This window comes from Klebsiella sp. BDA134-6 (genome assembly GCF_015601345.1).
Lineage (GTDB): Bacteria > Pseudomonadota > Gammaproteobacteria > Enterobacterales > Enterobacteriaceae > Klebsiella > Klebsiella grimontii.
Map to the genome: position 1 here is coordinate 1,894,518 of NZ_CP064784.1, position 922,746 is coordinate 2,817,263.

834 protein-coding genes, 3 tRNA genes, 27 pseudogenes and 1 other annotated feature (1 of these 865 cut by a window edge) are annotated in these 922,746 nt (G+C 55.2%); of the genes and pseudogenes, 505 read left to right on the forward strand and 359 right to left on the reverse strand.

What is annotated here, in order from left to right:
* The first annotated feature begins 111 nt into the window (after nt 1-111).
* From mntR to IYV58_RS08720, 5 genes are all read left to right on the forward strand, one after another.
* Nucleotides 112-585, forward strand: coding sequence for a manganese-binding transcriptional regulator MntR (gene mntR, locus IYV58_RS08700; protein WP_004130763.1), 474 nt, complete (start codon nt 112-114; stop codon nt 583-585).
* Nucleotides 582-1,688, forward strand: coding sequence for an anion transporter (locus IYV58_RS08705; protein WP_049114795.1), 1,107 nt, complete (start codon nt 582-584; stop codon nt 1,686-1,688). Before mntR ends, IYV58_RS08705 begins: the two co-directional genes overlap by 4 nt.
* Nucleotides 1,689-1,798: 110 nt before the next feature.
* Nucleotides 1,799-2,839: an aldo/keto reductase gene (locus IYV58_RS08710; RefSeq protein ID WP_112165373.1), complete on the forward strand. Its 1,041-nt coding sequence runs from the start codon at nt 1,799-1,801 to the stop codon at nt 2,837-2,839.
* Nucleotides 2,840-2,990: 151 nt separating this feature from the next.
* Nucleotides 2,991-4,367 carry a glycoside hydrolase family 1 protein gene (locus IYV58_RS08715; RefSeq protein WP_112165371.1) on the forward strand — a complete coding sequence of 459 codons (1,377 nt, stop codon included), beginning with the start codon at nt 2,991-2,993 and terminating at the stop codon, nt 4,365-4,367.
* 70 nt (nt 4,368-4,437) lie between these two features.
* The gene (locus IYV58_RS08720) at nt 4,438-5,154 is read left to right on the forward strand and encodes a GntR family transcriptional regulator (protein WP_004130772.1); all 717 of its coding nucleotides are present in this window, start codon (nt 4,438-4,440) and stop codon (nt 5,152-5,154) included.
* A gap of 43 nt (nt 5,155-5,197) precedes the next feature.
* Here the strand turns inward: IYV58_RS08720 and ldtB are convergent, their stop codons facing one another.
* Nucleotides 5,198-6,112 (reverse strand): L,D-transpeptidase, encoded by a 915-nt coding sequence (gene ldtB, locus IYV58_RS08725; protein ID WP_004130773.1) that lies wholly within the window; start codon nt 6,110-6,112, stop codon nt 5,198-5,200.
* Nucleotides 6,113-6,302: 190 nt separating this feature from the next.
* Nucleotides 6,303-7,085 carry a tyrosine-protein phosphatase gene (locus IYV58_RS08730; protein ID WP_004130775.1) on the reverse strand — a complete coding sequence of 261 codons (783 nt, stop codon included), beginning with the start codon at nt 7,083-7,085 and terminating at the stop codon, nt 6,303-6,305.
* Nucleotides 7,086-7,263: 178 nt separating this feature from the next.
* Between IYV58_RS08730 and IYV58_RS08735 the strand changes: the two genes are divergently transcribed.
* On the forward strand, nt 7,264-8,856 hold the full coding sequence (locus tag IYV58_RS08735) for an ABC-F family ATPase (RefSeq protein WP_004130777.1): 1,593 nt from the start codon (nt 7,264-7,266) through the stop codon (nt 8,854-8,856).
* A gap of 167 nt (nt 8,857-9,023) precedes the next feature.
* Here IYV58_RS08735 and IYV58_RS08740 read toward each other — a convergent pair whose 3' ends face one another.
* Nucleotides 9,024-11,387, reverse strand: coding sequence for a glycoside hydrolase family 31 protein (locus tag IYV58_RS08740; RefSeq protein ID WP_195729527.1), 2,364 nt, complete (start codon nt 11,385-11,387; stop codon nt 9,024-9,026).
* 15 nt (nt 11,388-11,402) lie between these two features.
* The gene (locus tag IYV58_RS08745) at nt 11,403-12,704 is read right to left on the reverse strand and encodes an MFS transporter (RefSeq protein WP_004130781.1); all 1,302 of its coding nucleotides are present in this window, start codon (nt 12,702-12,704) and stop codon (nt 11,403-11,405) included.
* Nucleotides 12,705-12,975: 271 nt separating this feature from the next.
* On the opposite strand from IYV58_RS08745, the gene IYV58_RS08750 reads away from it, so the two are divergent.
* On the forward strand, nt 12,976-14,076 hold the full coding sequence (locus IYV58_RS08750; RefSeq protein ID WP_004130783.1) for a LacI family DNA-binding transcriptional regulator: 1,101 nt from the start codon (nt 12,976-12,978) through the stop codon (nt 14,074-14,076).
* On the opposite strand, the gene IYV58_RS08755 is transcribed toward IYV58_RS08750, so the two are convergent.
* The 6 genes from IYV58_RS08755 to moeA form a co-directional block, all read right to left on the reverse strand.
* Entirely contained in the window at nt 14,073-15,338 is a 1,266-nt protein-coding gene (locus tag IYV58_RS08755) for a DUF1479 domain-containing protein (protein WP_172879782.1), read from the reverse strand. The two genes, IYV58_RS08750 and IYV58_RS08755, sit on opposite strands and share 4 nt — an antisense overlap.
* 136 nt (nt 15,339-15,474) lie before the next feature.
* Nucleotides 15,475-16,290 carry a Cof-type HAD-IIB family hydrolase gene (locus IYV58_RS08760; protein WP_004130787.1) on the reverse strand — a complete coding sequence of 272 codons (816 nt, stop codon included), beginning with the start codon at nt 16,288-16,290 and terminating at the stop codon, nt 15,475-15,477.
* Nucleotides 16,291-16,498: 208 nt separating this feature from the next.
* Nucleotides 16,499-18,931: a formate C-acetyltransferase/glycerol dehydratase family glycyl radical enzyme gene (locus tag IYV58_RS08765; protein ID WP_004130789.1), complete on the reverse strand. Its 2,433-nt coding sequence runs from the start codon at nt 18,929-18,931 to the stop codon at nt 16,499-16,501.
* Between the two features lie 4 nt (nt 18,932-18,935).
* Nucleotides 18,936-19,835 (reverse strand): glycyl-radical enzyme activating protein, encoded by a 900-nt coding sequence (locus IYV58_RS08770; RefSeq protein ID WP_004130791.1) that lies wholly within the window; start codon nt 19,833-19,835, stop codon nt 18,936-18,938.
* 152 nt (nt 19,836-19,987) lie between these two features.
* Nucleotides 19,988-20,743, reverse strand: coding sequence for a molybdopterin-synthase adenylyltransferase MoeB (gene moeB / locus IYV58_RS08775; protein ID WP_004130792.1), 756 nt, complete (start codon nt 20,741-20,743; stop codon nt 19,988-19,990).
* A complete protein-coding gene (gene moeA / locus IYV58_RS08780) occupies nt 20,743-21,978 on the reverse strand; it encodes a molybdopterin molybdotransferase MoeA (RefSeq protein ID WP_004130793.1) in 1,236 nt (411 codons plus the stop codon). Before moeA ends, moeB begins: the two co-directional genes overlap by 1 nt.
* A gap of 177 nt (nt 21,979-22,155) precedes the next feature.
* Here moeA and iaaA point away from each other — a divergent pair, with 177 nt between their 5' ends.
* The 5 genes from iaaA to gsiD are packed head-to-tail and all read left to right on the forward strand — an operon-like array spanning nt 22,156 to nt 28,425.
* A complete protein-coding gene (gene iaaA, locus IYV58_RS08785; protein ID WP_004130794.1) occupies nt 22,156-23,097 on the forward strand; it encodes a beta-aspartyl-peptidase in 942 nt (313 codons plus the stop codon).
* A gap of 12 nt (nt 23,098-23,109) precedes the next feature.
* Entirely contained in the window at nt 23,110-24,963 is a 1,854-nt protein-coding gene (gsiA, locus tag IYV58_RS08790; protein WP_004130795.1) for a glutathione ABC transporter ATP-binding protein GsiA, read from the forward strand.
* A 37-nt stretch (nt 24,964-25,000) separates the two neighbouring features.
* Entirely contained in the window at nt 25,001-26,539 is a 1,539-nt protein-coding gene (gene gsiB, locus IYV58_RS08795) for a glutathione ABC transporter substrate-binding protein GsiB (RefSeq protein WP_004130796.1), read from the forward strand.
* A 52-nt stretch (nt 26,540-26,591) separates the two neighbouring features.
* Nucleotides 26,592-27,512: a glutathione ABC transporter permease GsiC gene (gene gsiC / locus IYV58_RS08800; protein WP_004130799.1), complete on the forward strand. Its 921-nt coding sequence runs from the start codon at nt 26,592-26,594 to the stop codon at nt 27,510-27,512.
* Between the two features lies 1 nt (nt 27,513).
* Nucleotides 27,514-28,425, forward strand: coding sequence for a glutathione ABC transporter permease GsiD (gene gsiD / locus IYV58_RS08805; RefSeq protein ID WP_139529717.1), 912 nt, complete (start codon nt 27,514-27,516; stop codon nt 28,423-28,425).
* A 126-nt stretch (nt 28,426-28,551) separates the two neighbouring features.
* Here gsiD and rimO read toward each other — a convergent pair whose 3' ends face one another.
* Nucleotides 28,552-29,877, reverse strand: coding sequence for a 30S ribosomal protein S12 methylthiotransferase RimO (gene rimO / locus IYV58_RS08810; RefSeq protein ID WP_049111940.1), 1,326 nt, complete (start codon nt 29,875-29,877; stop codon nt 28,552-28,554).
* Nucleotides 29,878-30,175: 298 nt separating this feature from the next.
* Between rimO and IYV58_RS08815 the strand changes: the two genes are divergently transcribed.
* On the forward strand, nt 30,176-30,655 hold the full coding sequence (locus IYV58_RS08815; protein ID WP_162626028.1) for a hypothetical protein: 480 nt from the start codon (nt 30,176-30,178) through the stop codon (nt 30,653-30,655).
* Nucleotides 30,656-30,688: 33 nt separating this feature from the next.
* Here IYV58_RS08815 and IYV58_RS08820 read toward each other — a convergent pair whose 3' ends face one another.
* Entirely contained in the window at nt 30,689-31,930 is a 1,242-nt protein-coding gene (locus IYV58_RS08820) for an oligosaccharide MFS transporter (RefSeq protein ID WP_195729695.1), read from the reverse strand.
* A gap of 379 nt (nt 31,931-32,309) precedes the next feature.
* Here IYV58_RS08820 and bssR point away from each other — a divergent pair, with 379 nt between their 5' ends.
* Nucleotides 32,310-32,693 carry a biofilm formation regulator BssR gene (gene bssR / locus IYV58_RS08825; protein WP_004130808.1) on the forward strand — a complete coding sequence of 128 codons (384 nt, stop codon included), beginning with the start codon at nt 32,310-32,312 and terminating at the stop codon, nt 32,691-32,693.
* Nucleotides 32,694-32,796: 103 nt separating this feature from the next.
* Nucleotides 32,797-33,909: a PQQ-dependent sugar dehydrogenase gene (locus IYV58_RS08830; RefSeq protein WP_195729528.1), complete on the forward strand. Its 1,113-nt coding sequence runs from the start codon at nt 32,797-32,799 to the stop codon at nt 33,907-33,909.
* A gap of 2 nt (nt 33,910-33,911) precedes the next feature.
* Here IYV58_RS08830 and IYV58_RS08835 read toward each other — a convergent pair whose 3' ends face one another.
* Nucleotides 33,912-34,538 carry a glutathione S-transferase family protein gene (locus IYV58_RS08835; RefSeq protein ID WP_123828311.1) on the reverse strand — a complete coding sequence of 209 codons (627 nt, stop codon included), beginning with the start codon at nt 34,536-34,538 and terminating at the stop codon, nt 33,912-33,914.
* A gap of 257 nt (nt 34,539-34,795) precedes the next feature.
* Here IYV58_RS08835 and dacC point away from each other — a divergent pair, with 257 nt between their 5' ends.
* On the forward strand, nt 34,796-35,998 hold the full coding sequence (gene dacC / locus IYV58_RS08840) for a serine-type D-Ala-D-Ala carboxypeptidase (protein WP_029669928.1): 1,203 nt from the start codon (nt 34,796-34,798) through the stop codon (nt 35,996-35,998).
* Nucleotides 35,999-36,026: 28 nt separating this feature from the next.
* On the opposite strand, the gene deoR is transcribed toward dacC, so the two are convergent.
* The gene (deoR, locus tag IYV58_RS08845; RefSeq protein ID WP_087830059.1) at nt 36,027-36,785 is read right to left on the reverse strand and encodes a DNA-binding transcriptional repressor DeoR; all 759 of its coding nucleotides are present in this window, start codon (nt 36,783-36,785) and stop codon (nt 36,027-36,029) included.
* 125 nt (nt 36,786-36,910) lie between these two features.
* The gene (gene ybjG, locus IYV58_RS08850; protein WP_004130818.1) at nt 36,911-37,504 is read right to left on the reverse strand and encodes an undecaprenyl-diphosphate phosphatase; all 594 of its coding nucleotides are present in this window, start codon (nt 37,502-37,504) and stop codon (nt 36,911-36,913) included.
* A 318-nt stretch (nt 37,505-37,822) separates the two neighbouring features.
* Here ybjG and IYV58_RS08855 point away from each other — a divergent pair, with 318 nt between their 5' ends.
* Nucleotides 37,823-39,058, forward strand: coding sequence for an MFS transporter (locus IYV58_RS08855; protein ID WP_004130821.1), 1,236 nt, complete (start codon nt 37,823-37,825; stop codon nt 39,056-39,058).
* Between the two features lie 47 nt (nt 39,059-39,105).
* Here the strand turns inward: IYV58_RS08855 and IYV58_RS08860 are convergent, their stop codons facing one another.
* Both IYV58_RS08860 and IYV58_RS08865 read right to left on the reverse strand, forming a co-directional pair.
* The gene (locus tag IYV58_RS08860; protein WP_004130823.1) at nt 39,106-39,921 is read right to left on the reverse strand and encodes a Cof-type HAD-IIB family hydrolase; all 816 of its coding nucleotides are present in this window, start codon (nt 39,919-39,921) and stop codon (nt 39,106-39,108) included.
* Entirely contained in the window at nt 39,921-41,123 is a 1,203-nt protein-coding gene (locus tag IYV58_RS08865; protein ID WP_032721352.1) for an MFS transporter, read from the reverse strand. The genes IYV58_RS08860 and IYV58_RS08865 overlap by 1 nt, the downstream gene beginning before the upstream one ends.
* Before the next feature lie 148 nt (nt 41,124-41,271).
* Here IYV58_RS08865 and IYV58_RS08870 point away from each other — a divergent pair, with 148 nt between their 5' ends.
* A complete protein-coding gene (locus tag IYV58_RS08870; RefSeq protein ID WP_004130826.1) occupies nt 41,272-41,814 on the forward strand; it encodes a TetR/AcrR family transcriptional regulator in 543 nt (180 codons plus the stop codon).
* Between the two features lie 157 nt (nt 41,815-41,971).
* On the opposite strand, the gene IYV58_RS08875 is transcribed toward IYV58_RS08870, so the two are convergent.
* Nucleotides 41,972-43,657 (reverse strand): aspartate:alanine antiporter, encoded by a 1,686-nt coding sequence (locus IYV58_RS08875; protein WP_004134610.1) that lies wholly within the window; start codon nt 43,655-43,657, stop codon nt 41,972-41,974.
* Nucleotides 43,658-43,924: 267 nt separating this feature from the next.
* On the opposite strand from IYV58_RS08875, the gene ybjM reads away from it, so the two are divergent.
* Nucleotides 43,925-44,308 (forward strand): inner membrane protein YbjM, encoded by a 384-nt coding sequence (gene ybjM / locus IYV58_RS08880; protein WP_004130832.1) that lies wholly within the window; start codon nt 43,925-43,927, stop codon nt 44,306-44,308.
* A gap of 6 nt (nt 44,309-44,314) precedes the next feature.
* Here the strand turns inward: ybjM and IYV58_RS08885 are convergent, their stop codons facing one another.
* Entirely contained in the window at nt 44,315-44,578 is a 264-nt protein-coding gene (locus tag IYV58_RS08885; protein WP_004100567.1) for a GrxA family glutaredoxin, read from the reverse strand.
* Between the two features lie 204 nt (nt 44,579-44,782).
* Here IYV58_RS08885 and IYV58_RS08890 point away from each other — a divergent pair, with 204 nt between their 5' ends.
* From IYV58_RS08890 to IYV58_RS08945, 12 genes are all read left to right on the forward strand, one after another.
* Nucleotides 44,783-45,073: a YbjC family protein gene (locus IYV58_RS08890; protein ID WP_004130834.1), complete on the forward strand. Its 291-nt coding sequence runs from the start codon at nt 44,783-44,785 to the stop codon at nt 45,071-45,073.
* The gene (gene nfsA, locus IYV58_RS08895) at nt 45,057-45,779 is read left to right on the forward strand and encodes a nitroreductase NfsA (protein ID WP_004130836.1); all 723 of its coding nucleotides are present in this window, start codon (nt 45,057-45,059) and stop codon (nt 45,777-45,779) included. Before IYV58_RS08890 ends, nfsA begins: the two co-directional genes overlap by 17 nt.
* 103 nt (nt 45,780-45,882) lie before the next feature.
* Nucleotides 45,883-46,785: a 30S ribosomal protein S6--L-glutamate ligase gene (gene rimK, locus IYV58_RS08900; protein ID WP_004130837.1), complete on the forward strand. Its 903-nt coding sequence runs from the start codon at nt 45,883-45,885 to the stop codon at nt 46,783-46,785.
* A gap of 89 nt (nt 46,786-46,874) precedes the next feature.
* Nucleotides 46,875-47,354 carry a type III secretion system chaperone family protein gene (locus IYV58_RS08905; protein ID WP_004130838.1) on the forward strand — a complete coding sequence of 160 codons (480 nt, stop codon included), beginning with the start codon at nt 46,875-46,877 and terminating at the stop codon, nt 47,352-47,354.
* A gap of 348 nt (nt 47,355-47,702) precedes the next feature.
* The gene (gene potF / locus IYV58_RS08910) at nt 47,703-48,815 is read left to right on the forward strand and encodes a spermidine/putrescine ABC transporter substrate-binding protein PotF (protein WP_004130840.1); all 1,113 of its coding nucleotides are present in this window, start codon (nt 47,703-47,705) and stop codon (nt 48,813-48,815) included.
* Nucleotides 48,816-48,917: 102 nt separating this feature from the next.
* Complete coding sequence (gene potG / locus IYV58_RS08915) at nt 48,918-50,051, forward strand: putrescine ABC transporter ATP-binding subunit PotG (RefSeq protein WP_004134592.1); 1,134 nt, start codon at nt 48,918-48,920, stop codon at nt 50,049-50,051.
* A 10-nt stretch (nt 50,052-50,061) separates the two neighbouring features.
* Nucleotides 50,062-51,015 (forward strand): putrescine ABC transporter permease PotH, encoded by a 954-nt coding sequence (potH, locus tag IYV58_RS08920; protein WP_142446178.1) that lies wholly within the window; start codon nt 50,062-50,064, stop codon nt 51,013-51,015.
* Entirely contained in the window at nt 51,012-51,857 is an 846-nt protein-coding gene (potI, locus tag IYV58_RS08925) for a putrescine ABC transporter permease PotI (protein WP_004130847.1), read from the forward strand. The genes potH and potI overlap by 4 nt, the downstream gene beginning before the upstream one ends.
* Nucleotides 51,858-51,914: 57 nt before the next feature.
* The gene (locus IYV58_RS08930; RefSeq protein ID WP_004100588.1) at nt 51,915-52,403 is read left to right on the forward strand and encodes a YbjO family protein; all 489 of its coding nucleotides are present in this window, start codon (nt 51,915-51,917) and stop codon (nt 52,401-52,403) included.
* Nucleotides 52,404-52,445: 42 nt separating this feature from the next.
* Nucleotides 52,446-53,576 carry a 23S rRNA (uracil(747)-C(5))-methyltransferase RlmC gene (rlmC, locus tag IYV58_RS08935; RefSeq protein ID WP_049113152.1) on the forward strand — a complete coding sequence of 377 codons (1,131 nt, stop codon included), beginning with the start codon at nt 52,446-52,448 and terminating at the stop codon, nt 53,574-53,576.
* Between the two features lie 78 nt (nt 53,577-53,654).
* Nucleotides 53,655-54,371 carry a response regulator transcription factor gene (locus IYV58_RS08940; protein WP_049113154.1) on the forward strand — a complete coding sequence of 239 codons (717 nt, stop codon included), beginning with the start codon at nt 53,655-53,657 and terminating at the stop codon, nt 54,369-54,371.
* Nucleotides 54,368-55,840: a sensor histidine kinase gene (locus tag IYV58_RS08945; protein ID WP_112165353.1), complete on the forward strand. Its 1,473-nt coding sequence runs from the start codon at nt 54,368-54,370 to the stop codon at nt 55,838-55,840. The genes IYV58_RS08940 and IYV58_RS08945 overlap by 4 nt, the downstream gene beginning before the upstream one ends.
* A gap of 216 nt (nt 55,841-56,056) precedes the next feature.
* Here the strand turns inward: IYV58_RS08945 and artJ are convergent, their stop codons facing one another.
* The 6 genes from artJ to IYV58_RS08975 form a co-directional block, all read right to left on the reverse strand.
* Nucleotides 56,057-56,788: an arginine ABC transporter substrate-binding protein ArtJ gene (gene artJ, locus IYV58_RS08950; RefSeq protein ID WP_004130862.1), complete on the reverse strand. Its 732-nt coding sequence runs from the start codon at nt 56,786-56,788 to the stop codon at nt 56,057-56,059.
* 173 nt (nt 56,789-56,961) lie between these two features.
* The gene (gene artM / locus IYV58_RS08955) at nt 56,962-57,630 is read right to left on the reverse strand and encodes an arginine ABC transporter permease ArtM (RefSeq protein WP_004130864.1); all 669 of its coding nucleotides are present in this window, start codon (nt 57,628-57,630) and stop codon (nt 56,962-56,964) included.
* Nucleotides 57,630-58,346: an arginine ABC transporter permease ArtQ gene (artQ, locus tag IYV58_RS08960; protein ID WP_049087317.1), complete on the reverse strand. Its 717-nt coding sequence runs from the start codon at nt 58,344-58,346 to the stop codon at nt 57,630-57,632. Before artQ ends, artM begins: the two co-directional genes overlap by 1 nt.
* Nucleotides 58,347-58,352: 6 nt before the next feature.
* Nucleotides 58,353-59,084: an arginine ABC transporter substrate-binding protein ArtI gene (gene artI / locus IYV58_RS08965; protein ID WP_004130868.1), complete on the reverse strand. Its 732-nt coding sequence runs from the start codon at nt 59,082-59,084 to the stop codon at nt 58,353-58,355.
* A 19-nt stretch (nt 59,085-59,103) separates the two neighbouring features.
* Nucleotides 59,104-59,832, reverse strand: a complete 729-nt coding sequence (artP, locus tag IYV58_RS08970) for an arginine ABC transporter ATP-binding protein ArtP (RefSeq protein ID WP_142446177.1) — start codon at nt 59,830-59,832, stop codon at nt 59,104-59,106.
* Between the two features lie 227 nt (nt 59,833-60,059).
* Nucleotides 60,060-60,575, reverse strand: a complete 516-nt coding sequence (locus IYV58_RS08975) for a lipoprotein (protein WP_004130873.1) — start codon at nt 60,573-60,575, stop codon at nt 60,060-60,062.
* A gap of 117 nt (nt 60,576-60,692) precedes the next feature.
* On the opposite strand from IYV58_RS08975, the gene IYV58_RS08980 reads away from it, so the two are divergent.
* Nucleotides 60,693-61,016 (forward strand): heavy metal-binding domain-containing protein, encoded by a 324-nt coding sequence (locus IYV58_RS08980; protein ID WP_004100606.1) that lies wholly within the window; start codon nt 60,693-60,695, stop codon nt 61,014-61,016.
* Nucleotides 61,013-61,843 (forward strand): N-acetylmuramoyl-L-alanine amidase, encoded by an 831-nt coding sequence (locus IYV58_RS08985; RefSeq protein WP_087830070.1) that lies wholly within the window; start codon nt 61,013-61,015, stop codon nt 61,841-61,843. The genes IYV58_RS08980 and IYV58_RS08985 overlap by 4 nt, the downstream gene beginning before the upstream one ends.
* Here IYV58_RS08985 and IYV58_RS08990 read toward each other — a convergent pair.
* The 4 genes from IYV58_RS08990 to poxB form a co-directional block, all read right to left on the reverse strand.
* Nucleotides 61,840-62,853 carry an NAD-dependent epimerase/dehydratase family protein gene (locus IYV58_RS08990; protein WP_004130877.1) on the reverse strand — a complete coding sequence of 338 codons (1,014 nt, stop codon included), beginning with the start codon at nt 62,851-62,853 and terminating at the stop codon, nt 61,840-61,842. The genes IYV58_RS08985 and IYV58_RS08990 overlap by 4 nt on opposite strands.
* Before the next feature lie 96 nt (nt 62,854-62,949).
* Nucleotides 62,950-64,383: a DUF2867 domain-containing protein gene (locus IYV58_RS08995; protein WP_142446176.1), complete on the reverse strand. Its 1,434-nt coding sequence runs from the start codon at nt 64,381-64,383 to the stop codon at nt 62,950-62,952.
* A 10-nt stretch (nt 64,384-64,393) separates the two neighbouring features.
* A complete protein-coding gene (ltaE, locus tag IYV58_RS09000; protein WP_142446175.1) occupies nt 64,394-65,395 on the reverse strand; it encodes a low-specificity L-threonine aldolase in 1,002 nt (333 codons plus the stop codon).
* 154 nt (nt 65,396-65,549) lie between these two features.
* Nucleotides 65,550-67,268: a ubiquinone-dependent pyruvate dehydrogenase gene (gene poxB / locus IYV58_RS09005; RefSeq protein ID WP_004130882.1), complete on the reverse strand. Its 1,719-nt coding sequence runs from the start codon at nt 67,266-67,268 to the stop codon at nt 65,550-65,552.
* A 152-nt stretch (nt 67,269-67,420) separates the two neighbouring features.
* Here poxB and IYV58_RS09010 point away from each other — a divergent pair, with 152 nt between their 5' ends.
* A complete protein-coding gene (locus IYV58_RS09010) occupies nt 67,421-67,855 on the forward strand; it encodes a DoxX family protein (RefSeq protein WP_004130883.1) in 435 nt (144 codons plus the stop codon).
* A gap of 39 nt (nt 67,856-67,894) precedes the next feature.
* On the opposite strand, the gene hcr is transcribed toward IYV58_RS09010, so the two are convergent.
* From hcr to aqpZ, 4 genes are all read right to left on the reverse strand, one after another.
* Nucleotides 67,895-68,863, reverse strand: coding sequence for an NADH oxidoreductase (gene hcr / locus IYV58_RS09015; protein ID WP_142446174.1), 969 nt, complete (start codon nt 68,861-68,863; stop codon nt 67,895-67,897).
* Nucleotides 68,864-68,874: 11 nt separating this feature from the next.
* Nucleotides 68,875-70,527: a hydroxylamine reductase gene (hcp, locus tag IYV58_RS09020; protein WP_087830133.1), complete on the reverse strand. Its 1,653-nt coding sequence runs from the start codon at nt 70,525-70,527 to the stop codon at nt 68,875-68,877.
* A gap of 145 nt (nt 70,528-70,672) precedes the next feature.
* Complete coding sequence (locus tag IYV58_RS09025; RefSeq protein WP_195729529.1) at nt 70,673-71,572, reverse strand: LysO family transporter; 900 nt, start codon at nt 71,570-71,572, stop codon at nt 70,673-70,675.
* Nucleotides 71,573-71,696: 124 nt separating this feature from the next.
* Nucleotides 71,697-72,392 (reverse strand): aquaporin Z, encoded by a 696-nt coding sequence (gene aqpZ, locus IYV58_RS09030; protein WP_004130892.1) that lies wholly within the window; start codon nt 72,390-72,392, stop codon nt 71,697-71,699.
* Nucleotides 72,393-72,776: 384 nt separating this feature from the next.
* On the opposite strand from aqpZ, the gene IYV58_RS09035 reads away from it, so the two are divergent.
* From IYV58_RS09035 to macB, 3 genes are all read left to right on the forward strand, one after another.
* Nucleotides 72,777-74,435 (forward strand): ATP-dependent endonuclease, encoded by a 1,659-nt coding sequence (locus IYV58_RS09035; protein ID WP_142446173.1) that lies wholly within the window; start codon nt 72,777-72,779, stop codon nt 74,433-74,435.
* Nucleotides 74,436-74,609: 174 nt separating this feature from the next.
* On the forward strand, nt 74,610-75,725 hold the full coding sequence (gene macA, locus IYV58_RS09040) for a macrolide transporter subunit MacA (protein ID WP_142446172.1): 1,116 nt from the start codon (nt 74,610-74,612) through the stop codon (nt 75,723-75,725).
* Complete coding sequence (gene macB / locus IYV58_RS09045) at nt 75,722-77,668, forward strand: macrolide ABC transporter ATP-binding protein/permease MacB (protein WP_004130896.1); 1,947 nt, start codon at nt 75,722-75,724, stop codon at nt 77,666-77,668. The genes macA and macB overlap by 4 nt, the downstream gene beginning before the upstream one ends.
* A 68-nt stretch (nt 77,669-77,736) precedes the next feature.
* On the opposite strand, the gene cspD is transcribed toward macB, so the two are convergent.
* On the reverse strand, nt 77,737-77,967 hold the full coding sequence (gene cspD, locus IYV58_RS09050; protein WP_004100627.1) for a cold shock-like protein CspD: 231 nt from the start codon (nt 77,965-77,967) through the stop codon (nt 77,737-77,739).
* A gap of 324 nt (nt 77,968-78,291) precedes the next feature.
* Here cspD and clpS point away from each other — a divergent pair, with 324 nt between their 5' ends.
* Both clpS and clpA read left to right on the forward strand, forming a co-directional pair.
* The gene (gene clpS, locus IYV58_RS09055) at nt 78,292-78,609 is read left to right on the forward strand and encodes an ATP-dependent Clp protease adapter ClpS (RefSeq protein WP_004130898.1); all 318 of its coding nucleotides are present in this window, start codon (nt 78,292-78,294) and stop codon (nt 78,607-78,609) included.
* A gap of 30 nt (nt 78,610-78,639) precedes the next feature.
* Nucleotides 78,640-80,922 (forward strand): ATP-dependent Clp protease ATP-binding subunit ClpA, encoded by a 2,283-nt coding sequence (clpA, locus tag IYV58_RS09060; RefSeq protein WP_004130900.1) that lies wholly within the window; start codon nt 78,640-78,642, stop codon nt 80,920-80,922.
* Nucleotides 80,923-81,060: 138 nt separating this feature from the next.
* On the opposite strand, the gene infA is transcribed toward clpA, so the two are convergent.
* The 5 genes from infA to trxB form a co-directional block, all read right to left on the reverse strand.
* On the reverse strand, nt 81,061-81,279 hold the full coding sequence (gene infA / locus IYV58_RS09065) for a translation initiation factor IF-1 (RefSeq protein WP_002211347.1): 219 nt from the start codon (nt 81,277-81,279) through the stop codon (nt 81,061-81,063).
* A gap of 279 nt (nt 81,280-81,558) precedes the next feature.
* Nucleotides 81,559-82,263, reverse strand: coding sequence for a leucyl/phenylalanyl-tRNA--protein transferase (gene aat, locus IYV58_RS09070; RefSeq protein WP_195729530.1), 705 nt, complete (start codon nt 82,261-82,263; stop codon nt 81,559-81,561).
* A 38-nt stretch (nt 82,264-82,301) separates the two neighbouring features.
* Nucleotides 82,302-84,023: a heme ABC transporter ATP-binding protein/permease CydC gene (cydC, locus tag IYV58_RS09075; RefSeq protein ID WP_195729531.1), complete on the reverse strand. Its 1,722-nt coding sequence runs from the start codon at nt 84,021-84,023 to the stop codon at nt 82,302-82,304.
* Nucleotides 84,024-85,790, reverse strand: coding sequence for a heme ABC transporter permease/ATP-binding protein CydD (gene cydD, locus IYV58_RS09080; RefSeq protein ID WP_195729532.1), 1,767 nt, complete (start codon nt 85,788-85,790; stop codon nt 84,024-84,026).
* A 114-nt stretch (nt 85,791-85,904) separates the two neighbouring features.
* On the reverse strand, nt 85,905-86,873 hold the full coding sequence (trxB, locus tag IYV58_RS09085; protein ID WP_004130907.1) for a thioredoxin-disulfide reductase: 969 nt from the start codon (nt 86,871-86,873) through the stop codon (nt 85,905-85,907).
* A gap of 531 nt (nt 86,874-87,404) precedes the next feature.
* On the opposite strand from trxB, the gene lrp reads away from it, so the two are divergent.
* The 9 genes from lrp (at nt 87,405) to IYV58_RS09130 (ending at nt 101,166) form a co-directional block, all read left to right on the forward strand.
* Entirely contained in the window at nt 87,405-87,899 is a 495-nt protein-coding gene (gene lrp / locus IYV58_RS09090) for a leucine-responsive transcriptional regulator Lrp (RefSeq protein WP_002439523.1), read from the forward strand.
* Between the two features lie 135 nt (nt 87,900-88,034).
* Complete coding sequence (gene ftsK, locus IYV58_RS09095; RefSeq protein WP_112165344.1) at nt 88,035-92,144, forward strand: DNA translocase FtsK; 4,110 nt, start codon at nt 88,035-88,037, stop codon at nt 92,142-92,144.
* A gap of 121 nt (nt 92,145-92,265) precedes the next feature.
* On the forward strand, nt 92,266-92,877 hold the full coding sequence (gene lolA / locus IYV58_RS09100) for an outer membrane lipoprotein periplasmic chaperone LolA (RefSeq protein ID WP_004130911.1): 612 nt from the start codon (nt 92,266-92,268) through the stop codon (nt 92,875-92,877).
* A gap of 8 nt (nt 92,878-92,885) precedes the next feature.
* Nucleotides 92,886-94,229: a replication-associated recombination protein RarA gene (rarA, locus tag IYV58_RS09105; protein WP_004130913.1), complete on the forward strand. Its 1,344-nt coding sequence runs from the start codon at nt 92,886-92,888 to the stop codon at nt 94,227-94,229.
* A gap of 90 nt (nt 94,230-94,319) precedes the next feature.
* On the forward strand, nt 94,320-95,612 hold the full coding sequence (gene serS, locus IYV58_RS09110) for a serine--tRNA ligase (RefSeq protein WP_004130915.1): 1,293 nt from the start codon (nt 94,320-94,322) through the stop codon (nt 95,610-95,612).
* 200 nt (nt 95,613-95,812) lie between these two features.
* Nucleotides 95,813-98,251, forward strand: coding sequence for a dimethylsulfoxide reductase subunit A (dmsA, locus tag IYV58_RS09115; RefSeq protein WP_139529727.1), 2,439 nt, complete (start codon nt 95,813-95,815; stop codon nt 98,249-98,251).
* Nucleotides 98,252-98,261: 10 nt separating this feature from the next.
* Nucleotides 98,262-98,879 carry a DMSO/selenate family reductase complex B subunit gene (locus IYV58_RS09120; protein WP_004130920.1) on the forward strand — a complete coding sequence of 206 codons (618 nt, stop codon included), beginning with the start codon at nt 98,262-98,264 and terminating at the stop codon, nt 98,877-98,879.
* 1 nt (nt 98,880) lies between these two features.
* Nucleotides 98,881-99,744 carry a dimethyl sulfoxide reductase anchor subunit family protein gene (locus IYV58_RS09125; protein WP_049113363.1) on the forward strand — a complete coding sequence of 288 codons (864 nt, stop codon included), beginning with the start codon at nt 98,881-98,883 and terminating at the stop codon, nt 99,742-99,744.
* A 273-nt stretch (nt 99,745-100,017) separates the two neighbouring features.
* The gene (locus IYV58_RS09130) at nt 100,018-101,166 is read left to right on the forward strand and encodes an MFS transporter (protein ID WP_049113364.1); all 1,149 of its coding nucleotides are present in this window, start codon (nt 100,018-100,020) and stop codon (nt 101,164-101,166) included.
* Between the two features lie 42 nt (nt 101,167-101,208).
* On the opposite strand, the gene IYV58_RS09135 is transcribed toward IYV58_RS09130, so the two are convergent.
* From IYV58_RS09135 to IYV58_RS09155, 5 genes are read right to left on the reverse strand one after another with little or no spacing between them, the layout of a single operon-like run.
* On the reverse strand, nt 101,209-101,646 hold the full coding sequence (locus tag IYV58_RS09135; RefSeq protein WP_004130923.1) for a PTS sugar transporter subunit IIA: 438 nt from the start codon (nt 101,644-101,646) through the stop codon (nt 101,209-101,211).
* 42 nt (nt 101,647-101,688) lie between these two features.
* A complete protein-coding gene (locus IYV58_RS09140) occupies nt 101,689-102,600 on the reverse strand; it encodes a transketolase family protein (RefSeq protein ID WP_195729533.1) in 912 nt (303 codons plus the stop codon).
* Complete coding sequence (locus IYV58_RS09145) at nt 102,600-103,397, reverse strand: transketolase (protein WP_004130925.1); 798 nt, start codon at nt 103,395-103,397, stop codon at nt 102,600-102,602. Before IYV58_RS09145 ends, IYV58_RS09140 begins: the two co-directional genes overlap by 1 nt.
* A 12-nt stretch (nt 103,398-103,409) precedes the next feature.
* Nucleotides 103,410-104,675 (reverse strand): PTS ascorbate transporter subunit IIC, encoded by a 1,266-nt coding sequence (locus IYV58_RS09150; protein WP_004130928.1) that lies wholly within the window; start codon nt 104,673-104,675, stop codon nt 103,410-103,412.
* A gap of 17 nt (nt 104,676-104,692) precedes the next feature.
* Nucleotides 104,693-104,968 (reverse strand): PTS sugar transporter subunit IIB, encoded by a 276-nt coding sequence (locus IYV58_RS09155; RefSeq protein ID WP_004100672.1) that lies wholly within the window; start codon nt 104,966-104,968, stop codon nt 104,693-104,695.
* 122 nt (nt 104,969-105,090) lie between these two features.
* Here IYV58_RS09155 and IYV58_RS09160 point away from each other — a divergent pair, with 122 nt between their 5' ends.
* Nucleotides 105,091-105,948, forward strand: coding sequence for a MurR/RpiR family transcriptional regulator (locus IYV58_RS09160; RefSeq protein WP_142467769.1), 858 nt, complete (start codon nt 105,091-105,093; stop codon nt 105,946-105,948).
* Between the two features lie 54 nt (nt 105,949-106,002).
* Here IYV58_RS09160 and pflA read toward each other — a convergent pair whose 3' ends face one another.
* From pflA to ycaO, 4 genes are all read right to left on the reverse strand, one after another.
* Nucleotides 106,003-106,743 carry a pyruvate formate lyase 1-activating protein gene (gene pflA / locus IYV58_RS09165; RefSeq protein ID WP_004871674.1) on the reverse strand — a complete coding sequence of 247 codons (741 nt, stop codon included), beginning with the start codon at nt 106,741-106,743 and terminating at the stop codon, nt 106,003-106,005.
* 203 nt (nt 106,744-106,946) lie between these two features.
* On the reverse strand, nt 106,947-109,229 hold the full coding sequence (gene pflB / locus IYV58_RS09170) for a formate C-acetyltransferase (protein ID WP_004130933.1): 2,283 nt from the start codon (nt 109,227-109,229) through the stop codon (nt 106,947-106,949).
* 51 nt (nt 109,230-109,280) lie between these two features.
* A complete protein-coding gene (focA, locus tag IYV58_RS09175) occupies nt 109,281-110,138 on the reverse strand; it encodes a formate transporter FocA (RefSeq protein ID WP_004849465.1) in 858 nt (285 codons plus the stop codon).
* Between the two features lie 386 nt (nt 110,139-110,524).
* Nucleotides 110,525-112,285 (reverse strand): 30S ribosomal protein S12 methylthiotransferase accessory factor YcaO, encoded by a 1,761-nt coding sequence (ycaO, locus tag IYV58_RS09180; protein ID WP_087830093.1) that lies wholly within the window; start codon nt 112,283-112,285, stop codon nt 110,525-110,527.
* Nucleotides 112,286-112,399: 114 nt separating this feature from the next.
* Between ycaO and IYV58_RS09185 the strand changes: the two genes are divergently transcribed.
* The 14 genes from IYV58_RS09185 to IYV58_RS09250 all read left to right on the forward strand — a co-directional run bounded on the left by IYV58_RS09185 (nt 112,400) and on the right by IYV58_RS09250 (nt 128,272).
* Nucleotides 112,400-113,092 carry a DUF421 domain-containing protein gene (locus tag IYV58_RS09185; protein WP_142446168.1) on the forward strand — a complete coding sequence of 231 codons (693 nt, stop codon included), beginning with the start codon at nt 112,400-112,402 and terminating at the stop codon, nt 113,090-113,092.
* Between the two features lie 186 nt (nt 113,093-113,278).
* Nucleotides 113,279-114,367, forward strand: a complete 1,089-nt coding sequence (gene serC / locus IYV58_RS09190) for a 3-phosphoserine/phosphohydroxythreonine transaminase (protein ID WP_004130941.1) — start codon at nt 113,279-113,281, stop codon at nt 114,365-114,367.
* A 72-nt stretch (nt 114,368-114,439) separates the two neighbouring features.
* Nucleotides 114,440-115,723, forward strand: coding sequence for a 3-phosphoshikimate 1-carboxyvinyltransferase (gene aroA / locus IYV58_RS09195; RefSeq protein ID WP_004130942.1), 1,284 nt, complete (start codon nt 114,440-114,442; stop codon nt 115,721-115,723).
* A 146-nt stretch (nt 115,724-115,869) separates the two neighbouring features.
* Nucleotides 115,870-116,637 carry a metalloprotease LoiP gene (locus IYV58_RS09200; protein WP_004130944.1) on the forward strand — a complete coding sequence of 256 codons (768 nt, stop codon included), beginning with the start codon at nt 115,870-115,872 and terminating at the stop codon, nt 116,635-116,637.
* A 171-nt stretch (nt 116,638-116,808) separates the two neighbouring features.
* On the forward strand, nt 116,809-117,492 hold the full coding sequence (gene cmk / locus IYV58_RS09205; protein ID WP_004130946.1) for a (d)CMP kinase: 684 nt from the start codon (nt 116,809-116,811) through the stop codon (nt 117,490-117,492).
* A gap of 137 nt (nt 117,493-117,629) precedes the next feature.
* Complete coding sequence (rpsA, locus tag IYV58_RS09210; RefSeq protein ID WP_004100702.1) at nt 117,630-119,303, forward strand: 30S ribosomal protein S1; 1,674 nt, start codon at nt 117,630-117,632, stop codon at nt 119,301-119,303.
* A gap of 150 nt (nt 119,304-119,453) precedes the next feature.
* Complete coding sequence (gene ihfB, locus IYV58_RS09215) at nt 119,454-119,741, forward strand: integration host factor subunit beta (RefSeq protein WP_004100704.1); 288 nt, start codon at nt 119,454-119,456, stop codon at nt 119,739-119,741.
* Nucleotides 119,742-119,956: 215 nt separating this feature from the next.
* Entirely contained in the window at nt 119,957-122,212 is a 2,256-nt protein-coding gene (locus tag IYV58_RS09220; protein ID WP_195729534.1) for a ComEC family protein, read from the forward strand.
* A 45-nt stretch (nt 122,213-122,257) separates the two neighbouring features.
* Entirely contained in the window at nt 122,258-124,006 is a 1,749-nt protein-coding gene (gene msbA, locus IYV58_RS09225; protein ID WP_004130949.1) for a lipid A ABC transporter ATP-binding protein/permease MsbA, read from the forward strand.
* Nucleotides 124,003-124,983: a tetraacyldisaccharide 4'-kinase gene (gene lpxK / locus IYV58_RS09230; protein ID WP_142468754.1), complete on the forward strand. Its 981-nt coding sequence runs from the start codon at nt 124,003-124,005 to the stop codon at nt 124,981-124,983. Before msbA ends, lpxK begins: the two co-directional genes overlap by 4 nt.
* 46 nt (nt 124,984-125,029) lie before the next feature.
* Nucleotides 125,030-126,259, forward strand: coding sequence for a winged helix-turn-helix domain-containing protein (locus IYV58_RS09235; RefSeq protein WP_142468753.1), 1,230 nt, complete (start codon nt 125,030-125,032; stop codon nt 126,257-126,259).
* A gap of 52 nt (nt 126,260-126,311) precedes the next feature.
* Nucleotides 126,312-126,494 (forward strand): protein YcaR, encoded by a 183-nt coding sequence (gene ycaR / locus IYV58_RS09240; RefSeq protein ID WP_004130952.1) that lies wholly within the window; start codon nt 126,312-126,314, stop codon nt 126,492-126,494.
* A complete protein-coding gene (gene kdsB, locus IYV58_RS09245; RefSeq protein ID WP_004130953.1) occupies nt 126,491-127,237 on the forward strand; it encodes a 3-deoxy-manno-octulosonate cytidylyltransferase in 747 nt (248 codons plus the stop codon). Before ycaR ends, kdsB begins: the two co-directional genes overlap by 4 nt.
* Before the next feature lie 141 nt (nt 127,238-127,378).
* On the forward strand, nt 127,379-128,272 hold the full coding sequence (locus IYV58_RS09250) for a YcbJ family phosphotransferase (RefSeq protein ID WP_004130954.1): 894 nt from the start codon (nt 127,379-127,381) through the stop codon (nt 128,270-128,272).
* Here the strand turns inward: IYV58_RS09250 and elyC are convergent.
* Entirely contained in the window at nt 128,249-129,028 is a 780-nt protein-coding gene (gene elyC / locus IYV58_RS09255; protein WP_049113078.1) for an envelope biogenesis factor ElyC, read from the reverse strand. The genes IYV58_RS09250 and elyC overlap by 24 nt on opposite strands.
* A 121-nt stretch (nt 129,029-129,149) precedes the next feature.
* Between elyC and cmoM the strand changes: the two genes are divergently transcribed.
* The 7 genes from cmoM to IYV58_RS09290 all read left to right on the forward strand — a co-directional run bounded on the left by cmoM (nt 129,150) and on the right by IYV58_RS09290 (nt 139,873).
* Nucleotides 129,150-129,929, forward strand: coding sequence for a tRNA uridine 5-oxyacetic acid(34) methyltransferase CmoM (gene cmoM / locus IYV58_RS09260; RefSeq protein WP_004130957.1), 780 nt, complete (start codon nt 129,150-129,152; stop codon nt 129,927-129,929).
* A 3-nt stretch (nt 129,930-129,932) separates the two neighbouring features.
* Nucleotides 129,933-131,255, forward strand: coding sequence for a chromosome partition protein MukF (gene mukF / locus IYV58_RS09265; protein WP_004130959.1), 1,323 nt, complete (start codon nt 129,933-129,935; stop codon nt 131,253-131,255).
* Nucleotides 131,236-131,940, forward strand: a complete 705-nt coding sequence (gene mukE / locus IYV58_RS09270; RefSeq protein ID WP_004100725.1) for a chromosome partition protein MukE — start codon at nt 131,236-131,238, stop codon at nt 131,938-131,940. The genes mukF and mukE overlap by 20 nt, the downstream gene beginning before the upstream one ends.
* On the forward strand, nt 131,940-136,388 hold the full coding sequence (gene mukB, locus IYV58_RS09275; RefSeq protein ID WP_087830109.1) for a chromosome partition protein MukB: 4,449 nt from the start codon (nt 131,940-131,942) through the stop codon (nt 136,386-136,388). The genes mukE and mukB overlap by 1 nt, the downstream gene beginning before the upstream one ends.
* 182 nt (nt 136,389-136,570) lie before the next feature.
* Entirely contained in the window at nt 136,571-138,364 is a 1,794-nt protein-coding gene (gene ldtD, locus IYV58_RS09280) for a L,D-transpeptidase (RefSeq protein ID WP_123828299.1), read from the forward strand.
* A gap of 296 nt (nt 138,365-138,660) precedes the next feature.
* Entirely contained in the window at nt 138,661-139,212 is a 552-nt protein-coding gene (locus IYV58_RS09285; RefSeq protein ID WP_004130967.1) for a YcbK family protein, read from the forward strand.
* Between the two features lie 13 nt (nt 139,213-139,225).
* A complete protein-coding gene (locus IYV58_RS09290) occupies nt 139,226-139,873 on the forward strand; it encodes an MBL fold metallo-hydrolase (protein WP_004130969.1) in 648 nt (215 codons plus the stop codon).
* 59 nt (nt 139,874-139,932) lie between these two features.
* On the opposite strand, the gene IYV58_RS09295 is transcribed toward IYV58_RS09290, so the two are convergent.
* The 4 genes from IYV58_RS09295 to pncB all read right to left on the reverse strand — a co-directional run bounded on the left by IYV58_RS09295 (nt 139,933) and on the right by pncB (nt 145,894).
* On the reverse strand, nt 139,933-141,123 hold the full coding sequence (locus tag IYV58_RS09295) for an amino acid aminotransferase (RefSeq protein ID WP_004130971.1): 1,191 nt from the start codon (nt 141,121-141,123) through the stop codon (nt 139,933-139,935).
* Between the two features lie 187 nt (nt 141,124-141,310).
* A complete protein-coding gene (locus IYV58_RS09300) occupies nt 141,311-142,396 on the reverse strand; it encodes a porin (RefSeq protein ID WP_004130973.1) in 1,086 nt (361 codons plus the stop codon).
* 591 nt (nt 142,397-142,987) lie between these two features.
* Entirely contained in the window at nt 142,988-144,388 is a 1,401-nt protein-coding gene (gene asnS, locus IYV58_RS09305; protein ID WP_004130975.1) for an asparagine--tRNA ligase, read from the reverse strand.
* A gap of 303 nt (nt 144,389-144,691) precedes the next feature.
* A complete protein-coding gene (gene pncB / locus IYV58_RS09310) occupies nt 144,692-145,894 on the reverse strand; it encodes a nicotinate phosphoribosyltransferase (RefSeq protein WP_004130976.1) in 1,203 nt (400 codons plus the stop codon).
* A gap of 328 nt (nt 145,895-146,222) precedes the next feature.
* Between pncB and pepN the strand changes: the two genes are divergently transcribed.
* Nucleotides 146,223-148,838: an aminopeptidase N gene (gene pepN / locus IYV58_RS09315; protein WP_004130986.1), complete on the forward strand. Its 2,616-nt coding sequence runs from the start codon at nt 146,223-146,225 to the stop codon at nt 148,836-148,838.
* Between the two features lie 66 nt (nt 148,839-148,904).
* Here the strand turns inward: pepN and ssuB are convergent, their stop codons facing one another.
* The 3 genes from ssuB to ssuE are packed head-to-tail and all read right to left on the reverse strand — an operon-like array spanning nt 148,905 to nt 151,099.
* On the reverse strand, nt 148,905-149,678 hold the full coding sequence (gene ssuB, locus IYV58_RS09320) for an aliphatic sulfonates ABC transporter ATP-binding protein (protein WP_004130988.1): 774 nt from the start codon (nt 149,676-149,678) through the stop codon (nt 148,905-148,907).
* Nucleotides 149,675-150,466, reverse strand: coding sequence for an aliphatic sulfonate ABC transporter permease SsuC (gene ssuC, locus IYV58_RS09325; protein WP_004130990.1), 792 nt, complete (start codon nt 150,464-150,466; stop codon nt 149,675-149,677). The genes ssuB and ssuC overlap by 4 nt, the downstream gene beginning before the upstream one ends.
* Nucleotides 150,467-150,523: 57 nt before the next feature.
* Nucleotides 150,524-151,099, reverse strand: coding sequence for an NADPH-dependent FMN reductase (gene ssuE, locus IYV58_RS09330; RefSeq protein ID WP_004130992.1), 576 nt, complete (start codon nt 151,097-151,099; stop codon nt 150,524-150,526).
* A 248-nt stretch (nt 151,100-151,347) separates the two neighbouring features.
* Between ssuE and pyrD the strand changes: the two genes are divergently transcribed.
* Together pyrD and zapC are read left to right on the forward strand one after the other, a co-directional pair.
* The gene (pyrD, locus tag IYV58_RS09335; RefSeq protein WP_004130996.1) at nt 151,348-152,358 is read left to right on the forward strand and encodes a quinone-dependent dihydroorotate dehydrogenase; all 1,011 of its coding nucleotides are present in this window, start codon (nt 151,348-151,350) and stop codon (nt 152,356-152,358) included.
* Nucleotides 152,359-152,526: 168 nt separating this feature from the next.
* Nucleotides 152,527-153,069 (forward strand): cell division protein ZapC, encoded by a 543-nt coding sequence (zapC, locus tag IYV58_RS09340; protein ID WP_004130998.1) that lies wholly within the window; start codon nt 152,527-152,529, stop codon nt 153,067-153,069.
* Here the strand turns inward: zapC and IYV58_RS09345 are convergent.
* Nucleotides 153,066-154,175 carry a YcbX family protein gene (locus tag IYV58_RS09345; RefSeq protein WP_004131000.1) on the reverse strand — a complete coding sequence of 370 codons (1,110 nt, stop codon included), beginning with the start codon at nt 154,173-154,175 and terminating at the stop codon, nt 153,066-153,068. The two genes, zapC and IYV58_RS09345, sit on opposite strands and share 4 nt — an antisense overlap.
* Before the next feature lie 98 nt (nt 154,176-154,273).
* Between IYV58_RS09345 and rlmKL the strand changes: the two genes are divergently transcribed.
* The 6 genes from rlmKL to rmf all read left to right on the forward strand — a co-directional run bounded on the left by rlmKL (nt 154,274) and on the right by rmf (nt 162,195).
* Entirely contained in the window at nt 154,274-156,379 is a 2,106-nt protein-coding gene (gene rlmKL / locus IYV58_RS09350; protein WP_004131002.1) for a bifunctional 23S rRNA (guanine(2069)-N(7))-methyltransferase RlmK/23S rRNA (guanine(2445)-N(2))-methyltransferase RlmL, read from the forward strand.
* Between the two features lie 12 nt (nt 156,380-156,391).
* Entirely contained in the window at nt 156,392-158,299 is a 1,908-nt protein-coding gene (locus tag IYV58_RS09355; protein ID WP_049112804.1) for an ABC transporter ATP-binding protein, read from the forward strand.
* A 14-nt stretch (nt 158,300-158,313) separates the two neighbouring features.
* The gene (gene pqiA / locus IYV58_RS09360; protein WP_049112811.1) at nt 158,314-159,582 is read left to right on the forward strand and encodes a membrane integrity-associated transporter subunit PqiA; all 1,269 of its coding nucleotides are present in this window, start codon (nt 158,314-158,316) and stop codon (nt 159,580-159,582) included.
* The gene (pqiB, locus tag IYV58_RS09365) at nt 159,572-161,209 is read left to right on the forward strand and encodes an intermembrane transport protein PqiB (protein ID WP_004131007.1); all 1,638 of its coding nucleotides are present in this window, start codon (nt 159,572-159,574) and stop codon (nt 161,207-161,209) included. The genes pqiA and pqiB overlap by 11 nt, the downstream gene beginning before the upstream one ends.
* Nucleotides 161,209-161,772 (forward strand): membrane integrity-associated transporter subunit PqiC, encoded by a 564-nt coding sequence (pqiC, locus tag IYV58_RS09370; protein ID WP_195729535.1) that lies wholly within the window; start codon nt 161,209-161,211, stop codon nt 161,770-161,772. The genes pqiB and pqiC overlap by 1 nt, the downstream gene beginning before the upstream one ends.
* Before the next feature lie 255 nt (nt 161,773-162,027).
* Nucleotides 162,028-162,195, forward strand: coding sequence for a ribosome modulation factor (gene rmf / locus IYV58_RS09375; RefSeq protein ID WP_004871568.1), 168 nt, complete (start codon nt 162,028-162,030; stop codon nt 162,193-162,195).
* A gap of 66 nt (nt 162,196-162,261) precedes the next feature.
* Here rmf and fabA read toward each other — a convergent pair whose 3' ends face one another.
* Together fabA and IYV58_RS09385 are read right to left on the reverse strand one after the other, a co-directional pair.
* Nucleotides 162,262-162,780, reverse strand: a complete 519-nt coding sequence (fabA, locus tag IYV58_RS09380; protein WP_004131011.1) for a bifunctional 3-hydroxydecanoyl-ACP dehydratase/trans-2-decenoyl-ACP isomerase — start codon at nt 162,778-162,780, stop codon at nt 162,262-162,264.
* Nucleotides 162,781-162,849: 69 nt separating this feature from the next.
* The gene (locus IYV58_RS09385) at nt 162,850-164,607 is read right to left on the reverse strand and encodes an AAA family ATPase (RefSeq protein WP_195729536.1); all 1,758 of its coding nucleotides are present in this window, start codon (nt 164,605-164,607) and stop codon (nt 162,850-162,852) included.
* 185 nt (nt 164,608-164,792) lie between these two features.
* On the opposite strand from IYV58_RS09385, the gene matP reads away from it, so the two are divergent.
* Complete coding sequence (gene matP / locus IYV58_RS09390; RefSeq protein WP_004131014.1) at nt 164,793-165,245, forward strand: macrodomain Ter protein MatP; 453 nt, start codon at nt 164,793-164,795, stop codon at nt 165,243-165,245.
* A 93-nt stretch (nt 165,246-165,338) separates the two neighbouring features.
* Here the strand turns inward: matP and ompA are convergent, their stop codons facing one another.
* Together ompA and sulA are read right to left on the reverse strand one after the other, a co-directional pair.
* Nucleotides 165,339-166,409 (reverse strand): porin OmpA, encoded by a 1,071-nt coding sequence (gene ompA, locus IYV58_RS09395; RefSeq protein WP_004131016.1) that lies wholly within the window; start codon nt 166,407-166,409, stop codon nt 165,339-165,341.
* Between the two features lie 353 nt (nt 166,410-166,762).
* A complete protein-coding gene (sulA, locus tag IYV58_RS09400; RefSeq protein WP_049112816.1) occupies nt 166,763-167,272 on the reverse strand; it encodes an SOS-induced cell division inhibitor SulA in 510 nt (169 codons plus the stop codon).
* Nucleotides 167,273-167,734: 462 nt separating this feature from the next.
* On the opposite strand from sulA, the gene IYV58_RS09405 reads away from it, so the two are divergent.
* On the forward strand, nt 167,735-168,358 hold the full coding sequence (locus tag IYV58_RS09405; RefSeq protein ID WP_049112818.1) for a TfoX/Sxy family DNA transformation protein: 624 nt from the start codon (nt 167,735-167,737) through the stop codon (nt 168,356-168,358).
* On the opposite strand, the gene yccS is transcribed toward IYV58_RS09405, so the two are convergent.
* Both yccS and IYV58_RS09415 read right to left on the reverse strand, forming a co-directional pair.
* The gene (gene yccS / locus IYV58_RS09410) at nt 168,346-170,481 is read right to left on the reverse strand and encodes a YccS family putative transporter (RefSeq protein WP_195729537.1); all 2,136 of its coding nucleotides are present in this window, start codon (nt 170,479-170,481) and stop codon (nt 168,346-168,348) included. The two genes, IYV58_RS09405 and yccS, sit on opposite strands and share 13 nt — an antisense overlap.
* 17 nt (nt 170,482-170,498) lie before the next feature.
* Complete coding sequence (locus IYV58_RS09415; protein ID WP_004871560.1) at nt 170,499-170,945, reverse strand: YccF domain-containing protein; 447 nt, start codon at nt 170,943-170,945, stop codon at nt 170,499-170,501.
* Between the two features lie 122 nt (nt 170,946-171,067).
* On the opposite strand from IYV58_RS09415, the gene helD reads away from it, so the two are divergent.
* Nucleotides 171,068-173,122: a DNA helicase IV gene (gene helD, locus IYV58_RS09420; RefSeq protein ID WP_032742085.1), complete on the forward strand. Its 2,055-nt coding sequence runs from the start codon at nt 171,068-171,070 to the stop codon at nt 173,120-173,122.
* Nucleotides 173,123-173,150: 28 nt separating this feature from the next.
* Here the strand turns inward: helD and mgsA are convergent, their stop codons facing one another.
* Nucleotides 173,151-173,609 (reverse strand): methylglyoxal synthase, encoded by a 459-nt coding sequence (gene mgsA / locus IYV58_RS09425; RefSeq protein ID WP_024360052.1) that lies wholly within the window; start codon nt 173,607-173,609, stop codon nt 173,151-173,153.
* Between the two features lie 154 nt (nt 173,610-173,763).
* Between mgsA and IYV58_RS09430 the strand changes: the two genes are divergently transcribed.
* The 7 genes from IYV58_RS09430 (at nt 173,764) to IYV58_RS09460 (ending at nt 195,699) form a co-directional block, all read left to right on the forward strand.
* Nucleotides 173,764-174,177: a CoA-binding protein gene (locus tag IYV58_RS09430; RefSeq protein WP_004131030.1), complete on the forward strand. Its 414-nt coding sequence runs from the start codon at nt 173,764-173,766 to the stop codon at nt 174,175-174,177.
* A gap of 601 nt (nt 174,178-174,778) precedes the next feature.
* The gene (locus IYV58_RS09435) at nt 174,779-186,430 is read left to right on the forward strand and encodes an Ig-like domain-containing protein (RefSeq protein WP_195729538.1); all 11,652 of its coding nucleotides are present in this window, start codon (nt 174,779-174,781) and stop codon (nt 186,428-186,430) included.
* Nucleotides 186,431-186,600: 170 nt separating this feature from the next.
* The gene (locus IYV58_RS09440) at nt 186,601-188,037 is read left to right on the forward strand and encodes a TolC family outer membrane protein (protein WP_004131040.1); all 1,437 of its coding nucleotides are present in this window, start codon (nt 186,601-186,603) and stop codon (nt 188,035-188,037) included.
* Complete coding sequence (locus IYV58_RS09445) at nt 188,034-190,181, forward strand: type I secretion system permease/ATPase (protein WP_004131041.1); 2,148 nt, start codon at nt 188,034-188,036, stop codon at nt 190,179-190,181. Before IYV58_RS09440 ends, IYV58_RS09445 begins: the two co-directional genes overlap by 4 nt.
* A complete protein-coding gene (locus IYV58_RS09450) occupies nt 190,178-191,383 on the forward strand; it encodes an HlyD family efflux transporter periplasmic adaptor subunit (protein WP_004131043.1) in 1,206 nt (401 codons plus the stop codon). Before IYV58_RS09445 ends, IYV58_RS09450 begins: the two co-directional genes overlap by 4 nt.
* 197 nt (nt 191,384-191,580) lie before the next feature.
* A complete protein-coding gene (locus tag IYV58_RS09455; RefSeq protein WP_195729539.1) occupies nt 191,581-194,724 on the forward strand; it encodes a glycosyltransferase in 3,144 nt (1,047 codons plus the stop codon).
* Between the two features lie 42 nt (nt 194,725-194,766).
* Nucleotides 194,767-195,699 carry a hypothetical protein gene (locus IYV58_RS09460; RefSeq protein ID WP_004131052.1) on the forward strand — a complete coding sequence of 311 codons (933 nt, stop codon included), beginning with the start codon at nt 194,767-194,769 and terminating at the stop codon, nt 195,697-195,699.
* Nucleotides 195,700-195,734: 35 nt separating this feature from the next.
* Here the strand turns inward: IYV58_RS09460 and hspQ are convergent, their stop codons facing one another.
* Nucleotides 195,735-196,052: a heat shock protein HspQ gene (hspQ, locus tag IYV58_RS09465; RefSeq protein WP_004131053.1), complete on the reverse strand. Its 318-nt coding sequence runs from the start codon at nt 196,050-196,052 to the stop codon at nt 195,735-195,737.
* Nucleotides 196,053-196,112: 60 nt separating this feature from the next.
* Entirely contained in the window at nt 196,113-197,315 is a 1,203-nt protein-coding gene (gene rlmI / locus IYV58_RS09470; protein WP_004131054.1) for a 23S rRNA (cytosine(1962)-C(5))-methyltransferase RlmI, read from the reverse strand.
* Between the two features lie 191 nt (nt 197,316-197,506).
* Here rlmI and IYV58_RS09475 point away from each other — a divergent pair, with 191 nt between their 5' ends.
* From IYV58_RS09475 to yccX, 3 genes are read left to right on the forward strand one after another with little or no spacing between them, the layout of a single operon-like run.
* Nucleotides 197,507-198,061, forward strand: a complete 555-nt coding sequence (locus IYV58_RS09475) for a YbhB/YbcL family Raf kinase inhibitor-like protein (RefSeq protein WP_004131055.1) — start codon at nt 197,507-197,509, stop codon at nt 198,059-198,061.
* Nucleotides 198,062-198,076: 15 nt separating this feature from the next.
* Nucleotides 198,077-198,865 carry a helix-turn-helix transcriptional regulator gene (locus tag IYV58_RS09480; protein ID WP_087828863.1) on the forward strand — a complete coding sequence of 263 codons (789 nt, stop codon included), beginning with the start codon at nt 198,077-198,079 and terminating at the stop codon, nt 198,863-198,865.
* A gap of 51 nt (nt 198,866-198,916) precedes the next feature.
* Nucleotides 198,917-199,198 (forward strand): acylphosphatase, encoded by a 282-nt coding sequence (gene yccX, locus IYV58_RS09485; protein ID WP_004131057.1) that lies wholly within the window; start codon nt 198,917-198,919, stop codon nt 199,196-199,198.
* Here the strand turns inward: yccX and tusE are convergent.
* Together tusE and yccA are read right to left on the reverse strand one after the other, a co-directional pair.
* On the reverse strand, nt 199,195-199,524 hold the full coding sequence (gene tusE / locus IYV58_RS09490; protein ID WP_004131058.1) for a sulfurtransferase TusE: 330 nt from the start codon (nt 199,522-199,524) through the stop codon (nt 199,195-199,197). The two genes, yccX and tusE, sit on opposite strands and share 4 nt — an antisense overlap.
* Nucleotides 199,525-199,612: 88 nt before the next feature.
* Nucleotides 199,613-200,272 carry an FtsH protease modulator YccA gene (gene yccA, locus IYV58_RS09495; protein WP_004100829.1) on the reverse strand — a complete coding sequence of 220 codons (660 nt, stop codon included), beginning with the start codon at nt 200,270-200,272 and terminating at the stop codon, nt 199,613-199,615.
* A 267-nt stretch (nt 200,273-200,539) separates the two neighbouring features.
* On the opposite strand from yccA, the gene IYV58_RS09500 reads away from it, so the two are divergent.
* Nucleotides 200,540-202,168, forward strand: a complete 1,629-nt coding sequence (locus IYV58_RS09500) for an ABC transporter substrate-binding protein (protein WP_195729540.1) — start codon at nt 200,540-200,542, stop codon at nt 202,166-202,168.
* Nucleotides 202,169-202,309: 141 nt separating this feature from the next.
* Nucleotides 202,310-202,397, forward strand: a tRNA-Ser gene (locus IYV58_RS09505).
* A gap of 123 nt (nt 202,398-202,520) precedes the next feature.
* On the opposite strand, the gene IYV58_RS09510 is transcribed toward IYV58_RS09505, so the two are convergent.
* A complete protein-coding gene (locus tag IYV58_RS09510; protein WP_195729541.1) occupies nt 202,521-203,729 on the reverse strand; it encodes a pyridoxal phosphate-dependent aminotransferase in 1,209 nt (402 codons plus the stop codon).
* Between the two features lie 68 nt (nt 203,730-203,797).
* Here IYV58_RS09510 and IYV58_RS09515 point away from each other — a divergent pair, with 68 nt between their 5' ends.
* A complete protein-coding gene (locus IYV58_RS09515) occupies nt 203,798-204,895 on the forward strand; it encodes a glutamine amidotransferase-related protein (protein WP_195729542.1) in 1,098 nt (365 codons plus the stop codon).
* Here the strand turns inward: IYV58_RS09515 and IYV58_RS09520 are convergent.
* Genes IYV58_RS09520 through IYV58_RS09550 form a run of 7 tightly spaced genes read right to left on the reverse strand, consistent with a single transcriptional unit; the run spans nt 204,879 to nt 211,558 of the window.
* Entirely contained in the window at nt 204,879-205,802 is a 924-nt protein-coding gene (locus IYV58_RS09520) for a dihydrodipicolinate synthase family protein (protein WP_049123361.1), read from the reverse strand. The two genes, IYV58_RS09515 and IYV58_RS09520, sit on opposite strands and share 17 nt — an antisense overlap.
* Before the next feature lie 10 nt (nt 205,803-205,812).
* Nucleotides 205,813-206,982: a M24 family metallopeptidase gene (locus tag IYV58_RS09525; protein WP_142445491.1), complete on the reverse strand. Its 1,170-nt coding sequence runs from the start codon at nt 206,980-206,982 to the stop codon at nt 205,813-205,815.
* The gene (locus IYV58_RS09530; protein WP_139529378.1) at nt 206,969-208,069 is read right to left on the reverse strand and encodes a mandelate racemase/muconate lactonizing enzyme family protein; all 1,101 of its coding nucleotides are present in this window, start codon (nt 208,067-208,069) and stop codon (nt 206,969-206,971) included. The genes IYV58_RS09525 and IYV58_RS09530 overlap by 14 nt, the downstream gene beginning before the upstream one ends.
* A complete protein-coding gene (locus IYV58_RS09535) occupies nt 208,066-209,241 on the reverse strand; it encodes a M20 family metallopeptidase (protein WP_112165310.1) in 1,176 nt (391 codons plus the stop codon). The genes IYV58_RS09530 and IYV58_RS09535 overlap by 4 nt, the downstream gene beginning before the upstream one ends.
* Nucleotides 209,242-209,254: 13 nt before the next feature.
* On the reverse strand, nt 209,255-209,995 hold the full coding sequence (locus tag IYV58_RS09540; RefSeq protein ID WP_004131073.1) for an amino acid ABC transporter ATP-binding protein: 741 nt from the start codon (nt 209,993-209,995) through the stop codon (nt 209,255-209,257).
* Nucleotides 209,992-210,717: an amino acid ABC transporter permease gene (locus tag IYV58_RS09545; RefSeq protein ID WP_004131075.1), complete on the reverse strand. Its 726-nt coding sequence runs from the start codon at nt 210,715-210,717 to the stop codon at nt 209,992-209,994. The genes IYV58_RS09540 and IYV58_RS09545 overlap by 4 nt, the downstream gene beginning before the upstream one ends.
* 28 nt (nt 210,718-210,745) lie before the next feature.
* The gene (locus IYV58_RS09550; RefSeq protein WP_004131076.1) at nt 210,746-211,558 is read right to left on the reverse strand and encodes an ABC transporter substrate-binding protein; all 813 of its coding nucleotides are present in this window, start codon (nt 211,556-211,558) and stop codon (nt 210,746-210,748) included.
* 191 nt (nt 211,559-211,749) lie between these two features.
* Here IYV58_RS09550 and IYV58_RS09555 point away from each other — a divergent pair, with 191 nt between their 5' ends.
* Nucleotides 211,750-212,646 (forward strand): GntR family transcriptional regulator, encoded by an 897-nt coding sequence (locus IYV58_RS09555; RefSeq protein ID WP_004131078.1) that lies wholly within the window; start codon nt 211,750-211,752, stop codon nt 212,644-212,646.
* A 51-nt stretch (nt 212,647-212,697) separates the two neighbouring features.
* Complete coding sequence (locus IYV58_RS09560; protein ID WP_004131095.1) at nt 212,698-213,483, forward strand: SDR family oxidoreductase; 786 nt, start codon at nt 212,698-212,700, stop codon at nt 213,481-213,483.
* A gap of 164 nt (nt 213,484-213,647) precedes the next feature.
* On the opposite strand, the gene IYV58_RS09565 is transcribed toward IYV58_RS09560, so the two are convergent.
* A complete protein-coding gene (locus IYV58_RS09565) occupies nt 213,648-215,084 on the reverse strand; it encodes a DHA2 family efflux MFS transporter permease subunit (protein WP_087828870.1) in 1,437 nt (478 codons plus the stop codon).
* Between the two features lie 167 nt (nt 215,085-215,251).
* Between IYV58_RS09565 and IYV58_RS09570 the strand changes: the two genes are divergently transcribed.
* Together IYV58_RS09570 and IYV58_RS09575 are read left to right on the forward strand one after the other, a co-directional pair.
* Nucleotides 215,252-215,848: a TetR/AcrR family transcriptional regulator C-terminal domain-containing protein gene (locus IYV58_RS09570; RefSeq protein ID WP_142467755.1), complete on the forward strand. Its 597-nt coding sequence runs from the start codon at nt 215,252-215,254 to the stop codon at nt 215,846-215,848.
* 100 nt (nt 215,849-215,948) lie between these two features.
* Nucleotides 215,949-216,311, forward strand: a complete 363-nt coding sequence (locus IYV58_RS09575) for a RamA family antibiotic efflux transcriptional regulator (protein WP_004131101.1) — start codon at nt 215,949-215,951, stop codon at nt 216,309-216,311.
* A 184-nt stretch (nt 216,312-216,495) separates the two neighbouring features.
* Here the strand turns inward: IYV58_RS09575 and IYV58_RS09580 are convergent, their stop codons facing one another.
* Nucleotides 216,496-217,803 carry an alpha-glucosidase/alpha-galactosidase gene (locus IYV58_RS09580; protein ID WP_004131102.1) on the reverse strand — a complete coding sequence of 436 codons (1,308 nt, stop codon included), beginning with the start codon at nt 217,801-217,803 and terminating at the stop codon, nt 216,496-216,498.
* 199 nt (nt 217,804-218,002) lie between these two features.
* On the opposite strand from IYV58_RS09580, the gene IYV58_RS09585 reads away from it, so the two are divergent.
* Nucleotides 218,003-218,842 carry an AraC family transcriptional regulator gene (locus tag IYV58_RS09585; RefSeq protein ID WP_004131103.1) on the forward strand — a complete coding sequence of 280 codons (840 nt, stop codon included), beginning with the start codon at nt 218,003-218,005 and terminating at the stop codon, nt 218,840-218,842.
* A 186-nt stretch (nt 218,843-219,028) separates the two neighbouring features.
* Nucleotides 219,029-219,643: a TetR/AcrR family transcriptional regulator gene (locus IYV58_RS09590; RefSeq protein WP_004131104.1), complete on the forward strand. Its 615-nt coding sequence runs from the start codon at nt 219,029-219,031 to the stop codon at nt 219,641-219,643.
* Nucleotides 219,644-219,794: 151 nt separating this feature from the next.
* Here the strand turns inward: IYV58_RS09590 and IYV58_RS09595 are convergent, their stop codons facing one another.
* The 4 genes from IYV58_RS09595 to IYV58_RS09610 all read right to left on the reverse strand — a co-directional run bounded on the left by IYV58_RS09595 (nt 219,795) and on the right by IYV58_RS09610 (nt 224,332).
* Entirely contained in the window at nt 219,795-220,955 is a 1,161-nt protein-coding gene (locus IYV58_RS09595; RefSeq protein ID WP_162626024.1) for an aromatic amino acid transport family protein, read from the reverse strand.
* A gap of 89 nt (nt 220,956-221,044) precedes the next feature.
* Nucleotides 221,045-222,274, reverse strand: coding sequence for an aminotransferase class I/II-fold pyridoxal phosphate-dependent enzyme (locus tag IYV58_RS09600; RefSeq protein ID WP_195729543.1), 1,230 nt, complete (start codon nt 222,272-222,274; stop codon nt 221,045-221,047).
* A complete protein-coding gene (locus IYV58_RS09605) occupies nt 222,247-223,386 on the reverse strand; it encodes an MFS transporter (protein WP_004131107.1) in 1,140 nt (379 codons plus the stop codon). The genes IYV58_RS09600 and IYV58_RS09605 overlap by 28 nt, the downstream gene beginning before the upstream one ends.
* Nucleotides 223,387-223,432: 46 nt before the next feature.
* Nucleotides 223,433-224,332, reverse strand: a complete 900-nt coding sequence (locus IYV58_RS09610; protein WP_004131109.1) for a DMT family transporter — start codon at nt 224,330-224,332, stop codon at nt 223,433-223,435.
* Nucleotides 224,333-224,544: 212 nt separating this feature from the next.
* Between IYV58_RS09610 and IYV58_RS09615 the strand changes: the two genes are divergently transcribed.
* On the forward strand, nt 224,545-225,636 hold the full coding sequence (locus IYV58_RS09615) for an iron-containing redox enzyme family protein (protein ID WP_195729544.1): 1,092 nt from the start codon (nt 224,545-224,547) through the stop codon (nt 225,634-225,636).
* On the opposite strand, the gene IYV58_RS09620 is transcribed toward IYV58_RS09615, so the two are convergent.
* The 3 genes and pseudogenes from IYV58_RS09620 to IYV58_RS09630 all read right to left on the reverse strand — a co-directional run bounded on the left by IYV58_RS09620 (nt 225,616) and on the right by IYV58_RS09630 (nt 228,707).
* Nucleotides 225,616-226,194: a TetR/AcrR family transcriptional regulator gene (locus IYV58_RS09620; protein ID WP_004131113.1), complete on the reverse strand. Its 579-nt coding sequence runs from the start codon at nt 226,192-226,194 to the stop codon at nt 225,616-225,618. The genes IYV58_RS09615 and IYV58_RS09620 overlap by 21 nt on opposite strands.
* A 431-nt stretch (nt 226,195-226,625) precedes the next feature.
* Nucleotides 226,626-227,347, reverse strand: a pseudogene (locus tag IYV58_RS09625) (aminotransferase class IV); the annotation flags it as partial.
* A 433-nt stretch (nt 227,348-227,780) separates the two neighbouring features.
* The gene (locus IYV58_RS09630; protein WP_004131117.1) at nt 227,781-228,707 is read right to left on the reverse strand and encodes a LysR family transcriptional regulator; all 927 of its coding nucleotides are present in this window, start codon (nt 228,705-228,707) and stop codon (nt 227,781-227,783) included.
* A 158-nt stretch (nt 228,708-228,865) separates the two neighbouring features.
* Between IYV58_RS09630 and IYV58_RS09635 the strand changes: the two genes are divergently transcribed.
* The 12 genes and pseudogenes from IYV58_RS09635 to IYV58_RS09690 all read left to right on the forward strand — a co-directional run bounded on the left by IYV58_RS09635 (nt 228,866) and on the right by IYV58_RS09690 (nt 242,312).
* Nucleotides 228,866-229,954 carry a 4-oxalomesaconate tautomerase gene (locus IYV58_RS09635; protein WP_004131120.1) on the forward strand — a complete coding sequence of 363 codons (1,089 nt, stop codon included), beginning with the start codon at nt 228,866-228,868 and terminating at the stop codon, nt 229,952-229,954.
* A 94-nt stretch (nt 229,955-230,048) separates the two neighbouring features.
* The gene (locus tag IYV58_RS09640; protein ID WP_004131122.1) at nt 230,049-231,287 is read left to right on the forward strand and encodes an MFS transporter; all 1,239 of its coding nucleotides are present in this window, start codon (nt 230,049-230,051) and stop codon (nt 231,285-231,287) included.
* A gap of 79 nt (nt 231,288-231,366) precedes the next feature.
* Nucleotides 231,367-232,230, forward strand: a complete 864-nt coding sequence (locus IYV58_RS09645) for a fumarylacetoacetate hydrolase family protein (RefSeq protein ID WP_004131124.1) — start codon at nt 231,367-231,369, stop codon at nt 232,228-232,230.
* A 63-nt stretch (nt 232,231-232,293) separates the two neighbouring features.
* Nucleotides 232,294-233,367: a [citrate (pro-3S)-lyase] ligase gene (citC, locus tag IYV58_RS09650; protein ID WP_049112758.1), complete on the forward strand. Its 1,074-nt coding sequence runs from the start codon at nt 232,294-232,296 to the stop codon at nt 233,365-233,367.
* Between the two features lie 24 nt (nt 233,368-233,391).
* Nucleotides 233,392-233,682: a citrate lyase acyl carrier protein gene (gene citD / locus IYV58_RS09655; protein WP_004131130.1), complete on the forward strand. Its 291-nt coding sequence runs from the start codon at nt 233,392-233,394 to the stop codon at nt 233,680-233,682.
* A complete protein-coding gene (gene citE / locus IYV58_RS09660; protein WP_024359623.1) occupies nt 233,682-234,557 on the forward strand; it encodes a citrate (pro-3S)-lyase subunit beta in 876 nt (291 codons plus the stop codon). The genes citD and citE overlap by 1 nt, the downstream gene beginning before the upstream one ends.
* 33 nt (nt 234,558-234,590) lie before the next feature.
* Complete coding sequence (gene citF, locus IYV58_RS09665; protein WP_087828854.1) at nt 234,591-236,111, forward strand: citrate lyase subunit alpha; 1,521 nt, start codon at nt 234,591-234,593, stop codon at nt 236,109-236,111.
* Nucleotides 236,108-236,656: a citrate lyase holo-[acyl-carrier protein] synthase gene (gene citX, locus IYV58_RS09670; RefSeq protein WP_004131133.1), complete on the forward strand. Its 549-nt coding sequence runs from the start codon at nt 236,108-236,110 to the stop codon at nt 236,654-236,656. Before citF ends, citX begins: the two co-directional genes overlap by 4 nt.
* Nucleotides 236,631-237,503 (forward strand): triphosphoribosyl-dephospho-CoA synthase CitG, encoded by an 873-nt coding sequence (gene citG, locus IYV58_RS09675; RefSeq protein WP_004131135.1) that lies wholly within the window; start codon nt 236,631-236,633, stop codon nt 237,501-237,503. The genes citX and citG overlap by 26 nt, the downstream gene beginning before the upstream one ends.
* A gap of 32 nt (nt 237,504-237,535) precedes the next feature.
* Nucleotides 237,536-238,102: an RBBP9/YdeN family alpha/beta hydrolase gene (locus IYV58_RS09680; protein WP_112165297.1), complete on the forward strand. Its 567-nt coding sequence runs from the start codon at nt 237,536-237,538 to the stop codon at nt 238,100-238,102.
* A 68-nt stretch (nt 238,103-238,170) separates the two neighbouring features.
* Entirely contained in the window at nt 238,171-240,771 is a 2,601-nt protein-coding gene (gene acnB, locus IYV58_RS09685; RefSeq protein WP_112165296.1) for a bifunctional aconitate hydratase 2/2-methylisocitrate dehydratase, read from the forward strand.
* A 108-nt stretch (nt 240,772-240,879) separates the two neighbouring features.
* Nucleotides 240,880-242,312: pseudogene (locus tag IYV58_RS09690) on the forward strand (DASS family sodium-coupled anion symporter).
* Between the two features lie 139 nt (nt 242,313-242,451).
* Here the strand turns inward: IYV58_RS09690 and cspA are convergent.
* Entirely contained in the window at nt 242,452-242,664 is a 213-nt protein-coding gene (gene cspA / locus IYV58_RS09695; RefSeq protein ID WP_004131139.1) for a transcription antiterminator/RNA stability regulator CspE, read from the reverse strand.
* A 665-nt stretch (nt 242,665-243,329) separates the two neighbouring features.
* Between cspA and IYV58_RS09700 the strand changes: the two genes are divergently transcribed.
* Nucleotides 243,330-243,551, forward strand: a complete 222-nt coding sequence (locus tag IYV58_RS09700) for a cold shock domain-containing protein (RefSeq protein WP_123828288.1) — start codon at nt 243,330-243,332, stop codon at nt 243,549-243,551.
* A 647-nt stretch (nt 243,552-244,198) separates the two neighbouring features.
* On the opposite strand, the gene IYV58_RS09705 is transcribed toward IYV58_RS09700, so the two are convergent.
* Entirely contained in the window at nt 244,199-247,318 is a 3,120-nt protein-coding gene (locus IYV58_RS09705) for a multidrug efflux RND transporter permease subunit (RefSeq protein ID WP_195729545.1), read from the reverse strand.
* Between the two features lie 318 nt (nt 247,319-247,636).
* A complete protein-coding gene (locus tag IYV58_RS09710; RefSeq protein WP_049112746.1) occupies nt 247,637-248,023 on the reverse strand; it encodes a colistin resistant protein CrrC in 387 nt (128 codons plus the stop codon).
* Nucleotides 248,024-248,381: 358 nt separating this feature from the next.
* Between IYV58_RS09710 and IYV58_RS09715 the strand changes: the two genes are divergently transcribed.
* Complete coding sequence (locus IYV58_RS09715; RefSeq protein WP_004131145.1) at nt 248,382-249,086, forward strand: response regulator; 705 nt, start codon at nt 248,382-248,384, stop codon at nt 249,084-249,086.
* Entirely contained in the window at nt 249,083-250,153 is a 1,071-nt protein-coding gene (locus IYV58_RS09720; protein WP_004131147.1) for an ATP-binding protein, read from the forward strand. The genes IYV58_RS09715 and IYV58_RS09720 overlap by 4 nt, the downstream gene beginning before the upstream one ends.
* 35 nt (nt 250,154-250,188) lie before the next feature.
* Here the strand turns inward: IYV58_RS09720 and IYV58_RS09725 are convergent, their stop codons facing one another.
* Nucleotides 250,189-251,076: an ATP-grasp fold amidoligase family protein gene (locus tag IYV58_RS09725; RefSeq protein ID WP_049112745.1), complete on the reverse strand. Its 888-nt coding sequence runs from the start codon at nt 251,074-251,076 to the stop codon at nt 250,189-250,191.
* A gap of 245 nt (nt 251,077-251,321) precedes the next feature.
* On the opposite strand from IYV58_RS09725, the gene IYV58_RS09730 reads away from it, so the two are divergent.
* A complete protein-coding gene (locus IYV58_RS09730) occupies nt 251,322-251,699 on the forward strand; it encodes a RidA family protein (RefSeq protein ID WP_049112743.1) in 378 nt (125 codons plus the stop codon).
* Nucleotides 251,700-251,891: 192 nt separating this feature from the next.
* Nucleotides 251,892-252,920 carry an LLM class flavin-dependent oxidoreductase gene (locus tag IYV58_RS09735; RefSeq protein WP_004131152.1) on the forward strand — a complete coding sequence of 343 codons (1,029 nt, stop codon included), beginning with the start codon at nt 251,892-251,894 and terminating at the stop codon, nt 252,918-252,920.
* 43 nt (nt 252,921-252,963) lie between these two features.
* Here IYV58_RS09735 and IYV58_RS09740 read toward each other — a convergent pair whose 3' ends face one another.
* From IYV58_RS09740 to IYV58_RS09760, 5 genes are all read right to left on the reverse strand, one after another.
* A complete protein-coding gene (locus tag IYV58_RS09740; protein WP_004131153.1) occupies nt 252,964-253,299 on the reverse strand; it encodes a gamma-glutamylcyclotransferase family protein in 336 nt (111 codons plus the stop codon).
* Nucleotides 253,300-253,406: 107 nt separating this feature from the next.
* The gene (gene dsbG / locus IYV58_RS09745) at nt 253,407-254,165 is read right to left on the reverse strand and encodes a thiol:disulfide interchange protein DsbG (protein ID WP_004131154.1); all 759 of its coding nucleotides are present in this window, start codon (nt 254,163-254,165) and stop codon (nt 253,407-253,409) included.
* Nucleotides 254,166-254,209: 44 nt separating this feature from the next.
* Complete coding sequence (locus IYV58_RS09750; protein ID WP_142445475.1) at nt 254,210-254,932, reverse strand: DsbA family protein; 723 nt, start codon at nt 254,930-254,932, stop codon at nt 254,210-254,212.
* A 7-nt stretch (nt 254,933-254,939) separates the two neighbouring features.
* Entirely contained in the window at nt 254,940-256,964 is a 2,025-nt protein-coding gene (locus IYV58_RS09755; RefSeq protein ID WP_195729546.1) for a protein-disulfide reductase DsbD family protein, read from the reverse strand.
* 47 nt (nt 256,965-257,011) lie between these two features.
* Complete coding sequence (locus IYV58_RS09760; RefSeq protein ID WP_032742300.1) at nt 257,012-257,392, reverse strand: hypothetical protein; 381 nt, start codon at nt 257,390-257,392, stop codon at nt 257,012-257,014.
* A gap of 889 nt (nt 257,393-258,281) precedes the next feature.
* Between IYV58_RS09760 and leuO the strand changes: the two genes are divergently transcribed.
* From leuO to IYV58_RS09785, 5 genes are all read left to right on the forward strand, one after another.
* Nucleotides 258,282-259,229: a transcriptional regulator LeuO gene (gene leuO, locus IYV58_RS09765; protein ID WP_004131162.1), complete on the forward strand. Its 948-nt coding sequence runs from the start codon at nt 258,282-258,284 to the stop codon at nt 259,227-259,229.
* A 515-nt stretch (nt 259,230-259,744) separates the two neighbouring features.
* Complete coding sequence (locus IYV58_RS09770) at nt 259,745-260,221, forward strand: hypothetical protein (RefSeq protein ID WP_162626023.1); 477 nt, start codon at nt 259,745-259,747, stop codon at nt 260,219-260,221.
* 261 nt (nt 260,222-260,482) lie between these two features.
* Complete coding sequence (locus tag IYV58_RS09775) at nt 260,483-261,499, forward strand: iron ABC transporter substrate-binding protein (protein ID WP_004871451.1); 1,017 nt, start codon at nt 260,483-260,485, stop codon at nt 261,497-261,499.
* Nucleotides 261,500-261,522: 23 nt separating this feature from the next.
* Nucleotides 261,523-263,097 (forward strand): ABC transporter permease, encoded by a 1,575-nt coding sequence (locus tag IYV58_RS09780; RefSeq protein WP_195729547.1) that lies wholly within the window; start codon nt 261,523-261,525, stop codon nt 263,095-263,097.
* Complete coding sequence (locus IYV58_RS09785) at nt 263,098-264,126, forward strand: ABC transporter ATP-binding protein (protein WP_004131175.1); 1,029 nt, start codon at nt 263,098-263,100, stop codon at nt 264,124-264,126.
* A 10-nt stretch (nt 264,127-264,136) separates the two neighbouring features.
* On the opposite strand, the gene IYV58_RS09790 is transcribed toward IYV58_RS09785, so the two are convergent.
* Together IYV58_RS09790 and hpxD are read right to left on the reverse strand one after the other, a co-directional pair.
* On the reverse strand, nt 264,137-265,105 hold the full coding sequence (locus tag IYV58_RS09790; RefSeq protein ID WP_112165287.1) for a PDR/VanB family oxidoreductase: 969 nt from the start codon (nt 265,103-265,105) through the stop codon (nt 264,137-264,139).
* A 13-nt stretch (nt 265,106-265,118) separates the two neighbouring features.
* Entirely contained in the window at nt 265,119-266,156 is a 1,038-nt protein-coding gene (hpxD, locus tag IYV58_RS09795) for a molybdenum cofactor-independent xanthine hydroxylase subunit HpxD (RefSeq protein ID WP_004131179.1), read from the reverse strand.
* A gap of 125 nt (nt 266,157-266,281) precedes the next feature.
* On the opposite strand from hpxD, the gene hpxR reads away from it, so the two are divergent.
* A complete protein-coding gene (gene hpxR, locus IYV58_RS09800; RefSeq protein WP_123828283.1) occupies nt 266,282-267,220 on the forward strand; it encodes a LysR family hpxDE operon transcriptional regulator HpxR in 939 nt (312 codons plus the stop codon).
* Nucleotides 267,221-267,273: 53 nt separating this feature from the next.
* On the opposite strand, the gene hpxO is transcribed toward hpxR, so the two are convergent.
* The gene (gene hpxO / locus IYV58_RS09805) at nt 267,274-268,428 is read right to left on the reverse strand and encodes an FAD-dependent urate hydroxylase HpxO (RefSeq protein WP_004131182.1); all 1,155 of its coding nucleotides are present in this window, start codon (nt 268,426-268,428) and stop codon (nt 267,274-267,276) included.
* A 346-nt stretch (nt 268,429-268,774) separates the two neighbouring features.
* On the opposite strand from hpxO, the gene IYV58_RS09810 reads away from it, so the two are divergent.
* The 3 genes from IYV58_RS09810 to uraH are packed head-to-tail and all read left to right on the forward strand — an operon-like array spanning nt 268,775 to nt 270,958.
* On the forward strand, nt 268,775-270,157 hold the full coding sequence (locus IYV58_RS09810) for a nucleobase:cation symporter-2 family protein (RefSeq protein ID WP_004131184.1): 1,383 nt from the start codon (nt 268,775-268,777) through the stop codon (nt 270,155-270,157).
* Entirely contained in the window at nt 270,135-270,635 is a 501-nt protein-coding gene (uraD, locus tag IYV58_RS09815) for a 2-oxo-4-hydroxy-4-carboxy-5-ureidoimidazoline decarboxylase (RefSeq protein ID WP_049112143.1), read from the forward strand. Before IYV58_RS09810 ends, uraD begins: the two co-directional genes overlap by 23 nt.
* Complete coding sequence (gene uraH / locus IYV58_RS09820) at nt 270,632-270,958, forward strand: hydroxyisourate hydrolase (RefSeq protein ID WP_195729548.1); 327 nt, start codon at nt 270,632-270,634, stop codon at nt 270,956-270,958. Before uraD ends, uraH begins: the two co-directional genes overlap by 4 nt.
* An 88-nt stretch (nt 270,959-271,046) precedes the next feature.
* Here the strand turns inward: uraH and guaD are convergent, their stop codons facing one another.
* Nucleotides 271,047-272,366, reverse strand: coding sequence for a guanine deaminase (gene guaD, locus IYV58_RS09825; RefSeq protein ID WP_032742088.1), 1,320 nt, complete (start codon nt 272,364-272,366; stop codon nt 271,047-271,049).
* Between the two features lie 109 nt (nt 272,367-272,475).
* Nucleotides 272,476-273,963, reverse strand: a complete 1,488-nt coding sequence (locus tag IYV58_RS09830; RefSeq protein ID WP_112165285.1) for an NCS1 family nucleobase:cation symporter-1 — start codon at nt 273,961-273,963, stop codon at nt 272,476-272,478.
* 144 nt (nt 273,964-274,107) lie between these two features.
* Here IYV58_RS09830 and IYV58_RS09835 point away from each other — a divergent pair, with 144 nt between their 5' ends.
* From IYV58_RS09835 to puuE, 3 genes and pseudogenes are all read left to right on the forward strand, one after another.
* The gene (locus IYV58_RS09835; protein WP_024359599.1) at nt 274,108-274,824 is read left to right on the forward strand and encodes a GntR family transcriptional regulator; all 717 of its coding nucleotides are present in this window, start codon (nt 274,108-274,110) and stop codon (nt 274,822-274,824) included.
* Nucleotides 274,824-275,543: pseudogene (hpxA, locus tag IYV58_RS09840) on the forward strand (allantoin racemase); the annotation flags it as partial. The gene IYV58_RS09835 and the pseudogene hpxA, both read left to right, overlap by 1 nt.
* Before the next feature lie 40 nt (nt 275,544-275,583).
* The gene (gene puuE, locus IYV58_RS09845) at nt 275,584-276,516 is read left to right on the forward strand and encodes an allantoinase PuuE (RefSeq protein WP_004131198.1); all 933 of its coding nucleotides are present in this window, start codon (nt 275,584-275,586) and stop codon (nt 276,514-276,516) included.
* Nucleotides 276,517-276,636: 120 nt separating this feature from the next.
* On the opposite strand, the gene hpxZ is transcribed toward puuE, so the two are convergent.
* The 4 genes from hpxZ to hpxW are packed head-to-tail and all read right to left on the reverse strand — an operon-like array spanning nt 276,637 to nt 280,195.
* Entirely contained in the window at nt 276,637-277,023 is a 387-nt protein-coding gene (gene hpxZ, locus IYV58_RS09850) for an oxalurate catabolism protein HpxZ (RefSeq protein WP_004131200.1), read from the reverse strand.
* Entirely contained in the window at nt 277,020-278,417 is a 1,398-nt protein-coding gene (locus tag IYV58_RS09855; protein WP_004131202.1) for an AtzE family amidohydrolase, read from the reverse strand. Before IYV58_RS09855 ends, hpxZ begins: the two co-directional genes overlap by 4 nt.
* Nucleotides 278,414-278,602 (reverse strand): oxalurate catabolism protein HpxX, encoded by a 189-nt coding sequence (gene hpxX, locus IYV58_RS09860; protein ID WP_004131209.1) that lies wholly within the window; start codon nt 278,600-278,602, stop codon nt 278,414-278,416. The genes IYV58_RS09855 and hpxX overlap by 4 nt, the downstream gene beginning before the upstream one ends.
* A 9-nt stretch (nt 278,603-278,611) precedes the next feature.
* Nucleotides 278,612-280,195: an oxamate amidohydrolase gene (gene hpxW / locus IYV58_RS09865; protein WP_195729549.1), complete on the reverse strand. Its 1,584-nt coding sequence runs from the start codon at nt 280,193-280,195 to the stop codon at nt 278,612-278,614.
* A gap of 167 nt (nt 280,196-280,362) precedes the next feature.
* Here hpxW and hpxU point away from each other — a divergent pair, with 167 nt between their 5' ends.
* The 7 genes from hpxU (at nt 280,363) to hpxK (ending at nt 286,765) form a co-directional block, all read left to right on the forward strand.
* Nucleotides 280,363-281,202: a MurR/RpiR family transcriptional regulator HpxU gene (hpxU, locus tag IYV58_RS09870; RefSeq protein WP_004131213.1), complete on the forward strand. Its 840-nt coding sequence runs from the start codon at nt 280,363-280,365 to the stop codon at nt 281,200-281,202.
* A 214-nt stretch (nt 281,203-281,416) separates the two neighbouring features.
* Entirely contained in the window at nt 281,417-282,202 is a 786-nt protein-coding gene (locus IYV58_RS09875; RefSeq protein WP_004131214.1) for a transporter substrate-binding domain-containing protein, read from the forward strand.
* A gap of 9 nt (nt 282,203-282,211) precedes the next feature.
* Nucleotides 282,212-282,877 carry an amino acid ABC transporter permease gene (locus IYV58_RS09880; protein ID WP_004131218.1) on the forward strand — a complete coding sequence of 222 codons (666 nt, stop codon included), beginning with the start codon at nt 282,212-282,214 and terminating at the stop codon, nt 282,875-282,877.
* Nucleotides 282,877-283,533, forward strand: coding sequence for an amino acid ABC transporter permease (locus tag IYV58_RS09885; RefSeq protein ID WP_004871411.1), 657 nt, complete (start codon nt 282,877-282,879; stop codon nt 283,531-283,533). The genes IYV58_RS09880 and IYV58_RS09885 overlap by 1 nt, the downstream gene beginning before the upstream one ends.
* Nucleotides 283,514-284,254, forward strand: coding sequence for an amino acid ABC transporter ATP-binding protein (locus IYV58_RS09890; protein ID WP_004131222.1), 741 nt, complete (start codon nt 283,514-283,516; stop codon nt 284,252-284,254). The genes IYV58_RS09885 and IYV58_RS09890 overlap by 20 nt, the downstream gene beginning before the upstream one ends.
* A 10-nt stretch (nt 284,255-284,264) precedes the next feature.
* Nucleotides 284,265-285,506, forward strand: a complete 1,242-nt coding sequence (locus tag IYV58_RS09895) for a pyridoxal-phosphate-dependent aminotransferase family protein (RefSeq protein ID WP_139529392.1) — start codon at nt 284,265-284,267, stop codon at nt 285,504-285,506.
* A complete protein-coding gene (gene hpxK, locus IYV58_RS09900; RefSeq protein WP_195729550.1) occupies nt 285,503-286,765 on the forward strand; it encodes an allantoate amidohydrolase in 1,263 nt (420 codons plus the stop codon). Before IYV58_RS09895 ends, hpxK begins: the two co-directional genes overlap by 4 nt.
* 80 nt (nt 286,766-286,845) lie before the next feature.
* On the opposite strand, the gene IYV58_RS09905 is transcribed toward hpxK, so the two are convergent.
* Both IYV58_RS09905 and IYV58_RS09910 read right to left on the reverse strand, forming a co-directional pair.
* Entirely contained in the window at nt 286,846-288,555 is a 1,710-nt protein-coding gene (locus IYV58_RS09905; RefSeq protein WP_004131232.1) for a pectate lyase, read from the reverse strand.
* A 68-nt stretch (nt 288,556-288,623) separates the two neighbouring features.
* Nucleotides 288,624-289,325, reverse strand: coding sequence for an oligogalacturonate-specific porin KdgM family protein (locus IYV58_RS09910; RefSeq protein ID WP_004131233.1), 702 nt, complete (start codon nt 289,323-289,325; stop codon nt 288,624-288,626).
* Nucleotides 289,326-290,017: 692 nt separating this feature from the next.
* On the opposite strand from IYV58_RS09910, the gene IYV58_RS09915 reads away from it, so the two are divergent.
* Together IYV58_RS09915 and IYV58_RS09920 are read left to right on the forward strand one after the other, a co-directional pair.
* Entirely contained in the window at nt 290,018-290,566 is a 549-nt protein-coding gene (locus tag IYV58_RS09915; RefSeq protein ID WP_004131234.1) for a helix-turn-helix transcriptional regulator, read from the forward strand.
* 182 nt (nt 290,567-290,748) lie between these two features.
* Complete coding sequence (locus tag IYV58_RS09920; protein ID WP_004131235.1) at nt 290,749-291,045, forward strand: chorismate mutase; 297 nt, start codon at nt 290,749-290,751, stop codon at nt 291,043-291,045.
* A gap of 103 nt (nt 291,046-291,148) precedes the next feature.
* On the opposite strand, the gene IYV58_RS09925 is transcribed toward IYV58_RS09920, so the two are convergent.
* Nucleotides 291,149-291,628, reverse strand: a complete 480-nt coding sequence (locus IYV58_RS09925; RefSeq protein WP_195729696.1) for a DUF2938 family protein — start codon at nt 291,626-291,628, stop codon at nt 291,149-291,151.
* Nucleotides 291,629-291,711: 83 nt separating this feature from the next.
* On the opposite strand from IYV58_RS09925, the gene IYV58_RS09930 reads away from it, so the two are divergent.
* The 3 genes from IYV58_RS09930 to IYV58_RS09940 all read left to right on the forward strand — a co-directional run bounded on the left by IYV58_RS09930 (nt 291,712) and on the right by IYV58_RS09940 (nt 293,727).
* Complete coding sequence (locus IYV58_RS09930) at nt 291,712-292,110, forward strand: MerR family transcriptional regulator (protein ID WP_004849730.1); 399 nt, start codon at nt 291,712-291,714, stop codon at nt 292,108-292,110.
* A 33-nt stretch (nt 292,111-292,143) separates the two neighbouring features.
* Nucleotides 292,144-292,458, forward strand: coding sequence for a hypothetical protein (locus IYV58_RS09935; protein ID WP_004131241.1), 315 nt, complete (start codon nt 292,144-292,146; stop codon nt 292,456-292,458).
* Nucleotides 292,459-292,824: 366 nt separating this feature from the next.
* A complete protein-coding gene (locus tag IYV58_RS09940) occupies nt 292,825-293,727 on the forward strand; it encodes a GGDEF domain-containing protein (protein ID WP_004131242.1) in 903 nt (300 codons plus the stop codon).
* 1 nt (nt 293,728) lies between these two features.
* Here the strand turns inward: IYV58_RS09940 and IYV58_RS09945 are convergent, their stop codons facing one another.
* A complete protein-coding gene (locus tag IYV58_RS09945) occupies nt 293,729-294,562 on the reverse strand; it encodes a helix-turn-helix transcriptional regulator (RefSeq protein ID WP_195729551.1) in 834 nt (277 codons plus the stop codon).
* Nucleotides 294,563-294,814: 252 nt separating this feature from the next.
* Between IYV58_RS09945 and IYV58_RS09950 the strand changes: the two genes are divergently transcribed.
* Complete coding sequence (locus tag IYV58_RS09950; RefSeq protein ID WP_004131245.1) at nt 294,815-295,582, forward strand: phytanoyl-CoA dioxygenase family protein; 768 nt, start codon at nt 294,815-294,817, stop codon at nt 295,580-295,582.
* Nucleotides 295,583-295,823: 241 nt separating this feature from the next.
* Here the strand turns inward: IYV58_RS09950 and IYV58_RS09955 are convergent, their stop codons facing one another.
* Genes IYV58_RS09955 through IYV58_RS09975 form a run of 5 tightly spaced genes read right to left on the reverse strand, consistent with a single transcriptional unit; the run spans nt 295,824 to nt 300,788 of the window.
* Nucleotides 295,824-296,165, reverse strand: a complete 342-nt coding sequence (locus tag IYV58_RS09955) for a PTS fructose-like transporter subunit IIB (protein ID WP_004131246.1) — start codon at nt 296,163-296,165, stop codon at nt 295,824-295,826.
* A gap of 15 nt (nt 296,166-296,180) precedes the next feature.
* Nucleotides 296,181-297,056: a [formate-C-acetyltransferase]-activating enzyme gene (locus IYV58_RS09960; RefSeq protein ID WP_004131248.1), complete on the reverse strand. Its 876-nt coding sequence runs from the start codon at nt 297,054-297,056 to the stop codon at nt 296,181-296,183.
* On the reverse strand, nt 297,022-299,319 hold the full coding sequence (locus IYV58_RS09965; RefSeq protein ID WP_195729552.1) for a formate C-acetyltransferase: 2,298 nt from the start codon (nt 299,317-299,319) through the stop codon (nt 297,022-297,024). Before IYV58_RS09965 ends, IYV58_RS09960 begins: the two co-directional genes overlap by 35 nt.
* 51 nt (nt 299,320-299,370) lie before the next feature.
* Nucleotides 299,371-299,691: a PTS fructose-like transporter subunit IIB gene (locus IYV58_RS09970; RefSeq protein WP_123828275.1), complete on the reverse strand. Its 321-nt coding sequence runs from the start codon at nt 299,689-299,691 to the stop codon at nt 299,371-299,373.
* A gap of 20 nt (nt 299,692-299,711) precedes the next feature.
* Nucleotides 299,712-300,788, reverse strand: coding sequence for a PTS fructose transporter subunit EIIC (locus tag IYV58_RS09975; RefSeq protein ID WP_004131253.1), 1,077 nt, complete (start codon nt 300,786-300,788; stop codon nt 299,712-299,714).
* Between the two features lie 308 nt (nt 300,789-301,096).
* Between IYV58_RS09975 and ptsP the strand changes: the two genes are divergently transcribed.
* Nucleotides 301,097-303,598, forward strand: a complete 2,502-nt coding sequence (gene ptsP / locus IYV58_RS09980; RefSeq protein WP_195729553.1) for a phosphoenolpyruvate--protein phosphotransferase — start codon at nt 301,097-301,099, stop codon at nt 303,596-303,598.
* Nucleotides 303,599-304,075: 477 nt separating this feature from the next.
* On the opposite strand, the gene IYV58_RS09985 is transcribed toward ptsP, so the two are convergent.
* Complete coding sequence (locus IYV58_RS09985; RefSeq protein WP_049115835.1) at nt 304,076-305,164, reverse strand: tartrate dehydrogenase; 1,089 nt, start codon at nt 305,162-305,164, stop codon at nt 304,076-304,078.
* Between the two features lie 82 nt (nt 305,165-305,246).
* Here IYV58_RS09985 and IYV58_RS09990 point away from each other — a divergent pair, with 82 nt between their 5' ends.
* Nucleotides 305,247-306,224 (forward strand): LysR substrate-binding domain-containing protein, encoded by a 978-nt coding sequence (locus tag IYV58_RS09990; protein WP_172880679.1) that lies wholly within the window; start codon nt 305,247-305,249, stop codon nt 306,222-306,224.
* On the opposite strand, the gene IYV58_RS09995 is transcribed toward IYV58_RS09990, so the two are convergent.
* From IYV58_RS09995 to puuD, 4 genes are all read right to left on the reverse strand, one after another.
* Nucleotides 306,221-307,501 (reverse strand): NAD(P)/FAD-dependent oxidoreductase, encoded by a 1,281-nt coding sequence (locus IYV58_RS09995; protein WP_004131260.1) that lies wholly within the window; start codon nt 307,499-307,501, stop codon nt 306,221-306,223. The two genes, IYV58_RS09990 and IYV58_RS09995, sit on opposite strands and share 4 nt — an antisense overlap.
* 2 nt (nt 307,502-307,503) lie before the next feature.
* Nucleotides 307,504-308,991, reverse strand: a complete 1,488-nt coding sequence (gene puuC, locus IYV58_RS10000) for an aldehyde dehydrogenase PuuC (RefSeq protein ID WP_004131262.1) — start codon at nt 308,989-308,991, stop codon at nt 307,504-307,506.
* Between the two features lie 242 nt (nt 308,992-309,233).
* The gene (gene puuR / locus IYV58_RS10005) at nt 309,234-309,791 is read right to left on the reverse strand and encodes an HTH-type transcriptional regulator PuuR (protein WP_004131263.1); all 558 of its coding nucleotides are present in this window, start codon (nt 309,789-309,791) and stop codon (nt 309,234-309,236) included.
* 177 nt (nt 309,792-309,968) lie between these two features.
* Nucleotides 309,969-310,763 carry a gamma-glutamyl-gamma-aminobutyrate hydrolase gene (gene puuD, locus IYV58_RS10010; protein ID WP_224326113.1) on the reverse strand — a complete coding sequence of 265 codons (795 nt, stop codon included), beginning with the start codon at nt 310,761-310,763 and terminating at the stop codon, nt 309,969-309,971.
* Nucleotides 310,764-310,986: 223 nt separating this feature from the next.
* Here puuD and puuA point away from each other — a divergent pair, with 223 nt between their 5' ends.
* Both puuA and IYV58_RS10020 read left to right on the forward strand, forming a co-directional pair.
* Nucleotides 310,987-312,405, forward strand: coding sequence for a glutamate-putrescine ligase (gene puuA, locus IYV58_RS10015; protein WP_004131267.1), 1,419 nt, complete (start codon nt 310,987-310,989; stop codon nt 312,403-312,405).
* A 349-nt stretch (nt 312,406-312,754) separates the two neighbouring features.
* Nucleotides 312,755-314,146, forward strand: a complete 1,392-nt coding sequence (locus IYV58_RS10020) for an APC family permease (protein ID WP_004131269.1) — start codon at nt 312,755-312,757, stop codon at nt 314,144-314,146.
* A gap of 121 nt (nt 314,147-314,267) precedes the next feature.
* Here IYV58_RS10020 and IYV58_RS10025 read toward each other — a convergent pair whose 3' ends face one another.
* Nucleotides 314,268-314,390, reverse strand: coding sequence for a small membrane protein (locus IYV58_RS10025; RefSeq protein ID WP_004131271.1), 123 nt, complete (start codon nt 314,388-314,390; stop codon nt 314,268-314,270).
* A gap of 271 nt (nt 314,391-314,661) precedes the next feature.
* On the opposite strand from IYV58_RS10025, the gene IYV58_RS10030 reads away from it, so the two are divergent.
* Complete coding sequence (locus IYV58_RS10030; protein WP_004131273.1) at nt 314,662-314,886, forward strand: hypothetical protein; 225 nt, start codon at nt 314,662-314,664, stop codon at nt 314,884-314,886.
* A gap of 139 nt (nt 314,887-315,025) precedes the next feature.
* Nucleotides 315,026-316,273, forward strand: a complete 1,248-nt coding sequence (gene agp, locus IYV58_RS10035) for a bifunctional glucose-1-phosphatase/inositol phosphatase (protein WP_004131275.1) — start codon at nt 315,026-315,028, stop codon at nt 316,271-316,273.
* Nucleotides 316,274-316,412: 139 nt separating this feature from the next.
* Here agp and IYV58_RS10040 read toward each other — a convergent pair whose 3' ends face one another.
* Together IYV58_RS10040 and wrbA are read right to left on the reverse strand one after the other, a co-directional pair.
* A complete protein-coding gene (locus tag IYV58_RS10040) occupies nt 316,413-316,640 on the reverse strand; it encodes a YccJ family protein (RefSeq protein WP_004131277.1) in 228 nt (75 codons plus the stop codon).
* Nucleotides 316,641-316,659: 19 nt separating this feature from the next.
* Nucleotides 316,660-317,256, reverse strand: a complete 597-nt coding sequence (gene wrbA, locus IYV58_RS10045; protein WP_004131278.1) for an NAD(P)H:quinone oxidoreductase — start codon at nt 317,254-317,256, stop codon at nt 316,660-316,662.
* Nucleotides 317,257-317,630: 374 nt separating this feature from the next.
* On the opposite strand from wrbA, the gene IYV58_RS10050 reads away from it, so the two are divergent.
* Nucleotides 317,631-317,804, forward strand: coding sequence for a con-10 family general stress protein (locus tag IYV58_RS10050; RefSeq protein ID WP_004131287.1), 174 nt, complete (start codon nt 317,631-317,633; stop codon nt 317,802-317,804).
* A gap of 243 nt (nt 317,805-318,047) precedes the next feature.
* Here the strand turns inward: IYV58_RS10050 and rutG are convergent, their stop codons facing one another.
* From rutG to rutA, 7 genes are read right to left on the reverse strand one after another with little or no spacing between them, the layout of a single operon-like run.
* Nucleotides 318,048-319,370: a pyrimidine utilization transport protein G gene (gene rutG / locus IYV58_RS10055; protein WP_004131289.1), complete on the reverse strand. Its 1,323-nt coding sequence runs from the start codon at nt 319,368-319,370 to the stop codon at nt 318,048-318,050.
* A 21-nt stretch (nt 319,371-319,391) separates the two neighbouring features.
* Nucleotides 319,392-319,886: an NADH-dependent FMN reductase RutF gene (gene rutF, locus IYV58_RS10060; protein WP_004131291.1), complete on the reverse strand. Its 495-nt coding sequence runs from the start codon at nt 319,884-319,886 to the stop codon at nt 319,392-319,394.
* A gap of 9 nt (nt 319,887-319,895) precedes the next feature.
* Nucleotides 319,896-320,486 carry a malonic semialdehyde reductase gene (locus IYV58_RS10065; protein WP_195729554.1) on the reverse strand — a complete coding sequence of 197 codons (591 nt, stop codon included), beginning with the start codon at nt 320,484-320,486 and terminating at the stop codon, nt 319,896-319,898.
* Nucleotides 320,483-321,286: a pyrimidine utilization protein D gene (rutD, locus tag IYV58_RS10070; protein ID WP_049113022.1), complete on the reverse strand. Its 804-nt coding sequence runs from the start codon at nt 321,284-321,286 to the stop codon at nt 320,483-320,485. Before rutD ends, IYV58_RS10065 begins: the two co-directional genes overlap by 4 nt.
* The gene (gene rutC / locus IYV58_RS10075) at nt 321,283-321,675 is read right to left on the reverse strand and encodes a pyrimidine utilization protein C (RefSeq protein WP_004131297.1); all 393 of its coding nucleotides are present in this window, start codon (nt 321,673-321,675) and stop codon (nt 321,283-321,285) included. The genes rutD and rutC overlap by 4 nt, the downstream gene beginning before the upstream one ends.
* Nucleotides 321,668-322,378 carry a pyrimidine utilization protein B gene (rutB, locus tag IYV58_RS10080; RefSeq protein WP_004131298.1) on the reverse strand — a complete coding sequence of 237 codons (711 nt, stop codon included), beginning with the start codon at nt 322,376-322,378 and terminating at the stop codon, nt 321,668-321,670. The genes rutC and rutB overlap by 8 nt, the downstream gene beginning before the upstream one ends.
* The gene (rutA, locus tag IYV58_RS10085; protein ID WP_087829303.1) at nt 322,378-323,469 is read right to left on the reverse strand and encodes a pyrimidine utilization protein A; all 1,092 of its coding nucleotides are present in this window, start codon (nt 323,467-323,469) and stop codon (nt 322,378-322,380) included. The genes rutB and rutA overlap by 1 nt, the downstream gene beginning before the upstream one ends.
* 286 nt (nt 323,470-323,755) lie before the next feature.
* Between rutA and rutR the strand changes: the two genes are divergently transcribed.
* Nucleotides 323,756-324,394, forward strand: coding sequence for an HTH-type transcriptional regulator RutR (gene rutR / locus IYV58_RS10090; RefSeq protein WP_004131301.1), 639 nt, complete (start codon nt 323,756-323,758; stop codon nt 324,392-324,394).
* Here rutR and IYV58_RS10095 read toward each other — a convergent pair.
* Nucleotides 324,391-324,786, reverse strand: coding sequence for a lysozyme inhibitor LprI family protein (locus IYV58_RS10095; RefSeq protein WP_004131302.1), 396 nt, complete (start codon nt 324,784-324,786; stop codon nt 324,391-324,393). The genes rutR and IYV58_RS10095 overlap by 4 nt on opposite strands.
* Before the next feature lie 193 nt (nt 324,787-324,979).
* A complete protein-coding gene (gene putA, locus IYV58_RS10100; RefSeq protein ID WP_142446123.1) occupies nt 324,980-328,942 on the reverse strand; it encodes a trifunctional transcriptional regulator/proline dehydrogenase/L-glutamate gamma-semialdehyde dehydrogenase in 3,963 nt (1,320 codons plus the stop codon).
* A 427-nt stretch (nt 328,943-329,369) separates the two neighbouring features.
* On the opposite strand from putA, the gene putP reads away from it, so the two are divergent.
* Nucleotides 329,370-330,878 carry a sodium/proline symporter PutP gene (gene putP, locus IYV58_RS10105; protein ID WP_195729555.1) on the forward strand — a complete coding sequence of 503 codons (1,509 nt, stop codon included), beginning with the start codon at nt 329,370-329,372 and terminating at the stop codon, nt 330,876-330,878.
* 112 nt (nt 330,879-330,990) lie between these two features.
* A complete protein-coding gene (locus tag IYV58_RS10110; RefSeq protein WP_004131305.1) occupies nt 330,991-331,425 on the forward strand; it encodes a DUF3574 domain-containing protein in 435 nt (144 codons plus the stop codon).
* A gap of 72 nt (nt 331,426-331,497) precedes the next feature.
* Here IYV58_RS10110 and IYV58_RS10115 read toward each other — a convergent pair whose 3' ends face one another.
* The gene (locus IYV58_RS10115) at nt 331,498-332,682 is read right to left on the reverse strand and encodes a NupC/NupG family nucleoside CNT transporter (protein ID WP_195729556.1); all 1,185 of its coding nucleotides are present in this window, start codon (nt 332,680-332,682) and stop codon (nt 331,498-331,500) included.
* Nucleotides 332,683-332,955: 273 nt separating this feature from the next.
* Here IYV58_RS10115 and efeU point away from each other — a divergent pair, with 273 nt between their 5' ends.
* From efeU to phoH, 4 genes are all read left to right on the forward strand, one after another.
* Complete coding sequence (gene efeU / locus IYV58_RS10120) at nt 332,956-333,786, forward strand: iron uptake transporter permease EfeU (protein ID WP_004131307.1); 831 nt, start codon at nt 332,956-332,958, stop codon at nt 333,784-333,786.
* 52 nt (nt 333,787-333,838) lie between these two features.
* Complete coding sequence (gene efeO, locus IYV58_RS10125; RefSeq protein WP_004131308.1) at nt 333,839-334,966, forward strand: iron uptake system protein EfeO; 1,128 nt, start codon at nt 333,839-333,841, stop codon at nt 334,964-334,966.
* Nucleotides 334,967-334,970: 4 nt separating this feature from the next.
* Nucleotides 334,971-336,251, forward strand: coding sequence for an iron uptake transporter deferrochelatase/peroxidase subunit (gene efeB, locus IYV58_RS10130; protein WP_195729557.1), 1,281 nt, complete (start codon nt 334,971-334,973; stop codon nt 336,249-336,251).
* Between the two features lie 509 nt (nt 336,252-336,760).
* On the forward strand, nt 336,761-337,549 hold the full coding sequence (gene phoH, locus IYV58_RS10135; RefSeq protein ID WP_032742089.1) for a phosphate starvation-inducible protein PhoH: 789 nt from the start codon (nt 336,761-336,763) through the stop codon (nt 337,547-337,549).
* A gap of 50 nt (nt 337,550-337,599) precedes the next feature.
* Here the strand turns inward: phoH and IYV58_RS10140 are convergent, their stop codons facing one another.
* Together IYV58_RS10140 and IYV58_RS10145 are read right to left on the reverse strand one after the other, a co-directional pair.
* The gene (locus IYV58_RS10140; RefSeq protein ID WP_004131314.1) at nt 337,600-337,893 is read right to left on the reverse strand and encodes a YciI family protein; all 294 of its coding nucleotides are present in this window, start codon (nt 337,891-337,893) and stop codon (nt 337,600-337,602) included.
* A gap of 155 nt (nt 337,894-338,048) precedes the next feature.
* Nucleotides 338,049-338,837, reverse strand: a complete 789-nt coding sequence (locus IYV58_RS10145; protein WP_112166303.1) for a MipA/OmpV family protein — start codon at nt 338,835-338,837, stop codon at nt 338,049-338,051.
* A 122-nt stretch (nt 338,838-338,959) separates the two neighbouring features.
* Here IYV58_RS10145 and IYV58_RS10150 point away from each other — a divergent pair, with 122 nt between their 5' ends.
* The 4 genes from IYV58_RS10150 to IYV58_RS10165 all read left to right on the forward strand — a co-directional run bounded on the left by IYV58_RS10150 (nt 338,960) and on the right by IYV58_RS10165 (nt 345,146).
* Nucleotides 338,960-339,655, forward strand: coding sequence for a response regulator (locus IYV58_RS10150; RefSeq protein WP_004131317.1), 696 nt, complete (start codon nt 338,960-338,962; stop codon nt 339,653-339,655).
* The gene (locus IYV58_RS10155; protein WP_195729558.1) at nt 339,652-340,848 is read left to right on the forward strand and encodes a sensor histidine kinase; all 1,197 of its coding nucleotides are present in this window, start codon (nt 339,652-339,654) and stop codon (nt 340,846-340,848) included. The genes IYV58_RS10150 and IYV58_RS10155 overlap by 4 nt, the downstream gene beginning before the upstream one ends.
* A gap of 78 nt (nt 340,849-340,926) precedes the next feature.
* Nucleotides 340,927-342,075, forward strand: coding sequence for an efflux RND transporter periplasmic adaptor subunit (locus IYV58_RS10160; protein ID WP_004131322.1), 1,149 nt, complete (start codon nt 340,927-340,929; stop codon nt 342,073-342,075).
* Nucleotides 342,072-345,146, forward strand: coding sequence for an efflux RND transporter permease subunit (locus IYV58_RS10165; protein ID WP_004131324.1), 3,075 nt, complete (start codon nt 342,072-342,074; stop codon nt 345,144-345,146). The genes IYV58_RS10160 and IYV58_RS10165 overlap by 4 nt, the downstream gene beginning before the upstream one ends.
* A 590-nt stretch (nt 345,147-345,736) precedes the next feature.
* Here the strand turns inward: IYV58_RS10165 and IYV58_RS10170 are convergent.
* The 3 genes from IYV58_RS10170 to IYV58_RS10180 form a co-directional block, all read right to left on the reverse strand.
* Nucleotides 345,737-345,824: transfer RNA gene (locus IYV58_RS10170), tRNA-Ser, on the reverse strand.
* A 145-nt stretch (nt 345,825-345,969) separates the two neighbouring features.
* Entirely contained in the window at nt 345,970-346,647 is a 678-nt protein-coding gene (locus IYV58_RS10175; RefSeq protein ID WP_004131326.1) for an isochorismatase family protein, read from the reverse strand.
* 20 nt (nt 346,648-346,667) lie between these two features.
* The gene (locus tag IYV58_RS10180; RefSeq protein WP_142467729.1) at nt 346,668-347,528 is read right to left on the reverse strand and encodes a pirin family protein; all 861 of its coding nucleotides are present in this window, start codon (nt 347,526-347,528) and stop codon (nt 346,668-346,670) included.
* 114 nt (nt 347,529-347,642) lie between these two features.
* Between IYV58_RS10180 and IYV58_RS10185 the strand changes: the two genes are divergently transcribed.
* The 23 genes from IYV58_RS10185 to IYV58_RS10295 all read left to right on the forward strand — a co-directional run bounded on the left by IYV58_RS10185 (nt 347,643) and on the right by IYV58_RS10295 (nt 377,877).
* Complete coding sequence (locus IYV58_RS10185) at nt 347,643-348,548, forward strand: LysR family transcriptional regulator (RefSeq protein ID WP_004131328.1); 906 nt, start codon at nt 347,643-347,645, stop codon at nt 348,546-348,548.
* A 908-nt stretch (nt 348,549-349,456) separates the two neighbouring features.
* The gene (gene tssB, locus IYV58_RS10190) at nt 349,457-349,951 is read left to right on the forward strand and encodes a type VI secretion system contractile sheath small subunit (protein WP_195729559.1); all 495 of its coding nucleotides are present in this window, start codon (nt 349,457-349,459) and stop codon (nt 349,949-349,951) included.
* Nucleotides 349,952-349,974: 23 nt separating this feature from the next.
* A complete protein-coding gene (gene tssC, locus IYV58_RS10195) occupies nt 349,975-351,519 on the forward strand; it encodes a type VI secretion system contractile sheath large subunit (RefSeq protein WP_142445427.1) in 1,545 nt (514 codons plus the stop codon).
* Between the two features lie 12 nt (nt 351,520-351,531).
* Entirely contained in the window at nt 351,532-352,869 is a 1,338-nt protein-coding gene (gene tssK, locus IYV58_RS10200; RefSeq protein ID WP_142445426.1) for a type VI secretion system baseplate subunit TssK, read from the forward strand.
* On the forward strand, nt 352,866-353,531 hold the full coding sequence (gene tssL, locus IYV58_RS10205) for a type VI secretion system protein TssL, short form (protein WP_142445425.1): 666 nt from the start codon (nt 352,866-352,868) through the stop codon (nt 353,529-353,531). The genes tssK (IYV58_RS10200) and tssL (IYV58_RS10205) overlap by 4 nt, the downstream gene beginning before the upstream one ends.
* Nucleotides 353,528-355,234: an OmpA family protein gene (locus IYV58_RS10210; RefSeq protein ID WP_195729560.1), complete on the forward strand. Its 1,707-nt coding sequence runs from the start codon at nt 353,528-353,530 to the stop codon at nt 355,232-355,234. The genes tssL (IYV58_RS10205) and IYV58_RS10210 overlap by 4 nt, the downstream gene beginning before the upstream one ends.
* A 14-nt stretch (nt 355,235-355,248) precedes the next feature.
* Complete coding sequence (gene hcp, locus IYV58_RS10215) at nt 355,249-355,740, forward strand: type VI secretion system effector Hcp (RefSeq protein WP_142445423.1); 492 nt, start codon at nt 355,249-355,251, stop codon at nt 355,738-355,740.
* Nucleotides 355,741-356,026: 286 nt separating this feature from the next.
* The gene (gene tssH, locus IYV58_RS10220) at nt 356,027-358,660 is read left to right on the forward strand and encodes a type VI secretion system ATPase TssH (RefSeq protein ID WP_195729561.1); all 2,634 of its coding nucleotides are present in this window, start codon (nt 356,027-356,029) and stop codon (nt 358,658-358,660) included.
* Nucleotides 358,653-361,031, forward strand: coding sequence for a type VI secretion system Vgr family protein (locus IYV58_RS10225; protein ID WP_195729562.1), 2,379 nt, complete (start codon nt 358,653-358,655; stop codon nt 361,029-361,031). Before tssH (IYV58_RS10220) ends, IYV58_RS10225 begins: the two co-directional genes overlap by 8 nt.
* A 2-nt stretch (nt 361,032-361,033) precedes the next feature.
* Entirely contained in the window at nt 361,034-361,840 is an 807-nt protein-coding gene (locus IYV58_RS10230) for a DUF4123 domain-containing protein (RefSeq protein WP_195729563.1), read from the forward strand.
* Entirely contained in the window at nt 361,837-362,367 is a 531-nt protein-coding gene (locus IYV58_RS10235) for a DUF3304 domain-containing protein (RefSeq protein ID WP_195729564.1), read from the forward strand. The genes IYV58_RS10230 and IYV58_RS10235 overlap by 4 nt, the downstream gene beginning before the upstream one ends.
* Nucleotides 362,355-362,942, forward strand: coding sequence for a DUF3304 domain-containing protein (locus IYV58_RS10240; protein ID WP_142445418.1), 588 nt, complete (start codon nt 362,355-362,357; stop codon nt 362,940-362,942). The genes IYV58_RS10235 and IYV58_RS10240 overlap by 13 nt, the downstream gene beginning before the upstream one ends.
* Nucleotides 362,930-365,347 carry a T6SS phospholipase effector Tle1-like catalytic domain-containing protein gene (locus IYV58_RS10245; protein WP_195729565.1) on the forward strand — a complete coding sequence of 806 codons (2,418 nt, stop codon included), beginning with the start codon at nt 362,930-362,932 and terminating at the stop codon, nt 365,345-365,347. The genes IYV58_RS10240 and IYV58_RS10245 overlap by 13 nt, the downstream gene beginning before the upstream one ends.
* A 57-nt stretch (nt 365,348-365,404) precedes the next feature.
* Nucleotides 365,405-365,662, forward strand: a complete 258-nt coding sequence (locus tag IYV58_RS10250; protein WP_142983590.1) for a PAAR domain-containing protein — start codon at nt 365,405-365,407, stop codon at nt 365,660-365,662.
* The gene (locus tag IYV58_RS10255; RefSeq protein WP_224326437.1) at nt 365,659-366,795 is read left to right on the forward strand and encodes a hypothetical protein; all 1,137 of its coding nucleotides are present in this window, start codon (nt 365,659-365,661) and stop codon (nt 366,793-366,795) included. Before IYV58_RS10250 ends, IYV58_RS10255 begins: the two co-directional genes overlap by 4 nt.
* A complete protein-coding gene (locus tag IYV58_RS10260; RefSeq protein WP_195729566.1) occupies nt 366,782-370,216 on the forward strand; it encodes an ImcF-related family protein in 3,435 nt (1,144 codons plus the stop codon). The genes IYV58_RS10255 and IYV58_RS10260 overlap by 14 nt, the downstream gene beginning before the upstream one ends.
* A 364-nt stretch (nt 370,217-370,580) precedes the next feature.
* Nucleotides 370,581-372,179, forward strand: coding sequence for a type VI secretion system protein TssA (gene tssA, locus IYV58_RS10265; protein WP_154902584.1), 1,599 nt, complete (start codon nt 370,581-370,583; stop codon nt 372,177-372,179).
* Nucleotides 372,180-372,214: 35 nt separating this feature from the next.
* Complete coding sequence (gene tssF / locus IYV58_RS10270; protein ID WP_142445414.1) at nt 372,215-373,975, forward strand: type VI secretion system baseplate subunit TssF; 1,761 nt, start codon at nt 372,215-372,217, stop codon at nt 373,973-373,975.
* Nucleotides 373,939-375,024 carry a type VI secretion system baseplate subunit TssG gene (gene tssG, locus IYV58_RS10275; RefSeq protein WP_154902523.1) on the forward strand — a complete coding sequence of 362 codons (1,086 nt, stop codon included), beginning with the start codon at nt 373,939-373,941 and terminating at the stop codon, nt 375,022-375,024. The genes tssF (IYV58_RS10270) and tssG (IYV58_RS10275) overlap by 37 nt, the downstream gene beginning before the upstream one ends.
* Nucleotides 375,002-375,541, forward strand: a complete 540-nt coding sequence (gene tssJ, locus IYV58_RS10280; protein ID WP_224326439.1) for a type VI secretion system lipoprotein TssJ — start codon at nt 375,002-375,004, stop codon at nt 375,539-375,541. The genes tssG (IYV58_RS10275) and tssJ (IYV58_RS10280) overlap by 23 nt, the downstream gene beginning before the upstream one ends.
* A gap of 2 nt (nt 375,542-375,543) precedes the next feature.
* Complete coding sequence (tssE, locus tag IYV58_RS10285) at nt 375,544-375,999, forward strand: type VI secretion system baseplate subunit TssE (RefSeq protein ID WP_142445411.1); 456 nt, start codon at nt 375,544-375,546, stop codon at nt 375,997-375,999.
* Nucleotides 376,000-376,028: 29 nt separating this feature from the next.
* Nucleotides 376,029-377,339, forward strand: coding sequence for a VasL domain-containing protein (locus IYV58_RS10290; RefSeq protein WP_142445410.1), 1,311 nt, complete (start codon nt 376,029-376,031; stop codon nt 377,337-377,339).
* Between the two features lie 88 nt (nt 377,340-377,427).
* Complete coding sequence (locus IYV58_RS10295) at nt 377,428-377,877, forward strand: hypothetical protein (RefSeq protein WP_227676904.1); 450 nt, start codon at nt 377,428-377,430, stop codon at nt 377,875-377,877.
* A 585-nt stretch (nt 377,878-378,462) separates the two neighbouring features.
* Here the strand turns inward: IYV58_RS10295 and IYV58_RS10300 are convergent.
* Nucleotides 378,463-378,550: transfer RNA gene (locus tag IYV58_RS10300), tRNA-Ser, on the reverse strand.
* Nucleotides 378,551-378,818: 268 nt separating this feature from the next.
* On the opposite strand from IYV58_RS10300, the gene ghrA reads away from it, so the two are divergent.
* The 7 genes from ghrA to IYV58_RS10335 all read left to right on the forward strand — a co-directional run bounded on the left by ghrA (nt 378,819) and on the right by IYV58_RS10335 (nt 383,627).
* Nucleotides 378,819-379,757 (forward strand): glyoxylate/hydroxypyruvate reductase GhrA, encoded by a 939-nt coding sequence (gene ghrA / locus IYV58_RS10305; protein ID WP_049113418.1) that lies wholly within the window; start codon nt 378,819-378,821, stop codon nt 379,755-379,757.
* Nucleotides 379,758-379,842: 85 nt separating this feature from the next.
* A complete protein-coding gene (locus IYV58_RS10310) occupies nt 379,843-380,580 on the forward strand; it encodes a phosphatase (protein WP_004131330.1) in 738 nt (245 codons plus the stop codon).
* A 22-nt stretch (nt 380,581-380,602) separates the two neighbouring features.
* Complete coding sequence (locus IYV58_RS10315) at nt 380,603-381,157, forward strand: TorD/DmsD family molecular chaperone (protein ID WP_004131331.1); 555 nt, start codon at nt 380,603-380,605, stop codon at nt 381,155-381,157.
* A gap of 103 nt (nt 381,158-381,260) precedes the next feature.
* Complete coding sequence (locus IYV58_RS10320; protein ID WP_087829316.1) at nt 381,261-381,743, forward strand: DUF1097 domain-containing protein; 483 nt, start codon at nt 381,261-381,263, stop codon at nt 381,741-381,743.
* Nucleotides 381,744-382,040: 297 nt separating this feature from the next.
* Nucleotides 382,041-382,346 carry a type 1 fimbrial protein gene (locus IYV58_RS10325; RefSeq protein WP_004131333.1) on the forward strand — a complete coding sequence of 102 codons (306 nt, stop codon included), beginning with the start codon at nt 382,041-382,043 and terminating at the stop codon, nt 382,344-382,346.
* An 89-nt stretch (nt 382,347-382,435) separates the two neighbouring features.
* Nucleotides 382,436-382,990 carry an O-acetyl-ADP-ribose deacetylase gene (ymdB, locus tag IYV58_RS10330; RefSeq protein WP_049112578.1) on the forward strand — a complete coding sequence of 185 codons (555 nt, stop codon included), beginning with the start codon at nt 382,436-382,438 and terminating at the stop codon, nt 382,988-382,990.
* Nucleotides 382,991-383,036: 46 nt separating this feature from the next.
* On the forward strand, nt 383,037-383,627 hold the full coding sequence (locus IYV58_RS10335) for a TetR/AcrR family transcriptional regulator (protein WP_004131336.1): 591 nt from the start codon (nt 383,037-383,039) through the stop codon (nt 383,625-383,627).
* A 36-nt stretch (nt 383,628-383,663) separates the two neighbouring features.
* Here the strand turns inward: IYV58_RS10335 and mdoC are convergent, their stop codons facing one another.
* Entirely contained in the window at nt 383,664-384,824 is a 1,161-nt protein-coding gene (gene mdoC / locus IYV58_RS10340) for a glucans biosynthesis protein MdoC (protein ID WP_004131338.1), read from the reverse strand.
* A 252-nt stretch (nt 384,825-385,076) separates the two neighbouring features.
* Here mdoC and mdoG point away from each other — a divergent pair, with 252 nt between their 5' ends.
* The 3 genes from mdoG (at nt 385,077) to IYV58_RS10355 (ending at nt 389,445) form a co-directional block, all read left to right on the forward strand.
* Nucleotides 385,077-386,630 carry a glucans biosynthesis protein MdoG gene (gene mdoG / locus IYV58_RS10345; RefSeq protein WP_004131340.1) on the forward strand — a complete coding sequence of 518 codons (1,554 nt, stop codon included), beginning with the start codon at nt 385,077-385,079 and terminating at the stop codon, nt 386,628-386,630.
* Nucleotides 386,623-389,151 (forward strand): glucans biosynthesis glucosyltransferase MdoH, encoded by a 2,529-nt coding sequence (gene mdoH, locus IYV58_RS10350; RefSeq protein ID WP_004131342.1) that lies wholly within the window; start codon nt 386,623-386,625, stop codon nt 389,149-389,151. The genes mdoG and mdoH overlap by 8 nt, the downstream gene beginning before the upstream one ends.
* Before the next feature lie 66 nt (nt 389,152-389,217).
* Entirely contained in the window at nt 389,218-389,445 is a 228-nt protein-coding gene (locus IYV58_RS10355) for a YceK/YidQ family lipoprotein (RefSeq protein WP_004131344.1), read from the forward strand.
* On the opposite strand, the gene IYV58_RS10360 is transcribed toward IYV58_RS10355, so the two are convergent.
* From IYV58_RS10360 to IYV58_RS10370, 3 genes and pseudogenes are all read right to left on the reverse strand, one after another.
* Nucleotides 389,446-389,832, reverse strand: a complete 387-nt coding sequence (locus IYV58_RS10360; protein WP_195729569.1) for a MysB family protein — start codon at nt 389,830-389,832, stop codon at nt 389,446-389,448.
* A 79-nt stretch (nt 389,833-389,911) separates the two neighbouring features.
* Nucleotides 389,912-391,162, reverse strand: a pseudogene (mdtG, locus tag IYV58_RS10365) (multidrug efflux MFS transporter MdtG).
* Nucleotides 391,163-391,337: 175 nt separating this feature from the next.
* On the reverse strand, nt 391,338-392,258 hold the full coding sequence (locus IYV58_RS10370; protein ID WP_112166314.1) for a Kdo(2)-lipid IV(A) acyltransferase: 921 nt from the start codon (nt 392,256-392,258) through the stop codon (nt 391,338-391,340).
* Between the two features lie 209 nt (nt 392,259-392,467).
* Here IYV58_RS10370 and IYV58_RS10375 point away from each other — a divergent pair, with 209 nt between their 5' ends.
* Nucleotides 392,468-393,532 (forward strand): oxygen-dependent tRNA uridine(34) hydroxylase TrhO, encoded by a 1,065-nt coding sequence (locus tag IYV58_RS10375; RefSeq protein ID WP_195729571.1) that lies wholly within the window; start codon nt 392,468-392,470, stop codon nt 393,530-393,532.
* On the opposite strand, the gene IYV58_RS10380 is transcribed toward IYV58_RS10375, so the two are convergent.
* The 8 genes from IYV58_RS10380 to mdtH form a co-directional block, all read right to left on the reverse strand.
* Nucleotides 393,518-393,631, reverse strand: a complete 114-nt coding sequence (locus IYV58_RS10380; RefSeq protein WP_004101037.1) for a YceO family protein — start codon at nt 393,629-393,631, stop codon at nt 393,518-393,520. The two genes, IYV58_RS10375 and IYV58_RS10380, sit on opposite strands and share 15 nt — an antisense overlap.
* A 73-nt stretch (nt 393,632-393,704) precedes the next feature.
* Nucleotides 393,705-394,823, reverse strand: a complete 1,119-nt coding sequence (gene solA / locus IYV58_RS10385; protein WP_004131356.1) for an N-methyl-L-tryptophan oxidase — start codon at nt 394,821-394,823, stop codon at nt 393,705-393,707.
* A 124-nt stretch (nt 394,824-394,947) separates the two neighbouring features.
* A complete protein-coding gene (gene bssS, locus IYV58_RS10390; protein WP_004131358.1) occupies nt 394,948-395,202 on the reverse strand; it encodes a biofilm formation regulator BssS in 255 nt (84 codons plus the stop codon).
* Between the two features lie 284 nt (nt 395,203-395,486).
* Nucleotides 395,487-395,732: a DNA damage-inducible protein I gene (gene dinI, locus IYV58_RS10395; protein ID WP_004101040.1), complete on the reverse strand. Its 246-nt coding sequence runs from the start codon at nt 395,730-395,732 to the stop codon at nt 395,487-395,489.
* Nucleotides 395,733-395,804: 72 nt separating this feature from the next.
* Entirely contained in the window at nt 395,805-396,851 is a 1,047-nt protein-coding gene (gene pyrC, locus IYV58_RS10400) for a dihydroorotase (RefSeq protein WP_170100732.1), read from the reverse strand.
* A gap of 122 nt (nt 396,852-396,973) precedes the next feature.
* Nucleotides 396,974-397,534 carry a lipoprotein gene (locus IYV58_RS10405; RefSeq protein ID WP_004131365.1) on the reverse strand — a complete coding sequence of 187 codons (561 nt, stop codon included), beginning with the start codon at nt 397,532-397,534 and terminating at the stop codon, nt 396,974-396,976.
* Nucleotides 397,535-397,669: 135 nt separating this feature from the next.
* Nucleotides 397,670-398,317 (reverse strand): glutaredoxin 2, encoded by a 648-nt coding sequence (gene grxB / locus IYV58_RS10410; RefSeq protein ID WP_004131367.1) that lies wholly within the window; start codon nt 398,315-398,317, stop codon nt 397,670-397,672.
* Between the two features lie 65 nt (nt 398,318-398,382).
* Entirely contained in the window at nt 398,383-399,591 is a 1,209-nt protein-coding gene (gene mdtH, locus IYV58_RS10415) for a multidrug efflux MFS transporter MdtH (protein WP_049112586.1), read from the reverse strand.
* 229 nt (nt 399,592-399,820) lie between these two features.
* On the opposite strand from mdtH, the gene rimJ reads away from it, so the two are divergent.
* The 4 genes from rimJ (at nt 399,821) to murJ (ending at nt 403,636) form a co-directional block, all read left to right on the forward strand.
* Entirely contained in the window at nt 399,821-400,405 is a 585-nt protein-coding gene (rimJ, locus tag IYV58_RS10420; RefSeq protein ID WP_162121658.1) for a ribosomal protein S5-alanine N-acetyltransferase, read from the forward strand.
* Nucleotides 400,406-400,414: 9 nt separating this feature from the next.
* The gene (locus IYV58_RS10425; RefSeq protein WP_004131380.1) at nt 400,415-401,062 is read left to right on the forward strand and encodes a YceH family protein; all 648 of its coding nucleotides are present in this window, start codon (nt 400,415-400,417) and stop codon (nt 401,060-401,062) included.
* Between the two features lie 2 nt (nt 401,063-401,064).
* Nucleotides 401,065-401,988, forward strand: a complete 924-nt coding sequence (locus IYV58_RS10430) for a Gfo/Idh/MocA family protein (RefSeq protein ID WP_004131382.1) — start codon at nt 401,065-401,067, stop codon at nt 401,986-401,988.
* A gap of 112 nt (nt 401,989-402,100) precedes the next feature.
* Nucleotides 402,101-403,636, forward strand: coding sequence for a murein biosynthesis integral membrane protein MurJ (gene murJ, locus IYV58_RS10435; protein ID WP_004131383.1), 1,536 nt, complete (start codon nt 402,101-402,103; stop codon nt 403,634-403,636).
* A gap of 52 nt (nt 403,637-403,688) precedes the next feature.
* Here the strand turns inward: murJ and IYV58_RS10440 are convergent, their stop codons facing one another.
* Nucleotides 403,689-404,903: an MFS transporter gene (locus IYV58_RS10440; protein WP_049112588.1), complete on the reverse strand. Its 1,215-nt coding sequence runs from the start codon at nt 404,901-404,903 to the stop codon at nt 403,689-403,691.
* A gap of 109 nt (nt 404,904-405,012) precedes the next feature.
* Between IYV58_RS10440 and IYV58_RS10445 the strand changes: the two genes are divergently transcribed.
* Nucleotides 405,013-405,948 carry a LysR family transcriptional regulator gene (locus tag IYV58_RS10445; RefSeq protein WP_112166324.1) on the forward strand — a complete coding sequence of 312 codons (936 nt, stop codon included), beginning with the start codon at nt 405,013-405,015 and terminating at the stop codon, nt 405,946-405,948.
* 34 nt (nt 405,949-405,982) lie between these two features.
* Here the strand turns inward: IYV58_RS10445 and rne are convergent, their stop codons facing one another.
* On the reverse strand, nt 405,983-409,228 hold the full coding sequence (gene rne / locus IYV58_RS10450; RefSeq protein WP_142467725.1) for a ribonuclease E: 3,246 nt from the start codon (nt 409,226-409,228) through the stop codon (nt 405,983-405,985).
* Nucleotides 409,229-409,925: 697 nt separating this feature from the next.
* On the opposite strand from rne, the gene rluC reads away from it, so the two are divergent.
* Nucleotides 409,926-410,879 (forward strand): 23S rRNA pseudouridine(955/2504/2580) synthase RluC, encoded by a 954-nt coding sequence (gene rluC / locus IYV58_RS10455; protein WP_176690193.1) that lies wholly within the window; start codon nt 409,926-409,928, stop codon nt 410,877-410,879.
* A gap of 12 nt (nt 410,880-410,891) precedes the next feature.
* Here the strand turns inward: rluC and IYV58_RS10460 are convergent, their stop codons facing one another.
* Entirely contained in the window at nt 410,892-412,037 is a 1,146-nt protein-coding gene (locus tag IYV58_RS10460; RefSeq protein WP_004131391.1) for a dienelactone hydrolase family protein, read from the reverse strand.
* 190 nt (nt 412,038-412,227) lie between these two features.
* The gene (locus IYV58_RS10465) at nt 412,228-412,812 is read right to left on the reverse strand and encodes a Maf family protein (RefSeq protein ID WP_004131392.1); all 585 of its coding nucleotides are present in this window, start codon (nt 412,810-412,812) and stop codon (nt 412,228-412,230) included.
* A 141-nt stretch (nt 412,813-412,953) separates the two neighbouring features.
* Here IYV58_RS10465 and yceD point away from each other — a divergent pair, with 141 nt between their 5' ends.
* From yceD to ptsG, 14 genes are all read left to right on the forward strand, one after another.
* Entirely contained in the window at nt 412,954-413,475 is a 522-nt protein-coding gene (gene yceD, locus IYV58_RS10470; protein WP_004131393.1) for a 23S rRNA accumulation protein YceD, read from the forward strand.
* A gap of 16 nt (nt 413,476-413,491) precedes the next feature.
* Complete coding sequence (gene rpmF, locus IYV58_RS10475) at nt 413,492-413,665, forward strand: 50S ribosomal protein L32 (RefSeq protein WP_004101077.1); 174 nt, start codon at nt 413,492-413,494, stop codon at nt 413,663-413,665.
* Between the two features lie 202 nt (nt 413,666-413,867).
* Nucleotides 413,868-414,965, forward strand: coding sequence for a phosphate acyltransferase PlsX (gene plsX / locus IYV58_RS10480; protein ID WP_071988293.1), 1,098 nt, complete (start codon nt 413,868-413,870; stop codon nt 414,963-414,965).
* A 53-nt stretch (nt 414,966-415,018) separates the two neighbouring features.
* On the forward strand, nt 415,019-415,972 hold the full coding sequence (locus IYV58_RS10485) for a beta-ketoacyl-ACP synthase III (RefSeq protein WP_004131395.1): 954 nt from the start codon (nt 415,019-415,021) through the stop codon (nt 415,970-415,972).
* 15 nt (nt 415,973-415,987) lie between these two features.
* Nucleotides 415,988-416,917: an ACP S-malonyltransferase gene (fabD, locus tag IYV58_RS10490; protein WP_170100737.1), complete on the forward strand. Its 930-nt coding sequence runs from the start codon at nt 415,988-415,990 to the stop codon at nt 416,915-416,917.
* Nucleotides 416,918-416,929: 12 nt separating this feature from the next.
* Nucleotides 416,930-417,664 carry a 3-oxoacyl-ACP reductase FabG gene (gene fabG / locus IYV58_RS10495; protein ID WP_004131399.1) on the forward strand — a complete coding sequence of 245 codons (735 nt, stop codon included), beginning with the start codon at nt 416,930-416,932 and terminating at the stop codon, nt 417,662-417,664.
* 210 nt (nt 417,665-417,874) lie between these two features.
* Entirely contained in the window at nt 417,875-418,111 is a 237-nt protein-coding gene (acpP, locus tag IYV58_RS10500; RefSeq protein WP_000103754.1) for an acyl carrier protein, read from the forward strand.
* A gap of 89 nt (nt 418,112-418,200) precedes the next feature.
* Nucleotides 418,201-419,442, forward strand: a complete 1,242-nt coding sequence (gene fabF / locus IYV58_RS10505) for a beta-ketoacyl-ACP synthase II (RefSeq protein ID WP_004131402.1) — start codon at nt 418,201-418,203, stop codon at nt 419,440-419,442.
* Nucleotides 419,443-419,585: 143 nt separating this feature from the next.
* Nucleotides 419,586-420,395 (forward strand): aminodeoxychorismate lyase, encoded by an 810-nt coding sequence (pabC, locus tag IYV58_RS10510; protein WP_004131404.1) that lies wholly within the window; start codon nt 419,586-419,588, stop codon nt 420,393-420,395.
* Nucleotides 420,396-420,397: 2 nt separating this feature from the next.
* Entirely contained in the window at nt 420,398-421,420 is a 1,023-nt protein-coding gene (gene yceG / locus IYV58_RS10515; RefSeq protein ID WP_049112602.1) for a cell division protein YceG, read from the forward strand.
* On the forward strand, nt 421,410-422,051 hold the full coding sequence (gene tmk, locus IYV58_RS10520; RefSeq protein WP_004131408.1) for a dTMP kinase: 642 nt from the start codon (nt 421,410-421,412) through the stop codon (nt 422,049-422,051). The genes yceG and tmk overlap by 11 nt, the downstream gene beginning before the upstream one ends.
* A complete protein-coding gene (gene holB, locus IYV58_RS10525; protein WP_195729572.1) occupies nt 422,048-423,052 on the forward strand; it encodes a DNA polymerase III subunit delta' in 1,005 nt (334 codons plus the stop codon). The genes tmk and holB overlap by 4 nt, the downstream gene beginning before the upstream one ends.
* Nucleotides 423,053-423,062: 10 nt before the next feature.
* Nucleotides 423,063-423,857: a metal-dependent hydrolase gene (locus IYV58_RS10530; protein WP_004131411.1), complete on the forward strand. Its 795-nt coding sequence runs from the start codon at nt 423,063-423,065 to the stop codon at nt 423,855-423,857.
* Nucleotides 423,858-424,154: 297 nt separating this feature from the next.
* Nucleotides 424,155-425,588 carry a PTS glucose transporter subunit IIBC gene (ptsG, locus tag IYV58_RS10535; protein ID WP_004131412.1) on the forward strand — a complete coding sequence of 478 codons (1,434 nt, stop codon included), beginning with the start codon at nt 424,155-424,157 and terminating at the stop codon, nt 425,586-425,588.
* A gap of 102 nt (nt 425,589-425,690) precedes the next feature.
* Here ptsG and fhuE read toward each other — a convergent pair.
* Nucleotides 425,691-427,873: pseudogene (gene fhuE / locus IYV58_RS10540) on the reverse strand (ferric-rhodotorulic acid/ferric-coprogen receptor FhuE).
* 353 nt (nt 427,874-428,226) lie between these two features.
* Between fhuE and hinT the strand changes: the two are divergent.
* The 8 genes from hinT (at nt 428,227) to IYV58_RS10580 (ending at nt 434,334) form a co-directional block, all read left to right on the forward strand.
* A complete protein-coding gene (gene hinT, locus IYV58_RS10545) occupies nt 428,227-428,583 on the forward strand; it encodes a purine nucleoside phosphoramidase (RefSeq protein ID WP_004131415.1) in 357 nt (118 codons plus the stop codon).
* A 5-nt stretch (nt 428,584-428,588) separates the two neighbouring features.
* Nucleotides 428,589-428,963: a YcfL family putative periplasmic lipoprotein gene (locus tag IYV58_RS10550; RefSeq protein ID WP_004131416.1), complete on the forward strand. Its 375-nt coding sequence runs from the start codon at nt 428,589-428,591 to the stop codon at nt 428,961-428,963.
* A gap of 12 nt (nt 428,964-428,975) precedes the next feature.
* Nucleotides 428,976-429,611: a penicillin-binding protein activator LpoB gene (lpoB, locus tag IYV58_RS10555; RefSeq protein WP_004131417.1), complete on the forward strand. Its 636-nt coding sequence runs from the start codon at nt 428,976-428,978 to the stop codon at nt 429,609-429,611.
* Nucleotides 429,592-430,410 (forward strand): thiamine kinase, encoded by an 819-nt coding sequence (gene thiK, locus IYV58_RS10560; protein WP_112166337.1) that lies wholly within the window; start codon nt 429,592-429,594, stop codon nt 430,408-430,410. The genes lpoB and thiK overlap by 20 nt, the downstream gene beginning before the upstream one ends.
* Nucleotides 430,411-430,441: 31 nt before the next feature.
* Nucleotides 430,442-431,452: a beta-N-acetylhexosaminidase gene (nagZ, locus tag IYV58_RS10565; protein WP_170100739.1), complete on the forward strand. Its 1,011-nt coding sequence runs from the start codon at nt 430,442-430,444 to the stop codon at nt 431,450-431,452.
* A 36-nt stretch (nt 431,453-431,488) separates the two neighbouring features.
* Nucleotides 431,489-432,031, forward strand: coding sequence for an alpha/beta hydrolase YcfP (gene ycfP, locus IYV58_RS10570; protein WP_004131420.1), 543 nt, complete (start codon nt 431,489-431,491; stop codon nt 432,029-432,031).
* 233 nt (nt 432,032-432,264) lie between these two features.
* Nucleotides 432,265-433,569, forward strand: a complete 1,305-nt coding sequence (locus IYV58_RS10575; RefSeq protein WP_004131421.1) for an NAD(P)/FAD-dependent oxidoreductase — start codon at nt 432,265-432,267, stop codon at nt 433,567-433,569.
* 225 nt (nt 433,570-433,794) lie between these two features.
* Nucleotides 433,795-434,334, forward strand: coding sequence for a glycine zipper 2TM domain-containing protein (locus IYV58_RS10580; RefSeq protein WP_004131424.1), 540 nt, complete (start codon nt 433,795-433,797; stop codon nt 434,332-434,334).
* A gap of 56 nt (nt 434,335-434,390) precedes the next feature.
* On the opposite strand, the gene IYV58_RS10585 is transcribed toward IYV58_RS10580, so the two are convergent.
* Nucleotides 434,391-436,568 carry a TonB-dependent siderophore receptor gene (locus IYV58_RS10585; protein WP_142469647.1) on the reverse strand — a complete coding sequence of 726 codons (2,178 nt, stop codon included), beginning with the start codon at nt 436,566-436,568 and terminating at the stop codon, nt 434,391-434,393.
* 352 nt (nt 436,569-436,920) lie between these two features.
* On the reverse strand, nt 436,921-437,556 hold the full coding sequence (locus IYV58_RS10590) for a TetR/AcrR family transcriptional regulator (RefSeq protein ID WP_004131426.1): 636 nt from the start codon (nt 437,554-437,556) through the stop codon (nt 436,921-436,923).
* Between the two features lie 249 nt (nt 437,557-437,805).
* Here IYV58_RS10590 and bhsA point away from each other — a divergent pair, with 249 nt between their 5' ends.
* Nucleotides 437,806-438,063, forward strand: a complete 258-nt coding sequence (gene bhsA / locus IYV58_RS10595) for a multiple stress resistance protein BhsA (RefSeq protein ID WP_004131427.1) — start codon at nt 437,806-437,808, stop codon at nt 438,061-438,063.
* 220 nt (nt 438,064-438,283) lie between these two features.
* Here bhsA and ldtC read toward each other — a convergent pair whose 3' ends face one another.
* Together ldtC and mfd are read right to left on the reverse strand one after the other, a co-directional pair.
* Entirely contained in the window at nt 438,284-439,243 is a 960-nt protein-coding gene (gene ldtC / locus IYV58_RS10600) for a L,D-transpeptidase LdtC (protein WP_004131428.1), read from the reverse strand.
* 167 nt (nt 439,244-439,410) lie between these two features.
* Nucleotides 439,411-442,857 (reverse strand): transcription-repair coupling factor, encoded by a 3,447-nt coding sequence (gene mfd, locus IYV58_RS10605; RefSeq protein WP_123828250.1) that lies wholly within the window; start codon nt 442,855-442,857, stop codon nt 439,411-439,413.
* A 39-nt stretch (nt 442,858-442,896) separates the two neighbouring features.
* Here mfd and IYV58_RS28280 point away from each other — a divergent pair.
* From IYV58_RS28280 to IYV58_RS10635, 7 genes and pseudogenes are all read left to right on the forward strand, one after another.
* Nucleotides 442,897-442,962, forward strand: a pseudogene (locus tag IYV58_RS28280) (hypothetical protein); the annotation flags it as partial.
* Nucleotides 442,963-443,162: 200 nt separating this feature from the next.
* Complete coding sequence (gene lolC, locus IYV58_RS10610) at nt 443,163-444,362, forward strand: lipoprotein-releasing ABC transporter permease subunit LolC (protein ID WP_004131430.1); 1,200 nt, start codon at nt 443,163-443,165, stop codon at nt 444,360-444,362.
* Nucleotides 444,355-445,056: a lipoprotein-releasing ABC transporter ATP-binding protein LolD gene (gene lolD, locus IYV58_RS10615; RefSeq protein ID WP_004131431.1), complete on the forward strand. Its 702-nt coding sequence runs from the start codon at nt 444,355-444,357 to the stop codon at nt 445,054-445,056. Before lolC ends, lolD begins: the two co-directional genes overlap by 8 nt.
* Nucleotides 445,056-446,300 carry a lipoprotein-releasing ABC transporter permease subunit LolE gene (gene lolE, locus IYV58_RS10620; RefSeq protein WP_004131432.1) on the forward strand — a complete coding sequence of 415 codons (1,245 nt, stop codon included), beginning with the start codon at nt 445,056-445,058 and terminating at the stop codon, nt 446,298-446,300. Before lolD ends, lolE begins: the two co-directional genes overlap by 1 nt.
* A gap of 48 nt (nt 446,301-446,348) precedes the next feature.
* Complete coding sequence (gene nagK / locus IYV58_RS10625) at nt 446,349-447,260, forward strand: N-acetylglucosamine kinase (RefSeq protein ID WP_123828249.1); 912 nt, start codon at nt 446,349-446,351, stop codon at nt 447,258-447,260.
* 14 nt (nt 447,261-447,274) lie between these two features.
* Nucleotides 447,275-448,105 carry a Sir2 family NAD+-dependent deacetylase gene (gene cobB / locus IYV58_RS10630; protein ID WP_004131435.1) on the forward strand — a complete coding sequence of 277 codons (831 nt, stop codon included), beginning with the start codon at nt 447,275-447,277 and terminating at the stop codon, nt 448,103-448,105.
* Nucleotides 448,106-448,148: 43 nt separating this feature from the next.
* Nucleotides 448,149-448,460, forward strand: a complete 312-nt coding sequence (locus IYV58_RS10635; RefSeq protein ID WP_170100743.1) for a hypothetical protein — start codon at nt 448,149-448,151, stop codon at nt 448,458-448,460.
* Between the two features lie 90 nt (nt 448,461-448,550).
* On the opposite strand, the gene IYV58_RS10640 is transcribed toward IYV58_RS10635, so the two are convergent.
* Entirely contained in the window at nt 448,551-449,513 is a 963-nt protein-coding gene (locus IYV58_RS10640) for a sugar-binding transcriptional regulator (RefSeq protein WP_004101147.1), read from the reverse strand.
* Between the two features lie 41 nt (nt 449,514-449,554).
* A complete protein-coding gene (locus IYV58_RS10645) occupies nt 449,555-450,349 on the reverse strand; it encodes a triose-phosphate isomerase (protein WP_004112199.1) in 795 nt (264 codons plus the stop codon).
* Between the two features lie 242 nt (nt 450,350-450,591).
* Here IYV58_RS10645 and pdxA point away from each other — a divergent pair, with 242 nt between their 5' ends.
* From pdxA to IYV58_RS10685, 8 genes are all read left to right on the forward strand, one after another.
* Nucleotides 450,592-451,599, forward strand: coding sequence for a 4-hydroxythreonine-4-phosphate dehydrogenase PdxA (gene pdxA / locus IYV58_RS10650; protein WP_195729573.1), 1,008 nt, complete (start codon nt 450,592-450,594; stop codon nt 451,597-451,599).
* Between the two features lie 35 nt (nt 451,600-451,634).
* On the forward strand, nt 451,635-453,353 hold the full coding sequence (locus IYV58_RS10655) for a four-carbon acid sugar kinase family protein (RefSeq protein WP_195729574.1): 1,719 nt from the start codon (nt 451,635-451,637) through the stop codon (nt 453,351-453,353).
* Nucleotides 453,354-453,445: 92 nt separating this feature from the next.
* Entirely contained in the window at nt 453,446-454,465 is a 1,020-nt protein-coding gene (locus IYV58_RS10660; protein WP_172880148.1) for a 2-keto-3-deoxygluconate permease, read from the forward strand.
* Nucleotide 454,466: 1 nt separating this feature from the next.
* A complete protein-coding gene (locus IYV58_RS10665) occupies nt 454,467-454,841 on the forward strand; it encodes a PTS glucitol/sorbitol transporter subunit IIA (RefSeq protein ID WP_172880146.1) in 375 nt (124 codons plus the stop codon).
* A 28-nt stretch (nt 454,842-454,869) separates the two neighbouring features.
* Entirely contained in the window at nt 454,870-455,328 is a 459-nt protein-coding gene (rpiB, locus tag IYV58_RS10670; protein ID WP_195729575.1) for a ribose 5-phosphate isomerase B, read from the forward strand.
* A 30-nt stretch (nt 455,329-455,358) separates the two neighbouring features.
* Entirely contained in the window at nt 455,359-456,309 is a 951-nt protein-coding gene (gene tal / locus IYV58_RS10675; protein ID WP_142983574.1) for a transaldolase, read from the forward strand.
* Between the two features lie 18 nt (nt 456,310-456,327).
* Nucleotides 456,328-458,331, forward strand: a complete 2,004-nt coding sequence (tkt, locus tag IYV58_RS10680; protein WP_195729576.1) for a transketolase — start codon at nt 456,328-456,330, stop codon at nt 458,329-458,331.
* 327 nt (nt 458,332-458,658) lie between these two features.
* A complete protein-coding gene (locus tag IYV58_RS10685; RefSeq protein WP_004131449.1) occupies nt 458,659-458,940 on the forward strand; it encodes a hypothetical protein in 282 nt (93 codons plus the stop codon).
* 56 nt (nt 458,941-458,996) lie between these two features.
* Here the strand turns inward: IYV58_RS10685 and potD are convergent, their stop codons facing one another.
* The 4 genes from potD to potA are packed head-to-tail and all read right to left on the reverse strand — an operon-like array spanning nt 458,997 to nt 462,799.
* Nucleotides 458,997-460,043 (reverse strand): spermidine/putrescine ABC transporter substrate-binding protein PotD, encoded by a 1,047-nt coding sequence (gene potD / locus IYV58_RS10690; RefSeq protein ID WP_195729577.1) that lies wholly within the window; start codon nt 460,041-460,043, stop codon nt 458,997-458,999.
* Nucleotides 460,040-460,825 carry a spermidine/putrescine ABC transporter permease PotC gene (potC, locus tag IYV58_RS10695; protein WP_004138360.1) on the reverse strand — a complete coding sequence of 262 codons (786 nt, stop codon included), beginning with the start codon at nt 460,823-460,825 and terminating at the stop codon, nt 460,040-460,042. Before potC ends, potD begins: the two co-directional genes overlap by 4 nt.
* On the reverse strand, nt 460,822-461,679 hold the full coding sequence (gene potB, locus IYV58_RS10700) for a spermidine/putrescine ABC transporter permease PotB (RefSeq protein WP_004131456.1): 858 nt from the start codon (nt 461,677-461,679) through the stop codon (nt 460,822-460,824). The genes potC and potB overlap by 4 nt, the downstream gene beginning before the upstream one ends.
* Entirely contained in the window at nt 461,663-462,799 is a 1,137-nt protein-coding gene (gene potA / locus IYV58_RS10705) for a spermidine/putrescine ABC transporter ATP-binding protein PotA (RefSeq protein WP_004131458.1), read from the reverse strand. Before potA ends, potB begins: the two co-directional genes overlap by 17 nt.
* Nucleotides 462,800-463,056: 257 nt before the next feature.
* Here potA and pepT (IYV58_RS10710) point away from each other — a divergent pair, with 257 nt between their 5' ends.
* A complete protein-coding gene (pepT, locus tag IYV58_RS10710) occupies nt 463,057-464,286 on the forward strand; it encodes a peptidase T (RefSeq protein ID WP_004131460.1) in 1,230 nt (409 codons plus the stop codon).
* 117 nt (nt 464,287-464,403) lie between these two features.
* Here pepT (IYV58_RS10710) and IYV58_RS10715 read toward each other — a convergent pair whose 3' ends face one another.
* From IYV58_RS10715 to IYV58_RS10730, 4 genes are all read right to left on the reverse strand, one after another.
* Nucleotides 464,404-465,525 carry a ribosomal protein uL16 3-hydroxylase gene (locus tag IYV58_RS10715; RefSeq protein WP_195729578.1) on the reverse strand — a complete coding sequence of 374 codons (1,122 nt, stop codon included), beginning with the start codon at nt 465,523-465,525 and terminating at the stop codon, nt 464,404-464,406.
* A gap of 86 nt (nt 465,526-465,611) precedes the next feature.
* Nucleotides 465,612-467,078: a two-component system sensor histidine kinase PhoQ gene (phoQ, locus tag IYV58_RS10720; protein ID WP_004131465.1), complete on the reverse strand. Its 1,467-nt coding sequence runs from the start codon at nt 467,076-467,078 to the stop codon at nt 465,612-465,614.
* On the reverse strand, nt 467,075-467,749 hold the full coding sequence (gene phoP / locus IYV58_RS10725; protein ID WP_004101181.1) for a two-component system response regulator PhoP: 675 nt from the start codon (nt 467,747-467,749) through the stop codon (nt 467,075-467,077). Before phoP ends, phoQ begins: the two co-directional genes overlap by 4 nt.
* Before the next feature lie 84 nt (nt 467,750-467,833).
* The gene (locus IYV58_RS10730; RefSeq protein WP_049112936.1) at nt 467,834-468,280 is read right to left on the reverse strand and encodes a winged helix-turn-helix transcriptional regulator; all 447 of its coding nucleotides are present in this window, start codon (nt 468,278-468,280) and stop codon (nt 467,834-467,836) included.
* Nucleotides 468,281-468,380: 100 nt separating this feature from the next.
* Here IYV58_RS10730 and IYV58_RS10735 point away from each other — a divergent pair, with 100 nt between their 5' ends.
* The 3 genes from IYV58_RS10735 (at nt 468,381) to IYV58_RS10745 (ending at nt 470,942) form a co-directional block, all read left to right on the forward strand.
* The gene (locus tag IYV58_RS10735) at nt 468,381-469,610 is read left to right on the forward strand and encodes an MFS transporter (RefSeq protein ID WP_049112938.1); all 1,230 of its coding nucleotides are present in this window, start codon (nt 468,381-468,383) and stop codon (nt 469,608-469,610) included.
* Nucleotides 469,611-469,690: 80 nt separating this feature from the next.
* A complete protein-coding gene (locus IYV58_RS10740; protein ID WP_004131468.1) occupies nt 469,691-470,497 on the forward strand; it encodes an AraC family transcriptional regulator in 807 nt (268 codons plus the stop codon).
* An 82-nt stretch (nt 470,498-470,579) separates the two neighbouring features.
* Nucleotides 470,580-470,942: a cupin domain-containing protein gene (locus IYV58_RS10745; RefSeq protein WP_032742095.1), complete on the forward strand. Its 363-nt coding sequence runs from the start codon at nt 470,580-470,582 to the stop codon at nt 470,940-470,942.
* 54 nt (nt 470,943-470,996) lie between these two features.
* On the opposite strand, the gene purB is transcribed toward IYV58_RS10745, so the two are convergent.
* From purB to rluE, 5 genes are read right to left on the reverse strand one after another with little or no spacing between them, the layout of a single operon-like run.
* Complete coding sequence (gene purB / locus IYV58_RS10750) at nt 470,997-472,367, reverse strand: adenylosuccinate lyase (protein WP_004131470.1); 1,371 nt, start codon at nt 472,365-472,367, stop codon at nt 470,997-470,999.
* A 3-nt stretch (nt 472,368-472,370) separates the two neighbouring features.
* Nucleotides 472,371-473,012, reverse strand: a complete 642-nt coding sequence (gene hflD, locus IYV58_RS10755) for a high frequency lysogenization protein HflD (protein ID WP_004131471.1) — start codon at nt 473,010-473,012, stop codon at nt 472,371-472,373.
* Between the two features lie 59 nt (nt 473,013-473,071).
* Nucleotides 473,072-474,178, reverse strand: coding sequence for a tRNA 2-thiouridine(34) synthase MnmA (gene mnmA / locus IYV58_RS10760; RefSeq protein ID WP_004131473.1), 1,107 nt, complete (start codon nt 474,176-474,178; stop codon nt 473,072-473,074).
* A 38-nt stretch (nt 474,179-474,216) separates the two neighbouring features.
* Complete coding sequence (locus tag IYV58_RS10765; RefSeq protein WP_004131476.1) at nt 474,217-474,693, reverse strand: NUDIX hydrolase; 477 nt, start codon at nt 474,691-474,693, stop codon at nt 474,217-474,219.
* Between the two features lie 9 nt (nt 474,694-474,702).
* Complete coding sequence (gene rluE, locus IYV58_RS10770; protein WP_142446114.1) at nt 474,703-475,365, reverse strand: 23S rRNA pseudouridine(2457) synthase RluE; 663 nt, start codon at nt 475,363-475,365, stop codon at nt 474,703-474,705.
* Nucleotides 475,366-475,601: 236 nt separating this feature from the next.
* Here rluE and icd point away from each other — a divergent pair, with 236 nt between their 5' ends.
* Nucleotides 475,602-476,852 carry an NADP-dependent isocitrate dehydrogenase gene (gene icd, locus IYV58_RS10775; protein WP_004131480.1) on the forward strand — a complete coding sequence of 417 codons (1,251 nt, stop codon included), beginning with the start codon at nt 475,602-475,604 and terminating at the stop codon, nt 476,850-476,852.
* 117 nt (nt 476,853-476,969) lie between these two features.
* On the opposite strand, the pseudogene IYV58_RS10780 reads toward icd, so the two are convergent.
* A pseudogene (locus tag IYV58_RS10780) lies at nt 476,970-477,871 on the reverse strand (tyrosine-type recombinase/integrase); the annotation flags it as partial.
* 214 nt (nt 477,872-478,085) lie between these two features.
* Here IYV58_RS10780 and IYV58_RS10790 point away from each other — a divergent pair.
* The 5 genes and pseudogenes from IYV58_RS10790 to IYV58_RS10810 all read left to right on the forward strand — a co-directional run.
* Nucleotides 478,086-478,499 (forward strand): annotated as a pseudogene (locus IYV58_RS10790) (tail fiber domain-containing protein); the annotation flags it as partial.
* Between the two features lie 421 nt (nt 478,500-478,920).
* Entirely contained in the window at nt 478,921-479,979 is a 1,059-nt protein-coding gene (locus IYV58_RS10795) for a sensor domain-containing diguanylate cyclase (protein ID WP_112166347.1), read from the forward strand.
* Between the two features lie 355 nt (nt 479,980-480,334).
* Nucleotides 480,335-481,027, forward strand: coding sequence for an EAL domain-containing protein (locus IYV58_RS10800; RefSeq protein WP_195729579.1), 693 nt, complete (start codon nt 480,335-480,337; stop codon nt 481,025-481,027).
* Nucleotides 481,028-481,659: 632 nt separating this feature from the next.
* Nucleotides 481,660-481,827: pseudogene (locus IYV58_RS10805) on the forward strand (NADP-dependent isocitrate dehydrogenase); the annotation flags it as partial.
* A 309-nt stretch (nt 481,828-482,136) separates the two neighbouring features.
* Nucleotides 482,137-482,385: a DUF4282 domain-containing protein gene (locus IYV58_RS10810; RefSeq protein ID WP_004131487.1), complete on the forward strand. Its 249-nt coding sequence runs from the start codon at nt 482,137-482,139 to the stop codon at nt 482,383-482,385.
* A 148-nt stretch (nt 482,386-482,533) separates the two neighbouring features.
* Here the strand turns inward: IYV58_RS10810 and IYV58_RS10815 are convergent.
* A pseudogene (locus IYV58_RS10815) lies at nt 482,534-483,114 on the reverse strand (phosphotransferase).
* Between the two features lie 134 nt (nt 483,115-483,248).
* Here IYV58_RS10815 and IYV58_RS10820 point away from each other — a divergent pair.
* A pseudogene (locus tag IYV58_RS10820) lies at nt 483,249-483,389 on the forward strand (DUF1294 domain-containing protein); the annotation flags it as partial.
* 24 nt (nt 483,390-483,413) lie between these two features.
* Here the strand turns inward: IYV58_RS10820 and IYV58_RS10825 are convergent.
* The gene (locus IYV58_RS10825; RefSeq protein WP_004131488.1) at nt 483,414-483,803 is read right to left on the reverse strand and encodes a tautomerase family protein; all 390 of its coding nucleotides are present in this window, start codon (nt 483,801-483,803) and stop codon (nt 483,414-483,416) included.
* A 4-nt stretch (nt 483,804-483,807) separates the two neighbouring features.
* The gene (locus IYV58_RS10830) at nt 483,808-484,110 is read right to left on the reverse strand and encodes a carboxymuconolactone decarboxylase family protein (protein ID WP_049115602.1); all 303 of its coding nucleotides are present in this window, start codon (nt 484,108-484,110) and stop codon (nt 483,808-483,810) included.
* 102 nt (nt 484,111-484,212) lie between these two features.
* Between IYV58_RS10830 and IYV58_RS10835 the strand changes: the two genes are divergently transcribed.
* Nucleotides 484,213-485,097, forward strand: coding sequence for a LysR substrate-binding domain-containing protein (locus tag IYV58_RS10835; protein WP_195729580.1), 885 nt, complete (start codon nt 484,213-484,215; stop codon nt 485,095-485,097).
* Nucleotides 485,098-485,158: 61 nt separating this feature from the next.
* Here IYV58_RS10835 and IYV58_RS10840 read toward each other — a convergent pair whose 3' ends face one another.
* The gene (locus IYV58_RS10840; protein ID WP_139529507.1) at nt 485,159-486,943 is read right to left on the reverse strand and encodes a diguanylate cyclase; all 1,785 of its coding nucleotides are present in this window, start codon (nt 486,941-486,943) and stop codon (nt 485,159-485,161) included.
* A gap of 36 nt (nt 486,944-486,979) precedes the next feature.
* Nucleotides 486,980-488,206 (reverse strand): HD-GYP domain-containing protein, encoded by a 1,227-nt coding sequence (locus tag IYV58_RS10845; protein WP_195729581.1) that lies wholly within the window; start codon nt 488,204-488,206, stop codon nt 486,980-486,982.
* Nucleotides 488,207-488,484: 278 nt separating this feature from the next.
* Between IYV58_RS10845 and fraE the strand changes: the two genes are divergently transcribed.
* A complete protein-coding gene (fraE, locus tag IYV58_RS10850; RefSeq protein WP_032742101.1) occupies nt 488,485-489,528 on the forward strand; it encodes a fructose-asparagine asparaginase in 1,044 nt (347 codons plus the stop codon).
* Between the two features lie 27 nt (nt 489,529-489,555).
* Here fraE and IYV58_RS10855 read toward each other — a convergent pair.
* Nucleotides 489,556-489,759: pseudogene (locus tag IYV58_RS10855) on the reverse strand (ferric citrate ABC transporter ATP-binding protein FecE); the annotation flags it as partial.
* Between the two features lie 788 nt (nt 489,760-490,547).
* On the opposite strand from IYV58_RS10855, the gene lpxP reads away from it, so the two are divergent.
* From lpxP to IYV58_RS10870, 3 genes are all read left to right on the forward strand, one after another.
* A complete protein-coding gene (gene lpxP / locus IYV58_RS10860) occupies nt 490,548-491,462 on the forward strand; it encodes a kdo(2)-lipid IV(A) palmitoleoyltransferase (protein ID WP_004131508.1) in 915 nt (304 codons plus the stop codon).
* Nucleotides 491,463-491,550: 88 nt separating this feature from the next.
* Nucleotides 491,551-492,189: a leucine efflux protein LeuE gene (gene leuE / locus IYV58_RS10865; protein ID WP_004131509.1), complete on the forward strand. Its 639-nt coding sequence runs from the start codon at nt 491,551-491,553 to the stop codon at nt 492,187-492,189.
* A 128-nt stretch (nt 492,190-492,317) separates the two neighbouring features.
* Nucleotides 492,318-492,581 (forward strand): DUF2534 family protein, encoded by a 264-nt coding sequence (locus tag IYV58_RS10870; RefSeq protein WP_004131510.1) that lies wholly within the window; start codon nt 492,318-492,320, stop codon nt 492,579-492,581.
* 48 nt (nt 492,582-492,629) lie between these two features.
* Here IYV58_RS10870 and IYV58_RS10875 read toward each other — a convergent pair whose 3' ends face one another.
* The 4 genes from IYV58_RS10875 to IYV58_RS10890 all read right to left on the reverse strand — a co-directional run bounded on the left by IYV58_RS10875 (nt 492,630) and on the right by IYV58_RS10890 (nt 494,137).
* Nucleotides 492,630-492,752 carry a hypothetical protein gene (locus IYV58_RS10875; RefSeq protein WP_087829280.1) on the reverse strand — a complete coding sequence of 41 codons (123 nt, stop codon included), beginning with the start codon at nt 492,750-492,752 and terminating at the stop codon, nt 492,630-492,632.
* Between the two features lie 138 nt (nt 492,753-492,890).
* Nucleotides 492,891-492,965, reverse strand: coding sequence for a protein YoaJ (gene yoaJ / locus IYV58_RS28585; protein ID WP_049250439.1), 75 nt, complete (start codon nt 492,963-492,965; stop codon nt 492,891-492,893).
* A complete protein-coding gene (locus IYV58_RS10885) occupies nt 492,965-493,066 on the reverse strand; it encodes a YoaK family small membrane protein (RefSeq protein WP_004101234.1) in 102 nt (33 codons plus the stop codon). Before IYV58_RS10885 ends, yoaJ begins: the two co-directional genes overlap by 1 nt.
* Nucleotides 493,067-493,123: 57 nt before the next feature.
* Nucleotides 493,124-494,137, reverse strand: coding sequence for a GGDEF domain-containing protein (locus IYV58_RS10890; RefSeq protein ID WP_004131511.1), 1,014 nt, complete (start codon nt 494,135-494,137; stop codon nt 493,124-493,126).
* Nucleotides 494,138-494,433: 296 nt separating this feature from the next.
* Between IYV58_RS10890 and IYV58_RS10895 the strand changes: the two genes are divergently transcribed.
* On the forward strand, nt 494,434-494,673 hold the full coding sequence (locus tag IYV58_RS10895) for a putative hemolysin (RefSeq protein WP_004131590.1): 240 nt from the start codon (nt 494,434-494,436) through the stop codon (nt 494,671-494,673).
* Here IYV58_RS10895 and IYV58_RS10900 read toward each other — a convergent pair.
* Together IYV58_RS10900 and IYV58_RS10905 are read right to left on the reverse strand one after the other, a co-directional pair.
* The gene (locus tag IYV58_RS10900) at nt 494,668-495,012 is read right to left on the reverse strand and encodes a DUF488 domain-containing protein (protein ID WP_004131592.1); all 345 of its coding nucleotides are present in this window, start codon (nt 495,010-495,012) and stop codon (nt 494,668-494,670) included. The two genes, IYV58_RS10895 and IYV58_RS10900, sit on opposite strands and share 6 nt — an antisense overlap.
* Entirely contained in the window at nt 494,999-495,508 is a 510-nt protein-coding gene (locus IYV58_RS10905) for a 2-thiouracil desulfurase family protein (RefSeq protein WP_004131595.1), read from the reverse strand. The genes IYV58_RS10900 and IYV58_RS10905 overlap by 14 nt, the downstream gene beginning before the upstream one ends.
* Nucleotides 495,509-495,670: 162 nt before the next feature.
* On the opposite strand from IYV58_RS10905, the gene IYV58_RS10910 reads away from it, so the two are divergent.
* Nucleotides 495,671-496,363, forward strand: a complete 693-nt coding sequence (locus IYV58_RS10910) for a CTP synthase C-terminal region-related (seleno)protein (protein ID WP_004131596.1) — start codon at nt 495,671-495,673, stop codon at nt 496,361-496,363.
* 37 nt (nt 496,364-496,400) lie between these two features.
* On the opposite strand, the gene IYV58_RS10915 is transcribed toward IYV58_RS10910, so the two are convergent.
* The gene (locus IYV58_RS10915) at nt 496,401-497,585 is read right to left on the reverse strand and encodes a CynX/NimT family MFS transporter (RefSeq protein WP_087829277.1); all 1,185 of its coding nucleotides are present in this window, start codon (nt 497,583-497,585) and stop codon (nt 496,401-496,403) included.
* 100 nt (nt 497,586-497,685) lie between these two features.
* Here IYV58_RS10915 and IYV58_RS10920 point away from each other — a divergent pair, with 100 nt between their 5' ends.
* Complete coding sequence (locus IYV58_RS10920) at nt 497,686-498,477, forward strand: AraC family transcriptional regulator (RefSeq protein ID WP_004131600.1); 792 nt, start codon at nt 497,686-497,688, stop codon at nt 498,475-498,477.
* Here IYV58_RS10920 and IYV58_RS10925 read toward each other — a convergent pair.
* From IYV58_RS10925 to dgcJ, 3 genes are all read right to left on the reverse strand, one after another.
* Nucleotides 498,461-498,907 (reverse strand): DUF441 domain-containing protein, encoded by a 447-nt coding sequence (locus tag IYV58_RS10925; RefSeq protein ID WP_004131602.1) that lies wholly within the window; start codon nt 498,905-498,907, stop codon nt 498,461-498,463. The genes IYV58_RS10920 and IYV58_RS10925 overlap by 17 nt on opposite strands.
* A gap of 153 nt (nt 498,908-499,060) precedes the next feature.
* Entirely contained in the window at nt 499,061-499,561 is a 501-nt protein-coding gene (locus IYV58_RS10930; protein ID WP_004131605.1) for a YbaK/prolyl-tRNA synthetase associated domain-containing protein, read from the reverse strand.
* Between the two features lie 33 nt (nt 499,562-499,594).
* On the reverse strand, nt 499,595-501,091 hold the full coding sequence (gene dgcJ / locus IYV58_RS10935) for a diguanylate cyclase DgcJ (RefSeq protein WP_004131607.1): 1,497 nt from the start codon (nt 501,089-501,091) through the stop codon (nt 499,595-499,597).
* 361 nt (nt 501,092-501,452) lie between these two features.
* On the opposite strand from dgcJ, the gene IYV58_RS10940 reads away from it, so the two are divergent.
* Nucleotides 501,453-502,610, forward strand: coding sequence for a glycosyltransferase family 9 protein (locus IYV58_RS10940; protein ID WP_049115621.1), 1,158 nt, complete (start codon nt 501,453-501,455; stop codon nt 502,608-502,610).
* A gap of 214 nt (nt 502,611-502,824) precedes the next feature.
* Here the strand turns inward: IYV58_RS10940 and IYV58_RS10945 are convergent, their stop codons facing one another.
* The 6 genes from IYV58_RS10945 to IYV58_RS10970 form a co-directional block, all read right to left on the reverse strand.
* Nucleotides 502,825-503,964 carry a phage integrase Arm DNA-binding domain-containing protein gene (locus tag IYV58_RS10945; protein ID WP_195729582.1) on the reverse strand — a complete coding sequence of 380 codons (1,140 nt, stop codon included), beginning with the start codon at nt 503,962-503,964 and terminating at the stop codon, nt 502,825-502,827.
* Nucleotides 503,939-504,202, reverse strand: coding sequence for an excisionase (locus tag IYV58_RS10950; RefSeq protein ID WP_004131611.1), 264 nt, complete (start codon nt 504,200-504,202; stop codon nt 503,939-503,941). Before IYV58_RS10950 ends, IYV58_RS10945 begins: the two co-directional genes overlap by 26 nt.
* A 261-nt stretch (nt 504,203-504,463) precedes the next feature.
* Nucleotides 504,464-504,640, reverse strand: a complete 177-nt coding sequence (locus IYV58_RS10955) for a hypothetical protein (protein ID WP_195729583.1) — start codon at nt 504,638-504,640, stop codon at nt 504,464-504,466.
* Nucleotides 504,630-505,709 (reverse strand): DGQHR domain-containing protein, encoded by a 1,080-nt coding sequence (locus tag IYV58_RS10960; RefSeq protein ID WP_195729584.1) that lies wholly within the window; start codon nt 505,707-505,709, stop codon nt 504,630-504,632. The genes IYV58_RS10955 and IYV58_RS10960 overlap by 11 nt, the downstream gene beginning before the upstream one ends.
* A complete protein-coding gene (locus IYV58_RS10965) occupies nt 505,706-506,494 on the reverse strand; it encodes a ParB/RepB/Spo0J family partition protein (protein WP_195729585.1) in 789 nt (262 codons plus the stop codon). Before IYV58_RS10965 ends, IYV58_RS10960 begins: the two co-directional genes overlap by 4 nt.
* Entirely contained in the window at nt 506,494-506,793 is a 300-nt protein-coding gene (locus IYV58_RS10970) for a hypothetical protein (RefSeq protein ID WP_195729586.1), read from the reverse strand. The genes IYV58_RS10965 and IYV58_RS10970 overlap by 1 nt, the downstream gene beginning before the upstream one ends.
* A gap of 366 nt (nt 506,794-507,159) precedes the next feature.
* Between IYV58_RS10970 and IYV58_RS10975 the strand changes: the two genes are divergently transcribed.
* Both IYV58_RS10975 and IYV58_RS10980 read left to right on the forward strand, forming a co-directional pair.
* Nucleotides 507,160-507,423, forward strand: coding sequence for a hypothetical protein (locus IYV58_RS10975; protein WP_195729587.1), 264 nt, complete (start codon nt 507,160-507,162; stop codon nt 507,421-507,423).
* Nucleotides 507,424-507,726: 303 nt separating this feature from the next.
* Nucleotides 507,727-507,954: a hypothetical protein gene (locus IYV58_RS10980; RefSeq protein WP_116281073.1), complete on the forward strand. Its 228-nt coding sequence runs from the start codon at nt 507,727-507,729 to the stop codon at nt 507,952-507,954.
* A 236-nt stretch (nt 507,955-508,190) separates the two neighbouring features.
* Here IYV58_RS10980 and IYV58_RS10985 read toward each other — a convergent pair whose 3' ends face one another.
* On the reverse strand, nt 508,191-508,823 hold the full coding sequence (locus IYV58_RS10985; RefSeq protein ID WP_004131629.1) for a LexA family protein: 633 nt from the start codon (nt 508,821-508,823) through the stop codon (nt 508,191-508,193).
* Nucleotides 508,824-508,920: 97 nt separating this feature from the next.
* Between IYV58_RS10985 and IYV58_RS10990 the strand changes: the two genes are divergently transcribed.
* The 8 genes from IYV58_RS10990 (at nt 508,921) to IYV58_RS11025 (ending at nt 513,828) form a co-directional block, all read left to right on the forward strand.
* Nucleotides 508,921-509,151 (forward strand): helix-turn-helix domain-containing protein, encoded by a 231-nt coding sequence (locus IYV58_RS10990; RefSeq protein ID WP_004131631.1) that lies wholly within the window; start codon nt 508,921-508,923, stop codon nt 509,149-509,151.
* Nucleotides 509,152-509,415: 264 nt separating this feature from the next.
* Nucleotides 509,416-509,871 carry a YmfL family putative regulatory protein gene (locus tag IYV58_RS10995; protein ID WP_032742105.1) on the forward strand — a complete coding sequence of 152 codons (456 nt, stop codon included), beginning with the start codon at nt 509,416-509,418 and terminating at the stop codon, nt 509,869-509,871.
* 237 nt (nt 509,872-510,108) lie between these two features.
* The gene (locus tag IYV58_RS11000; RefSeq protein WP_098066828.1) at nt 510,109-510,321 is read left to right on the forward strand and encodes a DUF4222 domain-containing protein; all 213 of its coding nucleotides are present in this window, start codon (nt 510,109-510,111) and stop codon (nt 510,319-510,321) included.
* Nucleotides 510,278-511,267 carry a hypothetical protein gene (locus IYV58_RS11005; protein ID WP_181511344.1) on the forward strand — a complete coding sequence of 330 codons (990 nt, stop codon included), beginning with the start codon at nt 510,278-510,280 and terminating at the stop codon, nt 511,265-511,267. The genes IYV58_RS11000 and IYV58_RS11005 overlap by 44 nt, the downstream gene beginning before the upstream one ends.
* Nucleotides 511,264-512,073 carry a DNA adenine methylase gene (locus IYV58_RS11010; protein ID WP_195729588.1) on the forward strand — a complete coding sequence of 270 codons (810 nt, stop codon included), beginning with the start codon at nt 511,264-511,266 and terminating at the stop codon, nt 512,071-512,073. The genes IYV58_RS11005 and IYV58_RS11010 overlap by 4 nt, the downstream gene beginning before the upstream one ends.
* Nucleotides 512,074-512,082: 9 nt before the next feature.
* Nucleotides 512,083-512,460 carry a RusA family crossover junction endodeoxyribonuclease gene (locus IYV58_RS11015; protein WP_142469626.1) on the forward strand — a complete coding sequence of 126 codons (378 nt, stop codon included), beginning with the start codon at nt 512,083-512,085 and terminating at the stop codon, nt 512,458-512,460.
* A gap of 12 nt (nt 512,461-512,472) precedes the next feature.
* Nucleotides 512,473-513,453: a DUF968 domain-containing protein gene (locus IYV58_RS11020; RefSeq protein WP_195729589.1), complete on the forward strand. Its 981-nt coding sequence runs from the start codon at nt 512,473-512,475 to the stop codon at nt 513,451-513,453.
* A gap of 18 nt (nt 513,454-513,471) precedes the next feature.
* Entirely contained in the window at nt 513,472-513,828 is a 357-nt protein-coding gene (locus IYV58_RS11025) for an antiterminator Q family protein (protein ID WP_195729590.1), read from the forward strand.
* On the opposite strand, the gene IYV58_RS11030 is transcribed toward IYV58_RS11025, so the two are convergent.
* From IYV58_RS11030 to IYV58_RS28590, 3 genes are all read right to left on the reverse strand, one after another.
* Nucleotides 513,799-515,022, reverse strand: a complete 1,224-nt coding sequence (locus IYV58_RS11030; protein WP_195729591.1) for a hypothetical protein — start codon at nt 515,020-515,022, stop codon at nt 513,799-513,801. The genes IYV58_RS11025 and IYV58_RS11030 overlap by 30 nt on opposite strands.
* Nucleotides 515,023-515,024: 2 nt before the next feature.
* The gene (locus IYV58_RS11035) at nt 515,025-516,200 is read right to left on the reverse strand and encodes a nucleoid-associated protein (RefSeq protein ID WP_195729592.1); all 1,176 of its coding nucleotides are present in this window, start codon (nt 516,198-516,200) and stop codon (nt 515,025-515,027) included.
* Nucleotides 516,201-516,844: 644 nt separating this feature from the next.
* The gene (locus IYV58_RS28590; protein ID WP_142468685.1) at nt 516,845-516,964 is read right to left on the reverse strand and encodes a small membrane protein; all 120 of its coding nucleotides are present in this window, start codon (nt 516,962-516,964) and stop codon (nt 516,845-516,847) included.
* A 608-nt stretch (nt 516,965-517,572) separates the two neighbouring features.
* Between IYV58_RS28590 and IYV58_RS11045 the strand changes: the two genes are divergently transcribed.
* From IYV58_RS11045 to IYV58_RS11170, 26 genes are all read left to right on the forward strand, one after another.
* Nucleotides 517,573-517,968, forward strand: a complete 396-nt coding sequence (locus IYV58_RS11045; protein WP_064353266.1) for a phage holin family protein — start codon at nt 517,573-517,575, stop codon at nt 517,966-517,968.
* A complete protein-coding gene (locus IYV58_RS11050; protein WP_017145564.1) occupies nt 517,955-518,236 on the forward strand; it encodes a phage holin family protein in 282 nt (93 codons plus the stop codon). Before IYV58_RS11045 ends, IYV58_RS11050 begins: the two co-directional genes overlap by 14 nt.
* Nucleotides 518,236-518,865 carry a glycoside hydrolase family 19 protein gene (locus IYV58_RS11055; protein WP_195729593.1) on the forward strand — a complete coding sequence of 210 codons (630 nt, stop codon included), beginning with the start codon at nt 518,236-518,238 and terminating at the stop codon, nt 518,863-518,865. Before IYV58_RS11050 ends, IYV58_RS11055 begins: the two co-directional genes overlap by 1 nt.
* Before the next feature lie 7 nt (nt 518,866-518,872).
* Nucleotides 518,873-519,142, forward strand: coding sequence for a hypothetical protein (locus IYV58_RS11060; protein ID WP_195729594.1), 270 nt, complete (start codon nt 518,873-518,875; stop codon nt 519,140-519,142).
* Between the two features lie 167 nt (nt 519,143-519,309).
* Entirely contained in the window at nt 519,310-519,783 is a 474-nt protein-coding gene (locus tag IYV58_RS11065) for a hypothetical protein (RefSeq protein ID WP_195729595.1), read from the forward strand.
* 172 nt (nt 519,784-519,955) lie between these two features.
* Nucleotides 519,956-520,306: an HNH endonuclease gene (locus IYV58_RS11070; RefSeq protein ID WP_087867210.1), complete on the forward strand. Its 351-nt coding sequence runs from the start codon at nt 519,956-519,958 to the stop codon at nt 520,304-520,306.
* A 158-nt stretch (nt 520,307-520,464) separates the two neighbouring features.
* Complete coding sequence (locus IYV58_RS11075; protein ID WP_047720924.1) at nt 520,465-520,962, forward strand: phage terminase small subunit P27 family; 498 nt, start codon at nt 520,465-520,467, stop codon at nt 520,960-520,962.
* A gap of 3 nt (nt 520,963-520,965) precedes the next feature.
* Complete coding sequence (locus IYV58_RS11080; RefSeq protein WP_195729596.1) at nt 520,966-522,717, forward strand: terminase large subunit; 1,752 nt, start codon at nt 520,966-520,968, stop codon at nt 522,715-522,717.
* Entirely contained in the window at nt 522,714-522,875 is a 162-nt protein-coding gene (locus tag IYV58_RS11085) for a hypothetical protein (RefSeq protein WP_195729597.1), read from the forward strand. Before IYV58_RS11080 ends, IYV58_RS11085 begins: the two co-directional genes overlap by 4 nt.
* A complete protein-coding gene (locus IYV58_RS11090; protein ID WP_195729598.1) occupies nt 522,865-524,091 on the forward strand; it encodes a phage portal protein in 1,227 nt (408 codons plus the stop codon). The genes IYV58_RS11085 and IYV58_RS11090 overlap by 11 nt, the downstream gene beginning before the upstream one ends.
* Nucleotides 524,084-524,683 (forward strand): HK97 family phage prohead protease, encoded by a 600-nt coding sequence (locus IYV58_RS11095; RefSeq protein ID WP_032439289.1) that lies wholly within the window; start codon nt 524,084-524,086, stop codon nt 524,681-524,683. The genes IYV58_RS11090 and IYV58_RS11095 overlap by 8 nt, the downstream gene beginning before the upstream one ends.
* Nucleotides 524,684-524,692: 9 nt before the next feature.
* Complete coding sequence (locus IYV58_RS11100) at nt 524,693-525,931, forward strand: phage major capsid protein (protein WP_195729599.1); 1,239 nt, start codon at nt 524,693-524,695, stop codon at nt 525,929-525,931.
* A gap of 77 nt (nt 525,932-526,008) precedes the next feature.
* Nucleotides 526,009-526,326 (forward strand): head-tail connector protein, encoded by a 318-nt coding sequence (locus IYV58_RS11105; protein ID WP_098992353.1) that lies wholly within the window; start codon nt 526,009-526,011, stop codon nt 526,324-526,326.
* Nucleotides 526,327-526,334: 8 nt separating this feature from the next.
* Entirely contained in the window at nt 526,335-526,673 is a 339-nt protein-coding gene (locus tag IYV58_RS11110; protein ID WP_004884319.1) for a phage head closure protein, read from the forward strand.
* Nucleotides 526,670-527,119 (forward strand): HK97-gp10 family putative phage morphogenesis protein, encoded by a 450-nt coding sequence (locus IYV58_RS11115; RefSeq protein ID WP_195729600.1) that lies wholly within the window; start codon nt 526,670-526,672, stop codon nt 527,117-527,119. Before IYV58_RS11110 ends, IYV58_RS11115 begins: the two co-directional genes overlap by 4 nt.
* Nucleotides 527,116-527,463, forward strand: a complete 348-nt coding sequence (locus tag IYV58_RS11120; RefSeq protein WP_049105834.1) for a gp17 family tail completion protein — start codon at nt 527,116-527,118, stop codon at nt 527,461-527,463. The genes IYV58_RS11115 and IYV58_RS11120 overlap by 4 nt, the downstream gene beginning before the upstream one ends.
* A gap of 56 nt (nt 527,464-527,519) precedes the next feature.
* Nucleotides 527,520-528,224 (forward strand): immunoglobulin domain-containing protein, encoded by a 705-nt coding sequence (locus IYV58_RS11125; protein ID WP_195729601.1) that lies wholly within the window; start codon nt 527,520-527,522, stop codon nt 528,222-528,224.
* Between the two features lie 30 nt (nt 528,225-528,254).
* Nucleotides 528,255-528,659, forward strand: a complete 405-nt coding sequence (locus tag IYV58_RS11130) for a phage tail assembly chaperone (protein ID WP_049131797.1) — start codon at nt 528,255-528,257, stop codon at nt 528,657-528,659.
* 2 nt (nt 528,660-528,661) lie between these two features.
* Nucleotides 528,662-528,967, forward strand: coding sequence for a phage tail assembly protein T (locus IYV58_RS11135; RefSeq protein ID WP_047720934.1), 306 nt, complete (start codon nt 528,662-528,664; stop codon nt 528,965-528,967).
* 91 nt (nt 528,968-529,058) lie between these two features.
* Nucleotides 529,059-529,292, forward strand: a complete 234-nt coding sequence (locus tag IYV58_RS11140) for a YebO family protein (protein WP_048261763.1) — start codon at nt 529,059-529,061, stop codon at nt 529,290-529,292.
* A 59-nt stretch (nt 529,293-529,351) separates the two neighbouring features.
* Entirely contained in the window at nt 529,352-532,744 is a 3,393-nt protein-coding gene (locus IYV58_RS11145) for a phage tail tape measure protein (RefSeq protein ID WP_195729602.1), read from the forward strand.
* A gap of 20 nt (nt 532,745-532,764) precedes the next feature.
* Entirely contained in the window at nt 532,765-533,238 is a 474-nt protein-coding gene (locus IYV58_RS11150) for a hypothetical protein (RefSeq protein WP_042934071.1), read from the forward strand.
* A complete protein-coding gene (locus tag IYV58_RS11155; RefSeq protein ID WP_014838151.1) occupies nt 533,225-533,710 on the forward strand; it encodes a DUF1833 family protein in 486 nt (161 codons plus the stop codon). Before IYV58_RS11150 ends, IYV58_RS11155 begins: the two co-directional genes overlap by 14 nt.
* Nucleotides 533,711-533,719: 9 nt before the next feature.
* On the forward strand, nt 533,720-534,100 hold the full coding sequence (locus IYV58_RS11160; RefSeq protein ID WP_042934072.1) for a hypothetical protein: 381 nt from the start codon (nt 533,720-533,722) through the stop codon (nt 534,098-534,100).
* Nucleotides 534,097-537,180 carry a host specificity factor TipJ family phage tail protein gene (locus IYV58_RS11165; protein WP_195729603.1) on the forward strand — a complete coding sequence of 1,028 codons (3,084 nt, stop codon included), beginning with the start codon at nt 534,097-534,099 and terminating at the stop codon, nt 537,178-537,180. The genes IYV58_RS11160 and IYV58_RS11165 overlap by 4 nt, the downstream gene beginning before the upstream one ends.
* 64 nt (nt 537,181-537,244) lie before the next feature.
* Nucleotides 537,245-539,557 carry a tail fiber domain-containing protein gene (locus tag IYV58_RS11170; RefSeq protein ID WP_195729714.1) on the forward strand — a complete coding sequence of 771 codons (2,313 nt, stop codon included), beginning with the start codon at nt 537,245-537,247 and terminating at the stop codon, nt 539,555-539,557.
* Nucleotides 539,558-539,581: 24 nt separating this feature from the next.
* Here the strand turns inward: IYV58_RS11170 and IYV58_RS11175 are convergent, their stop codons facing one another.
* From IYV58_RS11175 to IYV58_RS11185, 3 genes are all read right to left on the reverse strand, one after another.
* Entirely contained in the window at nt 539,582-540,415 is an 834-nt protein-coding gene (locus IYV58_RS11175; protein ID WP_131096123.1) for a radical SAM/SPASM domain-containing protein, read from the reverse strand.
* A gap of 205 nt (nt 540,416-540,620) precedes the next feature.
* Nucleotides 540,621-541,841 (reverse strand): ISL3 family transposase, encoded by a 1,221-nt coding sequence (locus IYV58_RS11180; RefSeq protein WP_195729604.1) that lies wholly within the window; start codon nt 541,839-541,841, stop codon nt 540,621-540,623.
* An 18-nt stretch (nt 541,842-541,859) separates the two neighbouring features.
* Nucleotides 541,860-542,378: a ClbS/DfsB family four-helix bundle protein gene (locus IYV58_RS11185; RefSeq protein WP_195729605.1), complete on the reverse strand. Its 519-nt coding sequence runs from the start codon at nt 542,376-542,378 to the stop codon at nt 541,860-541,862.
* Between the two features lie 130 nt (nt 542,379-542,508).
* On the opposite strand from IYV58_RS11185, the gene IYV58_RS28285 reads away from it, so the two are divergent.
* Both IYV58_RS28285 and IYV58_RS11190 read left to right on the forward strand, forming a co-directional pair.
* Nucleotides 542,509-542,748, forward strand: coding sequence for a hypothetical protein (locus tag IYV58_RS28285; RefSeq protein WP_004121485.1), 240 nt, complete (start codon nt 542,509-542,511; stop codon nt 542,746-542,748).
* A complete protein-coding gene (locus IYV58_RS11190; RefSeq protein ID WP_195729606.1) occupies nt 542,748-543,074 on the forward strand; it encodes a S24/S26 family peptidase in 327 nt (108 codons plus the stop codon). Before IYV58_RS28285 ends, IYV58_RS11190 begins: the two co-directional genes overlap by 1 nt.
* Nucleotides 543,075-543,214: 140 nt before the next feature.
* Here the strand turns inward: IYV58_RS11190 and IYV58_RS11195 are convergent, their stop codons facing one another.
* On the reverse strand, nt 543,215-544,498 hold the full coding sequence (locus IYV58_RS11195) for a YeaH/YhbH family protein (protein ID WP_004121480.1): 1,284 nt from the start codon (nt 544,496-544,498) through the stop codon (nt 543,215-543,217).
* Nucleotides 544,499-544,628: 130 nt separating this feature from the next.
* Nucleotides 544,629-546,563: a protein kinase YeaG gene (gene yeaG, locus IYV58_RS11200; RefSeq protein WP_004121478.1), complete on the reverse strand. Its 1,935-nt coding sequence runs from the start codon at nt 546,561-546,563 to the stop codon at nt 544,629-544,631.
* Between the two features lie 426 nt (nt 546,564-546,989).
* On the opposite strand from yeaG, the gene IYV58_RS11205 reads away from it, so the two are divergent.
* Both IYV58_RS11205 and IYV58_RS11210 read left to right on the forward strand, forming a co-directional pair.
* Entirely contained in the window at nt 546,990-547,736 is a 747-nt protein-coding gene (locus tag IYV58_RS11205; RefSeq protein ID WP_004121476.1) for a MipA/OmpV family protein, read from the forward strand.
* 92 nt (nt 547,737-547,828) lie between these two features.
* A complete protein-coding gene (locus IYV58_RS11210) occupies nt 547,829-548,683 on the forward strand; it encodes an aldo/keto reductase (RefSeq protein WP_195729607.1) in 855 nt (284 codons plus the stop codon).
* 117 nt (nt 548,684-548,800) lie between these two features.
* Here the strand turns inward: IYV58_RS11210 and IYV58_RS11215 are convergent, their stop codons facing one another.
* On the reverse strand, nt 548,801-549,685 hold the full coding sequence (locus tag IYV58_RS11215) for a D-hexose-6-phosphate mutarotase (protein WP_195321790.1): 885 nt from the start codon (nt 549,683-549,685) through the stop codon (nt 548,801-548,803).
* A 74-nt stretch (nt 549,686-549,759) separates the two neighbouring features.
* Entirely contained in the window at nt 549,760-550,755 is a 996-nt protein-coding gene (gapA, locus tag IYV58_RS11220; protein WP_004138295.1) for a glyceraldehyde-3-phosphate dehydrogenase, read from the reverse strand.
* A gap of 338 nt (nt 550,756-551,093) precedes the next feature.
* Between gapA and msrB the strand changes: the two genes are divergently transcribed.
* Both msrB and IYV58_RS11230 read left to right on the forward strand, forming a co-directional pair.
* Nucleotides 551,094-551,507: a peptide-methionine (R)-S-oxide reductase MsrB gene (gene msrB / locus IYV58_RS11225; RefSeq protein ID WP_004121465.1), complete on the forward strand. Its 414-nt coding sequence runs from the start codon at nt 551,094-551,096 to the stop codon at nt 551,505-551,507.
* Between the two features lie 42 nt (nt 551,508-551,549).
* Nucleotides 551,550-551,825, forward strand: a complete 276-nt coding sequence (locus IYV58_RS11230; RefSeq protein ID WP_004138292.1) for a YeaC family protein — start codon at nt 551,550-551,552, stop codon at nt 551,823-551,825.
* A 60-nt stretch (nt 551,826-551,885) separates the two neighbouring features.
* Here the strand turns inward: IYV58_RS11230 and yajD are convergent, their stop codons facing one another.
* Nucleotides 551,886-552,230: an HNH nuclease YajD gene (gene yajD, locus IYV58_RS11235; RefSeq protein ID WP_004138290.1), complete on the reverse strand. Its 345-nt coding sequence runs from the start codon at nt 552,228-552,230 to the stop codon at nt 551,886-551,888.
* Nucleotides 552,231-552,330: 100 nt separating this feature from the next.
* Nucleotides 552,331-553,584, reverse strand: a complete 1,254-nt coding sequence (locus IYV58_RS11240; protein ID WP_004121456.1) for a chitinase ChiD — start codon at nt 553,582-553,584, stop codon at nt 552,331-552,333.
* Between the two features lie 237 nt (nt 553,585-553,821).
* Here IYV58_RS11240 and IYV58_RS28290 point away from each other — a divergent pair.
* Nucleotides 553,822-553,919, forward strand: a pseudogene (locus IYV58_RS28290) (hypothetical protein); the annotation flags it as partial.
* Between the two features lie 37 nt (nt 553,920-553,956).
* Here IYV58_RS28290 and pncA read toward each other — a convergent pair.
* From pncA to sppA, 3 genes are all read right to left on the reverse strand, one after another.
* The gene (gene pncA, locus IYV58_RS11245; RefSeq protein ID WP_087829275.1) at nt 553,957-554,598 is read right to left on the reverse strand and encodes a bifunctional nicotinamidase/pyrazinamidase; all 642 of its coding nucleotides are present in this window, start codon (nt 554,596-554,598) and stop codon (nt 553,957-553,959) included.
* A 10-nt stretch (nt 554,599-554,608) separates the two neighbouring features.
* Nucleotides 554,609-555,625 (reverse strand): asparaginase, encoded by a 1,017-nt coding sequence (gene ansA, locus IYV58_RS11250; protein WP_004121426.1) that lies wholly within the window; start codon nt 555,623-555,625, stop codon nt 554,609-554,611.
* 94 nt (nt 555,626-555,719) lie between these two features.
* Nucleotides 555,720-557,573 (reverse strand): signal peptide peptidase SppA, encoded by a 1,854-nt coding sequence (sppA, locus tag IYV58_RS11255; protein ID WP_004121423.1) that lies wholly within the window; start codon nt 557,571-557,573, stop codon nt 555,720-555,722.
* Nucleotides 557,574-557,739: 166 nt separating this feature from the next.
* Here sppA and IYV58_RS11260 point away from each other — a divergent pair, with 166 nt between their 5' ends.
* Nucleotides 557,740-558,291, forward strand: a complete 552-nt coding sequence (locus IYV58_RS11260; protein ID WP_004121410.1) for an NAD(P)H nitroreductase — start codon at nt 557,740-557,742, stop codon at nt 558,289-558,291.
* Between the two features lie 224 nt (nt 558,292-558,515).
* Here IYV58_RS11260 and phoC read toward each other — a convergent pair whose 3' ends face one another.
* The gene (gene phoC, locus IYV58_RS11265; protein WP_004121407.1) at nt 558,516-559,262 is read right to left on the reverse strand and encodes an acid phosphatase PhoC; all 747 of its coding nucleotides are present in this window, start codon (nt 559,260-559,262) and stop codon (nt 558,516-558,518) included.
* A gap of 227 nt (nt 559,263-559,489) precedes the next feature.
* Between phoC and selD the strand changes: the two genes are divergently transcribed.
* Complete coding sequence (selD, locus tag IYV58_RS11270; protein WP_004121404.1) at nt 559,490-560,533, forward strand: selenide, water dikinase SelD; 1,044 nt, start codon at nt 559,490-559,492, stop codon at nt 560,531-560,533.
* Between the two features lie 4 nt (nt 560,534-560,537).
* Nucleotides 560,538-562,493, forward strand: coding sequence for a DNA topoisomerase III (locus IYV58_RS11275; RefSeq protein ID WP_004121401.1), 1,956 nt, complete (start codon nt 560,538-560,540; stop codon nt 562,491-562,493).
* Nucleotides 562,494-562,564: 71 nt separating this feature from the next.
* Here the strand turns inward: IYV58_RS11275 and gdhA are convergent, their stop codons facing one another.
* Together gdhA and IYV58_RS11285 are read right to left on the reverse strand one after the other, a co-directional pair.
* Complete coding sequence (gdhA, locus tag IYV58_RS11280; RefSeq protein WP_195729608.1) at nt 562,565-563,908, reverse strand: NADP-specific glutamate dehydrogenase; 1,344 nt, start codon at nt 563,906-563,908, stop codon at nt 562,565-562,567.
* A gap of 182 nt (nt 563,909-564,090) precedes the next feature.
* Entirely contained in the window at nt 564,091-564,501 is a 411-nt protein-coding gene (locus tag IYV58_RS11285; RefSeq protein ID WP_032742132.1) for a pyrimidine (deoxy)nucleoside triphosphate diphosphatase, read from the reverse strand.
* Between the two features lie 86 nt (nt 564,502-564,587).
* Here IYV58_RS11285 and IYV58_RS11290 point away from each other — a divergent pair, with 86 nt between their 5' ends.
* A complete protein-coding gene (locus IYV58_RS11290) occupies nt 564,588-565,205 on the forward strand; it encodes a CDP-alcohol phosphatidyltransferase family protein (RefSeq protein WP_004121392.1) in 618 nt (205 codons plus the stop codon).
* 140 nt (nt 565,206-565,345) lie between these two features.
* Here IYV58_RS11290 and IYV58_RS11295 read toward each other — a convergent pair whose 3' ends face one another.
* From IYV58_RS11295 to xthA, 8 genes are all read right to left on the reverse strand, one after another.
* The gene (locus IYV58_RS11295; RefSeq protein ID WP_087829273.1) at nt 565,346-566,653 is read right to left on the reverse strand and encodes a rhodanese-like domain-containing protein; all 1,308 of its coding nucleotides are present in this window, start codon (nt 566,651-566,653) and stop codon (nt 565,346-565,348) included.
* A 78-nt stretch (nt 566,654-566,731) separates the two neighbouring features.
* Entirely contained in the window at nt 566,732-567,364 is a 633-nt protein-coding gene (locus IYV58_RS11300; protein ID WP_049112794.1) for an ATP-binding cassette domain-containing protein, read from the reverse strand.
* The gene (locus IYV58_RS11305) at nt 567,364-568,899 is read right to left on the reverse strand and encodes an ABC transporter permease subunit (protein ID WP_142473422.1); all 1,536 of its coding nucleotides are present in this window, start codon (nt 568,897-568,899) and stop codon (nt 567,364-567,366) included. Before IYV58_RS11305 ends, IYV58_RS11300 begins: the two co-directional genes overlap by 1 nt.
* Nucleotides 568,872-570,032: an ABC transporter substrate-binding protein gene (locus IYV58_RS11310; protein WP_142473421.1), complete on the reverse strand. Its 1,161-nt coding sequence runs from the start codon at nt 570,030-570,032 to the stop codon at nt 568,872-568,874. Before IYV58_RS11310 ends, IYV58_RS11305 begins: the two co-directional genes overlap by 28 nt.
* 9 nt (nt 570,033-570,041) lie before the next feature.
* The gene (locus IYV58_RS11315) at nt 570,042-570,593 is read right to left on the reverse strand and encodes a carboxymuconolactone decarboxylase family protein (protein ID WP_112166374.1); all 552 of its coding nucleotides are present in this window, start codon (nt 570,591-570,593) and stop codon (nt 570,042-570,044) included.
* Nucleotides 570,590-571,288: a TVP38/TMEM64 family protein gene (locus tag IYV58_RS11320; protein WP_142473420.1), complete on the reverse strand. Its 699-nt coding sequence runs from the start codon at nt 571,286-571,288 to the stop codon at nt 570,590-570,592. The genes IYV58_RS11315 and IYV58_RS11320 overlap by 4 nt, the downstream gene beginning before the upstream one ends.
* A complete protein-coding gene (locus IYV58_RS11325) occupies nt 571,278-571,940 on the reverse strand; it encodes a TVP38/TMEM64 family protein (RefSeq protein WP_004121376.1) in 663 nt (220 codons plus the stop codon). Before IYV58_RS11325 ends, IYV58_RS11320 begins: the two co-directional genes overlap by 11 nt.
* Before the next feature lie 182 nt (nt 571,941-572,122).
* A complete protein-coding gene (gene xthA / locus IYV58_RS11330; RefSeq protein ID WP_004121374.1) occupies nt 572,123-572,929 on the reverse strand; it encodes an exodeoxyribonuclease III in 807 nt (268 codons plus the stop codon).
* A 444-nt stretch (nt 572,930-573,373) separates the two neighbouring features.
* On the opposite strand from xthA, the gene IYV58_RS11335 reads away from it, so the two are divergent.
* The 8 genes from IYV58_RS11335 (at nt 573,374) to IYV58_RS11370 (ending at nt 583,029) form a co-directional block, all read left to right on the forward strand.
* Nucleotides 573,374-574,594, forward strand: a complete 1,221-nt coding sequence (locus IYV58_RS11335) for a succinylornithine/acetylornithine transaminase (RefSeq protein ID WP_142446104.1) — start codon at nt 573,374-573,376, stop codon at nt 574,592-574,594.
* The gene (gene astA, locus IYV58_RS11340) at nt 574,591-575,625 is read left to right on the forward strand and encodes an arginine N-succinyltransferase (RefSeq protein ID WP_004121368.1); all 1,035 of its coding nucleotides are present in this window, start codon (nt 574,591-574,593) and stop codon (nt 575,623-575,625) included. Before IYV58_RS11335 ends, astA begins: the two co-directional genes overlap by 4 nt.
* Entirely contained in the window at nt 575,622-577,100 is a 1,479-nt protein-coding gene (gene astD / locus IYV58_RS11345) for a succinylglutamate-semialdehyde dehydrogenase (protein WP_004121366.1), read from the forward strand. The genes astA and astD overlap by 4 nt, the downstream gene beginning before the upstream one ends.
* A complete protein-coding gene (astB, locus tag IYV58_RS11350; RefSeq protein ID WP_195729609.1) occupies nt 577,097-578,422 on the forward strand; it encodes an N-succinylarginine dihydrolase in 1,326 nt (441 codons plus the stop codon). The genes astD and astB overlap by 4 nt, the downstream gene beginning before the upstream one ends.
* Before the next feature lie 12 nt (nt 578,423-578,434).
* A complete protein-coding gene (astE, locus tag IYV58_RS11355; protein ID WP_195729610.1) occupies nt 578,435-579,400 on the forward strand; it encodes a succinylglutamate desuccinylase in 966 nt (321 codons plus the stop codon).
* Between the two features lie 349 nt (nt 579,401-579,749).
* Complete coding sequence (spy, locus tag IYV58_RS11360; RefSeq protein ID WP_004121359.1) at nt 579,750-580,232, forward strand: ATP-independent periplasmic protein-refolding chaperone Spy; 483 nt, start codon at nt 579,750-579,752, stop codon at nt 580,230-580,232.
* 207 nt (nt 580,233-580,439) lie between these two features.
* Nucleotides 580,440-580,982, forward strand: coding sequence for a LemA family protein (locus IYV58_RS11365; protein ID WP_004121356.1), 543 nt, complete (start codon nt 580,440-580,442; stop codon nt 580,980-580,982).
* A gap of 4 nt (nt 580,983-580,986) precedes the next feature.
* Nucleotides 580,987-583,029, forward strand: a complete 2,043-nt coding sequence (locus IYV58_RS11370; RefSeq protein ID WP_195729611.1) for a DUF2207 domain-containing protein — start codon at nt 580,987-580,989, stop codon at nt 583,027-583,029.
* Between the two features lie 34 nt (nt 583,030-583,063).
* Here IYV58_RS11370 and cho read toward each other — a convergent pair whose 3' ends face one another.
* The gene (cho, locus tag IYV58_RS11375; protein ID WP_004121349.1) at nt 583,064-583,924 is read right to left on the reverse strand and encodes an excinuclease Cho; all 861 of its coding nucleotides are present in this window, start codon (nt 583,922-583,924) and stop codon (nt 583,064-583,066) included.
* Between the two features lie 106 nt (nt 583,925-584,030).
* Nucleotides 584,031-584,858, reverse strand: a complete 828-nt coding sequence (gene nadE, locus IYV58_RS11380; protein ID WP_142445374.1) for an ammonia-dependent NAD(+) synthetase — start codon at nt 584,856-584,858, stop codon at nt 584,031-584,033.
* A 230-nt stretch (nt 584,859-585,088) separates the two neighbouring features.
* Here nadE and osmE point away from each other — a divergent pair, with 230 nt between their 5' ends.
* From osmE to chbG, 7 genes are all read left to right on the forward strand, one after another.
* Nucleotides 585,089-585,427, forward strand: a complete 339-nt coding sequence (gene osmE, locus IYV58_RS11385) for an osmotically-inducible lipoprotein OsmE (protein ID WP_004121344.1) — start codon at nt 585,089-585,091, stop codon at nt 585,425-585,427.
* 285 nt (nt 585,428-585,712) lie between these two features.
* Nucleotides 585,713-586,033, forward strand: coding sequence for a PTS N,N'-diacetylchitobiose transporter subunit IIB (gene chbB, locus IYV58_RS11390; protein WP_004101340.1), 321 nt, complete (start codon nt 585,713-585,715; stop codon nt 586,031-586,033).
* 168 nt (nt 586,034-586,201) lie between these two features.
* Nucleotides 586,202-587,560 (forward strand): PTS N,N'-diacetylchitobiose transporter subunit IIC, encoded by a 1,359-nt coding sequence (gene chbC, locus IYV58_RS11395; RefSeq protein WP_195729612.1) that lies wholly within the window; start codon nt 586,202-586,204, stop codon nt 587,558-587,560.
* 53 nt (nt 587,561-587,613) lie between these two features.
* On the forward strand, nt 587,614-587,961 hold the full coding sequence (chbA, locus tag IYV58_RS11400; RefSeq protein WP_004121338.1) for a PTS N,N'-diacetylchitobiose transporter subunit IIA: 348 nt from the start codon (nt 587,614-587,616) through the stop codon (nt 587,959-587,961).
* Between the two features lie 27 nt (nt 587,962-587,988).
* Nucleotides 587,989-588,813, forward strand: a complete 825-nt coding sequence (gene chbR, locus IYV58_RS11405; protein WP_004121335.1) for a transcriptional regulator ChbR — start codon at nt 587,989-587,991, stop codon at nt 588,811-588,813.
* 102 nt (nt 588,814-588,915) lie between these two features.
* On the forward strand, nt 588,916-590,262 hold the full coding sequence (locus IYV58_RS11410) for a 6-phospho-beta-glucosidase (protein WP_004121333.1): 1,347 nt from the start codon (nt 588,916-588,918) through the stop codon (nt 590,260-590,262).
* Nucleotides 590,263-590,274: 12 nt separating this feature from the next.
* Complete coding sequence (chbG, locus tag IYV58_RS11415; protein WP_195729613.1) at nt 590,275-591,033, forward strand: chitin disaccharide deacetylase; 759 nt, start codon at nt 590,275-590,277, stop codon at nt 591,031-591,033.
* Between the two features lie 48 nt (nt 591,034-591,081).
* On the opposite strand, the gene katE is transcribed toward chbG, so the two are convergent.
* A complete protein-coding gene (gene katE / locus IYV58_RS11420; RefSeq protein WP_195729614.1) occupies nt 591,082-593,340 on the reverse strand; it encodes a catalase HPII in 2,259 nt (752 codons plus the stop codon).
* A gap of 196 nt (nt 593,341-593,536) precedes the next feature.
* Between katE and cedA the strand changes: the two genes are divergently transcribed.
* Complete coding sequence (cedA, locus tag IYV58_RS11425) at nt 593,537-593,776, forward strand: cell division activator CedA (RefSeq protein WP_049112262.1); 240 nt, start codon at nt 593,537-593,539, stop codon at nt 593,774-593,776.
* A gap of 75 nt (nt 593,777-593,851) precedes the next feature.
* Here cedA and IYV58_RS11430 read toward each other — a convergent pair whose 3' ends face one another.
* The 4 genes from IYV58_RS11430 to hxpB all read right to left on the reverse strand — a co-directional run bounded on the left by IYV58_RS11430 (nt 593,852) and on the right by hxpB (nt 597,638).
* On the reverse strand, nt 593,852-595,243 hold the full coding sequence (locus IYV58_RS11430; protein ID WP_049112263.1) for an L-cystine transporter: 1,392 nt from the start codon (nt 595,241-595,243) through the stop codon (nt 593,852-593,854).
* Nucleotides 595,244-595,377: 134 nt separating this feature from the next.
* The gene (locus IYV58_RS11435) at nt 595,378-595,968 is read right to left on the reverse strand and encodes a metal-dependent hydrolase (protein ID WP_004121316.1); all 591 of its coding nucleotides are present in this window, start codon (nt 595,966-595,968) and stop codon (nt 595,378-595,380) included.
* A gap of 91 nt (nt 595,969-596,059) precedes the next feature.
* The gene (gene kduD, locus IYV58_RS11440; RefSeq protein ID WP_142446096.1) at nt 596,060-596,821 is read right to left on the reverse strand and encodes a 2-dehydro-3-deoxy-D-gluconate 5-dehydrogenase KduD; all 762 of its coding nucleotides are present in this window, start codon (nt 596,819-596,821) and stop codon (nt 596,060-596,062) included.
* Nucleotides 596,822-596,969: 148 nt separating this feature from the next.
* On the reverse strand, nt 596,970-597,638 hold the full coding sequence (gene hxpB, locus IYV58_RS11445; RefSeq protein ID WP_004121307.1) for a hexitol phosphatase HxpB: 669 nt from the start codon (nt 597,636-597,638) through the stop codon (nt 596,970-596,972).
* Nucleotides 597,639-597,768: 130 nt separating this feature from the next.
* Between hxpB and IYV58_RS11450 the strand changes: the two genes are divergently transcribed.
* Nucleotides 597,769-598,305 (forward strand): YniB family protein, encoded by a 537-nt coding sequence (locus IYV58_RS11450; RefSeq protein WP_004121305.1) that lies wholly within the window; start codon nt 597,769-597,771, stop codon nt 598,303-598,305.
* Between the two features lie 32 nt (nt 598,306-598,337).
* Here the strand turns inward: IYV58_RS11450 and yciA are convergent, their stop codons facing one another.
* The 4 genes from yciA to IYV58_RS11470 all read right to left on the reverse strand — a co-directional run bounded on the left by yciA (nt 598,338) and on the right by IYV58_RS11470 (nt 602,581).
* Entirely contained in the window at nt 598,338-598,736 is a 399-nt protein-coding gene (gene yciA, locus IYV58_RS11455) for an acyl-CoA thioester hydrolase YciA (RefSeq protein WP_004121302.1), read from the reverse strand.
* Between the two features lie 99 nt (nt 598,737-598,835).
* Nucleotides 598,836-601,016: a TonB-dependent siderophore receptor gene (locus tag IYV58_RS11460; protein ID WP_142446095.1), complete on the reverse strand. Its 2,181-nt coding sequence runs from the start codon at nt 601,014-601,016 to the stop codon at nt 598,836-598,838.
* Between the two features lie 229 nt (nt 601,017-601,245).
* Complete coding sequence (locus tag IYV58_RS11465; RefSeq protein WP_004101360.1) at nt 601,246-601,785, reverse strand: septation protein A; 540 nt, start codon at nt 601,783-601,785, stop codon at nt 601,246-601,248.
* A 52-nt stretch (nt 601,786-601,837) separates the two neighbouring features.
* On the reverse strand, nt 601,838-602,581 hold the full coding sequence (locus tag IYV58_RS11470) for a YciC family protein (RefSeq protein WP_004121298.1): 744 nt from the start codon (nt 602,579-602,581) through the stop codon (nt 601,838-601,840).
* Between the two features lie 313 nt (nt 602,582-602,894).
* Between IYV58_RS11470 and ompW the strand changes: the two genes are divergently transcribed.
* Nucleotides 602,895-603,533: an outer membrane protein OmpW gene (gene ompW, locus IYV58_RS11475; protein ID WP_004121296.1), complete on the forward strand. Its 639-nt coding sequence runs from the start codon at nt 602,895-602,897 to the stop codon at nt 603,531-603,533.
* Between the two features lie 97 nt (nt 603,534-603,630).
* On the opposite strand, the gene IYV58_RS11480 is transcribed toward ompW, so the two are convergent.
* Complete coding sequence (locus tag IYV58_RS11480) at nt 603,631-603,876, reverse strand: YmjA family protein (protein WP_004121288.1); 246 nt, start codon at nt 603,874-603,876, stop codon at nt 603,631-603,633.
* Nucleotides 603,877-604,090: 214 nt separating this feature from the next.
* The gene (locus IYV58_RS11485; RefSeq protein WP_195729615.1) at nt 604,091-604,795 is read right to left on the reverse strand and encodes an SDR family NAD(P)-dependent oxidoreductase; all 705 of its coding nucleotides are present in this window, start codon (nt 604,793-604,795) and stop codon (nt 604,091-604,093) included.
* Between the two features lie 120 nt (nt 604,796-604,915).
* Here IYV58_RS11485 and IYV58_RS11490 point away from each other — a divergent pair, with 120 nt between their 5' ends.
* Nucleotides 604,916-605,815 (forward strand): LysR family transcriptional regulator, encoded by a 900-nt coding sequence (locus tag IYV58_RS11490; protein ID WP_154902490.1) that lies wholly within the window; start codon nt 604,916-604,918, stop codon nt 605,813-605,815.
* 152 nt (nt 605,816-605,967) lie between these two features.
* Here the strand turns inward: IYV58_RS11490 and IYV58_RS11495 are convergent.
* Nucleotides 605,968-606,138: pseudogene (locus tag IYV58_RS11495) on the reverse strand (zinc-binding alcohol dehydrogenase family protein); the annotation flags it as partial.
* Nucleotides 606,139-606,162: 24 nt separating this feature from the next.
* Between IYV58_RS11495 and IYV58_RS28295 the strand changes: the two are divergent.
* A pseudogene (locus tag IYV58_RS28295) lies at nt 606,163-606,381 on the forward strand (MarR family winged helix-turn-helix transcriptional regulator); the annotation flags it as partial.
* 33 nt (nt 606,382-606,414) lie between these two features.
* Here the strand turns inward: IYV58_RS28295 and trpA are convergent.
* Genes trpA through IYV58_RS11520 form a run of 5 tightly spaced genes read right to left on the reverse strand, consistent with a single transcriptional unit; the run spans nt 606,415 to nt 612,946 of the window.
* Nucleotides 606,415-607,224: a tryptophan synthase subunit alpha gene (trpA, locus tag IYV58_RS11500; protein ID WP_004121283.1), complete on the reverse strand. Its 810-nt coding sequence runs from the start codon at nt 607,222-607,224 to the stop codon at nt 606,415-606,417.
* The gene (gene trpB, locus IYV58_RS11505; protein ID WP_004121281.1) at nt 607,224-608,417 is read right to left on the reverse strand and encodes a tryptophan synthase subunit beta; all 1,194 of its coding nucleotides are present in this window, start codon (nt 608,415-608,417) and stop codon (nt 607,224-607,226) included. The genes trpA and trpB overlap by 1 nt, the downstream gene beginning before the upstream one ends.
* Before the next feature lie 9 nt (nt 608,418-608,426).
* A complete protein-coding gene (gene trpCF / locus IYV58_RS11510) occupies nt 608,427-609,785 on the reverse strand; it encodes a bifunctional indole-3-glycerol-phosphate synthase TrpC/phosphoribosylanthranilate isomerase TrpF (protein ID WP_004121279.1) in 1,359 nt (452 codons plus the stop codon).
* Between the two features lie 3 nt (nt 609,786-609,788).
* On the reverse strand, nt 609,789-611,384 hold the full coding sequence (gene trpD / locus IYV58_RS11515; protein ID WP_004121277.1) for a bifunctional anthranilate synthase glutamate amidotransferase component TrpG/anthranilate phosphoribosyltransferase TrpD: 1,596 nt from the start codon (nt 611,382-611,384) through the stop codon (nt 609,789-609,791).
* Nucleotides 611,384-612,946, reverse strand: a complete 1,563-nt coding sequence (locus IYV58_RS11520) for an anthranilate synthase component 1 (protein ID WP_004121274.1) — start codon at nt 612,944-612,946, stop codon at nt 611,384-611,386. The genes trpD and IYV58_RS11520 overlap by 1 nt, the downstream gene beginning before the upstream one ends.
* A gap of 35 nt (nt 612,947-612,981) precedes the next feature.
* Nucleotides 612,982-613,077, reverse strand: a sequence feature (Trp leader region).
* A 227-nt stretch (nt 613,078-613,304) separates the two neighbouring features.
* On the opposite strand from IYV58_RS11520, the gene rnm reads away from it, so the two are divergent.
* From rnm to IYV58_RS11550, 6 genes are all read left to right on the forward strand, one after another.
* The gene (rnm, locus tag IYV58_RS11525; RefSeq protein WP_004121271.1) at nt 613,305-614,174 is read left to right on the forward strand and encodes an RNase RNM; all 870 of its coding nucleotides are present in this window, start codon (nt 613,305-613,307) and stop codon (nt 614,172-614,174) included.
* Nucleotides 614,175-614,183: 9 nt separating this feature from the next.
* The gene (locus IYV58_RS11530) at nt 614,184-614,804 is read left to right on the forward strand and encodes an L-threonylcarbamoyladenylate synthase (RefSeq protein WP_004121270.1); all 621 of its coding nucleotides are present in this window, start codon (nt 614,184-614,186) and stop codon (nt 614,802-614,804) included.
* Between the two features lie 410 nt (nt 614,805-615,214).
* Nucleotides 615,215-616,102 carry a 23S rRNA pseudouridine(2605) synthase RluB gene (gene rluB / locus IYV58_RS11535; RefSeq protein ID WP_004121268.1) on the forward strand — a complete coding sequence of 296 codons (888 nt, stop codon included), beginning with the start codon at nt 615,215-615,217 and terminating at the stop codon, nt 616,100-616,102.
* Nucleotides 616,103-616,267: 165 nt separating this feature from the next.
* Nucleotides 616,268-617,632 (forward strand): MFS transporter, encoded by a 1,365-nt coding sequence (locus IYV58_RS11540; protein ID WP_087829256.1) that lies wholly within the window; start codon nt 616,268-616,270, stop codon nt 617,630-617,632.
* A gap of 18 nt (nt 617,633-617,650) precedes the next feature.
* Nucleotides 617,651-620,005, forward strand: coding sequence for a beta-glucosidase family protein (locus IYV58_RS11545; protein WP_195729616.1), 2,355 nt, complete (start codon nt 617,651-617,653; stop codon nt 620,003-620,005).
* A 19-nt stretch (nt 620,006-620,024) separates the two neighbouring features.
* Complete coding sequence (locus tag IYV58_RS11550) at nt 620,025-620,999, forward strand: helix-turn-helix transcriptional regulator (RefSeq protein ID WP_142445369.1); 975 nt, start codon at nt 620,025-620,027, stop codon at nt 620,997-620,999.
* Here the strand turns inward: IYV58_RS11550 and cobO are convergent.
* Both cobO and IYV58_RS11560 read right to left on the reverse strand, forming a co-directional pair.
* Entirely contained in the window at nt 620,971-621,561 is a 591-nt protein-coding gene (gene cobO, locus IYV58_RS11555; RefSeq protein ID WP_004121259.1) for a cob(I)yrinic acid a,c-diamide adenosyltransferase, read from the reverse strand. The genes IYV58_RS11550 and cobO overlap by 29 nt on opposite strands.
* Complete coding sequence (locus tag IYV58_RS11560) at nt 621,558-622,319, reverse strand: YciK family oxidoreductase (protein WP_049112412.1); 762 nt, start codon at nt 622,317-622,319, stop codon at nt 621,558-621,560. The genes cobO and IYV58_RS11560 overlap by 4 nt, the downstream gene beginning before the upstream one ends.
* A 254-nt stretch (nt 622,320-622,573) precedes the next feature.
* On the opposite strand from IYV58_RS11560, the gene sohB reads away from it, so the two are divergent.
* On the forward strand, nt 622,574-623,620 hold the full coding sequence (gene sohB, locus IYV58_RS11565; RefSeq protein ID WP_032741869.1) for a protease SohB: 1,047 nt from the start codon (nt 622,574-622,576) through the stop codon (nt 623,618-623,620).
* 56 nt (nt 623,621-623,676) lie between these two features.
* On the opposite strand, the gene IYV58_RS11570 is transcribed toward sohB, so the two are convergent.
* Nucleotides 623,677-623,928 (reverse strand): YciN family protein, encoded by a 252-nt coding sequence (locus IYV58_RS11570; protein ID WP_004101388.1) that lies wholly within the window; start codon nt 623,926-623,928, stop codon nt 623,677-623,679.
* A gap of 410 nt (nt 623,929-624,338) precedes the next feature.
* Between IYV58_RS11570 and topA the strand changes: the two genes are divergently transcribed.
* The 4 genes from topA (at nt 624,339) to acnA (ending at nt 631,723) form a co-directional block, all read left to right on the forward strand.
* Entirely contained in the window at nt 624,339-626,936 is a 2,598-nt protein-coding gene (gene topA, locus IYV58_RS11575; protein WP_049112416.1) for a type I DNA topoisomerase, read from the forward strand.
* A 331-nt stretch (nt 626,937-627,267) separates the two neighbouring features.
* The gene (gene cysB / locus IYV58_RS11580) at nt 627,268-628,242 is read left to right on the forward strand and encodes an HTH-type transcriptional regulator CysB (RefSeq protein WP_004121248.1); all 975 of its coding nucleotides are present in this window, start codon (nt 627,268-627,270) and stop codon (nt 628,240-628,242) included.
* Between the two features lie 245 nt (nt 628,243-628,487).
* Nucleotides 628,488-628,655, forward strand: a complete 168-nt coding sequence (locus IYV58_RS11585; protein WP_004121247.1) for a YmiA family putative membrane protein — start codon at nt 628,488-628,490, stop codon at nt 628,653-628,655.
* Nucleotides 628,656-629,050: 395 nt separating this feature from the next.
* A complete protein-coding gene (acnA, locus tag IYV58_RS11590) occupies nt 629,051-631,723 on the forward strand; it encodes an aconitate hydratase AcnA (RefSeq protein ID WP_195729617.1) in 2,673 nt (890 codons plus the stop codon).
* Between the two features lie 57 nt (nt 631,724-631,780).
* Here the strand turns inward: acnA and ribA are convergent, their stop codons facing one another.
* A complete protein-coding gene (ribA, locus tag IYV58_RS11595) occupies nt 631,781-632,371 on the reverse strand; it encodes a GTP cyclohydrolase II (RefSeq protein ID WP_004121245.1) in 591 nt (196 codons plus the stop codon).
* A gap of 161 nt (nt 632,372-632,532) precedes the next feature.
* Between ribA and pgpB the strand changes: the two genes are divergently transcribed.
* The 5 genes from pgpB to yciH all read left to right on the forward strand — a co-directional run bounded on the left by pgpB (nt 632,533) and on the right by yciH (nt 636,174).
* Entirely contained in the window at nt 632,533-633,300 is a 768-nt protein-coding gene (pgpB, locus tag IYV58_RS11600) for a phosphatidylglycerophosphatase B (RefSeq protein ID WP_087829252.1), read from the forward strand.
* Nucleotides 633,301-633,435: 135 nt separating this feature from the next.
* On the forward strand, nt 633,436-633,744 hold the full coding sequence (locus IYV58_RS11605; RefSeq protein WP_014229014.1) for a LapA family protein: 309 nt from the start codon (nt 633,436-633,438) through the stop codon (nt 633,742-633,744).
* A 6-nt stretch (nt 633,745-633,750) separates the two neighbouring features.
* Entirely contained in the window at nt 633,751-634,920 is a 1,170-nt protein-coding gene (lapB, locus tag IYV58_RS11610; RefSeq protein ID WP_004121242.1) for a lipopolysaccharide assembly protein LapB, read from the forward strand.
* A 190-nt stretch (nt 634,921-635,110) separates the two neighbouring features.
* Nucleotides 635,111-635,848 (forward strand): orotidine-5'-phosphate decarboxylase, encoded by a 738-nt coding sequence (pyrF, locus tag IYV58_RS11615; RefSeq protein WP_087829251.1) that lies wholly within the window; start codon nt 635,111-635,113, stop codon nt 635,846-635,848.
* Complete coding sequence (gene yciH, locus IYV58_RS11620; RefSeq protein ID WP_004121238.1) at nt 635,848-636,174, forward strand: stress response translation initiation inhibitor YciH; 327 nt, start codon at nt 635,848-635,850, stop codon at nt 636,172-636,174. Before pyrF ends, yciH begins: the two co-directional genes overlap by 1 nt.
* 97 nt (nt 636,175-636,271) lie before the next feature.
* Here the strand turns inward: yciH and osmB are convergent, their stop codons facing one another.
* The 14 genes from osmB to IYV58_RS11690 form a co-directional block, all read right to left on the reverse strand.
* The gene (gene osmB, locus IYV58_RS11625; RefSeq protein WP_004139496.1) at nt 636,272-636,490 is read right to left on the reverse strand and encodes an osmotically-inducible lipoprotein OsmB; all 219 of its coding nucleotides are present in this window, start codon (nt 636,488-636,490) and stop codon (nt 636,272-636,274) included.
* Between the two features lie 264 nt (nt 636,491-636,754).
* Nucleotides 636,755-637,504 (reverse strand): DNA-binding transcriptional regulator YciT, encoded by a 750-nt coding sequence (locus IYV58_RS11630; protein WP_004121233.1) that lies wholly within the window; start codon nt 637,502-637,504, stop codon nt 636,755-636,757.
* 72 nt (nt 637,505-637,576) lie between these two features.
* Nucleotides 637,577-637,759: a YciZ family protein gene (locus tag IYV58_RS11635; protein ID WP_004121231.1), complete on the reverse strand. Its 183-nt coding sequence runs from the start codon at nt 637,757-637,759 to the stop codon at nt 637,577-637,579.
* A gap of 177 nt (nt 637,760-637,936) precedes the next feature.
* Nucleotides 637,937-639,871 carry an exoribonuclease II gene (locus IYV58_RS11640; protein ID WP_049112423.1) on the reverse strand — a complete coding sequence of 645 codons (1,935 nt, stop codon included), beginning with the start codon at nt 639,869-639,871 and terminating at the stop codon, nt 637,937-637,939.
* 81 nt (nt 639,872-639,952) lie between these two features.
* Nucleotides 639,953-641,110 carry a CMD domain-containing protein gene (locus IYV58_RS11645; protein WP_049112425.1) on the reverse strand — a complete coding sequence of 386 codons (1,158 nt, stop codon included), beginning with the start codon at nt 641,108-641,110 and terminating at the stop codon, nt 639,953-639,955.
* A gap of 182 nt (nt 641,111-641,292) precedes the next feature.
* Complete coding sequence (gene fabI / locus IYV58_RS11650; RefSeq protein ID WP_004121225.1) at nt 641,293-642,081, reverse strand: enoyl-ACP reductase FabI; 789 nt, start codon at nt 642,079-642,081, stop codon at nt 641,293-641,295.
* A gap of 210 nt (nt 642,082-642,291) precedes the next feature.
* A complete protein-coding gene (locus IYV58_RS11655) occupies nt 642,292-642,834 on the reverse strand; it encodes a HutD/Ves family protein (protein ID WP_195729618.1) in 543 nt (180 codons plus the stop codon).
* Between the two features lie 18 nt (nt 642,835-642,852).
* Nucleotides 642,853-643,662: a putrescine export ABC transporter ATP-binding protein SapF gene (sapF, locus tag IYV58_RS11660; protein ID WP_004121221.1), complete on the reverse strand. Its 810-nt coding sequence runs from the start codon at nt 643,660-643,662 to the stop codon at nt 642,853-642,855.
* A gap of 1 nt (nt 643,663) precedes the next feature.
* Nucleotides 643,664-644,656, reverse strand: a complete 993-nt coding sequence (sapD, locus tag IYV58_RS11665) for a putrescine export ABC transporter ATP-binding protein SapD (RefSeq protein WP_004121219.1) — start codon at nt 644,654-644,656, stop codon at nt 643,664-643,666.
* Entirely contained in the window at nt 644,656-645,546 is an 891-nt protein-coding gene (gene sapC / locus IYV58_RS11670; protein ID WP_004121217.1) for a putrescine export ABC transporter permease SapC, read from the reverse strand. Before sapC ends, sapD begins: the two co-directional genes overlap by 1 nt.
* Nucleotides 645,533-646,498, reverse strand: coding sequence for a putrescine export ABC transporter permease SapB (gene sapB / locus IYV58_RS11675; protein WP_004121215.1), 966 nt, complete (start codon nt 646,496-646,498; stop codon nt 645,533-645,535). Before sapB ends, sapC begins: the two co-directional genes overlap by 14 nt.
* Nucleotides 646,495-648,138, reverse strand: coding sequence for an ABC transporter substrate-binding protein SapA (gene sapA / locus IYV58_RS11680; RefSeq protein ID WP_004121213.1), 1,644 nt, complete (start codon nt 648,136-648,138; stop codon nt 646,495-646,497). Before sapA ends, sapB begins: the two co-directional genes overlap by 4 nt.
* Nucleotides 648,139-648,502: 364 nt before the next feature.
* Nucleotides 648,503-648,787: a hypothetical protein gene (locus IYV58_RS11685; protein ID WP_049114326.1), complete on the reverse strand. Its 285-nt coding sequence runs from the start codon at nt 648,785-648,787 to the stop codon at nt 648,503-648,505.
* A 169-nt stretch (nt 648,788-648,956) separates the two neighbouring features.
* Nucleotides 648,957-651,263 carry a helix-turn-helix domain-containing protein gene (locus IYV58_RS11690; RefSeq protein ID WP_195729619.1) on the reverse strand — a complete coding sequence of 769 codons (2,307 nt, stop codon included), beginning with the start codon at nt 651,261-651,263 and terminating at the stop codon, nt 648,957-648,959.
* A 169-nt stretch (nt 651,264-651,432) separates the two neighbouring features.
* Between IYV58_RS11690 and IYV58_RS11695 the strand changes: the two genes are divergently transcribed.
* Entirely contained in the window at nt 651,433-652,602 is a 1,170-nt protein-coding gene (locus tag IYV58_RS11695) for a M20 aminoacylase family protein (protein ID WP_004121206.1), read from the forward strand.
* Nucleotides 652,603-652,627: 25 nt separating this feature from the next.
* Complete coding sequence (locus tag IYV58_RS11700) at nt 652,628-654,019, forward strand: MFS transporter (protein WP_195729620.1); 1,392 nt, start codon at nt 652,628-652,630, stop codon at nt 654,017-654,019.
* Here IYV58_RS11700 and pspF read toward each other — a convergent pair.
* Entirely contained in the window at nt 654,010-654,999 is a 990-nt protein-coding gene (pspF, locus tag IYV58_RS11705; protein ID WP_162626072.1) for a phage shock protein operon transcriptional activator, read from the reverse strand. The genes IYV58_RS11700 and pspF overlap by 10 nt on opposite strands.
* Before the next feature lie 152 nt (nt 655,000-655,151).
* Here pspF and pspA point away from each other — a divergent pair, with 152 nt between their 5' ends.
* The 9 genes from pspA (at nt 655,152) to IYV58_RS11750 (ending at nt 662,608) form a co-directional block, all read left to right on the forward strand.
* Nucleotides 655,152-655,820: a phage shock protein PspA gene (pspA, locus tag IYV58_RS11710; RefSeq protein ID WP_004121203.1), complete on the forward strand. Its 669-nt coding sequence runs from the start codon at nt 655,152-655,154 to the stop codon at nt 655,818-655,820.
* A gap of 51 nt (nt 655,821-655,871) precedes the next feature.
* Nucleotides 655,872-656,096, forward strand: a complete 225-nt coding sequence (gene pspB / locus IYV58_RS11715; RefSeq protein ID WP_142467968.1) for an envelope stress response membrane protein PspB — start codon at nt 655,872-655,874, stop codon at nt 656,094-656,096.
* A complete protein-coding gene (gene pspC / locus IYV58_RS11720; protein WP_195729621.1) occupies nt 656,096-656,455 on the forward strand; it encodes an envelope stress response membrane protein PspC in 360 nt (119 codons plus the stop codon). The genes pspB and pspC overlap by 1 nt, the downstream gene beginning before the upstream one ends.
* 19 nt (nt 656,456-656,474) lie before the next feature.
* A complete protein-coding gene (gene pspD, locus IYV58_RS11725; RefSeq protein WP_004101464.1) occupies nt 656,475-656,705 on the forward strand; it encodes a phage shock protein PspD in 231 nt (76 codons plus the stop codon).
* Between the two features lie 33 nt (nt 656,706-656,738).
* Entirely contained in the window at nt 656,739-657,053 is a 315-nt protein-coding gene (gene pspE, locus IYV58_RS11730; protein ID WP_004121202.1) for a thiosulfate sulfurtransferase PspE, read from the forward strand.
* Nucleotides 657,054-657,153: 100 nt separating this feature from the next.
* Nucleotides 657,154-658,551, forward strand: a complete 1,398-nt coding sequence (locus IYV58_RS11735) for a YcjX family GTP-binding protein (protein WP_004121201.1) — start codon at nt 657,154-657,156, stop codon at nt 658,549-658,551.
* Complete coding sequence (locus tag IYV58_RS11740; protein WP_123828145.1) at nt 658,548-659,609, forward strand: YcjF family protein; 1,062 nt, start codon at nt 658,548-658,550, stop codon at nt 659,607-659,609. The genes IYV58_RS11735 and IYV58_RS11740 overlap by 4 nt, the downstream gene beginning before the upstream one ends.
* A 285-nt stretch (nt 659,610-659,894) precedes the next feature.
* On the forward strand, nt 659,895-661,436 hold the full coding sequence (gene tyrR / locus IYV58_RS11745) for a transcriptional regulator TyrR (RefSeq protein ID WP_004121199.1): 1,542 nt from the start codon (nt 659,895-659,897) through the stop codon (nt 661,434-661,436).
* A gap of 116 nt (nt 661,437-661,552) precedes the next feature.
* Nucleotides 661,553-662,608: an AbrB family transcriptional regulator gene (locus tag IYV58_RS11750; protein ID WP_049114321.1), complete on the forward strand. Its 1,056-nt coding sequence runs from the start codon at nt 661,553-661,555 to the stop codon at nt 662,606-662,608.
* Nucleotides 662,609-662,651: 43 nt separating this feature from the next.
* Here the strand turns inward: IYV58_RS11750 and tpx are convergent, their stop codons facing one another.
* Entirely contained in the window at nt 662,652-663,158 is a 507-nt protein-coding gene (tpx, locus tag IYV58_RS11755) for a thiol peroxidase (RefSeq protein ID WP_195729622.1), read from the reverse strand.
* Nucleotides 663,159-663,259: 101 nt separating this feature from the next.
* Here tpx and ycjG point away from each other — a divergent pair, with 101 nt between their 5' ends.
* Complete coding sequence (ycjG, locus tag IYV58_RS11760; protein ID WP_142445361.1) at nt 663,260-664,225, forward strand: L-Ala-D/L-Glu epimerase; 966 nt, start codon at nt 663,260-663,262, stop codon at nt 664,223-664,225.
* Here the strand turns inward: ycjG and mpaA are convergent.
* Entirely contained in the window at nt 664,216-664,929 is a 714-nt protein-coding gene (gene mpaA / locus IYV58_RS11765; protein ID WP_004121196.1) for a murein tripeptide amidase MpaA, read from the reverse strand. The two genes, ycjG and mpaA, sit on opposite strands and share 10 nt — an antisense overlap.
* A 189-nt stretch (nt 664,930-665,118) precedes the next feature.
* Here mpaA and IYV58_RS11770 point away from each other — a divergent pair, with 189 nt between their 5' ends.
* Nucleotides 665,119-666,735, forward strand: coding sequence for a peptide ABC transporter substrate-binding protein (locus tag IYV58_RS11770; protein WP_004121195.1), 1,617 nt, complete (start codon nt 665,119-665,121; stop codon nt 666,733-666,735).
* A gap of 93 nt (nt 666,736-666,828) precedes the next feature.
* On the opposite strand, the gene IYV58_RS11775 is transcribed toward IYV58_RS11770, so the two are convergent.
* Entirely contained in the window at nt 666,829-667,392 is a 564-nt protein-coding gene (locus IYV58_RS11775; protein WP_112166433.1) for a DJ-1/PfpI family protein, read from the reverse strand.
* Between the two features lie 174 nt (nt 667,393-667,566).
* Here IYV58_RS11775 and IYV58_RS11780 point away from each other — a divergent pair, with 174 nt between their 5' ends.
* The 39 genes and pseudogenes from IYV58_RS11780 to IYV58_RS11975 all read left to right on the forward strand — a co-directional run bounded on the left by IYV58_RS11780 (nt 667,567) and on the right by IYV58_RS11975 (nt 711,771).
* On the forward strand, nt 667,567-667,728 hold the full coding sequence (locus IYV58_RS11780) for a hypothetical protein (RefSeq protein ID WP_157261941.1): 162 nt from the start codon (nt 667,567-667,569) through the stop codon (nt 667,726-667,728).
* Between the two features lie 416 nt (nt 667,729-668,144).
* On the forward strand, nt 668,145-668,636 hold the full coding sequence (tssB, locus tag IYV58_RS11785) for a type VI secretion system contractile sheath small subunit (RefSeq protein WP_142445359.1): 492 nt from the start codon (nt 668,145-668,147) through the stop codon (nt 668,634-668,636).
* A gap of 40 nt (nt 668,637-668,676) precedes the next feature.
* Complete coding sequence (gene tssC / locus IYV58_RS11790; RefSeq protein ID WP_142468575.1) at nt 668,677-670,212, forward strand: type VI secretion system contractile sheath large subunit; 1,536 nt, start codon at nt 668,677-668,679, stop codon at nt 670,210-670,212.
* Between the two features lie 18 nt (nt 670,213-670,230).
* Entirely contained in the window at nt 670,231-671,580 is a 1,350-nt protein-coding gene (tssK, locus tag IYV58_RS11795) for a type VI secretion system baseplate subunit TssK (protein ID WP_195729623.1), read from the forward strand.
* Nucleotides 671,577-672,266, forward strand: a complete 690-nt coding sequence (gene tssL, locus IYV58_RS11800) for a type VI secretion system protein TssL, short form (RefSeq protein ID WP_195729624.1) — start codon at nt 671,577-671,579, stop codon at nt 672,264-672,266. Before tssK (IYV58_RS11795) ends, tssL (IYV58_RS11800) begins: the two co-directional genes overlap by 4 nt.
* Nucleotides 672,266-673,945, forward strand: coding sequence for an OmpA family protein (locus IYV58_RS11805; protein WP_195729697.1), 1,680 nt, complete (start codon nt 672,266-672,268; stop codon nt 673,943-673,945). Before tssL (IYV58_RS11800) ends, IYV58_RS11805 begins: the two co-directional genes overlap by 1 nt.
* A gap of 2 nt (nt 673,946-673,947) precedes the next feature.
* Nucleotides 673,948-674,439: an Hcp family type VI secretion system effector gene (locus IYV58_RS11810; protein ID WP_001007312.1), complete on the forward strand. Its 492-nt coding sequence runs from the start codon at nt 673,948-673,950 to the stop codon at nt 674,437-674,439.
* 165 nt (nt 674,440-674,604) lie between these two features.
* Nucleotides 674,605-677,253 (forward strand): annotated as a pseudogene (gene tssH / locus IYV58_RS11815) (type VI secretion system ATPase TssH); the annotation flags it as partial.
* A gap of 19 nt (nt 677,254-677,272) precedes the next feature.
* Complete coding sequence (locus IYV58_RS11820; protein WP_195729625.1) at nt 677,273-679,630, forward strand: type VI secretion system Vgr family protein; 2,358 nt, start codon at nt 677,273-677,275, stop codon at nt 679,628-679,630.
* Between the two features lie 151 nt (nt 679,631-679,781).
* Entirely contained in the window at nt 679,782-682,292 is a 2,511-nt protein-coding gene (locus IYV58_RS11825; RefSeq protein ID WP_227676908.1) for a lysozyme family protein, read from the forward strand.
* Complete coding sequence (locus IYV58_RS11830) at nt 682,282-682,638, forward strand: hypothetical protein (protein ID WP_142983432.1); 357 nt, start codon at nt 682,282-682,284, stop codon at nt 682,636-682,638. The genes IYV58_RS11825 and IYV58_RS11830 overlap by 11 nt, the downstream gene beginning before the upstream one ends.
* A gap of 318 nt (nt 682,639-682,956) precedes the next feature.
* Complete coding sequence (locus IYV58_RS28300; RefSeq protein WP_227676910.1) at nt 682,957-684,429, forward strand: hypothetical protein; 1,473 nt, start codon at nt 682,957-682,959, stop codon at nt 684,427-684,429.
* A gap of 225 nt (nt 684,430-684,654) precedes the next feature.
* Nucleotides 684,655-685,374: a hypothetical protein gene (locus IYV58_RS11840; protein ID WP_195729626.1), complete on the forward strand. Its 720-nt coding sequence runs from the start codon at nt 684,655-684,657 to the stop codon at nt 685,372-685,374.
* A gap of 7 nt (nt 685,375-685,381) precedes the next feature.
* Nucleotides 685,382-687,574: pseudogene (locus IYV58_RS11845) on the forward strand (glycoside hydrolase family protein); the annotation flags it as partial.
* Between the two features lie 26 nt (nt 687,575-687,600).
* Complete coding sequence (locus IYV58_RS11850) at nt 687,601-688,437, forward strand: hypothetical protein (protein WP_195729627.1); 837 nt, start codon at nt 687,601-687,603, stop codon at nt 688,435-688,437.
* A gap of 122 nt (nt 688,438-688,559) precedes the next feature.
* Nucleotides 688,560-688,754 (forward strand): hypothetical protein, encoded by a 195-nt coding sequence (locus IYV58_RS11855; protein ID WP_142446084.1) that lies wholly within the window; start codon nt 688,560-688,562, stop codon nt 688,752-688,754.
* A 107-nt stretch (nt 688,755-688,861) separates the two neighbouring features.
* Nucleotides 688,862-689,125 (forward strand): PAAR domain-containing protein, encoded by a 264-nt coding sequence (locus IYV58_RS11860; RefSeq protein WP_142445347.1) that lies wholly within the window; start codon nt 688,862-688,864, stop codon nt 689,123-689,125.
* 2 nt (nt 689,126-689,127) lie between these two features.
* Nucleotides 689,128-690,336, forward strand: a complete 1,209-nt coding sequence (locus tag IYV58_RS11865; RefSeq protein ID WP_142481050.1) for a hypothetical protein — start codon at nt 689,128-689,130, stop codon at nt 690,334-690,336.
* A complete protein-coding gene (locus IYV58_RS11870) occupies nt 690,329-693,700 on the forward strand; it encodes an ImcF-related family protein (RefSeq protein WP_142468568.1) in 3,372 nt (1,123 codons plus the stop codon). Before IYV58_RS11865 ends, IYV58_RS11870 begins: the two co-directional genes overlap by 8 nt.
* Nucleotides 693,701-693,781: 81 nt before the next feature.
* On the forward strand, nt 693,782-695,389 hold the full coding sequence (tssA, locus tag IYV58_RS11875) for a type VI secretion system protein TssA (RefSeq protein ID WP_142446081.1): 1,608 nt from the start codon (nt 693,782-693,784) through the stop codon (nt 695,387-695,389).
* A gap of 33 nt (nt 695,390-695,422) precedes the next feature.
* Entirely contained in the window at nt 695,423-697,192 is a 1,770-nt protein-coding gene (tssF, locus tag IYV58_RS11880; RefSeq protein ID WP_142445343.1) for a type VI secretion system baseplate subunit TssF, read from the forward strand.
* Nucleotides 697,156-698,238, forward strand: a complete 1,083-nt coding sequence (tssG, locus tag IYV58_RS11885; RefSeq protein ID WP_142445342.1) for a type VI secretion system baseplate subunit TssG — start codon at nt 697,156-697,158, stop codon at nt 698,236-698,238. Before tssF (IYV58_RS11880) ends, tssG (IYV58_RS11885) begins: the two co-directional genes overlap by 37 nt.
* Before the next feature lie 156 nt (nt 698,239-698,394).
* On the forward strand, nt 698,395-698,919 hold the full coding sequence (tssJ, locus tag IYV58_RS11890; RefSeq protein ID WP_142445341.1) for a type VI secretion system lipoprotein TssJ: 525 nt from the start codon (nt 698,395-698,397) through the stop codon (nt 698,917-698,919).
* A 4-nt stretch (nt 698,920-698,923) separates the two neighbouring features.
* Nucleotides 698,924-701,239 carry a type VI secretion system Vgr family protein gene (locus IYV58_RS11895; RefSeq protein ID WP_195729628.1) on the forward strand — a complete coding sequence of 772 codons (2,316 nt, stop codon included), beginning with the start codon at nt 698,924-698,926 and terminating at the stop codon, nt 701,237-701,239.
* 1 nt (nt 701,240) lies between these two features.
* Nucleotides 701,241-701,759 (forward strand): DUF4123 domain-containing protein, encoded by a 519-nt coding sequence (locus IYV58_RS11900; protein ID WP_170100372.1) that lies wholly within the window; start codon nt 701,241-701,243, stop codon nt 701,757-701,759.
* Nucleotides 701,759-703,075: a hypothetical protein gene (locus IYV58_RS28305; RefSeq protein ID WP_227676912.1), complete on the forward strand. Its 1,317-nt coding sequence runs from the start codon at nt 701,759-701,761 to the stop codon at nt 703,073-703,075. Before IYV58_RS11900 ends, IYV58_RS28305 begins: the two co-directional genes overlap by 1 nt.
* A gap of 68 nt (nt 703,076-703,143) precedes the next feature.
* Nucleotides 703,144-703,686: a hypothetical protein gene (locus tag IYV58_RS11915; protein ID WP_087829309.1), complete on the forward strand. Its 543-nt coding sequence runs from the start codon at nt 703,144-703,146 to the stop codon at nt 703,684-703,686.
* A gap of 51 nt (nt 703,687-703,737) precedes the next feature.
* A complete protein-coding gene (locus IYV58_RS11920) occupies nt 703,738-704,490 on the forward strand; it encodes a hypothetical protein (protein WP_195729629.1) in 753 nt (250 codons plus the stop codon).
* Between the two features lie 18 nt (nt 704,491-704,508).
* Nucleotides 704,509-705,028, forward strand: a pseudogene (tssJ, locus tag IYV58_RS11925) (type VI secretion system lipoprotein TssJ).
* Between the two features lie 32 nt (nt 705,029-705,060).
* Nucleotides 705,061-705,420 (forward strand): annotated as a pseudogene (locus tag IYV58_RS11930) (contractile injection system protein, VgrG/Pvc8 family); the annotation flags it as partial.
* Complete coding sequence (locus tag IYV58_RS11935) at nt 705,420-706,529, forward strand: hypothetical protein (RefSeq protein ID WP_227676913.1); 1,110 nt, start codon at nt 705,420-705,422, stop codon at nt 706,527-706,529. The pseudogene IYV58_RS11930 and the gene IYV58_RS11935, both read left to right, overlap by 1 nt.
* Nucleotides 706,526-707,731 carry a T6SS immunity protein Tli4 family protein gene (locus IYV58_RS11940; RefSeq protein ID WP_195729630.1) on the forward strand — a complete coding sequence of 402 codons (1,206 nt, stop codon included), beginning with the start codon at nt 706,526-706,528 and terminating at the stop codon, nt 707,729-707,731. Before IYV58_RS11935 ends, IYV58_RS11940 begins: the two co-directional genes overlap by 4 nt.
* A gap of 59 nt (nt 707,732-707,790) precedes the next feature.
* Nucleotides 707,791-707,910 (forward strand): annotated as a pseudogene (locus IYV58_RS11945) (type VI secretion lipoprotein TssJ); the annotation flags it as partial.
* A gap of 186 nt (nt 707,911-708,096) precedes the next feature.
* Nucleotides 708,097-708,324: a hypothetical protein gene (locus tag IYV58_RS11950; RefSeq protein WP_195729631.1), complete on the forward strand. Its 228-nt coding sequence runs from the start codon at nt 708,097-708,099 to the stop codon at nt 708,322-708,324.
* Nucleotides 708,325-708,339: 15 nt separating this feature from the next.
* Nucleotides 708,340-708,837 carry a DUF6402 family protein gene (locus IYV58_RS11955; RefSeq protein WP_170100377.1) on the forward strand — a complete coding sequence of 166 codons (498 nt, stop codon included), beginning with the start codon at nt 708,340-708,342 and terminating at the stop codon, nt 708,835-708,837.
* Nucleotide 708,838: 1 nt separating this feature from the next.
* The gene (locus IYV58_RS28470; RefSeq protein WP_087829218.1) at nt 708,839-709,021 is read left to right on the forward strand and encodes a DUF6402 family protein; all 183 of its coding nucleotides are present in this window, start codon (nt 708,839-708,841) and stop codon (nt 709,019-709,021) included.
* Nucleotides 709,018-709,386 carry a DUF6201 family protein gene (locus IYV58_RS11965; RefSeq protein WP_170100378.1) on the forward strand — a complete coding sequence of 123 codons (369 nt, stop codon included), beginning with the start codon at nt 709,018-709,020 and terminating at the stop codon, nt 709,384-709,386. Before IYV58_RS28470 ends, IYV58_RS11965 begins: the two co-directional genes overlap by 4 nt.
* Before the next feature lie 568 nt (nt 709,387-709,954).
* Nucleotides 709,955-710,404, forward strand: a complete 450-nt coding sequence (tssE, locus tag IYV58_RS11970; RefSeq protein WP_087829216.1) for a type VI secretion system baseplate subunit TssE — start codon at nt 709,955-709,957, stop codon at nt 710,402-710,404.
* A 23-nt stretch (nt 710,405-710,427) separates the two neighbouring features.
* Complete coding sequence (locus IYV58_RS11975; protein ID WP_195729632.1) at nt 710,428-711,771, forward strand: VasL domain-containing protein; 1,344 nt, start codon at nt 710,428-710,430, stop codon at nt 711,769-711,771.
* A gap of 156 nt (nt 711,772-711,927) precedes the next feature.
* Here IYV58_RS11975 and IYV58_RS11980 read toward each other — a convergent pair whose 3' ends face one another.
* The 3 genes from IYV58_RS11980 to IYV58_RS11990 form a co-directional block, all read right to left on the reverse strand.
* On the reverse strand, nt 711,928-713,607 hold the full coding sequence (locus IYV58_RS11980; protein ID WP_142473387.1) for a glycoside hydrolase family 43 protein: 1,680 nt from the start codon (nt 713,605-713,607) through the stop codon (nt 711,928-711,930).
* A gap of 57 nt (nt 713,608-713,664) precedes the next feature.
* Entirely contained in the window at nt 713,665-715,104 is a 1,440-nt protein-coding gene (locus tag IYV58_RS11985) for an MFS transporter (protein WP_177447572.1), read from the reverse strand.
* Nucleotides 715,105-715,521: 417 nt separating this feature from the next.
* On the reverse strand, nt 715,522-715,806 hold the full coding sequence (locus IYV58_RS11990; RefSeq protein ID WP_195729633.1) for a hypothetical protein: 285 nt from the start codon (nt 715,804-715,806) through the stop codon (nt 715,522-715,524).
* A 186-nt stretch (nt 715,807-715,992) separates the two neighbouring features.
* Here IYV58_RS11990 and IYV58_RS11995 point away from each other — a divergent pair, with 186 nt between their 5' ends.
* Complete coding sequence (locus IYV58_RS11995) at nt 715,993-717,375, forward strand: carbohydrate porin (protein ID WP_195729634.1); 1,383 nt, start codon at nt 715,993-715,995, stop codon at nt 717,373-717,375.
* A gap of 65 nt (nt 717,376-717,440) precedes the next feature.
* Here IYV58_RS11995 and IYV58_RS12000 read toward each other — a convergent pair whose 3' ends face one another.
* The 11 genes from IYV58_RS12000 to IYV58_RS12050 form a co-directional block, all read right to left on the reverse strand.
* Nucleotides 717,441-718,400, reverse strand: coding sequence for a YbgA family protein (locus tag IYV58_RS12000; protein ID WP_004121158.1), 960 nt, complete (start codon nt 718,398-718,400; stop codon nt 717,441-717,443).
* A 14-nt stretch (nt 718,401-718,414) separates the two neighbouring features.
* Nucleotides 718,415-718,948, reverse strand: coding sequence for a DUF3833 domain-containing protein (locus tag IYV58_RS12005; RefSeq protein ID WP_004121156.1), 534 nt, complete (start codon nt 718,946-718,948; stop codon nt 718,415-718,417).
* Entirely contained in the window at nt 718,945-720,168 is a 1,224-nt protein-coding gene (locus IYV58_RS12010; protein WP_049115314.1) for an SAM-dependent methyltransferase, read from the reverse strand. The genes IYV58_RS12005 and IYV58_RS12010 overlap by 4 nt, the downstream gene beginning before the upstream one ends.
* Entirely contained in the window at nt 720,165-720,887 is a 723-nt protein-coding gene (locus IYV58_RS12015; protein WP_049115316.1) for a DUF1365 domain-containing protein, read from the reverse strand. Before IYV58_RS12015 ends, IYV58_RS12010 begins: the two co-directional genes overlap by 4 nt.
* Nucleotide 720,888: 1 nt before the next feature.
* Complete coding sequence (locus IYV58_RS12020) at nt 720,889-722,148, reverse strand: NAD(P)/FAD-dependent oxidoreductase (protein ID WP_195729635.1); 1,260 nt, start codon at nt 722,146-722,148, stop codon at nt 720,889-720,891.
* Nucleotides 722,145-722,864, reverse strand: coding sequence for an SDR family NAD(P)-dependent oxidoreductase (locus IYV58_RS12025; RefSeq protein WP_004121144.1), 720 nt, complete (start codon nt 722,862-722,864; stop codon nt 722,145-722,147). Before IYV58_RS12025 ends, IYV58_RS12020 begins: the two co-directional genes overlap by 4 nt.
* Nucleotides 722,861-723,295 (reverse strand): nuclear transport factor 2 family protein, encoded by a 435-nt coding sequence (locus IYV58_RS12030; RefSeq protein WP_004121140.1) that lies wholly within the window; start codon nt 723,293-723,295, stop codon nt 722,861-722,863. Before IYV58_RS12030 ends, IYV58_RS12025 begins: the two co-directional genes overlap by 4 nt.
* 274 nt (nt 723,296-723,569) lie before the next feature.
* Nucleotides 723,570-724,298, reverse strand: coding sequence for a MerR family transcriptional regulator (locus IYV58_RS12035; protein WP_142446467.1), 729 nt, complete (start codon nt 724,296-724,298; stop codon nt 723,570-723,572).
* A 98-nt stretch (nt 724,299-724,396) separates the two neighbouring features.
* Nucleotides 724,397-724,741, reverse strand: coding sequence for a DUF1294 domain-containing protein (locus tag IYV58_RS12040; protein WP_004121130.1), 345 nt, complete (start codon nt 724,739-724,741; stop codon nt 724,397-724,399).
* 81 nt (nt 724,742-724,822) lie between these two features.
* Complete coding sequence (locus tag IYV58_RS12045; protein ID WP_185923426.1) at nt 724,823-726,010, reverse strand: MFS transporter; 1,188 nt, start codon at nt 726,008-726,010, stop codon at nt 724,823-724,825.
* A gap of 144 nt (nt 726,011-726,154) precedes the next feature.
* Nucleotides 726,155-727,291: an alpha/beta hydrolase gene (locus IYV58_RS12050; protein ID WP_142446468.1), complete on the reverse strand. Its 1,137-nt coding sequence runs from the start codon at nt 727,289-727,291 to the stop codon at nt 726,155-726,157.
* 171 nt (nt 727,292-727,462) lie between these two features.
* Between IYV58_RS12050 and IYV58_RS12055 the strand changes: the two genes are divergently transcribed.
* Nucleotides 727,463-728,347, forward strand: a complete 885-nt coding sequence (locus IYV58_RS12055; protein ID WP_195729636.1) for a LysR family transcriptional regulator — start codon at nt 727,463-727,465, stop codon at nt 728,345-728,347.
* Between the two features lie 64 nt (nt 728,348-728,411).
* Here the strand turns inward: IYV58_RS12055 and IYV58_RS12060 are convergent, their stop codons facing one another.
* Nucleotides 728,412-729,323, reverse strand: a complete 912-nt coding sequence (locus tag IYV58_RS12060) for a LysR family transcriptional regulator (protein WP_049115327.1) — start codon at nt 729,321-729,323, stop codon at nt 728,412-728,414.
* 158 nt (nt 729,324-729,481) lie between these two features.
* Here IYV58_RS12060 and IYV58_RS12065 point away from each other — a divergent pair, with 158 nt between their 5' ends.
* The 5 genes and pseudogenes from IYV58_RS12065 (at nt 729,482) to IYV58_RS12085 (ending at nt 733,583) form a co-directional block, all read left to right on the forward strand.
* A complete protein-coding gene (locus IYV58_RS12065; RefSeq protein ID WP_123828136.1) occupies nt 729,482-730,462 on the forward strand; it encodes an NAD(P)H-dependent flavin oxidoreductase in 981 nt (326 codons plus the stop codon).
* 908 nt (nt 730,463-731,370) lie between these two features.
* Nucleotides 731,371-731,559: a cold shock small protein YmcF gene (locus tag IYV58_RS12070; protein ID WP_071988221.1), complete on the forward strand. Its 189-nt coding sequence runs from the start codon at nt 731,371-731,373 to the stop codon at nt 731,557-731,559.
* A 380-nt stretch (nt 731,560-731,939) separates the two neighbouring features.
* Nucleotides 731,940-732,110, forward strand: a pseudogene (locus IYV58_RS28310) (helix-turn-helix domain-containing protein); the annotation flags it as partial.
* A 125-nt stretch (nt 732,111-732,235) separates the two neighbouring features.
* Complete coding sequence (locus IYV58_RS12080; protein WP_004121118.1) at nt 732,236-732,817, forward strand: outer membrane beta-barrel protein; 582 nt, start codon at nt 732,236-732,238, stop codon at nt 732,815-732,817.
* Between the two features lie 202 nt (nt 732,818-733,019).
* Nucleotides 733,020-733,583 carry a YagU family protein gene (locus IYV58_RS12085; protein ID WP_004121116.1) on the forward strand — a complete coding sequence of 188 codons (564 nt, stop codon included), beginning with the start codon at nt 733,020-733,022 and terminating at the stop codon, nt 733,581-733,583.
* A 51-nt stretch (nt 733,584-733,634) separates the two neighbouring features.
* Here the strand turns inward: IYV58_RS12085 and IYV58_RS12090 are convergent, their stop codons facing one another.
* From IYV58_RS12090 to IYV58_RS12100, 3 genes are all read right to left on the reverse strand, one after another.
* A complete protein-coding gene (locus IYV58_RS12090) occupies nt 733,635-733,937 on the reverse strand; it encodes a PTS sugar transporter subunit IIB (protein ID WP_195729637.1) in 303 nt (100 codons plus the stop codon).
* Nucleotides 733,938-734,114: 177 nt separating this feature from the next.
* A complete protein-coding gene (locus tag IYV58_RS12095) occupies nt 734,115-734,306 on the reverse strand; it encodes a hypothetical protein (protein WP_004121110.1) in 192 nt (63 codons plus the stop codon).
* Between the two features lie 155 nt (nt 734,307-734,461).
* On the reverse strand, nt 734,462-734,656 hold the full coding sequence (locus tag IYV58_RS12100) for a hypothetical protein (RefSeq protein WP_004121108.1): 195 nt from the start codon (nt 734,654-734,656) through the stop codon (nt 734,462-734,464).
* A 275-nt stretch (nt 734,657-734,931) separates the two neighbouring features.
* Here IYV58_RS12100 and umuD point away from each other — a divergent pair, with 275 nt between their 5' ends.
* Both umuD and umuC read left to right on the forward strand, forming a co-directional pair.
* Nucleotides 734,932-735,354, forward strand: coding sequence for a translesion error-prone DNA polymerase V autoproteolytic subunit (gene umuD / locus IYV58_RS12105; protein ID WP_004121104.1), 423 nt, complete (start codon nt 734,932-734,934; stop codon nt 735,352-735,354).
* The gene (gene umuC, locus IYV58_RS12110; protein WP_112165248.1) at nt 735,354-736,619 is read left to right on the forward strand and encodes a translesion error-prone DNA polymerase V subunit UmuC; all 1,266 of its coding nucleotides are present in this window, start codon (nt 735,354-735,356) and stop codon (nt 736,617-736,619) included. Before umuD ends, umuC begins: the two co-directional genes overlap by 1 nt.
* Nucleotides 736,620-736,667: 48 nt before the next feature.
* Here umuC and IYV58_RS12115 read toward each other — a convergent pair whose 3' ends face one another.
* Together IYV58_RS12115 and IYV58_RS12120 are read right to left on the reverse strand one after the other, a co-directional pair.
* A complete protein-coding gene (locus IYV58_RS12115) occupies nt 736,668-737,759 on the reverse strand; it encodes an oxidoreductase (protein WP_195729638.1) in 1,092 nt (363 codons plus the stop codon).
* The gene (locus tag IYV58_RS12120; RefSeq protein WP_004121098.1) at nt 737,752-738,495 is read right to left on the reverse strand and encodes a DeoR/GlpR family DNA-binding transcription regulator; all 744 of its coding nucleotides are present in this window, start codon (nt 738,493-738,495) and stop codon (nt 737,752-737,754) included. The genes IYV58_RS12115 and IYV58_RS12120 overlap by 8 nt, the downstream gene beginning before the upstream one ends.
* Nucleotides 738,496-739,117: 622 nt before the next feature.
* Here IYV58_RS12120 and IYV58_RS12125 point away from each other — a divergent pair.
* The 4 genes and pseudogenes from IYV58_RS12125 to dbpA all read left to right on the forward strand — a co-directional run bounded on the left by IYV58_RS12125 (nt 739,118) and on the right by dbpA (nt 742,908).
* The gene (locus tag IYV58_RS12125; RefSeq protein WP_195729639.1) at nt 739,118-739,726 is read left to right on the forward strand and encodes a helix-turn-helix transcriptional regulator; all 609 of its coding nucleotides are present in this window, start codon (nt 739,118-739,120) and stop codon (nt 739,724-739,726) included.
* Nucleotides 739,727-740,068: 342 nt separating this feature from the next.
* Entirely contained in the window at nt 740,069-741,052 is a 984-nt protein-coding gene (zntB, locus tag IYV58_RS12130) for a zinc transporter ZntB (protein ID WP_142446472.1), read from the forward strand.
* Nucleotides 741,053-741,329: 277 nt separating this feature from the next.
* A pseudogene (locus IYV58_RS28515) lies at nt 741,330-741,494 on the forward strand (hypothetical protein); the annotation flags it as partial.
* A gap of 40 nt (nt 741,495-741,534) precedes the next feature.
* Entirely contained in the window at nt 741,535-742,908 is a 1,374-nt protein-coding gene (gene dbpA / locus IYV58_RS12135; protein WP_087829559.1) for an ATP-dependent RNA helicase DbpA, read from the forward strand.
* 44 nt (nt 742,909-742,952) lie between these two features.
* Here dbpA and ttcA read toward each other — a convergent pair whose 3' ends face one another.
* From ttcA to nifJ, 5 genes are all read right to left on the reverse strand, one after another.
* Nucleotides 742,953-743,888 (reverse strand): tRNA 2-thiocytidine(32) synthetase TtcA, encoded by a 936-nt coding sequence (gene ttcA / locus IYV58_RS12140; protein WP_004121091.1) that lies wholly within the window; start codon nt 743,886-743,888, stop codon nt 742,953-742,955.
* A gap of 194 nt (nt 743,889-744,082) precedes the next feature.
* Nucleotides 744,083-744,517, reverse strand: a complete 435-nt coding sequence (uspF, locus tag IYV58_RS12145) for a universal stress protein UspF (protein ID WP_004121089.1) — start codon at nt 744,515-744,517, stop codon at nt 744,083-744,085.
* Between the two features lie 82 nt (nt 744,518-744,599).
* Complete coding sequence (locus IYV58_RS12150) at nt 744,600-744,812, reverse strand: KTSC domain-containing protein (RefSeq protein WP_004121086.1); 213 nt, start codon at nt 744,810-744,812, stop codon at nt 744,600-744,602.
* A gap of 153 nt (nt 744,813-744,965) precedes the next feature.
* Nucleotides 744,966-746,072 (reverse strand): porin OmpC, encoded by a 1,107-nt coding sequence (gene ompC, locus IYV58_RS12155; RefSeq protein ID WP_004121085.1) that lies wholly within the window; start codon nt 746,070-746,072, stop codon nt 744,966-744,968.
* A gap of 355 nt (nt 746,073-746,427) precedes the next feature.
* Nucleotides 746,428-749,955, reverse strand: a complete 3,528-nt coding sequence (gene nifJ / locus IYV58_RS12160; protein ID WP_004121083.1) for a pyruvate:ferredoxin (flavodoxin) oxidoreductase — start codon at nt 749,953-749,955, stop codon at nt 746,428-746,430.
* 463 nt (nt 749,956-750,418) lie between these two features.
* On the opposite strand from nifJ, the gene IYV58_RS12165 reads away from it, so the two are divergent.
* The 7 genes from IYV58_RS12165 (at nt 750,419) to IYV58_RS12195 (ending at nt 754,666) form a co-directional block, all read left to right on the forward strand.
* Complete coding sequence (locus IYV58_RS12165; RefSeq protein WP_049090298.1) at nt 750,419-751,120, forward strand: S24 family peptidase; 702 nt, start codon at nt 750,419-750,421, stop codon at nt 751,118-751,120.
* A 442-nt stretch (nt 751,121-751,562) separates the two neighbouring features.
* Nucleotides 751,563-751,910, forward strand: a complete 348-nt coding sequence (locus IYV58_RS12170) for an antitermination protein (RefSeq protein ID WP_195729640.1) — start codon at nt 751,563-751,565, stop codon at nt 751,908-751,910.
* An 87-nt stretch (nt 751,911-751,997) separates the two neighbouring features.
* On the forward strand, nt 751,998-752,390 hold the full coding sequence (locus IYV58_RS12175) for a phage holin family protein (RefSeq protein WP_004121076.1): 393 nt from the start codon (nt 751,998-752,000) through the stop codon (nt 752,388-752,390).
* A complete protein-coding gene (locus tag IYV58_RS12180; protein ID WP_195729641.1) occupies nt 752,380-752,652 on the forward strand; it encodes a phage holin family protein in 273 nt (90 codons plus the stop codon). The genes IYV58_RS12175 and IYV58_RS12180 overlap by 11 nt, the downstream gene beginning before the upstream one ends.
* A gap of 7 nt (nt 752,653-752,659) precedes the next feature.
* On the forward strand, nt 752,660-753,202 hold the full coding sequence (locus IYV58_RS12185; protein WP_004121074.1) for a glycoside hydrolase family 108 protein: 543 nt from the start codon (nt 752,660-752,662) through the stop codon (nt 753,200-753,202).
* Between the two features lie 506 nt (nt 753,203-753,708).
* Nucleotides 753,709-753,936 carry a hypothetical protein gene (locus IYV58_RS12190; RefSeq protein WP_004121072.1) on the forward strand — a complete coding sequence of 76 codons (228 nt, stop codon included), beginning with the start codon at nt 753,709-753,711 and terminating at the stop codon, nt 753,934-753,936.
* A 457-nt stretch (nt 753,937-754,393) separates the two neighbouring features.
* Nucleotides 754,394-754,666 carry a putative hemolysin gene (locus IYV58_RS12195; RefSeq protein ID WP_004101621.1) on the forward strand — a complete coding sequence of 91 codons (273 nt, stop codon included), beginning with the start codon at nt 754,394-754,396 and terminating at the stop codon, nt 754,664-754,666.
* On the opposite strand, the gene hslJ is transcribed toward IYV58_RS12195, so the two are convergent.
* The 3 genes from hslJ to IYV58_RS12210 all read right to left on the reverse strand — a co-directional run bounded on the left by hslJ (nt 754,663) and on the right by IYV58_RS12210 (nt 756,864).
* Entirely contained in the window at nt 754,663-755,103 is a 441-nt protein-coding gene (hslJ, locus tag IYV58_RS12200; RefSeq protein WP_004121070.1) for a heat shock protein HslJ, read from the reverse strand. The genes IYV58_RS12195 and hslJ overlap by 4 nt on opposite strands.
* A gap of 124 nt (nt 755,104-755,227) precedes the next feature.
* The gene (locus IYV58_RS12205) at nt 755,228-756,217 is read right to left on the reverse strand and encodes a 2-hydroxyacid dehydrogenase (protein ID WP_004112629.1); all 990 of its coding nucleotides are present in this window, start codon (nt 756,215-756,217) and stop codon (nt 755,228-755,230) included.
* A 149-nt stretch (nt 756,218-756,366) separates the two neighbouring features.
* The gene (locus tag IYV58_RS12210; protein ID WP_195729642.1) at nt 756,367-756,864 is read right to left on the reverse strand and encodes a DedA family protein; all 498 of its coding nucleotides are present in this window, start codon (nt 756,862-756,864) and stop codon (nt 756,367-756,369) included.
* Nucleotides 756,865-757,059: 195 nt separating this feature from the next.
* Here IYV58_RS12210 and IYV58_RS12215 point away from each other — a divergent pair, with 195 nt between their 5' ends.
* From IYV58_RS12215 to IYV58_RS12225, 3 genes are read left to right on the forward strand one after another with little or no spacing between them, the layout of a single operon-like run.
* Nucleotides 757,060-759,699 (forward strand): YdbH family protein, encoded by a 2,640-nt coding sequence (locus IYV58_RS12215; protein ID WP_087829542.1) that lies wholly within the window; start codon nt 757,060-757,062, stop codon nt 759,697-759,699.
* Nucleotides 759,699-759,884: a YnbE family lipoprotein gene (locus tag IYV58_RS12220; protein WP_004121063.1), complete on the forward strand. Its 186-nt coding sequence runs from the start codon at nt 759,699-759,701 to the stop codon at nt 759,882-759,884. The genes IYV58_RS12215 and IYV58_RS12220 overlap by 1 nt, the downstream gene beginning before the upstream one ends.
* A 7-nt stretch (nt 759,885-759,891) precedes the next feature.
* A complete protein-coding gene (locus tag IYV58_RS12225) occupies nt 759,892-760,215 on the forward strand; it encodes a YdbL family probable chaperone protein (RefSeq protein WP_004121062.1) in 324 nt (107 codons plus the stop codon).
* On the opposite strand, the gene feaR is transcribed toward IYV58_RS12225, so the two are convergent.
* The 4 genes from feaR to IYV58_RS12245 all read right to left on the reverse strand — a co-directional run bounded on the left by feaR (nt 760,216) and on the right by IYV58_RS12245 (nt 765,428).
* Nucleotides 760,216-761,124: a transcriptional regulator FeaR gene (feaR, locus tag IYV58_RS12230; RefSeq protein WP_087829540.1), complete on the reverse strand. Its 909-nt coding sequence runs from the start codon at nt 761,122-761,124 to the stop codon at nt 760,216-760,218.
* Between the two features lie 1,110 nt (nt 761,125-762,234).
* Nucleotides 762,235-763,518: an arginine deiminase gene (locus IYV58_RS12235; RefSeq protein WP_087829537.1), complete on the reverse strand. Its 1,284-nt coding sequence runs from the start codon at nt 763,516-763,518 to the stop codon at nt 762,235-762,237.
* Between the two features lie 14 nt (nt 763,519-763,532).
* Nucleotides 763,533-765,032, reverse strand: coding sequence for an amino acid permease (locus IYV58_RS12240; RefSeq protein WP_087829534.1), 1,500 nt, complete (start codon nt 765,030-765,032; stop codon nt 763,533-763,535).
* A gap of 117 nt (nt 765,033-765,149) precedes the next feature.
* Nucleotides 765,150-765,428 carry a hypothetical protein gene (locus IYV58_RS12245; protein WP_087829532.1) on the reverse strand — a complete coding sequence of 93 codons (279 nt, stop codon included), beginning with the start codon at nt 765,426-765,428 and terminating at the stop codon, nt 765,150-765,152.
* Nucleotides 765,429-766,129: 701 nt separating this feature from the next.
* On the opposite strand from IYV58_RS12245, the gene IYV58_RS12250 reads away from it, so the two are divergent.
* Nucleotides 766,130-766,588 carry an outer membrane lipoprotein gene (locus tag IYV58_RS12250; RefSeq protein ID WP_087829529.1) on the forward strand — a complete coding sequence of 153 codons (459 nt, stop codon included), beginning with the start codon at nt 766,130-766,132 and terminating at the stop codon, nt 766,586-766,588.
* Nucleotides 766,589-766,825: 237 nt separating this feature from the next.
* Nucleotides 766,826-768,325 carry an aldehyde dehydrogenase family protein gene (locus IYV58_RS12255; RefSeq protein WP_195729643.1) on the forward strand — a complete coding sequence of 500 codons (1,500 nt, stop codon included), beginning with the start codon at nt 766,826-766,828 and terminating at the stop codon, nt 768,323-768,325.
* Between the two features lie 170 nt (nt 768,326-768,495).
* Here the strand turns inward: IYV58_RS12255 and IYV58_RS12260 are convergent, their stop codons facing one another.
* Genes IYV58_RS12260 through IYV58_RS12275 form a run of 4 tightly spaced genes read right to left on the reverse strand, consistent with a single transcriptional unit; the run spans nt 768,496 to nt 772,506 of the window.
* The gene (locus tag IYV58_RS12260) at nt 768,496-769,227 is read right to left on the reverse strand and encodes a class II aldolase and adducin N-terminal domain-containing protein (RefSeq protein WP_049080210.1); all 732 of its coding nucleotides are present in this window, start codon (nt 769,225-769,227) and stop codon (nt 768,496-768,498) included.
* Nucleotides 769,228-769,231: 4 nt separating this feature from the next.
* Nucleotides 769,232-770,062, reverse strand: coding sequence for an ABC transporter substrate-binding protein (locus tag IYV58_RS12265; protein ID WP_004121052.1), 831 nt, complete (start codon nt 770,060-770,062; stop codon nt 769,232-769,234).
* Nucleotides 770,063-770,085: 23 nt separating this feature from the next.
* On the reverse strand, nt 770,086-770,958 hold the full coding sequence (locus IYV58_RS12270; RefSeq protein ID WP_195729644.1) for a phytanoyl-CoA dioxygenase family protein: 873 nt from the start codon (nt 770,956-770,958) through the stop codon (nt 770,086-770,088).
* A gap of 27 nt (nt 770,959-770,985) precedes the next feature.
* Nucleotides 770,986-772,506, reverse strand: coding sequence for an amino acid ABC transporter permease/ATP-binding protein (locus IYV58_RS12275; RefSeq protein ID WP_004121048.1), 1,521 nt, complete (start codon nt 772,504-772,506; stop codon nt 770,986-770,988).
* Nucleotides 772,507-772,993: 487 nt separating this feature from the next.
* On the opposite strand from IYV58_RS12275, the gene IYV58_RS12280 reads away from it, so the two are divergent.
* The 6 genes from IYV58_RS12280 to IYV58_RS12305 all read left to right on the forward strand — a co-directional run bounded on the left by IYV58_RS12280 (nt 772,994) and on the right by IYV58_RS12305 (nt 778,470).
* Nucleotides 772,994-773,911: a LysR family transcriptional regulator gene (locus tag IYV58_RS12280; protein WP_004121046.1), complete on the forward strand. Its 918-nt coding sequence runs from the start codon at nt 772,994-772,996 to the stop codon at nt 773,909-773,911.
* A gap of 169 nt (nt 773,912-774,080) precedes the next feature.
* Nucleotides 774,081-775,340: a flavin-containing monooxygenase gene (locus IYV58_RS12285; RefSeq protein ID WP_004121044.1), complete on the forward strand. Its 1,260-nt coding sequence runs from the start codon at nt 774,081-774,083 to the stop codon at nt 775,338-775,340.
* 23 nt (nt 775,341-775,363) lie between these two features.
* Nucleotides 775,364-775,798 carry a RidA family protein gene (locus IYV58_RS12290; RefSeq protein WP_004139129.1) on the forward strand — a complete coding sequence of 145 codons (435 nt, stop codon included), beginning with the start codon at nt 775,364-775,366 and terminating at the stop codon, nt 775,796-775,798.
* Nucleotides 775,795-776,469 carry a DUF1028 domain-containing protein gene (locus IYV58_RS12295; protein WP_049114498.1) on the forward strand — a complete coding sequence of 225 codons (675 nt, stop codon included), beginning with the start codon at nt 775,795-775,797 and terminating at the stop codon, nt 776,467-776,469. The genes IYV58_RS12290 and IYV58_RS12295 overlap by 4 nt, the downstream gene beginning before the upstream one ends.
* Nucleotides 776,462-777,631 (forward strand): acetylornithine deacetylase, encoded by a 1,170-nt coding sequence (gene argE / locus IYV58_RS12300; RefSeq protein WP_142446477.1) that lies wholly within the window; start codon nt 776,462-776,464, stop codon nt 777,629-777,631. Before IYV58_RS12295 ends, argE begins: the two co-directional genes overlap by 8 nt.
* Before the next feature lie 23 nt (nt 777,632-777,654).
* Nucleotides 777,655-778,470 (forward strand): phytanoyl-CoA dioxygenase family protein, encoded by an 816-nt coding sequence (locus tag IYV58_RS12305; protein WP_049114496.1) that lies wholly within the window; start codon nt 777,655-777,657, stop codon nt 778,468-778,470.
* A gap of 217 nt (nt 778,471-778,687) precedes the next feature.
* Here the strand turns inward: IYV58_RS12305 and IYV58_RS12310 are convergent, their stop codons facing one another.
* From IYV58_RS12310 to IYV58_RS12340, 8 genes and pseudogenes are all read right to left on the reverse strand, one after another.
* Nucleotides 778,688-779,224, reverse strand: coding sequence for a dihydrofolate reductase family protein (locus tag IYV58_RS12310; protein ID WP_004121034.1), 537 nt, complete (start codon nt 779,222-779,224; stop codon nt 778,688-778,690).
* A gap of 86 nt (nt 779,225-779,310) precedes the next feature.
* A pseudogene (locus IYV58_RS28315) lies at nt 779,311-779,382 on the reverse strand (hypothetical protein); the annotation flags it as partial.
* 83 nt (nt 779,383-779,465) lie between these two features.
* On the reverse strand, nt 779,466-779,828 hold the full coding sequence (locus tag IYV58_RS12315) for a cupin domain-containing protein (protein ID WP_004121031.1): 363 nt from the start codon (nt 779,826-779,828) through the stop codon (nt 779,466-779,468).
* A gap of 442 nt (nt 779,829-780,270) precedes the next feature.
* Nucleotides 780,271-780,840 carry an XRE family transcriptional regulator gene (locus tag IYV58_RS12320; RefSeq protein WP_004121027.1) on the reverse strand — a complete coding sequence of 190 codons (570 nt, stop codon included), beginning with the start codon at nt 780,838-780,840 and terminating at the stop codon, nt 780,271-780,273.
* 440 nt (nt 780,841-781,280) lie between these two features.
* Nucleotides 781,281-782,081, reverse strand: a complete 801-nt coding sequence (locus tag IYV58_RS12325; protein WP_049114494.1) for a hypothetical protein — start codon at nt 782,079-782,081, stop codon at nt 781,281-781,283.
* A gap of 162 nt (nt 782,082-782,243) precedes the next feature.
* A complete protein-coding gene (locus IYV58_RS12330; protein ID WP_087829520.1) occupies nt 782,244-783,116 on the reverse strand; it encodes an efflux RND transporter periplasmic adaptor subunit in 873 nt (290 codons plus the stop codon).
* Nucleotides 783,113-783,328: a DUF1656 domain-containing protein gene (locus IYV58_RS12335; protein WP_004121021.1), complete on the reverse strand. Its 216-nt coding sequence runs from the start codon at nt 783,326-783,328 to the stop codon at nt 783,113-783,115. The genes IYV58_RS12330 and IYV58_RS12335 overlap by 4 nt, the downstream gene beginning before the upstream one ends.
* Entirely contained in the window at nt 783,318-785,357 is a 2,040-nt protein-coding gene (locus tag IYV58_RS12340) for an FUSC family protein (protein ID WP_087829518.1), read from the reverse strand. The genes IYV58_RS12335 and IYV58_RS12340 overlap by 11 nt, the downstream gene beginning before the upstream one ends.
* A 77-nt stretch (nt 785,358-785,434) precedes the next feature.
* Between IYV58_RS12340 and IYV58_RS12345 the strand changes: the two genes are divergently transcribed.
* Entirely contained in the window at nt 785,435-786,256 is an 822-nt protein-coding gene (locus IYV58_RS12345) for an AraC family transcriptional regulator (RefSeq protein ID WP_004121019.1), read from the forward strand.
* A gap of 57 nt (nt 786,257-786,313) precedes the next feature.
* Here the strand turns inward: IYV58_RS12345 and IYV58_RS12350 are convergent, their stop codons facing one another.
* Nucleotides 786,314-786,709, reverse strand: a complete 396-nt coding sequence (locus IYV58_RS12350) for a helix-turn-helix domain-containing protein (protein ID WP_004121018.1) — start codon at nt 786,707-786,709, stop codon at nt 786,314-786,316.
* Between the two features lie 334 nt (nt 786,710-787,043).
* Between IYV58_RS12350 and IYV58_RS12355 the strand changes: the two genes are divergently transcribed.
* Together IYV58_RS12355 and oqxB are read left to right on the forward strand one after the other, a co-directional pair.
* Nucleotides 787,044-788,219, forward strand: coding sequence for an efflux RND transporter periplasmic adaptor subunit (locus tag IYV58_RS12355; RefSeq protein WP_004121017.1), 1,176 nt, complete (start codon nt 787,044-787,046; stop codon nt 788,217-788,219).
* A gap of 23 nt (nt 788,220-788,242) precedes the next feature.
* Nucleotides 788,243-791,395 carry a multidrug efflux RND transporter permease subunit OqxB gene (gene oqxB / locus IYV58_RS12360; protein WP_004121016.1) on the forward strand — a complete coding sequence of 1,051 codons (3,153 nt, stop codon included), beginning with the start codon at nt 788,243-788,245 and terminating at the stop codon, nt 791,393-791,395.
* A 64-nt stretch (nt 791,396-791,459) separates the two neighbouring features.
* Here oqxB and IYV58_RS12365 read toward each other — a convergent pair whose 3' ends face one another.
* The 3 genes from IYV58_RS12365 to IYV58_RS12375 form a co-directional block, all read right to left on the reverse strand.
* Nucleotides 791,460-791,939, reverse strand: coding sequence for an RrF2 family transcriptional regulator (locus tag IYV58_RS12365; RefSeq protein WP_004121015.1), 480 nt, complete (start codon nt 791,937-791,939; stop codon nt 791,460-791,462).
* 267 nt (nt 791,940-792,206) lie between these two features.
* The gene (locus tag IYV58_RS12370; protein WP_004121014.1) at nt 792,207-792,827 is read right to left on the reverse strand and encodes a histidine phosphatase family protein; all 621 of its coding nucleotides are present in this window, start codon (nt 792,825-792,827) and stop codon (nt 792,207-792,209) included.
* Between the two features lie 69 nt (nt 792,828-792,896).
* Nucleotides 792,897-793,298 (reverse strand): nuclear transport factor 2 family protein, encoded by a 402-nt coding sequence (locus IYV58_RS12375; protein WP_259474222.1) that lies wholly within the window; start codon nt 793,296-793,298, stop codon nt 792,897-792,899.
* Nucleotides 793,299-793,414: 116 nt separating this feature from the next.
* Between IYV58_RS12375 and IYV58_RS12380 the strand changes: the two are divergent.
* From IYV58_RS12380 to IYV58_RS12390, 3 genes and pseudogenes are all read left to right on the forward strand, one after another.
* Nucleotides 793,415-793,660, forward strand: a pseudogene (locus IYV58_RS12380) (tetratricopeptide repeat protein); the annotation flags it as partial.
* Nucleotides 793,661-793,688: 28 nt separating this feature from the next.
* Nucleotides 793,689-793,997, forward strand: a pseudogene (locus IYV58_RS12385) (sigma factor); the annotation flags it as partial.
* Between the two features lie 415 nt (nt 793,998-794,412).
* The gene (locus IYV58_RS12390) at nt 794,413-795,000 is read left to right on the forward strand and encodes a LysE family translocator (RefSeq protein WP_049115665.1); all 588 of its coding nucleotides are present in this window, start codon (nt 794,413-794,415) and stop codon (nt 794,998-795,000) included.
* A gap of 78 nt (nt 795,001-795,078) precedes the next feature.
* Here IYV58_RS12390 and IYV58_RS12395 read toward each other — a convergent pair whose 3' ends face one another.
* A complete protein-coding gene (locus tag IYV58_RS12395) occupies nt 795,079-795,975 on the reverse strand; it encodes a LysR family transcriptional regulator (protein WP_004121011.1) in 897 nt (298 codons plus the stop codon).
* 201 nt (nt 795,976-796,176) lie between these two features.
* Entirely contained in the window at nt 796,177-797,673 is a 1,497-nt protein-coding gene (locus IYV58_RS12400; RefSeq protein ID WP_195729645.1) for an aminotransferase-like domain-containing protein, read from the reverse strand.
* 38 nt (nt 797,674-797,711) lie between these two features.
* On the opposite strand from IYV58_RS12400, the gene IYV58_RS12405 reads away from it, so the two are divergent.
* Entirely contained in the window at nt 797,712-798,479 is a 768-nt protein-coding gene (locus IYV58_RS12405) for an arylamine N-acetyltransferase family protein (RefSeq protein ID WP_004121008.1), read from the forward strand.
* Nucleotides 798,480-799,225: 746 nt separating this feature from the next.
* The gene (locus IYV58_RS12410; protein WP_227676929.1) at nt 799,226-800,047 is read left to right on the forward strand and encodes a hypothetical protein; all 822 of its coding nucleotides are present in this window, start codon (nt 799,226-799,228) and stop codon (nt 800,045-800,047) included.
* Nucleotides 800,048-800,339: 292 nt separating this feature from the next.
* Here the strand turns inward: IYV58_RS12410 and gap (IYV58_RS12415) are convergent, their stop codons facing one another.
* The 3 genes from gap (IYV58_RS12415) to IYV58_RS12425 all read right to left on the reverse strand — a co-directional run bounded on the left by gap (IYV58_RS12415) (nt 800,340) and on the right by IYV58_RS12425 (nt 803,159).
* Nucleotides 800,340-801,350: a type I glyceraldehyde-3-phosphate dehydrogenase gene (gene gap / locus IYV58_RS12415; RefSeq protein ID WP_139530012.1), complete on the reverse strand. Its 1,011-nt coding sequence runs from the start codon at nt 801,348-801,350 to the stop codon at nt 800,340-800,342.
* A 78-nt stretch (nt 801,351-801,428) separates the two neighbouring features.
* Entirely contained in the window at nt 801,429-802,409 is a 981-nt protein-coding gene (locus tag IYV58_RS12420) for a GlxA family transcriptional regulator (RefSeq protein WP_049123121.1), read from the reverse strand.
* A gap of 273 nt (nt 802,410-802,682) precedes the next feature.
* On the reverse strand, nt 802,683-803,159 hold the full coding sequence (locus IYV58_RS12425; RefSeq protein ID WP_049115548.1) for an OsmC family protein: 477 nt from the start codon (nt 803,157-803,159) through the stop codon (nt 802,683-802,685).
* A 122-nt stretch (nt 803,160-803,281) separates the two neighbouring features.
* Between IYV58_RS12425 and IYV58_RS12430 the strand changes: the two genes are divergently transcribed.
* A complete protein-coding gene (locus IYV58_RS12430; RefSeq protein ID WP_195729647.1) occupies nt 803,282-803,929 on the forward strand; it encodes a GntR family transcriptional regulator in 648 nt (215 codons plus the stop codon).
* A 170-nt stretch (nt 803,930-804,099) separates the two neighbouring features.
* Here IYV58_RS12430 and IYV58_RS12435 read toward each other — a convergent pair whose 3' ends face one another.
* Complete coding sequence (locus tag IYV58_RS12435; RefSeq protein ID WP_142468222.1) at nt 804,100-805,083, reverse strand: alpha/beta hydrolase; 984 nt, start codon at nt 805,081-805,083, stop codon at nt 804,100-804,102.
* A gap of 304 nt (nt 805,084-805,387) precedes the next feature.
* Between IYV58_RS12435 and IYV58_RS12440 the strand changes: the two genes are divergently transcribed.
* Complete coding sequence (locus IYV58_RS12440) at nt 805,388-807,082, forward strand: thiamine pyrophosphate-binding protein (protein WP_004120992.1); 1,695 nt, start codon at nt 805,388-805,390, stop codon at nt 807,080-807,082.
* Here the strand turns inward: IYV58_RS12440 and IYV58_RS12445 are convergent.
* From IYV58_RS12445 to IYV58_RS12455, 3 genes and pseudogenes are all read right to left on the reverse strand, one after another.
* Nucleotides 807,079-807,999 (reverse strand): LysR family transcriptional regulator, encoded by a 921-nt coding sequence (locus tag IYV58_RS12445; RefSeq protein WP_049078941.1) that lies wholly within the window; start codon nt 807,997-807,999, stop codon nt 807,079-807,081. The genes IYV58_RS12440 and IYV58_RS12445 overlap by 4 nt on opposite strands.
* Nucleotides 808,000-808,068: 69 nt before the next feature.
* Nucleotides 808,069-808,152 (reverse strand): annotated as a pseudogene (locus IYV58_RS12450) (histidine phosphatase family protein); the annotation flags it as partial.
* Between the two features lie 197 nt (nt 808,153-808,349).
* Nucleotides 808,350-809,261, reverse strand: coding sequence for a LysR family transcriptional regulator (locus IYV58_RS12455; protein WP_142468223.1), 912 nt, complete (start codon nt 809,259-809,261; stop codon nt 808,350-808,352).
* 96 nt (nt 809,262-809,357) lie between these two features.
* On the opposite strand from IYV58_RS12455, the gene IYV58_RS12460 reads away from it, so the two are divergent.
* The gene (locus IYV58_RS12460; RefSeq protein WP_195729648.1) at nt 809,358-810,347 is read left to right on the forward strand and encodes an NAD-dependent epimerase/dehydratase family protein; all 990 of its coding nucleotides are present in this window, start codon (nt 809,358-809,360) and stop codon (nt 810,345-810,347) included.
* 184 nt (nt 810,348-810,531) lie between these two features.
* Nucleotides 810,532-810,873, forward strand: a complete 342-nt coding sequence (locus IYV58_RS12465) for a DHCW motif cupin fold protein (protein ID WP_004120986.1) — start codon at nt 810,532-810,534, stop codon at nt 810,871-810,873.
* 492 nt (nt 810,874-811,365) lie between these two features.
* Here the strand turns inward: IYV58_RS12465 and IYV58_RS12470 are convergent, their stop codons facing one another.
* Nucleotides 811,366-811,761: a VOC family protein gene (locus IYV58_RS12470; RefSeq protein ID WP_087829498.1), complete on the reverse strand. Its 396-nt coding sequence runs from the start codon at nt 811,759-811,761 to the stop codon at nt 811,366-811,368.
* A 452-nt stretch (nt 811,762-812,213) separates the two neighbouring features.
* On the reverse strand, nt 812,214-812,819 hold the full coding sequence (gene gstA, locus IYV58_RS12475) for a glutathione transferase GstA (RefSeq protein WP_087829495.1): 606 nt from the start codon (nt 812,817-812,819) through the stop codon (nt 812,214-812,216).
* Between the two features lie 120 nt (nt 812,820-812,939).
* Here gstA and IYV58_RS12480 point away from each other — a divergent pair, with 120 nt between their 5' ends.
* The gene (locus IYV58_RS12480) at nt 812,940-813,815 is read left to right on the forward strand and encodes a LysR family transcriptional regulator (RefSeq protein WP_004120983.1); all 876 of its coding nucleotides are present in this window, start codon (nt 812,940-812,942) and stop codon (nt 813,813-813,815) included.
* Between the two features lie 144 nt (nt 813,816-813,959).
* On the opposite strand, the gene tynA is transcribed toward IYV58_RS12480, so the two are convergent.
* Nucleotides 813,960-816,218 carry a primary-amine oxidase gene (tynA, locus tag IYV58_RS12485; protein ID WP_049115381.1) on the reverse strand — a complete coding sequence of 753 codons (2,259 nt, stop codon included), beginning with the start codon at nt 816,216-816,218 and terminating at the stop codon, nt 813,960-813,962.
* A 205-nt stretch (nt 816,219-816,423) separates the two neighbouring features.
* The gene (gene paaZ, locus IYV58_RS12490) at nt 816,424-818,469 is read right to left on the reverse strand and encodes a phenylacetic acid degradation bifunctional protein PaaZ (RefSeq protein WP_195729649.1); all 2,046 of its coding nucleotides are present in this window, start codon (nt 818,467-818,469) and stop codon (nt 816,424-816,426) included.
* Nucleotides 818,470-818,755: 286 nt separating this feature from the next.
* Between paaZ and paaA the strand changes: the two genes are divergently transcribed.
* The 14 genes from paaA (at nt 818,756) to IYV58_RS12560 (ending at nt 830,465) form a co-directional block, all read left to right on the forward strand.
* The gene (gene paaA / locus IYV58_RS12495) at nt 818,756-819,685 is read left to right on the forward strand and encodes a 1,2-phenylacetyl-CoA epoxidase subunit PaaA (protein ID WP_235894171.1); all 930 of its coding nucleotides are present in this window, start codon (nt 818,756-818,758) and stop codon (nt 819,683-819,685) included.
* 11 nt (nt 819,686-819,696) lie between these two features.
* Nucleotides 819,697-819,984 (forward strand): 1,2-phenylacetyl-CoA epoxidase subunit PaaB, encoded by a 288-nt coding sequence (paaB, locus tag IYV58_RS12500; RefSeq protein WP_004120976.1) that lies wholly within the window; start codon nt 819,697-819,699, stop codon nt 819,982-819,984.
* A 7-nt stretch (nt 819,985-819,991) separates the two neighbouring features.
* The gene (paaC, locus tag IYV58_RS12505) at nt 819,992-820,747 is read left to right on the forward strand and encodes a 1,2-phenylacetyl-CoA epoxidase subunit PaaC (protein ID WP_112165193.1); all 756 of its coding nucleotides are present in this window, start codon (nt 819,992-819,994) and stop codon (nt 820,745-820,747) included.
* A gap of 12 nt (nt 820,748-820,759) precedes the next feature.
* The gene (gene paaD / locus IYV58_RS12510; RefSeq protein WP_004120970.1) at nt 820,760-821,257 is read left to right on the forward strand and encodes a 1,2-phenylacetyl-CoA epoxidase subunit PaaD; all 498 of its coding nucleotides are present in this window, start codon (nt 820,760-820,762) and stop codon (nt 821,255-821,257) included.
* 7 nt (nt 821,258-821,264) lie between these two features.
* Nucleotides 821,265-822,335 carry a 1,2-phenylacetyl-CoA epoxidase subunit PaaE gene (gene paaE, locus IYV58_RS12515; RefSeq protein WP_142469962.1) on the forward strand — a complete coding sequence of 357 codons (1,071 nt, stop codon included), beginning with the start codon at nt 821,265-821,267 and terminating at the stop codon, nt 822,333-822,335.
* Nucleotides 822,332-823,099, forward strand: coding sequence for a 2,3-dehydroadipyl-CoA hydratase PaaF (gene paaF / locus IYV58_RS12520; RefSeq protein WP_142445694.1), 768 nt, complete (start codon nt 822,332-822,334; stop codon nt 823,097-823,099). The genes paaE and paaF overlap by 4 nt, the downstream gene beginning before the upstream one ends.
* Nucleotides 823,100-823,101: 2 nt before the next feature.
* Nucleotides 823,102-823,890 carry a 2-(1,2-epoxy-1,2-dihydrophenyl)acetyl-CoA isomerase PaaG gene (gene paaG, locus IYV58_RS12525; protein WP_195729650.1) on the forward strand — a complete coding sequence of 263 codons (789 nt, stop codon included), beginning with the start codon at nt 823,102-823,104 and terminating at the stop codon, nt 823,888-823,890.
* Nucleotides 823,891-823,893: 3 nt separating this feature from the next.
* Complete coding sequence (locus IYV58_RS12530) at nt 823,894-825,315, forward strand: 3-hydroxyacyl-CoA dehydrogenase (protein WP_087829480.1); 1,422 nt, start codon at nt 823,894-823,896, stop codon at nt 825,313-825,315.
* The gene (gene paaI, locus IYV58_RS12535; RefSeq protein WP_004120952.1) at nt 825,305-825,727 is read left to right on the forward strand and encodes a hydroxyphenylacetyl-CoA thioesterase PaaI; all 423 of its coding nucleotides are present in this window, start codon (nt 825,305-825,307) and stop codon (nt 825,725-825,727) included. Before IYV58_RS12530 ends, paaI begins: the two co-directional genes overlap by 11 nt.
* Complete coding sequence (gene pcaF, locus IYV58_RS12540; RefSeq protein WP_195729651.1) at nt 825,727-826,932, forward strand: 3-oxoadipyl-CoA thiolase; 1,206 nt, start codon at nt 825,727-825,729, stop codon at nt 826,930-826,932. The genes paaI and pcaF overlap by 1 nt, the downstream gene beginning before the upstream one ends.
* 28 nt (nt 826,933-826,960) lie before the next feature.
* A complete protein-coding gene (gene paaK / locus IYV58_RS12545) occupies nt 826,961-828,277 on the forward strand; it encodes a phenylacetate--CoA ligase PaaK (RefSeq protein WP_004120947.1) in 1,317 nt (438 codons plus the stop codon).
* A gap of 236 nt (nt 828,278-828,513) precedes the next feature.
* Complete coding sequence (gene paaX / locus IYV58_RS12550; protein ID WP_162626003.1) at nt 828,514-829,440, forward strand: phenylacetic acid degradation operon negative regulatory protein PaaX; 927 nt, start codon at nt 828,514-828,516, stop codon at nt 829,438-829,440.
* 9 nt (nt 829,441-829,449) lie between these two features.
* Complete coding sequence (gene paaY / locus IYV58_RS12555; RefSeq protein ID WP_004120943.1) at nt 829,450-830,046, forward strand: phenylacetic acid degradation protein PaaY; 597 nt, start codon at nt 829,450-829,452, stop codon at nt 830,044-830,046.
* A gap of 8 nt (nt 830,047-830,054) precedes the next feature.
* The gene (locus tag IYV58_RS12560; protein WP_029669679.1) at nt 830,055-830,465 is read left to right on the forward strand and encodes a GFA family protein; all 411 of its coding nucleotides are present in this window, start codon (nt 830,055-830,057) and stop codon (nt 830,463-830,465) included.
* A 35-nt stretch (nt 830,466-830,500) separates the two neighbouring features.
* Here IYV58_RS12560 and azoR read toward each other — a convergent pair whose 3' ends face one another.
* Nucleotides 830,501-831,106 carry an FMN-dependent NADH-azoreductase gene (azoR, locus tag IYV58_RS12565; protein WP_004120936.1) on the reverse strand — a complete coding sequence of 202 codons (606 nt, stop codon included), beginning with the start codon at nt 831,104-831,106 and terminating at the stop codon, nt 830,501-830,503.
* Between the two features lie 261 nt (nt 831,107-831,367).
* Between azoR and hrpA the strand changes: the two genes are divergently transcribed.
* Nucleotides 831,368-835,213 (forward strand): ATP-dependent RNA helicase HrpA, encoded by a 3,846-nt coding sequence (gene hrpA, locus IYV58_RS12570; protein ID WP_232391414.1) that lies wholly within the window; start codon nt 831,368-831,370, stop codon nt 835,211-835,213.
* Nucleotides 835,214-835,412: 199 nt separating this feature from the next.
* Nucleotides 835,413-836,258: a hypothetical protein gene (locus IYV58_RS12575; RefSeq protein ID WP_004120931.1), complete on the forward strand. Its 846-nt coding sequence runs from the start codon at nt 835,413-835,415 to the stop codon at nt 836,256-836,258.
* Nucleotides 836,259-836,402: 144 nt separating this feature from the next.
* Here IYV58_RS12575 and IYV58_RS12580 read toward each other — a convergent pair whose 3' ends face one another.
* From IYV58_RS12580 to IYV58_RS12605, 6 genes are all read right to left on the reverse strand, one after another.
* Nucleotides 836,403-837,062, reverse strand: a complete 660-nt coding sequence (locus IYV58_RS12580) for an O-methyltransferase (protein ID WP_049115430.1) — start codon at nt 837,060-837,062, stop codon at nt 836,403-836,405.
* 15 nt (nt 837,063-837,077) lie between these two features.
* A complete protein-coding gene (locus IYV58_RS12585; protein WP_195729652.1) occupies nt 837,078-838,457 on the reverse strand; it encodes an efflux transporter outer membrane subunit in 1,380 nt (459 codons plus the stop codon).
* The gene (locus tag IYV58_RS12590) at nt 838,454-839,539 is read right to left on the reverse strand and encodes an HlyD family secretion protein (protein WP_049115427.1); all 1,086 of its coding nucleotides are present in this window, start codon (nt 839,537-839,539) and stop codon (nt 838,454-838,456) included. Before IYV58_RS12590 ends, IYV58_RS12585 begins: the two co-directional genes overlap by 4 nt.
* 19 nt (nt 839,540-839,558) lie before the next feature.
* Nucleotides 839,559-841,211, reverse strand: coding sequence for an MFS transporter (locus IYV58_RS12595; protein WP_087829463.1), 1,653 nt, complete (start codon nt 841,209-841,211; stop codon nt 839,559-839,561).
* On the reverse strand, nt 841,211-841,642 hold the full coding sequence (locus tag IYV58_RS12600) for a MarR family winged helix-turn-helix transcriptional regulator (protein ID WP_004120921.1): 432 nt from the start codon (nt 841,640-841,642) through the stop codon (nt 841,211-841,213). The genes IYV58_RS12595 and IYV58_RS12600 overlap by 1 nt, the downstream gene beginning before the upstream one ends.
* Before the next feature lie 177 nt (nt 841,643-841,819).
* The gene (locus IYV58_RS12605) at nt 841,820-843,094 is read right to left on the reverse strand and encodes a Glu/Leu/Phe/Val family dehydrogenase (RefSeq protein ID WP_004120918.1); all 1,275 of its coding nucleotides are present in this window, start codon (nt 843,092-843,094) and stop codon (nt 841,820-841,822) included.
* A 410-nt stretch (nt 843,095-843,504) separates the two neighbouring features.
* Here IYV58_RS12605 and IYV58_RS12610 point away from each other — a divergent pair, with 410 nt between their 5' ends.
* Together IYV58_RS12610 and aldA are read left to right on the forward strand one after the other, a co-directional pair.
* Nucleotides 843,505-844,296: a YdcF family protein gene (locus IYV58_RS12610; RefSeq protein ID WP_049112216.1), complete on the forward strand. Its 792-nt coding sequence runs from the start codon at nt 843,505-843,507 to the stop codon at nt 844,294-844,296.
* Between the two features lie 276 nt (nt 844,297-844,572).
* The gene (gene aldA / locus IYV58_RS12615) at nt 844,573-846,012 is read left to right on the forward strand and encodes an aldehyde dehydrogenase (RefSeq protein ID WP_004120913.1); all 1,440 of its coding nucleotides are present in this window, start codon (nt 844,573-844,575) and stop codon (nt 846,010-846,012) included.
* A 241-nt stretch (nt 846,013-846,253) separates the two neighbouring features.
* Here the strand turns inward: aldA and gap (IYV58_RS12620) are convergent, their stop codons facing one another.
* Together gap (IYV58_RS12620) and IYV58_RS12625 are read right to left on the reverse strand one after the other, a co-directional pair.
* Nucleotides 846,254-847,252: a type I glyceraldehyde-3-phosphate dehydrogenase gene (gap, locus tag IYV58_RS12620; protein WP_004120910.1), complete on the reverse strand. Its 999-nt coding sequence runs from the start codon at nt 847,250-847,252 to the stop codon at nt 846,254-846,256.
* Between the two features lie 255 nt (nt 847,253-847,507).
* Nucleotides 847,508-848,002 carry a GNAT family N-acetyltransferase gene (locus IYV58_RS12625; RefSeq protein ID WP_004120909.1) on the reverse strand — a complete coding sequence of 165 codons (495 nt, stop codon included), beginning with the start codon at nt 848,000-848,002 and terminating at the stop codon, nt 847,508-847,510.
* Nucleotides 848,003-848,091: 89 nt separating this feature from the next.
* On the opposite strand from IYV58_RS12625, the gene IYV58_RS12630 reads away from it, so the two are divergent.
* Both IYV58_RS12630 and IYV58_RS12635 read left to right on the forward strand, forming a co-directional pair.
* On the forward strand, nt 848,092-849,015 hold the full coding sequence (locus IYV58_RS12630; protein WP_162626016.1) for a LysR family transcriptional regulator: 924 nt from the start codon (nt 848,092-848,094) through the stop codon (nt 849,013-849,015).
* A 132-nt stretch (nt 849,016-849,147) separates the two neighbouring features.
* Entirely contained in the window at nt 849,148-850,119 is a 972-nt protein-coding gene (locus IYV58_RS12635; RefSeq protein WP_004120903.1) for a GGDEF domain-containing protein, read from the forward strand.
* Nucleotides 850,120-850,185: 66 nt separating this feature from the next.
* Here the strand turns inward: IYV58_RS12635 and ydfZ are convergent, their stop codons facing one another.
* Nucleotides 850,186-850,389, reverse strand: a complete 204-nt coding sequence (gene ydfZ, locus IYV58_RS12640; RefSeq protein ID WP_004120898.1) for a putative selenium delivery protein YdfZ — start codon at nt 850,387-850,389, stop codon at nt 850,186-850,188.
* Between the two features lie 279 nt (nt 850,390-850,668).
* On the opposite strand from ydfZ, the gene IYV58_RS12645 reads away from it, so the two are divergent.
* Nucleotides 850,669-850,866, forward strand: coding sequence for a hypothetical protein (locus IYV58_RS12645; RefSeq protein WP_004120895.1), 198 nt, complete (start codon nt 850,669-850,671; stop codon nt 850,864-850,866).
* A 152-nt stretch (nt 850,867-851,018) separates the two neighbouring features.
* Here IYV58_RS12645 and IYV58_RS12650 read toward each other — a convergent pair whose 3' ends face one another.
* Entirely contained in the window at nt 851,019-851,183 is a 165-nt protein-coding gene (locus IYV58_RS12650; protein ID WP_004120892.1) for a hypothetical protein, read from the reverse strand.
* Nucleotides 851,184-851,204: 21 nt separating this feature from the next.
* Nucleotides 851,205-851,447 (reverse strand): DinI-like family protein, encoded by a 243-nt coding sequence (locus IYV58_RS12655; RefSeq protein ID WP_004120890.1) that lies wholly within the window; start codon nt 851,445-851,447, stop codon nt 851,205-851,207.
* A 225-nt stretch (nt 851,448-851,672) separates the two neighbouring features.
* On the opposite strand from IYV58_RS12655, the gene cybB reads away from it, so the two are divergent.
* The 3 genes from cybB (at nt 851,673) to IYV58_RS12670 (ending at nt 853,786) form a co-directional block, all read left to right on the forward strand.
* Nucleotides 851,673-852,200: a cytochrome b561 gene (cybB, locus tag IYV58_RS12660; RefSeq protein ID WP_004120888.1), complete on the forward strand. Its 528-nt coding sequence runs from the start codon at nt 851,673-851,675 to the stop codon at nt 852,198-852,200.
* Nucleotides 852,201-852,369: 169 nt separating this feature from the next.
* Nucleotides 852,370-852,645, forward strand: a complete 276-nt coding sequence (locus tag IYV58_RS12665; RefSeq protein WP_004101746.1) for a metal/formaldehyde-sensitive transcriptional repressor — start codon at nt 852,370-852,372, stop codon at nt 852,643-852,645.
* Nucleotides 852,646-852,667: 22 nt separating this feature from the next.
* Entirely contained in the window at nt 852,668-853,786 is a 1,119-nt protein-coding gene (locus IYV58_RS12670; protein WP_049115543.1) for an S-(hydroxymethyl)glutathione dehydrogenase/class III alcohol dehydrogenase, read from the forward strand.
* 51 nt (nt 853,787-853,837) lie between these two features.
* Here IYV58_RS12670 and IYV58_RS12675 read toward each other — a convergent pair whose 3' ends face one another.
* The 5 genes from IYV58_RS12675 to pcaH all read right to left on the reverse strand — a co-directional run bounded on the left by IYV58_RS12675 (nt 853,838) and on the right by pcaH (nt 859,410).
* Complete coding sequence (locus tag IYV58_RS12675) at nt 853,838-854,116, reverse strand: hypothetical protein (protein WP_004120883.1); 279 nt, start codon at nt 854,114-854,116, stop codon at nt 853,838-853,840.
* Nucleotides 854,117-854,289: 173 nt separating this feature from the next.
* Nucleotides 854,290-856,662 carry a membrane-bound PQQ-dependent dehydrogenase, glucose/quinate/shikimate family gene (locus IYV58_RS12680; protein ID WP_195729653.1) on the reverse strand — a complete coding sequence of 791 codons (2,373 nt, stop codon included), beginning with the start codon at nt 856,660-856,662 and terminating at the stop codon, nt 854,290-854,292.
* A 292-nt stretch (nt 856,663-856,954) separates the two neighbouring features.
* Complete coding sequence (locus IYV58_RS12685) at nt 856,955-857,878, reverse strand: LysR substrate-binding domain-containing protein (RefSeq protein WP_004120879.1); 924 nt, start codon at nt 857,876-857,878, stop codon at nt 856,955-856,957.
* Nucleotides 857,879-858,052: 174 nt separating this feature from the next.
* Nucleotides 858,053-858,673 carry a protocatechuate 3,4-dioxygenase subunit alpha gene (gene pcaG, locus IYV58_RS12690; RefSeq protein WP_004120878.1) on the reverse strand — a complete coding sequence of 207 codons (621 nt, stop codon included), beginning with the start codon at nt 858,671-858,673 and terminating at the stop codon, nt 858,053-858,055.
* Nucleotides 858,670-859,410 (reverse strand): protocatechuate 3,4-dioxygenase subunit beta, encoded by a 741-nt coding sequence (gene pcaH, locus IYV58_RS12695; RefSeq protein ID WP_004120877.1) that lies wholly within the window; start codon nt 859,408-859,410, stop codon nt 858,670-858,672. The genes pcaG and pcaH overlap by 4 nt, the downstream gene beginning before the upstream one ends.
* 239 nt (nt 859,411-859,649) lie before the next feature.
* Here pcaH and IYV58_RS12700 point away from each other — a divergent pair, with 239 nt between their 5' ends.
* The 5 genes from IYV58_RS12700 to rimL all read left to right on the forward strand — a co-directional run bounded on the left by IYV58_RS12700 (nt 859,650) and on the right by rimL (nt 865,926).
* On the forward strand, nt 859,650-860,993 hold the full coding sequence (locus tag IYV58_RS12700) for a 2-oxoadipate dioxygenase/decarboxylase HglS (protein ID WP_049114505.1): 1,344 nt from the start codon (nt 859,650-859,652) through the stop codon (nt 860,991-860,993).
* Nucleotides 860,994-861,035: 42 nt separating this feature from the next.
* Complete coding sequence (locus tag IYV58_RS12705; protein WP_195729654.1) at nt 861,036-862,544, forward strand: carboxylesterase/lipase family protein; 1,509 nt, start codon at nt 861,036-861,038, stop codon at nt 862,542-862,544.
* A gap of 172 nt (nt 862,545-862,716) precedes the next feature.
* Nucleotides 862,717-863,340 carry an isochorismate family cysteine hydrolase YcaC gene (gene ycaC / locus IYV58_RS12710; protein WP_004120873.1) on the forward strand — a complete coding sequence of 208 codons (624 nt, stop codon included), beginning with the start codon at nt 862,717-862,719 and terminating at the stop codon, nt 863,338-863,340.
* Nucleotides 863,341-863,610: 270 nt separating this feature from the next.
* Nucleotides 863,611-865,266, forward strand: coding sequence for a glucan biosynthesis protein D (locus IYV58_RS12715; RefSeq protein WP_049114504.1), 1,656 nt, complete (start codon nt 863,611-863,613; stop codon nt 865,264-865,266).
* Between the two features lie 75 nt (nt 865,267-865,341).
* Nucleotides 865,342-865,926, forward strand: a complete 585-nt coding sequence (gene rimL / locus IYV58_RS12720) for a 50S ribosomal protein L7/L12-serine acetyltransferase (protein ID WP_004120867.1) — start codon at nt 865,342-865,344, stop codon at nt 865,924-865,926.
* Nucleotides 865,927-866,052: 126 nt separating this feature from the next.
* Here the strand turns inward: rimL and ydcK are convergent, their stop codons facing one another.
* The gene (gene ydcK / locus IYV58_RS12725) at nt 866,053-867,033 is read right to left on the reverse strand and encodes a YdcK family protein (RefSeq protein WP_112165173.1); all 981 of its coding nucleotides are present in this window, start codon (nt 867,031-867,033) and stop codon (nt 866,053-866,055) included.
* A gap of 110 nt (nt 867,034-867,143) precedes the next feature.
* Between ydcK and tehA the strand changes: the two genes are divergently transcribed.
* Both tehA and tehB read left to right on the forward strand, forming a co-directional pair.
* Nucleotides 867,144-868,142 carry a dicarboxylate transporter/tellurite-resistance protein TehA gene (gene tehA / locus IYV58_RS12730; protein WP_123828110.1) on the forward strand — a complete coding sequence of 333 codons (999 nt, stop codon included), beginning with the start codon at nt 867,144-867,146 and terminating at the stop codon, nt 868,140-868,142.
* A gap of 2 nt (nt 868,143-868,144) precedes the next feature.
* Complete coding sequence (gene tehB, locus IYV58_RS12735) at nt 868,145-868,741, forward strand: tellurite resistance methyltransferase TehB (RefSeq protein ID WP_004120858.1); 597 nt, start codon at nt 868,145-868,147, stop codon at nt 868,739-868,741.
* On the opposite strand, the gene pepT (IYV58_RS12740) is transcribed toward tehB, so the two are convergent.
* Nucleotides 868,738-869,967, reverse strand: a complete 1,230-nt coding sequence (gene pepT, locus IYV58_RS12740) for a peptidase T (protein ID WP_195729655.1) — start codon at nt 869,965-869,967, stop codon at nt 868,738-868,740. The two genes, tehB and pepT (IYV58_RS12740), sit on opposite strands and share 4 nt — an antisense overlap.
* A 113-nt stretch (nt 869,968-870,080) precedes the next feature.
* On the opposite strand from pepT (IYV58_RS12740), the gene IYV58_RS12745 reads away from it, so the two are divergent.
* Both IYV58_RS12745 and IYV58_RS12750 read left to right on the forward strand, forming a co-directional pair.
* The gene (locus IYV58_RS12745) at nt 870,081-871,673 is read left to right on the forward strand and encodes an ABC transporter substrate-binding protein (protein WP_195729656.1); all 1,593 of its coding nucleotides are present in this window, start codon (nt 870,081-870,083) and stop codon (nt 871,671-871,673) included.
* A 137-nt stretch (nt 871,674-871,810) separates the two neighbouring features.
* Nucleotides 871,811-872,479: a DUF3313 domain-containing protein gene (locus IYV58_RS12750; RefSeq protein ID WP_004120852.1), complete on the forward strand. Its 669-nt coding sequence runs from the start codon at nt 871,811-871,813 to the stop codon at nt 872,477-872,479.
* Between the two features lie 77 nt (nt 872,480-872,556).
* Here IYV58_RS12750 and IYV58_RS12755 read toward each other — a convergent pair whose 3' ends face one another.
* A complete protein-coding gene (locus IYV58_RS12755; RefSeq protein ID WP_004120848.1) occupies nt 872,557-873,465 on the reverse strand; it encodes a DMT family transporter in 909 nt (302 codons plus the stop codon).
* Between the two features lie 183 nt (nt 873,466-873,648).
* On the opposite strand from IYV58_RS12755, the gene IYV58_RS12760 reads away from it, so the two are divergent.
* Complete coding sequence (locus IYV58_RS12760) at nt 873,649-874,515, forward strand: helix-turn-helix domain-containing protein (protein WP_004120845.1); 867 nt, start codon at nt 873,649-873,651, stop codon at nt 874,513-874,515.
* Here IYV58_RS12760 and IYV58_RS12765 read toward each other — a convergent pair.
* Nucleotides 874,495-875,661, reverse strand: a complete 1,167-nt coding sequence (locus tag IYV58_RS12765; protein ID WP_195729657.1) for a benzoate/H(+) symporter BenE family transporter — start codon at nt 875,659-875,661, stop codon at nt 874,495-874,497. The two genes, IYV58_RS12760 and IYV58_RS12765, sit on opposite strands and share 21 nt — an antisense overlap.
* Nucleotides 875,662-875,841: 180 nt before the next feature.
* Between IYV58_RS12765 and IYV58_RS12770 the strand changes: the two genes are divergently transcribed.
* Nucleotides 875,842-876,378 carry a helix-turn-helix domain-containing protein gene (locus tag IYV58_RS12770; RefSeq protein WP_087829437.1) on the forward strand — a complete coding sequence of 179 codons (537 nt, stop codon included), beginning with the start codon at nt 875,842-875,844 and terminating at the stop codon, nt 876,376-876,378.
* 248 nt (nt 876,379-876,626) lie between these two features.
* Nucleotides 876,627-878,591: a peptidase U32 family protein gene (locus IYV58_RS12775; RefSeq protein ID WP_032741860.1), complete on the forward strand. Its 1,965-nt coding sequence runs from the start codon at nt 876,627-876,629 to the stop codon at nt 878,589-878,591.
* 11 nt (nt 878,592-878,602) lie between these two features.
* On the opposite strand, the gene IYV58_RS12780 is transcribed toward IYV58_RS12775, so the two are convergent.
* From IYV58_RS12780 to IYV58_RS12795, 4 genes are all read right to left on the reverse strand, one after another.
* The gene (locus IYV58_RS12780; RefSeq protein ID WP_004120832.1) at nt 878,603-878,836 is read right to left on the reverse strand and encodes a DUF2554 family protein; all 234 of its coding nucleotides are present in this window, start codon (nt 878,834-878,836) and stop codon (nt 878,603-878,605) included.
* A gap of 168 nt (nt 878,837-879,004) precedes the next feature.
* Nucleotides 879,005-879,130: a DUF2474 domain-containing protein gene (locus IYV58_RS12785; RefSeq protein WP_004120829.1), complete on the reverse strand. Its 126-nt coding sequence runs from the start codon at nt 879,128-879,130 to the stop codon at nt 879,005-879,007.
* Nucleotides 879,130-880,140: a cytochrome d ubiquinol oxidase subunit II gene (cydB, locus tag IYV58_RS12790; protein ID WP_195729658.1), complete on the reverse strand. Its 1,011-nt coding sequence runs from the start codon at nt 880,138-880,140 to the stop codon at nt 879,130-879,132. The genes IYV58_RS12785 and cydB overlap by 1 nt, the downstream gene beginning before the upstream one ends.
* Complete coding sequence (locus tag IYV58_RS12795; protein WP_004120822.1) at nt 880,140-881,537, reverse strand: cytochrome ubiquinol oxidase subunit I; 1,398 nt, start codon at nt 881,535-881,537, stop codon at nt 880,140-880,142. Before IYV58_RS12795 ends, cydB begins: the two co-directional genes overlap by 1 nt.
* Nucleotides 881,538-882,319: 782 nt before the next feature.
* Here IYV58_RS12795 and IYV58_RS12800 point away from each other — a divergent pair.
* From IYV58_RS12800 to patD, 6 genes are all read left to right on the forward strand, one after another.
* Entirely contained in the window at nt 882,320-883,732 is a 1,413-nt protein-coding gene (locus IYV58_RS12800; RefSeq protein WP_032742128.1) for an aminotransferase-like domain-containing protein, read from the forward strand.
* A gap of 365 nt (nt 883,733-884,097) precedes the next feature.
* Nucleotides 884,098-885,243: a putative ABC transporter substrate-binding protein YdcS gene (ydcS, locus tag IYV58_RS12805; protein ID WP_004120816.1), complete on the forward strand. Its 1,146-nt coding sequence runs from the start codon at nt 884,098-884,100 to the stop codon at nt 885,241-885,243.
* A gap of 19 nt (nt 885,244-885,262) precedes the next feature.
* A complete protein-coding gene (locus tag IYV58_RS12810) occupies nt 885,263-886,273 on the forward strand; it encodes an ABC transporter ATP-binding protein (protein WP_049115973.1) in 1,011 nt (336 codons plus the stop codon).
* Between the two features lies 1 nt (nt 886,274).
* A complete protein-coding gene (locus tag IYV58_RS12815) occupies nt 886,275-887,204 on the forward strand; it encodes an ABC transporter permease (RefSeq protein WP_195729659.1) in 930 nt (309 codons plus the stop codon).
* The gene (locus IYV58_RS12820; RefSeq protein ID WP_004120806.1) at nt 887,194-888,000 is read left to right on the forward strand and encodes an ABC transporter permease; all 807 of its coding nucleotides are present in this window, start codon (nt 887,194-887,196) and stop codon (nt 887,998-888,000) included. Before IYV58_RS12815 ends, IYV58_RS12820 begins: the two co-directional genes overlap by 11 nt.
* A gap of 22 nt (nt 888,001-888,022) precedes the next feature.
* Nucleotides 888,023-889,450, forward strand: a complete 1,428-nt coding sequence (patD, locus tag IYV58_RS12825; RefSeq protein WP_142474130.1) for an aminobutyraldehyde dehydrogenase — start codon at nt 888,023-888,025, stop codon at nt 889,448-889,450.
* Nucleotides 889,451-889,810: 360 nt separating this feature from the next.
* Here patD and IYV58_RS12830 read toward each other — a convergent pair whose 3' ends face one another.
* A complete protein-coding gene (locus IYV58_RS12830; RefSeq protein WP_004120802.1) occupies nt 889,811-889,933 on the reverse strand; it encodes a small membrane protein in 123 nt (40 codons plus the stop codon).
* Nucleotides 889,934-890,490: 557 nt separating this feature from the next.
* Between IYV58_RS12830 and IYV58_RS12835 the strand changes: the two genes are divergently transcribed.
* Nucleotides 890,491-890,775, forward strand: a complete 285-nt coding sequence (locus IYV58_RS12835; protein ID WP_049115976.1) for a hypothetical protein — start codon at nt 890,491-890,493, stop codon at nt 890,773-890,775.
* Between the two features lie 52 nt (nt 890,776-890,827).
* Here the strand turns inward: IYV58_RS12835 and yncL are convergent, their stop codons facing one another.
* On the reverse strand, nt 890,828-890,920 hold the full coding sequence (gene yncL / locus IYV58_RS12840) for a stress response membrane protein YncL (protein ID WP_004101822.1): 93 nt from the start codon (nt 890,918-890,920) through the stop codon (nt 890,828-890,830).
* A gap of 198 nt (nt 890,921-891,118) precedes the next feature.
* Between yncL and IYV58_RS12845 the strand changes: the two genes are divergently transcribed.
* The 3 genes from IYV58_RS12845 to IYV58_RS12855 all read left to right on the forward strand — a co-directional run bounded on the left by IYV58_RS12845 (nt 891,119) and on the right by IYV58_RS12855 (nt 893,473).
* Nucleotides 891,119-891,292 carry a GhoT/OrtT family toxin gene (locus IYV58_RS12845; protein ID WP_004120798.1) on the forward strand — a complete coding sequence of 58 codons (174 nt, stop codon included), beginning with the start codon at nt 891,119-891,121 and terminating at the stop codon, nt 891,290-891,292.
* A gap of 72 nt (nt 891,293-891,364) precedes the next feature.
* A complete protein-coding gene (locus IYV58_RS12850) occupies nt 891,365-892,135 on the forward strand; it encodes an alpha/beta fold hydrolase (protein WP_049115978.1) in 771 nt (256 codons plus the stop codon).
* A gap of 81 nt (nt 892,136-892,216) precedes the next feature.
* Nucleotides 892,217-893,473, forward strand: a complete 1,257-nt coding sequence (locus IYV58_RS12855; RefSeq protein WP_004120792.1) for a putative acyl-CoA thioester hydrolase — start codon at nt 892,217-892,219, stop codon at nt 893,471-893,473.
* A gap of 3 nt (nt 893,474-893,476) precedes the next feature.
* On the opposite strand, the gene IYV58_RS12860 is transcribed toward IYV58_RS12855, so the two are convergent.
* Nucleotides 893,477-894,910, reverse strand: a complete 1,434-nt coding sequence (locus tag IYV58_RS12860; protein WP_195729660.1) for an aldehyde dehydrogenase — start codon at nt 894,908-894,910, stop codon at nt 893,477-893,479.
* Between the two features lie 269 nt (nt 894,911-895,179).
* Here IYV58_RS12860 and IYV58_RS12865 point away from each other — a divergent pair, with 269 nt between their 5' ends.
* Both IYV58_RS12865 and IYV58_RS12870 read left to right on the forward strand, forming a co-directional pair.
* A complete protein-coding gene (locus IYV58_RS12865) occupies nt 895,180-896,778 on the forward strand; it encodes an ABC transporter substrate-binding protein (RefSeq protein WP_049115476.1) in 1,599 nt (532 codons plus the stop codon).
* 17 nt (nt 896,779-896,795) lie between these two features.
* Nucleotides 896,796-897,029: a YdcY family protein gene (locus tag IYV58_RS12870; RefSeq protein WP_004120770.1), complete on the forward strand. Its 234-nt coding sequence runs from the start codon at nt 896,796-896,798 to the stop codon at nt 897,027-897,029.
* An 8-nt stretch (nt 897,030-897,037) separates the two neighbouring features.
* On the opposite strand, the gene IYV58_RS12875 is transcribed toward IYV58_RS12870, so the two are convergent.
* Both IYV58_RS12875 and IYV58_RS12880 read right to left on the reverse strand, forming a co-directional pair.
* On the reverse strand, nt 897,038-897,487 hold the full coding sequence (locus IYV58_RS12875) for a DMT family transporter (RefSeq protein WP_004120768.1): 450 nt from the start codon (nt 897,485-897,487) through the stop codon (nt 897,038-897,040).
* Nucleotides 897,484-898,002, reverse strand: coding sequence for a GNAT family N-acetyltransferase (locus IYV58_RS12880; RefSeq protein ID WP_195729661.1), 519 nt, complete (start codon nt 898,000-898,002; stop codon nt 897,484-897,486). The genes IYV58_RS12875 and IYV58_RS12880 overlap by 4 nt, the downstream gene beginning before the upstream one ends.
* Before the next feature lie 512 nt (nt 898,003-898,514).
* Between IYV58_RS12880 and IYV58_RS12885 the strand changes: the two genes are divergently transcribed.
* The 3 genes from IYV58_RS12885 to IYV58_RS12895 all read left to right on the forward strand — a co-directional run bounded on the left by IYV58_RS12885 (nt 898,515) and on the right by IYV58_RS12895 (nt 901,654).
* Complete coding sequence (locus IYV58_RS12885; protein ID WP_195729662.1) at nt 898,515-899,810, forward strand: porin; 1,296 nt, start codon at nt 898,515-898,517, stop codon at nt 899,808-899,810.
* Between the two features lie 165 nt (nt 899,811-899,975).
* On the forward strand, nt 899,976-900,551 hold the full coding sequence (locus IYV58_RS12890; RefSeq protein WP_004120763.1) for a helix-turn-helix domain-containing protein: 576 nt from the start codon (nt 899,976-899,978) through the stop codon (nt 900,549-900,551).
* 65 nt (nt 900,552-900,616) lie between these two features.
* Nucleotides 900,617-901,654, forward strand: coding sequence for an NADP-dependent oxidoreductase (locus tag IYV58_RS12895; RefSeq protein WP_004120761.1), 1,038 nt, complete (start codon nt 900,617-900,619; stop codon nt 901,652-901,654).
* 44 nt (nt 901,655-901,698) lie between these two features.
* Here IYV58_RS12895 and rihA read toward each other — a convergent pair whose 3' ends face one another.
* Entirely contained in the window at nt 901,699-902,634 is a 936-nt protein-coding gene (rihA, locus tag IYV58_RS12900) for a pyrimidine-specific ribonucleoside hydrolase RihA (protein WP_004120759.1), read from the reverse strand.
* Between the two features lie 293 nt (nt 902,635-902,927).
* Here rihA and IYV58_RS12905 point away from each other — a divergent pair, with 293 nt between their 5' ends.
* Complete coding sequence (locus tag IYV58_RS12905) at nt 902,928-903,227, forward strand: DUF406 domain-containing protein (RefSeq protein ID WP_004120756.1); 300 nt, start codon at nt 902,928-902,930, stop codon at nt 903,225-903,227.
* A gap of 73 nt (nt 903,228-903,300) precedes the next feature.
* On the opposite strand, the gene pqqU is transcribed toward IYV58_RS12905, so the two are convergent.
* A complete protein-coding gene (gene pqqU, locus IYV58_RS12910; RefSeq protein ID WP_004120753.1) occupies nt 903,301-905,412 on the reverse strand; it encodes a TonB-dependent receptor PqqU in 2,112 nt (703 codons plus the stop codon).
* A gap of 263 nt (nt 905,413-905,675) precedes the next feature.
* Here pqqU and IYV58_RS12915 point away from each other — a divergent pair, with 263 nt between their 5' ends.
* Together IYV58_RS12915 and IYV58_RS12920 are read left to right on the forward strand one after the other, a co-directional pair.
* A complete protein-coding gene (locus tag IYV58_RS12915; RefSeq protein WP_142445710.1) occupies nt 905,676-906,737 on the forward strand; it encodes a 7-bladed beta-propeller protein YncE in 1,062 nt (353 codons plus the stop codon).
* 170 nt (nt 906,738-906,907) lie between these two features.
* Nucleotides 906,908-907,129, forward strand: a complete 222-nt coding sequence (locus tag IYV58_RS12920; protein ID WP_004120747.1) for a YgdI/YgdR family lipoprotein — start codon at nt 906,908-906,910, stop codon at nt 907,127-907,129.
* 49 nt (nt 907,130-907,178) lie between these two features.
* Here IYV58_RS12920 and ansP read toward each other — a convergent pair whose 3' ends face one another.
* Nucleotides 907,179-908,636, reverse strand: a complete 1,458-nt coding sequence (gene ansP / locus IYV58_RS12925) for an L-asparagine permease (protein WP_049123303.1) — start codon at nt 908,634-908,636, stop codon at nt 907,179-907,181.
* A gap of 267 nt (nt 908,637-908,903) precedes the next feature.
* Here ansP and IYV58_RS12930 point away from each other — a divergent pair, with 267 nt between their 5' ends.
* The 8 genes and pseudogenes from IYV58_RS12930 (at nt 908,904) to IYV58_RS12970 (ending at nt 917,308) form a co-directional block, all read left to right on the forward strand.
* A complete protein-coding gene (locus tag IYV58_RS12930) occupies nt 908,904-909,443 on the forward strand; it encodes an AAA family ATPase (RefSeq protein WP_004120743.1) in 540 nt (179 codons plus the stop codon).
* 331 nt (nt 909,444-909,774) lie between these two features.
* Nucleotides 909,775-910,776: an LLM class flavin-dependent oxidoreductase gene (locus IYV58_RS12935; protein WP_123828096.1), complete on the forward strand. Its 1,002-nt coding sequence runs from the start codon at nt 909,775-909,777 to the stop codon at nt 910,774-910,776.
* Complete coding sequence (locus tag IYV58_RS12940) at nt 910,773-911,894, forward strand: amidohydrolase (RefSeq protein WP_004120739.1); 1,122 nt, start codon at nt 910,773-910,775, stop codon at nt 911,892-911,894. The genes IYV58_RS12935 and IYV58_RS12940 overlap by 4 nt, the downstream gene beginning before the upstream one ends.
* A gap of 30 nt (nt 911,895-911,924) precedes the next feature.
* Nucleotides 911,925-914,198: pseudogene (locus IYV58_RS28320) on the forward strand (NtaA/DmoA family FMN-dependent monooxygenase).
* Nucleotides 914,199-914,209: 11 nt separating this feature from the next.
* Nucleotides 914,210-914,719: a GNAT family N-acetyltransferase gene (locus IYV58_RS12955; protein ID WP_195321685.1), complete on the forward strand. Its 510-nt coding sequence runs from the start codon at nt 914,210-914,212 to the stop codon at nt 914,717-914,719.
* 9 nt (nt 914,720-914,728) lie between these two features.
* Complete coding sequence (locus IYV58_RS12960; RefSeq protein ID WP_004120726.1) at nt 914,729-915,655, forward strand: amino acid ABC transporter permease; 927 nt, start codon at nt 914,729-914,731, stop codon at nt 915,653-915,655.
* Nucleotides 915,639-916,418 (forward strand): amino acid ABC transporter ATP-binding protein, encoded by a 780-nt coding sequence (locus IYV58_RS12965; protein WP_139530060.1) that lies wholly within the window; start codon nt 915,639-915,641, stop codon nt 916,416-916,418. Before IYV58_RS12960 ends, IYV58_RS12965 begins: the two co-directional genes overlap by 17 nt.
* Complete coding sequence (locus tag IYV58_RS12970; RefSeq protein WP_185912923.1) at nt 916,415-917,308, forward strand: ABC transporter substrate-binding protein; 894 nt, start codon at nt 916,415-916,417, stop codon at nt 917,306-917,308. Before IYV58_RS12965 ends, IYV58_RS12970 begins: the two co-directional genes overlap by 4 nt.
* A 65-nt stretch (nt 917,309-917,373) precedes the next feature.
* On the opposite strand, the gene IYV58_RS12975 is transcribed toward IYV58_RS12970, so the two are convergent.
* Both IYV58_RS12975 and IYV58_RS12980 read right to left on the reverse strand, forming a co-directional pair.
* A complete protein-coding gene (locus tag IYV58_RS12975; RefSeq protein WP_004120718.1) occupies nt 917,374-918,684 on the reverse strand; it encodes an MFS transporter in 1,311 nt (436 codons plus the stop codon).
* Between the two features lie 232 nt (nt 918,685-918,916).
* Complete coding sequence (locus IYV58_RS12980) at nt 918,917-920,113, reverse strand: L-talarate/galactarate dehydratase (protein WP_004120716.1); 1,197 nt, start codon at nt 920,111-920,113, stop codon at nt 918,917-918,919.
* A gap of 304 nt (nt 920,114-920,417) precedes the next feature.
* On the opposite strand from IYV58_RS12980, the gene IYV58_RS12985 reads away from it, so the two are divergent.
* The 4 genes from IYV58_RS12985 to IYV58_RS13000 all read left to right on the forward strand — a co-directional run.
* Nucleotides 920,418-921,422 (forward strand): LacI family DNA-binding transcriptional regulator, encoded by a 1,005-nt coding sequence (locus tag IYV58_RS12985; RefSeq protein ID WP_004120714.1) that lies wholly within the window; start codon nt 920,418-920,420, stop codon nt 921,420-921,422.
* Between the two features lie 124 nt (nt 921,423-921,546).
* On the forward strand, nt 921,547-922,164 hold the full coding sequence (locus IYV58_RS12990; RefSeq protein WP_139530062.1) for a glutathione S-transferase family protein: 618 nt from the start codon (nt 921,547-921,549) through the stop codon (nt 922,162-922,164).
* A 68-nt stretch (nt 922,165-922,232) separates the two neighbouring features.
* Complete coding sequence (gene pptA, locus IYV58_RS12995) at nt 922,233-922,460, forward strand: tautomerase PptA (protein ID WP_004120709.1); 228 nt, start codon at nt 922,233-922,235, stop codon at nt 922,458-922,460.
* A gap of 268 nt (nt 922,461-922,728) precedes the next feature.
* Nucleotides 922,729-922,746: the 5' end (the start) of a type II toxin-antitoxin system RelE/ParE family toxin gene (locus IYV58_RS13000; protein WP_195729663.1), read on the forward strand. 300 nt of this gene lie beyond the right edge of the window; only the first 18 of its 318 coding nucleotides appear in the window; it begins with the start codon at nt 922,729-922,731; its stop codon lies off the right edge, out of view.

Below are 922,746 nucleotides of genomic sequence, written 5' to 3' on the forward strand. Positions count from 1 at the left end.
ATATTTTATAGCTATGGCTAAAACGTTAATTTTTTGTTCTCCGTGCGCGATCCATTACAATAGGGATCCTTTTATATGATGCTTGATGCGTCACAGGAATGAGGAAGCACAATGAACCGTCGCGCAGGTAAGCCAATAACAAAAAAAGTGACGCAGCTAGTGAATGTCGAAGAGCACGTTGAGGGATTTCGTCAGGTGCGCGAGGCGCATCGTCGGGAGCTGATTGATGACTACGTGGAGCTGATCTCCGATCTGATTATGGAAGTAGGAGAAGCCCGTCAGGTCGATATGGCCGCGCGTCTTGGGGTGTCGCAGCCAACGGTTGCGAAAATGTTAAAAAGACTGGCCAGCGTCGGGTTGATCGAACAGATCCCCTGGCGGGGGATCTTTTTAACCCCGGAAGGCGAGAAGCTGGCCCATGAAAGCCGGGAACGCCACCAGATCGTCGAAAACTTTTTACTGGTGATCGGTGTTAGCCCGGAGATTGCTCGTCGCGACGCCGAAGGGATGGAGCACCATGTCAGCGAAGAGACGCTGGCAATGTTTAAACAGTTTACCCTCAAGCAGGGGTCACTGGGAGAATGAACCTCGTCTTTGTTCAGTCGCTGATCCGCGACCGCTTTTTACATCTGCTGTTGATTATTGGCGTTGTTTTAAGCTTCTTTGTTCCGTTTGCTCCCGCCGCCTGGCTTCACGCCATTGACTGGCATACGATTATCACCCTTAGCGGGTTGATGCTACTGACCAAAGGTATCGAACTGAGCGGCTATTTTGACGTAATTGGCCGCAAAATGGCGCGCCGCTTTGTGACCGAACGCCAGCTGGCCATTTTTATGGTGCTGGCGGCCGCGCTGCTTTCCACCTTCTTAACTAACGACGTGGCGCTGTTTATTGTCGTACCGCTCACGCTGACCCTGAAAAAATGGTGCGCCATCCCAACAAGCCGGTTAATCATTTTTGAAGCGCTGGCGGTGAACGCCGGGTCGTTGTTAACACCTATTGGAAATCCGCAAAACATTCTTCTTTGGGGGCGCTCAGGCCTTTCCTTTCCGGCCTTTATCGGCCAGATGCTGCCGCTGGCGGCGGCGATGATGATCACCTTGCTGGCGCTGTGCTGGTTCTGTTTTCCCGCGAAGCGTCTCAACTATCAGAGCAGCGATAAGGCGCCATCGTGGCAGCCAACGCTGGTCTGGAGCTGTCTGGCGTTCTATCTGGTCTTTTTGATCGCCTTAGAACTGAAGCAGGAGCTGTGGGGACTGGCGCTGATCGCGTTGGGTTTTCTGCTGCTGGCGCGGGCGGTGATTATCAACGTCGACTGGACGCTGCTACTGGTGTTTATGGCGATGTTTATTGACGTTCACCTGCTGATCCAGCTTCCTGTTCTACAGCATGCGCTCAACGGCGTCGGCCAGCTCTCGGCGGGAGGATTGTGGCTGACCTCGATTGGCTTGTCGCAGTTTATCAGTAACGTCCCGGCGACCATTCTGCTGCTCAATTACGTTCCGCCCTCAACGCTGCTGGCCTGGGCGGTTAATGTCGGCGGGTTCGGCCTGCTGCCAGGCTCGCTGGCCAATCTGATTGCGCTGCGAATGGCCGGCGATCGCCGTATCTGGTGGCGTTTCCACGTCTATTCCCTGCCCATGCTGCTGTGGGCGGCGCTGGTGGGGTATGGATTGCTGCAGTTCTGATTTTTAGAGAATTGGGCAAGAAACGGACAGAAACGCCACATTCGCGCTCTCCTTTTCCGGGGTATAACTTTATTCACGATGGTGAATCACCCTGATTGAAGGAGAGTTCTATGCGTTATCAAAAATTGGGCCATACCGGCCTTTTTGTCTCTGAACTGTGCCTGGGCACCATGACCTTCGGCGGTGAAGGCGGCCTGTGGGGTAAGGTAGGTCAGCTACGCCAGGCGGAGGCTGAGCGGCTGGTGGGCAGCGCACTCGATGCGGGCATCAACTTTATCGACACCGCAAACGTTTATTCGGAAGGGCGCTCGGAAGCGATTACCGGCCAGGCGCTGAAGAATCTGAAAGTGCCGCGTGAAAATGTCGTGGTGGCGACCAAAGTGTTTGGCGAGACCGGCACCGCAGGCGTGAACTCGCGCGGCAGTTCGCGCTATCACATCATCGGCAGCGTGAAGGAGAGTCTGCGTCGCCTGCAGCTCGATCATATCGATCTCTATCAACTCCATGGCTTCGACCCGGCGACCCCCATCGAGGAGACGCTGTATGCGCTGGATAATCTCGTGCAGCACGGCCACGTCCGCTATATCGGCGTGTCGAACTGGGCGGCATGGCAGATAGTCAAAGCGTTGGGAATATCCGAACGACTGGGGCTGGCGCGCTTTGCCTCGTTGCAGGCTTACTACACCATTGCCGGGCGCGATCTGGAGCGCGAGCTGGTGCCAATGATGCAGAGCGAAGGTCTGGGCCTGATGGTCTGGAGTCCGCTGGCGGGAGGGCTGCTCAGCGGTAAGTACGATCGCGACGGGCAGTCGGCGAGCGGCGGCCGTCGTCAGGAGTTTGATTTCCCACCGGTGGACAAAGCGCGGGCTTTTGACTGCATTGATGTGATGCGTGAGATTGCCGATGCGAAGGGCGTTTCGGTGGCGCAAATCGCGCTGGCCTGGTTGCTTCATCAGCCAGCGGTAAGCAGCGTGATTATTGGCGCGAAGCGTGCAGAGCAGCTCGCCGAGAACCTTGCGGCAACCAGCATTACCCTGAATGATGATGAACTGGCACGGCTTGATGCGGTCAGCACGCTACCGCGAGAGTATCCGGGCTGGATGCTGGAGCGCCAGGGAGAATACCGTCGCGACCAGCTCGCACAGCAGTAATTTCCGTTCTTGCACGCCGGATCGTCTGTTTCGCGATCCGGCTTTTTTATCCGCTGCGCTCACAAAAAACGATCCCTGAGTTTGCCCGAAAATAGGATTTCGTTTATATGACTAGTCATGAAATTTATATGACTAGTCATAGGTGCGAGCGATGAACAGAACACTGGCGGCAGATTTTCTATGGGGTAACTCGGTTTCCAGCATGCAAACCGAGGGAGCGTGGAATGAGGGTGGTAAAGGGATGTCGGTTTACGATATCCGCCAGCCGGCGGAATTGACTTCTGACTGGAAGGTGGCGACCGATTCGTACCACCGCTACCGGGAAGACTTCGACCTGATGCAGGATTTGGGCATGAACTGCTATCGTTTCCAGATAGCCTGGAGCCGCGTTTGCCCGGAAGGCGACGGTGAGTTCAATGAAGAAGGTATCGCCTTTTATCACCAGTTTATCGATGACCTGATTGCCCGCGGCATTGAGCCGATGATCTGCCTGTATCACTTCGATATGCCGCTGTCGCTGGCTGAACGCTACAACGGTTTTACCGACCGTCGGGTGATGGAAGCCTTTATTCGTTACGGGCAGAAGATGATCGACTGCTTTGGCGACAAGGTAAAGTGGTGGCTGACCTTTAATGAACAGAATCTCTACCATATGCCGGACGCGTTTCTGATTTCTGGCTACATGCGCGGCGAGAAGACCCTGCGCGAGCTGTATCAGATCCAGCACCACGTGATGATGGCCCATGTGCACCTGACGCAGTATCTGCACCAGGCGAAGCCACAGTGCCTGATGGGCGGCATGCTGGCCCACGCGCTGGTTTATCCGGCGACCTGTAAACCGCGTGATATCCTTTGCGCCCAGCAGCTCGACGAGTTTTTAAACCAGAATCTGCTGCGCGCCTTCGCCGGGGAGGGCTACAGCCCGGAAGTCATGCACGTTGTCGCCCGCGAAGGCTTTGCGGATATTTACCGCGCAGAGGATCTGGCGCTGATGGCGCAGGTCAAAATCGACTATCTGGCCTTTAGCTACTATGCCAGCAAGGTTCTCGACAGCGACCCGATCCCGCCGGGTACGCCGGTGAACCACTACATGCAGTTTGGCGATAAAAAGAATGACTTTCTGCAGGCCACCGAGTGGGGCTGGCAGATTGATCCGCTGGGTTTTCGCACCATCATTACCCGCTACTACAACGACTGGCGTCTGCCGGTCTTCCCGATTGAAAACGGCATCGGGGTGATTGAGTCCTGGGACGGCGAGAACCCGATCGCTGACGATTACCGCATCGCCTATCATCGCGATCATATCAACGCCATGAAAGAGGCGATATTTGAGGACGGCGCGGAAGTGGTTGGCTATCTGGGCTGGGGGCTGATCGATATCCTTAGTTCGCAGGGCGATATGCGCAAACGCTACGGCGTTGTCTACGTGAACCGTGAAAACCACGACCTGAAGGATCTTAAACGCGTTCCGAAGAAAAGCTATGCCTGGCTAAAACGGGTCATTCGCAGTAACGGCGAAGAGATGTAACGGCGCCTCGCGCGGGCAGATGGTATATTCTGCCCGCCAGTCGCTATCAGCAACGTAAAAGGATCGGGGAATGACGGCCAAATATCTGAGTATCGCGCGGGAAATCAAAAAACGTATCATCAGCCAGCAGTATCCCGCCAGCGCGCCGTTACCCGACCAGTTCGCGTTAGCGGCGGAGTTCAGCACCAGCAGGATGACCATCCAGCAGGCGATGCGTCAGCTGATTGTCGAAGGCCTTATCTACACCCGTAAGGGGCAGGGAACCTTCGTGCGCAAAAATTTCCTCCAGCTTTCGCAGTGGGAACTGCCCGGTAGCGACTATTTTGGTGCCACCAAAACCTGGGAGCACTTAGGGGAAGTGGCTAGCCGGGTGATTCGCTTCGAGCTGCGCTTTCCGACGGAAAAGGAGCAAAGTTCGTTACTGATTGACGCCGATGCCCCGGTCTATGATTTTGTTCGCCTGCGACTGCTTAACGAGGAACCGGTGTCGCTGGATCTCACCGTGATGCCGGTCGCGCTGGTGCCCGGCCTGAATAAAACGCATCTCGAAGGCTCAGTGTTTCGCTACCTGCAGGAGACGCTGGGGCTCAAGATGATGGGATCGTATCGGGTGGTGCGGGCGATGAAACCGCAGGCGCTGGACAGGGAGCACCTCAACTGTGAAGCGAGCGATCCGGTGCTGGAGGTGGAGCAGGTGATTTATCTGGAGGACGGTACGCCGCTGGAGTATGCCCATTGCCACTATCGCTACGATCACGGCGGAATTATTCTGGTGAATAACGGATAAAAAAAGGGCGGGCACCGGGCCCGCCGCTCTGCGCGATGTGCTGTTAGTTCAGACGCACAGGCATACCGGAACGGTTCTGGATCGCCTGATCGACCACGCTCTGGTCTACGTCAGTCTGGCTGGTAATCGCCTGTACGGATTTGGTCAGGTTAATCGGTACGATCTCACCGCCCTGGAACTGCTCTTCAGTGGTGGACAGCGGGTTGTGAACTTCAATGAAGCGGCTGCCGTCAGGCTCGGTAGTGGCTTTTACCGGCTCATCGATAAACTCTACGCGGGTGCCGACCGGCACGTTTTCAAACAGGAATTTAATATCGTCGTTACGCAGACGCACGCAGCCGTGGCTGACGCGCAGGCCGATGCCGAAGTTGGCGTTGGTGCCGTGAATAGCGTACAGGCGGCCGATATACAGCGCGTACAGGCCCATCGGGTTATCAGGGCCGGCCGGAACAACGGCCGGCAGCGGTTCACCTGCTGCGGCATATTCAGCGTGCATTTTGGCGGTAGGCGTCCAGGTCGGACCGGCTTTTTTACGCTCAACTTTGGTTACCCAGTTGATTGGCGTGTCTTTGCCGAGCTGGCCGATACCGATCGGCAGCACGATGACGGTGTTGGTGCCCTTCGGATAGTAGTAAAGGCGCATTTCCGCGCTGTTGATGACAATACCTTCATGCACGGTGTCCGGCAGGATCAGCTGCTGCGGGATATTCAGCACGGTGCCGCCTTTCGGCAGGAAGGTGTCCACGCCCGGGTTGGCTTCCAGCATGTTGGATAAACCCATCTGGTATTCGGCGGCGAAATATTCCAGCGGCTGCTTGTTGCCTTCCGGAATGGTGATCACCTGGTTCTGGCCAATCAGACGGCTACCGTCGGTAGGCAGAGGGTAGGTTACAGCAGAAGCTGTGTTGCAAAAGCCCACGATGGCGAAGGCTGCCGCGAAGAGTGTTGATAATTTCATAATCTTTATGTCGTGGGCGATATTAATGCCGCACAGGCCTTTGTCAGTTTAAACAGGAAGTCGATGGGAGCGCATTATATGTGCTTTCCGGCAAACAGGTAAATGAGATGTGTACGAAATCACATTTTTTTCCTGTGACCGTGAGTGTAGCCCGTCAACGCTGGCCCTGCAGACTAAAAACGGGAGGGGGTTACCCCTCCAGAAGCCGTGCCTGGAGCGCTTCTCGCGCCTGCGGCGTGAGCTGATACTCTTTTTCCAGCCAGGCATCGACGCTGGCGTAACGTTCATCAATGCCGGAAAGCGCGGCGGCAAGGTAAGATTCATGCACCGTCATCATTTCCGCCAGGTTTTGCCGGCCGCGGGCGGTCAGCTCATTGCCGAGGGATTCGAGCAAAAAATCCTCGACCTGCGTCAGCATGCCCTGGGTGAGCAGGTACTCCTCCATCACCGTGTGGCGATCGCAGCCGAGGGCGAACAGCGTCAGCGCGCAGCCCACGCCGGTACGGTCTTTCCCTACCGCGCAGTGCTGCAATAGCGCGCCATCGAAAGGCTCCATCAGCCAACCGGCCAGCTGGCGATAAGCAGCGTTATTGAATGGCAGCTGGCGATAGAGCTCCAGCATAAACTGCTCGCCGTTAAGGGCGTTTAACGTGGCGGCGTTGAGCTCGGTGACTTTGGCGTTAACGTCGCGAACGTGCGGATTCGCGGGCGCGTTGAGGTAGCGAGCCGCTTCGTTCAGCTTATCAGGGCTACGATTCACTTCTCCCGGATCGCGATAATCAATGACCCGGCTAAGGGGGATTGCGTCCAGGTGGGTGAGGTCATCGGCCGTCATCATATGCAGCGAGCCGGAGCGGAATAGTTTTCCGGCCCGCACGCGGCGGCCGTCGGCGGTACGCTGGCCGCCCAGGTCACGAAAGTTGATACCGCCCTGCAGCGATAAGAAAGCCGGATGGCGGGAGAGTGTGGTCATAGGTTCCTTCCAGATTAAGGTAAAAAAATTACGCATTAAGCAGTGTAACCGCGCAATATGACACGACCCTAACACAAGCGTCATTGATGATTTTATAACGCCCCGTGAAAAGTGAAGCATTTGCTGGCATAATGTCTGGTTCATCACACTTCTCATTCTCTATTTTCAGGATAACCCCGTGCTAGTATCCAGCAACGTCACCATGCAGTTCGGCAGTAAGCCGCTGTTCGAAAATATTTCCGTCAAATTTGGCGGCGGCAATCGTTACGGCCTGATTGGCGCCAACGGTAGCGGCAAGTCCACCTTTATGAAGATCCTCGGCGGCGATCTTGAGCCGACGCTGGGCAACGTCTCCCTCGACCCGAACGAGCGTATCGGTAAGCTGCGCCAGGATCAGTTTGCATTTGAAGAGTTCAGCGTACTGGATACGGTCATTATGGGCCACGGCGAGCTGTGGGAAGTGAAGCAAGAGCGCGATCGCATCTACTCCCTGGCGGAGATGAGCGAAGAAGACGGCTATAAGGTGGCTGACCTTGAAGTGCTCTACGGCGAGATGGACGGCTACTCCGCTGAAGCGCGCGCCGGCGAACTGCTGCTCGGCGTCGGCATCCCGGTTGAACAGCATTACGGCCCGATGAGCGAAGTGGCTCCCGGCTGGAAGCTGCGCGTGCTGCTGGCGCAGGCGCTGTTCTCCAACCCGGATATCCTGCTGCTTGATGAACCGACGAACAACCTGGATATCGACACCATCCGCTGGCTGGAGCAGACCCTCAACGATCGCGACAGCACCATGATCATCATTTCGCACGACCGTCACTTCCTGAACATGGTTTGTACCCACATGGCGGATCTGGATTACGGCGAGCTGCGCGTTTACCCGGGCAACTACGATGAGTACATGACCGCGGCGACCCAGGCGCGTGAACGTCTGCTGGCGGATAACGCCAAGAAAAAAGCGCAGATTGCCGACCTGCAATCTTTCGTGAGCCGCTTTAGCGCCAACGCCTCTAAATCTCGCCAGGCGACCTCGCGCGCCCGTCAGATTGACAAAATTAAGCTGGACGAAGTGAAAGCGTCCAGCCGTCAGAACCCGTTCATTCGCTTTGAGCAGGATAAAAAGCTGTTCCGTAACGCTTTGGAAGTGGAAGCGCTGGCAAAAGGCTTTGACAACGGTCCGCTGTTTAAAAACTTCAACCTGCTGCTGGAAGTGGGGGAGAAGATCGCTATTCTGGGCGCCAACGGCGTGGGTAAATCCACAATGCTGAAAACCCTGGTCGGCGATCTGACGCCGGATAACGGTACCGTTAAATGGTCCGAGAACGCGCAGATTGGCTACTACGCGCAGGATCACGAATATGAATTCGAAAACGATCTGACGGTATTTGAGTGGATGAGCCAGTGGAAACAGGAAAGCGATGACGAGCAGGCGGTGCGCAGCATCCTGGGCCGACTGCTGTTCAGCCAGGACGATATCAAAAAGCCGGCGAAAGTGCTCTCCGGCGGCGAAAAAGGCCGTATGCTTTTCGGTAAGTTGATGATGCAGAAACCGAACATCCTGGTGATGGACGAACCGACCAACCACCTGGATATGGAATCGATCGAATCGCTGAATATGGCGCTGGAGATGTATCAGGGAACGCTGATTTTCGTTTCTCACGACCGTGAGTTTGTGAGCTCGCTGGCGACCCGAGTCGTTGAAATTACGCCGGAGCGCGTGATCGACTTCACCGGTAACTACGAAGATTATCTGCGCACTAAAGGTATCGAATAATTTTCTGTTGCTTGTCCCGGATTGCGGCGCTGCTGCGCCCTATCCGGGCTACCGGCCCGCAGACGGCGATGGACCTGTAGCCCGGGCAAGGCGCGTCAAGCGCCGCCCCCGGGAGCCGTTAGCAGAGTGGCTGAATTTCCCAAAGGCGCTGCTGCGCCTTATCCGCACTACACCCGCCACTCGCTCCTTTCTTCACCGTTCACCAGCAGCCTGCGTTTTTCCCCCGCCGGCAACGACACCTTCAGCGCTTTCCACGCCGGACGATAATCGCCGCGCGCCTTGACCTTCAGGTTAATGCTGGCGCTATCGCAGACCATTTCCCATTCCACCCACAGCGCATTGCCGTTCCGGTAGCCCCAGCTTTCGCCGTCGTCTTCAAACAGCAGGCCGCGACAGGTCCCCATGCCCTTCAGCGGGAACAGCTTCAGCTCGCGATTATCGTCTGTTTGCGCATCGACGTGGCGGACGCGCTCGCTCAGCGGCAGGCCTGCCCCGGCGCGAACCAGCAGGGGCAGTTTTTCCAGTGGCGCATCAAGGGCTATCCACTGGCCGCCCGCATACCACTGGTGGTTGTAAAAATCGTACCAGCCGTCCTGGTTTGCCGGCAGCCACACGCGGCGCTGACGCGCGCCGGGTTCGACGACGCTGGCAACCAGCAGATCGCGACCCAGCAGGAAGTCGTCGCATTCGGCAAACGTCTGCGCATCGTGTTCGTGATCGAGGAAGGTCGGGCGCAGCATCGGTTCATCGTCGGCGTGAGCCTGCCACAGCAGGGTATAGAGGTACGGCAGCAGACGATAGCGCAGCTCAATGGCTGAACGGATAGCTGGGGTGACCTCCGGGTACATCCAGGCTTCGTTGACCGTCTGGTCGTCATTCCACGAGTGAATGGTAAAGCGCGGATGCATAACGCCGTTTTGTACCCAGCGCACGAACAGCTCCGGGTCCGGTTTATCGCCAGAGAAGCCGCCGACATCGTGTCCGACGTTGAACAGCCCGGACAAGCTCATTCCCAGCCCCATCCGGGTGTTGTAGCGTAGCGTGTCCCAGTTGGTGCGGTTATCGCCGCTCCAGGTCTGAACATAGCGCTGCATCCCGGCGCAGCCGGAGCGAGAGATCAGATACGGGCGTTTCTGCGGCGCAAAGCGCTGCTGAGCCTCCAGCGACGCGCGCATCATCAGCAGCGGCATCACCGGGCGAATATGTTTGATAGCAATTTCGTGGCCGAATCCGTGACAGCGGGCTTCGCCGTCCCAGACTTCATACTCGTTATTATCGTTCCACGTAGAGTCGATGCCCATCTCCAGCAGCTGGGTCGTCACGCCTTCCTGCCACCAGGCGACAGTTTGCGGGTTGGTAAAGTCGAGATGCGACCCTTCGTCATCCCAGAAGCTGGAACGCTCGGGAGCATCAGCCTGTGAATCGCGGATAAACAGCCCGCGCTCCGCGACCTCGTGATAGCGCGGATGGTCCTGCAGCAGGCAGGGCTTAATATTGGCCGCCAGCTTCAGTCCGGCATCGTGGAAGGCCTGGCTCATCACCTTCGGCTGCGGCACCTTGTCGTTGTTCCAGTTAAAGACGTAGCGCTTGCCGTCAATCGAGGTATAGCCGGAAGATAGCTGGAATGAATCGCACGGAATGGCGTGTTCATCGCACAGGCGGATGAAGTTCATCAGCTGGTTTTGCGCATCCGGCGCGTCGGTGTAGTGCATCGTCGAACCGCTGTAGCCGAGACTCCATTTCGGTCCGAACAGCGTTTTGCCGGTCAGGCGGACGAACGCTTTGGTGATATCCAGTACCCGTTTGCCGGAAAAAAGATAGTAATCAATGTCTCCCGCTTCCGCCTGCCAGCGGCGATAGGCGGTATGGTAATTATCGATTTCGTTGCCGAGATCCAGCCAGCAACTGCTCAGGTTGTCGTAAAACAGACCGTAGCTGACATCGCTACGCTGCGCGATGGTAAACGGAATATGCTTGTACAGCGGGTCGGTGCTCGCCGCGTTATAGCCCATGGCGTCGAGGTTACGCATCTCATAGCGTTTACCGTTACGCTGCAGATCGCCGGCTTTTTCGCCCAGACCATAGAAGCGTTCGTCTTTGCGTCGGCTCAGATAGTGGGCAACGCCGTCGCCGTGCGCATTCGCCAGGTAGGCGCTGGTGGGGCGGTCGTTAACCAGCGGCTGCCACTCGCCAGCTTCATCGCGATAACTCCATTCCAGCCACAGCGGCTGGTGGACGGTGACGCGCAGCTGGTCGGTGGCGATGCTCAGGGTATCGCTATGCTCCGTGAGCTGCCAGGCGGGGAGGCTAAAGCCGTTCAAATCTTCGCGCGGGCGTCCTTCCCACGGCACGTCCTGCTGGGGAGCGATACTCCAGGTGCGATCCAGCGCCAGCTGGCCGTGCCGCTTTAGCAGCACGCGGAACATATTCTCTTCCAGCACGTACAGACACAGGGTGTGCTGGCCGTCTACGAGCAGCTCAACGTGGTGGTCCAGCAGTTGGTGTAAGGTCCAGTTTTTCAAAGTCTTCATTTTTTACATCCACTCTCAGGCGCGTTTTGCGCGACGTTCAGCAATAAATGCCACCAGGAATACCGCGCCAATCAGGTCAAAGAACCCCATGGCGATAAATAGCGGGTTGAAGCCGATTTTGTCGGCGGTGACGCCAATCAGCAGCGAGAATAGAAAGCTGGCGATCCAGGCGGCGGAACCGCGCATCCCGTTCACGGTCGCCATCTGTCCTTTATCGAACGACTCCACCACCAGCGCGCTGAGCATGCAGGAGATGATCTGGTGGCCGAAGCCGCCAATTGAAATCAGTACGATGGTGATATAGGGATCGCGGGTAATCGCCACGGTGGCGAGCGAAATCATCAGGAAGGCGCCGGTGACGGAGCTGGCGACCACCGAGTTCACCCGCGAGCAGCCGAACCAGCGGGTATACAGTTTGGTCAGATAGCCGCTGGCGACGCTGCCGAGGTCGGCCGCCAGAAACGGCAGCCAGGCAAACATGGCGATTTGTTTTAAATCCATGCCGTGCTCTTTCGCCAGGTAGAGCGGTACCCAGAAGCTCAGCACCGCCCAGGCGGGCTCAGCCATAAAGGCCGGAATGGCGATACCGTAGAAGCGCTTGTTTTTCGATACGGTTTTCAGCGCGGTAAAGAAGGGCAGTTTGACCGGCGGCGCTTCATTGTCCTGCTGGATAAGCGCCAGCTCGGCTTTGCCGAGGTTAGGGTGTTTTTCCGGGTTATGATAGAACGCCCACCACAGTACGACCCATGCGAGCGCCAGCGCGCCGGTGAACATAAATGCACCCTGCCAGCCGAACGAGGCGTGCGCGAAGTAGATAATCGGCGGCGCCAGCATGGCGCCGATGGAGAAACCAACCCCGGCCCAGCCTGCCGCGATTGGGCGTTCGGATTTAGGGAACCACTCGCCGAGTGTTTTGGCGTTAGCTGGCGTCGCTGCCGCCTCAGCGCCGCCCATGAAAAAGCGCAGAATCGCCAGGTGCAGCCAGCTCCCCGCGCCGGCATGGGCGATGCAGGCGATGGCCCACAGCGTGGCGCAGATCATAAAGCCGAGCTTGAGACCAATGACGTCGATAAGCCAGCCGCAGAGTGGCTGAAAAATGGTATACGCCAGCTGAAAAGCGCCGACGATCCACGAGTACTGTTCAGTGGTAATACCGAGAGAGGTTTTTAATTCCGGGGCGATAATCCCCAGCGAATTGCGCGTGATGTAGTTAACGGTGACGCCGAGCAAAAACAGCACCAGCATCCACCAGCGCAGGTTCTTCACTATGCGGCGTGATTTACTGACCGCCATATCGTTATTGAGGCCTTGGCTCATAGAACTCTCCACGAGACATGTAGTAGGGAAAATTGACCAACCCGCTTGCTGAGTTGTCGCTAAAATTTTCTATTTCGTTGTTTGTTAAGGTTGATGTCTCGACACTATTGGTTGACTAATATCAAAGGTGTTGGACCAATTCAGGCTAAGGGAGAATGCGAGCGGACAATAGCGACAATTCTGCAAATATTTTCATGGGACGATCCAGATCGCAGTATGACATCGCCAAATCGCTTAAAAATATTCACATTCTCAATATGAAAATTTTTTCATGAGCAAAGTAGAGCGCGATCACAAAATGGACAAAAAGCTAAAAGTGAGCGAAATCGCGGCGCGTACCGGGCTGTCGGTGAGCACGGTATCGCGGGTGCTGGCAGGGAAAGCGAATACCAGCGCCAGGGCTCGCCAGAGGGTACTGGAGTGCGCCCGCGAGCTGGGCGTGATGGAGGGGATCGCCGCCGGGCGAATGCTGCTCAACAACCTCGTGGTATTTGCCCCTCAGCGCGCTTTCGATGAACGCACGGATATTTACTACTATCGGGTGATTCAAAGCATCAATAGCGCCCTTATGCCGCATGAGGTACACCTGCGCTATTGCGCGCTGGAAGAGAACGACAGCGATGCCAATTTGTTTTTGCAGCGCATGCATGAAGCATCGACCCAGGCCGCTATTTTATTGGGTATCGACGATCCGCATATTCACGATCTGGCGGCCGATCTGGCGAAGCCCTGCGTGATGATCAACTGCCACGACGCCGGAATGCGTTTACCCTCCGTCGCACCGGATCATCGGCTGATCGGCCAGTTCGCCGCCCGGTATCTGTTTGAGATGGGGCATCAGGCGATCATGAACGTGATGTGCCTGCGTCGCTATACCATGGAGCTGCGTCTGCTGGGCATTAAGCAGGCATGGCGGGCGCGGAATCTCCATTTCGTTGATGGCAGGGATTTACTCGCCGTGGCCAACTTCAGCGCCAGGGATACCGAGGAAAAAGTCGGGGAGTGGCTGGATCAGCGCGGCGACGGCCCACTGCCGACGGCATTTCTGGTGGGCGGTGATTTTATGGCGGCAGGCACAATCGCCGCTTTACAAAAACGTGGTTTGCGCGTCCCGCAGGATGTTTCCGTCATGAGCATCGACGGCTTTAACCTGGCGGCGATTCAGGATGTACCGCTAACTGCCGTCCACGTCCCGCGCGATGAATTAGGCGTTGAAGCGGTACATTTGCTACAGCAGAGGCTGATCCGTCCCGATGCGCCGCACGGCGCGTTACTCCTGCATGGCACGCTGGCGGTACGTGATTCGGTGCGGCGGATACGCGCCGGTAACCGCCGTACCGCCGTTGAAGCTAAGGGGCTATATGACGATTAATTCGCCATCCCCAACGCGCGCTTACCGTGGATGTTTAAATCGTCCGGCGTGAAACGACCTTCCCAGCTGGCTTCATAATCCTCGCGCGGGAAGTCGCCCGGAGAGGCGCCGTGCGCCAGCGCGACTTTGACCTTCTGCGCGTAGGCGAGGTTTTTCTCACACATTGGCGCGGCGGGAATATACATCACGTTGCCCCAGCCCTGCTGATTTTCCACCGGCGCGACCGAGTGGATCACGTCGCAGTGCCACCATACCGAATCGCCCGCATTCAGCGCCGGAATAGAGCTTAAGGCTTTGATCAGCAGCGGGTGCCATTTTTCCGAAATCGGCAGCACCTTACCCGGCGCGACGCCGCACAGTTCATCATCCGGGACATCATCGAGCAGCGGACGCAGCAGCACATAAGCCATCGCTTCCGGGATCGGCACCACGTGCAGCAGGCCCTGATCGGGGATCATATCGGAGAGCGCGGTCCACCCCTGGAAGGTGCGGAACACCGAGCATTTGGTGGTGTTGTCGACCGTATACTCTTCGACTTCGGTGCGGTGCGCCGCGTCCCACGGGTCGTAAGCATCAATGTTGCCGTTAAACACGTCGGCAAACACTTTCTGATAGGCCGGCAGCAGCCAGCGCTCCAGGGCGCCGGAATCGGTATGCGCCCCCAGACCTTTCGAGGTGGTCCCCGGCGGGCGGCGGCGAATGCGGTCCGGGTAGATGACGCTGACATCCGGGTCGAACCATTGCTTGCCGTCGCGGTTAAACGTCCACAGACGGTTGAGGAACGACTGCACGGCAGCCATTTCATCGCTCTGTCGCGCCTGCATCTGCGCCTGGGACCAGTAAATTGGATAGATTTCCGGCCGTGATGCCTCCAGCGAGCCGAAAAAGGTATCGCCCGGGCCTCTGTAGACGTCATCAAAATGGTTGCGGTCGAGATAGTCGAGCATTGAGTTATCCCACGCCAGCGCCCGTTCACGAGAAAAATGGCCCTTGATGACCGCGCAGCCGCGACGCTTGATGAGCTCGCGCTGGGCCTCCGTGACCTGGCCACGCGCAATCGCCTCGAACGGGATTATCGGCCAGACGTCCTGGCCGCTGGCTTTAAGGGCGTCAATTTCTTCCAGACGCGCGGCGATACGCGCGGTCAGCCGATCGAACACCGCCTGTACATCGCCAATTTGCGCCCGCAGCTCCTGCTTGATCTGGCGGATAGCCGCTTTAGGATCGGCAGGTAAAGTTTCACTGGTATGGGTAACAGCCATGATGACCTCTCATCTTTCATTCGAAAGTTTTAAATCTTACATATGATAATTTAAGTTAAAATTAAGTTAATGCAAGTTTAAAATTATGCAGAGGTGCACAAAACGGGAAGCCGGGGCGGTCAACCCCGGCGCGGCGTTACTGATTGAAGGGGGCGGCGTGGTCGAGGACGGCCTGAATGACGTTCAGCGCGCCGTCGTGGTTGTTATCATCGGTGGCAAAACGCGACACCGCCTTGATGCTTTCGGCGGCGTTGGCCATCGCGAAAGAGTATTTCACCAGCTTGAGCATTTCCGTGTCGTTCGCGCTGTCGCCGATGGCCACGCACGCCTGCGGCGAGATGTTCCAGCGCTTCAGCAGGCGGCTGATGCCGTTGGCTTTATGCAGGCCGGGGATAATCAAATCGACGAAGCCGAAGCCGCTGGTGACCGGCTTCATAATGCCGTCCAGCGAGACGTGCAGTTTGTCGATAAGCTGCGGAATTTCGCTATCCGGCAGGTTAAGCGAAAACTTAAACAGCTTATCGTCGATGCCATGGTAGTTGCTAATACGCTGCAGACGATGGTAGTGCTTTGACATCAGCGCGACAAAGGCGTCGGGCGCGCGATCGCTGACGTAAGCGCTTTCGAGGCCGCAGGCGACAAAGTTGAGCTGCGGATCTTTGAGCAGTTCGCCAATTACCACCTGGGATTCATGACGGGTAAGTTCGCCGTGGAACAGCTGTTGACCGTGTTCGTAAACCAGCGCGCCGTTCTCGGCAACAAAGGAGATTTGGTCGCGGATTTCCGGAAAAAAAGAGATCAGCTGGTAGTACTGGTTGCCGCTGGCGACAACGAATTCAATACCCTGCTGCTGGAGTTGCGCGAACTGCGCAAGAAAACGCGAGCGGTCATACTGCTTGGCGTCATTGAGAAAAGTTCCGTCCATATCGGTGACGATAACTTTAACGGTCATAACACATGCTCCTGGCTTAACTTCGACCAGTAACATTCTAATTACAATGTGATGGGGAGCACAAATTTATTTCGAATGAAAGTTTGCATTCACCGATGTGCAGGAGAAAACCCCGGGTTGCGGCGTAAACGCCTTACCCGGGGCTCCGGCCCGCAAACGGCTAAGAACCTGTAGCCCGGCTAAGCGTAACGCAAGCCGGGGATGTTAGTTACAGCGTATGCTCGGTACGGGCGATAATATCGTCCTGAGCATCCGGCGACAGGGCGGTAAAGAACGCCGAGTAACCGGCCACGCGGACCACTAAATCACGGTACTGGTCGGGGTGTTTCTTCGCTTCCAGCAGCGTCTCGCGCGACACGATGTTGTACTGAATATGCCAGCCTTTGTGCACCTCGAAGAAGGTGCGCAGCAGCACCATCAGTTTCTGCTTATCCGACGCGTTCTCCAGCGTGGCCGGGTTCAGCTTCTGGTTAAGCAGTACGCCGCCGAGGATTGAGCCGGTCGGCAGTTTACCCACCGAGCTGATCACCGCGGTCGGCCCCAAGTGGTCGGTACCGGAGGCCGGGCTGGCCCCTTCCGCAAGCGGCGAGTGCGCTTTACGGCCATCCGGCGTCGCCATAGTCTGCGCGCCAAACGGCACGTTAGCGGAGATGGAGGAGGTACCGGCGTAATAGTTGCCGCCGATCGGGCCGCGGCCGTAGCGCGGGTTATGATACAGCTTCAGCTCGTCAATATAGGTCTGGTAGGCGCGAGCCAGCAGCATATCCACGCTGTCTTCATCGTTGCCGTATTTCGGCGCGCCGTTGATTAAGCGCTGGCGCAACTGCTCGTGGGTCAGGCCTTCGAAGTCTTCAGCCAGCGCCTTTGCCAGCGCCTGCTGGCCTATAACGCCCTGATCGAACACCAGCTTTTTCACCGCCGCCAGGCTGTTGCCAAGGTTAGCGATGCCGACCTGCAGACCGGAAACCCAGTCATATTTCGCGCCGCCCTGCTTGATGCTCTTCGCGCGCTCGATACAGTCATCAACCAGCGCCGAACAGAGAATATCGTGCACGTTCTCCTCCAGCATGGTGTCGACCACGTACTCAATCTCGATAGATTTGCGCGTGTAGTAGCGGATCTGTGTATCCCAGTCGGCCAGAACCTGTTCGAAGTTGTCGAAGTTACCTTTTGACAGCGCATGTTCCTGCGGTAGGAAAACCTGGCCGCTGGTGGCGTCGCGGCCACCTTCCAGGGTTGCCAGCATGACGCGGGCGAAGTTGATAAAGCTCATCCCGGTGCAACGATAGCCCCATTTGCCGCCGACGGCGGTTTCGATGCAGCCGATAGCGGCATAGTCGTACGCGTCCTGCGGCTCAATGCCGAGTTTGATAAATTCAGGAATAACGATTTCATCATTGTTGAACGCCGGCATGCCGAAGCCGCAGCGGATCACCTGCACGCACGCGTCGAGGAAGTCGTTGCTCATGCCCGCGTGGTAGCGCACGCTGAGGTTAGGCTGCGTCGAGCGCAGGCGACCGCAGGATTCTAGAATCGCGTAGGAGAGCGGGTTCACTGCATCTTGCGCTACGCCGCCCACCAGATTCTGGCCGCCGATGGTGACGTTCTGGTACAACGGGCTACCGGCGGACGCCTTAGAGTGCGAGCCGGAGCGAATTTTGTTCACCTCAAGCAGCTTCAGCCAGCAGCAGTGCAGCAGCTCGATGGCGTGTTCGCGATCCAATGATTGTGCCAGCTCAACGTCGCGGCGGTAGTAAGGGTAGAGATACTGGTCCATGCGGCCGAAAGAGACCGAGTGGCCGTTGGATTCGATCTGCAGAATCAGCTGGATGAAATAGCACAGCTGCAGCGCCTGCCAGAAGGTCTTCGGCGGCTCGTGGGCGATGATATCGCAGTTTTCGGCTATCGCCAGCAGTTCGTCGCGGCGGGATTCGCGGATCTCCGTCGCGGCCATGCTGCGCGCCAGCCCGGCGTAGCGCTTACAGTGTTCGCTGACCGCTTCCAGCACGATATCAATGGCTTTGAGGAACTGCTCGCCGTGCAGATCTTCAAGCACGGTCAGGTTAATGCGCGAACGGCGCTCGGCGACTTTCGCTCGCATGCCGTCGAGGCCTTTTTCCAGCAGCAGCGGATAGTTGACCGCAAGGTGAGCATCGCCGGAGGTCATATTGCCTTCCGCTTTGATAATGCCGGTCGCCAGCAGCGCTTTTTGCTCGTCGGTAAACATGCCATAGCAGCGATCCTGTACGGTTTGACCGCGCCACCACGGGCACACTTCGTGGAGCACACGTTTGTTCTCTTCGCTAACGGCAAAACCGGCGCCGGGGCGATCGGCGAGGTCGTCGATCTCTTTTTCGATCCAGCTTACGGTGTATTCCGGGAAGATGGGCGCCGCGCGAACTTCGCTGGCCTGGTTGCCGACAATCAGTTCATCGTGCTTAATCCAGATCGTGCGTTCCGCCAGGTGATGAGCCAGCGCCAGCGCGCGGCGTACCGGGATCGGTTTATCCAGGTGCTGCTGATAGGCTTCGGTATAGTGCAGGGCGCGCTCAGTACAGACCGGCGGCTTAACGATATGCACCAGCGCCATTTTATGCGCCTGAATGCGCGGGCTCAGAGTATCCAGTTTCAATGTTGTCATAGGGTTATCCTCGTAGAGTCGCCGTTAAACCTTTGCTCTGAGCATAGTGCTGCGCGAAGGCGAGCAGCTCGGGGGCAGCAAGCGGTTTGTCCGGAGCGGTATAGGGCTGACTGAGTAATTGGTATTTATTCATTCCTAACGTGTGGTACGGCAGGAAATGGATCTCGCCGACCTTTAAGCGGTCAGCGGCAAAATCGGTAATGGCGGCAATATCGCTTTCGTTAGCGTTAAAGCCCTGGATCAACGGCACGCGAATGATGATTTTCTTTCCGGCCTGCGCGACGCGCTGCAGATTATTCAGCACCCGGCGGGCGCTGCCGTCCGTCCACTGCTGGAAAATCGCTTCGTTAACGTGCTTGAGGTCGGCGAGAAACAGGTCGATAAACGGCAAAGAGGGCTCAACGTATTTCCACGGCACGTGCAGACAGGTTTCGACCGCGGTGTGGATCCCCGCGTTGTGGCTGGCCTCAAACAGCTGTCGGGCCAGCCCGGGATTCATAAACGGCTCACCGCCGGAAAGCGTGACGCCGCCGCCGCTGCGATCGTAGAATGGCTTGTCGCGCAGTACCGTGGCCATAATCTCGTCGACGCTTTTCTCTTCGCCGCACACGGTTAATGCCGTCGTCGGGCAGCAGTCGCGCAATTTGCCGATATGCGCATCGGTGAGCTTTTCGCGGTGGATAATCAGACCGTCCAGCTTGCGGGTAATCACCTCCGGCGCAGCCTGCTGGCAGAGGTCGCAGCCGTCCAGGCAAAGGCGGGCGTCATACAGCAAATCCGCCGTGCGGGCGCGGCTTTCCGGGTTCTGGCACCAGCGGCAGCCCAGCGAACACCCTTTGAGGAAGACGACAGTGCGGATCCCCGGGCCGTCATGGGTTGAATAACGCTGAATGTTGAAGATCATGATTCACCCTCTTATTTGCATATGAAGATTAAATTACTTTCGAATGAAAGTTGCATTGATATAAATCAACAAGCACAGCGAGGGGGAGAAACGGAGGCGAAAAAGTCTCGGCGGGTCACAAAACGTCCGGCGGCGGTGCCGCCGGAAAAGGGTCAGGGCGTACCGCACACCTCGCAGTGAGGGTTTCGCGGCAGCTTCATTTCGCGGAACTGGCAGCGCATGGCGTCGTACATCACGATTTTGCCGGTCGCCGGGCTGCCGTAGCGGGTCAGCAGCTTAATCGCCTCCATCGCCTGTAGCGAACCAATGGTGCCAACCAGCGGCGCCATGACGCCGGCTTCGACGCAGGTGAGGGCGTTGTCGCCAAACAGGCGGCTCAGGCAGCGGTAGCAGGGTTCATTTTCCTGATACGTAAAGACGCTGATTTGCCCCTCCATGCGAATCGCCGCGCCGGAGACCAGCGGCGTTTTATGGCGGAAACATCCGGCGTTGAGCTGGTTACGGATCGCGACGTTGTCGGTACAGTCGAGCACCAGATCGTGGGCGGCGATTTGCGCCGCCAGCGCCGCGTCTTCCAGCCGCGCGTTGAGCGCCGTGAGCTGAACGTGGGGATTAATCCGCGCCAGCGCGGCGCGGGCGGAGTCGACCTTCGGCTGGCCGATGGCGGCGTCGCTGTGCAGGGTCTGACGCTGAAGGTTGGAGAGCGAGACGGTGTCGAAATCGAGCAGGGTTAGCTGGCCGACGCCTGCCGCCGCCAGATACTGCGCGGCGGCACAGCCCAGCCCGCCGAGGCCGACGACCAGCACGCGGGAGGCTTTCAGCTGCTCCTGACCGTCAAAATCGAAATCGCGGAGAATAATCTGCCGGTTATAGCGCAGCATCTCCGCATCGCTCAACTCCACGCTCATTACAGCCCTCCGAACAGATGATTAAACGGCTCAACGTCCACCCATTCGCCCGCTTCCACGCTGCCGCGCTCGCGCTCCAGCACGATAAAGCAGTTGCCGAGGCTGAATGAACTGAAGATATGCGAGCCCTGGTGACCGGTGCTGCTAACCACCAGCTCGCCGTCCGGGCCGCGTTGCAGCACGCCGCGTTGAAAATCGAGGCGGCCCGGCGATTTCTTCAGGCCGGAGGCGGCGCGCACGCGCAGGCGCATCGGCTGAGCTTGCCCGACGTTGCCGGACAGCTTCGCCAACAGCGGCTGAACCAGCTGGTAGAAGGTCAGCGTTGCGGAAACCGGGTTGCCCGGCAGGCCGCAGAACCAGCTGTGGCTAAGCTTGCCGAAAGCGAAAGGTTTTCCCGGCTTGATCGCCAGCTTCCAGAAGCCGATTTCCCCCAGCTCTTCGAGAATCGCTTTGGTGTAGTCCGCTTCGCCGACGGAAACGCCGCCGGAGCTAATCACCACATCGGCCTGCTGGTCAGCCTGAATAAAGGCTTCGCGCAGTTTAGCCGGGTCGTCGGGAATAATGCCGAGGTTAATCACTTCGCAGCCCAGCTCCTGCAGCATCAGGTGTACCGCCAGGCGGTTGGTATCGTAAATTTGCCCATCGGCCAGCGGCTGGCCCGGCAGCTGAAGTTCATCGCCGGTGGAGAACACCGCCACCCGCACTTTACGCACCACGTCAACCTCGGCAATGCCCAGCGAGGCGATGACCGGTAGCTCGGCGGCGGTCAGGCGTGTTCCCGCGGGGAAGACGACCGCGCCATGGGCGATATCTTCGCCGAGACGACGGATATTCTGCCCGCTTTTCACCGGGGCGATAAAGCGAATCCCGTCATCGGTTTGTTCGGTCTGCTCCTGCATGACCACCGCGTCGCAGCCTTCCGGTACCGGCGCGCCGGTCATAATGCGGATACAGGCGCCTGCCGGCCAGACGCCGTTATAAGGTTGACCGGCGAAGGCCTTGCCCGCTACCGGCAGCGCTGCGCCGTCGGCGAGATCCGCCAGGCGTACGGCGTAGCCGTCCATTGCCGAGTTATCAAAACCGGGCACGTTGAGCGGCGAAACGAGATCATGGGCGGTTACGCGCGAAAAGGCCTGCAACAGCGGTACGGTTTCCGTCGCATTCAGCGGCGTAATACGAGTGAGCATCTGGGTCAGGGCTGTGTCGAGCGGCATCAGTCCGGCGGTAAAATCCATGTGTTTCTCCTGCGGGCAAACATCGAAAACGCCTATTATGGCAGAAAAGAGGGGCGGGCTATATCCCACCAGGGGACAAGCTTTACATCATCGTCCGCTCTTTCTATATTCAAAAATTGTATAGGACAGTCAGCACGATAATGATATTTATACACTTTATCGGTAAGGAACGGCGTAATGGGTAAGGCGGTTATAGCAATTCACGGCGGGGCCGGGGCGATTAGCCGCGCGCAGATGACGCCGGCGCGTGAGCGGGAGTACGTAACGGCGCTGGCGGCGATTGTCGATAGCGGACAAAAAATGCTGGCGGCCGGGGCCAGCGCGCTGGATGCGGTAACTGAAGCGGTCCGGCTGCTGGAGGAGTGCCCGTTATTTAACGCTGGTATTGGCTCGGTATTTACCCGCGATACCCGCCATGAACTCGATGCCTGCGTGATGGATGGTTGCCGCTTGCAGGCCGGCGCCGTCGCGGGAGTTCAGCATTTACGTAATCCGGTGCTGGCGGCGCGCCTGGTGCTGGAACAGAGCCCGCACGTGCTGTTGATTGGCGAGGGGGCGGAAGCGTTTGCCGCTACCCACGGTATGGAACACGTCGATAACAGCCTGTTTTCGACCCCCGAGCGCTTGCTGCAGCTGCGTCAGGCGCAGGAGGGCGGCGATATCGTGCTCGACCACCACGCCGCACCGCTGGATGAGCGGCACAAAATGGGCACCGTCGGCGCGGTTGCGCTGGATCTGGCGGGTAACCTCGCGGCGGCGACGTCAACCGGCGGTATGACCAATAAGCTGCCGGGACGCGTCGGCGATAGCCCGCTGCCGGGGGCGGGCTGCTATGCCAATAACGCCAGCGTCGCCGTTTCCTGTACCGGCACCGGCGAAGTGTTTATGCGTACGCTGGCGGCCTACGATATTTCGGCGCTGGTGGAGTACAGCCAACTTAGCCTGCAGGAGGCCTGCGAAAGGGTGGTGATGGAGAAACTTCCTGCGCTGGGCGGCAGCGGTGGCCTGATCGCCGTCGACCGTGAAGGCAACGTGGCGCTGCCGTTTAATAGCGAAGGCATGTACCGGGCCTGGTGTTATGCGGGTGATACGCCCACGATTGGTATTTATCGCGAATAAGAGGAAAGGGCGTTGCCGCATAGTCAAGAAATCGATGCTAATGATGTTCTGCAGGTGCGCGGCCTGAACGTCGCGTTTAGCCAGCAGCCGCAGGCTTTTTCCGCCGTTCGCGACCTGTCGTTTACCCTGCGGCGCGGCGAGACGCTGGCGATTGTCGGCGAGTCCGGCTCGGGGAAATCGGTAACGTCGCTGGCACTGATGCGCCTGCTCGATCGGGCGGTCAGCGAAGTGCGCAGTGATGCGCTGCTGCTGCGTCGTCGCAACCGGCAGGTGATTGAGCTGAGCGAACAGTCTGACGCCGATATGCGCGGCGTGCGCGGCGCGGATATGGCGATGATCTTTCAGGAGCCGATGACCTCGCTGAATCCGGTCTTCACCATCGGTGAACAGATTGCCGAGTCGATTCGATTACATCAGGGCCTGAAGCATGATGAGGCCCTGCGCGAAGCGAAAAAAATGCTCGATCAGGTACGCATTCCGGAAGCGGAAGCCATGCTGTCGCGCTTTCCGCATCAGCTTTCCGGCGGTATGCGTCAGCGGGTGATGATCGCCATGGCGCTCTCCTGCCGTCCGGCGGTGCTGATTGCCGATGAACCGACGACCGCGCTGGATGTGACTATCCAGGCGCAAATTTTGCAGCTGATCGCCGTTCTGCAAAAAGAGATGTCGATGGGCGTTATCTTCATTACCCACGATATGGGCGTGGTGGCCGATATCGCCGACCGCGTGCTGGTGATGTATCGCGGCGAAGCGGTGGAGACCGGCAGCGTGGAGGAGATTTTCCGCGCGCCGCAGCACCCATATACCCAGGCGCTGCTGGCCGCGGTGCCGAGGCTGGGCGCGATGCATGGCACCTCTCTGCCGCGCCGTTTCCCGCTGCTGAACCAAAGCCCGTCGCCAGAGGAGCAGAACACTGTTGTGGCCGGGGATCCGATCCTCAAAGTTCGCGATCTGGTCGCGCGCTTCCCGCTGCGCAGCGGCATTCTCAACCGTATTACCCGTGAAGTGCATGCGGTCGAAAAAGTCAGCTTTGATTTATGGCCCGGCGAAACCTTAAGCCTGGTAGGGGAGTCCGGCTGCGGTAAATCGACCACCGGACGGGCGTTGCTGCGTCTGGTGGAAACCCAGGGCGGCAGCATTACCTTCAACGGTCAGCGGATTGATACGCTGACGGGCGGTAAGCTTCAGGCGCTGCGTCGCGATATCCAGTTTATTTTCCAGGACCCTTACGCTTCCCTCGACCCGCGGCAAACGGTGGGCTATTCGATTATGGAGCCGCTGCGCGTGCACCGCCTGCTGGAGGGAGATGCTGCTCGTGAACGTGTCGCCTGGCTACTGGAACGTGTCGGACTGGAGCCGGAACATGCCTGGCGCTATCCGCACGAGTTTTCCGGCGGTCAGCGCCAGCGCATTTGTATTGCCCGCGCGCTGGCGCTCAATCCAAAAGTGGTGATTGCCGATGAGTCGGTATCGGCGCTGGACGTGTCGATACGCGCGCAAATTATCAATCTGATGCTCGATTTGCAGCGCGAGATGGGCATCGCATTTCTGTTTATTTCCCATGACATGGCGGTGGTTGAGCGCATCAGCCACCGCGTGGCGGTGATGTATCGAGGGCGCATTGTCGAAATTGGCCCACGCCGCGCGGTGTTTGAAAACCCGCAGCATCCCTATACCCGTAAACTGATGGCCGCTGTTCCGGTGGCCGACCCTGCGCATCGTCGTCCGCAGCGCGTGCTGCTCTCCGACGAGCTGCCGGGGAATATCTTCAGACGGGGCGAAGAGGGGGTGAGTACGCCGTTACAGCAGGTTGGGCCAGGGCACTTTGTCGCCAGAGAGTCCGCCGCCGACGTGCTGGCACGATAACAACGACATCCATAATGCAGCATTTCAGGAGAACAACATGACTCAACGCGTTTCAGGCAAATGGCTGTTGGCGCTGGGCGTCGCTTCGGCGCTGGCAGCGACGCCGGCTTTTGCCGCAAAAGATGTGGTGGTGGCGGTCGGTTCTAACTTTACGACCCTCGACCCCTATGATGCTAACGACACGCTGTCGCAGGCGGTGGCGAAGTCTTTCTATCAGGGGCTGTTCGGCCTGGATAAAGAGATGAAACTGCATAACGTGCTGGCGGAAAGCTATACCGTTTCTCCGGACGGGCTGGTTTATACCATTAAGCTGCACCCGGGGGTGAAGTTCCAGGACGGTACCGAGTTTAATGCCGAAGCGGTCAAGGCCAACCTCGATCGCGCCAGCAATCCGGAAAATCATCTCAAGCGCTATAACCTGTATAAAAATATCGCCAGCACCGAGGCGGTTGACCCGACGACGGTGAAAATTACTCTCAAACAACCTTTCTCGGCGTTTATTAATATCCTGGCCCACCCGGCGACGGCGATGATTTCTCCGGCGGCGCTGAAGAAATATGGTAAAGAGATTGGTTTCCATCCGGTCGGCACCGGCCCGTACCAGCTCGACACCTGGAATCAGACCGACTTCGTTAAAGTGAAGAAGTTCGCCGGTTACTGGCAGCCGGGGCTGCCGAAGCTGGACTCCATTACCTGGCGTCCGGTCGTGGATAACAATACCCGCGCGGCGATGCTGCAGACCGGCGAAGCGCAGTTTGCGTTCCCGATCCCCTACGAGCAGGCGCCGCTGCTGGCGAAAAACAGCAAGCTGGAGCTGGTGGCCAGCCCATCAATTATGCAGCGCTATATCAGCATGAACGTGACGCAGAAGCCGTTCGATAACCCTAAAGTGCGCGAGGCGATTAACTACGCCATCAACCGTCAGGCGCTGGTGAAAGTGGCCTTTGCGGGCTATGCCACTCCGGCGACCGGCGTGGTGCCGCCGTCTATTGCCTACGCTGAAACCTACAGCGCCTGGCCGTACGATCCGGCCAGGGCCCGCGAGCTGCTGAAAGAGGCCGGCTATCCCAATGGATTTAGCACCACGCTGTGGTCGTCTCACAACCACAGCACGGCGCAGAAAGTGCTGCAGTTTACCCAGCAGCAGCTGGCGCAGGTGGGCATTAAAGCGCAACTGACGGCGATGGATGCGGGCCAACGCGCGGCGGAGGTGGAAGGTAAGGGGCAGAAAGAGAGCGGCGTACGCATGTTCTACACAGGCTGGTCGGCGTCGACCGGGGAAGCGGACTGGGCGCTGTCGCCGCTTTTCGCGTCGCAAAACTGGCCGCCGACCCTGTTTAATACCGCTTTCTATAGCAATCCTCAGGTCGATAAAGATCTCAACGACGCGCTGAAAACCACCGATGCGCAGGAAAAAACGCGGCTGTATAAGGACGCGCAGGATACTATCTGGAAAGAGTCGCCGTGGGTGCCGCTGGTGGTCGAAAAACTGGTCTCAGCACACAGTAAAAATCTGACCGGATTCTATATCCAGCCGGATACCGGATTTAGCTTTGAACAGGCGGATCTTAAGTAGATAGCTGTGGGTCCCCGGGCGCAGGCTGCGGGGACTTCGCGCAAGGAGAAGCATGCTCAATTATGTGATTAAACGCCTGCTGGGGCTGATCCCCACGCTGCTGATTGTGGCGGTGCTGGTGTTTCTGTTCGTGCATATGCTGCCCGGGGATCCGGCGCGGCTGATTGCCGGGCCGGAAGCTGATGCTCAGGTGGTGGGAATGGTGCGCCAGCAGCTGGGGCTCGATCGGCCGCTGCACGTGCAGTTCTGGCACTATATCAGCAATATTGTGCAGGGGGATTTCGGTACCTCGATGGCCTCGCGTCGCCCGGTAAGCAGCGAAATCGCTAGCCGTTTTATGCCGACATTCTGGCTGACGCTCGCCAGCATGAGCTGGGCAGTGGTGTTCGGGATGGCGGCGGGGATCGTGGCGGCAGTCTGGCGCAACCGCTGGCCGGATCGCCTGGGGATGGCGCTGGCGGTGACTGGGATCTCGTTCCCGGCGTTTGCGCTCGGCATGCTGTTGATGCAGGTCTTTTCCGTTGAGCTGGGCTGGCTGCCGACGGTGGGCGCGGACAGCTGGCGCCACTATATTCTGCCTTCGCTGACCCTGGGCGCCGCGGTGGCGGCGGTAATGGCGCGCTTTACCCGCGCCTCGTTCGTTGATGTCCTGCATGAAGATTACATGCGTACCGCGCGGGCGAAAGGCGTCAGCGAAACGCTGGTGGTGCTCAAGCACGGCCTGCGCAACGCGATGATCCCGGTGGTGACCATGATGGGGCTGCAGTTCGGCTTTTTGCTCGGGGGGTCAATCGTGGTGGAGAAGGTCTTTAACTGGCCAGGCCTCGGACGTCTGCTGGTGGACTCGGTGGAGATGCGCGACTATCCGGTGATTCAGGCGGAAGTCCTCCTGTTTTCGCTGGAGTTTATTCTTATTAATTTAGTGGTGGACGTGCTGTATGCCGCCATTAATCCAGCTATCAGGTACAAGTAAGGTGCGATTGCTCAACTGGAGAAGACAAGCGGCTATCAACGCGATGCCGGGGATTAAACCCGGGCAGATACGTACCCCATGGCACGAGTTCTGGCGGCGGTTTCGCCGTCAGCCGGTGGCGATGGGGGCTGGGATATTTGTCCTGCTGCTGATCGCGGTGGCGATCGTGGCGCCGTGGATTGCGCCGTTCGATGCGGAAAACTATTTTGACTACGACCGACTCAACGACGGCCCGTCGATGATGCACTGGTTCGGCGTTGATTCGCTGGGGCGGGATATCTTCAGTCGGGTGCTGGTGGGGGCGCAGATCTCGCTGGCCGCAGGGGTACTGGCGGTATTCATCGGCGCGACCATTGGCACCGTACTTGGACTACTGGCCGGATACTACGAAGGCTGGTGGGATCGCATCATTATGCGTATCTGTGACGTGCTCTTCGCTTTCCCGGGGATTTTGCTGGCAATTGCGGTCGTGGCGGTAATGGGAAGCGGAATGTCGAACGTGATTATCGCGGTGGCGATCTTCTCGATCCCGGCATTTGCGCGTCTGGTGCGCGGTAATACCCTGGTGCTTAAGCAGCAGACCTTTATTGAGTCGGCGCGCAGCATTGGCGCCAGCGATGCCAACATCCTGTTTAATCACATCTTGCCCGGAACGGTATCGTCGATTGTGGTCTACTTTACAATGCGTATTGGCGTGTCGATTATCTCCGCCGCCAGCCTGTCATTTCTGGGGCTTGGCGCGCAACCGCCGACGCCGGAGTGGGGGGCGATGCTCAACGAAGCGCGGGCGGATATGGTGATGGCGCCGCACGTGGCGCTGTTCCCGGCAATCGCGATTTTCCTGACGGTGCTGGCGTTTAACCTGCTGGGTGACGGACTACGCGATGCGCTGGATCCGAGGATAAAAGGGTAGGCGTTCGAGGATTGCGCAGCCCGGACAGGTGTCCGGGAAAGCACTCCGCACGTTAATCCTGTGCGGTTTTGTCGTCCGGATAAGGCGCGCGAGCGCCGTTATCCGGGATACGGTCAGCGGGCGAAATTAAACCCGGCTGCCCCACAGATCGTATTCGTCGGCGTGTTCGACTTTCACCCGCACAACGTCGCCCGGTTTGACTTTACTCTCACCGTTCAGGTACACCGCGCCGTCGATTTCCGGCGCATCGGCCATGCTGCGGCCAATTGCCCCTTCTTCATCCACTTCGTCGATCAGCACCATAATTTCGCGACCGACTTTCTCCTGCAGGCGCTCGGCGGAGATCTGCTGCTGCAGCTGCATAAAGCGGTTCCAGCGCTCTTCTTTCACCTCTTCCGGTACCTGATCCGCCAGTTCGTTGGCGGTTGCGCCTTCAACCGGGCTGTATTTGAAGCAGCCGACGCGGTCGAGGCGAGCTTCTTTCAGGAAGTCGAGCAGCATCTGGAAATCGTCTTCCGTTTCGCCCGGGAAGCCGACGATAAAGGTCGAACGCAGGGTAAGTTCGGGACAAACTTCACGCCACTGCTTGATGCGCGCCAGCTGGCGGTCTGCGGAGCCCGGGCGTTTCATCATTTTGAGAATACGCGGGCTGGCGTGCTGCAGCGGAATATCGAGATAAGGCAGAATTTTACCTTCCGCCATCAGCGGGATCACATCATCAACGTGCGGGTACGGATAGACGTAGTGCAGGCGTACCCAGATACCGAGCTTCGCCAGCTCTTCGCACAGGCTAACCATGCTGGTTTTGACCGGCATACCGTTGTGGAAGCCGCTGCGATGTTTGACATCAACGCCGTAGGCGGAGGTGTCCTGAGAGATTACCAGCAGCTCTTTGACGCCGGCGTCGGCCAGGCGTTTGGCTTCCGCCAGCACTTCGCCAATCGGACGGCTGACCAGATCGCCGCGCATGGACGGGATGATGCAGAAGGTGCAGCGATGGTTGCAGCCTTCGGAAATTTTTAAGTAAGCGTAATGACGCGGCGTCAGCTTCACGCCCTGTTCCGGCACCAGGCTCAGGAATGGGTTATGTTTAGGCTTCGGCGCGTAGTGATGGACGTGTTCCAGCACTTGTTCATAGCTGTGCGGCCCGGTAATTTCCAGCACCTTCGGATGCACTTCGCGGATCTGATCTTCTTTTGCGCCCAGGCAGCCGGTGACGATCACTTTGCCGTTTTCTTTCAACGCTTCGCCAATCGCTTCCAGCGACTCCTGCACGGCGCTATCGATAAAGCCGCAGGTGTTAACGATAACCATATCAGCGTTATCGTAGGAGGGAACCACGTCATATCCTTCGGTGCGCAGTTCAGTCAGGATACGTTCTGAGTCCACGAGATTTTTCGGGCAGCCCAGAGAGACAAAGCCGATCTTCGGCTGATGGGTGACATTGCTCATAGCTTAAAAAGTGTTCAATTATTGGGATGGTCAGGGCAGGGATTCTACAGAGATCGGCGGAAAGTTTATACTCCTTTTCTTGTTAGCCCGGCGATATCCGTGTTTCTTTTTATAGGGATGATTATCCAGATTGTTAATCAAAATAAGGGGGTTATTCACCCATTATCTCGGCAACCGGGGGAAGTCGGTTTAGATCTGGTTTAACCTGAAGCGGTAAAATAGCCGCTGCTTTTCGTCTTTATTTTTTATCAGGTTTCCCATGTTTAAAAAGTTGGGTGGTTTAGTCTGCGCGCTGTCCATGATTAGCACGACGCCCGTTTATGCCAACGAGATGGCGTTATATTCGGTCAATACCGGTTCATTTGTCTATCATATGACCGGTAATCACGGCCAATATAATGAAAAATTCAACAACCAGTTTTTTTCCGTTGAGCGTAAGCTGTCTGCGGATTCAAAGTACAGCGCGTTGGTCGGGACCATGAAGAATAGTTTTGCCGACCGCTGCCTCTCTTTGGGTGCACGAAGAGACTGGTACGCGGGGGCAAATGGCTGGACGTTCAAGGGCGTCTATGCCTATACCGGCGAGTTCTTCTTTAAAGCCTTTCGCGATTGCGGCGATTCAGGCACTTATCGAACGGCAAAGAAACTTACTGGCGTCGGTTTCTCTCCCTATATTTACCATGGCCTGCAGTACAATTTTACCGATTATTTCGGCGTCGAAACGGGCATTATCGTCCCGGCTATATTTGTGATGAGCGTACAGTGGAGTTTCCGTTAATTCGCCCGAAAGAGGCTTCCGGGCGAATGTTGCTTAATGGCTTTGCGCCACGCCTGCGCCTGGCGCAGCCCCCGGCGCGGTCGGTTCTCTATTATCGTGCAGCGTAAATACCGAGATGAGCGTAAACAGTCCGGCGATGCCGCCCAGAATATAATAGGTATGCGCGAAGCCGATGGTATCGTACAAATACCCGGCCAGCGGCGAGTAAATGGCCGTGGCGATAGAGGCGACGAACAGCACCAGCAGGTAGACCGTCGACGAGAGCTTGTTGTCGAAGTTGGCGGCGATAAATTTAAACACCGACACCAGAATCAGCGGTTTTTCCAGCGCATGCATCATTTTTACCGCGCCGATCCACACCGGACCCAGCGGAATCGCGGAGCCGACGATACGCACCGACATAATCAGCCCGGCGATGATCAGCGCCCACTTCGCGCCGGTGCGGTTTACGAACCACGGCATCAGGCATAAAAACAGAGTCTCGCCGCATACCTGAATGGAGGCAAGAATGCCGTACCAGCGATTGCCTTCCTCCGGCGTCGGGAACTGCAGAGAAAAATACTGGGCGAACTGCTGATCGTAGGTGTCATAGATTTGCGTGACGAAAAGGGTGAAGACCAGCAGCATCCAGAACTGGCCGTTCTTCGCCAGCTCCAGGGCGTGCGAAACTTTCAGCGCACTACTTTTTTGCATTTCCGCTTCGGTTAGTTCGATTTTGGTCATCATAAAGCAGATCGCCGCGATAACGATGGCGACGCTGGCCAACCAGAAGGCGAGGTTCGGATTGCTGTCGATATATTTGCCGACGATCCACGCGGCTGCGGCCCAGCCTAACGATCCCCACATCCTGACCCGGCCGTATTCGAACTGGTAGCGCCGCGAAATTTTATCAATATACGAATCGATAACTCCGCAACCGGAATTGAAAATAATCCCCAGGTATACCCCGCCAAGCAGCGCGCCCAGCCAGAAGCTGTGCACCAGCAGTGGCGCATACAAATAAATAAAGAACGGGCCTACCGGCAGCAGCATCGCGACCAGGATCCAGATCAGTCGTTTTTTCAGGCCGAACTTATCGGAAATAAATCCGAAGAAGGGCTGCATCAGCAGGGCGATAAAGGCGTTGACCGAGTAGAGCAGGCCGGTTTTGGTTGCGCTAATCCCGAGATGCTGAGTGGTCCAGATAACGAAGAACGCCATGGTTGAGGACCAGGCGAAGAGGTAGAGGAAATCGAAAAGACTCAACAAGATATAGTTTCTTTTGCCGGGCGTAATCATTTCAGTTCCTTCAAGCGGTAGCGGTAAAGGTAACAAACAGGATCGATCTGCTTGCTGTTTTTATTCAATGTTATACGTAATACATTTTATGAAGTGATATGACACCTGACGGCATTTTATGGCAATGTGCATTGCTCTAATATGTGATCATTACTGCAATAAATAATTTCATCATCGAGATTTTAAAGGGTTTTTGTTTTGAGAGCGTATTACATTTTCGATCGTTGGTCATTGAGATCGCAGGCGAGAATTTTAATCGTCGTTGTAACATTGTAAAGGATGTTAATGACCTGAGAATTATTGATCTGCCTCATCGTTTTGTACAAAAAATAACCATATTATGGTTGTGGTAAAGGACGACAGAGGAGGATCTGCGATGACCGTTGACAGACTGTATCGTAACCTGATGAATAAGCTCATTAATGCCAACATTGATCTCGACGCTTATTTGCAGCTACGTAAGGCAAAAGGCTATATGTCAGTCAGCGAAAACGACCATCTACGTGATAACTTGTTTGAACTGTGCCATGAAATGCGTCAACACGCGCCGCGCCTGCAGCACGCCGTCGCACCGGAGGAAAAGGATGCCCTGCGGCTGGCAGGCGAGGCCGTCGCTTCCGCAGCGGTCTGCCTGCTGAGCGGACATCATGACTGCCCTTCCTACATCGCTGTCGACGTAGATAAGCTGGAAAGCTGTCTGGCGGTATTGCGGCTAAATATTCATAAATTGAATGATTCTCAGCCCATTACTCACGCCTGAAATCAGGGGGAGCCTGCTCCCCCTGATTAATGTTATGTAAAAATCCCTTCCCGTTTTCCCTCGCTGGCTACCCTTATCGCATTGCTGACAAAAGGAGTATGCCATGCGCCAGACCCTTACCCTGATCGCCCTTATCACGCTGTTGTTGCCAACGGCAAGCCTTGCCGCCCGGGAGCGCGTAGAGGTGTTGCAGAACCAGCTTGAACACCCATGGGCGCTGGCCTTTCTTCCCGACGACAGGGGGATTCTGATTACCCTGCGCGGCGGCGAGCTCCGGCTGTGGCAGCGGGCTAAAGGCCTCGCGCCTGCGATTTCGGGCGTGCCGCAGGTCTGGGCCAACGGACAGGGCGGTCTGCTGGACGTGGCGCTGGCCCCGGATTTCGCCCAGTCGCGCCGGGTCTGGCTGAGCTACGCCGAAGGCGGAAGTGACGGCAAGGCCGGGACCGCCGTAGGTTACGGCCGACTGAGCGATGACCTCCAACGCCTGGAAAATTTCCAGGTAGTTTTCCGCCAGCAGCCGAAGCTCTCAACCGGCAATCATTTTGGCGGACGGCTGGTGTTCGACGGCCTCGGTTATCTGTTTATTGGACTCGGGGAGAATAATCAGCGTTCGACCGCTCAGGATCTTGATAAGCTGCAGGGAAAAGTGGTGCGGCTAACGGCTGATGGCAAGGTCCCGGATGATAATCCTTTTGTCGGCCAGGCCAGCGTCAGGCCTGAAATCTGGTCTTACGGTATACGTAATCCACAGGGGATGGCGATGAACCCGTGGAGCGATACGCTGTGGTTAAATGAGCACGGGCCGCGAGGCGGGGATGAGATCAATATTCCGCGAAAAGGCAAAAACTACGGCTGGCCGCTGGCGACGCACGGCATTAACTACAGCGGCCTGCCGATCCCCGAAGCCAAAGGCAAAACGGCGGAAGGAACCGAAGCGCCGCTGTTTGTCTGGGAGAAGTCGCCGGCGGTGAGCGGTATGGCGTTTTACGACGCGCAGACCTTCCCACAGTGGCGTCACCGGCTGTTTATCGGCGCGCTGAAGGATAAATCGCTGATTGTTCTCAAGGTTGACGGCGATAACGTCACGGAACAGGAGCGGATTCTGGGCGATCGCGGAAAACGTATCCGCGATGTGCGCGTTGGACCCGATGGTTATCTGTATGTGCTAACCGACGAATCCAACGGCGAGCTGTTGAAGGTGAGCCCGGCGGGCTAATATCAGGTGACCGGGATCATCACCACGTTGCGCCAGGCCTGGCGCTGGTTAATTTGCTGATACCAGCGCTGCAGGTGCGGGCGCGGTTGCCAGGTTTTAACGGTTTCCAGCAGGTTATAAATGAACGGCGCGACGGCGATGTCGCCGAGGCCGAAGGACTTGCCTGAGAGCCACTGATGACGCGACAGTTCATCATCCAGAATGGCGAACAGCTTTTCGCAGGCGGCAATTCCGGCTTCAATCGCGGCGGGGTCGCGTTTTTCCGGCGGGGTTCTCACCAGCCCCATTAAAATCGGCCGATGGGCCGGCGAGAGCGAGCCGTTTGCCCAGTCCATCCATTTCTCGCCCTGAGCGCGTTCGGCGGGCGACTCCACCCACAGGCGATCCTGACCATACTGCGCGGCCAGATAGCGGATAATGGTGTTTGATTCCCAGAGCACGATATCGGTCGTCTCATCTTTCAATAGCGGTACCAGCCCATTGGGATTCATGGCCAGATAGGCCGGATCGTGATTCAGACCGAACTCCAGGCCTGCCAGAATTTGCTGATACGGGAGGTCGAGTTCTTCCAGCACCCAGCGCACTTTCTTCACATTGGTCGAGTTGTTTCTGCCCCACAGCGTAATCATATCCGCTCCTGCTTTTTATTAAGCCGCCGTTGCGGCGTAGTGAGCATTCATGTTGGAATAAAGTTAATATTTAGGCAACCGCGATCAAAAAAATTGCGCTGTTTGCAGCACCGGGCGAGGTTATTGCGTAAACTTTAAAAACTTTACCAACTCGCTGTTTCTTTAAGGTCATTTGTACGCTTTACTCACCGGCTGCTGCGGCGCCGAACGAGTGTGGCGGCATATTTTTGTTTGGAAAGGATACTTGGGTGGCTCTTATGACGCATGATGCTTTTTCCCTTCGCGGCCTCGCGGCAGGCTGCGCGCTTTTATTTCTCGTTGCGCCTGCGGTGCAGGCTGCAGAACAACTCCCCGATGCGCCATCCATTGACGCGCGAGCCTGGATCCTGATGGACTATGCCAGCGGCAAAGTGCTCAGCGAAGGCAATGCCGATGAAAAACTCGATCCGGCGAGCCTGACCAAAATCATGACCAGCTATGTTGTCGGCCAGGCGTTAAAGGCGGGTAAGATTAAGTCGACCGATATGGTGACCATCGGGCGTGACGCGTGGGCAACCGGTAACCCGGCGCTGCGCGGCTCATCGGTGATGTTCCTTAAGCCAGGGATGCAGGTGTCGGTCGAAGATCTTAACAAGGGCGTTATCATTCAGTCCGGCAACGACGCCAGCATCGCGATCGCCGACTACGTGGCGGGCAGCCAGGACGCGTTTGTCAGCCTGATGAACGGCTATGCGCAGAAAATGGGCCTGACCAACACCACCTTTATGACCGTGCACGGTCTGGATGCGCCGGGTCAGTTTAGTACCGCCCGCGATATGGCGCTGCTCACCAAAGCGATGATCCATGACGTGCCGGAAGAGTATGCGATCCATAAAGAAAAAGAGTTCACCTTCAACAAAATCCGTCAGCCGAACCGCAACCGTCTGCTGTGGAGCACGAACCTCAACGCAGACGGCGTGAAAACCGGGACCACCGCCGGGGCGGGCTACAATCTGGTTTCTTCCGCGACGCAAAACGACATGCGCCTGATTGCCGTCGTGCTCGGCACCAAAACTGACCGCATCCGTTTTAACGAATCAGAAAAACTGCTGACCTGGGGTTTCCGCTTCTATGAAACCGTAACGCCGATTAAACCCGATGCCACCTTTATTACCCAGCGCGTCTGGTTTGGCGATAGCAGTGAAGCGAAGCTGGGGGCGGGCGAGGCCGGTTCCATCACGCTGCCGAAAGGTCAGCTGAAAAACCTCAAGGCCAGCTACACCCTGAATGATACGCAGCTGACCGCGCCGCTGACCAAAGGGCAGGTGGTCGGCACCATCGACTTCAAGCTGAATGATAAAACCATTGAGCAGCGGCCGCTGATTGTGATGGAAGCGGTAAACGAAGGCGGTTTCTTTAGCCGGATGATCGATTTCGTGCTGATGAAACTGCACGGCTGGTTCGGCGGTTGGTTCTCTTAAAATACAGGCCGCGCCCTGCGGGGCGCGGTTAGTAAAGCAGTGAAATCTGTTTTTCCTTCGCCAGCGCGAGCAGATCGTCATCCGGACACACGTCGCTGGCAATCACGTCAAATTGCGATAAATCCCCCATCCGCGCCGGGCGAACTTTACCAAATTTACTGTGATCGACGACCAGCACATGGTAGCGCGCGCTTTTCATCGCCCAGTGTTTGACCGGCAGCTCTTCCAGGTTAAAACAGGTCGCGCCCTGCTCGTAATCGACGCCCGCGGCGGAATAAAACGCGATGTCCGGGCAAAGGTGGCTCAGCGTATCCTGCAAGCTCAGCGGTTTAAAAATGGCGTTGCTGGCGTGGAACTCGCCGCCGCACAAAATCGCGCGGCACTGGGGTTTTTCCTGCAAGGAAAGAAAGGTATTGAGCGAATAGCAGACCCCGGTAAAGGGCAGGGCGCTATCGATGGCGTCGATGATCCAAGGCGTGGTGGTCCCGCAGTCAAAAAAGGCCATCTGGTGGGGCTCAAGCAGCTTAGCCGCATGGCGGGCTGCGCGGCGTTTTTCATCCACAAGGCGTGTTTTTTGATCGCTCAGCAGATAGTGCGTTGCGCTGCGCGGCTCCAGAACGATATAGCCGCCCAGCAAAACGACCGGGCCGCTGTGGCCGTTGAGATCGCGACGAATGGTCATCTCAGACACGCCAAGCAGGGTGGCCGCTTCTTTTAGATGGAGTTTATCACTGCGCTTGAGTGCCTGAATAAGCTGACTGATGCGTTCGTCACGACGAGTTTCCATATTCCCTCTAAGCTGAAAGCGCCCTGCATTGACAGGGCGTCAGCGGCGATTTTACCTGCCGGAAGAGGCTTAGTCACGCGCAGGAATCGGGCGCTGCCGCAACTTTACCGGCTGGTCAGGAACGTCTATTCGCGCACCCAGCCTTTACGAATCGGCAGCGAAAAGAACAGTCGGTACAGCCGCTGCAGATGCTGATAGAGGGTTTTTCCGCCGCTTTGCCACAGCAGTTGGGCGCTGAGGCAGGCGATCATCGCGGTGAGCAGCCCGCCCAGCATGTCCATCGGCCAGTGCACGCCGAGGTAGACCCGGGACCAGGCAATCGCGCAGGCAAGGGCGAACAGCAGCGCTCCCGACCACAGGCGGTGCCAGAACATAAAGGCCAGCGCAAAGGTAAAGCAGATCGTGCCGTGATTGCTCGGGAAGGAGTTATTGGGCGAATGATGCAGGAAGTTATAGCCAATACCGGCGGCAAACGGACGGTCATGCGGAAAAAACACGCCGAATATCCACGAAAGCGTCAGGCTAATGGCTAATGCCATCATGACCTTAAAGACTAACTGCCGCTGGTTTGGACCCCAAAGCCATAAGGCCAACACCAATAATGGCACCATAATTATCAGGTCTTTGGCGATAAACGTCGCGATTTCAATCGCCCACCACGGCGACGCGGGGGTAGCGTTGAGGAATGCAAACAGCGAGTAGTTAATATTTTCCAGCATACATCCAGGCTCTTGGGTCCGTTAGCAACAAGCCGCCTACCTTAAAAAACGGTGGCGATAAGGTAAAGCAGTATTGTCTTAATTATCAGTTTGTTATGAATGAAAGTGTGAGTGTGGCTTCGTTAACAGACTGAGTAAAGGAGTATATAGCCTGTAATCTAATTGAAACATAAACGAAATACATACAGCTGGATTTTGAATGGTTGCTGGCGATGCGCTATCTGCGTGGCGATATTTTGCTTTATCGCTCACAATTCGCTATCTCCCCGCGACGACTTTCATTAAACTTTGCGCGGTTTTATTTAAATAAGAGATTTCATGCATAATTCTTCGCTTTCAGGCAAACGCCTCGGACGTCAGGCGCTGCTCTTTCCGCTATGCCTGGTGTTATACGAATTCGCCACCTATATCGGCAATGACATGATCCAGCCGGGCATGCTCTCGGTGGTGGAAGAGTTTGGCGTGGGCAATGAGTGGGTGCCGACCTCAATGACTGCCTATCTGGCCGGCGGTATGTTTTTGCAGTGGCTGCTGGGGCCGCTTTCGGACCGCATCGGCCGCCGTCCGGTGATGCTGACCGGGGTGGTGTGGTTTATCGTGACCTGCCTGGCGACGCTGCTGGCGCAGACTATTGAGCAGTTCACGCTGCTGCGCTTTTTGCAGGGCATCAGCCTGTGCTTTATCGGCGCGGTCGGCTATGCGGCGATACAGGAGTCTTTTGAAGAGGCGGTGTGCATCAAGATCACCGCCCTGATGGCCAACGTCGCGCTGATTGCGCCGCTGCTTGGGCCGTTGGTGGGGGCGGCCTGGGTTCATCTCCTGCCGTGGGAGATGATGTTTGTCCTGTTTGCCGTGCTGGCCGCTATTGCCTTTTTCGGGCTACAAAAGGCGATGCCGGAAACTGCCACCCGCATGGGCGAGAAGCTATCGGTAAAAGAGCTGGGGCGTGATTATCGTGAGGTGCTGAAAAACCTGCGCTTTGTCGCCGGCGCGCTGGCCACCGGTTTCGTCAGCTTGCCGCTGCTGGCGTGGATTGCCCAATCGCCGGTGATCATCATCAGTGGCGAGCAGGCGACCAGCTACGAATATGGCCTGCTGCAGGTGCCGATTTTTGGCGCGCTGATTGCCGGGAACCTTGTGCTGGCGCGCCAGACTTCACGCAAAACGGTGCGCTCGCTGATTATTCTCGGCGGCTGGCCGATTATGATCGGCCTGCTGATCGCCGCCGTGGCGACGGTGGCGTCGACGCACGCGTATCTGTGGATGACCGCCGGGCTGAGCGTTTACGCCTTCGGGATTGGTCTTGCCAACGCCGGGCTGGTGCGTCTGACGCTGTTTGCCAGCGAGATGAGTAAGGGGACGGTGTCGGCAGCGATGGGGATGCTGCAAATGCTGATCTTTACCGTGGGTATCGAAGTCAGCAAGCACGCCTATGAGTCTGGCGGCAGCGGGCTCTTCAGCTTGCTCAACCTGCTGAGCGGGGTGCTCTGGCTGGCGATGACGGTCTACTTCCTGAAGGATAAACGCGTGGGCAACGCCCTCGAACCGCAGTAACCTTCAAATGCTCTGCTGCGACGTGACGCGCCGCAGCAGGCGCTGCCTCAGGCGAACGGCGCTTCGCGATTCAGTACTTTATCAATAATATGCAGCACGCCTTCTTCGTTATTGTGCGGGGCACGGTAGCCGGCGACGGCCTTCACCGGCGCGGCGGCGTTGGCCATCGCGAAACCGAATCCGGCGTGCTGCAGCATTTCGATATCATTGCCGCTATCGCCAAACGCCACCACTTCATGGTTCTCGATGCCCCAGCGTTCCTGCAGGATGCGCAGTCCGTTGGCTTTATGCACCCCGGGAATAATCAGGTCAATGCTGCCGTAGCCGGTGGCGACCGCGGTCACCATATCGCCAAGCGCGGCGTGCAGCTTCGGCTGAATCTGCGGGATCAGCTGGTCCGGCACGTTGAGTCCGAATTTCAGAATTTCATCATCAGCAATATGATTAAAATCGTCGACCATTTCGAGGCGATGATAGTACTTCGCCGCGACCGCTTTCAGCTCATCGTTATAGCGGTTGAGGGTGTAAGCGCTGCGCTTACCGCAGGCGATAATTTCAATGTTGGCCAGCGTCTGGAGATGGTCGATAACGGTATTGAAATGTTCCTGCGGCATCCGGCAGTTAAACACGTCCTCGCCGGCGCTGACCACCCAGCCGCCGTTTTCGGCGACAAAAGCGATTTCGTGCGCCACCTCAGGGAAGAAGGAGATGAGCTGGTAATACTGGTTGCCGCTGGCGACGACGAAGCGGATGCCCTGCTCACGCATCCGCGCATACTGGGCGAGGAAACGCTGACGGTTATAGGTTTTGGCATCGCTCAGAAAGGTGCCATCCATGTCTACCGCAATCATTTTGATGCTCATTAACTGTTCTCCATCACGGGTTCAGATTGTGGCTTCGCTACCGCGCGGGCGACGATGGCCGCGACCAGCACGAGTGCCAGCACCACCATCATGGCGCTGCGCAGGCCGAAGTGTTCGCCGAGGAAGCCCAGCAGCGGCGGCCCGACGAGGAAGGCGAGGTAGCCGGTAATCGCCACCACGCTGACGCGCTTCGGCGCATCGGGGCCGGTGTCACTGGCGGCGGAAATGGTCAGCGGGAAGCCCAGCGACGCGCCGAGGCCCCATAATAGTACGGAGAGACCGGCGACCCACGGGTTGTCGACAAAAATAATCAGGCCAATACCGAGCGCGCCCATCACCGCGCTGGCGCGTACCACCGTCACCCGGCTGTAGCGGTCAATAAACCAGCCGCCGGTAAAGCGGCCGAGGGTCATGCCGAGGGTGAAGCCTGCGTAAATCAGCGAGCCGGAGGTCGGGCTGAAGCCGTGGCCGTCCACCATCAGCAGCGGCAGCCAGTCGTTGGCGGAGCCTTCGGCAAAGGCCATGGCCAGGACGATTACGCCAATCAGCAGCAGCTGGGCATCGCGCCAGATCGGCTGGCCTTTGCCTTCATGGCGCGCCGCTTCCGCCGCATTTTTGCCGGTGCCTTCAGGAATCGCGCGAATGGCGATAGCAATGGGGGCGACGGCCACCAGCGCCGCCAGCAGGATGTGCGGCGCGGCGGGCAGGCCGAAGCCGGTTACCGCCATGCCAATCCCGGCGCCGACGAGCGTGCCGAAGCTGTAGAAACCATGCATCATTGGCAGGACGGTTTTATTCATTTCGCGTTCAACGGCGGCGCCTTCGACGTTAATCGCCACTTCCGCTGAGCCAAAGCTGGCGCCGAAGATGGCTAAGCCAATGGCAAACAGCACCGCCGATGTGAACCATAGCGCGGCGCTGAGCACAAGCATACCGACCACCGCGCACGACATGGTGGCGCGAATCACTTTACGGGTGCCGAATCGATTGACCAGCCACGCTGAGCAGAGGATGCCGCTCATCGAACCTATTGAGAGTCCAAATAATACAATCCCCATTTCCGCCGTCGATAGCGCGAGCAGATCGCGAATCGCCGGCGTGCGGGTGGCCCATGAGGCCATGAGTAATCCGGGGATAAAAAAGAACATGAAGAGCGCCCACAGCCTTAGCTGAAGGGCTCTGCGTGAGGTTTGCGCTGTCATCCGTAAATGCCCGAGAGTGAAGAGATGCAGACAACAGTAGCAAGGTTGTGTACATTTGTACATCCAGGTTGCTTGCTGAGGAATGCTTTTTTATTGACCTCTATGATTCGATTCAGCCTGAGGCATATTAAATGAAAGAGGAAAAAGTATGGCCCGTCGACCAAACGACCCGCAGCGGCGGGAGCGGATTTTGCAGGCGACGCTGGACACGATCGCGATACACGGCATTCATGCGGTTACGCACCGGAAAATCGCCACCTGCGCGGGCGTGCCGCTGGGCTCGCTGACCTACTATTTCAGCGGCATTGAGGCGCTGGTCGAAGAAGCGTTCAGCCTGTTTACCGGCCAGATGTCGGCGCAGTATCAGCAGTTTTTTGCCGATGTGCATAATCGCCGGGAGGCTTGTGACGCCATTGCCGAACTGATTTTTAGCGCCCAGGTCACCACCGCGCGCAATATGGAGCTGATGTATCAGCTGTATGCTTTTTGCAGCAGCCAGCCGAATTTAAAAGCGGTCATGCAGAACTGGATGCTGCGCAGCCAGCAGACCCTTGAGCAGTGGTTTGAACCGGCCACGGCCCGCGGGCTTGACGCCTTTATCGAGGGGATGACGCTGCACTTCGTGACCGACAGAGCGCCGCTATCAAGAGAAGCGATTCGACTGATGGTCGACCGACTGGCGGGGGAGTGAGCTGGGAGCAGAAAACAAAAAACCCATCAACCTTGAACCTAAATGGCGGGGTTGATGGGCTCCACAAAATGGGGACATCAAAGAAAAGCAGTGGCACTACTTATGACTGATGCCAGCAAAAAAAGTTCTGCGTATACGCGTTTTTTTTCTGAAAAGTTTACTGTAGCCCCGGCCAGATGATGACAATCAGCGTACCCGCCAGGGTTAACAACACGTTAGCGATAGCGTAGGTCCCCGCGTATCCCAGCGCCGGAATATTGCTGCGCGCGGTATCGCTGATGATTTCCATCGCCGGCGCGCAGGTGCGGGCGCCCATCATGGCGCCGAAGAGCATTGCGCGGTTCATGCGCAGTACGTACGCGCCGAACAGGAAACAGATAACCACCGGCACCAGGCTGACGATAAGGCCTGCCGCCAGCATCTGACCGCCGACGGCGCCGAGGCCGTTATTAATGCCGGCGCCGGCGCTGAGCCCCACGCCGGCCATAAATACCATCAGGCCGAACTCTTTCACCATATTCAGCGCCCCCTGCGGGATATAGCCGAACGTCGGATGGTTGGCGCGCAGGAAGCCGAGCATGATGCCGGCAAATAGCAGACCGGCGGCGTTACCGATGCCGAAGCTGAACGAGCTGAACTGGAAGGTGATCATGCCGATCATCAGGCCAACGATAAAGAAGGCGCAGAAGGCGAGCAGATCGGTTACCTGGCTGTGGATGGAGATAAAGCCGATCCGATCCGCGACGGTTTTGACGCGACGCGCGTCGCCGCTAACCTGCAGCACATCGCCTTTGTTGAGCACGACGTTGTCGTCGATCGGCATTTCGATCTGGCTGCGGATAACGCGGTTTAAGAAGCAACCGTGATCGGTAAGCTTTAGCTGCGCCAGGCGGCGGCCGACGGCGTTGTGGTTTTTGACCACGATCTCTTCGGTGACGATGCGCATATCGAGCAGATCGCGGTCGAAGACTTCTTTGCCGTTACGGAAGCTTGGGTCGAGGCGGGCGTGGGCATCCGGATAGCCCACAAGCGCGATATCGTCGCCCATCTGCAGCACCGCATCGCCGTCCGGATTCGCCAGAATGCCGTTGCGGCGGATGCGTTCAATGTAGCAGCCGGTCTGGCGGTAAATGCCTAGCTCGCGCAGGTTTTTGCCATCAGCCCATGCCACCAGCTCCGGGCCGACGCGGTAGGCGCGGATCACCGGCAGGTACACCTTACGCCGGGAGTCGGTATCGAGGCCGCGCTCGCGGGCGATTTGCTGGGCGCTGGTCTGCAAATCCTGATGCTGCAGCTTCGGCATATAACGGGCGCCGACGATCAGGCTGACCAGGCCAACCAGATAGGTCAGGGCATAGCCGAGACTCAGATGATCGAGCGAAAGGGCTAACTGGTCGCTGGGCAGACCGAAGTGGCGCAGCGTATCTCCGGCGCCAACCAGCACGGGGGTAGAGGTCATGGCGCCGGCGAGCATCCCTGCCGTCAGGCCGATATCCCAGCCGAATAGCTTACCCAGCCCCATGGCGATCAGCATCGCGCTGCCGACCATCACCAGCGCGAGCATCAGGTAATTTTTCCCATCGCGAAAAAAAATAGAAAAAAAGTTAGGTCCCGCCTCCACGCCGACGCAGAAAATAAACAACATAAAGCCGAGATTGAGGGCGTCAGTGTTAATACTGAAATGCTGCTGCCCTAATAATAGGGAAACGACTAAAACGCCAATGGAATTACCAAGTTGTACCGACCCGAGACGCAGTTTCCCGAGGCAGAGTCCTAATGCTAGTACAACGAACAATAACAGGATGTAATTCCCGTTTAACAAATCTGCGACGTTTATATTCACGAAAGCCAACTTCTCATTTACTAGTAAGTTGTTGAAGGAAATGGTTATTTGGTCTAAGGTTGGTCCAGTGTTCGCGTTGTCCCGAACGCTATTCTGGCATCCCGTTATAACCAGCAAAATATAGTCGACAGTTTAATCCTTCCTGGAGGCTGCGGCTAGTAACAATCGTTTTTACATTGACGGGATCTTTTATTGGCATGGATTGCCAGAATCTTTATCTGACTGGGCGAAGTGGAAGTTGGTTAGAGGCAAAATCAGGAGGATGTCGTGAAATCTGAGCGTGCTTGGGCCGGTATTATCTGTGGGTTCTTTCTATTTATTGTGGTTTGTTTGTCACTACTGTTACATATGAAAGGCGCCTTTCGGGCTACCGGTAACCCTGAGCTCGGGCTGCTGTTCTTTTTGCTACCCGGTGCGGCGGCAAGCTGCCTTTCTCCCGGACAGCGGGTCATTCGTCCGCTTATCGGCGCGATGCTGGCTGCGCCCGTCTGTCTGGTGGTCATGCGGCTTTTCTTTGTGACCCAGCGTTCTTTCTGGCAGGAACTGGCGTGGTTATTTAGCGCGGTATTCTGGTGCGCGCTGGGCGCGCTGTGCTTTTTGTTCATTTGCGCCTGGCTTGATACCAGACGCAAACACTCGTCAGAGGAGTGAGCTGTCTCAGGCGAACAGGCCGAGATTCTCTTTCGCCCAGGCTTCAAAGTCAGTGCAGCCGCCAATGTGCTTCTGATCGACAAAAATCTGCGGTACGGTTTCTACCGGTTTACCCACGGTTTTTTCCAGATCGGCTTTGCTGATACCTTCTGCGTGAATATCAATGTAGCGATAGTTAAAATCATCGCGCTCATTGCTCAGTTTTTCCGCCAGCTCTTTGGCGCGAACGCAATAGGGGCAGCCTGGACGACCAAAAATTACCGTAAACATAGTCTCTCTCCTTAAACCTCAGCCGGATGGCGAATGGCGGGTATCATGCCGCGTTATGTCGACGAGGGAAAGAAGGTTCTGCCTTTTGCTTCGATGGCTTAAGGCTATGTTTGTTAAATACTCTGCTGATGAAACCGCTATACTGGCCTGATACGCGACCCGTTTTTGCCCGGGAGCGTGCATGATTTGGACCGGAGGAGCGTTATGCGATCGCCCGCTGCATTACCCACAAGCATTCTGGTAGTTGAGATTATCGGCATGGTGCTGTTGACCCTGGCCTGGCTCTCGCTCAACCAGTACGTCAGCCTGCCCGCGCCGTTTTCCAGCCCGACGGCGGCGCTGCTGATGATCTTCGCGGGGATCCTGCTGATGCTCCCGGCCGCCGTGGCGTTAATCTGGCGCGTGGCGCAAGTCATTGCCCCGCAGTTGACGCACACGAAAACCCCACCTTCCTCATTGCCTGACAGAGAAAAACGAGATGACGCCGACCATTGAGCTGCTGCGTAGCCACCGTTCTATTCGCCATTTTACCGACGCGCCGATAAGCGACGAACAGCGCGCTGCGATTATTGCCAGCGCGCAGGGCGCTTCCAGCTCCAGTTTTTTACAATGTTCCTCAATTATTCGCGTTACCGACCCGGAAATACGTCAACAGCTGGTCCCGCTGAGCGGCGGCCAGCAGCACGTGGCGCAGGCCGCGGAGTTTTGGGTATTCTGCGCTGATTTTAACCGCAATCTGCAAATCTGCCCGGACGCTCAACTGGGCCTCGCCGAGCAACTGCTGCTGGGCTGCGTCGATACCGCTCTTCTGGCGCAGAATGCGCTGGTGGCGGCGGAATCCCTTGGGCTGGGCGGTGTCTATATCGGCGGCCTGCGCAACAATATCGATGCGGTGACCGAACTGCTTAAGCTCCCGCAGCACGTACTGCCACTGTTTGGCCTGTGCCTTGGCTGGCCGGATGATAATCCGGAAGTGAAACCGCGCATGCCGTCGGCGATGCTGGTGCATGAAAATCACTATCAGCCGCTGGATGAGACGGTCCTTGCGGAATATGACGAGCAGATAGCGCAGTATTATCTCTCGCGCGGCAGCAACACGCGTCGCGATACCTGGAGCGATCATATCCGCAGGACTATCGTTAAAGAGAGCCGTCCATTTATTCTGGAATATCTGCATAAGCAGGGATGGGCTACGCGCTGATTGCGTGTAAACTGCCCCCGGTCTGACGTAAGGAAATTCCGCAGGTCAGCGCTCATTGACTACCAAAGGCCCGCCGGAGCGGGTCTTTTCGCAGAGGTGCAGGGTGAAAATTGCCATATTATCCCGGGATGGAACGCTTTATTCATGTCGACGCCTGCGTGAAGCCGCGCAAAAACGCGGACATCAGGTGGAAATCCTCGATCCGCTTTCCTGCTATATGAACGTCAGTCCGGTGGCCTCATCGATTCACTACAAAGGCCGCCAGCTCCCGCATTTTGACGCCGTCATCCCGCGCATCGGCACGGCGATTACCTACTACGGCACCGCGGCGCTGCGTCAGTTTGAACTGCTGGGCAGCTATCCGCTCAATGAGTCCGTCGCTATCACCCGCGCCCGCGATAAGCTTCGTTCGCTCCAGCTACTGGCGCGTCAGGGAATCGACCTGCCGCTCACCGGGATTGCCCATTCGCCAGACGATACCAGCGACCTGATCGCGATGGTTGGCGGCGCGCCGCTGGTGGTAAAGCTGGTGGAGGGCACTCAGGGCATCGGCGTCGTACTGGCCGAAACGCGGCAGGCGGCAGAGAGCGTCATTGATGCTTTTCGCGGTCTGAATGCGCATATTCTGGTGCAGGAGTATATCGCCGAGGCGAAAGGCCGGGACGTGCGCTGCCTCGTGGTGGGCAATGAGGTCGTGGCGGCGATTGAGCGGCGGGCGAAGGAGGGAGATTTTCGCTCTAACCTGCATCGCGGCGGCGTAGCGTCGGTGGCGTTTATCAGCGAGCAGGAGCGTGAAATGGCCATCAAGGCCGCGCAGACGCTCGGGCTGGACGTCGCTGGCGTTGATATTCTGCGCGCCGCGCGCGGTCCTCTGGTGATGGAGGTCAATGCTTCTCCTGGCCTGGAAGGGATTGAAACCACTACCGGCGTCGATATCGCTAGCAAAATGATCGCCTGGATCGAACGGCAAGCCACGCCCGGATTTTGTCTGAAAATGGGCGGATAATTCCCTTTCACGACACCGTCATGGAACAGGACGCTTTTTTTGCGTAAGCTATGGCGTCGCATTTTTCACAGTAAGAGGTCACAGGTCATATGGATTCACTGGTCGTTCCGGGTCTTGATACATTACGTCAATGGCTCGACGAATTGGGCATCAGCTTTTTTGAGTGTGATTCCTGCCAGGCACTGCACCTGCCGCATATGCAAAATTTCGAAGGCATTTTTGATGCCAAACTTGACCTGGTGGATAACGTGGTGCTTTTCTCTGCGCTGGCTGAGGTGAAACCCTCCGCGCTATTGCCGCTTTCCGCCGATCTTTCTGCGATTAACGCCAGTTCGTTGACGGTCAAAGCTTTCCTCGATATTCAGGACGATAATCTGCCGAAACTGGTGGTGTGTCAGGCGTTGACCGTCGGCGTCGGCGTGACCCTCGACCAGTTCGCGTGGTTTTTCCGCCAGAGCGAAGAACAGATTTCTATGGTTATCCTTGAGGCCAGCGCCAATCAGGTGCTGTATAAGTCCGAGGAAGAAGAGCCGGCGGCTGAGAATATTCAGTACCATTTTCTTCACTAAGCCTGTCGAAAAATAGCGCAGCCACTGCCATGGCGGCTGCGTATTACGTGCTTTTATTCTGCTATTAACCTTCCTGCAAAGAATTTTTCACCGCCATTCTGCCGCTTTCGGCTTATCACATAGACCCTTATTGCATAAAAAATTGATAAAAGCCGTTTTTTTACCTGGGGTATAGCCTCTTATTCTGGCTACAGTTATTCTGACGCTGCTTCCAGTTGCGGGCAACCATTCCGGGAGAGGTCCTCTCTCCTTTTCTTAGGCAATGAAAAAATATGCATGATTATTGCATGCGAACAAGTGCGTATATTCAGCCCGCTTGTTAACGGGCATTGAGAAGGAATAAGAGATATGACCGCCTTTGGTAAAAAATGGTTAACAGGTCTGGTTACGGGTGCGCTGATGGCCGTTTCTGCCGGTTCGCTCGCAGCCGAACAAAAAACCCTGCATGTTTATAACTGGTCTGATTATATTGCGCCGGATACGGTGGCGAATTTTGAAAAAGAGACCGGCATTAAAGTGGTGTATGACGTCTTTGATTCCAACGAAGTGCTGGAAGGTAAGCTCATGGCGGGCAGCACCGGTTTTGACCTTGTGGTGCCGTCGGCGAGCTTCCTTGAGCGCCAGCTGGCGGCAGGGGTTTTCCAGCCGCTGGATAAGAGCAAACTTCCCAACTGGAAAAATCTCGATCCGGAAGTGCTGAAGCTGGTAGCGAAGCACGACCCGGACAATAAATACGCGGTCCCGTACCTGTGGGCGACCACCGGTATTGGCTATAACATCGATAAAGTGAAAGCGGTGCTGGGCAAAGATGCGCCGCTGGACAGCTGGGATCTGGTGATGAAGCCGGAAAACCTGGAGAAACTGAAAAGCTGCGGCGTCTCTTTCCTGGATGCTCCGGAAGAGATTTTCGCTACCGTGCTGAACTACCTCGGCAAAGATCCTAACAGCAGCAAAGCCGACGATTACACCGGCCCGGCCACCGACCTGCTGCTGAAGCTGCGGCCGAATATTCGCTATTTCCACTCCTCACAGTACATCAATGACCTGGCGAATGGCGATATCTGCGTCGCTATCGGCTGGGCGGGCGACGTATGGCAGGCGGCTAACCGGGCGAAAGAAGCGAAGAATGGCGTTAATGTTTCCTACTTTATTCCGAAAGAGGGGGCGCTGGCGTTCTTTGACGTCTTCGCGATGCCAGCCGATGCGAAAAACAAAGATGAGGCTTATCAGTTCCTCAACTATCTGATGCGCCCGGATGTTATCGCCCACATCAGCGATCATGTCTATTACGCTAACGGCAATAAAGCCTCTCTCCCGCTGGTCAGCGAAGAGATCCGCAATAACCCGGCTATTTACCCGCCGGCTGACGTCTTCGCCAAGCTGTTCACGCTGAAAGTCCAGGATCCGAAAATTGACCGCGTGCGTACTCGCGCATGGACGAAGGTGAAAAGCGGTAAGTAATTCTCCGTGAGTTGTAGGCCGACGATGCCTCGCGCTGTCGGCAACAGGCGCACCGCGATGGTGCGCCTGCACCATGATTTGATTTCTGCCGGAGAACACCCCGTGAATGATGTGATTCCTCGCCCGCAGGCGAAAACCCCTAAAGCGCTGACCCCGCTACTGGAAATCCGTAATTTAACCAAATCGTTTGACGGTCAGCACGCCGTCGACGACGTCAATCTCACTATTTATAAAGGCGAAATTTTCGCTCTGCTGGGCGCATCCGGCTGCGGCAAGTCAACCCTGCTGCGCATGCTGGCAGGTTTTGAACAGCCCACCGCCGGACAGATTGTCCTGGATGGCGTCGATCTGGCGCGGGTGCCGCCGTATCAGCGGCCGATTAATATGATGTTCCAGTCCTACGCGCTGTTTCCCCATATGACGGTTGAGCAGAATATCGCCTTTGGCCTCAAGCAGGACAAATTGCCCAAGGCCGAAATCACCAGCCGGGTGCAGGAGATGCTGGCGCTGGTGCATATGCAGGAGTTTGCAAAACGTAAACCGCATCAGCTCTCCGGCGGCCAGCGTCAGCGCGTGGCCCTGGCCCGCAGTCTGGCGAAAAGACCGAAACTGCTGCTGCTTGATGAGCCGATGGGGGCGCTGGATAAAAAGCTGCGCGATCGGATGCAGCTGGAAGTCGTCGATATTCTTGAGCGCGTCGGCGTCACCTGCGTGATGGTGACCCACGATCAGGAAGAAGCGATGACCATGGCGGGGCGTATCGCCATTATGAACCGCGGTAAGTTCGTGCAAATCGGCGAGCCGGAGGAAATCTATGAACACCCGACCACCCGCTACAGCGCGGAGTTTATCGGCTCGGTCAACGTCTTTGAAGGGCTGGTGAAAGAGCGGCAGGAAGATGGCCTGGTGCTGGACTCCCCGGGCCTGACCCATCCGCTGAAGGTCGATCCCGATGCCTCCGTCGTTGATAACGTCCCGGTGTGGGTGGCCCTGCGCCCGGAAAAAATCATGCTCTGCGAGGACCCGCCCGCGGATGGCTATAACTTCGCGGTGGGCGAGGTTATCTATATAGCCTATCTCGGCGACCTGTCTATCTACCATGTGCGCCTGAAAAGCGGGCAGATGCTGAGCGCTCAGCTGCAGAACGAACATCGTTACCGTAAAGGGGCGCCAACCTGGGGTGATGAGGTGCGTTTATGCTGGGATGCCGATAGCTGCGTCGTGTTGACGGTGTAAGGAGAGGGCGATGAGTACATTAGAACCCCCGTCAGGCGTAAATAAACCGGGCGGTTTTGCGCTATGGCTGGCGCGACTGCAGATGGCCCACGGGCGCAAGCTGGTTATTGCGCTGCCCTACGTGTGGCTGATCCTGCTGTTCCTTCTGCCGTTCCTGATTGTTTTTAAAATCAGCCTGGCGGAGATGGCGCGGGCGATCCCGCCGTACACCGACCTGCTGGAGTGGGCCGACGGTCAGCTCACGTTGACGCTGAATCTCGCGAATTTCCTGCAGCTCACCGACGATCCGCTCTATTTTGAAGCCTATCTGCAGTCGCTTCAGGTGGCGGCGATCTCGACGTTCTGCTGCCTGCTGTTGGGGTATCCGCTGGCGTGGGCGGTGGCGCACAGTAAGCCATCGACGCGAAATATCCTGCTGCTGCTGGTGATCCTGCCGTCATGGACCTCGTTCCTGATCCGCGTCTATGCCTGGATGGGGCTGCTGAAAAGCAACGGCGTGCTCAATAACTTCCTGCTGTGGCTGGGGGTCATCGACCAGCCGCTGGAGATCCTGCACACCAACCTGGCGGTCTATATCGGTATTGTCTACGCCTATCTGCCGTTTATGGTGCTGCCGATCTATACCGCTCTCACGCGTATCGATTACTCGCTGGTTGAGGCATCGTTGGATTTGGGCGCCCGACCGCTGAAGACTTTCTTCCAGGTCATCGTTCCGCTCACCAAAGGCGGGATTATTGCCGGGTCGATGCTGGTGTTTATTCCGGCGGTCGGGGAATTCGTTATCCCGGAACTGCTGGGCGGCCCGGACAGCATTATGATTGGCCGCGTGCTGTGGCAGGAGTTCTTCAATAACCGCGACTGGCCGGTCGCCTCGGCGGTGGCGATTGTGATGCTGTTGCTGCTGATCGTGCCGATAATGTGGTTCCACAAGCATCAGCAAAAACAGGTGGGGGAACACGGATGAATAATTTGCCGGTAGTCCGTTCGCCGTGGCGAATTTTAATACTGCTGCTCGGCTTTACCTTCTTGTATGCGCCGATGCTGATGCTGGTGATTTACTCGTTCAACAGCTCAAAGCTGGTGACGGTATGGGCCGGGTGGTCGACACGCTGGTATCGCGAGCTGTTTCATGACGATGCGATGATGAGCGCGGTAGGCTTAAGTCTGACCATTGCCGCCTGCGCCGCGACGGCGGCGGTGATCCTCGGTACCATTGCCGCGGTAGTGATGGTGCGTTTTGGCCGCTTCCGCGGTTCAAACGGCTTTGCTTTTATGATCACCGCGCCGCTGGTGATGCCCGATGTGATTACCGGCCTGTCGCTGCTGCTGCTGTTTGTGGCGCTGGGGCATTCCATTGGCTGGCCGTCGGATCGCGGCATGCTGACCATCTGGCTGGCGCACGTCACCTTCTGTACCGCGTACGTCGCGGTGGTCATTTCATCGCGCCTGCGTGAGCTTGACCACTCTATTGAGGAGGCGGCGATGGATCTGGGCGCCGCGCCGCTGAAGGTCTTTTTCGTCATTACGCTGCCGATGATTATGCCGGCGGTGGTCTCCGGCTGGCTGCTGGCCTTTACGCTGTCGCTCGACGACCTTGTCATAGCCAGCTTTGTTTCCGGACCAGGGGCGACGACGCTGCCGATGCTGGTCTTCTCCAGCGTGCGCATGGGGGTCAACCCGGAGATTAACGCCCTGGCGACGTTAATCCTCGGCGTGGTCGGGATTGTTGGTTTTATCGCCTGGTATTTGATGGCCCGCGCGGAAAAGCAGCGGGTGCGCGATATCCAGCGTGCAAGAAGCGGCTGAACCACCTAAAATCTGCAATAGAGTTAACATCGGCGCCGCACTTGAGGCGCCGTTTTCATGGAAGACTTTACGTTGGGATTGTTTACTAAAACGCGTTCGTCTCATGCTCGTCTTAACGTTCCTGCGCTGGTGCAGGTGGCGGCCTTCGCCATTATTTTAATCCGCGGCCTGGATTTGCTGATGATCCTCAATCAGCTTGGCGTTCAGGGAATCGCGGATTTTGTCCATCGCAGCGTGCAGACGTGGGCGCTCACGCTGGTGTTTCTCTCAAGTCTGGTGCTGGTGTTTATTGAAATCTGGTGTGCGTTTTCGCTGGTAAAAGGGCGCAACTGGGCGCGTTGGCTGTTCTTGTTGACGCAGATTATCGTGATTGGCTACCTGTGGGCCGCGTCATTGGGCTACGGTTATCCCGAGCTGTTTAGTATTGCCGGGGAATCGAAGCGCGAAATCTTTCGCTCCCTGGTGCTGCAAAAACTACCGGATCTGCTGGTGCTGGCGATGCTGTTTGTGCCGGCCCCGTGCCGACGCTTTTTCCGTTTACAGTAACGGTGATACAATCCCCGCCCCTGTTTTTTTGAAGGTCTTGTTATGCATTGCGCACTTTATGACGCGGGCCGCTGCCGCTCCTGCCAGTGGCTGGAACTGCCGGTATCCCAACAGCTCGCCGATAAAATGGCCGATCTGCGCGCGCTTCTCGCCGATGCGCCCGTCGCTGAATGGTGCGCACCGGTTTGCGGGCCGGAAAGCGGGTTTCGCAACAAAGCGAAAATGGTGGTCAGCGGTAGCGTGGAGCGCCCGCTGCTCGGGATGCTGCACCGTGATGGCGCCCCGGAAGACCTGACCGACTGCCCGCTTTATCCGCAAAGCTTCGCGCCCGTCTTCGCGGCGCTCAAGCCGTTTATCGCCCGCGCTGGGCTCACGCCCTATAACGTTGCCCGCAGGCGCGGAGAGCTGAAGTACATTCTGCTGACCGAAAGCCGGCTCGACGGCGGTATGATGCTGCGCTTTGTCCTGCGTTCGGAGACCAAGCTTGCCCAGCTGCGCGCCGCGCTGCCGGCGCTGCAGGCGCTGCTGCCGCAGTTGAAAGTCATTACCGCCAATATTCAGCCGGTACATATGGCCATCATGGAAGGAGAGCGGGAAATTTTCCTTACCGACCAGCAGGCGCTGGCGGAAAATTTCAACGGCGTGCCGCTGTGGATCCGCCCGCAAAGCTTCTTTCAGACCAACCCTGTGGTAGCCAGCCGTCTGTATGCCACCGCTCGCGACTGGGTGCGTCAGCTGCCGGTCAACCATATGTGGGATCTGTTCTGCGGCGTCGGCGGCTTTGGTCTGCACTGCGCCACACCGGATATGCGCCTGACCGGGATTGAAATTGCCCCGGAGGCGATCGCCTGCGCGAAGCAGTCGGCGGCAGAGCTCGGCCTGCATAACCTGCATTTCCAGGCGCTTGATTCCACGCAGTTTGCCACCGGCGAAGGCGAGATCCCGGATCTGGTGCTGGTGAATCCGCCGCGTCGCGGCATCGGCGACGAGCTATGCGCGTATTTAAGCCGTATGGCGCCGGAGTTTATTATCTATTCCAGCTGCAGCGCCCGGACGATGGCGAAAGATATTGCTCGCTTGAGCGGTTATCGTATTGAGTGCGTCCAGCTGTTCGATATGTTCCCCCACACCGCCCATTATGAGGTGCTGACCCTGCTGGTTCGCGAAGTATAAACAAAATGTGAACTCTTCAGGTGCTGAAGATCGGGTAAGCTTGGCTAATCAGAACGTAAGAATAGCGGAGTGCTGCCGGTGGCAAAAAAAATCCTGTTGGTTGAAGATGATGAAGATATCGCCGCGCTGCTGCGCCTGAATCTGCTGGATGAGGGCTATCAGATAGTCCACGTGGCAGACGGGGCGCAGGCCCTGCGCCTGCTGGAAAAAGAGCTTTGGGATGCGGTGATCCTCGACCTGATGCTACCGGGCGTCGACGGTCTGGAAATTTGTCGCCGCATTCGTCAGCAAACCCGCTATCTGCCGGTGATTATTATCAGCGCTCGCGCCAGCGAAACCCAGCGGGTACAGGGGCTGGAGATGGGAGCGGATGATTACCTGGCCAAACCGTTTTCGATTCTCGAACTGACCGCCCGGGTTAAAGCGGTGTTCCGTCGTCAGGAGGCGATGGGGCAGAATCTGCTGATGGATGTCGGTCGTATCGTTAGCCATGGTTTAAGCATTGACCCCTTGTCGCGCGAGGTTAAGCTGCGCGGCGAGACGGTGGATCTGACCCCGCGTGAGTTCGATCTGCTCTACTACTTTGCCCGCCATCCGGGGGAGGTCTTTTCCCGCCTTGAGCTGCTCGATCGGGTGTGGGGCTATCAGCACGACGGCTATGAGCATACGGTCAATACCCATATCAACCGCCTGCGTACCAAAATTGAGCGCGACCCGGCGGAGCCGGACATCATTCTGACCGTCTGGGGAAAAGGCTATAAATTTGCCGTGGAGCGCAAAGAGGCGCAGCCATGATCCGCCGTCTCAGCCTCAGCCAGCGCCTGGCGCTGGTGTTTACCTCACTGCTGCTGCTCTGTGCCATAGCCGTTTGTCTGATCCAGCTGTACAGCAGCGCGCAGTACGGCAATGTCATGGTCCAGCGTCTCTCCGCCGGGCTGGCGCAGCAGATCGCCGCCCGCGAGCCGCTGCTGGACGCTCAGGGGCAGGTTGATCGCCGGATGCTGAAGCCGCTTTTTGACCGGCTGATGACCTTTAATCCCAGCGTGGAGCTGTATCTGCTTTCGCCCGACGGCGAGCTGCTGGCCGACGCCGCGCCGCCGGGGCATATTAAGCGTCAGCGCATCGATCTGGCGCCGGTGCAAACGTTTCTTTCCGGCGGCGCCTGGCCGGTGTACGGCGACGATCCGCGCAGCCTTGATAAGCAAAAGGTGTTTAGCGTCGCGCCGCTGCGCCAGGACGGCCAGCTGCGCGGCTATCTCTACATTATCCTGCAGGGTGAAACCTTTAATGAACTGGCGGCGAGCGCCTGGCAGAAAACCTTGTGGAGCCTGCTGCTGTGGACTCTGCTGCTGGTGGCCGTTCTCGGCGGGCTGGCTGGCTGGCTTGCCTGGTTCTGGGTAACGCGCCCGGTGCGTCAGCTCACCGCGCTGGTGGCAACCGACAGCCAGGACAGTATTCATGCGATCAAGGCGCTGGCGGCGCAAACCCCGGAGGCGAACCCCGGAAATGAAGTGGCTGTGCTGCATAATCGCTTTATTGAACTGGCCCGCCAGATTGCCGGGCAGTGGGATCGTCTGGCTGACAGCGATCGTCAGCGGCGGGAATTTGTCGCCAATATCTCCCACGATTTACGCACGCCGCTTACCTCTTTGCTGGGATATCTGGAAACGTTAAGCCTGAAGGCCGATCGCCTGACGATGGAGGAGAATAAGCAGTATCTGAATATCGCCCTACGTCAGGGCAACAAAGTCCGCCATCTGTCTCAGCAGCTTTTTGAGCTGGCTCGCCTGGAGCACGGCGGGATTAAGCTGCAGCCGGAAACCTTCGTACTGGCCGAGCTGGTGCAGGATGTGGCGCAAAAATTCGACCTGCCAATCGCGACGCGCAATATCGGTCTACGGCTGGAGCTGGCCACCGGGCTACCGCCGATAACCGCGGATCTCTCGATGATTGAGCGGGTGCTGACTAATCTGCTCGATAACGCCATTCGCCATACGCCGGAAGGCGGGCTTATCCGCCTGGCGGCGCGTCGCTCAGGACCGGAGTTTATCGTTGAGGTGGCCGATAGCGGGCCGGGCATCGGCAGTGAGCTGCGGGCAACGCTGTTCGAAAGGCCTTCGGTGCTGGAGCCTGGCGCGCAAAGCGCATCACGAGGAGGATTGGGGTTGATGATTGTGCGACGGATGCTGCAGCTCCACGGCGGCGATATTCGCCTGCTTGATGCGCCGGTAGGGGCCTGTTTCCAGTTTACCCTGCCGGTGTAAGGTTGCGGATTGGCCGATTGGGATACCGGTTTACCGCCGTCCGCTAACCGGTAGCCCGGGTAGGGCGTTTACGCCGCAACCCGGGGAATGCACTGGGAGTGATGCTTCGGTGCGGCTGCTTCCCGGGCCGCGCTGCCTTGACCGGGCTACGGGACCACGGCTGTCTGTAGGCCGGTAGCCCGGACAGGCGCGTGAAGCGCCGCCTTCGGGAAATGCTTACTCCGGGAACCACTGCTTGCTGATTTTGTCGTAAGTGCCGTCGGCTTTAATCGCCTTCAGCGCGGCGTTCAGTTTTTCCAGCAGCGCTTTGTTATCCGGGCGTACCGCAATGCCGAGGCCGGTGCCGAAGTACTGCGCGTCGGTCACTTTTGGCGTCGCCGCGCCCAGCTGCGGGTTGGTTTTCAGCCACTCGTTGACCACGGCGGTATCGCCAAACACTCCATCAATACGACCATTTTTCAGGTCGATAAACGCATTCTGGTAGCTATCGTAAGCCACGGTTTTCACCTCAGGATGTTTATCCTGGAGGTATTTCTGGTGCGTGGTGCCGTTTTCCATCCCGATGCGCTTGCCTTTCAGATCGTCAAAAGAGTGGAAGGCATCTTTCTTCGAGATAACCAGCGCGGAGTTGGCGTAGTACGGGTCGGTAAACGCCACCTGCTTGCTGCGCTCAGGGGTAATATCCATACCGGAAATGACCGCATCATATTTCTTAAATTTGAGCGCCGGGATCAGGCTGTCGAAAGCATGGTTGGTAAAAGTACACTCGGCTTGCATCTGTTTGCACAGCGCGTTCGCCAGGTCGATATCGAAACCGGCGATTTGGTTATTGGCGTCCATGGATTCAAACGGTGGGTAAGTTGCGGAAACGCCAAAGCTGATTTTTTCTGCGGCAGCGGCGCCAAAGGCGAAAGAGCTAAGCAGTGCGGCCATAACTAACTTTTTCATTGTGGAACTCCCGTCGGTCAATCTTATGATGTTGTGCCGTGTCTGCGGCTGGGTCTAACAATGCCATCAAATGAATTTGTATTCAATAAAGATGAATGATTATTTTTATTAATTTAAAAAAAGACGGATAATTCAGTGAACTTATCCGTCTTGGTCTGGCTACTTATGCGATTTTAATTACGTCGCTCAAACGCCAGCGCTTTATGTTCAATCAGGCGCATCAGCAGCGTCAGCAGGCCGTTGACCACCAGGTAGACAATACCGGCGGCGCCGAACACCATCACATCATAGGTACGCCCATAGAGCAGCTGGCTGTGACCCATCACTTCCATCAGGGTAATGGTGTAGGCCAGAGACGTACTCTTGAACACCAGCACCACTTCGTTGGAGTAGGAGGAGAGGGCGCGTTTAAAGGCGTACGGCAGCAGGATCGCCAGGGTATCTTTCTTGCTCATTCCCAGCGCGCCGCAGGATTGCCACTGTCCATCCGGGATGGCGCGAATGGCGCCATGAAACAGCTGCGTGGTATAGGCGGCGCTATTGAGAGAAAGAGCGATCAGCGCGCAGAGCCAGGGCTCGGAAATCAGATGCCAAAGTACCGGATACTCCTGCAGCGACGGGAACTGTCCCGGGCCGTAGTAAATCAGGAAGATCTGCACCAGCAGCGGCGTGCCGGTAAACAGCGTGATATAGCCGCGCACGATCCACACCAGCACCGGCGTTTTTAGCGTCAGGATAATGGTAAAGATCAGCGACAGAATCAGCGCCACGACGATAGAGGCCGCCGTCAGCGTCAGGCTGGTATGCAGCCCTTTTAGCAGTTCGGGTAAGTAATCAAGCATCAGCCCGGTCTCCGTTCGAAGCGCGTCGCACGCTGGTCAATACGTTTCAGGATGTATTGACTCAACAGGGTGATGACCAGATAGATTGCCGCCGCGATGATATACCAGTTAAACGGCTCCTGGGTACGGGTGGCGATGCTTTTGGTTTGCAGCATCAGGTCGTTGACGCTGATCAGGCTCACCAGCGCGGTATCCTTCAGCAGCACCAGCCACTGGTTACCGAGACCCGGCAGCGCGTGACGCCACATTTGCGGCATCACTAAGCGAAAGAAAATAGCGGCTTTCGATAGTCCCAGCGCCTGGCCGGATTCCCATTGCCCTTGCGGAACAGCCTTTAGCGCTCCGCGCAGGGTCTGCGATGCGTAAGCGGCATACAGCAGAGAAAGCGCGATAGCTCCGCAGAGGAACGGGCTGACGTCAAAATTTTCAATCTGCATCTGTACCGGGATCTGCACAAAGCCGAGATTGATCGTAAAGCCGTCAGAGAGGGTCAGCAGCAGCTGTGAGGAACCAAAATAGATAAACAGAACCACCAGAATTTCCGGTAGTCCGCGTAAAAGGGTGACAATGCCGGTTGCGAGCCAGGCGACCGGGCGCAGCTTCACCGACTCGAGGACGGCAAACAGCATCGCCAGCACCAGGCCGATGATCAGGGCGCAAACGGCAAGGCCGACGGTCATCCCGGCGGCGCTTGCTAATGGAAAAAATTCGTTCATTCAGCGTTACTTCTGGAACCATTTGTTATAGATAGACTGGTAAGTCCCATCGCTTTTTACTTTTTCCAGCGCAGCGTTAAATTTCTGCTGCAGTTCGGTATTGCCCTGGCGTAGCGCAATGCCGAGACCGGTGCCGAAGTAGTCTTTATCGGTAACCTTGTCGCCCACCGCGGCCAGCTTCGGATTGCTCTTCAGCCATTCGGTCACTACGGCGGTATCGCCGAATACCGCGTCAATACGGCCGTTCTGCAGGTCCAGCTTCGCATTCTGGTAGCTGTCGTAAGGAACGGTAGTGATTTCCGGGTGTTTGTCGGTGATGAATTTCTGATGAGTCGTGCCGTTCTGCACGCCGACTTTTTTACCCTTCAGGGCATCAATGCTGGTGAATTTACCCTGCTGGCCGACGAACAGCGCAGAGTTCTCATAGTATGGGGTGGTGAACAGCACCTGCTTTTCACGCTCAGGAGTGATGTCCATCCCGGCCATGACCGCATCGAAACGACGGAACTTCAGGCTGGGGATCAGGCTATCGAAGGCCTGGTTGGTAAAGGTGCAGGTCGCATCAATTTCTTTACACAGGGCGTTCGCCAGATCGACGTCAAAGCCGACAATTTTGTTATTGGCATCGATCGATTCAAACGGAGGGTAGGAAGCCTCGGTGGCGAAACGAATGGTCTGGGCTGCGGTAGCGGAGAGGCTCATGCCCGCAAGAAGAGCGGCAATCAGTACTTTTTTCATCGTCATTTCCCCGAAAACATCAATGTGAAAGATAGTTTTTAAACGCGTCGGTCTGCGGATGCGCAAAGCAGCCTGCATCACCTTGTTCAACGATATGGCCATTTTCCATATAGACCACGCGGCTGGCTGTTTTGCGCGCCACTTCCACTTCGTGGGTGACGATAACCTGCGTAATGCCGGTTTCAGCCAGTTCGCGGATAATACTGACGATCTGGGCGGTGATTTCTGGATCGAGCGCTGCCGTGGGTTCATCGAACAGCAGAACCTGCGGTTCCATCATCAGGGCGCGGGCAATGGCCACACGCTGCTGCTGGCCACCGGAAAGATGCAGCGGGTAGCGATCGCTATAGGGTTTCAGGCGCAGACGTTCGAGCAGCTTTTCAGCGCGGGCTAAAGCCTGATCTTTGTTCAAACCGAGCACGCGGCAGGGAGCTTCAATCAGATTTTGCTGCACGGTCAGATGCGGCCACAGATTGTACTGTTGGAAAACCATACCCACGTTCTGGCGCAGCTCGCGAATGGCTTTGTCAGAAGGCGCTCTGGTAAAGTCGAAATGATTTCCGGCGATATGCAGCGTACCGGAACGCGGCATCTCCAGCAGATTGAGGACGCGCAGCAGCGAGCTTTTACCGGCACCGCTTGGGCCGAGCAGCACCAGCGTTTCCCCCTGCGGGCAATCCAGCGTGATGTCGAACAGCGCCTGGTGCGCGCCGTAGAAGCAATTAATGCCGTTTAATTTAATGCTCATCTGGGCAGTCTGATACATATAGCAATTGAGGCCGCAAATAGTACCTTTGGCAGAATAGTTATGCAATATTTATGCGTTAAAAGTTAAATGTAAACCATGTTTACATTTAAATTTAGCACAAAATATGGCTTCGTGAAGGTGGGAGAAGTCAATGTCGGCATTACCAGCGGAAATGCCGACATTTTACCGGGGTTATTTCATTCGGCCTGAGCGGACTAGTGCCCAGATTAGCGTTTTTCGAGACTCTGACGCAGGGAGCCCGCCGGCGCATGGGCGTTGTTGCCGAGGTAGCGCACGTCATCCACGGCCCAGCACTGGCCTTCCTGAATCATCAGCACTTCGTCTTTCCAGCTTTGAGTGCCCTGTTTCAGCTCCACGCGCAGGGGAATATTGCGCGCGTCGCGATTAGGGATGGTCGAGGCGCTGGCGACATCGGCACTGTCGGCGGGCGTTGTGCTGCTTGAGAACAGGTTTGACTGCAGCAGGGCGTTGTTAGACGGGTCCTGACGCGCGTCATTCAGCAGTTTTGCCAGACCGTCACTCAGGTACGGACGCAGCGCGGTTAAATCGCTGTTGCGATGCTGCACCTGATAGTCATAAAACTTCTGCGCCACGTCATCCGGGCCGCCTTCGATGCAGGGGCCGCTGCGGGTGCCGTTATCTTTGTAGGCAGGCGTGACGGTAGTACAGGCGCTGAGCGCCAGCGCGCAGGGGAGGACTAATGCAAGAACTTTGTAGCGCATGATGATTTCCTTATGAGCTCACTACGTTAGAATATCTGTACAAGCATAGTGTATCAGATAGGGATTGTGCTTGACCCTGAGAGCTAACGCATTGAACGCTAAAGAAGGAGTTTGAACATGCAATTTTCAACTACGCCAACCCTCGAAGGTCAACCCATCATCGAATACTGCGGCGTCGTCACCGGGGAAGCGATTCTCGGCGCCAACGTATTCCGCGATTTTTTCGCCAGTATCCGCGACATCGTCGGCGGTCGTTCCGGCGCCTATGAAAAGGAGCTGCGTAAAGCCCGTGAAATCGCCTTTGAAGAACTGAGCGAGCAGGCGAAGGCGCTGGGCGCCAATGCGGTGGTCGGCATTGATATTGACTACGAAACCGTCGGTAAAGATAGCAGCATGCTGATGGTCAGCGTTAGCGGCACTGCGGTGAAGACCCGCCGATGAGAATTTGCCGGGCAGGCGTCCTGCTGGCGCTGCTGCTGGCGGGCTGCGCGACGGAAAAGGGCATTATCGATCGCGACGGCTATCAGTTGGATACGCGCCACCCGGCGCAGGCGGCTTATCCGCGCATCAAAGTATTGGTGATCCACTACACCGCCGATGATTTCGACGTTTCGCTGGCGACGCTGACGGATAACCAGGTGAGCTCTCACTACCTGATCCCGGAGATACCGCCGCTGCACGGAGGCAAACCGCGGATCTGGCAGCTGGTGCCGGAAGAGGATCTGGCCTGGCATGCGGGCGTCAGCTTCTGGCGCGGCAGCACGCGTATTAACGATACCTCGATTGGTATTGAGCTGGAGAATCGCGGCTGGCAAAAAACGGCCGGGGGCAAAAGCTTCACGCCGTTTAATCCGGCGCAAATTGACGCTCTGATCCCGTTGGCGAAAGACATTATCGCCCGCTACCATATCGCGCCGCAGAACGTGGTCGCCCATGCGGACATCGCCCCGCAGCGTAAAGACGATCCGGGGCCGCTGTTCCCGTGGCGCAGGCTGGCCGAACAGGGAATTGGCGCATGGCCGGATGCCCGGCGCGTGGCGTTTTATCTGCAGGGGCGCCCGTCATACGAGCCAGTCGACGCCGCAGCGCTGCTGGACGTGCTGTCTCGCTACGGCTATCAGGTGACGCCGGACATGACCCCTGCGCAGCAGAAGCGGGTCATTATGGCTTTCCAGATGCACTTCCGCCCCGAGCGCTGGGACGGGGTTGCTGATGCCCAAACCCTGGCGATAGCCGAAGCGCTGCTGGAAAAGTATGGCCGGGGTTAATAGTGCAGCTTACCGTGGTCCTTCAACCAGGCGGCGGTACGGATAATGCCCTCATCCATCGTGACAACCGGCCGGTAGCCTAGCTCCTGCTGGGCGCGGGAGATATCAAGGGTGAAATCAAAGTTCAGCTTAGAGACGCCGTAGTGGGTAAAGGCGGGCTCTTTAGCTGACTTATTGCCAAAGCGCTCCATGCTGCGGGCAATAATATCCAGCATCGGGTAAGGGACCGAACGGATGCGGCACTTTATTCCCAGCTCATCAATGAGTTTCTGTACGATGCTGTGCAGGGTTTGCGGTTCGCCGTTAGTAATGTTGTACGCGCGGGCCGAGGGCAGGAGGTCGCACTGGGGCTGGCTGGCGAGCCACATCGCGTGTACCGCGTTTTCATAGTAGGTCATATCCACCAGCGCGCTGCCGCCGCGCGGCAACAGAACGCTGCCGTAGTGCTGCATCATTTGCGCCAGCCGTGGGATAAACACTTTATCATGCGGACCAAACAGGCTCTGCGGCCGCAGGATCGTAAAACGGGTATTCGGGTTGGCCTGCGCCAGAAGATGGATCACATCTTCACTTGCCGCTTTGCTGCGGGCGAATTCGTTGGCGAAACGCTGCGGGCGAAAATCTTCCTTAACATCGCGATGATGGTGATAATCAAAATAGAGCGACGGTGAAGAGATGTGCACGAAGTTGCGCACGCCCCAGGCAACCGACCACTCGCCGAGACGGCGAGTCGCGCGGACGTTAGCTAAATCGAAGGCCTGTTGGGTGCCCCACGGCGAGGTAAAGCTGGAACAGTGCCACAGGGTGTCGATACCGGCGAGCATCACTTTGGCCTGTGAAGAGACCAGCTCGGTTAAGTCCGCAGGGACGAACTCTGCGCCCATTTTGCTCAGAAGCTTACCCATCGCTTCGTTTCGCCCGGTCGCTCTGACGCTAATGCCCCTGTTACGCAGATATTCCACCGCGTTGCGGCCCAATCCGCTGGTCGCACCGGTAACCAGTACCTTCATATCGATCCACTGTTAAACAAAAGAATTTCGTGCGCATTTTTCCGTGATTCTGACTGTGATGCAATGAGAATCATGAAAGAATTCTGCACCTATACTCTATTTGATGGTGATTTGCTCCGCCAGGTGCGCGATGCGTCGCGCCATACCGCGAAAAATAAACAGATGCGCCGGGATCATCAGCAGCCAGTAGAAAAGCCCCGGCATACCGTGCGGGTGCCACCAGGCGCGCACGTCCAGCTCGCGATGATCGCCTTTATCGCGCAGGGTAAAGCTCAGGCGGCCAAGGCCGGGCGCTTTCATGCCGAATAACAGCGTCAGCTGCTTTTCCGGTTCGACGATAATTACTTTCCAGCTGTCTACCGCATCGCCGGTTTGCAGATACGCCTTTTCCGGACGACCTTTTGCCAGCCGATGACCGACCAGCAGGTCCATCGCCCCGCGCGTTTTCCACAGAACATTACCGAAGAAATAGCCCTCTTTGCCGCCGATTTGGTTGACCACCTCCCACAGCGCGGCAAGGCTTGCGGAAGTGTTAACGGTATAGCCCGCCTGTTTCGGGTAGTAGCCGTACTCTGGCCGCCAGCGGGCGAAGGCCTGCGCATCGTAGCCCCAGTCGCTGGAGTTCACCAACTGCTCCTCTTCTTTAAGCGTGCGGCGCACCGCCTCATCAAATGCGATAAGCGGTTGAGGAATTAAGGCCCGCAGGGCGCGATCGTCGGCGATCAGATCGTGCTTTAGCCCCTGAATCAGGGCTTTGGCCGTGGTTGGCGGCACCGAGGTAATCATGTTAAGAAACCACACTGAAATCCAGCGGGTCGGGAAAGGGATGGGGATCAGCGGGCGTCGTTTGCCGCTGACCGCCATAAAGCGGATAAACTGCTGCTGATAGCTTAACGTTTCCGGCCCGGCAGCTTCAAATACCCGATGCTCGTGGGACGGATGGTCAAGCAACCGCAGCAGATAGTAGAGCAAATTTTCCAGCGCAATCGGCGTAGTACGCGAACGTACCCAGCGCGGCGGCGTCAGCACCGGCAGGTTGTAAACCATATCGCGCATCACTTCGAAGGCGGCGGAACCGGCGCCGACGATAATGCCGGCGCGAACTTCCGCCACCGGGACGCCCGATTCGCGCAGCAGATCGCCGGTGATCTGGCGAGCGCGCAGATGATCGGATTGCTCCTGCTCCGCCACTTGTAAGGAACTGAGAAAGATGACTTCGTTCACCGGTGTTTCGCGCAGCGCGTCGCGAACGTTGAGCGCGACCTGCCGCTCGTGGCGGATAAAGTCGCCGCCTTCGCCCATCCCATGCACCAGATAGTAAAGAGTGTCAGCCTGCGCCAGCAGGGCGGGTAGCGTGTCCGGCTGGTTTAAATCGAGCGAATAGCACTCGACGCCGGGGAGATGCTGCTTTTTAAGCCTGTCGATATGGCGTGCCGCCGCCAGAACGGTGAAGCCCTGCTCGCTGAGTCGTTTCACCAGATGCTGGCCGATATAACCGCTGGCGCCAAGCACCAGAATTCGCTGCGACACGCCGGACTCCTTAACGGTTTAAAAATGCCTGCCAGTGGTTAACTACCTCGGCGAGCTGCTGACGGTTAACGTCAATATGCGTCACCAGGCGCACGATGGGCGAGGCGTTGATCAGCACCCCGCGTTCGCGCAGATACTCGCCCAGCGCGGCGGCGCGCTCTTCACCAACGCGAACAAACAGCATATTGGTATCATGACGTGTCACCTCGGCGCCAACGGCGCGCAGCTGCTCCGCCATCCACGCGGCGTTGTCGTGATCCTCTTTTAAGCGCGCGACGTTGTTCTGCAAGGCATACAGGCCAGCAGCCGCCAGAATCCCGGCCTGACGCATTCCGCCGCCGACCATTTTCCGCCAGCGGATCGCGCGGCGAATATACTCTTCGCTCCCCACCAGCAGTGAGCCTACCGGCGCGCCGAGACCTTTGGACAGACAGATGGTGAAAGAATCGCAGTATCGGGTGATATCGCGCAGCTCGCAGCCGTAGTCCACGACAGCGTTAAAAATACGCGCGCCGTCCACGTGCAGCCCGAGGCCGCGCTGGCGCGTAAATTCCCAGGCTTCTTTCAGATATTCACGCGGCAGCACTTTGCCGTTATGGGTATTTTCCAGCGACAGCAGGCGGGTGGGCGCGAAATGAATATCGTCCGGTTTGATTTTGGCCGCGACTTTGTCCAGAGGCAGGGAGCCATCCGCTGCGGCGTCGATGGGCTGCGGTTGGATGCTGCCAAGTACGGCCGCGCCGCCGGCTTCATAGAGATAGTTATGCGCGCCCTGGCCGACGATATACTCTTCGCCGCGCTGGCAGTGGCTGAGCAGGGCGACCAGGTTGGCCTGGGTGCCGGTGGGCAAGAAGATCGCGGCTTCTTTGCCCGCCAGCTCGGCGGCAAAGCGCTGGAGTTCGTTAACGGTCGGGTCATCGCCATACACGTCATCCCCAACCGGGGCGGCCATCATGGCTTCCAGCATGGCGCGGCCCGGGCGGGTAACGGTATCACTGCGTAAATCAATCATGTCATATCCTTGTACACTTCATCTTTCGCGCAGCCTCTGCGTTGACTGCACCCTCAAACCCCGGTCACATAGTTATCTATGCTTCCGGGGATTTTCGAGCTTGCCGCCTTGAAGCACCACGAAAGATTTTGTGTATGAATTGAAAAGGATATTTTTACCTTAGCCAGTTGGTTTTCGCCAGTTCAATAACCTCGTCGCCGCGGCCGCTGATAATCGCGCGCAGCATATACAGGCTGAAACCTTTGGCTTGCTCCAGCTTGATTTGCGGCGGCATCGCCAGCTCTTCACTGGCGACGACCACATCCACCAGTACCGGGCCATCGGTAGCGAAAGCGGTTTGCAGCGCTTCATCAACCTCTGACGCGCGCTCAACGCGTATGCCCTTGATACCACACGCTTCGGCGATGCGGGCAAAGTTGGTGGCGTGCAGCTCGGTGCCGTCTGTCAGATAGCCCCCGGCCTTCATCTCCATCGCCACGAAGCCCAGTACGCTATTATTGAAGATAACGATCTTCACCGGCAGCTTCATTTGCGCCAGCGAGAGAAAATCCCCCATCAGCATGCTAAAGCCGCCGTCGCCGCACATTGCCACGACCTGGCGGTCAGGTGCCGTGGCTTTTGCGCCGATGGCCTGCGGCATGGCGTTGGCCATTGAACCATGGTTGAAGGAGCCGAGCAGGCGGCGCTTGCCGTTCATCTGTAGATAGCGCGCGGCCCAGACGGTCGGCGTACCCACGTCACAGGTAAAAATGGCGTCCTCGTCGGCAAAGTGGCTAATGCGCTGCGCCAGATACTGCGGATGAAGCGTTTTGTCGCTGGGCTTGGCCAGATCGTCGAGCCCTTTACGCGCGTCGCGATAGTGTTCCAGCGCTTTATCGAGGAACTTGCGGTCGGTTTTCTCTTCGAGAAGCGGCAGCAGCGCGCTGAGGGTGGATTTGATATCGCCTACCAGCGCCATATCCACTTTACTGTGGGCGCCAATACTGCCGGGATTGATATCAATCTGAATGATTTTGGCATCCGTCGGATAGAAGGCGCGATAGGGGAACTGGGTGCCGAGCAGGACCAGGGTGTCGGCGTTCATCATGGTGTGGAAGCCGGAGGAGAAGCCAATCAACCCGGTCATCCCCACATCATAAGGATTGTCGTATTCAACGTGCTCTTTGCCGCGCAACGCATGAACGATAGGCGCTTTGAGCTTCTCGGCGAACGCCACCAGCTCTTTATGCGCCCCGGCGCAGCCGCTACCGCACATCAGGGCGATGTTGCTGGAATAGCGCAGCAGCTGGGCCAGCTTCTTCAGCTCTTCTTCCGCTGGCGTCACCTGCGGCAGCGGTGCGTGATACCAGTGGCTGCTGGCGCTTTCCGGCGCGGCTTTTAGCGCAACGTCACCGGGGAGTACCACTACCGAGACGCCGCGGTTAATTACGGCTTTGCGCATGGCGATGGCCAGCACCTGCGGAATTTGTTCCGGGGATGAGACCAGTTCGCAGTAGTGGCTGCATTCGCGGAACAGCTCCTGCGGGTGCGTTTCCTGAAAATAGCCGCTGCCGATTTCGCTGGAAGGAATATGGGCGGCGATAGCCAGAACCGGAACGTGATTGCGGTGGCAGTCGAAAAGGCCGTTAATCAGGTGTAGGTTGCCCGGCCCGCAGGAACCGGCGCAGACCGCCAGTTCGCCGGTAAGCTGGGCCTCCGCTCCGGCGGCAAAGGCGGCCACTTCTTCGTGGCGCGTGGGCATCCAGTCGATGGTCCCCATGCGGTTCAGGCTATCGCTTAAGCCGTTAAGAGAATCCCCGGTTACGCCCCAAATACGTTTAACGCCAGCCTGTTCAAGAGTTTTGGCAATGTATGCCGCCACGGTTTGTTTCATGGTTCTCCATCTCCTTTTTGTGATAACGCTTACAAGCTTAGATGAAACTGCCGGTTACGCTCGCTTTCACCCCTCATTTTCCTCTGGTTTTTTTCAGCGAAAACTCCGCATAATCTGTGCTCACATAAAGTGGTAAACAGGAATCATTTCAAATGGTTAAATCGCTGTTAAATGCTGTTAATAAACTACTGTCTCATGACGATTTCGGCAAACTCTTGTTACGACTTGCCGTCGGCGGACTGATGCTGTTTCACGGATTACACAAGCTATTTGATGGCGTAGGGGGAATCAGCAATATGCTGGTAGCAAAAGGATTGCCGGGTTTTATCGCTTATGGGGTATTAGTGGGCGAGGTGGTTGCGCCTTGCCTGCTGATCCTGGGAATTCTTACCCGTCCGGCGGCGCTGGTGCTGGCTTTTACGATGGTCGTCGCCTGGCTGATGGTCGGCACGGGCAAAACCTTCGCGCTGGATGCGGTCGGCGCGTGGGCGATTGAGAGCCTGGTCTTTTTTTTCGTGGGTGCGCTGGCGGTCGCTTTTTTGGGAGCGGGGCGCTATACCATCGCCGGAAATTCGGCCTGGCGGTAAAGAGAGCCGGATGGCGCTGCGCCATCCGGCAGTTGATGGTTAAGCCAGTACCAGATCCCCCTGCGGATGGCAGGAGCAGGCCAGCACGTAGCCTTCAGCGATTTCCGCATCGGTTAACGTCATGGTACTGCTGACGGTATATTCGCCGGAAACTACTTTCGTTTTGCAGCAGCCGCAGACGCCTGCGCGACAGGCAACGGTAACCGGCACTTTGTTACTTTCCAGCGCCTCGAGCAGCGTGGCGCCGACCGGCGCATAGAACGCTTTCGCTGGCTGCAGTTTGGTGAACTTCATGCCGCTGGTAGCGGCCTCGGCTACCGGCGTAAAGAACTCCTCTTTGAAGAAGCGCGTCACGCCCAGCGCTTTCACTTCCTGCTCAACCCACGCCATATACGGCGCCGGGCCGCAGGTCATCACGGTACGCGATGCCAGATCCGGCACGCTTTGCAGCAGTTCAGTCGTTAAACGTCCTGCCACAAAACCGTGGGTGGCGTGATTTTCCGCCACCAGCGTCACCGGATACTGACGCCATTCCTCAGCGAAAATGACATCCTGGGGGGAACGCACGTTAAAAATCACCTGCACATCAGCCTGCGGGCGATATTTCGCCAGCCAGCGACGCATTGACATGATCGGCGTAACGCCGCAGCCAGCAGCCAGCATCAGGAACTTATCTTCAGCCTTATCTTCACAGGTAAATTCACCCATGGCATCGGACAGCCAGATATAGTCGCCGCGCTTCACGTCGCGGGTCAGCCACTGTGAGCCTGCGCCATCGTCAATCCGACGGATGGTCAGCGTGATGTACTCGCTTACTCCCGGCGTCGATGAAATGGTGTAAGCACGCAGCGTCTCCGCTGAATTACGTACGCTAACCAGTGCATACTGCCCGGCACGGTACGGATAATAGTCGTGGCAGAGCAACGAAATTGTCCGGACATCCGGCGTTTCCTGATGGATGTGATGAACCTGCATCCGCCATGGGCACTGATGAGTTGGCAAAGTCATACTTTTACTCCTTACGCGCTCAGCAGCTGCTTCATGTCTTCTTCAACGGTGGTCACCGAACGCAGACCGAATTTCTCGTTGAGAACGGCCAGCAAGTCCGGCGTGAAGAAACCTGGCGCCGTCGGGCCGGTGACGATGTTTTTCACGCCCAGCGAGAGCAGGGTCAGCAGGATGACAATCGCTTTTTGCTCGAACCAGGAAAGGACCAGCGATAGCGGCAGGTCATTGACGCCGCAGCCCAATTTTTCCGCCAGCGTGACCGCCAGGATGATGGCGGAGTAAGCGTCGTTACACTGACCTGCATCGACCAGACGCGGCAGACCTTCGATATCGCCGAAATCCAGTTTGTTGAAACGGTACTTGCCGCAGGCCAGGGTCAGGATCAGGCAGTCATCCGGTACGCTGGTAGCGAAATCGGTGAAGTAGTTACGTTCGCCGCGCGCCCCGTCGCAACCGCCCACCAGGAAGATATGACGCAGTTTTTCACGGCTCACCAGGTCGATCAGCGTATCAGCCGCGCCCAGCAGGGTCTGACGACCGAAGCCAACGGTGATCAGGTGCGGGATCTCGCTGTATGGGAATCCTGCCATTTGCTGCGCCTGGGCGATAACCGGGGCGAAATCTTCGCCTTCCAGATGATTCACGCCCGGCCAGCCGACGATGCTGCGGGTCCAGATACGATCGTCATAGGCGCCGACGGTTGGGTCGATGATGCAGTTTGAGGTCATGACAATCGGGCCAGGGAAGCGGGCGAACTCGACCTGCTGGTTTTGCCAGCCGCTGCCGTAGTTACCGATCAAATGTTTGAATTTACGCAGTTCCGGGTAACCGTGCGCCGGCAGCATTTCACCGTGGGTGTAGACGTTAACCCCGGTACCTTCGGTTTGCTCCAGCAGGTTGTACAGATCTTTCAGGTCATGGCCGGAAATCAGGATGCATTTGCCTTCGGTCGCTTTGACGTTGACCTGAGTCGGGGTGGGGTGACCATATTTGGTGGTCTCGCCGGCGTCCAGGATGCTCATCACCTTAAAGTTCATCTGGCCGATTTCCATCGAACATTCCAGCAGCGCGTTCATATCGGCAGGCCAGGTACCTAGCCACGCCATGATTTTATGGTATTGGGCGTAGATGGCGTTGTCGTACTGACCCAGAACGTGCGCGTGCTCCATATAAGCCGCAGCGCCTTTCAGGCCGTACAGGCACAGCAGGCGCAGGCCGAGAATGTTCTCGCCGATGGCCGCTTTGTCTTTGTTCGGGGTGAATTCCGCCGCCTGGCGCTGCAGGTCGCCCAGATCGTCGCTCGCCAGCTGCAGATCGGCCATCGGGTTGTTAACCGTCGCGTGGGCATCAATGTTCAGGCACTGGGCTTTCAGCGCTTCACGCAGGGTGATGGCCTCGCGGGCGTAGCCAACGATACGCGGGGAGTCGAAGTTAACGTTGGTCAGCGTGGAAAAAAAAGCACGCGGCGCGAAGCTATCGATGTCGTGGTCGATGATGCCGTATTCGCGGGCTTTAAGCGCCCATGCGGAGAGGCCCTGCAAAGAAGCAATCAACAGATCCTGCAGATCGGAGGTTTCGGCCGTTTTCCCGCACATACCCTGCGCGTAAGAGCAGCCGTTCCCTGCCGGGGTACGGATGGTTTGTTCACATTGCACACAAAACATGGTCACACCTTTTTTAAAGTTATATTTAAGATACATGTTTAAGGTTATGCCCGAGCGCGAGAAGAGAAAAGGTATTTCTGATACAACTTACAGGGAGATTGATTTAGCGCAAAATTGGCGGCAGGAGACTACCGCCAGGTAGGTATTAAGCGGAGAAGAAAGCCATCAAGATGGGCACCAGCAGACTGAGGATGAAGCCATGAACGATGGCCGCCGGCACAATCTCCACCCCGCCTGAACGTTGCAGTACCGGCAGCGTAAAGTCCATTGATGTCGCGCCGCAAAGGCCTAGCGCCGTTGAACGGCTGCGGCGCACCAGACCAGGGATAAGCATAATCGCCAGCAGCTCGCGGGCAAGATCGTTAAAGAATGCCGCGCTGCCAATCACCGGGCCATAGGATTCGGTCAGCAGGATCCCGGAGAGTGAATACCAGCCAAAACCGGAGGCCATGGCCAGACCGGTTTTTAGCGGTAGGTCAAGAATAAAGGCATTGATGACGCCACCCAGTAATGAACTGACCATCACCACCACCGCGACAATCATGCCGCGGCGATTAAGAACGATTTGCCGCAGCGTCATGCCATTATTACGCAGTTGAATACCGATGAGGAACAAAAGGAAAATCAGCGTATATTCGCTGGCCTCGGTGGCGTGTTGTAAAAAAGAGAGACCGCTTAGACCAATCAGGAAGCCAATAAGCACCACGCCGCATAGCTGAAGGGATTCCAGCGCCATTGCCAGACGCGAGGGTAATCTTTCCTGACGATGATGATTTTGCCAGGGCATTTTCTGTTCAAGCCACATCAGGGCGGCAATATTGCACAGCATAATAATAACGACGCTGACCGCCGCATAATGAAGGATCGCCAGGAGGTTGCTGGCCAGATTATCCATGAAGGCCAGGCTAATTCCCATAAAGAAGAGAATAACGTAGACGATCCAGCTCAGAAGTCGCGTAATGAGTTTAAGGGCTGATGGCCGATGAAGAGGAATAAGATAGCCTATGACCAACGGCAGCAGAATGATTAATAGTCCCGAAAACATGAACGACACGATCCTTGCAGAGTGAAAATAGCGTCACTGACACTACCCAAATCGCCGGACTGAGTAAAGTAGTCGAAAAAAAGAAAGGCCCGGCGATACCGGGCCTCAAGAGAATAGTGGGAGCTTAGCTGCGTTTTTCCAGCAGGGTGCGGTAGAGCACGCCGCCGAGAATGCCGCCGATAATCGGCATTACCCAGAATAGCCACAGCTGCTGCAGCGCCCAGCCGCCCTGGAAAATCGCTACCGCGGTGCTACGCGCCGGGTTTACCGACGTGTTGGTGACCGGAATGCTGATCAGGTGAATAAGCGTCAGCGCCAGGCCAATGGCGATAGGGGCGAAGCCGGCAGGGGCGTTTTTATCCGTGGCGCCGTGAATAACCAGCAGGAAGCCGCAGGTCAGGACAATCTCAATCACAATGGCGGAAAGCATGGAGAAACCGCCCGGAGAATGTTCGCCATAACCGTTCGATGCGAACCCGCTAGCGGCGGCGTCGAAGCCCGCTTTACCGCTGGCGACAACATACAGAATAGCGGCGGCGATAATACCGCCGACGACCTGGGCGATAATATAACCAATCACCTCTTTGGCCGGGAAACGACCACCCGCCCATAAACCTAAAGTCACCGCCGGGTTAAAATGCCCGCCGGAAATATGGCCAACGGCATAGGCCATGGTTAATACGGTTAAACCGAAGGCCAGCGCGACGCCGGCAAAACCAATTCCCAGCTCCGGGAACGCTGCAGCCAGAACGGCGCTGCCGCAGCCACCGAATACCAGCCAGAATGTACCAAAGCATTCTGCTGCTAATTTTCTAAACATAACCACCTCAATAAAAACGTAAACGAGCACGAGTTTTCGTGCCGGCCTTTATTTTCGCCACAAAGAATGACGACTAGAATAAAGCGACGCTATTCTAGGGACGATCGCTACTCTGGGACCAGTTAAATAAATTGATGTAATTTGATATAGAACAATGCGCTGGGATTCCTTTTTATATGGGAATTTTTAAAAGTGTAGAACAAAAATGATTAAAAAAACGACTTTTGATGATGAATGCGTTTCTCAATTAAGTAAAATATCTCGCATCACATTCCGGCTCTTCACCCCATAGCGATTCATAATACGCCTGTGGTGTCATGTTGATGCTCACCTCGCTATACTGCTGATAACTGAAGGATATAGTCGCCACCGAGCGGAGGGCATATGCATCTTGAGCGCGTCGAAATAGTCGGTTTTCGCGGTATTAACCGTTTATCGTTGATGCTTGAGCAAAATAACGTGCTGATTGGCGAAAATGCCTGGGGTAAATCCAGCCTGCTGGATGCCCTGACGCTACTCCTGTCGCCGGAGTTTGACCTTTATCATTTTGTTCGGGAAGATTTTTGGTTTCCGCCCGGCGATATTCAGGGGCGCGAGCATCATCTGCATATCATTTTGACCTTCCGTGAAAATGAACCCGGCCGTCATCGGGTACGACGCTATCGCCCTCTCAGCAACTGCTGGGTGCCCTGCGACGACGGCTATCAGCGCGTTTTCTATCGCCTCGAGGGGGAGCTTGCTGATGACGACAGCGTAATGACCCTGCGTAGCTTTATTAATGGTGAAGGGGAAGCGCTGGAGCTTGACGATATTGATGAACTCGCCCGTCACCTGGTGCGGCTGATGCCGGTTCTGCGGCTGCGCGACGCCCGCTTTATGCGACGGATCCACAACGGCACTGTTCCGCATTCGCCGCAGATCGAAATTACCGCGCGCCAGCTTGATTTCCTCTCCCGAGAACTGGTGCATCATCCGCAAAATTTAACCGATGGGCAGATCCGCCAGGGGCTGTCGGCCATGGTGCAATTGCTGGAGCACTATTTTGCCGAGCAGAGCAGCGCACAGTCGCGTCATCGCCTGATGCGCCGTCATTCACATGATGAACAGCGCAACTGGCGCTACCTGGACATCATTAACAGGATGATCGACAAGCCCGGCGGGCGCAGCCATCGGGTGATTTTATTGGGACTGTTTTCTACGTTGTTGCAGGCGAAAGGTACGGTGAGACTCGATCGCGATGCGCGGCCGCTCTTGTTGATTGAGGACCCGGAAACCCGTCTGCATCCGATTATGCTTTCTGTAGCCTGGCATTTGCTTAATTTACTGCCGCTGCAGCGGGTGACGACGACGAACTCTGGCGAACTGCTGTCATTAACGCCCGTCGAGCACGTTTGCCGGCTGGTGCGCGAATCTTCACGGGTATCTGCCTGGCGGCTGGGTCCCGGCGGGATGAATGCCGAAGACAGCCGGCGCATCGCTTTTCATATTCGCTTTAACCGCGCTTCATCGCTCTTTGCCCGCTGCTGGCTGCTGGTCGAAGGGGAGACCGAAACCTGGGTTATCAACGAGCTGGCTCGCCAGTGCGGCCACCATTTTGATGCAGAAGGGGTGAAGGTGATTGAGTTTGCCCAGTCGGGATTAAAACCGCTTATCAAATTCGCCCGGCGAATGGGTATTGAATGGCACGTGCTGGTGGACGGCGATGAGGCCGGGAAGAAATATGCCGCCACCGTTCGCGGGCTGTTAAATGACGACAAAATGCTTGAGCGCGACCATCTCACCGCGCTACCGGCGATGGATATGGAGCATTTTATGTACCGCCAGGGCTTCGACGATGTTTATCATCGGGTGGCCCAGCTGCCGATGAATATTCCCATGAATATGCGGCGGGTGATCACCAAAGCGATCCACCGTTCGTCAAAACCGGACCTGGCGATTGAAGTGGCGATGGAGGCCGGGCGTCGCGGGGTTGACGCCATTCCGGCGCTGTTGAAAAAAATGTTCTCCCGCGTGCTATGGCTGGCGCGCGGGCGGGCGGATTAGCGCCGACCGCCGTTTACCTCTCTCTGCCGGGAACTCTCCCGGCATGCCTTGATCCGCGCGACCTTCAACTTTGGTTAAACAAAAATTAAGCGCAGCTAAAAATGCGCGTTATTCTATTGCCGCATTTAGATAGAATTGTTGCGGGTTCTGCGGGTTAAAACATCAGGAATTTTTATGAAATTAAATGGAAAGCGCAGGAAAGTATGGTGGCTGCTGGCGATTGTCGTACTGGCCCTCGCCGTCTGGGGATGGCGAATTCTGAATGCGCCGCTGCCGCAATATCAGACGCTGGTTGTACGCAAAGGCGACCTGCAGCAGAGCGTGCTGGCGACCGGTAAGCTGGATGCGTTAAAAAAAGTTGACGTCGGAGCCCAGGTTAGCGGACAGCTAAAAATGCTGCGCGTTGAGATTGGCGACAAAGTCAAAAAAGATCAACTGCTGGGGGTTATCGATCCCGAGCAGGCGGAAAACCAGATTAAAGAAGTTGAAGCGACGCTGATGGAGCTGCGGGCGCAGCTCAACCAGGCCCGTGCGGAGCGTAAACTGTCTGCGGCGACGTTGGCCCGCCAGCAGCAGCTGGCGCAGCGCCAGTTAGTCTCTCGCCAGGACCTCGATACCGCCGCGACTGACTTAGCGGTCAAAGAGGCGCAAATCGGTACGATTGAAGCGCAGGTCAAACGTAATCAGGCTACCCTGGATACGGCCAAAACCAACCTCGACTACACCAAAATTTTGGCACCGATGTCAGGGGAAGTGACGCAAATCACTACCCTGCAGGGGCAGACGGTGATTGCCGCCCAGCAGGCGCCGAATATTTTAACCCTAGCCGATCTCAGCACTATGCTGGTGAAGGCGCAGGTCTCGGAAGCGGACGTGATTCACCTGAAGCCGGGGCAAAAAGCCTGGTTTACCGTGCTGGGCGATCCGCTGACGCGCTATGAAGGGACATTGAAGGATATCCTGCCGACACCCGAAAAGGTCAATGACGCGATTTTCTACTACGCCCGTTTTGAAGTGCCGAACCCGCAGGGCATCCTGCGTCTGGAAATGACCGCCCAGGTGCATATCCAGCTCTCGGAAGTGAAAAACGTCATCACCATCCCGCTGAGCGCGCTGGGTGAAGCCATCGGCGATAACCGCTACCACGTGCGTCTGCTGCGTACCGGTGAAGTTAAAGAGCGTGAAATCGTTATCGGCGCGCGTAACGACACCGATGTGGCAGTGGTGAAAGGGCTGGAAGAGGGGGATGAAGTGATTATCGGCGAAGGTGCGGCCGGAGCGGCGAAATGACGGCGTTACTGGAACTGCGTGATATTCGCCGCAGCTATCCTTCTGGTGAGGGCAACGTTGAGGTGCTGAAAGGCATTACGTTGAGCATTGCCGCAGGAGAAATGGTGGCTATTGTCGGGGCGTCCGGCTCCGGCAAATCCACGCTGATGAATATTCTCGGCTGTCTGGACAAACCGACCGGCGGTACCTACCGGGTCGCGGGAACGGACGTGGCTCGTCTCAACGGCGACGAGCTGGCGCGCCTGCGGCGGGAGCATTTCGGCTTTATTTTCCAGCGCTATCACCTGCTATCGCATCTGACCGCGGCGCAGAACGTCGAAGTTCCGGCGGTTTATGCCGGCGCGGAGCGTAAAGCGCGTCTGGCCCGGGCCCATGAGCTGCTGATTCGGTTGGGACTGGGCGACAGAGCTGAATATCAGCCTTCGCAGCTCTCCGGCGGCCAGCAGCAGCGGGTGAGTATCGCCCGCGCCCTGATGAACGGCGGGGAAGTGATTCTCGCGGATGAGCCAACCGGCGCGCTGGACAGCCGCTCCGGCGAAGAGGTCATGGGGATCCTTCACCAGCTAAAAGCGCAGGGGCATACGGTGATTATCGTCACCCATGATCCGCAGGTGGCGGCCCAGGCAGAACGGGTCATTGAAATACACGATGGTGAAATCGTGCGTAATCCGCCCGCGCTGGGGTCCGCCCACGGCGGCGTACTGCGTCAGCGTACGGCGGCTGAGCCATCGGCGTGGCGTCAGTTCAGCAGCGGCTTTCGCGAAGCGCTGGTTATGGCCTGGCGCGCGATGGCGGCGAATAAAATGCGTACGCTGCTGACGATGCTCGGGATTATTATCGGTATTGCCTCGGTGGTGTCGATTGTGGTGGTGGGCGATGCCGCGAAGCAGATGGTGCTGGCCGATATTCGCGCTATCGGTACCAATACCATTGATGTTTATCCCGGCAAGGATTTCGGCGATGACGATCCCCGCTATCAGCAGTCTCTGAAGTACGATGACCTGTTGGCTATTCAGAAACAGCCCTGGGTCAGCTCGGCGACCCCGGCGGTATCAAAAAGCCTGCGTCTGCGGGCTGATAACATTGACGTTGCCGCCAGCGCCGAGGGCGTAGGGTCACAGTATTTTAACGTCTACGGCATGACCTTCAGCGAAGGAAATACCTTTAACGAGCTTCAGCTAAATAGCCGCGCGCAGGTGGTGGTGCTCGACAGTAACGCGCGTCGACAGCTGTTTCCGCACAAAGCGAAAGTGGTGGGTGAGATCATTCTGGTCGGCAACATGCCGGCGACGGTGATCGGCGTCGCGGATGAAAAACAGTCGATGTTCGGCAGCAGCAAAATCCTGCGCGTCTGGTTACCCTATACCACGATGGCCGGGCGGGTGATGGGGCAGTCGTGGCTGAATTCCATCACCGTGCGGGTGAATGAAGGTTATGACAGCTCGATTGCCGAGCAGCAGCTGTTGCGTCTACTGGAACTGCGTCACGGTAAGAAAGATGTTTTCACCTGGAATATGGACAGCGTCTTGAAAACGGCGGAACGGACCACACATACATTACAGCTGTTTCTGACGCTGGTGGCGGTGATTGCGCTGGTGGTCGGCGGAATTGGCGTAATGAACATTATGCTGGTCTCAGTCACCGAGCGCACGCGGGAGATCGGTATCCGTATGGCGGTCGGTGCGCGGGCCAGCGATGTGTTACAGCAGTTTTTGATCGAGGCGGTGTTGGTTTGCCTGGTCGGCGGGGCGCTGGGCGTCACGCTTTCGCTGCTGATCGCCTTTGTTCTCCAGCTGTTTTTACCCGGCTGGGAGATCGGTTTTTCGCCGTTGGCGCTATTGACCGCATTTTTATGCTCCACGCTGACTGGGGTGCTGTTTGGCTGGCTACCGGCGCGCAACGCGGCGCGTCTGGACCCGGTAGACGCCCTGGCGCGCGAGTAGCGATAAAAAAATGCCAGTCAGAAGGACTGGCATTTTGCTGGCGGGATGTACACAATGAAGCAAAAGAGTTATGCGGCTGTTTCTGTTTCTTCAGCTTCAACAGGGACAATCACGCTGGCGTGGTTACCTTTTGGCCCCTGGTGAACATCAAACCGAACCGCTTGTCCGGCTTTTAGCGTTCTGTAACCATCCATCTGGATGGTGGAGTAATGGGCGAAAATGTCTTCGCCGCCGCCCTCAGGGCAGATAAAACCGAACCCTTTGGCATTGTTGAACCACTTAACAGTACCCATTTCCATACTTCGACATCCTTCGTAAATCTTATAAGTAAGATGGAATGAACCGGTAGTGGAGTGACGAGTTGTTCATTTGCTCGCCAACTCTCGCCACTACAATTTAGAGAAATCAGGAAATGCGTCAAGCGATTGACGCTGGGGGACGGTGAAAAATGCGTCAAAATTTGAAGCAGTTAACGCTATTGCCGGGGAATGTGACAGACGTCGCGGATGGAAGTAATAGATGATAATTATCTATGATCTATTGTAGATTTGTGATGTGCATAGCCTCTGGTCATCGACAGGCCACCGCCTGTTGGCAACAGCAACCGATGATGAACACTGACGATGAGTAAGAGAGACTGGTTGGACTTCGATCAGCTAGTAGAGGACGAAGTTAAGGATGCGCTTAAACCGCCATCTATGTATAAAGTGATATTAGTCAATGATGACTACACTCCAATGGAGTTTGTTATTGACGTGTTACAAAAATTCTTTTCTTATGATGTTGAACGTGCAACGCAACTGATGCTGACGGTTCACTATCAAGGTAAAGCGATTTGCGGGGTCTTTACCGCCGAAGTCGCCGAAACCAAAGTATCGATGGTGAACCAGTACGCAAGGGAGAACGAACATCCGTTGTTGTGTACGCTAGAAAAAGCCTGAATGCAGGCAATAAACTTGGGGGAGGTGCCTATGCTCAATCAAGAACTGGAACTCAGTTTAAACATGGCTTTCGCCAGAGCGCGCGAGCACCGTCATGAGTTCATGACCGTCGAGCACTTGTTGCTGGCGCTGCTTAGCAACCCTTCGGCCCGCGAAGCGCTTGAAGCGTGTTCAGTGGACCTGGTCGCGCTGCGTCAGGAGCTTGAAGCCTTCATCGAACAGACCACACCCGTACTGCCTGCAACGGAAGAAGAGCGCGATACTCAGCCGACGCTGAGCTTCCAGCGCGTCCTGCAGCGTGCCGTTTTCCACGTCCAGTCTTCCGGCCGCAGCGAAGTGACTGGCGCCAACGTTCTGGTCGCGATTTTCAGCGAGCAGGAGTCTCAGGCGGCCTATCTGCTGCGTAAACACGAAGTCAGCCGACTTGATGTAGTGAATTTCATCTCTCACGGTACGCGTAAAGACGAGCCGAGCCAGTCTTCCGATAGTAGCGGAAGTCAGCCAGGCAGCGGCGAAGAGCAAGCAGGCGGGGAGGATCGTATGGAAAACTTCACCACCAACCTCAACCAGCTTGCCCGCGTAGGCGGTATCGATCCGCTGATCGGTCGCGAGAAAGAGCTGGAACGCGCTATTCAGGTTCTGTGCCGCCGTCGCAAGAACAACCCGCTGCTGGTGGGGGAATCCGGCGTCGGTAAAACCGCTATTGCTGAAGGGCTTGCCTGGCGTATCGTGCAGGGCGACGTGCCGGAAGTGATGGCCGATTGCACTATCTATTCGCTGGATATCGGTTCGCTGCTGGCAGGCACCAAGTATCGCGGCGATTTTGAAAAACGCTTTAAAGCGCTGCTCAAGCAGCTGGAGCAGGACACCAACAGTATTCTGTTCATCGATGAGATCCACACCATTATCGGTGCGGGGGCGGCTTCCGGCGGGCAGGTCGATGCCGCTAACCTGATTAAACCGCTGCTTTCCAGCGGTAAGATCCGGGTAATCGGTTCGACAACCTACCAGGAATTCAGCAACATCTTTGAAAAAGATCGTGCCCTGGCGCGTCGTTTCCAGAAAATTGATATCACCGAACCTTCCGTGGAAGAGACGGTGCAGATTATTAACGGCCTGAAGCCGAAGTATGAAGCGCACCACGATGTCCGTTACACCGCGAAGGCGGTACGTGCGGCGGTGGAACTGGCGGTGAAATACATTAACGATCGTCATCTGCCGGATAAGGCGATTGACGTGATTGATGAAGCCGGGGCGCGTGCGCGCTTGATGCCGGTGAGTAAACGTAAGAAAACGGTTAACGTGGCGGATATTGAGTCCGTGGTAGCGCGGATTGCGCGCATACCTGAGAAGAGCGTTTCCCGCAGCGATCGCGATACGCTGAAAAACCTCGGCGATCGCCTGAAAATGCTGGTCTTCGGCCAGGATAAGGCGATTGAGGCCTTAACCGAAGCGATCAAGATGGCGCGCGCCGGGCTTGGCCATGAGCACAAACCCGTCGGCTCTTTCCTGTTCGCCGGGCCTACCGGGGTCGGTAAAACCGAGGTTACCGTACAGCTGGCGAAGTCGCTGGGCATTGAGCTGCTGCGTTTTGATATGTCCGAATATATGGAACGTCATACCGTCAGCCGCTTAATCGGTGCGCCTCCGGGTTACGTCGGTTTCGATCAGGGCGGGCTGCTGACCGATGCGGTTATTAAGCATCCGCACGCGGTGCTGCTGCTTGATGAAATTGAAAAAGCGCATCCGGACGTCTTTAACCTGCTGCTGCAGGTGATGGATAACGGGACGCTGACCGACAACAACGGCCGCAAAGCGGATTTCCGCAACGTGGTGCTGGTGATGACCACCAACGCCGGGGTGCGTGAAACCGAGCGTAAATCCATTGGCCTTATTCATCAGGACAACAGTCCGGATGCGATGGATGAGATCAAAAAGATCTTTACGCCGGAATTCCGTAACCGTCTCGACAACATTATCTGGTTTGATCACCTGTCTACGACGGTTATCCATCAGGTGGTGGATAAATTTATCGTCGAGCTGCAGGTTCAGCTGGATCAGAAAGGCGTCTCTTTGGAAGTCAGCCAGGAAGCTCGCGATTGGCTGGCCGAGAAAGGCTATGACCGGGCCATGGGCGCACGTCCGATGGCACGGGTAATTCAGGACAACCTGAAAAAACCGCTGGCCAACGAGCTGCTGTTTGGCTTACTGGTTGACGGCGGCCAGGTAACGGTGGAACTGGACAAAGAGAAAAATGCGCTGACCTACGACTTCCAGAGTGCGCAGAAGCACAAACCGGAAGCGGCGCATTAAGTTTCTGGTACCCAATGACAAAACCGGCCTCAGGGCCGGTTTTTTTATCTGCGCGCTTTTAGTTGTAAATGACGTAGAAATGAAAAGACCGGGAATTATCCCGGCCTTCAGCATCTGGCGCGCTAAGCGCGAAAACGATCAGCGACTACGGAAGACAATGCGGCCTTTGCTCAGGTCGTACGGGGTCAGCTCAACAGTCACTTTGTCGCCCGTCAGAATGCGGATGTAGTTTTTACGCATTTTACCGGAAATATGCGCAGTTACCACGTGACCGTTTTCCAGTTCTACGCGGAACATAGTGTTAGGCAGCGTATCAAGTACGGTGCCCTGCATTTCAATATTGTCTTCTTTGGCCATCTAGTCCTCTGGGGTATCACTACCGTAGTTTTGAACCGGCAAGATAATGCCGAAGTTCAGCAAGTATGTAAAGTTTTACGTCAAATCGCCGAAGTAGTTTTGGCGCATTACCCGTGATTCACGCGGATAAACCGGGTGACAGGCGCAAACGTAAAGGGGGAGTGACAGAACAATGGGTGTTATCTGACTCTTATTATTCCCAAACGGCGGCGGGGCAACGGGCAGAAGCTACTCTACCGCGCAATTATAACATCCCAACAAAAAATGTGCTGAAAACATTTACGCTTCTCCTGCAAATAGCACCCTCGGTACCCAGAATAGTTCCGGTAGACGATAAGTCCGCAGCACGGAGAGATAGTCGAGGTAATCGCGGCGAGGAATTTCCACTGCGCCCAGCGACGCCGTATGCTTATTCAGCACCTGACAATCGATTAATTTTCCGCCATCCTGTGAAAATACCTTGCTAAAGACCAGCAGCGCGGTTTTAGAGGCGTTTTCGGCACGGCTGAACATCGACTCTCCGCAAAACAGCGCGCCCTGCGCAACGCCATACATTCCACCGACTAAAGCATCTCCCTGCCACACTTCAATAGAATGCGCATGTCCCAGCTCGTGCAGCTGATGGTAGGCCTGAACGATTCCTGCCGTTATCCATGTTCCCTCATCGCGATGGTCGGCGCAGCCCTCGATAACCTGACCGAAGGCGTGATTCAGCGTGACGCGATAAGGCGAGCGCTGATGGAAACGCTTCATACTGCGGCTGAGATGAAATTTCTCTGGCCACAGTACCGCTCGCGGATCGGGGGACCACCATAAAATAGGATCGCCGGGTGAAAACCACGGAAAAATACCGCGCTGATAGGCCATCAGTAGCCGCGCCGGGCTAAGATCGCCGCCCAGCGCCAACAGGCCATTAGGTTCACGTAAAGCGCCTTCCGGGGAGGGGAAAGCGATGGAATGATGAGAGAGCTGAACCAGCCGCATTTTTACCTCAACGCATCAGGCAATGATTCAATAGTAGCCTACAGACGCTGCTTAAACTGGTAGTAACGCCCCTGTTCAGCCAGCAGTTCTGCGTGACTACCTTGCTCAATAATCTTCCCGTTGTCCATGACTATTATCTGATTAAAACGCGCCAGTCCACGCAGACGATGGGTCACCATTAATACGGTTTTTTCACGCATCACTTCTGCGAGTAAATCAAGGATTTGGCTTTCGGTCGTCGCATCGAGGCCTTCAGTAGGCTCATCAAGCAGCATGAGCGGGGCGTCGTGAAGCAGGGCGCGGGCGATAGCCAGTCTGCGCAGTTCGCCGCCGGAGAGCTGACGGCCGCCTTCGCCCAGCCAGCTATTCAGGCCGCTATCGTCCAGTAATTTCGCTAAACCGACGCGCTCAAGCATTTCGGCAAGCCGGGCATCGCTGGCGTTCGGGGAAGCCAGCAGCAGGTTATCGCGCAATGTGGCGCTGAACAGGTGCACTCGCTGCGGCACGACGCTCATCGCCTGACGCAGCGTTGCTTCGTTTAGCTGCGCCAGCGGCTGATCGTTGAGTAATATTTCGCCTTCCGCCGGATCCCATGCCCGGGTCAGCAGCTGCAACAGGGTTGATTTACCGCAGCCTGTGCGCCCCAGAATGGCGATATGTTCCCCGGCCTTAACCTGCAATGAAATATTTTCCAGCGCAGGGGAGGGCTGCTGAGGATAGCTGAAGGTAACCTGATTTAAGCTCAACGAGACGCGATCCAGCTTCTGGTCTTTGCCCTGAGCGAAGCAGACTTCCGGCTCTTGCTCGGTGATTTGCGTGATGCGTTTTGCGGAAGCGATCACCTGCCCCAGATGCTGAAATGCGCCAGTAACCGGCGCCAGCGCTTCGAACGCCGCCAGCGCGCAAAAGACAAACAGCGCAATCAGCGCCCCTGGCTGAGTATCGCCGCCAACGCCCGCGGAGGCGAGCCACAGCATAGCGATAACCGCAATACCGCCAATCAGCAGCATCAGCGCCTGAGAGAGCGCGGTCAGTTCCGCCTGGCGACGCTGCGCATCCAGCCAATGCGCTTCTGTTTTTTCCATTTGCCGCCGGTAGCGATCGCTGGCGTTGAACAGCATGAGCTCCGCCTGTCCCTGCAGCCATGAGGTTAACTGCTGGCGATACTGTCCGCGAAGCCGGGTCATGCTTTCACCAGCGGGTTTGCCGGCGCGATAGAACAGCGGCGGCATCACCAGCAGGGTGAGCAGCATAATACCGCCGAGGGTCAGGGCCAGCGTGACGTCCAGCACGCTCAGTCCCACGGTGACGACCAGGATCACCACCAGCGCCCCTACTAGCGGCGATATAACGCGTAGATAGAGATGATCCAGGGTATCGACATCGGCAACCACCCGGTTGAGCAGCTCGCCCTGTCGAAAACGCGCCAGTCCGGCGGGGGAGAGCGGCAGCAGCTTGCTAAAGGTAAAGACCCGCAGGTGCTGCAGGACGCGGAAGGTGGCGTCATGACTGACCAGACGCTCAAAGTAGCGGCCTGCGGTGCGAATAATCGCCGCGCCGCGTACGCCGGCGGCCGGCAGCATATAGTTAAAGCTGTAGATGCCCGCTACGCCAACCACGGCGGATGCCGACAGGAACCAGCCCGACAGCGTTAATAGGCCAATACTGGCCAGCAGCGTCACGATCGCCAACACGATACCGAGCAGCAACAGCCATTTGTGTCGTTTGTAGAGCGCCAGGTAAGGCCACAATGCGCGCATTTAAATCTCCTCCTGACGATGGGCGAGTAGGGTCGCGAAAGGACCGCCTGCGGCCGCCAGCTGCGAATAACTGCCTTGCTCAACAATTTGACCATCCTGCATAACCCAGACGGCATCCCAGTTCGCCAGGCCTTCCAACTGGTGGGTAACCATCAGCGTGGTTTGCTGTGTTGACGCATTGGTCAGCGCCTGCATCACCCGCTGTTCGCTATGCGCGTCAAGGCTGGCCGCTGGTTCGTCCAATAGCAGCAGACGACAGGGCACCAGCAGCGCGCGGGCGACGGCGACGCGCTGGGCCTGCCCGACCGACAGATGACCGGCCTGATCGCCAACAGGCGTATTAATACCCTGCGGCAGAAGGGTGAGGAACTCGCTGACCCAGGCTTTATCCAGCGCAAGCTGCAGTTGGGATTCGGTAGCATCAGGGCAAGAGAGCAGGACATTTTCGCGCAGCGTCGCCGCGGGCAATTGCGGATTTTGCCCAACCCAACTCAGGAGACGGCGCCAGCGGTCGGCGTCCAGGCTCTTTAACTCAACGCCATTGACCCTGAGAGAGCCATCATAGGGAAGAAAACCGGTTAACGTATTCAGCAGCGAGCTCTTGCCCGAGCCGCTTTGTCCAACCAGCACCACACGTTCCCCAGCGCGTAAGGAAAAACTCAGCGGTCCGGCCAGCACTTTTCCTTCGGGAGATTTAATCAGCACGTCGCGAGCTTCAAGGCTTACCATTACGTCATCGCTTAATGCCTTTTCCCCACGCTCTGCCTGCGCCAGCGGCGTTTCCATAAAGGTCTTCAGGCTATCAGCGGCGCCAATAGCCTGCGCTTTAGCATGATAAAAGGTGCCTAAATCGCGCAGCGGCTGGAAAAACTCGGGGGCCAGAATCAGGGCGAGGAAACCGGACATCAACGTCACCCCGGCGCCGTAATGGCCAAAGTTGAGCTCTCCCAAATAGGAGAAGCCAAAGTAAACGGCGACCAGCGCAATAGAGAGCGAGGTGAAAAATTCCAGTACCCCGGAGGAGAGAAACGCCAGGCGCAGTACTTCCATGGTCCGCTGGCGGAAATCCTGAGAGGCTTCGCGTATGTTGTCGGCCTCTGCTTCACCGCGATGAAAAATTCGCAGCGTTTCCATACCGCGCAGGCGATCGAGAAAATGGCCGCTCAACCGCGCCAGAGCGAGAAAGTTGCGTCGGTTGGCATCGGCCGCACCCATCCCAACCAGCGCCATAAACAGCGGAATAAGCGGGGCGGTGCCCAGCAGAATAAGCGCCGCAGCCCAGTTGACCGGGAAAATAGTGATGACAATCAGCAAAGGGATAGAGGCCGCCAGCGTCATCTGCGGCAAATAGCGAGCATAGTAATCATGCATATCGTCGATCTGCTCAAGGATCAGCGTGGCCCAGCTACCGGCGGGTTTCCCCTGTATCCAGGCCGGCCCCGCTTGCTGTAAGCGATCCAGAACCTGACGGCGGATCTCCAGTCGGATATGTTGACCTGCCTGAAACCCCACTTTTTCACGCAGCCAGACCACCCAGGCGCGAAGTACGAAGACCAGCACCAGTAGCGTAAAGGGCAGCAGCAGCGCCGTCGCGGGGATATTTTCCATAATCATGCGGTGAAGGATCCTCGCCAGGAACCAGGCCTGAGCAACGATCAACAGGCCGCTAACGACGCCCAATACTCGGGAAATCATCAACCAGCGACGGGAGATAATGCTTTGATCTTTTAACCAACGGGTTAACTCTTGTTGACGGGTTTTATTCATTGCGCGCTTAGCAGGTGTAGTTATGAGTTTTTTGGGCACGGCAATGTTACAACGGGGCAAAAATAAAGGCGACTTTTCGTCGCCTTCTTTACCTTTGTTACTGACTTGTAAAGATTATTTGCAAGCGTCGGCTAAACCATCCAGATAACGCTCTGCATCCAGCGCAGCCATGCAGCCTGTGCCGGCAGAAGTAATCGCCTGACGATAGATATGATCCATCACGTCGCCAGCGGCGAAAACGCCCGGGATGCTGGTCTGGGTGGCGTTGCCGTGGATGCCGGACTGAACTTTAATGTAGCCGTTTTCGAGCTCCAACTGACCGGCGAAAATTGCCGTATTCGGGCTGTGGCCGATTGCCACGAATAGCCCCGCAACTTCGAGGGATTCCACGTTGTCAGCATTTTGCGTATCGCGCAGACGCAAGCCGCTTACACCCATCTGGTCGCCGGTCACTTCTTCCAACGTACGGTGGGTGTGCAGCACGATATTGCCGCTCTCCACTTTGTCCATCAGGCGTTTGATAAGGATTTTTTCCGCGCGGAAGCCATCACGACGGTGGATCAAATGAACTTCGGAAGCGATGTTAGACAGGTACAGCGCCTCTTCAACAGCCGTATTGCCGCCGCCGATCACCGCGACCTTCTGGTTACGATAGAAGAAACCGTCGCAGGTCGCGCAGGCAGAAACGCCGCGGCCCTTAAACGCGTCTTCCGATGGCAGACCCAGATAGCGCGCTGATGCGCCGGTAGCGATAATCAGGGCATCGCAGGTGTATTCACCGCTGTCGCCCATCAGGCGGAACGGACGGTTTTGCAAGTCGACGCTGTTGATATGATCGAAAATAATTTCGGTTTCAAACTTGGTGGCATGTTCGTGCATGCGTTCCATCAGCAGCGGTCCGGTCAGATCGTTAGGATCGCCTGGCCAGTTTTCCACTTCAGTGGTGGTGGTCAGCTGACCGCCTTTTTCCATTCCGGTAATCAGTACCGGCTGCAGATTTGCGCGCGCTGCGTAGACCGCAGCGGTGTATCCCGCAGGTCCAGAACCAAGAATAAGCAGTTTACTGTGTTTGGCCGTGCCCATGAGATCCTCATAATTTATTGGCATACATGAGCTGGATTGTAGGGAATTTGTTGGCGTAAAAAAAGAGCGTGGCGGTTTTGTTAACGATATGTGCAATAGAAGATGCCGATTAATTGGCGATTTAACGAACGAAGAATATAACTAATTCTACTGTTAGCGAGACAATTATAAGAGGAAAACATGAGAATCAACCGGGGAGGATAATGAATATCTGGCATCTTGTACTAAAAATCGATGTTTTGCTTTGACAATCCCCTGTGCTTTTGCGAAAACATTCATGGAAGAAGAAAAGCAGTGTTTCGCGTGTGGCGAATTTTCATGCACGCAAATGCCATTTTTATCCGGGTTAGCGAAATCTACGCATGGTGTGGACAGACGCCATGCGTGATGTCGGTGGCTGCCGTCAGGCAACGGGCTTCTCACGTACCCCTGGGTTACCCAATGTCGTACGGGTGATAACAGGATGGACTCTGGCAGTGAAGGCTCAGAGTCGGAACAGGAGTAGGGAAGGAATACAGAGAGACAATAATAATGGTAGATAGCAAGAAGCGCCCTGGCAAAGATCTCGACCGCATTGATCGTAATATTTTGAATGAATTGCAAAAAGACGGGCGTATTTCCAACGTCGAGCTTTCTAAACGGGTGGGACTTTCTCCGACGCCTTGCCTTGAGCGCGTGCGTCGACTGGAAAGACAGGGTTTTATTCAGGGCTATACAGCGCTGCTCAACCCGCACTATCTGGATGCATCACTTCTGGTATTTGTTGAGATTACTCTGAATCGTGGCGCGCCGGATGTGTTTGAGCAATTTAACTCCGCTGTGCAAAAACTTGAAGAAATTCAAGAGTGTCATCTGGTTTCCGGGGATTTCGATTACCTGTTGAAAACCCGCGTACCGGATATGTCAGCGTATCGTAAATTACTGGGCGAGACCTTGCTGCGCCTGCCGGGCGTAAATGACACCCGTACCTATGTGGTGATGGAAGAAGTCAAGCAAAGTAATCGTCTGGTAATCAAGACGCGCTAACACGGAACAGGTGCAAAATCGATGTAGTTTGATTACACTCCTGTTAATCCATACAGCAACAGTGCCGGGGAGACCCGGCACTGTTGTCCGTTTTAGCCGAAGGCAGGAAACAGCCTGATACCTGGAGAGCCTTTCTTGAGCCAGGAATACACCGAAGACAAAGAAGTCAAATTCACAAAGCTAAGTAGCGGGCGCCGACTCCTTGAGGCGTTACTCATTCTTTGCTCCCTTTTTGCCATCTGGTTGATGGCGGCCTTACTCAGCTTTAATCCCTCGGATCCTAGCTGGTCACAAACGGCGTGGCATGAGCCTATTCACAATATAGGTGGGACGCCGGGAGCCTGGCTCGCCGATACGCTATTTTTTATTTTTGGCGTAATGGCCTATACCATTCCGGTCATCATTATCGGTGGCTGTTGGTTTGCCTGGCGTCATCAGGAAAACGACGAGTACATCGACTATTTCGCCGTCTCGCTGCGTTTGATTGGCGCGCTGGCGCTGATCCTCACGTCCTGCGGTCTGGCGGCGATTAACGCGGATGATATCTGGTACTTCGCTTCGGGCGGGGTGATCGGCAGCTTACTGAGTACTACCCTGCAACCGCTGCTGCACAGCAGCGGCGGCACAATTGCGCTGCTCTGTATCTGGGCCGCAGGACTGACGCTGTTTACCGGCTGGTCCTGGGTTAGCATTGCTGAAAAACTCGGCGGCGCGATCCTTTCTATTCTCACTTTCGCCAGTAACCGTACCCGTCGTGACGACACCTGGGTCGATGAAGGGGAATATGAAGAAGATGAAGAAGAATATGAAGATGATGAACCTGCGAAGCCGCAGGGTTCTCGACGCGCGCGGATTTTACGCAGCGCCTTAGCTCGCCGCCAGCGTCTGGCTGAGAAGTTCTCTAATCCGATGGGGCGTAAGACCGATGCGGCGCTATTCTCGGGTAAACGGATGGATGACGCCGAAGACGAGGTCCAGTACAGCGCCGGCGGTGCGCCTGTTGCCGCTGACGATGTGCTTTTTTCTGGCTCCAGCGCAGCGCGTCCGGCAAATGCTGATGATGTTCTGTTCTCCGGCGTCAGTGCGGCACGTCCCGGCGATTTTGACCCCTACGATCCTCTGTTAAACGGTCATAGCATTGCCGATCCGGTGGCTTTGGCCGCGCAGGATACCGCTGCGCCGCAGGCATGGTCTGAACCGCGGCCAGGGTATGAGGCTCCGCCAGCCTATCATCAGGAACAGGCCCCGGTACAGCAGCCAGCATATCAGCCAGCACCGGCTTACCCGCCGCAGCATGTGTACCAGCCGGAACAGGCCCCGGTACAGCAGCCAGCGTATCAGCCTGAACCGGTTTACCACCCACAGCATGCCTATCAGCCGGAGCAGGCGCCTGCTCAGCAGCCCGCTTATCAGCCCGAACCGGCTTACCCGCCGCAGCATGCCTATCAGCCGGCGCAGGCTCCTGTTCAGCAGCCTGCTTATCAGCCCGAACCTGCTTACCCGCCGCAGCATGCCTATCAGCCGGAGCAGGTTCCTGTTCAGCAGCCCGCTTATCAGCCTGAACCGGCTTACCCGCCGCAGCATGCCTATCAGCCGGAGCAGGCTCCTGTTGAGCAGCCTGCTTATCAGCCTGAACCGGCTTACCCGCCGCAGCACGCGTACCAGCCGGAACAGGCCCCGGTACAGCAGCCTGAGCCTTACGCCGCCTCCATTGAGCCTGAGCCTCCGCAAGAGGAGGTGAAGCCTCAGCGTCCGCCGATGTACTACTTCGAAGAAGTGGAAGAGAAACGCGCGCGTGAACGCGAGCAGCTTGCCGCATGGTATCAGCCGATTCCGGAGCCGGTCAGTCCGGTTGCGACAAAACCGATCTCGCCTCCGCCTGCTCCGGCGGCTGATGTTGCCGCGGTGAGCGCGCTGGCGTCTGGCGTCCATCAGGCCACCGGGGCGGCCTCTGCTAGCGCCGCCGCGGCATCTGCCGCATCCAGCGCCGCGCCGCTGTTTAGCCCGGCGTCGGGCGGTCCGCGAGCGCAGGTAAAAGAGGGCATAGGCCCGAAATTGCCGCGTCCAAACCGCGTTCGTGTGCCCACGCGCCGTGAGCTGGCTTCCTATGGCATTAAGCTGCCTTCGCAACGGTTGGCTGAAGAACGTGCGCGTCAGGCAGAGCATCAGCACTATGATGACGATGCGCTGACGGACGAGGAAGTAGCAGAGCTTGAGCAGGGTGAGCTGGCGCGTCAGTTCGCGGCTGCGCAAAATCAGCGCTATGGCGATAGCTACGCTGCGGAAGAGGATGATGTAGACGAGGATTCTGCCGCTGAAGCCGAACTTGCTCGTCAGTTTGCCGCTTCCCAGCAGCAGCGCTACGCCAGCGAGCAGCCGCCGGGATCGCATCCGTTCTCTGCGGCGGATTATGAATTCTCACCAATGAAAACGTTAGTTGATGATACGCCGAGCGAGCCTGTCTTCACGCCGTTGCCGGAAGTACAGCAGCCTGCCCCGCAGTATCAGCAGCCTGCCCAGCATTCGCAGCCCGTACAGCAGCCGATGCCGCACCCGCAGATGCCTCAGCCGCCGCAATATACGCAGCAGCAGGCTTATCAATCCGTACAGCAGCAGCCTGTTCACCATCAGCCGATGCCGCAGCAGGCTCCTGGCAGCTATCCGCAGCAGCAGGCTCCGCAGCAGCCGATCCCGCAGCCGCAGGAAAGTCTCATTCACCCGCTACTGATGCGCAATGGCGACAGTCGCCCGTTACAGAAGCCGACGACGCTGCTGCCCTCGCTTGACCTGCTCACGCCGCCACCGGCTGAAGTTGAGCCGATCGATACCTTCGCCCTTGAGCAAATGGCGCGTTTGGTTGAAGCTCGTCTGGCCGATTTCCGCATTAAAGCCGACGTGGTGAACTACTCACCAGGCCCGGTCATCACCCGCTTTGAGCTAAACCTGGCTCCAGGGGTAAAAGCGGCGCGGATTTCCAACCTGTCGCGCGATCTGGCGCGCTCACTGTCCACGGCGGCGGTCCGTGTGGTGGAAGTTATTCCGGGTAAACCTTACGTTGGCCTGGAGTTGCCTAACAAAAAGCGCCAGACCGTTTACCTGCGCGAAGTGCTGGATAATGCCAAATTCCGCGATAATCCTTCACCGCTCACGGTGGTCCTCGGTAAAGACATCGCGGGCGAACCTGTCACCGCCGATCTGGCGAAGATGCCGCACCTGCTGGTGGCGGGTACTACCGGTTCCGGTAAGTCTGTTGGGGTCAACGCCATGATCCTGAGCATGCTTTACAAAGCGCAGCCGGAAGATGTGAAGTTCATCATGATTGACCCGAAAATGCTCGAGCTGTCGGTCTATGAGGGAATACCGCATCTGTTGACGGAAGTTGTGACGGATATGAAAGATGCGGCCAACGCTTTGCGCTGGAGCGTTAACGAGATGGAGCGCCGATATAAACTCATGTCCGCGCTAGGCGTACGTAATCTCGCAGGTTATAACGAGAAGATTGCCGAAGCCGCGCGGATGGGACGACCCATTCCGGATCCTTACTGGAAGCCCGGCGACAGTATGGATGCGACGCATCCGGTACTGAAAAAAGAGCCTTATATCGTGGTGCTGGTCGACGAATTTGCCGACCTGATGATGACCGTCGGCAAGAAAGTGGAAGAGCTGATTGCGCGTCTGGCGCAGAAAGCGCGCGCTGCAGGTATCCACCTGGTGCTGGCGACCCAGCGACCGTCGGTTGACGTTATCACCGGCCTGATTAAAGCCAACATCCCGACGCGTATCGCCTTTACCGTATCGAGTAAAATTGACTCGCGGACCATCCTTGACCAGGGCGGCGCGGAGTCTCTGCTGGGGATGGGCGATATGCTCTACTCCGCGCCTAACTCGACGATCCCGGTGCGCGTGCACGGCGCTTTTGTACGTGACGAGGAAGTTCACGCTGTCGTCCAGGACTGGAAGGCGCGCGGGCGTCCGCAGTATGTTGATGGCATCACCTCCGATAGCGAAAGCGAAGGCGGCGGTGGTGGCTATGAAGGTGGTGAAGAGCTCGATCCGCTGTTCGATCAGGCCGTCAACTTTGTGACGGAGAAACGTAAGGCCTCCATATCCGGGGTGCAGCGTCAGTTCCGTATTGGTTATAACCGCGCCGCGCGTATCATTGAGCAAATGGAAGCTCAGGGTATCGTGAGCGAGCAGGGTCATAACGGTAACCGTGAAGTGCTGGCTCCGCCGCCTTTTGAGTAACCGCAAAGTTGGGTAAATAAGTGAAAATCAGCCTGTTCTGCTGTTTTACCGCCGTTGGCCGTTCTACATTAGCAGCAGATCAGGCTCCCGCGTCGGGAGTGACGCACATTAAGGAATAACAATGAAAAAACTCGCAATCACCTGTGCATTACTGTCCAGTTTTGTCGTCAGCCAGGTATGGGCGGACGCCGCCAGCGATTTAAAAAGCCGCCTTGATAAAGTGAGCAGCTTCCACTCCAGCTTTACGCAGAAAGTGACGGACGGCAGCGGCAACGCCGTGCAGGACGGGCAGGGAGACCTGTGGGTCAAGCGACCAAATTTGTTCAACTGGCATATGACCCAGCCGGATGAAAGCGTGCTGGTTTCCGATGGCAAAACGCTGTGGTTCTACAACCCCTTTGTTGAGCAGGCTACCGCCACCTGGCTGAAAGATGCGACCAGCAACACGCCGTTTATGCTGATTGCCCGCAACCAGGCCAGCGACTGGCAGAACTACAACATTAAGCAGAACGGCGATGATTTTGTTCTGACGCCGAAAAACGGTAGCGGCAATCTGAAGCAGTTCACCATTAACGTGGGTCGTGACGGCACGATTCATCAGTTCAGCGCCGTGGAGCAGGACGATCAACGCAGCAGCTATCAACTGAAGTCGCAACAAAATGGTGCCGTGGATGCATCTAAGTTCACCTTTACGCCGCCGCAAGGGGTTACGGTGGACGATCAACGTAAGTAGAGGCGAACGTGAGCAATCTGTCGCTCGATTTTTCCGACAACGCGTTTCAACCCCTGGCCGCACGCATGCGGCCAGAAAATTTAGCGCAGTACATTGGTCAGCAGCATCTGCTGGCGCCGGGTAAACCCTTACCGCGGGCGATTGAAGCCGGTCATCTGCACTCCATGATCCTTTGGGGGCCGCCAGGGACGGGGAAAACCACGCTGGCTGAGGTGATTGCGCGCTATGCCAGCGCCGACGTTGAACGTATTTCAGCGGTGACCTCCGGTGTTAAAGAGATCCGCGAGGCCATTGAACGCGCGCGACAAAACCGCAACGCGGGTCGCCGCACAATTCTGTTTGTCGACGAAGTGCACCGTTTCAATAAAAGCCAGCAGGATGCCTTTCTGCCGCATATTGAAGACGGAACCATCACCTTTATCGGCGCGACGACGGAAAACCCCTCCTTTGAACTCAATTCCGCGCTGTTATCCCGCGCGCGCGTCTATCTGCTGAAGTCGCTGACCAGCGATGATATCGAGCAGGTGCTCAACCAGGCGATGAGCGATAAAACGCGCGGCTACGGCGGGCAAAATATCGTTCTGCCGGACGAGACGCGTAAGGCCATCGCCGACCTTGTCAACGGCGATGCGCGCCGGGCGCTGAATACCCTGGAAATGATGGCCGATATGGCCGAGGCCGAGGCCTCCGGCAATCGCGTGCTGAAAGTTGAACTGCTGACTGAAATTGCCGGTGAACGCAGCGCGCGTTTCGACAACAAAGGCGATCGCTTTTACGATTTAATCTCCGCCCTGCACAAATCGGTTCGCGGCAGCGCCCCGGACGCCGCCCTTTACTGGTACGCGCGGATTATTACCGCCGGCGGCGATCCGCTCTACGTAGCGCGCCGTTGTCTGGCGATTGCGTCGGAAGATGTCGGCAATGCCGATCCGCGCGCGATGCAGGTTGCGATCTCCGCCTGGGACTGCTTTACCCGGGTCGGACCGGCGGAAGGCGAGCGAGCGATTGCTCAGGCCATTGTTTATCTTGCCTGCGCGCCGAAAAGCAACGCGGTCTATACCGCGTTTAAAGCGGCGATGGCCGATGCCCGCGAACGGCCCGATTACGACGTTCCGGTACATTTACGCAATGCCCCAACGAAGTTAATGAAGGAGATGGGCTACGGGCAGGAGTATCGCTATGCCCATGATGAACCGAATGCCTACGCCGCCGGAGAGCAGTACTTCCCGCAGGAAATGGCGCAAACGCGCTATTATAAGCCGACAAACCGGGGGCTGGAGGGCAAAATAGGCGAAAAGCTCGCCTGGTTAACCGAACAGGATCAAAATAGCCCGATAAAACGCTACCGATAATTGAGGCGTTGCGGTAAGGTTGTCACACTATTTCCGTGGTCGCGCTCTGCGGCCATTTTTCTTTATTAATTCGATAAGCACAGGATAAGCATGCTCGATCCCAATCTGCTGCGTACCGAGCCAGACGCAGTCGCAGAAAAACTGGCACGCCGGGGCTTTAAGCTGGATGTAGATAAACTTCGCGCTCTGGAAGAGCGTCGTAAAGTTCTGCAGGTTCAAACTGAAAACCTGCAGGCGGAGCGTAACTCCCGATCGAAATCCATTGGCCAGGCGAAAGCGCGCGGGGAAGATATTGAGCCATTACGCCTGGAAGTGAACAAACTCGGCGAGCAGCTTGATGCCGCTAAGACCGAGTTGGACGCGCTGCTGGCTGAAATCCGCGATATCGCGCTGACCATCCCTAACATTCCGCACGATGACGTTCCGGCCGGCCGCGACGAAAATGACAACGTTGAAGTCAGTCGCTGGGGTACGCCGCGCGAGTTTGATTTTGACGTTCGCGATCACGTGACGCTGGGCGAAATGCACGGAGGGCTGGATTTTGCCGCCGCCGTGAAGCTGACCGGTTCTCGTTTTGTGGTCATGAAGGGCCAGCTGGCACGTCTGCACCGCGCGCTGGCGCAGTTTATGCTGGATCTGCATACCGAACAGCACGGCTACAGCGAAAACTACGTCCCGTATCTGGTTAACCAGGACACGCTGTACGGTACCGGCCAACTGCCTAAATTCGCCGGCGACCTGTTCCATACCCGTCCGCTTGAAGAAGAAGCCGACAGCAGCAACTACGCGCTGATTCCGACGGCGGAAGTTCCGCTGACCAACCTGGTGCGCGATGAAATCATTGATGAAGACGATCTGCCGATCAAAATGACTGCGCATACGCCGTGCTTCCGCTCTGAAGCCGGATCCTATGGCCGCGATACCCGCGGGTTGATCCGTATGCATCAGTTCGACAAAGTCGAAATGGTGCAGATTGTACGTCCGGAAGATTCCATGGCGGCGCTGGAAGAGATGACTGGCCACGCCGAGAAAGTGCTGCAGCTGCTGGGTCTGCCGTATCGTAAAGTGGCTCTGTGCACGGGCGATATGGGCTTCAGCGCATGCAAAACCTACGATCTTGAAGTGTGGGTACCGGCGCAGGATACCTATCGTGAGATCTCTTCCTGCTCTAACGTTTGGGATTTCCAGGCGCGTCGTATGCAGGCGCGCTGCCGAAGCAAGTCTGACAAGAAAACTCGCCTCGTACACACGCTGAACGGTTCTGGCCTGGCGGTTGGTCGTACGCTGGTCGCGGTGATGGAAAACTATCAGCAGGCGGATGGTCGCATTGCGATCCCGGAAGTCCTACGCCCATATATGCGCGGCCTTGAGTTTATCGGCTGATTTTTCGACTCTTTTCTCAAAAGCGCCTGCGGGCGCTTTTTTTTTACCCCCTTCTTGATACCGGGCAATAATCGACTTCTCGATTACGCAGATACTCCCTTTGGATTAACCAGCATAAAAAACTAATAAAGTCTAATTTCGCTATATATCAAACTATATAGCGGATTTAAGTTAATTGTGAGCAACCAAAGCGAGTATCTATGAAAACCAAAACCCCCGATGCTTTACTGGCTGCCGAGGTGAGCCGGCGTGGTTTAATGAAAACCACGGCGATTGGCGGGCTGGCAATGGCCAGCAGCGCTTTTACCTTACCCTTCACGCGCATTGCCTACGCTGCGGATAGCCTGAGTCCCGCCAGCGAAACCGTTACCTGGAGCGCCTGTACGGTTAACTGCGGTAGCCGCTGTCCGCTGCGGATGCATGTTGTCGATGGTGAGATCAAATATGTAGAAACAGATAATACCGGCGATGATAGCTACGACGGCCTGCATCAGGTTCGCGCCTGTCTGCGCGGCCGCTCGATGCGTCGACGCGTCTACAACCCGGACCGCCTGAAATATCCGATGAAGCGCGTAGGCAAACGCGGCGAGGGCAAATTCGAGAAAATCAGCTGGGAAGAAGCGTTCGATACTATCGCCAGCAATATGCAGCGCCTGATAAAAGAGTACGGCAATGAGTCCATCTATCTGAACTATGGAACGGGTACCCTCGGTGGAACTTTGACTCGCTCATGGCCACCGGGAAAAACTCTGATTGCCCGCCTGATGAACTGCTGTGGCGGCTATCTCAACCATTATGGCGACTACTCCACAGCGCAAATCGCCGCTGGCCTGAACTACACCTACGGCGGCTGGGCCGATGGCAATAGCCCGTCGGATATCGAAAACAGCAAGCTGGTGGTGCTGTTTGGCAACAACCCCGGGGAAACCCGGATGAGCGGCGGTGGGGTAACCTATTACCTGGAGCAGGCGCGGGAGAAATCCAACGCCAGGCTGATTATTATCGATCCACGCTATACCGACACTGGTGCCGGACGCGAAGACGAGTGGATCCCTATTCGCCCGGGAACCGACGCCGCGCTGGTCTCCGCGCTGGCGTGGGTGATGATTACCGAAGACCTCGTTGACCAGCCTTTCCTCGACAAGTACTGCGTAGGCTACGACGAGAAAACGCTGCCGGAAGGCGCGCCAGCCAATGGCCACTATAAGGCGTATATTCTCGGCCAGGGCAAAGACGGTATCGCGAAGACCCCAGAGTGGGCGTCGACGATTACCGGCATTCCCCAGGCGCGTATCGTGCAGCTGGCGCGCGAAATCGCCAGCGCTAAACCTGCCTATATTTCTCAGGGATGGGGTCCGCAGCGCCATGCCAACGGCGAGCTGGTTTCCCGCGCGATCTCCATGCTGGCGATCTTAACCGGCAACGTCGGGATCAACGGCGGGAATACCGGCGCGCGTGAAGGCTCTTACTCGCTGCCGTTTGAGCGCATGCCGACGCTGGATAACCCGGTTGAAACCAGTATTTCCATGTTTATGTGGACCGATGCGATTGAGCGCGGAGCGGAAATGACCGCACTGCGCGACGGCGTGCGCGGCAAAGATAAGCTTGACGTCCCCATCAAAATGGTCTGGAACTATGCCGGTAACTGCCTGATCAACCAACATTCAGAAATCAACCGTACCCATGACATCCTCCAGGATGACAAGAAGTGCGAGATGATTGTGGTCATTGATTGCCATATGACCTCGTCTGCGAAATATGCCGATATTCTGCTGCCGGACTGTACGGCTTCGGAGCAGATGGATTTTGCCCTCGATGCCTCCTGCGGCAACATGTCCTACGTGATTTTTGCCGACCAGGCCATCAAACCACGTTTTGAGTGCAAAACCATCTATGAGATGACGACGGAGCTGGCGAAGCGCATGGGCGTTGAGCAACGCTTCACCGAAGGCCGCACTCAGGAAGAGTGGCTGCGTCACCTCTATGAGCAATCCCGTAAAGCGATCCCGGCGCTACTGCCGTTTGATGAATTCCGCAAGCAGGGGATCTTCAAACAGCGCGATCCGGAAGGCCACCACGTTGCCTATAAGGCTTTCCGCGAAGATCCCGCCGCCAATCCGTTAACGACGCCGTCAGGGAAAATTGAAATTTACTCTGCGCAGCTGGCGGAAATCGCAGGGACCTGGGAGCTGAAAGAAGAGGATGTTATCGACCCGCTGCCGATCTACAGCCCTGGGTTTGAAAATTATGACGATCCGCTGGCTAAAAAATATCCGCTGCAGCTGACCGGCTTTCACTACAAAGCCCGTACTCACTCCACCTACGGCAACGTTGACGTGCTGAAAGCCGCATGCCGTCAGGAGATGTGGATCAACCCACTTGATGCACAGAAACGCGGTATCGCCAATGGCGATCGGATCCGCATTTTTAACGATCGCGGTGAAGTGCATATCGAAGCCAAAGTGACCCCGCGGATGATACCGGGCGTGGTCGCGCTGGGTGAGGGGGCCTGGTATAACCCGGACGCCGGTCGCGTGGATCAGGCTGGCAGCATTAACGTGCTGACCACCCAACGCCCATCGCCGCTGGCGAAAGGTAATCCATCGCATACCAACCTCGTCCAGGTTGAAAAGCTGTAAGGAGTAACCGATGACAACTCAATATGGATTTTTTATTGATTCCGCCCGTTGCACCGGTTGCAAAACCTGCGAACTGGCATGCAAAGACTACAAAAACCTCACGCCGGAGGTGAGTTTCCGTCGTATTTACGAATACGCGGGCGGCGATTGGCAGGAAGATAACGGCGTCTGGCAGCAGAACGTGTTTGCCTATTACCTCTCTATCGCCTGCAACCATTGTGAGGATCCGGCCTGCACCAAAGTTTGCCCGAGCGGGGCGATGCATAAACGTGAAGATGGCTTTGTGGTCGTGGATGAAGAGGTATGTATCGGCTGTCGCTATTGCCATATGGCCTGCCCGTACGGCGCGCCGCAGTACAATGCGACAAAAGGTCATATGACCAAATGCGACGGCTGCCACGAGCGCGTAGCCGATGGCAAAAAGCCGATTTGCGTAGAGTCCTGTCCGCTCCGCGCGCTTGATTTTGGCCCGATTGAAGAGTTGCGTAAAAAACACGGACAGCTGGCTGCCGTTGCGCCGCTGCCTTCGGCCCACTTCACTAAACCAAGTATTGTGATTAAACCTAACGCCAACAGCCGTCCGTGTGGAGATACCACCGGCTATCTGGCTAACCCGAAGGAGGTGTGAGATGGGGAGTGGATGGCATGAATGGCCGCTGATTATTTTCACGGTCTTTGGTCAGTGTGTAGTGGGCGGCTTTATTGTACTGGCTCTGGCGCTCATGAAAGGAGACTTATCGCGTGAACAGCAGCAGCGCGTGGTGGTGAGTATGTTTGGCCTGTGGGTGCTGATGGGCGTAGGCTTTATTGCCTCCACCCTGCATCTTGGGTCGCCAATGCGCGCGTTTAACTCGCTCAATCGAGTAGGGGCCTCGTCGCTCAGTAATGAAATCGCCAGCGGGGCGCTTTTCTTTGCTGTCGGAGGTATTGGCTGGCTTCTGGCGGCGCTCAATAAGCTACCGGCGGGACTGCGTCATCTCTGGCTGGTTATTACCATGGTGCTGGGGGTTATCTTTGTCTGGATGATGGTCCGCGTCTATAACACTATTGATACGGTCCCCACCTGGTATACGGTCTGGACGCCGTTGAGTTTCTTCTTGACGATGTTTATCGGCGGTCCGCTGCTGGGGTATCTGCTGCTGCGCGTTGCGGACGTTACCGGATGGGCTATGCGCCTGTTGCCGGCGGTGACCCTGCTGGCGCTGGTGATTAGTGCGATCGTAGCGCTAATGCAGGGAAGCGAGCTAGCGACAATTCATAGCTCCATCCAGCAAGCTTCCGCGCTGGTGCCGGACTACGGCGCGCTAATGGCCTGGCGTCTGGTTGCGCTGGCGTTGGCGCTGGTCTGCTGGATCGCCCCGCAGCTCAAAGGCTATCAGCCCGCATTGCCGATGCTGGTGCTGGCTTTTGTGTTGATACTGGTTGGCGAGATGATCGGCCGCGGCGTCTTCTACGGCCTGCATATGACCGTAGGGATGGCAATCGCCAGCTAACGCCCTTTATCGCGCCAGAATAATGCTTTCTGGCGCGATAAAAAGTGCTGTCGATTCATGAAATATTTCTACCGATACTCCCACCTCATTTTCCTAATAAATTAATAAAAACAATGGAATAATATAAACAACTATTCTGTTGTCGATCCGCTGGATAAAAAACTTCTATCGTACGCCCGCAAACCGCGTCACGCCTGATTTCAGGTGGATTGACAATGTTTACAGCAGTGGCATGATGCGCACGAAATCTGAACTCCATCACGGTTTATATCCATGACCATCTACACCCGGCCAGTGCAAATGTTGCTCTGTGGCCTGCTTCTGTTGACCCTGGCGATAGCGGTTTTAAATACGCTCGTCCCGCTTTGGCTCGCCCATGAAAATATGCCGACCTGGCAGGTCGGAATGGTAGGGTCGTCCTACTTCACCGGTAATCTGGTGGGGACATTGCTCGCCGGATGGGTGATTAAGCGTCTGGGTTTTAATCGTAGTTATTATCTGGCATCCATTATTTTTGCCGTGGGCTGCGTTGGTCTCGGCATTACGCTTGGCTTCTGGAGCTGGTTCAGCTGGCGCTTTATTGCGGGCGTCGGCTGCGCGATGATTTGGGTGGTGGTGGAGAGCGCGCTGGTCTGTAGCGGCACTTCGCGGAGCCGCGGTCGCCTGCTGGCGGCGTATATGATGATTTATTACGTTGGCACGGTGCTGGGCCAGTTAATGGTCAGCAAACTGCCGACTGATTTGATGAGCGTCCTGCCGTGGGTGACGGCGCTGGCTCTGGCGGCCATTCTGCCGCTGCTGTTTGCTCGCGTGACGACTCAGGGCGATGAGCCGCACGAACCGGCGCGTATCTGGCCAATGTTAAGGCTGCGTCAGGCCCGTCACGGGGTCAATGGCTGCATTATTTCCGGTATCGTGCTCGGTTCGCTGTATGGCCTGATGCCGCTGTGGCTTAACCACCAGGGCGTCAGCGATTCCGGCATCGGCTTCTGGATGGCGGTGATGGTGAGCGCAGGCATCGTTGGGCAGTGGCCGATTGGTCGGCTCGCCGATCGCTACGGCCGCCTGCTGGTTCTGCGCGTTCAGGTGTTTGTGGTAATTCTCGGCTGTCTGGCGATGTTAAGCCAGGCCGCAATGGCGCCTGCGCTATTCGTGCTGGGCGCTTCCGGCTTCACGCTCTATCCGGTCGCTATGGCCTGGGCGTGCGAAAAAGTGGAGCGCCATCAGCTGGTGGCGATGAACCAGGCGCTGTTAATGAGCTATACCGTGGGCAGCCTGCTTGGGCCAACGCTGACCGCGATGCTGATGCAGAATTTCTCTGACAATCTGCTGTTTATCATGATAGCCAGCGTGTCCTTCATCTACCTGCTGACGCTGCTGCGCAAAGCGGGGCATCATCCTACGCCGGTGGCTCACGCCTGATTTTGGTCGAAAATAGCCAGGAGAGATGTCCCTGGCTATCGATTAATGCGAAGCGAGAAGCGCTTCAAACTGGGCCTGATTGTGGATCTCGGTGAATCGCCGTAGTCTCTCCCCCTCATCCAGCCAGCAGACTAACCGCTGGATAGTCTGGATATGCTGTTCGCTATCAGCCGCCGCCAGTACGACTATCAGCCGAATGCCGGGATGCTCCGGAAAATCAACGGCCTCGCGACAGCAAAGCAGCGAAAGCGCGCTGTTTCTGCTCAGCACTCCGGCTTCCGGACGCGCGTGCGGTAGCGCAAACCCCGGGCTCAATATATACCAGGGACCATCCTGCTCCGTGGCGCTGATAATAGCCCTGGCATAGCCTCCGGTGATTTTTCCCTGCTGCTCAAGCGGTCGACAGGCGAGCTGAACGGCGCTGCGCCAGTTCAGGCTGTCGCTGGAGAACTGACAGGCGGAAAATAGCGTCTCTTCCATATATATTCCCTTTACGCGCGAGCTGACCGGCTCGCCTGGTGGTTAGCGTAGAGCGGCAAATAACGCTTCTCCTGAGATGCCGTATTTCGCTTTTAGCTGCCTGCTATTACCCGACTCGGTAAATGTGTCCGGCGTTCCCAACCGAGTGAGGCGGGCCGGATGCGCCTTCTGCGCCAGGGTTTCCGCGATCAGTCCGCCGAGACCGCCGTTTACCGTGTGATTTTCAAGCGTAGCGATAAGCGGGCAGCCTTCAACCAGCTGATAAAATGCCTGCTCGTTAAAGGGCTTGAGGGTTGCAACGTGGATAAGCTTGCCCTTTTTGCCACTGGCAAGCAGCTTTTCATAGCCATCGGTAGCCTGCTCCAGCACCGTCCCTTCAAACAGAATCGCGAAATCGGCGCCGCTATCGGCGATGGCGGCGATATCGCTGACCCGCGGAACGACGCTTTTATCGCGAATCGGCATCGGCTCGCGCGCCACGCGAATATAAACGGGTCCCTTTATTTTGGCCGCTTGCTCAAAGGCTTCGGCGATTTCTTCCGCATCTGCCGGGGTCAGGACGGTTAACCCCGGAAGGATGCGGGTCAGCGCTAAATCCTCCAGCGCATGGTGTGAAGCGCCATCCGGGCCATCGTCCATACCGGGGTGGCTACCGACGAGTTTAATATTGGCTTTGGCATAGCACGCCTGCCGCAGCTGGGTCCAGGCGGTACCGGTTACGAACATGGCAAAGTTGACGTAGAAGGGCATAAAGCCCTCTAGTGCCTGGCCGACCGCGAAGCTCATGGCGGAACCTTCCGCAATGCCCATTTCGAAAAAGGCCTCAGGATAGACGGCCTGAAACTGGTCGGTACGGGTAGAGCTGGCTAAATCGCTGTCGATGACAACGACGGGATAGCCTTTTTCTTTAAGGTCAATCAGGGCATTACCGATCTCATCACGGGGCGCTTTCATCACTGTAACTCCTCCATTGCCTGCTGAAATTGTTCTTTACTCGGGGTTTTTGAGTGCCAGTCGCCGTTGTTTTCCATATAGCTGACGCCGGAACCTTTGGTGGTGCGCGCTACGATGGCGACAGGTTTACCTTTCAGGTGGCGGGATAGCATCAGGGTATCGGCAACCTGATGCATATCATTGCCGTTGTGCAGTTCCAGTACATGCCAGCCAAAGCTGCGGATTTTGTCCGCCAGCGGCTCGAGGTTAACGACTTCATTGACCGGATCGTGGGAAGAGAAGCCGTTGTAATCGATGATGGCGACCAGGTTATCCATTTTCATATGCCCGGCCTGCTGTAGCGTCTCCCAGATTTGGCCTTCATGCATTTCACCATCGCCAACGATGGCAAATACCCGGTGCGGATCGTTGCGCCGCTTTTTGGCGGCCGCCATACCAAAAGCAATCGACAGCCCCTGACCCAACAGTCCGGTTGTCGCATCGACTTCCGGCAGTGACTTAATGCTCGGGTGCCCCTGCAGGCGCGAGTTGATCTGCCGGAACGTAGAGAACTCGCTACGATCGATCTTCCCTTTTTGATACAGCATGGCGTACTGCGCGGCGACAGCGTGGCCTTTACTCATCACCACGCGCGAGCGGGGGGAGGCGGCCAGATCGACTTCCTGGTAATAGAGCCAGGTTAGAATGTCGATTATCGATAACGCCCCGCCCGGATGACCAATTCCGGACTCGTAAATCATGGTGACGATCTCGCGGCGGGCGGCAAGCGCGTGGGATTTCAGTTCATCAATGTTCATGTTCATTCCTTCTTAGGGCAGCATTTTACCGATGTAGTACACGACCAGACCCAGAGCGACGAAGTCGGTTTCCGGGAAGCTGGTGCCTGAAAGACCGACGGATTCCATAATCGGGTAAATCAGCGCCGGGCCGATGCCAATCAGGATCCCGGTGATGAAGCTCCCGGCAATCGCGCCTTTCCAGCCGCCGGAGGCATTGCCAAACACCGCTGCGGTCGCACCAATGAAGAAGTAGGGGATGGCTACCGGGATAATCACGGTCTGGCCAAGGATCGCCAGAAAGCCCATCACCACCAGCCCGCCGATAAACGAAGAGATAAACCCCAGCACCGTGGCGGTCGGGGCGTAGGGAAATACCACCGGACAATCGAGCGCGGGTTTGGCGTTAGGGATAAACTTTTCCGAGATGCCAAGGAAGGCCGGAACAATTTCTGACAGCAGCAGGCGTACGCCGGTAATAATGATGTACAGCGAGGCGGTAAAGGTCAGCGACTGAAAGAGCGGGTAAACCAGCCAGTGCATCCCGCCGGCCGCAGCGGTGACCGCGGCTTTCCCGGCGGCGAGCGCGGCGATGTAATAGAAAATGCTTACCGAGATCGACACCGAGACGATGTAGTCTTTAAAGATCCCCAGCCAGCCGGGGAGATTCAGCTTTTCGGTAGACTGTTTAGGGTCGCCGACTTTTGAGCCGATCCAGCCGGATGCGGCGTAGGCCAGGGTGACGTAATGCCCCATCGCGATCTCATCGTTACCGGTAATTTTTCGCATCCACGGCTGCGCAATAGCCGGATAGAGGCAGGCGGCGAGACCCAGCAGTATGGAGCCGACAATGATGGTCGTCATGTCGCTGTAGCCCAGCGCCTTCAGCGTTACGGTAAGCAGCGCGGAGAGATAAAGATTATGTTGCCCGGTAAGAAAGATGTATTTAAACGGCGTCACGCGGGCAAAAAACAGGTTCCAGCCAAAACCAATCACCATGATCAGCGACACGCACATGGCGAATTTGGTTTGCGCCAGTCCGGTTAGCGCTTCTGCCAGCGGCATGACGCCCTTCAGGCCAAATCCATCGCTGAATAAGGTCTGAAAGTTACCCAGGGAAGTGACTGCCAGACCGGCGCCGCCGGCAAAAACCAGAAAGCCGACGATGGTTTTGAAGGTGCCGGAAAGGACTTTTTCAATCGGCTTGCGTTGGATTAACAGGCCGATTAATGCAATAAAGCCAACTAAAAGTGGGGTTACGCCCAGAATGTCGAATACAATAAATCTGAGGAAATCCATATTGCCTCCGGGAGAGGTTAGTTGCTTTGAACGATGTCGGTGAGCGCAGACTCCATCTCTTCACTGTTCATCAGGTCGGTGATGCCGACCGCTCTGAATCCGGCGGCTTCGACTTCGTCGGTGAGATCGCGCATAGTGATGACAAAATCAATATCTCGCCAGGTGCGTAAGCCTGAGAGGACGTCATGTTCCAGCTCGATATCCCAGCCGTGTTTGTCGATGATTTTTTGGGCTTTGATTTTGAGCATTAAGGAGCTGCCCATACCGGTACGACAGACTATGAGACCTTTCATTCGATGTTCTCCTGCGTGTAAAAATAATTATTTTTATTTATTTGTGTGAGATAATAATTATTATCTTTACCGCAGGCCGAAAGATGTGATTGTGATTGCATTTTGAGCAAATAGGGCAAAAAATGAGCCATATAGACAATAACTTGTTGATTAGCATAAGAAATGGAGCTTCAGGACTAAGCCCGATACTGGAGAAAGTGGGCCGTTTTATCACGGAAAATCCTGACTTTGTGATGCGTCACACGATTTCAGAACTGGCCGACTCCATTGATACCAGTGAGGGGAGCATCACCCGTTTTTGTCGGGCCTTTGGTTTTAAAGGTTTCTCGGATTTCAGAACGGCGCTGGCGATGGAGCAGGGCGCCGCGCGCTCGGAAGACAGCGCTAGCAACGAGAGCGAAGAGATTGCGCCGGTGCTGGCGAGCATTCGCGACAGTAATGCCATTGTCGATAGCCAGGAGCTGAAAGCCGCGGCTGACTGGCTTAACTCCCTGAACAGCATTGCTATCTATGCCGTGGGCACGGCGGTGCCGGTGGCGTTATTCCTGCAGATGAATTTAATCAATATGGGTAAGGCAGCCAGCTTTATCGATCGCTCCTATCCGGCGGCGATGCCGCTGCTGGCTGACAGTCAAAAAACCGGCATCATCGTCGTTCACAGCGAACAGGCATCGGCGGATATGATGCAGGCCCTGTCGCTGGCAAAGCAGCAGGGCGTTAAAATTTTGTCGCTGACCCGCGGGACGTTTGCGCCGCTGGCCCGTTTATCTGACTGGAATCTTCAGGCGGCGGTGGCTTTACAGGGGGAAGGGGAGTCGGGGTTTGCGGAAATCGCCGGCGCAATGATGGTGGCCGACCGGATCCTCAGCGCGCTGGAAGAGCAGGATGAACGCTATGCGGAATACCGAAAAGCGCATCAGAAGCGCATTTTCTCGATTGAGAGCGTGGCGAATAAGCTGTCGGAATATTTTATGTCCTGACGCTGATTTTGTTGGGGAAACACCCGGTAGCGCAGTCTCTACCGGGCGGGGATTTTAGTACATCACTTTATGACCGTACTGTTCCAGAATGCCCTTCACGCGTTCCATGGTCTCTTTCTTCGGCGGATGGACGCCGTCCAGCTTGTACTCTTCGCCCATGGCTACCCATTTGTGCTTGCCCAGCTCGTGGTACGGCAGCAGTTCGATTTTCTCGACGTTGCCCATGTCACGGGTAAACTCGCCCAAGCGATGTGCGGAATCGTCGTCGTCGGACCAGCCCGGAACCACAACGTAGCGGATCCAGACGTTGATGTTTTTGTTTGACAGATAGCGGGCAAACTCCAGCGTCCGATGATTAGAGACGCCGACCAGGTTCTGGTGAATCTCATCATTCATTTGCTTGAGATCGAGCATCACCAGGTCGGTGACCTCCAGCAGTTCATCAATAACCGGATCGTAGCGGCGCACAAAGCCGTTGGTATCGAGACAGGTATGAATACCTTCTTTCTTACAGGCGCGGAACCAGTCGCGAACAAATTCGGCCTGCAGGATAGCCTCGCCGCCGGATGCCGTCACGCCGCCGCCGGAAGCGTTCATAAAGTGGCGATAGGTCACCACCTCTTTCATCAGCTCTTCAACGGTAATCTCTTTGCCGCCGTGGGTATCCCAGGTATCGCGGTTGTGGCAATAGAGGCAGCGCATCAGGCAGCCCTGGAAGAAGGTGATAAAGCGAATCCCCGGGCCATCGACGGTGCCACAGGATTCAAAGGAGTGAATGCGACCAATTGTTGACATTGCGGTGATATCTCCGAATTTGGCCCATCCGGGGCCTATGTAGATGCACAGCTCAAAGGCTATGTCGAGTCTGTTTTGGCTGTTATCCATAAAGTATAGACAGCAGACAAAAGAGACTGGGGCAGGATGATATTGCTAAAAAGGCCCCACTTGCGTGGAGCCTTTATTGTACGCTTTTTACTGTACGATTTCAGTCAATACCATTACATGGTCTGAGTGAAGGTACGAGTAATAACGTCCTGCTGCTGTTCTTTAGTCAGGGAGTTAAAACGTACTGCGTAGCCGGATACGCGGATGGTCAGCTGCGGATATTTTTCCGGGTTTTCCATCGCGTCGAGCAGCATTTCGCGGTTCATAACGTTGACGTTCAGATGCTGACCGCCTTCGATGGACGCTTCGTGGTGGAAGTAACCATCCATCAGGCCGGCGAGGTTAGTTTTACGAACTTCGTCGTCTTTACCCAGCGCGTTCGGCACGATAGAGAAGGTGTAAGAAATACCATCTTTCGCGTAAGCAAACGGCAGTTTTGCAACGGAGGTCAGAGAGGCAACAGCGCCTTTCTGGTCACGGCCGTGCATCGGGTTAGCACCTGGTCCGAACGGAGCGCCAGCGCGACGACCGTCAGGGGTGTTGCCGGTTTTCTTACCATACACAACGTTAGAGGTGATGGTCAGAACGGACTGAGTCGGGATAGCGTTGCGGTAGGTGTGCAGTTTCTGAATTTTCTTCATGAAACGTTCAACCAGGTCAACGGCCATATCATCGACGCGAGAGTCGTTGTTACCAAACTGCGGGTATTCGCCTTCGATTTCGAAGTCGACAGCCAGACCGTTTTCGTCACGAATCGGTTTGACTTTCGCATATTTGATTGCAGACAGGGAGTCAGCCGCAACGGACAGACCTGCGATACCACATGCCATGGTGCGGATAACATCACGGTCGTGCAGCGCCATCAGGGAAGCTTCGTAGCTGTACTTGTCGTGCATGTAGTGGATGATGTTCAGCGCAGTGACGTACTGTTTAGCCAGCCAGTCCATGAAGTGATCCATGCGGTCCATCACTTCGTCGAAGTTCAGAACGTCGCCTTTGATCGGTTCAGATTTAGGACCAACCTGCATTTTCAGTTTTTCATCAACGCCGCCGTTGATTGCGTACAGCATGGTTTTCGCCAGGTTAGCACGCGCGCCGAAGAACTGCATTTGCTTACCAACAACCATCGGGCTTACGCAGCAAGCGATAGCGTAGTCATCGTTGTTGAAGTCAGGACGCATCAGGTCATCGTTCTCGTACTGCAGAGAAGAGGTATCGATGGACACTTTCGCGGCGTATTTTTTGAAGCTCAGCGGCAGTTTTTCAGACCACAGAATGGTGATGTTCGGTTCCGGAGACGGCCCCATGGTGTACAGGGTGTTCAGGAAACGGAAGCTGTTTTTGGTGACCAGAGTACGGCCGTCAACGCCCATACCGCCGATAGATTCTGTTGCCCAGATCGGGTCGCCAGAGAACAGTTCATCATATTCAGGGGTACGCAGGAAACGAACCATACGCAGTTTCATGACCAGGTGGTCAATCATTTCCTGTGCGTCTTGCTCGGTGATTTTACCGGCTTTCAGGTCACGTTCGATGAAGATGTCCAGGAAGCTGGAGGTACGACCGAAGGACATTGCCGCGCCGTTCTGAGATTTTACGGCAGCCAGGTAACCGAAGTAGGTCCACTGGATAGCTTCCTGAGCGGTGGTAGCAGGACCAGAGATATCGCAGCCATATTTAGCCGCCATTTCTTTGATCTGACCCAGCGCGCGGTGCTGTTCAGAGATTTCTTCGCGCAGACGGATGGTTGCTTCCAGATCTTCGCCGTTTTCCAGTTTCTCTTGCAGAGAAACGAACTGAGCGTATTTGTCTTTCATCAGGAAGTCGATACCGTACAGCGCAACGCGACGGTAGTCACCGATGATACGACCACGGCCATAGGCATCCGGCAGACCGGTCAGAACACCAGATTTACGGCAGTTCAGGATGTCTTTGGTGTAAACGTCAAACACGCCCTGGTTGTGAGTTTTACGGTATTCAGTGAAGATTTTCTTCAGCATCGGGTCCAGCTCGCGATCGTACGCTTTGCAGGAACCTTCTACCATTTTGATGCCGCCGAACGGGATAATCGCGCGTTTCAGCGGAGCTTCAGTCTGCAGACCAACGATTTTCTCGAGACCTTTCTCGATGTAGCCAGCGTCATGAGAAGTGATGGTGGATGCAAGGGAAGTATCAAAATCAACAGGCGCGTGAGTGCGGTTTTCCTGTTTAACGCCTTCCATTACGGTGTCCCACAGCTTGGTGGTCGCGTCAGTTGCGCCAGCCAGGAAGGACTCGTCACCTTCGTACGGGGTATAGTTTTTCTGGATGAAGTCGCGGACGTTGACTTCGTTCTGCCAGTCACCTTTCGCAAAACCTTCCCAGGCTGTGGCTAACTTTTCATTAAGCTCGGACATGTAACACCTACCTTCTTAAGTGGATTTTTTATTTACTGCCTGAAACAACCCTTAGTGATGGTCGTCGCCACGCAGGTAAATGACCCAGTATGTCAACCCAACCAGCAGACCACCGCCGATGATGTTCCCGATAGTTACCGGAATCAGGTTATCAGTGATGAAGTTCATGACGGTCAGGTGAGAGAAACTTTCCGGAGTTGAACCAACTGCGGTCCAGAATTCCGGGCTTGCAAAGTCGCGGATAACGATACCCAGCGGGATCATAAACATGTTCGCGATACTATGCTCAAACCCGCTGGCAACAAACATTGCCACCGGTAAAACCATAATCATGGCTTTATCCATCAGGCTACGGCCGGAGTAGCTCATCCATACCGCAAGGCAGACCATCAGGTTTGCCAGGATACCCAGGCACACGGCTTCAACAAAAGTATGGTGCATTTTGTGGTCGGCGGTTTGCAGAACGTTAAGTCCCCATTGACCGTTGGCAGTCATATATTCGCCTGAAAGCCACATCAGCAATACAAACAGTAAGCAACCAATCAGGTTACCAACATAGACGTTGAGCCAGTTTTTCGCCAGTTGACCCCACGTGATTCTTCCGCTGGCTTTCGCGACAACGATAAGAACGGTTGAGGTAAACAGGTCGGCACCGCAAATAACGCAGAGAATCAAACCCAGTGAGAAGCAGATGCCTCCAATCAGTTTGGCAACCCCGAATGGCATCCCGGCCGTGCCGGTTGTCGCGGTAATATAGAAAACAAAAGCGATAGAGATGAAGACACCTGCGGTGATAGCCAGATAAAACGTCTTTATCGGATGTTTTGTCGCTTTATAGACACCTGCTTCTTCGGCGACTTTCGCCATGGCAGCAGGGAGTAAAAGATCAAAAGGGTTGTCAGCTTTCACACTAACTCTCTCTTTATGTAAGTTGGCGGTGAGATACTAACAAAGCATTATAGAAGGGAATTTGATGTAGATCATATCCTACCGGAACTATAGGCCTTTTTAGTGTGTGGATTTGCATATTTGTTGAGTTAACTTTTTGTTTTTTAATGGAAAAATAAATTTTAAAATTTACAAATAATGTTGATTGTTTTCATTTTACCCCCGTTTTTCGGTTAATTAAAATGGGGTATTTTTATTAAAATTAACAATATTTGCGGTGGGATTTTATTATTTCTCACTACTAATTAACTTTATGGCTACAACTTGGCTTTGGGGTTGCGGAAAGCATAAAAAACGGGGGCCTTTACTGGCCCCCATCATAGGGTTATTGCGGCGGTAAAGTGCGCTTATTTACCCCAGAATGCTGCTTTTGCGCGCTGCAGCTTTTCGTAAGCTTTCAGCAGCGACTGATGAGCCGGGAACGCAAGCAGATCGCTGTCCACTGCCTGCAGGCCATAGAACGGCGCTTCTCCGCTCAGCGCGGCGCTGGCGGCTTCTACGGCATCGGCGCCGTACATGCGTACAAAAGCGTTCAGATACTGCAGCGGCTGACGCTCCTCTTCCTGGCTCAGCAGCAGCAGGGTTTGCAGGCAGCGGTAGTAATTGGCGCGCTCGGCGCTAAAGATGGAGGCGTTGAACTCCATCGTCCACTCGGTCCAGATCAACGCCTGCTCGAGATCGCCGCCCGCCAGCGCCAGCATTGCTTTCAGCTCGCCAATGCGCAGGGTATACCAGCCGTTGTCTTTACCGGTCGCCAGACCCAACAGTTCGCGCACGCGGGTGAAATCATCGAGGCCTTCATCGTCCATTTGTTCGATAAGCGCTAAATAATCCTCTTTTTCCCACTCGCTTTCCGGCAGGGAAAGAATCGTTTCCCGCAGAGGCGCGCCCATGCTGTTATTCGCCAGCCAGAGGTCTTCTGCCGGATAGATATCAGACATGCCAGGTACAATGATGCGGCAGGCGTAGACGCTCAGGTGTTCGTAATCAGCGATGTAAACTTCTTTATCTTCTTGTTTAAAGATAGCCATAAGAGTGGCGAACTCTTCATCCGTGGTCCCGGAGAAGTTCCAGTCCACGAACGGATAGTCGGCATCCTGTTTAAACATATCCCAGGAGATCAGGCCGCTGGAGTCGATAAAGTGCGTTTCAAGGTTCGCATGTTCGGCGACTTCTTCATCATCGAAGGTTGGCGGCGTGAAGACGTCGAGATCTTTCAGGCTGCGGCCCTGTAGTAGTTCGGTAACGGTACGCTCCAGCGCCACGCCGAAATCGGGATGCGCGCCGAAAGAGGCGAAACAGGTGCCGTTAGCCGGGTTAAAAAGCACGACGCAGATAACCGGATATTTGCCGCCGAGCGAACCGTCATAAGCGAAAATCGGGAAGCCTTCGGCCTCCAGCTTATTGATCGATTCTACTACGCCCGGATAGCGCGCCATCACTTCCGCAGGGATCTCCGGCAGGCTGATGCTCTCGGCGATAATGCGGTTCTTAATATGGCGTTCAAACACTTCCGAAAGCCCCTGAACGCGGGCTTCGTTGCGGGTGTTGCCCGCGGACATCCCGTTAGAAACGTACAGGTTGCCGACAATATTCATCGGAATATAGACCGTTTCACCATCAGACTGACGGGTGAACGGCAGGCCGCAGACGCCGCGCTCGTCATTACCAGACTGTAGATCGACCAGCATACTGGCGGTTAACTGCTCGTCAGGATCATAGAACGCGCGCAGGCGAGCATCCAGCAGGCCTTCCGGCACTTCATCATCGTCGGTTAACGGGAACCATTTTTCATTAGGGTAATGGACGAAAGGGCCGTTCGCGATGGTCTCGCCCAGCCAGAAATCGGCAAAGAAATAGTTAGTTGAGAGGCGCTCAAAGTACTCACCGAGCGCGGAGGCCAGCGCGGCTTTTTTGGTGGCGCCTTTACCGTTGGTGAAGCACAGGGCGCACTCTTTATCGCGGATATGCACTGACCAGACGTGCGGTACCGGGTTGAGCCATGAGGCCTCTTCAATATCAAATCCGAGGTCGAGCAACTTCTGCTGGAAGCGAGCGATGGAATCTTCCAGGGCGGCATCTTTGCCGGGTATAAATGTTTGAGTCATGGCAGTCACTTTTATCGTACGTAAAGCGCGCAATGATACGGGTTTTAGATGACGGGTGCTATCTCCATCGTCTGGCTATGCTTATGTCACTCAATAACTGTTCAGGCGTTAATCATGAAGACATTTGACTGGCATCGTATGGCACTGGATAAAGTGCCCGTGGAATTTTTGGCCGAGGTGGCATTACGGAGCCTCTACACCTTCGTACTGGTATTTATTTTTCTCAAGATAACCGGGCGGCGGGGCGTTCGTCAGATGTCTCTGTTCGAAGTCCTCATCATTTTGACTCTCGGTTCGGCCGCGGGCGACGTCGCATTTTACGATGACGTCCCTATGCTACCGGTACTGGCGGTTTTTATCACGCTGGCGCTGTTGTATCGATTGATTATGTGGCTGATGGGGCATAGCGAAAAACTGGAGGATCTGCTTGAAGGTAAGCCGATTATTGTTGTGGAAAAAGGCGAGCTGGCCTGGGAGAAACTGCAGGCGGAAAACATGACCGAATTTGAATTTTTTATGGAACTAAGAACCAGCGGGGTTGAGCAACTGGGGCAGGTGCGGCTGGCTATTCTGGAAACCAACGGCCAGATCAGCCTCTATTTCTATGAGGATGATGATGTTAAAGCCGGACTCTCCATTCTTCCTTCTCGCTTTACCGAGCGTTTTACCACTATACCCCGGGACGACGAGTATGCCTGCGTCCGCTGCAGCGCAATCCTTACGCTACGAGCCGGGGATAAACAATTATGCCCTCGCTGCGCAAATGCAGAATGGTCGAAGGTCAGCCGGGCAAAAAGAGTCACCTGACAGCAATTATGTCGGTTTTATGACGTCAAGCTGGCAGATTCTTTTGTGTGAGCGAGACCGCATTTCCCCGACGCTCAGTTTTAGCCATTGCGGTGTGTGTCACTGAATGATAAAACCGATAGCCACAGGAATAACTTATGCCCGCGACGGTTCGCGGGTAAATAACATAGCAAGTGGTGAGGGGAAATGGCTCAGGTCTATAACTTCAGTTCAGGCCCGGCAATGCTGCCGGCGGAAGTACTCAAACTGGCACAAAAGGAACTGTGCGACTGGAACGGTTTGGGGACGTCGGTGATGGAAATCAGCCACCGTGGTAAAGAGTTCATTAAGGTGGCTGAAGAAGCGGAACAGGATTTTCGCTCCCTGCTCAATATTCCTTCCAATTATAAAGTTTTATTCTGCCACGGCGGCGGTCGCGGACAGTTTGCTGGTATCCCGCTGAACCTGCTTGGCGATAAAACCGTTGCCGACTACGTCGATGCCGGCTACTGGGCGGCCAGCGCGGTAAAAGAAGCGCATAAATACTGCACGCCGAACGTGATCGACGCCAAAATCACCGTTGACGGCCTGCGCGCGGTTAAGCCGATGAGCGAGTGGCAACTGACCCCGGGCGCTGCCTACCTGCACTACTGCCCGAACGAAACCATTGACGGTATTGCCATTGAAGAAGCGCCAAACTTTGGCGACGATGTGGTCGTCACGGCGGATTTGTCATCGACGATTTTATCTCGTGAAATTGACGTTAGCCGCTATGGCGTGATCTACGCGGGCGCGCAGAAAAACATCGGTCCTGCAGGACTGACGCTGATTATTGTGCGCGAAGATCTGCTCGGTAAAGCCAGTGTAGCCTGTCCATCGATTCTGGATTACTCCATTCTCTCCGCCAATGACTCCATGTTTAACACGCCGCCGACATTTGCCTGGTACCTGTCAGGTCTGGTGTTTAAGTGGCTGAAAGAGCAGGGCGGGGTTGCCGTTATGGATAAAATTAACCAGCAGAAAGCCGACCTGCTCTACAGCACCATCGATAACAGCGGTTTCTATCGCAACGATGTCGCTGCGGCGAACCGCTCGCGCATGAACGTGCCGTTCCAACTGGCGGACAGCGCGCTTGATAAACTGTTCCTCGAAGAGTCATTTGCCGCCGGTCTGCATGCGCTGAAGGGCCACCGCGTCGTGGGCGGCATGCGTGCTTCCATCTATAACGCTATGCCGTTGGCGGGCGTGAAGGCGCTGACCGACTTTATGCAGGACTTCGAACGCCGTCACGGTTGATCGCTGTCGTGTTTTTCATCCCCGCAGCCGCTCTGCGGGGTTTTTATTCTGTTTGTTTGAGAGTTGAGTTTAATGGAATCCCTGACGTTACAACCCATCGCACGCGTAGATGGCACGATTAACCTGCCCGGGTCCAAGAGTGTCTCTAATCGTGCCTTGCTGCTGGCGGCTTTGGCCCGTGGCACTACGGTGCTGACCAACCTGCTGGATAGCGACGATGTACGCCACATGCTGAATGCCCTGAGCGCACTGGGAGTTCATTATACCCTGTCTTCCGATCGTACCCGCTGTGAAGTCATCGGCAACGGTGGCCCTCTGCAGGCGGCTGAAGCATTAGAACTGTTCCTCGGTAATGCCGGAACGGCGATGCGTCCGCTGGCGGCTGCGTTATGTTTAGGCCGTAACGATATTGTGCTGACCGGCGAGCCGCGAATGAAAGAGCGGCCGATTGGCCACCTGGTTGACGCGCTGCGTCAGGGCGGGGCGCAGATTGATTACCTGGAGCAGGAAAACTACCCGCCGCTGCGTCTGCGTGGCGGTTTCAGCGGCGGCCAGGTTGAAGTGGACGGCAGCGTATCCAGCCAGTTTCTGACCGCGCTCCTGATGACCGCCCCACTGGCGCCTCAGGATACCGTCATCGCGATTAAAGGCGATCTGGTTTCCAAACCCTATATCGATATCACGCTGCATCTGATGAAAACCTTTGGCGTTGAGGTTGAAAACCAGTCTTACCAGCGCTTTATCGTGCGTGGCAATCAACACTACCGCTCGCCGGGCGACTACCTGGTTGAAGGCGATGCCTCCTCGGCATCCTACTTCCTCGCCGCTGGCGCGATCAAAGGCGGTACGGTGAAGGTCACCGGTATTGGCCGTAACAGCGTACAGGGCGATATCCGTTTTGCCGATGTGCTGGAAAAAATGGGCGCAACCGTCACCTGGGGCGATGACTACATTGCCTGCACTCATGGTGAACTGAACGCCATCGATATGGATATGAACCATATTCCGGATGCGGCGATGACGATCGCCACGGCAGCCCTGTTTGCAAAAGGCACCACGACTCTACGCAACATCTATAACTGGCGTGTCAAAGAGACTGACCGTCTGTTTGCTATGGCCACGGAGCTACGTAAAGTGGGAGCAGAGGTTGAAGAGGGGGAGGATTACATCCGCATTACTCCACCTGCGAAGCTTCAGTTTGCTGAGATCGGCACCTATAACGACCATCGTATGGCAATGTGCTTCTCGCTAGTGGCGCTTTCCGATACGCCAGTCACCATCCTTGACCCGAAGTGTACGGCGAAAACGTTTCCGGACTACTTCGAGCAGCTGGCGCGAATCAGTACGCTGGCCTGAGTAACGCGCGTTTAAGGTAAAAACGCCGACCATCGTGTCGGCGTTTTTTATGCCTGCTTGTCGGGCGGGAATCTAAATGCTAGCCTTGGCTGCTTGTAAATGCAGGATTTATAAGCATTTATTATGGTAATCAATGGATGATTGATATGAAAAATACAAAATTAATGCTGGCTTTAGCGGTTTCCGCCACGTTGTTGGCAGGTTGTAAAAATATGCAGGGGATGGACGCCAACGCCCTCGTAAGTTCAGGGATGACGGCCTATAAAGCGGCAACGCTTTCTGACGCTGAAGTCAAAACGCTTTCCGACGATGCCTGTAAGCAAATGGATAGCGAAAATAAAAAGGCCGGTGCTTCAAGTAAGTACACTAAACGCCTGAATAAAATTGCCAAAGCGTTAGGAAATAATATCAATGGAACCCCGGTAAACTATAAGGTTTACATGACATCAGACGTCAACGCCTGGGCAATGGCCAACGGCTGCGTCCGCGTCTATAGCGGCCTGATGGACATGATGACCGATAATGAAGTTGAAGCGGTTCTGGGCCATGAGCTGGGCCACGTAGCGCTGGGACATTCGCGCAAAGCGATGCAAACCGCGTATGCGACTATTGCCGCGCGCGATGCAATTTCATCTACCAGCGAAGCGGCTGCAAGCTTGTCTAAATCGCAGCTGGGCGATATCGCTGAGGGGATGGTTAACTCTGCTTTCTCCCGCTCTCAAGAGTCGGATGCTGATGATTTCTCCTACGATCTGCTGAAAAAGCGCAACATCAGCACTCAGGGGCTGGTGGGAAGCTTCGACAAACTGGCCAGCCTTGACGCCGGCCACAGTAAATCTCTGTTCGATTCACACCCGCCTTCAGCTGAACGCGCGCAGCATATCCGTGACCGTATCGCTGAAGATAAAAAGTAAAACTGCGTTATCTTCCGGGCTGATACTCCATCAGCCCGCTATAATTGCACAATTCTTCCGCATTAGATTTCCACTTATCCGTAATTTAAAAGCAATACTCACTTTCCGTCGTAGAGATGCGTATAATGCGCGGCGTTTATATATTTATGCGCCTTGCTGAAGGAGAAAAAGATGACGGCAACAGTTCCGGTAATCACCATTGATGGGCCTGGCGGTGCGGGCAAAGGCACGTTATGCAAGGCAATGGCAGAAACGCTGGGCTGGCATCTGCTCGATTCTGGGGCGATTTATCGCGTGCTTGCTCTCGCTGCGCTGCATCACCATGTTGATGTGGAATCCGAAGAGGCGCTGGTGCCGCTGGCTGCGCACCTGGATGTTCGTTTTGTCTCCACTGACGGCAGCCTGGAAGTGGTGCTGGAGGGAGAGGACGTCAGCGCTGAAATTCGCACGCAGGATGTTGCCAACACGGCATCTAAAGTGGCTGCCTTTCCGCGCGTGCGTGAAGCGTTGCTGCGTCGTCAGCGGGCCTTCCGCGAATTGCCTGGCCTGATCGCCGACGGGCGCGATATGGGAACTGTCGTATTCCCTGATGCGCCAGTGAAAATTTTCCTTGACGCCTCCGCGGAGGAACGTGCTCATCGCCGCATGCTCCAGTTGCAGGAGAAGGGCTTTAGTGTTAACTTTGATCGCCTTTTATCCGAGATAAAAGAGCGCGACGATCGCGACCGCAATCGTACAGTCGCGCCCCTGATCCCGGCTGTCGATGCTTTAGTTCTTGATTCAACAGAACTAAACATTGAGCAAGTGATTGAAAAAGCGCTACACTATGCGCGCGAAAAACTGGCTTCCGCTTAATCGTCTTATCGATAAAGCACAACAGCCTCCGAATTATAGCAGTACCCCCGCAGCAATGGAGTGTTAGCGGGTATGTTAAACAACCCCATCCGGCATGGAGCCAGGTGGACGTTAAATATGAAACCTGAAGATTAAACATGACTGAATCTTTTGCTCAACTATTTGAAGAATCCTTAAAAACAATCGAAACCCGTCCGGGTTCCATCGTTCGTGGTGTTGTTGTTGCTATCGACAAAGACGTAGTACTGGTTGACGCCGGTCTGAAATCTGAGTCTGCCATTCCGGCAGAGCAGTTCAAAAACGCCCAGGGCGAGCTGGAAATCCAGGTTGGTGACGAAGTTGACGTTGCTCTGGATGCAGTAGAAGACGGCTTCGGTGAAACCCTGCTGTCCCGTGAGAAAGCTAAACGTCACGAAGCTTGGATCACGCTGGAAAAAGCTTACGAAGACGCTGAAACTGTAGTCGGTATTATCAACGGCAAAGTTAAAGGTGGCTTCACTGTTGAGCTGAATGGTATTCGTGCGTTCCTGCCGGGCTCCCTGGTAGACGTTCGTCCGGTGCGCGATACGCTGCACCTGGAAGGCAAAGAGCTTGAATTCAAAGTCATCAAGCTGGACCAGAAACGTAACAACGTTGTTGTTTCTCGTCGTGCCGTTATCGAATCCGAAAACAGCGCAGAGCGCGATCAGCTGCTGGAAAACCTGCAGGAAGGCATGGAAGTTAAAGGTATCGTTAAGAACCTCACTGACTACGGTGCATTCGTTGATCTGGGCGGCGTTGACGGCCTGCTGCACATTACCGATATGGCATGGAAACGCGTTAAGCATCCGAGCGAAATCGTAAACGTTGGCGATGAAATCACTGTTAAAGTGCTGAAGTTCGACCGCGAACGTACTCGTGTATCTCTGGGCCTGAAACAGCTGGGCGAAGATCCGTGGGTAGCTATCGCTAAACGTTATCCGGAAGGTACCAAGCTGACCGGTCGCGTGACCAACCTGACCGACTACGGCTGCTTCGTTGAAATCGAAGAAGGCGTTGAAGGCCTGGTTCACGTTTCCGAAATGGACTGGACCAACAAAAACATCCACCCGTCCAAAGTTGTTAACGTTGGCGATGTAGTGGAAGTTATGGTTCTGGATATCGACGAAGAACGTCGTCGTATCTCTCTGGGCCTGAAGCAGTGCAAAAACAACCCATGGCAGCAGTTCGCGGAAACCCACAACAAGGGCGACCGTGTTGAAGGTAAAATCAAGTCTATCACTGACTTCGGTATCTTCATCGGCCTGGACGGCGGCATCGATGGCCTGGTTCACCTGTCTGACATCTCCTGGAACGTTGCAGGCGAAGAAGCAGTTCGTGAATACAAAAAAGGCGACGAAATCGCAGCAGTTGTTCTGCAGGTTGACGCAGAGCGTGAGCGTATCTCTCTGGGCGTTAAACAGCTCGCAGAAGATCCGTTCAACAACTGGGTTGCACTGAACAAGAAAGGCGCAATCGTAAACGGTAAAGTTACTGCAGTTGACGCTAAAGGCGCAACCGTAGAGCTGGCTGACGGCGTTGAAGGTTACCTGCGCGCTTCTGAAGCTTCCCGTGACCGCGTTGAAGATGCAACTCTGGTTCTGAGCGTTGGCGACGACGTTGAAGCTAAATTCACCGGCGTTGATCGTAAAAACCGCGCAATCAGCCTGTCTGTTCGTGCGAAAGACGAAGCTGATGAGAAAGATGCAATCGCAACTGTTAACAAACAGGAAGATGCAAACTTCTCTAACAACGCAATGGCTGAAGCTTTCAAAGCAGCTAAAGGCGAGTAATCTCAGTCTTTCGGGTTACAACAACCTGAATTATGACGAGTTTACTTGACAGATTGCGGGATTCGTCCTGTAATCAAGCACAAAGGGCGGCTACGGCCGCCCTTGTTTAAGCTGTTAGCTAATTTTGCCTTGAAGGAAACCGGAGGAATAATGACCAAGTCAGAATTGATAGAAAGACTTGCCAGCCAGCAATCTCACATTCCTGCGAAAGCAGTGGAAGATGCTGTTAAAGAAATGCTGGAGCATATGGCCTCAACGCTTGCTCAAGGCGAGCGTATTGAAATCCGCGGTTTCGGCAGCTTCTCTCTGCATTATCGAGCACCTCGCACCGGGCGTAACCCAAAGACTGGCGATAAAGTGGAACTGGAAGGTAAATACGTTCCCCACTTTAAGCCGGGCAAAGAATTACGTGACCGCGCCAATATTTACGAAGAGTAAGTTTCGCCGATTGGCGACAACCTACTTAAACGTTAAAAAAGCACCCTCGGGTGCTTTTTTTATGCCTTTAAATCTCTCTTTGAAGCTACCTCGCAAAACCCAGGTCCTTTTGCACCAGAAAAGTAAATTCTCTGGATAGCGCGATGCAGTTTCTCGCCGTCCTCAGAGACAGCCTTCCTGTTTAGCGTAACACTCCCTCTGACAGGGAGGTGCTCATGCGTTTACCACAACTTGCGGGCTGCGTGATTATCGCAATCCTGCCGCTGCTCTGGTTGCCCATTCTGCCCGGGCGGTGGGTTACCTGGGGGTTAATGGTCCTGGCTCTACTCATTGCGCAATGTCGATGCAGACCTGCGCAATACGCGGCATTGATAACGCTGTTTTTTGTCTGGGGAGTGCTCAGCGCCCGCCAGACGCTATGGCCGACAGAGAGGTTAACGGACAGAAATCTGCGGGTTGAAGTTGAGCTGACAGCAACGGACGGGCAGACAACGCATCAGGGCAAAATTATTCGTCTGGATGGGCGGCGGCTGTTTCCTGCTCCGGGGATTAGCCTCTACGGCAACTATCTGCCAGAAACGCCCTGCGCAGGCCAGGTTTGGGCCATGACGCTGCGGGCGCGTCCGGTCCACGGTCAGCTCAATGATGGTGGGTTTGATAGCCAACGCTACGCATTATCGCAGCATCGTCCGTTAACCGGGCGCTTTATCACGGCTGAAATCCGGGAGCGGAACTGCAGTTTGCGAGCGCGTTATCTGGCTTCGCTGAATCACACCCTGGCCGCGTTGCCATGGCAATCGGTGATGCTAGGGTTAGGCATGGGGGAGCGTCTGGCGATACCGCGCGAGATAAAATCCCTGATGCAGGAAACCGGCATATCGCACCTGATGGCGATTTCTGGCTTACATATCGCGCTGGGGGCTTCTCTGGGCTGGTTGCTGCTCAGGGGCGCGCAATTCTTTCTCCCGTGCCGCTGGCTTGGCTGGCGAGCGCCGCTGCTCGTTGGCCTGGCGAGCGCGATATTTTACGCCGGGCTGACCGGCATGCAGCCGCCCGCGCTGCGCACCTGCGTTGCGCTGGCTGCGGGCTGCGCGCTAAGGCTATCCGGAAAACGCTGGTCGCAATGGCAGCTATGGGTCTGCTGCATTGGCGCAATACTGTTTGCCGATCCGCTGGCGATGTTATCCGAAAGCCTCTGGCTCTCCGCGTTCGCCGTAGCGGCGCTTATTTTTTTGTATCAACTGGCGCCGATGCCGGGCGGCAAAAAGAACTGGCTACTGCGTCAAAGCCTGGCGTTATGCCACCTGCAGATCGGATTGATGTTCCTGCTCGCTCCTCTACAGATTGCTCTGTTTCACGGTATAAGCTTAACGTCGGTGGTCGCCAACTTTATCGCCGTGCCTCTGGTGACCTTTGTCGTCGTCCCGTTGATCCTGGCTGCCATGTTTTTACACCTCTGCGCGCCGTCTATCATTGAGATGGCGGTCTGGCAATCAGCGGACAGGATCCTGGCTGCCTTATTCTGGTTATTACGCCAGCTGCCGCCCGGCTGGCTGGGGCTCGACGCTCGCTGGCTTGGGATAAGCATAGTGCCGTGGCTGGCGTTGATCGTCTGGCGATTTCATGCCTGGCGGACGGCGCCCGCATTTTGCTTAACCTGCCTCGTGCTGCTGAGCAGGCCGTTCTGGCGAAGCGCCTCAGTTGACGAATGGCGAGCCACTATGCTGGACGTAGGGCAGGGGCTGGCGGTGGTCATTGAACGTCAGGGCGCAGCGTTTCTCTATGACACCGGGCTTGCCTGGCCTGATGGCGACAGCGGCCAGCAGATTATTATCCCTTGGCTACGCTGGCATCATTTGCAGCTGGAGGGGATCGTTCTCAGCCACGAGCATCTCGATCACCGCGGTGGGCTCAACTCAGTGTTAAAAGCATGGCCGCAGACAGAGGTGCGAAGTCCGTTGGGCTGGGCTGGTCATTTAGCGTGCCGGCGCGGGGAAACCTGGCAGTGGCGAGGCTTAACCTTCCGCGCGCTCTGGCCGCTGCCCGGCGCGACAAAAACGGGAAACAATCGCTCTTGCGTGGTGCGAATTGATGACGGGAAGTACAGTATTCTGCTGACCGGGGATATTGAAACGCCGGCGGAGCTGGCGATGATTAGCCACTACTGGCAGCATCTTGCGTCTACACTTATCCAGGTTCCGCACCACGGCAGTAATACCTCGTCAGGGATAGCCCTGCTGCGGAGCGTTGGCGGCAAGGCGGCGCTTGCTTCCGCTTCCCGCTATAACGCCTGGCGTATGCCATCAACGAAAGTGATTCAGCGCTACCGAAATCAGAGTTATCAATGGTTCGATACGCCGCATCAGGGGCAAATTACGGTTGTTTTTTCCCCGGACGGCTGGCAAATCTATGGCTTAAGGGATCAAGTTTTACCTCGTTGGTATCATCAGTGGTTTGGCGGGAAGGCGTAGAACGGGTAGAATATGCGGCTATTTCAACACAAGCTGGTTTATTGAATGCAGAACGATAAAGATCTTTCCACGTGGCAGACCTTCCGCCGACTCTGGCCGATTATAGCGCCGTTTAAACCCGGGCTAATCGTTGCAGCGGTAGCGTTAGTGCTTAACGCGGCTAGTGATACCTTCATGCTATCGCTTCTTAAACCGTTATTGGATGATGGTTTTGGTAAAACGGATCGCTCCGTGCTGATATGGATGCCGTTGGTGGTGATCGGGTTAATGATTCTGCGCGGCATTACCAGCTACGTTTCAAGCTACTGTATTTCTTGGGTATCCGGCAAAGTCGTGATGACGATGCGCCGTCGTTTATTCAGCCATATGATGGGGATGCCGGTTGCCTTTTTTGACAAACAGTCCACCGGAACGCTTTTATCGCGTATTACCTATGATTCTGAGCAGGTCGCGTCTTCCTCCTCCAGCGCGCTGATTACCGTTGTGCGTGAAGGCGCATCGATTATTGGTCTGTTCGTCATGATGTTCTACTACAGCTGGCAACTGTCGGTCATTCTGATCGTGCTGGCGCCGATTGTGTCTATTGCTATTCGCGTGGTATCGAAGCGTTTTCGTAATATCAGCAAAAATATGCAGAACACCATGGGCCAGGTGACGACTAGCGCAGAGCAGATGCTGAAAGGGCATAAAGAAGTGCTGATGTTTGGCGGTCAGGCCGTCGAAACCAAACGTTTTGATAAAGTCAGCAATAAAATGCGCCTGCAGGGGATGAAAATGGTCTCCGCGTCGTCAATTTCTGACCCGATTATTCAGCTGATCGCCTCTCTGGCCCTGGCTTTCGTGCTCTATGCTGCCAGCTTCCCGAGCGTGATGGAGACGCTGACGGCCGGGACTATCACCGTTGTTTTCTCCTCGATGATCGCGCTGATGCGCCCGCTGAAGTCGCTGACTAACGTCAACGCGCAGTTCCAGCGCGGGATGGCCGCTTGTCAGACGCTTTTCGCTATCCTTGACTCCGAGCAGGAGAAAGATGAAGGCACGCGGATTATCGAACGTGCGAAGGGCAACCTCGAATTTAAAAACGTCACCTTCAGATACCCGGGACGTGAAGTCGCCGCGCTGCGCAATATTGACCTGAATATTCCTGAAGGGAAAACCGTGGCGCTGGTAGGGCGCTCGGGTTCGGGTAAATCGACCATCGCCAGCCTGATTACGCGTTTCTACGATGTCGATGATGGGCAGATCTTGCTGGACGGCCACGACCTGCGTGAATACACCCTGAGCTCCCTGCGCGATCAAGTTGCGCTGGTGTCGCAAAATGTTCATCTCTTTAACGATACCGTAGCGAATAACATCGCCTATGCGCGTACCGAAGAGTACAGCCGCGAGCAGATAGAAGAAGCCGCTCGTATGGCTTATGCCATGGACTTTATCAACAAAATGGACAATGGCCTGGATACGATTATCGGTGAAAACGGCGTGATGCTTTCCGGCGGCCAGCGTCAGCGTATCGCAATCGCTCGCGCCCTGCTGCGTAACAGCCCGATCCTGATCCTCGACGAAGCCACATCGGCGCTGGATACCGAATCCGAACGCGCGATTCAGGCCGCGCTGGACGAACTGCAGAAAAACCGCACCTCGCTGGTTATTGCCCACCGTCTGTCGACGATTGAGCAGGCTGATGAGATCGTGGTGGTGGAAGATGGCCAGATCGTTGAACGCGGTAGTCATACCGATCTGCTTGAGCACAAGGGCGTCTACGCTCAGCTGCATAAGATGCAGTTCGGCGCATGATTGCTCGCATCTGGTCCGGCGAGTCGCCATTATGGCGGCTGCTGCTTCCGCTCTCCTGGCTCTATGGCCTGGTGAGCGGGTTGATACGGCTTAGCTATAAACTGGGCTGGCGAAAAGCCTGGCGAGCGCCGGTGCCGGTCGTGGTGGTGGGTAACCTGACCGCAGGCGGCAATGGTAAAACGCCGGTTGTCGTCTGGCTGGTGGAACAGCTCCAGCAGCACGGTATTCGCGTTGGCGTCGTTTCTCGCGGCTACGGCGGTAAAGCGGCGAGCTATCCGCTGCTGCTTAATCCGAATACCCGCACCGGGGAAGCGGGGGATGAGCCGGTACTGATTTACCAGCGTACCGGCGCGCCGGTTGCCGTCTCGCCGGTACGCAGCGATGCGGTACAGGCCCTGCTCGCCGCTCACGATCTTCAGCTTATCGTCACTGATGATGGCCTACAGCACTATAAGCTGGCACGCGACAAAGAAATTGTGGTGATTGACGGCGTGCGCCGTTTTGGCAATGGCTGGTGGCTGCCTGCCGGCCCCATGCGAGAGCGCGCTTCGCGGTTACGCAGCGTGGATGCGGTTATCGTTAACGGCGGTCTCGCCCGTCAGGGAGAGATCCCGATGCAGCTTCGCCCCGGGCAGGCGGTAAATCTGCTGACCGGTGAACGCCGGGATGCGGCGGCATTGGGTAACGTGGTGGCGATGGCCGGAATCGGCCACCCGCCGCGCTTCTTCGCCACTCTTGAAAGCTGCGGCGTCAGGCCGGTAAAAACCGTCGCCTTAGCCGATCATCAGGCATTGGCGCCGAGCGCAGTTGCCGCTCTGGCGACGCTGCAGCAAAACCTGCTGATGACCGAAAAAGATGCGGTGAAGTGCCGCGAGTTTGCTCAGGCAAACTGGTGGTATCTCCCGGTCGACGCGATAATGACTGATGAACGCGCGCAGCGGTTGCTCACTGATTTAATTACGCTGGCGCAACGCTGACTTTGACCATCACCGCTTGCGCCGGAACCCTTAACGGAGAAGCTGCATGCCGGTATTGTCCCTCTCGCTCAAAGAAGCCCGCCATCTCCACCTTGCCGCACAGGGGCTGCTAAAAAAGCCCCGTCGCCGCGCAAAGCCCGGGGATATTCTGCAGACCATTAAGCAGATGTCCCTGCTGCAAATCGATACCATCAACGTTGTTGCGCGCAGTCCTTATCTGGTGCTGTTCAGCCGCCTCGGCCACTATCCGCAGCGCTGGCTGGACGAGGCGCTCCGCGCCGGTGAGCTGATGGAGTATTGGGCGCACGAAGCCTGCTTTTTACCGCGCAGCGACTTTTCGCTGGTGCGTCACCGCATGCTGACGCCCGATAAAATGGGCTGGAAATATCACCAGGCATGGATGACCGAGCACGCCGAGGGCATTCAGGAGTTGCTGGCCCATATTGCCGAAAATGGCCCGGTTCGCTCGGCCGACTTCGAGCATCCTCGCAAAGGCGCCAGCGGATGGTGGGAGTGGAAGCCGCATAAGCGCCATCTCGAAGGCTTATTCACCGCCGGTGAAGTGATGGTTATCGAGCGGCGTAATTTTCAGCGCGTTTACGATTTGACGCATCGTGTCATGCCTAACTGGGACGATGCGCGAGACGGGCTATCTCAGGAGCAGGCCGAAGCCATTATGTTACGCAATAGCGCTCGTAGCCTGGGGATTTTTCGCGCGCAGTGGCTGGCGGATTATTATCGTCTGCGTCAGCCCTCGCTACCGCTGCTGCTGGCGAGTTGGCAGGACGAGGGTCTGGTGGTGCCGGTTAACGTTGAGACGCTGGGCGAAATGTGGCTCCACCGTGATGCCCTGACGCTGCTGGAGTCCTCTCCCGCCGGTAGGCTCGCCGCAAGTCACAGCGCCGTGCTTTCGCCTTTCGATCCGGTTGTATGGGATCGCAAACGAGCTGAACAGCTGTTTAGCTTTACCTATCGGCTGGAGTGCTATACCCCCGCGCCGAAACGGCAGTATGGCTATTTCGTATTACCGCTGCTGCACCAGGGAAGACTGGTTGGCAGAATGGATAGCAAAATGCACCGCAAAACCGGCGTTCTGGAAATTATCGCCCTGTGGCTGGAGGAGGGGGTAAAGGTGACGTCCGGGCTGGAGAAAGGGCTTAAACGTGCAATCGATGATTTTGCCCTCTGGCAGGACGCCACGCGAGTGTCCTGCGGACGGCTACCTCCGGCGCTTTTTGCCGGCCTGCAACAGGGTTGGGAAATTGACGCCGCCTGAGCCCACGTGTGGTATGCTGCTGAAGAATCTATTCGGTCCATCTGGAGGAATCATGGATCACCGTTTACTTGAAATTATCGCCTGTCCGGTTTGTAACGGTAAGCTGTATTACAGCCAGGATAAGCAAGAACTGATCTGCAAACTTGATCGCCTGGCTTTTCCGCTGCGTGAAGGCATTCCCGTACTGCTGGAAACCGAAGCCCGCCCGCTTCCTGTAGAAGAGAGCCAGTCATGAGTTTCGTGGTTATCATCCCCGCGCGCTTTGCTTCTACCCGCCTGCCAGGGAAACCGCTCCAGGATATCAACGGCAAGCCGATGATTGTCCATGTTCTGGAACGCGCTCGCGAATCCGGTGCCGAGCGGATTATCGTTGCTACCGACCATCCGGACGTGGCACGCGCGGTGGAAGCCGCCGGTGGCGAAGTCTGCATGACGCGTGAAGATCATCAGTCCGGTACCGAACGCCTTGCCGAGGTGGTCGAAAAATGCGCCTTCAGCGATGATACTATCATCGTTAACATTCAGGGCGACGAGCCGATGATCCCGCCAGCTATCGTGCGTCAGGTAGCCGAAAATCTGGCGGCAAGTACGAGCGGTATGGCGACCTTAGCGGTGCCAATCCACGATGCGGAAGAAGCGTTTAATCCGAATGCGGTGAAGGTTGTGATGGATGCTGAGGGCTATGCGCTCTACTTCTCACGCGCCACCATTCCGTGGGATCGCGACCGTTTCGCCAAATCCCGCGAGACTATCGGTGATTCGCTGCTGCGTCATATCGGTATTTATGGCTATCGCGCCGGATTTATCCGCCGCTATGTGAGCTGGACGCCGAGCCCGCTGGAGCAAATAGAGATGCTCGAGCAGCTGCGCGTGCTGTGGTACGGCGAAAAAATCCATGTCGCGGTGGCGAAAGTGGTTCCCGGTACAGGTGTCGATACACCGGAAGATCTGGAGCGCGTTCGCGCGGAGCTGCGTTAATCCCCCCATCCCCTCCGCGAGGAGGGGATATCCCCAGGCCGTTATTCCATACTTTTTTACGTCAATTTTGATCTCACCCGATGACAACCCCTGCGCAGGCGCTCATTATGAAACCGGTAGTTTTCATAGGGGTAATCAGAAATGGAACAGTTGCGTACCGAGCTGAGCCACCTGCTGGGTGAAAAACTAAGCCGCGTGGAGTGCGTCAGCGAGAAACCCTCGTCGGCGCTGTGGTCGCTATATGATGCACAGGGAAACCCAATGCCGCTGCTGGCGCGCAGCTTTACGACGCCGGGGATAGCGCGGCAGCTGGCGTGGAAAATATCGACCCTCGCGCGAAGCGGCACCGTGCGTATGCCGGTTGTCTACGGCGTAATGACGCATGAAGAGCATCCCGGCCCCGATGTTCTGCTGATCGAACGGCTGCGCGGCGTCTCGGTTGAAGCCCCCGCACGTACGCCAGAGCGCTGGGAGCAGCTGCAGGAGCAGATCGTTGAAGCGCTGCTGGCCTGGCACCGCCAGGACAGCGGCGGCTGCGTCGGGATGGTCGATAGTACTCAGGAAAACCTCTGGCCGTACTGGTATCGCCAGCGTGTGGAGGTGCTATGGAGCACGCTGAATCTTTATCAAGATACCGGCCTGACGATGCAGGATAAACGCATTCTGTTCCGCACCCGCGAATGCCTTATGGATTTGTTTAAAGATTTCAATGATAACTGCGTGCTGGTACACGGTAGCTTCACGCTGCGCAGCATGCTTAAAGATCCGCGCAGCGATCAGCTGCTGGCGATGGTAGGGCCGGGCATGATGCTCTGGGCGCCGCGGGAATATGAGCTATTCCGTCTGGCCGATAGCGGTCAGGAAGAGGAGCTGCTGTGGCACTATCTCCGGCGGGCGCCGGTGGCGGAAGCGTTTCTCTGGCGGCGCTGGCTGTATCTGCTGTGGGACGAAGTGGATAATCTGGTGAATACCGGGCGCTTTGACCGCACCCGGTTTGATCTGGCGGCAAAATCAATCCTGCCCTGGATCGCCTGAGGATCCTTTCAGCCATTGCCAGATACGGCCTAACGCTTCGTAACCCACCCGATCGCTATGCATGAGCCAAACGGGCGAAGGGATTGCCCGTTCCCATGGGTTGAGCGGTGACTCAATCGCCAGCTGGTTAGCCGGTGCGGGCAGGGGGGTTAGCCCGGCGCGGCGAAAGAAAATCATCGCCCGTGGCAGATGCGAAGCGGAGGTAACCAGCAGGAACGGCGCATCGCCTATCGCCTCCTTCACCACGGCGGCTTCTTCTTCGGTATCTTTGGGTTTATCCAGAACGATGATTTCGCTGCGCGGTATCCCCAGGCTCTCGGCAACTCTGGCCCCGGCTTCCGCCGTGCTGACCGGATTCGTTTTTGCCGCGGCGCCGGTAAAAATGAGTTTCGAGCCCGGGTTTTCATACCACAGGCGGATTCCTTCCGTCAGCCGTGGCAGACTGTTGTTGATGAGATTTGAGCTGGGGGCCCAGCTCGGGTTCCAGGTGTAGCCGCCGCCAAGCACGACGACATACTGCACGCGCTTTTCATCTCTCCACGTCGGGTATTTATCTTCAATCGGCTTTAGCAGGCTATCGGCTACGGGTTGCAGGCTCAACAGCAGTAACAGTAGCCAGCCGAGGCTGACGCAGAGCTTGCCGGTGCGCTGGAAACGGCTAAACCACAGAAGCGCAATCCCGAGTGCAATCAGCAACAGCAGCAGGGGAAGCGGCAGCAGCATACCGCCTAAAACCTTTTTCAGCGTAAAAAGCATGCCATACGGTTCCTTTTTTAACCATCTAACCAAAGATATACCCGGATCTTACAACAGATCGCTTCATTCTCCGCGCGGGTATGACAAAATAGCGGCTTTGTGTTGGCGTGTGGAGTCACCCGTGCAGGATCGTAATTTCGATGATATTGCTGAAAAGTTTTCGCGCAATATATATGGCACCACCAAAGGCCAGCTGCGGCAGGCGATCCTCTGGCAGGATCTGCAACCGCTGCTGAAGCAACTGGGACCAGGGCCATTGCGAGTTCTTGACGCGGGCGGCGGCGAAGGGCAGACGGCGATCAAAGTGGCGGAAATGGGCCATCACGTCACGTTATGCGATCTTTCCGGTGAAATGGTGGCTCGCGCCAGGCAAGCGGCTGCCGATAAAGGTGTGATCGACAACATGCATTTTGTACAATGCGCGGCTCAGGATATTGAGCAGCATTTGGAAAGTCCGGTCGATCTGATACTGTTTCATGCGGTGCTGGAATGGGTAGCCGAACCTCAGGCGATGTTGCGTACGCTGTGGGCGATGCTACGTCCCGGCGGCGCGTTGTCGCTGATGTTCTACAATGCTAACGGTCTGTTGATGCACAATATGGTCGCCGGAAATCTCGACTATGTGCAAATCGGCATGCCGAAAAAGAAAAAACGCACGCTGTCGCCGGACTATCCGCGCGATCCGCAGCAGGTTTACGGCTGGCTGGAAGAGATTGGCTGGCAGATTACCGGTAAGACAGGCGTACGGGTGTTTCATGATTATCTGCGTGAAAAACACCAACAGCACGACAAATTTGCGGCGCTGCTGGAGCTGGAAACGCGCTACTGTCGCCAGGAGCCGTATATTAGCTTAGGCCGTTATATTCACGTCACCGCGCTTAAGCCGCAGATGCAAGGATAAACTATGAGTGAATTTTCCCAGACAGTCCCCGAACTGGTTGCCTGGGCCAGGAAAAATGATTTTTCTATTTCGCTACCGGTCGACAGACTCTCTTTTCTGCTGGCGATCGCCACGCTGAACGGCGAGCGGATGGAAGGGGAAATGACCGAGGGAGAACTGGTGGACGCGTTCCGCCACGTGAGTGATGCGTTTGAGCAGACCAGCGAAACCATCAGCCAGCGCGCCAATAATGCCATAAACGATATGGTGCGCCAGCGTCTGCTGAACCGCTTTACCAGCGAAATCACCGAGGGTAATGCTATTTATCGCCTGACGCCGCTGGGCATCGGGATCACCGACTACTATATTCGCCAGCGCGAGTTCTCCACCCTGCGCCTGTCGATGCAGCTCTCCATCGTTGCCGGCGAACTCAAGCGCGCCGCCGATTCGGCAGAAGAGGGCGGCGATGAATTCCACTGGCATCGCAACGTTTTCGCCCCGCTGAAGTACTCGGTAGCGGAAATTTTTGACAGCATCGACCTGACTCAGCGGATCATGGATGAGCAGCAGCAGATGGTGAAAGATGATATTGCTCAACTGCTGAACAAGGACTGGCGGGCGGCGATCTCCAGCTGTGAGCTGTTGTTGTCGGAAACGTCCGGTACCCTGCGCGAACTGCAGGATACCCTGGACGCGGCGGGCGATAAGCTGCAGGCAAACCTGCTGCGTATCCAGGACTCGACCATAGCGCGCGACGATCTGAATTTTATCGATCGTCTGGTGTTCGATCTGCAAAGCAAGCTGGACCGCATCGTCAGCTGGGGCCAGCAGGCGATTGACCTGTGGATCGGCTACGATCGCCACGTGCATAAATTTATCCGCACCGCCATCGATATGGATAAAAACCGCGTCTTCGCGCAGCGTCTGCGTCAGTCGGTGCAAACCTACTTCGACGCTCCATGGGCGCTCACCCATGCGAATGCCGATCGTCTGCTTGATATGCGCGATGAAGAGATGGCGCTGCATGATGAAGAGGTTACCGGGGAACTTCCGGCGGATTTGGAGTACGAAGAGTTTAATGAAATTCGCGAACAGCTGGCGGCGCTGATTGAAGGACAGCTGGTGGTCTATAAAGAGAAGGGACTACCGCTGGATCTTGGCCTGGTCGTTCGCGAATATCTGTCGCAATATCCGCGCGCACGCCACTTTGATGTCGCGCGCATTGTGGTCGACCAGGCGGTACGTTTGGGCGTAGCGCAAGCAGATTTCACCGGACTGCCGGCAAAATGGCAGCCGATTAATGATTACGGAGCCAAGGTACAGGCGCATGTCATCGACAAATATTGAACAAGTGATGCCGGTTAAACTGGCGCAAGCGTTGGCTAATCCGTTATTTCCGGCGCTGGATAGCGCCCTGCGCGCGGGCCGCCATATCGGTCTCGACGAGCTGGATAATCACGCATTTTTAATGGATTTTCAGGATTACCTGGAAGAATTTTATGCTCGCTACAACGTCGAGCTGATTCGCGCCCCGGAAGGATTTTTCTATCTGCGTCCGCGGTCGACCACGCTGATCCCGCGCTCGGTGCTCTCCGAGCTGGATATGATGGTGGGTAAAATTCTCTGCTATCTCTACCTCAGCCCGGAGCGCCTGGCGAATGAAGGCATCTTCACCCAGCAAGAGCTTTACGACGAGCTGCTGACCCTGGCGGACGAAGCCAAGCTGCTGAAGCTGGTCAATAACCGTTCGACCGGCTCCGACCTTGACCGCCAGAAGTTGCAGGAAAAAATGCGCGCTTCGCTCAACCGCCTGCGCCGCCTTGGCATGGTGTGGTTTATGGGCCACGACAGCAGCAAATTCCGCATTACCGAATCGGTGTTTCGCTTTGGTGCCGACGTGCGCGCCGGTGACGATCCGCGCGAAGCCCAACTGCGTATGATCCGCGACGGTGAAGCGATGGCGCTGGAAAATCGCCTGCAGCTCAATGATGAGAATGAAGAGAATCAGCCGGATAGCGGGGAGGAAGAGTAATGATTGAACGCGGTAAATTTCGCTCGCTAACGCTGGTTAACTGGAACGGTTTTTTTGCCCGGACTTTTGATCTTGATGAATTAGTGACCACGCTTTCCGGTGGTAACGGGGCCGGTAAATCCACGACCATGGCCGCCTTCGTCACCGCACTGATCCCAGACCTGACGCTGCTGCACTTCCGTAACACCACGGAAGCAGGTGCCACCAGCGGCTCGCGCGATAAAGGCCTGCACGGTAAGCTGCGCGCTGGCGTCTGCTACTCGGTGCTGGACGTGATCAACTCCCGCCACCAGCGCGTGGTGGTCGGCGTTCGCCTACAGCAGGTGGCCGGTCGCGATCGTAAAGTCGATATCAAGCCGTTTGCGATCCAGGGCCTGCCAACCTCCATCCAGCCAACCCAGCTGCTGACCGAGACCCTTAACGAGCGCCAGGCGCGCGTGGTGACGCTCAACGAGCTGAAAGATAAGCTCGAAGCGATGGAAGGGGTGCAGTTCAAGCAGTTTAACTCTATTACCGAATATCACTCGCTGATGTTCGACCTCGGCGTGGTGGCCCGTCGCCTGCGTTCGGCTTCGGACCGTAGCAAATACTATCGCCTGATCGAAGCCTCGCTGTACGGCGGTATTTCGAGCACCATCACCCGCTCGCTGCGCGACTACCTGTTGCCGGAAAACAGCGGCGTGCGTAAGGCCTTCCAGGATATGGAAGCGGCGCTGCGTGAAAACCGCATGACGCTGGAAGCCATCCGCGTGACGCAGTCGGACCGCGATCTCTTCAAGCATCTGATCAGCGAAGCCACCAACTACGTTGCCGCCGACTATATGCGTCACGCCAATGAACGACGCATTCATCTCGACAAGGCGCTGGAATATCGCCGGGATCTGTTCACCTCCCGCGCTCAGCTCGCGGCGGAACAGTATAAGCACGTCGATATGGCCCGCGAACTGCAGGAACATAACGGCGCGGAAGGCGATCTGGAAGCCGATTACCAGGCCGCCAGCGACCACCTGAACCTGGTACAGACCGCGCTGCGCCAGCAGGAAAAAATCGAGCGCTATGAAGCGGATCTTGATGAACTGCAGATTCGCCTCGAAGAGCAAAATGAAGTCGTCGCGGAAGCGGTTGACCTACAGGAAGAGAACGAAGCCCGCGCCGAAGCCGCCGAGCTGGAAGTGGATGAGCTGAAAAACCAGCTTGCCGACTATCAGCAGGCGCTGGATGTGCAGCAGACTCGCGCGATTCAGTACACCCAAGCGCTGCAGGCACTGGAGCGGGCAAAAGCCCTCTGCCATCTGCCGGATTTAACGCCGGAAAGCGCCGACGAGTGGCTGGAAACGTTCCAGGCGAAAGAGCAGGAAGCGACGGAAAAAATGCTGTCGCTGGAACAGAAAATGAGCGTGGCGCAAACCGCGCACAGCCAGTTTGAGCAGGCATACCAGTTGGTGGCTGAGATCAACGGCCCGCTGGCGCGTAATGAAGCCTGGAACGTGGCGCGCGAACTGCTGCGCGAGGGCGTTAATCAACGCCATCAGGCTGAACAGGCTCACGGACTCCGCAGCCGCCTGACCGAGCTCGAACAGCGCCTGCGTGAACAGCAGGAGGCCGAACGCCAGCTCAATGAGTTCTGTAAGCGGCAGGGCAAACGCTACGATATCGACGAGCTGGAAGCCCTGCACCAGGAACTGGAAGCCCGCATCGCGTCGCTTTCCGATAGCGTCTCCTCCGCCAGCGAACGGCGGATGACCCTACGCCAGGAGCTGGAACAGCTGCAGTCGCGGACGCAAACGCTGATGCGTCGCGCGCCCATCTGGCTGGCGGCGCAGAACAGCCTTAACCAGCTGTGCGAGCAGAGCGGCGAGCAGTTTGAGTCCAGCCAGGAAGTCACCGAATATCTCCAGCAGCTGCTGGAGCGTGAACGCGAAGCTATCGTAGAGCGCGATGAAGTCGGCGCCCGCAAGCGCGCTATCGATGATGAAATTGAGCGTCTTAGCCAGCCGGGCGGTGCGGAAGATCAGCGCCTGAACGCGCTGGCGGAACGTTTTGGCGGCGTACTGTTGTCGGAAATCTACGATGACGTGAGTCTCGATGATGCGCCGTATTATTCTGCGCTCTACGGTCCTTCCCGCCACGCCATTGTGGTACCGGATCTGTCGCTGATTGCCGATCAGCTGGAAGGTCTCGAAGATTGCCCTGAAGATCTCTACCTGATCGAAGGCGATCCGCAGTCGTTTGATGACAGCGTATTCAGCGTCGATGAGCTGGAAAAGGCGGTGGTTGTCAAGATTGCCGATCGCCAGTGGCGCTATTCACGTTTCCCAACGCTGCCGCTGTTTGGTCGTGCCGCCCGCGAAAGCCGCGTTGAAACGCTGCACGCCGAGCGCGAAAGTTTGTCCGAGCGCTTTGCGACGCTGTCGTTTGATGTTCAGAAAACTCAGCGCCTCCACCAGGCCTTCAGCCGCTTTATCGGTAACCATCTGGCGGTGGCCTTTGAGGACGACCCGGAAGAAGAAATCCGCAAACTGAATACGCGTCGCGGCGAACTGGAGCGGGCGCTAACCGCCCATGAGAGCGATAACCAGCAGAACCGGGCGCAGTATGAGCAGGCTAAAGAGGGCGTATCCGCACTCAATCGCCTGCTGCCGCGTCTGAATCTGCTGGCCGATGACTCGCTGGCCGATCGCGTGGATGAGATCCAGGAACGCCTTGACGAAGCTCAGGAAGCCGCTCGCTTCGTGCAGCAGCATGGGAATCAACTGGCAAAGCTGGAGCCGATCGTTTCCGTTCTTCAAAGCGACCCGGAGCAGTTTGAACAGCTGAAAGAAGATTACGCATATTCGCAGCAGACCCAGCGCGACGCGCGTCAGCAGGCGTTTGCGCTGACCGAAGTGGTGCAGCGTCGCGCCCACTTTAGCTACTCTGATTCCGCAGAGATGCTTAGCGGTAATAGCGATCTGAATGAGAAACTGCGCCATCGCCTGGAGCAGGCGGAAGCGGAACGCGCCCGTACCCGCGACGCGCTGCGTACCCACGCCGCGCAGCTTAATCAGTACCATCAGGTGCTGGCATCGCTGAAAAGCTCGTATGACACCAAAAAAGAGCTGCTCAACGACCTGCATAAAGAGCTTAAGGATATTGGCGTACGCGCCGATGCCGGAGCCGAAGAGCGCGCCCGCCTGCGCCGCGATGAGCTCCACGCTCAGCTCAGCAATAACCGTGCGCGCCGCAATCAGCTCGAAAAAGCATTGACCTTCTGCGAAGCGGAAATGGATAACCTGACCCGCAGGCTCCGCAAGCTGGAGCGCGATTACTGCGAAATGCGCGAACAGGTGGTCAGCGCCAAAGCGGGCTGGTGCGCGGTCATGCGCCTGGTAAAAGACAACGGCGTGGAGCGTCGCCTGCATCGTCGCGAGCTGGCTTACCTGTCTGCAGATGAGCTGCGCTCAATGTCGGATAAGGCGCTTGGCGCGCTTCGTCTGGCGGTCTCGGATAACGAACATCTGCGCGATGTGCTGCGTATTTCTGAAGATCCGAAACGCCCGGAGCGTAAAATCCAGTTCTTTGTCGCCGTTTATCAGCATCTGCGCGAGCGTATTCGCCAGGATATCATTCGCACCGACGATCCGGTGGAAGCGATTGAGCAGATGGAGATCGAACTTAGCCGTCTGACGGAAGAGCTGACCAACCGCGAGCAGAAGCTGGCCATCAGCTCCCGCAGCGTGGCCAATATTATCCGCAAGACTATCCAGCGCGAGCAAAACCGTATTCGCATGCTCAACCAGGGGCTGCAGAGCGTCTCCTTCGGCCAGGTTAACAGCGTGCGTCTAAACGTCAACGTGCGGGAAACCCACTCGATGCTGCTGGACGTGCTGTCTGAACAGCATGAACAGCATCAGGATCTGTTCAACAGCAATCGTCTGACCTTCTCGGAAGCGCTGGCAAAGCTGTATCAGCGCCTGAATCCACAAATTGATATGGGGCAGCGTACGCCGCAGACCATCGGTGAAGAGCTGCTGGACTACCGCAACTATCTGGAGATGGAAGTGGAAGTTAACCGTGGTTCCGACGGCTGGCTGCGCGCGGAATCCGGTGCGCTATCGACCGGTGAGGCTATCGGTACCGGGATGTCGATTCTGGTAATGGTGGTACAGAGCTGGGAAGATGAATCCATGCGTCTTCGCGGTAAGGACATTTCGCCGTGTCGTCTGCTGTTCCTTGATGAAGCGGCGCGTCTGGATGCCCGCTCTATTGCGACGCTGTTCGAGCTCTGCGATCGTCTGGAAATGCAGTTAATTATCGCGGCGCCGGAAAATATCAGTCCGGAAAAAGGCACCACCTATAAACTTGTGCGTAAAGTCGTGAATAACCACGAGCACGTACACGTGGTGGGACTGCGTGGCTTTGCGCCGCAGCTTCCCGAAACGCTGCCGGGAACGGCAAACGCTTCGTAAGAGGGGCGCTAAGTAGCCAAAGGGCGACACGATGTCGCCCTTTTTGTTATCCGTTACTGTATTTTAGGATTGTATAATCTTTTAACTTCTTTACATTTGGGAAGGCAAAAGCGTTTTCGTCTTCATATACTGAAAGTAAGCCCCAATTTAGCGGGCAGCAATGTGTTAACAGGGGGCAAGGGATGTTGCTAAAGAAACGGTATGGTCGTCAATTGTCTGCGCTCAGTTTGAGCCTGGCTTTTGCATTTGCTCCACTGTTCAATGTCCAGGCCGAAGAGCCTGAAGTTGTACCATCGGATAGCGCTGCAACCATCAGCGAGCTCTCTTCCGCGTTGAGCCAAAGCGCGAACCAATCTGCGACGGTCGCCAAAATGGTCGGCGAGCAGGCGCTTCCTGCCGAGGCGGCGGCAAAAAGCCGTGCCGATATTCAGGCGGTGCTGCCGTCCGGTTATCAACCCGTATTTATGAATCCGCTGGTATCGCTGTATGCGGCCAGGGATATGAAACCGATGTGGGATAACCGCGAGGCAGTGCAGGCGTTTCAACAGCAGCTGGCTGAAGTGGCTATCGCCGGGTTCCAGCCGCAGTTCACCACCTGGGTTGAGCTGTTGACCGACCCGGCAGTGAATGGTCTGGCGCGGGATGTTGTTCTTTCTGACGCCATGATGGGCTATCTGCATTTTATTAGCGGTATTCCGACTCAGGGCAACCGCTGGCTGTACGGCACAAAACCGTATGCGATGTCGACGCCGCCTCTGTCGGTCATTAACCAGTGGCAGGTGGCGCTGGATAACGGTTCGCTGCCGCAGTTTATTGCCGGGCTCGCCCCGCAGCATCCGCAGTATGCCGCAATGCATCAGGCGCTATTAGCGCAGGTTGCCGATTCCCGTCCATGGCCGCAGCTTACCAGCAAGACGTCGCTGCGCCCGGGCGAATGGAGCAATGATGCCGGCGCGCTGCGCGAAATTTTACAGCGCACCGGTATGCTGGATGAATCGGCAAAGATTGCTTTGCCGGGCGATGAGGCAGTGAGCCCATCTGCCGGGAAAAAGGCCAAAAGTAGCGGCCGCGGCGTTTACGATCGCCAGTTAGTCGAGGGCGTTAAGCGCTTCCAGGCCTGGCAGGGACTGGGCGCTGACGGCGTGATTGGTCAGGCGACCCGCGACTGGCTCAACGTTTCTCCCGCGCAGCGTGCCGGCGTACTGGCATTGAATATTCAGCGTTTGCGACTGCTGCCGGGTAATCTGGCGACCGGCATCATGGTGAATATTCCCGCCTTTTCGCTGGTCTATTACCAGGACGGCAGTCAGGTGCTGGCATCACGGGTTATCGTTGGTCGTCCGGACCGCAAAACGCCGATGATGAGCAGCGCTCTGAACAATGTCGTGGTCAACCCACCGTGGAACGTGCCGCCGACGCTGGCGAGAAACGATATTCTACCTAAGGTGCGCAATAACCCTGGCTACCTTGAGCAGCACGGTTATACGATGATGCGCGGCTGGAATAGCAAAGAGACAATCGATCCTTATCAGGTCGATTGGGAAACGATAACCGCGTCGAATCTGCCGTTCCGCTTCCAGCAGGCTCCCGGGGCGCGCAATTCGCTGGGGCGCTATAAATTCAATATGCCAAGCTCGGACGCGATCTATTTGCACGATACGCCAAATCACAATCTGTTCCAGAAGGACGGGCGCGCGTTGAGCTCCGGATGCGTACGCGTCAATAAAGCCTCTGAACTGGCGAATATGCTGCTGCAAGATGCTGGCTGGAATGACGCGCGTATTTCAGATGCGCTTAAACAGGGCAACACCCGCTACGTTAATATTCGCCAGAATATCCCGGTTAATCTCTATTATTTGACTGCGTTTGTCGGCGCTGATGGACGTACACAATATCGAACAGATATTTACAATTACGATCTCACCGCGCGATCCAGCGCACAAATTCTACCTAAAGCTGAACAATTAATCAGATAAATGAAGTAGTTCAACGGATTTGGCTGTCCTACCTGTGTGTGAAAACGGGCCTTGCACGCTGCAAGGCCCGAGTTTACTGGGGTTAGGCTACCTTGACGTTGGCAATAATGCCCGGTAAGGTGCCTTTCGTGCGCCAGAAGTGCATATACATATAATCCTGCAAAGGCGCTGTGGCAGTAAGCAGCCCATTCTCTATAGCTGATATTTATTAGCCGTAGGGGGGAGCGCGCTGGCGGCCAACGGGCGGATTGCGGGAAAAGTATATTACGATTCATTTACCTGTAGACCTGATTATCATGGACAAATTTGACGCTAATCGCCGCAAACTGCTGGCGTTAGGTGGAGCCGCGCTCGGTGCTGCTGCCATTCTGCCTGCGCCGGCATTTGCCACCCTCTCGACCCCCCGACCGCGTATTTTGACGCTGAACAACCTGCATACTGGTGAATCACTCAAGGCGGAGTTTTTCGATGGCAGAGGCTATATTCAGGATGAATTAGCAAGACTTAATCATTTTTTCCGTGACTATCGCGCGAATAAGATTAAATCCATCGATCCCGGTTTGTTCGATCAACTCTATCGTTTGCAGGGATTACTTGGCACCAACAAGCCTGTCCAGCTTATTTCCGGTTATCGTTCTGTTGATACCAATAATGAGCTTCGTGCCCGCAGCCGAGGGGTAGCGAAACACAGCTACCACACTAAAGGCCAGGCTATGGATTTCCATATTGAAGGCATTTCGTTAAGCAATGTTCGCAAAGCGGCGTTATCTATGCGCACAGGTGGTGTAGGATACTACCCACGTAGCAACTTTGTGCATATTGATACCGGGCCGGTACGGCACTGGTAACGAAAGGAGCCTCATGAACTATCGTATTATTCCGGTTACCGCGTTCGCGCAGAACTGTTCTTTAATCTGGTGCGAACAAACCAAACTGGCGGCGCTGGTCGATCCCGGCGGTGATGCTGAGCGAATCAAACAGGAAGTCGCGGCGGCAGGTGTTAGCCTGATGCAGATTCTGCTCACGCACGGTCATCTCGATCACGTTGGTGCGGCGGCAGAGCTGGCACAACATTATGGCGTGCCGATTATTGGGCCGGAAAAAGAAGATGAGTTCTGGCTGGAAGGATTACCGGCACAGAGCCGGATGTTCGGTCTGGAAAATTGCCAGCCGCTGCAGCCGGATCGCTGGCTGAACGAAGGCGATACGGTCAGCGTGGGGAATATTTCCCTGCAGGTGCTGCACTGCCCAGGCCATACGCCGGGGCACGTGGTCTTCTTCGATCCTGCTTGCCGATTGTTGATTTCTGGCGATGTGATTTTTAAAGGCGGAGTAGGGCGTAGCGACTTCCCTCGCGGCGACCATAATCAACTGATCGATGCGATTAAACGCAAGCTGTTGCCGCTGGGCGATGACGTGTCGTTTATTCCGGGTCATGGACCGATGTCGACCCTTGGCTATGAGCGTCTGCATAACCCTTTCCTGCAGGATGAAATGCCGGTCTGGTGACCGGAGTCAGAATGTAAAAAAGGCCGCAAATGCGGCCTTTTGTTTGCCCTGCGCTGAGGTTACAGCACGGCGACAATCGCTTCGCACAGCGGCGCCATGTTGTCAGGCGTCATACCGGCGACGTTTATACGTCCGGACGCCACCGCGTAAATCCCGAACTCTTCACGCAGACGCAGCACCTGATCTTTTGTCAGACCGCTGAACGAGAACATCCCGTTTTGCTGAATGATGAAAGAGAAATCGCGGCTGGCGCCTTTTTCCTGCAGAGTATTAACGAACAGCAGGCGCATACGCTGGATGCGTTGACGCATGTCGGTCAACTCTTGTTCCCAGATAGCGCGCAGCGCGTCATTGCTGAGAATCGTCGCCACTACCGAGGCGCCGTGAGCCGGCGGGTTAGAGTAGTTAGCGCGAATGACGGACTTCATCTGGCTGAACGCGCGGTCTACCGTTTCCTGGTCCGCGGCAACCAGCGTGCAGGCGCCTACGCGCTCGTTGTACAGGCCAAAGTTCTTCGAGTAGGAGCTGGAAACCAGCAGCTCTTTATGCAGCGCAGCAAAAGCGCGCAGGCCTTCCGCGTCTTCTTCCAGACCGCGGGCAAAGCCCTGATAAGCGAAGTCAAACAGCGGCAGCCAGCCTTTTTCTACCGACAGCTGCGCCAGCTGTTGCCACTGCTCAAGCGTCGGATCGATACCGGTAGGGTTGTGGCAGCAACCGTGGAACAGTACCACGTCGCCGGCCTGGGCTTCGTTCAGGCTGGCCAGAAGACCGTCGAAGTCGAGTTTGTGGTTAGCGGCGTCGTAATAGGTATATTCGCGTACTTCCAGGCCGGCTGAATTGAATACACTTTTATGGTTCGGCCAGGATGGGTTGCTCACCCAAATACGTTTTGTATCGGTGTTCTTCGCCAGGAAATCGGCAGCGACGCGCAGGCCGCCTGTACCGCCCGGCGTTTGAGCGGTGCGGGCGCGTTTATCATTGATAATTGCGCTTCCTTTCCCAAACAGAAGCTCCTGGGTGCAGCGGCCAAATTCGGGGATACCATCAATGCTCAGGTAATTCTTAGTGGTTTCATTTTCCAGCAGATACTGCTCTGCTTTTTTCACGCTAGTCAGGACCGGTGTTTTACCCGTTTCATCTTTATAAACACCAATTCCAAGATTAATTTTTGTTGGGCGGTCATCGGCACGAAATAGATCGGCCAGGCCCAGAATTGGGTCGGCAGGGGCGGCGGTAATGTTCTCAAACATGACGAGGTTCCATTGTGATTACTGAAGGGAAATCCGCTATCAGGTTAACGGGAGTTATGTTAATTGCCAACCGTTTGCGACAAAAAGCGAGAAGGTTTTTGAAAGTTACGATCTTCCTCTCAGGAACGCAGAAAAGCAGGACCGAAGTCCTGCTTTTTAGGCATATCACGAAGGGGTGTACTGCAAATTAGAACTGGTAAACGATACCAACCGCTGCCTGATCGTCGGTCGCGACTTTCGCAGCACGGGTGTAGTCGTTGTCGTCCAGCTGGTTGAATTTATACGCAGCGTAGACGTTCATGTTTTTGTTGAAGTAGTACCAGGTACCCACTTCGACGTATTTAACCAGGTCAGCATCGCCGCCTGAGAAGCCAGCGCGAGAGCGCAGGTCTTTACCTTTAGTCTGTACGTAGCCGATGGACGGACGCAGACCGAAGTCGAACTGATACTGAACGACGGCTTCGAAGTTCTGAGTTTTGTTGGCGAAGTAGTTGCCTTCGTTTTCCGGCGTCATGTTGTAGGTCTGAGAGTACATGACCGCAGCGTAGACGTTATTCGCGTCATATTTAGCGGAGGTTGCCCATGCTTCAGCTTTTTCGCCCTGACGGTCAGCTTTCTGATCGCCGCTGCGGTTGGAGTTAGCATAGCCTGCAGACAGCGCAACGCCGTTGTCAAACGCGTAGGTTGCCGCGGTGCTGAAGCCGTCGCCGTTTTGTTTCTTAACATCACGACTAGAAGCGTCATTTTTACCCTGGTACTGCAGCGCGAAGCTCAGACCGTCAACCAGACCGAAGAAGTCAGAGTTACGATAGGTGGCTACGCCGTTGGTACGGCCGGTCATGAAGTTGTCGGTGTAGTTCCAACCGTCGCCGCCCCATTCAACCAGCATATCGGTTGCCGCTTCGACGTCGTAGATGGCGCCATAGTTACGACCGTAGTCGAATGAACCATATTCACCGGCTTTTAAGCCTGCGAAAGCCAGACGAGTTTTGGTGGTCTGTTTACCTTCAACATTGGACGCATCCATGTTGTATTCCCACTGACCGTAGCCGATCAGCTGATCGTTGATCTGGGTTTCGCCTTTCAGGCCGATACGGGCGTAAGTGGTATCATCGCTGCTGGTGTCGCCGTTGGTGGTCCAAACGTGCTCGCCAACCATTTTCCCGTAGAAGTCCAGTTTGTTGCCGTTCTTGTTATAGATTTCTGCAGCGTTAGCTGCACCGGCTACCAGCAGGGCAGGAATTACCGCTGCCAGAATTTTGCGCTTCATCATTATTTATTACCCTCATTTATATTTTTTTATGAACACTTGCCACTGCCGCCAATAAGTTTCGTCAATAAAAATTTACGGAACTATTGATGATAGTTTGGTGTCTGGAGGCATCTTTCCATTCAGAACAACGTTTCGCTAGCCTGAAAATGCTACCAATATCGCATATGAGTAACAAAAGGAAATTCTATGTAACTAAATGTGTATTTTTGGGAACTTTGTGAACTCAATCAACATTCCGGTCCCGTTTGCTGACAAAATCGCCTTTCTTTATATATCTATATGAATTAATTATGAATAATTTAGATAAGAGAGGGTTTGTGCATTTTGCATCAGCATTTTGCTTTATTTTTATTCAAATCTTGTCGTTGCAAGTTGTGCTGCGCGTGGTTAAAAAACGAGCAATATAATCAGCGTGTTTGCCAGTTTATGAACAAAAGGTGCGGTTTTAATTAGCGCTCACTAATGAAATAGTGCGTAACATAATTGTGAATCATGTTGGTTGATGTTTAAGTTTCCTGATATTCATTAACGTAAATTGACATAAAAAAAGGCCAGCTTGCGCTGGCCTTTGACAAAAATTGCAGAAAAAAATCAGAATGTCGCGTTACGCGGAGTCCGCGGGAACGGAATGACGTCACGAACGTTCTGCACGCCGGTCACGTAAGCGATCAGACGTTCAAAGCCCAGACCGAAACCAGAGTGCGGCACGGTGCCGTAACGGCGCAGGTCGCGATACCACCAGTAGTCTTCTTTATTAAGACCCATTTCCGCCATACGCGCGTCAAGCACGTCCAGGCGTTCTTCACGCTGGGAGCCGCCGATGATTTCACCGATGCCCGGTGCCAGCACGTCCATAGCAGCGACGGTTTTACCGTCTTCGTTAAGGCGCATATAGAACGCCTTAATATCTTTCGGATAGTTTTTCACGACAACCGGCGCTTTAAAGTGCTCTTCCGCCAGATAGCGTTCGTGCTCGGAGGAGAGATCCACGCCCCAGTAGACCGGGTTTTCGAACTGCTTACCGCAATTTTCCAGAATAGTGACCGCGTCGGTGTAATCAACCTGGGCAAAATCAGCGGAAACAAAACGCTGCAGGCGGTCGATGGCGTCTTTATCAACCCGTTCGGCAAAGAACTGCATGTCATCCGCGCGCTCTTCGAGAACGGCTTTGAAAACGTACTTCAGCATCGCTTCTGCCAGACCTGCCACATCGTTCAGGTTAGCAAAGGCGACTTCCGGCTCCAGCATCCAGAACTCCGCAAGATGGCGGCTGGTGTTGGAGTTTTCCGCGCGGAAGGTCGGGCCAAAGGTGTAGATTTTAGACAGCGCGCAGGCGTAGGTTTCGCCGTTCAACTGGCCAGAAACGGTCAGGAACGACTCTTTGCCGAAGAAGTCTTTATCGAAATCGACTTTGCCCTGGTCGTTGCGCGGCAGGTTTTCCAGATCCAGCGTTGAAACGCGGAACATCTCGCCGGCGCCTTCAGTATCGGAAGCGGTAATCAGCGGAGTAGAAACCCAGAAGAAGCCCTGCTCGTCGAAGAAACGGTGCAGCGCCTGCGCCAGCGTATGGCGAACGCGCGCCACCGCGCCAATCAGGTTGGTGCGCGGGCGCAGGTGGGCAACTTCACGCAGATACTCAATGCTGTGACGTTTAGCCGCCATCGGATAAGTATCCGGATCTTCAACCCAGCCGCTGACTTCAACATGGCTAGCCTGGATTTCAAAGCTCTGGCCCTGTCCCTGAGACGCCACGACTTTGCCGGTTACCACGACCGAACAGCCGGTGGTCAGGCGCAGGACTTCCTGATTGTAATTGGGAAGAGAATTACTAATAACGGCCTGTACAGGATCAAAGCAGGAACCGTCATAGACGGCGAGGAAAGAAAAGCCAGCTTTAGAATCTCGGCGGGTACGCACCCATCCGCGCACGGTGACTTCGCTGTCAACGGCAACGCGGCCCTGGAGTACGTCGGCTACAGGCACAACGCTCATAATAGTCTCTCTTGTTAGTCCAATAGAAAAATCTGTATTCCCCTTCAGCAGGGGGATATCTATGTTACCTGTCATCTTCCATCAGACAAGTAGATTTCGCACAAGAAAGGGGGCTTTTAGGAAATAAATAAGGAGATCGCCTTCTTTGCTGTGTGAGAGCCTGATATTAAGAGGGATTCGTTCATCGCGATTATCCCATGCGGGGCGAACGGGATTCTTAACGCTTGATAACGTCTCGGGGTGATAAGCGGAGGCGAATAAAAATGCGCCCGTTTTGGCGGACGCATTTTGTCTTTATATGACCTAGCTGGCTTTTTTAACCGGGGGGAGATCGAAGGCTTTGCGCAGAGCGCGAACGAACGCTTTGTCGTGGCAAATCGTTTTACCCGGGCTGTCAGAAAGTTTGGCGACAGGCTTACCGTTGCACTCCACCAGCTTGATAACAATATTCAGCGGCTTCACCTGAGGAATATCGCAGGTTAAACGCGTACCGATACCGAAGCTCAGGTTCACCCGCGAGGAGAAGTGGCGATAGAGATCGACCGCTTTTGTCAGGTCGAGATTATCGGAAAATACCAGCACTTTGCTCAGCGGGTCGATGCCCAGCTTTTTGTAGTGGGCGATAGCCTTCTCGCCCCATTCCACCGGGTCGCCGGAGTCGTGGCGCAGCCCCTGATAGCGGGTCGCAAACTCCGGTCCGAAATCGCGCAGAAAAGCGTCCATCGTAATGCAGTCGGTCAGGGCAATCCCCAGCCGATCCGGGTACTCTTCCAGCCAGGCCGCGAGGGCGGCGCGTTGGCTGCTTGCCAGGTTCGGGCTGATCTGCTGATGCGCCTGGAACCATTCGTGCGCCTGAGTTCCCATCGGCGTCAGATTCAGACGACGTGCCAGATCGTAATTGCTGGTGCCGGTGAACCAGGGTTCCTGCTGAAGACGCTCAACAATGGCCTGCTGCACCTCGCGGGAGAAGCGGCGGCGGGTACCGAAATCCATCAGGCGGAAGCCCGACATATCGATATCAGCCGTGAGGCGGTTAAAGTCAGTCAGCTTATGCTCAAGGGTATTCAGCGCGAGATCGACGCTGACTTCCGGCGAGCGATAATGATGCACCAGCTCGCTTATCACCGCCAGCAGCGGAACTTCCCACATAATAACTTCAAGCCAGGGCCCGGAAAGGCGGATATTCAGCTTGCCGTTGTCATTGATGACGGTAACCTGGCGCGGGTCGTAGCGGAAGCCGCGTAGCCATTCGAGATAGTCTGGCGCAAAGAAGGGCAGGCTCGACAACCAGTGATATTCATCGTCCTGTAGCCTCAGGTCGCGCATCGTCTCAACCTGCTCGCGAATCGCATCGGCGTAGATGCCGAGCAAATCATCCCCACGGCAGCGGAACTCCGCCGCAACCTGTACATCATTGTAGCGGTGGAAGACAGCCTGCTGCATGTGCAGCTTATAGGCATCCGTATCAAGCAACGAGTGCAGTACAGGAGAAGTGAATTGGGTCATGGTGCGCAGTAGCATCCTCTCACTGGAGCGTTTCCATCAAAACCAAAGCGGTAAAAAGGAGGCGGAGTATACCTGTAATACCCGACTCTGTCCCGCGGCGACGGCTGATGGCGACGCAGACGGTCATTTGCGAGGCCTAGTTTAATATATTGAACACGCATCACACCACAAGGTTTGCGCCTGGTCGAGCGCATTTCGTGCCTCTTGTGTTATCAAAATGTAGCAATTTTTATGTTTAGCATTGAAAAGATGAAGATTCTGCATAGCGAGATTTGCGCAACAGGAATAGACTGAGTCGACACTTTACAGGACACGCTAAAGGTTTTTTATGACACAACAGCCCCAAGCCAAATACCGCCACGACTATCGTGCGCCGGAGTATCTGATTAGCGATATCGATTTGACCTTTGACCTGGATGCCGCGAAAACCGTAGTGACGGCTGAGAGCAAGGTCTCCCGCCAGGCGGCTACGTCTGATGTGCCATTGCGTCTGGATGGCGAAGACCTGACGCTGGTCTCTCTTCAGGTTAACGGCCAACCGTGGAGCGACTACAAAGAAGAAAATAACCAACTGGTCATTAGCGGTTTACCGGAACATTTCACCCTGACCATCGTCAACGAAATTAGCCCCGCGGCGAATACCGCGCTGGAAGGACTGTATCAGTCCGGCGAAGCGCTGTGTACCCAGTGCGAAGCGGAAGGCTTCCGCCATATTACCTGGTATCTGGACCGCCCGGACGTTCTGGCGCGCTTCACCACCAAAATCATCGCCGATAAAGCAAAATACCCGTTCCTGCTCTCCAACGGTAACCGCCTGGCCCAGGGCGAGCTGGAAAACGGCCGCCACTGGATCCAGTGGCAGGATCCGTTCCCGAAACCGTGCTACCTGTTTGCGCTGGTGGCCGGCGATTTCGACGTCCTGCGTGATACCTTTAAAACACGTTCGGGGCGTGAAGTCGCGCTGGAGCTGTACGTTGACCGCGGCAACCTTGACCGCGCGCCATGGGCGATGACCTCGCTACAAAATTCAATGAAGTGGGACGAAACCCGCTTTGGTCTCGAGTACGACCTCGACATTTATATGATTGTCGCCGTCGACTTCTTCAATATGGGCGCCATGGAGAACAAAGGGCTTAACGTCTTTAACTCCAAATACGTACTGGCGCGTACCGATACCGCGACCGATAAAGACTATCTGGATATCGAACGCGTCATTGGTCACGAATATTTCCATAACTGGACCGGCAACCGCGTTACCTGCCGCGACTGGTTCCAGCTTAGCCTGAAAGAGGGCCTGACCGTTTTCCGCGATCAGGAGTTCAGCTCCGACCTCGGCTCACGCGCGGTCAACCGCATCAATAACGTACGCACCATGCGCGGCCTGCAGTTCGCCGAAGACGCCAGCCCGATGGCGCATCCGATTCGCCCGGACAGCGTGATTGAGATGAACAACTTCTACACCCTGACGGTGTATGAGAAGGGCGCGGAAGTGATCCGCATGCTGCATACTCTGCTGGGCGAAGAGAATTTCCAGAAAGGAATGCAGCTCTATTTTGAACGCCACGACGGTAGCGCCGCGACCTGTGATGATTTTGTCCAGGCGATGGAAGACGCTTCCAACGTCGATTTGTCCCATTTCCGCCGCTGGTATAGCCAGTCCGGTACGCCGATTGTCACCGTTCATGACGACTACAATCCGGAAACGGAGCAGTACACCCTGACCATCAGCCAGCGCACGCCGCCGACGTCAGAACAGGCGGAGAAGCTGCCGCTGCATATCCCGTTCGATATCGAGCTGTACGATAACGAAGGCAAAGTGATCCCTCTGCAGAAGGGCGGCCATCCGGTGCATCACGTACTGAACGTGACCCAGGCGGAGCAGACTTTTGTTTTCGATAACGTCTACTTCCAGCCGGTACCGGCGCTGCTTTGCGAGTTTTCCGCGCCGGTGAAGCTGGAGTATAAATGGAGCGATCAGCAGCTGACCTTCCTGATGCGTCACGCGCGGAATGATTTCTCCCGCTGGGACGCGGCGCAGAGCCTGCTGGCGACCTATATCAAACTCAACGTCAACCGTCACCAGCAAGGGCAGCCGCTGTCGCTGCCGATCCACGTCGCCGATGCGTTCCGTGCGATTCTGCTGGATGAGAAGATCGATCCGGCGCTGGCGGCGGAGATCCTGACCCTGCCTTCGGCAAATGAAATGGCGGAGCTGTTTGCGATTATCGATCCGATCGCCATCGCCGCGGTGCGCGAAGCGCTTACCCGCACGCTGGCGAAAGAGCTGGCGGACGAGTTCCTGGCGGTTTACCACGCCAACAAGCTCGACAGCTACCGCGTTGAGCATGCCGATATCGGCAAGCGTTCTCTGCGTAACACCTGCCTGCGCTATCTGGCGTTTGGCGATGCCGGACTGGCGGATAAACTGGTTAGCGCGCAGTATCATCATGCGGACAATATGACCGACGCGCTGGCGGCGCTGGCGGCGGCCGTAGCGGCTCAGCTACCGTGCCGTGATGCGCTGATGCAGGAGTATGACGACAAATGGCACCAGGACGGACTGGTCATGGATAAATGGTTTATCCTGCAGTCCACCAGCCCGGCGGATAACGTCCTGGAGACGGTTCGCGGCTTGTTGAATCATCGCTCGTTCAGCATGGGTAACCCGAACCGCGTCCGTTCCCTGATCGGTGCCTTTGCCGGCAGCAACCCGGCGGCGTTCCACGCTGAAGACGGTAGCGGCTATCAGTTCCTGGTCGAGATGCTGACTGAACTGAACAGCCGCAACCCGCAGGTTGCTTCGCGTCTCATTGAACCGCTGATCCGCCTGAAGCGCTACGACGAGAAGCGTCAGGCGCTGATGCGCGGGGCGCTGGAGCAACTGAAGGGGCTGGAGAATCTTTCCGGGGATCTGTTCGAGAAAATCAGTAAAGCGCTGGCGTAACAGTGACGTGATTTCCGGCCAGGGCGCAGCTGCGCTGTGGCCGGATGTTATAAAAACGACGACGGTTCAGCCGTGTCTCGCTAAGCGCGGCGCAGACTCGTTCTTGCCGCGCTGCATTACCCGATTCAAAACTTCCGCTTCCAGTTCGCCCAGCTTCGGCGAACCCGTGCGCCGCGGACGTGGAATGTCCACCAGCAGATCCAGCCCTATCTTCCCCTCTTCAATCAGCAAGACGCGATCGGCCATCGCCACCGCCTCGCTGACGTCGTGAGTGACCAACAGGACGGTAAATCCATGTTCCTGCCACAGCGAGACAATCAGATCCTGCATCTCCAGGCGGGTGAGCGCGTCCAGCGCGCCCAGCGGTTCATCAAGCAGCAATAATCCGGGGCGATGAATTAACGCGCGAGCCAGCGCCACGCGCTGCTTTTGCCCGCCGGAAAGCGCCGCGGGCCATTCACCGGCGCGGTCTTCAAGGCCGACGCTTGCCAGCGCCCTGAGCGCGGCCTCGCGCCACTGACCTTTCAGCCCGAGGCCGACATTATCGATCACCGTTTTCCACGGCAGCAGGCGGGAATCCTGAAACATCATCCGGGTATCATCCTGGATTTGCGCCAGCGGCGTCGAACCCGCCAGCAGCTGTCCGGCATTGGGTTTTTCCAGCCCGGCAAGCAGACGCAGCAGGGTGCTTTTACCGCCGCCGCTGCGCCCGACCACCGCGACGAATTGCCCGGTGGGAATATGAAGCTCGAGTTCATTCAGAATCGTCTTGCTGCCGTAACGCTTGCTTACGCCGTTAAGCAGCAGTGGGATCCCCGGATTAAGACGCGCGGTGGTCATGCGTTGGCCTCCTGAAGGTGATAGGCCGGATTCCAGCGTAGCCAGACGCGTTCAAGCAGCTGGGCGCTGAAGTCGGCCAGTTTGCCGAGAATAGCGTAAAGAATAATGGCGACGACCACGACATCGGTCTGCAGAAATTCGCGGGCGTTCATCGCCAGGTAGCCGATACCGGCGTTAGCCGAGATGGTCTCGGCCACGATTAGCGTTAACCACATCAGGCCGAGCGCAAAACGGATGCCGACCATAATTGAGGGCAGGGCGCCGGGCAGGATCACATGGCGGAACAGAGCAAAACCCGATAAGCCGTAGCTACGAGCCATCTCGACCAGTCCCCGGTCAATGTTTCGAATACCGTGCCAGGTGTTGATATAAATCGGGAACATGGTTCCCAGCGCCACGAGGAAGATTTTGGCGCTCTCATCGATGCCGAACCATAAAATCACCAGCGGAATCAGCGCGAGGTGCGGCACGTTGCGCAGCATCTGAATGGAGGTATCCAGCAGGCGTTCGCCCCAGCGCGACAGGCCGCTAATCAGCCCGAGAACCAGGCCAATAGAACCGCCGATGCTGAAACCAATAAGCGCCCGCCATGAGCTGATAGCCAGATGCTGCCAAAGCTCGCCGCTGGCGGAGAGCGTCCAGAAGGCTTTTAGCACTCCTTCCGGCGACGGTAAAATACGAGTCGATAGCCAACCGACGGAGGAGGCGAATTGCCAGACGATCACGCTGCCGACCGGCAAAAGCCAGGGGGCTACGCGGATCAGGAATTTTTGCGAAAGCGTCGCCATAGAGTGTTCCTTTATTCTTGACCGTTTTGCCTGGATACGGGCATCAACGCGGGATTTTTAAACATGCGCAACCTGCTGTAAATTTTTCAGCGCCGGCGCGCGGCTGCTGGGACGATGCAGCGCTTGCCAGAAGGTTTCCAGCGCCTGGTCGAGGCGACCCTGCAGATTCGGGGTAAATTGCGGTTTATGCTGATAATCCGTGACCTGACTATCATCAGCAAAAACGCCGTGCAGGATCTCCTGAGCTTTCAGCGCGTTGAGTACCGGTTTTAAGGCGTAATCCACCGCCAGCATATGGGCGATGGTTCCGCCAGTAGCCAGCGGCAGAACGATTTTTCCCTCCAGCGCGCGCTCCGGCAGCAGGTCCAGAAGCGTCTTTAACGCACCAGAAAAAGAGGCTTTATAGACGGGGGTCGCGATGATCAGCCCATCGGCGCCGGCAAGCTGTTCATTCAGCGCATGGAGGGCGGGGTTATCAAAGCGAGCGTAGAGCAGGTCTTCCGGGGCAAAATTCTGCAGGTGCCAGTGGCAGACTTCAATATCCGCCGCGGAGAGCGTCTCTCTGGCATATTCCAGAAGCGCGCTGGAGCGGGAAGGGTAACGCGGGCTGCCCGCAAGTGTGATGACTCGCATACTCACTCCTTATAACTAAATATTCGCATTTATCTATAATTGATAACATTTAGCTGCAGTGTGACAGAGCGCTTTTATTTCCCTAAATGATTTATCCGGCGTTGGATTGTCAGAAAGTGCATAACGAGTGGGAGAAAGGTAAACGTTTGCGTCGGAGATGAGATTTTTTGTCGTAGGTCAATTCCCTTTCAGGGGTGGATCGCACATAATACGCCCCCGGTTTGCACACCGGGAATCCAGGAGAGTTCATGTACTACCCCTTCGTTCGTAAAGCCCTTTTTCAGCTCGATCCTGAGCGCGCTCATGAAGTCACTTTTCAACAATTACGCCGTGTTTCGGGTACCCCGCTGGAAATGTTGGTTCGCCAGAAGGTGCCGACAAAACCGGTGACCTGTATGGGGCTCACATTTAAGAATCCGCTGGGCCTGGCCGCCGGGCTGGATAAAAATGGCGAGTGCATTGATGCGCTCGGCGCGATGGGTTTTGGTTCCATTGAAATTGGCACCGTGACCCCACGCCCGCAGCCGGGCAACGATAAGCCAAGGATCTTCCGCCTGGTCGATGCTGAAGGGTTGATCAACCGCATGGGCTTTAATAACCACGGTGTTGATAACCTCGTTGAGAACGTAAAAAAGGCGCATTTTGACGGCATTCTGGGGATTAATATCGGCAAGAATAAAGATACCCCGGTAGAACAAGGTAAAGATGATTATCTGATTTGTATGGAAAAAATCTATGCTTATGCCGGCTATATCGCCATTAATATCTCTTCGCCGAATACCCCAGGCTTGCGTACTTTACAATACGGAGACGCGTTGGATGATTTGCTCTCTGGTATTAAAAATAAGCAACGTGAGCTACAAGAGAAGCACCAGAAATATGTTCCTGTGGCCGTAAAGATCGCACCGGATCTTTCCGTCGAAGAATTGATCCAGGTGGCGGACAGTTTAGTCCGGCATAATATAGATGGCGTGATTGCCACCAATACGACTTTGGATCGATCGCTGGTACAGGGGATGAAACATTGTGATGAAACCGGTGGGCTTAGCGGACGTCCTTTGCAGCTAAAGAGTACGGAAATTATCCGTATGCTGTCTGCGGAATTAAATGGCCGTCTGCCCATTATCGGAGTCGGCGGTATTGACTCGGTGATTGCCGCCCGGGAAAAGATAGCCGCCGGAGCGACGCTGGTGCAGATTTATTCCGGATTTATTTTTAAAGGTCCGCCGCTGATTAAAGAAATTGTTACCCATATCTAATCTTTTCCCCTTCTGATACTTCACCAGGGCTTTATTTATAGCCCTGGTTGTTTTATATTCCTTCATTGTTGCTTATTTAAACATTTTAGTCTTTTCTTAATTTTGGAAATATTCTGTAGCAGTTTACCTGTTAATTACAGATGGAAGTGGAAGAGGACGGGGGTAGAAATGCGGATCAAACCTGACGATAACTGGCGCTGGTATTATGATGAAGAGCATGACCGCATGATGCTCGATCTGGCTAATGGTATGTTATTCAGGTCGCGTTTTGCCCGCCGAATGTTGACGCCCGACGCCTTCGCGCCTTCCGGATTTTGCGTTGATGATGCCGCGCTCTATTTTTCCTTTGAAGAAAAATGCCGCGACCTCGAATTAACAAAAGAACAGCGTGCAGAATTAGTGCTTAATGCGCTGGTCGCCATTCGTTTTCTCAAACCGCAAATGCCGAAAAGCTGGCACTTCAATACTCATGAAGAGAGCTGGCAGCCCGGCGTTGGCGATGCCGCCAGCGCATGGCTCAGCGATACCGGCCAGCAGGTCAATCTGTTGGTGGTTGAGCCCGGCGAAAACGCCGCGCTATGCCTGTTAGCTCAGCCCGGTCTGACGCTTGCCGGCCGCGTGATGCAACTGGGCGATGTGATTAAAATTATGAACGACAGACTGCAGCCAGCGCCAGGTGTCGCCAGCTACAGCCTGGGCCAGGCGGTTTAAGGCGTCAGCCTCACCGCGGTTTTCGGTACGCAGCTACAGCACAGAATAGTGCCATCGGCGGCTACCGCGTTTTTCTTCAGCGCGCTGACTTCCCCTTCTTCCAGCCGGATGCGGCAACTGCCGCAGATTCCTGCCCGACATGAGTAAGGAATGCGAATTCCCTGTTGTTCCAGCTGCTCCAGCAGTATTTGCTGATTATTACCGGTAAAGCTCACTCCCTGCCAGACTATTTCTACCGTCGCGTTCTGCTGCGCTTCAGGTGCCGGCGTATTATCACTCTCGCCTGCGCCGTAGGCCTTCGCCGGGCCGCGGGCCAGCACTTCTAACTCATCGCCCACGCGGATTACGCCGCTATTTCGCGCGATCAGGTTCAGGCCGAAATCGACATCGCCGTTATCCAGCGCCGTGCGGAAACTCTGCAGCGTGCTTAAGGGCTCGCCGGCAGGATGCTTTTGCCCGCGCTCCGGGCTGACGGTCGTCAATACGCAGCGGCTGCACGGTTTAGCGACATCAAAAATGACCTCGCCAATGCGCAGCACTTTCCACGTATCCTCCTCCCAGGCGGCCGCGCCGGTCACCAGAAGATTCGGGCGAAATTGTTCTATGCTTACGCTGGCCGGGCAACGTTTTTGCAAATCGCGTAGTGAAGCCTCATTGGCCAGCAGGTAGGGAAAACCGTCGGCGAAGGAGAGGGGCACGGCATCGTGACGTTGCACCCTGCGGCTGAGCTGCGGACTCAGCCAGCGGAGCTGAACGCTGCGGTTAAAGAATCCGCTTAGCCACTGGTTGACCGCGGATGGGGCAATCAGGGCGGTAAAGTGGTTACCCCAGACTTCGGTAGGCTCCTGCTGCGTCGAGAAATCGCTGAAGCGGACCACCGCGCTGCTGCCGTCCGGCGCGGTCAGATGCAGACCATCATGGAGCGGCGCCGGAATAAACTTGACCATTTGCGGAAACTGACGGGCGGTGATGAAGGTGCCATCGGTTTCCGTCACCATAAAGATACGATCGAAGGCTAGCCCGCTGATATCTGCATAAGCGTGGCTGAGCCCAATTCCCCGCATTGATTTGACGGGATGAACGAAAAGACGCGAAAGGGTGACCATACGCTGCCCCTGGCTTTAAAAATAAGCCTTTAACTTTATGACATAGGGCGCATATTGGCTATAATGCGCACCAATTTTCTTTTAGTAAAAGTGACGATATGAATTCTCTGTTTGCCAGTACGGCTCGTGGGCTGGAAGAGCTGTTAAAAACTGAACTGGAAGGGCTGGGCGCGGTGGACTGCCAGTTGGTCCAGGGCGGGGTCCATTTTCAGGGAGATACGCGGTTGCTGTATCAAAGCCTGATGTGGAGCCGGCTGGCTTCGCGGATTATGCTGCCGCTGGGGCAGTGCAGCGTCTACAGCGACCTGGATCTGTATCTTGGCGTACAGGCTATTCCATGGACGGAGATTTTCACCCAGGATGCCACTTTTGCCGTGCACTTTAGCGGGCTGAACGAAGAGATTCGTAACAGTCAGTACGGGGCGTTGAAGGTTAAAGACGCCATCGTAGACAGCTTTACGCGTAAGAATCTGCCGCGTCCCAACGTCGATCGTGAAAACCCCGATCTACGAATTAACGTCTGGCTGAATAAAGAGACCGCGCATATTTCCCTGGATCTCAGCGGCGAGGGCTTGCACCTGCGCGGCTACCGCGATGGGACCGGCATGGCGCCAATCAAAGAAAACCTGGCCGCGGCGATAGTGATGCGTTCCGGCTGGGCTACGGGTACGCCGCTGCTCGATCCGATGTGCGGATCCGGTACGCTGCTGATTGAAGCGGCGATGCTGGCCACCGATCGTGCGCCGGGTTTACACCGTGGTCACTGGGGTTTCGGCGGCTGGGCGCAGCATGACGATGCTATCTGGAAAGAAGTGAAAGCCGAAGCGCAAACCCGCGCCCGTCAGGGACTTGCGGCGTATGAATCGCGCTTTTACGGTTCCGACGTTGACGCCCGCGTTATCGAACGCGCGCAGCGTAACGCCCGCCGAGCCGGTATTGGCGAACTGATTACCTTCGAAGTGAAAGACGTTGCCCAGCTTAGCAACCCACTGCCGAAGGGCCCTTATGGCACGGTGATTAGCAACCCGCCGTACGGCGAGCGTCTGGAGAGTGAACCGGCGCTGATTGCCCTGCATAGCCTGCTGGGGCGGATCATGAAAAACCAGTTTGGCGGCTGGAACCTGTCGCTGTTTAGCGCCTCGCCGGATCTGCTGAGCTGCCTGCAGCTTCGTGCTGATAAACAGTTTAAAGCGAAAAACGGCCCGCTCGACTGCGTACAGAAGAACTACCATCTTGCGGAAAACGAAGGCGGCAAAACCGCTATGCTGGCGGAAGATTTCGCCAACCGTCTGCGCAAGAACCTGAAAAAATACGAGAAGTGGGCGCGTCAGGAAGGTATTGAATGCTATCGCCTGTATGATGCCGACCTCCCGGAGTATAACGTCGCTATCGACCGCTACGCCGATTGGGTGGTGGTGCAGGAGTATGCGCCGCCGAAAACCGTTGATGCGCATAAAGCCCGCCAGCGCCTGTTTGATATTATTGCCGCCACCATTGCCGTACTGGGGATTGCGCCGAACAAGCTGGTACTGAAAACTCGCGAACGGCAGAAAGGTAAAAACCAGTATCAAAAAATGGGCGAAAAGGGTGAGTTCATTGAGATACAGGAGTATAACGCGCGTCTGTGGGTCAACCTGACCGACTACCTGGATACCGGGCTATTCCTCGACCATCGTATCGCTCGCCGCATGCTGGGCCAGATGAGTAAAGGCAAAGACTTCCTCAACCTTTTCTCCTACACCGGCAGCGCCAGCGTCCATGCCGGCCTTGGCGGCGCGCGTTCCACGACGACGGTCGATATGTCACGTACCTATCTTGAATGGGCTGAACGTAACCTGCGCCTCAATGGCTTAACCGGCCGCGCGCATCGCCTGATGCAGGCCGATGTGCTGGGCTGGCTGCGGGAGACGACCGAGCAGTTCGACCTGATCTTTATCGATCCGCCAACCTTCTCCAACTCCAAGCGTATGGATGATGCGTTTGACGTTCAGCGCGACCATTTGCGCCTGATGACCGATTTAAAACGTCTGCTGCGTAAAGGCGGCACGATTATGTTCTCGAACAACAAACGCGGTTTCCGTATGGATCATGACGGGCTGGAGCAACTGGGCCTGAAGGCGCAGGAGATCACGCAAAAAACGCTGTCTCAGGATTTTGCCCGCAACCGTCAGATTCACAACTGCTGGCTGATTACCGCAGCCTGAAAGGAATAAAGAATGTCTTTAATTAGTATGCACGGCGCCTGGCTCTCTTTCAGCGATGCGCCGCTGCTGGATAATGCTGAACTGCATATCGAAGATAACGAACGCGTCTGCCTGGTAGGGCGCAACGGTGCGGGTAAATCGACCCTGATGAAGATCCTCAATCGTGAACAGGGTCTTGATGACGGGCGCATTATCTATGAACTGGATCTGGTTGTGGCACGTTTACAGCAGGATCCGCCGCGTAATGTAACCGGCACCGTTTACGACTTTGTGGCCGAAGGGATTGCGGAACAAGCGGCTTATCTCAAGGGCTATCACGATGTTTCGCAGCTGGTGATGACCGATCCGAGTGATAAGAATCTGAACGAACTGGCGCGTCTTCAGGAGCAACTGGATAACTTAGGCCTGTGGCAGCTCGATAGCCGCATTAATGAAGTGCTGGAACAGCTCAGTCTCGATCCTAACGCCGAGCTCTCCTCGCTTTCCGGCGGCTGGCTGCGTAAAGCGGCCCTTGGCCGCGCGCTGGTCAGCGGGCCGCGCGTGCTGCTGCTCGACGAACCGACCAACCACCTCGATATTGAAACTATCGACTGGCTGGAAGGTTTCCTGAAGATGTTCAAAGGCACTATTATTTTTATTTCGCACGACCGTTCCTTTATCCGCAATATGGCGACGCGCATTGTCGATCTCGATCGCGGCAAGCTGGTCACCTATCCGGGTAACTACGATCAGTATCTGCTGGATAAAGAAGAAGCGCTGCGCGTGGAGGAATTACAGAACGCGGAGTTCGATCGCAAGCTGGCGCAGGAAGAAGTGTGGATCCGCCAGGGGATCAAAGCGCGTCGTACCCGTAATGAAGGGCGCGTACGGGCGTTAAAAGCCATGCGTCGCGAGCGCGGTGAGCGCCGTGAAGTGATGGGCAGTGCGAAGATGCAGGTCGAAGAGGCCGCGCGTTCGGGCAAGATCGTGTTCGAAATGGAGAACGTCAACTACCAGGTTGATGGCAAGGTGCTGGTGAAAGATTTCACCGCCCAAATCCAGCGAGGTGACAAAATTGCGCTGATTGGCCCGAACGGCTGCGGCAAAACCACGCTGCTAAAGCTGATGCTCGGTCAACTGCAGGCGGATAGCGGACGTATTCACGTGGGTACCAAGCTGGAGGTGGCTTACTTCGACCAGCACCGCGCGGAACTTGATCCGGATAAAACGGTGATGGATAACCTTGCGGAAGGTAAACAGGAAGTGATGGTGAACGGCAAGCCGCGCCACGTCCTGGGCTATCTGCAGGACTTTATGTTCCATCCGAAACGCGCGATGACGCCGGTGCGCGCGCTGTCGGGCGGTGAGCGTAACCGTCTGTTGCTGGCGCGTCTGTTTCTCAAGCCCAGTAACCTGTTGATTCTCGATGAACCGACAAACGATCTGGATGTCGAAACCCTGGAACTGCTGGAAGAGCTGGTTGACGGCTATCAGGGAACGGTGATGCTGGTTAGCCACGACCGTCAATTTGTTGATAACACGGTAACGGAGTGTTGGATCTTCGAAGGCGCGGGACAAATTGGTCAATACGTTGGCGGCTATCATGACGCACGCGGTCAGCAGGCCCAGTATCTGGCGAAAAAGCAGTCGGTTTCTAAAAAGACTGTTGAAGTTGCTCAACCGAAAGCAGAAAGTGTCAAACGCGCTGCCAGCAAACTAAGCTATAACCTGCAGCGCGAGCTGGAACAGCTGCCGCATAAACTGGAAGAGCTGGAAGCCCAGCTGCAGAATTTGCAGGAGCAGGTTGCCGACCCTTCTTTCTTTGGGCAATCGCATGACCATACGCAGCAGGTGCTTGCGCAGCTGAGTGAAGCGGAGCAGGCGCTAGAAACCGCCTTCGAACGCTGGGAATATCTCGAAGGATTAAAAAACGGCGCGTAAGCTGAGGAGTTTTCATGTGCGATCATCATCATGCTGCGCGGCATATCCTGTGTCGACAATGTGATCTGCTGGTGGCTTTGCCGCAGCTGGAGCATCGCCAGAAAGCTACGTGTCCGCGTTGCGGAACGACATTAACAACGTCATGGGACGCTCCCCGGCAGCGTCCCACAGCCTACGCGCTGGTCGCGTTGTTCATGCTGCTGCTGGCCAATCTGTTTCCCTTCATCTATATGAAGGTTGGGGGGATCAGCAGCGAAATTGAGCTACTGGAAATTCCAAATGTGCTGTTTACCGAGGATTACGCCAGCCTCGGGACTTTCTTTTTACTGTTCGTACAGCTGGTGCCGGCATTCTGCCTGGTCACTATACTGCTACTGGTCAACCGGGTGAGCATGCCTTCCGGGTTAAAAGCCTTTCTGGCGCGGATCCTGTTTCACCTTAAAACCTGGGGGATGGCGGAGATCTTCCTCGCCGGAGTACTGGTTAGCTTCGTTAAGCTGATGGCATACGGCGATATCGGTATCGGCCTGAGTTTTATTCCCTGGTGTATGTTCTGCCTGTTACAGCTGCGAACGTTCCAGTGCGTGGATCGCCGCTGGTTATGGGATGATATTGCGCCAATGCCGCCGATTAAACAGCCGTTGAAAGTCGGCGTTTCCGGTTTGCGCCAGGGTCTACGCTCGTGTTCATGCTGCACGGCGGTTTTGCCCGAGGATGAGGCTGTTTGTCCACGCTGCGGTACCAAGGGAACCGCCCGGCGTAAAAACAGCCTGCAGTGGACGCTGGCGCTGCTGGTGACTTCATTGATCCTCTATATGCCCGCCAATATTTTGCCGATCATGATTACCGACCTGCTGGGCGATAAAATGCCCTCCACTATTATGGCGGGGGTGATCCTGCTATGGAGTGAAGGATCGTATCCGGTTGCTATGGTGATATTTATCGCCAGTATTATGGTGCCGACGTTAAAGATGATCGCCATTGGCTGGCTATGCTGGAACGCAAGCGGCAAGGGAGATCGCGACTCGGAGCGCATGCATCTGATCTATGAAGTCGTCGAGTTTGTTGGCCGCTGGTCAATGATTGATGTGTTTGTTATCGCAGTCCTCTCCGCGCTGGTACGCATCGGTGGATTAATGAATATCTATCCGGCGATAGGAGCTGTGATGTTTGCGCTGGTCGTAGTAATGACAATGTTTTCGGCCATGACGTTTGACCCTCGTTTATTGTGGGATCGTGAGCCAGATTCAAGCCATGAGGAAAGACTGCAGCATGGAAAATAAGAGCGGAGAAGCGAAGGTGCAAAAGGTGAAAAACTGGTCACCGGTGTGGATCTTCCCGATAGTTACGGCGCTCATTGGTGCCTGGATTCTTTTTTATCACTATAGTCACCAGGGGCCGGAAGTGACCCTGATTACGACTAACGCTGAGGGAATTGAAGGGGGGAAAACCCGGATCAAAAGCCGCAGCGTTGATGTCGGCGTGATTGAAAGCGCAACGCTGACGGATGACCTGACCCACGTGGAAGTTAAAGCCCGGCTGAATTCAGGCATGGAAAAACTGCTGCATCAGGATTCGGTTTTTTGGGTGGTTAAACCGCAGGTCGGTCGTGAAGGGATTAGCGGTCTGGGGACGCTGTTATCCGGCGCCTATATCGAACTGCAGCCCGGTACCAAAGGTTCTGTCCCGTCGCAGTATCCGCTGCTGGATTCACCACCGTTGGCATCCCCTGATGCTAAAGGTATTCGCATCCTGCTGGAAAGCAGCAAAGCGGGTCAGCTTTCACCCGGCGATCCGGTGCTTTTCCGCGGCTATCGCGTAGGTTCAGTTGAAACCAGCACTTTCGATGCGCAAAAACGGAACATTACTTATCAACTGTTTATCAGTGCGCCTAACGATCGGCTGGTAACCAATAACGTGCGCTTCTGGAAGGATAGCGGTATTGCGGTGGATCTGACCGCTGCCGGTATGCGCGTTGAAATGGGATCGCTGTCGACCCTGTTTGGCGGCGGCGTCAGCTTTGATATTCCCGAAGGGTTGCCGTTAGGTGAGCCGGTGGCGAATAAAACCGAATATCATCTGTTTGACGACCAGCGCAGCATTCAGGATTCAGTGTTTACTCAGCATATTGACTACGTGATGTTCTTTAAAGATTCGATTCGCGGTCTGCAACCCGGCGCGCCGGTTGAGTTCCGCGGTATACGCCTTGGGACCGTGGGTAAAGTACCGTTCTTTATCCCCGGTCTGAAGCAGAGCTTAAACGATGACTATCGTATTCCGGTCGAAGTGCGGATTGAGCCTGAACGCTTGATCAATCAATTAGGCACCGATCCTGACATTCGTAAGCATATCGATGATCTGATGAACCGTGGACTGCGTGGTTCACTTAAAACCGGTAACCTGGTCACCGGGGCGCTGTATATCGATCTCGACTTCTACCCGAAAGCGCCAGCGCGCGGCAAGTTCCAGGAGTTTGGCGGATATCCGATTATTCCAACCGTGAGCGGTGGCCTGGCGCAGATCCAGCAGCGGCTGATGGATGCGCTGGATAAGATTAATAATCTGCCAATTAACCCGCTGCTGGAGCAGGCAACCAGTACGCTGGCGCAAAGTGAAAAAACGATGCAGCACGTACAGGCGACGCTGGATAGTCTGAACAAGATAACGTCAAGTCAGTCGATGCAGCAGCTACCGGGCGATATGCAGAATACGTTGCGTGAACTTAATCGTAGTATGCAAGGCTTCCAGCCGGGATCTGCGGCATACAATAAGATGGTTGCGGACATGCAGCGTCTCGACCAGGTTCTTCGCGAACTGCAGCCGGTACTGAAAACGCTCAATGATAAGAGCAATGCGCTGGTATTTGAGGCGAAGGATAAAAAAGATCCACAGCCGAAGGGAGCGAAATAATGAAGAAATGGCTAATAGCGGCGGCGGTATGCGCGCTGACGGCATGCAGCAGCGGCGGCGAGAGTAAAACTTACTATCAGCTTCCGGTGGCGCAGGGAGGCGCGCAAAGCGCCGCCCATCAAAGCAAAAATTTGCTGTGGGTTGAGCAGGTTAGCATTCCAGATTATCTGGCCGGTAACGGGATGGTTTATCAGACCACCGATGTTCAGTATGTGATTGCCAACAACAATCTATGGGCTAGCCCGCTCGATCAACAGCTGAGAACAACGCTGGTGGCGAACCTTAGCAACCAGCTACCGGGATGGGTTGTCGCTTCTCAACCGCTGGGTAGCGAGCAAGATACGCTGAACGTATCCGTTAGTGGTTTTCACGGTCGTTACGATGGCCGGGTAATCGTCAGCGGCGAGTGGCTGCTGAAGCATCAAGGGCAGCTGATCAAGCGGCCGTTCCATATTGAGCTTAAGCAGCAAGAGGATGGCTACGACGCGATGGTGAAAACGTTAGCTCAGGCCTGGACTCAGGAAGCAACCGCGATTGCCAGCGAGCTTAATCGTCTGCCATAAGTAAAATTCATAAGAGTAAAAGGCCGCTGCGAGAATGAAAATCGCAGTGGCTTTTTGTTTGTCTCATCAGATTGTTACTTGTGCTGGTTCACAGTTTTTGTACAAACGAACTTTCATGTAGCTCACAAATATGACAATGGCGTGAATTTTGCGCATTGACGCTATCTCTGATTCGCGGTATTCGTTAACCGTGGTTGCGCATTAAGTGACCATTGTTTTCTTTTCCACCAGATCAAAGAATGAGGGAAACGAGGCATGAAGAGACAAAAACGAGATCGCCTGGAACGGGCACATCAGCGTGGGTACCAGGCCGGTATTACCGGAAGGTCGAAGGAAATGTGTCCTTACCAGACCTTAAACCAAAGGTCTTATTGGCTAGGAGGCTGGCGAGAAGCCATGGAGGACAGGGTACAAACTGCCTGACTGTCTCTTTAAAAAAGAAGCCTCCGCTGCGCGGGGGCTTCGCCTTTTCTAACGGGTCACTGCTTATCAGAATGCGGAAGTGTCCTGGAACAGGCCCACTTTCAGGTCGGTTGCGGTGTAAATCAGACGACCGTCAACCAGCACTTCGCCATCCGCCAGGCCCATAATCAAACGACGGTTTATCACGCGTTTGAAATGAATACGGTAGGTCACTTTCTTCGCCGTTGGCAGTATCTGGCCAGTGAGCTTAACTTCACCCACGCCTAATGCACGGCCTTTACCTTCACCGCCTAACCAGCCCAGGTAGAAACCAACCAGCTGCCACATGGCATCCAGACCCAGGCAGCCCGGCATTACCGGGTCACCAATGAAATGGCAACCGAAGAACCACAGGTCCGGGTTAATATCGAGTTCTGCCTCAACATAACCTTTGTCATAGTTACCACCGGTTTCGCTCATTTTGATGACGCGGTCCATCATCAGCATACTTGGTGCCGGCAGCTGGGGGCCTTTTGCACCAAATAGTTCACCACGACCAGAGGCAAGAAGGTCTTCTTTTGTATAGGATTCGCGTTTATCTACCATGTTTTCAGTAAGCCTTATTTTGAGTTCGGGACGCAGGATAGCTAACACGTGTACGCTGAACAAGTCCGATCAGTTCGAACCTGAACCGCCTAACCAGCGTAGCGGCCACGGAAAGCGATGACGACTCTCTTGCTGTGTCGCCTGCGCAATTCGTTCCTGAATGGTTTGCCGTAAAGTTTGTCCTTCGCCGTCCCAGAGCAACTGGGTCAGAATGGGCAGCGCTTCCGACACGTCATCGACTGCCCATATAAAGAACTGCTCATCCGCAACGGCCTGCTGCAGTTCTTGTGCCAGGCTCAGATGACGAACGTTGGCGGAGGGGATGACGACGCCCTGTTTGCCGGTCAGCCCACGCTGTTGGCAAATAGCGAAGAAGCCCTCAATTTTCTCGTTGAGCCCGCCAACCGGCTGTACGCGACCAAACTGATCGACAGAGCCGGTAACGGCGATGCTCTGATTAATCGGTACATTGGCCAGCGAACTGATTAGCGCGCACAGTTCGGCCATGGAGGCGCTATCGCCATCCACTTCGCTGTAGGACTGCTCGAAGGTCAGGGAGGCGGTGAAGGGAAGCTGTTGTTCGAGCTCCAGCTCGGACATCAGAAACGCCTGCATGATCATCATGCCTTTTGCGTGAATGTTGCCGCCCAGCTCGGCCTTGCGTTCAACGTCGATGAATTCGCCGTCGCCAATATGCACGACGCAGCTGATACGCGAAGGCTCGCCAAACGCGCGAGGGTGACCCGGAAACTCAATGACAGAGAGTGCGTTGATTTGTCCTACGCATTCGCCTTCGGTTTCGATCAGGATCTGCTCCTGCAGGATTTCATCCTGGATGCGCTCAGCAAGATAGCCCTCGCGCCACAGACGACGCTCCAGCATGGTTTGTATCTCTTCGGCGCGAATCTCTTCACCTTCACAGAACGCGGCGGCTTCTCTAAGCTGGCGGGCAATCCAGAGAACGCACAGCGGCAAAGTTTCCTGATCGCCGGTATAACGCGCGCCTTCCTGAATCAGCAGCGGCCAGGCGTTAGCGGACAGTCCCGGAAGTTCAAGCTGTTGAGCATTTTGCCAGACCCACTGGCACCATTGCTTCAGCGTATCTGCATCAGCAATTTGCAGGTTATCTTCATATTCGCTGTAGATAGCCTGCGCAGAAAGCTCGGGTTCCATCTCCTGGAAATCAGCCAGGGATTCCCGCTCGCCCACGAGGATCACTTTCAGGCTCAGGGGCATAGAAGGGATGCTCACCGGAAGAGGGCGAGACTCATCGAATGACAGCCAGTCAAAACGCTGGCGGGCCACCATGTTTTTTAGCCGCATCCACAGTAGGGGCTGAGCCAGTAAGGCGCGCAGGGAGAGAATCAATACGCCGCCGTTGGCGCGATGGACCAGACCGGGTTGTAGGGTGATTTCACCATTAAACTGGCGCACGCAGCCAAACAGCTGTTCTGCTTCGATCCAGTCAGCGGCTTCTACCGGGGCAACGCTGGCGAAATTATCTTCAGCAGTGTGCGCCGGCGTAAGAGAGATTTTTCCGCCATCAACCTGATAGTGAACGCCACAGAGTGTTGCTGCCGGTTGATGTAAAGTTCGGGTTTCGTTAGCTAACCATTGCAGGTACTCCGGTTCTTCCGGAATTTTAACCAGCATAAATGGCGAAATGGCTGGAGTGACCAGTAGCTGCTCCAGGGCATAAAAGAGACGGGGTTGCAGTTCGCCTGAGAGGGATTCCTCTGCGTGCCCCAGGTCGGCTTGTGCAAACAGCGCCTGATAACTTTCCGTATCAGGAGCAAGGTCGTTTCGGGTAAGTTTCGTAATGGTCAAAGTCGCTGTTTTTTAGTCAGATGTAAAACGCGCGATTATACATTATGCGGCGTCTGAGCACACGGGGGATTGCGATTGTCGTGGTGATAACGAATCTACCAACATCACTAAAGATGATTTATTCTCAGCACATCAGGAAAAAACTGATATCCTGAAATGAGTTACACGGTCACATTGAGATCGCAATGAAATATCAACAACTGGAAAATCTTGAAAGCGGCTGGAAATGGACTTATCTGGTAAAAAAGCATCGGGAAGGTGAGCTTATTACCCGCTACATTGAAGCCAGCGCTGCGCAAGCCGCGGTCGATGTATTACTGACGCTCGAAAATGAACCCGTGCTGGTGAATACCTGGATTGAGCAGCATATGAATCCAGAGCTAGTGAACCGCATGAAGCAGACTATCCGCGCTCGACGTAAGCGTCACTTCAACGCGGAGCATCAGCATACGCGTAAAAAGTCTATCGACCTTGAATTCGTGGTCTGGCAGCGCCTTGCAGGTCTGGCGCAAAGACGGGGTAAAACGCTGTCGGAAACTATCGTGCAGTTAATTGAGGATGCTGAGCATAAAGAGAAGTATGCCAGCAAGATGTCCAGCCTGAAGCATGATTTGCAGGTGCTGCTAGGTAAAGAGTAGCGATGCTGGCGCCGGGATTCTGCTGTTTTTTTGAATGCGGAATTTAAGCCAAAAAAAACCCCGCATTGCGGGGTTTTTTATTGACGATATAACTTAAGCCTGCGGCTGAGTTACGACGTCTTTGTAGCCTTTAACTTCGATCTCTACGCGACGATCCGGACCCAGGCAGTCAATCAGAGCTGCACGAGCTTTCACGTTGTCACAGGTGTTGCCAGTAACCGGGTTGGATTCACCCATACCGCGAGCGGAGATTTTGCTAGCCGGGATACCTTTGGATACCAGGTAATCAACAACGGACTGAGCACGTTTCTCAGACAGCTGCTGGTTGTAGGCATCGGAACCGATACGGTCGGTGTAGCCCAGAACAACTGCGGAACCGTCTTTCGGGTCCATGTTGCTCAGCTGGGTATACAGCTGATCCAGAGCCTGCTGGCCTTCTGGTTTCAGAGTAGATTTGTTGAAGTTGAACAGAACGTCAGACTTCAGGGTGAAGTGCTTGGTAGTCACTTCTGGAGCCGGAGCCGGAGCCGGAGCTACAACCGGAGCAACATCGTCCTGACCGAAACGGTAGGAAACGCCCAGGCTCAGCATGCCGTTATCAGGACGGGTACCAACGGTGCCAGCGTCGCCGATGTTGTTAACCCACTGGTATTCCAGACGGGTTGCGATGTCACGAGTAACAGCCCACTCTAAGCCGCCCGCGAATACCGGAGATACGCCAGTGTCGTGTTCGCTACGGGAAACGCCGGTAGAAGCGTAGTTACCTTTGGAGTCTGCGCGCCAAACCATACCACCCAGACGGGTATAGATATCCAGATCGTCAGTGATCGGGTAACCCAGTTTAGCAGTCAGCTGAACGCCCTGAGCTTTGAAAGCGCCATTGTCAACGCTGCCTTTATAAGCCATACGGCCCAGCCAGTCGTAGCCCATTTCAAAACCGAGGTACGGGTTAACCTGGTAACCACCAAACGCACCAGCACCCAGCTGATCGTTACGGGTCGGGCCGTTGTTGCCCTGGAAACCGTTACCGTAGAAACCGGTGTCGTGATACTGGGACCAGCCCAGTTTAGCACCTGCGTACCAGGTGTTATCTTTCGGAGCGGCCTGCGCTACGGTAGCGAAGCCAGCCAGTGCCACTGCAATCGCGATAGCTGTCTTTTTCATTTTTTGCGCCTCATTATCATCCAAAATTCGCCATGAAGGTTCAGAAGACCTCACGGTTAAATCCTTCACCCGGGGCGTGACTTGTTGTTAACTATGCTGATACATGCAGCGTAAGCCGATCACCCCTGGCGATGTAAAGTCTACAACTTAGTTCGAAACTTACAAGTGTGAACTCCGTCAGGCATATGAAAAAAAAGGGTTGTGTACGCTATGTTTAACAAATACGGTTGAACTTATTCGGGGCAAAAAAAGTCGCGAAGCCGCATCAGACAAGCATTTTAACAAAAATGCCCATCAAGAAAGCCCATCTCGCGTCAGGGCAAAAAAAATTCCAGGATTAATCCTAAACTCGGTTAATGATACAGGTTTGAGTGAATTTTTAGCCCAGAAAGTTGTCTGCCTGGCTGATCGTTATTTCTTACCGGGCGCATGATAAAGCCCATTGCGTGACCCTCTTCTGCAGCGGCAACCAGTCGCTCATGTTCCTCAATGCTCAGTTCTTCTGATAGCCAGCCAATAACGACGCTATAATTTCCGGTGCGCAGTGAGCGAACCATTGACTCCAGGGTATTAGCGGGGGAGAGCTGGCTGATCTGCATAACCTTGGACAGCGGTAAACCGGATGACTGCACCCATTCACGGCTTAGCTTCTGCCGTGGAGTCAGCCAGAGCTGCCAGCGTGACTGCTGACCAAGCTGCTGTAATAAAGGAAGCAATAGTAGCTGCGTCATCATAGGCTGATCTTCTCGATAGACTATTTCACTGATCAGCCCGTTAGCTGGCTGTTCGGCAGCGTCATGAGAGCGACGACGTACTGAAGTAGAAGTCAGTGGTGAACGATTTGCGTGAGCTGATGTAAACATAGTCTATCCCGCCTGTGGCTTACTGTATGCATATACAGTATATGCGGCAGGGTGAAAGATCAACACTATTTTCTCTGTTTCTGGATGAAATTTGTACATCTCTGGGAATAAGCAAGTGCCGATAGCGTCGGATGTCAGCGCGTACATAATGTGAATTCATCGTTGTTGCGCTTTTTACCTGGATAAATTCTTCTCACAAATGATGATGTTAACCGTATACGAGTGACCAGAGATACCCTCCACTTTGTGCTCTAATGTGATTAATATTAATTAAGCATTTTACTTTCCCTGCTTTTGACTTCATCAAAAGGCTATTTTCTGAAAGCCGCTCGCAAAAAAACAAGCTGATTAAAATAAAGAGATAATTCATGTTGCCGCATGAAGAGAAGTCACTTATTTTCTTTATTAACGGATCCGTTAGCAAATTTATGTCTTATTTACATGATTAACAAAGGAATAATCATGAAGAAACTTGTATGTTTTAGGATCCATCAGTTTCGGGCATGTTTGTCTCCATTAGGAAAAATAAGCTGTCGGCCCTTATTTGGTGGCTATAGCCTGGCGATAGATAACACCGTATTTGCCATGATGGCCGAGGGGGAAATCTATCTTCGGGTCTGTGAACAGAGCGCGGAGTACCGCGTGGCGCATAAAAACCCGCTTTTGAAGATGCAGAAGAATGGTCGTCTGGTCGCGCTGAAGTATTATCATATTGATGAAGGGCTTTGGCAGGATAGCAAAATGCTTTTTCATTTATCAGCGCTGTCATTACAGAGCGCTCGCTATGAAAAACATCGGCAGCGGCATTCAGGGAGATTGAAAAATTTGCCAAATATCAGTTTTCACATGGAGCTACAGTTGATTAATTCAGGCATCACAGATGAATTAACGCTGCGTAAGATTGGGGCCAAAGAAGCCTGGCTGAGGTTACGGAAAATGAATAAAGCGTTAACGGTTAATATTCTTTATTGTTTACAGGGAGCTATTGCTGGCGTACATGCAGCCACGCTCCCGACGCAACAGCGTCAGGAGCTTGAGGAGTGGGCGGCGGAACAAATGCAGGAGAGGGAGGCCTACTCAGGTTGAATCTCAACCTGTCGCTGTAGCCGACAAATCTCTGGCAGCAGCGCCAGTAGCAGCCCGATTTGTTGAAGTACCAGCGGCTCCTTGCTCTCGGCACGGGGGTCGAGATGCTGTATCCGGGTCTGCAGGCTTGATAGAGCTTGCTGTACCCGTTGCTCATCGGCCGGCGAGTGGTGCAGCGCGTCATCAACATAACAAACGGCATCGTCCAGCAGCGCCAGGATATCTGGCGTTGTCAGCTTTTCCCTGTGGGCGCCCAGGGCTGAAATATAGCTGGTAAAAGTGTGGTTCAGGCACAACAAACGAAAAGCGGTTTCTCGAATTTGCGAGCCCGCTCTTGGTTCAGTTGATAAGTTTGAGACTACTGATGCCAATTCACCGTCCCTGTTGTGCGCTACTCTTCGCGCAATGCGATAGGCAAGGCGGTTGTCGCGTCCCTGATGATATTGCTCAAGTATGGCGTCTAAATACCGGCAGTTAGCGTTGATTGCTTGTTCGAGTACTCGCGGCAGATTGCGGAATTTCCAGTCAGGCCAAATAAAGCTGACAGCGGCCCAGGCGATAGCGCAGCCGATCAGCGTATCAAATATACGCGGTAGGGCGACTTCAAAACCTTCACCCAGGAGGTTGAAGCAAAGCAAAACCAGAAGGGTAATGAACATTGTGGCATGGGCGTACTGCACATTACGGAAAGCGAAGAACAGCACGCCGGTCAAAACAATTAAAAACAGCTGGCCTTCAACGGATGGAACGAGAAGCAGCACCGGGAGACCTATCGCCACGCCGATAAGGGTACCGATTATCCTTAACGCCAGCCGGTGGCGAGTCGCGTTATAGTTTGGCTGGCAAACAAACAGGCTGGTCAGCAATATCCAGTAACCATGATTCAGCCCGGTCAACTGGATAAAAGCGTAGCCAGCGCACAGGACCAATGACATTCGAACCGCATGGCGAAACAGGGCGGACTCGGGGGACATATTACTGCGCAAGCGCAGCCAGACATCGCCAAAACCGCCAGGCTGGTCGTCAGCCAACAGGTTTTCCGTGTTGTGACTGAACTGCGAGGTGGTCTGGACAGATTCAATTGTCGCCAGCTGGGCGTCAATTGCGCGTAGGTTATTAAGCAAAAACCCTAATGCCTTGATCTGGTCCGCCGGCGCGCCGCTGGCCTTTACACGATCGAGCGCGGCGTCAAGGTGCATAAAAGCGCGCTCAAAGTGAGTATCGTGAAGGTAGGGCTCGCGCTGCAGGATGGCTCGGGACAGTTTCTGGCATGCCTGCGCCTGCATTGACAGCATGCGCTGAAAGCGGAACATCACGTCACTGTAACGAAAGCGATCGCGCAGCGTTTGGTATTGAATATGCGAAGAGCTAGCGCGTTCGTGGATGTCCTGCGCCACGAAGTAATACTGCAGGGTGCGACGGGTTCCGCGCTGACCGCGATCCCCGCGCAGGCGCGTCAGCAGGGAAACTTTGGTCTGATTTAGGGTTGTCACTAGCTGACCGTTGGCTATTGCCAGGTCATACAGAGGCGCCTGGCTTTCATCTTCAATATCCGGATCGAACAGGCGCGATTTAAGTTCCAGATAGTGCGCTAACTGCTCGTAGCTGCGTGCAAGGTTGTCCTGTAGGGGACGGATGGGGAAAATAAGATGCCCTGCGAGGGTGAGTAAGTTGTACCACACCGCCCCGGCCAGCAAAAACAGCGGCTGGAGATACCAGTGGCTATAAAGCGTTACCCCCAGCATGGTATAGATGGCGATTAACAAGGCGCCAAAGGCAATTGTGGCATAGCGCTGGCCCAACCCACCGAGCAAAATAAAGCCGATGGTAGAAACGGTTAATCCTGCTGCGAATAACCAAGGCCAGGGGAAGAGCAGTTCCACCGAGGCCGAAGCAATAAAAAAGCACACGAGGGTAATGGCCAGATTACGCAGACGTCCTGTCAGGCGGTCATCAAGGTCGGTCAGCGCCGCTGCCACGACCCCAAGCGTTAAAGGAATCGTGAGTTTTACTTCGCCAAGCCACCAGGGAAACGCGGTCGTGCCGCAAAGTGCGATAAAAATCCTGATGTTATATAACCAGGCGCTGTTCCGGGTATAGCGGCGTAGCAGGGGGGTGAGCATTTCTGTGTTCCATTCAGTTACTGAAAGCGGCGGCGCGCATTGGCTTCACGCGCAGCACGAGCAGTCTCGACGGAGACGACTCGACGGCCTACTGGCCATAAAGCAATAGCGGCGATTTTGAAATTGGCGATGCCAACTGGAATGCCGATGATGGTCAGGCATTGTGCGATGCCACAAAAAATGTGCATCAGGCATAGCCACCAGCCAAAGAAAATAAACCATAAAATGTTCAGTAGTGTCCCACCCGCGTTTAGCAGGCTATTCTTTCCCTGAGGATCGAGTTCATCAACATGAACGGCTTCATTACCATAGGGTAGAAGAGAGAGTTTTGTTATCTCCCAGCAGGAGCGGGTGAGAGGTAGCGTAAAGATCAGCACGATGCTGACCAACGTCGCCAGAAGCCAGCCGAGCGTGGTGGCGAATCCGCCAAGGATAAAGTTTAAAATATTCAGAACGGTACGCATAAACCCTCTGTTTAATTCCGTGGATAATAAGGCCCGGCCATTGTAGCGTTTTTTACGCTGGAGCACCCGGTCGCTGGCGGTTAAACTTAAAAACATCCAACCTGATTGAAATTCGACATTATATGGAACTTAGAGCGACAACATTGGGCAAGCGCATGGCTCAGCATCCTTATGATAGGGTGCAACTTCTTAATGCCGGAGTAAAGGTTTCCGGTGATAGCCATGAATATCTTATACCTTTCAATCAGTTATTATCAATCCATTGCAAGCGTGGTCTGGTATGGGGGGAGCTGGAATTTATCCTGCCGGGCGAGAAAGTTGTGCGTTTGCATGGCACCGAATGGAATGAAACCCAGCGTTTTTACCATCATTTGAACACGCTCTGGCAGCAGTGGAGCGCGGAAATGAGCGATATCGCCGCTGATGTCCTTCGCCAGCAGCTGGCTGACGTGGCGCGTTCCAGCGCAGAGGGGAAATGGTTGACGCGTCAGCAGGTGAGCGATATCCAGCGTAAAATCCGCCATGCGCTTGGCGGATTACCTGTACCAACAGCCCGTCTTGACGCTTTCGATAACTGCCGCGAGTTATGGCGGCAATGTCAAAGTTGGTTGAGCAACACCGAGAAAGCCAGGCTCGAGCATAATCAAACGTTTACTGAATCAATGCTGGAACAATACTGCGGCTTTTTTGCCGCGGTAGAATCATCGCCGCTGAATCCGGCTCAGGCGCGCGCAGTCGTAAACGGCGAGCGTTCGTTATTAGTTCTGGCAGGCGCCGGAAGCGGTAAAACTTCCGTGTTAGTGGCGCGCGCTGGCTGGCTATTGACCCGTGGCGAAGCGGCGGCCGAGCAGATTCTGCTCCTGGCGTTTGGTCGACAAGCCGCGCAGGAGATGGATGAGCGCATCCGCGAGCGTCTGGGAACTGAAGAGATCTCTGCGCGAACTTTTCATTCCCTGGCTCTGCATATTATTCAGCAGGGCAGTAAAAAAGCTCCGACGATCAGCAAGCTGGAGAACGACAGCGCCGCACGGCAAAAACTTTTAGTCCAGAGCTGGCAGCAGCAGTGCCAGGAGAAAAAAGCGCAGGCGAAAGGCTGGCGACTGTGGCTGGAAGAAGAAATGGACTGGCAGATCCCGGAAGGGGATTTTTGGCAGGATAAAACGCTGCAGCGTCGTATCGCCAGTCGCCTTGACCGCTGGGTTAGCCTGATGCGTATGCATGGCGGCTCGCAGGCGGAAATGATTGCTGGAGCACCTGAAGAGGTACGCGATCTTTTTGGCAAGCGCGTCAAGCTGATGGCCCCTTTGCTAAAAGCGTGGAAAACGGCATTAAAAGATGAAAACGCCGTCGATTTTTCCGGCCTGATTCATCAGGCGATTAATATTCTGGATAAGGGGCGCTTTGTCAGCCCGTGGAAGCATATTCTGGTAGATGAGTTTCAGGATATTTCCCCGCAGCGGGCGTCCCTACTCGCCGCGTTACGTCGGCAAAACACACAGACTACGCTGTTTGCCGTTGGCGATGACTGGCAGGCTATCTACCGTTTTAGCGGTGCTCAGCTCTCTTTAACAACAGCCTTTAATCACTATTTTGGCGAAGGAGATTGCTGTGCGCTGGATACGACGTACCGATTTAATAGTCGGATAGGAGAGGTCGCCAACGGGTTTATCCAACAAAATCCGCATCAGTTAACGAAACCGCTAAACAGCCTTGTCGCAGGGGACAAAAAAGCGGTGACGTTATTAGCGGAGGACAAACTCGACGATCTGCTTGATAAAATGAGCGGTTATGTCAAACGAGAACAGCGGATTTTATTGTTAGCTCGTTATCATCATTTGAAGCCGGTGGCGCTTGAGAAAGCCGCCACGCGCTGGCCGCATCTGCAGCTCGATTTTATGACTATTCATGCCAGCAAAGGGCAACAAGCCGATTACGCCATTATTCTTGGCCTTAAGGAGGGGGATGATGCGTTTCCCGCACCGGCACGCGAGTCGATTATGGAGCAGGCGCTATTACCGCAGCCGGAGGATTTTCCCGATGCCGAAGAGAGGCGGTTACTGTATGTCGCCATCACCCGCGCACGTCTGCGCGTATGGTTATTGTTTAATAAAGAACAACCTTCTCCGTTTGTTGAAATGTTAGAGGCGCTGAGTGTCCCGGTAGCAAGAAAACCATAATGACTGGCGGCATGGCCGCCAGCGGGGCTTATTTCAGACGCTCTGCAAGGTAGCGTTGATAATCAGGGATCAGGATATCAACAGGGTCGTTGAAATGCGGGGACTGGATAATAAAGTCGGCGGTTGAAACGTTGGTGGCGACGGGGATATTCCATACCGTCGCCAAACGTAATAACGCTTTCACATCCGGATCGTGCGGTACGGCATTCAGCGGATCCCAGAAAAAAATCAATACATCGATTTTACCTTCTGAAATCAGCGCTCCTACCTGCTGATCGCCGCCCATGGGACCACTTAGCATCGCCTGTACCTCCAGCCCGGTCGCGCGTGATACCAGATTTCCGGTCGTTCCTGTCGCCGATAGCGTGTGTTGCGCCAGCAGTTGCTGGTGGCGCTCGACCCATTTCATCAACATATCTTTACAGTGATCGTGTGCAACCAGCGCAATATGCTTGCGCGCTGGCAAGGTACGTGTTGTTAGTTCCATCATTTCATTCCACATTTTGGCCTGTAGACAGATTACTGGAAGTGACTGTTGCTGCAAGCGTCGGGATGAAAAAATTTGACGCATCTGCAGGTCAGGACTCATGCGGGTTCATCCGGATTAGCATACACTTGGGCTAAATAGCAGGAGGATGATGATGAAAGAAAACGATATCGTAGGTATTTTGACCTCGACGCGGACTATCGCCCTGGTGGGGGCAAGTGACAAACCTGATCGCCCAAGCTATCGGGTGATGAAGTATCTTCTGGAGCAGGGATATCACGTTATTCCCGTTTCCCCTAAGGTTGCGGGTACCACGCTGCTGGGGCAAAAAGGGTATGCCACGCTTGCTGACGTGCCGGAAAAAGTGGATATGGTCGATGTTTTCCGTAATTCGGAAGCGGCCTGGGGCGTTGCCCAGGAAGCGGTGGCTATCGGTGCGAAAACGCTTTGGCTACAGCTGGGTGTAATCAATGAACAAGCGGCTGTTCTCGCCCGAGACGCCGGTCTAAACGTGGTGATGGATCGCTGTCCGGCGATTGAGATCCCTCGATTGGGATTAGCCCGATAAACCTAAAACCCCGCCTGACGGGGTTTTTTATTATCAATATAAATTAAGTTATTTAGGGACAGTATTTTAATTAAAACTACATCGAAACGTTTCTTTATTTAAAAATAAAGCGCATTATCTTTGTGGATTTAACGGACACCTTCCTGGCTTTATCTCCCTTATTACGAAAAATCTTCTCCAATAGATAATTTATTTTTTATAAATAACCCCTGGTAAATACATGGGGAACGGCGATAATTTTTTTGAATCTTTCAAAAATGTTTGTTTTTTCTTGTGTGATTTTTATGATTAATATCACGGAAATTTTTCACCTGGTACTTAAATGGAGGTTTAACGATATGAGAAATGTATTATCCATGATTTTATCTTCATTGTAATAACCGTGAGTAACGATTTTAATTATAGCCTTAATTAACATTTAAAAATGTAAGCTTATTATTTTAAGTGATTGTAATTTAATGTTTTTTATTTATTTCAGAATGTAAGGTTTCTGTTTTTATTTAACCTTGCGGGACGCCAGGAACTGGTATATCTAATAAGGTGCATAATTAAGAATTATCTCATACCTCTGACTGCGTCTTCATCTCAAGGGTGCAACCTGATGAAAAATATAAATGTGACAGTGAAAGAAACAGGTGTTGAATACACCGTTGATGGCAATCAAATTAATCTCAATACGCAGTCAGTGGTTGTCCTGCACGTTAAGCGTGAGGATATAAGTTCGTATACCCGCCAAGGTAATGATCTTGTTCTAAAACTCCATAACGGTGACACCGTTACAATTAAAAACTTTTTCGTTGTGGATGAACATGGACAGCACAGTGATTTGGTTCTTATGGATGATGACACTGGCGCATTATGGTGGTTGGAAGGAGCGGGTACTGATGGAGCACACTATTCGCTAATTAGCGATCTCTCTGAAGTCATTGCGACCGGTGGCGCAGGACAAAGTATTGCTGGTTGGGTCATGGCGGGCGCAGCTTTGCTGGGCATTGCGGCGATGTTCGCCGGCACCTCAAACAAAGACCACCACTCTTCGGTTTCTGAAAGCGATTCAGATGCTGACAGTGATTCAGACTCCGACAGTGATACGGATGCTGACAGCGATTCGGATAGTGATTCCGATTCTGACAGTGATTCCGACTCGGATTCAGATTCGGATAGTGATTCCGATTCTGACAGTGATTCCGACTCGGATTCAGATTCAGATAGTGATTCAGATGCTGACAGCGACGCGGATAGTGATTCTGATGCTGACAGCGACTCCGATACTGATACCGAGCTACCCACCGCGGCACAGAACATAGCAGTCATTGACAATGTGGGCCCCATCACTGGTGTGCTGCATTCTGGAGATATCACTGACGATACGACCCCAGAGATTAAAGGGACGGCAGAAGCTGGGGCAACAATAACGATTTATGACGGAGATACCATACTGGGTTCTGTCGTCGCGGATGAAAATGGCAACTGGAGCTTCACGTTACCGGAGCTGAGCGAGGGGTCTCATAGCCTGAGCGCGACGGTGACGGACAAAGCCGGCAACGTCAGCGAGCGTTCGCCGGCGTTTGAGCTGACGATAGATACCACTGCGCCCGCTGCCAGCATTCCGCAGGTAACTGACAATGTTGCAGAGCACACCGGCCAGCTGCAGAGTGGGGATCTGACCAACGATGCGACGCCCACTCTGAACGGCACGGCGGAAGCGGGAGCCACGGTGACGATCTATGACGGCGACACAGTGTTGGGCACAGTGGTTGCCGGCGAGGATGGACGCTGGAGCTTCACGCCAGATAGTCTGGACGAAGGCACCCACAGCCTGAGTACTACGGTAACGGACAAAGCCGGGAACGTCAGTGAAAGTTCGCCGGCGTTTGAGCTGACGGTAGACACTATAGTGGACCCGGTTAGCGATCTGCAGGTAACTGATAATGCAGGAGAAGACACGGGCACGCTGAACAGCGGTAGCGTAACGGATGATGATACGCCAACCCTGAGTGGCACGGCGGAAGCGGGTGCCACGGTCACAATTTATGACGGTGATACCGTACTGGGCACCGCAATTGCGGGTGTTGACGGGAACTGGAGCTTTACTCCTGAAGCACTGGAGGAAGGATCCCATAGCCTGAGCACCACGGTGACCGATCTGGCCGGCAACGTCAGCGGACGATCCCCGATATTTATATTAACTGTCGATCTTACCGATGACACCGACTCCGACAGTGATTCGGACTCCGACAGTGATTCTGATTCGGACAGCGACTCGGATAGCGACAGTGACTCCGATTCGGACAGCGATTCTGATAGCGACAGCGACTCCGACTCTGACAGCGACTCCGATTCTGACAGTGACTCCGATTCCGACAGCGACTCCGATTCTGACAGCGACTCTGACTCCGACAGCGATTCCGACTCTGACAGTGACTCGGACTCCGACAGCGACTCTGACTCCGACAGTGACTCCGATTCCGACAGTGATTCGGATTCCGACAGTGATTCTGATTCTGACAGCGATTCTGATTCTGACAGTGATTCGGACTCAGACAGCGACTCGGATTCCGACAGTGACTCCGACTCCGACAGCGATTCGGACTCCGACAGTGATTCTGATTCTGACAGCGATTCTGATAGCGACAGCGACTCGGATTCCGACAGTGATGCTGACTCTGACAGTGATTCAGATTCGGACAGCGATTCAGACTCTGATAGCGATTCGGATTCCGACAGCGATTCGGACTCTGACAGCGACTCCGATTCTGACAGCGACTCAGATTCCGACAGCGATTCGGATTCCGATAGCGATTCGGACTCGGACAGCGACTCGGATTCTGACAGCGATTCGGACTCTGACAGCGACTCGGATAGCGACAGTGACTCCGATTCCGACAGTGATTCAGATTCTGACAGCGATTCGGATTCAGACAGTGACTCGGACTCCGACAGCGACTCGGACTCTGACAGTGACTCCGATTCCGACAGTGATTCAGACTCTGACAGCGACTCCGACTCGGACAGCGACTCGGACTCCGACAGTGACTCGGATTCAGACAGCGATTCGGATTCTGACAGCGACTCGGATAGCGACAGTGACTCCGATTCCGACAGTGATTCTGACTCTGACAGCGATTCCGATTCTGACAGCGATTCCGATTCTGACAGCGATTCCGATTCTGACAGCGACTCCGATTCTGACAGTGATTCCGACTCTGACAGCGATTCGGACTCTGACAGCGACTCGGATAGCGACAGTGACTCCGATTCCGACAGTGATTCAGATTCTGACAGCGATTCGGATTCTGACAGCGACTCGGACTCCGACAGTGATTCGGACTCTGACAGTGATTCGGACTCTGACAGCGACTCCGACTCTGACAGCGATTCGGACTCCGACAGTGACTCCGATTCCGACAGCGACTCCGATTCTGACAGCGATTCCGATTCTGACAGCGACTCCGATTCTGACAGTGATTCCGACTCTGACAGCGATTCGGACTCTGACAGCGACTCCGACTCTGACAGCGATTCGGACTCCGACAGTGACTCCGATTCCGACAGCGACTCCGATTCTGACAGCGATTCAGACTCCGACAGCGACTCTGATGCTGACAGCGACTCGGATAGCGACAGCGATTCCGACTCCGACAGTGATTCTGACTCTGACAGCGATTCTGATTCCGACAGTGATTCGGATTCAGACAGTGACTCGGACTCCGACAGCGACTCCGACTCCGACAGTGACTCTGATTCTGACAGCGATTCTGATAGCGACAGCGACTCGGATTCCGACAGCGACTCCGACTCGGACAGCGATTCCGACTCCGACAGCGACTCCGATTCTGACAGTGATTCGGACTCCGACAGCGACTCCGATTCCGACAGTGATTCAGATTCTGACAGCGACTCCGATTCTGACAGTGACTCGGATAGCGACAGCGATTCCGATTCTGACAGCGACTCGGATAGCGACAGCGACTCGGATTCCGACAGCGACTCCGACTCGGACAGCGATTCCGACTCCGACAGCGACTCCGATTCTGACAGTGATTCGGACTCTGACAGCGATTCCGATTCTGACAGCGATTCGGACTCGGACAGCGACTCGGATTCTGACAGCGATTCGGACTCTGACAGCGACTCGGATAGCGACAGTGACTCCGATTCCGACAGTGATTCAGACTCTGACAGCGACTCCGACTCGGACAGCGACTCGGACTCCGACAGTGACTCGGATTCAGACAGCGATTCGGATTCTGACAGCGACTCGGATAGCGACAGTGACTCCGATTCCGACAGTGATTCTGACTCTGACAGCGATTCCGATTCTGACAGCGATTCCGATTCTGACAGCGACTCCGATTCTGACAGTGATTCCGACTCTGACAGCGATTCGGACTCTGACAGCGACTCGGATAGCGACAGTGACTCCGATTCCGACAGTGATTCAGATTCTGACAGCGATTCGGATTCTGACAGTGATTCGGATAGCGACAGCGACTCTGACTCGGACAGCGACTCGGACTCCGACAGCGATTCCGATTCCGACAGTGATTCTGATTCTGACAGCGACTCGGATAGCGACAGCGACTCGGATTCAGACAGTGACTCCGACTCCGACAGCGACTCCGACTCCGACAGCGATTCGGACTCCGACAGTGATTCTGATTCTGACAGCGATTCTGATAGCGACAGCGACTCCGACTCGGATAGCGACAGCGACTCGGATTCCGACAGCGACTCCGACTCGGACAGCGATTCCGACTCCGACAGCGACTCCGATTCTGACAGTGATTCGGACTCTGACAGCGATTCGGACTCTGACAGCGATTCGGACTCTGACAGCGATTCGGACTCTGACAGCGATTCCGATTCTGACAGCGATTCGGATTCTGACAGTGATTCGGATAGCGACAGCGACTCGGATTCGGACAGCGATTCAGACTCTGACAGCGATTCGGATTCCGACAGCGACTCCGACTCTGACAGTGATTCGGACTCCGATAGTGACTCGGATTCTGACAGCGACTCGGATTCAGACAGTGACTCCGACTCCGACAGCGACTCCGATTCTGACAGCGATTCGGACTCCGACAGCGACTCGGATGCTGACAGCGATTCGGATTCTGACAGTGATTCGGATAGCGACAGCGACTCGGATTCGGACAGCGATTCAGACTCTGACAGCGATTCGGATTCCGACAGCGACTCCGACTCTGACAGTGATTCGGACTCCGATAGTGACTCGGATTCTGACAGCGACTCGGATTCAGACAGTGACTCCGACTCCGACAGCGACTCCGATTCTGACAGCGATTCGGACTCCGACAGCGACTCGGATGCTGACAGCGACTCGGACTCTGACAGTGATTCCGACTCTGACAGTGATTCAGACTCTGACAGCGATTCGGATTCAGACAGTGATTCTGATTCGGACAGTGACTCGGATAGCGACAGCGACTCCGATTCTGACAGCGACTCGGACTCCGACAGCGACTCCGACTCCGACAGTGATTCGGACTCTGACAGCGACTCTGACTCGGACAGCGATTCCGACTCTGACAGCGACTCGGACTCTGACAGCGATTCCGATTCCGACAGTGATTCTGATTCGGACAGCGATTCCGATTCCGACAGTGATTCGGATTCAGACAGTGACTCGGACTCCGACAGCGACTCTGATAGCGACAGCGATTCGGACTCCGACAGCGACTCCGATTCGGACAGTGATTCAGATTCCGACAGCGACTCCGATTCCGACAGCGACTCGGATAGCGACAGCGACTCGGATAGCGACAGCGACTCCGATTCGGACAGCGACTCCGATTCCGATAGTGATTCGGACTCGGACAGCGACTCGGATTCTGACAGCGACTCCGATTCTGACAGTGACTCGGATTCCGACAGTGATTCCGACTCTGACAGCGATTCTGATAGCGACAGCGACAGCGACTCCGACTCTGACAGCGATTCCGATTCCGACAGTGACTCCGATTCCGACAGTGATTCAGATTCTGACAGCGATTCGGATTCAGACAGTGACTCGGACTCTGACAGTGATTCGGACTCCGACAGCGACTCTGACAGCGATTCCGATTCTGACAGCGATTCTGATAGCGACAGCGACTCCGACTCTGACAGCGATTCGGATTCTGACAGCGACTCGGATTCCGACAGCGACTCGGATGCTGACAGCGATTCCGATTCTGACAGTGATTCTGACTCTGACAGCGATTCCGATTCTGACAGCGATTCGGACTCTGACAGTGACTCGGACTCCGACAGCGACTCGGACTCTGACAGCGACTCGGACTCCGACAGCGACTCGGACTCTGACAGCGACTCGGACTCCGACAGCGACTCCGATTCGGACAGTGATTCAGATTCCGACAGCGACTCGGACTCTGACAGTGATTCCGATTCTGACAGCGATTCAGACTCCGACAGCGACTCCGATTCGGACAGTGATTCAGATTCCGACAGCGACTCCGATTCCGACAGCGACTCGGATAGCGACAGCGACTCCGACTCGGACAGTGACTCGGATAGCGACAGCGATTCCGATTCTGACAGCGACTCTGACTCGGACAGCGACTCGGATAGCGACAGCGACTCCGATTCGGACAGCGACTCAGATTCCGACAGCGATTCGGATTCCGATAGTGATTCGGACTCGGACAGCGACTCGGATTCTGACAGCGACTCCGATTCTGACAGTGACTCGGATTCCGACAGTGATTCCGACTCTGACAGCGATTCTGATAGCGACAGCGACAGCGACTCCGACTCTGACAGCGATTCCGATTCCGACAGTGACTCCGATTCCGACAGTGATTCAGATTCTGACAGCGATTCGGATTCAGACAGTGACTCGGACTCTGACAGTGATTCGGACTCCGACAGCGACTCTGACAGCGATTCCGATTCTGACAGCGATTCTGATAGCGACAGCGACTCCGACTCTGACAGCGATTCGGATTCTGACAGCGACTCGGATTCCGACAGCGACTCGGATGCTGACAGCGACTCGGATTCCGACAGCGACTCCGATTCCGACTCTGACAGCGACTCCGATTCTGACAGTGACTCGGATTCCGACAGTGATTCCGACTCTGACAGCGATTCGGACTCTGACAGTGACTCGGACTCTGACAGCGACTCGGATAGCGACAGCGATTCGGATTCTGACAGCGACTCGGACTCCGACAGTGATTCGGACTCTGACAGTGATTCGGACTCTGACAGTGACTCCGATTCCGACAGCGACTCCGATTCTGACAGCGACTCTGACTCGGACAGCGATTCCGACTCCGACAGTGATTCGGATTCAGACAGTGACTCGGATTCGGACAGCGACAGCGACTCTGACTCCGACAGTGATTCTGACTCCGACAGCGATTCCGACTCCGACAGTGACTCTGATTCCGACAGTGACTCCGATTCTGACAGCGACTCCGATTCTGACAGTGACTCGGATTCCGACAGCGATTCCGATTCCGACAGTGATTCTGACTCTGACAGCGATTCGGACTCTGACAGTGACTCGGACTCCGACAGCGACTCGGATTCCGATAGCGATTCCGACTCGGACAGCGACTCGGATATTCCGCAGGCCAACGCGGATACCAATACCGCACTGATATCGGAGAACCATGACAATCTCGATGGTGTAAACGGTACGATTACCCAGTTGACTGGCGTGAACTTGCTTGGCGTGGTTGATGTTTCGCTGCTTAGCGGCAACAACTTTGACTTTACCGTCGCGAGTGGAACCACTCAGGATGTGGTGCTGGATATTTCCGGCGGGACAACGCTGAGTTCGGCGGCACTGATCAATACGCTGCTGCTTCTGCTGGGCGGTACCGATACCTTCCAGGCCGATCTCGCGGTGGTGAATACGGCGACCGGTGAAGTGGTTGCGTTGGCGTCGAATGCGGTGACTATCACGGCGGGAGGCGTCAGCCTGGATTACAGCGGCGGCGCCAGCTTCAGCGATCTGCCGGAAGGTAACTATACGGTGGTGATCTCGTCGCCGACGAATACCGGACTGCTGCCGACGCTGGTGAACTTCCTGGCAAATATCAGCGTAGTGACTGCGGTGGATGTTGCGGTAACCGACTCCGTAGGATACGAATCCGCGATTATCAGCGGTAACGTCCTGCAGACGGATGCTGGCGGGGATGTTGGTGATATTGGTACGGGTATTACCGTGACCAGCATCATCGCGACTTCGGTGCCGGGGGCAGCGGCGGAAACGGTTAGCTCAGGTGGAACGATCGTTGAGGGCGCCTACGGTACGCTGGTGATCTATGCCGATGGTTCTTACACCTATCATGCGACCGGGGACGCTGATTCTGTCGGTCAAACGGAGGTCTTTACCTACACCATTACGGATGCGGATGGCGATACGGCTACCACGACGCTAACTATCAATATTGGTCTTGCTGATGATACGGATAGCGATGCGGATTCCGACAGCGACTCCGACTCTGACAGCGATTCCGACTCCGACAGTGACTCGGATTCCGACAGTGATTCTGATTCGGACAGCGATTCAGACTCTGACAGCGACTCGGATTCCGATAGCGATTCGGATTCAGACAGTGATTCGGATAGCGACAGCGACTCGGACTCGGACAGCGATTCTGACTCTGACAGTGACTCGGATTCCGATAGCGACTCCGATTCGGACAGTGATTCTGATTCCGACAGCGACTCGGATTCGGACAGCGATTCTGATTCCGACAGCGACTCCGACTCTGACAGCGATTCCGACTCCGACAGTGACTCGGATTCCGACAGTGATTCTGATTCGGACAGCGATTCAGACTCTGACAGCGACTCGGATTCCGATAGCGACTCCGATTCGGACAGTGATTCTGATTCCGACAGCGACTCGGATTCCGACAGCGACTCGGATTCGGACAGCGATTCAGATTCTGACAGCGATTCGGATTCAGACAGCGACTCGGATTCGGACAGTGATTCTGACTCTGACAGTGACTCCGATTCCGATAGCGATTCGGATTCCGATAGCGACTCCGATTCGGACAGCGATTCTGACTCTGACAGTGACTCCGATTCCGATAGCGATTCGGATTCGGACAGTGATTCTGATTCCGACAGCGACTCGGATTCGGACAGCGATTCTGACTCTGACAGTGACTCCGATTCCGATAGCGATTCGGATTCCGATAGCGATTCGGATTCCGATAGCGACTCGGATTCGGACAGCGACTCGGATTCCGATAGCGACTCCGATTCGGACAGCGACTCGGATAGCGACAGCGACTCGGACTCCGATAGCGATATCGAGGCCATCCCCGATAGCAACAGCCCGGACGTTGTCGCGCTGGAAGGTAACCTGAACAACGTCAGCGGTACCAGCGGCCAACTGGTTGGCCTGACGTTACTCAGCACCGTCGATGTCTCGCTGCTGTCGGGCAATAATCTGCGCTTTAGCGTGGGTTCCGGAACCGTTGAAGATATGACGGTATCGGTGAACGGCAACTCGCTGCTGACGGCGAGCGGATTGCTGACCACTATCGTCAACCTGCTGGGGGCAGGAAATACCCTGACAGCCGATCTGTCGGTGGTAAATACGGCCACCGGCGAAGTCGTGGCGATTGCCGAAAACAGCGTCAATATCTCGGCGAGCCTGCTTGGCGGACTCTCCTATAACGGCACGGTCTCCTTCGCCAATCTGCCGGCGGGTGACTACACCATGATTATCTCTGCGCCGGAAAGTAACGGCCCCCTGGTATCGTTGATCAACGCGCTGGCGGCGGCCCAGGTGGCAAGCTTTGTCAACGTGGACGTGACGGATTCCGTTGGCTATAGCGTCGGCGCCATTGAAGGTAACGTGCTGGATACCACCGCCAGCGGCGATATGCAGGATAGCGGTCAGGGCATCTCGGTCACCAGTGCGGTCTCGGACTCCGTCGACGGATCGACCCCGGTTACCGTGACCAGCGCTGGCGTCAATATCACCGGGGCTTATGGGGTACTGACGATTCACTCTGATGGCAGCTATAGCTACCAGTTGACCAAAGGCGGGGCCGCTATCGGTCAATCGGATGTCTTTAGCTATACCATTACTGATGAAGCGGGCAATACCTCGACGACTAACCTGACGATTAATATCGGCGGCAACATCGAACCGGCGCAGGCCAATCCGGATGCGCAGGAAACGGATCTGACCGCGACGTTCGATACGCTCAACGGAGAAAGCGGTACCGTTGGCCAACTTGTCGGCGTCTCGTTACTCGGTTCCGTCAACGTTGGTTTGCTCAACGGCAATAGTTTTGACTTTGATGTCGCCGCCGGCGCGAACGAAAAAGTGCTGCTCACTGTCTCGGGGAGCACTGGCCTGAGCCTGGGCGCGGCCCTGAGCACGTTGCTGAGCCTGCTGGGCGGCGCATCGTCCTTTACGGCGGATCTCTCAATCGTCGATAAGGCGACCGGCGAAGTGGTGCAGGTTCTGACCAACGCCGTCAATATTAATGTTGACGGACTGGGTCTCAGTCTGGACTACAGCGGCGGCGGCTGGTCCTCAATGTTACCTTCAGGATCGTACACGGCGGTGGTCTCTTCACCGAATACCGGCGGCCTGTTGGGCGCGTTGCTGGACCTGAACCTGGGCACCTTTATCAACGTGGAGGTCACCGACTCTGAGGGCTATCACACCGACAGCCTGACGGGTAACGTCCTGCAAAGCGATGGCGACGGCGATGTGGCGGACACCGGGGTAAATATTAAGGTGACCAGCGTTACCGCCACCTCGGTAACCGACGCCGATCCGGTGGCGGTCACCAGCAGCGGAACGACGATAGCCGGTGCCTGGGGATCGCTGACCATCCATAGCGACGGTAGCTATACCTATCAGCCTTATGGCGGAGTGAATAGCGTCGGCCAATCGGAAGTCTTTACCTACACCATAACCGACAGTCTGGGCCACACGGCGAGCACGACGCTGACGTTCGATATCGACAGCCCGGCTTCGCTGGCGGTGAATGACGTGGTTGCGCTGAACGTGGCAACGGCGCTGGCAACGGTGAATGTTCCAGCGATTGACACCTCTGGACTGAACACAAGCGGTAAGTCGAGCGGGAGCGGAGTATCAGCGAGTAAGTTGATTAACTTTAGCGTGGGAGCCGATCGTGAAATGGATACCCTCTCGGTGAAAGTGAACTACACCGCGAGTGGCTCGGTGGTCAACACCGTCAGGATTGACAGCACGGTCAGCATTTATCACGTGCTCACCGATGGCAGTAAGGTCCTGGTATGGCAAGGGACGCCGACAGAAAATTTGACCACGATTATAGGCGCAACAGCTAGCGCTACGGATACGCTAACGTTAACGGGTGTGGCATTGAGTGAAGGAAATTACGAGATGGTCCTTGCTTCGAAAGCCACCGCCACTCTGGATACTTTCTTAACGCCAGCGCCGAATTATACGGTTGGAGCTTCTATCGCCGGTACAACGTTCGACACCGCCACCCACTATACGGTGGCCGGAACCAACGTCAGCGGGAATATCCAGAACGGAAACAATTCAGGCGGTACGGAAGATTTCCATGGCGTACTGTATGCCTCATACACCGTCGCCGGACATACTTCCACTGGCAGTGCCGAATCCTGGACCTTCAACAGTAATGGCAGTATCACCACCAGCAACGGTAGCGCAGTAACCGGAAGCAGCGTCACAATTTACGGTGACTATGGCACCCTGACGATGGCGAATAATGGTTCTTATACCTACAGTCTGAAGGCAGGGATGGATGTGTCGACAATCACGCACAAGGAGGTGTTCGCCTACACGGTAAACGACAGCAATGGCGTTTCTTCCGCGGCGACGCTGACCATCGATCTGCATCCGCAGATGACCGGCAGCGTGAACGGCGACGATGTCCACAGCACCGCTTATGACGATACCTTCACCCTGGGTATCGGGGCCGACACGGTGGTTTACAACCTGCTGGCCGATGACAATACCGGCGGTAACGGCAGCGATACCTGGAAGGATTTCTCGGTTGCGCAAGGGGATCATATCGATGTGTCTGCGCTGCTGGTTGACTGGGATGGGAACAGCAGCAGCCTGGGCAACTATGTGACCCTGAGCTACGTTGGCAATAACACGGTGGTATCCATCGACCGCGACGGCGGGGCCGGAGACCATCAATCAACAACCTTAATTACGCTGGAAGGGGTGCATATCAATTCGCTCAACGAGCTGATTGATACGAATAACTCCAACTAACTGGCGTTATAACGCTGACGGCGCAGGGAAGCGCCGTCGAGGTTATTTCATTGCGGAGGAATGAATCGGTCAGTGAACCGGGAGATAGCCGACTATCATTTAATAAAAATAATGATGCGGGAATGATTATATCCGTTTTTTCAGTACGTGTTTTCTGAAGGGTAAATTTGATGCGTCTATTTAAACAAAAAAGGAATGTCATAACCTGCGGCTATACAGCCCTCTTTATTTCTTTCAATCCGGCATTTTCTGCTCATGCGGAAAATTCATATTTAATGCCGAATGATATTAGCAGCCAGCGCTTAACTGATAGCCAACAGGTCGCGGGGTATAATGAGGATATTATTAATAGCCAAAGCCGAATATCCGGCCCGTTGGATATTAAAAAAGCGGTAAAGAATGCGGTGAACTGGCATCCGTCTATAACCCAGGAGGTGAGTAAACTCCAGGAGATGGCGCAGAAAGTCGACGTGGCGAAAGCCAAATATTACCCGCAAGTTAGTGCGGGTATGAATAATGGTTATAGTAATACCTATTCTGATGCCGGATATACGCCATCGCTGGTGGTGTCGGTATCGCAAATGCTGTACGACTTCGGCAAAGTGTCCAGCTCGGTCAGAGCCGCAGACTCCGGCGTTGCCCAACAGCAGGCTACCGTCATGCTGAGCATCGATCAGGTCGCTCATGACACCGCGGCGGCGGTAGTCCAGGTTCAGGGCTATCAGAAGCTGGTGGAAATCGCCAAAGCGCAGGTCAATTCGCTCAAACAGATTGGCGATCTTATTCGCCAGCGCAACGATGCGGGGGCGTCGTCTTTATCGGACGTCGTGCAGACCGATACCCGCGTGGAAGGCGCACAATCCACGCTCCTGCAATATCAGGCGGCCCTTGAGCGCTGGAAAGCCACGCTCGCGACCTACATTGGCATCGGCGGAATCGCCACGGTAACGGATGACGTCCCGCAGGGGATGGATGCCGCCTGCGCGGTAGCCAAAATCGATTATCGCTCAGTGCCTGCGGTATTAGCGGCGCTGGCCCAGGCCGGTCAGGCGCAGGCGCAGCTGGATAACGCCAATGCGCAAATGCTGCCGACGATTTCCCTTGAGCCGGAAGTTACCCACTACCTCAACGATAACTACGCCAACAGCGCGGTGCTCAATAAAACGCAATATTCCGCCTGGGTTAAAGTACAGATGCCCATCTATCAGGGCGGGGCGATGACCGCCTCCCGCGACGCCGCCCAGCAAAGCCTGGCGGCGGCGAATGCGGCGATCAAAACCGCGCAGCTGGACGCCAGCCAGAAACTCAACGCCTCGCGCGATGAAGCGGTTAATCTGGCTCAGTCGTTGGGTATTCAAAAGCGCCAGCAGCAGCTGGGCGAACAAACCCGGGCGCTGTATCAGGATCAGTACCTTCAGCTCGGTTCGCGCCCGCTGCTGGATCTGCTCAACGTCGATCAGGAAATTTACCAGGCCAGATTTAGCCAGGTCCTGACGGAATCGCAACTGCGCTCCCTGGAGCTGGACTGCCTGTTCAGCACCGGCAAGATGCGCACGGTGTTCGCGCTGGAAAAACAAAATATCCAGGGCGTGGAGATCCGCCCATGACCTCACAAGATGAACGCGCCGGGATACCGCATCTGATCGACTGGTCCAATGCGATAGCCTTTATTGCCAACCACTATCGACAAAGCTTTTCGCCCGGAACGCTGCATGCCGCCGCCGAATGGGCGACGCAGAAAACCCTGCCTGAGGCGCTCCGGCACCTGGCGCGCCACGCCGGGCTAAACTGCCAGTTTTTATCCGCCGCCGATCAGAAAATGTCGGCCTGGCGGCTACCGCTAGTCATCCAGCTTCGCGACGGCCAAATCGCCGTGGTTGAAAGCGTTGACGTCAATAACGCCGTCGGGGTGCGGTTTGTGAAGGAGCTCGCGCTGCTCAGCTACTGCCCGCTGGAAACCCTGCTGCCGGAAATTGAAAAGACCATTGCTTTTCGCCCGGCGGCGCCGGAAAGGGATATTCGCACCGAGAGCTATCTGGCCCGTTTTCAGCCGGACTGGCTGCGCAAAATTGTGCTGAAAGATATTCGCCCCTATATGCACGTGATGCTGGCGTCTTTTGCGATAAACGTTCTTGCGCTGAGCGGTATTCTGTTTTCGATGCAGGTTTACGATCGGGTGATCCCGGCGCAGTCTTATCCCACGCTTTATGTTCTGTTCAGCGGCGTATTGCTGGCGGCGGTCTTTGCTTTTGTGCTGAAAATTATGCGCGGGCACGTCACGGATCTGCTCGGCAAACGCGGGGATATTCGCGTTTCTGACCGGGTCTTCGGCCACGCGCTGCGCCTGAAAAACAGCGCCGTGCCGCGCTCGACGGGGAGCTTTATTTCGCAAATCCGCGAGCTGGAGCAGGTGCGAGAAATGATGACCTCGACGATGATGACCATCGTGGCGGATTTACCGTTCTTTCTCCTGTTTCAGGTGGTGCTGTTTATTGTCTCGCCGTGGCTAAGCTGGATTGCGCCGGTGGCGACGGTCCTGATGATCCTCCCCGGCCTGCTTTTGCAGCGCAAGCTGGCGGCGCTGGCCAATAAAAACCAGCACGAAAATACCTTGCGTAACGCCATCCTGGTGGAAAGCATCCAGGGATTGCAGGACATCAAAATGATGCAGGCGGAAAGCCGTTTCTTGCATCAGTGGAATAGCTATATCGCGATTACCGCCGAGTCAGGGGTCAAAACGCGCAGGCTCACCCACGGCCTGGTCAGCTGGGGAATGTCGGTGCAAAACCTGCTGTACGCCACGGTGGTGGTGGTCGGCGCGCCGCTGGTAATTAATGGCGACATCACCACCGGGGCGATGGTGGCGGCATCGATGCTATCGACCCGCATGGTGGCGCCGATGACCGCGCTGTGCGGGGTTCTTGCGCGCTGGCAGCAGGTGAAAACGGCGAAGGCCAGCCTCGATACGCTGATGGCGCTGCCGGTCGAAGGGGGGCAGGACGAACCTCGGGTTCATCGCGCCGTGCTGCACGGCAACTACGAGTTCCGCCAGGCGGAATTCCGCTATGGCCTTAACGACGCCGCCATCCCGCTGCGGATTAACCAACTGTCGATAAAAGCCGGGGAGAGAATCGCTATTCTTGGACGAATCGGCGCCGGTAAATCGACCTTACTGCAGGCGATGATGGGCAACATCGAGCTGGTCTCCGGCGAGCTGCGGCTGGATGATTTAAGCCTGCCGCAGATCGATCTCGCGGATATTCGCCGCAACGCCACCTTGCTGACCCAGGAAGCACGGCTGTTTCACGGCACCCTGCGCGAGAACCTGATCCTCGGGCGTCCGGCGGCGACGGATGATGAAATCTTCTCGGTGCTTACCCTGTGCGGCGCGCTGGAGTTCGTGCGCAAACTGCCCCTTGGTCTTGAACACGTCGTTATGGAAGGCGGACTGGGGCTGTCAGGCGGCCAGCGGCAGTCGCTGCTGCTGGCCAGAACGCTGCTGCGCGATCCGAACATTATCCTGCTCGATGAACCGACCTCGTTTTTCGACGAGCGAACAGAAAAAGCTTTTGTGGAACAGCTGGCGCAGTGGGCCGGTGAGAGAACGATGATTATCGCCACGCACAAAGCGGCGGTGCTCAATATCGTTGATCGGATCCTGGTTATCCAGGACGGGCAGCTGGCGCTGGATAAACCCAAAGCGACGGTCTTTGAACAAGAGAAAGCCCGCGGCCAGGTGGTGAATATATGAGTAAATTTCCCCTGCTGGCCGACAATGACCCGGTGGCGCTGCTGCCGGAGAGCGAACAAGACGAAGCGCAGATCGTAAAATCGCGACGGCTGATTCTCCTGCTGGCCGTGATGCTGCTGGTGGGCGGCGTCTGGGCATGGTTCGCGGTACTGGACGAAGTCTCAACGGGCACCGGGAAAGTGATCCCCAGCTCCCGCGAGCAGGTGATACAAACCCTCGACGGCGGTATTTTAACCGAGCTGAACGTACGGGAAGGCAGCAAGGTACAAGCCGGACAGGTCGTGGCCCGTCTCGACCCCACCCGCAGCGAATCTAATGTTGGCGAAAGCCAGGCGAAATATCGCGCCTCGCTGGCGGCGAGCATTCGTTTAACTGCCGAAGTCAACAATCAGCCGCTGGCGTTTCCCGACTCCCTGAAAGCCTGGCCCGCGCTGCTGGCCGAAGAGACTCGCCTCTACCATAGCCGCAAGGAGCAGTTGAGCAAATCGACGCGCCAACTGGATGAATCGCTAAAACTGGTCAATAGCGAACTGGCCATCACCGAAAGGCTGGCGAAAACCGGAGCGGCGAGCAATGTTGAAGTGCTACGTCTTCGCCAACAGGTCGCGGATATTAGCTTTAAAAAGATTGATCTTAATACCCGCTATTTTGTTGACGCACGTGAACAGCTGTCAAAAGCCAATGCCGACGTGGCCAGCCTGGCGGAAGTGATTAAAGGCCGCGCCGATTCGGTCACGCGCTTAACCGTTCGTTCGCCGGTTCAGGGGATCGTAAAAAATATCAAGGTCAACACCATTGGTGGGGTTATTGCGCCGAACGGCGAGCTGATGGAAATTGTTCCGGTAGATGGCCGATTATTAATTGAAGCGCGGATTTCACCGCGCGATATCGCTTTTATTCATCCTGACCAGCAGGCGCTGGTGAAAATTACCGCCTATGATTATGCCATCTATGGCGCGCTTAACGGCGTGGTGGAAACCATATCGCCGGATACGACCCAGGACGAAGCTAAACCCGATATTTACTACTATCGGGTGTTTATTCGTACTGACTACGATTACCTGGAAAATAAAAGCGGTAAGCGCTTTTTAATCGGCCCGGGAATGATTGCCACCGTTGATATTAAGACCGGGGAAAAAACGGTCATGGATTATCTGGTCAAACCGTTTAATCGGGCAAAAGAAGCATTAAGGGAACGTTAATCAATGTGCGAGCTCCTTATCGGCTACTGGTCACCGCCGTTTGCGGTCCGGTAGCCCGGACAAGACGCGTCGAGCGCCGCCTCCGGGGAGTGTGCCGGGCAGAGACATCGCCGCAATATCTAAAACCGGTTTGTTTGCAGTCTCTGATAATAATTTTTAAACATTCAACGCATTCTTGAATAAACGGAGAGGGAAAGATGGCGCTAAGTGACTTACTGCAACAAGCCTGCTTTCAGGCGAAAAAATTAAAATCCACCGTATTGCCCTCTGACTATCCGGCATGGGTCATTTTCTTTAGCGTCAGCGATGGAAAATCACGCGCGCATACTCATATCTCCAGCGGAACCAGCTTCGATCTCGCGTGGCTGGCAGGGGCCAGAGCGCTACAGGAGTGGCGTAAAAAACAGGACAGCGAACCGCAGTGGTTACGGATTGACCTCGTGGACAGCGTTGAAAAGCTCAGCTGGCAATCCCTCAACGAAAAATTCATGGTCACCAAGCGTAACTATTTTCGCTTTGGCCTTGCGTTTGATCCGCAGTTTAATTGCGCAATGCTTGAGCAGGAAATTACCGGTAACGCGCTGCTCTACGACGGGGATAACGGCGTCGTGGCGCCGAATAGCGTCAATCTGGAAAACTATGCCCAGCGGCGGTTTAAGCAGACGCTGAGCTGGCCGCAAGATCCGCAGCAGCCGCTCTGGCGTTTTAAAACCCAGGGCGTCTTCTGCGATCGTTTTGGGACAAAAGTGATTGAACATACCGGACGGGGTTCCGGCTATCGCGTCATTGGGGAAGAGTGGCAGGACGAGTGCCTCGCCGAGGTGATTAAAAAAGGCACCGATTATCTGGCCCGTCAGGTAAAGCAAGATGGCCTCTACCATTATGGCTGGTTTCCCTGTTTCGATCGTCCTGTCCGCTCCTATAACGCGCTGCGCCATGCCAGCTCGACCTATTCGCTGATCGAGGGCTGGGAGGCGACGCGTCAGTCGTCGGTTCGTCAGGCGATAGACCGCGCGATTGCGTACCTGGTTAACACGCTGATTGAAGTACGGACGCTGGACGATGGCCGCGAGGCGGCGTTTCTCTGCGACGTGGGCGATGAGATCAAGCTCGGCGGCAACGCCGTCAGCATCCTGGCGCTGGTGAAATACACCGAAACGACCGGAGACCGGCAATATCTGCCGCTGATGGCGCAGTTGGCGACCGGCATTGCCTTTATGCAGGATCCGCTCAGCGGCCAGTTTGTTCATGTATTAAATAGCCGCGATCTGTCGCTAAAAGCCAAATTCCGCATCATTTATTACGATGGCGAAGCGGCTTTTGCCCTGATGCGCCTGTACGGCCTGACCAACGCGCCGCAGTGGCTGGAGATGGTGGAAAAAGCCTTCGCCTATTTCATTAAAAATAAACACTGGCAGCATCACGACCACTGGCTGAGCTACTGCGTGAATGAATTAACCCGCTTTCGCCCGCAAGAGAAGTACTTTCGCTTTGGCCTGAACAACGTGCGCGATCATCTTGATTTCGTGCTGCATCGCGTCACCACCTATCCCACGCTGCTGGAATTAATGATGGCGGCGTCTGAAATGGTGACCCGCCTGGACGCCTCGCCCGAGCATCGCCATCTGCTGGCGGATTTTGACCAGCAGAAGTTCTGGCAGGCGCTGGAGGCCCGCGCCCGCTATCTGCTGAACGGCTTTTTCTGGCCCGAGCTGGCGATGTTCTTTAAAAATCCCGCGCGGATCGTCAACAGCTTCTTTATTCGCCATCACAGCTACCGCGTGCGAATCGATGACGTCGAGCACTATCTTTCCGGCTTTATCGCCTACCAGAAATACCATTTAGCGGCAAAAAAGCCGCCGCTCCAGCAGGACGACGCGCCGCCGGCGAATAGCGCGACCCCCGTGTTTCTGCTGGAGACCCTGCGTGACGTCGGCAACGGTATTGAGGTGGCGGCCATGCGCAGGGCGAAGCTGTTCACCGAACATCTGGGCACCGTACCCTGGCTGATTACCGCGACGTGGAATCCCGAACTCTCCACGGCGGTTAAGGCGCTGAAAGCCCGCGGCGCACTGCCCGAAGAGGTGCCGGTTTATAACCTGTATACGTGGCTAAGCGATTGTCTTGAGATGAATGCGATCTCTGCGCTGGCGCCGCTGGTGGGCAATATCGAGCTCAGGCATGCCGTGAATCCCACCGCGGATCTACCGGTGGGTAAACACAACTTCCTGCTGCGTCCGCAGGGGAGAATCATCGAAGACTATATTGATCGCGCCGGCAATATTCTGCTGCGCAAAAGCTTTGACGAAAAAAAAGGCAACGTGCAGCTAAGCCATCTTGAAATCGCTCTGGCGGGAGGGGAGGTCAAACGCTTTGCTCAGGAAGAGGCGTTTTATGCGTGGATGCTGGAAACCCGGCTGGCGGAAAAAGGGCGCTGGCACTTTATCGTCGATAAAAATAAAACGTGGAAAAGCTTCGTCTGCTCACGGCCCGCCCAGCGTATGGCATGCACGCTGAGCGCGATTATTCACTCCCATCATCAGTTGTCTAACGGGGCGCTGAAAAGCTCATACCGGCATATCCTGGAACAGCCGGAACTCGTAGACCAGCTGATTGTCCTGACTGATGAACAGTGGCAGGACCTGCAGCAGGAGGGATTTCCGGCCGCCCGGATGGCGGTGATCCCCAACCATCTTGATAACGGCGCTATACCGGCGAATCCGCAGAAGACGCCTTCGCAAACGGTCATTTACCTGGCGCGCTACTCGGAAGAGAAACAGCACGCTTTACTGCTGAGCGCGTTTCGTCAGGTCGTGAAGGCGATCCCTGACGCGCAGCTGCACACTTATGGGGTAGGGCCGCTGCGGCGCAGCTTAAGCGCGCAGGTGGCGGAGTGGGGGCTGGAGCATGCGATCCATATCAACGGTTTCACCTCCGACATCGCGCTGGCACACAAGACGGCCTGCTGCACGGTGCTTTGTTCGACTCAGGAGGGGCAGTCCATTTCCGCCGTCGAGGCGATGGCATACGGTACGCCGTTAATTAGCTTCGCCATTAAATATGGCCCGCGCGACATCCTGCAGGACCGGCAGGCGGGAATTCTGGTGCCATGCGGCGATGAGGACGCGCTGGCGGCGGCGATGATCAAGGTCATCTCCGACCAGACGCTACAGCAAAGTATGCAGCAGGCCGCGCTGCGCAACGCGCAACGTTACTACGCCAGCGCGATCGCCGGACGCTGGGCGGCATGGCGGCAGGCAAGCGAACGTCTGCTGGATACCGGAACGGAGCAGGCGAGCGGGCTGGAAAAAAAGCGTCATCAGGCGGCTAACGTTGGATAACCATCAGCGCCTTTTCCCTTTGCCCGGCCCCCTGGAGCGGTGATGAGGCGAGTCATCACGCTGCTGCTGGCGTCCTGCTGCAGTTCGCCGCTGTTGGCCAGCGATATCGTGCAGGTTTCGCGCTGCGTTCCCGGCTCCCTGCTTCATGAGCACCGCCTGGAAAAAACGCACGTGGTGGATGACTTTCACATTTACTACAGCCTGCAGGGCAAAGATGCCCTGCGATATCCGCAGGATAGTACCGGCGATGGCGTGCCGGACGTCATAAAAGATATTGGTCGTCAGCTACAGGCGGCGCAATATCTCTACACCTCGCTGCTGGGCCTGCGCTCGCCGCTACGGCAGAAAATTTATGCCCAGGCCCGACAGATTAACCTCTATCTGCTGGCGCTACCTAAAGGTCATGGCCTGGCCTTCGATCGCGTGGCGGCAGAAACGATGAGCGATGGAACGGCGCTGCCCTGCGGCTTAAAAATTGTCCTCAACGCCGGGCTGCAACCCGCGCGCAACGTTACGCCAGCCCATGAATTATTCCATTTATACCAGTATGGTTACGCGGTTTTTAAACAGAAATGGTACCTGGAGGGTATGGCGCGCTGGATGGAAAATGCCTTCAGACCCGCTGAGAAAAGAATCGCGCCGTCAGCTGAACTTCCTGCTTGCGAGAGTAACTTTTCTCGTGGCTATAATGCGGCGGCCTTCTGGGCTAGCTACGCACAGCACGCTTTCCCGGCGATAATCTTGCCGAATAAGGTGCTGGCATATCGCTATGTTGATGGCAGCCCGGTGTTTAAACTCCAGTCGCTGCCAGGGGGAGAGATGCTGCGGCCATTTTTTCAACAGTTAGCGCAAAGCAGTGCAGGTATTTCCCGCGAAATGAAGCTGGCTAATACCCGCTGGACTGAGAAACAGCAGCGTGACGGACAGTTCAACAGTCTGATTTGCCAGGCCCTGGCAGATACCGTAATAAAATGACAGGCAATAAAAAACCCGCAGCGCGGGTTTTTAGATCAGTTACGCAGCCTTGGAGCCTGGAGCTGCTGACGGATCGTTCTCGCCAGCTCATCCATTGAAGGTTGTTCAGGGTGTTCGTCGCTGGGCTCGCTGCTTAGCTGCGCTTCTGCAAGATAAGTGTGAATCGGCTGGCCATCATCGTCCTCCATCACCACGTGATACCAGGGTGCAAGACGCAGTTCGTCGTTAGCGGCGATCTCGTCCTCTTCCGGCTCCGTGAGCGAGTACTCTGGATCGACATCGACGATCACGCCCAGGTAGCCCAGAAGCGTGTGGCGAACTTGTTGGCCGATACCGAATTTGCTGGCTATCATAAGCACCTCCCGGGAGACATGATTACCTGCTATATGCGGGCCGATTCTCCATTTTTCAAGTTACATGATGCGGCAAGCAAACCCTTTCAGATACAGCCCTTCCGGGTAGGTTGCTATCACCGGATGATCGGCAGCCTGGCGGAACTGTTCTATAAATTGTACATCACGTCCGGCATCCAGGGCGGCATCGGCAACGATTTTCTGAAATAAATCGGTAGTCATCAGGCCGGAACAGGAGAAGGTCAGCAGTACGCCGCCGGGATTCAACAGCTGAATCGCCAGCATGTTGATGTCCTTATAGCCGCGGCAGGCGCCCATCAGCTGGCTTTTATTTTCCACAAACTTCGGCGGATCCATTACGATAACATCGAACTTTTCCCCGGCGTCGCGATATTTACGCAGCAGCTTGAAGACGTCGTCGCGGATGAACTCCGCTTTTGACAGATCCAGCTTATTCAGCTCAACGTTCTGTCTGGCGACGTCCAGCGCCTCCTGGGAGGTATCAACGCTGACAACTTGGCGGCAGCCGCCCATCAGCGCGGAGATGGCAAAACCGCCGGTATAGGAGAAGCAGTTCAGCACGCGCTTATCGGCGACGTAGCGACGCGTCGCCAGACGGCTGTCGCGCTGGTCAAGGTAATAGCCGGTTTTATGGCCGCCCTGAATGTCTACCAGCAGCTGCATACCGTGCTCGGTAATCGGCAGCAGGGCAGGCGGCAGCTCGCCGACAACCGGCCCCTGCGCCAGCTCCAGCCCCTCTTTTTTACGCACCGCAACGTCGCTACGATCGTAGATAGCGCAGTTCGGGAACAGCGTTTGCAGCGCGCTAACAATCGACGCCCGCTGGTATTCGGCACCGGCGCTCAGCAGCTGCAGAACAAAAAAGTCGCCAAAACGGTCGATGGTCACGCCCGGCAGACCGTCGGATTCACCGGCTATCAGGCGATAGCTATCAAGCCCGTCGCGTGCCGCCAGCCACTCGCGCCAGGTTTGCGCCTGCTGAAGACGACGCTCAAAAAAGGCGTTATCAATGGCTTCATCGCGATCGAAGCTCCAGACACGGGCGCGGATCTGCGAAGACGGCGAATAGGCGCCGCGGGCCAGCCATTTTCCCTGCGAATCAACGATATCGATGGTCTCACCTGAACGGGCTTTACCTTCCATCCGGGCGACGGCGCCGGAGAAAATCCACGGATGGCGACGCAGCAGGGATTTCTCGCGTCCTTTGGTTAACACTAAGCGGGGGAAAATGGAGTCTGTCATGGGGCTACCTTTAAGCAACGGGAATGTCGGCACCGAAAAAATGGCGCGTAGGTTAGCACAAGTGGCTGAGGCAAGCACCATTCCACCGGTATCGACAGGTGAGCGTTTCGGCACAAAACGCAGGCGCTTTGGCACAATAAAAATCACGCCGGGATCTTACAGTATTTCCTCACCTGACGGAGGAAAATACGATGAAAACAGGATTGAAATTCGCTGCCGCGATAATGGTCATGATAAGTGGAACGGCGATTGCCGCGCCGTTTAGCGTCAGCAGCGCGGATATGCGCGACGGCCAGACGCTGGCGCAGACGCACTGGTTTGGCGGTTTTGGCTGCACCGGCGGCAATATCTCACCGCAAATCGCCTGGCAAAATGCCCCGGCAGGGACCCGCAGTTTCGCGGTGACCGCTTACGATCCTGATGCGCCGACCGGGAGCGGTTGGTGGCACTGGACGGTGGTGAATATTGCCCAACAGGTGACAAGCATAGCCGCTGGCGCCGGAGACAAAAATAACGCTAAACTGCCTGCCGGGGCGGTACAGGGGCGCAATGACTTTGGCTATGCGGGCTTTGGCGGTGCGTGTCCGCCGGCCGGGGATAAACCGCATCGCTACCGCTTTACGGTATGGGCGCTGGATACCCCGACGCTGCCCATTGATGGCGACGCCAGCGGGGCGTTAGTCGGTTTTATGTTGCATAGCCACGCCATCGCCAGCGCGCAGATAACGGCGATGGCCGGAAGATAAAATAAGGGCAGCCTGATGCGGAACATCAATTTTCACCATAACGCGTTAACGGCGGCGGAAATTACCACCCGACGATTATGCAAATTGCACCGCGTCACGCTGTTCTCACCTGCGATCTGCCGGGTAAACCGCGGCAGCAAAGTGATTGTACAGGGCGTCAGCGAGATGCTGGCAACGCCGCAGCAGCTGATTATTTTGCCCGCCGAGGTTGAGCTCGAGGTGATTAATCAGCCGGAAAACGGACTGTTTTGCTCCGATCTGCTCTCATTAACTCCGGAACTGCTGGCGGATTTTAAGAATCACTATATGAGCGAACCGCAGGCTGGCCGCCTGACGTCGCTTTGCGCGCCGCTGGGGGCGGAACTGTCGTTTATGTGGCAAAGCGTGCTGCAGGCGGTACGGGAGGGGCTCAGCGGCGAACTGCAGCATCATCAGGCAATGGGACTGCTGCTGGCGCTGTATCAGGCCGGATACGCCGGACCGCTGCTCAACGAACGGCGCGAAGACATAACCGGCCAGGTCAGGCAAATTATTATGCTGTCGCCTGGCGATGCGTGGAGCGTAGCGAAAGTGGCTAAGATGCTGTTTCTGGGGGAGTCGACGCTGCGCCGCCGTTTGCAGCTGGAGTCCCGCAGTTTCCGCCAGATCGTGGAAGAGGTCCGTATGGCCTACGCGCTGGGGCAATTACAGTCGACGTCGCGACCTATTGGCGACATTGCGCAAAGCAGCGGCTACCTGTCAGGCTCGCGCTTTAGCGCCCGTTTCCGCCAGCACTATGGATTATTACCTAAACATGTACGCTGACGGAATTTGCTATCCTCTGTAGTGAGTCATTGTCCGGAAAGGAGAGAGAATATGGCAACGGTTTGCACGATGGCGTGGGTATACGGCTCCGTTCAGGGCGTCGGGTTTCGCTATTCGACCCAGCGCGAGGCGCTGCAGCTTGGATTAACCGGATACGCACGCAATCTCGACGACGGCGGCGTGGAAGTGCTGGCCTGCGGAGAGGCTGAACAGGTGGAGAAGCTTATCGCCTGGCTGAAAGCCGGCGGGCCGCGCAGCGCGCGAGTTGACAGGGTTCTGACCGAGCCCCATCAGCCCACCAGAGAGTGGCAAAAATTCGCCATTTTGTATTAGATGCACTTTACCGGCTTGGGCAGACCGGCGATTTTTGTCGCCTGCTTAGCCGGGCCTTTCGGAAACAGGCGGTAGAGATAGCGGCTGTTGCCTTTTTCTTCGCCGAACTTGTTCGCCATCGCCTTCACCAGCATACGAATCGCCGGTGAGGTGTTGAATTCCAGATAAAAGTCGCGCACAAAGCGCACCACTTCCCAGTGTTCAACGGAAAGGCTGATGCCCTCCTGCTCGGCGATAACGGCCGCCATCGCTTCGTTCCACTGGGTTGTGTCCTTCAGATAGCCTTCGCTATCGGTCTCTATTTCATTACCGTCAAAGATAAACATGATTCTTCACATACCGCTGAAAATGGCGGCAGTGTAGCAAAAAATAAGGCCCCGCATAAGCGGGGCCTCAGAACAACCGGGGAGAGAATTAGTCTCTGCTGGCGAAGCCAAGGATGCTCAGCAGGCTGACGAAGATGTTGTACAGCGAGACGTACAGGCTAACGGTCGCGCGGATGTAGTTGGTTTCACCGCCGCGGATGATATTGCTGGTCTCAAACAGAATCGCGCCTGAAGAGATGAGGATAAACACCGCGCTGATGGCCAGATGTAGGGCCGGCAGCTGCAGGAAAATGTTGGCGACCATACCGATCAGCACGACCACCACGCCCGCCATCAGCATGCCGCCGAGGAAGGACATATCTTTACGGGTGGTCAGCACGTAGGCCGAGCAGCAGAAGAACACCAGTGCGGTACCGCCCAGCGCCAGGCCGATTAAGTCTCCCATGCCCGCAGACAGGTAGGCATTAAGCATTGGCCCCAGGATATAGCCCAGAAAACCGGTAAAGGCGAACGCGGAAATGATACCCGTTGGCTTATTCGCCGTTTTATAGGTCAGGAACATCAGGCCGTACATACCGACCAGCGTCAGAATCAGACCCGGAGAAGGCAGCATCAACACGGTGCTGGCCGTTGCCGTAATGGCCGAAAATGCCAGCGTCAGGCTAAGCAGGAAATAGGTGTTCCGCAGAACTTTGTGCGTGCTAAGCAGCGATGAACGGTCACGCGACGATGTAATGATACGATCCATGAGTCACTCTCTTATGACAGATGTAATTAATAACGAAGCATAAAAAAATCAAGGCCGAAGCCATAGTGCTTTTACCCATCTTTACTCAAGGGCTATGGGCTGAATGCAGCATTTAATTCCAGAAAAACAAAAATACACAGTATGTTTATTTGTTCGCCTTCGGAAGTCAGATCGAAATCTGATAACTCACTGAAAAATATTGCGTTATAGCCATTCTGCGGCTAACTCTGGAGAGGGTACAAACGAAGCGTAACAAAGGCAAGGGATATGAAATCACAACAATATAAGCACATCACACGCGTACTACTGACCATCGGCCTGTTCTCCATGGCTATTCCGACGCTGGCCGCTCAGGTGCCGCCGGGAACGGTGCTGGCCGAGAAGCAGGAGCTGGTCAGAAATAACGGCAGCGAGCCGTCATCGCTGGATCCGCATAAAGTGGAAAGCGACGTTGAAAACAACATTATCAGCGATCTTTTCGAGGGGCTGGTCAGCGTATCGCCAACAGGAGAGATTGAGCCCCGGCTGGCGGAGAAGTGGGAGAATAAAGACAACACCGTCTGGACGTTCCACCTGCGCCCCGGAGTGACCTGGTCCGACGGTACGGCGATTACGGCGCAGGATATCGTCTGGAGCTGGCAGCGTCTGGTGTCGCCGCTTACTGCGTCCCCTTACGCGAGCTACCCCGGCAATATGCATATCGTCAACGGCGCAGAGATAGCGCAGGGCAAAAAAGCGCCCGAGACGCTGGGCGTCAAGGCGCTGGATGATGCCACCCTTGTGGTGACCTTAACTCAGCCGAATGCCGCGTTTTTGGCGATGTTGGCGCACCCGTCTCTGGTTCCGCTCGATAAAGTGCTGATATCGCGCTACGGCGACAAGTGGACCAAACCGGAGCATATGGTGACCAGCGGGCCTTATAAGCTGTCGCAGTGGGTGGTGAATGAGCGCATTGTGGCCGAACGCAATCCGCGCTACTGGGATAACGCGCATACGGTCATCAATAAGGTGACCTACCTGCCGATAAGTTCTGAAACCGCCGACGTCAACCGCTATAAGGCGGGAGAGATCGACATCGTGTATACGGTGCCGATTAATCAGTTTGCCCAGCTCAAAAAAACCATGGGCGATCAGCTGGATGTTTCACCGCAGCTGGCCACCTACTATTACGAATTCAACACCACCCGGCCGCCGTTTAACGACTCCCGCGTACGACGGGCGCTCAATATGGCTCTCGATAAAGACATTATCGCGGAGAAGGTGCTGGGGCAGGGACAGCGTCCGGCCTGGCTTATCAGCCAGCCTGACATCGGCGGGGTAGAGCTGCACAATCCCGAGTACGCCAACTGGCCGCGCGATAAGCGTATCGCCGAGGCGAAAAAGCTGCTGAGCGAGGCCGGGTATAACGAGTCACACCCGCTGGTCTTTAATCTGCTCTATAACACATCCGAATCTCACCAGCGAATTGCCATCGCCGCCAGCTCGATGTGGAAAAAGAATCTTGGCGTGGAGGCGAAGCTGCAAAACCAGGAGTGGAAGACCATGCTCGACACCATGCATACGCATAATTTTGACGCCGTGCGCTACGCGTGGATCGCTGACTACGACGATGCAGCGACGTTTCTCAACAACTTCCGCACCGGCGACAGTGAAAATACCAGCCAATACAGCAACCCGGCCTACGATGAGGCGCTGCGCAATGCGGCAAAAGCTTCTGACACGATGGCGCGGGGCAAGTTCTACCAGCAGGCGGAGGATTTGTTAGGGCAGGATGTCCCGGCGATTCCGGTCTACCACTATGTGCGCACCCATCTGGTCAAGCCATGGGTAGGCGGATTTACGCCGGATAAGCTGGGGTATTACTACAGCAAAGATATGTATATCAAAAAACATTAACCCGCAGAGGGCAGTTTGCGCTGAAAATCTGCGCAAACTGCCTGAATTTCAGACGAATAACGAGTTTTTGTTTAATTTTAAGGCAGTTGAATAAATTGGTGCTTTACAGCCGGAACAGAGGTGTTTATAGTGCGCCTCATTGGAAGCGTGGCCGAGCGGTTGAAGGCACCGGTCTTGAAAACCGGCGACCCGAAAGGGTTCTAGAGTTCGAATCTCTACGCTTCCGCCAAATATAAACCCCGAGCTATTAAATAGCTCGGGGTTTTTCGTTTTATACGCTTTCTGTTGCGCCATTATCCAGATTAAGCGTTGATGCAGCGCCCGCGTAGGTAAACGCTGCCTCAACCTGTCCCTAACGCAGCTGCGCGCAGGCTTCGGCAATCCGCTGACAGGCCAGCGTCAGCAGCCCATCTTCTACCGCGTAGGCAATACGTAAATACCCCGGCATGCCGAACGCGGACCCGTGTAACACGGCCACCTGAGTGTGTTCTAACAGCCAGTTCGCCAGCCCGCTGTCGTCGTAGAGGGTTTCGCCGCCAGGGGTCACCCGCCCAATAAGCTGCTGGCAGTTGGCAAAGACATAGAATGCGCCCTGGGGGATGCAAGCGCTCAGGCCCTCGGTGGCGGCAATCATCCCCAGCACCTGCTGGCGACGTTTATCCAACCTGTGCAGCCAGCCGTCGAAGAAATCCGCCGAATGGTTAAGGGCCGAGACCGCCGCCGCCTGTGAAATACTGCTGGGATTGGACGTGCTTTGTGATTGCAGGATCTGCATGGCGGCAATCAGCCACTGCGGCCCACCCGCATAGCCCAGACGCCAGCCGGTCATGGCGTGGCTTTTGGACACGCCGTTCACCGTCAGCGTGCGGGAAACCAGCTGCGGCGCGGCCTGAGCAAACGTGGTGAACGGGGTATTGTCGTAACGCAGCGGCTCATAAATGTCGTCGGCCATCACCAGCACCTGCGGGTAGTCCGCCAGCACGTCTGCCAGCGCGCGCAGCTCCGGTTCGCTGTAAATCGCCCCGGTCGGGTTGCCCGGCGAATTGAGGATCAACCAGCGCGTTGACGGGGTGAGGGCTGCGGCCAGTTGTTCCGGCGTCAGCTTCCAGCCGTGTTGTTCATCACAGGGCACAATCACCGGTTCACCGTCGGCCAGAGAGACCATATCCGGGTAGGAGACCCAGTAGGGGGCGGGAATAATCACCTGCTGCCCGACGTCCAGGGTTGCCAGAAAGGCATTGAAAATGAGCTGCTTGGCGCCGCTCCCGGCGATGATCTCCTCCGGGCGGTAGTGCAGCTGGTTGTCGCGCGCGAACTTGGCGGCAATCGCCGACTTTAACGCTGCGGTGCCGGAAACGGCGGTATACTTAGTCTGGTGATGTACGATAGCTTCAATGCCCGCATAGCTAATATGGGGCGGGGTAGCAAAATCCAGTTCCCCTTCGCCCAGGTTGATAACCTGCTTGCCTGCGGCTTCCAGTACCCGTACCTGGTCAGAAATGGCCGCGGTTGGAGAAGGCCGTACGGATCGCATACGACGGGCGATTTGACTGTTATTCATAAATCCTCTTTTGTATCTAATGATTCAATTAATACAATTAGGTACCCAACATCAGCAGGAAACTCGCCGTGTCACCGATCTATATTCTCGATAACAGCTCCGCCCCCGCCCGCTACGGTATCACCGCCAGCCTGTGGGCCAATCGTCTTGGGTTGCCCCTATGGAGCCTTCGCCCCAACTTCGCCGGGGATATGCCCGATAGCCACCAGCACGTTATTCGTGCAGGGTACTGCGTGACCAGCGGCCTCTGGCGCAGCGATACGCTGCGTGAAGAGGTGCGCGATATCGCCCGCCTGCCGTCATCAGACGTCGTCATTGTGCTGGCGTCCTCGCAGGCGTCGCTTATCGCCGACCTGCCGGGCCAGCGGCTTTACAGCGATGACAGCCGCCATCGCCTGACGCTCAGCGACGGGCAACACACGCTGTTAGATCTCACCGCCGACCGCTATGGCCGCTGGGATAGCGGCGTGTCGTCGTCTGCCGGCGCGTCCTTGCGCATCGCGTTGATTGGCCGCGAGGCGGACCACCGTCTGGTCTATCCCGCCACGCTCGGCTCACTAGGCGATGCGGCGGCGTCCCTTGGGCTGAACCTTGATGTCCATTTCTTCGCGCCGGTCAGTCTGTCCGCTGGGTTACACGAACTTCACCTCTTCCAGGGCGTAGTGCTGCCTGGCGGTTCGTCCATGGCGGCGGTCAACGGACAAATCCGCGTGGCGGAACAGACCCTGGCCCGCGGGCAGCCAACGCTGGGGCTGTGCCTGGGAATGCAGAGCATGATGACCGCAGCCGTGCGCCGTAGCCCGGGTTTCGAATCGGCCATTCCCGCGGAAGTCGCCCCCGATGAAGCTCTGCACAGCTTTGTTCCCTTTGCCGATGGCCGTCACCGCTGCGGCGTATTTCCTTTTTCCTCGGGGCTTATCCCCGGCGATATCCGCGAAATGCACTACAACCATCGCTACTGCTTTAACCCCGACTTATTGCCAGCGCTGTCTCCCGGCGGGGTCCGCGTGAGCGCGCAAAGCGACGGTATAGTGCAGGCCGTTTCCCAGCCTGAGCTGCCGTTCTGGCACGGAGTTCAGGGGCATCCGGAACTGATGTCCCGCCCGGATGCGCCCCATCCGCTGTTCGTCGCCTTCCTACAGGCGGCGCTTAACGCGCCAGCGTAACTCCGCTGCGACGGTCGCTGGCAAGCGCCTGCATGACGCGGGTCAGCTCTGCCAGCGCCGCGTCGCCGATCGGTTTTAACGGTGCGCGTACGGTGCCGCCGTTAAAGCCGCGCAGCGCCATCGCCGCTTTCACCAGCTGCGGCTGACCGTGTTTGCGCGCCAGCGCCCGATACGCGTACCACAGCTGATGCAAATCGCGGGCGGTGGCGGCGTCGCCCCGTTCCACGGCGCGGAAGGTATTGACGATCAGCTCCGGCAGCGCGCCGCTGTTGGTCGTGCTGATGCCGTCAAATCCGGCCATCATCGGCCCGAGGAAAGCCAGATCGGAGGCGCAGAATAAACGTAAACGCCCGCGCAGGCGGTTGGCAATCTGGTCGATGGCGGTAGGGTTGAGATCGCCCTGTTTGATGCCAACCACGTTCGGGATCTCTGCCAGCCGTTCCAGCAGCGCCGGGGAGAGGGTAATGCCGATACCCGGCGCGTTGTACACCAGAATGCCGGTTTTAGATAACGGTGCCATCTCATTGAAGTAGCTGACGATCTGTTCGTCAGTGATTTCGCTAACAAAGGGCGCGGTGACCATCGGCAGGCCACCCAGCTCGCTTGCCAGAACGGTCAGCTCGCGGGCGTCGCGCGGATCGGAACTGGCGCTGCATAGCATCACCGCCACGCGGTCATCCACGCAGGCCATCACTTCATGAAACAGTTCGCGGCGTTCTTCGACGGTCATTACCGGGAACTCGCCGTAGGTGCCGCCAATCAGCAGGCCGTCATAGCCCAGACCAATCACGCGTTCGATGTTTTCACGCAACGCCGGGTAGTCGATCGCGCCGCTGGCGTCGAACGGGGTGACGGTAATGTTGAAAATACCGCGCAGGCGTTCACGGCACTCATTGATATCTTTCATCTTTCTTTCCTTACAGCAGTGTTAATGGGCGAGCCAGGGAACCCAGCTGGCGATATCCGGTTTCAGTCACCACCACGGTTTCGCTGACGCCGACGGTGAATTGACCGTAGATACGCAGGGCCGGCGGGATGTGGAAGGTCATGCCAGGCTGCAGCTCGGTGGTGACGCCGCTGTACAGGCTGAGAATGCCGCCTTCGCCCCAGTCCGGCGCGAAGGCGATACCGATGGCGTAACCGGTGCGTTTTTTGAAGTTTTCGGTGAATCCGGCGCGGTCGATCACCTTCTGGCAGGCCAGGTGCGGCGCTTCGCAGGTGGCGCCCGGACGAATGGCGTCGAGGGCGGCCTGCAGGGCTTCCTGACAAACTTTTTCCATTTCGATGGCGATAGCGGGCGGCCGGCCCAGCCAGGCGGAGCGCATCATCGCGGCGTGGTAGCGATCGTGGGCGGCGGACATCTCCAGGAAGACCGGGTCGTTATCCTGCATCACCCGACGTCGCCATGTGCCGTGCGGCACGCCGCTGCGCGGGCCGGTCGAGACCAGCGGTTCCATGCCGACATACTCGGAACCGGCGGCAATGGCGGCCCCCATCATCGCCGAGACCAGCGCGTTTTCGTCTGCGCCGCTGCGAATCGCCGCCATTCCGGCGCGCATACCCGCATCGACATAGCGCGCCGCGGCGGCGATTTTTTCCACCTCCGCAGCCGATTTCACCGCGCGCAACGGTTCGATGACGCCAGCCGTATCGGCAATAGCGCCGAGCTTAGACTGCAGGGCTTCATAGACGGCAATCGGCAGGAACCAGCCGCGTTTATCCAGCCCAATGCGCTTATTGAGCCAGCCGCGCTGTTGCAGCATGCCCACCAGAAAATCCACCGGGTTATCGCCATCCTGGTAGATGGCGGCGTCTGAAATAAAGGTGTTGGCGATAAAGTTAAAGTATTCGAGCTGGCGAATCACAAAGACCGGATCCCCTTCTACCGGCAGCAGCAGCGCCTGAAAGGTGTAATAGCCCGGTGTTTGCTGACCGGTAAGCCAGAAAATGTTTTCCGGTCCGGTCACGATCATCACGTCCACGCCCGCGCGGCTTAAGCGTTCGCGGGTACGTCGAATGCGCTGCGCATATTCGTCGGCGCGAAAGGCGGACTCGCTGCCCTGAATCACATTGTTAACATCTTGCATCGTTAAACTCCTGGAGTAAGTTGGCCCGCGCGGCATCGAACTGCACGCCCAGACCGGGAGAGTCGTTAACGGCGACCATGCCATTGCGGTATTCCAGCCCGCAGACGGGATCGTCGGTTAATCCATCGGCGCCATACAGTTCGGCAAATGCCGGTTGCACCACACGGCACAGCTGGAGCGCGGCGGCGGTGGCGGCATGGCCTTCATTCATCTGACCAATCATGAACGGCACGTCGGCGAGCCGCAGACGGTTGGCGGCGACAAGCGTCGGAGCGAGGCCACCCAATTTCACCAGCTTGAGATGCCCCCATAGCGCGCCTTTGGCAGCAATCAGCCGGGTAATGGCTGCGTCGCTATTGAGGCTTTCGTCGAGCATGATCGGGATGCCGTAACCGTACAGTTCCGCAAGCTGGCTGTCGTATACCGGGCTTAACGGCTGTTCGATATAGCTAAGATTCAGCTCTTGCAGAGAGGGGAACGCCGCGTGAGCCTGCGCCAGCGACCATTGGCCGTTGACGTCAATTGCCAGCGAAATCTGCTGGCCAAACCGCAGACGCAGCCTTTGCAGGCGGGCCAGGTCGGTGGCGAAATCCGCTACGCCCGTGCGTAACTTCAGCTCGGTGAAACCGCGATCGACATAGCGCTGCGCCTGCTCCAGCATCCGCGACTCGCTGCTCCAGAACAGGGTTTGATTGGTGCGCCAGGCGGGCAGGCCCGCTTGCGCCCCCAGCCAGGCGGCAACGCTTACTCCCTCCTGCCGCGCCAGCAGATCGTGCAATGCCATATCCAGCACCATGCGTGACGGCGGCAGCAGCGTGTGGTCCTCATCATCCAGCGCGGCAAGTAGCGCCGCGGGCTGCCGGCGCCAGTCCCAACGGCTGAGGATTTGAAGCAGGTTGTTCAGCACCTGCTCTTCGCTATAGCCATGCAGGTAGCGAATATTGAGCCGTACTTCGCCAACCCCCGTCACGCCCTGGTCTTCCAGACGCAGCCAGACCGTGTCGAGCGCCGTCACCGGGCCAGAGGCGGCGGTATGCAGCGTCACACCGATATAATGCAGCTCTCCCCGAAAGAGCTGCGCTTTCATAAACCGGGCTCCGGCGGCAGCATGGCGAGCGCAATATCGAGATAGATATCTGCCGCGGCGATAAACTCATCGACGGGGACGAATTCATCGGGCTTGTGCGCCACGGCCAGCGAGCCGGGGCCAATGACCACGCCCTTTGCGCCCAGCGAACGGAAATGCACCAGATCGCAGCCGCCCTGAAAACCAAACGGGCCAGGCTCGCTCTGTCCGTGACGGCGGCAGGCGGCAAGGCTTTGCTCGACAATGGCTTCGCTGCTGTCGGTTTGCGTCGCGCCACCGGTGGTGGGCTGCCAGGCGATAATTTCGGCTTCCACGCCCGCATGAGCGTACGCGTGGTCGAGTAGCTGTTGCAGTTCGGCCTTGACGACCTCTTCGTCTTCACCCGGGACCATGCGGCGGTCAAGCAGTAGCTCACAGCTGTCGGGCACCACGTTGTCCGCATGCCCGCCGTGGATGCGGGTCACCGTCAGGCTGGCGTTACCGACCAGATCGTGGCAGCGGCAACGCACCTGCTGGTGGTGGGCCTCTTCAATCAGCCCTAAAAGGCGCGCGGACTGGTAAATGGCGTTAACCCCCAGCTCCGGCGTGCCGGAGTGCGAGGTGACGCCTTTTACCCGCACGCGAGGACGCAAGCTGCCTTTGTGAGCGGAGAAGGTCGCATTCGATGTCGGCTCGCCAATCACCGCGAAATCAATCGCCGGAGGGTTATCACGTACGTAGAATTTCGCCCCTTCGCTGGCGACCTCTTCATCGGCGGTGAACACGCCCATCAGCGTGCCGGACCAGCGCTGACGGTTGGCGGCCAGCAAACGCAGGGCTTCAACCATCGCCACCAGCGGGCCTTTGGCATCGCAGGCGCCGCGCCCGTACAGGCGCCCATCGCGCTCGGCGAGCGTGAAGGGATCGCTGGTCCAGCCGCTGCCCGCCGGAACGGTGTCGATATGGGTGTTAAAGGCGAAGCACGGCCCCGGTCCATTGTGCAGGACGGCGATAACGTTGGTCCGCCCCGGCGCGTATTCGCTAAAGGAGAGGTCGAATCCGGCGGTCAGCAGCCAGCCTTCCAGACATTCGGCGGCTTCACGCTCATGGCCCGGCGGATTCTCCGTATTGATGGCAACCAGCGTCGCTAAGTCTTTTTTCATACGCGCGCTGTCAACCTGGTAACTGGACATAGGAACTCCGTGGTTAATGTAATATTTGCGTCAGGAAGCGCTGCGCGCGGTCGCTGACGTGGCCGGCGAAGAAATCGCTGGTGCTGGCGCGATCGATAATTTCGCCGTTTTCCATAAAAAGAATGTTGTTAGCGGCCCGGCGGGCGAAGCCCATTTCATGGGTCACCACCATGCTGGTCATTCCTTCTGCGCTGAGCTCTGCCATCACTTCCAGCACCTCGCGGATCATCTCCGGGTCGAGGGCTGACGTGGGTTCGTCGTAGAGCATCAGCTCGGGCTTCATCGCCAGGGCTCGGGCAATTGCCACGCGTTGCTGCTGGCCGCCGGAGAGCTCGTCCGGAAAGTGGTCCGCGCGTTCGTTGATGCGCACCTTCGCCAACAGGTTGTCCGCCAGCGTGCGGGCATCAATGCGGTTCATCCCCAGCACCGTCATCGGGGCCAGCATGATGTTTTCCGCCGCCGTCAGGTGCGAGAACAGCTCGTAGTTCTGGAACACCATGCCAATACGCTGCCGCAGTTTGTGCACCGGCACTTCGCCGCGGCTGATGTGCTGGCTGGCGAAGAACACGTCGCCGCTGTCGGCAGGGGAGAGCATGTTGACGCAGCGTAGCAGGGTGGATTTCCCCGAGCCCGATGGCCCAATCAGTACCACGGTTTCCCCGCGCTGCACCTCAAGTGAGCAGTTCTTGAGCACGGTCTGGCGGCCAAAAGTCTTATCAATGCCGATCATCTCCAGCAGCGGTTTCTCGCTCATGGTTCCTCCCGGGCGGGTTTTGGTAATTTAAACAGGCGGTTCAGCCGCTTCTGGCTTTTGCTGCGGCGCTGTTTGGGATCCAGCACGCTTTCCAGCCACGACTGGAAGACCATAAACAGGCTGGTGAGCAGCAGGTAATAGATGCCTGCGGCGCATAGCGCTTCGAAGTAGCGGAAGCTGGCGCTGGCGGTCTGGTTGGCGACCAGCAGCAGTTCCTGAACAGCGATAACCGAGACCAGCGCGCTCGATTTCAGCATGCTGATCATCTGGTTACCCATCGGTGGCAGAACGATGCGTGCGGCCTGAGGCAGCACGATTTTTCGCATGATCTGCCCGTTGGTCATACCGAGCGCCATGCCGGCGGTGCGCTGGCCGCTTTTTACGGCCTGCAGGCCAGAGCGCAGAATTTCCGCCATGTAGGCGCCTTCATTAAGCGAAAGCGCCAGCACTGCGCAGGTAAATGCGGAGAAGCGTAAGCCGAAGCCTGGCAGCACGTTGTAGACAAAGATTATCTGGAACAGCACCGGCGTCCCGCGAAACAGCCACAGGTAGAAAAAGGCCAGCCCTTTCCCGGCGCGAAACGGCGCTTCCTGCAATAGCGCCAACACCAGGCCCAGCACCACGCCACACAACAGTGAGCAGAGGGTAATCAGTAGCGTCATCCAGGCACCCTGAATAAACTCGGGTGAGAGGAAGTACTGCCACATAAGTTCGATCGACATAGCGTTCTCCGGTTAATGGCGAGACGGGTTAGAAAAGAGCAACGGAATCAGGGAAGTTCCATTTCTGTATCAGTTGCTTGTAGGTGCCATTTTTGACGAGGCCCTGGAGACCTTTTTCCAGCAGAGCCTGGGTTTCGCTATCGCCTTTACGCACGGCAAACGCGATGTGGGTATCTGCCTCGAACTCATCGCCAACCGCTTCGAACATGCCCGCTTTTTCGGTTAGCAGGGCGACGGTCCCCGGCGTGGAGAGGAATTCAGCATCGGCGCGGCCCTGGGAGACGGCAACGGCGGAGTCGGTAGCGGCGGGGAAGGTCATGACGTTAATGGCCGGTTTTTTGGCGTCCAGACAGCGCTGGTTGTCTGCCCGGGCCTGGCTCTCTTCGATCCCCCCGAGCGTTACGGCGATATTTTTACCGCAGAGGCTCAGGTCGCGTCCGGTGATTTTTGCCGGATTACCTTTGCTCACCACCACGCGGCTGCCGATCTTCAGGTAGGGCACGAAGTCGACCTGCGCGGCACGGGTCGGGTTGACGTACATGGCGGAGTTGATGATATCGAGGCGTTTCCCTTGCAGTGCTGGGATAAGCCCTTTGAACTCCATCGGCATCGGCGCAGGCGTCAGCCGGATCTCTTTGCTTAGCGCGTTAATCAGGTCGATATCGAAGCCGGTGAGCTTGCCCTCTTTCACAAATTCAAAAGGCATAAACGTCGCCGCCGTGCCGTAGGTCAACTTGCCCGGGGCGATGGTTTCCACCGCAGCATGGCCCACCAGCGGGAGGGCGGTCAGCGCGAACATCAAGGTACGCACGTGGCGAAACAGTAAAGAATTGCTGGACATAGTCGTCTCCTGGTTAAGGTCTAAATTGAATTTAATGTGTCAATAAATACAATTGTACATGTGAAGAAAGCGTCTCATCCTGGTGCATATTGCACGTTAATCGTGCAGTCCTTGCTTTGTTTTGCTGCAATTTGTTGTGCATGATATTGTATATATCGACCACAACAATGCATTTCAGGGAAGCGTTCTCCATGCAGCCTGACTCCACTGCGAGCAGTCGCCGGATAGCCCGGCAAATACTCGACCTGATATCTGAAGCAAAATTCGATCCAGGTCATCATTTACGCGAGCAACATCTTGCCGATGCACTGGGGGTTTCGCGTACGCCGGTGCGCGCCGGGTTAAAAGAACTGACCCGAATGGGGGCGGTTGAAGCGCGTCCAAACCAGGGATTTTTCCTGCTTAAACGCAGCAATGAGCTGGAGCTGCTGGAGATTGAGCAGTCCAAGAGCAATGACCAGAAGCTCTACGAACAGCTGGTCCATGACCGTATTGCGGGCGTGCTGCCGGAATCGTTTACCCAGACTGAAATCAGCCAGCGCTATGAAGTCGATCGCGGTGTGCTGACCCGTACACTGGTGAAGCTATCGGAGGATGGTCTGATTGCGCGTAATGCGGGGCACGGCTGGCGCTTCCTGCAAACCCTCAACTCTGATGTCGCCCTGCGCAACAGCTACGGTTTTCGCCTGATGATTGAACCGACGGCGCTGCTGACACCTAACCTGCATGTTGACAGGCAGATGCTTAAACGTCTGCGCGCCCAGCATCTGCGCCTTATTACCCACCCGGACATTACGCAGGTTCCGGCAAAAGAGATTTTCGAAACCGACGCTGCATTCCACGAGTTGCTGGCGGAAGCCAGCGGCAATCTGTTTGTGCTACAGGCTATCCAGCAACAAAACCGGCTGCGCCGTTTGCTGGAATTTGGCAGCTATCACAATAAGCGCCGCGTAAAAGAGTGGTGCGAAGAGCACGTTGCTATCATCGATGCCCTGCGAGAGAACAAGCAGGAACAGGCGGCGGAATTGATGAGAAAACACCTGCAATACGCGTTTGACCAGGTCAATGTCAAAAACGGTCGCGCATAGCTGGCATCGCTCTTGCACATATTGCTTCTGAAAATACAATCAGGAGCATTTATGGATTTGCAGATACAACAACGAGTGGCGCTGGTGTGCGGGGCCGGAAGCGGACTTGGGCAGGCTATTGCCCTTTCGCTGGCGCAGGAAGGCGTGAGAGTGGCGGTCACCGGCCGCAATGCTGATAAACTGGCGCAAACGGTGGAGCGTATTACCCAGACGGGCGGCACTGCCCGCGCCTGGCCTTTGGATCTGGCCGCCCCGGAGCGGTTCGATACGGTGATTGCCGATATTCGCCAGCAGTGGGGCGATATCGATATTCTGGTCAATAATTCCGGTGGCCCGCCGCCCGCATCGGCGCAGGGGACAGGTGGCGCAGTCTGGCAACAGCAGTTTTCAGTGATGGTCGCCTCGTTGATTCAGCTCACCGATAAACTCCTGCCCGCCATGCGCAGCCGCGGCTGGGGACGCATTATTACCACCACGTCATCCGGCGTGATTACCCCCATTCCTGGCCTCGCCCTGTCGAACGCGCTGCGCATGAGCCTGCTCGGCTGGTCGAAAACTCTCGCCAGTGAAGTGGCTGGCGACGGCGTGACGGTGAATGTGATGGTGCCTGGGCGCATCGCCACCGACCGCGTGGGGCAGCTGGACGCACTCAGGGCGCAACGGGAAAACAGCAGTGCGGAAGCGGTCGCCGAAAAGAGTCGTATGAGCATTCCGGCCGGGCGCTACGGTGAACCGCAGGAGTACGGCGCCGCCGCTGCGTTTCTGGCAAGCCAGCCTGCCAGCTACATTACCGGGGCGGTGATTCGGGTTGATGGCGGATTGATCGGCGCGATTTAGTCACGGAGAATGCGTCATGCCGGTCGGTTTCGCAGCGGACCGGCATGACGGCTTATCAGCCGCTCCGAATTGTTTATTTTGCAGGCAACGAAGTCCATCTCTACAAATTTAACCCGCAGGTGTTGGGATCGGGTCTGAATACGATAAATTTTCTGATTAAACTTTTATTCTTCCTGCGTTGTTAAAGCGGAATGATTCACCATAAAAAATGCGCAAAGCGCGAGCAGTACGGCCCCAGCGGTAAGTATCCATCCGGCGTGGTGAAAAGCGGTTAAGCTCCCATTAGTCGGAGCGAATTGGAGGTAGCTCGCGGTAATCAATGCCGTTCCCGCCATCGCGCCAATACGCTGGAGGATGTTAAGAATAGGCGCGGCATCAGCGACATGACGGCTGCCAGCCATCGCCATGCCCGCTGCCATAGCGGGTACCGTCGCCAGGGCTAAACCGAACCCTCTGACGGCGATTGCGCCACCCACAAGCGTATAGTGACTCTCCGCATCAATCATCCCCAGCGGCAGGGTGGCAAATGCCGCGAGTAAGCCGCCCACGATCAGCACCGCGCGTGGCCCCAACTTATCAGAAAAGTAGCCTGCCACCGGAAATCCTATCGCCGAACCGATTAACTGAGGAGTAAGAAGCAAGCCCACTTCAGCCAGTGTTTTATGGCAAACGTCGCGGAAATATAAAGGAAGCAGGAACTGCCCGCCAAAATTCACCGCGCCGCCGATAGTCATCAATATGGCAGATAGAGCGAAGCCCCGATGTTTGAAAAGCCCGAGATGAAGTAAGGGGGATTCAATGCGCAAAGAGCGATAAATAAACAAGCAGGTGAACAGGGCGCCCACGCTGAGCATGATGGCGTTCCAGCCATATTTGCCGCTATTCAGGCTGAGCTCTTTCATGCCTTCCATCAGTATCGGCAGGCTGCAAAAGACCAGCGCCAGCCCCAGCCAGTCCAACGAGAGAGGCCTGTCATTTTTTATGGTCGGACGGGGAAGCAACTTCCATCCGGCAAGATAGGCACACAGGCAGAAGGGCACGGTGATCCAAAATAACCCTCGCCATCCGCAGCTTTCAAGCAGGAGTGCGCCAAGCGATGTCCCCAATAAGGGGGCAATGACGATGGCGACGCCAATCGTGCCAATGACCCGCCCCAGGCGTTCGCGTCCGACGACCAGACCAAGAATAGTTTGCCCCGCTGGTACGAGTAATCCGCCTGCCAGACCTTGCATTATCCTTGCGGCAAGCAGCACCTCGAAACGTGGGGAAAGGGCGCAAACTGCCGAGAAGATCGCAAATAACATCAGCCCATAGAGCCAAAGCTGCGTAGCGCCAAAGCGTCTGACGGCCCAGGCGCTCAGCGGAACGCCTGCCGCAAGGGCCATAAGATACGCTGTTGCTATCCATTGTATTGCCGAGTCCGGCACCCCCAGGCCGATGGCCATGGCGGGCAGCGCCGCGCTGAGCATCGTTGATGAAAGCATGGTGGAAAAAGCTCCCAGCGTGATAATGGCTGCCTGCATCCACAACACTGGCGGTATGGCATTTGTCGGTCGCGGATGGGTTGTTTCCTTGACCAGCTTGTCTTGATGGATATTCATAAAAAGCCCCCTAACAGACGATAAGCGAAGAAATCTATCATTGATCAATTTATCTATCATTGATAGAGTAATTTGCATTAAAGTTTCCGTCAGGCGCCGGGGTCAGACAAAATGTCTCTTCACAGGCCGCTGGCACGGGTAAATGGATTAACAACAGGATCAATATCATGGCGAAAATTCAACGAGATCAGGTGATTGAGGCAGCATTAGCTCTCTTGGATGAAGTCGGTCTGGAAGCGTTGACGACCCGTAAACTGGCACAAAAACTGGGCGTGGAATCCGCGACGTTGTACTGGCATTTCAAAAACAAGGCCAATTTGCTGGAAGAAATGGCTTCAGCTGTTTTAGCCAAACACCATGCGCTAGCTGTGCCCGAAGAAACTTCGGAATGGACAAGTTGGCTGGCGGATAACGCACGTAGTTTCCGCCGCGCTCTGCTCGCCCATCGGGACGGCGCTCTGTTACATGCAGGGACTTCGCCGACCCGGGTGGGAGGAGAAACCTTTTATCCAAAGCTGGTTTATCTTGTCCGAGCCGGTTTCAGTGAGGCTGAAGCCGCAATGATATTACTTGCGATTAGCGAATATACTTTGGGGTGCGTATTAGAGGAACAGTCGCGAACGTACGGTAATGATAATAAAAAGTTATCAAAAATACCGGCAGAAATTTCCCATATCGAATCGTTGGTCAAGCCACATTCGGATACCGCTTTTGAGTATGGTCTGTCTTTGATAATTAAAGGATTATCAATGCCATCAGCTTAATATTGTGCTTATTACAACACGATTAGCATCAGAGGCTTTAGCAAAAATTACCACAGAACCACCTTGATAATACCGGGAGAATGCATAAGGAGGAGACCCCATGTTTATTTCTGAATCCGTGATCGCCGTTATCATTGATTGGATCGACGATAACTTACATAAACCACTGCGTATAGAACAGATAGCTCACTACTCAGGCTATTCAAAATGGTATCTGCAGCGTTTGTTCCTGCAATATAAAGGAGAGAGCCTGGGGCGCTACATTCGTAATAAAAAGCTGGATTCAGCTGCCCGAGATTTACGCGAGACCGATGAGAATATTTACAGTATTGGTTTGCGCTACGGCTATGACTCGCAGCAAACTTTCACCCGATTATTTACCCGGCATTTCCATTTGCCGCCCGGTGAATATCGCAAGAAAAACAAAACAACCTATTACGTCCCGGGCAAAGCTGAATTTTAATCTCCTTTCCGATAGCCCTGGCCAAGCCGCCGCAGATAACTCGATGCGAAGAGATTTATCAATAAATAGAAAAGCAGACAGCGCCGAAAATACAAAACCTCCTGTTCTTTGGGTAACCATGGGGAACGGCGCGGAAAAAGCCGCGCCTTGTGAGTTATCAGGAGGTATTTGGTCAGCAGGGCGATTAATGGTAGGTGGGAAGCCAGTCGCCATGCGCGTCAATCAATTCGTCGCACAGCTTGCGGGTGTCATCGATCGACAGTTCGGCGGAAGTGTGCGGGTCGAGCAGAGCGGCATGGTAGATAGCTTCGCGCTTGCGCGTAACCGCCGCCTCGACGGTCAACAGTTGGGTATTGATGTTGGTACGGTTCAGCGCCGCCAGTTGCTCAGGCAAGTTGCCGACGTAGCATGGCGTGACGCCCTGGCCATCCACCAGACAAGGGACTTCGACACAGGCCTCGGAAGGTAAGTTAGTGATCAAACCGGTGTTGAGCACGTTACCGCCAATTTTATAGGGCCGATCGGTTTCCATCGCTTCGATGATATAAGACGCGTATTCATGGGTACGGCTATGGGTCAGGCTGGTGTCATGGGTCAGCGCCACTTTCTGCTGCTGCCATTGTTCAATCTGCTCAATACACCGGCGCGGATATTCATCCAGCGGAATATTGAATCGTTCAATCAGTTCCGGGTAGTTGCGTTTGATCCAGTAAGGCATGTATTCGGCGTTGTGCTCTGACGATTCGGTGACGTAATAGCCGAAAGTTTTCATGATTTCATGGCGCACCATATCATCATGCTTGCCCTGCAGGGCGCTGGCCCGGCGCTTAATTTCCGGGTACAGATCCTCGCCGTGGCGGCGAATGTCCAGCAGCCAGGCCATGTGGTTGATACCCGCGATATGAAATTGCACGTCGTCGGTTGGCATATCCACGCTTTTCAACAGCGTTTCAGCGCAGACCTGAACGCTGTGGCAAAGTCCGACCGTTTTCACCTCCGTATGACGCAGCATAGCGCCGGTTATCGTGGCCATAGGATTGGTGTAGTTCAGTAACCAGGCGTTCGGGCAGACGGCTTCGATATCCCGCGCGAAATCAAACATTACGGGTATGGTGCGCAGTGCGCGGAAGATACCGCCAATTCCCAGGGTATCGGCAATCGTCTGCCGGAGACCATATTTTCTCGCGATAGTGAAGTCGGTAATGGTGCAAGGGTCGTAGCCGCCGACCTGGATGGCATTCACCACGTAATGGGCGTTTTTCAATGCCGCGCGGCGATTCTCAACGCCAAGGTAAGCGGCGATCTTCGCTCTGCCCGCATTGGTATTGCTGTTGATATTGTTCAACATGGCGAGTGATTCATTGAGACGCGCGCCGTCGATGTCGTACAGTGCAATCTCCACCTCCTTCAGCGTCGGGGTCGCCATAATGTCCCCGAGTACGTTTCTGGCGAAAATGGTGCTGCCCGCGCCCATAAATGTCACTTTAATCATGGTATTTCTCCGTTCCTGCTGTTTTCGTCAGGCAGACTGTACGCTGCGGCGTGACCCGGAAATATGGCTAAATGTGATATTGCTATGGCGAAAAATGATGTCGCAAAGAAAGTGTGAGCCAGCTCTGAATCTGACTGAACCGGGGGACTTTACTGGCGGTATCTCTGATAATGTGAGGGGAAAAAATCGCGAGTTACTGATGCACAAGACTTTTACTCTCAATCATACCGACAATATCGAATTGAACTTGTACCAGTACGGCGAGGAGAGTTGTCATAAGGGGCACCGTTATGGCCCCGCTGTCCGTCAGCATTATCTATTTCATTATGTGATAAGTGGAACCGGCACCTTTTACAGTGAATCCGGCGCTTTTCCTGTCGTCGCGGGGGAGGGGTTTCTGATCCACCCCCATGATGTGACCACCTACTGCGCGGATAAAAAAGATCCCTGGCATTATATGTGGCTTGAGGTCGATGGGCTGATCGCCGCCAGAATTTTCGCGGAGTGCCATCTGAGCCGGCAATCGCCAATTTACCGACCCAATCTGAATAATGACAACCTCAGCGCCCTCGGCTACCTGCGGCACATTATCGAACATGGCGATGAACACCGGCTGAAGGTGCAGGGGCTGTGCTATCTCTTCTTTTCGACCTTAATCAGCAATACGCATGATCACCGGGCTCCTCTCCGTGATGACAAGACCAGACACCTGCAAAAGGCGATCAAAAAAATTGAAAATCGCTACCACGAACCTCTGACCGTTGAGAGCCTGGCCGCATACTGCAATATCAACCGTAGCTACCTTTGCCGGTTGTTCAAAAGCGCCTACGGTATAGGTCCCAAGGAGTATTTGCTCAATTTTCGTATGAGCATCGCCGTCAGCCTTCTCAAAAACAGCAATACGGCGATTAAAGTTGTGGGTATTTCCGTAGGCTATGAAAATCAGCTGCATTTTTCTAAGGCTTTTAAGAAAATGCACGGCGTATCTCCGGCTAAATGGCGGCAAAAATACCTTTCTGAACAGCAGCCGGCGACGTGACGTTTACCGCTTATTTACCTCTGTGGTGTGGTTGAAATAAAGTTTTATCGGGGGGAGCCGATGCTTTTGTTGGCGGACGATTTTGTCTGATACAATTTTATATGACCTTGCATCAAGCGAAATTGTGGCTGAATGATAAAATGGTCACTATTTGTCAATCAAAGACCACCGCGTTAAGCTAACAGAATGACTAAAAAAATGAACGTACCATCAGCACGTGGCCCGCTCGATCACAGCGTCCGGGAGCAAATCGTCAACGCCGCATTTGAGCATTTCGGGCATTACGGCTACGAAAAAACCACCGTAGCGGAATTGGCTAAATCTATCGGTTTTTCAAAGGCCTACATCTATAAGTTTTTCGATTCCAAACAGGCTATCGGCGAAGTGATCTGCGCTAACCGCCTGGAGACGATCATGACGGCGGTACTTGCAGCGGTGGCGGATGCGCCATCAGCCAGCGAAAAATTACGCCGCCTGTTTCGCGCGCTCACCGAAGCGGGAAGCGAACTGTTTTTCCACGATCGTAAGCTCTATGACATTGCCGCCGTCGCCTCCCGGGAGAAGTGGCCATCAACGGAAAGGTATGCGGAACGCCTGTTAAAGCTGATTGAAAGCATTGTTGTCGAAGGCAGGCAGGCCGGCGAGTTCGAGAGGAAAACCCCTCTTGACGAGGCAACCTATGCGATATACATGGTGATGTGCCCCTTCATTAACCCTGTTCAGCTGCAGTTTAACCTTGAAGCGGCGCCGACGGCAGCGGTCATTCTCTCCTCGTTGATTCTAAGAAGCCTGGCCCCCTGAATGATAACCGCTCTTTTTTTTGGTCACTGGTCTGAGTATGCGGGAGCTGATTAAGCGTTTCCCATGCTCAGGCTTTTTGCCGCTTGTCGTCTGTGCCGGGATTTGATGGCCCAGCTGAAGCATTTTTTACTGACCTTGCGATGCATATCTACTAAAGAAAAGCGTAAATCATCAGTAGCCAGAGTAGGGCGCCGACGATAATCATCATTTTCAGAAGGACATTGCTGGCCGGGAAAATATATACCGGCGGCAGGGCGGAGCGCCTGGCCTTAATGAGTAAATAAGGCGGCAATAATATACTCCATAGCACCAGTGAAATGCCGGCAAAGGCGAGAGCAGATAAAAATCCTTGTGGGGCGAAAATACAGGCCAGAGCAGGAGGGAAATAGGTCAGAAATATTGCCAGCGGGCGCGATCCCCGGCGGCTGATTTTATTCAGTATATCCTCAAGATAATCACTCAAGCCGATTGAGGCCGACATCAGTGAGGCTAAAACGGCAATACACCCAAAGGAGACCAGCGTCAGGCGGGTCGCCGAGGTGGTCTGGTGGATATTAAGGGCGGTAATGAAGGCCCCGATGTTCCCGCCCTGGTCGCTGACATGCTGGATCGCCTGAGGCGTGAGCGCGCCCATGGTCAGCGTCAGCCAGAAAGCGTAGACGATCAGTGAAACCGCAAAGCCGTAATAGAGAGAGCGGGTAACCGCGCGATGATTATCCAGTCTGTACATTCTGCTCAGGGAGGGCACGCTGCCATGAAAGCCAAAAGCGATAATACAGACCGGCACGATCGGCAGGTAATACCCGAGCGGCGTGCTGGCGGAGATGTCGAACAATCTGAGCGGCTTTACGCCACCCGCGGCACCGGCGAACAGCAGAAAAAACAGGGTGAACTTGGCGGCGATAAGGCCGGAGAGGATATAGCCGGGTAATCTGCCGCCTGCCCACAGGATCGCCGAGGTCGTCAGCGACAGCAGTATTATCGGCAGCCAGCTGCGGCCCCTGGCATCGGGCGGTAAGAGATCGCGCAATATTGACGCGGCGCCTGAGATGTACGCGTAGGTCAGTAGGTAGAGCACAAAGCAGAAGGCTACCCCGATGATAACGCTGGCGGCGGGGCCGAGCAGCGCGCTGGTGAAAGTATGAAAGCTGGCGCCGGGAGGAAATCGCATCGTGATGTCAACGAGGATTAGCCCCGTCATCAGCATCAATATGCCCGTTGCCGAGAGGATCAGCAGGCCTTTTAAAAACCATACGTGGACGAACGCGATCGGCAACGCGAACATGCCGCCGCCGATAATGGTCGCCACCATGAGAGACGTTCCGCGCAGAGGGAACCCTGTTCCTTTCATATGAATGAGTGTCCGTAAGCGGCCTGACGAAGCAGGCCGGCAGCAGCTATTTATTTCGTGGCTTCAGCCAGTGATTCTCTGAAGTTTCGATAGAAGTCGTCGATTTGCCCGCTCTCGTGGAGAGCTGATAAAGCGCAGCGCAAAATGGCGTGCCCTTCTTCAACGGTCGGATACATCGCCACGGTCGTCGCGAAGCCGCGATCGTGCAGCTTTTTGCACATCGTGATGGCGAGATCTTCGTTACCAATCAGGATCCCCCGAATCGGCATCGTGGTACCCCGGTTTACGATTTCGGTCTTGCCGAAAACTTCGTCAAAATAGCGAATGACATTCTGTAACTTCTCCTGGCGGGCAGCGACGGTGCCGTCCAGGTGGAGGTCGGCGGCGGCTACGCAGGCGGCAATCCCTGGCAATGACGGCGGTCCGCCAAAGGCGTAGGTTGTGCCATAGGTCTTAATAAAATTGATGGTTTCTGCGGCGTGACAGGCGATATATCCGCCGTGCGAGCCAAAAGCTTTAGACAGCGATCCGGCGATAATAATACGCTCGTCAAGCCGATGGCCTAGGCATGCCATCACATATCCCGAACCGTAGTCGCCGTAGATAGAGGTGCCATGCGCATCGTCTATATATGCGTAGCCGTCATACTGATGCGCCAGGCGGACAATCTGCGTGACCGGGGCGACTCCGCCCATGGAGCCTACGCTGTCTGATACCGATATCGGCGTCAGTCCCTGGCTGGCGGCATAGCGAAAGGCCTCTTCGATCCGCGGCGTATCCTGGAAATCAATTCTGACGACGTCCCCGAACTGCTGTAAAAGACCACGGTTGATTTGCAGCGTCGCGTGGGCGGTCTTCTCCATAATAAAATAGGGTTTTTTACTGAACGTAAAATGCGGCAGCGTCCCGGACGCCAGCAGCGGTAATACCGCGATATGGCAGGGCGTCACCGCGTTGAACGTCAGGGTATGAGCCCCATGCATGATTTGATTCAGTCGCGCTTCCAGCTGCGGGAATAGATCGACTTTTACCCGCGTTCTGGCGACGGAAACCTGCACGCCAAAACGCTCAATCGCGTCGATAACCGCTATTTTCAGCGCCGGATGAGTCTCCAGCCCAAGATAGGAGCATGAGACAAACTCCACCATTTTTCTGCCATCGTCGAGGGTAATGACCTTGCCATCCCTTTTGGCTACCACCAGTTCATTAATATGTTCAGAGAACACCCTGGTTTGATATTTTAGCGATCTATCTATTTTCCTTTTTTGCCAGTTTTCCATTGCGTTACCTTCATTGTCGTGACTACCAGAAGAGATAAAATTGCCAGCGTTAACGTGCTCGTGCCGAGGGTTCTGTCAAACCCCAGGCCGGTGTCTGTGAGTTTTACAGCGAAATAGCTGATGGCGCCGGCGCAGACTGTTTGAATAAAACCGGTGACCGATGCCGCAATACCGGTTTTAGTACCTTTGATTTGCAGTGCGATAAAGTTGGCGGTCGGGTAATAGGCGCCAAGGCTGAAATTAAAAATCATCGATCCAGCGATGCATAATATGAGTGAGTGGCTACCGATAATAAATGGGGTGACCGCCAGCGCATTGATGATAAACAAAATCCAGGGGTTATTTATGCGCTCAAATTTTGAGAACTGATTGCCAATAATAAAAAACAACACGGAAGCGGAAAACAGCAGCGAGTAGTGCATTGTGCTCAGCCCAAGCTGCTGCATAAAAATGGCCGGCGACAGCGAGATATAGCAAAACAGCGAACTCAGGATCAGCGAAACCAGCAGCGTTCCCTGGATAAATGCCGGCGTGATAAACCCGGAAGAAGAGGGCGCCGCAGCGCTATCGCGATGCCCAAGGCGGCGCGGAGACAGCAGGAGGGTAACGACGCTAAACAGGGCCATAACGAGGAATATATGGTTCCAGCTCAGATGGCCGAGGATTGCGGCGCCGGCCAGCGGCGCAATAAGCGGAACCACCGCGCTGGCGGAAGAAATATCGGAAAGGGCGCGCTTGAGCGTCAGGGGAGAAAACGTCTCTTTGGCGATGGCTTTAGACAGAACCGGTCCTGCCCCGGCGCCCACGGCCTGTAATGCTCTGCCGGCCAACAGCATTGATAAACTATCGGCCATAAAACAGAGGAGGCTCCCCGCCAGGAAAAGCAAAAAGCTGGCCGTCAGCACGCGTAATTTACCCAGCTTTTCGCCGATAAACCCTGATAATAATTGGCTACAGGCGTATATCACCAGAAAACCACTAATGGTTAACTGAATAGATGAATAATCGCTGTGGAACGCTTTTTGTAACAGAGGTAGCGCCGGCACGATCATATCTGTCGCCAGCGCGGAAACCGATGCGGCGAGAATAAGGTATAAGTATATCCTGAGCATGTTAAACTCTTCGGTTAATATTGATTAAAACGTGGCGTTATTATTTTTAATGCGGTGCTGTTTTTTTAGCGAGTGAACAAATAGCGATCCCGGTCAAAATTAGCAGCGTGCTCAGTAAGTGATAGAGGTGCGGCTGGGTGTGTAAAAACAGAATGCTTAATATGCCGCCAGATAGCGGAATAATATGGGTATAAATTTCCCCGCGAGTGGCGCCAATGGCCGCGATGCCTTTATTCCAGAATAAGTAGGCTAGCCATGAGGGGAAAATAACCAGGTACGCCAGTCCGGTCAGGAAAGCGATATCGTGGTACGAAGCGAATGAGGTCGCGGGATGCCGCCACAGCCAGAAAATCACCACCGGAAGCAGAATAAGGGCACCGAGAAGCGAACTGACGGCGACGAAAGCGTTGGCGGGGATACGACGATCTTTGTTACGTAACAGAGAGCAATATACCGCCCAGCTCAGCGCGGACCCCATTGCCCACAGATCGCCCTGGCTAAAGCCTTTTAGCCCCTCAGCGTTGGTCAGATTGCCGTGCAGAAGCAGCAGCAGGACGCCTGCGGTGCTAAAAAGTACCCCCCACCAGTTACGCGCCGACACCCGGTCGCGGAAAATCAACCGATTAATAATAAGCACCATGCAGGGGGTCGCAGACATGTAAATCGCTGCGTTCAGCGCCGAAGTCGACTGCAGGCCAATATAGAGAGTTAAGGGAAAACTTACCTGCCCGCACAGCGTTAAAATCAGCAGCGTTGGCGCATTTTGGCGGAACAGCAGGCGACTGTCGCGGATTTGCCGCTGATAGAGCAATACCAGCAGTATCGCGGTCAACGCCCATCTCGCTTCGGTCATCAGGATCGGGTCCGCGCCCTGAACGAGAATATGCCCTACGACATAATTCCCTCCCCAAAACAGGGCCGCCAGCGTGAGTAACAGGTAAGGCATGCTGATTCCTTGCATCGCTTCGAACTGTACTAAATGGTAACTTTATTTTTTTTAATATATCAATTAAATTTTATTATTATTTTGGTTTTTGATATTTTTTGTTTAAAAAACAAATAATTAAAAATTTGTTACGCATGTGCAAAAAATCTGATTGCAGCATATATATCTGTACGATAACGTATCTATACCATGCATTATACAGGGATAAATCGATGCGTAAGACAGAAAATGGTTTCACCGGGAATGAACAGCATTCCGCAATGGCCAGGCTCTCTCTGGATGACATGATTGACCAGCTTCTCCACAGCAACGCGCTTTCACTAAAACTTACGGCCAATCCGCTACTGGCCGACAGAGTCTGGTACCTGACCGAAAACACCTGCATCAAAGCTTTTACCGCCAACGATCCGCAGGCTAAAAAGCGTGCCCACGGCGCGCTGTTTAAACTGTACCAGGCATGGCTGGCGGAGCCGCTATCGGCAGCGGCAAAAAACCAGTTCCATCCCTTGCTCTGCGGGATTAGAAGCTACATCGAGTCAGAATGGCTACGGGTGGAAAAAAAACGGTTCGCATTCCCGATACCCGCGCTTAACGCCGGCAATATCGTTGAGGAACTTCGTGACCTCTGTCAGAAACACCCGGCCTCGCACCATCCTCTGTTTGATTTTCTCGCTGCTTCTGCTTCCGTTACGCAAATAGACTATTTCTTCAAAAGCGATAGCGCGCTGAATCTGCTGTTTTTCGATCTGGTGGCAATGGGGCTGGTCGGTTCTCTGCCTGAAACGCGCGCAGAGATTGCCCAGAATCTCTGGGATGAAATAGGCCAGGGCAGCCAGGAGATCACGCACGTTAATCTGTATAAGGATTTACTGAAGCGAAGGGATATTGCGTTGCCTGAAAACCATTTTGCCCATCTGTACGACTGGCAGGGGCTCGCTGGCTACAACGCGTTTATGTTGGGTGGCGTTAACCGTCAGCATTACTACAAATCGCTTGGCGTCATGGCGATGACGGAACTGTTGGATCCGCCGCAGTACCAGAAGCTGGTGGCAGGATGCCGCCGTATCGGGCTATCGGATCGCGACGTCCATTATTACTCAGAGCATATCGAGGTTGATATCGGCCATGCGGATGGATGGCTGAATAACGTTATCGTACCGATCGGCAATAAAAATCCGGCTGCGCTGGAAGAGGTCTACTCTGGCGCAGCGCTGCGTCTTCAGACTTGCTGCGATTATTACGATTGTCTGCTGGAGGCGTTACGCACGCTCGCTGACCGCGAATCAGAGGGTGCCGCCCTCTGAATAGATAAGCGCTTTCGCCGCGCTCCAGGCCGTTATTCCGGGAGGGATCTCCCGGCACTCCGATGACTCGGCCTGTTGGGCGGCAATCGCGCCATCAATCAGCATAAGCATCATCATCGCCACCCGTTCCGCAGGCTCTGGTTTTAATAGCCCGATGAGGATGTCGCGGAAAAACTGGTAGAGGCGCGATTTAAACTGTGAACATATCGTTCGGATAGCGGGAGACGAGGTCCCGTATTCAAACAGGGCGCGGGTGAACATGCAGCCGTGAAAATCCGCACAGGTGAACCAGTTATTGTAGTATTCAAAGACGGCAAATAGCTTCTCACGCCCCGTGGGCTTATCCGCGGTAATGTCCTGCAGCGCCTGCATAAACTCACACTCTTTCTGCTGTAAAATATCAAGAATGAGCGCCTCTTTATCCGGATAGTAGCGGTAGAACGTCATTTTGGAGATGCCCGCGTTCTCCGAAATTCGGTCAATACTCGGCGACTGATACCCCTCTTTGTTAAACAGGGACATAGAATGGCGGATAATTTCCGCTTGTTTTGGCTTCATACTGTTTCCCGTTGAAGGTAGTAATACAGAGGGCTCTGGTAGATAGCAGTCAGCAGTTGATATGTCGGGCGGGCATCGCAACGATGCAGACGCAATGTTATCCCGGTACCGATATCCATGCCCCAGCGGTGGGCGGCATGAGTGAACGCGTTAACCCATCAAAAACGTACGTCGATTCTTACATCCGGCCTCGAAAAAAGCAAAAATCCTCAGGCCATCTCAGTTGCGCATGAAACAGAAATACGCAGGCGTCGCCATTTCATGCCCTTATGCCCTTCACCTTGCGCTCGGGACGGATAAAGGGAGGCCGGGTAGAAGTTAGCATCCCCCCCGAACAGGGGGTGATGTTTTTGTGACACAAGTCATAAAATAACGCTCGGTTATTGTGATGTTACTTGCAGTCAATGGATTTGAATTTAAATCGACCCGCGCTATCTCTGCGGGTTTTTTTTCGTCCGGCGATTGTCGGTGGGCGGCGACTCCACCTGCTGTAAATAATCCTGATACCAGCCGCTGATGCATTGGGTCACGGGATTTTCGTTGAGGTCGAAGCGCCTGCCGTCGAGCCTGCTCACCGGGGTAATACCTGCCAGCGTTCCGGTGACAAAGCTTCGTCAGCAGTGAATGCTTAGACAAGGCTAAAGGATCTTTCCTGCACGCCGATGCCCTGCCGGCGCGCCAGCGACAAGATCGTGCGGTGGGTAATACCGTTAAAGCAGTACAGGCCGTGTGAGGTCCACAGTTTGCCCCGGCATACGAGAAAAAATTGGTGGAGTGGCAGCTGGCGACGAAACCATGAGGGTCCATCATCAGCGCTTCATCTGCACCGGCAATAGCGTCTGAATCTAGTGCAGGCGGCTGTGGGAATTAAGACGCAAATCGAAGAAATCCGGCGCGCTGGTACGATAGGTCGAGGTGAACAAGGCATGGCCTCGCCGTTTGGCCTGTTCATCAACAACCTTATATTCCGCTACGCAGACGATAGTAGCGCCACCGAGGATAAAGCGCGGGTCCTGATTTGGCGTGAGCTTTTTGCCGCGGGTGACCATGAGTCGCAGAGGGCGCCGTCCGTCATACCGTTGATCTTCAGCGTGTTGTACATCATATCGGTTAGCTCATCACGACTATGGCCGAGCCCCACTTTTACATCTGCGTGTGGGCAATGCGTATCTATGAATTTTTCCTGGCATATTTTTACCCTGATGAGAAAGTCATTTCTGAAAACAATGTATTACGCGAACACGATGACGGAGTTTGTTATCAGTGCATTATTGTTCTTCTGGTTTAACTCATGCCCGAACGTTATTTACTGATACCTAAGCTGTTTAGCTTAATCATGGCGTGTTGCACAGATTATTGATAACTCAATACGCTATCGTTCTAAGGTGGTTTATTCCTGTCGCCGAATTTAAAAACACCGAACGGGTGGGAGTCATGGCTTGCGGGGTTGTTAAAAGTATCACTTCTGACCGGCAGGCTCATCAAAGAGCGGCAATATTTGCCCGACGAGCGTCCCGGCCTGAGAATGATATCGCCGTGCCCCTTACGCAGCGTCTGGCGATAGAGTGCAGAAGATGAAAACGGCTTTAGCGGGTAAATTTCCCTATCCACGGGCTGCTTGTATCCTGTGACCAGAGTTGTAATAGCATCTCCCTGAACTTTTCCGCTGCAGGGCTAAGCGCCGTTTCTCTGCGCAGCACGAGACCGAGCGTGCGGCGAATAACCGGCTCAACGAGTGGACGGCTGACAAGAATGTGATGCTCATCGGTCGGCATGGCCAGACTGGGAACCACTGCCACGCCAAGCCCTGCTTCTACCATACCCAGCGATGTCGACAGATGCCTGACCTCATAGAACCAGTTGGGCTTCCAGTCCATATTCTCCAGCGCTTGATCGATCAGAGAGCGGTTACCGCTTGAGCGTCTAACGCCAATAAGCCTGAAGTTGGCCAGGTCTTCCCACAAGATCAGCGACTTCTGCGCCAGTTCGTGATCCCGTCGGCAGGCTAATACGAAAGGCTCATTGACCAGCGGCGAGAAATCAATATTGGGATGTGTGATGTTTATCATGTTTATGCCGAAATCTGCGTCACCGTTTAAGACAGCTTCAAGACAATCGCTGGCGCTGTGCTCGAGGATTCGGATACGGATATTGGGATAGTGGTTGTTATAGTCCCTGATGACGGAGGGGAGGAAATAGAACGCTGCGGTGGGGAGACAGGACAGGGTGACGACACCGCTTTGATGAGTGGCCATTTCTTTAATACTCAGGATTGAGCTTTCATAAAAATCTATTAAATTCTTTGCCTTAGGTAAAAACTCTCTGCCTACAGCCGTGAGTTTGATGTTTCTGGTTGTCCGTTCAAATAGCGTAGCTCCAAGCTGCTCTTCAAGTTTTTTGATCCGCCGCGTTAACGCCGGTTGGGATGTGTGAAGAAAATGTGATGCTCTTGTGAAGCATCCAATTTCTGCAATTTTAACAAACGCTTGTATACCTTGAAGATCGTGCAGCATAAGATTTCACTCCAGACTTTGTCGCGATGCAAACACACTAACCTAACCGCTATTTATACGCAAAACGTATTAATGGTTGGTTTTATTGGCATTAGCATTATGTATTCGTCTGTGGAATCCTGACATTGCTCTTATCAATGCGTGAAACGAGAAACATAATGTTAAAGATTCCTTGTGTACTGATGCGTGGCGGTACTTCGAAAGGCCCGGTGCTTCTGGCCAGTGATTTACCGACAAAAATTGAAGAACGCGATGCTGTGCTGCTGGGCTTAATGGGCGCGGGTCACGAACTTGAAATTGATGGTATTGGCGGCGGCAGCCCCCAAACCAGTAAAGTCGCTATTGTTAGCCCCTCGGACAGTCCGGATGCTGATGTTGACTATTTATTTGTCCAGGTGATGGTCAACGAGCGTCGCGTCGATACCACGCCCAACTGCGGTAACATGCTCTGTGCCGTAGGACCCTTTGCGATTGAAAAAGGCCTTGTTAAGGCGCAAAGTCCGGTGACGACAGTGCGAATTCGCAACCTGAATACCGGTACGCTGGTAGATGCGGAAGTACAAACGCCGAATTTTTATGTCAACTATGAAGGCGATACGCACATTGATGGCGTTCCGGGCTGCGCCGCGCCGATTGGCCTGACTTTCCTTAACTCCGCTGGATGCAAGACGGGAAAGCTGCTGCCAACCGGTAACGTCGTCGATGTGATTGATGATGTGGAAGTCACCTGCATCGATATGGCGATGCCGATGGTGCTGATTAGGGCAGAGCGGATGGGAAAAAGAGGAGACGAATCACCGGCCGACCTTGATGCTGACAGCGCCTTTATGACTAAGCTGGAAACGATTCGGCGTAAGGCGGGTGCGAAAATGGGGCTGGGCGATGTTGCCGATAAAGTGATCCCAAAACCGGTTCTGCTGAGTGAACCCGGCGCAGGCGGGACTATCAGAGTTCGTTATTTTATGCCTCATACCTGCCATAAATCTCTGGCTATCACGGGGTCTATCGGCATAGCAACGGCCACCATAATTGAAGGGTCGGTAGCCCATCACATTGTGGCCGATCAGCCCAGGACGCCGTATACCAATATAATTAATATTGAACATCCAAGCGGGAAAATTTCCGTATCTTTACTTAAAGAGGGAAATGACATTGAGAAAACACGTGCCGCAGTGATTAGAACCTCCCGTAAATTATTTGAAGGCACGGTTTGCGTCCCGGAATATGTTTTAGCGGAGGAGTTATAAATATTTTATATCATTAATGCGATGAAGTACTGATGTCCTCTAGCGTGTAGTTGCTACATAACTCTGTACCTAAAAAAATAATGTCGAGGATTTTATGGCTATAACCCATACGAAAGATAACCAGCTTAATTCTGCTCCCGTCAAGGTCAGTAATTATATTCGGATCATCCTGGCCCTGGCGCTATCCGGCCTTGCAGAATTAGCCTCACTTTTTTTTATTCAACCTCTGTTACCGGTTCTGGCCGTCGAATATGATGTGCCGGTTAGTCAGGTGAGTATCATTCTTTCTGCAGAAACGGCGCTTCTGGCGATAGGATTATTATTCACCGGGACGCTGTCCGATCATTACGGCAGAAAAAAATTAATTATCGTTTCGCTGCTACTTGGCGGACTGCTGACGATGCTCTGTCCTCTTGTCGAATCATGGGCGATGCTGGTGGCTCTGCGTGCGGTCATTGGTCTGGCGCTCAGCGGTATCGCTGCTGCCGCAACCGCCTATATCAGCGAGGAGGTCGCGCCGGTGGTGGCTGGGGTGGTCACTGGATACTTCGTCTTTGGTAACTCGATGGGAGGGATGTCCGGGCGTATTGTGGCCAGCCAGCTGATCGACCATATCTCAATAAACACCATTTTCTATGGTTTTGCGATCAGCCTGATTTTGGTTGCTTTGCTGGTTAACTTTTTGCTCCCGACGTCTCGGAACTTTAAGCCAACGCAAAACCTTAACGTTCTTCGTGTAGTGAAAGGCGCTGCATCTCACTTTAAAAATAAAAAACTGGCGTTAGCTTTTGTGATTAGCTTTATCATTTTTGGGGTATTTACCTCTCTCTATAACTACCTGGCTTTCTTCCTGAAAGGCGAACCGTTTCATATTTCTCCGGCGAATGCGGGCCTGCTCTCCTTTAGCTTTGCCTTGAGCTTTTTCACCGCCCCTCAGGCGGGACGCCTTTCCGCAAAATACGGCAGTATGAGAGTCCTGCGCGCGCTGTTTGTAATGATGGCGCTGGGAATGTTGCTGACTTTAACCTCTAACGTCGTCACCTTTATTATCGGCGCGGTTGTTTTTACCGGCTGTTTCTTTGGTTGTCACTCCATTGGCTTAAGTTGGGTAAGTAAAAATGCAACGCATGCACGAGGCCAGGCCGTCGCGCTGTATCTGTTCTTCTACTACATGGGCGGCTCAGTGATTGGTTTCGTGAACGGTTTTGTTTTCCACTCTATGGGCTGGCAGGGGATGACGGGATTCATTATTGCGCTACTGGCCGTGGGTGCGGTGGTTGCAACGTATTTGTCTTCCAGCGAAACAAAAGCCATGGTTCCGGTTGAGTCTTAAATTCTTTGTAGCGAAGTAAATTACTCACGTCATATCCAATGGCGTGAGCAAAGAAATTCAATGTTAGTAAGGTGTCATCATGAAATTAGCAAGCTATGTTCATCATGGTCGTAAGAGTTATGGAATTTTGACGGAGACAGGCATTATTGACCTGGGTGGCAAAATTGGTCATCAATATAGTACGCTGAAGGACTTGTTGCAGTGGGGCGCCATTGAGATTGCCGGGCAGTATGTTAATTATCCGGTCGATATTATGATGGCTGATATTACTTTTTTACCCGTTATTGAAAGCCCTGGGAAAATTATCTGCGTCGGTATGAATTATGCGGAAAAAAGAAAAGAGTTTTCTGAAACCAACGATGCACCGACCCTTTTCGTTCGTTTCCCTGACTCGCAAACCGGGCATGCAACGCCGATATTAAAACCCGCGCTATCTAATGAATTTGATTATGAAGGCGAACTGGCCGTTATTATTGGCAAACCGGGTATGAATATCGAGACCGACGCTGCCCTGAGCCATGTTGCCGGCTATAGCTGCTATATGGATGGATCGGTACGCGACTGGCAGCATGCCTGGTTTACCGCCGGGAAAAACTGGCGGCAGACCGGCGCATTTGGGCCCTGCCTGACAACCGTTGATGAAATACCCGATCCCCACCGCTTGTCTATTCAAACCTATTTGAATGGCATCATGGTTCAGAATGATTCGACGAGCAATATGATCCATAAAGTCGCCGATCTGATTAGCTATATCAGTACATTTACTGCTCTCAGCCCCGGCGATGTCATTATTACCGGCTCCCCAGGCGGCGTCGGTAAAAAAAGAACCCCCCCTCTCTTTATGCATCAAGGCGATCGGGTCGAGGTGGTTATTGAAAATATTGGTCATCTCATGAATACGATTATCGAATCAAAACCGCAGCACGAAATGCAGATGTCGTAGTCTCCGCAGGCTCGGGCAAGATTATTTTTTGACGCCCATTAAGGTATGGGCAGGAGAAACAAGATGTACACCGACCAAACGCTAGAATTCGAGAAAGTGGAAACTAGCAACGGTACCTTCAGAGAAGAAATCATTCTCTTTCTGAAGAACAATGGATTAGGTATCGACGGCGACATTGAGCAATTTGTTGTCGCACGCTGTCAGCGGCAGCTGGTTGCCTGCGCCGGGCTTGCGGGGAATACGTTAAAATGCATTGCGGTTGCCAGAGAATGGCGTGGCACAGCGTTAGGCCTGAAAATCATTCATGAAGCGGAGTTGCAGGCTATTCAGAACGGCGAACATCAGCTTTTTCTTCTGACGTGTCCGGATAATGTGCGGTCATTCCAGGGATGCGGATTTTATCCTTTGGTCACACTCGATAACAGAGCGACGCTGATGGAAAATTCGCCGGTTGGCATCCATCGCTACTGCCGTCAACTGCGGGGCCAGCATTTGGTGACCGCCGTAAATATCGGCGGGATTGTGATGAATGCAAATCCCTTTACGTTAGGGCACCAGTATCTGATTGAGCAGGCGGCGAAAGCGTGCGACTGGCTACATGTCTTTGTCGTTGAGGAAGATCTGTCCACGTTTTCTTTTCGGCAACGGTTTGCCATGGTTCAGGAGGGTTCACGGCACCTGCCAAATATTACTGTTCACCCTGGCTCAAAATACATTATTTCTCGAGGAACATTTCCCGGTTACTTTCTCAAAGAAAAACAAATCATTAATGAGGTGTATGCCGCAATAGATTTGCTTATGTTCCGCCGTTACATTGCTCCGGCTTTAAATATTAATCAGCGCTTTGTTGGCACTGAACCCTTTTGCAAGGTGACCGCGCAATATAATGATGCAATGCATCACTGGCTGGAGGATGAGATGACAATACCTGCCGCCAGTATCAAGGTGAATGAGATTCAGAGGATGACCGATATTAATAATCTTCCCATCTCCGCCTCTGCGGTCAGGAAATTATTAAATCACGAAGATATGCACACCGTTAAAAGTATGGTGCCAGCGACTACCATGCCTTATTTATATAAATGGTTATCAGCGAATCAATCAAAGCAGCCCGATTTGGATATGGTCGATGCTTAATAAATAATTGTTCAGGATATTTATATGAAAATATTACATGCGGCAATCGCCGGGACGCTCGAATCCAGCGACCTGGTTGTCAAAGTCAGCCCCTACGATGATGGGCTCGATATAACTATCAACAGTGAAGTGTACAAACAATTTGGTGAACAGATTACGGCAGTGGTCAATGAAACACTTTCCATATTAAACGTTACGCAGGGCCAGATTATTGTGGAGGATAAGGGCGCGCTGGACTGTGTTATCCGCGCCAGAATGCAGGCGGCGATTTTACGGGGAACGGCCAGCAACGAAATTGCGTGGGAAAAATTATGATGAAAAAATTACGTCGCAGCATGCTTTTTTTACCGGGTTCAAGCGCCGCTATGCTTTCAACCGCCTTTATTTATAAACCCGATTCAATCATGTTTGACCTGGAAGATGCGGTCTCGTTGAAAGAGAAAGACAGCGCGCGGCTGCTGGTGTTCCATGCGTTACAGCATCCTATGTATAAAGATATTGAAACCGTTGTCAGGATTAACCCGCTGAATACGCCGTTTGGCTTAAAAGACCTCGAAGCGGCGGTGCGCGCCGGCGTCGATGTTATCCGTTTACCCAAAACCGATACGCCGGAAGATATTTATCAGCTTGAGCGTGAAATTGTGCGTATTGAAGAGAGCTGCGGCCGTCCGGTGGGCTCTACGCAGCTCATGGCGGCGATTGAATCGGCGGTGGGCGTCATTAATGCCGTCGCTATCGCCAGGGCATCTCAACGCCTGATGGGAATTGCGCTGGCGGCGTTTGATTACGTCATGGATATGCAAACGGAACGCGGCGACGGTACCGAGCTGTTTTACGCGCGCTGCGCGGTATTACATGCGGCCCGTGGGGCAGGCATTGATGCGTTTGACGTGGTCTATGCCGATATTAATGACGAGGCCGGCTTTTTGAAAGAAGTGGATTTGATTAAGCGTATGGGCTTTAACGGTAAGTCGCTTATTAATCCGCGGCAGATTGAGATCTTACATAATGCCTATGCCCCCACTCAGGAAGAGGTTGATTACGCGGAGCGTGTTATTGCCGCGGCCGAAGAAGGGGAGCGTAGCGGACTTGGGGTGATTTCACTGAACGGCAAAATGATTGACGCGCCGATCATCAACCATGCCCGGGTGGTTATTGAACGCAAAAATGCCTCCGGCATCCGTCAATAATCTCCATTCAGTCACCAGCAACAGGATTTAACTATGAATCAATTAACAGAAGTCCTTCATAATATATCCGGCGCCCAGCACCAATATGAGGTATTTTCCGGCGCAAATACCCATACGCCCTATCTTGCGGATACCCGGCAAAAATATCAGCGCAAACTTTTCGACACGCTGGATGAGGTTTTATCGCGCTGCGATTTACGCGATGGGATGACCGTTTCATTTCATCACGCCTTCCGCGAGGGTGATAAAGTGATTAACTACGTTATGACCCGGCTGGCGGAAAAAGGCTTGCGAGGGTTAACGCTGGCGTCAAGTTCCCTGATGACCTGCAACACGCCGCTGATCGAGCATATTAAACAAGGCGTTATTAGCAAAATCTATACCTCCGGGATGCGCGGTGAATTAGCGGATGCGATTTCACACGGCCTGATGGAGGAGCCGGTACAGATCCACTCGCACGGCGGTAGGGTCAATCTGATTGAAAAGGGTGAAATTAATATTGATGTCGCGTTCCTCGCGGTCTCCTGCTGCGACGAATATGGCAATGCCAGCGGCAGCGGCGGCAAATCCCGATGCGGTTCGCTTGGCTACGCGATGGTCGATGCAAAATATGCCCGCAAAGTGGTTTTGCTGACGGAAAGCATCGAACCGTTCCCCTATATGCCGGCCAGCATTATTCAGGATCAGGTTGATTATATTGTCAAAATCGACAGCGTAGGCGACCCGGCGAAAATCAGCGTTGGCGCCGCGCGCGTGACCAGCAATCCGCGAGAGCTGATGATCGCGCGGTCTGCTGCGGACGTCATTGAGCATTCCGGTTATTTTCGCGATGGCTTTTCTCTGCAAACGGGATCGGGCGCGGCGTCCACCGCCTGTACGCGATTCCTGGAATCCCGCATGAGGAAGCACAATATCGTCGCCAGCTTTGCCTTAGGCGGCATTACCGGCAGCATTGTCGATCTGCATGAAAAGGGACTGATTACTAAGCTGCTGGATACACAAAGTTTTGATGGCGCGGCGGGGGAGTCGCTGGCGAAAAATCCGCACCACGTTGAAATCTCGACCAGCGTTTACGCCAACCCGGCGGCGAAAGCCGCCTGCTGCGACCGCGTGGATATCGTCATTTTAAGCGCGCTGGAAATTGATACGGATTTTAACGTCAACGTACTGACCGGCTCCGACGGCGTGATGCGCGGCGCGTCGGGCGGACATTGCGATGTCGCTGCGGCGGCAAATTTAACTATCGTGGTCGCGCCCCTGATCCGCAGCCGTATTCCCACCGTCGTCAGGCACGTCACAACCCGCGTAACGCCGGGAGAGAGCATTGACGTGCTGGTCACCGACCACGGCATTGCCGTGAATCCTGCCCGCCCGGAAGTCAAAGAGAGGCTGACGGCGGCCGGTTTGCCGGTTGTTGATATCGAGGCGCTTTATCAGACATCGCTGGTGATTTCTGGCGAACCGAAACCGATCGAGTTTACCTCGCGCATTGTCGGCGTCGTGCGTTATCGCGATGGCAGCGTCATTGACGTGGTAAGGCAGGTGAAAGAATGATCGACGAAACGACAAACGCTTCCTGCGCCTCTATCACCCTTGAGGAAGTCCTTAAAGCCAGAGAAGCGCGCGCGAGTGTACAACAGGCGTGGCTGAGCCGCTTTGAACAACCGATGGTATCCACCACGCTCGTCTGGCCCGGCGAGGTAAAAGATACGCCGCTTGCCCGGCAGGTTATGGCGCAGGCGACGCACGCGTTCAGCCAGCTGCTGCGGAAACATCGCTGGGACGTTTCCAGGCACGAGGTTAGTTTTCAGCCCACCGGGCCCGAAGCGTTCTGGTCCATAGCGGCGCCTGCCTGGATGATCAAGCACGTGACGGCGCATCTTGAAGATCATCATCCTCTCGGGCGTCTGTGGGATATCGATGTCTTTTGTCCCACATCCGGATTAATTAAGCGCAGCGCGATCCGACAGCCGATGCGCAGATGCTTCATTTGCAATGAGGCTGCCCACGTCTGTTCCCGTATGCGCCGCCATTCTCAGAATGAACTTGCGCAAGTGATTGAGGATTTAGCCTATGACTACTTTCGCGGTGAACGCTGAACGGGCTGAGCAACGGGAAAGCATTGCCTGGCTGGCTGCCGAGGCGATGTATCGGGAAGTGAGATTAACGCCAAAGCCCGGGCTGGTTGATGGCGAGAACAATGGCTCGCATCGTGATATGAACATCGCGCTGTTTATGGCCAGTATTCGCGCCGTCTCGCCCTGGTTCCCCCGCTTTTTTGCGCAGGGAGTGGCGACCGCGGATTTGCCTGCCCCGCAGACGCTATTAGCGATAAGGCCCACAGGACTGGCCTGCGAACAGGCGATGTTCAACGCCACGGGGGGAGTCAACACCCACAAAGGCGGCATTTTTTCCCTCGGCCTGCTGTGTGCCGCCGCAGGGCGCCTTGTTAAGCGCAACCAGATGCTTAGCCAGCGCAATTTGTGCCGGGAAACCAGTGCGATGTGCGCGGGCCTGGTTAGCCATGAACTGAAAAAAAATGGCCTCGCCAAAACCAAAGGCGAGCATATTTTTCAGCGCTTCGGGTTTAGCGGCGCGCGGGGTGAGGCGGAGAACGGTTTTTATACCGTCAGGCAGTTTGGGCTGCCCCAGTGGCAGAAAGCGCGGCGGGAGGGGCTACCTGAGCAGGATGCGCTGCTCAGAATGCTGCTGGCCCTGATGGCCTTCAACCCCGATACCAATGTGGTGTCCCGGGGCGGGCTAAGCGGCCTGCAGTATGTGCAGCGCTATGCAAAACGCATTCTGAAGATGGAACACCTGGCGGGTGAAAAGCTCAGAAAAGCGCTGAGACACATGGATAAGGCGTTGATTGATAGAAATCTCAGCCCTGGCGGCAGCGCGGATCTCCTTGCCGTTGGCTGGGTACTTTCCCATTACCCGGCCTGACGGGCGGTACTGAACGTGGAGAGGAAAGCTTAATGACTACCCAACGTCTGGAACAGCTGCGCGAAAAGTTGACGATTATTCTGGTGCCGGGCCTGCGAGACAGCGATGAACATCACTGGCAAAGCTATTGGAGTCGTCGTTTTCCGTATTGGAAGCGGATAAGCCAGCGGAACTGGCTGGAGCCGGATATTGATGCCTGGGTGTCCGCTATCCGTCGGGAGCTGGCTACCTGTCAGCTCCCGGCTGTGCTGGTCGGGCATAGCTTTGGGGCGCTCGCCGCATGTCGCCTGATTCAGACACAAAAGGTGAATATAGCGGGTATCGTCATGGTTGCGCCTGCGGAGCCATCGCTCTTCGAACTGGACGAGGCGGTACTTCCCGAGCGTCTGCGGACGTCCAGCCTCATGTTTGCCAGCCGAAACGATCCGTTAATGACCTTTAAGCGAGCGCAGTACTGGGCGGAATGCTGGGGAGGACGTTTAATCGATCTGGGTGACGCCGGGCATATTAATGCTGAGTCCGGATTCGGCGACTGGAATTATGGTCTGGAGCAGTTAGCAGAATTTTGTGAAGGGCTACCGCAATTTATTAAAACTTAATGTTACCAACCGAATATCGCGATTACATAAACAACCTTCAGATAAATAACTTCTGAAACGGAGAGCATATGTTAGAAGCTTATAATAAGCATGTCGATGAACGTGCTGGAAAAAATATTCCACCGAAGCCGTTAACCGCTGAGCAAACGCAAGAGTTAATTACATTACTGACCAGCAAGACCTGCGAAGATAAAAATGCCCTTGTTGAGCTGTTAGCGCATCGCGTGCCGCCGGGCGTCGATCCGGCGGCGAAAATTAAAGCCGATTTTCTTTATCAGCAGATTAAAGAAGAAAACCCTGCGAGTATTATTGCGCCTCAGCAGGCTATTGAACTGCTGGGCACCATGCAGGGCGGTTATAATGTTCAACCGCTCATCCACTTACTGGACGATCCCCGCTGGGCCAGCAGCGCCGCGGAACAATTAAGCGCTACGCTGCTTATTTTTGAAAAATTTAAGGATGTGGAAGAAAAGGCGAAACAAGGAAATACCTGGGCGCAAAAAGTGCTTCAGTCATGGGCCGACGCCGAATGGTTTTTACGTCGCCCGGCGCTGCCGGAGAAGATCACGCTGAAAGTATTTAAGGTGCCGGGGGAAACCAATACTGATGATTTGTCGCCTGCGCCCGAGGCGTGGTCACGTCCGGATATTCCTCTGCATGCGTTGTCCATGTTGTGTCATCCGCGCGACGGCGTCAGCCCGGATGAACCGGGAAGCCGTGGGCCGATACGGCAGCTAGAGCAGTTAAAAAAAGAGGGCTACCCGCTGGTCTACGTCGGAGATGTCGTTGGCACAGGCTCTTCCCGAAAATCGGCAACTAATTCTATTTTATGGCATCTTGGCAACGATATTTCATGGGTGCCGAATAAACGAAGCGGCGGCTTTGTTTTTGGCGGAAATATTGCGCCCATCTTTTTTAATACGCTGGAAGATTCCGGCGCGCTGCCGCTTGAAATGGATGTTTCCGCGCTATCAACGGGAATGCTGATTGATCTCTATCCGTATCGCGGAGAAATTTGCGAAGCCCACAGCCAGCAGCCTATCACCTCATTTTCCCTGAAAACGGACGTTCTGCTTGATGAAGTGCGCGCCGGCGGGCGCATTCCGCTAATTATTGGCCGGAGCCTGACGGCCAGAGCGCGGCAATCACTGAACCTTGCGCCCTCCGACGTTTTCCGCAGGCCGAAAGCGCCAGCATCCTCCGCCGCCGGCTTTACGCTGGCGCAGAAAATAGTGGGAAGAGCCTGCGGCGTTGCCGGGATCCGACCAGGACAGTACTGCGAGCCGCGAGTCACTACCGTCGGTTCGCAGGATACTACCGGAGGAATGACGCGCGATGAGCTTACCGATCTGGCCTGCCTGAGTTTTTCCGCTGATTTGGTTATGCAGTCTTTCTGCCATACTTCAGCCTATCCCAAGCCGGTTGATGTGAAGCTGCATGAAACGCTGCCTGAATTTATCAGCCGCCGGAACGGCGTGGCGCTGAAGCCGGGGGATGGCATTATCCACTCCTGGCTTAACCGTATGCTAATTCCTGATACCGTAGGGACCGGGGCGGATTCTCACACCCGTTTCCCGCTTGGCATCTCTTTCCCCGGTGGCTCCGGGCTGGTGGCCTTTGCTGCGGCAACGGGCATTATGCCGCTGGATATGCCGGAGTCCGTACTGGTCCGTTTTACGGGAGAGATGCAGCCGGGGATAACCCTGCGCGATCTGGTGCACGCCATTCCGCTCTATGCCAGAAAGCAGGGATTACTGACGGTGGAGAAAAAAAATAAGATCAATATCTTCTCCGGGCGTATCCTGGAAATCGAAGGACTCGGCATGCTGAAAGCGGAGCAGGCCTTTGAACTGGCTGACGCCTCGGCCGAACGCTCCGCAGCGGCATGCGTGCTGCGTCTGGAAGAAGAGAACGTGGCGGAATATCTGCGCTCCAATGCCACATTGCTACGCTGGATGATTAATCAGGGTTATGAAAATGCCGCCACGCTGGCGCGGCGAATTGCGGAAATTGAGGCGTGGCTGGCGAATCCGTCGCTGCTGGTGGCCGATGAGAACGCCGAATATGCCGCGGTGATTGAGATCGATCTTAGGGAAATTACCGAACCTATCGTCTGTGCGCCGAACGATCCGGATGACGCCCGGCTGCTGTCGGAAGTCGCGCGTACGCCGATAGATGAAGTCTTTATTGGCTCCTGCATGACGAATATTGGCCATTTCCGCGCCGCCGGTAAAATTATAGCCGACGCCCGCGAGATACCCGCACGGCTGTGGCTGGCTCCGCCGACGAAAATGGATGCGCGTCAGCTTGCCAGTGAAGGGTACTTTAATCAGTTCATAAAAACGGGCGCCAGAATCGAACCCGCCGGCTGTTCGCTGTGTATGGGGAACCAGGCGCGGGTACGTCAGGGCAGTTCCGTTGTTTCAACATCGACTCGTAACTTCCCGAATCGTCTTGGCACCGATGCGAACGTTTTTTTAGCGTCGGCGGAGCTGAGCGCCGTGGCGGCGATGATAGGGAAAATGCCGACCGTTGAACAATATTTCTGGCACATGGATAAAATCAAAGCAACAAGGGACGACATTTATCGTTACCTGAACTTCGATCGGCTGCCAGAGTATCAGTCAACGAATAATGAAAAAAATATTATTAAAACATTTGCTGGCTAATTCTTTACTGCATTAAACAATAACGGTGAATAGCTCACTTGTTCAGCGGAAGCTTCAGAAGAATGAGGCTTCTGCTTTTAACGACACGGATTGTAGCCGAGGTGAAGCATGTTGAAGTCCAAGCTAATAAAAATAGCGGTGCTTATTTTTATTATTATATTAGCTATAATAATTCCACCCCCCGACGGATTGACGAAAGAAGCCTGGATACTGGCCGGCATCTATCTGGCGTCCATTATAGGGCTGGTGAGTAAGCCTTATCCTGAGCCCGTGATTATGATGTCGGCGGTAGGCTTGTCATGCTTAACGGTGGCAAGATTTGATGACTCTCCCGTCAAGTCAATGGATGTACTGAGCGGTTTTTCCTCGGGAACGACATGGTTGGTATTTAGCGCGTTTACTTTGAGCGCCGCTTTTGTCACTACCGGGTTGGGGAAACGTCTGGCGTACTGGTTTATTTTAAAATTTGGTGGGACAACCCTACGGCTAGGGTACGTCACGGCGCTGTTGGATCTAATGTTGTCACCGGCGACGCCTTCTAACACTGCGCGCGCCGGCGGCGTCGTATTCCCGATTATCAATAGCATTGCCCTGGTGTTAGGTTCGACGCCAAAAGAGAGTCCGCGTCAGGCCGGACGTTACCTGATGGTGAATGTGTATATGGTGACTAAGACCACCAGCTATATGTTTTTGACCGCGTTTGCCGGAAATGCCTTAGCGTTACAGTTAATTTCCGATATTTTTCATATTCGCATAAGCTGGGTAGGATGGGCTCTGGCGGGGGTACCGCTTGGGCTATTGATGTTAACTGTTATTCCTTATATCACCTACAAAATAGTGCGCCCGCAATTAAAAGAAATAGACAATATAAAAATAGCCACTGCGGGCCTGAATGAATTGGGTGCCATCAGTTCGAAAGAGAAAGGGCTGATCGTCGTATTTATTTCCGCGCTCTCAGGCTGGATATTTTCTCATTATCTGGGGCTGAATGAATCCTCCGTTGCGGTGATCGCCATGGCTGGCGCTTTGCTCGCGAATGTTATTTGCTGGAATGATGTGCTGCAAAATAAGGGCGGCTGGAATACGTTAATCTGGTACGGCGGCATTATTGGACTGAGTGCGACCTTAAGCAAAGAGGGATTTTTTAAATGGCTTGCCGCCTTTATGTCCGCGCATCTGGATTTCCTCGGCGCCGGTAACACGACCATTGTGATTATTGTTTTTTTAAGCATCATCGTGCGCTATTTATTCGCCTCCGGCGGTGCATACGTCGCGGCTATGGTTCCCGTCTTCGCTACCGTCGGACTGGTTACCGGAACGGCGCCTGCGCTGCTGGCGCTCGCGATCCTGTTTTCTAACTCTTACGGGGCTGTATCACGCACTATGGTGGTGCCGCCGGGCCGATTATTTTTGCCGCCGGTTATAATGATATTAAATCCTGGTGGTTAACCGGGACCATAATAGCGTTATTAACTTTTCTGGTTCATATGGTTGTTGGCATTCCGTGGTGGGGCTTTTTGATTCAGCACGGAATACTTTGAGGCCGGCCTGCATTTTTATTTGAACCTGGCGGCTCGCGACATAACGAAAAAACCCCGACATGATGTCAGGGTTTTTGAACTGGCGTGACTCCATCATCGGCAGCGAAGCTGAAATCTACGCCAGTGAATAAAGCGCAGCTTAGATGGCGTAGACGTTACCCGCTGAAGGGCCTTTCTGGCCATCTTCAATGGTGAATTCGACTTTCTGGCCTTCGTTCAGGGTCTTAAAACCGCCGCTCTGGATAGCCGAAAAATGTACAAACACATCTTTGCTACCGTTGTCCGGGGTGATGAAACCAAAGCCCTTCGACTCATTAAACCATTTTACTAAACCAGTCATTTTATTAGACATTGATAATACCTCAACATATCTGAGCCTTACGGCGAAAAGGTTTCGCACAGAATCTAATTAATAACGATAAGGAGACTCAAAAGGAAGAATTATCAACGGATAACACTTGAGATGAGGACTGCTTTACTAAACCGCTTTATTATGTCTGTGTACTTAACCGACTAATCATTAGTCACATACTTCACCGCGGATAGCAAGACTTATTTCAATTGATATGGCCGGGACGGAGAGTAATACGGAAAGAGGGGGAGTGATTCGCCAGCGCCTTGTTGAGGGTTTAATGATAATAACTATCATAGTTTCATTGGGTTAACTAGATTTTGGATTACGATAACGTGGATGAATCTGGAGGGGGTATTTTTTTATTTTTGCGAACAGGCTCATGCGGTGGTGAAGCCATATCATGCGTCGCAGCGCGATAAATTTAAGGCCATTTCTCATTATTTTATCCCCAGTGGGGCATCTGGATGGCTAAAATTTAATTTGCTTATGAATGGTATTCATGCATTAATGAAATTATTAATTCGAAAAAAACGCATGAGCTTAAAAAATTTATCGGCCGTTCTCATTACCAGGCGCTATCGCTGATACCCCCTTTCTTTTGAGTCCATACGTTTAATCCGACACGTTTTCTGTCAATTACCTGATGCGCAACTGGAGTCAGTATGTCCTCAAGAATTAAAGGTCTGGTCAAGTGGTATAATGAGTCGAAGGGATTTGGTTTCATTTCACCTCTCGATGGCGGCAAAGATATTTCGGTCCATTGCACGGCGCTTCGTGGGGATAATTTTAATACCCTGTTTGAAGGCCAGAAAGTTGAATATGCTGTACTCCATAGAGACGACAAAGGTCCTGCTGCTACCCATGTTATACTGTGCGATAAATAACGATTTATAGCGTTACGGCCGCGATAGTGAAAGCCGTGTTGGCGATATCGCGACGGCCTGTCTCTGGATTATTCCTCTCTTATTCCATGCCCTGTCCCTGAGCACCACGACCGTCGCGTCGCGTACGGTTTTTCTTATCCGGCAATGCGGCAGAAATGCGTTCGACGGATTCTGGAAGCGAGTACAATTCACCGGCTTTCAGTCAGTATTTAAATCCGATGACAGGGGATGGTGATGGTCAGACGCTTTGTGGTGTGTTTCTTCATGCTGTGCGCATTCTCAGTCCATGCCGCTAACGGCGGTAATGGCGGCGACGGTGGGAATGGGAATAACTCGGATGGGGGCAATGGCTCTGATGGCAGCGCGACCGCGTCTGGACGCCCTGGGTGTCCGGGCGGAACGCAGCCTGACTCGTCCGGAAAATTTTATCTCCCGGGCACAAAAGAACCGTGCAATCCGGGCAGGCAGGATGCAATGAAAAGCGCGCGCCATTAGCCAGCCGCTTTTTAGCGACTGGCCAGAATAATGGATGACGACCAGACCGCCGACGAGTGAGGCAAGCGAGTCTAAAGCGCGGCGACATACTTCCCCTTAACGCGGCGTAAAACCCATCCTGTCGTTCCGGCAACGCTCGTACCAACCTCGTGCTATTTAATATGGCGCGGGGTGTTTTCCCCTTTCCGACGTTGTTCAATGCACCGCGTAATCATCACGAAAAAGACGGGGACAAAGAAGATAGCCAGCACCGTTGCGCTTATCATGCCCCCGAAGACGCCCGTTCCCAGGGCATGCTGTGTCGTGTCGCTCGCTCCGCTGGCCAGCATCAGCGGTACGACGCCTAATGTAAATGCCAGCGAGGTCATGAGTATTGGGCGTAAGCGCTGGGTTGAGGCGAGTAATGTTGCATCCACCACGTTCATTCCCTGGCTCATCAGTTGTCTGGCAAATTCCACAATCAAAATCGCATTTTTAGCGGAAAGGCCAATCAGGGTTATCAGGCCCACTTTAAAAAAGACATCGTTGGTCATATTCGCCACCGTCACGGCCACAACCGCGCCGAGCAGGCCGAGAGGAACCACAAGCATTACCGCGAAGGGAATCGACCAGCTTTCATAGAGTGCGGCCAGCACCATAAATACGACCAGCACCGAGAGTATTATCAGCCCCGGCAGCTGTGACGCGGACTGCTTTTCCTGTAACGAACTCCCCGCCCATTCTCCGGCGAAACCCGCCGGCAACGGGTCCGCCAGCCTCTCCATCGCCCCTATTGCGCTACCCGTGGACTCGCCCGCGGCGGCGCTTCCGCTAATGCGGATGGCCGGATATCCCTGATAACGATTGAGCTGCTGTGGGGCAACGTTCCAGGAGAGCGTCACAAACGTCGCCAAAGGAAGCATCTGCCCCGAGCGGTTCTTCACCGACAGCGTCAATAACTGCTCCGGTTGCATACGGTAGGGCGCATCCGCCTGAACGATCACCTGTTGAACCCGGCCATTATTGGTATAGTCATTGACGTAACTGGAGCCCGTTGCGACGGAAATCGTTTGATTAATCTCATCAAACGATACGCCCATCGCTTCCGCTTTTTCCCTGTCGACGTTAAGCATCAGGCTGCTCCCTTCAGGGAGCCCATCGATATAGACATCGTTCAACAGGAGACTCTGGTTCGCACGCTTTACCAGCTCATCCGCTGCCTTTTTCAGGGCCGGATAGCCCTTGCCGCCACGGTCCTGCAAATACCAGGTAAACCCGGATGAGGTCCCCATGTCGGAGATAGCCGGAGGGAGCAGGCTCATCGTTACGGCATCGGGAACGCTTTCCATACTGCGTTGAATATACTCTGCTTCACCCTGGGCGGTCGCGCCCTCGCGATTTTTCCAGTCCTTCAGGGTGGTGAAAGCCATGGCTGAGTTCTGCCCCGAGCCTGAAAAGCCAAATCCCAGGATCATGATGTTGCTTTCAACGGCCTGCCGCGCGGCGATTTCATCTTCAAATCGTTGTACCACTTTAAGCGTACGCTGCATCGTGGCGTCGGAAGGGAGCTGGATCGACGACATAAAGTAACCCTGGTCTTCATCCGGTAAAAATGACGAAGGTAATGAGGATAGACCGGCATACAGCGCGAGACAGAGCGCGGTATACAGCAACATCATGCGTCCGGTCCGTTTCAGAACAAACCCGAGCCCGGAGGCGTAAAATGAGGCGAGGCGGTCAAAACGGGCGTTAAACCATGCGGAAAACCTGCCGCCTTTACTCCGGTCAGGCTGATGAGGCCGAAGTAACGTAGCGCAAAGGGCAGGGGTGAGCGTCAGCGCCAGGAATGCCGATAATAAAATGGACACCGCCATAGAAATGCAGAATTGCCGGTAAATAATCCCTACCGACCCGTCGGCAAAACCCATGGGAATAAATACCGCGGTCAGCACCAGTGTAATACCCATAATGGCTGGGGTGATTTCGCTCATCGCTTCCCGCGTGGCCTGCTTCGGGGAGAGCCCCTTTTCTTCCATGAGGCGCTCAACGTTCTCCACAACAACAATAGCGTCATCAACAATGATGCCGATTGCCAGCACCATGCCGAACATGGTCAGGATATTGATGGAATAGCCGCTAAGCAGCATCACCGTTAAGGTGCCCAGTAGCGCCACCGGGGCCACGATAGCAGGTATAAACGTGCAGCGGATTTTGTGCAGAAACAACAACATAACGAGAAACACCAGCACCATTGCTTCGGCAAATGTTTCCACCACCTTCAAAATAGAAAGCTTCACAAAGGGGGCGGTATCAAACGGAACCGTGAACGCCATTGCTTCAGGAAGCACGCCTGAAAGCTCTGCGAGCCGCGCGCGGACCCCCGATGCCGTGCCGATCGCATTTGCGCCGGGAGAGAGCTGAATAGCGGCAGCCGTGGCGGGAACGCCGTTTTCTCGTATGCCAAACGCATAGCTTTGTAACCCAGACTCCACGCGCGCAATATCAGCCAACTTTAGCCGTGCGCCAGTCACCTCAGATTTTAAGGTAATGTTGCGAAACGCCTCAACGGATGAGAGCTGACCTTTAACGGTTATCGGATAAGTAACGGCCTGCTGCGGCGTTGTTGGTTCATCTCCCGTTCTGCCGGGAGAAACAATCACGTTTTGTTGGCCGACAGCGGTCACGACGTCCGTGACGGAAAGCCCGTAACCGTGGAGCTTTATAGGATCCAGCCAGATACGCAGCGCTTTTTCCCCGCCGAAGAGCTGAACTTTGCCAACGCCAGGGACGCGGCGCAGCTCATCGATCACATTGCGGGCAAAATAGTCGCTTAAATCAGCCTCCTGATACTCTCCCGTCGGGGATTTTAACCCCACCATCATCAGAAAGCCGGAATTTGCCGCCTCAACCGTTATACCATTTTGCCTTACCGCCTGCGGTAAACGCGGCTCGACGATTTTAATCTGGTTTTGCAGATCCATCTGCGCGAGCTTAATGTCCGTTCCCGGCGTGAAGGTTACCGTAATGGAAGCCATTCCGGTGGTATCGCTGGTGGATTCAAAATAAAGCAAATTATCCACGCCAGAAATCTCACGCTCGATAAGTGAAACAACCGACGTATTCATCACGTCCGGGCTGGCCCCTGGATAGCTGAGCGAAATAATAATGCCCGGCGGTGCGACGGCAGGATATTGCGCAACCGGCAGGCGCGGAATGGACAATATTCCCGTCAGCACGATAAACAGCGCGACCACCCAGGCGAAAATAGGACGTTCAATAAAAAAGTGCGGCATCAGATAGACATCCAGTCAACAAACAAAAAGGTCAGTAAATTCAGGATGACCGCTCGGTTTCCCGGGGCCTATCCTCCGGTAAACTCGCGCGATAGCGTCATCCGGGCGGCAACGTTCGAGCAATTGTCTCCTGCGCGAATGGCATATCTCGCGATCCGGCCAGAACGAGGTCGAGGAGGAAGAGGCGAAGTCTAAATGCGCGATGTTGACCGCCAATGGCCGATTTATGGAGGGAGTGTGTATGTGTACTCCCGGTTAACCTTATGAGCGCGGCTACCGCACTCTGCTTAAGAGGGCTATCTTTCTCATGGCGTAAAATCAAATCATCCGCATCAATAAATACACCGGGGAACCGCAGAAAACGATCAGCAAAAAACACTCATAATAAAAGACAATATCATATATGCCGGGTGTAATATTCAAAAGAATATTAAATACAACAATGCTATAAATAAATATTAATACCAGCCAGAAGACGATAATCGCTAATTCTCTTAACGCGCCAGGTTTCTTTTGGAATATAAACGCCAGGACTGAGAAGGTGATACTGGCATCGACCAATGGCGATGACAGCGTCGTGGAAGCTACCTTTTCATCAATGGCATGCACCAGGTATAACCATAAATAAAGTAACGCCCATGCTGTCAGGGAAAATATAAAGGCAGCGAGAACTTTTTCACGACGAATATTACTTAAGCTTTCCATAATGTTTTCTCTGACAGGGGCCCACATCAGTTGTCTGGCGAGCTGAATTCACAGGCGTGCGTGTCACACTCACGCTTGCACTTTTCTTCCTCGATGATGGATTGTCGCAGCGGTATGTTGATTGTTTATTTCGTGATTGTGTAGCCAGTATGGAGACGCGTTCCGCGTGCTTTATATCGGCAGGAAAAAATGCGGTGTGTGCAACTTTTTAACTCCGGGCTTGTCACATTGCTTTTAACCGGAAAAATATTCGCTCGCGGCAGGTGCCTGAGATTTGGTTGTAGAACCTTTAAACAAGTACGGCATAAAATCTTTTTAAGATAAAATAAAATCTATTATCGGTAATGTGGAAACTAAAATGAACAAAAGCAATCTGATAATTATCGCCGAGGATGACGATGAAATTGCCGCTATTCTGACAGGCTATTTACATCGGGCGGGAATGAAAACCTGTCGGGCGGAGGACGGCGAGCAGGCGATCAATCTTACCCGTCTGCATAAACCGGACCTCGTGTTACTGGATATCCATCTACCCGTTTATGATGGCTGGAACGTGCTGACGACCTTACGCAAAGAGACTAACGTGCCGGTTATCATGGTGACCGCGCTTGACCAGGATGTCGATAAACTGATGGGACTGAGGCTCGGCGCAGATGACTATGTGATAAAACCGTTTAATCCCTCCGAGGTGATCGCCAGAGTGGAAGCGGTACTCCGCAGAACCCGGCCGAATGCCGAAGTCGCCAATTCAAGGCCATTGAGATTGCCGTTTCTGACAATCTATCCCGATGAATTTTACGTGGAAATTACCGTCGAGAATAAGATTGTCACCCCGGTGTTGACCACCACCGAATTTAAGCTTTTGACCTACCTGGCGCGCAGTCCGCGAAAGGTGTGCTCACGCGAAGAGTTACTGGATGCCTGCCTGCCCGAGGGGGATTCACTCGATCGAACCGTTGATAGCCATATGAGTAAGCTGCGGAAAAAGCTTGAACACGCGGGGCTCAAAGGCATCCCGGAGAGCATCAGAGGAGTGGGCTATCGGTTAGGTGAGAAAAAATGAACAAAGAAACGATTCTGAGCCGTCAGATATTGACCTATATGCTGTCGTTAACCTTCATTATTATCGCTATCGCCGTGGTGGGCTCTTATCTATTTTATAGCTTCTTGATTGATTACCTGCCGGGAGGCGCCGTCTCCGGGAGCGAAGATGATATGACCTTGCTGGACTGGCTGTGGATCACGATAGCTTCAGTCACCAGTCTGGTGGTATCGCTGTTTTTTACCGTTAAACTCTCCGCCAGAATATTGACGCCGTTAAATGCCGTCGCCCAGAGCCTGAAACAAATTTCGCAGGGCAATCTTGGCGCACGAGCGTCCGGCACCAGCTCTCAGCTGGGCGAGATTAATAATCTTGTTAATGATTTCAATGAAATGGCGGAAAAACTGCAGACCCTCGATGTTCAGAGGAACCTGTGGAACGCGGCCATCGCTCACGAACTCAGAACCCCCGTCACTATTCTGCGCGGAAGGCTTCAGGGGCTGGTAGAAGGGGTATTTGAGCCAGAGCCCGCGCTATTCAGAAACCTGCTGAGACAAACGGAAGGCCTGACTAATTTAATTGAGGATCTGCGGGTCGTGAGTTCCTCCGGCGGCGCCGGTTATACGCTGACGCTCAGTGAGGTCGATCTCGAAGCGACGATTACCAGCGCGCTTGACACTTTTTTACCGGAGTTTCGCAGCAAGCAGTTCACCCTTATCACTGAACTCAAGCAGCAGTTGTGCGTTTGCGATCCTTTGCGTATGACGCAGTGCCTGACGGTGCTGTTCGATAATGCGTTAAAATATTCCACCTCCCGAACTTTGCTGATAAAGAATGGAACCTCTGGCAAAGAAAATTATATTCTGGTTCAGGATCGTGGTCCCGGAATCCCTGAAGAACTCCAGCGGTTGTTATTTGAACCTTTTCAGCGCGGAGAATATGCCAGACATATTAATCCTCAAGGCTGCGGATTGGGATTATCGGTCGTCAAAGCGATTATGCTCGCTCACGGCGGTAGTGTGAGCTATCGGTTGTCACGAGAAAATCACTCGATTTTTAAATTATCATGGCCTGTCAACCTGCCCTGAGAAAACAGGCTCAATTGAGCCTGTTTCTGGAGACATCAGTGCCACATGTCTCCGAGTTTAGCATCCCATATCGCCGGTGTGATATTAAGTTTACCTCGCTTCGGACTTAATGTTATTTCACTGAAATAAATTTCATTTTCTTTTAGCATCAGGTCGACACGACAGTAATCAATCTCTTTTGCCAATTCCTGCGCGGCAGTGACGGCGCGATGAAAGGATTCGGGTTCAGGAACCGGCCCCAGTGTGTTTGGATATTCCATCTGAAAAGGCTGCAGCCGCCACGATCTGTCATAGACATTAATATATTCGCGCCCCTGTTTATCGGTGAAATCAGCCTCCACAAAGCAGGCTACCCCATGAAAACAATGTATTCTTAACATCTCAGGCGTAACGTTTTTATCTCGGTCAGAAAATAAGTCGATAAACATCTCACAGAGAATAACCGGGGCAATATGCTTATATTGCCACTCTCGGGTTGTGTAATACATATTCTTTTTAAGCGCCAGCTTGAGTCGGTTTAAGGTATTGGCTGGATTAAAATTGTCTCTGTCGCTGCATATAACGGTGCTGCCGCAGTCATGATTGCACTTCAACACGAATTTCGCCGGGAGTCTGCTAAAATCAATATCCTCTGCGCGCTGGTAAACGCCAATTAACGGTATCACCTGCACAAGCTGCGTTCGTGTGAGGACATATTCTCTGACCGCCAGTTTGTCGGCCAGCAGAGTATAAAGGGCGTTATGATCGAAGACGAGGCGGTGGCATATCTTCTCACTCAGCGTGATGGGTTTTTTGAGATTAGCAAAGGTTTGTGACGTTTTGTTGAGTTTGGCAGTATGAAAATAAAGATCCGAAGTCATCATTCCCCGGTATTTTCTGAATAAGTATTCGACGTATTTAAGAGAGTAGTTCAGCTTGTTCATGGTTCCTCCTGAGCGTAATGAACATTCTGACGAAGGAGGATTGAGTGATATTGTTCAGATTATGGAGTGGAGATGGAGCAGGCTGGCTGTGACCAGCCCTGGCGTGAAATCAAACGCGTTCGCGGCTGGCGCCAGTAAGAACCGGCTTTTAGTGAATCGGAAAAATACCGTTGATACGGCAACGCTGGGTGGTCACAACAGCGCGTCAGAGGGTTGTCAGTTTTAACTTAAATAAGGATATCGGTATGAGTCAGATGGTACGAAAAAATTACCCCGAACTGGGCGAGGTCAAGGCGCCCTATGTCCATTCGGTTAAGCACGGAAACACGCTCTACATTTCAGGGCTCACCGCGTTCGGCACCCGGGCGCAGCGCGACGGTATTGCCGCCCAGGCGGAGGAGATTTTTATGCAGATACGAACCGTTGCCCGCGCCGAAGGCATTGATTTTTCGTCTCTTATCAAAGTCACGATCTTTATCACTTCTTTTGATGAGATCGGCGAGCTGCGCAAAGTGCTTTACCGGAATTACGGCGATCACCTACCCGCCAGCTCGCTCGTAGAAGTCAGCCGTCTGTTTTCTGCGGATCTCAAAATTGAAATTGAGGCGATATTCGGCCTGTGAGCCCGTGTTTATTGCCCGGGCCGCGGTCTGCGCCGCCGAGCAGACTCAATCAATTTATTTGAAGCATTCGGTTAAACAAACGATATTTATTCTCACCTGGTTATGCGTAGAGTAGAGGCATAATGTGGCAGACACGTTTTTCATTATGCGCCATCTGCCGACGACTTCCCTGCAACCCAGGACACCCACGTCATGAAAAAGATTGGCTTTTTATCATTTGGTCACTGGACGCCGTCGCCGCAGTCCGGGACGCGTTCGGCCGCTGACGCGCTGCTGCAATCCATCGATCTGGCCGTTGCCGCCGAAGAGCTGGGCGCGGATGGCGCCTATTTCAGGGTGCATCATTTCGCCCGCCAGCTCAGCTCGCCGTTCCCCCTGCTGGCAGCGGTCGGGGCGAAAACCAAACGTATTGAAATCGGCACCGGCGTGATCGATATGCGCTATGAAAACCCGCTGTATATGGCCGAGGATGCGGGCGCGGCGGATTTAATCTCCGGCGGCCGTTTACAGCTGGGTATCAGCCGCGGCTCGCCGGAACAGGTGATCGACGGCTGGCGCTATTTTGGCTATGTTCCCGGCGAAGGCGAAAACGAGTCGGACATGGCGCGCCGCCACACCGAAGTGTTGCTGGACGCGCTGCGCGGAGAGGGGTTTGCGAAACCTAACCCGCAGCCCATGTTCCCCAACCCGCCGGGCCTGCTGCGGCTTGAGCCTTATTCTGAAGGGCTGCGCGAGCGAATCTGGTGGGGCGCCGGTTCGAATGCGACGGCAATGTGGGCGGCAAAGCTGGGGATGAACCTGCAAAGTTCGACGCTGAAAGACGATGAAACCGGCGAACCGTTCCATATTCAGCAGGCGAAGCAGATCCGCGCCTATCGCGAGGCCTGGGCAGAAGCGGGCCATACGCGCACGCCGCGGGTGTCGGTCAGCCGCAGCATTTTCGCGCTAATGAACGATCGCGACCGGATGTATTTCGGTTCAGGCCGTGACGAGAGCGATTCGATAGGTTTCCTCGACGAGAAGACCCGCGCCATTTTTGGCCGCAGCTACGCCGCAGAGCCGGAAAAGCTGGTCGAACAGCTGAAGCAGGACGAGGCGATTGCCGAAGCGGATACGCTGTTGTTGACGGTGCCGAACCAGCTTGGCGTGGAGTATAACGCCCACGTGATTGAGTCCATACTGAAGCACGTTGCGCCGGCAATGGGCTGGCGCGACGCATAAACCCGCGCTGAGCGACGCCCCGCACGCGCGGGGCGAAAGGGTTTTACGCTGCGACCTTCGGCTGTAGCTGATAGATCCAGGCGGTCACGCGCTGACCGTCTTCCGTGGTAACGTCCACGGCAACGCGATCGTAGCCTTCTTCAAACGCATCCAGCATTGGCCAGTGGGCGCTAAGATTCGCGGACAGGAACAGGTAGCCGTTGACCCGAGGCCCGTTGTTGTCGAGCACGATCCCCGGAAAATCCGCGGCTGCTCCCCAGCCGCGTTCATAAAACAGACCCTTCACATAGCCGGGCAGCCACTCTCCGCCAATGTTGTCCATAATATGGGCATTCGAGTGGCCCGGACGCAGCGTACCGTAGACAAATAAGCGTTCCATTATTCCTCATTCATTCAAACGTTGAATGCCCGGAAGGGCAGCGTAAGACTAAAAATACGCAGTCAGGCTTGGGTTAGCAAGGCGCCCCGCGGGACGCCCGCTCTTCATCAGGGCTCGGGCCCGAACATCTCCACCAGCTGCTTCTTATCGGGCATGCCGATCACCTGCTGGAGCTCGTTTTGTTCATTCATGTAATAGATAGCCGGCGTCGCGCTGGCGCCCAAATCATCCATCAGCTTTTGGTTATGCTGAAGAAGAGTAAAGGTTTCCCGCGGCGTCACGCCGTCAAAGCGCGGGATTTTTTTGCCGCCAGAGAGTTCATACTCTTGCCAGGCGGCTACCGGATCTTTGGCATTCAGGATTGCCGTGGCGTAGCGGCCGCTTTTCGGGTTGAGAAAGGCAACCAGTAGGGTATTCAGCTGGACCTTACCGGCTTTTACCCACGGCTGCGCCGCTGACCAGAACGTCTTACAGTAGGGGCAGAACGGATCGGCGAAGACAATCACTTTTCTGGCAGCGGAATCAGCGCCTTCCTTGAGCGGCCGGGCATCGTTCAGCTTTTTCCACATTTCGCGGCCTAGCGGGGTATAGATCGCTTCTTTAAAGTAGCCCTCGCTGAGGTTTTGCCCTTTATCATCGTAAAGATACCCGGAAATAACGTGCTTCCCGTCCGGCGTCAAAAACAGGGTCACCCCCATATCCTGATACTGACCGACCCAGCCTTTCACGCCGCCGGGGGAATCTATCTCCTTAATAATTTTAATCCCTTGCTGTTCACCAAAATTTTTAACTATCTGGGGGATCGCCCCCTCGGCAAGCGCCAGGCCTGGCATCATCCAGGCCGCCAGCAGTAAAAAGTATTTCATCATATCGCCTCGCAATGCAGGGGGATCGCTCCCCCTGACGTGGGTTACTGTTTTTTCAGCGCGTCGCCGATTGTGGCATCAAATTGTTCCCAGGGGATCCAGCCTGAGAGCATCTCATCGCCGATAAGCGTGGCCGGCGTTCCCTGAATGCCAAGCTTTTCGGCGACAGCAAAGCTGCGCTTAATCGTCTCCAGGCTTTGCGCATCCGGCTGAGCCACAATGACTCCCGCCTTCTTCTTCGCCTGCTCAATGCTGGCACTGTCGTGATACCCCTTTTTCGCCATCAGGATATGGTTAAATTTAACAAACTGTGCAGGATGCGTGCGCCACAGGGTGAGCGCATCCCTGGCCGCGGTCATTGAGCTTTCGGAGCGCCAGGGCAGAAACTTAAAGATCACCGCAACATCCGGGTATTTTTCCACAATTTTCTCCAGATAGGGGTCAAACTTTTTACAATACGGGCAGTTATGATCGGTAAAGACGACCAGCGTCAGCTTCGGATTTTGCGCGCCGATTCGCGGTGAGTTGGGATCGTGAAAGAGAAAATCGCCGTCCTGCGACAGCACCTGCTTTAGCGATTCCTGCCCGGCCTGGGCATTCTGCCGATCGAGTTTTTCGGCCGCGGCGATCAAAATTTCAGGATGGCCGATGAGCGTCTCCTGAACCAGTTCCTGCACGCGGGCCTCCTGTGCCGGCGTAAGGGGCGAAGACGCCGCAGCCGTCAAAGATGCCGGGAGGAGAGCGAGGGTGAGCAGCGTTTTTTTCATCGTTAATTTAACCTTTGGCATGATTGAGGGCGTTGAGGACGGTTTGTTGATCGAGCAGCGGCGGCAGTATTTCTACCTGCGGCTGGCCCGGACCGTAGACCTGGTTGAAGGGAATGGCGTAGCGATTTCGGCTCTGCAGGAAACGGGCGATCGGCTCAGAAGGCTTGCTCCAGTCGCCGCGCAGCGCCACGACATCGGGCTGAGCCAGCGCGCGGATGATCGCGGGCTGATTTAACACCCGGTGTTCATTCACTTTGCACGTTACGCACCAGTCGGCGGAGATATCGATAAACACCCGTTTGCCCTCAGCCCGCGCGCTGCGGATGGCCTCCTCGCTGAGGGGGTGCCAGCGAATTTGCTGAGCGTTAGCCTGCGGCGACGAGACGGTGGAACCCTGCGCCAGCAGACCGCGAACCTGAAAACCGCCATACGCCGCCAGGACGATAACCACCAGCCAGAGGGCGGGAGTCGTTCGCTGATGGGCGACTAACAAGGCGATCAGGGCCGCTACGGTGAGAGCCAGCGCCATCACGCCGCTGGCGGTCTCGCCGAGGTGAACGCCGAGCAGCGTCGCCAGCCAGAAGCTGGAGGCCAGCATCATGACGCCAAGCGCCATTTTCAGGGTGTTCATCCAGCGGCCGGGGCGGGGGAGCAGGCCGGCGGTTTGCGGGAACAGGGCGACGAACAGCCACGGCGAAGCCATCCCCAGCCCGAGCACCATGAAAATCAGCCACAGCTCATGAAGCGGAGCGGCAAGCGCGAAAGCGACGGCCGTGCCCAGAAAGGGGGCCGAGCAGGGCGTTGCCAGCAGCGTGGCAAAAACGCCCTCGCAGAAACTCCCCGCTATCCCGGCGCCGCCGGCGGTCGCCATCCGGCTAACGGCAGTCGAGGGAAGCAGCATCTCGACTATCCCGAACAGATTCAGCGCGAAGAGAAAGGTGACGGCAACCATTACGCCGATAAACCAGGGATTCTGGAACTGGATCCCCCAGCCCAGTGAAGCGCCGGTGAGCTTGAGCATCGTCACCATCAGCGCCAGCAGGGCAAACGAGGTCAGGATGCCCGCGCTGGTGGCCAGAAAACGTAGCCGGACCGGGCCCCGATCTGCCCCAGCCTGCAGCACCGCGCTGAGCTTCATACCCATCACCGGCAACACGCAGGGCATCAGGTTAAGGATGACGCCGCCGAGCAGCGCGAAAAGCACTATTTTCCCGAGACTAACCGTCGCCGTTGGCGCGAGATCCGCACCAGTGATAAGGTTCATCTGCTGCGCTTTTTCGCCATTTGTCAGCACCAACGACAGCGCTTTTCCCGCCAGCGTGGCAGGTATTTCTCCCCATTCATCGGTGACCGGCACCGTCACCTTCAGGCGGTCGCCCTCGGCGCGTACGTCCGGATCGCCGGCCACAATCCCACCGTCCATCGGGTCAAAATAGATCCCGGGATTTTTCCATCCGCCGGTCGTGGTCGCGGTGATGACCAGCTGGCTACCGACAAGATGCGCGGCGACATCGTTCGTCACCCCGTTATCCACCGGGACGGCGCGCATGGCCCGGGCAAAGGCTTCCCGGAACTCGCCGTCTGCGGGCTGATTGAAATCGAGACGCAGCCGATAGTCGGTCAGCAAACAGACGTTGCTGCAGGTCGACAGCGTGAGCGTGCCTTCCAGCACGTCGCCGGGCGCGGCGGCGATCGTTATCGGGATCGCTACCCGGTCGTGATAGCCCTGGGTCGTCAGGCCGGAAATCTTGAATCTTGACGGGGCAGGCCAGTACCACCGCGCCCGTTCGCCGTTGTTCCAGATTATTTGCGGGGCGACGCCGCCTTCACCCGGCGAGCGCCAGTAGGTTTTCCAGCCGGAAGCCAGCTCAATAGAGAGCAGTCCGTCGATCCGATCTTTGCCTTTTTCCGCCTGAAAGCGGATCCGGGCGTGGTCGTTTTGCGGGGATGTCAGCCATCCTGTGTCCGCCCCGTGGGCAACGCCCGCGCAGGTCAGCACCAGGAAGACGAAGCCCCTGAAGATATTCAGCATTTTTTTCTCCGTGAATTTAAAAAACTAATCGTCTAAGAACGATTTTTTCATTCACGGAAAACGCAGTTTTTGAGATGTATTCGCAGCGTGGGAGGCCGGACGGGATCGTCCCGGAAAACCACCGGACGGCCTGCGGCGAGCAGCTGAAGCAGGGCAAGGAATAAAATAACGGCCGGTAACGCGCCATCGAAGAAAAGCGGCTGCGCGCAGAGCAGGGATTTGGCGCTCAGTTGACAGGGCGAAGGCCCTTGCTCAGCCTCCTCTGAAGAGGGCTGCTTGGCCTGCGCGCTGAGAGCGCTGTCCTGCGCCTGGGCGCTGGCGTCCGCCAAAAAATGGTGCAGATAGGCCGCCCGCTGAACAAGGCAGAAAGCCATGACGAAGCAGGTGAGTATCAAAAACCATTTACCAGGGAGTCGACGGTTGCGCATAGGGTACCAGGACATTTCAGAACCCGGGGATCATAAACAATCCTTATCAATGCACAAGAGGCTGGCGTGTAAGGTTTTGTCTGCATCCTCAAAGGTGACCCGCATCGGCGGCGCAGAGAAGGGGGATCCAGATATTTCGTGCATTTATATTATTTACACCGCCCATTCAACGGGCTAGTATGCGCGTCGCTAATTGGTATCGGCACGCCACTGCTGAACTTTGCTGATTAGCACCTGACCGCCATTAGCTCATCTGGAAGAGCGAACGACATACGTTGTAGGGAACGGGGTTCGAGGCCTCGATGGCGGCCCAATATCGACTTAGTACGTTAACAGAGTGCTTCCCGCTTCCGCACAATTTTTATTTCGCCCAGCGCCCTGGTCTCCTCCCGGCTATTGCTGCTTATACGTGACTATTTCCTGCGAAATCATTTCTATTCTTTAGCCTCTGTGAGTCACAGAAGGTTATTATCCGGTTTTAGCCCCCCCCTTTGCGGCAAAGGAATATCAGCGTCCTGCCTGCTTCTCGATTTAGCTAAGTCCAGTCGATTAATTTTAATGAGAATTTACTTATTAGGATTAAGTCGCGTATTTTTCAGAAATTTCATCACTTTTTATATGGTATTCTCCGTTGTTCAAGGAGTGAACGAAGGAAAAATGAATGCTTTACCGCTATGCCGTTTTCTCCAGAAAACATAATACGTTTCATATTCTTCTGCTGTTTACCATTTTGATAATAAGTTTCATACATTTGAGCGTGCTGCTGGAAACCGATAACACATGGCTGCTGGGGCCGATGGTGATTTATCTGCCCATTTTTTTCCTTTGGCGAAAAGTCTCAGTGTTACGCAGCAGAATCGCTGATTAATGTGCTGGTGGAGTTCCCTACATGAGTGAAAATACAACATCTAAGCCAACCTCTGAACCGAAAGTCCTGCAGCCGGTATTGCGGAAAGTCGACCTCAACCTGCTGACCATTTTTGATACTGTCATGCAGGAACAAAGCCTAACCAAAGCGGCGCAAACGCTGGGCATGTCTCAGCCTGCGGTCAGCAGCGCGGTCTCTCGCCTGAAGGTGCTGTTTAAGGATGAACTGTTTGTCCGCAACGGCCGCGGCATTAAACCGACAGAGCGCGCCTTTCAACTCTTTAGCTCGGTTCGACGCGCGCTATCGCTGGTGCAAAATGAGCTACCGGATACGCTTTTCGATCCGCTGGACTGCGAACGTCTCTACAACCTTTGCGTCTGTAGCCCGCTGGATAACTATCTGACGCCGCTTATTTTTAACAAAATAAGTGAGATTGCGCCCAGGGTCAGTCTGTCCTTTAAATCTTCGCTAAGTCAGCAGGTGACAAATCAGCTGCGCTATCAGGAGGTGGAATTTGTACTCGATTACAACAAATTCAATCATCCGGAATTTACCAGTATCCCGCTGTTCCATGACCGGATGGTGCTGGTGGCCAGACGCAACCATCCGCGTATCGCATCGCCGCTGAGCGAGGAGGATATTTATCGCGAGCAGCACGCCACCGTCGCGCTGGATCGCTACGCCTCCTTCAGCTATCCCTGGTATAGCTCTGAAGAGCAGCGGGCGTGCGTCGCTTTTCACGGTAATGCGATGGTCAGCGTGTTGAGCGTCGTGTCGCAAACCAATATGGTGGCTATCGCGCCGGAATGGCTGGCGAAAGAGTTTGAAGAGCAGTTTGCGCTACAGCTGCTGCCTCTGCCTTTAGACATGGACAGCCGTACCTGCTATCTTTCGTGGCATGAAACGGCGGGCCAGGAGAGAAGCCACCGCTGGATGGCGGAACTGTTGATAAAAATTTGCCAGCGCTAAACAGACCTGAAGAAATGCCTGGTAAGACGCCAGGTATTTTATTATTAACGCTCAACTCCTCCTCTGAAAACTATTTAAGCTACCTCGCTTTACTCTTGTTCATCAGACAATGATGACCGGATGAAATACGCTGTATTACTAAAATTAACCCGCCAGAATTTCATTAAAATATCTCTTTGCAGAAAATCGCGCATTTGTCCGGCAGAGCCAACCGGCGGTTTCTATACCCAATAGATGTCGAGTTGCTTCGAGGCGGCAAGGGAGTGACAAATTCGTCGGGGACGAATTTGATCAGCCGAAGGCTGGCCTCCGGTGAGAGGCAGGAGCCTCTCATTAATCCCCAGGAGCTTACTCAAGTAAGTGACTGGGGTGAACTAACGTAGCCAACAAAGAAGCAACTTGAAAGACGACGGGTATATACTCTTATTATCCAGCCGGGCCGACGCCTGAATCAGGGGATGATGTTGATGCGCAGAAAAATGATGAAGCCTGCGGTGGCCGCCGCCGCCCTGTTGATGTCTTCTACGGCCCTACGAGCGGATGAAATCAATCTTTATTCGGTGAATACCGGCTCCTGGATTTACCATCTGTCGAACAACCACGGGCAGTACACCGAAGGCTTTGACAACCAGTTTGCCTCCGTTGAGCGCAAGTTCTCCGAAGATTCTCAGTACAGCCTGCTGGCCGGAACGATGAAAAACAGCTTTGACGATCGCTGCATCGCGCTGGGGGTACGCCGCGACTGGGCCTCGCTGGGCAACGGCTGGGTATTTAAGGGAATTTATGGCTACGTTGGCGAGTTTTTCTTCTCGGCCTTTGAGCACTGCGGCGACCATGGTTCTTACAAGGATTTTAAAGATGCGACCGGTATTGGCTTTTCTCCCTATATTTACCATGGTTTTCAGTACAACTTTACCGATTATTTCGGCGTGGAAAGCGGAATTATTCTTCCTGCCGTCTTTGTGGTGAGCGTGCAGTGGAGTTTTCGCTAACGCAGTGGCGAAAACCCGCCCGCAGTGGGGTTTTGAAGGCAGTGTAAAATAAACTTAAGCTGTCTTAAGGTTATTTTAATGTTCATCGCGGCAGCTATTTTTTTATAGCATTTTCCTCGCCTGTTGCCGCCCGCGCGCAGTATATTTCTCTTTTTTAATTAGATGGTAATTGTTTGCATTATCATTCACATTTCTCTGTGATTTAATCCTTGCCGGCCGGCTGCCAGTTACCTTTTGCCCACCTCTATTAAGGATTAGCGTATGCGTTTTCGTCTGGTGTCTTATTGCTCCGCTGCATTGATGGCTTCTTCCGCGTTTATTGCTCCGCAGGCGTTGGCGGCGGCCAGCAGCGACGGGATTGTGGTCTACAACGCGCAGCATGAAAATCTGGTTAAGTCCTGGGTTGACGGTTTTACCAAAGAGACGGGAATTAAAGTGACGCTGCGGAACGGCGGCGATAGTGAGCTGGGGAATCAGCTGGTGCAGGAGGGGACGGCATCCCCGGCGGATGTCTTTCTGACCGAAAACTCCCCGGCGATGGTGCTGGTGGATAACGCGAAGCTGTTTGCGCCGCTGGCGGCCGAGACCCTTCAGCAGGTCGCCCCGCAGTACCGCCCTGAGCACGGCCGCTGGATAGGCATTGCCGCTCGCAGCACCGTATTCGTCTACAATCCGGCGAAAATCAGCGAAGCGCAGCTGCCGAAGTCGCTGATGGACCTGGCGCAACCGCAGTGGAAAGGGCGCTGGGCCGCTTCGCCATCCGGCGCGGATTTCCAGGCCATCGTCAGCGCGATGCTGGCGCTGAAAGGCGAGCAGGCCACCCTGGCGTGGCTTAAAGCGATGAAAACCAATTTTGTGGCCTACAAGGGCAACAGCACGGTGATGAAAGCGGTGAATGCCGGTCAGATTGATGGCGGCGTTATCTATCATTACTACCGCTTTGTCGATCAGGCGAAAACCGGCGAGAACAGCAAAAATACCCGTCTCCACTATTTTAAAAACCAGGATCCTGGCGCCTTTGTCAGCATTTCCGGCGGCGGCGTTCTGGCCTCCAGCAAACATCAGGAACAGGCTCAGGCCTTTATCAAGTGGATCACCGGCAAGCAGGGGCAGGATGAGCTGCGCACCAACAACGCCTTTGAATATGCCGTTGGCGTTAACGCCGCATCCAACCCGAAGCTGACGCCGCTGCAGGCGTTAGAGGCGCCAAAAGTTGAACCGTCTTCGCTGAATAGCAAAAAAGTGGTCGATTTGATGACCCAGGCTGGCCTGCTGTAATCGTCCGTTAAAGTGAATACGCTATGTCTTCTCTGAGTTTCGCGCTCGGAAAAAAAGCCCAACGCCTGCCCGAGCGCAGGCGTCCTGCTTTTCCGATGATCGCGTTAGCCGTTCTGTTTTCTCTACTGGCGCTCTTGCCGCCGGGTTTTGTTATTGCCGTAGGGGTCGATACCGGCTGGGAGACAATCCAGGCGCTGGTCTTTCGCCCCCGCGTCGCCGAGCTGTTGAGCAACACCCTGTGGCTTATCGCGCTGACGGTACCGCTGTGCATTGTGCTGGGCGTTGGCCTGGCCTGGCTGACGGAGCGTACGCTGCTGGCGGGGCGGCGAGTCTGGTCGGTGCTGGCGGTTGCGCCGCTGGCGATCCCGGCCTTTGTACAAAGCTACGCCTGGGTCAGCGCGGTGCCGGCAATGCACGGCCTGTCTGCCGGGGTTTTTCTCTCCCTGTTGGCCTATTACCCGTTTATCTATATGCCGGTTGCCGCCGTTCTGCGGCGGCTGGACCCAACGTTGGAAGATGTTGCCGCTTCATTAGGTACGCCGCCGTGGCGGATCTTTTTCCGCGTGGTTTTGCCGCAGCTCAGGCTGGCGATATGCGGCGGAGCGCTGCTGGTGGCGCTGCATCTGCTGGCGGAGTTCGGCCTCTTCGCGATGGTCCGTTTCGATACATTTACCACCGCTATCTATGATCAGTTCCAGTCAACCTTCAGCGGCCCGGCGGCAAATATGCTGGGCGGGGTGCTGGCGCTTTGCTGCCTGGCCATTTTGCTGCTGGAAGGAGCATCGCGGGGGAAGTCGCGCTATGCCCGCATCGGTTCGGGCGCCGCGCGCGAACAGCAGCGGCAGCCGCTGAGTCGGCTGGCGGCGATCCCTCTCCAGCTCGCGCTGCTGACGCTGGTGATGCTGGCGCTGGGGATACCTCTGATGGTGCTTTGCCGCTGGCTCTGGCTGGGCGGCGTGGAAAACTGGATGAGCGCCGACCTGTGGCTCTCTCTGCGGCAAACGCTGCTGCTCGGCGCGGTGGGCGCGCTCCTTACCACCGCCTGCGCAATTCCCATCGCCTGGCTGGGCGTTCGCTATCCGCAGCCTCTTTTTCGTCTGCTGGAAGGGTGTAACTACATGACCAGCTCGCTGCCCGGCATCGTGACGGCGCTGGCGCTGGTGACGGTCACCATTCACTACGCGCGCCCCATCTATCAGACCGAGGTCACGCTGCTGCTCGCCTGGCTGCTGATGTTTATGCCCCGGGCGCTGGTTAACCTGCGGGCCGGGATCGCGCAGGCCCCCGTCGAGCTGGAAAACGTCGCCCGCAGTTTAGGCCGCAGCCCCGGCCGGGCGCTGTGGAGCGTCACCATGCGGCTGGCGGCGCCGGGCGCGGCGGCGGGGGCGGCGCTGGTGTTTCTCGGCATCACCAATGAATTGACCGCCACGCTGCTGCTCTCTCCGCTCGGCACCCGCACGCTGTCAACCGGCTTCTGGGCGTTGACCAGCGAAATTGATTATGTCGCCGCCGCCCCTTACGCGATGCTGATGATTCTGCTTTCGCTGCCGCTGACCGGCATTCTCTATATTCAGTCGAAAAAAATCGCAGGCCTGTAAATGCTTGAACTCTCCTCAATCTCAAAATCTTTTGCCGGTACGCGGGTGCTCGAAAACCTCAATCTGACGGTGGCCGCAGGCAGCCGCACGGCGATTGTCGGCCCCTCCGGCTCCGGTAAAACCACGTTGCTGCGGATCCTGGCGGGTTTCGAAACGCCGGATAGCGGGCGGATTGTTATGCAGGGGCGCACGCTGTTTGCGCAGGGGACATTTATTCCCGCCCACCTGCGCGGGGTGGGCTACGTGCCGCAGGAGGGCGCGCTGTTCCCCCATCTGAACGTCGCGGACAATATCGCCTGGGGGCTCGATGGCAGTCGCCAGGAGAAATACCAGCAGGTGGCGGCGCTAATGGAGAGGGTCTCGCTGGACAGTCAGTTGGCGAACCACTGGCCGCACGAAATTTCCGGCGGTCAGCAGCAGCGCGTGGCCCTGGCGCGCGCGCTGGCACAGCGGCCCGCGCTGATGTTGCTGGATGAACCTTTTTCCGCCCTCGATACCGGACTGCGCGCGGCTACGCGTAAAGCCACCGCTGATTTACTGGCGCAGGCCGGTATCGCGTCGATTCTGGTCACCCACGATCAGAATGAAGCGCTCTCCTTTGCCAGCCAGGTCGCGGTGATGCGTCAGGGGCGCTTTGCCCAGGTTGGTACGCCGTATGAGGTCTACAGTCACCCGGTTGATGAAGAGACCGCGCTTTTTCTCGGCGATGCGCTGGTGCTGCCCGCCGAACTGCGCGGCGGCCGAGCGCGCTGCGCGATAGGTGAAGTCTTAACCGACAATCCGCAGGCCGTCGGCCAGGGAAGGGTGATGCTGCGCCCCGAGCAGCTGGTTATTTCTCCCTGCCGGGCGGATGACCCGCAGCTTACCGTACGCGATGTGGACTTTAGCGGCCATCTCTCCACGTTAACCCTGACGCTGCCCGGCCAGCGCGAGCCGCTGCTCGTTAAAACCGTCAGCCGGCAGTTATGGCGGCCGGGGGCAGCGGTACGTATTGAGGTGGTGGGCGAGGCGCGAGTTTTCGCCCGCTAGCGGCGCCGGGCTATAAATCAATGCACAGATTCGCCGACCGGCTGCGCGAGCAGCACAGGGCGATCTGCTGCGCGCTGGCGGATTTCTCCGCCTCCGACTGTACGGTGTCGCGATGATCGACAACCCCTTCGATAACCGGCGTCAGGCAGGCGCCGCAAATCCCCATTTCGCAGGAGAGCGGGACGGCGACGCCGTTTTCCTGGAGCACCTGGGCGATGGTTTTATGCGGGGGCACCGGCCACCGCTCTCCCGAGGACGCAAGCGTCACGTTAAAGGTTTCTCCCTCCCCAGCGCCGGCTGGCGCAGCGGTGGGCTGAAAGGCTTCGCTATGGATCTGCGTTTCCGCCCAGCCCCGTTCCATGGCCGCCCGACGCGCGGCGACCATAAATCCCTCAGGTCCACAGAGATAAATCGGATATCCGGTATGCGTCTTGTTCAGCGCGGCGGCTAAATGTTGCCGGGCGCTGTCTCCTTCGCAAGAGCTGTGAATCACCACGCTTTCGGCGCTGAACCGCCGCTGCAGTTCGCGGACAAACGCCCCCTGCGCGCGGTTTTTCAGGTAATAGTGCAGGGTAAACGGCACGCCTTCCGCCTTAAGCCTAAGCGCCATCGCGTACAGCGGCGTAATTCCGATCCCGGCCGCCAGCAGCGTCACCCGTTCCGCCGTACGTAAAGGAAACAGATTGCGCGGGGGAGAAATCAACAGCGTCTGGCCGGGGCGCAGCTGCTGGTGGATATAGCGCGAGCCGCCGCGAGATGCTTTCTCCAGCGCCACGCAGATCAGGTAGCCGTCGTCAGGATCGTCCGGGCCGGTCAAGGAATACTGGCGGATAATGCCGCACGGCAGATGTACGTCAATATGCGCGCCGGGCTGCCAGGCGGGGAGCGGTCGGCCGTCCTGCGCCACCAGCCTGACGGCGAGGCTCTGGCTACCCTGGCGCCAGATGCCGTCAACGATAACCTCTACTACATCGCTCATGATGGCTCTCCACTTAAACGAGGAAAAAGTCGCCGAAGCCCATTTTTTTCAGCCCGCGGCGATAGGCGATGGAGCTGCGATCGGCGGGGATATGCGCTTCGAGCGTTAAATCCAGCGGCAGTCTCTCCGGGCGCTGGGTCTCCACCATCAGGCGATCTTCCTCAAAGACGCGCAGGTTAAAGGCGTGAACATCCTCTACCGGTACGTGCAGATCGAAATTACGCGCGATGGGCGCGAACATCCGGGTGATCCGTGAGGAAACCGGCGAGGCGGCGTTCATAATCACCAGCCGGGCCTCCCCGGGAAAATGAATCGTCAGGGTGGCGGTAAACGGCAGATGCATCTCGAAATGGCGCAGCCACTGAAAGCCTTCCGGCGCGCGAAACTCGGAGCTGGCGGGATAGTTGCCGACCGAACTCCAGTAATCGGCGATAAAACCAAACGGCGTCTCCTGCGGGGTGTAGTTTGGCACCACCTGGTTATCCGGGTCGGCGAAGGTATCGGTGTGGATCCAGGCGAAATGGGCGACGTCCAGAAAGCCCTCGACCTGGCGGCCCGCAAAGCCGTTGACCTCAAAGGCCGGGCAGTTGATTTGCTGAAAGCCGTCGTCGTGCCAGTGCGGCATCACCGGCAGCGGCATCGGGTTCTCCGGGTCGAAGGCCATGCAGGTCCAGATCAGGCCATAGCGTTCCTCAACCGCAAAGCTGGTGAGGTTGAGCTTCGCCGGTACCGGCTGGTCGGGGCTGGACGGGATACGGTTACAGCGGCCATCTTCGCCGAAGCGCAGGCCGTGGTACGGGCAGACGATCCCTTCTTCGTCGTGAAAACCGAGCGTCAGCGGCACGCCGCGGTGGGGACAGACGTCGCGAGCGACCACCACCTGGCCCTTGATACGATAGATAACCAGCTGTTCATCAAGCAGGGTGGCTTTTACCGGCGCGGGGCCGATATCGCAGGCGCGGGCGACGGGATGCCAGCATTTCGCCAGGCGCAGCCAGTCCTCGGGCTCAAAGGTGCAATGGGCGGGCGGGGTGGGTTGTGGTTTGTTCATGGCTTCTCTTCCTGCTCACAAAAACATTTGTTTAATTGTTGTGAGTTTATTGTTGCCATATTAGGGTGTTGACATCCATCAGCAAGAATTCACCCAGCCGTTGCAAAAAAGAGAACAGGTTACCGATGAGCCCATTTTCACGTTTCGCTATCTATTTTGCCGAAGTTGCCCGCAGCGGCAGCCTGCGGCGAGCGGCGGAAAAGCTGCATATTTCCGCTTCGGCCATCAACCGGCAAATTTTGCAGGCGGAAGAGGCCTTTGGCACGCCGCTGTTTGAGCGCCTGCCGGAAGGGCTGCGCATGACCACCGCCGGGGAGCTGCTGTACGACAATCTGCTGCGCTGGCAAAAGGAGTTTCATCTGACGCGGCAAAAGTTTGATGAGCTGCAGGGGCTGAAGCGCGGCAGCGTTAGTCTTGGCATGGTGCAGGCGCTGGCGGAAGGGAGCTTTGCCGGCGCGCTGGCGGACATTATCGCCAGCTGGCAGTGGCTGGAGCTGAATCTGCAGGTGGCGGATAGCCATACCATCAGCCAGAAGGTGCGGCAGGCGGATCTCGATTTCGGCCTGATTCTGGATCCTGAAGGCCAGGCGGGGCTGAGCGTGCTGGCCTTTGCCGAGCTGGAGATGGGCGCGGTAATGCGCCCGGATCATCCTCAGGCGCAGGCCGCGATGCTGTCGCCAGGGGAGCTAAGCGAGGAGCGGCATATTGTCCCCGGCGCGCCGCTGATCGTCCATGATCGGGTCGCGATGCTTTATCGCCATTATGATTTTGCTCCGGCCAACAGTATTAGCTGTAACGATATCCGGCTGATCAAATCGCTGGTGCTGAAAGGCGGCGGCGTGACGATTCTCAGCCGTCTGGACGTGCTGGAAGAGGTGAAGCTCGGGCAGCTGGCGTTTGTCCCGCTACGCAACAAGCTGCTGCGCCCGCTCACCCTGGCCCTGTGCGCCGCGCCGTCGCGCCAGCTCTCCCGCCCGGCGCAGATGGCGATCCAGAAGCTGACCGCCGTGATGGAGGAGATGCAGGCCGGGGCTGCGGGTTCACTACCATCTGTTGGCCGATAGCCCGGCTAAGGCGTTTACGCCGCGAGCCGGGAAGGGCGCCGATGCCAACATTTTTACCCCAGCGGGCCGCCCTGAATGGTTTCGCACAGGCCGTTGATAATCCGCTCTCCGGTCTCGGTTTCCAGCTCTTGATACCAGGCTTGCGTCAGCGCCATATCTTTACCATGGGTCACATCGCAGCGTTTCCGCGCCTTCAGCACCAGGTCGCGGACCCGATCGCAGCGCAGCGCTTCGTACTGGCGCAATACCTCGGCGATGTCGCGGCTCTCGCGGAACAGGTCTCCCAGCACCACCGCATCCTCCAGCGCCGCGCAGCCGCCCTGGCCGATATCCGGCGTGGTGCTGTGCCCGGCATCGCCCAGCAGCGCTACCTTGCCGCGAACCAGCCGCGCAAAAGGTTCAATATCATGGATTTCAATACGGTTGGTGGTCTGCGGATCGAGGGCGGCGATCAGCTTCTGCACCTGCGGCGCCCAGCCGCTAAAGTAGCGGCTGAGATCCGCCCGTAGCGTGCTGCGATCCTCGGCCAGCCCCGCCGGCAGCGGAACATCAAAGAAAAAGTAAAACCGGCCATCGGAGACCGGCATCAGCGACACCCGTTTCCCCTCGCCGACGAAAGTGGTCCACTGGTTGCCCGGCGCAATCGCTTCATCAATCTCTACCAGACCGTTCCAGTTAACGTAACCCGCGTAGCGGCGCTCAGGGGTATAGCCGAGCACGTAAGGACGCAACGCCGAATGGCTACCGTCGGCGGCAATCAGAAAATCTCCCTCTGCCATCGATCCGTCGGTAAACCAGACGCGAACGCCGTCGGCGTGTTCTTCGCAGCGGGTGACGCGTTTACCAAACTGCACGGCGTCGCGTCCCCAGAAGGCGAGCATCTCGCGCTGCAGTTCAGCGCGGGAAACCGGACAGGGGCGGCCGCCGGTACGCTCTACCAGCGGAGCGAGGCTGAACTGGGTCAGATCCTCCCCGCGCAGATAATCCTTATAAGCGAGAAAATGCATCGGCCCGCCGTAGTTCTCAATAATATCGCCCATACCTAAATGCTTCATGCACTTCACGCCGTTCGGCCAGATGGAGATGGCCGCGCCCACCGGTTTGATTTCTTTCACCGCTTCAAAGACTTCGCAATGGATACCTGCATTTTTTAACCCCACCGCCGCGCTCAGGCCGCCGATTCCGCCGCCGATAACTAATGCTTTCATTTGCTTCTCCTTTACATACGTCGTGATTGGCTTGAGCAATTTGCGTACCACTTTGGCGCAGGCGCGGATTTCGCCGATTCGGCCTCCCCGCCATCGTGCGGTTGCACAGTCGTGGTGCGTGATGGGGGTTTTGTTGCCTTTTTATGAATCAATAATTTCTATATTGGGAATGTAGAATCTAAAGTTTCATTACGGTGGCCAGCCCGGGCGCACAGGTGTTAACCCGGTAGATGATTTATCTCTTTGTAAAACAGAGGAAAAATTAAATGTTGCGCAAGTGTGAGCGAATTTGGCCTGTTTTGTGCACCCGTTCCCGCACGCTTATTCGCAACGGGATGAAACGACCATGTCAGATGAAAAAAACGGCGGCTTACTGTACGGCCTCGAGCAGCGGATACCGCCGCTTCCGGCTTTTTTTAGCGCTTTACAGCACGTACTCGCCGGGCTGGTGGGCATTATCACCCCACCGCTGATTATCGGCGCGGCGCTGGGGCTGGGGGAGTGGCTGCCCTATTTGATCAGCATGTCCCTGCTGGCCTCCGGCATTGGCACCTTTTTGCAATCCAACCGCGTTTGGGGGATCGGTGCGGGCATGATCTGTATGCAGGGCACTAGCTTTGCGTTCCTCGGCGTCGCCATTGCCGGCGGTATGTGGGTAAAAGGGCAGGGTGGTACGCCGCAGGATATTATGGCCATGCTGTTTGGCGTCAACTTCGTCGCCGCGCTGGTGCCATGCCTCGTCAGCCGCTTTATTGAACCGCTGAAGCGCATTTTTACTCCGGTGATTACCGGTAGCGTGATAGCGCTGATCGGCATTAGCCTGATTAAAGTCAGCGTCATCAACTGGTGCGGCGGCGAGCAGGCGAAAGCGTTTGCCAGCATGAGTAATATCGCCCTCGGCGCGGGCACACTCGGGACCATCGTCCTGCTAAGCTGCGCGAAAAACCGCTGGCTGCGCCTCTCTTCAGTGGTGGTGGGGATTGCCGTCGGCTGCGCGGCGGCGGCGCTGAGCGGATCGTTCCAGCTTAAAGGCGTCGGCGATGTCTGGTTCCGCTTGCCGCAGCTGTTTCCGTTTGGTTTTCAGTTTAACAGCGCGATTTTTCTGCCGATTGCGCTGGTGTCGCTGGTCTGCATTCTTGAGGCGGTGGGGGATCTGACGGCTAACTGCCTGATCTCTCAGCAGTCGATAGATGACGAGGCCTTCCGTTCCCGGCTGAAAGGCGGCATTCTTGCCGATGGCATAAGCTGCATGGTGGCGGCGATGCTGTGCGCGTTCCCCAATACCACCTTTGCGCAAAACAACGGCGTGATTCAGATGACCGGCGTCGCCAGCCGCTACGTTGGCCGCTACATTGGGGTGATTTTGATTTTGCTGGGACTGTTTCCGCCGTTCGGCGAGATACTGCGCCAGATCCCGGCGCCGGTGCTGGGCGGCGCGACGATGGTGATGTTTGGCTGCGTTGTGGCGGCAGGGATCCGCATTATCACCCAGAAACCGCTGACCCGCCGCGATATGCTGATCGTTGGCCTGGCCTTCGGTTTTGGTCTTGGCATTGAGGCAGTCCCGGCGTTTCTGACCCACTTCCCGCCGATCGTGGGTAACCTGTTCGGCTCTGCGGCGACCAGCGGCGGGCTGGTGGCGATTGTCCTCAATCTGATTATCCCGGAAGAGAAACCGGCCGCGGCGGCGGCCACAAGGAGCACCGATGATCGCGCTGAATCACTTTAACCAACTGAGCGGCGAAGAGGCCGTTTCCCTGCTGGCGCCCTGCGTTGCCGTTGCTGGTTGGGCGGCGGCGCTCGCCGCCGGCCGGCCCTGGCGCAGCCGCGCTGATTTGCTCAGCGCCGCCGAGCGACTGATGGCGGCGTGGGGCGAAGCGGAGCTGACCGAGGCGCTAAGCGCCCATCCGCGTATCGGCGAAAAGCCCGCCGGGTCTCAGGCGCACGCGGCGCTCTCGCGTCAGGAGCAGGGAAGCGTTGATGAGCGCGATGCTGCGCTGGCGCTGGCGCTGAAAGAGGGCAACGCCCGCTACGAAGCGCGATTTGGCCGGATTTTTTTGATTCGCGCGAAAGGGCGCAGCGGGGATGAAATCTTAGCGGCGCTGTCGCGTCGCCTGCAAAACAGCGATCGCGCAGAAGTTCAGGACGCGTTAGCGCAGCTGCGCGAAATCACCTTATTAAGACTGGAAGGAGCAATTGGCGAATGAGTACCTTAAGCACCCATATTCTGGATATCTCTACCGGCCGACCGGCGCAGGGCGTGAAGGTTGTGCTGGAGCGCGAAGGCGCGCTGATTGCCCTCGGGACTACCGATGAGAACGGCCGCATTGGCGAACTCGGCGCCGGACCGCTGGCGATGGGGCGTTACCGGTTGAGTGCGGAAATTGGCGAGTGGTTTACCGCCAGCGGGCGCGAGACGCTCTACCTGAGCGCGCAGATTGATTTCGCCATCCGCGAAGCGGCTGGCGGGCACTATCACTTACCGTTTTTAATCGCTCCCGGCGGCTGGTCCACCTATCGCGGCAGCTAAATTTCCCAGGAGGCGGCGCCGCGCGTTCAATGTCATTTGTCCTCTGGTAGCCCGGGTAAGGCGCTTGCGCCGCGACCCGGGAAAGGGACTACTGCGCAGCTGCATCCCCCCACACGCGCTCGCCGTTTACCCACGTCTCGCTGATATTGCGTTCATCGCCCAGGGTCATCAGCACGAACAGCTGCTCATAGATATCCTTGCAGCGCCCGCTGCGTAAGCGCTGCAGCGGCGTGACCGCCGGGTCGATAACCACAAAATCGGCCTCTTTGCCGGGTTGGAAATTGCCAATCTTCTCATCAAGGCGCAGAGCGCGCGCGCCGCCAAGGGTCGCATGGTAGAAGGCTTCACTGGCGCGAAGGCGATAGCTTTGCAGCTGGCTGACCTTATACGCCTCGCCGAGGGTGCGCAGCATACTGAACGTGGTGCCCGCGCCAACATCGCTACCGATGCCCATGCGCACCTTGTTCTGCCAGCAGACCGGTAAACGAAACAGCCCGCTGCCGAGGAACAGGTTCGACGTTGGGCAAAAGGCCAGCGCTGAACCGGTTTCGTGCAGGCACTGCCACTCGGCGTCCGCAAGGTGAATGCCGTGGGCAAACACGCTGCGCTCGCCGGTCAACCGATAGTGATGGTAGACGTCGAGATAGTGCTCATGCTCTGGCCACAGGCTTTTTACCCACGCCACTTCGTTGAGGTTTTCGCTCAGATGGGTGTGCAGCCAGGTATCGGGAAATTCTTCCCGTAGCTGCCGCACCGCCGCCAGTAGCTCCGGCGTCGAGGTCGGCGCGAAGCGCGGCGTAATGGCGTAGCCGAGGCGGCCGCGCTGGTGCCAGCGTTCAATCAGTTCGCGGGTTTGCCGGTAGCTCTGCTCCGCGCTTTCGCTCAGATAATCGGGCGCGTGGCGATCCATCATCACTTTCCCGGCGAGCAGGCGCATATTCAGGCGCAGCGCTTCGTTAAACAGGGCATCCACCGATTCCGGATGCAGTGTACAAAAAACCAGCGCGGTGGTGGTGCCGTGGCTCAGCAGCTGGTTGACAAAAAATTGCGCGATCTCGGCGGCGTAGTCGGCATCGGCAAACTGGCTCTCCACCGGAAAGGTATAGGTGGTGAGCCACTCCAGCAGCTGCTCGCCAAATGCGCCAATCATCTCGGTTTGCGGATAGTGGACGTGGGCATCGACAAACCCCGGCAGCAGCAGCTTACCGCGCAGGTCGCGATAGCCCTTCTGCGGGTGCAGGTACCTTTCGCCCTCCTGCCATGGCAGGAGCGCCTGAACGCGTCCGTCGCGAAGAAACAGCACGCCATCCTCCAGATAGCGCGCATGGCGGGCGATATCGTCAGCGCTCTCGGCAACGGCGGCGATATCGAAAAATGCGCCGCGAACTGCGGCATGGTAGTCAAACATCATAGCTGCCCTGTGGGTTAGCGAAAGGATAGGTTGATTCAGCAAGAATAATGCCAGTTTGCGCAGGCGAAGAGCCGCCGCGACGTGACGCCGCGGCGGGGGGACGGGGTTACTCTTTCTGGGCGAGGGCGCTGAAACCGGCCGTCGCGCCGACGAGCTCGTCGCGGGCAATCCAGCGGTAGGCCACGCCGCTCAAGAAGACGCCAATAAACCAGCTAAAGTTGGCCACTTCGTGCAGGGCCGGAATAAAGCTGATGACCAGACCAATAGCGACGGAGGGTATCAGGGCGGCGATCGCTTTCGGGTTAAAGCCGTTGCGGTACCAGTACTGGCCCTTTGGCGTGTCGTCAAACAGGTCGTTGACGGAAACTTTACCGCGCTTAATGATGTAAAAATCCACAATCAGGATGCCGAACAGCGGGCCGATAAACGCCCCCAGCACATCAAGGGTGTAGTGGATAAGCTCCGGCGAATTAAACAGGTTCCACGGCGTCAGCAGAATAGACCCCACGGCGGCAATCATCCCGCCGGTGCGGAAGCTGATTTTCTGCGGCGAGCAGTTCGAGAAATCGAACGCCGGGGAGACAAAGTTGGCCACGATATTAATCCCGATGGTGGCGGTGATCATGGTCAGCAGGCCAATGGCGACCGCCAGGTCGTTGCCCACGCGGCTCACGGTCTCAATCGGGTCGGTGATCATGCGGCCAAACAGCGACTGCGTGCCGGAGACAATCACCACGGTCACGATGGAGAACAGCAGGAAGTTAAACGGCAGGCCCCAGCGGTTGCCGCGGCGGATATCACCCATGCTTTTGCCGTAGCGCGAGAAATCGCCAAAGTTGAGCAGCGGGCCGGAGAAGTAGGAGACCACCAGCGCGGTGGCGGTGATCATCTGCCAGGTCTGCTCCCCGGCGCTCAGCGACTTACTGGCGAGGGTGAAGGAGATCCCGTCAAAACCGGTTTTGTATACAATCCAGCCCGCCAGCGCCAGCATCACCACGTAGACCGCCGGGCCGGCGATATCGATAAAGCGCTTGATGGCGTTCATTCCGTGCCAGAACACCATCGCCTGCAGCAGCCACATGGTGGCGAAGCAGAGCCAGCCCAGATGCGACAGGCCGAGGAAGCTGGATGCTGTGAGCGTCGATAGCGATGGCCAGAACTTCAGTAGCACTAGCATCAGCGCGTTGGCGGCGAGATAGGTCTGAATGCCGTACCACGCGAAGGCGATAAGCCCGCGGATCACCGCCGGGATATTGGCCCCAAACACGCCAAACGCCTGACGACAAATGACTGCGTAGGGCACGCCCGCCATCTGGCTGGGCTTCGCCACCAGGTTGGCGCACAGTTGAACGATGCAAATCCCCACCAGCAGGCACAGCAGCACCTGCCAGCTCGCCAGCCCGAGCGTAAAGAAGCTCGCCGCCACCACGTAGCCCCCCATGCTGTGCACGTCCGACATCCAAAAAGAAAAGATGTTGTACCAGCTCCAGTTCTGGTCGCGCGTCGGCGCCAGATCCTCATTGCAAAGTCGCGGACTGTATCCAGCGTGGGGATCAGCGGCCTTAACCTGATGCGTATTTTGTTGATTTGGCATGAAACCTGCTCCTGTAAATGAACACCCGTTTAAATGGATTGCTGAGGCTGTTGCAGGATTTAGGCCAAAGTAGTTATTTTTGTATGCAAGAATTAAATTTTATGTATACGATCCGATATCAAAAAGTAAAAACCGGAGTGGTGAATGAGCAACCAACATCGTCTGCAGGCCGCGCCAGAACTGCAGGATAAAGACGAATCCATCTATCAGGCGCTGATGACCGCGATCGTCGAGCATCAGCTGCCGCCGGGGAGCAAACTGCCGGAGGAGGCGCTGGCGGAAGTGTTCGGCGTAAGCCGTACCGGGATCAGAAAGGTGCTGCAACGACTCGCGACTGTGCAAATGGTCGCCCTGACGCCCAAACGTGGTGCACAGGTCGCCAGCCCGACGGTAGAAGAGGCGCAAGAGATCTTCCGCACCCGCGCGCTGCTGGAGGTGGCCAACCTGCCGGATGTGCTGGCCCGCTGTCAGCCGCCGCACCTCGCGGCGCTGGAGGCCATTATCCGTGAGGAGCAGCAGGCCCATGAACGCTATGACGGCCCGGCGGCGATCCGCTACTCCGCCGAGTTTCATATTCAGCTGCAGGCGATCTCCGGCAATCAGGTGCTCACCGAGATGGTGACCCGCCTGAGCCAGCGCTCTTCATTAGTTATCGCAGCGTGGGGATCGCCGTGGCGTCAGGGCTGCCGCTGCGACGATCACGAACGGCTTGTCCAACTGCTGCGCGACAAGGCGCTGCAGCCGCTGAGCGATGCGTTAAGTCACCATTTTGAACATATCGTCGCCAGCCTTTGCTTTGAGCGTTCTGGCGTGACCCTACCTGATTTTGCCCGGCTGTTTGCCGGTTATAAGGAGCCGTAATGGCCGCTGTTTGTATACAAGTCATCAACCCCAACACCAGCCTGGCCATGACGGAAACCATCGGCGCCGCCGCGCGGGCGGTCGCCGCGCCGGGAACCGAGATTCTGGCGGTCTGCCCCCGCGAAGGCGTCCCATCGATAGAGGGCCACTTTGATGAAGCCATCGCTGCCGTGGGCGTGCTGGAGCAGATCAACGCCGGTCGCCAACAGGGGGTCGACGGGCACGTGATCGCCTGTTTTGGCGACCCCGGTCTGCTGGCGGCGCGCGAGCTGGCGCAGGGGCCGGTGGTGGGCATTGCCGAAGCGGCGATGCATATGGCGACGCTGGTGGCCACCCGTTTCTCCATCGTGACCACGCTGCCGCGCACTCTGATCATCGCCCGTCATCTGCTGCATCAGTATGGTTTTCATGACCACTGCGCGGCCCTGCACGCCATTGATTTACCGGTGCTGGCGCTGGAGGACGGCAGCGGTGTGGCGCAGGAGAAGGTACGCGCGCGCTGTATTCAGGCGCTAAAAGAGGACGGCTGCGGGGCCATCGTGCTGGGCTGCGGCGGGATGGCGACGCTGGCCCAGGAGCTGACTCGCGAGCTGCGCGTACCGGTGATCGATGGCGTCAGCGCGGCGGTCAAAATGGTTGAGTCACTGGTGGCCTTAGGCCTGTCGACCAGCAAGCACGGCGATTTAGCTTTTCCCGAAACCAAGGCGTTGAGCGGCAAATTTCAGGCATTAACCCCGTTTTAAATTAAAGAGGTGGCAGATGGCATTTTTGACAGAAGATTACCCGCGCGACCTGCGCGGCTACGGCGGACAGCCGCCGCACGCCCGGTGGCCGAACAACGCGCGCATCGCTGTGCAGTTTGTGCTGAACTACGAAGAGGGCTCGGAAAACCACGTGCTGCACGGCGATGCCGGTTCTGAACAGTTTCTGTCCGATATTATCGGCGCCGCCAGCTACCCTGACCGGCATATGTCGATGGACTCTTTGTATGAGTACGGCAGCCGCGCCGGTTTCTGGCGCATCCATAATGAGTTCAGCAAGCGGGGACTGCCGCTGACCGTGTTCGGCGTCGCCATGGCGCTGGCGCGTCATCCCGAGGTGGTCGAGGCGATTAAGTCGGCGAACTATGACGTGGTCAGCCACGGCTGGCGTTGGATCCATTACCAGAATATGCCCGTCGAGCAGGAACGGGAGCATCTCAATAAAGCCGTTCAGGTGTTAACCGATCTGTTTGGCAAGCCGCCCACCGGCTGGTATACCGGGCGCGATAGTCCTCAGACCCGCCAGTTGGTGGTGGAGCACGGCGGTTTTGATTACGACAGCGATTATTATGGCGACGACCTGCCGTTCTGGAGCGAGGTGGCGTGCGGCGACGGGACGCGTAAGCCGCACCTGATCGTGCCTTATACTCTCGATGCCAACGATATGCGCTTTGCCACCGCCCAGGGGTTTAATACCGCCGAGCAGTTTTACACCTATCTGAAAGACAGCTTCGATGTGCTGTATGAAGAGGGGGCCAGCGCGCCGAAGATGATGTCCATCGGTATGCACTGCCGCCTGCTGGGACGACCGGGCCGCTTTCGCGCGCTGCAGCGTTTCCTCGATTATGTGCAGCAGCACGACCGGGTCTGGGTCTGCACCCGTCAGCAGATCGCCGAACACTGGCGCGAGGTTCATCCGTTTAGAGGGTAAAATCGTTCCCCGGGTCGCGCCGCAAGCGGCTTACCCGGGGTACTGGCCTGCAGGCGCGAGTTAACCCGTAGCCCGGGTAAGCGCAGCGCAACCCGGGGGATACCGGGAAAGGCGCGGGGCTTAACTCATCAAACTGACCTGGGCGGCGACGATGCGCCAGCCGAAGGGGAAACGCACCCAGGTTTGCTGCTGGCGGCCAATGCGTTCGCTGCCATCGCGGGTAAATTCGGTGCTGCACACCGCGTAATCCTCGCCGAAGGTGGTGATGGTGGTATGCCGCAGCTCGCGCTGCAGGCCGGCGGCAGGACGGGCGGCGCGAAAGGCGCGGATTTCGTCGATACCGTAGAGATTTTCGCCGGCCCCCAGCCGCACCGTGCGCTTGTCGTGCCAGAACAGCTCATCCAGCACCGCGATATTGTTGCTGACCAGCGCTTCCTCATAGCGGTAAAACGCCGCCGTGACCTCGGCGAGGATCCGCGGGCGATTAATATGCTCTTGCGTCATCATGCTGCTATCTCCAGGGGGCGGGCGTCGGTCACGCCCGTCTCTTCCAGCGCCCGCGCGACCCGCAGACAGGCTTGTTCATTAAAAGGCGCGGCAATCAGCTGCAGGCCGATCGGCTGCCCGCTCGCCGTGCGCAGCGGTACGGTGACCACCGGTAGACCAAGGAAGGAGATGGGCTGGGTCAGCATCCCCATACTGGCGCGGATCGGCAGCGGCTGGCCGTTGATCTCCATGGTCTGCGCGCCGATGAGCGTCGCGCTGCACGGCGTGGCCGGGGCGATCAGCACATCCGCATGGGCGAACAAGGCTTTAAACGCCTGCTGCGCGTGGCGGCGGAAGCGCTGGGCCTGAAGATACCAGGCCGACGGGATCATCGCGCCCGCCAGCAGGCGCTCGCGTGAGTTCGGCTCAAAACGTTCGGGCTGGCTACGCAGCGCGGGCAGGTACTGGTTGCCGCCCTCGGCGGCGCTGAGAATAAACGCCGCCGAGCGGGCCAGCTCCGCCTCCGGGAAGATCAGCTCCTCATGCGCCGCCAGCGCCCCGGCGACGCGAGCGACGGCCGCACGGGCGTCGTTATCGCACCACGTTGTAAAATAACCGCCGAGGGTGGCGCAGCGCAGGCCTTCGAGCCCGCGCGACAGCAGATTCGCCGTGCGCTCGCTGGCCTTGTCGGCCTGAAAACCATCGCCCGGATCGCGACCCTGCAGGGCATCGTAAACCGCGGAAAGGTCGCTGACGCAGCGGGCAAACGGACCGATATGGTCGAGGCTGGCGACGAAAGGATGGCTTCCGGAACGCGACAAGCGGCCAAAGGTCGGCTTCAGGCCGAAGATCCCGCACAGCGATGCCGGGACGCGAATGGATCCGTTGGTGTCGCTTCCCAGCGAAAAATGCACCAGCCCGGCGGCCACCGCTGCCGCCGACCCGCCCGAGGAACCCCCGGCGATCCGCGAGAGATCGTGCGGATTACGCGTCGCCCCGTAGTGGCTGTTTTCGGTGGTAAACCCGTAGGCGTAGGCATCCATATTCAGCATCCCGGAGAGCAGCGCGCCCGCGCTGTGCAGCTGGCGCACCGCCCAGCTGTCGGCAACGGCAGCGGGGCGATCGCTCAGCAGCTGGGCCCCGGCAAGGGTCGTGTGTCCGGCGACATCGAAAAGATTTTTCACCGCATAGGGAACGCCTGCCAGCGCGGGCAGGGGCTTTTTTTCCCGCCGCAAGGTATCGATATTCTCCGCCTCAGCGAGCATGCGTTTTTCGCTGACGTGGGTCCAGGCGTTGATCTGCGGGTTAACCCGCGCGATGTTCTCCAGGGTGTGGCGGGCGATCTCTTTGGCGCTGAGTTCGCCGCTGGCCAGCGCGCGCTGGATTTCGTGAATCGTCATTTCAGGCAGCTTCATGCTTTATAAACTCCGGCGATTTCGACGCGATCGTCGAGGGGAAAGGCCAGCAGCGGCCCGGCCATGGCGGCAATGCGGCTAAACTGCACCCTGAGCTCTGCGCGCCGCGCATCGTCCAGCTCCAGCGCCAACAGCTGTTCCATTTGCGTGAGGTAAGCGTCCCATTCGTTGTGCGGTGTGTTCATCATCAGCTCCTAATATCCGGCGGCGGAGCCGTTGCTGCGCGGATCGCTGGCCCCCTCGAACAGACCGTTGGGGTGGCGAACGATCGCCCCGGCGTGGCCCATGGCTTCGCTGAAATCGGCCAGCACTTCAACGTCGTGCCCCAGCTGACGCAGGCGGGCAACGCATTCGGCGCTGAAGCGGCCTTCCAGCTTGAGCGAGTCGGAAGTTTGCCCCCAGGTACGTCCCAGCAGCCAGCGCGGTCGGGTGATGCTCTCCTGCAGCGGCGCGTTTTGCAGCACGTAGCGGGTGAAAATAGCGGCCTGGGTTTGCGGTTGGCCGTCGCCGCCCATGGAGCCGTACACCATCACCCGGCCATCGTTCAGCCTTGCGGCGGCGGGGTTGAGGGTGTGAAACGGCTGTTTGCCGGGCGCCAGCGCCAGCAGGTGGCTCGGGTCGAGGCTGAAAGAGGCCCCGCGGTTCTGCCAGACAATTCCGCTCTCCGGCAGCACCACGCCGCTGCCGAATTCGTGATAAAGGCTTTGAATAAAGGAGACCGCCAGTCCGCTTTTATCGATAACCCCCATCCATACGGTATCGCCAGGGCCTTTGCCCGCGCCCCACGGAGCGGCCTGCTGGTCGTCGATGTTATCCGCCAGCGGTTGCAGCGCCGCCGCTGCCAGCAGGCTCTGGATATCGACATCAAGGTGACGCGGATCGGTGATATGCGCGTCGCGTAGGCCGAAGGCCAGCTTGGTCGCCTCAACAATGCGGTGGATGGTCATCGCATCGTCGGCCTCGGCCATCGCCAGCCGGTCGGTGATGCCGAGAATGGCCAGCGAAACCAGCCCCTGGGTCGGCGGCGCGAGGTTCCACAGTTCCCCGTGCTGATGCTCAAGCCTGAGCGGCAGCGGGCGGCGGGCGCGATGCTGCTGCAGATCGCTGAGGGTCACGGGCAGTCCATACTGTTCCATGCCGCGGGCCAGATGCTCCGCCAGCGGCCCGCGATAAAAGCTGTCCAATCCTTCCTCGCTTAGCCGGCGCAGGGTGCTCGCCAGCGCCGGCTGCAAAAAGCGGCTCCCGGCTTTCGGCGGCTGGCCGTCCACCAGAAAGGTTTCGGCGAAGCCGGGCTGGTCGCGCAGTTCACTGAATTTCCCGGCGGTGGCGCTGGCCTGCGAGGCGGTAACCGGGATGCCGCTTGCGGCGTAGCCGATGGCGTCTTCCAGCAGCCGCGACAGCGGCAGCGATCTTCCGCTTAACTCGCGCGAAACCTTCAGCGCTTCTTCCCAGCCGCTGACGGTACCCGCCACGGTGAGGGCCGCCTGTGGACCCCGGTGGGGGATCTGCGCCAGGCCGGCGTAGGCCTGCGGCGTCGCCAGCGAGCCCGCCGCGCCGCTGGCGTCAATGGCGATGGGGTCGCCTTCGGGCGGCACGATAAGCCAGAAGCCGTCGCCGCCGAGGCCGTTCATATGCGGATAAACCACGGCGATGGTGGCGGCGGCGGCGACCATCGCTTCTATCGCGCTTCCGCCTTCGCGCAGAACCGCCAGCGCGCTCTGGCTGGCCAGATGATGGGGCGCGACCGCCATCCCGTGGGCGGCAACATGACTTTGCATGGGGTGTCCTCAATTAACCAAATCGTCCGAGAGGGTTGCAAAAGCTGTTCCATGTCTGAACGTAAAGTTTCAATCGCTGCTGGTGAGGGGCGTTTTTTGTCGAACTGGCATGCATTATGAAAGACGTTAACGGTATAGTGCGGTGAAACGAAAGTTACAGAGGTCTTATGCAACAGCTTGATGAACGACTAAAAGAGCAGTACCCGTCTTTATCGCCGCAGGAACAGCGGGTGGCGGATTTTATTTTCGATCATTTTGATGACCTGATTAGCTACAACAGCGCGGAGCTGGCGCAGCTTAGCGGGGTATCGAAAGCCACGGTCAGCCGGCTGTTCAAGCGCCTGGGCTATGAGAAATATAAAGATATGCGCGATGAGCTGCGCACCCTGCGCCAGAGCGGAATGCCGCTGACCGATAATCGCGATGCAGTGCAGGGCAACACGCTGCTGGCGCGCCATTATAAACAGGAGATGGCCAACCTGACCCAGTGGGTTAACGCCCTTGATGTCCAGCAGTTCGCCGAGGCGATTCAGGCGCTGGTGAGCGCCCGGCGTATCGTGATTATCGGCATGCGCAATGCTTATCCGGCGGCGCTGCATTTGCGCCAGCAGCTTTTACAGGCGCGCGGGCAGGTGCTGGTGCTGCCGCAGCCGGGACAAAGCTTAAGCGAGGAGCTGGTAGATTTAACCGCCGACGATGTGGTGGTGGTGATGGCATTTCGCCGCCGTCCGCGAATTATTCGCCCGCTGCTGCAGCAGCTACAGAGCAGCGGTATTCCGGCGCTGCTGATGTGCGAACCGCAGGCCCACGGCCTGTTTCCGCTGGCGCGCTGGCAGCTTTGCGCGCCGCTGGATAGCGTATCGGCCTACGATAGCTACGCGTCGGTCAATAGCCTGATCAATCTACTGTCGAACGCATTTCTGCACGAAATTCTCGATAAAGGCCGCCCGCGGATTCACGATATTGCCACCCTCTATCAGCAGCTGGACGAGCTGGAACAACGATAATGGGGCGCCAGCGTGGTGCCTTGCATGGTTTTGGTGCGATAAAATAATGAGGAAACGCGCAGTCGTTTCCTCTTAATTCCTCACTTTCCCTTGTTTTACCTCTGTTTAGCCAAATGCCGGGCTAACACGATGCGCGGCGATTTATCTGGCACATTAGTTGCAAAAGTGACTTTAAAGAATCTTTTGTTTCATGCTAACGTAACGGGTAAACATCATGAAGAAACTGTTGATCGCACTGGCCGGGGCCGCTTGTCTGTTAACCAACCTCTCGGCGGCGAAGGCTGACCAGCTCCAGGATATTGAAAAGCGCGGCACGATCCGCATTGCGGTGCCGCAGGATTTTCCGCCTTTTGGCTCGGTGGGTACCGACCTTCAGCCGCAGGGCTACGACATCGATATGGCGCGCTACCTCGCCAAACAGATGAAGCTCAAGCTGCAGCTGGTGCCGGTCACCAGCGCCAACCGCGTGCCTTATCTGCAAACCGATAAGGTGGACCTGGTGATTTCCAGCCTCGGTAAAAACGCCGAGCGCGAGAAGGTGATCGATTTCAGCCGCGCCTACGCGCCGTTCTTCCTCGGCGTATTTGGTCCGAAGGGCGCAGAGCTGAAAGATCCGGCGGCGCTGAGTGGTAAAAGCGTTGGCGTAACCCGCGGCGCGGTGGAAGACATGGTACTGACCAGCGTGGCGCCGAAAGAGACGCAGATTAAGCGCTACGAGGACAACAACACCACGCTGTCGGCGTATCTCTCCGGCCAGGTGCAGTACGTCGCGACCGGCAATCTGGTGGTGGCGGCCATCTCCCGGCAGAACGCTGACAAAGCCCCGGTGCCGAGCTTTATGCTGAAAGACTCGCCGTGCTTTATCGGCCTGAAGAAAAATGAACCGGCCCTGAAGGCGAAAGTGGATGCGCTGATTGAGCAGGGCGTAAAAGACGGCACCCTCAACGGGCTGTCCGAGAAGTGGCTGAAAGCGCCGCTGCCTGCCAGCCTCGGCGCGTAAGGTTCGGGCATGACGGAGCAACTTCATTTCTCTGAGCTCTGGCCGCACTGGCCGGAGCTGCTGGCGGGGCTGTGGGTGACCATTCAGCTGACCGTGCTGGCGACCATAGGCGGCCTGACGATTGGCATTTTCGGCGCCGCCGTTCGCAGCGGACGTCCGACGTGGTTCAGCCGGATATGGGGCGGGTATGTCGAACTGATTCGCAACACGCCGTTTGTGGTACAGCTGTTTTTTATCGTCTTCGGCTTACCGAATCTGGGGCTGAAGATGACGGCGGGCGAGGCCGCGCTGCTGGCGATGGTGGTGAACCTCGGGGCCTACAGTACTGAGATCGTGCGCGCCGGTATTCAGGTGACGCCGAAAGGGCAGTGGGAGGCGGGGCGCGTGCTGGGGCTGACCCGGGCGCAGACCTTCATTCAGGTCATTCTGCCGCCCGCGCTACAGCGCATTTATCCGGCGCTGGTGAGCCAGTGCATCATCGTCATGCTCGGTTCGTCGGTGGTGTCGCAGGTCTCTTATGAAGAGTTGACCTTTGCCGCCAACCTGATTCAGTCGCGCACCTTCCTCAGTTTTGAGGTCTATCTGGTGACGACAGGGATTTATTTAGCGCTATCGATAACGATGCGTCAGCTGCTGCTGGCGGCGGGACGTAAATGGCTGGGGGTACAGGCATGATGACCACCTTTACCGATTGGGACATTGTCCGCAATCTGCTGCTGGCCGGGCGCTGGACGGTGCTGCTGTCGCTGGTGGCGTTTCTCGGCGGCGCGTTGGTGACTCTGCCGCTCCTGCTGCTGCGCATGACCGGCGGGCGCCAGGTAAAACGCCTGATCCGCGGCTATATCGAACTGTTTCAGGGGACGCCGCTGCTGATGCAGCTGTTCCTCGCCTTTTTCGGCGTGGCGCTTTTCGGCATCGACGTTTCGGCGTGGACCGCGGCCTCGCTGGCGCTGACGCTGTACACCAGCGCTTTTTTGCTCGATATCTGGTTCGGCAGCATTCGCGCCCTGCCAAAGGGGCAGTGGGAAGCCTCGCGTTGTCTGGGGCTGAGCTTTGGCCAGACGCTGTATCGCGTCGTCGCGCCACAGGCGCTGCGGATCGCCATCGCCCCGACGGTGGGGTTCGCTGTGCAGGTTATCAAGGGCACGGCGCTGGCGTCGATTATCGGCTTCGTCGAGCTGACCAAAGCGGGCACCATGCTGACCAACGTCACCTATCAGCCGTTTAAAGTCTTTGCGCTGGTGGCGCTGGGCTATTTCATTCTGTGTTATCCGCTGTCCCGCTACAGCCGTTATCTGGAGAACAAATTCAATGCCTCTCATCACCATTAATCAGATGCAGAAGTATTACGGCGATAACCACGTGCTCAAGGGCGTCGATCTGGATATCGATATGGGCGAAGTTATCTCGATTATCGGCCGCAGCGGGTCCGGAAAAAGCACGCTGCTGCGCTGCATCAACGGGCTGGAAGGCTATCAGGAAGGCAGCATTAAGCTCGGCGGGATGACCATTACCGACCGCGACTCGCAGGCGCGTGAGATCAGCCGCTCTATCGGCATGGTGTTCCAGAACTTTAATCTGTTCCCGCATATGACGGCGCTGGAAAACGTGATGCTGGCGCCGCGTCGGGTGCTGAAGAAGAGCGCCGCCGAGTGCCGTGAACTGGCCCAGCGGATGCTGGAAAAGGTCGGATTGGGCGACCGGCTCGATTACTACCCGTCCAGTCTCTCCGGCGGCCAGCAGCAGCGCGTGGCGATTGCCCGCGCGCTGGCGATGTCGCCAAAAGTTTTACTCTGCGACGAGATCACCTCGGCGCTGGATCCGGAGCTGGTGGGCGAAGTGCTCAAGGTGCTGGAGCAGCTGGCGGCGGAGGGCATGACGCTGATTCTCGTGACCCATGAAATGAATTTTGCCCGCGAAGTGGGCGACCGCGTCGTATTTATGCATCAGGGACGCGTCTGGGAGCAGGGCGACAGCAAAACGCTGTTCGCCAACCCGCAAACCAGCGAACTGAAGCAGTTTATTTCCTCCGTGCGCGGCCTCAATCAATAAGGACTTAAAGATGGATATCTCCCAGTTTTCGCAACTCAACCCACCGTCGCGCCTGCTGATGGGGCCCGGCCCGATTAACGCCGACCCGCGCGTGCTGCGCGCCATGTCGAGCCAGCTGATCGGCCAGTACGACCCGGCGATGACCCACTATATGAACGAAGTGATGGCGCTGTACCGCGGCGTATTTCGTACCGAAAACCGCTGGACGATGCTGGTGGATGGAACCTCAAGGGCCGGGATTGAGGCGATCCTGGTTTCGGCTATTCGGCCGGGCGACAAGGTGCTGGTACCGGTATTTGGCCGCTTCGGCCATCTGCTGTGCGAAATCGCCCGCCGCTGCCGGGCGGAAGTGCATACCATTGAAGTGCCGTGGGGCGAAGTGTTCACCCCGGACCAGGTGGAAGATGCCATCAAACGTATTCGTCCGCGTCTGCTGCTAACGGTGCAGGGCGATACCTCGACCACCATGCTGCAGCCGCTGGCGGAGCTGGGGGAGATCTGCCGCCGCTATGACGTCCTGTTTTACACCGACGCCACCGCCTCGCTGGGCGGCAACCCGCTGGAAACCGACGCCTGGGGACTGGATGCGGTCTCGGCTGGGATGCAAAAATGCCTTGGCGGCCCGTCCGGCACCTCGCCGATTACCCTCAGCGCGCGCATGGAAGAGGCGATTCGCCGCCGCAAATGCGTGGAAGAGGGGATCCGCACCGATGCCCACCGCGACGGCGACGAGGAGATGATCTACTCCAACTATTTCGATCTCGGCATGGTGATGGACTACTGGGGGCCGGAGCGCCTTAACCACCATACCGAGGCCACTACCGCGCTGTTCGGCGCCCGGGAATGCGCCCGCCTGATCCTCCAGGAGGGGCTGGATAACGGCATTGCCCGGCATAAGCTGCACGGCGATGCGCTGGTTAAAGGCATCCAGGCGATGGGGCTGGAGACCTTCGGCGATCTGAAACACAAGATGAACAACGTGCTTGGCGTCGTCATCCCGCAGGGCATCAACGGCGACCAGGCGCGCAAGCTGATGCTGGAAGATTTCGGCATTGAAATCGGTACCTCATTTGGCCCGCTGCACGGCAAGGTGTGGCGGATCGGCACCATGGGTTATAACGCGCGGAAAGATTGCGTGATGACTACGCTCAGCGCCCTGGAGTCGGTGCTGAACTACCTCAAATTCCCGACCATCCAGGGCGCCGCGATGCAGGCCGCGTGGGACCACTATCGCAGCGAGCGCGCGCAATGAGTCAAACACAACGCCAGCAGGCGGATATGCAGCAGGCCGCGGCGCGAGTGATGGCCCGCGCCGACGAGCTGGCGGCGATCAGCGAAACGCCGGATGCCCTGACCCGGGTTTATCTCTCTCCTCAGCATCTTGCGGCAAACCAGCGGGCGGCGCTGTGGATGACCCAGGCCGGGATGACCGTCTGGCAGGACAGCGTCGGCAATATTTGCGGGCGCTACGAGGGAGAGCAGGAGGGGGCGCCCGCCATCCTGCTGGGGTCGCACCTTGATACGGTGCGCAACGCCGGGCGCTATGACGGTATGCTCGGCGTCCTGACGGCGATCGAGGTGGTGGACAGCCTGCATCGACAGGGGCGTAGGCTGAAAAAGGCGATCGAGATTGTCGGCTTTTGCGATGAAGAAGGGACGCGTTTCGGTATTACGCTGCTCGGCAGCCGCGGGCTGACCGGCACCTGGCCCGAGAGCTGGCTGGCGCAGACCGATGCAGATGGCGTCAGCGTGGCGCAGGCGATGGTGCTGGCCGGGCTGGATCCGGCGCGCATTCACCTGGCCGCCCGCAGCCAGGAGGAGATCGCCGCGTATCTGGAACTGCATATCGAGCAGGGGCCGTGCCTGGAGCAGGAAGGACTGGCCTTAGGCGTAGTGGAAGCGATTAACGGCGCGCGTCGCCTGAACTGCCGCTTTACCGGCGAGGCGGGACACGCCGGGACCGTACCGATGAGCCATCGGAAAGATGCGTTGGCCGCGGCCGCCGAGTGGATGGTGCTGATAGAGACGCTGACCCGCGAACAGGGCGGAAACCTGGTCGCCACGGTGGGGACGCTGCGCTGCGCGCCCGGCGCGGTTAACGTCATTCCCGGCGAAGTGACGCTGACCCTCGACATTCGCGGGCCGAACGACCAGCCGCTGGATGCGCTGCTGGATACGCTGCTGATGGAGGCGCAGGTCATTGCCTCCCGTCGCCAGCTGCGGTTCAGCGCCGAAGAGTTTTACCGGATTGCCGCTACCGCCTGCGAAAGCGGATTGCAGCAGGTATTGAGCGAAGCGGTGCAGGCGGTGCAGGGGCGTTCGCTAACGCAGCCGAGCGGCGCCGGGCATGACGCCATCGCCATTGCCGAACGCTGGCCATCAGCGATGCTATTTGTGCGCTGCAAAGGCGGCATCAGCCATCATCCCGCCGAGTCGGTCACCGCCGACGATGTGGCGCTGGCGATAGACGCCTATTCGCGCGCGGTGTCGGCGCTGGATGTCGGGAAGTAAGCGCCGGGCGGTCCGGCGCTGTGTAAGTGGAGCTGTCCCGTCGCGGAACGGTCCCCCACCGGTGGCGGTGGGGGACCGTTTTATTTTTTGCCGTTCGGTTTGAGCTGTTCACCGGGTTTAAGGCGGAATAGCTCGTCATCGCGGGTGGAGTAGCGAACCGTTCCGTCAGCCAGTCGATAAGCACCCTCGGTGAATCCCGCGCCGTTCAGGAACGGCGCCACCGCTTCTGGGGTGTTGCGGAAGGCGGCTTCCAGGGCGAGAAGCGCATAGGGGGCGATACTATCGATACTGGCATATTCGGCCTCAGGATCATCGACAAAAAAGCCGTTGATGCGCTGGTTTTTGATGATGTTAGCGCTGATCCGATCCGCCAGCATCAAATAGTCCTGCTGCCCGGTGGCCTGCCACAGGTCGATAAGCGCGAAAATCGCATACGGCTGATGATTCTCCGTTTGGCTGTTCAGCCTGCGGTTCGCGCCGCCAGGTTCGCCAATATCACCCAGTCCCTGGCCTTTGGCGATACCGCGGGCGACTTTCCAGATGGCATGATCCGGTTCAAGCGTCCAGGCGCGAGCGTAGGAGAGAAGAAATTCATTTCCTGCCGGATAGGCTTTCAGCACCGTGCCTTTTTTACCGTAATAGCCGTCGCGTTTTAACACATAGCCGGAGAGGTCCGTGCCGTTGGCCAGCAGAGGGCGGAAGGTATTGTTCTGCTCATCGTAAGCGTAGGTCGCGAAGGCCTTGAGGCCATCAAGGGTCCATTTTTTGAGATCGTCGCCGGCTGTGCCCAGCGATTTGGCCAGGGCAAGCTGCATCAGCGCATTTTCTGAGTAGAGCGTGCTGGTCCGGCCCTTCAGCAGCATATTGCCTTCCAGCGCGTCCGGGCCCAGTTCGGGACCAAACTGACGCTGCGCACGGTCGCCGTATTTCGAGTGCGTGTCGCTATCATCGGTGGTGTCGGCGCGTTTTAGCGGTTGGGTAAACTGGTAGACGCCCAGTCCGGTTTTCTTATCTCGCGGCAGTACATACTGTTCGGCCAGACGCTTCGCCCACGTCAACGCGCCTGCGTCGCCATCGTATTTATAGAGCAGCGATGCGGAGTAGATAAGGTCGTTGCCGGCATTGAGAAAGCTCAGGCCTTTGGTGGCGAAAAACGGCGGCTGTTGCTCAAAATCACTTTGCCAGAGCGCGCCCATCGCTTTGCCGTACTCCCCATGACGGCTGGTTTCCAGCGTTTTCCAGTCGTAAACATGGGCATTCCAGAACGCTTTGATAAAGCGCGCGGTGGCCTTGTCATCGACGGCAAACATCATGTCGTAATAGGGGTACGCGTTTTTAAGTTCATGGACCATCTCCTTTTCGCTTGGGCCTTGAGGTTGCAGCGTTTTCAAATCAACAAAGCGATGCCCTCCCCACAGCAGCAGCCCGCTGGCGTCCTGATAGTGGTCAAAGTAGTAGCGAATATTCTCCGCGACCCGCTGCTTATATTTTGCTTCGCCGGTCAGGTTGCTTAACCCTACCAGCACCCGCATCAAATTTTGCTGGGCGGAGAAGTTCGACAGTACGGTAACTTTACCGTCCGGAAAAACCCACTCCATTTGCTTGCCGGTGCGAGGATCCACGCCGTTTGCCAGCAGAGGAGAGTGATGGCCGTACCGATCTCCCGCTTTATCCAGCACGACGTCGGCGAACTGCTTTACGCTGCTCAGCCGCGCGTTCTCCTGGGCGCCAGCACTCAGCGAGAAGAGACTCAGTGCGCCCAATGCCAGGGTGATTTTTGCAATCTTCATTATTTTCCTCTTAATGAAAATAAGGGTTTAATGAAACCCTTATTTATTATCTGGCTGACAGGAAGTTATCAGAAGGAGTATTTCACACCAACGCGATAACGCGTTTGGCGTTCATCGGTGGCTTTACTGCCGGAAACGTTGCCGATGGCCATATAAGGGGACCAGTTTTTATCGAATTTATAGGTCAGCTTAAAATCATGGGTCCAGTCGTAGCTTTCGTTATCCGCTAAAATAACCCCGGCGGAGTTGGCTTTTTTATAGTCCAGTTCATAATCGAGCTGATAATCTTTGAGGAATTTCCAGGAAATAACGCTGGTCAGATTATAACCGTTCTCCGAGGTATCTTTAGATGTACCGATATTGCCTGAATTACGCTTGTAGTAAGGGCGGTAGCGCAGTGAGGCGCTGAGGTCATCCGTCAGGTTGGCTTTGCCGCGCAGATAAGGGCGGTAGTTGTTTGAAGACGAACTGGTATCCAGAGAGAAGCCAGGCTCTATCTGAAAGGTTTTATTTATTTTATGCACATAGCTCGCCACCACTTCGGTGCCGTTACTGACGGTTTCATCATAGGCTTTATTTTTATCCTGCGAACCTTTCCATTTCCCTTCCAGCGACAAGCCAAAACCATTAGCAAAACGGTGCGACATCAACAGTCTGTCTTTATGATTATTGCCGGCTTTGTCATTGGTTTCATGACGATAATCAAACGTCACCGCGTGGGCAGCAATACTGATAAAAGGAATCGTGACTAATAATAATGAGCGAAACATAGGGTGCCTCTACTTTTTATATTTTCCAAAGGTACAAGAAATTACCTGCCGTAAAGCAGGCAGAACGATACACATTAAATTATTAGATGGTGGTGTGGTGCCGGGTGCCTCCCGGTGAATCAGGCGCTGACTTCCTGATTCGTCAATAAAAACGAAACGTAGATGAGGGTATTCCTCCATTCAGCATGACCCCGCCGCTTAGGGGGATTCACCACACATTATTCTTTATTCCCTGATGATGACTAACTCACACTGTTTGTAATTTTATTGAAAATAACTTTTACACAAAATGAAATGATGTTTTGAGATCGAGATCTGAATATTAAAAAGAGAGAATAAATATTTTTTATGTTATTTATAAAGATAATCCTAATTATGTATTTTTCATTTTTATCATGGAGTTACATATTATTTTGTGGTTTTTTGACGCTTTTTTATACCTGAATTTAAGGCTTTATTTGAACTGGCGGTAATCGTATTCCTATATTTTTAAATGCTCATTTTGTTAAAACTTAAAAATACTCTGATAGTTTCAATGGTTAAACCGAAGTCAATACTTCCGATTCCTTTAACCTAAACGAAAGCTAAACGGAAAAGATTGCGCTATTGATCTGCCAGACTGACGACATAACACTCTCAGAAAAGTATCCATATGGAAGGATAATAAAAGACAGTAACCTCGGGACTTCAAGATGACTATTCATGGAAAGGATCGTGTATTTATTTCTGGCGTAGAGACTCTATTGCAGGAACTGAGCGATGGCGCGGATGCAGGGTTAAGCAACTGTGTGTATGTCACCTGCGGGATGGATATCCAGGAGATTTATGCTTTGTTCTTTCGCCATCCGCCGGAGCACTACGCCATCTTCATCACCTCTGAGCGCCATTTTGAGGCCATTAACCGGCTGTTTCCAGGCCTGCTAAAGCTCTGTTTGTCAGAGAGGTTGACGGTTGAAGAACTGCGTCAGGCGTTAAAAGTGATGGGCCTGTTTTCGGCCCAGAACCAAAGCGTTGCTTATCTGCCCGATACGTTTAATTTTACCCACGCCGAGCAACAGATCATGAGGCTCAGTTTACGCGGCCATTCTCTGGATGATATTGCCCGTATCCGCGGGGTCAGTCCGTCCACGGTCAGCGTCCAGCGTACCCGGCTGATGAAGCGTATGGGGACCAACAGCCTGCAGGAGCTCTGTTCCCTCTATGCGGCTATGCGTACCCAGCGACCACCGCTGTCCGGCTAAGCTCTATCACTAACAAATACGCGCGTCCGCGGATAAAAACGAAAGGTCACCGCTGCAGCGCGCCGCCGGCATCGGCCTTGAAGAAAAGCTGGCCAACGCTGCCTGAATAGACGCCAGGCGTGGAATCGGGCGAAATTTACTATATCATTATGAACCCACGTACTAGTTTTGAGGTTCAAATAATGACGTTTTCCACCCTTGCCGATGTCAGAAGTCAGATCGATTCGATTGATAGCGAACTGGTGAGCCTGATTGCTCAGCGCGCTGAGTGTGTTCAGGCCGCCGCCGCATTTAAAACAGACCACGCAGCCGTACGCGCGCCAGAACGCGTGCAGCAGGTTATTGATCGGGTTCGCGAGAAGGCGGCTGCGGCAGGGTTGCCCGAAGTGATTATTGAGAAAGTGTATCGGTCCATGATAGACGCCTTTATTGAGTATGAGCTTGAGCAGCATAATCAGCTACAGCGGCAAAACAGGTGATATGGGTTGCTAACGGTTGGTCGGGTAAGCGAGCCGCGCAATATTCCCGTACCGCGAAGGGGGCAGTTAGCCTCACTCTGACCCCCGGTGGTCTGTTAAGCCATTATTCCCACGCTCTGATTGCCAGAGCCGCGATATAGAGTCCGAATCCCCAGGCCAGATGCGTGAGCACGCTGAGCAAGCGAGCCAGCGATGGGCGAGGTGTTTGCGACGCCGCGATGCCAAAGCCCAATGCGGGCTGAAGAATGATGAACGGCGCAAATAAGGTTAACCCGCCTGCCAGCAGGCCTAATGTAAGCGAGGGGGCGTCCAGCCAGACGGCGCCGCTCAGTAGCAGAGGGACAAAAGCAAAAGCGATCCCGGTCAGGTAGTGAAATACCCAGCCGGTAAGCCTCTCCCCAGCCATTTCCGGCGTTGAGATGATGGTGCGATGGCAGAGCTTTCTTCTGGCTAGCCATAATATCCAGCGACCGACCAGGGCATAGTTCAGCGGCGGTATCTTGAGGATGTATTTTTGACACCATGACCACAAATCCATGATCAGCGTCGCGCCAATACCCGTTATGACAGTTTTAACAACAATAATCGTATCCAGGGTGTACTCCTTTTCCAATCAATGACAGGCTGGTAGCCAGTGTGCAACTTAAAGCGAGGTTTAAGTCAATGATGAAAGCGCTGGATATCCGACAAATTGCCGACCTCTCCGGCGTTACACCCTCAGCATTGCGTTATTACGAAAAAAAGGGATTAATTCAGCCTGTTGGTCGTAATGGTTTGCGAAGGCAATACCATGAAAATGTGCTCAATAAGCTGCAGCTCATTGCGCTGGGGCAGGCGGCAGGGTTTACGCTGGATGAACTCGCCGCGATGTTTGGTTCGCAAGCCGGGGTCACGATTGACCGGGGGCTGCTCCTCCAGCGTGCGAAAGAGATTGATGCTACCGTGCGCAAGCTGCAGCTGTTAAGCCGCGGGCTAAAGCACGCAGCGCGCTGCACGCAGCCGGAGCATAGGCATTGTGAAGAGTTCAAAAGAGTGGTGGCGAAAGGGTTGAGGCTGGTTGGCTGATTAATTACTTCAGACTGTGATGAGAGCATAATAATGGACAAAAATTTTACACCTGAGCAAATCGAAATCATTAATCGCGTGGTTTTTGCGCGCGTCGAACAAATGAAAGAGCAAGTGACTGACCTTATTACTCAGACAGAGCGCGATGCGCACCAGCAGCTGGCGGATTGCGGGATTGATATGACCGATTTCTCTCCGGCTAATCAGCACTTTCTTATGATGACAATCGTCCAGGCGCTGATAGATCGGGTGCACGGCGGCGACAGGGCCCTTGCCCGGAAGATAATAACCATGGAGGCGAAGAGACTGAACGTCAGCGTTTACGTTGAAGCTGATAGTTCGAGATAGCCTTGAGGCTGAGTCTGCGGCGGACCAGAGCGTTATAAACTGCGTCAGCACTGCCTTATTTGCATAGCGGAGTCCGCCCCTTCAGCATCGGCCATCGGGCTAAAAATGGAAGACCGCTCCCGGAGTCCAGAAAAGGCCTTTCCCCCAGCACCGATTGCCACATCCTCGTAGCGTTAACTCTTTATTATTCGCGCCACTGACTTCGTCGCCATGGATTGGTAGTAGGTTGGAACATTCCGCGGGGTCAGGCCACTCTCTTCTGCTCGCTGCTGCGCATCGTCAGGCATCGCGCCTTTACAGTTCGCGCAAACGCTTTCCGCTGTTATGCTAACACCCTGGCAAGCCGCGCTGTAAAGAGACCTGACCATGGCCGAACGCGAAAAAAACATCCATATTCAACCCTCGTCTTCTATTTCCCGAACCCATATCTTTCCGGCGCTGCTGGCGATCGCCGCCGTAACGGGCCTGTGCGCGTTCGTCTCGCCGCCGCTGGGGCCGTGGCGCGTGATTTTGTCTAATCCCGGTATGTATATCGATCTTCTGGCGCTGCTTTTTCTGCTGTTTATGCTCTGGAGCTCAACCAAGGTGCGCATGAACCACGTGGCGGTCAACTGGGTACGCTACGGGCTGCTGCTATGGATTGCCGGAGGCACGTTCGATCTGATGGACGAAATCTTCCGCCAGCCGCGCTGGATGGGATACTACTGTGAAGATCTGCTGCGTCTGACCGGCATGCTGCTGAGCGCGGTCGGGGTCTACAAAATCATCGAGCGCATCAATCTTCTGTACGTCGACGCGCGTTCTCAATCGCTTAAGGATGAGCTGACTCAACTACCAAACCGCCGTTTCTTTATCGACACCGTCCGCGAAAAGGCGGGGAATACGCAGGCGCTAATGATTGTTGATATCGACTACTTTAAGAAAATTAATGACACCTACGGCCATCTGGTGGGGGACGAAGTGCTGTTTGCCCTCGGCAAACAGCTGGCAAAACTCACCAGCGATAAGGTGCTGCCATCGAGGATTGGCGGCGAAGAGTTTGCCATTATCGTTGATGGCCTGTCGGCGCAGGAAGTGGATGAACTGGCGCACTCTATTCTGCAAAACGCCCGGGCAATCCTGATTAACCACGACAACCCGCTGTCGATTAGCATTGGCGTTGGCCTGCGGCATCAAGACGAGCCGCAGAATCAGTTTATTAAAAAGGTTGATGACGCGCTCTATAAAGCAAAAAATAATGGCCGCGGGCGGGTTGAATGGGCCGTGTGAACTATCCCTGCTGCGCGCTGCGGCAGTGGCGGCGATATTCGGACGGCGAGCGCTCGGTATAGCGTTTAAACACCCGGCAGAAATAGTTGCTGTCGACGAACCCGCAGTTGTGGGCGATCTCTTTGACCTTGAGGTCGTAACCGCGCAGCAGCTTTTTCGCTTTTTCCAGGCGCACGCTGGTGAGGAATTCATTAAAACCGACGGAGCCGGATTTCTGGAATATATGCGACAGGTAGTTGGGCGTAATATGAAAGCGCTTCGCCACCGACTCGCGGGTCAGCGGCTGGCTGAGATGCTCTTCGAGATAATCCTGTACCGCCAGAAAGAGATCGCGGCTGCGGCTGACGCGCATCTCCAGCCCGACCAGCTGCTCAAGGCAGTGGCTCAACAGGGCCGCGACCACCAGCCTGGCGGTGACTGGGTCCGCCTGCAGGCAGATTTCATTGAGCGACAGCAGCAGGTAGGAGCCCACGCGCGGCCCCAGGCGGGCGACATTCTGCTTTTCCGTGCGCAGCTGCCTGCCGTCCCAGTGTTGAACGCAAAACCCGAGCTTCTGGCGGCCAAACAGAATGCTTAACGTCGACGCCGGCGCGGTCCATTCCGGCAGCGTCCATTTACCCGCCTGAACGTAGAGTACCTGCGAGGCGGAGAGCATCGTCTCCGACAGCGGAAGCCCGCTCTCCTTAAGCTCACCCTCGAGCACAATTTCCAGCCGTGGAAAGGGCACCTTAAACGCCAGCGCGGGCTCGGAGATATCCGGGTCGGGGAACCTGACGTGCAGATTATCTTTCTGATTTACTAAACGATTTAAAATATCCGCCAGATCGTCAATCATTCCGTATGCCTTAGAAGAGAGCAATTATCCTGTTGATTATAATCTATTTTATCTATACGGGTTTGTTCTGTATCAGGCGACTTCACTAATGATGGCCCTGCAGGAAGGGGGAAAAAGCTGGATTTTGATGGCCATCACACTTTTCCCTGCCGCGTACGCTTGTCCAGTTTTTCGTAGTTTTGGCCTCATGTATTCCCGCCCGCCGCAGATTAGAGTTTGTTTTGTGTTATCGATAAGTTAAGGAATATAAATATGGAACAACAATCTGCGGTTTATCTGGATGCGCTGGGGGCGAACGTTACGTTGAGCCCGACAATGAAACAGGAGCTGGATACCCTGGGCTACACCGTCGTGCATAACGTGGCGGACGCGGAGTGGCTGGCGGCGATGCGTACGCTTATCGACGCCATCGTCGAGAGGGAGGGCGATAATCTGGCGATGGAGCACCACCAGGAAGCGACGGCAACCCGCATCGCCAACCTGATTAACAAAGGCGCGATTTGGGAAAAGGTCTGGTCCCACCCGCTGATTCTCTCCGCCTGTCGGCATGTTTTTCAGGGGGATTTTAAAGTCTCCAGCCTGAACGCGCGGGAAGCGTTGTTTAACGGCGGCCATCAGCCGCTGCATGCGGACTGGAAAAAGCCGCGTCCCGATTTTCCGAAAGTGCATCTGGTGAATACCATCTGGGCTATCGATGACCTGAGTGCGGAAAACGGCGCGCCGCGCATTATTCCCGGTACCCATCTTCGCCCGGAGTTGCCGGAAGAGGTGCTGGACGATCCAGAGCTGGCGCATCCTGATGAGGTAGTGTTCGCCGCGCCGGCGGGTAGCGTGATGATTTATAACGCCCACGCCTGGCACGGCGGGACGCGCAACCGCGTTGGCAGCAGAAGGCGCGTGCTGCACGGTTTATATATCGACAGAGCGGATACCGCGCAGCAGGATCAGCAACGCTGGCTGACGCCTGAAACCGCCAGCCGCCTGACGCCCGCGCAGAAATGGCTGCTGGGGGTGGCGTAAAAATCGCATGGAATTATAGCTCCGGTAAGCGCAGCGCGACGGGGGGAGGCCTGAGCGGGCGCAGTGCTATTTCCCCGGGCCGCGGCGCAAGCGCCTTGCCCGGGCTACAAAACGGCAAACGGCGGTGAACCTGTAGCCCTGGTAAGCGCAGCGCGACCGGGGGAGGCCTGAGCGGGCGCAGTGCTATTTCCCCGGGCCGCGGCGCAAGTGCTTTGTCCGGGCGACAAAATCACCGACGCCCTCAGGGGAGCTCGATATAAACAACCGGTTTTTTCATAATGCATTTCACCGCCTCGACAATCTGCTGCGGCTGCAGCAGAAAGGTTTTAATGCTGGTCTTAATGGTGCGGATGCCGTTAAAACGCTGGGCATCGTCAATTTCAATATCCGTCACCAGCAGAACGACATCGACGTGGGCAATATCGTCAGCCGTGATTTTGTTCTCCACCCCCAACGCGCCCTGGGTTTCTATTTTGATATTCCATTTCTCCTGGTGGCCGACTTTTTCCAGCCGCTCGGCCGCCATATAGGTGTGAGCGACGCCGCTGACGCAGGCCGTGACGGCAACGATATTGAAATCCATAGCATCCTCCAGGCGTTATCCGCCGATGGTCACGCTAAAACCGGCCTGTTCGGCCAGCGTCTTGAATGGTTGAATCTCAGATTCCGCAGGAGCTTTAATCATCGACATCGACCATGTTTTTCCCAGTAAGTGATATTTGGGTTCGCCGTACTGATGGAACGGCAGAAGATGAATTTCGGGCAGCTTAAAGGGGGCCAAAAACGCCAGAATCTGACGGAAATTCGCGTCATTCAGCGTGAACCCCGGAATCAGCGGCACTCGGGGTATCACGTGAATATGCGCTTCCACCAGACGGGCGAAGTTGTCCAGCACCCGTGGCATATTCATCCGCAGCTGCTCTCGGGCCAGCGCTTCATCCATGATTTTCAGATCAAACAGCACTTCGTCGCACGCCTGCGCCAGCGGAAAAAAACGGCTAAAGGCGCTATCGCCCGCCGTTTCAATCGCCGTTCTCACTCCCCATTCGCGCAGGCGGCGCAGAAAACGCGCGGCAAACTCGGCCTGCATCAGTACCTCGCCGCCCGACAGGGTAACGCCGCCGCCGGAGGCGCGGAAGAAGACTTCATCCTTCAGCACCTCTTTAAGCAGATTATCCAGGGTGACGTCGCGGCCAATCTGCTCCCACGCCCCGGAGGGACACTCGACCACGTCCTGCTGGCAGCGGGAGCAGCGCAGGCACTTGCTCTCCCGGCGCACGGTCTGAATTTTCGGCGAGATCGATTCCGGATTGGCGCACCACGGGCAGGTGTGCGGGCAGCCTTTAAAAAACACGACGGTACGGATTCCCTGACCGTCATTCAAAGAGTAGCGCTGGATGTTAAAAATGCGCGCCTTATCGGCGCGCGTTTCCATCACCTCACAGCTGATGCGCGGTGCGGCGGATAATGTCATCCTGAATCTCCTGCGACAGCTCGACAAAAAAGGCGCTATAGCCGGCGACGCGCACCACCAGACCGGCGAAGTCCTGCGGCCGCTGCTGGGCTTCGCGCAGGGTGTCGGCGTTGACCACGTTGAACTGAATATGCTGTAGCTTCAGCTTGGTGAAGGCCTGCAGAAAGTCGGCCAGCTTGTTGAGGCCGCTGTCGCCGGCAAGGGTCGCCGGGGTGAATTTGACGTTCAGCAGCGTCCCGTTGGAGAGCAGAAAGTTATCCAGCTTGCTGACCGACTTGAGCACCGCGGTCGGTCCCTGCACGTCCTGGCCAAGCATCGGCGACAGCCCGCCGTCCGCCAGCTGCTCCCCGGCCAGGCGTCCGTCCGGCGTCGCGCCAACCACCGACCCTAGCGGTACGTGGGCGGAGACGGTATAGGAGCCCGGCGTGAAATGACCGCCGCGCGGGTTCTGGTAACGCTCAACCTCTTTGCAGTAGAAGCGCAGCAGATCGGCGCTGATGTTATCCACTTCATCGATATCGTTGCCGTATTTCTCGAAGCGGTTGATCAGGCGCGCGCGGATCTTTTCGCCTTCCGGCGTCTGGAAGTTGGCTTTCAGCACCGCGATCAGTTCGGCGAAGCTCAGTCGTTTTTGCTCAAACACCATCCCTTTGAGCGCGTGCAGCGAGTCGCTGAGATTGGCGATGCCGATGCCCTGCACCCCGGAGAAGTTATAACGCGCGCCGCCTTCGGTGATATCCCGGCCGTGCTGCACGCAGTCTTCAATAAAGGAAGAGAGCAGGGGAACCGGCGCCCAGTCGCGGTGGCCGATATCGCAAATATTGCTGCCTTCGACCATCAGCTTAATGTAATAGCGAATCTTGTCGCGGATTTGGTTAATCAGCCCATCCCAGGTGATATCAGGATTGCTTTCGTTTTCCAGCATCACGATTTCCATCACCTTCAGCAGGTTAAACATGGCGATATCGTGCAGGCCGTAGGTGCGCCCCGGGATCGACAGCTCAACGCAGCCGACCACCGAGTAATCCCGCGCGTCTTCCAGCGAGACGCCGCGGTTGAGAAACGCCGGGATCACCACTTCATCATTAAAGATTTGCGGAATACCGGTACCGAGGCGAATGGTTTCGGCGGTTTTGCGCAGGAACGGACGGTCGATCAGCTCGTTGACCCGCACGCCGAGGTTCGGCTGCGGCAGGCGCACGTTCTGGTAGGCGTCGAGGGATAAAAACGACAGGATATTGACCGCGCTGCGCCCAGTCTCGGTCAGACCGCCGAGCAGGGCGGTATAGCCGGTTGGGAAGCCTGCAAAGTAGCGCGCGCTGCTGGTGGAGCGCAGCAGGACGATATCGTTGCACTTCACCCACAGCGACTCCAGCAGCTCCTGAAGAAACTGCGGATCCTGGCCGCGATTTAATGAAGCCTGATAGTACGGCAGCATGTACTGGTCAAAGCGCCCCAGTGAAATGGAGCTGGCGTTGGATTCATACTGCAAAATGATGTTCATATACCAGAAGAGCTGGCAGGCCTGCCAGAAATCTTCCGGCCGGTGCAACGCGTTATGGCGGGAAATTTCCGCGATGGTCTCCAGCTCTTTGCGCCGCTGAACGTCGACGCAGCCGGCGGCCATGTCATCGGCAAGCGCCGCATAGCGCAGAATATGGCGCTGGGAGGCTTCCAGCTGGATCTGCACCGCCTGATAAAAACTGTTCTGCGGGTGCTGCTTATTTAGCGCCTTAAGCTCTGCCACCAGCGCGGCGAGGCCGTTTTCCAGCAGGCGGGGGTAGTCGATAATGATATGCCCCTGGCCTTTGTCGGTTTGGTTAACGCTAAAAATCTGTGTGCTGACGGCGGCCTTCACTTCATCGGTCATCTGGCTGTTGATGAAGTCCTTCATTGAGCGATTCTCCCAGTAGGGGAACAGCTCTTCGCGGTAGATGCGCTTGTCTTCTTCGCTGATGGTGAAGCGGTCCTGTGGGCGGGTCGGGAACTGGTCCAGCTCCTTAAGCAGCCAGTAGGGATCCATCTCCGGCGACATAATCCCGGCGCGCGGTTTGATCGTGCGGTTACCGGCAATCAGTTCATCATCACGAATCGAAATCTGCACATGGTCGAGAACCCATGCGGTCGCTTTCGCCCGGCGGATCATCACGGGCTCCCCCTCGGTCTGTTTATGGCTGGCGGTGTAGAGCAGGGCCCGCTCGAGGGAGATTTCGCGCGGGTTGGCGAACAGACGATCTTTTAAGCGTTGAGTGCGATTGGTCATGACAAACTCCATGTTATTTTGCGGGGCGCAGGCCGCGCCCCGTGTATTCAGTCAGGCATTTTGTGAAAGGTGGCTGTCGATTTTGTTCATAATGGCTTCGGCGCGCTTCACGGCGTCGCTGATGTTGACGCGCACGATGGTTTTACCGGCAAAACGCTCTTCGAACTTGATGCCAATATCTTTGGTCAGAATCACCATATCGGCGCTGGCGACGTCTTCCGGGGTCAGCTCGTTTTCGATGCCGATGGAGCCCTGAGTTTCTACTTTGACCTGCCAGCCTTTAGCTTTAGCGGCGCTCTCCAGGGATTCGGCGGCCATATAGGTGTGGGCGACGCCAGACGGGCAAGCGGTAACGGCGATAATTTTAGTCATACAATATTCCTTCCAGTGTCTCAGTTAATTTCGAAATCAAGATCCATCTCGTCATCGGCTTTGGCGTCAGACGTTTTCTTTTTCGCCAGGGCCTTGAGCAGGATGACGCAGGCGGCGCTGACGATGGCGCCAACCGCGAGGCCGGCAATAAATCCGCCTTTTCCTTCAACGACCGGCAAAACGATAAGCCCGCCCCAGCCGGCATAGCACTGGGCGCCGAGCAGCGCGGCGGTCACGCAGCCAGCAGCGGCGCCAATCATGTTGGCCGGGATAACGCGCAGCGGATCGGCGGCGGCGAAGGGGATCGCGCCTTCGGTCACGCCTACGCAGCCCATCACCAGCGCGGCCTTACCGGTTTCACGCTCTTCCGCGGAGAAGTATTTACGTCCAATCAGCGTTGCCAGGCCCATGCCCAGCGGCGGCACGGCGATGCCGACGGCGGCGATGGCCACCACGCTGTAGACGCCCTGGGAAACGCAAATCAGCATGAAGGCGTAGGCGACTTTATTCACCGGACCGCCCATGTCGAAGGCCAGCATCAGGCCCATAATGATGGCGAGAATCACGATACTGCCTTCGCGCATGCCCTGCAGCCAGCCGGTCAGGCTGGCGGTGAGCGCGCCAATCGGCTCACCGAGGCCCCACATCATGATCCCGGCGGTAATAAAAGTGCCGATAATCGGAATAACGAAGATGGGCATCACCGAGCGCAGCACTTTGTGCACCGGGATCTTCTTCAGGTAGTAGACCACCAGCCCGCCGATGATCCCGGCAATCAGCGCGCCGAAGAAGCCGGCGCCGAAGCTGTTGCCGACCCAGGCGCCGATGGCGCAGGGGGCCAGCGCCGCGCGGTCGGAAATGGAGTAGCCGATATAGGCTGCCAGAAACGGCACCATCAGCGTCAGTCCGGCCACGCCGATATCAAACAGTTTTTTCAGGTTAGGGTCAGTGGCGGCATCGGGCACCGCGCCCTTGCCGTACAACATGACGGAGACTGCCAGCAAGATCCCACCGGACACGACAAACGGGATCATATGTGAAACCCCGGTCATGAGGTGCTGGCGTGTATTTTTTAATATTTGCACCAGTTCATTCATTATTTTTCTCCTGAGCGCTGCGTGGCCCGTGACTGAGTTGATGTCTCAACATTAGAAAAAGGGCGGCGCATAAAATAGTAGAGAAAAAGTGCATTTACTGGATATTTGTAAGACGAAAAGAAAATTGCGATCCACCTCAAATCTTAGTCCTGGCGGCTTTCTGACGACGTTAATGGGGGGATTTGTGACCACGAGCATAAAAAAGAGTCTGGCATACAATTATCCAGTAATTACCACTTTTATCGCGTAGTGGCGGGCGACTTCTTTCTTTACCTTTTGGCTAATACGCATTATTCAGGAGGAAGGCGATGGCTCTGGTAATTGAATTCATATGTGATTTGCCCAACGGCGTACATGCGCGCCCGGCAAGCCTGGTCGAAACGCTGTGCAATACTTTTTCGTCTTCGGTCGAATGGTTAAATATCCGCACGGAAGGGCGCGGGAACGCGAAAAGCGCGCTGGCGATTATCGGCACTAATACCTTAAAGGGGGACCGCTGTGAGCTGATCGTCAGCGGGGAAGACGAAGAACAGGCGTTCACCGCGCTGTCGGCGTTTATCCGCGACGAATTTCCGCACTGCGATGCGCCGCTGCCGACGGTGGAACAAATGGACGTTCAGCCGGTTCCTGAATCCCTCTCGCGCCTTAATCCCACGCTGTTTCACGCCTTACCGGTCTGCGCCGGCAGCGCGGGCGGCAGGCTTACCCATCTTAAGTCCCTCGATCTGCGCGATTTAGGCGCGCTACCGGCGGCGGGCGGCACCGAACAGGAGCAGGCGGCGCTCGATAAAGGGCTGACCCTGCTGGTAAAAAACATTGAGTTTCGCCTGCTGGATAACGACGGCACCGCCAGCGCGATCCTGGAAGCGCATCGCTCCCTGGCCACCGACGCCTCGCTGCGCCAGCATCTGCTGGGCGGGCTGCTGAGCGGCCTGAGCTGCGCCGAGGCGGTGGTCGCCACCGGGGAGCATTTTTGCGCCCAGTTCAGCGCTTCCGGCAACGACTATTTGCAGGAGCGCGTGCTGGACGTCCGCGATGTCTGCTTCCAGCTGCTGCAGCATATCTACGGCGAAGCGCGCTTTCCGGCGCCGGGTAAGCTGACGGAAGAGGCCATCTGCCTCGCCGATGAGCTCACTCCCAGCCAGTTCCTTGAGCTGGATAAAACCCTGCTGAAAGGCCTGCTGCTGCGCAGTGGGGGCACAACTTCACATACGGTGATTCTCGCGCGTTCGTTCAATATTCCCACCCTGGTGGGTGTCGATATGGAGGCGCTGCTGCCGTGGGTCGATCGGCGAGTGCAGATTGACGGTAACGCCGGGCTGGTGGTGGTGAATCCTGATGAAGCGGTGGCGCGTTACTATCAGCAGGAGGCCTGGGTGCAGGCGCAGATCCGCCGCCAGCAGCAGGCCTGGCTGGATAAAGAGGGGCGTACGGAAGACGGTATTCGTCTGGAAGTGGCGGCGAATATCGCCCATTCGGTAGAGGCGACGGCGGCCTTTAACAACGGCGCACAGTCGGTAGGCCTGTTCCGCACCGAAATGCTCTATATGGACAGGCCCAGCGCGCCGTCGGAAAACGAGCTCTACAACATATTTTGCCAGGCGCTGGAGCCGGCCAACGGGCGCAGCATTATCATCCGCACCATGGATATCGGCGGCGACAAGCCGGTGGCCTACCTCAACATTCCGGCGGAGAACAACCCGTTTCTCGGCTACCGGGCGGTACGTATTTACGCAGAGTATCAGGCGCTGTTCCGCACCCAGCTGCGGGCGATTCTACGCGCTTCGGCGCACGGCGCGCTGAAAATCATGATCCCGATGATTTCCTCGATGGAGGAGATTCTGTGGGTGAAGGAGCAGTTGGCGGATGCAAAGCAGTCGCTGCGCAGCGAACATATTCCGTTCGATGAAAAGATCCCGCTGGGCATTATGCTCGAGGTGCCGTCGGTGATGTTTATCATCGACCAGTGCTGCGAAGAGATTGATTTCTTTAGTATCGGCAGCAATGATTTGACCCAGTATCTGCTGGCGGTGGATCGCGATAACGCCAAGGTGACGCGCCACTACAACAGCCTCAATCCGGCCTTTTTGCGCGCGCTGGATTACGCGGTTCAGGCGGTGCATCGCCAGGGTAAATGGATCGGCCTGTGCGGTGAACTCGGGGCTAAAGGTTCCGTGCTGCCGCTGCTGGTAGGGCTGGGGCTGGATGAGCTGAGCATGAGCGCGCCGTCGATCCCCGCGACCAAGTCGCGTCTGGCGCAGCTTGACAGCCGCGCCTGCCGTCAGCTGCTTAACCAGGCGATGCAGTGCCGTACTTCGCTGGAGGTCGAGCACCTGCTGGCCCAGTTCCGTATGACCCAGCAGGACGCGCCGCTGATTACCCCTCAGTGCATTACGCTGAACAGCGACTGGCGCAGTAAAGAGGAGGTGATTAAGGGCATGACCGACAATCTGCTGCTGGCCGGTCGCTGCCGCTATCCGCGTAAGCTGGAAGCGGATCTGTGGGCCCGCGAAGCGGTGTTTTCCACCGGGTTAGGGTTTAGCTTCGCTATTCCGCACAGTAAATCGGAGCATATCGAGCAGTCGACCATCAGCGTCGCCCGTCTGGCGCAGCCGGTAGCGTGGGGCGACGACGAGGCGCAGTTTGTAATTATGCTGACGCTGAACAAACATTCGGCGGGCGATCAGCATATGCGTATTTTCTCGCGGCTGGCGCGGCGCATTATGCATGCGGAGTTCCGGCAATCGCTGGTGACGGCGCAGAGCAGCGAGGCGATCGCGGCGCTGCTGCAGCGCGAACTGGAGTTGTAATTCGGTCCGGAGCATCTCCCCGGTGGCGCTGCGCTTACCGGGGCTACGGGTTTCCAGCCGTTTGCGAAACGGTAGTGGGGAGTAGCCCGGACAGGCGCGTCAAGCGCCGCCTCCGGGAAAGCGTGCAGGGGTTCCGTTCACCGCTATCCCGCAGAAAATGTCTCACCGTGGTAGGTGAACGGGTAAAGGGGGAGAAAACCGTCTTCCCCTTTACAATCCCCGCGGTCCCGCAAAGAAATCGGTGCTGCGCACTGCGCTCACCTCCCGGTCCTCAGCCCGCGGTCGGCCCAACTCGACATCGCTGTCTCGATTCGCCTCTGGCCGCCATCCCTGGCGGCCAGCCCTTGTCTTCCGACCTCCGGTTCGCCGATTTCAGCAGGCACCAGGGCATCGCTGCATATCACGTTGTTTCAGAGGCATATCGTAGCTGCACGAACATCGTCCCGGAGGCGGCGCTGCCGCGCCCGTCTGGGCGATCTACTGCCCGGCAATCGCCCGACAAATCGCCTCGCCCACCTGCTGGGTGGAGGCGCTGCCTTGCATATCCGGCGTCTTCGGTCCGCTGGCAATGGTCTGCTCAATCGCCGCCAGAATACCGTCGTGGGCGGCCTGGTAGCGCGCGTCCCCGTTGCCGAGGAAGTCGAGCATCATCGCGCCGGCCCAGATGGTGGCAATCGGGTTGGCGATATTTTTGCCGTAGATATCCGGCGCCGAACCGTGCACCGCTTCAAACAGCGACGGAAAGGTACGGTCCGGATTGAGGTTTGCCGATGGGGCAATGCCGATGGTGCCGGTACAGGCCGGGCCGAGATCGGAGAGGATATCGCCGAACAGATTAGAGCCGACCACCACGTCAAAACGCTCCGGCTGCAGCACGAAGCGGGCGCACAGAATATCAATATGCTGCTTATCCCATTTCACCTCAGGGTATTCCTGCGCCATCGCTTCAACGCGCTGGTCCCAAAAGGGCATGCTGATGGCCAGACCGTTAGATTTGGTCGCCGAGGTCAGGGTTTTGCGCGGGCGGCTTTGCGCTAATTCAAAGGCGTAGCGCAGAATACGGTCAACGCCGCGGCGGGTAAATACCGACTCCTGAATTACCACTTCATGTTCGGTACCCGGATTCACATGCCCGCCGAGGGCGGAGTATTCCCCTTCGGTATTCTCGCGCACCACGTAAAAATCGATATCGCCGGGCTGTTTACCCGCCAGCGGGCAGGGGACGCCGGGGAACAGGCGCACCGGACGCAGGTTGACGTACTGGTCAAATTCGCGACGGAACTTCAGCAGCGAGCCCCACAGGGAGATGTGATCCGGCACGATATCCGGCCAGCCGACCGCGCCGAAGTAGATCGCATCAAATGTTTGCAGCTGCGCGCGCCAGTCGTCGGGCATCATGGCGCCGTGTTGCGCGTAATAGTCGCAGCTGGCCCACTCAAAATACTCGAAGCTTAACGCCAGCCCCCAGCGTTCGGCGGCGGCCTGCAGCACACGGACGCCTTCCGGCAGCACTTCTTTACCGATGCCATCGCCGGGGATGGCGGCAATACGTAAGGTTTTATTCATCATTGTTCTCAGTTTCAGGTAAGGGAAATTGACTTCATCTCTATCCTATAATTGACTGATTCATAATTAATCCCGCCAACTGGTGAAACATAAAACACGAATCATGAATAATCTGCCGCTGCTGAACGATTTGCGCGTTTTTATGCTGGTTGCCCGCCGCGCCGGTTTCGCCGCCGCCGCTGAAGAGCTGGGGGTCTCTCCGGCTTTCGTCAGCAAGCGCGTGTCGCTGCTGGAGCAAACGCTCAACGTCCAGCTGCTGCACCGCACCACCCGACGAGTCGCTATCACCGAAGAGGGGGAGCGCATCTACGAATGGGGGCAGCGCATCCTGCAGGACGTCGATCAGATGATGGATGAGCTCTCCGATGTGCGGCAGGTACCGCAGGGGACGCTGCGGATTATCAGCAGCTTTGGCTTTGGCCGGCGAGTAGTCGCGCCGGCGCTCTCCGAGCTGGCCCGTCACTACCCGCAGCTGGAAATCCGTTTTGATGTCGCTGACCGGCTAGTGGATTTAGCCAATGAAGGGGTCGATCTGGATATTCGCGTTGGCGACGATATCGCCCCCAACCTGATTGCCCGCCAGCTTGCCAGCAATCACCGCATCCTCTGCGCCTCGCCGGCGTTTGTCGCCCGCTATCCCCGGCCGAGACAGCTAAGCGATCTCGCCGCGCTGCCCTGTCTGGTGATCAAAGAGCGCGACCGGCCCTTTGGCGTCTGGCAGCTACGCGATAAAGAGGGTGAGCACGCTATTAAGGTGACCGGACCGCTGTCGTCAAACCACGGCGAAATCGTCCATCAGTGGTGCCTCGAGGGGCAGGGGATCGCGCTGCGCTCATGGTGGGACGTCAGGGAGAATATTGCCAGCGGCAATCTGCTGCATCTGCTGCCGGAGTACTATCAGCCCGCCAATATCTGGGCGGTATACGTCTCGCGGCTGGCGACCTCGGCCAAAATTCGCGCCACCGTGGAGTTTTTGCGCCGCTACTTCCAGCAGCGCTTTCCGCAGCAGTACGACGAGGCAACATTGCCGACGGCAGGCGCCGTCGGCCGGGGGGATTAAACGCCCAGGCGATCGCGCAGGCTGTAGTACGCCGCGCCCATGGCGGTAAACGGAATGCGCAGGCTGCGCCCGCCGGGGAACGGATAGTGCGGCAGCCTGGCGAAGGCGTCGAAACGTTCGGCGTCTCCGCGCAGCAGCTCCGAAATCAGCCGTCCGGCGAGGTGCGTACAGGTCACTCCGTGGCCGCTGTAGCCCTGCATATAATAGATATTGTTATCGAGACGGCCAAACTGCGGCATCCGCGAGAGGGTCAGCAGGAAGTTGCCGGTCCAGCGGTAGTCTATTTTTACCCCCTGCAGCTGCGGGAAGGTTTTCAGCAGCTTCGGCATAATCAGTCGCTCAACGTCGTCCGGATCGCGTGCGCCATACACCACGCCGCCGCCGTACAGCAGGCGGTTATCGGCGGTCAGACGGTAGTAATCCAGCAGGTAGTTACAATCCTCCACGCAGTAGTTTTTCGGGATCAGCGAGCGCGCCAGATCCTCAGCCAGCGGCGCGGTAGTGACCACCTGGGTGCCACACGGCATGCTGCGCTTCGCCAGCTCCGGCTCGAGCTTATCGCCGAGATAGGCGTTACCGGCGACGATCACGTAGCGGGCGGTGACCTGCCCGCGTTCGGTGGTCACCACCGCAGGGCTGCTGTGCTGAATGCGGGTGACCGGTGATTGTTCGTAAACCCGACCGCCGTTCATCCGAATGGCGTCCGCCTCGCCAATCGCCAGGTTCAGCGGATGAATATGGCCGCCGCTGTGGTCCAGCAGGGCGCCGGCGTAGCGGTCGCTGTCCACTTCGCGGCGAATAGCGCTGGCATCCAGCAGCTCCAGCTGGGTATTGCCGTAGCGCTCCCAGTTCGCCTTCTGCTCTTCCAGCGTCTCCAGCTGTTTATGGTTCAACGCGACAAATAGCCCGCCGGGGCGATAGTCGCACTGGATTTGATAGCGTTGGATGCGCTCGCGAATAATGTCGCCGCCTTCAAACATCATGCTGCCGAGCATCTTCGCGGCGTCCGGGCCGTAGGTTTTCTCGATAACGTCGATATCGCGGCTATAGGAGTTAACCAGCTGGCCGCCGTTCCGCCCGCTGGCGCCGAAGCCGATGCGCGCGCCTTCAAGCAGCACCACATCGTAGCCCATTTCGGCCAGATGCAGCGCCGATGAGAGGCCGGTATAGCCGCCGCCGACGATGCAGACGTCGCAGCTGATTGATTCGTCCAGCGTCGGGAACGGCTCATAGCGGTTGGCGCTGGCGGCATAATAGCTGGTGGTATGTTCGCTCATGATTAAGACTCCAGGGCAATCCAGATAGTTTTCAGTTCAGTGAATTTTTCCAGGGCGTGCAGGGACTTATCGCGTCCGTTACCGCTCTGCTTATAGCCGCCGAACGGCACGGTCATATCGCCATCGTTGTAGTTGTTCACGAAGACGGATCCGGCTTTCAGACGGCGGCTAACGCGGTGAGCGCGGGAGAGATCGCGGGTCCAGACCGCTGCGCCGAGGCCGTAGCGGCTATCGTTGGCCAGCGCCAGCGCCTGCTCTTCGGTGTGAAAGCGGGTCACCACCAGCACCGGGCCGAAGATCTCCTCCTGGCTGAGCGGGGAGGCGGGGTCGACATCGACGAAGATGGTCGGGCCGACCGCCGCGGGCCACGGATTTTTACGTCCATCCAGCAGCAGCGTGCTGTGCGCCTCGCCGGCGCGAATGAAGCTATGGACGCTATCGGCATGGGTGTTGTCGATTAGCATGCCCATGGTGGTATTCGGGTCGAGCGGATTGCCCGGCTGCCAGGCTTTTGCCTGCTCTTTTAGCAGGTCGAGAAAGCGGTCGGCGATGCTCTCCTCAAGCAGCAGACGGGTACCGGCGATACAGACCTGGCCCTGATTGTAGAAAATACCGCCGGCAGTCGCGTTGACCGCTTTTTGCAGGTCCGGGCAGTCGGCAAAGACGATATTGGCGCTTTTACCGCCCGCCTCCAGCCAGACGCGCTTCATATTGCTGTCGCCCGCGTCTTTCAGCAGCTGTTTACCGGTGCGGGTGGAGCCGGTAAAGGTAATCACTTCGACGTCCGGATGCAGCGCCAGCGCCTGACCGGCTTCATGGCCGAAACCGCTCACCACGTTAAATACGCCGTCCGGCAGTCCGGCCTGTTTTGCTAAGCCCGCCAGACGCAGAGCGGTAAGGGGGGATTTTTCCGACGGCTTAAGCACCACGCTGTTGCCTGACGCCAGCGCCGGGCCAAGCTTCCAGCAGGCCAGCAGCAGCGGGAAATTCCACGGCACTACCGCCGCAATCACGCCAATCGGTTCGCGAACGATCATGGCCAGTTCGTTGCCGCTGGTGGGGGCGACTTCGCCGTAGACTTTATCGATAGCTTCGGCATACCAGCGAATCGCGCGAGCGGCGCCGGGGATATCGTCGCGCAGGCTGTGACGGATCGGTTTGCCGGTATCGAGGGTTTCCAGCAGCGCCAGCTCTTCGCGATGGGCGTCCATCAGGTCGGCGAATTTATGCAGCACCGCTTTGCGCTGGGCAGGAGACGCCTGCGACCAGTCGCCGCGATCGAAGACGCCGCGGGCGGCCTGGACCGCGCGATCGACGTCGGCCTTTTTGCCGCGCGCGACCTCGGCGAGCGTCTGCTGGGCGGTAGGGTCGACGGTGGCGAACACGCTATTATCGGCGGCGGCGCTGTATTCGCCGTTAATAAATAACCGCGTTTCAATCGTCAATTCGCGTGCTTTTTGTTGCCAGTAAGCCAGGTTGTGAAAATCCATCATGACTCCTTAATGACATAATCGGAAAAATAAAAAAGTGGTGATTTCAGACCCTCAGGGCGTAGGGCGTCCCCGGGGTTGAGTACCGTTTAAATTGCCCGTTAACGGGCGTAAATTATCCGGGGCCAGCGGAATACGTTTTTCCGCATCGCGCAAGGTGAACTGCGTTTTCTTCGCGCCGCCGGAATAAACTCCGACGGTGCAGGCCTGAAGAAAGCCTGAGAAAACCTCAGGCTAAAAAATCAGAATGTGGTGGGAGTATGGGCGCTGATGATTCGGCAGATACCCGCCGAGGTGTTGCTGAAGCTATGCGGTATGCCGGTGTTAATGGCATAGCTTTGCCCAGCCACCAGGTGATACGTCTGACCGTTAATGGTCAGCACGACTTCACCCTCCAGTATGGTGCCTATCTCCTCACCCTGATGCTTAATCCTCTCCCCGGTTGTGGTTCCAGGCTGGTACGTTTCAAAAATCATCGCCAGCGTGCGGTTCGGATTGCCATTGTGAACCAGTTTCATCGACACCCCCTGACTGCCGATTTCAATCAGATCGTCCTGATTGATAACCACCTGAGGTTCAGCCGGTTTTTCTGGTTCAGAAAAGAATTCCGAGAGCGACAGCCCGTAGACTTTCAGCAGCTTTTGCAGCGTACTGATGGCAGGACTGACTTTGTCCTGTTCTATGGTGCTGATGGCACTATGTGTTAACCCAGACAGTTCGGCGGCACGACGCTGTGAGAGACCCAGCTGTTGGCGGATCTCTGACAGACGTTTCCCTGGCGCCAGTCCGTCATCGCTCATATTTGCATTTCCTTAACGGTAGTGGTCAGAGTCGCTGTTTTTCAGCGACATATACCCGTCATACTTCAAGTCGCTTGCGCGTTGGCTTTGCTCGCTCACCCCAGTCACTTACTCCAGTAAGCTCCTGGGGATTAATGAGAGGCTCCTGCCTCTCACCGGAGGCCAGCCTTCGGCTGGTCAAATTCGTTCCCGACGAATTTGTCGCTCACTTGCCGCTTTCCTGCAACTTGAATTATTTTGGCTATAGCTCTGACAGGCGGTGATAAAACCCTCAAACAACATTCGCGACAGGGCGTATTCGCTACTGTTCCATTCAGGATGCCACTGCACGCCGAGGGCGAAAGGATGGTCGTTAACGCTGACCGCTTCCGCCAGCCCGTCGGGAGAACGCGCCTCCACGCGCAGCCGTGGACCCGTGGTTTTCGCTCCCTGTCCGTGTAACGAGTTTACCCAAAACGTGTTGCAGCCCGGTATTAACTGAGAAAGTAATCCTCCTTCCTGAACCTGAACTTCATGCGAGGGCGCATATTGCTGCTCGACGGGAAGTTCGGGGTCCTCGCGGTGCTCAAGAAGCTCAGGCTGCTCGAACAGACGACGATACAGAGTCCCGCCGGTGGCGACAACAAGTTCCTGTAGTCCACGGCAGATGGCGAAAATGGGGATGCGCCTTTCGAGCGCGGCGTCGATCAGCGCCATGCTCAGAAGATCACGCCCGGGATCGGCGTCAGGCTCATCGCCGTTTTCACCATAGAGGTGCGGCTGTACGTTACTCGGGCTGCCGGGCAGATAAATGCCGTCCAGTTTTGGCAGTAGCGCGGAAAGCAGTTCCGGCTCCGCCAGCGCGTGCGGCAGGGCAATCGGCACGCCGCCGGCGTTAACAATCGCGTTCAGATACTTCTCTTGCAGAGTCTGGGTCTGGTGACCCTTAAGCCTGTTTCGACACATCACCACGCCAATAACTGGCTTGTACATTATATTTTCCATGATCGCCCTCACAAAGTGGACTAAATTATGACCGGATTAGCGGGTAAAACGGCCATTTCGTTCAATATTTTCTCAATCTAGCAGTGGATATAGCCCTTTGCAAACTTAATTTAACATTTGACAAACAATTTGTTTGCATACACATTCCAATAGTGGACATTATATTTAACAGTGCCATTCAGGGTCCGAAACTAAACAACGGCGGTGAATCATGGAAACTAATATCGTAGAAGTTGAGAATTTTGTTCAGCAGTCGGAAGAGAGACGGGTCAGCGCATTCACCTGGGAAGTGAAGCGCTACCTCGAGCGTTACCCCAATACGCAATACGTAGATGTACTGTTAACCGACCTGAACGGCTGCTTCCGCGGTAAGCGGATCCCGGTGTCTGGCCTGAGCAAACTGGAGAAGGGCTGCTATTTCCCGGCTTCGGTGTTCGCGATGGACATTCTCGGCAACGTGGTGGAAGAGGCGGGACTCGGCCAGGAGATGGGCGAACCGGATCGCACCTGCGTACCGGTGCTGGGAACCTTAACGCCGTCGGCGGCGGACCCGGAATACATTGGTCAGGTTCTGCTGACCATGGTTGATGAAGATGGCGCTCCCTTTGACGTTGAGCCGCGGAACGTTCTTAACCGGCTCTGGCAGCAGCTGCGCCAGCGCGGGCTGTTCCCCGTGGTAGCGGTAGAGCTGGAGTTCTATTTACTTGACCGCAAGCGCGACGCGGAAGGTTACCTGCAGCCGCCGTGCGCGCCGGGAACCGGCGATCGCAATACCCAAAGCCAGGTTTACTCCGTCGACAACCTCAACCACTTTGCCGACGTGCTGAACGAAATCGATGAGATCGCCCAGCTTCAGCTGATCCCCGCCGACGGCGCGGTGGCGGAAGCCTCTCCCGGTCAGTTTGAAATCAACCTCCACCATACCGATAACGTGCTCGACGCCTGCGATGACGCGCTGGCGTTAAAACGTCTCGTGCGTTTAATGGCGGAGAAGCATAAGATGCACGCCACTTTTATGGCCAAACCCTATGAAGAGCACGCCGGTAGCGGGATGCATATCCATATCAGCATGCAGAACAACAAAGGCGAGAACGTGCTGGCGGACGCGGACGGCGAAGATTCCGCGATGTTAAAACGCGCGCTCGCCGGGATGATTGATCTGATGCCGGCGTCGATGGCGCTGCTGGCACCGAACGTCAACTCGTATCGTCGTTTCCAACCGGGAATGTACGTGCCGACCCAGGCGTCGTGGGGGCACAACAACCGAACGGTGGCGCTGCGCATTCCGTGCGGCGATCGGCACAACCACCGCGTCGAATATCGCGTGGCCGGGGCGGACGCCAACCCGTACCTGGTGATGGCGGCGATTTTCGCCGGCATCCTCCACGGTCTGGATAATCCGCTGCCGTTACAGGAAGAGGTGGAAGGCAACGGCCTTGAGCAGGAGGGGCTGCCGTTCCCGATTCGCCAGAGCGATGCGCTGTGGGAGTTTATGCAAAACGATCACCTGCGCGAACGGCTTGGCGAACGTTTCTGCCACGTTTATCACGCCTGTAAAAACGACGAATTACTGCAGTTTGAGCGGCTGATCACGGAAACCGAAATCGAGTGGATGTTGAAAAACGCCTGATTGCCGCCCCGCAGGGGGCAGCTTAGCGTTATCACGAGTAGCATCATACGGCCTGAGCGGAGCCTGGTCGGACGTTTTTGCTGGGAGCCCAGCCATTCCCGGATGCCGCGTTAAGGAGCGCAGGCGGCAACGGGGCTTCAGTTAACGACACAGTGTGTAACGAGGTAGGAAATGATGCAGATGTTTAAATATCCGCAGGGAGAAGGGGGCCGTCATGGCCGCATGGAGTGCGCCGCCACCGCTCGTCGGTTCTTTTTACCTTTTGATTTGCCATTAACCCCGTTGCGAAGCAGGTTGGTTTCCCGGTCTCTACGACCGCAAACCCGGATGTGCAGCGGGGGAAATGGCCATGGCTATTAACACCTCTCTCGATAACGCCTCTGAAGCGGGCAAACCACGGCTGCGTAAGTCTCTCAAGCTGTGGCAGGTGGTGATGATGGGCCTCGCCTATCTGACCCCGATGACGGTTTTTGATACCTTCGGCATCGTTTCCGGCATTAGCAACGGCCACGTTCCGGCCTCCTATCTGCTGGCGCTGGCCGGCGTGCTGTTTACCGCCATTAGCTACGGTAAGCTGGTACGCCAGTTTCCGCAGGCGGGATCGGCGTATACCTACGCGCAAAAGTCGATCAGCCCGCACGTCGGGTTTATGGTGGGCTGGTCTTCGCTGCTGGATTATCTGTTCCTGCCGATGATCAACGTTCTGCTGGCCAAAATTTATCTTTCCGCGCTGTTTCCGGACGTGCCGCCCTGGGTATGGGTGGTGACGTTTGTGGCCATTCTGACCGCGGCGAACCTGAAAAGCGTCAATTTGGTGGCGAACTTCAATACCCTGTTCGTGCTGGTGCAGATCTCAATCATGGTGGTCTTTATCGTGCTGGTGGTGCAGGGGCTGCATAAGGGGGAGGGCGTCGGTACCGTCTGGTCGCTCCAGCCGTTTATTAGCCAGAATGCGCACCTGATCCCGATTATTACCGGGGCGACGATAGTCTGCTTTTCGTTCCTCGGCTTTGATGCGGTGACGACCCTTTCCGAAGAGACGCCGGACGCCGCGCGGGTGATCCCGAAAGCCATCTTCCTGACCGCGGTCTACGGCGGGGTGATTTTTATTGCCGCCTCGTTCTTTATGCAGCTCTTTTTCCCCGATATTAGCCGTTTTAAAGACCCGGACGCGGCGCTGCCGGAGATCGCCCTCTACGTCGGCGGCAAGCTGTTCCAGTCGATTTTCCTGTGCACCACCTTTGTGAATACCCTGGCGTCAGGCCTGGCCTCACACGCCAGCGTTTCGCGCCTGCTGTACGTTATGGGCCGTGATAACGTTTTCCCGGAGCGCATTTTCGGCTATGTCCATCCAAAATGGCGGACTCCGGCGCTGAATGTGATCATGGTGGGCATCGTCGCGCTGTCGGCGCTGTTCTTCGACCTGGTTACCGCCACGGCGCTAATTAACTTTGGCGCGCTGGTGGCGTTCACCTTCGTTAACCTGTCGGTGTTTAATCACTTCTGGCGGCGTAAGGGCTTTAACAAAACCTGGAAAGATCGCTTTCACTACCTGCTGCTGCCGATGGTCGGCGCGCTGACGGTGGGCGTTCTGTGGATTAACCTGGAGGCGACCTCGCTGACGCTCGGTCTGATATGGGCGGGGCTGGGTTTACTGTATCTGACTTATCTGACCCGCCGCTTCCGTAAGCCGCCGCCGCAGTTTGACGGGGCCAAAGCGGAACAGGCCTGGGAATCGTAACGATTTTTAACTCACACATAAAGGCAGGCCGGCGAGCCTGCCTTCTTTTTTTCATTCTCGTTTGAAATCAGGCAGTCGGGGAGAAATAGCAGGGGCAGAAGGTAAGAATAGTGAGGATGAATTATTTCTTTTTCTTATGGGTTGGCAGCTGTGCGGAGCGCCGATCCTTGACATAGGAGACCAGGCTGTAGATGGCTACTCCCAGCAAAACCACCGCGACGATAAAGAGCAGGATACCTGACATAGATTAACCTAATGTTATGTTTAACATGAAGAAAAAATACCGTGATATCGGGATAATAGCATCGGGATATTTCTTAAAGATGACCCGATGAATCAGACGAGAATAGACTGCCAGCAATGCACTGAAATTATTATTTACATGAATAAATGTGAAGAGTAAAGCGCGATGATGGTGAAAAAATGAACGAGTAACACTCGGTTAAGCGAATTTACAGACGAGCGCGCGACGGGCTGCTACCCTTGGCCCGCTAAATAAGGGGTGAGAGTAACAAATGGTTAATAAGCAAATCATCGCTGTTGTTGGGCCGCTGCTGGTTCTGACGTCATTCAATAGCCTGGCCGAACCCGGGAACCCGTCAATTCGCGAACGTATTGTCGATCAGGTTTTAAAACCCTGCGAAGGTAAAAAAGCCGGCGATAAAGTGCTGATCGTCGACCATCGCGGCGGCAAGCATGAAGCTATCTGTACCCTTGCGGCGGTGCCGCTGCCGGAGTAACGCCATCCCTCTGATTTCACTCTTCCTGCGTCATGGCGGAAAGCGTAATTCTTTCCGCACTTTGCGAGCCATTGCCCGGAAAAATGTCATAAATTTGTCACAATTAAGGCGATGATAATCACTGACTGAGGGTTAAGGGATGAGAAAAAGTCTACTCGCCGCCGCCGTGGCCGGCGTTGTCTTACTGTCCGCTGGCGTCCAGGCGCAGGAGCAGGCCGCACCGGAAGGGTATCAGCTTCAGCAGGTACTGATCATGAGCCGCCATAACCTGCGCGCGCCGCTGGCGAACAACGGCAGCGTGCTGGAGCAATCCACGCCGAAATCCTGGCCGGAGTGGGATGTTCCCGGCGGTCAGCTGACGACCAAGGGCGGGGTACTGGAAGTCTATATGGGGCACTATATGCGTGAATGGCTGGCGCAGCAGGGGCTAGTGACCAGCGGCGAATGTCCGCCAGAGAACGCGGTCTACGCCTATGCCAATAGCCTGCAGCGTACCGTCGCGACCGCGCAGTTCTTTATTACCGGCGCGTTTCCCGGCTGCGGGGTGACGGTGCACCATCAGGAAAAAATGGGCACCATGGACCCAACGTTTAATCCGGTGATCGTCGACGATTCCGCCGCTTTCAGCGAAAAGGCGGTGCAGGCGATGGAGAAAGAGCGGCAGGGGATGCAGCTGGGCGAAAGTTATAAGCTGCTGGAGGCGATAACCGACTACCGCAATTCTCCGTCCTGCAAAGAGAAACAGCAGTGCTCCCTGAGCGAAGGGAAAGATACCTTTAGCGCCAAATATCAGCAGGAACCGGGCGTTTCCGGGCCGCTTAAGGTCGGTAACTCGCTGGTTGACGCCTTTACGCTGCAGTATTACGAGGGGTTCCCGAAAGACCAGGTCGCCTGGGGCGAAATCAAAACCGATAAGCAGTGGCAGGTGCTGTCGAAGCTGAAAAACGGCTATCAGGATAGCCTGTTTACTTCCCCTGAAGTGGCGCGCAACGTGGCTAAGCCGCTGGTGAAATATATTGATAACGCGCTGGTGGGCGATGCGGCGAAGGCGGCGAAAGTGACGCTGCTGGTGGGACACGACTCCAACATCGCTTCGCTGCTGACGGCGCTGGATTTTAAACCCTATCAGCTGCATAACCAGTACGAGCGCACGCCTATCGGCGGCAAGCTGGTGTTCCAGCGCTGGCATGATAACGGCGGCAATCGTGATTTGATGAAGATTGAGTACGTCTATCAAAGCACCGAGCAGTTGCGCAATGCCGATGCGTTAACCCTGCAGTCGCCGCCGCAGCGGGTGACGCTGGCGCTGAACGGCTGTCCGGTCGATGATAACGGCTTCTGCCCGATGGACACCTTTAAAAAGGTGATGGCCGAGGCGACAAAATAACAGAGCATAAAAAACCCGGAGCAATCCGGGTCTTACTGCCGATGTTTAGCCTGGTCTTGTAGCCCGGACAGGCGCAACGCGTCGCCTCCGGGAAGCTCATGCAAGAATTCCCGGAGGCGGTACTGTGTACCTGTTCGGGCTACACGTTCTTGCGTTCGATAGTTTGTTCGCCCCAGAACAGGGAGTCTTTGTCCGTTTTAGCGAAGGCGAGGGGCAGGACTTCATCGCTGCCTTCCTCCCAGATTTTCTCCGCCAGCTTTTCATCGTAATGGGCTAATTCAAAAATCGCCTCGGCAATTTCAGGAGACGTATTGCGCAGACTTGCCCACTCACCGACGCGATGGGCCTTTGCTTCTTGATTCGGCATGCTTTCCTCCTGCTGAAGATTAACCGTGTAGTTTTACTGCCAGGCCCGCAACGTGCTCTCCCTGATAACGGGCAATCGCCAGCTCCTCTTCGCTCGGCTGACGCGAGCCGTCGCCGCCGGCGATGGTGGTGGCGCCGTAAGGCGTACCGCCGCGAACCTGCGAGACATCAAATAGCTCCTGGGCGCCGTAGCCGATCGGCACAATAATCATCCCGTGGTGCGCAAGGGTGGTCCAGGTTGAGGTAATGGTTTGTTCCTGGCCGCCGCCGGTGCCGGTTGAGCTGAACACGCTGGCCAGCTTGCCGTACAGCGCGCCGGATGCCCACAGGCCGCCGGTCTGATCGAGGAAGGTGCGCATTTGTCCGGACATATTGCCGAAACGGGTAGGGGTACCAAAGATGATGGCGTCGTACTCCGCCAGCTCCTGCGGCGTGGCGACGGGCGCGTTTTGCGTTTTCCCGCCTGCTTTGGCAAAAACCTCTGCCTGCATGGTTTCCGGTACGCGCTTCACGACCACTTCAACGCCATCTACCTTGTTTGCCCCTTCGGCGACGGCATGCGCCATGGTCTCGATGTGTCCGTACATAGAATAATAAAGCACCAGAATCTTAGCCATTTGCATCACTCCTCGGTTGCGTTATGTGCCAGCCAGTTGACTGGCTATCTTTAAAGATAAGACTTGTGGCGAAGAGTGCAAATGCAACAATCATTTATTTGATTTATAACAAAATTGCAAAAAACGAGGGCTGTTGCAAAAAGATACATCTTTAGTGGCGCCATTTTAGGCTGTCATAAGAGCCGCTTAGCGCGCGCCCGGCGTAATAGCAGCAGTTCTTATACAAAATCTATTTCAGAATGTGACGATATCCCTCCGACGCGGTTTTCCTTCGCTAACCTTAAAAGCACGTGATACGCAACCCGTATCGCGGAGGCCTGAGCCTCGTGTTTCACCTAATGCAGCATGATGTCTAACCTAAATGGAGGTCAGTAATGGCAAACCATCGTGGCGGTGCCGGCAACTTTGCCGAAGACCGTGAAAGAGCATCAGAAGCAGGTCGTAAAGGTGGCCAGCACAGCGGGGGGAATTTTAAAAACGATCCTCAACGCGCATCCGAAGCGGGTAAGAAAGGGGGTAAAAACAGTCATGGCAGCCGCGAAAGCTAGCGTCCCCTGATTGTTTGCTGATGGGGGTTAATCTCCCGGGCCCGACCCCATCACCCTCGCCGCCGACGTCACGTCGGCGGTTTTTTTGTCTCTTTGCAGCTGCCGTTGAGCGGGAGGAACGCCCGGCTCACCGCGTAAACGCCTTAACCGGGCTACGGGTTTACCGTTGCCTGCGGACCGGTATCCGGGGCAAGGCGCGTTAAGCGCCGCTTCCGTTAACGGGTCTTCAGGCGTCGCACGCTTTCATACCGGGGTGACGTTGGTTTGCCCGGCCTCACGCGGACGGCGGTTAAGCAGAGCGTGCAGCAGGATCGCGCCGAAGGTGGCCGTACCGATCCCGCCGAGGGTGAAGCCGCCGAGAGAAAGCGCGAAATCGCCCGCCCCCAGCACCAGCGTCACCGCCACCATAATCAGATTCGCGTTCTGACTCAAATCCACGCGGTTCTGCACCCAAATTCGCGCGCCCGCGACGGCAATCAGGCCAAACACCACAATCGATGCGCCGCCGATCACCGGTCCCGGAATGGTATGGATCAGCGCGCCGAATTTCGGTGAAAATCCAAGCAGCATCGCAATCAGCGCCGCCGCGACGAACACCAGCGTTGAGTACACTTTGGTGACCGCCATTACGCCGATATTCTCCGCGTAGGTGGTCACCCCGCTGCCGCCAACCGAGCCGGAGAGCATCGTTGCCAGTCCGTCGCCGACGAACGCCCGCCCCATATACGGGTCCATATTGCGTCCGGTCATCCCGGCCACCGCCTTCAGATGACCGAGATTTTCTGCCACCAGAATCACCGCTACGGGGGCGATCAGCATCATCGCCTGGCCGTTAAAGGTCGGGGCGGTTATCTGCGGCAAGCCAAACCACGCTGCCTGCGCAAGCAAGCTAAAATCCAGGGGCTTGCCCAGCCCGAGGCCGTTGGCCAGCAGCGCGTAGAGCGCGCAGGCGATAATCAACCCGACGAGGATCAGCAGCCGCTGCAGCATTCCGCGGGTAAACACCGCCACCAGACCGATGCACAGCACAGTCAGCACCGCCATCCAGCCGTCAAATGGCGTCGCTGATACGCTGCGCACCGCGATTGGCGCGAGGTTAAGACCGATCGCCATGACTACCGCGCCGGTGACTACCGGCGGCATCAGCCGCTCGATCCAGCGGGTGCCGATTTTCATCACCACCAGGCCAATCAGGGTATAAACCAGTCCGCAGAGAATAATCCCGCCCAGCGCGACGCTGAGGTGCGGGTTAAGCCCCTGGCCGTTGAAGCCGGTGACGGCGATCACCACGCCGACGAAGGCGGCGCTGGAGCCCAGGTAGCTCGGCACGCGCCCGCCGGTAACCAAAAAGAACAGCAGGGTGCCGACGCCGGACATCAGGATCGACAGATTGGGATCCAGCCCCATCAGGATTGGCATCAGAACGGTTGCGCCAAACATCGCCACCGCGTGCTGCACGCCCATCACCACGGTCTGCCCGACCGACAGCCGTTCATCGGGAGCGACGACGCCGGAGGCGGCGGAGGGGGAGGTTAACTGCCAGCGAGGAAAATCGAAGAGAGCCATGATGAGATCCTGGGTTTAGGGTTAACAGGCTGGACGCATCAGCGTGTGGTAGCCGCGGTCGAACCACATCAGTCCGCGCGGTTCCGGATGGCGTACAATCGCCGCCACTTCGCAAAACAGAATGTCATGAGTCCCGACGCTGACGATCTGGCTGATGCGGCAGTCGAAGCTGACCAGCGCCGCTTCCAGACGCGGGCAGCCGGTCGCGCCGGTTTGCCAGTCGGCGGCGGCGAAGCGCTCCGCCATCGGCGTTTTACCGCCGAAAACGTTCGAGAGTTCTTCCTGGCCAGCCGCCAGGGTGTTGACGCACAGCGCCTGGTGCTGGCTGAAGATCGGCCACACCGAGGCGGAGCGATTCAGGCAGACCAGCAGCGTGGGCGGCGCGTCGGTGACGCTGCAGACTGCGCTGGCGGTAAAGCCGGCGCGGCCAGCCGGACCATCAGTGGTGATAATGTTCACCGCCGCCCCGACGTGGGCCATGGCGTCGCGAAAGCTTTGTTTATCGGCAAGAGACATACGGGCTCCTTATGCCAGCTGGCAGGCATTATCAAACGGCAGACGCGGCAGGCGGCCGTACAGCTTGCCGGGATCGCCGTAGCCGATATTGATCAGCAGGTTGCTCTTCCAGGCGCCGTCGGCAAAAAACGCCGCATCGACTTTGTCGCGGTCAAAGCCCGACATCGGGCCGGTGTCCAGGCCCAGTGCGCGGCAGGCGAAAATCAGGTATGCCGCCTGCACTGAGCTATTGCGAAAGGCGGTTTCCTCCGCCATCTGCGGGCTGGAGGTAAACCAGCTGCGGGCGTCGCCGTGGGGGAACAGCTCCGGCAGCCGATCGTAAAATGCGCGGTCCCAGGCGACGATAGCGGTGACCGGCGCCTGCATGGTTTTCTCGACATTGCCGCTCGACAGGGCCGGGCGCAGCTTCGCTTTGCCTTCCACCGTGCGCACGAAGACGATGCGCGCCGGGGAGCAGTTGGCGGAGGTCGGCCCCATTTTCAGCAAGTCGTAGACTTCACGCAGTTGCTCGTCGCTGACCGGCTTATCCAGCCAGCCGTTGTGGGTTCGGGCCTCGGTAAACAGCGCGGCGCAGGCGGCCGGGCTAATGGCTTCGCTCATAGGTTCTCCTGGGGGACGGGCAGCATCGCGGCCAGCCCGTCGCATAAAATAGGGTTAAAGGTGGCGGTATCGGTGACGTTGCAGGCGTGGCCGCCCCAGGCCATTTCCGCCAGCTGGCTGCCGGGGATTGCCGCCTGAAGCACCCGGGAGCAGGAGGCCGGGACCAGCAGATCGTCAGCGGCGCTGATAATCAGCGTCGGACAGGTTATCGCTGCCGCCCGGCGCGAAAAGTCGGCCTGCTTGAGGGCGTTCAGCCTCTTCAATAGATTCTCTTTGCCCTGGAAATGGCTGATGGCGAGCGCGTCTTCGGCCTCCAGCCGCGGCAGGCGCGAGGCCATCCACTCCGCCGGGTAGAGGAACAGCGGCTGCGCCTCCACCCATGCCTGCGCGCCGCCCGCGTGCAGCAGGCGTTCGCGTACCAGGAAGCAGCGGCGGGTATGCGGGGAGAGCGTCAGCCAGCCATTTACCAGTACCAGGGCGCTTATCGCTGCGGGATAGTCCAGCGCCAGCTGTAGGCCAATTAGCGCGCCCAGGGCGTGGCCGACCAGCGCAAAACGTTCGATTCCCGCCGCCTGCAGCGCCGCGTTAAGCTCCTGCGCCATGGCCGCCATGCTGTAGCCTGTCGGCAGCGGGCCGCCGTTTTCGCCGGTGCCGTTATGGTCATAGCTCACCAGCTGATAGTGCGGTTCGAGCGCCGCCCGCTGCGGTAGCCAGTAGCCGCCCGCACCGCCGAGCCCGGCGCTCAGAACCACCACCGGCGCGCCCGGATAAGGCGCCGGGGAGATGTTCAGCTTCATCATGCCGGTTTCCCGATATGCGCGACGGTCGCTATCTCCACCAGCGCATCGGGCTTCACCAGCCCGCACTGAATGCAGAAACGCGCCGGTTTGTCGCCGGGGAAGAACTCCGCGTAGACCTCATTAATCGCGGCGTAGTTTTTCCAGTCGGTGATAAAAATGCTGTTGAACGTCACATCCGCCATACTGCCCCCCGCCGTCTCGATAACGCTCTTGATGGTTTCCAGCACGTGGCGGGTTTGCGCCTTTGGGTCGCCGATATACACCACGTTGTTTTGCTTATCGAACGGCAGGGTGCCGGAGACGTAAACCACGCCGTCGGCCAGCGTGCCCGGGACAAATGGGGCGATAGGCGTGGTGGTGCCTGGCGGAATAATCACCTGTTTAGGCATAACGTTTCTCCTCGGAAAAGGCGCGCGGCGCGGCGGGCTCAAGGGCGGTACAGAAGCTGGCGACATCGCTGACCCAGCCAAAGAAGGTTTCAATATTGAACAGCGCGGCCTGCTGGGCGAACGCTGGACCGGCCTGATGGGTGGCGTCCTCCAGCACGATGCCGAAATATTCGAGGAAGAAGCCGTCGCGCAGGGTTGATTCCACGCAGACGTTGGTGGCAATACCGGTAAACACCAGATGGCGGATGCCGCGGCTGCGCAGGATACTGTCGAGCGCGGTGTTAAAGAAGCCGCTGTAGCGCGGTTTCGGCAGCACGATATCGCCTGGCAGCGGTTTCAGCTGATCGACCAGCTGGTAGTCCCAGCCGCCTTTTGCCAGCAGCTTACCCTGCAGCTCCGGGTTCTTACGCATGGTTTTCAGCGCGTTGGATTTATGAAAATTCGGCGAGCCGGGGCCGCCTGCTTCTACGTACTGGTCGTCCCAACCGTTCTGGAACCAGATAATCAGCATCCCGGCGGCACGCGCGGCGGCCACGGCGAGGTTGATATTGTCGATAACCGGTCGGGTGGCGGAAACGTCAAATCCGGCGAGGTCGAGATAGCCGCCCTGGCTGGCGTAGGCGTTCTGCATATCGACGACGATCAGCGCGCTCTGCTGCGGCGCGAAGGTCAGGGATTCCGGGCGAGCGGGTAGGGTAATCATCAGGCAACCTCTTGAGTCATGGTGGCGATATGGTCGCGGCAGCGCATCAGCGGCTGAATGCGCTGACCAAAAGCTTCAATTCCGATCAGGAAATCATCAAACGTCAGCAGCACGCCGTCGGTGCCGGGAACTGCCGCCACTTCGTCGAGCATGCGGGCGACGCTGGCGTAAGAGCCGACAAGGGTACCCATGTTGATATTGACCGCCGAGGTGGGGTCGGCCATCTGGCGCACGTTGGTGTCGCTGCCGGAACGGGTGTCTTTCTGGCTCTGTTCGGTAAGCCACGCCAGCGCCTCGTCATCGGCGCCGGCTTTGTAATGATCCCATTTGGCGCGGGCCGCCTCGTCGGTCTCGTCGGCGATCACCATAAACAGGACGTAGGAGCCGACGTCGCGGCCGGTTTTTTCCGCCGCCTGCATCATGCGCGCGGCGGTGGGGGCGAAGGCGGCTGGGGTGTTGACCCCTTTACCGAAGCAGAAGTTGTAGTCCGCGTGCTGGGCGGAGAACGCCATACCGGCGTCGCTTTGCCCGGCGCAGATCACTTTCATCGGCTGCGACGGCTGCGGGCTGACGCGACAGTCGTTCATGGTGAAGTAGTCGCCTTTAAAGTCGCTACGCCCGGTCCCCCACAGATCGCGCAACACCTGGACATATTCGGTGAGATAGTCGTAGCGGCTGGCGAAGTAGTCGTCGCCCGGCCACATACCCATCTGCTCGTATTCGGGTTTTTGCCAACCGGTCACCAGATTGACGCCAAAGCGGCCGCCGGAAATGGAGTCGATGGTCGAGGCCATGCGGGCGACGATCGCCGGTGGCAGCGTCAGCGTGGCGGCGGTAGCGTAGATCTGAATGCGCGAAGTGACGGCAGCCAGCCCGGCCATCAGGGTGAAGGACTCCAGATTATGATCCCAGAATTCGGTCTTACCGCCGAAGCCGCGCAGTTTAATCATCGACAGCGCGAAATCGAAGCCGTAGTGTTCGGCTTTTTGCACGATGGCCTTATTCAGCTCAAACGTCGGCATGTACTGGGGAGCATGGGTGGAAATCAGCCAGCCGTTATTACCAATCGGAACGAAAACACCAATTTTCATACCTACCTCTCTGCATGTCGTTGAACAAGAAGGCGCGCGGCGCTGCATCCTGCATCTCCCTCAATCACCTCGCCTGAAAAATAAAGCAAAGGCGATGCCAGTTTTACAAAGGCTAATGTTATTAATGTGTTACTGGATGGTTGCCGAAAATAGCAGCAATAAAAGTGGACTGAATGGTCAAAATCGGTGCACGAAAAAACCGCAGTCGTGCGCAATCAGGGTGCAGAGAGTCGTGTCGGCGCTGGGCATTTGCTATGCTGATGGCGTGAAAAGAAGGAGATGACGAATGGCACAGGGCAGCGTGAAAAAGATCGGCAAACGTTCACTGGCGGTGAGCGCGAAAAAAGAGGCGATCCTGGCCGCCGCGCTCGATGCGTTCTCGCAGTTTGGTATCCACGGTACGCGGCTTGAGCAGGTCGCCGAGCTGGCCGGGGTATCGAAAACGAACCTGCTCTACTACTACCCGTCGAAAGAGGCGCTGTATATTGCCGTGCTGCAGCAGATTCTGGCTATCTGGCTGGCGCCGCTGAAGGCCTTTCGCGAAGATATCAGCCCGCTGGTGGCTATCGGCGAATATATTCGCCTCAAGCTGGAGGTGTCCCGCGATCACCCGCAAGCGTCAAGGCTGTTCTGCCTGGAGATGCTGCAGGGCGCGCCGCTGCTGATGGGTGAACTGACCGGCGATCTGAAAGCGCTGGTGGATGAAAAGTCGGCGATTATTTCCGGCTGGGTCGAGAGCGGCCGGCTGGCGCCGGTTGACCCGCAGCATCTGATCTTTATGATCTGGGCGACCACACAGCATTACGCCGATTTCGCCACTCAGGTTGAGGCGGTAACCGGCGCGACGCTGCGCGATGAGACGTTTTTTCAGCAAACCGTCGATAATGTCCAGCGGATGATTATTGAAGGGATCCGTGTGCGTTAATTGGCGGGCGGCAGCGGGCAGCTCTGATCGCCATCCTCGCACTGCAGCAGCGAGGCGAGGAACGACTCGCGCTCGACGGTTTTATCGGACATGCACTGGTTGATCAGCATCGGCTGTACGCTGCCGCCCTCAGCGCCGGAGGCGAGGAACTGACAGTCGGCGTCGCGTAGCGCAATCCACGACAGCTGCGCTTTTTTCAGCAATTCCTGCTGCTTGCCGGAGGCGCGCTTCAGCGCTTCCTGATACGTTTCATTTAATTTTTTGTCGTCAGCTTGGTACTGCGCGGCGGTGCACTGGTTCATTTCCGTTTGATTGCTGGCGTTGCTGCATTCGTCCGCCAGCGCATGGGTGCTTGCCAGCAGCGCGGCAAAAGCGAGTAAAGTGCGTTTCATTGGTCAACTCCCATAAAAAAAGCTCCCGTCCGGGAGCCTTAATTAACCACAGCCTGCGTCTGGTGTCATTAGCTGACATCGTGCCGTCTGCTTTCCCGGGGCCGGCGCAAAGCGCTTTGCCCGGGCTACAGGTACGCGCGGCCTGCGTTGGGGTAGCCCGGGTAAGGCATCAGCCGCAACCCGGGAAGCAGGCTTAGCCAATCGTCATCAGGCTGGCGTTGCCGCCGGCCGCGGCGGTATTGACGCTGAGCGAACGTTCAATATAGAGGCGCTCCAGCAGCAGATTGCTCTCGCCGCGGGCGAAGCCCTGCACCGAAACGATCGCGCCATCGCGCGCCGCTACCTGTTCGCACAGCTCCCGCAGCTGATCGGAATCGCCGTGGTAGATAACCGCATCGAAAGGCTCGGTCGTCAGGGTTTCCGCTTTAGCGAAGTGGATCCGCTCGCTGACCTCTCGCGGCAGCTTTTTCGCCAGCTCGCGCTGCAGAGGGGCGTCCGGCCACAGCACTTCGCAGCCAACGGCGGTCACGCCCGCCAGCTGGGTGAGCGCATCCTGCTCATTATCGGCCACGCACAGCACCCGGTCGCGCGGCATAAAGGTCAGGGTGTTGCGCTCGCCGGTTGGCCCCGGCAGCAGACGCTGGGTTCCGGCCTGCGCCTGCTCGCTGAACTGCTGGCACAGAGCCTGCAGTTCCGGGCGATCCGCCGCCCACTGCTGTAAAGCGACCAGCGGTTTTTCCAGCAGCGTCTTCAGCTGCGCGTCCAGCGGGTACTCCGCGTCCTGGCGGGCGAGGGTGATCCCGACGGCGTTCTGCGGGCGGCTGGAGAGCAGTCGGTACAGATACAGCGGACCGCCGGCTTTTGGACCGGTACCCGACAGGCCCTCGCCGCCGAACGGCTGCACGCCGACCACGGCGCCGACCATATTGCGGTTGACGTACAGGTTGCCGACGTTGGCGCTGCCGGTGACCTGAGCGATGGTTTCGTCAATACGGGTATGCACGCCGAGGGTCAGGCCGTAGCCGGAGGCGTTGATCTGCTCGACCAGCCCGTCCAGCTCGTTGCGGTTATAGCGCACCACGTGCAGCACCGGACCGAAGACCTCTTTTTTCAGCTCGTCGAAGCTGTCGAGCTCGATAAGCGTCGGCGGAACGAAAGTGCCGCTGGTCCATTCGCGGGAATCTTCGCCGTTTTCGCGCACCGCCTGGAAGACTTTGCGCCCTTTGGCGCGCAGCGTCTGGATGTGGCGCTCGATATTCTCTTTGGCTTCGGCGTCAATCACTGGCCCGATATCGGTAGTCAGACGGCCCGGGTTACCCATCCGGCACTCGGCCATCGCGCCGCGCAGCATGGTCAGCGTATGGTCGGCGATATCATCCTGCAGGCAGAGTACGCGCAGGGCGGAGCAGCGCTGTCCCGCGCTGTCGAACGCCGAGGCGAGTACGTCAATCACCACCTGCTCGGTTAATGCCGAAGAGTCGACGATCATCGCGTTCATGCCGCCGGTTTCGGCGATCAGCGGCGTCGGGCGGCCCTGAGCGTCAAGCCGGCTGGCGATGTTGCGCTGCAATAGGGTGGCGACTTCGGTAGAGCCGGTGAACATCACGCCGCGTACGCGCTCGTCGGAAGTTAGCGCGGCGCCGACGGTTTCCCCGCGGCCCGGCAGCAGCTGAATAACGCCCGGCGGCACGCCCGCTTCCAGCAGGATAGCCACGCCCTGAGCGGCGATGAGCGGCGTCTGCTCGGCGGGTTTTGCCAGCACGGTATTGCCGGCCGCCAGCGCGGCGGCAATTTGTCCGCTAAAGATCGCCAGCGGGAAGTTCCACGGACTAATACAGACGACCGGGCCCAGCGGGCGATGAGTTTCGTTGTCAAAATCGTTACGCACCTGACCGGCGTAGTAGTGGAGAAAGTCCACCGCTTCGCGCACTTCGGCAATCGCGTTGCTGAAGGTTTTCCCCGCTTCGCGTACCAGGATGCCCATCAGAGTCGGCATCTGGCCTTCCATCAGCACCGCGGCGCGTTCGAGGATCGCCGCGCGCTCCTGCGGCGGGGTGGCGAACCAGATTGGCGCGTTGTTAACCGCGCTGGTCAGCGCCTGCTGAACTTCGTCATCGGTGGCTTCGCGCACGTAGCCGACGATATCTTTTGGCTCCGCCGGGTTCACGACCGCCTGCATTTCGCCTTCGGCCACCGGGTGCTCCAGCATCGGCAGCGCCTGCCATTTATGCAGCGCGCTGTTTAATAACGAGGAGGAGAGTGAGGCCAGACGATGCTCGTTGGCGAGATCCAGGCCGGCGGAATTGCTGCGCCCTTGACCGTAAAGATCGCGCGGCAGCGGGATTTTCGGGTGTGGCAGACCCACCTGACCTTCCTGCTGGGCCAGTTTTTCCACCGCGGCGACCGGGTCGGCAACCAGCTCATCCAGCGGCAGGGTGCTGTCGGCGATACGGTTAACAAATGAGGTGTTTGCGCCGTTTTCCAGCAGACGGCGCACCAGATACGCCAGCAGCGTTTCGTGGGTGCCAACCGGCGCGTAAATACGGCACGGGCGGTTCAGTTTGCCATCGGCGACCTTACCGGTGACCTGCTCGTACAGCGGCTCGCCCATGCCGTGCAGGCACTGGAATTCGTACTGTCCAGGGTAGTAGTTCTGCCCGGCCAACTGATAAATCGCCGCCAGGGTGTGGGCGTTATGGGTCGCGAACTGCGGGTAGATCAGGTTCGGCACCGCCAGCAGCTTTTTCGCGCAGGCCAGATAGGAGACGTCGGTGTAGACCTTGCGGGTATAGACCGGATAGCCTTCAAGGCCGTCCATCTGCGCGCGTTTGATTTCGCTGTCCCAGTAGGCGCCTTTTACCAGACGAATCATCAGGCGACGACGGCTGCGGGTGGCGAGGTCGATCAGGTAGTCAATCACGAACGGGCAGCGTTTCTGGTAGGCCTGGATCACAAAGCCAATCCCGTTCCAGCCCGCCAGCTCCGGCTCAAAGCAGAGTTTTTCCAGCAGATCGAGAGAGATCTCCAGCCGATCGGCCTCTTCGGCGTCAATGTTGATGCCGATATCGTACTGGCGCGCCAGCAGGGTCAGCGACTTCAGGCGCGGGTACAGCTCTTCCATCGCCCGGTCGTACTGGGCGCGGCTGTAGCGCGGGTGCAGCGCGGAGAGCTTAATCGAAATGCCCGGTCCTTCATAAATGCCCCGTCCGTTGGAGGCTTTGCCGATGGCGTGGATCGCCTGCTGGTAGGAGACCATATAGGCCTGGGCATCGTCGGCGGTCAGCGCCGCTTCGCCCAGCATATCGTAGGAGTAGCGGAAGCCTTTGTCTTCCAGCTTGCGGGCGTTGGCCAGCGCTTCGGCGATGGTTTCGCCGGTAACGAACTGCTCGCCCATCAGACGCATCGCCATATCGACGCCTTTGCGGATTAGCGGTTCGCCGCTCTTGCCGATAATGCGGTTCAGCGAGCGCGACAGGCTGGTTTCGTTATGGGTCGAGACCAGCCTGCCGGTAAACAGCAGTCCCCAGGTGGCGGCGTTGACGAACAGCGACGGGCTGCGGCCGATATGCGACTGCCAGTTGCCGTTGCTGATTTTGTCGCGGATGAGGGCATCGCGGGTGGCTTTGTCCGGAATGCGCAGTAGGGCTTCCGCCAGGCACATTAGGGCCACGCCTTCCTGCGAGGAGAGCGAGAACTCCTGCAGTAGGCTCTGAACCATTCCGGCGCGGCCGCTGGCGGTTTTCTGATTGCGCAGCTTTTCCGCCAGCTGATACGCGAGCTTGTGCGCCTGTTCGCCGAGAGTCTGCGGCAGGCGAGCCTGCTCCAGCAGCATCGGTACGGCGTCGGTTTCGGCCCAGCGCCAGGCGGCGGTGATCGACGCGCGGGAAACGGACTGCGGCAGGATCTGCTCGGCGAAATCGAGGAAGGGCTGATAAGGTTCGTCAGCCGGGTTACCGGCCTCATCGCTTTCGTTGGCCGCGCCTGACAGCAGCGCCGGCAGCTCCGGCAGCGTCTCGTCATTTTCCAGCTTTTCCAGATAGTTGAAAATGGCCTGTTTAATCAGCCAGTGCGGCGTGCGGTCAATACGGCTCGCCGCGGATTTAATGCGTTCGCGCGTCGCGTCGTCAAGTTTTACACCCATGGTGGTGGTGCCCATGTCAGGAACTCCTGTAATAGAACGTCTTCGTGCCAAGATGAGGTTGCGTAGAAATATCTACCATGTTGCAACTTTGTGCAACCTTGTTAATTGATAAATGTGTGGCAGGTAGTAAAACGCCGGTAATGTTAAAAATAATGACGAAAATAGCAGGTATTTATCCCCTGTCTAATAAGGTATTTCTATGCGTCAGTTAACACTTTTGCGTGGTGCAACCGTTAAAAACGTGAGAGAGTGCAACCTATAACAAAATGAAGTTTGGTCCTGGAAGCATTTCGTGTAAATGCTGTGTTAAATCGTTTGTGAAAAAACAAAGCTTCCGTCAGGATACGGTCGCCCAATACAACCAATAGGCCATTGCCCCGTTCCGGTAGTGGATAAAACGACAAATTTGGACGCTGTCGACAAAAATTCTGGAGATTTTTACATGGCTATTAGCACACCCATGTTGGTGACTTTTATTGTTTATATTTTTGGCATGGTACTCATCGGTTTTATTGCATGGCGTTCGACAAAGAACTTTGATGATTATATTCTCGGCGGCCGCAGCCTTGGCCCATTCGTCACCGCGCTCTCCGCCGGGGCCTCAGATATGAGCGGCTGGCTGCTGATGGGGCTGCCGGGGGCGATATTTATTTCCGGTATTTCCGAAAGCTGGATTGCCATTGGCCTGACGTTAGGCGCATGGATTAACTGGAAGCTGGTGGCGGGGCGTTTGCGGGTGCATACCGAGGCGAATAATAACGCCCTGACGCTGCCGGATTATTTTACCGGCCGCTTTGAAGATCAAAGCCGCGTGCTGCGAATTATCTCGGCGCTGGTGATTTTGTTATTTTTCACCATCTATTGCGCTTCCGGTATTGTGGCCGGCGCGCGTCTGTTTGAAAGCACCTTTGGCATGAGCTACGAAACCGCGCTGTGGGCTGGCGCGGCGGCAACCATTATTTATACCTTTGTCGGCGGCTTCCTCGCGGTGAGCTGGACCGATACCGTTCAGGCCAGCCTGATGATATTCGCCCTGATCCTGACGCCGGTGATGGTGGTGATTTCCGTCGGCGGTTTTGGCGATTCCCTGGAGGTGATTAAGCAAAAGAGCATCGAGAACGTTGATATGCTCAAGGGCCTGAACTTCGTGGCGATTATTTCGCTGATGGGCTGGGGGCTGGGCTATTTTGGTCAGCCGCATATTCTGGCGCGCTTTATGGCGGCGGATTCGCATCACAGCATCGTTCACGCTCGTCGCATCAGCATGACCTGGATGATCCTCTGCCTGGCAGGTGCCTGTTCCGTCGGCTTTTTTGGTATTGCGTACTTCAATAACAACCCGGCCCTTGCCGGTGCGGTTAATCAGAACGCCGAACGCGTCTTTATCGAACTGGCGCAAATTCTCTTCAATCCATGGATTGCCGGGATCCTGCTGTCGGCTATCCTTGCGGCGGTGATGTCGACCCTGAGCTGCCAGCTGCTGGTGTGCTCCAGCGCGATTACCGAAGATCTGTATAAAGCGTTTTTGCGTAAAAATGCCGGTCAGAAAGAGCTGGTATGGGTAGGACGCTTTATGGTGCTGGTCGTCGCGTTAATTGCGATCGCCCTGGCGGCCAATCCGGAGAACCGCGTACTGGGCCTGGTAAGCTACGCATGGGCAGGCTTTGGCGCGGCGTTTGGCCCGGTAGTGCTGTTCTCGGTGATGTGGTCACGAATGACCCGTAACGGCGCGCTGGCCGGGATGATCATCGGCGCGGTCACGGTCATCGTCTGGAAGCAGTTCGGCTGGCTGGGCCTGTATGAAATCATCCCTGGCTTTATCTTTGGTAGCTTGGGGATTTTGGTCTTCAGCCTGCTGGGTAAAGCGCCTTCTGCCGAGATGCAGCGACGCTTTGCCAAAGCGGACGCCCATTATCACTCCGCGCCGCCGGTGCGCGCGACCGCCGAGTAAGCCCCTGCAACCCCATCAAGCCCGCGCTCTGCGGGCTTTGTTATTTATGCCTCTTGCTAATCGTTTGAAAATACGCTGATATCTCAGCACAAATAACAATGAGGGTAGCGAAATGAGTTTCAGACAGGGGGCAGTGGCGCTGGTGCTGGCAGGATTATTGAGCGGTTGCGTAGCACCTGCCGCGAAGACCACCCCGGCGGTCGATGCAAACGCCTGCCCGGCGGATAACGCGATGGTGCAAACCACGCTTTATTTCGGCTTAAGCCGTCCGGCCGGGAAGGATATCACCGCTCAGGAGTGGCAGCAGTTCGTTGACCGCGACGTGACGCCACGCTTTCGCGATGGTCTGACGGTCTTTGACGCGCGCGGGCAGTGGCTGGGCAATGACGGTACCGTGGCGCGCGAGCAGAGCAAGGCGCTGATGCTGATTCACGGTAAAGATGCGAAGAGCGAAGAGGGGATTGAGGCGCTGCGCACTACCTATAAATCACGCTTTGCGCAGGAGTCGGTGATGCGCGTTGACCAGCCGGTGTGCGTACATTTTTAACTTGAATCCGATGACATTCCCGGGTAAGGCGCTCTGCGCCGCCCCCGGGATAACTGGCCAAACGCGCTTCGGTTACAGTACCAGTCCCGCAAAGCTGGCGGAGAGCAGGCTGACCAGCGTTGCGCCATACACCAGGCGCAGACCGAAGCGGGAAACGATATTCCCCTGTTGCTCATTCAGGCCTTTAATTGCCCCGGCGATAATGCCGATAGAGGCAAAGTTGGCGAAGGAAACCAGAAACACAGATAAAATTCCCAGCCCGCGCGGCGTCATACTGGCGGCTATTTTTTGCAGCTCAATCATGGCGACAAATTCATTGGCCACCAGTTTCGTCGCCATAATACTCCCGGCATTCAGCGCATCGCTAAGCGGAATACCAATCAGCCACGCCAGCGGATAAAAGACGTAGCCAAGGATCTGCTGGAAGCTCAGGCCAAATATCGTGGCGAAAAGGGCATTAATCGCGCTAATTAAGGCGATAAAACCAATCAGCATCGCCAGAATAATCATCGCGACTTTAAAACCGGCCAGAATATATTCACCGAGCATTTCAAAGAAACTCTGCGACTCATGCAGTTTTTCAAGCTTGATCTCCTCCTCGCTGCCCGGACGCGTCGGGTTAATGATCGACAGCACAATAAAGGTGCTGAACATATTCAGGATCAGCGCGGCGACGACGTATTTCGCGTCGAGCATACTCATATAAGCGCCGACGATGGAGAGCGAAACCGTCGACATCGCGGTGGCCGACATGGTGAACAGGCGGCGTGAAGAGAGGTCGCCGAGCACCCCTTTATAGGCAATAAAGTTCTCTGATTGACCGAGGATCAGCGAACTGACCGCGTTGAAGGACTCCAGCTTACCCATTCCGTTAACCTTTGACAGCAGGGTGCCAATCAGGCGAATGAAAATCGGCAGAATACGCCAGTGCTGAAGAATACCGATGAGCGCGGAGATAAAGACGATGGGGCACAACACGCCAAGGAAAATAAACGCCAGTCCTTTTTCACTCATGCCGCCAAATACAAAATTGGTACCTTCGGCGGCAAAACCGAGTAGGGACTCAAAAAAGGAAGCGATATTTTTCACTAGCCACAGGCCTCTTTCGGCGTGGAGAAAAAAGAAAGCCAGGGCAACTTCAATAACAATTAACTGGATAATATAGCGAATGCGGATTTTTTTACGGTCATAGCTGGCAAGCCAGGCAAGGGCGAGGATAACCACCAGCGCCAGCAGGAAGTGCAAGAATTGAGTCATGTCGTTTATTTCGCAGGTCAATAAGGCCGCCATTTAGCCACAGCTGGGCTGCCGGGTAAATATCTGGCGCTAAAAATCCCGTCCGCCTGACCCGTGGGGCCAGGGCTGCGAGATAATCGCGCAAGTCATTATTTGTTCGCGACTAATTTACAAATCGTCATCATTCACTCCACATTTCACTTGTGTTTCTGATTATTGTAATGATAATCACTATCAGAAATATTTACCTATCTTTGCATCAGTTGACTGCGGTTCACATTTAAGGGTGTTGGCATGTTTGTCCCATTTCTCATCATGTTACGTGAAGGCCTGGAAGCTGCGCTGATTGTCAGCCTGATTGCCAGCTATCTGAAACGCACCCAGCGCGGCAGCTGGATTGGCGTAATGTGGATTGGGGTGCTGCTTGCGGCGGCGCTGTGCCTGGGCCTGGGAATCTTTATCAACGAAACCACCGGCGAGTTTCCGCAGCGCGAGCAGGAGCTGTTTGAGGGCATCGTGGCGGTGGTGGCGGTGTGCATTCTGACGTGGATGGTGTTCTGGATGCGTAAAGTGTCGCGCAACGTCAAACAGCAGCTTGAGCAGGCGGTCGATAATGCCCTCCAGCGCGGGAATAATCACGGCTGGGCGCTGGTGATGATGGTCTTTTTCGCCGTCGCGCGTGAAGGCCTGGAATCGGTCTTTTTCCTGCTCGCCGCCTTCCAGCAGGATGTCGGGATCTGGCCGCCCATTGGGGCGATGCTCGGTCTGGCGACGGCCATCGTTTTAGGGTTCCTGATCTACTGGGGCGGTATCCGCATGAATCTCGGCGTCTTCTTCAAATGGACCAGCCTGTTTATTTTGCTGGTGGCCGCTGGCCTCGCCGCGGGAGCTATCCGCGCCTTCCATGAGGCCGGATTGTGGAACCACTTCCAGGAGGTCGCCTTCGACCTGAGCAACGTCATTTCGACGCACACGCTATTCGGCACGCTGCTGGAGGGGATCTTTGGCTATCAGGAAACGCCGACCGTCAGCGAAGTGGCGGTCTACTTTATCTATTTGATCCCGGCGCTGGCGCTGTACGTCTCGCCGCCGGGTAAAAAAACCACCGCATCCCGGGCAGCGTAGTCGGGCATCGCGGATTGCAATAGTGACAACATACTTATCGAAAGGGATGGTCATGATGAATCATTTTCGTCGTAATGCGCTGCAGCTTACGCTCGCTGCGCTGTTCAGCTCGGCTTTTTACGCCCAGGCGGCCGATATTCCGCAGGTCAAAGTGACCGTCACCGACAAACAGTGCGAGCCGATGAACGTCACCGTGAAGGCGGGTAAAACCCAGTTCATCATTCAGAACCACAGCCAGAAAGCGCTGGAGTGGGAAATTCTGAAAGGGGTGATGGTGGTGGAGGAGCGGGAGAATATCGCTCCCGGTTTTACGCAAAAGCTGACGGCCAACCTACAGCCGGGCGAATATGATATGACCTGTGGTCTGCTGACCAACCCGAAAGGCAAACTGACGGTGACCGGCGAGGCGACCAAAGATGCCGCCAAAGCCGATGCGCTGCTCAGCCTGGGTGAGGCTATTACCGCCTATAAAGCCTACGTTACCGCCGAGACCGCGGAGCTGGTTAGCGGCACCAAAGCCTTTACCGATGCGGTGAAAGCGGGCGATATCGAGAAGGCGAAAGCGCTGTACGCGCCGACGCGCCAGCACTATGAGCGTATCGAACCGATCGCCGAGCTGTTCTCCGATCTTGATGGTAGCATCGACGCCCGCGAGGATGACTACGAGAAAAAAGCCGAAGATCCGAAATTCACCGGTTTCCACCGGCTGGAAAAAGCGCTGTTTGGCGATAATAGCGTCAAGGGAATGGATAACTATGCCGATCAATTGAACGCCGACGTTCTCGATCTGCAAAAACGCATTAGCGAACTGGCGTTCCCGCCGTCAAAAGTGGTCGGCGGCGCTGCCGGTCTGATTGAAGAAGTGGCCGCCAGCAAAATCAGCGGCGAAGAAGATCGCTACAGCCATACTGACCTGTGGGATTTCCAGGCCAACATTGACGGCGCGCAGAAAATCGTCGACCTGCTGCGTCCGCAGCTGCAGAAAGAGAACAGCGCGCTGCTGGCGAAGGTGGACGCCAACTTCAAAAAAGTGGATACCATTCTCAGCAAATACCGCACCAAAGACGGCTTCGAGACCTATGACAAGCTGACGGATGCCGATCGTAACGCGCTGAAAGGCCCGATCACCACGCTGGCGGAAGATTTGGCCCAGCTGCGCGGGATCCTGGGTCTGGACTAAGTCGATGGCTGAGCAAAAATATGATGTTAATGAACCGTCCCGGCGGCGGTTATTAAAAGGGATCGGCGCGCTTGGCGGCGCGCTGGCGATAACCGGCGGCTGTCCGGTGGCGCACGCGGCAAAAGACAATAGCTCTCCGGGCACGCTGTCGCCAAACGCGCGTATGGAAGCGCAGCCGTTTTATGGTCCGCATCAGGCCGGCGTGCTGACGCCGCAGCAGGCATCGATTATGCTGGTCGCTTTTGACGTGCTCGCCAGCGATAAAGCGGACCTTGAGCGGCTGTTTCGCCTGCTGACCGGGCGTATCGCCTTTCTGACCAAAGGCGGCCCTGCGCCGGAGACGCCGAACCCGCGGTTGCCGCCGATGGACTCAGGCATTCTCGGGCCGTGGATCGCGCCGGATAACCTGACGATCACCGTCTCGGTGGGGCATTCGCTGTTTGACGAGCGTTTCGGCCTGGCTAATCAGGCGCCGAAGGCGCTGCAGAAGATGACGCGTTTTCCGAACGATTCGCTGGATGCGGCGCTGTGCCACGGCGATCTGCTGCTGCAAATTTGCGCCAATACCCAGGATACGGTGATTCACGCCCTGCGGGACGTGATTAAGCACACCCCGGATCTGCTCAGCGTGCGCTGGAAGCGGGAAGGGTTCATCTCCGACAGCGCCGCGCGCAGCAAGGGTAAAGAGACGCCGGTGAATCTGCTGGGCTTCAAAGATGGCACCGCGAATCCGATTAGCACCGATAAGGCGCTAATGGATAAGGTGGTGTGGGTTACCGCCGACCAGGGAGAGCCCGCGTGGGCGACGGGCGGCAGCTATCAGGCGGCGCGGATTATTCAGTTCCACGTTGAGTTCTGGGATCGTACGCCGCTGAAAGAGCAGCAGACCATTTTTGGCCGCGATAAGCTGAGCGGCGCGCCGCTTGGGATGCAGCACGAGCACGACGTGCCGGATTACAGCAAAGACCCTGACGGCGATACCATTGCGCTCGATAGCCATATTCGTTTGGCCAATCCGCGCACCCCGGAAACGCAATCCAGCCTGATGATGCGCCGGGGCTACAGCTATTCGCTGGGGGTGACCAATTCCGGGCAGTTGGATATGGGGCTGTTGTTTGTCTGCTATCAGCACGATCTGGAAAAAGGCTTCCTGACGGTGCAAAAGCGCCTGAACGGAGAAGCGCTGGAGGAGTACGTGAAGCCCATTGGCGGCGGCTATTTCTTTGTTCTGCCGGGGGTTATCGACGATCGGCATTATCTTGGGCAATCGTTGCTCGAAGCCTGACGTACCTGCCCGCACGGGCAGGGCGTTTTCTGCTGTTTTTCCATTCATTTTTTGTATTTCCTGCCTTGTTTCATTTTTCTGTAATCTTATAGTCGGAAACTCTCCTCAGCTGTGATGAGAATTATTTGTTGTCTGTATGTGAAAAATAAGTTGCGCTTAGAATTATTTCTGATGTACTTATTACAGGCGCGGTAGTTCTCGGCAGTAGTCTCGTTTCATTATGGAGATCGCGAATGCCCGATTGCTGTAACGGAAAACGTCAAACCCCAGACCGTACTCATCAGCACGGGAGCCCAACTTCCGGCCGCGATTTTCACACCGCAAAATCCTCCTCCTCTCGCAAAGAAAACCCGAACCCAGGCAAGGTTACCGGTGCGCGTAGCCGTGACCCTCTGCCAATTCGTCAGGCAAGCAATGGCTTACAAGGAAGCCAAACCTCAATCGTTAGTGCGCATAATCGCGTCGATCGTGGCGCGTGTGATGTAAACCAACAACGCAAGGTGCTATCCATGGGAAGACAAAAAGCAGTGACCAGAGCTCGTCGTGAGGCCAAACGTGTGCTGAGACAGGATTCGCGAAGCCATAAGCAGCGCGAAGAAGAATCGGTCACATCGCTTGTGCAAATGAGTGGCGTAGAAGCCATTGGCATGGCGCGGGACAGCCGCGATGCATCGCCAATCGAAGCACGGAATGAGGCTCAGGCGCATTATTTGAATGCCATCGACAATAAACAGCTGATCTTCGCCACGGGCGAGGCCGGGTGCGGTAAGACCTGGATTAGCGCGGCAAAAGCAGCTGAAGCCCTGATCCATAAGGATGTGGACAGAATTATTGTTACCCGTCCCGTTCTGCAGGCCGACGAAGATCTCGGCTTCTTACCGGGAGATATCGCCGAGAAGTTCGCTCCCTATTTCCGCCCGGTTTATGACGTGCTGGTGAGAAGGCTAGGGGCTTCCTTTATGCAGTACTGCCTGCGCCCGGAAATCGGCAAGGTGGAAATCGCGCCGTTCGCCTACATGCGCGGACGTACATTTGAAAATGCGGTAGTGATTCTGGACGAGGCCCAGAACGTGACCGCTGCGCAAATGAAGATGTTTTTGACCCGCCTCGGGGAGAACGTGACGGTTATCGTCAACGGCGATATTACCCAGTGCGACCTGCCTTCTGGAGTCCGCTCGGGCCTGAGCGATGCGCTGGCGCGTTTTGAGGAGGATGAGATGGTCGGTATTGTGCGTTTTACGACCGACGATTGCGTGCGATCAACGCTTTGCCAGCGCGCGCTGAAAGCCTATTACTGAGTCCTTTTGAGTCTGCAAAGCCCGGGCGACCGGGCTTTGTTTTTAGCGCACTACAGAAGAGCCTGCAGCGAGGGGCTGGCCATCGTTGCTTCAAAAGGAACGATCTCGACTTTCGCTACGCCCGATTGCTGAAACGGATCCTGGCTCAGCCAGTTTTGCAGCGCATCCAGATCATCGCCTTTAGCCAGAATCACGCCGCCGGACCTGGGGATTTTACGCCCCGAAGCGAGAAATATTCCGTCAGCGTACCCTTGCTTCAGCCACTCCACGTGTGCAGCAAGCTGGGCGTCAACTTCCTCAAGCGGTTTAACGTAAGTCAGAACAACAACGGCAATGGTGCTCATATTCCTTCCTTAACATTTAAAGGTAACGCTGCAGAAGTTTATCATTAGCGTGGATGGGGTTTCTGGCTTTTTTCATCACGTTATCCAGGCGCGCTACAAACGAAAATAACGGCGGTTTACTGCTATAGAGCGGATAATTGTTGCTGACCTATAGCTCAAAATGTCCAGGTGATTGCCGCCGTTACGGAACCTTCATTGCGCCGGGAGACGAGCGGGCTGTCAGCGGCGTGTTCCCCGAGCCAGCTATAGCCGGCGCTGAGAATGGAGCCCCAATGCTCGTCATATTGATGGCTCCAGGTCAGCGCGTTATCGATGCCGTAAAATCCGCCGGCTGAGCGATAGGGGCGATAGCCGGAACGGAGGCTCTGCCGGTGGTCAACGCCGTAAAACGTATTGACGTACCGGCTGTCGCCAAACAGCGCGGCGGACTTTAAAGCAACGATATCTTGCGTGTTTTGAACCAGCAGGAGGGTGGCGGAAGTTTGATAATGCACGCCCTGGGCGTCGGTGAGCGGAAGTGTAGCCTTGCCTTCAACGGTGAGCCACGGCGTGACCGACCAGCCGACGGCAAAGGCGGTATTCATGGTGGCTTTAATATTACCCATCCCCTTCAGCGTATTAGCCCCATCGCGCCAGCTCGAGTTTTTTTCCGCTCGCCCGAGGTCGTAACCGAGCGTGTGCTCGAAGTAGAGGCCGCTGTCGCCTGACAGGTCGTAGCCTATGCCTTTTTGGCTATCAATAAAGAAAGCGCCTTTCCGACCCTGTATTACGGGAACCACCTGCCAAATCTGCTTGTCAGAACCGCTGTAACGAGGCGCGTACTTTCCCCCCACCCCGATAGTCAGCCCATCGGAAGGCGCGGCGGCTTCATCGGCGCGCGCGCCGGGCGTTATCACCATTAAAAACGGCACGACCATATACGGCGAAATTTTTCTGGCTATCATACTGTTCTCCATATGGAAACGGGCGCCGTCCGATCGGGGACGCCGCAGAATGCCGCTGCAGTATGGTTTTGCTAAATCAATAAACGGTCGGGATAGTGTTAAGAAACGGTCAAGGTGAACAGATGTTGTCCAGAAGAGTGCTGATAATTGAAGATGACGCTGACGCGGCCGGCGTGCTTGAGGCCTATTTACGCCGGGAAAACTATGACGTGGCGGTGACCATGGACGGACTCTCCGGGCTGGATATGGCGCAGCGCTGGAAGCCTGACCTGATCTTGCTGGATGTGATGCTGCCCGGGCTAAACGGAACCGAGGTGTTGGCCAGCTTGCGGCGAAAAAGCGATGTGCCGGTGATTATGGTGACCGCAATGGGAGACATGCCCGATCGTATTGGCGCGCTGCGCTACGGCGCCGACGATTATGTGGTCAAGCCCTACCACCCAGGCGAAGTGGTGGCGCGCGTTCAGGCCGTGCTCCGGCGTAGTCGTAAAGACGACGCCCGGGAAGACATTCTGCGTTGGCAGGGGCTGGAGGTCGATGTCGCGGCCATTGTCGCGACCGTCAGTCGCTCGGGGGAACCTGCGTCTATTCTCGACCTGACTCCGACCGAGTTTTCGCTTCTGGCCACGCTGATGCGCGCCCCCGTTCGCCCCTTTTCGCGACAATATCTGCTGGAGCGCTGCCTTCCCGAGAGCGAAGCGCTGGAGCGCGTGGTGGATACGCATATTTATAACCTGCGTAAAAAACTGGAGGCCGCGGGAGTATCCGGCGCGTTGGTCAACGTTCGCGGCGTGGGTTACAGGTTCAGACAACCATGATCAAGACCCGACACTCTTCTCTCTGGCGCTGGATTTGCGGGCGTATTCTGGCGCTGGCTATCGGCAGCGTGATTGTTATCGCCACCTGTATGTGGCTGCGCTTTGCCGTGCAGAACTACTGGATCATGCACAAAATGCCGCCCGCCTTGCGCGAGGAATTTGTCGCGCTCAGCCGCAATCCCGAGGCCAACCCGGCGCGTTTTCATCAGATTGTCGATACCTGGTGGGGATTGAGTTATTCCACTCCCTCTATCGCCTCGGCGGACTGGGTGACCGTAGCGGTGTTGGTGCTGGTCATGATCCCCTTCATTGTTGTTATGGGGCTGCGCTACGCCCGTCCGCTATCGCTGCAGTTCAGCCGTCTTCGTGATGCGGCGAAGGATGTGACCGGAGGGCAATTTGGCCGCCAGGCGGAGCTGATTGAGGACGCGCCGGCGGAAATGATCCGCTTTGCCGCCGACTTTAACAAAATGACCGGCCAGCTGGCCCGCTACGATAAAGAACTCCGCGCCTCGCATGTGGCGATGGCGCATGAGCTTCGCTCCCCTCTGACGGCGGCGATTGGCCGTCTGCAGGGCATGCTGGATGGCGTTTTTGATACCCAGCCGCAGCAGCTGGAGATGGTGATGAAACAGCTCCAGCATCTGAATCGGCTGACGGATGAGCTGCATCTCCTTTCCCTCGCGGATGCCGGCAATCTGGTATTGGATGACCAGCCATTCTCTCTGGATGAGCTCCTTCAGGAGCGAGCCGCATGGTTAACGCCGCAGGCGGACGCTCAGCGCGTCACGATCGCCATTCAGCCTTCGCCGTCATGCCCCTTTCGCGGCGACGCCTTCCGCATAGGGCAGGTCTTTACCATCGTGATGGAAAATGCCGTTCGCTATGGGCGCAAGGGGGGCCATCTCGCCATTAAACTGCGCCGCGAAGAGGGGGCTTACCTCATCGATTTTGTTGATGACGGGCCCGGCGTGGCGCGGCATTTTTTACCGGAAATGTTCCAGCGCTTCACCCGCGAGGAGGCGTCCCGCGCCAGACACTCCGGCGGCAGCGGCCTGGGATTATCCATTGCGCGCGCTATCTGCGCGGCGCACGGGGGGCGCATTAGCGCGTCGTTACCGGCGAGCGGCGGTCTGCTGATTCGCGTTCATCTGCCGTACGATCCCGGCGTGGAAGAAAAGAGCCCGTCTTGATAATCCCTTGACAGAACGTCGAGCCATTCTCGATTAATGTGTCATGTAATGGCGCCATTTCCCGAACGGAGTGGCGTTATGTTATATGAGTTAGTTCTTTCCCTTCGTCAGTGCGTGTACGCTTTGCTCGGCGCCGAGCGGTCGCTACCCTGGTTTGCGCTGTTGCCGCCGATCGTACTGGCCCTGATGATCGTACCGCTGGTGGGCTGTGGCGATAAAAGCGGCGATAAGCCGGCTCCCGCCCGCCCGGTGCGCTACGTGGTCATCGGCTCCCCAGCAACGCTTCCCTCTCTGGAAAGAACCGGCGAGATCCATGCGCACGATGAGACGGCCCTGAGCTTCCGCACGGCGGGCAGGATGATGACGCGCGCGGTGGATATTGGCGATCGGGTCAATTACGGGCAGCTGCTGGCCACGCTTGACGATACCAGCGCACAAAACCAGCTGGATAGCGCGACGGCTGACGAAGAGAGCGCCAGAGCGACCGCCCGGGTAGCCGCGCTGAACGTTAGCCGGATGCAAAAACTCATCGCGACAGGGGCAATCGCCCGCTCCCAACTCGACAGTGCGCGGGCGGACTGGCTGGTCGCCAGCGCCCGGGTGAAGAGCAGCGAGGCCGCTTTGCGCAACGCCAGGGAAAGCCTTGGCTGGACTCGGCTGACCTCTCCGGGCGAGGGGATCATTACGGCGGTCAGCGCCTCTCCCGGTCAGGTCGTCAACGCCGGTGAGACGGTGGTGACGCTGGCGGCCGGGCAGGCGCGCGACGTGGTGTTTGATATCCCGGATCCCGCTAAGATTGAGGCGCAAAAGGCGGAGGAATTTCAGGTTGCTTTGCTCAGCGATGCCGGAGTGAACGCCTTCGCCATTTTGCGTGATATTAGCCCACAGGCCGATCCCCAGACCCGGACATGGCGCGTCAGGGCTACTCTCAAGAAACCGCCCGCTGCGATGGCGCTGGGCTCCAGCGTCACGGTAAGGCTACCGGCATCAGGCTCGGCGGGTTACGCGGTACCGGCTTCGGCGCTGAGCCGTTGCGGAGAAAAACCGGCCGTCTTTGTGATTACCCCGCAGATGCAGGCGCAGCTGCGCGTTGTCGTTCCCGCTAGCTACACGGCTTCTTTCGTTATCATCGCCTCAGGCCTTATGCCCGGCGACCGGGTTATTACCGCTGGCGTGAGTAAACTTCGTCCGGGGGAAAAAGTCGTCGCCGGAGAGAAGCAGCCGTGAAAATAGCGTCGTCAAAATATACCTTTAACCTCTCCGCCTGGGCGCTGGAAAATCCGCAAATGGTCAGCTTTTTTATGCTGCTGATTATAGTTATCGGTTCGCTCAGCTATACGCTGCTGCCGCGTAATGAAGATCCGGCGTTCACTATCAAAACGGCGGTGGTATCCGCACAGTGGCCGGGCGCATCGGTAACGGATACGACCCATCTGGTGACGGATGTGCTGGAAAAAAAATTGCAGGAAACGCCCTGGCTCGATTATATCGAAAGTGAAACCCGGGCCGGACAAACGGTTATCTATATTAATCTCCGCGATGACACGCCAGCGCAAAAAGTCCCGGCGATCTGGTATCAGATCCGCAAAAAAATGCAGGATATCGCGCCATCGCTGCCCGAAGGCGCGCAGGGGCCGAGCGTGAACGATGAGTTTGACGACACGTACGGCACGATTTATGGCTTTGTTCCTGACGGATATACCCTCCAGGAGGTGCGCCAGCAGGTGGAGACGATCCGCCGTGAACTGATGTCCGTGCCGGATATCGGCAAAACGGTTCTGCTTGGCGAACAGCAGGAGCAGATTGCGATCGCTTTTTCACCCGCCCGACTGGCCGGTATGGGGCTCAGCATTCAGCAGGTTACGGATGCTCTGCGGGCCCAGAATGCGGTAGTTCCGGCCGGCGTTCTGCGCACCGGGCAGGAGAAGATGACGATAAAAGTCAGCGGGGCGCTCAGGAGCGAAGAGAGCTTACGCGCCGTCACCCTGCGCATTAACGATCGCTATCTTCCCCTGACCGACATTGCCACCATCGAGAGAAGAGCGGCCGAACCGCCTTCTGCGGCGTTTCGCGTTAACGGGCGTCCTGCCATTGGACTGGCGATTTCCATGGCGCCAACGGGAAATATGCTGCGCTTTGGCGCGACGTTGAACAACAGAATGAGCGCCATCGGCGCCGGGCTGCCGCACGGTATCGAGATGGTGAAAGTGGCTGACCAGTCGGCGGTGGTCAGCGGCGCGGTAAGCGGGTTTGTCCGGGTGCTGGTGGAAGCCGTGCTGATTGTGCTGGCGGTTTCTTTTGTCTCCCTGGGATTAAGGGCCGGGCTGGTGGTGGCCGCGGCGATCCCGCTGGTGCTGGCGATGACCTTTGCCGGAATGATGCTGGCAGGCATCGGCCTGCAGCGAATCTCTCTCGGGGCCCTGATTATTGCGCTTGGGCTGCTGGTGGATGATGCCATGATCGCCGTGGAAACCATGGTATCCCGGCTGGAGGCCGGGGATACGCGACGGCTGGCGGCGACCTATGCTTTCAAAACCACGGCATTTCCAATGCTGACCGGTACGCTGGTTATGATTGCCGGGTTTATTCCCGTCGGTTTTGCCTCATCCAGCGCTGGCGAATACTGCTTTTCGCTGTTTGCCGTGGTACTGATGGCGCTGCTGAGTTCATGGATCGTGGCGATTCTGTTCTCTCCTTTGACCGGAGCATGGCTGCTGCCGGAAAAGCTTAAACATCATGCCGCGGGCCCGGGCCGAATGGCGCGGGGATATGGACGACTTCTGCGAACGGCGCTGCGCCACCGGCTCGCCACCCTGGGAATTGCGCTGGCCGCGCTAGGGGTATCGGTGTATGGCACAACGTTTATGCAGGGGGAGTTTTTCCCTTCATCCGATCGTCCGGAGCTGCTGGTCAGCCTGACGCTGCCGGCCAATGCTTCGCAGTCTGCCACGGAGAAACAAACGGAAAGGCTGGAACGGGCGCTTGCCGGGAATCGCAATATTGATCATTACTCGACCTATGTGGGTTCGGGCGCTATACGCTTTTACTTACCGATGGATGTTCTGCTGGATAATGAAAATACGGCGCAGTTGGTGGTGGTGGCGAAGGATCTGGCCGCCCGGGACCGCCTGCGGGAACAGTTAAATACGCTGCTGGCCACGCAATTCAGCGATCTGACTTCGCGCGTTTCGCCGCTGGAGCTGGGGCCGCCGGTGGGCTGGCCGATCAAATACCGGATCAGCGGTCCGGATTATCTCAAGGTCAGAGAGTATGCCGGGCGTCTGGCCGAGGCGATAGGGCGCTCGCCGTTAACCCGGGAGGTGAATCAGACCGCGGGCGAGCCGGAGAGAACCCTCGTTCTGCAGGTGAACCAGACTGCTGCGCGGGCGGCGGGGGTGTCGTCGCAGAGTCTGGCGCAGACGCTTAATACTGTCTGGTCCGGCACGACGGTGACGTCGATAAGGGATGACGATCGGCTGATTGACGTGGTGCTGCGGGCGAATGATAGCGAGCGGTTGAATCTTGCTACCCTGTCATCGCTGACGGTGGAGGGGCGCGATGGACAAAAAATTCCCCTTGGCGCGGTAGCCACGCCGGACTGGGGAGTGGACGATCCGGTACTCTGGCGTCGGCAAAGGTTGCCGTTCATCACCGTACAAACCGACCTCGCGCCGGGGATGCGGGCAGAAGGCGTATCGGACGGTTTGCGCCCGACGGTGGATAAACTGCGCGCGGGTCTACCCATCGGTTACAGCATTGTAGAAGGCGGGGTGGTCGCGGAGTCCGAAAAAGGCAATAGCTCGGTTTTTGATATTTTACCCGTCACCCTCGGGGTGATGCTGTTACTGCTGATGCTCCAGCTACGGCGCTATTCTCGTATGCTTCTGGCTCTGTTAATGGCCCCGTTCGGCTTACCGGGGATCGTCATGGCCATGCTGCCGAGCGATACGCCAATGGGATTTGTGGCTCTGCTCGGCGCGATCGCGCTGGCGGGGATGATTATCCGCAATGCCGTGATACTTATCAGTGAGGTCGATAATAATCTGGCTCAGGGTATGGAAAGCGAGGCCGCCATTATTGCCGCCGCAGAGCACCGGGCCAGGCCAATATTTCTGACCGCCTGCGCCGCGATCCTGGGCATGATCCCCATCTCTCACCAGGTCTTCTGGGGGCCGATGGCGTATGCCATCATTGGCGGGCTCATCGTCGCCACGCTCGTCACGTTAACCGTGCTTCCGGCGTCCTTTAGCATGTTGCTGGAGATGGGGAGATACTGGAAAAGGCGTCACGCCGCTTGATAAAACAGATTGCTCCCGGTGGAGTGCAACAGGCGAAAAAAAGCCCGTACTTGCGTACGAGCTCTTCTTCGAAGATGGCGGTGAGGGGGGATTGACTCGCCGCGCTCGCCGTTACTCGGCCCATCCCTGGGCCTCGCCCCTTCGGGGTCAGCGCAGGCGCTGTTCAAAATTGCTCCCGGCAATTTTGTCGGGGCAGATTCCTCGCAGGCTCGTCATCTGTCCAACTGGCTGGCGCCAGTTGTCGAACCCCGGTCAGGGCTTCTCATCCCCCCTGCGGGGTGCAACAGGCGAAAAAAAAGCCCGTACTTGCGTACGAGCTCTTCTTTGAAGATGGCGGTGAGGGGGGGATTGACTCGCTGCGCTCGCCGTTACTCGGCCCATCCCTGGGCCTCGCCCCTTCGGGGTCAGCGCAGGCGCTGTTCAAAATTGCTCCCGGCAATTTTGTCGGGGTAGATTCCTCGCAGGCTCGTCATCTGTCCAACTGGCTGTCGCCAGTTGTCGAACCCCGGTCGGGGCTTCTCATCCCCCCCGGGGGAGTGCAACAGGCGAAAAAAAAAGCCCGTACTTGCGTACGAGCTCTTCTTTGAATATGGCGGTGAGGGGGGGATTCGAACCCCCGATACGTTGCCGTATACACACTTTCCAGGCGTGCTCCTTCAGCCACTCGGACACCTCACCATATTGTTTTGCTGCTCACCTTGGGTGGGCAACGGGGCGCTACTATAGGGAGTTGCGCTAAAACGGTCAAGCAGTATTTATTCTTTTGCTATCGTTCGGTTAAGCAATGAACACTGCCCCGCCGTAGTGCGGCGAGGCAGGCATTTTAACGCTGTGAATCAAGCTGTTCGTTGTTCTTGACCACGTCCTGAGCTTTGGCGTAGCTCTCGATCAGCAGCTGGTATGCCGGGAAGACTTTGGTATACACCTCGGCCCACTCAGCGGCATCCGGTCGATTCCAGGTGCGCTGCAGTTCAGAAGCAACCGCCGCGGTATCCATTGGCACGACGCCAGCCTGGACGACGCGGGCGAGTGTGATTTCCTGCGCCATCTTGCTATAGGTACCGGAAGCATCAATGACGGCAAAAACCTTATAGCCATCGGCGACGGCGGCAATGGACGGGAACGCCATGCAGACGCTGGTAATGGTACCGGCGATAATCAGCGTTTTACGCCCGGTCGCTTTTACCGCGGCAACAAATTCCGGGTTATCCCACGCGTTAATCTCTCCTTTACGCGCAATATATTGCGCATGCGGCGCATTTTCATGGATCTCAGGGATCAGCGGGCCATTCGGGCCCTGCGGCACTGACGCCGTGGTGATCACTGGAATGCCGGCTAACGAGGCCATCTTCGCCAGCGCGGCGGCGCGCGCCCGTAGCTCCGGCATCGGCATATCGCCCACGGTCTGGAACAGACCGCTCTGGTGGTCGATCAGCAGCATGGTGGTATCATTGACATCAATAACCGGACGAGAACCATTAAAGTTAGCTGGGGTAGACATATTCTTCACCTCATTCAGTATCAGATTTGGCCGAAGTGGCCGCTATTAAAATCACGAACCGCTTCTGCGATTTGCGCTTTGGTATTCATCACAAACGGGCCGTAGCCCACGATCGGCTCCTGCAGCGGCTCGCCGGCCATCAGCAGTACTTTTGCGTTGGTACTGGCCGCGAGGTGGAGCGCTTCTCCTTTCTGGCTGAGCACAACCAGCTGTCCCTCGTGGGCGTTGCCCTCGCCGTTCACGACAATCTCACCTTCCAGGACGACCAGCGCCGTACTCCAGCCAGCAGGCTGATGCAGGGTGATCTCCTGACTCTGGTTAAGCTGAAGATCCCATACGTTCAGCGGAGAAAACGTGTGGGCGGGGCCAACCGTATCCTCGTAGCGCCCGGCAATAACCCGTATGCGGCCGGCATTGTTCGGCAGGTCAACGTCAGGAATCACATCAGCCGTAATGCTCTGGTATCCCGGATGCGTCATTTTGTCTTTAGCCGGAAGGTTGACCCAGAGCTGGATCATCTTCAGCTCGCCGCCGGTACGGGTGAACGCCGCGGAGTGGAACTCTTCGTGCAGGATCCCGGCGCCCGCGGTCATCCACTGCACATCACCCGGCCCAATAACGCCGCCTCTACCGGTTGAGTCACGATGTTCAACTTCGCCGGAATAGACCACGGTGACGGTTTCAAATCCGCGATGCGGATGTTCGCCGACGCCGCGTTTCTCCGTTCCCGCCGGGAAGTGATGCGGTCCTGCATAGTCAAGCAGCAGGAAGGGGCTTAGCTGTTCGCCGTGTGTCTGATAAGAGAACATTGAGCGAACCGGGAAACCGTCGCCTACCCAGTGCTGTGAAGGCGCAGTGTAGATACCTGTAATTTGTTTCATGGCAGTCTCCTGAATGTCTGTTTCTGATGTGAATAAGCATATATTCGCCACTAATAGTCCGCTAGATAGCAAAAACGACCTATACTGTTCTAAAAATGGAACGATGGAGGAAGGATGCAGGATCTTAATGATTTAGCCTGGTTTGTGCAGGTGGTCGATCACGGTGGATTTGCTGCGGCGGGAAGGGCGATCGATCAACCCAAATCAAAATTGAGCCGTCGAATCGCCCAGTTAGAAGAACGCCTTGGCGTACGTTTGATTCAACGTACAACCCGCCAATTTGCGGTAACGGAAGTAGGGCTTACTTTTTATCAACACTGCAAGGCGATGCTGATCGAGGCGGAAGCGGCAGAACAGGCGGTGGAAACCCTGCGTTCCGAACCGCGCGGCAGCGTGAAGCTGACCTGTCCGGTAACGTTATTGCATGCGCATATTGGGCCGATGCTGGCACGGTTTATGGTGCGCTACCCGGGCGTCAATCTTCAACTGGAAGCCACCAATCGGCGAGTGGATGTCGTTGGCGAGGGCGTCGACGTGGCGATTCGCGTGCGCCCAAGACCGATAGAAGACAGCGACCTGGTGATGCGTGTCCTGGCCGATCGCGGGCACCGTCTGGTCGCCAGTCCCGGGTTGGTTGAGCGGCAAGGGCAGCCGCGGGTTCCATCAGAATTAAGCGATTGGCCGGGGTTGAGCCTGGGCGCAGGTAAACATCAGCATAAGTGGCAGTTGACCGGTCCAGAGGGCGCAAGGGCGGAGATCTATTTCACTCCCCGATTGGTGACCACGGATATGCTGGCGCTTCGTGAAGCGGCCATTGCTGGCGTTGGGGTGGTACAGCTTCCTTTATTAATGGTGCGCGATCAGTTGGCCGCCGGAGAGTTGGTGGTTGTCCTTGATGAGTGGCAACCGCGCAGGGAGGTGATCCATGCGGTGTTTGCCTCGCGCCGCGGGCTGCTGCCCTCGGTCAGGGCGCTGGTTGATTTCCTGAGCGAAGAGTATCAGCGGATGGAGGAGGATTAGCCTGTGTCTATATCCCGCCGGCGTCGGTGTAAAAATGTGAAAATACGCTCTCCGGGCGCGAAGCGCTGCTCCGCCGGCTTCGCCGCCATGATGTGAACCGTGCGCAAATCTTACACGGTGAGAGGGCAAAAAAGCTGTTCAGTCGATTGATATCGCCCGGCGGATCTGGCCTGGCCTCACCCTATTTTATGCGCACTAAAGGGCACGGCGACATCAATCTATTCGGTTTAGTCGGCCGGGGAGAGCTTTATAGTCTCTCAGTCAGCGTTGGAAACAGAGTAAAAAGCATTTTCAGTATGCAAATTAATGTGATGTGTCGCATATTTAATTTCTCATTTGCCGGATACGTATTTTTATCGCGGAGCATGAGTCAATGAAAGTATGGCGATGCTAGTGACATTTGCATTCGTAATGTGAATGCAAATGATCTATTCATCGTGTATTTCAAATTATTTATTGTCCAAAAAAGGACTGTGTCGCAGAGGGAAAATTGTAGACAATAATTTATTTATATGGTGAATATTTTTAGGTCGTATTCTTAAAACTTAACATGTCTTATTTTGGATTTTATGGGGCTATATTATGATATGGCGCGGCCTTGCGCCGGGTTTGCCCTGGAGTGAATACTTTTTGTTACTTTTTTTAATATTGAACGGTTTCCTGTGAGGAATATTCTTTATTCGCAAGTTCAGCTTCCACTCCGTATGCAGGAAGACCGTCCGTTTTCATAGCCTTGCGCGGTTGGTCGCGTCTGCCATTGTCCTTTTTTGGACTAAAATACTGTGTAATTGATTTATTTTAGATCATTGATCTGCATCACCGATATATTGTAGTCATTTACTCCATAATATGGTTTGTAAAGGCGTGTCAGTGATGACACCGGAATATCTGACAGGAAGAGAGTGGATATGGCAAATTCGTTTCAGAATGAGATACCAAAAGCACGCGTTAACATTAAACTGGACCTGCACACAGGTCATGGGAAGAAGAAAGTGGAGCTGCCGCTGAAATTACTGGTTACCGGTGATTTCAGTAATGGCCTGGAGCAGCGCCCGTTGTCTGAGCGGGAAAAGGTGGATATTAATAAGAATAACTTCAACAGCGTGTTAGGGAAATTTAATCCGTCGGTGAATATTGCTGTCCAGAATACTCTGGCAGGGGGTGGCAGCGAAGAAAATATCCATCTTGCTTTTAAAGAAATGAAGGATTTTGAACCGGAACAGGTAGCCCGCCAGATCCCTCAGCTTAAGGCGTTGCTCGCCATGCGCAGTCTGTTGCGCGACCTCAAATCAAACCTTTTAGATAATTCCACGTTCCGTAAAGAACTGGAGAAGATATTACGCGATCCGGCTCTGAGTAGCGATCTGCGTGACGAAATCGCCGCGCTTGCGCCAAAAGACTGACGGATAAAATAAGGGATATGCTGATGTCTGTACAGAATGAAAATGCCTCTACCGCAGGCGATACTATAGTGCTTGACCATCCGGATGCGGCCGGCGTTTATGCCTCTTTATTTGAAAAAATCAATCTCAAACCGGTTTCTCACCTGAGCGATATCAATATCTGGCAGGATGAAGCCGCGATGGCGGAAGCGGATGCGAACGAGCGTATCACCGCCGGCGTGCAGGTCTTTATGGACTGTATCCGCAAATCGGGCCAGCAGGTTGATAAGCTCGACAAAACGTTAATCGACCACCATATTGCCGAACTGGATTATCAGATCAGCCGCCAGCTGGATGCGGTGATGCATCATGAGGAATTTCAACGCGTTGAACGTCTGTGGCGCGGTCTGAAGCACCTGGTGGATAACACCGACTATCGCCAGAACGTGAAAACCGAAATCCTGGATGTGTCAAAAGACGATCTGCGCCAGGACTTTGAAGATGCGCCAGAGCTGATTCAGAGTGGATTATACTGGCATACGTATATTTCTGAGTACGATACTCCGGGCGGCGAGCCGGTTGCGGCGGTGATTTCGGCGTATGAGTTCGATGCCAGCCCGCAGGACGTGGCATTACTGCGTAACATTTCAAAAGTCTCCGCCGCCGCGCATATGCCGTTTATCGGCTCTGCCGGCCCGGCGTTCTTTATGAAGTCCTCAATGGAAGAAGTGGCGGCCATCAAAGACATCGGCAACTACTTTGACCGCGCTGAGTACATCAAGTGGAAGTCCTTCCGCGACACCGATGATTCGCGCTATATCGGCCTGGTGATGCCGCGGGTGCTGGGGCGTCTGCCGTATGGCCCGGATACCGTACCGGTACGCAGCTTTAATTATATTGAGCAGGTGAAAGGCCCGGATCACGAGAAATACCTGTGGACCAGCGCGTCGTTCGCCTTTGCCGCCAATATGGTGAAGAGCTTTATTAATAACGGCTGGTGCGTGCAAATCCGTGGTCCGCAGGCCGGTGGCGCCGTGAAGGATCTGCCGATCCATCTTTACGATTTGGGCACGGGCAACCAGGTGAAAATCCCCTCTGAGGTGATGATCCCGGAAACCCGCGAGTTTGAATTCGCGAATCTCGGCTTTATTCCGCTCTCTTACTACAAAAACCGCGACTACGCCTGCTTCTTCTCGGCGAACTCCACCCAGAAACCGGCGCTGTACGACACCGCTGACGCGACCGCCAACAGCCGAATTAACGCGCGTCTGCCGTATATCTTCCTGCTGTCGCGCATCGCGCACTACCTGAAGCTGATTCAGCGCGAGAACATCGGCACCACCAAGGACCGTCGTTTGCTGGAACTGGAACTTAATACCTGGGTACGCAGCCTGGTGACGGAGATGACCGACCCCGGCGACGAACTCCAGGCGTCTCATCCGCTGCGCGACGCGAAGGTGGTGGTGGAAGACATTGAGGATAACCCGGGCTTCTTCCGCGTGAAGCTGTACGCGGTGCCGCACTTCCAGGTGGAAGGGATGGACGTCAATCTGTCGCTGGTGTCGCAGATGCCGAAGGCGAAAGCGTAAGGCGGAGGTGCGATGAAGACAGTTCGACCACTGTGGGGGCGGGGCCAGATGGTCTCGCCGCAGCATTTTCAGCAGCAGGCGGCGATTGCCGCCTGGTCTGTAGAGAGCATTGCCCGGATGGGGGCGCTGAATCCCTGGGGAATACAGTATGCGGCGTTTGATACGCCGCTGCTGAAGCAGGGGAAACTGAAGGCCAGCCATCTGTGCGTGCGTTTTGCCGACGGCACGCTCATCGATACCGACAACGCCGATCCTCTGCCATCCGCACTTACGCTGCCCGATCGCAGCGAACTGACGGTGGTGCTGGCACTGCCCCATGAACATGAAAACGGCGGCAACTGCCTGCAACCGGAGGAAAAAGCGGAACGCCCGGTGCGCTGGCGTCTCGCCTGGCGCGAGGTGCGCAACTGCTATGGCGACGACAGCCGCCAGATGGCGGTGTTGCAGCCGGAGCTAATCCTGCGCCCGGCGGATGAGGACAACGGTAATTACCAGACGGTGCCGGTCGCTCGCCTGTTTCGCGACGGCCAGGGCAACTGGTCGCAGGACGCTGCCTTTATCCCGCCGCTGCTGAGCGTGCAGACGAATCCCTGGCTGGCGGAACAGCTGGAGCAGTTATTGAGCCAGCTGCGCATTCGTCTGCAACGGCTGATGGCGATGCGCCGCGAGAGCAACGAGCGGATGGCGGATTTTGCGGTGGCGGACGTGTCGCTGTTCTGGCTGCTGAATGCGCTCAACAGCGCGGAGCCGGTGCTGGGGCACTTTCAGCATCATCCGCAGGTGCATCCTGAACGGCTGTATCTGGTACTGGCGGGACTGGCGGGCAGCCTGCTGACCTTTTCCCTTGACCATACCACCGCTGATATTCCGGCTTACCGCCACGATCGCCTGACGGAGGTCTTTCCGCCGCTGTTTGCCCTGCTGGAGGTGCTGCTGGAGGCCAGCCTGCCGTCAAGGGTGGTGGCAATTGACCTTGAGCGCGACGACCGGCGTAAGCGCTGGCACGCCCGGCTGCATGACCCGCGGTTGCGGGAAGAGGCCGATTTTTATCTCTCCGTACGTTCCGCGTTGCCGGTGGCGCAACTGCTTGAGCAGTTCCCGCTACAGTGCAAAGTCGGCAGCCCGGATGAAGTGGACAGGGTGGTCAACGGCTCGCGGCCCGGCGTTCCGCTGCGCGCCATGAGCCATGTTCCGGCGGCCATTCCGCTGCGCCTGGAAAATCAGTATTTCACCCTGGATATGGCTCATCCGGCAGCGCAGGCGATGCTGGCGGAAGGGAGCTGCGTGTTTTACGTCTCCGGCCTGCTGGGCGAGCCGGAGCTTGAGCTGTGGGCGGTGCTGCGTTCATGAAAACGGATATCGATACTGACGCCCTGCTGGCAGATGCCTGGCTGACGGTTACCGAGCTGCGTTACGGGGCCAGGCTGGCTGAAGGCGATGGGGAAGCGCTCTGGCAGCATTGCGTGGAGGATATTGCGCAGGTGATGGCGCAACTGAAACAGGCCGGAATGAGCGAAGCCAGCCGTCAGCACATTCTCTATGCCTGGTGCGCGCTGTTGGATGAAACCGCCAAGGGACGTGAAGGTGAGGATGATGCCTGCATCGTCTGGTATGACCGCCCGCTACAGGCGAAATACTTTGGTTCTATGGATGCGGGTGATGAACTGTACGAGCGGATGCGTCAGGTTTTGCGTGAGCCCGCGCCGGATATGGCGGTACTCACCTGTTTTCACCGGGTACTGATGCTGGGCTTTAAGGGCAGCTGTTCGCTGAAAGACCCGGCCCGCGAGCAGATTGTCCGGGCGCTGACGGATCGCGTGCCATCGTTAGATTTCGCCCCGGACAGGCCGCTGCTGGCCCCGGTTTCCGGAAGTCACGGGCTGCGTGAATGGCTGCGCCGCTGGCCGGTGTGCATCGGGCTGTCCGCCATCGTGGCGGCGGTGCTGTGGCTGGGGCTGAACCACTGGCTGGACCAGCTAATGACCACGCTGCTGCCGGGGGCCGGAAAATGAGCGTGGCGCATCACCGGCTGCTCTGGCTGTGGAACGGGCTGCTTGCGGCGTTGCTGTGCCTGCTTTTCCTGCCGCTGACCGCCGGTGAACGCGGTTTTGCCATTCTGCTGATAATGATGGTTGTGATTGCCGGTCTGGTTTCAGCCGGGCGTCGTCCGGGTGGATTACCGGAGGGTGAACACGGGCTGAACGACCTGCCGGAAGCACCGTATCGTCTGCCTGTGGTGCTGGTCTGCGGCGACACGCCGGACTGGCCGGGGGAGGGCGCGGTTTACCGTACCGCCCAGGGCTGCTGGCTGAAGGTTTCCACTGCGCAACTGCAACCGACGGTGCGCCATCTGCTCCAGGAACGCCCGGAACTGGCGGCGCAACTGGCGGTAATGGTCCGTGTCTGCCCGCAGCAGCATGACGACGAGACGGTGCTCATTACCCGGCTGCATGAACTGCGCTGGCAGCTTGCGCAGGTACGACGCGATACCCGGTGGACTGTGCCTCTGTTACTGACCAGTTCTGTTGTGGGCGCATCCGTCGCGGAGACGCTGTGGCAGTCGCTGCGGGCGGGGGCCGCGCCGCAGGTCTGGCAGGCAGATGTTGCCCCGTGCAGCGTCAGTCGCTGGATATCGCAGGATGATGCCGCCTCGCGCACAAGTGCTCAGGTACGGATAAACGCTCAGGCCCGCTTTATCGCGGAGGCGGTATTACCGGCGCTGACCGCAGAATCGCCGGATATGCCGGTGGTGACGCCTGCGATGGTGCTGTACCACCTGGCAACGTCATCCGCCGCGCCGGTACTGACTGACTCCCTGTGGACTCGCTGGCTGGCCCGCCATACCACCCTGACGTCGCTTCCGGGCTGGCAGCCCGGCGCGGCCTCTGCGGACGATGCGCCACTGCCGAATTTTATTCTGCCGCTTCTGCCGCAGGGCAACGGCGTTACGCCACGCAGCCGCACTCTGCGCCGGGCTTTTTGCCTGTTCGCGCTGGCGGTACTTGTTGCCCTGTGCAGTAGCGCGTGGAACAACCGCCAACTGCTGCACCGGCTCTCCTTTGATGTCTCGCACTATTACCGGATAGCAATGACGGACAGCGCCCCGAAGGCAAACGCGGTGGACGTGCTGCGTAAAGACGCGGCGCTGCTCAATGACTGGTCGCGCAACGGCGAGCCGCTGCGCTACGGGCTGGGTCTGTATCAGGGTGAAAAGCTGCGACCGGCGGTACTGGCCGCTATCAGTACGTATGTGCCGCCGCCTCCGCCACCCCCTGCGGTGGTTAAACAGGTGATACAGGGGCCGCAGACCGTGCGCCTTGACAGCATGTCGCTGTTTGATACCGGCAAATGGCAGCTGAAACCCGGTTCGACAAAAGTACTGGTGAATGCGCTGGTCGGCATTAAAGCAAAACCGGGCTGGCTGATTGTGGTGGCCGGACACACCGACAACACCGGCGATGACCAGTTCAATCAGCAACTTTCCCTGAAACGCGCCGAATCGGTGCGCGACTGGATGCGCGACACCGGTGATGTGCCGGAGAGTTGTTTTGCGGTACAGGGCTATGGAGAAAGTCGCCCTGCCGCCGCCAATGACACTGCGGAAGGCCGGGCGCTGAACCGCCGTGTCGAAATCAGTCTGGTGCCGCAGGCGGACGCCTGTATGGCTCCGGCTCCCCATAACGTCGCCGTAAACGGCGACATCAATAAAAAGTAACCGAGGATTTAAGTATGGCAATTCCTGTTTATCTGTGGCTGAAAGACGACGGCGGTGCGGACATTAAAGGGTCTGTGGACGTCAAGGACCGTGAAGGCAGCATCGAAGTCGTCGCTCAGGAGCATAACCTGTACATCCCGACCGACAACAACACAGGCAAGCTGACCGGCACGCGTATCCACACGCCGTTTCTGTTCACCAAGGAGATCGACTCCTCCAGCCCGTATCTCTACAAGGCGGTGACCACTGGTCAGACCCTGAAGTCGGCTGAATTCAAGTGGTACAAAATCAACGACGCGGGTCAGGAAGTGGAGTACTTCAACACCAAACTGGAAAACGTGAAGGTGGTGAAGGTGAATCCGGTGATGTACGACATCAAGGACCCGTCAAAAGAGAAGCACAACCATCTGGAAATGGTTGAGCTGCGCTACGAAAAAATCACCTGGACCTACAAGGACGGCAACATCATTCATTCCGATAGCTGGAACGAACGCGCCACCGCGTAATTACTCGTCATATTTCACGCTGTAGCGGCGTTGGCTGCGTTCGTGCACCCCGGTCACTTACTTATGTAAGCTCCCGGGGCTGCACTCGCTTGCCGCCTTGCTACAGCGCGAACTATTTAGAGTAATCCCCTGAAGGGCAGTTCCGCTGCCCGTTTTTGCTGAACGTCTGCCGGGCGGACGCTCAGCAAAAATCATTGAGATTTCATCATCTTTCACCTTATGGGCATCGGTTAACGGCTACGGGCGGTAGCGTGCCTGAACACGACCAGACGAGAGAGCAATCACCATGGAACACCATTCAGCCGTTCTGTTACGACGTCTTAATCCTTACTGCGCCCGCGCGCTGGAGGCGGCGGCCTCGTTGTGCCAGACCCGCGCCCATGCTTCAATCCTGCCGGAACACTGGTTGCTGAAACTGCTGGAGCTGGGAGAAGGCGACATGACGGTTATCGCCCGCCGTTACGAGTGGGATATGGAGGCGATATGGCAGGATTTGCTGAACTTTCTGGAGCGGCTGCCGCGTTCCGTGCGCAGTCGTCCTGAGCTGTCGGACAGGCTGGAAAAACTGCTCCGGCAGGCGTGGCTGTATGCTTCCGTGGAGGCGCATCCCCAAATCCGGGGCATTCATCTGCTGATGGCTGTCGTGGAGAGTCCGGTATTGTTGCAGTGCGACGGGTTATGGCCGTTGACCAGCAAGGGAATCGCGCAGCTGGAGCGCCTGCGTGGACTGCTGGAGGCTCAGTCGGATGAAAATGAACCAGCGAAAGTGACCGGCGATGTGGCTTTTGTCGGTCGTGCCGCTGAACCGCCATCCGACAATGCTGAACCGGAAAATCCGGCGCTGACGGTGCTCAACCGTTTTACGCAGGATATTACTGCCCGCGCCCGCGAGGGGAAAATCGACCCGGTGTTCGGTCGCGATAACGAAATCCGCCAGATGGTGGACATCCTTTCACGCAGAAGAAAGAACAACCCGATTCTGGTCGGCGAACCCGGCGTCGGCAAGACCGCTCTCGTGGAAGGGCTGGCGCTCAGAATTGCGGAAGGCAACGTCCCGGATGCGTTAAAACCGGTGAGCGTGCGCACCCTGGACCTCGGCCTGCTGCAGGCGGGGGCGGGGGTGAAAGGTGAGTTTGAACAACGGCTGAAAAACATTATTGAGGCGGTGCAGCAATCGCCACTGCCGGTTCTCCTCTTCATTGACGAAGCCCACACCATTATCGGCGCAGGCAACCAGGCGGGCGGCGCGGACGCGGCGAACCTGCTGAAACCAGCGCTGGCGCGTGGTGAACTCAGAACCATCGCCGCCACCACCTGGAGCGAATATAAGCAGTATTTTGAGCGCGACGCCGCCCTGGAGCGCCGCTTCCAGATGGTGAAGATGGACGAACCGGACGATGACACCGCCTGCCTGATGCTGCGCGGCCTCAAACCCCGCTATGCGGAGCACCACGGCGTGCATATCAGCGATGAAGCGGTGCGTGCCGCCGTTACGCTCTCAAGACGCTATCTGACGGGCCGCCAGTTGCCGGACAAGGCCGTGGACCTGCTGGACACCGCCTCGGCCCGCGTGCGGATGAGCCTTGATACCGTGCCGGAGCCGCTGATCCGCCAGAAAGCGCAGATGACAGCCCTGGAGATGGAAAAACAGGCGCTGCTGGAGGATATCGCGCTGGGAAACGCTGCCCACGGCGAGCGTCTGGCAACCATCGAACAGGAAGAAATCGACATTATTCTGCAACTCGACGCGCTGGAAACCCAGTACGACGAAGAGCGGAAGCTGACGGAATCCCTGCTCTCCTGCCGCGCGGATATCTCCCGCCAGGCGGAAATCGCAGACCTGCAAAATCAGTTGACTGCCGTTCAACAGAATAACCCGCTGCTGGGCCTCGACGTCGATACGCGCACCGTCGCCACCGTTATCGCCGACTGGACCGGTGTGCCGCTCTCTTCATTAATGAAGGATGAGCAGACGGAACTGCTGAGCCTCGAACAGAACCTCGGCAAACGGGTGGTGGGTCAGGACGCCGCCCTTAACGCCATCGCACAGCGCCTGCGGGCCAGTAAAACCGGACTTGCGCCGGAGAACGGCCCGCAGGGCGTGTTCCTGCTGACAGGGCCGAGCGGCACCGGTAAAACCGAAACCGCGCTGGCGCTGGCCGATGAACTGTTCGGCGGTGAAAAATCGCTGATTACCATCAACCTCTCGGAATACCAGGAGCCGCACACCGTTAGCCAGCTCAAGGGCTCCCCTCCGGGATACGTCGGTTACGGCCAGGGCGGCATTCTCACCGAAGCGGTGCGCAAACGCCCGTACAGCGTAGTGCTGCTGGATGAAGTGGAGAAGGCGCACCGCGACGTGATGAACCTGTTCTATCAGGTTTTTGACCGGGGTTTTATGCGCGACGGCGAAGGGCGGGAAATCGACTTCCGTAATACCGTGATTCTGATGACCGCCAATCTCGGCAGTGACCCCCTGATGCAACTCACCAGTGAGCAGCCAGAAGCGACAGAAGCGGACCTGCATGAACTGCTGCGTCCGGTCCTGCGCGACCATTTCCAGCCCGCGTTGCTGGCGCGCTTCCAGACGGTGATTTATCGCCCGCTGGGACAGGCGGCGATGCGCACCATCGTACAGATGAAGCTGAATCAGGTCAGTCAGCGTCTGGCGCGTCACTACGGTATGAAGACCGATATCAGTGAGAGCCTGTACGACGCACTGACTGCCGCCTGCCTGCTGCCGGATACCGGGGCGCGCAACATCGACAGCCTGCTGAACCAGCAAATCCTGCCGGCGCTGAGTCAGCAACTGTTAACCCATATGGCTGCAGGGCAGAAGCCGCAGCACCTGACCCTCGGCTGGGATGATGAACAGGGCATTGTGCTGGCTCTGGACGGAGGAGAAATAATCCATGAGTGACGCAAAATCCCTGATGTTCAGTCACAGCCATAACCTGCTGAAGGTGCGCGGCTGTAAATCGCTGCTGGACGTGCTGTGCTTTGAAGGGCATGAAGCACTGAGCAAACCGTTTAACTACACCATTGAATTCACCAGTACGGACAAGGCAGTCACCCCGCAGCAGATGCTGATGCAGGATGCATCGCTGACTCTGGTGGCTCCCGTTGATCAGGGTTACGGCATAAAGGTACAGCAACCGGTACGCACGCTGCAGGGCGTGGTCACCGGCTTTGAGCGGCTGTCCACCTCGAAGGATGAAACCCATTATTCACTGACCCTGCAGCCACGTCTGGCGCTGCTCTCCCGCAGCCATCAGAACCGGATTTACCAGGATATGTCGGTGCCGGATATTGTCGAGCACATCCTCCGAACACGTCACGATATGCGCGGCGAGGATTTTGTCTTCACCCTGGCAAACGAGTATCCGCGTCGCGAGCAGGTGATGCAGTACGGCGAGGACGACATGGCCTTTATCTCCCGCCTGCTGGCAGAGGTGGGTATCTGGTACAAAATCACCGCCGACACCCGACTGAATATTGATGTGGTGGAATTTTACGACGACCAGCGTTATTTCGAACAAGGGGTGTCCCTGCCGTCAGTGCCGCCTTCCGGTCAGCATGACAGTGGCAGGGAATCGGTATGGGCGCTGGAGAGCCACCATAACGTGGTGGAGCAGTCGGTGTTTACCCGCGACTATAACTACCGTAATGCGCCGGAGGACATGAACCTCAGCGTCGATGTCAGCCGGGGCGACAGCACCACCTATGGCGAGGCGTATCACTGGGCAGATAACTACCTGACGCCGGGGAACAGCGACCAGCGCGACCCGGAGCCGGAGAGTGGGGCGTTCTACGCTCGCATTCGTCATGAACGCTACCTGAACCGGCAGACGCTGCTGAACGGCGAAACCAACTGCGTGACCATGGCTCCCGGTCAGGAGCTGAAGGTGACCGGCGGCGAGGAGGTCACCGACACCTTCCGTCAGGGCGTAGTGATTACCGGGATCCACAGCCGCGCCCGCCGCGACCGCAGCTTTGAAGTGACCTTTCACGCGATTCCCTATTCAGAAGACTACTGCTTCCGCCCGGAACCGGGCGACAAACCGAAGATGGCCGGGACGCTTCCGGCCAGAGTGACCAGCACTAAAACCAACGATATCTACGGCCATATCGACCGCGACGGGCGTTATAAGGTCAACCTGCTGTTTGATCGCGACCACTGGCAGTCGGGCGAGGAGAGCCTGTGGGTGCGCCAGTCCCGTCCCTACGCCGGGGACACTTACGGCCTGCACCTGCCGCTGCTGGCGGGCACCGAGGTGGCGATAGCCTTTGAGCAGGGTGACCCGGACCGCCCGTATATCGCGGGTGTGCTGCACGACTCTGCGCACGGCGACCACGTCACGATTTACAACTACAAACGTAACGTACTGAGAACTCCGGCGAACAACAAAATCCGCCTCGACGACACGCGCGGGAAGGAGCATATCAAGGTCAGTACGGAGTATGGCGGCAAGAGCCAACTGAACCTTGGGCATCTGGTGGACCAGGAGAAGAAACAGCGCGGCGAGGGGTTTGAGCTGCGTACTGACAGTTACGGGACTATCCGCGCCGGGAAAGGGATATTTATTACCGCTGACGAACAGCCGAAGGCGCAGGGGCAGCAACTGGCGATGGAGCCGGCATCCAGCCTTTTAAAAGGCGCGCAAAACCTTGTCGCTGGATGGGAGAGAGTTACGCAAACGCATCATAATCTTCCACCGGATGCGGATACGCTAAAGCAGTTTGTTGAAAAAGCAGACCAGCTAAAAAAGCCAGTATTGTTGATGGAAGCACCAGATGGCATAGGGACTGTCACGCCAGAAAGCATTCTTCTGCATAGCGGTAATGGTTTGTATATGCAGAGCATCGGGGAAGTCAGTATTGCCAGTGAACAGAGGCTTTCAGTGAATGCCAGCCAGGCGATATCGTTACTTTCCCGCCAGGAAGGGGTTCGTCTGGTATCTGCAAAAGGTCCGCTGAATATCGAGTCTCATGGCGATATTCTCTCTCTGACCGCTCTTCAGGACGTTACCATACAGTCAACACAGGGACATCTTCAGCTTACGGCGAAGAATGGCATCACTATTGGGTGTGGTGGTGCTTACATTCGGTTAACCCCCCAGGGAGAAATTGAAATTCATGGGCCTGGCTTGTTAAGTCTGAAGGGCCAACATAATTTGCAGGGGCCTGCCAGTGAGGATTTTCAGTTGCCCGATCTGCCTTCATCAGTATGTAAAGAATGCCTCAAGCGGGCTCAGGAACTGGCTCAGGGCTTTGTGCCGAGGGACGCATAATTATGGAAAACATAAAAACCTGGCTGGATAAAATCCACCTGACGTGCCAGCAGATTGGTCACAATTATATCGATATCATCATCGATCAGTGTGGCCTGAATTTTTCTGTCATTCCGGCTCTCTCTGGATTTTCTCCGGCGATAAAATGGCAGTCGCTCTATCAGGGATTACCAGAGAATATTTACCTGGACGATGCGCCTTTTCTGGTGCGCATTGAGCTGGAAGATGCTCTGCAGGTACAGTGGCTATATGCTCTGGCTCGTGAAGCGGCGGCTACAGCGCCTTTATTGGTGCTGGGGTCATCCTGGCGGTTTGATGTTTTGGCCGGATGGCTGGTTAGGTGTATTGATGCGCAGCATGAGGGGTGTGCGGGGATATTCCGCTTCTGGGATACGCGTATATTTTCGTATCTCTTTACTCATGTTCTGAACAGTGAACAACAAAGCACCCTTCATCGACCAGTATTATTCTGGAGTTGGCTGGATCGTGACGGCGTTCCTGTATTGCTGGAGGGCAATGGAGCGGCATTAGGTGAGGAGGAGTTGAGTGAAAAAATTATATTAACTGATAATCAGTTTGAAAGTTTGATGTGTCTGTGCGATGCCAAACAATTCCTCAGATATCAGCAACTTCCTGAGGGGATATTTACCTTAAAAGAAGCGGAGTTTGCGGCCTGTTTTGAAGCGATGTTAGCGGCCACTCATGAACACATCATCTTTGATGATAAGCGTGATGATTGGGTCAGGGCATATATTGTTACTCAGAATAAGTTGTCGGATGAGAGCGACAATAAAAGGGACAATATATGAAACGCAACTTACTTGTTCTCATGGTAATCATCTTATTACTAACTGGCTGTGATCAACCAGCCAAAGCGAAGAGTGTCAGCGGCGGTAGCGGCACCATCGAAGCCATTAACCATACCCACTGGGCGATTAATCATTTCAGTGTTGACGGGCAGTCAGGGCTGGACATTATTGGCCCCTGGCAGGGAGGCGGTGGTGGTTGCTGCTATGGCGTACCAGCAAAATGGAAACCAGGAATGACGGTGAAACTTGAGTGGGAAACCGGTGTCGGTTATTCAATGGATTTTCCAGGGTATGGAGATGACGCTAAGTATTTGGCATGGGAAAAAAAAATCAAAGCTCAGAATCGGGAACACAGCCAGATAGTCCCTGTTCCTGATTACACCGGCCAAAAAACCTGCGGAATAAAGGTCCACTTTTTACCCTGCGATCAAATTAAAGTCACTACCAGTTGCTATGACTACGGTAATCCTAATTATCCGATTAAAGATCCGATCAAAATGGAGGAGCCCAGAGTATGTCCACAATGAAGCCTGATTTAGTCTGGTATCCACCACCATTTCCAGCGCAGAGACGGTGGCTGGCAAGTCTTATTTTTGTCACTGTGGCGATATTGCTGACAGGTTGTGATCAGCCAGCCAAAGCGGAGAGTGTCAGCGGTGGCAGCGGTACCATAGAAGCCATTAACCATACCCACTGGGCGATAAATCATTTCAGCGTTGACGGGCAGTCGGGACTGGATATTATCGGCCCCTGGCAAGGGGGAGGCGGTGGCTGCTGCTACGGGGTACCAGCGAAATGGAAACCGGGAATGACGGTGAAAGTGGACTGGGAAACGGGGGTCGGTTATTCAATGGATTTTCCTGGATATGAAGATAGAGAAAAATATTTAAGATGGAAAAAAAAAATAGCAGCACAAAAAAAACAACACAGCAAAATAGTACCGGTCCCCAATTATACCGGCCAAAAAACCTGTGGAATAAAGGTCCACTTTTTACCCTGCGATCAAATCAAAGTCACCACCAGTTGCTACGACTACGGCAATCCCAACTATCCGATTAAAGATCCGATTAAAATGGAGGAGCCCAAAGTATGTCCGCAATGAAGCCTGATTTAGTCTGGTATCCTCCACAATTTCCGAAACAGGGACGATTACCCACACAAGCGGCGTTAGTCGGCCAAAACTGTAAACAGCAGGACAGTCACGAACTGGCCTACCGCAATGAACTTTGCCAGGCAGCGGGTCGGCTGGTGGAACCGCCCTGCTGTAAAACGCTGCATATCAGTCTGTTTTTCGACGGGACTGGTAATAACCTGAATCACGATCTTTATGAAGTTAAGCTGGATAGTCCACCGGGTACACCTCACCCGACCAATATTGCCCGTCTTTTCCGCGCCACTATTGGCCAGGGGTATGCCGGTGGTGTGCAGGGGCATACCGGGGAGCTGGTGGATATGGAGGGGACATCCGGTAATAAATATTACAAGTACTATATCCCCGGTGTTGGTACTCCCTTTCCGGAAGTGTCGGATCTGGATTACAGCACGCCTGGCCTGGCTTTTGCCACCTATGGCGAAGAGCGAATTAACTGGGCGCTTATTCGCATTATTGATGCTTTACGACGCACGCTGGGCAAACCTGCGCTATCCGATAATGAAAGCTGGGCAGCGGTGAAAGAGATGTCCTTCGGGGCTTTAGATCAATACCGACCAATAGTATTCCAGCGGCTTCTAAAAGATCTGGAACCCGATCTGAAACTGGCGCTGAAGCAGCCTGAACCCGGTAAACCGAAACTGCTGGGGATGAAGCTGTATGTGTACGGTTTTTCACGCGGCGCGGCGGCGGCAAGGGCTTTTGTTAACTGGCTGGTCGAACTGCTGCCCAATGCTTTCAGAAAAGGGGCGAAGCCGGATCTTTGCCTGACGCTGGAAGGCGCCGACTGGAAAGTGCCGCTGAGCATTGAGTTTCTGGGACTACTTGATACGGTGGCTTCAGTGGGTGTGGCGCATATTGCTCCCCTTGCGGAAGGGCATATGGGCTGGGCCGATGGCGCAATGGAACTGCCCGATAACGGCCTGATTAAAAATTGCGTACATCTGGTTTCATCCCATGAACAGCGGCTCTGTTTCCCGCTGGACTCGATTTGCCGCCATGACGGAACCTATCCTTCCTATGCCAGAGAGGTGGTATATCCCGGTATGCATTCGGATATTGGCGGCGGCTATCCACCTGGCGACCAGGGGAAAGCAATAGCTGATAACGACGGTTATTTATTATCACAGATTGCATTGCATGATATATATGCAGCAGCGTTTAATGCCGGTGCTCCATTAAAGGTGTTCCCAACCGCGTTACCAAAAGATCTTTTGCCGCAAATCTGGCGGGCAATGCCTGCAGAGTTACAACGAGAATTTTTTATTAAAGAAGGACTTGTTGCGCGCTTCAACGCCTGGCGTGAATTAACATTAAATATTTCCTCATCTCCGGAAAAAATAAGTGATGAAAATGCTGCCAGATACGAACCAGGACGAGCATCGAGCGATGTTATTACCGCGCTGGAAGATCAAATAGCCTGGATAACCGCATGGCGTATTGGTCGCTATGCGAGCGGCAACTATATAAAACAGTCGTTTTATAAGGAAGCAGCCGCAAATGGCATGGATAAAGACAGCGATCCAGAAACAAGGGCAAAATCCGAGCAGGAGCGTGATAAAAAACAGGAAAAAGTGAATAAAAGGCGTTGGGAAATGCAGGCGTCCGCCGAAAAAGATACCTATATTCCCTATCCGCCGGGACCGAAAGATTTTGATCCCGCGCTGGGGCAGACGCAACTGCGTCAGGCCGCAGAAGAGTTTCGTGAGGATTATCAGCACAAACCGCGTGCCGTAACCGGAAACTGGAAATATAAGTTCACAGAGAAACTGAGTAACCTGGTTTATTCCTTCAGCGATGACGATGCGGATGGTGAATATAACAGGATAAAACAGGCGGCCAGTGACCGGGTGGCGAAGCTTTTTCCTCCCCAGGGGGAAAGCAGCAATGTGCAACAGCCCGGAGGGCTGGTCAGGGCATTATTTGACGATCAGGTCCATGACTCCAGAGCCTGGTTTATGCAGGCCACTTTTGATGCCAGGGAACCGTGGGGAAGCTACTTTTTGTACCGGATGATCTATTTCGGTGAACTGATGAGTAAAAATATCACTCCTCTTGTAAAATATGGACGCTTTATTGAGGGGCGATTTAAAGATACGGTTCCTGGCGCCGATTTTATTATCGAGAGATTCGAGAAGGGTGGCACCTTTACTGGTGAAAACTCTCCGCCTGAAATAAAACAAAAAATATCCATGGTAAATAGTGCAGTTGATATTCCTGTTGCCATGTCATCTGATTCGCCTTCTCAACCCGCGCTGACCAATGAGTCAGCTGAACTAATCGCCCGACAGCAACAGTCGCAGGAAGCGGAAAAACTGGCCAGTACTAAATCTGCAATAGCGTCATTATGGTCATAACGGATAAATAAAATATTTAATATCCGAATGCCTGCATCAATAATATGAGGAACGAATATGAAACAGGTAATACGCGAAGGCGATACCCTGCGGGAGTATGGCGGTAAAGTTCTGGCCGGACATTATCTGTGTTTCGGCAAAGGCATTGCCACTAAAGGTGATCAGGTAAAATGCAATAAACATGGTATGACCACTATTATTGAAGGCAGCGCTTTGTCAAAAGTGGATGGACAGCCCGTCGCCCTCCACGGACATCACTGCGCCTGTGGTTGCACGCTGGTAAGCTCTTTTCCTGACTGCGGTATTGCGCAGTGAGACCGCTACCTGATTTTCCTGATTATCATACCGCAAAGCCACCAGCGACAAAGCGCTGGCTGTGCGCTGGGGCATTACTGATTCTGGCTGTTGGCGCAGCGAAAGCGTTACTGCGGGGATCGGATGCAGGCATCGGGAGCGTCTTTGCCGGAATGCTTTTCACTTTAATCTTCATGGGGATTTTCTGGCTCCTTTCTCTGCTGTATTACCGGTTTTCAGTCCACCATTCAGTCACCTGGAGAGCGGAAGTGGCAGAGGTGCATAGCAACTGGTGGTATCAGCATCGTCGGCAGTTTTTCCTGGAGGATGTGGTATTGATTGGTCCGGCTGGGGCGGAGTGGGGGGATTGGTTGCGTCTGCTTAAGCGTGAGCAAAAAGCACCAGCAGAGCGCCAGGAGGTAGGTGGTAAAACCCTGCGTATGGCGCGTTCTTTTTCTGCTGATATGACAGAACGTGAAAATCAGCTGGCCCGCATGCTGGCACTCCAGTGGAGACGTCAGCGTGAAGGCAAAACATTGGCCTCGCCGCAGCGATGTTACTGGCAGGGGAGTGAGAACGCATGGCAGGCGTTTGCCGGACAGGTGAAGGACTCTTTTCCGGAGATTGTATTACCTGAATTTCCGGAAATGTGGATGGGCGAAAGTACGTTATCAGACATTGCTGCTTTTCTGGGTTCGGATGGTAACGATGCTCATATTCTGGTCGCCGGATGTCAGTCTGTGCTCGCTTCTGCGGAGGGTTTACTGCCTGCCGGTGAAGCCGCCGCTTTATGGCTTGCCGGCTCTGAAGGGCCTGTACTACTTTCCCGTGGGGAATTTTTTTCCCCGTCGGAAACGGAATCGCTGAAAGATGTTTGCGAACGCGCTCAGAAGCAAAGTGAACTTGACGCTGCGCCTGACGCCTGCATTCTTTTTTCTCATCCGCAACAATCAGAACTGCCAGGCAGCGGCTGGAACGTGACTCATCATCTACAGGATAATTTTTGGGGTAATACGGGAAAGCTTGAGGCGCTTGTCGTGATATCACTTGCTGCTATTTTCGCACAAAGCCAGTCGCAGCCCTGCGGCTGGATAGCCACCGATCCTTTACACCCTCTGGCGCTTGGAATTGTTAAACCTCATGAAAACAGATAAAAATCAGAACGAAAGTATTTCTGCTGCGTTTACAGTGGTACTCGCCGCTGTGGCGATCACATTCCTTATTTTATTGAGTGGGTTAGCGTACTGGTTTTTTATAGAAGGTCATGATGCAAAATGGTCAGTTATCTATCCCATTTTGCTGGTGTGTGCTCTTCTCTGGATCGTGCTGGCATGTGTTGTCTCTCTGGTTTTTCTGGCGATACATCTTTGGATTATCAGTAAGGCCACGCGTTTGTCTGTGGTCGGACAGGGGGCATTAGCGAAAAGAAAATCATTGAAGCGTCTGATGTTATCGGAAGAAATAGCCATCCATCTCCGCCGTCGTCACAACCCCTTCTGGCGCAGTAAAGTCCGCCTCCTACTGGTCTGTGGTGAACCTGCGCAAATCGCTGCCATCGCTCCCGGTCTTGCGGAGAAGCAGTGGCTGGAGGGCAGCAGTACCGTGCTGGTTTACGGCGGCAGCCTGTCATCTGCGCCGGACACGGAGCGCCTGACCGCCCTGCGTAAGCTGCGCCGCAGCCGTCCGCTGGACGGCATTGTGCTGGCGCTTGATGAGCAGCAGGCGACAGCCGGTACGCTGGATAACCATCTGCGCACCCTGGAGCAGATCGGGGAGGCGCTGCATTACCAGCCGCCGGTATATCTGTGGCAGGTATGCGGCAGCCAGTGGCCGCAGGAGACGCGCGTCACTCAGACTCTGGGGGCGCTGTTTCCGGCGCGGGCCACGCCGGAGAGCGTTGAGCAACAACTCCGCGCCATTCTGCCGTCCCTGCGTGAGCAGGGCATGCAGCAGATGTGCGCTGACCCGTCCCATGATTATCTGCTGCGTTTCGGGCACTCTCTTGAGGATAATGGCATTACCCGCTGGCGCTCGCTGCTGACGCCGTGGCTGACCGAGCGCCTGAAGCGTGTTCCGCTGCGCGGCCTGATGTTCAGCCCGTCGCTGACGGCGGACAGGAAAACGGACGAAGACCTTCACCCGCACCGCTGGTCTGCCCCGGCAGTCTGGCAGGGGGTGAAGGATGACTGTGCGAAAGCCCGTGGTGTCAGGGTGGGGATGCCCTGGCAGCGCACTCTCGGCGTCACCCTGCTGACGCTGATTGCCCTGTGGGGAGCGGGCAGTCTGCTCTCCTTTATGGTCAACCGCCAGCATATTGTCAGCACCACGGAGCGGGCGCAGCAACTGGTGCAGCACCCGGCTATTAATGATGAACAGCTGATGGCGTTACAGCTACTGCGTAACGATATCGGACGTTTACAGATTCAGAGTGAACACGGCGCGCCCTGGTATCAGCGTTTCGGGCTCGACCACAATGCGCAGCTTGCTGCCGCCCTGATGCCCTGGTACACACAGGCGAACAACCGCCTGATACGCGATGCGGCAGTGCAGGTGTTGACGCAAAAGCTTAACGCGCTGGCAAATCTGCCGCCGCGCAATCCGCAACGGACGACACTGGCAAAAGCGGGTTACGACCAACTGAAGGCGTACCTGATGATGGTGCGGCCGGACAAAGCCGACCCGGCGTTTTACGCTCAGGTGATGAAAACAACCGAACCCTCCCGATCAGGAATGTCCCCGGCTCTGTGGCAGAGTATTGCGCCGGATTTATGGGTTTTTTACATGCAGAATCTGCCGTCGCAGCCTGCCTGGAAAATCACGCCCGATACCGCGCTGGTCAGTCAGGTACGTCAGGTGTTACTCGAGCAAATCGGCCAGCGTAATGCCGAAAGTACCCTGTACGGGAACATGCTGACTTCTGTCCGGCGCAACTATGCCGATATGACTCTTGAGGATATGACCCCACAGACTGACGCCAGTCGCCTGTTCAGTACGCAGGAGTCAGTGCCGGGCATGTTCACCCGCCAGGCGTGGGAGGGCGGCATCCAGGGCGCGATTGATAAAGCCGTCGCCTCGCGGCGCGATGAAATCGACTGGGTACTGAGTGACAACCGTAAAACCCTCACCGGCGATGTTTCCCCGGAGGCGCTGAAACAGCGCCTGACGGAGCGCTACTTTACGGATTTCGCCAGTGCCTGGCTGGGCTTTCTCAACAGTATCCGGCTCAATCCGGCGCACAATATCGCCGATGTTACCGACCAGTTGACCCTGGCGGGGGATGTGCGCCAGTCGCCGCTGATAGCCCTGATGAACACCCTGGCGTATCAGGGGCAGACCGGACAACAGAAGGAGGCGATATCTGATTCGCTGGTGAAATCAGCGAAAAATCTGCTGGGGCAGGACGATAAGCCGGTGATTGACCAGCAGGCCGCCGGGCCGGTCAGTCCGCTGGACGGCACTTTCGGGCCATTGCTGGCCCTGATGGGGAAAAACAGCGCGCAGAACGTGATGGCGGCGGACAGTTCGCTCAGTTTACAGACTTACCTGACGCGTCTGACGCGCGTGCGTCTCCGGCTCCAGCAGGTGGCGAGTTCCCCCGACCCGCAGGCGATGATGCAGCAGCTGGCGCAGACGGTCTTCCAGGGCAAAAGCGTCGACCTGACCGACACCCGGGAATACGGCAGTCTGGTGGCGGCCAGCCTTGGCGAAGAGTGGAGCGGTTTCGGGCAGACGATGTTCGTGCAGCCGCTGACCCAGGCGTGGCAGACAGTGCTGCAGCCGTCGGCGGCGAGCCTCAACGATACGTGGCAGCGCTCGGTTGTCGCGAACTGGCATTCCGCTTTTGATGGGCGCTACCCCTTCGCGGCAGGCAAAAATGATGCCTCGCTGCCGATGCTGGCGGCGTTTATCCGCCGCGACAGCGGGCGTATCGACCGCTTCCTGACCAGCCAGCTGGGGGGCGTGCTGCACCGGGAGGGCAGTACCTGGGTGGCGGACAGCACCAATAGCCAGGGACTGGCGTTCAGTCCGGCGTTCCTGAAGGCGATTAATCAGCTGAGCGAACTCTCCGACATCCTGTTTACCGACGGCAGTCAGGGGATCGGCTTTGAAATGCAGGGGGTGGCGATGCCGGAGATTGTCGAGACGCAGCTGACCATCGACGGCCAGACGCTGCATTATTTTAACCAGCTTGCCGACTGGCAGAGCTTCCGCTGGCCGGGAGTGATTAACAAGCCCGGCGCGATGCTGACCTGGACCTCAACAGTGGCGGGCGCGCGGCTGTTTGCCAACGTCAGCGGACCGTGGGGCGTTATCCGGATGCTGGAGAGAATGAAGCGGCAGAAGGAAAACGACGGCCTGTACCGGTTGACCGTGACCGCGCCGGACAACCGGCAGCTCCAGTGGCTGCTGCGCACAGAGCTGGGTGATGGTCCACTCTCACTGCTGAAGCTGCGTAACTTCAGCCTTCCGGCGCAAATATTCAGCGTGGACGCCTCCATACTGAACGAAAACGAATCGTCAGACGGAGAATATGGCATTGACGACATTTCATCCGGCATAGTGGGTGCTGACTGAGTACCGCCGCCATTGCCAGGCCTGGCTGAAGAATTACCAGCGCACGCATCCCGCCCACGGCGCGTTTATCACCCTGACGGACGCGGAACCGACCTGCTGGCGCTGGTGGCGGGGCCGGGACCACCCAGCAAGGAGCTCCCCCATGATGACGACCTTCCTGCCCATTGCCGGAACGACAGGCGAGGCGCTGTCGGCGCTGCGTTCTGAGCTGGCCGCGCCCAGTGGCAGGGCTACCGGACAGGACAAAAACCAGGATACACCGCAGAAACGGGAGATGCGCTGGATGGCGCCGGTGTTTGTTAACGCCTGTGATAACGACATGCTTCAGGCCGTGGTACGCAGCCTGAAGTCACCAGGGAGAACTATGGCATCCATTGATACCCTGCTGGCGGCTAGCCAGCTGGAGACGGACATGCTGGCTCAACAGGCTCAGTCCCGCCTTGCCCTGTGGGCAAATTGGCTGTTACCCGTCTCTGATGACAGCCCCGCCGGCGACGACCCCGGCTATGACGATGATTTTCAGCAGATGCGCGAGGAGGTCAATAAGCTCTCCGGCGCGGATACAGAGCTTATCTGTCAGCTTGCGGAGAAACTGCTGACCACCACCTGCAAGGATATCCGCGTCACGACGTATTACGCCTGGGCGCGGCTGCACCGTGATGGCGAAACGGGTTTGGCGGACGGGCTTGAGCTGCTGGCCGGGCTGATGCAGCGCTTCGGCACGCAACTGCATCCACAACGGGAACGTAGCCGTAAAGCGGCGCTGGAGTGGCTCGGCAGCAGCCGGATGCTGGACAGCCTGTCGCTGTACCCGGAAGTGACAAAAACGGAAGCGGAACGCATCGCCGGGGCACTGTGGCTGACTGAGCAGGCAGTGGAACAAACGAAAACAGAAGAGCGCCCACAGTTCGGCACCCTGTACGCTGCGCTGGAAAGCCGGTTGCTGAAATCCGGCGGGATGGATGCGGTGGTGCCGCAGAACGTCAGCGAAGGCAGTCACACGCCGCCAGTCACGACCGGTAGCGTACCATCGCTGACGGGCATTGCTTCAGGCCAGGAGCTTATGGCACAGGCGCGAGTACTGGCGGAATACCTGCGAAGTCAGCCGGACGGCTGGCTTTCCGCCCATCGGCTGATAAAGAATCTGCGCCAAGATACCCTCCATCAGTTACCGCCACTCCAGGCAGACGGTAAAACCCGTATTGAGCCGCCGAAGCCGGAACAGCGGGCGCAGCTCAAACGGCTGTATCTGCAACAGAGCTGGCGGGAGCTGATGGAAGAAGCGGATGGTCTGCTGTCGCGCGGGGCGAACCATCTGTGGCTGGACGTGCAGTGGTATCTGCACCAGGCGTTGCTGAAATCCGGGCGTGACGCGGAGGCCGCCATTATTGAGGCCGATTTGAAGGGATTGCTTTCCCGGCTTACGGGGCTGGAAACTCTCGCGTTTAACGACGGCACGCCGTTCGCCGATGAAGTGACGCTGAACTGGATACAGCAACAGGTGATGGATAATCCTGCTGGATGGCAGGACGACCACACCGCCAACGCCACTACAGCATCAGGCGACGACGATATCCTGCAACTGGAGCCGGAGGCGCTTGCCCTTGCCGACAGCGACGGTCCCGACGCGGCGCTGGTCTGGCTGCAAAGTCGTCCCGGCATTACTACCGCGCGAAGTCGCTGGCTGCTGCGCCTGCTGATGGCGCGTATTGCCGAACAGACCGGCAAAAACGAACTGGCCCTGCACCTGCTGGGTGAACTGGATTCCCGTTCAGCAAACCTGACCCTGAATCAATGGGAACCTGGACTGCTGTTTGAGGTGAAAGCCAGACGCCTGAAACTGCTGCGCATGAAGGCCGGACGCAGCGAAGCAGAGAAAATGCGCTTTCAGCCGGAGATGGAACAACTACTGACCGGACTTATCGCTATCGATCCCTCAAGAGCAGCCGTACTGTGCAACTGACGCTTTTTTTCATGCCCTGATATCTGAGATATTCAATGGACGACTTAACCCTGCGTTATTTTGACGCTGAAATGCGCTACCTGCGCGAAGCGGGCGAGGAATTCGCCCGTGCTCACCCCGACCGGGCGGCAAGTTTAAACCTCGACAAAGCCGGCGCCCGCGACCCGTATGTGGAGCGCCTGTTCGAAGGTTTTGCCTTCCTGATGGGCCGCCTGCGGGAAAAACTCGATGACGACCTGCCGGAATTGACCGGCGGGCTGGTGAGTATGCTCTGGCCGCATTACCTGCGCACCATTCCGTCGCTCTCCATCGTCGAATTTTCCGCCGACTGGCGGGAGATGAAAGAGCCGGTGGCCGTGGCGAAGGGCTTTGAGGTTCGCTCGCGTCCCGTTGGTGAAAAGCAGACCCGCTGCCGCTATACCACCACGCAGCCGCTGACTCTGCTGCCGTTGTCGCTCTCCCGTGCCAGTATCAGTACCGAACTGGACGGGCGTTCGGTCATCACGCTGCGCTTTGAGTGCGGGCAACTGGCGGACTGGAGCAGCATCGATTTAAGCCGCATCCCGCTGTACCTCAATGCCGATGCGCCGCTGGCCTGCGCGCTGCACGAGGCGCTGACCCTGAATGTGGCAAAAGCGGGTATTCGCTTCCCCGGTGATACCGACCGCAGGGCGCTGGACGCCCTTTTTACCGTCTGCGGTTTTGGCAAGAACGAGGCGCTGCTCCCGGACAGCGGCAGCTTCAGCGGTTATCAGCTGCTGCTGGAATATTTCACCTTCCGGGAGAAATTTATGTCGGTGGCGCTGCGCGGTCTGGAAAGCGTGGATTTTCCGGAAGAGATGCCCTGGTTTGAAATTGAAGTGGTGCTGGATACGCAGTGGCAGCATGAGTTTACCTTCTCGGAGAAACATCTGCGGCTGCACTGCGCACCGGTGATTAATCTGTTTTCACTCGAATCTGACCCGCTGCATCTGGACTCGTTACAGACTGAGTACCTGTTACGCCCGATGCGCATTCAGGACGGACACACCGAGATTTATTCGGTGGATTCGGTGACCTCCTCGCGCCATTCCGGTCATCAGGTGTATGTGCCGTTCACCAGCTTCCGCCATAAGGGCGGGATGATGCGCGTTGACGCACCGGAGTATTACTACCACACCCGCGTAAAACGCGGCCCGTCCGGGCTGCACGACACCTGGCTGATACTCGGCGGTGAGGCGTTCGATAATCATACCGTGCCGGACGATGAAAAGCTCTCCCTGAGCCTGACCGGCACCAACGGCCAGCTGCCGCGCCGGGCGTTACAGAGCACGCTGCTGGATACGGTGGTGAAGTCCACCGCCTCGCGCATTCAGGTGCGCAATCTTTGCGCGCCGACGTTGCCCTGCTATCCGCCGGACCAGGACCGCTTTCACTGGCGGGTGCTGAGCCACCTTGGCAGCAGCTTTCTGTGGATGATGGATAACGCCGAGGTGCTGCGCGGGGCGCTGTCTTTGTATAACTGGACGGGCAGTGAGATGAACATCCGTCGTCTGGCGGCGATTGTCGATGTGAAACACAGCGAAACCGAACGTTTTGTGCAGGGACACTTTCTGCGTGGTGTGCAGATAGAGGTGACCCTCGACGACAACGGCTTTGCCGGTCACGGTGATATCAGCCTGTTTGGCGAAATGCTTAACCGCTTCTTTGCGCTGTATACCGATATCCACCTGTTTAACCGTCTGACAGTCATTATTCAGTCCACCGGAGAGCGTCTCGAATGGCAGGAGAACCACAACCGCCGTATTCCCGGCTGAGCCCCCGGCTTGAACGGGATATCCACCGCATCAACTTTTACCGTTTCTGTCAGCTACTGGAAAAAGCCCGCCCGGACGCACCGCCACTCGGCAGCACGCTGAACCCGGCGGACGACCCGGTGCGTTTTCGTCCACATCCGGGCATGGGCTTTCCTGTCAGCGAGCTGAAGGCGGTGGAGTACGACGAAGAGAACCCGGATGCGCCGCCGACGGTGCGCACCACCTTCAACGGGCTGTACGGCGTTGATTCGCCACTGCCGACTGCCTGGCTGGACGATATCGCGCAGCAGCGCGAGGGGCATGAGGCGCAGGAAGCGTTTCTCGATATCTTTAACCACCGCATCCTGACGCAGTTTTACCGCATCTGGCGCAAGTATTCGTACCCGGCGACCTTTGACCCTGGCGGCAGGGACTCGACCTCGCAGAGTCTGCTGGGGCTTATCGGGCTGGGCATTCCCGGTACCGACAGGCATATCACCGCGCCGCTGTCGCGCTTTCTGGCGCTGCTCAGCGTGATGCGTCTGCCCGCCCGTACCGAGGAGGGGATTCAGGCGCTGGTGCGGCTGCTGGCGCCCCGCACGCAGACGACGGTGACGCCGCACTGCCCGCGTACGGTTTACATCAATAAACCGCTGGGCTTTTACGGCGACGAGGATTTTCTGCTCGACGGCTATCAGGTGCTGGGTGATGAAACCACCGAGGTCAGCAGCCAGTTGCTGATTAGCCTGTATACCGAAGACCACGCTGAGGCACAGGGCTGGCTGCCGGAAGGGCTGATTTATGCCGACTTTCTGGTGCTGCTGCGGGTGTATCTCGGCTGGCGCTATAAGGCGCGTATTCAGCTGACCGTGCCGACGCAGTTGTTACCGGCCCCGGTACTGGGCGAAACCCCCTTTATCCTCGGTATGACCGGGGTGCTGGGCATGGAGGGCGATGAGGTGCCGCCGGACCTGCCTGCGACATTCACCATTGAGGCCGGGGGCTACTGCGGTATGTCGCCTGCCATCACACCACAAGGAAACCGACGTGTTGCGTACTCTGTTGATTAAACGACTTCCTTTGCTGCTCCTGCTAGCGCTGCTGACCGGCTGTGGCCTGACGCAGAGCGTCAGCGACGGCACATCATCGGCTATGAAATCCATTTTTTACAAGCAGGTGAAGACCCTTCATCTGGACATCACCGCCCGTCAGGCGCTGAACACCGACGGGCAGGAGAATATCTCGCTGTCCCAGCCGCTGATGGTGCGGGTTTACCAGCTCAGGGACCGTAAGACTTTTGATAAAACCGTCTACCAGCAACTGCTGACGCAGGGCGATGACGCGCCGGAAACGGAAATACTTGCCAGCCGCAGTCTGGTGGTGAAGCCGGGAGAGGATGCCAGCCTGGATATGCCGCTGGATGAAAAGGCGCAGTTTGTCGCCGTGGTGGGGCTGTTTCGTCAGCCGGATATGGTGAAGAACGACTGGAAGCTGGTACTCGCCCGCGAGGACCTCGACCCGGACAGCCCGCGCGTTATCGAAGCCGGGCATAACCGCCTGACCCTGCAACCGCTGAAGAATGACTGACTATGCCTGCACGCCATAATGCGCCTTCCCTGTATGAAACTCTGTTCGGCAATTTCTCCGGTGGTCTCGATTTGCACCAGGTTAGCGAGGAAATCCAGGTCATCCTTTCGGTACTGGATAACATGCAGCGGATCCTCAACTGCCGCGCAGGTACGCTCGCGCACCTGCCGGACTACGGTCTGCCGGATATGACGAAGATACTCCAGGGGATGCCGGGGACAGCTCACGAGCTGATGGAGAAACTCTCTGCCGTACTGCTGAAATACGAGCCGCGCCTGCAACGCCTGACGGTGGTATTGCTGGAACAAACGCAGCCGGGCGAACTACGCTACGCCATTGACGCGGAGCTGAAAGGCGTCGGGCTGGTGCGCTACGGCACGGAGTTTATGCCGGAGGGTAAAATATTAATCCGGCACATGAAACAGCAGCAGTACCTGGACGCCCGCGCGGCAATCTAGCTTCTCTCCCTCTGACTGAATCCACCATCATGACAATATTTTCTGAACGCCACCTTAAAACGGGCGGCGATCCGCGCACGTTTGCTGATTACGCCGCATTGCGCGATGAGATGAACAAGCTGACGCATCCGGCGCGCCCGGACGTCAACTGGCCGCACGCGGAAAAACTCTGCCTGTCGCTGTTTGAGCAAAACGGCGTGGAGCTGCAGACCGCCGCCTGGTATACGCTTGCTCGCACGCAGATCGCCGGATTGTGCGGGCTGAACGAAGGGCTGGCGATAGTCGCGGCGCTGGTATCCCGACAGTGGGGCGGTTTGTGGCCGCAGCCGGTCCATGCGCGAATGGACATTCTGAGCGCGCTCAGTAAACGGCTGCAGCAGGCGATGCGCACGCTGACCCTGACGTATGCCGATTTGAGTCTGTTGTACCAGGCGGAGGAACATCTGAACGTGCTGGGCGACGCGCTGCTGCGTATGGAGCTAAAACACACCAGCCAGTTCGATGCCCTGTGTACCCTGATGCATAACGCGGCGGCGCGGCTGGAGAAGAGCGAGAACACGGAAGTCGCTCTGCCGGCTGAGAGGATTATCCCCGCGGGCATCAGCCTTGTGGAACCGGAAGAGCGGGTGAAACGGGTGTATGTCGCGCAGCTCAATGAGGAAGTGGAGACGCAACTGCCGCAACCTGTGAAACTCTGGAAGCCGTTTATCGCCGGGATGCTGTCCATGCTGGCGATGACCGGAGTATCTGTATGGGGATGGCAGGTGATGCACCAGCCGGACCCGCTACAGGCGCAGTTTGCGGCAACGCTCGCGCCTCTACCCGCAGCGCTTTCCCCGGAGCAGTTACAGGCACTCGGGCAGAAGCCGCTGTCGCCGGAAACCGGTATCAGGCAGACGCAGCGGCAGCTCACGCGCCTGGCCCACCTTCCTCCGGACTGGAATATTGATTATGGCAATCAGGTTGTTCAGCAGGCGCTCACACTATGGCCGGAACAGGCCGGACCGCTGGCGACGCAGTGGCGGCAGCGAGTCACCGCCGTAGCGCTGCCTGCGGAAAATCTCACTGGCTGGCATCAGGGGATGACGCAGCTACAACACCTTGCGAACCAGCTGAATGCGCTGGACGAAAAGCGCGGTAAGTATATGACCGTGAGTGAACTCAAATCTGCGGTTTTTTCCATGACGCAGGCGTTCAGCAGCGCGGTTCCGGTGGAGGAGCAGCTACGCCTGATGGCGCAGCCGGAGCTGACTTCGCCGGATCTGCAACGCCGGACCGAAATGCATCTGGCGCAGCTTACAGCCCGCTATGCGCTGCTTAAACAGAAAACATCCGAGTGATACCGCAATTCGTGAATAATCAGGTTATCAGTGAGTAAAGGGAAATATTGTGTCAGCCAGAGAGCGTTTTTTTAAGAAGGTGCAGCAGATGAACAATCGTGCATTGGACAGTAATCAGTCTGCTGAGGCTGAGATTCAGGAATTCTGCCAAAGGATGGATGACCTGGCGCAGCAGATTAATATGTGGTTCGGAGACTCCGGGATCGAAGTCATCATTACGAAAAAATATCTCCATGACCTGAGCACCGTCGGACTTAGCCTTAACAGTGGCGTATGTCGCTATGAAATTACTACCATCAGATTACAGAACGGGAACCGTAGCGTCAGTATTATTCCGGAGCAGCTTTGTCGGGTGGGGGACAGAGGTTGTGTCACCATGAACGTTGACGCACCTGGCACTGCTTCTGGAAGACAGACGTTTTATTTGTGCATGGCACCGGACAGCGGCTGGTTTATTCGCAATCAGCGCAAGGGAGCGCAGGGCAACGTTCTGTTGACCGAAGATGTATTTTTTTGCGCTATTGAGAATCTGGCCTGAAAGTACCTCAGTTCGTACCGTTTCGGCGTTTCGTTGCTGGCAGACTGCAAGAATACTCGCGGGGACATCCTGGAAAGGGATGTTTCAGAGAGTAGCCGTCGCAGGAAGTATTCATACCGCTCAACCTGGTTGCGAGAATTATTCATTATGGTCAGTCGTCGATGATTTCTGTATCCGTAGTAGAGAAGATCAAGGAACTCACGCTCTAATTGCCCCTGTGGCGCGAATTCGGTATCCATAGAGGCTGCATGACCAAAAAATGGGCGGTAGAACACACGTAATGCGAAAAAAAAGCCCGTACTTGCGTACAAGCTCTTCTTTGAATATGGCGGTGAGGGGGGGATTGACTCGCTGCGCTCGCCGTTACTCGGCCCATCCCAGGGCCTCGCCCCTTCGGGGCCAGCGCAGGCGCTGTTCAAAATTGCTCCCGGCAATTTTGTCGGGGCAGATTCCTCGCAGGCTCGTCATCTGTCCAACTGGCTGGCGCCAGTTGTCGAACCCCGGTCGGGGCTTCTCATCCCCCCCCGGGGGAGTGCAACAGGCGAAAAAAAAGCCCGTACTTGCGTACGAGCTCTTCTTCAAATATGGCGGTGAGGGGGGGATTCGAACCCCCGATACGTTGCCGTATACACACTTTCCAGGCGTGCTCCTTCAGCCACTCGGACACCTCACCATATTGTCTTTCCCGTTGTTGCCGGGAACGGGCGCTAATTTAGGGAAATACGTATCTCCCGTCAATCAACTTTTTAAAAAAATCGACCGTTTAGCCAAACTTCAAGCAACTTGCTCTCTAAATGCGCGAGAATCGATTTTTTTGTCGCCATTCCCTTTTTCACACGCTCGCCTGACGAAATTTGCTATGCTGGCAAACCAATAGAAAACAATGAGTAAAACGCGACGCTAGCTTAACCTGCCGATAGCGTCAGCAGTCAGGAGCCCTTATGGATATCATCTTTTACCACCCGACGTTCGACACTCCTTTCTGGATTGCGGAGCTGGAAAAACAGCTCCCCGGCTCGCGAGTCCGCGAATGGAAATCCGGTGATAATCAACCCGCTGACTATGCGCTGGTCTGGCATCCGCCGGTTGAAATGCTGCAAGGCCGCAAACTTAAAGCCGTCTTTGCCCTTGGCGCCGGCGTTGATTCAATTCTAAGCAAACTGCGGGAAAACCCGGAAATGCTGCCTCTGTCGACGCCGCTGTTCCGTCTGGAAGACACCGGCATGGGTCTGCAGATGCAAGAGTATGCGGTGAGCCAGGTGCTGCACTGGTTCCGTCGTTTTGATGACTATCAGGCCTTAAAGCAGGAGGCGCGATGGCAGCCGCTGGAGGAGTATCAGCGTGAGGACTTCGCCATCGGCATTATGGGGGCGGGGGTACTGGGCGCGAAAGTGGCAGAAAGCCTGCAACGCTGGGGTTTTCCGCTACGCGTCTGGAGCCGTAGCCGCAAATCCTGGCCTCAGGTAACGAGCTTTGCGGGGGAAGCCGAGCTGGAAGACTTCCTGAGCGGTACACGAGTGCTGATTAACCTGCTGCCCAACACGGCGGAAACCGTTGGCATTATTAATAGCGCGCGCCTGGCGCAGCTGCCGGATAACAGCTATGTGCTGAATCTCGCTCGCGGGGTTCATGTGGTGGAAGAGGATCTGCTGGCCGCGCTGGATAGCGGCAAGTTAAAAGGGGCGATGCTGGATGTGTTTAGCCGCGAACCGCTGCCGGAAGGGAGCCCGCTTTGGCGGCACCCGCGAGTGGCGATGACGCCGCATATTGCTGCCGTCACCCGGCCTCTGGAAGCCATCGCTTATATCGCTAAAACCATCGGTCAGTTAGAACGGGGCGAAACGGTCAGCGGGCAGGTCGATCGCCAACTGGGATACTAAGCGATAGCCCCGCCTGAGCGGGGTTTTTGCTGATCATGGGCGCAGATTCCTGCTATTCTTGCCACAAACAGAGAAGGAGATTGTGATGTATCCTGTTGACCTGCACATGCATACCGTCGCCAGCACCCACGCTTACAGCACCCTGCACGATTATATCGCGCAAGCAAAGCGCAAGGGGATCAAACTCTTTGCCATTACCGACCACGGGCCCGATATGGCCGATGCGCCGCACTACTGGCATTTTATTAATATGCGTATCTGGCCGCGGCTGGTGGATGGCGTTGGCATCCTGCGAGGTATCGAAGCCAATATCAAAAATACCCAGGGCGAAATCGACTGTACCGGCCCGATGCTGAACTCGCTGGACCTGATTATCGCTGGCTTTCATGAGCCGGTATTCCCTCCTCAGGATAAAGCGACGCATACCGAAGCGATGATCGCCACGATAGCGAGCGGCGCGGTGCATATCATCAGCCATCCGGGTAACCCTAAATTTCCCGTGGATATCCCTGCCATTGCCGCCGCCGCGGCGAAGCACCATGTGGCGTTGGAAATCAATAACTCCTCTTTTGTCTCGTCGCGTATCGGCAGCGAAGATAACTGCCGTGCCGTTGCGGCGGCCGTACGCGATGCCGGTGGCTGGGTGGCGCTGGGCTCGGATTCCCATACGGCATTTACGCTCGGTGAATTTAGCGAATGCCGAAAAATTCTTGATGCCGTCGGTTTTCCGGAAGACCGAATTCTTAACGTAACGCCCCGGCGTCTGCTTAATTTTCTTGAATCGCGCGGCATGCCTGCGATTCCTGAGCTGGCTGAACTTTAATTTGAATAACTGGAATAAATGAATGAACGAGTTTTCAATCCTCTGCCGCGTGCTGGGCTCTCTCTATTATCGTCAGCCGCAGGACCCGCTGCTGGTTCCGCTCTTTACCCTTATCCGCGAAGGGAAGCTGGCGGCGAGCTGGCCGCTGGAACAGGATGAACTGCTGGAGCGCCTGCAAAAAAGCTGTGATATGCAGTCGCTGGCCGCCGAATACAACGTGCTGTTTGTCGGTGAAGAGTGCCGCGTGGCGCCTTACCGTAGCGCATGGGTAGACGGCGCGACGGAAGCTGAAGTCCGTGGTTTCCTCGCCGCGCATGGCGTACCTACGGGGGAGGGGGCGGCGGATCATTTCGGCTCCTTACTGCTGGCCGCTTCCTGGCTGGAAGATCACGCGGCGGAAGATGAAAGCGAAGTTCTGGAAACCCTGTTCGCGGAATATATCCTGCCCTGGTGCGGTGAGTTCCTGGGCAAAGTTGAAGCGCATGCCACCACGCCGTTCTGGCGCACGATGGCCCCGCTGACTCGCGAAGCGGTCTCCGCCATGTGGGATGAGCTGCAGGAAGAAAACGAACAATAATTTGTGATTAAAATCACACTTTAAATGCAATGAAATATTTTTGATTTAATTTAGTGTGCTCTGAGTCGCATTTGACGGGTGCGTTTCTGCTATGATACGCGCCATGAACATACTCTTCGCAATCGCATTAACGACAGGCATTCTCTCCGGTATCTGGGGATGGGTGGCTGTCGCACTGGGTCTGCTGAGCTGGGCGGGGTTCCTTGGCTGTACGGCTTACTTTGCCTGTCCGCAAGGTGGGTTAAAAGGGCTGTTTATTTCAACCTGTACGGTCATGAGCGGCGTTGTGTGGGCGCTGGTAATTATTCACGGCAGCGCGCTGGCGCCGCAGCTGGAAATTGTCAGCTATATTATGACCGGCATCGTGGCGTTTTTGATGTGCATTCAGGCGCGTCAGCTGATGCTCTCTTTTGTGCCGGGAACTTTTATCGGCGCGTGCGCGACGTTTGCCGGCAGCGGCGACTGGCGTTTGGTTGTGCCTTCACTCGCGCTGGGTCTGGTATTTGGCTACGCCATGAAAAATAGCGGCCTGTGGCTGGCGACCCGGGCTGAGAAAAATAAATCTCTTGCTAACCAAAGCAGCTAATCGCTTTTAATTTATCCCCTTCTCCATCACAAAAGGGCCCGGCGGGCTCTTTTGCTTTTTTGCTGCCTGTTTACCCCATCATTAATATTCCCTGTATTCTATTTTTCCTTATATATCTGAGACTTTAACTGTACCGACAGTCAGTGAATCGATTTTGTTAGCATATTTAAATAAATGATATTTTTTGTTTTCAAATTGTTAATATAATTAACTTGAAGTAAAAAAAATATAACTCGATGCACTCATGGATGGCTGGTGCTTTTCAGTAGCTATACCGATATGCAGAGGAGTTTTATAATGAAAACAATCATATATGCACCACTTGCCGCGCTGTTTATTTTACCTTCCTTTGTTAACCCTGTGCTCGCAGAACAGACCGTGGCTGGCGTCATCCATTTTTACGGGCGGGTGGTGGAAGCACCCTGCCAGCTCAATACGATAAAAGACCAGATTATTATGGATTGCCCGAGGGCGGATGCGATTAAAATTTCTGCTCAACAGCTTGAGAAAGGGAATATACACAACGAAAATATCCGCTCTGCGCAATTAAGATATATTAATCCGCAACGGACCCTCGCTATTCTGGATGTTGATTATCGGTAACCCTCTGCCCCCAGGCTTTCGTCCCGGGGGCTATCGTGCCATATTATCCTCGTGTATTCATTTGAAGACCTATGCCGACAGGAGGAGAAATGGCTGTTCAACCTGAGGTTGTTCTCGGCGATATTACAAAGCTCGCGGTGGACGTTATCGTCAATGCGGCAAACCCGTCGCTGCTTGGCGGTGGTGGCGTGGACGGCGCGATTCACCGCGCGGCAGGGCCAGAACTGCTTGCTGCCTGTAAAGTGGTGCGGCAACAGCAGGGAGAGTGTCCGCCAGGTCATGCGGTGATTACGGCGGCAGGAAATTTGCCCGCCAGCGCGGTTATTCACGCCGTTGGACCCATCTGGCACGGCGGTGACAGGCAGGAGGCGGAGTTACTGGCTGACGCCTATAAAAATAGCCTGCTGCTGGCTTCGGCAAACAATTATCGTTCTATTGCATTTCCTGCTATCAGCACCGGCGTTTATGGCTACCCTAAAGAGGCCGCCGCGGAGATAGCCGTACGGACGGTGAATGCTTTCCTTACTCGCTATAACCCGCTGGAGCGCGTGTGTTTCGTATGCTTTGATGCCGAAACCGCCGGCATTTATACGCGATTACTTGAGGCAAGTCGCGCGCAACTCGGCCATCAGAATAAGATATAATAGTTTCCTGCGCAGGCCTGGAATTATCATAACGGGAGAGGTATCGGTGGCTGAAGGGAAGGTTCTACAAAAGCAACGGCTTCGGCGGATGGAAATCGTAGCCGCGGCACAGAAATGCTTTGCGGAAAAGGGCCTGCACGGCGCCTCCGTAGCGGATATTGCGCATCAGGCTGGCCTTAGCGTAGGTCAGCTATATCGCATTTTCGCCAGCAAAGAAGAGATCGTTGAAGTCATCGTCAGTGAGATCGTGAATGCCAGAGTGGGCGAAATCGTTGCCGGGAATCATGATTTAGCCCGCATGGCTTCAGTATTAGCCGGCGCGACACTCGTGACCGGGTCTACGAAAAACGATAATTATCTGCTGATGGAAATTAACGCCGAGGCGTCCCGAAATCCACGCCTGCGCGAAATCATGAACCAGGCCGATCGCCGCCTGAAAGAGGAGGGCGGGCGGCTAACCCGGCACTATCACCCTGAGATGACCGAGGCGCAAATTAGCGTCGCCTGCGAATTTATCGCGATATTAACCGAAGGGGCTGCCTATCGTTGCGACTTTGCGACGACCCCGACGGTAGATAAAGCAGCAATGGAAAACCTGTACCGCGATGTTTTTCAACTGCTGTTTGCACAAAAATAGAGCTGCTATGTGCGTTCCACACAGCAGCTTTCTGTTTCAACTGGCGGATATTTGCGGCTTAGCCGTCTTTTGCTGGAATTTTCCGGAGAAAAGGAAGCGCAACAGCGGTATCCGCAGATGGATTTCATATAGCACCAGAGCAATCCCGACCACAAAAACCAGCCCGGTCATAAACCCAAGGGTATTCGATTTAATGACCGGCGCTATCCACGCCCCGTAGAGAAGGGTCAGCGGGTGGTGCACCAGGTAGATAAATAGCGATGCATTAACGAAATAGGTCACCCGCGCTGACTGGAAATTCAACAAGCGGTGGCCAAGCGAAAAGACCACGTTGACCATCCATAGCCCCAGCACCATGGTAATCACGTACTCCGTCTCATACATCCAGCCGTCGCCAGAGCCGTACTGCTGATTCAGCCGATAGGCGATAAACCCGAGTAAAGCCGCCGCAAAGCACCATGGCGATGGGGTTGTAAACATCGTCTTCAGGCGCGCGTTAATAAACGTCTGGGCGCCGAGGATAAAGAAAGGCAGATAGAATAGCGTCTGCATCACGATGAAGTTGAACAGGCCATTGCTAAGAATGGGCGGGTAGAGGATAAAAATGGTGCGGCGAATGACCGCATACAGCACGCCCAGCGCGAGAAAAATCATCGACAGTTGGCCTAATGTGACGGTGTCACCAAAGGTTGGTGCCGCGGCAGAACGCGGGCGCGTCAGCCATTTAAACATCACTACGCCCAGCGACGTCAGAACCACCAGCACTAACAAAAACCATAAGTGGGAAATCAGCTCCCAGGCGAGGGTGTTGAATTTGTCATAGCCGGAAAGCGTGTGCCAGTTATCCGCCTTACCGTTGACGTACTGCAGCATAATAAACTGCGGTAGGGTCAGGAGGGGGATCGCGGTTAACATGGGGATGCCGACGCGCTCAACGCGGACTTTCCACCATTTCTTCAGCGGATAGCGCAGAAAAAGCATGTAGGAAAAATAGCCGGAAATCACAAAGAAGACCTGCATGCGAAAGGCATGAATGAAGTCGTTAAACAACGTCAGCCACCATGAAGGCTCGGCGCTGTTAACATGCCAGCTGTGACTGGAGTAAATGAGCGAAATGTGAAAAGGGATACCCAATAGCATCAGCCATGCGCGGATGCTATCGAAAAAATATTCACGCTGTACCGGAGTATTATTCATACAATATCACTACATTCTCAGACAATTCGTCTTATCACTCAACGTGATAACGTTTAAATTCACTGCAACCCTACATGAACTCTGGTTAACTGTCTCCAGGATAAGCACGCAAAGTGCAATCGGGGCAGTGAACTGTGTATTCCCTGTGCCGCCATGCCGAACAATGCAGGGATTATGTTGTCGGAATGCCTGAGTTTCCATTAAAATAGATCGGATCGATTTAAGCACACAAAGGGGGAAGTGCTTACTTATATGAAACATAAACCACAGATGATGAAAATGCGTTGGTTAAGCGCAGCCGTAATGTTGTCCCTGTGTACTTCATCTGCATGGGCTTTCAGCATTGATGACGTCGCAAAAGAGGCACAAACGTTAGCCAGCAAAGGCTTTGAAGCGCCTAAAAGTAACCTGCCCTCTGCCTTCCGCGACATGAAATATGCGGACTATCAGCAAATTCAGTTTAATCACGATAAAGCTTATTGGAATAATCTGAAAAGCCCGTTCAAACTCGAGTTTTATCACCAGGGAATGTATTTCGATACGCCGGTCACCATTAATGAAGTGACGGCAACCAGCGTGCGCAAAATTAAATACAGCCCGGACTATTTTAATTTTGGCAACGTGCAGCACGATAAAGACACGGTTAAAGACCTCGGCTTTGCGGGCTTCAAGGTGCTGTATCCGATCAACAGCAAAGACAAGAACGATGAGATCGTCAGCATGCTCGGAGCCAGCTACTTCCGCGTGCTAGGCCAGGGTCAGGTATACGGTCTTTCTGCCCGTGGGCTTGCGATCGATACCGCGCTGCCGTCTGGAGAAGAGTTCCCGCGTTTTCGTGAATTCTGGATTGAGCGTCCTAAAGCCACCGATAAACGTCTGACGATTTATGCGCTGCTTGATTCCCCGCGCGCAACCGGCGCCTATCGTTTTGTGATCATGCCCGGTCGCGATACCGTGGTGGACGTGCAGTCTAAGGTCTATCTGCGTGACAAAGTCGGTAAGCTGGGCGTGGCTCCGTTGACCAGTATGTTCCTGTTCGGGCCGCATCAGCCGTCTCCGACTACCAACTATCGTCCGTCGCTGCATGATTCAAATGGGCTTTCGATCCTTGCCGGCAACGGAGAATGGATCTGGCGTCCGCTGAATAATCCGAAGCACCTCGCCGTCAGCAGCTACGCAATGGAGAATCCGCAGGGGTTTGGCCTGCTACAGCGCGGCCGCCAGTTCTCGCGTTTTGAAGATCTTGATGACCGCTACGATCTGCGCCCAAGCGCGTGGATTACGCCGAAAGGTGATTGGGGTAAAGGGAAAATCGAACTGGTCGAAATCCCGACCAACGATGAAACCAACGATAACATCGTGACCTACTGGACGCCGGATCAACTGCCGGAACCCGGCAAAGAGATGAACTTCAAATACACCATCACTTTCAGCCGCGACGAAGACAAGCTGCATGCGCCGGATAACGCCTACGTGATGCAGACCCGCCGCTCTACCGGCGATGTCAAGCAATCGAACCTGATCCGCCAGCCTGATGGCACCATTGCCTTCATTGTTGATTTCACCGGCGCCGAGATGAAAAAGCTGCCCGCAGATACCCCGGTAACCGCGCAGGCAAGCATCGGTGATAACGCTGAAATCGTCGAAAATACCGTGCGCTACAACCCGGTAACTAAGGGTTGGCGTATGATCCTGCGCGTCAAAGTGAAAGATCCTAAGAAAACCACGGATATGCGCGCTGCGCTGGTCAATACCGACCAGACGCTGAGCGAAACCTGGAGCTATCAGCTGCCTGCCAATGAATAAGATAACGAAGTACATCGACGCATTGCCGCTGTCGGATGCAGAAAAACGCGCGTTACCTGACGTAAGTCTGCAGGCCGTACATGAAGCACTGGACGCTGAACATCACGTTTTTAAACGCGAAGATGACGCCCCGCTGGGGTCGGTAAAATCGCGGCTGGAGCATAGCTGGCCTGATTCGCTGGCCGGTAACCAGCTGGTTAAGGATGACGAAGGGCGCACTCAGTTGAACGCCATGCCGAAAGCAAAACGTTCCTCTATGTTTCCGGACCCCTGGCGTACCAACCCGGTCGGCCGTTTCTGGGATCGGCTGCGCGGACGCGACGTGACTCCGCGCTATCTTTCTCGCCTGAGCAAAGAAGAGCAGGAGAGCGAGCAGAAATGGCGTACCGTCGGCTCTATCCGCCGCTATATTCTTCTGCTGCTGACGCTGGCGCAGACCGTTGTGGCGACCTGGTACATGAAAACCATTTTGCCCTACCAGGGCTGGGCGCTGATTAACCCGGCCGATATGGTGGGGCAGAATCTATGGGTTTCCTTTATGCAGCTGCTGCCATATGTGTTGCAGTCGGGGATCCTGATTCTGTTCGCCGTGCTTTTTTGCTGGGTTTCCGCTGGATTCTGGACCGCGCTGATGGGCTTCCTGCAGCTGCTGATCGGGCGCGACAAGTACAGTATCTCAGCCTCGACCGTTGGGAATGAGCCGTTGAACCCGGAGCATCGCACGGCGCTGATTATGCCGATCTGCAACGAAGACGTTGACCGCGTGTTCGCGGGCCTGCGTGCGACCTGGGAGTCGGTAAAGGCCAGCGGCAACGCCGAGCACTTTGATGTCTATATCCTGAGCGATAGCTACAACCCGGACATCTGTGTGGCGGAGCAAAAAGCGTGGATGGAGCTCATTGCTGAAGTTCAGGGCGAAGGGCAGATCTTCTATCGCCGCCGCCGCCGCCGCGTGAAGCGCAAAAGCGGTAACATTGATGACTTCTGTCGTCGTTGGGGGAGCCAGTATAGCTATATGGTGGTGCTGGATGCCGACTCCGTGATGAGCGGTGAGTGCCTGAGTGGCCTGGTGCGCCTGATGGAAGCGAACCCGAATGCCGGCATCATCCAGTCATCGCCGCGCGCGTCGGGCATGGATACGCTTTATGCGCGCTGTCAGCAGTTTGCCACCCGCGTCTACGGCCCGCTGTTTACCGCCGGTCTGCATTTCTGGCAACTGGGCGAGTCGCACTACTGGGGACACAACGCCATTATCCGGGTGAAACCGTTTATTGAGCACTGTGCTCTCGCGCCGCTGCCGGGTGAGGGTAACTTCGCAGGTTCCATTCTGTCGCATGACTTCGTGGAAGCGGCATTGATGCGTCGCGCCGGATGGGGGGTATGGATTGCTTACGATCTCCCAGGCTCTTATGAAGAGCTTCCGCCGAACCTGCTTGACGAGCTGAAGCGCGATCGCCGCTGGTGTCAGGGTAACCTGATGAACTTCCGCCTGTTCCTGGTCAAAGGGATGCACCCGGTTCACCGAGCGGTATTCCTGACCGGCGTGATGTCATACCTGTCGGCGCCGCTGTGGTTCATGTTCCTTGCGCTCTCTACTGCGCTGCAGGTTGTGCATGCGTTGACCGAGCCGCAGTACTTTTTGCAACCGCGTCAGCTGTTCCCGGTCTGGCCGCAGTGGCGCCCGGAGCTGGCTATCGCCCTGTTTGCTTCAACCATGGTGCTGCTGTTCCTGCCGAAGCTGCTGAGTATTATTCTGGTGTGGTGTAAAGGGCCGAAAGAGTACGGCGGCTTTATCCGTGTGACCCTTTCTCTGCTGCTGGAGGTGCTCTTTTCGGTGCTGCTGGCGCCGGTACGCATGCTGTTCCACACCGTGTTTGTGGTTAGCGCGTTCCTCGGCTGGGAAGTGGTGTGGAACTCGCCGCAGCGTGATGACGACTCTACGCCGTGGGGCGAAGCGTTTATGCGTCACGGCTCGCAGATGCTGTTGGGGCTAGTTTGGGCGGTGGGTATGGCGTGGCTGGATCTGCGTTTCCTGTTCTGGCTGGCGCCGATCGTGGTCTCGCTGATTCTGTCGCCGTTCGTGTCGGCCATTTCCAGCCGCGCTACCATTGGCCTGCGCACCAAGCGCTGGAAGCTATTCCTGATTCCGGAAGAATATTCGCCGCCGCAGGTGCTTAAAGATACCGATGCTTACCTGACGCTTAACCGTCAGCGTTCTCTGGAAGATGGTTTTATGCATGCGGTATTTAACCCATCATTTAACGCGCTGGCAACGGCGATGGCTACCGCGCGTCACCGTCACGGGCATATTCTGGATATTGCTCGCGAGCGCCATGTTGAACAGGCGCTCAACGAGACGCCGGATAAGCTCAACCGCGACCGTCGTCTGGTATTGCTAAGCGATCCGGTCACGATGTCTCGCATGCACTATCGCGTGTGGGCCGCGCCGGAGAAATACTCTTCGTGGGTGGGTGCCTATCAGCAGCTGACGCTGAACCCGCTGGCGTTAAAAACGAAGTAAGCCGTAGGTAAAGGAAAATACCGGCAATGGTGCCGGTATTTTTTTATCTGAGAATCGAGGTTGTTGATGAGAGTTTTACTGGTTATCGCAATGACGCTGCTTATCAGCGGCTGCGGTAGTATTATCAGTCGCACAGTGCCTGGGCAGGGGCATGGAAACCAGTACTATCCCGGCGTTCAGTGGGATGTCCGCGATTCCTCATGGCGCTATATCACCATTCTCGATCTGCCCTTTTCACTGGTATTTGATACGCTACTGCTGCCGCTTGACGCCAGTCATGGCCCCTATAACTAATTAGCGTTCATCCCATTCATCGGCTGCGGCCTGGCCCTCTTCGGTATCGAGAGAGGGTTCAAGCTGAAATTCGCCTTCATCCCATTCGTGCAGCGTGTTTTCTTCCAGCCACTCCTGGCGAAGCTCAATCTCATCATAATCGCCGTCAAAGACGCTTTGCGCTGCCTGACCGGTAAGAACAGGCAGGCATTCACCCTGTTCATCCTCGTCGGCAAAAAATTCTGCCTGCCAGGCAATGTCGCCGTCCTGGAGTACGTATTTCTGAATATTTAATTGCTCGATGCTGGCGTTCTCTTCGTCGCTATCGGGATTATTAGCCAGAAACTCCTCACGGGCTGCATCGATTGCTTCTTCAAGCGTGGCATAGAACATCGAATCCTTTGGCATGGCTAACCTCCTAAGATGAATAGAAATGAACACGATTCAATCTATAGAATGCGGTTGGCGATGCGTCAAGGATGGGGCATTAATTTACCGAATGCGTGCCGGAACCCGGATTGTTGGTTGCCCGAGGGCGGCGAGAGCGGCCGAGAGTCAGGGTCTAGTAGACCGCATTGAACAAGACCACACCGGCGGTGACTAAAAAGACCGCCCGGAAGCCGTAGTTGGCGGAAACTGACGCGCCGATAAGCGGTCCCGTAACGTTGCCTATATCGCGGAACGACTGGTTATAGCTGAAGATTCTGCCCGAGATTTGGCTGGTGGAGTTATACACCAACAGGGTTTGCACGGCGGGCAGTAGCGCGCCGTCGGCAGCGCCTAACAGGAAGCGCAGGATCCCCAGCTGCAGCGGCGTCTGAACGAACGACATCGGTATCAGAAGCAAGACGGAGATCACCAGCGCGACGATCAGGATCTTTTCCGGGCCGATGCGGTCTCCGAGTTTCCCGAGACGAGGCGCGCTAAGCAGAGCGGCAATACCTGGGACTGAAGCAATCATGCCGCTGATGAACGCAATATCACTCACATTGCCTGCAAGATCTCGCACGTATAGCGTCAGAATCGGAGCAATCGAGCCGGTTGCAACCTGGATAATCAACGAAGTGACAAACAGGCTCAGCACCAGCTTCGGATTTTTAAGCGACGAGAAAACGTCTTTCGCGCTGAGCATCTCTGTTTTACTGACCGCGACAAAATTCTCGCGGATGAGAAAAAGGGTAAATAAGAAACAAATAAACAGGACGCTTGCGGTCATAAAGAAGACGGTACGCAATCCCCAGTGATCGGCAAGGAAGCCGCCAGCCAGCGGCCCTAGCAGCGCGCCGCTGACGGCCCCTGTAGACAACGTCCCCAGCGCCCAGCCGCTCTTATGGCGGGGGATCTGCGTCGCTATCAGGGCATTGGCGTTGGGAATAAATCCCCCGAGCAGGCCTAACAGCGCGCGCAGGATCAGAAATTGCCAGATATTCTGCGCCAGGCCCATCAGCAGCATGACGATTGCCATACCGAGGGCTGAGCGCAGCAGCATGATTTTACGCCCTTTACGATCGGCAAGGCCGCCCCAGAAGGGGGAGGCGACGGCTGAAAATAAAAAAGTGACGCTAAAAACCAGACCTGACCACATATTGAGGGCGCTATGACCGGTTACGCCCAGTTGTTCGACGTAAAGGGGGAGAAACGGCATCACCAGGCTAAAAGCGGCGCCGGTTAAAAAACAGCCGAGCCAGGTGACGGTAAGATTGCGTTTCCAGTTGATGGGGGTATCAGCAGACGGCATAGGATTCCACTGGCCTGCAGCGCAGGTCAAATAATTGAAAATATGAGCACGCTAATTATGCGCCTGAGAAATGATTGCCGCAATGCAGGGGAGCTTTTAAAGCTAAAGAGAGGGAATTGACCCCGCATCCGTATTCGAATGCGGGATCGCCGCGCGACTGAGCGCGGAGAGTGCGTTAGTAACGAGAAGGAACGCCTTCAGGACGCGTTTTAAAGCGGCGATGCATCCACATATACTGTTCCGGCGCCATCAATATGCACTTCTCTACCACTTTGTTCATCCAGACGGCGGTAGTCTCCGCATCGTCCAGCGGCGGATCGCACTCCGGCGGCAGGATAATCAGCTCATAGCCTTTACCGTTGGGTTTACGGCGCGGCACGAACGGCACAACGCAGGCTTTAGACATCTTTGCCAGCATCCAGGTGCCCGAGGTCGTCGCGGCCTGGTCAACGGCGAAAAACGGTACAAATACGCTGGCGGAGGGGCCATAGTCATGGTCCGGCGCGTACCAGATCACTTCGCCCTTTTTCAGCGCGCGGATCATGCCTTTGAGATCCTTACGATCGATCATGTCTTTGTTGGAGCGCAAGCGTCCCCAGGTCTGCAGCCAATCGATAACTGGGTTATCGTTTGGGCGATAGACGCCAATGCCAGGCTCATTGATACCGAACATGCGCGCGCCCATCTCCAGCGTCAGGAAATGAATGCCAATCAGCAAAATGCCGCGCTTTTGCGTCTGTACGTCCCGGATATGCTCGACGCCAATCGAGTCAGTCCAGCGCGCGATACGCTTTGTTGGCCAGAACCAGGCCATGCCGGTTTCCATCAACCCCATGCCGACGGATTCAAAGTTTGCCACCACCATCCGGTGACGCTCTTGCTCACTCTTATCGGGAAAACAGAGTTCCAGATTACGATAAGCTATTTTTGCCCGTCGCTTCATCAGCCGTCTTGCTAGGTGGCCAAGACCGGTTCCTAACCGATATATCACCGGATAGGGAAGCTGTACAACTAACCAGAGCAGACCGATTCCGAACCAAAGCAGCCAATAACGCGGGTGCAGCAACGCTGCGGAAAATTTAGGTAAATGGCTCATCTCATACCTGTTCAATTAAGCAACGTGTTCTATTATCGCATTTTTTTATGCTTCAGCCAAAATACCGGCTGTTGATGGCATTTAATGTTAATGCGAGCAAATTTGGGTGAGAAAAATGTAGCGCAAAATGTGGGGATGTAAATTAAGCCTGTTTGCTATATGATGCCCGCCGTTTATTTTACTCATTGACTATGCCGAGCAGGTACACCATGCCAGTGTTACATAACCGCATTTCAAATGAGACGTTAAAGGCGCAAATGTTGGCTGAGACCGAGCCGCGCACGACGATCTCGTTTTATAAATATTTCACTATTATCGACCCAAAAGCCACGCGCGATGCGCTGTGGATTGCGTTGACTAAGCTGAATGTCTTTGGCCGAATTTATCTGGCTCACGAAGGTATTAACGCGCAAATTAGCGTTCCGCAGAGCCGGGTCGATGCGCTGCGCGAATTTTTATACGCTTTCGATCCCGCCCTGAATGGTCTGCGCCTGAATATCGCTCTTGATGATGACGGTAAATCCTTCTGGGTTCTGCGTCTCAAGGTACGCGATCGGATCGTCGCGGATGGGATTGATGATCCGACGTTTGATGCATCGGACGTGGGTGATTATTTAAAGGCTGCGGAGGTCAACGCGATGCTGGACGACCCGGATGCGGTCTTTATTGATATGCGTAACCATTACGAATATGAGGTCGGCCATTTCGAGAACGCGCTGGAGATCCCGGCGGATACGTTTCGCGACCAGCTGCCGAAGGCCGTTGAGATGATGCAGGAACATAAAGATAAAAATATCGTCATGTACTGTACCGGCGGTATCCGTTGCGAGAAAGCCAGCGCGTGGATGAAACATAATGGATTCACTAAAGTCTCGCATATTGAGGGCGGGATTATCGAGTACGCGCGACGCGCGCGCGAACAGGGGCTGCCGGTTCGCTTTGTCGGTAAGAACTTTGTATTCGATGAGCGTATGGGAGAGCGTATCTCAGATGATGTTATCGCCCATTGCCATCAGTGCGGCGCGCCCTGCGATAGCCATACCAACTGCCTGAACGATGGTTGCCACCTGCTGTTTATTCAGTGTCCTTCCTGTGCGGAGAAATTTGCCGGTTGCTGTAGCGAAGCCTGCATGGAAGAGCATAAGCTGCCGGAAGAGGAGCAGAGAAAACTGCGCGCCGGCCGCGAGAATGGCAATAAGATCTTTAATAAATCTCGCGGTCGTCTGAATACGAAGCTGGGCATCCCGAATCCTGTGCCTTCAGAAAAACCATAGCCAGATAAGATCGATAAACGCCAGCAGAAGCCACAGCGCCAGATAAATCATAAAATGTTCACGGACGTTGTTAACCAGTAATTCGAACAGGCGACGCATCATCTCTCTCATTATTCACGGCCTCAAGTGAGGCCGTTTCTTTAGCGTGGTTGTCTGGTCATACGGCGGGCGATTATTTCTTAAACCGCGCCAGTGAAAACGCAGATAGATCAAACCCAAAGGGTTCGTCAAGCGCGAACCGTGTGGCCAGTTCGCCTAAAACCGGTGCAAATTTAAAGCCGTGACCGCTCAGGCCGGTAATCAGCAGCGTATCCGGCTGGCCGGGTAGTGTATCAATAATAAAGTCTTCGTCCGCTGTGTTATCATAGGTGCATGATGCGCCGTGCAGACAGCCGCCAATACCGGGCAATATGTTACGCAGGAAGCTGAAAGACTCGGCGCCGTCCGTGGCTACCGCACCGAACGGTTTGCGCTCTTCCGGCGTGGAAATGAGCTGCCCGCCGTTGTGCTTACCGATTTTCAATTCATTATCTTCGGCGGGAAAACCGTAAAACTGATCGCCATTCGGTAACTCACCGGTAAACGCCGGGAAGTTATTTTTGCTGCTGTAGCGGCCATCAGCCTGAAACCAGGCAAAAATCTTCCGTATCGGCTGGACCGGAAGTTCTGGCAACAGGCGTGTGACCCAGGTTCCGGCGCTGATCAGGAGTTTTTTACCGCTGTACTCGCCATCCAGCGTCTCGACGGTGACGCCGTCCGGCTGGTGGTGAATGGCTGACACCGGACAGTTGAACAGCTGGGCGGCGCCCGCTTCGCGCGCCAGACGGATCCAGGTTTCAACGGCCAGCTCGCTGCGCAGTATGCCGGATGCGGGTTCAAATATCGCCCGATAATCATCAGGTACACGAATTTCCGGCCAGCGAGTCATTACCGTCTGCGCATCCATCTCTTCAATATTCAGCCGGAACTCGTGCGCGCTGCTGGCAACATTGCGCAGAAAGTCGGAATCGGCAGGCCCGAGGTTAATCACCCCGGTACGTTCAAAGACGGCTTCACCGCTGGCGGCGGCAAACTCATCCCACAGCTGTTGCGCGCGCAGTACCAGGGGAACATATCTTTTGCCTTCACCGTAGGCGTGACGAATCAGGCGAGTGCTGCCATGATGGCTGCCTTCCTGATGCGGCGGCTGATGAGCATCGATCATCAGCACGTTAAGCCCTGCCTGCCGCGCATAAAAGCCTGCGGCAGCGCCGACCGAGCCGCTACCGATAATGATAAGATCGTATTGCATGGTGGGTTCCAGGTTATTGCTTTGTTAGCAGGGTAAATAACAACCTGCTGTTATACAAGCCCGAAAATAATTCAGGCACCCGGAGGTGCCTGTTAGGTGAATATTCAGACATTAGCGCTAAATATTAATGCCTTCGATACTCATTTTCCTGGTATTCGCCAGATTCAATCTTCGCAATACCTGCTTCCAGAATAGAAATAAACTGACGTGCGACGTCCGTCGTTAGCCATAGCGTCTGGCCAATTTCTGCGTCTTTACTACTTTCTTGAGCGGGGTTTTGGTAGTGCAGGCGCAACATCAGCGCATCGTAACTATCAACGGTGCTGATGTCCCATCCGACGAGGGGATGGGTCTGGATGACTTCATTATTCTTTTCCATCATAACCCCTTATTCATATGTTAAAAGACAACAGTTCTCGAGGTTTAATGCATGTTTTTTGAAGCAAGTTAATTATATCAGTAGTCAAGCATAAACTCGAGAAATTAAATGAAATAGAGATACATACGCGCGAATTTGCTGCTTTTTTAGGCAGAAAAGGGTGGGTTATTTGTTATTTTTGAAGGTGCTAAGTAAAAGCAATAGGGGAAAATCTGAGTGTGAAAAAATAAAAAAGCCGGGGCGACCCGGCAAAAAAAGCACAATGAGGGAGCAAATTTAATTGACTAGTCGCGGACAAACCAGTCGTCAGCGCTTTCCCAGGTTTCTTGCAGGATTTCGCTAATCCGGTCTTTGTCTTCTTTCAGGCCGCCGATAACCGACAGATTGTTATTAGCCGCGTATCGAACCGTTACCTGGCTTGATGTAGAGGGAAACTGCTGTTCAATACGACGAGAGAGTTCATTGTTCAGCGCATCTAAGGCGCCGTTGGGTAAGGCTGTTGATTTGGCGATAGAGACTTCAATACGCATAATTGCCCCCTGGATAGTGTACTGTTTATTTATACAGTATTTGGTGAGCATTTTCAACAGGGGGCGTACTATTTATTTTTTCATCGTCCAGCGCACGGTTTCCCCGGCAAGGAACGGCACCAGCGCGTCGCCGGGCAGGGCGATACTCTCGACCACCTGGCTCTCTTCGCGCACCAGCTCAACATAGCCCTCATTGACCGGCAGGCCATAGAAGCGTGGGCCGTTGAGCGAGCAGAAGGCTTCAAAGTGCTGTAGAGCATTCATCTCCTCAAACACCGTTGCGTAGCTGCCCAGCGCGGTCGGCGCGTTAAAACAGCCTGCGCATCCGCAGCTGGCTTCCTTACGATGACGGGCATGGGGTGCGGAATCGGTGCCGAGGAAAGCGCGGTCAAAACCACTGGCCACCAGTTCGCGCAGCGCCTGCTGGTGAATATTGCGTTTCAGTATCGGCAAACAGTAAAGGTGGGGCCGCACGCCGCCAACCAGCATATGATTGCGGTTGAACATCAGGTGCTGCGGGGTGATGGTGGCTGCCAGCAAATCGTTACCGTCGCGCACGTATTCGGCGGCATCTTTGGTTGTGATGTGTTCGAAGACTACCTTCAGACCGGGCAGGCGCTGGCGCAGCGGCTCCATGACCGTTTCGATAAATCGCGCTTCCCGGTCAAAAATATCGATATCAGGATGAGTGACTTCACCATGAACCAGTAGGGGCATACCCAGTTTTTCCATGCGCTCAAGCACCGGCATGATGGCATCCGTGCTGGTGACGCCGTGGCTCGAGTTGGTTGTGGCATTGGCCGGGTAGAGTTTGGCAGCGGTGAATACGCCTTCGTTAAATCCGCGCTCCAGCTCCGCCGGGTCGAGCGTATCCGTCAGATAGCAGGTCATCAGCGGCGTAAAATCATGGCCCGCAGGGATCGCATCAACGATACGCTGGCGATAGGCGAGGGCGGCTTCGACGGTAGTAACAGGCGGTACCAGGTTCGGCATCACGATCGCCCGGCCATAAAATTCACTGGTATAAGGCACGACGGTTTTTAACATATCGTCATCGCGCAGATGGATATGCCAGTCGTCAGGGCGGCGGATTTTCAATACCTGGGATTGTGCTGTCATGGAAGGCTCCGGCTAATAGGTTCAGTCATCAGGGCTGTTTTTGCCGGGCACTAAGGATAAGCGTAAACGTTTTCCTTTGCATCAACTTCCGTAAAAAATCGGGCGCTTCAGCGCCCGAGATATTAGTTTGTGAACGGGATAATAATCTCGCCGGGCTTCACCTCAATACCTTTAGCATACTTTTTCGCCAGCGCCTCACCGGTGCTGGCATCTTCGCGCAGGACGTAGGCAGGCTGCTGATTGAAGTAGCTACGCAGGGACTGATTCAGGTAAGGGATCAGCGTCTGTACCACAGACTGGAGTTTTTCCGGCTGAACTTTGGCATCGACCACCTCCATCTCCTGCAGGAAAATGGCTCCCTTTTCTTTATTAAACGCCGGCAGCGCTTTGAGCTTCAGATCGATGGTCGCTTTCTGGTTCCCGAAGAGTGAATTCAGATCTAAATTAGCCACGCCGCTTAACGTCACTTTGTTCGGTTCTTCACGGCCAATAGCGCTGGTAAGATTTTGCAGTTCAATATGGGCATCCGCTACGCCTGGCAGGCCAATATCCTTAGCGAAGTGGTTACGTTTCTGCAGCGCCTGATTGATTTCCTGCTCGCTCACGGAATACTGCGTGAGCTGGTTACAGGCGCTGAGCAGGCCGCTAACGATAAGCACGGCCGCGATAAACATCTTTTTCATTGGATTCCTTAATGTCATGCCATGGGTTCATCCTGACACAAAGCAGCATGGCTCGCCAGCGCAGGAGGTGCTAGCGGAAAAGACTGAAAAAGAGGCGTATGGCAGCGAAGGGCAAACCCATCCACTGCCTTGAGGTTAAATAGCCATTGAGGAAAGCAGGTTGATCTGCGTCTGTTTGGCCATGTTGTCACGATAGGCGGCCACACGGCTCGGCCAGTTCACGCCGGCAACTAGCGTCAGATTTCTCAGTAGAGGGAAGAGATGAATATCATCTTCAGAGAGTTCACCGTTAACGGCGTTAGGCTGGACGATCGATTTATCCAGCGCCCGCAGATCATCGCTGATGTTCTTTACCAGACCGGGGGAATGGGCGAGATGGTCGGCAAAGCTGCCGATAGCCGCCTCTTTCTTTTTCACGAAATAAGCACGCGCCTCTGGCGTTGCGAATTCATCAAAAGCGGATTTAGCAAAGCGAGGGATTAACAAGCGGTTAGCGTAGCCGTTGACCTTCCTGAGCCAGGTTTCAATCGCCGGATTACGCGCGCCGGTAAGCAGCGGTTTTCCGTCCAGCTTATCGACGTAGTGCACGATATCCATACTTTCCGGCATGTAACGGCTATCGTCTTTTTGCAGGATTGGCGCCATCTTCTGGCCGATCATTCGGGTTGGGGTTACTTCATCATCGTTCAGGAGCGCGATCAGTTCGACAGGGATATTTTTCAGGCCGAAAATCATGCGGGCTTTAAGGCAGAACGGGCAGTGATCGTAGATATATAACTTCACGTTTCTCCTCCATAGTGGCTGAACATCCTCAATTCAGTATGGAGGAGAAACGAAGGCCCGGCAAATCAGGTTCGCGGCTCCAGCATTCCGGAGGCCGAACGTTTCGGGCTGAACTGCCACCACAGAGCGATAAACGTCGCGAGGCCGATAACGCCCAGCATCAGCCATGGCAGCTCCGGCTGACCTGCGGCCTTCCCGGCGTCGAACAGCCATCCGCCGCCCGCGTAACCGAAAGCGCCGCCGAAGGCTAATCCTAAACGGCTAAAGCCCATATAGCTGCCGCGCGCTCTGGCATCAGCCAGCGAAGCGCCCAGCGTCTCGCGCGCGGGTTCAGCGATAATTGAACCCATATAAAATACGCAGATCAGCGTAAACAGCTGCTGTAGATTGCTGCTCAGGCCAATCGGCATCATCGCGAGGGTCATGATCAGCAGGCCGGCCATCAGGCGATGCTCGAGGCGGAAACGCTTTTCGCTCCAGCGGGCAATCGGGTACAGCAGCGTCAGCGAAATGGTCGCTTCAATGGCGTACATCCATTTTACCGCCGCTGGAGAACCCGCAATATCGTTAACCATGATCGGCAGCATTAGCATCACCTGCACCGCCAGCATGTAATATCCGGTAAGCGTCAATACGTAGGTGACAAAGCGTTTGTCGCGCAGCACGCGTCCCAGCCCTTCACGAACCGGCGTTTTGACCGTCGACAGCTTCCAGGCCGGGAGATACCAGGCGTTGAATGCCGCGCAGGCGATAAACAGGGCCGCCCCGGCGCTGCACACCAGACGAAAATCATATTGCAGCAGCCAGCTTCCCAGCAGCGCGCCGATCACCGCCCCTGCGCTATCCTGCATCATCAGGATAGAAAAGAAACGTCCGCGCTGGTGCGGGCGTACCAGCTTGACCACCAGCGCCGCCCGCGGGGGATCGAACAGCGTGCCGCCGAGACCTGAGAGAATGCAGGAGAGCCACAGCACCCAGGGTTCATGGGCGACGGCCATTGCCGCGAAACCGGCCGCGCGCATCAGCATACCAGTGACGATCATCGGTTTGGCGCCAAAACGGTCGGCAATGGCGCCGCCAAATATCCCTAAACCTTGCTGCACCAGCTGACGCAGGCCGAGCGCAATCCCGACCATCAGCGCAGCCCACCCCATCTGGTCGACAAAGCGAATGGAGATAAGCGGGAATACGACGAAAAAGCCGAGTACGACCAGCATGTTATCAACTAACAGGAAATATTTACCCAGGCTCCTTGCCTGCGATACGCGGGACATTTCCCCTCCCGGGAAAAATAAGGATAAGCGTTGATATTCTGCGGGGATAACGGCTATTTTCCCAGCTAACTTGCGACAATATTTTTTTATCAAAATGCAAGAACGATAGAGCCTATTCATCGAAAAGCAGAGGTGGTGCAGAAAATGGTATGTTGCTGTTTTCACTCAACCGCGCAGGACAGGTATAGTAAAGTCAGCAAGTATTTCGTCTGGGGAACAGGAGAGGGGAATGTTTGGCTATCGCAGTAACGTACCGAAGGTGCGTTTGACGACGGACCGGCTGGTGGTACGGCTGGTGCACGATCGTGACGCCTGGCGTCTGGCCGATTATTACGCGGAAAATAAAGGGTTCTTAAAACCCTGGGAGCCGGTGCGCGACGACAGCCACTGTTATCCTTCCGGCTGGCAGGCGCGTTTATCGATGATTTCTGAGTTCCATAAGCAGGGCTCGGCGTTCTATTTTGCCCTGCTTGACCCGGAGGAAAAAGAGATCATCGGCGTGGCGAATTTTTCGAACGTGGTGCGCGGTTCGTTTCATGCCTGCTACCTCGGCTACTCCATCGGTGAGAAATGGCAGGGGCAAGGGCTAATGTATGAAGCGCTGACCTCGGCGATTCGCTATATGCAGCGCACGCAGCATATCCATCGCATAATGGCAAACTACATGCCGCATAATCAGCGCAGCGGCGATTTGCTGGCGCGTCTGGGCTTTGAAAAAGAGGGTTACGCCAAAGATTACCTGCTTATTGATGGGCAGTGGCGCGATCACGTACTGACGGCGTTGACGACACTGGACTGGACCCCGGGTCGCTAAGGAGACATCATGAAATATCAGTTAACCTTGCATGAAGCGCGGGTCATTGGCTGCCTGCTGGAAAAGCAGGTCACCACGCCGGAGCAGTACCCTCTATCGGTCAACGCGGTGGTCACCGCCTGTAACCAAAAAACGAACCGTGAACCGGTGATGTCGCTCAGCGAAAGCGATGTCCAGGATCTGCTCGATACCTTAGTGAAGCGCCATTATTTGCGAACGGTCAGCGGTTTCGGCAATCGGGTGACCAAATATGAGCAGCGTTTCTGCAACTCTGAATTTGGCGATCTGAAATTATCCCCGGCGGAAGTCGCTATTATTACCACCTTGCTGCTGCGCGGGGCGCAGACGCCTGGTGAACTTCGCGGTCGCGCGCAGCGGATGCATGAATTCAGCGATATGGCGGAGGTTGAAAGCGTCCTCGAAAATCTGGCGACGCGGGAAGATGGCCCCTATGTCGCGCGTCTGCCGCGGGAGCCCGGCAAGCGTGAAAGCCGCTATATGCATCTGTTTTGCGATGATATGGATTCACTGATTACCGTCGTTGAGGCCGTGTCGCCCGCTGGCGACGATCTGCAGATGCGCGTAGAGGCGCTGGAAGCGGAAGTCGCCGAGCTGAAAGCGCGACTGGATTCACTGCTGGCTCACTTGGGAGATTAAGCATGTCGGCAAAACTACGTATAGGAGTGGTTGGCCTGGGCGGTATTGCGCAAAAGGCGTGGCTACCGGTGCTGGGGGCCGCCGATGGCTGGACGCTACAGGCAGCGTGGTCGCCTGGCAAAGAGAAAGCGCAGCGTATCTGCGAAACCTGGCGGATCCCCTATGCGGATTCTCTGGAACAGCTGGCGGCTCAGTGTGACGCCGTGTTCGTGCATACTTCCACGGCTTCACATTATGAAGTGGTTTGTCGGTTGCTCAATGCCGGCGTTCATGTCTGCGTTGATAAACCGCTTGCGGATAAGCTTAGCGATGCGGAGACACTGGTTGAGCTGGCCGCCCGCCGTCATCTCACGCTCATGGTCGGGTTTAATCGCCGTTTTGCTCCGCTCTATCGCGAGCTGAAGGCGCAGCTCGGAAACGCAGCGTCGCTGCGGATGGACAAACATCGCAGCGACAGCGTCGGCCACGATCTGCGCTTCACGCTGCTGGATGACTATCTGCACGTGGTTGATACGGCCTTATGGCTGGCGGGCGATAAGGCGCGTTTAAGCGGCGGAGCGCTGCATACCACGGCTCAAGGCGAGATGCTGTATGCCGAGCATCATTTCACGTCCGGGATGATACAGATCACAACCAGTATGCACCGCCGCGCCGGAAGCCAGCGGGAGTGGGTTCAGGCGGTAACCGACGGCGGATTATATGAAGTCCGCGATATGCGGGAGTGGCAGGAGGAGCGGGGACGCGGAGTGATACAGCGCCCAATTCCCGGCTGGCAGACAACACTTGAGCAGCGAGGCTTCACCGGCTGCGCGCGGCATTTTATCGAATGCGTGCAAAATCAGACGGTTCCTGAAACGTCCGGGGAGCAGGCGCTGCTGGCTCAGCGGGTGGTGGATAAGCTCTGGCGCGAAGCGATGAGCGAATAATCCGTTGTAACAACTGGCAGTAGTAATTCAGTATGAACCCGGTAGACTATCGCCACTTTCCCGCGCCCGCATTTGCGGGCGTTTTACTCCAGGGTTGTGGAATAACACGTTAATGAATCTTTTAAAATCACTGGCGGCCGTCAGTTCGATGACCATGTTTTCGCGCGTGCTGGGCTTTGCGCGCGATGCGATTGTCGCACGTATTTTTGGCGCGGGGATGGCCACCGACGCCTTCTTCGTTGCTTTCAAACTCCCGAACCTTTTACGACGTATTTTTGCTGAGGGCGCATTTTCTCAGGCTTTTGTGCCGATTCTTGCTGAATATAAAAGCAAACAGGGCGAGGATGCGACCCGCGTTTTCGTCGCCTATGTATCGGGATTGCTGACGCTGGTTCTGGCGCTGGTCACCGTCGCCGGTATGCTGGCGGCGCCGTGGGTGATTACCGTCACCGCGCCGGGGTTTGCCGATACGCCCGAAAAGTTCGCCCTGACCACTCAGCTCTTGCGCATCACTTTTCCCTATATTCTGCTGATCTCCCTGGCGTCACTGGTTGGCGCTATCCTGAATACCTGGAACCGCTTTTCGGTTCCCGCTTTTGCCCCAACCTTCCTTAATGTCAGCATGATTGGCTTTGCGCTGTTTGCGGCCCCCTATTTTAATCCGCCGATGCTGGCAATGGCGTGGGCGGTAACGGTTGGCGGTATTTTGCAGCTTGCCTGGCAGCTGCCGCATCTGAAAAAAATCGGCATGCTGGTGCTGCCGCGGGTCAACCTTAAAGATGCTGGCGCGGTGCGGGTGGTGAAACAGATGGGGCCGGCGATCCTCGGCGTCTCAGTCAGCCAGATATCACTGATTATTAACACGATCTTTGCCTCATTCCTCGTATCCGGCTCCGTGTCGTGGATGTACTACGCCGATCGTCTGATGGAGTTTCCGTCCGGCGTGCTGGGCGTGGCGCTGGGGACCATTCTGCTGCCGTCGCTGTCAAAAAGCTTCGCCAGCGGCAATCACGATGAATACTGCCGTTTGATGGACTGGGGATTGCGCCTGTGCTTCCTGCTTGCGCTACCGAGCGCGGTGGCGTTAGGGATCCTGGCCAAGCCGCTGACGGTCGCGCTATTCCAGTACGGGAAATTTACCGCTTTTGATGCCGCGATGACCCAGCGTGCGCTGGTGGCGTATTCTGTCGGGCTGATGGGGCTTATTGTGGTGAAAGTGCTGGCTCCCGGATTCTATTCGCGCCAGGACATTAAAACGCCGGTGAAAATTGCTATCGTCACGCTGCTCATGACGCAGGTGATGAACCTCGCCTTTATTGGCCCCCTGAAGCATGCTGGCCTGTCGTTGTCGATTGGCCTGGCGGCCTGTCTTAACGCCGCGCTGCTCTACTGGCAGCTGCGGAAACAGAAAATTTTTACGCCTCAGCCGGGTTGGTTCCTGTTTCTGCTGCGCCTGGTTATTGCGGTGATTATCATGTCAGCGGCGCTGCTGGGCGTGATGTACCTGATGCCAGAGTGGTCGCAGGGGACGATGCCGTTCCGTCTGCTGCGTTTAATGGTGGTCGTAATCGCGGGCGTTATCGCCTATTTCGCGACGCTGCTGCTGCTGGGATTTCGCGTGAAAGAGTTTGCTCGCCGTACGGCCTGAACTGACTGAACGCAGTAAAAGCCGCTCTGCAGTTTCTGCAGAGCGGCTTTTTTTATCTGAGGGTTCGCTGCGCGGATACGACCCTGGCGCTTTCCAGCAGGCGGATCCCAAGGGCAATTGCGCCGGTAATGACGGCCAGCGTCACCACACCGCTCCAGCCGGCCATCACATACAGTTTGCTTCCCAGTACTGAACCCAGCGACATGCCAATAAAGACGCCGGTGAACAGCAGCGCATTGAGTCGACCGCGCGCCTGAGGTTCCAGACCGTACACCAGATTCTGGTGAGCCACGAGGCTGGATTGCAGTCCAAGGTCGAAACCGACGGCCGAAATGGCAATCAGGATCAGCTGGCCATGCGGCGGTAGTGCAGGCAGCAGAAACATCAGGGCAAACGAAACGGTAACCAGCGCGGCCCCCATTTGCGTAACTTTTTCCGCGCCGAACTTATCGGCCAGGCCACCGGCCAGCGGCGCGGCGAGCGCCCCGGCGGCACCTGCGATACCAAAACCGCCGGCTACCGCGCTGCCCATCTGGTAGTGCGCCAGTAGCATGACCGCGAGCGTTGACCAGAAGGCGCTGAAGGCGATAGAGAGGAATCCCTGAGCGAATGCGGCGCGACGCAGGGCCGGATAGCGTTTCCACAGATGGGCCATCGATTTCATCAGCTGCGGATAGCTCAGGGTTGAGTGAATCTCAAAGCGCGGCAGGACGCGCCACATCACCAGCCCAATCAGCGCGATGCTGACCGCCGCCGCCTGATACATCACCCTCCAGCCGAAGAGGGCGCCCACCAGTCCGCTGACGGTACGCGACAGCAGGATCCCCAGCAGCAGTCCGGTCATCACCGTCCCTACCATTTTCCCTTGCTTACCCGCGGGAGCCAGAATCGCGGCTGCCGGTACAATATCCTGGGCCATGGTCGCGGCCATACCGATAAGCAGGCTGACAATCAGCAGGGAGGTCAGCTGACCGGTGAGGCTGCAAAGCAGCAGAAGGACGGCCAGCGCGGCGCTTTTCATCAGGATCAATTTCCTGCGGTCGTGACGGTCACCAAGCGGGAGAAGAAACAGTATGCCCAGTGCGTAGCCGGCCTGGGTCAAAGTCGGAACCAGGCCCATACCCTCAACGCTCAAATGCAGGTTAGCTCCCATCAGGGGTAACAGTGGTTGCGCGTAATAGATTGAGGCGACGCTGAAGCCCGCGCCCAGCGCAAGGATGAAAATAACCCACCCGGCGGCGCGGGAGGTGAGTGGAACTGGTGTCATGATGGATTCCTCTTAGAAGCGATGGCGCTATTTTTCCCCTAATCGCGCTGGCGCGGTAGATAGCCCGGTGGTAAAACGGTTATACGTTAAACGTATAGGCAAAATAAAAATGAAGAAGCAAGAGCGTATAGATCGGATCGAACTGATGCGTACGTTTATTCGTATTGTCGAGGCCGGTTCTCTCTCCGCTGCGGCGGCACAGATGAATACGACCCAGGCGACGGTAAGCAGACGGCTTCAGTCACTGGAGGCGCTGCTTGGCGCAAAGCTGATTCTGCGTACCACCCACGCGATGAAGCTGACCGATGATGGTGAACGCTGCTATCAGCACGCCCGACAGGTCGTCGATGCCTGGCTGGCACTCGAGGACGACCTGCGGATTACCGATGATCGGCCCGTGGGAATATTACGAGTGCGGGCGCCGCATGCGTTCGGTCAGCAGCAGCTGCTGGGGCCGCTGGTGGATTTTTTGCAGCGCTATCCCCAATTGTCGGTGGAATGGATGTTGAACGATAAGACGGTTGATTTCCTGAGCGATGGTATCGACTGCGCGATTCGCGTGGGAGCGGAGGTGGATCCGGCTACGGTATCGGTATTGCTGGCCGAGGTTCCGCGTAGCGTAGTCGCTTCGCCGGCGCTGCTGGCGAACTCGCCGCCGTTAAACGCGCCGCAGGAGATGTCGATGCTACCGTGGATAGCCATCAGCACGTTCTATCAGCATGAGGTGACGCTGCGGTCTCAGATGGATGAGCAAATCGTCACCTTCGGTATCGCGCCGTGCCTGAGTACCGATAGCGTGCATGTTGCTCGTAATACCGCGCTGGCGGGGCTAGGCGCGGCGATCGTGTCGAGCTGGGCGGTCGTGGAAGATATCGCCGCCGGGCGGCTGGTAGAGCTGTTCCCGCAGTGGCAAGCATCGCCGTTGCCGGTACACCTCGTCTATCCCTGGGCGCGCTACTATCCGACGCGGTTGCGTAAGTTTCTCGATCTGATGCGCGAGGTTATGCCTCAGGTGGCGGGGATGCAGCGGCCGGAAGGGGAATAAAAAAGACCGGCCACCAGGGCCGGTCTTGTAGAGGTTACTCTACGGACTGCGGACGGGTAGGTCCGGCTGTGGCTTTATGCGTGGCGCTATGGCCGCCAGCAGAGCCTTTACCGTCAAAATCAAAGTTCGGGCGAACCCAATCGCTTTGACGCGGCGCTTCAGGCACGTAGTCCGGTGCAGGCGCACGCGTCATCGGCGCCGTCGCGTGACGATTGGCGACCTTAACAACCGGCGCGGCTTCGACTGCTGGCTTAGTCTCAACCACCGGCTCCGCTACTGGCGCTGGCGCAGAAACGACAGGCGCTTCTTCAACAACCTCAGGCGTTTCTTCAACAACCTCAGGCGTTTCTTCAGCTACAACTGGTTCAGACACAGGGGCCGTTGCTTCCGGCTCGACGGCGTCTTTCGCATCAACTTCGACGGCTTCTGCGACAACGTCTTCAACTACGGCTTCATCGGCTTTCGCAATCAGCTGCGGCTGTTCATCAACCGGGGTGGCGATAACTTCCGGATGGGTAGTTTCAACGACCGAAACTTCCGGTTCGTTAATCACCGCCACAGGTTCGGAGATGGCTGCGTTATCTTCGGCTGCTGCCGGCGCAATCACTTCAGAAACAACCGGCTCGGCGGCAGCCGCTGGCGTGATGATCGGCTCAGCCGCAGCGACGGAGAACTCCTGAACCGGAGCGTCTTCCTGCTGCTGGTCCTGCGGGCGAACCACCGGATAGCGGATCCACACTTTACCAGACGCCATTTCCGGTGATGCGCAGGCAACGGTCAGCGGCATCGGGGATTGTGTCGGATAACGCTCATCACGGTAACGACGACGGCGCTGGCCGCTTACGCGCAGGTGACGAGGCGAGCGGCGCGAACGGCGCGGCATGCCGTTAGATTCGCGAGCTTCACCGTTGTCGTCATGTTCCGCAGCTGTCTCAACAACCGCCGGCAGATCGACTTTTGCCAGTTCAGTACGTGGGGCAGCGTTTTCCGGCTGGACAACAGGCGCTTCTGTTACCTGCGCTGCGGCTACCGGCTCGACAACCTGCTCAGCGGCAGCAGATTCGAAACGAACCTTCTGCGCCAGCTGGCGCGGTTTACGACGCGGCATAGTCTGCACGCGTTCTTCCTGCTCGCTATCCTGTACGATTGGCTCTTCGCGGGTTTGCGTTTTGGCTTCCTGCTGAACCTGACGTTTATCATCGTTACGACGACGATTACGTTCGCGACGCGGCTGCTGCTCGTCGCGAGCTTTGCCTTTTTCGCTATCTTCTACCGTGGTCTGGCGAATTTCGCGCGGCTCGGCGTTCTGCTGCTTCTCACGACGGTTACGGCGGTTTTCTTCGCGAGATTCCCGGCCTTCGCTATTCTCGGCACGATTATCGCGGCTATCGCGATTATCCCGGTTGTCACGACGGTCATTGCGATCGCGGCGGTTGTTAGAACGCGGTTTACGACGCTCCTGCTGACGTTCGGATTTCTCTTCCGCTTTTTTCTCAACCTGAACTTCTGCCGGTTTAGTCTCTTCCGCACCGGAGAACATATTTTTCAGCGCGCTGAAGAAGCGGGCAACCAGACCCGGCTGGGCCGGTTTTGTGGCCTTCGGTGCGGATGCGGCAGGCGTAACGGTAGCCGCTGCCCTGGCCGGCTCTTCCTGTGCCGGAGCCGGAGGGGCTTCTGGCATGACAAAAGCGGCCAGCGCTGGTTGTTCCGGGAGTTTACGCTCAGCCGGCTCTTCATCAGAAGGCATGGCCATCTCTTCTTCGTGCAGTTTCGGCAGCAGATAGCTCAGCGTGGAGGTTTCTTCGCCTTTACGCACGCGCAGAACGGAGTAGTGCGGCGTTTCCATCTGGTCGTTTGGCACGATAATGACGCGCACATCGGCCTGACGGGTTTCAATCGCGCTTACCGCAGCACGTTTTTCGTTCAGCAGGTAAGAAGCAATCGGCACCGGCACGATAGCGTGAACTTCTTTGGTGTTCTCTTTCAGCGCTTCTTCTTCGATCAAACGCAGAATGGAAAGCGACAGCGATTCGTTATCGCGCACGGTACCCGTTCCGCTACAGCGCGGGCAGACGTGATGGCTGGACTCGCCGAGCGATGGGCTGAGGCGCTGGCGCGACATCTCCAGCAGTCCAAAGCGTGAAATATGGCTGATCTGGATCCGCGCTCGGTCCTGACGGACAGCTTCGCGCAGGCGGTTTTCCACCGCACGTTGATGGCGAACCGGGGTCATATCAATGAAGTCGATAACGATCAGGCCGCCAAGGTCGCGCAGACGCAGCTGACGAGCGATTTCATCTGCCGCTTCAAGGTTGGTGTTAAACGCTGTTTCTTCGATGTCGCCGCCGCGGGTGGCGCGTGCGGAGTTGATATCAATAGCGGTCAGCGCTTCGGTACTGTCGATAACGATAGAACCACCGGAAGGCAGACGCACTTCACGCTGGAAAGCGGATTCAATCTGCGATTCGATCTGATAGTGGCTGAACAGCGGGATTTCCCCAGTGTACAGTTTAATTTTGCTGCTGAAATCCGGACGACCCAGCGCCGCGATGTGCTGGCGAGCCAGCTCAAGCACTTTCGGGTTATCAATCAGAATTTCGCCGATATCCTGGCGCAGATAGTCGCGGAAAGCGCGCACAATCACATTGCTTTCCTGATGGATCAGGAAAGGAGCTGGGCGATTTTCTGCGGCTTTCTGGATGGCTTCCCAGTGTTTCAGGCGGAAGCTTAAGTCCCACTGCAGCGCTTCGGCGGACTTGCCGACGCCTGCGGTGCGAACGATAAGTCCCATGCCGTCCGGTAGCTCAAGGCTGGCCAGCGCTTCTTTAAGTTCGGTGCGATCGTCACCCTCGATGCGGCGTGAAATACCGCCAGCGCGTGGGTTATTCGGCATCAGCACCAGATAGCTGCCCGCCAGGCTAATAAAGGTCGTCAGCGCGGCGCCTTTATTGCCACGCTCTTCTTTATCAATCTGGACAATAACTTCCTGACCTTCACGCAGCACGTCCTTGATGTTCGGACGACCATGAGAATTGTAGTTGGCAGGGAAGTATTCGCGGGCGATTTCTTTAAGAGGGAGGAAACCATGACGCTCGGCACCATAATCAACAAACGCGGCTTCGAGGCTAGGTTCTATACGAGTGATTTTGCCTTTGTAGATGTTCGCTTTTTTCTGTTCGTGCCCGGGGCTTTCGATATCCAGGTCGTACAGGCGCTGCCCATCAACAAGGGCGACGCGCAACTCTTCCTGCTGAGTTGCGTTGATTAACATTCTTTTCATCGTAACTTACTCATTATTCTTACATTGACGACTAAGCTACGGGCAGAGTAACGCCTTACCGGGGGAAACCGATGGCCTCGTGTCTGTTTCACGTCGCCAACCTCACGGTTGTCGCGCGCTTAAGAGGCGCAGAGTGTCGGTCGCCTGTATTTCAAACGGAAACACAGCGCAATTATCAGGGGAACTGCCTGGGATGTATCACCAGAGAAGATTCCATTTATACCCATCGTTTTTCACGTAGCCGGCGTGGCGGCTTAACCTGCTCATCTTAATCATTGGATCCAGATGAGCGCCGGGATATCCCAGTGTGAACGCCTTCCTGCGACGTGAAATCCATAGAGCCTGTACCGGTAAGGACTGCAACCCGCAGCCCGCTAACTGTCTGAAAGATCAATACGTCTTACGCCATTGCTGCGTTGATGATCGGTCAGACAAAATTGGTCATTCCGCTAATTTCTTGTTCTAACAAGTTTCAGCACGGAATACTGCATCATTATTCCATTGCTAAGCTTGTTATAGCAAGTTGACTTTCACCTTTTATCACCCGGTTACTCACAGTTTTTTCACCTGCGTATACAGATTGTTCTAATAACAAACAAAACGATGATGAAGCATACGGTGAAATCCGGATGATGATAAATATAAGCATATAAAAATGAGTGGCGCTAATGCGTCGGGCTATTTAAAATCGCGCACCATGAAAACTGAGATCCCAAGCGTAAAAATGGTTGCCATTGCTGATGATGAAGCCGGGCAACGTATCGACAACTTTTTGCGTACGCAGCTGAAGGGCGTACCGAAGAGCATGATTTATCGCATCTTGCGTAAAGGCGAGGTGCGGGTTAACAAAAAGCGCGTGAAGCCGGAATATAAGCTGGAAGCCGGCGATGAAGTGCGCATCCCGCCGGTCCGCGTAACTGAGAAAGAAGAAGAGGCGGTCTCTCCGCACCTGCAAAAAGTGGCCGCGCTGGCCGATGTGATTTTATATGAAGACGATCATATTCTGGTGCTTAACAAGCCTTCAGGCACTGCGGTCCATGGCGGTAGCGGGCTGAGCTTTGGCGTGATCGAAGGTTTGCGCGCGCTGCGCCCGGAAGCGCGTTTCCTGGAGCTGGTGCATCGCCTGGATCGCGACACCTCTGGCGTTCTGCTGGTCGCCAAAAAGCGTTCAGCGCTGCGTTCCCTGCATGAGCAGCTGCGCGACAAAGGCATGCAGAAGGATTATCTGGCGCTGGTGCGCGGGCAGTGGCAATCGCATACTAAAGTGGTGCAGGCCCCGCTGCTGAAAAATATTCTGCAGAGCGGTGAGCGTATTGTGCGGGTTAACCAAGAGGGGAAACCTTCTGAGACGCGTTTTAAAGTCGAAGAGCGTTTTACCCATGCGACCCTGGTGCGCTGCAGCCCGGTAACCGGTCGTACGCATCAAATCCGCGTGCATACGCAATATGCCGGCCATCCCATCGCTTTCGACGATCGCTACGGCGACCGTGAATTTGATAAGCTGCTGGCAGGCACCGGCCTTAACCGACTGTTTCTCCATGCGGCGGCGCTGAAGTTTACCCATCCGGGGAGCGGCGAGATAATGCGTGTTGAAGCGCCTCTGGATAATCAGCTTAAGCGCTGCCTGCAGGTTTTGCGTAGCGCCAAATAACCGCCACCAGGCTCAGGGCTTGAGCCACCTGGCAAGCCAGGGGAAAACCTCATCCTGCTGTTCTTTATAAAAGACGTGGCCCAGTTCCGGCCACGTCTTCGTTTCCAGCTTATCCTGCGCGTTTTGCGACTCCCACACTTTATGCATTTTTGCGAAGGCATCGTTAACGGCTTCTGCCGGGAACAGCTTATCCTTGCCGCCGCTATAAATGAGCATCGGTTTTGGCGCGGCGATGCTGGCAATATCGGGAATGTCGAGACGGCCGGATAAGCCTGGATGAAGCATATAAAAGGCCGATTGCCCGCGCAGGACGTTGTTGCCCGGCTGCATCAGGCCGCGCCAGGTACCAAACCAGGAGATAACGGCAGTCGCGGCCACTTTGTCAGACAGGGCGGCCAGTTGCCAGGCGCGGAAACCGCCCATTGAGAAACCCAGTACCCCAATGCGTTGACTATCAACCGTTTTTAAAGTGCTGAGGAAATCAACGGTACGCAGATCTTCATAGGCGACTTCACCTGCCAGCGAACGCCCAAGGTTAAAGTAGTTACTGGCCAGGGCCTGCTGCTGCTCGTAGACCATAGGCCCTCGATCTCCCCAGCCTGGGCTATCGATGGCTATCACGACGTAACCACGCTGCGCCAGTTCATCACCGATGAACCGACCGCTGAAAAATTTATCCGCCCACGCCTGAGCGCTGGCTAGCCGCGCGGCGTCACGCCAGGGTCGGATCAGCTTCTCCTTACCAATATCAAACTTTGAGCCATGATCGTGTAACAGGACAATAGCCGGGTGAGGGCCGGGTGATTTTGGCGTCAACATCAGCGCGGCAATCCTGTTTTCGTCGGTTACGTTGAAGGCCAGCTTCTCGGCGATATAGGTTCCCCGGTTTTCTCTCATGAGCGTTTGCGGCGCGTAGGGGATTGTCGACGCCGGGGTCAGCAGAGACTGCCGAAGCAGCGTACGAGCCTGCTGACGCCATTGATTAAAATTACGATAGTTGCCAGAAAGCCACGAGTCCGGGTAGGTCATCTGCGCTTTCAGCTGCTGCCAAGAGGCGGGAAGATTGTCCTCTACGATGCCCTGGCGCTGCCAGTCATTGGCATTGGCGCTGGCGGCGGCCAGCAGGGCGAGGGACAAGAGCGTAGCGCGGGTAGGCATAATGTCTCCATTTAAAAATAAAACATCGTTTCATTATTTAATTGGATTGTAATGGCGCTGGAAAAATAAACTGTGACAGGCGATGCATTAATTAAGTTGGGGTAAAACGGATTCCGCGCCGCCGGTCAGCGGCTAAAACGTTGTTTAAAGGCGGCTGACGGCCTCATAAAGAGACCGCATGGAATCGCGGTCAGGTGAGCAGAGGGTTACACTCCTCCCGGCGCAGCATCTGGCAGAGGGCAATGAGCGGCAAACCGACCAGCGCGTTGGGATCGCGCCCCTCGAGGCGGTCGAACAGCGTAATGCCCAACCCTTCGCTTTTAAAACTTCCGGCGCACTGCAGCGGGTTTTCCTTGCGGATATAGCTCTCAATTTCCTGATCGCTTAAACGACGGAAATGAACGTCAAAAGGTTCGCATTCGGTTTGCAGGTGACCGTTGGCGGAATTGTACAGCGCCAGGCCGGTATAGAACGTGACGATGGTGCCACTGGCCTTTCTCAACTGGCGATGGGCGTTTTCTTCCGTGTGCGGTTTACCGGTGATCTCACCGTCCAGGACGCAAACCTGATCGGAGCCTATAATGAGGTGGTGTGGGTAGCGCGCGGCAAGGGCCTGCGCCTTTGCCTGCGCCAGACGCAGCACCAGCTGGCGGGCGGGTTCGCCGGGCAGCGGTGTCTCATCAACTTCCGGCGCCGCGCATTCAAAAGGCACCGACAGTTTTTCCAGCAGCATTCGCCGCCAGGGCGAGGTTGACGCGAGGATTAGTTCAGACATATTTTTTCATCCACATATAGCGCTTCGCAGAGCATCATTTTAAACTATGCGCCGCAATGTGTGCGAATAAATGGCAAAAGGCAACCTGAGGCTGCCTTTTTCTTTGACTCTATGACGTTACAAAGTTAATATGCGCGCCCTATGCAAAAGGTAAAATTACCCCTGACTCTCGATCCGGTTCGCACGGCTCAAAAACGCTTAGATTACCAAGGTATCTATACCCGTGATCAGGCTGTGCGTGTCGCTGATTCTGTTGTCAGCGTGGACAGCGATGTGGAATGCAGCATGTCGTTCGCTATCGATAACCAACGTCTTGCCGTGTTAAACGGCGATGCGACGGTGTCGGTGACCCTCGAATGTCAGCGTTGCGGGAAACCGTTCCCCCATCATGTCCACACAACGTATTGTTTCAGCCCCGTCAGAAATGACGAACAGGCCGAGGCACTGCCGGAAGCGTATGAGCCGATTGAGGTTAACGAATTCGGTGAAATCGATCTGCTGGCGCTGGTTGAAGATGAAATCATCCTCGCCTTGCCCGTAGTTCCGGTGCATGATTCTGAACACTGTGAAGTGTCCGACGCGGACATGGTCTTTGGTGAACTGCCTGAAGAGGCACAAAAACCAAATCCATTTGCCGTATTAGCCAGCTTAAAGCATAAGTAATTGAGGAGTAAGGTCCATGGCCGTACAACAGAATAAACCAACCCGTTCCAAACGTGGCATGCGTCGTTCCCATGACGCGCTGACCGCAGTCACCAGCCTGTCTGTAGACAAAGCTTCTGGTGAAAAACACCTGCGTCACCACATCACTGCCGACGGTTTTTACCGCGGTCGCAAGGTTATCGCTAAGTAATCACGCATTACTCCATGGATTTCGCGTTGCAAGAAGACGCAAGCGAGAGAAGCACCGGGAGCATAGCTCACTATGTGACAGGTGTGAACGAGCGCAGTCAACGCACTTGCAGCGTGAAAGACGAAGAGTAAAAGCGTGATGAAGCTTAGTGAGGATTTCCCCGGGTAACTGGGGAATAACCGAACCGGGCAGCGACGATACCTTGACACGTCTAACCCTGGCGTTAGATGTCATGGGCGGGGATTTTGGCCCTTCCGTGACAGTGCCTGCAGCATTGCAGGCACTGAACTCTAATTCACAACTCACACTTCTTTTAGTCGGCGATCCCGACGCTATCGCGCCATTACTTGCCAAAGCTGATTTTGAACAACGTTCACGTCTGCAGGTTATCCCTGCGCAGTCGGTTATTGCCAGTGATGCTAGACCCGCGCAGGCCATTCGCGCCAGTCGCGGTAGCTCAATGCGCATTGCGCTCGAGTTAGTAAAAGAAGGACGGGCCCAGGCCTGCGTCAGCGCGGGTAACACCGGAGCGCTGATGGGGTTGGCGAAGCTGCTGCTCAAGCCTATTGAGGGAATTGAGCGCCCTGCGCTGGTTACCATGTTACCGCATCAGCTTAAGGGCAAAACGGTGGTGCTGGATTTAGGCGCTAACGTCGATTGCGATAGCACGATGCTGGTGCAGTTTGCCGTCATGGGGGCGGTTCTTGCCGAAGAAGTTATCGGTATTAAGAATCCCCGCGTTGCGCTTCTGAATATCGGCGAAGAAGAGATGAAAGGTCTCAGCAGCATTCGTGACGCGGCGGCGGTTTTGAAAACCCTGCCAACCCTCAACTATATTGGGTATCTGGAAGCCAACGAATTGTTGACGGGCAAAACGGATGTTTTAGTTTGTGATGGATTCACGGGCAACGTCACATTAAAAACGATGGAAGGTGTTGTCAGAATGTTCCTTTCACTGTTGAAATCACAGGGAGAGGGGAAAAAAAGGTCGTGGTGGCTGCTTTTATTAAAGCGTTGGTTACAAAAAAGCCTGTCGAGGCGATTCAGTCACCTCAACCCCGACCAGTATAATGGTGCCTGTCTGTTAGGATTACGCGGTTCCGTGATTAAAAGTCATGGGGCTGCCAATCAGCGCGCTTTTTGCGTCGCGATAGAGCAGGCAGTGCAGGCTGTGCAGCGGCAGGTTCCTCAGCGAATTGCCGCTCGCCTGGAATCTTTATACCCTGCAGGTTTCGAATTGCCTGAAGGCGGCAGAAGCGGAAGTTCCAGGCCTCAAACCCGGATGACCGGAAACGACTGACGCCTCGCAGTTTGAGTTAACCCGGTATATTACCCAAGAGTGACTGAGCGTACATGTATACGAAGATTATTGGTACCGGCAGCTATCTGCCTGAGCACGTGCGTACGAACGCTGAACTGGAAAATATGGTTGATACGTCTGACGAGTGGATTGTTACTCGTACCGGTATCCGCGAGCGTCGTATTGCCGCACCGAATGAAACAGTTGCTACGATGGGCCTTGAAGCCGCTAAGAATGCGCTGGATATGGCAGGCGTCAAGCCGGAGCAAATTGGTCTGATTATTGTTGCGACCACCTCCGGTACCCATGCGTTTCCTAGCTCGGCTTGCCAGATTCAATCAATGCTGGGTATCAAAGGCTGCCCGGCGTTTGACGTCGCTGCGGCCTGCGCGGGTTTCACCTACGCGCTCAGCGTTGCCGATCAATACGTGAAAAACGGCGCGGTTGATTACGCTCTGGTGATTGGCGCTGACGTGCTGGCGCGCACCTGCGATCCTGCCGATCGCGGAACCATTATTATTTTTGGCGATGGCGCTGGCGCCGTCGTGCTGGGCGCTTCTGAAGAGCCGGGCATTATCTCCACGCATCTGCATGCGGATGGGAGCTACGGCGAACTGCTGACGCTGCCGAACGCCGATCGCGTTGAACCGGAAAACCCGATCTATCTGACGATGGCGGGTAATGAAGTCTTTAAGGTTGCGGTGACCGAACTGGCGCATATCGTGGACGAGACTTTAGCCGCGAATAATCTCGAGCGTTCGGCGCTTGACTGGCTGGTGCCGCATCAGGCCAACCTGCGCATTATCAGCGCCACGGCGAAGAAGCTGGGAATGTCGATGGACAATGTCGTCGTCACGCTCGACCGACACGGCAATACTTCGGCGGCTTCCGTCCCTTGTGCGCTGGATGAAGCCGTTCGCGATGGCCGCATTCAACGTGGTCAGCTTATTCTGCTGGAAGCCTTTGGTGGTGGGTTCACCTGGGGTTCCGCGCTGGTTCGTTTTTAGGATAAGGATTTAAACATGACGCAATTTGCTTTTGTGTTCCCGGGACAGGGCTCTCAGAGTGTCGGGATGCTGTCAGATATGGCGGCCGCTTACCCGGTAATTGAAGAGACATTCCGTGAAGCCTCTGCGGCGTTGGGTTACGATCTGTGGGCGCTTGCGCAGCAGGGCCCGGCGGAAGAATTGAATAAAACCTGGCAGACTCAGCCAGCGTTGTTGACCGCTTCCGTTGCGTTGTATCGCGTCTGGCAGCAGCAGGGCGGTAAAACCCCCGTTCTGCTGGCGGGCCACAGCCTCGGCGAATATTCTGCGCTGGTATGCGCAGGTGTTATCGATTTTGCCGATGCCGTACGCCTGGTTGAGATGCGCGGCAAGTTTATGCAGGAAGCGGTACCGGAAGGTACCGGCGCGATGTCCGCGATCATCGGGCTTGACGACGCGGCGATTGCGAAAGCCTGCGAAGAGTCTGCCGAAGGTCAGGTTGTTTCTCCGGTGAACTTTAACTCGCCAGGGCAGGTTGTTATTGCCGGTAACAAAGAGGCCGTAGAGCGCGCTGGCGCTGCCTGTAAGGCTGCGGGCGCTAAACGCGCGCTGCCGCTGCCGGTCAGCGTACCTTCCCACTGCGCGCTGATGAAGCCTGCGGCGGAAAAACTGGCCGTTGAGCTGCAGAAAATCACCTTTAACGCGCCGGCGATTCCGGTTGTGAATAACGTCGACGTGCAAAGTGAAACGGCGCCTGATGCTATTCGTGATGCCCTGATCCGCCAGCTGTATAGCCCGGTTCAGTGGACCAAAACCGTTGAGTTTATGGCTTCACAGGGCGTAGAGCATTTGTATGAAGTTGGCCCAGGTAAAGTCCTCACTGGCCTGACTAAACGTATTGTTGACACCCTGACCGCTTCCGCGCTTAACGAGCCGGCGGCGATGTCTGCGGCGCTTGAGCAATAAAAGAGGAAAACCATGAGTTTTGAAGGAAAAATCGCGCTGGTTACCGGTGCAAGTCGCGGGATTGGCCGCGCAATCGCTGAAACGCTTGTTGCCCGTGGCGCGAAAGTTATCGGTACGGCGACCAGCGAAAGTGGCGCGCAGGCGATCAGCGATTATTTAGGTGCTAATGGTAAAGGTTTGCTGCTGAATGTGACCGATCCTGCATCTATTGAATCTGTTCTGGGAAATATTCGCGCAGAATTTGGTGAAGTTGATATCCTGGTGAACAATGCCGGGATCACTCGTGATAACCTGTTAATGCGCATGAAAGATGATGAGTGGAACGATATTATCGAAACCAACCTGTCATCTGTTTTCCGTCTGTCAAAAGCGGTAATGCGCGCTATGATGAAAAAGCGTCATGGACGTATTATCACTATCGGTTCTGTGGTTGGTACCATGGGAAATGCGGGTCAGGCCAACTACGCTGCGGCGAAAGCGGGTCTGATTGGCTTCAGTAAATCACTGGCTCGCGAAGTTGCGTCCCGCGGTATTACTGTAAACGTTGTTGCTCCGGGCTTTATTGAAACGGACATGACGCGTGCGCTGACCGATGAGCAGCGTGCGGGTACTCTGGCGGCAGTTCCTGCGGGGCGCCTCGGCTCTCCAAATGAAATCGCCAGTGCGGTGGCATTTTTAGCCTCTGACGAAGCGAGTTACATCACCGGTGAAACTCTGCACGTCAACGGCGGAATGTATATGGTCTGACCGAGATTTGCGCAAAACGCTCAGGAACCGCGCAGTCTGTGCGGTTCACTGTAATGTTTTGTACAAAATGATTTGCGTTATGAGGGCAAACAGCCGCAAAATAGCGTAAAATCGTGGTAAGACCTGCCGGGATTTAGTTGCAAATTTTTCAACATTTTATACACTACGAAAACCATCGCGAAAGCGAGTTTTGATAGGAAATTTAAGAGTATGAGCACTATCGAAGAACGCGTTAAGAAAATTATCGGCGAACAGCTGGGCGTTAAGCAGGAAGAAGTTACCAACAATGCTTCCTTCGTTGAAGACCTGGGCGCTGATTCTCTTGACACCGTTGAGCTGGTAATGGCTCTGGAAGAAGAGTTTGATACTGAGATTCCGGACGAAGAAGCTGAGAAAATCACTACTGTTCAGGCTGCCATTGATTACATCAACGGCCACCAGGCGTAAGTGAACATCTCCAGGCGGTCATTCGACCGCCTGAGTTTTATCTAAATTTTGTCCCACAAGAATCTATTTTCCCTCCCTGGAGGACAACCGTGTCTAAGCGTCGTGTAGTTGTGACCGGACTGGGCATGTTGTCTCCTGTCGGCAATACCGTAGAGTCTACCTGGAAAGCTCTCCTTGCCGGTCAGAGTGGCATCAGCCTGATCGACCATTTCGATACTAGCGCCTATGCAACGAAATTTGCTGGCTTAGTAAAGGATTTTAACTGTGATGACTTCATCTCGCGCAAAGAGCAGCGCAAGATGGATGCCTTCATTCAATATGGAATTGTCGCTGGCATTCAGGCCATGCAGGATTCTGGCCTTGAAGTGACGGAAGAGAATGCTACCCGCATCGGTGCCGCTATTGGTTCCGGTATTGGCGGGCTTGGCCTGATCGAAGAAAACCACAGTTCGCTGGTAAAAGGCGGACCGCGTAAGATCAGCCCGTTCTTTGTTCCTTCCACAATCGTTAACATGGTGGCCGGGCATCTGACCATCATGTTTGGTCTGCGTGGACCAAGCATTTCCATCGCAACCGCATGCACTTCTGGCGTACACAACATTGGTCACGCCGCGCGCGTTATCGCCTATGGCGATGCTGATGCAATGGTCGCCGGTGGTGCGGAAAAAGCCAGTACCCCGCTGGGCGTAGGCGGCTTTGGCGCAGCGCGCGCGCTGTCCACCCGTAATGACAACCCGCAGGCGGCAAGCCGTCCGTGGGATAAAGAGCGTGATGGTTTCGTGCTGGGCGACGGCGCCGGCATGGTCGTGCTGGAAGAGTACGAGCACGCGAAGAAACGCGGTGCGAAAATCTATGCTGAAATCGTCGGCTTTGGTATGAGCAGCGATGCCTACCATATGACTTCACCGCCGGAAGATGGCGCTGGAGCAGCGCTGGCGATGGTTAACGCTATTCGCGACGCGGGTATTGAAGCTAGCCAGATTGGCTACGTCAACGCCCACGGTACCTCTACGCCGGCAGGCGATAAAGCAGAAGCGCAGGCGGTGAAATCTGTCTTCGGTGACGCTGCCAGCCGCGTAATGGTGAGCTCGACTAAGTCAATGACCGGTCACCTGCTCGGTGCAGCGGGCGCAGTAGAGTCTATCTACTCCATCCTCGCGCTGCGCGATGGCGCTGTTCCGCCAACCATCAACCTGGATAACCCGGATGAAGGTTGCGATCTGGACTTCGTCCCGCACGAAGCGCGTCAGGTAAGCGGTCTGGAGTATACCCTGTGTAACTCCTTCGGCTTCGGCGGCACTAACGGCTCGCTAATCTTTAAAAAGGTGTGATGCGCGCCTGACGTAACATCCCAGTTTACGTCAATGCCCATCGAAAATTGGCCCGCTTGTCGGGCCTTTTTTATTCGGTTTTCTCCGCTTGTTCAATGTCTCTCCTCCTGCGAAACTAACCGGCCAGCGATAAGGAGTCTTTTATGTTTTTAATCAATGGCGCTGAAAGCGAAACGCTCGCGGTGAACGATCGCGGCGTGCAGTTTGGCGATGGCTGCTTTACCACTGCGCGCATCCTCAGAGGCCAGGTTCAACTGCTCTCAGCCCATCTGGATCGCCTGCAGACGACCTGTGAAAAGCTCTTTATCCCCTATGGCGACTGGGCGCTATTAGCGCAGGAGATGGCGCGTCTGGCGCAGCCTCATCAGGATGGCGTGCTGAAGGTCATCATCACCCGCGGAGCGGGCGGCCGCGGCTATAGCGCCGCGGGCTGTGTCAATCCCACAAGAATTCTCAGCGTGTCGCCCTGGCCGGCCCACTATCTGCGCTGGCGCGAGGAGGGGATTTCCCTGTCGCTGAGTCCTGTCAGGCTGGGACGAAACCCTTCACTCGCCGGACTCAAGCACCTTAACCGGTTGGAGCAGGTGCTGATTCGTTCTCATCTTGAGCAGACGGACGCCGATGAGGCACTGGTCCTTGACAGCGACGGGTGGCTTACGGAATGCTGTGCCGCGAACGTATTCTGGCGTAAAGGATCCGACGTCTTTACCCCGCGCCTCGATCAGGCGGGGGTCAACGGTATTATGCGCCAGTACATTCTCGCTAAGCTGGCACCATCGCCGTTTCGCGTTGTCGAAGCCACCATGCGCCCCGAGGCGTTACGCGAAGCCGATGAGGTCGTGGTCTGTAACGCATTAATGCCGCTGGTGCCTGTTCGCCGCTGGAATGATAAATGTTGGTCCACCCGCGAGCTTTACCATTTTTTAGCCCCTTTGTGTGAGCTGTCTGATTAGTCATGAAGAAAATGTTACGTTTCATCCTGCTGATGGTGGTGGTGCTGGGCATCGCCGCGGGCATCGGTATGTGGAAAGTTCGCCAGCTGGCGGATAGCAAGTTGCTGATTAAAGAAGAGACTATCTTCACTCTTGCCACCGGAACGGGGCGCCTGGCGCTTGGGCAACAGCTGTATAGGGATAAAGTCATTAACCGACCGCGGGTTTTCCAGTGGCTGCTGCGCATCGAGCCTGAGCTCTCCCATTTTAAAGCCGGGACCTATCGCTTCACGCCTGATATGACGGTCCGCCAGATGCTGCAGCTGCTGGCCAGCGGCAAAGAGGCGCAGTTTCCGCTGCGCTTCGTTGAAGGGATGCGGGTGAGCGATTACCTGCGCCAGCTGCGCGATGCGCCTTACGTCAAGCATACGTTGGCGGATGACAGCTATGAAACCGTCGCGAAGGCTCTTGATCTTGAGCATCCTGATTGGGTTGAAGGCTGGTTCTGGCCGGATACCTGGATGTATACCGCCAATACCAGCGATGTGGCCATCCTTAAGCGAGCGCATCAGAAGATGGTTGCCGCGGTCGATAAAGCCTGGGAAGGGCGGATGGAGAATCTGCCGTATCACGATAAGAACCAGCTGCTGACAATGGCCTCGATTATCGAAAAAGAGACGGCGATAGCGGACGAGCGCGACCGTGTCGCATCGGTATTTATCAACCGTTTACGTATCGGTATGCGTCTGCAAACCGATCCGACCGTGATTTACGGGATGGGTGAGAGTTATAATGGCAAGTTGACACGTAAAGACCTGGAAACTCCGACCGCTTACAATACCTACGTCATAAACGGCATGCCGCCGGGACCTATCGCCGCACCGGGTGAGGCCTCGCTAAACGCCGCCGCGCATCCGGCGAAAACGCCGTACCTTTATTTTGTCGCGGACGGTAAGGGCGGGCATACGTTTAACACTAACCTGGCCAGTCATAACCGCTCGGTTCAGGACTATTTGAAAGTACTTAAGGAAAAAAATGCGCAGTAACTATATCGTCATCGAGGGCCTGGAGGGCGCAGGGAAAACTACCGCGCGTAATTGTGTGGTAGAGACGCTAAAACAGCTGGGCGTAAGCGATATGGTGTTTACCCGCGAACCGGGCGGCACCATTCTGGCCGAGAAGCTGCGCAGCCTGGTGCTGGATATTCAGTCCACCGGCGATGAAGTGATTAATGATAAAGCGGAAGTGCTGATGTTTTACGCGGCGCGCGTGCAGTTGGTGGAGACGGTTATCAAACCCGCTCTGGCCCGCGGTCAGTGGGTCATTGGCGATCGTCACGATCTCTCAACTCAGGCCTATCAGGGTGGCGGTCGCGGAATTGATCAAACGATGCTGGCGACCCTGCGTGACGCGGTACTGGGGGACTTTCGTCCCCATCTTACGCTTTACCTTGACGTGACTCCGGAAGTCGGTCTTAAGCGCGCCCGCGCCCGAGGCGAACTTGACCGAATCGAGCAGGAGTCACTGGATTTCTTTAATCGTACTCGTGCCCGCTACCTTGAACTGGCGGCGCAGGATGCCACTATACGCACCGTTGACGCTACCCAGCCGCTAGAGGCCGTGGAGCGCGACATTCGTGCGGTAGTGAATCAATGGGTCGCGGAGCAAGGCGCATGAAATGGTATCCGTGGTTACGCCCGCCCTTTGAACAGCTGGTTGCCAGCTATCAGGCGGGGCGCGGCCACCATGCGCTAATGGTTCAGGCGCTGCCGGGCATGGGGAGCGATGCGCTGATTTATGCGCTTTGTCGCTTTCTGATGTGCCGCCAGCCGGAAGGGCATAAAAGCTGCGGTCATTGCCATAGCTGCCAGCTGATGCAGGCCGGCACCCATCCTGATTATTATGCGTTGACCCCAGAAAAGGGAAAGAGCTCGCTCGGGATCGATGCCGTGCGCGAAGTGAGCGAAAAGCTCTATGAACATGCCCGACTGGGCGGCGCGAAGGTGGTGTGGATCGGCGATGCCGCCATACTGACGGATGCGGCGGCAAACGCGCTGTTGAAAACGCTGGAGGAGCCGCCGGAGAATACCTGGTTCTTCCTTGTCTGTCAGGAACCTGCTCGCCTGCTGGCGACGCTGCGCAGCCGCTGTCGGTTATATCACCTCGCTCCGCCTTCAGAACGCTACGCACTGGCGTGGTTAGAGCGTGAAGTGACAATGTCACAAGACGCGCTTCTCGCAGCGCTGCGTCTGAGCGCCAACGCGCCAGCGGCGGCGCTGGATCTGCTTCAGGATGCACACTGGGCACCACGCCAGCAGCTTTGCCAGATCCTCGGAAATATTTTAACCCACGGCGACTGGCTGACGCTGTTGCCGATTTTGAACCATGAGCAGGCCGCGATTCGCCTGCACTGGCTGGCATCGCTGCTGGTCGACGCGCAAAAAAGGCAGCAGGGGATTACGCTTATCAGCAATCCTGATGTCTGGCCTCTGGTGAATCAGCTGGCCGCGGCGCTGCCGGCGGCGCGCCTGCAGGCGATCGCGCGTGACGTCAGCGCCTGCCGCGAGCAGTTGCTAAACGTGGTCGGCATTAATCGCGAACTGCTGCTAACCGAGCGCCTTCTGCGCTGGGAACATTACCTGCAACCCGGGGCGGTCCTTCCCGTATCCCATCTCTGAGAGAGACATCATGTTTTTAGTCGACTCCCATTGCCATCTCGATGGCCTGGATTATCAAGCGCTGCATAAAGATGTGGACGATGTGCTGGCAAAGGCCGCCGCGCGCGATGTGAAATTTTGCCTGGCGGTTGCCACGACGCTGCCGGGATACCGCGGTATGCGCGAACTGGTAGGCCAGCGTCACGACGTCGTTTTCTCCTGCGGCGTGCATCCGTTAAACCAGGATGAAGAGTATGACGTTGAAGAGCTGCGCAAACTCGCCGCAGAGGACGGCGTGGTCGCGATGGGCGAAACCGGGCTCGATTATTTCTACACGCCGGAAACGAAAGCCCGTCAGCAGGCGTCTTTTCGCGATCATATCCGTATAGGCCGGGAGCTGAATAAGCCGGTTATCGTTCACACCCGCGATGCCCGCGCCGATACGCTGGAAATTTTACGCGAAGAAAAAGTGACGGATTGCGGTGGCGTACTACACTGTTTCACTGAGGATAGGGAGACCGCGGGTAAGCTTTTGGATATGGGGTTCTATATCTCGTTTTCCGGCATTGTGACATTCCGTAATGCGGAGCAGCTTCGCGATGCTGCGCGCTATGTCCCTCTCGATCGCCTGCTGGTGGAGACCGATTCACCGTATCTGGCGCCGGTACCGCATCGCGGTAAAGAGAACCAGCCGGCCCTGGTCAGGGACGTCGCCGAGTATATGGCGGTGCTTAAGGGCGTGTCGCTAGAGCAGCTGGCGCAACAGACCACTGAAAATTTCGCTACGCTTTTTCATATCGACCCCTCCCGGCTACAACCTCTCTGATATTGCTTATTATTTTAAGGCTCGTAATTAATAGCCAAAGCGAGTAAAGTTCACCGCCACAAATGGGGCGGTGAAGGTTTTTTGGCAACATTCAGACACGATTTATGTAAACCAATGTAAGTTTTTAATGGATGTCTGATTGAAACGTGATAGCCGTCAAACAATCATCCCGGTAATTATTTTACTCTGTGTAATAAATAAAGGGCGCTTAGATGTCCTGTCCACGGCGCGGTTCTCCCCCCGGGCCAATGCGTGAAAACGTAAAAAAGCACCAAATACTCAGGAGCACTCTCAATTATGTTTAAGAATGCATTTGCTAACCTGCAGAAGGTCGGTAAATCGCTGATGCTGCCGGTATCCGTACTGCCTATCGCAGGTATCCTGCTGGGCGTCGGTTCCGCAAACTTCAGCTGGCTGCCAGCCGTAGTTTCCCACGTCATGGCGGAAGCGGGCGGTTCGGTCTTCGCTAACATGCCGCTGATCTTTGCTATCGGTGTCGCACTTGGCTTCACTAACAACGACGGCGTATCCGCTCTGGCATCGGTCGTCGCTTACGGCATCATGGTGAAAACCATGTCCGTGGTTGCACCTCTGGTCCTGCATTTACCTGCTGAAGAGATTGCGGCTAAACACCTGGCGGATACTGGCGTACTCGGCGGTATTATCTCCGGTGCCATCGCAGCGTACATGTTCAACCGCTTCTACCGCATCAAATTGCCTGAGTATCTGGGCTTCTTTGCGGGCAAGCGTTTTGTGCCAATTATCTCCGGTCTGGCAGCGATCTTCACTGGTGTGATCCTGTCCTTTATCTGGCCGCCGATCGGTACCGCAATCCAAACTTTCTCCCAGTGGGCTGCTTACCAGAACCCGGTTGTGGCGTTCGGTATCTACGGCTTCATTGAACGCTGCCTGGTGCCGTTTGGTCTGCACCACATCTGGAACGTTCCTTTCCAGATGCAGATTGGTGAATACACCAACGCAGCCGGTCAGGTCTTCCACGGCGATATTCCGCGCTACATGGCAGGCGACCCGACCGCGGGCAAACTGTCCGGCGGCTTCCTGTTCAAAATGTACGGTCTGCCGGCCGCTGCTATCGCTATCTGGCACTCTGCTAAACCAGAAAACCGCGCAAAAGTGGGCGGTATCATGATCTCCGCAGCGCTGACCTCGTTCCTGACCGGTATCACCGAGCCGATCGAGTTCTCCTTTATGTTCGTTGCGCCGATCCTGTACGTTATCCATGCGATTCTGGCAGGCCTGGCCTTCCCGATCTGTATCCTGCTGGGTATGCGTGACGGTACTTCGTTCTCTCATGGTCTGATCGACTTCATCGTACTGTCCGGCAACAGCAGCAAACTGTGGCTGTTCCCGATAGTCGGCATCTGCTATGCGATCGTTTACTACGTGGTGTTCCGCGTGCTGATCAAAGCGCTGGATCTGAAAACCCCGGGTCGTGAAGATGCAACCGAAGACAGCAAAGCTGGCGCAACCAGCGAAATGGCTCCGGCACTGATTGCCGCTTTCGGCGGTAAAGAGAACATTACTAACCTTGACGCATGTATCACCCGTCTGCGCGTGAGCGTAGCGGATGTGGCGAAAGTTGATCAGGCTGGCCTGAAAAAACTGGGTGCCGCAGGCGTGGTTGTTGCAGGTTCAGGCGTTCAGGCTATTTTCGGTACCAAATCCGATAACCTGAAAACTGAAATGGATGAATACATCCGCAGCAACTAAGTTGTGATTAGGGGAGACTAAGGCAGCCAACTGGCTGCCTTTTTTAATGGGCAGCCGGCACAAAAAAGGGAACCCGGCGGCTCCCGTGACGCTGACTGCTTATCAGAATTGATAGCTGGCCGTTATGCTGAAGTTGCGTGGTTCACCGTAGACGATTGAACCATCTATATTGGTGTCGTAGGTTTTGTCTAACAGGTTGTTGACGTTCCCCTGCACAGCAAAGTTTTTAGTGACCTGATAACGCGTGAACACATCCACCAGCGCGTAGCTGCCCTGTTCCGCACGGAATGTCCCGTACGGCGTAGCGGTATCTTTATATACCCGGTTCTGCCAGTTTACGCCGCCGCCGATGATCAGCTCAGGCATTACCGGCAGACGGTAGCGGGTAAACAGCTTGACGCTGGTACGCGGTAGGTTAGGGTTCACCGCATTGCCTTCATTGTCTTCAGCGACAAAACGCGTCGCCCCGAAGGTCATCTGCCAGTTATCGGTGAGCGCGCCGTTGATTTCAAACTCTACCCCTTTGCTCACGGTACCATCGACGGTTTTATAGGCGGCTTCGCCGTTGCTGCCCGGGATTTGCCCGCCGGTCGCCTGGCCAAGATTATCCTGCTCAATGCGGAAGAGGGCGAGAGTGGTCGTTAAACGGCTGTCCATCCAGTCGGACTTCAGGCCCACTTCATAGTTGTTTCCGGTAATTGGGGTCAGGTATTTACCCGAACTGTCGCGCTTGTTCTGCGGCTGGAACACGGAGGTATAACTGGTGTAGGCCGACCAGTTGTCGTTGATGTCATAAACCAGCCCGGCGTAGGGCGTGGTATGGTTTTTCTCCATGTTGTAAGTCAACGTCGCGATACTCCAGTTGTTATAGCGGATGCCAACGATGAGATGCAGCGGGTCAAGCAGGGAAAAACGCGTCGCGGCATATACCGATTTCATTCTCGTGGTATCGTCCTGCGCCAGGCTCTGCGGGCCCCAGTTGGTCTCCGGGAAATTACTGCTATTAAAGTTATTGAAGCTGCCAATCTCATCGGGGAACACGTTGGCCCAGGCGCTGAAATAGCGGTTATTTTGCTTGCTGTAGCTGGCGCCGACCATCAGGTTGTGCTGGCGACCAAACAGGTCGTAGCCGCCGTCGGCGTACAGGTCAACGGCGTCGACCTTACGCTTGCCGCTGTTCCAGCCGGTACCGCCGACGTAATCATAGCCCGGACCGTAGCTGCTATAAGGGCCCACCAGCATTCCGGTCGCTTTATTGACGTACGCGTCCACGTACATCATTTTGCTATCGAATTTGACCTCGGAATGGGTGGCATTCATCGTCGCCTGCCAGGTCTCGGCAAAGCGCTGTTTCAGCGTGATGAAGACTTTGTTGATCTCTTTATCGTTATAGGCCCAATCCGGGGCGGTACTGCGGGCGCGGTCATAGCGGTTGTTGCTGCCATCGGTATTCCAGCGCGGCAGGCCGCCCCATGTCGGGCTATTCACGTCGATACGCTGATACTCGTAGCCAGCGGATAAAGTGGTCGATGTACCGAGATCGGCATCAATAATGCCGGAGAAGAACGTTTTTTCGCTGTTGTAGCGATCCAGCCATGAGTCATTGTTTTGATAACCCGCGATAATGCGCGCCCTTACGCTGCCATCGTCCATTAGCGGGCTCTGCATATCAGCAACGTAGCGCTGCTTATTCCAACTGCCGTACTCCGCCGTGACCTCTCCCTTGAACTCCCGGCTGGTCGCGTGCTTGCGGATCATATTGATCGACGCGGCAGGATTGCCGGTGCCGGTCAGCAGGCCGTTAGCGCCGCGCACGACCTCAACCCGTTCGAAGAGAGCCATATCGGAAAGCGCGTCGCCCAGATTCCAGCGGGATTCAAACCAGGTTGGAATGCCATCGACCATATAGTTGTCTATCTCAAAACCGCGGGAGTAGTAGCTGGTGCGGTCGGAATCCGCCTGGCTGCCGCTGATTCCCATGGTATGTTCCATCACATCGCCCAGGGTTTGTAGTTGTTGATCCCGCATCCGCTGCCCGGTGATGATGCTGACCGACTGCGGAATATCGCGCTGGGTCATCTCCATTTTGGTCCCGGCTGAGGTAGTTCTGACGCTGTAGTCCTGTTCTTGTGTATCCGAGGCGCTATCTGAGGAACCTTCTACAATGATAATGTCTTCGGAGGCGCCGGCTGCCTGGCTAAGGTTGGAAACAGCGCCAGCGTTATGCCCACAGCAAGCAGGGACGGCGCGGTTCGCCTATCCCGGGGATTGGTGGAGAGAGACATCATAAGCCCTTGATCATGTGATAGTCGTTATTCGCTGCGGCGCTATGGCCACGGTCGATTGTCAACGCACTGTTTGCGTTATGAATGCAAATGAGAAATATACGCATTAATATTTAATGTGTAAACAAGGGTAAAAATAGCGGTCCGCAGGCTGCTTTCGCGGGTGCTGCACCGCATGCCGCTGAGAAACGCTTAATCCATCAGCAGCTAAGCGCTTTGTCGCGCAAGAAAAAACGCATTCAGGTTGAAAGAGGGGGAGTAACTCGCTCATACTCTTAGGGGAATCCTGTGCATCCGCGTTTACCTGCAGAGGCAGGCCAGAGCACGGTATAAAAATTATTAAGGAATCAGTCATGGCAGAAGAAACGATTTTCAGCAAAATCATTCGCCGGGAGATCCCGTCGGATGTGGTATATCAGGATGAGCTGGTTACCGCTTTTCGCGACATCTCTCCGCAGGCACCAACCCATATCCTAATCGTTCCCAATATCCTGATTCCCACCGTCAACGATGTGACCACAGAGCACGAGCTTGCCCTGGGACGTATGATGACCGTTGCGGCGAAAATCGCCCGCGACGAGGGGCTTGCCGACGATGGCTATCGCCTGATCGTCAACTGCAATCGCCACGGGGGCCAGGAGGTGTACCATATCCATATGCACCTGCTGGGCGGCCGTCCATTAGGCCCGATGCTGGCTCATAAAGGTTAACATCCATGCGCGCAGCCCATTTCGGCGCACTTCTGGCCGTGACGTTACTGGCCGGGTGCGGTTCGCATCCGGAAATTCCGGTCAGCGATCGGCAAAGTCTGGTGATGGAATCAAACGTACTGGCAGCGGGAATTAGCGCTGAAGTACCGACGGTGACCGCATCCGAGATTCAGGCGACGGCGACCACAAGATTATTCAATGAACGCCAGGTGCCGGTGACCGTGCATTATCGCTTTTTCTGGTATGACGCCAGGGGGCTGGAAATGCATCCGCTGGATCCGGCGCGCAGTATAACGGTTCCGGCACACTCTTCCGTCACGCTGTATGGCAGCGCCAATATTCTGGGGGCGCACAAAGCCCGACTTTATCTTTATCTGTAAGAGGTAATCGTAATGATTAAATTATGTCGCTATGCATTAGTTACCGCACTGGCGATATTCCTTGCCGGATGTGTGGGGCAACGTCAGGAACCCGCTCCCGTTGAGGAAGCGCAGCCGAAGCCGCAGCAGCCAGTTCAGCCGCAGCCGACTGTGCCGACTATTCCCGCGATCCCTACGCAGCCGGGGCCGATTGAACACGGCGAGCAGCCAGCCCAGCCAGCGCCGCGCGTACGTCACTTTGACTGGAGTTCCGCGGTGCAGCCGATGATCGGGCAGATGCTGCAGGCCAGCGGCGTGAATGCGGGGAGCATTTTGCTGGTCGACAGCGTCAATAACCGTACCAACGGCACCCTGAATGCCGGTGAGGCCACCACGGCGCTGCGCAACGCGCTGGAAGGCAATGGGAAATTCACCCTTGTCTCGCAGCAGCAGCTGGGCGTAGCCAAACAGCAGCTTGGCCTGTCGCCGCAGGATAGCCTAGGCAGCCGCAGCAAAGCGATGGGCATTGCGCGTACCGTTGGCGCACAGTACGTGCTCTATTCCAACGCGACCGGTAACGTCAATTCCCCTGAGCTGAAAATGCAGCTAATGCTGGTACAGACCGGCGAAATTATCTGGTCAGGTAAAGGTGCTGTTCAGCAACAATAAGCTCACGCGCGACGAAGTGCTGTCGCGCTTTTTCCCGCGCTATACGCCTGCCGCCGCGCAGGCCCAAAACGGGCTGAGCGGCGGCAGCTGCATTCTCAGCGATGGTCGGCAAAAGCGGGTGCTGCGCCAGCCGCACGATCCGCGTGCGCCGGCCAGCGACTTTCGCCGTCAATATCACGTCCTGTCACGCCTTCCCGATTCGTTAGCGCCTGCGCCGGTCTTTTATTCTCCCGCCTGGATGGTGGTGGAATATTGCTCAGGCGACGTGGTTGACGCATTACCGGAGTGTCCGGCGCTCGCAGGGTTACTGTATCATCTGCACCGGCAGCCGTGCTTTGGCTGGCGTATCGCGCTGCGGCCGCTGCTTGAGTTGTACTGGCAACAGTGCAGCCCCGCGCGGCGTACGCCGAGTTGGCTGCGCTGGCATAAACGCCTGCTGCGCCGCGGCGAGCCTCAGCCGCTGCGCCTCGCCCCGTTACATATGGATGTCCATGCGGGCAACATCGTTCACGGCGAGTCGGGACTGCGGCTGATTGACTGGGAGTATGCGGGCGATGGCGATATCGCGCTGGAGCTGGCGGCAGTGTGGATCGATCCCGTCGCGCAACGTCGGCTAGCTGCAGAATACGCGAGACTGGCGAGCATTGATGAGCATCAGCTCTGGCGGCAAATTCAGCGCTGGCGTCCGTGGGTGCAGCTACTGATGGCGGGCTGGTACGAGCGGCGTTGGCAGCAAACCGGCGACCGGCAGTTTATTGCGCTGGCGGATGAGGTATGGCGCCAGTTAGACAAAAAGTAAAAGGATAAGAGAGGTGGGTGTGGGTCCGGTAATGTTGGATGTCGAAGGTTTTGAACTGGATGCGGAAGAGCGTGAGATTCTGGCGCATCCTTTGGTTGGCGGGCTGATACTGTTTACCCGCAACTATCACGATCCCGCGCAGCTGCGCGAGTTGGTTCGCCAGATCCGCGAGGCTTCGCGCAACCATCTGGTGGTGGCGGTAGACCAGGAAGGCGGGCGCGTGCAGCGTTTTCGTGAAGGCTTTACTCGTCTTCCCGCAGCGCAGTCCTTCGCCGCGCTGCTCGGCATGGAGGAGGGCGGTAAGCTAGCCGCAGAGGCCGGCTGGCTGATGGCCAGCGAAATGATCGCCATGGATATTGATATCAGCTTTGCGCCGGTGCTGGACGTTGGGCATATCAGCGCCGCTATTGGCGAGCGTTCTTATCACGACGATCCTGACAAAGCCCTGGCGATAGCTCGTCATTTTATTGACGGCATGCACGCCGCGGGTATGAAAACTACCGGTAAGCACTTTCCGGGACACGGGGCGGTGACGGCCGATTCCCATAAAGAGACGCCGCGCGATCCGCGCGCGCAAGCGGAAATCCGCGCCAGAGATATGTCCATTTTCCGTACGCTGATCGGCGAGCAGCGGCTGGATGCCATCATGCCCGCCCACGTCATTTACAGCGACGTTGACCCGCGTCCGGCCAGCGGCTCCGCGCATTGGCTAAAAACGGTCCTGCGCGGCGAGCTGGGCTTCGATGGGGTCATCTTCTCTGACGATCTCTCAATGGAAGGGGCGGCGATTATGGGCAGCTATGCCGAGCGCGGCCAGGCATCGCTGGATGCGGGTTGCGATATGATCCTTGTCTGCAATAATCGTAAGGGTGCGGTCAGCGTGCTGGATAACCTGTCGCCGATCAAAGCAGAGCGTGTTACGAAATTGTATCATAAAGGTTCCTTTAGCCGTCAGGCGTTAAGGGATTCCGCCCGCTGGAAGACGATCAGCGCGCAGCTTGAGCAGCTTCACGCGCGCTGGCAAGAGGCGAAATCCGCGTAATAAACCTGAAAGGCGTTGTTGTCTGGTGAGGATGCGATGATTATCTATTTACATGGTTTTGACTCAAACAGCCCCGGTAACCATGAGAAGGTGCTTCAGCTTCAGTTTATTGACCCCGATGTTCGGTTGATTAGCTACAGCACGCGGCATCCCAAACATGATATGCAGCATTTATTAAAAGAGGTCGATAAGATGCTGCAGCTGAGTGCCGACGATCGGCCGCTGATTTGCGGCGTGGGTCTTGGCGGCTTCTGGGCGGAGCGAATTGGCTTTCTTTGCGATATCCGTCAGGCCATTTTCAACCCGAATCTGTTTCCCAATGAAAACATGGAAGGGAAGATTGATCGGCCGGAAGAGTATGCGGATATCGCTACCAAGTGCGTTAACAATTTCCGCGAAAAAAACCGCGACCGTTGCCTGGTGGTGCTGTCGCGCCAGGACGAAGCGCTGAATAGCCAGCGTTCGGCGGACCTGCTGCACCAATACTATGAGATAATCTGGGATGAAGAGCAGACCCACAAATTTAAAAATATCTCCCCGCATCTGCAGCGAATAAAGGCCTTTAAAACCCTCGGCTGATCTCCTCCCGGCCCGCGATGTGCCAACATCGCGGGCTTTTTTTATCCATTTTGCGATTTGACGCTCAAAAAATATGCAGTAAAACTTGATGCATATCAATTTTGGTATGACCAATGCACCGTTCATGTTATTCTCGATCCCGCTGAATGGTTTCACTGCCGTAACCTGTTGTTAATTAAAGGTTATATGTATAACTTTTAATTAACAATTGGTTAATAATTTTAGGGGGTCGCGTGACTACACCATTGAAAAAAATAGTGATTGTGGGTGGTGGTGCCGGTGGGCTGGAGCTGGCTACCCAGTTAGGGAAAAAGCTGGGCCGTAATAAAAAGGCCAAAATTACGCTGGTTGATCGTAATCACAGCCACCTGTGGAAACCGCTGCTGCATGAAGTGGCGACCGGTTCACTTGATGAAGGTGTAGACGCGTTAAGCTATCTTGCTCACGCCCGTAACCACGACTTCCAGTTCCAGCTGGGGTCGGTGGTGGATATTAACCGCGAAACCAAAACTATCACCCTCGCCGAGCTGCATAACGAGAAGGGCGAGCTGCTGGTGCCCGAGCGTAAGCTACCTTACGACACGCTGGTGATGGCGTTGGGAAGTACCTCGAACGACTTCAACACGCCAGGCGTGAAAGAGAACTGTATCTTCCTCGATAATCCACATCAGGCGCGTCGTTTCCATCAGGAAATGCTGGATCTGTTCCTCAAGTATTCGGCGAATCTCGGGGCGAACGGCAAGGTGAATATCGCCATCGTCGGCGGCGGCGCGACCGGCGTCGAGCTGTCGGCCGAGCTGCATAACGCGGTGAAGCAGCTGCACAGCTACGGCTATAAAGGACTGACCAATGAAGCCCTGAACGTCACGCTGGTTGAAGCCGGCGAGCGCATTCTGCCCGCGCTGCCGCCGCGCATTTCCGGCGCCGCGCACAGCGAGCTGACCAAGCTTGGCGTTCGCGTACTGACCAAAACCATGGTCACCAGCGCTGATGCTAATGGCCTGCATACGAAGGAAGGCGAATTTATCCACGCTGACCTGATGGTGTGGGCGGCGGGGATTAAAGCGCCGGACTTTATGAAAGAGATCGGCGGTCTGGAAACCAACCGTATTAACCAGCTGGTGGTTGAGCCGACCCTGCAAACGACTCGCGACGCGGATATCTACGCTATCGGCGACTGCGCCTCCTGCGCCCGTCCGGAAGGCGGTTTTGTCCCGCCGCGCGCTCAGGCTGCGCACCAGATGGCGACCTGCGCTCTGCATAATATTCTGGCGCAGATGAAAGGTAAGCCGCTGAAAGCTTATACCTATAAAGATCACGGCTCGCTGGTGTCGCTCTCTAACTACTCCACCGTTGGCAGCCTGATGGGCAATCTGATGCGTGGTTCAATGATGATCGAAGGGCGTATTGCGCGTTTCGTCTATATCTCTCTGTATCGCATGCACCAGATTGCGCTGCACGGTTACTTTAAAACCGGCCTGATGATGCTGGTAGGACGTATCAACCGCATTATTCGTCCGCGTCTGAAGCTGCATTAATGTCTATGGGCGGCAAAGCCGGAAGGTTTTGACCGCCCGTTTTCCTGACGAATGATGAGATCAATCGGCAGAATATCCTCCTGTCCTTCCCGGAAAACCCTCTCGGATTCCTCCGAATCCCATTGATTTGCCGTACGTTCACGCACTTTTCATCCGCTTTCTTATTTGCAAGCCTGATGGCTGGGTTGCAAAATTAAAGGCAATAGCAACGAAGGAGGAAGTCCCGTGAATAAATCAATGTTGGCGGGTATAGGAATTGGCGTGGCTGCCGCGCTGGGCGTCGCAGCTGTTGCCGGTCTTAACGTGTTAGACCGCGGCCCGCAGTATGCACAGGTAGTGTCCAGTACGCCGATAAAAGAGAGCGTCAAAACCCCGCGTCAGGAGTGCCGTAACGTTACCGTGACCCATCGTCGACCGGTGCAGGATGAAAACCGCATCGCCGGTTCCGTCTTAGGCGCGGTGGCCGGTGGGGTTATTGGTCATCAGTTCGGCGGTGGGCGCGGCCGTGACGTTGCCACCGTAGTGGGCGCGCTGGGCGGCGGCTATGCCGGTAACCAGATTCAGGGCTCAATGCAGGAAGGGGATACCTACACCACCACGCAGCAGCGCTGCAAAACGGTGTATGACAAATCGGAAAAAATGCTCGGTTATGACGTCACTTACAAAATCGGCGACCAGCAGGGCAAAATCCGGATGGATCGCGATCCAGGCACGCAAATCCCGCTGGACAGCAATGGTCAACTGATTCTGACTAACAAAGCGTAAAAAAGATGTTTATCTTTATTAGCCCCTCAGGCACTCAGGCCGAGGGGCTTTTTTTATCAGAAGCTCAGCGCGTAGTTCAGACCGAAGGTACGGCCGCGCCCTTTATACTCGTATAAAGAACTGCTGCCGTAGGTCGGGCTGTAGAGCAGCGGCGCGCGCTGGCCCCAGACGGTGACATAATCTTCATTAAGCAGGTTCTCGATGCTGAAGGTCAGCTTGCCGACAGGGAGCGCGTAGCTACCGATAAAGTCCACGGTATTGTAACCATCGAGCTTATTGCCGCTGGCATCGCTTATATCAAACACCTGCTGGCTCTGTACCCGCAGCGACCACGGCTCCGGCGCCCAGCCAACCCAGGCGGTGGCTTTTGACGGCGAGGCGAGAGTGACGTCCCACTTCTGCCAGCTACCGTCACTCTTCACCTGGGATTTCAGCACGTTAAAGTTAGCCCCTGCGCTCCAGTCGCTGTTCGGGAAGTAGTAATCCACCGCGCCCTCTACGCCATAAATACGGCGCTTATCGGACTGCACATCGATGGTCATATCGGTACGGTTAACGACAATCGTCTTATCGGAGGTCGAATAGTAAGCCGCCAGCTGGGTGCGCAAATTATCGCCGGTGTAGCGCCAGCCCAGTTCGTAGGAGTTAACTTTAATCCCCTGTAGCGGCGAATCGCCTACGTTCACGCTTGAGAGCAGCGGAAGATGGCCGTTGACCGCCGCGCCGTATTTACCGATGCCGTAGTATTTGCCCGGATCCGGCAGCTCAACGCCCTGGGAGAAGTTAAACCAGGTCTGCTGACGGTCGGTGAGATGCGCCACAATCCCGGCGTTAAAGAGGAAGTTATCGTAATCGGTTTTTCCGCCCGGAATGGCATCCGCCGAGCTAACCTTGCCGCTGGCGACATCCTGTTGCTGGGCATAGCCGACAAAATCATCGACCCGGTTTTCCGTCCACTGATAACGCACGCCGCCGCTGATAGTGAAGATATCGTTCAGGTCATAGCTGGACTGCAGGAACGGCGCCAGGTTGGTGATGCTGTAGCCCGGGTAACGGCCAGTGGTGAAGATGGCCTGATTGTTCAGGCCGCCGGAAGACATCGACTGGCCCAAATCGAAGAACATCTGATTGGCGTTGAAGGTTTCATGGTCCGCGTCGACTCCCCAGGTCAGGTCCCAGCCGTCCAGCGGTTGGCTATTCAGGGTGATCTTCGCGCCATACTGATCGGTATCCTGCTTTGAAGACGAGAAGCTGCTGACCTGGCCTTTGCTAAGCGTTGGGAAAGGATAAAAGGTGAGGGATTCATCGCGGTAATAGACCTGACTGACCAGGTTCTGACCGAGGAAATCGGCATCGGAGTACTGCAGGCTAATCAGGTGGCGTTCGGTGCCGGGGACGCGGTCGGAATTCAGACCGTCGGTGGTAAAAGCTTTGCCATCGCCGGTCACCGCCGACATATTTTTCCCCAGGTACAGGCCGTAATCGTCGCCCTGGCTTTTATAGTACTGCGTAACCAGCTGCAGCTGGCGGTTCTCGTCAATCTCAATGGTTCCCGTTCCCATCACATCCAGACGATCGGAATGCTGAAGCCCGGTCTGGGTATTATCAAGGAGCAGCGCATCGTGGTTACTGTCATACCAGCCGCCAAAACGCTGATAAGCGACCGATAAACGACCTGATGCGTGGTCAGTGCCGCCGCTTACCGCAGCAGCCACGCGTTCATCATGGTCGTTGCTGTTGGCAAAACCGGATTTCCCCCCCAGCTCCAGATCGACCTGGCGCTCCTGTTGGCCCTTTTTGGTGACGATATTAATCAGGCCGCCGGTACTGCCGCCGCCGTACAGGGATGTTGCGCCGGAAATCACCTCGATGTGTTCAATGTTAAACGGATCGATAGAGTCTAGCTGGCGGCTGTCGGTACGGGAGGAGTTAAGGCGAACGCCGTCAATCAGGACGACGATCGCACGGCCGCGCATATTCATGCCGTAGTTGGTACGTCCCTGGCTGCTGACGTCGATGCCCGGGATCAGCTGTGCCAGCACGTCTTTGAATTCTTTACCGCCCTGAACCTGCTGTTCAATTTCCTGGCCTTCGATAACCCAGGTGGTCTGGGCCATTTCAGCGACGGTACGGTGCGTTCGGTTAGCGCTGACGATCATGCTGTCATCAGCGGCCCAGGCGGGCAGGGCGGTTGCCAGCAGCAGTGGGTTAAGCACCCAGAGACGCTTGTTCATGCTCATTCCTTTTATGAGTTTATACCCGTCATTCTTCAAGCTGCAGGCGCGTTACTCGGCCTGCGGCCTCGCCCTATGGGGCCAGCGCTAGCGCAGTTCAAGGCACAAGTTCCTTGTTCTGCCACTCGAATTATTAAGGGCTTACGATATCGTTGTTTTCGTTATTCGGTACGGGCGTACCGGTTGTTACACGGTGAAATATACAGAAACGTTTAAGACCGAATTTTGCCCGTATTGATTATTGTTATCAATATCATTCTCGCGAAATGAACAAAATAAATGACTGAAAACATTGCTTTATGTAGGGATTAAGGGGGAGGGAACCGGTGGGAGCCCACCGGTAAGCGAGGTCTTAGCGCTGAAGAACCCGGGGCCACAGACGCAGCGTGGTCTCGGCGATTTGCATGATTTTAGTGAAGTCAGCGCCTTCACGGGCGCTTATAGACATGCCTTGTAATATGCAGTTCAGGAACTGGGCCAACTGACGCACGTCGCCGTCTGCCGGGAGTTCGCCGCGCAGCTGTCGCTGCTGCAGAAATTGCGTAAGGGTCTGTTCCTGCATCGCGTGCCGCGACTTAACGGTATTGGCGATGTCGGTTGACGCCGCCGCCAGCGCCGCGGAGGTATTGATCATAAAACAGCCTGCCGGCGTCTCTTTACTGGTGAAGCAGGTCGCGACGGCGGTGAAGTAATCGCGTAACGCCGTGTCGACGCTTTTCTCTTCGTCAAAAAGAAGCGCTTCGTGTTTGGCGGCAAAGCGGGAGATGTAGCGATCCAGCACCGCGCGAAACAACCCCTCTTTATTCACAAATTCCGCGTAGAGCGTAGGAGCTTTGGCGCCCGTCGCTTCCACTAAATCGGCGAGAGAGGTGGCTTCATAGCCGTGCTGCCAGAAGAGTGTCATGGCCTTATCCAGCGCCGCTTCCCTGTCGAACACTTTAGGTCGGCCACGGCTTTTTTTCGTGCAACTTTGAACGTCAGTTGTCATGGTGCCGCTGTACCTGTGTTGGTTTGTTGAAAGGCCATTATAAAAATAAACCTTACGTGCTGCCAGCGATGTCGGTCTAAAAATAAATAATTCATATATGTATGAATTTAATGCTGTTTATAAATAGTTAAACGGTCGTTATAAAAATCGTTTGACGTGTGATATGGATCACACTATCATTTACCTATCGATCGTTAATTAAATTCGTTCGCCCCTACAATAACATTCATCTGCATAGGTATAACAATCATGAAAAACGTTAAAACGCTTGCTATCGCCGCGGTACTAAGCTCACTCTCATTCGCCAGCTTTGCCGCTGTCGAAGTCCAGTCAACACCAGCGGGTCAGCATAAAATCGGTACCGTTTCCGCCTCAGCCGGGACCAACCTCGGTTCGCTGGAAGATCAGCTGGCGCAAAAGGCGGAAGAGATGGGCGCAACCTCTTACCGTATTACGTCCGTAACCGGACCTAACACCCTTCACGGGACTGCGGTTATCTACAAATAATTGTCGCGCCACCCCAGTTATGCCACTGACCACGCGCGGATCTGACCCCCTTCAGCAGTCCGCGTGAAGTAAGAAAGCGTTGTCTCTGACGCGAAGCGGAGCCCACCCCTTATATGGCGCCGCAACCCGCAGAAAAGCAGTACTCTGTTTGATTATTGCCATAAAAAAACCGCCTCAGTGTGAACTGAAGGCGGTTTTTTTTCGTCAACGATTCAGGAAATTATAGCGACTGCTCCGTGACGCGATGGTGGCGGGTGACGTCAATCGGCATGCCCGAACGCAGCGTCATCGCGCGTTCCATAACCTCGGTATCGGTCAGCTGCGCCTGCTTGAACGTCTGCATGCTGTCATTAAGGACGATCGGTAGCGTCTGCGGATCGTCATCGATATGCTTCGACAGCGGCTGATGCACCTCCACAAGGCGAGTGCCGTTCGGCTCAACGGAAACCTTGATTGGCGTATTAATAATCGTCACCTTGGTTCCCGGCGTTATTTCGTTGTACAACGCTTTGATGTCGTCATCACGCAGGCGAATACAGCCGGAGCTGACGCGCATGCCAATGCCGAAATCGGCATTGGTACCGTGCAGCAGATACACGCCGCCGTATGCCGCCAGGCGAATGGCGTGGTGCCCCATCGGGTTATCCGGGCCGGCGGGCATCACGGCGGGCAAATCGATGCCCATGGCTTTATAGCGGGCGCGAATATTGGCCGTTGGCGTCCAGGTCGGGTTGGCGCGTTTGTCGGAGACGGTGGTGACCATTGTCGGCGTGATGGTATCACCACCGAGTTGACCGATGCCGATAGGGTACACGGTCACTTCGTTTTTGCCGGGCGGATAGTAATAGAGGCGAAGTTCGGCGAGGTTAAGGACTAACCCTTCGCGCGGCGCGTCAGGCAGCAGAGTTTGCAGTGGAATCGTCAGCACGCTACCGGCTCGCGGAACATAAGGGTCCACGCCAGGGTTCGCCTGGAGCAGGGCCAGAAAACCGACGTTATATTTTTTAGCGATCGCTTCGAGCGAGCCGCCGTTATTCTCGACCACGTGGAACTGGTTTTGCCCGACCAGACGGCTGCCCGGCGGCGGCAGGGGCCAGGTATTGGCGCGAACGGGCAGCGCCAGCGCGGCGGCGATAGCTATCATCCCCAGCCAGAGAGAAATTCGCGAAAAGCTTTTCATCACCCTAATTTCCATAAAAAGTAAGTGGTTATTTTTATACGAAAAGTCCCTGAGATTATGGCTAAGCGAGTGTCTGGAAGTTCAGAGGGATTGCAAAATGTTTGTAAATTTTGCCGCACAGGCAGGGAGGGGCGGGATACGGTGCACGGACCGTATCCCGAATGCTATCAGGCGGTGGCGTTCTCTTCCAGCAGGCGCATAAACTGGCGTACCCACTCCATCCGCGTTTTACGCTCGGCGAGATCCCGCATAAACTTCAGACGCGTCGGGCCGTCCAGGCGATAGTGCTGGGGCTGCTTCTGCAACAGGCCAATCAGCCACACCGGGTTAACGTTATTCTTCTCGTTAAACTCAATGGTGCCGCCTTTTTCGTTGCTCTCCAGCTTACGGATCCCCAGCTTCTGCGCCTGCTGGCGCAGTCGGGCGATGTCGAGCAGGTTTCTTGCCGGATCCGGCAGCAGACCAAAGCGATCGATAAGCTCGACTTTGATCTCCTCCAGCTCATTCTCGTTCTTCGCGCTGGCAACGCGTTTGTAGAACGACAGGCGCGTATTGACGTCGGGGATGAAGTCGTCCGGCAGCAGCGACGGCATCCGTAGCTCAACTTCGGTCTGCTGGCTGGTGAGATCCTCCAGCGAGGGCTCGCGTCCCGCTTTCAGCGCGTCAACGGCATTTTCCAGCAGCTCCATGTAGAGAGAGAAGCCGATGGTTTCCATTGAGCCGCTCTGATCTTCGCCCAGCAGCTCGCCCGCGCCGCGAATTTCGAGGTCGTGGGTGGCCAGCGCGAATCCGGCGCCGAGATCTTCCAGCGAGGCGATAGCCTCAAGGCGTTTTTGCGCATCGGTGGTCATCGCTTTCGGATGCGGCGTCAGCAGCCAGGCGTAGGCTTGATGGTGTGAACGCCCGACGCGGCCGCGCAGCTGGTGCAGCTGAGCCAGCCCGAAGTGATCGGCGCGCTCGATAATAATGGTGTTCGCCGTCGGAATGTCGATCCCGGTCTCGATAATGGTGGTACATACCAGCACGTTAAAACGCTGGTGGTGGAAATCGTTCATCACCCGTTCTAGCTCGCGTTCGCGCATCTGCCCGTGGCCAATAGCGATACGCGCTTCCGGCACCAGCTCCGAGAGTCTTTCCGCCGCTTTTTGGATATTTTCGACGTCATTATAGAGATAGTAGACCTGGCCGCCGCGCAGCACTTCACGCAGGATCGCCTCGCGTACCACCAGCGCGTCATATTCGCGAACGAAGGTTTTAACCGCCAGACGGCGGGCGGGAGGGGTGGCGATGATCGAGAGGTCGCGCATACCGCTCATCGCCATATTCAGCGTTCGCGGAATCGGCGTTGCGGTCAGGGTCAGGATATCGACATCGGCGCGCATCGCCTTAATGCGCTCTTTGTGGCGTACGCCAAAGCGGTGCTCTTCATCAACAATCAGCAGGCCGAGATCGCGCAGCTTAACGTCCGGCTGTAGCAGCTTATGGGTGCCGATAAGAATATCGATTTTCCCCTCCGCGACCTGCTCAAGGATCTGCGCCTGCTCTTTAGCGCTCCGAAAGCGCGAGAGCATCTCAATGCGCACCGGCCAGTTGGCGAAGCGATCGCGGAAGTTATCGAAGTGCTGCTGGGCGAGGAGGGTGGTAGGCACCAGCACCGCGACCTGTTTATGGTTTTCCACCGCCAGAAACGCGGCGCGCATCGCCACTTCCGTCTTGCCGAAGCCAACGTCGCCGCACACCAGGCGATCCATCGCCAGCGGCTGGCACATATCGCTCAGGACGGCGTTGATGGCCTGCGCCTGATCGGGCGTGGTTTCGAACGGGAAGCCGTCGCAGAACAGCTGATACTGCTCTTTATCATGTTTAAATGCGTAGCCCGCTTTCGCCGCGCGCTGGGCGTAGATATCCAGCAGCTCGGCGGCCACGTCGCGCACCTTCTCGGCGGCTTTTTGCCGCGCTCGCGCCCACGCATCGCCGCCCAGCTTATGCAGCGGCGCATTCTCTTCCGCGCCGCCGGCGTAGCGGCTAATCAGATGCAGCGACGATACCGGCACGTACAGTTTGGCGTCGTTTGCGTAGGTCAGCATCAGGTATTCGCCGTTAATCCCACCCGCCTCAAGCGTTGTCATGCCGGCGTAGCGCCCAACCCCATGCTCAAGATGCACCACTGGCTGGCCGATATGCAGTTCCGCCAGGTTACGGATTAAGGTGTCCGGATTGATGGTGCGGCGTGAATCCTGACGACGGCGGGCGACGCGCTCGCCCAGCAGATCGCTTTCGCAAATCAGCGCCAGGTTGCGCTGGCTATCAATAAAGCCATGCTCGGCGGCGCCGATCATCAGATAGCGGCCGTTACCCGTTGCCTCTTCAAGACGCAAAATATGCTTTGGCGCGATCTTGATGCGGGCCAGCATTTCACCGAGTGCTTCGCGGCGTCCCTCGCTCTCAACCGAGAAAATCACCGGCCCGCTAAAGGATTCGAGGAATCGACGCAGATTATCCAGCGGCGCTTTGTTCTGCGCCTGGATCGCCAGCTCGGGTAGTTTCTGATAGCCGAGGTTGGTATTGGCGGCTTTTTCTGCCAGACGCTCGGTTTTGAGCTGGACGCGCGGCCATTTTTTCAACTCGCTAAACAGTTCATCGCTGCGTAGCCACAGCTGCTCCGGTGGCAAAAGCGGGCGCATCGGATCGACGCCGCGGTTTTCAAAGCGGGCGCGCGTTTCATTCTGGAAACGTTCAGCGCTGGCTTCCAGATCGCCGGTATTAACAATCAGCGTTTTCGCCGGGAAATAGCTGAACAGGGGCGGCAGGGGCTCGTTAAAGAACAGCGGCTGCCAGTATTCGATCCCTGCAGGTAGCGTGCCTTTACTGACCTGCTGATAAATATGCTCGGCGTCGCGCTTGACCTCAAAGCGGTCGCGCCACTGGCTGCGGAAAAGCTCGATAGCGGCCTGATCCGTCGGGAATTCGTGCGCCGGAAGCAGGTTAATGCTGGCGACTTCTTCCAGCGTACGCTGGCTGTCGACGTCGAACAGACGCAGGCTGTCTATCTCATCATCAAAAAAATCGAGACGGTAGGGCTGCTCGCTGCCCATGGGGAACAGGTCAAGCAATGCGCCGCGCGTGGCGTACTCGCCGTGCTCCATCACCTGGTCGACGTGACGATAGCCGGCGCTATCCAGTTGGGCGCGCAGCGCATCCCGCGACAGGCGCTGGCCTTTTTTCATCACCAGCGCGTGGCCGTGGAGGAAACTATGCGGACAGACACGCTGCATCAGAGTACTGACCGGGACAATCAGTACGCCGCGTTCCATCGTCGGGAGCTGGTAGAGGGTGGCGAGGCGCGAAGAGATAATGTCCTGGTGCGGGGAGAAGCTATCGTAGGGGAGCGTTTCCCAGTCCGCCAGGCCCGCCACCATGCTATCGGTAAACTGCCTGATTTCATCATTCAGACGCAGGGCGTTTTGCATATCGGGGGCAATCAGTACCACCGGGCCGCCGTGGCGCTCAGCCATCTCCGCCACCAGAGTGGCGCAGGCCGCGCCGGTAAGTTCGCCAAGCTGGCGCTGATCGCCGGCTTTAACCGGCAGAGAGTATCGGTATTGTTCAGGCATAGACGGTATCATGATCTCTTGGGTATTCGCTCTGCCGATATGGAGGGCAACTCGCTGATATTCAATAGTGAGATTATCCGCGATCGACCCGGATTCGCCAACCCGTATCGCAAAGGTCATGTTTTGGCCAGAAATGTAACGAACTCCGATAAGCGTAAAGTTAAATAACGGCTTGCTTATCTATCTTGTTGTTTATATTGAATTTTTGTTATTATTGCCAATAAAATCTACAGGTATCAGTCATTTACGCTGCTCATAATCGCTTATATACTCGGGCATCGGCTATCAGCAATCAGATGGATGACATGTATCAACCTGCCGCACTCTTTATCGGCCTTCGCTATATGCGTGGGCGCGCAGCCGACCGCTTCGGTCGTTTCGTCTCCTGGCTCTCGACCATTGGCATTACGCTTGGCGTCATGGCGCTGGTTACCGTTCTGTCGGTGATGAACGGCTTTGAGCGCGAGCTGCAAAATAACATCCTGGGGCTGATGCCGCAGGCCATTCTTAGCGCCAAACAGGGGTCCATAAACCCGCAACAGCTGCCGGAAAGCGCGGCCAGATTACAGGGCGTTACCCGCGTGGCGCCGCTGACCACCGGCGATGTGGTGCTGCAAAGCGCCCGCAGCGTAGCAGTTGGCGTAATGCTCGGCATCGACCCGGCGCAAAAAGATCCCCTGACGCCCTACCTGGTTAATGTCAAGCAGAGCGATCTGCAAGCCGGAAAGTATAACGTTATCCTGGGCGAGCAGCTGGCAGGGCAACTGGGCGTTAATCGCGGCGATCAGATCCGCGTGATGGTGCCCTCCGCTAGCCAGTTCACCCCGATGGGGCGGGTTCCCAGCCAGCGGCTGTTTAACGTGATCGGCACCTTTGCCGCCAACAGCGAAGTCGATGGCTATCAGATGTTGACCAACATCGACGACGCTTCGCGCCTGATGCGCTATCCGCAGGGTAATATTACCGGCTGGCGGCTGTGGTTGAATCAGCCTTTACAGGTGGATACCCTCAGCCAGCAGACGCTGCCGGAAGGGACCAAATGGCAGGACTGGCGCGAACGTAAAGGCGAGCTGTTCCAGGCCGTGCGGATGGAAAAAAATATGATGGGCCTGCTGTTGAGCCTGATCGTCGCCGTCGCCGCTTTTAACATCATTACCTCGCTGGGCATGATGGTCATGGAAAAGCAGGGCGAAGTGGCGATTCTCCAGACCCTCGGCCTGACGCCGCGGCAGATCATGCTGGTCTTTATGGTCCAGGGCGCGAGCGCCGGGATCGTCGGCGCGCTGCTTGGCGCCGGACTGGGCGCGTTGCTTGCCAGCCAGTTAAATAATTTGATGCCGATTATCGGCGCGTTCCTCGACGGTGCCGCGCTGCCGGTAGCCATCGAGCCGCTACAGGTGATCGTGATTGCCCTTGTAGCAATGGCGCTGGCATTACTCTCTACGTTGTATCCTTCATGGCGCGCTGCCGCCACTCAACCCGCTGAGGCTTTACGTTATGAATAAGATCCTGCTGCAATGCGACAACCTGTGCAAACGCTACCAGGAAGGCAGCGTGCAAACCGACGTGTTGCATAATGTCAGCTTCAGCATTGAAGAGGGCGAGATGATGGCGATTGTCGGCACCTCCGGTTCCGGCAAAAGTACGCTGCTGCATCTGCTTGGCGGGCTGGATACGCCGACCTCCGGCGACGTTATCTTTTCCGGTCAGTCGATGAGCCGACTCTCAGCCGCCGCGCGCGCCGATCTGCGCAACCGCGAGCTGGGCTTTATTTATCAGTTTCACCACCTGCTGCCGGATTTCACCGCGCTGGAAAACGTGGCGATGCCGCTGTTAATCGGTAAACAGAAGGCGGCGGATATTGAGCGTCAGGCAAAAGCGATGCTGCGCGCCGTCGGGCTTGAGCACCGCAGCGACCACCGCCCGTCGGAGCTCTCCGGCGGCGAGCGTCAGCGCGTAGCGATTGCCCGCGCGCTGGTTAATAAACCTCGGCTGGTGCTGGCGGATGAACCTACCGGTAACCTTGATGCCCGCAACGCCGACAGCATTTTTCAGCTGCTTGGCGAACTAAACGTGGCGCAGCGTACCGCCTTCCTGGTGGTGACCCACGACCTGCAGCTGGCAAAACGGATGAGCCGCCAGCTGGAGATGCGCGACGGGCGCCTGACCGCCGAACTCTCCCTGATGGGGGCTGAGTAATGGCTTCTCCGTTATCGTTATTAATTGCCCTGCGCTTTAGCCGCGGACGGCGGCGCGGAGGGATGGTTTCGCTGATTTCAGTTATCTCGACCATCGGCATTGCGCTAGGCGTGGCGGTGCTGATCGTTGGCCTGAGCGCCATGAACGGCTTCGAGCGCGAGCTCAACAACCGCATTCTGGCGGTGGTGCCGCACGGTGAAATTGAGCCGGTGAACCAGCCGTGGAACAACTGGAACGAAGCGCTGGCGAAGGTTGAAAAGGTCAAAGGCATCGTTGCCGCAGCGCCGTACATTAACTTCACCGGACTGGTGGAGAGCGGCAGCAACATGCGCGCCATCCAGGTAAAGGGCGTCGATCCGCAGCAGGAGAGCCGTCTCAGTTCGCTACCCAACTTTGTGCAGAACAACGCGTGGGCGAACTTTAAAGCCGGAGAGCAGCAGGTGATCCTCGGTAAAGGCGTCGCCGATGCGCTGCACGTTAAGCAGGGCGACTGGGTGTCAATTATGATTCCCAACTCGGATGCCGACCACCAGCTGCTGCAGCCAAAGCGCGTCAGGCTCCACGTTACCGGTATTTTGCAGCTCAGCGGCCAGCTCGATCATAGTTTTGCCATGATCCCCATGCAGGATGCGCAGCAGTATCTTGAAATGGGCAGCAGCGTGACCGGTATCGCTATTAAAGTCACCGATGTGTTCCACGCGAACACCCTGGTGCGCGATGCGGGCGAAGTAACCAACAGCTACGTTTATATCAAGAGCTGGATAGGCACTTACGGCTATATGTACCGCGATATTCAGATGATCCGCGCCATTATGTATCTCGCAATGGTGCTGGTGATTGGCGTGGCCTGCTTTAACATCGTCTCGACCCTGGTGATGGCAGTGAAAGATAAAAGCGGCGATATTGCGGTGCTGCGCACGCTTGGCGCTAAAGACGGGCTGATCCGCGCGATTTTCGTATGGTATGGTTTACTTGCCGGTTCGGTAGGGAGCCTGATTGGGGTGGCGATTGGCGTTATCTGTGCCTTCAAGTTGACCGCAATCATTAACGGTATTGAGAACCTGATCGGGCATAAATTCCTCTCCGGCGACATCTATTTTATTGACTTCCTGCCGTCTGAACTGCACTGGCTGGACGTCGTTTACGTGCTGGTGACGGCACTGTTGCTGAGTTTGCTGGCCAGCTGGTATCCCGCCCGCCGCGCCAGCCGCATTGACCCGGCGAGGGTGCTGAGTGGCCAGTAATTTATCGTCATGGTCGGCTTTGCAGACCAGTAAAGAGGAATTGCTGAAATGTACTATGGATTTGACATTGGCGGCAGCAAGATAGCGCTGGGCGTATTTGATAAAGCGCGGCGGCTGCAGTGGGAAAAACGCGTCGCCACGCCGAAAGAGAGCTACGAAGCATTTTTGCAGGCCGTAAAGGAGCTGGTGCACGAAGCCGACCAGCGCTTCGGTTGCCAGGGCTCGGTGGGCATCGGTATTCCGGGAATGCCGGAAACCGAGGACGGCACGCTCTACGCCGCCAACGTGCCCGCCGCCAGCGGCAGGCGCCTGCGGGCCGATCTGAGCGATCGTCTGGCGCGCGACGTGCGCCTTGATAACGACGCCAACTGTTTTGCCCTTTCTGAAGCGTGGGATGACGAATTTACCCACTATCCGCTGGTGATGGGGATGATCCTCGGCACTGGCGTTGGCGGGGGGCTGGTGCTGAATGGAAAATCGATTACCGGGCATCGCTATATTACCGGCGAATTCGGCCATATCCGCTTGCCGGTGGATGCGCTGGAAGTCGTCGGCCGTGATTTTCCGCTTACGCGCTGCGGCTGCGGCCAGCTGGGCTGCATTGAAAACTACCTTTCCGGCCGCGGTTTTGCCTGGCTGTACGAACATTTTTACCAACAATCTTTAACCTCGCCGGAGATCGTCGCGCTCTGGCAGCAGGGCGACGCGAAGGCGCGCGAGCACGTCGAGCGCTATCTCGATCTGCTGGCGGTGTGTCTGGGCAATATTTTAACCATTGTCGATCCGGATCTGCTGGTGCTTGGCGGAGGATTGTCTAACTTTACTGCAATAACTGAAGGGCTGGCGCAGCGCCTGCCGCGACATCTGCTTCCCGTTGCCAGCGTGCCGCGTATTGAGCGCGCGCGTCATGGCGATGCCGGAGGTATGCGCGGTGCGGCCTTCCTTCATCTGACTCAATAACGACAGAGGTAGCTATGCAGTCGCGCCGCTTACATCGATTAAGCCGATTTCGCCGCAACAAGCGCCGGTTACGAGACCGTCTGCGCCAGCGGATTTTCTTCGGCGAAGATAAGGAGACCCCTGAAGCGATGGAAAAACCAAGAGTTGTGGTATTAACCGGCGCGGGCATCTCGGCGGAGTCGGGAATTAAAACCTTCCGCGCCGCTGATGGTCTGTGGGAAGAGCATCGGGTTGAGGATGTGGCGACGCCGGAAGGCTTCGCCCGCGACCCGGCGCTGGTGCAGGCGTTTTATAATGACCGCCGCCGCCAGCTGCAAGGCCCGGATATCGAGCCCAATGCCGCGCATCAGGCGCTGGCGCGGCTGGAAGAGGCGCTGGGCGACCATTTCCTGCTGGTGACCCAGAATATCGATAATCTGCATGAACGTGCGGGCAACCGTCGGGTGATACATATGCACGGCGAATTGCTGAAGGTGCGCTGCTCGTGGAGCGGGCAAGTGCTGGAGTGGACCGGCGATGTAACCGCTGAAGACAAATGCCATTGCTGCCAGTTCCCCGCGCCGCTGCGCCCGCACGTGGTGTGGTTCGGCGAGATGCCGCTGGATATGGATGAGATCTACCTGGCGCTGGCCGAGTGCGATATCTTTGTCGCCATCGGCACTTCCGGGCACGTTTATCCGGCGGCCGGCTTTGTCCACGAAGCGCGGCTGCAGGGCGCCCATACGGTTGAGCTCAACCTCGAGCCAAGCCAGGTGGGCAGTGAATTTGCCGAAAAACACTATGGCCTGGCTAGTGAAGTGGTGCCGCGCTTTGTGGAAAAGCTGCTTAAACAGCTGGCAGGATAAACGCAACCTCATCACTACAACGTTACGGAAAACAGGAGGGGCTATGGATAGCCCATTAGTAATATCAGCCGCGATATTTTTGGCCGCAGTGGGGGTTGGCCTGTGGAGTCAGTATTGCCTGCCTCGTCTTTCTGATAGCAGGAATATTCTGTTTATCCTCTCTCTTATTCTCGGCGTCGTATCCGCGGCTTCCTGCTTGTTTCATCTGCTGTTTCTGCTGATTGAGGGCCAGAGCGCGCAGGGCGGTTCGGCGTGGTTCGGGCCGCTTATCGTGCTGGGCGCGTTGTGGAAGCCGCTGAATTATATTGCGGGCAAGCTTGATGCTGTCTTAACGAAAAATCGGGGCAAGAAATAATCCCGGCTTTTGCCACCGCCTGGGAAAAAGCGTACGGCAATCGCCTGGGCAGGCCGCTCATGAAATTCAGGACGCCTCGGCGCCCTTTATTCATAGCGCCTTCTGCATATTAATCACCGCCCGGGCATTAGATGCGCTGGTGGCCAACACATCAATTACGCCGGTGCGCAGCGCGCCGAGAATCGCCGTTGCCTTGGTGCTTTCCGAAGCAATGGCGATCACGCACGGGATGGCGCGAAGCTGTTCAAGGCTCAGGCCGATAACCCGATCGTTCATCACCGTATCAACCGGTTTACCCTGAATATTGAAAAAACTATAACCAGCGAGATCGCCCACTACGCCCTGTTCCTGGCGCGCGGTCGCAATTTCCTGTGGGGAGAACCAGCCGAGCTGCACCATAAAGCTATTTTCGTTCATATCGCCAAGGCCAATGATGGCTACATCCGCCTTGCTTGCCTGTTCGAGCGTGGCTTTAATCAGCCGGTTTTGCATAAACGCTGAGCGCAGTTCCGGCGTTTCGACATAGGCCGGGGCGTACAGCGTTTCGCTAAACCCGTTGAATTTACGCGCCAGGTTTCGACTGATGTGATCGGCATCGATCAGCTGGTTGTCGCGCTTGGTGCCGCCGATACCGCAAATAAAGCGACAGTTGCGCTCCGGAAAAATCCCCACATGGTTGGCCACGGCGGCGACGTTGCGACCCTGCCCGACGGTCACGGTCATATCGCTTTTGAGGATCCCGGCGAGATAGTTGCTGACCAGCGCCGCAACCTGCTGGCGCTGTTCATCCTCGTCGTGATGGTCCAGGGCGATAAGCGCGCGCTTGATGCCGAAATGGGAGATAAACTGCTGCTCAATCTGGGAGCTGAAGACCGGGTGGTATTTTACGCTGATCTCGACAATCCCTTCGTGGCGAGCTTTTTTCAGCAACCGACCGACCTTAATGCGTGAGATCCCAAATCGTTTTGCAATCTCTTCCTGGGTTTGCTCCTGATCGTAATAGGCCACGGCAATTTCTGTCAGCAGCGCATAATCTGAGTCTTGTTCAGTCATAGTTATCGCCTGGTGTTTCCATCTTTGATGTCTCCCTAATACTACTGCGCCTGAAGAATAAATTCCTCTGTAACGCGTTGAACAATGTCGCAATAGCCGTTGGCATCCCATGCCGCGCGGCCAATAAACAGTCCGTTAATATCATCCTGCTGAAGCAGTTCTACGGCATTTTGCCGATTGACGCTACCGCCGTACAGCAGGGGAATGCGCCGTCCGATTTCTTCGCCGAAGGTCTCGCATAACGCCTGACGCAGCGCCCGGTGGATCTCTGCGGCCTGCTCCGGCGTCGCCGGCGTGCCGTGTTCGCCGATAGCCCATATGGGCTCATAAGCAACCAGAGTGTGTAAAACCTGCTGTTCATTCAGACCATAAAGCGCGATTTTCATCTGCCGCACTACCGTTTCCCGTGAGACCTGCCAGCGTTTTTCATCGGCGCTGTCGCCGATACAGATCAGAGGTCGAAGGCCGTGACGCAGGGCGCGATGCACTTTTTGGTTAATGGCGGCGTCGGATTCATTGAACGCGCCGCGACGCTCGGAGTGACCAAGCTCGACCAGGGAGGCGCCGGTTTCAGCCAGCATGGCGGCGGATATTTCACCGGTCCAGGCGCCGTTTTCCGCTTCATGCATATTCTGCGCGCCGGTCAGGCAGGGGATCTGATGCTGCTGTAGATACTGGCTGACGGGATAAATGGCGGTGAAAGGGGGAATAATAAACGGCTGGATTTTCGGATGCCTCACCTGCGGTAACCGCTGCGCTAGCGTTTCACAAAAGGCCATGGCTTGCGATAACGGTTTATTCATTTTCCAGCTAGTTCCTAACCAGATTTGTTCCATCTTGTTCTCCATAATAGGTAAATCAATAGCTTGTCGTGAAATGGCTTTCGCTTATGAGAGAGATTGAACTTTTTATCATCCAATGAACATATGTTAGATCGCATTTTTTTATAAAATAAATCTATGGATTATTTTATGTGATCTAAATCACCAATAACCTCTCAATCATCAGGTAATGTTTTGAGCATATGATTCGCTATTGAACATATGAACAAGCCGAACTTCACTACGAGAGGTCCACGATGTCACAAGAGAAAAAGCCCGTTGTCGCACTTACCATTGGCGATCCCGCCGGGATTGGTCCGGAGATTTCAGTCGCGACGATGATGGAGAAAAGCGTCTACGACGAGTGCAAACCTTTTTTGATTGGCTCAGCTCCGATTATCGCCAGAGCAATGAAAATCATGGGCTGTGATTTTCCGATTAACAAAATTAGCCATCCGCAGGAAGCTCGCTTCAACTGGGGTACGCTGGACGTGCTGGAAACCGGTGAGTATGACTGCGAGAGCATTGAATGGGGCAAAGTGCAGAAGCTGGCGGGGCAGATGTCGCTGGACTATGTGCTGAAATCTATCGAACTGGGGAAAGCCGGCCTGATCGATGTGGTCTCTACCGCGCCGATTCATAAAGAAGCAATCAAGCTGGCGGGATGTAAACTGCCTGGTCATACCGAGATCTATCAGGTTGAAACGCAATCCGATTATGGCCTGACCATGTTCCACGTTCATAACCTGCGGGTCTTCTTCGTGAGTCGTCATATGGCGCTTAAAGACGCCTGCGATTACGCCAATAAAGAGCGCGTTCTGGCCTGCGTGCAGCAGATCCACCATGAGTTTACCGCGCTGAATATCAAAAATCCGCGCATTGCGGTAGCCGCGCTGAATCCGCATGGTTCAGACAACGGCCTGTTTGGCCACGAAGAAGCCGATAATCTCATTCCGGCAGTCAAAGCGGCGCAGGAAATGGGGATTAATGCCATCGGCCCGGTGCCGGCAGATTCCGTCTTCCATCTGGGTAAACAGGGGCGCTATGACGCCATCCTCTCGCTTTACCACGATCAGGGGCATATCGCCTGTAAAACCCTCGATTTTGAGCGTTCCGTGACCATTACCTTTGGCCTGCCGTTTATGCGTAGCTCGGTAGACCACGGCACGGCGTTTGATATTGCCGGCACCGGTAAAGCGGGCACCGTCAGTATGCTGGAGTCCACAATGGCCGCGGTGAGCTACTGGAAAATGAAAAACCACTAATCGCTGAGGTTAATGCGAAGCAAAAGGGCAGAGAAATGGAAAAACATCTGTTAATTAGCAAAGGCTGTAAGGGCTGGGGTGGGCCGCTGACCATTAATATTAGCCAGGCGAAAAAGATTGCTTATATCACCGGGGGGATTTGTTCCCCGGTCGTTGAGCGCCTGAGCGAACTGACTGGCTGGCCTTCCGTCGACGTATTTAAAAACGGCGAGCCGCTGGAAGAGGAGATCGGCCTGATGGTTATCGACTGCGGCGGCACGCTACGCTGCGGTCTCTATCCCAAACGCGGTATTCCGACGATTAACCTCCATCCCACCGGTAAAAGTGGGCCGCTGGCGGAGTTTATTCATGAAGGGATCTACGTCTCCGGCGTGACGCCCGCCTGTATTGAAATGATCTGGCCGCAGGGGGAAGGCGGTAAGCTGGGGATCGTGGCCGACGATCTGACCGGTGCGACCACCGTCGGGGTGCTGCTGGCGCGTAGCGGGTTAAAAACCGCCGCGTTCTTCGATACTGAATCCTTCGCTCGCAATGAGGTGGAGTATCCGGCGATGGTCGTCAGCAGCGACAGCCGTCCTTTGCCGAAAGCGGAAGCCCAGCAGCAGGTCAGCGCCGCGGTGAAGCAGCTGCAGGCGCGCGGCGCGCACTACTTTACCAAGCGTATTGATACCACGCTGCGCGGCGGCATCGGCTTTGAAATTGATGCCATGCTGGAACAATTGCCGCTGGAAACGGTTGCCGTCGTCGTGCCGGCGATGCCGCAGTCGCGGCGTATTCTGGTTGGCGGCTATTCGGTAATTGACTCCGTCGCGCTTTCGCGAACCGATGTCGCACGCGATGTGCGTACTCCGGTTACCGAATCCTGGGTGCCGGGATTGCTGGCGGCGCAGACCCATCATCAGGTCGGACATATCGCACTGGCCTCGGTGATGAAAGGCGAGGAGCAACTGCAGCGGGATCTCCAGGAACAGCAGCAGCGCGGCGTGCGGGTGATCGTCGTCGATGCGATCACCGTTGACGATGTCGATGCGATTGCCGGAGCGGTGGTGGCGCTGAACTGGAACGTGCTGGCAGTCGACCCGGGGCCTTTTACCGAGCGGCTTGCGGTCCGTCGTGGCTTGATGCGGGAAGCGCGCAGCAGCGCGATAGCGTCGTCAGGGGCGGAAAACCCGCGTGGTTCGATTCTGGTTGTTGCCGGTAGCGCCACGCCGGTGACCAAAAAGCAGCTTCAGCATCTGATCGCTAATGATGAAAGAGTGTGTCACATCCCTGTTGATGCCGAACTGCTGGTTGACAGGAAAAACGCCGCTGAAATCGAAGTGAATCGCGTGGTGCAGCATGCCCGGCAGTGCGTGCCGGCGCAGCAGAACGCTATCTTCGTTTTTGAATCCGCGTTAACCGGGCGGCTGCTGAATCTTCAGGAAGAAGAGCAGCGCTTTGGGCTGGCCCACGGACAGGCTGCGGAAAATATTAACCAGGGACTGGGGAATATTGTTCGTGAAGTGCTTAACTGCGCAGCCGGAGAAATTAAAGGCCTGTATATGACCGGCGGCGATACGATGGTGAATGTTCTTAAAGAGCTTGGCGCTACCGGCATTGAAATGATTGACTACGTGATACCGCAAACCGATATGGTGCGTATTATCGGTGGCGATTATGCGGGATTGATTTGCGTCGGCAAAGGCGGTTTAACCGGACCAGAAGATATTATTAGCACGATTGTTGAAAGAATTTATAAAGAAGCGCAGCTATAACCCACAGGTCATATAAATAAAAAGCGACGTAATGGTCGTCCGGGTAGTATTGCGTCGTTATCTCTGTTAAATCATAATTTATGAGTTACCCTATGAACATGAATATATTAGAGAAGATGAATAAGGTGCCAGGCGGTTTAATTATTATTCCGTTGCTCGCGGCGATTCTTATTAATACCTTTGCACCGGAAGTCCTGGGCATCGGCGGCCCGACGACCGCATTATTCAAAGTCGGTTCCAGCGCAATGATGGGGATTTTTCTGCTGATTTGTGGTACCTCGATCAATATCCGCCAGGCCGGCCTGCCGCTCTATAAAGGCGCGGTGCTGTTGTTGCTGAAATGCCTCGCCGGCGCGCTGGCCGTATGGGTGGCCGGGGCGATGTTTGGCCCCAACGGTTTCCTCGGTATTTCGACCCTGGCGCTGATTGCCTGTTTAACCAGCTCCAACAGCTCGCTATATATCGCGCTGTGCAGCAACTACGGCGATGCCAGCGACGCCGGGGCAATCTCCGTCTTCTGCGTCAAGGATGGGCCCTTTGTTACCATGATGGTGCTGGGGGTCAGCGGCCTGGCCAATATTCCTTTCGCCGCGCTGCTATCGATGCTGATCCCGCTGCTAATTGGTATGCTGTGGGGCAACCTTGATGAGCGTTTCAAACAGCTTTGCGCCGGCGCTCAGCCGCTGATTATCATTATTATGTCGTTTGCCATCGGCGCCAATTCCAGCATTAACACGGTCTTTACCGCCGGACTGTCCGGGATCCTGCTTGGCATTATCTCTGCGCTAACCGGCATTGTGTTCTATTTTATCTACAACCTGTTCCTGAAGAAGAAAACCGCGCTGGGCGCCGCGCTGGGGACGACCGCCGCCAGCTCTGCGCTGACGCCGGCAATGGTGGCTCAGGCCGATCCTTCGCTGGCGATGTACGTGGATGCCGCGACCGCGCAGCTGGCGACGGCGAGCATCATCACCATGATTACCGCGCCGATACTGGTGGCCTGGTTTGATAAGCGTCTGAAAAAGCGCGCGCCGAGGATTGAACCGGTAAAAGAAGACACCAGTGAAGAGAAAGTGACATTATCTTCACCTGCCACCAAAGGAAACAAATAATATGACTGCGCCGTTGTATTCATTACTTATCACGGCTGTCGGGAAATATGTCAAAGACTATCTACAGGAGCATCAGCTGATTTTATTTTCTGAATCCGTTCCTGACCATATTGCGATGTATTGCGCCGTACATCAGAGCAGTGAGCTGACAGCTGAATTGGCACCTGGGCAGATAATGAAAATAAATGAGACTATTTATCGAGTCACGGCGGTAGGTTGTGTTGCAACGGCAAATTTAAAACAGCTTGGCCATATCACTTTAAAATTTGATGGCGCCGCCACCGCTGAATTACCGGGGATGATGCATCTCAATGGTGACGTCCCCCAGGCTATTCAACGCGGCGACCAAATCTTTTTCTATCCGGAACTAAATTAAGACGTACAGCTAAATTAAGGAAATTATCATGAAAGCAATCGTTATTGGTGCGGATGATGCCGCCTATGCTTTTCGCGACGCTATCGTCGCTTATCTGAATGGGCAGGGAATTAAGGTCGCGGATTACAGCAGCGATAAACGCCAGGGCAGCATGGTCTATCCGGATGTTGCCCACGCAGTGGCAATGTCAATAAAGCAGGGCGAGCACGATCGCGGCATCCTGATTTGCGGCACCGGCATTGGAATGAGCATTGTGGCAAATAAAGTGCCGGGGATACGAGCCGCCCAATGCCACGATACTTTCTCCGCCGAGCGGGCGCGCAAAAGTAATAACGCGCAGATTATCACTCTTGGCGCGCGCGTGATTGGCCCGGAGCTGGGCAAAAAAATTATTCAGGCCTGGCTTGAATCCGAATATGAAGGCGGCGGCTCCGCGTCGAAAGTGGAGCGTATCGACTATTACGAACACCAGCACGCCAGAGATTAATATCCGCAGTCTTAATATAAGGAACAGACTATGAGCCAGTTAGACGAACTGAAAAAATACACCACGGTGGTTGCCGATACCGGCGATATCGAATCGATTAAAAAATTTGCCCCGCAGGATGCGACCACCAACCCTTCGCTGGTGCTGAAGGCCGCGCAGCTCCCGCAGTATCAGGCGCTGATTGCCGACGCCATCGGCAAGGCGCGTCGGCAGGGCGGCAGCCCGGAAACGCAGCTGATAAACGCCTGCGATCAGGTGGCGGTGGATATCGGTACCGAGGTACTGCGTCATGTACCGGGGCGTATTTCTACCGAAGTCGATGCCCGTTTTGCCTGGGATCGCGGGATGTGCGTGTCGAAGGCGCGCAAGCTTATTCAGATGTATGAAAAGAACGGCATCGGGCCGGAACGCATCCTTATCAAACTTGCCGCCACCTGGGAGGGGATTCGCGCCGCAGAGGAGCTGGAACAAAGCGGTATCAACTGTAACCTGACCCTGCTGTTCTCCTTTGCCCAGGCGCGGGCCTGCGCCGAAGCGGGCGTCTTTTTAATCTCGCCGTTCGTGGGGCGTATTTACGACTGGTATCAGAAAAACCAACCGCAGTCGGAGTATCAGGTCGACAGCGATCCGGGCGTGGTTTCCGTGCGCCAGATTTATCAGTACTACAAATCGCACGGCTACGACACCGTGGTGATGGGGGCCAGCTTCCGCCGTATCGAGCAGATCCAGGCGCTGGCGGGTTGCGATCGCCTGACTATCTCCCCGGCGCTGCTTGATGAACTGGCCGCCAGTGAAGGGACGCTGAGTCGCCAGCTGGCGCCCGGCTGCGTGACGGAAAACCGCCCCAGCCCGATGACTCAGGCGGAGTTCCTCTGGCAGCATCATCAGGATCCGATGGCGGTGGAAAAACTGGCGGAAGGTATCCGCCTGTTCGCGGTCGATCAGGTCAAACTGGAAAATCAGATTCAGCAGATGCTGTAAGGGCAGGAAAAGAGACTTATGAATACCACAAAAACCACCCGCAGCCTGTGCGCCAACGCGCTGCGAGCCCTGAGCATGGACGCAGTACAGAAAGCCAAATCCGGTCACCCGGGTGCCCCGATGGGTATGGCTGACATTGCCGAAGTCCTGTGGCGTGATTTCCTGAATCATAACCCGCAGAACCCGTCCTGGGCCGACCGCGACCGTTTTGTCCTGTCCAACGGCCACGGTTCCATGCTGATTTACAGCCTGCTGCACCTCACCGGTTATGATCTGCCGATTGAAGAGCTGAAGAACTTCCGTCAGCTGCACTCTAAAACGCCGGGTCACCCGGAAGTCGGCTACACCGCGGGCGTGGAAACCACTACCGGTCCGCTGGGGCAGGGTATTGCGAATGCGGTTGGTATGGCCATCGCGGAGAAAACTCTGGCGGCGCAGTTCAACCGCCCGGGCCACGACATTGTTGACCACTTCACCTACGCGTTCATGGGCGACGGCTGCATGATGGAAGGTATCTCTCACGAGGTATGCTCCCTGGCCGGTACCCTGAAGCTTGGCAAGCTGGTGGCGTTCTATGACGACAACGGCATCTCTATCGACGGTCATGTAGAAGGTTGGTTCACCGATGACACCGCGAAGCGTTTTGAAGCCTACGGCTGGCACGTGGTGCGCGGCGTTGACGGCCACGATGCTGACTCGATTAAACGCGCGGTAGAAGAAGCGCGTGCGGTCACCGACAAACCGTCCCTGCTGATGTGCAAAACCATTATTGGTTTCGGTTCGCCGAACAAAGCCGGTACCCACGACTCCCACGGCGCGCCGCTGGGCGACGCGGAAATCGCGCTGACCCGCGAAGCGCTCGGCTGGAAACACCCGGCATTTGAAATCCCGTCTGAAATCTATGCCCAGTGGGATGCCAAAGAAGCCGGCCAGGCGAAAGAGTCCGCGTGGAACGAGAAATTTGCCGCCTACGCCAAAGCCTTCCCGCAGGAAGCCGCCGAGTTTACTCGTCGTATGAAAGGCGACATGCCGGCTGACTTCGATGCGAAAGCGAACGAGTTCATCGCGAAGCTGCAGGCTAACCCGGCGAAAATCGCCAGCCGTAAAGCATCTCAGAACGCCATTGAAGCCTTCGGCCCGCTGCTGCCTGAGTTCCTTGGCGGTTCCGCTGACCTGGCGCCAAGTAACCTGACCCTGTGGTCCGGTTCTAAAGCGATCAACGAAGACACCGCCGGTAACTACATCCACTACGGCGTGCGTGAATTCGGTATGACCGCGATTGCCAACGGCATCGCCCTGCACGGCGGTTTCCTGCCGTACACCTCCACCTTCCTGATGTTCGTCGAGTACGCGCGTAACGCGGTACGTATGGCGGCGCTGATGAAGCAGCGTCAGGTGATGGTCTACACCCACGACTCCATCGGTCTGGGCGAAGACGGCCCGACGCACCAGCCGGTTGAGCAGGTGGCTTCCCTGCGCGTCACCCCGAACATTTCAACATGGCGTCCGTGCGACCAGGTGGAATCCGCCATCGCGTGGAAATACGGCGTGGAGCGGCAGGATGGCCCGACCGCGCTGATTCTGTCGCGTCAGAACCTGGCGCAGCAGGAGCGTACCGAAGAGCAGCTGGCGAACGTCGCCCGCGGCGGCTACGTGCTGAAGGATTGTGCCGGTCAGCCGGAACTGATCTTCATCGCCACCGGCTCGGAAGTAGAGCTGGCGGTTGCCGCTTACGAAAAACTGACTGCCGAAGGCGTGAAGGCGCGCGTGGTTTCCATGCCGTCCACCGACGCGTTCGACAGGCAGGATGCGGCTTACCGTGAAGCCGTGCTGCCGAAAGCGGTCTCTGCGCGCGTGGCCATCGAAGCGGGTATCGCCGACTACTGGTTCAAATACGTGGGCCTGAACGGCGCGATCGTTGGCATGACCACCTTCGGTGAGTCAGCACCGGCGGAGCAGCTGTTTGAAGAGTTTGGCTTCACCGTGGACAACGTTGTCGCGAAAGCGAAAGCGCTGCTGTAGTCCTTTCCCCCTTCCCGGGGGCGGCGCGGTAAAGCCGCGCCTTGCCCGGGCTACGGGGCCAGCGCGGTCGGGTAGTCCGGACCGGTGCGCGGCACCACCAGCGGGAAAAGCATCTGGTATCACCGTGGAAAACGCGGTTGCCAGAGTTAAAGCACTATTGTTATTTTCGACCGTTAAAATCCGGCCCCTCATCGCTGTCTGGTGGGAGGGCCGTTATAATATTGACTGTCTATTTCACATATATGTAACGCTGTGATTAACAAAACAGTATCAGACGGACATTTGTGGCATGTTTCTTCACTCGGACAACAGAGAAGGAATAACACCATGGCCACTGAATATGTTGACTACCTGATTCTCGGCGACGAGCATCACGGCGAAATCCACAGGGATATTAAAAGCCACTCTCTCCGGGTCCGTTCGAAATACGCCGCCTGTTCTGTCCGGGGGGACGCCTCTGCCGAGCAGCCAAAAATGGTGAACTACAACGTCCATGAATATCCGGCGCAGGATGGGCGATTTTATCTGGTGGCGACCAACTATCCGCTGGCCGATTTTGACGTTGAGGACGCGCTGGTTAAATCAAGGATTCATCCGTTGAGAAGCTAGAAACGCACTTCCCGAAGCGGTCGGGTAAGCACCATGCTACCCGACCTGTGAGGTGATTAACGACCCGCTTTCAGTTTCTGATAATACTCTTCATATAGGGTGCTGGCGCTGCCGACATCGTTCTGCCATTCGCCTTTCTGAATCGTTGCGGCGTCCGGGTAGAGCGATTTATCGTCGGCGACTTCCGGGCTCAGCATCTTCCTCGCGGCCAGGTTTGGCGTCGGGTAGCCGATGGTTTCCGCTACCTGTTTGGCGATTTCCGGGCGCAGCAGGAAGTTGATCAGCTTCAGCGCGCCATCGACGTTTTTGGCGTTTGCCGGAATCGACAGGCTATCCATCCAGAAGATACCGCCTTCTTTCGGCCACACCACTTCCAGCGGCGTACCGGCCTGACGCGCGACCCACGCGGAGCCGTTCCATACCATGCCGAGGTTCACTTCGCCTTCCATATACGGGTTCGCCGGGTTATCCGAGTTGAACGCCGCGACGTTTGGCATTAGCTTTTTCAGCTCGTTATAGGCCGCCTCGATCTCTTTGGGGTCGGTGGTATTGCCGGAGTAACCCAGCTTACGCAGCGCTACCTGGAACACTTCGCGCGCGTCGTCGGTGAGCAGCAGGCTGCTCTTATACTCTGGTTTCCACAGATCCGCCCAGCTGGTGACGGTTTTGGGATCGATCTCGTCGCTATTGATGCCAATAGCCGTCGCGCCCCAGATGTACGGAATAGAGTAGTCGTTGTTGGGGTCGAACGGCTTGTTGAGCATTTCAGGGTCAAGATTGCTGAAGTTGCTCAGTTTGCTCTTGTCGATCTTCTGCAGCATGCCCTCTTTACGCATTTTGTCGACGAAGTAGGTGGAAGGCACGACCAGGTCGTAGGCGCCGTCCTTATAGGTTTTGAGCTTGGCGTACATGGTTTCATTCGATTCGTAGGTCGAATAGATAACCTTGATGCCGGTCTCTTTGGTGAACTGCTCCAGCAGCCCCGGCGGGACATACTCGGTCCAGTTGTAGAAATAGAGCGTTTTGCTATCGTCCGCATGCGCGGCGCTCATCCCGACTGCCAGAGCGCCCGCAGCGAGCAGGTGGCGTGACCATTTTTTCATTTTAACGTCCCCTGAGTTTTATCACGTGCAATTAACTGGCTGGCAATAACCATCACCAGCGACAGAACTAACAGAATGGTCGCCAGCGCGTTAACCTCTGGCGATACCCCAACTTTAACCATCGAATAAATCTTCAGCGGCAGGATCTCATAACCCGGCCCGGTGACGAACGAAGAAACCACCACATCATCCATCGACAGGGTAAAGCTCAGCAGCCACCCCGCGGCGACCGCGGGCAGCGCCAGCGGTAAAATGATTTTTCGCAGAATGGTCAATTCGCTGGCGCCAAGATCTTTTGCGGCCTCCAGCATGCGCACATCGAAGCCTTTCAGGCGCGAAAACACCGTGACCACCACGAAGGGGAGGCAGAAAGTGATATGCGAAAACAGCAGCGACCAGAATCCCAGTTGAATGCCGATCAGCATAAACAGCACCAGCAGCGAAATCGCCATCACGATATCCGGCGACATCATCACCACGAACAGCATCCCGCTGACGAACGGCTTGCCGCGAAAGCGATAGCGGTAGAGCGCTACGGCGGTCAGCGAGCCGATAAGGGTGGCGAAGGTGGCCGACAGCACCGCCATGGTCAGCGAGTGCTGCGCCGCCTGCAGCAGGCTATCGTTATTCATCAGCAGGCTATACCAGTTGGTGGTGAAGCCCTGCCAGTTGATGCCAAAGCGCGAACTGTTAAACGAATTAACGATCAGAATAATAATGGGGATGTAGAGATACGCGTAAATGGCGGTCATAAAGCCGCCGCGCAGCAGTCGACCAATCATTCCAGCTCCACCTTTTTATTCAATAAGCGCGCCGCGCGCCAGTAAATCAGCAGCATCAGGCCCATCACCAGCGTCAGCGTGATGCTGGTTGCCGCGCCGAACGGCCAGTCGCGAATGTTGAGGAACTGGCTCTTAATCACGTTGCCGATCAGCAGGTTCTTCGCGCCACCCATCAGGTCGGAAACGTAAAACAGCCCCATCGCCGGAAGCATCACCAGCAGGCAGCCGGCGATAATGCCCGGCATGGTCAGCGGAATGATGATGCGGATAAAGGTTTGCAGCTTACTGGCGCCAAGATCTCTCGCCGCTTCCAGCAGCGGGCGGTCGAGCTTCTCGATGCTGGAGTAGAGCGGCATCACCATAAACGGCAGCAGAATATAGACCAGGCCGATAATTACCGCCGAGGGGGTGTACATGATGCGCAGCGGCGTATCAATGACCCCCAGCCACAGCAAAAATTCGTTGAGATAGCCTTTGGTACTGAGGAAAATCTTCAGCCCGTAGATACGAATCAGCGAGTTGGTCCAGAACGGTACGATCAGCAGAAACAGCATCAGCGGGCGCACCTTCTCCGGCAGTCTCGCCAGGAACCAGGCGAAAGGGTAGCCGAGCGCAAGGCAGGCCAGCGTCGCCAGCAGCGCCATATTCAACGAATGCAGCAGCACGTCGTAGTAAAGCGGGTCGAGCAGGCGCGCGTAGTTATCCAGCGTAAAGACCAGCTTGACGAAGTTGGTATCGTCGCGGGTCAGGAAGCTGGTAGCGATGATCATCAGGTTGGGCAAAAAGACGAACAACACAAGCCAGCCCACGATGGTGGCGATCACCACATTCTGGAATTTACTGGTGTTCTTCATCGGCCAGCACAACCTCCCAGCTTTCTACCCAGTTAATGGCCATTTTCTGATCGAGAGAGTGGTCAAAATCAGGATCGTCTTCATTAAAAAATTCGCTGACCATCACCATTTTGCCGTTTTCCAGTTCAACCACCGATTCCAGCGTCATGCCCTTATAGTTGCGTTCGCGGATATAGCCTATCAGGCCATCGGCGTCATTACTGTGGTGGATCTCATCCACGCGCAGGTCTTCCGGACGCAGCAGAACGTTAAGCCGCTGGCCTTTTTCAACGGCGAAGCTGACGTAGATATTGCATTCGCGGCCTTCGACGCTGGCGCGCACCCGCTGCTCGTCGATCCGTTCGATAACCGTGGCATTGAAGATGTTGATTTCGCCGATAAAGCTGGCGACAAACAGGTTTTTCGGCTCTTCGTAGATTTCCCGCGGCGTGCCGTCCTGCTCAATTTTACCCTCGCGCATGACCACGATGCGGTCGGACATGGTCAGCGCCTCTTCCTGATCGTGGGTCACAAAGACGAAGGTGATGCCGAGCTTACGCTGCAGCGCCTTCAGCTCATTCTGCATCTGCTTGCGTAGTTTATAATCAAGCGCGGAGAGGGATTCATCAAGCAGCAGCAGGCGCGGTTTGTTGACTACCGCGCGGGCGATGGCGACGCGCTGCTGCTGGCCGCCGGAGAGCTGATGCGGTTTACGCTGGGCAAATGTTTCAAGCTGCACCATACGCAGGGCGTCGTGGACGCGGGGGGTAATTTCCGCGGCCGGGGTTTTCTGCATACGCAGGCCAAAGGCGACATTTTCAAACACCGTCATGTGCGGAAACAGCGCATAGCTTTGAAAGACGGTGTTAACGTGGCGGTTTTCCGCCGGGATATGGGTGATATCGTGATCTTCGAGATGGATTCGGCCGCTATCGACGCTTTCCAGGCCAGCGATAAGACGAAGAACGGTTGTTTTACCGCAGCCAGAGGGGCCAAGCAGGGTGAGAAACTCACCGTTGTTGATGGTCAGATTGAGGTCGGATATTACCGTTTTACCATCAAAGCTTTTGCGAATTCCCGCTAGCTGAACCAGCGGAGAACGCGAACGCGGTTGTGTATTCAATTTTTGACTCTGTCCCATGTAGACGCAGCGGAAAGCTTACCGATGCGGGGTTTGTGGTTAACCACCTTTGGTTTGACACATAAAATAATAAGGCCGAGCATTCTACGGCAAACGATTGTAATCGCCAATGATTGATGCGCCATGATGAGCTACCTTTACAACATTATCGTGCGAAATGTATTAAATTCTCATTTGCCGGGCTAAAAATGACCTGACGCAATATTTGTCTTTTCCGGCTTATCAATAATGTTGTCACAAAAGAAGAGGGTGGCTACATGGATAAATTGCTTGAGCGTTTTTTGCAGTACGTTTCTTTAGACACACAGTCGAAGCCTGGCGTGCGTCAGGTACCGAGCACGGAAGGTCAGTGGAAGCTGTTACGTCTGCTTCAGGCGCAGCTGCAAGAAATGGGACTGGTAAACGTGACGCTGAGTGAGAAAGGGACAGTCATGGGCACCCTGCCGGCTAACGTTGAGGGTGATATTCCGGCCGTTGGTTTTATTTCCCATGTCGATACGTCACCTGACTTCAGCGGTAAGAACGTCAATCCGCAGATCGTCGAAAACTACCGCGGCGGTGATATCGCTCTCGGTATTGGAGACGAGGTTCTCTCCCCGGTGATGTTCCCGGTGCTGCACCAGCTGCTCGGGCAGACGCTGATCACCACCGATGGCAAAACGCTGCTCGGCGCGGATGATAAAGCGGGCATCGCGGAAATCATGACCGCGCTGGCGACGCTAAAGGCGAAGAATATTCCACACGGCGATATCCGCGTCGCCTTTACGCCGGATGAAGAGGTGGGTAAAGGAGCGAAGCATTTTGATGTCTCGGCATTCGATGCGCGCTGGGCTTACACCGTCGACGGCGGCGGGGTGGGTGAACTGGAGTTCGAGAACTTTAACGCCGCCTCGGTGACGATTAAGATCGTGGGTAATAACGTTCATCCCGGCACGGCGAAAGGGGTGATGGTGAATGCCCTATCGCTAGCGACGCGCATTCATGCCGAGGTGCCTGCGGACGAAGCGCCCGAGACCACCGAAGGCTACGAGGGTTTCTACCATCTGGCTAGCATTAAAGGCACCGTCGATCGGGCAGATATGCACTACATCATCCGCGATTTCGACCGGAAGCAGTTTGAGGCTCGCAAGCGCAAGATGATGGAGATTGCCAAAAAGGTCGGCAAAGGGCTTCATCCGGATTGCTATATCGAGCTGGTGATTGAGGACAGCTATTACAATATGCATGAGAAGGTGATGGCGCACCCGCACGTCGTCGATATCGCCCGCCAGGCGATGGTGGATTGCGATATTGAACCGCAGTTGAAGCCGATTCGCGGCGGTACCGACGGCGCGCAGCTCTCCTTTATGGGCCTGCCATGCCCGAATTTGTTTACCGGTGGCTATAACTACCACGGTAAGCATGAGTTTGTGACGCTTGAAGGCATGGAGAAGGCGGTGCAGGTGATTGTACGCATTGCTGAGCTGACGGCGAAACGCGGCGCGTAAAGGTTCTAGAGCTACGGGCCCGGTGAGCTGGTGAAACTGACGGTACGGTAGGCAAATGCAGAATACCATCCTGTAGGCCCGGTAAGGCGTCAGCCGCCACCGGGCGAAACAGATGACTCAGTCCTCAAAGAACCAGTAGCCGCTGTTGACCAGCGCGGCCAGCAGGGCGAGGAAGGAGGGATCTTCCAGCGCATCGCCAAGATGCTCTGCGTTTAGCGTCAGGTGAGTCGCCAGAGCATCCAGCGCCGGGCGGTGCGGAGAGTTGATTTTCTCGCCGTTGACGAATACCTCGCCATCAATCCGCAGCACGCGCAGGCCGCCGAGCCGCGACAGCTTGTCCCCCTGCTGCAGCGCATCGTAAATTTCATCCGGCTGATACGGCGGCTCCGGCGGCGCGACGTCCAGTTCGTGACGGGACTGGGTGATAAACTCGCCAAACCACTGCTTAAAGTGCTCCGGCTGGTTAATCAGCCTCAGCATCATCTCGCGCAAACGATCCAGTTCAACCGGCAAAATGTCGGCAGAATGGTCGCGAGACGGTACGTCCGGATCGGCGTAGCGCTGGCTGCCCAGTTCACGCTGCAAAACGTAATCGGCAAAGCCGCTGAAGAGCTCACGGGCGTTTGGCGCGCGATAGCCGACCGAATAATTAAGCGAATTTTCCAGCGAGTAGCCTTCATGCGGGAATCCCGGCGGAATATACAGGATATCGCCCGGCTCCATCTCTTCATCAATAATGGCTTCAAACGGATCGACCTGCAGCAGGTCCGGATGCGGACAGTGCTGTTTCATCGGCACTTTTTCGCCCACGCGCCAGCGGCGGCGGCCGGTCCCCTGAATGATGAACACATCGTACTGGTCGAGATGCGGACCGACGCCGCCGCCGGGGACGGAAAACGAGATCATGAGATCGTCGATGCGCCAGTCAGGTAGGGCGCGGAATGGATGCATCAGCGCCGCCGTTGGCTGGTGCCAGTTATTAACCGCTTGTACCAGCAGCGACCAGTTATTCTCGCTCAGGTGATCGTAACTCTCAAAGGGGCCGTGGCTAACCTGCCATTTACCGTCCTGATGACTGACCAGGCGGCTGTCGACTTCGCTCTCCATCGCCAGTCCGGCCAGCTCGTCCGGGCTTAACGGATCGACGAAATTAGCAAAGCCCCGTTTCAGCACTACCGGGCGTTTTTGCCAGTAGCGTTCGATAAAGTCGGGCCAGTTAAGCGTTAATTGATAATCCATATTTATATTCCACAGCAGGTGTCTGATAGGGATTATAACGGATGCGGCACCAGCATGATGCAGGCGCCGTTAAAAAACTGATTGGTTTAGCTCTCTTTATCTTCGAGGGTCTGACGGCCAAAAATCACTTCCATGCAGGCACCGCCGAGAAGGCTGTCCTCGGCCAGGATACGTCCGTCGTACTGGGCAACGATATCGCGGGCAACCGAGAGGCCCACGCCCTGTCCGGGACGCAGCGTATCGGCGCGCTGGCCGCGATCGAACACCGCGCTGCGCATCGTTGCAGGGATCCCCGGGCCATCATCTTCAACCAGAATATGCAGATGGTTGTCGTTGGTCTGACGAACGGAGACTTCCACAAACTCCAGGCAATATTTGCAAGCGTTGTCGAGGACGTTGCCCATGACTTCCATAAAATCGTTCTTTTCGCCGACAAAGCTAATCTCCGGCGAGATATCCAGGGTAATGTTCACGCCTTTGCGCTGATAGACTTTGTTCAGCGCCGAGGTCAGGCTATCGAGCAGCGGAGCGATGGGGTGCAGTTCGCGGCTGAGCAGCGAACCACCGCTGCGCATGCTTGCGCGGTGCAGATAGTAGCCAATCTGCTGTGAGATGCGGCTAATCTGCTCTAGCATCACCGGTTCTGCTTCGTTGACGCTCAGTTTCTCGCCGCGCATAGAACGCAGGGTGCTCTGCATCACCGCGAGAGGGGTTTTCAGGCTGTGAGTGAGGTCGGTCAGCGTCGTGCGGTATTTATCATAGCGTTCGCGTTCGCTTTTTAGCAGGCGGTTGAGATTGCTGACCAGCCGCGTAAGCTCCCGGGTGGTGTTCGGGTTGAGCATCTCGCGGTGATGCTCCTCCAGTTCGCGTACCTCTTTGGCCAGCGATTCGATAGGGCGCAGGCTCCACCACGCCGCGACCCACAATAGCGGGATCACCAGCAGCAGGTTGGCCGCCAGGACGTAAATAAACCAGCTCCACACCATATAGGAGCGCTTCAGCTCCACCGGAATGGTGTCGACAACCACGATACTGAGCTGCGGCATGGTGCTGGTGGCCGGATAGATGTTGATCGCCACCGAGTGGGTCATCTCGGAGCTGTCGTCCTCTTCCCGGATGGCGTCCAGCTGCTGCTGAATCTCATGGTTGTTGTGCTGCAGCATACTGCTGCTGTCTACATCGGCCTCAATCTCATGAAAGCCGTTATTTTTGAGCCAGTCAGGTTGAATGCGCTTGACCAGCCACGGTACATCGCGCTGCGCCCACAACAGCTGGCCGTGAGCGTCGTAAATCAGCGTTACCGTGGGGCTCTGCATATTGAGGTTTTCGGGAATATCAACTTCGATGGTGTTGTTTTCCCATTTTGCCAGCATATAGAACAGGTTGCTCTCGCCGCGCAGCAGGCGGAAGGTGGTTTTATCGAAGCTTACGCTATATCCCACCAGCGCGACCATGCCATAGGAAAGCGATAGCACCAGCACCACGGCTGCCGTTGCCAGCAGAAAGCGGACGCGCAACGACAGCGGCAAAATATGCCGCAGTAGCCCCTTCATCCGCGCAGTTCGAACAGATAGCCCTGGCCGCGCACGGTGGTAATCACATCCTGCGGATATTCAGCCTGTATTTTTTTGCGCAGTCGTCCCATCAGCACGTCGATAGTATGGCTTTCGCGCAGCTCGGCGTCGGGATAGAGCTGCAGCATCAGCGAATCTTTGCTGACCACTTTGCCCCGGTTGCGGATCAGGGTTTCCATAATGGTGTATTCAAATGCCGTCAGCTTGATGGGTTGGTCGTTGACCGACAGCTCGCGACGCGACAGATCTACCTGGAAAGGGGGTATGGAGATGACCTGTGATGCCAGGCCGCTGTTACGCCGCAGCAGCGCCTGCATGCGGGCTGCGACCTCTTCGATATGGAACGGCTTAGTGACGTAATCATCCGCGCCAGCGCTCAGAACCTCGACTTTATCCTGCCAGCCCTCGCGCGCGGTCAGCACCAGCACCGGCACCGACACGTCGTGGCTGCGCCAGCGACGAATCAGCGAAAGACCATCTTCATCCGGCAGGCCAAGGTCGACGATGGCGATGTCCGGAACGTGTTCACCCAGATAGTAATCCGCTTCCTTTGCGTCTTCCGCCGCATCGACCTGATGTCCCAGCTCCTGCAGCTGAACTTTCAAGTGATGGCGCAGGAGAGCGTTATCCTCAACCACGAGTACGCGCATGCCCGTTCTCCATTTTATTTATGATTTGAATAGTTTAGCGCTTATTATACACCTTTAACATAAACAGCTGTTAAATAAAGAATTTTATTTGATTTTTTGTACCTCAGTCTCGTAAGACGTCAGAACGAGTCCGTCCTCGGTCGCGGGCGACATCATGGGAACCGGGCGCAGCGTACGTTTATCGATCAGGACGGAATGGGGTTCGTCAGGGGCAAACAGATGCTGCTCTCCCCACTGGCGTAGCGCAACCACCACAGGGAACAAACGCTCCCCCTTTGCCGTCAGAACATATTCCTGATAAGCCGTGCCGTCCGATGCGGATTGCGTCGTGAGGATACCCGAGTTTACCAGTTTGTGCAGACGGTCAGAGAGAATATTACGCGCCATACCGAGGCTTCGCTGGAAATCGCTAAAGCGCCGCAGGCCATCGAAGGCGTCGCGCACAATCAACAAGGACCAGCGATCGCCGATAATATCCAAGCTTCGGGCGACGGGGCAGGTTTGGTTGGTAATTTTTTCACGCGCTGGCATGGGCTCTCCAAACGGTCGGGTAAACTAGTTGCATTTTAAAACTCCCTGTTCTAGCCTACAACTGGTTTTATTTTGAAACTAGATTGTTAAGGCTGGAATTATGAAAGCGTCAACGTTATCCCCATCGCTAATGGACCCGGAAACGGTTATGCCGCGTAGCCTGGTCTGGCTGTTTGCTCTCGCCAGCGGGCTGAGCGTGGCAAACGTTTATTACGCACAACCGCTGCTCGACGCGCTGGCGCGAGATTTTTCCATCAGCGACGCCGCGATTGGCGGGGTGATCGCGGCGACCCAGCTCGGCTGCGCGATGGCGCTGCTCTTGCTGGTACCGCTGGGCGACAGAGTCAATCGCCGCCGCCTGATGGCGACGCAGGTGCTTCTGCTGATCGCTGCGCTGACGGCGGTAAGTATGGCATCCACTACCGTGATGCTGTTGGGCGGGATGCTTGCGGTTGGCCTGCTGGGTACCGCGATGACCCAGGGGTTGATCGCCTATGCTGCCAGCGCCGCTTCGCCCCATGAACAGGGACGCGTGGTGGGCGCCGCGCAGAGCGGAGTCTTTATCGGGCTGTTGCTGGCGCGGGTATTTTCAGGGGGCGTGAGCGATCTCTTCGGCTGGCGCGGGGTATACATCTTTGCCGCTTTACTGATGCTGGGCATTGCGCTTCCGTTGTGGCGTCGGCTCCCGATATTAGCGGTAGCGTCGACCTCCTTGAGCTACCCGCGCCTGTTGGCATCGATGCTGACTCTGCTGTGTCAGGAAAAAGTGCTTCAGGTGCGCGGCGTGTTGGCGCTACTGATGTTTGCCGCCTTCAATATCTTCTGGAGCGCGCTGGTTTTGCCATTGAGCGCTCCGCCCTTCAGTTTTTCGCATACTGAGATCGGCGCCCTGGGCCTGGTGGGGGCCATCGGCGCCCTGGCGGCCGGACGAGCCGGTAAATGGGCCGATTGCGGATACGGGCAGCGCACCAGCGCCGCGGCCTTGGTCATGTTGCTGGTGGCCTGGTGGCCTTTATCGCTGATGGCATGGTCGCCAGCGGCGCTGTTGGCTGGCATTGTGCTGCTGGATCTCGGCGGTCAGGCGCTGCATGTCACCAATCAAAGCATGATTTTCCGTACCCGTCCCGAAGCGCACAGCAGGCTGGTCGGTCTGTATATGCTGTTTTATGCGCTTGGCAGCGGTTTGGGGGCGGTAAGTACGACCGCGGTATACGCGCGCGCGGGATGGCAGGGCGTTTGCCTGCTGGGGGCATCGGTCAGTCTGCTGGCGCTGTTGTTCTGGTTGATGACTCGGGGCGTGATGTCGAGCCATGATGGTGGAGAAGTTTAGCGGAGAGCGAGTGGGTGATGTTAATTTTTTGTGTAATATAGCAGCCGTTGTTTTTAATGACGCGCGGGAGCGTAAATCACATGCCACAACAGAAATGTGCGGACTGGGTCCGGCTGGCCCAGTCGCCCGCGCATATTGAGCGTATCGAAGCCTTCTTCGGCGGACACGGTTATGAGCCTCACCGGCATGATACTTATGCCATTGGCCAGACGCTCTCCGGCGTACAACGTTTTCACTATCGCGGCGGCCTCCAGCACAGCCTCCCCGGTGGGACGATGGTTTTGCATCCCGATGAGGTCCATGACGGCGAGGCAGGGACCGAGGAGGGGTTTCGCTACCGGATGGTATACATTGAGCCCGCGCTGATTCAAAAGATCCTTGGCGGCAGGCCGTTGCCCTTTATCCCTGGAGGAATTTCTAGCGATCCGCGCTTGCTGCGCGCCGCGCTGCCGTTGCTGAAGGACGTCAGTGCCCACTTTGCGCCTCTGGAGGAGGAGGACGCGCTGTACGATCTGGCGCAGACCCTGGCCGCCGTCGGCGGCCAGCGCTTTCGACGCCGGGCCTTCGATTATCCTGCCGCGGAAAGGGCCCGGGAATATATCCACGCCTGTTTTGCCCAGAACATCACCCTCGACACCCTGGCGAATGTCAGCGGCAGAGACCGCTGGAGCCTGAGCCGCGATTTCAGAGCGCTGTTTGGCGCCAGCCCCTGGCGTTATGTGATGATGCGGCGCCTCGATTTTTGCCGCCAGCGGATGCTGGCAGGGGATAACCTGGCGGATATCGCAGCCCACGCAGGCTTTGCCGATCAAAGCCATATGACGCGCCAGTTCATCAGCCGTTTTGGTCTCTCTCCGGGCCGCTGGCTGAAGTTTGTCCGCCCCTGACCCGCCGCAAGTTGCACAATCGTTCAATCTCTGCGGAGAGGGGGGATCTATGCTGACAGCCTTTATCACAAGGAGTCAGCTGATGTATCAATCGATTAATATCGCGCAGAAATTCACCCTTTTCACCGAGCAGTGGCAGCCGAAGGTGGTGGCCGAAATGAATAATTATCAGTTCAAGGTGGTCAGGATCCTCGGCGACTTTATCTGGCATAGCCATCCGGAAACCGATGAAACCCTGATCGTAGTGGAGGGTGTGCTGCGTCTGGATTTTCGCGATAAGCATCTGCTGCTTCAGGCCGGCGAGATGATCGTGGTGCCTCGGGGCGTTGAGCATAAAACCTCGGCGGAAACCGAAACCAAACTTATGCTGATCGAGCCGCGCGGCGTCCTGAATACCGGGCATGAGGGTGGAGAGCGGACCGCGGTGAACGACGTCTGGATTTAACGAACGCGGGGGCAGGGAAACCCTCTTTCCTGAGCGGAAAGAGGGTTGAAAGGTTTACTTCAGTTCGTCAACCATGGTGGTCGCGCGGCCGATATAGTTGGCCGGCGTCATCGCTTTCAGGCGAACTTTTTCTGCTTCCGGCAGCGCCAGGCTGTCGATGAACTGCTGCATGCCTTCGGCGTCCACGCGCTTGCCGCGGGTCAGCTCCTTCAGCTTCTCGTACGGCTTCTCGATGCCGTAGCGGCGCATGACGGTCTGAATCGGCTCGGCCAGTACTTCCCAGTTGTGGTCCAGTTCATCCAGCAGACGGTCCTGATTCAGCTCCAGCTTGCTCACGCCTTTCAGGGTGGATTGATACGCGATCAGCGCATAGCCGATGCCGACGCCGAGGTTACGCAGGACGGTGGAGTCGGTCAGGTCACGCTGCCAGCGGGAAACCGGCAGTTTGCTCGCAAGATGCTGCATCACCGCGTTGGCCAGACCGAGGTTGCCTTCGGAGTTCTCGAAGTCGATCGGGTTCACTTTATGCGGCATGGTGGAAGAGCCGATTTCGCCGGCAATCGTCTTCTGCTTGAAATGGTTGAGCGCGATATAGCCCCAGACGTCACGATCGAAATCAATCAGGATAGTGTTGAAGCGGGCGACGCAGTCGAACAGTTCGGCGATATAGTCGTGCGGTTCAATCTGGGTGGTGTACGGGTTCCACTGGATACCCAGCGAGGTGACGAACTCTTCGCTGAACTGGTGCCAGTCGACTTCCGGGTAGGCGGCGATGTGGGCGTTATAGTTACCCACCGCGCCGTTGATTTTGCCAAGGATTTCAATCTGATTCAGCTGACGATACTGGCGCTCCATACGGTAAGCGACGTTCGCCATCTCTTTCCCCATGGTGGACGGCGTAGCCGGCTGGCCGTGAGTACGGGAAAGCAGCGGGATATCGCGGTACTGTACCGCCAGGTCTTTCACCGCGTCGATCAGCTTGCGCCAGTAGGGCAGGATCACTTCGTCGCGAGCGGTTTTCAGCATCAGCGCGTGGGACAGATTGTTGATGTCCTCGGAGGTGCAGGCAAAGTGGATAAACTCGGAGACCGCGTGCAGTTCAGCGACATCGGCGACTTTTTCCTTGAGGAAATACTCAACCGCTTTGACGTCGTGGTTGGTGGTGCGCTCGATGGTTTTTATGCGCTCTGCATCTTCTACGCTGAAATCAGCGACGATTTTATCAAGGTAACCGTTTGCGTCGGCAGCAAAAGCAGGAACTTCCTTGATCGCTGCGTGCGCGGCCAGTTTTTGCAACCAACGCACTTCTACCTGAACGCGGAATTTCAGCAAACCGAATTCGCTGAAGATACCGCGCAGCGCGCTGACTTTGTCGCCGTAGCGGCCGTCGACTGGGGAAACGGCGGTCAGTGAGGATAATTCCATAGATCACAACTCCGGGGTTAAATGAGCAAGAATTTGTTTTGCCTGGTTAACCAGACGATTACGAGAAAACATCAGCTGCAGACGCCCGCCGCCGACCTGGTGCCAGAGCACCGCGGAGCGAATACCGGCCAGCAGGGCAGAGCGAACCTTCGCCTGAACCTGAGGGCTTTGCAGCACGGCGGGAGAGCCGGTCACCTGAATCCGCGGGCCCAGCGGGCTAATGACATCAACATAGATGCCGGCCATCGCGCTGAGCAGCGTCTCGGATTGCAGATCGAAATGTTCAAGCTGACGGCGCAGGCCACCGATACGGTTGCCGAGGGTATCCATGGCCCCCTTGCTGGCGGCAAGCTTACGCTCCAGCACCATCAGGCTTAAAGTATAGCGGGTAAGTTCGGCGTTCAGCCCCTGGCGGCTGCTGGTATTCAGCACGCCAATAAGGGTCTCCAGCCCGAGGCGAAGATTGGCTTCGCTACCACCGAACACCGCCAGCGTTGAATCCGGATCGAGGTCGATGATGCTGTTCAGCGACACATGCAGAGCATCACTATCGCAGTGCCCCTGGTGCGCCAGTTCCTGAACCAGACGCGCGGCCTGGCAAACGCCGGCCAGCGCCAGCGTAATGTCATAATAATTCTTCGCCACACATTCTCCTTATAAACCGTCGAATGCCCGAGCGGCGCATTCAGCGGCTAAAATGTCTGTCAAGCCGGCAGTGGCAAGCGCTGTTCGATAATCCCGCCGCCGAGGCATACTTCGCCGCTGTAGAAGACCGCAGACTGGCCCGGCGTCACGGCGGCAACCGGCTCATCAAAGATGACTTCAATGCGGTCGTCATCCAGCGCTTTAACGCTGCAAGGGATATCGGTCTGACGGTAGCGGGTTTTCACCGTGCAGCGCAGCGTGCCCGTAACCGGCTCACGGTCGACCCAGTGCAGCTGTTGGGCAATCAGCCCAACGGACATCAGACGCGGATGGTCGTGGCCCTGGGCGACAACCAGAATATTGTTTTCGACGTCTTTATCGACCACGTACCACGGGTCTTCGCCGCCGTCTTTGATGCCGCCGATACCGAGGCCTTTACGCTGCCCAAGGGTGTGGTACATCAGGCCCTGATGCTCGCCAACTTCGTCGCCGTCAACGCTGATAATCTTTCCCGGCTGAGCGGGCAGGTAGCGGCCAAGGAACTCACGGAATTTGCGTTCGCCGATAAAACAGATACCGGTCGAGTCTTTCTTCTTCGCGGTAATGAGATCCAGCGCTTCGGCGATTTTACGCACCTGCGGCTTTTCCAGCTCCCCCACCGGGAACAGGCTTTGCGCGATCTGTTCGTGGCTTAGGGTATAAAGGAAGTAGCTCTGGTCTTTGTTACCGTCGAGGCCGCGCAGCAACTGGCTCTTGCCGTTAACGTCGGCGCGGCGCACGTAGTGTCCGGTAGCGATGTAGTCGGCGCCGAGGTCTTCTGCGGCAAATTCGAGGAAAGCTTTAAATTTAATTTCTTTGTTACACAGAATATCCGGGTTCGGCGTGCGCCCGGCTTTATATTCTTCCAGGAACAGCTCGAATACGTTGTCCCAGTATTCTGCGGCAAAATTGACGGTGTGAAGTTCAATTCCCAGCTTATCGCAAACGGCTTGGGCGTCGGCAAGATCCGCCGCTGCGGTGCAGTATTCCTCGCCGTCGTCTTCTTCCCAGTTCTTCATGAACAGGCCTTCCACCTTATACCCTTGCTGGAGCAGCAGGTAGGCGGAAACTGAGGAATCAACCCCGCCGGACATGCCGACGATCACTTTTTTCTGGCTTTCTGACATTGGAATACTCACTACATTGAACTTCGAGGCGGCGTATTCTAGCACGCGTCCTCGGTTGAGGCACCCCCTGTAAACGGCCAGTTAAATTCGCCGATGAGCGACAGCGGGTAGCGTGGATCCTGCTGATAGCTGCGAATGCTCTCAGCAACCAGTTGAGAACGCAGGTTTGTCGCGTTAAGAATTTCCTCAGCGCTAAGCCACAGGCAGCGATCGATATCGCTATCATGGGGCTCGGTGGCGCACGTATCGTTAAGCTCGATAGTAAAGAGGAAGCGCAAAAATGGGGTGCGATCCGGGGCTATCCACTGATGCAGGCGAAGAAAGTGCTGCGGCGTCGCGCGAATGCCGGTCTCTTCCCAGAGCTCGCGCTCTGCGGCCTGAATAAGTGTTTCATCGGCCTCGAGGTGGCCCGCAGGCTGGTTCCACAGCGCTTTTCCGTTAATCGTTTCTTCAACAACGAGGAATTTGCCTTTCGCGTGAACCACGCAGGCGACGGTGACGTGCGGCTTAAACATTGATTTTCCTTATGTATGCGGTGAGTCGGTTTTGCGCCATTCGCCGTTGGCCAGGCCATCCAGCGTATAGCCGCCCATCGCGTAGCGAATCAGACGCAGCGTTGGAAAGCCGACGTGGGCGGTCATCCGCCGCACCTGGCGGTTGCGTCCCTCATAGAGGGTGATTTTCAGCCAACTGGTGGGGATGGATTTGCGCTCGCGGATGGGCGGATTCCGCGGCCATAGCCACTCAGGCTCCGCCACCCGATCGATCCCCGCAGGCAGGGTGGGGCCGTCATTAAGCGTGACGCCGTCGCGGAGGGCGGCCAATGCGTCCTCCGTCGGTTCACCTTCCACCTGAACATAATAAATCTTTCCGGTGCGCTTGCCCGGCTGGGTGAGCGCCGCCTGCAGCGCGCCGTCGTTAGTCAGCACCAGCAGCCCTTCGCTATCGCGGTCGAGCCGACCGGCAGCGTAGACGCCGGCAACCGGAATAAAATCTTTTAGCGTGCTGCGCCCGGCTTCATCGGTAAATTGCGGCAATACATCGTATGGTTTATTGAACAAGATCACAGTTTTTGGCTGGCGTTCTTTGCGTTGTCTGGTGACTTGTTGCGTGCTGAATCGCTCAACGCGATGTTTTCTAAATGAAGTTTTTTGCATGGTATTTTCAGACTCAATCAATTGCCGCATTATAGCCTAATTACGAATGCCTTTCATGGACGCAAACATTCAGGTAGTATTGACATGCTCATTACAACTTATTAACAAAAAGGTTGCTCAAACCGATTCGCATTACAGGAAGGCGACACGGACGCGAAATCTCCGGTTAGCGGGATATTCCGATGACGGGAGTGGGCGAATAAAGCCAACGCCCGGCTAGCGTGAAGAGGGAAGAGCAGAACCAGAAGCGCTCGAAGGAGAGGTTAATGGAAAGCAAAGTAGTAGTTCCGGCGGAAGGTCAAAAAATCACCCTGCAAAACGGCAAGCTGAACGTCCCTAATAACCCGATTATCCCGTTCATCGAAGGCGATGGTATCGGCGTTGACGTGACCCCGGCGATGCTGAAAGTGGTTGATGCTGCCGTTGAGAAAGCCTATAAGGGTGAGCGTAAAATTTCCTGGATGGAAGTTTACACCGGCGAAAAATCGACCCAGGTTTATGGCCAGGATGTCTGGCTGCCTGCCGAAACTCTTGATCTGATTCGTGAATATCGTGTTGCTATCAAAGGCCCTCTGACCACGCCAGTCGGCGGCGGCATCCGTTCTCTGAACGTTGCCCTGCGTCAGGAACTGGACCTCTACGTTTGCCTGCGCCCGGTTCGTTATTATCAGGGCACTCCGAGCCCGGTTAAACATCCTGAACTGACCGACATGGTTATCTTCCGCGAAAACTCCGAAGACATCTACGCCGGTATCGAGTGGAAAGCCGATTCTGCCGAAGCGGATAAAGTAATTAAATTCCTGCGCGATGAAATGGGCGTGAAGAAAATTCGCTTCCCGGAACATTGCGGTATCGGCATCAAGCCGTGCTCTGAAGAAGGCACTAAACGCCTGGTTCGCGCCGCCATCGAATACGCTATCACCAACGATCGCGATTCACTGACCCTGGTGCACAAAGGCAACATCATGAAATTCACCGAAGGCGCGTTCAAAGACTGGGGTTACCAGCTGGCACGCGAAGAGTTCGGCGGTGAGCTGATTGACGGCGGCCCGTGGCTGAAGATCAAAAACCCGAACACCGGGAAAGAGATCGTCGTTAAAGACGTGATCGCTGACGCCTTCCTGCAGCAGATCCTGCTACGTCCGGCGGAATACGACGTTATCGCCTGTATGAACCTGAACGGTGACTATATCTCTGACGCCCTGGCGGCGCAGGTTGGCGGTATCGGTATCGCTCCGGGCGCGAACATCGGTGACGAGTGCGCGCTGTTCGAAGCGACGCACGGTACTGCGCCGAAATATGCTGGCCAGGACAAAGTGAACCCGGGTTCCATCATCCTGTCCGCTGAAATGATGCTGCGCCACATGCAGTGGTTCGAAGCCGCAGACCTGATCGTTAAAGGCACCGAAGGCGCTATCGCCGCCAAGACCGTGACCTATGACTTTGAACGTCTGATGGAAGGCGCTAAGCTGCTGAAATGTTCAGAGTTTGGCGACGCGATTATCGCGAACATGTAATCTGGCCCCCAGATTATGTCAGAACGGGAACCTAGTGGTTCCCGTTTTTATTATTAGTTTTCGAACGGTCATCAAAATTTTATCAAAACAAGTTATCAAAACCCCTCCCGAAAAACCTCATAAGGCCACCTTTGTCCACCCCTTACCTCGATCATCATGGTACCTATCCGTTTGTTGTTGAGTTTTGTGTCCAAGTAAATCTTTCGTGTTTATACCCTGAGCTTTATATAACCGCTCGGAAAGCGATCTTTGTTCATGGAACGTTGCCGGTGTACCTTGCCCCCAGTCAATATCTGCATTGTCTCTTGCCTTGCTGAAATTCATGGTCAGTGTTCTGGGTTTCACCTGTGCTCCTCGCTCAGCCTGTGAGGTGGTTCTAAAGAAATGAACCAAATAAGGGCTTACTGCATAATCCCGGCAACGGCTGATACATCTCGGAGGCTCCAGTTGATTGCGTTGCAACGCAGAGCTAATGGAATAGCGATTTTGCTTCCGGTTTTCTCTTGCTCAACGTGTAGATGCTCGTCCCAGATGTCCGAGAATTTCATACGGGATATATCATCTGGTCTCTGGCCTGTTACTATGGCTAAAAGCATGGCGTTCCCCATGTATTTGTGGTTTTCAAAGGCTATATCAAAAATCTTTTGCCATTCCTCAAGAATAAGGCGCTGGCGAGTGATCTTTCTACGAGGTTGTTTAGTTGCTAGTGCAGGGTTATAACCAGGAGGTACTTCTTCCGCATGCTGAGCTTCTTTAAAAACATCTATTAGGACAGAGCGAATGACCTGCGCCATTCTAGGTTGTCCCTCCGCTAAATATTCATCAAGAATTTGCGCAATATCTCAAACATTGACTGCGGAGATTAATTTCATTCCTACCCGTTCCTTAAGTAGAGATACTGGTTTTGCTTTTTGCTTGATAGTGTTTTCTTTTATATCTCAGGACCTTAATCTTTCCTGCTGAATTTTCCAGTAGCGCTCAAGCCAGGTGTTAGTTGATATTGCTTTTCCTGAGCTGGCCGATATGCTCGGCGTTAGCTCGTCTAATGCTGTCCTGTTGCATCTGCGTGCGTTAGAGAGAAAAAATTTTATAAAACTCTCTCGCCGTGTCTCCAGAGGAATTTACATCGTCGGGCGAAAGGAGCCTACGCTCGCGGTACAGCTGCTGCAGCAAATGATCGCTGAAGAACCCGGCGCGCGTGAAAGAGCGATTGAGTTTTTGCGACTGTTCGGTGAGCAGGTCGGGACTGAGCACCGGCTTGTGCTTTACGCAGATGGCTTCGGGTGGACGGTCGCATGGATCTTTCGCGCTGGCGGCACGATCTCCACCGGTAAGGGTGACGTCCTGACCACTGGCTCAGATGTACGGCTGAAAGATGCATTCACGGAACCACGGGAAGGGGCTTCCAGGCGCATTAATGCGCTCGGGGTATGCGAGTTCAATATGAAAGGCGAAACGCGCCGGAGGCGTGGTTTTATCGCTCAGCAGGCTGAAAAAGCTGACGAACTGTATACTTTTCTCAGCATCGAGCAGGAGATTGATGGCGAAAAACTCAGAGTGATGAATGTAGATTATACGTCGATCATCGCCGATTTGGTAATAGTTGTGCAGGATTTGATTAGGCGAGTTGACGCACTAGAAAGTTGAGGAGCATAAAAAATCCCCGGAGGCACTTGCCAGGGGCAACTGAAACGACATTAATTGCTGTGTACATCACAGAATAATTTGCAGTAAACGATAAGTAAGTTCAAGTAAAGTTTTACTGGTCAGATGTTGTGTTATTTTTTAATAACCTACCAAAATTAATAATGCAGTAGTGCTAAATTCCACTGGGAATTCATTTTTAAGAGTATAACCCTAAGGTATTACTAAGTATCAGATATAAATTGTGCGGATAGATTCAAAAAAATGGATGCCAAATGTTATTATTGAAACGTTTATCATTAATTGATGTGCAATCTTGTAATTTTCACATCCGTGTTATAACTTTGTAATGCAGGGCAGTTTTATCTTGTAATTTAGTGGGTTAAAGTGATGGCGGCTCTTAGTGATTTATAATAGGCTTTCTATGTTAACAAATTTCCCGGATGAAAAATACATATCTGATAGAAATTCATCGTTCATTAAGCGAGTATATTTTTTACGTCAGATTGGTGTCGTTCTTTGCTTTCTTCCTATATATTCAGTCCTCCAGGAACAGTCACATCAAGAAATAACAAAAGCCTTGTTAATTCTGAATGCACTCATCTGGCCATCGGTTGCTTATCTTGCAAGCATGATGTCGAAGGATATGCTGAGTACTGAAAAGAAGAATATGTTACTTGATTCATTCTGGGCTGGAATCTGGATAGCCGTAATGCAAGTTAGTCCAATTCCATCATTATTCATAATCTCAGTTCAAATAGCTGATCGCTATGCTGCTGGTGGATGGAAAATTTTAAAACCAGCATTAATGTGGATGATGATTAGTTTCCTGACAGTTTGGTTAGCAAATGATTTCAGATATACTATAGAATTCAGTACCCGAACGGTATTGCTTTCTTTACCCCTGGCGACCTGTTATCCCATAGTACTGAGTATTGTTTCAAGGCACTTATCTATAAAGTTGAGGAAAAGAAGGGAGTTACTCGAAAAACAGGCTCTGATGGATCCTGGCTTAGATCTGCCAAATCGCCGTTTTTTTGAGCAGAAAATGGAAAGTGCTTTTCGTGCGACGCGTAAAAAGAGAATTCATTCTTATCTTATGCTCATTGATGTTGATAATTTTAAACAAATTAATGATACCTATGGCCATGAAGTAGGTGATGCGGTGTTATCTCGTATATCAACAATATTACGAGAGTGCGCTGGCGAGAAGGACGTACCAGCAAGATTTGGTGGCGATGAGTTGGCTATTATTGTTAACAATAGTAATAGCAAGCTTGTTATAGCTATGGTTCATATAATTCAGAAAAAAATTAAAGATCTTTCATTACCTTCTCACAACGAAATTTACTGTACTGTCAGTATCGGTATTTCTTGTGCAGAAAATAAAGAATCCATCATCGAGTGGATAAAAGAGGCTGATGAAATGCTATATGAAGTTAAACGTAACGGGAAAAATGGATATTGCATGCCGAATAATTAAAGATGATATGATTTCTTTTCTCATGATTTTATACTTATAAATTTTAAAGATAGTTTATGATCGGCATTGCCAATACGGAAAAATTAATTCAGAACCTCATTCCCCCTCTCAACTAACGTTTGATACCTGCCACTAAATCAGCGATATAAATAAGTTTATGATTTTATTGTAGTTAATGATGGGATCGCGTTTCTTGTTTTTTCCTTTCGAGTCATTTGATTTGAATGATCGATCAATTTATGAAATATGATAGGATTCGACTATTGTTCGATCGTTATCGATCATTTTAAACTATTTCTCTTTCATTTCTAATTATGACACGATTAGGATTATTCCTGGTTCCGGTGTTTTTTTAATGATAAAGAACAGTGTGGAAATAGATTCCTGTAGATTTGTTTTAGAGCCATCTTTTAAAAAAGATGGTTCTATTCATTCTTGGGAAATTCTCACGAAAAATGTTAAAAAAAAGGACTGCAATGATTACCTTGCTAATGAAAGTGGTTTTTGTTTCACTTCATTAAGCGATAAAGAAAAAATCGATGTGTTTAAGAAACAGATATTAACAATTGAAAGGCTTGATATATCAAAATTGAAGTTCAAGCCAGTTTCGTTAAATGTTGACAGTCTTATTAGCGATTGTATTTTGAACGATAAATATATTAGTGATTACTTAAAAAACCAAAAAAACATTGCTTTTGAGATTAACGAGCATTTTCATGAATTCAATACTAAATGCTGTATGGTTGACTTAAAGTATCTTTCAAAATTGTGTCCAGTTTGGCTGGATGATTTTGGGAGGGGCTTAACAAGTTTAACAATTATTGATATGTTTAATTTTGAATGTATAAAAATTGATAAAGATTATTTCTGGGAAATACAGAGTGAGAGCGAATTCTTTAAAATAATAAATAAAGTAAAATCATACTGCAATTTCGTGATTGTTGAGGGAGTTGAGACAATAGAACAAAAAAACAAAGTACATGCTGTTGTTGATTGCGCTTGCCAGGGAAGGTTGTGGATGAGTGATTACTATTATGTTGAGATTTAAAATAAATGACAACGAAAGATGATAAATGTCCATTTTTGTGGTGCAAATCTAATTAATGAGGACCACTGCCACAGTTGCCATGCATTTAAGATTAAAGGTTATGTATCAAGAGACGCACGCAAGACAATTAATTTGATATCTATCTGCACATCTTTACTGGTAGAGCTCTTTGGGATCTTGGTTGTGTTTCTGGTATCTTTCGGTATCGGGACATATATTGCTATCATTGCGCTTTCTCTTATTTTATATTTTATTATGAAAAGGATTCTGCATATAAAAGAAGAAAAAAAGAAGATGGTTTGGAAAAGAACAATCATTACATGGTAGGTAGTAATTAAATAATATATTAGCGCTGGTGGTTCCAATGCAAGCCTCAGATTCCGAGGCTTTTTTATTTTCTTTTCAAATCATGAGTTATAACACCGGAAATATTTAACCCGATTCAAAGGGAGTGAGTATTATTGGCTAATAATTCACTATCCAGATGAGTTGAAAAACTCAAAGCCAGTTATCAAAACTGAAAATATACTAATGAATTTCAATAGGTTAGAGCTTAGGCTAAAAACATTAACCACATATCAAAAACACCTATTTTTCTCTTTAAATCAATAGGTAATAATGCTATTAGTTAAATACTGCTGCGCCACATGCAGTGGTTCGAAGCCGCAGATCTGATCGTTAAAGGCACCGAAGGCGCTATCGCCGCCAAGATCGTGACCTATGACTTTGAAAGTCTGATGGAAGGCGCTAAGCTGCTGAAATGTTCAGAGTTAGGCGACGCGATTATCGCGAACATGTAATGCAGAATTTGGGTTAAGTAAGAGCGGGAGCCCTCGGGCTCCCGTTTTTTATTGGCGTCAGTGTTTCTTCCCCAGTATCTTCCCCAAAATTCTTATCGAAAAACCGACTAACAGCATCCACGGGGAAACACCCGAGACTTTGATTTTTAAGCCAAAGGGATCTAACAAGACGAGATATCCGTTTATCGATATGAACTGATCTTCTTTTTCCTCGAGGAACATCCTTGATATAAAATATTTACATTTTGAAATATGTCACGTATATTTAATTTGATTTTGGATGTATTTCAACTTATTACAGGAGTTAAAGTGAAAGATTTATTGGGTTTTGACCATCTGATTACACCTAGAGTGTTGGTTTTTTTATACTGGCTACTTATGGTGCTTATACTCGTTGGTGGCGTTTTTTCGATGTTTAGCGGGCAATTCATCACAGGTTTTTTCGGTACAATTTTTAGTCTGATTGGTTGCCGGGTAATGTTCGAACTCATCATGGTCGCTTTCAAAAATAATGAATATCTGCGTCGCATTGCAGAGAGCTCAGAACAGTCAAAGTAACTATTCAGTTACTTGAGCAATATCGCTCATGGCAGGTCTGCGAGAACGGGTACACTGTTATGAGCGAAATTATTTTACCCCGCATTCGCGAGATGATTCACTCCTCCTCACGTTAAAAAAACTCATCGAGCATCAAATGAAACTGCAATTATTTCTTATCGGGTTGAGCAATACCATATGTTTGAAAAAGCCTTTTCTGTAATGAAGGTGAAAACTCACCAGGACAGTTCCAGAGGATAGCAAGATCCTGGTAGCGATCAGCGATTCCCACTCGTCCAATATCAATACAGCCTATCACTTCACCTTCACCAAAAATAAGGTTATCAAGTGAAAAGTCACCATCTGTCACAACGGGATCGGGTGAAGAGGGTAAAAGGCTATGCATTTCTTTCCAGACTTGTTCAACAGACCAGCCGTTGCGTTGATCATCAAAATCACTGGCATCAACCAACCCGTTGCTCATCCGTTTTTGTGCCAATGCGAGCCGAAATAGGCAATCGCTGTTAAAAGGGCAATGTCTTACAGGGATCATATGTCATATCATCGGCTACAGTATCTTTACCATGCTTAAGAAACCGTTCTGGCGCTAGATTTACCATATAATCGATAAATAGCCGCACCTGATTGGCCTACATTATTACGTGCCCATTTATATCCAGATAGCTCAGCGTCAAGACCTGAATTTAATCGCTGGGCTGGGCAGGACGTTTCTCTCTGAATACGACTCATAACACTCCTTTGTTTTACTATTTATGAAAACCGACTGTATTATTACTCATGCTTGAAAAACCACCTACAGAGGCAATACGGTCCTATAAGCAGACTCTCTCAGAGTACATTAACGCTGAATGTTCGAAGCCGATATGTATCTCAATCCCTTCTGTTATTTGCTCCTGGTCATCGCGGCGGTTGGAAGCCTGTTTACCCCGCATTCCTGTGCCATATGGCTTCTGCTCGTCAACATCCTGACGCTGCTCGTTTACGGCGCGCAAAAATTGCCAGCGACGGATATCCCTGGCGCGTTACAATCATAACCCCTCTTCAGAGAGCATCAGTCCATTGCTGAAACTCCACTCATCGGCGGTATTGAACTGAATGATCACCATGACATCATCCGGGCGAATACCCAGCGCTGTATGCAGCTGCTCATTTAGCGTGCGGCAGAGGTTTTTCTTCTGCTCGAATGCGCGAGGTTTACCTGCCGTGATATGGAACTGAATGAAATTGTCGCTGCGGCCACCGCTTTTATAATGGCGGTCGAACACATGCAGGTTCGCAGGTAGCCTTTCGAAAACCTGAAAGCGATCATGAGGCGGAACGGCAAATTCTTTCTCAAGGCTTTGTTGCAGAATGTCGGAAATCTGTGTTATCTGCGCGTCGCTATAACCCTGATTCAGTGTGATACGAGTAAAAGGCATCTCGTTAATCCTCTTCCAGGCATTCAAAGGCGGAAACCGCTGCAGGCCAGCCAGCGTAGAATGCCAGATGAGTGAAAACCTCAACGATTTCTTCACGGGTCAGGCCATTTTGCTGGGCGAAGCGGATATGCCAAGGTAACTGCTGAACGCGGCCAAGTGCGGTCAGGGCTCCCAGCGTCACTAAGCTGCGCTCGCGTGGGGAAAGTGGTTCTCGTTTCCAGATATCATTAAAAAGTACATCCCGGCTCAATTCAGCCAGCTTTGGTGCGACGCGGGCCAGGGTTTCACGCTCAAGGGGTTTTGTCATCGCTCTCTCTCTCCGTATTGACAGTGAAGTCATTCTGGCGCGATATTTCGATCCTGAAAATTGAATTATTCGCGACTATCTATCCCGTATTTCAGGACGATAATGAATAAGCTTCCTCTTACGCTCGACCTTGACGCACTGCGCAGTTTTGTCACTGGCATTGAGTGCGGCAGCTTTGCGCAGGCGGCAAATCGCCTCTGCCGTTCAACCTCGGCGGTCAGTGCACAGCTAAAAAAACTGGAGCAACAGTGCGGTACCGAACTGGTGGTAAAGAAAGGTCGCCACCTGGAGCTGACCCATCATGGCGAGATAATCATGGGGTATGCCCGTCGTCTGCTGGTGCTAAACGATGAAGCACTGCGAGCCCTGACTGGCGAACGATTACAGGGTGAAATACGTATTGGTATGCAGGAAGATTTCGGCGAATCGCTTATGCCCGGAATACTTGGCGAGTTCAAGCGCCACCACCCGGGGATGCGAATGATAGCCCGCGTTGATCGCAACCGGGCGCTGCTCGAGGCGCTCAATAACAACGCGCTTGATATGGCGTTGCTCTGGCAGCCGGAGAGTGCACAACGTGACGGCAGGCTGATTGCTCAGTGTCCGCTGGAGTGGATAAGACACCCGAAACTGGATATCGGCACGCTGCTGGCGCAGGGCAAGCCGTTACCGCTGGTAATGCTGGAAAGCCCGTGCCTGATGCGTTCCCGTGCCATTGATTGTCTCGACCGTGCCAACATCGCCTGGCAAGTGGTGTTTGTCAGCCACAGCCTGAGCGGTATTTGGGCAGCCTTGCAGGCGGGGCTTGGCATTACCGTGCGTACCCGTATCGGAATGCCTGGCAACTTGCGTGTGGCGGGAAGTATGCTGCCATCGCCGGGGAATCTGGGGATTACCCTGGAGCAGGGGCCGGGAAACGACGCCATTCATGGAGCGCGGGCGCTGCTGGGGCAGCTAATGGAAGAGACGCTATTAAATGCGATGTAAGCGCTATTCGACAGCGTCTCTGTGCAGCATTAGCGGGAGGAGAAGGGGCTAAGAACGCCACTCACTCCGTTTTCAACATCCCAAAGCTCACAATTCTTGAACGCCCCAGCTCCTTAGCCCGGTAGAGCGCTGCATCGGCCGCGCGCAGCAAGCTGTCGCTTTGCGTATGTTGCGGGTAGCTGGCGATGCCGATGGAGACATCGATCTGGCCAATCTCAGCAAGGCCGTATCGTAGGGTCAGCAGGCGGACGCTGTTATAGATATCGTTCGCGCAGACCATCGCGGACTGTTCATCGGTTCCACCCAGCAGCACCAGGAACTCTTCGCCGCCATAGCGGAAGGCCATGCCGATATCGCGCACCGCGCGTTGAATGATCGCGGAGACGCTTTTGATCACCAGGTCGCCTGCCTCGTGACCGTAATTATCATTAATCGCCTTAAAGTGATCGATATCGATCATCAGGCAGCTCAGCGGCGTGCTGTTGCGAACCGCCAGATTCATTTGGGTATGCAGTGCGTCATCCAGGTGGTGGCGGTTACGCAGGCCGGTTAATGAATCAAACAGCGCCTTTTCCAGCAGCGCGCTGCGCAAACGTTGATTCGCCAGCGCCAGACCCAGCGCTTCGGCCATCAGTTCAAGATAGGCGCGGGAAGGGGCGGTCGCGGCAGTGACGTTGCTGAAGGAGAGCAGACCAATCGCTTCACCCTGCGCAATCAGTGGCACGCATAGCGACTGATTAGCCTGCGATTCCGACAGGTGATAACAGGCGATATCCGGCTCACCGTTGACCGGCGGATGGCTCAGTCCGCGCCGCACTGCCCAGCAGTTATCCGGATGAAAGACGTCCGCTTCAAGCGGCGGAGAAAGCCACTGGGCCACGCAGCGCATCTGCCAGGGATCGGTGTCCAGAATATACAGTCGCCCGGGGATCTCAGGGGCGATGTTCGGCGCGAACAGCTCAGCAACCTTGATCACATCCTCGAAGGATTCGCAGCCCTGTAAACGCTGGGTCATTCGCGCCAGCAGCTCGCGGACCGCCCAGTCGGCATCGCGCTCTTGTTCCAGCCGCTGGCGCGCCAGCCCGTTCTCGCGAAAGATGCGAATGGCCTGGGCCATATCGCCAATTTCATCAATCTGGGTAAACTGCGGCGTTTCAACCGCGTAATCCTGCGAGGCCAGCCGCTGCACGACATCGCTCAGACGGACGACGGGATAGAGCACCCGTCGCTTAAGAATAAAGCCCAGCACAAACAGGAACATCAGCGCCGTGAGCCCAACCATGACCTCAGAGAGCGTACGCCAGATCCGCGATTTCTCCGTCGCCTCGGCAATAGTTTTATTCACCCGCCCTTCGAGCATCAGGCGAAAGTGGTCAAGCTGCGTCTGGACCCGCTCGAGCTCCTCTTCATAGGCGGTGCCGTAAAGCAGGTTGACCGCCTCTTTTTCCTCGCCTCTGGCAACGTGCGCCAGCGCCATCCGCTGCTCGTCCTGGAGTTCATCGGCCATCTGTAAACCCTCGCGCAGTAGCGTCAGCTCTTCCGCGGTTGCGCCATTGTCTTTCAGCTTTACCAGCCGGTGTTCAATGGCGGTGATGGTCTGAGCTTGCTGCCGGTACTCCTGGAGGACATCCTGATTGTTTTTGATAATGTAAAGTCGCGCGAGATCGGAAAGCTCCCAGGCGCCGCTTTCCACTTCTTCGCTTAGCTGGTCAAACACCTGGCGTTGTTCGACGGCGCGGCGTTCGGCATTATCCGCACTTGAAGCCATCAGCATTGCGATGCCTGAGGCGAGGGTCAGGGCGACGGTGATCCCGTAGGCCCAGTTGGTCATGGTGGCGATTCTCACCGAATATTCCTTGCGTGCAGATGAATTATTTTGTTTTTATCGTTGCGCACCGGCTTCACCAGAAAAAACCGGTGATTCAGGGGGCAGCGTGTGAGTAATAATAGCGTGCAGCGCTTCGGCATGCTGATGCAAAATACGATACACATCTTTATCCAATGCGCCATTTATAACATCACTCTCTATCAGCTGTAACGCTTGCTGACGGCGCATTCCGGGGCGATAGGGGCGGTCTTCGGTCAGCGCGGTAAATATATCCGCGATGGCGATAATTCGATCCGGTAGCTGCAGGTAATCCTCATTAAGATGAAGCGGATAACCGCTGCCATCCAGTTTTTCATGATGGTTCGCGGCCCAGTTAATTATCTCACCGAGTTCGCTGAAGGTGCTAAGAATTTCACCGGTCATATAGCTATGCTCGCGAACCTGAAGCAACTCTTCGTCGTTCAGCTCACCCTGTTTCTCGAGGATTGACAGCGGAATGTATACTTTGCCGATATCGTGCAAATAACCGGCAATCTCAATCTTCCTGCACTCCAGATCCGGCAGATTCACATAAACGGCGAGGGCGCGCGAAATTTGACCAACCTTCAGACTATGGCTGGCGGTAAAGCTGCTGTAAGTATCGACAATTTTAGCAATAAGTAGACAGATATCTTTCAGACCGTTGATATCGATATATACATCGTTGATGGGGCCGATGATTTCCAGCATTCGCTGAATATGTCCGGGATTAAGATGCAGCCAAAAATGCTCTTTTTCTGCGAGCTGGCACAAGGTCTGACACAGCGGCGGGTCGATCGCCTGGTAAAGCGCGCGGAAGTTATCAATACTCATATCGGTTTGATAAGTGGCCGCGCTCTTATCGCCAGGGAGCTGGCGTTCAAAAACGTCGGCAAAATAGACAATATGCTGTTCGAGGCTGCCCCTGTGGTTTGGGCTAAAATGGTGCTCGCGGATAACCGGCAGGATGGGGGCCAGGGTGGCTAACCCGGCCAGCATTTCGGCTCCCCGGTGCTGATGTGGGTCATTGAGGTTATCGATGGCGTTCAGCGATGAAAACGCCCTTTTATCGCCCAGCACGCCGATGTCGTGCAGCAGCGCGGCGCAAAAGATAGTTTGCTGCTGCTGGCGAGATAGGCCCGATGCCTGCGCAAGCTCCAGCGCAATCAGCGCCGTGCGTTGCATATGCAGGTGTAATTCTGGATTAATCACTTGTATGACGCGGGAGGTAAGCATCAATGCTGATTTTAAGGCGATACGCATCGTTTTCTCCATCGCATTACCCGCATCGTGTTGGTCTATTTCGTTGATAGCGATGCCGACACGGCAAAATAGATTGAATTAGTTAATCCTGATTTCGCTTTTATGTCATGCCCGTTTTTAGCGCGTTCCTGCACCAAAGTAGCGCTCCGGACGAAGTAAAAATCCTTTTTTGTCTGATAGTTAATCACTTTTACAAGGTAAAATATATTAAATCCTGGCAAGCCGTTTGCATTCTCTCTGCGCGAATTTATTTAATATTTATTTTGGGATGAGTCATGATGAATTTTAGAGCATTACTGGCAATGACGTTACTGACGATAAGCGCTTTTGCATTTAGTGATACGCGTCTGCCGCATATCGTTATCCTGGCGACCGGAGGAACGATTGCCGGTTCGGCAGCCAGCAATACCCAGACTACCGGGTACAAAGCCGGCGCGATTGGCGTTCAGACGCTGATTAATGCTGTGCCTGAGATGAGCAAAGTCGCCCGCGTTGACGGTGAACAGGTTGCCAATATTGGCAGCGAAAATATGACCAGCGACATTATTCTCAAACTGTCAAAACGCGTCAATGAGCTGCTGGCCCGCGATGATGTCGATGGCGTGGTGATTACCCACGGTACCGATACTCTGGACGAGACGCCTTACTTCCTCAACCTGACGGTAAAAAGCAATAAGCCGGTGGTCTTCACGGCGGCGATGCGTCCGGCCACGGCCATCAGCGCAGACGGCCCGATGAACCTGCTTGAAGCGGTGACCGTGGCGGCCGATCCGCAAGCGAAAGGCCGCGGCGTGATGGTGGTCCTCAATGACCGCATTGGCGCCGCGCGCTTCGTCACGAAGACCAATGCCACAACGCTGGATACCTTCAAGGCGCCGGAAGAGGGCTATCTGGGCGTTATCGTGAGCGGCAGACCGCAGTTCGAAACGCGCGTGGATAAAATTCATACCGTGCGCTCGGTTTTTGACGTCCGTCAGCTTAGCGCGCTGCCGAAGGTGGTCATTATTTATGGCTATCAGGATGACCCTGAATATATGTATGACGCGGCGATCGCGCACCATGCTGACGGCATTATTTATGCGGGCACCGGCGCGGGATCGGTCTCCGTACGCAGCGCGGCGGGGATCGAAAAGGCGGAAAAAGCCGGTATCGTGGTGGTTCGCGCCTCGCGCACCGGTAGCGGGGTCGTGCCGGTTGATGATGGTCAGCCGGGACTGGTATCCGATTCGCTCAACCCGGCAAAAGCGCGCATCCTGCTGATGACAGCGCTGACGCAAACGAAAAATCCGCAGGTGATCCAACAGTACTTCCACACCTACTGATTAACTTCGGGTAGGGCGCAGGGCGCCTTACCCGGGTTGTTTCACCATGTACATCGGGCGCTGCGACACCGGCTCCGAATGAATTTCCGCCTCCAGGTGAAAGATATTCCGCAGCATCTCCGGCGCCAAAACCGTTTCCGCTGAACCTTGAGCCCGCACCTGACCCCCTTTAAGCACCACCAGATGATCGCAGTAGCGGCTGGCCTGGTTGAGATCGTGCAGCATGGTAACCCCTGCAGCTCGCGTATTAATTTCACCAGTAGAACTAACCCCCTGCCAGTGCTGAGAACGGCAATCAGCAGTGGAGAGAAAGATCCAGGTTCTCACCAGGCGTTAAAAATTATCCGCAATGGCGTGTTCAAGCGTGAGAGTCGTCCGAGATTTTTATCCAGGTTACGCTTTTTTAACGTCGTAAAGGGCACCTTAACTTTATTGCCTGCTGTTTTGTTAAAGCAAGGTAGGTAAAAAGTCTGAAATAACCTGCGGCGATATGGATAATTGTCGATAAATATTAATTATTGTCAGGAAAGTAAAATAAGCTGATTCTTATTTTAATCTTTTGCCTGATACTCATGTTAAATATTTCTTTTTCATGTCAGTGAGACTATGAATTTAAAGAAACACGTATCGGCAAACGTTGTGAAAAGGATAACCGAGAGCAGAGAGTATCCTGGTCTCATTTGCCCCCTGGCATACCCCCGACGCGGCTTCAGCTGTGGCCTGTGGCTTACCAGCGCAGCGCGCTGGTTTGAAAGTGTACATACTTTATGTTGAATGATTAGCGCGTTAATCATTCCCGTGGTGGATATTTGAGGTTTATTATTCACTTTTTTATTTACATTTTGTTACAGGTGTGCTGATATTGTGTTTTTCTCTGCTGGCCTCTTTTTTTACTTGCCGGAGTGAATTTACCCGGATTATTATTGTCTGAACTGCTACACGTACCGCCTAATGACAGATGAAGGGACTCGTTTTTTCCTTAAGCGTTACCTCATGTTCTAATGTTTACAGGAAAAAACATGTCTTGCGCTTTTAATAAAAAACTTCTTCATCCCCGTAATTGGGGGACCTGGTTTGGCCTGGGCGTGCTCTGGCTCATCGTCCAGCTTCCTTATCCCGTATTGCACCTTATCGGTACCAGCGCCGGTCGCGCATCCCGGCGCTTCCTCAAACGCCGTGAGCATATCGCCAGACGTAATCTCGAACTTTGCTTTCCCACCATGTCGCCCGCGGCGCGCGAAAAACTTATCGAACAGAACTTCATGTCACTAGGGATGGGCCTGATTGAAACGGGTATGGCATGGTTCTGGAGCGACGAACGCGTCAAGAAATGGTTTGACGTCGAAGGCATGGTTAATCTCAACAATGCCCTGAGCGAACAAAAAGGCGTGATGGTTGTCGGCGTCCACTTTATGTCTCTTGAGCTGGGCGGCCGTACAATGGGGTTGTGTCGTCCGATGATGGCGACCTACCGTCCGCACAATAGCCCGTTAATGGAGTGGGTGCAGACGCGCGGTCGCTTGCGCTCGAACAAGGCGATGATCGATCGTCGTAATTTATCCGGTCTGGTGCATGCCCTAAAGTCGGGTGAAGCGGTGTGGTTTGCGCCGGATCAGGACTATGGTCCGAAGGGGAGCGTATTTGCCCCGTTCTTCTCGGTACAGCAGGCCGCAACGACCAACGGCACCTACGTGCTCTCTCGTTTGTCGGGAGCGAGAATGCTCACCATCAGCATGGTGCGTAAAGCGGACCGTCGGGGTTATAGCTTGCATATCAGCGACGTAATGAGCGACTATCCTGGTGAAGATAAACAGGATGCGGCGAGCTATATCAACAAGGTTATTGAGAAAGAAATCCTGCGCGCGCCGGAGCAGTATCTGTGGGTTCACCGCCGCTTTAAAACCCGTCCGCTGGGTGAAACTTCACTCTATTAAGGCATCCGCACTCGCGGCGCTTTCAAAATGGTCCCGGTTGCGTTAACGTGCGCGGGATCATATTTTGTTGTAAGCGAAGGAGTGCGTTGTGTTCGCTGAGTTTGGTGTACTGAATTACCTGACCTACCTGGTTGGGGCTATCTTTATCATCCTGGTTCCCGGCCCGAATACCTTTTTTGTCCTCAAGACCGGCGTCGCCCACGGCGTCAGGAAAGGGTATCTGGCGGCCGCTGGCGTATTTATCGGTGATGCGGTGCTGATGTTCCTGGCTTTTGCCGGGGTTGCGACGCTTATCAAGACCACGCCTGTATTGTTCAATATCGTTCGATACCTGGGGGCGATTTATCTCCTGTGGATGGGCGGTAAGATGCTCTACGCGGTATTAACCCAGCGTGATGGTCATTCGTCTTCTGATTCCGAGCCGGGGAGCGCGATTCTTAAACGTTCGCTGACGCTCAGCCTGACGAATCCAAAGGCCATTCTTTTTTATGTCTCATTCTTCGTGCAGTTTATTGACGTCAGCGCCAAAACGCCCGGGTTGGCGTTCTTTATCCTGGCGTTGACCCTGGAGATTATTAGCTTCATCTATATGAGCTTTCTGATCCTCTCCGGCTCGTTCGTCACCCGTTACGTGAAGACGAAAAAGAAACTGGCGAAAATCGGCAACAGTCTGATTGGCCTTGTGTTTGTCGGTTTTGCCGCCCGTCTGGCGACGCTGCAGTCGTAATTGTTGCGGCCGGGACGCGCGACCGGCCCGATAGCGATTGACTCTGCCTTGTAACAAAACTCCTTCAATTTTGATTGCATTGGTGTTACATATACAGCCGATTATCGCTCAGAAAAAAGGGAACCCGGATGATTCTGCAGAAACTCACCAGCAATAAAAACAGCAAGAAGTTCTTTTTGTCGATAGCGGCGATATTCGCCATTGCGCTTATCGTGGTTGGGCGTGCGACCTTCGGCGGCGTGGTGAGCGAATACAATATGCCGTACTCAGAGTGGACGACGTCAATGTTCTTCCTGCAGGGGGCGATGGTTACGGTTTATAGCATTGTATTTACCTTGCTGTTCTCCATCCCGCTGGGCTTCCTCTTTTTAGGTTCCGACCGTCGCGACTGATCCCATGCAATAAGGCGAACCGAAGTTCGCCTTATGATGTTTTCCGCTTTATCGCCAGTCTCTGTCGTCATGATGATGGTGGCGATGGTGGTGATAGCCTGGGTCGACAATACATCCCGATAACAACGTGCAAAGCGCGAGAATCAACGGCAACACGATCGGTTTTTTCATTTCTCACTTCTCCAGTTAAATCCGTCCGCAGAAACGGCCATGCGGTATCGGCTGATGATGTGAGTGTATTCTTTTAAGTTATTGAGTAGATGAGATAACTCTGCAATCCTTGCCGAAGAGTCGCGAATATTCCTGGATTTACCACCAGCCCAATTGCGTTCCCGCCAGGGCGACGATGGCGACAATAAGCATAATAATGGTGCTTTTTTTCATTAGGCTCCGCCTGGCGCCGCATAGCCGCCGACAAAAAACCAGCCCAGAAAAACAACGGCGACGATAAAAATAGCCACCGGAAAAAGAATACCCAGTCTCATGATTGAGCCCCTGTAAGTGCGATTCGTGGCGAATATCATACGGGATTTCACCGTAGATTAGTCAATATGAAAAAATCTTCCCTGACGACGAGACTGCTTATCCAGATACATCGCGTCGTCGGCGGCGCGTAGCGCCTGTTCTACGTCAATCTGCTGCGGGTCGGCCTCAATAACGCCAAAGCTCGCGCCCGGGTAGTTAATTCGGTGCTCGCCAAGGAAATAGATCCCCGTCAGCGCTTGACGTAACGCGGGGATATACTCCTGCTGGTCGGCTAATTCACAGCCCGGCCCGACAATTAAAAATTCATCGCCGCCGAGACGGCCGACAATGTCGCCGCTGCGCACGTGAGCCGCGAGACGTTCGCCAACCTGAATCAGAAAGCTATCGCCGCACGGATGGCCGAATCGATCGTTGATTGCTTTAAAATCGTCGAGATCGATAAAAATCAGCAGCATGCTGCGCCCCTGTTCGCGGGCCCGTGGAAACTGCGCGGCAAGATACTTAAACAGCGAGCGGCGATTCGGTAAACCGGTGAGCTCATCGGTGTACGAGTGCATTTCAAGCGCGACGTTGGCAGAACGAAGCTGCTGCACCAGCGACTCTTTTTCCACGTAGTGGGCGATGAGGTTGGCGAATAAATTCATAACCTGCTCACCCTCAAGGTTATAGGGCTGTCTTACCCGGCTAGTGGCGCACAGCGTGCCGAATAATGAGCCGTCGGTCAGACGCACAGGAATGCTGAAAAAGGTGGCGATGCCCAAATCCTGCGCGGCGATACACGAACGCCAGCGTTCGGCGACATCGTTACTGAAAAGGCAACGCTCGTCGAGCGCACGTTTACATAGCGAGTCGTTCCATGGGACGGAGAACCCTTCGGGGATCTGCATTTCGCTGCTGTTATGCGCATACATAATCAGCTGTCGCTGCGCGTCGAAGTCAATACGCGTCAGGTAGGTGGATTCCATTCGGGTAACAAGCTCCAGCATCTCAAGCAGCTGTCGCACCAAAGTTTCGAGGGAGTGTTCATTGGCGAGCGTTTGCGTCACGCGAGCGAGAATAAAATCGGACATGAGGAATACGGCTCCCGAACGCTAATCGTAACTACCAGCAAGCTATGCTAAACAACAATCAGCGCAGAATTAACAGAGATACACAAAATTTAACACATCTGTTAGGAGAATACCTGCATCCGCGGCGGGAAAAAAAGCCCCGTCGGGGGCGACGGGGAAAACTCATTGATTATGGAATGATCTGTTCTCTGGTCAGTTCGAGAACAGGGCTACTCTACGATGCAAAAGTGCAGCTAAAATGGAGAAACAGTGGAGATTCGGGACGAAAAAACGTTTTCATCAATTAAGGAGCAGAAATGAAGGGGATGATACTGATGCTGCCACTGGCGCTTGCCGGATGCGCGCAGACTCAGCCGACACAACCAGCACATCCGGTAGGGATGGCTAACCCGGCTTCGGTTTACTGTCAGCAACTGGGCGGGAAACAGGTTCCCATTCAAAGCCCGCAGGGCGTGCGCACCGAGTGCAAACTTCCCGGCGGGGAAACGATAGACGAATGGGAGCTCTGGCGCCGAGATCATCCGGCTAAGTCATAGCGCTTTCAGCCAGTCAGCAAGCACCTGGGCATGGTTCTGCCGGGTGTTTTTCGCCGCGTAGAGCAGCGTCAGCGTCTGCCGGTGTGCCAGCGCGGCCAGGCGCTCGCCTTCATCACGATGGGCCTCAAGCTCCTGGCGATAGCGCTGGCTAAAGTGGGCAAAATCGAGCGTCTCGCCGTGAAAAGCCTTACGTAAATCTGTCGATGGCGCCAGGGTTTTGCACCACTCAGCGTAATTGAGCGCCTCTTTTTTTATTCCGCGCGGCCACAGGCGGTCTACCAGTATCCGGTAGCCGTCGCTCTCTTCCTGCGGGTCATAAACCCGTTTACATTGAATCATCGTCACTCTCCCTTTGTTTCATCCAGGCAAGCAGCTGCGGTAGCTGCTGCTCGGAAAATACCGTTATCCCGTATTCGCGAAGCAGGGCGGCGGCAACGCCGGCTCCGGGTTTGCGCTGTCCCTTAAAGGTACCATCATAGATAAACTGACTGCCGCAGGTTGGGCTGCCATCGGTGAGCAACGCCGCGGTACAGCCTTCCTCCTGCGCGGCTTTTAGCGCCAGCCAGGCAGCCAGCTGATAGTGCGCGGTGACGTCCTGGCCGTCGCTTTCGACAATTTGCGCACGATTTCGCATAACGTCCGCTCCTTGCGCGTCAAGAATCTCCGCCGGTAGCCTGGGGATGGGCAATCCGGCAGCCAGCTCCGGGCAGTGGGTGACCAGCCGCCCCTCGCTCTGCCAGCGAGACAGCGCGTTAGCCAGTTGGGCTTTGTGACTGCCGTTATAACGAACCTGAAAGCCCATCAGGCAGGCGCTAACCAGAATTTTGTCCTTCATCGTGCATCCGTAGCCATTTGTTTGCCCTATACCATAACGCCAGTCAGAGTAAATTACCCGCGTTCAGGGGCAGACAAAATAAGGATTGTGTTCTGCCGCGGAGATCGCTAACCTGAGGCTCCTTGTGTTGCCTGATAATCGCTATGACATAAGGATCCTGCTATGAACTCCCCCCTGCGTATTGCCCTGGTTGGTGATTACAACCCCGACGTCGTTGCCCATAAAGCGATTCCGCTGGCGATTGATGATGCCGCTGCCGTACTGGAGCTGCCGCTGCGCTATGACTGGCTGTCCACCAGTGAGATAAAATCCGCTGATGACCTTGCCGATTACGATGCTATCTGGGTGGTTCCCGCCAGCCCCTATAAAAACGTCGAAGGCGCCTTTATCGCCATTCGCCACGCCCGGGAAAATGGTATTCCGTTCCTTGGCACCTGCGGCGGCTTCCAGCACGCGATTATTGAATATGCGCGCAACGTTATGGGCTGGCAGGATGCCGCGCATGCTGAAACCGATACCGAAGGGCGGATGGTGATTGCGCCGTTAAGCTGCTCGCTGGTGGAAAAGTCGGACAATATTGAACTGCGCGCCAATACGCTTATCTCCCGCGCCTATGGCCGCGACACCATTGAAGAGGGTTATCACTGTAGCTACGGGATTGCCGACGATTTTGCTCGCGAGCTGGAGCAGGGCGACCTGCGGGTCACGGGCTGGGATGATGACGGCGAGATTCGGGCGGTAGAACTGGTGACCCATCCGTTCTTTGTCGCCACGTTATTCCAGCACGAGCGCAACGCGCTGGAAGGCAGACCTGCGCCACTGGTTCACGCGTTTTTACGCGCGGCAAGTCAGTGAGCGAACGCCCGGCAGCAGTCGCCGGGCATCGGTATCGCTAGCGGTTAATCTCTCGATCGCGACCGGCCAGCGCGCCAAATACCGCCATCGCAATTGAAATCAACGCCACGGCGATCAGCGGGATATGCCAGTCGCCGTTGGCATCATGAATTTTCCCCATCACCGGCGGCCCGCAGGCGGCCAGCAAATAGCCCACCGTCTGCGCCATGCCGGACAGCGCGGCAGCCTGGTGCGCTGAGCTGGCCCGCAGACCGATAAAGGTCAAGCCGAGAATCATGGTCGCGCCGGACCCGAAGCCGAAGACAAGCGTCCACAGCACCGCCTGGCCGGGTAAAAACCATAACCCGAGCGAGCTGACTGCGCACATCAGGGCGACCAGTACCGCAATACCACGCTGATCTTTCAGCCGATGAAGTATTAACGGGATCGCCAGCCCCGGCGCGGCGGTTGCCAGCTGGAGCAGCCCGTGCAGGGAGCCCGCCTGCGCTTCGCTGTAGCCAATGCTTTGCAGAATGGCGGGCAGCCAGCCGATGATGACGTAGTAGACCAGCGAGTTAATCCCGAGAAACAGCGTCACCTGCCAGGCCAGCGCCGATCGCCAGATCCCGCGGTTGTGGATGGCGCCGGACCCGGTCAACGGCGCGGTGACTTGCCTGCGCGACTGCGGCAGCCAGATAAACAGCGCCAGCAGCGGAAATACCATCAGCATCAACAGCGCGCCGCGCCAGCCCAGCCCGGCGAAAGCCAAGGGAACGACCATTGCCGAACCCAGCGCCGCTGCACCCCCCATTGTGAGAGAGTAAGCGCCGGTCATTTTGGCGACGTGCTGCGGGAAGTCACGCTTAATGAGCCCTGGTAGCAGAACGTTCCCCAGCGCGATGCCGCAACCGATAATCGCGGTGCCGATAAACAGCAGCGTGACCATGGGTAGAGAGCGCAGAGCAATACCGAGGCAAATCAGGATCAGCGCCAGCAGCAGGCTGCGTTCAATGCCGAAGCGGCGGGCGACCCCCGCCGCCAGCGGCGAGACCAGGCCAAAGGCCAGCAGCGGCAGAGTGGTTAACAGACCGGTTTGCGCGGTGGTGAGGCCATATTCGCTGCGAATGGCGTCAAGCAGTGGCGCGGCGCCGGTAAAAGTAACGCGTAAGGTGGTGGCGATAAGCAGAATACCGGCAATCAATACAAGATTACGGCGACCGGCAGAAAGTGAAGCGGAATTCATGGCTATCTCAAACTAGAATACGAGGCGGTTACAATAGCCTGTTTGTCCTCTGTTTAAATCAAGCTAAAATGACAGATTATCGCTAAAATCGGACATTCTTATGATCGGACTGGGCCTTGACGGCTACGATCCGGACAGCGGCCACGAAGCAGCGGCGGCCTTTCGTATTCAGGTTGTTGCTGACGAACAGTACATTCCGCGCCATCAGCACCGCAAAGGGCAGCTTATCCTCGCGCTTCACGGGGCGCTGACCTGCGAAGTGGATAACGCGATGTGGATGGTGCCGCCACAGTACGCGGTGTGGGTGCCGGGACAGGTGCCGCACAGCAATCGGGCGACGCCGGAGGCGCAGGTCTGCTTTTTGTTTATTGAACCCGACGCGGCGCCGATGCCAGATTGCTGCTGCACGCTAAAGATTTCGCCGCTGGTGCGCGAGCTTATCCTCGTGATGGCCGAGCGCGGCAGGGCCGAACTCGCTAAACCGGCAATGAACCGCCTGGTGCAGGTGCTGTTCGATGAGCTTCCCCAGCAGCCGCAGGAACACCTGCAGCTCCCGGTCTCCGGGCATCCAAAAATTCGTCAGATGGTGGACACGATGGCCGTCGACCCGGCCCGCTGGCAAACGCTGGCGCAGTGGGCGGCGGAATTCGCCATGAGCGAACGCAATCTGGCGCGGCTGGTGGTGCGTGAGACTGGCTTAAGCTTTCGCCGCTGGCGACATCAGCTGCAGCTGATTCTCTCCCTGCAGATGCTGATCCGCGGGCAGACGGTACAGCAGACGGCGCAGAGCCTGGGCTATGACTCTACCACCGCCTTTATTACCATGTTTAAAAAGGGCCTAGGGCAAACCCCGGGCCGCTATCTTGCCAGCCTGGCTACGACTTCCCAATAAACAGCGAAATGATCCCGGCGGCGATCAGCGGGCCAACCGGAACGCCGCGGAAGAGGGCGACGCCGAGGACGGTGCCGACCAGCAGTCCGGCCACCAGCTGCGGCTGTGAGCCCATCAGCGCCACGCCGCGCCCGCCAAGCCAGGAAACAAATACCCCCACGCCAATCGCCAGCAGCGACTTCCAGTTTACAAAGGAGTGCAGCAGCGTTGAGGCTGGCAGCGTGCCGCTGGCAATGGGGGCCATCACGCCGATGGTGAGGATAATAATACCGATGGTCAGCCCCTGTTTTTCAATCCACGGAAAGAAGGTGTTGAGCGGGGTGACGCGAACGATAATTAAAACCAGGATTGAAATAGCAACGGTGGTGTTGTGGCTAATAAAGCCGAGCGCCGCCAGGCCCAGCAGTATTAACAGGGTGGTGTCGAGCATGTGCAGAGGTCCTTGCCAAAAAATAAAAAAAAGAAAAGCCCGTTTACTCTACGCATAATCGCGTAAGTAAACAGGATTTTTATCGCAGACTCGCGATTTGAGGCATCTGCACGAGCGATTGCAACCGCCGGCTTTATCGTAGCAGGGGGACAATCAGGCCTGGCGATGAAACGCGGTTAGTTCCGGACGGGCAATGCGCAGATAGTCGGCGGTATCAAGGATGATGGACTTATCAAGCTGCCCGGCGTTGAAGGCGATTTCCGGGAAACGCGCAAACAGCAGCGGATCGGCGACCAGCCGCAGGTCCGGATGGAAAGTGAAGGGGGGAATGGCGCCAAACGCGCAGGCGGTCAGGGCGTCAACTTCCGCCGGGCTGGCCAGCGAGGCTTTACTGCCGCCGATGTATTCGGCGAGCCGGGCTAAGTCCGCCTGCAGATCGGCGGCGAGGATAGCCAGAACGTGCTGATTAACGCCATGCCCTTTCACTTTACATACCAGCGCCTTGGCTCCCTGACCCAGCGCGGTGCCGCGGATCTTCGACACGGCTTCACACTTTCCGACGGCTTCATGTTCCACGACCCGGTAGCGGGCATGGTCGCGGTTAAGCAGCGCCAACAGCTGCTGATGAATACTCACTTTTACTGGCGCGTTCATGTCGATTTTTTCCTTCACAATAAAACCTCAAGATTAATCCTCTCGCCCCGGGTAAGCGTGTTTTTTTTGCTTTTTATTTTCGTACAGCCGGGCATCGGCGATTTTCATTACGTCGCCCAGACTATCCCCCGGCGCCATGCTACAGGCGCCCCATGAGAAATTAACGCGCCGGTTAATATCAATTGCCCTCAGGTGCTGGCGAATACGCGCAGGGATATTTTGCGCCTCTTGCTCCTCATAATCGATCAGGATCAGGAAGAACTCATCGCCGCCCAGACGGATGCCGTAATCGCTTTTACGGATGGCGGCGGAAATGGACTGCGCGAGCAGCACAATCGCGCGGTCGCCTTCGTCGTGCCCCCAGGTGTCATTAAGGTATTTTAGCCGGTCGCAGTCCAGCGCCATAAACACGATATTCACCCCTTGCTCTGTGAGCTTTTGCATACGCGATTCCAGCAGCGAGGAGAGAATTTTTCGGTTGTAGAGACCGGTTAAAGAATCACTAATGTTTTCTTTGAAAACGTCGATATACAGACGAAAGTGCATACGTACCAGATGCAGTAAAACGCCGGTAGATATCAGGTAAAACAGGAATAGCTTCCAGGAGCTAAGCAGAAAATAGGTCATATCCAGCGACAGCGCAATATGCAGGTTTTCCGCCACCTTCTGGCTATGGTGGGCATAGCTGAAAAAATGCGTATTGCTGCGGTGTACGCGGATTTCAGATGTTGAGTCGGAGTCCGTTAACGTGATGTCGAGATAGCGCCAGACCAAAGGGCGGTCGGCGGTATAAAGAAGTTTCTCAATATCATGGCGAGTGACATCCACCATCACGATGCCCTTCAGCCGATCCCGATGATAAACCGGGGTTAAAAATGACAAAATATTCTGCCCGGTTAACGCGTCAGCATAGATGCTGGAAATCAGCGTGCGGCCGCGAAGTAAACCGTTAAGGCTGTTCTGAGTGATGCCCAGCTTGCTGTCGTGAAGAAAATTCCAGTTCGCGACTGGGCTGCTATTTATCTCAATCGGTGAATAGAAATAAGCATACTTATTATCTAAATCAAGATAGTAGCGGAAACGTTTGTCAGATTTGAATGTCGCCGCATTCAACGCTGAGTTCATATTACTTTGGGCGATAGCAGCATCAAATGCTTGCAGCGCCGGCAGATCGTTAATCCACGGCCCGCATGACGCCTGAGTGGTACTGAGCGTACCGTGAAGTCCGGGGAAGGTATGCCCGGCGATATTAAGGCCGAAGACTTTACCATTGTTCTCGACGCTGGCGCAGGCCCGTTGGGCTTTTTCGGCAGTCGGCTGCGTATCCAGCTTTCGCGAGAACTGGGAGATCACGAGCTGGTTTTGATATTTATCGTACAGAAAGGCGGATTCGCCCTTTTCGACGATATATCGCATGTATTCTGACATATCCCGATGGCTGGCGACTAATTCATACACCAGAAATGAAGATGTCAGGACAACCACCCCCGCAGAAATGAAATAACGGAGTAATTTATTCTGTAATTTCATGATGATAATTTCGCCAGCACAATTAAGATGATTCTACCATGCGTGGCCCGGTGGCGCCATGACCGATGATAAGCATACTGGTCGCCTGTCCAGCATCGTCATGCGTCATGACCGGACGGTTATGATGATAAATAGCCTATTAAATATAAGGGTGCTAAGTTATATTGCTATCGTAAATATTCGACTCAATCCATTTTTCACTCATTTTGTTCTCAATAAAATATGCTGCAATAATCCCCCTGCGGCTATCCTGTCGCCGCTAAAAATGAAATAATGTTAATTATCAAGCGAACTTTTCTTATTTTCACCAGTCCTTAGCAGGGTAACAGGCGGTACTTTTGATAGCGGTAATGAGGTTATGATGATGGAAAACTCAGCGGTGCAGGCATCCCCCCGGAAGTTTAAAAAAATAAGGGAGCTAAACAGGCGTCGTAATTATTTTTTTAAGAAAATGCGCAATATCCTGCGAGTCTATATCGCTAAAGCGTTCTGGGATAGTCGGGTGCGCCGCGAAGCTGATTTAACCTCTGTCAAAACGGTACTGCTAATGCGTAATGAAGGGGCGATCGGCGACGTGGTGGTAGACTCAGCGCTGGTTAAATGCCTCCATGAGGCCGGAATGACCGTTGACTTTCTGTTGACCAAATCGAATAGCCAGGTCATGCGCCATAACCCGCGTATTCGCCATATCTATGAGGCTGATAATGTTGAATCGGCGGATTATTTGCGCAAATTTACCCATAATGTTCCTCGCTCCGTTATTAATGAGCTTGCGAATAATAAGTACGATGTTGTAATTGACCCGTCGCTGTTTGATATTCCGGTACACCGGATGCTGCTTTTACGGCAGATAAAACCCAGGGTTGTACTGGGATTTAATAAATGGCCTTCCATCAATCACTATACCCGGTCTTTTGATTTTGACTGTGAAAACTGGCACGTCAGCAAGACATTTTCGATCATCGCTGATTATCTGCAGCTGGATAAGAAATATCTCCACTCTTATGACCTGCATATCCCGCAGGATGTTAATCAGCAGGTTCGCGAATATCTGGCGGCGCTGAACGGGCGTAACGTGGTGATTAATATTTTTGCCGGACATCAGGACCGTAGTATGTCGCAGGCGCAGCTGGCAGCGCTTATCGCCAGGCTGTGTCAGGATTATCCCGACGTCAACATCATCCTGCTCGATCACCGCAATGAAATCCGCATTCCCCTTGCGGAAAAGGTCTGCGTGAACCCGTTTAAAACGCTGCATCACTGCATGGCGCTTATTGCCCAGTCCGATTTAGTTATCTCGCCGGATACCTCGGTGGTCCATATGGCGGCAGCGTGGAAAAAACCGCTTATTGCGGTCTATAAAGATGTGCGGATGAATAATCGACTCTGGGCGCCGGGATACGACAAGGCGCGGCAGATCATCGTTAAGTGCGGCAAGGTGCACCAGCTGGAGAGCTTACCCGACCTGATTATGTCGGAGATTGATCCCGGCACCCTGCAACAGGGGCGGGCCGGGTAAGGCGGGGTAAAAAACAGCCAGCGTCTGTGCTGGCTGTCGGGAAAAGTTTAACCGTCCGCTTTTGAGGTCTGCTTGTGAAGCAGAATGCTAGAAAATATTTTATTGAAATATAAAGCATTTATTGTTTCCCCAAAATATCCCCAATATCTTTCCCCAAAACGCTACGTGAAAAATACAAGACCAGCAGGGTAATGCCTCACCATTTTTCACGTAGCTACACCTGAAGCTTTTTCCAGTCCAGTCCTCTATCATCTGCATACTCTTCGCTCATCGCGTCAGTTTTATGACCCAGCAAGGTTTTAACGTTTAAGCCTTGTTCTTTGTAGAGGCGAGAGGCCAGTGAACGTTGTTCATGAAACGATGGCGGGGTATGACCCTCAGGCCACTTAATCCCTGATTGATCCCTTGCAATGGTGAAATACCGCGATATTGAGTTCACAGGGATTTTGCTTCCTGGCTTCGCCGTCGCATGCAGAACTGAGTGATGGACCAGGTACTTGCTAACGAATCGATCCCGGCATCTTGCGATCACTTCTTCAAGCGTCATACCGATGGCGTCACATCTAAGAGAAAGAGGTAAGGCAATTTTGGACCCCGTCTTGTTTTGTGTGATATGCAGGTACCCATCCCACACATCGGAAAACTTGAAATCAACGATGTCACCCAGTCGCTGGCCAGTAATTAAAGCCAGAAGCATGGCGTTCTGCGCAGCTGGCTGCATATCCCCAGCGTGTCTAAAAATGGTTTTCCATTCTGCTAAGGTCAATCGTTTTCTCCTTACCTTCACTACAGGATTCTTCGCAGCAAGAGCGGGGTTATAACCAGGAGGCACCTCACCTGCATGTTGAGCCTCTTTAAAAACATCAACCAGAACCGACCTTACCTGTTGCCCCATTCTTTGCTTACCTGCATTTTTATATTCATCAATGATGGTTGCGATAATCTTGGTATCCACATCTGCTATTCGCAGATTCGGTGTTCTTTTAGATAAAACATTCGAGCAAAGACGCCTATTTTTTAATGTGGATAGTTTGATCTCGTTGTTTTCCATCCTCTCCTGTTGAATTTCCTTATACTTTTTAATCCAGTCGCAAACTCTCATTCCCGGGGCTTTCTTGTCGTTTGCTTTAATGGCCATATCGACAAGAGCGTATGATTGCTTTGTTTCCTGTTCAGAAATGAGACGATTCATCTCAGTTGCAGCAGCTTTCGCTGCATCTTCATCGGTTCCAAACCCTACAAAAACACCTGATGTGGGATGCCTATACTGCCAGTAGATACGGGATGTTCTCTTATCTAACTTGCAGTATAAGTTTGGAATATTAATGTTATGTTTTCTGGGTCGAGCTGCCATAGAAGGCCTTCTCCACTAACTGGCGGGCTTTATCTGACAGAGATGTAGAAATATCAACATCACCCACCATGCCAATAAAACGAGCATCTTCATCAATCACCCAGCGGCGACCTTGTTTGATTGCAGCCGGGTAGGTTTGTTTGGTTTTAGCTATTTTGTTCAGCGTTGCCTTGCTCACTGGATATTTAAAACCATTTGGCCCTGATGCCCAGTCATAGATAGTAACTAGCTGCCCCATACGTATATCTCCACTAATCCGGCTGCAACCGGGTTATCTGCCACTAAACGAACAAGCAGAGCATCCTCCACGAAGCCCGTCATTACACTTTTTGCAAAGCTGGTGGTCTGGCTCTCCTGTTACCGGTTGCTGCGCGTGGCGATAGAGCGGGATGATTTCCGTTAACGCCGACTCCCAGCCATAATGATCCGCTTGAGCCTCAACAACGGAGCGAGTAATGCCGATCGTTTCGTCTTACACCTCTCCGTGATAAATCACCAACTACGCCACCGGCTCACTGTCCATTGCTGCCTTGCGGCGTTCCTGTAACTCGCGCAATGGCTTTATCGCATCTGACATCAGGTAAGCAGAATTAGTCCCGTTAAGACGGTAAGCGGTCTGCTGCAACTCGATGATTAACGTTTGCAGCTCTTCATCTGTTAACTGTTTATTGGCCATTGACTGATTCCTTACCGCTACTGACAGACATGTTTTTATTCACGATGGCATCCATCAGGCGTGATGCTGCAGCTTTCTGAGATGAGACATTCGCAATTACCGTTGGCCTTGTTTTCTCGCAGCTGGCGCAAATACCATCCCAAGATGAAATGAGGAAAAAATCTTCACGATCGGCAATGCCGGTATTCATTACCAGGTCCTCAATCATCAGCGTGACCCCGCGAACTCCCCGACCTTCGCTTAACCTCTGCACTGCGTAGCCGAAGGCGTTGATCATCACAGCATGGAACTGGATATACTCGCGTTTGTACTCGGCCTGATTCGTACCGCGGCGAATATCATCTAAACCAGTCAGCATCAGCCAGGCATTCCACAACCCCTCCAGGTCATCTTGCGAACATGAACCTGAAAATTTGGCAGTGGCATCACTAAGGGCCTTGAAGCTCACCCACTTAACACTTTTCGCTGGAACGACGTTGTGCTCAAAATCGGTGACTTCAGAAAAGACGTCATGTGAACTGATAAAGCTGACCATCTCCTGCGCGTTCTTATCGCGCCCGTTATAGGCCATGTTGATAGCCGCAGAAGGTTTCGAAACATTATTGTTAATGTCGGAGAAGAACTGCTGGCGCGTCTTCAGTGGCAACTGGAGAGTAAGCATCATCGGGACATGGATCGGTTCATCAATGGTGCGGCAATACTCCGCAATACCGGCTGCACGATGCTGACCATCAAACAATTTAATCTCTGCATCCAGCGGGAAACGGGCCACCCCGACATTAGTGTTTCCGAACTCTTCGAATTCAACATACGAGTCGCAGTTACCTACAAGCGGCGGAATAATGAATGGTTCCTTGTTTTCGTATGCTTCAACGAGATACTGATAAAACTTTTTCGCCCTAGCTGGGTTCAGTTCTCGCTGAGATCGATCAAGGGTGTCCCCATAGTTATCGCTGGCGAGGACTCTCGTTAGTGTTCGTGCAGGTACTGTCAGCATCAGGACAATTGAACCACCCTGAGTTCCACGCGACGCCGGAAATTCAAAGAAATGATCGCCTATTTTGCTCATAATGATTCCTCCCCAAGCACCCAACGGAGTGCGCTTGCATACTCACCCTCGGCAGATTCCAGGGCTTTTGTGATTTCTTTGCGGGTTTTCAGGCGCGGCTTTGCATCACCGAGGATCTGACGCTGACGCCGGGCTTTTTCATGGCCGGTTGTGCCAGCAGTTGCCGCTTCGATTTCAGAGACCTTCTCCCGCTGCTCTTCAGGTTTAAGTGATGCCAGCTGACGGGCTTGGGTAACGGTGACAATTCCAGACTCAACTGCATCGCGAACTGCCTGGGTGGCATCCAGTAGCGACAGCGTTGCGCGCACTGTCTGGACACTCACGCCAAACATCAGTGCTAAATCGTCCTCATCGTGCCCGCGCTCCAGCGCATCAGCCATTTTCTTTGCTCGGCCCAGTTGCGTATCTGCCTGGCGGATTTCGTTAGCACTTACCATCGCCTGCGCCATGCGAATAGCGGAACCACGTTTAGCGACTGCCGGTACCAGTAACGGTTCTTTGCCATCTTTCGACAGACGCTTGTTGGCTTCCAGTGTATGGCGCACACGCTGGCGACCATCAACCACGCAAGACAGCCCTGTCTCCGGATCTTTCCAGACGATAATCGGCTCAAGAACGCCTTGGTCCATGATGTTCAGCACCATAGTCTCGCTAATAGGCAGGTGGATACGCTCATCGTAAAGCGGGTGAGTTTTGTCGGTAACCAGATGAAGGTTTTCAGGCTCGAACGTTAAAACGTTTGTCTTGCCACTGGCGCCATATACAACTTTTGAATCTTTAGCCATCAGACAGCCTCCACATCGCTAGTGGAAGCAGCCGAGATATTCTTCATATCGCGCATAGCTTCTAAGACGTGCATATTGCTGCGGGGCTTCGTGTGACGTTCAACAATGCGATCGCATTCTTTAGCCCAGGAAATAACTTCTTCTTTCATGGCGTCACGTTCTTTACGTGCCTGGCGAAGAGTAACGTTCGAAACATCGAGCATAGTTGCCAAATCTTTAAGCAGTTCTGCAGTAGCAGGAGGCATTGTTTTAGCCGCCTCAAAGGCATCTTTAATTAACTGCTGTGCTGTTTTTGCCATTATGTTTTTTCTCCAACTGACGTGCTGCAACGCGCTTTAGGGTGCAGCAACCCAACCCATGAGAATGGGGGAGCGGATCACTGCTCTGTAAAGTAACTGTCCTGGAGGACGCCGCCACTGCAATGACGGCGTGCAAGTAATCTCCACACAACACAGAAGAGCACCAGCGGCTGCAAATCCGCCCGAGCGGATTGGGTGATGGGCCCGTCACTCGGTGGTGCTCTTGTGTCTTGTGTAAAAAGGGGGCACAACATCAGGCAAGACGTATCCTGATATTCCCCAACAACGAGTATTCGTTTAATCTGGAAATCCAATAAATAAACATTTTTAATGTAAACACTCATTAATTTACTAAGGAACCTTTATATGGTTACGTTGGTTAAAAAAAAAGGCAATACATCTACTGGTATACATATGCTGCAAAAACACGGGAATAACTATAAATTCAGATGCGATATGGATACCTTAAAGCGTCTTACATCCGTTGAGGTAAAACCTGAGTTCTCACACATTTTTAATTCACGTGCTGACGGAGTTTTCCATTCAGAAGCGTTTGATTCCATAGAAGAAGGCACAGAGAAACTTATCGAATTTATAAAAAAAGTAACTGGCGTCACATGTACTGCCTAATAAATGGATATCCAGATTGTTAAAGAGCGAAGCGTCCTATGGGGCGCTTTTTTTAAATGAAGTATCTTCGGGCGGGGCGCCGGCGACCAACCGGCACAACCCCTACAGTATTAATCCAGGTCTACTGGAGCCCCGACGCCGTGGGTTAAACGGCTGCTGTATGTCGGGTGAGTATCTGTTGCTGGTGGTCAATCCAGCTCCGCAACCCCTCCCGAAGATACCTGCAATTCATACCGGGAAATTTCTTCACGCCCGGAGCGTGTTATCTTTGTTACTGCTTTTACCCACGAAGGAGAAAAAATCATGGATAACGACAACTTAGATATCAGGCTGAAAGCAATCGAATATGCGGTAGGCAGAATTTCCGTTGCTATCTGCGACGGTAGATCGCCTGCTGAATTTACTCAGGAGATCAAATCGCTAGTGAGCCTGCTCTCTTCTGGCTCCTTGGATCCTGATAATGAGGCGATTGTTAGACAAACGGTCATGATTCTGGACCCTCTCGGTGGCGATCCCTGGGAACCGCGCTAGCCGTACCAAACTGCATCTTTGGCGAATCATCCCGGCATTCATATGCCCGGGCGGCTACTTCGTGGGCGTCCTGCCTGTTCGCTGTTGATGAATTGATAATACAGACAAAACTGTTGGGAGGTCAACAGTAAAAACTGTATTTACTGCCTCATTTATACTAATTAATCTGTAGCGGATTGTTTTGAATGAAAAAAAAGTGAAAAAAAACCGGCAAGAGCCGGTTCTTAGAGGAGGGACTATCGTTTTCGTCTGTAAATTCTGTGCTCAATCATCACACCGATGATTTTAAGAGGCCGATCTGAACTATTGATCGTTGGGTAGTCGTCGTTTAGGGGAACTAACTCATAGTGCTGGCGACCAGTCAAATCGGTAAATGTTGGTCGGTACTTCTTGAATGTTGCTTCATTTTCACCATTTTTGGCAACAACGAATTCACCTGGAACTGGCTCAAGATCTGGGTCTACGATGATAATATCGCCTTCTTTAAAATCGGGTTCCATTGAGTCGCCCTCTATCCTGAGTGCAAACGAAAACTCAGACATATCAGTATCTGTCATGATGTATTCGAAACTACCATCAAATGCATCTATAGGGTGTTTCTCTGCTAAAGCCCCTGCCTGAACGTAACTAATCAATGGCACTTTCCTTGAATTTACATCGGAAAGAGGCATGAATGTTCCACCCGTCATTAACCATGTCGGATCACTGTTCAGAGCCTTACTAATACCAACGATATTTCGAGGCTTTTTGGTTTTCCCATCTTCGATACTTGCCCATGATTGCTGCCGAATACCTGCCTTTTCAGCAGCTTGTTCTTGTGTAAGCCCAAGCTCGATTCTTTTTTGTTTAACTCGCTCTGCAAGGCTCATAGACCCTCCCTTTCCATGGCCCCATGGTCACAGTTTAAACTGTGATTGACAAACAGTATTGTCTGTACAAAAATACAGATAAAACTGTGGAGGTGTTATGGAAACAATTTCTCAAAGATTAAAAAACAAACGAGAAGAGATGAATTTATCTCAGGCTCAGCTGGCTGAATTAGTAGGCATGACTCAACAGTCACTTCAAGCAATTGAGGCGGGGTTAACAAAGCGCCCGCGATACATCATTGAATTGTCCTCAGCCCTCAAATGCGATCCCCATTGGCTTCTCTATGGTGAAGGTTCTAGTCAGAACAATATCGAATCACTCATCTAATCATAACTACTAATTGAACTAGAAAGAGGTAGGTATGAACCCGGAAATGTTCATCAAAAACAATGTTATCAAGGCTCTACTGACTGATGGTTATTCAGCGGAACAGGCTGAGCAGGGGGGGGAGAGGCTATTTCGTACTACCGGCGCTCATCGAAGCCGACTACCAAACGCAGAAATATCTTTGATGACTGTCTGGACCAGGCCAGAACGATTCTCAAGTACGGCAAAAAGAAAGGCACTAGGACAAAAGGGGCTCTGATTTAAATGACAACTCTGAAAGAAGTCGTAAAGGCAATGTGCAAAGCCTATCCCGGCGGTCGTGAAGCGATGGCTGGTGCATTAGGGATGACCTTAACCCAGTTCAATAACAACCTCTACGAGAAAAACGGCTGTCGTTTCTTTGAAGTATCTGAACTGGAAGCGATGGAGGACATCTCGAATACATCTCACCTGGCTGAATATTTTGCCCGCCGTCGTGGTGCTCTGCTGGTGGATGTGCCGCACCTGGAAGAACTGGACCGCGTGGATTTGTTTAGCCGCGCAATGCGTACTTCAGCAGCAAGAGGGCAAGTGGATCAGATTATCGAACAGGCGCTTGAAGATGGGGTTATCGAAAGACATGAAGCTGAAGAAATCATGGTGCATCACCGCCGCCACCTCGCAGCCCGTGAAGAAGAAATCGCGGCAATTATCACGTTGTTTGCACGCAAAAAGAAGTGACGCCAGCAGGTTGCAGCCTCTGGCGTCGTGGCGTGTCGTTATCAGTGGAGATTACTAACGCATGAACAGTTTACCAACACAGTATCGCAGGTCGCAACTTATAGCGCGTCCGGTTCCTGGTGGAGCTGGTCCGGTGCAGTTCGTGTATGGGGTAAGAGTACCAGGCGGGTTTGAGCCTGTCTGCTACCAGTTTGCTCAGTGGGTGGTAGGGGACTTTAACGGTCAGGCGGGGAGCGTATGCGAGAACTTAACCGATGGTTCAGAGATCACTACGGTGTCCCGGTCCAGGTCATCCGCTGGGAGCCCCAGACACAGCGCGTTATATACCTGCGTGAAGGGTACGAGCATGAGTGCTTCAGCCCCCTTGAGCAGTTCAGACGAAAATTCAGGGAAATAGAGGGGTCTTATGAGCCTGTTAATGCCATCAAGGCCGATAGTCATCAATCCTGACCTTGCATACAGCATTGGCCTAAATGAAGCCATAGCGTTGCAGCAGGTTAACTACTGGCTGAAGGAGACAACCTCCGGGCTTGAGCGTGACGGTGTGCGTTGGATCTACAACACAACTGAGCAATGGCTGGAGCAATTCCCGTTCTGGTCTGAGTCGACGCTGAAGCGCACATTCACCCGCCTGAAGAGTCTGGGCGTGCTCAAAATCGAGCAGCTCAACAAGTCGCAGCGTGACATGACCAACTACTACACGATCAATTACGAGAGTGAGCTTTTAGATGAAGTCAAAGTGACTAAATCGAAGGGGTCAAAATGCGCTGTTCCATCAGGTCAAAATGACACGATGGAAGAGGTCAATATGAAACGCTCCACCAGGTCAAAACGAACTGCTGTCATCAGGTCAAATTGGCACGATGATCCTACAGAGAATACAACAGAGAGTACTACAGATAATAAAACCCCTTCTTGTCCGGTCGCTCCGCAACCAGACACTGAAAGTCATTTGGATGATTTTGCTGTCCGACATCCTGACGCGGTTGTGTATAGCACAGCAAAACGCCAGTGGGGAACTCAGGACGATTTAACCTGTGCAGAATTCATATGGGGAAAAATCATTGGGATGTACGAGCGGGCAGCAGAATCTGACGGAGAGGTTGTTCGTCCTAAAGAACCGAACTGGACTGCCTGGGCCAACGAAGTTCGCTTGATGGTTTCCATCGATGGACGCACACATAAACAAATCTGCTCGCTGTTTAAGCGTGCTAACCAGGACACATTCTGGTGCAAGAACATCCTTAGCCCATCAAAGCTGCGTGAGAAATGGGATGAGCTGTCGCTGAAACTATCGGCATCACTTAGTGCTGGTTCTGCAAGAGAAGATCGGGCATTTAAGCCGACGCATGATGATGTTGATTATTCTGGCATACCTGCGGGGTTCAGAGGATGAGCAAGCCATTTCTGAAGTGGGCAGGTGGTAAATACACCCAACTTAACGATCTGTTCAGGTATATCCCTGGAGGTTTACGACTGATTGAACCATTCGTGGGTGGCGGATCTGTATTCCTGAACAGCGATAAACATGCGGATTTCCTGCTGGCAGATGTTAACCCCGACCTTATCCATCTGTATCAAATGCTGGCTGTCGTGCCTGAAGTGGTTGAAAACAAAGCCCGCTGGATGTTCGAGAAAATGGGCAATCCTGAAGGTTATGAACTGATCAGGAAGGAATTCAACGCGCAGACACTGGATGCAGCCGAGCGTGCAGCTGCATTCTTGTATCTCAACCGGCATTGCTTCAATGGGCTGATGCGTTACAACCTGGCCCATCAGTTCAACGTTGGCTGGGGAAAATACAAAGCTCCCTATTTCCCGTTTCAGGAGATGAAGGCTTTCGCTGATATGTCTCACAACTGCGTATTCATGACATCCGGTTATCGCCGGACTATCGGCCTTGCAGGGAAAGGTGACGTTGTGTATTGCGATCCCCCTTACGAACCGATACCCGGTACTGCAGGGTTTACCGCGTATGCCGCTGGTGGTTTTAACTGGGATGATCAGGTATTACTGGCTAAGCACTGCGTAGAAGCGCACGAACGTGGCGCGAGGGTAGTCATTTCAAACTCATCAGCCCCCAGGGTAGTAGACCTGTACCGGGAGCATGGTTTTAATCTGGAATTTATCAAAGCGCGTCGTTCGATCTCCTGCAATGGCACCACGCGGGAAGTCGCTCGGGATGTCGTGGCGATCCTCTAAGGGGGCTTTATGAAACTGACACTGCCATTTCCACCAAGCGTAAACAGTTACTGGCGCGCTCCCAGCAAAGGGCCACTGAAGGGACGGCATCTGGTTAGCGAGACTGGTCGCAAGTTCCAGAAAGCAGCCAGGGCGGCAATTATCGAACAGTTACGGGCAGTCCCAAGGCCATCAAGTGAGCTGGCGGAAGTTCATATTGTTCTGTATCCGCCGGATGAGCGTCGTCGTGATATTGACAACTACAACAAAGCGCTGTTCGACGCGCTGACTCAAACCGGTGTCTGGGAGGACGACAGCCAGGTGAAACGTATGCTGGTGGAGTGGGGGAACATCGTGAAGAAAGGGAAAGTAGAAATCACCATCAGACGTTTTCATGTAGTTGCCTGACGTGGAGATGATATGAGAGCACTACTAACTCCTGAGATTGCCCCACGCATGGGCGTTGTTCTTCTTCGCCCAGGTGCTGAGCTTATGCCATTGTTCAGGCGAGGACGTGTACTGATTGAGCCTGAGCCAGAGCGTTACGCTGAATATCAGACTGGAGCTATCCCTCCAGCAACACAGCCGCTGGAAGGTGACCCAACGGTATTACCTATCTTTGAAAATATGGATGTGCTGATCCGTGCTGGCGGTTTAGTAGGCCTTGAGGCCGAGCTGGAGCGTACTTTCGAGTGTCAGTATCCGCATGCAACCTGGCATAGTGATAATTTCACACTCTTCCGCCATGAACCTGGAAGCATTCGACTTTGCTGGGGTTGTGACAATCTAGTCAGGGACCAATTCACACAGGAACTGGCAGGCATTGCGCGTAAAAACCTGGTATCCTGGCTGATATCAGTCATACGCTCCAGACTGGGATTTAATGAGGACCATGTACTAACAATTCCGGAGTTGTGCTGGTGGCTGGTAATTAACGATCTGTCGCACGTCATACCGGAAACGCTGGCAAGAAAAGCGATGCGATTGCCTGAAGTCAGGCACCAGTCAGTGATGAAAGAAATTGATTTACAGCCAGAGTTTGCTGCAACCGAATTAGTCCAAAAAAAGATACTGGCGCTGAAAGTGGATACTGAAACGCCGGAATCATTCATGCTTCGGCCAAAGCGTCGACGCTGGATAAACGAGAATTACACCAGTTGGGTTAAGACCCAGCAGTGTGCCTGCTGTAATAAACCAGCAGATGACCCCCATCACCTGATAGGCCACGGACAAGGTGGAATGGGAACGAAAGCGCACGACCTGTTTGTGTTGCCGCTTTGCAGAGCGCACCACGAAGAGTTGCACGCTGACACCGTGGCATTTGAACAGAAATATGGCTCACAGCTGGAGCTGCTGTTTCGATTTCTGGATCGTTCGCTGGCAATTGGCGTACTGGCTTAATTTAGTGGAGATAAGTTAATGCGTGATATGTATGAAGTATTAGACCGCTGGGGTGCATGGGCTGCTGCTGATAGTAGTGGTGTTGACTGGCAACCCATTGCAGCTGGGTTTAAAGGTTTGCTACCTCATGGAAAGAAAACACGCCAGCAATGCGATGATGATGAAGGTATCATGATCGACGGATGTGTAGCGAGATTGCGGAAATATAAGCCGGAAGAGTATGAGTTGATTATCGCTCATTTCGTTATTGGTATCTCGTTGCGTGCTATTGCAAAAAAGCGGAAATGTTCAGATGGAACAATAAGAAAGGAATTACAGACAGCCCTTGGGTTTATTGATGGTTGTCTAGCAATGCTTGTTGAGTATATGGTATAAAAAATAGAACAGATTTACTGCTGATTGTTCAAAAAAGGTTGGGAATTGTTTGTATCCAACGTAGATGAGGCCTCCATAAAACATGGCTGATGCGAGATATTTAATAGTTCTCATCCTATTTTTAGCTTTATCGATCAGTCCTATTATATTGCTTTTTATACTGTCTGCATTATCTTTGATTTCTTTATTTTCTTCAAACTTTAAATACTTGTCGAAAGCAGACTCAACCCTGGAGCGTAAGTTGTCAAAGGTTTCATTAAAGATTTCAATGGAAATATAATTTACTTTTTTTATCATCCAAAGCCCAGCAACAATCAATATTGCTTCGGTTGGTTCATTTGCCTTAACTAAGCCGCCAGCTGCTATTAACGCACCAGGAATAGTCAACGCCTTTGTCTGGTTAGACGATATAAATTCATTAATCTTACTTGTGAACTCGAGATTTTTTTCATCGAGCTCATTTAGTATTTTATTTACAGAAAATCTTTTTGTGTAAACCTCATAAAGCTCATCATATTTTTTTCTAATTTGTTCAGTGGAATTAAGTAAGTCAAAGAAATTAAATAGGGTATTAGTCTTAAATACTTCATTTATTGCCGAGCGTATAACAAGTTTTCGCTCGCTTTTATGTAAATCTTTGATTTTGATGGTGTCTAATAACTCCTTTATAATCTCGTATTTAACAGGAGAGTTAGATAAGCGCTCTATGTCGCTAAATTGCAAGAAATGCTTAAGTTCGACTGTAAAGCTTTTATTTTCATTGGTGAAGAATAAAACGGAGCAATCGTTGGTGTGGTGATCTGAAATTAATGAAAGAATATCTTTCCACATAAAGAAAATGTGTATTTTCTGAATGCTTTCATTTTTACTTGTAGGGAAAATTAACGGTGAACCGATGATGTAATTGTTCTGGAGTGAGCTTTGATTGTATACTCTGGACCAAAAAGACTCGATATTCTCATAAATTAAAGAATCATTCCAAGATGAAGCTTGGCGGTTCAACCAAACTTCATTGTTTTCTATACAATTTGTTGCCTTTTTATAACCTAATGATTGTAAAAGTCTGATTATTTCAGGGCCACTTTCAGCAATAATACTTTCTTCAAGACTTATGACAGTATAGGAAGCATCAACTCTGCTTGATGCTCCATTAAAAATTTGTGCTAATCTTGATAAGTCATCAGCAATTGTCATTATTAACTGTCTCTATATCTTTTAAGTTCATCATAATCTGCTTGACTTAATTTTATCACAACTTCGCACTTGTTGTCAGCGAGAATAACGGGTTTGTTTGAATTTTCATCTCCAATAGCCCCGCGCATTATTTTTAACTTAAAATTGTTGTCGTTATCAGCAACTTCAATTGTAAGAGCGTTTTCTGCAGCTTTAAAGGTAGGTTCAAACTGGGGATCAATTTGGAAACCATTTATATTAACAAAATCGACAAATGTACCCCTACATTCATGGGTATCATTAAGGCATTGGTCAATTATTTTAGAAATATCTTCAATCTTAACTGATTTATTACCATTTTTATCTTTTGACTTTCGTTCCAGTAAGCTTTTGACTTCATCATCAATTGTATCACGCAGTACACGGCCCAGCGAATTTTTATTTGCAAAAATATCTACGGCACTGAATAATTGCTGAATACTTCTTTTATTGTCTGAATCATGCCGACAACCTAATGAGTCTTTGAAAAAATCACTTTTAGATTTGCCTTGCAAGAAATGAACATATGAGTCGCCTTTGTTTTCTGGGTAGCTGGCTTCAAATAATGTCAAATCAAACATTGCCGCTTGTCGCAAGGCATCGGTATTTATTGGGTTTAATCTTGTTGGAGTCAATTTATCCGAATCAAAATCATAGGCGCTTTGTTTATCAACCATTACGATTAGAAGCCTACCCAAATCCTCTGGCTCGGCGGATTTGTAGTGGATAAAAACAACACTCCCTCCCTGAAGTTGGGCAACTCTCGATTCGTTATTAGCATTATATTTGAGTTTATCGATTATAGCATTGGATAACTGAATGAACTCATTATCTTTATTGATATATTTTTTTAAGATTGTTGGTATTGAAAACGGAGTGTTGTCTGAATCAAGGAAGTTATGAAATTTGTTTTTTCGGCTAAATTTTTTCTCTATTCTAGTTATGAATTCAGATGCAACTTCATTTTTTAGATCCCAAACTTCGCCTAATCGATATTCAAATGCTCGGGAATCATTTTTTTCGAGATTTGCAGTGACAGCACCAATTGGAAAATAAGATTGTTTGTCCAACACTACAACATGAGGGGTGGCACCGCATTTATCACAAGCTACAGTGGGATTGTCAAGAATATTGCCACATTCTAAACAAGTTATATTCATAATATATCCAAAATCATAAGAATAAATTAATATGGAAAAAATTTTATCAAAACCCTCACGCGTACGCAAAAACTATCGTAATCTGTTAAGAGTGGTCACTTCGACACACAACTTAATCATCAAAACCTCGCCTTCAGGCGGGGTTTCCTCGTTTCTGGAAGCGGGAAATGTGAAAGCTAAACGGATAGACCGCGTTCACAAGCCACAGTCATGATGTGGCCCCGAGTCTCCTTGAGGGAGTCAGGCGCAGGTCCGAACTGCGGCATACTACTGGTTAGGGTTAACGAGGAAAAGGGGATGCCGGTAAGGCAGCGCGAACGCCAGACGCGCACCGGTTATAAGCGGCGATGATGCGACAGGAACTCAAGGGCATGAGCGCGGACCACTGCGAGAGTGTGGTTGTGCAATCCGGCTAGGGTTCTTGAGTGAATGCGTGCCTCACTACACGTTGAAGCATACGCGAGAGCTCCGAACCAGATTGCTCATTTAGCTTGGCAGGTAAAGCGCTTCTTATCAGTAAGCGGAATATAACTGGTGAGAGCATTCATAGTGTAGGGCAGGACTTTGTGTCGAAAGGTGGCAGTAAGAAAACAGGGGTAATTCCCAAGTATCACTACCCCTGCTTCTGTAAAAGTGGATAATTATTAATACCTTTTCTTGAAAGTTTTTTTATATCTCCGCCTTTCTTTGATGTAAGAAATCAGAAATCCCACAGCAACTAAAAGAAGAACTACAGCTAACGCTATCATCAGTATGGCTGTCATGTGAGTTAACCTCTGGAAAGAGTATGGACATTCTTGTTTTTATAAAACGTAGTTTGCGATTGGCGTAGGAAAAATCCTAACTGATAATTCCTTTTAAATTTATCGTTTTGTATGAGTATTTATCATTAATACCGTAATGATTTCATATGCATTAATTAATCGTGTTCTGGCTTATTGAAAAGTTTCGACAGGCGTGTGTACCCCGTTGTTGCAAGGTATTGACTATGTGAATGCTACATGGCTAATGTATTGCTGTGGTGAATCCCCCTATGCGGAGGGGCGTCCAACTAATAGAGCGAAAGCCCTGTGAATACCACGCGAGTGATGTCTGTTGGGGCATGCTCACCGGGAGGCACCCGGCACCACATCTAATCGCAAGTAAGTAAACTGAACATCCTGTTGGGTTTACTCATCCTCTTTGGCAGACTATGGTTAATTACAGTAACGACATAAAAGGGAATGTTTTTCTGGTAAATCGGTAGCTCGGACTATCAGGAACCTTTCTTTATCGTTACTCCTCGAAAGCCAACTTTTTCAGCCCGCTCTCATAGCGGGCTTTTTTTATTCCCCTCGTTCATGAGAGGACTCACAGCAATAGAGGGGGCTAAATGTCCGATCCTGTTTCTGGCACTACTGTAGCGGCTGGTGGGCTTATGGGGGCCAGCATGTTCGGCCTTGCAACTGGAATTGATTATGGCGTGGTGTTTGGTGCGTTCGCTGGTGCGGTGTTCTATGTCGCAACGGCGGTTAATATTAGCCGTATTAAGCTGGTGGGCTACTTCATCACGTCATTCATCTTCGGCGTTATCGGCGCGCCTCTCCTTGGCTCGTACTTCTCAAAATGGACGGGGTATAGCGACAGGCCACTTGATGCGCTCGGCGCCGTAATCGTTGCAGCCATAGCCATTAAATTGCTGACATTCGTTAACAGTCAGGACCTGGGTAGCCTGTTTGGGATTCTCTCTCGCTTACGTGGAGGAGGGACAAGCAATGGTAACAAGTGATCCGAGCGCAATCATCAATGCGGTGATATGCGCTGTAATTGTGGTTGCGTTGATGTTCTACCGGCGGGACGGGTCAAGGCACCGCCCCATGATATCGCTGATGGCTTACTTCACTGTGCTGGTTTACGCCAGTATTCCTTTCCGTTTCCTGTTTGGCCTGTACGAGTCATCCCACTGGCTGGTAGTGCTGGCGAACATTCTTATCTGCGGCGCGGTTCTCTGGTTCAGGGGAAATGTAGCGCGTCTGGTTGATGCACTGAGGCACTGATGAATAAATCACAACTCCAGAAGGCGGCTGGTATCAGCGCCGGGTTAGCTGCGCGCTGGTTTCCGCACATTGATGCTGCGATGAAAGAATTCGGTATCACAGCTCCACTCGATCAGGCAATGTTCATTGCCCAGATGGGACACGAGTCCGGAGGCTTTACCCGACTGGTGGAAAATCTGAACTATGCAGCAAATAGCCTTGTACCTACGTTCGGTAAACACCGTATCACCGCTCAGCAGGCCGCCGCACTCGGCAGAACGGCAACACAACCAGCTAATCAGCGAGCAATCGCGAATCTGGTGTATGGGGGCGAGTGGGGCAAAAAGAATCTCGGTAATCAGGTTGCTGGTGATGGCTGGAAATATCGCGGTCGAGGCCTGAAACAAGTTACGGGCTTGAGCAACTATCGCAGTTGCGGACAGGCGCTGAAGCTTGACCTTGTTACCCAGCCTGAGCTGCTGGAGCGAGATGATTACGCCGCGCGTTCAGCCGCATGGTTTTATGTTTCCCACGGTTGTCTACTTCATTCCGGTGATGTTGAACGCGTAACGCTGCTTATTAACGGAGGCTGCAACGGTCTGGATAAACGCCGTGCGCTGTTTAACTTGGCTAAATCAGTACTGGTGTGAGGTCGCTATGGGCATTGAAATGATTATTGGTCTGGCAACTGCGTTGCTGGCCGTTGTCGCTGGCGCATTTGGGTTAGGCCATGCGCGTGGGACCAACAAGGCAGAAGCCAAAGCCGAACAGCAGCGAATCGAAGAGAACGCCGCCGCCAGCATTGCCGCGGCAGAACGAAAGACGGAAGTCATGAAAGAGGCCAGTAATGTACAGCAGACTGTTAGCCATATGCCTGATGACGCTGTTGATCGGGAGTTGCGCGAAAAGTTTACCCGCAAAACCTGAAGTCATTGATACCGCCTGCGGCTGGGTTAAGCCGCTATACCTGACTGAGCGAGACATTATCGTTATGGACAGCCAGACAAAGCGCGACGTACTGGCATACAATCTTGCATGGAAATTTAATTGTAATCATTAGTATAATGCTATTTTTTGTATATCAAGAGGGTGACATGGACGACAAAACCATAGCGATTGCATCAATGCTGGCAACGGTCAGGTCAGCTGAATTAAGTTACTGGGCACTGATTGCAAGCATTTGTTCTTCATTTGCGACTTTATTTATCGCTTTTATGGCTTTGAATACCTGGAGGTCACAAGAGAGGGTAAAGTTAAAAATAAACTTCAAGATGGCTGTTGCAAAATATCTTGAAGTTCTTATTTATCTTCCTCTTGTTATGAGCGGAAAAGGCGAGCTTTCATCTAGATACAATAAGCATGACTTAATAAATTCATTAGTGTTATGTAAAACCGCGTGGTCTATGACTGAGGGGGTTTTTAATGGCACAGCAATAGAAAATGATTGGAATATAATACTTGACAATCATGCTGAATATTTGAAAGGAAGTATTGATAGTCGAGTTATTTATGAGGCTTGTGAACGAATATCATCATCAAAAATTCTGGGGGTTATTTTTATAAGGTGACTTGATGATCTAAATAGTTTTGAATTGTGCAGCTTAATTGCTGGCGCGTTATTTATGTTAACTTGATGACGTAATTTCAACGTCAACCAATAATAAATTTTATTTTGGCTTCTTATGGCATAACAATTCTATTGTTGAATTAAATAATTCATTTGATTATTGGGGATGTATCATGCCTGCATTAATCCCTCGTGCCTGCCGTAAGCGTGGATGCCCTGGCACCACCACCGACCGTTCGGGATATTGCGAGAAGCACCGTAATGAGGGCTGGCAGCAGCATCAGCATGGAAAGAGCAGGCATGAGCGCGGCTATGGTAGCCAGTGGGATATCAGACGTGCGCGCATCCTGAAGCGTGACAATCATCTGTGTCAGAACTGCCTACGCCGTGGGCTTGCTGTCCCCGCCACAACCGTTGACCACATTAAGGCTAAGGCGCATGGGGGTACCGATGATGATTCGAACCTCGAAAGCTTGTGCTGGCCCTGCCACAAGACGAAAACCGGGCGCGAACGTCTCAAGTGATATCGATTCTCATTTGAGAGGCGGCAGGGTGGGGGCGGGGTCAAATCCCTGACGGCAAAGGCCAAAAGGACCGCCGCCTAACCTTTTTTCACACCGCCGCAGGTTAGAAAACTTTTTTTTGGGGTCCCCCATCCGATGATTAATAGGAGTTTTCGATTATGCCAGGACCACCGAAAACCCCGACACATCTGGCTTTAGTGAAGGGGAACCCATCCAAACGCCCGATCAACAAGAACGAGCCAAAACCCCCGTCAGGGGTCCCCCCAATACCGAAACATTTCGATAAGCAGGGTAAGTACTGGTTCAAGCGTATCGGTGATGAACTTGATGCAGTCGGCGTATTGACCACGCTGGATGCTAAAGCGCTGGAGTTATTGATAGAAGCCTATGTTGAATACCGGCATCACTGCGACACGCTTGATCGGGAAGGTTACACCTATGCCGTCTACAGCGAAGAAGATTCAGACGAAGGAGGGGAGCGGGAAATCAGAATGATAAAACCGCACCCCGCAGCAGTCATGAAGGCTGATGCGTGGAAACGAATCAGAGCGATGCTGAGTGAATTCGGCATGACACCTGCCAGCCGATCAAAGGTTGGTGCAAAAGGCCCGGCAGAAGCCGACCCACTGGAAGAATTTCTTAAAAAGCGCAAATGATGAATGGCAACCGTTGCAGATGGATTCCGCTACGCCGAGCGCGTGGTATCTGGCGATATCGTTGCTGGCGAACTGGTGCGGCTTGCGTGCCAGCGGTTCTTTCATGATTTAGAGCACGGCCCGGAGCGCGGTGTTTATTTTGATGAAGGCCGCGCCCAGCACGTTCTCGATTTTTATAACTTCGTCCCCCATGTAAAGGGGCACTTGACCGGCAAGCCGATCGAGTTGATGGACTGGCACACCTTCATCCTGATTAACCTTTTTGGTTTTGTCGTCCCGCTGATAGATGAAATAACGTTTGAGAGCATTCTTGACGACGATGGCGACCCCATGTTTGTGCGTCGCTTTCGTACCGGCTATGACGAAGTAGCGCGTAAAAATGCCAAATCAACGCTTTCGTCTGGCATCGGGCTTTATATGACAGGTGCAGACGGTGAGGGTGGTTCTGAGGTTTATTCCGCCGCAACAACCCGGGATCAGGCCCGCATCGTGTTTGATGATGCGAAGCGTATGATTAAGCTGGCACCGAAAACACTGGGCCGGTTGTTTGGTAGTAACAAGCTGAATATTCACCAGGAGCGGACGGGCTCAAAATTCGAACCTGTAGCCAGTGATGCGAATAACCTCGACGGCCTGAATATTCACTGCGGGATCGTTGATGAGCTGCACGCACATAAAACCCGTGACGTCTGGGAAGTTCTGGAAACGGCGACCGGGGCGCGCCTGCAGTCCCTTATTTTTGCAATCACTACTGCGGGTTTTAATAAAGAAGGTATCTGCTACGAGCAACGTGATTATGCGATCAAGGTTCTGAAGAACTTTGATAACCCTGACCCACTTTCCATTAAGGATGACAGCTATTTTGCGCTGATTTATACCCTCGATGAGGGGGACGACCCTTTCGACGAGGCAAACTGGCCGAAAGCTAATCCCGGTCTGGGTGTTTGTAAGCGATGGGACGACATGCGCCGTCTTGCCAAAAAGGCAAAAGAGCAGGTCGCGGCACGTGTCGGTTTTTTTACCAAGCATCTCAATATCTGGGTGCAGGGTGAAAAAGCATGGATGGACATGGCTCGATGGGAAAAATGCCGTGACGTCTGGGATGTTTCAACTTCTGCCAGCTGGTCAATGTGGCTTGGCGTTGACCTTTCCAACAAAATTGATATTTCAGCTGCGGTTAAAGTCTGGCTCGCTCCAAATGGCGATGTTTATGTCCGCTCCCGATTCTGGATACCTGAAGGGCGGCTGGAAGCCTGTTCTAAGCAGCAGGCAGACCTTTACAGAAAATGGAATCTCGCTGGGTTCCTTGAATTTACCGATGGTGATGTCGTTGACCATGCAGTGATTAAAGAGGAAACCATTGAATGGGCGCGCGGGGACTCGCTGAACGAGTTTGCATACGACCCGTGGAGTGCCACTCAGTTTGCTTTGTCGGTAGCAGCTGAAGGAGTACCGATCGTCGAAGTTCCTCAGACGGTAAAGAACCTGTCTGAAGCAATGAAGGAAGTCGAGGCGAAAATTTACGCCGGACGTTTTCATCACGACGGTAACCCGGTGATGACCTGGATGATGTCCAACGTCACCGTCAAACCAGACAAAAACGAGAATATTTTCCCCAACAAGGCCACGCCTGAAAACAAAATTGATGGACCTGTCGCGATGTTTATTGCGATGAGTCGCTTGCTTGTTAATGGTGGTGGTGAAGTTGACTTCCTGTCCACTATCGACCCTGACGAAGACCTTTTACTTCTATGAAAACTTTAATCACTGATGTTATCGGGCTTACCGGGTTTGGTTCGCTCGCTGCAGGCGTATATCTGCAGTTCGGGCTAGCGCCGTCTCTGATGATGTCCGGTAGCCTGCTACTGCTTTATGCGCTGGTGGCGGCAATGAGGGGGAAAAATGCTGCTTGATGCCCTGTTCCGTAGTGAACCACTGGAAAACCCCGCCACGCCGATCACGGGTGAATCGGCAGAAACCGATAACATTTTTGCCCGCGACGTGTTTGTCAGCCCGGAAACGGCGATGAAGCTGGCTGCGGTGTATGCCTGTATTTACGTTATCTCTTCGAATATCGCTCAGATGCCACTGCATGTTATGCGGAAAACCAATAACAAGGTTGAAGCTGCACGCGATCACGGTGTGTTTTACCTGCTTCACGATGAACCGAACATATGGCAGACCAGCTATAAATGGCGCGAGTTAAAGCAGCGTCACATTCTGGGCTGGGGTAATGGTTACACCTGGGTTAAGCGCTCCCGCCGTGGAGAGGTTTCCGGGCTGGAATGCTGTATGCCCTGGGAAACAACGTTGCTTAACACAGGCGGCCGCTACACCTATGGTGTCTACAACGAAGAGGGGGCGTTTGCCGTCAACCCTGACGATATGGTGCATATCCGGGCGCTGGGGAATAATCAGAAAATGGGGCTCAGTCCAATCATGCAGCATGCCGAGACAATCGGTATGGGGATGAGCGGGCAGGCATACACCAGTTCATTCTTCAACGGTAATGCGCGGCCAGCGGGCATTATTTCGGTAAAAAACCAGCTTAACGACGAAAGTTGGGGGCGATTAAAAAGCATGTGGCAAAAGGCCACTGCCGCTTTGCGCAGCCAGGAGAATAAAACGATGCTTCTCCCGGCAGAGCTGGACTACAAAGCGCTCACCGTTTCCCCGGTTGATGCCCAGATCATTGATATGTCGAAGCTGAACCGGTCGATGATTGCAGGAATATTCAACGTTCCGGCACACATGATTAACGATCTCGAAAAAGCCACTTTCTCAAACATTACGCAGCAGGCCATTCAGTTTGTCCGCTACACGATCATGCCGTGGGTGACGAACTGGGAGCAGGAACTCAATCGCCGCTTGTTTACCCGTGCAGAACTGGCCGCCGGGTATTACGTCCGGTTTAACCTGACAGGCCTGCTACGCGGAACCCCGCAGGAGCGTGCTCAGTTCTACCACTTTGCGATCACTGATGGCTGGATGAGCCGCAACGAGGCGCGAGCCTTTGAAGATATGAACCCGGTAGACGGCCTGGATGAAATGCTGGTGAGCGTTAACGCGGCTAACCCGGCAGACGATTTTAAGGCGCCAAAAACCGACGAGGAAAAAACCAATGAATGACCGTGAAACGCGCTGCTATAGCGGGGAGGTTCGCGCGGAACAACGCACCGATGAACCTACCCGCATTCTGGGTTACGGATCGGTGTTTAACAGTCGCTCTGAACCCCTCTGGGGATTCCGTGAAATCATCAAGCCCGGAGCCTTTGACGATGTGCTGAATGATGATGTACGTGGGCTGTTTAACCATGATCCCAATTTTATTCTCGGACGCAGCGCCGCCGGAACACTTTCGCTGTCTGTCGATGAGCGCGGCCTGCGTTACGACATTACAGCGCCGGATACGCAAACTATCCGCGATCTGGTTCTGGCACCGATGTTGCGCGGTGACATTAACCAGTCGTCCTTTGCCTTTCGGGTCGCCCGTGATGGCGAGCACTGGTACGAGGATGACGAAGGGGTAGTTATTCGTGAAATATCGAAGTTTTCCCGGCTGTTTGATGTCAGTCCGGTGACCTATCCCGCATATCAGGAGGCCGATTCCGGCGTCCGATCGATGAAAGCCTGGCAGGAGGCGCGCGACGGCGGTGCGCTAAAGAACGCCATTAATCAACGAATGGCGCGTGAGCGCCTGCTGACCCTTCTTAACGCGTAAGGAAATACCATGAAACTGCATGAAATGAAGCAAAAACGTAACACCATCGCCAAAGATATGCGCGCACTCCATGACAAAATTGGTGATACGCCCTGGACTGATGAGCAGCGTACCCAGTGGAACGCTGCAAAATCAGAGCTTGATTCCCTTGATGAGCGTATTGCACGCGAAGAGGAACTGCGTCGCCAGGATCAGGACTATATCGATGAAAATGAGCCGGAACAGCGCCAGCAACAGAACCGTGATCCAGCAAACCCGGAAGCGCAGGTAAATGAGCGCAGGGCAGCGGCGTTTAATGCGTTTTTGCGCCGTGGTCTTGGCGAGATGAGCGCTGAAGAACGCCAGGCTTTAAAGGAGCTGCGTGCTCAGGGTACGACGCCGGATGAAAAAGGGGGTTACACCGTACCAACCCAGTTCCGCAATAAGATTGTCGATGCACTGAAAGATTACGGTGGTATTGCCAGTGTGGCCCAAATCCTGAATACCTCAAACGGACAGGATATCGACTGGGCAACTTCTGACGGTACTGCTGAAGAAGGTGAACTGCTTGGCGAAAACACCGAAACCAGTGAAGAAGATGTTTCTTTCGGCGGCGCGACTCTGGGAGCAAAGAAACTTTCTTCCAAAATCATCCGAGTGTCGAATGAATTGCTGCAGGACAGCGGCGTCGATATCGAAGCATTTCTTGCCGGACGTATCGCAACGCGCATTGGCCGTGGTGAAGCGAAATATCTGGTCCTTGGTACCGGGGCGGGTACACCGCTACAGCCGAAAGGACTGGCGTCCTCAGTAACAGGGACGAAAAACACGGCTTCAGCGACAGCTTTCACCTGGAAAGAACTCAACGCGCTGAAACATGCTGTTGATCCCGCCTATCGTAATGGCCCGAAAGTTCGCTTTGCCTTTAACGATGCAACGCTCCAGTTGGTGGAAGAGATGGAAGATGGTCATGGCCGTCCTCTCTGGTTGCCGAATATTATCGGTGGCGCACCTGCTACTGTTCTGCAGGTGCCGTATGTTGTGGACCAGGCTATTCCTGATATCGCAGCGGGTGCCAAATTTGCTTACTTCGGCGACTTTAACCGCTTTATCGTTCGTCGCGTCACCTACATGACGTTGAAACGGCTGGTGGAGCGTTACGCAGAGTACGATCAGACTGGCTTCCTGGCCTTCCATCGCTTCGACTGTGTGCTGGAAGATACCGGGGCAATTAAAGCGCTGGTGGGCAAACCGGCATCTGGCGGCTAAGGCAATAATCAGCTTCAACCTCCACCGCTCCGGCGGTTTTTTTGTGCCCGCAGTTCGCTGCGGGCCAGGGGAAATACATGAGCACAACGATTGAGAAGTTAAGGGCTCAGTGTCGAATCGATCTCGACGACACAACGGAAGACGAGTCGCTTATGCTCTATTATGGGGCTGCGCGCCGTAAGGCGGAGAACTTCATTAACCGTAATCTTTATGAAGATGAAGTGCCAGAAACTGATCCTGATGGGCTGTTGATTGCTGACGATATTTTACTGGCGTTGATGCTGCTGGTTGGGCACTGGTATGAAAACAGGGAAGAAGCTACAGATGCGGCCAAGGCCAGCATTCCCTTCGGTTTTACCTCTCTGATAGAGCCGTACCGCTATATTCCTTTGTAGGAGAATTTATGCAGGCAGGACGATTACGGCACCGGGTCACCATTCAGAACTTCACAACCTCCAGAACACCCTCAGGCCAGCCGGTTGAAAAGTGGGAAGATGGGAAAACCATCTGGGCCGAGGTTAAGGGGATAAGCGGTCGGGAGCTTTTAGCCGCTGGCGTAGAGCATGCTGATGCGACAATCCGGGTCTGGGTGCGTTTTCGCAGGGATATTTCAGCCACATCCCGATTGAAGGTACGGACCGGCCCGTTTAAAGGCGCAGTTCTTAACGTTACCGGGCCTCCGGTTCCTGATATCAAAGGTACCCGGCTGGAAATTCTCTGCAAACAGGGGACCGAAAAATGATTGATGTGAATCTGGATTTTTCCGGTTTGCAGGATATCGCCCGAGACCTGCAGACCCTCAGCAAAGCTGAAAACAATAAAGTCCTCCGGGATTCGACCCGCGCCGGGGCCGAAGTTCTCCGGCAGGAAGTTATTGACAGGGCTCCTGAGCAAAGCGGAAAACTGAAGAAAAACGTTGTTGTCGTCACCCAGAAAAGCCGTCGCCGTGGGGAAATCGCGTCAGGGGTGCATATTCGTGGCGTTAATCCGCGAACGGGGAACAGCGACAACACCATGAAGGCCAGCAACAAGCGGAATGCTTTCTACTGGCGCTTCGTGGAGCTGGGAACATCTACGGCCCCGGCACATCCCTTTGTGCGTCCTGCGTTTGATACCCGGCAGGAAGAAGCCGCACAGGCAGCAATGAACCGAATGAACAAGGCGATTGATGAGGTGCTGGCGAAATGACAGAGGATGATATCTACGCTTTGCTTGCTCCGCTGGCAGACGGGCGGGTTTATCCGTATGTGGTGCCGCTTGGCAGCGACGATTTACCCGCGGTGGCCGCTCCTTACATCATTTTCTCGATACCGACAGATGTTGCCGGGGATGTGTTCTGTGGGCAGGCCGAATCGACGCTGCACATTCAGGTAGACGTGTGGGCAGAAACTAACGATGAGGCCAGGGCGTTGCGGCTTGAGGCCCTTTCCCGGCTGGAAGTGCTTTCACCTACCGAAGTAACCAAAATCCCCGGCTACGACACTACAACCCACTTGCATCGGGCAACGCTCGAAATAACGGTCATTGCCTGACTGGAACCAATCCAATCTGACCGCCGCTGGCGGTTTTTTCATTTATGGAGGCTGCAATGTCAGCACTATTTGAACGCGCCCAAAAAACGGTAGTAATGATTACATCAGTGCCGGTTACTGCGGCAGAACTGGACACGGCGACGTGGTTAAACCTGAGTTGCACTATCAAACAGGCCAGCTTTACCGCCGGTCAGAAAAACGATATTGATGTGACGACGCTATGCTCTGACGAAACAGAAAATATCAACGGGCTTCCGGCACCGTCGGAAATGTCACTTTCCGGTAACTTCTACCGCAACCCGGCGCAGGATGCACTTCGTGCGGCATACGATAACGACGGCGTTTATGGATTTAAGGTTATTTTCCCGTCTGGTAATGGATTCCTGATGCGCAATGAGGTGCGTCAGCACACCTGGGATTCTCAAGCAAATGGTGTGGTAGCCGCAACGTTCTCGCTGCGTCTGAAAGGCAAGCCAACCAATATTAATGCCCCTGGCATCCTGTCTTTCGCGACAGACCTTCCTGCATCGCAAACGGTAGCGGCCGGAAGCGCCCTGACTATGGGGGTGGTCGTCCAGGGCGGCACAGCCCCTTATACCTACGTCTGGAAAAAAGGTTCGTCAACCGTCAGCGGGCAGAACAGCGCAACGTTTAATAAGTCCAGCGCAGTATCAGGTGACGCCGGGGTTTATTCCTGCGTGGTTACAGATGCCGATGGCACCGTTATCACCTCTGCTGACCACACCGTCACCATCAGTTAATGGAGCGCCGGGAAACCGGCGATAAACTTAATGTCAAAACAGAATCTTAAAGCGCTGGCGCTGGCCCCGATGGCGGGTTTCCGTAAAAAAGAAGTCACCGTTCCGGAGTGGGAAAACGCCAAAGTTATCATTCGTGAACCATCGGCTGAAGCCTGGATTCGCTGGCAGGGGATTGCCAGTCCGGAACAACCAAAACCACCGGAAGGGCAGGAAGCGCCAGAGGTGCCAGAACTGACCCCTTCAGAACGTGCGTTCCGCACGATGCGGGCAGATGTCACACTCTTCATTGATATTCTGCTGGATACCGACCTGCAGTACGTTTTCACCGTCAATGATACCGAACAGGTTGAAGCAATTTATGGCCCTGTCCATTCCCGGTTGTTGAAACAGGCGCTTGATCTCATTCGTGATGCGGATGATGCCAAAGCAAAGTAAAAATGCCTGGCATGCAGTTCCTGATGGCGCTGGCGCTCCGGATGGGCCGCACGCTGGGCGAACTGCGACAAACCATGACGGTCGGCGAATTCAGGATGTGGGCTGAATACGACCGTATCAGCCCGATCGGTGATATCCGTGGCGATATTCTAAATGCTCAGCTGGTTTCAGCGATGTACGGGGCACAGGGCGGTAAAGTTACCATTGAAGACGCACAGATTCAGTGGAGCGCAGAAGAGGAAGTGGCAAGCGACAGCGGCGATCCTTTTGCAGGCTTAGAAGCCGCTTTGCTCGCAGCATCAGCATAATATTAGAAAATCAGGTAGTCAGTTTTGAATCGTGTGGATGGCACCCTTAACTGGTGTTATGTTGTTATTTTTGACACACGGAGTGCTTTAAATGACTACTACAGGCTGGATTTTATTATTCGTTTTTGCTCGCCTTATTGATCTCGTTATCTGGTATTTCCTTAACAGGGGAAGTGTGAGGGCAAATGATCAGATAGCTATGCTTAAAGAAATATCTGAAAAGCAAAGTGCACAAATTGATCTCCTGATTGCACTTGCACATAAAAATGAAGAGCCAGAGAAAGATTACCTCGAAGAGGCTAGGAAAAAAGCTGGTTTAATTTAATTATACTGAAATTCTAAAAAGCCCCGCAATGCGGGGCTTTTTATTTCTGAGGAAATGAAATGGCAACCCTGCGTGAACTTATTATTAAAGTTTCTGCTAACTCTCAGTCATTTCAGACAGAGATTGCCCGCGCTTCACGTATGGGAGCAGATTATTATAAGACAATGCAAAATGGCGGGCGACAGGCTGCAGCTGCGTCAAGAGATACTCGCCGGGCAATTGCAGAATTAACTGGTCAGTTGGATTCGGCTAAGTCATCTGCATTAGAATTAGCAGGTGCCTTTGCGGGCGCTTTTGCTACAGGACATTTAATCTCACTTGCTGATGAATGGAACTCAGTAAACGCCCGGTTAAAACAAGCCTCTCAGTCAACTGACGATTTCTCTAATTCCCAGCGCTTATTGATGGATATAAGCCAGAAAACAGGCACATCATTTTCTGATAATGCTAATTTGTTCTCTCGCTCAGCGGCTTCAATGAGAGAGTTTGGTTATGACTCAGCTCAAGTTCTCGACATAACTGAAGCTATTTCTACGGGATTAAAACTATCGGGTGCAAATGCTCAAGAGTCTAGTTCTGTCATAACCCAATTCAGCCAGGCTCTGGCGCAGGGTGTGCTTCGCGGTGAGGAATTCAACTCTGTAAACGAAAATGGCGATCGTGTCATTCGTGCATTAGCCGCAGGGATGGGGGTTGCACGTAAAGACCTGAAGTCGATGGCAGATCAAGGCCAACTTACCATTGATAAAGTGGTTCCGGCATTAATCAGCCAGCTCGGCAAGCTCCGAAGTGAATTTGGAGAATTACCACAAACAGTTTCCTCATCAGCAACTAAAGTTGAAAACGCATTTATGCAATGGGTCGGCGGAGCCAATGAGGCTAGCGGAGCCACCCGAACACTCACTGGCATCCTTAACGGTGTGGCGAATAATATTGATGAAGTGGCAACGGCAGCAGGCGTTCTGGTAGCCGTAGGTGCCGCGCGCTACTTTGGAAATATGGCATTAAGCGCCAGATCAGCAACTGTTGATATCGTTAATGCGGCGAAAGGCGAGATCGCTTTAGCAGAAGCACAGGTTAGGGGAACTCAAGTATCGACAGCACGCGCTAGAGCTACAGTTTATCGGGCACAGCAGGCGCTTGTTGCAGCAAGAGGTACTGATGCTCAGGCTCTGGCCGAGAAACGGTTATCCCAGGCACAGGATTCGCTTAACAGGAATATTCAGGCGAGGATCGCCGCTCAATCTGCTCTGAATTCAGTAACCTCCATAGGTTCAAGGCTGGTTGGGGGGACGCTTGGGTTAATTGGCGGTATTCCTGGGCTGGTTCTTCTTGGGGCTGGCGCGTGGTACACCATGTATCAGAATCAAGAGCAAGCCAGACTTTCAGCGCAAGACTATGCAAAAACCATTGATGAAGTTCGCGAAAAGGCTAAATCAATGTCCCTTTCTGAAACTTCTGATACCGAAGTAAAAACGCGCCAATCACTCGATGAACAAAACAGGCTTATTGATGCTCAAGCCTCAAAGGTTAAAAAACTTAAGGAAGAAATTGCAGGTTATCAATATGTCCTGACAAATCCAGGCCCAACGACAAGCAGTGGTTTTATGATTAATCATTTAACTTCTGTGGAAACTGTAACCCGAGGGCTTGAAGAAGCGACCTCAGCATTAGCTGTGGAGCAGGAACGTTTGGCGCAGATGCAGGCCAAATCTCAGCAAATACAACAGGTACTTGAGGGGCTTGAGCATCGGCGAGTTGCTCTGATCCGTCAGCAAGCAGATGAACAGAATCGGGCTTACCAGTCTTTGATAATGATGAATGGTCAGCATACTGAATTTAACCGTCTCCTTGGGCTTGGTAATAATTTACTGATGGCACGACAAGGGTTGGTTAATGCTCCGATGCGGATTCCGCAGGCTGACTTAACATCACAACAAACAAATGCTCTTGAGAAAAGTCGCCGAGATTTAGCATTATCGAAACTTAAGGGCGAGGCAAAAGAGTTAGCCAGACTTGGTTTTGCCGCCGACGATTTGGGGTTGACTAGTGATCCTCAACACCAGACAGGAAGGCAGGAATTAATTAATAATGGAATTGCTGAGTGGAGAAATAATGAATCCAATAAACCCACCCGGAAAGCGCCAAAAAGCGAGGAATTAAAAGCCGCTGAGAAGACAGAAGATGTTTACAAGCGTCTTATTAAACAGCAGGAAGAACAAATTGCCTTGGGAAGCCAGAATACCGAACTGGCTAAAGTAAAATACCAGGTCACGCAGGGTGAGTTAGCCTCTCTTGAGCAAGCTAAAAAAGAAACCCTTCTGCACAATGCTGCGCTTATCGATCAGAAAAACATTGCTGAACAGTTAAAAACGTTCCGTGAGGGGCTCGCTGACAGCAACGCTGCTGCGCGTGATCGGGGGGATATTGATTTTCTTGGTGCCGGGATGGGAGATAAGGCCCGCGACCGCATGAAGGAAATGGCGGATATTCGCACTGATTTTCTCAAACAGCAGCGGGACCTGCAGCGGGATTTCAGCAAAGGTCAGATTTCTGAGGACCTGTACAAACAGCAAACGGAAGCGCTACAGGCGGCGCTTACTGAACGCCTCCAGATTCAGGAGGACTACTACAAGAAAACCGATGAACAGCAGTCAGACTGGCGGGCGGGGATCCGCGATTCACTGATGAACTACGCCGATCAGGCTGCTGACCTCAGTTCAATGGCAGCATCAGCGACCAGCGAAATTTTGAATGACACAACAAACTCCATAGTCAACAACCTGGACAATGTTCGTACTGGCGCAGTCTCGTTTAAAGACGGAATGTCTAATATCTTCAGCTCCCTTGGAGAAACGGTGATTAAGACGATGATCCAGATGGCAACACAGGCGTTAATCACCAAAGCGATTATGGCGTCGTTCGGCGGTGGTACTGGTGGGATGTTCGGTAGTCTTTTTGGTGGAGCAAGTGGAGCTGCAAGTAGTGGAACTGCGCTGCAAAGCTTCGGATCGTCTTTTGCCTTTAATGCCCTCGGTGGCGTCTACGATTCTCCGTCACTTTCTGCATACAGCGGCGGCGTTTACAGCACTCCGCAGTATTTTGCCTTTGCGAAAGGTGCGGGCGTGTTTGGTGAAGCGGGTCCGGAAGCAATTATGCCGCTGACCCGTGGCGCTGACGGTTCGCTGGGGGTTCGTGCGGTTGGACGTGAGTCACCGGCAGTCCAGGATGCTGCAAGGCAGATTGAGGCGCAACCACGAATCGCGGTCAGTGTTGATGCCCGTAGCACGTTTAGCGGGCAACCTGACGACGCAACAATGCTGGCAGTAGATCGAAGGAATGCTGCACTGGAACGACGCATCATCAACACACTCACTGCTGAAGTAAATAACCCCCAGAAGAAATTCGGACGCGCCATCTACTCCAATCTACAGCCCAAAAAACCAAGATAGACTGCCCGGAGGGAAAGTTAATGGCGGATATTATCTATCCGGATGAGTACCTGCCCATGCCACTTATGGACGGGTACGGTTTTAAGCCCATATCACCTTTACTGCGAACGGAAATGACGTCCGGTCGCGCAAGGCAGAGGCGGCGATACACCTCAACACCCACTCAGGCATCAGTGAAATGGATTTTTCAGACTGATGCGCTGGCGCAGGTGTTTGAGGCCTTTTTCCGGGACGCACTGAAAGACGGACAGTCCTGGTTCTATCTGAGGCTCCAGACCCCGATCGGGGTAAAGCCCTACAAAGCCAGGTTCATTGATATTTACGAAGGTCCGACACTTGTCGCACCCAAATACTGGCAGTACAGCGCAACGCTGGAGTTATGGGAACGTCCGTTACCGCCTGCCGGGTGGGGCAATTATCCGGAATGGCTCGCTGGCCAGTCATTGCTCGATATTGCATTGAATAAGGAGTGGCCAAAGCATGACGATTCTTGAGCAACTTTATGCCAGTAGCGGCTCTGAAGTCATTCACGACACGTTGCAGATCACGGCAGGTGATCAGAACTACTGGCTTACCCGTGGGTGGGACAATATCACTGTCACATTAGAAGACGGGCAGCAGGCAACTTTTGAGGGATGCGCTATCGATATTGCATTACCTGCAAGGAATGCCGACGGCACACAAGACCTGAAATTTGCCATCAGTAATGTTGACGGTGTGGTATCTGATGCGATTGACAGAATTCTGGACGAAATGAAATCGGCAACACTGACTTTTCGGCGGTATATCTCCTCTGATTTATCTGCACCTGCGGCATCGCCTTACACCCTTGATGTGAAATCCGGATCGTGGACGGCAACAGCGGTGCAGGTAACTGCCGGATATATGAACATCCTTAAAACGGCCTGGCCGCGAAATCGTTATAACCTGGCTGAACATCCCGGTCTTCGTTACATGTCCTCCTGAGGTATTCACATGTTCAATTCTGATAAATACCTTTCGGTCAAATGGCTGAAGGGCGGGCGCGTTTATCCTGGGCTCGACTGTTTCGGCATTATCAATGAAATCCGCGGCGATCTCCTTCTCCCGTTATGGCCGGATTTTTCCGGCGTGACGAAAGATGAGGGAGGGCTCGATCGTGAGGCCAGGAAGTTTATGAAATCCCTCACACGCTGTGAGCCTTGTGTCGGGGCCGGGGTAGCTTGTTATTCAGGATCAACCGTGACGCATGTTGGTATCGTCGTTTTACTGGATGGCCAGTTGCAGGTTGCAGAATGTAATCCGGGAACCAATGTCACCTTTCTACCTCTTCCGCGATTTGTCCGTCGGTTTAACCGTGTGGAGTTCTGGCAATGACGATAAGAATATACCCTTCCCGGCTCCCCGGAGAACCGCTTGAAACTCATGAGCACGGCAATATTACGCTGCATCAATGGATGGTCAGAAATGTTCCAGGGTACAGCCAGGACAAATCGCAGCCAGTTGCCGTTGAATTAAATGGTCGCACACTTCCTCCCGATGAGTGGCCGCTTTGCCGGTTGAGCCCGGACAGTGATGTCAGAATTTATCCTGTTCCTTATGGAACCGGGCTGGAAATTGCCGTCTGGGTTTCTGTTGCGATATCAGCTGCCAGTGCTGTCTACTCTTTGTTCTTCGGGCCGAAAGTCGACCTCGGAGGTTATTCATCGGGTAGCGGTCGTTCGCTGGAGCTAAACCCTGCAAAAGCTAACACGGCGAAACTTGGAGACCCGATACGTGAGGTGTTTGGTCGATGCCGCATCTATCCTGATTATCTGGTGCAGCCGGTTACCCGTTTTGACCACGATGATCCAACGCGAATGACGGTCGAAATGTTTCTCTGTGTCGGGCAGGGAAAGTTTTCGTTTACGGGGGGAGATAAACGGATTGGAGAAACCCCGGCAGCCTCGCTGGGTGATGGTTTCAGCGATAAGGTGTACCAACCAGGAGAGGACGTATCTTCTGATCCGCGAAGTGAAAACTGGTTCAACTCGACAGAAGTCGGCGGAACATCAAGCGGAACAGGGCTGGATATGGCCCAGACGTCGCCTGATTCCGACGATATTATTGCTGACAGCATGACTGTTTCTGGTGCATCCGTAACGTTCACAGGGCTCGACACGGATGATGGTGACGATGACGACGAGGATGATAACTCTCTGCCTGCAAGTTGGGTCGCAGGAACTATCGTTGAGATTAAAGCCCCCACCAACTTCCTTATCTCCACCTCATCAGGTTACAGCGTATTTGCCAGCAAACTACTGACTGAAATCGCGCCGGTGGTTGGGATGCCGGTAACGCTGAGTTTTAACAGCATTGATTACGATCTCTTTATTGCAGCCTGTACGCCGGGGCAGGATGCCGTCCCGGGAGAGGGCGGCAGTGCGGCTAAAATTCAGTCCAGCGCGGCACCGACAACTTACGATTTCTCGCTGGGCAGCACAACGTTTACGGTGACCTGGAACGGAACAACTTATACCGTCTCTCTTGTTGCTGATTATGTGAATATGTCCGGCCTTCTGGCAGCTATCACTGAGGGACTGACGGGATCAGGACTGGTAGCGCGTGACAATGGCGGAACGGTGCTGATCACTGAAGAAGCGAGTCCGTTTGCAGGTGGAGCGATCACATCTTCTTCGCTTCCGTCCTCTGTGTTTGGAGATGCTCCTGTTTATACCTCTGGCAGCGCCTCAACTGGCGGTAGCGCTGCAATTACTGCCAATGTGACCCTTGCTTATAACAGTGCCACCGGGACTGCGTTCGCCGGGGTACCGGAGGGCACTCAGCGTCTTTCGCTCGCACATCGGGGCAATGAATATCAGGTTGTTTCTGCTGATGGAACGACGGCAACTGTCACTCGTCTGGTCAATGGTTCGACTGATGCTTCGTGGCCAGGATTTTCCAGCAGAACGATGATTGACTATGAAGCCACGGGGATTAACGACACGCTGAGCTGGCTGGGGCCGTTCCTGGCTTGTCCGGAAAATGAAGTTGTGGACGCCTTTGAGATGAATTTCTCCTTTCCTAACGGTATCTGCGGTTTTGATAACAAGGGCAAGAAACGCATCCGGCATGTTGAGTGGGAGATTCAGTATCGGGTTTATGGCACCGGCTCCGGGTGGATCAGCAAGCAGGGCGAATACGCGCTCAAAAACATTAATGGGCTGGGGTACACAGAAAGATTTTCGCTCGACTCTCCCGGCCTGGTCGAAGTGCGGTGCCGTCGCCGGAACGAGCAGGGCAGCAATAACGCGCGCGACAATATGTACTGGCAGGCTTTAAGGGGGAGGCTTCTGGCAAGACCCGTATCCTACTCAGGTGTAACAACCTGGGCAATTACCGTTGAAACCGGGGGGAAGCTGGCGGCACAGTCTGACAGGCGCGTCAGCGTGGTCGCTACCCGCGAATATGACGGAGGGGGAAACAGAACCATTAGCGGCGCATTTCGTCATGTAGCAGGCAGTCTGGGTTTTAACGCAAACCAGATTGATACCTCTGCGATAAATGCTCTTGAAACTGCCTGGTGGGCGCCAAGGGGAGAATATTTTGACTATGAGGCAAGTAGCGACAGTGCTTCAGCGAAAGATATTTTCGACAAAATCACCGAAGCAGGCATGAGTTACTTTTTGCTGTCAGACGGGCTCTTATCTGCCGGGCGAGAAGGTATCAAAAGCTGGACCGGGATCATTACCCCCCAGGATACGGTAGAGGAAATGAAGACCTCATTCAGGGCACCTTCTGATGATGATTATGACGGTGTTGACGTCACATACATTAATCCGGTTACCTGGGCAGAAGAAATCGTTCAGTGCCGGACGACTGATAATCCTGTGCCTCGCAAAGTGGAGTCGTACTCACTGGGCATTGTAATGACAGCAGATCGTGCATATCGAATAGGCATGCGTAGGCTCATGAAATATCTGCATCAGCGCAGGACCTATGAATGCACAACTGAGCTTCTTGGCTGGTGTTACCAGTTTGGTGATCACATCATTCTTTCTGATGATATACCGACGGGTAAAACAATCAGCTGTCTGATAGAAGGCGTGACATTCGATGATGAAGTTATCACGTTAACAGTCACTGAACTTCTTGACTGGAGCTATGTTAATCCGCGCTGCTGGATTCAGTTTCAGGGAGGACGGCCGTCGACTCGTCTGCTAACGCCGACACGTGTCGATGACTTCACCCTTACTATACCGTACAACGACGACCTACACCCGGAAGACTGGACAATGGATGACCCGGATGTTGAATTACCTCGCCTGTTGTTTTGTGACAGTGAGAAGGGGGCCCGGCACGGTATCGTTCAGGAAATAGTCCCATCTGATGACTGCACCTGCCAGGTCACCGCCCCGGAATACAAAGAAATTTTCTACAGCTACGACGACGCTACCTACCCCGGCGACGTCGCTTAACTTTTTAAAAAGCACCCATTCACCCGCCTCATTCGGCGGGTTTTTCATTTTTGGAGCACAATGTATGGCCGACAACGAAAAGCTTGGCTCGACATCACCACAGGTATTGCTGAAGAACGCAACCAATCTGGATAAGTTAGTCAATGGCCGGGAATCAGAGTCATTGCCGGATCGTTTCGCTGTACTTCGCCGCACCTGGTTCGGGATGGAGCAGATGTATGATCGTCAAATGACCAGCCAGGAGACGCGTTTTCAGCAATTCCTACTTTCCTCTGGTTACCTTTTCCTTGGCGATTACGAAAACGGTCCGTTTCAGTTCAGTGCCCGTAATCAGTACATCCGATATGATAATCAGTATTATCGCCTGAATGCTGCGACTAACGTTGGTTTTTCAACTACAGGTACTACGGCGGGAAGCTTTGTAAACGACGTCACTCACTTTGTTCTTATGGACGGGGATACATTAAGGCAAGAACTGGCGTCAACATCTGGTGCCTCGTTATCTGGAGCTGCGCAGGGGGGAAATGTCGAGAAAGCGCTTCATTTTATCACTGTAAAGCAAAAAGGTGCGACCGGTGATGGAGTGACAGTAGAGGATCTTTACTTCACAAAGGCCGCCAAAGAGGCTCCGGCATCAAATATTGCAGGAGTTGGAAAGTCTGCTGATATTCCTCGCCCTGATTCTTGCATAGTTTATGTAAATGATGGGGAGTACCTCCTTAATGATTATCTGGATGTTGGGAACAGGGATGTAACGTGGGTTTTGAGTCATGGGGCTAAAATAATAAATCCTAAATATCTAAATGGACGGGTTCATAGAGAAGGGCGTCAGACAAACTTTTACCCACATGGCTCTGCAGGCTACGTTTGTGGTTTCTCAACTAGATCACAGAAACTTGGCGAAGACTTAACGGATGGCCCTGAAATCCTTGGTATAACGACTCCAAGTCGATTGGCTTCATATCCTGATCGTGATGTTGCTGCAATTTACGGAGAGGTAAAATTACCCCAGTTAATTACAACTCTTACTGGAACTACATTTACTGCTAATAGCGTTACATTCACTAGTGCACTAACTGCTAATGCGAGAAAATTCCTCCGTGTAGGGATGATTATTGATACGTTAGGGACAAAATATTCAGGGCTTATTACAGGTTGGTCTCCAGACTGGCAAACTATCTATGTATCTGGCTGGTATTTGTACGGCGGAGGGATAACGCCAGTAACTCCGACTAACGGACTTTCGGCTGTTATCAATGCCTTCACGAAAGGTTGGGGCTTGAATGTTAACGTTTCAATTGATACTAACAGTTACGGAGACTATGCGGTAGCCGCTGAATTTGGCGTTATCAACAACAAGGCCTATAACCAGAACGTGTGGGGTGTCGACGTAGTAAATCTTGGTACATACAAAATAGGTACTCTTCATAGCGTGCGCGGTGGGGTAAATGGATCTTTGTACGGAGTGCAAATCAGAGATGTTGATACGGCTATCAACATTAATAATGTCACGAATGCATATTTTATCGGAGTTGATAACAATGATGTACAAATGACATTCGGGAAGAACACCCAAACTTTTGGTAAAGCAAGTACTGCCAGTACGCAAACTATAGCCTTCAGAACAAGCGGTTTAAAATCAGGCGGGAATGACGCGACAATAACTGTGAGTGGTGGTGATGCAACGGCTCTTGCAACCATTAACATGGTTGCATCAGCTACAATCACTCGCCACCTTAATCCACATGCTGACGGTGTTGATGATCTTGGATTTGCAGGAGCTGGTCGATTCCGAAATGCATATCTTGTCAATGCCCCCATTGTCACGTCTGACTCAAATATGAAGACTGGTAGCGAGGATGGGAGCGTAGATTCTCTGTCTATTCCAGATGCAGTTCTTGATGCCTGGGAGTCAATCAACCCCTGGGTTATTTATAAAATGAAAGCATCTGTGGCTGAGAAGGGGTGGGAAAGTGCACGCTGGCACATTGGTGCAATTTCACAAGCTATCAAGGCCGCTTTTGAAAGACATGGTATTGACGCGATGGATTATGGGCTCATTGGTTATGATGAATGGCCAGCAGAAGAGGCGGTCTACTCAGAGTATGTTCCGGAAGTAAACATACCAGAGGTTGATATTCCTGAACGGCATTTGCCTGCTGAGGTAGACGAAAATGGAGTAGTGACGAAGGATGCCTGTATTATTCCAGCATACCATCAGGAAGCTGTCTTTGTTGCCGAGAGGGCTCCAGAATTAATCAAGCCAGCAATTGAAGCAGGATCATGCTATAACTTGAGATATGAGGAGTGTTTATCTTTAGAGGCTGCATGCCTGAGAAGAAAAATTAAAAGAATAGAGGATAAGTTAAGTTCTTAGCAAGTAGCCCTCTTATTTGAGGGCTCACTTTTGCCCAATGCATCGTTTGCACATATCAAGTTTAAACACACCACGCTTTAATTCATTTCTTACAGTTACAAACTCCTTGCTATACCAGATATCAAGCAAGCTACTTTCATTAACATTACCAAATATATGGGTTTCGCCGAAATCATTCGTACATACAACATTTCCGCTATGTGTAATAGATATCTCATCCGATAAATAGTAGCAGCGGTTCATTTTTCGTTCTTTTTTAGGCTTTACCAGGCCACTTCTGTTGAACAGAGTTAAATCTTCAATTGATCGCACCTTTATAGTTCCGTGTTTTGAAAATTTACTATCAATAATGTCTACAACATTTTTAGGCATTTTTTTGGTGTGCTGTGTTACAAGGAAGCCATCCACGCCTGCGTTAATGCACTGTTGGTACTTTTCCTTGCTGAGTCGTATGCCATTCGTGTGAATGACTATCTGTGCTTTAGGAAGTTTTTTTCTGGCGTACGCCATCAACTCGGGTAGACGTTCATCAAGTAGTGGCTCACCAAAGAAATGAGGAGATATTCTCCCTGAGTAATTTATTTTAGAGAGATCGTCAATTGCCTTTTTGAACGTATCAAAGGGCATAAGGTTTTTACCGCGACCATTTTTAAAAGATGCTGGGCAATAACTGCATTCAAGATTGCAGTGAGAATTTATCTCAAAGTCTAATGCAGTAAAAATATCTTTTTTGTTAACGCCATATGTAACTATTTTATTCAATTCATTATACCATCCTCGTAATGATGGTTTTATAACCTCTGGCAAATTCTGCGCAAAGACCCTGTAGAATGAATTTAATACAAGAGGAAGTCTCATAACACGCAAATCTCCGCATAAGAAGTTCATATGCTATAGCATAGGATGTTACGAAGTGTAAAGAAGACGGCATGGTTAATGATAAGATTAAAAAAAACAATGTAATGTACAGAAATTCTGATTGATAGGCAAAACCATCCTTGATCATATTTTGCATCAATAATACTGTATGTATAAGGGTCTTCCCTGATCATGGTGGGAAGGCTCAGAATGCCATATTCAGCCTCCCGTAGTGGAACATTACTCCCAGCTTAAAGCGCTCACGGTTGCGGTATCCCCTGGCTTTTATCCTCAGTAGTCTGATCTTGCTGTTCAGCGCCTCCGCATTTCCGTTTGAGACTCCATGTCGCATGGCATTCAGGATGCCGTACAGCCTTTTCCCTATCGTCTTAGCCGCGTTCTTCATCAGGGGGACATCACTGTTAGCCGCCAGCGCCAGCCATCTCTGCCAGTCATTCCGTCTTTCCTCGCTCCAGGGGCTGTTCCAGATGTCCTTTGCCAGCTCTTTCAGCGCCCAACATTGGCTCGTCAGCTTCATCTGTGCGCGCAGCCATACCAGCTTCTCCTGCCTGGATTCTGTCATCCACTTATCGCTGTACTGCCACAGGAATCGGGTCCCTTTTGCCTGTCGACGACTTTCAACAGGGAGGTGTGGATGTTCATTCTGGCGGGTTTTATCAACCACTTCGCCCAGTTGCTTAGCCACATGGAAGCGATCGAAGGCGATTTTCTCGACCGCATTGGGTAAATGGATACGCGCTGCTCTTATATAGCCCGCATTCATGTCCATCGAGAGTGTTTTGACGGCCAGCAACTGACTGTCAGTGAGCGAGCGGAGATAACTGGCAAGACTCTCTGTGCCACGATCATCGGTTAATGCCAGCGCCCGTCCGTCGCGATCAGATACCACGGTTATATACCTATGCCCTTTTTTAAAGGCGACTTCGTCTACATTCATATGACGCGCTGATAAAGGCTTTTTAATCCGGGACAGGCCGCGCTTAACCGCGCGAGTCATAATGCCGTCGACGGCATTCCAGCTAAGTTTAAGTTGTTTCCTGACCGCATCAACGGTGCTGATTTTTAGCCATGAGAGCACGAACGATTCGAACAGCAGAGTGTACCGACTGCCGGGACCTGCCCACTGTACAGGCAGAGTCTGGCAGCCATGCTCCGGGCACATAACGCGGGGAACATCGGCTTCGACTAATGTCATGAACTGGCAGGTATCAAGGTGGCGCCATTTACGATGTCGGTGATCGTGAACAGAACAGGATTTCCTGCAGGTCGGACAGGTTAACTGAGTATTTTCAGCGATTCCGACTATAACAGTAACGGAACCTGCATTTTCATCGAGGGTAAGGGATTTAACCTGCCATGGAGCAGTCAGGTTAAGGATATGGGCATAGAGAGATTTTTCGTCCATATAATTTCACTCTGATGCTTACTTTAAACTGATATTATTATTTTTTGCCCACTTTCTTAATCTTCCATTAGCGTTGGCGTAAGGCGAAGATGTGTTAAATGAGATCATTCTCCCCATCGTCCATTTTGTGTACCATGGTCTTCCATACAAAATATCATCGGTACGATCATCAATAAGCTTCACAAGCTTATTTTTTACAGTTTGAAGTTCAGCTACTAACAATTCATAACTTAACTCACTGTAATCTGAATAAAATTTTTGGGCAAGAAGACCAAGCTGATTCCATTTATAGCCAGTTTCCGGAAAATCGACAGGTAGACCTTTAGCATCAGAAGTGATCCACTTTACAACAAGAGCATTCCATCCAAGCAGATACGAAACGAGGTCACGAACACTCATCTCCGTTCCTTTGGCGTGTCCATCCATTGCTTTATCTGAAGTAATTTCTGGCGGGATTGCGTTGAGGTAACTAATTAATTTACTAAAATTTTTATCAATAGCTAAAAGCAGTTCAGCTTTTGTTTGCGGCACACTCATAAGAATTCCCTCTCATGTAAAAAGAGACACCATAAAGGCACTTCGTGGCGTTTGAAAATCAATCAATTATGTACCACCCACCACAACAGGGGAAGACCCATGTATAAACAGTATTTGCAGGGAGGGGATCATGCTTCGACAATCAGACATCAACCAGGCCTTTCGTGAGTCGATACTTCGGAACTCGAAAGGCTACCAGTACCTGCACACTCGCGATTTTGTGTCTTCTCTGGTGTGCCGTGGCATCCATCTATCTTATTCCGAGGCTAACCGGTGGATAGAGCGCTATCAGTCGTGTTTCGCTGACAAGACGCCTGATCACACCGAAAACAGATTATGGATTCTGCGGAATATGGGGAGGGTGATGTAATGACTGCCAGCTATTTTCCTTCACCTGCTGCTGATTACATAGAGCAGAGGCTTACTGTCACGGCTGCGTGCAACATCAGCGCTAACTCTCAGGTTATAGAGACAGACCGCGGCTATGTCGTTCTCGATTTATCGCTGAAGGTGACGCAAGGAAGCGTCCTTCTTATCCGCCTGGCTGGCGAACTGCAGTTTGCAAAATTGATGGGGCGTTCTTTTATCACTGTCGAAGGTGAATCGATAGAAGGGGAGGCGATGGAAGATGTTGAAGTGTTGGGGGTGGCTACGCACGCGATCAACGACTTGAGGCAGGACGATAGCCCTATTTGATGTGAGTAAAGTTAAGCTTAAAAAGGAAGAATGCTTCCCCAAAATGAAAGGCATATCATTGATTAAATAAGAAAATAAAACATACTCAAAAGAGGGGGAAATCAGCCAGGAAGTTTATATAACTGGCTGATTTTATTTAACTAAGTGTCAATTTTGGAAGTCTGCTTGTGAAACAGTTCGCGGAATACCGGATAAATATCTTCCGGGTCGCGAATATGCTGCATAGCAAAGTTTTCGAAGGTCGACTGCAGGTGTTCGTACTCCCGCCACAGCGTCTGGTGCGCCCGACGGGTTATCTCGATATAGCTATAGTAGCGCACCACGGGCAGGATTTTCTTCGCCAGCAGTTCGTGACACAGCGGTGAGTCGTCCGCCCAGTTATCCCCATCCGAGGCCTGTGCGGCGTAGATATTCCACTGCGCCGGGTCATAGCGCTCTTTAACCACTTCATCCATCAGCTTCAGGGCGCTGGAGACAATCGTGCCGCCGGTTTCCTGCGAATAAAAGAATTCGTGTTCATCGACCTCTTTAGCCTGCGTATGGTGGCGGATATAAACGACATCGACGTTTTTATAGGTCCGGCTGAGGAACAGATACAGCAGAATATAAAAGCGTTTTGCCATGTCCTTGGTCGCCTGGTCCATGGAGCCGGAGACGTCCATCAGGCAGAACATGACGGCCTGGCTGGACGGTTCTGGCCGTTTTTCGTAGTTCTTGTAACGTAGATCGAAAGTATCAATAAACGGGACGCGGTCGATTTTCGCCCGCAGTTCGGCTATCTCTTTGCGCAGCCGCTCCTCTTCCAGCAGCTGCGCCGGTTCGCTTTTGCTAATGGTATCGAGGTCTTCTTCCAGCGCGTGCAGTTCCCGGCGTTTACCGGCGGTCATCGCCGTGCGCCGAGCCAGCGAGTTCTGCAACGAGCGAACGACGCTGATATTGGCGGGAACGCCGTTAGCGGTATAGCCCGCGCGATGGGTTTTATACTCCGTCAGCTGACGCTGCTGATTTTTCTTCAAATTTGGCAGGGCGAGATCTTCGAACAATAGATCGAGATATTCGTCTTTCGAAATCTGAAAGACAAACTCGTCCTGGCCTTCGCCGTCGGCGCTGGCTTGCCCCTGACCGCTGCCGCCTCCGCCACCGCCGCCCTGAGGGCGTTCGATACGGTCATTTTGTACAAAGTGATCGTTACCGGGGTGTACGCGATTGCGCAGGCCGCCGCGTCCCTGATGAAACATCGGTTCGTTAATATCGTCCGTTGGGATGGAGACGGACTCTCCGCTCTGAATATCGGTCACCGAGCGCTTGTTGATGGCCTCGGAGATCGACTGCTTTATCTGCGCTTTATAGCGGCGCAGAAAGCGCTGCCGATTGACGGCGCTTTTATTTTTCCCGTTCAGGCGTCGGTCTATGAACCAGGTCATATGCCCTCCTGTACTGCATTTGCCAACTATGCCCCGGCCATTCAGGCGCGGAAAATAGCCCGCCGCTGAATGTCATTGGGTCTTCGCAGTTATTATTAACCCGACAGCGGTTAGCTGCCGGGCCGGTCTATCAGGATGATTTACGTACCCGCAGATACCATTCGCATAGCAGACGAACCTGCTTACGGGTATAGCCTTTCTCCATCATGCGGTCGACAAAGTCATCGTGTTTTTTCTGCTCATCGGTTGACGTTTTGGTGTTGAAGGAAATCACCGGCAACAGCTCTTCGGTATTGGAGAACATTTTCTTCTCGATAACCGTGCGAAGCTTCTCGTAGCTGGTCCAGTTTGGATTACGCCCGCTGTTGTGCGCTCTGGCGCGCAGCACGAAGTTGACTATCTCGTTGCGGAAGTCTTTCGGGTTACTGATCCCGGCGGGCTTCTCGATTTTTTCCAGTTCCGCATTCAGCGACTCGCGGTCAAACAGCTGGCCGGTATCCGGGTCGCGGTATTCCTGATCCTGAATCCAGAAGTCGGCGTAGGTGACATAACGGTCGAAAATGTTCTGCCCATACTCAGAGTAGGATTCAAGGTAGGCGGTCTGGATCTCTTTGCCGATAAACTCGGCGTATTTCGGGATCAGATAGCCTTTCAGGAACTCAAGATAACGTTCTGACTGTTCCTGCGGGAACTGTTCGCGCTCGATCTGCTGCTCCAGAACGTAGAACAGATGCACCGGGTTGGCGGCCACCTCGGCGTGGTCGAAGTTAAAGACCCGCGACAGAATTTTGAACGCGAAGCGGGTCGACAAGCCATTCATCCCTTCATCGACGCCGGCATAATCGCGATACTCCTGATAGGACTTCGCTTTCGGGTCGGTGTCTTTCAGGCTTTCGCCGTCATAGACGCGCATTTTTGAGTAAATACTCGAGTTTTCCGGCTCTTTCAGGCGCGACAGAATCGAGAAGCGCGACAGCGTTTCCAGCGTTCCCGGCGCGCAAGGCGCATGGGTCAGTTCGCTGTTATTAAGCAGTTTTTCATAGATACGGATCTCTTCTGAGATACGCAGGCAGTAAGGCACCTTGACGATATACACGCGGTCGAGGAAGGCCTCATTGTTTTTGTTATTCCGGAAGGTCACCCATTCCGATTCGTTGGAGTGGGCGAGGATGATCCCGTTGAACGGCAGGGCGGAGATCCCTTCGGTGCCGTTATAGTTGCCTTCCTGCGTGGCGGTCAGCAGCGGATGCAGCACCTTGATAGGCGCTTTAAACATCTCGACGAATTCCATCAGCCCCTGGTTGGCGCGGCACAGAGCGCCGGAGTAGCCGTAGGCATCCGGGTCATTCTGCGCGTAGTGCTCCAGTTTACGAATATCCACTTTACCGACCAGCGCGGAGATGTCCTGGTTGTTCTCGTCGCCGGGCTCGGTTTTGGCGATGGCGATCTGCGCCAGAATTGACGGCCACACTTTCACCACGCGGAACTTAGTGATGTCGCCGCCGAATTCATGCAGGCGCTTGGCCGCCCACGGCGACATAATCGTCCCCAGATAGCGGTTTGGAATGCCGTACTCTTTTTCGAGGATTTGCGCATCCTCCTGCGGGTTGAACAGACACAGCGGATGGTCGTTGACCGGGCTGCGCTCTCCGTTTGCGCTAAGCACATAGATAGGGACACGCTGCATCAAGGACTTCAGGCGTTCGGCAAGCGATGATTTACCGCCGCCCACGGGTCCCAGCAGGTACAGAATCTGTTTCTTCTCTTCCAGCCCCTGAGCGGCGTGCTTCAGATAAGAAACAATTTGCTCAATGGCGTCTTCCATCCCGTAAAACTCTTCAAAGGCCGGATAGCGTGCCACGACCCGGTTTGAAAAGAGACGGGATAGCCTGGGTTCCAGGGCCGTATCGACCATGACCGGCTCACCGATGGCCATCAGCAATCTTTCTGCTGCGTTAGCATAAGCACTGCGATCTTGCCGACAGATGGTAAGAAACTCCTGCAGTGTGAACTCTTCGTCCTTGGCAGCTTCATAGCGCTGGCGATAGTGATCGAATATATTCATGGCATGCCGTCCTTTCGTTTTTAGCACAGGTTGAGAGCCGTTCATATGAATAGTGGGAGCCCCCGGAAGAGGTAAGCTGCATAGCGCTCTCTGATACTCCAGCAACCCTTATGCCAGGTTGGCGAAGTATCTGTATAACGTGCCCCGCATTTACTTCTTCTAAATTAAAGCGTAGATGCATTTGGAAAACTTGCATGGCGTAGAAAATCAATTTCAATGACATATCAATAACTCATCCGGAAAACGGTCTCTTTTTTGCACCTCTTGTCCTGCGGCGTCATGGCGCTGTCATTCAGGTGTCAGCTTGTAGTCATCTGACGATGAGAAAATGATGAGTTCAGTGTAATGACTGGTAAAGAATTTGAGGCATGACGTATACAACGTTAAACTGCCTGCGCTGATTATTTGACAACAGGAATATGGATCGTGACTAAAATCAAACTTCTGGCACTTGGTGTGTTGATTGCGAGTTCAGCATCCGCCGTACACGCTGAAGGGAAGTTCACTTTAGGGGCGGGTGTGGGTGTCGTCGAACATCCCTACAAGCAATATGATGCTGATGTTTACCCGGTGCCCGTTATTAATTATGAGAGCGATAACTTCTGGTTTCGCGGCTTAGGTGGTGGTTACTACCTGTGGAATGATACCAATGACAAGCTCTCTGTGACCGCGTACTGGTCGCCGATGTACTTTAAGCCTGGCGACAGCGATAGCCAGCAGATGCGTCGCCTGGATAAACGTAAATCCACGGTGATGGCGGGGCTCTCCTACGAACACTATACGCAGTACGGTTTCCTGCGCACCGCGCTGTCCGGGGACACCCTCGATAACAGCAACGGTATCGTATGGGATCTGGCCTGGTTGTATCGCTATACCAACGGCAACCTGACGCTTACGCCGGGTATTGGCGTGGAGTGGAACAGCGACAACCAGAACGAGTACTACTATGGTGTTTCGAAACATGAGTCGAATCGCAGCGGCATGCGCAGCTACGATCCGGACAGCAGCTGGAACCCGTACCTCGAGCTGTCGGCAAACTATCGTTTCCTTGGCGACTGGAGCGTATACGGCGTGGCGCGCTATACCCGTCTGTCCGATGAAATCACCGATAGCCCGATGGTGGACAAATCCTGGAGCGGCCTGATTTCTACCGGGATCACTTACTCCTTCTGATATTGCTTTATTACAGGGCAATTTGTGCATCAAAACAGGGCGTTTCGCCCTGTTTTGCATTATGGTGGTGCAATCATTTACGGGAGGTAGCGATGGCAGAAAGGACCATTCGTTTTGGCGAGCATCCGGCGGTTCCCGTTATTGGGCAGGGGACCTGGTATATGGGTGAAAACCCAGCGCTGCGCGCGCAGGAGGTGGCTGCACTGCGCGCGGGCATCGATCTTGGCCTGACGGTTATCGATACGGCGGAAATGTACGCCGACGGCGGCGCTGAAGAGGTCGTCGGCGAGGCGATTCGCGGGCAACGCGATCGCGTGGTGCTGGTGTCTAAAGTCTACCCATGGAATGCTGGTGGACGCAAAATAGCCAGCGCCTGCGAGGCCAGCCTGCGCCGCCTCAATACCGACTATCTGGATCTTTACCTGCTGCACTGGCGCGGAGATTATTCGCTAGAGGAGACGGTTGCCGGCATGGAAGCGCTGGTTGCGCAGGGTAAAATTCGCCGCTGGGGCGTGTCGAATCTCGATAACGATGATATGCATCAGCTCTGGCAGGTGGAGGGCGGCGAACGGTGCGCGACCAATCAGGTGCTCTATCATCTGGCTTCCCGCGGTATTGAGTATGACCTGCTGCCGTGGTGCCAGCAGCGGCGGCTGCCGGTAATGGCGTATTGCCCGCTGGCTCAGGCTGGTCGCCTGCGCAATGGACTTTTAAATCATACCGTTGTGAAAAATATTGCGCAGCAGCGGGGCGTGACCGCGGCGCAGATTCTGCTGGCGTGGGTGATTAGCCACCGGGAGGTATTGGCGATCCCGAAAGCGTCGAGCATTGAGCATGTCGCGCAGAATGCCGCGGCGCTGGATATGGTGCTGAACGACGAGGAGCTTGCGCTTCTGGATAAAGCTTACCCGGCGCCGGCCAGAAAAACGCCGCTGGATATGGTGTAAAGGAAAGCCCAACTCTACGTTCGGCCAAATACGAGCACAATCAGTCGCGTATGCCGGGCAAGGCGTTAGCCGCCGCCCGGCAGCACGATGTTAACCCGCTCGCTATCCTGCTATGCGTTAGCGTTTCGCCACGCGGAGGGTTTGCGCCAGGCGCGAAGGTTTCTCTTCGCTGGCCTTCTGGGTTTCGGTTACGCAGCAGGTTTCTACGCAGACGAAGGTTTTGTAGCCATCATCCGGCATGTCGCCCATGCTGACGGAAAGCGCCTGACCCGGGTTCCAGGCCACTACGTTGCTGTTGTGATGATGGGTCACGTCGATGTTGCGGCTCAGCGCATCGTCGTGAATCACACTGCAGGTTTCGGCATTCAGATACACGCGGTCGGTACGATCGGGAAAAGTCTCTGTGCCGTTGCTTAATACGCCTTCTTCCGCGTTTTTCACTTTATCAACATAACGGTCGCCCAGACCGCTGACCTTCACTGCCGCAATGTCGCCGACGTTGAAATAGGTATGCAGGGCAGACGTGGTTTCAAATTCGCCGTGCGCTTCCAGCTCAATTTCGCAAGTTTTGCCCAACTTAAAACGCGCCAGCAGGGTGAACTCGTGCGGCCAGTACTGGCGGGTAGCGTCGCTGCTTTTCAATTCAAAGGTCAGCACCGCGCCTTTTTCATCTTCATCATGCCCTTTCAGAGCCCAGGGCAGATTGCGGGCGAAGCCGTGGGAGGGCAGACCCTGCTGAGCAGAAGGACCAAACCACGGCCAGCAAATCGGCACGCCGCCGCGCAGGGCAACGCCGTTTTTAAACGGCGTATTGCCGCTGAGCCACAGGACTTCTTCTTCACCCGCGGGCTTCCAGGAGAGCAGGTGAGCGCCCTGCAAAGCCACGGACGCTTTCACCTGCGGATGGTCAACGACGATCAGCTCGAGGTCATCAAGCTGGCGGCGGGAAAGTACAGGGGTAAGCTGTTCGATAACCGGGAGGGCAAAAATTTTATTAATCATTACGCAATCCTTTATCTTCAGACAAAAAAAAGAGCGACCGAAGTCGCTCTTACAGATTACTGTCTCATCTCAACTTATTTGGAGATGTGAGCAATCAGGTCCAGAACCTTGTTGGAGTAACCAGTTTCGTTATCGTACCAGGAAACCAGTTTCACAAAGTTGTCGTTCAGAGCGATACCCGCTTTGGCGTCGAATACGGAAGTGCAGATTTCACCGTTGAAATCGGTGGATACAACGTCGTCTTCGGTGTAGCCCAGAACGCCTTTCATTGCGCCTTCAGAAGCAGCTTTGATTGCTTTCTTAATTTCTTCATAAGAAGCAGCTTTTTCCAGACGAACGGTCAGGTCAACAACGGATACGTTCGGAGTCGGAACGCGGAACGCCATACCGGTCAGTTTGCCATTCAGTTCTGGCAGGACTTTACCTACAGCTTTAGCAGCGCCGGTAGAGGACGGGATGATGTTCTGAGCTGCGCCGCGGCCGCCGCGCCAGTCTTTGTGAGACGGGCCATCAACGGTTTTCTGAGTCGCGGTGGTTGCGTGAACGGTGGTCATCAGACCTTCGATGATGCCGAAGTTGTCGTTGATAACTTTTGCCAGCGGAGCCAGGCAGTTGGTGGTGCAGGATGCGTTGGAAACGATGTCCTGGCCTTCGTATTTGTCAAAGTTAGCGCCTTTAACAAACATCGGGGTGTTGTCTTTGGACGGGCCAGTCAGTACGACTTTTTTCGCGCCAGCGGTGATGTGTTTACGAGCGGTTTCGTCGGTCAGGAAGATACCGGTTGCTTCAGCAACAACGTCAACACCCACTTCGTCCCACTTCAGGTTAGCCGGGTCACGCTCAGCGGTAACACGGATTTTTTTACCGTTAACGATCAGATGACCGTCTTTCACTTCAACGGTACCGTTGAAACGGCCGTGAGTGGAGTCATACTTCAGCATGTAAGCCATGTAGTCAGCGTCTAACAGGTCGTTGATTGCAACGATCTCGATGTCAGAACGTTCCTGAGCAGCACGGAAAACAATGCGACCGATACGGCCAAAACCGTTGATACCTACTTTGATAGTCATATATTCCACCAGCTATTTGTTAGTGAATAAAAGGTTGCCTGTAAAATTACAAAAACCTTACGCAGCGTCAAGCGGAATCGTGTCAATCATTGCGACAAATCAATCCAGAGCATGCCTTTGCGCGGTCGATTTATCCCACTTTCCCTTTGAGCCCAATTCCATATGGGGGCTGCGCCCGGAATTTTAAAGGTCATTGAAGATAAAAATGTGATGCTCATCACAATTGTGTGGCTGCCTTTTGGCGTCGCCTAAGTTTAGAACAAAAGTGCACGCTTCATTGTTAATATTTTGTTAGAATTGACGTGAAAAGTTGTCCTTTCACAGCGAGAAGCAAGTCAATGTCGAATAAACCCTCTTCGGACGAGCTCAAAAAAAATTTGAGCGAGATGCAGTTTTACGTGACGCAGAATCACGGTACTGAACCGCCGTTCACCGGGCGGTTGCTGCACAATAAACGCGATGGCGTCTACCACTGCCTGGTGTGCGATGCCGCGCTGTTCCACTCGCAAACCAAGTATGATTCCGGCTGCGGCTGGCCGAGCTTTTATGAGCCCGTCAGTGATGACGCAATCCGCTACCTAAATGATTACTCCCACGGTATGCAGCGCACGGAAATCCGCTGCGGAAACTGCGATGCTCACCTTGGGCACGTATTCCCGGATGGCCCTCAGCCCACCGGAGAACGTTTTTGCGTTAATTCGGCCTCGTTAAGCTTCACCAATGATGAAAACGGTGAGCAAATTAAGGGTTGAAAAAACGATTCAGCAAATTATTCCAAACGGGGATAACGGAAGATGGAAATCGATCGGATTATTGACGGTATGACGCCAGAAGTTTATCAGCGCCTGGCAACAGCGGTGGAGTTGGGTAAATGGCCGGACGGCGTGGCGTTGACTGACGAACAGAAAGAGAATTGCTTGCAGCTGGTGATGCTTTGGCAGGCGCGCTACAACGTTGACGCACAGCATATGACCATTGATACCAATGGGCAGATGGTGATGAAAAGTAAACAGCAGCTGAAAGTTGACTTTGGCATTACGCCGCAGCCTATCGCGACCTTTAAATCCTGAGCCTGAAAAGGCCTGCGTCAGCCCGGCCAGATGCGCGCCGGGCTTTGATGCGTCACCGCGTTACTTCTTATTCATCATCGCTTTAAGATCGGCGAAGGGGTTATATTTCGCTTCGCCGACGCTTTTCTGCGCATCTTCGCCAGCGACCACCGTCGAACCGTACAGATCGGCTTCGGTATATTTTGAGTGCTCATGATCGTGACAGTACAGGCACAGCATCTCCCAGTTACTACCATCTTCCGGGTTATTGGAGTGATCGTGATCGATATGGTGCACCGTCAGCTCACGCAGGTTTGAATAGACAAACTCACGCGAGCAGCGTCCGCAGACCCAGGGGAAGAGCTTCAGCGCTTTTTCGCGGTAACCGACTTCCAGACGGGCGTAGTTTTTCGGGATATAAGCCATAATACCCATGCCTTCTGTTGCAAATGAAAAGCTGCGCCGGAGCTGGCGCAGCGGAATGCGGTTATCATAACCTATTGTGCACGCGCTGACACCGCGCAGTTCAGCGTTTGATCCCCAATGACTCGGCCAGCTGTTTCGCCAACTGGTTCTGGTCATCCGCGCCGTACTCCCAGAACATTGCGCCCGCCAGACCCTTGCTCTTGATATAGTCGGCCTTGATGGCTACCGAGCGCGGGTTTTCATAGGAAAGCGCAAAGAGGGCTTGACCGTCGGCGGACTGTACCGATAGCCACGGCACCTTCGCTTCATCATCCCAATGCTGAGTAAAGCGCTTCTGCGGATCGTTGATTAACTTCGCCACGATATCGTTATATTTCACATAGGTGTCTTTGGTCAGATCGACGCCCAGCGATTCGAACAGCTCAATCTGTTGAGCCGCGAAGTAGGGGCGGGTGGCCGGGTTTTTCTGCGCGTCCGGCTGGCTCCAGTCAATACCCGGTTCGACGGCGCGTTTTGGTATCCGTCCATAGAAACCAATCCCCAGGTTCATCTGACTCGGCTTTAGACCAGCGGCAAGGTAGTTGTTCACTATAAAGTCAGCGCTGTACTTATCTGCTTCAGCGACCGTCGGCCAGCGGGTTGAATCATACAGGTTGGAATTGAAGTATTGGGTGCCGTAGGCCAGGTCATAGGTCATCAGGTTGATGTAGTCGAGCGATGGCGCAATCGCTTTGACGTCCACCCAGCTTTTTGGGCTCTCCGCGTTTGCGCCTACGGCGATGGTCACCAGTTTGTTATTCCCTACCGCCGCACGCAGTTCTTTCAGCAGGGCGGTAAAATTATCGCGATCGGCCGGTTGGCTGGCGACCAGCCCCCAGGCGCCGTTGACCGGATACTCCCAGTCGAGGTCGATGCCATCGAGGCCGTATTTTTCAATGATCGCCAGCGCCGACTGGATAAACACCGCCCGGGTGTCTTTCGTTGCCGCTGCGCCGGAGAATCCGCGCGCCCCCCAGCCGCCGACGGAAAGCAACACTTTCAGGCTTGGGTTCTGCTGGCGCAAGCTGGGGATTTTCTGCAAATCCGCCTGTACTTTCGGCGACAGCCAAATCTGATGCAGCTTGCCCGGGTCTTTCAGGGCCGCGTTGGTTTCGTCTTTCTCGTCGTTATAGACCAGACCAAACGAGTAGTTGAGATGGGTGATCTGGCGTACGTCCAGTTTATCAATATCGCCGCCGGGACCGGCAGTGACGTCGCCGCCGCCGTTAAAGTAACCGACGGACATCAGCGTGTTAGCGGAAACAACGCTCGCGCAGAGCAGGGGTAAAGCTGCCAGCAAAGGCAAAAGTTTCATAGCGGATCCTCTTTGACTTGACTTAAAAGTGACATTGAAAAACAAACACGCCACGGAAATGGCGTGGCGAAAAAAACAGCTCGTGCAGGCTAGCATCTTCCGCTGTGCAAAAATGCGAAGCGGTTCACGGCTGCATTAGCGAAGCGGTAGTGCGATGAGGTTCACTTCGGAGTAAAAGCCAGGATGCAGAACATGACGCAAAATGAGACTAACAATGACCCGATTAGGGGCTTTATTATCCAAGGCGTGATGCGGCGCTTTGCGCGCTGATTCTGTTTTGTTTTGGCATCGAAACGCGCAACGCGTCGCTGGAAGAGATTTCCGCTCTGGCCTGAGATAACGCGCCGACAGGACAATGCCCGTCGGCATATTTTATGCGTGGGTTTCCAGCCAGTCGTCAAGGGTATACAGCGTTGCCCCCGCGGCGGCCATCTCCATAAACGCCAGATTGCTGTCCTGTGGCTGAATATTTACCCCGCGGCAGCCGTCGGTTATGACGTTGACGATATAACCCAGCGTCAGGGCGTCGAGCACGGTAAACTTGACGCAGTAGTCGGTGGCGAGCCCCAGCACCGTTAGCTCGGTTATTTCACGCTCGCGCAGCCACGCATCGAGCCGGGTTTTCTGCCGGTGACCGTTGTCGAAAAAGGCGCTGTAGCTATCAATGGCCGGATTTTCGCCTTTGTGGAATACGGCGGCAATATCCTGCTTTTTGAGCAGCGGATGCAGCGCCGCGCCTTCGCTATTTTGCACGCAGTGATCCGGCCAGAACGTTTGCCTCAGGCCGTCAAGCTCGCCTTGGGTATAGGGCTCAACCTGATGCTGGCTGGCAAAGCTGCCGTGATTCGCCGGGTGCCAGTCCTGGCTGGCAACCACCGTTTCGCCTCGTTCCAGGCTCCAGTCGATAAGCCGGTTGGCGATGTCCACCGTACTGTCGCCCTGCGGGACGGCAAGTGCGCCGCCGGCGCAAAAATCATTTTGTAAATCGACCAGCAGCAGCGCGCGTTGGGTCATGTGCTCCTCCTCACTCATCGGGTGTCAGTTCGCCACGCAGATTCTCCTGCATGGCGTCACGGATAGACGCCACGTCCAGATCCTGGCTCAGCAAATAGTGTAGCTTGGTCAGCGTGGCTTCAACGGTCATGTCAAAACCGCTAATCACGCCAGCCTGCGCCAGCGCGTTGCCGGTGGCGTAGCCGCCCATATTGACCTTACCGGACATACACTGGGTCAAATTAACCACCACGATACCGCGCTGGCTGGCCTCGGTCAGGACCTGAATAAACTCGCCGTTCTGCGGCGCGTTGCCGACGCCATAGGAGCGCAGGATCAGCGCTTTGACCGGCTGGCGCAGGAAGTTGCGCACCACGTCGGCGGAAATGCCGGGATAAATTGTCACCACGCCAATCGGCTGCGGCGTAATGGGATGAACTACCAGTTCGCCGTTACCGTGCGGAGCGGGAGGCGTGCCGAGCCGGCGAATATGGATACCGGCTTCCAGCAGCGGCGCCAGGTTTGGCGATGCGAAGGCGTTAAAGCCATCGGCATGGGCCTTCGTCGTGCGGTTACCGCGGTAGAGGCGGTTATTAAAGAACAGCGACACTTCGTTAATCGGGTAGTTGGCGGCGACGTACAGCGCGTTGAGCAGATTGATTTGGCCATCAGAGCGCAGCTCGGCGAGCGGGATTTGTGACCCTGTCACAATAACCGGTTTCCCCAGATTTTCCAGCATGAAGGAGAGCGCCGAGGCGGTAAACGCCATGGTATCCGTGCCGTGGAGGATCACGAAACCGTCGTACTGGTCATAATGGTCGCGAATATCGTCGGCGATATGCTGCCAGTCTTCCGGCGTCATATCGGAAGAGTCCATTAACGGGGCGTATTCATGAATGGTGAAGTCCGGCATCTCCGGGCGGTGAAACTCGGGCATCAACGCCAGCTGGCGCTGTAAATGGCCGGAAACGGGGATATAGCCGTGTTCAGAACGCTGCATACCAATGGTACCGCCGGTATAGGCAACGTAAATAGATTTCTTCTGCATAGCATCGCTTAGGTTAAACGTAGACAGGCGCAGTATAGAGGGGCGGAAGAAAAAATAAAGTAAATGCCGCCCCACGGGATGGGGCGGCAGAGGATTAACGAATATTGGCGCAGGTTAAGCAGAACGCGTAGCGGTTTTGCGGATCGTTGAATGCCGCCAGCTTATCGCTCTCGGCTTTCACCGCATTGGCCGCCGCGGCGACCGGTGCGGGCAGATACGCCTGTACCGCTGCCGGCAGCGCCGCGCGAACGGAACCCGTCAGGCTATCGACGACCATCGAGAAGAAGGTCGGCTCTTCCTGATAATAGTTGATATGCCACTGTTTCAGCTTCGCCAGCTCGGCGGCTTTTGCCACCGCGTCGTCAAAGTCGCCAAGGCTGTCGACCAGACCGTTTGCTTTTGCATCTTCACCGGTCCAGACGTGGCCCTGAGCGATTTGGTCGATTTTCTCCGGCGTGCTCTTACGCGCGTTCGCCACCAGGGTGATAAAGCGCTTGTAGCCGTTTTCGATGCTGAGCTGCATCAGTTGCTGCACTTCCGGCGGTAGCGCTTTGGTGGTGGAAACATCGGCCAGCGGCGAGGTTGCCACGCCGTCGGTATGGACGCCAATCGAGCCGAGGGTATTTTCGACGGTATTAATCACCCCAAAGATACCGATAGAGCCGGTAAGGGTGCTGGGGTTCGCGACGATATAATCCGCCGGGGTGGAGATCCAGTAACCGCCGGAGGCCGCCATGCCGCCCATCGATACCACAACCGGTTTTCCGGCTGCTTTCGCTGCTGCCAGCTCTTCGCGAATCACTTCTGAGGCGCTGACGCTGCCGCCAGGGCTGTTAACCCGCAGCACGATCGCTTTCACTTTCGGATCCAGGCGCGCGTCGCGGATCTGCGCGGCGGTGGTGTCGCCGCCAACGTTACCCGGCGTTTCTTCGCCATCCATAATCGCGCCGTTAGCGAAGATAACCGCAATCGCGGAGCCCTGGTCGGCAGGCGTTTTGACGCTGTAATCGTAATAGCTGATCGCGCTGTAGTTGTTATCCGCTTTACTCCAGCCAAACTGCTTAGTCAGCGCTTTCTCGACCTCGGTTGAGGTGCCCAGCTCGTCAACCAGCTTGTTATCCAGCGCGTATTTAGCCGTGTCGCCATCGACTTTACGCAGGCCGTCAATCACGCCCTGAGCGCCGGGGAACAACTGCTGTGCGGTGATCTGGCGGTTGGCGGCAATGGTGTTGAGGTAGTTTTGCCACAACTCGCCGATCCAGCGGCTATCCGCTTCGCGCGCCGCCGGAGACATATCGTCGCGGATAAACGGCTCTACCGCTGACTTATAGGTGCCGACGCGGAACACATGGGTCGATACTTTGAGCTTGTCGAGCAGCGATTTATAGTACAGGCCGTTGGTCGCGAAGCCGTGCAGGTCTACTTCGCCCTGCGGCGAAAGCCAGATCTTATTGGCGAAGCTGGCGAGATAGTACTGACCCTGGCTGTAGCTGCTGCCGATGGCATATACCGGCTTGCCGCTATCGCGGAATTCGCGCAGCGCTTTACCGATATACTGCATTGATGGCTGATCGCCGCCGGCAAAGTTCTTCAGATCCAGCACGATACCGGTGATATTGCGGTCGTCTTTCGCCTGGCGAATCGTCTGCACAATATCGAACAGCGAGTTTTCCTGCAGGCGATCGGAGCTGGCGCCAAACAGCTGGCGGCCAATCACGCCAAGCTTGCTGCTGGCCGAGGGTTTATCGACCACCACGCCGGTGATATCCAGCAGCAGCGCGCCGCGGGTAGTGTGCTCTGCCGTTGTGCTGCTGAACTGGGCCCAGATGCCGACGCAGGCCAGCACCAGCACCAGGAAAACCACGTTCAGTGCGAGCTGGCGAATGAAATTGAGCACGCGCCATGTCCATTTAAAAAATCCGGCGAGCAGTCGCCAAAGAGTTCGCATGTATTCTCCCTAACCATAATCAAAAATGGGCGAGCCGCAGGGGCCGCCGCGTCTGGCTATCCTAATGAGAGTGCCGTCGGTTGTCAGCAGGAATCACCCGTTGGGCTGTAACAAAATCCTTGCTCATGTTAATTTTGTGAAAAATCACATCACAGGAGTTATACAGATGGATGCTCTCGAACTACTGGTTAATCGCCGCAGCGCTTCACGTCTGACCGACCCGGCTCCGGCGGGCGAACAGCTGGAAAACATCCTGCGCGCTGGCCTGCGCGCGCCGGACCACGGGACGCTACAGCCGTGGCGCTTCTTCATTATTGCCGATGAAGGGCGCGAGCGCTTCAGCCAGCTGCTGGAAAAAGGCGCGGTGGCGGCAGGTGGAGATGAAAAAGCGATTGAAAAAGCCCGCAGCGCGCCGTTTCGCGCGCCGCTGATCATTGCGGTGGTGGCTCGCTGTGAAGATCATCCAAAAGTACCCAAATGGGAGCAGGAGATGTCGGCGGGCTGCGCGGTGATGGCCATGCAGATGGCTGCCGTGGCGCAGGGGTTTAACGGCATCTGGCGCAGCGGCGCGTTAACCGAAAGCCCGGTTGTACGCGAAGGATTTGCCTGCCGCGAACAGGATAAAATAGTGGGATTTCTCTATCTGGGGACCCCGCAGCTCAAAGCGTCAACAACCATCGCTTTGCCGGATACCGCGCCGTTCGTGACGCGCTTCTGAGTCCGTTCTCATCATGCCGGGCGGTCCCGGCTCACCGCCGCCTAGGGGGGGAGCCCGGCTAAGCGCAGCGAGAGCCGGGTGGATGCAGCGCTGGTGTATCAGACTTGACGCCTTTCCCGTAGGCGGTGCTGGCGCACCTGTCCGGGCTACCAAACCGCGAACGGCTGGGAACCCGTAGTCCAGGCGTTTCAGGCGCCGCTTACGGGTTTTTAACGGCGACGACTTTACTTCTGCCTTTTCGCGAACTCCTCTTTCGCTTTCTGCAACTGCTGCTGGAAGGCCGGATTGGTATGCAGCGTGGCGACGACCGCCGAACCGACGATACGCGCCGCATCTACGTCGCTCTGCCAGTGATAGCCGCAGATCACCCGGCTCTCGCCGAGCTCAAAGCCGCGCTTAAGGATTTCATTTTGCCGCTGGGGATTAATCTCAGCCAGCACCAGAGCGGTGGCCCAGCCGATAGAGGTGTGGCCGGAGGGGTAGGAGCCGTTTTTCGACAGCGTATCCTGTTCCTTGGTGTTACAGGTGGCGACGCCATAAAACGCAAATGGGCGAATGCGCATGTACTTCTCCTTTGCTCCTCGCGTCGCCAGGTCGCCGGCATCTTCAATCATATTGGTGAGCAGCTTGTGCAGCTCGGGCGCATCTTTGGCGGTAATGGGCGAGCCGAAGGCGCCGGAGAAGGCGTTGGCGACGCCGCCGCCGCTCAGGTTGGCGTCTTCAACCGCCAGCTTACCGCGCTCGGTGCCGCGCAGCAGACGGCCTTTCTCGTACATCGCCTGATCGTTCAAAAACGCGATACTGCCCACTTCCGGCGGCGGCGGCAGCAGCGTCAGGCTGTCGATGGCCTGGGCGTTGGTCAGGTAGTAGAGATCGGGTTTGGTGGTGACGTCGTTACCGGCGGGAACCAGGGCGAAAGCGTTAAGGGAGAAGAGACTGGCCAGGCAAACGGCGAGAACACGCTTTTTCATGAAAACTTCCTTACGTTGTTATATGTCCAGAGAAAACAGAATTTATGCTTGTCATATTTCTGTCATTTTTTAGTAAAGGGTAAAATCACGTTGAAAAAGCGGGGCCGCATCGCAAAATCGGTTTTTTGTCTGCTTAATGAGCAACCATACGCGATTTCGGACTGTCGCACTTACCACTCCGCCATTTGGGCGCTACCATAGCGGGATTGCAATGACAGGAGATGTCCATGAGCGAGCAAGCCATTCGTTTAACGCAATACAGCCACGGAGCCGGTTGCGGGTGTAAAATTTCCCCTAAGGTGCTGGAAACTATCCTGCAAAGCGACCAGGCCAAATTTATCGACCCGAATCTGCTGGTGGGCAACGAAACCAGCGACGATGCCGCCGTCTACGATCTCGGCAACGGTACGTCGATCGTCAGCACCACCGACTTTTTTATGCCGATCGTCGACAACCCGTTCGACTTTGGGCGCATCGCGGCGACCAACGCCATCAGCGATATTTTCGCCATGGGCGGTAAGCCGATTATGGCGATCGCTATTCTCGGCTGGCCCATCAATACCCTGGCGCCGGAAATTGCCCGTCAGGTGGTTGAGGGCGGGCGCTTTGCCTGCCAGCAGGCGGGGATCGCGCTTGCCGGCGGTCACTCCATTGACGCTCCGGAACCCATCTTCGGGCTTGCCGTGACCGGCGTCGTTCCGACCGAGCGGGTGAAGAAAAACAGCACTGCGCAGGCCGGCTGCAAGCTGTATCTCACTAAACCGCTGGGTATTGGCGTGCTGACCACCGCGGAGAAAAAGTCGCTGCTGAAGCCTGAGCACCAGGGGCTGGCGACGGAAACCATGTGCCAGATGAACCTCGTCGGCTCGGCGTTCGCCAACATTGACGGCGTGAAGGCGATGACCGACGTCACCGGTTTCGGACTGCTGGGCCACCTCAGCGAAGTGTGCCGCGGCGCGGGCGTACAGGCGCAGCTTACCTATGCCGATATCCCGAAATTACCCGGCGTCGAAGCCTACATCGCGGCAGGGGCGGTGCCGGGCGGTACCGGGCGTAACTTCGCCAGCTACGGTCATCTGATGGGCGAAATGCCGCCAGAGTGGCGCGATCTGCTGTGCGATCCGCAAACCTCCGGCGGTCTGCTGCTGGCGGTAACGCCGGAAGCCGAAGCTGAGGTGCAGGCTGCCGCCGCTGAATTTGGTATCACGCTTAGCGCTATCGGCGAGCTGGTTACCGCCCGCGGCGGACGCCCCATGATTGAGATCCGTTGATTTCATGCGGCTGTTTATTGCAGAAAAACCGAGTCTCGGCCGCGCCATCGCCGAGGTGTTGCCAAAACCGCATCGCAAAGGCGACGGCTATATTGAGTGCGGTAACGGGCAGGTGGTCACCTGGTGCATTGGCCACCTGCTGGAGCAGGCCCAGCCCGACGTCTATGATGCGCGCTATGCGCGCTGGAACCTGCTCGACCTGCCGATCGTGCCGGAAAAGTGGCAGCTCCAGCCTAAGCCCTCGGTGACCAAACAGCTTAATGTGATTAAGCGTTTGCTCGGCGATGCGCAGGAAGTCATTCATGCAGGTGACCCGGACAGAGAGGGGCAACTGCTGGTGGATGAGGTACTTGACTATCTGCAGCTGGCGCCGGAAAAGCGTCAGCAGGTGCAGCGCTGTCTGATAAACGATCTTAACCCGCAGGCGGTGGAGCGGGCGATTAACCGCCTGCGCGCCAACAGCGAATTTGTTCCGCTGTGCGTCTCGGCGCTTGCCCGCGCCCGCGCCGACTGGCTGTACGGGATCAATATGACCCGCGCTTACACTATCCTTGGTCGTAACGCGGGTTATCAGGGGGTGCTCTCGGTCGGGCGCGTGCAAACGCCGGTGCTTGGCCTGGTGGTACGCCGCGATGAAGAAATTGAAAACTTCGTCGCCAAAGACTTCTTCGACGTAAAGGCGCATATCGTTACCCCCAAGGATGAGCGTTTTGTCGCCACCTGGGTGCCCAGCGAGGCCTGCGAACCGTACCAGGATGAAGAGGGGCGACTGCTGCATCGCTCGCTTGCCGAGCACGTCGTCAAGCGCATTGAGGGCCAGCCGGCGACGGTCACCGCTTATAACGATAAGCGGGACTCTGAGCCAGCGCCGCTGCCGTTCTCCCTCTCGGCGCTGCAGATTGAAGCCGCGAAACGCTTTGGTTTTAGCGCGCAGAACGTGCTGGATATCTGCCAGAAGCTGTATGAAACCCATAAGCTGATTACCTATCCGCGTTCGGATAGCCGCTACCTGCCGGAAGAGCATTTTGCCGGCCGCCATGCGGTGCTGAACGCCATCAGCGTGCACGCGGCGGATCTGCTGCCGCAGCCGGTGGTGGATCCGGAGATCCGCAACCGCTGCTGGGACGATAAAAAGGTCGATGCCCACCACGCGATTATTCCGACCGCCCGCAGTTCACAGGTGAAGCTCAGCGACAACGAAGAGAAGGTTTATGGCCTGATTGCCCGCCAGTATCTGATGCAGTTTTGCCCGGATGCGGTGTTCCGCAAATGTCAGATCGATCTTGATATCGCCAACGGCAAGTTCGTGGCCAAAGCGCGTTTTCTGGCGGAAGCGGGCTGGCGAACCCTGCTGGGCAATAAAGAGCGCGATGAAGAGAATGACGGCATGCCGCTGCCGGTGGTGGCAAAGGATGACGAACTGTTGTGCGAAAAAGGCGAAGTGGTGGAGCGTCAGACCCAGCCGCCGCGTCATTTTACCGATGCGACGCTGCTATCGGCGATGACCGGCATTGCCCGCTTTGTCCAGGACAAAGACCTGAAGAAGATCCTGCGCGCAACGGACGGCCTCGGTACGGAGGCGACCCGCGCCGGGATTATCGAACTGTTGTTCAAGCGCGGCTTCTTAACCAAAAAAGGGCGCTATATCCACTCTACCGACGCCGGGAAGGCGCTGTTCCATTCGCTGCCTGAAATGGCGACGCGTCCGGATATGACCGCCCACTGGGAGTCGATTCTGACGCAAATCAGCGAGAAGCAGTGCCGCTATCAGGACTTTATGCAGCCGTTGGTCGGTACCCTGTTCCAGCTTATCGACCAGGCCAGGAGCACGCCGGTACGTCGCTTCCGCGGCATTGTGGCGCCGGGCGACGGCAAGAAAAGCTTTAGTAAGGGGAAAGGCCGAGCCAAAGCGAAAGATAAAAAATCCGCCTCCGGCCCCGCGGCGGAAAGCCCGCAATAAAAAACCCCGGGAAGCCGGGGTTTTTCAATTATGCGCCGAACCCATATACCGGGTTCATTCAGCGAGTGGACTTAAATAACGCCCTGCGCCAGCATTGCGTCGGCGACCTTCACGAAACCGGCGATATTCGCGCCGCGTACGTAGTTGGTCTGCTTCGCTTCACCGCCGTATTCAACGCAGGCGTGGTGGATATCCAGCATGATATGGTGCAGACGGGCATCCACTTTCTCCGCTTTCCAGCCCATGCGGGCGGCGTTTTGCGCCATTTCCAGACCTGAAGTGGCTACTCCGCCGGCGTTCGCCGCTTTACCCGGCGCGAACAGCACGCCCGCTTCGAGGAATCGATCGGTCGCCGCAATAGTGGTTGGCATGTTGGCGCCTTCCGCGACGGCCTTCACGCCGTTGGCAATCAGCTGACGGGCAGCGTCGACGTCCAGCTCGTTCTGCGTGGCGCATGGCAGAGCGATATCCACCGGCACGGACCACGGCTGTTTGCCTTCAAGGTAGGTCAGGCCGAACTCGCGCGCGTAATCCGCCACGCGGCCGTGGCAGCGCTCTTTAATGTCGATCAGGCGCGCCAGTTTTTCTTTGGTGAAGCCAGATTCATCAACCACGGTACCGTTGGAGTCGGAAGCTGTAATCACCCGCGCGCCGAGCTCCATGGCTTTTTCAATCGCGTACTGCGCCACGTTGCCCGAACCGGACACCGCGACGCGAGCCCCTTCAAAGCCCAAACCGTGGCGCTTAAGCATCGCTTCGGTGAAGTAAATCAGACCATAACCGGTGGCTTCCGGACGAATCAGGCTGCCGCCGAAGGAGAGACCTTTACCGGTGAATACGCAGGCGCTGTTGTTGGAGAGCTTACGCATCATCCCGGCCATAAAGCCCACTTCACGACCGCCCACGCCGATATCACCGGCCGGCACGTCGGTATCCGGGCCGAGGTGGCGATAGAGTTCGGTCATCAGCGCCTGACAGAAACGCATCACTTCGCCATCGCTTTTGCCTTTGGGATCGAAGTCGCTGCCGCCCTTACCGCCCCCCATTGGCAGGGTGGTCAGAGCGTTTTTGAAGGTTTGTTCAAAACCGAGGAATTTCAGAATCGACAGGTTTACGGAGGGGTGGAAACGCATGCCGCCCTTATAAGGGCCGATGGCGGAGTTGAACTGCACGCGCCAGGCGCGGTTAACCTGAACCTGATTGCGGTCATCAACCCAAACGACGCGGAACTGGATAGCACGCTCCGGTTCAACCAGACGTTCCAGCAAATTCATCTGACGATAGCGCGGATTTTCCTCAAGGAATGGCCACAGGGTGGTCATCACCTCGCGGACCGCCTGAGCAAATTCAGTTTGATTTGGATCGCGCTGTTGAACGCGGGCGAGAAAACCTTCCAGAGTGCACGTCTGATCCATAGATATAAGTTCCCCTTATGGTTGTGGTTGCGTCTATTTATTATGATTCGGCCCTTGAAAAAGCCGATTTTCCGACTATACCATCGGAAATCGTTAGTTAAGCAAGGAAAAATTGTTCGGAAAGCAAAATTTATAATCAGGCGGTGGTCATAATCAAAAGCGATGACAACCACCTGACAAAATTAGCGGGAATGGAGAGCGGCGCGCTGGGCGATAAAGGTTTCGAGCAGGGGAATATCGGCTGGCGCAAGAGGAAAGGTTAACGCCTCCTGCGGTGAACACCAGCGCAGCTGGCTGTGGTAGCGGGCGCTGGGTTCACCGTGAAAATGTGGAACCCACCAGGCGTGAAGATGAATCAGGCGGGCGGAAACTTCGCGCTGATGGCTGGCGATATAGCATTCCGGCCAGGCGTCGATCGCCAGCTCTTCCTGGAGCTCACGCGCCAGCGCCTGGGCCTGGGTTTCGCCGGGTTCAACTTTTCCTCCGGCCAACTCCCACATTCCCGGTTGATCCGCGTGGGGCGGCCGCTGCGCCAGCAGAATTTGCCCATCGCGTTCGATAATGGCGGCAACAACATCAAGGGTTTTTAGCATGTGAATCATCGTTCTGTACGGGATAATGGCCTATTATCACCGTCCTTGTCCCCGTCAAACAACCCTGAATCCGCTGGAGAGACTTTGTGCTTGACCGTCATTTGCATCCCCGCCTGAAACCTGTCCTTAACGCTGCCGCCGGCTTGTTGGATCGTCCGGCTATCTCTCCCGATGGCCTGACGCTATTTGGCTTTGCGATTGGCGTGCTGGCGCTGCCGTTTTTAGCCCTGGGCTGGTATCCGGCGGCGCTGGCGGCGATCGTGCTCAATCGCCTGCTGGACGGCTTAGACGGCGCGCTGGCCCGGCGACGCGGATTGACCGATGCCGGCGGTTTTCTCGATATTTCGCTCGATTTCTTGTTTTACGCTCTGGTGCCGTTTGGCTTTATTCTTGCCGATCCGGCGCACAACGCGCTGGCGGGCGGCTGGCTACTATTCGCGTTTATCGGCACCGGTAGCAGCTTTCTCGCCTTTGCCGCGCTGGCGGCTAAGCATCAGATCGATAATCCGGGCTATGCCCATAAATCGTTTTATTACCTTGGCGGGCTGACGGAAGGGACGGAAACTATCGCGCTGTTTGTGCTGAGCTGCCTGTTCCCGGCGTGGTTTGCGTGGCTGGCGTGGATTTTTGGCGCGCTGTGCTGGCTGACGACCTTTACGCGGGTGTGGAGCGGATACCTGACCCTGAAGCAGGTCAGAGATTGATGGGCAGGTTTTTCCCGGCTCGCGCTGCGCTTAGCCGGGCTACGGTGCCGCAGTCGTCAGCGGTCCGGTGCGCCAGCGCCGTCTTCGGGAAATACGCCGGGACGAATGCTTCCCGGCGGTTCATATGGTCAACAGGCGAATTACATACTGCTTTCCGGGCCGCGTTCCCCGCGCGAGACCGGGTTTTTCGGGTTGCTGCTCCACTCGTACCAGCCGCCGTCGTAGACCGAGACGTTGTTCCAGCCCATCGCCCGGGCATACATAAAGGTTTCTGAGGCGCGCCAGCCGGTACCGCAGTAAAAAGAGACCTGCTGGTTTGGCAGAATATTCCATGATTTCCACATCGCGGCGATATCATCTGCGCTACGCATGGTGCCGTCTGGATTATGGAAATCCTCCATATGGGTGGAGTCGCTTCCGGCATGGCCCCAGCGGGCGCCGGCAATTTCCCCCATCGGCTTGATATAGCTGTAGCCGCTGGTGGTGCCGATAAACTCCGGCCAGGAACGAATGCTCACCAGCGAGGCGTCCTGACGGTGCAGCAGGGCGCGAGCCTGCTCGGTATTGAGCATCAGCTGCGGCTGACCCGGGATCGGCGCGCCGAACTCCGGCTCGGGCTTCTGCTTCGGCGGGGTTCCGCGCTCGACCGGCAGCCCGGCGTCGGACCAGGTTTTCCAGCCGCCGTCGAGCAGGCGCACATCCTTCACTCCGGCGTAAAGCATGATCTGCGCCACGCGGGCGGCGGCATACACGTCGCGACCGTACAAAATCACCGTGGTGTCATGGCGAATACCGTGTTTTGCCAGCATCGCTTTAAGCTGCGCGTCGGAGACTTTGTTCCATAGCGGCTCGCTCTCCACCTCGTTGGTATCGATATACCCGGCGCCCGGAATATGGCTCAGCAGATAAAACTTCGGCGCGCCCCAGGCGGCCTCGAACACCTTCCAGTGTCCGGCAGGCGCGGCGGTGACCGGTTTATCCTGCTGGAGGTCGTGCAGCCACTGCGGATACACCAGCTGTTCAAAGTGCGGCAGCTTCTGCAGGCGCTCTGCCTGGCTCAGGGCGTCGTCAAGCGAGCTGAGATGAGTGAAACCTGCGGCCTTAAGGCGCGCCGCGACTTTCGCGTTGTCGTCGGCATCGCCGTACAGCGCAATTGGCGTTGAGGCCTGCAGATTGTGCAGCTTAGCCCAGGCGCCCAGCTGTTCGTCGGTCATTGCGCTAAGCCAGCCGGCGGCGAGGTTGAGCGCCTGCGGTTCATGGCCCTGAGGGCCATTGGCGCCTTGCGGCCAACCGTTATAGAAAGCGCTAAGACGCGTATCAATGGCGACGCCATTGTGCTGTTGCAGCGTGGAAAGCGTTAGCGTTGGCATAGTTTCAGCGGCGGAGGTGGAAGCGGCAGCAAGCCCCATCAGCAGGGCGAGTGCGGTCAGTTGAGAAACACGTTTCATCGAAATGCCCGACAGTAGAAAATTGAGCGGCAATTCTCCGCGTTATAAGCGGAGAATTCTTTGCGATAGCGCAGGCTTTCATTGCCAGATCCCCATATGCAAGCAGCGCCCTCCGGAGGGCGTATCCTGGTCATCATGCGTGACCAGCACCGCGGGGATCGCCTGCCGCGCGAGTTCGTTGAACACCCAGCGGCGAAAATCGGCGCGCAGCGCAACGTCGAGGCGATTAAATGGCTCATCCAGCAGCAGCGCCCGCGGCCTGGCCAGCAGGGCACGCAGCAGGCTGACCCGCGCCCGCTGGCCGCCGGAAAGCGTCGCCGGATCGCGAGTATAGAATCCCGCCAGACCGGCGCGCTCCAGCGCCTGCTCGACCCGGGCTTTGCGCTGGGGGCCGCTAACGTCAGCGGCAAGCGCCAGCAGCAGATTTTGCCCGACGCTGAAGTGGTCGAACAGCAACGCATCCTGGAACAGAATGCCGATACGGCGCCGCTCGGTGGGTAAACTGTCGCAGCGCTGATTATCCAGCCACAGTTCGCCCGCGGCGTGGAAGCTCTCTTCCAACGCGCCGATCATCCAGGAGAAGAGCGTTGATTTGCCGCTACCGGATGGCCCCATCAAGGTCAGGACCTCGCCGGGAGCAACGGAAAAATCGACGTTGCGCAGCAGAGGCTCTTCTTTGAGGCGCAGAGTAAGGTTTTTGACGATCAACATTAGCGTAATCCTTGTCGATATCGGCCGATCAGCCAGGCCAGCAGCGCGGTGGCGGCAAAAAACAGCGCCGGTAACAGCAACTGCCACAGCGCCTGCGCGGCGAGGGTGGACGTATCGCCGCCGCTGCTCAGCGCCACCGCTTCGCTGGTCAGGGTCACAACCCGTCCGCCTCCCAGCCATAACGTCGGCAGATATTGCGCGATGCTTACCGAAAAGCCCACCGCCAGCGCCGTCAGCAGCGGACGGGTCAGAGCGGGTAACGTGACCAGCCAGAAGATGCGGCCTCGTTGCCAGCCGAGGGTACGGGCGACGAGCTCCGCGCGCGGATCGCGAGCGCGCCACGCGGGACGCAGAATAAACAGCATCCACGGTACGACCCACAGCAAATGCCCCCATAAAACGGTGAGCCATTCGCCGTCCTGCCACGTATACAGCGCCAGCTGATATTGACCGTCCACCAGCGGCAGCGCCGGTAAAATCAGCGGCAGCCAGATCCATTCGCCGAAGCGGGAGGGGCCCAGCGCCAGCCATAGCAGACAGATGACCACGCCGATCGATGCTGAGCATAGCCCAAGCCACAGGCTGTTGCCGACGCTATCTTGGACCGGCAGGCTAGTCTGCGCCGCCGCGGCAAGCAGCAGGGCGCAGGCCACCCCACACAGCGGTAGAAGAAGGGCGAAGCTTTTCCCGGCTAGCGCCCGCGGCTGCGGGCGACGGATCCCCTTAACCGGCGGGATCCGTCGTCGCCAGATACCCCAGACTCCCCATGCCGCCAGCGTCATCATAGCGAGGGTCAGCAGCAGTATCAGACTGGCGAGGGCGCCTTTCGCCTGCTGGTGCTCATCGCCCTGGCTTAACCATTGCCAGGCAAGCACCGCCAGGGTCGGCGGGTTGCCCGGCCCGATCACCAGCGCGACGTCGACCGCCGAAAGGCTCCAGGCGGCAGTCGCCAGCAGCACTATCGACAGCGCCGGAAGCAGGGTGGGTAACACCAACCACTTCAGGCACTGCCAGCGTCCGTAGCCGAGGCTTTTTAATACCGTTGCCTGTCCGGCGAGGCGTTTTTCACCCAGCAGACCGTAAACCACCCACAGCAGGAACGTGCTCTCTTTAATCGCCATCGTCAGGCCCAGTCCGATGCCGTAGCGGTCGATCGGCGGGTTAAGGAGCGGGAAAAGGCGAGAGAGCCAGCCGCCTTCGGCAAACAGCAGCAGGGCGGCAGTAGCGAAGGCCACGTGGGGCACCGCCAGCAGCAGCGGAAGCCTGGCCGCCAGCCGTCGCCAGCCGCCCGACGGCCAGAGCGCGGCCACGACGGTGAGCGTGATAATTAGCGCGCCGCCCACCGACAGCAGGGTTGAGACGAGAGTCGCCGCCAGCGCCTGACCAAACTGCGGGTCGGCAAACAGCGACTGCCAGAGGGAGAGGCGAAGCGCCGGAAGCGCCATTAGCCCAGCGGCCGGCAGCAGCGGCAGATAGATCAGCGCGATGGCGGCCCAGATCAGCAGCCTTAGTGTGTGCCGTAGCGGCGCAGCCATTCCTGCTCCAGCGCTTCTACCCAGGCCGCGTGCGGTTCACCCAGCATCGGCGGCATATTCTGCGGCACAACGGCGTTAAGGGCCTGCCGCTCAGTGTCGCTTAATTTCGCTGGATCCAGCACGCTGGGGTCGCCCCATACCGCCGGGTCGGCTTTGCGCAGCTGGGCCTGCGGCGAGAGCAGGAAATTCGCCACCACTTTCGCCCCCGCCGTCGCCCGGGCATTGGCCGGGATCGCCACAAAGTGGACATTACCGAGCATCCCCTGGCTGAAGCCGAAGCCGTAGCTGTCTTCGGGTAGCTCACCGCTGGCCGCTTTTTGCTGCGCGTGCAGCGGGTTAAAGGTGATGGACAGCCTGAGGGTCCCACTCTTCAGCATGGCATCCATGCGGGCGGGCGAAGCCGGGAAGTCACGGCCCTGGCGCCATAGCAGTGGGTGAAGCTGGTCAAGATAGTGCCACAGCGGCGCGCTCACGGCGGCGAAGGTGGCCTCCTCAGGCGGCTGGCGCAGCGCGTCGGGCCGCGGGGTCAGCGTCAGCAGCAGCTGTTCAAGAAACGCGGTACCGGTAAAATCCGGCGGACGCGGATAGGTGACGCTGCCGGGATGCGCGGCGACGAAAGCCAGCAGCGCCTGCGGATTTTGCGGCGCGTTGGGTGTTTGTGAACGGCGAGCGATAAAGGTGAGCTGCGCGCCGCCCCACGGGGACTCCGCCCCATCGGTCGGCAGGGAGAAATCCTCGCGCACCGGCTTTTGCGTATCAACGAAGCGCCAGTTGGGCAGGGTTTCCGCCCACCGGGTTTGCAGCAGACTGGCGTTTTTCAGGGTGCGGAAGTTCTCGCCATTTACCCACAGCAGATCGATGGAACCACCTTGACTGCGTCCGGCGCGGGCTTCGCTCTGGATGCGCTTGACCGCATCGGCGGCATCGGCAATATGCACGATGCGCAGGTCGATAGCGTAGTCGCGCTTCACCTCACCGCTGACCCAGTCGAGATAACGGTTAACCGCCGGATCGCCCCCCCAGGCATTAAACCACACCGTCTGGCCGCGGGCTTCTTGTAGCGTGGATTGCCATCCCGCGCTGGCGGCCAGCGGGGAGAGCAACAGTAAAGCGAAGACCAACATACTGCGCATAACCGCTCCTTATGATTTTGAATCGGTTGGGATCCGGCACAATCCTTGGGCGGGGATCGCCATGGCTGAATTAAAGCGCGCCGACAGGTTTTGTAAACCGATCAGCGCCGTGAGTTCGGTGAGCGTGCGGGCGTCAAACTGACCTGCCAGCCTGTCGCGCAGCGCATCGTCGACCACCGGCGGCGTCATGCTGGCCGCCTCGGCATACTCCAGCGCCAGCCGCTCGCGCTCGCTGAATAGCGCGCTGTCCCGCCATTCGGCGACCGCCAGCAGTTTATCGCTGCCGCCGCTGCGTTCCGCCAGCTTCATATTGGTGATATCAATGCAAAACTCGCACAGGCACAGCTGCGCGACGCGGGCGCTGACCAGCGAGCGCAGCACCGGATCGAGGGGCGAACGCTTACGCTCCAGATAGCCGACGAACATCGACACCAGGTAAAACACCAGCGGAATACGGCCCCACCAGCGGATAGGGCTGAGTACCTCGCCGTAGTGGCGGCGATGCAGCCAGGCCTGCGGGCGAAGAATCAGCGGAATGGACTTCAGAGGGGGTAAGCTCATCGTGAACGCCTCTTTTGTTGTTCAAGATAGAGCGCTTTCGCGACCACCACCACAATGGCCAGCGCAAACAGGATCGATAAACCGGTGACCAGCCAGAAGGTGCCGCCGGTCAGCAGGCTGCCGGTCCACGAATAAACTATCGTCGCGGGCAACTGGCCGAGGCCGGTGGACAGCATAAAGTGGCGAAAGCGCATTGACGTCAGCCCGGCGGCGTAGCTCACCGGATCGAATGGCACGAAGGGCAGCAGACGGCAGATTAATATGGTGTGTTTGCCATAGCGGGTAAAAAAGCCATCCATACTCTGTAATACATTTTTGCCGGTGAGTTTTTCCACCGCCTCTCGGCCAAGCGCTCTGGCGATAAAAAAGCACAGCGCCGCCCCGGCCATAGCGCTTACCCACGACAGCGCGCCGCCCCAGAAAGCCCCGAACAGGGAGGCGTTGGCAAAGGTGATCAGAAAGGCGGGAAGCGGGGCGATAATCGCCTGCAGAATCATCAGCGCGAAGGAGACCAGCGCCGCCTGCGGGCCCCAGGCGTCGATAAAGCGTTCAACAGCCTGCTGATCGAGCGTGGCAAAGGCCTCGAGGCTGCGCTGCATAAACCCATCTACGCCGGGTATCAGCCACCATGCCAGCAGAAGCGCAAGCAGCGTAATGCCAATGGCTATCCGCGAGAGCGCGTTGCTATTTTTCATCGTTAGACCGTAAACGTGGCGTAGCGATCCGCCGATAGCGGGCATAGCTTTTCGCCGCCTGAATCAGGGCAAATAAGGCCAGCCCCGCGAGCGTCAGTTTCAGTACAAACAGGGGGGTGACACCCTCGCGAATAAGCTCGCTGGCCATCAGCGTATAGATAAATATGCCGGGCAAGGTGGTGAGGGCGGAAATAAAGGTAAACGTCCAGAACGGAATCGCCGTCAGGCCATAGGCGTAGTTCTGGATATTATAGGGAAACAGCGGGATGAGCCGGGTCAGAATTAAAAAATCGGCGCCGCTACGGGCGATGCCTTTTTCAATGGCCTGAAATATCGCCGTCTGCCCGATGTATTTAAGCAGCAGCTCGCGGCCCAGCCAGCGGGCGAACAGAAACGACAGGGAAGAGGCGAACGTCGCCGCCAGCAGCGACAGCAAGGTCCCCGCGAGCGGACCAAAAATGACTCCGCCGGCAATCACCAAAATAGAGCCCGGTATTAAACACAGGGTGGCGACGATAAACAGCAGAATATAGAGCGTATAGCCGAAGGCGCCGCTCTGACGGATGGCCTCGCGCAGACGGTCAAAATGGGTAACCAGCTCGGCAAAACCCGACTGCTGAATAATACAGGCGACAATGCTCAATACGACCACAGCAAAAAGCAGCTTATACTCTGCTTTATGACGGCTTCTTTTGCATTGGGTTCTCCTGTATTGCGCGGCGGTCAAAAGTGCGCGCGACAGTATAATAGTTTGCCGCCGTTCACAATCGCTGACGGCGGCTTTTTTGATATGGCTCAGGCTCTGCGGGCCAGTGAGCCTGATGACGCGGCGGTTTAGACCTTAAAGGTCGCCCATACCGGCGCGTGGTCGGAGGGTTTTTCCATTGCACGAATTTCGTAGTCGATGCCGGTTTCGACACAGCGCTGCGCCAGCGGGGTGCTTGCCAGCAGCAGGTCGATGCGCAGCCCGCGGTTATCGTCAAAGCCCTTAGAACGATAGTCGAACCACGAGAAGTGCTCGTTATCCTGCGGGTTCGCATGGCGGTACGTATCCACCAGGCCCCAGCCCAGCAGGCGCTCCATCCATTCGCGCTCTTCCGGCAGGAATGAACATTTGCCGGTACGCAGCCAACGCTTACGGTTCTCTTCGCCGATGCCGATATCAAGGTCGGTGGGGCTGATATTCATGTCGCCCATGATCAGCACCGGATTCTCTTTATTCAGTTCAGTATCGAGGTAGTTTTGCAGGTTCTGGTAAAACGCCGCTTTCGCCGGGAATTTGGTTTCATGATCGCGGCTTTCGCCCTGCGGAAAATAGCCGTTAATCACCGTCAGGTTGCCAAACGGGGAAGGGATTTCCGCCATGATGATGCGGCGCTGGGCCTCTTCACCATCGTTCGGGAAACCGCGACGCACGGCGATCGGCGTCTCTTTGGTCAGCAGCGCGACGCCGTAGTGGCCTTTCTGCCCGTGATAAAAGACGTTGTAGCCCAGCTTCGCCACCTCTTCGAGGGGAAACATGTCGTCGTGGACTTTGGTTTCCTGTAGGCCGATGACATCGGGCTGGTGTTTATCGATGATGGCGGCCAGCTGATGCGGGCGGGCACGCAGGCCGTTGATATTAAAAGAGACAAATTTCATAGTCGCTGCCACTGTGCAAGGTGAATAGTGCAGGGATGGTAGCAGAAATTCGCCGGGCTGGCTGCGCAAAGGCGCTTTATTCTGCCGATTGCAGCGGTTGGTAGCCTGTTTGCACAAACTGTGCACCATTCTGGAACGCGCTGCGCCAAAAAAGGGCGATTATTGCCGATAAATTTCGTCAAGGATCACAATTACAGAATTATATCTTACCCCTGCATAATCTTTCTTTTTATTCCACTGCAAAAGCCTCTTTTAGTATTTTTATTCACTTTTTATGCATTTTATGTGAATAACGGTCTTTCGTAACTTATTGATATTTCGTTATCGACCTCGATTTATGCATTTTTACCTCTGGCTGGCACGAACCGTGCAATCTACATTTACAGCGTAATAACCATATTCATTAACATTATTTAAACTTTTTATTTACCGGAAGAGGTCGATATGTCTCAGTCAATTACGCGTAGCAACTTTGATGAATGGATGATGCCTGTATACGCGCCAGCGGCTTTTATTCCGGTACGCGGCGAGGGGTCACGCCTGTGGGATCAGCAGGGAAAAGAGTATATCGATTTTGCCGGCGGCATTGCGGTGAACGCCCTCGGCCACGCTCATCCTCGGCTGGTTAAAGCGCTGACCGGGCAGGCGGAAAAGTTCTGGCATACCGGCAACGGTTACACCAACGAACCGGTATTGCGTCTGGCTAAACAGCTGATTGACGCCACTTTTGCCGACCGGATTTTTTTCTGTAACTCCGGGGCCGAAGCCAACGAAGCGGCGCTAAAAGTGGCGCGCAAATATGCCCACGATCGTTTCGGTAGTGAGAAAAGCGGCATCGTGGCGTTCAAAAATGCCTTCCACGGCCGCACGCTGTTTACCGTTTCCGCGGGCGGCCAGCCGGCCTATTCGCAGGATTTTGCGCCGCTGCCGCCGCAGATTCAGCACGCTATCTATAACGATCTCGATTCGGCAAAGGCGCTGATCGACGACAATACCTGCGCGGTGATCGTTGAACCGATGCAGGGTGAAGGCGGCGTCGTGCCTGCGGATGCGGACTTCCTGCGCGGCCTGCGTGAACTGTGCGATGCGCACAACGCGCTGCTGATTTTCGACGAAGTCCAGACCGGCGTCGGCCGCACCGGGGAGCTGTACGCCTATATGCACTACGGCGTGACGCCGGACCTGCTTTCCACCGCCAAGGCGCTGGGCGGCGGTTTCCCGATTGGCGCGCTACTGGCATCGGAGCGCTGCGCCAGCGTGATGACCGTCGGTACCCACGGCACCACCTACGGCGGTAACCCGTTGGCCTGCGCGGTGGCGGGGGAAGTGTTTGCCATCGTCAACACCCGCGAGGTTCTCAATGGTGTTAAGCAGCGCCATCAGTGGTTCTGCGAACGGCTCAACGCGATCAACGCGCGTTACGGCCTGTTTAAAGAGATCCGCGGCCTGGGGCTGCTTATCGGCTGCGTGCTGAAGGACGAGTATGCCGGCAAGGCGAAGGCTATCAGCAATCAGGCGGCGGAAGAGGGGCTGATGATTTTGATTGCCGGCGCCAACGTGGTGCGCTTCGCTCCGGCGCTGATTATCAGCGAGGACGAGGTTAACAGCGGTCTGGATCGTTTCGAGCTGGCCTGCAAACGCTTTCTCGCGGGAGTCTCATCATGATGGTGATCCGTCCGGTAGAAAAAGGCGATCTGCCGGGGCTACTGACCCTGGCCGGAGAGACCGGCGGCGGCCTGACGTCGTTGCCGGCTGATGAAGCCACGCTGGCCGCGCGCATTGAACGTTCGCAGATGACCTGGCGCGGCGAGCTGCCCAAAAGCGAGCAGGGGTATGTCTTCGTTCTTGAGGACTGCGCCAGCGGCGCGGTGGCGGGAATTTGCGCCATTGAGGTGGCCGTTGGGCTTAACGATCCCTGGTACAACTATCGCGTTGGTACCCAGGTGCACGCGTCGAAAGAGCTTAACGTCTACAACGCCCTGCCGACGCTGTTCCTGAGTAACGATCATACCGGCAGCAGCGAGCTATGCACGCTCTTCCTGGATCCAAAATGGCGGAAAGAGGGCAACGGCTACCTGCTGTCGAAATCACGCTTTCTGTTTATGGCCGCTTTTCGCGAACGTTTCAACGAAAAGGTCGTGGCGGAAATGCGCGGCGTCATCGACGAACACGGTTACTCGCCGTTCTGGGAGAGTCTTGGAAAGCGCTTCTTCGCGATGGAGTTCTCCCGCGCCGACTATCTGTGCGGTACCGGGCAAAAAGCGTTTATCGCCGCCCTGATGCCGAAGCATCCGCTGTATATCGACTTTTTAAGCGACGAGGCGCGAGCGGTCATCGGTGAGGTCCATCCGCAAACCGCCCCGGCCCGCGCGGTGCTGGAGAAAGAGGGGTTCCGCTATCTCAACTACGTCGATATTTTTGACGGCGGCCCGACGCTGGAATGCGAAATTGACCGGGTGCGGGCTATTCGCAAAAGTCGGCTGGTCACCGTCGCCGAAGGCCAGCCCGCGCCGGGCGAGTGGCCAGCGTGCCTGGTGGCCAATGAGCAGTACCAGCAGTTTCGCGCCATGTTAGTTTACGCCGACCCGGAGAGCGACCGCCTGGTGCTAAGCGCGCGCGAGCTGGATGCCCTGAAATGCCACCCCGGCGACCAGATTCGCCTGGTTCGTTTGTGCCCCGAGGAGAAAAAATCATGAGTTTATGGATTAACGGCGACTGGCAAAGCGGTCGCGGCCCGGCCCGTAGTAAACATAACCCGGTAAGCCAGGCGCTGCTGTGGCAGGGCAACGATGCCGATGCCGGGCAGGTTGCGCTGGCGGTCAGCGCGGCGCGTGCGGCGTTTCCCGCCTGGGCCCGTCAGCCGTTTGCCGCCCGGAAAGCGATCGCGGAAAAGTTTGCTTCGCTACTGGAAGCGAACAAAAGCGAATTAACCGCGGTTATCGCCGGGGAGACCGGCAAACCGCGCTGGGAAGCGGCAACGGAAATTGCCGCGATGATCAATAAAATCGCCATTTCGGTGAACGCTTACCATAGCCGTACTGGAGAAGCGCAGACCGCGATGGCGGACGGCGAGGCGACGCTACGCCACCGCCCGCACGGCGTGCTGGCGGTATTTGGCCCCTACAATTTTCCCGGGCATCTGCCTAACGGTCATATCGTTCCGGCGCTGCTGGCGGGGAATACCGTGGTATTCAAACCCAGCGAGCTGACGCCGCAAAGCGGCGAGGCGGTGGTGAAGCTATGGGCCGAAGCCGGCCTGCCCCCGGGCGTGCTTAACCTGCTCCAGGGCGGACGGGAAACCGGCGAGGCGCTGAGCGGCCAGGCGGATATCGACGGCCTGCTGTTTACCGGCAGCTCTGCTACCGGTTTTCAGCTTCATCGCCAGCTTGCCGGGCAGCCGGAAAAAATTCTTGCCCTCGAGATGGGCGGCAACAACCCGCTGATCGTGGATGATCCTCAGGATATTGATGCCGCCGTGCATCTGACGATTCAATCGGCCTTTATTACTGCCGGACAGCGCTGTACCTGCGCGCGTCGGCTACTGGTAAAGCGCGGCGAGGCGGGCGATGCGTTTCTTAAACGTCTTGTGACGGTGTCACAAACGCTGATTCCCGCCGCGTGGGACGCCGAGCCCCAGCCGTTTCTTGGCGGATTAATTTCAGCGCAGGCGGCGCAAAAGGTGCATCAAGCCTGGCTGGCACACGTGGCCAGCGGCGGCAAAACCCTGCTGGAGCCGCGCCTGCTGCAGGCCGGAACCTCGCTGCTGACGCCGGGCATTATCGACATGGGCGAAGTTGCACAGGTGGCTGACGAAGAGGTCTTCGGCCCGCTGCTCTGCGTCTGGCGCTATGACCATTTTGATGAGGCGATTGCCCTCGCTAATGCGACCCGTTTCGGGCTTTCCTGCGGGCTGATCTCCGCCGAACGCGACAAATTCGACCAGCTGCTGCTGGAGGCGCGGGCCGGTATCGTTAACTGGAATAAACCGTTGACCGGCGCCGCCAGCACCGCGCCGTTCGGCGGTACCGGCGCTTCCGGCAACCATCGTCCGGGGGCCTGGTACGCTGCGGACTATTGCGCCTGGCCGATGGCCAGCCTGGAATCGCCGGAGTTGTCGCTACCGGCTACCCTCAGCCCGGGGCTGAATTTTCGTCAGGAGACATCCCAATGAAAGCCTGGGAAGTGAACTTTGACGGGCTGTCGGGCCTGACCCACCACTATGCGGGCTTATCCTTCGGCAACGAAGCCTCGACAAAACACCGCTATCGGGTGTCTAACCCGCAGCTGGCGGCAAAGCAGGGGCTGAAGAAAATGAAAGCGCTGGCGGATGCGGGCTATCCGCAGGCGCTGATCCCGCCGCAGGAGCGGCCAAACATTCCGCTGTTGCGCCAGATTGGTTTTGACGGCAGCGATGAGCAGGTACTGGAAAAGGCGGCGCGCCAGGCGCCGGAACTGCTGTCGGCGGTCAGCTCCGCGTCATCGATGTGGGTCGCCAATGCCGCCACGGTCTCGCCCTCAGCCGACTCGCTGGATGGCCGGGTGCATCTGACCGTCGCCAACCTGAACGATAAATTCCACCGCGCCAGCGAAGCGCCGACCACCGAAGCGCTGCTAAAGGCGATTTTCCCCGATGAGCAGCGGTTTGCCGTCCACGGCGCGTTGCCCCAGGTATCGCTGTTCGGCGACGAAGGGGCGGCAAACCATAACCGCCTCGGCGGCGACTACGGCGCGCCCGGCGTGCAGCTGTTTATTTACGGCCGCCAGCAGGGGAGCGAAGATAATCCGCTGCGCTACCCGGCGCGGCAGACGCTCGAGGCCAGCCAGGCCGTCGCCCGCCTGAATCAGGTCAATCCCCGGCAGGTGATTTTCGCCCGACAAAATCCGGCGGTGATTGATAAAGGCGTGTTTCATAACGATGTGATTGCGGTAAGCAATCAGCAGGTGCTGTTTTGTCACGAGCAGGCGTTTGTTGACCAGCCGCAGCTCCTGCAGCAGCTGGCGCAGCAGGTTCCCGGATTTACGCCGCTCGTCGTACCGGCAAGCCAGGTTTCGGTAGAAGACGCGGTGGCGACCTATCTGTTCAACAGTCAGCTGTTGAGCAAACGGGAGGGCGGGATGCGGCTGATTCTGCCGCTGGAGGCGCAGGAACACCCGGGCGTCTGGCGCTACCTGAACCGACTGGTGGAAGGCGATAACCCGATCGATGAGCTGCAGGTTTACGATCTGCGCGAAAGCATGGCCAACGGCGGCGGACCGGCCTGCCTGCGGCTGCGGGTAGTGCTGACTGAGGACGAGCGACAGGCGGTGAATCCGGCGGTGATGATGAACGATGCGCTATTCGCCACCCTGAATGACTGGGTAGACCGCTACTATCGCGATCGCCTGACCCAGGCCGATCTCGCGGATCCGCAGCTTCTGCGTGAAGGCCGCGAAGCGCTCGACCATTTAACGCAGATCTTGTGCCTGGGCTCAGTGTATCCGTTCCAGCAATAATAAGGAGGCGTCGTGGACGACTTTCTGGCACTCACTATGGCGGGGCGTTTGCCCCACCATTTTCATGGCCAAACCGCACAGTTTCGCTGGCACTGGATTGACTGCGGCATTCTGCAGCTCGTTCCCCATGAGCCCTGCGATCGGTCGCTGGTTTTGTCATCCGGACTTCACGGCAATGAAACCGCGCCGGTCGAAATCACCGATCTCCTGCTGCGACAGCTGTTTCGTGGGGAAATGCCGCTACGCTGGCGGCTGCTGGTTATCTTCGGTAACCCTCAGGCGTTAAGGGCCAACAAGCGCTATCTGCATAGCGATATCAACCGTATGTTCGGCGAGCGATGGCGCGCTTTTAGCGCCAGCGATGAAACCGTTCGCGCCCGGCAGCTGGAGCATGCGCTGGCGCGATTTTATGCCGGGACGTCCGGCGAGCGCTGGCACCTGGATTTACATACCGCCATACGCGGTTCGCTGCATACCCGCTTTGGTGTCCTGCCGGCGCGGGATACCCCATGGGATGAAGCGTTTTTGCGCTGGCTGGGGGCGGCAGGGCTGGAGGCGCTGGTGTTTCATCAGCAGCCGGGCGGGACCTTTACCCATTTCAGCTGCGAACGCTTCGGCGCGCGCTCCTGCACGCTGGAGCTCGGTAAGGCGCTACCTTTTGGCGAAAACGATCTGCGCTTGTTCGCGGCGACTCAACGCGCGCTGTCGCTGCTGCTGGCGGGGGAGGTGACGCTGGAAGCTGAGCACACGCCGCTGCGCTACAGGGTGGTACAGCAAATTACCCGCAGCAGCGACAGGTTCCAGCTGCATATGTCGGCGCAGACGCTGAACTTTACGCCGTTTGCCGCCGGGACGCTGCTTGCTGAGGATGGCGACACTCGCTATGTGGTGGAAGGGGAGCAAGAGTACATTCTGTTCCCCAATCCCAGCGTCGCCTTGGGCCAGCGCGCCGGGCTGATGCTGCAGCGCTTCCAGTGAATCCGTCGCCCGTCCGGGCGGCGGCGTTTATTTCGGTTTTTATTTTTCCACTGTCATCTTATTTTTTCGTGCTCTGTCCATTGATTGCAGATTATTCCTGGTTAAATGCTTTGTTTTTAATCTCTGCTGATTTATAATCTCCATAATTTCTCGGTAAAACAGCCTGTTATTTATTTTTTCTGACACTTGTCTCCTCATTTTCCTTATTTTCTCCATAATTGGCGAGAAAATGTTTTTTACACTTTCAATGTTTTACGCTTGCTCTGATTAATTGACGATAAACGTCGTAAAGTTAATCTCGTCAACACGGCAACGCGCCGTAAGAATAACGCAAAGTAAGGATTGAACGATGAAGAAGATTACAGCACTGTTTGTTGCCTCTACTCTGGCTCTGGGCGCGGCTAACCTGGCCCACGCGGCTGACGCTACGGCTACCCCAACCGATAACGCGCCGATGATGCATCATAAGCGCGGACCTGGCGGCCCGCACGAAATGATGTTTAAAGGTCTGAACCTGACCGATGCGCAGAGAACGCAAATCCGCGACATCATGAAGAACCAGCGCGACAACATGAAACGTCCATCCCTGGATGAGCGCCGCGCGATGCATGAGCTGGTAGCCAGCGATACCTTCGATAAGGCAAAAGCGGAAGCGCAGATTGATAAGATGGAGGCCCAGCATAAAGAGATGGCGCTGGCGCGTCTGGAAACCCAGAACAAGATTTACAACATCCTGACGCCGGAACAGAAAAAACAGTTCAATGCCAATTTTGAGAAGCATCTGACAGATCGTAAAGCGCCGGAAGGTAAAATGCCTGCACCAGCTGAATAACTCAGCGCGCTGACTTAAGACCGCCGGTCTTGCCCAATAACGCCAACAGGCTTTGGGCAGGGCCGGCGGTTTTTTCTTATCTGCTAAAAGTCCATCGTGAAACCTGATTTACCCGGCAGGGACGAATGTGCCAGTATGAGTGCCTTAACGATCGCCAAGGACTCAGGTGTCCTGGTCTAAAGCCTACTCTGCTCATGGATCTCGCATATGGAAATGTATATCGGCCTCGCCGTACTCGTTGTCGTCCTCATTTGGGTCGTAATGACCTATAACCGCTTTATCTCCCTGCGACGTTTCAAAGACGAAGCCTGGAGCGGTATTGCCGTACAGCTTAAGCGTCGCCACGACCTGGCGCCGAATCTGTTGAGCCTGGTGAAACGCTATGCGCAGCATGAAAAAGAACTGCTGGAAGAGATCTCCCGCCAGCGTGGCGAACTGGTCGGCAGCACCCGACAGATCGCCGACAGCGAACGCCAGTACTCTGGCACGCTAGGGCGCGTTTTCGCGCTCGGCGAAGCGTATCCAGAACTTAAAGCCAGCGAAAACTACCTTGCTTTACAGCAATCGCTCAGCGAAATAGAAGAGCAGCTGCAGATGGCTCGTCGCTACTTCAACGGCTCGGTGCGCGATTTCAATATCCTGGTCGAGTCTTTCCCCAGCCTGCTGCTGGCGCGGTTATTTAATTTTAAAGCAGAAGCATTCTTTGAACTTGACTCACCGGAAGAAGCTAAGTTACCGCGGATGGCGTGATTAAATGGCGAATTTACTTTTCCGGGGGTTGCGCCCCCTCGTCCTGCTGCTGCTTCTGAACATCAGCGCGGCTTTTGCCGCCGACGATATGATCATCATCAAGGATGCCTCCCAGCTTCCTGCTGACGCTATTCCAGCGTATGAACATATCCTCTCTTTCGATGCCCGGGCGCGCTTTAACCCGGACGGTAGCATGGAGATACGAGAAAATATCAAAGTACTTTCTCTGGGCAGGCAGATTCGGCGGGGGATTTTCCGTACGCTGCCCCTCACCTGGAACCGTCAGGACGGCAAGATCTTTCGCGTGTATTATGCGATCGAGTCGGTGTCGCGCGATGGTGTGCCTGAACCGTTTAGCCTTGATGAAGCAGAAAAAAACCTGACGGTACGCATTGGCAGCGGTGAACGGGTCCTGAAACCCGGGATCTATAACTACGAAATTCGCTATCAAATCAGCAACCATTTCAGCCGCTTCCCCGAGTGGGATGAGCTTTACTGGAACGTGACGGGCAACGACTGGGCGTGGCCTATCAGCGAGGCCAGCTTTCATCTTGACCTCCCGGACGCCGCTGGAAACCTCAACGCTAACGCTAAGGACGCCAGACTGCGATCGCTTGATGTTTATACCGGCGTCGCAGGGGCGAAAGAACACAATGCGCAGATACTTCCTGACGGTAGTGTCCGCACCCTGCGGCCTCTGGCGCGGGGGGAGGGGCTGACTGTGGTCTATACCTGGCCTCGGTCGATCCTTGCCGACGCTCCGGCGCCGGAGGCGGCTTTGCCGCTGGTGCATCTACTTATCCCCACCCTAAAAACCGGCGTAGTCTGGCTACCTCTGCTGCTGATGGCCGCTTATTACCTGATGTGGTGGCGAAAACACGTCACCAAAGCCGGGCTAAAAATGCCGCCGGTCGTTGCGCTTTATTCGCCGCCCCCCGGCATGTCTCCGGGCTACCTGCGTTTTATCACCCGGCGTAAATATGATGATGTGGCTTTTAGTAGCGATTTATTAGCGCTGGTGGCTAAACGCGGAATGGCGGTCAGCGGGGACAGTCAACACACCCCTAACCCGTGGCTTGCGAACGCCGGCGTAAAACAGCGGCTAACCCGTTTGCCCGTCGAGGGAAACCGGCAATTAAACTATGATGACAGGCAGCTGTTAAGTACGCTTTTTAAAGGTAAACAAAAAAATATCGATCTCAGCAAGGCCCATCAGCGACCGATGCAGACAGCGCGTGAAGAGCAGGAAAAGCGTTGTGAAGCGCAGCGGGATAAATTATTTCGCAAATGGGGGCAGCCGCTGCGGCGCTGTATCTATATCGCGCTGCTGGTGCCGGTGGTCTGCGGCCTTTGGGTTAATATGGAGGCCGCGCTGCTGACGATACCGGCCGCAGTTTTTATGCTGTTCGGCGGAGCGATGCTCACCTGTTTGCTGCGTTTTATATGCCGCCCGCGGGAGATGTGGCGTGCCTGGGGGCCGGTGCCGCTCTTTTTTTTGGCGATCTTCGGCCCCTTCGCGACGCTGGGAGGCGGGATTTTTCTCTTTGGTATACTGCCCATCACCCAGCTTCCGTCAGGATACATTGGCGCGCTTATGGCCGCGTTCGCGCTGTGCGTTTTCGTTGCCTGGAAAACGCCGCGCTATACGCAGCGCGGGCTTGATGAACTGGCTATCGCGAAAGGACTGATGCGCTATCTGGGTACCGCCGAAAAGCATCGTTATCAAATTATCTATCCGCCTGAGCAGATGATTTCCCATTTTGAAGCGCTGCTGCCGGTTGCTCTGGCGCTTGGCGTAGGGAAAACATGGGCAAATACCTTTGCCCACTACCTGAGTAGTACAGGCGCCATGTCGCATGCGTTTGCCGACGCCGACTGGGGAAGCGTCCACCACTTCAGCGAAGCCTGCCGAACCGCCTCTATGTCGACGCCGGATAGCGGTTCAGGACGTGGTTCATCATCAGGTTCCGGTTACAGTGGCTCCGGTTCCTCCGGAGGCGGTTCATCCGGAGGCGGCTCGGGCGGCGGTGGCGGTGGCGGCTGGTAATTGCCCCGATAGCGCATCGGGGCTGACATTCACCTCACAGAGGATGGAGCTTATAGCGGCCGCTGAGCAGCGGCTTACACAATATTTTATAACCGTCATGGTCAAATTTGGCCGACAGGCGCGTGAGCGATGATGCCTGTGACAGGGACTCTACCGCGCCGAGCCACAGCCAGTTTTGAATAATGTGGTATTGGGTCATATCCTCGCTGCGCTCTTCCAGTGCGATCGCTCCGGCCCACGGCCAACACACCAGCTGCATCTTTTGCATGTTCTCACGCAGCCGCTGATGGTGCGTTTCAACGCTCTCTTTCCCGCAGCAGGCCCCCGCGCAGCGGCCCAGAGCGGAGCGGAAGCAGGCGCGCCCGCGGTTGAGCGGTTCAAGGCCCATTAATCCGTAACAAAGGCGATGCTCATCGGCGATTTTTTGCAGCGCCTGCAGCGCCGCGCGGCGATTTGCAAACAGGCCAAAGAGATCGCTTTGCTGCGAGAAATCCAGCTCACTGGCGTAAACCACCTGAGGACGGTCGTCAGCAAGGCGTAACGAGCACAGCTGCCTGTTTTGCCGCAGTCGTTTATTGAATAGCGGCTGCTGTTCTTTAATTAGCTGCGCTTCTAATAACAGCGCGCCGAGTTCACCAGCCGTCCGCTGCCAGGTAATACGCCGGGACTGGCGCAGCATCGCCGCTTCGTCGGGCGTGCGCAGATGCGACAACACCCGGCTGCGGATATTCACGCTTTTCCCTATATAGAGCGGTAGGGTATCGCTTTCGCCATGGAACAAATACACCCCCGGCTGCCTGGGCAAAGCCTCAAGCCACGGACGCAGATGTTCGGGATACTCATAAATTGCCGCCGCTTCAAATTCGAGACGCGGGGCGGATTGCCTTCTTGCCACTTTTGCTCCTGGTGCTGGTTATTTATCCAGTATAGCAGTCGAAGGAAGAGGCGAAAAGGATAAAAAATCGCCCCGAACCGGGTCGGGGCGGAGGGGGAGAGGCGAATTACTTTTTCCAGAAGTCGTCGAAGACGGTAATCGGCGGTCTGCGTTTATGCTCGGTTTTCAAATACCAGCCTTCAATCGTTTTCGCAATTTTCTCATCCAGCGCTTTGCCTTCCAGATAATCATCAATATTTTCGTAGGTCACGCCCAGCGCCACTTCGTCCGGCAGGGAGGGGCGGTCGTCCTCAAGATCGGCGGTCGGCAGCTTTTTATACAGATGCTCCGGACAGCCTAAATGAGCCAACAGCTGTTTACCCTGGCGTTTGTTGAGGCGAAAGATGGGGTTAATATCGGTACCGCCATCACCGTATTTGGTGAAGAACCCGGTGATCGCTTCCGCCGCATGGTCGGTGCCTACCACCACGCCATGGGTCATTCCGGCAATGCTGTACTGCGCCTTCATGCGTTCGCGGGCTTTTTCGTTACCGCGAACAAAGTCGCTAAGTTCGATCCCGGCCTCGCGCAGCGCCTGCTCGCTGGCCAGCACAGCGCCCTTAATATTGACCGTTAATACGCGGTCCGGCTGAATAAAAGCGATAGCATCCTGGCAGTCCTGTTCATCCGCCTGCACGCCGTACGGGAGGCGCACGGCAATAAACTGCAGGCTGCTGTCGGCGGTTTCGGCGCGCAGTTCGTTGATGGCCAACTGACACAGTTTACCGGTGAGCGTAGAGTCCTGGCCGCCGCTGATGCCGAGGACCAGCGATTTGATAAAGGGGTATTTTTGCAGGTAGGATTTCAAAAAATCTACGCTGCGGCGTATCTCGGCTTCGACATCGATCTGGGGTTTTGCGCCCAGCGCCTGAATAATCTCTTGTTGTAGCGTCATTGCGCCCTCCGGGAAGTGAATCTGTTTGCCAATCAGCAGGGGTTTAACCTACCTCTTTGCCGGTAAAACGACAAGGATCACAATTTTGAGTGAAGCAAAAGCAGGCAACCTCAACAAGAGGGGATTTATTATTGGAAAGCTCTTAATTTCGTTTCATTTCCACCTTCGGCTTGAAAAATAACGATATTTATTCCAGGCTTATTAACACGCCAAAAAAAAGAGGATGGAACATGAACAAGCATTTTGCAGGATTTCTGGGCGCAGCAGCAGTATTGACCATGCTGGCAGGCTGTACGGCCTATGACCGTACCAAAGATCAGTTCACTCAGCCGGTGGTCAAAGACGTTAAAAAAGGTATGAGTCGCGCCCAGGTTGCGCAGATTGCTGGTAAACCTTCATCAGAAGTTACCATGATCCACGCGCGCGGTACCTGCCAGACATACATCCTGGGTCAACGCGATGGTAAAATTGAAACCTACTTTGTCGCTCTGGACGATACTGGCCACGTGATAAATTCCGGTTATCAGACCTGTGCTGAGTACGATACCGACCCGCGCAACAGCAAGTAGTATCCCTGACATAACGCTGATTTCTACGTAAGCCCGACCATTGGTCGGGCTTTTTTGTGAACTCTGATGCTTATTTAATTGCGCGAATTATTTGAGGGAAATGTGAAGGCAGTCAAAACGCGAGGTCAATGAGAGACAATTCTGTTCAAGGAGGAATTATCCTGGCGGTGAACGATGCCGTATACTCAATGCATAAACAATACTAATTCAAAGAAACATCTCTTACCGCCTCTCAGGCATCGATGATGCGGAGAGGACCGGGTCACACAAATTGAGGAAGCGTTCATGGAAAAGAAACATATCTACCTGTTCTGTTCTGCCGGGATGTCGACATCACTGCTGGTATCGAAAATGCGCGCCCAGGCCGAGAAGTATGAAGTGCCGGTGATTATTGAAGCATTTCCGGAGACCTTAGCTGGTGAAAAAGGTCCTGATGCCGATGTCGTATTATTAGGCCCACAAATTTCATATATGCTGCCGGATATTCAGCGTTTACTGCCCAATAAACCCGTAGAAGTCATTGATTCCGTTTTGTACGGTAAGATCGATGGTTTAGGTGTTCTGAAAGCGGCCGTTGCGGCCATTAAGAAAGCGGCTGCACAATAATTTTTATTTTAAAACTCGACATATTTCGGATGGCAGCGGTTAAAATTTCGTGAGGGTGTGTTTTAGCTGCTTGCTGTCCGAAATACCCAGAGTTTATTTTCCCGTCAAAGAGTAATTTCATCTATCATTGCCGCAATGATTATATTGCGGCCTTAAAGGGTATTTATTATGAGTAAAGTGATTGACTCGCTTGAAAAGGTACTCCTTCCTTTTGCCGTCAAAATAGGAAGGCAGCCCCACGTCAATGCAATTAAAAACGGCTTTATTAAGTTAATGCCATTGACGTTAGCAGGGGCGATGTTTGTTTTAATTAATAACGTATTTTTGAGCTTTGGCGACGGTTCATTCTTTTATTCAATGGGCATTCGTCTGGATGCCTCGACAATCGAAACACTGAACGGTTTTAAAGCTATCGGCGGTAACGTTTATAACGGTACGCTCGGCATTATGTCGCTGATGGCGCCTTTCTTTATTGGTTCGGCTTTAGCTGAAGAGCGTAAAGTTGACCCAATGGCGGCCGGATTGCTGGCGGTTGCGGCATTTATGACCGTTACGCCTTATAGCGTCGGTGAAGCCTATGCCGTGGGCGCAAACTGGTTAGGCGGCGCCAATATCATTTCTGGTATTGTCATCGGTCTGGTCGTTGCCGAGATGTTCACCTTTATCGTTCATCGCAATTGGGTGATCACGCTGCCTTCCAGCGTACCGGCCTCCGTTTCCCGTTCATTCTCGGCGGTTATCCCGGCGTTTATTATCCTCTCTATTATGGGGATTATCTCCTGGGCGTTGACCCACTGGGGGACTAACTTCCACCAGATCATCATGGACACGATCTCCACGCCGCTGGCTTCAATGGGCGCCGTCGTAGGCTGGGCATACGTTATCTTCACCTCGCTGCTGTGGTTCTTCGGCGTACACGGGTCACTGGCGCTGTCAGCGCTGGATAGCGGGATCATGACGCCGTGGGCGCTGGAAAACATCGCAACCTATCAGCAGTACGGTTCCGTAGAGGCCGCGCTGGCCGCGGGTAAGAGCTTCCATATGTGGGCCAAGCCGATGCTGGATTCCTACATATTCCTTGGCGGTACCGGCGCGACTCTGGGCTTAATCATCGCCATCTTTATCGCTTCACGTCGTGAGGATCATCGTCAGGTGGCGAAACTGGCGCTGCCGTCAGGCATCTTCCAGATTAACGAGCCAATCCTGTTCGGTCTGCCGATCATTATGAACCCGGTGATGTTTATCCCGTTCATTCTGATTCAGCCTCTGCTGGCGGCCATCACCATGACGGCTTACACCCTCGGCATCATCCCGCCGATTACCAATATCGCGCCGTGGACCATGCCGACCGGTTTAGGCGCCTTCTTTAACACCAACGGTAGCGTCGCGGCCCTGCTGCTGGCCCTGTTAAACCTTGCCGTATCCACCCTGGTCTACCTGCCGTTTGTGGTGATTTCCAACAAAGCGCAGGGCGTCATTGAGCAGGAAGAGAGCGAAGAAGATATCGCTAACGCACTGAAATTCTAATATTGAGCGGTACGGGAGTTTTCCCGTACCGTCCTGGAAATAAGGGAGTCATTATGTTTGATCTGGATAACATCGCAGCAGAAGAGACCGCGGTAAACGACCTCGAAGAGGTGGTGATGGGGCTGATTATCAACTCCGGTCAAGCGCGCAGCCTGGCTTATGCCGCGCTGAAGCAGGCTAAGCAGGGAGATTTCGCGGCGGCGAAAGCGATGATGGAACAGTCGCGTATGGCGCTGAGCGAAGCGCACCTTGTGCAGACGCAGCTGATTGAGAGCGATGAGGGAGAAGGCAAAATGAAGGTGAGCCTGGTGCTGGTTCATGCGCAGGATCATCTGATGACCTCAATGCTGGCTCGTGAGCTGGTTGCCGAATTGATTGAGCTGCACGAGAAGGTACAATAGGTCATCGACACGATGAGGCAGCCAAAGATGATGACCACTGAAATCAGTACCGCCCGGGAGCAACAACTCTTTAACGGCAAGAACTTTCATGTGGTCATCTATAACAAAACGGAGAGCGTAAGCGGGCTTCACCAGCATGATTACTACGAGTACACCATCGTTTTAACCGGGCGCTATTATCAGGTTATTAATGGTAAGCGGGTGCTGCTGGAGCGCGGGGATTTTGTTTTCATCCCAATGGGGTCGCATCACCAGAGTTTTTATGAATTTGGCGCGACGCGCATTCTTAACGTTGGCATCAGCAAAAGTTTCTTTGAGAAACACTATCTGCCGCTGCTGCCGTTTGGTCTGGTCGCCTCACAGGTCTATGCCGTTAAAAGTACTTTTCTCAGTTATATTGAGTCGGTTATTGCATCACTGAATTTTCGCGAAACTGAATTCGACGAATTTATCGAGCTGGTGTCTTTTTACACCCTGAATCGTTTGCGGCACTATCGTGAAGAGCCTACCGAAGATGTTATTCCGCAGTGGTTGAAAAATACCGTCGAGGGTATGCACGATAAGCTTAAATTTGGCGAGGGGGCGCTGGAAAATATGGTCGAGCTTTCCGGGAAAACTCAGGAATACTTAACCCGCGCAACCCAGCGTTATTACGCCAAAACGCCGATGCAGATGATTAACGATATTCGCATCAACTTCGCCAAAAAACAGTTGGAGATAACCAACTACTCGGTGACCGATATCGCCTATGAGTCGGGGTATAGTAGCCCAAGTCTGTTTATTAAAACATTCAAGAAGCTGACGTCCTTTACCCCCAGCAGCTATCGGAAACACCTCACCAGTATTAATTAACCGGGCGCGGATTAGTCCGCGCGGTCTAAATATTCAAATTAACTGTCCGTATTTAAACGGAGAGCGGGTGCCGTATACGCGCTATCCGCAAGGGAGAAAAAGATGAGCCAGAAATTGAAGGTAGTGACTATTGGCGGCGGCAGCAGCTATACCCCGGAATTACTGGAAGGATTCCTGAAGCGTTATCATGAACTGCCGATCAGCGAACTGTGGCTGGTGGACGTTGCGGAAGGGCAGGAAAAGCTCGATATTATCCACGCGCTGTGCCAGCGCATGGTAGAAAAAGCCGGCGTCCCGATGAAAGTCTACAAGACCCTCGATCGCCGCGCGGCGCTGGAAGGCGCAGATTTCGTCACCACCCAGCTGCGCGTCGGCCAGCTTAAGGCGCGCGAAAAGGATGAGCGCATTCCGCTGAGCCACGGCTATTTAGGCCAGGAAACCAACGGCGCGGGCGGGTTGTTTAAAGGTCTGCGCACCATTCCGGTCATTTTTGACATTGTGAAAGATGTGCAGGAAGTCTGTCCTAACGCCTGGGTGATTAACTTTACCAACCCGGCGGGCATGGTGACCGAAGCGGTTTATCGTCATACCGGCTTTAAGCGCTTTATCGGCGTGTGCAATATTCCTATCGGCATGAAGATGTTTATCACCGACGTGCTGAAGCTGACTCCGAGCGATGAGCTTAATATCGATCTGTTTGGTCTGAACCATCTGGTGTTTGTTCGCGATGTACTGGTCAACGGCGTTTCACGCTTTGACGAGCTGCTTGACGGCGTAGCGTCGGGTCGATTGAGCGCAAACTCGGTGAAAAATATCTTTGATTTGCCGTTTAGCGAAGGGCTGCTCCGATCGCTGCGCCTGATCCCTTGTTCTTATCTGCTCTACTACTTTAAGCCAAAAGAGATGCTGGCGATTGAAATGGGCGAGTACTACAAAGGCGGCGCCCGCGCGCAGGTGGTGCAGAAGGTTGAGAAACAGCTGTTTGAGCTGTACAAAGATCCGGACCTGAACGTGAAACCAAAAGAGCTGGAGCAGCGCGGCGGGGCCTATTATTCCGACGCCGCCTGTGAAGTGATTAACGCCATATACAATGATAAGCAGGCCGAGCATTACGTGAACGTGCCGCACCATGGCCACGTGGATAACATCCCGGCCGACTGGGCGGTCGAGATGACCTGTACGCTGGGTCGCGATGGTGCCAAACCGACGCCGCGCATCACGCATTTCGACGAAAAAGTGCTGGGACTGATTTACACCATTAAAGGCTTTGAAGTCGCGGCCAGCGAAGCGGCAATCAGCGGTAAACTGGATGACGTGCTGCTGGCGCTCAACCTGAGCCCGCTGATCCACTCCGATCGTGACGCCGAGAAGCTGGCGCGTGAGATGATCCTTGCGCACGAGCAGTGGCTGCCAAACTTTGCGGCGACTATCGAAAAACTGAAACAGTAACGGGAGCGGCTCATGGAACGCGTGTTAATCGTCAATGCCGATGATTTTGGCCTCAGCAAAGGGCAAAACTACGGCATTATCGAAGCCTGCAAGAACGGTCTGGTCACCTCCACGACGGCGCTGGTCAACGGCGCGGCGATCGGTCATGCTGCCCAGCTTAGCCGCTGCATCCCTGAGCTGGCGGTGGGGATGCACTTTGTCCTGACGCTGGGCGAACCGCTGTCGGCGATGCCGGGATTAACCCGCCAAGGCCGTCTCGGTAAGTGGATTTGGCAGATGGCGGAAGAGGATAGCCTGCCGCTGGATGAAATCGCGCACGAACTGGAGTGCCAGTACCGGCGCTTTGTCGAGCTGTTTGGCCATGAGCCGACGCATATCGACAGCCATCACCATGTGCACATGATTGCGCAGATTTACCCCATCGTCGCGGCCTTTGCGCGTGAGAAAGGGGTGGCGCTGCGGATCGACCGACAGCTGGCGACGCTGTCAGGTTTAGCGCAGGATGCGGCGCGCAGCAGCGAAGGGTTCGCCAGTGAGTTTTACGGGGAAGGGGTTTCGGAAGCACTGTTTCTGCAAACCCTGGATTCCTCTATCCACCGCGGTGAGACGTCTCTGGAGGTAATGTGCCACCCGGCGTTCGTGGATAACACGATTATGGGCAGCGCCTATTGCTATCCGCGTCTGACCGAGCTGGATGTGCTGACGAGCGAGTCGCTGAAATCGGCGATCGCCGGGCGCGGTTACCGGCTCGGAACCTATCGCGATGTATAGATGTATAAAGGCAAGTCAAAAGCCCGGCATTTCTGCCGGGCTTCTCTTTTACGCCGGGATCGCGGCGATTTTGGCGCTTCTTGACCACACCCGATGTGCCGCCATCAGGGTAATTAGCTCATCCATCGCCTGGCTATCAATGAAATCCGTCTCAATAACGCCTTCTTCACCCTGGCTGGCGATCTGCAGCGGCGCTTTACACTGCCGGGCATCGCCTGCCAGAAGAATTGGCTTCAGGTGTTTGTAAGCTTCCAGCAGGTAATAGTGGAAATCTCCGTTGTTGCTCAGGCTTTGCAGATCGCCGCCGGGAACGATAACCGCATCGACGGTTAACGAGGGCGACCCGGCAAAGGTTCCGGCCACCGGCAGCTCGCTACCGTCATCGGCCTTCACTTTACCCATTCGGGAATAGAGCAGTTTGGCATGTACCCCGTGCGCCTTCAGCGTCTTCAGCAGCGCCAGCAGCTCTTTCGCGACCGGCCGATCGTTAAGCAGTACCGCCACTACCCGGCCTTTAACGTCGCCGCTGGGAATGGCGTACAGGCTTAAGGTCGGATCTTTCTTCAGGCCGTTAACATCCGGCGGCGGGGTTATGCTGCGCTGCTCGTCGGTGAGCTCAATCCCCAGATTTTTACCCACCGCCTGAGCCAGCTGCAGGTCGATATGCGCCAGCTGATCGACCACCCGCTCGCGGATCCACTCCCTGACGACCTTGCTCAGTTCGAAGCTAAAGCCGTCGATAATGTGCTGCTGCTCAATAGGCGTCTGGCTACGCCAGAACAGCAGGGGCTGAGAGTAGTACTCGCCAAACGAGGGGCTGCGCTGGCGAATTTTTTCTCCGTCAACCCGCTCGGCATAGGATTCAAAGCCGCCGCGTTTAGCGGCCGGCGGCGTCTCCCGCGGCCAGTTATCATTAATGGAGTTGGGCTCGTAGTTTGCCGGGTTGGTATCAATATCCACCCGGTGCATCCCGTCGCGCTGGAAATTATGGTACGGGCATGTGGGTTTATTGATCGGGATTTCATGGAAATTAGGTCCGCCGAGGCGGCTAATCTGCGTATCGGTATAAGAGAAGAGTCGGCCCTGCAGTAGCGGATCGTTGCTGAAGTCTATCCCCGGAACAATATGCCCTGGATGGAAGGCCACCTGCTCATTTTCGGCAAAGAAGTTGTCCGGGTTGCGATTGAGGACCATCTTACCGACGCGCTGCACCGGGACCAGCGCTTCCGGAATCAGCTTGGTGGGATCCAGTAGATCGAAATCAAAAGCAAACTCGTCCTCTTCCGGGATCAGCTGTAAGCCCAGCTCATACTCAGGATAATCGCCGGCTTCAATCGCTTCCCATAAATCACGGCGGTGGAAATCGGGATCGCGACCGGTCAGCTTTTGCGACTCGTCCCATACCAGGGAGGCTTTGCCCGCGACCGGCTTCCAGTGAAAACGTACGAAGGTGGCTTTACCTTGCGCGTTAATCAGGCGGAAGGTGTGGATGCCGAACCCTTCCATCGTGCGGTAGCTGCGGGGCAGTCCGCGGTCGGACATCGCCCACATCACGTTATGCAGCGTTTCCGGCTGTAGCGAGACATAATCCCAGAACGTGTCGTGCGCGCTTTGCCCCTGCGGGACGGCCCAGTGGGGCTCGGGTTTGACCGCGTGGACGAAATCAGGGAACTTGATCGCGTCCTGGATAAAAAAGATCGGCGTGTTGTTGCCGACCAGGTCGAAAATCCCTTCGTCGGTATAAAACTTGGTGGCAAAACCGCGGATGTCGCGCACCGTATCGGCGGAGCCTGCGCCGCCCTGTACGGTTGAAAAGCGGACGAAGACCGGCGTTTTTTTCTCCGGGCTGGAGAGGAAATCGGCTTTGGTTATGTCGCTTAAATCGCTGTACGCCTGGAAATAGCCGTGCGCAGCGGAGCCGCGGGCATGGACGATCCTTTCCGGAATGCGCTCGTGGTCGAAGTGGGTGATTTTTTCACGTAGGATAAAATCTTCCAGCAGCGTGGGGCCGCGTTTACCTGCGCGCAGGGAGTTTTGATCGTCAGCGATGCGAACGCCCTGGTTGGTGGTGAGCGCATAATCTTCACCGCCTTTGCGATGTTTTTCGAGGGCATCAAGCTTTTCGCTTTGCGTATCCGGGGCCTTCATACTGCCCGGCGCGGTCGGCTCTTCGCCAGGGGCTGTCGGATGCGGCGTGGGCCGCCAGTTTTGGTCTTCGGGAGCCAAGGCATCCAGACCAGGTTTTGCTTCCCGGTCATCGTGAACCGGTGATTGATGGGGTTGTGGGTTAGAGTGTTTATCAGACATTGCTTGCTCCTGCTTTCATTGCTGAAAATGGTCATTGCTAAACCAAAACCCTTCTAATTGTAGAACATCATTTCAAGAACATATTTTTATAGGAGTTTTGCTACTAAAGGGTCGCAAGCAGGGGGCGACGAAAGGGGGCGCTTTCGGCTATGATAAAGGTTTCCGTTTCCCGCTGTGTTTAGTGAATCTATTTGTGATGAAACCACTTCGCCAACAAAATCGTCAGGTCATTAGCTACGTGCCTCGAGTGGAACCTGCGCCGCCGGAACACGCCGTCAAAATGGATGGTTTTCGCGACGTCTGGGCTCTGCGAGGTAAGTACGTTGCCTTTGTGCTGATAGACGAACATTTTCGCCGTTCCCCGCCGTTTAACGTGCCGGAAGCTGCGCAGCGCTGGGCGACGCAGATGAGGCAGGAAGGGGAAATCGACGCCTGAGGCTGCAGGGGAAATAAAAAACCGCTGATATTTCAGCGGCTTTTTTTGTTTTGATAACCTGAAGATTGCATCAGCTTAGCGGTGCGCCAGCTCCGCATCTTCTTCGCTATCAAGAATGGTTTTATCGGTTTGACGCAGCCACTGGCTGGTCAGGGTACCGGCGGTCATAGAACCGCTCACGTTCAGCGCGGTACGACCCATATCGATGAGCGGCTCCACCGAGATCAGCAGCGCCACCAGCGTGACCGGCAGGCCCATCGCCGGCAGGACGATCAGGGCGGCAAAGGTCGCGCCGCCGCCTACGCCCGCGACCCCGGCGGAGCTGACGGTCACGATGCCAACCAGCGTTGCGATCCACAGCGGATCGAGCGGGTTAATACCGACTGTCGGTGCGACCATTACCGCCAGCATCGCCGGATAAAGACCCGCACAGCCGTTCTGGCCGATGGTGGCGCCGAACGATGCGGAGAAGCTAGCGATAGACTCCGGCACGCCCAGACGACGCGTTTGCGCTTCCACATTCAGCGGAATCGACGCGGCGCTGGAGCGGCTGGTAAAGGCGAATGTCAGTACCGGCCAGACTTTACGGAAGTACTTCAGCGGGCTCACGCCGTTCACCGCCAGCAGCAGACCGTGCACCACGAACATGATGCCCAGACCAATATAAGAGGCGATAACGAAGCTGCCGAGCTTGATGATGTCCTGCAGGTTAGAGCCCGCAACCACTTTGGTCATCAGCGCCAGCACGCCGTACGGCGTTAACTGCATCACCAGGCGTACGAGCTTCATCACCCAGCTCTGTAGCGTGTCGATGGCGGTGAGTACGCGCTGGCCTTTCGCGACGTCATCTTTCAACAGTTTCAGCGCCGCGACGCCGAGGAACGCAGCGAAGATAACGACGCTGATAATCGACGTCGGGTTCGCGCCGGTCAGATCGGCAAACGGGTTTTTCGGCACAAAAGAGAGGATCAGCTGCGGGACGCTCAGGTCCGCGACTTTACCGGCGTAGTTGCTCTGAATGGCGTTGAGGCGGGCGGTTTCCGCGCTGCCCTGAACCAGTCCTTCGGCGGTGAGGCCAAACATATTGGTCACCAGCACCCCGACCAGCGCCGCAATCAGCGTGGTGAACAGCAGGGTACCGATGCTGAGGAAGCTGATTTTACCCAGCTGCGAAGCATTGTGCAGGCGGGCGACCGCGCTCAGAATCGAGGCGAAAACCAGCGGCATAACGATCATTTGCAGCAGTTGAACATAGCCATTACCGACGATATTGAACCACTGGATAGAATCCTTCAGCACCTGGCTGTCGGAACCATAGATCAGCTGTAGCGCCAGGCCAAAGACCACGCCGATCACCAGACCGACCAGCACTTTTTTAGCGAGGCTCCACTGTTTATGCCGGGTTTGGGCCAGCGCCAACAGTAAAACCGCGAACACGATAACGTTCGCTATTAATGGAAAGTTCATCCCCGTTCTCCTGATAACTTTTATCACCGGGTTGGTCAATAACCAACTCTTATGACGGCAAGGGTAGCAGAAGGCGTAATTCGTTACTTATATTCAAATGGAATTGATTATAACCAATTGAATAATTCGCTGGTTTATCGTCCAGTCTGGTGGCTAATAAAGCGATTAAAGGTGGTTTGCAGCGAATTAATCATATCCGATGACCAGCGAACGGCGCTGTTTTCGGCAACGTTTTGCGGCATCCACACGGCATAGATGAACAGCGCCATGCACAGTGCACGCTCCAGCTGATTGCCCTTGCGTGGCGCGAGGAGAGGCAGACGAAAACGCCAGCGGCAGGGCCAGAGCAGCGGAACGCCCGCCGGGGTGAGCATGTCGGCGAGAATATGGCTGAGATAGCCCAGAACCAGCCCCTGAACCGCATCTGCCGGAACTATCCAGCTTTCTGGCACTTTCAATGAGAAAATCGCGACCGCGCCAAAAACCACCAGCAGGCTATGGGTGAAGCCGCGATGGCCGAAGGCGCGCGCTATCGGTTTTGATATCCAGCTCAAGCGCTGGCCGAGAAATGACTTTGGGTGATCGATATCCGGCAGCAGACAGGTCAGGATGGCGGAAGGAATAATATGCCACCAGTCGCCCTGGGCCAGCACGGGCGTTAATTCCGCATTTTTCGCAAATACCGCGCAGGCGATAGAAAAGAGGAGGTGGCCTTCCGCCGTCATGATAAAAACCCTAAACTGTCAATTCATACAGTATAGGGTTTTTATACAGTGTGCGAAAGAGGTGACGGTGTAACTCTTTGTCACAAAACCATCAGCGCGCCAGCCAGCCGCCATCCACCGCCAGGGTATAGCCGCTGATGTAATCCGCCGCCCTGGAGGCGAGGAAGACGACCGGCCCCTGTAGGTCATCCGCAACCCCCCAGCGCCCGGCCGGAATACGGTCGAGGATCGCTTTGCTACGCTCGGCGTCATCGCGCAGCTGTTGGGTATTATTGGTCGCCATATACCCCGGCGCAATCGCGTTAACGTTGATGCGATGCCCGGCCCACTCATTGGCCATCAGGCGGGTAATACCCAGTACGCCGCTTTTTGATGCGGTATAGGATGGCACCCGAATACCGCCCTGAAAAGAGAGCATGGAGGCAATGTTCACGATTTTTCCGCCATCACCCTGCTGAATAAACTGCCGGGCAACCGCCTGGGAAAGAAAGAACACCGATTTCAGATTCAGATTCATCACGTCGTCCCAGTCCTTTTCGCTAAAGGAGAGCGCATCGGCGCGACGGATGGTTCCCGCATTGTTGACCAGAATATCTACCCGGCCCATGGCGGCCACAGCCTGAGTCACTATATCTTCAATCTCATCCTGCCGGCTTAGATCGGCCTGGATAGCGGTAAAGCGGCGGCCCAGCGCCTGCACCTTTTCTGCGGTTTCATAGGGGATCCGGCGATTCACGCCGACGATATCGCACCCGGCCTGGGCAAGGCCTAAAGTCATTCCCTGGCCCAGCCCGGTATCACAACCCGTCACGATGGCGACCTTGCCCGCAAGGTCAAAGGCGTTCAGTACCATATGCACCTCTGTATGCTGATTTCATGCGTCAAATAACGCCGTTGAGATAAGCATAGAGGGCGAAAGAGGAAAAAACAATTAAAAATGAAACGGTGTTTTATTTTTGTGATGATAGGATGATACCGCTATCCCATCATCACAGACAGGATTAGCCGAGCAGGTCGCCCGGCGTGAGGGACTCAAGCGTAGCAAGCTTCACGTCAGCCAGCACGAAGCGCGGGTCGCGGCTGTTTTCTGCTTCCGGTACCACGATAGACCGCATCCGCGCTGCTTTGCTGGCAATCATGCCGTTGACCGAGTCTTCCAGCGCCACGCAGTTCATTGGGCTGACGCCAAGACTGGCGGCGCAGTTCAGATACACCTGCGGATGCGGTTTGCTGAACGGCAGCATTTCGGCGGAAGCGAGGGCGTCAAACTGGTCGCGCAGTTCAAACATGGCGAGGACTTTTTCCAGCATCCGCAGCGGCGATGCTGACGCGAGGCCGATTTTTAGCCCCTGGGCTTTGCACAATGCCACCGCTTCGCGCGCGCCGGGCAGAAGCGGACGCGCTTCTTCCACCAGCTGGATGGCGCGATTGATGATCCGCGCGGTGACTTCCGCGCGATCCGGGCCTTTCCACGGCTGCTGGGCAAACCACAGGTCGACGACTAAATCGATGCGCAGGCCCAGAATATCTGGCATTTCATGGCGGCGGCTGATATCCACCCCCAGGCTTGCTATCACCTCCAGTTCGGCTTTATCCCATAGTGGCTCGGAATCAATCAGTAACCCATCCATATCAAAAATCGCGGCGTGAATCTGGCGCCTGGCTGACATAAGTCCCTCTCCTTGTAGCGTAAATAGATAACGAATCGGCACTCATGGTATATCATACCGCGCATTATTGGGCGAAATTCGCCGACGAAGGTAGACTTAGAGTGGATAGGCGTCTTAACAAGGGGAACCCATGACGTATCAACAAGCTGGACGCATTGCAGTACTTAAACGTATTTTGGGGTGGGTGGTATTTATCCCGGCGGTTATCTCGACGCTGATTTCCGTGCTGAAGTTTATGTACGAGCACAGTGAGAAAAAACCGGGCATTGACGCGGTGATGATGGACTTCGCCCATGTAATGATTGAGATGATGCGTTTTAATACGCCGTTCCTCAATTTCTTCTGGTACAACTCGCCGCTGCCGGACTTTAAGCACGGTATGAACATTGGCTTCTGGATTATCTATATTCTGGTGTTTGTCGGCATGGCGCTGCAGGCGTCCGGGGCGCGGATGGGGCGCCAGGCTAAATTTCTGCGAGAAGGCGTGGAGGATCAGCTGATTCTGGAGCAGGCAAAAGGGGCTGAAGGGCTGACGCGCGAGCAAATCTCCGAACGTGTGGTGGTGCCGCGTCATACCATCCTGGTGCAGTATTTTCCGCTCTACGTTTTGCCGGTGGTCATTATTGTACTGGGCTACTTCTTCTTCTCTTTACTCGGTTTTCTGTAAACGACCGGCCCGGTTGTGCCGGGCCGGCTGCATTACAGGGCGGGCAGGGCGCGAGGCTTGCCCTGATTATCTACCGCGACGTAGATAAACAGCGCTTCGGTCGCTTTATAGCGCTGGCCGATAGGCTCAGACGACACTTTCTTGACCCACACTTCCATATTAATGGTTATCGATGTATTGCCGCGCTTCACGCAGTTGGCGTAGCAGCATACGACATCGCCAACTGCCACCGGGCGTAAAAAGGTCATGCCGTCGACGCGGACGGTCACGACGCGGCCGTGGGCAATCTCTTTGGCCATTATGGCGCCGCCAATATCCATTTGCGACATCAGCCAGCCGCCGAAAATATCGCCGTTAGCGTTGGTGTCCGCCGGCATCGCCAGGGTGCGTAAAACCAATTCGCCCTTCGGCGCAAGATCTGTTGTTGTCATTCTATACTCTGTACTAGTCAAAGATGATCAGGCGCGATGCTACTATGAAAAGGACGCTGAGAAAATAGGGAATACGCCCGCGATAGCGGGCATGAGGGGTCAGAACGAGATCGTGATGCCAGCGTAATAGGCGCGACCCGGTTCGTTGTAGGTCGAAGCGCCTTCGTTTTCACGATAAATTTGCTTATCGAACAGGTTGCTAATCCCGGCGTTCAGGCGCAGGTCTTTCATTAGCTGATAGTTGCCGCCGATACCCACCACGGAATAGGAACCGACTTCATTGGTGGCCAGCACCCCATTTTCATTACGAATTTCCGCGTATTCGCGCGGTTTCTGCCGACCGTACAGGGTCCAGTTGACGTTCGCCGAAAACTTGCTGGTTACCTGCCAGTCAAGTAGGGTATTGATGGTGTATTTCGGAATAACGGACAACGGGTTTCCGGTATCTTTGTTTTCCGATTTGATCATATAAGTGGCATTGGTGCGCCAGCTGAGCGTATCGGCAATGACCGGAACCAGCAGCGTGCCTTCAAGACCTTCGACGACCGCTTTCCCGCCGTTCTCCCACTGCAGGATATTCGCCCCGGTAGCGGTATTACCCAGTATCTCGGTGCCGGAGACGATCTTGTTTTTGTAGTCGTTGCGGAACCAGGTGACGCCGGCGTTATAACCGTTCAGGTTAAACTCAAGGCCAATCTCCTTATTGATGCTGATTTCCGGATCGAGGTCCGGGTTTCCCAAAAGATAGCAGTTGCCATCGGCAATACTTATCGGGCAGCCGTTGCCCCGCGTAGAAAGCAGATACCCCTCGCTGGACTGATACAGGTTCGGCGCCTTAAATACCCGGGCAATACCTGCTTTGACCTTAAACATATCCCCCAGATCCTGCGACAGGTTCAGGCTCGGGCTCCAGTTGCTGCCGAAGTCGTTATGATAGTCGAAACGTAGACCCGGGATAATATTGGTGCCCGGCGTCGCTTCAATATTGTCTTCGAGATAGATACCGGTCAGGGTGGCGCTGTTTTTAGGGCTGCGTTGTGAAGGATCGCCGGAAACCCCGGGGAGCGCATCCGTGGTGGTGGTGGCCTGCATCGACGCCGGATCGTTCAGCTCATCGTGATTCCACTCCATGCCCAGAGTGAGGGTCTGTTCAGCGAGCCAGTTGAAGGGGAGATTCACCTCTGCGGTTGAGCGCCATGACTCCAGGCGGCTGGTGTCATAGACATCGCTGTTGATCATCCCTTCAACGCGGCCGGTGGTGCCCTCCTGCAGGCGAGTATTGTTGGTTTTTTCGTAGTAGACGCCCGCCTTTGACTGGCCCCAGTCCCATATCCCGTTATAGGTCAGCCCCCAGGTCTGTCGATACATCCTGTTTGTTTCCTGACCGTAGAGGGTGTCTACCAGGCCATTGGGGCTCATATTACTGTTGCTATACTGGGTATCGCCGGCATAGATATTGCCCTGCCGACTATAGGCGTAGCTAAAATCGATAATCTGTTGCGGCGTGACTTTCCATGACAGCAGGGCGTTAATATCTTTGTTGCGCACACCTTCACGGCCCGCGGCATAAGATCCATTTTGCGCGCGGTTAATATCCCAGGCGTCGGGTTCGGTTTTGTTAATGTTACCGTATAAACGCATGGTCAGGGCGTCCCCGGCCAGCGGTCCGTTAAGGTTGAAATTAGCCCGGTTAGTGGAGCCTTCTTTGTTATTTTCCGGCTGATTGGTATAAAGCGAAAGCGAGCCGTGCCAGTCGTTGGTGGGGCGTTTGGTGATGATATTGACCACCCCGCCCGCGGCGCCTGAGCCGTAGCGCGCTGCGGCAGGGCCGCGGAGAACTTCAATGCGTTCCACCATTTCCGGCGGCACCCAGTTGCTGTCGCCGCGGGTATCACGTTCGCCGCGCCAGCTATAGCGCACAGAATTGCGGGAAGTGACGGGCACGCCATCAATAAGGATCAGCGTGTTTTCCGGCCCCATACCGCGAATATCTATTTGACGATTGTTGCCGCGGCTGCCGCTGGCGCTGTTGCCGGTCAGGTTTACGCCGGGCATTTTACGGATGATTTCTGAGAGATCGTTAACCGGGGGAGCTTTAGCAATATCTTCCGCGGTGATGATCGAGACGCCCGGCTGCTGCTTCAGCGCCTCTTCGGCGGTTCCCCGTACCACCATGGTTTCGGTATCCTGCTCCACTTCTTCGGCAAAGCCAGCCGGACTGAACAAGCCTGCTATGGCCAGTGCTAGAGGAGTGGTTATGTGCTGTTTCTGCGGTCTCATGATAAATATCCCTATAAAATCGGGTTAAATTGAGATCGAGAATATCAATGATAATAATTATCATTACAATAACAGTGCGTTAATCTCCACAAAATCCTCACAATTGCCGCAACTTTCCGTGATCCGGTAGATATCATGAAGAAAACGGTTTTTTAATCCTGTTCAGAGAGCATAACAGTGGAGCAAGGGGGAGACGGCACGCAAAGCTGCGTGCCGGGAGAATGGCAGCTTAGTGGTTGTCATCCTGTGGCATATGGCGATAGATATAAACGCCGCTCAGCAGAGTGAAGACCAGCGTCAGCGCGGTCAGGCCGAAGACCTTGAAGTTGACCCAGATATTCTGCGGCAGCCAGAAAGCGATGTAGATATTGGCCAGTCCGCAAAGAATAAAAAATACCGCCCAGGCCAGATTGAGGCGCGACCACACCTGCTGCGGTAGCGTCAGCTCTTTCCCCAGCATGCGCTGGATCAGCGGCTTCTTCATCACCCACTGGCTAAACAGCAGCGCGCTGGCGAACAGCACGTAGATAACCGTTACCTTCCATTTAATAAACTCGTCGTTATGGAAGAAGATAGTCAATCCGCCGAACACGGCGACCAGCACGAAGGTAATGAGCGCCATTTTTTCGACTTTGCGATAGCGTACCCAGCTGTAGATCAGCACGATGGCGGTGGCGATAATCAGCGCGGTTGTCGCGGCGTAAATATCATATAGCTTGTAGAATGCGAAGAAGACTACCAGCGGTAAAAAATCCAGAAACTGCTTCATACATCGATTCCGTCGTTCAGATCGGGGCAGAAATAGCCCGCCCCGGATTAAGTTAGTTGCGAATAAGCATATACAAGCGGAATAAATAGATCAGCAACAATGCAGAGATCAGATTACTGAGGGTATTTATTACCACCGCGCCAACGTTCGGCGTCAGGACCGCGAAGCTGGATGCAAACAGCAGCAGCAGCGTTTTCGCCAGCAGCCAGCCGATAATCGCCGGCGCCACCAGACGCACGTTGGCCCAGGCCAGACGCATACTGCCACGCATGGCGCTGAAGATGCCGATTTTATCCTGCACCAGCATAACCGGTGCGAAAGAGAGCACGATAGCCAGCAGGACGCCAGGCACCACCACCAGCATCATCCCCATCTGCACGATAAACGTCGTCAGCAGGATCAGCAGCAGCAGCTTTGGCAGCACCGGCGCGGAAGCGCCGATCGCGCGCAGGGCGCTGACCCGCTGACCGGCGGAGATCATTTGAATCATGAGCAGAACGCCGCCGGCAAGGATGGCGTTGCCCACAAGACCGGAGAAAGTGGAAGCCGCAGAGGCTCGCAGCAGGATTTGCTGCTGCTCAGGCGTCATGCTCTGGACCAGTTCAAACAGCCCGCCGCTACCCGCCAGGCTATCGCCCTGGCTTAATATCGACAGCTGTTCTTCACTGGGTGAAAAGGCATGGCCAAGTACTACCGTAATGAACGCGCATAGCAGCGCAATCAGCAGGATAGTAACGAACTGATTGCGGAAAAAGTTCCCGGTGTCACGGTAGACGGACTTCGCCGTGATAGACATGCATTCTCCTTGAGTATTGCAGGTGTTAACTAGCCGGCGATTGTACCGCAAATCGCGGCGGGGTAGCAGTCTCTGCTGCTGCGCGCTAAGTATATCTTTGTAAATAGAAGAGGAAATCAGCGAAGCGCTGTTCGGAGTACCATAAATGAAGAAACTTGATATCACACGCTTATCACTGATTGTATTGAGAAAGTGAAAATTAATCTGGATCAATAAATGTTAAATTTGCCCACTTAATGTGATCTATGTTGGATCAAGCATACCTCTTTGTATGTATATTCTTGCGCTGAATAACCATAACGAGGAAGTGGGTATGAAAAAGTTAGCAGCGGCGGTTGTTATTCTGAGCAGTCTTTCCGGCAGCAGCGTCTGGGCGCATGAAGCCGGGGAATTTTTTATTCGCGCGGGTTCGGCCACGGTCAGGCCGACCGAAGGCGCGGGCGGTACGTTAGGCAGCCTGGGGGGCTTTAACGTCAGCAACAATACGCAACTGGGTCTGACATTCACCTATATGGCAACCGATAACATAGGCGTTGAACTGTTGGCCGCTACGCCGTTCCGGCATAAAGTCGGGACCGCGGCAACCGGCAATATTGCAACCGTTCATCATTTACCGCCGACGTTAATGGCGCAGTGGTACTTTGGCGATTCGAGCAGCAAACTGCGTCCTTACATTGGCGCGGGTATCAACTACACGACCTTCTTCGACGAAAGCGTGAACGATACGGGTAAAAAAACCGGTATCTCTGACCTGAGCCTGAAAGACTCCTGGGGAGCGGCAGGGCAGGTGGGGATGGACTATCTGATTAACCGCGACTGGCTGATTAACATGTCGGTGTGGTACATGGATATCGACACCACCGCCAACTATAAGCTGGCGGGCGCGCAGCAGCACGACAGTATCCGTCTGGATCCGTGGGTGTTTATGTTCTCGGCCGGATACCGGTTCTAAAGTCCCTGATAAAGCTGGTCATCGTGACCAGCTTTATTACGCTTTCTGACGCGTGGCGGATTTCCCTAAGTATCCCCCAGGTCGGCCGCAGCAACGACTACTCATTACCCCATTTATTCAGAAATACCGCGATATCATCAATGCGCTGGCGATCGATGCCCGCTTGTACGGCCATCTCTCCCTGCGCTTCCTCGCTGATTTCTTCGTTATTCATCAGGCGAGTAATCAACAGCTGGAAATAGCGCGCCAGAGGATCGCGTTCCGACTCGCTCACGGGCTCGGCGGACTCGGTCGAATACTCATCCGCAATGTCGTAATATTTCAGAGGTACTTCTTCGTGCATAAATCGCTCCCCGGTTGACGTTGTGCCTGTTTTTTCTGCCATGAATAATACCACTCCTGCCGGGCTTTAGCTCAGGAGCGACCAGAAAAACGCATGACCAGCCCACACCAAGCGAGACGGGCGCGGAAACTCCCCGTCATCGGGGGTAATAGCGTAAAAAACGAAAATTGACTGCCCTGAACTCGTCAGCACGCCATTAATACGCATAAAACTATTACCACGGCACCCGACATCCTCGATAATCCAAATACTCTAATCCGGGGCGATTTTGTTTTTCCAGCAGGATGTTCACCAGCGAGGGGATGGTCTCTGCAATGGTAAGCGGGGCGCTCTCGCCGCCGAGGGCCGTGCGGATCCAGCCCGGCGCCATGACCACCAGCGGATGCGATACGCAGGCAGGGCGGGCGGCAAAGCTGCGCATAAACATATTCAGCGCGGCTTTACTCCCGCGGTACAACTCGCGCTGCCCGCCGGTATTATTGCTCAAACTGCCTTGCCCTGAGGACATGACGCCAATCAGTCCCTGCGGTAACACGACATCTTGCAGACTTTCTATTACCCGCATTGGCGCGAGCGCGTTGGTCAACATGACATGAATAAACTCTTCCGTCGCGATTTCGCCGATGGTTTGTGTCGGATCGCGGTTGGTGGTGCCCGCGTTGACGAATAGCATATCCAGTACGCTATCGCTAAGCGCTTCGCGCAGCGCCGCGATCCCGTCATTATCACAAATATCCAGCGCCTCAATACGAACCCGTCCAGGATATGCTCGAGCCAGATGGTGCAGCGGCGTGGTTTGCGACAGATCGCGCACGGTGCCGATGACCTGCCAGCCATGCCGCAGAAACTGTTCAGCCATGGCGTGCCCAAGCCCGCGTGAAGCGCCCGCGATCAATACTGTTTTAGTGGAAGCGGCCATTGGTATCCTCCGGCTTAAATAAATGATGGGATAAATATAGGCTGGTGCTGTAGCAGGCGGAAGGCGCAGCATTTGCAATAATAAAGTGCATCAGACGCCATATCCTGGAATGGAGAAAAGATGACCGATCCCGATTTTAATTTACTGGCTGCGCTGGATGTGCTGTTGAGCGAGAAGAGCGTTGCCGGGGCGGCAAAGCGGCTTGAGCTTAGCCCGTCGGCGATGAGCCGTACGCTGGCGCGCTTACGGCAGGTAACCGGCGACCCGCTACTGGTCAGAGCCGGGCGAAAAATGGTGCTGACTCCCCATGCGGAAAGTCTGCAGGCGCGGGCAAAAAACGTCGTCACTGAGATGCGCGCGGTGCTTAATGCTTCGCCTGCGCCGCTGAGTTTATTGACCCTTGAGAAGCGATTTACGTTACGTACCAATGAGGGATTTATAGACGTTTTTGGCCCGGCGCTGGTGAACGCTGTCGCACAAGAAGCGCCGGGTGTGACGCTGGAGTTTGCCGCGAAGTCGGAGAAAAATGCCCGATTTCTACGCGAGGGGATGGTGGACCTGGAAATTGGCGTACTTGAAAATATGGGGCCTGAGATCCGCCTGCAGGCGCTGTTTCGCGATCGCTTTGTCGCCGCACTGGCCAAAACACACCCGTTAGCCGCCTTTGCCGATCTGTCGCGAGAACAATTTGTTTCCGTAGGGCACGTCATAGCCTCCCGTCGCGGGGCGATCCGAGGGCCGGTTGATGAAGCGCTGGCGGCATGTGGAATGAGCCGCAGAATTGCCGCGGTGGTGCCTGCTTTTTCCGCCGCGCTGGCCGTTGCCCGGGATTCTGAACTTATCGCCGTTGTCCCGGCCTCCTGTCTGCGGAGCGCGGCGGGAAAAGAGATGATCGGTTTTCCTCTCCCGGTGAGCGTGCCGGAGATAACGGTGTCACAAATGTGGCATCCTCGCCAGCAGCATGAATTAGCGCATCGCTGGCTAAGGCAACTGGTGCGCAGAGTATGTCGGCAGCCATAAAAAAAGCCCGCACAAGTGCGGGCAAAAATACTGGAAGCAATGTGAGCAATGTCGTACCGAATACCTGAGTTGATTACTCAACCATTCTGTAATGAGAAAGATAATATTTCTCATTTGATATATCAACCACAACTTTTGTGCGGAATCATTTTTTAATCGACGATAAAAATGGTGCGTTTCTGGCGGTTATCCTGAGGCCACGCCGTGGCGATCTGGGGAGTGGTGGCGATGGTAAACCCGCCCGTAGCGGTCAGCCGCTGGGACATTGATAGGCTGCCAATATCGCTGCCCATCAGCTGCAGCGGCGCGGAGCGCAGTACCGCTCAGAGCAATATCGGCGGCGGAAAGGGCAGGTGAAAAAGCTGGAAGCCCTGGGGCTGGCGCGAAAGCAGCCCAATGCGAAAGACCGGCGGATTAGCGAAGTGACGCTCAGCGAAGCGGGCCAGGAGATGATTACACGCATTGCGCAAGCAAGAACGCGGCTGATGAATGAGGTGCTGGCGGGGTGGACGCAAGATGATGTGCTGGCGCTATTTTGTCTATGCCGGCAGATTGCAACAGAAATAGCCGCCCGGCGCGGGACCGGACGGCGGACTAGCTTACGCGGCTTTGGTGGCGGCCTTCAGACTTTGCGCAAAGGCTTTCAGTTCGGCGAGCATAGCCTGCGGGTCGTTCACGTTCCGCTCGATGATTTTGACGATGGCAGAGCCGGAAATCGCGCCGGCTGCGCCTGCGTCAATCGCCGCGGTCACCTGCTCCGGCGCCGAGATGCCAAAACCCTGCAGCGGCGGCGCGGCGTGGTACTCGGCCAGCTTTTCAATCAGATGATGCAGCGGCAGCGCGGCGCGGTTTTCCGCACCGGTCACGCCCGCCCGCGACAGCAGGTAGGTATAACCGCGACCGTAAGAGGCGATCTGGCGCAGCAGATCGTCATCGGCATTCGGCGGGCAGATGAAAATCGGCGCGATGTTATGGCGCAACGCGGCCTGGCGGAACGGCGCGGACTCTTCCACGGGGACATCGGCGACCAGTACGGAATCGACGCCTGCGCGTTCGCACGCGGCGTAGAATTCATCAATGCCCGGACTGAAGACCAGGTTGGCGTACATCAGCAGGCCGATCGGGATGGTCGGATGCTTTTGACGAATTGCTGTCAGCATTTCAAAGCACTGGGCGGGCGTGACGCCTGCGGCAAATGCGCGCAGGGTGGCGTCCTGAATCGTCGGGCCGTCAGCCAGCGGGTCGGAGAAGGGAATGCCCAGCTCCAGCGCGTCGGCGCCCGCTTCAATCAGCGTATCGATAATTTTCAGCGACTGTTCCGGATTCGGATCGCCGAGGGTGACGAAGGGAACAAACGCGCCTTCCCGGCGAGCTTTCAGTTGTGCAAACAGCGTCTCATAACGTTCCATCAGATTTCCCCTCGCGCTTTTAAAATATCGTGTACGGTGAAGATGTCTTTATCGCCGCGGCCGGAGAGGTTAACCACCAGCAGCTGCTCTTTTTCCGGGTTTTCACGCATCATTTTCAGCGCGTGCGCCAGGGCATGGGAGGACTCCAGTGCCGGGATAATCCCCTCATGGCGGGAGAGTTCTTTAAAGGCATCCAGCGCTTCGTCATCGGTAATTGACACGTAATCGGCGCGGCCAATGCTGTTCAGATACGCATGCTGCGGCCCTACTGACGGGAAGTCCAGTCCGGCGGAGATGGAGTAGGACTCCTCAATCTGCCCCTCTTCTGTTTGCATCATCGGCGATTTCATACCGAAGTAGATACCCACCCGACCGTGCTTCAGCGGCGCGCCGTGCTCGCCGGACTCAATACCGTGACCTGCCGGCTCCACGCCAATCAGGCCAACAGCGGTTTCGTCGATAAAGTCGGCGAACATGCCGATGGCGTTCGATCCGCCGCCGACGCAGGCGATAACCGCATCCGGCAGGCGACCTTCTTTCTCGAGGATCTGCGCTTTGGTCTCTTCGCCAATCATGCGCTGGAATTCACGCACGATGGTCGGGAACGGGTGCGGACCGGCGGCGGTGCCGAGCATATAGTGGGCTTTTTCGTAGCTGCCGGACCAGTCGCGCAGGGCCTCATTGCAGGCGTCTTTCAGTGTAGAAGAACCGCTATGTACCGGGATCACTTCAGCACCCATCAGGCGCATGCGGAAAACGTTCGGCGACTGGCGTTCGATATCCTTAGCGCCCATATAGATACGGCACTTCAGGCCGAGCAGGGCGCTGGCGAGCGCAGAGGCAACGCCGTGCTGGCCGGCGCCGGTTTCGGCGATGATTTCCGTTTTACCCATCCGTTTCGCCAGCAGCGCCTGGCCGAGCACCTGGTTAGTTTTATGCGCGCCGCCGTGCAGCAGGTCTTCACGCTTGAGATACAGCGTGGTGCGGGTGCCTTCGGTAAGGTTCCGGCATTTGGTCAGCGCCGTCGGGCGACCCGCGTAGTTTTTCAGCAGGTCGGTAAATTCAGCCTGGAATGCCGGGTCTTTCTGCGCGCTGACGAACGCTTCTTCCAACTGGCGCAGGGCGGGCATCAGGATCTGCGGAACGTACATCCCGCCGAATTCGCCAAAGTAGGGGTTCAGTAAAGTACTCATTATTGCTCCTTAATATGCGCGCAGCGTTTGAAATACAGAGGACAGTTTGCTGGCATCTTTAATACCCGGCTGCGACTCTACGCCTGAATTAAAATCGAGTCCGGCACAGCCGCTTTTGGCGGCTTCCACACAGTTATCGGCACCGAGGCCGCCTGCCAGCAGAACGTTCCGCAGGTCCTGACCTTGCAGCAGCGACCAGTCGAAACGCTGGCCGGTGCCGCCTTGACCATTGTCGAAAATATATTTATCGACGTGATGCAGATTGCGCTGCGGTAGGGTTTCGCCGACGCTGAGGGCCTTCCAGATTTGCACCGTTGCCGGAAGTTCGGCGCGCAGGGTATCAATATAGGCCTGGTCTTCGCTGCCGTGCAGCTGTACCGCGGCTAAGCTCAGATTTTCCACGCGGGCGACAACTTCCGCCACCGGGGTATTGCGAAACACGCCGACGTAGCTCAGTGGCGCGCTATCGATGACGGCTTTCGCCTGAGCGTCATTCACCGCTCGCGGCGACGTCGGGACAAAAATCAGGCCGCCGTAGATCGCGCCGGATTCATACGCCACCTGAGCATCCTGGGGGCGGGTCAGGCCGCAGACCTTATTCTCGCCGAGCAGCACGCGCTTCACGGCGGCGTTCAAGTCGGCGTGCTCCATCAGCGCTGAGCCAATGAGGAAACCATTGGCGAAGTGGCTTAGTTCACGCACTTCTGCATAGGTATGGATACCGGACTCGCTGATCACCGTGACCTCATGACCGAGCTTAGGCGCCAGGGTGCGGGTACGGTTGAGATCAATCGACATATCGCGCAGATCGCGGTTGTTGATGCCGACCACTTTCGCCTTCAGCGCAATCGCGCGCTCCAGCTCCTCTTCATTACTCACTTCGGTCAGCACGCCCATGTTCAGGCTATGCGCAACGGCAGACAGCTGGCGATACTGCTCATCATCCAGCACTGAAAGCATCAGCAGACAGGCGTCGGCCTGGTAGTAGCGCGCCAGGTAAATCTGGTAAGGATCGATGGTGAAGTCCTTACACAAAATCGGCTGCGGCGCGACCTTGCTGACGATCGGCAGAAAGTCGAAGCTGCCCTGGAAATATTTCTCATCGCAAAGCACCGAGATAGCCGAGGCGTAGTGCTTGTAGACGCCGGCGATGGCCGCCGGGTCAAAATCATCGCGAATCAGCCCCTTTGATGGCGAGGCTTTTTTGCACTCGAGAATAAACGCGGTGCGGGTTCCGGCGAGGGCGTCATAAAAATTGCGCTGCGTCGGTACCACTTCATTTTGAAAACTGGCTAACGGTTGTTGTTGTTTGCGGGCTTCTACCCAAATCGCTTTGTCGGCCACGATTTTTGCTAAAACGGTCTGCATTATTTACCCTCTTGCCGCTAATGCGGTCACTCTGTCATAGGCCGCTCCGCTGTGCAGCACATCGATGACCTGCTGCGCGTTGGCCTTCAGATCTTCGTATCCATGTAAACGCATCAACATGGCGACGTTGGCGGCAACGGCGGCTTCGTGAGCGGCCTCGCCTTTACCTTGTAGCAAGCGCGTAAGAATGTCACGGTTTTCTTCCGGCGTGCCGCCTGCCAGCTGCTCCTGATGGTAAGGCGTCAGGCCAAAGTCGGCGGCGGTCAGCTGGTAGCTCTTGATTTCGCCATGGTTCAGTTCCGCGACCACCGTCGGCGCGTGCAGCGATACTTCATCCATACCGCCGCTATGCACCACCGCGGCGCGCTGGTAGCCCAGCACGCGCAGGGTTTCCGCAATCGGCAGCACCAGTTCAGGGCTATAAACGCCAATCAGCGCCAGAGGCGGGTGGGCCGGGTTGATCAGCGGCCCAAGCACGTTAAACAGGGTGCGGGTTTTGAGCTGCTGACGGACCGGCATCGCGTGACGGAAACCGGTGTGATACTTCGGGGCGAACAGGAAGCAAACGCCCAGTTCATCCAGCGCCTGGCGAGATTTATCGGCATTCATATCGAGGTTGATACCGAATGCCGCCAGTAGGTCGGACGATCCTGATTTACTCGATACGCTGCGGTTGCCGTGCTTCGCGACCTTCAGGCCGCAGGCGGCGGCAACGAAGGCGCTGGCGGTCGAAATATTGATACTGTTGCTGCCGTCGCCGCCGGTACCAACGATGTCGGCAAAAGGGTAGTCCGGGCGCGGGAACGGCGCGGCGTTTTCCAGCAGCGCGGTGGCGGCGCCAGCGATTTCCTGCGGATGCTCACCGCGCACCTTCATGCTCACCAGCGCGGCGGCCAACTGCTCGGGTTTGACTTCACCGCGCACCACCGCAGAGAACAGCTGATGGCTCTCCTGCTGGCTCAGGGTTTCGGCCTGGTACAGTTTTTCCAGAATCGGCTGGAGGGTGTTGGTCTGCTCCAGCTTCTGCAGCGCCCAGGCCAGGGTTTGCTCCAGCAGGCGTGCCCCCTGGGTGGTCAGAATTGACTCAGGGTGGAACTGGAAGCCGCAGACGCGATCCGCGTCGTGACGCACCGCCATCACCATTCCGTTGAAGTGGGCGTTGATGGTGAGTCCTGCCGGGATATTGCTGCCCACCAGCGAGTGATAGCGGGCCACCGGCAGCGGGTTGCTCAGACCGGCAAACATCGCCTGTCCGTCATGTTCAATACTGGAAGCCTTACCGTGGAGGATTTCGCCGGCCTGGCCGACGTAGCCGCCGTAGGCTTCGACAATCGCCTGGTGGCCGAGGCAGATACCGATAATCGGCAACTTGCCGCGCATGCGGGTTAGCAGCTCTGGCATACAGCCGGCTTCGCTCGGCGTCCCCGGACCGGGAGAGAGCATCAGTACCGGGTTTTTCATCGTGCCGATGCGCTCAATCAGCGCCTGCGCCGGGACGGAGTTGCGGTAAATCACCACGTTATGGCCGTTCGAACGCAGCTGGTCTGCCAGGTTATAGGTAAAAGAATCGATATTATCGAGCAGCAGAATGTCGGCCATTAGAAAATCTCCTTCGCGTGGTGGGCCTGGGCGATAGCGCGCAGCACCGCGCGAGCTTTATTACGGGTTTCATCCGCTTCTGACTGGGGAACGGAGTCGAGCACGATACCGGCGCCGGCCTGGACGGTGGCGACGCCATCCTGCACGTAGGCGGAACGGATAACGATGCAGGTATCGAGGTCGCCGTGGGCGGTAAAGTAGCCCACCGCGCCGCCGTAGCTGCCGCGGCGTTTGCCTTCAGCGGCGGCGATAAGCTGCATGGCGCGCACTTTCGGCGCCCCGCTGAGGGTGCCCATATTCATACAGGCGCGGTAGGCATGCAGAACGTCAAGATCGCGGCGCAGCTCGCCAACCACGCGGGAGACGAGGTGCATCACAAAGGAGTAGCGGTCGACTTTGGTCAGGTCGGCGACGTAGCGGCTACCCGGCGTACAGATGCGCGCGAGGTCGTTACGCGCAAGATCGACCAGCATCAGATGCTCGGAGAGCTCTTTATGGTCGGTGCGCATCTCCAGCTCAATGCGGCTGTCGAGATCGCGATCCAGCGAACCGTCGGCGCGACGGCCGCGCGGGCGGGTACCGGCGATCGGGTAGATTTCAATCTGGCGATTGGTGGCGTCATACTTGAGAGAGCTCTCCGGAGAAGCGCCGAACAGGGTAAAATCGTTGTCCTGCATAAAGAACATGTACGGGCTCGGATTGCTTTTTTTCAGCACATCATAAGCGGCGAGCGGCGACGGGCAGGGCAGCGAGAAGCGGCGCGACGGCACGACCTGAAAAATCTCGCCCGCGCGGATGGCGCGCTGCATTTTACGCACCACGGCGCCGTACTCTTCGTCGCTCTGGTCGCAGTCGCAGCGCATCTCGGCAACCGTAGTCACCGGCAGCGGCAGCGGCGGCTCGTTCAGCTGCTGACGAAGCTGAGCGATCCGCTCAAGCAGACGCTGCTTTTCGCTTTCCAACGGCGTAAACAGGCTCGCCTGGATACGGGTGTTTTTGGTCTGATGGTCGATAACCAGCAGCGTTTCCGCGAGATAGAAGCAGTAATCCGGGCAGGCGGTGTCGTTTTCCAGCGATGGCAGGTCTTCAAAACCGGCGACCAGGTCATAGGCGAACAGGCCGCCGAAGAACATGGCCTCGCGCTCGTCCTGCGGAACGGTAACCAGCTCCTGCAGCAGGCGAAAAGCATCGAAGACCGAGAGTGAACATAAGCGGGCATCTTCATCTAACAGCGCGCTGACCGGCGGGAAGGTTAATACCCGGCTATTTGGCTGACGCTGATTATTGATGCCAGCGGGCAGGGCGCTATCCAACAGTTCCAGCAGCGCCGTACCGTTGGCGGACAATGAGTGAATAGTGACAGTGTCACCAAGTGCGGTAATGCGCAGGGCGCTGTCCACCAGCAGCAGGCTCTTTAAATCATCCTTGCTGTCGATATCAGCGGATTCCAGCAGTAGGGTGGCTGGACGCGCGCCGCAGATCTGGTGGAACAATGCCGTGGGGTTTTCCCGATAGATGGCGTCGCTGGTGAGAAGCTCGAGTGCCGGTTTTGATGTTTGCATTATTGTTGTCGCCTGTTCGCTATAATAATTTGTCCAATAAAAAGCCCGCTCATTGGCGGGCCGGGTATCTGTATGCTGAGTGCAAAACGCGATCACGCCGCCCGATAACAGGAGGTGCGCCACCAGCCGTGCAGAGTGATAAATTGCGTTTTCATCGTTAATACCCCTTCATGTGAACTTGCGTACTAGTTAACTAGTCCGGGAGATTAAAGTCAACCCCTGTTTGCAGATTTTCTCTCTGAGTCGGTATGATGATGCGCTTATTGATATCCTGAATCACTTAAGCTGCAGAATCACAGTCAATCTGCCTGTGACTTAAAGTATGACGGGTACAGGTTCATGTCCAGCAGGAGTCATCTTGAGCAACACCAATTACGCAGTGATTTACGACCTGCACAGCCATACTATCGCCTCTGACGGGCGTCTGACTCCAGAAGAACTTGTCCATCGCGCCCACCAGATGCGCGTCGGCACCCTGGCGATTACCGACCACGATACCGTGGCGGCAATTCCCGCGGCTCAGGCTGAAATTGAACGCGCCGGCTTACCGCTGGCGCTGATTACCGGGGTGGAAATTTCCACATTGTGGGAAAATCATGAAATTCACATTGTCGGGCTGAATATCGATATCGGCCATCCGGCGATGACCGCGCTGCTTGATGAACAGAAAGCGCGTCGCCAGATGCGGGGCCAGCAGATTGCCGAGCGGCTGGAAAAAGCGCGGATCCCCGGGGCCTGGGAAGGGGCGCTGAAGCTGGCGGACGGCGGTGCAGTGACGCGCGGCCATTTTGCCCGTTTTCTGGTGGAGGCCGGCTATGCCAACAACATGGCTGACGTTTTTAAGAAGTATCTGGCGCGCGGGAAAACCGGTTACGTTCCGCCTCAGTGGTGTACAATAAAACAAGCGATTGATGTCATTCATCATTCTGGCGGTAAGGCGGTCATTGCCCATCCCGGGCGCTATGACCTTTCCGCCAAGTGGTTGAAACGTCTGTTGGCCCACTTTAGCGAACAGGGCGGGGATGCGATGGAGGTGGCGCAATGTCAACAGGCGCCGCACGAGCGCGCTCAGCTTGCCGCTTACGCCGTGCAGTATGGCCTGGATGCCTCGCAGGGGTCTGATTTTCATCAGCCCTGTCCGTGGATCGAACTGGGCCGTAAACTTTGGCTGCCCGCGGGCGTAGAAGGGATCTGGCGCAGTTGGGAAGTGGCCGTAGAACAAAATTGAGAGGGAAATATGAGCCAGTTTTTTTATATCCATCCGGAAAACCCGCAGGCGCGGTTAATTAACCAGGCGGTGGACATTGTGCGTAAAGGCGGGGTCATCGTCTATCCGACCGACTCCGGTTATGCCTTAGGCTGTAAAATTGAAGATAAAGGCGCGATGGAACGGATTTGCCGGATCCGTAATTTGCCAAACGGTCACAACTTTACTCTGATGTGCCGCGATTTGTCCGAGCTATCGACCTATTCATTCGTCGATAACGTGGCCTTTCGTCTGATTAAAAACAATACGCCGGGTAACTACACCTTCATCCTCAAGGGCACCAAAGAAGTCCCGCGCCGCCTGTTGCAGGAGAAGCGTAAGACTATCGGGATGCGCGTGCCGTCCAACCCGATTGCGCAGATGCTGCTGGAAACATTGGGTGAGCCAATGCTTTCCACTTCCTTGATGCTGCCAGGTAGCGACTTTACCGAATCCGATCCGGAAGAGATCAAAGATCGTCTGGAGAAGCAGGTGGACCTGATTATTCACGGCGGCTATCTGGGCCAGCAGCCGACCACGGTTATCGATCTTACCGAAGACGCGCCGGTCGTAGTGCGTGAAGGTGTCGGGGACGTGACGCCGTTCCTGTAATGACGCCTGTTTCCATGGAAGGAATCGTCATGTAATGAATCCCCGCTCGCCGCTTTTATTTGCCGCCGTTCAACGCGGCGCAATGCCGCGCGCCTTTTGATGGTTCATCCTCTGCAAAAGACCCTATTGTGCTACCTGGCTTCCATCAGCGCGCCATGCGCCCGGACGGAGGTGCGCGGTAAGTTGTGCTATGCTCGTAACGCAAAGAAGCATTCATCTTAAAGTTCGTGTACCATGTTCGCCCACGCGAGAAGGCGTGTCTCTGTTATGTCTGCTGTTGCAACATAGATAACGGCACGCGCTGATGCAAAAAAATTTTACAGAACAGGGTGTTAGGTTTCATTTTGCCTCACGTCCTGTTTTTCGAAGTATACCAGACGCCTGGGAAGGCGACACCTTAAGGAAGCTCAATGAGCGAGAAATTACAAAAAGTGCTGGCCCGCGCTGGCCACGGCTCCCGCCGTGAAATCGAAGCCAAAATCGAAGCTGGCCGCGTCAGCGTCGATGGCAAAATCGCCACCCTTGGCGATCGCGTTGAAATTGTCCCGGGTTTAAAAATTCGTATCGACGGTCACCTGATCTCGGTGAAAGAGTCTGCGGAACAGATTTGCCGCGTGCTGGCCTACTACAAGCCGGAGGGCGAGCTCTGCACCCGTAACGACCCGGAAGGGCGTCCGACGGTGTTCGATCGTCTGCCAAAGCTGCGCGGCGCGCGCTGGATTGCCGTTGGTCGTCTGGACGTGAATACCTGTGGCCTGCTGCTGTTTACCACCGATGGTGAACTGGCGAACCGCCTGATGCACCCAAGCCGCGAAGTGGAACGTGAATACGCAGTGCGCGTGTTTGGCCAGATAGATGATGACAAGCTGCGCCAGCTTTCTCGCGGCGTGCAGCTGGAAGACGGCCCGGCAGCGTTCAAAACCATCAAGTTTACCGGTGGCGAAGGGATTAACCAGTGGTATAACGTCACGCTCACCGAAGGACGTAACCGCGAAGTTCGCCGCCTGTGGGAAGCCGTTGGCGTACAGGTCAGCCGCCTGATCCGCGTGCGCTACGGTGATATTCTACTGCCGAAAGGCCTGCCGCGCGGCGGCTACACCGAGCTGGACCTGGCGCAAACTAACTACCTGCGTGAGCTGGTCGAGCTTACGCCGGAAACCACCTCTAAGGTCGCCGTCGAAAAAGATCGCCGTCGTATGAAGGCCAATCAGATTCGCCGCGCGGTTAAGCGCCACAGCCAGGTGAGCAATAATAATAACAACCGTCGTTCCAGCAGCCGTAATAACGGTAACGGTTAATTATTCCAGTTCCGGCGGTCACCGCCGGAATTCTCCCTCCTGTGACTCCTTTCACACTTCTGCATAAAGACAAAAAACAGGAAATGCCCGGACAAATAACGCAAAGCGGCGCGCCAGGCGACGCCATATACTGAGGCCACTGATTATATTAACAGGTAGCCTAAAATGGAAACAGCAGGAAAACTTTCGGCAAGCTATGTGGTTATCGGCGTTAAAGAAAAAATAGGGTACGGTTTTGGCGATTTCGCCTCTAATTTATCCTTTGGTTTCGTTTCTCTGTTTTTACTTTTTTTCTATACCAATATTTACGGCATTAGCGCCGTACAGGCGAGCCTGATCTTTGTTATTGCCCGCGTGGTTGATGCGGCATTTAATATTCTGATTGGTTTTGCCATCGATAAAACCCACAGCCGCTACGGTAAGCTTCGACCCTGGTTGTTGTATGGTTCAATTCCGCTCGGCTTCTTAACGGTGCTCTGCTTTGTGCCTTTCGGCGGTGAGGCCAAATTCTACTTCGCACTGATTTCCTATACTATTTATTGCCTGGCCTATACGGCGGTAAATACGCCTTATTCGGCGCTGACCAACCGTTTAACCCAGCATGAAGCCTCCCGTTCATCGCTGTCGGTATACCGGTTTGTCCTGGCGATTGTTGGCTATCTGATTGTGTCCACTACTGCGGACAGGCTGATTTCCCCGTTTAGCGATAAACAGCTGGGGTACGTCTTCGCCGTCTCTTGCTTTGCGCTGCTGGCGACGTTTTTGTTCCTTGCCTGCTTCGGGATGACCAAAGAGCGCGTTGGTGAAGAAGAGGAAGAGACTCCGGCGCCGACGCTGCGGGAAATGTTGAAGGCGGTGGCAGGCAACGCGCCGCTAATTAACCTCTCGATGTTCACCGTCTTTTTTTATATTGCCTATACCGTGTGGATGGCGATCGCTATTTACTTTATCAAATATATAATTGGTAGCGAAGGTTTTACCTCAACCTTCTTTATGATTCAGTCGGCGGCTTATATTGTTGGTACCGTTATTTCGGAAAAAATCATTGCGTTGATAGGTAAAAAGAAAATGACGCTGGTGGCGCTGTCGATCGGCGTTGTGGGCGTACTGATGCAATATTTTATTGCCGGCGACAATATCTGGCTGATCATGACCGGCGTGTGTCTGTACAGTATTACGCTGGGGATGGGTTTCGTTTCAATGTGGTCAATGATTGCCGATACCGTGGAATATGCCGAGTGGCACCATGGGGTGCGCACCGAAGGCGCAATTTACGGTTTCTTTAATTTCATTACCAAAATAGCGATGGCCATCGGCGGCGGCTGCGCGGGCTGGATGCTGGACTATTACCACTATGACGCGGGCAACATTACCGCCAGCGCGATTAACGGCATTAACGTACTGATGACGCTATTCCCCGGCGCGATGTTTGCCCTCAGCGCCCTCTTTGTCGCCTGCTATTCGCTGGATGAAAAAACCTATCGCGATATTGTGCAAAAGATCAGCCTGCGTAAACAGAACGCGCTTTAACCTCAGGGAGTCAGAGAGATGAGTAACGATTTTAACACCACCCTTGCCGCGATGAGCGCGGAAGAGAAAGTAGCGCTGTTGACCGGCAGCGGTCTGTGGCGCACCGCCTCGCTGCCGCAGCACGGTATCGAAGATATCATTATGACCGACGGCACCTACGGCGTGCGCTACAGTAGTGCGCAGATTGATGGCCGGGAAAAGTGGAGTATGGATGATTTTATCTCGGTCATCACCCAAACCGCAGACCAGGCCAGCGCGGAAGAGCCAGTCGCGAAAGGGGGGAGCGAGGCGCTATTCAGCACTTCGCTACCGGCGACCTGCTTTCCAAACGGTTCCAGTCTGGCCTGTAGCTGGGACGTGGAGCTGGTGCATCAGATGGGGGAAGCGCTGGGGCGAGAGTGTCAGCAAATGGGCGTCGGGATCCTGCTCGGGCCCGGCATTAATATTCGCCGCACGCCGCTGGCCGGGCGCGGCTATGAATATTACGCCGAAGATCCGGTGGTCAGCGGCGATATTGCCGCTGCGCTGATCAACGGCCTGCAGCAGGAGGGCGTCGGAGCCAGCCTGAAGCATTTTGCGGCCAATAACTCGGAATATCGCCGCACGGAAATGGATTCGATCATTGAAGAGCGGGCGCTACGGGAAATCTACCTGGCAGGTTTCCAGCGGGCGATTGCAAAATCCCAGCCGTGGACGGTGATGTCCTCCTACAATCGTCTTAACGGCGTACAAACTTCGCAGGATCCATTTTTACTCACTCAGGTATTGCGCGATGAGTGGGGATATGACGGCCTGGTCATGTCCGACTGGTATGGTATTAAAGATCGTCCCGCTTCGTTGATGGCGGGCAACGACCTGGCGATGCCGGAAACCCGCCGCGATAAACACAGCTTGCTGGCGGCTATCGAAGGCGGAGAAGTTCCGATGGCGGTGGTGGACCGCGCTTGTCTACGCATGTTGGAACTGCTCGACAAGGTTCAGCGCCATCGCCGCCCGCAAACGCGAGCCGATTTTACGGCGCACCACGCGCTGGCGCAGCGGCTTGCCGGTGAATCCATCGTCCTGCTGAAAAATGAAGAGGGTCTGTTGCCGCTGCGTCCGGAGAAAACGCCGCGCATCGCGGTGCTGGGTAAACCGGCGCAGGAGCCGGTGATTCAGGGATCTGGATGTGCGACCACGGTACCGTATCTTCTCGATCGCCCGCTGGATGAAATTTTCGACCTCGCCGGTGACGATTTTAGCGTCACCTCGGCCGTAGGCGCGCCGGACGATCTGCGCGATGACGAACAGGCGCTGGCGCAGGCCTGCCGCGTGGCAAAAGAGGCAGACGTGGCGGTACTCTTCGTCAGTACTGCCGTAGGCGAAGATGGCGAAAATGGCGATCGTCAGGATCTGCATATTCTGCCGGTGCACGAACGGTTAATTCGCGAAGTGGCGACGGTCCAGCCGAATATCGTGGTGGTGTTGGCGAATAGCGATGCGGTGGTGATGCCGTGGCTCGGCGAGTGCAAAGCGCTGCTGGAAACGTTCTTTGCCGGGCAAGGGATGGGGCGCGCGGTGGCGGAAATCCTGTTCGGCCAGCGTAACCCCTGCGGCAAACTGACGGTAACGGTGCCTAATTCCCTGGAGGAAACGCCGGCCTGGCTGCACTATCCGGGCGAAAACCTGCGCCACTACTACGGAGAAGGGCTTTTTGTCGGCTATCGCTATTATGACAAACGTCGCCTGACGCCACAGTTTCCGTTTGGCTTTGGCTTAAGCTATACCCGGTTTGCGTACGATAATATCGCGCTATCAGCCTCCCGATTAGGCGCAGACGAGACGCTTACCGTGTCGTTCGACCTGACCAACTGCGGAGAGTATGCGGGCAAAGAGATCGTCCAACTGTACGTCAGCGCGCCGAAGGGGGAGCTGATTCGCGAAGTGCAGTCATTAAAAGCGTTCAGCAAAGTGGTGCTGGCTGCCGGAGAATCCCGGCGCGTAAGCCTGCAGCTGCCCATTGCCGAACTAGCCTGCTACCATCCGGGCCTGGGCGATTGGGTGGTGACGCCGGGAATCTGGCAGGTTCGCGTCGGCGCCTCATCCCGGGATCTGCCGTTAATCGCGGAAATGGAGGTAGATTGTCCGCAGCGGTACGTACCGCTGCGCGATGATAACTCTCTACAACAGCTTATCCAGCAGCCGGAGGCCTTTGACCGCGTCGTAATGCTGATTGCCGATAAGAGTCAGATGCCAGCGGAGCAGGTGCGTGAAAAACTGATTCGCCTGGCGCCGGATCTGTTCTGCGGACTGCTGATTGCGCTGACCGAATTCCTGGCGCTGGATATTGAGCGCGACGAGCTTAACGCGGTGTTGGCGGGCGCTAATCATTGATAATGACAGGAGAGTGCGCATGTTCCCTTTTTCAGTGACTCATCCTCGTTCGGTCACCCAGACCGGACGACAAACGGCGAACAGCGGCTATGAGCTGATTGCCTTTGATGCCGAGAAGCTGAACGTGTTTGCCGCGGAGGTTCGCTACTGCGAGCCTCACTGGCATCCGGCTCCGGAGCTGATTACCGTGCTGGCGGGGCGATTTACGCTCTCTGTCGGTCAGCAGAGCCTGGAGCTAGCGCAGGGGGATATGCTGTACATCAATGCCGAAGAGGTCCATTCGCTTAGCGCGGAGATGGCGGGCAGCCAATTGGTCACCGTCCAGTTTTCACCCGGCCTGTTTGATGAGCTTCATCCCTCGCCGCAGCTGGACTGGAGTACCTGCGGACGGCCTTACTCTACGGCAGACAGTGAGGTGCACCTACGGTTGGCGAGGCTACTGGAACAGCTAATTGACAACCACGCGCCGTTTCAGCGCATCGCGGCGATTTACCTGCTGCTGGATGCGGTCGTCTGCGCCGGAAAGCCGACGCGGCGCGCCGAAAGCTCGCTGCGTGACGAGGCGATGATCAAAAGAGGCATTGATTTTATTAATCAACACTTTGATCAGCCGCTGACCCTGAGCGAGGTAGCCTGCCATAGCGGGATGAGCTACTCCTGGTTCTCGCGGCTGTTCAAAAAGGTGAGCCGCTATAATTTTAAAGAGTATTTGACGCTGGTGCGGCTAAACAAAGCCCGCACCCTGCTGCGCGATACCCGCACGCCAATCACTGAGATTAGCCACAGCTGCGGCTTTCAGGAGCACAAGTATCTGATTGCCGCCTTTAATAAATACTGCGGCGTCACGCCAACCGAATACCGCAAGCGCTTCGTCTCACGGCTAAATATTCCCGAAAGCGAGCTGGCGCTGGGGGAGGACTGTCTGTGCCTGCCGCTCAATCATGGGTTGCTCGAACGGCTAGCGGCTAGTAGTCGATCCCTATCTGCGCCTTGATCCCGGCATCAAAGGCGTGCTTAACCGGACGCAGTTCGCTAACGGTATCGGCCAGTTCGCTAATTTCACGGTGGCAGCCGCGGCCGGTGATAATGACCGTCTGGTGGGCCGGGCGGTTGCGCAGCGCGGTAAGCACCTCTTCCAGCGGCAGGTAGTCGTAGGCCACCATATAGGTGAGCTCGTCCAGCAAAACGAGGTCGAGACTTTCATCAGCTAGCATGCGGCGCCCGTGCTCCCAGACCGCCAGGCAGGCGGCAGTGTCGCTTTCGCGATCCTGAGTATTCCAGGTAAAACCGGTCGCCATCACCTGAAACTCAACGCCGTGCGGCTCAAGCAGGTTGCGCTCGCCGTTTGGCCAGGTACCTTTAATAAACTGCACGACGGCGGCTTTTTTACCGTGCCCGACGGCGCGGGTGACGGTGCCGAAAGCGGCGGTGGTTTTGCCTTTACCGTTGCCGGTAAAGACGATCACGATGCCGCGCTCTTCCTGCGCGGCGGCGACGCGAGCGTCAACTTTATCTTTCACCCGCTGCTGGCGTTCGCGGTGGCGTTCATCACTCATTGTGCGATTCCTGGTTTGCGGCCCGGCTGGGCGTCAAAAGTCATTCCCGTCTTACGGCGGCTGTCGTCGCCCATCAGCCACAGATAAACCGGCATGATATCAGCGGGGGTTTTCAATTTTTGCGGATCTTCCGTTGGAAACGCATTGGCGCGCATTTTGGTGCGCGTGCCGCCGGGGTTGATGCAATTAACCCGTAGATGACGGCTCTGATACTCCTCGGCTAGCACCTGCATCATGCCTTCGGTGGCAAATTTAGATGCGGCGTAAGCGCCCCAGTTGGCGCGCCCCTGACGGCCGACGCTGGAGGAGGTAAAGACCAGCGAACCCGATTCGGATTTGAGTAATAAAGGAAGCAGCGCCTGGGTGAGCATAAAGGTGCCGTTAACGTTCACCTGCATCACCTGCTGCCATACCTCCGGCTTTTGCCGATCCATCGGGCAGACATCGCCCAGCAGACCCGCGTTGTGCAGCACCCCGTCGAGGCGCGGGTAGTGGATGGCGATCTTCTGCGCCAGCTGTTGACACTCCTGCGGCGTGCAGGTTAACAGATCCAGAGTAAACCAACGGGCGGGGATGCCGCCCGTTTGCTGAATCTCGTGCGCAACGCTGCGCAGCTTCTCTTCATTACGGCCGACCAGGATAACGCTGGCGCTATAGCGGGAATAGGTCAGGGCGGCTTCACGGCCTATGCCGTCGCTGGCGCCGGTAACCAGGATGATGCGATCCTGTAACAGGTGACGTTGCGGTTGATAGTGCACGGCGACTCCTCGGGCGATCTGCAGGCGATCGCGCTTGCTATTCGGTATTTCACTTTTGCGCTTTATGCCTGAAAGCGCCCGCTATTGCAATCGGCGAAACGGAAACTCTTCGCGGAATTAATATCTTGCAACGATTTCATCGTCGCTGAAAAAAACAGGAAGGCGCCTCGCACGCGACACAAAGCACAAAGACTTCTCGCCGATGGCTGATGTACACTGTGCGCCAACGTCAGCGGTTTACACAAGGTGAAAACGTGGAATTACTTGCTCAATATGGCCTGTTTTTGGCCAAAATCGCGACCATCGTTGTCGCAATTGCGGTTATCGTCGCCATTATTGTTAACCTGACTCAGCGCAAAAAACAGCGCGGCGAGCTGCGGGTAACCAATCTTAGCGAGCAATATAAGGAGATGAAGGAAGAGCTGGCGGCTTCATTGCTCGATGGGCCGCAGCAGAAGCTGTGGCATAAAGCGCAAAAGAAAAAGCTTAAGCAGGAAGCAAAAGCGGCAAAGGCGCGGGCAAAGCTGGGAACTCCCGAGCCGGACGCGAAACCGCGCGCCTGGGTGCTGGATTTTAAAGGCAGCATGGATGCCCACGAAGTCAGCAGCCTGCGCGAAGAGATCACCGCCGTTCTGGCGGCGGCAAAAGCGCGCGACCAGGTGGTGATTCGCCTTGAAAGCCCCGGCGGCGTGGTCCACGGCTACGGCCTTGCCGCTTCGCAGCTGCAGCGTCTACGCGACAAACAGATCCCGTTAACGGTCGCGGTAGATAAAGTTGCGGCCAGCGGCGGCTATATGATGGCCTGCGTGGCGAACAGAATCGTCAGTGCACCGTTCGCTATCCTTGGCTCTATTGGCGTTGTGGCGCAGATCCCCAACATCAATCGTTTCCTGAAGAACAAGGACATCGACATTGAGCTACATACGGCCGGGCAGTACAAACGTACCCTGACGATGCTGGGCGAAAATACCGAAGAAGGGCGGCAGAAATTCCGCGAAGATCTGAACGATACCCACCGACTCTTCAAAGACTTTGTCCACCGGATGCGCCCTGGTCTGGATATCGAGCAGGTAGCGACGGGTGAACACTGGTATGGCGTTCAGGCGCTGGAAAAAGGCCTTGTTGACGCGGTGGAAACCAGCGATGAACTTCTGCTGGGCCTGATGGACAAGCATGAGGTTATCAGCGTGCGCTACCAGCAGCGTAAGAAAATGCTCGACCGGTTTACCGGCAGTGCGGCGGAAAGCGCCGATAAACTGCTGCTGCGCTGGTGGCAGCGTGGGCAAAAGCCGCTAATGTAAACAAAACAACGCGAGGCACCGGCCTCGCGTTGTCGTATTGGCCCTGCGCGCAGCGGTTAATCCGCCAGGTGATACTTATCAGACAGCTCGTGCGCGAGATATTTAAACATATTGAATACCGCCGTACTCTTCGCCGTTGGCAGTCCCTGTTCATCAAGATAAAACTCGCCGCTGAACACCAGCACGCCGTTACGCTGAACGACGTCGGTGGCCTCGATCCCGGCTAACGTATCTTCATGTTCGCGAATGAGTTTGTTGGCTTTTTCCAGAAGCGTCTGGCGATCGATGGGTTGGGTTGTACCTTGCATAAATGCCTCCTGTGATTCTTCGCGGCTAGTCTACGCCGCGCGACGACAAGGGGCAAATTTTCCATGGATCTTACAGGGGTAATCGCAGGAGCTTAATAAACATCAGTTTAGTGGCGGGATTTGCTTTTGCATGCTAATAAAGTTGCGTAACGAATTTTATCAGGTACAGTGTGACGCTTTCAGCGATCTGGCAACAGATTTGCTTGACATTCGGCCAAAAATTATTCGTGCTATGTCGCCTGGCAAGAAAAAGCCAGCAAACTCAGCTATCTGGTTTTATGGACGTGAAACCGGTGCAAAGGGTTGATATCCATCGATAACGACGCAACATAGGTTGTGACGTGTCGCCAGTGGATGGTGAATCAATGTGCGATGTATTCCTGGATGAATCAAATTAGGTAAAGGTGAATATGGGTAAAGCTCTCGTTATCGTTGAGTCCCCGGCAAAAGCCAAAACGATCAATAAGTATCTGGGTAATGACTACGTGGTTAAGTCCAGCGTCGGTCATATCCGCGATTTGCCGACCAGTGGCTCAGCTTCCAAAAAGAGCGCCGACTCTACCTCCACCAAAGGGGCTAAAAAGCCTAAGAAGGATGAACGCGGCGCTCTGGTCAACCGTATGGGCGTGGACCCATGGCATGACTGGGATGCGCACTACGAAATACTTCCGGGTAAAGAAAAGGTTGTTTCCGAACTCAAACAGTTGGCGGAAAAAGCTGACCACATCTATCTCGCAACCGACCTTGACCGCGAAGGGGAGGCCATCGCATGGCACCTGCGGGAAGTTATCGGCGGTGATGAACAGCGCTATAGCCGCGTAGTGTTCAATGAGATCACTAAGAATGCTATCCGTCAGGCTTTCGAAAAGCCGGGCGAACTGAATATTGACCGTGTTAACGCTCAGCAGGCGCGCCGTTTTATGGATCGCGTGGTGGGTTACATGGTGTCTCCACTGCTGTGGAAAAAAATTGCCCGTGGTCTGTCCGCAGGCCGCGTCCAGTCGGTTGCCGTACGTCTGGTGGTTGAACGCGAGCGTGAGATTAAGGCGTTTGTTCCGGAAGAGTACTGGGAAGTTGACGCCAGCACCACGACGCCAGGCGGCGATGCGTTACCGCTGCAGGTGACTCACAGCGGCGATAAGCCGTTCCGTCCGGTGAGCCGTGAAGAGACCATGGCAGCGGTTGCGCTGCTTGAGAAAGCCAGCTACAGCGTGCTGGAGCGTGAAGACAAGCCGACCAGCAGCAAGCCAGGCGCGCCGTTTATCACCTCCACGCTCCAGCAGGCCGCCAGTACGCGTCTTGGCTTCGGCGTGAAGAAAACCATGATGATGGCGCAGCGTCTCTACGAAGCGGGGCATATTACCTATATGCGTACCGATTCCACGAACCTGAGCCAGGACGCGCTGAATATGGTGCGCGGCTATATTGGCGATAACTTCGGTAAGAAATATCTGCCGGAAAGCGCTAATCAGTACGCCAGCAAAGAAAACTCTCAGGAAGCGCACGAAGCGATTCGTCCTTCCGACGTCAACGTGCTGGCCGAAACGTTAAAAGATATGGAATCTGATGCGCAGAAACTGTATCAGCTGATCTGGCGCCAGTTTGTCGCCTGTCAGATGACGCCAGCGCAGTACGACTCCACCACCCTGACGGTGAAAGCCGGCGATTTCAAACTGAAAGCCCGCGGGCGTACGCTGCGCTTTGACGGCTGGACCAAAGTGATGCCAGCCCTGCGTAAAGGCGATGAAGATCGTACTTTACCGCTGGTCAACAAGGGCGAAAGCCTGAGCCTGGTCGAACTGACGCCCGCACAGCACTTTACCAAGCCGCCGGCGCGTTTTAGCGAAGCCTCGCTGGTTAAAGAGCTGGAAAAACGCGGCATCGGCCGTCCGTCCACCTATGCGTCGATCATTTCGACCATTCAGGACCGCGGCTATGTGCGGGTAGAAAACCGTCGTTTTTATGCGGAAAAAATGGGCGAGATCGTCACCGATCGTCTGGAAGAGAACTTCCGCGATCTGATGAACTACGATTTCACCGCGCAGATGGAGGACCGTCTCGATCAGGTGGCCAACCATCAGGCCGAATGGAAACAGGTTCTCGATAACTTCTTCGGAGACTTCACCTCGCAGCTGCAAACGGCGGAGAAAGATCCGGAAGAGGGCGGCATGCAGCCGAACCCCATGGTCCTGACCACCATCGACTGCCCAACCTGCGGGCGCAAGATGGGGATCCGTACCGCCAGCACCGGCGTATTCCTTGGCTGTTCGGGTTATGCGCTGTCGCCAAAAGAGCGCTGCAAAACCACCATAAACCTGGTGCCGGAAAACGAAGTGCTTAACGTGCTGGAAGGCGATGACGCTGAAACCAACGCGCTGCGCGCCAAACGCCGCTGTAAAAAATGCGGCACGGCGATGGACAGCTACCTCATCGATCCGAAGCGCAAGCTGCACGTCTGCGGTAATAACCCGACCTGCGATGGCTACGAGATTGAAGAGGGCGAGTTCCGCATTAAGGGCTATGACGGTCCGATCGTTGAGTGTGAAAAATGTGGTTCTGAAATGCACCTGAAGATGGGGCGTTTTGGTAAGTATATGGCCTGTACCAACGACGAGTGTAAAAACACCCGTAAGATCCTGCGTAACGGAGAAGTGGCGCCGCCGAAAGAAGATCCTGTGCCGCTGCCGGAGCTGCCGTGTGAGAAATCGGACGCCTACTTTGTTCTGCGCGATGGCGCGGCGGGCGTTTTCCTGGCCGCGAACACCTTCCCGAAATCGCGCGAAACCCGGGCGCCGCTGGTGGAAGAGCTGTACCGCTTCCGCGACCGCCTGGCAGAAAAGCTGCGCTATCTGGCCGATGCGCCGCAGCAGGATCCGGAAGGCAACAAAACGATGGTGCGTTTTAGCCGTAAAACTAAGCAGCAGTACGTTGCGTCAGAGAAAGACGGTAAAGCCACCGGCTGGTCAGCTTTCTATATTGACGGCAAATGGACTGAAGCGAAGAAGTAACTGCTTTAACCGGATAAAAGGGCCGCGCCGCGGCCCTTTTTTAACACCGCATGTTGCTGATATCCAAGATTTTATACTGTATCCTCTCTCGCCTTATAACCGACTTATTATTTTTTGTTAGTATCTATACACTGTAGATATAAATGATATAGTGGTTATAGCTAATCTCTTTTTTATTATCTTATCGTCTTATACATCATCGTCTTCAGGATACGTTGTGGCGCCGACACGGCGAGTCGCAGGTATGGGCGGGGCAACCCACCCGACAGCAAGTGACCTGAGCGTAAAATGTATTAAGCGGGTTTATTTTACGTGCTATCGGATATCAGCCATGAAACTACAGCAGCTCCGCTATATCGTTGAGGTTGTTAACCATAATCTGAACGTCTCCTCGACTGCCGAAGGCCTGTACACCTCACAGCCGGGCATCAGCAAGCAGGTTCGCATGCTGGAGGATGAGCTGGGAATTCAGATTTTCGCCCGCAGCGGCAAACATCTCACGCAGGTCACTCCCGCAGGTCAGGAGATCATACGCATCGCTCGCGAGGTCTTATCGAAGGTCGATGCGATCAAGTCGGTGGCGGGTGAGCATACCTGGCCAGACAAGGGCTCACTGTACGTTGCAACCACCCACACTCAGGCCCGTTATGCGCTACCGGGCGTTATCAAAGGCTTTATCGAACGCTATCCCCGCGTTTCCTTGCACATGCATCAGGGGTCGCCAACGCAAATCGCCGAGGCGGTGTCGAAAGGCAATGCTGACTTCGCTATCGCGACCGAAGCGCTTCATCTTTATGATGATTTGGTGATGCTGCCGTGCTATCACTGGAACCGCTCCGTGGTCGTCACGCCAGAGCACCCGCTGGCTTCGCGCGAGTCAGTATCGATTGAGGAGCTGGCGCAGTATCCGCTGGTGACTTACACCTTCGGCTTCACCGGTCGTTCCGAGCTGGATACCGCCTTTAATCGCGCCGGCTTGACGCCGCGCATCGTTTTCACCGCCACCGACGCCGATGTGATTAAAACCTACGTGCGTCTGGGTCTTGGGGTAGGGGTGATTGCCAGTATGGCGGTGGATCCGGTTTCCGACCCGGATCTGGTCAAACTCGACGCCAACGGTATCTTCAGCCATAGCACCACAAAAATAGGTTTCCGACGCAGTACCTTCTTGCGAAGCTATATGTATGATTTTATTCAACGATTTGCTCCGCATCTGACCCGGGATGTGGTCGATACCGCCGTCGCTTTGCGCTCAAATGAAGATATCGAAGCGATGTTCAAAGATATTAAATTACCGGAAAAATAACCGTAGAAAAAATAATGGCATCCTTACGGGGATGCCAAAACCTATAATGGCCTGAAATGGAATATCTAAACCTCGTCTGAATCACAATTTTCGTTAACTCCTCGTACCACATTTGCAAATATACCTGCCGTGATCAAATTAATGATGAAAGATATCTTCTGAAAAGCGAATTCACTGGATTAATAGTCCATCCATAATTAAGATTTATCTGTGGTTAGTAATTCTTAGCGATTGGTGGTGAAAAAATGATTAGTGATATCGATTATATGAAGTTTGCGATGTCACAGGAACGTGACAAGACCGAGATAGATCCGGTTTTGAGAAGTAAGGCCTGGAGCGCCGTTATCCTTGGGCTTGCGATGTTCTGGAGCGTCATTGCTCTGGTTGTCTGCAACGTTTGGTTACTAAGCTAGAGCACCTTCCAGTCACAGTGGTTGTGTCAGTTTTATGACAAGTGAATTATTGAGAATTATTTCTATCTGATAAAATAGCGGTAATAAGGAGGATATAATTTTTCCCTTTTTAGACTCGCTCGATAAATTTTCTCTATTGGACTAATCGCCAGAATAATGGCGATTAGTCTTTCTTTGTACTCATGTACTAATACGCCACGGTCGCCGACGTAAACCTGACTTCTTCAATCCTTCTCAATATATCTGCCCGCATTATTCAAATTTCCTGTCTTAATGCGTTACGCCTATTTTAGCAATTTGGGTTGTTATCAAAATGTTACATCAAAGATGTGTTATCTTTAATAATGACCCTGAGGAGGATCAGGGGATGCTATCCCTAAGGTAAAGGAGGAGCTATGTCGTCAACCCTACGAGCAGCCAGCAAGGATACGCTTCAGGTTAAAGATAAAACCTGGCATTACTACAGCTTACCGCTGGCCGCCAAACAACTGGGCGATCTCTCGCGCTTGCCCAAATCACTCAAAGTGCTACTGGAAAACCTACTGCGCTGGCAAGACGGTGATTCAGTGACCGCCGAAGATATTCATGCCCTGGCCGGATGGCTGAAGCATGCCCATGCCGACAGGGAGATTGCCTACCGTCCGGCGCGCGTCCTCATGCAGGACTTTACCGGGGTCCCCGCCGTGGTGGACCTGGCGGCGATGCGCGAGGCGGTCAAACGCCTGGGCGGGGACACCGCCAAAGTGAACCCGCTTTCGCCCGTCGACCTGGTGATTGACCATTCGGTCACCGTCGACCGCTTTGGCGACGATGATGCTTTTGAAGAGAACGTCCGTCTGGAGATGGAGCGCAACCATGAGCGCTACGTCTTTTTGCGCTGGGGGCAGCAGGCATTCAGCCGCTTCAGCGTAGTACCGCCGGGTACCGGTATTTGCCACCAGGTAAACCTCGAATACCTTGGCCGGGCAGTGTGGAGCGAACAGCAAAACGGCGAGTGGGTGGCTTTTCCCGACACACTTGTCGGCACCGACTCGCACACAACGATGATTAACGGTTTAGGCGTTCTGGGCTGGGGTGTCGGCGGTATCGAAGCGGAAGCCGCCATGCTCGGGCAGCCGGTTTCCATGCTGATCCCAGACGTTGTTGGCTTCAAGCTGAGCGGCAAGCTGCGTGAAGGTATTACCGCGACGGACCTGGTCCTGACGGTCACCCAAATGCTGCGTAAACACGGCGTTGTGGGTAAATTTGTTGAATTTTACGGCGATGGCCTCGATTCTCTGCCGCTGGCGGACCGCGCGACTATCGCTAATATGTCGCCGGAGTATGGCGCGACCTGCGGCTTCTTTCCGATCGATGCCGTTACGCTTGACTATATGCGCCTTACCGGGCGCAGCGAAGAGCAGGTGGCGCTGGTGGAAGCCTATGCGAAAGCGCAGGGCATGTGGCGTCAGCCCGGAGATGAGCCGGTATTCACCAGCACCCTGGCGTTGGATATGGGAACCGTCGAAGCGAGCCTGGCCGGACCGAAGCGCCCGCAGGACCGCGTAGCGCTCGGCGATGTCCCTCAGGCCTTTGCCGCCAGCACCGAGCTGGAAGTCAACCACGCGCAGAAAGATAAATGGCCAATTGACTACACCCTGAACGGACAGCAGTATTCGCTGCCTGACGGGGCGGTGGTGATTGCCGCTATTACCTCCTGTACTAACACGTCAAACCCCAGCGTTCTGATGGCCGCCGGCTTGCTGGCCAAAAAAGCCGTTGAGCGGGGTCTGAAACCGCAGCCGTGGGTTAAAGCGTCGCTGGCTCCCGGGTCGAAGGTTGTTTCCGACTATCTGGCCCACGCAAAGCTGACGCCCTATCTGGATGAACTGGGCTTCAATCTGGTCGGTTATGGCTGTACCACCTGTATCGGTAACTCTGGACCGCTGCCGGACCCGATCGAGCGCGCAATCAAGCAGGGCGATCTGACCGTCGGGGCGGTGCTCTCCGGGAACCGCAACTTTGAAGGACGTATTCATCCGCTGGTAAAAACCAACTGGCTAGCTTCGCCGCCGCTGGTGGTCGCCTACGCTCTGGCGGGGAATATGAATCTCGACCTGACCCGTGAGCCGTTAGGGACGGGTAAAGATGGTCAGCCGGTGTATCTGAAGGATATCTGGCCGAGCGGAATCGAAGTCGCGCAGGCGGTTGAGCAAGTCTCAACGGAGATGTTCCGTAAAGAGTACGCCGAAGTGTTTGAAGGGACCGCCGAGTGGAAGGCGATAAAAGTGGATCGCTCTGATACCTACGACTGGCAGGATGATTCCACCTATATTCGCCTGTCGCCATTCTTTGATGAAATGGGCGTTGAACCTAAACCGGTAGAGGATATCCACGGCGCGCGCATTCTCGCCATGTTGGGCGACTCGGTTACCACCGATCATATCTCCCCGGCGGGCAGTATTAAAGCCGATAGCCCCGCGGGCCGTTATCTGCAAAATCACGGCGTCGAACGCATTGATTTTAACTCCTACGGCTCCCGTCGCGGCAACCATGAGGTAATGATGCGCGGAACGTTTGCCAATATTCGTATTCGTAACGAAATGGTCCCCGGCGTGGAAGGGGGGATGACCCGACATCTTCCGGATAGCCAACCTATCGCTATTTACGATGCCGCGATGCTCTACAAAGCAGAGGGCACGCCGCTAGCGGTGATCGCAGGCAAAGAGTACGGTTCCGGCTCCAGCCGCGACTGGGCGGCTAAAGGACCGCGTTTGCTCGGCGTCAGGGTGGTGATTGCCGAGTCTTTCGAGCGTATCCACCGCTCCAACCTGATTGGCATGGGGATCTTACCGCTGGAATTCCCGCAGGGGGTGACGCGTAAAACGCTGGGACTGAGCGGCGAGGAGCGGATAGATATCAGCAACCTGCAGGCTCTGCAGCCCGGTATGACGGTGCCGGTCACGCTGACCCGCGCGGATGGTCGGCAGGAAGTGATTGATTGCCGCTGCCGTATCGATACCGCGACTGAGCTGACCTACTATCAGAACGACGGTATTTTGCACTATGTGATCCGCAATATGCTCTAAACCCGCGTCTGATATAAAAAGGGCCAGCATAGGCTGGCCCTTCATTTTTCTACAGCATTACTTACTCAGCAGGTGCCCCATTTTGGCAGCCTTAGTATCCAGATAGTGGGCATTTTTCGGGTTGCGTCCCACGATTAGCGGCACGCGTTCCACAATGTTAATTCCCGCTTCAGTCAGAATTTCGACCTTCTTCGGGTTGTTGGTCAACAGGCGTACCTGGTCGACGTTCAGCAGCTTAAACATATCTGCGCACAGCGTGAAGTCGCGTTCATCTGCGGCGAAACCCAGCTGATGGTTGGCTTCCACGGTATCATAGCCTTGATCCTGTAACGCGTAGGCGCGGATTTTATTCAGCAGGCCGATATTGCGCCCTTCCTGACGGTGGTAGAGCAGAATGCCGCGCCCCTCTTCGGCAATATGCGACAACGCCGCTTCCAGTTGAAATCCGCAATCACAGCGCAGGCTAAAAAGGGCGTCGCCCGTTAAACACTCAGAGTGTACGCGAGCCAGAACCGGGGATTGCCCCGAAATATCGCCAAATACCAGCGCGACGTGATCCTGCCCGGTTGCCAGTTCTTCAAAACCCACCATGAGAAAATCGCCCCATGGGGTTGGCAGTTTGGCTTCTGCCACACGTTTAAGCTGCATGTGATTCTCCAGATTCTATCAGCACCTGACTGTGCTTCTGTTTGCCGCTATTTTGCCACAATGGCGCGACGTTCTCCTAATTGCGTACGGTCACCTGCGCGCAAAGCGCACAAACGAACTACTTTCCGTTATGATATTGAGGTCAATGAAAAGGAGACGAGATGCTGTTGATTGCCAGACGAACCGCCGTTGGCGCGGCCCTGTTATTAATCATGCCTGCTGTGATCTGGATTACCGGCTGGAAATGGCATCCGGGGCTGTCGGCAGGGGCGATGAAGCTGCTGTACTGGATAACTGAAACGGTGACGCAACCCTGGGGGATCATCACGCACGTTATCCTGTGTGCCTGGTTTCTGTGGTGCCTGCGTTTTCGTCTGCGAGCGGCGATAGTGCTGTTTCTTATTCTGGGCGCAGCGATACTTGTTGGGCAGGGGATGAAGTCGTGGCTCAAAGACCGCGTACAGGAGCCTCGTCCCTTTGTCATCTGGCTGGAACAGACGCGGCAGGTGCCAGTCACGCAATTCTACGCGTTGAAACGCAAAGATCGCGCTAAACTGGTGCATGAACAGCTGGCGCAAGAGCAGCAGATTCCTAAATTTTTGCGTAAGCACTGGCAAAAAGAAACCGGCTTCGCTTTCCCTTCTGGCCATACGATGTTTGCCGCTAGCTGGGCATTGCTCGGCGTGGGCTTACTGTGGCCGCGTCGTCGCTGGGTCACCATTGCGCTGCTGCTGACGTGGGCGACGGCGGTAATGGGAAGCCGCCTGGCGCTGGGCATGCATTGGCCGCAGGACCTGATCGTCGCGACGCTGATTTCCTGGCTGCTGGTGACCCTGGCGACCTGGCTTGCCCAGCGGTTCTGCGGGCCGCTATCGCCGCCGGGAGAAGAGGCGCAGGATATTAAAAAAAGGGCGGCCGCGCCGGAATAATGTTGATATTAGCCGTATCAGGCCGCATATCCTTAACGGGTGTCATGCATTTCCATTTCACCGCTGCGGCGAAAATGATACTTTATAGGGCTGAACGCGGGATCTTTTCGCGCAACCCACAGAACGGGAAGTCATGTGAAATATTTTCTTATTTTCTTATTGGTGTTAGCTATCTTCGTCATTTCAGTGACGCTGGGCGCGCAGAATGACCAGGTGGTCACGTTCAACTATCTCCTCGCGCAGGGTGAGTTCCGTATTTCGACGCTGCTTGCCGTGCTTTTTGCCGCTGGTTTTGCTATCGGCTGGCTGATCTGCGGCCTTTTCTGGTTGCGCGTTCGCGTCTCTCTGGCGCGCGCCGAGCGTAAAATTAAACGTCTGGAGCACCAGATCGCGCCAGCCAGCGCAACGCCTGCCGAAGCTGGCGTTCCTGCGGTGAAGGAATAATCATTTATGCTGGAGTTGTTGTTTCTGCTTTTGCCCGTGGCCGCAGCCTATGGCTGGTATATGGGGCGCAGAAGTGCACAACAGTCCAAACAGGACGATGCGAGCCGTCTGTCGCGTGACTACGTTACAGGGGTTAACTTCCTGCTGAGCAATCAGCAGGATAAAGCCGTCGATCTGTTCCTCGATATGCTGAAAGAGGATACCGGCACCGTCGAAGCCCACCTTACGCTGGGCAATCTGTTCCGCTCGCGCGGTGAGGTTGACCGCGCGATTCGCATCCATCAGAGCTTAATGGAAAGCGCCTCGTTAACCTACGATCAGCGCCTGCTGGCCGTGCAGCAGTTGGGGCGAGATTATATGGCCGCCGGGCTTTATGACCGGGCTGAGGGGATGTTTAAACAACTGGTGGACGAGACGGATTTTCGCCTGAGCGCGCTACAGCAGCTGCTGCAGATTTATCAGGCGACCAGCGACTGGCAGTCGGCGATAGAAGTGGCCGAACGTCTGGTTAAGCTGGGGAAAGATAAACATCGCGGTGAAATCGCCAATTTCTGGTGTGAACTGGCGCTACAGCAAATGGCGGGCAACGATCTCGACAAAGCGATGGCGCTGCTGAGGAAGGGCGCCGCCGCGGACCGCAATAGCGCTCGCGTTTCCATCATGATGGGCCGAGTCTGGATGGAAAAGGGCGACTATGCGAAAGCCGTAGAGAGCCTTGAGCGAGTGATTGAGCAGGATAAAGAGCTGGTGGGCGAAACCCTGGAAATGCTGCAAACCTGTTACCAGCAGTTGGGTAAAACCGACGAATGGGAAGCCTTTTTACGCCGCTGCGCAGAGGAAAACACCGGCGCGACAGCCGACCTGATGCTGGCGCAGATCCTTGAACAGCGGGAAGGTGCCGAGTCCGCGCAAAACTACGTGACTCGCCAGCTGGAGCGACATCCAACGATGCGCGTGTTCCATAAGCTCATCGACTACCATATCAATGAAGCCGAAGAGGGGCGCGCGAAGGAGAGCCTGGGCGTTCTGCGCCATATGGTGGGCGAGCAGGTCCGCAGCAAACCGCGCTACCGCTGCCAGAAATGTGGTTTTACCGCCCATACGCTGTACTGGCACTGTCCGTCCTGCCGGTCGTGGTCATCGATTAAGCCTATTCGCGGACTGGACGGGCAATAAATTAAAAAAAAACGCACTTTAGTTACAACATACTTAAAGGTTTTTTACGTCATATCCTCCGGCTTCGGCGCCCCCGTCGTCCGGCAGGAAGCGAAATGCAGCCTGTTATTTTCGGCTTATCGCAGGTAGAATGCTGCCCGTTTACCTTTTTTGCGCCAAACCGGCGCTCATCAACAATTAAGGTCCGGTCATGACGTCTACTGCTACATCTTCTTCCCGCGTTGTCACATCCTCTCCCATCGTCGTTGCTCTAGATTATGATAACCGTGATAAAGCGCTGGCATTTGTCGACCGTATCGACCCGCGCGACTGCCGCCTGAAGGTGGGCAAAGAGATGTTTACCCTGCTGGGGCCGCAGTTTGTTCGTGACCTGCACCAGCGCGGTTTTGAGGTTTTCCTCGATCTGAAGTTCCACGATATCCCGAATACCACGGCGCGTGCTGTCGCCGCTGCGGCAGAGCTGGGCGTCTGGATGGTCAACGTTCATGCCTCCGGCGGCGCGCGTATGATGACCGCTGCACGTGAAGCCCTGCAACCATTCGGAAAAGAGGCGCCGCTGCTGATTGCGGTCACGGTATTAACCAGCATGGAAGCCAGCGATCTGCAGGATCTGGGCATTACGCTTTCTCCGGCTGACTACGCCGCGAAGCTGGCGGCGCTGACCCAGCGCTGCGGGTTGGATGGTGTAGTCTGCTCGGCGCAGGAAGCGGTTCGCTTTAAGCAAGAGCTGGGCCAGGCGTTCAGGCTGGTGACGCCGGGCATTCGTCCGCAAGGTAGCGATGCGGGTGACCAGCGGCGCATTATGACGCCGGAACAGGCACAGGCGGCGGGCGTAGATTACATGGTGATTGGTCGTCCGGTAACGCAGTCTGCCGATCCTGCCGCCACCCTGCGCGGCATTAACGCATCGTTGAACAAGGGGGTATGATGAGCGATTCCAACAGCCGTCTGGTGTATTCAACGGACCGCGGCCGTATTGATGAACCCAAACCGGCACAAGCGCGCCCGAAAGGGGACGGTATCGTACGTATTCAGCGGCAGACCAGCGGGCGTAAGGGTAAGGGCGTGTGCCTGATTAGCGGTATTGATGAAAGTGACGACGCGCTGACGAAACTCGCTGCCGAGCTGAAAAAGAAATGCGGCTGCGGCGGAGCGGTTAAGGATGGCGTGATTGAGATTCAGGGCGATAAGCGTGACTTGCTCAAATTGCTTCTCGAAGCCAAAGGCATGAAAGTTAAGCTGGCAGGCGGTTAATCAATAATAAGGCCACGATAAATATCGTGGCCTTCATTTTTGTGCTGGTGTACTCGTCAGCTAATATAAATTTTCATATTATTGTTCGTGGTTAATATTATTTACCCACCTGGTGGCCGATAATACCGCCGACTGCCGCGCCGCCCAGGGTACCCAGGGTGCTACCGTCAGTTAATACCGCACCACCCAATGCACCGGCGCCTGCGCCGATTGCGGTGTTGCGATCGCGTTTAGACCAGTTAGAACAAGCGCTCAGAGACATTGCAACAGTGACGGCCAGAACTACCGCGGCCATTTTTTTGTTCATTGAAGTCATCATTTTTTTTCTCCTGAATAATCTATTCACGGATACAACTTCCCTTAAGCATAGCTTGTTACTCTTGCTCAGGGGTTATTCCATGAAGCTTTAGTTGCGCAGGTGTTACTCTAATCACGCAGGTGATAGTTACTCCCTGTTATATCGCTAACATTAATTCTACTTTCTATAAATTTTTCAGGCAGGTAAAAAGTCTGAATTCAGGTGTCAGAAAAGTCTCAGACGATAGCGATGCCGGGCAGCCCCGGCAAAGTAAGGACAGGATCAGGGATGGTTGACGATATCGACGGCTAAACCGCATTCGATTAACTGGCTGTGCACGGCATCATTGAGATTATCGTCGGTGATAATACGGTTAAACCGTTCTATCGGCCCAAGGGGATAGGGGTGAACCACGTTGAATTTAGAGCTATCGCTCAGCACAATCGCCTCACAGCCCTTTTCCAGCACCGCGTTAACCACGTCGGCACGCATCATATCCCGTCCGGTAAATCCGGTTTCAGCCTGCCAGCCGTCAATGCCGATAAAGGCCTTGCTGAAGTGGACTTGCTGAATAAACTGGCGGGTCAGTGGGCCAACCATACTTTCGCTGCGCTTTTGATAGATCCCGCCCAGCAGGATCACTTCTCCAGGCGTCTCTTTCAGCAGATGCGCAATATAGCTGCTGACGGTGATGATGGTGATATCGCCGCGCTCGGCCAGCGTGCGGGCGAGCAGGGCGTTGCAGCTCCCGTTCTCGATAAACACCGTCTCTCCGGCAGAAACGCGCGTTGCGGCCCGCGCAGCCAGCTCTCGCTTAATGGCGAAGTTGGTCATCATGCGGGTTTCCACATCTTCGCTATCCAGCGGAACGGCGAAGCCGTGAGTACGACGCAGGTAGCTCTGCTTCTCGAGTGAATTCAAATCCTGGCGAATGGTGACTTCAGAGACACCGGTCATCTTCGCGAGATCGGCCACGCTAATACGGCCTTTGTCGATGACCATTTGCAAAATACTTTGTTGTCGGGCGTTCATAGCAACTTCGCAGTTAAGGGCTATTTGGGCGAGCGATCGGCCCTGGGTGGCCGATTGCGGTGATGTAGATTATCAAATTTCCCACGGCGCTTTAGGCTGACCGGGTTTATTTTCCTGCTCGTCGCTGGAAAGCGCCTGCAGCTCAGCTTTGAGGATTTCCAGATTATGAATCGCGGAGTGATAATCCCCGGCAACCAGAATATCCAGCACGGTATCGATTCGTTGGGCGAGCAGACGGGCATTCAGATCTGACATGGCGTTATCCTGGTTACAAATGTGAATAAAATCAATGATGCTAAAAACGGATGAAAAAGAGAAGCGAAAAAAACGCACAAACTAACCCATCTACGATGATTCGTGGGCAACGCGCGGAAAAACAGCTGGAAGGGATAAAAATGCGGCTCCGTTTAAGGGAGCCGCACAGGGCAGTTATCAGGCGGCAGGACGCGCAATCACGCTACGGGTTTCCATACGGACTTCGGCAATTGTCACATCAATCACATCCGTGACTTTGTAGACGACTTCGCCTTTAATCTGCACGGTGCCGTTTTCCTGGCTGCACACCAGCTCATCGCGCACGGCGTGAAGGAACGGCGCCGGGATAAAGGCAACCGCGCCGTTATCAACCAGACGCACGCGCATGCCGCCGCGGCTGACATCGATAATCTCAGCAGCAAAGCGGGTAGTGGTACCGGCCTGCGGATTCAGATAGCGGGCGTACAGCCAGTCTCCGACATCGCGCTCCGCCATGCGGTTGAGGCGACGGCGTTCAGCCATTTGGATCGCAACATCATCCTGCGGACGGGAGATCGCTTCCCCTTTGATAATCGCTTTCAGCAGACGATGGTTAATCATATCGCCGTACTTACGGATCGGGGAGGTCCAGGTCGCATAGGCTTCAAGACCCAGCCCGAAGTGCGGGCCCGGCTCGGTGCTGATTTCCGCAAACGACTGGAAGCGGCGAATACGGCTGTCGAGGAAACCGGACGGCTGCGCGTCCAACTCGCGACGCAGCTTGCAGAAGCCCTCAAGCGTCAGCACTTCCACCGGGTCAACGTGTACGTCGTGTGTCTTCAGTAAGGCCGCGAGCTGCTCGGTGTTGGCCGGATCGAATCCGGTATGCACGTTATAAACGCCGAAACCGAGCTTATCGCGCAGGACGCGGGCGGCGCAGATGTTGGCGGCGATCATTGACTCTTCAACGATACGGTTGGCGATGCGGCGAGGTTCGGCAACGATATTCAGCACTTCGCCTTTGTCGCCCAACACAAAGCGATAATCCGGGCGGTCTTTGAACACCAGCGCGTGGTTTTTACGCCATTCGCTACGACGCAGGCAGGCCTCCTGCAGCAGTTTAATTTGCCGGGCGATAATCTCGCTGTCCGGCTGCCAGCTACCGCTGTTTTCCAGCCAGTTGGAAACATCATCGTAGGCCAGCTTCGCTTTCGACTCGATGGTCGCCGCGAAGAACTCAATATCGTCTTCGATGGTTCCGTCATCAGCGAGGATCATGCGGCAGGCCAGCACCGGACGAACCGCGTTGGGGCGCAGGGAGCAGAGGTCGTCAGAGAGCTCGCGTGGCAACATCGGAATGTTGAAGCCCGGCAGATAGTTGGTAAAGGCGCGAATTTTCGCCGTGTTGTCCAGCTTGCTGCCTTCGGCAATCCAGGCGGTTGGATCGGCGATAGCGACGGTCAGGTGCAGTTTACCGTCAGCGTTCTGCTCGACGTACAGCGCATCATCCATATCTTCGGTGCTGGCGCTATCGATGGTCACGAAAGCCAGGGCCGTTAAATCACGGCGTTCCAGACCTTCATCAAGCATCTCGGTCGCCACGCCGTCCGGCGCTTCTTTTTCCAGATTATGACGCGCCAGGGTGACCCACCACGGAACGAAATGATCATCGCCAAAGGTAATGTACTGGGTGAGCTCAGCGTAGAAACCGCGGTCGCCTTTCAGCGGATGACGGCGCATTTCGGCAACGGCCCAGTCACCCTCTTTAAAATCATGCTCTACGCCGCGCGCGGCGCGGCAGGGAATGGCATCTTTCAGCAGCGGATGGTCAGGAACGATAGAAAGACGATCGTCTTTTTTATGAACTTTGCCGACAAAACGCGTCAGGAACGGCTCAACCAGTTCTTCCGGTTCAGCGCTTTCGCGTTCTTTTTCAGTATTGACCACGGCGATAATACGATCGCCATGCATCACTTTTTTCATTTGCGGCGGCGGAATGAAATAGCTTTTCTGCGAGTCGACTTCGAGGAAGCCAAACCCTTTTTCCGTCCCCTTAACGACCCCTTCAACGCGCGGAGTCTGGGAATGCAGTTGCTGTTTAAGCTGCGCTAGCAGCGGGTTGTCCTGAAACATAATTTCGTATTTTCGTGGCTAAAAGAGCGGCTGACATTTTTACGCGAATATGCCTGCCGCAGCAAGCGCTGTTTCAGCAATTTACGTCTCCTGACCTACATTCCCGAGGGCGATTTTCAGCCGATTCATCCAACCGCACAGCCCGCACCAGGCGAGCAGATCGATAGCCGCGCTGCGGGAAAGCCCGTATTCAGTGAGGGGAGTTAGCTGGGCGGCGCTGAAACGGTCGGGCGCGCGGGTCAAAAGCTGTACGGATTGCAAAAGCTGGCGCTCAATTGACGGGGTGTCTCCCCATGCCTGGACGCCGGATTCATTACCGCGCAAAGCGTCCGTAAGAACGGCTAAATCTGGACATCGCGAAGCCCAGGCGTTAAAGCAGCTGACGCTGCCATTAATCCGCGCGGCTATCAGCGCCACCTGCGCAGCGAACGGCTGTTGGCCGCTGAGATGGGTCAGAAGCTGTTCCTGAAGCGCCAGTGGAGGCTCCTGGGCCGCCAGCAGCGGAGCCAGTTCGAACAGGCCCGGATGTTTTTGCCAGTTCGCTAAAAGCGACTGGCGCTCATCGTCGGCATAGCGTAAGTCGGAATCGTCAAGACCTGGCTGCCAATCACTCTCCCTCGCGTCAAAAAGCGCTTCCGGAGCATCTTCTTGCTGCGGCATGCCGGGGATCCAGCGCACCGGGTAGCCCAGCGCGGCATGGAATACGGCGATAGCGCGGGCCTGGAAGCTGATAAAACCAATGATCTGGTTGATGAGGATAATATCGCGACTGGTCAGCCCGACTTCGTCCAGCTGGCTGCGGGAGAGCGAGTTAATCAGCGAAGGAGAGCTCGCGAGCTGGCGTGCGTACTGGGTAATCTGCGCCAGACGACGATTGCTCTCGCGCGAGGAGTCCGGGCCGGGAAGCGGCGCCAGCCGGGCGGCGTAGTGATTGCACAGGCGTTGTACGCCATAAACCTGGGCAACGGTCAGCGCCGTACTCAGCCGATCATAGGCGCTAAACGTCTGCAGGCGATTAACCGTCACTGTCGTGGGGAAGAGGGCATCTGCCAGTCGCCGGGCCGGCGTAAGCCAGCGCGCATGCGCCTTGAGCAGCTCTTCGGGGAGCGTCAGATCGAGTAGGAAACGATCTTCAACGTGGGCAGCTTCTGGGACGAGCGGCAATACATCCACCGGGCAGATTGTTGACTGGGTCTCATGATACCAGTGGTTTTTGCCGTAAACGCGGCGTTGCTCCATGGGCGTTCCTTGTTCGGTATGTGGCAAACCGCCGTTTCGCGGTCATGCTATGCGGAACTATCCTGGCTTAACCCTGGAGCGGGAGAAAATATTGATACGTGCTAACAAATAGCGGATTGGAATAACAGCAGGAAAGTATAGGGGAAAGAACCCTCCTCACGGATGCGAGGAGGGTGAAGAACTTATTTCAGTTCCAGCTCGTTCATCGCCGCGATGCTGAAGCCGCCGTCAACGTGAACGACTTCGCCGGAGATACCGGCAGACAGGTCGGAGCACAGGAATGCTGCGCTGTTGCCCACGTCTTCAGTGGTGACGGTGCGACGGATCGGGGTGACCGCTTCGCAGTGCGCCAGCATCTTACGGAAATCTTTAATACCGGAAGCCGCCAGGGTACGGATCGGACCGGCAGAGATGGCGTTAACGCGAACGCCTTCCGGGCCCATGGCGTTCGCCATGTAGCGCACGTTAGCTTCAAGAGAGGCTTTTGCCAGGCCCATCACGTTGTAGTTCGGAATGGCGCGCTCTGCGCCCAGGTAGGAGAGCGTCAGCAGGGCGGAACCCGGGTTCAGCATCCCGCGGCAGGCTTTCGCCATCGCCACAAAGCTGTAGGCGCTGATATCGTGAGCGATTTTGAAACCTTCACGAGTTACCGCGTTAACGTAGTCGCCGTCCAGCTGGTCTGCCGGCGCAAAGCCGATAGAGTGGACGAAACCGTCAAACTTCGGCCACACTTTTGCCAGCTCGGTGAACAGAGATTCGATGCTCTCATCTTCCGCGACATCGCACGGCAGGACGATATTAGAGCCCAGCGCGGCGGCAAATTCTTCCACACGACCTTTCAGTTTTTCGTTCTGATAGGTGAACGCCAGTTCAGCCCCTTCACGGTGCATGGCTTGCGCGATGCCGTAGGCGATGGACAGTTTGCTGGCAAGGCCAGTCAACAGAATGCGCTTACCGGAAAGAAAACCCATAGCTTTTAATCCTTATCGTTATTGCGTATTTTTACTTTAACAATCATTTAGTTAGCGTTGTCATTTCAAAATAACTCAAATTTAGCCGGGAATTATATCCCACTGACGACCCCTTGTGTCACGATATTTTTCTGCCATCCGCCACGTCATATCGCGCTTTGGCTACCGTGTATACAAGAGTATACCATCTGAAATTGTGGCGATATGGCGCTAGCGGCGAACGATTTCCGCCAGTAAAAGTCGGGCGTCCGCAGACCGCGGTAACAGCTCGCCGGGCGATTGGTTCTGCCACCAGATCCCGGAGCCGGCCTGATAAACCGCGTCAGCCAACTGCCAGCTACCCTGGAGAATCCATGCGATGCCCTCCGCGCCGGGCCGCTGTCCTTCCGCGACGACGTTCACGCGCGCTGCGGCGCGCGAGCGCTGGGTCATAATATTGAAGTCCAGGCCGCGTCCGGAGATACCTTCGCTGGCGAGGGGCCACTCGCCGGCAAATGCCCACGGCTGCCAGAGCTCAAGGCGCTGGGCGATATCATCGCCTCGTAGCCACAGCGGCTGTCCCTCAAGCAGGGTGATGACCCGGTCAACGCCGGGAAAAAGGGAGAACGGACCGTCATTTTCCAGCGTGGCGATGCTGGCGCGCCAGAGAAACGGCGCGTACGGCGAAGCGACGCTGACGATTTCGCGCGTTTCCCCGCCGCCATTTTTCCACGGCGTCACGGGGAGGGTAGAAAATTGAACCGGAACAATCATCGCAATTTACGCCTCGGATTATTTACCGTCTTTACGCCAGGCATCGGCAGTAAGCGCTTCGCCGAAATGACCGGCAATCAGGCGTTTTGTTAGCTCGTGCAGCGGAGACGCCAGAACGTCGGCGGTGCTGCCGCGTTCGACCACTTCTCCTTGATGCATCACCAGCACCTGATCGCTGATGTGCTTCATCATGCCCAGATGCTGAGTCACGTAAATATAGGAGATACCCTGTTTTTCCTGCAGCTCCAGCATCAGGTTAATCAGCTGCGAGCGCATTGACATATCCAGCGACGCCAGCGCTTCATCGCAGACGATGACCTTCGGACGCAGGATCAGCGCGCGCGCCAGGCCCAGACGTTGTTTCTGTCCCGGCGCCAGCATATGCGGGTAGTAGCTGACGTGGTCCGGCAGCAGGCCGACCATTCGCAACGTTTCGATAATCTGCTTCTGCCGCGCTTCGGGTTCGAGGTCGGTATTCAGGCGCAGCGGAAAATCGAGGATTTGCGAAATACGCTGCCGGGGATTGAGCGAGGTCGACGGATCCTGAAAGATCATGCGAATCTTCTGGCTGCGGAAAGAGTAATCGCCAAACGTCAGCGGGCGATCGTCAATCAGCAATTCGCCGGTGCTGGGTTCAACCATTCCAGCGAGCATTTTCGCCAGCGTCGATTTGCCGGATCCGTTCTCGCCGATAATTGCCAGAGTCTGGCGCTCGCGCAGGGTAAAGCTTAGCGGCTTGACCGCTTCCACCGTTTGCCGATGGAACCAGCCGGTGCGGTAGCGAAAGGTCTTACTCAGATTGCGCACTTCAAGCAATGTTTCGACCATTTCACTCTTTCTCCATGTTCAGCGGGAAATGACAGGCATAGAGGTGGTTACGTGCGCCCACCAGCCGGGGCGTTTCGATACATTCGCGCTGGGCATAAGGGCAGCGCGGCCCGAGCCGGCAGCCGATGGGCAGCTGTTCGAGCAGTGGGATCGCCCCCGGCAAGGTATTGAGCCGACTCTTGTGCGGCATGGCGCTACCGAAATCGGGAATCGCCCGAATCAGCGCCTGCGTGTAAGGGTGATGAGGAATCGTCACCAGCTCTTCGCTCGGCGCGGTTTCCACCGTCTGTCCGCAGTACATCACGTTGATTTTGTCCGCCCATTTACTGAGCATCTGCATATCGTGACTGATCAGCAAAATGGTGGTGTTGTTGTTTTGGTTTAACCGCGTCAGCAGGCGGATAATTTGCGCCTGCGTCGTGGGCTCCATGGCGTTGGTCGGCTCGTCGGCGATCAGCAGCCGCGGTTGGTTAGCCAGCGCGATGGCGATCATGACCTTCTGGCACTCTCCGTCCGTCAGCTCATAGGGAAAGCTGCGCATCGCATCTTTATGGTCTTTAATCCCCACGCGGTGCAGGAGCTCGATGGCGCGCCGCTTGCGCCAGCCCAGGCGCTGCCACCAGCGTCCTTTAAAGGTCCAGCCGGGGATATTCTGCGTCAGCTGCTGGCCGATCCGTTCGGAAGGGTCGAGACAGGATTGCGGCTCCTGGAAAATCATCGAGACGTTGTGGCCCACCAGTTTACGCCGCTCGCGTACTGAGAGACGCAGCAGATCGATATCGTCGAAACGCATACGGTCGGCGGTCACCCGCCAGTTGTCTTTGGTGACGCCGCAAATTGCTTTGGCAATTAAGCTTTTACCCGAGCCTGACTCTCCGACCAGGCCACGAATTTCCCCCTCAGCGAGGGTCAGGCTGACGCGATCGACGGCTTTTACCCAGCCTTCGCTGGTCTTGAACTCAATGGTTAAATTACGGATATCGAGTAACGGCATTATTCCACCCCGGCGATAATTGCGCGGCGGATCCCGTCGCCCAGCAGGTTAACCAGCAGGACGCTAATCATAATGGCCGCGCCCGGCAGCATCACCGTCCACGGCGCAACGTAAATCAGCTCCAGCGCGTCGCCGAGCATCGCTCCCCACTCCGGGGAAGGTAGCTGAGCGCCGAGGTCGAGGAAGCCCAGCGCGGCGATATCGAGGATCGCCATCGACAGCGCGCGGGTGATCTCCGTGACCAGACCAGAGGTAATGTTCGGCAGTACCGCGAACCATAAAATATTCAGCGTCGAGGCACCGTCAAGGCGGGCGGCGATAACGTACTCTTTTTCCAGCTCGTCATGCACCATGCTGTAAACCGAACGCACCATCCGCGGCAAAAGCGCCAGCCAGACGGCGAACATCGCGTGGCTAAGGTGCGGCCCGGCGAAGGCGACCACGATAATGGCCAGCAGCAGGGATGGGATCGACAGCAGCGTGTCAAGAATATGGTTCATCACCGCCGACCGCAGGCCGTGAGTGGACCCGGCAATCACGCCGAGCACCAGCCCCAGGAGGGCGGCGCCGAGCGTCACTACAAATGCGCCGCCGACCGTTGGCGCCGCGCCGCTCAGCAGGCGGCTCAGGACGTCGCGACCGAGATCGTCAGTACCGAGAAAGAACGACACTTCGCCGTACCGCGACCATGACGGCGGCAGCAGCTGATAGCCGAGGAACTGTTGGTCGATGCCGTAAGGGGCGAACCAGCCGCCGAAAACGCACAACAGAATCAGCGCCGCGCAGCCGTACAGGCCAATCATCGCGGTTGTATCACCGTAGAATTTTCGCCATACGGTGCGCAGCGCACCCGGCGGGCGCTTCTCCAGATAGACGCTATCGTAGGGCATACCATTCCTTATGTTTCAGTGGGTTTGCCATCGCACCCAAAATATCGGATATCACGTTCACAATAATCACCAGCGCGCCGATGACCATCACGCCCGCCGAGATCGCGGCGTAGTCCTGTTGGCGAATGGCGTTTATAAGCCAGCGGCCGAGCCCCGGCCAGCTAAAGACCATTTCGGTAATCATCGCCAGCGTTAGCATGGTGGAGAACTGCAGCCCCAGGCGCGGGATCACCGGCGGCAGGGCGTTGTGCAGGACGTGGCGGTGTAAAATTGTCCGCCGCGATACGCCCCGGGTGGCGGCGGCTTTGACATAGTTGGTGTCGTACACTTCGCTGGTGCTGATGCGCATCAGACGGATCACTTCTGTCGTCGGCGCCACCGCCAGGGTCAGTACCGGCAGCACCATGTGGCGCGCCGCGCTGACGATCATTTCGTGACGCCATGGCGAATCAGAGAGCCACGCGTCGATCAGCGCAAAGCCGGTGACCGATTTAACTTCATAGAGCAGGTCGAAACGCCCGGAAACCGGAAACCAGCCCAGGGTGAGGGAGAAGAACAGGGTCAGCAGCAGCGCCAGCCAGAAGACGGGAATTGAAAAGCCCAGCAGCGCCAGGGCGCTGATCAGGGTATCTGGCCACTTATTCCGCATGATCCCCGCCAGCATACCGACGGGGATCCCGATCACCAGCGCAAAGCCGAAGGCGAGGATACAGAGCTCCATGGTGGCGGGAAAGACCTCTTTAAGCTGCTCGGAAATCAGCTGCCCGTTGATGCTGGAAACGCCGAAATCCCAGTGCAGCACCCCCTCAAACCAGAAGAGCCAGGCGTTCCACAGCGAGGCACCCTGCAGCGGCGCATGGGGCGTAAAGTAGCTCAGGCTAAAACCGACAAAGGTCAGCAGGAAGAGGGTAATCAGCAGCAGCAGCAGGCGACGCAGGGTAAAAATAATCATGGTTTTTTCACCTTGTCTTCTTTTTCCCGCGAGACGCCCGCAAAAGAGGCGTTGCCAAACGGGCTCAGCACCAGGCCTTTCATATCGTAACGGTAGGCCTGTAAACGCAGGGAGGAGGCCAGCGGCAGCACCGGTAGTTCATCGGCAAGAATGCGCTGCGCCTCTTTATAGGCCTCGATGCGCGATGCCAGCTGCTGCGAAGTGAGCGCTTTTTGCAGCACCTCGTCGAATTCGCGATGACACCAGTGAGCATAGTTGGTTTGCGAGGCAATCGCCGCGCAGCTCAAAAGCGGACGGAAAAAACTGTCCGGATCGTTACTGTCCGTTGCCCAGCCGGACAGCGTCAGGTCATGACTCATATCCATTAATCTGGCCTCCTGGAACCGGCCTTCGACCGGGACAATAATCACCTTCACGCCAATCTGCGCCATATCTGCCTGAATAAGCTCGGCGGTTTTCAGCGGGCTGGGGTTCCAGGCCTGCGAGCTGGTGGGTACCCACAGCTTAAGCGTTAGCTTTTCCAGCCCCAGGGCTTTCAGCCGGGCGCGGGCTTCAGTAGGGTTATATTCGGTGATCCTGGCCTCGTTATCGTAGGCCCATGAAGCGCGAGGCAGCATGGACGCCGCGGTTTCCGCCGTGCCGTAGTAGATCGACTGCATCAGGCGCTGGTTGTTGATGGCCAACGCCAGCGCGTGGCGTACCTCCGGATTATCGAGCGGCGGCTTAGCGGTATTAAACGCCAGCCAGGCGATATTCATTCCCGGACGCAGGGTCAGGCGCAGGCGCGGGTCGTCGCGCAGAATAGAGAGCTGGCTTGCGGCGGGCCAGGCCAGTACGTCGCACTCGCCGGTCAGCAGTTTCGACAAGCGACCGGTGCCGCCGGAGCCAAGATCGACCACCACTTGCGGCATCAGCGGTTTACCGCGCCAGTAGGCCGGATGGCGCTGCAGGCGAATGTACTGACCGCTGCGATACTCCTCCAACTGGAACGGACCGGTGCCAACCGGTTGCCGATCGATCATTTCCTGACGATCGCTCTGCGCCAGCTTCGCGGCATATTCTGCCGACATTACCGAAGCGTAGTGGGTGGCCAGGTGCCAGAGGAATGAGGCGTCCGGGCGTTTGAGGCGAAACTCGACGGTATGACTATCCAGTTTACGCACGCTTTCCACGCTGTCGGCAAACTGTAGGCTATCGAAATAGGGGAAGCTGCTGCCGTTGACGTTGTGCCACGGGTGGTCGCGATTAAAAATACGACCAAAGGTGAAAATCACGTCATCGGCATTAAAATTGCGGGTCGGTTTGAACCAGGCAGTGGTCTGGAAAGGCACGTTGCTGCGCAGATGGAAGCGGTAGGTTGCGCCGTTGTCCAGCACCTCCCAGCTTTCAGCCAGTTCGGGGACCAGACGATAGGTATAAGGATCGACATCAAGCAGGCGGTCGTAGAGCTGGGCGGCCAGGGTATCGACGATCAGGCCGCTGCTGACCTTTTGTGGGTTAAAGGTGTTGACCTGACCGCTGACGCAATACACAAAGCCGCTATCGCGAATGTCGGCGTGCGCAGGCAGCGCGGGCGCGGCGAAAGCTTGCCCGCACAGCATAGATGCCGCTGCCAGGAGAGAAGACAATTTCAGGCGCATAATTTCTTTTTGATTATAGAGCAAGGCTCTATCTTATTAATATTAAATAACATTTACCACCACCTTATTGCCTCTGAAGATAATATAAGCGATGGTTGCGTCGGCTATTTGACCAACGGATTCAAATTCATACCGCTTATGAACTTCGAGTATACCTCGTAAATCACCTGACGTTTGGCATCAGGCAAGCAAGGGGTTGAGTAAAGCGTATTTTCGATTCATATGCTGCACGGCTTGAGGATGCTATGGGTATTGAGCACGGCGCTTATTTTGCATCGCAGCCCCGATATCCGCCACATGGTATCTTTTTATTTGCGGTTTCTCCAGCGAGCCGTATCCGCACGGCTCGCTGGATGTTGAGGCGCTACAGGGGAAGAAGTCGGTTATAGCGGGCGATATAATCTTTGGGATTTATTTCCAGCTTTCCGCCGTTGTGATGGAGGGCGACATAGTTACGCAGGACCAGGCCGCTGTTTTGCGGTGTGATTGTCCAGCCCTGTTGACGATATGAATCTTCGGTTGAGCGGATAAGCAGGTCCGAAAAGATCATCATAACCGAGAGCGCCGGCGCGCGGTGGTTTTTCATAGTATGGACCAGGCTGACGTGCGCCGCATAGCGGCCAAGCGTTGAAGGATTAACCGGAATCATCTTTATTTTCAGTCCATTGAATCATTATGCGCAGATGATAGTTCACATGAAGATATCTTGCTAGTTACATTTTTTTAACTGCATGTGAAACGACTCCCGCGCAATCAAACGCCATTTTTCGCGGCACAGGCCGCTTGTGGGACGTTATCGCATGGTGACGCTGTCACTTTTAGTCCGCGAGCGGCGTGAATTCATAAAGCGCCAGCGCGTTGCTTTCCAGCGTCTCTACCAGCTGCCAGCGGTCGCTATCCGGCGTCTCTTCACTGACGCGCAGCGCCGGGCGCGCCCGGTGCATCAGCCAGCGATAGTCCTCATCGTCCGGCCCGCTTTGGCTGCGAAAGGCCTCGAATAGCGGGAAGAGCGCGCCATGGTGCTGATCGAACAGATGATGTTTGATTCGCCAGCGTCCCTCAAGTCCGAGGAGCCGCACGCTCCAGGGCTGACTGAAGCGCTGCGTAAACGCCTCCTCGCTGGAGAGCCAGGGGTTGAACACCACCGTATTGCGCAGCAGTAGCTGATAATGACCGTGATGGCGTAGCAGCAGCAGATTTTTGTCGTTGATTAGCACCTCGCCCCGTAGCCTGCGCCATAGCCACAATACCCAGTAGACCGGTCGCGGCAGACCGTGGAGATAGTGCAGTGCCAGGCTGGAGGTATCCAGCTTGCCGTTGGCCCGGGCTTCTCCCTGCAATCTGGAATTCAGCCAGAACCCCGCGAGCCACACCTGATCCGCCAGTCCCAGCAGATTGTCCATCAGCAGCGCGCCGCGAAAGAAACGGCCGTTGGTATCGCGGGTATCGCCGGTGAGGGTATTCCACGAGAGCAGCCAAAGCGGCAGCAGGTGATGCCGCTGGCGCAGGGTGTTATGGAGTTTGCGTAATTTATGTACCGGATAGTTTTCGCTGGCGGCCAGCTTTTGGCTGTCAATCTGCGCCAGATCCAGCAGTTCGTTGGCATCGGCCTGGCAGGCAAGAAAATCCGCCTCGGCAAGCAGCGGTGAGCGCAGAAGGGGATCGTCCTCTACCTGTTGCGGAAAACGGTGCCAGATCCCCAGCGCCGACTGCGGCGATAGCCTCTGCAGGATCGCTTTTTGTTGCCGCCAGGCGTGCTGGCGCGCCTCGTCGCTGGCCTGGGGGGACCAGTGCCAGACGAAGCGCCAGCTGGCCAGGGTTGTCGGCGGAAAATGGTTGGCGGAGAGGCGCAGAAAGCGTTGCAACAGATCGCCGCGGGTGGTGAGCCCGGTATGGAGTATCACCGCCCAGCCCATAGTCGCCAGCCAGCTAAATATGCGCTGCAGATTATACCAGCAGGCGTAGCCGGCCATTTGCGGATCGTCCCAGCCGGCGCTGAACAGACGGCTGCTGAGAAACGGATCGTGAATATCGATGGCGAATATCGGCAGTGCGCCGTGCAGCTGTTCCAGCTCGCGGCGGACATCCTCGCGCAGCAGATCGTCCAGTTCACGAACGGTAACAACCATGCGGGTGTGGCGTAGCGGCGCGGCCCGCGTCGGCAGTTCACGCACATCGAGATGGCGGGTTTGCTGGGGATTGAGCCGCAGCGGCGGGCTGTCCAGGCCGTTGGTTTGCGGCGCATTGAGCCGGGAGTAAAGCCGGTCGATTGATACAGGCTGCCACAGCTCGGCTTGCTGAGGGCGCGGACGAGGGGATTCGATCGCCGTCTGCGGATGCTGCTGGCGGAACTGGCGCGGCGTCAGGCCGTGCTCGCGTTTAAACAGGTCGCTCATCACCCGGCTGCTGGCGAAGCCATGCTGCTGGGCGATCTGCTGCACCGACCTGCGCGTGGCCGTCAGCTGCTCGGCGGCCTTGCGCAGGCGCAGCCCGGTGATGTACTGCATAAAGCTGACGCCCACCTCTTTGCGGAATAGACGCGATAGCCAGGCTTCGGAAACAAATTCCGCGGCGGCAATCTCCTGCAGCGACAGGCGCCGTTGATAATTGGCATCGATTCGCGCCACTACTCGATTAATTCGTTGGCTCCAGCGTTCCGAGCCGCGAGGCGCCTGGGCGGTGAGGGGACGGCTGAAGCGTGACGCCAGCAGGAGCGCAATTTCGCTAAGCCAGCGGTTGGCCTCCAGCCGGTAGTGTGCCTGGGGATTGACCAGACCAAGGACCAGCAGCTGGCGCATCAGGTAACGCAGGGTGTCTTCGGCATCGCGCGTTTCGCTGCTGCTCTGGTAGGCGGAGGAAAAAAAATCACCGTCGAGGCGGGTCAGCCACCCGGCGTTCAGCGACAGCGTCATCACAACGTTCGCCGTCTTGCTGTTGAGGCTCCAGCGGCGATGACGATTCACTATCGCCAGTTCATCAGCCTGTAGATAGCGACCCGTTTCGCCATCGCGGAGTTCTACGCTGCCCTCAAGCAGCCATATCAGTGTCAGAGCATCGTTTTCCTGCTGGCTCCACTGTCGGATATCGCGAACCACAACCTGAAAGTCGCCTGAATGATGCTCCACCGTCGCCTCCTGAAGACAAAAAACAGCATGTTATTTTTTGTCATAACCGTTTTGTATGAAAAGCACTCATTAATAATCCGTCACTATAAAACAAAAAATCGCATTTTAAAGCCAACAAAGATGCATAAACTCGAAAGTGTCGTGCAAACACAACACAGGAATAATAAAAATGACACACCCGATTATTGAGGCATTACAGGTTAACGAGGCGCAGTTTGTCGCGCTTCGCCGCCGTTTCCATCAGCAGCCGGAAATCGGTTTTGAAGAGCATAAAACCAGTGAAGAGGTTGCCCGCCTGCTCGGCGAATGGGGCTATCAGGTTCACCGCGGTCTGGCGGGCACCGGCGTGGTCGCGACCTTAAGCGCGGGCGACGGCAAAAAACGACTGGGGCTAAGGGCGGATATGGACGCGCTGCCGATGCAGGAGATGAGCGGCAAGGCGTGGGCCAGCCGGGTCGATGGACGTTTTCACGGCTGCGGCCATGACGGCCATACCACTACCTTACTGTACGCCGCGGAATATCTGGCGCGCACCCGACAGTTTAACGGTACGCTGCAGCTTATTTTTCAGCCCGCAGAAGAGTTGCTCTACGGCGGGCGGGTCATGCTCGAAGACGGCCTGTTTGACCAGTTTCCCTGCGATGCCATTTTTGGCCTGCATAATATGCCGGGGCAGCCGTTAGGCAGAATTGGCCTGCGCGATGGGGCGATGATGGCCTCCTCAGACACTCTCCATATTGAAGTCAAAGGGGTGGGCGGACACGGCGCGGTACCGGAGCATACTGTCGACGCCACGCTGGTTGCCTGTCATATCACCCTGGCGCTGCAATCCATTGTTTCCCGCAACATCACGCCGTTTGAACCGGCGGTGGTGACCGTGGGCAGCATTCAGGCCGGTCACGCGCCGAACATTATCAACGACAAGGTGTTAATGAAGCTCACGGTGCGCACCTTAAACGAACAGGTTCGCGAGACGGTCCTGCAGCGCATTCACGATATCGCCGTCGCTCAGGCCGAGAGCTTTAACGCCAGCGCCGCCTTAACCCACGTTAACGGCAGCCCGGTTTTAAGGAACGATCCGGCTGCCAATGAGATGGTTCGCACGGTGGCAACCGCGCTATTTGGAGCGGAGCAGGTCGGCGAGGTGAAGCCGTTTATGGGCAGCGAAGATTTTGCTTTTATGCTTGAGCGCAACCCACACGGCTGCTATTTCACCCTCGGCGCCGGAGACGAGGCGGATCGTTGCATGGTGCATAACCCCGGATACGACTTCAACGATGCGCTATTGCTGAAAGGCGCCGCGCTGTGGTGCGCCCTGACGGAACACTATTTGCGTTAATCTCCGCAACGAAGAGGACCCTGCTATGAGTTCTGTATCGCTAAGCGAAGCGCAGTTCGTCGGCACCGATCGTCTGCTGGCGGGTATTGTATTGAGCGTTCTGACCTTCTGGCTGTTTGCCCAGTCGGTGATCAACGTGGTTCCGGCAATGAAAAGCAGCCTCGATATTTCGCTGGAGACCCTGACTCTGGCGGTGAGCCTGAGCGCCTTATTCAGCGGCTGCTTCGTGGTCGCCAGCGGTGGTCTGGCGGATAAATTTGGCCGCATGCGTATGACCTCGCTCGGCCTGATCCTCAGCATTGTCGGCAGCGCGATGTTGGTGCTGTCGCAGGGGCCCGCGTTGTTTCTGGCCGGGCGCGTTTTACAGGGGCTGTCGGCCGCCTGCATCATGCCGGCGACGCTGGCGTTAATAAAAACCTGGTATGAAGGCAAAGCGCGCCAGCGGGCGGTCAGCTTCTGGGTCATCGGCTCCTGGGGCGGCAGCGGGCTGTGCTCGTTTGTCGGCGGGGCGATCGCCACCGGGCTGGGCTGGCGTTGGATCTTTGTTTTCTCCATCGTGGTAGCGCTGGCGGCGCTGTTTTTGCTGCGCGGTACGCCGGAAAGCCGTAGCGCCAGCGCGCAGCAGCATAAGCTGGACATCAGCGGCCTGCTCAGCCTGATCCTGGCGCTGGTACTGTTAAATCTTTTTATCAGCAAAGGCCACGGTTGGGGCTGGACCAGCGCAACCTCGCTGGCGATGCTGGCCGGCGCGCTGGCCTCGGGGCTATTTTTTATCCGTAGCGGCCAGCGTAAAGGCGACGCGGCGCTGATTGATTTCGCGCTGTTTCGCAACCGTGCCTACAGCGCCGCGGTGTTGTCGAACTTTATGCTTAACGGCGCCATCGGTACGATGATGATTGCCAGCATCTGGCTCCAGCAGGGGCATCATCTGAGCCCGCTGGAGAGCGGAATGATGACGCTTGGCTACCTGGTTACCGTGCTGGCGATGATTCGGGTGGGCGAGAAACTGCTGCAACGCTACGGCGCGCGTTTGCCGATGATGACCGGCCCGGTCTTTACCGCGGTCGGTATTCTTCTTATCTCCTGCACCTTTCTCGATAAATCGACCTATATCGTCACGGTCTTTTTCAGCAACGTGCTGTTTGGCTTCGGCCTGGGCTGCTACGCCACCCCTTCAACGGACACCGCGGTGGTTAACGCTCCCGAGAATAAGGTCGGCGTGGCCTCGGGGATCTATAAGATGGGCAGTTCGCTGGGCGGGGCGATGGGCATTGCGGTGACAGCGTCACTTTTTGCGCTGTTTTTACCGCTCGGAATGGCCAGCGCGGCGCAGTATGCGCTGTGGTTTAACGCCGCGCTCTGCCTTGGTTCAATGGCGGTGAGCGCGCTGCTGCTTCCGCATACAGGTCAAAGCTGATGCTTTTTCAGCAGCGCCCGCAGCTGGTGGTAGGTTAGCCCCAGCAGTTCGGCCGCCTGTTTTTGATTGTACTTCGCCTGTTCGAGGCTTCTCTCGAGCAGGCTTTTTTCTTGCTCCTGCTGGAAAGCGCGTAAATCGAGCGGCAGCGTGGGGCCTGGCGTCTTCTCCACTTCGACGAGCGTCGCCGTGTGCTGCTGGCGGAAGGGGTTAATAATAATATTATCCAGCTCGCACTCGCTGCTGCCGTGGCGGTAGACCGAACGTTCAACCACGTTTTTTAATTCACGGATATTCCCCGGCCAGCGGTAGTTTTGCAGCGTTTCGGCGGCGCGTTCGCTAAAGCCGGGAAACAGCGGTAATCCGAGTTCGCGACACATCTGGATGGCAAACTGGGTGGCGAGCAGCATGATGTCGCTCTGCCGTTCGCGCAGCGGCGGCAGCTGCACCACATCAAAGGCCAGACGGTCGAGAAGGTCGGCGCGAAAAAGTCCGTCTTCTACCATTTGAGGCAGGTCGGCGTTGGTCGCGCACACCAGACGGACGTTAACCTGTAGCGGCTGGCTGCCGCCGACGCGCTCCAGCTCGCCATACTCAATCACGCGCAGCAGTTTTTCCTGCACCAGCATCGGCGCGGTGGCCAGCTCATCGAGAAACAGGGTACCGCCGTCGGCACGTTCGAAGCGCCCCGGGTGACGTTTACTGGCCCCCGTAAAGGCGCCGGCCTCATGCCCGAACAGCTCCGAATCGAGCAGATTTTCATTGAGCGCCGCGCAGTTGAGCGAGATAAATGGCCCTTGCCAGCGGGATGAGAGAAAGTGCAGGCGGCTGGCGATCAGCTCCTTGCCGGTTCCGCGCTCGCCAATCACCAGCACCGGTTTATCGAGCGGCGCCAGTCTCGAGACCTGTTCCAGCACTTCAAGAAAGCTATTGGCCTCGCCGAGCAGGTTGTCCTTGTAATCCGCCATGATGAATTTCGCCATTTAGTAGTGTGATTCACCAGGTCACTTTAGCAATACGCTGGCCAGATAACAACCACTTCCATTAAAATCAATAAGATAAAAACTTGGCACGGCATTTGTATTAGTCATGGCACAGGCCGGTGCCTGACACCAGAACTATGAGGATTGAAATTATGGGTATTTTTTCTCGTTTTGCCGACATCGTGAACGCCAACATTAACTCTCTGCTGGAGAAAGCGGAAGATCCGCAGAAGCTGGTTCGGCTGATGATCCAGGAGATGGAAGACACGCTGGTTGAAGTGCGTTCGACCTCGGCGCGGGCGTTGGCTGAAAAGAAACAGCTAAGCCGTCGTATTGAACAGGCCGTTGCCCAGCAGGCGGAATGGCAGGAAAAAGCCGAACTGGCGCTGCGTAAAGAGAAAGAGGATTTGGCCCGAGCGGCGCTAATCGAAAAGCAGAAGCTGACCGACCTGATCGGTAGCCTGGAAAACGAAGCGCAGCTGGTGGACGAAACGCTGGCGCGGATGAAAAAAGAGATTGGCGAGCTGGAAAACAAACTCAGCGAAACCCGCGCCCGTCAGCAGGCGCTGATGCTGCGTCATCAGGCCGCAAGCTCCTCCCGCGACGTTCGCCGTCAGCTGGACAGCGGCAAGATTGACGAGGCGATGGCGCGTTTTGAATCGTTTGAACGCCGTATCGATCATATGGAAGCAGAAGCGGAAAGCCATCGCTTTGGTAAAGATAAGTCGTTGGATCAGCAGTTCGCCGATCTGAAAGCGGACGATGAAATCAGTGAGCAGCTGGCGGCGTTGAAAGCCAAAATGAATCAAAATAACCAGTAATCATCTTCGGGCGGCACCAAGACGTGCCGCCGCCATCTGCAAGGAGTTCACATGAGCATGCTTTTTCTCGCCATCCCTTTGACGTTGTTTGTGCTGTTTGTTTTGCCGGTCTGGCTCTGGCTGCATTACAACAACCGCACCGCCAGCGGCAGCCTTTCGCAGAATGAACAGCAGCGCCTGCTGCAGCTGTCCGATGACGCGAAGCGCATGCGCGAGCGTATTCAGGCGCTGGAAGCCATTCTTGATGCTGAGCACCCGAACTGGAGAGAGAAATAATGGGCGGACTGGATCTGAGTAAAAAACTGTGGCGCATTCCGCAGCAGGGCATGGTGAAAGGCGTTTGTGCCGGCATCGCGCAGTATCTGGACGTGCCGGTTAAGCTGGTACGCCTGATTACCGTACTGGCAATGATATTTGGCCTGTTCCTGTTTGTCGTGGTGGCTTACATCATTCTCTCGTTTGCGCTGGATCCGATGCCGGAAAGCGAGCTGTATGGTGAAAAAACGCCGAGCAGCGGAGAACTATTGGCCGCCGCGGATAAGGAACTGGCAGCGGGTGAGTGTCGTCTGCGTGAAATGGAGCGCTACGTCACCTCTGATACCTTTTCGCTGCGCAGTCGTTTCCGCCAGCTATAACTGAAAGTTGAGGTTAATGATGAACATGAAATGGCAGCAGGCCGGGCAAAAAGTCAAACCGGGTCTGAAAATCGCGGGCAAACTGGTGCTGCTCACCGCGCTGCGCTACGGCCCGGCGGGCGTCGCAGGCTGGGCGGTAAAATCCGTCGCGCGTCGGCCGCTGAAAATGCTGCTGATGCTTGTTCTGGAACCTATGCTCAGCCGGGCGGCGCAGCGGTTTTCTAAACGTCGCGGATGGCGTATGTTATGAGTGCCTAAACACTCACACTATCAGGATGATAACATGCGAAAACTCCTTCTGGGTTTAGCGCTGGCGATGGCCTTACCTGTCTTCGCGGCGGAACACTGGATTGACGTCCGCGTTCCGCAGCAGTATCAAAAAGAGCACGTCGTCGGGGCGGTGAATATTCCGCTGGCGGATTTAAAAACGCGGATTGCGGCGGAAGTACCGGATAAAAACGATACCATTCACGTTTATTGTAACGTTGGCCGGCAATCGGGACAGGCTCAGCAGTTGCTGAGCGAAATGGGCTACACGCAGGTGGTTAACGCCGGCGGCCTCCGTGGGATAGCCAGGCCGAAAAGCGCCAGCAAATAATCGTCGGCCCCGTCGCAGCGGGGCTAATGCAATCTATTGATAATTATCTCTTTAGCCCTCATGTTTATTTCCCTCGTTCTTCAGGCACAACAGGATGGCGATGAAGCGACTCAAAACAGAATTTAACGCGCTGATCAATCGTGGGGTTGATCGGCATCTTCGTCTGGCCGTCACCGGCCTTAGCCGCAGCGGCAAGACCGCCTTTATCACCGCGCTGGTCAATCAACTGCTGAATATTCACGCCGGCGCGCGGCTACCGCTGCTTAGCGCGGCCAGAGAAGAGCGCCTGCTGGGCGTCAAGCGCGTACCGCAGCGGGATTTTGGTATTCCGCGCTTCACCTATGATGAAGGGCTGGCCCAGCTCTACGGTCAGCCGCCGGTCTGGCCGACGCCCACCCGTGGCGTCAGCGAAATCCGCCTCGCTCTGCGCTATCGCTCTAACGATTCGCTGCTGCGCCATTTTAAAGAAACCTCAACCCTGTATCTGGAAATTGTCGATTATCCCGGCGAATGGCTGCTGGATCTGCCGATGCTGGCCCAGGACTATTTGACCTGGTCACGGCAGATGACCGGACTACTGCAGGGGCAGAGGGCGGAGTGGTCGGCACGCTGGCGACAGCTATGCGAAGGTCTGGATCCGCTGGCGCCCGCCGATGAAACCCGTCTGGCGGAGATCGCCGCGGCATGGACCGACTATCTGCATACCTGTAAGCGCGAAGGGATGCACTTTATTCAGCCAGGGCGCTTTGTGCTGCCCGGTGAAATGGCCGGCGCGCCGGCACTGCAGTTCTTTCCCTGGCCGGATGTGGATGCCGCCGGTGAGGCTAAGCTGGCGCAGGCGGGCAAACATACCAATGCCGGAATGCTGCGCGAGCGTTTTAAATACTACTGCGAGAAAGTGGTAAAGGGCTTCTATAAAGATCATTTCCTGCGCTTCGATCGGCAAATCGTACTGGTGGACTGCCTGCAGCCGCTTAACAGCGGGCCGCAGGCATTTAACGATATGCGCCTGGCGCTGACGCAGCTGATGCAAAGTTTTCACTATGGCCAGCGTACGCTGTTTCGTCGCCTGTTCTCACCGGTTATCGATAAGCTGCTGTTCGCCGCGACCAAAGCGGATCATGTGACCGTCGATCAGCACAGCAATATGGTGTCGCTGCTGCAGCAGCTGATACAGGATGCCTGGCAAAACGCGGCATTCGAAGGTATCAGTATGGATTGTCTGGGACTGGCGTCGATTCAGGCGACGCAGAGCGGGCTTATTGAGGTGAACGGGGAAAAGATCCCTGCGCTGCGAGGCCACAGGCTGAGCGACGGCCAGCCGCTAACCGTCTACCCCGGCGAGGTGCCAGCCCGCCTGCCGGGCCAGGCTTTCTGGGAACAGCAGGGCTTTCAGTTTGAAAACTTCCGCCCGCAGGTGATGGACGTTGATAAACCGCTGCCGCATATTCGCCTCGATGCGGCGCTGGAATTTTTGATCGGAGATAAATTGCGATGACCGAACCCTTAAAACCGCGTATCGATTTCGACGGCCCGCTGGAGGAGGAAAAGGCGCAAATTTTGAAGTCCGCGCGCGCGTTTGACGGCGCCGACGCGGCGAAATTCGCTCCTGCGCGGCTTGACGTTCTGCAAGAAGAAGAGGGGGCGGCGGAAGCGGTAGTGGAGTCAGTGCTGCGACCTAAGCGCAGCCTGTGGCGAAAGATGGTCAGCGCCGGGCTGGCTATTTTTGGCGTCAGCGTGGTGGCGCAGGGCGTGCAGTGGACGATGACCGCCTGGCAAACGCAGGACTGGATAGCCCTTGGCGGCTGCGCTGCCGGCGCCTTGATCGTCGGCGCGGGCGTCGGTTCGGTGGCAACCGAGTGGCGCCGGCTGTGGCGACTACGCCAGCGCGCCCACGAGCGCGATGAGGCGCGGGATCTGATGCACAGCCATGCGGTCGGCAAAGGGCGCGCCTTTTGCGAGAAGCTGGCCCAGCAGGCGGGGCTCGATCAATCGCACCCGGCCCTGCAGCGCTGGTATGCGGCAATCCACGAAACGCAGAACGATCGTGAAGTGGTGAGCTTGTATGCGCAGATCGTGCAGCCGGTACTGGATGCGCAGGCGCGGCGTGAAATCAGCCGTTCGGCGGCAGAGTCGACGCTAATGATAGCCGTCAGTCCGCTGGCGCTGGTGGATATGGCGTTTATCGCCTGGCGCAATTTACGGCTGATCAACCGCATCGCCACCCTCTACGGTATTGAGCTGGGCTACTATAGCCGCCTGCGCCTGTTTCGTCTGGTGCTGCTCAATATCGCTTTTGCCGGCGCCAGCGAACTGGTGCGGGAAGTCGGGATGGACTGGATGTCGCAGGATCTGGCGGCCAGGCTATCGGCGCGCGCGGCGCAGGGGATTGGCGCCGGTCTGCTGACCGCGCGGCTGGGAATTAAAGCTATGGAACTCTGCCGTCCGCTGCCGTGGATCGCCGACGATAAACCGCGGCTGGGGGATTTTCGCCGCGAGCTGATCGGCCAGCTAAAAGAGACGTTGCAGAAGAGTAAAAGCGGCGTGGAAAAATAAGTCGCTTAAGCATTCCCGGCTTGCGGCGTGAATGCCTTAGCCGGGCTACCGTTTCACAGAAGGCTGTAACCTGTAGCCCGGCTAAGCGTAGCGCAAGCCGGGGAGAAAAACAGAAGCGATGATAGCCGCTCATCTCATCGCCATTTTTCGTCTGAGCGCATAACTTTACGGCAGAAAGGCCATTTTTCCGCCATACTGTCAATAATTGTTGACAGCTGGCTTCACGCCAGCAAATAACTGTCCTATTATTCATCCGTCATTGGCCTCTTTAGGGTGAAAACACCTATGCGTCTTGAAGTCTTTTGTGAAGACCGTCTTGGTCTGACTCGTGAATTACTCGATTTACTGGTGCTGCGCGGTATCGACCTGCGGGGTATCGATATTGACCCTATTGGCCGAATTTATCTTAATTTCGCCGAGCTGGAGTTCGCCAGCTTCAGCAGCCTGATGGCGGAAATTCGTCGTATCGCCGGCGTCACCGACGTGCGCACCGTAGCGTGGATGCCGTCAGAGCGGGAACACCTGGCGCTCAGCGCGCTGCTGGTGGCGATGCCGGAGCCGGTGCTGTCTCTGGATACCAAAGGAAAAGTCGAACTGGCTAACCCAGCCAGCTGCCAGCTGTTTGGCCAGAGCCAGGATAAGCTGCGCAGCCATCCGGTCGCGCAGCTGATTACCGATTTTAACGTCCAGCGCTGGCTGGAGAACGATCCTCAGGAGTCGCATGCGGAACACGTGGTGGTCAACGGACAGAACTTTCTGCTGGAGATCACCCCGGTCTACCTGGAAGGCGAGCACGGCGAGAAGGTGCTAACCGGCGCGGTAGCGATGCTGCGTTCGACGGTCCGTATGGGGCGCCAGCTGCAAACCATGACCATTCAGGATACCAGCGCCTTTAGCCAGATCCTCGCCGTAGGTCCGAAAATGCGCCACGTCGTCGAGCAGGCACGCAAGCTGGCCATGCTCAGCGCGCCGCTGCTGATCGTCGGGGATACTGGCACAGGGAAAGATTTGCTGGCCCACGCCTGCCATCTGGCGAGCCCGCGCGCGGGGAAACCTTATCTGGCGCTGAACTGCGGCTCTATCCCGGAAGACGCGGTGGAAAGCGAGCTGTTCGGCGACGCCATCCAGGGGAAAAAGGGCTTTTTCGAGCAGGCTAACGGCGGGTCGGTTTTGCTGGATGAAATTGGCGAAATGTCGCCGCGCATGCAGACCAAACTGCTGCGTTTCCTCAACGATGGCACCTTCCGCCGCGTCGGTGAAGATCATGAGGTCCACGTTGATGTGCGGGTGATCTGCGCGACCCAGAAAAACCTGGTGGAGCTGGTGCAAAAGGGGCTGTTCCGCGAAGACCTCTATTATCGCCTGAACGTGCTGACGCTGTATCTGCCGCCGCTGCGCGACTGTCCGCAGGACATCATGCCGCTGACCGAACTGTTCGTGGCGCGCTTTGCCGATGAACAGGGCATTCCGCGGCCAAAACTCTCAGCCGATTTAAATAGCGTACTGACGCGCTACAGCTGGCCGGGCAACGTGCGTCAGCTGAAAAACGCGATCTATCGCGCGCTGACTCAGTTGGACGGGTTTGAGCTGCGCCCTCAGGATATCCTGCTGCCGGACCACGACGTTTCTTCGCTGGCGGTTGGCGAAGAAGCGATGGAGGGGTCTCTGGATGACATTACCCGCCGTTTCGAACGCTCGGTGCTCACCCAGCTTTATCGCAGCTTCCCCAGCACGCGTAAACTGGCCAAGCGTCTTGGCGTCTCGCACACCGCGATCGCCAATAAGCTGCGCGAATATGGCCTGAGCCAGAAAAAAGGCGACGAGTAATGCTCACCAACCGTCTGCCCGGGCAGGCGGTTGGTATTTCCAGAAAAGGGCGGGGTCCAGGTGTAGAATGATTCTGTATATACTTCGTCTTTACCCTCTTTTTGGCAGGAATACGCATGCGGATCTGGCGTAGTGATTTTTTTCAATGGATGAAACTGCTGGTACTCTCCAGCGCGCTCTCTTTTATATTGTTCTGGTTTCATCTTCCCGCCGCACTGCTGCTGGGGCCGATGATTGCCGGAATCATCCTCAGCCTGCGCGGCGCGGAAATTCGTGTACCCCGTCCCTTTTTTATCGCCGCCCAGGCGATTATCGGCTGCATGATCGCCCGCAGCCTGACGCCCTCCATTTTCGGCGTCCTGCTGGCGAACTGGGCGCTGGTGCTGTTGATTCTCTTTTCTACGCTCGCTATCAGCGCGCTGGCGGGATGGCTGCTGGTGCGCTACAGCGATCTGCCTGGCGCCACCGGGGCGTGGGGGAGTTCGCCGGGCGGCGCTTCGGCGATGGTGATTATGGCCCAGGAGTACGGCGCAGATGTCCGGCTGGTGGCGTTGATGCAGTATCTGCGGGTGCTGTTTGTCGCGGGGGCCGCGGCGCTGGTCGTTCGCGTCGCGCTCGGCGGTGAAGCGCAGGAGATGACTCAGCAGGTCGCCTGGTTTCCTCCGATAAGCTGGCAGCTACCGTTCACGCTGCTGCTGACGGCGGCAGCAGGGTGGTTGGGGCTGCGGCTGCGCTTTCCATCCGGCGCGATGCTCTTCCCGATGGTGATCGGGGCGCTGGCGCAGGGGGAAGGTTGGCTGCAGCTTGAACTTCCTGAGTGGCTGCTGGCGCTGGCTTATGCCGCCGTTGGCTGGAGCGTTGGTCTAAAGTTTAATAAACAGATTTTCCTGCTGGCGCTCAAAACCCTGCCGCAGATCCTCGCATCGATTATTGGCCTGATCCTGCTGTGCGCGCTGATGGCTTTTGGGCTGACGCAGGTTTTGCCGCTGGACTTTATGACCGCCTATCTGGCGACCAGTCCGGGCGGGCTGGACACGGTGGCGATTATCGCCGCCGGTACGCGAGCGGATATGTCGTTTATTATGGCGATGCAGACGCTGCGCTTGTTCACCATCTTACTGACCGGGCCGGCGATTGCGCGCTTTATCTCCCGCTATGCGGCGCGGGAATAAAAAAGCCCCCGGTTAACGAGGGCTTACGTGGCCTGTGGCGTTATTACGCTTTTAGCGCGGCCAGGGCGGCGTCGTAGTTCGGCTCTTCGGTGATTTCATTCACCAGCTGGCTGTAAACAACCTGGTCGTTTTCATCAATCACGACCACAGCGCGCGCCGCCAGGCCGGCCAGCGGGCCCGCGGAGATAGCGACGCCGTAGTCGGCCAGGAACTGCGCGCCGCGCAGGGTGGACAGAGTCACAACGTTGTTCAGGCCTTCAGCGCCGCAGAAGCGAGACTGAGCGAAAGGCAGGTCAGCGGAAATGCACAGCACGACGGTGTTGTTCAGTTCAGACGCCAGCTGGTTGAATTTACGTACCGATGCCGCGCAAACGCCGGTATCGATGCTTGGGAAAATATTCAGCACTTTACGGGAGCCTGCGAACTGGCTCAGCGCGACGTCAGAGAGATCTTTGGCCACCAGCGTAAACGGCTGCGCTTTAGCGCCTGCCTGCGGAATGGTGCCTTGAACAGAAACGGGGTTGCCCTGGAAATGCACGGTTTGTGACATGGTTATCTTCCTGTTTACATATAGTTAACGTCGCGGCTAGTGTATGCCATCCGTCAGCAGCACGGCAAATCCTTTTAATACTTACCTGCGAGGTTCAGGGAATGCGAAATCTGCGAGTCTATGAAGAAGCCTGGCCGTTACATACCCCGTTTGTGATTGCCCGCGGCAGCCGCAGCGAGGCAAAAGTCGTGGTGGTGGAAATTGAAGAGAATGGTGTCAAGGGTACAGGCGAGTGCACGCCCTATCCTCGTTACGGGGAGAGTATTGCTTCGGTGATGGCGCAGATCATGGCAATTGGCGAACAGATTGAGCGCGGCGTTTCCCGCGAGGAGATCCAGCGCCTGCTGCCGCCAGGGGCCGCGCGTAACGCCGTGGACTGCGCGCTCTGGGACTGGCAGGCGCGAAGCGCGGGTAAGAGCATCGCGCAGCTGTTGGGCGTGACGCTGCCCAACCGGGTGGTGACGGCGCAAACGGTGGTTATCGGCACGCCGGAGCAGATGGCGGCCAGCGCGGCGGCGCTGTGGGAAAAAGGGGCTACGTTGCTGAAAGTGAAGCTTGACGATCATCTGATTAGCGAGCGGTTGATTGCCATTCGTGAAGCGGTTCCGCAGGCCACGCTCATCGTGGATGCTAACGAAGCCTGGCGCGGCGATGGCCTGGCCGAGCGTTGCCAGCTGCTGGCGGATATCGGCGTGGCGATGCTGGAACAACCGCTCCCGGCTGGGGCCGACGAGGCGCTGGAGAATTTTATCCACCCGCTGCCCATTTGCGCCGATGAGAGTTGCCATACTCGCGACAGCCTGGCGGCGCTGCGCGGCCGCTATGAGATGGTCAATATCAAGCTTGATAAGACCGGTGGCCTGACCGAAGCGCTGCTGTTGGCGCAGGAGGCTGAGCGCCTGGGATTTGCGCGAATGCTGGGCTGTATGCTGTGTACTTCCAGAGCCATCAGCGCGGCGCTACCGCTGGCGCCGGAGGTCCGTTTTGCCGACCTCGATGGCCCGACCTGGCTGGCGGTGGACGTCGAGCCGGCGCTGCATTTCAGCACCGGTGTGCTTCATCTTTGAGAGTGCCAGTGCAGCAGGTCCGTCATTGCCGCCAGGTATTTATCCGTCGCCTCGTCGGCGGATATCGGCGGGAATTCGGCGGTAATGCAGGGCAGGCCGATATCCGCGCACCAGCTGCCAAAGGAGCCGGGCGTTTCATAGCCGACGCTGCCCACCAGCGGCAGGCTAAACGCATCGGCGAGCCATTGACCCAGTTCGCTATGGCCGGGATCTTCAATACAGGCCAGCGGATCGTGAAACGAGACCACCCACGCGGGGTGGATCTGGTGGATAAGCTGGCACAGCGCCTGGGTTTCCGGTTCTGAGCCGGGTTTTTCGCCGGTGAGCAGAACCACATCGCGCTGTTCCGCCGCGCTGTTCCAGCGATAAACCGTTTCGCCTTCTTTCCAGTTCGCCGCCGGAAAATTCCGGTTCAGGTCGATCCCGCGCGCGTTAGCGCGCAGCCCCAGCTGGCAGCCGTCCGGGTTGACCGCCAGCACCACATGATGACGGCGCAGCTCGGGTTTGAGCGTACGCAGCGCGCAGGAAAGCGTGACTATGGATGAGCCTTCATCGCCGTGGGTTCCGGCAAGGATCAGGCCGCTACGGCTATCGGCCAGCGGCGCCGGGAACCACAGCAGCGGCGCGCCAAGGTGAGACTGGCCGTAGCGTTGTGTTCCTGGCGGAAAATCACCGCGCTGAGGGCGAGGACGAGAAACGGGCATAGGGCATCCTGTTATCAGGTTATTTTTCAGCAGTGTTGTGTAAAACCGTCCCGGAATCAAATAGTTTCCAGCGATAGTGAAATCAGCATAGACGTCAACTTTCTTTCACAAGCCGTTTGCAATTTCAGGTGATGAAACAAATAATTATCGCACTGCCAGCTCTGGTTTTTTTATTTTAAAGGGGATCTTATGAAGTATCCTGTCACATTGACATGCGGCGCGCTGTGGTTAGCCAGCGTCTCTTCTCTTGCCTGGGCGGCTGATGTCCCGCCGGGCACTGTTTTAGCCGAAAACCAGGTGCTGGTGCGGCATATTAAAGACGAGCCCGCCTCCTTAGATCCCGCGAAAGCCGTCGGTCTGCCTGAAATTCAGGTTATCCGCGATCTTTTTGAAGGTTTAGTCAATCAGGACGAGAAAGGCAACCTGATCCCGGGCGTGGCGACTCGCTGGCAGAGCAATGATAATCGCGTCTGGACATTTACCCTGCGCGATAACGCCCGCTGGTCCGACGGAACGCCGGTAACGGCAGAGGATTTTGTTTATAGCTGGCGGCGGCTGGTTGATCCCAAAACCACATCCCCGTTTGCCTGGTTTGCTGCGCTGGCCGGAATCGCTAATGCGCAAAATATTATTGATGGTAAAGCCGCGCCGGATACCCTCGGCGTTACCGCCGTTGACGCGCGTACCTTGCGCGTGCAGCTGGATAAACCGCTGCCGTGGTTCAGCAATCTGACGGCGAGCTTTGCTTTCTATCCGGTGCAAAAAGCTAACGTGGAGAGCGGCGACAACTGGACGCGTCCGGGAAGCCTGATTGGCAACGGCGCGTATGTCCTAAAAGATCGCGTGGTGAATGAAAAGCTGGTAGTGGTCCCCAATACGCACTACTGGGATAACGACAAAACGGTGATCCAGCAGGTCACATTTACGCCCATTAACCAGGAATCAGCGGCCACCAAACGTTATCTGGCCGGCGATATCGATATCACCGAGTCGTTCCCGAAAAATCTGTACCAGAAGCTGCTGAAGGATATACCGGGGCAGGTTTATACTCCGCCGCAGCTGGGAACTTATTATTACGCCTTTAACACTCAGAAAGGGCCAACCGCCGATGAGCGCGTCCGCCTGGCGCTTAGCATGACTATCGATCGTCGTCTGATGGCGGAGAAAATTCTGGGTACCGGCGAGAAACCGGCCTGGCGCTTTACTCCGGATGTGACCGCAGGCTTTACTCCGCAGCCGACGCAAATCGAAAGCATGAGCCAGGCCGAACTGAATGCCCAGGCAAAAGCGCTGCTGCAGGCGGCGGGCTACGGTCCGAACCGTCCGCTGAAGCTGACGCTGCTGTACAACACCTCGGAGAACCACCAGAAGATCGCGATTGCGGTGGCTTCCATGTGGAAGAAAAATCTGGGCGTCGACGTGAAGCTGCAAAACCAGGAGTGGAAAACCTATATCGACAGCCGCAATACCGGCAATTTCGATGTGATCCGCGCCTCGTGGGTGGGGGATTACAACGAACCGTCGACTTTCCTGTCGCTGCTGACCTCAACCCATAGCGGCAATATCTCCCGTTTCAACGATCCGGCCTACGACAAAATTCTGACCCAGGCGGCGCTGGAAACGTCGGAAAAAGCGCGCAATGACGATTACAACGCGGCGGAAAAAATCATTATGGCGAAAGCGCCCATCGCGCCGATTTATCAGTACACCAACGGGCGTCTGATTAAACCATGGCTGAAAGGGTATCCGATAGCCAATCCGGAGGACGTGGCCTATAGCCGCACAATGTATATCGTGAAGCACTGATGGGTACTGACATTTAAACCCGTAGCTGGCGCGATTTTAGCGCCAGCTCCTCCTTCAAATAATCTTCATCGAGGCAGTTATCCGGTTGTTTTTTTACCGCAGCAATTCGGCAAATTTCGCCAGCCATTGCGGATGGGCGGGCCAGGCGGGGGCGGTAACCAGATTGCCGTCAATATGCGCCTGATCGATACCGATGTCGGCAAAATGTCCACCGCTGAGCCGCACTTCCGGCGCGCAGGCCGGATAGGCGCTGCAGGTGCGGCCTTTTAATACCCCCGCAGCCGCCAACAGCTGAGGGCCGTGGCAAACGGCAGCAATAGGTTTACGCGCTGCGTCAAATGCCTGCACCAGTTTAAGCACTTCCGCATTCAGGCGCAGATATTCTGGCGCCCGTCCGCCGGGGATCAACAGCGCGTCATAATCTGCTTCTTTCGCGCTTGCAAAATCGGCGTTGAGAACAAAGCGGTGGCCGGGTTTCTCGCTGTAAGTCTGGGCGCCGTCAAAGTCATGGATGGCGGTCATAATGTAGTCGCCTTTGATTTTGTCAGGACAGACCGCATCAACCTGATGACCAATCATTTGTAGTGCCTGAAACGGCACCATGGTCTCGTAATCTTCGGCATAATCGCCCACCAGCATCAGAATCTTTTTGCCCATCATATTCACTCCTGTATGAAGAAAGGTGTCTAAGATATAGCCTGGCGGGAGAGGGAATGCGAACCACAACTCGGCTCTGGACAACAAAACAATGAATCCGCAGCTGTAATCCTTTACGACCTGGCTGGCGGGAGGCGGGCGCGCCGCTTTCGAACGGGCACCGGAAAGGAATTAATGAGCGATGAGCATTATTGTCTGCCGGATTTAAATATACCGGGTGAATGGATTGCTAATATTTCATTGCGCTCACTGAGTCTTAATGCCTTGTCAGGTCTAATAATCAAAGAGGAATATTTGAGGGGGATTATTTGTGGTTTTTATACCAATCCTGTCTGACATTTTTTATGACTATATTAACGTCTGGTTCAGGGAACATTCATGGCTTGCAAACGATAAAAAAAGAATTCGATCTTTATTTCTTTTGTCAGGCGTATTTTCAGCGATGGAATAATAATTATTACCGTTATACATTGATTTTCATCAATTGAACAGATGTGTTGAGATGTGAATTCATTATCTATTCATAAGGCGGGCGTAAATCCTTTCTTTATTGTAAGTAAACGCTGGGTATTTCATATTGGTTTTGTTCGTCTGATACTTTGGTTTTTACATTTTGATTAAAATCCTTAAGGGAAGTCTTATATTGGACTTTCGAACTGACGGGTTGATATTTTCTGATGCTTTGCTCTACTATGGTTTTGTCATCAAACGTCGTTATTTTTAACAAATATTCCTCAAGGGAAGGGACCGCTATGGCTGATAGTTTCCAGAATGAAGTGCCAAAGGCACGCATTAATTTAAAGCTGGCTCTGCATACAGGGGGCGCGCAGAAAAAAGTCGAGCTGCCGCTGAAGCTTCTCACCCTCGGTGATTTCAGTAATGGTAAAGAGGACCGACCATTATCTGACAGAGAAAAAATCAATATCAACAAAAATAACTTCAACAGCGTCCTTGCGGAATTCAACCCGGAAATAAACCTGACCGTGCAGAACACGCTGGCCGGAGACGGCACGGAGGAAAGCATTAAGCTGAACTTCGCTGATATGAAAGACTTCGAGCCTGAGCAGGTTGCCCGTCAAATTCCGCAGCTTCGCGCCATGCTGGCGATGCGTAATTTATTACGTGACCTCAAATCCAACCTTCTGGATAACGCCACTTTCCGAAAAGAGCTCGAAAAGATCCTCAAAGACCCGGCGCTGTCTCAGGAATTACGCGATGAAATGAGTGCACTGGCCCCGAAATAAACGGCGTGCGTTATTTAATGGATTAACCGGGAATATGCTGATGTCTGTAAATACTGAAACCGCCTCTACGCATGGGCAGACCGCTGTACTGGAAAAAGAGGGCGTTTACGCCTCCCTGTTTGAAAAAATCAACCTGACCCCGGCGTCCCGCCTGGGGGATATTAACAACTTTCTGGATGATGCCGCACTGTCTGACGCCCCGGCGGGCGAACGTCTGACGGCGGCGATGCAGGTGTTTATGGACTGCATCCGCAAGTCCGGCCAGCCGGTGGAGAAGCTCGACAAAACCCTGATCGATCGCCATATCGCGGAACTGGACTACCAGATTAGCCGCCAGCTGGATGCGGTCATGCACCACGAAGCGTTCCAGAAAGTGGAATCCCAGTGGCGCGGTCTGAAGCAGTTGGTGGACAGCACAGACTACCGACAGAACGTGAAAACCGAAATTCTGGACGTCTCGAAAGACGATCTACGTCAGGACTTCGAGGACGCGCCGGAGCTGATCCAGAGCGGCCTCTACTGGCACACCTACACCGCAGAGTACGACACCCCCGGCGGCGAGCCCATTGGGTCGGTGATCTCCGCTTACGAGTTCGACGCCAGCCCGCAGGACGTGGCGCTGCTGCGCAACATCTCTAAAGTCTCAGCCGCGGCGCATATGCCGTTTATCGGCGCCGTCGGTCCGGCCTTCTTCCTGAAAGATTCCATGGAAGAGGTCGCCGCCATCAAAGATATCGGCAACTACTTCGACCGTGCCGAATACATCAAGTGGAAATCCTTTCGCGACACTGACGATGCGCGCTATATCGGTCTGGTGATGCCGCGCGTGCTGGGCCGGCTGCCGTATGGTCCGGACACCGTGCCGGTGCGTAGCTTCAACTACGTCGAGCAGGTGAAAGGCCCGGACCACGAGAAATACCTGTGGACCAGCGCGTCGTTCTCCTTTGCCGCCAACATGGTGAAAAGCTTTATCAATAATGGCTGGTGCGTGCAGATCCGCGGCCCGCAGGCGGGCGGGGCGGTGAAAGATCTGCCGATCCACCTTTATGATCTGGGCACCGGCAACCAGGTGAAGATCCCGTCAGAGGTGATGATCCCGGAAACCCGCGAGTTTGAGTTCGCCAGCCTCGGTTTTATCCCGCTGTCGTACTACAAGAATCGCGACTACGCCTGCTTCTTCTCGGCGAACTCCACCCAGAAGCCGGCGCGGTACGACACCGCCGACGCCACCGCCAACAGCCGCATCAATGCCCGCCTGCCGTACATCTTCCTGCTGTCGCGCATTGCGCACTACCTGAAGCTTATCCAGCGAGAAAATATCGGCACCACCAAGGATCGTCGTCTGCTGGAGCTGGAGCTCAACACCTGGGTTCGCGGCCTGGTCACCGAGATGACCGACCCAGGTGACGAGCTGCAGGCCTCTCACCCGCTGCGCGACGCGAAGGTGGTGGTGGAAGACATTGAGGACAACCCGGGATTCTTCCGCGTGAAGCTGTTCGCGGTGCCGCACTTCCAGGTGGAAGGGATGGACGTCAACCTGTCGCTGGTTTCTCAAATGCCGAAAGCCAAATCGTAAGGTGAGGGGAAATCAGGGATGAAAATTTATCGTCCACTGTGGAATGAGGGGGCTTTATTGTCTCCTCAACAGTTCCAGCAGCAGGCTGAATGGGAGTCTTTTCGCAGTGCCGGCGTATCAGCGCTGGCATCCCCATTCCCCTGGGGTGTGGAAAAGATTGAGTTTAATGACACTCTTCTTTCGTCCGGCCTGATCCAGATTACGCAGTTACGCCTCTGGCTAGAAGATGGAACTCTTATTGATGCGCAAAGGAGCGATCTGCCTCCGGCGCCGCGTGAGTTAGATGCCAGCCAGCTGGCTGGCCGTGATGCGGTAACTGTCGTCATTGCCCTGCCTCACATGCAGCCAGGTGTGAGCAACATTGAACTGGAAGGCGTCAATTCAGATCGGCCGCTTCGCTATCGCGAAGAGTGGGTGACATTGCAGGATGCCTTTGGCTCTGAAGAAGAGTCCATGGCCGTTGCCCGGTTTAATTTCACCATCCGGTTTGCCCATGAAAGCAATGATTCCTGGAAAGTCTGCCCGGTAGCAAGACTGATCCGGGATGGGCAAAATGCGTGGCGACAGGATTCGTCTTTTATTCCTCCAGTCGCCTCATTTGGGGCAAGCCCGGTCCTTCGCGAACGTCTGGTGTTGCTCAATCGCCAGTTACGATCCCGACGCCAGCGTCTGATGACTATGCGTCGTGAAAGCAACGAAAGGCTCGCCGATTTTGCCGTCGCCGATGTTTCCCTTTTCTGGTTGCTGAATGCACTGAATTCTCACGCCAGAGTGCTGACAGAATACGAACGTTTTCCTTCCCGTCCACCAGAACAGGTGTGGGCGGAGCTCGCTCGTCTGGCAGGCAGTATGCTGACTTTTTCTCTGGACCATGATCTTGACGCCATACCGGGCTATGACCACGAGGAACCGGCCAACGCATTTCCACCGCTGTTTGACCTGATAACGGGTTTGCTGGAAGCGAGTCTGCCATCCCGGGTCATTGCTCTGGAAATGTCCCGACCGGACGGACAGACCTGGAAGGCCAGCCTCCACGATATCCGCCTGCGTGAAGAGGCCGACCTTTATCTCTCTGTGCGCTCGGATATTCCGGCCTGGCAGGTCGCCGAGAAATTCCCTGCACTCTGTCAGGCGGGTTCACCTGATGATGTCCGCGAGATCTATGGTGTGGCACTCAAGGGGATCCCTTTGATCCCGGTGAGCAGGGTCCCGGCAGCGTTACCTGTACGCATGGAAAACCAGTACTTCGCCCTTGATATGGAAAGCCCCGCTGCGCATGAAATGCAGGAGCAGGGGGTGTGTATGTTCTATGTGCCTGAGTTACTTGGTGCCCTGGAACTTGAACTGTTTGCGGTATTGCGCTCATGAGACAGGATATCGATATCGACCAGCTGATGACGGAGACGTGGCTCACCGTCACCATGCTTAAGAAAGGCGCCGTCACGCTTGATGGTACTGCGCTTTACAATAAATGCGTTAAACAGGTTGAAAGTGTGCGGGAAGCGCTGGAGCGTGCTGGTTATGACGACGCCAGTGTGGAGCATATTTCCTACGCACAATGTGCCCTGCTGGACGAAACGGTGATGAGCCGCAAGCCCGAACAAGGCGAACAGGGGGAGGCGCCGAAAGTTGATGAAGGCCAGGCGGCCTGGCGTAAAGCTCCGCTGCAGGCCCGTTTTTTTGGCTCACTCCGGGCAGGTGAAGCGTTATGGGATCGCATTGCAGAGATTCTGCGTCAGCCCTCACCGAATCCGGCCGTTTTAACCTGCTATCACCGTGTGATTGCGCTGGGCTTTCAAGGATTATACAGCCTGAAGGCGGTCAGCCAGTCGCAGCGGGATGAGGTAGTGAAAGCCCTTTCCGAGCGGGTTTCTCCGCCTGATGCAGACCTGTCTCTGGTTGTTCACCGGATGGGGAAACATCGCTGGAGCCTGATGCGTTCAGTCTGGTTCTGGATAGCGCTTGCCATCATCCTTACCGGCGTTATCTGGTGGGGCGGTCATCTGTGGCTTCAGGCACTGTTGTCAGCACAAATACCGGAGCTGCATGGCTAATGCGTAGATCAGTCATTATTCCGGTTGCACTGCACACCTTAGCAGCCGTTGCCACGGTGCTGTGGTTGCTGTGGTATTTCATCCCGGCTGGCAACGTTTTTAAAGGCCTGATCACTCTGCTGATTCTCCTTCTGGCAGGCTGGTATGTTTTTAAAAACCTTCGGCGTGAGGAGCCAGTATCCGACGTTACCCTCCCGGCTGCTGAACTGCCATTACACGACACCCGGGGACCCGTTGTACTGGTGTGTGGTGACATGCTGGAAGCGTTGTTTCCGGGAAGTCCTCTGCGTAAAACAGCCCAGGGATGGTGGCTGCGGGCCGGTGACGTCAACCGGTTAACCGACGTTGTCCGCAGTATCCAGACGCAATTCCCGCGCCAGGTCGGTCAGCTCTCGGTGATGTACCGCTGCCTGCCAGATCATCATCAGGATGACGCCGTTCTTCGTTCCACACTGAAAACGCTCCGCCAGCAGTGTAAGCAGATTAAATCCCTGACGGGTTTCACACTACCGGTTGTGTTGAGTGCAGAATTTTCCGGGCCAGAAACGCCCTGGATAATCGTTCGGGATGATAAGCCGATTGTCTGTCCGGTAAATGATTCGCCGCAGGCTTTCATCGACTGGCAGCAGGCGGAAGACAATATCGTGACGCTGCCAGCGATCAGTCAGGCGTTTTCCTTTATCCGTCATACCCTGACTGATGAGCTGGAGAAGCCTGACCGGTTAACGCCCCCTGAACGAGCATTTTCCGTGGCAATGCGCCTCGGTACCGTCCTTCCTGAAGCACAGTCAGTCTGGGCCGACTGGCTCTATTCCCGCACCTGTTTGCAGTTTTCCCGAAAACCAGGGCAGACAAATCCGACAAGTTTGTTTCCGGATGCGGTTCTGCCGCTGCTGGCACCTTTTGCATCAACTGTGCAGGGGGGCGCCCGTACCCGTCGCCTGATCCTGCTGATGTGGCTGTGTGCCCTGACTGCATTGGGTATTTCCGCGCTCAATAATCGTTACCTTATCCGTCATGTCAGTGCCGATTTACAGCGCTGGAATGCCATTCCCATGGATCATTACCGGCCTAAAGCGGAATCACTGGCCGCGCTGAAACAGGATGCGCTCCTGCTTGAACGCTGGCAGCGTCAGGGAGAGCCTTTACGTTACAGCCTGGGTTATTACCCGGGGCAACGCCTGTGGCTGGCCTTGCAGCAGGCTATCGATACCTGGACACCTCCACCCGCCCCTAAACCGAAACCGGTAACGAAAATTGTACGACTTGACAGCATGTCGCTGTTTGATTCCGGCAAATCGGCGCTCAAAGATGGCTCAACCAAAATACTCGTCAACGCACTGGTGGGGATCAAAACCAAGCCAGGTTGGCTGATCGTGATCAGCGGCCACACAGACAATACCGGTAGCGTTCAGCTCAACCAGACCCTGTCTTTACAACGGGCTGAGGCCGTCCGTAACTGGATGCGTGATACCGGGGACGTATCGGAAAGTTGCTTTGCCGTGCAGGGTTACGGTGACAGCCGACCGATTGCATCAAACGATACGCCTGATGGTCGCGCGCATAACCGGCGTGTCGAGATCAGCCTGGTACCGCAGGCTGACGCCTGTCGTCTGCCAGGCGCAAAGCACACGTCACAGGATGTACGTGACGTTTCAACTCAAGAAATGGAGAAGTAAACATGGCAATCCCAGTTTATCTGTGGCTGAAAGACGACGGCGGCGCTGACATCAAAGGTTCCGTAGATGTGAAAGATCGCGAAGGAAGCATCGAAGTTGTTGCTCAGGAACACACCCTGTATATCCCGACGGATAACAACACTGGCAAACTGACCGGAACCCGTATACACACGCCGTTCCTGTTTACCAAAGAAATCGACTCTTCCAGCCCGTATTTGTACAAAGCGGTGACCACCGGTCAGACCCTGAAGTCTGCTGAGTTCAAGTGGTACAAAATCAACGACGCCGGTCAGGAAGTTGAATATTTCAACACCAAACTGGAAAACGTCAAGCTGGTGAAAGTCGCACCGAAAATGCACGACATCAAGGATGCTTCCTTCGAGAAGCATAACCACCTTGAGCAGATCGAGCTGCGCTACGAAAAAATCACCTGGACCTACAAAGACGGCAACATCATTCATTCCGATTCCTGGAACGAACGTACCACGGCGTAAGCCCCTGGCGGACAGACTCCTCTCTGTCCGCCATTTTTGTTTTGCTCCGCACAGCGCCTGTCAGACGGACTCTTTGCAGAGCAGTCTCACAATTTATCGGCATGAACCTTATGGGCATTGGTTGACGGCCAGGGGCGGTAGCGTGCCTGAACAAGAGGGAACGACATGGAACATCATTCAGCAGTCCTGCTACGACGACTTAACCCTTATTGCGCCAGAGCACTGGAGGGGGCGGCTTCTTTATGTCAGACCCGAGCACATGCAGAAATTACGCCAGAGCACTGGTTGTTAAAGTTGCTGGAGCAGGGAGAAGGTGATCTGACCGTTCTCGCTCGCCGCTATGAATGGGACATGGATGCCGTCTGGCAGTCACTCCTGAGCTGGCTGGATGCGCAGCCTCGTTCAGTTCGCACCCGACCAGAGCTCTCTGCGTCCCTTCAGACTCTGCTGAAACAGGCCTGGCTTGCCGCCACGCTCGCGGGAGATGAGCAGATCCGCAGTATACATTTGCTCACGGCCATGATTGAAACGTCCGGGCTGACACGCTGCGATGGCCTCTGGCCTTTGATGACGCTGACCACCAGCCAGCTGGAAAGGTTACGCCCCTTGCTGGAAGCACAGTCGGATGAGCGGCATGAGGCTGCGCTCAGTGAGCAGTCTGGCAATGCCTCCATTATTGGCCGCGCGACGCCATCACAACATGAAGCGCAAAACCAGGCTGGAGACGGAAGTGCGCAGCCTGCCGTTTCACAGGAAGAGTCCGTTCTCAATCGTTTTACGGTTGATGTGACCGCCCGTGCACGGGAAGGAAAGATTGACCCGGTCTTTGGTCGCGATAACGAAATCCGCCAGATGGTGGATATTCTCTCCCGACGCCGTAAGAACAACCCCATTCTGGTGGGTGAGCCTGGCGTGGGCAAAACGGCCCTGGTTGAAGGCCTGGCACTACGTATCGCCGAGGGCAACGTGCCCGAAAGTCTTAAGCCTGTCATCGTCAGGACACTGGATCTGGGTTTGCTTCAGGCGGGTGCCGGTGTAAAGGGTGAATTCGAACAGCGTCTGAAAAATATCATCGACGCCGTCCAGCACTCCCCGGTGCCGGTGCTGGTCTTTATCGATGAAGCGCATACCATTATCGGGGCAGGTAATCAGGCGGGCGGGGCAGATGCCGCCAACCTGCTGAAACCGGCGCTGGCTCGCGGCGAACTGCGCACCATTGCGGCCACCACCTGGAGTGAGTACAAGCAGTATTTCGAACGTGATGCCGCCCTTGAACGCCGCTTCCAGATGGTCAAGGTTGATGAGCCCGATGATGATACGGCCTGCCTGATGCTGCGGGGCCTTAAATCCCGCTATGCCGAACACCATGGTGTACATATTACCGGCGAAGCCGTCCGCGCAGCGGTGACACTTTCCCGCCGCTATCTGACCGGACGCCAGCTGCCTGATAAAGCAGTGGACTTACTGGATACCGCAGCGGCCCGGGTACGGATGAGCCTGGACACGCTGCCTGAACAGCTTACCCGGTTGCAGGCGCAACTGACTGCGCTTGCCATGGAACAACAGGAGTTATTGGAAGATATTTCCCTGGGTAACACCGTTGATGCCAGCCGTCTGCTGCAGATCGAACAGCTCACACAGGAGCTCAATCAGCAAAAAGCTGCCCTTCAGTCACAGTATGATATCGAAAAGCAGCTCACCGACTCGCTGAAAGCCTGCCGGGAAGACATCAGCCGCCAGAAAGAGATCTCCGCCTTCCAGCAGGAGCTCTCCCGGATTCAGAATAACAGCCCATTACTGGGGCTGGATGTTGATGTCCGCACCGTTGCGACCGTTATCGCCGACTGGACAGGGGTTCCTCTCTCGTCGCTGATGAAGGATGAGCAGACCGAATTACTGACGCTGGAAGAGCAACTGGCAACACGTGTGGTTGGCCAACATCCTGCCCTGAATGCCATAGCCCAACGACTGCGAGCGTCAAAAACCGGTCTCACGCCGGAGAACGGGCCGCAGGGTGTGTTTTTACTGGTGGGGCCAAGCGGGGTGGGCAAAACAGAAACCGCGCTTGCGCTTGCTGACGTTATGTATGGTGGTGAGAAATCGCTCATTACCATCAACCTGTCTGAATACCAAGAGCCGCACACGGTCTCGCAGTTGAAAGGCTCACCTCCGGGCTATGTCGGATATGGTCAGGGCGGCATTCTCACCGAGGCGGTCCGTAAGCGACCGTACAGCGTGGTGCTGCTCGATGAAGTGGAGAAGGCCCACCGGGATGTGATGAACCTGTTTTATCAGGTCTTTGACCGGGGCTTTATGCGGGACGGGGAAGGGCGTGAAATTGATTTCCGCAATACCGTGATCCTGATGACATCCAACCTGGGCAGTGATCAGTTGATGCCGCTGCTGGACGAGCAACCAGAAGCCACGGAGAGCGATCTACATGAACTGTTACGCCCAACCCTGCGCGATCATTTCCAGCCAGCGCTATTGGCTCGCTTCCAGACGGTGATATACCGCCCGCTGGCAATGGATGCCATGCGTACCATCGTCGGCATGAAGCTCGCACAGGTGAGTACGCGTCTGCAACGCCACTACGGCATTTCCACTCACATTGGCGAAAGCCTCATCGACACCCTGACGACAGCCTGTCTGCTGCCGGATACCGGCGCCCGTAACGTCGACAGTCTGCTTAACCAGCAGATCCTGCCGGTTCTGAGCCAACAGTTGCTGAGTCATATGGCGGCGAAACAAAAGCCATCTTCGCTAAAACTGACCTGGGATGATGAAGAGGGCATTGTGCTGGCGTTTAATGAACAGGCAGAAGGGGGGGATCATGAGCGGAACACTTATCAGGAAGGCCTCCGATGCGGTGCAACAGCTGTCAGGGCAGTCACGTTATCGGGTTGATGTGCATGAATGCAGCGATTTCCTTGATGTTCTTCGTTACAGCGCGGTTGAATCACTCAGTCAGCCCTGGCGCTATGACGTGGCGGTCACCTGTTCCTCGGCGGATATTGCCTGCGACACGTTACTGCTGAAGCCGGCGTCATTCACTTTTCAGACCCCGGTGTTTGACGGAACACCGGCCCTGCCGGTCCGGACAGTTTTTGGCGTAGTGGCGTCGTTCCGCCGTGTGTCCACGTCGAATGATGATACCCATTACGCACTGACTATTGTTCCCCGTATTGCTCTACTGGGCTATACAAAAGGGAGCGAGATCTACCTCAATCAGTCGGTTACTGAGGTGGTTGAACAGGTACTACGTAAACACGGGCTGGAAGGACCCGATTTTGAGTTCCGGCTCTCCCGGGAATATCCATCCCGGGAGCTCATCACCCAGTGGCGGGAAACTGACCTTGAGTTTATCCAGCGCCTGCTGGCGGAGGTGGGTATTTACTGGCGCTATGAAATGGACAGCCGTCTTGAGCAGGACGTGGTGATTTTCCAGGACAGCCAGCAGCAGTATGAGTTCGGTGTCACCCTGCCATTGCGCAACCAGGCCGGGATGAGCGACAGCGGGCAGGAGAGTATCTGGGATATTCAGACTGCATACAATGTGGTGAGCGGAAGTGTCGCCACCCGGGACTACAACTACCGCGAAGTGCTACAACCTCAGGACAGCTCCGAAAGTATTTTCAGTAAGGAAGGGATCACCACCGGGGAAACGTACCATTATGCGGAACCCTTCCTGACAGCAGGTGATGCTGAAAGTACAGAGTCCGGGGCGTATTTCGCCCGTCTGCGTCACGAGCGCATTCTGAACGCGCAGTATCGCGTCAGCGGGCATTCCTCCAGCCCTCATCTGGCTCCGGGTCAGGTACTGGAAACGGACGGCACGTTACCCGATGCCGTCAAAGAAGGCATCGTCATCACCACGGTGCGCACCAGCGGTTCACGCAAAAGTAGCTTTACGCTGACGTTTGAGGGCATCCCCTACAGCGAAACCGTCTGCTGGCGTCCGGCACTGCTCAGTCGTCCGGTGATATCCGGTTCGCTGCCTGCCCGGGTGGAAAGCACGCAGAAAGGCGACACTTATTCCTGGCTCGACCCGGAAGGACGTTACCGGGTAAAACTGGACTTTGACCGCAGCAGTCCTGAACAGGGTTATGCCTATTTATGGCTGCGACTGGCTAAACCCTATGCTGGTGATACCTACGGATTCCACTCCCCGCTTATCGACGGAACGGAAGTGGCCGTCGTTTTTGACGGCGGAGACCCGGATCGTCCCTACATCGCCTATGCCCTGCATGATTCAGAACATCCGGACCATGTCACCAGTGACAATCATACGCGGAACGTGTGGCGTACCCCGGCGAACAATAAGCTGCGGATGGAGGATAAGCGCCAGGAAGAGCATATCAAGCTCGCAACGGAATACGGCAAAACGCAGCTGAACCTGGGACACCTGGTTAACGGTCAGCGTGAAAAACGCGGGGCCGGTTTTGAACTGCGAACGGATGAGCATGGCGCTGTACGTGCGGCAAAAGGGCTGTTCCTGACGGCGGATGCCCAGGCCAAAGCCCAGGGGCCGGTGCTGGAAATGGCCCCTGCGATAAGTCAGATTAACCAGGCCAACAGCCAGATGCAGGCCCTGAACAGCGCCGCTGAAGCCGCCGGAGCCCTGGTCTGTGACATCAATACCCAGATTTGTCTCGTGACCGACAAAATCAAAGACCTCCAGTCAGCGGTGCTGCTGGGTAGCGCGCCGCAGGGGGTAGCATTGACCTCAGGTGAACACCTTCAGCTCAGCAGCACCCGCAATACCCTGATCAATGCCGGTCAACATCTTGATATCGGTGCGATGAAAAATCTGTCGGTGAGCGTTGAAAAAGCGCTTGGGCTGTTTGTGCATAAAGAAGGGGCAAAGCTTGTTGCCAACCAGGGAGACATCGAGATTCAGGCTCAGCACAACACGATGGCCCTGTTTTCTGAAAAGCAGCTGACGGTGACCAGTAGTGAAGACGAAATTATTATCAGCACCCCGGAAGCCCTGACACTGAACGGTGGTGGGTCTTACCTGAGGCTGAGTAAGAACGGTATTGAGCATGGTTCCGAGGGGATGATGGTGATGAAGGTAGCGAGCTATCTGGTGCCTGGGATTGGCAGCAGTCTGCCACTGGAAACACCGGACTTTAAAATGACAGACGTGACGGTCACGACCAAAAATTCCGCCAAATGGACGAGTGAATAATATGGAAGGTAATTTATGACTGCAAAGCTACCCAAAATCAGTTACCCCGTACCGTCAAACAAAAATGGTCATCCCTTTTCCTCTGTGGAAGAGTTGTTATCGATGGTCGGAGGAGAAAGCTCATGGACTGTATCTGGTGGGAAGTCAGGGAATGTGGCATGGCGGTATCCATATTACTGATACCACTATTCCATGGTGCGCTCTGAGTACTGACAGCGAAGCTGAGAATGAGTATTGTCGTGAGCTTTATAAAGGGGAGCAATTTATTCGTTGTATGGCGGATGGTGAGATAGTTGCCTGGCGCCTCAGTAAGGACTATGAGAGTGCTGCGATTGAATGGCGCGGTGAAAAACTGTTCCTTTCGACCTCTTTTGTGCTGGTGAAACATTATATCCAGCCGGGTGATACAGCAGAGAGCGGACTGACATTTTTCACGCTGTATATGAATCTGGCGCCTTATGCTGCTTATAAACAACAGGGCAGCCTGGCGGACAGAAAAGTGGCTGGCGTTCAGCGCTATTATTCCAGTGCGGAAGATTTGCAGGCAGGGCGCGCAGCCGGAAAACTGGGGAAAGACACCGTAGTCACGCTGAGTGACACTATTGTGACCCGCAGCAGCGACCAGCGTCAGTTTACCAAAGTAACCATTACCCGTGAGACGAAGAATACAGAAGGAGAAACACTTGCCGCAGGCACCCGAATCTGGACGGTATCAGACCAGGGGTATCTGAAAGCAACAGAATCGGTGCCTGTTCCGTCCTGGTGGGCAAAATGTTCTCTGGCTTACACTAATGAGTCAGAAGGCGTTGTGAACTGCACTTCGCGTACAAACTGGGCGTACTATCTGAGCAGTGACGATGTTCTCCAATATAAAAATGCAGGCAGTCTGGTAGCCGATTTTCCGCTTTCATACGAGCCCGGTAATACCGCACAGCAGGTCATCCGTCCAGGTAAAAATCCAGGCGATGTAGCAAAAACATTCAGTCTGGTCACTCTGGGCCGGGATAAGGATAAGTTGAAAAAGGGCGATCGGGTATGGGTAGTATCAGACTGCGACAGTCTGACACCGGTTGCACCGGCAACATCCGGTAGTGAACCCGTTTTTAATGATGTGTATGTACCTTCAGCGCCTGTACCGGTCAATGCCGGAGACAGTCTTGGGCATATGGGTTTTTATCAGCTACCGGAAGAAAACGGCAAACGCTCACGCTACCAGGTACATATAGAATGCCTGAGCATGAATGATATGGAGACGTTCATCACCAATCCCGGAAGAGCAGGAGAAGATGCACCGGTATATCTGACCTGGCAAACCAACGCACCATTATTTGATAAGGGTGAGCGGGGGATGGTTGCGGGGAGTCGAAAAACAAAGGCGCCGGGTATTCTGACGCTTGCAAGGGTTCCCGGCGCTGATGCTGAGGGGAACACGCTGACCGGTAACAGGGACGCTGCATATTATCAGATACGCCCGGAAGGTGGCTGGCTGGCGGCGACCAGCGTTCAGAAAGTTTCGCAGTATGCGCTTGATGAGCTCGGATTTGTCACACTGAATAAGGCTCCGGAAAGTTTTGACCTGATTGATGGAATAAAACAACCGAATAACGTGGTGAAGGGGATTCTGGAGCAGTTGTATAAAGCGGCACAGGATGAAACCCGTACTACTCACGCATTGAACAAATATAACTACCAGCGATTGCTGGCGTTGATAGACGATAACCATGACGGGTATTACTCGGAGCAGGAGTATCTTCAGGCGGTGCATAATGTCTCCTATCGTGACCGCTTATACCGTGTGATAGCGAAGCACGCCAGTGAATGGTATTACGGCAAGGATGACCCGCTGTGGAAGACATACCTGGATACCTTAACCACAGATGCGCCGTTGTGGAAAACGTATCTGGAAGCGTTTCTGGATAAGATGACATGGATGAAGGCGGTGTCGGAAAAGGGCGTTGTGCTGGGGCCGGAGCCGTGGCATATGCATCCGATGGTGTTTTTGAGTTCAATGATGGACGAAAATGAGATGGCTCTTAATTGGTTAAAAGTACCGAAAGGGCAGCTTACTTTCGATGCTGAGGGAAATGATATTAATACTAGCCCATGGTTTAGTCGTAAAATTCATTGGCCAGGCGGAGTATCAGGTGTGACAATTGGGCGTGGGTATGATCTTGGACAACAAACTACGGCAAATGCTGACCTTACTCAGATAGGTATTGCCAAACTATTAAAATCTTGGCTTGTCGGTTCTCAGGGTTTATCTGGGCTAGATGCCCAATCAAGGTTTAACTCAGCTTCTGAAGATATACGGAACTCTACGATAACCAGAAAACAGCAATATGATATGTTTATGATTAGTTATCAAAGGCTAGAAGACGATGTTAAAAGAATATGCCAGAAGCTAAATACGATTCGTGTCTATCACCCAAATCCTCAAGCAACACCAGAGCAAGCATGGAACGATATACCAGAGAAAATAAAAGAAGTACTTATTGATCTCCGCTATAGAGGTGATTATACACCCCATGCCAGATCTCTTATGCAACGGTATGCATATTCAGGGGATTTAAACTCGTTCGGTAATGTTTTATCTACCCGAAGCAATTGGCTAAATGTTCCAGAAGAAAGATTTAATCAAAGGATTTCTTTTTATGAAAACTAAAGTGTTGTTGATTTGCATTTTTACTTTTTATTCATTAAATGTTTTTGCTGCTTTTAATGATGCTGAAAATAAACAATTGTTGGAAATTAACTCCAAGTCCGAAAGATTGAAGGAGGATGCTATATCGTTATTAACGCAAGCCCAACAAAATCAAGCGAACGATAACCCAGAAAAAAAACATTTAATTGATTCCCTTAGGGCGTCATGGGATATTACCATTGAAAAAAGATGTTTACTGGAGACATCAGAATCACATGGTACTGATGCGGAAATTTCTGAAGTCAATAATTGTTTAACTAAAGGTTACAAGGAAGAAACGGAATATTTTAAGAATATGCTACCTTAACGGATGTATTATCTAATGGTAGTGGCCAAAGTCCTGGCGATGCAGCAAGAACGTTCAGTCTGGTCACGCTGGGTCGTGATAAGGATAAGCTGAAAAAGGGCGACCGGGTATGGGGAGTGTCAGACGGCGACAGTCTGACGCCGGTTGCACCGGCAGCATCCTGTAGCGAACCTGTTTTTAATGATGTGTATGTGCCTTCAGCGCCTGTACCGGTCAATGCCGGAGACAGTCTCGGGCATATGGTTTTTTATCAGCTACCGGAAGAAAACGACAAACGCTCGCGCTACCAGGTACATAGAGTGCCTGAGCATGGATAATATGGAGAAGTTCATTACTAATCCCGGAAGAGCAGGAGAGGATGCGCCGGTGTATCTGACCTGGAAAGCCGATACCCCATTATCTGACAAGAGCGATACCGGAATAACATCAGGCGGTCGAAAAACAAAGGCTCCGGGGATCCTGACGCTTGCAAAAGTACCAGGCGCTGATGCTGAGGGGAACACGCTGACCGGTAACAGGGACGCTGCATATTATCAGATACGCCCGGAAGGTGGCTGGCTGGCGGCGACCAGCGTTCAGAAAGTTTCGCAGTATGCGCTTGATGAGCTCGGATTTGTCACACTGAATAAGGCTCCGGAAAGTTTTGACCTGATTGATGGAATAAAACAACCGAATAACGTGGTGAAGGGGATTCTGGAGCAGTTGTATAAAGCGGCACAGGATGAAACCCGTACTACTCACGCATTGAACAAATATAACTACCAGCGATTGCTGGCGTTGATAGACGATAACCATGACGGGTATTACTCGGAGCAGGAGTATCTTCAGGCGGTACATAATGTCTCCTATCGTGACCGCTTATACCGTGTGATTGCGAAGCACGCCAGTGAATGGTACTACGGCAAGGACGATCAATTATGGAAGACCTATCTGGATACGTTAACCACGGATGCGCCGTTGTGGAAAACGTATCTGGAAGCGTTTCTGGATAAAATGACGTGGATGAAGGCGGTGTCGGAAAAGGGTGTGGCACTGGGACCGGAGCCGTGGCATATGCATCCAATAATATTTTTGGAGGCGATGAATAGTTCATCTAAATGGTTTGATATCGAAAAATTCATTCAAAAGTATAAAGAAAGACATTCTGTAGTTTTTGGGTTCTATGATCGAGGAACTAAAATAACAATCCCAGAATTGACTCCGGACTCTGAAGAGTCATTGCGAAATCTTTTAAATGAAATGAAGAATCAATATTATGAGAATTTTTACGATTTTAATGAAAAGTTTGTTTCTTATATGCTTGCTACAATAAGAATAGAGTCTTATGCCTATAGACAGAAATTGTTCTTCAAACCAATTAGTGAAAATATTTCATATGACAAGGCGGAAGTTGATTATGGTTCAGGTCCAACGGCATCTAACCGACAAAGAGCTATATTGCACCACAACACAGATATTGGTGATGGGTATAAATATCGCGGGCGTGGTTTGGTTCAGTTAACATGGAAAATTGCCTATGAGAAATTCAAATCATTAACAGGTATTGATATAGTTACCAATCCAGATCTTTGTCTTGAAATTAGCACGGCTGTTTCAATTATGATGAAAGGTATGAAAGATGGTGACTTCAGGGCTGGGCATACATTAGAAACTTATTTGGGAGCAGGTAAAAAGGATTACTTTAATGCAAGGTTAATCATTAATGGTTATCGAGATGGTATTCCTGATAAAGCTGACGAGTTTAAAGATTACGCTGAATTATTTGAGGTGATAATAAATGAAACAATGTAGTAGTGCGTTGTGCCTTGTTTTATCTTTATGCTCCTTTTATGTACATGCAGACGCTGACTTAGATGTCACTGACTGTTCTCTAAAGGGAAGTACTTCTTGCGATGTTTTTATGAAAATGGAACGGAATATTAATGATGTATCTTACAAAGTTGAATTGGCAGATACTGAAAATGGAAAAAAATACTCCCTTATTTTGATATGAATGAAACGACAGGAAATGTCTCTTTGCAAAAGTATGGAGACAGATATGTTTTTTCAAAAGAGTATTTTGATAACACCAAGGCTATAGAGTTTATTACATTTAAGTATGAAAACAAAGTCCTTTCACCTGTAACATATTATTATATTGAGAGTTCTATTGATTTCAGTAATAACGTAAAGAAATGGTCTGGCAAGGAATGTGATACATCGGCAGGAAAAATCCCTGAAAAAAAAGATGGCTTATTGTTACAAGCGGCCTCAGAATTATGTGTTAATCAAGTTAAGTTAGCATACACCCCAAATAAATATATAGGAAGTGATATCTTATTTCATCTATCGCAATTTATTAATGGTGTTGAAAAAAAACAGCTTCCTGTAATTTTGCTTGATAATAAAGATATTGATTCTATAAATTTGAATGATATTGGTTGTTTAAGTGACTGTGATATTGCATCTGACTCAACTAATTACATAGGTAAGTTAAACGAAAAATTCAGAATAGGCCTGTATCTCGAATATAATAACAATAACGTTTCTGGTTTTTATTTTTATGAAAAAATGAAGAAGAAAATAAATGTAACCGGTCGTCGGAACGGTAAGAAGCTGACGCTGTCAGCCTCTGTCCCTGAAGGAATAGAAACGTTTGATGGTCTGTTAGACAATGGGAAATTTAAAGGAGTATGGTCAAATGCAACAGGGAATAAAAGCTATCCCTTCATCTTTTATATGAAGCTAATCCAGTAAACGGGCATCCGGTGAACCCAGTAATACCGCACAGCAGGTCATCCGTCCAGGTAAAAATCCAGGCGATGTAGCAAAAACATTCAGTCTGGTCACTCTGGGCCGGGATAAGGATAAGTTGAAAAAGGGCGATCGGGTATGGGTAGTATCAGACTGCGACAGTCTGACACCGGTTGCACCGGCAACATCCGGTAGTGAACCCGTTTTTAATGATGTGTATGTACCTTCAGCGCCTGTAGCGGTCAATGCCGGAGACAGTCTTGGGCATATGGGCTTTTATCAGCTACCGGAAGAAAACGGCAAACGCTCGCGCTACCAGGTACATATAGAGTGCCTGAGCATGGATGATATGGAGAAGTTCATCACTAATCCCGGAAGAGCAGGAGAGGATGCGCCGGTGTATCTGACCTGGAAAGCTGATGCACCATTGTTTGAAAAGGGTGAGCGGGGAATGGTTGCGGGCAGTCGTAAAACAAAGATATCGGGTATTCTGACACTGGCAAAAGTCCCTGGCGTTGATGCTGAGGGGAATACGCTGAGCAGTAACAAGGATGCGGCATATTATCAGATACGTCCTGAAGATGGCTGGCTGGCCGCAGCCAGTGTTCAGAAAGTATCGCAGTATGCGCTTGGTGAGCTCGGATTTGTCACACTGAATAAGGCTCCGGAAAGTTTTGACCTGATTGATGGAATAAAACAACCGAATAACGTGGTGAAGGGTATTCTGGAGCAGTTGTATAAAGCGGCACAGGATGAAACGCGCACCAATCATGCCCTGAACAAATATAACTACCAGCGATTGCTGGCGTTGATAGACGATAACCATGACGGGTATTACTCGGAGCAGGAGTATCTTCAGGCGGTGCATAATGTCTCCTATCGTGACTGCTTATACCGTGTGATTGCGAAGCACGCCAGTGAATGGTATTACGGCAAGGATGACCCGCTGTGGAAGACATACCTGGATACCTTAACCACAGATGCGCCGTTGTGGAAAACGTATCTGGAAGCGTTTCTGGATAAAATGACGTGGATGAAGGCGGTGTCGGAAAAGGGCGTGTCGCTGGGGCCGGAGCCGTGGCATATGCATCCGGTAGTGTTTTTAGATGCTATCTCAAACGATCAGAAATTGATTATATTTCCGCTTAAAGTCAAACCGAAGAATGATATTAATGGAGTCTGGAAAAATTATTACTGGGCTGCATCTTTAAGTGACAGCAATGCCTCTCAGGCCATATTTGGTCGAAATCGAAGCGGAGGGAGTCGTAAACATGCTGCTCGTGATTTGTATACAGAACCTTCGACAGAAGTTGTCGCTGTTTGTGACGGAACAGTCAAAAGCATTACAGCTTATTATATGGGAACATCACAAATAACAATCGAGCATAAAACGAATGATAACAGACGTTTTTTTGCACGTTATGGAGAGGTTGATCCTAATAGTATTACTGTTAATGTAGGGGATAACGTGAGTCAAGGTAGTATAATAGCTAAAACAGGTTTAATGATTTCTCCAGAAACAAACAGGCATCCCCGCATTATAGCGGGGCAGACTGTTTATATGCTACATTTTGAATACTATCCTGGAAATGAGTCTGAATCGCCTCCAAACAATACATTAGATCTCCCTTACAGAAGACGAAATGACTTACGTGATCCGTTGGAAATATTGCGCGAAGGTTACGAGAACACTTTCAGTGAAAATGTCAAAAATGGAAACCGGATTGATATAAACCAGTTACAGGTTTCAGATGAAGGAAAAGCGTTTATCAAAGGATGGGAGTCATTTAAGTCAAAACCTTATAATGATTCAGAGGGCTATTGCACCATTGGTTATGGTCACTTAATTGCAAGGCGCAAGTGTGAGGATATCGTTCTGTCAGACGAATTTAAAGACGGCATCACGTGTGCCCGCGCCGATGAACTTTTTGAAGAAAGACTGCCCACATATGTAAATGAACTTAAGAGTTCAGTAACGGTGAATCTCTATCAGTACGAGTTTGATGCGTTGGTAAGCCTTTTGTTCAATCTCGGTTCCTTACGCAAAGCACCTTTACTCAAATCGAAACTTAATAGCGGAGATTATGCTGGTGCAGCGGACGAATTCCTCGATATTACCAATGACGGTACCACTGGCCTGGTGACGCGCCGTAGGAAAGAGTGGGATTTATTCAATAACAATGTTTATGATTCTTCTCATTGACAGAATGTAATACAAGGAATGCTATTGTGAATAAAAAGCTATTATGGATTTACATCCTCTTTGTTTTATCATTTAGCGCTCGTATCCAGGTGAGTGAGGCAAAGGATGTATGGGTTTTTGATAAAGTCTCCAGTTCTACTGTCTTAGGAATGACGGATGCGGACAGGGTTCGCAATCTGACAACGCAGTTTCGACAGGTTGAGATCGTCACTGATTCAAACATTCTCACCATTCAGAATTCCCTACTGGAAAAAGGAAATATCTGCTCTATCAATTTCGTGAGAATAAATAAAACATTGTTTTCTTATTTTTACTCTAAAGATACGGTGGCAATGTATAAGGCACTATTTTCACAGGAAGGAATGCCTCTGACGGATGATATTATTGTCCTGACATCTCTCAGGCCCGGTGAAGAATGTCCCGAACCGTACAGTGAACTCATAGAGGCTAAGGGGAATTTGTTTTTCTCTGAACAAGACTATGTGGTGTTCATGAAGAAAAAAACTGGGAATGTAACATCGGGGAATAAAGATAAAATTGATTTTTGGCAATACTGTAAAGACGCTGCGGTAGGCGCGGCCTACGATGGAAGATGTAAATATAGCTGTCAGTTTAGTCATAAATCCATAGCTGAAGTGTATTCCAATATTCGTGCGCTCAGTCATTATCAACATGCGTTAAAGGAAAAGTTGCCGAGTAAAAATATTAAATACCCTGTTGATGGAGGATATACCATTTATCAATGGACTGATCGCAACACGCTAGAGATAATAATTGAACAAGAAAATGAGTCTATCCGCTATTCCATTAAGTATAAAAATAATAGTGCTGACGTAGTAATCGAATCGGATACACAATATTAGTTATCTTAGTCGTGTCACAAAAAAACGCCTGGTGTTTGGTTTTATTAATGAGGTAATTTGTTATTTTTATTGATATTAATTCAGGAATGAATATCATTGGTCTGGTCTCCTGGGGAGGAAGCATGGACGAAGGTGATTATTATAAAGTATATGGATATACATATGATAAAAAAGGGAATATTCATACCAATGCGATTTTAGACAATAATTTAAATTTATCTGATTATAATGCAAAAAATAATTCATTTAAGTATAAAAACGCGATCTCTGTAAAAAATACATACTTGAGAATCATTGTTCCTAGCAGGAAAACATAAAATTTATAAAAAGGTTTACATCTTATTTTCTGGGTCAGGATTGAGACACTTGAGTAATAAATATTAATTTATTCTGCCCTGTATGCAATAAATTAATGGAGATACAAATGTTGCAAATTATTCGAAAAGGCGACAAGACCACTCACGGTGGTTCAGTCATGACCTGTTCTGGCACCATGATATTTGGTGGGATTGGCGTGGCGCGTAAAGGAGATATGGTTTCCTGCCCGATACCGGGACATGGTCCGACAACTATCATCGAAGGCAACCCTGATTATCTTGATAACGGGATCCCGGTTGCCTTTCACGGTCATAGATGTGGCTGTGGCTGCACATTGATCAGTTCTTTTGCTCCTGCCAGGGTTGCCTGAGTATGCCAGTCCTGCTTGATACCATCCCTGAAAAGGCGGCGAAGGTTCCACGACCTGATACCCGCCGATGGCTGCTGTTCCTGGCATTTGTCATGTCAGTAGGGATTGCTCTAACGCTCTGGAACTGGACGACAGAACGCACTGGCTTTATTTTCTGGTTTACTGCCCTGGGATTGCCTTTCTGTCTCTGGGGACTGCTTTTCTCCCTGCGCCGGTTTGCATACAAAGCAGAGCAGGTGGGGGCTGAGTCCCGGAATGTGGAACGCGAAGCGCTTATTGATCGCGAAACTCGTCGGGGCCAGCGCTGTGCCTGGATACTCGATACATACGTTCAACACTATTCAGGAAATAGTGCTGGTGCACTGGTGAAAGCACTTAATCATACCGTTCCAGCTTCAGAGGCCTCAACGCCACGGGGTTCCAAAGCCGCTGTCAGGTATGCAGCCTTAGCCAGTTTTCAGACAGATCTGGATACAGAACTTATCTCCGCCACGTCAACACTCGTTTCCCATGTACAAAAAATTACCGACACTCTGTCGAAGGATGTTCATTGCTGCCTGATGCTGGACTGTGACGAGGATATCCGACCCAAACTGGAGGAGCACTTCAGAAATAAACTCACTACCAAAACCGGGCGGGTTTTCAGGCTCCTTTCGGGCAAAGGTCTGGCGGGGTTTGATGCCTGGCTGGACCAGCGCTGGGATACTCCAGGCATCCTTGCAGGAGTAACGTTTTCATTGCCAGCGCAGCCTGATGAAGGCGACGCCGATGCCATAACCCTTGTGGTGCTCAGCAACCGTAAGGCTGTTGGTTATCCTGATGCCGTATGTCTCCACCGCCCTGAAAGGGGCCTGGAAACCGGGCTTATAAAAACGCTGGACAGGGCACTTTTATGGGCCGCAACAGCCCCTGAAATATTAAAAGCAGCCTGGTATACAGGACCAGTCCTTTCAGGCGGAAGTGGATGGAATATGGCTTGTGAAGATCACGGGGTGACATTCAGCTTGTCAAAAGACAATCATGGTATTGATCCCGCTCTGGGATATGCCAGATGCGCCGCCCCCTGGCTTGCTATTATTCTTGCCTCTGCTGCATGTAACGATAATGGCCCGCAGGTTATCGCCGCACAACCCACCGCTGACAAAGACGACGTCTGGATCGCCGTCATCACCAAAGAAGAAGTTCGCAAGGAATCGCCCAGGAATGTCTAAGGTAAAAGTAAAAACTCTCATCGGCTCCGTTGTAACTGTCGCCTTTTTCCTGACGGTCATCGTGGCATTTTTGTTTTATGCCTTTCCGGAAAGTGTGGCCTCTGCCACCGGCTTCGGGCCCTATGATGGCCAGCGCATACTCACATTATGCGCCGTTATGGTTGCTGCGTTGTTTTTACTAGGCTGGCTGACTGAGAAGGCTTTCGACTTCGCCGGTAAATCCGGGTTGTATTTCCAGTGGGGTCAGAAAAAGGCTGAGAGTGGCGCTCCGCTGACGACCCCTATTCCTGGTGAAGACGACGACGATGAACCGGTTTTCAGCGAAGACGTTGTGTCTGAACACCTGCGCTTTCGCTATGGACGCCGCTGGCAGCGTAAAGTGCGACTCCTGCTGGTGATGGGCAACCCGGACGACGTCCAGAAAGCGGCCCCGGGCCTGTGTCATGATCTGTGGCAGGAAGGTGACGGTAACGTCCTGATTTATGGCGGTGACGCGCAGTCACTTCCGGATGAGATCTTCCTTTCAAAACTGAAGCGTCTGCGCCCCGGCCTGCCGGTTGATGGCATCGTTCAGGTGATGAGTATCTCAGCCCTCCCGACGGACAGCGAGCGGGATGCCTTCTTGCGTTGCCGACAGAAAGCCGACCACCTGCTGGGCTGGCAGGCGCCTGTCTGGCTGTGGCTGACTGACAACGCTACAGGTGCTCAGCAGGACGCGGAAACGGCTGCGACAGGGGTGATATTCGGACCGGAAGGCACTGTAAAAGAGGCGGATAAGGCCCTGACTACGCTGTCTCAGCGCCTGCAAAAAGCCGGTATGGCACAAATACAGAATAATCCGGCCCATAACGGCCTGCTTCAGTTATCTTCCCGTCTGCAACACGAACTGAAAGCCAGTCTGACTGTTTTGCTCAGCGGGTTGATGCAGGGATCTGCGGCCTGGCGTTTACGCGGTGTCATGTTCAGCCCTGAACTGGCCGTTGCCGGAACGGTACCGAACACGCACCTCGACACACCGACATGGAAAGCCGTCATTGATGACTGTGATGCCATCAGCGGCAGGAAGCTGGGCATCGACTGGCTGAAGATGCTGCGGTTAATTCTGCTTTCCCTGATTGTTCTGTGGGGGGCTGGTACCCTGCTGTCCCTGATCGTTAACCGTACCCAGATTTATCAGGCGCAGGAAACGGCGAGGCAGGCAGCGGATACCGCAAAACCACTTGCTGAACGCCTGCACAACCAGCTCGTCCTCCAGCAAGCTATTGCCCGTCTGCAACATCGTGAGGCGACCGGCGCTCCATGGTACACCCGTTTTGGTCTTAATCAGGACAGCGATACGCTGGCCGCATTCTGGCCCCTGTATGCGAAAAACAACGCGCAGCTGATGAGGGATGCCACAGCAGATAGTCTCAGGCAGCAGCTGAATGCGTTTGTGCAACTTCCTCCAGCCAGCGATGCACGTACGCAGGGCACACAGCATACCTACGACGTGCTCAAAAGTTATCTGATGCTGGCCCGTCCGGATAAAGCGGACGCTAGCTGGCTGGCAAAAAACGTCCTGAAAGCCTTACCGAAACGCCAGAATGTGCCGGATGGCACATGGCAGGACATAGCCCCAAAACTACTGGGCTTTTATGCGCAAAACCTCCCGGCACATCCGGAATGGAAAATTAAGCCTGACGCTGAATTAATAAGCACGGTCCGTCAGATCCTGCTCAAGCAGATTGGCCAGCGGAACGCTGAGTCCGGGTTATATCAGGACATGCTTAAGCGCGTGGCCAGCAACTGGCCTGATTTGACGCTTGCAGATATGACCGGCGACACCGATGCCTCAACAGTATTCAGCACTGACGAAATCGTCCCCGGAATGTTTACGCGCCAGGCCTGGGAAGAGCAGGTCCAGGATGCAATTAACGAGGTCGTCAAGACACGACGTGATGAAATCGACTGGGTCCTGACGGATAAAACGCACCAGGCAGGAAGTGATATCTCCCCGGAGGCGCTGAAGGCCCGCTTGACAGAACGCTACTTTACCGATTTTGGTAATGCCTGGCTGAACATGGTCAACAGTATTCAGTGGCAGGAAGCCACGTCTCTTTCTGAAGCCATTGCCCAGCTAAGTCTGATCGGTGATATCCGTCAGTCTCCGCTTGTGGCCCTGATGAATACGCTGGCCTGGCAAGGAAAAACAGGAGAGAAGGGTGAGGCACTGGCTGATTCGATAGTGGATTCAGCGAAAAAACTGGTTGGCCGGAAAAAATATACCCGACAGTTCATTGAGCAGGCGCAGGGGCCGAAAAGTCCATTGGAGGATGTTTTTGGACCACTGACGGGATTCATGGAAGGTAAAGAGGGCACGGGTACCAACGGTAACCTTAGTTTCCAGTCCTGGCTGGCCCGCGTTACCCAGGTGCGGCTGAAGCTTCAGCAGGTCACCAGCGCCCCGGATCCGCAGGCTATGTCGCAGATGCTGGCCCAGACTGTGTTCCAGGGTAAAGCTATCGATCTGACCGATACGCGTGACTATAGCAGTTTGGTGGCGGCGAGCTTGGGTCAGGAGTGGAACGGGTTCGGCCAGTCATTGTTTGTGCAACCGCTGGATCTGGCCTGGAGACAGATACTTGCTCCGGCTGCAGGTAGCCTCAATGCCCGCTGGCAGACAAGCATTGTCGAACAGTGGAACAAGGCCTTTGCGGGGCGGTACCCGTTTAAAGCCACCGGCAGCGATGCCTCCCTGCCGTTACTGGCTCAGTTCCTGCGTAGCGACTCGGGCCGAATCACTACCTTCCTGAAAACTAATCTTGGCGGGATCCTCCACCAGGAGGGGAGTCGCTGGGTCGTTGATCCTTCCGCAAGCCAGGGAATGGTTGTCAGCCCGGATTTTCTCCGGGCGATTAATCAGCTGGCGGACCTGTCAGATATCGTGTTTTCTCAGGGCGATGCGGGGGTTCACTTCGAACTGATGGCGCGTCCTTCACGGGATGTTGCCAGAGTGCAGCTTACCCTCGATGAGCAGAACCTGGATTACTTCAATCAGATGGAAAGCTGGCAGAGCTTCACCTGGCCTGGGAATACTTACTTTCCAGGCGTGTCGCTCAGCTGGCGTAGTGTAAGCAGTGGTATGCAACTCTACGTCAGTCACCAGGGCAACTGGGGCTTCATTCGCCTGCTGGACAAAGCCCTGATCACGCCTCTTGATGCCAGCCGGACGCAACTGGTGTGGATCACCCCGGACGGGAATCCGCTGAAGTTCGTCATGCGCAGCGAGCTCGGCGACGGTCCGCTTGCCTTACTGAAGCTTCAGGGATTCACGCTGCCCGACACTATCTTCAGCGTCGCGGCTGGCGCTGAAGAGCGCCGGTAACGATGGGGAAATAGCCCATAACGACGATTCTCTGGAAGCGGTTGTGAGGTTTATGAAAGAGACTAACAAAAGGGATAAAGAATGAGTTCACCGGAAGATCTGTTAAATGCCTGCGCCACCAGCCAGGAAGAAAGACAGCGTCTTATCTCCCGGGCAAATGATGCCCTGCCACTCTGGGATAACTGGCTACACCCGTTCACCTCCGGGTCTGAAACCGGGGATGACCCCGCATACGATGATAATTTTCAGCTGATGCGTGAAGAGATCAATAAGATTTCAGGTACTGATTCAGCGCTGTTGTGCGAGCTGGCCCAGAAGTGTCTTTGCGAATGTGCCAAAGACATACGTGTTGTGACCTGGTACGTGCAGGCCCGACTCAGTCGCGACGGTGAAAAAGGGTTGTCCGAAGGCTTACTGCTTCTTGCTGCGATGCTGACCCGCTACGGGCAGGCCTGCCATCCCCGGCGCCCCACTGCCCGGAAAGCGGCGCTGGAGTGGCTGAACAGTGTAAAAGTGATTGATGCACTGCTGTTATGGCCGGAAGTCGACTGCAATGATGCCGGTATGACGGCGGGAGCCATAAGCCTGCTTGAATCCACAGTGGCAGACTGGCCGGAAGCCGAGAAACCGTCCTTTGCAGGGATTTGTACCGCGCTTGAAAACCGCCTGGCACGTTCGGGTGGTATGGAAGCGCTGGTCCCCCAGAACAGCAGTACTCAGGAGCACGGGCGTGAAGCTGCCCACTCGGATTCACCACAACTGTCAGCGGTAAAATCCGGCCGCGATTTACTCGACCAGGCAAAGTTACTTTCCCGCTGGCTGAGCGAGCAGCCGCAGGGCTGGCTGGCGTCTCACCGGCTGATAAAGACCGTGCGTTGGGATACGGTCGAACAGATCCCTCCGCTGGACAGTAGCGGGCGCACCCGTCTGGTACCACCGAAGGCCGAGTACCGGGCTCAACTCAAGCGGCTCTACCTTCAGAAAAACTGGACTGAACTGGTTGAGCAGGCCAGCCAGATGTTTTGCGAGGGAGTGAATCATTTCTGGCTCGATCTCCAGTGGTATCTCTGGCAGGGGCTCAGCCATGCCGGTCACCCGTGGGATGCCTGGACAAACTCCGTCCTTCTCGATCTGCGGCTTCTTCTTCAGCGCCTTCCTGGCCTTGAAGGGCTGGCATGGAATGACGGAACTTCCTTCGCTGATGAAGTCACCACCGCCTGGATCGCTGAAAAAGTGAATGAGGAAGGCCAGCTGTACGGTGATGAACCGGCCACCGTTGTTAATAGCCAGTCTGACGATGTGCTGCTTCTTGAATCCGAAGCTATGGAAAAAGGTGACGCGGAAGGACCTGAGGCGGCGCTTGCCTGGCTCCAGTCCCGACCGGGGATGGACACACCACGCCATCGCTGGCTGATACGCCTGCTGATGGCCCGGGTGGCAGAGCAGTATGGTCGAAACGATATGGCGCTTCATCTTCTTGGCGAACTGACCACCAGTGCGCCGCAGTTGACGCTGGAAGACTGGGAACCTGCACTGTTGTTTGAAGTCCAGGCTCGCCGCCTGAAACTGCTGCGCCTGAAAGCCGGTCGCAGCGAATCCGATAAAGCCCGTCTGATGCCTGAGATGGATACGCTACTGGCGGGTCTGATCGCCATCGATCCGGCCCGCGCCATGGTGCTCTGTGGCTAATGTTTTTTTTAATCATTTTCAGGAATGCCGTGCATGGATGATTTAACCCTGCGCTATTACGAAGCAGAGATGCGCTACCTGCGAGAAGCCGGTAAAGAGTTTGCCCTCGCCCATCCGGATCGGGCTGCGATGCTTAATCTAGATAAACCCGGCGCCCGCGATCCCTACGTGGAACGTCTGTTTGAAGGCTTTGCCTTCCTGATGGGTCGTCTGCGTGAAAAGCTGGATGATGACCTGCCGGAACTGACCGAAGGGCTCGTGAGTCTGTTGTGGCCGCACTATATGCGGACCATCCCGTCGCTGGCCATCGTTGAGTTCTCCCCTGACTGGCGTAGTCTGCGTCAGGCCGAAATGCTGGCGGAAGGCTTCTCCGTTCTGTCACGGCCTGTCGGGCCGCATAAAACCGCCTGTCAGTACCGGACGACCCGCGATGTACCGCTACAACCACTTCATCTTGCGGACGCGCGCCTGCACACGGAAACCGATGGCCGCTCTGCTATCCGTCTGCGCCTCGAATGCCCTGAAAAAGTGGACTGGAGTAAAGCCGGGATCGACAAGGTCGCCATATTCCTTAACGCAGAGAGTCCGGTTAGCTCTGCGCTGCATCTGGCAATGACCCGTCGCGTCCACGCCATGTATGCCCGCCATGCAGGGACATACACCGAACGTCATCAGTTTGATGGCTGGTGCAAACCCATGGGCTTTGACGACAATGACGGCCTGTGGAAGAAAGCAGATACAGCCTTCAGCGGTTACCAACTGCTGCTGGAGTATTTCAGCTTCCGTCCGAAATTTATGTTTGTGGAGCTGCGCGGTCTCGACACCATCGGACTCACTGAAGCCAGCTCCTGGTTTGAAATCGACATCGTGCTAAGTGAAGCCTGGTCATCCGATCTGCCTTTTGAAACGGAAAACTTCCGGCTGCACTGTGTACCAGTTATCAATCTCTTTACCCTGGAAGCCGATCCGCTGACCCTTGATCCACTGGAGAATGAATATCTGCTCAGGCCGTTGCGTCTTCAGGATGGTCACACCGAGATTTACAGTGTCGATAATATCCATGGCGCGGTGAAGAATGGCAAACACCCCTATGTGCCATTCACCAGCTTCCGGCACCGTGGCGGAATGATGCGCCACGATGCACCAGAGCGTTATTTCCATACCCGTGTGAAGCGGGGTCCCTCCGGGCTGTATGACACCTGGTTGATCCTCGGCGGCCGCTCGTTCGAACTGGAGCTGCTGTCTGAGAAACCAGAGTCGCTCTCGATGCGGATCACCGGTACCAATGGTCAGCTTCCGCGTAAGGCACTGGAAAGTACCCTGCTGGACAGGGTGGTCAAAACCGGGAAGGTGCCCGTCAGGGTACTGAACGTCACGGCACCGACGATGCCGCTGTATCCCCCTGCAAACGATCGTTTTCACTGGCGGGTGATGAGCCACCTCGGCTCAAACTTCCTCAGCATGATGGACAATCCTGAGGTTCTGCGGGGCACGCTGGCGCTGTACGATTGGACCAACGATGAAATGAACCGCCGTCGGCTCGACGCTATCGTCGCGGTGAAGCACACTCTGATCCGACGCTTTGAGAAGGGCTTTATGCTTCGGGGCGTGGACATAGAGGTCACGCTGAACATGGACAATTTTGCAGGCGAGGGCGATGTGAATTTCTTCGGCGAGATGCTGCATCGGTTCTTTGCGCTCTATGCGGATATTCACCTCTTTAACCAGCTCACGCTGGTGCTGCAACCGACAGGGAAACGACTGAGATGGCGCGAGAATCACAGCCAGCACGTACCGGGCTGACACTGGTCCTGAGCAAAGATATCTGGCGGGCCAATTTTTATCGTTTCTGCCAACTGCTGGAACAGGAAAATCCGGATGCGCCGAAACTGGGCACCACCAGCCATCCGGCCAACGATCCGGTACGATTCAGGCCCTGGCCTGGTATGGGATTCCCGGTCAGTACCCTGAAAGCGGTGGAGACCGACGAAGACAACCCGACATTGCCCCCAACGGTCCGTACGACATTTTTGGGGATGTATGGCGTGGACTCCCCTCTGCCAACGTCCTGGCTGGACGACATTGCGCAGCGCCGCGAAGGGCACGAGGCAGTCACCTCGTTTCTGGATATTTTCAGCCACCGCATCACCACCCAGTACTATCGGATCTGGCGAAAATACGCGTACCCGGCCACCTTCGAGGCAGGTGGCCGCGATGCCACATCTCAGTGTCTGCTGGGGCTGGTGGGACTCGGTATACCGGGAACGGCTGAGCAGGTGGCAACGCCGGTTTCCCGCTTTCTGGCCCTGCTGGGCACCATGCGATTACCCACCCGCAATGCAGAAGGCATCCGGGCCCTGGTGAGCCTGCTGGCACCGAATACCCGGGCAATTATCACCGAACCGGATCCGGTGAAGGTCCATATCGATAACCGTAGCGGGCTGGGTGCCGGAAAGCGCATCCGCCTTTCGCAGCGGGCCACGCTGGGCAAAACCGCAAAAGAAGCATGCAGCCGGGTACTGTTGACGCTGGAAACGAAAGATCCGGTCGAGGCGGAAGGCTGGTTGCCTGGTGGTTTGCTCCATACCGATTTGCTGGTTCTGTTACGCGTTTATCTCGGCTACCGCAGTGATGCCCGACTGCGTCTCACCGTCCCCGTTCGATTGCTGCCTGAGCCTCGCCTTGGCAAAGGCAGGCGCATTCAACTGGGTCGCACCGGTTTGCTCGGCCTGAAAGCAGGCAAACTCAGCAATAGCCGGGAGAGTCTCACCGTCAATCTGGGCTGCTATGAAGGGTTGCAATGCTCTGCTTTAACCCCCGCTGAAGACGGACATTACCGCTTCGACTAATCATCAATCATTCATTCTCCCCAAAATAATTCTGATTGCAGGAAGGCGGCAAACGCATGAGTCCCCGGGAGTATAGATAACTATGTGACCGGGGCGAGCGCGTGCAGCCAACGCATCTGCAATCAGAAGTATGAAGGGGATAAAAGGAACTTTTGAATGGCAACAATAACCCGCTGCTGGGCGCTAACGCTTATTGCCTGTAGCCTGCTCGCAGGCTGCGGTCTGACTCAGACCGTCACGGACGGTACGGTTAGCATCACGAAATCCATTTTCTACAAGAAAATTAAAACGCTGCATCTGGATTTTACCCCGCGCTCGGCCATCAACGCCGATGGCGCACAGACCCCGCTGGCGGCAATGGTGAGGGTCTGGCAGCTTAGGGATCGTAAAGCGGTTGATGCCGCCGATTACCAGACACTGCTGCGTAATGCCGATACGATACTTAAAGACGACGTACTGGCGTCAAAATCGCTGCTGGTGATGCCCAAAGGCAGCGTGACGCTCAATATGCCCATGGATGAAGACGCTCAGTTCGTGGCTGTGGTGGGACTGTTTAACCGCCCGGATCAGAAGGACAACCGCTGGCGCCTGGTGCTGACCCGTGACGACCTGGACCCGGACAAACCCCGCACGATTGAACTGGGTGATGGCTGGCTCAGCCTCGTGCCGGTGAAGGAGTGACGTGATGGATAACTGGTTAGCGCTTTTTGACGGACAGACCCGTTACTTTCTGGATATCAATGACAGTTCGGTGAAGCCGGATGTTCTGCGCTTTTACGGCAGGGAAGCACTGAGCGAACCCTTCCGGTGGGACATCGAGTTCACAACGCTTCAGGCGAACATCCCCCCGGAACAGGTGCTGATGAAATATGCCACCTTCCGGATGCGGAGCGGCAAAAGTGTTCACGGCATGGTGACCCGCCTGGAATGGCTGTCCACATCAAAAGACCAGTCTCACTACCGGCTCACGCTCAGTTCCCGCCTGGCGCTCCTGGGATACACCCGGCAGTGCGCCGTGTTTCAGAACCAGTCCGTTCCGGAAGTGGTGGAGCAGGTGCTGCGCAAGCACGGGCTGGAGGGAGCTGATTTTGACTTCCGCCTGGAGCGCACCTACCCGCCGCGTGAAATTATCACCCAGTGGCGGGAACCGGACCTGGAGTTTATGCGGCGCATTCTGTCCGAGGTGGGGATTTACTGGCGTACGGAGATGGACGACACCCGTGAGCTGGATACGTACATTTTTGCTGACAGCCAGCTTAACTACCGGTTTGATGTGCGCCTGCCGTACAGCGAGCCCTCGGGCCTGTTCGACGGCGCGGCAGAATCGGTCTGGGATGTGCGGACCTGGCACAACATCGCCACCGGCTCTGTCGTCACGCGGGATTACAACTACCGGACCGCCACCACGCCGATGGATGCGGCGGTGAGTGTGCGCAGTGATGCGGTCACCACCGGGGAGCATTACCGCTACGCGGCACCGTATCGTGAAGCGGGCGATGACGCCAGCCCGGAGCCGGAAACCGAATCCGGTGCATTTTATGCCCGGCTTCATCACGAGCGGGAGCTCAACAGGTCTGCCCGCATTCACCTGTTCAGCAATGCTGCACACCTCACACCCGGGCAGGTGCTGGAGCCGCAGGGTGACGTCATTACGGCCCTGAAAGAGGGTGTTGTCCTCACGCTCGTGACCTTCCGGGGTGCCCGTGATTCCCGTCTGCATGTGTCGCTATGGGGCATGCCTTACACCGAACGGTACTGTTTCCGCCCGGTGGAAATCCCGCGTCCGAAAATCCACGGCACGCTTCCGGCCCGGGTTGAGAGCCGGGAGAAGAACGATATCTACGCACACCTGGACGAACAGGGGCGCTACCGGGTGAAGCTCGACTTCGACCGGGAAGGGACGGAACCCGGGTACGGCTACCTGTGGCTGCGGATGGCGAAGCCGTATGCCGGAGACACGCTGGGCTGGCACACGCCGCTCATCGACGGGACCGAAGTGGCGATAGCGTACAGCAGTGGTGATATTGACCTACCGTACATCGCGTATGCGCTGCACGACTCGGAGCACCCGGACCACGTCACCCGCGACAACCCTACCCGTAACGTGTTACGCACACCAGCGAACAACAAGCTGCGGATGGAAGACAAGCGCGGTGAGGAGCACATCAAGCTCGCCACGGAATACGGCAAGACGCAGCTCAACAGCGGGAACCTGGTGGACAGCAAGGGGCAACTTCGCGGTCAGGGCACCGAGCTGCGCACCGATGAGTGGGGAACCCTGCGGGCAGGCAAGGGACTTTTTGTCGCTGCGGATGCGCAGGCGAAAGCCCAGGGTGAGGCCCTGGATATAGATGCCGCGCTGAAGGAAATCGACAGGCTTAATCAGCAGCTGCAGCAGCTGGAAATCGCCGCGGAACAGGCGCAGGCGCTGAAGGGGGATGTCGACAGCCAGATACAGATGTTCGAGCAGCGTCTTAAACCGCTCAATGAAGCGGTGCTTTTCTCGGCACCGGAAGGCATGGCTCTGACCAGCGGGGAAGATATGCAGCTGGCCGCTGGCCGGAACCTGGCGCTTAACGCCGGGGGCGATATCAGCGTCGGAACGATGGGCAATCTGACCACTCTGGCCGGAGAAAAGCTGGGGCTCTTTGCCCGTACCGGACAACTGAGCCTGAAATCCGGAGAAGGGCCAATCGATGTTCAGGCGCAAAACGCTAACATGCGGTTGTTTGCTGAGAAGAAGCTGACGCTGAGCTCAGCGAGTGACATCTCCTTTGCCGGAAAAAAACGTATCACGCTGATCGGCGGCGGAAGCTATCTGCGACTTGAGGCCGGGAAGGTCGAGTATGGTACGACGGCGTCGTATATGCGGAAGGTGAAGCGGACTATGGCGGCGGGGGCGGCGAGTATGGAACTTCCATTCAGAGAAAAAGGATTGTGCCTGAGCTGTTTGATAGACGCAGCAATGAATGGAACCCCTATTGTATTGAGGGGGAATTGATATGGCAGAACAACATTACGCACTTCGTGAATTTGCGCTACTGAGAGAAAAAAATGAATCTTTGAACTTATATGCTTTGGTGGATGGTATTCAGTTCGACCGTTTTTTTGATGAGCCGCTTAAAGAAGATAAAAACAGTCGCTCACTTTTCAGTTTACCCGAAGATAAGATCCTTGCCTTTGCCGGACCATGGTTGCTTCATGTGTCAAAATTGGCAAGAGAACATTTAGATAAGATCATTCAGTTGGAAAAAAAATATCCTGCGGTATCATGGATTATCAGTGAGCAACCTTTTGTAACATTTGCCTGTCATCTGGAATCTGTCCTGATGGTTTCATTGCCTACGAACGAGAGAGGATTATTTCGTTTTTACGATTGTCGAGTTCTGAAAATACTCCCTGAGATTTTGTCATCAGAGCAGTTTAATCAGTTAATGAAATATTCCTTGCGATGGTGCTTTCTCAGCGAAGGTCACATTATCAGTTATCCCAGAGATAAAGAAACCACGGAGGAATTATAATGAGCGAAAACTCATCATTAGACCCGACAACTATGCCGAACTGCACGGGTGAAATAGGAGAGCCTGCTGCCAGATGTAATCAGGAATTTACCCAACAAATTAAGCTTACTCCCATAGATGGTGAGACGGTCAGTCTTAATGGGATCCCATGGTCGGTTCATTTTGAAAAAGAAGAACACAACACCCACGGAAAAACTGATACTGAAGGAAAAACAGAGCGAATTAAGACATCGCAGCCTCAAAAATTCTTTGCGCTCGTTGGAAAGTTAGCAGAAGGATACCGTCGCAGAGGTAACAATTTCGGAACATTAAAGGAAGTTAATGAGCGAAAAATATCTCTTGTTACCGCACCAAAATATCCAGAGAGAGAGGTTCCATACTGTAGTGGATATGATTATATAACGGTAATATCGGCCAGGACCGCGCCCTGGTCAATGAACCCTAAAAATTTTTTTAGAGATAGCCCAGGAAATCAATATCGATTTATTAACTGTGGTTTGCGGCAGTTAAGGGAGTTTCCATTACCGACCACAGGAGATGATTCAATTCAACGCATTATGGTGGTTTTTAAACAGGGATACAACCAGTACGATATCCTTAAAATCAATGAGTATGCAGAGAAGCAAAGTTCCCGCGTTATATATGTAAAAAATAATAGCGAATTTGTCTCATTCTTGAATCAACGCAAGGAAAAGAGAAGACTCATTAAAAAAATGGTGTTTTTTTGTCATGGCATAATTGATTATGCGACGTTTCATTATCAGGGGGATGATGTTGATGAAGGATTATTTGGTACTGCTGAAATTAAAAGAGTATATGAATCTATTTTTGATTATGATGCCACAGTGGTTACTTATGCCTGTCGGGCTGGCATATCCGTTGATGGAGATGATTTGTCTGGAAAAGATGCAGGGCAAGAACAAAGTCCGGCACAGAAGATGGCTGATACGTGGGATGTGAAGGTAAACGCTTTTGAGATGCGCTCCAGTTATGTTGGGGTTTATGGGACTGCTAAAGAAATAGAATTAGCAAATGATTATGATAAGACAATACGGGTTTATAAAGAGGAATTATCAAAGTATGAAGAATCTTTAGCTCAGGGAAACAAAAATGCGGAACCACCGCAGAAACCTGATGACTATGATGAGAATGTCAGACGGAATATAGATATTAAAGAAAGGAATGCAAATGAGGACAATAATGGTGGTCCTATTGCACCCAATGGTTCCTGGCGTTTTCCGACGACAGGTAACACACCTATCGGGTTACAAAAAGGTTTGCAAATATATATTCCATTGGAATGGAGAGAGTCATGAAAAAAAGAAAGTGGGGAGTCTTAACTTTTATATTAATTTTAGTGGTTTTGAGCTATGGAGGATACTATATGAATCAACAACAATATCAAATGTATGTTCGAGTTACTCCAGATAGTGAGAACGATCCAGAGTGGCCGAGTAAGAAAAAGTGGTTTGATGCTAGTAAATGGATTAAAGATTCACATTATGTGAAAATTAATGATGCGTATTTGTTAAATGTTAGATATATACATATCGAGAAACTAAATGATTTCCGTATCACACTAACTTTGCAGGAGGCTATCAGGAGGTCGATTAACCTTGAACCAAAGTTATTGGATCTTTATAAAATGGATAATCAGATTTTTTTTCAAACTATGAAAGATAATATCTCTTGTGAGTATCTCAGAACGCAATTTGATGCCAAGACATTAACTCCAGTTAATGATTATTTTCTTTTTTTCTTCACTTATAAGGGTATTGATTATGAAGTGGAGGTATTAAGGGAACCATATGAAGATGGGTTTTCATTTCCTTATTCTGGCTTTGTTCATAAGGCCGGTTACTGGCATTCAACATCTCCGGCTCAATATTCTTACAGGGATTATATTGCAGGTAAAGTTATCAAGTAAGTTCATTTGTTATCAAGTGAGGCATTTTTATATTTCCGAGGATTTATTTTAATGGAATTCAGTGACGGTCAGGTTGATGTGCTAAAAAAAATATCTTTTGAAAGTTATATTGGCGAGCTCACTGAGCATTGCGGAGTTATTTTTCCGGAATTGATTTCCCTGTACAGAAAAGAGGATTTTCGTTCTTGTATTCAACTGGGCATCACTCTTGCGAGAAAAGCCGGTTACACTCAAAGAGGACCCATTCGTCTCTATATTGATATGATGATTATACTCGGGATGAACTTCGAGTGTGATCCGCTTTTTCAGTGGTTGAAAACGGAAGAGCAAAAAGTTCTCTCGCAGATAGAACGGAGCATAATGTGCTGTGGATTACTGGATGATTATCTTGCAAGAGTTTATGGGGTAAACGGATGTTTTTTTAAGAAGAGCCTAGAAAAATTTAAAGATTACAGTGTTAAATTCCTCCCCGAAAAAATAAGTTCCAGTAATGCAGAGCTACACGAATTATTAAGGGGTATTTATCCACAGCGGTATGATTTTGCTGGCTATGATGCTGTAAATGATTTAATTACTCTTTCAGGTGTGGGGTGTGAAAGATATAAACTGAAGCGAGATAGTCATAAAACATATTTGATTCTCATTATGTTTTTATTTGGTTGCTCATTTGAACAGGATGTTTTTCGTGGACATCTTATTACTGAACCATTAATGAAATATTTTAATAACGACGATATCAGCGGACACAATATTATTGTGTCGTCTTACGCCTCTTTTCAGGTTAATCATGGTTCGCATCAATAGTAATTTCATAACACCTCCATCACATCTCCACACTGGTGGGCGCTGACGCTTATTGCCTGTGGTCTGCTCGCAGGCTGCGGTCTGACTCAGACCGTCACGGACGGTACGGTCAGCCTCACGAAATCCATCTTTACAAGAAAATTAAAACGCTGCATCTGGATTTTACCCCGCGCTCGGCCATCAACGCCGATGGCGCACAGACCCCGCTGGCGGCAATGGTGAGGGTCTGGCAGCTCAGGGATCGTAAAGCGGTTGATGCCGCCGATTACCAGACACTGCTGCGTAATGCCGATACGATACTTAAAGACGACGTACTGGCGTCAAAATCGCTGCTGGTGATGCCCAAGGCAGCGTGACGCTCAATATGCCCATGGATGAAGACGCTCAGTTCGTGGCTGTGGTGGGACTGTTTAACCGCCCGGATCAGAAGGACAACCGCTGGCGCCTGGTGCTGACCCGTGACGACCTGGACCCGGACAAACCCCGCACGATTGAACTGGGTGAGGGCTGGCTCAGCCTCGTGCCGGTGAAGGAGTGACGTGATGGATAACTGTATGCCCATGGATGAAGACGCTCAGTTCCCGTCTGGCGCTCCTGGGATACACCCGACAGTGCGCGGTATATCAGAACCAGTCCGTTCCTGAGGTGGTTGAGCAGGTGCTGCGTAAACACGGTCTGAAAGGTCCTGATTTTGAATTCAGACTGGAGCATACATACCCGCCGCGTGAAATTATCACCCAGTGGCGGGAAACGGACCTGGAGTTTATCCGGCGCATTCTGTCCGAGGTGGGGATTTACTGGCGCACGGAGATGGACGGCACCCGTGAGCTGGATACGTACATTTTTGCCGACAGCCAGCTTAACTACCGGTTTGACGTGCGACTGCCGTACAGCGAGCCCTCGGGTCTGTTCGACGGCGCGGCAAATGCGTGATTGTTGATGAAGAAGTTGCGTTTGTCGGCGGTATTAACCTGGTCTACGGACGCTATGATAACCATTATGGTTTGCAGGCAAATGCAGACGGACGACAGGGGATGAATATGTACAATTCGTGCATCCCGCCTGTTTCGCGGCAAAGCAGTTACAACCCCATGGGGGTATATGTCATCCCGGCAGGGGGATTCCGGCGGGATAACCAGCAGGATGAACGGCAAAAAGCTGAGCGTCGGCAGGCTGACAGTGTACAGCACATTATCGATAACGTGCTCAGCCATCAGCACTTGCAGTCATCCGCCACGTCAAAGGACAGTACCTATCTGGAGCCGACGGTCCAGCCCCGGATGCCCTGGCAGGACTACCAAATGCAAATTGAAGGGCCTGCGGTTTATGACCTGGTGCGTAACTTTGTGTTTCGCTGGAACAGTTATCGTCACCCTTATCCGGATCATTCGCTGAAAACCTCTGTTCCTGAACTGGAGGTTGCGGTACTGATATCCGATACAGCCCATTGTTATACGGACCTGGATGGGACGGGCGTTGCTGCACCGACCCGAAACTTTGCGCGAGAATTGAGACAAAATGCATGGCGTAAATGGCTGGGCAGCGCAGCGGGAGAGTGTGCAGATGTGCTGGATAAACCGGCACTGAAAAAAGGCTGGGAGAAGATTCAGATGTTGGCGAAAAAAAATGCTGAGACCTATGAAATAGTGTTTGATTTTATTCCGAAAAATTATATTGACAGCCATCCCTATCCTGCTGAAATAACACCTTCTGTTTCTGATGCCGAAAGCACAAAAACTAATGAAATACCCGCCTCAATATGGCCAGTAATGAATACGGGTGACAAGATTAAAAGTTTTGTAAGGAGTAGCATGCCCTTCTCAGAGATTTTCTGGCGAAATTATAAATTTCAGAACGACGGTTCCCTGCATGCAATTAAAGGTTATTTCACTGCTCTGCCTATATACTGGACCGAAGGAGAGAATAACATGATTCGATATAATATGCGGCTCATTGCCAGCAATGCTGTATCTGCTGACGATACACAGCTGTTAGCGGATAACAGTGCCGGTGATAATAATGAGGTAAATCAGGCATGAAGGGACTACCATCACTTGTTATACTTGGTTGCCTTGTTTATTCTGATTGTATTATTGCACAGGAATGGAAGGGTGAGTGCATTGGTTATTATCAGTTGCTGTTGCCTGATGGCTTGGAGGTGGCTTTATATCCCGTGAATTTAATCATTGACCCACTCGAAAACCCAGCGTGGCAAAAAAACACGTTGGTGTCGCGTTATTTGTTTCCAAAAATATCTTTCGGTGAAAATCGATATCAGAGTAATGGTGACACAGTTCAGGCACAATTCTCAGTATTCCATTATGCAGATTATGACGTTGTAGTTTCCTCTGAAAACAAATCGACTATCGATTTGCTGAAATATGAAAAGGAATTTAAAGAGCGTACTGACAATCGAATACAGGACTACTGGGATAAAAGGAACCACAAATTATCAATGAAACTTCCAGTATTACCAAAAGATATTGCTGAAAGATCACTTGCGTACAGTATCGATAACTACGACAATGCTTTTTCAGCCACTGATTCGGGTGGTTATTCTTTATTTGTAAACAATGGCAACAGACTGTTTATTTTTAAAAAGGCAGATAAAGTACAATCACTTGATGAGCAACTGAACAAAAGCAGACCTGAGATGCTTTCATTGCTTAAACGTTTTCAGCCACGCAAACTCTACGAAGTTCCGGAAAAACAGGGGTTCTGTTTACCCTATGGTTTTATCGCCGGGGATTCCGGACATGAAAAACGCAATATGGCCGTCACTTACCGTCTGAAAAATCACCCAGATGTGACCATATTTTTCCAGGACCTGGGGATGATGAATCCGCAGGCAGGAGAAGAAGACGACCTGAATGAGAAGGATTACATGGCCTGGCTGTGGAGCTGGGATTTCCAAGCGGGAGCAACTTCAAAAGAGCTGATAAAACCAAAGTGGCGCTCAATTAAGATGGATGGTCGTGACGGGACCGGAACTTTTGTTAAAGGCACATACAAAAATGTTCCAGTATATGACTATAAAGGTCATGTGAGTAACCGGCTGAATTATATTAACTATGGCTATGCGGCTTATGTGCAGGGCAATCATAAAGCCAGAAACCTGGAACCAGATTTACTGCTCTATGTTATGCAGGACAGCCGTCGGCTTAAAAATCAGCCGCCAATGGATAAGGACGAAATAGAAAAAATGGCTGAACATATTATCAGTTCGATTAAGAGAAGGTAATCCATTGATTATTAGCTCCGCAATTTTCTTTTCCTTTATTTTCACCCAGTACTACTCTTATGACGCGAGTCTATCAGCTCAGGGATCGTAAAGCGGTTGATGACGCCGATTACCAGACACTGCTGCGCAAGGTCGATACGGTACTTAAGGACGACGTACTGGCATCAAAAGAGCTGCTAAAATGCTGAGACCTATGAAATAGTGTTTGATTTTATTCTGAAAAATTATATTGACAGCAATCCCTATCCTGCTGAAATAACACCTTCGGTTTCTGATACCGAAAGTACAAAACTAATGAAATACCCGCCTCAATATGGCCAGTAATGAACACGGGTGACAAGATTAAAAGCTTTGTAAGGAGTAGCATGCCCTTCTCAGAGATTTTCTGGCGAAATTATAAATTTCAGAACAACGGTTCCCTGCATGCAATTAAAGGTTATTTCACTGCTCTGCCTATATACTGGACCGAAGGAGAGAATAACATCATTCGATATAATATGCGACTCATTGCCAGCAATGCTGTATCTGCTGACGATACACAGCTGTTAGCGGATAACAGTGCCGGTGATAATAATGAGGTAAATCAGGCATGAAGGGACTACCACCACTTGTTATACTTGGTTGCCTTGTTTATTCTGATTGTATTACAAATTAATTGTGACATAATTAAAATATCATGGGCAATTCAATATGAACAGGTTAAAAATGGAATAAACGAACTCTCCCGTATATGGAAAAGTGAAAAACGCATTAAGCGGTTGAAGTTTCAATTAGGTAAGAAAGGTTCGCTTGAAAAAGAGGATATTGCGCTGGGTTATTCTGAACATATCAAGGAGCTTGATGCGAATGCCCAGGTCAACATCTTAGTAATTGGTAGCAAGTTCGATACTGTGAATGAATGGTATGGTGCTAAGGAGAACTCTACTTTGAAAGTATGCATTCGTGGAAAAACAAGTAAAAGTGGAAGTGAGAATATATTTACCGTCGATAAATTAGGATTTTATCTCAAAGACACATATGATTTTGTTGACGAAGGCAAGACTCCAGAACCACTTGGCATTTGGAGTAAAAACAGAATATTAGACAAAACAGAATCCGCATTATAATATGTCAACTTATTTATCTGGCGTTTGGGGCGTATTGGCAAGAGATTTTACTGGTTTTGTTCCAGTTTTCAACGCGGACTTTAGAAAATGGCAGACTAAGCATAACACTGGAGGTGATTTTATAGTGCTTTCAGATGTTTTATGGCTGGAGCCCTTACCAAAGGATAAGGTGATTGTTTTATGATGAAGCGAGTTTCTAGTGCGTTATTTATCGTGGTATTATTGGTTGCATGGATCATTCTACCATCAACAATTATTTCTTCTTCATATTCAAAAGTATTTGAGATTAATAGCCCTGACAATGAATATAAAGTAATTGTTTACCATGGAGGAATAATTTCCCCTATGTCACTTTATAAGTACTTAAAGGATGAGGATTATTTTTTCATTATTTACAATGCATCCGGTGAGGTGGTTTTTAAACCATCACCGTATTATGGTACTTCCAACATGGGAGCATATGACGGTATAGAATTCCAGTACGGTGATAGCCATTCTTTACTTTACCCAGGACCAGAAGGCTATGAATCATACGAATTCACTAAGTGACATAAATCCGTAAACATGGAGATAATTAGGGGCAATATATGATTTTCAATATTAGTTTAAGAAGTGATCAATCATTCCGGATCGTTTCCTGAGGTCAAAATACCCGATAGAAAATTCCCATCTTTATAGGAAATTCTTACTGGCAATAGTTGGAAAAATATGAAATTTGGGAAAAATAAAACCGTTGCAGTAAATATTTTAATTGCAGTCCTTGGATGCATTTTTGTTGTCACTGCCCATTATTTCGGCTACAAATGGCATATGGATCATTTCACACTTCGAAGTAGAGGTGTCGGTCTTGGATTTGTAATGTTATACATGCGGTATATTATTATTTCAATAATATTTCTCTCAGCCTTCATTAAACTAAAATATCCATCCTTGGCGTGGCTTTTGTATTTGTGTTTTATACATGGTATGGAACAAATCCACTTCGTGTAATGTTGATGTTTGGTTCCTCATTATCCGGTTACGCCATAATTATTTTTGCAAAAAATTAAAAGAAATATTGAGTAATTCCTATCCCTTAGGACCTAAGCCTCTATCATTTAAAATAATTCGATATGTTATGAATCAAAAAACGCCCTCCTTATATGAAATTCTTACTGGCAACTTTACAGGGGATCTTCCCCTTGAAGTTGTAAACGAAGAAGACCAGGTCATTTTATCTGTACTGGATAACATCCAGCGAATTTTGAACGCCCGTGCCGGAACCATAAGCCATTTACCAGATTATGGTTTGCCCGATATGACCAAAATTCTGCAAGGCATGCCTGGAACTGCCCACGAGCTGATCGATACGCTGGCGGCTGTTCTGCTCAAATACGAACCCCGTTTGCAGTCACTCAATGTCACCTTACTCGAACAGCAAGTGCCTGGAGAATTGCGCTACGCCATTGATGCGGAACTGAGAGGCATAGGACTTGTACGGTATGGCACTGAGTTTATGCCTGAAGGTAAGGTACTGATCAGGCATCTGAAACAACGGCAGTATCTTGATGTCCGTTCCGCAATATAGTTCTGACTCTGGCTGAAACCATCATGACGACACATCCTGAGCGCTGCCTTAAAACCGGCGGTGACCCGCGTACGTTAGCGGATTACGCCGCGTTGCGCGATGAAATGAATAAACTGAGCCATCCGGCGCGCCCGGATGTCAACTGGCAGTACGCGGAAAAGCTCTGCTTGTCGCTGTTTGAACACAACGGCGTGGAACTGCAGACCGCCGCCTGGTACATACTAGCCCGCACGCAGTTGGCCGGGCTGTACGGTCTGAACGAAGGGCTGGCGATACTGGAAGCGCTGGTCGCCCGTCAGTGGGGCAATATGTGGCCGCAGCAGACGACTGCGCGAATGAAAATACTCAGTTCACTCAGTAAACGGCTGCAGCTGGCGATGCGTACTCTGTCCCTGAACTCTAACGATCTGAGCCAGCTTTACCAGGCCGAAGCGCACCTGACAGCTCTGGATGATGTGCTGCAGCGCCTGGAACTCAAACATGTCAGCCAGCTCAATGCCCTGTATACCCTGATGCACAACGTGGCGGTGCGGCTGGAAGACAGAGAAAATATAGAGGAGACCGTGTTGCGAACGAGCGCCACTACGCCTGAACCTTCATGCGACAGCCTCCCTGAACCGACCGAGCAGGTGAAATGGGTCTATGTCGCCGAGCCGGCACCGCAGACGGAAGCTGACGCGGTAACGGCATTGCCGCCGCCCGCGAAGCCCTGGAAACCCTTTGCCGCCGGGATGCTGACCATGATAGTGCTGGCCGGAGCCGCGGCGGGAGGATGGCTGGCAATGCATCCGTCCGAGACGGCCCAGCGGCAGTTTACCGCTATGCTTACTCCATTACCCGCGGCGCTTTCAGCCGAGCAGCTACGGTCGCTGCGACAACGCTCCCCTTCGCCGGAGACAGGTATAAAACAAACGCAGCAGCGGCTGGCGCAGCTTTTGCAGCTAAAACCGGACTGGGCCCTTGATTATGGCGACCATCTGGCGCAGCAGGCGCTGACATTATGGCCGGAACAGGCGAAACCGCTGGCGCGGCAATGGCAACAGCAGGTCAGCGCCGCCGCACTTCCCGCGGAGAATCTCAACGGCTGGCACCAGGGAATGATGCAGCTACAGCAGTTGACGAACCGGCTTAACGCGCTAGATGAGCAGAAGGGGGGGTATATTACGGTGAGTGAACTGAAGTCGGCGGTGTTTGCCATAACGCAGTCGTTCAGCCGGACCGTTCCGGCGGAAGAGCAGCTGCGGCAGCTGTCAGAACAGCCGCACAATCAGCCAGGGGCTTCGGCGCAGCAGAGCCAGACGGAACAACACCTGCAGCAACTGATTGCCCGCTATGCCGCGTTGAAACAAAAAAAATCGGCGGAATAACCCCGGGATCGCATCCGCCGTTATATTTTTTTCTACAGATAATCTACGAAAAGCATCCGGGATATCCATTCTGCGGCCAGAACGGCCCCCGCAACACCCGGAACCGGCGCGGCCTGTCGCGCCAGTTCCTCATTTCACATCCCCGGTCAGGGCTATCTAATAACCACGTAATTCACTGGCTTCCCAACTGTAAGCGTCACTGGCGATTAACGTATCGCCCAGCTCCTGGTAATCGAAATGATAAAACTCAGCGCTGGCGTCATAACCGGAGTAGTCGACTGCCGCAAGGCCAACAAACGCCCCGGTAAAGAACCCGCCGTAGCTTTGCAGAACATAATCATCCGAAAGGATCGCAGCATCTAACCTGACGGGGATTTCAGTGAATTCAACTCCATCAAAGCTATATTCATAGCTATACGTTTCTTTCCTGACCTTCGTGCGGAACCAGACTTCTTCAATATGTTCCGGGACCTTGATGGCGTCATCTTTTAAATATGATGTATATTTCCCGCGGTTATTCTCACCTAATTCAATGACCTTGCCGTTAATTTCATTCCAGGTAATGAACACAAAACTCCAGTGACGATCGTTATAGTAGTTTGTTAATCCTGCCATTTGCTGGTAGTTAAATGGATTAAATTTGACTTTAACTTTCGCGTCAAAATAGAAGGCCTGCCAGCGGCGGGCAATCAGCGACAGGTCGTGCGTATTCGCTAAAGAGCCCTGGCCAATTAACGTTAGCTTGCCATCGCCTGTGGTCCCCATTTTTTCTGTGAACGGCACTCGCAGGGTATTCCAGTTTCGATCGAGCGTCGCCGTTGTAAAGTCGTCGTGCTGGCTACGGTCTTCCGGGCTTTCGGTATAAATGGCATCTTTTGGACCCTCGACAAACGTTTTTCCGCCGTGGCCACCTTCAATACGCGGCCAGCCATCTTCATCCCAATACACCTTTTGAATAGCCGTTTCTCTACCCAGCGTTGACCAGCCGCGAGGATCGTAGACTGACTCACCCGGGCGATTCCACGGACGCGCGCAGAGCGAGGCATAGTACCACTCCCCACCGGGGGTAGAAACTAAGGCGCCGTGTCCTTGCTTTTGGATATAGCTGTCTGGCGTATCGACGTTGGTTAAGAAGACCTCACCAGGCTCGGTTTCAAAGCTGTTGGCGTCTAAGGTCTTAGAACGCGCAACCACTTCCTGGTGCGTAAATACGGTGCCGCCCTGGGCGGCAAAAAGATAATAATAGCCGTTCAGTTTATAAAGATGCGGCCCCTCAACAAGCGCAACGGCAGTGCCGCGGTAAATAGTACGCGCGGTTTCTGGTCTTAATTTCAGGGTCCGGGTATCCAGTTCGGTTAAGGTGATGCCGTCAAAGGGATGGTGGTACTCACGATGATCCCAGGTTTGCTGCACGATATATTTACGCCCATCATCGTCATGGAATAGTGAAGCATCAAAACCTACGCCGTTGAGCTTGATGGGATCCGTCCATGGGCCGCGAATATCGGTTGCGGTGGTCAGATAGTTGGTCATGTCTTTAAAGGCGCCTTCGGTGACTTTGACGTCGGTATACACCAACCAAAATTGACCATCCGCATATGAGAGCGCCGGCGCCCAAATACCGCCTGATGAAGGATTGCCTTTCATATTCAGCAGGGTGGCCGTTGACAATGGCGAAGGGAGAAGATTCCAGTGCTCCAGGTCTTTTGACTCATGTAAACGAACGCCCGGGAACCACTCGAACGTCGAGTTGGCGATATAGTAGGTATCTTTCACGCGGATAATACTTGGGTCGGCATTAAACCCACGTAAAATAGGGTTTTGAATAAGAGACATATCATTACACCTTTTTAAAATGAAAAGTGACTTAATGGCTGGATTTATAATTTTTAGCTACACGCGTATCTCATCAAGCTGACGGTTGATATCGTTAACGTTTTTGTCAGAGATGGGATAAACCTGAATGATGATCATCGATATAATGGCTAACGCGATAGGGATCCATACCGCGGTCATAATGATCCCGTCGATAGCGCTGGCGCTTTGCTGGGCGCCGGTTTCATTAAAGCCGTAAACGGCCAGTAACCACAGCGGAATCGCGCCGCCGATAGTAAAGCCGATTTTGAAAAAGAGCCCCATAATGGCATTAATGATCGCCGCATTTCGCTTGCCAGATTTTAATTCGCCGTACGCAATCACTTCAGGAACCAGCGCCCACATAAAGCCGGTCGCCGAGGTCAAGCCCCACTGTTTAATGAAGGTCGCGATGTAAGCAAGCCAAAGCGCATCGTGCATGCCCTCCCGTGACCAGACGTAAGTCAGTAATTCACCGACAATAAACATGGCCAGAAAAATGTGGAAGAACCCTTTTTTACCAAAAATTTTCTTGAGTTTGGGCCAGAAAATAGGGAAGGCAATGCCCGGAATCGAGGCAACAAGGCCGACGGCCCCCATCCACTCTGAATGACCCACAACGTACTGATTAAAAAAGCCGTTAACCGTGTTCATGAAAAACATGAAGGTAAATGCCAGCATGAAAAACAGCCCGAGAATAACCAGCGGACGATTATGTTTAAGTTCAAGGAACAGATCGGTCGTTTTGACGTTGGCAGTCTGTTCTGCCGTTGCAACAACGCGTTCTTTGGTGAATTTATAGCAGATGAAAAGCGCCGCAGCGCCGATTAGCATATAAACGGAGTAAACGCCGAACCAGGCGTAGTTCGCTGATGGATCGGTATAGTTTCCCAGATTGAGCTCAATGCCAAAAAAACCGGTGTCCTTAAGGCTACGATCTTTTGGCGAGGCCATTTGTACAAACATCGGGAACAGGGTATAGACAAGAAGGTTCGCGCTATTGGCCAGCATCATGCGGGTACTGGTGAGTTTATCAATCGATTCCGGATCCCTGGTCAGGGACGCGTTAAGAGAACCATAAGGAATATTCACCACCGAATAAACTAAATCCAGAGCCAAATAGACGATAAAAGCAAAAGGGACTGAACCTCGGACGCCAGGAATGGGAGCAAAAAGTAACGCGGAAAGGATCACCAGCGGCACGCCGGCTCTTAACAGCCAGGGACGGTATTTACCTGCTTTTGACGTTCTTTTGTCTACATACGTACCAACCATTGGATCCCAAAAGACATTGATGATTCGGACAAAAAGAAATATAAACCCAGCCGTTGCCGTGCTGATGGTATTTACCGTCAGCATGTGAAGAGCAAGAAAGCCGCCTATTGTGCCAAAGACCAGGTTTTGAGCGAAGTCGCCCATCCCATAACCAATACGTTCCCCGCGCGTTAATTTATGATATTCGTCATGGCGGCTTTGCATTATGTTTTTACTCATTCTGAGCAGACTCCGGTGTGTTGTGTGGATGTGTAACAATTTCTGACATAAATGATCTCGAAGAATCCATTACGTTTTTAAATTAATTTATTATGTTTTTTTACTTCTGTGATCATCGAAGCAAATACCCATCAAGACTATCTTGTCTCTCTTGTTGACTAACGATTCACAAGCTATATCCCGATAGATTCAGGGCGCGAAAAAATCATTTTTATTTTATTTTTTCTCTCCTGGTCACCCGAAGAAATGTACTTTATAGGGTTCTCCTGGCGTTGAGTAAATAGCGCTAATATTTGCGAGATGGCTCACATTTGAGCATTTTCTTAATCGCTGAGTGAAATAACGTAATTGAGCAACCGGCCAGGAGAATAGAGGATGTGTCACAGTTGTTAAATTTTGGCTTCATAAATTATGGGGTTTATCATGCAATTTTATGCTGAGTGGGACGCAGGTAGTGGTTTTACACATCCACTCGACGGTGCCGGGGCGGCGGCCAACGCCGCGCCGTTCCTGTTTTTCACGGCAATAGTGCAGGTCGCTGGCGCCATCAATGCTGTCCGCCGCCTGGAGGCAAAAGGTGGTGTCGTGAGTAGGGAGGCCGTCGCCAGCTGCTGAAACAACGACGCTAATTAATGGCGCATGCCTGGGGCAATCAATACCACCGCTGCTGGCCCGTGAATTATCCAAAGTGATAATTTACCCGGGTGGCCGCTAATTATTAAATAATGCGCGAGGAGGTCGGGTATCCCTAATAGTGTAAAGCCTCTGTAGATGTACAAAATTAAAATAATGTTCTTATGATAGCGAGATATTCTGTCTACTCAGAATGGGATTGTTATTATCTGAATAAAATTAACCTATATTGAGATAATTTTGACAATGATAAAAAAACTTCCATTACCCGTGGCGGTTATCGCCGCCTTTTTCCCGTTTACCTCTGTAATAGCTCAAGAGTTCACGCAGGAACAGATCGACGCCATTGTGGCGAAAGCCGTCGATAAAGCCCTGGCCGAGCGCCAGGCGAAAATCGACGCCGCCGCCGATAAAAAAGTGGACGTCATTACCAACCCGCAGACCACCGCGGCCACGCCGGATATGGCGATCCCCTTCGGCCTCAAGTTCAGCGGCTACGCCCGCTACGGCGCGCAGTTCCAGACCGGCGATCAGAAGTTTGTCGGCGTGGATGGCTCCTATAACGGCGCCTCGGCGATCGGTCGTTTAGGCAACGAAGGTAACGGCGGCGAATTCCAGATAACTAAAGCCTTTAAGAGCAGTAAAGGCGCGATCTGGGATATCAACGTCATGTTTGATCACTGGAGCGATGAAGTTAACCTGAAAAAAGCCTACGTCGGCGTCACCAACGTGCTGGAATCTAACCCCAACGCTTATATCTGGGCAGGCCGCGACTTCCATCAGCGTCCGCAGCAGGGGATCAACGACTACTTCTGGATGAACCACGATGGCCAGGGCGCCGGGGTGAAAAACTTTGATATCGGCGGCGTGCAGTTTGACGTGGCGGGGGTGTCGCAGGTGGAGTCCTGTAGCCCGGAAGTGATGGCCGATGAGGCCAACCCGTCGCGCATCACCTGTACCGGCGGCTCCGGTACCGGCGATAACGGCCACTACGCCCTGACCACCAAAACCCACAACATCAAGGCCGGGCCGATCGACGTTGAGGTATACGCCAACTACGGTTTTGATTCGAAAGCGGTGGACAGCGACGAGCGTCTCGACGCCTGGCAGGGCGGGCTGGTGCTGAGCCACACCAACGACAGCGGCGTCAATAAAGTGATCCTGCGCTACTCCGATAACTCGGATAACAGCGTCTACAACAAAACCGATGACCTGACCGCTATCTACGCCAGCTTTGAAGGGCTGCATAAATTTACCCGGCAGGCGCAGATCGAATATCTGCTGGCCTTCCACGACTATGACAACGGCAAGGACAACACCGATAACCGCAAAAACTACGGCGCCATCGTCCGTCCGATGTACTTCTGGAACGACGTGCACTCCACCTGGCTGGAAGCGGGCTACCAGCGCGTCGATTACGACCAGGGCGGCGATAACCACGGCTGGAAGCTGACGATGTCGCAGAATATCGCCATCGGAATGGGGCCGGAGTTCCGTCCGATGCTGCGCTTCTACGTGACCGGCGGCCAGGTGGATAACAAGCGCACTGCGAAGGTCAACGGCACCAAAGACGAACAGCTGGATTCGCTGAACGTCGGCGGCATGTTTGAGGCGTGGTTCTAAAAGCTGACGGATTCACCAGGGCGAACAGGCTGGCGCGCGCCAGCCTGTTCGCTCGTTCAGCCCTCTCAATGCACCGTCAGGCGCAAGGCCAGGTCCTGCGGGTAGGGATCAAAATAGTTCTGCGCCTGCAGGTAACGATCAGGATATTCGGCCAGATAATGCTTAAGCAGCGTTATCGGCGCAAGAATGGGCAGCAGCCCGGAGCGATAGTTAAGGATCACCTCCCGCAGCTCGCCGCGCTGGCGGCTGTTTAGCTGGTTACGGAAGTAGCCCTGAATATGCATCAGCACGTTAGTGTGGTTTTTACGCGAAGCGGGCTGTTTAAGGATCGCCATCAGTTTTTCGCGGTACACCGCAAAGAAAGCCTCCAGATCCTGCCACTCGTGGAGCGACGCAACGAACGGACCAATCTCGCGATACCCCGACTGATGGTGGGCCAGCAGCTGAAGTTTATAGCGACTATGAAAATCCAGCAGCGCACGACGCGTCAGGCCATTTTTGTGCAGACTATTCAGTTCATGCAGGGCGAAAACCCGCTCGACGAAGTTTTCACGCAGCACAGGATCGTGCAGGCGACCATCCTCCTCAACCGGTAGCCAGGGGTATTTCTCCATCAGCGCGGCGGTAAACAATCCTGTGCCTTCTTTACGCCCGCGGTTGCCCTTTTCATCGTACAGCCGCACGCGCTCCATGCCGCAGCTGGGCGATTTGGCGCAGACAATAAATCCCGACAGCTCGCCCAGCGTGGAGAGATGGGCGCTGGCGAAATCGGCCATCTTCTCCGTCACGTCGTCGTGCGGGGCATGGCTAAAGCGCATGCGAAACTCCCCCTCGGTCGTCTGCACCAGCCGCAGCGCCGGGCGCGGAACGGGCAGGCCGATAGCCATCTCCGGGCAGATGGGTTTAAACGCCACCCACTGCGCGAGCTCATCCATCACAAAGCTCATTCGCTTGTGCCCGCCGTCGAATCGCACGGCTGAACCGGTTAAACATCCGCTGATCCCAATGACAGGTTGCGTGTTCATGGCGTTGTCCTCTCTTAATGTACCGTTCGGGTGAAGAAAAGGGTCACCGTGGCGACGGTAATGCCGAATTTCTTCATCTCGGTTTTGTTGAACAGATGCACGTCGTCCTGCAGGAACATCCAGTCGTCGAAGTGCAGCAGCCAGGTGCTACCGTTGGCCGCCACGTTCATGCTGTAGCGCCAGTGGAAAGCGTTGCCCGCCGCCTGGCCGGTCGCCACGCCGGTAATGTCGCCCGCGGTGCCTTCATAACGGTGGTCGCCGGTGCGGCGAATGCGCCATACCCGCTGCTGCTTCTCGCCATCGTCATAGACAAAGCGCTCGTGAAGCGTCAACGTGTCGCCAACCACGTCGCCGTCAATCGCCACGTGGAAGCGGCGCAGCTGTTTGCCGTTGCGATCCTGAACCATCCCCCAGGCTTCCGTTTGGCCCTGAAAGTAGTGGAAAATGTCCAGCGCCGGCTGCTGCTGCCGGTAGTCGGTCACTTCGGCGCTGCAGCCCGCCAGCGCCAGCATCAGCAGTGCGAGGCCAAGGGTCAGAATGCGTTTCATGATGTTCGCTCCGCGGTAAGCTGCACAACGCTGATGGTGCGGGCGTTAAACCCGGCTTCGCAGTAGCCGAAGTAGTAGAGCCACATGCGGCGGAAGCGATCGTCAAAGCCGAGCTTCTCAATATCCTGCCAGGCGTGGATAAATCGCTGCCGCCAGTGGGCCAGGGTGCGGGCGTAGTCCGGCCCCATATCGAACAGATCGCGCATCACAAAATCGGTGTGCCGCGTCATCAGCTCGTTCATCGCCGTGATGCTGGGCAAAAATCCGCCGGGGAAGATGTAGCGCTGAATAAAATCCACGTTTTTGCTGTAGCCGCGATAGCGCTGATCCTGGATGGTGATGGCCTGGATCGCCATTCTGCCGCCCGGGCGCAGCCGCGCCTGGCAGGTGCGAAAGAAAGCTGGCAGATAGCGTTGCCCCACGGCTTCAATCATCTCCACCGACAGCAGCTTGTCATACTGGCCGGTCAGATCGCGGTAATCGCAGAGCAGTACCTCGACGCGATCCTGCAGCCCGGCGCGGGCAATTCGCGCGTTGGCCCACTGGAACTGTTCCTGCGACAGGGTGGTGGTGGTGACCCGGCAGCCGTAGTGGCGGGCGGCGTATTCGGCCATCGCCCCCCAACCGGTGCCAATCTCCAGGAGATGATCGCCGGGCGTAAGCGCCAGACGCTCGCACAGGCGCGCCATTTTGGCCCGCTGGGCCTGGGTGAGATCCTGGCCGTCGTCGGTAAACAGCGCGCTGGAGTAAAGCAGTTCGTCGTCAAGGAAGTGGGCGTAAAAGTCGTTGCCCAGATCGTAATGGGCGGCGATATTCGCCTTCGCCTGCGCGCGCGAGTTGCGGCGCGTCCAGTGGCGCAGCCGCTCGACGGGCTTGCCCAGCAGCCGGAAGCCGCGCTCCAGCCGCCCCAGTACCTGGCCGTTACGCGCCAGCATCTGCAGCAGCGGCGTCAACTGCTGGCTCTCCCATTCGCCGTCCATCCAGGCCTCCGCGGCGGCGAGGCTGCCGCCGGTCAATAAGCGCCAGTAGACGTTCGCTGAAAGCACTCGCACCTCGGCGCGCAGCGCGGCGGTAGGGTCGCCAAAATGAAAGGTTTGCGCCCCTTCGCGCACGGTGAGCGAACCTTCGCGAATGCCGCTCAACAGACGAAAGAGCAACCAGCGCGCGATACGCACGTTGCGCGGAATATCGGGTTCAAGCGCAAAGACGGGATCGGTCATGAGCGTTCACTCCTGCTGACAGGATGGTTATACAGCGGCATGCGCTTGAGCCATAGCCGCAGCGCCTGCCAGTAGATCGCGAGGACGGTTTTCAGCGTCATCAGCGGAATGCGCAGCAGCAGACCGCGCAGGCTGGCGCGCGTCAAAGGCACGCGGCTCAGGGCCAGCGTGGCGTCGAAGACTTTCGCGGCCTGATGGTTCTCGATATGCATGTGCAGCGTTTTACCGGGACTGTTAAAGCGCCAGAGGTAGACCATATCCATCGGGTTAAACGGCGAGACGTGAAAGGCTTTCGCCAGCGGACGCGCCTGTTGACCGTCTACCGCGTAGTAATGGCGCTCATTCCACGGCGTATTGCGCACTTCGGCCAGCACCCAGCGCAGGGTACCGGCGCTGTCGTAGCAGTAGTAAAAGTTGACCGGGTTAAAATGAAAGCCCAGGTAACGCAGTTGGGTCAGCAGCATGACGCGGCCATCCGGGCGCGTGCCGGTCAGGTTTTCCAGGCGGTTCAGAACCTGCTGTTTTAACGGCGTGCCCAGCGGATAATCGGCATCGTAAAAGGCAGCTCCGGCAAACCGATTGCGGCGGATACCGACGGCGGCGAGCGCATCCAGTTCGTCCAGGTCGAGCCAGGCCATAAAGATGCGATAGCGAAAGTGGTGCGCCTTCGGCTGGAGACGGCGGTGGCGTAATACGCCCTCATAGAGGCAGCTGTTCATTTCAGAAGTTCTCCGCCGCCGCGATGCCGTTGACCACATCGAGGGCGCTGCGCACGCCATCTTCATGAAAACCGTTATACCAGTACGCGCCGCAGAACCAGCTCCGCTGGCGGCCGTTAATCTCCTCGCGGCGCATCTGGGCGGACCAGCTTTGCGGATTAAACAGCGGATGTTCATAGACCATGCGCTTCCAGACGAAACGCGGGTCCACCAGCGTTGGCGGATTGAGGGTGACGCAGAACAGCGGGGCATCGGCGGGCAGGCCCTGGAGAATATTCATGTTATAGGTGACGCAGGCGCTGGCCTGATCCTGCTCGCTCAGGCGATAGTTCCAGCTGGCCCAGGCGCGCTTACGCACCGGTAGCCAGCGGGGATCGCTATGCAGGACGACTTCATTTTGCTGCCAGCCGATATCTCCCAGAATCTCGCGTTCGGCAGAGGTCGGGTCCGCCAGCATGTCCAGCGCCTGGGCTGAGTGGCAGGCGAAGATCGCCTGGTCGAAATGCTGCTCCCCCGATGCCAGTTGGAGCGTGACGCCATCCTGACGACGGATAACGTTTTGCACCGGTGCATTGAGGCGCAGGCGCAGGCGATCGCCACGCTGAGCCAGCAGGGCGCGCACGTATTCGCGCGAGCCTCCGGGCACCACGTACCATTGCGGACGCTGGCGGACATCGAGCAGGCCGTGGTTTTCAAAAAAGCGCAGAAACAGCGCTAGCGGGAAGCGGCGCATCTCCTGCAGCGACGATGACCAGATAGCGGCGCCCATCGGCAGGATATAGTGGCGCGCAAAAAAGGGGCTAAAGCGGTGCCGCTCAAGGAAGGTCTGTAGCGTGGCGCCCGGGTCGAACGCCCCCGCCAGAGCCTGTTTCGCCAGACGGTTAAAGCGGACGATCTCCGTCAGCAATCTCCAGAAGGCCGGCTTTACCAGGTTGCGCCGCTGGGCGAAAAGCGAGCTCAGGCTGTGGCCGTTATACTCCAGCCCGCTCTGCGGGTTGTGTACCGAGAAGCTCATTTGCGTTTTTTGACCGCTGAGGCCCAGTTCGCTGAGCAGCCCCATAAAGCGCGGATAGGTGCGATCGTTGTAAACGATGAACCCGGTATCGATGGCCCATGTGCCCTGCTGCGTGGCGATATCCACCGTGGCGGTATGTCCCCCCGGCGTGGATGCTGCTTCGAACAGGGTGACCTGGTGTTGTCCGGCAAGGCGCCAGGCGCAGGTCAGACCGGCAATGCCGCTGCCAATAATCGCGATATTCATGAGCGTACCATCCTGCGCAACAGTAGGCGTTGCAGACCTTCGGGAAGCCCTGCCAGCAGGCGCAGGAGCATGCCAAAACCAGTCGGGAAGACGATATGATTTTTACCTTTCGCCAGACCGCGGCGAATCGCCTTTACCGCCTGCTCCACGCTCACCTGGCCGGGCATGGGAAAATCGTTTTTGCGCGTCAGCGGGGTATCGACGAATCCCGGCGAGACCACCGTGATGGCAATGCCTTTCGGCTCCCAGTCCAGGCGCAGGCTGTTGGCAAACCAGGTTAGCGCCGCTTTGGAGGCGCCATACGCCTCGGCGCGAGGGAAGGGCAGCCAGTGCGCCATTGAACTTACCAGCACTACGCGATTGCCGGCAGACAGCCGCTGCTGAAGCGCCTCCAGGCAGTTCACCGGCCCGAGAAAGTTGGTAGCGATCGTCCGTTCCACCAGCGCGGCATCTACCGTGCCGTGGTCCAGGTATTCGCAGGTCCCGGCGCAGAGAATGATCAGATCGGCCTGGCACTCCGCGAGCGCCCGGCGACAGGCCTCCCTGTCCGTCATATCAAATGGGCGGAGGCTGATGTTGGGGCTGTGCCGCTGTAGCGCCGCCAGACGTGACGGATCGCGACCGCATGCGATGACGGAGTGGCCATCCGCAGCGAAGGATTTGGCGAGCCCGGCGCCAATCCCGGAGCTGGCGCCGGTGATAAGCACCGTCATCATGTCCGCACCCTCCGCTTGACGCCGCGTACCGCCCAGCCCACCAGGGGAAGATGTTCGTACAGCATCTCTCCGGCGTCGTAGTAGTCGCGCTGGTAAATAATCCGCTCCTCTTCAACCGTAACCATCGAGCAGCCCGCAAGTTCTAACGCCTTCCCGCCGGCCAGGCGCGGATGTGACCAGTGCATAGTCCAGGCGACGGCAAACCGCTGAGCGTTGCAGACCGGCGTATTGATGGCGAAACGACACCGTTCCACGTTGGCTAGCAGATGGGAAAAATACCCCTGGATCGCGGATAGTCCCCGATGCTGGCCAAACGGATCGATCAGTACGGCATTCGCATGATAGAGCGCGGCCAGCGCCGAGGGTGGCTGGGTATCCAGCATGGCGTAGTACTCGGTAAAACGGCTGAGAACGGAGGGCGAAGGACTCATGGCTCACATCCAGAGTGAATCAACATAGCGTATTTAAAACTTACACAATTAATAATATTTGTCCAAGTTTTGGCTGAGATATTTTTTATTTTTATTAAAAATCATATGGTTATTTTTATCTCTGCTGTGCAGGTTTGAGGCTTTAGCGAGAGGCGAAAGGGCATGTCCGCCGCGCCTTGAGCAGACAGACGGCGCGGACAGGGGGCGCATTTAACGCACAGAGGATCGGTTTAAGGGGATATTACGAAGGACGTGTTAGCCGAGGCGCGCTAAATTACAGCGCGACAATCTCCAGGGAGACCACCTGCTGCTGCCAGCGTTCAACCTGCATCTGGCGAGCAGGGGTGAGTTTACCGGTCGTCACCAGCAGCCATTTGCGCTCCGGCAGGATCTCCGGCGCCAGGGTTGCCGGGGGCGTCGGAAGGACGTCGATGCGGTGGCCCTGTCCGGTGCGTTTGAGCGCTTCAAGCCAGATTTCGCAGGCGTCCGTCAGATGCCAGCCGGTGATCAAATAGTTATCGCCGGGCGCCTTTTTGTCCCCTTCGAGGCAGAAGGAAGTGTAGGCGATGATGATCCCGTCGAGGATTTCGCGCAGCGTCATGATTGCCGGTACGTTGGCGGAGACCTGGCTGCGCAGCGGGCGTAGCACCTCGGTGACCAGCTCGGGGCGAGGGGATTCGCGCCCGGCGTCGTAAATCAGCTGGCGCAGGGATTCGATTTTCCCCTCTTTCAGCCGCTGGAGCATGCTCTCCTGCAAGGTGAGCCAGTTATTCGTCCGCCGCGCGCCGGGACGCGCCAGTAGGGGTTTCACCTGGCTGACAGGAACCCCTTTTTTGACCCAGTCGAGAATTTTGAGCGCCTGCTGGATATCGTCATCGTTGTACAGGCGATGGCCGCCATCGGTGCGCTGTGGCTTAAGGAGCCCGTAGCGACGCTGCCAGGCGCGGAGCGTCGTCGCGTTAATGCCGCAAAGCTGCGCAAATTCACCGATGGAGTAGGTCATAAGAGACACCTGATAATCAACAGTACTCTCAATATACTACGAATAGCGGCCGATTGAGTGCATTCCCCTCTTTTGCAAGCCGTTAGCCTCGCCGGAAATTAATAAAAAGAAAAAGGATAGAGCACATAAATCACCGCCATCCCTGAGAGACTGGCGATCGCGCTGATGATGAACCAGGTCCTGAATGGCTGCTTTTGCGTTTTGTGGCGGAACAGCTGCTGACCCGCTATCGCGCCAGCCCAGCCGCCCACGAGCCCAAACACCAGCAACGTGGACTCCGGCACCCTGCGCCAGGCCCTGCGCGCCGCCATTTTGTCCACACCGTAAATCGCCAGCGTCAGGACGTTGACCAGCAGGAGCCAAATAGCAAAAGGCCAGGAGGTAAAAATGCAGCCGATCGCCGCGGCGATCAGGAGTAAATAACAACACCGATTGAGATTCATATTTTTAGCCGCAGTTTTTCAGCGCGTATTGAAACCGCATTATACGCACGACGCGCGGCGAGAAAAAACCGCAGCCTTAGCCTACTTCCTCGCCAGGCGACCAGCGATCACCGTTATTCCGACCGCGGCAAGCAGCAATATTCCACTCAATCCAAAAGCGCTTTGCCACCCCAGGCGGTCAAATACCACGCCTCCTGCCGTCGAACCCAGCGCAATCGACAGCTGAATCACGGCGACCATCAGTCCGCCACCTGCTTCCGCGTCGTCGGGCAGCGTCCGCGCTATCCACGTCCACCAGCCGGTTGGCGCCGCCGTCGCCAGCATTCCCCACAAGCTTAACAGAATGGCTACGGCCCAGGCGTGGTGTCCTGCCAGCAGCAACGTTCCGGCAATCGCGGCCATCAGTAAGGGGAGAGAGATTAAGGTCTGATAAAACCGGGCGGTGAGGAGTGGCGAAACGCCCAGGGTGCCGATAAAACCCGCGATGCCTATCGCGAGCAAAATCAGGGACAGGCCAGAGGCGCTGAGGCCGGTTACCATTTCCAGAAACGGCCGCACGTAGGTAAATAGGGTAAACTGCCCCATGAAGAAGAGTCCGCAGGCCAGCAGGCCGATAGCGACGATGGGCGTTCTGAACAGGCGAAGCGCGGAGCCGCGCGGCCGGCTCGCGTTATCGCTTTCCATCGCGGGCAGGCTGACGCACTGCCAGACAAAGGCGGCTATCGCCAGCGGCGCCAGGCATAAAAAGGCGCCGCGCCAGCCGACGGTTGACCCCAGATAGCTGCCCAGCGGCGCCGCCACGACGGTCGCCAGCGCGTTACCGCCGTTGAAAATCGCCAGCGCGCGGGGAACCTGGCGCTGCGGCACCAGCCTGATGGCGGTGGCCGCCGACATCGACCAGAATCCACCGATGACGATACCAATCAGGGCCCTTCCCGCCATATAAACCGCATAGCTGGACGCCAGCGCGACAATCAAACCCGACGCCGCCATCAGAACCGTCAGCCCCAGCAGGAGATATTTACGATTCAGACTCCCGGCAAGGTTGGAGATAGTCAGGCTGGTCAGCACCGCAAGGGCGCCGGAAATCGCAATGCCCTGGCCTGCCAGCCCCTCGGTGACGTTTAAATCTCTGGCAATCGGCGTCAGCAGGCTGACCGGCATAAATTCGGAAGCTATGAGGACAAAAACGCACAGCGTCATGGCAAATACGCCGCCCCAGTGGGCGTGCGCTGGCGTGGGTGGTGTAGTACGGCTCAGTGTGGACATGATCTGCATCCCTGAATATTTTCCCGGCCCGCTTCAGGCGCGGCCGGATCAGACGCTATTGATGGCATAACGACAAAAAACGTGGGTAAAGGTAAAGAGCGGGCGATGGAACGCCGCCCGCGAATTGCGAACGGCTTTCGGTCGTTATCTCAGGTTGGTTTTGAAAAACTGTTCAAATTTGGCAAACGGAATTTTACCGGCCGCATTATCATAGAGATCGACATGGTTCGCGCCGGGGACGATTATCAGCTCTTTCTCTTTGTTGCCGATGGCCTTAAAGGCGTCTTCGGCAAAATAACGGGAATGCGCTTTTTCACCGGTCACGATCAGCGTCGGGATGGTGACTTCATTGGCATAGCTCAGCAGCGGCATATTCATAAACGACAGCGGCATGGTCGCATTCCACGCGCCGGTTGAGTTCACGGAGCGGGCGTGGAAACCGCGCGGCATCCGGTAATAGTCAAAAAACTCTTTCAAAACCGGGTTTGGGTTGGCGGGTAAGGTTTCTGGCAAGATACGATCGCCCGCGCTGGCGTTACCTTTCTCATCGACGTAAATATCATGTCCGCCCGGTGAGTAGGTGCTGTTTTCCGCATCCTTCCAGCGCTGTTCGTTGAGGTAGCGCAGTACGGCGCGGCGATCGGCGGTGGTATAGCGATCTTTACCGTCGCCAACCCCATGGCCCATCGCGCGGCTCATGTCGTACATGACGCTGGTGGCCACCGCTTTCACGCGGGTATCCATCGCGGCGTCGTTAAGCGCCATGCCGCCCCAGCCGCAAATGCCGAGCAGCCCGATACGGTTGCGGTCCACCTCGCTTTGCAGACCTAAGAAATCGACTGCCGCGCTGAAATCCTCGGTGTTGATATCTGGAGAGGCAACGTTACGCGGATAGCCGCCGCTTTCGCCCGTATAAGAAGGATCGAAGGCCAGGGTGACGAAACCCTGTTCCGCCAGGGTCTGTGCATAGAGACCGCTGGACTGCTCTTTCACCGCGCCGAAGGGGCCGCTGACAGCGATCGCCGCCAGCTTGCGTTCGCCGCGATCTTGCGGAATGTAGAGATCGCCGACCAGGGTGATCCCGTACCGGTTCTGGAAGCTCACCTTACGGTGACTGACTTTCGTGCTTTCCGCGAAGGTTTTGTCCCATTTTTCGACCATCGAAACGGGCGAGTTTGGATTGGTTGTCTCGGCATAGCTCATGGTGGTGACTCCACTTAGTGACGCGCATAGCAGCATGGCAGGCATGGCGGCCGTCAGTTTTCTGGTAAACGCTTTCATTAATCATTCCCCTAAAACAGGTTCCAGATACAGGTTTCATACGGATAACGCTGCTGTGATTTGTTGCAATGCGCTGATTATAGTTAGCAGCCAGAGTGCTGATTAGTGGGTGAAAAGTGCTAAAATTCATATCATATTGTTATAAATTACGACGCAGGCGCGAGAGGAATCATGGCAAAACGGGAAAACTATAACGATCTGTACCTGTTTATGCTGGTGGTGCGGAAGGGCAGTTTTACCGCCGCGGCGCAGCGGCTTGGGCTGGCGCAATCCGGCGTTAGCCGTTCCGTTCGTGAACTGGAAGAGCGGCTGGGCGTGCAGCTTCTGGTGCGTACCACCCGCAAACTTTCGCTCACCCAGGCGGGCGAGCAGCTCTATCAAACCGTCGAATCCGGCTTTGATGCGTTAGACTCGGGGCTATCCACGCTGGCGTATTATCGCCATACCCCGTCCGGTACCGTCCGCATCAATGCCAGCCAGCACGCTATTGATAAAGTGCTCCTGCCGAAGCTGGCGGTATTTAAACAACGCTATCCTGATATCCGCCTGGAACTGATCGGCGAAAGCCGGTTTGTCGATATTATCGCGGAGCGGTTTGATGCCGGGGTGCGTCTGGGGCCGGAAGTCGGCGGCGGCATGGTGGCGGTCCGCATTTCGCCAGATATGGAGATGGTTGTTGTCGGCACGCCCGAGCATTTTCGCCGCTACGGCTTTCCGCAAACGCCCGCAGATTTAGTGATTCATCCCTGCATCGCCTATCAGTTTGGCGACGGAAGCCTGTACGGCTGGGAGCTCGATCAGGACGGTAAAAAAATCACCCATCGTCCGCAGGGGCAGTGGGCCTTTGCTGACAGCTATATGGAGGCAAAAGCCGCCAGGTTGGGTCTGGGTCTGGCTTATGTCCCGCAGGAACTGGTCGCCGACGACTTAGAGCGAGGCGCGCTTATCAGAGTTTTGCAACGCTACAGCCAGCGGCTGGAAGGCTCTTTTCTCTATTATCCCCATCGCAACGTGTCGCCCGCGCTGCGGGCGGTGATTGACACCCTGAGAATCTAAGCCGTCAATCCTGAGGGGCATAACCTTCTCCGGGGCACTTTCTGGTCGATGACAGGCGCTACCGTTACTGTTTAACGTCGCATCGCGTCTTTGACAATAAGCTCTCTAGCCACTCGGTAAACGCCCGCACTTTGCGTGAGAGATGGCGGTGCGGATACAAGAGTGACAGTTTGCGGTCGGGGGAGGGGTTGTCGGGTAAGACTTCCACCAAAAGGCCGCGGTCGAGATAAGGTTGTAAAAAAAGGTTCATTCCCTGAACTAATCCCAGCCCCGCCAGGCCTGCCGATAAATAAGTTTCAGAGTTATCGATGACCAGCTTACCGGGAAGCGTCATTTCGGTGATACCCTCTGGCGTCGCAAAGGTCCACGGCATAATTTGCCTGCTGCTGCTGTTAATCCAGTTGATAGCCTGATGATCCTGCAAATCCTCCAGCGTTTGCGGCGCGCCGTGGCTCGCAATATAGGCCGGGCTGGCGCAGGTCGTCATTTTAATGCTGCCCAACTTGCGGGCGATATAGTCCCCGTCATCCAGTTGTCCGACCCGCAGCAGGCAGTCAAGCCCATCGCGCAGCATATCCTGACGGCGGTCCGAGCTACTGAGGATGATTTCGACGCCAGGATGCTGACGATAAAAATCAGGCAGATGGGGAACGACCAATAACGTCGCAAAAGCGACAGGCATGTCGACTCGCAGCTGGCCGTGCAATACCCGGTCTGTACCAAACGACTCCAGCAACGCATCCGCCTGGGAGAGTAAAGGTTTGCTCTGACGATAAAACGCTTCCCCGTCAGGCGTCAGGTTAATACGACGCGTTGTTCGCTGCAGCAAACGTGTGCCGCAGTGCTGCTCCAGCAGCTGCAAGGCTTTCGTAACGGCGGGACGATGGATTTGCAGATGTTCCGCCGCCTGAGTAAAACTGCCCGCCTCGACAATTTCAATAAAAATGCGAATCGATTCGAAGAGATTTATTTGCATAGTTAGTTTCTTTTGCCCACATCGGGAGATTTCATTGTTACTGATTTTATAATAGTGATGAATTTTTTTGGCTATTTTTCTAAATAATCTTACGGCCTACACTCCTTCCACTAAGAAACTGAACCGCGCCATAGCGCTATTGTGAAGGATATTGCACCATGAAAAATAACCGTATCTGTCAGATCCTGAATATAGAAAAACCGGTTATTCAGGGGCCGCTATCGTGGCTAACCGATGCCCGTTTAGTCGCCGCCGTCAGCAATGCAGGCGGGCTTGGTGTGCTGGGGCCCAATGCGGGTTTAACCGCTGAGACCGCGGTTTCCACGCCGGAAGAAACCGCTGAAAAAATGCGCGAAGAGATCCGCAAAACCAAACGGCTGACCGAAAAGCCTTTCGGCGTGAACCTGATCCCAATGCCTGAAAACGATATCTGGACCCCGCCTATTCTGCAGGTGATAAAAGAAGAGGGCATCAGGGCCGTGGTGTATACCGGTTACGGTGAAGGGGCGCTCATACCGGCGCTATTCAACGAATTAAAAGAGGCAGGTATTGCTGTCATTTACCGTGATATCAATCCGACGCCTGAAAATACCCGCCTTGCTGAAGCCGCTGGCGCCGATATCATCGTCGCGACCGGTTTTGATGAAGGAGGGACATTGCCGGGTACCGTGCTGGGAACCTTTTCAATCGTGCCGCTGATTGCCGATGCGGTGGATCGCATTCCGGTGATGGCGGCTGGCGGTATTACCGACAACCGTACCGCCAGAGCGGCGCACGCGCTCGGCGCGGAAGGGATATTTGCCGGTTCGGTTTTTATCGCGACGGAAGAAAGCAGAGTGCCGGCCTCAGTCAAAAAAAGAATTATTGCCGCCAATGGCCTTGATTTACGGCTTTTCCGCACGCTGCCGCATTTCTATCGCTCGCTGCCGGGCAGGCTGGCCGAAACACTGGTGTCGATGGATAAAGCCGGCGCCAGCCGCGAGGCGCTCGGCGAAGCCATGGGGGGATTACGCGGCTTGCGTATCGGCATGCTGGAAGGCAACGCTGAGGAAGGCTATATCTCGCTCGGCACGGGGATCGGCAACATTCGCAGCGTCAAAAGCGTAGCGAGCGTTGTGAATGAGCTGACGATTAGTTAGAGATTCTGTTTTGTGCGGGTTACTACGGCTTTCCGTCTGACGCTATTTTTCTGACGCCTTGCGCCAGAAAAATAGCCTGGCGATTCGATTCAGAAGGGGAGGAGCGTTCGGTTGAACAAGATGCCGTTACGCTGCTCTCCGGGGATAAATGTTTCCAGGCTGCGAATCTGGTCCCGGATAAGAGCTTAACGTTTCCACTCTGGGGCTGATCATTGCTCTTGTCTTCAACGAAGGCTTTGCGGGCTCCGGCCGACTACCTTACCTATCTTTTCAGGTCGCGTTTTTTCTCAGTGCGCTGCGGGGTGAAAATAAAGCTTGCTATCGATCGGCATCTATGTGATTAATAGCAGGTCGATTTACTACACAGATCCAGTAATAAACGGTTTAGTGAAGCAGTTCTCATCTCAAGCGTTATCCATAGATAATCCTTCTTTAGACTCTCCCTATCGTGATTAATTAAGCTCTGTGAAGCGAATAATTTTAAAGTTTTTTGAACCTGCGACAACGATGACGGTCTAAACCCGAGTAGACAGGTTCACAAACTGGCGCAAACGGCGATAGGGAAGGGATTGGCCTGGAATTTTCCGTTTAGCGTGCAAAAGTGCATAAGAGATAACGTTATCCCAATAGCACACGATTATTTTATTGAAATCTACCGAACATTACGTGCCCTCGGGCAAACTAAGAAATTAACAACATTAAAAAATCGCTGGTGCAGTAATAGATTTCAGTCTGAAGTGCGCTTCAGAGGTATCTATAAGCAGTAATGACAATGATGTCATTGTTATTCTCAACCATTCAGAGAAGCGTTTTCACGCTGTGACAGAAAAGCCGGGAAGGTGTTTTCTGTGAAATATGGCTAAATGTCCCTGCGGTAGAGAATGTTGTAGCAAAAAGAGGCTAACATCATGATTGACCACATTCATTTCAGATGCCCATGCTGTCATGGGTCGCAGTACAGAACATCCACCTACGATGTTTCTGAAAAAAATCCGTTTGGCGCGAAATGCATTTTTTGTAAATCCGCGATGATTACATTCGATAATATCGCAGCGCATATGTCCAGAAACTCGGCATCGCTTGAGTTACGGAAGTAAGATTGGGCCCTTGAAAAGGGCCTTTGATATCTGAATCGTAAGCGTTATTACCATTTCGATCGGCTGCCTGCGGGCAGCTTTTTAGTTTGTTTAAATTCAAATTAGACCGTACTTTTCTTATCTTTGCAGATGTGAGTAAATGCGTAGTCTCGCAATTCTTGCGGAAAACTTGTTGCGTTCTATAATTTTTAAACCAGAACTCATCTGGTATTTCTATGCATATCCTACCGCTCGTCCGCCCGGAAGAGAGTATCCCGCGTTTAACGGCGCTCCTGACACCGATTGCCGAAAAATGATCGTTGTGCCGCGAAAACGTATGACCAGGACACATAAAAATCAACCACAGCTGTACCTTTTTATCAACGGAGGAGATAGGACCGCTTCCCGAACAGACACGGATGCGCCTATCTATTCTGGGTTATATTCAGGGGGGACCCACTTATCACGTAGCAGTGTATTAAACGTATTATCGGCGTTAAAATGTGGTAACTATATTACGTTTAAATACGGGGGGCTTGATTGGCGTGAATAAGTTACCCGAGCGGTTTTAGGGCTGGCGGGTTGTCCAAATTTAAATAATAAAACGATTATCAGCGCGGCGTTAATATTTTATTGTAGACCCACTTAATATTTTACGATGACATTTATTCGACAACGGGTCGACAACGAGATGATTATGAAGAAGACGCTTATTACGTTAATTATTGCCCATGCTTTTACGGCGACGGCAGCTTTTGCTGCTGCGGAGACAGGAACCTGGTACGCGGGATCTAAATTTGGCTGGTCGCACTACGGCGATTCCAGCACCGATCGGCAAGTCGATGTCGACCGCGATAACGTCGGCGGCGGTGTGTTTACCGGCTATCAGATTAACCCCTGGCTGGCGGTTGAAGGTGGCTATGACTATTTAGGCAATATGGGTATCAATGGTCGCCATGGCGCATCCGGTTCGCAAATGAAAAGTCAGGGGCTACAGCTTTCGTTGAAGGCCAGTTATAGCCTGACCAGCGACTGGGATCTTTACGGCCGGGCAGGGATGATGGGCTATCGCGCGGAATCCGACGTGAATGGAAAAAATCGATTTGACACCGGCGTGCGCCCGGTACTGGCTTTCGGTACCGAATATGCATTTAATGACAGATGGTCGGGACGTCTGGAGTACCAGTGGGTCAACAATGTGGGTAACGAAAATCAAATTGGCGTGAGCAGCGATGTAAACTCCATGATGGCGGGCATCAGTTACCGTTTTGGGCAATAAAAGCATCGTCCCGGAAAGAGCGTCCTTTGAATAAAAAGGGGGCTCTTTATCTGCTGGTAATAGACCTATGGTCATAATTACAGTATATAATTGGTCATCATGGCACCTGAGAAAAGTGTGATCGTGATCAATGTTGATAATCGCCAATGCCCTTAAATATGACACAGGGGAAATAAATGTAATAAATTAATGGTGATTTTTTATGGCGATTAAGGACTTTTTTATACAAACAACACCCGGGCGACGTCGTTATGGCGTAGCGCTATTTGTCGGGGTGATTGCAGGAATTATGTCGGCGTTTGTTAAATGGGGGGCTGAAGTTCCATTACCGCCGCGTACTTTCTCCGGCGGCAGAGATGAGTTTAATCCACCTTATCTTTTCTTACGCGACTATCTGGGAATTGACCCAACGCATACGGTATATACTTTCTCCGAACACATCATCAATCCGGTGATGGTCACGCATATTATATTCTCGCTGGTGTTTGCCGTTGGCTATTGTGTCGTCGCGGAAGTCTTTCCGAAAGTGAAATTATGGCAGGGAGCATGGGCGGGAATTGTCGCCACCATCGCCGTTCACTGGATCTCATTTCCGCTACTGGGGCTGACGCCTTCGTTATTGAATATTCCTGCCGATGAGTATATTTCGGAATTGCTGGGACATATTTTTTGGTTCTGGGCCATTGAGATGATTCGTCGCGATCTTCGCAACCGTATTACCCATGAACCTGACGCCGAAGTACCTCTTGACGCGCCGTTCAGATAATTCATCTCAAAAGAACCCGTGCTGTCACGGGTTCTTTTGACAGGAGAGAGATTACAGCAGCGTATTCAGGGCGAAGTTAAGGATCATCTCACCATCAAATGAGGCATAGGGCAAACTTTCAATAACGGCAATGTCTTGTGGTGCCTGCGGTGCGCGAGTGAATTGCTCGACCTTATACTGGATATGCGGGGCAACCAGCACGGCATCGTAAGCGGGAGCGACGCTAAAGAAATTTTCAACCCCAACGGCGCTGATTAATAAATCCAGTTGCCGATCGTCAGCAATTTTTTGCATTCTGCGGGCAATAATCCCTGCCGTTTCGCCAAACAAACAGCATATTAATAGTTTTTTCACGGTTTAACCCTCGGTAAGATACCGCAGCTACAATATTCCTCCCTCGGCAACGAAAATGCGCGATGTATCAATATTCCAGGTTAATTTATGAGGATGTTTTTATTCTGCTGGCGAGCATCACAGGCGCTAAAAACGAAGGCCCCTGTGATGCTGGGAATCGCGGGGATAACGCTCAGGCTACTTTTTTTTACGTGAAATCTGAAAGCGATCGCCGGCTCGCGTAAGCTTCGCTCCATTCGTACAGTACTCGATAGCAAAATTAAAAAATTCATCAGAGTCGAGTTCGAAATCCAGTTCGAGTTTAATGGCGTCGCCGGACTGCAGAAGCTGCTTTGCCTGTTCCAGATTACTGGCTTTAACTGTTCCCATCTCTTCACCTCGTTTTAGCGCTGGTGGCGTCCGGGCTTATCCTACAGGCTTTGTTTTACGATCGCGTGACACGGCTTTTCTTATGCTTTCCGCCGTTCGTCCATCGTTACCATCGCTATGCGAATAAGCCGATAGCGATGGTATGGCGTACAATATCAGTCGACGTTATTGAAGTAGTCCCGCGCCGCCGCCTCAACGTTCTTTGCCTCAAGGCCGGTTTTTTCGGTGATTGAGGCAATAAACGGCTTGAACTTCTCCGTCATTACATGCCCTCCGTCCCAATGAGCGACATAAAAGCGGCACTGATAACGATAAAAGTGGAGAGTTTTGTCTCCTAACGTGTAATACATATGAATCTCCGGTTCAGTATGTCGGGTGGACCACAACAGGCTATGAGCAAAGTACGCCTCAACGGATTCTATCCTCCTCCCAATTTGCGGAAATTTCCAGCATGCAGTACAAAACCATCTGTAATACGTACGAGGAAGGCGTCCTGTGCAAACCCGGATGCAAAATTCAGCGCAACTTCAACGCCTTCGCACCAATCTCTGACGGGCGACTTGAAAAACTCGGATGAACTATTGATACTGTATATAAATACAGTATTGTCACGGGTGACTCTAATATGATGTTTTATCAACCGGTTGAATTGCGAAAGATCGTGTCGATTCCGCTGTTTAGCGACCTTGTTTCATGCGGCTTTCCCAGCCCCGCGCAGGATTACATTGAGAAGGGGATAGATCTCAATGAGCTTTGTATCAGCCATCCCGCGGCGACCTATTTTGTCATGGCGACGGGCACGTCAATGGTTGATGCCGGCATTTATGAAGGCACGCTGCTGGTGGTGGACCGTGGCCTGAAAGCGAAACATGGTGATATCATCATCGCCTCCGTCGGCGGCGAGTACACGGTTAAACGCCTCTGTACGCACCCCATCATGCAACTCTTGCCGATGAATCCGGATTTTCCACCCATTGTGCTGCACAACGACGGTGAGGCGCTGGAGATTTTTGGTGTCGTCACTTTCAGCATCAACAGGCTTCGCTGATGTTTGCCCTGGTCGATGTGAATTCATTTTATGCCAGCTGTGAAACGGCCTTTCGCCCTGATTTACGCGGGCGTCCGGTGGTGGTGTTGAGCAACAACGATGGCTGCGTCATCGCCAGGAATCACGAGGCTAAACGGCTGGAGATTCCAATGGGCGCGCCCTATTTCAAAGTGAAATCACAGTTTGAACGCCATCAGGTGGCGGTGTTTAGCAGCAACTATGCCCTTTATGGCGATATGTCCCATCGGGTCATGACGATTCTCGAAGAGCTGGCCCCCGCGGTTCATCAATATTCTATTGATGAAGCGTTCGTGAATTTGGCCGGGATCCATCGTTCTGAGGAGCTTGAGTCATTTGGTCGCCATGTGCGTAGTACATTACTCCAGTGTACCGGTCTGACGGTGGGGGTAGGGATCGGGCCGACGAAAACGCTGGCTAAGCTGGCTAATTATGCGGCCAAAAGGTGGCCAAAGTTCGAGGGCGTGGTCGATCTCTCCTTACCGGTCAGGCAGAGAAAGTTGCTGGAGAAGGTGGTCGTCGGTGAGGTCTGGGGGGTAGGGCGCCGCATTGCGAAAAAGCTCAATGATATGGGGATCAACACGGCGCTTCAGCTGGCCGAGACGCCCGCTTCGCTTATCAGAAAACATTTCAGCGTCGTGATGGAGCGCACCGTGCGGGAACTGAGAGGCGAGCCCTGCCTTGAGCTGGAAGAGTATATGCCGACTAAACAGCAAATTATCTGCTCGCGTTCATTCAGTCAGAAGGTGAGTGAATACGGGGCGATGCGTGAAGCGGTGTGCAGCCATGCGGTCCGCGCCGCCGAGAAGCTGCGCGCGGAGCATCAGTACTGCCGCTATATTTCCGTTTTTGTGAAGACCAGCCCGTTTGCGGGTAATGAAGTCTATTACGGCAATGATGCCGGCACGAAAATCCACATCCCGACCCAGGATAGCCGGGATATCATCGCGGCGGCGCTAAAATGCCTGGATACCATCTGGCGAGAGGGATACCGATATCAAAAGTGCGGCGTGATGCTGGGCGATTTCTTTAGCCAGGGGGTGGCGCAGTTAGGCCTGTTTGACGACTATCGGCCGCGCGCGAATAGTGAACAGCTGATGACGGTTCTTGATTCTGTTAATCGACGTGAAAAAGGCCGGCTCTGGTTTGCCGGGCAGGGGATAGAGCGCAGCTGGGAGATGAAGCGGCAGATGCTGTCGCCAGCCTACACCACCCGGCTCAGCGATTTGCTGCGGGTGAAACTGTAGGCTGGCATTAAAGGGGGGCGACTATCCCTCAGACATATTGCGCAGCGCTTATTGCAGACCCGCCAGTTCATCTGCGGTCAGCGCGAGAGTTTGCGTTGTACCGCTCTCGGCGGATTGCACAGCCGCTTCCAGCACCGCCATCACGGCGAGCGCCTCTAATGGCGATACCGGATTGTTGATTTTGCCGGTCAGCGCGTCGCGGACGTGAATATAGTACTGGCGCTGATCGCCTCGTGGCGCGCTGATTTCACTGGCGCGCAGGTCCGCGTCAAACACCACCAGGCTATCGTCGTCCGCGCCCCAGCTTTCGCTGCCCGGAATCACGCCCGCCAGCAGCTGGCTCTCCTGCTGGTCTGCGCGTTGTTTGACGGCGCTGCCTTTATCGCCATGGACGGTAAAGCGCGATACGCCACCTGCGACCAGCATGCTGCAGTGCAGAATCACATTGTGCTGCGGATAGTTCAGCACCACGTGCGCCCAGTCATTGATCTCCGCGCCTTCACGCAGAGTGGCGATGTTCCCCTGCACCGACTGCGGCAGGCCGAACAGCTGCAGCGCCTGGTCGATCAGATGCGGGCCTAAATCAAACCACAGGCCGCTGCCCGGTACGTTCTGCTCCCGCCAGCGGACGCGTACTTCCGGGCGGAAGCGGTCAAAATGGGATTCAAAATGTTTAACTTTTCCGATGAGCTCCTGTTCGATAACCTGCTTCACGGCCAGATAATCGCTGTCCCAGCGGCGGTTATGGAACACTGACAGCACCCGCTGTTTCTCTTCCGCGAGCGCAATCAGTTCGCGGGCTTCCTGCATATCAAGGGTAAACGGTTTGTCGACAACGACGTGCTTGCCGGCGTTTAAGGCCAGACGGGCAAGCGGAGCGTGGGTGGCGTTAGGAGAGGCGATAACCACCAGATCGACATCCGGATGCTGAATGGCCTCTTCAGGCGATGCGATGACGGTGACATTCGGCAGGTCGCGTTTCACTTTATCTTCATCGCGCGAGGCGACAATCGCCAGATTCAAGCCGTTGACGGACTGGATCAGCGGAGCATGAAAAGTTTTGCCGACGAATCCGTAGCCAATCAGGGCAATATTAATATTCTTACCGTTAGTCATAAGCATCTCCGCGTTCTTAAGCATCAGCGATAGTGAGTTGTATTGAGCCGTTATCCTTCAGTTCTTCCCATGGACGATCAAGAAAGAGCTGATGGATGTCGGCGAGTCCGGCAACCAGCCAGGGCTCGCAGTGATTGAGTTTCATATGATCGGCCACCAGCCAATGTTCCGCGCTGGCCGCCAGCATGGCGCGCTTAACTTCAGCGTCCGCCTCCTGGCTGGCGCTGAGGCCGAGATCGGCATGGAGCGCGCAGGCGCCGAGAATAGCGATATCCGCCCGATAGCGTTCCAGTAGCGAAACCGTAGCGCTACCGGCAAAAAGGCGCTGCTGCATATCCCATTTCCCCCCCAGCAAAATAAGCTGAATATCCGCACGCGCGCTGAAGTGCTGGGCGATATCCAAAGAGGTGGTGATCACCGTCATCGGGCCCTGTATCTGAGCGGCGACGGCCAGCACGGTACTCCCCGCGTCAAGGAACAGCGTGGATCCGCCGGGGATTTTCTCCGCCACCATTTTACCTAAGCGCTGCTTGATATCCGGTAGCAGCGTATTCCTGTTCTGGCGATTCATGATGGAGAGATTGAGCGCGATAGCGCCGCCGTGGTTTTTCTGGGCCAGCCCCTGTTTCTCGAGGTCGCTGAGATCGCGGCGCAGCGTATCTGCAGAAACCTGCAGGTTATCGACCAGCTCACTGATAGTGACCTGGCCTTTTTCGCTAAGAATATCAATTAGATATTTCTGTCTGGCCGTTTTGTGCATAATCTAAACCCGCAAAATGCTGCAATAAATCGCATAATACAGCATTTTACCGAAAAAGGAATGCGCCGAACGTGATGCCCCACAGAGGTGACGTTTTGTTGAATGCTTACGCAGGATAGTTTGTCACTCTCCCATTTTTCCGCCGGGGAGTCCTCCCCTCTGGCAGCCAATAACCTCTGAGAAGATCAACAATGCAAGTTATGAATAGTCTAAAATTATACCGAAAAATAACTTGAGTTAATGAGTGTATTTAGATGAGAATTCACTTCAGCCGTAATAGCGTTGGTTTTTACGATGCTTGATTGTAAGCCGGCCGGCCTGGCTGGCGACGCTCCGGCGAGCGTAAATATAATCCATGTGAATGGTATAAGGTTTTTTGCAATATCCTTTTTTAGTCAAGATGAGGGATATTAATCCACAGCGGGGCGGGGAGGTTTTAATTAGCCCGTGTGATTTGCTGCGCCAGAACGCTATTTCTACTTAAATTTCGTGGGGCGCCAGTTCTCAGGTCGAAAAATAATGTTTATTTATATCGTGTTTTGTAAAACGACGATAGCGGTACTTTGCGTATCGTTAGCTGTCTGGATAATACTTGATTTACTATCTTCAGCAGGCTAAGCCAATGTTGAATATCGTCATTAAAAATAACAATCAGTTTTTTAATTTAGGATTTCACTTTATATTACAGAGCATCTTCCCGGAGTACTCAATATCTACGCAATGTGCTGCATCGCTTAATGAACGGATCGTGCAGGATGCTGATGTGGTCGTGCTGGATTTATGCCGCGGAGCTGAATTCGTATGTCATCCGGAGTTGTTAAATCGGAAACCGGGATTGCTGATTGGCCTGGTTGCCAGGCAAAATCAACGGGGGAGAGGCGCTTTGCCGCTCTGCCTGGAAGAGATCGTCTTTGTTGGGCGCGATGAGAAAATCTCTCAGGTTATGGCGAAAATTAAACTCTCATGGATTCTGGTTCCACCGTCAGCGGAACAAAAATCGGTGTTACGATGCGAGCGTTGCCCGCAGAGAAGGCTATCTCCACAGCAGCGAATCATCGCGGCGGCAATCTACCAGGGGCTAACGGTGAACGCGATTGCCCGAGAACTTTCGCTTTGCAATAAAACGGTTTTTGCACATAAACGTCTGATTATGTCTAAATTTCATCTACGCAACGACTTAGACCTGCTGCTATTTCTGCGCTATCTGAATAGCGCCAAAGGCCACAGTTAAACTTGCAAAGCAGCAATATCGCTCTATTCTTATTTTGCTTATTAAAATGGAGGAAAAAAGTATGTGTACCCATTTGCATGACAACGCTCGTCAATACGCAGAAGAGAAAAAGTGAACGGCTCCTGCTAGCCTGCCTTCCCGTCAGCCCAGCGTCTGGCGGAGAGTGATAATGCAGGTTAGACACAGTATTGCAAAGTACATCCACAACCCGCCGCCGGCGGGTTCTTTTTTTCAGACTCCTCGCTTTTCGCCAGTGAATTCAGCAGCATGCCCTGATTAGCTCTTGCGTAACCGTCGCGTAAGGCTAGACTACGGAAATGTGCATGAGTTAACGGAGGTCCAGTGGACGCCATTAAGGGATCGGAACTGAACGTGCCGGATGCCGTTTTTGCATGGGTGTTCGACGGGCAGGGCGGCGTAAAGCCGTTGGTCGATAGAGACACCATTGATAAAGAGCATCCTTGCTGGCTGCATCTCAACTATACCCATGTTGATAGCGCGGAATGGCTGGCATCAACGCCGCTGCTGCCCAATAACGTGCGCGATGCGCTGGCCGGCGAGAGCACTCGCCCGCGTGTGACGAGGATTGGCGATGGGGCTTTAATCACGCTGCGCTGTATTAACGGCAGTACCGATGAGCGCCCGGACCAACTGGTCGCGATGCGTCTTTATATGGACGAGCGTTTGATTGTCTCCACCCGGCAGCGCAAAGTCCTGGCGCTGGATGATGTGCTCGGCGATTTGCGTGAGGGAAACGGCCCGGTTGACGGCGGCGGCTGGCTGGTGGATGTTTGCGATGCGCTAACCGATCACGCCAGCGAGTTTATCGAGCAGCTTCACGACCGGATTATCGATCTGGAAGATGATTTGTTGGATCAGCAGGTCCCGCCGCGCGGTTTCCTCGCGTTACTACGTAAACAGCTTATCGTCATGCGCCGCTATATGGCGCCGCAGCGTGATGTGTATGCAAGGCTTGCCAGCGAGCGTCTGCCGTGGATGACGGACGACCATCGGCGACGGATGCAGGATATTGCCGAACGTCTGGGACGAGGTCTGGATGAGATTGATAGCTGCATCGCCCGCACGGCGATCATGAGCGATGAAATCGCGCAAATTATGCAGGAGTCGCTATCGCGTAGAACTTATACGATGTCGCTGATGGCAATGGTTTTTCTACCCAGCACTTTTTTAACCGGACTCTTTGGCGTCAACCTCGGCGGCATTCCCGGCAATAGCTGGCATATGGGTTTTTCTATTTTCTGCATAATGTTAGTCGTTCTCATTGGGGGTGTTACATGGTGGTTGCATCGTAGTAAATGGTTGTAAAGAATCGTCTTTTGGCGCGGTGATGATGATGAAAACCCGGCAATGTTTGAGCGAAATCAATAAACCGTCTACCCATTCAGGGCAATATCTCTCTCGCAGGTGAATGCAACGTCAAGCGATGGGCGTTGCGCTCCATATTGTCTTACTTCCTTTTTTGAATTACTGCATAGCACAATTGATTCGTACGACGCCGACTTTAATGAGTCGGCTTTTTTTTGCGCTCTGTTTCTCAGCTTCTACGCTTAACTGGTGTACCCGTCCATAACCGGGAGTCAATATGCGTATTCATTCGCTGAACTCAATCCCCATTCCGCCGGAACCCAACGATCCTGTACCGGTCCACGATCCTAAACCCCGCCCGCGCCCGTTACCCGACCCACCGCCTGACGATGAGCCGATTAAATTGTCGCATCGGGAGCGGAGATCTGCGACGATACGCGCCAGCAGATTGTCCGCCCCTAAATGTAATGCGAGAAATAATTGTGACCGCTTTTTCAACTCTGAATGTTTTGCCCGCCGCCCAGCTCACTAACCTGAATGAACTGGGGTATCTTTCGATGACCCCGGTTCAGGCGGCGGCTTTGCCGGCTATTCTTGCGGGTAAAGATGTCCGCGTGCAGGCAAAAACCGGCAGCGGTAAAACGGCGGCATTCGGCCTCGGATTGCTCCAGCACGTTGACGCTTCTCTGTTCCAGACGCAGTCGCTGGTGCTGTGTCCGACCCGCGAACTGGCGGATCAGGTCGCTGGTGAGCTGCGTCGTCTGGCGCGCTTTCTGGCGAATATTAAAATTTTGACCCTCTGCGGCGGCCAGCCTTTCGGCGCCCAGCGCGACTCGCTACAGCATGCGCCGCATATTATCGTCGCCACGCCGGGGCGTTTGCTCGATCACCTGCAAAAGGGCACCGTGTCGTTGGACGCGCTACAAACGCTGGTGATGGACGAAGCGGACCGCATGCTGGATATGGGGTTTAGCGACGCCATTGATGAAGTGATCCGCTTTGCGCCGGCTTCGCGCCAGACGCTGTTGTTTTCCGCTACCTGGCCGGAAGCGATCGCGGCGATTAGCGGCCGTGTGCAGAACAACCCGCAGACCATTGAAATTGATGCCGTTGATGCGTTGCCAGCTATTGAGCAGCAGTTTTTTGAAACTTCGCAACACGGAAAAATCACGCTGTTGCAAAAGCTGCTGAGCCAGCATCAGCCCGCTTCCTGTGTGGTGTTCTGCAATACCAAAAAGGATTGTCAGACTGTCTGCGATTCGCTAAACGCCGCTGGCCAGAGCGCTCTGTCGCTGCACGGCGATCTTGAACAGCGCGACCGCGACCAGACGCTGGTACGCTTTGCTAACGGGAGCTCGCGCGTGCTGGTAGCGACCGACGTTGCCGCCCGCGGGTTAGATATCAAGTCGCTCGAGCTAGTGGTGAACTACGAGCTGGCCTGGGACCCGGAGGTTCACGTGCACCGCATTGGTCGTACCGCTCGCGCGGGCGAAAGCGGTCTGGCGATTAGCCTCTGCGCGCCGGAAGAGGCGCAGCGCGCGAATATTCTTGCCGAAATGTTGCAAACAAAGCTCAACTGGATGAACGGGCCGGCAAATAGCACTATTGTGCCGCTGCAGGCAGAGATGGCCACGCTGTGCATTGATGGCGGAAAAAAAGCGAAGATGCGCGCGGGCGATGTACTGGGGGCGTTGACCGGTGATATCGGCCTTGATGGCGCGGACATCGGCAAGATCGCCGTTCATCCGGCGCATGTCTACGTTGCCGTGCGCCAGGGCGTAGCGCATAAAGCGTTTAAGCAGCTGCAAAACGGGAAGATTAAAGGTAAGACCTGCCGGGTTCGTTTGCTGAAATAAGCGCGAAAAAGGCGTCTCAGGCGCGCGCCTGAGACGCAAAGACGTTATTTTACTTCCACCACATTCAGGCGCAGTTCATCCAACTGCGCGTCATCCTCTTCCGGCTGCCAGCCGGCCGGCTGCATCGGGATCTCTTCGCGATCGAACGCCAGGTCGCCGCCGTCAATCACCGCAGAACCGTGATGAATGCCCTTAAAATCGAACAGGTTAACGTCGCTAAGATGGGAAGGCACCACGTTCTGCATCGCGCTAAACATCGTTTCGATGCGCCCTGGATAGCGTTTGTCCCAGTCGCGTAGCATATCGGCAATCACCTGGCGCTGGAGGTTGGGCTGCGAACCGCACAGATTACACGGAATAATCGGAAAACCTTTCGCCTGGGAGAAACGCTCAATATCTTTTTCCCGGCAGTAGGCCAGCGGGCGAATCACGATATGTTTACCGTCGTCGCTCATCAACTTCGGCGGCATACCTTTCATCTTCCCGCCGTAGAACATGTTCAGGAACAGGGTCTGCAGGATATCGTCGCGGTGGTGGCCCAGGGCGATTTTGGTCGCGCCCAGCTCTGAAGCGGTGCGGTAAAGAATGCCGCGGCGCAGACGTGAGCAGAGCGAGCAGGTGGTTTTACCTTCCGGAATTTTTTCTTTAACAATGCCGTAGGTATTTTCTTCAACAATCTTGTATTCAACGCCCAGCTGCTCAAGATATTCCGGCAGGATATGTTCGGGGAAGCCCGGCTGTTTTTGATCGAGGTTGACCGCCACGAGGGAGAAGGAAATTGGCGCGCTTTTCTGCAAGTTGCGCAAAATCTCCAGCATGGTGTAGCTGTCTTTACCGCCGGAGAGGCAAACCATGATGCGGTCGCCTTCTTCAATCATATTAAAATCGGCAATGGCCTCGCCGACGTTACGGCGCAGGCGCTTCTGCAATTTGTCGATATTGTATTTTTCTTTCTTGCTAATTTCTTGATTCTGCAGCATTTAATAATGGCTCAATTCATAGTGTGGCATCAGAAGCGCACGCGTTCTGCCAGCATGATTATGGCATTCTGCTGGTGCGTAGCATGTGGCGTGTATGGTACGGATTAGCGAAGGGAATGTCAGCACATTTAAGGCTAAATAAGCCCGGCGGGATAAAAGACAAAAAAGCCCGCACAGCGGCGGGCAGAGTCGGTTTACCGCACGACCAGCACCGAACATTCCGCATGGCGGACAACGGCGGCGGCGTTAGAGCCCAGCAGGTAGGTGGTGATATCGGGACGGTGCGAAGAGATAATCACCAGGTCCGCGGGAAGAGACTTCGCCATAGCAAGGATTTTATCTTTCGGCGAGCCCTCTGAAACGTGAAAATGGATACGGTCTTCGGGGATATTAAACTTTTTCACAATCTCTTTGAGCCGCGATTCCGATTCGGCTTTGAGGTCATCCATCGCCGGCAGCTCTGCGGTGTAGGCCATTCCCAGCGAAGCGTAATAGGGAAGGGAGGGAATGACGGTCAGGAAATGCACCTCGGCATCATCGATTCTGGCTTCAGCTTCAACATGCTTGATAACACGATCGGTTAATTCTGTATCAGAAATATCGATGGGCACAAGAATCATTCTGTTCATAAAACCTCCTGTTTAAGTAACCACTTAAAGTGTAGGTCATCCAGGCGATTATTGTACATTGCGCGCAATCACACTTTGGCCATCAGGCGCAGCGGCGTTCGGTAAATTTTCCTTTAATGACGCCATCGTAAAAACGACCTTTAGAAACCACCAGGAGAAAGTCGCGGAAAATGCGCGGCGGGACACCGATATACTGCAGCGTTTGGTTATCGCGAAAACGGATTTCAAGAATGCCGGCGGACTCATCATAGGCGACGGAGGTGATTCGGGATGAGGTTACGGGGTGATGTTGCATGGCGGGCGTCCTCTACGGCTGCGGCAATTCCAGGTAGCAATATATCATTTAACGGACGATTATTTTAAGGTAATCGATATATTGTTTTGCTTTGAATGCCGGCGATGGCAGGGAGGGGAAGAGAAAGCCCGCCGTTGCCAGCGGGCCCGGACATTAGAACTGGTAAACCAGGCCTAATGCGACGACGTCATCCGTAGAGATGCCGTTGTTAGAATAGAAGCTATCGTCTTCATCCAGCAGGTTGATTTTGTAATCAACGTAGGTAGACATATTACGGTTGAAGTAATAAGTCGCGCCAATGTCAGCATATTTAACCAGATCTTTGTCGCCATCGGTTTTGCTCAAATCTTTACCTTTAGACATCAGGAAAGAAACCGCCGGACGCAGACCAAAGTCGAACTGATACTGCGCAGTCACTTCGAAGTTCTGGGTTTTATTGGCAACGCCGTTACCGTCGCCGTAAGGCGTCATGTTGCGGGTTTCGGAATACATGGTCGCCAGATAGATGTTGTTGGCATCATATTTCAGGCCGGTGGTCCACGCTTCCGCTTTGTCACCGCCTGCGGTGGTCCGGGTCATCTGATCATTGGTACGGTCAGAAGAGGTGTATGCGGCAGCTGCGCTGATGCCCATACCGAAATCATAAGAAGTTGACAGACCAAAACCGTCGCCGTTGGCGTTACGTACGCTGCGATCGCCGTTGTTGGTGCCTTCACCGCTGCCGGCGTTTTCATTTTTACCCTGATACTGCAGGGCGAAGTTCAGGCCGTTAACCAGACCGAAGAAGTCATTGTTACGGTAGGTTGCAACGCCGTTAGCGCGGCCCGTCATAAAGTTATCGGCTTGGGAGTAGGAGTCGCCACCGAATTCTGGCAGCATATCGGTCCAGCCTTCTACGTCGTACAGTACGCCGTAGTTACGGCCATAGTCGAATGAACCGTAGTTAGCGAATTTCAGACCCGCAAACGCCAGACGGGTCCAGGACTGGTTGTCGGCGCCTTCGGTGTTGTTCGCCTGAACGTTATATTCCCACTGACCGTAGCCGGTCAGCTGATCGTTAATCTGAGTTTCGCCTTTGAAGCCAAGACGGACGTAGGATTGATCGCCATCTTTAGATGAATCATCGGAGAAATAATGCAGACCGTCTACCTTGCCATAGAGGTCCAGTTTATTTCCGTCTTTATTATAAATCTCAGCAGAGTGAGCAGCGCCAGCAGCTAATAATGCCGGGATAACGAGGGCCAGTACTTTTCTTTTCATTTAGACAATCCTTTAACGGTTTTTGTTTTAGCTTCCTCCTGGGAAGTGAACTCATGCTAAAGGAGCAAATAGAGATATGGTAAGTATCAATTGTTACGATATAAGTAAAATCTAAAATAAATAATTCAGATGAAATGATGATAATTATAATGAATGATTTGGCAGAAAATATACAAAATAAAAATTATACATGACGATTTTAATATCGTATTATCTGCTCGTTATATGCCTTTTATTGTCATTCAAGAATTTATATTGCCCTCGTTCCTGAGAATGGTTTTTGTTGAGCGGTAAAGCGACAAGCCCGAATGAATATTCGGGCTTTTTTTATGCGCGGATAAAAAATGGCAGCGAATTAGCTTTCGCTGGTGGGTTTTTCCGCCTTACCGGCCAACTGCGCCAGGAAGTCATAGCGTTTTTGTAGATCCGCGGTCGCATCTTTCCACAACTGTTCCGCAACTTCCGGCTGCTGCGCGTTCAGGCGACGGAAACGCTGTTCGTTCAGGAGCGTTTCGGCCAGCGCGTCTGACGGCGGACGGGAGTCCAGCGCCAGCGGAAGTTTACCTTCATCGGCACGACGCGGGTCAAAGCGATACAGCGGCCAGAATCCGGTCGCGGTCAGCTGACGCATCTGATCGTGGCTTAACGCGAGATCGTAACCGTGTTCTTCGCAAGGACTGTAGGCAATAATCAGCGATGGTCCCGGATACGCTTCCGCTTCCTGAATCGCTTTTACCGTTTGGTTGAGCTGCGCGCCAAGGGAAATTTGCGCCACATAAACATGACCGTACATCATCATGCTGACCCCAAGGTCTTTACGCGCTTTACGCTTGCCGTGCTCGCCAAATTTAGTCACCGCACCCAGCGGGGTAGCCTTCGATGCCTGGCCGCCGGTGTTGGAATAACATTGGGTATCGAGCACCAGAATATTGACGTTTTCGGTCAAGCTCAGCACGTGGTCGAGACCGCCAAAGCCGATATCGTAGGCCCAGCCGTCGCCGCCGATTAGCCAGATAGATTTCTCGACCAGTGCGTCGGCGTCGGTTAACAGTTCCTTCGCTCCTTCTTCATTTGCCAGCACCTTGCGCAGTTCGTCCACCTGTTCGCGGCGTACCTCAGGCGTGGCCTCCGCGTGCAGCGCCTCGTTAAGCTCAGGCGGGAGTTTATCGACGAACTGCGATAGCAGACGCATTACGCGCTGACGATGCTGGTCGACGGTAAGGCGGAAGCCGAGGCCAAATTCGGCATTATCCTCGAATAGCGAGTTGGCCCACGCCGGCCCGCGGCCGTTGGCATCGGTGGTGTACGGCGTGGAAGGGAGGTTGCCGCCGTAAATCGATGAACAGCCGGTGGCGTTGGCAATCAGCATCCGGTCGCCGTAGAGCTGAGTCAGCAGCTTGATATACGGCGTTTCGCCGCAGCCGGAGCAGGCGCCGGAGTATTCAAACAGCGGACTGATCAGCTGCGAAGTGCGGATATCGATACGTTCCAGCTTGCTGCGGTCCATTTCCGGCAGATTGAGGAAGTAGTCATAATTGACTTTCTCCTCTTCAACATGTTCAAGGCGCGACATCATATTGATGGCCTTGATTTCCGGGTTCTGCCGATCTTTTGCCGGACAAACCTCGACGCACAGATTACAGCCGGTGCAATCTTCAGGCGCGACCTGCAGAACGTATTTCTGGCCGCGCATATCGCGGGATTTGACGTCCAGGGAGTGCAGACTGGACGGGGCATTTTCCATCGCCTCCGGGGTGACCACTTTCGCGCGGATTGCCGAGTGCGGGCAGGCGGCCACGCAGTGGTTGCACTGGGTACAAAGCTCTTCCTTCCAGATAGGGATCTCTTCGGCGATATTACGTTTTTCCCAGCGGGTGGTGCCCATCGGCCAGGTACCATCCGGCGGCAGGGCGGAGACCGGCAGCGCATCGCCGAGCCCGGCCAGCATGGCGGCGGTCACGGTTTTGACGAAATCCGGCGCGGCGTCGGAGACGACCGGCGGGCGATTCGGGCTGTTGGCATCGACCTGCTGCAGCGGCACTTCCGCCAGCGACTCGCGGGCCAGGGCCAGCGCCTGCCAGTTGCGTTCGACCAGTTCCTGACCTTTGCTGCTGTAGCTTTTCGCAATCGCGCCCTGCAGTTCCGCCAGCGCGCTATCACCCGGCAGGATCTGCGTCAGATGGAAAAACGCCATCTGCATAACGGTGTTGATGCGCGCGCCGAGGCTGCACTCGCGGGCGATTTTGGCCGCGTTAACGATATAAAACCGCGCTTTTTTCTGATTCAGCGTGGCCTGGACTTCCTGCGGCAGGCGCGACCAGACTTCCTCGGCGCTGTATGGGGTATTGAGCAGGAAAATACCGCCCGGCTTAAGACGCTCAACCATCTGATACTTGTCGATAAACTGCAGCTGGTGACAGCCAACGAAATCGGCCTGCGAAATCAGATAGGAAGAACGAATCGGCTTCTCGCTGACGCGCAAATGGGAAACCGTCAGGCCGCCAGCTTTTTTCGAATCATAGACGAAATAGCCTTGCGAGAACCACGGCGTCGAGTTACCGATAATCTTGATATTGTTTTTGGTGGCCGAGACGCTGCCGTCGCTGCCGAGCCCGTAAAACAGGGCTTCCAGCTTCGCCTCCGACGGCAGGGTATTTTCTACCAGCGGCAGGGAAAGGTTGGTGACGTCATCGTAGATGCCGACGGTAAAGCGTGGTTTGGGTTTGGCGGCGCTCAGTTCGTTGAAAATCGCCAGCACGCACTCCGGTCCGAACTCTTTTGATGAGAGACCATAGCGGCCGCCAATGGTACGCGGCAGCGTTTCCCGCTCGCCGCGGTTAAAGGCTTCCGCCAGCGCGGTCATCACGTCGAGATACAGCGGCTCAGCCTGGGCGCCCGGTTCCTTGGTTCGGTCAAGCACCGCAACGGCGCGGGCGCTAACCGGCAGCGCTTCCAGCAGATGGGCAGCGGAGAAGGGGCGATAAAGACGAACTTTCAGTACACCGACTTTTTCACCGCGGCTCAGCAGTTCATCAACCACTTCCTCACAAGTGCCGATTGCGGAGCCCATAATCACGATAACGCGCTCGGCCTGCGGATGTCCGTAGAACTCAAACGGTTTGTACTGACGCCCGGTGGCGACGGCAAAATCGTTCATTGCCGTTTCAACGTGTGCGTAAACCGCATCGTACCACGGGTTAGTCGCTTCACGTGACTGGAAGTAGGTATCCGGATTAGCTGAGGTGCCGCGGATTACCGGATGTTCGGGGTTCAGGGCGCGCTGGCGATGTTCATCGATTTTATCCTGCGGTAGCAGGCTGAGGAGGGTATCGTCCGCCAGCGGGGCGATTTTGTTGATTTCGTGAGAAGTGCGGAAACCATCAAAGAAATGAATAAATGGCACCCGGCTTTGCAGGGTGGCGATATGCGAAATTAGCGCAAAATCCTGGGCTTCCTGGACGCTGCTGGCGCAGAGCATCGCGCAGCCGGTCTGGCGCACGGCCATGACGTCCGAGTGATCGCCAAAGATAGAGAGCGCGTGGGTTGCCACGGTGCGGGCGGCGACGTGCAGCACAAACGGCATCAGCTGGCCGGCCAGTTTGTACAGCGTCGGGATCATCAGCAGTAAACCCTGCGATGAAGTAAAAGAGGTCGAAAGGGCACCGGTTTGCAGCGCGCCGTGTACGGCGCCGATTGCCCCGGCTTCCGACTGCATTTCGACGACGCGGGGAACATCGCCCCAGACGTTTTTCAGCCCGTTGCCCGCCCAGGCGTCCGCCTGCTCCGCCATCGTGGAGCTGGGCGTGATCGGGTAGATGGCGATAACTTCACTGGTGCGAAACGCGACTGAAGCAACCGCGCCATTACCGTCGATAGTGATCATATCAATACTCACATTGCTAAATGTTTGATAAAAAATGTTTTTATGCCCATAGATACATTCTGAGCACTCGCTTATCTATTCTGCATTCTGCGCAACCGCTATCGGCGCGATTTCACCGGTAGCGTAAAAGTTCGTTTCTCCCTGCATGGTTACGGGCAGGGGGGACCGGGTTTGCGAATTACTGTCTAAGTATAGACTCCGGAGGAACATGATTTTTTGATCTCCAGTAGCGACAAAATCCATAGTTCAGATAAATTAATTCAACGTATTACATAGGTATCCACGTATGAGCGACACCCTACACCAAAATCAATGGCGTCATTTTTCCATAAGTAGCAGTGTGGCGAATTCCGCCAGTCAAAGGGTCCTGACCGACAATACTGCCTTGATTACCTGTAGGTAATTTATTCGGGTTTTGCTATATTTTAGATACCTGATGGTAAATGGCGTTAGAATCATTGCGATGGATAAATACGAAATCAGACGACAGCGGTTGCTCTATATCCGTGATAATTTATGCGGTGGTAAGGCCGTTGATGTGGCCCGAACTCTTGGACGGGAGCCTTCTTACGTCTCAAGAATGCTCTACCCCGAAGGTAAAAAGCAAAAGAAAAGGATAGCTGACGAGATGGTCGAACTTATTGAATCTTCGTTCAATCTTCCCCGCGGATGGATGGACGGTATCACCGGGAATATTGATATCGAGCGAGAACCGGTAGAGGATTCGCCACAGATGCCATATGTCATTGAGGTTCTGGATGCCCAGGCCAGCGCAGGGCCGGGCTGCATTGTCTCCAGTGAGGTTGATGAAACGGTCAGCAGTATCACCTATGACTCTGCCGGCGCGCTGCGGCTTTTTGGTAACAGGCCCGCAGAGCATATCAAGGTGATCACCGTATCCGGAGATAGCATGTCCGGCACCATTGAGACCGGTGACTACATTTTTGTCGATGTCTCGAAAGACTACTTTGAAGGCGATGGCATTTACGTCTTTTCCTTTAAAGGCGCGGTGCTGGTGAAGCGACTTCAGTTCACGGCGGATGGCCTGCTTGTTCACTCGGATAACAGTAAATATGCAGACTGGACGATTGGCGAGAGCCATGAACAGTATCTGAAGATCATTGGTCGCGTGATTTATAGCCACAGCGTTAAACGCTTCGTTTAAAGGCGCGCATTGCCCCGCAGGTCGCCATTCGTACTGAGTTCAGCCGATAAGTTTTAACCAGGTATGTCGCGTGTAAGCCGGGCATACCTGCGTCATCGCCCCTCCTCCTGTGAGACGCTGTTCATCACAACCCCCTCGGACCTTTTCAGTTTTTTTACGCGGTAGACCACTTTTTTCAAAAAAAATTTCAATGTTTTCAATTCATTAATGTGTTTTTGTCATAAAGTATACCCATGGGTATTTATTTTTAAATAACCCTGAGGTATTCTTTTGTCATCAGCTTGATAGGCAGCACTATCTGGATGATGAAATACAACGATTCATAACTGAATCTACGTGGCTGAAAAGCCAGCGCCATGGCGCAGTGCGCTTTGGGGTAAAGCCATTGGCAAGGATCCGATTGCCAATGGCATTCCGCCAAAGCCCATTAAAGGAGACCGCAATGTCCCGTAAAACCGCGTTTAATGGCTCCGCTGCGGGTAGACGTCGCGCGCAGCGTTCCCACTTACAAAATCCGCAAACGCTCAGTTCCGATCTTATCCACCGGCCCACCCCTTCCCGCGCTCAGATTCAGGCAAAAGGGAAGCACCATACGCCTGAACGTATTGAGGACGCATTGCCGATTAAATTTGTGGCGCAGGATATTTTTTGGCAGCGCGAGGAATATAAACGGCAAATTGAGCGAGCGACCATCATTTATCAGCAAGAATTTGCCCACCAGTATGCGCAGCCAGGAGCCTGGCTCTTCGAGAGGGCAATTTATGCGCTTGGTTTGCAAAAAAGAAAGTAACGGCGAGGTAACACCTTAGTGCCAGGAAAAATGACCCTGCGCTTCGTTATTTACCATCATAACTCATAGTGAAAGAAGGGAGGGTATATGTCCGATCCTGTTTCCGGTACGTCGATAATTGTTGCTGGTGGATTAATGGGCGCTGGTATGTTTGGCCTGGTGACAGGTATTGATTATGGCGTTGTATTTGGCGCGTTTGCTGGCGCGGTATTTTATGTTGCGACGGCGGTTAATATCACACGTTTTAGACTCGCTGCCTATTTTATGACTTCTTTTATCGTCGGTGTTCTGGGTTCCGGGTTAATTGGGACAAAGTTGGCGATCTGGACAGGATATAGTGATAGACCGTTAGACGCGTTAGGCGCCGTACTGATATCCGCGCTGATTATTAAGATACTTACGTTCCTGAATAATCAAGAACTAACCGACCTATATAAAATACTTACCCGCAACAATAGTGGGCGCCCGAATGGGAAATGAACTGCCCGCGCTGCTTAATGCCATTCTCTGCGCTTTGATCACCCTAACCTTTATGTTTTATCGGCGCGCCCGGTACAGGAGGTATCGACCATGGATATCGTATACGGCTTATTTGCTGGTAATCACTTATGCCAGCATACCGTTTCGTTATCTCTTCGGCTTGTATACGTCGACCCACTGGTTGGTGGTTACCGTGAATTTTTTTGTCTTTATTGCCGTGTTCCTGGTGAGGGGGAATATCGCGCATTTAATCGATAAATGAGGAATAAATGACTAAAGATGAGATTTTTAATGCCATTCTGGAAAAGGAGGGCGGTTATGTAAATCATCCTGATGATAAAGGAGGTCCGACAAACTGGGGGATTACTCAAGTCACCGCACGGGCTCATGGTTATGATGGCGATATGCAAAAACTGACGCGCCAACAGGCGCTGGATATTCTCAACGCTGACTACTGGATTGCGCCCCGGTTCGATCATGTTGCTGAAATATCTACCGCGATCGCTGAAAAACTGTGTGATGCCGGGGTCAATATGGGGCCTGTTCTGCCGGGTAAGTGGCTTCAACGCTGGTTAAATGCTTTTAATCATCGTGGGGTACTTTATCCGGATCTTATAACCGATGGTGTTATTGGCCCCAGAACCTTAAATGCCTTGAGCCATTATGTTATTCGAAGAGGCAGTGAAGGGGAGCGTGTATTGCTCCGGGCATTAAACTGTAGCCAGGGGCAGTATTATCTGGAGTTAGCAGAAAAAAGTGAGGTTAATAAATCATTTATATATGGTTGGTTGCGAACACGAGTATCTATGTAGTTTCTATTTTATTAATCTAATCATTTCAGTAATCGAAATCTGGAGAAATTGAATATGTATAAGCCGTGGCGGGCGCCCCGCCTCACACCGGTAACAGTACGCCGGCACCGGTGACCCCTGTACATACTGGCACGGAGGTAAAGCAGGCGGTCCGGTTCAGAATCTGGACTGGAAGGCGGCAATCATTGACCGTGCAGGCATTGATAAGGTGAAACTACATACAGGTCGTTTTGCTGAATCAGATGCCAATAAAGTGATGATTGACAGGCTAGAAAAAATTATAAAAGGTGAGCTCCAGGCTACTGATACCGATAAGAGATACTACACTCATGAGGTCAGAGAACTGGAGCGCTACAAGCTGCTTGGCGTTAAAGATAGCGCTCTGCTGAGGTATGGAATAATACTCATACAGCCACTCTGGAGGACTATAAATTAGGTAATAGAAACTCTTTATATACACCAGAAGCGCTGAAAGCAGCAGAAGAACAAGAGTTGAGGGGTTTCAAGTGATTGATTTTGAACGTATAGTGGCAGAGCAGACGCTCGAGGATATTATTCTCAACTTAACCAGGAATGAGAATGGCTTTGGTTATCCTCAAATGGATCGTTTTTTCAGTCGTTATAAGTTTTCAGTAATAGAAAGTGGGGAGTTTATGAGGACCTTTGAACAGATGCGTCAAAAAGGCGTGGTCGTATGGGGCGAAAAAATGCTTGTCAAAAAAGGTCCCAATTAGCAAGAGCCAAAATTCGTCACTGAAAAGAAATACGGTATTCAATAACTTTCATATTTGAAGAATTGCCAGCACATCCCCTGCTGGCTTTTTTTATGTTTGACTGTGACGAGTCCCTGCCGAGTAGAGCCATTCAACTCTGAAGATTGTCGCTGATAGGAATGAAAGTGATTTGGATGCTCACCAGTGAGTCAAAGAAGCTAAGATTGAACGCACAGGAAATAATCTTGCAGAACAAAGAACTACCTATTTAACTGTCGGGAAACTATCGCCTCACCATGATGCTTCTCAGTTGTACAGAGATTAATGTGCTCATGCTGAGAGGCTTCTGACGCCAAAAAATTTGCTAATAAATGTTAACACAACGCATAAATACGTACTTCGCCTCTCGACGCGGCGCGCTGAGCTGCCTATTATCCTTAGGCTTGTCCATTTTAAGATGTATCTGAGGGGAGAGAAGATGCGAGCTGCGTTTTTAGTGGGATGTGCTGCGCTGTTACTGTCGGCGTGTAGTAGCAATGATGAACCTGTTCAGCAGGCAACGGCGGCGCACGTATCGCCGGGAATGCGCGCTGCGATGAGCAGCTCCGGCCAGGCAAACTGCGCCATGGTTGGCGGCTCGTTATCGGTGGCCCGCCAGCTTGATGGCTCCGCTATCGGCATGTGCGCATTGCCGAACGGCAAGCGCTGCAGCGAGCAGGCGCTGGCAGGCGGAAGCTGCGGTAACTATTAATTCATCAGGTCGGCGAGCTTATACACCAGCGTCTGGTCGGCGGTCGCCAGCGTTAGCTGCGTTTCCGTCAGGTCGACCTGCGCGCCTTCGCGCAGCATTTTGCTCAGCGTGGCGTCCAGGGCGTTAAGCTGCGAGTCTGTGCAGAGCATGCGGGTCATTGCCAGCTCTTCAACCTTCAGCTCGCCGTCAGAGACTTTGCCCGTGCCGCTGAAGCGGTTGCACATATTACCTGAAACAGACATCTTGCCCGTAATGGGCATCTTTTCGCCGAAGCTCAGCTCCTGCGGCTTATCCGCGGCATTCAGCGGCTGCCCGTTAACGCTGGTCAGCACAAAACGGTGGTGCTGAAGCTGTTCCGCTCTGGTCGACACCTTGCTGTTATAAACGCAGCCCGATAGCAACATTCCCACCGCCAGCAGCGCAGCATACTTGTTCATTTAATCTCCATAAATATTTATCGTATTAATAAATGAAGGGATTGTAACTTTATCGCAGGCAATTTCTGTGGGGATTATCTGAATGTGCCCCCCGCGAAGGGGGAGCACAAAAGGGCAAGGAAAATCAGACCAGTGCGTTAGGACAGGTTTCGCCTGCATCCACTTGACGCAGGTTGTCGAGGGTGGTTTGCGAAATGCTGATCAACGCTTCCGCGGTCAGAAACGCCTGGTGACCGGTAAACAGGACGTTATGGCAGGCGGAGAGACGGCGGAACACATCATCCTGAATCACGTCATTAGACTTATCTTCAAAGAACAGGTCGCGTTCGTTCTCATACACGTCCATCCCCAGCGCGCCAATTTTCTGATGCTTCAGGGCGTCGATCGCTGCCTGCGAATCGATGAGCGCGCCGCGGCTGGTGTTGATGATCATCACCCCGTCTTTCATGCGATCGAACGCGGCATGGTTCAGCAAATGGTAGTTTTCATCGGTCAGTGGGCAGTGCAGTGAGATAACATCGGACTCCCGGTACAGGGTTTCAAGATCGACATACTCCACGCCCATATCCAGCGCGGCGGCGCTTGGGTAGGGATCAAACGCCAGCAGACGCATACCGAAACCTTTAAGAATGCGCAGCGCGGCGACGCCGATTTTACCGGTGCCGATAACGCCGGCGGTTTTACCGTGCATGGTGAAACCGGTCAGCCCTTCCAGAGAGAAGTTCGCGTCGCGGGTGCGCTGATAGGCACGGTGAATGCGGCGGTTCAGCGACATCATCATGCCGATCGCGTGCTCAGCGACCGCCTCCGGCGAGTAGGCCGGGACGCGCACCACCCGCAGGCCCAGCTCTTTGGCGGCATCGAGGTCAACGTTGTTGAACCCCGCGCAGCGCAGCGCGATGTACTTCACGCCGTGGGCTTTTAGTTCTTCAAGTACCGGGCGGCTACCGTCATCGTTTACGAAGATACACACCGCTTCACAGCCGTTGGCGGTTTTGGCGGTTTTTTCGGTTAGCAGGAAGTCAAAAAACTCCAGTTCAAAGCCATATGCATCATTAACATGCTGCAGATACTTCTTGTCGTACTGTTTTGTACTATACACAGCGATTTTCATAAGACTTTTCTCCAGTGATAATACCGTCACGGTAGCATAATTAAAATAATCTTACAAATGTTAAAAACTAGTTTAATCAGCAGGTTATAGTAATAATTCTAGAGCATATCGCGGTGTTAAGAAATCTCTTTAAAAGACAATACCTTTCATCAAAAGCTGAGGCTTAACGCGCCTGGCGCCAGCAGGATCAGCGGCCAGAGCAGCCCGGAGCTGACGTTGGCGAGCTGAAACTGCCAGATAGAGGTGCCGCTGGCGCCGGTTACCAGCGGCACGGTGGCGCGAAGCGGAGAGAGAAAGCGGCTAAAAAAGACTGCCCACGCGCCGTGGCGGCGCAGGAACAACTGGCCGCGAGCGAGGCGTTCGGCATTAAGCCAGCGGATACGATGCAGATGGTACCGGTAGCGGTAGCCCGTCAGCCACGAGAGCCAGAATCCGCCGATAGCGCCGAGGCTGGCGCTCATCCACATTAACAGGAAATGTCCCGGGCTGGCCGATGCCAGGGTGCCGAACAGCAGTAGCCCGGAGGTGCCCGGGATCAGCAGCGAGATGACGGCGCAGGATTTAGCGAACGTCATCAGGAAAACCATCAGCAATACCAATGAATAGCGGCTCTGAGCGTATTCCATCAGCGAGATAATTAAGTCCACAGCACAATCCGTTTACGTTCGCAGGTGTAGACCAGTGTCGCAGGCGAAAACTAAACCCTGGTTAAATAGCTGGCTGGTGAATCACAGGGCGACGACTACGCTTAAACGGGATGGAAACTTTAACTCACAGGTCGAACGTGCCACAATAACGGCCTCTCGGCTTTTACTTATTTCGAATCAGGATATTAGCTGCCCATGAAGGGTAAATATAAAGCCGCCATCGCGCTATTATTAGCCCTCGTGCTGCTACCGCTGGCTTTGCTATTAACGCTCACCCACTGGGTGCCTACGCTGGCAGGCATTTGGCTACCTGCGGGAACCCGAATCTCACTCAATGAAAGCCCGCGGCTGACGCGCTCGTCGCTGCGTATTCCGGATCTGCGCTATCTGGTCGGCGACTGCGAAATCGCGCGCGTCGCCAATGCCTCGCTCTCGCGTCCCAGCCGCTGGCGTTTACATATCGGCGAGCTGGATATAAACAGCGCCTGCCTGAACAAGCTCCCGGAAAGCGAAGCCGCGCCGGGGGCGCCGAAAACCCTCGCCGAATGGCAATCAATGCTCCCTTATAGCTGGCTGACGATTGACAATCTGCGCCTGTCGCCGTGGGATAAATGGCAGGGGCGGCTGGTGATGTCGCTCACGCCGCAGCAGCAGGATATCGGCTATGCCGGGAAAGAGGTTACCCTCCAGGCGCGACTGCGCGGTCAGGCGCTGACGGTCAGCGACTTCTCCGCGCGTCTGGTGGAAGACCAGGCGCCGGTGAAGCTGGTGGGCGAGTTTCAGATGCCGCTGGTGCCGGACGGTTTGCCGGTCGATGGCCACTTGTTCAGCACCTTTGAATTTCCACAAACTCCCGGTCTGGTCGATGCCGAGCTGGAGTGGCAGAAGAACCGCGGGCAACTGCTGGTCACGCCGCGCGGTGAGGTGGAGCCGATGCTTGACCTGCCGTGGGAAATCACCCCGGATCGTATTACCATCAGCGATGGCCGCTGGCACACCGAATACGCGGGCAACGCGTTGAGCGGCCGCGTCGCGCTTTCGCTGGGCAACTGGCAGCAGGGCACCGAGCAGATGCAGGTCAGCGGGCGTCTTAACGTGCTCACTCAGGGGCAGGCCGGGAAGGGCAACGCCGTGCTGAATATCGGCCCCGGCAAGCTGAGTATGGACAGCAGCGACATGCCGCTACAGCTGACCGGCGAGGCTAAGCTCGGCGATCTGATTTTTTACGCCAAACTGCCCGCGCAGCTGAGTGGACCGCTTACCGCGCCGGTGCTCAACTTTCACCCCGGCGCGCTGCTGCGTTCGCGCGGGCGGGTCATCGATTCGTTGAATATTGATGAAATCCGCTGGCCGCTGGCGGGCGTCAAAGTGACGCAGCAGGGCGTTGATGGCCGCCTGCAGGCTATTTTACGCGCCCATGAACAGGAAATGGGCGATTTTACCCTGCATCTTGACGGTCAGGCCGACAACTTTATGCCCGACCGCGGCCGCTGGCAGTGGCGCTACTGGGGCGAGGGTCATTTCACCCCAATGCAGGCGCGCTGGGATGTGAAAGGCGCGGGCGAATGGGCCGACAGCGCCATCATGCTCAACAGCCTGTCGACCGGGTTCGATAAACTGCAGTACGGTTCCATGCTGGTAAGCGCGCCGCGTCTGACCCTGGAAAAACCGATCCGCTGGCTGCGCGATGGGCAGCATCCCAAACTGACCGGCGCGCTGTCGCTGGATGCCGGGAAAACCACCTTCAGCGGCGGCAGCGAACTGCCGCCGTCGACGCTGAAATTTAATATCGACGGTCGCGATCCGACCTGGTTCCAGTTCAACGGCTCCCTGCATGCGCAAAAAATTGGCCCCGTGCGCGTTACCGGGCGCTGGGACGGAGAACGTCTGCGCGGCGAAGCGTGGTGGCCAAAACAGTCGCTGACCGTTTTCCAGCCGCTGTTGCCGCCGGAGTGGAAGATGACCCTGCGTGAGGGAACGCTTTACGCGCAGGTGGCATTCTCCGCCGCAGCCGGGCAGGGCTTCGAGGCGGGAGGTCACGGGGTGCTCAAGGGCGGCAGCGCCTGGATGCCGGATAACCAGATCAACGGCGTCGATTTTGTGCTGCCGTTCCGTTTTAGCGACGGCACCTGGCAGCTTGGCACCCGCCATCCGGTATCGTTGCGCATTGGCGAAGTCGTCAACCAGTTCACCGCGCGCAATCTGACGGCAGATCTTCAGGGGGCCTGGCCCTGGAGTGAAGACGCGCCTTTACAGTTGAGTAACGTCAGCGTCGATATTCTCGGCGGCAAGCTGACCATGCAGCAACTGAGGATGCCGCAGCACGACCCGGCGCTGCTGCGTCTGCAAAATATCTCCAGCAGCGAATTAGTGAGTGCGATTAAAGTGAAGCAGTTCGCCGTCTCCGGCCCGTTTAACGGTGCGCTGCCTCTGTGGCTGGATAACAAAAAATGGATTATCAAAGACGGCTGGTTCAGCAATCCGGGGCCGATGACGATGCGCCTCGATAAAGACACCGCGGACGCGTTGGTGGCCGACAACGTCTCCGCCGGGGCGGCCATTAACTGGCTGCGATATATGGAGGTAGCCAGATCGTGGACGCGGATCAACCTCGATAACCTTGGCGTACTGACGCTGAAGGCAACGATTAGCGGCACCAGCCGGGTAGAAGGCAAAAGCAATACGGTGCACTTAAACTACTCCCATGAAGAGAATATTTTTGACCTGTGGCGCAGCTTGCGTTTCGGCGACAATCTGCAGGCGTGGCTGGAGCAGAACGCCAGGCTGCCCGCGCCGCGCTGTCAGGACAGTCATACCTGTAAGGAACAACAATAATGATCAAACTATTCGCCGCCTTTCTGGCCACCGCGCTGCTGGCGGGCTGTACGCCGCGTATTGAAATCGCGGCATCGAAAGAGCCGATCACCATCAATATGAATGTCAAAATTGAGCATGAAATTCATATTAAGCTGGATAAGGACGTTGAGAATCTGCTCAAATCGCGTAGCGATCTGTTCTGAGGCGATGATGAGAATACGACTGATAACCACGACGCTGGCGCTGGTGCTGTTCAGCGCTCAGGCGCTGGCCCTGACCCTCAATGAAGCTCGCCAGCAGGGGCGGGTCGGCGAAACCCTCAACGGCTATCTTGAACCGCTGCGTCAGGATAAAGAAACCCTTGAGCTGGTGAAGCAGATCAACGCCGCCCGCAGCGACAGCTATCAGCAGCTGGCGGATGACAATAATCTACCGGTGGATCAGGTGGCGAAAATGGCCGGTCAGAAGCTGGTCGCCAGGGCGCAGCCGGGCGAGTACGTGAAGGGCCTTAACGGCAAATGGCTGAAAAAATAGCTATCGGCAGCGCTTGCGATACTCACCCGGCGAGACGCCGAAGCGCTGCTTAAAGGCGGTGGAAAAATGGCTATGATCGCTGAAGCCCCAGCTGTAGCCGATCCCCGCCAGCTTTTCGTCATCATGGGCGCTTTGCAGCGCGCGGGCGCACAAATCGAGCCGACGATTCTTGATATATTGCGCCACCACTAGCCCCTTTTCCGCAAACAGCCGGTAAAGACTGCGCACCGACATGCCGGTTTCGCTGGCCAGCCACTCCGGGCGCAGATGTTCCGCCTGAATCGACTCATCGATTAACGCCATGATTTTCTGAAACTGCTTATCGCGCCGGGACGGCTGGGCCTCCTGATGATGCAGCATCGGACGCAGCAGGCAGACGATGGCCTCCAGCGCCGCTTTGCTTTCGCTGGCCGAGAGTTCAGGGCTGTTCATGCTTTCATGCAGCAGGCGCTGGCTGAGCTGGACCATCGGCAGGCTTTTCGCCAGCCGGGTAGCGATGCTGATTTCACTGCCGCGCAGCTGCTGCTCCAGCAGCGATCTTGGCAGCAGCAGGGAGGCCTGGCGCGAGGTTTGCTGCCAGATAATCGAGCATGGACGAGATGCGTCAATCAGGGTGATATCGCCGCTCTCCAGCATCGCCTGACGGCCATCCTGCTCAATCGTCGCCTGGCCCGCGAGCTGGAAGACGGTATAAAACCAGGCGTCGTTATCGCGCTGGATCTCTTGTCGGGTACGGTAGAGATTAATGCTGCGGGCGGTCACCGTGCTGACTTTCAGGTCGCCCGCGTAGCTGGCGTCGATCTCACCGTGGAAATTATCATCCAGCGGACGGGCGGCGAACTGCCCGCAGACCTGATTGATTTTTGCTAACCAATGCTGGTAATTCTGCCCACGATTTACCGTACTCATCGCGCGTCCTTTGTAATGATAATGTTTTTGCATTGTTGCACTTATGATGCCGGAGGCAAGGGTCAAAGGCGGAGTATATGAAAGAACTATTACCTGGATCACAGTATTATTATAAAAAAATATTACGTAACACGTTTACTCTGTCACCGCAAATCCGTTATGAAATTTAACAGGGTAAAATAAAAGGAGACATGATTAGTGGAGAGGCAAAAAAGAAATAGTACGTTATAAACATTGAATAGAGGGCTGTGTCATCCCTCTATGATTAGAATGTTCAGGAGTGACACAGAATTACACACACCGATATATGGCAGTTGGCAAGTAAAATCAGAAGGGTAATTCCTTGGGCACTTTCTGAAAATAGGGGCTATATCCTGATGATATTACAATCGGGAATGCGATTAATTACATGTGCACCATGGTATACTCTTCATGTCTATCGGGTCACATTAAGGTTCGAAATATTCATTAGTGCCAATACAATACGGAGTTGTTATAGTATAGGCTCACGCAAAATGTGGGACCCTGTTATTCCATTTTGCATAGCATCTCCTGGCGCATCAAACCCAGATCTTGTCCATGATTTATTCCTCGCCACTGCATTTTTGCGTCTTGTCCAAAGTTGATCTAGCTGTTTCGCTTGACGCTCCTGCGGTTCGGGCCGCTGAGATGATTGTTTTACACCAAGGGGACTCAATGTGGATTTTTCCATAAAATTCTCCTGTCTGAATTTTTGCAGACGTTATCTGTTATTCATTAATGCTGAGTGGATATTAGCATTATCAGAAGAGAATTTATTTCAGCCTTTGTTTATCTTTGTAAATATATAAAATGCTTCTGAAATCCACTTTAGATAAAATACAGTCGAGGGAGATCCCAGTCTGGGGGATGTTATCCACAGTTGTCATTGCGCAATGATAAATAATCCTGGGGCTAACTACTATACCTGCAGCCGTTGTCGATATCATAATATATTCTGCAGGCCATTAATGAATCAGTGCAGGGATCAAATAATATTATTGTTCCTGCACAGTTCATCATGATAGCGATTATACTTTTACCATCCTGCTAGCGACCTCCGCAGAATGATAAAAGGAATTATATTTATGATTAATAATCAATGGGCTCGCGAATAATAGGGCAGGTCATGCAGTGACCGCCGCCGCGACCGCGGCCTAATTCGCTGCCAACAATGGTGATCACCTCAACACCGCTTTTCCGCAGTTGTGCATTAGTCTTGGTATTTCGGTCATAGGCCACGACAACACCAGGCTCAAGCGCAACCATATTCGCGCCGCTATCCCACTGCTGACGTTCCATGTCGTAGTCATTTCCGGCAGTTTCCACAACTCTTAATTGTTTGAGATTTAGCGCGTGGGCTACCGCGTCTACAAAATTATCTTCATCCCTGGTTAACCGTATTCCGTGCGGCGATCTTTCATCAGGTCGCAATGAAAACGTTTTGATTTGATTAACAATAGGTGGATAAAGCGTGACGAGGTCCCGGTCGCAGAAGGTAAAAACGGTATCAAGATGCATCGCGGCTCGAAGCTTTGGCATGGCGGCAATCATCACCCTCTCAATACCCGAATGCTGATCCGCAAAGAGCGCTTGCGCAAGCTGTGCTATCGCCTGGTAAGAGGTGCGCTCGCTCATGCCAATTAACACTGTTTTATTACCGATCGGCATGACGTCACCACCTTCAAGGGTAGCCGTACCGTGGTGGACCGTTGGATCGCCGTACCACACGTTAACCTTGCCAGCGAAATCAGGATGGAACTGGTAAACGGAAGCCGCAAGCACCGTCTCTTCATGACGGGCTGGCCAGTAGAGGGGATTAAGAGTAACGCCGCCATTGATCCAGCAGGTGGTATCGCGGGTGTAAAGCGCATTAGGTAAAGGAGGAAGTAGGTACTGACTCTGTGCAATAGCGGCATGGAGAAGTCTGCATTCTTCTTTATCGTATTTTCCACCTGAGACGTGTTGCAGTTCCAGCGTTGAAAGGCCGCCAAGTAGAGTCTGCGCGAGTTCGCGGGCGGAAATATTATCGAGAAAGTCTCGTGTTTCATCTATCAGACTCAAGGGGACTTCATCAGGTACCACTTGTAAATCCAGAATCCATTTTCGCGCCAGAGGATTTTTTACCGTTTCTTCCAGCAATTGATGGAACTCAACAACCTCAACCTCGCGCTCACGCATTTTATTCATAAAATCGAAGTGATCGCGTTTGGCGTTCGCTACCCACAGAACATCGTCAAACAACATACGGTCACAATTCCCCGGCGTAAGGCGTTCATGCGCCATTCCCGGTGAACACACCATGACTTTTTTTAATTTACCGACCTCTGAATAAACGCCAAAGGCGGGTGATATGTTTTTATTTTCAGTAAGCATAATATTTCCGTTTATTAAATTTGAATAAGTCCCGTTGCAATAGCATAGATACCGATGATGGCTCCTGACATCAGCATGGCAAACAGAAGACGCTCATGCCTGGTAAAAACTTTCGTCAAATTTTCTTTTCTCGCGAAATAGAAAAGAATAGTTCCCGGGCCGTAAATAATGGTAGAAAGTAAAAGATATTTCACGCCGCCAGCGTAAATCATCATCAGCGAATAAATCAGGGCAATGGTGGACAGTATCAGCCCCTTTCTTATCCCTGTTCCAGAGCCGGAGTAAGATTCCCCGGTTAACGCAAGCTTTAAAGCATATGCGCTGACGAGGAAATAAGGAATTAAGGTCAGCGAGCTGGTTAACTCCAGTGCCAGCTGGAAGGCGTAGTCGGTGAACAGCGTGATGATTAAAAAAACCTGAATAAATATGTTGGTCAGCCAGACAGCCTTATATGGAACCCGGTTAGCGTTCTCTTTAGCCAATATTTTTGGCATCAGTCCGGATTTTGCTGCGCTGTATAACACTTCTGCTGCCAGTAATGACCAGGAGAGATAGGCGCCTAAAACCGATATGACCAGGGCAATACTGATAAAAATCATCCCCGGACGACCCACAATTGTCTCCAGTACCCCTGCCATCGAAGGTTGACGAAGCGCGGCAAGCTCAGGTCGTAAAAGTACCCCATATGAGAGGAGAGTGACCAGACACAGAATGCACAGGACGCCGATAAAACCGAACACCGTGGCGGTACCGATATGGCTACGTTTTTTCGCCAGGCGGGAATACACGCTCGCCCCCTCTATCCCGAGAAAGACGAATACCGTCACCAGCATAGTATTGCGGACCTGCGAAAATAAGGACTCGTGCGCATTGTCAGGCGCGGCGATATAGTGCATAAGGTCATGGTACCCTTCAGAGAGGGTATGGGAGTGAATGTCCTTGATGTCGGATCCCCCCCAGAAGTTAACGGTGAAAATGTCAGCGTTGAACGCGAACATAAGAACGATAATAAAGACACCTATCGGAATAATTTTGGCCCAGGTGACCACCGTATTAATAATTGCAGCTTCTTTTACGCCCCTTAATACCAGAATATGGAAACACCACAGAACAACAGAGGCAGTGAGAATCGCGTATAAAGTATTGCCATCCCCAAAGATGGGTGAGAATGTGCCGAGGGTTGATTTTATCAGCACAAAATAAGATACGTTGCCGATACAGGTCCCCGCCCAAAAACCGAGCGCGGAAGTAAACCCAAGGTAATTCCCGAATCCTTCTTTAGCGTAAATAAATATACCCGAATCCAGATGCGGTTTTCTTGTGGCCAGAGTCTGAAAGACCAGGGCGAGGGTTAACATTCCCCCTCCAGCGATACACCACGCGATGATGGCACCAAGCCCGCCCGCTGCGCGCCCGAAAGTAGCGGGAAGTGAAAATATTCCTGCACCAATCATCGAACCGACCACCAACGCGGTCAGGGCAGGCAAAGACAACTTTGCATCTGATTTATTCATGATTGAAAATCTTGCTCGTATAAATTAATGATAAAACGCTTCTCGCAGCAGATTGTCTGCGTAAGTCCATACCGATAAAATGAGGTGGCATCCCGTCAGATGAAACATCATATAATGTTAAAGTCCGGTATAAATCAGCGTGAAAAAACGGATATTGACAGTGATGGCCAGCATCACCAGCATAGACAGAATAAACATTATGCCCATGCGCATAGACGCTATTTTTTTCTCATAGAAGTTGAGATCTTTATTTTTATGTATTTTTCTGCGTTGATAGATAAACATAATGCATAGCGAGATATAAAGTACGGGAGAAATAAGGTGAAGGTAGCCATAAGACCACAATAACAGTTCACTGGTGCCCATGGCGATAAGCCAGGCTATAATAAACAACATATCAAACCCTTTTATAAAATGTTTTTAATGAAATTTCGACTTTAAGTAGAAAAAAATGGAAAAAATGACATCTACGAAAATCCATAGGCCGCTTAGCAATGCGATATTTTTAATTGCACCTATCCAGAATGTCGTATCGTGACGCATTCGATGTTCAGTGAATGGGGATGAGGAACTAAAATATAGTGTGTAAATACTGATGGTTAGCATTAATACATTCACTATAATGAATGCGATAAATACAATGCTGTTGATGCTTTTTTTTCTCTTCGGTTTATTTTTCATAATGTTCACGCAATGGGTTTTCGCTTTATTAACCAGATATTAGTGATCTATATTAAACGGATATTAAACAAGGGAGGCTGGCTTTTTGATCAGAATCAATTTAACGAACATTAAAAAACCATAGAGAGTCGTTTAAGGATTGTTTAACTAGGCATGATATTGTGCCGTTATCTTACATGTAGTTCGCTTATTAAACTAACAAAGAGAGTTTTAGTCAGGTGGACGATATGTTGTCAATGATCCTGTCTGTGATTGTAGGATGTTGAATTGATATCAGTTAAAAATGCCTGCTCAGAACAATAGGGGGTGTTTATACGCTGAAATATAGGCATTGCCAATATTTTGATGAATTTCAATGGGCCAGCTATTTGCATGGTTATTTTAATATTTCATAATTGTTACGAGTGACAAGGTTAATGCGCCGGAATATCGTCATTGCTGTGATTTTTTTACTCACAATCGTCGGGTGTAGAGGATCTTCAATTGATGCCGATAATAATATGGAAAATAGTTTTTATGGACAAGAAATACCCCCCTCATACGGTATTGTTACTGGTGTAAACTATATAACTCTCCAAAACGATACGGGTTACAATACTGTAGGTACCGTTAGCGGCGGGGCTCTCGGTGGTATTACCGGATATACCCTTACTGGTCAGCGCCAGGTGATAGTGGGTGTTGCTGCCGCTGGCGTGTTGGCCGGGCAAGCAGTACAGAGACGGTTGGCTCGTAGCCAGCTTGTTGAGTTGTTTATCAGACCCACTGATGGACGTGATTTTGTTATTGTCCAGCCAACAAGAGGAACGCCTTTTTTCGTCGGACAGAAAGTCAAGGTCGCTTATCGACGAGGCAACATTGTCATTTTGCCCGGATAAATGAGTAGCGTATCAAGGTTAATATAACGGCAAGAGAGGATATCGTCATTGAATGCGTCCTCGGGTATCTCAATCAGGCCTGGCCAGCCGGCGTTTTTCAATAATGTTGCCTGTCCACCCATCGACTTAATTGCGGCGCCTGTCACAGCGGCAACAGCGAATGTCACAGAGAAAAAAGCGTGAATCGCGACCCCGGCATAAACTGAAACCACTATCCGTGAACAATAAGGAAGGGGTATGTCCACATCACAGGTCGCGCTACTCGCCAGCGTGCAGCAGTTTCTAGACAGACAGCATGGGTTGTATCTCGACGGTGCGCAGCAGGCGGCAGAGAGCGAAAAGCGTTTAACCGTCTGGGATCCGGCCACCGGTCAGGCTATCGCCAGCACCGCGGATGCTAACGCCGCGGATGTCGATCGGGCGGTGATGTCCGCCTGGCGTGCTTTCGTTTCCCGCAGCTGGGCAGGGCGGACGCCCGCCGACCGCGAACGGATCCTGCTGCGCTTCGCCGATTTGGTGGAGCAGCACGGCGAGGAGCTGGCGCAGCTGGAGACCCTGGAACAGGGAAAATCGATTAACATTTCCCGCGCCTTTGAAGTGGGCTGCACGCTGAACTGGATGCGCTATACCGCCGGGCTGACCACTAAAATCAGCGGCCGCACCCTCGACGTATCGATTCCCTTCCCACCGGGGGCGCGCTATCAGGCGTGGACCAAAAAAGAGCCGGTGGGCGTGGTGGCCGGGATCGTGCCGTGGAACTTCCCGCTGATGATCGGCATGTGGAAAGTGATGCCCGCGCTGGCGGCTGGCTGCTCAATCGTCATTAAGCCGTCGGAAACCACCCCGCTGACCCTGCTGCGGGTGGCGGAACTGGCAACCGAGGCCGGCGTGCCCGACGGCGTTTTTAACGTGGTGACCGGCAGCGGCGCCGGATGCGGCGCGGCGCTGACCTCGCATCCGCAGGTCGCCAAGGTGAGCTTTACCGGATCGACCGCTACCGGTAAACAGATTGCCCGCGTGGCCGCCGATCGCCTGACCCGGGTCACGCTAGAGCTGGGCGGCAAGAACCCGGCTATCGTGCTGAAAGATGCCGATCCGCAGTGGGTGATTGAGGGCTTAATGACCGGTAGCTTTCTGAATCAGGGGCAGGTATGCGCCGCCAGTTCGCGAATTTATATCGAAGCGCCGCTGTTCGATACGCTGGTGAGCGGCTTTGAGCAGGCGGTGAAGTCGCTACAGGTCGGACCCGGAATGCTCGAGAGCAGCCAGATTAACCCGGTGGTGTCGCAGGCGCACTGCGCGAAAGTGGCGGCTTATCTTGATGAAGCCTGTCAGCAGAAGGCAGAGCTGATTAGCGGTCACGTGGGGCCGGATGCGCAGGGCTACTATATTGCGCCAACGCTGGTGATTAATCCCGACGCCGGGCTGCGCCTTAGCCGGGAAGAGGTTTTCGGCCCGGTGGTGAACCTGGTGCGTGTGGCCGACGGCGAAGAGGCGCTGCGTCTGGCCAACGACAGCGATTTTGGCCTGACCGCCAGCGTCTGGACCCGCGATCTGAGTCAGGCGCTGAGCTATACCGATCGCCTGCAGGCGGGGACGGTGTGGGTCAACAGCCATACGCTGATCGACGCCAACCTGCCGTTCGGCGGCATGAAGCAGTCCGGCACCGGCCGCGATTTCGGCCCCGACTGGCTGGACGACTGGTGCGAAACAAAGTCGGTTTGCGTGCGCTACTAGCCGCCTGTTCCCCGGTGGGGGCTGGCGCCTCACCGGGGCTACACGCGCGTAACTTGCGGATTCTGTCGCCAGGCCTACGGCAAAATCCGCACCTCGATACCTCAAATCCGCCTCATCTCCGTATGCCCGGTTGCGCCTGCCGCCGGGCGCCTTTTTCCAGGAGTAAGCCGTCAGTCCAGCAAGGAAGGGTCGGCGTCGATCATCATCTGCTTCATCTCTGCAAAATGCTGGCGTGAAAAGTCGGCGATCCCCTCCCAGTCCTGCGCGGTTTTCTCCGCCACCGCATCGGAGAGCACTTTCAGCGGCTGCCCCGTTGACCACGCGGTCACTAGAATCTGACAGGCGCGCTCCAGAGTCCAGATATCATCGAAAGCCTCGCCAATCGACGGCGCTGTCACCAGTACGCCGTGGTTGCCCATCAGCAGCCGACGCTTGTCGGCCAGCAGCGACGCCAGACGCGCGCCTTCCGCCGTGGTGTCCGCCATGCCGCCGTATAACCTATCGACGGCTATCCGATTGAAATAGCGCGCCGTGTTCTGATCGATCGGCGGGATATGCGGTGTCTCGAGGCAAGCGATGCTGGTGGTATACACCGGATGCAGGTGCAGCACCACCCGCACCTCCGGCAGGCGCTGGTGGATTTGCCCGTGAATCGCCCACGCCGTGGCGTCGACGTCAGATCGCCGGGCGCAGGCTTCATCATCGGCGTCCAGCAGCAACAGGTCGCTGGCGCGGATGCGCGAAAAGTGTTTCCATTTCGGATTCAGCAGGAATTTTTTGCCGTCTGCCGAGATGGCCGCGCTAAAGTGGTTGGCCACCGCCTCGTGCATCCCGAGATGGGCGATGATACGAAAGGTCGCCGCCAGGTCGATGCGCGTCTGTTCTTCATAAGACCGGGCCATGTCGTTACTCCGCTTTTGGCATCAGGGTTTGCAGGTCCTCCGGCGTCGGCGCCTGGAAGTTATATTTTTTCAGCAGCGCGGCATATTCCGGCGTCGCGCTGTATTTCTTCAGTCCTTCCTCCAGCGCGGTTTTCACTTCGCTATTGCCTTTTTTCACCCCAAAGCCATTGAGCACCGGATAAATTAAGGTTTCGGAAGAGATCGTCACCCGATCGCCAAGCTTATCAATCACGCCGCGCGCCACCGCCGCATCGGTGATTTGCGCCTCAACCGCCCGCGACAGCAGCGCCTGGGTGGTTTGCGGGTCGGTGGTGTATTCGCTAAGCGCTATTGGCTTCAGGCCCTTTTTCACGCAGTAGTCGGCGGAGAGCTTTTGCAACTGCGCCAGCCAAGAGGTCGCGCCCATAGAGCCAATTTTATGACCGCAAAACTCTTCCGGCGTTTTCGGCTGATAGTCGCTGCCTTTCAGCGCGAGGATCGCTTCGCCGCTTTTCAGATAGGGCACCATATCGATAACCTTCAGACGCTCGGCGGTGATGTACATCGACGAGTTAGTAATATCGAAGCGTCCGCCCTGCAAACCAGGAATCAAATTCGGAAACCGGGTATCAATATTCACCGCCTCGCGGCCCATGGTTTTTGCCAGCCCGGCCAGAAACTCGATATCGAACCCGGCGGGCTTGTTGTTTTCCATATATTCATACGGGAAAAAGGTCATATCCGAACCGGCGGTAATTTTCCCCGGCTGCTGGAAGGCCAGGGCGCTAAAGGACGACAGGGCGCCAGCGGCGCAAAGGAGCAGGACAGCAGGGCGCAAAGCATTAATACGTTTCATAGAACCTCCAAAAAGTGGGCAAATTACATGCTGGCGCGATCGGTACCGGCCTGCTGGACAAAAAAGGATGCGCCGCGCGGTTTTTGCGGCAGACGTAAATGATTAACGGTACTACGCACCAGGCCGCTCTCTTCACCGGCAACCATCTGCCCGGCGTGAACGCTGGGCAGCGGATTTTCACCGAACGGCAGGGCATCTTCCGCCGCGTAGACGCTGATAAACAGCGTGCGCGGGAGATCGGTTTCATTAGGGCTGGAGGCGTGAAGCAGGCGGGTATGCATAAAGCACACCGAACCCGCCGGGCCGAAACAGGCCTGCGGATGCTGGCAGTGGGCTTCTTCTACCTGCGGGGCCACGGCGCCGGTAAAACGCTCGTTTTGCCAGTGGGACCACAGCGGTCCCTGGTGGCTTCCCGGGACCACGTTGAGCGGACCGTTTTCTGGCGTCACTTCGCTAACCATCAATAGGGCAGTGATAATGTCGTCGTTGCTGTGGGGAGTGAACAGAAAATCCTGATGCCATTTCACCTGCGTGGCGGTGTGCGGCAGTTTGGAGTTGATTTTGCTGTGATGAAAGCGGGTCCCGCTGCCGCCGATGAGCTGGCCGGCAATCGCCGCCATCCGCGAATTAAAGGCGGCGTGGCGGTAGGCGGCGGAAATCTCGGTGGGCGAACTGACCCGGCGCAGCGAGGGGTGGTTCGGCGCGTGATCGCTTTCGAGGTCGAAGCGCGGACGGCCGTCCAGGGTTTCTCCCCACGCCTCGCTATGCTGGCGGCTCTCTTCGACCCATGCGTCGAAATCGCTCTGCAGCAGAGCCACCTCCTCGGCGGAGAGCACCTCTTCAACAACCAGAAAACCCTGCTGATGAAACTGTTCGATTTGCCACTGCGCGATCATATTTTTCTCCTTTCAGGAACGGAAGCGTTAAGCCAAAGAGACATCTTTCAGGAAGGCGTCCACGCGCGGATGCTGGCCATCGCGCATTGCCTGAGGCGTGTCGTCGCAGACCACGCGTCCTTTTTCCATAAACACAATTCGATCGGAAACCTTAAAGGCGAAGTTCATCTCATGGGTGACGATCACCATGGTGATACCTTCATGGGCCAGCGATTCGATAACCTGCAGAACCTCGTTAACCTTTTCCGGATCCAGCGCCGAGGTGGGTTCATCGAACAGCATAATTTGCGGACGCATCATCAGAGCGCGGGCAATCGCCACCCGCTGCTGCTGGCCGCCCGAAAGCTGATGCGGATATTTCCACGCGTGTTCCAGCATCCCGACTTTATGCAGCAACTCGCAGGCGTGCTGCTTGAGCTCGCCTTCGCTGGCCAGATGGTGATAGCGCGGTGCCAGCAACAGGTTGCCGAGCACGGTCAGGTGGGGGAACAGGTTGAAGCTCTGGAAGACCATGCCGATATTCTGGCGATGCTCGCTGTTCTCCATAAAACGCGGCTTCTGCTGCCCCTGGCGCTCGAGGTGAATAAATGGCTGACCGTTAATTTTGATCTCGCCGTTATCGATCTGCTCAAGGCCGTTCAGCAGGCGGATCAGCGTGGTCTTACCGGAACCGGACGGGCCGATGACGGAGACGACTTCGCCGGGCTGAATTTGCAGGCTGACCGCGCCCAGCACTTCGACATTGTTATAGGCTTTATGCAATTTAGACGCCTGCAGCGCTGGCTCCTGCGCCACGCTGACGCTGCGGGCCATTGCCGGACGTCGCGCCGTGGCCAGCTTCTGCATTTCTTCATCCACCGGGCGCGTGGTTTTACGTTGCGTGACGTCGAGCCAGGTCTCGAGACGCTTAAGCAGAAAATCAAATACCGTGACGATCAGGATGTAGTAAAACGCCACCGCCGCCATGGTCTCCATGACGAGGAAATTCTGCGAATAGAGGCGCTGGCCGACCATTAAGATCTCGGTCAGGGAGATAACCGACACCAGCGAGCTGAGCTTGACGATGGCGATATACTCATTGGCCAGCGCCGGTAGGGCGACGCGAAGCGCCTGCGGGATCACCACGCGCCACTGGGTGCCGGCATAGCGCAGCCCGAGCGCGCGGGCGGCTTCGCTCTGTCCTTTCGGAATCGACAGCAGCCCGCCGCGATGAATTTCAGCAATATAGGCGGCTTCGCTCAGCACCATCGCCAGCAGCCCGGCCCAGAACGGGTCGTTCAGCACCGGCGCGAAGGAGGGCAGCGCCTGCGGCATGTTGTAGACAAAAATCAGCAGCACCAGCAGCGGCATGCTGCGAAACAGCCAGATATAGAGGCGGGCAGGCGCGTTAAACAGCTTGCGCGGCGACTGTTTGGCCAGCGCCAGAATGAATCCCAGCACAATGCTGAAAGCCCAGGTCAGCAAACTTAATTTGATGACGGTCCAGGTGGCCTGCCAGAAATCGACATCACTGAGCAGGCTTAACATATAGTTCCAGTTAAACGTCATGGGCTATTTCACTCGCCATAATTAACGGAAATTAAGGCGATTCCCCTGTTCTAAAATGGGGAGCCGCCGGCGTTCATCTTGCCCTGACACTATGCTGGCACTGTTCGACCGGTGGCAATTAGTAAATTTTTGGCCTTTAAGTTTAAAAAAACTATACAGCTATATTAACCTCAAGGAATTTAACGCAATTAATGAGAAACAGCATTGAAACAACTTAAAAACAATCACCGTTATTTTTAAACCTGATTTTTTGCAAAACGGTATTTTGTGCAATATTGGGGCATGTTGCGGGCAAATAAGGTGCAGGGTGATTCTTTATGGTGCAATACGCGAAATCAGGAAAATAAAGAGGGCGGGTAATTAAATAGAGGCGGCGGTTATTTGCCGACGATATAGAGCGCAAAGAGCATGGCACGATGCTTGCAGACTGCTTATCGTAAAACTAAGCCCGTTCGCAATAAGACAATATTTTATCAATGGTGACGCGATGAACCGATTTACCCTCAAACAGCTTAAGTATTTCGTGACGGTGGTGGAAACGGAGAGTATCGCCGAGGCTTCCCGCCAGCTACATATTGCCCAGCCGTCGATCTCCATTGCCATCAAAAACCTGGAAAGCACCTTCGACCAGCAGCTGTTTATTCGCCACCACGCGCAGGGCGTATCCCTGACCTCAAGCGGGCGGCGCTTCTACGATAAAGCCAAAGAGCTGCTGCGGCTATCGTATGAGTTTGAGCAGAACTCGCGGGCGGATAAAGAGCTGGTATCCGGGACCATTTCCGTCGGCTGCTTTGAATCCGTCGCGCCGCTGTATATGCCAAAACTGGTGGCGGGATTTAAAAAAATGTATCCCGAGATCACACTCCAGCTCTACGACGGTGAGCAACATGAGCTGATGCACGGCCTGCATCGCGGGCGTTTCGATCTGGCGCTGGTTTATGATCTTGAATTAGGGCATTCCATTCATAAAGAGCTGCTCAATGCCCCGCATAAACCCTATGCATTGCTGCCTGCATCTCATCCACTGGCGCAAAAAAAAAGCGTCACGCTGCAGGAGTTAAGTCGTGAGCCGATGATTTTGCTCGATGCGGTCCCCAGCAAAAACTATTTTGTCTCAATATTTAAAGAGAAAGGTTATCACCCGGAAGTGGCCTATAGTTCGCCCTCAATTGAAATGGTGCGCTGTATGGTCGGTCAGGGATTAGGCTTTTCGGTACTGGTTACCCGTCCGCTATGCGATACGACCTATGACGGTGAAAAGCTGGTGCAGTTGGATATTGCCGACGAGATGCCCGCATCGACATTAATTATGGCGCACCTTGCCAATAATGAACCCACGCGCCCGACGCAGCTTTTTATGGATTATTGTCGCAGCATGGAATTAACGCCGCATCAGCACGCGTAATGTAATTAACGCGGCCGCAAGCGTTATTTTCCCGCTGCGTTATCCAGCCTCGTAAATTTCTATTCAGACGATCGTTTTATAATAATTTACCATTTCATCACACTTACTTAACCTGAGTTCTGTCAATTCCGGCGGTTAAGCCGGACAACCGTGCTTGAAGGACACAGACATGACAGAGCAGATTACAGAGATCGATACCCTGGTGGTGGGCGCGGGGCAGGCGGGCGTCGCGATGAGCGAGCATCTGACGCATCACGGCATTCCGCATCTGGTGCTGGAAAAAAAGCGCATCGCTGAGGCCTGGCGCAGCGGCCGCTGGGATTCGCTGGTGGCCAACGGCCCGGCCTGGCACGATCGGTTTCCCGGCATGACCTTTCCCGACTGCGACGCCGACAGCTTTGTCGCCAAAGAGCAGATTGCCGACTACTTCGCCGCGTATGCAAAATCCTTTAGTGCGCCGATCAAGACCGGCGTTGAGGTCTTTAGCGCAGAGCGCTTAAACGGCCGTCCGGGGTTTCGCGTGGAAACGTCACTGGGCGTGATTGAGGCGCAGCGTATTGTCGCCGCCACCGGGCCCTTCCAGCGCCCGGTGATACCGGCCATCGCGCCGCAGGATAGCGTAGTTGAGCAAATACATTCCGCGCACTATTTCAACCCGCAGCAGCTTGCGGAAGGCGGCGTGCTGGTGGTTGGCGCGGGATCGTCCGGCGTACAAATCGCCGAAGAACTCCGCCGGGCGGGGCGTGCGGTGTGGCTCTCCGTCGGCGCGCACGATCGCCCGCCGCGCCGCTACCGCCAGCGCGATTTTTGCTGGTGGCTGGGGGTATTAGGACTGTGGGATGCGGCGGCCAATCAGCCCGGTAAAGAACACGTGACGATTGCGGTCAGCGGCGCGCGCGGCGGTCATACCGTTGACTTTCGCCAACTGGCGCACCAGGGGATTACCCTGGTCGGGCAGACGCACGGCTTTACCGAGGGCAAAGCCGTATTCCGTGCCGATCTGGCGGACAACATTCGTCTCGGCGACGCCTCTTATCTGGCGCTGCTCGACGCTGCGGATGAGTATATCGCTCGCAACGGGCTGTCGCTGCCGGAAGAGCCGGAAGCGCGCTTCTTCCTGCCCGACCCCGATTGCCTGACCCAGCCGCTCGCCGAACTCGACCTGGAAAAGGCGGGCGTGCGCAGCATTATCTGGGCCACCGGCTATACCACCGATTACCGATGGCTGAAGGTCAACGCCTTTAATGAACAGCAGCGCCCGCAGCACCATCGCGGCGTTTCCAGCGAACCGGGTGTCTATTTCCTTGGCCTGCCCTGGCTCTCCCGCCGTGGTTCAACCTTTATCTGGGGCGTCTGGCACGATGCGAAATACATCGCCGATCAGATTGCCATTCAGCGCCAGTATCAACACTACCAACCTTCCTGCTAACGCCTGATTTGAGGACGCAACCTATGCCTACCCATACCCGTATTCGGATGTTTAACACCAAAGAGACCTATCCCAATCAGACGCTCAATAACGATCTGTGCCAGGCGGTGCGCGCGGGAAATACCGTGTACGTTCGCGGCCAGGTGGGTACCGATTTTGACGGCAATTTGATCGGCCTGGGCGACCCGCGCGCCCAGGCGGAACAGGCGATGAAGAACGTTAAACAGCTGCTGGAAGAGGCTGGCAGCGATCTGACGCATATCGTGAAAACGACGACCTATCTGATCGACCCGCGCTACCGCGAACCGGTGTACCAGGAGGTGGGGAAATGGCTCAAAGGCGTGTTTCCCATTTCGACCGGCGTGGTGGTGTCGGCCCTCGCGCAGCCGCAGTGGCTGATGGAAATTGACGTCACGGCGGTGATCCCTGACGACTGGCATGCGCAGGAGGCACCATGACCCTTTCGATTTCCGCCCTGTGCCCGGAGTCGGGTCAACTGGGCATTGCGATTAGCTCATCCAGCATTGCCGTCGGCGCCCGCTGCCCGTGGCTGCTGGCAGGTGTTGGCGCGGTATCCAGCCAGAACATTACGCTGCCCGCGCTCGGACCGCAGATTCTTGCCGGGCTTGAGGCGGGGCTCACGCCGCAGCAGGCCCTGAAGCAGGCGCTGGGCGAAGACCGGTTTAGCGATTATCGCCAGGTGGCGGTCATCGACGCCAGCGGCGAGAGCGCAGTGTTCAGCGGTGAACATACGCTCGGCATCTGGCAGCTGGCGCAGGGCGAGAACTGCGTGGCGGCGGGGAATATGCTGGCCAACCCGCAGGTGATTACCGCCATGACGGCGGCGTTCGAAGCCGCCACCGGCGAACTGGCCAGCCGCCTGATTGCGGCTCTGCAGGCGGGTATCGATGCGGGCGGGGAAGCCGGGCCGGAGCACTCGGCGGCGCTTAAAGTCGTGGAGGATTACGCCTGGCCGGTGGTGGATTTACGCGTCGACTGGGCGGAAGAACGTCCGGTAGCAGCGCTGGAAGCGCTGTGGCTGGCCTACGAGCCGCAGATGGAAGCGTATATCACCCGTGCGCTTGACCCGCGCGAAGCGCCGACCTACGGGGTGCCGGGCGATGAATAACCGCGTGCGTGAGATCCTCGGCGCGCTGCTTGCGTTTGATACCACCAGCCGCGAGTCGAATCTGGCGCTGATTGCCTGGATCGGCGACTTTCTGCGCGCGCGCGGCGTAACGTCGCAGCTGTTTTATGACGACGAAGGGCGCAAGGCAAACCTCTATGCCCGCCTTGGGCCAACCGGCCCCGGCGGGGTGATGCTCTCCGGCCATACCGACGTGGTGCCGGTAGATGGTCAGGCGTGGACGGTGCCGCCGTTCGCCCTTACCGAACGCGACGGGCGCTACTACGGTCGCGGCAGCGCGGATATGAAAGGATTTATCGCCTGCGTGCTGGCGTCGCTGGAGGCGTTTCTGGCCGCGCCGCTGCGGATGCCGCTGCATCTGGCATTCTCTTATGATGAGGAAGTCGGCTGTCTGGGCGTGCGCAGCCTGGTGGATTTTCTCCGCGCCTCCGCCGAGAAACCGGCGCTGTGTATTATCGGCGAGCCGACCGACATGCGCCCGGTCTATGGTCATAAAGGCAAGCTCGCGGTGCGCTGTCGCGTGGAAGGCCACGCCTGCCATTCGGCCTACGCCCCGCAAGGGGTTAACGCGATTAGCTATGCGGCGAAGCTGATTTACCAGCTGGATGGGCTGGGCGAAAGCTTTTCACGGCAGCAGGACCACCGGTTCTCGCCGCCGTCAGGCACGCTGCAGGTAGGGACGATCCACGGCGGCGCGGCGCTGAATATCGTTCCGCAATCCTGCTGGTTCGACTTTGAAATTCGCTATTTACCCGGCACGTGCCCGCAGGCCGTGACCGACGCCCTGGGCGATTATGCCCGCGAGCAGCTGCTTCCGGCGATGCGCAAGGTGGCGCAGCGCAGCGACATTCATTTCCAGACGCTGAGCCACTATCCGGGGCTGCTGAGCGACCCGCAGTCAGAGTTCGCCCGTTGGCTGGCGCAGTGGTGCGGCTGCGATGATTTCACCACCGTCGCCTACGGTACCGAAGGCGGCCTGTTTGACGAGGCAGGCGTCGCGACGCTGATCTGCGGGCCGGGCAGCATGGCGCAGGGCCACAAAGCGGACGAATATATCAGCATCCCCCAGACCGAACGCTGTATGGCGATGCTGGAAAACCTTTGCGCCTGGATGCGCGCCGATCCCTCCGATTCTCTTCACTGATTTATCAACACAGGATGGCGACTATGCAAAACCCGAACTCCCCGCTCATAGATCAACAGACCGTCGACCGCTGGCAGGCCGACGGCGTCGTACTGCTTAAAGGCGTGTTCACGCCGTGGATCGAGAGCCTGTCGCGCGGCGTCGCCGCGCTGATGGAGAACCCCAGCGAATATGGTCATGCGCGAACGGTGATCCCTGAGGACGGTTCGGCACCGTTCTTTCAGGACTATTGCAACTGGCAACGAATCCCGGAATTTCGCGATTTTGTTTTTCAGTCGCCGGCGGCGGAGATCGCCGCGGCGCTGATGGGGTCGCAGACGGCGAAGTTTTTCCACGAGCACACGCTGGTGAAACAGCCCGGCGGCAGTACGGTAACGCCATGGCACCACGATCAGCCCTATTACTGCGTGGAGGGGCGGCAGAATGTCAGCCTGTGGATCCCGCTCGATCCGGTAGCGGAGGCGATTTCGCTGCGCTGTATTCGCGGTTCCCATCGCTGGGACGAGGAGTTCAGCCCAACGCGGTTTAACGGTTCAAAGCTCTATTCCCACTCGCGTTTTAAAGAGCTGCCGGATATCGATGCCCATCAGGAGGATTACGATATTGTCAGCTGGGCGTTGGAGCCGGGCGATGCGGTCGCTTTCCATTTCCGCACGCTGCACGGCGCCAGGGGCAATTCAAGCGCCCGCGCGCGGCGGGTATTTTCTGCCCGTTGGGTCGGGGATGATGCGACATTCGCCGACCGCGGCGGCGTGACCTCGCCGCCGTTTCCGGGGCTTAAGCTGCGCGACGGCGAGCCCCTAATCGCCGATGAGTTTCCGCAGGTCTGGCCGCGGTAGCGGCGGCAGGGCGGGCGAGGACCCGCCCATCTTGCGACTAAATGGTTTACTCCCCTGACGGAGGGGATTGAAGCTTCTTGATATTTGTTTATGCACTTTGTCAGTCCCCATGCGTCACCTCTTTTATCTATTTTGAGATTATATCAGTAACATTCAATACCGCTGGCAGGGCGGTACTGTTGCTTCCGCGTTGGTCGCCGCTATGTATTTATGCAGTTTATGACGTCAGCCGATAGTGCGACTGCACCAGACCCGAAGGGAAGCTGCGGCTTGATAACAGCGTCAAATCGATATCCCTTGTCAGGGAACCGAACAGCGGTTTTCCCGCACCGAGCAGGACAGGAACGGTAGTGATAATCATATCGGCGACCAGACCTTCGCGCAGGAACGACTGTATTACCAGCCCGCCATCCAGATAGACGCGATGCGCGTTTTGCAACGCCAGGTCAGCAAGCACTTCCCCTGGCGTGCGGCTTGAGAGCTGCACTTTGCCCTTCAGCGCCTCGGGAATGGCGATATCGGATAGCTGTCGGGAGAGAACCAGCACGGGTCGATCGTAAGGCCATTGGTCAAAAGTCAGCGCCTTCTCATAGCTCCCTCGGCCCATAACGATCCAATCTTTGTCCGCGATGAATGCGGCATAGCCATGATCTTCTGTCGGGTCATCGCGCTGCAACAGCCAGTCGATATCGCCATCCTGTCGGGCGATATAACCATCAAGACTGACCGCGATAAAAACATGTGTAGTGACCATCAAGAGCTCCGTATTCAGCGTGTATTTATGCCGTTGGTTTTAAGGATGGACTTACTTCCTGCGAAAGGACATAAAATACCCCCTCACTCTTCGATTATTCGCTGTAGCAAAACAGAATCGACCATTCCTCGCCAACCCACAATGCCAACCTGCTTCATTTGCTTAATTTTAATTATGTTATGAGAGTGTTAATTTCACACGAAACTTCGTTGATAACGTTCTGAGACGTCAGGAGGCGCGGCTATAGTCTATCCAGCTCATGGACCGTACGTTCATTGACGATATTGCCCGTATTCAGCGTCGTTTTTGGCTCAAGTAAAACGACGCAGCACTCTTCAGTTAACGCTTCAGGACAATGCTCGGTTCCTTTCGGCACAATGATAAACTCACCCGCTTCAAGCACGATATCGCCCGTTCTTAACCCCATTCGCAAGCGGCCGCTGATAACAAGAAAAAGCTCATCCTCATGTTCATGATGATGCCAGTCAAACTTTCCGGCTAATTTAGCCAGTTTGACATACTCGTTATTAATTTCGCCGACAATTTTGGGGCTCCAGCATTCGCTGAATAGAGCAAAACTTTCTTTTAAATTAACTTTACGCACTCATCTTCTCCGTCACATATATAATCCAGATGGATTTATTTGGCATAAAAAAAGAACCGACAATGGGAGCGCGGCGCGCCACCGGAAGGTCGATATTCATTGCAAAAAAAACTCCGGCAGACCAAAGATAAATTGGCCGTAACATGGCCAGCTTTCTGGCGCTAACAACTGCTTCGCATTGCGGAAAAATACAGCGTAGGGAAGCCGGTGTTGTTGTTCGAAATAACAATACAGTCAGCCCGCATGCAGAACAATGGGTTTCCCGGTTACGGGCGGAATAATTTATCAATACAAAATCAATCGGCTGAATTTACTTCATTTTATTTATAAAAGAATTTTCCGCCTGGCTTTCAGGAGAGCGTTTTTGTTTCTTTAAGTGAACACATGCCCGCTCTTCGGCATTTTATCAGAGGGCGCCTGGCCAGATAATCACATGGAGGAGTTAACCTGGCTCGAGGTGACTCATCACCACCGTTGCGCTAATCGCCGTCTCCTTTGAGCTATATGTGTGCGCAACCTGCGCGGAGAAAGCGTAAAAATCCCCGGCTTCTAATGTGATGACTTCGTACTGACTAAAGCGCAGATGCAGGGTGCCGCTGTGAACCAGTATATGTTCATGCGACCCGTCTGAATGCCCGGGACTGTGGATGGTGACCTGCGGCTCCATTTGCAGCAACCATATCTCGGAGGTATTGCCGGGGCCGATGCGGAATTTCATCATTTGCGAATATTCGCCCGGCGCGGGACGATATTTATCAAAACAGGGATATATCCTGCTGCCGCCGCTCAGTAAATCGCCAACCGGTAAACGTAATGCTGTGGCGATAGCGTCCAGCGTATCGACACGGGGGCTGGAGGATCCTGACTCCAGTTTGGATAATGCCCCCTTTGAAACCCCTGACAATTTAGACAGGTCATTTAACGAAACCCCCCGTGACTGCCGCAGTCGTCTTATTTTATTACCGATATTTAATGACAACGCAGCAGGTTTATCGTGTCCTGAATCAGCCATTATTGCGACCCTCCCCGAGTGTGGTTTTCTCATATGAATAAATGCCCGCCCAGTTGTGATTGCGGTAAGGACATAACAATGCTGTCGCCGGCCTGATATATCATAGCTGCATCAACAGGCAGCAATTTATCACGCGCCCGCGATGCCTGGATACTCTATTTATCCATTCAGATGAACCACTTTGGGGTTTACAGGCTTCACGGGGGCCGTCTGGAAAACGGGAAATATTGCACCTCAAGTTAAATTTTAGCGCTCAGATGTTGATGGACTGCTTTGAACGATAAGCGGGCCTTCAATGATTTGTGTCAGACTCTCTGACGAGAATTCCAGTTGTCACGAGTAGTTTCCCGGATAGCGATGTTTGTCCTGGGATTTGAGTATTGGCGGCATCTTCCACGATGGTTTTAGATTCCGGCCAGGTAAGTGGCCGGAAGTCTCGCTTAACCCCTTTCCGAATACACTTTCAGCATGGCAAGGAGCGCCCGTCGTGCCGCATCGTCCGCGATATTTTCCGGCAGCGCATCAGCGCGCAGATTGATATAAGCATCAACCGCCTTTCTGATGGCGATGCTGACGGAGTCACGATCGTGCGTGGCCAGCGTGGAGGTCAGCAGGCCTTCAGGATCGATATTGTGACATTCAATGCGGCGAACCCCACGTTGCGGTAGATTGGCGCGACGGTACAGCATCGGTCCCAGCACTTGCTCACGGAAGAATGACAGCATACCAATCGCTTCGAAAAGTTCGCCCCTTCCCAGTTTAACCACCGCATAATGAAGCCAGATCCAGGCTCGGGACTCAAACCACTCCGGCGTCATGTCAGGCCAGTGGGCACTAAATTTTGCCAGCTGTCGCTCCAGGGCATGGCGATCGCGAGAAAATAACACCACCGGCTCCTCAACACGTTGAGTGAGCATGTCCAGGGTGACAAATTTCAGATCGACATGGAGGAGTTCAGGGCCATACAGGCATATCAGCAGGCGAGGCTCTCCGACATGTTCCCCGGTGAACGCATGCAGTAGGTTGCCTGGTGTTTCGGCGAACGCCACACGCTGCGCCATGATTTCATCATAGTAGAGAGGGTCTACTACAATGACAAAATCCAAATCGGAGTATTTATCAAATCCGCCATGAATAAGCGAGCCGCCCGCGAGCAGGGAGTGAATCCGGGCGTCAGACTGAACGTTAAGCTTGATTTGCTCTGCAAAACTTCTATGTAAATCGGGTAACGCATTAAGCATACTTTTTCCTGTTCACAAAAAATACAAAGCATTACAGAATATCGAGTTCGGTATATTCGGGCCAGATATTTTTGAAGGACGCATCGTTTCCTCATTTAGTCTCGTGTCCACTATGGGGGGAGAGCCTGAGCCACGTAGCCCGATCCTCCGCTACGCCTGCCGTCAGGGCTTTTCAGGCAGGATGGAAACGCTGGCGGATAATCCCGCCACCAGCTCAATCCCTTCCGGAATTTTGTCTAGCTGGATACGGACAGGGACTCGCTGCGCAAGCCGCACCCAACTGAAGGTGGGATTGACATCCGGCAGCCCCAGCCCGCCCGTCTCGTCATTGTTATCGTCGATCCCCCGGCCGATACTTTCCACATGCCCGGTGATGAGCGGGTCAAACCCCATCAGCGAAATGTGCGCAGCGCTGCCGACGCGGATATGATGCAGCTTGGTCTCTTCAAAATAGCCCACCACCCAGAAACTGTGCGCATCGACAATGGCGACCCTGGTCTCTCCCGCCGTGGCATAGTCGCCGGGGCGAAGCCGAAGATGCGTGACGTAGCCGGCAACCGGTGCGCGCACAGTCGCATGGGATAAATTCAGCTGCGCCAGTTCCAGCGCAGCCTGCGCCCCCTGGTAATTGGCCGCCGCGACGCGCGCTGCGCTGCCTGTTTGCTGGATGTCCTCGCCGGAAATGACTCCTTTGATGAGCGCGCGTCGCCGGGCCGCATCCTGGCGCATCACCATCTCATGACGCTTTGCCTCGACGTCGGCCTGCGCGCTGAGCACCGCCAGCTTTAGCCAACGCGGGTCGATGGCGTAAAGTACATCGCCACGGTTAACCCACTGATTATCCCGCACCGCCACGCTGCTCACCGGCCCGGAAACGTCCGGCGCAATCTGCACCACATCTGCCCGCACGCGGCCATCGCGCGTCCATGGCGTCTGCGCATACTGTTTCCAGAAAATAAACGCCACGAAAGCCGCCACCGCTACTGCGATTAACGTCAGCGCGTAACGGCCGAGCAAAGAGAATAAAGATTTCATGCGAATAACCCCAGTGTGGTCAGGCCCTGCAAAAGCAGGAAAAAGGTCACGATATAGGTTGAGACATCAAGCAACGGGCGTAAGGGCAGGCGGCGGTAAAGCCTGCTGACAGAGAAAAGCGGCACGAGTAACAGCGTACAGACCAGGGCAATGAGTGCGGTTAGCAGCAGGCCGGGGATAAAAACCCCGCCGATATTGATGTCATTGATCATGCGTCGGTTCCTCGTTTTGCGCTCGTAACGCACAGTGCAGATCGACCAGACTGTCGACAAGCTGGCGTGAATGTTCATCCGTCGTGGGCAAGCAGCTGTCCGCCATGGCGGCAATGCGCTCGCGTAAGGCTTCGGTCTCCGTTGTGTGGGTAAGACGATAAAGCACCTCGTGGATATCGCTGCCGGCGGGCGTTTCGCAGCGGCGCAGGCGCATCACGCAGAGACCTATGCGCAGAAAGTGCACCAGGCGATCGAGCGCCCGTGCGGAGGATTGCCCGCTGCGCGGCAAGCGTGGCAGCAGCAGGGCGACCCGGTCGATCATCAGATTGGTCCAGTGCGTTTCATCGCCTCTAAACGCGCCGTTCACGCTGCGACGAATATCGCGTTGGCACAGTTTCAGCAGACGGTTTATCGCCGCGTCCGCCTGCACGGTTTGCAGCAGACTCATGCCGATAACCGCAAAGCCGGTTGCCAAAAACAGGGCGATAGCGGTGTTGGCCGCGTCGGCGAAGTCCCCGCTGTAGCGCGCGCCCAGCTCGCAGAGCACAGGCAGCGTCAGGGTGATCCCCATCGCCATAAAGGTGGTGGGGGGGCGCGCCTGCAGCGATCCGGCAAGCAGATAGACTGGGGCAAGTACCGCCACCAGCACGGGGAAATCGCCGATCGGGGGAAGCAGGGCGAAGCTATAGATCAGGCTTATTATTACGCCCCAGACCGAGCCGATAATGTATTTCACAATATGCGGGGCCGGGGTGTCGAAACTGCCAAACAGCGTGCAGCAAACCCCCAGAATCGACACCGCCGTGCCGCCATCCGGCCAGGCGGAATAAATCCATGCCAGACAGCCGCTCAGGATGATGACAAACGCGCCCAGCGCCGTTCGGGCGGCACTGAGGGGATCGCGATGGAATACATATCCTTTCGCCGTACGGTCTTCCGCCTGCATTGTCGCGGGTCTGGCGTGATGGATGGCCTCTGAAAGCCGTTCGCACTGCTGCAGGAGGGCAATCGACTCAGCGATGTAGCGTAAGAAATTCACCTGCAGCGCATCCTCAAAGGTCAGCGTCTGCGCGGCGTATCGCTGTGCTAACTGTGCGCTGCGCTGTTGCAGCGTTTTCGCGGTGTTTTTGCGTTTTCCGCTATCGCCGCAATTCAGCCAGGCCTGAACGTCATCCAGCAGCGTCCGCGTATCGGCGGGCATCTGCGCGATCGCCTGCAAACGGTCGCGTAATTCACCGTTGACAATGACTAACCGCGCCAGCCGGTCATGGAGCGCTTTCCTGGCCTGGCGGACCGGCACCGAAAGAGCGAAATCATATGGGATGTGGTGGCTGATACCCTGCAGGAACTGCAGCGCCAGCGCCAGGTGCAGCGGTTCTGACTGCGCATCGGACTTGCCTGCCAGCGTGTCGGCAATCCGCTGTCGCGCGGCGTCAAGCGTTTGCGCTAATTTGCTGTTGAACAATCCTGATATCCGGGTAGGCAGAATGTAGCGGTGGATCAGCGCGGCGCAGGCGATGCCAATCACGATCTCCTGTACCCGGATGATGGCGATGTTAAACACCGTGCCGGGATCGGCGACGGCGGGAAAACCAATCAGACTTGCGGTATAACCGGCCAGCACAAAGGCATAGGCGCGGGGTGTGCGTTCAAGTAGTGACAAATAGAGGCAGAAGGTGATCCAGCCTGTCAGCATCACGCTGCATAAAATCGGCGTATTCACAAACGTGGGCACAATCAATACCGTGGCCCCCGCGCCGGCCACGGTACCCGCCAGGCGATAGAGGCTCCTGCTCAGGGAGGCGCCTACCGAAGTTTGCGACACGATATAGACGGTGATGATCGCCCACGAGGGCCGTTCAAGGCCAATCGCCAGGGCGAGGTAATACGCGAGCATCGCGGCGGCAAAACTCCTGATCGAATAGAGCAGGGCATGGGCATCGCTCAGCAGCGCGGGCGTGGCCATGCGACCTGACCAACGGCTTATCGCGTGCAAAAGAGGGCTGTGATGGAAAGATAATTTGCTCATGGCGGGAATTATTCCCGCTTTGCGTAGGTCCTTAAATACTCTATTCTGTCAAAAAATACCTAAATGTTGCCAATAAAATGCCATCCAGACTCGCCCATACCCTGTTTGATCCCGATAGCACGTCGAACCCGGCCGTCGCGCGGCATATTGATTTCGTTGATTATGCGGCAGAAGTGCCGGTTCATACCCACCGCAAAGGCCAGCTGATCGTTGCCCTCTATGGGGCGGTGATTTGTCGCGCGGAAAACGATATCTGGATAGTGCCGCCAGACTGCGCGGTGTGGATCCCCGGCGGGATCCCGCACAGTGCCAAAGCGACATGGAATGCGCATCTCAACTATTTGTTTATTGAACCCGGCGCCGCCGCGCTGCCGGAGAAATGCTGCACCCTGGCGATTTCACCGCTGATTAAAGAGCTCGTCGACCGCCTAACGACTGAGGAGGTTGATTATCCGGCGGAGAGCCATGTCGGCCGATTGATCAGAGTGACGCTTGATGAACTTGCCGCCATGCCGCAGCAGAAATTAAGCCTGCCGGTTTCGGCGCACCCTAAGATCCGCGCTATGGCGGATGCGCTGGTCAGCCACCCGGAGGATCGCAGCACCTTTAAAGTCTGGGCGAAACGGCTGGCGCTCAGCGAGCGCTCATTAGCCCGCCTGATGCTGCGCGAAACCGGGCTGACCTTTGGGCGATGGCGTCAGCAGCTGCATTTGATTATTGCCCTTCGGGAGCTGGCAAGCGGGGTATCGGTGCAAAACGTGGCGGCTAATCTGGGCTATGAGTCGGTAAACGCGTTTATCACTATGTTCAGAAAAACGATGGGCAGCACGCCCGCGCACTATTTTGCCGGTCGAAGAACGGCGGAGCCCGCAGTGACGCCTGGCCTTGATAAGGTGTGAGGTGAAGCTGGCAGTATGCCGCCAGCCAAACTGTTCGGGGCAGAGACTGCAATGGGATCAACGCTGAGAGCGTAAGCCTTTTTCCGACAGGGGAGCGGATTGCTGGCGTAACCCCTGCGTTTGCGCGCAGCCGATACTGCGTCGCCATGCGCCGGGCGCCTGGCCGAACTGACGCTTGAAGCTGCGGTTGAAGGACTGCTGGGAGTCAAAGCCGAGGGCGATCGCCACGTTCAAAATCGGTTCGTCGCTGTGGGCTAAGCGCTCGACCGATTTTTGTAACTTTTGCGCCCGAATATACTCGGCGAGGGGATAACCGGTATGCTCCTTAAATAGCCGCTGCAGATGCCATTTCGAATAACCGGCTCGCCTGGCGACGGTGCCAATGTCAAGCCGGCTATCAAGATTGTTGTCGATCCAGTCGAGTAAATCGTGAATGAATGCGCCAGTGTTCATCTTGTCTCCTCAACGCAGTGTATTAAAAAGCATCTTTATCTGTTGCATTTAAAGGTGGCCCGTTTTTGCGTTAATTGCAAGTTTTATTGTTGCATTTAAATCCCCGGTGAAAACGCGCCTTTTTCCTGTGCCAGGAATAGCACATAAAGTGCAACAATTATTCTTGCACTAAATTTAGCGCCTTCCTACAATCGCCGCGATAGTGTATTTGCAATTGTTACAGTTTTGTGGCGATGAACGACACAAATGGCCTTAAGCCAGCCCGGACAAAGGAAGTGGCGCGGCGTCTTCCGCTGCGTCTTGCCCGGCGGCTACCAATACCGGAATAAAAATAATGAGCCTGCAAAAAACCTGGGGTAACTTTCATCTGACTGTGCCGGGCGTGATGTTACTCTCCGCGCTCCTCGTCGGATGCGATGAGGGAGTCGCGCAAAACGCCGCGCCGCAAGCGCCCGCGGTCAGCGCCGCTGACGTGGTCGTCAAATCCATCAGCCAGTGGGATAGCTTCAACGGTCGGATTGAAGCGGTGGAAAGCGTTCAGCTCCGACCCCGCGTCTCCGGCTACATTGATAAAGTGAATTACACCGACGGCCAGGAGGTGAAAAAGGGCGAGGTGCTGTTTACTATCGATGACAGAACCTATCGCGCCGCGCTGGAACAGGCGCAGGCGACGCTGGCGAGAGCCAAAACCCAGGCCAGCCTGGCGCGAAGCGAGGCTAATCGTACCGATAAATTAGTCAATACCAATCTGGTTTCCCGCGAAGAGTGGGAGCAGCGCCGTGCGGCGGCCACCCAGGCGCAGGCCGACATCCGCGCCGCGCAGGCGGCGGTCGACGCCGCGCAGCTTAACCTGGATTTCACCAAAGTGACCGCGCCTATCGATGGCCGCGCCAGCCGCGCGTTGATCACCAGCGGTAACCTGGTCACGGCTGGCGACAGCGCCAGCGTCCTGACCACGCTGGTATCGCAAAAGACGGTTTACGTCTACTTTGACGTGGACGAGTCGACCTACCTTCACTATCAAAGTCTCGCCCGCAGCGGGCAGGGCGCGTCGAGCAATCACCTGGCGCTGCCGGTTGAGATTGGCCTTGTTGGCGAAGAGGGTTACCCCCATCAGGGGAAAGTGGATTTTCTTGATAATCAGTTAACGCCGAGTACCGGCACGATCCGGATGCGCGCGCTGCTGGATAACGCCCAGCGTCAGTTCACGCCGGGGCTCTTTGCCCGCGTCCGCCTGCCGGGCAGCGCGGAGTTCAACGCCACGCTTATCGATGACAAAGCGGTGTTGACCGATCAGGATCGTAAATATGTTTATGTCGTTGATAAAGAGGGTAAAGCGCAGCGTCGTGATATTACGCCGGGGCGTCTGGCGGACGGTTTGCGCATCGTGCAGCAGGGGCTGAAGCCTGGCGATAAAGTCATCGTCGAGGGTTTGCAAAAAGTGTTTATGCCGGGGATGCCGGTTAACGCGAAAACCGTGGCTATGACCGCCAGCACCGCCCTTAACTGATCCCTTATCTGAGAATCCGACCCATGGACTTTTCCCGCTTTTTTATCGACAGGCCAATTTTCGCCGCGGTGCTGTCGATTCTGATTTTTATCACCGGATTAATCGCCATCCCGCTGCTGCCGGTCAGCGAATATCCTGACGTCGTGCCGCCCAGCGTGCAGGTGCGCGCGGAGTATCCCGGCGCCAACCCGAAAGTGATCGCTGAGACCGTGGCGACGCCGCTGGAAGAGGCGATCAACGGCGTTGAAAACATGATGTACATGAAATCCGTCGCCGGATCCGACGGCGTGCTGGTGACCACCGTCACCTTCCGTCCGGGTACCGACCCGGATCAGGCGCAGGTCCAGGTGCAAAACCGGGTATCGCAGGCCGAAGCGCGTCTGCCGGAAGATGTGCGGCGTTTGGGGATCACCACCCAGAAGCAGTCGCCGACGCTGACGCTGGTGGTGCATCTGTTTTCGCCCGGCGGTAAATACGACTCTCTGTATATGCGTAACTACGCCACGCTTAAGGTGAAGGATGAACTGGCGCGCCTGCCCGGCGTCGGCCAAATTCAGATTTTTGGCTCGGGCGAATACGCGATGCGCGTCTGGCTCGATCCCAATAAAGTGGCGGCGCGCGGGCTGACAGCATCGGATGTGGTCACGGCGATGCAGGAGCAAAACGTCCAGGTTTCCGCCGGGCAGCTTGGCGCCGAGCCGCTGCCGAAAGAGAGCGATTTCCTGATCTCCATTAATGCCCAGGGGCGTCTGCATACCGAAGAAGAGTTTGGCAATATTATTCTCAAAACGGCGCAGGACGGCTCGCTGGTGCGCCTGCGCGACGTGGCGCGTATCGAAATGGGCTCCGGCAGCTACGCGCTGCGTTCTCAACTGAACAATAAAGATGCGGTCGGAATTGGTATCTTCCAGTCGCCGGGGGCGAACGCCATCGATCTCTCGAACGCGGTGCGCGCCAAAATGGACGAGCTGTCGAAGCGTTTCCCGCAGGATATGCAATGGGCGGCGCCTTACGACCCGACGGTGTTTGTTCGCGACTCCATTCGCGCGGTCGTGCAAACGCTGCTGGAAGCGGTGGTGCTGGTGGTGCTGGTGGTGATCCTGTTCCTGCAAACTTGGCGCGCGTCGATTATTCCGCTGATCGCGGTGCCGGTCTCGGTGGTGGGAACCTTCAGCATTCTCTACCTGCTGGGCTTCTCGTTGAATACCCTGAGCTTGTTCGGGCTGGTGCTGGCTATCGGCATCGTGGTGGATGACGCCATCGTAGTGGTGGAAAACGTCGAGCGAAATATCGAGGAGGGGCTGGCTCCCCTTGCCGCGGCGCATCAGGCGATGCGTGAAGTGTCTGGGCCGATCATTGCCATTGCGCTGGTGCTGTGCGCGGTGTTCGTCCCGATGGCGTTTCTCTCGGGCGTGACCGGTCAGTTCTATAAGCAGTTTGCGGTGACGATCGCGATTTCCACGGTGATTTCGGCCATCAACTCGCTGACGCTCTCTCCGGCGCTGGCCGCGCTGCTATTGAAGCCGCACGGCGCGCCGAAGGACTTCCCGACCCGGCTTATCGATCGTCTGTTCGGCTGGATCTTCCGTCCGTTTAACCGCTTTTTCCACCGCAGCTCGAACGGCTATCAGGGGCTGGTGGGTAAAACGCTCGGACGACGCGGGGCGGTGTTTGCGGTGTATCTGCTGCTGCTCTGCGCCGCAGGCGTCATGTTTAAAATCGTCCCCGGCGGGTTTATTCCGACTCAGGATAAGCTGTACTTAATCGGCGGCGTGAAAATGCCGGAAGGATCTTCGCTGGCGCGCACCGATGCGGTGATCCGTAAAATGAGCGAAATCGGGATGAATACCGAAGGCGTGGACTATGCGGTCGCGTTCCCGGGGCTGAATGCGCTGCAGTTCACCAATACGCCGAATACCGGGACGGTCTTCTTTGGCCTGAAGCCGTTCGACCAGCGTAAACATTCGGCGGCGGAAATTAACGCCGAGATTAACGCCAAAATCGCGCAAATCCAGCAGGGCTTTGGCTTCTCGATTTTGCCGCCGCCGATTTTAGGGCTGGGTCAGGGCTCCGGCTATTCGCTCTATATTCAGGACCGGGCAGGTCTTGGCTACGGCGCGCTGCAAAGCGCGGTGAACGCGATGTCCGGTACGATTATGCAGACGCCGGGGATGCATTTCCCGATCTCCACCTACCAGGCTAACGTTCCGCAACTGGATGTGCAGGTCGATCGTGATAAGGCGAAAGCGCAGGGCGTGTCGTTGACCGATCTGTTCGGTACGCTGCAAACCTATCTGGGCTCCTCTTATGTCAATGACTTTAACCAGTTCGGGCGTACCTGGCGCGTCATGGCGCAGGCCGACGGTCCGTTCCGCGAAAGCGTGGAGGATATTGCCAATTTGCGTACCCGCAATAATCAGGGCGAAATGGTGCCGATCGGCAGTATGGTAAATATCAGCACCACCTACGGACCGGACCCGGTGATTCGCTACAATGGTTATCCGGCAGCGGATCTGATTGGCGACGCCGACCCTCGCGTACTCTCTTCCTCGCAAGCGATGACGCAGCTTAACGAGATGTCTAAACAGATATTGCCGAACGGGATGAATATTGAATGGACGGACCTGAGCTTCCAGCAGGCCACCCAGGGCAATACGGCGCTGATCGTCTTCCCGGTGGCGGTACTACTGGCGTTTTTGGTGCTGGCGGCGCTGTATGAAAGCTGGACGCTGCCGCTGGCGGTGATCCTTATCGTACCGATGACGATGCTGTCTGCGCTGTTTGGCGTCTGGCTGACCGGGGGCGATAACAACGTGTTCGTGCAGGTGGGTCTGGTGGTGCTGATGGGGCTGGCCTGTAAAAACGCGATTCTGATCGTCGAGTTTGCCCGCGAGCTGGAAATGCAGGGGAAAGGGATCATGGAAGCGGCGCTGGAAGCGTGCCGCCTGCGTTTACGCCCGATCGTGATGACCTCCATCGCCTTTATCGCCGGGACCATCCCGCTGATCCTCGGCCACGGCGCGGGCGCGGAAGTCCGTGGCGTCACCGGGATTACGGTATTCTCCGGGATGCTGGGGGTGACGCTGTTTGGTCTGTTCCTGACTCCGGTGTTCTATGTGACGCTGCGTAAATTCGTGACGCGCGGTAAACCGGTAGAGGACGTTTCGCCGGCGTAGGGTGCGGCAGATAACAAAAAACCGTCTTCACAGTGAAGGCGGTTTTTTTTGCGCTCAAGGAAAATTAATGGGCTTCTTTATACTTGGCGATAAGTTCAGGCACCGGATCGCACCCGCTGGTATCGGCTTTTTTCACTTCTTCCAGCGCACTTGCCACGGTGTGGCGCGCCAGTACCTGTAGCGAAGCCTGTTCCGCTTCATCGGCGATAGATTTGAAGTACCAGCACGCATTCGCGCTGACCACGCAGCGGGCGGGGACGTCAGGACGCGACGCCCAGAGCTTTTTATCTTCGATGACGGAGACGTAGATATCGCGTAGGGTGATCTCTTCCGCCGGGCGGCCAAGATGAATAGAGCCGTTGCGGCCAAGCGTAGAGACGATGATGCCGTCACGGGTAAGAGGAACCATGAGTTTGCGGATAAAGCTCGGGTTGGCTTCCAGACCGTAGGCCAGAATCGCACTCGTCGAACGTTCACCCAACTGCTCCGCCATTGCTACGCTGAGAACCATCTGCAAAGCTGTCGGGAAGCGGTAATCTAACATTTTTTTATCCTGGGTAGCGGTGAATCTTGTTCTTTTTGGCACCGCAGAGGTGAGTAAGCAATAAACAACAATATACCAAATACGGTAATTTTTTTGAAGCAATCTGCGCTTTAGCCACTATGTAAAAAAGCGTGAGTGAGATCGGGGGCTAGCTGACGCCTCACGCCATGGCTGAGGCATTGATGAAAAATGTATCAGCAAAATCATGGGTTCATCACTTCTAATACCCGCTCGGGCACATAGGACCGCTGTGGTCTTAATGGCAGTTTACCGTTGACGTTGAATAAGGTGGGTAGCCATCCCCCAACTGAGCGCGGCGCCTTTGCCGTCCATAAAATCGAGAACAGAGTAACTCGCATTGGGGTGAGCATAGCGAGAGAAGTTATCGAGAGTCCCTTCTTTAAGTATCGCCAGTACGCCCTGACTGACATGCCCGTGAGAAACAACACAGACGATCTGATGTTCATTGGTATTTTGCAGGTGTTGTAAGAAATTTATCACGCGTCCTGTGGCCTGAGCTAACGACTCTCCCTCCGGGGGACAATACGCTGCATCACGGGCGAGCAACGCATCTGCATCATGCGGATTGTCTCGCCTGAAGTGCTCGAAAGATATCCCTTCAAAGCAACCAAATGACTGTTCCTTAAGAGATGCTTCAACTTTTAGCGGGCAGCCAAGACCTTGAGACAGCTTCAGCCCCATGTGCCAGGCGCGCCCAAGCGGGGAGCTGTAAACACATTCTATCGGATATGCCTCTTTCGTCAGCGCTGTCAGTAACGCCGCTGTTTCTTGCATACCGCGGTGGGTTACGACGCTGTCGCGATGTCCCTGAATAATTCCTTTTTGATTCCACTCGGTTTCTGCGTGCCTCACCCATATCACTTTCATCGTATTTGAGATCCGTTATCCAACGTGACGACCGTTTGTTATTTGCTTTAGCGAAATGCTTCGCCAGGCTCAGGGCGAGAGTGTCCGCTTCTTGCCATTTGACTCCGGAGTACCCTGATGGAATACCATTTTCCATTGGCCATTCCCTGACATTTCCCAGCATGAGGAACGAAGAGATGCACGGCTGCCATCTTGATGAAAAGTCCTGTAGTGTAAGATTGCGAAATTATCTCTAACGCTGATAAGTCTGAAATCTCGACTGAGAAGAGGCGGAACATATTCTTCAGTAGAAAGTGCCGCTATTGTTTCAGCACGATCAACTAGCACACCCGATCGTGTTATTTCTCTAAATTCCTCATGAAGTATCTGCTCAAGCCATTCCCGCTCTTTGCGCTTGTCGCCATGAAGAGAACATTCGAGTCCTTTAAGCGTCTCCAGAAGCACAGTGTTTGTCCTCATAACCTCGGTCATTAACTCTTAGGGCAATAATCGCTGGAAAGCAATATCCGCTCCTGGCTATCACTTATTTGGCGACCAGATAACCCGCTTCACTGCGTCGCCATCATGGTCTAACAGAAAGGTGCAGGAATAAACGGGGCTATGCCACGCGTAAGCTGGGACGTACCGATGAGGGCATCGGCTACTATCAGCGTTCAATCGCGCTCGATCCGACCTATGCCAAAGTACGTGAATATCTTGGTGAAGCATGGCTGGCGAAAGGTCGTCCTGACCTGGCAAAAGCGCAATTGAAAACTATCGCCGCGCTGTGCGGCCATAGCTGCGAGGAGTACCGGGATCTCCAGGCTGCGATCGACGGTCATCCTGAGTCCTGAATAAGGAGATGAGGATAAAAAAATCACGATCAGCGACGTCCGTCAGCATCTTGCTGAACATCTGACACGCCTGTGGCGTTATGGGCTGGTTCTGACGCGTAACCGTGAAGTTGCCGAAGAACTGGTTCTGTGTACCTGTGTCCGCGCGCTTGAAAAAAGCGCGCAGTTCACCCCTGGCACACGCATAGATCGCTGGTTATTTACAATTCTGCATTCCATCTGAATATCAGAAGTGCGCGCCCGCCGGGTGCGTCAGGGGCGGGGGTTCGTCGAAAGCGATGATTTACTGGCGCCGGATACAGACGAACAGGATGAGGCTCGTCTGCACTATGTGAAGTTCAATGGGTGTTTTCCTGGCATTGATACTGTTGCTGGCCGGGCTGGCACATAACAAAAGGGGATTGATTAACGATCCGTGAGCGAAGACAGGCACGATACGCATCATGGTGATAATCCTTGCAGTGTTTAGCGGGTAAACGTGCGCGCTGTTTTTTATAGGATTCAAGGTTTATGGCCCTTGTATCAATGCGGTTAACGTGACTTATTTCCCGGTGATGAACTATAAATTCTTTATTGTTTTATTAAATTTCATGTTTTATCGAAATTATCACATAAAAAATCTAATACACCCTTAAAGAAAACCCACTTAATCTCACCCGATTTTTTCTGTAACCTGTCACTATAACAAAATACGGTCATGCAAGAAAAATCGACGCTGTTTTATTATGCATTCATAAGAGTATGGAGAGAAAATGAGTTTGATTTTGGCAATGTTTATGTTCGCTCTGACGATGTCCTTTTCGCCAGGTCCGGTGAATATGGTTATTATATCTTCAGGGGCGAACCATGGATTTAGAAAAACCCTTCCGTTTGTTTCAGGTGCTACCATAGGATTTACGCTATTACTTATCCTTGTCGGTTTTGGGTTCTATGCCGTTATCGAGTCGTATCCACTCTTCTTAAAATATCTTAATATCGCCGGTTCAGCATTTATTATATTTGTGGGTTATAAGATAGCTTCGTCCCAACCTGAGTTATCTCTGAAAAAAACAGATACCCCAGGTTTCGTTCAGGGTTTTTTACTCCAGTGGCTCAATCCTAAAGCCTGGATCGCCTGTGCATCTGGGGTGGCGCTATTTTCTGATTCGTCAACCCACACAATGCTGATTACCTTTATAATTATCTATTTTTCAGTGTGTTACATCTCTCTGGCTGCATGGGCAATACTGGGAAATAAAGTATCAACATTACTAAGTAGCGCTCAGCGGATCCGTGTATTTAACGTCCTGATGGGTGGGTTACTGATCATGACCGCTTGCTATATGCTCTCTTTTCAATGATCGGCTTCCCATTTATTGATGCCGGCTTAACTGCCTGGCAATGAACGCCAGGCGTTCAGTCGTTCGCCTGTTTGTTAGTTAATCTAATATATGATGCTCAAAAGCGTGGTAAATTTTATTTATTAAGGTGTAGGCGATGCTGCTGGTCGAGATATTGGAGGGCCAAATGGCATAAACTTTCAGTGGTTCTAATGACCAGTCGGGGAGTACCTCCTGCATTTCTTCGCGCTGAATATCCTCTTTACTGAGATAGGCAGGAGGAGCAACTAACCCTACCTGTTGTTTTGCCAGCGCATAGGCGGCCTCGACATTATCAACGTAAACCGTTGGGGTGTACTTTATGATGGCCACTTCACCATTAGTATGTCTGAACTCTCGGCTGTTCTGTCGCATAGTCAGACCAATCCAGGGCATTTTTGCTAAATCATCAGGATGGTTGACAGGTTTGTAATTGCTTAACCATTGCTTTGATGCCACCACTTTTCGCGGCAATACAAAAAGATGCCGTGCTTTGAGCGAGCTGTCCGGCAGATCGCCAATACGAAATGCCACATCAATACTTTCCGCAATGATGTCTTTACGCGTATCGCTATAGGAAATATTCAGACAAACATCCGGATATTCTTTTATAAAAGCGGCAAGATGGTGCGTAAATACACTATTTTGAAAAACGGCAGGTAGCGAAATATGCAGTTTATTGGTTGTTGAAATGGTACGCTGTTTAAATTCGATAAATCCCTTTTCATAGAGCTCGAGCATAGCATTTGCTGTCTCGAGCAAACTTGCGCCATCGTGAGTCAGGGAGAGCTTGCGGGTATTTCTGTAGAGCAACGCGCTGCCAAGATTTCGCTCAAGCTTAGAGAGATGCGTGCTTGCCGTCGCGGTAGTCAGCCCTAAAGCGTCTGCACCACCTGAAATTGAACCTGCCTCTACAATTTTTGCAAAAACAATCAGGTAACGGATGTCATCGATCATTTACATTCCTGTGGCGGCAAAGTAGCGCTAAGACTGAGATTTATCCAGTCAATCATACAGTTAGCATATCCTGATTTCATCTCCAAAAAACATCTCTTTTGCCAGAAAGCCCCGAGCGCGGCAGGCCTGTCCATCAGCTTAAGGAAGTCAATGGAGACAATATGACGATGTATAATTTACCGCTTCAGGCAATATCCGCCATCATTGGCCCCTGATTAATTCATGGCATAAGCTCCCGAGCTGCTCCACGGCATGCAAAAGCGCGGGCGTGGGATCGTTCGCACCGTTCAGGCGCAGGTAGTTTTGCAGTTCCGCCGCGCCAGGGGAAAACAGCGGCCCTGGGCTGACGCCAATTCCCAGGGCGAGGGCGCGACGATGGACTTCCATCGCATCGATCCCGGCGGGCAGTTTGACCCAAATCAGAAAGCCGGCTTCGGGAGCCGCTACGCGCGTGCCCGGTGGGAAGCAGGCGTCAACCCTGGCGATGATGGCCCGCATACCTTCCGCAATCCGCAGCTTCAGGTGGCGCAGGTGCCGGTCATAATCTCCGCTGGCGAGGATCTCGTTCGCCGCGGCTTCAATCAGCGGCGCGCCTGCCCATTCCCCGGCCATGCGGGCCTGCAACACCGCCGGGTGATAGCGTCCGGCAGCAATCCAGCCAATTCGCCAGCCCGGCGCCAGGGTTTTCGACAGAGAACTGCAATAAATCACATTTCCGCCCTTGTCGAAGGCTTTACACGCGGGCGGACGCTGCGCGCCACCGGCCAGATCGCCGTAGACATCGTCTTCAATTAAAGGGATGCCCCGATCGGCAAGCAGGGCCACCAGCGCCTGCTTGCGCGCGACGGGCATGCTGGCGCCCAGCGGATTTTGCACCGTGGGTGAGGCCAGAACGGCTGTCGGACGGTGGCGCTTGATGGCCTCTTCAAGCGGCGCCAGCAATAATCCCTCAATCGGGTCCGTGGGGATCTGTAATGCCTTCAGCCCCAGATCCTCCAACAGCAGAAGCGTGCCGAAATAGGCGGGCCGCTCAATCGCCACCGCATCGCCCGGCTGGCATACCGCGCGTAGCGCCAGGCGTAGCGCCTGCGTTGCGCCTGCCGTGATGATAAGGTCATCAGCGCCAAAAAGGGCCCCCCACTGTGCCGCGCGGGCGGCAATCTTTCTGCGCAGGTCCGCTCTTCCCGGGGGTAGGCTGTAGCTCTGCCCGCGCGCGTCAAGCCGACGTCCGGCAGTGTGCAACGCCCGCTGCAAGGCATCGACGGGAAGCCAGGCGGTATCGGGTAGCGCGGCGCCAAGCGGCACCAGACGCGCTTCAGCGCTACCGAACAACGAGCGGGCGATGGCGGACATGGTCACCGGCACGGGGCCGGATAAAGATGCTGCGCGCTGTACGTCTCCGGAGGTGTTTATCTGGCGGACAAAGTAGCCTGAACGCGGTCGGGCGATGATCAGGCCTTCCGCCTCAAGATGACGCAGGGCTTCGAGCGCAGTGGGGAGGCTGACCTGCTCGCGCTCGGCCAGTTTGCGCGCGGAGATAATGCGATCGCCTGCCCGCAAAGCGCCTGAAGCAAGCGTCAGCCGCAGCATATCGGCTATTCGGCGGTAGTGAGGAATCGGCGGGAGTGGGTCGGACATCGTCATCTGTATAGTCTGATTTTTGATAAATCTGACTATACAGTCGTTGCGGGGCGCCATCTATAGTGGGTTCAACACAATCCAGCCAAGGAAATCACATGCACAGCGACAGTTTCGACCTTTCACTTTACTTCCGCCGCATAGGCTATAGCGGGCCTGCGGCAGCGGATACCGCAACGCTACACGCGCTGATGCGTCACCAGCTCTTTGCCATCCCCTTCGAAAATCTGGACGTACAGGCAGGTAAAATCGTGTCGATGGAGCCCGATGATATTGCCAATAAGCTCTTACGGCAGAGACGGGGCGGCTACTGCTATGAACTCAACGGGCTGTTTACCATGGCGCTGGAAGCGCTGGGTATTGCCTGGCGGTTTGTCGCGGCGCGGCCCATGTTCTATCCTGCGCGCCGGCCTAAAACCCATATGGCGGTGGTCGCGGAAGTGGAGGGGCGTCAGTGGCTTTGCGACCTTGGCTTTGGGAGCTACGGTATCCGCGCGCCGCTGGCCCTGGACGAACTTGATACGGACATTATCCAGGATTTCGATGCGTTCCGGCTTAGCTGCGATGCGCATGGAGACTACCTGCTGCAGGCAAAAGTTGAGGGAAGCTGGGCCAATCAATACGGTTTTGACCTGTCACCTCAGGAGTGGATTGATTTTGTTCCGGCCAATTTTCTTAACTCCACGCATCCCGATGCGGTCTTTGTACAAAAGCTGCTGGTGATACAGCATCAGCCCGAGGGGCGCTTTATTCTGCTGGGCAATATGCTTAAGAGTATTACCGCCGACCGCGTAGAGAAGCAGTGGCTGGCGGAAGATGAAATTGCGCATGCGCTTGAGAACCGCTTTGCTTTGTCTGCTCGCTAATTAGTCAAACGGGCAAGCTAGCCCGCGGCGAGACGAATACGAAGCCGATATAACGGGGAAGGGAAGCGAACCTTCCCTGTATTCCCTTTGTTCAGTTGATATACCCCCATCGGCCGCCAGCAATGTATTACGGTTCAGGCCGGGATATTAAATCATCGATAATGCAAATCGAAAATGTACGCCACTTTTAATAACCAAGTCCATTCAGTCAATTACCCGCGTAAAATTAAGATAATTCCATAAAGACTGGGCGGTATAGTCCTGTGAAAAATATTGTCGATAAAATCTATTCTCCCCGACATTTCCTTTGTTTACAGTTTGTTATGGCTATGCGGTGATATTTTTGGCGATTAAAAATGGTTAAAACAAAATCATCTACTAAAATAGAATTGTTGATTAAATTCATACGCTAGCAATTCGTACTCATTTAGATAATTGGTCCCTGGTCGATCGCCCGCTATTTAAGCGGCGAGCGATAGCGGCTGACGATAATTATCCCGCTCGATATTATCGCAGATCTGGCGGGTTAATGTCTGCGGTGAACGTTTATGCCAAACGACTTCAGGACTAATGAGTTATTTCAAAGGACAACGTAAATGACGAATATCTACGACTCTACCTCTATTAGCAGTCAGGAAACCGCCAGGCAGGTGCCCGCGGCCGCAGTTAACAGCGCGAGCGCGGTATCATGGGGGGCGATATTTGCAGGCGCCGCCGCTGCCGCCTCGCTGGCGCTTATGCTGCTCATGCTTGGCGCCGGATTGGGCCTTACTTCAATTTCACCGTGGGAAAATCAAGGCCTTGCGGCGGGGATCGTCGGTATTGCCGCCATCGCCTGGCTGACATTTACCCAAATTGTGGCCTCAGGAATGGGGGGGTATCTGGCCGGAAGGCTGCGGACTAAATGGGTTGACACGCATACCAATGAAATCTATTTCCGCGACACGGCGCATGGCTTTCTGACATGGGCGGTGGCGCTGCTGGTATCAGCCGTTCTTTTAACCACCACCATCAGTTCCCTGATCGGCGGCAGCGCAAAAGTCATGGGTTCCGTTGCCGGGGGCGCGACGGCTACTGCCATGAATAAGGCTGGGGACGGATCCTCGATGTTATCGAAGTCATCGATGGAATATTTTACCCGCTCACTGTTCAGGGCGAGCGGCTCCACTCCGGCAGATAACAGCAACGCATCAGGCAATGATGTCATGGCCATGAATCATCCTGTGCCACCAAAGGCGGAGTCTCCCGCTCAATTAGCCGAGGTGACGGGCATATTTGCTAACAGTATTTATTCTGGCGCGCTTCCCCAGGATGATCTGAACTATGTGGCGCAGCTGGTTGCTCAGAATACCGGTATAAGTCAGCAAGAGGCCGAGCAACGGGTACAGGCGGTTTATGATAAAGCCCAGGCTAATTTGAAAGAGGCGAAAGATAAAGCGCAGCAGGCCGCTGACGCCGCCAGAAAAACCACCAGCTACGTTACCCTGTGGTCATTTATTTCTCTGTTAATTGGCGCTTTTGTTGCCAGTCTTTGTGCCACCTATGGCGGCCGTCAGCGTGATTTATAACGTCTAATACTCATTATACGGGAGGAACCTATGCGTTCAATATTGCTTTTCTTTCTGGGTGTGCCAATCCCTATCATTATTTTAATCGCGTTATTTGTGCACTAACTATTTTCCGGAACGGCAGGAATAGTGGTTAAAAAAATACTGACCCGCCGCGCATTACCGCTAAAGCATAAATGCCCTTCGAGGGCATTTATGCTTTTTATCAGGCGCTCAGAGGGGCCTGCTGCGCGTCACCAAAGAAGTTCTCCGCGACAGAGTGATGTCAACTATCAATAACACCCGCAGTGAATTAACGTTCACGCCTTGCCATCATCAGCGCCAGGTCAACGAGGCGGTTAGAGAATCCCCATTCATTGTCGTACCACGCCAGAATTTTGACCATATTGCCGCCAATCACCAGCGTTGACAGACCGTCGATAATCGACGAGCGCGGGTCACCCTGGTAGTCGCTGGAGACGAGCGGTTCATCGCTATAGCCGAGGATCCCTTTCAGCGGTCCCGCCGCGGCGGCTTCGCGGAAGGCATTATTCACTTCTTCGGCCGTCACATCTCGCGCCAGCGTCACGGTCAGGTCGACAATGGATACCACCGGCACGGGGACGCGCAGCGAGTATCCCGTTAAGCGGCCATCCAGCTCAGGAATAACCTTGCCCAGCGCCTTCGCTGCGCCGCTGGAGTAAGGCACAATCGACAGCGCAGCGGCGCGAGCGCCGCGCAGATCTTTTTCCGGCTGGTCGTGCAGCGCCTGGCTGTTGGTGTAGGCGTGGGTGGTGTTCATCAAACCGTGCTTAATACCGAAATGCTGGTGCAGAACCTGCGCGGCAGGCGCCAGACCGTTGGTGGTGCAGCTACCATTGCTGACCACGTAGTGTTTATCCGGGGAGTAGAGGCCATCGTTAACGCCCATCACGATGGTTAAATCATCGTTTTTGCCGGGGGCGGAGATAATCACGCGCTTTGCGCCACCGCTATGGATATGCACAGACGCCTTGTCGCGATCGGTGAAGAATCCGGTAGCTTCAATGACGATATCGACTTCACGTTGACGCCACGGGATATTGGCCGGATCGCGTTCGCTGAATACGGTAATGGGTTGACCGTCAACCACAAGCTGCCCTTCACCGGCGGTAACGTCGGCGTCGAGCTTACCAAGCAGCGAGTCGTATTTCAGCAGATGCGCCAGCGTTTTGCTGTCCGTCAAATCGTTGATCGCCACAATCTGAATATCCGGATGACCCAGTGCAGCACGCAGTACGTTGCGTCCGATACGGCCAAAACCGTTAATACCGACCTTTACCATAATTAACTCCTTATCCATTGTCTCTGGCGTCAGAGTAGGTCGGGTAGGCTTTGGCGTAAATGACAAAAAAGGATCACTTTACGCCATTTTGCGACAGTGAAATCGCTGTCGATATTCCCCGGGTGTGAGGTGAAGCTGTTTTTCAAACAGCCGTCGCAGGTTAATGCTGCTGCCAAATCCCGTTTGTTCGGCGATACGATCCAGCGTCTCGTTAGTTTGCTCCAGACGCTGCCGCGCGGCGGCCAGGCGGGCTTCGGCGACGTAGCGCGCCGGCGAAGCGCCGGTTTCCCGGGTAAATACGCGGGTGAAATTCCTTGGACTCATGGCGACTCTTTCCGCCAGTTTATCCACGCTGAGGTCGGCGGTGAGGTTTTCGAGCAACCACGCCAGCAGATCGTTAATGGGGCCCAGGGTGCTGGTCTGCTGGAGGTTGTAGCGGCTAAACTGCAGCTGGCCGCCGGGACGTCGCAGGTACATGACGAAATCCTGGGCAATATCGCGCGCAAGGCTGAAGCCGTAGTCCTCTTCAACCAGCGCCAGGGTGAGATCGAAGCCGGAACTGACTCCGCCAGAGGTCCAGATGTGTTCGTCCTGAATATAGAGTGGACCGCCTTCAACGCGTACCTGCGGAAATTCCGCCTGCAGGGTATCCAGTAGCTTCCAGTGGGTAGTGGCTCGTCTGCCGTCCAGCAGCCCGGTTTGCGCAAGCAGCATGGCTCCGCCGCAAATGGAGGCAATGCGGCGGGCATGGGGTGCGGCAAGGCGCAGCCAGTCAACCACCGCGATCCCTTCCTGCGGGTTTTGACCTCTGCCGGTAATCATGATGGTATCGAGCGGCTCGCGAGGATCTATCTCATGCAGGCGATGATCGGCCAGCAGATTTAATCCAGACTGACCATGGATCACCTGATGCGGCTGGGTGGTCGCTAGCTGGACCTGGTAGCAGAGTTTCCCGGCGCCTTCCGGGTGCAGGCGGTTGGCCTGCATCAGAATGTCGGCAATACCGGCGGATTCAAACAGCATGCCGCCATCGGGGACGATAATAAGTATCTTCTTCATGTCTTGAAAAGTAATCTTTTTACAGAATAAGTCAACCGGACAGGCGGGTGAGAGATAATTTTTACCCCCGCAGCGACGCTGTTCTCTCGTTCGCTGATGGTTTGACGTCGACGGGATGGGATTACCTGCTGAGGTAGGTTTCGTACAAACTGGACTGGAAAAATAGTACCGAATATCTGCTTTGAGCGAGAAGCGGACGTCTACCATTCAGTTTGGATGACGCCCTATTGTACCGGCACGCTATTTCACACGGTTACCTGCCTGCAGATTTCGTTAGCCATTTTGGCTGTGAGTAATAACTGGCTGGCATGTAATCGGGAAATTAAGGGAATTTGCAATGAAACAAAGATCATGCGCGCGGTGATGGAGAGCCTGCGCTCGATTGATGTCATCTCCGGGACGTATCGTTATTTCAGGTTTTAAAGTAATATCGGTGAAACATCCTTTTTTCCCTTCGCGCATCGTTCCATGTGCTCGGTCAACATAGCTTATAACGCTTATCCCTGCTTCCGAGCAGAGATGCAGATACCATAATTTATGGCATGCTGAAGCAGCAGCAACGAGCAGGTCCTCCGGATTCCAACATTTGGCATCGCCCAGAAATGCGGGGTCTGATGACCCCAAAATTACAGGTTTTCCGCCCCCTGAAATCTCATAACTTCGCTCATAGTCTTTGTAAGACTGCGTGCCATTACCTTTATTTCCCGTCCATTTAACGTTCACCTGGTAGTGATGCTCTCTCTCGATCATTTTGGTCTCCGTGTGCATTAACTTATTGTTTTGGAAATATTAGATTTGTCTCGCCGCCGCATTTCTGGACTCAATCTATCAAATGGTATACCATTATACCATCGTTATTTTCGGAGTCGTTTATGAGCTTTAGAGCTGTTTCAACCGCAGACTTACTCGCTAATAAGTTAAGAGAAATGATTAACAACGGTAGTCTTCGTGATGGTGAAAGGCTTGTCGAAAGAGACCTTGCAAGTCATTTTGATGTAAGCCGTATTCCAATGCGGGAGGCGATCAGACAACTTGAACATGAGGGTCTGGTGGAGATTTTTAGAAATCGCGGAGCAATTGTCAGAACGTTATCTGTTGATGATCTTAATGAAATTTACCAGCTGCGTTCTCTGCTCGAGGGCGAAGCAATATTTCAGAGCGTCAATAATTTGAGTGCTGATAATCTGGCGAGAGCGGGGCTGACGCACAGTCTTCTTGCTTCATGTACCAAATTCGAACTGCAAGGGCAACTAAACCGTGAGTTTCATGATCTTCTCTATAGCGGGTGCGAAAATCATCGTCTACTGACCATGATTAATGATTCTCGCAATCAGATTGAGCGGTATGAATACCTCCAGCGAAAGCTACTCTCTGAGACATCCCTGTTTCAGGATGACCACGCGAGTATTCTTATTGCCTGCCAGCAACGAAACGCCGATCAAGCGCGAACTGAAGTTAAGCGACATATTCAGATTGCCGGAAAAATGTTGCAAGACCTGGTAAGTAGACAAATAAGTTAATCGACCAGAAGACAGGTAAGTTATCCTGAGGATGTTCGCTGCTGGCACGAAGCAGACCCTATTTAAGGGGGGAGACTGCCGAGAACGAAAAGCAGATGAATGCTTTAAAGGATGCTGAACGCTTTAAAAGGACATCGTTTTTTTGCAGTACACAGGGACCAGAGCAGCTGTTACTTTTCGGGAAAAGGTGAGTTGTGGATGAGGAAATGCTTAATTGAGTCGATTAAACCGGGAGCTAAGGGGAGCGCTGGATCAGCGTATGAAGCGATATTCGCCTTGCTATCGTCCGAAGTCACCTCCTTCATAACATGGTTCATATCGGGCAGTATAATTAAGGACGCTTGAGGATTCGCGGCCTTAAGCAGCCTTGCATCCGTTTCTTCCACCTGAAGATCGCGTAGCCCTTGTAGCACTAACACGGGTTTGGAAATACGCGAAATGAGCTGACCCGGATTATATGAAAACGCATTGATCAAAAATCCCTGCACCCCAGGATTAAAGAGATTTTGCAGTGCTGGATGCATATTCGAAATATCTACCCGGCGCCGATGCTCGAGAGCATCAATGATCGGCAGTGCCTGCTTTAATAGCACTTCGTTTTCCGGATTAGCGTAAAGTTGCCCCCTCAACACCTCGCCCATCGGCCTCCCGGGCGTTGCAATAAGAACCACCCCGCACAGATCCTCTTCTTGAGCCGAGGCAAGGGCGACTACGCCTCCTTCGCTGTGTCCTAAAACCCAAATACAGGAAGCGTGCATCTGACGTCTAAGCATTTCTACCCAGGATCGAACATCGTCAACATAGTCAGCCATCGTCACCGCATTGCCATCCTCTACGGCCATTGCGCTAGCGAACATTCCACGTTTGTCGATACGAAGCGTTGCAAAGCCTTTTGCCGCCAGACCTTCAGCAAGAAGTCGGTAAGGCGATGCATTCACACCAAGCGGGTTGTTTCCATCCCGATCGGTCGGCCCGGAGCCAGGAATGATAAGAACAACCGCGGTTGGTTTAGAATTTGGGGTGAGTAACGTACCCTTCAAAGGACCTTTCGGCCCAGCGGCCTCCAGGACAGTTTCGGAAAAGGTCACCGGCACTGCCGCCAGACTCACAAATGGGCAAGCGCTCAAAAGGGCAATGGAGGCGGCAGTATTCATCGGTGATATTCCTGTAAAACTCAGCGTGTCCGTTAATTTATATGATAAATAGGACCTGTTCTCCATTGATCAATACCTCAGCGGCGGTAGAAAAGTCCGATCCGGCACTGTGTTGAAGCGGCGCGGAGCCAGTTCTTCGACACAGAACACTTTACAATTCCTAATGGAAAACGAATGACTTTCCATACCTAAAAGGGTATGGCTGGGCATCATTATAGTATTGGAAAGGATGTCATACCTGTTATTAAGATTGAATCACCCGCCAGACAGGGCGAACGAATATGCAGATAGAGGTGATCATTCTATGAGTAACGCAATAACTAAAGTCCACAACGCCAATGCACGTCGTGGCGGTGATGTATTGTTAGAAGTTCTGGAAAGTGAAGGGGTGGAATATGTGTTTGGTAATCCAGGCACAACCGAACTGCCCTTCATGGATGCGCTGTTAAGAAAACCGTCAATTCAGTACGTGTTAGCTCTGCAGGAAGCGAGCGCAGTAGCCATGGCGGACGGTTATGCGCAGGCAGCAAAAAAGCCAGGATTCCTGAATCTGCATACCGCCGGTGGTTTAGGCCACGGCATGGGAAACCTGTTGAATGCAAAATGTTCACAGACGCCACTCGTGGTGACAGCGGGGCAGCAGGATTTACGCCACACGACAGCCGATCCGCTATTGTTGGGTGATCTGGTGGGAATGGGTAAAACGTTCGCTAAATGGTCACAGGAGGTGACTCACGTTGACCAGCTACCGGTATTAGTTCGCCGGGCTTTCCACGATTCAGACGCTGCACCGAAAGGCTCCGTTTTCCTGTCGCTTCCGATGGATGTAATGGAGGCGATGAGTTCTATCGGGATCGGGGCGCCTTCCACTATTGACCGCAATGCAGTCGCGGGTTCGTTACCTTTGCTGGCAAGTAAGCTAGCGGCATTTACTCCAGGTAAAGTCGCACTGATTGCCGGCGACGAAATTTACCAAAGTGGAGCGGCCAGCGAGGTTGTTGCTCTTGCTGAGATGCTTGCCGCTGACGTATACGGTTCAACATGGCCAAACCGGATCCCCTACCCAACAGCACACCCTCTCTGGCGGGGCAACCTGTCCACTAAAGCGACGGAAATTAACAGAGCATTAGGCCAGTACGATGCTATTTTCGCACTTGGTGGTAAGTCGCTTATCACCATTCTTTATACAGAAGGTCAGGCAGTACCGGAGCAGTGTAAAGTGTTCCAGTTATCAGCCGATGCGGGCGACCTGGGACGCACTTACAGTAGTGAACTCTCAGTGGTTGGCGATATTAAATCATCGTTAATGGTGCTACTGCCCGAGCTGGAAAAAGCCACGGCAAACCATCGAAGTGATTATCAACGTCGTTTTGAAAGCGCGGTTAATGAGTTTGAATTGAGCAGAGATAGTCTGCTAGAGCAGGTTAAGGAACAACAATCTGCTACGGTAATTACGCCACTCGTGGCTGCCTTTGAGGCCGCAAGGGCGATCGGACCCGATGTGGCAATTGTTGACGAAGCGATTGCAACCAGCGGCTCGCTTCGTAAATCACTCAACAGTCCCCGCGCGGATCAATATGCCTTTTTACGCGGCGGTGGTCTGGGGTGGGGGATGCCTGCAGCTGTGGGCTATTCACTCGGTTTGGGAAGAGCGCCTGTGGTGTGCTTTGTGGGCGACGGCGCTGCGATGTACTCTCCTCAGGCTCTCTGGACGGCCGCACATGAAAAACTGCCGGTAACCTTTATTGTAATGAATAACACGGAATATAACGTATTGAAAAACTTCATGCGTTCACAGGCGGATTATACTTCGGCACAAACAGAACGCTTTATCGCAATGGATTTGGTTAATCCGGCAGTTGATTATCAGGCGCTGGGTGCATCGATGGGACTGGAAACCAGAAAAGTTCTTCGTGCCGGGGATATCGCCCCGGCAGTTGAGGCCGCACTGGCGAGTGGCAAACCTAATGTGATCGAAATCATTATCAGTAAAAGTTAATCATTAATCCGTTCGGCCTGCGGTGCATGCAGTTTATCCCTGATACTGCGGCACTGGTTCACAAAACCCGGTAAAGCCGGGTTTTTGTTCTTTGTCGACCACATCAGCATATTCTCCACCATATTCGGATTTTCCAGCCTCCGGTAAACTACACCACGCAATTGGGCATTCTCCATACTTGCGGGAATAAGCGCCACGCCAACGCCATGGGCCACAAAATTCATTACAGTCTGCTGTATGGAGGCTTCCAGTCCTATTTTCGGGCTAAATCCGGCCTTGAGGCACTGATGAAGGATGGAATCATAGAGCATCGGTGCACTCTGGCGCGGAACAGTGATGAATGGGTCATCACTGAGTGATTCAAGCCTGAAATGCTCGCTTTGAACCTGGGGGTGATTGGCAGGAAGGGCGGCGATTAGCGGCTCACGCAAGAGCACCAGTGAATGAATTCCCGGAGTGGCCGTCTCGGAGAAGCTGATTGCCGCGTCTAATCTGCCATCCTGTAATGCGGCGTGTAAATCAGAGGGGACCATCTCCTGAAAATGCAATTCCACATCAGAATAGGTATCCCGGTGCTGTATGGCAACATGAGGCACAACGCTATAGCTGGCATACATTGTTGCACCTAATTTCAGAACACCTTTCTGCCCTGATTCTACTGCCCGTACGTTATTACAAGCCTGCTCCAGCATTGCCAGCACCGCCTGGCAGTCCACCAGAAATTGCTCTCCGGCAAGGGTTAAACTGACACCTTTAGCGGCCCGGTTAAATAGCTTTGCACCGAGGATGGTTTCCAGCTGGGCAATTTGCCGGCTTAAGGGGGGCTGCGAAATATTGAGTTTATTGGCGGCTTTGCCGATGTTTCCGGTTTCAGCAACAGTGCAAAAGTTAATCAACTGATTAAGGGTCGGTTTCATGAGCATTCCTGAAGCAGGTTCATACCTTCTATGGTATCACTTGTTTGCAGGGCGGAGATGCACATGAAGTCGCAGGGTCAACGCACTATCACTCTGTCCCTGAATAATACCCTTCACATTCCACTCTGTTTCCGCGTGTCGAACAGGTATCACTTACATTATTAAAGGCCATGTATGTTATTGATTTAAATGCTACAGAACAAACATATCCCTTTAATATAGTGGTTTTTTTCTGCTCTGGCCGCAAACAGGAATAAGTGTGGCTGAATATTATTTTCAGTCTCATAAATGATGTATTGAAGGTCGTTAACAGACGGAGTTCGAACTAGCGGCCTTTTCTCCATGGCGATTCACTGTTCCTGTCTCTGGCCGATATATTCCCCTAATCCCTTTGCCAGAACATCGAAAACCAATTTGCAGCACAGACTATTACGCAGGTCTTCGTGCATGACGATCCAGGTATCAAGATAGAAAGAAAAGACATTCGACAGTAACCTCTGCAATGGAATATAGCCATTGGCCAACTGCACCTGGCATATGCCAATGCCGGCACCGGCGCGAATAAGATTCAGCTGAGCCACGTCGCTGTCGGTGCGCATGGAAAAGGCATCGCGGCTTAGCTGAGGGAATTTTTCCAGGGCCTTACGGATGAAAGGCGTATCCTGATCAAAGCCAACCAGCGCATGATTCAGCAAATCTTCGCTATTTTCAGGTGTGCCATGACGTGCGAGATAGGAAGTCGATGCGTGGAGACCGAGCTCAATGCGCCCAACGCGACGCGCAATAAGCTGCTCCTGTACTGGCGTAGTCATGCGTACAGCAATATCGGCTTCTCTGTGCAGTAAATCCTGAACCCGGTTCGACAGAACTAATTCAATCGTTATTTGTGGGTGAGACTTCCTGAGCCTGGCAATAAGTGGTGGCAGAACCTCAACGCCGATAACGTCACTTGCGGAGACGCGGACAACGCCACAAATGGACGCGCTGTTATGACTAAAGTTGGAGGCTGTACGCGCTAACGTATTCGCGGTGCTCTCCATCGCTTCGGCATGCACCCTCAGCGCCAGCGCCGTTTCAGTCGCCAGCAGGCCCGTCTGCGACCGCGTGAACAACACCTGGCCCAGAGCGGACTCCAGCGCAGCGATATGGCGTCCTGCCGTAGGCTGCGTAATCGAAAGCCTGCGTGATGCGCCGGAAAGCGAACCTTCCCTGAGCACAGCCAGAAATGTTCGGTACCACTCCCATGGGATAGATTTATTCATACAAATTTGTATAGCTGACCTATAAAGATATGCAATTCCATTTAGCTCTGCCTGTACGTACGCTGTCAAGGTCAAATCAGCGAAGAGGCAGATATTATGGAAACCCGAGGCAAAGTACTGATACTTGGCGCAACCGGCGGTATCGGTGGTGAAACTGCTCGCCGGCTCATTCAGAAAAAATGGGACGTACGTGCACTAAAACGAGGACTTCATGGCAGTGAACAACGTGATGACATCCAGTGGATAGGGGGCGACGTTCTCGACCCGGACCAGGTCGCCGCGGCGGCGGCAGGCTGTAGCGCGATCGTTCACGCCGTCAATCCGCCCGGCTACAGAAACTGGGAGCAACTGGTGCTGCCTATGCTGCGCAACACGATCGGCGCAGCAGAACGAACCGGCGCCTTGATCGTGCTTCCCGGTACCGTTTACAACTATGGTCCTGACGCTTTTCCGCTAGTACGGGAAGATGCTCCGCAGGTGCCGGTCACAAAGAAGGGAGCGATCAGGGTACAAATGGAGAAAGAACTTGAGGCCTATTCGCAGCGGGGCGGGCGGGTATTAATCCTCCGTGCAGGGGATTTTTTTGGTCCACGCGCCGGTAATAACTGGTTTTCTCAAGGTTTGATTAAACCCGGCAAGCTGCCTGGCGTCATTAGCAATCCTGGTTCGCATGAAACGGGTCACCAGTGGGCTTATTTACCTGATGTAGCGGAAACGATAGCTGCGCTGCTAGAACGACGCGAGGAACTTGAGCCCTTTGCGCGCTTCCATATGCAAGGCCATTGGGATGCCGACGGCAGCGAAATGGTCAGTGCGATTCAACGCACTGCGGCGCGCTACGGCGGCGTTGCCAAAATACAATCATTTCCGTGGTGGTTCGCGTACCTGGCTGCGCCTTTCAACGCAACCTTACGCGAGCTTTTGGAGATGCGGTACCTGTGGCGCAAGTCGGTCCGCCTGGACAATACGAAACTGGTGAAATTTTTAGGTGCCGAGCCTCACACCCCTCTTGATGTAGCTGTCCATACGACGTTACAGGGCCAGGGTTGCATTGATCATACCGAGATACCTCGCACAACGGTATAGAGACGCGCCATGGTCGCTTCTGGCACGAAGCGGACAAGCTAACTGGGCTAAAGGTCCGCTATGAGCGAGGAGCGGACGTTACCGACACCCATCGATTTTCATTGATGTATAAATTATTTTTTCTTATTTTAATTCACTCTAACCTGAGCTCAAGAGCTCTTTCTTAATAACGAAAGGCCATAAAATGAATATCGAGGCATTTGCGTTTGGCACCACCAACTGGGGTGAAATCGAAATAACAGAACATCCAGGGGAAACGGGCATGGCTTACTGGCGCACGCAACTTTTTGGTCAGAAGCCAAATCAAATTCGTGTGCGAATGGTTGAATATACCCCTGGTTACCTCGCGGATCATTGGTGCAGTAAAGGCCATGTCCTTTTATGCATGGAGGGAGAACTCGAAACACTGCTCGCAGATGGCCGTAAATTCACTTTAACTGCGGGAATGAGCTATCAGGTGGGTGATAACGCAGAACCACATCAGTCCAGAACGGAGACAGGGGCAAAACTCTTTATTGTGGACTGACGGATTCGTTGTTGTTGCGATTGCGGCGTCCGATTCTGGAACCTTCAGGTGGTAAACCACCTGCAGTTTCCCCTTTTTGCCCTGCGCCGTAGGGAAGTGGCTTCTTCAGGGAAATCCCCTGAGCAAGCGCTGTTGGGCTGTTCTTTAGTACTGCAAGACCAACGGCGGAGCCCAGCGCCAGTTTATAAAAGTCCCTGCGTGTTATTGGCATAACGAAATCCCACTCAATTGATTGTTTTAGCGGAGGTCTTCATGAACTATAGAACAGCTGTACATAATGAGCATGATAATATCTCAGCTGGGCAATTTCCGTTCAATCATTGAGTTATTTATTATTGGATTTTGCTTTTTATCCCAGAACGATATAACGCGATGCCAATTCCATTACGTCCGCTCCTGGCACGAAGCGGACCGCCTGAAGCGCCCTGAGGTCAGCTTTGAGCGAGAAACGAATGTTTATCTTACGGCAGGACGGTGGCAGCATTGCCATATTTATTGGGGCAATACCCACGCCTTGTTTTGTATAACCACCCTATATCCATCGAAGTCAACAAATGTCCTTCCGATCACATCCCAGTAAGGATTGAATGACGTGGTCATTCTAAAGCCAGCACCGATCATTCTTTCACAGGCAATTCCCCATTCTTTTTCTTCAGAGTAATAAAGAACGAGTAAATCTTCTTCTGTGTGTAAAGGTTGTACGGGATGGCTTCGGCAAAAAGTGAATTCTATGTGCCAGTCTAAGTCTCCCCTCCCTAGCATTATTCCATTGAAACCGTCATGATCGTTGAATTCAGCAATTTTATGCAGACCTAACCCCTTGCTGTACATCAGAAATGATCTTTCGAGATTGGCGACGGGTTTAGCAATACGCATATGAGTAAACATCTGTGTTCTCCAGGGAAAGATACTGCTTTAATGTTAAAATCCCGCCTGAGTTTACATGTGATTATACATTTCATTTGTCCATAAGAGCTTCCGAAATATCCTGCTTCGGCTTGCTGACGGCCCGCTTCTGGCGCAAAGCTGTCTACCAAACTCCACCAACGCCCATTAGTTATAGCGTTAAGGCTGTGAGGGTAAAATATATTCCTGAGGTGTTGCACCCGATTGAACATGAAAGAGCGGCAGGCGCATTCCCCCGGATAAACAGAACAACGGCGACAAATTCGAACCCGGTTTTAACGCCGCTCAGCGTCTGAGCCGCATTACCGCTTTTTCTCGCCCGCCGTCGTCATTCTAACAATCAGAATACTTGTCGTCCTCTTTGGTGAATGCCCTGTTTATAAGGCGTTACGTTTTTACGCAGTAATGCCTGAACCGTAATCCCCATACCAACCTTAAAGCGATGCCTCGGCCAGTAATGCGGCCTGTACCGCAGGACGGGCATTGATCATTTCCCTGTACGCCAATAGCACAGGCCAGCGCTCCAGTGAGATTGAGAAGAATCTACACCAGCCCAGCACAGTGAAAAGGTAGGCATCAGCCACGCTGAAGGATGGGCCAGTCAGATAGGTTTTTTCGTTGAGAGTCGCCTGAAGGTAATCGAACTGTCGGAACAGCTTCTCACGAAAAATCGCTCTGACCTCTTCGGGCAGCGCGGGGTTGAACAACGGTGCCGAGCCAGCGTGTATCTCACTGGTGATAAAGTTAAGCCATTCCTGCAGACGCACCCGAGCCCAGCTGTCAGCGCGGGGCGCCAGGTCGTGCTCTGGTTTTAGATCGGCGAGGTACTGTACGATGGCCGGACCCTCAGTGAGTATCTGACCATCATCGAGTTCAAGGGCCGCGACATAGCCTTTAGGGTTAATCGTTCGGAAGTCACGACCATCAGCGGTGATCTTGCTTCTGTTGTTGACTCTAACCAGTTCAAACTCAAGTTGCAGTTCGCGCAGCACGATGTGCGGTGATAACGAACAGGTATCCGGGGCGTAATAGAGTTTCATTTTGTCTCCGTTAAAGGGGAAAAGCGGTCGGGGAACATCCTGAACTCACTGTATTTGAGGCGGGTTGCGCTGTAAAATTAATGATAAAGAAACTAACTATTAGCTGAGCTACTGACAATCATGATGAATCTTTTACATTGGCGCTTACTGGTGGCCGTGGCGGATGCCGGCAACATCTCGCGCGCCGCAGAGGAGATAGGAATGACTCAGTCCGGCGCCAGCCAGGCAATCGCCCAACTAGAAGCTTCACTGGGATTTCCGGTATTTATACGTGAGCGACGATATATCGGTGTGACCGCGCTGGGTGGGCAGGTTGTTGAACACGCAAGAAACATGCTTTCGCAGCTGAATGCCATCCGCGTACTGGCCGATGAGAGCCGGGGTTTAAATCGCGGGCGCATTCGCCTGGCCAGCTTTCCATCCGTGACGTCCACCTTGTTGCCCGGTCTGCTGCGGGACTTTAAGCGCCTGCATCCGGGTATTGATGTCGTCATCCTGGAAGGCTCTGACGAGGAGGTTGAGGAGTGGCTGGCCGCAGATACCGTTGAGCTGGGGGTGGTCATGAATCCCGACCCCGGCCGTGCAGACGTTGTATTAGGGCAGGATGCATGGGTAGCGGTACTGCCAGCCACTCATCGGCTGGCACACCATGCCAGGACGTCTGGCATAACGCTAAAGGCGCTGGCAGACCAGCCCTTTATTCTGGCGACAGGCGGATGCGCCGTTAATGGCAAAAGCCTGATGGAAAAGGCGGGTCTGCAACTTGCTGATATACGCGTGACGGTGCGCGACTGGATTAGCGCCTGTAAGCTGGTCGCGGAAGGGATGGGCGTCGCCCTTGTACCTGAATCAGCTCTGCCAGAGGCGTTGCGCAATCTGTGCGTGGTGCCAGTGACGCCTGCCATACACCGTGAGTTTCGGCTGGTTTGTTCGTCATCCGGAACGTCTTCCAGCGCAACGCAGGCGCTACTTAACGCGCTACGTAACCGAGGATGAGCGGGAACGCCGCGAACCGGAGCGTCAGCGATGAATATATGGCAAAAGAAGTTGAAAAACAGGGTATACCGGTCCTGCTGCCCGGGACATGTGCATTGACCGCGGATAAGTAAAAACGGCCCCATCGCTGAGGCCGTGACGTGCTTATTGTTTCTTCTCGCCCAGCGTCGGCGTCTCGTCAAAGAAGTTCCACGGCTTCAGCAGCGCATGCGCCCACTCGGTCGGCATAATCGGCCACTCCTCAGCCCGGGCCACGTGCGTGGTACCGGTGGTGATCCATACCACGTCATCATGGTTGTCCAGCGACTCGTCATCTTTCACGTACTGGCCGAGGCCGGTGTCGTGAATCGAACGGTTAGGGTACTTACCTTCCGGGAAGCGCTCGGTGGGATGATAGCGGGTGACCCACAGCTGTTTATCCATAAAGCTCAGACGATGGTAAATCCACTCATCTGGGGCGAATTTCGCTCCGGTGGCGACCGGATGTGTGCCGCCCGCGTAGGGGATAATCTGATACGACACCGGGTTACCCATCCGGTTTTCTTTGGTGGTATTGCTCAGCAGACGAATGGTGCCCGGGTCAAATTTCTGCGCCGCTTTCTGCTCGCTATCAAGGGTGTACTGATTGATCTGCATAGTGCTGGTGCGCGGGCCGCCGGCGGTGTTCGGCTTCACTTCCGGGTCCATGGCCACCAGCGTGTTGTTCTCGCCGTCGACGTCAAGATCGAGGCGGAAGTTGTAGATATGCTGGTGAGTGGTGCCGACAATATTATGGTCGATCAGTGTGCCGTAGCGGGTATCTTCTTTGGCGCTCGGGTCGTGCATGGTCTTCGCCTGTACGCCTTTGACCGCTTCGATGCCGGTGGCCCCGGCATCAATGCCGATGGTGCCGTTTTCGTGAAATACCCAGTCAAAGATGTAGTCGTAGTTGCCGACGGTGCTGATCCAGCGCACCACCAGCTCGCGGCGTTCGGTACTGACGTTCGGCTTGCCCATCTCCTGATGCTTATACTCCGGCCCGGCGTAACGTTCGAAGATGGCGATCGCGCGTGGGATGGTGGTTGGCGTGCCGGTATAGTCGGCGATAGTTTCATCCAGCAGGACCGCGTTGGACGGCGCATCTTTACCGCGGACGATAGGCGAGGTCAGGGTGCCCATGCCGTAGTCGCCGGAATCCAGATAGGCTTTAAAATACCAGCCCACGTCCGGGTCGCCGTAGGGGACGATCATCCCACCCAGCGAACCTTCATACATCACCTGGCGTTTTTTACCGTTATCGTTCCAGGTCACGGTAGACAAAATCGGCCCGACGCGGGAGTTCATCCGCAGATGGAAATCCCAGTTCCGCCAGTGAATCATATCGCCGGTGATGGTGTAGTTTTTGCCCTCTGGCTCAATGATCTCCAGCGGTTTCACCGTAGGCGCAACGCGGTCTCGGCCGTCATAGGGGCGGGCCGCCATCGGCACCGGGATCGTCGGACCCTCTTCGATTTTGATGATCTTCTTCTGCTCGAGGTCGACCACCGCCACCAGATTTTCAATCGGGTGCGCCCAGTAGTTGCCGTCGCCGACGTCGAGATAGCTGACCACTTTCAGCAGCCGCGCGTCCTGCTTGAGGCCATCTTTACCGTCGAAGTAGCCGACGGTCAGCGGGGTGGTAATCACCTTGCTCGGGTCGTCGATGCCGTGTTTTTTCAACACTTCGGCAAATTCGCTGCTGGCGTTGATGATGTTCTGCACGCTGGCGAAATCATCCAGCAGCACCATGCCGTGGGCGTCTTTAATCGGCGTCCATGAAAGGACCTTTTTATTCTGTAAATCCACCACCGCCTCAATAACGTGCTTGCCGTCGAGCATGATCACGTCGGCGGCGCGCGGGGCGTTGACCGGCGTGCCGTTGAGGGCAAAATCCCACACCGCTTTTTTATCCGGCTCGCGCAGGGAGATCTCGGTGAATCGGGTATTGGGCTTGAAATCCACCGCGGCTTTAACAATGGCGACCGCTGCGCTGATTTCCGCCGCTGACAACGAGTTCAGCGGGTGAGGGCGTTTTTCCACCTGGAAGGTCTGGTCAAGACCGGACTGAAACACGTCGTTGATAAAGGTGTCAGAAACCCACGCTTTGCCGTCTTTCATCACTACCGGCACCTGCAGCTCCAGGGTTTTACCATTGACGATGGCCGTTTTCGCCCCCGGTTTTACCTTTACGTAAGCGCCGTCTTTAATCAGGGTAAACATCTGCGCGTAGTCATCCCACTGAACGTCCGCGCCAAAATCCTGCAGGGTTTTGTCCATCGGGACCATATCGGCTTCGCCGCCGTGGGCGAACGCCGGGCTTTGCCAGGCGCAGAACAGAGCGACAGCTAACGCCAGAGCCGTTTTGCGGGGAGAAAGAATCGCCATTGAGACCTCACCTTATTGTTGTGTTGTGCTGTGCCGCTGCGAATGTCGGCTTGTGTATCGTTAACCTAACAGCGCTCTGCTCCCAGGCGTTTGCCTGCTTTTGCCAGGTTGTTTGTCAGTTTTGCCAGTTACAAAAAATGCCTCCGCAGAGGCATGAATATGGCGAAGCCCTGCCGGGCGACAAAGATGCGCGAATTTCTAATAATTACCCGGCAAAATCTCCCCGCTGGCGGGCGACCAGGGTCAGAATGGAATAGAGCGCGACCGCCTGCTGGTGCTGGTTAAAAATCTCTACCGCCCACTCGACGACGCCGGTCGCTTTCTCCTCCGCGCTGCGCTGGTGTTTCACCGTTTTGCGTTTGCAGGTCAGGCGTACCTGGATGGTATCGCCCGGCTTCACCGGCTCGATAAAGCGCAGATTTTCCATCCCGTAGTTGGCGATCACCGGACCGACTCCGGCGTCAACAAACAGCCCGGCAGCGGCGGAAATCAGGAAATAGCCGTGCACCACCCGCTCGCCAAAAATCGACTCCGCGGCGGCAATCTTATCCATATGAGCGTAAAAGTGATCGCCGCTCAGGCAGGCGAAGTTGACGATATCCGCCTCGGTCAGGGTGCGGCGAGGCGTCAGCAGGCTGTCGCCCGGCTGGATCTCCTCAAAATATTTACGGAACGGGTGAATGCGGTCTTCCACCACCTGCGCGCCGCGTACCCACTGCTGACCGATAGCGGCGAGCATCGTCGGGCTGCCCTGAATCGCGGTGCGCTGCATATAGTGCTTCACCGCCCGCAGACCGCCCAGCTCTTCGCCGCCGCCGGCGCGCCCCGGGCCGCCGTGAACCAGCTGCGGCAGCGGGGAGCCGTGGCCGGTCGATTCTGCAGAAGAGGCTTCGTTCAGTATCTGAATACGTCCGTGGGCGCGGGCGGCGCCGAGAATAAACGTCCGCGCCAGTTCGCCGCTAGCGGTCACCAGCGTTCCGGCCAGGCTACCTTCGCCGGCCCGCGCCAGGGTCATGGCGTGCTCAACGGTCTGATACGGCATCAGGGTGGCGACGGGACCAAACGCTTCAATAGCGTGAACCGCCGGGGTTTCGTCCGGCTGCGGGCAGTACAGCAGCGTTGGCGGGAAGAAGGCCCCGGCGGCGCTGAGATCGGCCTGGCCGCCCAGCAGCACGTCGCATCCGGCGGCCACCAGACGATTGACGTTATCCTGCACGTCCTGACGCTGTTCGTTGTTCACCAGCGCCCCCATCTTCACGCCTTCCTGCGCCGGGTCGCCAACCACCACGTTTTGCAGGCGTGCAATAAGCGCGTCGCTCACCGCTTTCACCTGCGCCTGTGGCACGATAACCCGGCGGATGGCGGTGCACTTTTGCCCGGCTTTTGCCGTCATCTCTCGTACCACTTCGCGAATAAATAGCGCGAACTCCGGCTGCTCCGGCGTGACATCGTCACCGAGTACGCAACAGTTCAGCGAATCCGCTTCCATGGTGAAGGGAATGGACTTCGCGACCAGGTTGGGGTGCACCCGCAACTGCTGTCCGGTATGGGCCGATCCGGTAAAGGTGACGACATCCTGGCCATCGAGATGGTCGAGGAGATCGCCCGCGCCGCCGCAGATCAGGCTGATTGCGCCTTCCGGCACCAGTCCGCTGTCGATAATCATTTTGACCATCGCCTGCGTCAACTGCGCGGTGGCGGTAGCCGGTTTGATGATGGCGGGCATCCCGGCAAGCCAGGTGGGCGCCAGCTTTTCCAGCATCCCCCAGCAGGGAAAGTTAAACGCGTTGATATGCAGCGCCACGCCGGACTTCGAGGTCAGGACGTGGCGGGCGGCGAAGCCTCCCTGTTTTGACAGCGGGATCAGCTCATCTTCCGGCCACAGGGTATCGTCCGGCAGCTCGCGGCTGCCGAGACCGGCGTAGGTGAAAAGGGTGCCAATGCCCCCTTCGATATCTACCCAGCTATCGGCGCGTGTGGCGCCGGTTTCGGCGGAGATCGCGTACAGCTCCGCCTTCTGCTCCAGCAAATATCTGGCGAGCGCCTTCAGCATCGCGCTGCGCTCAATAAAGCTCATCGCCCCCAGCGCCTTGCCGCCGCGCTCGATCGCGAAGCGTCGCGCCTGTGCCATATCCAGACCCGCACTGGTGACTTCCCATAGCGCTTCACCGCTGATGGCGTGATGGATGGTGCGCGCGTGGCCCCGGCCGGTCTGCCACGCGCCGGACAAGTAGCTGGCTAACTGCTGCATGGTTTATCTCCAGATATGTTACATGAAATATCTATAAATAGTTCTTTGGTGAATCATAAAAATCAAGTTCGAATTTAATAATTTATTAACAATGCGATCGCCGTCTTTCGGTGAGGCTGGCTTAATTAATTGTTAATAATGGTTTTTACAAAAGCTTTTGCGGTAACTGTCACAAAAAACATAAACAAAATTTGTGGTTTTATTTAACCCGAATGTAACTTTTATAAAACAAAGTGATTCGAAAATTAATTTAAATCGAATTTATTGGAATCATAAAGGTGATGACGTGACAGAAGAACAACGCTTTGACCAGCGCATTGCGCAGGAGACGGCCATTGAACCGCAGGACTGGATGCCGGAAGCCTACCGCAAAACGCTGATCCGCCAGATAGGCCAGCACGCGCACTCGGAAATTGTCGGCATGCTGCCGGAAGGCAACTGGATCACTCGCGCGCCGACCCTTAGGCGCAAAGCGATTCTGCTGGCGAAAGTGCAGGATGAAGCCGGGCATGGCCTGTACCTCTACAGCGCGGCGGAAACCCTCGGCTGCGCCCGCGAAGACCTGTATCAGAAAATGCTCGACGGCAAGATGAAGTACTCCTCCATTTTCAACTACCCGACCCTGAGCTGGGCGGATATCGGCGTGATCGGCTGGCTGGTGGACGGCGCGGCCATCGTCAATCAGGTGGCGCTGTGCCGGACCTCCTACGGACCCTACGCCCGGGCAATGGTCAAGATCTGCAAAGAGGAGAGCTTTCACCAGCGCCAGGGATTTGAAGCCTGCATGGCGCTGGCGCAGGGCAGCGACGCGCAGCGGCAGATGCTGCAGGACGCCATCAACCGTTTCTGGTGGCCGGCGCTGATGATGTTCGGGCCGAACGACGATAACTCGCCAAACAGCGCCCGCAGTATGGCGTGGAAAATCAAGCTCCACTCGAATGACGAACTGCGCCAGCGCTTTGTTGATAACACCATTCCGCAGGTGGAGATCCTCGGCATGACCGTGCCGGACCCGGATCTGCAGCTGGATGAGTTCACCGGCCACTACCGCTTTGGCGCCATCGACTGGCAGGAATTTAACGAGACGATTGCCGGGCGCGGGATCTGCAACCACGAACGCCTGGCCGCTAAACGCAAGGCATGGGAAGAGGGCGCGTGGGTGCGGGAAGCCGCGCTGGCGCACGCGCAAAAACAACGGGCCCGCGATGCCGCGTAAGGAGAAGGAAGATGAGCAAAAACGACTGGCCGTTATATGAAGTGTTCGTTCGCAGCAAGCAGGGGTTGTCGCACCGCCACGTCGGCAGCCTGCACGCCGCCGACGACCGGATGGCGCTGGAAAACGCCCGCGATGCCTACACCCGCCGCAGCGAAGGCTGCTCAATCTGGGTGGTGAAGGCCCGCGAAATTATCGCCTCGCAGCCCGAAGCGCGTGAAGAATTTTTTGATCCGGCGGAGAGCAAAATCTACCGCCATCCGACCTTCTACACCGTGCCCGATGGCATGGAACATATGTGAGGCGGCGATGAACAACGACAACCCCGTTGCCGCTTATGCTCTGCGCCTCGGCGATACCGGCCTGGTGCTGGCTCAGCGTCTTGGCGAGTGGTGCGGCCATGCGCCGGAGCTGGAGATCGATCTGGCGTTGGCCAATATCGGTCTCGACCTGCTGGGGCAGGCGCGCAATTTTCTTAGCTACGCCGCCGACCTGGCCGGCAGCGGCGATGAAGACACTCTGGCCTTTGGCCGCGACGAACGCCAGTTTTGCAATCTGCTGCTGGCGGAGCAGCCAAACGGCAACTTTGCCGACACCATTGCTCGCCAGTTTTTTATCGATGTCTGGCACGTGGCGCTCTATGGCCGCCTGGTCAGCAGTCGCGATACGCAGCTCGCCGCCATCGCCGCCAAGGCGCTGAAAGAGGTGCGTTATCACCAGCGCTTTAGCCGCGGCTGGCTGGAACGCCTGGGCAACGGCACGGCGCTTTCCGCGCAGAGAATGCAGGACGCGGTCGATAACCTGTGGCGCTTTACCGGCGAGCTATTCCAGGCCGATGCGCTGGAGATTGAGCTGAGCATGCAGGGCATCGCCGTCGACCCGCGCGAGTTACAGGCTGAATGGCAGGCGACGGTCCGCGCCGCGCTAAGCGATGCCGGTTTGTCGATCCCCGAGGAAGCGCCGTTTCGCCACGGCGGCAAGCAGGGGCTGCACAGCGAGCATCTCGGGCCGCTGCTGGCGGAGATGCAGTATTTACAGCGCGCCTATCCCGGTCAGCGTTGGTAGCAGGAGGGGATTATGCAACGTCTGGTAGATATCGCTCCCCCGGAGATCCACGCCGTCTGGGACGTATTAAGCGCCATTCCTGACCCGGAAGTTCCGGTGCTGACGATTACCGACCTCGGTATGGTGCGCAGCGTGGAACGCCGAGGCGATGGCTGGGTGATTGGCTTCACGCCAACCTATTCCGGCTGCCCGGCCACCGAACATCTGCTGGGAGAAATCCGCGCGGCGATGACGGCAAACGGCTACGCGCCGGTGCATATCGTGCTGCAGCTGGACCCGCCGTGGACTACCGACTGGATGGGGCCGGAGGCCCGGGAACGTCTGCGCCAGTACGGCATCAGTCCGCCGCAGGCTCATGCCTGCCATGCCCATATGCCGGACGAGGTGATCTGCCCGCGCTGCGCTAGCCGACACACCTCGCTAATTAGCGAATTCGGTTCCACGGCCTGCAAAGCGTTGTATCGCTGCGACAGCTGCCGGGAACCCTTTGATTACTTTAAATGTATTTGAGGTTGCGATGACGACATTTCATTCGCTTACCGTGGCGAAAGTGGAACCGGAAACCCGCGACGCGGTCACCATCACCTTTGCCATACCCGACGCGCTGCGCGACGCCTATGCCTTTCGTCCGGGCCAGCATCTGACGCTGAAAGCCCGCCTCGGCGGCGAAGAGCTTAGGCGCTGCTACTCCATTTGCCGCAGCCGCGCGCCGGGTGAAATCAGCGTGGCGGTGAAGGCTATCGACGGCGGGCGCTTCTCGCGCTATGCCCAGAGCGACATTCAACCAGGGATGGCGCTGGAGGTGATGGTGCCGCAGGGTCACTTTGGTTACCAGCCGCAGGCCGGGCGTCAGGCCGACTACCTGGCGATTGCCGCCGGCTCCGGGATTACGCCGATGATGGCGATTATCGACGCCACCCTCGCCACTGAAGTCGACAGCCGTTTCACGCTGGTTTACGGCAACCGCAGCAGCCATAGCATGATGTTCCGTCAGGCGCTGGCCGACCTGAAAGACCGCTATCCGCAGCGTTTGCAGGTGGTGCACCTGTTCAGCCAGGAGTCGATGGACAGCGATCTGCTGCAGGGGCGCATCAATGGCGACAAGCTGCGCGAACTGGCCGACCATCTGCTGGACTTCAGCCGCTTTGACCATGCTTTTATTTGCGGCCCGGCGGCAATGATGGATGAAGCGGAAATGACCCTGCGCGAGCTGGGCGTCCCGGAGAAAGCCATCCATCTGGAACGTTTCAATACGCCGGGCAGCAGCGCCAGGCGGGCTGCTGGCGTACAGGCGGAGGGCCGCTCGGTCACGATTCGTCAGGATGGCCGCGACCGCATCATTGCCCTGAGCGCTGAGGACGACAGCATTCTTGACGCCGCGCTACGCCAGGGGGCGGACCTGCCGTTTGCCTGTAAGGGCGGCGTGTGCGCCACCTGTAAATGCAAAGTGCTGCGCGGCGAGGTGGCGATGGCCGCTAACTACAGCCTTGAAGCCGACGAAGTGGCGGCAGGCTACGTGCTGAGCTGCCAGGCGCTCCCCACCAGCGGCGACGTGATCGTCGACTTCGACGCGCGGGGGATGGCATGAGTGAACTGTTGATTGCTCGCCACGCGCGCGTACTGCAGCTGACGCTCAATCGTCCGCAGGCGCGCAACGCGCTGAATAACGCGCTGCTGACGCAGATCGCCGACGCGCTCGACGCGGCGGCGCTGGATCCGACGGTTGGCGTCTGCGTCATCAGCGGCAACCCACATTTTTTCGCCGCGGGCGCTGACCTGAACGAAATGGCGGAAAAAGATCTGTCCGCCACGCTCGATGATATTCGCCCGCGGCTGTGGGCGCGTATCGACGCCTTCAGCAAACCGCTGATTGCTTCGGTTAACGGCTATGCCCTCGGCGCCGGATGCGAGCTGGCGCTGCTGTGCGATCTGATTGTTGCCGGCGATAACGCCCGCTTCGGCCTGCCGGAAATCACCCTCGGCATTATGCCGGGCGCGGGCGGCACCCAGCGTCTGATCCGCACCGTCGGTAAGGCGCTGGCCAGCCGGATGGTCTTGAGCGGCGAAAGCATTGATGCTCATCAGGCGCAACGGGCGGGGCTGGTATGCGAGGTTTATCCGCCAGCGCTCACCGATGAATATGCGCTTGGCCTGGCGGCAACCATTGCTCGCCACTCGCCGCTGGCGCTGCGCGCGGCTAAGCAGGCTTTGCGGCTGTCGCAGGAGGTGAGCCTGCAGGCCGGGCTTCAGCAGGAGCGCCAGCTGTTTACATTGCTGAGCGCGACCGAAGATCGCCGTGAAGGCATCGACGCCTTTTTACATAAACGTACTGCGGAATTTAAAGGACGCTAATCGTGGAAGCTTTCATTCTCAGCGAAGTGGAACAGGGCGTGATGACGATTACCCTTAATCGCCCGGACCGTCTGAACAGTTTTAACGACCTGATGCATCAGCAGCTGGCGGCGTGCCTGAAACAGGCCGAGCGTGACGACAGCGTGCGCAGTTTACTGCTGACCGGCGCCGGGCGCGGCTTTTGCGCCGGACAGGATTTAAATGACCGCAACGTTGACCCCAGCGGTCCTGCACCGGATCTCGGCCTATCGGTCGAGCGTTTCTATAACCCGCTGGTGCGCCGTCTGGCGGCGCTGCCGAAACCGGTCATTTGCGCGGTAAACGGCGTCGCGGCGGGCGCGGGGGCCACGCTGGCGCTGGGCTGCGATATCGTTCTGGCGGCGCGTTCGGCGAAGTTCGTCATGGCCTTCAGCAAACTCGGCCTGGTGCCTGACTGCGGCGGCAGCTGGTTTCTGCCGCGGGTGGCGGGACGCGCGCGCGCGATGGGGTTAGCGCTGCTGAGCGATAGCCTGAGCGCAGAGCAGGCGGCGCAGTGGGGGATGATCTGGCAGGTGGTGGACGACGCCGAGCTGAAAGACACCGGCCTGGCGCTGGCGCGTCATCTGGCCGCCCAGCCGACCTATGGCCTCGGGCTGATTAAGAAAGCCCTGCGGCTGGCGGAAACGCAGACCCTGGACCAGCAGCTTGAGCTTGAGCGCGACTATCAGCGTCTGGCCGGGCGCAGCGCAGACTATCGCGAAGGCGTCAGCGCTTTTCTGGCCAAGCGTCCACCTCAATTCAGCGGGAAATAGCCGATGAGCACAACGTTACCTACCGTCGCGGTGATAGGCAGCGGCACCATGGGCGCCGGCATTGCCGAAGTGGCCGCCGCCGCAGGGCATCCGGTACTGATTTACGACATCGCTCCTGGGGCGGTGGTTCGCGCCATCGACGGGATTCGCCAGCGGCTGGTCTCCCGCGTCAGCCGCGGCAAGCTGGCCGCGGAACAGGCCGGGGTGCTGCTGTCGCATCTGGCCCCGGCAGAGACGCTGAGCGCTCTGGCCTGCGCGCAACTGGTTATCGAAGCGGCCTCCGAGCGTCTGGAGGTCAAAAAGGCATTGTTCGAACAACTGGCGGCGATCTGCTCCCCGTCGACGCTGCTGGTCAGCAACACGTCATCGATTTCGATCACCGCCATCGCCGCGGGGATACAACACCCGGAGCGAGTCGCCGGGCTGCACTTCTTTAACCCGGCCCCGGTAATGAAGCTGGTGGAAGTGGTCAGCGGTCTGGCCACCTCGGCGGAAGTCGTCGAACAGCTCTGCCAGCGGGTCAGCGACTGGGGAAAACAGCCGGTTCGCTGCCGCTCAACGCCCGGTTTTATCGTCAACCGCGTGGCGCGGCCGTTTTATGCCGAAGCGTGGCGAGCGCTGGAGGAGCAGGTCGCCGCGCCGGAGGTGATTGACGCCGCCCTGCGCGACGGCGGTGGTTTCCCCATGGGGCCGCTGGCGCTGACCGACCTGATTGGCCAGGACGTCAACTTTGCGGTGACCTGTTCGGTATTTAACGCCTTCTGGCAGGACCGTCGCTATCTGCCGTCGCTGCTGCAGCAGGAGCTGGCGCTGGCCGGACGGCTGGGCAAAAAAAGCGGGCAGGGGGTCTACTGCTGGCCTGCTGACGCACTGCCTGACCTGGCGTTGGCCGCCGTATCAGCAGAACGCGCAGCAAAGCACATAAAACGTGACGTTGTCACCGAGCTGGATGAGGTGCTGCTGCTGGAAACAACCGGTGAAACCGCCCTGGCGTTAAGCCTTAAGCACGGCCGTCCGGTGGTGGTCTACGACCATAGCGCAGGCGATACGGTGGTGCTGGCCAGCGCGGAAACCACCTCTCAGGCGGCGATCGATAAAGCAACTTTCTATTTTCAGCAGCAGGGCAAAAAGGTGCTGCGGATCGCCGACTATCCCGGCCTGCTGGTATGGCGGACGGTGGCGATGCTGGTTAACGAAGCGCTGGACGCGTTGCAGAAGGGCGTCGCCGGCGCGGAGGATATCGATACCGCCATGCGTCTGGGCGTCAACTACCCGCGCGGCCCTCTGGCGTGGGGAGAATCACTTGGCTGGGGCCGGGTACTGCGGCTGCTGGAAAACCTGCAGCGGCATTACGGCGAAGAGCGCTATCGCCCCTGTTCCTTGCTGCGTCAGAAGGCGCTGATGGAGAGACATCATGAGCAATGAAGCCTGGCGCAACGCCCGCGCGATGTATGAGAACGATAACTGTGCGAAAGCGCTGGGAATTGAAATTATCGAGATGGACCAGGGCTACGCGCAGATGACCATGGCGGTCACCCCGAACATGCTCAACGGCCACCACTCCTGCCACGGCGGACAGCTGTTTTCGCTCGCCGATACCGCTTTTGCTTACGCCTGCAACAGTCAGGGGCTGGCGGCGGTCGCCTCAGCGGCGAGCATCGATTTTCTTCGTCCAGCCTTTGTCGGCGAGCTGCTGACCGCGACGGCGAGAGTTAAGCATCAGGGCAAACTGACCGGGGTCTATGACATTGAAATCGTTAACCAACAGCAAAAAGTGGTCGCCCTGTTTCGCGGTAAATCGCACCGCATCGGCGGCACAATCACAGGAGAAGTCTGATGCGCTACGCCTTTATTTGTGACGGGATCCGCACGCCGATTGGCCGCTACGGCGGGGCGCTGGCCAGCGTGCGCGCTGACGACCTGGCCGCTATCCCGTTGCGCGAGCTGCTGAACCGTAACCCGAAATTTGACCCGGCATCGATTGACGATGTGATTCTCGGCTGCGCCAACCAGGCCGGCGAAGATAACCGCAATGTGGCTCATATGGCGACGCTGCTGGCGGGCTATCCGCACACCGTACCCGGCACGACTATTAACCGCCTGTGCGGCTCCGGTCTCGACGCTATCGGCTTCGCCGCCCGAGCGATCAAAGCCGGAGAGGCGGATCTGATGATCGCCGGCGGCGTCGAGTCGATGTCGCGCGCGCCGTTTGTGATGGGCAAAGCCAGCGCCCCGTATCAGCGCCAGGCCGAGCTGTTTGATACCACTATCGGCTGGCGTTTTGTGAACCCGCTCATGCAGCAGCGATTTGGCACTGACAGCATGCCGGAAACGGCGGAGAATGTAGCTGAATTGTTAAATATCAGCCGCGCCGATCAGGACGCTTTTGCGTACCGCAGCCAGCAGCGTACGGCCCAGGCCCAGCGCGACGGCATTCTGGCGCAGGAGATCGTGCCGGTACCGATTATCGACCGGAAAGGGGCGGTAAACGTCGTGCGTGACGACGAGCATCCGCGGGCGGACACCACCCTTGAACAGCTTTCGCGGCTAAAAACGCCGTTCCGCCAGGGCGGCGTAGTGACCGCGGGAAACGCCTCTGGCGTCAACGACGGCGCCGCGGCGCTGATTATCGCCAGCTCGCGGCAGGCCACCGCCCAGGGGCTGACGCCGCGGGCACGAATTGTGGCGATGGCGACGGCGGGCGTCGAGCCGAAGTTGATGGGGCTCGGACCGGTACCGGCGGTACGTAAAGTGCTGGAGCGCGCCGGGCTGAACATAAACGATATGGATCTGATTGAGCTGAATGAGGCCTTCGCCGCCCAGGCGCTGGGCGTGCTCAGACAGCTGGGGCTGGCGGATGACGCCCCGCATGTTAACCCCAACGGCGGCGCCATCGCCTTAGGCCACCCGTTGGGGATGAGCGGAGCCCGGCTGGCATTGAGCGCCAGCCTGGAGCTACAGCGCCGCAATGGGCGCTATGCGCTGTGTACGATGTGTATTGGCGTGGGTCAGGGCATTGCCATGATCCTTGAGCGAGTGTGAGCGAATCTACCTGCGAGTACCCTACAAAATGACAACGATAACGCAATTAGACCCGATTGAAAGCGCATCGCGCGACGAGCTGCAGGCCCTGCAAACCCAGCGTCTGAAGTGGACCCTGAAGCACGCCTACGACAATGTGCCGATGTATCGCCGCAAATTCGACGCGGCGGGCGTTCATCCGGACGATTTTCATGAGTTGAGCGATCTGAGCAAGTTTCCCTGCACCACCAAGCAGGATCTGCGCGACAACTATCCGTTTGATACCTTTGCGGTGCCGATGGAGCAGGTGGTGCGCATCCACGCGTCTTCGGGCACCACCGGCAAGCCGACGGTGGTGGGTTATACGCAAAACGATATTGATAACTGGGCCAATATTGTCGCCCGCTCCCTGCGCGCGGCGGGCGGGACGGCAAAAGACAAAATTCATGTCGCCTACGGCTATGGTCTGTTTACCGGCGGGCTAGGCGCCCACTACGGCGCGGAGCGTTTAGGCGCGACGGTGATACCGATGTCCGGCGGGCAGACCGAAAAGCAGGCCCAGCTAATCCGCGATTTTAAGCCGGATATGATTATGGTGACGCCGTCCTACTGCCTGAATCTGATTGAAGAGCTGGAGCGTCAGATGGGCGGCGACGCCAGCGGCTGCTCACTGCGGGTGGGAGTGTTCGGCGCGGAGCCGTGGACCCGCGCGATGCGTACGGAAATCGAGCGTCGTCTGGGGATTTCGGCGCTGGATATTTACGGCCTGTCGGAGGTGATGGGGCCCGGGGTAGCGATGGAGTGCCTGGAAACCGCCGACGGTCCGACGATCTGGGAGGATCACTTCTACCCTGAAGTGGTGAATCCGGACAACGGCACGCCGCTGGCGGACGGCGAACATGGCGAGCTGCTGTTCACCACCCTGACCAAAGAAGCGCTGCCGGTGATCCGCTACCGCACCCGCGACCTGACCCGTCTGCTGCCAGGGACTGCCCGCACTATGCGCCGGATGGATCGCATCAGCGGGCGCAGCGACGATATGCTGATTATCCGCGGCGTGAACGTCTTCCCGTCGCAGCTGGAGGAGGAGATCCTCAAGTTCGAACATCTGGCGCCGCACTATCAGCTGGAGGTTAACCGCCGGGGCCATCTTGATTCACTTTCGGTGCGCGTGGAGTTAAAAGAGAGCGGTCTGGCGCTGAACCACGAACAACGTTGTCAGATTTGTCATCAGCTGCGCCACCGGATCAAGTCGATGGTGGGGATTTCGACCGATATCAGCATTGTTAACTGCGGCAGCATCCCGCGCTCTGAGGGCAAGGCCTGCCGCGTGTTCGATTTGCGCAAGGCGGCCGCTAACGGATAACACCTTCTCCCGGAGGCGGCGCATTGCGCCTGTCCGGGCTACCCGACGACACAACTCCCGTAGCCCGGACAGTGGCAGCCCGGGTATGGCGTTTACGCAGCGACCCGGGGAGTGTGCCGGGGTTGATGTATCCATGGTCGTCTGCGGGCCGGTAGCCCGGCCAGGTGCGCAGCAACGCCTCGCGATTTCCTGTGCTATGATTCAAAAAGGACAAAAATCACAACAGAATGAATCAGATGAGTAAACTCGACACCTTTATTCAGCAGGCCGTCGCCGCGATGCCCATCAGCGGTACCTCGCTTATTGCTTCTTTATATGGCGACGCCTTGCTCCAGCGCGGCGGAGAGGTTTGGCTCGGCAGCGTGGCGGCGCTGCTGGAAGGGCTTGGATTCGGCGAACGATTCGTGCGTACCGCGCTGTTCCGCCTGAATAAAGAAGAGTGGCTCGATGTGGTGCGCATTGGCCGCCGCAGCTTCTACCGCCTCAGCGACAAAGGCCTGCGTTTGACCCGCCGGGCGGAGCATAAAATCTATCGCGCCAGCGCGCCGGAGTGGGATGGGACCTGGCTGCTGCTGCTGTCGGAAGGGCTGGAAAAAAGCACCCTGGCGGAAGTCAAAAAACAGCTGCTATGGCAGGGATTTGGCGCGCTTGCGCCGAGCCTGCTGGCTTCGCCATCACAAAAGCTGGCGGACGTACAGTCTCTGCTGCATGAAGCGGGCGTGGCGGAAAACGTTATCTGTTTCGAAGCGCATTCCCCGCTGGCGCTCTCTCGGGCGGCGCTGCGCGCTCGCGTTGAAGAGTGCTGGCATCTTACCGACCAGAACGCGATGTATGAAACGTTTATCGCCCTGTTTCGACCGCTGCTGCCGCTGCTTCGCGACTGCGAGCCCGCGGAGCTGACGCCCGAACGCAGTTTCCAGATTCAGCTGCTGCTGATTCACTTCTATCGCCGGGTGGTGCTGAAAGATCCGCTGCTGCCTGAAGAGCTGCTCCCCGCGCACTGGGCCGGACAAACCGCGCGCCAGCTGTGCATCAATATTTATCAACGCGTTGCGCCCGGCGCGCTGGCGTTTGTCAGCGAGAAGGGCGAAAGCTCGGTGGGGGATCTTCCCGCGCCGGGACCGCTCTATTTCCAGCGCTTTGGCGGACTCGCAGGCGTATAAGGAGAGGCTATGCCCATTTATCAAATTGACGGTATGACGCCGGTGGTACCGGACGAGAGCTACGTTCATCCCACCGCGGTGCTAATTGGCGACGTGATCCTCGGTAAAGGGGTCTACGTCGGGCCTAACGCCAGCCTGCGCGGCGATTTTGGCCGTATCGTGGTGAAAGATGGCGCCAACATTCAGGATAACTGCGTGATGCACGGCTTTCCCGGCCAGGATACGGTCGTGGAAGAAGAGGGGCATATCGGCCACGGCGCGATTCTGCACGGCTGCACCATCGGGCGCAACGCGCTGGTGGGCATGAGCGCGGTGATTATTGATGGGGCCAGCATTGGGGAAAACAGCATTGTCGGCGCTTCGGCCTTTGTGAAAGCCAACGCCGAAATGCCCGCTAACCATCTGATTGTCGGCAGTCCGGCAAAAGCCATTCGTACATTAAGCGAACGGGAGCTGGCCTGGAAGAAGCAGGGGACGCGGGAGTATCAGATGCTGGTGGAGCGCTGCAAACAGACGCTGCATCAGGTGGAACCGCTCAAAGAAGCAGAGCCGGACAGAAAGCGGCTGGCGTTTGATGAGAATTTGCGGCCGAAATCATCATCCTGAGGGGGTAAATCATGGCAGAGAAATTATCCGCTCAGTGCCACTGCGGCGCGGTGGCCTTTACCGTTGAGCTTAGCGATGGCTTCAACACCGTTCGCCGCTGTAACTGTTCATATTGCCGGATGCGTGGGGCGGTCGCGGTCTCCGCGCCGCTTTCAGGAATAGATGTTATACGCGGACGGGATAAGCTCACGGAGTATCGTTTTAATACCGGTCAAGCCGTGCACTTTTTCTGCTCCGTGTGTGGGATCTACACTTTTCATCAACGGCGTTCAAACCCGCAGCAATATGGCGTGAATGTGGCCTGCATAGACGGCGTGTCGCCTTTTGATTTTCCCTGCGTGGAGGTCAACGACGGCGTGAATCATCCAAAAGATGGCGGCGGTGGCGTGGTGGGGTATTTGCGCTACGAGAAAAAGTGAAACTCTCCTCCCGCCGGGGCGGGAGGAGTCAACTCTTATGCGGCAACAACGCTGTCGATAGCGGCTTTCGCATCGGTCTGCGCTTTCGCTGCAACTTCCGGGCCGTAGGCGATGCCTTCAGCGAACACGAAGTTCACGTCGGTGATGCCGATAAAGCCAAGGAAGGTAGACAGGTACGGCGTTACCAGGTCCGTCGGGGTATCTTTATGGATACCGCCGCGGCTGGTGACGACGACAGCGCGTTTACCTTTCACCAGACCTTCCGGCCCTTTCTCGGTGTAGCGGAAGGTCACGCCAGCGCGCGCTACCAGGTCGAAGTAGTTTTTCAACTGGGTCGGGATGTTGAAGTTGTACATCGGCGCCGCGATAACAATCACATCATTCGCCTGCAGTTCAGCGATCAGTTCGTCGGAAAGCGCCAGCGCTTCCTGCTGACGCGGCGTCAGCGGCGCATCGCTCGGACGCAGAGCGCCAACCAGTTCGCCGTCCAGAACCGGAATGGGGTTTGCAGCCAGGTCGCGCACGGTGATAACGTCTTGCGCGTGCTTTTCACGCCATTGTTCAACAAAATAGTCGGACAGCTGACCAGATTGCGAGTACCCTGCCAGAATACTGGATTTCAGAACTAATACTTTGCTCATGGGTGTTTCCTTTTTTAATGTGATTGACGGGCCGTTGCCCTGGTGCTTGTTGACACTCTATTCACAATCATGTCGCAGAGAAAGCGCAATAAATCGAACTCTGTATTCAGTTTTTTTGAACAAGGCACGAATTGCGCGGATGTGGTACTCTAACGCAATACATCAAAAGAGATTTTTCCCGGCAGTGCGCTGCCCGATAACGCTATGACAGAACAACAAAAAATAACCTTCTCTCAGCTCTTTGCACGGCTGGATGGCCTGATGCTGCGCGATAAGTCGCGCTTTGCCCGTCGCCTGCACGGCGTGAAGAAGGTTAAAAATCCTGATGCCCAGCAGGCCATCCTTCAGGAGATGGCGCAAGAAATTGAACAGGCGGCAGGGAGAGTCCTGCTGCGCGAAGCCGCCCGACCGGCTATCGATTATCCGCAGAATCTGCCGGTTAGCCAGAAAAAACAGGAGATTCTCGAAGCCGTGCGCGATCACCAGGTGGTGATTGTGGCGGGGGAAACCGGTTCGGGGAAAACCACCCAGCTGCCAAAAATTTGTATGGAGCTGGGGCGCGGCGTTAAAGGCTTAATTGGCCATACGCAACCGCGTCGTCTGGCCGCGCGTACCGTCGCCAACCGTATCGCCGAAGAGCTGCAAACGGAGCCGGGCGGCTGCATTGGCTATAAAGTCCGCTTTAGCGACCACGTCAGCGATAACACCATGGTTAAGCTGATGACCGACGGTATTCTGCTGGCGGAAATCCAGCAGGATCGGCTGCTGATGCAGTACGACACCATCATTATCGATGAAGCGCACGAACGCAGCCTCAATATCGACTTCCTGCTTGGCTACCTGCGGGAACTGCTGCCCCGTCGCCCGGATTTGAAAATTATAATCACCTCGGCGACCATCGATCCGGAACGCTTCTCGCGCCACTTTAACAACGCGCCGATTATCGAAGTGTCCGGGCGCACCTACCCGGTAGAAGTGCGCTATCGACCCATCGTTGAAGACGCCGACGACACCGAGCGCGATCAGCTGCAGGCGATATTTGACGCCGTTGATGAACTCGGGCGCGAAAGCCCCGGTGATATCCTTATCTTTATGAGCGGCGAGCGTGAAATCCGCGATACCGCCGATGCGCTCAATAAGCTGAATCTGCGCCATACCGAAGTGCTGCCTCTGTATGCGCGGCTTTCCAATAGCGAACAGAACCGTGTGTTCCAGGCCCACAGCGGGCGGCGGATCGTGCTGGCCACCAACGTCGCCGAAACCTCGCTGACCGTGCCGGGCATCAAGTACGTTATTGACCCGGGTACCGCGCGTATCAGCCGCTACAGCTTCCGCACCAAAGTGCAGCGCCTGCCTATTGAGCCGGTTTCCCAGGCGTCGGCTAACCAGCGTAAAGGCCGCTGCGGTCGCGTGTCGGAAGGGATCTGTATTCGTCTCTATTCGGAAGATGACTTCCTGTCGCGCCCGGCATTTACCGACCCGGAGATTCTGCGCACCAACCTGGCATCCGTTATCCTGCAGATGACCGCGCTGGGCCTGGGCGATATCGCCGCGTTTCCGTTTGTTGAAGCGCCGGATAAACGCAATATTCAGGACGGCGTTCGCCTGCTGGAAGAGCTGGGGGCGATTACCACCGACGAACAGCAGACCGCTTATAAGCTGACGCCGATGGGCCGTCAGCTTAGCCAGCTACCGGTGGACCCGCGTCTGGCGCGCATGGTGCTGGAAGCGCAAAAACACGGCTGCGTGCGCGAGGCGATGATTATCACCTCGGCGCTCTCCATTCAGGACCCGCGCGAGCGGCCAATGGACAAGCAGCAGGCCTCTGACGAGAAACATCGCCGTTTCCACGATAAAGAGTCCGACTTCCTGGCGTTCGTCAACCTGTGGAACTACCTGGGCGAGCAGCAAAAAGCGCTCTCCTCGAACCAGTTCCGCCGCCAGTGCCGGGTCGATTTCCTCAACTACCTGCGCGTGCGCGAGTGGCAGGATATCTATACCCAGCTGCGTCAGGTGGTGAAAGAGCTCGGGCTGCCGGTGAACAGCGAGCCGGCGGAGTATCGCGAAATTCACACCGCGCTGCTGACCGGTCTGCTGTCGCATATCGGTATGAAAGACGCCGACAAGCAGGAGTTTACCGGCGCGCGCAACGCTCGCTTCTCCATCTTCCCTGGATCGGGGTTGTTCAAAAAGCCGCCAAAATGGACGATGGTCGCCGAACTGGTGGAAACCAGCCGCCTGTGGGGGCGTATCGCCGCGCGCATTGAGCCGGAGTGGGTCGAGCCGGTGGCGCAGCATTTGATCAAACGCTCGTACAGCGAACCCCACTGGGAGCGCGGGCAGGGCGCGGTAATGGCGACGGAAAAGGTCACCGTTTACGGGCTGCCGATTGTGGCGGCCCGCAAGGTCAACTATAGCCAGATTGATCCGGCGCTGTGCCGCGAGCTATTTATCCGCCATGCGCTGGTGGAGGGCGACTGGCAGACTCGTCACGCCTTCTTCCGTGACAACCTGAAGCTGCGCAACGAGATTGAAGAGCTGGAGCATAAGTCGCGCCGCCGCGATATTCTTGTCGACGACGAAACGCTGTTTGAGTTCTACGACCAGCGTATCAGCCATGACGTCATCTCCGCGCGCCATTTTGACAAGTGGTGGAAACAGGCCAGCCGCGAGACGCCGGATCTGCTCAACTTTGAAAAGAGCATGCTGATTAAGGAAGGCGCGGAGCAGGTCAGTAAGCTCGACTATCCGAACTTCTGGCACCAGGGCAACCTGAAGCTGCGTCTCACCTATCAGTTTGAACCGGGCGCCGACGCTGACGGCGTAACGGTGCATATTCCACTGCCGCTGCTCAACCAGGTGGAAGAAGCCGGATTTGAGTGGCAGATCCCGGGGTTGCGTCGCGAGCTGGTTATCGCCCTGATTAAATCGCTGCCGAAGCCGGTACGGCGTAACTTCGTTCCAGCGCCGAACTACGCGGAGGCGTTTTTAGGCCGCGCGACGCCGCTGGAGCTGCCGCTGCTGGATTCCCTTGAACGTGAGCTGCGGCGGATGACCGGCGTGACTATCGACCGCGAGGCCTGGCAATGGGATCAGGTACCCGATCATCTGAAAATCACTTTCCGGGTGGTGGACGAGAAAAACAAGAAGCTGCAGGAAGGGCGCTCGCTGCAGGATCTGAAAGATGCGCTGAAAGGTAAGGTGCAGGAGACGCTGTCCGCGGTTGCCGATGACGGTATCGAGCAGAGCGGGCTGCATATCTGGAGCTTTGGCCGGCTTCCGGAGAGCTACGAGCAGAAGCGCGGCAACTACAAAGTTAAGGCCTGGCCGGCGCTGGTGGACGAGCGCGACAGCGTGGCGATCAAGCTGTTTGATAACCCGCTGGAGCAGCAGCAGGAGATGTGGCGCGGCCTGCGTCGCCTGCTGCTGCTGAATATCCCGTCGCCGATTAAATACCTGCATGAGAAGCTGCCGAATAAAGCCAAGCTGGGGCTCTATTTCAACCCCTACGGCAAGGTGCTGGATCTGATCGATGACTGTATCTCCTGCGGCGTGGATAAGCTGATCGATGAAGCGGGCGGCCCGGTATGGACCGAAGAGGGCTTTGCCGCGCTGCATGAAAAGGTGCGCGCTGAACTCAACGAGACGGTGGTGGAAATCGCCAAACAGGTTGAGCAGATCCTGACCGCGGTGTTCAATATCAATAAACGCCTGAAAGGCCGCGTGGATATGACCATGGCGCTTGGGCTGTCGGATATCAAATCGCAGATGAGCGGGCTGGTGTATCGCGGTTTCGTCACCGGCAATGGCTTCCGCCGCCTTGGGGATACGCTGCGCTATCTGCAGGCGATTGAAAAGCGGCTTGAGAAAATGGCGATCGATCCGCACCGTGACCGCGCGCAGATGCTCAAGGTGGAGAGCATCCAGCAGGCGTGGCAGCAGTGGTTGAATAAGCTGCCGCCTCAGCGCCGTCAGGATAACGACGTGCAGGAGATCCGCTGGATGATTGAAGAGCTGCGCGTCAGCCTGTTCGCCCAGCAGCTCGGCACGCCGTATCCGATATCCGACAAGCGAGTGCTGCAGGCAATGGACGCGATTGTGGCCTGATACTACGGCAATGGCGTTTTCATTCTCTTTCAGGGAATGGAAACGTCATGCCAAATTATTAAATATCCATTATGCGTTCGTCTTAATATTATTGATCTTAACGACAGCCAGAACGGCTAATGCTGTAGTATAAAACATATAAATTCGGATGAAATAAAGTATTGCTAAAACTAATTATTTAAAGGGATGTAAATATTATATGAATATAAAAATCGTCACGATGATTTCAATTTTAACCGCAGCGTGCTCTTCGGCCTTTGCTAATGAAAAGACCACGACGACTTGTGCAGAAAAACAGTTATTTATCAATAGTTCAAACTATATGATTCTGACAAAAATGCCGCCCATGATGCCGGGCGAGAAGTCTCTTAGCGTGCACTTTTCCGGTAAAGGAAAACTTTATCGTTATGAATCATCCGGCACGATGTCACTTTCTCACTGCGGGCAACTGGAAAGTCGCGCTGAAACGGAAGAGCGTGATATTGGTAATAATAAGACAATGCGAAGCACAACGACTGTCATCCGTGATAAACAAAAGGGCTGGCTGACGGAGATGAGAATCGACGGCTTTTATCCGAATAAGACCAGCATCGATAGCCGACATTACTATACCGACGAATTGGGCCGAATTGTCCGCGCAGAAGGCCAATATAAAATGGATGACAAACTGCTGGAAACCACGACCTGGGAATATCTTTATGACGATCAAAATCGCCTGATTCGTGAAGTGATAAAGCCCACGGGTTCTCCGGCGGCAATCATCGTCGACTATTACCACGATATCAATGGGCGTTTAGCACATGTTACCGAAGAGTCACGTTCCCGACTCCTGCGCTGGGACGGACAAGGGCGCTGGCTGTCGAGCCTGCTTCTGGGACTGACGGCTGAAAATCGCTCCCGTTTCGAGGAAAAATGCGTAAGGTGGGATGTTGTCGGAAACTGCACGCAGGAGAACAGGTGGGAAGCTGATACAGCTCGCGCGGGGGCCGACAGGGAAATAGAGGTAAATTATCAGATTGAATATCAGCCGAATCATTCTCAATGATTTGCTCTGTAAACAAGGATGTTACTCACTGATGCAAAAGACATGTGCAATCTGATATGTAATCCATTATCAGAATTAACCCATCACCATAGCTAACATGATCCGGATTGTAGCTTCGCGCCGCAATCCGGATTTTCAGACTCATTATTCGTTCACCCACGCGAGGGTGAACCCGTCCCAGCCTTTGCTGCCCACCGTTTGCAGGGCCGTGACCGTCAGCCGCGGGTCGCTGCCCATCATGTCGATAAACGCTCTGACGCCCTGCACCCGGTCGTCCTCGCTATCCGGGTTCGTCACTTCGCCGTCGCGCACCACGTTATCGCCCACAATCACTGTCCCCGGGCGAGAATAGCGCAACGCCCAGCGCAGATAGCCAGGATTATTGGGTTTATCCGCGTCGATAAAAATGAGATCGAACGGCGGGCGATCGCCCAGCTTTTCCAGGCTGGTCAGCGCCGGGCCTTCCAGTACCGCAACGCGATCGTTCACGCCTGCCAGACGGAGGTTCTCGCGCGCGACGGCGGCATGATGCGCGTCGGCCTCCAGGGTGAGCAATTCACCATCGACGGGCAACTCCCTGGCCATCCAGATCGTGCTGTAGCCGCCGAGCGTGCCGATCTCGAGGATGCGTTTGGCGCCCGTCATGCGCACCAGCAGGGCCAGGAACTGCCCCTGATTGGCGGCGACGTCGATCGCCGGAAGCCCGGCGTGCTGATTATTCGCCAGAACCTGGCTGAGGAGCGGATCGGTGGGGATTAACGCTGTCACGAGATAATTATCTACTGCCGACCACTGTTGTTGCATGTCAGATTTCCCGTATTACATCCCTGATGAATCAGACCAGCCGCCTCCCAGCGACCGGTACAAATCAACTTGCGCCAGCAGCAGGTTGTTTTTCACCTGTACCACGCTGAGCTGGGTGGAAAACAGCGTGCGCTGGGCGTCGAGTACATCCAGATAGGATGAGTAGCCGTTGCGATAGCGGTTCTGGGCGATACGTAGCGTCTCCTTAGCAACGTTCTCCTGTTCAAGTAGCTCCGCCAACTGATCGCCGTAGCGATTAATGGCATCGAGGCTGTCGTTCACCTCTTTAAACGCGGCGCGCACCGTTTTTTCATAGCTATACAGCGCCTGATTGCGCTGGGCCATCGATACGTCGACCTCAGCATTCAGCGCCTGGCGGTTGAGCAACGGCGCCAGAATGCTGCCGCCGAGGCTCCATAAGCGTAGCGGATTATCCAGCAGGTCGGGCAGGGTGCGATCCTGCAGGCTGCCGGTGGCGGTAAGGTTGATGGACGGCAGCAGCTGCGCCTGCGATGACGCCAGGGTGGCGTCGGCGGCCACCAGTTGACGCTGGGCCTGAACGATATCCGGTCGGCGGTTGAGCAGGGTTGACGGCAGCTGGGAAGGTAGCGATAGCGGCGAAAGCTGCGCGAACGCGTTGCGCTTAACGGCGCCCGGATTGGCGCCGAGCAAAAGGCTGAGCGCATTTTCCTGCTGGGCGATTTGATGGCGCAGCGGCGGGATTTGCGCGCGCGTGGAGCGCAGTTCGGAGTCCGCCTGCATCAGCTCCAGGCGCGAGGTATAGCCGGTTTCAAACTGGCGTTTCGCCAGGTTGAAAGCGTCTTCGCGTGATTTTAGCGTTTGTTGCGTCACCCGCAGCTGTTCATCCAACGATAGTAGGGTGATGTAACCGACCGCCACCGAAGAGGCGACGGTCAGGTTCGCCGCGGCGGCCGCAGCTTTTTGCGCTTCCAGGCTGGCTTGCGCCGCGCTGGCGGCGCTGCGGTTTGCGCCCCAGAGATCAACATCGTAGCTGGCGGTCAGCGCGCCTTTATACACCGTACTGTGAACGGGCAGCCCGGTAGCCGCCGACTGGGACCGCGCGCGGGTGCCGGTCAACCCGGCGTCGAGCGAGGGAAACAGGCTGCTATCGGCGGCGTAGGCCCGGGCCTGGTACTCGTTGACCCGTTCGCGAGCGAGCAGCACGTCGCTGTTATAGCGCAACGCCTGGTCGACATACTGGTTGAGCGTGCTGTCATGAAAATTGCGCCACCACACGCCCTCAACGGGGCTGGACGGACCGACATCCGCCCGCCAGGCGGCAGGGATCTGTAAACCGGGCGCGGCCTGCTGAACGTCCGCGGACTGGCAACCGACCAGCACAAGGATAACGGCGAGAGCGAGCGGACGAATCATTGCTGTTTCTCCGCGCGGGTATCAATGGTGACCTGCACCGACATCCCCGGCCGCAGACGCTGGCCGTTCTTCTGCCCCTCATCAACGGCGATGCGTACCGGAATGCGCTGGGCGATTTTCACGAAGTTACCGGTGGCGTTATCCGGGGAAATGGCGCTGAACTCGACACCGGTCGCCGGAGAGATGCTCTGCACCGTGCCGGTGAATTTCTCGCTGTTCAGCGCATCAACGGTAAAGGTCACCGGTTGCCCGACGCGCACCTGCGCCAGCTGGGTCTCTTTGAGATTCGCGATCAGCCAGTGCTGCGGCGGCACCAGCGAGGTGAGATGCGTCCCAGCGGTCACGTAGGCGCCAAGGCGAACCGAGATTTGCCCGAGCTGACCGTCAGTCGGCGCGATAATCCGGGTGTTTTGCAGGTCGATCTGCGCCAGCTCCAGCGCTGCTTTTGCGCTGGCGACGTCGGCGAGCAGCGAATCGCGGTTAACGATGGTGGATTGCAGGTCCTGGCGTGACATCTCCAGCGTTGCTTTGGCCTGCTCGATATCCGCGGTACCTTGCGCCGCGCTGGCGCGGGCGGAATCGCGTTCGCGAATCGATAGCGAGCCGTCAGCGGTCAGCTCCTGAACGCGTTTTAAATCGGCCTGGGTTTTCAGATTCTGCGCGCGGGCGTTCTGCAGCGCCGCTTCGTTACGTGCGATGACCGCCTCGGCGCTTCTGCGCTGTTGCTGATTGTTCTTCAGCGCCGCCTCTTTCATCGCCAGCGTTGCTTGCGCCTGATGGACGCGCTGCTTATAGATGCGCTCGTCAATCTGGAACAGCACGTCGCCGGCTTTCACCTGATTAAAATCCTGAACCTTAACCTCGGTGATATAACCGTTGACCTGCGGGCTGATAAACGTGGTTTGCCCGCGAACGTAGGCGTTATCGGTAAACTGGCTTTCACGGGTAAACGGCGGCAGCTGCCAGGCGTAGAGAATAACCAGTACGCCAACGATGCCAATGGCGGCGGCGGTGAAAATCGAAACGATGCGAATATTATTTCGGGTGTTGGCCTGCTGTTTGGCCGCATCCTGCTGACTCATAATGACTCCAGAGTGAATTTTATTTACTTCCCGTTGCGCGTTTCAGCGCGATACGGGCGGTAATACGTAATCTTATTAAGCGCCAGAAAACCCATACCAGCGTGGCGGCTGAAATCGCCGCCGTCAGCAGATAGGTATCATTGTAAGCGAGAATATTGGCCTGCAGCGTGGCGGCGTTTTGCAACAGCATGGTGGCCTGAACATTGAGCAGGGTGCTGTCGCCAATCTGGCTTTGATACATCTGGCTATACTGCTGTATACGCTCGGTAATCAGCGGATTGAGCGTGGTGAGCTGGTCGGCGAGCTGGCTGGAGTGAAACTTCTCCCGCCAGGTCTGGAAAGTACCGAGAATGGCGGAGCCCAGCAGGCCGCCGATATTCTGACTCATGCCGAACAGTACCGAGAAGCTCACCAGGTTGCGCTGGTCGGCAATGACCCCGCCAATCCCCGCCAGCATCGCCGGGGCGAGGAAGAAAGCGCTGCCGAAACCCAGCAGAAACTGACTGAACATCAGCTGCTCCGGGCGGGTCAGGATCGTCGACTGGCTGTCGAGCAGCGATCCAACCATAATTAACGCCAGCGCGGTGGCGGTGGGCCAGTAGAGGCGCTGCGGGTTGAGCGTCAGACAGCTGGCGACAATACCGCAGAGGATCCCGGCGAAAATCGACCACGCCAGGTTGGTCATCTGTTCGTTCTGCAGGCCGACGTACTGCAGCCAGCCGATGACGCCGGTATTCTGCTCCGCCAGCACGATACGGATCAGCAGCATAATCAGCCCGAGACGCAGAATACTGCCGCTGGAGAGCCATTTGATATTGAGCAGCGGGTTGCTGCGGTTATGCTCAAAAGCAATCGCGGAGACAATCAGCACCACAGCGCCCGCCAGCGCCCAGCCGATCCACGACGCTTCGAACCACCAGTCCAGCCGCCCCAGCGACAGCACCGCAGTGACCAGCGCCATCCCTGGCGCCAGCAGAAAGAAGGTGATGAAATCTTTTTTCTCAAATACCTTTTTCCGATCGCTTGGCGGCAGCTTGAGGGCGATCACACAGGCCAGCGACACCAGCGCCAGCCCCAGTTCAAAGAAGTACAGCCCGCGCCACTCGTCGATTTGCAGCAGCTCGGTGGAGAACAGGCGCGCCAGCGGGATCGCCAGCGATGAACCGGTGATGCCGATGGTCAGCGCTTTGAGCCGATGGCGGGCGGGCCAGGCCTGCACCTGATAATAAATCCCCAGCGAGCTTAGCGCCGCGGCCACCATGCCGTGGGCGGCGCGGACCATCAGCGCGGAACTCAGGTCGTTGACGAACAGGTGGAAGAAGGTCACCAGCACGTAGAGTACGAGAAAACCTTCGGTAAAAGCGCGCAGGCCGAACTGCTGGCGGAACTTCACCAGCAGCAGGTTAATGGACACGTTGGTCATTACGTAGACTGCCGGGAGCCAGGCAATCTCCGTCGACCAGGCGGCAAAAGTACCCTGCAACAGCTGTAGATTGGCGGTCACCACCGCATTGCCCAACGCGCCGGTCAGGCATACCAGCAGCCCGACGATCCCGTAGGCAATGCGTTTTGGCGTACTGTGGATCGGGGTCGACGGCGAGCCGAGGATCGCTGGTTTTTCGTGCGGGGCCCAGTCGTGAGGAATATAGGGATTGGCGTGTCGGCGAGGCATTATTTTTTCTCGACCTCGCGCAGCAGCTTCTCCAGTACCTGCTGCGTCTGCTGCTGCTCTTCGGGGGTAATGGCGGTAAGGATCTCCTCCCGCAAATCATCGGCCACCGTTTTCACCTGCTGGTACACTTCAAGGCCTTTGGCGGTGGCAATCAGCAGCCGTTTGCGTTTATCGCGCTCGGTTTTCACCCGCTCGACCAGACCGAGATCGACCAGCCGGTTGAGCAGCGGTACGAGGGTTGCGCTTTCGACGCCCAGCTCCTGGGCCAGCTCGCTTTGCGATAGCGGCTTTTCGTTGCGCGCGATGGCGGAAACGGCGACCCAGCTGGCCTGGCTCATGCCAAGGTCCTTGAGTCGGCGGTTGACCGCCAGGCGCCAGTGGTGGGCGGTCAGATATAAAAGATGGGAAAAGTTAAGCTGTCGGTTATCCATAGACCAGTCTGCAATATCGTTAGAGCTCTAATGATTTTTGCCTGACCAGAACGAGAATTCAAGCCCGTTTGGTAAAAACAGGTTAACGGTATGTGCGTTTAATGTGGAATAAGACTTGCGAAGGGCAAAGGAGGGGGCTGGTCTCAAGCCCGGCATTAACCGGGCTGAGAAGAGGGATTATCCCGGATAAATACCGCGATCTTTACGCGCCATCAGGATCCGCTCACAGGCCACGATATAGGCGGCGGTGCGTAAAGAGCACGCTTTTTCCACCGCTTTTTCGTAAACGTGAACGATCGCATCGGTCATGATACGATCCATTTTGGCGTTGATCTCTTCTTCGCTCCAGAAGAAGCTGGCCATATCCTGCACCCATTCGAAGTAGCTCACGGTGACGCCGCCGGCGTTACAGATAACGTCCGGCACCACCACGATGCCGCGCTCGGCTAGCACATCATCCGCTTCCGGGTAGGTCGGGCCGTTAGCGCCTTCGAGCACCAGTTTGCAGCTGAGGGTTTCGGCGCGCTCGCGCGTAATCTGGCCTTCCAGCGCCGCCGGGATCAGAATATCCATCGGCGTCGTCCAGAACGCTTCTTTGGCAATTTCGCGGGCGCCAGGGAAACCGGCGATTTGCTTGTTCTCGGCCTGCCATGCGGTCAGCGCGGCCATATCAATACCGCCCTCGTTATATAGGGTGGCGGTGTGGTCCTGAATCACCACAATCCGTGCGCCGACGCCTGCGAACAAGCGGGCCGCTTCGCTACCTACGTTACCAAAACCCTGTAGCGCGACTTTTGCGCCCTCGATTTCGATACCGCTGCGGCGAGCTACTTCGCGACCGGTGACGAATACGCCGCGGCCGGTGGCTTTTTCACGGCCCAGCGAACCGCCCAGGTGAATAGGCTTGCCGGTGACCACGCCGGTGATGGTGGTGCCGTGGTTCATGGAGTAGGTATCCATCATCCAGGCCATCACTTTGCCGTTGGTGCCGACGTCCGGCGCCGGAATGTCTTTTTGCGGCCCGATAATAATGCCGATCTCGCTGGTATAGCGACGGGTCAAACGCTCCAGTTCACCTTCCGACAATGAGAACGGGTCGACGCGGATGCCGCCTTTGGCGCCGCCGTAGGGAATATTAACTGCCGCACACTTGATGGTCATCCAGGCTGAAAGCGCCATAACTTCATTGAGATCAACATCAGGATGGTAGCGCACGCCGCCTTTACCCGGTCCGCGCGAGAGGTTGTGCTGAACGCGGTAACCTTCGAAGTGGCGGATAGTACCGTCGTCCATTTGCACAGGGATATCAACGATTAGCGCGCGTTTCGGATGGCGCAGGGTTTCAATCCAGAAAGCGAGATCGCCGAGGTAGGGCGCGACGCGATCGATTTGGCGCAGGTAGGTGGTCCATGGAGATGTACTACTTTCAGAAGCGTAAGATAACTTTTCCATAAGAGTCCTGTTTCGCAGTGATAATTATTTTGTTAACCGTGGAAAGGTACAGCTATAAACTCTGTAACGAGAATGTTATCACCAATTTAATGGGACGGTATTTGGCAAAAATGCAGAATATGCTGTCGTTGCGGCTGGGATTCAGCTTTTTGTGAATAAAAAAACGTAAAATAACGCTCTTCATGGATGAATATGCATTTTTGTGCATTAAAGCCGTAGTTGTGACCCTTTCTCCCTATTTATTAGATTCTTGACCCTCTTCAAAAAGTGAATAAAACGCTATTCAGATGTGTTGACTTTGTTGCTTAAGAGGCGTGGGTGCGCTATTCGCGCTTTATTACCCAAAGTTCGCGCCAGCGTCTAAGATGGTGGCCGCTAATCTACGGCTGAGAGTGTTAACAGGAGAAAACATGTCAGAACATTTTCCATCGCTACCCGAATCGGTACTGGCCGCGGCGAACCAGCTGGGAGCCTGGCTGGCGCAGGATGATTTGCCCGTTGATCCGCAAATAGAGGTGGTGGTGCTGGCTGGCAACGCAGTGATCCCGACCATCGATTTCGCCTGCCGGCTGGCGGCGCAGCACGCGGTTCCGCTGCTGATCAGCGGCGGTATCGGTCACTCCACTTCGTTTTTATACCAGTCGGTGTTAAACGACCCGCGCTACCGCGCCATCGCGGTAAGGGATCGCGCCGAAGCGCATATCCTGGCCGACATCGCCCATCAGTTCTGGGCCATTCCGCGCCAACACATCGTGGTGGAGGATCGCTCCACCAACTGCGGAGAGAACGCGCGCTTTACCCGGGAAATGCTTGAGGAGAGGGGCATTGCCCATCGTACAGGGGTGGTGATTCAGGATCCGACCATGCAGCGCAGAACGATGGCGACGTTTGCCCGCGTCTGGCAAGACGATCCGCGAGCGCCGACGTGGTACAGCACGCCGGGGTGCGCGCCGGTATTGCGTAACAGGCGTGACGGTGTCACGTTTGGTGGGGAAGATACGGGTCTGTGGCCGGTGGGGCGCTATCTGGCGCTGATCCTCGGCGAACCGCCGCGGCTGGCGGATAACCCGCAGGGCTACGGCCCGTTAGGCAAGGATTTTATCGCCCATGTGGATATTCCGCCGCACATTGCTCAGGCGTGGCAGACGCTGCGCGACGACCGTCTGCTCTCCGATGCGCTAAGCGCGCGGCAGCTGGCTTAGGTAGCCATAAGCGCTTTTCATCGCTGTTGGTTCGCGTTTCTTCCTCCTTTAGACGCCTGGCATGGTCGCCGGCGTCGGGAAATTTGCCCGTTTGCGTTGGCGGTATCGCAAACGGGCAGATCGTGTTATTGAATTGTGATTTTTTGCGCGTTAGCTTCATCTGTTTTTATGAAATATCTCACAAAAACAAGCCCTCATGCTGTCTCTTTGCCTTATGGACGATAGTTTTTAACATCTAGTTCACCTGTTAAAAACAATAATCCTTAGGAGCAGACCATGACAGCACCCGTTCAACACCCTATGTATATTGACGGCCAGTTTGAACCCGGCCGCGGTGATGCGTGGATTGATGTGATCAACCCGGCGACGGAAGCGCTGCTTTCGCGGATCCCCGACGGCAGCGCGGAAGATGCAAGGCGAGCGATTCTCGCCGCCGAGCGCGCGCAGCCTGGCTGGGAAGCCCTGCCGGCGATTGAGCGCGCGGGATGGTTACGCAAAATCGCTGCCGGTATCCGCCAACGTGCGGAAGAGATCGCCGCGCTTATCGTCGCCGAGGGCGGAAAAATCCAGCAGCTGGCGGCGGTGGAGGTCTCTTTTACCGCCGATTATCTTGATTATATGGCCGAGTGGGCGCGCCGTTATGAAGGTGAAATTGTGCAGAGCGACCGCCCGGGGGAGAACATTCTGGTATTCAAGCGCGCGCTGGGCGTGACGACCGGTATCCTGCCGTGGAATTTTCCGTTCTTCCTGATTGCCCGCAAGCTGGCGCCGGCGCTGATTACCGGTAATACCATCGTCATTAAACCGAGTGAATTTACGCCGAATAACGCCATCGTTTTTGCGCAAATCGTCCATGATATTGGTCTACCGAAAGGGGTCTTTAACCTGGTGCTGGGCCGCGGCGAAACCGTAGGCCAGGAGCTGGCGGGCAATCCGAAAGTAGCGATGGTCAGCATGACCGGCAGCGTCGCTGCAGGCGAGAAGATTATGGCCGCGGCGGCGAAAAACATCACTAAAGTGTGTCTGGAGCTGGGCGGGAAAGCACCTGCTATCGTGATGGATGATGCGGATCTTGAGCTGGCGGTTAAGGCGGTGGTGGATTCTCGGGTTATCAATAGCGGGCAGGTGTGCAACTGCGTCGAGCGCGTATACGTGCAAAAGGGCATTTACGATCGCTTTGTTAATCGCCTTGGCGAAGCGCTGAAGGCGGTACAGTTTGGCGATCCGGCGGCACGCGACGATATCGCGATGGGGCCGTTGATTAACGCCGCCGCGCTGGAGCGCGTTGAGCAGAAGGTGGCAAAAGCGGTTGCCCAGGGCGCGCGCGTCGCCCTTGGCGGTAAAGCGGTGACGGGGAGGGGCTATTTTTATCCGCCAACGCTGCTGCTGGATGTGCGCCAGGAGATGGATATCGTGCATGAAGAGACATTCGGTCCGGTGCTGCCGGTGGTGGCGTTTGATACCCTTGAAGAGGCGCTGGCGATGGCCAACGATAGCGATTATGGGCTGACGTCGTCGATCTATACCCGCGACCTGAACGTCGCAATGAAGGCGATCAAGGGGCTAAAATTTGGCGAAACCTATATTAACCGCGAAAACTTCGAAGCGATGCAGGGTTTCCATGCCGGATGGCGTAAATCGGGCATTGGCGGCGCCGACGGACGTCACGGTCTGAATGAGTATCTGCAAACCCAGGTGGTCTATCTGCAGGCCTGAGTCGGCAGCGTCTCCCGGTGGCGATACTGCGCATCTTTCCGGGCTGTCCAGCCCGCAGATCGCCCCCGGGTCGCGGCTGACGCCTTACCCGGGCTACCTAAACTACCCAAACGCAGGCGCACGTACCCGTAGCCCGGGCAGGCGCTCTGCGCCGCCCGGGGAACAGAGCGCAGGATGGCATCATTTCCCGGAGGCGATGCTGCGCATCTGTCCGGGCTACGTGTGCCGAACCGTCTGCGACTTACTTCGCGAATTTATCCAGCACCCGGATAAGCTGGGTAACGAAGCCATACTCGTTATCGTACCAGGCCACGGTTTTCACCAGTTGCAGATCGCCAACCTCAGCAATCTCCAGCTGCGTGGCATCGTAAATTGAACCGAAATGGCTGCCGATGACGTCCGATGAAACGATCTCTTCTTCGGTATAACCGAATGATTCATTGTTCGCCGCCGCATTTTTCATCGCCTGATTGACTTCTTCGGCGGAGACCTTTTTCTCCAGCACTGACACCAGCTCAGTCACCGACCCTGTTTTGGTCGGTACGCGCTGGGCGTGGCCCTTCAGCTTGCCGCTCAGCGCTGGAATAACCAGCCCAATGGCTTTCGCCGCCCCGGTAGTATGCGGAATGATATTTTCCGCCGCCGCTCGGGAAGCGCGTAGATCTTTGCCGCGCGGGCCGTCAACCAGCGATTGCGTACCGGTATAGGCGTGAATAGTGGTCATGGTCCCCACTTTAATGCCAAATGCGTCATGGAGCACTTTCGCCATCGGCGCCAGGCAGTTGGTGGTGCAGGAGGCCACGGAAATAATTGTATCGTTGGCGTCCAGCGTGTCGTCGTTAACGTTATAGACAATGGTTTTCATATCGCCAGCGGGCGCGGAGATCAGTACTTTTTTCGCGCCGGCGGTCAGATGCGCCTGCGCTTTTTCCGCGGAGGTATAAAAACCCGTACACTCGACAATCAGCTCGGCGCCTACCGCTTTCCACGGAATATGCTGAGCCTCTTTTTCCGCAAAAACGGTAATTTTTTTGCCATCAACGATCAGCGCATCTTCAGTAAAATCTACGCTCCATGGGAAAGGCCCGTAGTTTGAATCATGCTTTAACAGGTAGGCCAGCACTTTAGGTGATGTCAGGTCGTTAATCGCCACGACCTCTAAAGGGCTGTTAACCTCCAGTAACCGGCGCAGCACTAAACGTCCAATACGCCCAAATCCATTAATCCCGAGTTTACTCATGAAGAATCTCCAGGTCAGTTGAACTGTCAGGTAAAAACTTCTCCAGGCTTAGTTCAGCTGCCGGAATAGGGCAACCAACGATTTTTGCGGCGCCGTTAAATGCTGATAAAAACGCGAACGGAAAAGTGAATAAATTCGGTGGGTTGCGGGCGGGGTGTTAACGGTTAATAATTTTTTGTTTCAGCTTTATACGCCACGGGCATATTGGCAAGGGATTGAAAAGGTGGGCCCAGGAAGGGCCCACCTGGTGGCCGATTATTTGGCGTTCCCGCCCAGTTCAGCAAAAGCGGCAAGCGCGGCGCCGTCAAGGCGATAGCGAACCCACTCACTTTGCGCAACGGCACCAATGCTCAGATAAAAATCAATGGCCGGCTGGTTCCAGTCGAGCACGCTCCACTCCAGGCGACCGCACTCTCTTTTTACCGCCAACTGAGCGATGGTTTTCAGCAGCGCTTTTCCTGCACCGCGGCCGCGAAACTCGGGAGTGACGTAGAGATCTTCCATATAGATGCCGTTGCGGCCGAGCCAGGTGGAATAGCTGGTAAAGAACACCGCGTAGCCGGCGATCTTACTGTCAATCTCGCAGATTAGCGCTTCCGTTTTACTGTCGCTGGCGAAAAGCGATGCCTGGATTTCTTCAACCGTGGTGACCACCTGTTCCGGCGCCTTTTCATACACCGCCAGCTCGTAAATCATGTCATAAATTGCTTTTGCGTCCGCAGGGCTGGCCTGACGAATGGTCATATTCATTGGAGTACCTGTTGTGCCATCGTAAGTTTGATACCGCAAAGCATAAACGTTAAGGTTAGAAGAATTAAGTGCAATGAAATCACGCAATGATGAATATTATGCATCCAGCCCTGCGTCGTCTTGATTTGAATCTGCTCCCGGTATTCGAGGCGGTCTACCGTTATCGTTCGGTACGCCTGGCGGCGGAAGAGCTGGCGATGAGCACCTCGGCGTTAAGCCACGCGCTGTCCAGGCTGCGCGCCGCGCTCAATGACCCGCTTTTCTATCGCGAAGGGCATCGTATGTGCCCCAGCGTGTTCGCCACCCAGCTCGCGCCTTCTATTGCCTCGGCGTTAAAGTTTTTAGATCAGGAGTTGACCCCGCAGCCGAAGTTTGTCGCCTCGGCCAGTACCGACTGCTTACAGATAGCGATCACGGATTTTACCGCGCAGTGCGTTTTCCCGACGCTGATGCCCAGGCTGCAGCAACAGGCGCCAGGCCTGCGTTTCGAGCTGCGCTATCTGCCGCACAGCCCGGCGCTGACGGAACTGCTGGCCGGCGAGGTGGATTTAGCGCTGGGATTTAGCGCCCTGCATGAAGCAGAGCATCCGGAGCTGGATGAGATCTGCTGGCTAAAAGATGATTATGTTGCAATAAGCCACGCCAGCCGGTCCCGGCTAACGCTGGCGGATTACCTGGCAGCCCAGCATCTGGTGGTCACCCCGTGGAATGAAAGCCAGGGGGTTCTCGACGTACAGCTCGCGAAAATGGGGTTTGCGCGGCATATCACCATCAAAACACCCTCTATGCTGAGCGCGCCCTTCATTATTGCGCAAAGTGAACTGCTTATGGCGATACCGCGCTCCGCAGCGGAAAAAATGCTCGGCGCGGCGAAGCTGAAGGTTTTTGAATTACCGTTTGAGGTTCCGCCATTCGAAGTGAAAATCTATTCACATAAGCGGAGCGGGCAGCGCGGCGCGAGCCAGTGGCTGAAAGCGAAGCTGAGGGAGTGGGCTGCTGCAGAACGCGCCTGATGTCTCGTTTGACGAGCCAGCGATATATGCTTAACTCATCAGATAACACATGTGAATCGTTTGTTAACAGCCTGATGCGCGTTTCATTGGTAAGCGCTGCGTCATTTATCCTGATAACGTAAGAGAGAAAAATTGAAATTAGCCGGACTTCATCCAGATGAACTGCGCCGTCTGCAATCGCTGCGGACATCCGGATTATTAAACAGCGGAAAAGAAGAGCGTTTCGATCGCCTGACCAGGCTTGCACGTACGCTCTACGATCTGCCGGTGGCTTCGATTAGCCTCGTGGGGGAAAACACCCTGCACGTAAAATCCTGCGCCGGACTTGATGTGGATACCCTGCCGAGGGATATCACATTCTGCGCGCATACTATCCTGCAAACCGATCCTTTAATCGTCAACGACCTGCAGCAGGACCTGCGCTTTCACGATAACCCGCTGGTCACCGAAGCGCCTTTTATCCGCTTTTATGCCGGATACCCGGTGCAGCTGCCTGACGGCGCGACGGTCGGCGCGTTCTGTCTGATGGATCACAAGCCGCGCGCTTTCTCCGTTCATGAAATACAAATCTTAAGCGACCTGGCCGCCATCGTTGAAGATGAATTCAAGGTGCTGGATGCGGCGACCGCTGACGAGCTGACGGGGCTATTCAACCGCCGGGGCTTTATGTCGTTAGCGGAGTACGCGTTGCTGACCGCCAGACGGCGGAATGAACCAGCGAGCCTCATCTTTATCGATCTCGATCGCTTTAAACTGATTAACGATACCTGGGGTCATGAACAGGGAGATAAAGCCCTGAGGGCGATTGCTGATTTGATGAAGGCCACCTTCAGAGAGTCGGATTTAATTGCCAGGCAGGGTGGCGACGAATTTATCATCCTGCTTGCCAATACCTCGCAGCACGCCGCTGGCCAGGCGATGGAGCAGCTTAGCAAGAACGTCGCGGAGTACAATCAGCAGGCGGGCAATCCGTGGCAGCTGGCGTTCTCATGGGGCTGCGTTGAATACGATCCCGATGCGCATCATAGCCTCAATGAGATTGTTGCGGTGGCGGACCGACGCATGTATCAGGCGAAGAGCAGCCATGGCGCGGAACGTCGGTAGTAAAACTGCCGGGCATCGCCAGCCGATAGCCGGCGTTTGGGCGATGCCGCAGCGGCTGTCGCCTCCTTAGTGGAGGCCAAGGCGGATCAGTTCAACCGGTTCAAACTTCCCTTCAGCCCCTTCAACTTCAACGGTCTTAGTTCGACGCAGCTGGGCTGGGGTTAAATCCGTTGAATGGATAGCGATAATTTTACCGGTTTTGCCCGTCCCATTAATCATCACCTGGCTGCCGTTGGTAATAGGATTGCGGTTACGATCGTATGTGATCATGGTTATTTCTCCTTTTCATCATCGTGTCGTCACGCTCCGGGCTGTCCCGGCGCGGCGGTAATACAAATACGCCTCTCAGACCGTCATTTTGTTGTTTTTGATCAACTTCACACTTTTTAGCGTCCCGCAGCAGGCTAACGCGCCTGAGGCTGGCTTTGCCTGATCCTGCATCCGTATGGCCTCTGAAGTCGCTTTAGCTGGCGCCAAAGCCTGCGGATGCTCGGGTTGCAGTCGCGAGTGCGGCTGCTAAACTTTTTTCGGGCATAACGGAGCGGAACGATGAAGAACAAAGACGAACAAACGGGGCTGATTGGTCTTGCCATCGGCGCGGCGGTGATTGGCCTGGTTTCTGGGCAGAAGCCTATTAACCGGGAAAGTATTGTCGAAGAACTGGTGAGATTGGGAAGACAGAAGGGGGACGGCGTCGAGGACGAGATTTTTAAACAGGCGGCGACGCTGGTGCGTAAGGGGTTATGATCCCGCCGGTAAAAAGAACGCTATATGAAGCCCGGGTATGCGAAATGAAGCCCGGGTATGCGAAAACCCGGGGTTAAACAGGGAGAAAGCGCATCATGAGATAGGCGATCGCAACGCATATCAGCGCCATGTACCAAACAAAACTCATTCTGTTACCCGCCCTGTAGCGCCATGCCCGTCACCGCGTTGACCACGGTCGCGGCCAGCAAAACGCCGCCCACGATAGCGCAGGCACGACTTTTCCTGGTTGTCCCCAATGTCAGCATGACGATCGCTGCGGCGAAGAAGGGGATGGCTATAATGGTGAAGGTATTCATTTTGTCCTCGAATATCGCCCGTTAATCTTCCTGCATCCACATGTCGGCTTCTTCGAACATTTCCTGCACGGCGCGGCTGATCTGTTCTTTCTCGTGCTTGCTGGCGTCGGTATTGATGGAGGCCAGCGTCATCATCGGTTTAACGCGAACGTCGGCATCGGGAAAAATGCGATGCACTCGCTTCGTCAATTCCGTCAGAATGATCTCTTTAGCGCCGGCTAATCCTTCGAAATTTCTCTTGTCATAAATCAGCTCTACGAACATTTTTTATCCCATTGATGGTAATAGCAAACCGTATTGTACTGTGATTATATACAGCGTCAAGGTTGCGGTATACGTTCCTCGTACTACTGCGCCGCAGGTAACCCGCTGCTTTTGCTTTATCTGCGCGAAACCGGCAATTGTTTTTTTATAAGTACGTAAAAGTTAATGAATTTTTAATAAAAGGTGTTTATGTTGGCGATATCACCGTTTTATTAAGGGTTTCTCATGCGCGATAAATACACTGGTCTACAAATAGGTATCCACTGGCTGGTCTTTTTTTTAGTGATTGGCGCTTACGCGGCGATGGAGCTGCGGGGCTTTTTCCCCCGCAGCGAGCGGCCCGTTTTTAATATGATCCACGTCTCCTGCGGGATTTCTATTTTTGTTCTGATGGTGGTGCGTCTGTTGGTGCGCCTCAAATCTCCGGCGCCGCCGATTGTGCCTAAACCGTCACCGATGATGACCGGCTTCGCGCATCTTGGGCATCTGGTTATCTATCTGCTGTTTATCGCGCTGCCGGCCATCGGCATGGTCATGATGTACTACCGCGGCAACCCCTGGTTTGCTTTTGGCCTGACCATGCCGCACGCGGCGGAAAGCAACTTTGAGCTGGTGGATACCCTGAAAGAGTGGCATGAGGTGCTGGCCAATACCGGCTACTTTATTATCGGCCTGCACGCGCTGGCGGCGCTGATGCACCACTATTTGTGGAAAGATAACACGCTGCTGCGGATGATGCCGCGCAGGCGTTAAACCTCGATAAACCCGCTTCGGCGGGTTTTTTTGTCTCTTTCTTCGGGATCCTCAACTTCAGCTAAGCGCAAATTCTCGCCGCTATGCTACGGTTAAAGCGGCGAAGCCATTTGCCTCAAGGCAATAATAAATATAGTATACCCCCCTATATGATATGGAGGGCGAAACCATGCCACATTCACCTGAAGATAAAAAGCGTGCCCTCAGCCGGGTGCGGCGCATTCGTGGCCAGGTTGAAGCGCTTGAGCGGGCGCTTGAATCCGGCGAACCCTGTATGACTATTCTGCAACAAATCGCCTCAATACGCGGCGCCGCTAACGGACTGATGGGGGAGATGGTGGAAATTCACCTACAGGACGAACTGGTCAGCGGCGAAACGACGCCCGATCAGCGCGCCGCCAGAATGGCGGAAGTCGGGCATCTGCTACGATCCTATTTAAAATAAAATCACCACGAGGAAGAGAGATATGAAATCACGTGCAGCCGTCGCGTTTGGCCCGGGTCAGCCGCTTTCAATCGTTGAGATTGACGTCGCGCCGCCGAAAAAAGGCGAAGTGCTGGTCAAGATCACCCATACCGGCGTATGCCACACCGATGCCTTTACCCTCTCAGGCGACGATCCGGAAGGCGTTTTCCCGGCGGTGCTGGGCCATGAAGGCGGCGGGATTGTCGTCGAAGTCGGGGAAGGCGTGACCAGTCTGCAGCCGGGCGACCACGTTATTCCTTTGTATACCGCCGAATGCCGCGAATGTAAGTTCTGTAAATCAGGCAAAACCAACCTCTGCCAGGCGGTCCGCGCCACCCAGGGTAAGGGCCTGATGCCGGACGGCACCACGCGTTTCTCCTACAACGGCGAACCGATTTATCACTATATGGGCACCAGCACCTTCAGCGAATACACCGTGGTGGCCGAAATTTCGCTGGCAAAAGTGAATCCGCAGGCGCCGCTGGATAAAGTATGTCTGCTGGGCTGCGGCGTCACGACCGGTATCGGCGCGGTGCACAATACGGCGAAAGTAAAAGAGGGCGATACCGTCGCCGTCTTCGGCCTCGGCGGGATCGGCCTGGCGGTGATCCAGGGCGCGGTACAGGCGAAAGCCGGGCGCATTCTGGCGGTGGATACCAACCCGGAAAAATTCACCCTCGCGAAAGAGATGGGCGCGACCGACTTTATCAACCCGCATGATTACGATAAGCCGGTTCAGGATGTGATTGTTGAACTCACCGACGGCGGGGTCGACTTTAGCTTCGAGTGTATCGGTAACGTCAACGTGATGCGCGCGGCGCTGGAGTGCTGCCACAAAGGCTGGGGCGAAAGCGTGATTATCGGCGTCGCTGGCGCGGGTCAGGAGATTAAAACCCGTCCATTCCAGCTGGTGACCGGGCGCGTCTGGCGCGGCTCCGCGTTCGGCGGCGTGAAAGGGCGCACGCAGCTGCCGGGAATGGTTGAAGAGGCGATGGCGGGGAAAATTCGTCTCGATCCGTTTATTACCCACCGCATGCCGCTGGATCGCATCAACGAAGCCTTTGACCTGATGCACGAAGGTAAATCCATTCGTACCGTTATTCATTTCGGCGAGAATTGATTTTCAGATAATAAATAACCCGGGCGTGCCCGGGTTATCGTTTTAGCGGGATTATTCCCGCCGCAGGTTTTCATAACCATTCTGCCAGCGCCGCTGTTCCCGGCGCTCCCGTTCACGTTGAATATCCGATTTCTCATCTTCCCAGACCGCGCAGTGCGGGCCGCTGAACACCTCGCAGGGCTGTGGGTGAGCGGTGAGCGGAGACACCGCTTTCTCTTGCCAAATCGTCGGATCGCGCAGGTCCACTTCCGGGGCTTTTAACGCCTGAGCCGAGGCGGCCGCTATCGACATGATGGCGCCTGCGAGCAGGCGGCAGGTTGAACGCTTCATCCATTATCCTTGTTCAGTATTTATTATTGATAACCATTCGCAATAATAACATGACGGAATAAGAATGGCTTGCTGGGGGGAGATGCGCAGACGATTTTGCTATCGCGCCACCGGGCAAAACCCAGACTAGGTACTTTGCCAGCAAAAAGGGCCCCGATTGGGGGCCCTGAGGGTTACTTCTGCTCCGGGAGCGCGTAGGCGATGATGTAATCGCCGCGATCCGGCGACTGGCGAGCGCCGCCCGCGTTGATGATGATGTACTGTTTACCGGTTTTCGGCGATACGTAGGTCATCGGGCCGGACTGGCTGCCGACCGGCAGACGCGATTTCCAGATCTCTTTCCCGTTGGCGGTATCAAACGCGCGCAGGTAGAAGTCCTGAGTGCCCGCAAAGAACAGCAGACCGGACTGGGTGGATAACGACGCACCCAGCGTCGGCATGCCGATGGGGATTGGCATATGCATGCGGATCCCCAGCGGGCCGGTGTCCTCAACGGTGCCTACCGGAACCTGCCACACCAGTTTGCCGGTTTTCAAATCAACCGCTGACATGGTGCCGAACGGTGGTTTCTGGCATGGAATACCCAGCGGCGACAGGAAACGCTCGCGCATGGCGCCGAACGGCGTGCCTTCCATCGGCACGATCCCCATTTCGATACCGCTGGCGTCCTTCGCCACTTTGGCGCGCGGCACCATATAGTTGGCGAGGCCAAGGCGCATATCGTTGACGAATATCAGACTGTTATTCGGATCAACCGATACACTGCCCCAGTTCATCCCGCCCAGCGAGCCGGGATACTGCAGCGAACGGTCCTCGCCCGGCGGGGTGAAGACGCCCTGGTGGCGCATCTCTTTAAACTGGATACGGCACAGCAGCAGGTCGACAGGCGTCGCGCCCCACATATCCGACTCGGTGAGCGTCTCGTTGCCAATCATCGGCATACCGACGGAGTAAGGCTGGGTAGGCGAGTAGCGCTCGCCTTTAACGTTGCCGGCCGGAACCGGACGTTCTTCGACTTTAGCGACCGGTTCACCGGTGGCGCGGTTAAGCATAAAGATCATGCCCTGCTTACTGGTTTGCACCAGCACCGGCGTGGTGCCGCCTTTACCGTCAGGCAGATCGTACAGCAGCGGCTGGGAAGGCAGGTCGAAGTCCCACAGATCGTGATGGGTGGTTTGATAATGCCAGCGGACCTGGCCGGTCGTGGCGTCAACGGCCACGATGGATGAACTGTATTTATCGTCAAGCGCGGTACGTTCGCCGCCAAAGAAGTCCGGCGTCGCGTTACCGGTCGGCAGATAAATCAGATTCAGCTTCGCGTCGTAGGACATGGCGGACCAGACGTTCGGCGTGCCGCGCGTATAGGTCTGGCCTGTCGGCGGTTCTCCGGTCAGCGCCGGGTTGCCCGGATCCCATGCCCACGCCAGTTTCCCGGTGTGGACGTCATAGGCACGAACGACGCCCGGAGGCTCGCCGGTGGAGAAGTTATCCGCCACACGACCGCCAACGACCACGACATTACCCGCCACCAGCGGCGTGGAGGTTTGCTGGTAGTAACCCGCTTTGATCTCGCCCATGCCAATGCTCAGATCAACGATACCGTGGTCGCCAAAGGCGTCGCACAGTTTGCCGTTGTCGGCATCAATAGCGATCAGGCGGGCATCGGTAGTAGGCAAGAACAGGCGACGGGAGCAGGCGGCCGGCTGCGCGTCGGCGGCAGGGGAAACCTGAACCTGGCTATCTTCGTAATAGCCTAAACCACGGCAGCGCTGCCAGTTGGGGGCGGTGGCTTTTGAATCGTAGCGCCACTTCTCTTTGCCGCTATCGACATCCAGCGCCAGCACTTTGCTGTAGGGCGTACAGACGTAAAGCGTATCGCCAATCTGCAGCGGCGTGTTCTGGTCTTCCGCGCCGGAGCCATTGCTCTGCGGAATATCGCCGGTATGGGCGATCCAGGCGACCTGCAGCTGGTCGACGTTCTGTTTGTTAATCTGGTCGAGGGCGGCAAAACGGTCGCCGTGGGTGGTGTTGCCCCAATGCGCCCAGTTTTTCTGCTGCTCGCCTGCGGCGACCGGTTTAACCGGCACCGCCTCGCTGGCGCTGACCAGCGGCTGGGATTTGAACATCCAGGCGAAACTGACCAGCAGCACCACGGCGAGCACCGCCGCCAGGCCAAATGCCGGCCCTTTTTTCGCCGGCTGGCGGGAAAGAAACGGCCAGACCAGCGCGCAAAGGAAGGCCAGTACGCCGAGGGCGAACAGGCGGGAGAATAGCGGCCAGTAGGTCCAGCCCGCGTCGCTAATCGCCCAGACGATCGATGCGACAAACGCAACGGCGTACAGCATGATACCGCCGCGGCGGCTGCGGAAAATGAGCACCGCGGCGATAACCATCACCAGGCCCATCAGCGCAAAATAGAACGTCCCGCCGACGGAGGCGAGCTTCGCACCAAGAATACCGATAGCCAGGCCGATGATCAGCATCAGCCCGGCGAGAAGCCACTGTAGGATCCGGGGGAACCCTCGCGGCGCGTTGTCAGTTGCCATTTTTTCTCCTTCACCACCCCTGAACAGGTGTGAACCAGATAGATCAATTCTTCAAGTGAACTCTTTTGAATGAAGTAATGATAACCTTCATAAAAGCGTAATTTTTACTGTTATTGATTTCATGTGAACCATTTGGTGAAATCGCGGATATGATAGATCTGTTAAAGAAATTTACGCAATTGTTAATGAATGATTTCGCACTAATTGAATATTGTGGTGAATAGTTCCGGGCAGCAGCAGGGAAAACGGGCGGATTATCTCTCCCCGACGCGCGAAGCCGGGGAGAACGCGATCAGACGGGCATGGATTTGCGAATGGCGCTGAGCAGGGTTTGCGTACCCGCAGTGAGCGTGGCGTCCACTCGGGTGAGGATCCCTATTGGTTCACCCGCGCCCTGGGTGGGCACCGGCAGCGCGGCCAGCAGCCCACGACGCAGGTCGTCTTTAACCGCGCCGGAGGGGACAAACCATACGTAGTCGTAGTCGACGGTGAGCTGGCGAGACAGTGAAGCCGACAGCGTCTCGATGCAGCCAGTGGGAATTTTGCAGCCCTGGCTTTGCAGCAGGGTTTCGGCGTTCTGTCGCGGCAGCGTGCCTTTAGGCGAAACCACCACCGGCCACTCCATGACCCGACTCAGCGTGACGGTTTCCTGCAGCAGAGGGTGTCCCGGACGAACCACCAGCTTCAGGGATTCGAGAAACAGCAGTTCATAGTTCAATCCGCTCATTAATTCCGGATCGGACATTCGCCCGATGCCGATATCGATTTCTCCCGATTTTAGCCCCGCCAGCAGCATGGTGTTATTCATGGTGGCGACCTGAAGGGTGATATCTTTTTGCTGCTGATGGAACTGGCCGATCACCGAGGGCAGGATCCCCAGCGCGGCGGTGGGGAGCGCTCCGATACGTACGATATCGCTGTTGAGGCCTTCTTTACGATTTAGCGCCTGACCAGCGGTATTGAGCGCGTCGAGCACTTTGACCGCATGGGTGAGAAACTGTTCGCCGACCAGCGTAAGCTGCGCGCCCAGGCGCCCCCGCTCAAACAGCCGCGTGCCGGTGAGCTGCTCCAGTTCGTTCAGCGTTTTGGATAAGGCCGGTTGGCTCAGATTAAGGGTTTCAGCCGCGCGCCCAAGAGTTCCCTGTTGAGCGACGGCCACGAAGGTATGTAGATGGCGCAAGCGAATGCGCTGACTGAAAAGACCATTTTTTTGCATAATCAATGTTAAAAACAGAGGTGTACCGATGACAAGTAAGGGCGTTTAAAATTGTTAACTTCATAGCAAAATATTATTAACATTTTATATTATTATTTTACAAGTTGATTTTATTGGCATTGTCGTTAAAGTACCGCCCCCTTGACAGCAGGGGCGGAAAAAGGAAGTGAAAATTCAGATATCGAAGAAGACGGTTTCGTTTTCGCCCTGCAGATGAATATCGAAGCGGTAAACGATCTCCGTCCCGCGCACCTCGCGCTGGGCGATGAGGGTCTGGCGGCGCACTTCCCACTCAATCAAATTCAGCACCGGGTCGGCCTGGTTAGCGTCCTGTTCGTCAGAGAAGTACATCCGCGTGTTGAGGCCAATATTAATCCCGCGGGCGACCACCCATAAATTGACGTGCGGCGCCATAGCGCGACCATCGCGGCCAACAACGGCCCCGGGTTTGATAGTTTCAAAGCGCCAGACGCCGCTGGTGAAGTCCGAGCAGCTGCGTCCCCAGCCGCGAAATGCCGTATCCAGCTTCTTACCCTGCTGTCGGTCGTCAGGATGGTTATAGCGCCCGGCGGCGTTGGCCTGCCAGATTTCCAGCAGCACATCGCGCACCGGGGTGCCGGAGCCGTCGATGACTCGACCTTCAATAGTAATGCGTTCGCCCTCGGTGTCGGCCGTCGTCAGCGTCGGACCAAAGTTTCTCTCAAAGATATGAAAGCCGGCGGCGTCCGGCGCCAGGCCGATATGCACATAAGGGCCAGCGGTTTGCGAAGCGGTTTCAGGTAAAAAATCTCTCATCGGGCGGCCCCCTGCGTGCGGTTTTCAAACAGCGTTGCGCGATGACCGCGCAGCACGAGATCAAAACGGTAGGCCAGAGAGTCCAGCGGGACGGCGGCATGGGTATCCAGCTCGGCGATCAGCGTTCTGATGGCATCATCGTTATTGATGGTTTTGACAATAGGGCACTGTTTAATCAGCGGGTCGCCCTCGAAATACATCTGGGTGATAAGACGCTGCGCCCAGGCTTCGCCGGAAAGCGAAAAGTGAATATGCGCCGGACGCCAGTCGCTGACCTGGTTGCGCCACGGATAGGGGCCGGGCTTGATGGTGCGGAAACAATAGTAACCGTTCTCATCGGTCAGCACGCGTCCGCAGCCGCCAAAGTTCGGGTCGATAGGCGCCAGATATTGATCTTTCTTATGCCGGTAGCGGCCGCCCGCGTTGGCCTGCCAGACTTCGACCAGCGTATTTTTCATCGGCCGACCAAACCCATCGCGAACGTAGCCGTGCACGATAATCCGCTCACCAATCGGCAGGCCGTCTTTGGCGTAGTTCAGGATCAGGTCGTTATCAAGTGCGCCAAGATCGTCGCTGCTGAATACCGGGCCGGTGATCTCCGAAAGTGAATTCTGCAGGGAAATGAGCGCATTGCGCGGCGAGCGCAGCACGCTGGTTTTGTAGCCCGGCGCGTAGGCGGGAGGATGGCTACTGTAGTCGCGATGCAGGACCTCGCGCGGTGACCATTTGTCGTTCATGAGGGGACTCCGTGTTATCGGTAGAGAGGCATGTTGTTGTAATGTCGCCACATGCAGTGTGTGTAAATGTTTTGTTAATTTAAAGTGAAATTAAAGGGTGTTTAACATAACCGGTGGTTATGAAGTGAGCGGATGAAAAGAAACCGGCCAGCTACCGGCATCACAGTTTGTAAATTCTTCCCGCCGTCTTCAGACAGCTTTCCTACACTCCAGGGAGAATTCACTGGAGGTAAGACATCATGGCGAACACCATCACGGCTGATGAGATTCGGGAAAGCTTTTCGCAGGCGATGTCGGCGATGTACCAGCAGGAAGTTCCGCAGTACGGGACGCTACTGGAGCTGGTAGCCGACGTTAATCTGGCGATACTGGAAAATAACCCGACGCTGCACGAACAACTGGCCAACGCCGATGAGCTGGCGCGGCTGAACGTTGAACGCCACGGCGCGATCCGCGTCGGTACGGCGGAGGAACTGGCGACCCTGCGTCGCATGTTTGCCATTATGGGCATGTATCCCGTTAGCTATTACGATCTGTCGCAGGCCGGCGTACCGGTTCACTCCACTGCGTTTCGCCCCATCGATGACGCGGCGCTGGCGCGCAATCCGTTTCGCGTTTTTACCTCGCTCCTGCGCCTTGAGCTGATCGCCAATGAGGCGCTGCGCAAGCGGGCGGCGGAAATTCTTGCCCGGCGTGATATCTTCACGCCGCGCTGTCGCGAACTGATCGCACTTCATGAACAGAAGGGGGAGTTCACCGCCGCGGAGGCGCGTGAATTTGTGCAGCAGGCGCTGGAAACCTTTCGCTGGCATCGACATGCCACCGTCGATGAGGAAACCTATCACGCCCTGCACGAAGAGCACCGGCTGATTGCCGATGTGGTCTGTTTCCCCGGCTGTCACATTAATCATCTGACGCCGCGCACGCTGGATATCGACCGGGTTCAGGCGCTGATGCCTGAATGCGGTATCGCGCCGAAAGCGTTAATAGAAGGCCCGCCGCGCCGCGATGTGCCGATTTTGCTGCGCCAGACCAGCTTTAAGGCCCTTGAAGAGCCGGTGATGTTTGCCGGGGAGCATCGCGGCACCCATACGGCCCGCTTTGGCGAAATAGAGCAGCGCGGCATCGCCTTGACGCCGAAGGGCCGCGCTCTGTACGACCGACTGCTTAGCGAGGCGGGGGTGGGCAAAGATAATCTTAACCATCAGCGCCATCTGCAGGAGGTGTTTAGCCCGTTCCCGGACAGCGAATTCCTGCTGCGTCAGCAGGGGCTGGCGTACTTTCGCTACCGCCTGACGCCCGCAGGCGAGGCGCACCGCCAGGCCTTTCGGCCGGGCGACGATCCGCAGCGGCTGATTGAGCGCGGCTGGGTTATCGCGCAACCAATTATTTATGAAGACTTTTTACCGGTCAGCGCCGCCGGGATTTTTCAGTCCAACCTGGGTAACGAGATACAGGCCCGCAGCCACGGCAACGCCAGCCGCGAGGCCTTTGAGGAGGCGCTGGGCTGTGCGGTTTACGATGAGTTTGGCCTTTATCAGCAGGCGGAGGAGCGCAGTAAACGACGTTGCGGTCTGCTGTAAAATCAGTACTCTGCTGGCATGAGTCGTAAAAGGAAGCAGGCCATGCAGAATCCGTCTACCCCGCTGGTGAAAACCCGGCAGGGCACACTATCCGGCACCTCTGAAGAGAACATGCATATCTGGCGCGGTATTCCCTATGCCGCGCCGCCCGTCGGCGATCTTCGCTGGCGCGCGCCGCAGCCTGCCGCCCGCTGGCAGGGCGTACGTCGGGCGGAGACTTTCTCGGCCTCCAGTTGGCAAGATATTGAGTACTGTCGTGAGCTCGGCGGCGGCGATCCCGGCAGTTTTTCCGAAGATTGCCTCTACCTTAACGTCTGGTCACCCGCTTCGCGCGCGCAACCGCTGCCGGTGATGGTCTGGCTGCACGGCGGCGGCTATACCATCGGCGCGGGAAGTTTACCGCCCTATGACGGCAAAGCCTTAGCCTCCCGTGACGTTGTCGTGGTGACGGTCAACTACCGGCTGGGGCACCTGGGCTTTTTTGCCCATCCGGCGCTGGAGGAGGAAGCGGGCGAGCGCATCTATAATTTCGCGCTGCTTGACCAAATTGCCGCCCTGCAATGGGTTCAGGATAACATTCACGCTTTTGGCGGCGATGCGGCTAACGTCACGCTGTTCGGCGAGTCCGCCGGGGCGCGCAGCGTGCTGTCGCTCATGGTTTCGCCGAAATCCCGGGGACTGTTCCATAAAGCGATTATCCAGAGCGGCTATACCTTGCCGGATCTGCCGCGGGAAAAGGCGCTGGCCAAAGGGCAGCTTATCGCTGAACACTTCGCTTTACCGCAGGCCAGCGCCGAACAGCTGCGGGCGATTCCGGCAGAGGCGTTCTGGTCGCTGACCGCGCCGCTTACCATCGGCCCGGCGCCGATTGTTGGCGATGCCGTGCTGACCCAGCCGATGCTGGAAACCTTTTTTAGCGGGCGTCAGCATCCGCTGCCGGTGATGATTGGTTCAAACAGCGATGAGGCCAGCGTGATGGCGGTGTTTGGCGTCGATATCGCCGGACAGATCCAGAAGCTTCGCCGCGAACGGCGCTTGGGTCTCGGGCTGATTAAACTGCTGTATCCCGGCGTCAAAGGCGATGAAGCGTTGGGGCGTGAAGTCTGCCGCGATATGGCGTTCACCACCCTGGGCTACGTGGTGATGCAGGCGCAGCAGCGGGTAGGGCAACCGTGCTGGCGCTACTGGTTTGACTACGTTGCCGAGGCGGAACACCAGACCTATCCGCACGGCGCATGGCACGGGAATGAAGTGGCATACGTTTTTGACAACCTCGATCTTGCCGAGCCGGTACGCCAGTATGCTAACGATCGCGACCGGACCTTTGCCGGCCAGGTCGCCGACTATTGGGCTAACTTCGCCCGCGTGGCCGGTAACGGCTGCCACGATCTCCCAGGGGCGGTGCGCTGGCCCGCCAGCGTGCGCGGTCGGGATCGTTTGTTGCGTATTGGCCTGCACAAACGAGCCGGTTTTAAGGTGGAAAACCGCTTTATGCGCGCGCGGCTGGCGCTGTTTCGCCGGGTGATGAAGCATCATGTGACCCTTGATTGACGCTGCCCGGAAGATGCCCTGAGCCGCTGCGTGTTCTGTAAATGGGACGATGCGTCCCACTTTTGGCGGCTAATCCTCAGCCAGTGATTACACTATGATCGGTGCTGTTAACCCTACATCCGCGGAACCGGGGTTCCGACGGAAAATGTGATGCTGATATGAGGATGAAATCATGGCTAAACCGTATGTTCGTCTGGATAAAAATGATGCCGCCGTGCTGCTGGTCGATCACCAGACCGGATTGCTCTCTCTTGTGCGCGATATCGATCCCGATAAATTCAAGAACAACGTCCTTGCCCTCGGCGACCTGGCGAAGTACTTCGCTCTGCCGACCATCTTAACCACCAGCTTCGAGAACGGCCCTAACGGTCCGCTGGTGCCGGAACTAAAAGCGCAGTTCCCTGATGCGCCATACATCGCGCGGCCGGGCAATATTAACGCCTGGGATAACGAAGATTTTGTGAAGGCGGTGAAGGCGACGGGCAAGAAGCAGCTGATCATCGCCGGGGTGGTGACTGAAGTCTGCGTGGCATTTCCGGCGCTGTCGGCCATCGAAGAGGGCTTTGATGTCTTTGTCGTGACCGATGCTTCCGGTACCTTTAACCCAATTACCCGCGATGCCGCCTGGGATCGTATGTCGCAGGCTGGTGTGCAGCTGATGTCGTGGTTCGGCGTTGCCTGCGAACTGCACCGCGACTGGCGGAATGATGTTGAAGGGCTAGGGACGCTGTTCTCTAACCATATTCCGGACTATCGCAACCTGATGACCAGTTTTAACCTTCTGCAGCAAAAATAGTCGTTCTCGCGGCCAGCGTTCGTCTGGCCGCTTCCCGTCACGTTTCGCTGGCGCTGTCTTTCGTGTGAAGCATCGCTGCCTGGCGAAATCATCGCCGCCCTGTGAATATCAGCAATTCGGTCTGGTCCGGTGGACATATTTTTTTCACGCATTTCTGCCGTCAACAATTGGATTATCAATCGTTTTTGTCTAGAGTGAGCGACATTCACGACGCATGGGTTTGTTACGTCGCGTCTCAATTCACATATGAAGAAGGATGCTCTCTCAGGCATGAACCGCAGACGTTTTCTCAAATCTTCCATGGCTGTTGCCGCCGTATGCGGAACGTCAGGAGTCGCCTCTCTATTTTCAAAAGCCGCATTCGCCGAGGACTCAGGAATTGCCGACGGTCAGACCCGTCGCTTTGATTACTCCGTACTCCAGTCGATGGCCCACGATCTTGCGCGTCAGCCCTGGGGCGGCGCGCCGCGCGATCTGCCGCCAACCCTGGCAAACCTGACCCCCCAGGCCTACAACAGCATTCAGTACGATGCTGCGCATTCGCTGTGGAATAATATTGAAGAGCGCAAGCTGGACATTCAGTTCTTCCACGTGGGGATGGGGTTTCGCCGCCGCGTGCGGATGTTCTCCCTGGATTCGCAAACCCAGCAGGCGCGGGAAATTCACTTCCGCCCTGAGCTGTTTAAATATAATGACGCCGGCGTCGACACCAAACAACTAGAAGGCCAGAGCGATCTCGGCTTTGCCGGATTCCGCGTGTTTAAAGCGCCGGAGCTGGCGCGTCGCGATATCGTCGCCTTCCTCGGCGCGAGTTATTTCCGCGCGGTGGACAGCACGTATCAGTACGGACTGTCAGCCCGCGGTCTGGCGATCGATACCTTTACCGATACGCCGGAAGAATTCCCTGACTTCACCTCTTTCTGGTTTGAGACCGTTAAACCGGGAGCTACGGTATTTACCGTCTATGCGCTGCTCGATAGCCCAAGCGTCACCGGGGCCTATAAGTTCGTCGTGAACTGTCAGGATACGCAGGTGATTATGGATGTGGAAAACCACATCTACGCGCGTAAAGACATTAAACAGCTGGGCATCGCGCCGATGACCAGTATGTTTAGCTGCGGCAATAACGAACGAAGGATGTGCGACACTATCCATCCGCAGATCCACGACTCCGACCGCCTGTCGATGTGGCTGGGCAACGGCGAGTGGGTGTGCCGTCCGCTGAACAACCCGCAGAAGCTGCAGTTCAACGCTTTCCAGGATAAGAATCCGCGTGGTTTTGGCCTACTGCAGCTGGACCGCGATTTCTCCCACTATCAGGATATTATGGGCTGGTATAACAAACGCCCAAGCCTGTGGGTGGAGCCGCGCAACCAGTGGGGCAAAGGGGCCGTCAACCTGATGGAGATCCCGACGACCGGTGAAACGCTGGACAATATCGTTTGCTTCTGGCAACCCGAGAAGCCGGTGAAAGCCGGGGATGAGCTGGACTTCCGCTATCGACTCTACTGGAGCGCGCAGCCGCCGGTCCGTTCGCCGCTGGCGCGGGTATTGGCGACGCGTACCGGCATGGGTGGTTTCCCTGAAGGCTGGGCGCCGGGTGAGCACTACCCGGATAAATGGACCCGTCGTTTTGCCATCGATTTCGTCGGCGGCGACCTGAAGGCCGCTGCGCCAAGAGGTATCGAGCCGGTGATTACCCTGTCGAGCGGCGAAGCGAAGCAGATAGAGATTCTCTACGTGGAACCGTTTGATGGTTATCGTATCCAGTTTGACTGGTACCCGACCTCTGATTCGACCGACCCGGTCGAGATGCGCATGTTCCTGCGCTGCCAGGGTGAGGCGATCAGTGAAACCTGGCTGTATCAGTACTTCCCGCCAGCGCCGGATAAACGCAACTATGTCGATGACCGGGTCATGAAGTAATAGCCCGTCACTCCGCCCGCCGAGGTGAGTCTGCGGGCGTTTTTCTTTTTATCAGACGATTAATCAGAGTGCGCCATGTCTGCCGAAAATACCGCTTCGATCGAACGCATTCCCGTCACGGCATCGCTCTCCCTGCGCGCGGTGGATGAGCGCTACGTGACGGAGTTGCACCAATTGGTAATGAAAAACCAGCGCTGGCTCCAGCAATCGCTGAGCTGGCCCGCTGACGTCAGTCACGAAGATGAAACCCGCCGCCACGTGCAGGGCAACGTGATGCTGCACCAGCGCGGTTACGCCAAAATGTTTTTGCTCTTTCTGCAGGAAGAGATCGTCGGCGTGCTGTCGTTTAACCAGATTGAGCCGATCAATAAGACCGCCTATATCGGCTACTGGATTGATGAGAGCCATCAGGGGCAGGGGCTGCTCTCTCAGGCGCTGCAGGCGCTGATGGACTTTTTTGCCCGCAGCGGGACGGTTCGCCGCTTCGTGATTAAATGTCGGGTAGCAAACCAGAGAAGCAATCAGGTCGCTCTGCGTAACGGTTTCACCCTCGAAGGGTGCCTGAAGCAGGCCGAGTATCTGAACGGTTCGTATGATGACCAGAATATCTACGGGCGCATTATTGATTGTCGCTCTGAGCAGTTCCCGGGTCGCGGCTGACGCCTTACCCGGGCTACAGGCCTTACGGACATGCAGCCCGGGCAAGGCGCGTTGAGCGCCGGCCCCGGGAATAGCAATAGCGCGCAGGGGCCTGAAGCTGATAAACCACGCGGTCGGGAGCAAAGGTCACAGAAAGCCGACAATGGGCGTGCGGGTAAAATGCTCGTCTCCGTTTATTACTTTCTCCCCGCGGATATAAATGGCGTCGCCTGCGCTGGCCTCAATTCGCGCCCGATCGCCGATCGTCACCTGATGTTCAATCACCACATCGCCGCAAATGACCGCATGGCCTTCAATTAACACGCTATCGTCAAGCAGAATTGGCCCGCCGCGCAGGTACGCATGTCCACCGACCATCGCCCGATGCTTCAGCAGGCAGTTTCCTTCGACCACCGCATGCTCCGCCACCTGCGAACTGTAGCGCAGGGTGGGGATGGCGTCCTCTTCACGGCCGGCGATAATCTTCGCGTTACCGTATACCCTGGCGTTATCGCAGACCCAGACGTCGTTCTCATCGTTGCCCTCCAGCCGCGCCTGGTCGAAGATTTCCGCCCGATGCTCAACAAACGCGTGTTCGACAAAGGCATCGCCGTAAATTTGCGCCTGGTGAACGATTCTCGATGCGCTGACCGTCGCCCGCTGATAAATCCGCAGGATTTTATCATTGTCTGCGGTCAGGCCCCGGGCGGCGATAATATGACAGTGGGGGAGAATGCGCGCATTGTCGGCCAGGTGACAATATCCGCGAATCTGCGAATGCGAAACGGTGACGTTGTCACTTATTCGCGCGGAGTGGCTAACGTGTACGCTATCCAGTCGGACATTATCGCTGATAATCGCCCCCAGGCTGATAATACACTCGCCGGTTAAGCGCGCGTTGCCCTCGATTTTCCCTCCGGCAAAAACGGCGCTATTGGCGTCATAAATCCAGCACTCGCCGTCATGGCTCAGGGCGGCCTCATCATCGATCCAGCCGCCTTCGTCGCCGGTTTTCACGTCGGCGAAATCCCGCAAGGCGATAATTTGCCGCAGATTTACGCTATGTTTAATGCCGTCTGTCTGGTAGTGAAACGGGCGAACCTGTTCGCTGAGGGAATATTTGCGCATCGGCCTTACTCATTACATATGGTTAACATAAACATAGCAAAAAACGCCGTAGCGCGTTTTTGAAGGTTCTTTTAGAATGCAACTTAAGATAAATTGAAAGTTTAAACAAAATGAATAAAAAGCAGGGCGCGAGCCGGGTGCTGAATCTTCCGGCGGGCTATTTTGGTATGGTTCTGGGCATTATCGGCATGGGCTTCGCCTGGCGCTACGCCAGCACGATCTTGCCGGTGAGCCGGATCGTCGGCGACGGTCTGGTGGTCACGGCAACGGTCATCTGGGCGCTGCTGGCGCTGGCTTTTATCGGCCGGGCAGTCCGTTTCCCGCACAGCGTAGTGCAGGAGATGCGCCATCCGGTCGCCAGCAGTTTTGTCAGCCTGTTTCCGGCCACCACGATGCTGGTCGCTATCGGTTTTGTACCCTGGCTGCGTGCGCTGTCTCTGGTGTTATTCAGCATTGGCGTAGTATTGCAACTGAGCTATGCGGCCTGGCAGAGCGCCGGGCTATGGCGGGGGAGCCATCCCAACGAGGCGACCACCCCGGGCCTCTATCTGCCGACGGTGGCAAACAACTTTATCAGCGCCATGGCCTGCGGCGCGCTGGGCTTTACCGACGCCGGACTGGTGTTTCTTGGCGCCGGATTATTCTCCTGGCTTAGCCTTGAACCGGTGATTCTGCAACGCCTGCGTAGCGACGGAGAACTGCCGATGGCCATGCGTACATCGCTCGGCATTCAGCTGGCTCCGGCGCTGGTGGCGTGCAGCGCCTGGCTGAGCGTGAACGGCGGCGAGGCGGATACCTTCGCTAAGCTGCTGTTCGGCTATGGTCTGCTTCAGCTGCTGTTTATGCTGCGCCTGATGCCGTGGTACCTGCGCCAGCCGTTTAACGCCTCGTTCTGGAGCTTCTCATTCGGCGTTTCCGCGTTGGCGACCACCGGCCTGCATCTCGGTCATCAGCATCCGGACGGCTTTTTCCACACCCTCGCGCTCCCGCTGTTTCTCTTTACCAATCTGATCGTTGGGCTGCTGCTGATTCGTACCTTCCTGCTGCTGATGCGCGGTAAACTGCTGATTCGCGTCGAACGCGACACGTTATTAAAAAACAAGGATTAACCATGACTCTTCGCGACGAAAATTACTTCACCGACAAATATGGAATGACCCGCACCCACTCCGAGGTACTGCACGCCGCCACGCTGATTGCACCGGGCAAGGCGCTGGATCTGGGCTGCGGCAACGGGCGCAATAGCCTCTACCTGGCGGCCAACGGGTTTGACGTCACCGCATGGGATAAAAATCCGGCCAGCATCGGCAATCTTGAGCGTATTCGTCAGGCGGAAGGGCTGGAGAATCTGCGGACGGCGATTAAGGATCTTAACGCCCTCAGCTTTGACGGCGAGTATGACTTTATTCTTTCGACCGTGGTGATGATGTTCCTGGAAGCGAAGACCATCCCGGGTCTGATTGCCAACATGCAGCGCTGCACCCGGCCCGGCGGCTACAATCTGATTGTTGCGGCCATGGATACCGACGATTTTCCGTGCACCGTTGGCTTCCCGTTCGCGTTTAAACCGGAAGAGCTGCGCAACTATTATTCAGGCTGGACGTTGCTCAAATATAACGAAGACGTCGGTGAACTCCACCGCACCGACGCCAACGGTAAGCGGATTAAGCTGCGTTTCGCCACGATGCTGGCGCGAAAGCTGGCTTAACGCGCCGCTAACAGGCAGAGCTGTAGCGCGGTCTGATAAGACGCCTCAAAGGCGCGCAGCGGCAGAAACTCAAATTTCGAGTGGAAGTTGTGCGCGCCGGTAAAGAAATTGGGCGTTAATACGCCTTTTGCCGACAGGGCCGCGCCGTCGGTGCCGCCGCGCATCGGCGTCGGTTTTGGCGTGATGCCTAAGCTTTCCATCGCTTTAAATAGCAGGTCAATAGCGCGGCGGTCTTCGCCAACGGCGTTGCTGATATTGCTGTAAATATCGCTCACCTGGTATTCCACGTGGCCCGTAGGATACTGCGCGGCGATTTGCTGCGCCACCTCGCCAATCTGCTGCTTACGGCGAGTAAAGCTTTCAAGGTCGAAATCGCGAATGCTGGCCTGCAGCAGGGTACTGTTCTGATCGCCCTGGATGCCGTTAAACCACACGTAACCCTCGCGTCCGGCGGTATGCTCCGGCGTTTGCTGGCGATCGAAATGGCTTATGTAATCGGTGGCCATCAGCAGCGGATTCACCAGCACCCCTTTTGACGACATTGGGTGGGCGGTCACGCCGGTAAAGCGAATTTCCGCGGCGGCGGCGTTAAAGTTCTCATAGACGATTTCCCCAAGCTCGCAGCAGTCGATGGTCCAGGCAAAATCGACTGCAAAGCGCGCGAGATCCAGCGCTTTCGCACCGCGCAGACCCACTTCCTCATCCGGCACAAACGCCACTACGATATCGCCGTGGCGGTGCTCCGGCGTCAGGTTCTCCAGCAGCGTCATCACTACCGTCACGGCGGATTTGTTATCCGCCCCGAGCACGCTGGTACCGTCGCTAAAGATAATCTCTTCATCAGGATACGCGAGGATTTCCGGATGCTCGGCGACGCGCAGCCAGATATCTTTTTCCCTGTTCAAACAGAGATCTTCACCAGTAAATCGCAGAATTTGTGGATGAATATCCGGCGACAGCCCGACGTCAACGGTATCGATGTGGGTAATAAAGCCAATCCGCGGGGCGCCTGCGACATTACCCTTTTTCACCGCCGTGACGGTTGCGTGTTGGTCAATCACAATCTCATCCAGCCCCAGCTGGCGTAGTTCATCCGCAAGCGCCTGCGCCATCGCGTGTTGCCCGGCGGTGGTGGGCAGAGTCGTGGCTCGCGGGTCGCTTTGGCTGGTTATCGCCAGGTAGCGAAAGAAGCGTTGGGTTAATTGACTGGCCAAGGCTGATGACATAGTGATTCCTTCTTTATTCGAGTTTTCAGGTGTTTGCAATCAGACTTTAGTGTTATGTATGAAAGGGAAAACAACAAGCTATTCATTAGCTGACAAATTAAAAAGGAAAACCTATGCAACGCAGATTAACGACGCTTGCTCTGGCGTTAGCGGCCCTGACGGCCAGCTCGGCCATTAGCGCAAAAACGCTGGTCTACTGCTCAGAAGGATCGCCGGAAAATTTTAACCCTCAACTCTACACCTCCGGGACCAGCGTGGACGCCAGCGCGGTGCCTGTTTATAACCGGCTGGTCGATTTTAAAGTCGGCACTACGGAACTGGTGCCGAGCCTCGCTGAGAGCTGGGAAGTCAGCGAGGATGGCAAAGTTTATACGTTCCATTTACGCAAAGGCGTTAAATTCCAGAGTAATAAATATTTTAAACCCAGCCGTGATTTTAATGCCGACGACGTTATTTTTTCGTTTATGCGGCAAAAGGATCCTCAACACCCTTATCACAATATCTCCAGCGGCAATTATTCTAATTTTGAGAGCCTGGAATTTGGCCAGTTAATTACCGCGATTGATAAGCCTGATGAATATACGGTGCGTTTCACGCTGGCTCATGCCGAAGCGCCATTTGTCGCCGATCTTGCCTGGTATTTCGCCTCTATTTTATCGGCGGAATATGCCGATGCGATGTTAAAAGCCGGTACGCCAGAGCGTGTGGATATGGACCCGATTGGTACCGGTCCTTTCAGGCTCGCGCAATATCAAAAAGATTCCCGTATTCTTTTCACCGCGTTCCCGGAATACTGGCAGGGGAAGGCGCAGATCGACCGTCTCATTTTCAGCATCACGCCGGACGCCTCGGTACGTTACGCCAAGCTGGAGAAAAACGAGTGCCAGGTGATGCCGTTCCCTAATCCGGCCGATCTGCCGCGAATGAAAGAGAACAATGCGATCAACCTGATGAGCAAAGCGGGTCTTAACACCGGCTTCCTTGCTTTTAACACCCAAAAAGCGCCGCTGGACAACGTGAAGGTGCGCCAGGCGTTAGCGATGGCGATTAATAAACCGGCGATTATTGAGGCGGTATTCCACGGTACCGGTACGGTGGCGAAAAACCTGCTGCCGCCGGGCGTATGGAGCGCGGATAGCCAGCTTAAGGATTATGAATACGATCCGCAGAAGGCCAAAGCGCTGCTGGCGGAATCGGGCGTTGCGGGGCCCATTACCATCGATCTGTGGGCGATGCCGGTGCAGCGACCCTATAACCCGAACGCCAAACGTATGGCCGAGATGATTCAGGCCGACTGGGCGAAAATCGGCGTGCAAACTACCATTACAACCTATGAGTGGGGTGAATACTTAAAGCGGGTGAAGGATGGCGAACATCAGGCGGCGCTGATGGGCTGGACCACCGCCACCGGCGACCCGGATAACTTCTTCGGCCCATTATTTACCTGCCAGTCGGCGGAGGGTGGATCGAACTCGGCAAAATGGTGCTATCAGCCATTTGATAAAATAATTGCCGAAGCAAAATCGATAACCGACCGCCAAAAACGCGAAGCGCTCTATCTTCAGGCGCAACAGATGATGCACGATCAGATGCCGGCAGTAATGTTTGCCCACTCGACAATATTTGAACCGGTGCGAAAAAATGTCTCCGGCTACGAAATAGACCCCTTTGGCAAGCATATTTTTTATCAGGTTGATATCAGATAAACGGCTAAAGATAGCCCGCCGGCAACGGCGGGTTTATTTTATTGCACTACTTGACGTAGCACCCTTTTTGTCACAAAACTTACCCGTGTTATTTGCTATAACTCTTGCCGAAATGGTATTCACAGGGATTAACCTATATGCGTACTCAGTTATTTTTTAAGGTCGCCGCGCTCGCTGGCCTGTTAGCATTGGCCGGCTGCTCATCTAAAATTGCTAAACCGGAACAATATTCGGGATTTTTAAAAGATTACTCTAACTTAAAAGAAACCACCTCGGCATCCGGCAAACCGGAACTGCGCTGGATTTCTCCGGATTACAATCCGAGCAACTATGACAACGTTGTTTATAATCCGATCACCTACTACCCGGTACCGAAACCGACCACTCAGGTGGGCGAGAAGGCGCTCAACGATATCCTGAGTTACACCAATAAAGAGATGAAACAGGCTATTTCCGAGCGTAAACCGCTGGCTACCACCGCAGGTAAGCGCAGCCTGATCTTCCGCGGCGCCATTACCGGCGTGGATTCCAGCAAAGAAGGCCTGCAGTTCTACGAAGTGATCCCGGTCGCGATGATTATCGCCGGTACCCAGGCGGCAACCGGTCACCGTACCATGGATACCAACCTGTACTTTGAAGGTGAACTGATTGATGCCGCGACCAAAAAGCCGGTCATCAAAGTGGTTCGTAAAGGCGAAGGCAAAAATCTGTCCAACGAAAATACGCCGCTCACCGTCGAGACACTGAAGCAGGTGATAGACGATATGGCGATTGACGCGGTGAAATTCGATCCGAATAACCGCTAAGCAAGGTTCATCGTAAAATGAAGGCGCTATTCGTTGATAGCGCCTTTTTTATTAGCTACAACGCAGCGTCAGCGGTGTTATGAGCGAACCTGGGCCAGCCTGCGGCGCAGCAGCCACTGCTCCGGACGAGCAAACATCACCAGATTTCCCACCAGGATCAGCGCCAGCCCGGCCACGGCGTTGCTATGCCAGACGTAGCCTTCATAAAAGGTGGAAATCGTCAGGGCGACGAGTGGAAACAGCAGGGTGCTGTATGCCGCTTTCCCTGCGCCGATGCGACCCACCAGGGTGAAGTAGGCGCCAAAAGCAATTACCGAGCCAAACACGGCCAGATACAGCAGCGCCCCCATATAGCTCAGCGTCCACTGTGGGGCAAAGCTATCACCGCGTATCAGCGCGATGGCGCCCATGACCAGGGTGCCGTAAAGCATGGCCCAGCTGTTGGTGGTCAAGGTCTCCAGGCCGCGGCGCTGGTGGCGGATGCTGAGCATATTGCCGAGTGAAAAGCCATAGGTTCCCAGCGCGCTGAGGGCGATACCCAGCAGCAGCGAGGCGTTCAGGCCGCTGGCCCAGAGATCATCCCAGAATAGCGTCACGATCCCTGCCAGGCCCAGCGCGGCGGCCAGCCAGAAACGGCCAGGAGGCTGCTGACGATAGAAGAGAAAGCTGTTGATCGCATTAAACAGCACCGCCATAGAGAAGATCACCGATTCAAGGCCGGTATTGATATACGCGGCGGCGGTATAAAAACACCAGAAATTAAAACAGAAGACGCAGCAGCCCTGCAGCAGGCAGAAGACATGGTCGCGCGCGGCCAGCGGGCGCAGGCGACGGGTTACCAGTAGAATGGTCAGCATCGCGACGCTGGCGACGGCAAAGCGCCAGAAAATGGACACCGGCGCGGCAACCGGCCCCTGCTGCAAAAAGATAGCAATCCATGTCGTGCCCCAGATAACCACGACCAGCCCGTAGAGTAATGCGTTCAAAATGTCTCTCCTGTGAGTGTTGTCGCGATCATTTTGCGGCCTGGCACCGCGCGGCGCTGTCATCTGCTTGTTGCCGACTTGCAAATTCTTGCGCTTATTTTTAGCCTGCGGCAGGGGAAGGCTGGTATCTGCCAGCGACTCTTCATAGACTAGAGATCTGTGGAATCAGAAGTGTGAAGGGTTATGGCTTACGGGACTTTCGAAACATTGCGTCAAAAAAATGCCGTGCTGCGCGAGACGGTGCAGCTCAACTCCGGTATTCAGCTGGCCGCGTGGTATAACAATCTTGATACCATTACGGTACAAAGCGACCACCATACCCTGAGCCTGTATATTGCCGATGGCTACGAAAGTTACCAAAAAACGCCCCACGGCTGGAAAAACGGCGGCGGGCCGGACCGTTTCTGTCTGATGCCAAAAGGCGATGAGAGCACCTGGGATATCCGCGGCGATCTCTCTTTTGTGCATCTTTACTGCACCGATGAACACCTGCGTCGGGTAGGCGAGCAGATTTGGGACCGCAGCCCGGCCTCGTTCACGCTGCAGGAAAAAACCTTCTCCAGCGATGATAAAATCACCGCTGTCTATCGCCAGTTTCTTCTCGACAACGACTGGCAGCAGCAGGCGAATCAACTGACGTTGAGTTCGGCCAGCACGCTGCTGCTCACTCACCTGATTCAGCGCTATTCAAACGTCCAGTGGCGCCTACCGACGGTGACCGGCGGGCTGGCGCCGCACGTCTTGCGTAATCTGCTGGCATGGATTGAGGAGAACCTCGACCGGCCGTTAACTCTCGCGGATCTGGCGCAGGAAGCGGCGCTGAGTGAATACCATTTTGCGCGGATGTTTCGCCAGTCGATGAAGATGGCGCCGCATCAGTACGTGATGCAGCGCCGGATGGTCAAAGCGCAGGAACTGATATACCGTAGCCAGATGTCGTTAACCGATATTGCGATGGCCTGCGGCTTTAGCACGGCCAGCCACTTTAGTCATCGGGTGAAAAGCGCCACCGGCCTGACGCCCTCGCAGCTACGCGCGGCGCAGCGATAAGAGCAAAACGTAGCTGACGCCGCCGAGAGCCAGTCCCCAAAATGCAGAACCGACACCGCCCAGCGTCACGCCGCTGGCGGTGACCAGAAAAGTCACCACCGCCGCATCGCGCTCACTCTCCTGATTCAACGCCTGAAACAGACTGCCGCCGATGGTGCCGAGTAGCGCAAGCCCGGCAAGCATCTGGATCCACGCCATTGGTAGCGCTGACATCAGCGAGGTGATGGAGCCGCCAAATATCCCCGCCAACAGATAAAAAACGCCCGCCGCCGCCGCCGCGAGCCAGCGCTTTTGCGGGTCCGGATGGGCATCCGGGCTCTGGCAAATCGCGGCCGTAATGGCGGCGATGCAGATCGAGTAGACGCCAAAGGGCGACAGCAGCAGCGCCAGGCCGCCGGTGGCGACAATCAGCGTTGAAGCAGGGACCCGATAGCCGGAGGCCTGAAGGGTGGCGAAGCCGGGGGCGTTTTGCGACGCCATGGTGACGAGGAAAAACGGCACGCCGACGCTGAGCAACAGTGCTGGCGTAAATTCAGGCGCAATCCAGGACGGGGCGACGAAGCTCAAACCTATTTGTGACGTTGTCACCTCACCGCTAAACCCGGCTACCGCGCCGCCTGCCAGCAGGGCAGCCACTACCGCGAAGCGGGGAAGCCAGGCTTTGCACAGTAGCCAGACGGCTAACATACTGCCGCAGAGCAGCAAATTTCCCTGCAGGCTGGCGAAAGCCTGCATGCCGAAGCGCAGCAAAATCCCGGCCAGCATCGCCGCCGCCAGCGAATGAGGGATGATTTTCATTAGCCTGGCAAAGATGCCGGTGGCGCCGCAAAGCACGATTAAGGCATTGGCAAAAATAAAGACGCCAACCGCCTGGGAGAGCGTGACCCCCTGCAGGCCGGTGACCAGCAGCGCGGCGCCCGGCGTCGACCACGCGGTAAGGATAGGCACCTTCCGCCACAGGGTGAGCGCCAGGGTGCTGACGCCCATCCCCAGGCCTAAGGCGGTCATCCAGCCCGCGATTTGCGAAGCATCGGCGCCTGCCGCGGCGGCGGCCTGCCAGATGATCGCCGCAGAGCTGGCGTAGCCGACCAGTACGGCAACGAAGCCGGCTAACAGAGTCGGGAGAGGGAGAGTAAAAGTGCGCATGGTTGTGCCTTGTACGTTATAACGGTCGATATAATTTAGCATCGTGCGCTATAACGCACAATCGGCTTTTGGTGTGCTGAACCCCGACAGGCTTTGGGACCTGGTAAGCTAAAACTGCATTCCCCCTGTAGAATCCGACGCATGCGCGTATAATTCCCGCAGAGATTATTAGGAGGTTGAATGGATATTGCGCAACACCTGTCGGCAACGTTAAAAACGCTGCGACAGCAGCGCGGCTGGAGCCTGTCGCGCCTGGCGGAAGAGACTGGCGTATCGAAGGCGATGCTGGGGCAGATCGAACGTAACGAATCCAGCCCGACGGTGGCGACGTTATGGAAAATCGCTACCGGGCTTAACGTACCGTTTTCCGCCTTTATTGTTGCCGATGACGCCGCCGAACCGACGGCGTTCGATCCCCAGCAGCAGGCCATGGTGGTGACGCCGCTCTTCCCATGGGACCCGGCGCTGCGCTTCGATCACTTCTCCATTACCCTTGCCCCCGGCGCGCTGAGCGAGTCAACGCCGCATGAGCAAGGGGTTATCGAACATGTGGTGGTGATTAGCGGCGTGCTGGATCTTTGCCTGCAGGGGGCGTGGCTGACGCTGCAGCCAGGAGAAGGGCGGCGCTTCGCCGGCGATTTAGCGCACGCCTATCGCAATAGCGGGTCGCACACCGCCCATTTCCATTCGTTGATCCACTATCCGAAAGAGAAATAAAAAAGCCGCGAGCAAACTCGCGGCCAGGCAAATGACTGAGACAGCAAATCACAACGTGACGAGGAAAATCCGGAATACGTGATGACTCTATCCTTAGGCGCTTTTTCTGGGAAATATCTTTTCCTTCAATGCTTTGCTAAAAACTGAAAATTACTCCCGCCGCGGCGATGGAAATTGTTTTGGTCTGTGCCCAGTTCTGACTACAATAGCCGCCATTTCGACCCCCTATAATGGATAACGACGAGCGTATGCGCCTGCAAAACCATCATCTTGAACTACTGAGTCCCGCCCGCGATGCCGGGATCGCCCGTGAAGCGATTTTACACGGCGCGGATGCGGTCTACATCGGCGGGCCGGGCTTTGGCGCGCGCCACAACGCCAGCAATAGCCTGAGCGATATCGCCGGTCTGGTACCGTTTGCCCATCGCTACGGCGCGAAAGTGTTCGTGACCCTGAACACCATTCTTCATGATGATGAACTGGAACCGGCGCAGCGCCTGATAACCGACCTGTATGAAACCGGGGTGGACGCGCTGATTGTCCAGGATATGGGGGTGATGGAGCTGGATATTCCTCCGATAGAGCTGCACGCCAGCACCCAGTGCGATATCCGCAGCGTAGAGAAAGCGAAGTTTCTCTCCGACGTCGGCTTCAGCCAAATCGTGCTTGCCCGCGAGCTGAATCTTCAGCAAATCAAAGCGATTTACGATAACACCGACGCGACCATTGAATTCTTTATCCACGGCGCGCTGTGCGTGGCCTATTCCGGGCAGTGCAATATTTCCCATGCCCAGACCGGGCGCAGCGCCAACCGCGGCGACTGCTCGCAGGCCTGCCGTCTGCCCTACACTCTCAAAGATGACCAGGGCCGCGTGGTGGCGTATGAAAAGCATTTGCTATCGATGAAAGACAACGATCAGACCGCCAACCTGGCCGCGCTGATCGATGCCGGGGTGCGCTCCTTCAAGATTGAAGGCCGCTACAAAGATATGAGCTATGTGAAGAACATCACCGCACATTATCGCCAGATGCTGGACGCCATTATTGACGATCGCGGCGACCTGGCGCGCGCCTCATCGGGGCGAACCGAACACTTTTTTGTACCGTCGACGGATAAGACCTTCCATCGCGGCAGCACCGACTATTTTGTCAATGCGCGCAAAGGCGACATTGGCGCTTTTGATTCACCAAAGTTTATTGGCCTGCCGGTGGGTGAAGTTCTGAAAGTCGGCAAAGACTTTCTCGACGTTGAGGTGAGCGAAACGCTGACCAACGGCGACGGCCTGAACGTGATGATCAAACGTGAAATCGTCGGCTTTCGCGCCAACACGGTGGAAAAAACCGGCGAAAATCGCTATCGCGTATGGCCGAATGAGATGCCCGCGGATTTATACAAAGTGCGTCCGCACCAGCCGTTAAACCGCAACCTCGATCATAACTGGCAGCAGGCGCTGCTGAAAACCTCCAGCGAGCGCCGCATCGCCGTCGATATCGAACTGAGCGGCTGGCAGGAGCAGCTGGTCCTGACGATGACCAGCGAAGAGGGCGTCAGCGTCACCCACACGCTGGATGGCGAGTTTGCCGAGGCGACCCAGGCGGAGAAAGCGCTGGCGAATCTGCGCGACGGTGTGGCGAAGCTTGGCCAGACCATTTACTATTCGCGCAACGTCGAGATTAACCTGCCGGGCGCGCTGTTTGTGCCAAACAGCCTGCTGAACCAGCTGCGCCGTGAAACGGTTGAAATGCTCGATGATGCGCGCCTGAAGGCCGTGGCGCGCGGCAGCCGCAAGCCGGTTTCCGTTCCACCGCCGGTGTATCCGGAAACGCATCTGTCGTTTCTGGCTAACGTTTACAACCACAAAGCGCGCGAGTTTTATCAACGTTACGGCGTACAGCTGATCGACGCCGCCTATGAAGCCCACGAAGAGAAAGGCGATGTGCCGGTGATGATTACCAAGCACTGCCTGCGCTTTGCCTTCAACCTCTGTCCGAAACAGGCCAAAGGCTCGATTAAGAGCTGGAAGGCGACGCCGATGCAGCTCATCCACGGTGATGAAGTGCTGACGCTGAAGTTCGATTGCCGGCCGTGCGAAATGCACGTGGTTGGTAAGATAAAAAATCATATTCTGAAAATGCCGCTGCCGGGCAGTATCGTGGCGTCCGTGAGCCCCGATGAGCTGATGAAAACGCTGCCAAAACGCAAGGGCGCTTGATAACGAAATCGCTACTGGTAGTGATGCATTTTCGGTTTTCGCGCATTCTGCCAGTGGTGATGTTCACGCAACTCGGAGGCGGCGTCTTCCGCTTGGCTGCGCAGTTCATCGCTATCGGCTTCGTGCTGCAATTGCTGTTCGAGACTCTGTACCGGGAAGAAATCGTGCCCTTGTTTGCGGGCCAGTACGTGCCCGGAAAACAGGGCGCACACCAGCAGTAACGTCGAAATGCTTCTCCTGAACATCTCTTTTTCCATGCTATCGGCGAATGGGGCTACTATGCCCGGAATTGGTTGAGTTTATCTCTGCGGTTATCAAAGAAGAGAAAAGCCTTTGTCAGCGGCGCCTGACGGATGGTGAAAAAAAGCCCGACGGCGTGCCGTCGGGCCGAACTTACAACGGTAAGCGCGCTATTACGCTTTCAATCCGGCGGCCGTCATCAGCAGCCGAAATCCCATGCTCACCGCCGCCAGCGCCAGCACGCTTCCTCCCCACAGGGCGACCATCCATAATGTCCGCTTAAGCCATACTCGTTGCATCAGTGATACCCCTCGCCGTGTTGAACTTTGCCGCGAAATACGTAGTAGCTCCAGAAGGTATAGCCGAGGATCACCGGCAGAATCAGCAGCGCGCCGACCAGCATAAAGCCCTGGCTTTGCGGCGGCGCGGCGGCCTGCCAAAGGGTGATGCCCGGCGGAATAATATGCGGCCAGATACTGATCCCCAGTCCGCTAAAGCCGAGAAAGATCAGCCCCAACGTAAGAACGAACGGCAGCAGATGGCTGTCGTTGTTGCGAAGCGCTCGCCATAGCCAGGCGCTTATCGCCGCGACCAGCAGCGGCACCGGCAGCAGGAAGAACAGGTTAGGCAAGCTAAACCAGCGCTCGGCGATGGCCGGCTGCGCCAGCGGCGTCCAGATACTGATGGCGACGATTGCCGCCAGCAGCGCCAGCAGTAAACCACGCGCGGTGACGCGCATATTACGGTGCAGCGCATTCTCGCTCTTCATGACCAGCCAGCAGGCCCCCAGCAGCGCGTAGGCAATACACAGTCCTAAACCGCAGAACAGGGTAAACGGCGTCAACCAGTCAAACATTCCGCCGCTGAAGCTGCGGCCGCTGACTGCGAAACCGTTGATCACCGCGCCGACCACCATGCCCTGGGTGAAGGTGGCCAGAATGGAGCCGCCCATAAAGGCGCGATCCCAGAACGGGCGGTGCGATGGCGTCGCGTTAAAGCGGAATTCAAAAGCGACGCCGCGGAAAATAAGCCCGATCAGCATCAGGGTCAGCGGGATCGCCAGCGCGTCGATAATCACCGCATAGGCTAGCGGAAACGCGCCGAACAGGCCCGCGCCGCCGAGCACCAGCCAGGTCTCATTGCCATCCCAGACCGGCGCGACGCTGTTCACCATGACGTCGCGGTCGGAAACGTCCCGCGTGGTAGCAAATAAAATGCCGATGCCCAGATCGAAGCCGTCCATCGCGATATACATCAGGGTGGCGAAGACGATAATGACAAACCAAATAACCGATAAATCGATACCCATTAATGGGACTCCTTCTGCTGTGCGTGGTCGGTAGCGGCGGAAAGGGGGCGCGCTGGCGTCCCTGACGCGGGCGGCTGCGCTTCCTGCGGCCCTTTGCGAATCAGACGCAGCATATAGCTATAGCCGACGCCGAATACCGAACCGTAGACGACGATAAACGTCAGCAGACTGATCGACATATGCAGGTCGCCGTGCGCGGAGACGGCATCCGCGGTGCGTTGTACCCCGTAGACGACCCACGGCTGGCGGCCCACCTCGGTGGTCACCCAGCCTGCAAGAATGGCGATAAGTCCCGAGGGCCCCATCCATAGCGCAAAGCGTAAAAAGGGTCTGGAATGATACAGGCGACCGCGGTAGCGCAGCCACAGCGCCAGCGCGCCGAGCAGGATCATCAGCATCCCTAGCCCGGCCATCAGGCGGAAGGACCAGAACACGATGGTGGCGTTAGGCCGATCTTCCGCGGCGAACTCCTTCAACGCGGGCACCTGTTTATCCAGGCTGTGGGTAAGGATCAGGCTGCCGAGGGCCGGGATTTTCAGACCATAGCGGGTACGTTCCTGCTGCATATCCGGCCAGCCGAACAGCAGCAGCGGGGTGGACTCACCGGGGATATTTTCCCAGTGGCCTTCAATAGCCGCGATCTTCGCCGGCTGGTGCTTGAGCGTATTCAGCCCGTGCATATCGCCAATCATTGCCTGAATGGGGGCAACAATCAGCGTCATCCACAGCGCCATGGAGAACATCGCGCGAACGGCGGGCGTATTATTGCCCCGCAGCAGGTGCCAGGCCGCCGAGGCGCCGACGAACAGCGCGCTGCTGAGAAAGGCCGCCACCGACATATGCAGCAGGCGGTAAGGGAATGACGGGTTAAAGATCACCGCGAACCAGTCCACCGGCACCACCTGACCATTGACGATCTCAAACCCCTGCGGCGTTTGCATCCAGCTGTTGGACGCGAGGATCCAGAAGGTGGAGATAATCGTCCCCAGCGCGACCATACAGGTGGCGAAGAAGTGCAGGCCCGGCCCGACGCGGTTCCAGCCGAACAGCATGACGCCGAGGAATCCGGCTTCCAGGAAGAAGGCGGTCAGGACTTCATAGGTCAGCAGCGGGCCGGTAATGCTCCCGGCAAATTCGGAGAAACCGCTCCAGTTGGTGCCAAACTGGTAGGCCATCACCAGACCGGAGACCACCCCCATGCCGAAGTTGACGGCAAAGATTTTCGACCAGAAGTGGTACAGCGAGCGCCAGGTCGGGTTTTTCGTTTTTAACCATAAGCCTTCGAGCACCGCCAGGTAGCTGGCTAAGCCGATGGTGATGGCGGGGAAGATGATATGAAATGACACGGTGAAGGCGAACTGGATCCGCGCCAGGTGAAATGCATCAAGACCAAACATGCAGAACTCCACAACAAAATTGATTCAGCGCAATTCTAGGCCTCCACCCAGGCCGATAGCAGGAACAAAAAACCTGTTTTTATCTATAACAGTTGTCGATTTGCGCTCTTTTTTGATGTCTCAACTCTTTTTTTCTAAAAGCAAACTATTTAACGCGCCGGGATAGTATGTTATTTTGATTAGACGTGAGTGCTGCCTGTCAGTATTTCAACGCTCCTTTGGGTAAGCGAGATTTATATATTTTTTTTAAATATAGATTCGCTGAATAAATCATAAAACGCGTATTAATCCTATAATAAAACAATTGTCCGTTTTCTCTCCGGTCGCGCGTTGCGTCATTAACGCTGGTCTCGCGCGCTGTGGATTTTACTCTGGGATTTGGGTTCAGGGGATACGCACTCTGAGTTAAGCGTATGTTTAATACATGCCTGTAATCTTAAGCGGTTGGTTATTGGAAAGTGTATTTATTGATTATATTTTACAGAGGATGTGATTTTGTCAACTAATGGACTTCGCAGTTTATGTACTGTTTTGTTAATTATGACTTTTTTTTGGGTATTCGTTGTTAGCGGATTCATTATGTTATTTTAAATACGCTTGTTGTTTAAGCGCTTGAGTTTGTTCTGTATCAAATAGATATATGAGCAATAAACGAATAGCTTAGCGATAGGTAATTCGTGCTATCGCCGATGCCAATCTTTGTAAATAGGTCAGTATATAAATACTGGCCTATTTTTTTAACTGATATACAATCGTGCAGACATTTTCTTGCGGATATCTCTATGAAAAAGTACCAGCAGCTGGCGCAGCAGATCACCGAACAGATTGGGCTTGGAGTGTGGTTACCCGGCGACAGACTGCCTTCGCTGCGTGAGCAGGTAGTGAGCAGCGGAATGAGCTTCATGACCGTCAGCCACGCCTATCAGTTGCTGGAAAGCCAGGGGCGGATTATCGCGCGCCCGCAGTCCGGTTATTATGTCGCGCCGCAGCCGCTCAAACAGCGCCAGCCGGAACCGCCTCCGCAGGTGACGCGCGACGAGTCCGTCGATATCAATACCTACATTTTCGAGGTGCTGCAGGCCAGCCGCCAGGCCTCAATGCTGCCCTTTGCCTCCGCTTTTCCCGACCCGCGCCTGTTCCCGCTGCCGCAGCTCAACCGATCCCTGGCGCAGGTCAGCAAAACCGCTACCGCCATGAGCGTGATTGAAAACCTGCCGCCGGGGAATGATGAACTACGCCACGCGATTGCCCGACGCTACGCGCTGCAGGGAATGAATATCTCGCCGGATGAAATTGTCATTACCGCCGGGGCGCTGGAGGCGTTGAATCTTAGCCTGCAGGCCGTCACCGAACCTGGCGATTGGGTGGTTGTGGAAAACCCCTGCTTCTACGGGGCGCTGCAGGCACTGGAAAGGCTGCGCCTTAAGGCGCTGTCGGTGGCGACCGACGTCAAAGAGGGGATTGACCTCGACGCGCTGGAGCAGGCATTGCAGAATTACCCGGTTAAGGCCTGCTGGCTGATGACCAACGGGCAAAACCCGCTCGGCTTTACCCTCAGCGCAGAGAAAAAAGCGCAGCTTGTTGCCCTGCTGGCGCGCTACAAGGTGATGCTGATTGAAGATGACGTATATAGCGAACTCTATTTCGGCCGCGAGAAACCGCTGCCGGCAAAGTACTGGGATCGCGACGATATGACGCTGCACTGCAGCTCGTTTTCGAAATGCCTGGTCCCCGGCTTTCGCATTGGCTGGGTGGCGGCGGGCAAGCACGCCCGACGTATTCAGCAGCTACAGCTGATGAGCACGCTCTCTACCAGTTCGCCAATGCAGCTGGCGCTGGTGGATTACCTTTCGACCAAGCGCTACGACGCCCATTTGCGGCGTTTGCGCCGCCAGCTTGCCGAGCGCAAGCAGCTGGCCTGGCAGGCACTGCTGCGCCATCTTCCGGCAGAAGTAAAAATTCATCATAGCGATAGCGGCTATTTTCTCTGGCTTGAGCTCCCCGCCGGGAGCGACGCGGGGGAGCTGAGCGCCCGCGCGCTAGCGTATAACATCAGCATTGCGCCGGGAAAAATGTTCTCCACCACTGACAGCTGGACCGCATTTTTCCGCTTTAACACCGCGTGGGGCTGGGGCGAAAGAGAGGAGCAGGGGGTTAAGCGGCTGGGCGATCTGATTCGCGAGATGCTGGCCTAGCTAAAATTGCGCCCGTCAGGCATGCACGGCAGCGGTTAAAACAGGTTGGTCGCCATGCTGTCGTTTTGTTTATATCCGGCGATTATCCTCGCCGAAAAATAAGCCGCCTTAGTCTTTCAGTTATCATGCCGGTTATTATTTTACCGGCATGAGCCATATGAAATTTGCATAGTCGTATTATCTCGCTAACTCCTTGTCTATAATCCACAAAGTTATCCCGTGTATCTCGTTTTTGCGTAATGCGCCCCTTGTCACAACCTGAATAAATTTCCCCAGGGGGCTATAGCGCGCCGTCTACTGTTATTAAGGGAGATATTTTTACGGCACGGCTGCCGCTCATTTTCTTGTGACAGGAGTAAGACCCGATGAGCAATAAAATTGCCCGCGGCAGCTTATGCGTGCTGGGTATGGTTTTCCTGACGGCGCAGGCCGCCGAGCCGCCGACTTCTCTCGATAAAGGCGAAGGCCGTCTCGATATTATCGCCTGGCCGGGATATATCGAACGGGGACAGACCGATAAAAGCTACGACTGGGTAACCCAGTTTGAAAAAGAATCGGGCTGTCAGGTCAATGTTAAAACCGCCGCCACATCCGACGAGATGGTCAGCCTGATGGCGAAAGGCGGTTATGACCTGGTCACCGCCTCCGGCGACGCTTCGCTGCGCCTGATTATGGGCAAGCGCGTACAGCCGATTGACACCTCGCTGATCGCCAACTGGAAGTCCCTCGACCCGCGGGTGGAAAAAGGCGCATGGTTCAACGTCAACGGTAAGGTTTACGGCACCCCGTACCAGTGGGGGCCGAATCTGCTGATGTACAACAGCAAAATCTTCCCGACGCCGCCTGATAGCTGGAGCGTGGTGTTCGTCAAACAAAATCTGCCGGACGGCAAAACCAACCTGGGCCGGGTGCAGGCCTATGACGGGCCGATTTATATTGCCGATGCTGCGCTCTTTGTCAAAGCCACCCAGCCGCAGCTCGGTATCACCGACCCCTATCAGCTCACCGAAGCGCAATATCAGGCGGTACTCAAGGTTCTGCGCGATCAGCACGCCCTGATTCATCGCTACTGGCACGATACCACCGTACAGATGAGTGATTTTAAAAACGAAGGCGTCGTGGCCTCCAGCGCCTGGCCGTATCAGGCCAACGGCCTGAAAGCGGAAGGCCAGCCGATTGCTACCGTTTTCCCGAAAGAGGGGGTTACCGGCTGGGCGGATACCACCATGCTGCATAGCGACGCAAAACATCCGGTCTGCGCCTATAAATGGATGAACTGGTCGCTGACGCCGAAAGTCCAGGGCGATGTCGCTGCCTGGTTTGGTTCTCTGCCGGTGGTTCCTGAAGGGTGCAAAGCCAGTACGCTACTGGGAGATAAGGGCTGCGAGACCAACGGCTATAACGAGTTCACCAAAATCGCGTTCTGGAAAACGCCGGTCGCGGAAGGCGGGAAATTCGTACCCTACAGCCGCTGGACCCAGGATTACATCGCGATTATGGGCGGTCGTTAAGTCGCCGGAGGCGAACAATATGCACGCGGTAGAGTTCGATAATGTCTCGCGGCTGTACGGCGACGTACGGGCGGTGGATGGCGTCAGCATCGCCATTCGCGACGGTGAATTTTTCTCCATGCTGGGGCCCTCCGGCTCCGGCAAAACCACTTGCCTGCGCCTGATTGCCGGGTTTGAACAGCTCTCTGGCGGCGCGATTCGCATTTTTGGTAAACCGGCCAGCGAGCTGCCGCCGTGGCAGCGCGACGTTAATACCGTTTTCCAGGATTACGCGCTGTTTCCTCATATGTCGGTGCTCGATAACGTCGCCTACGGTCTGATGGTTAAAGGAATCGGCAAAAAGGAGCGTCACGCCCGCGCGATGGAGGCGCTGGAGAGGGTCGCGCTCGCGTTTGTGCACGCGCGAAGGCCATCACAGCTTTCCGGCGGACAGCGTCAGCGGGTAGCGATCGCCCGCGCGCTGGTGAATCAGCCGCGGGTCCTGCTGCTGGATGAGCCGCTCGGCGCGCTGGATTTAAAGCTGCGTGAACAGATGCAGCTGGAGTTGAAAAAACTGCAGCAGGCGCTGGGCATCACCTTTATTTTTGTTACCCATGATCAGGGGGAAGCACTGTCGATGTCCGATCGGGTGGCGGTGTTTAATAATGGGCGAATCGAACAGATTGATGCGCCCCAGGACCTCTATCTGCGGCCGAAAACGGCGTTTGTGGCCAGCTTTGTCGGTACCGCCAACGTGTTCAGCGGAGAACGGGCGCATAGGCTCTGCGCGATGGCGGGATCCTGGTCGCTGCGTCCGGAGCATATTCGTCTGAATACCGCCGGTGAGATCCAGATTGCGGGGGTGGTACAGGCGGTACAGTATCAGGGGGCCGCGACTCGGGTCGAACTCAAGCTGGCCGATGGCGAGAAGCTGTTGGTGAGTCAGGCGAACGTTGATGGTCATGCCGCGTTAAACGCACCGCCGGTGGGACAAACGGTGCTGGCTTCGTGGTCGCGTGCGGCAATGGTGCCGCTGGAGAGCGGGGGCTGATATGACGATGGCGATTCCGTCCGCTTCTCCCGGGCGCTTATCCGCGCTGTTTTGGCGTAAACCCTCGCTGGCCCTGTTTTTGCTTCTTCTTGGCCCGCTAATGTGGTTCGGCATTGTCTATCTGGGATCGTTGCTGACCCTGCTATGGCAAAGCTTCTACACTTTCGATGATTTCACCATGTCAGTGACTCAGGACCTGACGCTGGCCAATTTGCGGGCGTTGTTTAACCCGGCAAACTACGACATCATTCTCCGTACTCTGATGATGGCGCTGTCGGTAACGATCGCCAGCGCGATCCTGGCATTGCCTATGGCCTGGTATATGGCCCGCTACACCCGCGGCAAGATGAAGGCGTTTTTCTATATCGCCGTAATGCTGCCGATGTGGGCGAGCTATATCGTCAAAGCCTATGCCTGGACGCTGCTGCTGGCAAAAGATGGCGTCGCGCAGTGGTTTCTGCGCCATTTGGGGCTGGAAAGCCTGCTGAGTCTGGTGCTGACGATCCCCGCGGTAGGCGGCAATACGCTGTCGACTTCCGGTTTGGGCCGCTTTCTGGTGTTCGTCTATATCTGGCTGCCGTTTATGATCCTGCCGGTGCAGGCTGCGCTGGAACGCCTGCCGCCGTCGTTGCTTCAGGCCTCCGCCGATCTTGGCGCCCGTCCGCGCCAGACATTCCGCTGCGTGGTTCTGCCGTTGGCGATTCCCGGCATTGCCGCGGGATCGATTTTTACCTTTTCCCTGACGCTCGGCGATTTTATCGTCCCGCAGCTGGTGGGGCCGCCGGGGTTCTTTATCGGCAATATGGTCTATTCCCAGCAGGGAGCGATTGGCAATATGCCGATGGCGGCGGCCTTTACCCTCGTACCAATCGTGCTGATTGCCCTTTATCTGGCGTTCGTGAAACGTCTGGGAGCGTTTGATGCACTCTGACCGCGCGCCGCTGCTCCTGAAGGTGGCAACCTGGGGCGGGGTAATCTTCCTGCATTTCCCGCTACTGATTATCGCCCTCTATGCGTTTAATACCGAAGACGCCGCCTTCAGCTTTCCGCCGCAGGGCCTGACGCTGCGCTGGTTTAGCGAAGCTGCGGGGCGCGGCGACATTATCGAATCCGTGACGTTGTCACTTAAGGTTGCCGCGCTTTCCACCGCTATCGCCCTGGTACTTGGCACGCTGGCTGCAGGTGCGCTGTGGCGCAGCGCGTTTTTTGGTAAGAACGCCGTGTCGTTGCTGCTGCTGTTGCCGATAGCGCTGCCCGGCATTATTACCGGACTGGCGCTGCTCACCGCCTTTAAGGCCGTCAATCTGGAGCCGGGGCTGCTGACGATAGTCGTAGGCCACGCGACCTTCTGTGTCGTGGTGGTGTTTAACAACGTGATTGCCCGCTTTCGCCGGACCTCCTGGAGTCTCGTCGAAGCGTCGATGGACTTAGGCGCAACGGGCTGGCAGACCTTTCGCTATGTGGTGCTGCCTAATCTGGGTTCGGCGCTGCTGGCGGGAGGCATGCTGGCGTTTGCCCTGTCGTTTGATGAAATTATCGTTACCACCTTTACCGCCGGACACGAGCGTACGCTGCCGCTCTGGCTGCTCAATCAGCTCGGACGCCCGCGCGATGTCCCGATAACCAACGTGGTTGCGCTGCTGGTGATGGTGGTGACGATGATTCCGATTCTGGGGGCCTGGTGGCTCACCCGTGACGGCGACATCAGCGCTGAAAACGGAAAATAAAATACCGATACAGGATAATGCTATGCAAAATAACCTTTTGATTAACGGTAAGTTAGTGGCTGGGGAAGGCGAGGCTGTGCCGGTGTTTAATCCTGCCTCCGGTGAAGAGATCGTGTCGATAGCCGAAGCCACGCCGGCGCAGGTTGAGGCCGCGGTTGAGGCCGCAGACCAGGCCTTTGTCAACTGGAGCCAGACCACGCCCAAGAGCCGCGCTGAATGCCTGCTGGCGCTGGCGGACGTGATTGACGAACATGCGCAGACGCTGGCTAAGCTTGAATCGCTCAACTGCGGCAAGCCTCTGCACTGCGTGATCAACGATGAACTGCCGGCGGTCGCCGATGTGTTCCGCTTCTTTGCCGGGGCGGCGCGCTGTCTGCCGGGTATGGCGGCCGGTGAGTATCTCGAAGGCCACACCTCCATGATCCGCCGCGATCCGGTTGGCGTGGTGGCCTCCATCGCGCCGTGGAACTACCCGCTGATGATGGCGGCGTGGAAGCTGGCACCGGCGCTGGCCGCCGGCAACTGCGTGGTGATCAAACCCTCGGAGATTACCCCCTTGACCGCGCTGAAGCTGGGCGAACTGGCAAAAGAGATTTTCCCCGCCGGGGTGCTTAACGTGCTGTTTGGCCGCGGCGCTACCGTCGGCGATCCGCTCACCGCCCATGCAAAGGTGCGCATGGTGTCGTTGACCGGTTCGATTGCCACCGGCGCGCATATCATCGGCCACACCGCGTCGTCGATTAAGCGTACCCATATGGAACTGGGCGGGAAAGCGCCGGTTATCGTCTTTGATGATGCGGATATCGATGCGGTGGTGGAGGGGGTACGGACCTTTGGTTTCTATAACGCCGGTCAGGACTGCACCGCCGCCTGCCGGATTTACGCCCAGGCCGGGATTTATGACCAACTGGTGGAAAAACTCGGCGCCGCGGTCGCCAGCCTGAAGATGGGCCCGCCGGACGATGAGACCACCGAGCTGGGGCCGCTGAGTTCACAAGCACATCTGGACCGGGTCAGCGCCGCCGTCGATGCCGCCCGCGCGCTGCCGCATATTCAAGTGATCGCCGGTGGCAACAAAGCGTCCGGTAACGGCTACTATTACCAGCCGACGCTGCTGGCGGGAGCCAGGCAGGAAGATGCGATTGTCCAACGCGAGGTCTTCGGCCCGGTCGTCAGCGTCACCTCGTTTACTGATGAAGAGCAGGTGCTAAGCTGGGCTAACGATTCACAGTATGGTCTGGCCTCGTCGGTGTGGACCAGGGATGTCGGCAGGGCGCATCGCCTTAGCGCGCGTTTGCAGTATGGCTGCACCTGGGTCAACACCCATTTCATGCTGGTCAGCGAAATGCCGCACGGCGGGCAGAAGCTTTCCGGCTATGGCAAAGATATGTCGATGTATGGCCTGGAGGATTACACCACTATCCGGCACGTAATGATTAAACACGGGTAGGGCACAGTCGTGATAATCCCCGAGTGGATACATTACCCTGCTAATAGTTAGCGATAGCAGAAAAAGTTAAAACGGAAGCGGGGTTTTATGAGAGTATTCTTATGCCCCTTCAAGAGCTAAGCCATGATGAGTGCCGGAGATAAGCGCCGGATGGGGCTGGTATCCTTCCCCGGGGCGCGCGATGCGCCCTGAGCGGGATGCCGCGATATGACGATACTCATTCCCGGGCCCCTGCATCATCTGCAGGGGCTTTTTGTTTTTCAGACGCTACTGGTTTGTTACTGCGAGTTTGCCCGATGTCATGCGGTCGCGCATTTATTACGTATCAAGGCATCTATTTTTTGGTAAATGATAATCAGGCTAACGTTTTGTTTTTTTGCTCGGTAAACTCGCCTGGCGACGCTCGCGAACGTAGGAAAAAAGATTATAAATTGCAGCAACTAATAAAATTAACGCCACAATAAGAACGGCGATTCCGGACATGTGCCACCTCAAAAATAAATGAGTAAAAAACAAGCTTCGCATAACTTGTGATTATGAATGTATGATTTTGTGCTAAATAACGCAAATGATATTTCTTATCATTTAAAACAATTCGCAGGCTTTTGGTTATCATGATCTAGTGTAAAATATTGATATATTTGTTCTTTTTGTTGGTGTGTTCATTTTGCTGAAATCCTCGCTGCCGCTGACCCTGCTAATAATGATGATCGCAAAATGCTCTCGCGAATCTGCGCGTATAAAGAGTAATGAACAATTACCCCGTGCAATGAAAAGCGCATTCGCTTTCGGCAATACCGTTATGTATGGATTACGGCGCAGCAGTCATATTTATGGTTGATATTAACCCTATTATTTATGTTGGAATTTGCGGCGACAGGTGAGATTAATATCTCTAACGGCAGCGATTTAACTTTGACGATATTTAATCCCCGCCTTCACCTATAAGTTGATGGTGAATGTAATATTTTTGTTAAATTTACGGGCGTCATTACGGCTAATACGCGACGCGCCGGGCGTTTGACTTTCTATAGCCGCTCATGCGAACATTCGGCGCAATTTGTTGCTTCGAAGTTGATATTGTTTTGAAAAAAATAGCGTGTTTTCTCTTTGTGGCCTGCGCCACGGCGATGCTTTACGGCAATTTTCCGGCCAAACAGATTATTGGCTGTGAAAAGCAGGGGGTCGCGGAATCGATTTGCATGGCAGCCGCGTGGGATAGTGAAAAAGTCGATCTGCTGCCGGCATGGAATCCAGAAGTTCAAAGGTTGATGGCCGCGCAAAAGCGTGCGCCTGCAGCGGAGGCGGGGTCTTTCAAATCGTAAAAAAGCAGCCTGACCAGGCTGCTTTTTTAGGTTTCGCTGCTGAGTAAAATCTTTAAAACCAACCAAAACGAACGGATAACAGGCCGATAAGCGCGAGTGCCGCGCCGACATTTATCAGAAGGACGGTTTTGCTGGAAACATCCATAACGCCACCTTTATGAATAAGCCTCTACAGTTATAGTACGAGCTTAGAGGTTGCGCTATCGGACAAAGATGAATCAGGCGTTTTTCCGAAATTAACCCTGTTGTGTGTTTTAAAAATGCCATAATCCCTGACGCACTCTGCGGATGCGAAAAGGCATCGCGATATGCGTAAATGCCGGTCAGGGAAGGAAGAAGAAAAATGACTTTATACCAGAAAATGCTGGTTTTTTATGCAGTTATGGGCTGTGTTTGTGCGGTAATAAGCTGGTTCTTAACCAAAGAGAGCCGCTGGATCCGACTGCTGGCGGCGCTGCTGATTGGCGCGACCTGGCCGTTCAGTTTTCCCATGGCGCTGCTGGTCTCCCTGTTTTGATTTAAAAATCGATAGCTCACCTTACGTTATGACTGTATAAAAAAACAGGCGTAATTAAATGGAGGCTTTTCGATGAACGGTTTTTATTCTTCTCAGGCTGGCGCCACCGTGCGCTGGCTCGATCTGCCCGGTCGCGGCGAACCCATTGTCTTTATCCACGGCCTGGGCTGTGCCTCAAGCTATGATTATCCGCGCGTTGCTGCCGACCCGGCGCTGGCCGGGCGGCGAATGATCCTTGTCGATTTACCCGGCTTCGGCTATAGCGATAAACCTGAATCCTTCAGCTACCGTATCGCCGATCAGGCCGCGGTAGTGGCCGAGCTGGTGGATCGCTTAGCCCTTGAACGCTGCTATTTATTTGGTCACAGCATGGGCGGCAGCGTCGCGATTGAAGCGGCCGGGCGGCTTGCCGAACGGGTGCGGGCGCTGCTGGTAGCCGAACCCAATCTCTATCCCGGGGGCGGAATGTACAGCAGGCGCATCGCCGGGCAAACGGAAGAACGCTTTATTGCCCGTGGTTACGCCGATATGCTTTCCACCGAAACCTCGCCATGGGCCGGCTGCCTGCAAAACAGCGCCCCCTGGGCGGTGTGGCGCGGCGCGGTCAGTCTGGTGAAGGGTGCTAATCCCTCCTGGTTCGCGCGCTTTGTCAATTTATCCTGCCCCAGAGCGCTGATATACGGAGCATTATCGCTGCCTGCCCAGGAAGCGACGGAGAGTGAAGCCGCCGGGATCCCGCTGCTGATGATCCCGCAGGCCGGGCATTCCATGGCGTGGGAAAACCCCTCAGCGCTGGCGCGTACGCTGGCCGATTTTTACGCCGGTATTGACGCAGAAGCCTGATTCGTGATCGCTATACACAAAAAGAAACAATATTTCATTTATTTTGGTATTCCGTTTTTTTATTTTTTTGGCGAGCGTGAAATGCGAAAAATCACTATCCTGGGTATCTCGGCTTTACTCTGTACACCGCTGCTTCTGCAAGGGTGCGTGTCGCAAAATCCGCGCGGGACAACCTCCCGCCCACAGCTTACGGCGGCGGAAGCGGCAACCTTCACCATGGAACGCTATTTTGCGCAAGGCGGCGCGTTGAGTGCCCCCGATGGCCCCTGGTCGCCATCGCCTGCGCGTCTCCCGCGGGCCGAAAGCGCGTGGCGCGTGGCGCCATCGGGCGCGCCGTTCACCCGCATTCAGCAGGCGGTCAATGCGGCAATCAACCAGCACGCGGCCGGTGATGGGCGTATTTATATCCGCATTGAACCGGGTATCTATCGGGAGACGGTCTATATCCCAGAAGGGGCGCCGCCGATAACCCTCTACGGCGCCGGGGATAACCCTGAAGCGGTGAGAATAGAGCTGGCAATCGACTCGCAATTCCCGGTAACGCGCTATCGCCAGCAGGTGAATAGCCAGCAACAGTATCGTGAAGGCGATCCGGCCTGGTATCAGTATGCGCTTTGCGCCGGACGTACCGCCAGGACGATAGGCACCAACTGCGCGGCGGTGATGTGGTCACAAAGCGCGGATTTTCAGCTGCTGAACCTCAGCGTAGTCAATAGCCTGCTGGACAACGTCGACGGTGGGACCCATCAGGGCGTGGCGCTGCGGACCGATGGCGATCGGGTGCAGCTGGAGAACGTCCGTCTGCTGGGACGCCAGGATACGCTCTATGTCAATACCAGCAATCGGCGCAATGAGGCGGTGACCGACCGTATCAGCCGGGTATATGTCAAAGACAGCTACATAGAAGGCGATGTGGACTATGTTTTTGGCCGGGCAAACGTGGTTTTTGATAATGTCCATTTTCACACCGTCTCAACGCGCCTCTCGCCCGAAGCTTACGTGCTTGCGCCGAATACGCTGCCGGATAACCCGTGTGGATTTCTGGTGATCAACAGCCGTTTTACCGGCGATAGCGGCTATCGGGGCGGCTTCAAGGCGAAGCTTGGCCGCGCCTGGGACCAGGGGGCGGGCAAGACCGGCTATTTACCCGGAAAAACCGCTAACGGGCAGGCGCTTATCGCCAACAGCACTATCGATCAAAGCTACGATCGGCTTTCCCCCTGGGGCGCTGCGGCCACCACCTCCCGGCCGTTCCGCGGCAATACCGCCGCAGAACGTCAGCTTGATGATGTTGCCTTCAATCGCCTGTGGGAATTCAATAACCACTGGCAGCCCTGAGGCTTAAAACGGCAGCTCGCGCGGGAGCGTTTGCAGCGTTATCCAGCGCAGCTCGGTAAACTCCGCCACCCCCGCGCGTCCGCCAAAGCGGCCGTAGCCCGACGATTTGCAGCCGCCAAACGGCATTTGCGCCTCATCATGCACGGTGGGGCCGTTAATGTGGCAAATGCCGGTTTGCAAATTTTGCGCCAGGTTCCACGCCCGGGCGCTGTCCCGGCTGTAGATCGCCGACGAGAGGCCATATTCGCTTTCATTGGCGACGGCCAGCGCTTCGTCTTCATCCTGAACGCGAATAATCGATTTCACCGGTCCAAATGACTCCTCATGCCAGATGCGCATCTCGCGGGTTACGCCATCGAGCAGGGTGGCGCGCATCTGCGTTGAGTCCGACATGCCGCCCGCGAGGAGGCGCGCGCCTTTCGCCAGCGCGTCCTCTATTAGCGCGTTGCAGCGGGCGACGGTTCTCATCTCCACCACCGGACCGAGAAGGCTGGCGGGCAGGGCGGCGGCTCGTTTGGCCAGCAGCGCCACGAACGGTTCCGCGACGGCGGCATCGACGATGATGCGCTCGGTTGACATACAGATTTGCCCGGCATTGGCGAAGGCGCCAAAAATTGCCCCTGCCGCGGCCTGTTCGAGGTCAGCGTCATCCAGCACCAGCAGCGGCGCTTTGCCGCCCAGCTCCAGTACCGCGGGTTTCAGATGTTCACCGCAGGTGCGGGCGATTATCCGCCCCACCGGCGTCGAACCGGTGAAATTGATGCGGCGAACGGCGGGGTGGGCGATCAGAGACTCCACCAGCGCAGGCGCGTCGGCGGGGGGACAGGTCAGATAATTGACCACCCCGGCGGGAAAGCCTGCCGCTGCCAGGGCATCGATTATCAACCCCTGGGTTGCCGGTGACAGCTCCGCGCCTTTGAGAATAACCGTATTTCCACAGGCCAGCGGCGTGGCGATAGCGCGGGTCGCCAGGATCAATGGCGCATTCCACGGCGCCATGCCGAGCACGACTCCCGCGCCCTGGCGGATGCCCAGCGCCAGATTTCCCGGCACATTGGAGGGGATCACCTGTCCCTCGATTTGCGTGGTTAGCGCGGCGGCTTCACGCAGAATATCGGCGGCCAGGTGAACGTTAAAACCGGCCCAGTGCGCGGCGGCCCCCGTTTCTGCCGCCATCGCGGCAATGAACTTGGCTTCGCGGCGCAGCATCTCTTCTGCGGCTTCCAGCAGGAGGCGTCGACGCTCGGCGGGGATTGTGTCGCGCCACTGCGGGAACGCCGCACCCGCGGCATCGGCGCAGCGGCGAGCGTCTGCCAGGCTGGCTGCGCTGGCAACGGAGGCGGTCTCTTGCGTCAGCGGATTATTGCGGGTAAAGGTGGCGCGGCCTTCGGCATCATGCCACTGGCCGTTAGTGTACAGGCTGCAGGTTATGGTCATTGTTATCTTCTCCTGACGTTACGATTTGCCGAGTCTACCGGGTGGTGCGGGTGCGCGATGCCGGCCGGGCGGTTATCGCCCGCTTTTTTCGTAACCTTCCGTACGCTTCACATTTATTGCTGGATTCAATGACGTCAAATGAGCGGATGTAGAATTAATCGGCGAAAATGCGGTTTTTAGCATAACCTGATAGCAATTGATTATTTGCCGGTTGAATTCTCCTGTGCTGTTATTAAAGCACTTATAACAAATTCATAAGGCTTATAACCATGTCTACAGGGAAAACGCTGCTTGCGCTGGCGTTGAGCGCACTCTTTCCGGCGGCCAGCGCCTGGGCGGCGGGCAACGATACGCTGGTCTACTGCTCCGAAGCTTCACCGGAATCTTTCAACCCGCAGATTGCCAGCTCGGGCCCGTCGTTCGTCGCCAGTTCCCAGGTGCTTTATAACCGCCTGATAAACTTCGATCCGGTGAAAAACACGCCAATTCCTTCGCTGGCGACCGAATGGAGCGTCTCGCCGGACGGCAAAACCTGGACTTTCACCCTGCGCAAGGGCGTGCAGTTCAACAGCAACAAATTCTTTAAGCCTACCCGCGATTTCAACGCCGATGACGTGCTGTTCTCGGTGCTGCGGCAGAAAGATGCCAACCATCCGTACCATAATGTTTCCCAGGGACATTACGAATACTTTCACGACGTTGGGCTGGATAAGCTGATCAAAGAGGTTAAAAAGGTCGATGATTACCACGTCCAGTTTGTGCTGAGCGAACCCAACGCAGCGTTCCTCGCCGACTGGGGCATGGATTTTGCGTCGATACTCTCTGCCGAATATGCCGATGCGATGCTGAAAAAAGGGACCCCGGAGTATGTTGATACCTGGCCTGTCGGCACCGGACCTTACGCGCTACAACAATATAAAGCGGATTCGCAGATCCGCTATATCGCCAATCCGCACTACTGGGACGGCGAGGTACCAACCAAACACCTGATCTTCTCCATCACGCCGAACGTTGAGACGCGACTGGCGAAGCTGCAAACCAATGAGTGCCAGATTATTCCCGCGCCATCGCCGGTACAGTTCCCGGTGATTAAGGGCAATAAAGATCTGGCGTTGCATTCGGTAGAAGCGCTCAACGTTGGTTATCTGGCGTTCAATACCGAGAAAAAACCGTTTGATAATGTCCTGGTGCGCCAGGCGCTGAACTACGCGACCGACAAGCAGGCGATCGTAAAAGCGGTGTTCCTCGACTCCGGCAGCGTCGCGAAATCACCGATCCCCGCCAATATGCTTGGCTATAAGAAAGATCTACCGGACTACGACTACAATCCGCAAAAAGCGAAAGACCTGCTCAAGCAGGCCGGACTGGAGAAGGGGGCCGAAGTGACCCTGTGGTCGATGCCGGTGCAGCGTCCCTATAACCCTAATTCGCGCCGTATTGCCGAGATGATCCAGAATGACTGGAGCAAGGTCGGGATTAAAGCCAAAATCGTCACCTATGAGTGGGGGGAATATCTCGCCGGAATGCGTAAAGGCGAGCACGACAGCGCGCTGTTTGGCTGGATGTCCGATAACGGCGATCCGGATAACTTCGCCGGCACCCTGTTAAGCTGCGATAACATCAAAACCGGCTCTAACGTCGCCCGCTGGTGCGATAAGTCCTACGATGCGCTGGTGAAAAAGGCTATCCTGGTCAGCGATCCTCAGGCGCGCGCTAAGCTATACGGCGAGGCGCAGACGATTTTTCAGCAGCAGGCCCCCTGGATCACCCTGGCGACCGGGAAGACCTTCTACGCGACGCGCAGCAACGTCAGCGGCTACAGCGTGAGCCTGATGGGCAGCGATTTTTCCAAAGTTAAACTCAACTAAGCCGCAAGGAGAAAAACATGTCGCATCTGGATGAGGTCGTCGCCCGCGTGGACGCCGCGATTGCCGAAAGCGTCATTACCCACATGAATGAACTGCTGATCGCGCTGAGCGATGACGCGGAGCTGGGACGGGAAGAGCGCTACGTTCAGCAGCAGCGTTTGCGGACTGCCATCGCCCACCATGGCCGCCAGCAGCACGAGGAGCAGGAGGCGCGCCGCGAGCAGCTGACCCGCGGCGGCGAAATTCACTAGCTTAGCGGCTAGAACTGGCGTCTGGCCACCAGCCAGGCGCCGACCACCAGCATCACCGCGCCGCAGAGCGGGCCAATCAGCGCGCGAAGCGGGACGTGGTGCGCGCGAATCAGATCCATCACTAACCCCCCCACCAGCTGGCTGGCAATCAACACCGCAATGGTGGTTGCCGCTCCGACGTTCTGATAACCGCTGATGCTGGCAAAGACGAAGAACGAGCCCAGCAGGCCGGGAATGAGCGTCCACCACTTTACGCTAATCGCCAGCTCCTGAAACCCCGCCGCGCCGTGCTTAAGCAGCAATATGGTCACGAAAATCACGATGCCGACCAGCGAGTTAAGCAGCATGGCGATCAGGATAGTCGATGCGGACTGGGTAATGCGCACCATCAGCGTATTTTGCAGTACCAGTCCGACGCCGGCGGCAACTAAACAGGCGAGGGTCAGGGTTTGATTCATGCGCTGCCGTCCGGATCGCGGCGATCGTCAAGCTGCAGCTGCATAAAGGTCAGATCCAGCCAGCGACCAAATTTGGTGCCTACCTGCGGCATTTGCCCGGTGGTGATAAAGCCCAGGGTATCATGCAGATACAGTGAAGCCTGATTTTGCGCCTCGATACCGGCAACCATAACATGCTTATTTAACCGTTTCGCCTCGGCGATGAGGGCGACCAGCAGGCTGCGGCCCAGCCCTTTACCCTGATGATCGGGGTGAACATAGACGGAATGCTCGACGGTATGGCGAAAGCCGTCAAAGGCGCGCCAGTCTCCGAAGGAGGAGTAACCGGTAATCACGCCGTTTTCTTCGCTGACCAGCACCGGATAGCCGACGAGCTGTCGGGCCTCAAACCAGGCAATACGGTTGTCGGTATCGACGGTCTTGTCGTTCCAGATAGCAGCGGTATGCAGTACCGCATGGTTGTAGATTTCAGCGATTGCCGCGCAATCGTCTTTGCTGGCATGGCGGATGGTCATGGTAACCCTCAAGGTTTGTACACTATAGTAGTACGATATTATTACAATAATGTACGCAAGGCTGTCATCTGTTTTAGGCAGAAATTTTCTCCTCGGCTGAGCGGCGTCGGAGGATACGAGGATTGCGTCGCCGGGTCCGGCGGCAAAATCATCACTCACATCGATAATTTTTAATTCGATAATTCATTAAATATATTGCTATTAATTTGCCGTAACATTCCACATTTTTATTTACCGCTATTATTGTTTAATGACATCTGGCAATGGTGCCAGTAATAATATAACTCCATGATTTTATTAACAATAGTGTGATTCGTTGTGATGGCATTCCTTTTTTGCATTTCAGCCAATAGAAATAACCTAATCCTCGCGGATATATTGTGATTAATCAGAGTATGCGGGTCGCTATTTAATATAGCGCGCTGCTCTGTTGGTTTTTATATAACCATATTCTACTCACAATATTGTGCGTATTTATACGCACGGAATAAATTTGCTAAAAGGGTGAAGCGATGGCGCAGACACAAAATATGAAAAAATTCATGCCTTCAATACTGGCAATATCCATCGGTACGCTATTCGCGAATAGCGCAATGGCGGCGGAACCCTCTGCGCTACAGGCTGCGCCGGCTTATACCGCAACGCAGACCAAAGGGGAGACGCTGTGGAGTAATGACGATACGGCAATCGGTATTTTAGGATCCGTACGTTTAATGGCCAAAACGGATTCTGCTCATACTCAGGAACATAATATACAGAATAATGACTCGCGGCTGGGGATTGCCCTGCGCCATAATTTTGACCTGAATGGCCTGAGTAATTATGCCGTCGGTTATTATGAGACCGGTGTTCATGATTTAGATTCCGCCACCGATGATCAGGGCAACGATGTCTATACGCGGCAGGCGTATGCCGGTATTGGTAACGATCAATATGGCGTCGTGACCTTCGGCAAACAATACGCCCCTACCGACTGGGGACTGGGTATTGATACGACTTATGCCTGGGGCGGTAAAGCGAAACATGATACCGCCGGGATGTCGACGGATATAATTAATTCTGCGGCGATCTACTATTACAGTGATAAAAATATGACTGTTGGCGTCATGGGACAAGGCAATGACAACGTCGACAGCATCGGGTTTGCTTCCTATGGCGATGGCCCCAACCTGCACGACGCCTACCGCGATGGGTCAGCCACCGTTCATGGCGGAGCGGCGGTTGCCGCGCAGTACCGTTGGGATAACGGCTTTTCCGTCTCCAGCGCGGTGGCGTATAACAATTACACGGTAAATAGCGGTTCAGTCAGCGGCTGCCAGAATTTTGGCCCGAATGGCCACTGTTTTAATTACACCGATAATAACGGCGATGCCTATGACGGCAATACTTATAGCATGGGCATGAACGCGAAATATACGACAAGCGTTGGCGATCATGCCTGGTATAACGGCGCGGAAGTGACTTATTACCTCAATAAAGTGAATGATGTTAACGCGGCGACCAGCGGCCATTACGAACATAATAACCCGCAGGGTGATGACCAGGAAACGGTTCTCGGTCTGGAATATGACTCACAGTTTAAAATCACCCCGGCCTGGGGCGTGTACGTTGATTTTAACTGGTCGCAGGGCGGCGATGCGATGGAGGGACAGCACTTCCAGTCGACGGTATTGGGTACCGATTACTGGCTCGGCGCAAACGCGGTCACTTATCTTGAATATGGCTACGAAAAAGCCTGGGGCAACGATAATGAAGCGTGGAATATTGACGACCATCTTGGCGCAGTGGGTCTGCGCGTCTTTATCTAAGCGGGATAATTTCTTTTCATTTATTGCCGTAATGCTGTTCAAATTAACGGATTGAATGACTCTCTGTGTTTGCCCGGCCAATGATACGCCGGGCTTTTTCATCTTCATTTCCGACGCCGGGCGTCTGGTTGTGCAAACAAGCGGGCTACACTATAGTGTCACGCTATGAATACTATAGAAGACAACCTTAACCAGCGCATCAGCGCACGTATCCGAATCGAGCGGGAATCTCGCGGTTGGTCGCTGAACGAACTGGCGGAGCGGGCGGGGGCGTCGCGGGCGATGATCCACAAGATCGAGCGCGGCGAAAGCAGCCCGACGGCATCGATGCTGGGACGGTTATCCGGCGCCTTCGGCATGAGTATGTCGACGCTGATCGCCAGGGCGGAGATGCAGGAAGGCAAGCTGCTGCGCTTTGCGCATCAGCCGGTGTGGCGCGATCCGCAGAGCCACTATCTGCGGCGCCACGTTTCGCCGCGCAGCGACCTGCCAATCGATCTGGTGCAGGTGGAGCTTCCGGCCGGCAGCGATGTGCCAATGCCTGCGTCATCCTACGCCCAGGCCCGGCAGCTGATCTGGCTACAGCAGGGCGAGCTGGTGTTTATCGAAGGCAATGCGCGCCACGAGATGCAGGCGGGGGACTGCCTGGAGCTCGGGCCGCCTAACGACTGCCGCTTTATTAATGAAACCGCGCTGCCCTGCGTCTATCTGGTCGTCCGACTCAATCAATCTGCCTCATAATGTCAATGCGCGCTGCCGGGAAAGCAGCTAGCCTCAATACAGACTTGTCAAAAGAGGAGTGTGTTATGGCTTTCAATCCGCAACGCCACCGCCGCTGGCTGCTGGCATCGCGTCCGCACGGCGAGCCAACCGGGGAGAATTTCCGCCTGGAAGAGGGCGAGGTCGCGTCTCCTGGGCCGGGGCAGCTGTTGCTGCGCACCGTCTTTCTGTCATTGGATCCCTATATGCGCGGGCGGATGAGCGACGCGCCTTCCTATTCGCCGCCGGTCGCCATTGGCGCGGTGATGGTTGGCGGCACCGTGAGCCGCGTGGTGACATCGAACCATGCCGATTTTCAGCCCGGCGACTGGGTGCTGGGCTACGGCGGCTGGCAGGATTATGAACTTTCCGACGGCAGCGGGCTGGTGAAGTTAGGCGACAGCCCGGAACACCCTTCGTGGGCGCTGGGGATCCTCGGTATGCCGGGCTTTACCGCCTATATGGGGCTGCTCGATATCGGCCAGCCAAAAGCGGGCGAGACGCTGGTGGTCGCCGCCGCCACCGGGCCGGTTGGCGCAACGGTCGGACAGATAGCGAAGCTAAAAGGCTGCCGTACGGTAGGCATTGCGGGCGGCAGCGAGAAGTGCCGCTATGCCGTAGAGACGCTGGGTTTCGACGTCTGTATCGATCACCGCGCGCCCGATTTTGCCGTTAAGCTGTTAGAAGCCTGCCCGCAGGGCATCGATATCTACTATGAGAACGTCGGCGGCAAAGTATTCGATGAAGTGCTGCCGCTGTTGAACACCTCGGCCCGCGTGCCGGTTTGCGGCCTGGTCAGCGGCTACAACGCCACCGCGCTACCCGACGGCCCGGATCGCTTGCCGCTGCTGATGGCGACGATCCTCAAAAAACGCATCCGTATGCAGGGCTTTATTATCGGCCAGGATTATGGTCACCGGATTGCCGAGTTCCAGCAGGAGATGGGGCGCTGGGTGCAGGCAGGGAAAATCAAATACCGCGAGCAGGTTGTTGACGGCCTGGAGAACGCACCGCAGGCGCTCATCGGTCTGCTGAAGGGCGAGAATTTCGGTAAAGTGGTGGTTCGCGTCTCTCCGGATGAGTAATCGCTTTCCCGGCAGGCGCCGCGCCCGCCGGGTTTTATGATGATTTACGCGTAAAACGCCAGCCGATCGGCCAGCAGGTCAACAAACGCCTGGCGATCGACATCGAGCATCACCGTTGCGTTCGGCTGCTTACCGGTCAGATTGTAAAAATCGACGACCGTCATCCCCTGGGTATATTTCCCCTGCGTTTCCACGCCGACCCAGCGTTCAACGGTGGTAAACATCTCCGGCTTCAGCAACCAGGCAATGGTGCACGGGTCGTGCAACGGCGCGCCGACAAAGCCCCATTTCTCATCCTTATGGTACTCAAGGAAGAAGTCGAGCAGTTCGGCGACGATGGTGGATATCGGGTTGCCGATACGGCGGAAACGCTCGATATCCTCAACGTGGATTTGCGCTTTATGGGTGACGTCTAACCCAGCCATCACCACCGGAATACCGGACTGGAAAACGATCTCCGCGGCTTCAGGGTCGACGTAGATATTAAACTCGACTGCCGGCTGCCAGTTCCCCAGCACCATTGCGCCGCCCATTATCACAATACGGTCGATTTTGGCATGCAGTTCCGGATGGCTGTTGAGTAACAGGGCGACGTTGGTTTGCGGGCCGGTGGCAACGATCGTAACCGGTTCGGCGCTGTCGCGCAGGATATTGGCCATCAGCTCGACGGCGGTGCAGCTTTGCGCGGCAAAGCCCGGCTCCGGCAGCGCCGGGCCGTCAAGACCGCTCTCGCCATGCACGTTGTCGGCGATAATCAGCTCCCGCATCAGTGGCTTAAGCGCGCCGCCGGCTACCGGGATATCCGGGCGTTTAAGCAGGGTGAGCATGCGCAGTACGTTACGCAGGGTTTTGTCCGGGGTCTGGTTTCCCGCGGAGGACGTCACGGCTTTAACATCAAGTTCGGGTGAGGCGAGGGCGAGAACGAGGGCAATCGCGTCATCATGACCCGGATCGCAATCGATAATTACTGGCAGTGCCATGGCAGCTCCTTGTTGGCGTTGTTTTGTGACAAGGGTAACGCCGTAAAGCGACATAAACGAGGCTCAACGCAGGATAGTGTGATGATGTGCACGATTGAGCGCCGACATCGCGCGACGCTTAGCCAACATAGCTGGTTGATCTGTGCGCAATCAGGAGGTAGCCATGCGGTGGCGCAAGAAGTCGCTTCCCGTGGAGGCCTATAATGATAAAACGACGCAACCATACGAATATTACTGGTTTGCTTTCCGTCAGCGGATTCTTATTCTAAAGAAAACTCCAGGAGATAATTGCAATGAAAGATGTTGTAGATAAATGCAGTACCAAAGGCTGTGCCATCGACGTAGGCTCGATTATTGATAATGAGGACTGCGTCTGGCGGGTTGAGAGAAACTTCGCCAGCCGCGAAGAGGCTGAGTCCACCATCGCGGCGGTCCGCGAACGTGCCCTTGCCGCCGCCCCCGCCAGCGAGCCGCCGCAGGTCGACTATACCATCGTGCCCGCCGGTGATGAGGCAAAGCTTGAGGCTTCGATTGCCTTCTCCTGCCAGGCGGAAAAGATCATTTTCGAATTGTCGTTAAGAAACGTTATTTAACGTCAGTGAGCGCCCACGGCTCAGCCTCAACAGGATCCTGCGCGCGATCCCGTTGAGGTGCCGTGATCAAGCGTTACTCAAACCGCCATGCCAGGTTTAGCCCGATACCGTAGTTACGGCCCGGCGCCGGTTCGTAGTAGCGGCCGTTGGATTCATTCACGATAACCGAGCCCGCGTAGCTGCGGTCGAACAAGTTATCTACCCGGCCAAACAGATCCATATCCATCTTGCCGTAGCTCCATTTATAGCCGGTCGTCAGGCCGACCACCGTCCAGGACGGCGCTTTGGCCGTGTTCTCATCGTTAGCCATAATATCGCTCATATAGCGAATATCGCTGCCCGCGTACCAGCCTTTCTCGGGCTGATAGCCGAAGGAAGCGTAGCCCATATTGCGGGCAATCCCCGGAATACGATTGCCTTTACAGCTGGTATCGTCACAGACGTTGGTGCGATAGGTCGCATCCAGCCAGGTCCAGGCCGCTTTTAAACGCCAGCTCTCGCCGAACTGCTGATCCAGCCCCAGCTCCATCCCCTGACGGCGCGTTTTACCGGCGTTTTTATAGCTGGTGCGCCCGCCGCTGCTGGCGTCGACGACAATCTCATTGTCGGTATCGGTCTGGAACAGCGCGGCGGTCAACAGGCCGTTGCCGATTCGCGCTTTGCTGCCAACTTCAACGGTTTCGTTGGTGGAAGGCTGCAGGCCAAAGTTCAGCCCGCCCTGGTCGCCGGAGCGATAGGAAAGCTCATTGATGGTCGGCGTTTCGAAACCGCGGCCGGCGGAGATGTAGACGTTCCAGGCATCGGTTACCGCGTATTTCAGCGAGCCCGCCGGCAGCCATTTATGATAGCTGGCCTCGCCGCTGTCATCGCCGTTACCCGGCGTAACGTAATAATCGTTGGAATCGAACCACACCGAGCTGTAGCGCACGCCGGCGTCAAGAGAGAGTTTCTCGGTGAGCTGCCACTGGGTTTGCAAATAGGGGTCAACGTTCCACATCAAATTGCGTTCGTTGCGGCGCAGGTCGCCCTTTTCACCGTACTGCGGCACGCCGTTGCTCATGACAAAGTTTTCATAACCCTTACGGCGCTCGGTCATGGTTTCATAATCAAGTCCGGTGGTAAAAGTGACCGGCACCAGCAGCTCGCCGCGATGGGTCCAGCGGGTATCAATCCCCTGATAGTGACGCGTCAGGTCAATCACGCCGCCAGCATGGGTGGGTTTGAGCTGCGGAGCGCGAGGAATCGACTGATATTGCGTGGTTTCACGCTCGCCGGCGTACATCATCACGCTCAGATCGTCCTGCTCGCTCAGTTGGCGCTCGTAGCGCAAACCGGCCTGGGTCTGTTTAATGGTTTTGCGAGTATTGTACTGATCGCCTCTTGGCGACTGGCGGGGATTATTTTGCCATTCGTCATAGCTCAGGCCGCCCGCGTCATTGGCTTTAATATCCACGCTATTAAACAGCAGGGTCAGTTTGCTGTCGTCATTAATACGTACGCCGAGCTTCGCGTTGGCGAGATTCTTACGCGCGCCGCTATGATCGCGGGAGCCGTGGGTAGTGAAGCGGTTGGTGGAAACCACATAGTCGACGTCGCCCGCATGGCTGCCGTCGCCGACCGCGCCGGTCGCTTTCATACCGTAATGCCAGGTACCGAAGCTGCCGTAGTAGCTGCTGGCTTCGATAGTGGGCGGCTGGCTGCCGGTCTGGGTGGTGGCGTTAATTACCCCGCCGGAGGAGTTGCCGTAGAGGGCGGAAAAAGGTCCGCGCAGTACTTCGAGCGAATCGAGGCTGCCAATATCAATATTCGAGGTTTGTCCCTGGCCATCGGGCATGGTGGCCGGAATGCCGTCGACGTATATGCGCAGCCCGCGTACGCCGTAGGTGGAGCGGGAGCCGAAGCCGCGAATCGAAAGCTGCAGATCTTGCGCATAGTTCTGACGGTTTTGCACCTGTAGCCCCGGTACCGCGCCCAGCGACTCGGAAAGATTGACCCGCGGCGCGGCCTGGCGCATCTCGTCGCCGTTAACCACGCTTACGGCGGCGGGAGTATCGAGTTCAGAAACCGCCGACGGTGCGGCGGTAACCACCATGGTCTGTTCAGCGGCGTGGGCAGTTGGCGCTGAGGATATAAGCGGCAGAAGCAGTGCGGGGAGCGCGGCGGCGCGCACGGAAAGGATTTTCATCAAAGTTACTCGCAAAACGAACCAAACGGAACATATGTATATATGTTAACTCTTTTGTAAATTTTTTGAAAAGACTTAACAGGATTTGAGTTAACAAATAGCAAGAATTGCGTGATGCCGGATGGACTAAACGCAATTAACTCTCCACATTGCGATAAATAATGATTACTATTCGCATTACAAAGAGTAGCGCAAAGCCATGATTTTGCGCCCCGGAAGCACTGTCGAGCAGGCACATATTCGTTTTATCAAAGGGAGTCGTCATGTCATTACGTCATCTGTCCGCGCCGCGTCTGCGCCGTTCACTGTTATTAACTTCATTACTGCTGGCGGGGAGCTTCAGCGCCCACGCGGCGGAAGAAATGCTGCGCAAAGCTGTTGGTAAAGGCGCGTACGAAATGGCCTATAGCCAGCAGGAGAATGCGCTGTGGGTGGCGACTTCGCAAAGCCGTTCGCTGGACAAGGGCGGTATTGTTTACCGTCTCGATCCGACGACGCTGGAAGTGACGCAGATTATTCATAACGATCTAAAACCGTTCGGCGCGACGATCAACAACGCTACCCAGACCCTGTGGTTTGGCAACACCACCGACAGCAGCGTGACGGCAATTGATGCAAAAACCGGCAAGGTGAAAGGGCGTCTGGTGCTCGATCCCCGTCAGCGCAGCGAAACCGTGCGCCCGCTAGCCCCGCGCGAACTGGCAGTTAACGAGAAAACCAATACTGTCTACATCACCGGGCTGGGTAAAGAGAGCGTGATCTGGGTGGTGGACGGCGACAAGCTGACGCTGAAAGACACTATTGCCAATACCGGCGCGATGGCGACGGGCCTGGCGGTGGATGCGGAAGCGAACCGTATCTACACCACCAACGCCGATGGCGAACTGGTGACCATCGACAGCACCAGCAATAAGATCCTGACGCGTAAGAAACTGCAGGATGACGGCAAAGAGCACTTCTACCTCAACCTGAGCCTCGATACCGCTGGTCACCGGGCTTTTATCACCGATGGCAAACAGCCGGAAGTGCTGGTGGTCGATATTCGCGATGGTAAAGTGCTGGAGAAAATCGCCGCGCCGGAATCTCTGGCCGTGCTGTTTAACCCGACCCGCAACGAAGCCTACGTGACCCACCGTAAAGCCGGCGAAGTGAGCGTGATCGATGGTAAGACCTACAAAGTGGTCAAGACCTTTAAAACCCCGACTCACCCGAACAGCCTGACCCTCTCCGCCGATGGCAAAACGCTGTACGTCAGCGTGAAGCAGGAATCGACACGCCAGAAAGAGGCCACCCAGCCGGATGACGTTATTCGCATCGCGCTGTGATCCTGACGGGAGGGGGTAACCCCTCCTGAAAGTCTGTCCGCCGGCGGCGGCCGGCGCCTTCAGCGATATCACCCTCTGTTACAAACACTTATTAGCCTGATAAATATAATGGCTATAAACTGACGTCTTTCCTGCGCAAGCGGGACGGTGGCATTAATCCTGGAGAAAAGATGAAAAAATCATTTATGGTCGTTTGTGCCGGCGCGATGCTGGCCCTTCTGGCGGGCTGTAGCTCAAACTATGTGATGACGACGAAAAGCGGGCAGACTATCGTGACGCAGGGCAAGCCGCAGCTGGATAAGGATACCGGCATGACCAGCTATACCGATGAGTCAGGCAATAAGCGCCAGATTAACAGCAGCGACGTCGCTCAGCTGGTGGAAGATAATTAAGTTGTGCAGTTGCGGTTTGCCCGGTGGGGCAAACCGCAAAAGGAACGGGTTACGGTTTTTCAATATTCGGCGCGGTGCTGTGAATATCATGCACGCGCTTACGTACGCCAAACCAGCCGGCAACCAGCAGTACGGCGATCAGCGGAATCGAACCGATGGTATAGGTTCCATTCGGATAGTCGAAAGCCATTAATACCAACACGCTCAGCAGGAACAGCAGGGTCAGCCAGGAGGTAAAGGGCGCTCCCGGCATCTTGAAGCTGACGTCCGCCGCTTTGCCTTCCTTAATCGCCTTACGCAGGCGCATCTGGCACACCACAATAAAGCCCCACGAAGCGATAATCCCCAGCGAAGCGACGTTCAGGACAATCTCAAACACCTGCGAAGGCACCAGATAGTTGAGGAACACCCCAACGACATACACCGCCAGCGTCGCCAGAATCCCGGCGTAGGGCACGTGGTGGCGGCTCATTTTCGACATAAACTTCGGCGCGGAACCGCCCATCGACATGGAGCGCAGAATACGCCCGGTGCAGTAGAGGCCGGAGTTGAGGCTGGAGAGCGCGGCGGTTAACACCACGATATTCATCACGCTGCCGATATACGGCACGCCCAGCTTCGAGAAGAAGGTGACGAACGGGCTCTGCCCGGCCTGATAGGCATTCCACGGCAGCAGCAGCACCAGCAGCAATACCGAGCCAACGTAGAACAGACCAATACGCCAGATAACGCTGTTAATAGCGCGCGGCACCATGGTCTGCGGATCTTTACACTCGCCAGCGGCGGTACCCACCAGTTCGATAGAGGCGAAGGCGAACACCACCCCCTGTACCAGTACCAGCGCCGGCAGCAGGCCATGCGGGAACAGGCCGCCGTTATCGGTAATCAGGTGGAAACCGGTGGCATTGCCATCCAGCGGCTTGCCGGTGCCAAGAAAAATAGTCCCGACCACCAGAAACGCCACGATCGCCAGAACTTTCACCAGCGCGAACCAGAACTCCATTTCGGCGAACCATTTCACGCCGATCATGTTCATGGTGCCGACAATCGCCAGCGCGCCGAGGGCGAAGACCCACTGCGGGACGTCGCCGAACGCGCCCCAGTAGTGCATATACAGCGCCACGGCGGTGATATCGACGATCCCGGTCATCGCCCAGTTGACAAAGTACATCCAGCCCGCCACGTAAGCCGCTTTTTCACCGAGGAACTCGCGGGCGTAGGAGACGAAGCTGCCGCTCGAAGGGCGATGAAGCACCAGTTCGCCCAGCGCGCGTAGGATAAAAAACGAAAAGAGGCCGCAGACCAGATAAACCAGCGCCAGGGCCGGTCCGGCCATCTGCAGGCGCGCGCCCGCGCCGAGAAACAGGCCGGTACCGATGGCGCCGCCGATGGCAATCATCTGTACCTGACGGTTGCCCATCGCCTTGTGGTAGCCGGACTCATGCGAATTCAGCCAATGGCGTTTGGCAGCGTGCTGCTCCGCCACGCTAGAGTGTTTTGTATTCATTGATGTCGCTATTTTCCTGTCAAAGTCCATGAGTGGTTCGTGCTGCTGGCTCTCTCATCATTCTGAGGAATGAGATAAGCGAGCATGGCGGAGAATCCTACACGTATCGGAAAATGGACGCACGTAAAAGATTTACGGACCGCACTTGCTTAAATATCAATGAGATCGCCGCGTTCTGCGGGGGGATAATCACCTGGAAATTTCGCTGATCGATTTTGCCCAACGTGCGCTATTATTTTCAGCCCGCTTTTTGCCCGAGAGACCACGATGAAAATCAACGTAGTAGGGACCAGCGGCGTCGGCAAATCTACCCTCGCGCGTCGGCTGGCTCAGGAACTGTCGCTGCCTTATATCGAAATGGATGTGCTCTACTGGCTGCCCGAATGGCAAGGTACGCCGGACGATGAGTTTTACGCCAAACTTGCCACCGCGCTCGCCGCGCCCGGCTGGGTGCTGGACGGTAACTATAACCGCAGCCGCCCGGTAAAATGGCGCGACGTGGATCTGGTGGTGTGGGTGGACTACAGTTTCTGGCGCACGATTCGCCAGGCCGTCTGGCGCGCGGCTTCACGCGCAAGCCGGCGCCAGGAGCTGTGGCCCGGCACTGGCAACTGCGAAACCTTCCGCCGCTCTTTCTTTAGCCGGGACTCCATTATTTTGTGGACGCTGAAAACCTGGCGCAACAATCGCCGGCGCTATCTGGCGGATATGCGCGATCCCCAGTATCAACACATTCGCTTTGTGCGTCTGCGCAACCAGCGGCAGACCGAGGCGCTGGTGCGCGAGCTTCGGCAAAATAGCCGATAATCCCCCGGCTCGCGCTGCGCTTAGCCGGGCTACCGGACCGTAGGTTGCCGGTAACCCGTAGCCCGGGTAAGGCGTTTACGCTGCAACCCGGGGAATATGCCGTGACGTGGCATTACTGCGGCTTCTTCCCGGCTTTGCGCTGCGCTTAGCCGGGCTACCGGGCCACAGATTGCTGATAATCCGTAGCCCGGACAGATGCGCAGCATCGCCTCCGGGGCGGTTTCCTCGCCGCATATCTAATTTCCGGCAGAGCAAATGTAAATAAATTGTTTCTCACTGACCGCAGCCGCTTTTAATAATGCAGACATGTTAATTCACATGAGCCTGCGAAATGTCTTATCGAATCAGTATCCTGGATAAAAGCCCGCTGGCAGCCGGAGAAACGGCCGCCCAGGCGCTGGCGCGTACATTAACGCTCGCGCAACAGGCGGAAGCCTGGGGCTATCATCGCTTCTGGATAGCCGAACACCACAATACCGAGCAGCTTGCCAGCCCGTCGCCGGAACTGGCGATCGCCTGGATCCTCGGCCAGACCCGCCGGATTCGTGTCGGTTCCGGCGGCGTCATGCTCCAGCACTACAGCCCGTACAAAGTGGCGGAAAACTTCAATATGTTGGCCTCCCTCGCGCCGGGCCGCATCGACCTCGGCGTGGGCAAAGCCCCCGGCGGCCTGCCGCTCTCCACCCGCGCGCTGCAGCAGGGGCTTAATCCCCAGCAAAAAGGGAGTTTTGCCGACCAGCTGGCGCAACTCGATAACTGGCTGTCGTTGACCGAAACCGACGGGGAAGAGAGCGTCCGCGCAACCCCGATCCCGCCGCGCCGCGCTGACGGCTTTCTCCTCGGTGCCAGCCTGGAAAGCGCGCAGCTGGCGGCGCAGCTGGACTGGAACTTCGTCTTCGCCGCCCATCTCAACGGCGATAAGCATCTGCTGCGCGAGGTGTTAACCCGCTGGCGCGAACTGAGCCGTCGAGACGCGATTATTGCCGTCCAGGTCATCGTGGCCGACGATTCTGCCACCGCAGCCGATCTGGCAAACGGCGTGGAAGTATGGGGCGTTGAGCTGGAAAACGGCCAGCGGGTAACCGTCGGCAGCGAAGCTCAGGCGGCCGCGTTTGCCCGCCAGGCGGGTAGCAGGCCGACGCGCATCGCCCGGCGGGAATCGGCGGTGCTATTCGGTACCCCGGAGCAGGTGAAAGCGCAGCTGGATGCCCTGCAGTCGGCGTTGAACATCGACGAATTTATAATCGACACGCCTATTAGCGACGGCGCGGCACGTCTGAACTCCCTGCGTTTGTTGGCTCAGGCGCATTTGAGCGCGGAGGTGCAGCCATGAGTCTTTCCGAACAGCTAATACGCTGGCGGCGCGAACTGCACCAGTACCCGGAACTTTCGCTGCAGGAGGTCGACACCACGGCACGTATTCGCGACTGGCTGCAGAGCGGCGGCATCAGCCTGCTGCCTTATGAACTGAAAACTGGCGCGGTGGCCGAAGTGGGCAGCGGCGATAAGGTGATAGCCCTGCGTGCCGATATCGATGCGCTACCTATCGAAGAGGCGGCCAGCGTGCCGTTTCGCTCGCTGAATGCCGGCGTGATGCACGCCTGCGGGCATGATATTCATACCAGCGTGATCCTTGGCGCAGCCTTACTGCTGAAACAACGCGAAGCGCAGCTTGCAGGACGCGTCCGCATTCTGTTCCAGCCAGCGGAAGAGAGTTTCGGCGGCGCGAAAACCCTGATTCGCGCCGGGGTTCTGGAGGGGGTTTCCGCCATTTTTGGTATGCATAATGAACCGGGCCTGCCTGTAGGCGAGTTCGCTACTCGCGGCGGCGCGTTTTACGCCAACGTCGACCGCTTTGTCTTCAAGGTGACCGGTAAAGGCGCACATGCCGCCCGGCCTCATGAAGGGAAGGACGCCATTCTGCTGGCTAGCCAACTGGTGACCCTGCTGCAAAGCGTCGCCAGCCGCGAAGTGAATACCCTCGATTCCGTGGTGCTTAGCGTGACGCGGATTCAGGGCGGTAATACCTGGAATGTCCTGCCGGAAAGCGTCGAACTGGAGGGGACGTTGCGCACCCACAGCAGCGAAGTCCAGCAGCGGGTAAAGGCGCGGGTGAGCGAAATCGCCGCCGGGTTCGCCAGCGCTTTCGGCGCGCAGATCGATGTGTTCTGGTATGCCGGGCCGACCGCGCTGGTCAATGATGAGCGCTGGGCGACATTCGCCAGCGACGTGGCCGATAAGTCCGGCTACCGCACGCATCATGCGGATCTCCATCTCGGTGGCGAAGATTTTGCCGTTTATCTCCAGCATATACCCGGCGCTTTCGTCAGCATCGGTAGCGCCAGCGAGTTTGGTCTTCACCATCCGGCGTTTAACCCGGATGAGCGGTTGATCGCGCCGGCGGCGCACTATTTTGCCGATCTGGCAGAGCAGGCATTAAAAGAACTTTAATTATTCAGGGTCATAGACTAAGGATTAACGATGTCTGAACAACGGCAACTGCGTATTGGCACTATATTACATGGCGCATCGGGAAATATGTCGGCATGGCGCCATCCGGCCGCGCTGGCGGACGCCAGTATTAACTTTGAGTTCGTTAAGCAGACGGCGTTAAAAGCGGAAGAGGGCAAGCTCGATTTTATTTTTGTCGCCGACGGCTTATATATTAATGAAAAATCGATCCCGCATTTTTTAAATCGTTTTGAACCGCTCACCGTATTATCCACCCTGGCGGCAGTAACTTCGCGTCTGGGCCTGGTCGGCACCCTATCGACCTCCTACAGCGAACCCTTTACCACTGCCCGCCAGTTTGCCAGCCTCGATCATCTGAGCGGCGGGCGCGCGGGCTGGAATGTGGTCACCTCGCCGCTGGAGGGCTCGGCGAAAAACTTCTCCCGCGCGCAGCATCCGGACCATGCGCTGCGCTACCGCATCGCCGATGAATATCTGCAGGTTGTCAAAGGTCTGTGGGACTCCTGGGAGCAGGACGCGTTTATTCGTAATAAAGAGAGCGGCCAGTTCTTTGATAAAAATAAGCTGCATACCCTTAATCATCACGGCGATTTCTTTAAAGTAGCCGGTCCGCTAAATATTGCCCGCACCCCGCAGGGGCGACCGATTATCTTTCAGGCGGGTGCATCCGATGACGGCAAAAAATTAGCCGCGAGCCACGCCGACGCTATTTTTACCCATCAGGAATCTCTGGCGGAAGCCCAGGCCTTTTATCGCGACGTCAAAAGCCAGCTGGAAGCGCATGGCCGCCGGGACAACGAACTGCATATTTTCCAGGGCGTCAGCGTCATCGTTGGCGACAGCGCCGAGGATGTAGAGCAGCAATACCAGACCACCGCCGCGCTGGTATCGATTGACGACGCGCTCAATTATCTTGGCCGCTATTTTGAGCATCACGACTTTGCCCAGTATCCGCTGGATGAGGCGTTCCCGGATATCGGCGATCTCGGGCAGAACAGCTTTCGCAGCACCACCGATGAGATAAAACGCAACGCCCGCGAACGCGGCCTGACGCTGCGCCAGGTGGCGCTGGAGGCGGCCAGCCCGCGACCGCGTTTCTCTGGCACCGCCGAAGAAGTGGCCGATGGTTTGCAGCTGTGGTTTGAACAGCGCGCGGCGGACGGTTTTATTATCCAGGGCGGCACGCCGGACACCTTCCCGCGCTTTGTGGATCAGGTCGTGCCCATTCTTCAGCAGCGCGGATTATTCCGCCAGGAATATCCCGGCGCCACGCTGCGCGAAAGCTTAGGGCTGGCAGAGCCCGTCAATCAATTCCAAAAACAATAATAGAGAAAACCCGCTATGCAGAAAACGCAGAAAAAATCGCTACTCCTGGCGCTTGCGCTGGCAGTTAGCGCCTCATCCTGGGCGCAGAACGTCACGATCAACGGCACCGGCGTGAGCCTTGAAGCTAATAAAACGCCGATTCATACGGCGAAAAACCCGCAGGCTATCGCGCAGCTGCCCAAAGGTCTTCACCTGGCGGTGCCGGGCAAACTGACCGTCGCGGTCGCCGCACTGAACTCGCCGCCGCTGACCGTGTTTTCCGACGATAACAAAACCCTGCTCGGCAGCGAAGTGGACATCGCCCGCCTGGTGGCCGACAGCCTTGGGCTTGAGCTGAACGTGGTACCGACCTCATGGGAAGACTGGCCGCTCGGCGTCGCCTCCGGCAAATATGATGCGGCGGTCAGCAATATCACCGTAACCAAAGAGCGCAAAGAGAAGTTTGACTTCGCCACCTACCGCAAAGATTCACTGGGTTTCTACGTCAAGAGCAGCAGTCCGCTTAGCAAAATTGAAAAAGCGGAGGATATCGCCGGGCTGCGGATTATCGTCGGCTCCGGTACCAATCAGGAAGCCATTCTGCTGGCGTGGAATGCCGAGAACGTCAAGAAGGGGCTGAAGCCGTTTACCCCGGTTTATACCAAAGATGACGCCGCCCAGACCCTGGCGCTGCAGTCCGGGCGCGCCGACGCCTTCTTCGGCCCCAACGTGATCGGCGCGTGGAAAGCGGCGCTGACAGGTAAAACGAAGCTGGTGGGCAGCGTTGACGGCGGCTGGCCGAAGGCGGCGCATATTGCCGTGACGGTGAAAAAAGGCAGCGGCCTGGTTGAACCGGTACAGACGGCGCTGAACGGCGCTATCCGCAGCGGCGACTACGCGAAGGTGCTGAACCGCTGGGGAGAAGGCGTGGAGAGCATCCCGCAATCGGAAATTAACCCGGCCGGACTCGGCGACTAACAGGAGGCATGATGAGCGATCTATTCCGCGATGTCTCTCCGGAAGCGCCGGAGCTGCAGCCGATTATTGAGGGCCTGTTTGGCGAGTACGCCGCGCGCTACGGCGACTACTTTTCCCGCGATGCCGAAGTCGAGCTGACCGAGTGGTATCTGGCGCCGCAGGGGCTATTTATCGTGCTGGAGCGCGAGGGCGAAATTATCGCCACCGGCGCGTACAAACCGAAAGACGCCCATACGGCGGAAATCAAACGTATCTGGACCCATCGTCGTCTGCGCCAGCAGGGGCTGGCGGCGAAAGTGGTGCAGGAGCTGGAGCGTCGGGCGCTGCTTGCCGGCTACAGCCATATCTATTTGACCACCGGTTTTCGGCAGCCGGAAGCGGTGCGGCTCTACCTGAGCCAGGGCTACGAGGCGCAGTTTGACCTCAGCCGCGATCCGGAAGAGTACAGCCTGCCGCCGTTCGATGGCCGACTGCGCTTTACGAAAGCGCTGGCGGTCACGGCGCTAAGCCAGAGCGCTTAAGGAGTCAATATGCATACCCCGGAAACGATTAAGGTTGTTCCCGCACGCTATCCGCTGCGGGCGGTCGGCGCGGCGCTGGCGCTGCTGGCGCTGGCGGTGGTGATTCAGTCCGTCGCCTTTAACCCGCGCTGGGAGTGGGGCGTTTTTGCCCGCTGGTTCTTTGATCCGGTGATCCTTGAGGGTCTCGGGCAGACGCTGCTGCTGACCCTGCTGGCGACGGCGCTGAGCGTGATTCTCGGCGGCCTGCTGGCGCTGGCCCGCCTCTCCAGCTCATGGTTGCTGAGCAGTTTGGCCTGGGGCTATATCTGGTTGTTCCGCTCGCTGCCGCTGATCGTGGTGCTGATTATTCTCTACAACTTCTCTTATCTCTACGACAGGTTATCGATCGGTATCCCGTTCACCGGCATTAGCTGGGCCAGCTTTGAGACCATCAACGTGCTGGGGCAGTTTTCCACCGCCGTTGTCGGGCTGACACTCGTGCAAAGCGCCTATACCGCCGAAATTATCCGCGGTGGCTTCCTTGGCGTCGATCACGGTCAGTATGAAGCGGCGGCGGCGCTGGGGCTTCCGGCCAGCCGTCGTACCCTGCGCATTATCCTGCCGCAGGCGCTGCGCACCATTTTACCGGCGGGCTTTAACGAAATTATCAGCCTCGCCAAGGGGACGGCGATGGTTTACGTGCTGGCGATGCCGGAGCTGTTTTACACCATCCAGATGATCTACAACCGCACCCAGGAAGTCATTCCGCTGCTGATGGTCGGCGCCGCCTGGTATCTGGTGATCACCAGCGTGCTGTCGTTGATTCAGTATCTGGTCGAACGCGGCCTCGCCCGCAGCGAACGCCGCTCGGCGGTCAATACCGCCCGCAGCAGTCGTCGCGCTGAACCCGTTCGCCGCCCACAACCGCAGGAGCCTGCCCATGTCCCACTCTCGTAACGGTCATATCTCCATTACCGGCGTCAGCAAATACTTTGGCCGGCATAAAGCGCTGGATGATGTGTCGCTGGAAATCGAACCCGGCACGGTAACGGTGATCCTCGGGCCGTCCGGCTCGGGAAAATCGACGCTGCTGCGGGCAATTAACCACCTGGAGCGCGTCGATGAAGGCTTTATCCAGATCGATGGCGACTATATCGGCTATCGCCGCAAAGGCGACAAGCTGTACGAACTGAAAGAGAAAGAGATCCTCCGCCAGCGGGTCAACGTCGGCTACGTATTTCAGAACTTCAATCTGTTCCCGCATCTGACGGTGCTGGAAAACCTGATTGAAGCGCCCATCGCCCACAAACAGGCGACCCGCAAAGAGGCTATCGCGCGGGCGTATGACCTGCTGGACGTGGTCGGACTGCGCAACAAAGCCGATGCCTGGTCGCGACACCTGTCCGGGGGACAGCAGCAGCGTATCGCCATTGCCCGGGCGCTGGCGCTGAACCCGCGGGTGATTTTGTTTGATGAACCGACCTCCGCGCTTGATCCTGAACTGGTGGGGGAAGTGCTGGATGTGATTAAAAAGCTGGCGCGCTCCGGCACTACCCTGGTGGTGGTGACCCATGAAATCGGCTTTGCGAAAGAGGTGGCGGATCGGGTGGTGTTTATGGTCGACGGCAAAATTGTCGAGCAGGGCAGCAGCGACGCCGTGCTGAACCACCCGCAGCACCCGCGGACGCGGCAGTTCTTATCGAGGGTATTAGCGGCATGAGAAACGGACTTTTGGCCCTGACATTATTGTCTTTATCCGCGGCATCGCAGGCGGCTATCGACCTGCGCGCCAACGAGCAGCCGCTGCCGGTGAACCGTGATGAGCAGGCGATCGCGAAGATCCCGGCAAATTACGCTTTCGTCGAGCCGGGCACCTTAACGGTGGCGATTTCGGCGCTCAACTCGCCGCCGCTGGCGCTGTTGGCCAGCGATAACCGCACGCGTATTGGCAGCGACCCGGATATCGCCCGGCTGCTGGCCGGCAGCCTCGGGCTGAAGCTGAAGCTGGTGCCCACCGCCTGGGAGGACTGGCCGCTGGGGGTGACTTCCGGTCGCTACGATGTGGCGCTGGTCAATATTGCGGTGACCGAGCAGCGAAAAGAGAAGTTTGATTTTGCGACCTATCGCGTCGATTCGCTGGCCTTTTCCGTGAAATCGACCAGTGATATCGCCAGCGTCAACGGACCGGCGGATCTCGCGGGTAAAAAGGTGATCGTCGGTTCCGGGACCAATCAGGAGCGGATTTTGCTCGGCTGGAACGCCGAAAATGAAGCCGCCGGGCGTCAACCGGCGCTGCCGGTCTACCTGACCGATGACGCTTCGGGCAACCTCTATATTCAGTCCGGGCGCGCGGATGTGTTCTTTGGGCCGCAGTCGGTGGCAGCCTATAAAGCGGCGCTCAGCGGCAAAACCAAAGTCGTCGGCCTGGGGCCGAAAAAAGCGTACGTTGCCACGACGACCAAAAAGGGTAACGGCCTGGTGGTGGCGCTGCAGGCGGCGCTGAATGGCGCGATTGCTCGCGGGGAATACCAGAAGGTGCTGGCGCGCTGGGGCGAGCAGGGCGAAGAGGTGACGCAATCGACGGTGAACCCGCCGGGGATAACCTACTAAAAAACCGCTGTTTCGCAGGAGTGTGATGCGAAACAGCGGGGGCGAATCCTCGCCAGGGTGTTAAATCAGGCGGCTCGCGGGGTCAGCGTCAAACGATCCAGCGGCCCGACGATAAACAGATAAGAGAACAGGCCCAGTACGCCCATGGAGCCGACGTACAGGATGGCGTAATCAAACGAGTGGGTGTTGGCGATGATCACGCCGATGACCAGCGGCGTGATAATACTCGCCAGGTTGCCGCACATGTTGAACACGCCGCCGGCAATACCGAGCATTTCCTTCGGTGAGGTGTCGCTCAGCACGCACCAGCCGAGGTTACCGAAACCTTTAGCAAAGAAGGCCACGCTCATGGCGGCGATCACCACCACTTCCGAGGTGGTGTAGTTGGCGACAACAATCACGCAGGAGAGCAGCATGCCGCAGATCACTGGCAGCTTGCGGGCGGTCGTCAGGCTGTAGCCGCGTTTCAATAGCCAGTCCGAGAACACGCCGCCGAGCAGGCCGCCGATAAATCCGGCAATGGCCGGGATACTGGCGACAAAGCCGACTTTCAGGATCGACATACCTTTGGCCTGGTAAAGATAGGTGGGAAACCACGTCAGGAAGAACCAGGTAATAGACGTCACGCAGAACTGGCCGATATAAACCCCGATCATCATGCGATTGACGCAGACGCTTTTAATCTGCGCGAGGGTTAATTTCTGCTGCGTTTTTTTCGTGCCTAATTCCGGCTCGCCGCCGCCTTCACGAATATAGTCGAGCTCCTGCTGATTAATATTCGGGTGGTTAGACGGGTCTTTCACTTTTGCCAGCCAGAATATCCCGAGCACGACCCCGATAGCGCCAATATAATAAAATACGTAATGCCAGCTTAAATTATGCAGAATAATGGTCATCAGCGGCGTAATAATCCCCAAAGAGATATACTGCGCGGCCTGATAGACCGAGGTGACGAATCCGCGCTCTTTATTGGGAAACCATTGCACGCTCAGACGGCTGTTGGCGGGGAAGGCTGGGGCTTCAATCGCCCCCATCATCAGGCGCAGAATAACCAGCGCTACCAGCGGGCTGGCGAACAGATAGATGGTGCCCTGGAACATAGTGACGATCGACCAACCAATGAGCGCGCAGCCGTAGACCAGCCGCGAACCATATTTATCCAGCAGCCAGCCGCCGGGTATTTGCATAATGACGTAGGAGATACCAAAAACAGAAAAGGCCAGCCCCATTGCCTCGGGATCAAAGCCTAGCTCTTTGCTCATAATAGGCGCGACGACGGACAGCGTTGCCCGGTCGGCGTAATTAAATACGGTAGCCAGAAATAAAAACAGTAATATACTGTAACGCACGTTGCTGCGTTTTAATTGCTGTTGCATTTTAATCAACTCCTTTGCAGGGTTGTGCATTGTGGGTACAGGCAATAAGAGATATTTCCCCGGGAGGGCTACAGGTTTTCAGTCGTCTGCGGACCGGTAGCCCGGACAGATGCGCTGCATCGCCTCCGGGAAAATGCGGTATTCTCCTGGGGGCGGCGCTTGACGCGCCTTGCGCGGGCTACGGGGCCTGTAGCCTGGATAAGGCGTTTACGCCGCCATCCGGGGAATTCGGTTAAGGGCGTTTACCAAACTCGCAGCTTTGCTGGGTCCAGCGGCGGGCCTGTTCGCTCAGGGTAAAGCCCAGGCCGTGGCGTTCGGAAACCCACATCCGCCCGTCGCGCAGCTCCAGCTGTTCGTTAAACAGCGGGTTCAGCCATTCGAAGTGCTCCAGCCACGGCTCGAGCGGGTAGGCGGCGGCGAGATGCAGGTGTACCTCCATCGCAAAGTGCGGGGCCAGCTTGCGACCGTGCTTCGCCGCCAGATCCATAATCTTCAGGAACGGGGAGATCCCGCCGACGCGCGGCGCATCCGGCTGAACAAAGTCGCTGGCGTTGCCGAGGATAAGCTGCTCATGTTCGCGGAAGCTGGTCAGCATCTCGCCGGTGGCAATCGGCGTATCCAGCGCGGCGGCGAGCTGCGCGTGGCCTTCAACGTCGTAGGCGTCAAGGGGTTCTTCAATCCAGATCAGGTTGAACTGCTCCATTTTGCGCCCCATGCGGATGGCGGTTTCGCGATCCCACTGCTGGTTGGCGTCGACCATTAACGGGAAATCATCGCCCAGCACCTCGCGCACTGCCGTCAGGCGACGAATATCCTCAGTGGTATTCGGCTGACCGACCTTCAGCTTAATCCCGCCAATCCCATTCTCACGGGAGATAGCCACGTTTTTCAACACCTGATCCAGCGGCGTATGCAGGAAGCCGCCAGAGGTGTTGTAGCACTGGACGGAATCGCGGTGCGAGCCGAGCAGCTTCGCCAGCGGGAGTCCGGCGCGTTTGGCTTTCATATCCCACAGCGCAATATCGATAGGAGAGATGGCCTGTACCGCCATACCGCTGCGGCCTACGGAAGCACCGGCCCACAGAAGTTTGGTGTAGATCTTGTCGATATCGTTGGGGTCTTCGCCGAGCAGATTATCGGCGATCTCTTTGGCGTGGGCGTAAATGCCCTGGCCGCCCGCACGCTTGGAATAGCTAAAGCCGACGCCTTCAAAGCCGTCCCGGGAGCGGATTTCGGCGATGATGATCGCTACTTCGGTAAGCGGTTTTTGCCGACCGGTCAGAACTTTTGCATCGCTAACGGGGGTCGCCAGCGGCAGAAAGGCCAGCGACAGTTTGACGTGTTCAATGCGGTCGCCGGTCTCAGCGGCGGTTTTGACGCCAGACGCTTTGGCGTAGGTCACGGACTCGGAATTAGCGCTCGTGGTCATAGTTAGTTCCCTTTTAGTGATAAAATGTTTGCGCTAACATTTTTAATCCTGAAATTGTCCTGGCGCTACGACAGTGGTTTTAATTTGTACAAATGATCACAATTAGCGGTTATAAAGGGTAAAATTATGCAGTGCAGGTCACGATCCAAATAGGTTTGTGAAAATTCACAAAGAATAATGATAGCGATAACATTTTATTTTTCAGATCGTTGATTCTATTGAAGATGTCGTGGCGGCCGCTGGCAATTGCGCGGGCCATCATCAATAATGCCCACAGAAAACGACTCAACACAGGGGCTTAGTCGTGAAAAGCAGAAAACCGACGCGGGCGCCGACGCTGGATGATGTAGCCCGTAGCGCCGGGTTGTCGTCGATGACGGTCAGTCGGGCGCTGAATACGCCGCAGCTGGTACGGCCAAAAACGGTCGAGAAAGTGATGCAGGCGGTGCAGGCGACGGGCTACATTCCCAACGCGCTGGCCGGCGGCCTGGCCTCCAGGCGCAGCAAGCTGGTGGCGGTAGTGGTGCCGCAAATCAACAACAATATGTTTGTCGATACCATCCAGGCGTTAAGCGATACCCTGGCGGCGCGCGGCTACCATATGCTGCTGTGCGTAGCGGGCTACAGCCGACAGACCGAAGCCGAGCTGGTAGCAACCTTACTCTCCCGGCGTCCGGATGGCGTGGTGTTGACCGGCATTCAGCACGCCCCGGCGTTGAAGAAGACGATTCTCAACGCCGCTACGCCGGTAGTGGAGATCTGGGATCTCACCCCGACGCCGCTGGATATGCTGGTTGGTTTTTCGCATGAAAAAGTCGGTGAAACTATTGGCGAATATTTGCTGGAAAAAGGCTATCGTCGCCCGGGCCTGCTGTGGGCCGGCGACGCCCGCGCGACGTTGCGAAAGCAGGGGCTCTGCGCCCGGCTGGCCAAAAATGGCCTTGACGATGCGCCGCAGGTCGTAGTGCCGCTTCCGGCATCACTGGCGCTGGGGCGTCGCGGCCTGGCCGAGCTGGTGGCTGGCGGCGAGTTTGACGTTATCGTCTGCAGCTCTGATACCCTTGCCCAGGGGGCGATTATGGAAGCTGAAAGCCGGGGTCTGCGCGTGCCGCAGGATCTGGCGGTGATCGGTTTTGGCGATCTGGACTTCGCCGCCAGCAACCGTCCGGCCATCACCACCGTCAGCGTCGACCGTCACGCCATCGGCGAGCAGGCGGCCACGCTGCTTGCCGACCGCATCGAAGGCGGCGGTGAAGGGGACGTGATTATTGATATCGGCTTTCACCTGGTGGCGCGCGAGTCGGCGTAGCTCTGCCGTGTAGCATGTGCGAGGGGGCCTCAATAGCGGCATGGCCTAATCAAATCTATACTGCAAAATTGCTAAACCTGTCGCCGCTCTGTTCCTGAGCGGCAAATTCACGAGGGCGCAGAATATGATCACCGTCTATGGCGTACCCGGCTGGGGCTCAACAATTAGCGAACTGATGCTGACGCTGGCCGGTATCCCGTACCATTTTGTTAACGTTGAGGGCTTTGACCAGCCGGGCCCGCAGCGCGACCGCCTTAAAGAGATAAACCCGCTGTGTCAGGTGCCGACCCTGACGCTTGCTGACGGCAGCGTGATGACCGAATCCGCCGCTATTGCCCTGATGATCCTCGACAGACGGCCGGATCTCGCCCCGGCGCCCGCATCGCCGCAGCGGCATGCCTTTCAGCGTCTGCTGATCTGGCTGGTGGCGAACGTCTATCCCACCTTTACCTTTGCGGATTACCCCGAACGCTGGGCCGCCGATGCGCCAGAGCAGCTGCGGGAAAGCTGCATCAGATATCGCAAATCGCTCTATTTGTGGCTGGAGGAGCAACTTGCCGCCGCGCCGTATGCCTTGGGCGCGGAGATAACCCTGTTGGACTGCTATATTGCGGCGATGTGCGCCTGGGGCCCGCGCCGGGAGTGGTTTGCGGCCCATACGCCAAAATTCGTCGCCGTGGCGGATGCGGTGTATCGCCATCCCAAACTCCAATCCGTGCTGCATCGCAACGAGCTGATTTAAAGCACAAAATGAGAACCGAACGTCGCCTGCTATGATAGTTTTATTGTCCTGACAATAAGGAGCCTGCTATGCCGCACGTTGATATAAAATGTTTTCCCCGCGAGCTGAATGATGAACAAAAAACGGCGCTGGCCGCCGATATTACCGAGGTGTTGATTCGCCATCTGAACAGCAAAGAGAGTTCAGTGAGCGTGGCCCTGAAGCAGGTTGAGCCGAGCGACTGGCAGCAGGTGTGGGACAGCGAAATCGCCCCGCAGATGGAACAGTTGATTAAGAAACCGGGCTATAGCATGTAACCCGGTTTCTTCCCCGGAGGCGATCAGCATTCCCGGAGGCGATGCTGCGCATCTGTCAGGGCTACGCGTTCTCAGTGGTCTGCTATCCGGTAGCCCGGGCCGGCGTATCGCGCCGCCCCCGGGAGCGGGGGCACTGAAGCCAGGCCATGAGCGATACGTCTTGTCCTGGACCAACGCGTTACAATGTACCGGGTACATGAAATCCTTTGATTACTGTACACAGTACATATATATTGTCTGGTAAGTCGTAAGGACATCAGGGAATGAGATGTTTACTTTTATTGAA

Excerpts from the sequence above, each read along its gene's own strand:
- mntR (WP_004130763.1), top strand. The coding sequence starts at position 112 with ATGAACCGTCGCGCAGGTAAGCCAATAACAAAAAAAGTGACGCAGCTA.
- IYV58_RS08705 (WP_049114795.1), top strand. The coding sequence starts at position 582 with ATGAACCTCGTCTTTGTTCAGTCGCTGATCCGCGACCGCTTTTTACAT.
- IYV58_RS08710 (WP_112165373.1), top strand. The coding sequence starts at position 1,799 with ATGCGTTATCAAAAATTGGGCCATACCGGCCTTTTTGTCTCTGAACTG.
- IYV58_RS08715 (WP_112165371.1), top strand. The coding sequence starts at position 2,991 with ATGAACAGAACACTGGCGGCAGATTTTCTATGGGGTAACTCGGTTTCC.
- IYV58_RS08720 (WP_004130772.1), top strand. The coding sequence starts at position 4,438 with ATGACGGCCAAATATCTGAGTATCGCGCGGGAAATCAAAAAACGTATC.
- ldtB (WP_004130773.1), bottom strand. The coding sequence starts at position 6,112 with ATGAAATTATCAACACTCTTCGCGGCAGCCTTCGCCATCGTGGGCTTT.
- IYV58_RS08730 (WP_004130775.1), bottom strand. The coding sequence starts at position 7,085 with ATGACCACACTCTCCCGCCATCCGGCTTTCTTATCGCTGCAGGGCGGT.
- IYV58_RS08740 (WP_195729527.1), bottom strand. The coding sequence starts at position 11,387 with ATGAAGACTTTGAAAAACTGGACCTTACACCAACTGCTGGACCACCAC.
- IYV58_RS08745 (WP_004130781.1), bottom strand. The coding sequence starts at position 12,704 with ATGAGCCAAGGCCTCAATAACGATATGGCGGTCAGTAAATCACGCCGC.
- IYV58_RS08750 (WP_004130783.1), top strand. The coding sequence starts at position 12,976 with ATGAGCAAAGTAGAGCGCGATCACAAAATGGACAAAAAGCTAAAAGTG.
- IYV58_RS08755 (WP_172879782.1), bottom strand. The coding sequence starts at position 15,338 with ATGGCTGTTACCCATACCAGTGAAACTTTACCTGCCGATCCTAAAGCG.
- IYV58_RS08760 (WP_004130787.1), bottom strand. The coding sequence starts at position 16,290 with ATGACCGTTAAAGTTATCGTCACCGATATGGACGGAACTTTTCTCAAT.
- IYV58_RS08765 (WP_004130789.1), bottom strand. The coding sequence starts at position 18,931 with ATGACAACATTGAAACTGGATACTCTGAGCCCGCGCATTCAGGCGCAT.
- IYV58_RS08770 (WP_004130791.1), bottom strand. The coding sequence starts at position 19,835 with ATGATCTTCAACATTCAGCGTTATTCAACCCATGACGGCCCGGGGATC.
- moeB (WP_004130792.1), bottom strand. The coding sequence starts at position 20,743 with ATGAGCGTGGAGTTGAGCGATGCGGAGATGCTGCGCTATAACCGGCAG.
- moeA (WP_004130793.1), bottom strand. The coding sequence starts at position 21,978 with ATGGATTTTACCGCCGGACTGATGCCGCTCGACACAGCCCTGACCCAG.
- iaaA (WP_004130794.1), top strand. The coding sequence starts at position 22,156 with ATGGGTAAGGCGGTTATAGCAATTCACGGCGGGGCCGGGGCGATTAGC.
- gsiB (WP_004130796.1), top strand. The coding sequence starts at position 25,001 with ATGACTCAACGCGTTTCAGGCAAATGGCTGTTGGCGCTGGGCGTCGCT.
- gsiC (WP_004130799.1), top strand. The coding sequence starts at position 26,592 with ATGCTCAATTATGTGATTAAACGCCTGCTGGGGCTGATCCCCACGCTG.
- rimO (WP_049111940.1), bottom strand. The coding sequence starts at position 29,877 with ATGAGCAATGTCACCCATCAGCCGAAGATCGGCTTTGTCTCTCTGGGC.
- IYV58_RS08815 (WP_162626028.1), top strand. The coding sequence starts at position 30,176 with ATGATTAGCACGACGCCCGTTTATGCCAACGAGATGGCGTTATATTCG.
- bssR (WP_004130808.1), top strand. The coding sequence starts at position 32,310 with ATGACCGTTGACAGACTGTATCGTAACCTGATGAATAAGCTCATTAAT.
- IYV58_RS08830 (WP_195729528.1), top strand. The coding sequence starts at position 32,797 with ATGCGCCAGACCCTTACCCTGATCGCCCTTATCACGCTGTTGTTGCCA.
- IYV58_RS08835 (WP_123828311.1), bottom strand. The coding sequence starts at position 34,538 with ATGATTACGCTGTGGGGCAGAAACAACTCGACCAATGTGAAGAAAGTG.
- dacC (WP_029669928.1), top strand. The coding sequence starts at position 34,796 with ATGACGCATGATGCTTTTTCCCTTCGCGGCCTCGCGGCAGGCTGCGCG.
- deoR (WP_087830059.1), bottom strand. The coding sequence starts at position 36,785 with ATGGAAACTCGTCGTGACGAACGCATCAGTCAGCTTATTCAGGCACTC.
- ybjG (WP_004130818.1), bottom strand. The coding sequence starts at position 37,504 with ATGCTGGAAAATATTAACTACTCGCTGTTTGCATTCCTCAACGCTACC.
- IYV58_RS08855 (WP_004130821.1), top strand. The coding sequence starts at position 37,823 with ATGCATAATTCTTCGCTTTCAGGCAAACGCCTCGGACGTCAGGCGCTG.
- IYV58_RS08860 (WP_004130823.1), bottom strand. The coding sequence starts at position 39,921 with ATGAGCATCAAAATGATTGCGGTAGACATGGATGGCACCTTTCTGAGC.
- IYV58_RS08865 (WP_032721352.1), bottom strand. The coding sequence starts at position 41,123 with ATGACAGCGCAAACCTCACGCAGAGCCCTTCAGCTAAGGCTGTGGGCG.
- IYV58_RS08870 (WP_004130826.1), top strand. The coding sequence starts at position 41,272 with ATGGCCCGTCGACCAAACGACCCGCAGCGGCGGGAGCGGATTTTGCAG.
- IYV58_RS08885 (WP_004100567.1), bottom strand. The coding sequence starts at position 44,578 with ATGTTTACGGTAATTTTTGGTCGTCCAGGCTGCCCCTATTGCGTTCGC.
- IYV58_RS08890 (WP_004130834.1), top strand. The coding sequence starts at position 44,783 with ATGCGATCGCCCGCTGCATTACCCACAAGCATTCTGGTAGTTGAGATT.
- nfsA (WP_004130836.1), top strand. The coding sequence starts at position 45,057 with ATGACGCCGACCATTGAGCTGCTGCGTAGCCACCGTTCTATTCGCCAT.
- IYV58_RS08905 (WP_004130838.1), top strand. The coding sequence starts at position 46,875 with ATGGATTCACTGGTCGTTCCGGGTCTTGATACATTACGTCAATGGCTC.
- potF (WP_004130840.1), top strand. The coding sequence starts at position 47,703 with ATGACCGCCTTTGGTAAAAAATGGTTAACAGGTCTGGTTACGGGTGCG.
- potH (WP_142446178.1), top strand. The coding sequence starts at position 50,062 with ATGAGTACATTAGAACCCCCGTCAGGCGTAAATAAACCGGGCGGTTTT.
- potI (WP_004130847.1), top strand. The coding sequence starts at position 51,012 with ATGAATAATTTGCCGGTAGTCCGTTCGCCGTGGCGAATTTTAATACTG.
- IYV58_RS08930 (WP_004100588.1), top strand. The coding sequence starts at position 51,915 with ATGGAAGACTTTACGTTGGGATTGTTTACTAAAACGCGTTCGTCTCAT.
- rlmC (WP_049113152.1), top strand. The coding sequence starts at position 52,446 with ATGCATTGCGCACTTTATGACGCGGGCCGCTGCCGCTCCTGCCAGTGG.
- IYV58_RS08945 (WP_112165353.1), top strand. The coding sequence starts at position 54,368 with ATGATCCGCCGTCTCAGCCTCAGCCAGCGCCTGGCGCTGGTGTTTACC.
- artJ (WP_004130862.1), bottom strand. The coding sequence starts at position 56,788 with ATGAAAAAGTTAGTTATGGCCGCACTGCTTAGCTCTTTCGCCTTTGGC.
- artM (WP_004130864.1), bottom strand. The coding sequence starts at position 57,630 with ATGCTTGATTACTTACCCGAACTGCTAAAAGGGCTGCATACCAGCCTG.
- artQ (WP_049087317.1), bottom strand. The coding sequence starts at position 58,346 with ATGAACGAATTTTTTCCATTAGCAAGCGCCGCCGGGATGACCGTCGGC.
- artI (WP_004130868.1), bottom strand. The coding sequence starts at position 59,084 with ATGAAAAAAGTACTGATTGCCGCTCTTCTTGCGGGCATGAGCCTCTCC.
- artP (WP_142446177.1), bottom strand. The coding sequence starts at position 59,832 with ATGAGCATTAAATTAAACGGCATTAATTGCTTCTACGGCGCGCACCAG.
- IYV58_RS08975 (WP_004130873.1), bottom strand. The coding sequence starts at position 60,575 with ATGCGCTACAAAGTTCTTGCATTAGTCCTCCCCTGCGCGCTGGCGCTC.
- IYV58_RS08980 (WP_004100606.1), top strand. The coding sequence starts at position 60,693 with ATGCAATTTTCAACTACGCCAACCCTCGAAGGTCAACCCATCATCGAA.
- IYV58_RS08985 (WP_087830070.1), top strand. The coding sequence starts at position 61,013 with ATGAGAATTTGCCGGGCAGGCGTCCTGCTGGCGCTGCTGCTGGCGGGC.
- IYV58_RS08990 (WP_004130877.1), bottom strand. The coding sequence starts at position 62,853 with ATGAAGGTACTGGTTACCGGTGCGACCAGCGGATTGGGCCGCAACGCG.
- ltaE (WP_142446175.1), bottom strand. The coding sequence starts at position 65,395 with ATGATTGATTTACGCAGTGATACCGTTACCCGCCCGGGCCGCGCCATG.
- poxB (WP_004130882.1), bottom strand. The coding sequence starts at position 67,268 with ATGAAACAAACCGTGGCGGCATACATTGCCAAAACTCTTGAACAGGCT.
- IYV58_RS09010 (WP_004130883.1), top strand. The coding sequence starts at position 67,421 with ATGGTTAAATCGCTGTTAAATGCTGTTAATAAACTACTGTCTCATGAC.
- hcr (WP_142446174.1), bottom strand. The coding sequence starts at position 68,863 with ATGACTTTGCCAACTCATCAGTGCCCATGGCGGATGCAGGTTCATCAC.
- hcp (WP_087830133.1), bottom strand. The coding sequence starts at position 70,527 with ATGTTTTGTGTGCAATGTGAACAAACCATCCGTACCCCGGCAGGGAAC.
- IYV58_RS09025 (WP_195729529.1), bottom strand. The coding sequence starts at position 71,572 with ATGTTTTCGGGACTATTAATCATTCTGCTGCCGTTGGTCATAGGCTAT.
- aqpZ (WP_004130892.1), bottom strand. The coding sequence starts at position 72,392 with ATGTTTAGAAAATTAGCAGCAGAATGCTTTGGTACATTCTGGCTGGTA.
- IYV58_RS09035 (WP_142446173.1), top strand. The coding sequence starts at position 72,777 with ATGCATCTTGAGCGCGTCGAAATAGTCGGTTTTCGCGGTATTAACCGT.
- macA (WP_142446172.1), top strand. The coding sequence starts at position 74,610 with ATGAAATTAAATGGAAAGCGCAGGAAAGTATGGTGGCTGCTGGCGATT.
- macB (WP_004130896.1), top strand. The coding sequence starts at position 75,722 with ATGACGGCGTTACTGGAACTGCGTGATATTCGCCGCAGCTATCCTTCT.
- cspD (WP_004100627.1), bottom strand. The coding sequence starts at position 77,967 with ATGGAAATGGGTACTGTTAAGTGGTTCAACAATGCCAAAGGGTTCGGT.
- clpS (WP_004130898.1), top strand. The coding sequence starts at position 78,292 with ATGAGTAAGAGAGACTGGTTGGACTTCGATCAGCTAGTAGAGGACGAA.
- clpA (WP_004130900.1), top strand. The coding sequence starts at position 78,640 with ATGCTCAATCAAGAACTGGAACTCAGTTTAAACATGGCTTTCGCCAGA.
- infA (WP_002211347.1), bottom strand. The coding sequence starts at position 81,279 with ATGGCCAAAGAAGACAATATTGAAATGCAGGGCACCGTACTTGATACG.
- aat (WP_195729530.1), bottom strand. The coding sequence starts at position 82,263 with ATGCGGCTGGTTCAGCTCTCTCATCATTCCATCGCTTTCCCCTCCCCG.
- cydC (WP_195729531.1), bottom strand. The coding sequence starts at position 84,023 with ATGCGCGCATTGTGGCCTTACCTGGCGCTCTACAAACGACACAAATGG.
- cydD (WP_195729532.1), bottom strand. The coding sequence starts at position 85,790 with ATGAATAAAACCCGTCAACAAGAGTTAACCCGTTGGTTAAAAGATCAA.
- trxB (WP_004130907.1), bottom strand. The coding sequence starts at position 86,873 with ATGGGCACGGCCAAACACAGTAAACTGCTTATTCTTGGTTCTGGACCT.
- lrp (WP_002439523.1), top strand. The coding sequence starts at position 87,405 with ATGGTAGATAGCAAGAAGCGCCCTGGCAAAGATCTCGACCGCATTGAT.
- lolA (WP_004130911.1), top strand. The coding sequence starts at position 92,266 with ATGAAAAAACTCGCAATCACCTGTGCATTACTGTCCAGTTTTGTCGTC.
- serS (WP_004130915.1), top strand. The coding sequence starts at position 94,320 with ATGCTCGATCCCAATCTGCTGCGTACCGAGCCAGACGCAGTCGCAGAA.
- dmsA (WP_139529727.1), top strand. The coding sequence starts at position 95,813 with ATGAAAACCAAAACCCCCGATGCTTTACTGGCTGCCGAGGTGAGCCGG.
- IYV58_RS09120 (WP_004130920.1), top strand. The coding sequence starts at position 98,262 with ATGACAACTCAATATGGATTTTTTATTGATTCCGCCCGTTGCACCGGT.
- IYV58_RS09125 (WP_049113363.1), top strand. The coding sequence starts at position 98,881 with ATGGGGAGTGGATGGCATGAATGGCCGCTGATTATTTTCACGGTCTTT.
- IYV58_RS09130 (WP_049113364.1), top strand. The coding sequence starts at position 100,018 with ATGACCATCTACACCCGGCCAGTGCAAATGTTGCTCTGTGGCCTGCTT.
- IYV58_RS09135 (WP_004130923.1), bottom strand. The coding sequence starts at position 101,646 with ATGGAAGAGACGCTATTTTCCGCCTGTCAGTTCTCCAGCGACAGCCTG.
- IYV58_RS09140 (WP_195729533.1), bottom strand. The coding sequence starts at position 102,600 with ATGAAAGCGCCCCGTGATGAGATCGGTAATGCCCTGATTGACCTTAAA.
- IYV58_RS09145 (WP_004130925.1), bottom strand. The coding sequence starts at position 103,397 with ATGAACATTGATGAACTGAAATCCCACGCGCTTGCCGCCCGCCGCGAG.
- IYV58_RS09150 (WP_004130928.1), bottom strand. The coding sequence starts at position 104,675 with ATGGATTTCCTCAGATTTATTGTATTCGACATTCTGGGCGTAACCCCA.
- IYV58_RS09155 (WP_004100672.1), bottom strand. The coding sequence starts at position 104,968 with ATGAAAGGTCTCATAGTCTGTCGTACCGGTATGGGCAGCTCCTTAATG.
- IYV58_RS09160 (WP_142467769.1), top strand. The coding sequence starts at position 105,091 with ATGAGCCATATAGACAATAACTTGTTGATTAGCATAAGAAATGGAGCT.
- pflA (WP_004871674.1), bottom strand. The coding sequence starts at position 106,743 with ATGTCAACAATTGGTCGCATTCACTCCTTTGAATCCTGTGGCACCGTC.
- pflB (WP_004130933.1), bottom strand. The coding sequence starts at position 109,229 with ATGTCCGAGCTTAATGAAAAGTTAGCCACAGCCTGGGAAGGTTTTGCG.
- ycaO (WP_087830093.1), bottom strand. The coding sequence starts at position 112,285 with ATGACTCAAACATTTATACCCGGCAAAGATGCCGCCCTGGAAGATTCC.
- IYV58_RS09185 (WP_142446168.1), top strand. The coding sequence starts at position 112,400 with ATGAAGACATTTGACTGGCATCGTATGGCACTGGATAAAGTGCCCGTG.
- serC (WP_004130941.1), top strand. The coding sequence starts at position 113,279 with ATGGCTCAGGTCTATAACTTCAGTTCAGGCCCGGCAATGCTGCCGGCG.
- aroA (WP_004130942.1), top strand. The coding sequence starts at position 114,440 with ATGGAATCCCTGACGTTACAACCCATCGCACGCGTAGATGGCACGATT.
- IYV58_RS09200 (WP_004130944.1), top strand. The coding sequence starts at position 115,870 with ATGAAAAATACAAAATTAATGCTGGCTTTAGCGGTTTCCGCCACGTTG.
- cmk (WP_004130946.1), top strand. The coding sequence starts at position 116,809 with ATGACGGCAACAGTTCCGGTAATCACCATTGATGGGCCTGGCGGTGCG.
- rpsA (WP_004100702.1), top strand. The coding sequence starts at position 117,630 with ATGACTGAATCTTTTGCTCAACTATTTGAAGAATCCTTAAAAACAATC.
- ihfB (WP_004100704.1), top strand. The coding sequence starts at position 119,454 with ATGACCAAGTCAGAATTGATAGAAAGACTTGCCAGCCAGCAATCTCAC.
- IYV58_RS09220 (WP_195729534.1), top strand. The coding sequence starts at position 119,957 with ATGCGTTTACCACAACTTGCGGGCTGCGTGATTATCGCAATCCTGCCG.
- msbA (WP_004130949.1), top strand. The coding sequence starts at position 122,258 with ATGCAGAACGATAAAGATCTTTCCACGTGGCAGACCTTCCGCCGACTC.
- lpxK (WP_142468754.1), top strand. The coding sequence starts at position 124,003 with ATGATTGCTCGCATCTGGTCCGGCGAGTCGCCATTATGGCGGCTGCTG.
- IYV58_RS09235 (WP_142468753.1), top strand. The coding sequence starts at position 125,030 with ATGCCGGTATTGTCCCTCTCGCTCAAAGAAGCCCGCCATCTCCACCTT.
- ycaR (WP_004130952.1), top strand. The coding sequence starts at position 126,312 with ATGGATCACCGTTTACTTGAAATTATCGCCTGTCCGGTTTGTAACGGT.
- kdsB (WP_004130953.1), top strand. The coding sequence starts at position 126,491 with ATGAGTTTCGTGGTTATCATCCCCGCGCGCTTTGCTTCTACCCGCCTG.
- IYV58_RS09250 (WP_004130954.1), top strand. The coding sequence starts at position 127,379 with ATGGAACAGTTGCGTACCGAGCTGAGCCACCTGCTGGGTGAAAAACTA.
- elyC (WP_049113078.1), bottom strand. The coding sequence starts at position 129,028 with ATGCTTTTTACGCTGAAAAAGGTTTTAGGCGGTATGCTGCTGCCGCTT.
- mukF (WP_004130959.1), top strand. The coding sequence starts at position 129,933 with ATGAGTGAATTTTCCCAGACAGTCCCCGAACTGGTTGCCTGGGCCAGG.
- mukE (WP_004100725.1), top strand. The coding sequence starts at position 131,236 with ATGTCATCGACAAATATTGAACAAGTGATGCCGGTTAAACTGGCGCAA.
- mukB (WP_087830109.1), top strand. The coding sequence starts at position 131,940 with ATGATTGAACGCGGTAAATTTCGCTCGCTAACGCTGGTTAACTGGAAC.
- ldtD (WP_123828299.1), top strand. The coding sequence starts at position 136,571 with ATGTTGCTAAAGAAACGGTATGGTCGTCAATTGTCTGCGCTCAGTTTG.
- IYV58_RS09285 (WP_004130967.1), top strand. The coding sequence starts at position 138,661 with ATGGACAAATTTGACGCTAATCGCCGCAAACTGCTGGCGTTAGGTGGA.
- IYV58_RS09290 (WP_004130969.1), top strand. The coding sequence starts at position 139,226 with ATGAACTATCGTATTATTCCGGTTACCGCGTTCGCGCAGAACTGTTCT.
- IYV58_RS09295 (WP_004130971.1), bottom strand. The coding sequence starts at position 141,123 with ATGTTTGAGAACATTACCGCCGCCCCTGCCGACCCAATTCTGGGCCTG.
- IYV58_RS09300 (WP_004130973.1), bottom strand. The coding sequence starts at position 142,396 with ATGATGAAGCGCAAAATTCTGGCAGCGGTAATTCCTGCCCTGCTGGTA.
- asnS (WP_004130975.1), bottom strand. The coding sequence starts at position 144,388 with ATGAGCGTTGTGCCTGTAGCCGACGTACTCCAGGGCCGCGTTGCCGTT.
- pncB (WP_004130976.1), bottom strand. The coding sequence starts at position 145,894 with ATGACCCAATTCACTTCTCCTGTACTGCACTCGTTGCTTGATACGGAT.
- pepN (WP_004130986.1), top strand. The coding sequence starts at position 146,223 with ATGACACAACAGCCCCAAGCCAAATACCGCCACGACTATCGTGCGCCG.
- ssuB (WP_004130988.1), bottom strand. The coding sequence starts at position 149,678 with ATGACCACCGCGCGTCTTAATCCGGGGATCCCACTGCTGCTTAACGGC.
- ssuC (WP_004130990.1), bottom strand. The coding sequence starts at position 150,466 with ATGGCGACGCTTTCGCAAAAATTCCTGATCCGCGTAGCCCCCTGGCTT.
- ssuE (WP_004130992.1), bottom strand. The coding sequence starts at position 151,099 with ATGCGAGTCATCACACTTGCGGGCAGCCCGCGTTACCCTTCCCGCTCC.
- pyrD (WP_004130996.1), top strand. The coding sequence starts at position 151,348 with ATGTACTACCCCTTCGTTCGTAAAGCCCTTTTTCAGCTCGATCCTGAG.
- zapC (WP_004130998.1), top strand. The coding sequence starts at position 152,527 with ATGCGGATCAAACCTGACGATAACTGGCGCTGGTATTATGATGAAGAG.
- IYV58_RS09345 (WP_004131000.1), bottom strand. The coding sequence starts at position 154,175 with ATGGTCACCCTTTCGCGTCTTTTCGTTCATCCCGTCAAATCAATGCGG.
- rlmKL (WP_004131002.1), top strand. The coding sequence starts at position 154,274 with ATGAATTCTCTGTTTGCCAGTACGGCTCGTGGGCTGGAAGAGCTGTTA.
- IYV58_RS09355 (WP_049112804.1), top strand. The coding sequence starts at position 156,392 with ATGTCTTTAATTAGTATGCACGGCGCCTGGCTCTCTTTCAGCGATGCG.
- pqiA (WP_049112811.1), top strand. The coding sequence starts at position 158,314 with ATGTGCGATCATCATCATGCTGCGCGGCATATCCTGTGTCGACAATGT.
- pqiB (WP_004131007.1), top strand. The coding sequence starts at position 159,572 with ATGGAAAATAAGAGCGGAGAAGCGAAGGTGCAAAAGGTGAAAAACTGG.
- pqiC (WP_195729535.1), top strand. The coding sequence starts at position 161,209 with ATGAAGAAATGGCTAATAGCGGCGGCGGTATGCGCGCTGACGGCATGC.
- rmf (WP_004871568.1), top strand. The coding sequence starts at position 162,028 with ATGAAGAGACAAAAACGAGATCGCCTGGAACGGGCACATCAGCGTGGG.
- fabA (WP_004131011.1), bottom strand. The coding sequence starts at position 162,780 with ATGGTAGATAAACGCGAATCCTATACAAAAGAAGACCTTCTTGCCTCT.
- matP (WP_004131014.1), top strand. The coding sequence starts at position 164,793 with ATGAAATATCAACAACTGGAAAATCTTGAAAGCGGCTGGAAATGGACT.
- ompA (WP_004131016.1), bottom strand. The coding sequence starts at position 166,409 with ATGAAAAAGACAGCTATCGCGATTGCAGTGGCACTGGCTGGCTTCGCT.
- sulA (WP_049112816.1), bottom strand. The coding sequence starts at position 167,272 with ATGTTTACATCAGCTCACGCAAATCGTTCACCACTGACTTCTACTTCA.
- IYV58_RS09405 (WP_049112818.1), top strand. The coding sequence starts at position 167,735 with ATGAAGAAACTTGTATGTTTTAGGATCCATCAGTTTCGGGCATGTTTG.
- yccS (WP_195729537.1), bottom strand. The coding sequence starts at position 170,481 with ATGCTCACCCCCCTGCTACGCCGCTATACCCGGAACAGCGCCTGGTTA.
- IYV58_RS09415 (WP_004871560.1), bottom strand. The coding sequence starts at position 170,945 with ATGCGTACCGTTCTGAATATTTTAAACTTTATCCTTGGCGGATTCGCC.
- helD (WP_032742085.1), top strand. The coding sequence starts at position 171,068 with ATGGAACTTAGAGCGACAACATTGGGCAAGCGCATGGCTCAGCATCCT.
- mgsA (WP_024360052.1), bottom strand. The coding sequence starts at position 173,609 with ATGGAACTAACAACACGTACCTTGCCAGCGCGCAAGCATATTGCGCTG.
- IYV58_RS09430 (WP_004131030.1), top strand. The coding sequence starts at position 173,764 with ATGAAAGAAAACGATATCGTAGGTATTTTGACCTCGACGCGGACTATC.
- IYV58_RS09435 (WP_195729538.1), top strand. The coding sequence starts at position 174,779 with ATGAAAAATATAAATGTGACAGTGAAAGAAACAGGTGTTGAATACACC.
- IYV58_RS09440 (WP_004131040.1), top strand. The coding sequence starts at position 186,601 with ATGCGTCTATTTAAACAAAAAAGGAATGTCATAACCTGCGGCTATACA.
- IYV58_RS09445 (WP_004131041.1), top strand. The coding sequence starts at position 188,034 with ATGACCTCACAAGATGAACGCGCCGGGATACCGCATCTGATCGACTGG.
- IYV58_RS09450 (WP_004131043.1), top strand. The coding sequence starts at position 190,178 with ATGAGTAAATTTCCCCTGCTGGCCGACAATGACCCGGTGGCGCTGCTG.
- IYV58_RS09455 (WP_195729539.1), top strand. The coding sequence starts at position 191,581 with ATGGCGCTAAGTGACTTACTGCAACAAGCCTGCTTTCAGGCGAAAAAA.
- IYV58_RS09460 (WP_004131052.1), top strand. The coding sequence starts at position 194,767 with ATGAGGCGAGTCATCACGCTGCTGCTGGCGTCCTGCTGCAGTTCGCCG.
- hspQ (WP_004131053.1), bottom strand. The coding sequence starts at position 196,052 with ATGATAGCCAGCAAATTCGGTATCGGCCAACAAGTTCGCCACACGCTT.
- rlmI (WP_004131054.1), bottom strand. The coding sequence starts at position 197,315 with ATGACAGACTCCATTTTCCCCCGCTTAGTGTTAACCAAAGGACGCGAG.
- IYV58_RS09475 (WP_004131055.1), top strand. The coding sequence starts at position 197,507 with ATGAAAACAGGATTGAAATTCGCTGCCGCGATAATGGTCATGATAAGT.
- IYV58_RS09480 (WP_087828863.1), top strand. The coding sequence starts at position 198,077 with ATGCGGAACATCAATTTTCACCATAACGCGTTAACGGCGGCGGAAATT.
- yccX (WP_004131057.1), top strand. The coding sequence starts at position 198,917 with ATGGCAACGGTTTGCACGATGGCGTGGGTATACGGCTCCGTTCAGGGC.
- tusE (WP_004131058.1), bottom strand. The coding sequence starts at position 199,524 with ATGTTTATCTTTGACGGTAATGAAATAGAGACCGATAGCGAAGGCTAT.
- yccA (WP_004100829.1), bottom strand. The coding sequence starts at position 200,272 with ATGGATCGTATCATTACATCGTCGCGTGACCGTTCATCGCTGCTTAGC.
- IYV58_RS09500 (WP_195729540.1), top strand. The coding sequence starts at position 200,540 with ATGAAATCACAACAATATAAGCACATCACACGCGTACTACTGACCATC.
- IYV58_RS09510 (WP_195729541.1), bottom strand. The coding sequence starts at position 203,729 with ATGAATAACAGTCAAATCGCCCGTCGTATGCGATCCGTACGGCCTTCT.
- IYV58_RS09520 (WP_049123361.1), bottom strand. The coding sequence starts at position 205,802 with ATGAAAGATATCAATGAGTGCCGTGAACGCCTGCGCGGTATTTTCAAC.
- IYV58_RS09525 (WP_142445491.1), bottom strand. The coding sequence starts at position 206,982 with ATGCAAGATGTTAACAATGTGATTCAGGGCAGCGAGTCCGCCTTTCGC.
- IYV58_RS09530 (WP_139529378.1), bottom strand. The coding sequence starts at position 208,069 with ATGAAAGCGCAGCTCTTTCGGGGAGAGCTGCATTATATCGGTGTGACG.
- IYV58_RS09535 (WP_112165310.1), bottom strand. The coding sequence starts at position 209,241 with ATGTCCAGTTACCAGGTTGACAGCGCGCGTATGAAAAAAGACTTAGCG.
- IYV58_RS09540 (WP_004131073.1), bottom strand. The coding sequence starts at position 209,995 with ATGAGCGAGAAACCGCTGCTGGAGATGATCGGCATTGATAAGACTTTT.
- IYV58_RS09545 (WP_004131075.1), bottom strand. The coding sequence starts at position 210,717 with ATGTCGATCGAACTTATGTGGCAGTACTTCCTCTCACCCGAGTTTATT.
- IYV58_RS09550 (WP_004131076.1), bottom strand. The coding sequence starts at position 211,558 with ATGTCCAGCAATTCTTTACTGTTTCGCCACGTGCGTACCTTGATGTTC.
- IYV58_RS09555 (WP_004131078.1), top strand. The coding sequence starts at position 211,750 with ATGCAGCCTGACTCCACTGCGAGCAGTCGCCGGATAGCCCGGCAAATA.
- IYV58_RS09560 (WP_004131095.1), top strand. The coding sequence starts at position 212,698 with ATGGATTTGCAGATACAACAACGAGTGGCGCTGGTGTGCGGGGCCGGA.
- IYV58_RS09565 (WP_087828870.1), bottom strand. The coding sequence starts at position 215,084 with ATGAATATCCATCAAGACAAGCTGGTCAAGGAAACAACCCATCCGCGA.
- IYV58_RS09570 (WP_142467755.1), top strand. The coding sequence starts at position 215,252 with ATGGCGAAAATTCAACGAGATCAGGTGATTGAGGCAGCATTAGCTCTC.
- IYV58_RS09575 (WP_004131101.1), top strand. The coding sequence starts at position 215,949 with ATGTTTATTTCTGAATCCGTGATCGCCGTTATCATTGATTGGATCGAC.
- IYV58_RS09580 (WP_004131102.1), bottom strand. The coding sequence starts at position 217,803 with ATGATTAAAGTGACATTTATGGGCGCGGGCAGCACCATTTTCGCCAGA.
- IYV58_RS09585 (WP_004131103.1), top strand. The coding sequence starts at position 218,003 with ATGCACAAGACTTTTACTCTCAATCATACCGACAATATCGAATTGAAC.
- IYV58_RS09590 (WP_004131104.1), top strand. The coding sequence starts at position 219,029 with ATGACTAAAAAAATGAACGTACCATCAGCACGTGGCCCGCTCGATCAC.
- IYV58_RS09595 (WP_162626024.1), bottom strand. The coding sequence starts at position 220,955 with ATGGTGGCGACCATTATCGGCGGCGGCATGTTCGCGTTGCCGATCGCG.
- IYV58_RS09600 (WP_195729543.1), bottom strand. The coding sequence starts at position 222,274 with ATGGAAAACTGGCAAAAAAGGAAAATAGATAGATCGCTAAAATATCAA.
- IYV58_RS09605 (WP_004131107.1), bottom strand. The coding sequence starts at position 223,386 with ATGCTCAGGATATACTTATACCTTATTCTCGCCGCATCGGTTTCCGCG.
- IYV58_RS09610 (WP_004131109.1), bottom strand. The coding sequence starts at position 224,332 with ATGCCTTACCTGTTACTCACGCTGGCGGCCCTGTTTTGGGGAGGGAAT.
- IYV58_RS09615 (WP_195729544.1), top strand. The coding sequence starts at position 224,545 with ATGCGTAAGACAGAAAATGGTTTCACCGGGAATGAACAGCATTCCGCA.
- IYV58_RS09620 (WP_004131113.1), bottom strand. The coding sequence starts at position 226,194 with ATGAAGCCAAAACAAGCGGAAATTATCCGCCATTCTATGTCCCTGTTT.
- IYV58_RS09630 (WP_004131117.1), bottom strand. The coding sequence starts at position 228,707 with ATGCTGCACGATCTTCAAGGTATACAAGCGTTTGTTAAAATTGCAGAA.
- IYV58_RS09635 (WP_004131120.1), top strand. The coding sequence starts at position 228,866 with ATGTTAAAGATTCCTTGTGTACTGATGCGTGGCGGTACTTCGAAAGGC.
- IYV58_RS09640 (WP_004131122.1), top strand. The coding sequence starts at position 230,049 with ATGGCTATAACCCATACGAAAGATAACCAGCTTAATTCTGCTCCCGTC.
- IYV58_RS09645 (WP_004131124.1), top strand. The coding sequence starts at position 231,367 with ATGAAATTAGCAAGCTATGTTCATCATGGTCGTAAGAGTTATGGAATT.
- citC (WP_049112758.1), top strand. The coding sequence starts at position 232,294 with ATGTACACCGACCAAACGCTAGAATTCGAGAAAGTGGAAACTAGCAAC.
- citD (WP_004131130.1), top strand. The coding sequence starts at position 233,392 with ATGAAAATATTACATGCGGCAATCGCCGGGACGCTCGAATCCAGCGAC.
- citE (WP_024359623.1), top strand. The coding sequence starts at position 233,682 with ATGAAAAAATTACGTCGCAGCATGCTTTTTTTACCGGGTTCAAGCGCC.
- citF (WP_087828854.1), top strand. The coding sequence starts at position 234,591 with ATGAATCAATTAACAGAAGTCCTTCATAATATATCCGGCGCCCAGCAC.
- citX (WP_004131133.1), top strand. The coding sequence starts at position 236,108 with ATGATCGACGAAACGACAAACGCTTCCTGCGCCTCTATCACCCTTGAG.
- citG (WP_004131135.1), top strand. The coding sequence starts at position 236,631 with ATGACTACTTTCGCGGTGAACGCTGAACGGGCTGAGCAACGGGAAAGC.
- IYV58_RS09680 (WP_112165297.1), top strand. The coding sequence starts at position 237,536 with ATGACTACCCAACGTCTGGAACAGCTGCGCGAAAAGTTGACGATTATT.
- acnB (WP_112165296.1), top strand. The coding sequence starts at position 238,171 with ATGTTAGAAGCTTATAATAAGCATGTCGATGAACGTGCTGGAAAAAAT.
- cspA (WP_004131139.1), bottom strand. The coding sequence starts at position 242,664 with ATGTCTAATAAAATGACTGGTTTAGTAAAATGGTTTAATGAGTCGAAG.
- IYV58_RS09700 (WP_123828288.1), top strand. The coding sequence starts at position 243,330 with ATGTCCTCAAGAATTAAAGGTCTGGTCAAGTGGTATAATGAGTCGAAG.
- IYV58_RS09705 (WP_195729545.1), bottom strand. The coding sequence starts at position 247,318 with ATGCCGCACTTTTTTATTGAACGTCCTATTTTCGCCTGGGTGGTCGCG.
- IYV58_RS09710 (WP_049112746.1), bottom strand. The coding sequence starts at position 248,023 with ATGGAAAGCTTAAGTAATATTCGTCGTGAAAAAGTTCTCGCTGCCTTT.
- IYV58_RS09715 (WP_004131145.1), top strand. The coding sequence starts at position 248,382 with ATGAACAAAAGCAATCTGATAATTATCGCCGAGGATGACGATGAAATT.
- IYV58_RS09720 (WP_004131147.1), top strand. The coding sequence starts at position 249,083 with ATGAACAAAGAAACGATTCTGAGCCGTCAGATATTGACCTATATGCTG.
- IYV58_RS09725 (WP_049112745.1), bottom strand. The coding sequence starts at position 251,076 with ATGAACAAGCTGAACTACTCTCTTAAATACGTCGAATACTTATTCAGA.
- IYV58_RS09730 (WP_049112743.1), top strand. The coding sequence starts at position 251,322 with ATGAGTCAGATGGTACGAAAAAATTACCCCGAACTGGGCGAGGTCAAG.
- IYV58_RS09735 (WP_004131152.1), top strand. The coding sequence starts at position 251,892 with ATGAAAAAGATTGGCTTTTTATCATTTGGTCACTGGACGCCGTCGCCG.
- IYV58_RS09740 (WP_004131153.1), bottom strand. The coding sequence starts at position 253,299 with ATGGAACGCTTATTTGTCTACGGTACGCTGCGTCCGGGCCACTCGAAT.
- dsbG (WP_004131154.1), bottom strand. The coding sequence starts at position 254,165 with ATGAAATACTTTTTACTGCTGGCGGCCTGGATGATGCCAGGCCTGGCG.
- IYV58_RS09750 (WP_142445475.1), bottom strand. The coding sequence starts at position 254,932 with ATGAAAAAAACGCTGCTCACCCTCGCTCTCCTCCCGGCATCTTTGACG.
- IYV58_RS09755 (WP_195729546.1), bottom strand. The coding sequence starts at position 256,964 with ATGCTGAATATCTTCAGGGGCTTCGTCTTCCTGGTGCTGACCTGCGCG.
- IYV58_RS09760 (WP_032742300.1), bottom strand. The coding sequence starts at position 257,392 with ATGCGCAACCGTCGACTCCCTGGTAAATGGTTTTTGATACTCACCTGC.
- leuO (WP_004131162.1), top strand. The coding sequence starts at position 258,282 with ATGAGTGAAAATACAACATCTAAGCCAACCTCTGAACCGAAAGTCCTG.
- IYV58_RS09770 (WP_162626023.1), top strand. The coding sequence starts at position 259,745 with ATGTCTTCTACGGCCCTACGAGCGGATGAAATCAATCTTTATTCGGTG.
- IYV58_RS09775 (WP_004871451.1), top strand. The coding sequence starts at position 260,483 with ATGCGTTTTCGTCTGGTGTCTTATTGCTCCGCTGCATTGATGGCTTCT.
- IYV58_RS09780 (WP_195729547.1), top strand. The coding sequence starts at position 261,523 with ATGTCTTCTCTGAGTTTCGCGCTCGGAAAAAAAGCCCAACGCCTGCCC.
- IYV58_RS09785 (WP_004131175.1), top strand. The coding sequence starts at position 263,098 with ATGCTTGAACTCTCCTCAATCTCAAAATCTTTTGCCGGTACGCGGGTG.
- IYV58_RS09790 (WP_112165287.1), bottom strand. The coding sequence starts at position 265,105 with ATGAGCGATGTAGTAGAGGTTATCGTTGACGGCATCTGGCGCCAGGGT.
- hpxD (WP_004131179.1), bottom strand. The coding sequence starts at position 266,156 with ATGAACAAACCACAACCCACCCCGCCCGCCCATTGCACCTTTGAGCCC.
- hpxR (WP_123828283.1), top strand. The coding sequence starts at position 266,282 with ATGAGCCCATTTTCACGTTTCGCTATCTATTTTGCCGAAGTTGCCCGC.
- hpxO (WP_004131182.1), bottom strand. The coding sequence starts at position 268,428 with ATGAAAGCATTAGTTATCGGCGGCGGAATCGGCGGCCTGAGCGCGGCG.
- IYV58_RS09810 (WP_004131184.1), top strand. The coding sequence starts at position 268,775 with ATGTCAGATGAAAAAAACGGCGGCTTACTGTACGGCCTCGAGCAGCGG.
- uraD (WP_049112143.1), top strand. The coding sequence starts at position 270,135 with ATGATCGCGCTGAATCACTTTAACCAACTGAGCGGCGAAGAGGCCGTT.
- uraH (WP_195729548.1), top strand. The coding sequence starts at position 270,632 with ATGAGTACCTTAAGCACCCATATTCTGGATATCTCTACCGGCCGACCG.
- guaD (WP_032742088.1), bottom strand. The coding sequence starts at position 272,366 with ATGTTTGACTACCATGCCGCAGTTCGCGGCGCATTTTTCGATATCGCC.
- IYV58_RS09830 (WP_112165285.1), bottom strand. The coding sequence starts at position 273,963 with ATGCCAAATCAACAAAATACGCATCAGGTTAAGGCCGCTGATCCCCAC.
- IYV58_RS09835 (WP_024359599.1), top strand. The coding sequence starts at position 274,108 with ATGAGCAACCAACATCGTCTGCAGGCCGCGCCAGAACTGCAGGATAAA.
- puuE (WP_004131198.1), top strand. The coding sequence starts at position 275,584 with ATGGCATTTTTGACAGAAGATTACCCGCGCGACCTGCGCGGCTACGGC.
- hpxZ (WP_004131200.1), bottom strand. The coding sequence starts at position 277,023 with ATGATGACGCAAGAGCATATTAATCGCCCGCGGATCCTCGCCGAGGTC.
- IYV58_RS09855 (WP_004131202.1), bottom strand. The coding sequence starts at position 278,417 with ATGAAGCTGCCTGAAATGACGATTCACGAAATCCAGCGCGCGCTGGCC.
- hpxX (WP_004131209.1), bottom strand. The coding sequence starts at position 278,602 with ATGAACACACCGCACAACGAATGGGACGCTTACCTCACGCAAATGGAA.
- hpxW (WP_195729549.1), bottom strand. The coding sequence starts at position 280,195 with ATGCAAAGTCATGTTGCCGCCCACGGGATGGCGGTCGCGCCCCATCAT.
- hpxU (WP_004131213.1), top strand. The coding sequence starts at position 280,363 with ATGCAACAGCTTGATGAACGACTAAAAGAGCAGTACCCGTCTTTATCG.
- IYV58_RS09875 (WP_004131214.1), top strand. The coding sequence starts at position 281,417 with ATGAAGAAACTGTTGATCGCACTGGCCGGGGCCGCTTGTCTGTTAACC.
- IYV58_RS09880 (WP_004131218.1), top strand. The coding sequence starts at position 282,212 with ATGACGGAGCAACTTCATTTCTCTGAGCTCTGGCCGCACTGGCCGGAG.
- IYV58_RS09885 (WP_004871411.1), top strand. The coding sequence starts at position 282,877 with ATGACCACCTTTACCGATTGGGACATTGTCCGCAATCTGCTGCTGGCC.
- IYV58_RS09890 (WP_004131222.1), top strand. The coding sequence starts at position 283,514 with ATGCCTCTCATCACCATTAATCAGATGCAGAAGTATTACGGCGATAAC.
- IYV58_RS09895 (WP_139529392.1), top strand. The coding sequence starts at position 284,265 with ATGGATATCTCCCAGTTTTCGCAACTCAACCCACCGTCGCGCCTGCTG.
- hpxK (WP_195729550.1), top strand. The coding sequence starts at position 285,503 with ATGAGTCAAACACAACGCCAGCAGGCGGATATGCAGCAGGCCGCGGCG.
- IYV58_RS09905 (WP_004131232.1), bottom strand. The coding sequence starts at position 288,555 with ATGAAGATTGCAAAAATCACCCTGGCATTGGGCGCACTGAGTCTCTTC.
- IYV58_RS09910 (WP_004131233.1), bottom strand. The coding sequence starts at position 289,325 with ATGTTTCGCTCATTATTATTAGTCACGATTCCTTTTATCAGTATTGCT.
- IYV58_RS09915 (WP_004131234.1), top strand. The coding sequence starts at position 290,018 with ATGACTATTCATGGAAAGGATCGTGTATTTATTTCTGGCGTAGAGACT.
- IYV58_RS09920 (WP_004131235.1), top strand. The coding sequence starts at position 290,749 with ATGACGTTTTCCACCCTTGCCGATGTCAGAAGTCAGATCGATTCGATT.
- IYV58_RS09930 (WP_004849730.1), top strand. The coding sequence starts at position 291,712 with ATGAAAGCGCTGGATATCCGACAAATTGCCGACCTCTCCGGCGTTACA.
- IYV58_RS09935 (WP_004131241.1), top strand. The coding sequence starts at position 292,144 with ATGGACAAAAATTTTACACCTGAGCAAATCGAAATCATTAATCGCGTG.
- IYV58_RS09940 (WP_004131242.1), top strand. The coding sequence starts at position 292,825 with ATGGCCGAACGCGAAAAAAACATCCATATTCAACCCTCGTCTTCTATT.
- IYV58_RS09945 (WP_195729551.1), bottom strand. The coding sequence starts at position 294,562 with ATGATTGACGATCTGGCGGATATTTTAAATCGTTTAGTAAATCAGAAA.
- IYV58_RS09950 (WP_004131245.1), top strand. The coding sequence starts at position 294,815 with ATGGAACAACAATCTGCGGTTTATCTGGATGCGCTGGGGGCGAACGTT.
- IYV58_RS09955 (WP_004131246.1), bottom strand. The coding sequence starts at position 296,165 with ATGGATTTCAATATCGTTGCCGTCACGGCCTGCGTCAGCGGCGTCGCT.
- IYV58_RS09960 (WP_004131248.1), bottom strand. The coding sequence starts at position 297,056 with ATGACATTATCCGCCGCACCGCGCATCAGCTGTGAGGTGATGGAAACG.
- IYV58_RS09965 (WP_195729552.1), bottom strand. The coding sequence starts at position 299,319 with ATGACCAATCGCACTCAACGCTTAAAAGATCGTCTGTTCGCCAACCCG.
- IYV58_RS09970 (WP_123828275.1), bottom strand. The coding sequence starts at position 299,691 with ATGACTAAAATTATCGCCGTTACCGCTTGCCCGTCTGGCGTCGCCCAC.
- IYV58_RS09975 (WP_004131253.1), bottom strand. The coding sequence starts at position 300,788 with ATGAATGAACTGGTGCAAATATTAAAAAATACACGCCAGCACCTCATG.
- ptsP (WP_195729553.1), top strand. The coding sequence starts at position 301,097 with ATGGCTCTGGTAATTGAATTCATATGTGATTTGCCCAACGGCGTACAT.
- IYV58_RS09985 (WP_049115835.1), bottom strand. The coding sequence starts at position 305,164 with ATGAATAAAACCTTACGTATTGCCGCCATCCCCGGCGATGGCATCGGT.
- IYV58_RS09995 (WP_004131260.1), bottom strand. The coding sequence starts at position 307,501 with ATGAGCGAACATACCACCAGCTATTATGCCGCCAGCGCCAACCGCTAT.
- puuC (WP_004131262.1), bottom strand. The coding sequence starts at position 308,991 with ATGGATTTTCACAACCTGGCTTACTGGCAACAAAAAGCACGCGAATTG.
- puuR (WP_004131263.1), bottom strand. The coding sequence starts at position 309,791 with ATGAGCGATGACGGACTGGCGCCAGGGAAACGTCTGTCAGAGATCCGC.
- puuD (WP_224326113.1), bottom strand. The coding sequence starts at position 310,763 with ATGTACAAGCCAGTTATTGGCGTGGTGATGTGTCGAAACAGGCTTAAG.
- puuA (WP_004131267.1), top strand. The coding sequence starts at position 310,987 with ATGGAAACTAATATCGTAGAAGTTGAGAATTTTGTTCAGCAGTCGGAA.
- IYV58_RS10020 (WP_004131269.1), top strand. The coding sequence starts at position 312,755 with ATGGCTATTAACACCTCTCTCGATAACGCCTCTGAAGCGGGCAAACCA.
- IYV58_RS10025 (WP_004131271.1), bottom strand. The coding sequence starts at position 314,390 with ATGTCAGGTATCCTGCTCTTTATCGTCGCGGTGGTTTTGCTGGGAGTA.
- IYV58_RS10030 (WP_004131273.1), top strand. The coding sequence starts at position 314,662 with ATGGTTAATAAGCAAATCATCGCTGTTGTTGGGCCGCTGCTGGTTCTG.
- agp (WP_004131275.1), top strand. The coding sequence starts at position 315,026 with ATGAGAAAAAGTCTACTCGCCGCCGCCGTGGCCGGCGTTGTCTTACTG.
- IYV58_RS10040 (WP_004131277.1), bottom strand. The coding sequence starts at position 316,640 with ATGCCGAATCAAGAAGCAAAGGCCCATCGCGTCGGTGAGTGGGCAAGT.
- wrbA (WP_004131278.1), bottom strand. The coding sequence starts at position 317,256 with ATGGCTAAGATTCTGGTGCTTTATTATTCTATGTACGGACACATCGAG.
- IYV58_RS10050 (WP_004131287.1), top strand. The coding sequence starts at position 317,631 with ATGGCAAACCATCGTGGCGGTGCCGGCAACTTTGCCGAAGACCGTGAA.
- rutG (WP_004131289.1), bottom strand. The coding sequence starts at position 319,370 with ATGGCTCTCTTCGATTTTCCTCGCTGGCAGTTAACCTCCCCCTCCGCC.
- rutF (WP_004131291.1), bottom strand. The coding sequence starts at position 319,886 with ATGTCTCTTGCCGATAAACAAAGCTTTCGCGACGCCATGGCCCACGTC.
- IYV58_RS10065 (WP_195729554.1), bottom strand. The coding sequence starts at position 320,486 with ATGAGCGAAGCCATTAGCCCGGCCGCCTGCGCCGCGCTGTTTACCGAG.
- rutD (WP_049113022.1), bottom strand. The coding sequence starts at position 321,286 with ATGATGAAGCTGAACATCTCCCCGGCGCCTTATCCGGGCGCGCCGGTG.
- rutC (WP_004131297.1), bottom strand. The coding sequence starts at position 321,675 with ATGCCTAAACAGGTGATTATTCCGCCAGGCACCACCACGCCTATCGCC.
- rutB (WP_004131298.1), bottom strand. The coding sequence starts at position 322,378 with ATGATTACCCTACCCGCTCGCCCGGAATCCCTGACCTTCGCGCCGCAG.
- rutA (WP_087829303.1), bottom strand. The coding sequence starts at position 323,469 with ATGAAAATTGGTGTTTTCGTTCCGATTGGTAATAACGGCTGGCTGATT.
- rutR (WP_004131301.1), top strand. The coding sequence starts at position 323,756 with ATGGCACAGGGCAGCGTGAAAAAGATCGGCAAACGTTCACTGGCGGTG.
- IYV58_RS10095 (WP_004131302.1), bottom strand. The coding sequence starts at position 324,786 with ATGAAACGCACTTTACTCGCTTTTGCCGCGCTGCTGGCAAGCACCCAT.
- putA (WP_142446123.1), bottom strand. The coding sequence starts at position 328,942 with ATGGGCACCACCACCATGGGTGTAAAACTTGACGACGCGACGCGCGAA.
- putP (WP_195729555.1), top strand. The coding sequence starts at position 329,370 with ATGGCTATTAGCACACCCATGTTGGTGACTTTTATTGTTTATATTTTT.
- IYV58_RS10110 (WP_004131305.1), top strand. The coding sequence starts at position 330,991 with ATGAGTTTCAGACAGGGGGCAGTGGCGCTGGTGCTGGCAGGATTATTG.
- IYV58_RS10115 (WP_195729556.1), bottom strand. The coding sequence starts at position 332,682 with ATGACTCAATTCTTGCACTTCCTGCTGGCGCTGGTGGTTATCCTCGCC.
- efeU (WP_004131307.1), top strand. The coding sequence starts at position 332,956 with ATGTTTGTCCCATTTCTCATCATGTTACGTGAAGGCCTGGAAGCTGCG.
- efeO (WP_004131308.1), top strand. The coding sequence starts at position 333,839 with ATGATGAATCATTTTCGTCGTAATGCGCTGCAGCTTACGCTCGCTGCG.
- efeB (WP_195729557.1), top strand. The coding sequence starts at position 334,971 with ATGGCTGAGCAAAAATATGATGTTAATGAACCGTCCCGGCGGCGGTTA.
- phoH (WP_032742089.1), top strand. The coding sequence starts at position 336,761 with ATGGGAAGACAAAAAGCAGTGACCAGAGCTCGTCGTGAGGCCAAACGT.
- IYV58_RS10140 (WP_004131314.1), bottom strand. The coding sequence starts at position 337,893 with ATGAGCACCATTGCCGTTGTTGTTCTGACTTACGTTAAACCGCTTGAG.
- IYV58_RS10145 (WP_112166303.1), bottom strand. The coding sequence starts at position 338,837 with ATGATAGCCAGAAAAATTTCGCCGTATATGGTCGTGCCGTTTTTAATG.
- IYV58_RS10150 (WP_004131317.1), top strand. The coding sequence starts at position 338,960 with ATGTTGTCCAGAAGAGTGCTGATAATTGAAGATGACGCTGACGCGGCC.
- IYV58_RS10155 (WP_195729558.1), top strand. The coding sequence starts at position 339,652 with ATGATCAAGACCCGACACTCTTCTCTCTGGCGCTGGATTTGCGGGCGT.
- IYV58_RS10160 (WP_004131322.1), top strand. The coding sequence starts at position 340,927 with ATGTTATATGAGTTAGTTCTTTCCCTTCGTCAGTGCGTGTACGCTTTG.
- IYV58_RS10175 (WP_004131326.1), bottom strand. The coding sequence starts at position 346,647 with ATGTCTACCCCAGCTAACTTTAATGGTTCTCGTCCGGTTATTGATGTC.
- IYV58_RS10180 (WP_142467729.1), bottom strand. The coding sequence starts at position 347,528 with ATGAAACAAATTACAGGTATCTACACTGCGCCTTCACAGCACTGGGTA.
- IYV58_RS10185 (WP_004131328.1), top strand. The coding sequence starts at position 347,643 with ATGCAGGATCTTAATGATTTAGCCTGGTTTGTGCAGGTGGTCGATCAC.
- tssB (WP_195729559.1), top strand. The coding sequence starts at position 349,457 with ATGGCAAATTCGTTTCAGAATGAGATACCAAAAGCACGCGTTAACATT.
- tssC (WP_142445427.1), top strand. The coding sequence starts at position 349,975 with ATGTCTGTACAGAATGAAAATGCCTCTACCGCAGGCGATACTATAGTG.
- tssK (WP_142445426.1), top strand. The coding sequence starts at position 351,532 with ATGAAGACAGTTCGACCACTGTGGGGGCGGGGCCAGATGGTCTCGCCG.
- tssL (WP_142445425.1), top strand. The coding sequence starts at position 352,866 with ATGAAAACGGATATCGATACTGACGCCCTGCTGGCAGATGCCTGGCTG.
- IYV58_RS10210 (WP_195729560.1), top strand. The coding sequence starts at position 353,528 with ATGAGCGTGGCGCATCACCGGCTGCTCTGGCTGTGGAACGGGCTGCTT.
- hcp (WP_142445423.1), top strand. The coding sequence starts at position 355,249 with ATGGCAATTCCTGTTTATCTGTGGCTGAAAGACGACGGCGGTGCGGAC.
- tssH (WP_195729561.1), top strand. The coding sequence starts at position 356,027 with ATGGAACACCATTCAGCCGTTCTGTTACGACGTCTTAATCCTTACTGC.
- IYV58_RS10225 (WP_195729562.1), top strand. The coding sequence starts at position 358,653 with ATGAGTGACGCAAAATCCCTGATGTTCAGTCACAGCCATAACCTGCTG.
- IYV58_RS10230 (WP_195729563.1), top strand. The coding sequence starts at position 361,034 with ATGGAAAACATAAAAACCTGGCTGGATAAAATCCACCTGACGTGCCAG.
- IYV58_RS10235 (WP_195729564.1), top strand. The coding sequence starts at position 361,837 with ATGAAACGCAACTTACTTGTTCTCATGGTAATCATCTTATTACTAACT.
- IYV58_RS10240 (WP_142445418.1), top strand. The coding sequence starts at position 362,355 with ATGTCCACAATGAAGCCTGATTTAGTCTGGTATCCACCACCATTTCCA.
- IYV58_RS10245 (WP_195729565.1), top strand. The coding sequence starts at position 362,930 with ATGTCCGCAATGAAGCCTGATTTAGTCTGGTATCCTCCACAATTTCCG.
- IYV58_RS10250 (WP_142983590.1), top strand. The coding sequence starts at position 365,405 with ATGAAACAGGTAATACGCGAAGGCGATACCCTGCGGGAGTATGGCGGT.
- IYV58_RS10260 (WP_195729566.1), top strand. The coding sequence starts at position 366,782 with ATGAAAACAGATAAAAATCAGAACGAAAGTATTTCTGCTGCGTTTACA.
- tssA (WP_154902584.1), top strand. The coding sequence starts at position 370,581 with ATGGCATCCATTGATACCCTGCTGGCGGCTAGCCAGCTGGAGACGGAC.
- tssF (WP_142445414.1), top strand. The coding sequence starts at position 372,215 with ATGGACGACTTAACCCTGCGTTATTTTGACGCTGAAATGCGCTACCTG.
- tssG (WP_154902523.1), top strand. The coding sequence starts at position 373,939 with ATGGCAGGAGAACCACAACCGCCGTATTCCCGGCTGAGCCCCCGGCTT.
- tssE (WP_142445411.1), top strand. The coding sequence starts at position 375,544 with ATGCCTGCACGCCATAATGCGCCTTCCCTGTATGAAACTCTGTTCGGC.
- IYV58_RS10290 (WP_142445410.1), top strand. The coding sequence starts at position 376,029 with ATGACAATATTTTCTGAACGCCACCTTAAAACGGGCGGCGATCCGCGC.
- IYV58_RS10295 (WP_227676904.1), top strand. The coding sequence starts at position 377,428 with ATGAACAATCGTGCATTGGACAGTAATCAGTCTGCTGAGGCTGAGATT.
- ghrA (WP_049113418.1), top strand. The coding sequence starts at position 378,819 with ATGGATATCATCTTTTACCACCCGACGTTCGACACTCCTTTCTGGATT.
- IYV58_RS10310 (WP_004131330.1), top strand. The coding sequence starts at position 379,843 with ATGTATCCTGTTGACCTGCACATGCATACCGTCGCCAGCACCCACGCT.
- IYV58_RS10315 (WP_004131331.1), top strand. The coding sequence starts at position 380,603 with ATGAACGAGTTTTCAATCCTCTGCCGCGTGCTGGGCTCTCTCTATTAT.
- IYV58_RS10320 (WP_087829316.1), top strand. The coding sequence starts at position 381,261 with ATGAACATACTCTTCGCAATCGCATTAACGACAGGCATTCTCTCCGGT.
- IYV58_RS10325 (WP_004131333.1), top strand. The coding sequence starts at position 382,041 with ATGAAAACAATCATATATGCACCACTTGCCGCGCTGTTTATTTTACCT.
- ymdB (WP_049112578.1), top strand. The coding sequence starts at position 382,436 with ATGGCTGTTCAACCTGAGGTTGTTCTCGGCGATATTACAAAGCTCGCG.
- mdoC (WP_004131338.1), bottom strand. The coding sequence starts at position 384,824 with ATGAATAATACTCCGGTACAGCGTGAATATTTTTTCGATAGCATCCGC.
- mdoG (WP_004131340.1), top strand. The coding sequence starts at position 385,077 with ATGAAACATAAACCACAGATGATGAAAATGCGTTGGTTAAGCGCAGCC.
- mdoH (WP_004131342.1), top strand. The coding sequence starts at position 386,623 with ATGAATAAGATAACGAAGTACATCGACGCATTGCCGCTGTCGGATGCA.
- IYV58_RS10355 (WP_004131344.1), top strand. The coding sequence starts at position 389,218 with ATGAGAGTTTTACTGGTTATCGCAATGACGCTGCTTATCAGCGGCTGC.
- IYV58_RS10360 (WP_195729569.1), bottom strand. The coding sequence starts at position 389,832 with ATGCCAAAGGATTCGATGTTCTATGCCACGCTTGAAGAAGCAATCGAT.
- IYV58_RS10370 (WP_112166314.1), bottom strand. The coding sequence starts at position 392,258 with ATGAGCCATTTACCTAAATTTTCCGCAGCGTTGCTGCACCCGCGTTAT.
- IYV58_RS10375 (WP_195729571.1), top strand. The coding sequence starts at position 392,468 with ATGCCAGTGTTACATAACCGCATTTCAAATGAGACGTTAAAGGCGCAA.
- IYV58_RS10380 (WP_004101037.1), bottom strand. The coding sequence starts at position 393,631 with ATGCGTCGCCTGTTCGAATTACTGGTTAACAACGTCCGTGAACATTTT.
- solA (WP_004131356.1), bottom strand. The coding sequence starts at position 394,823 with ATGCAATACGATCTTATCATTATCGGTAGCGGCTCGGTCGGCGCTGCC.
- bssS (WP_004131358.1), bottom strand. The coding sequence starts at position 395,202 with ATGGAAAAGAATAATGAAGTCATCCAGACCCATCCCCTCGTCGGATGG.
- dinI (WP_004101040.1), bottom strand. The coding sequence starts at position 395,732 with ATGCGTATTGAAGTCTCTATCGCCAAATCAACAGCCTTACCCAACGGC.
- pyrC (WP_170100732.1), bottom strand. The coding sequence starts at position 396,851 with ATGACAGCACAATCCCAGGTATTGAAAATCCGCCGCCCTGACGACTGG.
- IYV58_RS10405 (WP_004131365.1), bottom strand. The coding sequence starts at position 397,534 with ATGAAAAAGATGTTTATCGCGGCCGTGCTTATCGTTAGCGGCCTGCTC.
- mdtH (WP_049112586.1), bottom strand. The coding sequence starts at position 399,591 with ATGTCCCGCGTATCGCAGGCAAGGAGCCTGGGTAAATATTTCCTGTTA.
- rimJ (WP_162121658.1), top strand. The coding sequence starts at position 399,821 with ATGTTTGGCTATCGCAGTAACGTACCGAAGGTGCGTTTGACGACGGAC.
- IYV58_RS10425 (WP_004131380.1), top strand. The coding sequence starts at position 400,415 with ATGAAATATCAGTTAACCTTGCATGAAGCGCGGGTCATTGGCTGCCTG.
- IYV58_RS10430 (WP_004131382.1), top strand. The coding sequence starts at position 401,065 with ATGTCGGCAAAACTACGTATAGGAGTGGTTGGCCTGGGCGGTATTGCG.
- murJ (WP_004131383.1), top strand. The coding sequence starts at position 402,101 with ATGAATCTTTTAAAATCACTGGCGGCCGTCAGTTCGATGACCATGTTT.
- IYV58_RS10440 (WP_049112588.1), bottom strand. The coding sequence starts at position 404,903 with ATGACACCAGTTCCACTCACCTCCCGCGCCGCCGGGTGGGTTATTTTC.
- IYV58_RS10445 (WP_112166324.1), top strand. The coding sequence starts at position 405,013 with ATGAAGAAGCAAGAGCGTATAGATCGGATCGAACTGATGCGTACGTTT.
- rne (WP_142467725.1), bottom strand. The coding sequence starts at position 409,228 with ATGAAAAGAATGTTAATCAACGCAACTCAGCAGGAAGAGTTGCGCGTC.
- rluC (WP_176690193.1), top strand. The coding sequence starts at position 409,926 with ATGAAAACTGAGATCCCAAGCGTAAAAATGGTTGCCATTGCTGATGAT.
- IYV58_RS10460 (WP_004131391.1), bottom strand. The coding sequence starts at position 412,037 with ATGCCTACCCGCGCTACGCTCTTGTCCCTCGCCCTGCTGGCCGCCGCC.
- IYV58_RS10465 (WP_004131392.1), bottom strand. The coding sequence starts at position 412,812 with ATGTCTGAACTAATCCTCGCGTCAACCTCGCCCTGGCGGCGAATGCTG.
- yceD (WP_004131393.1), top strand. The coding sequence starts at position 412,954 with ATGCAAAAGGTAAAATTACCCCTGACTCTCGATCCGGTTCGCACGGCT.
- rpmF (WP_004101077.1), top strand. The coding sequence starts at position 413,492 with ATGGCCGTACAACAGAATAAACCAACCCGTTCCAAACGTGGCATGCGT.
- IYV58_RS10485 (WP_004131395.1), top strand. The coding sequence starts at position 415,019 with ATGTATACGAAGATTATTGGTACCGGCAGCTATCTGCCTGAGCACGTG.
- fabD (WP_170100737.1), top strand. The coding sequence starts at position 415,988 with ATGACGCAATTTGCTTTTGTGTTCCCGGGACAGGGCTCTCAGAGTGTC.
- fabG (WP_004131399.1), top strand. The coding sequence starts at position 416,930 with ATGAGTTTTGAAGGAAAAATCGCGCTGGTTACCGGTGCAAGTCGCGGG.
- acpP (WP_000103754.1), top strand. The coding sequence starts at position 417,875 with ATGAGCACTATCGAAGAACGCGTTAAGAAAATTATCGGCGAACAGCTG.
- pabC (WP_004131404.1), top strand. The coding sequence starts at position 419,586 with ATGTTTTTAATCAATGGCGCTGAAAGCGAAACGCTCGCGGTGAACGAT.
- yceG (WP_049112602.1), top strand. The coding sequence starts at position 420,398 with ATGAAGAAAATGTTACGTTTCATCCTGCTGATGGTGGTGGTGCTGGGC.
- tmk (WP_004131408.1), top strand. The coding sequence starts at position 421,410 with ATGCGCAGTAACTATATCGTCATCGAGGGCCTGGAGGGCGCAGGGAAA.
- holB (WP_195729572.1), top strand. The coding sequence starts at position 422,048 with ATGAAATGGTATCCGTGGTTACGCCCGCCCTTTGAACAGCTGGTTGCC.
- IYV58_RS10530 (WP_004131411.1), top strand. The coding sequence starts at position 423,063 with ATGTTTTTAGTCGACTCCCATTGCCATCTCGATGGCCTGGATTATCAA.
- ptsG (WP_004131412.1), top strand. The coding sequence starts at position 424,155 with ATGTTTAAGAATGCATTTGCTAACCTGCAGAAGGTCGGTAAATCGCTG.
- hinT (WP_004131415.1), top strand. The coding sequence starts at position 428,227 with ATGGCAGAAGAAACGATTTTCAGCAAAATCATTCGCCGGGAGATCCCG.
- IYV58_RS10550 (WP_004131416.1), top strand. The coding sequence starts at position 428,589 with ATGCGCGCAGCCCATTTCGGCGCACTTCTGGCCGTGACGTTACTGGCC.
- lpoB (WP_004131417.1), top strand. The coding sequence starts at position 428,976 with ATGATTAAATTATGTCGCTATGCATTAGTTACCGCACTGGCGATATTC.
- nagZ (WP_170100739.1), top strand. The coding sequence starts at position 430,442 with ATGTTGGATGTCGAAGGTTTTGAACTGGATGCGGAAGAGCGTGAGATT.
- ycfP (WP_004131420.1), top strand. The coding sequence starts at position 431,489 with ATGATTATCTATTTACATGGTTTTGACTCAAACAGCCCCGGTAACCAT.
- IYV58_RS10585 (WP_142469647.1), bottom strand. The coding sequence starts at position 436,568 with ATGAACAAGCGTCTCTGGGTGCTTAACCCACTGCTGCTGGCAACCGCC.
- IYV58_RS10590 (WP_004131426.1), bottom strand. The coding sequence starts at position 437,556 with ATGACAACTGACGTTCAAAGTTGCACGAAAAAAAGCCGTGGCCGACCT.
- bhsA (WP_004131427.1), top strand. The coding sequence starts at position 437,806 with ATGAAAAACGTTAAAACGCTTGCTATCGCCGCGGTACTAAGCTCACTC.
- ldtC (WP_004131428.1), bottom strand. The coding sequence starts at position 439,243 with ATGAAAAGCTTTTCGCGAATTTCTCTCTGGCTGGGGATGATAGCTATC.
- mfd (WP_123828250.1), bottom strand. The coding sequence starts at position 442,857 with ATGCCTGAACAATACCGATACTCTCTGCCGGTTAAAGCCGGCGATCAG.
- lolC (WP_004131430.1), top strand. The coding sequence starts at position 443,163 with ATGTATCAACCTGCCGCACTCTTTATCGGCCTTCGCTATATGCGTGGG.
- lolD (WP_004131431.1), top strand. The coding sequence starts at position 444,355 with ATGAATAAGATCCTGCTGCAATGCGACAACCTGTGCAAACGCTACCAG.
- lolE (WP_004131432.1), top strand. The coding sequence starts at position 445,056 with ATGGCTTCTCCGTTATCGTTATTAATTGCCCTGCGCTTTAGCCGCGGA.
- nagK (WP_123828249.1), top strand. The coding sequence starts at position 446,349 with ATGTACTATGGATTTGACATTGGCGGCAGCAAGATAGCGCTGGGCGTA.
- cobB (WP_004131435.1), top strand. The coding sequence starts at position 447,275 with ATGCAGTCGCGCCGCTTACATCGATTAAGCCGATTTCGCCGCAACAAG.
- IYV58_RS10635 (WP_170100743.1), top strand. The coding sequence starts at position 448,149 with ATGGATAGCCCATTAGTAATATCAGCCGCGATATTTTTGGCCGCAGTG.
- IYV58_RS10640 (WP_004101147.1), bottom strand. The coding sequence starts at position 449,513 with ATGACTGAACAAGACTCAGATTATGCGCTGCTGACAGAAATTGCCGTG.
- IYV58_RS10645 (WP_004112199.1), bottom strand. The coding sequence starts at position 450,349 with ATGGAACAAATCTGGTTAGGAACTAGCTGGAAAATGAATAAACCGTTA.
- pdxA (WP_195729573.1), top strand. The coding sequence starts at position 450,592 with ATGTCACAAGAGAAAAAGCCCGTTGTCGCACTTACCATTGGCGATCCC.
- IYV58_RS10655 (WP_195729574.1), top strand. The coding sequence starts at position 451,635 with ATGGAAAAACATCTGTTAATTAGCAAAGGCTGTAAGGGCTGGGGTGGG.
- IYV58_RS10660 (WP_172880148.1), top strand. The coding sequence starts at position 453,446 with ATGAACATGAATATATTAGAGAAGATGAATAAGGTGCCAGGCGGTTTA.
- IYV58_RS10665 (WP_172880146.1), top strand. The coding sequence starts at position 454,467 with ATGACTGCGCCGTTGTATTCATTACTTATCACGGCTGTCGGGAAATAT.
- rpiB (WP_195729575.1), top strand. The coding sequence starts at position 454,870 with ATGAAAGCAATCGTTATTGGTGCGGATGATGCCGCCTATGCTTTTCGC.
- tal (WP_142983574.1), top strand. The coding sequence starts at position 455,359 with ATGAGCCAGTTAGACGAACTGAAAAAATACACCACGGTGGTTGCCGAT.
- tkt (WP_195729576.1), top strand. The coding sequence starts at position 456,328 with ATGAATACCACAAAAACCACCCGCAGCCTGTGCGCCAACGCGCTGCGA.
- IYV58_RS10685 (WP_004131449.1), top strand. The coding sequence starts at position 458,659 with ATGGCCACTGAATATGTTGACTACCTGATTCTCGGCGACGAGCATCAC.
- potD (WP_195729577.1), bottom strand. The coding sequence starts at position 460,043 with ATGAAAAAATGGTCACGCCACCTGCTCGCTGCGGGCGCTCTGGCAGTC.
- potC (WP_004138360.1), bottom strand. The coding sequence starts at position 460,825 with ATGATTGGTCGACTGCTGCGCGGCGGCTTTATGACCGCCATTTACGCG.
- potB (WP_004131456.1), bottom strand. The coding sequence starts at position 461,679 with ATGAAGAACACCAGTAAATTCCAGAATGTGGTGATCGCCACCATCGTG.
- potA (WP_004131458.1), bottom strand. The coding sequence starts at position 462,799 with ATGGGACAGAGTCAAAAATTGAATACACAACCGCGTTCGCGTTCTCCG.
- pepT (WP_004131460.1), top strand. The coding sequence starts at position 463,057 with ATGGATAAATTGCTTGAGCGTTTTTTGCAGTACGTTTCTTTAGACACA.
- IYV58_RS10715 (WP_195729578.1), bottom strand. The coding sequence starts at position 465,525 with ATGGATTATCAATTAACGCTTAACTGGCCCGACTTTATCGAACGCTAC.
- phoQ (WP_004131465.1), bottom strand. The coding sequence starts at position 467,078 with ATGAAGGGGCTACTGCGGCATATTTTGCCGCTGTCGTTGCGCGTCCGC.
- phoP (WP_004101181.1), bottom strand. The coding sequence starts at position 467,749 with ATGCGCGTACTCGTGGTTGAGGATAACGCTCTCCTGCGCCATCACTTG.
- IYV58_RS10730 (WP_049112936.1), bottom strand. The coding sequence starts at position 468,280 with ATGCCAGCGCGTGAAAAAATTACCAACCAAACCTGCCCCGTCGCCCGA.
- IYV58_RS10735 (WP_049112938.1), top strand. The coding sequence starts at position 468,381 with ATGAAAGCGTCAACGTTATCCCCATCGCTAATGGACCCGGAAACGGTT.
- IYV58_RS10740 (WP_004131468.1), top strand. The coding sequence starts at position 469,691 with ATGCCACAACAGAAATGTGCGGACTGGGTCCGGCTGGCCCAGTCGCCC.
- IYV58_RS10745 (WP_032742095.1), top strand. The coding sequence starts at position 470,580 with ATGTATCAATCGATTAATATCGCGCAGAAATTCACCCTTTTCACCGAG.
- purB (WP_004131470.1), bottom strand. The coding sequence starts at position 472,367 with ATGGAATTATCCTCACTGACCGCCGTTTCCCCAGTCGACGGCCGCTAC.
- mnmA (WP_004131473.1), bottom strand. The coding sequence starts at position 474,178 with ATGTCAGAAAGCCAGAAAAAAGTGATCGTCGGCATGTCCGGCGGGGTT.
- IYV58_RS10765 (WP_004131476.1), bottom strand. The coding sequence starts at position 474,693 with ATGTTTAAGCCGCACGTCACCGTCGCCTGCGTGGTTCACGCGAAAGGC.
- rluE (WP_142446114.1), bottom strand. The coding sequence starts at position 475,365 with ATGCGGCAATTGATTGAGTCTGAAAATACCATGCAAAAAACTTCATTT.
- icd (WP_004131480.1), top strand. The coding sequence starts at position 475,602 with ATGGAAAGCAAAGTAGTAGTTCCGGCGGAAGGTCAAAAAATCACCCTG.
- IYV58_RS10795 (WP_112166347.1), top strand. The coding sequence starts at position 478,921 with ATGTTAACAAATTTCCCGGATGAAAAATACATATCTGATAGAAATTCA.
- IYV58_RS10800 (WP_195729579.1), top strand. The coding sequence starts at position 480,335 with ATGATAAAGAACAGTGTGGAAATAGATTCCTGTAGATTTGTTTTAGAG.
- IYV58_RS10825 (WP_004131488.1), bottom strand. The coding sequence starts at position 483,803 with ATGCCTTTTACTCGTATCACACTGAATCAGGGTTATAGCGACGCGCAG.
- IYV58_RS10830 (WP_049115602.1), bottom strand. The coding sequence starts at position 484,110 with ATGACAAAACCCCTTGAGCGTGAAACCCTGGCCCGCGTCGCACCAAAG.
- IYV58_RS10835 (WP_195729580.1), top strand. The coding sequence starts at position 484,213 with ATGAATAAGCTTCCTCTTACGCTCGACCTTGACGCACTGCGCAGTTTT.
- IYV58_RS10845 (WP_195729581.1), bottom strand. The coding sequence starts at position 488,206 with ATGCGTATCGCCTTAAAATCAGCATTGATGCTTACCTCCCGCGTCATA.
- fraE (WP_032742101.1), top strand. The coding sequence starts at position 488,485 with ATGAATTTTAGAGCATTACTGGCAATGACGTTACTGACGATAAGCGCT.
- lpxP (WP_004131508.1), top strand. The coding sequence starts at position 490,548 with ATGTCTTGCGCTTTTAATAAAAAACTTCTTCATCCCCGTAATTGGGGG.
- IYV58_RS10870 (WP_004131510.1), top strand. The coding sequence starts at position 492,318 with ATGATTCTGCAGAAACTCACCAGCAATAAAAACAGCAAGAAGTTCTTT.
- IYV58_RS10875 (WP_087829280.1), bottom strand. The coding sequence starts at position 492,752 with ATGAAAAAACCGATCGTGTTGCCGTTGATTCTCGCGCTTTGCACGTTG.
- IYV58_RS10885 (WP_004101234.1), bottom strand. The coding sequence starts at position 493,066 with ATGAGACTGGGTATTCTTTTTCCGGTGGCTATTTTTATCGTCGCCGTT.
- IYV58_RS10890 (WP_004131511.1), bottom strand. The coding sequence starts at position 494,137 with ATGTCCGATTTTATTCTCGCTCGCGTGACGCAAACGCTCGCCAATGAA.
- IYV58_RS10895 (WP_004131590.1), top strand. The coding sequence starts at position 494,434 with ATGAAGGGGATGATACTGATGCTGCCACTGGCGCTTGCCGGATGCGCG.
- IYV58_RS10900 (WP_004131592.1), bottom strand. The coding sequence starts at position 495,012 with ATGATTCAATGTAAACGGGTTTATGACCCGCAGGAAGAGAGCGACGGC.
- IYV58_RS10905 (WP_004131595.1), bottom strand. The coding sequence starts at position 495,508 with ATGAAGGACAAAATTCTGGTTAGCGCCTGCCTGATGGGCTTTCAGGTT.
- IYV58_RS10910 (WP_004131596.1), top strand. The coding sequence starts at position 495,671 with ATGAACTCCCCCCTGCGTATTGCCCTGGTTGGTGATTACAACCCCGAC.
- IYV58_RS10915 (WP_087829277.1), bottom strand. The coding sequence starts at position 497,585 with ATGAATTCCGCTTCACTTTCTGCCGGTCGCCGTAATCTTGTATTGATT.
- IYV58_RS10920 (WP_004131600.1), top strand. The coding sequence starts at position 497,686 with ATGATCGGACTGGGCCTTGACGGCTACGATCCGGACAGCGGCCACGAA.
- IYV58_RS10925 (WP_004131602.1), bottom strand. The coding sequence starts at position 498,907 with ATGCTCGACACCACCCTGTTAATACTGCTGGGCCTGGCGGCGCTCGGC.
- IYV58_RS10930 (WP_004131605.1), bottom strand. The coding sequence starts at position 499,561 with ATGAACGCGCCAGTAAAAGTGAGTATTCATCAGCAGCTGTTGGCGCTG.
- dgcJ (WP_004131607.1), bottom strand. The coding sequence starts at position 501,091 with ATGAAATTACAGAATAAATTACTCCGTTATTTCATTTCTGCGGGGGTG.
- IYV58_RS10940 (WP_049115621.1), top strand. The coding sequence starts at position 501,453 with ATGATGGAAAACTCAGCGGTGCAGGCATCCCCCCGGAAGTTTAAAAAA.
- IYV58_RS10945 (WP_195729582.1), bottom strand. The coding sequence starts at position 503,964 with ATGGCAGCTCGACCCAGAAAACATAACATTAATATTCCAAACTTATAC.
- IYV58_RS10950 (WP_004131611.1), bottom strand. The coding sequence starts at position 504,202 with ATGGGGCAGCTAGTTACTATCTATGACTGGGCATCAGGGCCAAATGGT.
- IYV58_RS10955 (WP_195729583.1), bottom strand. The coding sequence starts at position 504,640 with ATGGCCAATAAACAGTTAACAGATGAAGAGCTGCAAACGTTAATCATC.
- IYV58_RS10960 (WP_195729584.1), bottom strand. The coding sequence starts at position 505,709 with ATGAGCAAAATAGGCGATCATTTCTTTGAATTTCCGGCGTCGCGTGGA.
- IYV58_RS10965 (WP_195729585.1), bottom strand. The coding sequence starts at position 506,494 with ATGGCTAAAGATTCAAAAGTTGTATATGGCGCCAGTGGCAAGACAAAC.
- IYV58_RS10970 (WP_195729586.1), bottom strand. The coding sequence starts at position 506,793 with ATGGCAAAAACAGCACAGCAGTTAATTAAAGATGCCTTTGAGGCGGCT.
- IYV58_RS10975 (WP_195729587.1), top strand. The coding sequence starts at position 507,160 with ATGGTTACGTTGGTTAAAAAAAAAGGCAATACATCTACTGGTATACAT.
- IYV58_RS10980 (WP_116281073.1), top strand. The coding sequence starts at position 507,727 with ATGGATAACGACAACTTAGATATCAGGCTGAAAGCAATCGAATATGCG.
- IYV58_RS10985 (WP_004131629.1), bottom strand. The coding sequence starts at position 508,823 with ATGAGCCTTGCAGAGCGAGTTAAACAAAAAAGAATCGAGCTTGGGCTT.
- IYV58_RS10990 (WP_004131631.1), top strand. The coding sequence starts at position 508,921 with ATGGAAACAATTTCTCAAAGATTAAAAAACAAACGAGAAGAGATGAAT.
- IYV58_RS10995 (WP_032742105.1), top strand. The coding sequence starts at position 509,416 with ATGACAACTCTGAAAGAAGTCGTAAAGGCAATGTGCAAAGCCTATCCC.
- IYV58_RS11000 (WP_098066828.1), top strand. The coding sequence starts at position 510,109 with ATGCGAGAACTTAACCGATGGTTCAGAGATCACTACGGTGTCCCGGTC.
- IYV58_RS11005 (WP_181511344.1), top strand. The coding sequence starts at position 510,278 with ATGAGCCTGTTAATGCCATCAAGGCCGATAGTCATCAATCCTGACCTT.
- IYV58_RS11010 (WP_195729588.1), top strand. The coding sequence starts at position 511,264 with ATGAGCAAGCCATTTCTGAAGTGGGCAGGTGGTAAATACACCCAACTT.
- IYV58_RS11015 (WP_142469626.1), top strand. The coding sequence starts at position 512,083 with ATGAAACTGACACTGCCATTTCCACCAAGCGTAAACAGTTACTGGCGC.
- IYV58_RS11020 (WP_195729589.1), top strand. The coding sequence starts at position 512,473 with ATGAGAGCACTACTAACTCCTGAGATTGCCCCACGCATGGGCGTTGTT.
- IYV58_RS11025 (WP_195729590.1), top strand. The coding sequence starts at position 513,472 with ATGCGTGATATGTATGAAGTATTAGACCGCTGGGGTGCATGGGCTGCT.
- IYV58_RS11030 (WP_195729591.1), bottom strand. The coding sequence starts at position 515,022 with ATGACAATTGCTGATGACTTATCAAGATTAGCACAAATTTTTAATGGA.
- IYV58_RS11035 (WP_195729592.1), bottom strand. The coding sequence starts at position 516,200 with ATGAATATAACTTGTTTAGAATGTGGCAATATTCTTGACAATCCCACT.
- IYV58_RS28590 (WP_142468685.1), bottom strand. The coding sequence starts at position 516,964 with ATGACAGCCATACTGATGATAGCGTTAGCTGTAGTTCTTCTTTTAGTT.
- IYV58_RS11045 (WP_064353266.1), top strand. The coding sequence starts at position 517,573 with ATGTCCGATCCTGTTTCTGGCACTACTGTAGCGGCTGGTGGGCTTATG.
- IYV58_RS11050 (WP_017145564.1), top strand. The coding sequence starts at position 517,955 with ATGGTAACAAGTGATCCGAGCGCAATCATCAATGCGGTGATATGCGCT.
- IYV58_RS11055 (WP_195729593.1), top strand. The coding sequence starts at position 518,236 with ATGAATAAATCACAACTCCAGAAGGCGGCTGGTATCAGCGCCGGGTTA.
- IYV58_RS11060 (WP_195729594.1), top strand. The coding sequence starts at position 518,873 with ATGGGCATTGAAATGATTATTGGTCTGGCAACTGCGTTGCTGGCCGTT.
- IYV58_RS11065 (WP_195729595.1), top strand. The coding sequence starts at position 519,310 with ATGGACGACAAAACCATAGCGATTGCATCAATGCTGGCAACGGTCAGG.
- IYV58_RS11070 (WP_087867210.1), top strand. The coding sequence starts at position 519,956 with ATGCCTGCATTAATCCCTCGTGCCTGCCGTAAGCGTGGATGCCCTGGC.
- IYV58_RS11075 (WP_047720924.1), top strand. The coding sequence starts at position 520,465 with ATGCCAGGACCACCGAAAACCCCGACACATCTGGCTTTAGTGAAGGGG.
- IYV58_RS11080 (WP_195729596.1), top strand. The coding sequence starts at position 520,966 with ATGGCAACCGTTGCAGATGGATTCCGCTACGCCGAGCGCGTGGTATCT.
- IYV58_RS11085 (WP_195729597.1), top strand. The coding sequence starts at position 522,714 with ATGAAAACTTTAATCACTGATGTTATCGGGCTTACCGGGTTTGGTTCG.
- IYV58_RS11090 (WP_195729598.1), top strand. The coding sequence starts at position 522,865 with ATGCTGCTTGATGCCCTGTTCCGTAGTGAACCACTGGAAAACCCCGCC.
- IYV58_RS11095 (WP_032439289.1), top strand. The coding sequence starts at position 524,084 with ATGAATGACCGTGAAACGCGCTGCTATAGCGGGGAGGTTCGCGCGGAA.
- IYV58_RS11100 (WP_195729599.1), top strand. The coding sequence starts at position 524,693 with ATGAAACTGCATGAAATGAAGCAAAAACGTAACACCATCGCCAAAGAT.
- IYV58_RS11105 (WP_098992353.1), top strand. The coding sequence starts at position 526,009 with ATGAGCACAACGATTGAGAAGTTAAGGGCTCAGTGTCGAATCGATCTC.
- IYV58_RS11110 (WP_004884319.1), top strand. The coding sequence starts at position 526,335 with ATGCAGGCAGGACGATTACGGCACCGGGTCACCATTCAGAACTTCACA.
- IYV58_RS11115 (WP_195729600.1), top strand. The coding sequence starts at position 526,670 with ATGATTGATGTGAATCTGGATTTTTCCGGTTTGCAGGATATCGCCCGA.
- IYV58_RS11120 (WP_049105834.1), top strand. The coding sequence starts at position 527,116 with ATGACAGAGGATGATATCTACGCTTTGCTTGCTCCGCTGGCAGACGGG.
- IYV58_RS11125 (WP_195729601.1), top strand. The coding sequence starts at position 527,520 with ATGTCAGCACTATTTGAACGCGCCCAAAAAACGGTAGTAATGATTACA.
- IYV58_RS11130 (WP_049131797.1), top strand. The coding sequence starts at position 528,255 with ATGTCAAAACAGAATCTTAAAGCGCTGGCGCTGGCCCCGATGGCGGGT.
- IYV58_RS11135 (WP_047720934.1), top strand. The coding sequence starts at position 528,662 with ATGCCTGGCATGCAGTTCCTGATGGCGCTGGCGCTCCGGATGGGCCGC.
- IYV58_RS11140 (WP_048261763.1), top strand. The coding sequence starts at position 529,059 with ATGACTACTACAGGCTGGATTTTATTATTCGTTTTTGCTCGCCTTATT.
- IYV58_RS11145 (WP_195729602.1), top strand. The coding sequence starts at position 529,352 with ATGGCAACCCTGCGTGAACTTATTATTAAAGTTTCTGCTAACTCTCAG.
- IYV58_RS11150 (WP_042934071.1), top strand. The coding sequence starts at position 532,765 with ATGGCGGATATTATCTATCCGGATGAGTACCTGCCCATGCCACTTATG.
- IYV58_RS11155 (WP_014838151.1), top strand. The coding sequence starts at position 533,225 with ATGACGATTCTTGAGCAACTTTATGCCAGTAGCGGCTCTGAAGTCATT.
- IYV58_RS11160 (WP_042934072.1), top strand. The coding sequence starts at position 533,720 with ATGTTCAATTCTGATAAATACCTTTCGGTCAAATGGCTGAAGGGCGGG.
- IYV58_RS11165 (WP_195729603.1), top strand. The coding sequence starts at position 534,097 with ATGACGATAAGAATATACCCTTCCCGGCTCCCCGGAGAACCGCTTGAA.
- IYV58_RS11170 (WP_195729714.1), top strand. The coding sequence starts at position 537,245 with ATGGCCGACAACGAAAAGCTTGGCTCGACATCACCACAGGTATTGCTG.
- IYV58_RS11175 (WP_131096123.1), bottom strand. The coding sequence starts at position 540,415 with ATGAGACTTCCTCTTGTATTAAATTCATTCTACAGGGTCTTTGCGCAG.
- IYV58_RS11180 (WP_195729604.1), bottom strand. The coding sequence starts at position 541,841 with ATGGACGAAAAATCTCTCTATGCCCATATCCTTAACCTGACTGCTCCA.
- IYV58_RS11185 (WP_195729605.1), bottom strand. The coding sequence starts at position 542,378 with ATGAGTGTGCCGCAAACAAAAGCTGAACTGCTTTTAGCTATTGATAAA.
- IYV58_RS28285 (WP_004121485.1), top strand. The coding sequence starts at position 542,509 with ATGCTTCGACAATCAGACATCAACCAGGCCTTTCGTGAGTCGATACTT.
- IYV58_RS11190 (WP_195729606.1), top strand. The coding sequence starts at position 542,748 with ATGACTGCCAGCTATTTTCCTTCACCTGCTGCTGATTACATAGAGCAG.
- IYV58_RS11195 (WP_004121480.1), bottom strand. The coding sequence starts at position 544,498 with ATGACCTGGTTCATAGACCGACGCCTGAACGGGAAAAATAAAAGCGCC.
- yeaG (WP_004121478.1), bottom strand. The coding sequence starts at position 546,563 with ATGAATATATTCGATCACTATCGCCAGCGCTATGAAGCTGCCAAGGAC.
- IYV58_RS11210 (WP_195729607.1), top strand. The coding sequence starts at position 547,829 with ATGGCAGAAAGGACCATTCGTTTTGGCGAGCATCCGGCGGTTCCCGTT.
- IYV58_RS11215 (WP_195321790.1), bottom strand. The coding sequence starts at position 549,685 with ATGATTAATAAAATTTTTGCCCTCCCGGTTATCGAACAGCTTACCCCT.
- gapA (WP_004138295.1), bottom strand. The coding sequence starts at position 550,755 with ATGACTATCAAAGTAGGTATCAACGGTTTTGGCCGTATCGGTCGCATT.
- msrB (WP_004121465.1), top strand. The coding sequence starts at position 551,094 with ATGTCGAATAAACCCTCTTCGGACGAGCTCAAAAAAAATTTGAGCGAG.
- IYV58_RS11230 (WP_004138292.1), top strand. The coding sequence starts at position 551,550 with ATGGAAATCGATCGGATTATTGACGGTATGACGCCAGAAGTTTATCAG.
- yajD (WP_004138290.1), bottom strand. The coding sequence starts at position 552,230 with ATGGCTTATATCCCGAAAAACTACGCCCGTCTGGAAGTCGGTTACCGC.
- IYV58_RS11240 (WP_004121456.1), bottom strand. The coding sequence starts at position 553,584 with ATGAAACTTTTGCCTTTGCTGGCAGCTTTACCCCTGCTCTGCGCGAGC.
- pncA (WP_087829275.1), bottom strand. The coding sequence starts at position 554,598 with ATGACCCAACGCGCGCTGCTGCTGGTCGATTTACAAAATGATTTTTGC.
- ansA (WP_004121426.1), bottom strand. The coding sequence starts at position 555,625 with ATGCAGAAGAAATCTATTTACGTTGCCTATACCGGCGGTACCATTGGT.
- sppA (WP_004121423.1), bottom strand. The coding sequence starts at position 557,573 with ATGCGAACTCTTTGGCGACTGCTCGCCGGATTTTTTAAATGGACATGG.
- IYV58_RS11260 (WP_004121410.1), top strand. The coding sequence starts at position 557,740 with ATGGATGCTCTCGAACTACTGGTTAATCGCCGCAGCGCTTCACGTCTG.
- phoC (WP_004121407.1), bottom strand. The coding sequence starts at position 559,262 with ATGAAAAAGCGTGTTCTCGCCGTTTGCCTGGCCAGTCTCTTCTCCCTT.
- selD (WP_004121404.1), top strand. The coding sequence starts at position 559,490 with ATGAGCGAGCAAGCCATTCGTTTAACGCAATACAGCCACGGAGCCGGT.
- IYV58_RS11275 (WP_004121401.1), top strand. The coding sequence starts at position 560,538 with ATGCGGCTGTTTATTGCAGAAAAACCGAGTCTCGGCCGCGCCATCGCC.
- gdhA (WP_195729608.1), bottom strand. The coding sequence starts at position 563,908 with ATGGATCAGACGTGCACTCTGGAAGGTTTTCTCGCCCGCGTTCAACAG.
- IYV58_RS11285 (WP_032742132.1), bottom strand. The coding sequence starts at position 564,501 with ATGCTAAAAACCCTTGATGTTGTTGCCGCCATTATCGAACGCGATGGG.
- IYV58_RS11295 (WP_087829273.1), bottom strand. The coding sequence starts at position 566,653 with ATGAAACGTGTTTCTCAACTGACCGCACTCGCCCTGCTGATGGGGCTT.
- IYV58_RS11300 (WP_049112794.1), bottom strand. The coding sequence starts at position 567,364 with ATGTTGATCGTCAAAAACCTTACTCTGCGCCTCAAAGAAGAGCCTCTG.
- IYV58_RS11305 (WP_142473422.1), bottom strand. The coding sequence starts at position 568,899 with ATGGCTGCGCCGCTACGGCACACACTAAGGCTGCTGATCTGGGCCGCC.
- IYV58_RS11310 (WP_142473421.1), bottom strand. The coding sequence starts at position 570,032 with ATGCGCAGTATGTTGGTCTTCGCTTTACTGTTGCTCTCCCCGCTGGCC.
- IYV58_RS11315 (WP_112166374.1), bottom strand. The coding sequence starts at position 570,593 with ATGAGCTTACCCCCTCTGAAGTCCATTCCGCTGATTCTTCGCCCGCAG.
- IYV58_RS11320 (WP_142473420.1), bottom strand. The coding sequence starts at position 571,288 with ATGAAAAATAGCAACGCGCTCTCGCGGATAGCCATTGGCATTACGCTG.
- xthA (WP_004121374.1), bottom strand. The coding sequence starts at position 572,929 with ATGAAATTTGTCTCTTTTAATATCAACGGCCTGCGTGCCCGCCCGCAT.
- IYV58_RS11335 (WP_142446104.1), top strand. The coding sequence starts at position 573,374 with ATGTCTCAGTCAATTACGCGTAGCAACTTTGATGAATGGATGATGCCT.
- astA (WP_004121368.1), top strand. The coding sequence starts at position 574,591 with ATGATGGTGATCCGTCCGGTAGAAAAAGGCGATCTGCCGGGGCTACTG.
- astD (WP_004121366.1), top strand. The coding sequence starts at position 575,622 with ATGAGTTTATGGATTAACGGCGACTGGCAAAGCGGTCGCGGCCCGGCC.
- astB (WP_195729609.1), top strand. The coding sequence starts at position 577,097 with ATGAAAGCCTGGGAAGTGAACTTTGACGGGCTGTCGGGCCTGACCCAC.
- spy (WP_004121359.1), top strand. The coding sequence starts at position 579,750 with ATGAAGAAGATTACAGCACTGTTTGTTGCCTCTACTCTGGCTCTGGGC.
- IYV58_RS11365 (WP_004121356.1), top strand. The coding sequence starts at position 580,440 with ATGGAAATGTATATCGGCCTCGCCGTACTCGTTGTCGTCCTCATTTGG.
- IYV58_RS11370 (WP_195729611.1), top strand. The coding sequence starts at position 580,987 with ATGGCGAATTTACTTTTCCGGGGGTTGCGCCCCCTCGTCCTGCTGCTG.
- nadE (WP_142445374.1), bottom strand. The coding sequence starts at position 584,858 with ATGACGCTACAACAAGAGATTATTCAGGCGCTGGGCGCAAAACCCCAG.
- osmE (WP_004121344.1), top strand. The coding sequence starts at position 585,089 with ATGAACAAGCATTTTGCAGGATTTCTGGGCGCAGCAGCAGTATTGACC.
- chbB (WP_004101340.1), top strand. The coding sequence starts at position 585,713 with ATGGAAAAGAAACATATCTACCTGTTCTGTTCTGCCGGGATGTCGACA.
- chbC (WP_195729612.1), top strand. The coding sequence starts at position 586,202 with ATGAGTAAAGTGATTGACTCGCTTGAAAAGGTACTCCTTCCTTTTGCC.
- chbA (WP_004121338.1), top strand. The coding sequence starts at position 587,614 with ATGTTTGATCTGGATAACATCGCAGCAGAAGAGACCGCGGTAAACGAC.
- chbR (WP_004121335.1), top strand. The coding sequence starts at position 587,989 with ATGATGACCACTGAAATCAGTACCGCCCGGGAGCAACAACTCTTTAAC.
- IYV58_RS11410 (WP_004121333.1), top strand. The coding sequence starts at position 588,916 with ATGAGCCAGAAATTGAAGGTAGTGACTATTGGCGGCGGCAGCAGCTAT.
- chbG (WP_195729613.1), top strand. The coding sequence starts at position 590,275 with ATGGAACGCGTGTTAATCGTCAATGCCGATGATTTTGGCCTCAGCAAA.
- katE (WP_195729614.1), bottom strand. The coding sequence starts at position 593,340 with ATGTCTGATAAACACTCTAACCCACAACCCCATCAATCACCGGTTCAC.
- cedA (WP_049112262.1), top strand. The coding sequence starts at position 593,537 with ATGAAACCACTTCGCCAACAAAATCGTCAGGTCATTAGCTACGTGCCT.
- IYV58_RS11430 (WP_049112263.1), bottom strand. The coding sequence starts at position 595,243 with ATGAACTTTCCATTAATAGCGAACGTTATCGTGTTCGCGGTTTTACTG.
- IYV58_RS11435 (WP_004121316.1), bottom strand. The coding sequence starts at position 595,968 with ATGACGGCGGAAGGCCACCTCCTCTTTTCTATCGCCTGCGCGGTATTT.
- kduD (WP_142446096.1), bottom strand. The coding sequence starts at position 596,821 with ATGGTACTGAACGCCTTTGACCTTGCGGGCAAGGTCGCCATCGTGACG.
- hxpB (WP_004121307.1), bottom strand. The coding sequence starts at position 597,638 with ATGTCAGCCAGGCGCCAGATTCACGCCGCGATTTTTGATATGGATGGG.
- IYV58_RS11450 (WP_004121305.1), top strand. The coding sequence starts at position 597,769 with ATGACGTATCAACAAGCTGGACGCATTGCAGTACTTAAACGTATTTTG.
- yciA (WP_004121302.1), bottom strand. The coding sequence starts at position 598,736 with ATGACAACAACAGATCTTGCGCCGAAGGGCGAATTGGTTTTACGCACC.
- IYV58_RS11460 (WP_142446095.1), bottom strand. The coding sequence starts at position 601,016 with ATGAGACCGCAGAAACAGCACATAACCACTCCTCTAGCACTGGCCATA.
- IYV58_RS11465 (WP_004101360.1), bottom strand. The coding sequence starts at position 601,785 with ATGAAGCAGTTTCTGGATTTTTTACCGCTGGTAGTCTTCTTCGCATTC.
- IYV58_RS11470 (WP_004121298.1), bottom strand. The coding sequence starts at position 602,581 with ATGTCTATCACGGCGAAGTCCGTCTACCGTGACACCGGGAACTTTTTC.
- ompW (WP_004121296.1), top strand. The coding sequence starts at position 602,895 with ATGAAAAAGTTAGCAGCGGCGGTTGTTATTCTGAGCAGTCTTTCCGGC.
- IYV58_RS11480 (WP_004121288.1), bottom strand. The coding sequence starts at position 603,876 with ATGCACGAAGAAGTACCTCTGAAATATTACGACATTGCGGATGAGTAT.
- IYV58_RS11485 (WP_195729615.1), bottom strand. The coding sequence starts at position 604,795 with ATGGCCGCTTCCACTAAAACAGTATTGATCGCGGGCGCTTCACGCGGG.
- IYV58_RS11490 (WP_154902490.1), top strand. The coding sequence starts at position 604,916 with ATGACCGATCCCGATTTTAATTTACTGGCTGCGCTGGATGTGCTGTTG.
- trpA (WP_004121283.1), bottom strand. The coding sequence starts at position 607,224 with ATGGAACGTTATGAGACGCTGTTTGCACAACTGAAAGCTCGCCGGGAA.
- trpB (WP_004121281.1), bottom strand. The coding sequence starts at position 608,417 with ATGAGTACTTTACTGAACCCCTACTTTGGCGAATTCGGCGGGATGTAC.
- trpCF (WP_004121279.1), bottom strand. The coding sequence starts at position 609,785 with ATGCAGACCGTTTTAGCAAAAATCGTGGCCGACAAAGCGATTTGGGTA.
- trpD (WP_004121277.1), bottom strand. The coding sequence starts at position 611,384 with ATGGCCGACATTCTGCTGCTCGATAATATCGATTCTTTTACCTATAAC.
- IYV58_RS11520 (WP_004121274.1), bottom strand. The coding sequence starts at position 612,946 with ATGCAAACATCAAAACCGGCACTCGAGCTTCTCACCAGCGACGCCATC.
- IYV58_RS11530 (WP_004121270.1), top strand. The coding sequence starts at position 614,184 with ATGAGCCAGTTTTTTTATATCCATCCGGAAAACCCGCAGGCGCGGTTA.
- rluB (WP_004121268.1), top strand. The coding sequence starts at position 615,215 with ATGAGCGAGAAATTACAAAAAGTGCTGGCCCGCGCTGGCCACGGCTCC.
- IYV58_RS11540 (WP_087829256.1), top strand. The coding sequence starts at position 616,268 with ATGGAAACAGCAGGAAAACTTTCGGCAAGCTATGTGGTTATCGGCGTT.
- IYV58_RS11545 (WP_195729616.1), top strand. The coding sequence starts at position 617,651 with ATGAGTAACGATTTTAACACCACCCTTGCCGCGATGAGCGCGGAAGAG.
- IYV58_RS11550 (WP_142445369.1), top strand. The coding sequence starts at position 620,025 with ATGTTCCCTTTTTCAGTGACTCATCCTCGTTCGGTCACCCAGACCGGA.
- cobO (WP_004121259.1), bottom strand. The coding sequence starts at position 621,561 with ATGAGTGATGAACGCCACCGCGAACGCCAGCAGCGGGTGAAAGATAAA.
- IYV58_RS11570 (WP_004101388.1), bottom strand. The coding sequence starts at position 623,928 with ATGCAAGGTACAACCCAACCCATCGATCGCCAGACGCTTCTGGAAAAA.
- topA (WP_049112416.1), top strand. The coding sequence starts at position 624,339 with ATGGGTAAAGCTCTCGTTATCGTTGAGTCCCCGGCAAAAGCCAAAACG.
- cysB (WP_004121248.1), top strand. The coding sequence starts at position 627,268 with ATGAAACTACAGCAGCTCCGCTATATCGTTGAGGTTGTTAACCATAAT.
- IYV58_RS11585 (WP_004121247.1), top strand. The coding sequence starts at position 628,488 with ATGATTAGTGATATCGATTATATGAAGTTTGCGATGTCACAGGAACGT.
- acnA (WP_195729617.1), top strand. The coding sequence starts at position 629,051 with ATGTCGTCAACCCTACGAGCAGCCAGCAAGGATACGCTTCAGGTTAAA.
- ribA (WP_004121245.1), bottom strand. The coding sequence starts at position 632,371 with ATGCAGCTTAAACGTGTGGCAGAAGCCAAACTGCCAACCCCATGGGGC.
- pgpB (WP_087829252.1), top strand. The coding sequence starts at position 632,533 with ATGCTGTTGATTGCCAGACGAACCGCCGTTGGCGCGGCCCTGTTATTA.
- lapB (WP_004121242.1), top strand. The coding sequence starts at position 633,751 with ATGCTGGAGTTGTTGTTTCTGCTTTTGCCCGTGGCCGCAGCCTATGGC.
- pyrF (WP_087829251.1), top strand. The coding sequence starts at position 635,111 with ATGACGTCTACTGCTACATCTTCTTCCCGCGTTGTCACATCCTCTCCC.
- yciH (WP_004121238.1), top strand. The coding sequence starts at position 635,848 with ATGAGCGATTCCAACAGCCGTCTGGTGTATTCAACGGACCGCGGCCGT.
- osmB (WP_004139496.1), bottom strand. The coding sequence starts at position 636,490 with ATGACTTCAATGAACAAAAAAATGGCCGCGGTAGTTCTGGCCGTCACT.
- IYV58_RS11630 (WP_004121233.1), bottom strand. The coding sequence starts at position 637,504 with ATGAACGCCCGACAACAAAGTATTTTGCAAATGGTCATCGACAAAGGC.
- IYV58_RS11635 (WP_004121231.1), bottom strand. The coding sequence starts at position 637,759 with ATGTCAGATCTGAATGCCCGTCTGCTCGCCCAACGAATCGATACCGTG.
- IYV58_RS11640 (WP_049112423.1), bottom strand. The coding sequence starts at position 639,871 with ATGTTTCAGGACAACCCGCTGCTAGCGCAGCTTAAACAGCAACTGCAT.
- IYV58_RS11645 (WP_049112425.1), bottom strand. The coding sequence starts at position 641,110 with ATGGAGCAACGCCGCGTTTACGGCAAAAACCACTGGTATCATGAGACC.
- fabI (WP_004121225.1), bottom strand. The coding sequence starts at position 642,081 with ATGGGTTTTCTTTCCGGTAAGCGCATTCTGTTGACTGGCCTTGCCAGC.
- IYV58_RS11655 (WP_195729618.1), bottom strand. The coding sequence starts at position 642,834 with ATGATTGTTCCGGTTCAATTTTCTACCCTCCCCGTGACGCCGTGGAAA.
- sapF (WP_004121221.1), bottom strand. The coding sequence starts at position 643,662 with ATGGTCGAAACATTGCTTGAAGTGCGCAATCTGAGTAAGACCTTTCGC.
- sapD (WP_004121219.1), bottom strand. The coding sequence starts at position 644,656 with ATGCCGTTACTCGATATCCGTAATTTAACCATTGAGTTCAAGACCAGC.
- sapC (WP_004121217.1), bottom strand. The coding sequence starts at position 645,546 with ATGCCCTACGATAGCGTCTATCTGGAGAAGCGCCCGCCGGGTGCGCTG.
- sapB (WP_004121215.1), bottom strand. The coding sequence starts at position 646,498 with ATGATTATTTTTACCCTGCGTCGCCTGCTGCTGCTGCTGATTACCCTC.
- sapA (WP_004121213.1), bottom strand. The coding sequence starts at position 648,138 with ATGCGCCTGAAATTGTCTTCTCTCCTGGCAGCGGCATCTATGCTGTGC.
- IYV58_RS11685 (WP_049114326.1), bottom strand. The coding sequence starts at position 648,787 with ATGATTCCGGTTAATCCTTCAACGCTTGGCCGCTATGCGGCGCACGTC.
- IYV58_RS11695 (WP_004121206.1), top strand. The coding sequence starts at position 651,433 with ATGACACACCCGATTATTGAGGCATTACAGGTTAACGAGGCGCAGTTT.
- IYV58_RS11700 (WP_195729620.1), top strand. The coding sequence starts at position 652,628 with ATGAGTTCTGTATCGCTAAGCGAAGCGCAGTTCGTCGGCACCGATCGT.
- pspF (WP_162626072.1), bottom strand. The coding sequence starts at position 654,999 with ATGGCGAAATTCATCATGGCGGATTACAAGGACAACCTGCTCGGCGAG.
- pspA (WP_004121203.1), top strand. The coding sequence starts at position 655,152 with ATGGGTATTTTTTCTCGTTTTGCCGACATCGTGAACGCCAACATTAAC.
- pspB (WP_142467968.1), top strand. The coding sequence starts at position 655,872 with ATGAGCATGCTTTTTCTCGCCATCCCTTTGACGTTGTTTGTGCTGTTT.
- pspC (WP_195729621.1), top strand. The coding sequence starts at position 656,096 with ATGGGCGGACTGGATCTGAGTAAAAAACTGTGGCGCATTCCGCAGCAG.
- pspD (WP_004101464.1), top strand. The coding sequence starts at position 656,475 with ATGAACATGAAATGGCAGCAGGCCGGGCAAAAAGTCAAACCGGGTCTG.
- pspE (WP_004121202.1), top strand. The coding sequence starts at position 656,739 with ATGCGAAAACTCCTTCTGGGTTTAGCGCTGGCGATGGCCTTACCTGTC.
- IYV58_RS11735 (WP_004121201.1), top strand. The coding sequence starts at position 657,154 with ATGAAGCGACTCAAAACAGAATTTAACGCGCTGATCAATCGTGGGGTT.
- IYV58_RS11740 (WP_123828145.1), top strand. The coding sequence starts at position 658,548 with ATGACCGAACCCTTAAAACCGCGTATCGATTTCGACGGCCCGCTGGAG.
- tyrR (WP_004121199.1), top strand. The coding sequence starts at position 659,895 with ATGCGTCTTGAAGTCTTTTGTGAAGACCGTCTTGGTCTGACTCGTGAA.
- IYV58_RS11750 (WP_049114321.1), top strand. The coding sequence starts at position 661,553 with ATGCGGATCTGGCGTAGTGATTTTTTTCAATGGATGAAACTGCTGGTA.
- tpx (WP_195729622.1), bottom strand. The coding sequence starts at position 663,158 with ATGTCACAAACCGTGCATTTCCAGGGCAACCCCGTTTCTGTTCAAGGC.
- ycjG (WP_142445361.1), top strand. The coding sequence starts at position 663,260 with ATGCGAAATCTGCGAGTCTATGAAGAAGCCTGGCCGTTACATACCCCG.
- mpaA (WP_004121196.1), bottom strand. The coding sequence starts at position 664,929 with ATGCCCGTTTCTCGTCCTCGCCCTCAGCGCGGTGATTTTCCGCCAGGA.
- IYV58_RS11770 (WP_004121195.1), top strand. The coding sequence starts at position 665,119 with ATGAAGTATCCTGTCACATTGACATGCGGCGCGCTGTGGTTAGCCAGC.
- IYV58_RS11775 (WP_112166433.1), bottom strand. The coding sequence starts at position 667,392 with ATGGGCAAAAAGATTCTGATGCTGGTGGGCGATTATGCCGAAGATTAC.
- IYV58_RS11780 (WP_157261941.1), top strand. The coding sequence starts at position 667,567 with ATGAGCGATGAGCATTATTGTCTGCCGGATTTAAATATACCGGGTGAA.
- tssB (WP_142445359.1), top strand. The coding sequence starts at position 668,145 with ATGGCTGATAGTTTCCAGAATGAAGTGCCAAAGGCACGCATTAATTTA.
- tssC (WP_142468575.1), top strand. The coding sequence starts at position 668,677 with ATGTCTGTAAATACTGAAACCGCCTCTACGCATGGGCAGACCGCTGTA.
- tssK (WP_195729623.1), top strand. The coding sequence starts at position 670,231 with ATGAAAATTTATCGTCCACTGTGGAATGAGGGGGCTTTATTGTCTCCT.
- tssL (WP_195729624.1), top strand. The coding sequence starts at position 671,577 with ATGAGACAGGATATCGATATCGACCAGCTGATGACGGAGACGTGGCTC.
- IYV58_RS11805 (WP_195729697.1), top strand. The coding sequence starts at position 672,266 with ATGCGTAGATCAGTCATTATTCCGGTTGCACTGCACACCTTAGCAGCC.
- IYV58_RS11810 (WP_001007312.1), top strand. The coding sequence starts at position 673,948 with ATGGCAATCCCAGTTTATCTGTGGCTGAAAGACGACGGCGGCGCTGAC.
- IYV58_RS11820 (WP_195729625.1), top strand. The coding sequence starts at position 677,273 with ATGAGCGGAACACTTATCAGGAAGGCCTCCGATGCGGTGCAACAGCTG.
- IYV58_RS11825 (WP_227676908.1), top strand. The coding sequence starts at position 679,782 with ATGTGGCATGGCGGTATCCATATTACTGATACCACTATTCCATGGTGC.
- IYV58_RS11830 (WP_142983432.1), top strand. The coding sequence starts at position 682,282 with ATGAAAACTAAAGTGTTGTTGATTTGCATTTTTACTTTTTATTCATTA.
- IYV58_RS28300 (WP_227676910.1), top strand. The coding sequence starts at position 682,957 with ATGGAGAAGTTCATTACTAATCCCGGAAGAGCAGGAGAGGATGCGCCG.
- IYV58_RS11855 (WP_142446084.1), top strand. The coding sequence starts at position 688,560 with ATGGACGAAGGTGATTATTATAAAGTATATGGATATACATATGATAAA.
- IYV58_RS11860 (WP_142445347.1), top strand. The coding sequence starts at position 688,862 with ATGTTGCAAATTATTCGAAAAGGCGACAAGACCACTCACGGTGGTTCA.
- IYV58_RS11865 (WP_142481050.1), top strand. The coding sequence starts at position 689,128 with ATGCCAGTCCTGCTTGATACCATCCCTGAAAAGGCGGCGAAGGTTCCA.
- IYV58_RS11870 (WP_142468568.1), top strand. The coding sequence starts at position 690,329 with ATGTCTAAGGTAAAAGTAAAAACTCTCATCGGCTCCGTTGTAACTGTC.
- tssA (WP_142446081.1), top strand. The coding sequence starts at position 693,782 with ATGAGTTCACCGGAAGATCTGTTAAATGCCTGCGCCACCAGCCAGGAA.
- tssF (WP_142445343.1), top strand. The coding sequence starts at position 695,423 with ATGGATGATTTAACCCTGCGCTATTACGAAGCAGAGATGCGCTACCTG.
- tssG (WP_142445342.1), top strand. The coding sequence starts at position 697,156 with ATGGCGCGAGAATCACAGCCAGCACGTACCGGGCTGACACTGGTCCTG.
- tssJ (WP_142445341.1), top strand. The coding sequence starts at position 698,395 with ATGGCAACAATAACCCGCTGCTGGGCGCTAACGCTTATTGCCTGTAGC.
- IYV58_RS11895 (WP_195729628.1), top strand. The coding sequence starts at position 698,924 with ATGGATAACTGGTTAGCGCTTTTTGACGGACAGACCCGTTACTTTCTG.
- IYV58_RS11900 (WP_170100372.1), top strand. The coding sequence starts at position 701,241 with ATGGCAGAACAACATTACGCACTTCGTGAATTTGCGCTACTGAGAGAA.
- IYV58_RS28305 (WP_227676912.1), top strand. The coding sequence starts at position 701,759 with ATGAGCGAAAACTCATCATTAGACCCGACAACTATGCCGAACTGCACG.
- IYV58_RS11915 (WP_087829309.1), top strand. The coding sequence starts at position 703,144 with ATGAATCAACAACAATATCAAATGTATGTTCGAGTTACTCCAGATAGT.
- IYV58_RS11920 (WP_195729629.1), top strand. The coding sequence starts at position 703,738 with ATGGAATTCAGTGACGGTCAGGTTGATGTGCTAAAAAAAATATCTTTT.
- IYV58_RS11940 (WP_195729630.1), top strand. The coding sequence starts at position 706,526 with ATGAAGGGACTACCATCACTTGTTATACTTGGTTGCCTTGTTTATTCT.
- IYV58_RS11950 (WP_195729631.1), top strand. The coding sequence starts at position 708,097 with ATGCCCTTCTCAGAGATTTTCTGGCGAAATTATAAATTTCAGAACAAC.
- IYV58_RS28470 (WP_087829218.1), top strand. The coding sequence starts at position 708,839 with ATGTCAACTTATTTATCTGGCGTTTGGGGCGTATTGGCAAGAGATTTT.
- IYV58_RS11965 (WP_170100378.1), top strand. The coding sequence starts at position 709,018 with ATGATGAAGCGAGTTTCTAGTGCGTTATTTATCGTGGTATTATTGGTT.
- tssE (WP_087829216.1), top strand. The coding sequence starts at position 709,955 with ATGAATCAAAAAACGCCCTCCTTATATGAAATTCTTACTGGCAACTTT.
- IYV58_RS11975 (WP_195729632.1), top strand. The coding sequence starts at position 710,428 with ATGACGACACATCCTGAGCGCTGCCTTAAAACCGGCGGTGACCCGCGT.
- IYV58_RS11980 (WP_142473387.1), bottom strand. The coding sequence starts at position 713,607 with ATGTCTCTTATTCAAAACCCTATTTTACGTGGGTTTAATGCCGACCCA.
- IYV58_RS11985 (WP_177447572.1), bottom strand. The coding sequence starts at position 715,104 with ATGCAAAGCCGCCATGACGAATATCATAAATTAACGCGCGGGGAACGT.
- IYV58_RS12000 (WP_004121158.1), bottom strand. The coding sequence starts at position 718,400 with ATGAACACGCAACCTGTCATTGGGATCAGCGGATGTTTAACCGGTTCA.
- IYV58_RS12005 (WP_004121156.1), bottom strand. The coding sequence starts at position 718,948 with ATGAAACGCATTCTGACCCTTGGCCTCGCACTGCTGATGCTGGCGCTG.
- IYV58_RS12010 (WP_049115314.1), bottom strand. The coding sequence starts at position 720,168 with ATGACCGATCCCGTCTTTGCGCTTGAACCCGATATTCCGCGCAACGTG.
- IYV58_RS12015 (WP_049115316.1), bottom strand. The coding sequence starts at position 720,887 with ATGAACAGCTGCCTCTATGAGGGCGTATTACGCCACCGCCGTCTCCAG.
- IYV58_RS12020 (WP_195729635.1), bottom strand. The coding sequence starts at position 722,148 with ATGAATATCGCGATTATTGGCAGCGGCATTGCCGGTCTGACCTGCGCC.
- IYV58_RS12025 (WP_004121144.1), bottom strand. The coding sequence starts at position 722,864 with ATGATGACGGTGCTTATCACCGGCGCCAGCTCCGGGATTGGCGCCGGG.
- IYV58_RS12030 (WP_004121140.1), bottom strand. The coding sequence starts at position 723,295 with ATGAGTCCTTCGCCCTCCGTTCTCAGCCGTTTTACCGAGTACTACGCC.
- IYV58_RS12035 (WP_142446467.1), bottom strand. The coding sequence starts at position 724,298 with ATGACCTACTCCATCGGTGAATTTGCGCAGCTTTGCGGCATTAACGCG.
- IYV58_RS12040 (WP_004121130.1), bottom strand. The coding sequence starts at position 724,741 with ATGAATCTCAATCGGTGTTGTTATTTACTCCTGATCGCCGCGGCGATC.
- IYV58_RS12045 (WP_185923426.1), bottom strand. The coding sequence starts at position 726,010 with ATGTCCACACTGAGCCGTACTACACCACCCACGCCAGCGCACGCCCAC.
- IYV58_RS12050 (WP_142446468.1), bottom strand. The coding sequence starts at position 727,291 with ATGAAAGCGTTTACCAGAAAACTGACGGCCGCCATGCCTGCCATGCTG.
- IYV58_RS12055 (WP_195729636.1), top strand. The coding sequence starts at position 727,463 with ATGGCAAAACGGGAAAACTATAACGATCTGTACCTGTTTATGCTGGTG.
- IYV58_RS12060 (WP_049115327.1), bottom strand. The coding sequence starts at position 729,323 with ATGCAAATAAATCTCTTCGAATCGATTCGCATTTTTATTGAAATTGTC.
- IYV58_RS12065 (WP_123828136.1), top strand. The coding sequence starts at position 729,482 with ATGAAAAATAACCGTATCTGTCAGATCCTGAATATAGAAAAACCGGTT.
- IYV58_RS12070 (WP_071988221.1), top strand. The coding sequence starts at position 731,371 with ATGATTGACCACATTCATTTCAGATGCCCATGCTGTCATGGGTCGCAG.
- IYV58_RS12080 (WP_004121118.1), top strand. The coding sequence starts at position 732,236 with ATGAAGAAGACGCTTATTACGTTAATTATTGCCCATGCTTTTACGGCG.
- IYV58_RS12085 (WP_004121116.1), top strand. The coding sequence starts at position 733,020 with ATGGCGATTAAGGACTTTTTTATACAAACAACACCCGGGCGACGTCGT.
- IYV58_RS12095 (WP_004121110.1), bottom strand. The coding sequence starts at position 734,306 with ATGGGAACAGTTAAAGCCAGTAATCTGGAACAGGCAAAGCAGCTTCTG.
- IYV58_RS12100 (WP_004121108.1), bottom strand. The coding sequence starts at position 734,656 with ATGTATTACACGTTAGGAGACAAAACTCTCCACTTTTATCGTTATCAG.
- umuD (WP_004121104.1), top strand. The coding sequence starts at position 734,932 with ATGATGTTTTATCAACCGGTTGAATTGCGAAAGATCGTGTCGATTCCG.
- umuC (WP_112165248.1), top strand. The coding sequence starts at position 735,354 with ATGTTTGCCCTGGTCGATGTGAATTCATTTTATGCCAGCTGTGAAACG.
- IYV58_RS12115 (WP_195729638.1), bottom strand. The coding sequence starts at position 737,759 with ATGCTTAAGAACGCGGAGATGCTTATGACTAACGGTAAGAATATTAAT.
- IYV58_RS12120 (WP_004121098.1), bottom strand. The coding sequence starts at position 738,495 with ATGCACAAAACGGCCAGACAGAAATATCTAATTGATATTCTTAGCGAA.
- IYV58_RS12125 (WP_195729639.1), top strand. The coding sequence starts at position 739,118 with ATGTTGAATATCGTCATTAAAAATAACAATCAGTTTTTTAATTTAGGA.
- ttcA (WP_004121091.1), bottom strand. The coding sequence starts at position 743,888 with ATGCTGCAGAATCAAGAAATTAGCAAGAAAGAAAAATACAATATCGAC.
- uspF (WP_004121089.1), bottom strand. The coding sequence starts at position 744,517 with ATGAACAGAATGATTCTTGTGCCCATCGATATTTCTGATACAGAATTA.
- IYV58_RS12150 (WP_004121086.1), bottom strand. The coding sequence starts at position 744,812 with ATGCAACATCACCCCGTAACCTCATCCCGAATCACCTCCGTCGCCTAT.
- ompC (WP_004121085.1), bottom strand. The coding sequence starts at position 746,072 with ATGAAAAGAAAAGTACTGGCCCTCGTTATCCCGGCATTATTAGCTGCT.
- nifJ (WP_004121083.1), bottom strand. The coding sequence starts at position 749,955 with ATGATCACTATCGACGGTAATGGCGCGGTTGCTTCAGTCGCGTTTCGC.
- IYV58_RS12165 (WP_049090298.1), top strand. The coding sequence starts at position 750,419 with ATGGATAAATACGAAATCAGACGACAGCGGTTGCTCTATATCCGTGAT.
- IYV58_RS12170 (WP_195729640.1), top strand. The coding sequence starts at position 751,563 with ATGTCCCGTAAAACCGCGTTTAATGGCTCCGCTGCGGGTAGACGTCGC.
- IYV58_RS12175 (WP_004121076.1), top strand. The coding sequence starts at position 751,998 with ATGTCCGATCCTGTTTCCGGTACGTCGATAATTGTTGCTGGTGGATTA.
- IYV58_RS12180 (WP_195729641.1), top strand. The coding sequence starts at position 752,380 with ATGGGAAATGAACTGCCCGCGCTGCTTAATGCCATTCTCTGCGCTTTG.
- IYV58_RS12185 (WP_004121074.1), top strand. The coding sequence starts at position 752,660 with ATGACTAAAGATGAGATTTTTAATGCCATTCTGGAAAAGGAGGGCGGT.
- IYV58_RS12195 (WP_004101621.1), top strand. The coding sequence starts at position 754,394 with ATGCGAGCTGCGTTTTTAGTGGGATGTGCTGCGCTGTTACTGTCGGCG.
- hslJ (WP_004121070.1), bottom strand. The coding sequence starts at position 755,103 with ATGAACAAGTATGCTGCGCTGCTGGCGGTGGGAATGTTGCTATCGGGC.
- IYV58_RS12205 (WP_004112629.1), bottom strand. The coding sequence starts at position 756,217 with ATGAAAATCGCTGTGTATAGTACAAAACAGTACGACAAGAAGTATCTG.
- IYV58_RS12215 (WP_087829542.1), top strand. The coding sequence starts at position 757,060 with ATGAAGGGTAAATATAAAGCCGCCATCGCGCTATTATTAGCCCTCGTG.
- IYV58_RS12220 (WP_004121063.1), top strand. The coding sequence starts at position 759,699 with ATGATCAAACTATTCGCCGCCTTTCTGGCCACCGCGCTGCTGGCGGGC.
- IYV58_RS12225 (WP_004121062.1), top strand. The coding sequence starts at position 759,892 with ATGAGAATACGACTGATAACCACGACGCTGGCGCTGGTGCTGTTCAGC.
- feaR (WP_087829540.1), bottom strand. The coding sequence starts at position 761,124 with ATGAGTACGGTAAATCGTGGGCAGAATTACCAGCATTGGTTAGCAAAA.
- IYV58_RS12235 (WP_087829537.1), bottom strand. The coding sequence starts at position 763,518 with ATGCTTACTGAAAATAAAAACATATCACCCGCCTTTGGCGTTTATTCA.
- IYV58_RS12240 (WP_087829534.1), bottom strand. The coding sequence starts at position 765,032 with ATGAATAAATCAGATGCAAAGTTGTCTTTGCCTGCCCTGACCGCGTTG.
- IYV58_RS12245 (WP_087829532.1), bottom strand. The coding sequence starts at position 765,428 with ATGTTGTTTATTATAGCCTGGCTTATCGCCATGGGCACCAGTGAACTG.
- IYV58_RS12250 (WP_087829529.1), top strand. The coding sequence starts at position 766,130 with ATGCGCCGGAATATCGTCATTGCTGTGATTTTTTTACTCACAATCGTC.
- IYV58_RS12255 (WP_195729643.1), top strand. The coding sequence starts at position 766,826 with ATGTCCACATCACAGGTCGCGCTACTCGCCAGCGTGCAGCAGTTTCTA.
- IYV58_RS12260 (WP_049080210.1), bottom strand. The coding sequence starts at position 769,227 with ATGGCCCGGTCTTATGAAGAACAGACGCGCATCGACCTGGCGGCGACC.
- IYV58_RS12265 (WP_004121052.1), bottom strand. The coding sequence starts at position 770,062 with ATGAAACGTATTAATGCTTTGCGCCCTGCTGTCCTGCTCCTTTGCGCC.
- IYV58_RS12270 (WP_195729644.1), bottom strand. The coding sequence starts at position 770,958 with ATGATCGCGCAGTGGCAAATCGAACAGTTTCATCAGCAGGGTTTTCTG.
- IYV58_RS12275 (WP_004121048.1), bottom strand. The coding sequence starts at position 772,506 with ATGACGTTTAACTGGAACTATATGTTAAGCCTGCTCAGTGATGTCGAT.
- IYV58_RS12280 (WP_004121046.1), top strand. The coding sequence starts at position 772,994 with ATGAACCGATTTACCCTCAAACAGCTTAAGTATTTCGTGACGGTGGTG.
- IYV58_RS12285 (WP_004121044.1), top strand. The coding sequence starts at position 774,081 with ATGACAGAGCAGATTACAGAGATCGATACCCTGGTGGTGGGCGCGGGG.
- IYV58_RS12290 (WP_004139129.1), top strand. The coding sequence starts at position 775,364 with ATGCCTACCCATACCCGTATTCGGATGTTTAACACCAAAGAGACCTAT.
- IYV58_RS12295 (WP_049114498.1), top strand. The coding sequence starts at position 775,795 with ATGACCCTTTCGATTTCCGCCCTGTGCCCGGAGTCGGGTCAACTGGGC.
- argE (WP_142446477.1), top strand. The coding sequence starts at position 776,462 with ATGAATAACCGCGTGCGTGAGATCCTCGGCGCGCTGCTTGCGTTTGAT.
- IYV58_RS12305 (WP_049114496.1), top strand. The coding sequence starts at position 777,655 with ATGCAAAACCCGAACTCCCCGCTCATAGATCAACAGACCGTCGACCGC.
- IYV58_RS12310 (WP_004121034.1), bottom strand. The coding sequence starts at position 779,224 with ATGGTCACTACACATGTTTTTATCGCGGTCAGTCTTGATGGTTATATC.
- IYV58_RS12320 (WP_004121027.1), bottom strand. The coding sequence starts at position 780,840 with ATGGCTGATTCAGGACACGATAAACCTGCTGCGTTGTCATTAAATATC.
- IYV58_RS12325 (WP_049114494.1), bottom strand. The coding sequence starts at position 782,081 with ATGCTTAATGCGTTACCCGATTTACATAGAAGTTTTGCAGAGCAAATC.
- IYV58_RS12330 (WP_087829520.1), bottom strand. The coding sequence starts at position 783,116 with ATGAAATCTTTATTCTCTTTGCTCGGCCGTTACGCGCTGACGTTAATC.
- IYV58_RS12335 (WP_004121021.1), bottom strand. The coding sequence starts at position 783,328 with ATGATCAATGACATCAATATCGGCGGGGTTTTTATCCCCGGCCTGCTG.
- IYV58_RS12340 (WP_087829518.1), bottom strand. The coding sequence starts at position 785,357 with ATGAGCAAATTATCTTTCCATCACAGCCCTCTTTTGCACGCGATAAGC.
- IYV58_RS12345 (WP_004121019.1), top strand. The coding sequence starts at position 785,435 with ATGCCATCCAGACTCGCCCATACCCTGTTTGATCCCGATAGCACGTCG.
- IYV58_RS12350 (WP_004121018.1), bottom strand. The coding sequence starts at position 786,709 with ATGAACACTGGCGCATTCATTCACGATTTACTCGACTGGATCGACAAC.
- IYV58_RS12355 (WP_004121017.1), top strand. The coding sequence starts at position 787,044 with ATGAGCCTGCAAAAAACCTGGGGTAACTTTCATCTGACTGTGCCGGGC.
- oqxB (WP_004121016.1), top strand. The coding sequence starts at position 788,243 with ATGGACTTTTCCCGCTTTTTTATCGACAGGCCAATTTTCGCCGCGGTG.
- IYV58_RS12365 (WP_004121015.1), bottom strand. The coding sequence starts at position 791,939 with ATGTTAGATTACCGCTTCCCGACAGCTTTGCAGATGGTTCTCAGCGTA.
- IYV58_RS12370 (WP_004121014.1), bottom strand. The coding sequence starts at position 792,827 with ATGAAAGTGATATGGGTGAGGCACGCAGAAACCGAGTGGAATCAAAAA.
- IYV58_RS12375 (WP_259474222.1), bottom strand. The coding sequence starts at position 793,298 with ATGACCGAGGTTATGAGGACAAACACTGTGCTTCTGGAGACGCTTAAA.
- IYV58_RS12390 (WP_049115665.1), top strand. The coding sequence starts at position 794,413 with ATGAGTTTGATTTTGGCAATGTTTATGTTCGCTCTGACGATGTCCTTT.
- IYV58_RS12395 (WP_004121011.1), bottom strand. The coding sequence starts at position 795,975 with ATGATCGATGACATCCGTTACCTGATTGTTTTTGCAAAAATTGTAGAG.
- IYV58_RS12400 (WP_195729645.1), bottom strand. The coding sequence starts at position 797,673 with ATGGCGCCCCGCAACGACTGTATAGTCAGATTTATCAAAAATCAGACT.
- IYV58_RS12405 (WP_004121008.1), top strand. The coding sequence starts at position 797,712 with ATGCACAGCGACAGTTTCGACCTTTCACTTTACTTCCGCCGCATAGGC.
- IYV58_RS12410 (WP_227676929.1), top strand. The coding sequence starts at position 799,226 with ATGCTTGGCGCCGGATTGGGCCTTACTTCAATTTCACCGTGGGAAAAT.
- gap (WP_139530012.1), bottom strand. The coding sequence starts at position 801,350 with ATGGTAAAGGTCGGTATTAACGGTTTTGGCCGTATCGGACGCAACGTA.
- IYV58_RS12420 (WP_049123121.1), bottom strand. The coding sequence starts at position 802,409 with ATGAAGAAGATACTTATTATCGTCCCCGATGGCGGCATGCTGTTTGAA.
- IYV58_RS12425 (WP_049115548.1), bottom strand. The coding sequence starts at position 803,159 with ATGATCGAGAGAGAGCATCACTACCAGGTGAACGTTAAATGGACGGGA.
- IYV58_RS12430 (WP_195729647.1), top strand. The coding sequence starts at position 803,282 with ATGAGCTTTAGAGCTGTTTCAACCGCAGACTTACTCGCTAATAAGTTA.
- IYV58_RS12435 (WP_142468222.1), bottom strand. The coding sequence starts at position 805,083 with ATGAATACTGCCGCCTCCATTGCCCTTTTGAGCGCTTGCCCATTTGTG.
- IYV58_RS12440 (WP_004120992.1), top strand. The coding sequence starts at position 805,388 with ATGAGTAACGCAATAACTAAAGTCCACAACGCCAATGCACGTCGTGGC.
- IYV58_RS12445 (WP_049078941.1), bottom strand. The coding sequence starts at position 807,999 with ATGAAACCGACCCTTAATCAGTTGATTAACTTTTGCACTGTTGCTGAA.
- IYV58_RS12455 (WP_142468223.1), bottom strand. The coding sequence starts at position 809,261 with ATGAATAAATCTATCCCATGGGAGTGGTACCGAACATTTCTGGCTGTG.
- IYV58_RS12460 (WP_195729648.1), top strand. The coding sequence starts at position 809,358 with ATGGAAACCCGAGGCAAAGTACTGATACTTGGCGCAACCGGCGGTATC.
- IYV58_RS12465 (WP_004120986.1), top strand. The coding sequence starts at position 810,532 with ATGAATATCGAGGCATTTGCGTTTGGCACCACCAACTGGGGTGAAATC.
- IYV58_RS12470 (WP_087829498.1), bottom strand. The coding sequence starts at position 811,761 with ATGTTTACTCATATGCGTATTGCTAAACCCGTCGCCAATCTCGAAAGA.
- gstA (WP_087829495.1), bottom strand. The coding sequence starts at position 812,819 with ATGAAACTCTATTACGCCCCGGATACCTGTTCGTTATCACCGCACATC.
- IYV58_RS12480 (WP_004120983.1), top strand. The coding sequence starts at position 812,940 with ATGATGAATCTTTTACATTGGCGCTTACTGGTGGCCGTGGCGGATGCC.
- tynA (WP_049115381.1), bottom strand. The coding sequence starts at position 816,218 with ATGGCGATTCTTTCTCCCCGCAAAACGGCTCTGGCGTTAGCTGTCGCT.
- paaZ (WP_195729649.1), bottom strand. The coding sequence starts at position 818,469 with ATGCAGCAGTTAGCCAGCTACTTGTCCGGCGCGTGGCAGACCGGCCGG.
- paaB (WP_004120976.1), top strand. The coding sequence starts at position 819,697 with ATGAGCAAAAACGACTGGCCGTTATATGAAGTGTTCGTTCGCAGCAAG.
- paaC (WP_112165193.1), top strand. The coding sequence starts at position 819,992 with ATGAACAACGACAACCCCGTTGCCGCTTATGCTCTGCGCCTCGGCGAT.
- paaD (WP_004120970.1), top strand. The coding sequence starts at position 820,760 with ATGCAACGTCTGGTAGATATCGCTCCCCCGGAGATCCACGCCGTCTGG.
- paaE (WP_142469962.1), top strand. The coding sequence starts at position 821,265 with ATGACGACATTTCATTCGCTTACCGTGGCGAAAGTGGAACCGGAAACC.
- paaF (WP_142445694.1), top strand. The coding sequence starts at position 822,332 with ATGAGTGAACTGTTGATTGCTCGCCACGCGCGCGTACTGCAGCTGACG.
- IYV58_RS12530 (WP_087829480.1), top strand. The coding sequence starts at position 823,894 with ATGAGCACAACGTTACCTACCGTCGCGGTGATAGGCAGCGGCACCATG.
- paaI (WP_004120952.1), top strand. The coding sequence starts at position 825,305 with ATGAGCAATGAAGCCTGGCGCAACGCCCGCGCGATGTATGAGAACGAT.
- pcaF (WP_195729651.1), top strand. The coding sequence starts at position 825,727 with ATGCGCTACGCCTTTATTTGTGACGGGATCCGCACGCCGATTGGCCGC.
- paaK (WP_004120947.1), top strand. The coding sequence starts at position 826,961 with ATGACAACGATAACGCAATTAGACCCGATTGAAAGCGCATCGCGCGAC.
- paaX (WP_162626003.1), top strand. The coding sequence starts at position 828,514 with ATGAGTAAACTCGACACCTTTATTCAGCAGGCCGTCGCCGCGATGCCC.
- paaY (WP_004120943.1), top strand. The coding sequence starts at position 829,450 with ATGCCCATTTATCAAATTGACGGTATGACGCCGGTGGTACCGGACGAG.
- azoR (WP_004120936.1), bottom strand. The coding sequence starts at position 831,106 with ATGAGCAAAGTATTAGTTCTGAAATCCAGTATTCTGGCAGGGTACTCG.
- hrpA (WP_232391414.1), top strand. The coding sequence starts at position 831,368 with ATGCTGCGCGATAAGTCGCGCTTTGCCCGTCGCCTGCACGGCGTGAAG.
- IYV58_RS12575 (WP_004120931.1), top strand. The coding sequence starts at position 835,413 with ATGAATATAAAAATCGTCACGATGATTTCAATTTTAACCGCAGCGTGC.
- IYV58_RS12580 (WP_049115430.1), bottom strand. The coding sequence starts at position 837,062 with ATGCAACAACAGTGGTCGGCAGTAGATAATTATCTCGTGACAGCGTTA.
- IYV58_RS12585 (WP_195729652.1), bottom strand. The coding sequence starts at position 838,457 with ATGATTCGTCCGCTCGCTCTCGCCGTTATCCTTGTGCTGGTCGGTTGC.
- IYV58_RS12590 (WP_049115427.1), bottom strand. The coding sequence starts at position 839,539 with ATGAGTCAGCAGGATGCGGCCAAACAGCAGGCCAACACCCGAAATAAT.
- IYV58_RS12595 (WP_087829463.1), bottom strand. The coding sequence starts at position 841,211 with ATGCCTCGCCGACACGCCAATCCCTATATTCCTCACGACTGGGCCCCG.
- IYV58_RS12600 (WP_004120921.1), bottom strand. The coding sequence starts at position 841,642 with ATGGATAACCGACAGCTTAACTTTTCCCATCTTTTATATCTGACCGCC.
- IYV58_RS12605 (WP_004120918.1), bottom strand. The coding sequence starts at position 843,094 with ATGGAAAAGTTATCTTACGCTTCTGAAAGTAGTACATCTCCATGGACC.
- IYV58_RS12610 (WP_049112216.1), top strand. The coding sequence starts at position 843,505 with ATGTCAGAACATTTTCCATCGCTACCCGAATCGGTACTGGCCGCGGCG.
- aldA (WP_004120913.1), top strand. The coding sequence starts at position 844,573 with ATGACAGCACCCGTTCAACACCCTATGTATATTGACGGCCAGTTTGAA.
- gap (WP_004120910.1), bottom strand. The coding sequence starts at position 847,252 with ATGAGTAAACTCGGGATTAATGGATTTGGGCGTATTGGACGTTTAGTG.
- IYV58_RS12625 (WP_004120909.1), bottom strand. The coding sequence starts at position 848,002 with ATGAATATGACCATTCGTCAGGCCAGCCCTGCGGACGCAAAAGCAATT.
- IYV58_RS12630 (WP_162626016.1), top strand. The coding sequence starts at position 848,092 with ATGAATATTATGCATCCAGCCCTGCGTCGTCTTGATTTGAATCTGCTC.
- ydfZ (WP_004120898.1), bottom strand. The coding sequence starts at position 850,389 with ATGATCACATACGATCGTAACCGCAATCCTATTACCAACGGCAGCCAG.
- IYV58_RS12645 (WP_004120895.1), top strand. The coding sequence starts at position 850,669 with ATGAAGAACAAAGACGAACAAACGGGGCTGATTGGTCTTGCCATCGGC.
- IYV58_RS12650 (WP_004120892.1), bottom strand. The coding sequence starts at position 851,183 with ATGAATACCTTCACCATTATAGCCATCCCCTTCTTCGCCGCAGCGATC.
- IYV58_RS12655 (WP_004120890.1), bottom strand. The coding sequence starts at position 851,447 with ATGTTCGTAGAGCTGATTTATGACAAGAGAAATTTCGAAGGATTAGCC.
- cybB (WP_004120888.1), top strand. The coding sequence starts at position 851,673 with ATGCGCGATAAATACACTGGTCTACAAATAGGTATCCACTGGCTGGTC.
- IYV58_RS12665 (WP_004101746.1), top strand. The coding sequence starts at position 852,370 with ATGCCACATTCACCTGAAGATAAAAAGCGTGCCCTCAGCCGGGTGCGG.
- IYV58_RS12670 (WP_049115543.1), top strand. The coding sequence starts at position 852,668 with ATGAAATCACGTGCAGCCGTCGCGTTTGGCCCGGGTCAGCCGCTTTCA.
- IYV58_RS12675 (WP_004120883.1), bottom strand. The coding sequence starts at position 854,116 with ATGAAGCGTTCAACCTGCCGCCTGCTCGCAGGCGCCATCATGTCGATA.
- IYV58_RS12680 (WP_195729653.1), bottom strand. The coding sequence starts at position 856,662 with ATGGCAACTGACAACGCGCCGCGAGGGTTCCCCCGGATCCTACAGTGG.
- IYV58_RS12685 (WP_004120879.1), bottom strand. The coding sequence starts at position 857,878 with ATGCAAAAAAATGGTCTTTTCAGTCAGCGCATTCGCTTGCGCCATCTA.
- pcaG (WP_004120878.1), bottom strand. The coding sequence starts at position 858,673 with ATGAGAGATTTTTTACCTGAAACCGCTTCGCAAACCGCTGGCCCTTAT.
- pcaH (WP_004120877.1), bottom strand. The coding sequence starts at position 859,410 with ATGAACGACAAATGGTCACCGCGCGAGGTCCTGCATCGCGACTACAGT.
- IYV58_RS12700 (WP_049114505.1), top strand. The coding sequence starts at position 859,650 with ATGGCGAACACCATCACGGCTGATGAGATTCGGGAAAGCTTTTCGCAG.
- IYV58_RS12705 (WP_195729654.1), top strand. The coding sequence starts at position 861,036 with ATGCAGAATCCGTCTACCCCGCTGGTGAAAACCCGGCAGGGCACACTA.
- ycaC (WP_004120873.1), top strand. The coding sequence starts at position 862,717 with ATGGCTAAACCGTATGTTCGTCTGGATAAAAATGATGCCGCCGTGCTG.
- IYV58_RS12715 (WP_049114504.1), top strand. The coding sequence starts at position 863,611 with ATGAACCGCAGACGTTTTCTCAAATCTTCCATGGCTGTTGCCGCCGTA.
- rimL (WP_004120867.1), top strand. The coding sequence starts at position 865,342 with ATGTCTGCCGAAAATACCGCTTCGATCGAACGCATTCCCGTCACGGCA.
- ydcK (WP_112165173.1), bottom strand. The coding sequence starts at position 867,033 with ATGCGCAAATATTCCCTCAGCGAACAGGTTCGCCCGTTTCACTACCAG.
- tehA (WP_123828110.1), top strand. The coding sequence starts at position 867,144 with ATGAATAAAAAGCAGGGCGCGAGCCGGGTGCTGAATCTTCCGGCGGGC.
- tehB (WP_004120858.1), top strand. The coding sequence starts at position 868,145 with ATGACTCTTCGCGACGAAAATTACTTCACCGACAAATATGGAATGACC.
- pepT (WP_195729655.1), bottom strand. The coding sequence starts at position 869,967 with ATGTCATCAGCCTTGGCCAGTCAATTAACCCAACGCTTCTTTCGCTAC.
- IYV58_RS12745 (WP_195729656.1), top strand. The coding sequence starts at position 870,081 with ATGCAACGCAGATTAACGACGCTTGCTCTGGCGTTAGCGGCCCTGACG.
- IYV58_RS12750 (WP_004120852.1), top strand. The coding sequence starts at position 871,811 with ATGCGTACTCAGTTATTTTTTAAGGTCGCCGCGCTCGCTGGCCTGTTA.
- IYV58_RS12760 (WP_004120845.1), top strand. The coding sequence starts at position 873,649 with ATGGCTTACGGGACTTTCGAAACATTGCGTCAAAAAAATGCCGTGCTG.
- IYV58_RS12765 (WP_195729657.1), bottom strand. The coding sequence starts at position 875,661 with ATGCGCACTTTTACTCTCCCTCTCCCGACTCTGTTAGCCGGCTTCGTT.
- IYV58_RS12770 (WP_087829437.1), top strand. The coding sequence starts at position 875,842 with ATGGATATTGCGCAACACCTGTCGGCAACGTTAAAAACGCTGCGACAG.
- IYV58_RS12775 (WP_032741860.1), top strand. The coding sequence starts at position 876,627 with ATGCGCCTGCAAAACCATCATCTTGAACTACTGAGTCCCGCCCGCGAT.
- IYV58_RS12780 (WP_004120832.1), bottom strand. The coding sequence starts at position 878,836 with ATGTTCAGGAGAAGCATTTCGACGTTACTGCTGGTGTGCGCCCTGTTT.
- IYV58_RS12785 (WP_004120829.1), bottom strand. The coding sequence starts at position 879,130 with ATGCAACGAGTATGGCTTAAGCGGACATTATGGATGGTCGCCCTGTGG.
- cydB (WP_195729658.1), bottom strand. The coding sequence starts at position 880,140 with ATGGGTATCGATTTATCGGTTATTTGGTTTGTCATTATCGTCTTCGCC.
- IYV58_RS12795 (WP_004120822.1), bottom strand. The coding sequence starts at position 881,537 with ATGTTTGGTCTTGATGCATTTCACCTGGCGCGGATCCAGTTCGCCTTC.
- IYV58_RS12800 (WP_032742128.1), top strand. The coding sequence starts at position 882,320 with ATGAAAAAGTACCAGCAGCTGGCGCAGCAGATCACCGAACAGATTGGG.
- ydcS (WP_004120816.1), top strand. The coding sequence starts at position 884,098 with ATGAGCAATAAAATTGCCCGCGGCAGCTTATGCGTGCTGGGTATGGTT.
- IYV58_RS12810 (WP_049115973.1), top strand. The coding sequence starts at position 885,263 with ATGCACGCGGTAGAGTTCGATAATGTCTCGCGGCTGTACGGCGACGTA.
- IYV58_RS12815 (WP_195729659.1), top strand. The coding sequence starts at position 886,275 with ATGACGATGGCGATTCCGTCCGCTTCTCCCGGGCGCTTATCCGCGCTG.
- IYV58_RS12820 (WP_004120806.1), top strand. The coding sequence starts at position 887,194 with ATGCACTCTGACCGCGCGCCGCTGCTCCTGAAGGTGGCAACCTGGGGC.
- patD (WP_142474130.1), top strand. The coding sequence starts at position 888,023 with ATGCAAAATAACCTTTTGATTAACGGTAAGTTAGTGGCTGGGGAAGGC.
- IYV58_RS12830 (WP_004120802.1), bottom strand. The coding sequence starts at position 889,933 with ATGTCCGGAATCGCCGTTCTTATTGTGGCGTTAATTTTATTAGTTGCT.
- IYV58_RS12835 (WP_049115976.1), top strand. The coding sequence starts at position 890,491 with ATGCGAACATTCGGCGCAATTTGTTGCTTCGAAGTTGATATTGTTTTG.
- yncL (WP_004101822.1), bottom strand. The coding sequence starts at position 890,920 with ATGGATGTTTCCAGCAAAACCGTCCTTCTGATAAATGTCGGCGCGGCA.
- IYV58_RS12845 (WP_004120798.1), top strand. The coding sequence starts at position 891,119 with ATGACTTTATACCAGAAAATGCTGGTTTTTTATGCAGTTATGGGCTGT.
- IYV58_RS12850 (WP_049115978.1), top strand. The coding sequence starts at position 891,365 with ATGAACGGTTTTTATTCTTCTCAGGCTGGCGCCACCGTGCGCTGGCTC.
- IYV58_RS12855 (WP_004120792.1), top strand. The coding sequence starts at position 892,217 with ATGCGAAAAATCACTATCCTGGGTATCTCGGCTTTACTCTGTACACCG.
- IYV58_RS12860 (WP_195729660.1), bottom strand. The coding sequence starts at position 894,910 with ATGACCATAACCTGCAGCCTGTACACTAACGGCCAGTGGCATGATGCC.
- IYV58_RS12865 (WP_049115476.1), top strand. The coding sequence starts at position 895,180 with ATGTCTACAGGGAAAACGCTGCTTGCGCTGGCGTTGAGCGCACTCTTT.
- IYV58_RS12870 (WP_004120770.1), top strand. The coding sequence starts at position 896,796 with ATGTCGCATCTGGATGAGGTCGTCGCCCGCGTGGACGCCGCGATTGCC.
- IYV58_RS12875 (WP_004120768.1), bottom strand. The coding sequence starts at position 897,487 with ATGAATCAAACCCTGACCCTCGCCTGTTTAGTTGCCGCCGGCGTCGGA.
- IYV58_RS12880 (WP_195729661.1), bottom strand. The coding sequence starts at position 898,002 with ATGACCATCCGCCATGCCAGCAAAGACGATTGCGCGGCAATCGCTGAA.
- IYV58_RS12885 (WP_195729662.1), top strand. The coding sequence starts at position 898,515 with ATGGCGCAGACACAAAATATGAAAAAATTCATGCCTTCAATACTGGCA.
- IYV58_RS12890 (WP_004120763.1), top strand. The coding sequence starts at position 899,976 with ATGAATACTATAGAAGACAACCTTAACCAGCGCATCAGCGCACGTATC.
- IYV58_RS12895 (WP_004120761.1), top strand. The coding sequence starts at position 900,617 with ATGGCTTTCAATCCGCAACGCCACCGCCGCTGGCTGCTGGCATCGCGT.
- rihA (WP_004120759.1), bottom strand. The coding sequence starts at position 902,634 with ATGGCACTGCCAGTAATTATCGATTGCGATCCGGGTCATGATGACGCG.
- IYV58_RS12905 (WP_004120756.1), top strand. The coding sequence starts at position 902,928 with ATGAAAGATGTTGTAGATAAATGCAGTACCAAAGGCTGTGCCATCGAC.
- pqqU (WP_004120753.1), bottom strand. The coding sequence starts at position 905,412 with ATGAAAATCCTTTCCGTGCGCGCCGCCGCGCTCCCCGCACTGCTTCTG.
- IYV58_RS12915 (WP_142445710.1), top strand. The coding sequence starts at position 905,676 with ATGTCATTACGTCATCTGTCCGCGCCGCGTCTGCGCCGTTCACTGTTA.
- IYV58_RS12920 (WP_004120747.1), top strand. The coding sequence starts at position 906,908 with ATGAAAAAATCATTTATGGTCGTTTGTGCCGGCGCGATGCTGGCCCTT.
- ansP (WP_049123303.1), bottom strand. The coding sequence starts at position 908,636 with ATGAATACAAAACACTCTAGCGTGGCGGAGCAGCACGCTGCCAAACGC.
- IYV58_RS12930 (WP_004120743.1), top strand. The coding sequence starts at position 908,904 with ATGAAAATCAACGTAGTAGGGACCAGCGGCGTCGGCAAATCTACCCTC.
- IYV58_RS12935 (WP_123828096.1), top strand. The coding sequence starts at position 909,775 with ATGTCTTATCGAATCAGTATCCTGGATAAAAGCCCGCTGGCAGCCGGA.
- IYV58_RS12940 (WP_004120739.1), top strand. The coding sequence starts at position 910,773 with ATGAGTCTTTCCGAACAGCTAATACGCTGGCGGCGCGAACTGCACCAG.
- IYV58_RS12955 (WP_195321685.1), top strand. The coding sequence starts at position 914,210 with ATGAGCGATCTATTCCGCGATGTCTCTCCGGAAGCGCCGGAGCTGCAG.
- IYV58_RS12960 (WP_004120726.1), top strand. The coding sequence starts at position 914,729 with ATGCATACCCCGGAAACGATTAAGGTTGTTCCCGCACGCTATCCGCTG.
- IYV58_RS12965 (WP_139530060.1), top strand. The coding sequence starts at position 915,639 with ATGTCCCACTCTCGTAACGGTCATATCTCCATTACCGGCGTCAGCAAA.
- IYV58_RS12970 (WP_185912923.1), top strand. The coding sequence starts at position 916,415 with ATGAGAAACGGACTTTTGGCCCTGACATTATTGTCTTTATCCGCGGCA.
- IYV58_RS12975 (WP_004120718.1), bottom strand. The coding sequence starts at position 918,684 with ATGCAACAGCAATTAAAACGCAGCAACGTGCGTTACAGTATATTACTG.
- IYV58_RS12980 (WP_004120716.1), bottom strand. The coding sequence starts at position 920,113 with ATGACCACGAGCGCTAATTCCGAGTCCGTGACCTACGCCAAAGCGTCT.
- IYV58_RS12990 (WP_139530062.1), top strand. The coding sequence starts at position 921,547 with ATGATCACCGTCTATGGCGTACCCGGCTGGGGCTCAACAATTAGCGAA.
- pptA (WP_004120709.1), top strand. The coding sequence starts at position 922,233 with ATGCCGCACGTTGATATAAAATGTTTTCCCCGCGAGCTGAATGATGAA.